The 922,746-nt window shown below is 41.0% G+C and carries 822 protein-coding genes, 27 tRNA genes, 10 rRNA genes, 11 pseudogenes, 1 riboswitch and 1 other annotated feature (2 of these 872 cut by a window edge); of the genes and pseudogenes, 528 read left to right on the top strand and 342 right to left on the bottom strand.

Going from position 1 to position 922,746, the window contains the following annotated elements; genetic code table 11:
- The 8 genes from sctE to M1F25_RS21085 all read left to right on the top strand — a co-directional run.
- Positions 1-1,332 carry the 3' portion of a type III secretion system translocon subunit SctE gene (gene sctE / locus M1F25_RS21120; protein ID WP_181488923.1) on the top strand. 582 nt of this gene lie to the left of the window's left edge, so the window shows 1,332 of its 1,914 coding nt (coding positions 583-1,914); its start codon lies beyond the left edge, outside the window; the stop codon is at positions 1,330-1,332.
- 20 nt (positions 1,333-1,352) lie between these two features.
- Positions 1,353-2,681 carry a type III secretion target, IpaC/SipC family protein gene (locus tag M1F25_RS21115; RefSeq protein ID WP_181488921.1) on the top strand — a complete coding sequence of 443 codons (1,329 nt, stop codon included), beginning with the start codon at positions 1,353-1,355 and terminating at the stop codon, positions 2,679-2,681.
- Between the two features lie 3 nt (positions 2,682-2,684).
- Positions 2,685-3,851 carry a hypothetical protein gene (locus M1F25_RS21110; protein WP_181488919.1) on the top strand — a complete coding sequence of 389 codons (1,167 nt, stop codon included), beginning with the start codon at positions 2,685-2,687 and terminating at the stop codon, positions 3,849-3,851.
- Between the two features lie 72 nt (positions 3,852-3,923).
- Positions 3,924-5,624: a hypothetical protein gene (locus tag M1F25_RS21105; RefSeq protein ID WP_181488917.1), complete on the top strand. Its 1,701-nt coding sequence runs from the start codon at positions 3,924-3,926 to the stop codon at positions 5,622-5,624.
- Between the two features lie 3 nt (positions 5,625-5,627).
- Complete coding sequence (locus tag M1F25_RS21100) at positions 5,628-5,879, top strand: acyl carrier protein (protein WP_181488915.1); 252 nt, start codon at positions 5,628-5,630, stop codon at positions 5,877-5,879.
- A gap of 231 nt (positions 5,880-6,110) precedes the next feature.
- Positions 6,111-7,496 (top strand): MFS transporter, encoded by a 1,386-nt coding sequence (locus M1F25_RS21095; protein ID WP_004262975.1) that lies wholly within the window; start codon positions 6,111-6,113, stop codon positions 7,494-7,496.
- A gap of 76 nt (positions 7,497-7,572) precedes the next feature.
- Complete coding sequence (locus M1F25_RS21090; protein WP_181488913.1) at positions 7,573-8,574, top strand: LacI family DNA-binding transcriptional regulator; 1,002 nt, start codon at positions 7,573-7,575, stop codon at positions 8,572-8,574.
- Between the two features lie 24 nt (positions 8,575-8,598).
- Positions 8,599-9,573 (top strand): nucleoside hydrolase, encoded by a 975-nt coding sequence (locus M1F25_RS21085; protein ID WP_112307994.1) that lies wholly within the window; start codon positions 8,599-8,601, stop codon positions 9,571-9,573.
- 44 nt (positions 9,574-9,617) lie between these two features.
- Here M1F25_RS21085 and M1F25_RS21080 read toward each other — a convergent pair whose 3' ends face one another.
- The 7 genes from M1F25_RS21080 to M1F25_RS21050 all read right to left on the bottom strand — a co-directional run bounded on the left by M1F25_RS21080 (position 9,618) and on the right by M1F25_RS21050 (position 18,501).
- Complete coding sequence (locus M1F25_RS21080; protein WP_096863515.1) at positions 9,618-11,006, bottom strand: amidohydrolase family protein; 1,389 nt, start codon at positions 11,004-11,006, stop codon at positions 9,618-9,620.
- A 141-nt stretch (positions 11,007-11,147) separates the two neighbouring features.
- Entirely contained in the window at positions 11,148-12,098 is a 951-nt protein-coding gene (locus M1F25_RS21075; RefSeq protein ID WP_004262965.1) for a carbamate kinase family protein, read from the bottom strand.
- A gap of 76 nt (positions 12,099-12,174) precedes the next feature.
- Positions 12,175-13,737, bottom strand: coding sequence for a hypothetical protein (locus M1F25_RS21070; protein WP_004262962.1), 1,563 nt, complete (start codon positions 13,735-13,737; stop codon positions 12,175-12,177).
- Positions 13,738-13,981: 244 nt separating this feature from the next.
- Positions 13,982-15,397 carry a DUF1116 domain-containing protein gene (locus M1F25_RS21065; protein ID WP_164454829.1) on the bottom strand — a complete coding sequence of 472 codons (1,416 nt, stop codon included), beginning with the start codon at positions 15,395-15,397 and terminating at the stop codon, positions 13,982-13,984.
- Positions 15,397-16,947, bottom strand: a complete 1,551-nt coding sequence (gene fdrA, locus M1F25_RS21060; protein WP_004262956.1) for an acyl-CoA synthetase FdrA — start codon at positions 16,945-16,947, stop codon at positions 15,397-15,399. Before fdrA ends, M1F25_RS21065 begins: the two co-directional genes overlap by 1 nt.
- The gene (locus tag M1F25_RS21055) at positions 16,937-17,860 is read right to left on the bottom strand and encodes a DUF2877 domain-containing protein (protein ID WP_112307991.1); all 924 of its coding nucleotides are present in this window, start codon (positions 17,858-17,860) and stop codon (positions 16,937-16,939) included. The genes fdrA and M1F25_RS21055 overlap by 11 nt, the downstream gene beginning before the upstream one ends.
- 35 nt (positions 17,861-17,895) lie before the next feature.
- A complete protein-coding gene (locus tag M1F25_RS21050; protein ID WP_181488911.1) occupies positions 17,896-18,501 on the bottom strand; it encodes an ankyrin repeat domain-containing protein in 606 nt (201 codons plus the stop codon).
- A gap of 601 nt (positions 18,502-19,102) precedes the next feature.
- Here M1F25_RS21050 and M1F25_RS21045 point away from each other — a divergent pair.
- Complete coding sequence (locus tag M1F25_RS21045; protein WP_096863520.1) at positions 19,103-20,035, top strand: LysR substrate-binding domain-containing protein; 933 nt, start codon at positions 19,103-19,105, stop codon at positions 20,033-20,035.
- A gap of 2 nt (positions 20,036-20,037) precedes the next feature.
- Here the strand turns inward: M1F25_RS21045 and M1F25_RS21040 are convergent, their stop codons facing one another.
- The gene (locus M1F25_RS21040; RefSeq protein WP_181488909.1) at positions 20,038-20,895 is read right to left on the bottom strand and encodes an alpha/beta hydrolase; all 858 of its coding nucleotides are present in this window, start codon (positions 20,893-20,895) and stop codon (positions 20,038-20,040) included.
- Positions 20,896-20,956: 61 nt separating this feature from the next.
- Positions 20,957-23,005 carry a TonB-dependent receptor domain-containing protein gene (locus tag M1F25_RS21035; protein ID WP_094960847.1) on the bottom strand — a complete coding sequence of 683 codons (2,049 nt, stop codon included), beginning with the start codon at positions 23,003-23,005 and terminating at the stop codon, positions 20,957-20,959.
- Between the two features lie 848 nt (positions 23,006-23,853).
- Here M1F25_RS21035 and emrA point away from each other — a divergent pair.
- Positions 23,854-25,026 (top strand): multidrug efflux MFS transporter periplasmic adaptor subunit EmrA, encoded by a 1,173-nt coding sequence (emrA, locus tag M1F25_RS21030; RefSeq protein WP_004262941.1) that lies wholly within the window; start codon positions 23,854-23,856, stop codon positions 25,024-25,026.
- Between the two features lie 16 nt (positions 25,027-25,042).
- On the top strand, positions 25,043-26,566 hold the full coding sequence (locus M1F25_RS21025) for a DHA2 family efflux MFS transporter permease subunit (protein ID WP_172766741.1): 1,524 nt from the start codon (positions 25,043-25,045) through the stop codon (positions 26,564-26,566).
- Positions 26,567-26,603: 37 nt separating this feature from the next.
- On the opposite strand, the gene paaY is transcribed toward M1F25_RS21025, so the two are convergent.
- From paaY to paaA, 13 genes are all read right to left on the bottom strand, one after another.
- A complete protein-coding gene (gene paaY / locus M1F25_RS21020) occupies positions 26,604-27,197 on the bottom strand; it encodes a phenylacetic acid degradation protein PaaY (RefSeq protein ID WP_004262936.1) in 594 nt (197 codons plus the stop codon).
- Positions 27,198-27,218: 21 nt separating this feature from the next.
- Entirely contained in the window at positions 27,219-28,157 is a 939-nt protein-coding gene (gene paaX / locus M1F25_RS21015; protein WP_004262932.1) for a phenylacetic acid degradation operon negative regulatory protein PaaX, read from the bottom strand.
- Between the two features lie 151 nt (positions 28,158-28,308).
- On the bottom strand, positions 28,309-29,619 hold the full coding sequence (gene paaK, locus M1F25_RS21010) for a phenylacetate--CoA ligase PaaK (RefSeq protein ID WP_094960845.1): 1,311 nt from the start codon (positions 29,617-29,619) through the stop codon (positions 28,309-28,311).
- Between the two features lie 118 nt (positions 29,620-29,737).
- Positions 29,738-30,940 carry a 3-oxoadipyl-CoA thiolase gene (pcaF, locus tag M1F25_RS21005; protein ID WP_144138698.1) on the bottom strand — a complete coding sequence of 401 codons (1,203 nt, stop codon included), beginning with the start codon at positions 30,938-30,940 and terminating at the stop codon, positions 29,738-29,740.
- The gene (gene paaI, locus M1F25_RS21000; protein WP_004262926.1) at positions 30,937-31,377 is read right to left on the bottom strand and encodes a hydroxyphenylacetyl-CoA thioesterase PaaI; all 441 of its coding nucleotides are present in this window, start codon (positions 31,375-31,377) and stop codon (positions 30,937-30,939) included. Before paaI ends, pcaF begins: the two co-directional genes overlap by 4 nt.
- Positions 31,374-32,924: a 3-hydroxyacyl-CoA dehydrogenase gene (locus M1F25_RS20995; protein WP_181488907.1), complete on the bottom strand. Its 1,551-nt coding sequence runs from the start codon at positions 32,922-32,924 to the stop codon at positions 31,374-31,376. Before M1F25_RS20995 ends, paaI begins: the two co-directional genes overlap by 4 nt.
- A gap of 2 nt (positions 32,925-32,926) precedes the next feature.
- Positions 32,927-33,721, bottom strand: a complete 795-nt coding sequence (paaG, locus tag M1F25_RS20990; RefSeq protein WP_094960842.1) for a 2-(1,2-epoxy-1,2-dihydrophenyl)acetyl-CoA isomerase PaaG — start codon at positions 33,719-33,721, stop codon at positions 32,927-32,929.
- Between the two features lie 2 nt (positions 33,722-33,723).
- Positions 33,724-34,497 carry a 2,3-dehydroadipyl-CoA hydratase PaaF gene (gene paaF / locus M1F25_RS20985; protein WP_094960841.1) on the bottom strand — a complete coding sequence of 258 codons (774 nt, stop codon included), beginning with the start codon at positions 34,495-34,497 and terminating at the stop codon, positions 33,724-33,726.
- 8 nt (positions 34,498-34,505) lie between these two features.
- Positions 34,506-35,564 (bottom strand): 1,2-phenylacetyl-CoA epoxidase subunit PaaE, encoded by a 1,059-nt coding sequence (gene paaE, locus M1F25_RS20980; protein ID WP_181488905.1) that lies wholly within the window; start codon positions 35,562-35,564, stop codon positions 34,506-34,508.
- Between the two features lie 10 nt (positions 35,565-35,574).
- Positions 35,575-36,084: a 1,2-phenylacetyl-CoA epoxidase subunit PaaD gene (paaD, locus tag M1F25_RS20975; RefSeq protein WP_094960839.1), complete on the bottom strand. Its 510-nt coding sequence runs from the start codon at positions 36,082-36,084 to the stop codon at positions 35,575-35,577.
- A gap of 4 nt (positions 36,085-36,088) precedes the next feature.
- Positions 36,089-36,847 carry a 1,2-phenylacetyl-CoA epoxidase subunit PaaC gene (gene paaC / locus M1F25_RS20970; RefSeq protein ID WP_094960838.1) on the bottom strand — a complete coding sequence of 253 codons (759 nt, stop codon included), beginning with the start codon at positions 36,845-36,847 and terminating at the stop codon, positions 36,089-36,091.
- 10 nt (positions 36,848-36,857) lie between these two features.
- The gene (paaB, locus tag M1F25_RS20965; protein ID WP_004262911.1) at positions 36,858-37,145 is read right to left on the bottom strand and encodes a 1,2-phenylacetyl-CoA epoxidase subunit PaaB; all 288 of its coding nucleotides are present in this window, start codon (positions 37,143-37,145) and stop codon (positions 36,858-36,860) included.
- Between the two features lie 31 nt (positions 37,146-37,176).
- On the bottom strand, positions 37,177-38,115 hold the full coding sequence (gene paaA, locus M1F25_RS20960) for a 1,2-phenylacetyl-CoA epoxidase subunit PaaA (RefSeq protein ID WP_181488903.1): 939 nt from the start codon (positions 38,113-38,115) through the stop codon (positions 37,177-37,179).
- A gap of 323 nt (positions 38,116-38,438) precedes the next feature.
- On the opposite strand from paaA, the gene paaZ reads away from it, so the two are divergent.
- A complete protein-coding gene (paaZ, locus tag M1F25_RS20955; protein ID WP_181488901.1) occupies positions 38,439-40,502 on the top strand; it encodes a phenylacetic acid degradation bifunctional protein PaaZ in 2,064 nt (687 codons plus the stop codon).
- A 50-nt stretch (positions 40,503-40,552) separates the two neighbouring features.
- Positions 40,553-41,362: a class I SAM-dependent methyltransferase gene (locus tag M1F25_RS20950; protein ID WP_269750447.1), complete on the top strand. Its 810-nt coding sequence runs from the start codon at positions 40,553-40,555 to the stop codon at positions 41,360-41,362.
- A gap of 19 nt (positions 41,363-41,381) precedes the next feature.
- Here the strand turns inward: M1F25_RS20950 and M1F25_RS20945 are convergent, their stop codons facing one another.
- From M1F25_RS20945 to proP, 3 genes are all read right to left on the bottom strand, one after another.
- Positions 41,382-41,693, bottom strand: coding sequence for a monooxygenase (locus M1F25_RS20945; RefSeq protein WP_094960835.1), 312 nt, complete (start codon positions 41,691-41,693; stop codon positions 41,382-41,384).
- 79 nt (positions 41,694-41,772) lie between these two features.
- Positions 41,773-43,215 (bottom strand): deoxyribodipyrimidine photo-lyase, encoded by a 1,443-nt coding sequence (phrB, locus tag M1F25_RS20940; protein WP_110592694.1) that lies wholly within the window; start codon positions 43,213-43,215, stop codon positions 41,773-41,775.
- Between the two features lie 232 nt (positions 43,216-43,447).
- Positions 43,448-44,950: a glycine betaine/L-proline transporter ProP gene (gene proP / locus M1F25_RS20935; RefSeq protein ID WP_004262894.1), complete on the bottom strand. Its 1,503-nt coding sequence runs from the start codon at positions 44,948-44,950 to the stop codon at positions 43,448-43,450.
- Positions 44,951-45,771: 821 nt separating this feature from the next.
- Between proP and poxB the strand changes: the two genes are divergently transcribed.
- The gene (gene poxB / locus M1F25_RS20930) at positions 45,772-47,496 is read left to right on the top strand and encodes a ubiquinone-dependent pyruvate dehydrogenase (protein WP_004262892.1); all 1,725 of its coding nucleotides are present in this window, start codon (positions 45,772-45,774) and stop codon (positions 47,494-47,496) included.
- A gap of 63 nt (positions 47,497-47,559) precedes the next feature.
- Here poxB and M1F25_RS20925 read toward each other — a convergent pair whose 3' ends face one another.
- On the bottom strand, positions 47,560-48,459 hold the full coding sequence (locus tag M1F25_RS20925) for a DNA-3-methyladenine glycosylase family protein (protein ID WP_181488897.1): 900 nt from the start codon (positions 48,457-48,459) through the stop codon (positions 47,560-47,562).
- 151 nt (positions 48,460-48,610) lie between these two features.
- On the opposite strand from M1F25_RS20925, the gene M1F25_RS20920 reads away from it, so the two are divergent.
- From M1F25_RS20920 to M1F25_RS20910, 3 genes are read left to right on the top strand one after another with little or no spacing between them, the layout of a single operon-like run.
- Entirely contained in the window at positions 48,611-49,123 is a 513-nt protein-coding gene (locus tag M1F25_RS20920; protein ID WP_004262890.1) for a DUF2569 domain-containing protein, read from the top strand.
- Positions 49,124-49,163: 40 nt separating this feature from the next.
- Positions 49,164-49,517 carry a DUF488 domain-containing protein gene (locus M1F25_RS20915; protein WP_094960900.1) on the top strand — a complete coding sequence of 118 codons (354 nt, stop codon included), beginning with the start codon at positions 49,164-49,166 and terminating at the stop codon, positions 49,515-49,517.
- A gap of 18 nt (positions 49,518-49,535) precedes the next feature.
- Complete coding sequence (locus M1F25_RS20910) at positions 49,536-50,060, top strand: DUF2569 family protein (protein WP_004262888.1); 525 nt, start codon at positions 49,536-49,538, stop codon at positions 50,058-50,060.
- Between the two features lie 42 nt (positions 50,061-50,102).
- On the opposite strand, the gene M1F25_RS20905 is transcribed toward M1F25_RS20910, so the two are convergent.
- The 7 genes from M1F25_RS20905 to M1F25_RS20875 all read right to left on the bottom strand — a co-directional run bounded on the left by M1F25_RS20905 (position 50,103) and on the right by M1F25_RS20875 (position 57,213).
- The gene (locus tag M1F25_RS20905) at positions 50,103-51,674 is read right to left on the bottom strand and encodes an ATP-binding cassette domain-containing protein (RefSeq protein WP_110592691.1); all 1,572 of its coding nucleotides are present in this window, start codon (positions 51,672-51,674) and stop codon (positions 50,103-50,105) included.
- Between the two features lie 353 nt (positions 51,675-52,027).
- Positions 52,028-53,533 (bottom strand): glycerol-3-phosphate dehydrogenase, encoded by a 1,506-nt coding sequence (glpD, locus tag M1F25_RS20900; protein ID WP_004262885.1) that lies wholly within the window; start codon positions 53,531-53,533, stop codon positions 52,028-52,030.
- Between the two features lie 293 nt (positions 53,534-53,826).
- Positions 53,827-54,585, bottom strand: coding sequence for a DeoR/GlpR family transcriptional regulator (locus M1F25_RS20895; RefSeq protein ID WP_004262881.1), 759 nt, complete (start codon positions 54,583-54,585; stop codon positions 53,827-53,829).
- Between the two features lie 28 nt (positions 54,586-54,613).
- On the bottom strand, positions 54,614-55,459 hold the full coding sequence (gene glpG, locus M1F25_RS20890) for a rhomboid family intramembrane serine protease GlpG (protein WP_181488895.1): 846 nt from the start codon (positions 55,457-55,459) through the stop codon (positions 54,614-54,616).
- Positions 55,460-55,475: 16 nt separating this feature from the next.
- Positions 55,476-55,799 (bottom strand): thiosulfate sulfurtransferase GlpE, encoded by a 324-nt coding sequence (gene glpE, locus M1F25_RS20885; RefSeq protein WP_004262879.1) that lies wholly within the window; start codon positions 55,797-55,799, stop codon positions 55,476-55,478.
- An 88-nt stretch (positions 55,800-55,887) separates the two neighbouring features.
- Positions 55,888-56,466, bottom strand: a complete 579-nt coding sequence (nfuA, locus tag M1F25_RS20880; protein WP_004266130.1) for a Fe-S biogenesis protein NfuA — start codon at positions 56,464-56,466, stop codon at positions 55,888-55,890.
- Between the two features lie 63 nt (positions 56,467-56,529).
- Entirely contained in the window at positions 56,530-57,213 is a 684-nt protein-coding gene (locus tag M1F25_RS20875; RefSeq protein ID WP_036958606.1) for a hypothetical protein, read from the bottom strand.
- 53 nt (positions 57,214-57,266) lie between these two features.
- On the opposite strand from M1F25_RS20875, the gene bioH reads away from it, so the two are divergent.
- Positions 57,267-58,046 carry a pimeloyl-ACP methyl ester esterase BioH gene (gene bioH, locus M1F25_RS20870; protein ID WP_036958605.1) on the top strand — a complete coding sequence of 260 codons (780 nt, stop codon included), beginning with the start codon at positions 57,267-57,269 and terminating at the stop codon, positions 58,044-58,046.
- Positions 58,047-58,094: 48 nt separating this feature from the next.
- On the opposite strand, the gene M1F25_RS20865 is transcribed toward bioH, so the two are convergent.
- The 4 genes from M1F25_RS20865 to M1F25_RS20850 form a co-directional block, all read right to left on the bottom strand.
- The gene (locus M1F25_RS20865; protein WP_004262872.1) at positions 58,095-58,328 is read right to left on the bottom strand and encodes a FeoC-like transcriptional regulator; all 234 of its coding nucleotides are present in this window, start codon (positions 58,326-58,328) and stop codon (positions 58,095-58,097) included.
- Positions 58,329-58,339: 11 nt separating this feature from the next.
- A complete protein-coding gene (gene feoB, locus M1F25_RS20860; protein ID WP_004262869.1) occupies positions 58,340-60,658 on the bottom strand; it encodes a Fe(2+) transporter permease subunit FeoB in 2,319 nt (772 codons plus the stop codon).
- A 29-nt stretch (positions 60,659-60,687) separates the two neighbouring features.
- Positions 60,688-60,918 carry a ferrous iron transporter A gene (feoA, locus tag M1F25_RS20855; RefSeq protein WP_004262866.1) on the bottom strand — a complete coding sequence of 77 codons (231 nt, stop codon included), beginning with the start codon at positions 60,916-60,918 and terminating at the stop codon, positions 60,688-60,690.
- A 339-nt stretch (positions 60,919-61,257) separates the two neighbouring features.
- Positions 61,258-63,588 (bottom strand): Tex family protein, encoded by a 2,331-nt coding sequence (locus M1F25_RS20850; RefSeq protein ID WP_181488893.1) that lies wholly within the window; start codon positions 63,586-63,588, stop codon positions 61,258-61,260.
- A 168-nt stretch (positions 63,589-63,756) separates the two neighbouring features.
- Between M1F25_RS20850 and greB the strand changes: the two genes are divergently transcribed.
- The 14 genes from greB (at position 63,757) to hemN (ending at position 78,804) form a co-directional block, all read left to right on the top strand.
- Positions 63,757-64,242, top strand: a complete 486-nt coding sequence (greB, locus tag M1F25_RS20845) for a transcription elongation factor GreB (RefSeq protein WP_004262861.1) — start codon at positions 63,757-63,759, stop codon at positions 64,240-64,242.
- Positions 64,243-64,358: 116 nt separating this feature from the next.
- Positions 64,359-65,078 carry a two-component system response regulator OmpR gene (ompR, locus tag M1F25_RS20840; RefSeq protein ID WP_004266122.1) on the top strand — a complete coding sequence of 240 codons (720 nt, stop codon included), beginning with the start codon at positions 64,359-64,361 and terminating at the stop codon, positions 65,076-65,078.
- Positions 65,075-66,406, top strand: a complete 1,332-nt coding sequence (gene envZ, locus M1F25_RS20835; RefSeq protein ID WP_181488891.1) for a two-component system sensor histidine kinase EnvZ — start codon at positions 65,075-65,077, stop codon at positions 66,404-66,406. The genes ompR and envZ overlap by 4 nt, the downstream gene beginning before the upstream one ends.
- 611 nt (positions 66,407-67,017) lie before the next feature.
- Positions 67,018-68,061: a phosphate ABC transporter substrate-binding protein PstS gene (gene pstS, locus M1F25_RS20830; protein ID WP_004262850.1), complete on the top strand. Its 1,044-nt coding sequence runs from the start codon at positions 67,018-67,020 to the stop codon at positions 68,059-68,061.
- Between the two features lie 130 nt (positions 68,062-68,191).
- Positions 68,192-69,148, top strand: a complete 957-nt coding sequence (gene pstC, locus M1F25_RS20825; RefSeq protein ID WP_004262847.1) for a phosphate ABC transporter permease PstC — start codon at positions 68,192-68,194, stop codon at positions 69,146-69,148.
- Position 69,149: 1 nt separating this feature from the next.
- Entirely contained in the window at positions 69,150-70,031 is an 882-nt protein-coding gene (gene pstA, locus M1F25_RS20820) for a phosphate ABC transporter permease PstA (RefSeq protein ID WP_036958603.1), read from the top strand.
- Positions 70,032-70,069: 38 nt separating this feature from the next.
- Positions 70,070-70,846: a phosphate ABC transporter ATP-binding protein PstB gene (pstB, locus tag M1F25_RS20815; RefSeq protein WP_004262838.1), complete on the top strand. Its 777-nt coding sequence runs from the start codon at positions 70,070-70,072 to the stop codon at positions 70,844-70,846.
- A 13-nt stretch (positions 70,847-70,859) separates the two neighbouring features.
- Positions 70,860-71,573: a phosphate signaling complex protein PhoU gene (gene phoU, locus M1F25_RS20810; RefSeq protein WP_036958602.1), complete on the top strand. Its 714-nt coding sequence runs from the start codon at positions 70,860-70,862 to the stop codon at positions 71,571-71,573.
- 666 nt (positions 71,574-72,239) lie between these two features.
- On the top strand, positions 72,240-73,079 hold the full coding sequence (locus M1F25_RS20805) for an ABC transporter substrate-binding protein (RefSeq protein WP_112307979.1): 840 nt from the start codon (positions 72,240-72,242) through the stop codon (positions 73,077-73,079).
- Between the two features lie 110 nt (positions 73,080-73,189).
- Positions 73,190-73,942 (top strand): amino acid ABC transporter permease, encoded by a 753-nt coding sequence (locus tag M1F25_RS20800; RefSeq protein WP_004262824.1) that lies wholly within the window; start codon positions 73,190-73,192, stop codon positions 73,940-73,942.
- 1 nt (position 73,943) lies between these two features.
- The gene (locus tag M1F25_RS20795) at positions 73,944-74,696 is read left to right on the top strand and encodes an amino acid ABC transporter permease (RefSeq protein WP_004262820.1); all 753 of its coding nucleotides are present in this window, start codon (positions 73,944-73,946) and stop codon (positions 74,694-74,696) included.
- A 185-nt stretch (positions 74,697-74,881) separates the two neighbouring features.
- Positions 74,882-76,216, top strand: coding sequence for an NCS2 family permease (locus M1F25_RS20790; protein ID WP_110592685.1), 1,335 nt, complete (start codon positions 74,882-74,884; stop codon positions 76,214-76,216).
- Positions 76,217-76,582: 366 nt separating this feature from the next.
- Positions 76,583-77,098: a Der GTPase-activating protein YihI gene (yihI, locus tag M1F25_RS20785; protein ID WP_153673258.1), complete on the top strand. Its 516-nt coding sequence runs from the start codon at positions 76,583-76,585 to the stop codon at positions 77,096-77,098.
- Positions 77,099-77,430: 332 nt separating this feature from the next.
- On the top strand, positions 77,431-78,804 hold the full coding sequence (hemN, locus tag M1F25_RS20780; protein WP_153673257.1) for an oxygen-independent coproporphyrinogen III oxidase: 1,374 nt from the start codon (positions 77,431-77,433) through the stop codon (positions 78,802-78,804).
- Positions 78,805-79,017: 213 nt separating this feature from the next.
- Here hemN and ampC read toward each other — a convergent pair whose 3' ends face one another.
- The gene (gene ampC / locus M1F25_RS20775) at positions 79,018-80,160 is read right to left on the bottom strand and encodes a class C beta-lactamase (RefSeq protein WP_232062756.1); all 1,143 of its coding nucleotides are present in this window, start codon (positions 80,158-80,160) and stop codon (positions 79,018-79,020) included.
- Between the two features lie 182 nt (positions 80,161-80,342).
- On the opposite strand from ampC, the gene M1F25_RS20770 reads away from it, so the two are divergent.
- Positions 80,343-81,224 (top strand): LysR family transcriptional regulator, encoded by an 882-nt coding sequence (locus M1F25_RS20770; RefSeq protein WP_094960822.1) that lies wholly within the window; start codon positions 80,343-80,345, stop codon positions 81,222-81,224.
- Positions 81,225-81,302: 78 nt separating this feature from the next.
- On the opposite strand, the gene M1F25_RS20765 is transcribed toward M1F25_RS20770, so the two are convergent.
- The 21 genes from M1F25_RS20765 to M1F25_RS20665 form a co-directional block, all read right to left on the bottom strand.
- Positions 81,303-81,590, bottom strand: coding sequence for a helix-turn-helix domain-containing protein (locus M1F25_RS20765; RefSeq protein ID WP_004262793.1), 288 nt, complete (start codon positions 81,588-81,590; stop codon positions 81,303-81,305).
- A gap of 511 nt (positions 81,591-82,101) precedes the next feature.
- The gene (locus tag M1F25_RS20760) at positions 82,102-83,088 is read right to left on the bottom strand and encodes a fimbrial protein (RefSeq protein ID WP_181488889.1); all 987 of its coding nucleotides are present in this window, start codon (positions 83,086-83,088) and stop codon (positions 82,102-82,104) included.
- Between the two features lie 9 nt (positions 83,089-83,097).
- Positions 83,098-83,382, bottom strand: a complete 285-nt coding sequence (locus M1F25_RS20755; protein WP_181488887.1) for a helix-turn-helix domain-containing protein — start codon at positions 83,380-83,382, stop codon at positions 83,098-83,100.
- Positions 83,383-83,426: 44 nt separating this feature from the next.
- Positions 83,427-83,924, bottom strand: a complete 498-nt coding sequence (locus M1F25_RS20750; protein ID WP_036958601.1) for a fimbrial protein — start codon at positions 83,922-83,924, stop codon at positions 83,427-83,429.
- A gap of 13 nt (positions 83,925-83,937) precedes the next feature.
- Positions 83,938-84,453, bottom strand: coding sequence for a fimbrial protein (locus M1F25_RS20745; RefSeq protein ID WP_004262778.1), 516 nt, complete (start codon positions 84,451-84,453; stop codon positions 83,938-83,940).
- Positions 84,454-84,462: 9 nt separating this feature from the next.
- Entirely contained in the window at positions 84,463-85,434 is a 972-nt protein-coding gene (locus tag M1F25_RS20740) for a fimbrial protein (RefSeq protein ID WP_181488885.1), read from the bottom strand.
- 13 nt (positions 85,435-85,447) lie between these two features.
- Positions 85,448-87,958, bottom strand: a complete 2,511-nt coding sequence (locus M1F25_RS20735; protein WP_181488883.1) for a fimbria/pilus outer membrane usher protein — start codon at positions 87,956-87,958, stop codon at positions 85,448-85,450.
- 26 nt (positions 87,959-87,984) lie between these two features.
- A complete protein-coding gene (locus M1F25_RS20730) occupies positions 87,985-88,653 on the bottom strand; it encodes a molecular chaperone (RefSeq protein WP_181488881.1) in 669 nt (222 codons plus the stop codon).
- Between the two features lie 60 nt (positions 88,654-88,713).
- Positions 88,714-89,238 (bottom strand): fimbrial protein, encoded by a 525-nt coding sequence (locus tag M1F25_RS20725; RefSeq protein WP_181488879.1) that lies wholly within the window; start codon positions 89,236-89,238, stop codon positions 88,714-88,716.
- Between the two features lie 672 nt (positions 89,239-89,910).
- Complete coding sequence (locus tag M1F25_RS20720) at positions 89,911-90,231, bottom strand: helix-turn-helix domain-containing protein (RefSeq protein WP_181488877.1); 321 nt, start codon at positions 90,229-90,231, stop codon at positions 89,911-89,913.
- A gap of 30 nt (positions 90,232-90,261) precedes the next feature.
- On the bottom strand, positions 90,262-90,540 hold the full coding sequence (locus tag M1F25_RS20715; RefSeq protein ID WP_181488875.1) for a helix-turn-helix domain-containing protein: 279 nt from the start codon (positions 90,538-90,540) through the stop codon (positions 90,262-90,264).
- Between the two features lie 223 nt (positions 90,541-90,763).
- A complete protein-coding gene (locus tag M1F25_RS20710; protein ID WP_004262753.1) occupies positions 90,764-91,261 on the bottom strand; it encodes a fimbrial protein in 498 nt (165 codons plus the stop codon).
- A gap of 15 nt (positions 91,262-91,276) precedes the next feature.
- A complete protein-coding gene (locus M1F25_RS20705) occupies positions 91,277-91,792 on the bottom strand; it encodes a fimbrial protein (RefSeq protein ID WP_181488873.1) in 516 nt (171 codons plus the stop codon).
- A gap of 8 nt (positions 91,793-91,800) precedes the next feature.
- Positions 91,801-92,796: a fimbrial protein gene (locus M1F25_RS20700; RefSeq protein ID WP_181488871.1), complete on the bottom strand. Its 996-nt coding sequence runs from the start codon at positions 92,794-92,796 to the stop codon at positions 91,801-91,803.
- Between the two features lie 14 nt (positions 92,797-92,810).
- On the bottom strand, positions 92,811-95,333 hold the full coding sequence (locus tag M1F25_RS20695) for a fimbria/pilus outer membrane usher protein (protein WP_181488869.1): 2,523 nt from the start codon (positions 95,331-95,333) through the stop codon (positions 92,811-92,813).
- A 25-nt stretch (positions 95,334-95,358) separates the two neighbouring features.
- Complete coding sequence (locus M1F25_RS20690; RefSeq protein WP_181488867.1) at positions 95,359-96,027, bottom strand: molecular chaperone; 669 nt, start codon at positions 96,025-96,027, stop codon at positions 95,359-95,361.
- Positions 96,028-96,084: 57 nt separating this feature from the next.
- The gene (locus tag M1F25_RS20685) at positions 96,085-96,615 is read right to left on the bottom strand and encodes a fimbrial protein (RefSeq protein ID WP_181488865.1); all 531 of its coding nucleotides are present in this window, start codon (positions 96,613-96,615) and stop codon (positions 96,085-96,087) included.
- Positions 96,616-97,168: 553 nt separating this feature from the next.
- Entirely contained in the window at positions 97,169-98,641 is a 1,473-nt protein-coding gene (gene glnG, locus M1F25_RS20680; RefSeq protein WP_181488863.1) for a nitrogen regulation protein NR(I), read from the bottom strand.
- Positions 98,642-98,650: 9 nt separating this feature from the next.
- Complete coding sequence (glnL, locus tag M1F25_RS20675) at positions 98,651-99,700, bottom strand: nitrogen regulation protein NR(II) (RefSeq protein ID WP_181488861.1); 1,050 nt, start codon at positions 99,698-99,700, stop codon at positions 98,651-98,653.
- 156 nt (positions 99,701-99,856) lie between these two features.
- Entirely contained in the window at positions 99,857-101,266 is a 1,410-nt protein-coding gene (gene glnA, locus M1F25_RS20670; RefSeq protein ID WP_004262716.1) for a glutamate--ammonia ligase, read from the bottom strand.
- A 368-nt stretch (positions 101,267-101,634) separates the two neighbouring features.
- Entirely contained in the window at positions 101,635-102,486 is an 852-nt protein-coding gene (locus M1F25_RS20665) for a PadR family transcriptional regulator (RefSeq protein WP_232368703.1), read from the bottom strand.
- Positions 102,487-102,919: 433 nt separating this feature from the next.
- Here M1F25_RS20665 and typA point away from each other — a divergent pair, with 433 nt between their 5' ends.
- Complete coding sequence (typA, locus tag M1F25_RS20660) at positions 102,920-104,743, top strand: ribosome-dependent GTPase TypA (protein WP_004262702.1); 1,824 nt, start codon at positions 102,920-102,922, stop codon at positions 104,741-104,743.
- An 81-nt stretch (positions 104,744-104,824) separates the two neighbouring features.
- On the opposite strand, the gene M1F25_RS20655 is transcribed toward typA, so the two are convergent.
- Complete coding sequence (locus M1F25_RS20655) at positions 104,825-105,427, bottom strand: hypothetical protein (RefSeq protein ID WP_047756061.1); 603 nt, start codon at positions 105,425-105,427, stop codon at positions 104,825-104,827.
- A 351-nt stretch (positions 105,428-105,778) separates the two neighbouring features.
- Between M1F25_RS20655 and yihX the strand changes: the two genes are divergently transcribed.
- The 3 genes from yihX (at position 105,779) to fabY (ending at position 107,830) form a co-directional block, all read left to right on the top strand.
- Positions 105,779-106,393: a glucose-1-phosphatase gene (gene yihX, locus M1F25_RS20650; RefSeq protein ID WP_094960806.1), complete on the top strand. Its 615-nt coding sequence runs from the start codon at positions 105,779-105,781 to the stop codon at positions 106,391-106,393.
- Between the two features lie 61 nt (positions 106,394-106,454).
- Positions 106,455-106,892: a D-aminoacyl-tRNA deacylase gene (gene dtd, locus M1F25_RS20645; RefSeq protein ID WP_004262693.1), complete on the top strand. Its 438-nt coding sequence runs from the start codon at positions 106,455-106,457 to the stop codon at positions 106,890-106,892.
- A 23-nt stretch (positions 106,893-106,915) separates the two neighbouring features.
- The gene (gene fabY, locus M1F25_RS20640) at positions 106,916-107,830 is read left to right on the top strand and encodes a fatty acid biosynthesis protein FabY (RefSeq protein ID WP_036958598.1); all 915 of its coding nucleotides are present in this window, start codon (positions 106,916-106,918) and stop codon (positions 107,828-107,830) included.
- Positions 107,831-107,906: 76 nt separating this feature from the next.
- On the opposite strand, the gene M1F25_RS20635 is transcribed toward fabY, so the two are convergent.
- Together M1F25_RS20635 and M1F25_RS20630 are read right to left on the bottom strand one after the other, a co-directional pair.
- Positions 107,907-109,664, bottom strand: coding sequence for an AsmA family protein (locus tag M1F25_RS20635; RefSeq protein WP_180312300.1), 1,758 nt, complete (start codon positions 109,662-109,664; stop codon positions 107,907-107,909).
- Positions 109,665-109,790: 126 nt separating this feature from the next.
- Positions 109,791-111,179: a uracil-xanthine permease family protein gene (locus tag M1F25_RS20630; RefSeq protein WP_036958597.1), complete on the bottom strand. Its 1,389-nt coding sequence runs from the start codon at positions 111,177-111,179 to the stop codon at positions 109,791-109,793.
- A gap of 235 nt (positions 111,180-111,414) precedes the next feature.
- On the opposite strand from M1F25_RS20630, the gene gltS (M1F25_RS20625) reads away from it, so the two are divergent.
- The gene (gene gltS, locus M1F25_RS20625; RefSeq protein WP_004262677.1) at positions 111,415-112,629 is read left to right on the top strand and encodes a sodium/glutamate symporter; all 1,215 of its coding nucleotides are present in this window, start codon (positions 111,415-111,417) and stop codon (positions 112,627-112,629) included.
- 97 nt (positions 112,630-112,726) lie between these two features.
- Here gltS (M1F25_RS20625) and recG read toward each other — a convergent pair whose 3' ends face one another.
- Genes recG through gmk form a run of 5 tightly spaced genes read right to left on the bottom strand, consistent with a single transcriptional unit; the run spans position 112,727 to position 118,652 of the window.
- Complete coding sequence (recG, locus tag M1F25_RS20620; protein WP_096863550.1) at positions 112,727-114,808, bottom strand: ATP-dependent DNA helicase RecG; 2,082 nt, start codon at positions 114,806-114,808, stop codon at positions 112,727-112,729.
- Between the two features lie 15 nt (positions 114,809-114,823).
- Positions 114,824-115,537 (bottom strand): tRNA (guanosine(18)-2'-O)-methyltransferase TrmH, encoded by a 714-nt coding sequence (trmH, locus tag M1F25_RS20615; protein ID WP_096863551.1) that lies wholly within the window; start codon positions 115,535-115,537, stop codon positions 114,824-114,826.
- A 22-nt stretch (positions 115,538-115,559) separates the two neighbouring features.
- Positions 115,560-117,677 (bottom strand): bifunctional GTP diphosphokinase/guanosine-3',5'-bis pyrophosphate 3'-pyrophosphohydrolase, encoded by a 2,118-nt coding sequence (gene spoT / locus M1F25_RS20610; RefSeq protein WP_004262666.1) that lies wholly within the window; start codon positions 117,675-117,677, stop codon positions 115,560-115,562.
- Positions 117,678-117,696: 19 nt separating this feature from the next.
- The gene (rpoZ, locus tag M1F25_RS20605) at positions 117,697-117,972 is read right to left on the bottom strand and encodes a DNA-directed RNA polymerase subunit omega (RefSeq protein ID WP_004262665.1); all 276 of its coding nucleotides are present in this window, start codon (positions 117,970-117,972) and stop codon (positions 117,697-117,699) included.
- A gap of 56 nt (positions 117,973-118,028) precedes the next feature.
- Positions 118,029-118,652 carry a guanylate kinase gene (gene gmk / locus M1F25_RS20600; protein ID WP_004262662.1) on the bottom strand — a complete coding sequence of 208 codons (624 nt, stop codon included), beginning with the start codon at positions 118,650-118,652 and terminating at the stop codon, positions 118,029-118,031.
- A gap of 320 nt (positions 118,653-118,972) precedes the next feature.
- On the opposite strand from gmk, the gene ligB reads away from it, so the two are divergent.
- The gene (gene ligB / locus M1F25_RS20595) at positions 118,973-120,700 is read left to right on the top strand and encodes an NAD-dependent DNA ligase LigB (RefSeq protein ID WP_181488859.1); all 1,728 of its coding nucleotides are present in this window, start codon (positions 118,973-118,975) and stop codon (positions 120,698-120,700) included.
- Between the two features lie 37 nt (positions 120,701-120,737).
- Here ligB and M1F25_RS20590 read toward each other — a convergent pair whose 3' ends face one another.
- The gene (locus M1F25_RS20590) at positions 120,738-121,352 is read right to left on the bottom strand and encodes a trimeric intracellular cation channel family protein (RefSeq protein WP_004262660.1); all 615 of its coding nucleotides are present in this window, start codon (positions 121,350-121,352) and stop codon (positions 120,738-120,740) included.
- A gap of 122 nt (positions 121,353-121,474) precedes the next feature.
- Here M1F25_RS20590 and M1F25_RS20585 point away from each other — a divergent pair, with 122 nt between their 5' ends.
- The gene (locus tag M1F25_RS20585; protein WP_181488857.1) at positions 121,475-122,806 is read left to right on the top strand and encodes a DUF3748 domain-containing protein; all 1,332 of its coding nucleotides are present in this window, start codon (positions 121,475-121,477) and stop codon (positions 122,804-122,806) included.
- Positions 122,807-123,113: 307 nt separating this feature from the next.
- Here M1F25_RS20585 and M1F25_RS20580 read toward each other — a convergent pair whose 3' ends face one another.
- On the bottom strand, positions 123,114-123,428 hold the full coding sequence (locus M1F25_RS20580) for a YceK/YidQ family lipoprotein (protein WP_094960895.1): 315 nt from the start codon (positions 123,426-123,428) through the stop codon (positions 123,114-123,116).
- 391 nt (positions 123,429-123,819) lie between these two features.
- On the opposite strand from M1F25_RS20580, the gene M1F25_RS20575 reads away from it, so the two are divergent.
- Positions 123,820-125,478, top strand: a complete 1,659-nt coding sequence (locus tag M1F25_RS20575; protein ID WP_136134095.1) for a putative transporter — start codon at positions 123,820-123,822, stop codon at positions 125,476-125,478.
- Between the two features lie 332 nt (positions 125,479-125,810).
- On the opposite strand, the gene M1F25_RS20570 is transcribed toward M1F25_RS20575, so the two are convergent.
- Both M1F25_RS20570 and M1F25_RS20565 read right to left on the bottom strand, forming a co-directional pair.
- Positions 125,811-127,067, bottom strand: a complete 1,257-nt coding sequence (locus M1F25_RS20570; protein WP_112307792.1) for a valine--pyruvate transaminase — start codon at positions 127,065-127,067, stop codon at positions 125,811-125,813.
- Positions 127,068-127,272: 205 nt separating this feature from the next.
- A complete protein-coding gene (locus M1F25_RS20565; protein ID WP_004262650.1) occupies positions 127,273-127,836 on the bottom strand; it encodes a DNA-3-methyladenine glycosylase I in 564 nt (187 codons plus the stop codon).
- 202 nt (positions 127,837-128,038) lie between these two features.
- Here M1F25_RS20565 and glyQ point away from each other — a divergent pair, with 202 nt between their 5' ends.
- The 11 genes from glyQ (at position 128,039) to M1F25_RS20510 (ending at position 141,967) form a co-directional block, all read left to right on the top strand.
- The gene (glyQ, locus tag M1F25_RS20560) at positions 128,039-128,947 is read left to right on the top strand and encodes a glycine--tRNA ligase subunit alpha (protein WP_004262647.1); all 909 of its coding nucleotides are present in this window, start codon (positions 128,039-128,041) and stop codon (positions 128,945-128,947) included.
- A gap of 9 nt (positions 128,948-128,956) precedes the next feature.
- A complete protein-coding gene (gene glyS, locus M1F25_RS20555) occupies positions 128,957-131,026 on the top strand; it encodes a glycine--tRNA ligase subunit beta (protein WP_004262644.1) in 2,070 nt (689 codons plus the stop codon).
- 220 nt (positions 131,027-131,246) lie between these two features.
- A tRNA-Pro gene (locus M1F25_RS20550) sits at positions 131,247-131,323 on the top strand.
- 177 nt (positions 131,324-131,500) lie between these two features.
- Positions 131,501-133,087, top strand: a complete 1,587-nt coding sequence (locus tag M1F25_RS20545; RefSeq protein ID WP_181488855.1) for a ShlB/FhaC/HecB family hemolysin secretion/activation protein — start codon at positions 131,501-131,503, stop codon at positions 133,085-133,087.
- Between the two features lie 619 nt (positions 133,088-133,706).
- Positions 133,707-135,314: a dipeptide ABC transporter periplasmic-binding protein DppA gene (dppA, locus tag M1F25_RS20540; protein ID WP_004262639.1), complete on the top strand. Its 1,608-nt coding sequence runs from the start codon at positions 133,707-133,709 to the stop codon at positions 135,312-135,314.
- Positions 135,315-135,482: 168 nt separating this feature from the next.
- Positions 135,483-136,502 carry a dipeptide ABC transporter permease DppB gene (gene dppB / locus M1F25_RS20535; RefSeq protein ID WP_004262635.1) on the top strand — a complete coding sequence of 340 codons (1,020 nt, stop codon included), beginning with the start codon at positions 135,483-135,485 and terminating at the stop codon, positions 136,500-136,502.
- 10 nt (positions 136,503-136,512) lie between these two features.
- Positions 136,513-137,415, top strand: a complete 903-nt coding sequence (dppC, locus tag M1F25_RS20530) for a dipeptide ABC transporter permease DppC (protein ID WP_004262633.1) — start codon at positions 136,513-136,515, stop codon at positions 137,413-137,415.
- A 12-nt stretch (positions 137,416-137,427) separates the two neighbouring features.
- Entirely contained in the window at positions 137,428-138,408 is a 981-nt protein-coding gene (dppD, locus tag M1F25_RS20525) for a dipeptide ABC transporter ATP-binding protein (protein ID WP_094960799.1), read from the top strand.
- A complete protein-coding gene (dppF, locus tag M1F25_RS20520; RefSeq protein WP_004262626.1) occupies positions 138,405-139,409 on the top strand; it encodes a dipeptide ABC transporter ATP-binding subunit DppF in 1,005 nt (334 codons plus the stop codon). Before dppD ends, dppF begins: the two co-directional genes overlap by 4 nt.
- A 193-nt stretch (positions 139,410-139,602) precedes the next feature.
- Complete coding sequence (locus tag M1F25_RS20515) at positions 139,603-140,301, top strand: HAMP domain-containing protein (protein WP_036958595.1); 699 nt, start codon at positions 139,603-139,605, stop codon at positions 140,299-140,301.
- Positions 140,302-140,470: 169 nt separating this feature from the next.
- Entirely contained in the window at positions 140,471-141,967 is a 1,497-nt protein-coding gene (locus M1F25_RS20510; protein WP_228677355.1) for an insulinase family protein, read from the top strand.
- Between the two features lie 66 nt (positions 141,968-142,033).
- Here the strand turns inward: M1F25_RS20510 and M1F25_RS20505 are convergent, their stop codons facing one another.
- Positions 142,034-143,032, bottom strand: coding sequence for a serine hydrolase domain-containing protein (locus tag M1F25_RS20505; protein ID WP_181488853.1), 999 nt, complete (start codon positions 143,030-143,032; stop codon positions 142,034-142,036).
- A gap of 209 nt (positions 143,033-143,241) precedes the next feature.
- Between M1F25_RS20505 and M1F25_RS20500 the strand changes: the two genes are divergently transcribed.
- Positions 143,242-144,303 carry an NAD(P)H-dependent flavin oxidoreductase gene (locus M1F25_RS20500; protein WP_181488851.1) on the top strand — a complete coding sequence of 354 codons (1,062 nt, stop codon included), beginning with the start codon at positions 143,242-143,244 and terminating at the stop codon, positions 144,301-144,303.
- Positions 144,304-144,349: 46 nt separating this feature from the next.
- On the opposite strand, the gene yhjD is transcribed toward M1F25_RS20500, so the two are convergent.
- A complete protein-coding gene (yhjD, locus tag M1F25_RS20495; RefSeq protein WP_112307791.1) occupies positions 144,350-145,342 on the bottom strand; it encodes an inner membrane protein YhjD in 993 nt (330 codons plus the stop codon).
- 204 nt (positions 145,343-145,546) lie between these two features.
- The gene (locus M1F25_RS20490; protein WP_036958592.1) at positions 145,547-145,951 is read right to left on the bottom strand and encodes a DUF1090 domain-containing protein; all 405 of its coding nucleotides are present in this window, start codon (positions 145,949-145,951) and stop codon (positions 145,547-145,549) included.
- A gap of 233 nt (positions 145,952-146,184) precedes the next feature.
- On the opposite strand from M1F25_RS20490, the gene M1F25_RS20485 reads away from it, so the two are divergent.
- Positions 146,185-147,027: a 23S rRNA (adenine(2030)-N(6))-methyltransferase RlmJ gene (locus M1F25_RS20485; protein ID WP_004262593.1), complete on the top strand. Its 843-nt coding sequence runs from the start codon at positions 146,185-146,187 to the stop codon at positions 147,025-147,027.
- Between the two features lie 138 nt (positions 147,028-147,165).
- Complete coding sequence (gene gorA, locus M1F25_RS20480) at positions 147,166-148,518, top strand: glutathione-disulfide reductase (protein ID WP_036958623.1); 1,353 nt, start codon at positions 147,166-147,168, stop codon at positions 148,516-148,518.
- A gap of 56 nt (positions 148,519-148,574) precedes the next feature.
- Here gorA and M1F25_RS20475 read toward each other — a convergent pair whose 3' ends face one another.
- The 8 genes from M1F25_RS20475 to mobA form a co-directional block, all read right to left on the bottom strand.
- Positions 148,575-149,174 carry a glutathione S-transferase family protein gene (locus M1F25_RS20475; protein WP_004262587.1) on the bottom strand — a complete coding sequence of 200 codons (600 nt, stop codon included), beginning with the start codon at positions 149,172-149,174 and terminating at the stop codon, positions 148,575-148,577.
- Between the two features lie 49 nt (positions 149,175-149,223).
- Positions 149,224-149,922, bottom strand: a complete 699-nt coding sequence (locus tag M1F25_RS20470) for a helix-turn-helix transcriptional regulator (RefSeq protein ID WP_112307790.1) — start codon at positions 149,920-149,922, stop codon at positions 149,224-149,226.
- Between the two features lie 158 nt (positions 149,923-150,080).
- The gene (locus tag M1F25_RS20465; protein WP_112307789.1) at positions 150,081-151,385 is read right to left on the bottom strand and encodes a carbohydrate porin; all 1,305 of its coding nucleotides are present in this window, start codon (positions 151,383-151,385) and stop codon (positions 150,081-150,083) included.
- A gap of 137 nt (positions 151,386-151,522) precedes the next feature.
- Entirely contained in the window at positions 151,523-152,917 is a 1,395-nt protein-coding gene (locus M1F25_RS20460) for a glycoside hydrolase family 1 protein (protein WP_112307788.1), read from the bottom strand.
- Positions 152,918-152,927: 10 nt separating this feature from the next.
- A complete protein-coding gene (gene bglF, locus M1F25_RS20455; protein WP_181488849.1) occupies positions 152,928-154,820 on the bottom strand; it encodes a PTS beta-glucoside transporter subunit IIABC in 1,893 nt (630 codons plus the stop codon).
- Positions 154,821-155,010: 190 nt separating this feature from the next.
- Positions 155,011-155,853 (bottom strand): BglG family transcription antiterminator LicT, encoded by an 843-nt coding sequence (licT, locus tag M1F25_RS20450; protein ID WP_094960791.1) that lies wholly within the window; start codon positions 155,851-155,853, stop codon positions 155,011-155,013.
- A 224-nt stretch (positions 155,854-156,077) separates the two neighbouring features.
- Positions 156,078-156,614 (bottom strand): molybdopterin-guanine dinucleotide biosynthesis protein MobB, encoded by a 537-nt coding sequence (mobB, locus tag M1F25_RS20445; RefSeq protein ID WP_181488847.1) that lies wholly within the window; start codon positions 156,612-156,614, stop codon positions 156,078-156,080.
- On the bottom strand, positions 156,611-157,204 hold the full coding sequence (mobA, locus tag M1F25_RS20440; RefSeq protein ID WP_164454874.1) for a molybdenum cofactor guanylyltransferase MobA: 594 nt from the start codon (positions 157,202-157,204) through the stop codon (positions 156,611-156,613). The genes mobB and mobA overlap by 4 nt, the downstream gene beginning before the upstream one ends.
- Before the next feature lie 216 nt (positions 157,205-157,420).
- Here mobA and M1F25_RS20435 point away from each other — a divergent pair, with 216 nt between their 5' ends.
- The 4 genes from M1F25_RS20435 (at position 157,421) to polA (ending at position 162,536) form a co-directional block, all read left to right on the top strand.
- Entirely contained in the window at positions 157,421-157,690 is a 270-nt protein-coding gene (locus M1F25_RS20435; RefSeq protein WP_004262581.1) for a YihD family protein, read from the top strand.
- Between the two features lie 6 nt (positions 157,691-157,696).
- Positions 157,697-158,692 (top strand): serine/threonine protein kinase, encoded by a 996-nt coding sequence (locus M1F25_RS20430; RefSeq protein ID WP_094960788.1) that lies wholly within the window; start codon positions 157,697-157,699, stop codon positions 158,690-158,692.
- 33 nt (positions 158,693-158,725) lie between these two features.
- On the top strand, positions 158,726-159,346 hold the full coding sequence (dsbA, locus tag M1F25_RS20425; RefSeq protein ID WP_004262579.1) for a thiol:disulfide interchange protein DsbA: 621 nt from the start codon (positions 158,726-158,728) through the stop codon (positions 159,344-159,346).
- A 397-nt stretch (positions 159,347-159,743) separates the two neighbouring features.
- Entirely contained in the window at positions 159,744-162,536 is a 2,793-nt protein-coding gene (gene polA / locus M1F25_RS20420) for a DNA polymerase I (protein ID WP_181488845.1), read from the top strand.
- A gap of 526 nt (positions 162,537-163,062) precedes the next feature.
- Here the strand turns inward: polA and yihA are convergent.
- Positions 163,063-163,674: a ribosome biogenesis GTP-binding protein YihA/YsxC gene (yihA, locus tag M1F25_RS20415; protein WP_036958591.1), complete on the bottom strand. Its 612-nt coding sequence runs from the start codon at positions 163,672-163,674 to the stop codon at positions 163,063-163,065.
- Between the two features lie 323 nt (positions 163,675-163,997).
- Here yihA and ppiA point away from each other — a divergent pair, with 323 nt between their 5' ends.
- The 3 genes from ppiA (at position 163,998) to M1F25_RS20400 (ending at position 166,939) form a co-directional block, all read left to right on the top strand.
- Positions 163,998-164,570: a peptidylprolyl isomerase A gene (gene ppiA / locus M1F25_RS20410; RefSeq protein WP_004262568.1), complete on the top strand. Its 573-nt coding sequence runs from the start codon at positions 163,998-164,000 to the stop codon at positions 164,568-164,570.
- 431 nt (positions 164,571-165,001) lie between these two features.
- Complete coding sequence (locus M1F25_RS20405) at positions 165,002-165,577, top strand: aminodeoxychorismate synthase component II (protein WP_004265957.1); 576 nt, start codon at positions 165,002-165,004, stop codon at positions 165,575-165,577.
- A gap of 129 nt (positions 165,578-165,706) precedes the next feature.
- Positions 165,707-166,939, top strand: a complete 1,233-nt coding sequence (locus M1F25_RS20400) for an aspartate aminotransferase family protein (RefSeq protein WP_181488843.1) — start codon at positions 165,707-165,709, stop codon at positions 166,937-166,939.
- 215 nt (positions 166,940-167,154) lie between these two features.
- On the opposite strand, the gene M1F25_RS20395 is transcribed toward M1F25_RS20400, so the two are convergent.
- From M1F25_RS20395 to crp, 3 genes are all read right to left on the bottom strand, one after another.
- Entirely contained in the window at positions 167,155-168,297 is a 1,143-nt protein-coding gene (locus tag M1F25_RS20395) for a hypothetical protein (RefSeq protein ID WP_181488841.1), read from the bottom strand.
- A gap of 162 nt (positions 168,298-168,459) precedes the next feature.
- Positions 168,460-169,074, bottom strand: a complete 615-nt coding sequence (locus tag M1F25_RS20390; protein WP_112307471.1) for a hypothetical protein — start codon at positions 169,072-169,074, stop codon at positions 168,460-168,462.
- A gap of 138 nt (positions 169,075-169,212) precedes the next feature.
- Entirely contained in the window at positions 169,213-169,845 is a 633-nt protein-coding gene (gene crp, locus M1F25_RS20385) for a cAMP-activated global transcriptional regulator CRP (RefSeq protein WP_004262556.1), read from the bottom strand.
- A 356-nt stretch (positions 169,846-170,201) separates the two neighbouring features.
- Here crp and M1F25_RS20380 point away from each other — a divergent pair, with 356 nt between their 5' ends.
- The gene (locus M1F25_RS20380; RefSeq protein ID WP_004262554.1) at positions 170,202-170,603 is read left to right on the top strand and encodes an OsmC family protein; all 402 of its coding nucleotides are present in this window, start codon (positions 170,202-170,204) and stop codon (positions 170,601-170,603) included.
- A 90-nt stretch (positions 170,604-170,693) separates the two neighbouring features.
- Here the strand turns inward: M1F25_RS20380 and M1F25_RS20375 are convergent, their stop codons facing one another.
- The 3 genes from M1F25_RS20375 to M1F25_RS20365 form a co-directional block, all read right to left on the bottom strand.
- Positions 170,694-171,563: a phosphoribulokinase gene (locus tag M1F25_RS20375; RefSeq protein WP_181488839.1), complete on the bottom strand. Its 870-nt coding sequence runs from the start codon at positions 171,561-171,563 to the stop codon at positions 170,694-170,696.
- A gap of 177 nt (positions 171,564-171,740) precedes the next feature.
- Complete coding sequence (locus M1F25_RS20370) at positions 171,741-171,959, bottom strand: YheU family protein (RefSeq protein ID WP_004262551.1); 219 nt, start codon at positions 171,957-171,959, stop codon at positions 171,741-171,743.
- A complete protein-coding gene (locus tag M1F25_RS20365) occupies positions 171,956-172,939 on the bottom strand; it encodes a hydrolase (protein ID WP_036958590.1) in 984 nt (327 codons plus the stop codon). Before M1F25_RS20365 ends, M1F25_RS20370 begins: the two co-directional genes overlap by 4 nt.
- 101 nt (positions 172,940-173,040) lie before the next feature.
- Here M1F25_RS20365 and M1F25_RS20360 point away from each other — a divergent pair, with 101 nt between their 5' ends.
- From M1F25_RS20360 to M1F25_RS20350, 3 genes are all read left to right on the top strand, one after another.
- Complete coding sequence (locus tag M1F25_RS20360; RefSeq protein ID WP_094960782.1) at positions 173,041-173,646, top strand: LysE family translocator; 606 nt, start codon at positions 173,041-173,043, stop codon at positions 173,644-173,646.
- Positions 173,647-173,807: 161 nt separating this feature from the next.
- Positions 173,808-174,413: a hypothetical protein gene (locus tag M1F25_RS20355; RefSeq protein WP_094960781.1), complete on the top strand. Its 606-nt coding sequence runs from the start codon at positions 173,808-173,810 to the stop codon at positions 174,411-174,413.
- A complete protein-coding gene (locus M1F25_RS20350; protein ID WP_094960780.1) occupies positions 174,400-175,506 on the top strand; it encodes a DUF262 domain-containing protein in 1,107 nt (368 codons plus the stop codon). The genes M1F25_RS20355 and M1F25_RS20350 overlap by 14 nt, the downstream gene beginning before the upstream one ends.
- A 67-nt stretch (positions 175,507-175,573) precedes the next feature.
- Here the strand turns inward: M1F25_RS20350 and murP are convergent, their stop codons facing one another.
- Together murP and murQ are read right to left on the bottom strand one after the other, a co-directional pair.
- A complete protein-coding gene (gene murP / locus M1F25_RS20345) occupies positions 175,574-177,040 on the bottom strand; it encodes a PTS N-acetylmuramic acid transporter subunit IIBC (protein ID WP_004262534.1) in 1,467 nt (488 codons plus the stop codon).
- A gap of 27 nt (positions 177,041-177,067) precedes the next feature.
- Positions 177,068-177,979, bottom strand: coding sequence for an N-acetylmuramic acid 6-phosphate etherase (gene murQ, locus M1F25_RS20340; RefSeq protein ID WP_004262531.1), 912 nt, complete (start codon positions 177,977-177,979; stop codon positions 177,068-177,070).
- Between the two features lie 255 nt (positions 177,980-178,234).
- Between murQ and M1F25_RS20335 the strand changes: the two genes are divergently transcribed.
- Positions 178,235-179,095, top strand: a complete 861-nt coding sequence (locus tag M1F25_RS20335) for a MurR/RpiR family transcriptional regulator (protein ID WP_004262528.1) — start codon at positions 178,235-178,237, stop codon at positions 179,093-179,095.
- A 104-nt stretch (positions 179,096-179,199) separates the two neighbouring features.
- Positions 179,200-181,467: an arginine decarboxylase gene (gene adiA, locus M1F25_RS20330; RefSeq protein WP_181488837.1), complete on the top strand. Its 2,268-nt coding sequence runs from the start codon at positions 179,200-179,202 to the stop codon at positions 181,465-181,467.
- Positions 181,468-181,547: 80 nt separating this feature from the next.
- Here the strand turns inward: adiA and M1F25_RS20325 are convergent, their stop codons facing one another.
- A complete protein-coding gene (locus M1F25_RS20325) occupies positions 181,548-183,482 on the bottom strand; it encodes an ABC transporter ATP-binding protein (protein ID WP_112307474.1) in 1,935 nt (644 codons plus the stop codon).
- Positions 183,483-183,704: 222 nt separating this feature from the next.
- Here M1F25_RS20325 and kefG point away from each other — a divergent pair, with 222 nt between their 5' ends.
- The 4 genes from kefG to slyD all read left to right on the top strand — a co-directional run bounded on the left by kefG (position 183,705) and on the right by slyD (position 186,972).
- On the top strand, positions 183,705-184,259 hold the full coding sequence (kefG, locus tag M1F25_RS20320; protein ID WP_004262516.1) for a glutathione-regulated potassium-efflux system ancillary protein KefG: 555 nt from the start codon (positions 183,705-183,707) through the stop codon (positions 184,257-184,259).
- Positions 184,259-186,067, top strand: a complete 1,809-nt coding sequence (gene kefB / locus M1F25_RS20315; RefSeq protein WP_004262513.1) for a glutathione-regulated potassium-efflux system protein KefB — start codon at positions 184,259-184,261, stop codon at positions 186,065-186,067. Before kefG ends, kefB begins: the two co-directional genes overlap by 1 nt.
- Before the next feature lie 9 nt (positions 186,068-186,076).
- Positions 186,077-186,280 carry a YheV family putative zinc ribbon protein gene (locus M1F25_RS20310; protein ID WP_004262510.1) on the top strand — a complete coding sequence of 68 codons (204 nt, stop codon included), beginning with the start codon at positions 186,077-186,079 and terminating at the stop codon, positions 186,278-186,280.
- Positions 186,281-186,366: 86 nt separating this feature from the next.
- A complete protein-coding gene (slyD, locus tag M1F25_RS20305; protein WP_181488835.1) occupies positions 186,367-186,972 on the top strand; it encodes a peptidylprolyl isomerase in 606 nt (201 codons plus the stop codon).
- Positions 186,973-187,053: 81 nt separating this feature from the next.
- Here the strand turns inward: slyD and M1F25_RS20300 are convergent, their stop codons facing one another.
- Complete coding sequence (locus M1F25_RS20300; RefSeq protein WP_004262507.1) at positions 187,054-187,275, bottom strand: SlyX family protein; 222 nt, start codon at positions 187,273-187,275, stop codon at positions 187,054-187,056.
- Between the two features lie 246 nt (positions 187,276-187,521).
- Here M1F25_RS20300 and fkpA point away from each other — a divergent pair, with 246 nt between their 5' ends.
- From fkpA to tuf (M1F25_RS20255), 9 genes are all read left to right on the top strand, one after another.
- On the top strand, positions 187,522-188,265 hold the full coding sequence (fkpA, locus tag M1F25_RS20295) for an FKBP-type peptidyl-prolyl cis-trans isomerase (RefSeq protein ID WP_004262506.1): 744 nt from the start codon (positions 187,522-187,524) through the stop codon (positions 188,263-188,265).
- Between the two features lie 297 nt (positions 188,266-188,562).
- Positions 188,563-189,267, top strand: coding sequence for a transcriptional regulator (locus M1F25_RS20290; protein WP_004262503.1), 705 nt, complete (start codon positions 188,563-188,565; stop codon positions 189,265-189,267).
- Complete coding sequence (gene tusD / locus M1F25_RS20285) at positions 189,264-189,668, top strand: sulfurtransferase complex subunit TusD (protein ID WP_115166426.1); 405 nt, start codon at positions 189,264-189,266, stop codon at positions 189,666-189,668. The genes M1F25_RS20290 and tusD overlap by 4 nt, the downstream gene beginning before the upstream one ends.
- 24 nt (positions 189,669-189,692) lie before the next feature.
- Complete coding sequence (gene tusC, locus M1F25_RS20280; RefSeq protein ID WP_181488833.1) at positions 189,693-190,052, top strand: sulfurtransferase complex subunit TusC; 360 nt, start codon at positions 189,693-189,695, stop codon at positions 190,050-190,052.
- A 57-nt stretch (positions 190,053-190,109) separates the two neighbouring features.
- Positions 190,110-190,397 carry a sulfurtransferase complex subunit TusB gene (tusB, locus tag M1F25_RS20275; protein ID WP_181488831.1) on the top strand — a complete coding sequence of 96 codons (288 nt, stop codon included), beginning with the start codon at positions 190,110-190,112 and terminating at the stop codon, positions 190,395-190,397.
- A gap of 136 nt (positions 190,398-190,533) precedes the next feature.
- Positions 190,534-190,908 (top strand): 30S ribosomal protein S12, encoded by a 375-nt coding sequence (rpsL, locus tag M1F25_RS20270; protein ID WP_004265905.1) that lies wholly within the window; start codon positions 190,534-190,536, stop codon positions 190,906-190,908.
- A 97-nt stretch (positions 190,909-191,005) separates the two neighbouring features.
- Positions 191,006-191,476, top strand: a complete 471-nt coding sequence (gene rpsG / locus M1F25_RS20265; protein ID WP_004262486.1) for a 30S ribosomal protein S7 — start codon at positions 191,006-191,008, stop codon at positions 191,474-191,476.
- Positions 191,477-191,562: 86 nt separating this feature from the next.
- Positions 191,563-193,689: an elongation factor G gene (fusA, locus tag M1F25_RS20260; protein WP_004262483.1), complete on the top strand. Its 2,127-nt coding sequence runs from the start codon at positions 191,563-191,565 to the stop codon at positions 193,687-193,689.
- A 77-nt stretch (positions 193,690-193,766) separates the two neighbouring features.
- The gene (gene tuf / locus M1F25_RS20255; RefSeq protein WP_004264373.1) at positions 193,767-194,951 is read left to right on the top strand and encodes an elongation factor Tu; all 1,185 of its coding nucleotides are present in this window, start codon (positions 193,767-193,769) and stop codon (positions 194,949-194,951) included.
- A gap of 94 nt (positions 194,952-195,045) precedes the next feature.
- Here tuf (M1F25_RS20255) and M1F25_RS20250 read toward each other — a convergent pair whose 3' ends face one another.
- Entirely contained in the window at positions 195,046-195,246 is a 201-nt protein-coding gene (locus tag M1F25_RS20250; RefSeq protein WP_036958857.1) for a hypothetical protein, read from the bottom strand.
- A 325-nt stretch (positions 195,247-195,571) separates the two neighbouring features.
- Here M1F25_RS20250 and secE point away from each other — a divergent pair, with 325 nt between their 5' ends.
- The 9 genes from secE (at position 195,572) to M1F25_RS20205 (ending at position 208,943) form a co-directional block, all read left to right on the top strand.
- Positions 195,572-195,958, top strand: coding sequence for a preprotein translocase subunit SecE (gene secE / locus M1F25_RS20245; protein WP_004265885.1), 387 nt, complete (start codon positions 195,572-195,574; stop codon positions 195,956-195,958).
- Complete coding sequence (gene nusG, locus M1F25_RS20240; RefSeq protein ID WP_004264378.1) at positions 195,959-196,504, top strand: transcription termination/antitermination protein NusG; 546 nt, start codon at positions 195,959-195,961, stop codon at positions 196,502-196,504.
- Positions 196,505-196,662: 158 nt separating this feature from the next.
- Positions 196,663-197,091, top strand: coding sequence for a 50S ribosomal protein L11 (gene rplK / locus M1F25_RS20235; protein WP_004264379.1), 429 nt, complete (start codon positions 196,663-196,665; stop codon positions 197,089-197,091).
- Positions 197,092-197,095: 4 nt separating this feature from the next.
- Positions 197,096-197,797: a 50S ribosomal protein L1 gene (gene rplA, locus M1F25_RS20230; protein WP_004264380.1), complete on the top strand. Its 702-nt coding sequence runs from the start codon at positions 197,096-197,098 to the stop codon at positions 197,795-197,797.
- 334 nt (positions 197,798-198,131) lie between these two features.
- On the top strand, positions 198,132-198,629 hold the full coding sequence (rplJ, locus tag M1F25_RS20225) for a 50S ribosomal protein L10 (RefSeq protein WP_004264381.1): 498 nt from the start codon (positions 198,132-198,134) through the stop codon (positions 198,627-198,629).
- A 60-nt stretch (positions 198,630-198,689) separates the two neighbouring features.
- Positions 198,690-199,055, top strand: a complete 366-nt coding sequence (rplL, locus tag M1F25_RS20220; RefSeq protein WP_004264384.1) for a 50S ribosomal protein L7/L12 — start codon at positions 198,690-198,692, stop codon at positions 199,053-199,055.
- 359 nt (positions 199,056-199,414) lie between these two features.
- The gene (gene rpoB / locus M1F25_RS20215; protein WP_004264386.1) at positions 199,415-203,443 is read left to right on the top strand and encodes a DNA-directed RNA polymerase subunit beta; all 4,029 of its coding nucleotides are present in this window, start codon (positions 199,415-199,417) and stop codon (positions 203,441-203,443) included.
- Positions 203,444-203,551: 108 nt separating this feature from the next.
- Positions 203,552-207,775 carry a DNA-directed RNA polymerase subunit beta' gene (gene rpoC / locus M1F25_RS20210; RefSeq protein WP_004264390.1) on the top strand — a complete coding sequence of 1,408 codons (4,224 nt, stop codon included), beginning with the start codon at positions 203,552-203,554 and terminating at the stop codon, positions 207,773-207,775.
- Between the two features lie 217 nt (positions 207,776-207,992).
- On the top strand, positions 207,993-208,943 hold the full coding sequence (locus tag M1F25_RS20205) for a hypothetical protein (protein ID WP_004264394.1): 951 nt from the start codon (positions 207,993-207,995) through the stop codon (positions 208,941-208,943).
- A 71-nt stretch (positions 208,944-209,014) separates the two neighbouring features.
- On the opposite strand, the gene dcuC is transcribed toward M1F25_RS20205, so the two are convergent.
- Positions 209,015-210,388 (bottom strand): C4-dicarboxylate transporter DcuC, encoded by a 1,374-nt coding sequence (gene dcuC, locus M1F25_RS20200; protein ID WP_004264398.1) that lies wholly within the window; start codon positions 210,386-210,388, stop codon positions 209,015-209,017.
- The gene (pepT, locus tag M1F25_RS20195) at positions 210,385-211,638 is read right to left on the bottom strand and encodes a peptidase T (RefSeq protein WP_004264401.1); all 1,254 of its coding nucleotides are present in this window, start codon (positions 211,636-211,638) and stop codon (positions 210,385-210,387) included. The genes dcuC and pepT overlap by 4 nt, the downstream gene beginning before the upstream one ends.
- An 890-nt stretch (positions 211,639-212,528) precedes the next feature.
- Between pepT and M1F25_RS20190 the strand changes: the two genes are divergently transcribed.
- Positions 212,529-214,088: a sulfatase-like hydrolase/transferase gene (locus M1F25_RS20190; RefSeq protein WP_004264409.1), complete on the top strand. Its 1,560-nt coding sequence runs from the start codon at positions 212,529-212,531 to the stop codon at positions 214,086-214,088.
- Between the two features lie 123 nt (positions 214,089-214,211).
- Complete coding sequence (locus M1F25_RS20185; RefSeq protein WP_004264412.1) at positions 214,212-214,931, top strand: oligogalacturonate-specific porin KdgM family protein; 720 nt, start codon at positions 214,212-214,214, stop codon at positions 214,929-214,931.
- 174 nt (positions 214,932-215,105) lie between these two features.
- On the opposite strand, the gene M1F25_RS20180 is transcribed toward M1F25_RS20185, so the two are convergent.
- The 11 genes from M1F25_RS20180 to agaR all read right to left on the bottom strand — a co-directional run bounded on the left by M1F25_RS20180 (position 215,106) and on the right by agaR (position 225,075).
- Positions 215,106-216,173, bottom strand: a complete 1,068-nt coding sequence (locus M1F25_RS20180; RefSeq protein WP_094962836.1) for a glycoside hydrolase family 105 protein — start codon at positions 216,171-216,173, stop codon at positions 215,106-215,108.
- A gap of 17 nt (positions 216,174-216,190) precedes the next feature.
- Entirely contained in the window at positions 216,191-216,946 is a 756-nt protein-coding gene (gene kduD / locus M1F25_RS20175; protein ID WP_036958862.1) for a 2-dehydro-3-deoxy-D-gluconate 5-dehydrogenase KduD, read from the bottom strand.
- Positions 216,947-217,014: 68 nt separating this feature from the next.
- Positions 217,015-217,845, bottom strand: coding sequence for a 5-dehydro-4-deoxy-D-glucuronate isomerase (gene kduI, locus M1F25_RS20170; protein WP_004264427.1), 831 nt, complete (start codon positions 217,843-217,845; stop codon positions 217,015-217,017).
- 37 nt (positions 217,846-217,882) lie between these two features.
- Positions 217,883-219,055: an N-acetylglucosamine-6-phosphate deacetylase gene (gene nagA, locus M1F25_RS20165; RefSeq protein ID WP_181488829.1), complete on the bottom strand. Its 1,173-nt coding sequence runs from the start codon at positions 219,053-219,055 to the stop codon at positions 217,883-217,885.
- Positions 219,052-219,483 carry a PTS galactosamine/N-acetylgalactosamine transporter subunit IIA gene (agaF, locus tag M1F25_RS20160; RefSeq protein ID WP_094962834.1) on the bottom strand — a complete coding sequence of 144 codons (432 nt, stop codon included), beginning with the start codon at positions 219,481-219,483 and terminating at the stop codon, positions 219,052-219,054. The genes nagA and agaF overlap by 4 nt, the downstream gene beginning before the upstream one ends.
- Positions 219,484-219,545: 62 nt before the next feature.
- Positions 219,546-220,433, bottom strand: a complete 888-nt coding sequence (locus M1F25_RS20155) for a PTS system mannose/fructose/sorbose family transporter subunit IID (protein ID WP_036958865.1) — start codon at positions 220,431-220,433, stop codon at positions 219,546-219,548.
- Positions 220,423-221,193: a PTS N-acetylgalactosamine transporter subunit IIC gene (gene agaW, locus M1F25_RS20150; RefSeq protein WP_094962833.1), complete on the bottom strand. Its 771-nt coding sequence runs from the start codon at positions 221,191-221,193 to the stop codon at positions 220,423-220,425. The genes M1F25_RS20155 and agaW overlap by 11 nt, the downstream gene beginning before the upstream one ends.
- Before the next feature lie 48 nt (positions 221,194-221,241).
- Positions 221,242-221,736, bottom strand: a complete 495-nt coding sequence (gene agaV / locus M1F25_RS20145) for a PTS N-acetylgalactosamine transporter subunit IIB (protein ID WP_094962832.1) — start codon at positions 221,734-221,736, stop codon at positions 221,242-221,244.
- Between the two features lie 34 nt (positions 221,737-221,770).
- Positions 221,771-222,955: an SIS domain-containing protein gene (locus tag M1F25_RS20140; RefSeq protein WP_004264442.1), complete on the bottom strand. Its 1,185-nt coding sequence runs from the start codon at positions 222,953-222,955 to the stop codon at positions 221,771-221,773.
- 8 nt (positions 222,956-222,963) lie between these two features.
- Positions 222,964-224,247, bottom strand: coding sequence for a tagatose-bisphosphate aldolase subunit KbaZ (gene kbaZ / locus M1F25_RS20135; RefSeq protein WP_181488827.1), 1,284 nt, complete (start codon positions 224,245-224,247; stop codon positions 222,964-222,966).
- Between the two features lie 51 nt (positions 224,248-224,298).
- Positions 224,299-225,075 carry a transcriptional repressor AgaR gene (gene agaR / locus M1F25_RS20130; RefSeq protein ID WP_036958927.1) on the bottom strand — a complete coding sequence of 259 codons (777 nt, stop codon included), beginning with the start codon at positions 225,073-225,075 and terminating at the stop codon, positions 224,299-224,301.
- Positions 225,076-225,602: 527 nt separating this feature from the next.
- Between agaR and M1F25_RS20125 the strand changes: the two genes are divergently transcribed.
- The 6 genes from M1F25_RS20125 to M1F25_RS20100 all read left to right on the top strand — a co-directional run bounded on the left by M1F25_RS20125 (position 225,603) and on the right by M1F25_RS20100 (position 233,176).
- Positions 225,603-226,838: an anaerobic sulfatase maturase gene (locus M1F25_RS20125; RefSeq protein WP_181488825.1), complete on the top strand. Its 1,236-nt coding sequence runs from the start codon at positions 225,603-225,605 to the stop codon at positions 226,836-226,838.
- Positions 226,839-226,861: 23 nt separating this feature from the next.
- Positions 226,862-228,469: a sulfatase gene (locus M1F25_RS20120; RefSeq protein WP_181488823.1), complete on the top strand. Its 1,608-nt coding sequence runs from the start codon at positions 226,862-226,864 to the stop codon at positions 228,467-228,469.
- A 63-nt stretch (positions 228,470-228,532) separates the two neighbouring features.
- The gene (locus M1F25_RS20115) at positions 228,533-229,999 is read left to right on the top strand and encodes a DUF2264 domain-containing protein (RefSeq protein WP_181488821.1); all 1,467 of its coding nucleotides are present in this window, start codon (positions 228,533-228,535) and stop codon (positions 229,997-229,999) included.
- 115 nt (positions 230,000-230,114) lie between these two features.
- A complete protein-coding gene (locus tag M1F25_RS20110; RefSeq protein ID WP_036958871.1) occupies positions 230,115-230,969 on the top strand; it encodes a tagatose bisphosphate family class II aldolase in 855 nt (284 codons plus the stop codon).
- A gap of 87 nt (positions 230,970-231,056) precedes the next feature.
- Positions 231,057-231,638: a DJ-1/PfpI family protein gene (locus tag M1F25_RS20105; protein WP_094962827.1), complete on the top strand. Its 582-nt coding sequence runs from the start codon at positions 231,057-231,059 to the stop codon at positions 231,636-231,638.
- 236 nt (positions 231,639-231,874) lie between these two features.
- Complete coding sequence (locus M1F25_RS20100) at positions 231,875-233,176, top strand: uracil/xanthine transporter (protein WP_165880437.1); 1,302 nt, start codon at positions 231,875-231,877, stop codon at positions 233,174-233,176.
- Between the two features lie 80 nt (positions 233,177-233,256).
- On the opposite strand, the gene M1F25_RS20095 is transcribed toward M1F25_RS20100, so the two are convergent.
- The 16 genes from M1F25_RS20095 to M1F25_RS20020 all read right to left on the bottom strand — a co-directional run bounded on the left by M1F25_RS20095 (position 233,257) and on the right by M1F25_RS20020 (position 249,464).
- Positions 233,257-234,258: an ABC transporter substrate-binding protein gene (locus M1F25_RS20095; RefSeq protein ID WP_004264481.1), complete on the bottom strand. Its 1,002-nt coding sequence runs from the start codon at positions 234,256-234,258 to the stop codon at positions 233,257-233,259.
- 12 nt (positions 234,259-234,270) lie between these two features.
- Positions 234,271-235,038: an ABC transporter ATP-binding protein gene (locus M1F25_RS20090; RefSeq protein WP_228677527.1), complete on the bottom strand. Its 768-nt coding sequence runs from the start codon at positions 235,036-235,038 to the stop codon at positions 234,271-234,273.
- Between the two features lie 2 nt (positions 235,039-235,040).
- A complete protein-coding gene (locus tag M1F25_RS20085; protein WP_112307480.1) occupies positions 235,041-235,799 on the bottom strand; it encodes an ABC transporter permease in 759 nt (252 codons plus the stop codon).
- Positions 235,800-235,811: 12 nt separating this feature from the next.
- Positions 235,812-237,614 carry an arylsulfotransferase family protein gene (locus M1F25_RS20080; protein WP_181488819.1) on the bottom strand — a complete coding sequence of 601 codons (1,803 nt, stop codon included), beginning with the start codon at positions 237,612-237,614 and terminating at the stop codon, positions 235,812-235,814.
- A gap of 331 nt (positions 237,615-237,945) precedes the next feature.
- Complete coding sequence (gene thiH, locus M1F25_RS20075) at positions 237,946-239,067, bottom strand: 2-iminoacetate synthase ThiH (RefSeq protein ID WP_181488817.1); 1,122 nt, start codon at positions 239,065-239,067, stop codon at positions 237,946-237,948.
- Positions 239,064-239,834 carry a thiazole synthase gene (locus M1F25_RS20070; protein WP_004264496.1) on the bottom strand — a complete coding sequence of 257 codons (771 nt, stop codon included), beginning with the start codon at positions 239,832-239,834 and terminating at the stop codon, positions 239,064-239,066. The genes thiH and M1F25_RS20070 overlap by 4 nt, the downstream gene beginning before the upstream one ends.
- A gap of 2 nt (positions 239,835-239,836) precedes the next feature.
- The gene (thiS, locus tag M1F25_RS20065; RefSeq protein WP_004264499.1) at positions 239,837-240,037 is read right to left on the bottom strand and encodes a sulfur carrier protein ThiS; all 201 of its coding nucleotides are present in this window, start codon (positions 240,035-240,037) and stop codon (positions 239,837-239,839) included.
- The gene (locus M1F25_RS20060; protein ID WP_096865030.1) at positions 240,025-240,783 is read right to left on the bottom strand and encodes a HesA/MoeB/ThiF family protein; all 759 of its coding nucleotides are present in this window, start codon (positions 240,781-240,783) and stop codon (positions 240,025-240,027) included. Before M1F25_RS20060 ends, thiS begins: the two co-directional genes overlap by 13 nt.
- Positions 240,784-240,858: 75 nt before the next feature.
- Positions 240,859-241,560 carry a thiamine phosphate synthase gene (gene thiE, locus M1F25_RS20055; protein ID WP_228677528.1) on the bottom strand — a complete coding sequence of 234 codons (702 nt, stop codon included), beginning with the start codon at positions 241,558-241,560 and terminating at the stop codon, positions 240,859-240,861.
- A complete protein-coding gene (thiC, locus tag M1F25_RS20050) occupies positions 241,544-243,517 on the bottom strand; it encodes a phosphomethylpyrimidine synthase ThiC (protein ID WP_136135115.1) in 1,974 nt (657 codons plus the stop codon). Before thiC ends, thiE begins: the two co-directional genes overlap by 17 nt.
- Positions 243,518-243,661: 144 nt before the next feature.
- Positions 243,662-243,774: riboswitch (TPP riboswitch) on the bottom strand.
- Between the two features lie 374 nt (positions 243,775-244,148).
- Entirely contained in the window at positions 244,149-244,811 is a 663-nt protein-coding gene (locus M1F25_RS20045; RefSeq protein WP_181488815.1) for an HAD family hydrolase, read from the bottom strand.
- Between the two features lie 18 nt (positions 244,812-244,829).
- Positions 244,830-245,846 (bottom strand): ABC transporter ATP-binding protein, encoded by a 1,017-nt coding sequence (locus tag M1F25_RS20040; RefSeq protein WP_036958879.1) that lies wholly within the window; start codon positions 245,844-245,846, stop codon positions 244,830-244,832.
- The gene (locus tag M1F25_RS20035; protein ID WP_094962817.1) at positions 245,846-246,676 is read right to left on the bottom strand and encodes an ABC transporter permease; all 831 of its coding nucleotides are present in this window, start codon (positions 246,674-246,676) and stop codon (positions 245,846-245,848) included. Before M1F25_RS20035 ends, M1F25_RS20040 begins: the two co-directional genes overlap by 1 nt.
- Complete coding sequence (locus M1F25_RS20030; RefSeq protein WP_144140724.1) at positions 246,666-247,568, bottom strand: ABC transporter permease; 903 nt, start codon at positions 247,566-247,568, stop codon at positions 246,666-246,668. The genes M1F25_RS20035 and M1F25_RS20030 overlap by 11 nt, the downstream gene beginning before the upstream one ends.
- Positions 247,568-248,383, bottom strand: a complete 816-nt coding sequence (locus M1F25_RS20025) for an alkaline phosphatase family protein (RefSeq protein WP_181488813.1) — start codon at positions 248,381-248,383, stop codon at positions 247,568-247,570. Before M1F25_RS20025 ends, M1F25_RS20030 begins: the two co-directional genes overlap by 1 nt.
- Before the next feature lie 28 nt (positions 248,384-248,411).
- Positions 248,412-249,464, bottom strand: coding sequence for an ABC transporter substrate-binding protein (locus M1F25_RS20020; RefSeq protein ID WP_181488811.1), 1,053 nt, complete (start codon positions 249,462-249,464; stop codon positions 248,412-248,414).
- Between the two features lie 249 nt (positions 249,465-249,713).
- Between M1F25_RS20020 and nudC the strand changes: the two genes are divergently transcribed.
- The 6 genes from nudC (at position 249,714) to M1F25_RS19990 (ending at position 254,293) form a co-directional block, all read left to right on the top strand.
- Positions 249,714-250,505, top strand: coding sequence for an NAD(+) diphosphatase (nudC, locus tag M1F25_RS20015; RefSeq protein ID WP_004264517.1), 792 nt, complete (start codon positions 249,714-249,716; stop codon positions 250,503-250,505).
- Positions 250,506-250,597: 92 nt separating this feature from the next.
- On the top strand, positions 250,598-251,662 hold the full coding sequence (gene hemE / locus M1F25_RS20010; protein WP_004264519.1) for a uroporphyrinogen decarboxylase: 1,065 nt from the start codon (positions 250,598-250,600) through the stop codon (positions 251,660-251,662).
- Between the two features lie 109 nt (positions 251,663-251,771).
- Positions 251,772-252,443, top strand: a complete 672-nt coding sequence (gene nfi, locus M1F25_RS20005) for a deoxyribonuclease V (protein WP_050763795.1) — start codon at positions 251,772-251,774, stop codon at positions 252,441-252,443.
- Between the two features lie 74 nt (positions 252,444-252,517).
- On the top strand, positions 252,518-253,105 hold the full coding sequence (locus M1F25_RS20000; protein WP_004264521.1) for a YjaG family protein: 588 nt from the start codon (positions 252,518-252,520) through the stop codon (positions 253,103-253,105).
- 199 nt (positions 253,106-253,304) lie between these two features.
- Positions 253,305-253,577, top strand: a complete 273-nt coding sequence (locus tag M1F25_RS19995) for an HU family DNA-binding protein (protein ID WP_004264522.1) — start codon at positions 253,305-253,307, stop codon at positions 253,575-253,577.
- 71 nt (positions 253,578-253,648) lie between these two features.
- Entirely contained in the window at positions 253,649-254,293 is a 645-nt protein-coding gene (locus M1F25_RS19990) for a DUF1481 domain-containing protein (protein ID WP_311135857.1), read from the top strand.
- Positions 254,294-254,634: 341 nt separating this feature from the next.
- On the opposite strand, the gene purD is transcribed toward M1F25_RS19990, so the two are convergent.
- Both purD and purH read right to left on the bottom strand, forming a co-directional pair.
- Positions 254,635-255,918, bottom strand: coding sequence for a phosphoribosylamine--glycine ligase (purD, locus tag M1F25_RS19985; RefSeq protein WP_164454914.1), 1,284 nt, complete (start codon positions 255,916-255,918; stop codon positions 254,635-254,637).
- A gap of 17 nt (positions 255,919-255,935) precedes the next feature.
- Positions 255,936-257,525, bottom strand: coding sequence for a bifunctional phosphoribosylaminoimidazolecarboxamide formyltransferase/IMP cyclohydrolase (purH, locus tag M1F25_RS19980; protein WP_181488809.1), 1,590 nt, complete (start codon positions 257,523-257,525; stop codon positions 255,936-255,938).
- Between the two features lie 301 nt (positions 257,526-257,826).
- Here purH and M1F25_RS19975 point away from each other — a divergent pair, with 301 nt between their 5' ends.
- From M1F25_RS19975 to birA, 9 genes are all read left to right on the top strand, one after another.
- On the top strand, positions 257,827-257,985 hold the full coding sequence (locus M1F25_RS19975; RefSeq protein ID WP_164454916.1) for a hypothetical protein: 159 nt from the start codon (positions 257,827-257,829) through the stop codon (positions 257,983-257,985).
- A 353-nt stretch (positions 257,986-258,338) separates the two neighbouring features.
- Positions 258,339-259,878: ribosomal RNA gene (locus M1F25_RS19970) — 16S ribosomal RNA — on the top strand.
- 132 nt (positions 259,879-260,010) lie between these two features.
- A tRNA-Glu gene (locus M1F25_RS19965) sits at positions 260,011-260,086 on the top strand.
- 335 nt (positions 260,087-260,421) lie between these two features.
- Positions 260,422-263,330, top strand: a 23S ribosomal RNA gene (locus tag M1F25_RS19960).
- Positions 263,331-263,470: 140 nt separating this feature from the next.
- Positions 263,471-263,586: ribosomal RNA gene (rrf, locus tag M1F25_RS19955) — 5S ribosomal RNA — on the top strand.
- A 45-nt stretch (positions 263,587-263,631) separates the two neighbouring features.
- Positions 263,632-263,707: transfer RNA gene (locus M1F25_RS19950), tRNA-Thr, on the top strand.
- A 26-nt stretch (positions 263,708-263,733) separates the two neighbouring features.
- A 5S ribosomal RNA gene (gene rrf, locus M1F25_RS19945) occupies positions 263,734-263,849 on the top strand.
- Together the 16S, 23S and 5S rRNA genes with 2 tRNA genes alongside form the textbook arrangement of a ribosomal RNA operon.
- Positions 263,850-264,004: 155 nt before the next feature.
- The gene (murB, locus tag M1F25_RS19940) at positions 264,005-265,039 is read left to right on the top strand and encodes a UDP-N-acetylmuramate dehydrogenase (RefSeq protein WP_094963242.1); all 1,035 of its coding nucleotides are present in this window, start codon (positions 264,005-264,007) and stop codon (positions 265,037-265,039) included.
- Positions 265,036-266,010: a bifunctional biotin--[acetyl-CoA-carboxylase] ligase/biotin operon repressor BirA gene (birA, locus tag M1F25_RS19935; RefSeq protein ID WP_094963241.1), complete on the top strand. Its 975-nt coding sequence runs from the start codon at positions 265,036-265,038 to the stop codon at positions 266,008-266,010. Before murB ends, birA begins: the two co-directional genes overlap by 4 nt.
- 39 nt (positions 266,011-266,049) lie before the next feature.
- Here birA and coaA read toward each other — a convergent pair whose 3' ends face one another.
- Entirely contained in the window at positions 266,050-267,000 is a 951-nt protein-coding gene (gene coaA, locus M1F25_RS19930; RefSeq protein WP_004264367.1) for a type I pantothenate kinase, read from the bottom strand.
- 426 nt (positions 267,001-267,426) lie between these two features.
- Here coaA and M1F25_RS19925 point away from each other — a divergent pair.
- The 37 genes from M1F25_RS19925 to M1F25_RS19745 all read left to right on the top strand — a co-directional run bounded on the left by M1F25_RS19925 (position 267,427) and on the right by M1F25_RS19745 (position 285,019).
- A tRNA-Thr gene (locus M1F25_RS19925) sits at positions 267,427-267,502 on the top strand.
- 15 nt (positions 267,503-267,517) lie between these two features.
- Positions 267,518-267,602 (top strand) — tRNA-Tyr (locus M1F25_RS19920).
- Between the two features lie 75 nt (positions 267,603-267,677).
- Positions 267,678-267,752 (top strand) — tRNA-Gly (locus M1F25_RS19915).
- 6 nt (positions 267,753-267,758) lie between these two features.
- Positions 267,759-267,834: transfer RNA gene (locus M1F25_RS19910), tRNA-Thr, on the top strand.
- Between the two features lie 117 nt (positions 267,835-267,951).
- Positions 267,952-269,136 (top strand): elongation factor Tu, encoded by a 1,185-nt coding sequence (gene tuf / locus M1F25_RS19905; protein WP_004264373.1) that lies wholly within the window; start codon positions 267,952-267,954, stop codon positions 269,134-269,136.
- 273 nt (positions 269,137-269,409) lie between these two features.
- Positions 269,410-269,610: a bacterioferritin-associated ferredoxin gene (gene bfd / locus M1F25_RS19900; protein ID WP_004265412.1), complete on the top strand. Its 201-nt coding sequence runs from the start codon at positions 269,410-269,412 to the stop codon at positions 269,608-269,610.
- 126 nt (positions 269,611-269,736) lie between these two features.
- Positions 269,737-270,210: a bacterioferritin gene (gene bfr, locus M1F25_RS19895; protein ID WP_094963184.1), complete on the top strand. Its 474-nt coding sequence runs from the start codon at positions 269,737-269,739 to the stop codon at positions 270,208-270,210.
- A 340-nt stretch (positions 270,211-270,550) separates the two neighbouring features.
- Positions 270,551-270,862 carry a 30S ribosomal protein S10 gene (gene rpsJ, locus M1F25_RS19890; protein WP_001181005.1) on the top strand — a complete coding sequence of 104 codons (312 nt, stop codon included), beginning with the start codon at positions 270,551-270,553 and terminating at the stop codon, positions 270,860-270,862.
- Between the two features lie 32 nt (positions 270,863-270,894).
- Positions 270,895-271,524 carry a 50S ribosomal protein L3 gene (gene rplC, locus M1F25_RS19885; RefSeq protein WP_004265414.1) on the top strand — a complete coding sequence of 210 codons (630 nt, stop codon included), beginning with the start codon at positions 270,895-270,897 and terminating at the stop codon, positions 271,522-271,524.
- 16 nt (positions 271,525-271,540) lie between these two features.
- Positions 271,541-272,146, top strand: coding sequence for a 50S ribosomal protein L4 (rplD, locus tag M1F25_RS19880; protein WP_004265418.1), 606 nt, complete (start codon positions 271,541-271,543; stop codon positions 272,144-272,146).
- A complete protein-coding gene (gene rplW, locus M1F25_RS19875; protein ID WP_004265420.1) occupies positions 272,143-272,445 on the top strand; it encodes a 50S ribosomal protein L23 in 303 nt (100 codons plus the stop codon). The genes rplD and rplW overlap by 4 nt, the downstream gene beginning before the upstream one ends.
- Before the next feature lie 19 nt (positions 272,446-272,464).
- The gene (gene rplB / locus M1F25_RS19870; protein ID WP_004265422.1) at positions 272,465-273,289 is read left to right on the top strand and encodes a 50S ribosomal protein L2; all 825 of its coding nucleotides are present in this window, start codon (positions 272,465-272,467) and stop codon (positions 273,287-273,289) included.
- A gap of 14 nt (positions 273,290-273,303) precedes the next feature.
- Positions 273,304-273,582, top strand: coding sequence for a 30S ribosomal protein S19 (gene rpsS / locus M1F25_RS19865; protein ID WP_004265426.1), 279 nt, complete (start codon positions 273,304-273,306; stop codon positions 273,580-273,582).
- A 15-nt stretch (positions 273,583-273,597) separates the two neighbouring features.
- Positions 273,598-273,930: a 50S ribosomal protein L22 gene (rplV, locus tag M1F25_RS19860; RefSeq protein ID WP_004265430.1), complete on the top strand. Its 333-nt coding sequence runs from the start codon at positions 273,598-273,600 to the stop codon at positions 273,928-273,930.
- A 17-nt stretch (positions 273,931-273,947) separates the two neighbouring features.
- Positions 273,948-274,649 (top strand): 30S ribosomal protein S3, encoded by a 702-nt coding sequence (rpsC, locus tag M1F25_RS19855; protein WP_004265433.1) that lies wholly within the window; start codon positions 273,948-273,950, stop codon positions 274,647-274,649.
- Between the two features lie 12 nt (positions 274,650-274,661).
- Complete coding sequence (gene rplP, locus M1F25_RS19850; protein ID WP_004265436.1) at positions 274,662-275,072, top strand: 50S ribosomal protein L16; 411 nt, start codon at positions 274,662-274,664, stop codon at positions 275,070-275,072.
- Positions 275,072-275,263, top strand: coding sequence for a 50S ribosomal protein L29 (gene rpmC, locus M1F25_RS19845; protein ID WP_004265442.1), 192 nt, complete (start codon positions 275,072-275,074; stop codon positions 275,261-275,263). Before rplP ends, rpmC begins: the two co-directional genes overlap by 1 nt.
- On the top strand, positions 275,263-275,517 hold the full coding sequence (gene rpsQ / locus M1F25_RS19840) for a 30S ribosomal protein S17 (protein ID WP_004265446.1): 255 nt from the start codon (positions 275,263-275,265) through the stop codon (positions 275,515-275,517). The genes rpmC and rpsQ overlap by 1 nt, the downstream gene beginning before the upstream one ends.
- 175 nt (positions 275,518-275,692) lie before the next feature.
- A complete protein-coding gene (gene rplN / locus M1F25_RS19835; protein ID WP_004265449.1) occupies positions 275,693-276,064 on the top strand; it encodes a 50S ribosomal protein L14 in 372 nt (123 codons plus the stop codon).
- Positions 276,065-276,074: 10 nt separating this feature from the next.
- Positions 276,075-276,389: a 50S ribosomal protein L24 gene (gene rplX / locus M1F25_RS19830; protein WP_004265452.1), complete on the top strand. Its 315-nt coding sequence runs from the start codon at positions 276,075-276,077 to the stop codon at positions 276,387-276,389.
- Positions 276,390-276,404: 15 nt separating this feature from the next.
- Positions 276,405-276,944 (top strand): 50S ribosomal protein L5, encoded by a 540-nt coding sequence (gene rplE / locus M1F25_RS19825; protein WP_004265455.1) that lies wholly within the window; start codon positions 276,405-276,407, stop codon positions 276,942-276,944.
- Between the two features lie 12 nt (positions 276,945-276,956).
- The gene (gene rpsN / locus M1F25_RS19820) at positions 276,957-277,262 is read left to right on the top strand and encodes a 30S ribosomal protein S14 (protein ID WP_004265458.1); all 306 of its coding nucleotides are present in this window, start codon (positions 276,957-276,959) and stop codon (positions 277,260-277,262) included.
- Between the two features lie 29 nt (positions 277,263-277,291).
- Positions 277,292-277,684: a 30S ribosomal protein S8 gene (gene rpsH, locus M1F25_RS19815; protein ID WP_004907134.1), complete on the top strand. Its 393-nt coding sequence runs from the start codon at positions 277,292-277,294 to the stop codon at positions 277,682-277,684.
- 14 nt (positions 277,685-277,698) lie between these two features.
- On the top strand, positions 277,699-278,232 hold the full coding sequence (gene rplF / locus M1F25_RS19810; protein ID WP_181488807.1) for a 50S ribosomal protein L6: 534 nt from the start codon (positions 277,699-277,701) through the stop codon (positions 278,230-278,232).
- Positions 278,233-278,241: 9 nt separating this feature from the next.
- Positions 278,242-278,595, top strand: a complete 354-nt coding sequence (rplR, locus tag M1F25_RS19805) for a 50S ribosomal protein L18 (protein ID WP_004265467.1) — start codon at positions 278,242-278,244, stop codon at positions 278,593-278,595.
- Positions 278,596-278,609: 14 nt separating this feature from the next.
- Positions 278,610-279,110 (top strand): 30S ribosomal protein S5, encoded by a 501-nt coding sequence (rpsE, locus tag M1F25_RS19800; RefSeq protein ID WP_004265471.1) that lies wholly within the window; start codon positions 278,610-278,612, stop codon positions 279,108-279,110.
- Between the two features lie 6 nt (positions 279,111-279,116).
- Positions 279,117-279,296 carry a 50S ribosomal protein L30 gene (gene rpmD, locus M1F25_RS19795; RefSeq protein ID WP_004265475.1) on the top strand — a complete coding sequence of 60 codons (180 nt, stop codon included), beginning with the start codon at positions 279,117-279,119 and terminating at the stop codon, positions 279,294-279,296.
- A 3-nt stretch (positions 279,297-279,299) separates the two neighbouring features.
- Positions 279,300-279,734, top strand: coding sequence for a 50S ribosomal protein L15 (gene rplO / locus M1F25_RS19790; RefSeq protein ID WP_004265478.1), 435 nt, complete (start codon positions 279,300-279,302; stop codon positions 279,732-279,734).
- A 7-nt stretch (positions 279,735-279,741) separates the two neighbouring features.
- Entirely contained in the window at positions 279,742-281,067 is a 1,326-nt protein-coding gene (secY, locus tag M1F25_RS19785) for a preprotein translocase subunit SecY (RefSeq protein ID WP_004265481.1), read from the top strand.
- Between the two features lie 46 nt (positions 281,068-281,113).
- A complete protein-coding gene (gene rpmJ / locus M1F25_RS19780; RefSeq protein ID WP_004265484.1) occupies positions 281,114-281,230 on the top strand; it encodes a 50S ribosomal protein L36 in 117 nt (38 codons plus the stop codon).
- Positions 281,231-281,375: 145 nt separating this feature from the next.
- Entirely contained in the window at positions 281,376-281,732 is a 357-nt protein-coding gene (gene rpsM / locus M1F25_RS19775) for a 30S ribosomal protein S13 (protein WP_004907144.1), read from the top strand.
- A gap of 16 nt (positions 281,733-281,748) precedes the next feature.
- The gene (gene rpsK, locus M1F25_RS19770) at positions 281,749-282,138 is read left to right on the top strand and encodes a 30S ribosomal protein S11 (protein ID WP_002919257.1); all 390 of its coding nucleotides are present in this window, start codon (positions 281,749-281,751) and stop codon (positions 282,136-282,138) included.
- A 37-nt stretch (positions 282,139-282,175) separates the two neighbouring features.
- Positions 282,176-282,796, top strand: a complete 621-nt coding sequence (gene rpsD, locus M1F25_RS19765; protein ID WP_004265487.1) for a 30S ribosomal protein S4 — start codon at positions 282,176-282,178, stop codon at positions 282,794-282,796.
- Positions 282,797-282,821: 25 nt separating this feature from the next.
- A complete protein-coding gene (locus tag M1F25_RS19760; RefSeq protein WP_004265491.1) occupies positions 282,822-283,811 on the top strand; it encodes a DNA-directed RNA polymerase subunit alpha in 990 nt (329 codons plus the stop codon).
- A gap of 37 nt (positions 283,812-283,848) precedes the next feature.
- The gene (gene rplQ / locus M1F25_RS19755) at positions 283,849-284,235 is read left to right on the top strand and encodes a 50S ribosomal protein L17 (RefSeq protein ID WP_004907152.1); all 387 of its coding nucleotides are present in this window, start codon (positions 283,849-283,851) and stop codon (positions 284,233-284,235) included.
- A gap of 133 nt (positions 284,236-284,368) precedes the next feature.
- Positions 284,369-284,785 (top strand): Zn(2+)-responsive transcriptional regulator, encoded by a 417-nt coding sequence (gene zntR / locus M1F25_RS19750; protein WP_036959225.1) that lies wholly within the window; start codon positions 284,369-284,371, stop codon positions 284,783-284,785.
- Positions 284,786-284,818: 33 nt separating this feature from the next.
- Complete coding sequence (locus M1F25_RS19745; protein ID WP_004265498.1) at positions 284,819-285,019, top strand: alternative ribosome-rescue factor A; 201 nt, start codon at positions 284,819-284,821, stop codon at positions 285,017-285,019.
- Here the strand turns inward: M1F25_RS19745 and mscL are convergent, their stop codons facing one another.
- The 5 genes from mscL to def form a co-directional block, all read right to left on the bottom strand.
- Entirely contained in the window at positions 285,020-285,430 is a 411-nt protein-coding gene (gene mscL, locus M1F25_RS19740; protein WP_004265501.1) for a large-conductance mechanosensitive channel protein MscL, read from the bottom strand.
- Positions 285,431-285,529: 99 nt separating this feature from the next.
- On the bottom strand, positions 285,530-286,906 hold the full coding sequence (gene trkA, locus M1F25_RS19735; protein WP_004265502.1) for a Trk system potassium transporter TrkA: 1,377 nt from the start codon (positions 286,904-286,906) through the stop codon (positions 285,530-285,532).
- A 36-nt stretch (positions 286,907-286,942) separates the two neighbouring features.
- Entirely contained in the window at positions 286,943-288,226 is a 1,284-nt protein-coding gene (gene rsmB, locus M1F25_RS19730) for a 16S rRNA (cytosine(967)-C(5))-methyltransferase RsmB (RefSeq protein WP_136135454.1), read from the bottom strand.
- Between the two features lie 69 nt (positions 288,227-288,295).
- Positions 288,296-289,243: a methionyl-tRNA formyltransferase gene (gene fmt / locus M1F25_RS19725; RefSeq protein WP_096865177.1), complete on the bottom strand. Its 948-nt coding sequence runs from the start codon at positions 289,241-289,243 to the stop codon at positions 288,296-288,298.
- Positions 289,244-289,271: 28 nt separating this feature from the next.
- Complete coding sequence (gene def / locus M1F25_RS19720; protein WP_004265511.1) at positions 289,272-289,793, bottom strand: peptide deformylase; 522 nt, start codon at positions 289,791-289,793, stop codon at positions 289,272-289,274.
- Positions 289,794-289,926: 133 nt separating this feature from the next.
- On the opposite strand from def, the gene dprA reads away from it, so the two are divergent.
- From dprA to M1F25_RS19695, 5 genes are read left to right on the top strand one after another with little or no spacing between them, the layout of a single operon-like run.
- Positions 289,927-291,003, top strand: a complete 1,077-nt coding sequence (gene dprA, locus M1F25_RS19715; protein ID WP_144141316.1) for a DNA-processing protein DprA — start codon at positions 289,927-289,929, stop codon at positions 291,001-291,003.
- A 24-nt stretch (positions 291,004-291,027) separates the two neighbouring features.
- A complete protein-coding gene (locus M1F25_RS19710) occupies positions 291,028-291,567 on the top strand; it encodes a type I DNA topoisomerase (RefSeq protein WP_036959223.1) in 540 nt (179 codons plus the stop codon).
- A gap of 12 nt (positions 291,568-291,579) precedes the next feature.
- Positions 291,580-292,149 carry an L-threonylcarbamoyladenylate synthase type 1 TsaC gene (gene tsaC / locus M1F25_RS19705; protein WP_004265520.1) on the top strand — a complete coding sequence of 190 codons (570 nt, stop codon included), beginning with the start codon at positions 291,580-291,582 and terminating at the stop codon, positions 292,147-292,149.
- A gap of 5 nt (positions 292,150-292,154) precedes the next feature.
- Positions 292,155-292,973 (top strand): shikimate dehydrogenase, encoded by an 819-nt coding sequence (aroE, locus tag M1F25_RS19700; protein WP_112307797.1) that lies wholly within the window; start codon positions 292,155-292,157, stop codon positions 292,971-292,973.
- Positions 292,970-293,230: a DUF1488 domain-containing protein gene (locus M1F25_RS19695; RefSeq protein WP_112307796.1), complete on the top strand. Its 261-nt coding sequence runs from the start codon at positions 292,970-292,972 to the stop codon at positions 293,228-293,230. The genes aroE and M1F25_RS19695 overlap by 4 nt, the downstream gene beginning before the upstream one ends.
- Here M1F25_RS19695 and M1F25_RS19690 read toward each other — a convergent pair.
- Positions 293,206-293,751 (bottom strand): gamma carbonic anhydrase family protein, encoded by a 546-nt coding sequence (locus M1F25_RS19690; RefSeq protein WP_096865182.1) that lies wholly within the window; start codon positions 293,749-293,751, stop codon positions 293,206-293,208. The two genes, M1F25_RS19695 and M1F25_RS19690, sit on opposite strands and share 25 nt — an antisense overlap.
- Positions 293,752-294,334: 583 nt before the next feature.
- Between M1F25_RS19690 and M1F25_RS19685 the strand changes: the two genes are divergently transcribed.
- The 6 genes from M1F25_RS19685 (at position 294,335) to M1F25_RS19660 (ending at position 299,814) form a co-directional block, all read left to right on the top strand.
- Positions 294,335-295,874, top strand: a 16S ribosomal RNA gene (locus tag M1F25_RS19685).
- Positions 295,875-296,004: 130 nt separating this feature from the next.
- Positions 296,005-296,080, top strand: a tRNA-Glu gene (locus tag M1F25_RS19680).
- A 349-nt stretch (positions 296,081-296,429) separates the two neighbouring features.
- Positions 296,430-299,338 (top strand): 23S ribosomal RNA (locus tag M1F25_RS19675).
- A 140-nt stretch (positions 299,339-299,478) separates the two neighbouring features.
- Positions 299,479-299,594: ribosomal RNA gene (gene rrf, locus M1F25_RS19670) — 5S ribosomal RNA — on the top strand.
- 59 nt (positions 299,595-299,653) lie between these two features.
- Positions 299,654-299,730 (top strand) — tRNA-Asp (locus M1F25_RS19665).
- Between the two features lie 8 nt (positions 299,731-299,738).
- A tRNA-Trp gene (locus M1F25_RS19660) sits at positions 299,739-299,814 on the top strand.
- A 572-nt stretch (positions 299,815-300,386) separates the two neighbouring features.
- Here the strand turns inward: M1F25_RS19660 and hdfR are convergent.
- Positions 300,387-301,226, bottom strand: coding sequence for an HTH-type transcriptional regulator HdfR (gene hdfR, locus M1F25_RS19655; RefSeq protein WP_004906133.1), 840 nt, complete (start codon positions 301,224-301,226; stop codon positions 300,387-300,389).
- A 112-nt stretch (positions 301,227-301,338) separates the two neighbouring features.
- On the opposite strand from hdfR, the gene M1F25_RS19650 reads away from it, so the two are divergent.
- A complete protein-coding gene (locus M1F25_RS19650; protein WP_036958821.1) occupies positions 301,339-301,677 on the top strand; it encodes a DUF413 domain-containing protein in 339 nt (112 codons plus the stop codon).
- Between the two features lie 77 nt (positions 301,678-301,754).
- On the opposite strand, the pseudogene M1F25_RS19645 reads toward M1F25_RS19650, so the two are convergent.
- Positions 301,755-303,281: pseudogene (locus M1F25_RS19645) on the bottom strand (YifB family Mg chelatase-like AAA ATPase).
- Between the two features lie 479 nt (positions 303,282-303,760).
- Here M1F25_RS19645 and ilvL point away from each other — a divergent pair.
- From ilvL to ilvA, 6 genes are all read left to right on the top strand, one after another.
- Positions 303,761-303,862 (top strand): ilv operon leader peptide, encoded by a 102-nt coding sequence (gene ilvL / locus M1F25_RS19640; protein WP_071524553.1) that lies wholly within the window; start codon positions 303,761-303,763, stop codon positions 303,860-303,862.
- A 132-nt stretch (positions 303,863-303,994) separates the two neighbouring features.
- Positions 303,995-305,641: an acetolactate synthase 2 catalytic subunit gene (ilvG, locus tag M1F25_RS19635; RefSeq protein WP_181488805.1), complete on the top strand. Its 1,647-nt coding sequence runs from the start codon at positions 303,995-303,997 to the stop codon at positions 305,639-305,641.
- Entirely contained in the window at positions 305,638-305,907 is a 270-nt protein-coding gene (gene ilvM, locus M1F25_RS19630; RefSeq protein WP_102139856.1) for an acetolactate synthase 2 small subunit, read from the top strand. Before ilvG ends, ilvM begins: the two co-directional genes overlap by 4 nt.
- An 11-nt stretch (positions 305,908-305,918) precedes the next feature.
- Positions 305,919-306,845 (top strand): branched-chain amino acid transaminase, encoded by a 927-nt coding sequence (locus M1F25_RS19625; RefSeq protein WP_102139857.1) that lies wholly within the window; start codon positions 305,919-305,921, stop codon positions 306,843-306,845.
- A 67-nt stretch (positions 306,846-306,912) separates the two neighbouring features.
- Positions 306,913-308,763, top strand: a complete 1,851-nt coding sequence (ilvD, locus tag M1F25_RS19620) for a dihydroxy-acid dehydratase (RefSeq protein WP_094962446.1) — start codon at positions 306,913-306,915, stop codon at positions 308,761-308,763.
- Positions 308,764-308,765: 2 nt separating this feature from the next.
- On the top strand, positions 308,766-310,340 hold the full coding sequence (gene ilvA / locus M1F25_RS19615; protein WP_144140410.1) for a threonine ammonia-lyase, biosynthetic: 1,575 nt from the start codon (positions 308,766-308,768) through the stop codon (positions 310,338-310,340).
- Here the strand turns inward: ilvA and ilvY are convergent.
- Entirely contained in the window at positions 310,332-311,228 is an 897-nt protein-coding gene (gene ilvY / locus M1F25_RS19610) for an HTH-type transcriptional activator IlvY (RefSeq protein ID WP_004906122.1), read from the bottom strand. The genes ilvA and ilvY overlap by 9 nt on opposite strands.
- A gap of 174 nt (positions 311,229-311,402) precedes the next feature.
- Between ilvY and ilvC the strand changes: the two genes are divergently transcribed.
- Positions 311,403-312,875: a ketol-acid reductoisomerase gene (gene ilvC / locus M1F25_RS19605; protein ID WP_181488803.1), complete on the top strand. Its 1,473-nt coding sequence runs from the start codon at positions 311,403-311,405 to the stop codon at positions 312,873-312,875.
- Between the two features lie 478 nt (positions 312,876-313,353).
- Positions 313,354-315,378 (top strand): DNA helicase Rep, encoded by a 2,025-nt coding sequence (gene rep / locus M1F25_RS19600; protein WP_094962448.1) that lies wholly within the window; start codon positions 313,354-313,356, stop codon positions 315,376-315,378.
- Positions 315,379-315,430: 52 nt separating this feature from the next.
- Here the strand turns inward: rep and gppA are convergent, their stop codons facing one another.
- Both gppA and rhlB read right to left on the bottom strand, forming a co-directional pair.
- The gene (gene gppA, locus M1F25_RS19595; RefSeq protein ID WP_110591026.1) at positions 315,431-316,933 is read right to left on the bottom strand and encodes a guanosine-5'-triphosphate,3'-diphosphate diphosphatase; all 1,503 of its coding nucleotides are present in this window, start codon (positions 316,931-316,933) and stop codon (positions 315,431-315,433) included.
- Positions 316,934-316,944: 11 nt separating this feature from the next.
- On the bottom strand, positions 316,945-318,231 hold the full coding sequence (rhlB, locus tag M1F25_RS19590; RefSeq protein ID WP_144140416.1) for an ATP-dependent RNA helicase RhlB: 1,287 nt from the start codon (positions 318,229-318,231) through the stop codon (positions 316,945-316,947).
- Positions 318,232-318,348: 117 nt separating this feature from the next.
- Here rhlB and trxA point away from each other — a divergent pair, with 117 nt between their 5' ends.
- The 19 genes from trxA to M1F25_RS19495 all read left to right on the top strand — a co-directional run bounded on the left by trxA (position 318,349) and on the right by M1F25_RS19495 (position 336,458).
- Positions 318,349-318,675, top strand: coding sequence for a thioredoxin TrxA (trxA, locus tag M1F25_RS19585; protein ID WP_004906112.1), 327 nt, complete (start codon positions 318,349-318,351; stop codon positions 318,673-318,675).
- Between the two features lie 705 nt (positions 318,676-319,380).
- Positions 319,381-320,640: a transcription termination factor Rho gene (gene rho / locus M1F25_RS19580; protein ID WP_004906109.1), complete on the top strand. Its 1,260-nt coding sequence runs from the start codon at positions 319,381-319,383 to the stop codon at positions 320,638-320,640.
- Between the two features lie 626 nt (positions 320,641-321,266).
- Positions 321,267-322,352, top strand: a complete 1,086-nt coding sequence (wecA, locus tag M1F25_RS19575; protein ID WP_004906107.1) for a UDP-N-acetylglucosamine--undecaprenyl-phosphate N-acetylglucosaminephosphotransferase — start codon at positions 321,267-321,269, stop codon at positions 322,350-322,352.
- A gap of 29 nt (positions 322,353-322,381) precedes the next feature.
- Positions 322,382-323,440, top strand: a complete 1,059-nt coding sequence (gene wzzE, locus M1F25_RS19570) for an ECA polysaccharide chain length modulation protein (RefSeq protein WP_094962450.1) — start codon at positions 322,382-322,384, stop codon at positions 323,438-323,440.
- Between the two features lie 98 nt (positions 323,441-323,538).
- Positions 323,539-324,669, top strand: coding sequence for a non-hydrolyzing UDP-N-acetylglucosamine 2-epimerase (wecB, locus tag M1F25_RS19565; protein ID WP_004906103.1), 1,131 nt, complete (start codon positions 323,539-323,541; stop codon positions 324,667-324,669).
- Positions 324,666-325,928, top strand: coding sequence for a UDP-N-acetyl-D-mannosamine dehydrogenase (wecC, locus tag M1F25_RS19560; RefSeq protein ID WP_181488801.1), 1,263 nt, complete (start codon positions 324,666-324,668; stop codon positions 325,926-325,928). Before wecB ends, wecC begins: the two co-directional genes overlap by 4 nt.
- Positions 325,919-326,992 (top strand): dTDP-glucose 4,6-dehydratase, encoded by a 1,074-nt coding sequence (rffG, locus tag M1F25_RS19555; RefSeq protein ID WP_181488799.1) that lies wholly within the window; start codon positions 325,919-325,921, stop codon positions 326,990-326,992. The genes wecC and rffG overlap by 10 nt, the downstream gene beginning before the upstream one ends.
- An 8-nt stretch (positions 326,993-327,000) precedes the next feature.
- Positions 327,001-327,882 carry a glucose-1-phosphate thymidylyltransferase RfbA gene (gene rfbA / locus M1F25_RS19550; RefSeq protein ID WP_004906097.1) on the top strand — a complete coding sequence of 294 codons (882 nt, stop codon included), beginning with the start codon at positions 327,001-327,003 and terminating at the stop codon, positions 327,880-327,882.
- Positions 327,860-328,600, top strand: coding sequence for a dTDP-4-amino-4,6-dideoxy-D-galactose acyltransferase (gene rffC, locus M1F25_RS19545; RefSeq protein WP_144140420.1), 741 nt, complete (start codon positions 327,860-327,862; stop codon positions 328,598-328,600). The genes rfbA and rffC overlap by 23 nt, the downstream gene beginning before the upstream one ends.
- Complete coding sequence (rffA, locus tag M1F25_RS19540) at positions 328,587-329,717, top strand: dTDP-4-amino-4,6-dideoxygalactose transaminase (protein ID WP_094962453.1); 1,131 nt, start codon at positions 328,587-328,589, stop codon at positions 329,715-329,717. Before rffC ends, rffA begins: the two co-directional genes overlap by 14 nt.
- Positions 329,717-330,967, top strand: coding sequence for a lipid III flippase WzxE (gene wzxE / locus M1F25_RS19535; protein ID WP_094962454.1), 1,251 nt, complete (start codon positions 329,717-329,719; stop codon positions 330,965-330,967). The genes rffA and wzxE overlap by 1 nt, the downstream gene beginning before the upstream one ends.
- A complete protein-coding gene (locus tag M1F25_RS19530) occupies positions 330,964-332,046 on the top strand; it encodes a TDP-N-acetylfucosamine:lipid II N-acetylfucosaminyltransferase (protein WP_004906092.1) in 1,083 nt (360 codons plus the stop codon). The genes wzxE and M1F25_RS19530 overlap by 4 nt, the downstream gene beginning before the upstream one ends.
- The gene (wzyE, locus tag M1F25_RS19525) at positions 332,043-333,398 is read left to right on the top strand and encodes an ECA oligosaccharide polymerase (protein ID WP_094962456.1); all 1,356 of its coding nucleotides are present in this window, start codon (positions 332,043-332,045) and stop codon (positions 333,396-333,398) included. Before M1F25_RS19530 ends, wzyE begins: the two co-directional genes overlap by 4 nt.
- A 9-nt stretch (positions 333,399-333,407) precedes the next feature.
- Positions 333,408-334,175: a lipopolysaccharide N-acetylmannosaminouronosyltransferase gene (gene wecG / locus M1F25_RS19520; RefSeq protein ID WP_036958810.1), complete on the top strand. Its 768-nt coding sequence runs from the start codon at positions 333,408-333,410 to the stop codon at positions 334,173-334,175.
- A gap of 289 nt (positions 334,176-334,464) precedes the next feature.
- Positions 334,465-335,841 (top strand): bifunctional threonine/serine APC transporter ThrP, encoded by a 1,377-nt coding sequence (thrP, locus tag M1F25_RS19515; protein ID WP_094962457.1) that lies wholly within the window; start codon positions 334,465-334,467, stop codon positions 335,839-335,841.
- A 167-nt stretch (positions 335,842-336,008) separates the two neighbouring features.
- Positions 336,009-336,085 (top strand) — tRNA-Arg (locus tag M1F25_RS19510).
- A 79-nt stretch (positions 336,086-336,164) separates the two neighbouring features.
- Positions 336,165-336,240: transfer RNA gene (locus tag M1F25_RS19505), tRNA-His, on the top strand.
- Between the two features lie 15 nt (positions 336,241-336,255).
- Positions 336,256-336,341 (top strand) — tRNA-Leu (locus M1F25_RS19500).
- A gap of 40 nt (positions 336,342-336,381) precedes the next feature.
- A tRNA-Pro gene (locus M1F25_RS19495) sits at positions 336,382-336,458 on the top strand.
- Positions 336,459-337,264: 806 nt separating this feature from the next.
- Here the strand turns inward: M1F25_RS19495 and M1F25_RS19490 are convergent.
- The 5 genes from M1F25_RS19490 to hemC all read right to left on the bottom strand — a co-directional run bounded on the left by M1F25_RS19490 (position 337,265) and on the right by hemC (position 341,976).
- Entirely contained in the window at positions 337,265-337,492 is a 228-nt protein-coding gene (locus M1F25_RS19490; protein ID WP_004906084.1) for a hypothetical protein, read from the bottom strand.
- A gap of 319 nt (positions 337,493-337,811) precedes the next feature.
- Positions 337,812-339,005 (bottom strand): protoheme IX biogenesis protein HemY, encoded by a 1,194-nt coding sequence (gene hemY / locus M1F25_RS19485; RefSeq protein WP_004906081.1) that lies wholly within the window; start codon positions 339,003-339,005, stop codon positions 337,812-337,814.
- A 2-nt stretch (positions 339,006-339,007) separates the two neighbouring features.
- A complete protein-coding gene (gene hemX / locus M1F25_RS19480; protein WP_004906078.1) occupies positions 339,008-340,276 on the bottom strand; it encodes a uroporphyrinogen-III C-methyltransferase in 1,269 nt (422 codons plus the stop codon).
- Positions 340,277-340,279: 3 nt separating this feature from the next.
- Complete coding sequence (locus M1F25_RS19475) at positions 340,280-341,035, bottom strand: uroporphyrinogen-III synthase (RefSeq protein ID WP_094962459.1); 756 nt, start codon at positions 341,033-341,035, stop codon at positions 340,280-340,282.
- Entirely contained in the window at positions 341,032-341,976 is a 945-nt protein-coding gene (gene hemC / locus M1F25_RS19470) for a hydroxymethylbilane synthase (protein ID WP_094962460.1), read from the bottom strand. Before hemC ends, M1F25_RS19475 begins: the two co-directional genes overlap by 4 nt.
- Positions 341,977-342,568: 592 nt before the next feature.
- On the opposite strand from hemC, the gene M1F25_RS19465 reads away from it, so the two are divergent.
- Positions 342,569-345,142, top strand: a complete 2,574-nt coding sequence (locus tag M1F25_RS19465) for a class I adenylate cyclase (protein ID WP_181488797.1) — start codon at positions 342,569-342,571, stop codon at positions 345,140-345,142.
- Positions 345,143-345,185: 43 nt separating this feature from the next.
- Here the strand turns inward: M1F25_RS19465 and cyaY are convergent, their stop codons facing one another.
- Complete coding sequence (cyaY, locus tag M1F25_RS19460) at positions 345,186-345,503, bottom strand: iron donor protein CyaY (RefSeq protein ID WP_004906066.1); 318 nt, start codon at positions 345,501-345,503, stop codon at positions 345,186-345,188.
- Positions 345,504-345,738: 235 nt separating this feature from the next.
- Between cyaY and lptM the strand changes: the two genes are divergently transcribed.
- From lptM to M1F25_RS19415, 9 genes are all read left to right on the top strand, one after another.
- Positions 345,739-345,924: an LPS translocon maturation chaperone LptM gene (gene lptM / locus M1F25_RS19455; protein ID WP_004906065.1), complete on the top strand. Its 186-nt coding sequence runs from the start codon at positions 345,739-345,741 to the stop codon at positions 345,922-345,924.
- 21 nt (positions 345,925-345,945) lie between these two features.
- Positions 345,946-346,770 carry a diaminopimelate epimerase gene (gene dapF / locus M1F25_RS19450; RefSeq protein WP_036958806.1) on the top strand — a complete coding sequence of 275 codons (825 nt, stop codon included), beginning with the start codon at positions 345,946-345,948 and terminating at the stop codon, positions 346,768-346,770.
- A 24-nt stretch (positions 346,771-346,794) separates the two neighbouring features.
- On the top strand, positions 346,795-347,499 hold the full coding sequence (locus M1F25_RS19445) for a DUF484 family protein (protein ID WP_112308135.1): 705 nt from the start codon (positions 346,795-346,797) through the stop codon (positions 347,497-347,499).
- Positions 347,481-348,410, top strand: a complete 930-nt coding sequence (gene xerC, locus M1F25_RS19440; RefSeq protein ID WP_094962481.1) for a tyrosine recombinase XerC — start codon at positions 347,481-347,483, stop codon at positions 348,408-348,410. The genes M1F25_RS19445 and xerC overlap by 19 nt, the downstream gene beginning before the upstream one ends.
- Positions 348,410-349,126, top strand: coding sequence for a 5-amino-6-(5-phospho-D-ribitylamino)uracil phosphatase YigB (gene yigB, locus M1F25_RS19435; protein ID WP_004906059.1), 717 nt, complete (start codon positions 348,410-348,412; stop codon positions 349,124-349,126). Before xerC ends, yigB begins: the two co-directional genes overlap by 1 nt.
- Positions 349,127-349,213: 87 nt before the next feature.
- Positions 349,214-351,376, top strand: a complete 2,163-nt coding sequence (gene uvrD / locus M1F25_RS19430) for a DNA helicase II (protein WP_181488795.1) — start codon at positions 349,214-349,216, stop codon at positions 351,374-351,376.
- 200 nt (positions 351,377-351,576) lie between these two features.
- On the top strand, positions 351,577-353,001 hold the full coding sequence (locus M1F25_RS19425; protein WP_181488793.1) for a hypothetical protein: 1,425 nt from the start codon (positions 351,577-351,579) through the stop codon (positions 352,999-353,001).
- Between the two features lie 252 nt (positions 353,002-353,253).
- Positions 353,254-353,838, top strand: a complete 585-nt coding sequence (locus M1F25_RS19420; protein WP_181488791.1) for a 2OG-Fe(II) oxygenase — start codon at positions 353,254-353,256, stop codon at positions 353,836-353,838.
- A gap of 192 nt (positions 353,839-354,030) precedes the next feature.
- Entirely contained in the window at positions 354,031-354,306 is a 276-nt protein-coding gene (locus M1F25_RS19415) for a hypothetical protein (protein WP_181488789.1), read from the top strand.
- Positions 354,307-354,388: 82 nt separating this feature from the next.
- Here the strand turns inward: M1F25_RS19415 and prfH are convergent, their stop codons facing one another.
- Entirely contained in the window at positions 354,389-355,000 is a 612-nt protein-coding gene (gene prfH, locus M1F25_RS19410) for a peptide chain release factor H (protein WP_181488787.1), read from the bottom strand.
- Entirely contained in the window at positions 355,000-356,133 is a 1,134-nt protein-coding gene (locus M1F25_RS19405) for an RNA ligase RtcB family protein (protein WP_096864358.1), read from the bottom strand. The genes prfH and M1F25_RS19405 overlap by 1 nt, the downstream gene beginning before the upstream one ends.
- A gap of 527 nt (positions 356,134-356,660) precedes the next feature.
- Between M1F25_RS19405 and M1F25_RS19400 the strand changes: the two genes are divergently transcribed.
- Positions 356,661-356,804 (top strand): Hok/Gef family protein, encoded by a 144-nt coding sequence (locus M1F25_RS19400; RefSeq protein ID WP_112308132.1) that lies wholly within the window; start codon positions 356,661-356,663, stop codon positions 356,802-356,804.
- A 147-nt stretch (positions 356,805-356,951) separates the two neighbouring features.
- Here the strand turns inward: M1F25_RS19400 and M1F25_RS19395 are convergent, their stop codons facing one another.
- The 4 genes from M1F25_RS19395 to M1F25_RS19380 all read right to left on the bottom strand — a co-directional run bounded on the left by M1F25_RS19395 (position 356,952) and on the right by M1F25_RS19380 (position 362,452).
- Positions 356,952-358,670 carry an amidohydrolase gene (locus M1F25_RS19395; protein WP_094962470.1) on the bottom strand — a complete coding sequence of 573 codons (1,719 nt, stop codon included), beginning with the start codon at positions 358,668-358,670 and terminating at the stop codon, positions 356,952-356,954.
- A 101-nt stretch (positions 358,671-358,771) separates the two neighbouring features.
- Entirely contained in the window at positions 358,772-360,124 is a 1,353-nt protein-coding gene (locus M1F25_RS19390) for an APC family permease (RefSeq protein WP_094962471.1), read from the bottom strand.
- A gap of 805 nt (positions 360,125-360,929) precedes the next feature.
- Entirely contained in the window at positions 360,930-361,823 is an 894-nt protein-coding gene (gene rarD / locus M1F25_RS19385) for an EamA family transporter RarD (RefSeq protein ID WP_004906041.1), read from the bottom strand.
- 158 nt (positions 361,824-361,981) lie between these two features.
- Positions 361,982-362,452 carry a thioesterase family protein gene (locus M1F25_RS19380; protein ID WP_096864355.1) on the bottom strand — a complete coding sequence of 157 codons (471 nt, stop codon included), beginning with the start codon at positions 362,450-362,452 and terminating at the stop codon, positions 361,982-361,984.
- A gap of 155 nt (positions 362,453-362,607) precedes the next feature.
- Here M1F25_RS19380 and pldA point away from each other — a divergent pair, with 155 nt between their 5' ends.
- From pldA to M1F25_RS19355, 5 genes are all read left to right on the top strand, one after another.
- A complete protein-coding gene (pldA, locus tag M1F25_RS19375) occupies positions 362,608-363,501 on the top strand; it encodes a phospholipase A (protein WP_094962474.1) in 894 nt (297 codons plus the stop codon).
- A 110-nt stretch (positions 363,502-363,611) separates the two neighbouring features.
- The gene (gene recQ, locus M1F25_RS19370; RefSeq protein WP_112308121.1) at positions 363,612-365,438 is read left to right on the top strand and encodes an ATP-dependent DNA helicase RecQ; all 1,827 of its coding nucleotides are present in this window, start codon (positions 363,612-363,614) and stop codon (positions 365,436-365,438) included.
- A gap of 20 nt (positions 365,439-365,458) precedes the next feature.
- Positions 365,459-366,454, top strand: coding sequence for a lysophospholipase L2 (gene pldB, locus M1F25_RS19365; RefSeq protein ID WP_004906034.1), 996 nt, complete (start codon positions 365,459-365,461; stop codon positions 366,452-366,454).
- A gap of 13 nt (positions 366,455-366,467) precedes the next feature.
- The gene (yigL, locus tag M1F25_RS19360) at positions 366,468-367,280 is read left to right on the top strand and encodes a sugar/pyridoxal phosphate phosphatase YigL (protein ID WP_094962476.1); all 813 of its coding nucleotides are present in this window, start codon (positions 366,468-366,470) and stop codon (positions 367,278-367,280) included.
- Between the two features lie 256 nt (positions 367,281-367,536).
- Complete coding sequence (locus M1F25_RS19355) at positions 367,537-368,340, top strand: tetratricopeptide repeat protein (protein WP_004906030.1); 804 nt, start codon at positions 367,537-367,539, stop codon at positions 368,338-368,340.
- 3 nt (positions 368,341-368,343) lie between these two features.
- Here the strand turns inward: M1F25_RS19355 and M1F25_RS19350 are convergent, their stop codons facing one another.
- The 4 genes from M1F25_RS19350 to rsgA form a co-directional block, all read right to left on the bottom strand.
- On the bottom strand, positions 368,344-368,682 hold the full coding sequence (locus M1F25_RS19350; protein ID WP_094962477.1) for a hypothetical protein: 339 nt from the start codon (positions 368,680-368,682) through the stop codon (positions 368,344-368,346).
- A gap of 8 nt (positions 368,683-368,690) precedes the next feature.
- Positions 368,691-372,032: a miniconductance mechanosensitive channel MscM gene (mscM, locus tag M1F25_RS19345; RefSeq protein ID WP_181488785.1), complete on the bottom strand. Its 3,342-nt coding sequence runs from the start codon at positions 372,030-372,032 to the stop codon at positions 368,691-368,693.
- Positions 372,033-372,065: 33 nt separating this feature from the next.
- Positions 372,066-372,962, bottom strand: a complete 897-nt coding sequence (gene asd / locus M1F25_RS19340; RefSeq protein ID WP_112308119.1) for an archaetidylserine decarboxylase — start codon at positions 372,960-372,962, stop codon at positions 372,066-372,068.
- Between the two features lie 156 nt (positions 372,963-373,118).
- Complete coding sequence (rsgA, locus tag M1F25_RS19335) at positions 373,119-374,171, bottom strand: small ribosomal subunit biogenesis GTPase RsgA (protein ID WP_004906021.1); 1,053 nt, start codon at positions 374,169-374,171, stop codon at positions 373,119-373,121.
- 111 nt (positions 374,172-374,282) lie between these two features.
- On the opposite strand from rsgA, the gene orn reads away from it, so the two are divergent.
- From orn to M1F25_RS19315, 4 genes are all read left to right on the top strand, one after another.
- Positions 374,283-374,828, top strand: a complete 546-nt coding sequence (gene orn, locus M1F25_RS19330) for an oligoribonuclease (protein ID WP_096864350.1) — start codon at positions 374,283-374,285, stop codon at positions 374,826-374,828.
- Between the two features lie 271 nt (positions 374,829-375,099).
- Positions 375,100-375,175 (top strand) — tRNA-Gly (locus tag M1F25_RS19325).
- A 39-nt stretch (positions 375,176-375,214) separates the two neighbouring features.
- Positions 375,215-375,290 (top strand) — tRNA-Gly (locus M1F25_RS19320).
- A gap of 40 nt (positions 375,291-375,330) precedes the next feature.
- A tRNA-Gly gene (locus M1F25_RS19315) sits at positions 375,331-375,406 on the top strand.
- A gap of 686 nt (positions 375,407-376,092) precedes the next feature.
- Here the strand turns inward: M1F25_RS19315 and queG are convergent.
- Positions 376,093-377,274: a tRNA epoxyqueuosine(34) reductase QueG gene (gene queG, locus M1F25_RS19310; protein WP_094961671.1), complete on the bottom strand. Its 1,182-nt coding sequence runs from the start codon at positions 377,272-377,274 to the stop codon at positions 376,093-376,095.
- Between the two features lie 288 nt (positions 377,275-377,562).
- On the opposite strand from queG, the gene tsaE reads away from it, so the two are divergent.
- The 16 genes from tsaE to rplI all read left to right on the top strand — a co-directional run bounded on the left by tsaE (position 377,563) and on the right by rplI (position 393,666).
- The gene (gene tsaE, locus M1F25_RS19305; protein WP_004906013.1) at positions 377,563-378,027 is read left to right on the top strand and encodes a tRNA (adenosine(37)-N6)-threonylcarbamoyltransferase complex ATPase subunit type 1 TsaE; all 465 of its coding nucleotides are present in this window, start codon (positions 377,563-377,565) and stop codon (positions 378,025-378,027) included.
- A 14-nt stretch (positions 378,028-378,041) separates the two neighbouring features.
- Complete coding sequence (amiB, locus tag M1F25_RS19300) at positions 378,042-379,328, top strand: N-acetylmuramoyl-L-alanine amidase AmiB (protein WP_181488783.1); 1,287 nt, start codon at positions 378,042-378,044, stop codon at positions 379,326-379,328.
- A gap of 9 nt (positions 379,329-379,337) precedes the next feature.
- Positions 379,338-381,308, top strand: coding sequence for a DNA mismatch repair endonuclease MutL (gene mutL / locus M1F25_RS19295; protein ID WP_181488781.1), 1,971 nt, complete (start codon positions 379,338-379,340; stop codon positions 381,306-381,308).
- The gene (gene miaA, locus M1F25_RS19290) at positions 381,301-382,242 is read left to right on the top strand and encodes a tRNA (adenosine(37)-N6)-dimethylallyltransferase MiaA (protein WP_004906008.1); all 942 of its coding nucleotides are present in this window, start codon (positions 381,301-381,303) and stop codon (positions 382,240-382,242) included. The genes mutL and miaA overlap by 8 nt, the downstream gene beginning before the upstream one ends.
- Before the next feature lie 107 nt (positions 382,243-382,349).
- Positions 382,350-382,643 (top strand): RNA chaperone Hfq, encoded by a 294-nt coding sequence (hfq, locus tag M1F25_RS19285; protein WP_004906005.1) that lies wholly within the window; start codon positions 382,350-382,352, stop codon positions 382,641-382,643.
- 92 nt (positions 382,644-382,735) lie between these two features.
- Positions 382,736-384,016 (top strand): ribosome rescue GTPase HflX, encoded by a 1,281-nt coding sequence (gene hflX, locus M1F25_RS19280; RefSeq protein ID WP_004906004.1) that lies wholly within the window; start codon positions 382,736-382,738, stop codon positions 384,014-384,016.
- Positions 384,017-384,149: 133 nt separating this feature from the next.
- Positions 384,150-385,355, top strand: coding sequence for an FtsH protease activity modulator HflK (gene hflK, locus M1F25_RS19275; protein ID WP_094961668.1), 1,206 nt, complete (start codon positions 384,150-384,152; stop codon positions 385,353-385,355).
- 2 nt (positions 385,356-385,357) lie between these two features.
- Positions 385,358-386,359, top strand: a complete 1,002-nt coding sequence (hflC, locus tag M1F25_RS19270) for a protease modulator HflC (protein ID WP_004905999.1) — start codon at positions 385,358-385,360, stop codon at positions 386,357-386,359.
- A gap of 279 nt (positions 386,360-386,638) precedes the next feature.
- Complete coding sequence (locus M1F25_RS19265) at positions 386,639-387,940, top strand: adenylosuccinate synthase (protein WP_004905994.1); 1,302 nt, start codon at positions 386,639-386,641, stop codon at positions 387,938-387,940.
- Between the two features lie 331 nt (positions 387,941-388,271).
- Positions 388,272-388,694 carry a nitric oxide-sensing transcriptional repressor NsrR gene (nsrR, locus tag M1F25_RS19260; protein ID WP_004907407.1) on the top strand — a complete coding sequence of 141 codons (423 nt, stop codon included), beginning with the start codon at positions 388,272-388,274 and terminating at the stop codon, positions 388,692-388,694.
- A gap of 42 nt (positions 388,695-388,736) precedes the next feature.
- On the top strand, positions 388,737-391,205 hold the full coding sequence (rnr, locus tag M1F25_RS19255) for a ribonuclease R (protein WP_036958793.1): 2,469 nt from the start codon (positions 388,737-388,739) through the stop codon (positions 391,203-391,205).
- 114 nt (positions 391,206-391,319) lie between these two features.
- On the top strand, positions 391,320-392,069 hold the full coding sequence (gene rlmB / locus M1F25_RS19250; RefSeq protein WP_004905989.1) for a 23S rRNA (guanosine(2251)-2'-O)-methyltransferase RlmB: 750 nt from the start codon (positions 391,320-391,322) through the stop codon (positions 392,067-392,069).
- A 155-nt stretch (positions 392,070-392,224) separates the two neighbouring features.
- Positions 392,225-392,620 carry a 30S ribosomal protein S6 gene (gene rpsF, locus M1F25_RS19245; protein ID WP_004905988.1) on the top strand — a complete coding sequence of 132 codons (396 nt, stop codon included), beginning with the start codon at positions 392,225-392,227 and terminating at the stop codon, positions 392,618-392,620.
- Between the two features lie 8 nt (positions 392,621-392,628).
- Positions 392,629-392,946 (top strand): primosomal replication protein N, encoded by a 318-nt coding sequence (priB, locus tag M1F25_RS19240; protein WP_094961667.1) that lies wholly within the window; start codon positions 392,629-392,631, stop codon positions 392,944-392,946.
- A gap of 4 nt (positions 392,947-392,950) precedes the next feature.
- A complete protein-coding gene (gene rpsR, locus M1F25_RS19235) occupies positions 392,951-393,178 on the top strand; it encodes a 30S ribosomal protein S18 (protein WP_000135199.1) in 228 nt (75 codons plus the stop codon).
- Between the two features lie 38 nt (positions 393,179-393,216).
- Complete coding sequence (rplI, locus tag M1F25_RS19230; RefSeq protein ID WP_004905983.1) at positions 393,217-393,666, top strand: 50S ribosomal protein L9; 450 nt, start codon at positions 393,217-393,219, stop codon at positions 393,664-393,666.
- 97 nt (positions 393,667-393,763) lie between these two features.
- On the opposite strand, the gene M1F25_RS19225 is transcribed toward rplI, so the two are convergent.
- Complete coding sequence (locus M1F25_RS19225) at positions 393,764-394,513, bottom strand: CDP-diacylglycerol diphosphatase (protein ID WP_112308113.1); 750 nt, start codon at positions 394,511-394,513, stop codon at positions 393,764-393,766.
- Between the two features lie 150 nt (positions 394,514-394,663).
- Positions 394,664-395,263, bottom strand: a complete 600-nt coding sequence (locus tag M1F25_RS19220; protein WP_094961665.1) for a LysM-like peptidoglycan-binding domain-containing protein — start codon at positions 395,261-395,263, stop codon at positions 394,664-394,666.
- A gap of 218 nt (positions 395,264-395,481) precedes the next feature.
- Here M1F25_RS19220 and M1F25_RS19215 point away from each other — a divergent pair, with 218 nt between their 5' ends.
- Both M1F25_RS19215 and cysQ read left to right on the top strand, forming a co-directional pair.
- Positions 395,482-396,102, top strand: coding sequence for a peptidylprolyl isomerase (locus M1F25_RS19215; RefSeq protein ID WP_004907421.1), 621 nt, complete (start codon positions 395,482-395,484; stop codon positions 396,100-396,102).
- A gap of 124 nt (positions 396,103-396,226) precedes the next feature.
- The gene (gene cysQ, locus M1F25_RS19210; RefSeq protein WP_181488779.1) at positions 396,227-396,967 is read left to right on the top strand and encodes a 3'(2'),5'-bisphosphate nucleotidase CysQ; all 741 of its coding nucleotides are present in this window, start codon (positions 396,227-396,229) and stop codon (positions 396,965-396,967) included.
- 44 nt (positions 396,968-397,011) lie between these two features.
- On the opposite strand, the gene mqo is transcribed toward cysQ, so the two are convergent.
- The 4 genes from mqo to M1F25_RS19190 form a co-directional block, all read right to left on the bottom strand.
- The gene (gene mqo / locus M1F25_RS19205) at positions 397,012-398,505 is read right to left on the bottom strand and encodes a malate dehydrogenase (quinone) (protein WP_112308111.1); all 1,494 of its coding nucleotides are present in this window, start codon (positions 398,503-398,505) and stop codon (positions 397,012-397,014) included.
- 8 nt (positions 398,506-398,513) lie between these two features.
- Positions 398,514-398,903, bottom strand: a complete 390-nt coding sequence (locus M1F25_RS19200; RefSeq protein WP_036958789.1) for a cupin domain-containing protein — start codon at positions 398,901-398,903, stop codon at positions 398,514-398,516.
- Between the two features lie 313 nt (positions 398,904-399,216).
- Positions 399,217-399,807, bottom strand: a complete 591-nt coding sequence (gene nudK, locus M1F25_RS19195) for a GDP-mannose pyrophosphatase NudK (RefSeq protein WP_047756352.1) — start codon at positions 399,805-399,807, stop codon at positions 399,217-399,219.
- A gap of 114 nt (positions 399,808-399,921) precedes the next feature.
- Positions 399,922-400,326 carry a YgiW/YdeI family stress tolerance OB fold protein gene (locus M1F25_RS19190; RefSeq protein WP_036958838.1) on the bottom strand — a complete coding sequence of 135 codons (405 nt, stop codon included), beginning with the start codon at positions 400,324-400,326 and terminating at the stop codon, positions 399,922-399,924.
- Between the two features lie 179 nt (positions 400,327-400,505).
- On the opposite strand from M1F25_RS19190, the gene qseB reads away from it, so the two are divergent.
- Both qseB and qseC read left to right on the top strand, forming a co-directional pair.
- A complete protein-coding gene (gene qseB, locus M1F25_RS19185; RefSeq protein WP_004905970.1) occupies positions 400,506-401,168 on the top strand; it encodes a quorum sensing response regulator transcription factor QseB in 663 nt (220 codons plus the stop codon).
- Positions 401,168-402,529, top strand: coding sequence for a quorum sensing histidine kinase QseC (gene qseC / locus M1F25_RS19180; protein ID WP_181489723.1), 1,362 nt, complete (start codon positions 401,168-401,170; stop codon positions 402,527-402,529). The genes qseB and qseC overlap by 1 nt, the downstream gene beginning before the upstream one ends.
- 195 nt (positions 402,530-402,724) lie before the next feature.
- Here the strand turns inward: qseC and M1F25_RS19175 are convergent, their stop codons facing one another.
- Positions 402,725-403,285 (bottom strand): YtfJ family protein, encoded by a 561-nt coding sequence (locus M1F25_RS19175; RefSeq protein WP_110591050.1) that lies wholly within the window; start codon positions 403,283-403,285, stop codon positions 402,725-402,727.
- Between the two features lie 290 nt (positions 403,286-403,575).
- Between M1F25_RS19175 and M1F25_RS19170 the strand changes: the two genes are divergently transcribed.
- The gene (locus M1F25_RS19170) at positions 403,576-403,782 is read left to right on the top strand and encodes a DUF1107 domain-containing protein (RefSeq protein WP_004905964.1); all 207 of its coding nucleotides are present in this window, start codon (positions 403,576-403,578) and stop codon (positions 403,780-403,782) included.
- Positions 403,783-403,856: 74 nt separating this feature from the next.
- Here the strand turns inward: M1F25_RS19170 and M1F25_RS19165 are convergent, their stop codons facing one another.
- Both M1F25_RS19165 and msrA read right to left on the bottom strand, forming a co-directional pair.
- Entirely contained in the window at positions 403,857-405,224 is a 1,368-nt protein-coding gene (locus tag M1F25_RS19165; RefSeq protein ID WP_004905961.1) for a hemolysin family protein, read from the bottom strand.
- Between the two features lie 253 nt (positions 405,225-405,477).
- Positions 405,478-406,119, bottom strand: a complete 642-nt coding sequence (gene msrA / locus M1F25_RS19160; RefSeq protein ID WP_004905960.1) for a peptide-methionine (S)-S-oxide reductase MsrA — start codon at positions 406,117-406,119, stop codon at positions 405,478-405,480.
- 133 nt (positions 406,120-406,252) lie between these two features.
- Between msrA and tamA the strand changes: the two genes are divergently transcribed.
- The 3 genes from tamA to M1F25_RS19145 are packed head-to-tail and all read left to right on the top strand — an operon-like array spanning position 406,253 to position 412,119.
- Positions 406,253-407,995, top strand: coding sequence for an autotransporter assembly complex protein TamA (gene tamA / locus M1F25_RS19155; RefSeq protein ID WP_094961660.1), 1,743 nt, complete (start codon positions 406,253-406,255; stop codon positions 407,993-407,995).
- Positions 407,992-411,768 carry an autotransporter assembly complex protein TamB gene (tamB, locus tag M1F25_RS19150; RefSeq protein ID WP_181488777.1) on the top strand — a complete coding sequence of 1,259 codons (3,777 nt, stop codon included), beginning with the start codon at positions 407,992-407,994 and terminating at the stop codon, positions 411,766-411,768. Before tamA ends, tamB begins: the two co-directional genes overlap by 4 nt.
- Positions 411,769-411,771: 3 nt before the next feature.
- The gene (locus M1F25_RS19145) at positions 411,772-412,119 is read left to right on the top strand and encodes a gamma-glutamylcyclotransferase (RefSeq protein ID WP_004905952.1); all 348 of its coding nucleotides are present in this window, start codon (positions 411,772-411,774) and stop codon (positions 412,117-412,119) included.
- Positions 412,120-412,263: 144 nt separating this feature from the next.
- On the opposite strand, the gene ppa is transcribed toward M1F25_RS19145, so the two are convergent.
- Both ppa and fbp read right to left on the bottom strand, forming a co-directional pair.
- The gene (ppa, locus tag M1F25_RS19140) at positions 412,264-412,794 is read right to left on the bottom strand and encodes an inorganic diphosphatase (RefSeq protein WP_004905951.1); all 531 of its coding nucleotides are present in this window, start codon (positions 412,792-412,794) and stop codon (positions 412,264-412,266) included.
- A 205-nt stretch (positions 412,795-412,999) separates the two neighbouring features.
- Complete coding sequence (gene fbp / locus M1F25_RS19135; protein ID WP_004905947.1) at positions 413,000-414,007, bottom strand: class 1 fructose-bisphosphatase; 1,008 nt, start codon at positions 414,005-414,007, stop codon at positions 413,000-413,002.
- A gap of 163 nt (positions 414,008-414,170) precedes the next feature.
- On the opposite strand from fbp, the gene mpl reads away from it, so the two are divergent.
- On the top strand, positions 414,171-415,553 hold the full coding sequence (mpl, locus tag M1F25_RS19130) for a UDP-N-acetylmuramate:L-alanyl-gamma-D-glutamyl-meso-diaminopimelate ligase (RefSeq protein WP_110591052.1): 1,383 nt from the start codon (positions 414,171-414,173) through the stop codon (positions 415,551-415,553).
- 43 nt (positions 415,554-415,596) lie between these two features.
- Here the strand turns inward: mpl and M1F25_RS19125 are convergent, their stop codons facing one another.
- Together M1F25_RS19125 and argR are read right to left on the bottom strand one after the other, a co-directional pair.
- Complete coding sequence (locus M1F25_RS19125) at positions 415,597-416,013, bottom strand: DUF6122 family protein (RefSeq protein WP_036958784.1); 417 nt, start codon at positions 416,011-416,013, stop codon at positions 415,597-415,599.
- Positions 416,014-416,098: 85 nt separating this feature from the next.
- Positions 416,099-416,569, bottom strand: a complete 471-nt coding sequence (argR, locus tag M1F25_RS19120) for a transcriptional regulator ArgR (protein WP_004907450.1) — start codon at positions 416,567-416,569, stop codon at positions 416,099-416,101.
- A gap of 493 nt (positions 416,570-417,062) precedes the next feature.
- On the opposite strand from argR, the gene mdh reads away from it, so the two are divergent.
- Entirely contained in the window at positions 417,063-418,001 is a 939-nt protein-coding gene (gene mdh, locus M1F25_RS19115) for a malate dehydrogenase (protein WP_004905937.1), read from the top strand.
- Between the two features lie 146 nt (positions 418,002-418,147).
- Here mdh and M1F25_RS19110 read toward each other — a convergent pair whose 3' ends face one another.
- Positions 418,148-418,420: a helix-turn-helix domain-containing protein gene (locus M1F25_RS19110; protein WP_004905930.1), complete on the bottom strand. Its 273-nt coding sequence runs from the start codon at positions 418,418-418,420 to the stop codon at positions 418,148-418,150.
- A gap of 516 nt (positions 418,421-418,936) precedes the next feature.
- On the opposite strand from M1F25_RS19110, the gene M1F25_RS19105 reads away from it, so the two are divergent.
- Both M1F25_RS19105 and M1F25_RS19100 read left to right on the top strand, forming a co-directional pair.
- Positions 418,937-419,284, top strand: a complete 348-nt coding sequence (locus tag M1F25_RS19105) for a DNA-binding protein (RefSeq protein ID WP_112308106.1) — start codon at positions 418,937-418,939, stop codon at positions 419,282-419,284.
- A gap of 132 nt (positions 419,285-419,416) precedes the next feature.
- Positions 419,417-419,779 (top strand): DNA-binding protein, encoded by a 363-nt coding sequence (locus M1F25_RS19100; RefSeq protein WP_004905928.1) that lies wholly within the window; start codon positions 419,417-419,419, stop codon positions 419,777-419,779.
- 40 nt (positions 419,780-419,819) lie between these two features.
- Here the strand turns inward: M1F25_RS19100 and ispB are convergent, their stop codons facing one another.
- Entirely contained in the window at positions 419,820-420,791 is a 972-nt protein-coding gene (gene ispB / locus M1F25_RS19095) for an octaprenyl diphosphate synthase (protein ID WP_096864332.1), read from the bottom strand.
- A 334-nt stretch (positions 420,792-421,125) separates the two neighbouring features.
- Between ispB and rplU the strand changes: the two genes are divergently transcribed.
- From rplU to cgtA, 3 genes are all read left to right on the top strand, one after another.
- Positions 421,126-421,434, top strand: a complete 309-nt coding sequence (gene rplU, locus M1F25_RS19090; RefSeq protein ID WP_004905925.1) for a 50S ribosomal protein L21 — start codon at positions 421,126-421,128, stop codon at positions 421,432-421,434.
- A gap of 19 nt (positions 421,435-421,453) precedes the next feature.
- Positions 421,454-421,711: a 50S ribosomal protein L27 gene (gene rpmA / locus M1F25_RS19085; RefSeq protein ID WP_004905922.1), complete on the top strand. Its 258-nt coding sequence runs from the start codon at positions 421,454-421,456 to the stop codon at positions 421,709-421,711.
- 165 nt (positions 421,712-421,876) lie between these two features.
- Entirely contained in the window at positions 421,877-423,052 is a 1,176-nt protein-coding gene (gene cgtA / locus M1F25_RS19080) for an Obg family GTPase CgtA (RefSeq protein ID WP_036958779.1), read from the top strand.
- Positions 423,053-423,112: 60 nt separating this feature from the next.
- Here the strand turns inward: cgtA and dacB are convergent, their stop codons facing one another.
- A complete protein-coding gene (gene dacB / locus M1F25_RS19075; protein ID WP_094961653.1) occupies positions 423,113-424,561 on the bottom strand; it encodes a serine-type D-Ala-D-Ala carboxypeptidase in 1,449 nt (482 codons plus the stop codon).
- Between the two features lie 245 nt (positions 424,562-424,806).
- Here dacB and greA point away from each other — a divergent pair, with 245 nt between their 5' ends.
- Positions 424,807-425,283: a transcription elongation factor GreA gene (gene greA, locus M1F25_RS19070; protein WP_004905916.1), complete on the top strand. Its 477-nt coding sequence runs from the start codon at positions 424,807-424,809 to the stop codon at positions 425,281-425,283.
- 118 nt (positions 425,284-425,401) lie between these two features.
- Here the strand turns inward: greA and yhbY are convergent, their stop codons facing one another.
- Entirely contained in the window at positions 425,402-425,695 is a 294-nt protein-coding gene (yhbY, locus tag M1F25_RS19065) for a ribosome assembly RNA-binding protein YhbY (RefSeq protein WP_004905914.1), read from the bottom strand.
- Positions 425,696-425,830: 135 nt separating this feature from the next.
- On the opposite strand from yhbY, the gene rlmE reads away from it, so the two are divergent.
- The 16 genes from rlmE (at position 425,831) to M1F25_RS18985 (ending at position 444,088) form a co-directional block, all read left to right on the top strand.
- Positions 425,831-426,460, top strand: a complete 630-nt coding sequence (rlmE, locus tag M1F25_RS19060) for a 23S rRNA (uridine(2552)-2'-O)-methyltransferase RlmE (RefSeq protein WP_004905912.1) — start codon at positions 425,831-425,833, stop codon at positions 426,458-426,460.
- A gap of 57 nt (positions 426,461-426,517) precedes the next feature.
- Positions 426,518-428,497 (top strand): ATP-dependent zinc metalloprotease FtsH, encoded by a 1,980-nt coding sequence (ftsH, locus tag M1F25_RS19055; protein WP_110591055.1) that lies wholly within the window; start codon positions 426,518-426,520, stop codon positions 428,495-428,497.
- 66 nt (positions 428,498-428,563) lie between these two features.
- Complete coding sequence (folP, locus tag M1F25_RS19050) at positions 428,564-429,400, top strand: dihydropteroate synthase (RefSeq protein ID WP_096864330.1); 837 nt, start codon at positions 428,564-428,566, stop codon at positions 429,398-429,400.
- 4 nt (positions 429,401-429,404) lie between these two features.
- Positions 429,405-430,742, top strand: coding sequence for a phosphoglucosamine mutase (gene glmM / locus M1F25_RS19045; RefSeq protein WP_004905906.1), 1,338 nt, complete (start codon positions 429,405-429,407; stop codon positions 430,740-430,742).
- A 220-nt stretch (positions 430,743-430,962) separates the two neighbouring features.
- Positions 430,963-431,307 (top strand): preprotein translocase subunit SecG, encoded by a 345-nt coding sequence (gene secG, locus M1F25_RS19040; RefSeq protein ID WP_004905902.1) that lies wholly within the window; start codon positions 430,963-430,965, stop codon positions 431,305-431,307.
- Positions 431,308-431,422: 115 nt separating this feature from the next.
- Positions 431,423-431,512, top strand: a tRNA-Leu gene (locus tag M1F25_RS19035).
- A gap of 58 nt (positions 431,513-431,570) precedes the next feature.
- Positions 431,571-431,647, top strand: a tRNA-Met gene (locus M1F25_RS19030).
- Positions 431,648-431,899: 252 nt separating this feature from the next.
- Positions 431,900-432,352, top strand: coding sequence for a ribosome maturation factor RimP (gene rimP / locus M1F25_RS19025; RefSeq protein ID WP_036958775.1), 453 nt, complete (start codon positions 431,900-431,902; stop codon positions 432,350-432,352).
- Positions 432,353-432,375: 23 nt separating this feature from the next.
- The gene (gene nusA, locus M1F25_RS19020) at positions 432,376-433,884 is read left to right on the top strand and encodes a transcription termination factor NusA (protein ID WP_004905898.1); all 1,509 of its coding nucleotides are present in this window, start codon (positions 432,376-432,378) and stop codon (positions 433,882-433,884) included.
- Positions 433,885-433,907: 23 nt separating this feature from the next.
- Positions 433,908-436,646 carry a translation initiation factor IF-2 gene (gene infB, locus M1F25_RS19015; protein ID WP_094961650.1) on the top strand — a complete coding sequence of 913 codons (2,739 nt, stop codon included), beginning with the start codon at positions 433,908-433,910 and terminating at the stop codon, positions 436,644-436,646.
- 86 nt (positions 436,647-436,732) lie between these two features.
- Positions 436,733-437,143 (top strand): 30S ribosome-binding factor RbfA, encoded by a 411-nt coding sequence (rbfA, locus tag M1F25_RS19010; RefSeq protein ID WP_144139685.1) that lies wholly within the window; start codon positions 436,733-436,735, stop codon positions 437,141-437,143.
- Complete coding sequence (gene truB / locus M1F25_RS19005; RefSeq protein ID WP_094961649.1) at positions 437,143-438,096, top strand: tRNA pseudouridine(55) synthase TruB; 954 nt, start codon at positions 437,143-437,145, stop codon at positions 438,094-438,096. Before rbfA ends, truB begins: the two co-directional genes overlap by 1 nt.
- A 112-nt stretch (positions 438,097-438,208) precedes the next feature.
- Positions 438,209-438,478, top strand: coding sequence for a 30S ribosomal protein S15 (rpsO, locus tag M1F25_RS19000; RefSeq protein ID WP_004905890.1), 270 nt, complete (start codon positions 438,209-438,211; stop codon positions 438,476-438,478).
- A 403-nt stretch (positions 438,479-438,881) separates the two neighbouring features.
- Positions 438,882-441,005, top strand: coding sequence for a polyribonucleotide nucleotidyltransferase (gene pnp / locus M1F25_RS18995; RefSeq protein ID WP_094961648.1), 2,124 nt, complete (start codon positions 438,882-438,884; stop codon positions 441,003-441,005).
- Between the two features lie 93 nt (positions 441,006-441,098).
- On the top strand, positions 441,099-442,016 hold the full coding sequence (gene nlpI, locus M1F25_RS18990) for a lipoprotein NlpI (RefSeq protein WP_226617020.1): 918 nt from the start codon (positions 441,099-441,101) through the stop codon (positions 442,014-442,016).
- 170 nt (positions 442,017-442,186) lie between these two features.
- Entirely contained in the window at positions 442,187-444,088 is a 1,902-nt protein-coding gene (locus M1F25_RS18985) for a DEAD/DEAH family ATP-dependent RNA helicase (protein WP_181488775.1), read from the top strand.
- A gap of 81 nt (positions 444,089-444,169) precedes the next feature.
- Here the strand turns inward: M1F25_RS18985 and M1F25_RS18980 are convergent, their stop codons facing one another.
- From M1F25_RS18980 to M1F25_RS18965, 4 genes are all read right to left on the bottom strand, one after another.
- A complete protein-coding gene (locus M1F25_RS18980) occupies positions 444,170-444,514 on the bottom strand; it encodes a type II toxin-antitoxin system RelE/ParE family toxin (protein ID WP_181488773.1) in 345 nt (114 codons plus the stop codon).
- A gap of 15 nt (positions 444,515-444,529) precedes the next feature.
- Positions 444,530-444,799: a hypothetical protein gene (locus M1F25_RS18975; RefSeq protein WP_094961647.1), complete on the bottom strand. Its 270-nt coding sequence runs from the start codon at positions 444,797-444,799 to the stop codon at positions 444,530-444,532.
- A gap of 153 nt (positions 444,800-444,952) precedes the next feature.
- A complete protein-coding gene (btsR, locus tag M1F25_RS18970; RefSeq protein WP_004905884.1) occupies positions 444,953-445,669 on the bottom strand; it encodes a two-component system response regulator BtsR in 717 nt (238 codons plus the stop codon).
- A 19-nt stretch (positions 445,670-445,688) separates the two neighbouring features.
- Entirely contained in the window at positions 445,689-447,374 is a 1,686-nt protein-coding gene (locus tag M1F25_RS18965; protein ID WP_094961673.1) for a sensor histidine kinase, read from the bottom strand.
- A gap of 781 nt (positions 447,375-448,155) precedes the next feature.
- Here M1F25_RS18965 and M1F25_RS18960 point away from each other — a divergent pair.
- The 5 genes from M1F25_RS18960 to M1F25_RS18940 all read left to right on the top strand — a co-directional run bounded on the left by M1F25_RS18960 (position 448,156) and on the right by M1F25_RS18940 (position 452,154).
- A complete protein-coding gene (locus M1F25_RS18960; protein WP_004905881.1) occupies positions 448,156-449,127 on the top strand; it encodes an HlyD family secretion protein in 972 nt (323 codons plus the stop codon).
- Positions 449,128-449,138: 11 nt separating this feature from the next.
- Positions 449,139-450,284, top strand: a complete 1,146-nt coding sequence (locus M1F25_RS18955) for an ABC transporter permease (RefSeq protein ID WP_004905879.1) — start codon at positions 449,139-449,141, stop codon at positions 450,282-450,284.
- On the top strand, positions 450,284-451,438 hold the full coding sequence (locus M1F25_RS18950) for an ABC transporter permease (RefSeq protein WP_004905877.1): 1,155 nt from the start codon (positions 450,284-450,286) through the stop codon (positions 451,436-451,438). The genes M1F25_RS18955 and M1F25_RS18950 overlap by 1 nt, the downstream gene beginning before the upstream one ends.
- A 130-nt stretch (positions 451,439-451,568) precedes the next feature.
- Positions 451,569-451,856 carry a type II toxin-antitoxin system RelB/DinJ family antitoxin gene (locus M1F25_RS18945; protein ID WP_004905876.1) on the top strand — a complete coding sequence of 96 codons (288 nt, stop codon included), beginning with the start codon at positions 451,569-451,571 and terminating at the stop codon, positions 451,854-451,856.
- Positions 451,837-452,154 (top strand): type II toxin-antitoxin system YafQ family toxin, encoded by a 318-nt coding sequence (locus M1F25_RS18940; RefSeq protein ID WP_004905874.1) that lies wholly within the window; start codon positions 451,837-451,839, stop codon positions 452,152-452,154. The genes M1F25_RS18945 and M1F25_RS18940 overlap by 20 nt, the downstream gene beginning before the upstream one ends.
- A gap of 39 nt (positions 452,155-452,193) precedes the next feature.
- On the opposite strand, the gene M1F25_RS18935 is transcribed toward M1F25_RS18940, so the two are convergent.
- On the bottom strand, positions 452,194-453,069 hold the full coding sequence (locus M1F25_RS18935) for a U32 family peptidase (RefSeq protein WP_112308102.1): 876 nt from the start codon (positions 453,067-453,069) through the stop codon (positions 452,194-452,196).
- Positions 453,070-453,086: 17 nt separating this feature from the next.
- On the bottom strand, positions 453,087-454,082 hold the full coding sequence (gene ubiU, locus M1F25_RS18930; protein WP_094961644.1) for a ubiquinone anaerobic biosynthesis protein UbiU: 996 nt from the start codon (positions 454,080-454,082) through the stop codon (positions 453,087-453,089).
- 514 nt (positions 454,083-454,596) lie between these two features.
- On the opposite strand from ubiU, the gene ubiT reads away from it, so the two are divergent.
- Complete coding sequence (gene ubiT / locus M1F25_RS18925; protein ID WP_112308101.1) at positions 454,597-455,121, top strand: ubiquinone anaerobic biosynthesis accessory factor UbiT; 525 nt, start codon at positions 454,597-454,599, stop codon at positions 455,119-455,121.
- Positions 455,115-455,618: a GNAT family N-acetyltransferase gene (locus tag M1F25_RS18920; protein ID WP_112308100.1), complete on the top strand. Its 504-nt coding sequence runs from the start codon at positions 455,115-455,117 to the stop codon at positions 455,616-455,618. The genes ubiT and M1F25_RS18920 overlap by 7 nt, the downstream gene beginning before the upstream one ends.
- Here the strand turns inward: M1F25_RS18920 and M1F25_RS18915 are convergent.
- Positions 455,591-455,929: a GIY-YIG nuclease family protein gene (locus M1F25_RS18915; protein WP_004905864.1), complete on the bottom strand. Its 339-nt coding sequence runs from the start codon at positions 455,927-455,929 to the stop codon at positions 455,591-455,593. The two genes, M1F25_RS18920 and M1F25_RS18915, sit on opposite strands and share 28 nt — an antisense overlap.
- 270 nt (positions 455,930-456,199) lie before the next feature.
- Here M1F25_RS18915 and bhsA point away from each other — a divergent pair, with 270 nt between their 5' ends.
- A complete protein-coding gene (gene bhsA, locus M1F25_RS18910; protein WP_094961642.1) occupies positions 456,200-456,451 on the top strand; it encodes a multiple stress resistance protein BhsA in 252 nt (83 codons plus the stop codon).
- Positions 456,452-456,729: 278 nt separating this feature from the next.
- A complete protein-coding gene (locus M1F25_RS18905; protein WP_226617021.1) occupies positions 456,730-457,179 on the top strand; it encodes a YhbP family protein in 450 nt (149 codons plus the stop codon).
- Here the strand turns inward: M1F25_RS18905 and nrdG are convergent.
- From nrdG to pyrB, 5 genes are all read right to left on the bottom strand, one after another.
- Entirely contained in the window at positions 457,176-457,640 is a 465-nt protein-coding gene (gene nrdG / locus M1F25_RS18900; RefSeq protein WP_181488771.1) for an anaerobic ribonucleoside-triphosphate reductase-activating protein, read from the bottom strand. The two genes, M1F25_RS18905 and nrdG, sit on opposite strands and share 4 nt — an antisense overlap.
- A 4-nt stretch (positions 457,641-457,644) precedes the next feature.
- Entirely contained in the window at positions 457,645-459,783 is a 2,139-nt protein-coding gene (gene nrdD / locus M1F25_RS18895) for an anaerobic ribonucleoside-triphosphate reductase (RefSeq protein ID WP_181488769.1), read from the bottom strand.
- A gap of 401 nt (positions 459,784-460,184) precedes the next feature.
- The gene (gene ridA, locus M1F25_RS18890) at positions 460,185-460,571 is read right to left on the bottom strand and encodes a 2-iminobutanoate/2-iminopropanoate deaminase (RefSeq protein WP_004907508.1); all 387 of its coding nucleotides are present in this window, start codon (positions 460,569-460,571) and stop codon (positions 460,185-460,187) included.
- 162 nt (positions 460,572-460,733) lie between these two features.
- Positions 460,734-461,198 carry an aspartate carbamoyltransferase regulatory subunit gene (pyrI, locus tag M1F25_RS18885; protein ID WP_004905852.1) on the bottom strand — a complete coding sequence of 155 codons (465 nt, stop codon included), beginning with the start codon at positions 461,196-461,198 and terminating at the stop codon, positions 460,734-460,736.
- A gap of 12 nt (positions 461,199-461,210) precedes the next feature.
- On the bottom strand, positions 461,211-462,146 hold the full coding sequence (pyrB, locus tag M1F25_RS18880; RefSeq protein ID WP_004907510.1) for an aspartate carbamoyltransferase: 936 nt from the start codon (positions 462,144-462,146) through the stop codon (positions 461,211-461,213).
- 443 nt (positions 462,147-462,589) lie between these two features.
- On the opposite strand from pyrB, the gene M1F25_RS18875 reads away from it, so the two are divergent.
- Complete coding sequence (locus M1F25_RS18875; protein ID WP_036958764.1) at positions 462,590-462,946, top strand: hypothetical protein; 357 nt, start codon at positions 462,590-462,592, stop codon at positions 462,944-462,946.
- 61 nt (positions 462,947-463,007) lie between these two features.
- On the opposite strand, the gene phnV is transcribed toward M1F25_RS18875, so the two are convergent.
- From phnV to phnR, 5 genes are all read right to left on the bottom strand, one after another.
- Positions 463,008-463,805 (bottom strand): 2-aminoethylphosphonate ABC transport system, membrane component PhnV, encoded by a 798-nt coding sequence (gene phnV / locus M1F25_RS18870; RefSeq protein ID WP_094961639.1) that lies wholly within the window; start codon positions 463,803-463,805, stop codon positions 463,008-463,010.
- A gap of 2 nt (positions 463,806-463,807) precedes the next feature.
- Positions 463,808-464,668 (bottom strand): 2-aminoethylphosphonate ABC transporter permease subunit, encoded by an 861-nt coding sequence (gene phnU, locus M1F25_RS18865; protein WP_112308095.1) that lies wholly within the window; start codon positions 464,666-464,668, stop codon positions 463,808-463,810.
- Position 464,669: 1 nt separating this feature from the next.
- On the bottom strand, positions 464,670-465,779 hold the full coding sequence (phnT, locus tag M1F25_RS18860) for a 2-aminoethylphosphonate ABC transport system ATP-binding subunit PhnT (RefSeq protein WP_181488767.1): 1,110 nt from the start codon (positions 465,777-465,779) through the stop codon (positions 464,670-464,672).
- 6 nt (positions 465,780-465,785) lie between these two features.
- On the bottom strand, positions 465,786-466,799 hold the full coding sequence (locus M1F25_RS18855; RefSeq protein ID WP_181488765.1) for a 2-aminoethylphosphonate ABC transporter substrate-binding protein: 1,014 nt from the start codon (positions 466,797-466,799) through the stop codon (positions 465,786-465,788).
- A 127-nt stretch (positions 466,800-466,926) separates the two neighbouring features.
- Positions 466,927-467,646: a phosphonate utilization transcriptional regulator PhnR gene (gene phnR / locus M1F25_RS18850; RefSeq protein ID WP_004905839.1), complete on the bottom strand. Its 720-nt coding sequence runs from the start codon at positions 467,644-467,646 to the stop codon at positions 466,927-466,929.
- A 139-nt stretch (positions 467,647-467,785) separates the two neighbouring features.
- Here phnR and phnW point away from each other — a divergent pair, with 139 nt between their 5' ends.
- Together phnW and phnX are read left to right on the top strand one after the other, a co-directional pair.
- Positions 467,786-468,889 (top strand): 2-aminoethylphosphonate--pyruvate transaminase, encoded by a 1,104-nt coding sequence (gene phnW, locus M1F25_RS18845; RefSeq protein ID WP_112308093.1) that lies wholly within the window; start codon positions 467,786-467,788, stop codon positions 468,887-468,889.
- A 9-nt stretch (positions 468,890-468,898) separates the two neighbouring features.
- On the top strand, positions 468,899-469,708 hold the full coding sequence (phnX, locus tag M1F25_RS18840; RefSeq protein ID WP_181488763.1) for a phosphonoacetaldehyde hydrolase: 810 nt from the start codon (positions 468,899-468,901) through the stop codon (positions 469,706-469,708).
- Between the two features lie 44 nt (positions 469,709-469,752).
- Here phnX and argF read toward each other — a convergent pair whose 3' ends face one another.
- Complete coding sequence (argF, locus tag M1F25_RS18835; RefSeq protein WP_004264341.1) at positions 469,753-470,778, bottom strand: ornithine carbamoyltransferase; 1,026 nt, start codon at positions 470,776-470,778, stop codon at positions 469,753-469,755.
- 169 nt (positions 470,779-470,947) lie between these two features.
- On the opposite strand from argF, the gene rraB reads away from it, so the two are divergent.
- Together rraB and M1F25_RS18825 are read left to right on the top strand one after the other, a co-directional pair.
- Entirely contained in the window at positions 470,948-471,361 is a 414-nt protein-coding gene (gene rraB / locus M1F25_RS18830; protein ID WP_004907524.1) for a ribonuclease E inhibitor RraB, read from the top strand.
- Positions 471,362-471,633: 272 nt separating this feature from the next.
- Positions 471,634-472,802 (top strand): IS3 family transposase gene (locus M1F25_RS18825; protein ID WP_094963266.1). Its coding sequence is split into 2 segments (ribosomal slippage): positions 471,634-471,883 and positions 471,883-472,802, totalling 1,170 coding nucleotides; the frame shifts between segments, so codons are not numbered across the junction.
- A 46-nt stretch (positions 472,803-472,848) separates the two neighbouring features.
- On the opposite strand, the gene M1F25_RS18820 is transcribed toward M1F25_RS18825, so the two are convergent.
- Positions 472,849-474,417, bottom strand: coding sequence for a hypothetical protein (locus tag M1F25_RS18820; protein WP_181488761.1), 1,569 nt, complete (start codon positions 474,415-474,417; stop codon positions 472,849-472,851).
- Between the two features lie 386 nt (positions 474,418-474,803).
- Between M1F25_RS18820 and M1F25_RS18815 the strand changes: the two genes are divergently transcribed.
- Together M1F25_RS18815 and M1F25_RS18810 are read left to right on the top strand one after the other, a co-directional pair.
- Positions 474,804-474,956, top strand: coding sequence for an NAD-dependent epimerase/dehydratase family protein (locus tag M1F25_RS18815; protein ID WP_181488759.1), 153 nt, complete (start codon positions 474,804-474,806; stop codon positions 474,954-474,956).
- Between the two features lie 92 nt (positions 474,957-475,048).
- Positions 475,049-476,098 (top strand): UDP-glucose--hexose-1-phosphate uridylyltransferase, encoded by a 1,050-nt coding sequence (locus M1F25_RS18810; RefSeq protein ID WP_181488757.1) that lies wholly within the window; start codon positions 475,049-475,051, stop codon positions 476,096-476,098.
- Between the two features lie 37 nt (positions 476,099-476,135).
- Here the strand turns inward: M1F25_RS18810 and M1F25_RS18805 are convergent, their stop codons facing one another.
- Positions 476,136-478,316 carry an extracellular solute-binding protein gene (locus tag M1F25_RS18805; RefSeq protein ID WP_112308089.1) on the bottom strand — a complete coding sequence of 727 codons (2,181 nt, stop codon included), beginning with the start codon at positions 478,314-478,316 and terminating at the stop codon, positions 476,136-476,138.
- 302 nt (positions 478,317-478,618) lie between these two features.
- Between M1F25_RS18805 and M1F25_RS18800 the strand changes: the two genes are divergently transcribed.
- From M1F25_RS18800 to M1F25_RS18790, 3 genes are read left to right on the top strand one after another with little or no spacing between them, the layout of a single operon-like run.
- The gene (locus M1F25_RS18800; RefSeq protein WP_112308088.1) at positions 478,619-479,440 is read left to right on the top strand and encodes an MBL fold metallo-hydrolase; all 822 of its coding nucleotides are present in this window, start codon (positions 478,619-478,621) and stop codon (positions 479,438-479,440) included.
- Positions 479,441-479,450: 10 nt separating this feature from the next.
- Entirely contained in the window at positions 479,451-480,701 is a 1,251-nt protein-coding gene (locus M1F25_RS18795) for an MFS transporter (RefSeq protein WP_112308087.1), read from the top strand.
- A gap of 21 nt (positions 480,702-480,722) precedes the next feature.
- Complete coding sequence (locus tag M1F25_RS18790) at positions 480,723-481,433, top strand: MgtC/SapB family protein (protein WP_112308086.1); 711 nt, start codon at positions 480,723-480,725, stop codon at positions 481,431-481,433.
- A 37-nt stretch (positions 481,434-481,470) separates the two neighbouring features.
- Here the strand turns inward: M1F25_RS18790 and M1F25_RS18785 are convergent, their stop codons facing one another.
- From M1F25_RS18785 to pepA, 5 genes are all read right to left on the bottom strand, one after another.
- Complete coding sequence (locus M1F25_RS18785) at positions 481,471-483,327, bottom strand: glycerophosphodiester phosphodiesterase family protein (protein WP_096864306.1); 1,857 nt, start codon at positions 483,325-483,327, stop codon at positions 481,471-481,473.
- Between the two features lie 538 nt (positions 483,328-483,865).
- The gene (locus M1F25_RS18780) at positions 483,866-484,360 is read right to left on the bottom strand and encodes a GNAT family N-acetyltransferase (protein WP_004264338.1); all 495 of its coding nucleotides are present in this window, start codon (positions 484,358-484,360) and stop codon (positions 483,866-483,868) included.
- A gap of 158 nt (positions 484,361-484,518) precedes the next feature.
- Positions 484,519-487,389 (bottom strand): valine--tRNA ligase, encoded by a 2,871-nt coding sequence (locus M1F25_RS18775; protein WP_181489722.1) that lies wholly within the window; start codon positions 487,387-487,389, stop codon positions 484,519-484,521.
- Between the two features lie 37 nt (positions 487,390-487,426).
- The gene (locus M1F25_RS18770) at positions 487,427-487,876 is read right to left on the bottom strand and encodes a DNA polymerase III subunit chi (RefSeq protein ID WP_036958827.1); all 450 of its coding nucleotides are present in this window, start codon (positions 487,874-487,876) and stop codon (positions 487,427-487,429) included.
- 257 nt (positions 487,877-488,133) lie between these two features.
- The gene (gene pepA / locus M1F25_RS18765) at positions 488,134-489,645 is read right to left on the bottom strand and encodes a leucyl aminopeptidase (protein WP_004264329.1); all 1,512 of its coding nucleotides are present in this window, start codon (positions 489,643-489,645) and stop codon (positions 488,134-488,136) included.
- Between the two features lie 339 nt (positions 489,646-489,984).
- Between pepA and lptF the strand changes: the two genes are divergently transcribed.
- Both lptF and lptG read left to right on the top strand, forming a co-directional pair.
- Positions 489,985-491,082, top strand: coding sequence for an LPS export ABC transporter permease LptF (gene lptF / locus M1F25_RS18760; protein WP_036958756.1), 1,098 nt, complete (start codon positions 489,985-489,987; stop codon positions 491,080-491,082).
- Positions 491,082-492,158 (top strand): LPS export ABC transporter permease LptG, encoded by a 1,077-nt coding sequence (gene lptG / locus M1F25_RS18755; protein ID WP_181488755.1) that lies wholly within the window; start codon positions 491,082-491,084, stop codon positions 492,156-492,158. Before lptF ends, lptG begins: the two co-directional genes overlap by 1 nt.
- 57 nt (positions 492,159-492,215) lie before the next feature.
- Here lptG and M1F25_RS18750 read toward each other — a convergent pair whose 3' ends face one another.
- The 3 genes from M1F25_RS18750 to ampH all read right to left on the bottom strand — a co-directional run bounded on the left by M1F25_RS18750 (position 492,216) and on the right by ampH (position 494,391).
- Positions 492,216-492,395 carry a hypothetical protein gene (locus M1F25_RS18750; RefSeq protein ID WP_094961629.1) on the bottom strand — a complete coding sequence of 60 codons (180 nt, stop codon included), beginning with the start codon at positions 492,393-492,395 and terminating at the stop codon, positions 492,216-492,218.
- Between the two features lie 125 nt (positions 492,396-492,520).
- On the bottom strand, positions 492,521-492,964 hold the full coding sequence (locus tag M1F25_RS18745) for a hypothetical protein (RefSeq protein ID WP_110591072.1): 444 nt from the start codon (positions 492,962-492,964) through the stop codon (positions 492,521-492,523).
- 203 nt (positions 492,965-493,167) lie between these two features.
- A complete protein-coding gene (gene ampH, locus M1F25_RS18740) occupies positions 493,168-494,391 on the bottom strand; it encodes a D-alanyl-D-alanine-carboxypeptidase/endopeptidase AmpH (protein WP_181488753.1) in 1,224 nt (407 codons plus the stop codon).
- Between the two features lie 414 nt (positions 494,392-494,805).
- Between ampH and M1F25_RS18735 the strand changes: the two genes are divergently transcribed.
- From M1F25_RS18735 to M1F25_RS18725, 3 genes and pseudogenes are all read left to right on the top strand, one after another.
- Positions 494,806-494,890, top strand: a tRNA-Leu gene (locus tag M1F25_RS18735).
- A 317-nt stretch (positions 494,891-495,207) separates the two neighbouring features.
- Entirely contained in the window at positions 495,208-496,473 is a 1,266-nt protein-coding gene (locus tag M1F25_RS18730; protein ID WP_181488751.1) for a tyrosine-type recombinase/integrase, read from the top strand.
- An 81-nt stretch (positions 496,474-496,554) separates the two neighbouring features.
- Positions 496,555-496,715: pseudogene (locus M1F25_RS18725) on the top strand (integrase); the annotation flags it as partial.
- Positions 496,716-496,896: 181 nt separating this feature from the next.
- Here M1F25_RS18725 and M1F25_RS18720 read toward each other — a convergent pair.
- From M1F25_RS18720 to M1F25_RS18710, 3 genes are all read right to left on the bottom strand, one after another.
- The gene (locus tag M1F25_RS18720; protein ID WP_220129044.1) at positions 496,897-497,691 is read right to left on the bottom strand and encodes a hypothetical protein; all 795 of its coding nucleotides are present in this window, start codon (positions 497,689-497,691) and stop codon (positions 496,897-496,899) included.
- 123 nt (positions 497,692-497,814) lie between these two features.
- Positions 497,815-498,983 (bottom strand): IS3 family transposase gene (locus tag M1F25_RS18715; protein ID WP_094963266.1). Its coding sequence is split into 2 segments (ribosomal slippage): positions 497,815-498,734 and positions 498,734-498,983, totalling 1,170 coding nucleotides; the frame shifts between segments, so codons are not numbered across the junction.
- A gap of 211 nt (positions 498,984-499,194) precedes the next feature.
- Positions 499,195-499,743, bottom strand: a complete 549-nt coding sequence (locus M1F25_RS18710) for a tyrosine-type DNA invertase (protein WP_014657972.1) — start codon at positions 499,741-499,743, stop codon at positions 499,195-499,197.
- Positions 499,744-500,185: 442 nt separating this feature from the next.
- On the opposite strand from M1F25_RS18710, the gene M1F25_RS18705 reads away from it, so the two are divergent.
- The 29 genes and pseudogenes from M1F25_RS18705 to M1F25_RS18565 all read left to right on the top strand — a co-directional run bounded on the left by M1F25_RS18705 (position 500,186) and on the right by M1F25_RS18565 (position 531,390).
- Positions 500,186-500,857, top strand: coding sequence for a heavy metal response regulator transcription factor (locus tag M1F25_RS18705; RefSeq protein ID WP_004259607.1), 672 nt, complete (start codon positions 500,186-500,188; stop codon positions 500,855-500,857).
- Positions 500,854-502,218, top strand: a complete 1,365-nt coding sequence (locus tag M1F25_RS18700; RefSeq protein WP_112307647.1) for a heavy metal sensor histidine kinase — start codon at positions 500,854-500,856, stop codon at positions 502,216-502,218. Before M1F25_RS18705 ends, M1F25_RS18700 begins: the two co-directional genes overlap by 4 nt.
- 88 nt (positions 502,219-502,306) lie before the next feature.
- The gene (msrP, locus tag M1F25_RS18695) at positions 502,307-503,314 is read left to right on the top strand and encodes a protein-methionine-sulfoxide reductase catalytic subunit MsrP (RefSeq protein ID WP_094962362.1); all 1,008 of its coding nucleotides are present in this window, start codon (positions 502,307-502,309) and stop codon (positions 503,312-503,314) included.
- Positions 503,314-503,922, top strand: a complete 609-nt coding sequence (locus M1F25_RS18690; RefSeq protein WP_094962363.1) for a sulfite oxidase heme-binding subunit YedZ — start codon at positions 503,314-503,316, stop codon at positions 503,920-503,922. The genes msrP and M1F25_RS18690 overlap by 1 nt, the downstream gene beginning before the upstream one ends.
- A 680-nt stretch (positions 503,923-504,602) precedes the next feature.
- Positions 504,603-504,923 (top strand): helix-turn-helix domain-containing protein, encoded by a 321-nt coding sequence (locus M1F25_RS18685; protein ID WP_004259596.1) that lies wholly within the window; start codon positions 504,603-504,605, stop codon positions 504,921-504,923.
- A 187-nt stretch (positions 504,924-505,110) separates the two neighbouring features.
- Positions 505,111-505,653, top strand: coding sequence for a fimbrial protein (locus M1F25_RS18680; protein WP_004259591.1), 543 nt, complete (start codon positions 505,111-505,113; stop codon positions 505,651-505,653).
- Between the two features lie 83 nt (positions 505,654-505,736).
- Positions 505,737-506,276 (top strand): fimbrial protein, encoded by a 540-nt coding sequence (locus M1F25_RS18675; protein ID WP_004259587.1) that lies wholly within the window; start codon positions 505,737-505,739, stop codon positions 506,274-506,276.
- Positions 506,277-506,350: 74 nt separating this feature from the next.
- Positions 506,351-508,828 carry a fimbria/pilus outer membrane usher protein gene (locus tag M1F25_RS18670; RefSeq protein ID WP_094962364.1) on the top strand — a complete coding sequence of 826 codons (2,478 nt, stop codon included), beginning with the start codon at positions 506,351-506,353 and terminating at the stop codon, positions 508,826-508,828.
- A gap of 41 nt (positions 508,829-508,869) precedes the next feature.
- On the top strand, positions 508,870-509,622 hold the full coding sequence (locus M1F25_RS18665; protein WP_004259578.1) for a molecular chaperone: 753 nt from the start codon (positions 508,870-508,872) through the stop codon (positions 509,620-509,622).
- Positions 509,623-509,632: 10 nt separating this feature from the next.
- Positions 509,633-510,247, top strand: a complete 615-nt coding sequence (locus tag M1F25_RS18660; protein WP_181488749.1) for a fimbrial protein — start codon at positions 509,633-509,635, stop codon at positions 510,245-510,247.
- Positions 510,248-510,249: 2 nt separating this feature from the next.
- Entirely contained in the window at positions 510,250-511,371 is a 1,122-nt protein-coding gene (locus M1F25_RS18655; RefSeq protein WP_094962365.1) for a fimbrial protein, read from the top strand.
- A gap of 8 nt (positions 511,372-511,379) precedes the next feature.
- Positions 511,380-511,943, top strand: a complete 564-nt coding sequence (locus tag M1F25_RS18650; protein WP_226617009.1) for a fimbrial protein — start codon at positions 511,380-511,382, stop codon at positions 511,941-511,943.
- Between the two features lie 11 nt (positions 511,944-511,954).
- Positions 511,955-513,625: an O-antigen ligase family protein gene (locus tag M1F25_RS18645; protein ID WP_181488747.1), complete on the top strand. Its 1,671-nt coding sequence runs from the start codon at positions 511,955-511,957 to the stop codon at positions 513,623-513,625.
- Between the two features lie 110 nt (positions 513,626-513,735).
- Complete coding sequence (locus M1F25_RS18640) at positions 513,736-513,933, top strand: DUF4762 family protein (protein WP_004259555.1); 198 nt, start codon at positions 513,736-513,738, stop codon at positions 513,931-513,933.
- Between the two features lie 79 nt (positions 513,934-514,012).
- Positions 514,013-514,699: a thiol:disulfide interchange protein DsbA/DsbL gene (locus M1F25_RS18635; RefSeq protein ID WP_036958248.1), complete on the top strand. Its 687-nt coding sequence runs from the start codon at positions 514,013-514,015 to the stop codon at positions 514,697-514,699.
- Positions 514,696-515,652: an ABC transporter gene (locus tag M1F25_RS18630; protein ID WP_181488745.1), complete on the top strand. Its 957-nt coding sequence runs from the start codon at positions 514,696-514,698 to the stop codon at positions 515,650-515,652. The genes M1F25_RS18635 and M1F25_RS18630 overlap by 4 nt, the downstream gene beginning before the upstream one ends.
- Before the next feature lie 6 nt (positions 515,653-515,658).
- Complete coding sequence (locus M1F25_RS18625) at positions 515,659-517,860, top strand: peptidase domain-containing ABC transporter (protein ID WP_181488743.1); 2,202 nt, start codon at positions 515,659-515,661, stop codon at positions 517,858-517,860.
- Positions 517,857-519,038 (top strand): efflux RND transporter periplasmic adaptor subunit, encoded by a 1,182-nt coding sequence (locus M1F25_RS18620; RefSeq protein WP_232368702.1) that lies wholly within the window; start codon positions 517,857-517,859, stop codon positions 519,036-519,038. The genes M1F25_RS18625 and M1F25_RS18620 overlap by 4 nt, the downstream gene beginning before the upstream one ends.
- The gene (locus tag M1F25_RS18615; RefSeq protein WP_181488741.1) at positions 519,038-521,011 is read left to right on the top strand and encodes an ABC transporter permease; all 1,974 of its coding nucleotides are present in this window, start codon (positions 519,038-519,040) and stop codon (positions 521,009-521,011) included. The genes M1F25_RS18620 and M1F25_RS18615 overlap by 1 nt, the downstream gene beginning before the upstream one ends.
- Before the next feature lie 2 nt (positions 521,012-521,013).
- Positions 521,014-522,426, top strand: a complete 1,413-nt coding sequence (locus tag M1F25_RS18610; RefSeq protein WP_094962396.1) for an efflux transporter outer membrane subunit — start codon at positions 521,014-521,016, stop codon at positions 522,424-522,426.
- The gene (locus M1F25_RS18605) at positions 522,423-523,676 is read left to right on the top strand and encodes a beta-ketoacyl-[acyl-carrier-protein] synthase family protein (RefSeq protein ID WP_094962371.1); all 1,254 of its coding nucleotides are present in this window, start codon (positions 522,423-522,425) and stop codon (positions 523,674-523,676) included. Before M1F25_RS18610 ends, M1F25_RS18605 begins: the two co-directional genes overlap by 4 nt.
- Positions 523,673-524,482 carry a MaoC family dehydratase gene (locus M1F25_RS18600; protein WP_094962372.1) on the top strand — a complete coding sequence of 270 codons (810 nt, stop codon included), beginning with the start codon at positions 523,673-523,675 and terminating at the stop codon, positions 524,480-524,482. Before M1F25_RS18605 ends, M1F25_RS18600 begins: the two co-directional genes overlap by 4 nt.
- 19 nt (positions 524,483-524,501) lie before the next feature.
- Positions 524,502-524,753 carry an acyl carrier protein gene (locus M1F25_RS18595; RefSeq protein WP_004259523.1) on the top strand — a complete coding sequence of 84 codons (252 nt, stop codon included), beginning with the start codon at positions 524,502-524,504 and terminating at the stop codon, positions 524,751-524,753.
- 1 nt (position 524,754) lies between these two features.
- A complete protein-coding gene (locus tag M1F25_RS18590) occupies positions 524,755-525,495 on the top strand; it encodes an SDR family NAD(P)-dependent oxidoreductase (protein WP_004259521.1) in 741 nt (246 codons plus the stop codon).
- Between the two features lie 410 nt (positions 525,496-525,905).
- The gene (locus M1F25_RS18585) at positions 525,906-528,350 is read left to right on the top strand and encodes a DMSO/selenate family reductase complex A subunit (protein ID WP_181488739.1); all 2,445 of its coding nucleotides are present in this window, start codon (positions 525,906-525,908) and stop codon (positions 528,348-528,350) included.
- Between the two features lie 11 nt (positions 528,351-528,361).
- Positions 528,362-528,979 (top strand): DMSO/selenate family reductase complex B subunit, encoded by a 618-nt coding sequence (locus tag M1F25_RS18580; RefSeq protein ID WP_004259506.1) that lies wholly within the window; start codon positions 528,362-528,364, stop codon positions 528,977-528,979.
- Position 528,980: 1 nt separating this feature from the next.
- Positions 528,981-529,832 (top strand): annotated as a pseudogene (locus tag M1F25_RS18575) (DmsC/YnfH family molybdoenzyme membrane anchor subunit).
- 63 nt (positions 529,833-529,895) lie between these two features.
- Positions 529,896-530,534 (top strand): Tat proofreading chaperone DmsD, encoded by a 639-nt coding sequence (dmsD, locus tag M1F25_RS18570; RefSeq protein WP_181488737.1) that lies wholly within the window; start codon positions 529,896-529,898, stop codon positions 530,532-530,534.
- A 109-nt stretch (positions 530,535-530,643) separates the two neighbouring features.
- Positions 530,644-531,390, top strand: a complete 747-nt coding sequence (locus tag M1F25_RS18565) for a GntR family transcriptional regulator (protein ID WP_047757123.1) — start codon at positions 530,644-530,646, stop codon at positions 531,388-531,390.
- Between the two features lie 31 nt (positions 531,391-531,421).
- Here M1F25_RS18565 and M1F25_RS18560 read toward each other — a convergent pair whose 3' ends face one another.
- The 4 genes from M1F25_RS18560 to M1F25_RS18545 all read right to left on the bottom strand — a co-directional run bounded on the left by M1F25_RS18560 (position 531,422) and on the right by M1F25_RS18545 (position 536,482).
- Positions 531,422-532,405 carry a PfkB family carbohydrate kinase gene (locus M1F25_RS18560; protein WP_004259458.1) on the bottom strand — a complete coding sequence of 328 codons (984 nt, stop codon included), beginning with the start codon at positions 532,403-532,405 and terminating at the stop codon, positions 531,422-531,424.
- Positions 532,392-533,411: an ADP-ribosylglycohydrolase family protein gene (locus M1F25_RS18555; RefSeq protein ID WP_112307654.1), complete on the bottom strand. Its 1,020-nt coding sequence runs from the start codon at positions 533,409-533,411 to the stop codon at positions 532,392-532,394. The genes M1F25_RS18560 and M1F25_RS18555 overlap by 14 nt, the downstream gene beginning before the upstream one ends.
- 85 nt (positions 533,412-533,496) lie before the next feature.
- On the bottom strand, positions 533,497-534,768 hold the full coding sequence (locus M1F25_RS18550) for a nucleoside permease (RefSeq protein WP_181488735.1): 1,272 nt from the start codon (positions 534,766-534,768) through the stop codon (positions 533,497-533,499).
- A gap of 307 nt (positions 534,769-535,075) precedes the next feature.
- On the bottom strand, positions 535,076-536,482 hold the full coding sequence (locus tag M1F25_RS18545) for a cytochrome-c peroxidase (protein ID WP_004259445.1): 1,407 nt from the start codon (positions 536,480-536,482) through the stop codon (positions 535,076-535,078).
- Positions 536,483-537,061: 579 nt separating this feature from the next.
- On the opposite strand from M1F25_RS18545, the gene M1F25_RS18540 reads away from it, so the two are divergent.
- The 4 genes from M1F25_RS18540 (at position 537,062) to M1F25_RS18525 (ending at position 542,362) form a co-directional block, all read left to right on the top strand.
- Positions 537,062-538,762, top strand: coding sequence for a lysophospholipid acyltransferase family protein (locus M1F25_RS18540; protein WP_181488733.1), 1,701 nt, complete (start codon positions 537,062-537,064; stop codon positions 538,760-538,762).
- Positions 538,763-538,976: 214 nt separating this feature from the next.
- The gene (locus M1F25_RS18535) at positions 538,977-539,639 is read left to right on the top strand and encodes an ABC transporter ATP-binding protein (RefSeq protein WP_112307669.1); all 663 of its coding nucleotides are present in this window, start codon (positions 538,977-538,979) and stop codon (positions 539,637-539,639) included.
- Between the two features lie 14 nt (positions 539,640-539,653).
- Entirely contained in the window at positions 539,654-540,634 is a 981-nt protein-coding gene (locus tag M1F25_RS18530) for an ABC transporter substrate-binding protein (protein ID WP_094962380.1), read from the top strand.
- A 72-nt stretch (positions 540,635-540,706) separates the two neighbouring features.
- On the top strand, positions 540,707-542,362 hold the full coding sequence (locus M1F25_RS18525; RefSeq protein WP_180312158.1) for an ABC transporter permease: 1,656 nt from the start codon (positions 540,707-540,709) through the stop codon (positions 542,360-542,362).
- Positions 542,363-542,440: 78 nt separating this feature from the next.
- Here the strand turns inward: M1F25_RS18525 and yghU are convergent, their stop codons facing one another.
- The gene (gene yghU, locus M1F25_RS18520) at positions 542,441-543,280 is read right to left on the bottom strand and encodes a glutathione-dependent disulfide-bond oxidoreductase (protein ID WP_144141126.1); all 840 of its coding nucleotides are present in this window, start codon (positions 543,278-543,280) and stop codon (positions 542,441-542,443) included.
- A 497-nt stretch (positions 543,281-543,777) separates the two neighbouring features.
- On the opposite strand from yghU, the gene M1F25_RS18515 reads away from it, so the two are divergent.
- From M1F25_RS18515 to M1F25_RS18485, 7 genes are all read left to right on the top strand, one after another.
- Positions 543,778-545,295: a class I adenylate-forming enzyme family protein gene (locus tag M1F25_RS18515; protein ID WP_181488731.1), complete on the top strand. Its 1,518-nt coding sequence runs from the start codon at positions 543,778-543,780 to the stop codon at positions 545,293-545,295.
- Positions 545,296-545,362: 67 nt separating this feature from the next.
- Positions 545,363-546,931: an acyl CoA:acetate/3-ketoacid CoA transferase gene (locus M1F25_RS18510; protein ID WP_094962384.1), complete on the top strand. Its 1,569-nt coding sequence runs from the start codon at positions 545,363-545,365 to the stop codon at positions 546,929-546,931.
- Positions 546,932-546,957: 26 nt separating this feature from the next.
- Positions 546,958-547,695 carry a 3-oxoacyl-ACP reductase FabG gene (gene fabG, locus M1F25_RS18505; RefSeq protein ID WP_144141124.1) on the top strand — a complete coding sequence of 246 codons (738 nt, stop codon included), beginning with the start codon at positions 546,958-546,960 and terminating at the stop codon, positions 547,693-547,695.
- A gap of 9 nt (positions 547,696-547,704) precedes the next feature.
- A complete protein-coding gene (locus M1F25_RS18500; protein WP_153674139.1) occupies positions 547,705-548,889 on the top strand; it encodes a thiolase family protein in 1,185 nt (394 codons plus the stop codon).
- Positions 548,890-549,009: 120 nt separating this feature from the next.
- A complete protein-coding gene (locus M1F25_RS18495) occupies positions 549,010-550,350 on the top strand; it encodes an MFS transporter (protein WP_181488729.1) in 1,341 nt (446 codons plus the stop codon).
- Positions 550,351-550,383: 33 nt separating this feature from the next.
- The gene (locus tag M1F25_RS18490; protein WP_181488727.1) at positions 550,384-551,547 is read left to right on the top strand and encodes a glycerate kinase; all 1,164 of its coding nucleotides are present in this window, start codon (positions 550,384-550,386) and stop codon (positions 551,545-551,547) included.
- Positions 551,548-551,561: 14 nt separating this feature from the next.
- Positions 551,562-552,716, top strand: coding sequence for a CdaR family transcriptional regulator (locus tag M1F25_RS18485; protein WP_004259365.1), 1,155 nt, complete (start codon positions 551,562-551,564; stop codon positions 552,714-552,716).
- 12 nt (positions 552,717-552,728) lie between these two features.
- Here the strand turns inward: M1F25_RS18485 and narL are convergent, their stop codons facing one another.
- Both narL and narX read right to left on the bottom strand, forming a co-directional pair.
- A complete protein-coding gene (gene narL / locus M1F25_RS18480; protein WP_004259360.1) occupies positions 552,729-553,385 on the bottom strand; it encodes a two-component system response regulator NarL in 657 nt (218 codons plus the stop codon).
- Between the two features lie 21 nt (positions 553,386-553,406).
- A complete protein-coding gene (gene narX / locus M1F25_RS18475; RefSeq protein ID WP_181488725.1) occupies positions 553,407-555,149 on the bottom strand; it encodes a nitrate/nitrite two-component system sensor histidine kinase NarX in 1,743 nt (580 codons plus the stop codon).
- Positions 555,150-555,485: 336 nt separating this feature from the next.
- Between narX and M1F25_RS18470 the strand changes: the two genes are divergently transcribed.
- The 5 genes from M1F25_RS18470 to narI all read left to right on the top strand — a co-directional run bounded on the left by M1F25_RS18470 (position 555,486) and on the right by narI (position 563,649).
- Positions 555,486-556,886 (top strand): NarK family nitrate/nitrite MFS transporter, encoded by a 1,401-nt coding sequence (locus M1F25_RS18470; protein ID WP_094962389.1) that lies wholly within the window; start codon positions 555,486-555,488, stop codon positions 556,884-556,886.
- A 67-nt stretch (positions 556,887-556,953) separates the two neighbouring features.
- Positions 556,954-560,715 (top strand): nitrate reductase subunit alpha, encoded by a 3,762-nt coding sequence (locus M1F25_RS18465; protein WP_181488723.1) that lies wholly within the window; start codon positions 556,954-556,956, stop codon positions 560,713-560,715.
- Entirely contained in the window at positions 560,715-562,256 is a 1,542-nt protein-coding gene (gene narH / locus M1F25_RS18460) for a nitrate reductase subunit beta (RefSeq protein WP_094962391.1), read from the top strand. Before M1F25_RS18465 ends, narH begins: the two co-directional genes overlap by 1 nt.
- Entirely contained in the window at positions 562,253-562,975 is a 723-nt protein-coding gene (narJ, locus tag M1F25_RS18455) for a nitrate reductase molybdenum cofactor assembly chaperone (protein ID WP_181488721.1), read from the top strand. Before narH ends, narJ begins: the two co-directional genes overlap by 4 nt.
- A complete protein-coding gene (gene narI, locus M1F25_RS18450; RefSeq protein WP_004259342.1) occupies positions 562,972-563,649 on the top strand; it encodes a respiratory nitrate reductase subunit gamma in 678 nt (225 codons plus the stop codon). Before narJ ends, narI begins: the two co-directional genes overlap by 4 nt.
- Positions 563,650-563,765: 116 nt before the next feature.
- Here the strand turns inward: narI and M1F25_RS18445 are convergent, their stop codons facing one another.
- The gene (locus M1F25_RS18445) at positions 563,766-564,548 is read right to left on the bottom strand and encodes an IclR family transcriptional regulator (RefSeq protein ID WP_036958066.1); all 783 of its coding nucleotides are present in this window, start codon (positions 564,546-564,548) and stop codon (positions 563,766-563,768) included.
- Positions 564,549-564,793: 245 nt separating this feature from the next.
- Here M1F25_RS18445 and M1F25_RS18440 point away from each other — a divergent pair, with 245 nt between their 5' ends.
- The 27 genes from M1F25_RS18440 to M1F25_RS18310 all read left to right on the top strand — a co-directional run bounded on the left by M1F25_RS18440 (position 564,794) and on the right by M1F25_RS18310 (position 593,139).
- Positions 564,794-565,789 carry a 2-dehydro-3-deoxygalactonokinase gene (locus M1F25_RS18440; protein WP_181488719.1) on the top strand — a complete coding sequence of 332 codons (996 nt, stop codon included), beginning with the start codon at positions 564,794-564,796 and terminating at the stop codon, positions 565,787-565,789.
- A 33-nt stretch (positions 565,790-565,822) separates the two neighbouring features.
- Positions 565,823-566,449 (top strand): 2-dehydro-3-deoxy-6-phosphogalactonate aldolase, encoded by a 627-nt coding sequence (locus tag M1F25_RS18435; RefSeq protein ID WP_115168032.1) that lies wholly within the window; start codon positions 565,823-565,825, stop codon positions 566,447-566,449.
- A gap of 18 nt (positions 566,450-566,467) precedes the next feature.
- Complete coding sequence (locus tag M1F25_RS18430) at positions 566,468-567,904, top strand: N-acyl-D-amino-acid deacylase family protein (protein WP_181488717.1); 1,437 nt, start codon at positions 566,468-566,470, stop codon at positions 567,902-567,904.
- Positions 567,905-567,917: 13 nt separating this feature from the next.
- Positions 567,918-568,310, top strand: a complete 393-nt coding sequence (locus M1F25_RS18425; protein WP_004259329.1) for a RidA family protein — start codon at positions 567,918-567,920, stop codon at positions 568,308-568,310.
- A 24-nt stretch (positions 568,311-568,334) separates the two neighbouring features.
- Entirely contained in the window at positions 568,335-569,786 is a 1,452-nt protein-coding gene (locus tag M1F25_RS18420; protein ID WP_181488715.1) for a sodium:solute symporter family protein, read from the top strand.
- A gap of 21 nt (positions 569,787-569,807) precedes the next feature.
- Entirely contained in the window at positions 569,808-571,061 is a 1,254-nt protein-coding gene (locus M1F25_RS18415) for an amino acid deaminase (RefSeq protein WP_181488713.1), read from the top strand.
- A gap of 245 nt (positions 571,062-571,306) precedes the next feature.
- A complete protein-coding gene (locus M1F25_RS18410) occupies positions 571,307-572,266 on the top strand; it encodes a D-2-hydroxyacid dehydrogenase (RefSeq protein WP_181488711.1) in 960 nt (319 codons plus the stop codon).
- 30 nt (positions 572,267-572,296) lie between these two features.
- Positions 572,297-573,106, top strand: coding sequence for a class I fructose-bisphosphate aldolase (locus tag M1F25_RS18405; protein WP_004259316.1), 810 nt, complete (start codon positions 572,297-572,299; stop codon positions 573,104-573,106).
- 37 nt (positions 573,107-573,143) lie between these two features.
- On the top strand, positions 573,144-574,184 hold the full coding sequence (locus tag M1F25_RS18400) for a zinc-dependent dehydrogenase (RefSeq protein WP_036958064.1): 1,041 nt from the start codon (positions 573,144-573,146) through the stop codon (positions 574,182-574,184).
- Between the two features lie 20 nt (positions 574,185-574,204).
- Positions 574,205-575,707, top strand: a complete 1,503-nt coding sequence (locus tag M1F25_RS18395) for a xylulokinase (RefSeq protein WP_096864455.1) — start codon at positions 574,205-574,207, stop codon at positions 575,705-575,707.
- Between the two features lie 135 nt (positions 575,708-575,842).
- Positions 575,843-577,165: an MFS transporter gene (locus M1F25_RS18390; RefSeq protein WP_004259309.1), complete on the top strand. Its 1,323-nt coding sequence runs from the start codon at positions 575,843-575,845 to the stop codon at positions 577,163-577,165.
- 80 nt (positions 577,166-577,245) lie between these two features.
- Positions 577,246-578,391, top strand: coding sequence for a glycerate kinase (locus M1F25_RS18385; RefSeq protein ID WP_004259307.1), 1,146 nt, complete (start codon positions 577,246-577,248; stop codon positions 578,389-578,391).
- Positions 578,392-578,566: 175 nt separating this feature from the next.
- Entirely contained in the window at positions 578,567-579,724 is a 1,158-nt protein-coding gene (locus M1F25_RS18380) for a sugar diacid recognition domain-containing protein (protein WP_004259303.1), read from the top strand.
- Between the two features lie 1,393 nt (positions 579,725-581,117).
- A complete protein-coding gene (locus tag M1F25_RS18375; RefSeq protein ID WP_181488709.1) occupies positions 581,118-581,648 on the top strand; it encodes a fimbrial protein in 531 nt (176 codons plus the stop codon).
- Between the two features lie 79 nt (positions 581,649-581,727).
- Positions 581,728-582,279, top strand: a complete 552-nt coding sequence (locus M1F25_RS18370; RefSeq protein ID WP_181488707.1) for a fimbrial protein — start codon at positions 581,728-581,730, stop codon at positions 582,277-582,279.
- Between the two features lie 20 nt (positions 582,280-582,299).
- Positions 582,300-584,990, top strand: coding sequence for an outer membrane usher protein (locus tag M1F25_RS18365; protein WP_181488705.1), 2,691 nt, complete (start codon positions 582,300-582,302; stop codon positions 584,988-584,990).
- Between the two features lie 35 nt (positions 584,991-585,025).
- Positions 585,026-585,778: a fimbria/pilus periplasmic chaperone gene (locus M1F25_RS18360; RefSeq protein ID WP_004259296.1), complete on the top strand. Its 753-nt coding sequence runs from the start codon at positions 585,026-585,028 to the stop codon at positions 585,776-585,778.
- 13 nt (positions 585,779-585,791) lie between these two features.
- A complete protein-coding gene (locus tag M1F25_RS18355; RefSeq protein WP_181488703.1) occupies positions 585,792-586,373 on the top strand; it encodes a fimbrial protein in 582 nt (193 codons plus the stop codon).
- Positions 586,366-586,920 carry a fimbrial protein gene (locus tag M1F25_RS18350; protein ID WP_004259293.1) on the top strand — a complete coding sequence of 185 codons (555 nt, stop codon included), beginning with the start codon at positions 586,366-586,368 and terminating at the stop codon, positions 586,918-586,920. Before M1F25_RS18355 ends, M1F25_RS18350 begins: the two co-directional genes overlap by 8 nt.
- A 10-nt stretch (positions 586,921-586,930) precedes the next feature.
- Complete coding sequence (locus M1F25_RS18345; protein WP_232368701.1) at positions 586,931-587,416, top strand: fimbrial protein; 486 nt, start codon at positions 586,931-586,933, stop codon at positions 587,414-587,416.
- The gene (locus M1F25_RS18340) at positions 587,416-587,946 is read left to right on the top strand and encodes a fimbrial protein (RefSeq protein ID WP_181488701.1); all 531 of its coding nucleotides are present in this window, start codon (positions 587,416-587,418) and stop codon (positions 587,944-587,946) included. The genes M1F25_RS18345 and M1F25_RS18340 overlap by 1 nt, the downstream gene beginning before the upstream one ends.
- Positions 587,947-587,962: 16 nt before the next feature.
- Positions 587,963-588,811, top strand: a complete 849-nt coding sequence (locus tag M1F25_RS18335; RefSeq protein WP_181488699.1) for an adhesin — start codon at positions 587,963-587,965, stop codon at positions 588,809-588,811.
- Positions 588,812-588,825: 14 nt separating this feature from the next.
- A complete protein-coding gene (locus M1F25_RS18330; RefSeq protein WP_004259284.1) occupies positions 588,826-589,098 on the top strand; it encodes a helix-turn-helix domain-containing protein in 273 nt (90 codons plus the stop codon).
- Between the two features lie 376 nt (positions 589,099-589,474).
- Positions 589,475-590,443: a siderophore ABC transporter substrate-binding protein gene (locus M1F25_RS18325; protein WP_004259275.1), complete on the top strand. Its 969-nt coding sequence runs from the start codon at positions 589,475-589,477 to the stop codon at positions 590,441-590,443.
- Positions 590,444-590,446: 3 nt separating this feature from the next.
- Positions 590,447-591,409, top strand: coding sequence for an ABC transporter permease (locus M1F25_RS18320; protein ID WP_004259272.1), 963 nt, complete (start codon positions 590,447-590,449; stop codon positions 591,407-591,409).
- The gene (locus tag M1F25_RS18315; protein WP_004259269.1) at positions 591,396-592,379 is read left to right on the top strand and encodes an iron chelate uptake ABC transporter family permease subunit; all 984 of its coding nucleotides are present in this window, start codon (positions 591,396-591,398) and stop codon (positions 592,377-592,379) included. Before M1F25_RS18320 ends, M1F25_RS18315 begins: the two co-directional genes overlap by 14 nt.
- Position 592,380: 1 nt before the next feature.
- Positions 592,381-593,139 (top strand): ABC transporter ATP-binding protein, encoded by a 759-nt coding sequence (locus M1F25_RS18310; RefSeq protein WP_004259268.1) that lies wholly within the window; start codon positions 592,381-592,383, stop codon positions 593,137-593,139.
- Positions 593,140-593,572: 433 nt separating this feature from the next.
- Here M1F25_RS18310 and M1F25_RS18305 read toward each other — a convergent pair whose 3' ends face one another.
- The 4 genes from M1F25_RS18305 to M1F25_RS18290 form a co-directional block, all read right to left on the bottom strand.
- The gene (locus M1F25_RS18305; RefSeq protein ID WP_181488697.1) at positions 593,573-595,036 is read right to left on the bottom strand and encodes a hypothetical protein; all 1,464 of its coding nucleotides are present in this window, start codon (positions 595,034-595,036) and stop codon (positions 593,573-593,575) included.
- Positions 595,037-595,261: 225 nt separating this feature from the next.
- A complete protein-coding gene (locus M1F25_RS18300; RefSeq protein WP_004259262.1) occupies positions 595,262-595,762 on the bottom strand; it encodes a RidA family protein in 501 nt (166 codons plus the stop codon).
- Positions 595,763-595,885: 123 nt separating this feature from the next.
- The gene (locus M1F25_RS18295; RefSeq protein ID WP_004259261.1) at positions 595,886-597,304 is read right to left on the bottom strand and encodes an NAD(P)/FAD-dependent oxidoreductase; all 1,419 of its coding nucleotides are present in this window, start codon (positions 597,302-597,304) and stop codon (positions 595,886-595,888) included.
- Between the two features lie 918 nt (positions 597,305-598,222).
- A complete protein-coding gene (locus M1F25_RS18290; RefSeq protein WP_181488695.1) occupies positions 598,223-598,885 on the bottom strand; it encodes a DUF1028 domain-containing protein in 663 nt (220 codons plus the stop codon).
- 163 nt (positions 598,886-599,048) lie between these two features.
- On the opposite strand from M1F25_RS18290, the gene M1F25_RS18285 reads away from it, so the two are divergent.
- The 6 genes from M1F25_RS18285 to M1F25_RS18260 are packed head-to-tail and all read left to right on the top strand — an operon-like array spanning position 599,049 to position 606,082.
- Positions 599,049-600,608 (top strand): ABC transporter substrate-binding protein, encoded by a 1,560-nt coding sequence (locus M1F25_RS18285; RefSeq protein WP_181488693.1) that lies wholly within the window; start codon positions 599,049-599,051, stop codon positions 600,606-600,608.
- Positions 600,609-600,659: 51 nt separating this feature from the next.
- On the top strand, positions 600,660-601,607 hold the full coding sequence (locus M1F25_RS18280) for an ABC transporter permease (RefSeq protein WP_181488691.1): 948 nt from the start codon (positions 600,660-600,662) through the stop codon (positions 601,605-601,607).
- On the top strand, positions 601,604-603,418 hold the full coding sequence (locus M1F25_RS18275; RefSeq protein WP_181488689.1) for a dipeptide/oligopeptide/nickel ABC transporter permease/ATP-binding protein: 1,815 nt from the start codon (positions 601,604-601,606) through the stop codon (positions 603,416-603,418). Before M1F25_RS18280 ends, M1F25_RS18275 begins: the two co-directional genes overlap by 4 nt.
- Entirely contained in the window at positions 603,418-604,221 is an 804-nt protein-coding gene (locus M1F25_RS18270) for an ABC transporter ATP-binding protein (RefSeq protein WP_112307542.1), read from the top strand. Before M1F25_RS18275 ends, M1F25_RS18270 begins: the two co-directional genes overlap by 1 nt.
- A 30-nt stretch (positions 604,222-604,251) precedes the next feature.
- Positions 604,252-605,022 (top strand): FadR/GntR family transcriptional regulator, encoded by a 771-nt coding sequence (locus tag M1F25_RS18265; protein WP_112307541.1) that lies wholly within the window; start codon positions 604,252-604,254, stop codon positions 605,020-605,022.
- Between the two features lie 4 nt (positions 605,023-605,026).
- Entirely contained in the window at positions 605,027-606,082 is a 1,056-nt protein-coding gene (locus tag M1F25_RS18260) for an osmoprotectant NAGGN system M42 family peptidase (protein ID WP_096864467.1), read from the top strand.
- Between the two features lie 75 nt (positions 606,083-606,157).
- Here the strand turns inward: M1F25_RS18260 and dsdA are convergent, their stop codons facing one another.
- Positions 606,158-607,492: a D-serine ammonia-lyase gene (gene dsdA, locus M1F25_RS18255; RefSeq protein WP_181488687.1), complete on the bottom strand. Its 1,335-nt coding sequence runs from the start codon at positions 607,490-607,492 to the stop codon at positions 606,158-606,160.
- A gap of 12 nt (positions 607,493-607,504) precedes the next feature.
- Positions 607,505-608,842, bottom strand: a complete 1,338-nt coding sequence (dsdX, locus tag M1F25_RS18250) for a D-serine transporter DsdX (protein ID WP_181488685.1) — start codon at positions 608,840-608,842, stop codon at positions 607,505-607,507.
- Between the two features lie 217 nt (positions 608,843-609,059).
- Between dsdX and dsdC the strand changes: the two genes are divergently transcribed.
- The 3 genes from dsdC to M1F25_RS18235 all read left to right on the top strand — a co-directional run bounded on the left by dsdC (position 609,060) and on the right by M1F25_RS18235 (position 611,707).
- Positions 609,060-610,031 carry a DNA-binding transcriptional regulator DsdC gene (gene dsdC / locus M1F25_RS18245; protein WP_004259232.1) on the top strand — a complete coding sequence of 324 codons (972 nt, stop codon included), beginning with the start codon at positions 609,060-609,062 and terminating at the stop codon, positions 610,029-610,031.
- 43 nt (positions 610,032-610,074) lie between these two features.
- A complete protein-coding gene (locus M1F25_RS18240; protein ID WP_004259230.1) occupies positions 610,075-611,115 on the top strand; it encodes a LacI family DNA-binding transcriptional regulator in 1,041 nt (346 codons plus the stop codon).
- Positions 611,116-611,260: 145 nt separating this feature from the next.
- Positions 611,261-611,707, top strand: a complete 447-nt coding sequence (locus tag M1F25_RS18235) for a hypothetical protein (protein WP_318826254.1) — start codon at positions 611,261-611,263, stop codon at positions 611,705-611,707.
- 43 nt (positions 611,708-611,750) lie between these two features.
- Here M1F25_RS18235 and M1F25_RS18230 read toward each other — a convergent pair whose 3' ends face one another.
- The 4 genes from M1F25_RS18230 to M1F25_RS18215 are packed head-to-tail and all read right to left on the bottom strand — an operon-like array spanning position 611,751 to position 615,778.
- Complete coding sequence (locus tag M1F25_RS18230; protein ID WP_181488681.1) at positions 611,751-612,722, bottom strand: NAD(P)-dependent oxidoreductase; 972 nt, start codon at positions 612,720-612,722, stop codon at positions 611,751-611,753.
- Positions 612,723-612,732: 10 nt separating this feature from the next.
- Positions 612,733-614,013 carry an MFS transporter gene (locus M1F25_RS18225; RefSeq protein WP_094961588.1) on the bottom strand — a complete coding sequence of 427 codons (1,281 nt, stop codon included), beginning with the start codon at positions 614,011-614,013 and terminating at the stop codon, positions 612,733-612,735.
- Positions 614,014-614,026: 13 nt separating this feature from the next.
- Entirely contained in the window at positions 614,027-615,007 is a 981-nt protein-coding gene (locus M1F25_RS18220) for a sugar kinase (RefSeq protein WP_112307538.1), read from the bottom strand.
- 21 nt (positions 615,008-615,028) lie between these two features.
- A complete protein-coding gene (locus tag M1F25_RS18215; RefSeq protein WP_136134289.1) occupies positions 615,029-615,778 on the bottom strand; it encodes a sugar phosphate isomerase/epimerase family protein in 750 nt (249 codons plus the stop codon).
- Positions 615,779-616,261: 483 nt separating this feature from the next.
- Here M1F25_RS18215 and M1F25_RS18210 point away from each other — a divergent pair, with 483 nt between their 5' ends.
- The gene (locus tag M1F25_RS18210) at positions 616,262-617,608 is read left to right on the top strand and encodes a phosphoethanolamine transferase (protein WP_181488679.1); all 1,347 of its coding nucleotides are present in this window, start codon (positions 616,262-616,264) and stop codon (positions 617,606-617,608) included.
- 60 nt (positions 617,609-617,668) lie between these two features.
- Here M1F25_RS18210 and M1F25_RS18205 read toward each other — a convergent pair whose 3' ends face one another.
- From M1F25_RS18205 to M1F25_RS18175, 7 genes are all read right to left on the bottom strand, one after another.
- Positions 617,669-619,141: an FGGY-family carbohydrate kinase gene (locus M1F25_RS18205; RefSeq protein WP_096864475.1), complete on the bottom strand. Its 1,473-nt coding sequence runs from the start codon at positions 619,139-619,141 to the stop codon at positions 617,669-617,671.
- A gap of 11 nt (positions 619,142-619,152) precedes the next feature.
- On the bottom strand, positions 619,153-620,016 hold the full coding sequence (locus M1F25_RS18200; protein WP_096864476.1) for an L-ribulose-5-phosphate 3-epimerase: 864 nt from the start codon (positions 620,014-620,016) through the stop codon (positions 619,153-619,155).
- An 18-nt stretch (positions 620,017-620,034) separates the two neighbouring features.
- Complete coding sequence (locus M1F25_RS18195; RefSeq protein ID WP_094961582.1) at positions 620,035-621,069, bottom strand: ABC transporter permease; 1,035 nt, start codon at positions 621,067-621,069, stop codon at positions 620,035-620,037.
- Between the two features lie 13 nt (positions 621,070-621,082).
- Positions 621,083-622,072: an ABC transporter permease gene (locus tag M1F25_RS18190; RefSeq protein WP_004259203.1), complete on the bottom strand. Its 990-nt coding sequence runs from the start codon at positions 622,070-622,072 to the stop codon at positions 621,083-621,085.
- Positions 622,065-623,582, bottom strand: coding sequence for a sugar ABC transporter ATP-binding protein (locus tag M1F25_RS18185; protein WP_094961581.1), 1,518 nt, complete (start codon positions 623,580-623,582; stop codon positions 622,065-622,067). Before M1F25_RS18185 ends, M1F25_RS18190 begins: the two co-directional genes overlap by 8 nt.
- Positions 623,583-623,739: 157 nt before the next feature.
- The gene (locus tag M1F25_RS18180) at positions 623,740-624,732 is read right to left on the bottom strand and encodes a substrate-binding domain-containing protein (protein ID WP_036958239.1); all 993 of its coding nucleotides are present in this window, start codon (positions 624,730-624,732) and stop codon (positions 623,740-623,742) included.
- A gap of 212 nt (positions 624,733-624,944) precedes the next feature.
- Positions 624,945-625,757, bottom strand: coding sequence for a DeoR/GlpR family DNA-binding transcription regulator (locus M1F25_RS18175; protein ID WP_004259195.1), 813 nt, complete (start codon positions 625,755-625,757; stop codon positions 624,945-624,947).
- Between the two features lie 455 nt (positions 625,758-626,212).
- Here M1F25_RS18175 and araD point away from each other — a divergent pair, with 455 nt between their 5' ends.
- Positions 626,213-626,911: an L-ribulose-5-phosphate 4-epimerase gene (gene araD, locus M1F25_RS18170; RefSeq protein WP_094961579.1), complete on the top strand. Its 699-nt coding sequence runs from the start codon at positions 626,213-626,215 to the stop codon at positions 626,909-626,911.
- 196 nt (positions 626,912-627,107) lie between these two features.
- On the opposite strand, the gene M1F25_RS18165 is transcribed toward araD, so the two are convergent.
- The 7 genes from M1F25_RS18165 to M1F25_RS18135 all read right to left on the bottom strand — a co-directional run bounded on the left by M1F25_RS18165 (position 627,108) and on the right by M1F25_RS18135 (position 633,499).
- A complete protein-coding gene (locus M1F25_RS18165) occupies positions 627,108-628,151 on the bottom strand; it encodes a tyrosine-protein phosphatase (RefSeq protein WP_094961578.1) in 1,044 nt (347 codons plus the stop codon).
- A 13-nt stretch (positions 628,152-628,164) separates the two neighbouring features.
- The gene (locus tag M1F25_RS18160) at positions 628,165-628,995 is read right to left on the bottom strand and encodes a PTS system mannose/fructose/sorbose family transporter subunit IID (protein WP_004259186.1); all 831 of its coding nucleotides are present in this window, start codon (positions 628,993-628,995) and stop codon (positions 628,165-628,167) included.
- A complete protein-coding gene (locus M1F25_RS18155; RefSeq protein ID WP_094961577.1) occupies positions 628,992-629,783 on the bottom strand; it encodes a PTS mannose/fructose/sorbose/N-acetylgalactosamine transporter subunit IIC in 792 nt (263 codons plus the stop codon). The genes M1F25_RS18160 and M1F25_RS18155 overlap by 4 nt, the downstream gene beginning before the upstream one ends.
- A gap of 46 nt (positions 629,784-629,829) precedes the next feature.
- Complete coding sequence (locus tag M1F25_RS18150; RefSeq protein ID WP_004259181.1) at positions 629,830-630,303, bottom strand: PTS system mannose/fructose/N-acetylgalactosamine-transporter subunit IIB; 474 nt, start codon at positions 630,301-630,303, stop codon at positions 629,830-629,832.
- Between the two features lie 9 nt (positions 630,304-630,312).
- Entirely contained in the window at positions 630,313-630,744 is a 432-nt protein-coding gene (locus tag M1F25_RS18145; protein WP_144140530.1) for a PTS sugar transporter subunit IIA, read from the bottom strand.
- A 185-nt stretch (positions 630,745-630,929) separates the two neighbouring features.
- A complete protein-coding gene (locus tag M1F25_RS18140) occupies positions 630,930-631,781 on the bottom strand; it encodes a MurR/RpiR family transcriptional regulator (protein ID WP_004259175.1) in 852 nt (283 codons plus the stop codon).
- Positions 631,782-632,005: 224 nt separating this feature from the next.
- Positions 632,006-633,499, bottom strand: a complete 1,494-nt coding sequence (locus M1F25_RS18135; RefSeq protein WP_144140528.1) for a UxaA family hydrolase — start codon at positions 633,497-633,499, stop codon at positions 632,006-632,008.
- 240 nt (positions 633,500-633,739) lie between these two features.
- Here M1F25_RS18135 and exuR point away from each other — a divergent pair, with 240 nt between their 5' ends.
- Entirely contained in the window at positions 633,740-634,501 is a 762-nt protein-coding gene (gene exuR / locus M1F25_RS18130) for a transcriptional regulator ExuR (RefSeq protein WP_004259169.1), read from the top strand.
- On the opposite strand, the gene M1F25_RS18125 is transcribed toward exuR, so the two are convergent.
- From M1F25_RS18125 to M1F25_RS18115, 3 genes are all read right to left on the bottom strand, one after another.
- Positions 634,502-635,236, bottom strand: a complete 735-nt coding sequence (locus M1F25_RS18125; protein ID WP_099975398.1) for a Crp/Fnr family transcriptional regulator — start codon at positions 635,234-635,236, stop codon at positions 634,502-634,504.
- 164 nt (positions 635,237-635,400) lie between these two features.
- Positions 635,401-636,711, bottom strand: coding sequence for an MFS transporter (locus M1F25_RS18120; RefSeq protein WP_094961574.1), 1,311 nt, complete (start codon positions 636,709-636,711; stop codon positions 635,401-635,403).
- A gap of 249 nt (positions 636,712-636,960) precedes the next feature.
- Positions 636,961-638,073, bottom strand: a complete 1,113-nt coding sequence (locus M1F25_RS18115) for a mandelate racemase/muconate lactonizing enzyme family protein (RefSeq protein WP_004259162.1) — start codon at positions 638,071-638,073, stop codon at positions 636,961-636,963.
- A gap of 293 nt (positions 638,074-638,366) precedes the next feature.
- On the opposite strand from M1F25_RS18115, the gene M1F25_RS18110 reads away from it, so the two are divergent.
- Positions 638,367-639,686: a polysaccharide deacetylase family protein gene (locus M1F25_RS18110; RefSeq protein ID WP_181488677.1), complete on the top strand. Its 1,320-nt coding sequence runs from the start codon at positions 638,367-638,369 to the stop codon at positions 639,684-639,686.
- 34 nt (positions 639,687-639,720) lie between these two features.
- Here M1F25_RS18110 and M1F25_RS18105 read toward each other — a convergent pair whose 3' ends face one another.
- Genes M1F25_RS18105 through M1F25_RS18075 form a run of 7 tightly spaced genes read right to left on the bottom strand, consistent with a single transcriptional unit; the run spans position 639,721 to position 646,615 of the window.
- The gene (locus M1F25_RS18105; RefSeq protein WP_144140524.1) at positions 639,721-640,824 is read right to left on the bottom strand and encodes a fatty acid desaturase family protein; all 1,104 of its coding nucleotides are present in this window, start codon (positions 640,822-640,824) and stop codon (positions 639,721-639,723) included.
- Positions 640,814-641,938, bottom strand: a complete 1,125-nt coding sequence (locus M1F25_RS18100) for a sterol desaturase family protein (RefSeq protein WP_181488675.1) — start codon at positions 641,936-641,938, stop codon at positions 640,814-640,816. The genes M1F25_RS18105 and M1F25_RS18100 overlap by 11 nt, the downstream gene beginning before the upstream one ends.
- The gene (locus M1F25_RS18095) at positions 641,931-642,545 is read right to left on the bottom strand and encodes a phosphatase PAP2 family protein (RefSeq protein ID WP_144140521.1); all 615 of its coding nucleotides are present in this window, start codon (positions 642,543-642,545) and stop codon (positions 641,931-641,933) included. The genes M1F25_RS18100 and M1F25_RS18095 overlap by 8 nt, the downstream gene beginning before the upstream one ends.
- The gene (locus M1F25_RS18090; RefSeq protein WP_172412240.1) at positions 642,542-643,822 is read right to left on the bottom strand and encodes a F390 synthetase-related protein; all 1,281 of its coding nucleotides are present in this window, start codon (positions 643,820-643,822) and stop codon (positions 642,542-642,544) included. The genes M1F25_RS18095 and M1F25_RS18090 overlap by 4 nt, the downstream gene beginning before the upstream one ends.
- Positions 643,816-644,619: an MBL fold metallo-hydrolase gene (locus tag M1F25_RS18085; RefSeq protein ID WP_094961569.1), complete on the bottom strand. Its 804-nt coding sequence runs from the start codon at positions 644,617-644,619 to the stop codon at positions 643,816-643,818. The genes M1F25_RS18090 and M1F25_RS18085 overlap by 7 nt, the downstream gene beginning before the upstream one ends.
- A complete protein-coding gene (locus M1F25_RS18080) occupies positions 644,613-645,620 on the bottom strand; it encodes an NAD-dependent epimerase/dehydratase family protein (RefSeq protein WP_094961568.1) in 1,008 nt (335 codons plus the stop codon). The genes M1F25_RS18085 and M1F25_RS18080 overlap by 7 nt, the downstream gene beginning before the upstream one ends.
- Entirely contained in the window at positions 645,617-646,615 is a 999-nt protein-coding gene (locus tag M1F25_RS18075; protein ID WP_094961567.1) for a 3-oxoacyl-[acyl-carrier-protein] synthase III C-terminal domain-containing protein, read from the bottom strand. The genes M1F25_RS18080 and M1F25_RS18075 overlap by 4 nt, the downstream gene beginning before the upstream one ends.
- A gap of 356 nt (positions 646,616-646,971) precedes the next feature.
- Here M1F25_RS18075 and M1F25_RS18070 point away from each other — a divergent pair, with 356 nt between their 5' ends.
- From M1F25_RS18070 to M1F25_RS18060, 3 genes are read left to right on the top strand one after another with little or no spacing between them, the layout of a single operon-like run.
- Positions 646,972-647,820, top strand: coding sequence for a sce7726 family protein (locus M1F25_RS18070; protein ID WP_094961566.1), 849 nt, complete (start codon positions 646,972-646,974; stop codon positions 647,818-647,820).
- Between the two features lie 3 nt (positions 647,821-647,823).
- Positions 647,824-648,753 (top strand): sce7725 family protein, encoded by a 930-nt coding sequence (locus M1F25_RS18065; RefSeq protein ID WP_094961565.1) that lies wholly within the window; start codon positions 647,824-647,826, stop codon positions 648,751-648,753.
- A 14-nt stretch (positions 648,754-648,767) separates the two neighbouring features.
- Positions 648,768-649,787: an RES family NAD+ phosphorylase gene (locus M1F25_RS18060; protein WP_094961564.1), complete on the top strand. Its 1,020-nt coding sequence runs from the start codon at positions 648,768-648,770 to the stop codon at positions 649,785-649,787.
- Between the two features lie 37 nt (positions 649,788-649,824).
- Here M1F25_RS18060 and M1F25_RS18055 read toward each other — a convergent pair whose 3' ends face one another.
- Both M1F25_RS18055 and M1F25_RS18050 read right to left on the bottom strand, forming a co-directional pair.
- Entirely contained in the window at positions 649,825-650,721 is an 897-nt protein-coding gene (locus M1F25_RS18055; protein WP_094961563.1) for a LysR family transcriptional regulator, read from the bottom strand.
- Between the two features lie 78 nt (positions 650,722-650,799).
- The gene (locus tag M1F25_RS18050; protein WP_144140555.1) at positions 650,800-651,795 is read right to left on the bottom strand and encodes a nitrilase family protein; all 996 of its coding nucleotides are present in this window, start codon (positions 651,793-651,795) and stop codon (positions 650,800-650,802) included.
- Positions 651,796-653,083: 1,288 nt separating this feature from the next.
- Here M1F25_RS18050 and M1F25_RS18045 point away from each other — a divergent pair.
- The 6 genes from M1F25_RS18045 (at position 653,084) to M1F25_RS18020 (ending at position 658,946) form a co-directional block, all read left to right on the top strand.
- On the top strand, positions 653,084-653,320 hold the full coding sequence (locus tag M1F25_RS18045) for a helix-turn-helix domain-containing protein (protein WP_004259130.1): 237 nt from the start codon (positions 653,084-653,086) through the stop codon (positions 653,318-653,320).
- 214 nt (positions 653,321-653,534) lie between these two features.
- Positions 653,535-654,092: a fimbrial protein gene (locus tag M1F25_RS18040; protein WP_004259129.1), complete on the top strand. Its 558-nt coding sequence runs from the start codon at positions 653,535-653,537 to the stop codon at positions 654,090-654,092.
- A gap of 78 nt (positions 654,093-654,170) precedes the next feature.
- On the top strand, positions 654,171-656,666 hold the full coding sequence (locus M1F25_RS18035; RefSeq protein ID WP_094961562.1) for a fimbria/pilus outer membrane usher protein: 2,496 nt from the start codon (positions 654,171-654,173) through the stop codon (positions 656,664-656,666).
- 11 nt (positions 656,667-656,677) lie between these two features.
- Positions 656,678-657,406: a molecular chaperone gene (locus M1F25_RS18030; RefSeq protein WP_004259120.1), complete on the top strand. Its 729-nt coding sequence runs from the start codon at positions 656,678-656,680 to the stop codon at positions 657,404-657,406.
- Between the two features lie 85 nt (positions 657,407-657,491).
- A complete protein-coding gene (locus M1F25_RS18025; protein WP_226617002.1) occupies positions 657,492-657,968 on the top strand; it encodes a fimbrial protein in 477 nt (158 codons plus the stop codon).
- A 12-nt stretch (positions 657,969-657,980) separates the two neighbouring features.
- Positions 657,981-658,946, top strand: a complete 966-nt coding sequence (locus M1F25_RS18020; protein WP_181488674.1) for a fimbrial protein — start codon at positions 657,981-657,983, stop codon at positions 658,944-658,946.
- A gap of 212 nt (positions 658,947-659,158) precedes the next feature.
- On the opposite strand, the gene M1F25_RS18015 is transcribed toward M1F25_RS18020, so the two are convergent.
- A complete protein-coding gene (locus tag M1F25_RS18015; protein WP_004259110.1) occupies positions 659,159-660,805 on the bottom strand; it encodes a fumarate hydratase in 1,647 nt (548 codons plus the stop codon).
- 907 nt (positions 660,806-661,712) lie between these two features.
- Here M1F25_RS18015 and potA point away from each other — a divergent pair.
- The 4 genes from potA to potD all read left to right on the top strand — a co-directional run bounded on the left by potA (position 661,713) and on the right by potD (position 665,666).
- Positions 661,713-662,822, top strand: a complete 1,110-nt coding sequence (potA, locus tag M1F25_RS18010) for a spermidine/putrescine ABC transporter ATP-binding protein PotA (RefSeq protein WP_004259102.1) — start codon at positions 661,713-661,715, stop codon at positions 662,820-662,822.
- Complete coding sequence (gene potB / locus M1F25_RS18005) at positions 662,809-663,672, top strand: spermidine/putrescine ABC transporter permease PotB (protein ID WP_004259100.1); 864 nt, start codon at positions 662,809-662,811, stop codon at positions 663,670-663,672. Before potA ends, potB begins: the two co-directional genes overlap by 14 nt.
- Entirely contained in the window at positions 663,669-664,457 is a 789-nt protein-coding gene (potC, locus tag M1F25_RS18000) for a spermidine/putrescine ABC transporter permease PotC (protein WP_004259098.1), read from the top strand. Before potB ends, potC begins: the two co-directional genes overlap by 4 nt.
- A 159-nt stretch (positions 664,458-664,616) precedes the next feature.
- Positions 664,617-665,666: a spermidine/putrescine ABC transporter substrate-binding protein PotD gene (potD, locus tag M1F25_RS17995; protein WP_094961560.1), complete on the top strand. Its 1,050-nt coding sequence runs from the start codon at positions 664,617-664,619 to the stop codon at positions 665,664-665,666.
- Between the two features lie 240 nt (positions 665,667-665,906).
- Here the strand turns inward: potD and M1F25_RS17990 are convergent, their stop codons facing one another.
- Positions 665,907-666,464, bottom strand: a complete 558-nt coding sequence (locus M1F25_RS17990; RefSeq protein ID WP_094961559.1) for an NADPH-dependent FMN reductase — start codon at positions 666,462-666,464, stop codon at positions 665,907-665,909.
- Between the two features lie 303 nt (positions 666,465-666,767).
- Between M1F25_RS17990 and M1F25_RS17985 the strand changes: the two genes are divergently transcribed.
- The 20 genes from M1F25_RS17985 (at position 666,768) to M1F25_RS17890 (ending at position 682,502) form a co-directional block, all read left to right on the top strand.
- Positions 666,768-667,340, top strand: a complete 573-nt coding sequence (locus M1F25_RS17985; RefSeq protein WP_036958231.1) for a TetR/AcrR family transcriptional regulator — start codon at positions 666,768-666,770, stop codon at positions 667,338-667,340.
- Positions 667,341-667,419: 79 nt separating this feature from the next.
- Positions 667,420-668,262 carry a transcriptional regulator gene (locus M1F25_RS17980; RefSeq protein ID WP_165880772.1) on the top strand — a complete coding sequence of 281 codons (843 nt, stop codon included), beginning with the start codon at positions 667,420-667,422 and terminating at the stop codon, positions 668,260-668,262.
- Positions 668,259-668,777 carry a FidL-like protein gene (locus M1F25_RS17975; RefSeq protein ID WP_004259073.1) on the top strand — a complete coding sequence of 173 codons (519 nt, stop codon included), beginning with the start codon at positions 668,259-668,261 and terminating at the stop codon, positions 668,775-668,777. The genes M1F25_RS17980 and M1F25_RS17975 overlap by 4 nt, the downstream gene beginning before the upstream one ends.
- A gap of 635 nt (positions 668,778-669,412) precedes the next feature.
- Entirely contained in the window at positions 669,413-669,691 is a 279-nt protein-coding gene (locus M1F25_RS17970; protein ID WP_004249182.1) for a BMC domain-containing protein, read from the top strand.
- Between the two features lie 20 nt (positions 669,692-669,711).
- Positions 669,712-669,996, top strand: a complete 285-nt coding sequence (locus M1F25_RS17965; protein ID WP_004259066.1) for a BMC domain-containing protein — start codon at positions 669,712-669,714, stop codon at positions 669,994-669,996.
- Positions 669,997-670,011: 15 nt separating this feature from the next.
- Positions 670,012-670,290, top strand: a complete 279-nt coding sequence (locus M1F25_RS17960; protein ID WP_004259063.1) for a BMC domain-containing protein — start codon at positions 670,012-670,014, stop codon at positions 670,288-670,290.
- Between the two features lie 70 nt (positions 670,291-670,360).
- Entirely contained in the window at positions 670,361-671,992 is a 1,632-nt protein-coding gene (locus M1F25_RS17955) for an acetaldehyde dehydrogenase (acetylating) (protein ID WP_110591169.1), read from the top strand.
- Between the two features lie 26 nt (positions 671,993-672,018).
- Entirely contained in the window at positions 672,019-672,276 is a 258-nt protein-coding gene (locus M1F25_RS17950; RefSeq protein WP_004259057.1) for a EutN/CcmL family microcompartment protein, read from the top strand.
- A gap of 7 nt (positions 672,277-672,283) precedes the next feature.
- Positions 672,284-673,414, top strand: a complete 1,131-nt coding sequence (locus tag M1F25_RS17945) for a 1-propanol dehydrogenase PduQ (RefSeq protein ID WP_181488672.1) — start codon at positions 672,284-672,286, stop codon at positions 673,412-673,414.
- Between the two features lie 58 nt (positions 673,415-673,472).
- The gene (gene cutC / locus M1F25_RS17940) at positions 673,473-676,904 is read left to right on the top strand and encodes a choline trimethylamine-lyase (protein ID WP_004259038.1); all 3,432 of its coding nucleotides are present in this window, start codon (positions 673,473-673,475) and stop codon (positions 676,902-676,904) included.
- Between the two features lie 87 nt (positions 676,905-676,991).
- Positions 676,992-677,942 (top strand): choline TMA-lyase-activating enzyme, encoded by a 951-nt coding sequence (cutD, locus tag M1F25_RS17935; RefSeq protein ID WP_004259033.1) that lies wholly within the window; start codon positions 676,992-676,994, stop codon positions 677,940-677,942.
- 13 nt (positions 677,943-677,955) lie between these two features.
- The gene (locus tag M1F25_RS17930) at positions 677,956-678,393 is read left to right on the top strand and encodes a BMC domain-containing protein (protein WP_047757251.1); all 438 of its coding nucleotides are present in this window, start codon (positions 677,956-677,958) and stop codon (positions 678,391-678,393) included.
- Complete coding sequence (locus M1F25_RS17925) at positions 678,390-679,034, top strand: phosphate propanoyltransferase (protein WP_004259030.1); 645 nt, start codon at positions 678,390-678,392, stop codon at positions 679,032-679,034. The genes M1F25_RS17930 and M1F25_RS17925 overlap by 4 nt, the downstream gene beginning before the upstream one ends.
- Positions 679,035-679,048: 14 nt before the next feature.
- The gene (locus tag M1F25_RS17920; protein WP_004259027.1) at positions 679,049-679,741 is read left to right on the top strand and encodes a hypothetical protein; all 693 of its coding nucleotides are present in this window, start codon (positions 679,049-679,051) and stop codon (positions 679,739-679,741) included.
- 55 nt (positions 679,742-679,796) lie between these two features.
- Positions 679,797-680,225 carry a DMT family transporter gene (locus M1F25_RS17915; RefSeq protein WP_004259023.1) on the top strand — a complete coding sequence of 143 codons (429 nt, stop codon included), beginning with the start codon at positions 679,797-679,799 and terminating at the stop codon, positions 680,223-680,225.
- Between the two features lie 21 nt (positions 680,226-680,246).
- Positions 680,247-680,573: a DMT family transporter gene (locus M1F25_RS17910; RefSeq protein WP_004259019.1), complete on the top strand. Its 327-nt coding sequence runs from the start codon at positions 680,247-680,249 to the stop codon at positions 680,571-680,573.
- 196 nt (positions 680,574-680,769) lie between these two features.
- Positions 680,770-681,105 carry a tRNA-binding protein gene (locus tag M1F25_RS17905; RefSeq protein ID WP_110591171.1) on the top strand — a complete coding sequence of 112 codons (336 nt, stop codon included), beginning with the start codon at positions 680,770-680,772 and terminating at the stop codon, positions 681,103-681,105.
- 74 nt (positions 681,106-681,179) lie between these two features.
- Complete coding sequence (locus M1F25_RS17900) at positions 681,180-681,422, top strand: type II toxin-antitoxin system ParD family antitoxin (protein ID WP_094961552.1); 243 nt, start codon at positions 681,180-681,182, stop codon at positions 681,420-681,422.
- Positions 681,415-681,720 carry a type II toxin-antitoxin system RelE/ParE family toxin gene (locus tag M1F25_RS17895; protein ID WP_047757257.1) on the top strand — a complete coding sequence of 102 codons (306 nt, stop codon included), beginning with the start codon at positions 681,415-681,417 and terminating at the stop codon, positions 681,718-681,720. Before M1F25_RS17900 ends, M1F25_RS17895 begins: the two co-directional genes overlap by 8 nt.
- 80 nt (positions 681,721-681,800) lie before the next feature.
- Positions 681,801-682,502, top strand: coding sequence for a helix-turn-helix domain-containing protein (locus M1F25_RS17890; protein ID WP_036958053.1), 702 nt, complete (start codon positions 681,801-681,803; stop codon positions 682,500-682,502).
- Between the two features lie 73 nt (positions 682,503-682,575).
- On the opposite strand, the gene M1F25_RS17885 is transcribed toward M1F25_RS17890, so the two are convergent.
- A complete protein-coding gene (locus M1F25_RS17885) occupies positions 682,576-682,983 on the bottom strand; it encodes a DUF2628 domain-containing protein (protein WP_036958052.1) in 408 nt (135 codons plus the stop codon).
- A 200-nt stretch (positions 682,984-683,183) separates the two neighbouring features.
- Positions 683,184-683,564, bottom strand: a complete 381-nt coding sequence (locus tag M1F25_RS17880) for a DUF1992 domain-containing protein (protein ID WP_181488670.1) — start codon at positions 683,562-683,564, stop codon at positions 683,184-683,186.
- A 457-nt stretch (positions 683,565-684,021) separates the two neighbouring features.
- Here M1F25_RS17880 and M1F25_RS17875 point away from each other — a divergent pair, with 457 nt between their 5' ends.
- Positions 684,022-685,593, top strand: coding sequence for an AbgT family transporter (locus M1F25_RS17875; RefSeq protein WP_110591172.1), 1,572 nt, complete (start codon positions 684,022-684,024; stop codon positions 685,591-685,593).
- A gap of 228 nt (positions 685,594-685,821) precedes the next feature.
- On the opposite strand, the gene M1F25_RS17870 is transcribed toward M1F25_RS17875, so the two are convergent.
- From M1F25_RS17870 to M1F25_RS17850, 5 genes are all read right to left on the bottom strand, one after another.
- Positions 685,822-686,139: an MGMT family protein gene (locus M1F25_RS17870; protein ID WP_094961548.1), complete on the bottom strand. Its 318-nt coding sequence runs from the start codon at positions 686,137-686,139 to the stop codon at positions 685,822-685,824.
- A 403-nt stretch (positions 686,140-686,542) separates the two neighbouring features.
- Entirely contained in the window at positions 686,543-687,523 is a 981-nt protein-coding gene (locus M1F25_RS17865) for a hypothetical protein (protein ID WP_175427131.1), read from the bottom strand.
- A gap of 27 nt (positions 687,524-687,550) precedes the next feature.
- Complete coding sequence (locus tag M1F25_RS17860; RefSeq protein ID WP_164560871.1) at positions 687,551-688,282, bottom strand: molecular chaperone; 732 nt, start codon at positions 688,280-688,282, stop codon at positions 687,551-687,553.
- A 22-nt stretch (positions 688,283-688,304) separates the two neighbouring features.
- On the bottom strand, positions 688,305-690,788 hold the full coding sequence (locus M1F25_RS17855) for a fimbria/pilus outer membrane usher protein (protein WP_181488668.1): 2,484 nt from the start codon (positions 690,786-690,788) through the stop codon (positions 688,305-688,307).
- 86 nt (positions 690,789-690,874) lie between these two features.
- A complete protein-coding gene (locus M1F25_RS17850; protein WP_144396090.1) occupies positions 690,875-691,405 on the bottom strand; it encodes a fimbrial protein in 531 nt (176 codons plus the stop codon).
- Between the two features lie 773 nt (positions 691,406-692,178).
- Here M1F25_RS17850 and M1F25_RS22500 point away from each other — a divergent pair.
- The 7 genes and pseudogenes from M1F25_RS22500 to M1F25_RS17820 form a co-directional block, all read left to right on the top strand.
- A pseudogene (locus M1F25_RS22500) lies at positions 692,179-692,370 on the top strand (integrase core domain-containing protein); the annotation flags it as partial.
- Between the two features lie 712 nt (positions 692,371-693,082).
- A complete protein-coding gene (locus M1F25_RS17845) occupies positions 693,083-693,391 on the top strand; it encodes a helix-turn-helix domain-containing protein (RefSeq protein ID WP_004258958.1) in 309 nt (102 codons plus the stop codon).
- 209 nt (positions 693,392-693,600) lie between these two features.
- Positions 693,601-694,134 (top strand): fimbrial protein, encoded by a 534-nt coding sequence (locus M1F25_RS17840; RefSeq protein ID WP_004258955.1) that lies wholly within the window; start codon positions 693,601-693,603, stop codon positions 694,132-694,134.
- A gap of 131 nt (positions 694,135-694,265) precedes the next feature.
- Positions 694,266-696,746, top strand: coding sequence for a fimbria/pilus outer membrane usher protein (locus tag M1F25_RS17835; RefSeq protein WP_181488666.1), 2,481 nt, complete (start codon positions 694,266-694,268; stop codon positions 696,744-696,746).
- A 6-nt stretch (positions 696,747-696,752) separates the two neighbouring features.
- Complete coding sequence (locus M1F25_RS17830) at positions 696,753-697,478, top strand: molecular chaperone (RefSeq protein ID WP_004258949.1); 726 nt, start codon at positions 696,753-696,755, stop codon at positions 697,476-697,478.
- A 3-nt stretch (positions 697,479-697,481) separates the two neighbouring features.
- A complete protein-coding gene (locus tag M1F25_RS17825; RefSeq protein ID WP_181488664.1) occupies positions 697,482-698,465 on the top strand; it encodes a fimbrial protein in 984 nt (327 codons plus the stop codon).
- A 69-nt stretch (positions 698,466-698,534) separates the two neighbouring features.
- Positions 698,535-699,188 (top strand): response regulator, encoded by a 654-nt coding sequence (locus M1F25_RS17820; protein ID WP_181488662.1) that lies wholly within the window; start codon positions 698,535-698,537, stop codon positions 699,186-699,188.
- On the opposite strand, the gene M1F25_RS17815 is transcribed toward M1F25_RS17820, so the two are convergent.
- Both M1F25_RS17815 and M1F25_RS17810 read right to left on the bottom strand, forming a co-directional pair.
- Positions 699,166-702,372, bottom strand: coding sequence for an ATP-binding protein (locus M1F25_RS17815; RefSeq protein ID WP_232368699.1), 3,207 nt, complete (start codon positions 702,370-702,372; stop codon positions 699,166-699,168). The two genes, M1F25_RS17820 and M1F25_RS17815, sit on opposite strands and share 23 nt — an antisense overlap.
- A 90-nt stretch (positions 702,373-702,462) precedes the next feature.
- Complete coding sequence (locus tag M1F25_RS17810) at positions 702,463-702,804, bottom strand: helix-turn-helix domain-containing protein (protein WP_036958050.1); 342 nt, start codon at positions 702,802-702,804, stop codon at positions 702,463-702,465.
- Positions 702,805-705,001: 2,197 nt separating this feature from the next.
- On the opposite strand from M1F25_RS17810, the gene M1F25_RS17805 reads away from it, so the two are divergent.
- Entirely contained in the window at positions 705,002-705,679 is a 678-nt protein-coding gene (locus M1F25_RS17805; RefSeq protein WP_181488660.1) for a class I SAM-dependent methyltransferase, read from the top strand.
- A gap of 30 nt (positions 705,680-705,709) precedes the next feature.
- Here the strand turns inward: M1F25_RS17805 and M1F25_RS17800 are convergent, their stop codons facing one another.
- The 18 genes and pseudogenes from M1F25_RS17800 to M1F25_RS17715 form a co-directional block, all read right to left on the bottom strand.
- A complete protein-coding gene (locus M1F25_RS17800; RefSeq protein WP_135536280.1) occupies positions 705,710-706,963 on the bottom strand; it encodes an IS256 family transposase in 1,254 nt (417 codons plus the stop codon).
- A 320-nt stretch (positions 706,964-707,283) separates the two neighbouring features.
- The gene (locus M1F25_RS17795) at positions 707,284-708,174 is read right to left on the bottom strand and encodes a dihydrodipicolinate synthase family protein (protein WP_036958048.1); all 891 of its coding nucleotides are present in this window, start codon (positions 708,172-708,174) and stop codon (positions 707,284-707,286) included.
- Positions 708,175-708,349: 175 nt separating this feature from the next.
- The gene (locus tag M1F25_RS17790) at positions 708,350-709,237 is read right to left on the bottom strand and encodes a MurR/RpiR family transcriptional regulator (protein WP_004258907.1); all 888 of its coding nucleotides are present in this window, start codon (positions 709,235-709,237) and stop codon (positions 708,350-708,352) included.
- A gap of 190 nt (positions 709,238-709,427) precedes the next feature.
- Entirely contained in the window at positions 709,428-709,901 is a 474-nt protein-coding gene (gene nanQ / locus M1F25_RS17785; protein ID WP_181488658.1) for an N-acetylneuraminate anomerase, read from the bottom strand.
- A gap of 9 nt (positions 709,902-709,910) precedes the next feature.
- Positions 709,911-711,404 carry a sodium:solute symporter gene (locus M1F25_RS17780; protein ID WP_004258898.1) on the bottom strand — a complete coding sequence of 498 codons (1,494 nt, stop codon included), beginning with the start codon at positions 711,402-711,404 and terminating at the stop codon, positions 709,911-709,913.
- Positions 711,405-711,455: 51 nt separating this feature from the next.
- The gene (gene nanK / locus M1F25_RS17775) at positions 711,456-712,325 is read right to left on the bottom strand and encodes an N-acetylmannosamine kinase (RefSeq protein ID WP_181488656.1); all 870 of its coding nucleotides are present in this window, start codon (positions 712,323-712,325) and stop codon (positions 711,456-711,458) included.
- A complete protein-coding gene (locus M1F25_RS17770; protein ID WP_004258889.1) occupies positions 712,322-713,020 on the bottom strand; it encodes an N-acetylmannosamine-6-phosphate 2-epimerase in 699 nt (232 codons plus the stop codon). The genes nanK and M1F25_RS17770 overlap by 4 nt, the downstream gene beginning before the upstream one ends.
- Positions 713,021-713,225: 205 nt before the next feature.
- Complete coding sequence (locus M1F25_RS17765; protein WP_036958047.1) at positions 713,226-713,915, bottom strand: oligogalacturonate-specific porin KdgM family protein; 690 nt, start codon at positions 713,913-713,915, stop codon at positions 713,226-713,228.
- Positions 713,916-713,997: 82 nt separating this feature from the next.
- Positions 713,998-715,158 (bottom strand): N-acetylneuraminate epimerase, encoded by a 1,161-nt coding sequence (locus tag M1F25_RS17760; protein ID WP_004258885.1) that lies wholly within the window; start codon positions 715,156-715,158, stop codon positions 713,998-714,000.
- Between the two features lie 1,161 nt (positions 715,159-716,319).
- Entirely contained in the window at positions 716,320-716,541 is a 222-nt protein-coding gene (locus tag M1F25_RS17755; protein WP_004917300.1) for a DUF987 family protein, read from the bottom strand.
- 8 nt (positions 716,542-716,549) lie between these two features.
- The gene (locus tag M1F25_RS17750; RefSeq protein ID WP_014656726.1) at positions 716,550-717,032 is read right to left on the bottom strand and encodes a JAB domain-containing protein; all 483 of its coding nucleotides are present in this window, start codon (positions 717,030-717,032) and stop codon (positions 716,550-716,552) included.
- Between the two features lie 17 nt (positions 717,033-717,049).
- Positions 717,050-717,870 (bottom strand): annotated as a pseudogene (locus M1F25_RS17745) (DUF932 domain-containing protein).
- A gap of 59 nt (positions 717,871-717,929) precedes the next feature.
- Positions 717,930-718,346 (bottom strand): antirestriction protein, encoded by a 417-nt coding sequence (locus M1F25_RS17740; protein ID WP_181488654.1) that lies wholly within the window; start codon positions 718,344-718,346, stop codon positions 717,930-717,932.
- Between the two features lie 89 nt (positions 718,347-718,435).
- Positions 718,436-718,654 carry a hypothetical protein gene (locus tag M1F25_RS17735; protein WP_109912629.1) on the bottom strand — a complete coding sequence of 73 codons (219 nt, stop codon included), beginning with the start codon at positions 718,652-718,654 and terminating at the stop codon, positions 718,436-718,438.
- A 57-nt stretch (positions 718,655-718,711) separates the two neighbouring features.
- Entirely contained in the window at positions 718,712-719,761 is a 1,050-nt protein-coding gene (locus M1F25_RS17730; protein ID WP_181488652.1) for a hypothetical protein, read from the bottom strand.
- A gap of 9 nt (positions 719,762-719,770) precedes the next feature.
- Positions 719,771-720,448: a helix-turn-helix transcriptional regulator gene (locus tag M1F25_RS17725; RefSeq protein WP_181488650.1), complete on the bottom strand. Its 678-nt coding sequence runs from the start codon at positions 720,446-720,448 to the stop codon at positions 719,771-719,773.
- 56 nt (positions 720,449-720,504) lie between these two features.
- The gene (locus M1F25_RS17720; RefSeq protein ID WP_181488648.1) at positions 720,505-721,233 is read right to left on the bottom strand and encodes a DUF3944 domain-containing protein; all 729 of its coding nucleotides are present in this window, start codon (positions 721,231-721,233) and stop codon (positions 720,505-720,507) included.
- Between the two features lie 228 nt (positions 721,234-721,461).
- Positions 721,462-722,667 carry a hypothetical protein gene (locus tag M1F25_RS17715; RefSeq protein ID WP_318840330.1) on the bottom strand — a complete coding sequence of 402 codons (1,206 nt, stop codon included), beginning with the start codon at positions 722,665-722,667 and terminating at the stop codon, positions 721,462-721,464.
- A gap of 1,562 nt (positions 722,668-724,229) precedes the next feature.
- Between M1F25_RS17715 and M1F25_RS17710 the strand changes: the two genes are divergently transcribed.
- The 16 genes and pseudogenes from M1F25_RS17710 to M1F25_RS17640 all read left to right on the top strand — a co-directional run.
- Positions 724,230-725,270 carry an inovirus-type Gp2 protein gene (locus M1F25_RS17710; protein WP_181488644.1) on the top strand — a complete coding sequence of 347 codons (1,041 nt, stop codon included), beginning with the start codon at positions 724,230-724,232 and terminating at the stop codon, positions 725,268-725,270.
- 113 nt (positions 725,271-725,383) lie between these two features.
- The gene (locus M1F25_RS17705) at positions 725,384-725,620 is read left to right on the top strand and encodes a helix-turn-helix transcriptional regulator (protein WP_181488642.1); all 237 of its coding nucleotides are present in this window, start codon (positions 725,384-725,386) and stop codon (positions 725,618-725,620) included.
- Positions 725,621-725,871: 251 nt separating this feature from the next.
- Positions 725,872-726,297: a putative zinc ribbon protein gene (locus M1F25_RS22495; RefSeq protein ID WP_152914965.1), complete on the top strand. Its 426-nt coding sequence runs from the start codon at positions 725,872-725,874 to the stop codon at positions 726,295-726,297.
- Between the two features lie 1,720 nt (positions 726,298-728,017).
- Entirely contained in the window at positions 728,018-729,280 is a 1,263-nt protein-coding gene (locus M1F25_RS17695; RefSeq protein ID WP_250690676.1) for an oligosaccharide flippase family protein, read from the top strand.
- A 338-nt stretch (positions 729,281-729,618) separates the two neighbouring features.
- Positions 729,619-730,212 carry a nitroreductase family protein gene (locus M1F25_RS17690; RefSeq protein WP_318840339.1) on the top strand — a complete coding sequence of 198 codons (594 nt, stop codon included), beginning with the start codon at positions 729,619-729,621 and terminating at the stop codon, positions 730,210-730,212.
- Between the two features lie 684 nt (positions 730,213-730,896).
- A complete protein-coding gene (locus M1F25_RS22490) occupies positions 730,897-731,130 on the top strand; it encodes a polysaccharide pyruvyl transferase family protein (protein ID WP_413242953.1) in 234 nt (77 codons plus the stop codon).
- Positions 731,131-731,556: 426 nt separating this feature from the next.
- The gene (locus M1F25_RS17685; RefSeq protein WP_318840329.1) at positions 731,557-731,763 is read left to right on the top strand and encodes a glycosyltransferase family A protein; all 207 of its coding nucleotides are present in this window, start codon (positions 731,557-731,559) and stop codon (positions 731,761-731,763) included.
- 1,390 nt (positions 731,764-733,153) lie between these two features.
- Complete coding sequence (locus M1F25_RS17680; RefSeq protein WP_181488632.1) at positions 733,154-734,293, top strand: glycosyltransferase family 4 protein; 1,140 nt, start codon at positions 733,154-733,156, stop codon at positions 734,291-734,293.
- A gap of 414 nt (positions 734,294-734,707) precedes the next feature.
- Positions 734,708-734,911: pseudogene (locus M1F25_RS17675) on the top strand (NAD-dependent epimerase/dehydratase family protein); the annotation flags it as partial.
- A pseudogene (locus M1F25_RS17670) lies at positions 734,909-735,361 on the top strand (IS3 family transposase); the annotation flags it as partial. The pseudogenes M1F25_RS17675 and M1F25_RS17670, both read left to right, overlap by 3 nt.
- Before the next feature lie 146 nt (positions 735,362-735,507).
- Complete coding sequence (locus M1F25_RS17665; protein ID WP_181488628.1) at positions 735,508-736,653, top strand: polysaccharide export protein; 1,146 nt, start codon at positions 735,508-735,510, stop codon at positions 736,651-736,653.
- A 5-nt stretch (positions 736,654-736,658) separates the two neighbouring features.
- Positions 736,659-737,087, top strand: a complete 429-nt coding sequence (locus M1F25_RS17660) for a protein tyrosine phosphatase (protein ID WP_181488626.1) — start codon at positions 736,659-736,661, stop codon at positions 737,085-737,087.
- A 34-nt stretch (positions 737,088-737,121) separates the two neighbouring features.
- On the top strand, positions 737,122-739,200 hold the full coding sequence (locus M1F25_RS17655; protein WP_181488624.1) for a polysaccharide biosynthesis tyrosine autokinase: 2,079 nt from the start codon (positions 737,122-737,124) through the stop codon (positions 739,198-739,200).
- Between the two features lie 17 nt (positions 739,201-739,217).
- Positions 739,218-740,240, top strand: coding sequence for a UDP-glucose 4-epimerase GalE (galE, locus tag M1F25_RS17650; protein WP_181488622.1), 1,023 nt, complete (start codon positions 739,218-739,220; stop codon positions 740,238-740,240).
- Between the two features lie 23 nt (positions 740,241-740,263).
- On the top strand, positions 740,264-740,473 hold the full coding sequence (locus M1F25_RS17645; RefSeq protein ID WP_064497187.1) for a hypothetical protein: 210 nt from the start codon (positions 740,264-740,266) through the stop codon (positions 740,471-740,473).
- 120 nt (positions 740,474-740,593) lie between these two features.
- A pseudogene (locus M1F25_RS17640) lies at positions 740,594-740,829 on the top strand (transposase); the annotation flags it as partial.
- A 99-nt stretch (positions 740,830-740,928) separates the two neighbouring features.
- Here M1F25_RS17640 and M1F25_RS17635 read toward each other — a convergent pair.
- A pseudogene (locus M1F25_RS17635) lies at positions 740,929-741,041 on the bottom strand (IS481 family transposase); the annotation flags it as partial.
- Positions 741,042-741,157: 116 nt separating this feature from the next.
- On the opposite strand from M1F25_RS17635, the gene tnpA reads away from it, so the two are divergent.
- Positions 741,158-741,274, top strand: a complete 117-nt coding sequence (tnpA, locus tag M1F25_RS22485; protein ID WP_405127820.1) for an IS66 family insertion sequence element accessory protein TnpA — start codon at positions 741,158-741,160, stop codon at positions 741,272-741,274.
- Between the two features lie 197 nt (positions 741,275-741,471).
- Here tnpA and M1F25_RS17630 read toward each other — a convergent pair whose 3' ends face one another.
- A complete protein-coding gene (locus M1F25_RS17630) occupies positions 741,472-742,056 on the bottom strand; it encodes an antirestriction protein ArdA (RefSeq protein WP_181488620.1) in 585 nt (194 codons plus the stop codon).
- Positions 742,057-742,578: 522 nt separating this feature from the next.
- Between M1F25_RS17630 and M1F25_RS17625 the strand changes: the two are divergent.
- Positions 742,579-743,184 (top strand): annotated as a pseudogene (locus M1F25_RS17625) (type I restriction endonuclease subunit R, EcoR124 family); the annotation flags it as partial.
- 43 nt (positions 743,185-743,227) lie between these two features.
- The gene (locus tag M1F25_RS17620; RefSeq protein WP_181488618.1) at positions 743,228-744,439 is read left to right on the top strand and encodes a PD-(D/E)XK nuclease family protein; all 1,212 of its coding nucleotides are present in this window, start codon (positions 743,228-743,230) and stop codon (positions 744,437-744,439) included.
- Positions 744,440-744,512: 73 nt separating this feature from the next.
- On the opposite strand, the gene M1F25_RS17615 is transcribed toward M1F25_RS17620, so the two are convergent.
- The 7 genes and pseudogenes from M1F25_RS17615 to mutY form a co-directional block, all read right to left on the bottom strand.
- Positions 744,513-744,797: a hypothetical protein gene (locus M1F25_RS17615; RefSeq protein ID WP_008913927.1), complete on the bottom strand. Its 285-nt coding sequence runs from the start codon at positions 744,795-744,797 to the stop codon at positions 744,513-744,515.
- A gap of 119 nt (positions 744,798-744,916) precedes the next feature.
- Positions 744,917-745,132, bottom strand: a pseudogene (locus M1F25_RS17610) (tyrosine-type recombinase/integrase); the annotation flags it as partial.
- A 157-nt stretch (positions 745,133-745,289) separates the two neighbouring features.
- Positions 745,290-746,564, bottom strand: a complete 1,275-nt coding sequence (locus tag M1F25_RS17605; protein WP_181488616.1) for a tyrosine-type recombinase/integrase — start codon at positions 746,562-746,564, stop codon at positions 745,290-745,292.
- A 195-nt stretch (positions 746,565-746,759) separates the two neighbouring features.
- A tRNA-Phe gene (locus M1F25_RS17600) sits at positions 746,760-746,835 on the bottom strand.
- Between the two features lie 183 nt (positions 746,836-747,018).
- Positions 747,019-748,092 carry a membrane-bound lytic murein transglycosylase MltC gene (mltC, locus tag M1F25_RS17595; RefSeq protein ID WP_004264664.1) on the bottom strand — a complete coding sequence of 358 codons (1,074 nt, stop codon included), beginning with the start codon at positions 748,090-748,092 and terminating at the stop codon, positions 747,019-747,021.
- Positions 748,093-748,146: 54 nt separating this feature from the next.
- Positions 748,147-748,416, bottom strand: a complete 270-nt coding sequence (locus M1F25_RS17590) for an oxidative damage protection protein (RefSeq protein ID WP_042848738.1) — start codon at positions 748,414-748,416, stop codon at positions 748,147-748,149.
- Positions 748,417-748,426: 10 nt separating this feature from the next.
- Positions 748,427-749,479, bottom strand: a complete 1,053-nt coding sequence (mutY, locus tag M1F25_RS17585) for an A/G-specific adenine glycosylase (protein WP_164564667.1) — start codon at positions 749,477-749,479, stop codon at positions 748,427-748,429.
- 289 nt (positions 749,480-749,768) lie between these two features.
- Between mutY and trmB the strand changes: the two genes are divergently transcribed.
- From trmB to M1F25_RS17560, 5 genes are all read left to right on the top strand, one after another.
- Positions 749,769-750,488: a tRNA (guanosine(46)-N7)-methyltransferase TrmB gene (gene trmB, locus M1F25_RS17580; protein ID WP_004264669.1), complete on the top strand. Its 720-nt coding sequence runs from the start codon at positions 749,769-749,771 to the stop codon at positions 750,486-750,488.
- A complete protein-coding gene (locus tag M1F25_RS17575) occupies positions 750,488-750,820 on the top strand; it encodes a YggL family protein (RefSeq protein WP_004264672.1) in 333 nt (110 codons plus the stop codon). Before trmB ends, M1F25_RS17575 begins: the two co-directional genes overlap by 1 nt.
- 110 nt (positions 750,821-750,930) lie before the next feature.
- Complete coding sequence (gene glsB / locus M1F25_RS17570) at positions 750,931-751,857, top strand: glutaminase B (RefSeq protein WP_094962054.1); 927 nt, start codon at positions 750,931-750,933, stop codon at positions 751,855-751,857.
- A 23-nt stretch (positions 751,858-751,880) separates the two neighbouring features.
- Positions 751,881-752,612: a DUF2884 domain-containing protein gene (locus M1F25_RS17565; RefSeq protein WP_181488614.1), complete on the top strand. Its 732-nt coding sequence runs from the start codon at positions 751,881-751,883 to the stop codon at positions 752,610-752,612.
- A 203-nt stretch (positions 752,613-752,815) separates the two neighbouring features.
- A complete protein-coding gene (locus tag M1F25_RS17560; protein WP_110592327.1) occupies positions 752,816-753,766 on the top strand; it encodes a siderophore ABC transporter substrate-binding protein in 951 nt (316 codons plus the stop codon).
- 161 nt (positions 753,767-753,927) lie between these two features.
- Here the strand turns inward: M1F25_RS17560 and hemW are convergent, their stop codons facing one another.
- From hemW to rsmE, 9 genes are all read right to left on the bottom strand, one after another.
- Positions 753,928-755,067, bottom strand: coding sequence for a radical SAM family heme chaperone HemW (hemW, locus tag M1F25_RS17555; RefSeq protein WP_112307880.1), 1,140 nt, complete (start codon positions 755,065-755,067; stop codon positions 753,928-753,930).
- Entirely contained in the window at positions 755,060-755,653 is a 594-nt protein-coding gene (locus M1F25_RS17550; RefSeq protein WP_094962051.1) for an XTP/dITP diphosphatase, read from the bottom strand. The genes hemW and M1F25_RS17550 overlap by 8 nt, the downstream gene beginning before the upstream one ends.
- Positions 755,654-755,669: 16 nt before the next feature.
- Positions 755,670-756,254, bottom strand: a complete 585-nt coding sequence (locus M1F25_RS17545) for a YggT family protein (RefSeq protein WP_094962050.1) — start codon at positions 756,252-756,254, stop codon at positions 755,670-755,672.
- Between the two features lie 19 nt (positions 756,255-756,273).
- On the bottom strand, positions 756,274-757,095 hold the full coding sequence (proC, locus tag M1F25_RS17540; protein WP_004264693.1) for a pyrroline-5-carboxylate reductase: 822 nt from the start codon (positions 757,093-757,095) through the stop codon (positions 756,274-756,276).
- A 28-nt stretch (positions 757,096-757,123) separates the two neighbouring features.
- Entirely contained in the window at positions 757,124-757,816 is a 693-nt protein-coding gene (locus M1F25_RS17535; protein WP_094962049.1) for a YggS family pyridoxal phosphate-dependent enzyme, read from the bottom strand.
- A 147-nt stretch (positions 757,817-757,963) separates the two neighbouring features.
- Positions 757,964-758,383 carry a Holliday junction resolvase RuvX gene (ruvX, locus tag M1F25_RS17530; protein ID WP_004264697.1) on the bottom strand — a complete coding sequence of 140 codons (420 nt, stop codon included), beginning with the start codon at positions 758,381-758,383 and terminating at the stop codon, positions 757,964-757,966.
- Positions 758,383-758,946: a YqgE/AlgH family protein gene (locus M1F25_RS17525; protein ID WP_094962048.1), complete on the bottom strand. Its 564-nt coding sequence runs from the start codon at positions 758,944-758,946 to the stop codon at positions 758,383-758,385. The genes ruvX and M1F25_RS17525 overlap by 1 nt, the downstream gene beginning before the upstream one ends.
- 173 nt (positions 758,947-759,119) lie before the next feature.
- Complete coding sequence (gene gshB / locus M1F25_RS17520; protein WP_004264707.1) at positions 759,120-760,067, bottom strand: glutathione synthase; 948 nt, start codon at positions 760,065-760,067, stop codon at positions 759,120-759,122.
- 9 nt (positions 760,068-760,076) lie between these two features.
- On the bottom strand, positions 760,077-760,808 hold the full coding sequence (rsmE, locus tag M1F25_RS17515; protein ID WP_004264709.1) for a 16S rRNA (uracil(1498)-N(3))-methyltransferase: 732 nt from the start codon (positions 760,806-760,808) through the stop codon (positions 760,077-760,079).
- Positions 760,809-761,086: 278 nt separating this feature from the next.
- Between rsmE and M1F25_RS17510 the strand changes: the two genes are divergently transcribed.
- Positions 761,087-761,896, top strand: a complete 810-nt coding sequence (locus M1F25_RS17510) for an A24 family peptidase (protein WP_232368698.1) — start codon at positions 761,087-761,089, stop codon at positions 761,894-761,896.
- A gap of 61 nt (positions 761,897-761,957) precedes the next feature.
- Here M1F25_RS17510 and M1F25_RS17505 read toward each other — a convergent pair whose 3' ends face one another.
- Together M1F25_RS17505 and M1F25_RS17500 are read right to left on the bottom strand one after the other, a co-directional pair.
- On the bottom strand, positions 761,958-762,602 hold the full coding sequence (locus tag M1F25_RS17505; RefSeq protein ID WP_181488612.1) for a DsbA family protein: 645 nt from the start codon (positions 762,600-762,602) through the stop codon (positions 761,958-761,960).
- A gap of 175 nt (positions 762,603-762,777) precedes the next feature.
- Positions 762,778-763,650 (bottom strand): MBL fold metallo-hydrolase, encoded by an 873-nt coding sequence (locus M1F25_RS17500; RefSeq protein ID WP_181488610.1) that lies wholly within the window; start codon positions 763,648-763,650, stop codon positions 762,778-762,780.
- A 130-nt stretch (positions 763,651-763,780) separates the two neighbouring features.
- On the opposite strand from M1F25_RS17500, the gene M1F25_RS17495 reads away from it, so the two are divergent.
- Positions 763,781-764,701 carry a LysR family transcriptional regulator gene (locus M1F25_RS17495; RefSeq protein ID WP_004264725.1) on the top strand — a complete coding sequence of 307 codons (921 nt, stop codon included), beginning with the start codon at positions 763,781-763,783 and terminating at the stop codon, positions 764,699-764,701.
- Here M1F25_RS17495 and M1F25_RS17490 read toward each other — a convergent pair.
- Positions 764,675-765,610 carry a LysR family transcriptional regulator gene (locus M1F25_RS17490; protein WP_004264729.1) on the bottom strand — a complete coding sequence of 312 codons (936 nt, stop codon included), beginning with the start codon at positions 765,608-765,610 and terminating at the stop codon, positions 764,675-764,677. The two genes, M1F25_RS17495 and M1F25_RS17490, sit on opposite strands and share 27 nt — an antisense overlap.
- Positions 765,611-765,735: 125 nt before the next feature.
- On the opposite strand from M1F25_RS17490, the gene lysA reads away from it, so the two are divergent.
- From lysA to M1F25_RS17470, 4 genes are all read left to right on the top strand, one after another.
- Positions 765,736-766,995: a diaminopimelate decarboxylase gene (gene lysA, locus M1F25_RS17485; RefSeq protein WP_112307884.1), complete on the top strand. Its 1,260-nt coding sequence runs from the start codon at positions 765,736-765,738 to the stop codon at positions 766,993-766,995.
- Positions 766,996-767,167: 172 nt separating this feature from the next.
- Entirely contained in the window at positions 767,168-767,803 is a 636-nt protein-coding gene (locus tag M1F25_RS17480; RefSeq protein ID WP_004264733.1) for a hypothetical protein, read from the top strand.
- Between the two features lie 85 nt (positions 767,804-767,888).
- The gene (locus tag M1F25_RS17475; protein ID WP_181488608.1) at positions 767,889-769,061 is read left to right on the top strand and encodes a hypothetical protein; all 1,173 of its coding nucleotides are present in this window, start codon (positions 767,889-767,891) and stop codon (positions 769,059-769,061) included.
- Entirely contained in the window at positions 769,058-769,753 is a 696-nt protein-coding gene (locus M1F25_RS17470; protein WP_094962040.1) for a hypothetical protein, read from the top strand. The genes M1F25_RS17475 and M1F25_RS17470 overlap by 4 nt, the downstream gene beginning before the upstream one ends.
- An 89-nt stretch (positions 769,754-769,842) precedes the next feature.
- Here the strand turns inward: M1F25_RS17470 and fadE are convergent, their stop codons facing one another.
- Entirely contained in the window at positions 769,843-772,308 is a 2,466-nt protein-coding gene (gene fadE / locus M1F25_RS17465; protein ID WP_110592317.1) for an acyl-CoA dehydrogenase FadE, read from the bottom strand.
- Positions 772,309-772,698: 390 nt separating this feature from the next.
- On the opposite strand from fadE, the gene lpcA reads away from it, so the two are divergent.
- On the top strand, positions 772,699-773,277 hold the full coding sequence (gene lpcA, locus M1F25_RS17460) for a D-sedoheptulose 7-phosphate isomerase (RefSeq protein WP_004264745.1): 579 nt from the start codon (positions 772,699-772,701) through the stop codon (positions 773,275-773,277).
- 26 nt (positions 773,278-773,303) lie between these two features.
- A complete protein-coding gene (locus M1F25_RS17455) occupies positions 773,304-774,071 on the top strand; it encodes a class II glutamine amidotransferase (RefSeq protein ID WP_004264748.1) in 768 nt (255 codons plus the stop codon).
- On the opposite strand, the gene M1F25_RS17450 is transcribed toward M1F25_RS17455, so the two are convergent.
- Positions 774,042-774,779 (bottom strand): L,D-transpeptidase family protein, encoded by a 738-nt coding sequence (locus tag M1F25_RS17450; protein ID WP_004264751.1) that lies wholly within the window; start codon positions 774,777-774,779, stop codon positions 774,042-774,044. The genes M1F25_RS17455 and M1F25_RS17450 overlap by 30 nt on opposite strands.
- 416 nt (positions 774,780-775,195) lie before the next feature.
- On the opposite strand from M1F25_RS17450, the gene M1F25_RS17445 reads away from it, so the two are divergent.
- From M1F25_RS17445 to nqrM, 8 genes are all read left to right on the top strand, one after another.
- Complete coding sequence (locus M1F25_RS17445; RefSeq protein WP_004264753.1) at positions 775,196-776,539, top strand: Na(+)-translocating NADH-quinone reductase subunit A; 1,344 nt, start codon at positions 775,196-775,198, stop codon at positions 776,537-776,539.
- A gap of 4 nt (positions 776,540-776,543) precedes the next feature.
- Positions 776,544-777,782, top strand: coding sequence for an NADH:ubiquinone reductase (Na(+)-transporting) subunit B (locus M1F25_RS17440; protein WP_004264756.1), 1,239 nt, complete (start codon positions 776,544-776,546; stop codon positions 777,780-777,782).
- Positions 777,775-778,569 carry a Na(+)-translocating NADH-quinone reductase subunit C gene (locus M1F25_RS17435; RefSeq protein WP_110592315.1) on the top strand — a complete coding sequence of 265 codons (795 nt, stop codon included), beginning with the start codon at positions 777,775-777,777 and terminating at the stop codon, positions 778,567-778,569. Before M1F25_RS17440 ends, M1F25_RS17435 begins: the two co-directional genes overlap by 8 nt.
- Positions 778,562-779,191: an NADH:ubiquinone reductase (Na(+)-transporting) subunit D gene (locus M1F25_RS17430; protein WP_004264762.1), complete on the top strand. Its 630-nt coding sequence runs from the start codon at positions 778,562-778,564 to the stop codon at positions 779,189-779,191. Before M1F25_RS17435 ends, M1F25_RS17430 begins: the two co-directional genes overlap by 8 nt.
- Before the next feature lie 4 nt (positions 779,192-779,195).
- The gene (gene nqrE, locus M1F25_RS17425; RefSeq protein WP_181488606.1) at positions 779,196-779,792 is read left to right on the top strand and encodes an NADH:ubiquinone reductase (Na(+)-transporting) subunit E; all 597 of its coding nucleotides are present in this window, start codon (positions 779,196-779,198) and stop codon (positions 779,790-779,792) included.
- Between the two features lie 15 nt (positions 779,793-779,807).
- Positions 779,808-781,034, top strand: a complete 1,227-nt coding sequence (gene nqrF, locus M1F25_RS17420) for an NADH:ubiquinone reductase (Na(+)-transporting) subunit F (protein WP_004264766.1) — start codon at positions 779,808-779,810, stop codon at positions 781,032-781,034.
- Between the two features lie 240 nt (positions 781,035-781,274).
- Entirely contained in the window at positions 781,275-782,306 is a 1,032-nt protein-coding gene (locus M1F25_RS17415; protein ID WP_036958908.1) for an FAD:protein FMN transferase, read from the top strand.
- A 17-nt stretch (positions 782,307-782,323) separates the two neighbouring features.
- Positions 782,324-782,551, top strand: coding sequence for a (Na+)-NQR maturation NqrM (nqrM, locus tag M1F25_RS17410; RefSeq protein WP_004264769.1), 228 nt, complete (start codon positions 782,324-782,326; stop codon positions 782,549-782,551).
- Between the two features lie 96 nt (positions 782,552-782,647).
- Here the strand turns inward: nqrM and M1F25_RS17405 are convergent, their stop codons facing one another.
- Complete coding sequence (locus M1F25_RS17405; protein ID WP_004264771.1) at positions 782,648-783,010, bottom strand: hypothetical protein; 363 nt, start codon at positions 783,008-783,010, stop codon at positions 782,648-782,650.
- Positions 783,011-783,188: 178 nt separating this feature from the next.
- Positions 783,189-784,085, bottom strand: coding sequence for a glycerophosphodiester phosphodiesterase family protein (locus tag M1F25_RS17400; protein ID WP_181488604.1), 897 nt, complete (start codon positions 784,083-784,085; stop codon positions 783,189-783,191).
- Positions 784,086-784,366: 281 nt separating this feature from the next.
- Here M1F25_RS17400 and dinB point away from each other — a divergent pair, with 281 nt between their 5' ends.
- Positions 784,367-785,422 (top strand): DNA polymerase IV, encoded by a 1,056-nt coding sequence (gene dinB, locus M1F25_RS17395; protein ID WP_181488602.1) that lies wholly within the window; start codon positions 784,367-784,369, stop codon positions 785,420-785,422.
- 48 nt (positions 785,423-785,470) lie between these two features.
- Here the strand turns inward: dinB and pepD are convergent, their stop codons facing one another.
- Positions 785,471-786,931, bottom strand: a complete 1,461-nt coding sequence (gene pepD, locus M1F25_RS17390) for a beta-Ala-His dipeptidase (RefSeq protein WP_110592313.1) — start codon at positions 786,929-786,931, stop codon at positions 785,471-785,473.
- A 437-nt stretch (positions 786,932-787,368) separates the two neighbouring features.
- Here pepD and gpt point away from each other — a divergent pair, with 437 nt between their 5' ends.
- The 18 genes from gpt to luxS all read left to right on the top strand — a co-directional run bounded on the left by gpt (position 787,369) and on the right by luxS (position 804,815).
- Entirely contained in the window at positions 787,369-787,833 is a 465-nt protein-coding gene (gpt, locus tag M1F25_RS17385) for a xanthine phosphoribosyltransferase (protein WP_036958965.1), read from the top strand.
- 184 nt (positions 787,834-788,017) lie between these two features.
- Positions 788,018-789,268: an esterase FrsA gene (frsA, locus tag M1F25_RS17380; protein ID WP_112307893.1), complete on the top strand. Its 1,251-nt coding sequence runs from the start codon at positions 788,018-788,020 to the stop codon at positions 789,266-789,268.
- A 71-nt stretch (positions 789,269-789,339) separates the two neighbouring features.
- Positions 789,340-789,741, top strand: a complete 402-nt coding sequence (gene crl / locus M1F25_RS17375) for a sigma factor-binding protein Crl (RefSeq protein ID WP_036958914.1) — start codon at positions 789,340-789,342, stop codon at positions 789,739-789,741.
- A gap of 116 nt (positions 789,742-789,857) precedes the next feature.
- A complete protein-coding gene (gene proB, locus M1F25_RS17370; RefSeq protein ID WP_036958967.1) occupies positions 789,858-790,961 on the top strand; it encodes a glutamate 5-kinase in 1,104 nt (367 codons plus the stop codon).
- A 2-nt stretch (positions 790,962-790,963) separates the two neighbouring features.
- Entirely contained in the window at positions 790,964-792,217 is a 1,254-nt protein-coding gene (gene proA, locus M1F25_RS17365; protein WP_004264803.1) for a glutamate-5-semialdehyde dehydrogenase, read from the top strand.
- A gap of 127 nt (positions 792,218-792,344) precedes the next feature.
- The gene (gene aroL, locus M1F25_RS17360; protein WP_004264804.1) at positions 792,345-792,842 is read left to right on the top strand and encodes a shikimate kinase AroL; all 498 of its coding nucleotides are present in this window, start codon (positions 792,345-792,347) and stop codon (positions 792,840-792,842) included.
- 140 nt (positions 792,843-792,982) lie between these two features.
- A complete protein-coding gene (aas, locus tag M1F25_RS17355) occupies positions 792,983-795,130 on the top strand; it encodes a bifunctional acyl-ACP--phospholipid O-acyltransferase/long-chain-fatty-acid--ACP ligase (protein ID WP_004264805.1) in 2,148 nt (715 codons plus the stop codon).
- A 1-nt stretch (position 795,131) separates the two neighbouring features.
- A complete protein-coding gene (gene lplT / locus M1F25_RS17350) occupies positions 795,132-796,334 on the top strand; it encodes a lysophospholipid transporter LplT (RefSeq protein ID WP_036958917.1) in 1,203 nt (400 codons plus the stop codon).
- Between the two features lie 14 nt (positions 796,335-796,348).
- On the top strand, positions 796,349-796,852 hold the full coding sequence (pncC, locus tag M1F25_RS17345) for a nicotinamide-nucleotide amidase (protein WP_004264808.1): 504 nt from the start codon (positions 796,349-796,351) through the stop codon (positions 796,850-796,852).
- 104 nt (positions 796,853-796,956) lie between these two features.
- Positions 796,957-798,024, top strand: coding sequence for a recombinase RecA (gene recA, locus M1F25_RS17340; RefSeq protein ID WP_094962029.1), 1,068 nt, complete (start codon positions 796,957-796,959; stop codon positions 798,022-798,024).
- Positions 798,025-798,350: 326 nt separating this feature from the next.
- On the top strand, positions 798,351-800,978 hold the full coding sequence (gene alaS, locus M1F25_RS17335; protein WP_004264811.1) for an alanine--tRNA ligase: 2,628 nt from the start codon (positions 798,351-798,353) through the stop codon (positions 800,976-800,978).
- 227 nt (positions 800,979-801,205) lie between these two features.
- Entirely contained in the window at positions 801,206-801,391 is a 186-nt protein-coding gene (csrA, locus tag M1F25_RS17330; RefSeq protein ID WP_004264815.1) for a carbon storage regulator CsrA, read from the top strand.
- 434 nt (positions 801,392-801,825) lie between these two features.
- A tRNA-Ser gene (locus M1F25_RS17325) sits at positions 801,826-801,918 on the top strand.
- An 11-nt stretch (positions 801,919-801,929) separates the two neighbouring features.
- A tRNA-Arg gene (locus M1F25_RS17320) sits at positions 801,930-802,006 on the top strand.
- 138 nt (positions 802,007-802,144) lie between these two features.
- A tRNA-Arg gene (locus M1F25_RS17315) sits at positions 802,145-802,221 on the top strand.
- Between the two features lie 94 nt (positions 802,222-802,315).
- Positions 802,316-802,392 (top strand) — tRNA-Arg (locus M1F25_RS17310).
- A gap of 196 nt (positions 802,393-802,588) precedes the next feature.
- Complete coding sequence (gene gshA / locus M1F25_RS17305) at positions 802,589-804,148, top strand: glutamate--cysteine ligase (protein ID WP_094962027.1); 1,560 nt, start codon at positions 802,589-802,591, stop codon at positions 804,146-804,148.
- A gap of 151 nt (positions 804,149-804,299) precedes the next feature.
- Positions 804,300-804,815 carry an S-ribosylhomocysteine lyase gene (luxS, locus tag M1F25_RS17300; protein WP_004914042.1) on the top strand — a complete coding sequence of 172 codons (516 nt, stop codon included), beginning with the start codon at positions 804,300-804,302 and terminating at the stop codon, positions 804,813-804,815.
- An 85-nt stretch (positions 804,816-804,900) separates the two neighbouring features.
- On the opposite strand, the gene M1F25_RS17295 is transcribed toward luxS, so the two are convergent.
- On the bottom strand, positions 804,901-806,187 hold the full coding sequence (locus M1F25_RS17295; protein ID WP_110592308.1) for a CNNM domain-containing protein: 1,287 nt from the start codon (positions 806,185-806,187) through the stop codon (positions 804,901-804,903).
- Between the two features lie 42 nt (positions 806,188-806,229).
- The gene (locus M1F25_RS17290; protein ID WP_004264820.1) at positions 806,230-807,021 is read right to left on the bottom strand and encodes an inner membrane protein YpjD; all 792 of its coding nucleotides are present in this window, start codon (positions 807,019-807,021) and stop codon (positions 806,230-806,232) included.
- 384 nt (positions 807,022-807,405) lie between these two features.
- On the opposite strand from M1F25_RS17290, the gene ffh reads away from it, so the two are divergent.
- From ffh to M1F25_RS17250, 8 genes are all read left to right on the top strand, one after another.
- Complete coding sequence (ffh, locus tag M1F25_RS17285) at positions 807,406-808,767, top strand: signal recognition particle protein (protein ID WP_094962025.1); 1,362 nt, start codon at positions 807,406-807,408, stop codon at positions 808,765-808,767.
- Between the two features lie 136 nt (positions 808,768-808,903).
- Complete coding sequence (gene rpsP / locus M1F25_RS17280; RefSeq protein WP_004264823.1) at positions 808,904-809,152, top strand: 30S ribosomal protein S16; 249 nt, start codon at positions 808,904-808,906, stop codon at positions 809,150-809,152.
- 18 nt (positions 809,153-809,170) lie between these two features.
- Positions 809,171-809,716 carry a ribosome maturation factor RimM gene (gene rimM, locus M1F25_RS17275; RefSeq protein WP_004264824.1) on the top strand — a complete coding sequence of 182 codons (546 nt, stop codon included), beginning with the start codon at positions 809,171-809,173 and terminating at the stop codon, positions 809,714-809,716.
- A 38-nt stretch (positions 809,717-809,754) separates the two neighbouring features.
- Complete coding sequence (gene trmD / locus M1F25_RS17270) at positions 809,755-810,519, top strand: tRNA (guanosine(37)-N1)-methyltransferase TrmD (RefSeq protein ID WP_181488600.1); 765 nt, start codon at positions 809,755-809,757, stop codon at positions 810,517-810,519.
- A gap of 41 nt (positions 810,520-810,560) precedes the next feature.
- Positions 810,561-810,914, top strand: coding sequence for a 50S ribosomal protein L19 (rplS, locus tag M1F25_RS17265; protein WP_096864779.1), 354 nt, complete (start codon positions 810,561-810,563; stop codon positions 810,912-810,914).
- Between the two features lie 528 nt (positions 810,915-811,442).
- Positions 811,443-812,537 (top strand): 3-deoxy-7-phosphoheptulonate synthase, encoded by a 1,095-nt coding sequence (locus M1F25_RS17260; RefSeq protein WP_004264828.1) that lies wholly within the window; start codon positions 811,443-811,445, stop codon positions 812,535-812,537.
- Between the two features lie 13 nt (positions 812,538-812,550).
- On the top strand, positions 812,551-813,672 hold the full coding sequence (gene tyrA, locus M1F25_RS17255; RefSeq protein ID WP_096864780.1) for a bifunctional chorismate mutase/prephenate dehydrogenase: 1,122 nt from the start codon (positions 812,551-812,553) through the stop codon (positions 813,670-813,672).
- Between the two features lie 314 nt (positions 813,673-813,986).
- Positions 813,987-815,555, top strand: coding sequence for a methyl-accepting chemotaxis protein (locus tag M1F25_RS17250; RefSeq protein WP_004264831.1), 1,569 nt, complete (start codon positions 813,987-813,989; stop codon positions 815,553-815,555).
- Positions 815,556-815,605: 50 nt separating this feature from the next.
- Here the strand turns inward: M1F25_RS17250 and pheA are convergent, their stop codons facing one another.
- The 3 genes from pheA to bamD form a co-directional block, all read right to left on the bottom strand.
- Positions 815,606-816,778 (bottom strand): bifunctional chorismate mutase/prephenate dehydratase, encoded by a 1,173-nt coding sequence (gene pheA / locus M1F25_RS17245; protein ID WP_004264832.1) that lies wholly within the window; start codon positions 816,776-816,778, stop codon positions 815,606-815,608.
- A 26-nt stretch (positions 816,779-816,804) separates the two neighbouring features.
- Positions 816,805-816,922: a sequence feature (Phe leader region), on the bottom strand.
- A 140-nt stretch (positions 816,923-817,062) separates the two neighbouring features.
- Positions 817,063-817,395: a ribosome-associated translation inhibitor RaiA gene (gene raiA, locus M1F25_RS17240; protein ID WP_036958924.1), complete on the bottom strand. Its 333-nt coding sequence runs from the start codon at positions 817,393-817,395 to the stop codon at positions 817,063-817,065.
- 315 nt (positions 817,396-817,710) lie between these two features.
- Positions 817,711-818,442: an outer membrane protein assembly factor BamD gene (gene bamD, locus M1F25_RS17235; protein ID WP_004264835.1), complete on the bottom strand. Its 732-nt coding sequence runs from the start codon at positions 818,440-818,442 to the stop codon at positions 817,711-817,713.
- 137 nt (positions 818,443-818,579) lie between these two features.
- On the opposite strand from bamD, the gene rluD reads away from it, so the two are divergent.
- The 10 genes from rluD to M1F25_RS17185 all read left to right on the top strand — a co-directional run bounded on the left by rluD (position 818,580) and on the right by M1F25_RS17185 (position 831,255).
- Positions 818,580-819,557 carry a 23S rRNA pseudouridine(1911/1915/1917) synthase RluD gene (rluD, locus tag M1F25_RS17230; protein WP_181488598.1) on the top strand — a complete coding sequence of 326 codons (978 nt, stop codon included), beginning with the start codon at positions 818,580-818,582 and terminating at the stop codon, positions 819,555-819,557.
- Positions 819,557-820,291, top strand: coding sequence for a purine nucleoside phosphorylase YfiH (gene yfiH / locus M1F25_RS17225; protein WP_094962021.1), 735 nt, complete (start codon positions 819,557-819,559; stop codon positions 820,289-820,291). Before rluD ends, yfiH begins: the two co-directional genes overlap by 1 nt.
- A gap of 123 nt (positions 820,292-820,414) precedes the next feature.
- Positions 820,415-822,988 (top strand): ATP-dependent chaperone ClpB, encoded by a 2,574-nt coding sequence (clpB, locus tag M1F25_RS17220; RefSeq protein ID WP_094962020.1) that lies wholly within the window; start codon positions 820,415-820,417, stop codon positions 822,986-822,988.
- Positions 822,989-823,606: 618 nt separating this feature from the next.
- A 16S ribosomal RNA gene (locus M1F25_RS17215) occupies positions 823,607-825,146 on the top strand.
- Between the two features lie 65 nt (positions 825,147-825,211).
- A tRNA-Ile gene (locus M1F25_RS17210) sits at positions 825,212-825,288 on the top strand.
- A gap of 138 nt (positions 825,289-825,426) precedes the next feature.
- A tRNA-Ala gene (locus M1F25_RS17205) sits at positions 825,427-825,502 on the top strand.
- Between the two features lie 325 nt (positions 825,503-825,827).
- Positions 825,828-828,736 (top strand): 23S ribosomal RNA (locus tag M1F25_RS17200).
- 139 nt (positions 828,737-828,875) lie between these two features.
- Positions 828,876-828,991, top strand: a 5S ribosomal RNA gene (gene rrf, locus M1F25_RS17195).
- Positions 828,992-829,789: 798 nt separating this feature from the next.
- A complete protein-coding gene (locus tag M1F25_RS17190) occupies positions 829,790-830,581 on the top strand; it encodes an endonuclease/exonuclease/phosphatase family protein (RefSeq protein ID WP_181488596.1) in 792 nt (263 codons plus the stop codon).
- A 59-nt stretch (positions 830,582-830,640) separates the two neighbouring features.
- Positions 830,641-831,255, top strand: coding sequence for a DUF1287 domain-containing protein (locus M1F25_RS17185; protein ID WP_232368697.1), 615 nt, complete (start codon positions 830,641-830,643; stop codon positions 831,253-831,255).
- Here M1F25_RS17185 and M1F25_RS17180 read toward each other — a convergent pair.
- Positions 831,200-832,453: an IS256 family transposase gene (locus M1F25_RS17180; RefSeq protein WP_135536280.1), complete on the bottom strand. Its 1,254-nt coding sequence runs from the start codon at positions 832,451-832,453 to the stop codon at positions 831,200-831,202. The two genes, M1F25_RS17185 and M1F25_RS17180, sit on opposite strands and share 56 nt — an antisense overlap.
- A 373-nt stretch (positions 832,454-832,826) precedes the next feature.
- On the opposite strand from M1F25_RS17180, the gene M1F25_RS17175 reads away from it, so the two are divergent.
- Genes M1F25_RS17175 through megL form a run of 3 tightly spaced genes read left to right on the top strand, consistent with a single transcriptional unit; the run spans position 832,827 to position 835,638 of the window.
- Complete coding sequence (locus tag M1F25_RS17175; RefSeq protein ID WP_096865156.1) at positions 832,827-834,014, top strand: FAD/NAD(P)-binding oxidoreductase; 1,188 nt, start codon at positions 832,827-832,829, stop codon at positions 834,012-834,014.
- Positions 834,015-834,027: 13 nt separating this feature from the next.
- Positions 834,028-834,420 (top strand): hypothetical protein, encoded by a 393-nt coding sequence (locus M1F25_RS17170; protein ID WP_094960905.1) that lies wholly within the window; start codon positions 834,028-834,030, stop codon positions 834,418-834,420.
- A 15-nt stretch (positions 834,421-834,435) separates the two neighbouring features.
- Positions 834,436-835,638, top strand: a complete 1,203-nt coding sequence (gene megL, locus M1F25_RS17165) for a methionine gamma-lyase (protein WP_112307811.1) — start codon at positions 834,436-834,438, stop codon at positions 835,636-835,638.
- Positions 835,639-835,714: 76 nt separating this feature from the next.
- Here megL and M1F25_RS17160 read toward each other — a convergent pair whose 3' ends face one another.
- Positions 835,715-837,082: an amino acid permease gene (locus M1F25_RS17160; protein ID WP_094960907.1), complete on the bottom strand. Its 1,368-nt coding sequence runs from the start codon at positions 837,080-837,082 to the stop codon at positions 835,715-835,717.
- A 178-nt stretch (positions 837,083-837,260) separates the two neighbouring features.
- On the opposite strand from M1F25_RS17160, the gene queE reads away from it, so the two are divergent.
- Entirely contained in the window at positions 837,261-837,932 is a 672-nt protein-coding gene (queE, locus tag M1F25_RS17155) for a 7-carboxy-7-deazaguanine synthase QueE (protein ID WP_181488594.1), read from the top strand.
- A 65-nt stretch (positions 837,933-837,997) separates the two neighbouring features.
- Here the strand turns inward: queE and M1F25_RS17150 are convergent, their stop codons facing one another.
- Both M1F25_RS17150 and queD read right to left on the bottom strand, forming a co-directional pair.
- Complete coding sequence (locus M1F25_RS17150; protein WP_004260761.1) at positions 837,998-838,615, bottom strand: YagU family protein; 618 nt, start codon at positions 838,613-838,615, stop codon at positions 837,998-838,000.
- A gap of 279 nt (positions 838,616-838,894) precedes the next feature.
- Entirely contained in the window at positions 838,895-839,260 is a 366-nt protein-coding gene (gene queD / locus M1F25_RS17145; protein ID WP_004913900.1) for a 6-carboxytetrahydropterin synthase QueD, read from the bottom strand.
- Positions 839,261-839,603: 343 nt separating this feature from the next.
- On the opposite strand from queD, the gene cysJ reads away from it, so the two are divergent.
- The 15 genes from cysJ to rpoS all read left to right on the top strand — a co-directional run bounded on the left by cysJ (position 839,604) and on the right by rpoS (position 855,406).
- A complete protein-coding gene (cysJ, locus tag M1F25_RS17140; RefSeq protein WP_181488592.1) occupies positions 839,604-841,409 on the top strand; it encodes an NADPH-dependent assimilatory sulfite reductase flavoprotein subunit in 1,806 nt (601 codons plus the stop codon).
- Positions 841,409-843,142, top strand: coding sequence for an assimilatory sulfite reductase (NADPH) hemoprotein subunit (cysI, locus tag M1F25_RS17135; protein WP_004260751.1), 1,734 nt, complete (start codon positions 841,409-841,411; stop codon positions 843,140-843,142). Before cysJ ends, cysI begins: the two co-directional genes overlap by 1 nt.
- Positions 843,139-843,873, top strand: coding sequence for a phosphoadenosine phosphosulfate reductase (gene cysH, locus M1F25_RS17130; RefSeq protein WP_181488590.1), 735 nt, complete (start codon positions 843,139-843,141; stop codon positions 843,871-843,873). Before cysI ends, cysH begins: the two co-directional genes overlap by 4 nt.
- A gap of 525 nt (positions 843,874-844,398) precedes the next feature.
- Complete coding sequence (gene cysG / locus M1F25_RS17125) at positions 844,399-845,811, top strand: siroheme synthase CysG (protein WP_094960912.1); 1,413 nt, start codon at positions 844,399-844,401, stop codon at positions 845,809-845,811.
- Between the two features lie 13 nt (positions 845,812-845,824).
- A complete protein-coding gene (gene cysD / locus M1F25_RS17120) occupies positions 845,825-846,733 on the top strand; it encodes a sulfate adenylyltransferase subunit CysD (protein WP_094960913.1) in 909 nt (302 codons plus the stop codon).
- A 36-nt stretch (positions 846,734-846,769) separates the two neighbouring features.
- Positions 846,770-848,212, top strand: coding sequence for a sulfate adenylyltransferase subunit CysN (gene cysN / locus M1F25_RS17115; protein WP_096865141.1), 1,443 nt, complete (start codon positions 846,770-846,772; stop codon positions 848,210-848,212).
- 5 nt (positions 848,213-848,217) lie between these two features.
- The gene (gene cysC, locus M1F25_RS17110) at positions 848,218-848,826 is read left to right on the top strand and encodes an adenylyl-sulfate kinase (RefSeq protein ID WP_004260739.1); all 609 of its coding nucleotides are present in this window, start codon (positions 848,218-848,220) and stop codon (positions 848,824-848,826) included.
- 160 nt (positions 848,827-848,986) lie between these two features.
- The gene (gene ftsB, locus M1F25_RS17105) at positions 848,987-849,274 is read left to right on the top strand and encodes a cell division protein FtsB (protein ID WP_004260736.1); all 288 of its coding nucleotides are present in this window, start codon (positions 848,987-848,989) and stop codon (positions 849,272-849,274) included.
- A 67-nt stretch (positions 849,275-849,341) separates the two neighbouring features.
- Positions 849,342-850,079 (top strand): 2-C-methyl-D-erythritol 4-phosphate cytidylyltransferase, encoded by a 738-nt coding sequence (ispD, locus tag M1F25_RS17100; protein ID WP_004260733.1) that lies wholly within the window; start codon positions 849,342-849,344, stop codon positions 850,077-850,079.
- A 9-nt stretch (positions 850,080-850,088) separates the two neighbouring features.
- Complete coding sequence (ispF, locus tag M1F25_RS17095) at positions 850,089-850,601, top strand: 2-C-methyl-D-erythritol 2,4-cyclodiphosphate synthase (RefSeq protein WP_004260732.1); 513 nt, start codon at positions 850,089-850,091, stop codon at positions 850,599-850,601.
- The gene (gene truD / locus M1F25_RS17090; protein WP_094960915.1) at positions 850,567-851,625 is read left to right on the top strand and encodes a tRNA pseudouridine(13) synthase TruD; all 1,059 of its coding nucleotides are present in this window, start codon (positions 850,567-850,569) and stop codon (positions 851,623-851,625) included. Before ispF ends, truD begins: the two co-directional genes overlap by 35 nt.
- The gene (gene surE, locus M1F25_RS17085; protein WP_140172970.1) at positions 851,603-852,361 is read left to right on the top strand and encodes a 5'/3'-nucleotidase SurE; all 759 of its coding nucleotides are present in this window, start codon (positions 851,603-851,605) and stop codon (positions 852,359-852,361) included. The genes truD and surE overlap by 23 nt, the downstream gene beginning before the upstream one ends.
- Complete coding sequence (locus tag M1F25_RS17080) at positions 852,361-852,987, top strand: protein-L-isoaspartate(D-aspartate) O-methyltransferase (RefSeq protein ID WP_004260727.1); 627 nt, start codon at positions 852,361-852,363, stop codon at positions 852,985-852,987. The genes surE and M1F25_RS17080 overlap by 1 nt, the downstream gene beginning before the upstream one ends.
- A 307-nt stretch (positions 852,988-853,294) precedes the next feature.
- Entirely contained in the window at positions 853,295-854,365 is a 1,071-nt protein-coding gene (gene nlpD, locus M1F25_RS17075) for a murein hydrolase activator NlpD (protein WP_094960916.1), read from the top strand.
- A gap of 54 nt (positions 854,366-854,419) precedes the next feature.
- A complete protein-coding gene (gene rpoS / locus M1F25_RS17070; protein ID WP_181488588.1) occupies positions 854,420-855,406 on the top strand; it encodes an RNA polymerase sigma factor RpoS in 987 nt (328 codons plus the stop codon).
- A gap of 78 nt (positions 855,407-855,484) precedes the next feature.
- Here the strand turns inward: rpoS and miaE are convergent, their stop codons facing one another.
- The 11 genes from miaE to M1F25_RS17015 form a co-directional block, all read right to left on the bottom strand.
- Positions 855,485-856,249 carry a tRNA isopentenyl-2-thiomethyl-A-37 hydroxylase MiaE gene (miaE, locus tag M1F25_RS17065; RefSeq protein ID WP_181488586.1) on the bottom strand — a complete coding sequence of 255 codons (765 nt, stop codon included), beginning with the start codon at positions 856,247-856,249 and terminating at the stop codon, positions 855,485-855,487.
- A gap of 1 nt (position 856,250) precedes the next feature.
- Positions 856,251-858,818, bottom strand: a complete 2,568-nt coding sequence (gene mutS / locus M1F25_RS17060; protein WP_181488584.1) for a DNA mismatch repair protein MutS — start codon at positions 858,816-858,818, stop codon at positions 856,251-856,253.
- A gap of 261 nt (positions 858,819-859,079) precedes the next feature.
- Positions 859,080-860,378, bottom strand: coding sequence for a c-type cytochrome (locus M1F25_RS17055; RefSeq protein ID WP_181488582.1), 1,299 nt, complete (start codon positions 860,376-860,378; stop codon positions 859,080-859,082).
- On the bottom strand, positions 860,371-862,647 hold the full coding sequence (locus tag M1F25_RS17050; protein ID WP_094960921.1) for a xanthine dehydrogenase family protein molybdopterin-binding subunit: 2,277 nt from the start codon (positions 862,645-862,647) through the stop codon (positions 860,371-860,373). The genes M1F25_RS17055 and M1F25_RS17050 overlap by 8 nt, the downstream gene beginning before the upstream one ends.
- Entirely contained in the window at positions 862,644-863,117 is a 474-nt protein-coding gene (locus tag M1F25_RS17045; RefSeq protein ID WP_036958302.1) for a (2Fe-2S)-binding protein, read from the bottom strand. Before M1F25_RS17045 ends, M1F25_RS17050 begins: the two co-directional genes overlap by 4 nt.
- A gap of 396 nt (positions 863,118-863,513) precedes the next feature.
- Positions 863,514-864,833, bottom strand: a complete 1,320-nt coding sequence (locus tag M1F25_RS17040; RefSeq protein WP_232368696.1) for a cytochrome c — start codon at positions 864,831-864,833, stop codon at positions 863,514-863,516.
- Between the two features lie 11 nt (positions 864,834-864,844).
- Complete coding sequence (locus M1F25_RS17035) at positions 864,845-865,411, bottom strand: (2Fe-2S)-binding protein (RefSeq protein ID WP_004260707.1); 567 nt, start codon at positions 865,409-865,411, stop codon at positions 864,845-864,847.
- A complete protein-coding gene (locus tag M1F25_RS17030) occupies positions 865,408-868,326 on the bottom strand; it encodes a xanthine dehydrogenase family protein molybdopterin-binding subunit (protein WP_096863307.1) in 2,919 nt (972 codons plus the stop codon). The genes M1F25_RS17035 and M1F25_RS17030 overlap by 4 nt, the downstream gene beginning before the upstream one ends.
- 426 nt (positions 868,327-868,752) lie before the next feature.
- Entirely contained in the window at positions 868,753-869,988 is a 1,236-nt protein-coding gene (locus tag M1F25_RS17025; protein WP_181488580.1) for a c-type cytochrome, read from the bottom strand.
- The gene (locus M1F25_RS17020; protein WP_004260697.1) at positions 869,985-870,536 is read right to left on the bottom strand and encodes a (2Fe-2S)-binding protein; all 552 of its coding nucleotides are present in this window, start codon (positions 870,534-870,536) and stop codon (positions 869,985-869,987) included. The genes M1F25_RS17025 and M1F25_RS17020 overlap by 4 nt, the downstream gene beginning before the upstream one ends.
- Positions 870,533-873,328 carry a xanthine dehydrogenase family protein molybdopterin-binding subunit gene (locus M1F25_RS17015; protein WP_144140625.1) on the bottom strand — a complete coding sequence of 932 codons (2,796 nt, stop codon included), beginning with the start codon at positions 873,326-873,328 and terminating at the stop codon, positions 870,533-870,535. Before M1F25_RS17015 ends, M1F25_RS17020 begins: the two co-directional genes overlap by 4 nt.
- Positions 873,329-873,523: 195 nt before the next feature.
- Between M1F25_RS17015 and M1F25_RS17010 the strand changes: the two genes are divergently transcribed.
- Positions 873,524-874,087, top strand: coding sequence for an NTP transferase domain-containing protein (locus tag M1F25_RS17010; protein WP_181488578.1), 564 nt, complete (start codon positions 873,524-873,526; stop codon positions 874,085-874,087).
- A 9-nt stretch (positions 874,088-874,096) separates the two neighbouring features.
- The gene (locus M1F25_RS17005; protein WP_110592288.1) at positions 874,097-875,125 is read left to right on the top strand and encodes an XdhC family protein; all 1,029 of its coding nucleotides are present in this window, start codon (positions 874,097-874,099) and stop codon (positions 875,123-875,125) included.
- A 64-nt stretch (positions 875,126-875,189) separates the two neighbouring features.
- Here the strand turns inward: M1F25_RS17005 and M1F25_RS17000 are convergent, their stop codons facing one another.
- The 5 genes from M1F25_RS17000 to gltS (M1F25_RS16980) form a co-directional block, all read right to left on the bottom strand.
- Positions 875,190-876,857 (bottom strand): alpha-keto acid decarboxylase family protein, encoded by a 1,668-nt coding sequence (locus M1F25_RS17000; RefSeq protein WP_181488576.1) that lies wholly within the window; start codon positions 876,855-876,857, stop codon positions 875,190-875,192.
- A 250-nt stretch (positions 876,858-877,107) separates the two neighbouring features.
- The gene (locus tag M1F25_RS16995; RefSeq protein WP_004260681.1) at positions 877,108-877,461 is read right to left on the bottom strand and encodes a RidA family protein; all 354 of its coding nucleotides are present in this window, start codon (positions 877,459-877,461) and stop codon (positions 877,108-877,110) included.
- A gap of 2 nt (positions 877,462-877,463) precedes the next feature.
- Positions 877,464-878,705, bottom strand: coding sequence for a D-amino acid dehydrogenase (locus tag M1F25_RS16990; RefSeq protein ID WP_181488574.1), 1,242 nt, complete (start codon positions 878,703-878,705; stop codon positions 877,464-877,466).
- A 56-nt stretch (positions 878,706-878,761) separates the two neighbouring features.
- Complete coding sequence (locus M1F25_RS16985; protein WP_096863301.1) at positions 878,762-879,670, bottom strand: LysR family transcriptional regulator; 909 nt, start codon at positions 879,668-879,670, stop codon at positions 878,762-878,764.
- Between the two features lie 212 nt (positions 879,671-879,882).
- Positions 879,883-881,088, bottom strand: a complete 1,206-nt coding sequence (gltS, locus tag M1F25_RS16980) for a sodium/glutamate symporter (protein ID WP_181488572.1) — start codon at positions 881,086-881,088, stop codon at positions 879,883-879,885.
- Positions 881,089-881,762: 674 nt separating this feature from the next.
- Here gltS (M1F25_RS16980) and M1F25_RS16975 point away from each other — a divergent pair.
- Positions 881,763-882,527: an aminoglycoside adenylyltransferase domain-containing protein gene (locus tag M1F25_RS16975; protein WP_181488570.1), complete on the top strand. Its 765-nt coding sequence runs from the start codon at positions 881,763-881,765 to the stop codon at positions 882,525-882,527.
- A 128-nt stretch (positions 882,528-882,655) separates the two neighbouring features.
- The gene (locus M1F25_RS16970) at positions 882,656-883,060 is read left to right on the top strand and encodes a RidA family protein (protein WP_153673129.1); all 405 of its coding nucleotides are present in this window, start codon (positions 882,656-882,658) and stop codon (positions 883,058-883,060) included.
- A gap of 58 nt (positions 883,061-883,118) precedes the next feature.
- Here the strand turns inward: M1F25_RS16970 and M1F25_RS16965 are convergent, their stop codons facing one another.
- Both M1F25_RS16965 and M1F25_RS16960 read right to left on the bottom strand, forming a co-directional pair.
- Positions 883,119-884,462 (bottom strand): NCS2 family permease, encoded by a 1,344-nt coding sequence (locus M1F25_RS16965; RefSeq protein ID WP_004260651.1) that lies wholly within the window; start codon positions 884,460-884,462, stop codon positions 883,119-883,121.
- Between the two features lie 41 nt (positions 884,463-884,503).
- On the bottom strand, positions 884,504-886,279 hold the full coding sequence (locus tag M1F25_RS16960) for an adenine deaminase (RefSeq protein WP_181488568.1): 1,776 nt from the start codon (positions 886,277-886,279) through the stop codon (positions 884,504-884,506).
- A gap of 145 nt (positions 886,280-886,424) precedes the next feature.
- On the opposite strand from M1F25_RS16960, the gene M1F25_RS16955 reads away from it, so the two are divergent.
- The 3 genes from M1F25_RS16955 (at position 886,425) to M1F25_RS16945 (ending at position 889,327) form a co-directional block, all read left to right on the top strand.
- Positions 886,425-887,351, top strand: a complete 927-nt coding sequence (locus tag M1F25_RS16955) for a LysR family transcriptional regulator (RefSeq protein WP_153673130.1) — start codon at positions 886,425-886,427, stop codon at positions 887,349-887,351.
- Between the two features lie 164 nt (positions 887,352-887,515).
- Positions 887,516-888,409 (top strand): hypothetical protein, encoded by an 894-nt coding sequence (locus M1F25_RS16950; protein ID WP_112307189.1) that lies wholly within the window; start codon positions 887,516-887,518, stop codon positions 888,407-888,409.
- 183 nt (positions 888,410-888,592) lie between these two features.
- The gene (locus tag M1F25_RS16945) at positions 888,593-889,327 is read left to right on the top strand and encodes a vWA domain-containing protein (protein WP_050763767.1); all 735 of its coding nucleotides are present in this window, start codon (positions 888,593-888,595) and stop codon (positions 889,325-889,327) included.
- An 87-nt stretch (positions 889,328-889,414) separates the two neighbouring features.
- On the opposite strand, the gene efeB is transcribed toward M1F25_RS16945, so the two are convergent.
- The 5 genes from efeB to M1F25_RS16920 all read right to left on the bottom strand — a co-directional run bounded on the left by efeB (position 889,415) and on the right by M1F25_RS16920 (position 893,429).
- The gene (gene efeB / locus M1F25_RS16940; RefSeq protein ID WP_112307188.1) at positions 889,415-890,689 is read right to left on the bottom strand and encodes an iron uptake transporter deferrochelatase/peroxidase subunit; all 1,275 of its coding nucleotides are present in this window, start codon (positions 890,687-890,689) and stop codon (positions 889,415-889,417) included.
- 11 nt (positions 890,690-890,700) lie between these two features.
- Positions 890,701-891,603, bottom strand: coding sequence for an EfeM/EfeO family lipoprotein (locus M1F25_RS16935; RefSeq protein ID WP_112307187.1), 903 nt, complete (start codon positions 891,601-891,603; stop codon positions 890,701-890,703).
- Positions 891,596-892,429 carry an FTR1 family iron permease gene (locus tag M1F25_RS16930; RefSeq protein WP_094960936.1) on the bottom strand — a complete coding sequence of 278 codons (834 nt, stop codon included), beginning with the start codon at positions 892,427-892,429 and terminating at the stop codon, positions 891,596-891,598. Before M1F25_RS16930 ends, M1F25_RS16935 begins: the two co-directional genes overlap by 8 nt.
- 11 nt (positions 892,430-892,440) lie before the next feature.
- Positions 892,441-892,776: a cupredoxin domain-containing protein gene (locus M1F25_RS16925; RefSeq protein ID WP_004260622.1), complete on the bottom strand. Its 336-nt coding sequence runs from the start codon at positions 892,774-892,776 to the stop codon at positions 892,441-892,443.
- 95 nt (positions 892,777-892,871) lie between these two features.
- Positions 892,872-893,429 carry an iron transporter gene (locus tag M1F25_RS16920; protein WP_094960937.1) on the bottom strand — a complete coding sequence of 186 codons (558 nt, stop codon included), beginning with the start codon at positions 893,427-893,429 and terminating at the stop codon, positions 892,872-892,874.
- 281 nt (positions 893,430-893,710) lie between these two features.
- On the opposite strand from M1F25_RS16920, the gene M1F25_RS16915 reads away from it, so the two are divergent.
- Positions 893,711-894,640, top strand: a complete 930-nt coding sequence (locus tag M1F25_RS16915; protein WP_164455181.1) for a haloacid dehalogenase-like hydrolase — start codon at positions 893,711-893,713, stop codon at positions 894,638-894,640.
- A 566-nt stretch (positions 894,641-895,206) separates the two neighbouring features.
- Complete coding sequence (locus tag M1F25_RS16910) at positions 895,207-895,911, top strand: hypothetical protein (RefSeq protein WP_112307186.1); 705 nt, start codon at positions 895,207-895,209, stop codon at positions 895,909-895,911.
- 204 nt (positions 895,912-896,115) lie between these two features.
- On the opposite strand, the gene M1F25_RS16905 is transcribed toward M1F25_RS16910, so the two are convergent.
- Both M1F25_RS16905 and M1F25_RS16900 read right to left on the bottom strand, forming a co-directional pair.
- Entirely contained in the window at positions 896,116-896,595 is a 480-nt protein-coding gene (locus M1F25_RS16905; RefSeq protein WP_110592280.1) for an Hcp family type VI secretion system effector, read from the bottom strand.
- 217 nt (positions 896,596-896,812) lie between these two features.
- Positions 896,813-897,160 (bottom strand): hypothetical protein, encoded by a 348-nt coding sequence (locus M1F25_RS16900; protein WP_137018913.1) that lies wholly within the window; start codon positions 897,158-897,160, stop codon positions 896,813-896,815.
- A 174-nt stretch (positions 897,161-897,334) separates the two neighbouring features.
- Between M1F25_RS16900 and rimO the strand changes: the two genes are divergently transcribed.
- Both rimO and M1F25_RS16890 read left to right on the top strand, forming a co-directional pair.
- A complete protein-coding gene (rimO, locus tag M1F25_RS16895; protein WP_112307185.1) occupies positions 897,335-898,669 on the top strand; it encodes a 30S ribosomal protein S12 methylthiotransferase RimO in 1,335 nt (444 codons plus the stop codon).
- 215 nt (positions 898,670-898,884) lie between these two features.
- Complete coding sequence (locus tag M1F25_RS16890; RefSeq protein WP_110592277.1) at positions 898,885-899,526, top strand: helix-turn-helix domain-containing protein; 642 nt, start codon at positions 898,885-898,887, stop codon at positions 899,524-899,526.
- 602 nt (positions 899,527-900,128) lie between these two features.
- On the opposite strand, the gene M1F25_RS16885 is transcribed toward M1F25_RS16890, so the two are convergent.
- Entirely contained in the window at positions 900,129-900,758 is a 630-nt protein-coding gene (locus M1F25_RS16885) for a response regulator transcription factor (protein WP_094960939.1), read from the bottom strand.
- 470 nt (positions 900,759-901,228) lie between these two features.
- On the opposite strand from M1F25_RS16885, the gene M1F25_RS16880 reads away from it, so the two are divergent.
- Positions 901,229-902,224, top strand: coding sequence for a LacI family DNA-binding transcriptional regulator (locus M1F25_RS16880; protein ID WP_004260608.1), 996 nt, complete (start codon positions 901,229-901,231; stop codon positions 902,222-902,224).
- 31 nt (positions 902,225-902,255) lie between these two features.
- Here the strand turns inward: M1F25_RS16880 and M1F25_RS16875 are convergent, their stop codons facing one another.
- Positions 902,256-903,710 carry a glycoside hydrolase family 32 protein gene (locus tag M1F25_RS16875; protein WP_094960940.1) on the bottom strand — a complete coding sequence of 485 codons (1,455 nt, stop codon included), beginning with the start codon at positions 903,708-903,710 and terminating at the stop codon, positions 902,256-902,258.
- 203 nt (positions 903,711-903,913) lie between these two features.
- On the opposite strand from M1F25_RS16875, the gene M1F25_RS16870 reads away from it, so the two are divergent.
- From M1F25_RS16870 to yjiA, 7 genes are all read left to right on the top strand, one after another.
- A complete protein-coding gene (locus M1F25_RS16870; RefSeq protein WP_004260601.1) occupies positions 903,914-904,861 on the top strand; it encodes an aminoimidazole riboside kinase in 948 nt (315 codons plus the stop codon).
- Positions 904,862-905,033: 172 nt separating this feature from the next.
- Positions 905,034-905,960, top strand: coding sequence for an EamA family transporter RarD (gene rarD / locus M1F25_RS16865; protein ID WP_004260597.1), 927 nt, complete (start codon positions 905,034-905,036; stop codon positions 905,958-905,960).
- Between the two features lie 122 nt (positions 905,961-906,082).
- Complete coding sequence (gene purT / locus M1F25_RS16860) at positions 906,083-907,261, top strand: formate-dependent phosphoribosylglycinamide formyltransferase (protein ID WP_110592272.1); 1,179 nt, start codon at positions 906,083-906,085, stop codon at positions 907,259-907,261.
- Positions 907,262-907,482: 221 nt separating this feature from the next.
- Positions 907,483-907,938, top strand: coding sequence for a hypothetical protein (locus M1F25_RS16855; RefSeq protein ID WP_004260591.1), 456 nt, complete (start codon positions 907,483-907,485; stop codon positions 907,936-907,938).
- A gap of 429 nt (positions 907,939-908,367) precedes the next feature.
- A complete protein-coding gene (locus tag M1F25_RS16850; RefSeq protein WP_004260588.1) occupies positions 908,368-910,521 on the top strand; it encodes a carbon starvation CstA family protein in 2,154 nt (717 codons plus the stop codon).
- A gap of 101 nt (positions 910,522-910,622) precedes the next feature.
- The gene (locus M1F25_RS16845) at positions 910,623-910,826 is read left to right on the top strand and encodes a YbdD/YjiX family protein (RefSeq protein ID WP_112307183.1); all 204 of its coding nucleotides are present in this window, start codon (positions 910,623-910,625) and stop codon (positions 910,824-910,826) included.
- A gap of 22 nt (positions 910,827-910,848) precedes the next feature.
- Positions 910,849-911,817: a GTPase gene (yjiA, locus tag M1F25_RS16840; protein ID WP_181488499.1), complete on the top strand. Its 969-nt coding sequence runs from the start codon at positions 910,849-910,851 to the stop codon at positions 911,815-911,817.
- Between the two features lie 247 nt (positions 911,818-912,064).
- Here the strand turns inward: yjiA and M1F25_RS16835 are convergent, their stop codons facing one another.
- Together M1F25_RS16835 and M1F25_RS16830 are read right to left on the bottom strand one after the other, a co-directional pair.
- Positions 912,065-913,387 carry a serine dehydratase subunit alpha family protein gene (locus tag M1F25_RS16835; protein ID WP_136133971.1) on the bottom strand — a complete coding sequence of 441 codons (1,323 nt, stop codon included), beginning with the start codon at positions 913,385-913,387 and terminating at the stop codon, positions 912,065-912,067.
- 208 nt (positions 913,388-913,595) lie between these two features.
- Complete coding sequence (locus M1F25_RS16830; RefSeq protein WP_004260574.1) at positions 913,596-914,942, bottom strand: MATE family efflux transporter; 1,347 nt, start codon at positions 914,940-914,942, stop codon at positions 913,596-913,598.
- Between the two features lie 199 nt (positions 914,943-915,141).
- Here M1F25_RS16830 and M1F25_RS16825 point away from each other — a divergent pair, with 199 nt between their 5' ends.
- On the top strand, positions 915,142-916,038 hold the full coding sequence (locus M1F25_RS16825; RefSeq protein WP_136133972.1) for a diaminopimelate dehydrogenase: 897 nt from the start codon (positions 915,142-915,144) through the stop codon (positions 916,036-916,038).
- Between the two features lie 170 nt (positions 916,039-916,208).
- Positions 916,209-916,943 (top strand): hypothetical protein, encoded by a 735-nt coding sequence (locus M1F25_RS16820; protein ID WP_004260570.1) that lies wholly within the window; start codon positions 916,209-916,211, stop codon positions 916,941-916,943.
- Between the two features lie 62 nt (positions 916,944-917,005).
- Here the strand turns inward: M1F25_RS16820 and M1F25_RS16815 are convergent, their stop codons facing one another.
- Positions 917,006-917,833, bottom strand: a complete 828-nt coding sequence (locus M1F25_RS16815) for a phosphoenolpyruvate hydrolase family protein (protein WP_110592269.1) — start codon at positions 917,831-917,833, stop codon at positions 917,006-917,008.
- A 12-nt stretch (positions 917,834-917,845) separates the two neighbouring features.
- Positions 917,846-919,063 (bottom strand): Tm-1-like ATP-binding domain-containing protein, encoded by a 1,218-nt coding sequence (locus tag M1F25_RS16810; protein WP_110592268.1) that lies wholly within the window; start codon positions 919,061-919,063, stop codon positions 917,846-917,848.
- Between the two features lie 372 nt (positions 919,064-919,435).
- On the opposite strand from M1F25_RS16810, the gene M1F25_RS16805 reads away from it, so the two are divergent.
- Positions 919,436-920,068, top strand: a complete 633-nt coding sequence (locus M1F25_RS16805; RefSeq protein WP_004260563.1) for a TetR/AcrR family transcriptional regulator — start codon at positions 919,436-919,438, stop codon at positions 920,066-920,068.
- A 196-nt stretch (positions 920,069-920,264) separates the two neighbouring features.
- Positions 920,265-921,314 carry an AbrB family transcriptional regulator gene (locus M1F25_RS16800; protein WP_110592266.1) on the top strand — a complete coding sequence of 350 codons (1,050 nt, stop codon included), beginning with the start codon at positions 920,265-920,267 and terminating at the stop codon, positions 921,312-921,314.
- A 59-nt stretch (positions 921,315-921,373) separates the two neighbouring features.
- Here M1F25_RS16800 and M1F25_RS16795 read toward each other — a convergent pair whose 3' ends face one another.
- On the bottom strand, positions 921,374-921,721 hold the full coding sequence (locus M1F25_RS16795; RefSeq protein ID WP_096863287.1) for a YacC family pilotin-like protein: 348 nt from the start codon (positions 921,719-921,721) through the stop codon (positions 921,374-921,376).
- A 240-nt stretch (positions 921,722-921,961) separates the two neighbouring features.
- Between M1F25_RS16795 and cueO the strand changes: the two genes are divergently transcribed.
- Positions 921,962-922,746, top strand: partial view of a multicopper oxidase CueO gene (gene cueO / locus M1F25_RS16790; RefSeq protein WP_181488497.1) — the 5' end (the start) only. It continues 847 nt past the right edge of the window; 785 of the gene's 1,632 nt are visible here — the first part of the coding sequence; its start codon is at positions 921,962-921,964; its stop codon lies off the right edge, out of view.

The raw sequence follows: 922,746 nt of genomic DNA, 5'->3' as shown, positions 1-922,746 counted from the left end.
AATTTAGGCACCAAAATCGATAACTTGCTTGAGTCGGCTGGTAATTATGCGAAAAGTGCAGGTGAGGATGCAAAAAAACTCAATCAATTTGTAGAAACAGCGCCACGACGAGTCGAGATTGATGGTGAAAAATGGGAAAACACGCTGGCACTGCTTACGATGTTAACCGCTCAACTTAAAAAGGCGATGAATGAAGATTCGATTCGCAATATGAAAGAGCAAGAAGCCGTGATGGCAACAGTCAATGAAGCTTCTCGCAAAGATTCAGATAAAAAAGCCAAAGAGGCGGAAGAAGCACAGCGTAAAGCTGATGAAGCGAACAAAGCGGCCTCTTGTGCGAGTAAAATTTTTAGCTATGTGATGCTTGCTGTGTCTGTTGTCGCCACTGTTGCGACTTTTGGCGCCGCTGCACCACTAACGCTTGCAGTTGCTGCTATCGGTATTGCTATCTCAGTGGCTGATATCGTTTTGGAAGAAACGGGACAAAGTAGCCTTATGCAGATGCTAGCGGCTGAAATTTCTAGTGTTGTTACCGACATGCTGATGACTTTTGGTGTCTCAGAGGAAAAAGCGAAACAAATTGGCAGTATTGTTGGAATGATTTTGGCGGCAATCGCATTTCTAGCGCTTTCATTAGCTTCTATGTCATCTTTTGCGAAAAACATCGGCAATATTGCCAGTAACTCAGTAAAAGCGCTTGCTAAAAACGCAGGAACATTATTGAAAAGCATTATTAAATCGATGCCAAATAGTTTAATGAATGCCTTAGGTAATATCGCGAATGGAGCCGGTAAGGTAGGAAAATCGGCGGATAATATGGTGGTGCTCACTAAATTTAACAAGTTGGCCGATAGTATTGATGACTTACAGCAAGCAGTAAAAACTACCACTAAGGTAGCGAGAAAAGCTGATGACATAAAAGACACCGTGAAAGCGGCCGATAAAGCGGCAGACCAAGCAGACAATATTACGGATATCACCAAAACCTCAGATAAAGCCGTAAACACGGCTAAAACACAAAGCGTTGCAGTGGCTCGCCTTGAAGTGGGTATGAAGGGGACTGGAGCGACATTGATGGTTGCGAATACGGCAACAACCGGAGGGCTAAATTTGCATGCCGCGGGGCAAATTCGAGATATGAAAGAAATGCTTGCAGATATGATGCTTAACAGTGAAACCATTCAAGCGTTGGATGAGTTATTAAAAAATCTACTGAAGTCCATGTCTCAAAACTATGAGAAATTTGAGGAAATGTTTAGCGGAATACTGGCGTCATTAAATCAATCAGGTCAAACGAAAGTCAATATGCTGAAAACAGCCCGCTTTGCATAGTTAATATAGGAATTTATCAAATGAGTCTTAATATTCAATCAGAATCAAATAAGCCAGTTTTATTTCATAAGCCTGTCAGTTTTGGTAGCGTTTCCCCGACAATTAACAGTAATACAAAAACAGTAGCCATTCCTTTACTGCAAAGCGTGCATTTAAATGATGTGCATGCAATGGCGTCAGGGGCTGAGATGGTGCTGGATAAGCCATTATTAAAAATGGTTCAATTTTCAATGCATGATGACCAGATGCTAGCGGAAATTTCTGCGTTAACGAATTCCGATAAATTAGCCACATTGGATGATCTTCATACTTTTCGAACACTGACACCAGAAAATATTCGACAGGCAATTGGCAAGGTATTAGAAGAAGAAAAAAGTCATATTGAACAGTTGGTTGGAGATGCTCAGCTTCCAGATGAAGCCGATTTAAAACAAATGTCTCAAGCTGTTCAATTATTGATTGCCAGCAGTTTCTTCAAAGATTCGCCTTCTGGGCAGGTTGAAGGTGGTAATAAAGGTCAAGAGCTTATTGATGGCATTAAAAACAACACGTTTGTTGGAATTATTAGTAATGACTTACTGGTGGAGTTGTCGAAAATTATTCGCAAAGTGATGGCAGAGATAAACATTTCAGATCGTCGTATTAGTGCGGAGTTTCTGCAATTAAATGCCAAAATGGTACAAGCTTCTGCGGATTCAACGATTCGTGAAGGTAAAGAAACCTTTAAAGGGGCTATGATGGGCTTTTTTACGGCTCTTGCAATTACAGCTGCAGGCGGAGCCTTCCAAGCAAGAGGGCTGCGCCAGCAACAGCAATCAATAAAACATAACTTGATACCAGGCAATAAAAATATCAGTGGTGCTAGTAAGTTATCGGGGTTAAATGGAAATACAGAGAGCGTCTCAACGAAGCCGAATACATTGAGTCTGGCGGGTAAAGATGGCTCAACAGTGACGTTGGGTAATCAAGCTTCACAAAGTCAAAAAAACCTTTCAAATCAAAGGATTGAGGAGGCTGGTAAACGTACAAGAGATTTGGGTGCCTCACAGCATGAGAAGCACGACCAAATCATGAATAAAACTCGAGTGCAAATGGGGGTGGCAGAGCAAGCTTCTCGAATGTCAGACAATGCGGGTCAACTCGCGACGGCGTCAAATCAAGTCAATGTGAAATCGGCGGAAGCGGATAAAATGATTGAACAATCCGTTGCGGATACTGCGCGTTCAGTTTACTCCGATAAAGACAAACAAATCGATAAGAGCCAGGATCTTGCGAAACAAATGCAAGAACATTTACGTGAAATTCGTGAAGGTAGCCTAAGAACAATGCAAAGTATGGTGAGAGGCTAAAGAATGGATATTACATCTCCTTCTCGTCTAGACAACATTTCTCATTTTTCGCCGCAGGCGACATCAACAGAGCAACCACACCTCCCCCTTTTTGGGGGGGGGATTACTTTTGATGAGTCACTTATGCCTCACCAACAAGTGCTGGATGTGTTCCGACAAATGCAATATAGCGTACCGGAGGGGGTTTATCAGCAACGACCACAAAATGATTCCCCTGAAAATATACAGCTTAGGGCAAGAATGTTGGTACGTGAAAATAAGAGCGCAAATGATGCTTATGAGGAGGCTAAAGCATTAAGAGCCACGAGAAGAACGGAGACTCTCGAAGATGGCCGCTCGCATATTAATAGGCTGACTGGTTTGATTGATAATATTCATACAAATTATCAAAAAAAATACGGTGAATTAGTTAAGGCGTCAACTCAATATATGCAAGATATGAACACGCTAGCCAGTAAGCTGTCTCGTCATATGAAAGCCGGGGATGATGGCAAGATAAAATTTGCCAAAGAGCATGTATTGAGAGATATGGATAGCATTGTGTCGAAATACTCTGGTACGAGTATGGAGATTGAGGTTCTTGGTGAGACAGAAGAGGTAAAAAAATTACAAAAACAAATAGAGGAAATAGCAGGAACGGGTGGCGCCCTTGAGAAATGGGCTCACGCGATTCAAAAAGGTAAGCTGAGAGAATACGAAAAGCTGGCAAACAAATTAGAAGAGATAAAAAAATCACTTACTTTAAAAGATTATGGTAATTATTATGGTAAGTGGAGTCCCAATTTCGATGATGCCAAACCGCTAATGGAGATTAAAGGTGGTACAAAAGAATACGAGTTCTGGGAAAAAAAATTGACAGACCAAGGGTTCGTGATAAAACAGAGTAATGGAAAACTGTGTATTTACCCTGATTTAAAGCCAGTCAAAGAGATGTTTCATGCGATTAATCACTCATCCGGCGCATGGAATGATGGTAGTGACATTATGTCTCAAGAGTTTCAAAGTTTACAAACAGCGATAGATAGCCAAAAAAACGCGATTAATAGCTCCGTATCTCGTTTATTAGAAACCTTTCGACAAGATAATAGTCACTTTGAAACTTTAACTCAGTTACTTATTCAATTATATAAAGACTTACAACAATATAATAATGGCTATGTCAATATGTAATAGATGAATATCGGTTTTTTTCGTAGGATAAATAGTTTTAGAAATATTATTATATATTAATAAGGTGAAGGGATGGGGAAAATTAACACGACATCAGCTGTAAATAATGCATTACCAGTATCCAAAAAAAATGATCGGCCAGTATCATTTTTAAATAATATAAACTCAGTTAATAATGTAGGCCAGGACACTTATTTTCCTATAAAAGAACAGGTCATTGATAAAACATTTAATATTTCAAGTAAAAGTGAAGAACTACATTCGAATAACCAGAAATTACAGGCGAATATAATTAAATCGCTATTAACTGAGAAATACCCTGATATTAGTTTAGAAATGATAAATAACACCCTAAATTTGGGGCATAGTGGCGATCTCCAAGGACAAAAATTGCAGTATCAACCTGAAAATGCACTCATTGTTTTAACGCTATTGACTCCGGATGAAATTAAAGGGTCAAAGGTATTAGACTGCGCTGCAGAATTAATTAAGCAAGTTAATAAAAGTAATAGTGATAAAGATCTTAAGCAAGTGCTTAAATCATCGCAAAAAGCGCTTGAAGCGGAGCTTTTTGATAATATCTTGAGCGATAAAAATATTGATGAACTTAACCAACGCTTTACTGATAAATATGTTTATCCTGCAATTAAAGAAAAATTAAGACCTTTTTTATCTGAAAAAACCATCGAAGAGTTACCGATAGATAAATTATTCGATGCATCTCTTCAAAAAACAAAAGAAGAGTTAATTATAGAAGCAAAAAACCAGCTGATAAAACATAAAGCTGATAAATCAGTTGATAGACTTTTGCAGGTACATAATATATTTTCAGCGTTGGAACAACAAATCGAAATTATGGGGCAGTTGAGTATTTCTATAAATACGGATATTAAAACTGAAAATGTGGTAACACCATGCTCCGAGAAAAATGTTAAGCCAGAAGATAGTGTGGATGGTGGCACGAGTTCTGTTATATCACCTAATAGTTCGGCTTCAACTCCTTATAAATCTGATGTGATGCTAAAAGAACTGGTTGCTGTGAATAACGACGGAACAAAAACGAGCCAGTTTGAAAATAAAACAGTAGATAGCCGAACACCCGAGTTAGTTCAAAAAAATAGCCCCGAAGAGGGTGACAATAAGCCCAGTATACTTAGGTTTGAAAGCACGTTAGATATTCCTCAAGTTAATAATAATCCACAGGTGGCATTAGCTAGAAACGCAGTGGAAAAGGGGCATTCTTTGGCTGATGAGTTGCGCCAAAGCATTCTGGACGGTTCGCGGGATCCATCTGCACATGCCAGTAGCAAACCATTAGCATCTGCTGAGTCTAAGTTTAGTCCCGATATAAACGCGTTACTTCCTAAACCAATGGTGTCAGCGAGACGCTTCGAATTAGTTGAAGTTACTGACAAGATGACGGGTGAAACGAAAAAAAGTTGGCAAGCTAAAGTTCCGGAAGAAAAAAATATCACCTTATCAGGTCATGGGGCGCTAACCCGTAACCAAGCTGATAAAGAACGTTATGCGAGTGGGCCGATAGCGTCAAGTACGGAAAAAATGGGGATCCCCAATAATACCAATACATTCAGTAGCAGCTTTAAATCTACAGAAATTGTTGATGAAGTAACAGGAGAAAAGAGGATAACGTGGCAGTTATCTGATGCGAAAACAAGCCAATCAGTCACGTTAACGGAGATGGGGGCGTTAACCCGTAATCAAGCAGATAAAGAACGCTATAACGATAATACTACCCGTTCTGAAAAAGGTTAAGAAATGACAGCACAGAATTTAATTCAGCAACAATGGGTAGAAAATAAAATTAAGGAAATCCGGACTTATTCAGGAATAACGGAATCTTTTACCATGGACTCAGCCCTAATAAGAGATTTGCATATTGATTCTTTGGAAATGTTAGAGTTGATAGCAGCCATTGAGCAATATACTAAAGTCCCTATTCAGGATGAAATTTGGATGAAATGGTATAATTTACAGGATATTGTCGAGTATCTATTGAGTGTCAAATAAAAACAGAAAGCCATGGTATTTATTCGAGCATGGCTTTTGTTTATTTATTTCCTATCGTGTTATTTCAGTCATCTAAAATTCATATTTTTGTCATCAAGTGATAACGCTCACAAAATAGCATACCCTCGTTTGCTTAATTCTACGCGCGTAGACTATCCTTTAAGTAAATAAAAAACGCCAGTTAGATTTTTTGATTAATAGGCTTCGCGCCAACACCAAGGGTTTATCACTATGGCTACACAATTAAACATCGAGGCGAACCAACAAGCTGCGCAAGAACGGTTAAGTACACCAGAAGGAAAGAAAGATTTTCGGCGTGCGATTTTTTCTTGTTGGTTGGGCACAACCATGGAATATGCAGACTTTGCTCTCTATGGTTTAGCGGCAGGTATTATTTTCGGTGATGTTTTCTTCCCTGATGCAACGCCTATTATGGCGCTGTTATCCAGTTTTGCAGCCTATTCAGTCGGGTTTATTGCACGTCCGATTGGCGCGTTATTTTTTGGTTGGCTAGGTGATAAACATGGCCGAAAAATGGTTATGGTCATCACGATTGCATTGATGGGGCTATCCACCACACTCATTGGTGCGATACCCAGCCATGCACAAATTGGTGTTTGGGCGCCTGTTTGTTTGGTGATCCTAAGGTTTGCTCAAGGCTTAGGGGCGGGAGCTGAGCTATCCGGTGGTACTGTGATGCTAGGTGAATATGCGCCAGTAAAACGCCGTGGTTTAGTTTCTTCGATTATTGCATTAGGCTCCAACAGTGGAACATTACTGGCCTCAATGATTTGGCTGATAGTGTTACAAATGGACAAAGAAAGTTTGATGTCATGGGGATGGCGGATTCCTTTCCTTGGCAGTATTTTGATTGCATTGGCGGCATTATTTATTCGTCAACATATGCGTGAGACGCCAGTTTTTGAGCGGCAAAAAGAACAGCTTGCTGAAGAACGCCGCCTCGCATTGGAATCTGATGCTGTCGCTCACCCTGTAGATAACCGTTCATTCTGGCAAAAAACGCGTGCGTTTTGGACCATGGTCGGGTTACGTATTGGTGAAAACGGCCCATCTTATCTTGCTCAAGGCTTTATTATCGGTTATGTCACCAAAATATTGTTGGTTGATAAATCTGTGCCAACAACGGCAGTTTTAATTGCTTCAATCCTTGGTTTTGCCATCATTCCATTTGCCGGGTGGTTATCAGATAAATTTGGGCGTCGGATTGTTTATCGCTGGTTCTGTTTTTTACTGATGTTGTATGCCGTGCCCGCTTTCATGTTATTAGACTCCCGAGAGCCAATGATTGTTATTCCAACCATTGTTATTGGGATGGGGTTAGCATCACTAGGGATTTTTGGCGTACAAGCAGCTTGGGGCGTGGAGTTATTTGGTGTACGTAATCGTTATACTAAAATGGCTTTCGCTAAAGAGCTTGGTTCTATTTTATCTGGTGGTACTGCGCCGCTGGTGGCATCTGCATTACTATCATGGACAGGGCATTGGTGGCCGATAGCCGTTTATTTTATTGCGATGGCATGTATTGGTTTAGTAACTACATTCTTTGCACCGGAAACGCGAGGCCGTGACCTAAATCTGCCAGAAGATGCGATATAAGTAAGCATGGCTGTATATAAAAGTCAGAGTGGCTGCTATTCTTTGGCAAAGTCATGTTAGAAAAAGGAATTGCTGGGTGTCAGATACAAATGACCGTAAAGTGACGCGGGTAGATGTTGCCCGCGAAGCCGGAACCTCGGTTGCGGTAGTCAGTTATGTGATTAACAATGGCCCTCGTCCTGTTGCAGAGGCAACGCGGCAAAAGGTGTTAGCAGCAATCAAAAAAACGGGGTATCGGCCAAATGGTATTGCAAAAGCCCTAGCTTCGGGGAGCACGCAAACTTATGGGCTAGTGATCCCCGATATTTCTAACCCCTTTTTAGCCTCTATTGCGCATGCTTTGCAGCGTGAAGCGTTTAAACATGGGCATGTTTTGTTACTGGGGGATGCGGGGGATTCTCGGGTTCGTGAAAAAGAGCTGATTAATAACCTGCTGTTAAGGCAGGTGGAAGGGTTAATTTATACCAGTGTTGACCGGCATCCCTATGTTGATTTAATTCAGTCATCAGGCACGCCCTGTGTGATGCTTGATAGGATTGAAGCCGCAGAAGGGATCAGTACCATTCAAGTGAATGAGAAACTGGCCGCCTATAAAATTACCCGTCATCTTATTAAGCATGGTTATCAAAATATTGGCATTATTTGTGGCCCGAATGAGATGCTCAACACACAAGACCGCTTAAATGGCTGGAAATCTGCGCTGACAGAAGCGGAGTTATCCATACAACAAAAATGGATTTTATCGGGGGAATACACCCGTGATTGGGGTTACCAAGCTATCTATCAGATGCGGGAAGAGGGATTCCCCGAAGCTATTTTTGCCACGAATGAATTGCAAGCTTTTGGCTGTTTAAAAGCCTTAGCAGAATTAAAATTACGCGTACCAGAAGACATTGCACTGGTATGTTTTAACGGTACCGTGCAATCAGAATATACTGTTCCAACTCTCACAACTGTTCGCCAGCCTGTTGATAAAATAGCGCAAAAAGCGATACACATCTTACAAAATTGGCCGCAAAAAGAAGCCATTTGTGAAGTGGAATTTGAATTACAAATCGGGCACTCATGTGGGTGCTGATTATTTATTGTTTCAGGGAAATTTATGCGTGTGATTATAGATTGCGACCCCGGTAATGGGGTCGTTGGTGCTAATGTTGATGATGGCCTAGCACTTGCGCTGGCTATCGCTGCACCTGAAATCAAATTGGAAATGATCACCACAGTTTCGGGTAATACACCTAGCGAAATTGGCTTTGACGTTGCTAGTCATTTAGTTCATTCACTGGGTGAAAATATTCCTGTTTATCGTGGTGCGTCGTCAGCGTTGGTTGAAACTAGCGCACCATGGCGTGAACTACTCGATAACGGCGCTGAACGAGCGCAACTTACGCACCTATGGGATGGCCTTCCATCCATACCTAGCTTACCGAAGTCTATCCCAGAAGCCGCGTTACGTATTGGCGAGTTAGTTTGCCAGAACCCAAAACAAGTCACGATTATTGCCATTGGCCCATTAACCAATATCGCAATAGCAATGCAACTGTTTCCTGACATGGCTCAAAACGTGGCAGAGATAGTGATCATGGGGGCGGTTTTTAACGTGCCGGGGTACTTGAAAGACACCAATTTTGGCGTCGACCCTGAAGCGGCCTACGCGGTGCTTAATAGTGGAGCAAACCTGACTTTAGTGCCGATGGATGTCACAGTACAAACACAAATGGTGCATGAAGATCTTGATAAGCTTGCTCAAATTGGTACACCACTGAGCCGTTTTCTTGTGGCAACAATGCGACCGTGGATGGACTATTCACGTGCGACACGCCATTTAGCAGGGTGTTGGATACATGATGTGTTAACCGTAGCATGGTTATTGGATAAGAGCCTGGTGACTTATGATAAAAAGCACGTAGGTATTGAGCTTCAGGGAGTGCTGCGCGGTAAAAGCTTTTGCTATGACGCACTGCGCTTACGGGTCGGGGTTCCTGAACCAAAAACAAAGCCAATTACTGTGCTGCAATCCGTAGATAACTCAGGTTTATTAGATTTAATCTTTAATACGCTTAAACTGAAAAAATAGTGTGACATGAAAGAATAGCGCCTATAGACGCTATTCTCTTATCACTATGAAGCAGACTTCGGCATCATTCCGTGGGCTAAATGGCCTTTATGAAAAGTCGCGAACCTTGGGGAAATCCGTGCGACTGCCTCAGCAGAACAAGATGCATCAAGCAGCACAAAGCTGGCGTCATCGCCTTTAGCTGGCCACACTTGTTGGCCTTTTTCATCTAACGGTAGAATATTACCTGTTGCGATGGCCAGTGAACGGGACAGCGATAGCTCATCAGGGCGAGTATAAAGCTGCGCGTATAAATTGGCTTTTTCTAGCATATCGCCTAGGCCAAAGGGCGACCAATGGTCAATCACACTATCCGTTCCGGTCATCACAAATACCCCATTTTTATTTAGGGTTTTCAGTGGCATATGCAGTGTGCCGATCGGGACGGTAGAGGCAATGGTAATTTGCTGCTCAGCCAACTGTTTTGCCGTTTTTTCCGCTTGTTCAGGGGTGAGTGTTGCCAGTGCAAAGGCATGGCTGATGGTCACTTTACCGCGTAAGCTGCGGTTTTCATCCACCGTTTTAATCATATAATTGATAGCGGCAACGCCTGCAGGGCTCGTTTCATGCAGATGAATATCCACGCCTTTGTTGTAGTCCAGTGCAATTTGGAACATCGAATCGAGAGACTTTTCCATCGCGCTATCTACATTGGTTGGGTCTAAACCGCCAACGTAATGAGCGCCTGCTTGCATGGCTTCACGCATTAAACCCTCTGACTTGGAATGTAATAAACCATGTTGCGGAAAGGCGACGATTTCGCAAGTTAGGTCTTGTTGGTGTTCACCAAGCACTTTTTGTAAGGCTTCTAAATTTTTTAAACCGGAAACGGGCTCGATATTACAATGGCTACGAGCAATGGTCGATCCTTGGGATTGGATCAGTGCGATCAGCGCATTCGCTCTTTCTTCCGTGAAAGGTTGTAACTCAGGTAGCAATTTTTGCTCTAATGCGATCATATCCATAATGGTTTTGCCTTCACGTGACTGTGGCGCTTGCCATGGCCCGCCATAGAAGGTTTTATCAAGGTGGATATGCATGTCACGAAAGGCCGGTAGCATCAGTTTGCCTTGCGCACTATAGGCATTTAATGTGCCATCAGCATGCTGTTTATTCGGTAAAACGGCTGCAATTTTACCGTCCCGGATTTCTACAGTGTGTAATGCGGTTTGGGTGCCGACGACCGTTGAATCTTGGTAATTAAAGCCAGTTTCGAGTAATACGTCATCGAGGTAATAATGTTTATCCGTAATACTGGACTGGCCTGCTTTTTGGCTAGTTTGGTCTTGAGCGGAGGCAAAGCCCGATACCGCGCCGAATAAAGTGCAAGCGGCTGCGACTTTAGCGCTGGTGGAAAGGAACTCTCTTCTGCCTGATGATTTTTCTGCTTTCATAGAAACTCCTAGTGATATCCATTTACTGTCGAATTTCCTGTTTTTAAGCGACACTTACCCACTCAGATCGTCATCAAACGATCTGAGGAATATTGCGGTTTGCGACTAACAAAAAATTCGCATGATCCAGATTATAGAAACTTACCCTTGAACAATATGGGTTCCCGTTTCACCGCGTAAGGCTTCTGGTAGCTTTTCAGGGGTGGTGATGATCACACGTTTACCGCCATTAGCAATAAACGATAGGCTAGCTTCAATCTTCGGTAACATGCTACCCGCTGGGAAATGGCCTTCTTCCATGTAGCGTTGCATGTCGCTAGTGCTGGTTTCGCCAAGCGCTTTTTGTTCAGGTTTGCCGAAGTGAATACACACTTTTTCGACACCTGTGGTGATAATTAAAATATCGGCATTGAGCTCTTTCGCCAGTAAAGTTGTTGAGAGGTCTTTATCAATCACCGCGTCAACACTTTTGTAGCCACCATTGCCGTTATCAATGACTGGAATACCGCCACCACCTGCAGCAACCACCACATAATTGTGTTCTGTTAAAGTGCGGATCGCTTGTGATTCAATCACACGTTTTGGTTCGGGGGAGGCCACCACACGGCGGTAACCGCGACCAGAGTCTTCAACAAAATGCCAGTTTGGGTTTTCTTGCTGTAATTGCTGAGCTTGTTGCTCAGTAAAAAATGCCCCAATCGGCTTGGTTGGCGCGCTAAAGTTTGGGTCGTTTTTATCGACTTCAACTTGTGTCACTACCGTAATTGCTTGGCGGTTATGGCGTTTCGCTAAGACGTTAGTCAAAGCTTGTTGAACTAAATAGCCAATTCCGCCTTGAGTATCTGCCACACAGTTAGCCAGCGGTGTTAAAGGTAAACCTTCGGTTTCGTGTGCAATTTCTGCACGGCGCAAATCTAATCCAACTTGAGGTCCATTTCCATGGGTCAAAACAATGTTGTAATTACCTTCAAGCATGTCACTAATATGATGTGCGACTTCTTGAACGGCTTTTTCTTGAGCTTCGATAGACTGGCTGTTGTTATCTTTGATAATACTGTTGCCCCCGATGGCAACAACCACGAGTTCTTTCATTGTTAATGTTTCCTGAGACAGAGATTTAGCTGATAGTAGGTGTACAGCGCACACCTACTATAAAAGGTTGGCTTAGTTACACTGACTTACTGAGTTTCTCAGATTTTTCAGCTTGTTGTTCTTCCACCGATTTCCGGCTATCTAAAAAGTGTTTGAGTACAAATAAAGCTGCCATCATGAGGTATGCGTAAACAAACATCAAGGTTGAACCAGTAGCAATTCCGACCGCTGGGGAGTGAATAATTCCGAAGAATACTAATATTGCTCCCGCTGCAGCAGCAATGGCTCCACGCAGTGGTTGATTGAGGATAGCAAAGATAGCAATACAGCCCCATAACATACTGGCTAACGGCGCACCGTTACCTAAATGAACTAGACCTTGGTAATAAACACCTTTGTGTAGCAAGGTTTCAACACCAATTGCACTCGCAGAGGTGCCCGCCGCGCCCATGACACTATTAACCATCGTCAATGCCCAGTTAGCAATCCATGGGAATAGACAGATAAAGATAACGGGAACTTCAATTTTTGGCGTTTCTCGCACAACTTGGTTGGCGGTGACGACACCGATAAACACCAGTATTGGCACGATAGCGGTCATTGGAATGATAGCTAACATAAAGGCACCGATACCGAATAATGGGACGATAAACATAGTGATACCGGATGCTAGGGTATAACCTACGCTAGCGCCCATGGCTTTCCAACCCGCATGGCCGACGTAAACAGTGACAGGGAATGGGTTACCCATAAAACAGCCAACTGTAGACGATAAACCGTTAGCTAACATGACCTTACGAGTATTATATTCATCACCTGCAGCATGCGCACTTTCAATATTTTCAAGGTCGAAGATATAGTTTGCTAAGCCAAGTGGTACCGCAGACGCTAAGTAAGGCAGAGCGTGTGGCAGGCCTTGGAAGAAGCTATCAATATGGATGCCCGGCGGGTTGAAACCAAATGACGCCATTGAGTCTTTGATTGCTTCCGCACTTTGCAAGCCAGAAACCCATGCCAATACCGTACCGGCAATTAGCAGCAATAAGCCAGTTGGGATGCGAGCAAAAATCGGTTTTTTACCAAACCAGTTAATGAAAATTAATAACAGCACAATGAATGAAACCGTTGGTGCTTCAAACGCTTGCAGCATCGGGTTCATCGCTAGTAACAGTAATCCTAAACCGGACAAACAGGATAACAGTACGGTGCGTGGGATCATCTTACGGATGGTTTCACCTAAGAAAGAACCACCGACGAGGATCATTGATTCGACAAAACACCAAACCAGCGCAATTTGGATCGCAAATTCAGCATTCTGTGTTGTTTGGTAGACAGGCATGATGACTAAGAACGTCACCGTAAAGATAGAAGGCGCACTCGGCCCTGATGGTAAAGCGGTGACATCATTGCGTCCAGTTTGCTTTATCATTTGCTGGCCAAAGTAAGCATAGCTCACGCTGGCAAGTAAAACAGCGAAACCAAAGGCTGGTGCGATACGGCCGTAAACAATTTCTGATGGGATTCCGACAACGAAAATCAAGAGACCCATCATGGTGAGTAGGTTGGTTAGGTTATTGGTCATTAAGCCGAAGTAGGCGGCCAAATCCCCACGTTTCCATTTGATATTTAGTATATTCATAAAATACTCCCATACCCGTCATACTTTGAACCGCAGCGTTGTTGGCTGCGTTCATTCACCCTAGTCACATACTTGTGTATGCTCCTAGGGACTCATTTACTTGCCGCCTAGCTGCAATTCAAATTATTTAGGGTATACCCCTACATTTTGAGTTACAGCACTGTTTTTCAAATAAAATTAATCAGGGTTCACGTTTTATTTTTATTGCCCAACCGGAGTTGGGCGTCTTTTTTATGATTGAAAACTAAGCATATTTCTGTGCGTAGGCCAACATGGCTTTTTCAAAGCAATCAAACGGTGGGTGAACAATACCTGCCCCAATCATACCGATGCCCGCATCTTTATGGGCAATGGCTGTGTTGATAACAGGTAAAATACCACTGGCTGAAACCTTCGTAATATCAATAGCTGTAGGGATACCCATAAAGCCCAATAATGGAATAGTGACATTCGGGTTTTCACCTAAGGTGATTTCACGCATTTGGCGAGAGAAATCGACCGCTTCTTCTACCGTACCGCCAACGAGTGCCACAATAGCTGGCGCTGTTGCCATAGCAAAACCGCCAATACCGTAGGTTTCTGTGATTGCGGAGTCACCGATATCTAAACCAGAGTCTTCAGGTTTGTAGCCTGCAAACATTGGGCCGATAACTTGCTGAGAAGGCCCTGTGAACCATTGACCTGGTAGTCCACTAATGCGTAAACCAAATTCATAGCCATTACGCGCCATGGTCGTGACAACAGTGCTGTATTCGATACCGTGAGCCGCATCCATTGATGCTTTACACATCGCCATCCACGTTGGGCCGGAGAAGTAATCGCTGCTTGCAACAAAATCAAATACTTCTTTTTGCTGGGCGACAGAGAAATCAGTTTGAATGATCCCTGTTGTAAGCGCTTGAATCAGTAAGGTTGTCCCTGCATTGTTACGGTTATGGCACTCATCGCCCATATGCAGTGCTTGAGCAAGCATCAAACGCAGGTCGATTTCACCAACGATTTTCATTGCGTCGCGCAGCATTGGGCCTAATACATCACGCATCCAATTTAAACGGTCTATTACACTTTGGTCGTTGGCACCCATGCGCAGGATTTTTGCCATTTGCTCACTGAGGTTAGTGAATGCACGGTTGCCATAGGTTTTATTCTCAACGATATGCATAAACATCGATGCTGAAGTGACACCTGCCATCGAACCTACACAATCGTGTTCATGGCAAGGGGAGAAAATGATGTCCCCCGAGGCCGCAACGCGTTCTGCATCGGCTAAATCTTTCGCTAATCCTTCGAAAACCAGCGCTCCCGTCACCGCACCTTTCATCGCGCCACACATATCTTTCCAAGCAACCGGTGGGCCTGCGTGTAGGATAGTATTTTTGGTCATGCCTGGAACCACATTAATCGCTTGGTCGTAACCGATTAACACTGGTTGAGATTGAATAATGCGCTCAAGCGCTTGAGCATTGGCGGCCGCAATTTTTTCTTGTAGTGCGGTATTACCTTCAATTTGGTCGAGGGCGCGAATAACCGCAACGTTGCCTTGTCCGGGAGGAGTCCAATTTAAATGTGTGACCGGAACATGTTGTTTTTTTAGGTCATCACTGAACATTTCGATGCCAACATTGATGACATTTAATGGCTGCTTAAATAATGAAGTCATTATGCTTTCTCCCCTTTCCATACAAACTCACGCCCTAATAAACCGGTATTGGTGCTGCTACTTGCCCAGATAACGCCGGCATCTGTTAGCATTTTGACCTGAGCATCCATCGACGGTGTGTCTTGGTCAGTACCCAGCACATAGCCTAAAATTTCTAATTCACGCCCATCTTGTTTGGCAATATTCTTCGCTTCTTTAATCGCGTCGATCATCACGCCTACTGGGTCTTCGTGAGAACCAAAGCCCAAAACGAAGTCCATCATAATCACGCCAACTTCAGGGTCTCGAGCCTCTTGTAATAAGCGTTCAATGCGGTTAGTTGGGTCGATCATTGGGTGCGGTTTACCGTTGGTAAAGTCGTCATCACCAAAGTCGAGGAAAGTGTGCGCAATACTTTTGTTGAGGTCTTTTAAGCGATAGTCAGGGTTTGGCTGAATATTGCTGTAAACATCATCGTATTTTTCCAAGGCGGCAAACATGGCTTCATCACATAGCGTTCCACCACAGAATAAGCCACGAATATATTTCTGCTCAGGTTTCAGCTTTGCTCTGACTTCGTCAATAAGTGGTAAATTAAGAGGGTGTAAATCTAAATCTTCTTTGCGAATACCGGTTAATAGAACGGCTTTCAGTGCGGCTTCTTTGGTGCCCTGAGCAAAGGTTAGACCCGGTTTGTCTTCTGGTAGTGGTTGGCTACCTAAGAAACACACAACAACCGGTTTGTGGCATTTTTCCGCTTGTTCTAACACTTTTTTCGCAACGTTAGGAGCTGGTGGCTTAGAGATCAATGCGATAACTTGAGTTTCATCATCGGCATCGAGCATTTTCAGGGCGTCAATCATCATGATACCGCCAATTTTCTCGCTTAAATCGCGACCACCAGTACCAATTAATTGGGAAACCCCTGCGCCAAATTCGTGTATGCGGACGCTAAGTTCTTGACTACCCGTACCGGATGCACCGATGATGCCAATGCTGCCACGGCGAACGCTATTACCAAAGCACAGCGCGGTTCCGTTGATAATGGCAGTTCCGCAGTCAGGGCCCATCATCAGTAAGCCTTTTTTGCTAGCCAGCTGTTTAAGTGCGAGTTCATCTTCAATGGAGACGTTATCGGAAAATAGCATGACATTGAGGTCATTTTCTAACGCAATGCGTGCTTCACGGGCAGCAAACTGACCATTTACTGAAATGACGGCAAGGTTGGCATCTGGGATATGTGTTTTCGCTGAATTAATGGTGGCGTATTTGGCTTCATGCTGCCCGCCGCCTTGATTTTTCTTATTAAATAAATCTTCGATAGCAATTAATGTGGCTTCGTTAGCTTCATCACTTGGGCCTTTAATGACAATCATTAAATCGCCATTTTTAGCCTCTTCTAATTCAGGTGTTAGTAAACCTAAATTACGTAAAACACCTTTGTTCATCTCTGTTGCCATTGCGACGAACGCTTGCTCAACATTGTCGAGTTGATTGGCTTTTGTCGAAATAGACATCAGTGATACGGAATCAAAATAGGTATTCTTTTTTATGACAACTTTAGTCGACATAGTTTTCTCCGAAATAATGGGTGATATACAGGGCATCTCGCAAGCCAAATAGCATGTCGCTGCCAGAACTCGACCCGATATTTAAAATCTCTAAAAATTGTGGATAAATATTTGTTTCTTTCGCATCAACTAATGATTGAATTAATTGCTGCATATTTTCGCGATATTCTCGGTTTAATGCTTTTTCTAATGTGATGGCACTGATAGGTGTCGTCTGGCTTAAGCTTTGGGTTATTCCTTGATAAAACTCAGGGTAAAAAGTGGCAGCCGGGTGACCGGTTAATAATAAAAATGCCATTAACCCAACTAAGTAATCATCTCCTGAAGGTGTTAGCCCGATACCTAATCCAACAAACTGGTGGATCACATAAATAATATTTTCTTTATTTTTCTTAATTATTGACTCAATCAATTCAGAGCGTAATTGAACCAATTGCTCTGTCATAGAGAGATAAAAAAAGTTATCTCCCTGATATTTAAATAGAGAATTTTTATTTTCAGTTAAGATTAAATCCAAATTACTTATTTGTTCTTCGATATATAATAAATAATTTGATTTCTTCAGTTCGTTATCACTAAAGTTGATAACTGGTTGCCGCCATTCTTTACATAAAGAAAATGATATTAAATAATGACTACCAATCAATATTTCTTTATTTGATAAATTAATAGTCTCTCCTTCTTTAATATCGAAAAGAGAAAAGTCTTTATTGATTAATCGGCAACTATTTGGTGCATTATCTAATTGAGAACAAAGCAAAGTATAAAGTACATTATCAATAGAAAAGTTAATGGCTTTATTAAATACTTGTTCTACCATTCCTTGGGGTTGTGGCTGATTCAACAGATTGAGAAAATGTGTATCAGCCGTTAGCCCGTATAACCTTTGCCGATGAGATATGGATGCGTTCACATGCCTCCTTATCCTATTTAAAGTCTATGATTTCGCTAGGCTCCAGCTGCAATCAGTAACTCAGCAATCTCGTTATAGCCTTTTTCACGTGCTAGCTCTAATGGTTTTTTACCATATTTATCAGTCATGTGAGGGTTTGCGCCATAGTCTAATAGCAATTTAACGATTTGCTGCTGTTTTTCGCCACCGTCGTTGAGTACGATAGCTTCTAATAGTGGTGTCCAACCTACAAAGTTGGTGTGATTGACATTAATATCGGTTTTTTCAAGTAATTCACGAACGATTTCCACATGGCCTTTTTCACTAGCAGGTGTAATTCCCACACCACCAAAACGGGTCAATAAATCTAAATTTGGTTTTGCAGGCAAGACAATACGCAATAAAGTGAGGTCATTATTAAGACAACTTAATAAGAAAGGGTTAAAACACGTTTGGTCTTGTTTATTAATATCCGCCCCTGCATTAATCAGAAAAGAAATACATTCATAATGTTTATTCAGGCTGGCATTGACGATAGCTGTACGGCCTTGACGGTTGGTGGTATTAATATCCACACCTTTTTCAAGACAACGTTTTAATATTTCTAATTGTCCTTGTTCAGCTGCGGTTAAAAAATCGTGAGCGAGAGTACTAGCGGTCATCATTTTCCCCTTAGGTTGGTTTTTATTACCAACATAGATAAAGACAATTTAAAAGTGACTTCGAATATATAATGATTAGAGCATAGCAATTGTCATTAATAAAAAGAATCCGTTTAAATTTAATTCATCAATGAGGCGTTTGATTATTGAATTAAATTCAACAATCCGGCTTTTTTGTGCGTGTGAGCATTATTTTTAATCGTTATTTGATAGTTTATGGCCATTTTTTGACCCGAATTGTGTGATTTTCTTTGTTAATTAAAATCGAAAATCATGATTTACTCAGTTCTGTGATAGACATCAAATTGAAAGTTTTTAATTTGTTAAATTTGTAATTTTATTGATCGCAATCGTGTCGAATGTTAATACTTGGTTTGCCTATTTAATTCAATAATATTAGGTATTTCGAATATTAATAGTTACTTTAAAGGTGTGGTTTTTACTTGGCGAAAATGCATATCAAATTTAATCTATTCCAGTTGTTAATAATTCTGTTAAGCTATAAAAATGTGCTCGAAAAATAATCTGATTTTTACGTTATTGAATTTTATTCACATAAAAACATGATTTGTCTAAATTTTAAACATTTTTGGCGGTGGGTATGAACTCAATTTTTACGGAAGAAAACTTACTGACTTACACAACAGCGGCGAAGTTTGCGAGTTTTAGTAAAGCAGCAGAAGAGTTAGGCGTGACCACCTCCGCGGTGAGTTATACCATCAAACGTATCGAAACCTATTTAGATGTGGCGTTATTTATTCGTAATACCCGTAATATTGAACTCACCGAAGCCGGTTATTATTTTTATCGCAAAGCAACCGACTTGCTTAATAATTTCCATTCCATTCAAAAAAGTATTTATTCTATTGAGCAAGGTATTGAAGCGCGGGTACGTATTTGTATTAATCAGTTATTATATACGCCGTATCATACCGCTAGGTTATTGCAAATATTAAAAAAACAGTTTGCTACCTGCCACATTACAGTGACAACAGAAGTGTACAATGGGGTTTGGGATGCCATTATTAATAACCATGCGGATATTGCGATTGGCGCTCCGGGTACTTTGATGGATGGCGGTGGAATTGACTACACTGAAATTGGTGCGATTCACTGGCAATTTGCTATTGCAGCAACTCACCCTTTGGCACTGATGCCAGAGCCTATCGCTGAGAGCCAGTTGCGTCTTTATCCAAATATTATGGTAGAGGATACCGCGCATACCATTAATAAGCGGGTGGGTTGGCTACTACATGGGCAAGAGGCAATTCAAGTTCCTGATTTTAATACTAAATGCCAGTGTCAGATACTCGGTGAAGGGATTGGCTTTTTACCCGATTATATGATCAAAGAACATGTTAAACATGGCCTGTTGGTAACAAAACAAATTCAGAACCCACGACAAGACTCCCATATGCTATTAGCCACACAACATTCGGCTACTGGGCTTGTGACGCAGTGGATACGCAAAGAATTTGGTGAAAAGGGGGTTTTAGCAGACCTCTACAGCGACCTCCTAAAACCCATCAATTAGTATTATTGGCTAGCGACATCAAGGGCTTTATCGATGGCGTCAGGGATCACTGAACCGTGGTTTTTGCCGTCGAACAAGGTAAATTCACAGTGCCTTTGGTGGTTTGCAATTTCAGTGCAAACTTGGCGTGTGCTAATCCAACTTTTGCGCATTTGGTAATTTTTCACCTGTTCGGTGCTGAGTTTGGATAAATCAGGGCTCTCTTCTAAACCACCTAAAGTCACAAACAGGGGGGAACTGGCCTGTTTAGCTGTCAATTTTGCTAAATCCACCATACTTCCTTTGCCCCACCATAATGACGGGCTGGCAGAAACATAAAACTGGAAATCATCCGGCTGTTGTTGGTATGCCATCAAGGTAAATAATCCGCCAAATGAATGGCCAAATAGGGTTTGCTTGCTTTTATCAATAGGAAACCGTTGTTCTGCCCATGGGCGGACTGTGTCAGTTAAATATTGGTATAGCGCAGGGGAGCCTCCCCCTTGTTTAAAATCTTCACCGGCAACGGGTGGGGTATAGTCGTAAGTTCGCCATGCTTTTGGAAAGGCTTCGTCGATGGGGTAGCCAATTCCAATAATAATCGGTAGTTTATCTACGGCTAGCTTTTCAACAGCGCGATTAACGACTTTAGGATATAAGCCATTGCCATCAAGCATATACAGGACAGGGCGTTGTGCGGTGACATTATAGGGTACCGCACTGTAAATGCGCAGCGCACGGTCACCGTAGGTCATATCCGTTTGTTGGATATCGTAAAATTGGCTGACAGTTTTATCCAAGGGTGGAATGGTTTGGCTTGGGCGGGAAAATGCGGAACTGGTCATACACAGTAATATGCCACTTAATATGATTTTATTCATTTATTGAGTCTATTTAAAGGTTTTGAGGGTATACCTGAAACAGGCATACCCTCAGAGTTAATTAGAAACTAACGTTAACGTTCGCCCAATAACGGCGTCCGTCTTCAACATCCCAGTTACCGCCTTTCTCATCAATCTTAGGCCCTTTCTCATTACCAATATTTAATACCGCAAAGTTGAGTTTGGTATTTTTCAATAATTGATAGGTTGCACCGACATCCATAGTGGTATAACCACTACGGTAGCGAGCACCAGAATGACTATTCCTCTGCGCAGCCCAAATTTGCTTACCTTCATAGTGAGCGCGGGTATACAGAGTCAGGTCTTCATTGAAGTTCCAATCTAATTTTGCATTAGCGATGTGTTTTGGTGTTTTATCTAATGGGTATCCTTTCAATGAGGTCCCATTTCTTAGTTTCTCATCATCACTTTTACGTTCGGAATCAGTATAAGTGTAGTTTAAGTTAAGGTTCCAATCTTGTGCGAGAGGTATACCCGTTGCAACCTCGACTCCTTTAATATTGGCTTTACCAACATTGTCATATTGGTAGATAAACAGACCAGTGCTAGTTTCTTCTTTACCAGTCGCATAGCTCGTTAATTTATTTTTAAAATCAGTATTAAAGAAGGTTAAGCTTGCATTAAAGCCAGACTCATGGTTATAAGCAATACTGATTTCTTCACTAACGCTCTTTTCCGGTTTTAGGTCTGGATTACCATAAATAACACCTTTACCACCTTGGGTAGAGGTGCCATAACCTTTACTAATTTCACGCAATGTTGGTGCGCGAAAAGCAGAAGAAACGCCCCCTTTAATGGTGATTTCATCTGTCAGATAATAAACCGCATAACCCCTTGGGTTCCAATGGTTTCCATAGGTTTCGTGGTGATCTAAACGTAGGCCACCGGTTAAGATCAGATCATCTGTTGCAGTAAATTCATTTTCCACAAACAGTGCCGATTGCTCAACGCTCATACTGTAATTTTCAAACTTTTCTTTTGAAACCAGTGAGCTATCTTTGAGCTTTGAGTATTGATATTGGCCACCAACGGTTAAGATGTTGTCGGGTAAAAACGCGACTACTTTACCATCTACAACTGTATTGGTAATTTCAGGGACACGAACTTCATAGCCTCCTTCCCATTTTCCTGTTTTTTCATTCAATTCTTGTGATTTAGTATGTCGTTTGGTTTGTTCTTGATAAACACTAAATTCTGTATTGAAATTGTTCCATTCACCTTTATAAGTCAATGCGGCATGGTTACGGTTATTATGTATCTCTGATTTTGGGTTTTTCTGCGCACCAGCACGGTTGGCATATTCATCGATAGATTTACCTGGAGTATCTCCCCTTTCTTGAGTGGTTCTACCCGCTTCTAATAAAAAAGTTTGATTATCCATTGGGGTAAACGTCAGTTTTGCGGTTAGGCTCTTATTATCTTTTTTATTATGCCCTCCAATTATCTTATCTTCCTGACGGTAATCCCCACCACCATACAATTGCAGGCCGAGTTTATCTTGAATTAATGGGCCTGATAGGTAGAAGTTACCGTCGGTTGAATTACCGCTATCACTGTTTTCTTGGATAATTGCGCCGGTTGTCACACTACCGTGCCATTCATTGGTCACTTTTTTGGTGATGATATTGATAACACCACCCATCGCATCAGAACCATACAGGGAGGACATAGGTCCACGGATCACTTCGATGCGTTCAATCGCTTCGACAGGTGGCATAAAGCCCGCTTCAAAACCACCACTGCCATTTGGACGTGATTCACGGCTATTTTGACGACGCCCATCGACCAATATCAACGTGTATTCGCCGGGTAAGCCACGGATATTAATATCTTGTTTGTTGGCGGCCCCAACGATACTCACCCCTTCCACGTCTTTAACGGCATCGGCGAGGTCACGGACAGGTTTATTTTGTAATTGGTCTGCACTGATCACGGTCACACTAGCAGGAGCATCACGCAGTTGTTGCGAGAAGCCTGACGCACTGACGACCATGGTATCTGTTTTATTGTCTGCTGCTGTAGCGCTAAATGAAGATAAAGCCGCACAAACACCGGCGGCAATAAGGGTGTAGTGATATTGCAAAGTCATAGTTATCCCTAGTAAATATAAATGAGAATGATAATTATATTGTTTGCGAATATTATCACTAAAACATATCAAAAATAAATAATGAGCTAGCTAATTTATGAGCAATATTTGATCTCAGCTAAGAATTTTCACCTAAGGTGTTTTCCCCCCTTTTACCGTTTTTACCAAGCGTGACGAAAAATTAAGGCTTAACTTTGGTTTATGGTGTTTATCGGTGTGTAAATCTACTCTAGCGCCAACGTTCACTAAAAAAATTTGAGTTATATGAAACATACATTCAAAATTAGCCCGTATCCTTGGGGATAACCTCGTTAACCTAATGAATAATATTAAGTACTGGTAAAGAGATAAAAGCCGGCCGATAGGCCAGCAATACTAGCGTACTTCGTTACTCTATTAAGCACCGTATTGAGTTTATTAATGTTGTATTGATGAGGACAAAAATGAAAATCGAGACAATCAGTGGTATTAAAAAGCAAGCGGCAGCCCGTGATCAAAAATGAAAACTCCAAGTTAAGAAATCATAAATATAGCCTAATAAATAGGGGCTTCACATCTAAAAAAGAATGTCGATAATTGAATGATTGATTTTTATTACGAGTAAATATTATTTAATATATTTTTAATTTTCACTTTCAATCTAATTAAGAATGATTTTGATTAAATTGATAATAAACATCAATTTAATGCTTGATTTGATTTGCTTTTAATTAGTTGTTTTATATCAATGAATTAATGGTTTTTTGTTGGGATTAATTTGATTGTAAATTATTAGCTATTGCTTTATTACATATAGTTCGTAAATATATAGGAAGAATTAATATTGATTTCAGAACTTGAGAGTTATTATGAGTCAAGATACCCATTCAGAAACACATAATCAAAAAACGACGAATGAAAAACGCAGAACAATATGGATGGTGATAGCCACAATAATTATCATTCTATTATTTGTAGCCTACGGTGCTTATTGGTTTTTAGTTTTACGCTTTCAAGAATATACCGATGATGCCTATGTATCTGGCTTGCAAATCCCGATAGTTGCGCAAACAACGGGTAATGTTACTCAAGTTAACTTTGAAAACACCGACTTGGTAAAGGCGGGTGATGTACTCGTTGTATTAGATAAAACTAACGCCCGCTTAGCATTCGAACAAGCCAAACATGATTTAGCAACAACCGTGCGCAAAACCAAAGAGCTCTATATCAATGGTGATGAATATCAAGCGCAAATTCAAAAAAACCGGGTGACACTTGCGCAAGCTCAAAAAGATTATCAACGTCGTGTGGCTTTAGGCCGCAGCGGTACCATTTCGAAGGAAGACCTACAGCACTCCCAAGAAGCGGTACAACTTGCTCAGGCAGCTCTGGATATTTCTATTCAACAATACAATGCCAACCGTGCATTGTTGCGTAATACAGAGCTCAAAAAACAACCAGCAATTCAGCAAGCGGCTGATAGCGTACGCAGTGCGTGGATAAACTTACAACGTACTGAAATTAAAAGCCCGATGACGGGGTATGTTTCACGGCGTAATGTTCAAGTTGGTTCTCAAGTCAGCCCACAGAGCTCTTTAATGGCCATTGTGCCTGTCCAGCCTGTTTGGGTAGATGCAAACTTCAAAGAAACCCAACTGGAAAAAGTCCGTATTGGGCAACCCGTGACGATTAACAGTGATTTTTACGGAGATGATATCGTTTATAACGGTACCGTTGTCGGGCTTGATATGGGAACCGGCAGTGCTTTCTCATTATTACCTGCCCAAAACGCGACAGGGAACTGGATTAAAGTCGTACAGCGCTTGCCTGTACGCGTTGAATTAGACCCTGAGCAGGTGGCGAAGCACCCATTACGCATTGGGTTATCCATGAATGTCACCATAGATATTAAAGACCAGAATGGCCCTGTTTTAGCGGAAGTCCAGCGTACAGCACCAGCATTTGAAAGTGATGTGTTGGTCTTAAACTTAAGTGATGTCGACCACATCATCGACACCATTATCAGCGATAACGCAGACTAGCTTGAAAGGAGCCGTTGTGGCAGATATTCAACCACTTAAGGGTGCAAAACTGGTATGGGCAACCATTGCGTTGTCCCTTGCGACCTTCATGCAGGTGCTTGATTCCACGATTGCTAACGTGGCTATCCCGACTATTGCCGGTGACCTTGGGGTTTCTATGTCTCAAGGGACATGGGTGATTACCTCTTTTGGCGTATCGAATGCGATTTCAATTGCCATTTCTGGTTACTTAGCGAAGCGTTTTGGTGAAATCCGTGTTTTCTTATGGGCAACGGCACTTTTCACATTATTTTCATTACTTTGTGGGTTTTCCGATAGCCTTGGTATGCTGATTTTATACCGCGTATTGCAAGGGGCCGTCGCCGGGCCAGTGATCCCGCTTTCGCAAAGTCTTATCATGCGTTGCTATCCGCCAAAAATGCAAAATATGGCGTTAGCATTTTGGTCGATGACGATTATTTTAGCCCCAGTATTCGGTCCTATTTTTGGTGGTTATATTAGTGATAATTTCCATTGGGGCTGGATATTCTTTATGAATGTGCCTTTAGGCATTTTCGTCATTATTGTCGGCTCAATTATCTTAAAAGGGATGGAGTCGAAGGTCGTGAAAGTGCCATTCAATGTGATTGGTTTGGCACTACTTTCTGTGGGAGTTGGCTGCTTACAAGTTCTGCTCGACAAAGGTAAGGAACTGGGATGGTTGGCGTCTAATGAAATTGTTATCTTAGCCGTTGTTTCAGCGATTGCGTTGGTATTCCTCGTTATTTGGGAACTCACAGATAAAAACCCAATTGTCGAATTATCGTTATTTAAATCGCGCAATTTTACCATCGGAACGATTTCTGTCAGCTTGGCATATATGGCCTATTTCGGTGCTATTGTCTTGTTGCCGCAACTTTTACAGGAAGTTTATGGCTATACGGCAACATGGGCAGGGCTCGCATTGGCACCTATTGGCTTATTGCCTGTGTTGTTCTCGGCTCCAGTGGCAAAACTATCCGATTTTCTCGATATTCGCTGGATAGTGACCTTTAGCTTTGTATTCTATGCAATTTGCTTCTTCTGGCGTGCATATACTTTTGAACCGAGTATGGGCTTTTCTGCTGTGGTTTGGCCGCAATTGGTACAAGGGATGGCAGTGGCTTGTTTCTTTATGCCACTGACTACATTGACACTTTCAGGTTTACCGCCGGAAAAACTCGCTTCCGCGTCGAGTTTAGCTAACTTCTTCCGTACCTTAGCGGGTTCAATAGGGACTTCCATTACCACAACGCTGTGGAGTGATAGAGAAGCCGTGCATCATAGCCAATTAACGGAATTTATTACCGATTACAATCCTGAATCTTTAGGGATGTATCAAGAAATGGCCGCTCATGGGCTGAGTACCGAACAGACTTCCGGTTTTATTGCCCAGCAAATTACTAGCCAAGGGTTAATTATTGCTGCAAATGAGATTTTCTGGTTATGCGGTTGGGTATTTATTGCGCTGATTATTACCGTTTGGTTTGCTAAGCCACCATTTGGCAGTAATGCGAAATAATTAATGGATGGGGCTACGTATTTTAGCCCCATCTAGCTTATAACTGGGATTTAGGGATCACATTCTCGAAACTTAGAGTGGGTCGGTTCGTTTCGATTTCTTTGAGTGGTTCGACTTCTTTAAAGGTGTTTAAGCAGCGTGTGACTAAGTTTTGATAATCTTTAGTTCCGCTGGTTTTCCACGCAATTTCTTTGTCTGATAAAGCGCGCAAGACTTTGGCTGGAGTGCCGACAATTAAACTATTTTCTGGAAAGATAGCTTCAGCTTTGACGAATGCGCATGCGCCCACTATGGAATTTTCGCCAATTACGGCTCCATCCATAATTACACTATTCATTCCGACTAGCGCATTACGTTTGATATGGCAGCCATGCAAAATTGCCCCATGACCAATGTGCCCATTTTCCTCGACGATCGTTTCATATTGCGGGAAACCGTGCATGACACAATTATCTTGCACATTGGCACCATCTTTAATGATCAAGCGACCAAAGTCCCCACGTAAGCTGGCGTTTGGGCCAATATAGACATTTTTGCCAATAATAACATCACCAATCACCACAGCAGTAGGGTGCACAAAACTTTCAGGGCTTACGACGGGCGTAATACCATCGATTTGATAAAAAGGCATACAGGCTCCTGTAATGTGTATTTAGGCGGCTATATCTCTGAGTACTCCACCAAAGCGGCGATAATAAGCGCTGGATGGCTGAGGTAGTTCGCCAACCGTCGTTTCGCACTGTTCAGAAACATATTGGGTTGCCGCTTGATCAATGCGTTGATAAATATTGGTGCAAAGATGGCGAGCAATATGGCCTTCCCATTGTGTAGGAAGGAGTTCATCAGGTAATAACGGATCTTTAAGCGTGACACGGCGGTAGAAGTGGATCAGTAACAAACGTAGCTGAAAACAGTGTTCAGGGGAAATCTGTGCGTCAGTATTTTCTTTAAGGAGTAGTGCAAGTGGCCTAAATAAGGAAATAAACTGATGGTAATGCTCTGAAATTTCTTGCAAAGACCAAGCGTGTGAAACCAGTTCTTTGAGGTTTTTTTCTGAGCGGCTATAGGGGTAATCGGCATGAAAATAAATGGCATTTTCCGTGGCATTGAGCTCATTAAGTAGTGTCGGTACATCACTTTGCGCACAGCTTGGTGCCGCCATGAGTGACGTATTAAATTGCCCGAAACCGAGCCAACTCAGTTCCTTTTTTAGCCTAATTTTTTCGTCTTTATCAGCCGCTTCGAGGAGTAGTAAATCCCACTTTCCATCCCAATCAGGCTGCCCTGCGAGGTAAATTTTATTTTCTGCTCGGCGAAACCGACTTTGCCCACGCTCAGAAATGCGGTAATAGCTGCGACGGCCGATTTTTTCTACATCGAGCCAACCTTCTTTTTGTAAACGGAAAACGGAGGTTCGAACAAAGCGGTCAGTAAAGCCCATCGGTTCTAACAGCTTAGTTAAGCTTCCTAGCCACACTTCACCACCACGATGGTGCAAAGCATCACCATAGAGTGAGCTAATGAGAGACGTACCACTAATGGGCTGGCTTGCTATTGCATGTTGTATGAATTGGCTAAGTTTATTTTCCATTTATATTTCATCTATAAAATTTATGTATCAGAAGGCTTACTGAATAGTAGACATAAATTTAAAGGTTGTCTTCCATTACCTGTTTTGAACACTTTCTCAGAGATTAAGGCATATCAGAGTAGTTCATCTCAATATGCCTTAATAATTTGAATTAAATCGCAATTCTAGTATCAATTACTCGTTCGGCTTTGCCTTGAGAACGAGGGATATCGCCGCAATTGACAATACTAATACGGGTGCTAATGCCAACCATGGATTTGATTCGGTGCTTTAAATGGTGGCAGATATTACAGCGTTCATCATAAGTGAGTTGTTCAGGGTGTTTGAGCTCAACACGGACAGATAAGTTGTCCATATTGCCTTGGCGACCAATCTCTAACTGATAGTGGGGAGAAAGCTCCTTAAACTGCATAATTTGTTCTTCAATCTGAGAAGGGAACACATTCACGCCGCGAATAATCATCATGTCATCTGAACGACCGGTGATTTTACCAATTCGACGCATATTACGATTGACCCCCTGCATAAGGTGGGTGAGGTCGCGAGTTCGGTAACGAATCACAGGCATAGCTTCCTTTGTCAGGGTAGTAAACACTAACTCACCATGTTCACCCGCCCCCAAGGTTTTTAAGGTATTGGGGGAAATAATTTCGGGATAAAAATGGTCTTCCCAGATAGTTGGGCCACTCTCTCCTGAGTCTGCACACTCCATAGCGACACCAGGCCCCATGACTTCAGATAAACCGTAAATGTCTAACGCTTTGATACCAAGGCGGGTTTCAATTTCTGTTCTGAGAGATTCTGTCCAAGGTTCAGCGCCAAAGACACCTAATCTAAGTGAGCACTTACTAGCATCTCCGCCCATGATTTTCTCAAGTTCATCAATAATACTTAAGCAGTACGATGGAGTTACCATGATCACATCGGGTTTGAAATCCGCGATTAGTTGCGCTTGTTTTTCAGTTTGCCCACCAGACATAGGAATAACTGCGGCTCCTAGGCGCTCCGCACCATAGTGGGCACCTAGGCCTCCGGTGAATAAACCATAGCCGTAAGCAACATGGACTTTATCGCCTCGGACAGTGCCTGCTGAACGTAAACTACGTGCGATCAGGTCAGCCCAGTTATCGATATCTCGTTGGGTGTAACCCACCACCGTTGGGCGGCCAGTCGTTCCCGAAGAGGCGTGAATACGGATGATTTGGTCCATTGGCACGGCAAAGGTGCTAAATGGGTAGTTTTCACGTAAATCCTGTTTGGTCGTGTAAGGGAATTTTTCGATATCACTCAGTTGTTTGAAATCGTCAGGGTGTACACCCGCATCATCGAATTTTTTACGATACATGGGGACGTTTTCATAGGCGTGAGTGAGTGTCCACTTCATTCTAGAGTACTGTAAAGACTCGATCTCATCCCGCGATGCAAATTCAATTGGGTCGATGCTATCTTGTATATTGCTCATAATTGCCTGTCCTCATAATTATTATGGTCACCAGTTCACGTGAATAAATGACGTTTCTGGTATTTGCCTGAGCAGGTGTCGGGTTTTCAGGCTGCTTTTATTTGTATTAAGACGTTGTTCAGACTCGTTCAATAATCATTGCTATGCCTTGCCCAACACCAATACACATAGTGCAGAGCGCATAACGACCTTGTTTCCGATGAAGTTCATTAATCGCAGCAATAACAAGCCTTGCTCCACTCATTCCAAGTGGATGGCCTAGCGAAATGGCTCCCCCGTTAGGGTTAACGTGTGAGGCATCATCAGGTAAACCAAGCCCCCTTAAAACGGCGAGTGCTTGTGCGGCAAAGGCTTCGTTTAGTTCAATAACATCCATTTGTTCGATGGTGAGCCCTGCCATTTTTAATACTTTTTGCGAGGCAGGAAGTGGACCGATCCCCATCAATCTTGGCTCAACGCCGCAAGTGGCTGTAGCGATGATACGAGCCCGTGGTGTTAGCCCTTGCTGCTTGGCAATAGTGTCGGATGCGATAATCAGTGCGGCAGCTCCATCATTAACACCAGAAGCATTACCTGCCGTTACAGTCCCGTTATCGCGAAACGGGGTTTTTAGTTTTTGTAATTGTTCAAATGTCGTTTCTGCTCTTGGATGCTCGTCTTCACTGACGACGTATGTATTTTTACGTTGTTTAACCGTGACAGGGATGATTTCTTGCGCAAAAATACCGTTAACTTTGGCAGTTTCAGTACGCTGTTGGCTGCGTAATGCAAAAGCATCTTGGTCTTCACGGCTAATTTGGTAGGTTTCAGCCACATTTTCCGCAGTTTCTGGCATCGAATCTGTGGAAAACTGTTGTTCCATCAGCGGGTTGATAAAGCGCCAGCCAATAGTGGTATCAAATACTTGCGCTTGGCGTGAGAATGCAGATTCTTGTTTGCCCATGACAAACGGCGCTCGGCTCATGGACTCGACGCCCCCGGCAATCATGAGCCCGGACTCACCAGATTTGATACTTCTTGCCGCTAATGCAATGGCATCTAGCCCAGAACCACATAGGCGGTTAATGGTGGTACCAGAAACTGAAACAGGGAGCCCGGATAACAGTCCTGCCATGCGAGCTACATTACGGTTGTCTTCTCCTGCTTGGTTTGCGCAACCTAAAATGATGTCGTCAGCTAATGACCAATCGAGTTGCGGGTGCCTTTCCATTAAGGCTTTTAATGGCACTGTGGCAAGGTCATCAGGACGTAATGGTGATAAAGCGCCACCGTAACGGCCAATTGGGGTGCGGACACCATCACAAATAAACGCATCTATCATGATTGTTCTCCTGTTAAACGATGGCCTAACCGATGAGAGCGACCGTGAAATAGAGCGAGTGTTTTGCCATCTTGGTTAGTTATCTCGACTTCATATAAGCCGTTACGTTTGCCTTGGTGTTTCATCGTGGCAGTGGCAGTCAGTAAGTCACCTTCAAAACCGGGACGAATAAAATCAATGGAACACATTGAGGCAACAGCGGCATGCCCTTGGCTATTACAGGCGTAGGCAAATGCAGTGTCGGCAAGGCTAAATAATTGCCCGCCGTGGCAGGTTTTATGGCCGTTAAGCATTTGTGCTGTGATAGGCATCTTCAATTGCGCAAAGCCTTCTTCGACTTTTTCAATGGACATACCCATAGCTTTTGCACATGCATCATCACGGTACATAATGTGAGCTGATTGCTGGGCCAGTGTATCGTTTGGCAGTGAAATCATGGTTGCTCCTTGAAAGATAAAGATTGATAACCGGCTGCTAATTGCCTTAAAAGTGGGTTTGGCCGATAACGGCTGTCGCCATAAAACTGTGCTAAATTTTCAAGTACGGACAGCACGCGTTGCCAGCCAAGTTGTATCCCCCAAGCGAGTGGGCCTTTGGGGTAATTCACACCAAAACACATGGCATTATCGGTATCTAACGCAGTTGCTATTCCCTTATTGACGATATCTAATGCCTCATTGCACAACATCGCGACCGTTCTCATGGTTAACAGCGCAGGGTAGTCTGGTAATACAATCACGTGTTTGCCTAATGATTGAAAAAATGCGATTGCTTGTTGGTTTTGCTGCGTATTATTTTGTGCTGCACAGCTTATCGTGATGGCTTTTGCTGTAAGGTAATTTGCTGACAAATCAAAATGTACGACCGCTTGTTTTTGTATTTGCGCATGTGATGACGCCAATTCACCATTCGTTAACATAATAATAACGTCATTAACAATAAGTGTTGGGAATTGTTCGGAATGTTGTGTTAATCCTTCGAGAGAGATCCCATTTTCAGTTAAAAGCTGCGCAAACTCAGGAAATATCTGCCAATCGCCATGAGCTTTTATGTTTAGAGGCTGGTCAAGGTGAATTTTTTCTGCGACTAAAGGTAAAGGCTGGGGTTTATTATCATCATAATGATAAAATCCTTGCTTCGATTTACGGCCTAAATGACCCGCTTGGACTAATTCCAATTGCATTAATGAGGTTTGAAAGCGTGGGTCATACCCAAAGGCCTGAAATACCGATTCAGTCACCGCATAGTTCACATCATGACCAATTAAATCTGTTAGTTGTAATGGCCCCATAGCGAAACCACCGGCGTCACGTATGGCGCTGTCTAATGTGGCAGGGGACGCAATTTGTTCTTCAAGGGCACGCATTGTTTCTGCGTAGAAAGGCCGAGCCACACGGTTGACAATAAAACCAGGGGTGGAACGGCAAATCACTGGCACTTTTCCAAATGATAGCGTCAATTCTTTTAGCTGTTTTATCACCGTATCTGATGTTTCTAGCCCGCGGATCACTTCAACCAATTTCATCACGGGAGCAGGATTAAAAAAGTGTAACCCTGCAAGACGCTCTGGATGAGTTAATTGTCTACCGATTGCGGTAATTGATAACGATGAAGTATTACTAGCAAAAATGGTTTTTTCGTTACAAATGCCTTCAAGTTCAATGAAAATGGTTTGCTTTACCTCAAGTTTTTCAGCAACAGCTTCTATTACCAATTGTGCTTCTGAGAGCTCAGGTAAACTTTGCGCAACGCTAATGCAGTTAAGCAGTTCTTTTGTTGCTACAGCTTGGGCTTTTCCTTGCTCCACGCGCTTATTGAGCCGTTGAGTCATTTCGGTAAGGGAGCGACGTAAAACCTCTTGGTTAACATCAAACAACAAGACACGTAAACCCGCGCTCGCGGCAACTTGCGCAATACCAATACCCATAGTGCCTGCGCCAATAACGGCGACGGTATTGATGGCTAAATTCAAAGGTAAGGTCATGATTATCTTCCTTTAAACTGGGGTTCACGTTTATTTAAAAAAGCACTAACTCCTTCGCGATAATCTTCACTTCTCCCGCCAAGGCGCTGTAAGTCGCGCTCAAGGTTGAGTTGCTCATCAAGAGTATTAGTTGCTGCGGCATAAATGGCCTTTTTGATAAGCCCTAAGCCATAAGTGGGTTGGGTAGCAAGGTGTTGCGCAAGCTGTTGAGTGGTATTAATGAGTTCTTCATTTTCAGTGACTTGCCAAATCATTCCCCACTGTAATGCTTTCTCCGCACTTATTTTATCGCCTAATAATGCCATCCCCATTGCCCGTGCATGGCCGACTAATTGAGGTAAAAACCAACTCCCCCCTGAGTCAGGAACCAAGCCAAGGCGGCAAAAAGATTGAATAAAACTGGCATTTTTTGCGGCAATGACAATATCACCAGCGAGTGCAATGGCGGCTCCTGCACCCGCTGCAACACCATTGACCGCACAAATAATTGGTTTTGGTAATGCGGTTAGGCGACGGATCAAGGGGTTATAATAAGTTTCAACAGAGAAACCGAGATCAGGAACTTCACTACCCACGCTCACATTGCGATCATTCAGATCTTGTCCGGCACAAAATCCACGGCCTGCGCCAGTGATCACTAAACAGCGTACGGTTTCATCGCGTTCTGCTATTTTGATTGCTTCACTGAGCTGACGATGCATTTCATCGTTAAAACTATTCAGCCTATCGGGGCGGTTGAGAGTGACGGTGAGAACCCCATTTTCTAAAGTAGTGAGGATCATTGCTTCATTGGTCATGATTATTGTCCTGTAAACTGGGGTTTTCGTTTTTCGAAGAATGCCTCGATCCCTTCACGTCGATCGTTGGTACCCGCTAAAGTCACAAAATATTGGCGCTCAAGCTGTAACCCCTCAGTAAGGTGGTTTTCTTGAGAATGCACCAGTGATGCTTTCGCGGCTTGTACCGCTAAAGGCGCATGCATCGCGATGCGCTCTGCCAGTTTTTGGGCGCGTTCTAACACCAATTCATCCACACAAATCTCACTGATTAACCCTGCTTGCAACGCGTGTTTTGCACTGATTGGCTCACCTGTTAGTACCATTTGCATGGCGAGGGATTTGCCCACCGCGCGGATTAAACGCTGCGTTCCTCCCGCGCCTGGCATTAAACCCAGAGTAATTTCGGGTAAGCCGAAGCGAGCGGACTCACCGGCAATGATGATGTCGCTGGCGAGTAATAATTCAAAACCTGCCCCTAGTGCATAACCATTTGCAGCACTAATAATAGGTTTTGATATCATGGATAACCTGCGCCAAACTTGTGGGCGTTTATCGGTGATCGCATTCGCAACGGTTTGTTGCTGTAGTTCTTTAAGGTCGGCACCGGCTGCGAAAAAACGCGGATTTCCGGTGATTACAATCGCACCGACCTCATCATTTATTTGTGCTTGTTCGAGGTGCTGAACGAGCAACTCTAAGCAGGCGGTGTTCAGGGCATTACGCACTTCAGGTCGGTTTAACGTGAGTGTCAAAACGCGGTTATGTTGTTGTGACAAAATCCAGTGGTTTTCCATTACAGCTCCTACACGTCAAAGTCTAAAACAACACCATCGCCTTTTGGCCACGCTTGGCAGCTAAGAATGTACCCCGCAGCGATTTGGTCGGGTTCGAGGCTGTAATTGACCCCCATTTCCACTTCACCAGAGCGCAATTTACATTTGCAGGTTGCGCAAACGCCCCCTTTACAGGCGTAGGGCAAATCCGCACCTTGGCGCAGTGCGGCATCCAAAATACTGTCGTCTTGGCTATCCATGGCGATATCCATCGTTCTGCCATCAAGGTGAATACTGACTTGACGTGTTTCGCTAGTCATAGCTGTTGTGGGTTTGAATTTAGCGCCTGAAGTATTGAAACGCTCGGTGTGAACATATTCCTTTGGCATGCCATAGCCGACTAGCGTGTCATGTACCTCATCCATCATGCTGTCGGGCCCACAAATAAACGCCCGATCAAATTGTTTAAAATTTAATAAGGTGTTATTTAAGGCGCTGAGCTGTTGTTGGCTAATCCTGCCGCTGAGTAGTTCGCTATCTTGCTGTTCTTGGCTGAATAGGTAGAGAACTTGGAAACGTGTTGCAAAACGGTTTTTTAGGTCTGCGATGCTTTCTTTAAACATCACTGAGCGGCTATTTCGATTACCATAAATCAACACAAAACTGCTTTTGGGTTCAGTTTGTAATGTGGCTTTAATAATGGAGAGCAATGGTGTGATCCCAGAGCCAGCAGCGACGGCAAGGTAGTGTGCGTGGTTATCTGCTTCTGGCTGATAGCCAAATTGCCCTTGCGGAACCATCACATCAAGGCTATCGCCAACTTGTAGCTCTTGGTTAACGAAATTAGAGAAACGCCCCTCGTAAATGGCTTTCACCCCAATTTTTAGCGTGTTTTCATCCGGTGAGCTGCAAATGGAATAACAGCGACGTAGGTTTTCACCATTAATAGAGGTTTTTAATGTGAGGTGTTGCCCCGGGCGGTAATGATATTGCTCTCGTAATGCATCGGGTACGTTAAAAGTAATAGCGACAGCATCAGGGGTGTCACGCTCAATGGCAGCAATACTTAAACGATGAAATACAGTCATATAGGTGCCCCTAAATACATTTAAAGTAATCAAACGGTTCTAAGCATTCAGTGCATCGATACAATGCCTTGCATGCAGTGGAACCAAATTCACTAATTTTTTCGGTCTGCTCGCTGTCACAACGTGGGCAACGAACCGCACCTTTGTGTTCTGGGTGCTCGCAGGACGTACCTTGTGGTGGTGCGATACCGAATTCACGCAAGCGTCTTTTTGCATCTTGGTTCATCCAATCTGTTGTCCACGCAGGGGTTAACAGAATTTCGATATCGATATTTGAAAAACCCGCATTACCTAGAACAGTTTTAATTTCATTGAGTAAAAATTCAGTTGCTGGGCAACCTGAATAGGTAGGTGTAAAAATAACTTTCCAACCCTGAGCCGCAGGTAGCACATTGCGGATCATGCCAAGATCAGTAATAGAGAGTGCGGGTAGTTCAGGATCGGGTATTTGGTGGAGCTGTTGCCAGATCTGGTGAACCTGGGGCGATTGAAGTTCGCAATGTTGCAGTCTCTGTTCCATAGCATCACCACTGGCAGTTCGGGTAAGCGCGTTGCACAAACTGCAATTGTGTTAATAACAAGCCCAAATGTTCAGTATGGCTGCCTTGCTTGCCGCCTAAGCGATACGCTTTTTTCTCCGGCACAGTGAGGGTCGCTTCAGTGAATGTTTCGTTAATGGTGTTTAACCATGCGGCTTGTAAAGAACGTGGGTCAACGGCGATGCCTAATTCGCTAAGTGCGATTTCAACGTCATCAGCATGGAAAAGTTCGCCAGTAAAACGCCATAACTCATTGACTGAACGTTGGATTCGTTGATGACTTTCTTCACTGCCATCCCCTAAACGGATCATCCAACCACGGCTAAAACGCAAGTGATAAACGGCTTCTTTGAGGGATTTCTCAGCAATGGCAGACAGTTGTTCATCACGGCTATGAATTAGCGCTTCATATAATGGAACATGATAAGCATCCATAAAAAATTGGCGCACTAAAGTGTCATCAAAGCCATTGTTGGGTTGTTCAACCAGTAATAAATTGCTGAATTCTCGTTCATCGCGCAAAAAAGCAAGGGTGTCTTCATCGCACTCAGTTCCTTTTAATTGCGCGGCATAGTTCAAAAAGTTACGCGCTTGCCCTAGCAAATCTAAGCCGATATTGGATAACGCAAGGTCAATTTCGAGCTCAGGAGCATGGCCGCACCATTCGCACAGGCGCTGCGCTAAAATTAAGGGGGTATCGCCAAGTCGTAATGTGTAATGGTGGAGCTGTTCTTGTTGGTTCATGGCAAGCTCCTTACATGTTTTTGATACCATCAGGGATGGTATAGAAGGTTGGGTGACGATAGACTTTGGTATCCGCAGGGTCGAAGAAGGTGCTTTTATCTTCGGGCTGTGAGGCAATTAAATGTGCGGCCTTCACCACCCAAATTGAGCAGCCTTCGCTACGCCTTGTATATGCATCGCGGGCATTCTCCAGTGCCATTTGGTCATCAGCCGCATGTAAACTGCCGACATGACGATGCGCAAGCCCTTGCTTACTACGGACAAAAACTTCATATAAAGGCCAATCTTGATTGCTCATGGTGTTTTCCTTTTTGTAAAATGGTCAGTGATTAAGCCGCCGTTTTAACGGATTTTTGTTTGCGGCTATGTGCCATTGCACCTTCACGTACCCATGCGCCGTCTTCCCACCCTTTGCGCTTAGCGCTAAGGCGCTCGTGATTACAAATGCCATTGCCTTTAATAACTTGATAAAACTCTTCCCAGTCGATTTCACCAAAGCGGTAATGACCAAGTTCTTCATCCCAAACCAGATCAGGGTCAGGGATCGTCATACCTAACGCTTCCACTTGCGGAACGGTGTTATCAACAAACTTTTGCCGTAGCTCATCATTACTGAAGCGTTTGATTTTCCAAGCCATGCTTTGAGCGCTGTGCGGGGAGTCCGAATCGTTGGGGCCGAACATCGTGAGAACGGGCCACCAAAAGCGGTTTATCGCATCTTGCAGCATCGCTTTTTGCTCATCGGTGCCTTCTGCAAGTGCCATAACAGCTTCATAACCTTGGCGTTGGTGAAAACTTTCTTCTTTACAGATTTTCACCATTGCTCGTGCATAAGGGCCATAAGAGGCACGGCACAATGCAACTTGGTTCACAATTGCCGATCCATCGACAAGCCATCCAATCACTCCTATGTCTGCCCAACTTAATGTCGGGTAGTTAAAAATGGAGGAATATTTCATTTTTTCATCAAGTAACTTTTGGTAGATATCTTGACGAGAGCAACCAAGGGTTTCGGCAGCGCTATACAGGTATAAACCATGGCCTGCTTCATCTTGAATTTTGGCCAGTAAAATCGCTTTACGGCGGAGTGTCGGTGCTCGTGTCAGCCAATTCGCTTCTGGTAGCATGCCGACGACTTCTGAATGGGCATGCTGACCAATTTGGCGGATAAGGTTTTGCCGATACGCATCGGGCATCCAGTCCTTGGGCTCGATGGAAATATCTGCTTCGATTTTGGCTTCGAAGTTAGCCTGATTATGCTCGCTCATTGATCTTTCCATTAAGTGATTCGTTAATGTCGTTTTTTATTAAAATAGTGAATCATGTTTATTTAACATCAATGCTAGAAATTGTTAACGCAAAGATCAATATTCATTAACTTTGTTTTGCGATGCGCTTCACAATCAATAATAAAAATTAAAGCAAAAACAATTGGTTGTATTTATTGTTTTTTGTATGGTTTTAATGAAAATAGGCATTTTATATAAAATTGTTCTTAATTTGTTAAATTTAAATTAGCTTCTATGATTATTTTTATGATACATATTTGTCATCTGATTTGAATTGATGTTTTTTATTTCTGGAGAGGAATATGCAGCATTTAACAAGTTACATTATGGGAAAATGGGTACAAGGTGAGGGCGAAGGGCGAAAAATTCACCATGCGCTAACGAATGAAACCTTATATATGGTGACGACTGAAGGGCTGCCGTTAGCTGAAAGTTTGCAATATGGTCGCCAAGTGGGAGGCGAAATATTGTCAGCGATGACATTTCAGCAGCGTGGGCAAATGCTCAAAGCACTCGCAAAATACCTACTGGAACATAAAGCCCAGTTATATGCGATTTCGGCACAAACTGGCGCAACCAAAGCGGATAGCTGGGTGGATATTGAAGGGGGAATTGCCACATTGTTTTCTTATTCGGGGCTCGCTAACCGTGAGCTACCAGATGACACGATTTGGCCTGAAGATGAAATGATCCCGTTATCAAAACAAGGGCAATTTATTGGCCATCATATTTTAACATCTCGCCGTGGCGTTGCCCTGCACATTAATGCATTTAACTTCCCGTGCTGGGGTATGTTAGAAAAACTGGCTCCAACATGGCTTGCTGGCATGCCTGCTATTATCAAACCAGCAACCGCCTCAGCACAGTTAACACAGGCGATGGTGAAGTTAATGGTGGATAGCGGCCTGGTACCTGATGGCGCAATTCAACTAGTTTGCGGTGGTGTTGGCGATATGTTTGAACACCTTGATTTTGAAGATGTGGTGACTTTTACAGGGTCGGCTAGTACAGGGCAAAAACTAAAATCGCATCCACGTATCATTGCCAAATCAGTGCCTTTTACAATGGAAGCGGATTCACTGAATTGTGCAATTTTAGGTGATGACGTCCAGCCAGAACAGCCTGAATTTGCTTTATTCATTAAAGAAGTCGTTCGTGAAATGACAGCGAAAGCGGGACAGAAGTGTACCGCGATTCGTCGCATTATTGTGCCGAAAAACCAGCTCGAAAATGTGAAGCAGGCGTTATTGAAACGTTTATCTGCCACAACAGTGGGCGATCCTGCGGTGGAAGGGGTTAGAATGGGCGCATTGATTAACTTAGAACAGCGCCAAGACGTACAAGAGAAGGTGAATTATTTACGTGATCATGGCTGTGATGTCCTATGTGGTGGGCAATTCGAAAAGCTGGATGTAATTGGAGCAGATAGCCAGTACGGGGCTTTCTATCCACCAACGTTGTTATATTGTGCAGAGCCGTTTAATTCGACTGCGGTACATGAAATTGAAGCTTTTGGCCCTGTCGCCACATTAATGAGCTATGACAATATCGAACAGGCGGTGCAGTTGGCGATTTTAGGTGGAGGTAGTCTTGCGGGGACGTTAGTCACTGCTGATGCACAAGTCGCGCAAACGGTCATTCGTGCGAGTGCGCGGGCACATGGGCGGATGCTAATTTTAAACGAAGCATCCGCCGCGGAGTCTACAGGCCACGGTTCTCCGCTTCCGTTACTGGTACACGGCGGCCCAGGTCGTGCAGGTGGTGGTGAGGAGCTCGGTGGGTTGAGAGCTGTCAAACACTATATGCAGCGTACTGCCATCCAAGGTAGCCCTTCGATGCTAACAGCCATTACCAAGCAATGGATTCGCGGGGCAGACACTATCGCTGATGTGGTTCATCCATTCCGTAAGCATTTTGAAGACTTAGCGATTGGCGACACATTACTGACTGCAAGGCGTACCGTTACAGAGGCCGATATTGCTAATTTTGCTTGTCTCAGCGGTGATAATTTTTATGTTCACGTCGATAAAATTGGCGCAGCACAGTCGTTATTTGGTGAACGAATTGCGCACGGCTATTTTGTCGTTTCAGCCGCTGCAGGGTTATTTGTTGATGCAGGTGTTGGGCCCGTAATCGCCAATTATGGCATGGAAAGTTTGCGTTTTATTGAACCGGTGAAAATCGGAGACACCATACAAGTTCGCCTAACGTGCAAGAAAAAGATCAAAAAAACGCAAAAACTTGCTGAAGATAAACCCAATGGTGTTGTTGAATGGGATGTGCAAGTGTTTAATCAGGATGATACCGTTGTGGCGTTGTACAGTATTTTAACGCTGGTGGAGCGTCGTGTAGGTGATTTTCATTAGTCATTATACGATATGAATTAATTATTGAGCTAATAGGTGCATTTTCAATCATTTTCTGTTGTGATGAGTTACTAGCAACTGAATGTAGGGAAACAAAGATGAAAACGCACCACCAAGCGGTTTATCAACAATTTGACCAGCAAGCAAACTCGTATTTAACCAGCCAAGTTCATGCACAAGGTGAGGACTTACTTGTTTTGCAACAATTGCTACAAGGCTGTCAGGGCGAGGACGTGCTTGACCTTGGCTGTGGAGCAGGGCACGCCAGTTTCCATGCAGCGCCGTTGGTAAAGTCAGTGACGGCTTATGATTTATCGGACTCAATGCTCAATGTTGTGGCTAAAAATACACAAGAACGTGAATTAAACAATATCACTACCTGCAAAGGGACTGCGGAGTCTCTACCGTTTGATGACAATTGTTTTGACCGAGTGATTAGCCGTTATTCAGCACACCATTGGCACGATGTGGAACAAGCGCTACGTGAGGTGCGCCGAGTGCTCAAAGCGGGTGGAAAAGGCATCTTTATTGATGTGGTATCACCGGGGCATCCATTATTGGATATTTACTTACAAACTGTCGAAGTGCTTCGGGATACTTCACACATTCGTGATTATTCCGCTGGAGAATGGTCTGGTATGTTTAATAATGCAGGGCTATTTGTTCAACGAGTACAAAGTTTCCGTTTAGCACTGGAATTTACCAGTTGGGTCGAACGGATGCGTACACCACAGGCACTCGTTGAGGCTATCCGCCACTACCAAGGAACATTAAGTGATGAGGTAAAAAGCCACTTTGCAGTACAAGCAGATGGCTCATTTACCTCAGATGTGATGTTGTTTGAATTTCAGTACCAATAGCTATTTATTGCGCTAAAAATTATTGCGCTAAAAACTGCGCTTGGTTTAATTGGCTAAGCGCGTTATTTACCGCAAAAATCTCACCGCGAACATCAGGAACACCAAAGGATTTTAATCGTGCGCTGTGTTTGGTGAGGTAAGCTTGTGCATCAGCTTCTGAAGCAAACAAATACACACCACCTGCCATTTGTGTTTGTTGGTTTTCAGTCCAAATCTTCCAAATAAAGCCCGGCTCTTGGTTAATTGATTCCGCCAAATCATTCATTGCGGATGCCATTTCATCACCCCATGGCCCCTGATACGGAAAATCAACTTGTAAAATAACGCTCATATCTGCTCCTTATGATTGAAGCGTTATAGTAGTTCTTAAAGCAAATAATAACTTTGCTATTTATCGTATTTTAAACGATTTATTGCTTCAAACTATTACGTTTACCTGCCTCAAACGCAGCCAAAGTCGCTAACCGAGCTTGTTTATGGTCAACAATCGGCTCTGGGTAATTAAGCGCAGTGTTGCTGATCACAGCCCATTCATGAGGTGTATGAATATATTTGTCGGGGACTTGCTGCAATTCGGGCAACCAATGGCGAATAAAAGCCCCTTGCGCATCAAACTTTTTCCCTTGAGTGGTTGGGTTAAAGATACGAAACCAAGGGGAGGCATCAACGCCAGTAGAGGCTGACCACTGCCAACCGCCGTTATTTGCGGCTAGACTGCCATCAAGTAGTTGGCTCATAAAGTATTTTTCACCTTTGCGCCAATCAATCAGTAAGTCTTTGACTAAAAAGTTAGCCACAATCATTCGTAGGCGGTTATGCATCCAACCCGTTGCATTCAGTTGGCGCATAGCTGCATCAACAATAGGGTAACCCGTTTGCCCCGTTTTCCACGCTGCAAAATCCGTTGAAGAATCATTCCAATGAATGTGTTGCGTCCATTCAATAAATGGTTGGTGGTGGCATAGACGTGGAAACGCGACTAAAAGATGTGAATAAAATTCACGCCAGACTAACTCATTTAACCAAGTGAACGCCCCGCTATCTGGGTAATCCAACACTTGGGGATTTTCTGCTTGTAATCGATTGAAGCATTGGCGAGGGGACAGCACCCCCACCGCGAGGTAAGGTGATAATTGGCTGGTACCATCAATAGAAGGAATATCTCTATCGTTTTGATAATCGAAGACTTTCTGGGAACAAAACTGCCTTAGTCGCTGCAAAGCAGATTTTTCACTGGCAGGAAATTGCTGGGAGTCTTCAATTGGCTGGTGCGGAAATAATGGCAAAGCCTTATCGATGTTGATAGCGGCCGCTCGTTTTTCAGGGGCTCGCAGTGAACGGCAATCTGTCACGGTAAGTTGGGTGAGGAAGGCACGGCGAAAAGGGGTATAGACTTGATACATCTCACCTTTTTGGGTAGTTACGGAGCCGGGGGGCAGTAATAAATAGTCATCGAAAGCATGAATATGTAACCCATGTGGCTGGTTGATTAACCATTCGTCCCGTTGTTTTTCGTTCCATTCATATTGCCGATTAAAAAATAAGGCATCAGCCTGTTGCGCCTTTGCGTAATCAAGTACCCATTGTGCCGCATCGGTGAAATGGTTAACGGTTTGGCAAACCAGTGGAATACCAAGCTCTGCGAGTGAATTCTGCAGTTCAACAAGATTCTGGTGAATGAATGAAATTTGCCGTTCAGCCATATCATGTTGTTGCCACTGCTTAGGGGTTGCCGTAAAAAGGGCGATTACCTTTGCATTTGGGTCTGCGCAGGCGGAGGAAAGTGCTTTGTTATCAGTGACCCGTAGATCATTACGAAACCAGATAAGATGACAAACTTGTTTGGCTGCCATCGCCTCCCTCCTTGGTTGAAGTTTTTGTTGAAATTAAAACAAAGAGCCGTTTTACCGGCTCTTCAGACTGCTGACAAACATATTATGTTTGGCGGCAAGTCGAATAGGTTTTGAAAATAAACTAGGAAAATCAATTTATTGATTTTCGGCTGATAACACAAAGTGGGAAAAACCACGCTTTTATCCCGCTTTGTCAACAACCTTAAGAGCCGTTTTACCGGCTCCTTCATGTTTAATCTAATTTAGGGTGCTGATTGATTAAGGATTGGCGTTTTTTCTCAAGCTCAGCAATTTGTTGGTCAATATCTTCAACTTTCTGCTCAATATTGTCAAAGTGCTCGCTAAGAATTTCTTTTGCCTCGGCTTTATCTGATGCAGCAGGTGTTGCCCCGCGTAATGGTTTATTCGCCGTTTCTGGCATTCTAATACCCGTATATAAACCAATTAAAGCAATCACGATTAAGTAATAAGCTGGCATATATAAGTCAGTGGTTGATTCGACCAACCATGCCGCAACAGTCGGTGTCGCACCGGCAATTAATACTGAAATGTTAAAGGCAATAGCTAACGCACTGTAACGAATATGTGTCGGGAAAATCGCGGGTAAAATGGAAGCCATAACCCCTGTAAAACAGTTCAACAGCACCGCTAAAATTAATAAACCTAGGAAAATTAAGCCAACAGAACCACTGTTGATTAACATAAATGCAGGGTATGCCAATAAAATCAGACCGACACTACCGGTAATAACAAATGGGCGGCGACCAATTTTATCACTGGTTAAACCGATAATCGGTTGAACAAATAACATACCAATCATAATTGCAATAATAATTAGCACACCATGGTCAGTAGAATAATTCAGGTTGTGTGATAAGTAACTTGGCATGTAGGTCAGCAACATATAGTAAGTCACATTGGTTGCGATAACCAAGCCAACACAAATCATCAAGCTTTTCCAATACTTAGTCGCCACTTCACGTACTGAGATTTTTGGTGGGTTTTGAATATTGGCTTTATCTTGCTTTTCTAACGATTCGACATGTTGTTGGAAAGCAGGGGTTTCTTCTAGTGAATGACGTAGATATAACCCGATGATCCCTAACGGTAATGCTAAGAAGAACGGAATTCTCCAGCCCCAATCATGGAAGTTAGCTTCCCCAACGATACTGGAAATGAGTACTACGACACCCGCACCTAAGACAAAACCGGCGATAGAGCCAAAGTCTAACCAACTTCCCATAAAACCACGTTTACGGTCTGGTGAGTATTCAGCAACAAAGATTGCTGCACCAGAATATTCACCACCTACCGAGAAACCTTGAGCTAACTTAGCAATTAATAACAGAATGGGTGCCCAGATACCAATGCTTTCATATGATGGAATCAAACCAATACAGAAGGTACTGACTGCCATGATGATAATTGTCATCGAAAGGACTTTTTGACGGCCGTATTTGTCACCTAAAATACCAAAAACGACACCACCTAATGGCCTAACTAAGAAAGGCACGGAGAAAGTGGCTAATGCGGCAATCATCTGTACGCTCGGTGATGCGTCCGGAAAGAAAACCTGACCTAGAACATAGGCTAAGAAACCGTATACCCCAAAATCAAACCATTCCATCGCATTACCCAGCGAAGCCGCGGTAATTGCTTTTTTGAGTTTACCGTCATCAATAATAGTAATATCACTAATATTTAACGGTTTTTCTTTTTTCTTCTTGAATCTCATGAAACCATCCTCTTATTTTAATTTCAATAATCGAAACAACAGCACTTAAGATATGGGTTTTCATACATCGGAAAATATAAAACCTTATTATTTAGAATAGACGTTGTTTACGCAATAGATAAGTTTTTAGTGTTTTTATGTCGCGCTGAAATAACAGGCTAAAATAGGTATGTAATGGGTAGAATAATGAGAGTGTCTGTCTTTAAAATACAGCAAAAAAGTCACCTTGAGTTAAAAAATACAGTACTAATACTACATTAATATCGAACAAATGTAAAATGTAGGTGCTTTATACTGATTCATGCGCCTTATTGGGATTTTATATTGGTAATATAACGATTGAATTTAATACTTGAAAAAATAGAACTTTGGGGATCAATTAGGTGAATATAAATTGTTTTAAATCAATTTAGTATATGTTTTTTGGTGAGTTTTAGTCTGTCATAAATATATAAGGTTATTGATTTAATATGGTGGAAACAATGGTGTGACTGTGATGAATAATATATGTAGATAACTCCATCTTTTTATGATGTTCTTGTTTTGCTTAAGTTGTTAATAACTCGTCTATTTATTTATCTTGTTGCTATCCTCTTCTTTTGATAATAACGGTGGATTGTGCTGTTCTGTTTTATATTTAATTTGATGAGTAGGAATGAGGAATTTACTTAGTTACAATCAATCTATTATCGATATTGGGTTTGATATACTCGAGTATGACAAGATTCTACTTTGAATGTTGTTATGTTTCTAAAAGTACCTTTCATATTTTGAGCTGCAAGATATCAAGGGTATCACATCCGACTTAAAAGAGTGCCATTATGAAAAAACAGAGTGTTGCATCCTATATTGCAAAAGTACTTGATAATGCAGGTGTTAAACGTATTTGGGGCGTTACAGGAGACTCGTTGAATGGCTTAACCGACAGCTTGCGTCGTCAAGGCGCTATTGAGTGGCTAGGAACTCGCCATGAGGAAGTCGCTGCCTTTGCTGCGGGTTCAGAAGCTCAGCTAACTGGTAATTTAGCCGTATGTGCAGGCTCTTGTGGGCCGGGAAATATGCACCTTATTAATGGGCTGTATGATTGCCATCGTAATCGAGTGCCCGTGTTGGCAATCGCCGCTCATATTCCATCTAGCGAAATTGGTAGTAATTATTTCCAAGAAACCCATCCAACTGAATTATTCCGCGAGTGCAGCCATTATTGTGAAATGGTCTCTAACCCTGAGCAAATTCCACAAGTTCTTGGTATCGCTATGCGTAAAGCGATTCTGAATAAAGGGGTATCAGTCGTTGTGATACCAGGTGATATTGCGCTAAAAGATGCGCCAGAGTCCGCGAAAGAAACATGGTATCAACCACAAGCGCCACTGATTATGCCTCAGCGAAGTGAAATCGAAAAACTCGCTGAATTGCTGAATCAGTCTAAGAATATCACGTTATTCTGTGGTAATGGCTGCGCAGGTGCCCATGATGAAGTGGTTAAACTAGCAGAAACACTAAAAGCACCGGTAGTACATGCGTTACGTGGTAAAGAACATATTGAATGGGATAACCCATACAGCGTTGGGATGACAGGCTTAATAGGTTTTTCATCAGGTTACCACGCAATGATGAATGCAGACACGGTTGTTTTGTTAGGGACACAATTTCCATACCGTCCTTTCTACCCAAGCGAAGCTAAAATCATTCAGGTTGATATTAATGCAGGTAGCCTGGGCTCCCACTGCCATATTGATATGGGGCTGATTGGTGATATCAAAGCAACATTAGATGCATTACAGCCACATTTAGAGGCTAAACAAGATACAAAACACCTTGATGGCGCTTTAAAACATTATGCAGAGGCTCGAAAAGGGTTAGATGACCTCGCTAAACCGGGTCATGAGGGGTTAATACATCCTCAGTATCTTGCAACAAAAATTAGTGAATTAGCTGCTGATGACGCGATTTTCACCTGTGACGTTGGAACCCCGACAGTATGGGCTGCGCGCTACTTGAAAATGAACGGTAAGCGCCGTTTAATTGGCTCTTTTAACCACGGGTCAATGGCGAATGCGATGCCACAAGCTATTGGTGCGCAGGCCGTTGATAAAAAACGTCAAGTGGTTGCAATGTGTGGCGACGGCGGTTTCAGTATGCTAATGGGGGACTTTATCTCTCTTTCTCAAATGCAATTACCGGTAAAAATCATCATTCATAACAATGGAGTGCTCGGTTTTGTTGCCATGGAAATGAAAGTGGCCGGTTTCTTAACAGCGGGAACGGATTTACATAACCCTAACTTTGCAGCGATTGCGAATGCTGCGGGTATCAAAGGGATCCGTGTTGAAAAAAGTGAAGATCTAGACGGTGCATTAAAAGAAGCTTTTGCCCATGATGGGCCAGTGGTGGTTGATGTCCTAACCGCCAAACAAGAGCTGTCTATGCCACCAGAAATTGCGGCACAAGAAGCGAAAGGCTTTAGCTTGTATATGTTAAAAGCGATTATGAGTGGTCGCGGTGATGAAGTCGTTCAATTAGTGAAAACGAACTGGTTACGTTAAATCATTATTGTGAATAGTAGGAAAGCCCATTTCAGGTTATTGAAGCGGGCTTTTTAAAATTATTCAATAACCTGCGGCTGATTGGCTACGCCACAAATGAGCGGCAACCAGCGCACGCCATGGGGAGAATTGCGCTAACCATTTTTCTGTTTCTTTGGCGTTGGGTTGTTCTGGTTTATCGAGCAATGTTTGCAAATTACGTCTTACCGCCACATCTCCATGTAAAGAGCCATCTAAATAGTTGAATCCTCTAAGTAAAGCATAGCTCACAGTCCAAGGTCCAATACCTTTGATTTGTAATAATTGTTCAGTTATTTGATTCGCATTGGAATGAGTCACGTGCTGTGATAAATCAATTTGTTGATTTTCGATGGCGTTACAAAGAGCTCTGAGGGCGATAATTTTTCCCTTTGAAAAACCCGTTTGGCGCAGTATTTCGTCATCAACTAACCTGACTTGTGGAACATCGGGGAAACACCAAATACCTGAAGCATGCTGAATCCCCACGGCTTGGATAAATCGCCGACGAATGGCGATAGCTGCATGGACACTAATTTGTTGCCCAATAATAGCCCAAACTAACGCTTCAAATGCACTAGCAGATTGATAAATTCGTAATCCTCTTTGTTTTTCAATGAGCTGTCCAAGTATTGGGGTTTCAAGGTAGCGTTTTTCGAACTCATCAATATTTTGTTTCAAACCAAGTACATGCTGTGCCAGCGTTAGTAAATCTTGCTCATTGATAATGATAGATGGAGAATCAATCGCTAATGAAATCGTTGCTTGTTGTTTTTTAAGTTCCAATGTCATTTTTGTTGCATGTTGTTGCCATATTATGCCTTTATGTAATGTATTTTCTTCTACTATTTCCGCGACATTGTGTTGATCTCTTAAATGAAAGGCAAAAAAATCATCATAAAGGTAATTGGTAGGGAGTGGTAACTGTGCGGTAAATATTTGCATAATGATGGCCTTGTCAGATTGTTCTTTATTAGCAATATAATTGTGAATTAGCGCATTTAGTTACTCATTTTTTGTTGAGTAGGTATGCTATCTTATACAGGGCTATTTATTTTGTATTGATATTATTTGTATGTTTAATAAGGAAGTGTAAATGAAAACTGAAGGTCACAGTTCATCTCATGGCACTTCGGTACCATCACCACAACCAAGGCAGGAATTAAAAGGCATTGGTGGATGGCTTATTTTACCCATGTTAGGGATAATATTGTCCTTGATTATTTTGCCTTTTTCGATTTATGAGCAAAATGCTCAAGTGATTGAATATTGGATTGAATTAACAGACCCACAATCAAGTTCATTTATTCCATTATTTAAAGAGCTAATCTACTTTGAAGTTTTAGGTAACGTTATTTTATACGCCACCTTACTTTTCCTAAGTTATGTCTTTTTTACAAAGAAAAAACTCACAATTAAAATTTATATTTTTTTCCAGATCTTTTCTTTAGTTTTGACGGTTACGGATATTATACTCGCAAGTATTTTATTGGATTTAGAGGTTGAAGCCTCCGATATCAAAGATATTTTTCGGGCTCTAATTGCTTGTGCCATTTGGATACCGTATTTTTTAGTTTCAAGGCGTGTTAAAAATACTTTTGTAAATTAATAAATAAAATGCTGCGGTTTACTTATTGGGTAGGTAAATGATGATTAAATGCAAACGAGTTTATGACCCTGTTGACGATAATGATGGTTATCGCGTGCTTATCGATAGACTGTGGCCAAGAGGAATAAAAAAAACAGACTTATACCACGACTCTTGGAATAAAGACGTTGCACCTTCCAATGAGTTACGAAAATGGTTTCATCAGAACACAGATCAGTTTGCTCAATTTATCGAGCGATATCAGCAGGAACTTAATAACACAACAGCTTGGCAGGTATTGGTTTCACAAGCAAAACAAGGTGACTTAACACTGTTATACAGTGCTAAAAATACAGAACATAATCAAGCAATTGTACTCAAGGCATTTCTTGAAGAAAAAATGCAAAGTAAATAGTAAATAAAGGTTATTTGAATGGATATTCAGCAATCAACCACGCAAACAGAGCCAGCAATAATATCACCAGAGGCTCAGCCGGTAGTTAAAAAGCCGTTACAGGGACTCAGTGGATGGTTAATTTTACCGGTTATTGGTCTGTTTTATATGTTGTACAAAACGGTCACGATGCTATTGCAAGAAATCTCGCAAGTACAAACTGCATGGTCATTGGCAACTGAAGCGGATTCTGATTTTTATATTTCAGGCTTTGCGACAGGTTTTTACCTCTTGCAACTAGGTTATGGTGTTTTAATTGCTCTATTTCTTTGGACGTTTATCGCTGCGGTTAAATGGAAAAAACAGGCGAAGTGGCTGTTTATCACCACCATGGTACTGTTTACTTTAATGGTATTAGTTGCTCGTTTTGTGTTCCCATATATATTTGGTTTGGAAATTAACTACTCAAATATTATTACCGCTATAAATGGCAGCTTCTATTGTGTGTTATGGATCCCCTACTTTTTAGTTTCTCATCGCGTCAAAAATACGTTTATCCATTAAAGCAGATGGCCACACCTAATTAGGCAGTGGCCTAGTAGACAGTTATTTATCAGAAAGATTTAGCGTATGGGTTATATTGCAGTTTGCAATAAAGGCGTCATCGTGAGAAACCAGTAAGAGTGTTCCTTGGTAGTCCTGCAATAGCGCTTCAAGTAGTTGTTTTGAATCCAAGTCTAAATGGTTATCCGGTTCATCGAGTAATAAAATAGCGGGTGGGTTCGGGCTATGCGTGAGCGCCAGTAGTGTTGCTTTTAACTGCTCACCACCACTGAGCTGCTGTAGTGGCAGTAATGATTTATCTCCTCGTATTCGCAGCATACCTAATTGCGTGCGCCACTGCTCTACAGTAAACAACGGTTGGTATTGATGAAGTGCTTCAGCGACAGGTAATGTCTTATCGAGTAAGTTGAGGTGTTGGTCTAAATAGCAAAATTCACCGCTTAGGCGGCACTCTCCTGAAGATGATGGCAATAGGCCAGCAAGCACTTTAAGTAGTGTTGACTTACCACAGCCATTACGCCCTTGAATATGCCAATGTTCTCCACTGTATATGGTGAATGAAAGTGGTGATGAATAACCGTAGGGCAAACGCAAGTCAGAAGCAAAAATTGTGACTTTATTACCTTCATTTTGATAGTTAATCGTCATTTTTTGCGGCTTGATATGGCGAGCTCTTTCTTGGTTTTCCTGTTGTTGGCTTTGCAGATTATCCATAACCCGTTGGTGCCGTTCTGCGACATTTGATTGCCTTTTCTCTGCACGGTTCTTTTGCATATCAAGTAGCAGTAAGGATTGCGACCCACCATAGCGAATTTTTTCCCCCTGTTTCTTGCGTTGAGCGGCTTTTTGTAATGTGGCCTGTTGCTGCTTTTTCTCTTGGTGAATACGTTTTTCTAAGCGCTCACTTTGTGCATCAATTGCGGCAATTTCCAAGTTTTTTTGGGTATCGTATAACGCATAATTTCCCCCATATTCGTGTAAGCCTTTTTCCGTTAATTCAAAAATAGCATCCATTTCGCCTAACAGAGTTCTGTTGTGAGAGATAACTAGGCAGCCAGCCAGATGCTCAGTAAGCTTTTGGCTGAGCCATTGCCGACTTTGCGTATCTAAATGGTTATCCGGCTCATCAAGTAGCAAAAAGTGATCTTGATGAAGAAATGCACGGCAAAGGGCTAGACGGGTACGTTCACCCCCACTTAAATGGGAGATAGGAGCTTCCATTGAGATAGCTAGCCCAGCAGAGTCCAATAAACTTTGCCATTGGGAAGGTAAATGCCATTTATCTTCCGTTAGTTCAAAATCTGCCAAAGAACCATTTCCTGCCTCAATGCGTGAAAATGCATGATAAAGTTCCTTGATGCCTAAGGCATCGACGAGTGTTTCGCCCGTTAGCCGAGTTAACTGCTCAACATAGATAAAGGGGAGGTTCCAATGTACATTCCCTTGTGTAGGGCGCAATTGGTTAGCAAGAATACGCATTAAAACCGATTTTCCTCTGCCATTATGGCCAATTAGAGCATTTTTTTGGCATGACAACGTCCCGCTTAGCGGTGGAAAAAGGGCGGTTTGGTTAAATTCAATATTGAGCTGTGAAAAGTGACAAGCTATCGTCATATGCACCTCCAAAATAATGAGGACAGACAACGTCGTTGACTTATCAAGAAGCGTCGATGAAAGCGGTTGCCTGCCAGGAACAGAAAAATGAATACCAAAAGGGTATTAGAAAATATTTTCTGGCAGTGCTTAGTTCATCGTGAGGCGTACCTGCGAAGTTGGGTGAGAAGTAAGGTCGCGTACATTATAAACAGATGGAATTGATTTGTGCAAATTATCGTGATTGGGGTTTTTCTGAAAGTCGTACAAACTAAAAATAGAAAAAACGGTTTAAAAATAGAAAAAGCCAGTCAACAATTGCAACTGGCCTTTTCCATTAACAACGAGATTTTATAACAACGAGATTTTTACGATTATGCAGAGGTGTGCTCTGACAACCCATTTTTTGCTAACCAATGAGCAATGTGCTGTTTTTCTTCTTCATTCAGCCACATACCCAATTTAGTACGACGCCAAATGGCATCATCCAATTCTGTTACCCACTCATGCTTGACTAAGTAACGTAATTCCGCTTCATAGACATTCGCAGAGAAGGCTTCACCGAGGTCGCTGAGTGAATTCGCGCCTTCAAGGATTAACTTACTGTTGCTACCGTAGGTTCTGGCAAAACGTAGCGCTAAGCCTTCAGGAAGCCATTGATAATGTTGACGTAATACACGTGCATAACCATCACGGTCACAACCTTCGATATCACCACCTGGTAACTGACCATTTTTAGTCCATGGGCTACCTGCATTTGGATAGTAAGTCGCTAACTTATTCACAGCAGCTTCCGCTAATTTACGGTAAGTGGTTAATTTACCGCCAAATACAGATAACAATGGCGCTTGGCCTTGTTCATCGTGAATATCCAATGTGTAATCACGAGTAATGGCTTGTGGTGAGTCTGATTCATCGTCGCACAGTGGGCGAACACCTGAATAGTCCCAAACAATATCACTCACGGTTAACTGTTTTTTGAAGTGATCGTTATACACTTTCAGTAAATAGTTAACTTCGTTTTCATCAATTTTGACGTCTTTCGGGTCGCCTTTGTATTCTACGTCAGTGGTGCCGATGATAGAAAATTCATCCATCCACGGGATAACAAATACAATACGGTTATCTTCATTTTGTAAGATGTACGCTTGTGGTTCATCATGAGCACGCGGAACGACAATATGGCTCCCTTTGATTAGGCGAATACCATAAGGTGATTTTAATTTCAGCCCATCATCAAAGAATTCTTTTACCCAAGGCCCTGTGGCGTTAACCAGCCCTTTTGCTTTCCATGTATGGGTTTCGCCTGTACGTAAGTCCTGAGCCTCAACAACCCATAAGCCGTTTTCACGGTAAGCGCGAGTCACTTTTGTGCGAGTACGAACCTCACCACTCTTGCGTACCACTTCTTGAGCGTTTAACACAACTAAACGCGCATCATCAACCCAACAATCGGAATATTCAAAACCTTTTGTTAGTTCAGGTTTTAGTACAGAGTTTTGGTTGAATTTCAGCCCCTTACTACTTGGTAAGCTGACACGTTTGCCTAAATGGTCATATAAGAATAGGCCAATACGGATCATCCAAGCTGGACGTAAATGAGGCTGATGAGGTAAGCGGAAGCGCATTGGGAAGGCAATATGCGGTGCTAATCGTAATAGCACTTCACGTTCTGCCAAAGCTTCGCTGACTAATCTAAATTCATAATGCTCTAAATAACGTAAACCACCATGAATGAGTTTAGAACTCGCAGATGAAGTCGCACTTGCCAAGTCTTGAGCTTCGAGCAGTAATACCGATAATCCACGACCTGCAGCATCTGCTGCAATTCCAGCGCCGTTGATCCCGCCGCCGATGACAATCAAGTCTTTAGTTTCCATGCATCCCCCTGAGATGTTCGAAACACTTTCAATAATGTTCGTTTTCGCTCATTTGATTGTAGTCAAAATAGATAGTGATGCCAACTATTATTAATGAAAAAAATAACAACTGCGTGATATTGGTAACAATTTTTTTTCAATACCCACATATAAAGTATTGTTATTTACAAGAGGGAAAAGAGGGTTTCGCGCGAAAAAGAAAAAAACACCTGTAAGGTGGGGGACTATGGTGGGGAAGGGGACTAATGAACATGATGGTAGCTGGGACTACCATCATGAAGGTAACTATTTGATTAACAAAGCTCTAATTGAACATTATGTTGCTCAATCACTTTGAGAATGCTGTCTGGTGGCTGTTTATCAGTAAATAAATAGTCAATTAGGTTCATATTACCCAAATTAACCATCGCGTTACGACCAAATTTAGAATGGTCGGTGACAAGCATGACACAACGTGAATTTTCAATAATCGCGCGTTTGGTACGAACTTCGTGGTAATCGAACTCAAGTAATGAGCCATCCATATCAATACCACTGATGCCCAAAATGCCGTAATCTAACCTAAATTGGGAAATAAAATCGAGGGTCGCTTCACCGACAATACCGCCATCTCGTGATCGTACTTCACCTCCCGCTAAAATTAGGCGGAAGTCTTCTTTTGGCATCAGCAAGGTGGCGACGTTAAGATTATTGGTCACCACACGTAGGTTTTTATGGTTAACCAGCGCATGAGCAACCGCTTCAGGGGTTGTACCAATATCAATAAATAGTGTCGCACCATCAGGGATCTGGCTTGCAACATGCTGCGCGATACGCGCTTTTTCATCTGACCACATGATTTTACGGTCATTATAAGCTGCATTCACAGAACTTGAAGGCAGTGCTGCGCCACCGTGGTGCCGCTGAATTTTATTCTGTTCAGCGAGGTCATTGAGGTCTCGACGGATCGTTTGAGGACTAACCTCAAAGTGTTCGACGAGTTCTTCAGTACTGACATATCCCTGAAGACGCACAAGCTCAACTATTGCATCATGTCTCTGGGTTTGTTTCACAGCGTTAGCCTCTAATTATTAAAATGTTTTATCTGGAGCTCTGGTGTTTAAAACTGTGCCTATTATCCCATACTCCCATCAATAAGCCGATAATTAACCCTGAAGTATGTGCGGCATTGGCAATATGCATACCTAAAACATCGAAGTAACCGAAAAAAAGCCAGATAATCGAGAATATCATTAACCCTCGAGGAACACTGATGCCACTTTCGGGACGACGTTCACCCGTTAACCACACATAGCTGACAAGGGCATAGACGACACCAGATAAGCCGCCAAAGTTGTTTTCACTAAACAGCGACTGCCCCCAGTTACTAAACAGCGCTGAGACCAGTAAGATAGTGAATAATTTACCCGTTCCGAGCTTTCGTTCTACTTGCCCAGCCAAAAACCACCAGAGCGCAAGGTTGAAACCAATATGTGATAGCGAAAAGTGCACCAATGCAGGACTAAACCAACGCCAAAGTTCCGTTTGTTGGTCGCCAATAGGCCATGCCAAATAACGTAGAACTTCTCGTGCATCAGTCATTTCTACCCAAAGATATACAACAATCGACAACAAAATAACAGCGATAGTTAAAGGGCCAGATTGTTCTTTAAGGTAACCCCAAGTTAGGTAATTGCGATATTGAAACTGGGTATCTGCGCTTCCCGTGTGCCAACTGGCTTCTAGGTAGCGAGGGTGATTTGGGTCTTGTAGAAAAATATCTAATTCTTTTTGGACTTGAGGTTGAAGTTGCTCATCTTCTAGCCAAAGCTCAAAGACAGCTTTTTCCTGTGATGGCTTTATTTTTAAGTGAATATTTTTGCTAGTCATATAGTCAACAAAGGCTTGCGCCATTCTGGGATTAGCAAAGGAGGTGATGTGGATCATGAATGCGTTTTCTCATCTAGAGAGCCGTAACGGCTTGTGGATATTCCCTTAACCATGCTTCAAATCCACCATTGATGCTATATACAGATTCAAAGCCAATGTTGATCAGATATTGTGCAGCACCTTGGCTACTGTGCCCATGGTAGCACATCACCATAACAGGTTGTTCGTAATCCGTTTGTTCTAAAAATTGGCTCAGTGACTCATTGGTGAGGTGATAGGCTCCACTAGCATGGCCTGCACGGAAACTTTGTGGGTCTCGTACATCTACCAGTATGGCCGTGCCGTCTAACCAATGTTGATAGGCTTGTTCTGGTGTTAGTGTTTCAAAATGGTCCATAAAATACCGAATACAGTAGGTAACAACCCATTAAAGGTTAAATAATAGGCACTCGTAAAAACAGAGTGCCAAATATTCGTGGTATTGATTAGTAGAAAGAGTGCTCGCCACGTTGGTGTTCAGTCAGGTCTTTAACGCCTTTTAGCTCACCTTCAAACATTTTGAGAAGTTCTTTTTCGATACCTTCTTTAAGCGTGACATCGACCATTGAACAACCGTTACAGCCGCCACCAAATTGCAGAATTGCAAAGCCTTCATCGGTGATTTCCATCAGGGAAACACGGCCACCGTGGCTGGCAAGTTGTGGGTTAATTTGTGACTGTAAAACATACTCAACACGCTCAATTAATGGTGCGTCATCAGAGACTTTACGCATTTTGGCGTTCGGCGCTTTTAACGTCAGTTGTGAGCCTAGTTGGTCGGTAACGAAGTCAATCTCGGCATCATCCAAGAATGGAGCGCTAATTTCATCAACATAAGCAGATAATTTCTCGAACTTTAGTTCTTTATCTGTTGCTTCAACGGCACCCGGAGGGCAGTATGACACACCGCATTCTGCGGTTGGTGTGCCTGGGTTGATAACAAAAACACGGATTTGAGTTCCTGGCTCTTGATTTTCCAACAACTTGGCAAAATGAGCCTGTGCTGCTTCAGTAATATTAATCATAATCATTTGCTCAATAATAGTTGACTGCTTTAGTTGGTTATAATACGCCCATTTACCCCTTTCCTACAAGGTGCGACACAGTGACCATGCATCAACAGTACGTGCTCCCGCACAAATCAACAATTGTGCTGCGGCATTCATCGTGGAACCTGTTGTAATAACATCATCAATAACAGCAACATGTAGGTTTGAAACCGAGTCGTTTAAGGTAAATGCTCCCTTTAGGTTGTTTTGGCGATACTCACGTTTTAGTGTTGTCTGTGCCAGTGTAGCACGACTACGCGATAATGAATTTTGCGAATAGGGGATATTTAACCATCTGGATAAATTTTCGCCTATTAATGCCATGTGGTCAAATCCTCTCCACCACAGACGGCGGCGATGCAATGGAATTGTGACAATTAAGTCCGGTTTGTGCCATTTTTGTTGGCGGTAACCCGTGAGCCAAAATAACGCAAAGATACGAGCTAGAGTAAAAGCAAGCTGAGGTTGTTTTTGAAATTTAAACCGATGGATTAACATGCGTAAAGCGGCTTGGTATGGGGTTACAGTGATAATTCTCTGCCATGCAGGAGGGTTTTTTAGGCAGCGTCCACACTCCATGGTAGGCTGTTCACAGGGTAAAGCACAGCGCAAACAGCAGGTTGGCATTTTAGGTAATCCTTCAAGACAAAAACTACAAACACCTTGATGAGGTAATTTTAGTGATTGATGGCATAGCCAGCAGCCCCCCTCCATTGTTAGCATAGTAGAGTCCTGTTAAACGAGTTGACGAATAAATGAATGAAGAGAGTGTAACGATGGCAAAGTTATATTGGCAGACCGTTGGTGAAGGTAAACAAGATCTTGTGTTGCTGCACGGATGGGGATTGAATGCACAAGTCTGGCAAACAATTATTCCGCGAATCGCTTCGCACTTTCGGGTTCATTTGGTTGACTTGCCGGGGTACGGACGTAGCCAAGGGTTCTCCCCCATGAATATTCAATCGATGGCGAATATTTTGTGGGAACAAGCTCCTAAAAACGCGATTTGGCTCGGTTGGTCACTTGGTGGGCTAGTTGCAAGCCGTATTGCGCTTGACCATCCTTATGAAGTCAAAGGGTTAATTACCGTTGCTTCTTCCCCATGCTTTAAAGCAGAAGAAAACGGTTGGGCAGGGATCCGGCCAGAGGTTTTATTAGGTTTCGAGCAGCAACTTTCGGCTGATTTTCATCGCACCGTCGAGCGTTTTTTAGCATTGCAAACTTTAGGCACTGAAAGTGCAAGAAATGATGCAAAAACTTTGAAATCTGTGGTACTTGAGCAGCCTATTCCAACTGTTGAAACACTAAATGCAGGGCTTGAATCATTACGTACCGAAGATTTGCGGGATGAATTAAAACAGTTACCTATTCCTTTCTTGCGCATTTATGGTTATCTCGATGGCTTGGTACCGCGCAAAATAGTGCCTATTTTAGATGAGCTGTATCCGAATTCGCCATCCGTGATTATGCGCAATAGCGCTCACGCGCCATTTATTTCTCATCCTGATGAGTTTTGCGAATACTTGTTGGATTTTCAAAGTCGTACCGAGGAATAAATAAAAAAAATCAGCCTAATTTGGGGCTGATTTTTTGTGGTGTCTCTATTATTTGATTTTATACACAAAATGAGCGCAATCAGTGCTTTCAGGGCAACCTTTACAGCTACTGCCTGTTAAACAAGCACTGATATCGACTTGTTCAATTTTTTCTAAACTGACTAGCTTCTCAACCATTGCTTTAATTAATGGGATTGGCGTATTTAGCTGCTCACTAAGTAGTGCGATGTCAGCTTGCCCATATAAGGCGATTAAATCTCTTATTTGTAGCAAGCTGGTCATCGTTTCATTCCTTAGTGGCAAGCATCTCTTGAACAGCCAGAGCATTGCTCTGCGGTTTTGCTCTTGATATTCAAGGTTACGCGGCTACGCATGCGACGTAAGAATATAAACAAGGCAAGGTTGAACAGGATAACCGCAGTAATGGTAATCAAGCTACTTTGTGGGTGTTCGCTGAAAGTCGCTGTTTGGTAAAATAGAGCTGCAAGACTATAAGCCACATTTAAACCCCACAGAATGGAGAAACTCATCCAGCTTTTATTGGTTTCACGTGCGATAGCCCCCATCACCGAGACGCAAGGCACATACAGCAAGACGAAGATGAGGTAGCTGTAAGCTGCAATTCCTGAACCAAATTTTGCTGCCATGGTTCCCATTGAGCCGGATTCCATCTCTCCATCGCCTTTACTAGCTTCGATAGGGTTTGATAGCGCGCTTAAGGTAAAGGTTTCTTTTAAGCTATCCCAAGTTTCAGAAACCGCATCTCCCAGTTCTTCCCATAAATTGAAAGATTCTGCATCAAACGGCTCAGATGTAATGGCTTCAGCGGTATACAGGGTGTTTAGTGTTCCCACTACCACCTCTTTGGCCATTGCCCCGGTAATCAACCCAACGGTCGCTTGCCAGTTATCAGCATGCACGCCAATAGGTTGTAAAGCAGGGGTTATGACTTTACTGACAGAAGCCAGTGCGGAGTCATTAATATTATCAACAGGCTTACCAGAGAAAGAAAAGCTATTTAATGCACCAATAAAGATACTGGCAACGATAATGACTTTACCTGCACGTACCACGAAGCCTTTGAGGCGTTGCCATGTTTGAATCAGTAGTGTTTTGATGTGTGGCACATGGTAAACCGGAAGTTCCATGATAAATGGAGAGGCTTCGCCACGCATGAGGGTATGTTTTAGTAGTAACCCAGTTAAGATAGCGACAACAATCCCTAAAATATAGAGAGAAAAGACCACACTTGCCCCATTTTTGCCAAAGAAAGCGGCAGCAAAAACGGCGAAAATGGCCAGTCTTGCCCCACAAGACATAAACGGAGCCATTAATACAGTAATTAGTCTTTCACGGGGTGCGTCTAACGTGCGGGCACCCATAATGGATGGTACGTTACAACCAAAACCGACAATCAAAGGTACGAAGGATTTACCCGGTAAACCTAGTGCTTGCATGAGGCGGTCCATTACGAAAGCCGCTCGCGCCATATAGCCCGAGTCTTCCAGTATTGAAAGGAACAGGTACATCATCCCGATTTGTGGCACTAACGGTAAAACCGTGTTAATACCGCCACCAACACCTTGAGCAAGGAAAATAGTTAGCCAATCAGGGAAGCTGAAATAATCTCCTAACCATTGAATTCCATGGATAAATATCGCTTCTGATGCGCCTTCAAAGAAGGGTTGTAAGGCGCCGCCAATGTTGATGGCTAAGACGAACATCAAATACATCACAAACAAGAAAATTGGTACGCCGAGCCAACGGCTCAGAATAAATTTATCCAGTGATTGTGTTAGTCGATTTGGTTCAGCGGCACTATTGTTAATCGCAGCATTGCAAATTGTGGCAATAGATTGATAACGTGCGTCGGCAATGAGTAATTCAGGTTCTTCGTTTAAGCTTTCTTTCAGTGTTTGGCGTATCGCCAGTAATTGCCCTTCAGATACTTCAGCGCGTTGGCGACTATAAATATCCCCTTCGAGGATCTGTAATGCTAACCAGCGGCGTTGCTGGTGGCTAAATTGTTGTGCTGAAATTTGTTCAGATAATGAATCCACTGCCTGTAATAATTGGGGTGGATATTCCACAAGGGCTTGCTGGCTATTTTGTGGATGTGTATCAATGGCTTTTTTCAGTTTATCGATACCAGTTGCTCGAGTTGAAACCATTGGGATCACAGGGCAGCCGAGCTGTTTTTCTAATTCAGCGATATTAATATCAATATGTTGGCTTTGAGCGATATCCAACATATTCAAGGCGACAATACATGGAACGCCTAACTCGACTAATTGTAATGTCAGATAAAGGTTACGTTCTAAATTAGACGCATCGACAACATTAATGAGCATGTCTGCCTCACCACTTAAAATAAAGTAGCAGGCGATTTGTTCGTCGAGAGAGGTTTGTTCAGAAATCGTGGTCAGAGAATAGGTGCCAGGTAGGTCAACGAGCTCGATTTTATGGTCATCTGTATGGAAGCGACCGACTTTTCGTTCAACAGTGACCCCAGCCCAGTTACCGACACGCTGTCTTGACCCTGTGAGCTGGTTGAATAAGGTCGTTTTGCCTGCATTGGGGTTACCAATTAAGCCGATGGTTAAACGTTTCATAGTGTTTGCCAATAATAAAAAAGAAATACTTAAGCGGTGGTCGCTTCATCTAGGTTGAGTAGGGCGAGATCCTTTTTGCGTAGCACTAAGCTGACACGATGAGTTTCTATTTGTACAGGATCGCCAAAAGGCGCTAAACGCACCACTTTAAAGACAGAACCCGGAAGTAAACCGAGTGAAAGCAGTTTTTGTCGGTATGCAGGACTGATTTCTGGGGAGAAACCAAGTATTTTGTAGCTGCATTGAGGAAGTATTGCCATAGTGTCTTCCTAATCATTTAATTCATAATGATATCGATGACAATTGTTAATGATTACAATTGCTCAGGTAACGAGACCACCAAACAACAATAAATCTAATTAACAATGAGAATCATAATCATCCACCTTTTATTATATTTAGCCTCTTTTTTCGTCAATTTGACTTGATATGGATCAACGAAGCATTGAGTTTGCGGTGTTTCGTTAGCAAAAATAATGGTGGGGTAAACGGGGGAGAGGGTTTAATTATGCCTAATATATTGGCTGGGGTAATTAATTACAGCATTATTTATTGAAATAGGCACCACAACAGGTACATTGCGATGCCTATTAACAGAGTTAACGTTTCTTGCCAAATGCAGCAGCAAGGGCATCACTCATGGCACTATTACCTGAAGATGCGTTGTTTTGGCGTGAACTTCCTCTTGATTGAGGTGTTCTACGCGTATTTTTTTCCTGTTCAGGGGCGGCACGGCGAGGAGAACTATTAGAATCCCCCGCTTGCTCATCTAAACGCATCGTTAAAGCGATACGTTTGCGTGCAATATCAACATCTAACACTTTTACTTTAACAATGTCGCCCGCTTTCACCACCTTGTGTGGGTCTTCGACATAACTATTTGAAAGTGAAGAAATATGAACTAAACCGTCTTGGTGAACACCAATATCCACAAAAGCGCCGAAGTTGGTCACATTAGTGACTGCGCCTTCTAATATCATGCCAGAAGTCAGGTCATTCATCGTTTCTACACCTTCTGCGAAGGTGGCAGTTTTAAACTCAGGACGTGGGTCACGACCCGGTTTTTCCAGTTCTTTAATGATATCAGTGACAGTTGGAACCCCGAATTGCTCAGTAGTAAAGTCACGTGGGCTCAAGGCATTAAGCACCTGTGAGTTACCCATAATTTCTTTGAGCGGCTGGCGGACTGACTCAAGAATTTTTTCAACAATCGGGTAAGCTTCAGGGTGAACAGTAGAAGCATCTAACGGGTTTTCACCATTGGTGATACGTAAGAAGCCCGCACATTGTTCAAAGGCTTTTGGCCCAAGGCGTGCAACTTTGAGTAACTGTTTTCTATCACTAAACTGGCCATTCTGGTCGCGCCAGTCCACCACGTTTTGCGCAATCATTTTGCTTAAACCGGCAACGCGAGTCAGTAAGGCAACAGAAGCGGTATTCAAATCAACACCAACGGAGTTTACACAGTCCTCGACGACCGCATCGAGTTTACGCGCTAACTGAGTTTGGCTAACATCATGCTGATATTGGCCAACCCCAATGGATTTAGGATCAATTTTCACTAATTCAGCAAGCGGGTCTTGTAGGCGACGAGCAATAGATACGGCACCACGTAAAGACACATCTAAGCTAGGAAACTCCAAAGCCGCAAGTTCAGAAGCGGAATAAACAGAAGCGCCAGCTTCGCTGACAATGACTTTCTGTGCAGTGACTTCAGGGTATTGTTTTTGTACTTCAGCAAAGAAACGTTCCGTTTCACGAGAAGCGGTGCCGTTACCAATCGCTACTAATTCGACGTTATGTTTTTGGCAAAGTGCCGCAACGATGGTTGCCGCTTTTGCGGCTTGTCCGGTATGCGGATAAATCGTATCCGTCGCAATTAATTTACCTGTCGCATCCACGACAGCGACTTTCACCCCAGTACGTAAACCTGGATCTAAGCCCATGGTGGCACGCATTCCCGCTGGTGCCGCCATCAGTAAGTCACTAAGGTTACGAGCAAACACGTTAATAGCTTCCTCTTCAGCTTTTTCGCGCAGTGAGCTCATGACCTCTGTTTCTAAGTGCAGTAATACTTTGACACGCCATGTCCAGCTGATCACGGCTTTACGCCATTGGTCAGCCGGAGCATTATTTAAACGAATATCTAAATGGCGGGTGATAATTTCTTCGCAGTAACTTTCTTTTGGCGGTTCATCGAACTGCGGATCACAGTTTAATGAAAGTTGTAAAATTCCTTCGTTACGACCACGGAACATCGCAAGCGCTCGGTGAGAAGGGACTTGAGCAACAGGCTCGTGATGCTCAAAATAGTCACTAAATTTTACCCCTTCTTTTTGCTTACCTTCTGCAACAACAGAAACAAGGTGGGCATTTTTCCAAATATAGTCACGAACTTTCGCTAAAAGTGCCGCATCTTCGGCGAAACGCTCCATAAGGATATAACGAGCACCATCTAAGGCGGCTTTGACATCAGCAACACCTTTATCTGCATCGATATACGTTTTTGCAAGTTCGTCAGGTGATTGGCTAGGGTCATTCCATAAGGTGTCCGCTAAAGGCTCAAGCCCTGCTTCGATAGCAATTTGCCCACGGGTGCGACGTTTCGGTTTATAAGGAAGATACAGGTCTTCAAGTTCGGTTTTATTAAGCGTAGTGTTGATAGCGGAGGCAAGCTCTGGAGTCAATTTACCTTGCTCTTCTATCGATTTGAGAATGGTTTGTTTACGGTCATTTAATTCGCGCAAGTACCCTAAACGGCTTTCTAGCTGGCGAAGCTGAGTATCGTCCAACCCACCGGTAACCTCTTTACGGTAACGTGCAATAAACGGGACAGTATTCCCTTCATCTAATAGTGTGATGGCAGAAAAAACCTGTTTCGGCTGGGCTTGCAGTTCCGCTGCAATAATTTGGCTTAGAGTTTCATTCATGTCGAGTTTAAATACCTACTGAAAGAACAGTTAAAAAATTTACTGCACTGTTATACTTGGTGGTAACGAGAATTTCCAGACTGAATTTGAGCCTATTGGTAGGAAAGTCTCAGATTATGTTCTATAAAATACTATAATTATGGTTTCACTGATTAATATTCAAAGGTTATGACTAAAAGTCTTTTAATTACACGTGAAGGTTGGGATGCATTAGATAAAGAGCTGAAATACCTGTGGAAGGAAGAACGTCCTCGGGTTACTCAATCTGTTTCAGAGGCCGCAGCTCAAGGGGATCGCTCAGAAAATGCAGAATATATTTACGGCAAAAAAAGGTTGCGTGAAATTGATCGACGCATCCGTTTCTTATCCAAAAGATTGGATCAATTAAGGATTATCGAGCCTGATCCTCGCCAAGAAGGCCGTGTGTTTTTTGGAGCATGGGTTAAACTAGAAGATGAAAATGAAAATATCAGAATATTCCGTATCGTCGGTGCTGATGAATTCAACCCTACAAAACAATGGATTTCAATTGATTCTCCCGTAGCACGAGCCTTGATAGGTAAACAGGTTGATGATGAAATAACAGTAAATACGCCAGGAGGGCAGGTGACTTATTTTGTGTTAGAAATAAGCTACCAGCCACTAACCACCTGAAGTGTAAAATGATTCATTAAATCCTACGTTAGTGGTAAATTAGTGAGCATTAATATTGTTTTACTTACATTCATTAAAAAAATAATTTGAAAGATGCACATCTTGAGGGCTACAAAATGCAGGAAAGTTATAAGGTTCTTGTCGTCGATGATGATATGCGTTTACGTGCACTGCTGGAACGTTACCTCACTGAGCAGGGTTTTCAGGTAAGGAGTGCCGCGAACGCAGAACAGATGGACAGAATCCTGACAAGAGAATCTATTCATCTGATCGTCTTAGATCTAATGCTACCGGGTGAAGATGGCTTATCAATTTGCCGTCGCTTACGTAGTCAAAATAACCCAATTCCTATTATTATGGTAACAGCGAAAGGCGAAGAAGTTGATCGCATCGTTGGCTTAGAAATCGGTGCGGACGACTATATTCCAAAACCTTTTAATCCACGGGAATTGCTAGCTCGTATTCGTGCGGTTTTACGTCGCCAAGCTAATGAATTACCGGGTGCGCCATCTCAAGATGATGCGATAATTACTTTTGGTAAATTTAAATTAAATCTTGGGACACGAGAAATGTTCCAAGGTGATGAGAATATGCCATTAACCAGCGGTGAATTCGCGGTGTTAAAAGTGTTGGTTTCTTACCCAAGGGAACCGTTATCTCGTGACAAGTTAATGAGCTTAGCGCGAGGTCGTGAATACAGTGCGATGGAACGTTCAATCGATGTTCAAATTTCACGTTTACGCCGCATGGTTGAAGAAGACCCAGCACACCCTCGTTATATCCAGACGGTTTGGGGCTTGGGCTATGTGTTTGTTCCTGATGGAAGTAAAGCATGAAGCGACTGAGGTTCTCAAGACGTAGTACATTTTCTCGCTCGTTATTTTTATTTGTAGCCTTACTGTTTGCGAGTCTCGTGACCAGTTATATGGTCGTGTTGAATTTTGTTGTAATGCCTAGCTTACAGCAATTCAACAAGGTACTGGCATACGAAGTAAGAACATTAATGACAGAGAAAATGGTTCTACAAGATGGAACCTCAGTGCGGGTATCTCCCGCGTTGCGTAAGAAAATCTACAATGAATTAGGAATTACCTTTTATGCACATTCAGCGGCGATGGAAGAAGGACTGAATTGGGCAAAAGAGTATGATTTTCTAAGTGAACATATGTCGGAATATATTGGTGGTAAGGCGAGTGTTCACCTTGAATTAGGCCGAGAATACCCCATTCTATGGCTAACGTCTTATCTCGCACCTGATATTTGGGTGCGAGTTCCACTGACTGAAATCGGCCAAAACCAGTTCTCCCTTGTTTTTCGCTATACATTAACAATTTTTCTCACCATTTTTGCAGGGGTATGGTTGTATATACGCGACCAGAACAAGCCGTTGCTTGAATTGGAATACCACGCAGGTGAAGTCGGCAAAGGGGTAATTTTACCCCCAATGCAGGAAAAAGGCGCCACTGAGGTTAGAGCTGCTATTCGTTCTTTTAACCACATGGCTGCAGGGATTAAAACCTTAGAAAATGACCGAACTGTCTTAATGGCAGGGGTAAGTCATGACCTAAGAACTCCCTTAACCCGTATTCGTTTAGCGACAGAAATGATGAGCCCAGAAGATAGCTATCTGGCTGAATCTATTAATAAAGATATAGAAGAGTGTGATGCGATCATCGGCCAATTCATGTCTTATCTGAAAACAGGTCAAGAAATGGATATGGAATTCTGTGACCTTAACGCTATTTTAATGGAAGCGGTGAACTCAGAAAGTAATGTCATCGGTGAAATTGAAACCGCACTTGAGCCTGGCTCAATGATTGTTAATGGTAACCCATTAGCAATTAAACGCGCGATTACTAATATGATAGTTAACGCTTACCGCTATGGTAATGGCTGGATCAAAGTCAGTAGTGGAAAAACGGAAGACTCCGTTTGGTTCCAAGTCGAAGATGACGGTGCAGGTATCAAAGAAGAAGACATTCATCGCCTGTTCCAGCCATTTGTACAGGGTGAAAAAGCTCGTAGCAACAAAGGCACAGGGCTAGGGCTAGCGATTATTCGCCGAATTGTCGATGCTCATGAAGGGAGCATTGAGATCCATAAGAGTGAGCGTGGTGGGTTTGCGATTAGGGCTTTGCTGCCTCTTAAAGAGAAAGAAGACTAAATACTCTTCACACTTTGCGCTGCAGCGTTGTTGGCTGCGTTCGGCTACTCGGGTCACATACTTGTGTATGCTCCCCGAGATATCCTCGCTTGCCGCCTAGCTGCAATACAAATTGTTTTGAGTATTATTTGTATCAAGTAGGAAAAGAGGATATCTTCGTTTGTCGCCTACCTACAACATGAACTATTTAGAGCTATCCTTTTACTCTTCACACTTTGCGCCGCAGCGTTGTTGGCTGCGTTCGGCTACTCAGGTCACATACTTGTGTATGCTCCCCGAGATATCCTCACTTGCCGCCTAGCTGCAACGCAAATTGTTTTGAGTATTATTTTATGGTTGCAGGGTAAAAAAATTTTTCGCTTTTATGACAGTCTGTCATTTTTCTTTTTGGTATCAGTATTGAAACTGAAATTTTCTAACTATTTGAATTTTATGGCGTAAAATTTAAATTTCCTTCGTTTTTGTTTTCTCTCCAGTGAAAAAATCAGCAATTGTCATAAAACTGTCATAAAAACGACATGTTGTCGTAACTAAATTGTCCTATTTTTCCTACCGTGACATACACCCAACAATTTCATACTTGATTGTTTCTATACATCCCCGGAGGGATTATGAAAATGACGCGTACCACCTTAGCAAGCGTAATGGCAGCAACTTTATCTCTGACTGCAATGTCTTCTTTTGCTGCTACCAGCCTGACCGGAGCTGGCGCGACCTTTCCTGCTCCTGTTTATGCGAAGTGGGCAGACTCTTATCAGAAAGAAACAGGTAATAAAGTAAACTATCAGGGGATTGGTTCTTCTGGTGGTGTCAAACAAATCAATGCAAAAACAGTTGATTTCGGTGCATCTGATGCCCCATTAACTGATGAAAAATTAAAAGAAGATGGCTTGTTCCAGTTCCCAACTGTTATCGGTGGTGTGGTACTGGCTGTTAATGTAAAAGGAATTGAGTCAGGGCAACTGACTTTAGATGGCAACACATTAGGCGACATCTATTTAGGTAAAATTACCAAATGGAATGACCCAGCAATCGCTAAATTGAACCCAAATGTTAGTTTGCCAGACCAAGCTATCGCAGTTGTTAGACGTTCTGACGGTTCTGGTACCACGTTCGTATTCACCAGCTACCTTGCTAAAGTCAGTGCAAGCTGGAAATCAGACGTTGGCGCGGGTTCTACCGTTAACTGGCCGAAAAATAGCGTAGGTGGTAAAGGTAATGATGGCGTTGCAGCTTTCGTACAGCGTCTACCAGGTTCTATCGGTTATGTTGAATATGCATACGCAAAACAGAACAACCTTGCGTATACTAAATTAATCTCTGCTGATGGCGAGGCAGTTTCACCAACGGGTGAAAGTTTCAGTGCCGCAGCGAAGAAAGTTGACTGGTCTAAATCTTTTGCACAAGATTTAACAAACCGTGATGGCGCGAATGCATGGCCGATTACTTCAACCACATTTATCTTAGTTCACAAGCAGCAAGCGAATGCGGAAAAAGGCAAAGCGGTTCTTGACTTCTTCAACTGGGCTTATGATAAAGGTGGTAAACAAGCTGAGGCATTAGATTACGCAATTTTACCTCAAGAAGTCGTGACCGCAGTACGTGCAGCATGGAAAACAGAAGTTAAAGATAGCCAAGGTAAAGCATTATTCTAGGTGAACTTAGGTTTTCTAAGTGCACTTAGGGTTGGAAATGGCGGGTAAGTGCTGAGGAACAGGGCTTACCCGCTCATCGTTGTAACGCAATCCTGTAGAAAAGAGCAGGAATGAAATGAGAACAAAGCGCATGGCCGAGAAAACAACGGCATTTAGAGCTCCCAGCAAATCAGGTGATGTGATTTTTAGTGCACTGGTAAAGATTGCCGCGCTCATCACTTTGTTAATGCTCGGAGGCATTATTATTTCCCTTATTTTTGCATCTTGGCCAAGTATGCAAAAGTTTGGGTTTTCGTTTTTGTGGACCAAAGAATGGGATGCACCGGCTGAAGAATTCGGTGCTCTTGTGCCTATTTACGGCACTATCGTTACATCGTTAATTGCTCTGATTATCGCCGTTCCCGTTAGTTTTGGTATAGCACTGTTCCTAACAGAACTGGCACCCAATTGGTTAAAACGTCCTCTTGGTATTGCGATTGAACTTCTTGCTGCTATCCCAAGTATCGTTTATGGGATGTGGGGGTTATTTGTCTTTGCTCCTCTGTTTGCAGAATATTTCCAAGAGCCAGTTGGTAATGTGATGTCGAGTGTGCCGATTGTCGGTGAATTATTTTCAGGGCCTGCATTCGGGATCGGTATTTTAGCAGCGGGGATAATCCTCGCGATTATGATTATTCCTTACATTGCGTCAGTGATGCGCGATGTATTTGAACAAACGCCTGTGATGATGAAAGAGTCAGCTTACGGCATTGGCTGTACGACATGGGAAGTGATTTGGAATATCGTACTGCCGTATACCCGCAATGGGGTAATCGGTGGGGTAATGTTAGGCCTTGGCCGTGCACTGGGTGAAACCATGGCGGTGACGTTCGTGATTGGTAATACTTACCAACTTGATAGCGCATCACTGTTTATGCCAGGTAACAGTATCACCTCGGCACTGGCAAATGAGTTTGCGGAAGCAGAGAGCGGTTTACATACCTCGGCCTTGATGGAACTTGGACTTATCCTGTTTGTTATCACTTTTATTGTGTTAGCGATTTCCAAGTTGATGGTCATGCGTCTTGCGAAGAATGAGGGCCGTTAATATGTCGATATCTCAACCTATCGCAGTGAATGAAAAAGAACGAGCACGCCGTCAAGCGTGGCGTCGTCAAGTTAACAGAATGGCTTTATTTGTCTCAATGTTAACCATGGCTTTCGGCTTGTTCTGGTTAGTATGGATTTTGTTTTCTACAGTCACTAAAGGGATTGATGGCATGTCCCTCAATCTGTTTACTGAAATGACTCCACCACCGAATACTGAAGGTGGCGGGCTGGCAAATGCCATCGTAGGTAGTGGTTTATTAATCTTATGGGCGACAGTTATTGGTACGCCTTTAGGGATTTTAGCGGGAATTTATTTAGCAGAATATGGCCGTAAGTCATGGCTAGCTTCAGTCACCCGCTTTATTAATGACATTTTATTATCAGCTCCGTCTATCGTTGTAGGGTTGTTTGTGTACACCATTGTGGTTGCTCAAATGCAGCACTTCTCGGGTTGGGCTGGGGTTGTGGCGCTTGCATTGCTGCAAATTCCAATTGTTATCCGAACCACTGAAAACATGTTGAAATTAGTTCCGGATAGCTTGCGTGAAGCCGCTTATGCACTTGGCACACCAAAATGGAAAATGATTTTATCTATTACGCTAAAAGCATCTGTGTCAGGGATTATCACTGGGATCTTGCTTGCAATTGCGCGTATTGCTGGGGAAACCGCACCGCTCCTGTTTACTTCTCTGTCAAATCAGTTCTGGAGTACGGATATGAGCGAACCAATTGCTAACTTACCGGTGACAATCTTCAAATTTGCAATGAGCCCATTCTCCGAATGGCAAGAGCTTGCATGGGCAGGGGTTCTGTTAATTACCCTATGTGTCCTGCTCATTAACATCATTGCACGTGTTGTGTTCGCACAGAAAAAACACTAAGCGCCAGATAAATAAAGATTTAGAGAGAAAAGCAAACCATGATTAATGCAAACGATATTGCAAATAGTAAAATTAAAGTACGTGACCTCAACTTCTATTATGGCAAGTTTCACGCACTGAAAAATATCTCTTTAGACATTGAAAAAAATAAAGTGACTGCGTTTATCGGCCCATCAGGCTGTGGTAAATCGACGTTATTACGTACCTTCAATAAAATGTATGAATTGTATGGCGAGCAGCGCGCAGAAGGTGAAATTTTACTGGATGGTCAAAATATCCTGACAGATAAACAAGATATTGCGTTATTGCGTGCGAAAGTCGGAATGGTTTTCCAAAAACCAACACCATTCCCGATGTCAATCTACGATAATATTGCATTTGGTGTGCGTTTATTTGAAAAATTATCCCGCGTGGAAATGGATGAACGTGTGCAGTGGGCGTTAACAAAGGCTGCATTATGGAATGAAACCAAAGATAAGTTACACCAAAGTGGTTATAGCTTATCGGGTGGGCAGCAACAGCGTCTCTGTATTGCTCGTGGTATTGCTATTCGTCCAGAAGTTTTATTGTTGGATGAGCCCTGTTCTGCTCTTGACCCAATTTCAACCGGTCGAATTGAAGAACTGATTAGTGAATTAAAGTCAGAATACACCGTGGTAATTGTTACCCACAATATGCAACAAGCAGCACGCTGTTCTGATTATACGGCTTTCATGTATTTAGGGGAGTTAGTTGAGTTTAATCATACTGACAAAATGTTTACTACCCCAGAAATGAAGCAAACTGAAGATTATATTACTGGCCGCTACGGTTGATATGGAGCCGACGATGGATACGCTGAATCACAACAAACATATATCGGGTCAGTTCAATGCTGAACTGGAACATATCCATACTGAATTGATGACGATGGGGGGGCTGGTCGAAGAACAGCTTACCAAAGCCATTACGGCCATGCATAATCAGGATGAAGCCTTAGCGCGTGAAGTTATCGAAAATGACCATAAAGTCAATATGATGGAAGTGGCCATTGATGAAGAATGCGTTAAGATCATCGCGAAACGCCAACCAACGGCGAGTGATTTGCGCCTGATTATGGCAATTTCAAAAACCATTGCTGAGCTGGAAAGAATCGGCGATGTTGCAGACAAAATTTGCCAAACTGCATTGGAAAAATTCTCTCATCAACATCAGCCCCTGTTAGTGAGCTTAGAATCATTAGGTCGCCATACAGTGCAAATGCTACATGACGTATTAGATGCATTCGCACGAATGGATCTCGAAGAAGCCATTCGTATTTACCGTGAGGATGAGAAAGTTGACCAAGAGTATGAGGGCATCGTACGCCAATTGATGACCTATATGATGGAAGACCCTCGGACGATCCCAAGTGTATTAACGGCATTGTTCTGCGCACGTTCAATTGAGCGCATCGGTGACCGCTGCCAAAATATCTGTGAGTTTATTTTCTACTATGTGAAGGGGCAGGATTTCCGTCATGTGGGTGGGGATAGTCTTGAAAAGATGCTAACGAACAAATAAATGCTCGTCATATTTCGTACTGTGGCGGTGTTGGCTTCGCTCGGCTACTCGGGTCACATACTGGTGTATGCTCCCCGAGATATCCTTGCTTGCCGCCTAGCCACAATACGAACTATTTAGAGCATAAACGCTGGTCATATTTCGTGCTGTGGCGGTGTTGGCTTCGCTCGGTGATTCGGGGCACATACTGATGTATGCTCCCCGAAATATCCTAGCTTGGTGCCTAGCCACAATACGAACTATTTAGAGCATAAACGCTGGTCATATTTCGTGCTGTGGCGGTGTTGGCTTCGCTCGGCGATTCGGGGCACATACTGATGTATGCTCCCCGAAATATCCTAGCTTGGTGCCTAGCCGCAATACGAACTATTTAGAGCATTGATACGTTTGAACAGTTATTTCTTTAATGACTATTGGCGTATATTTTCAGGTACAAAGCATCTAAAAATTTAGCTTAAGATTTTTATACCGACTTTCTTCTTGCTCAATAAGAGTCTATTGATGGTTTAACCATGTTGGGGCCTTTGTACAAAGCTTGCCCCTTTTTTGTGTGGTTTTATATTCTATTTTGTTATAAATATATTATTTAATATTATTTCAAGTGCTAAGCAATAGTTGATAGCTTGTGATGGTCGATTTACAAAAATTTACCGTCAGGGGTGTTCAATGAAAGCTCGTATTCTAACGACTGTTTTACTTACAGGTTTAGCGCTGACAGCGAATGTCGCTAGCGCAGATAAATTAGATGATATCAAACAAGCGGGTGTGATCCGCATTTCAGTATTTGATAGTAACCCACCATTTGGTTTTATTGACCCACAAACTAAAAAATTAGCGGGTTATGATGTTGATATTGCGCAAGAAATTGCAGATGGCCTAGGGGTAAAACTTGAGCTTCGTCCAACTAATCCAGCAAATCGCATTCCACTTCTAACTTCAGGAAAAGTTGACTTGATTGGTGCTAACTTCACCATTACAGATGAACGCGCAAAACAAGTTGATTTCTCAATTCCTGATTTTGCGACAGGCCAAAAATTTATTGCCCGTAAAGGCGTATTAAAAACACCTGACGACATCAAACCACTGCGTATTGGCGCAGACAAAGGTACTGTGCAGGAAGTGACTCTGCGTGAGCGGTTCCCTGAGACTAAAGTGATTTCTTATGACGATACCCCACAAGCTTTCGCTGCACTGCGTAATGGTAACGTCCAAGCTATCACACAAGATGATGCAAAACTGGTGGGCTTATTAGGTAATTTACCTGAAAAAGTGAAAGCAGATTTTGAGATTTCCCCATTTAGCCTGACGAAAGAATACCAAGCATTGGCAGCAAGCAAAGGTGAAACGCGTTTGGTTGAAAACGTCAACGAAACACTGTTGAAACTGGAGAAAGACGGTAAAGCCGAGGTGATCTATAACCGTTGGTTTGGGCCAGATACCAAAGCCGCACAGCCACGCGGAGACTTTAAATTCGCACCACTGAGTGAGCAACAGCCACAGTCTTAATGGGTAACGGTAAGTACTCAGTGATTTGAAGCCCCGCACTCTGTGTGGGGTTCTTGGTTATAAAGGATGAGTTTTTAATCACAAGCTGTGAAGGCAATAGGTCGTGAACAATGTTTGAAAAATTTTTAAATGGTGATTTTTGGTCTGCCCATTTCTTGGCACCGCAGTATTTAGAATGGTTTGGCTACGGCTTTTTGATCACTATTTGGATCTCGATTTGTACCATTGTTGCAGCCACTGTATTGGGTTTTATAGTTGCATCAGCAAAGGATAGCCAAATTACTCTTGTGCGTTGGGCTGTGAGTATCTACATCTCTATTTTCAGAAATACGCCTTTGTTGGTGCAGTTATTCTTTTGGTATTTCGCTTCTGGTGAAATTTTACCCTCTGCTGCAATGGAATGGCTCAATACTCCCCATGAAGTCCATTTACTTGGAATCACAGTGGGTTGGCCGTCATTTGAATTTTTAGCCGGTTTTATCGGTTTGACCCTTTATACCGTGCCGTTTATCGCTGAAGAAATTCGTGCTGGGATCCGTGGCGTTCGTCAGGGACAGAAATATGCTGCGTTTGCTTTAGGGCTAACCTCATGGCAGGCCATGAAACTGGTGGTATTACCGCAAGCCGTTAAAATCGCGATGCCTCCACTACTGGGCCAATATATGAATGTGGTAAAAAATTCATCATTAACGATGGCGATAGGCGTCGCAGAACTGTCTTATGTCTCCCGCCAGGTTGATAGCCAGACACTGCAAACCTTTGCTGCATTTGGTGTGGCAACCGTTTTGTATATTGCCATTATTGCGGTAATGGAAGGTTGGGGCCAGTGGCGTCAACAGCGTAATTTGGCTCAGGGGGTATAAGATGGATTTTTCGATTATTGAGCAGAATTGGCAATATTTATTGTTTGGTACTTTTCCGGATGGGCCACTTGAAGGCGCTGCACTGACGTTAGTCATTAGTTTACTTGCCGGTGCGGCTTCTATTGTATTAGGAACATTGGGTGGAATAGCTTTAGCCATGCTGCGGGGCTTCTGGGTTAACCTATTTGCTGCGATTTTAGGTTTTTTCCGTGCAATTCCGGTCATTATGTTAATTTTTTGGACCTATTTTCTGTTGCCAATCTTATTGGGTATGGAAATTCCGGGTATTGCAACAGTCGTCTGTGCATTGGCATTAATTACTTCTGCATATTTGGCTCATGCCGTGAAAGCTGGCATTTTAGCGATAGGAGCAGGGCAGTGGCAGGCAGGGTTATCCTTGGGGTTTAGCCGCTGGCAGGTATTGTGGAATGTCGTATTGCCACAGGCCTTACGTATGATGGTTCCTTCATTTATTAACCAGTGGGTAGCATTAATTAAAGATACCTCGTTGGCTTATGTTGTTGGTGTTGCGGAGCTTTCTTTCTTAGCAACCCAAGTGAATAACCGTGAAATGGTTTATCCTCTCGAAGTTTTCTTATTCGTAGCATTTATTTATTTTGTTATGTGTTTTGCGGTAGAAATTATTGCGAATAGGGTGGCGACAAAGCTGAGTGCGCAACATCAACCCCAGAAACTGGCTGCGAAACATCGTTTATTGTTTTGGCGCCGACAAAAATTGTTAGCACTTTCCTAAATCAAAAGTGGTGGTGAAATACTCACCACTTTTTCACTCCACTATTTTGGTTTCTATTATTATTTCATCTTGGCGTATCAGTTAGTTAGGACATTTTTGCCCCTTATAGTTTACGCAATCGTTTTCTTTTGTGATTTTTAATTGTAGTATAGGGCGAAAAAAACTTTTTTTGGGCGCAATATCTAATGAGTAATCAATCTTCTAGCTCGGCACAACCGCAGGGCTTGTTTCAGCGTGTTTTTAAATTGCAAGAGCACGGCACGACAGCACGGACAGAAGTTGTTGCAGGCTTCACCACCTTCCTAACGATGGTATATATCGTTTTTGTTAACCCTCAAATTCTCTCAGTTGCAGGCATGGATATCAAAGCTGTGTTTGTCACCACCTGTTTGATTGCGGCTATTGGTAGTATTTTGATGGGGCTATTGGCAAATTTACCGATTGCAGTAGCACCTGCTATGGGGCTGAATGCTTTTTTTGCTTTCGTTGTAGTTGGCGCGATGGGCTATTCATGGCAAGTTGCAATGGGGGCCGTATTTTGGGGGGCAGTCGGGTTATTTATTCTGACATTATTCCGTATCCGTTATTGGATTATCGCCAATATCCCGCTTAGTCTTCGCGTCGGGATCACCAGTGGTATCGGCCTATTTATTGCGATGATGGGGCTGAAAAACTCCGGTATTATTGTCGCTAACCCAGACACGTTAGTCTCTATCGGTAATTTGACTCACCATAATGTTTGGCTGGGAGCCCTCGGGTTCTTTATTATTGCAATCTTAGCGGCTCGTAATATTCATGCCGCGGTATTAGTTTCTATTGCAGTGACCACCTTGATTGGCCTAGCTCTGGGGGATGTGAAATATTCTGGGATATTCTCAATGCCGCCAAGTATCACGAGTGTCGTCGGGCAGGTTGATTTCGCTGGCTCTTTAGACTTAGCGTTATCCGGTGTAATTTTTGCCTTTATGTTAGTAAACCTGTTTGACTCATCAGGCACCATGATAGGTGTGACTGACAAAGCGGGTATCACAAATGAACGCGGAACTTTCCCACGGATGAAGCAAGCGTTATATGTGGACAGCTTGAGCTCTGTTGCAGGTTCAGCGATGGGGACATCTTCTGTCACCGCCTATATTGAAAGTTCTTCTGGTGTTTCTGTTGGTGGGCGTACAGGTTTAACCGCGATCGTCGTTGGTGTTTTATTCCTATTGACCATGTTTATCTCACCTCTTGCCGGTATGGTTCCAGCTTATGCAACTGCGGGAGCCTTGATTTACGTGGGCGTGTTGATGACATCAAGCCTAACTCGCGTGAAATGGGATGACTTAACTGAGTCTGTACCCGCATTTATTACTGCAGTGATGATGCCATTTAGTTTCTCGATTACTGAAGGTATTGCGTTGGGCTTTATTGCTTACTGTGCAATGAAAATTGGTACTGGTCGATGGCGTGACCTAGGCCTGTGTGTGATTTTAGTCGCGGCGATGTTCCTACTAAAAATGGTGCTCGTCGACGCCTAATATTCGTCATACTTCAAGCTGTGGCGTTGTTGTCTTCACTCGGCTACTCGGGTCACATACTTATGTATGCTCCCCGAGATAACCGCGATTGACGCCTAGCCACAACTTGAATTATTTAGAATATTTCTCAAGATGGCTCTCTATTTTTTTAGGTAAAACCACTTGGAAGATTAATCCCCCTTCAGATGGCTTTCCCGTCTTGTTACTTGCATGCAACTCAAATTATTTAAGGTATAATCATTAAAGTACTATTGCGAAGGCAGGGTGGAGTAAAAAATCCGCTGAAATTGCAAACTAGTGCTTTCCCCCTTTATGGGATCCTGCTAGATTTCGCAGCAGAAACTGACTTTATCAAGGTATCAGACCATGAATGCACCAAAAAAACCGGCTGCTAAGCCAAAGAAAAAATACCGTAAAACTAAAGAAGAGATAAATGCGGAAGGCCGTGAGCGTAAGCGCGAGAAAAAACATCGTGGTCATAAATCTGGTAGCCGTAACCAAGAATCTGCTTCTAACAATGCTAAAGGTGGGATATCTACCACCACAGACCCGCGTATTGGTAGCAAAAAACCGATTCCATTAGTTGTGGATGATAACAAACCTGTAGCGCGTCCAGTGGTGAAAGAGATGCCAGTCGCTAAAGAAAAATTGACGCCAGAAAAAGAGTTGGAAATGCTAGAAAGCGATGACCGCCTAGATAGCATTTTGGCGCGTCTGGAGGATGGCGAAACTATCACTGCGCAAGAACAGCAGTATGTTGATACCTGTTTAGACCGTATTGATGAACTGATGAATATTCTCGGTATTGAATATAGCGAAGAAGAAGAGGAAGAAGACGAAGAAAAACTTGATGACATTATGCGCATCTTAAAAAGTAAATAATTTCGTTTAAAAGATCCCTCGCGCTAGCGGGGGATTTGGCTATTTTTTCTGCTAACTCACTTTTCTTTGATGTTGAATCAAGTCTCTTTTCTCTAACATATTTATACTGGTCATATTCAAAGCTGCAGCGTTGTTGACTATGTTCATTCGCACGAGTCTCATACTTATGTATACTCCTAGTGACTCATTCACTTGTCGCCTAGCTGCAACTCGAAATATTTAGAGTCTATAATGCTTATGCAGGTTATAAAATTTTCACTCTCATCGAATAACAAATTAAATAGAGTGAAGTCATCGTTATAGTTTGAGCTTTTGGTCAATTGAGGAATGTTATGTCAGAGCAAAATATTGTTTGGGATCTTTCTCTCATTCAAAAATACAATTATTCAGGGCCTCGTTATACCTCGTATCCCACAGCCTTGGAATTCAATCAAGATTATGATGAGAATGCGTTTGTTCAAGCAACACAACGTTATCCTGATCGACCTTTATCGCTCTATGTCCATATCCCTTTTTGCCATAAACTTTGTTATTTCTGTGGCTGTAATAAATTAGTGACACGCCAAAAACATAAAGCAGATGAATATCTTAAAGTAATTGAACAAGAAATTATTCAGCGCGCAGCTTTATTAAAAGGCCGTATTGTGACCCAGATGCATTGGGGCGGTGGTACTCCGACTTACCTCGATAAAGCTCAAGTCAGCCATTTGGTTGGTTTATTGAAAAAGCATTTTCATTTTGCGGATGATGTTGAAATGTCCATCGAAGTCGACCCGCGTGAAATTGAACTGGATATGATAGACCATCTGCGCCATGAAGGGTTTAACCGCTTAAGCATGGGAGTTCAGGATTTTAATAAAGAAGTTCAGGTGCTGGTTAACCGTGAACAGGACGAAGAATTTATTTTTGCCCTAATTAAACGAGCAAAAGAAACGGGTTTTACCTCAACGAGTATTGATTTGATTTATGGTTTACCTAAACAAACTCCTGAAAGCTTTGCATTTACCTTAAAGAAAGTGGCTGAATTATCACCAGATCGCTTAAGTGTGTTTAATTACGCGCATTTGCCTAATTTATTTGCGGCGCAGCGTAAAATTAAAGATGCTGATTTACCAAGTGCAGAGCAAAAACTCGATATTCTGCAAGACACAATCGCAACCCTCACCAGAGATGGCTATCAATTCATTGGTATGGACCACTTTGCTCGCCCTGAAGATGAGCTCGCTGTGGCCCAACGAGAAGGGGTTTTACACCGTAATTTCCAAGGTTATACGACTCAAGGCGACTGTGATTTATTAGGATTAGGCGTTTCTGCGATCAGTATGTTAGGCGATAACTACGCGCAAAATCAAAAAGATTTGAAAACCTATTATGCGCAAGTTGAAGAGCAAGGCCAAGCGCTGTGGCGAGGTCTCGTCTTAACCGATGATGATTGCTTGCGCCGTGATGTTATTAAAACCTTAATCTGTAACTTCCAATTGGATTTTGCACAAATTGAAGCAATCTATCCAATTGACTTTAAATCTTATTTTAAAGAGGATTTAGAGCTATTGAAGCCAATGGCAGAAGATGGATTAGTCGAAATGACAGACAAAGGAATTAAAGTTACGCCGCAAGGGCGTTTACTTATTCGTAATATTTGTATGTGTTTTGATGTTTATTTACGTAGTCAGATGAGGCAGCGGCAGTTTTCCCGCGTTATCTAAATGCTCTTCATAATTCGTGCTGTCGCGTTGTTGTCTTTAATACTCTTCATATTTCGCGCAATAGCTGCGTTGGCCTTATTCGGCTACTCGGGTCATATACTTTTGTATACTCCCCGAGATAGCCGAATTTTGCCGCCTTGCTCTAGCACGAACTATTTTGAGTATTACTGGTTCGTTATCTGATTATTTAGAACATTGGATGTTCTGCGTGGGCTAGTGTTTCGCTTTTTCGATTAGCTGGTAGGCCGCAGTGATGCGGTCAGGGATTGGATACCATTTGTTGGATAAAATAATAATACCCACTTGGTTTTCCGGAATAAATGCCGCATAGGTTGCAAAACCATTGGTTGAACCTGTTTTATTGTAAAAAGCCTGTGTTTCAGGTGGCATTACAGGATGGATAGCTTCAACTTTTTGCGGTGTGAGCGCCATTTCATTTCGGTTACCTTGCTGTAATTGAGCAAGAGATACTGGCCATGAATAGCTTTCCCACATCATATCTTGCATAAATGAATCGGTCATATAGAACCCAGTATGGGTGTTTTCTACGGCTTCTTGCCACGGCTTAGCGACTTTCTTCGTTTGCATATTAATATCTAAGAAGCGAATTAGATCTTTAGCATTAGATTTCAAACCATAAGATTCAGCATCTAAAATTTGTGGTGCTACACGAATGGGCTGATCGTGCTTATTATAACCTTGAGCATAATTTTTCTGTTGGTTTTTAGGGACATGAATATAGGTATGTTTTAGCCCAAGTGCAGGCAACATTAATTTTTCCATCGCTTGCTCAAATGGCATTTTGAGTTGTTTAGCGGTAACGATACCGAGTAGCCCCACGCCAAGATTTGAATAAGAGCGATATTGCCCAATGGCTTTGGTCGGTTTCCAATGTTGGTAATAACGGATTAATTCAGCTGAATTAGTAATGCTATCAGGCACAAATAACGATAAACCGGAAGTGTGAGTAGCCAAGTTCATTACTGTGACTTGGTCAAAAGCAGACCCTTTTAATTCAGGAAGATAGTGGCTTACCTTTTGCGAAAAATCGAGTTTTCCTTGGTCTTGTGCATAGGCTGCGAGTGTGGCAGTAAACGTTTTAGACAAAGAACCAATCTCAAATAAAGTCTCATCACTGACAGGTACTAAGCTTTGCTTAGACTGCACACCATAGTGATAAATATAGTGTTTCCCTTCAACGGAAATTGCGACAGACATCCCTGGGATCTGTTTTTGTTCCATCAGAGGTTTAATAATGTCATCCACATCCTTTTGAGTGAACGCATTAGCGGATAGCGTGGTTAACGCCAAACTCAGTGCGACAAAAATTCGCCCCTGACGAAAAAGAGTTTTCATAGAGTTATTCCAATAAGTACAAGTTTAAGTTATTGCTAACAGGAACTGAAAGCACTTCATTGTAAATTTAAAGTGCTTTAATATAGGCTATTAGGCGGTTAAACCGCGATTGCAAAGCAGTATGCATGCTTTCGGTCATTATTTAAAACGATATAAAATTCGATGAGGTAAAAGAAAATCTTATGGCAGAAAATTATCGTCATCGGCTTCCACTCAATGCGCTTAGGGCATTCGAAGCTTCAGCGCGGCATTTAAGTTTTACACGAGCAGGAATAGAGTTGAATGTCACTCAGGCAGCTGTTAGTCAACAAGTTAGGTTGTTAGAGGAGCAGCTGGGACTAGAACTCTTTATTCGCTTACCTAGAGGGCTTGCATTAACTGATGAAGGGCTTGCATTGCTGCCCGTATTGAGCCGCTCTTTTGACCAGATTGAGTCATTACTACTGCAATTTGAAGATGGCCATTATCGAGAAGCTTTAAGTATTTCAGTGGTCGGTACATTTGCTGTGGGCTGGTTATTGCCAAGGTTAACCCAATTCTCGGAACTATACCCTTATATTGATTTACGCATTATGACTCATAACAATGTGGTGAATCTCGCTGCCGAAGGCGTTGATTTTGCTATTCGCTTTGGGGAGGGCTTATGGCCACTGGTTGAAAATATCCCCCTATTTTCAACAGCTCATACTGTACTTTGTTCAGAGAAAGTCGCAAGCCAGCTCAAACATCCATTAGATTTAAAATCCCACCAGTTAATGCGTTCATATCGTAAAGATGAATGGGAAAAATGGTTTTTAGCTGCGGATATTGAACCTTGGCGTGTCAAAGGCCCAGTATTTGATTCATCGCGTTTAATGGTTGAGGCTGCGTTATTAACTGACAGTATAGCATTGGTGCCAAGTTGCATGTTTAGTCATGAATTAAGTGCTGGGGCGTTAGTTCAACCTTTTGATATATCTGTAACACTGGGTGGATATTGGTTAAGCCGTTTAAAGTCAAGAGTCATGACACCAGCGATGGCGATATTTCGTCATTGGTTGGTGGAGGAGTCTAAAAAAGAATAATAAGTCGGTGCTATACTATAAATAGAAATAGCACCGATATTTAATTTATTGGCATATTATAATGCTCATATTTAGAGGTTAGAATACCAAAGCTTCAGCAGAGAAATAATTCTTTTTATTAACAGAGAGCTCTGTACTATTAATATCCGTAATGGTTTCAGTAAAGAAATAGGTCGGCGAAACATTAAATATTTGTGCCAACTGGTAAATAGTATCGACATGAATATTAACCTCGCCATTTTCATAGCGTGATTGGTGTTGTTGGCTAATGCCTAACAATATGCTTAAATCTTTACCACTCATTCCGTGACTTTCTCTTAATGATCTTATTTTTAAACCGACGGATTTAGATATTTTTCGTTTCATGATTTTCTCTCTAATTTATTTTAAATATTATAATGTTAATATAATTAAATATTTTTAATGTAATTGGATCTTCTAGTGATATGTATTATTACTTAATTTATTAAAAATCATGGGACTGAAAGAAGGTTTTAATATCAATCTCAAAATACGTTGCATACTGGAACAATCTATCTAAAGTAATTCTATTTACTCCTCTTTCATATCGTGACTACTGTTGTGGGCTGATGCCAATAACCTCGGATAGTTCATTAACTGAAAGTCCATTCGTTTTCCGATAAAAAAGTATTTTTTTGCCAATTAGGTGAGATGTTGAATAAGGCATATATACTCCTATAATTATATTTTTTATTTCTAACTAAACACGATGAAAGATTACCTCTCTATCTTAACCATTTTAATAAAATAGTAAATTTGCTATTTATCAATTGTTCGATGATATTTTTCGATGTTAGCAATAAAAATCAAGTTATAAATAAATTAATATCTTTTTATGATTAATGTTGGATGCTATTTATTCATATCTTATGTTAACCGAAGCTGTTGAGTTTGCAGTTCCTGCAGTTATATTATTAGCAGTCTTAATATATCTAGCTTTCCAATTAAAAATATAATCGCCACCTGCAACATTGTTTTGCAAAGTGAACTTTGAGTTGAGCTTTATCGGGTTACTGTTTCTATCCAATAATTGAATGGCGACTCCAGTCGCTTGACCTTGCCCAGACAATTTAATCTTCCCTGTATTGATATCAACATACCCAGCACTACTTGTGACTGTCACTTTTAGATTGGTGCCTGCAGCGCAGCTTAATGTAATGGGTATATTGACACTATTGCTAGTAGAGCCAATAGCTTTAAACTGAGTATCATACCAAGTCCCTAAGTTAACATTGTAACTTGTCGCTTTTGTTGAGCACTTTAATACATTAATTTTGATAGCACCTGCTGGAATATTCAGCGATGTTAAATTCCACGTACTGTTATGTGGCGCAGGGTTACGCTGTGTTAGTCTTCCCACATGCCCTGCCTTTAAATTTCCCCCTTGTGTGACTTGTCCTGTTTTTTTTATGGTAATCGTCCAATATGGGTTAGCAATAGTCCAAGCGGCTGGGTTAGCTGCTGTTGGTGGTCCATAACGTGTATTTAAAAAACCGATATTGGTTGCTTTCACTTGAATGCTGATGCCCGGTATATTACTGGCTGCAATTTTATTGCCGTTTGGTACCCAACCATTGACATAGTCAGCGTGTAAGTAGGCATCACCACATTCACCATTACTTTTTGGGCCTGAAAATGTATTGACTTGTGAGCCTTTAAAATTGACCTGAATAGTGGCTAAATCGCGAGCCCCTGTATCATCATATTGCAGCGAATAGGTTCTTGCTGGTACATTCACCACAACATTCCGTAAATTAGGATTTTGAATACAGGCCGCTTGTGTATACGCAGAATAAGCAAAAACCGAACCTATTATTACCAGTAATATATTCTTTTTAGTCATTAAATATCCTTAACATTTACTTTTTTTATTTAAATGTTTTTCTTCTGCATACTCAATCTCATTAATCTCCTTAGAATTGAAAACAAAGAAAGCTATAATATCAATTTCAAATATCTTAGAGTAATGATAAAGCCTATCAATATTAATTCGATTAATACCACGCTCATAGCGTGACTGTTGTTGTTCACTCACACCCACGATATTAGATAAATTTTCTAATGTCATGCCTTTCATTTTTCGGTAATAGGTGATTTTATTGCCAATTATTTTTGATATAAGATAGTAATTAGGCATACCGCTTTCCCCTATTAAAACTGATATAATTAAAACAAACTTACTTACTGATATGTAAATGTAAATTCTAAATGGCTTTTAAATGAACCTGCAACCATACCACTTCCATAACCCGAGACTCTTGCAGATAATGGGATTTCAACATTTCGCGTTTGAGTATTAACATTCGCGGTAATGGTATCGCCATTTTTTATTGTTGTTTTATTGCCGGTATTGGCTAAATTTAATGCCACATTTTTCGCCGTACCATTATTAATAAAATGTTCAGTTATTGTTGAGTCTGGCGTACCTGATATTTTCATTACAGCTTTGGTGGTGCCTACAGGGCAATTTTTTAGCTTCACGGAAAAATCAACCCACGGAGATTTTTGCGTATCTTTGATATTCCAAATATTAATTTTTTTCAAATCGATTAAATAATTATTTTTTTCAACCTCACAAGGAGCAGCAATAACGACGCCATGCACTTTAATATTTGCTGTTAGCCCAAATGCAGTTAAAGAACAGCTCATTAGTGATAGTAATAGGATAAAATGTCTCATATTATTTTCTCTTTTATAAATAGGTAATTGTTGCCGTAATATTGGCGGAAATAGTTCCCGGAGTGGCATTACCTAATGAGCTAAAGGCGCGTGTGCGTAATGGAATATTAATATTCGCTTGCCCATTTGTCGGAACTTGTAATACTTTTTGGTTACCTAAAGCGGTTGTTCCATTACCATTTTGTAGTTGAACGGCTAAGTTTTTAGCCGTACCTTGATTTTTGTATAAGCTTGCTGCATCCGCAGTATCTGCGGTTCCTGTAAACGTCAGTTTTACTTGATTAATAAAAGATGAACAATTATTTAGGCTAATATTAAATGTGTTCCAGTTAGAACCTGAACTCGCATTACGAAATACATCAGCAGAAATATTTTTCAGGTCAATATCAATATTATTCCCACCGGTAATATTGCAAGTTGCGGCTCTAATATTTCCGGTAAAGTTCAATGTCACTGTGCTAGCAGCAAATAAATTCCCACTGAATATTAAGCTACTAAGTAAAAGTAAATTTTTAGATATTTTTTTCATTTTTTATTCCTACTCATAGCGAATATTTACAGTAGCAGAGGCATTCGCTGTACCCGGCGTGATGTTATCTGCCGTTTTGATATAGCGAGCTTTCCAATCAAACATATAATCACCAGCCGGCACATTATTTTGCAGGCTATTTAAAGTGTTCAACTTGATCGGGTTATTATTTTTATCTAGCAATTGTATTGCGACACCAGTGGCGCTATCAGGTCCCGTTAGAGCTAATTTTCCTGTAGCGGTATCTTCATATTTAGAACTTGTGACCGTCGCTTTAATATTGGTACCCGCTGCACATGTTAAGGTAATTGGAATATCTACAGGCGCACTGGTTGAGCCTATATTAGGGAATTGTGTATCATACCAATCTTGCATATCAATATTGTAGGTTGACTGGTTGTTTTTTAATGAACAGCTAAGTACATTGATACGAATCGCATTTGCAGGCATGTTTAAAGTTGTTAAAGTCCAAGTTACATTTGTTGGCGCACGGTAAGTTGTAGTTAACCTTGCAACATTCCCCGCTCTTAATGTGCCACCTTGTACTACCGAACCGAGTTTTTTTACCGTAATAGTCCAATGTGTTGTTAATATATTATAATTTGTGTTATTTCTATCCCATAATGCATTAAAATCCCCAATACCTGCGGTTGTAACAGAAATACCAATACCAGAAATATTAGATAGAGCAACTTTATTGGCATTAGGTGACCAGCTATTTATAAAGCTACCAGTTAAGTATGAAGTAGCACAAGTACTCGCATCACTAACTACCCATTGAGATGTAGATGAAAAATTGGTGTAGAGAGAACCTAAGTCTCTGGAGGTATTGTCATCATATTGAACGTTATATACTGCACTCGGTATATTAGCTATTTTGTTATTTAAATTTGGGTTTAAGGTACATGCTGCATTAGCATATCCTGAGTATAAATATATACAACTCACTGCCAATATTGATTTATAAATGAAATTTTTCATTATTTACTCCTTATTATCGGCAAACAGCAGTTGTTTTATATAACCCCATATAATTCGATATACCTGCTAAGTTATAATTTACTTGGCATTGTTGTTTATCGTTATATTGAATAATAAAATTGCCATTTTCAGCTAAACCAGATAAATAAATTTCGCCATCATTGCCCACTATATTATTTAGCTGAGGATTATCTTTAAATATCGCCTGAGCACCAAAAGGTACGGGATTACCATCAGCAAAGGTTAATATCATGATGGCTCGGTAGCCGACATTCGCCGCAAAGCTAGCTTTCACCAAAGCGCCACGGCTTGGTGCAACACTTTGGCTGGTTAACTCCATTTCCGTATTTTCAGGTAGTTCAGAAGTGTCAATATCAATCACATTTTTACGATAAGCCGTGACATAAGGCACGAGTGCATAACCTTGGTTATTAGTGACAACCCCTGCTTGGTTTAATACTGGTACATCACCCGCATCTGGGATTTCAACAATAGCCGCGGTTTCGCCTAATTGTTGACCGAGTACAAGACCGCCAGAGTGAGCCACTAAGCTACCATTAACACCGTAATAGAGGTTATAGTTGTCTTTGCTATAGCCTGTTCCACCTGAAATTTCACCATATTGGCCTTTATAAGAAGCGTTCATATTACCGCTAGTACCTTGTTCTTGAGTGGTGAAACCCTGCTGCATGCTCCAATTTAAGCGGTTATTAAGTTGTGAAGCGGAAAGCCCAATACTGCCTGTGCTTGGGCCGTTGCTGCTACTATTACTGTTAAAGTTGTAATAGAAGGTGTTATCAAACACGGTAAATGGCACACTGACAGAGAAGGCAAGCTGATGATCATCTTCACTTTTCGTACGGCTACCGGAAGTATATGAGTAGCTATTAGTATTTTTATTATAGGTATAATTCAAACTATAACTGATGCCTTGCCAACTATTGTTATAACCCACGGTGGCAGACTGAGTTTTACGGTCACTATTCCAGTAGTCTTCATTGATATAGCCTACAGAGATTGAACCAAAGTTATCCCCTAAGTTTTGGCTGAGGGTGATCTCACCACGATTACGGCGGCGTTCAATTTCAGGGATATAGTTTGTATTTCTATAGCCGTCAAAGACTTCCGCTAAACTGTAAAAACCTTTAGTGGAATAACGATAACCAGCCAATGCGATATTAGTACCAATATCGTTGATATTTTTGTTATAGCGGAAACGGTATGATTGGCCTTTTTCCTTAACGTCATTACTTAGCGTTGAATTTGCATGGGTAACGTCAATGGATAACGCACCAAATCGCCCAAGGTTTTGGCCTGCGCCGATGGAGTAAGATTGGTAATGCTCACTCACTTGGCTACCACCATAAGCGGTAATACCATACGGTAGACCATAGATTAAGGTAAATTGGCCAAATTTTGTTTTATCAATGCTACTGTCATAAGCGCGGTATTCCCCGCCCGTTACGCTATAAGAAAAATATCCTTCACGTTGCAATACAGGTAATGAGGCAAAAGGAACGATTTGATATTGCTCGCTACCGTTGGATTCTTTGATGGTGACATGCAAATCACCGCTTCCCCCTGTTGGATATAGGTCATTGATTTCAAAAGGACCCGCAGCCACCTCGGTTTGGTAGATAATGTAACCATTTTGGCGGATCGTCACCTGTGCGTTGCTACGAGCAATCCCACGTACAACGGGCGCATAGCCGCGTAAACTCTCAGGGGACATATCATCATCTGTCGCAAGCTGGGCACCACGAAATGGCACGCTATCAAAAACCATCGAAGGTGAGACACTATCCCCCAAGGTCAACTGACTTTTGATGCGATTAATGCCACGTGATGCGTAGGTATAGATGGTATCCCATTTACCGGATTGGTCGGTACTACTTGACCATGTGGTGTAATTGCGTAGCCGCCATGCACCAATATTTAAGCCAGGTCTTAAATTTATATAATGGGATGTATTATCCGAACCACTACTTTTACGATCGTAATTTTTAGAGCCGTTATAGCTATAATTTAATAGCAGTGCGTTGATCCCATTATCGATATTGGCTAAGTCAACGTAACCCCTTGGGTTTCTATCCAATGCGATTTGGGGAATGCTTAAATATAAACGTTGAGAATCAAACTCAAAATTACTTTTGGCATCAGGAATCGCTGCAAGGTTTACGCAGTGACTGCCTGCGGTTTGTAATTCAGGGTATTCCGCTGTTTTGATACCAAACTCTTTAATATCAGCCAGTGATAAACACGGAACTAATTGGTTACGGCCATTTTTTTCAAATTTAAGATTTTTAGCACCAATTAAGTTGGTGTTGACATAAATATCAACATAGTAGTCACCCGCTAATTGCTCATTATTCTCAAACTGTGACAAGTCAACCGAACCTTTATTTGGTAACTCTAAAAAGTCAGGATCAAAGTAGACATTATTTTCTGTTTTTTCTTCGGCATATAGCGATGCGGCATAGCCTAAATACAATAGTAGGCCTAGAGATATTTTATTTATTTTCATGATAAAGCCCAACTTATTTTATAGTTTTATATTTTCTTTTCGAGTGCTTCTGGCGCTGCACCATAATCATTAATAACTTCCCATTTTATTGTTCCATTAGTATTTGAGTTATTAACGTCGAAAGTTGCACTTGAGAACGGTGCTGCATAAGAAACATCATTAGCCTTTGTTCCGTTAAAGCTGATGCTTTGGAAATTCATAAAATACGGAGTCGGGTTTTTAACCGTGATTTTATTACCAGATTTAGACCACACTAATTTTTTTTGCTCTTCAATAAAATTAAAATCTTTTAATGCTTTAGGGCGATAAATTAATTTCATTTGAGTTTTAAAGGCAATTTGTAATGAGTTTTCTGTTCTTTCTGTTGCTGGAATGGTTTTTATATTTAACCAGAACAAAGATTCTCTATCATTAGGGAGTTTGTTTTCGGTTAGAAATATTCTAAGGGCATTAGTTCTATCTGCATTTAGCCTAAATAATGGTGGTGTGATAGAAAAATCAGACTGTTTTTTTTCATCTATATTATCTATCCAAGATTGAATCAAATAAGGGATTTTATCTGGATTTTCTACACTGATGCTGACATCTTTGTTTCCTTCGTTATAAATAACACGGGTCCCACCAATAATAACCCCAGCATTTGCAGTATTTATTAGTGTAAATAAGGAAATGAAAATATAGATAATAGATTTCATAATACCACCATTGATATATTATTAGATAAGGTTTAATTCCCTTTAAACCTTATTTATTACTTAGTTATAATTGATTGTGAAAGTTGCTGTCGCATTTGCAGGACCAGGAGTCACTGTGTCAGACTTAGCAATATAACGCGCTCTGAAATCTAAATTATTTTCCACATTTTGTTGTAATGGATATGCTTTAGAGGCAGTAAATAATGGAACAACTTCATTCGCATCATCAGTAATTTGAATGCCAACGCCAGTTGCAACGCCAGTTTCTTCTTTTAATTTAATAACTTCATCATCACCAATATAAGAATCAGCATCAAATTTTACTGAAGCCGTTGTTACTGTAGCAGGGCAATTAATTAATTTAATCGTAAATTTAGTGGCTGCCGCTGTACTTCCTGCGTTTGGTAATGCTTTTTTAGATACTTGACCTAAGTTTACTTTTAGTGCATCAGAGCCAGCTGCTAATTCGCATGCTTGGTCGATGATTTCACCGGTAAAGTCGATAGTACCATCTGCTGCTAATGCATTATTAACAGCAAAGATTGAAGTTGCAGCAATTAATGATGCAAGTAAGTTCTTTTTCATTTGTTTTTCTCCAAAAGATAATTATTTATTTTTATTGAGTAGGTGGAATTACCAATTACTCAATTGGAGAGTATTTTGAAACTATTTATTAAAATAAACAAGTTTTGTAAAATTTGGTAAAATATAATTAAATTTTAAAGTATTTAATTTTTTTAATTAAGTTAACACATTATAAGAGAAGGATTAATACACTATATTGAGCTAAGTTAAATATAATTTTTTTTGATTTTTTCACTAAAGTTAAATAACGATATAAAACTAAGAATAATTATAAGGAGGGATATAAGTTTAATTTATCTCTCATATGGTGATAATTTGGGGTTATAAGGTTTTGACTTATTAGACCACATACAGTGGATGTTGTATTTTTACTATCGAAAAATGAAATAATAGTATAGTTATCGGATTTAGCAGGTCTAAATGTGCTATTTATTTGGTTTTTTATAGAGAAAATGGTGTTGCCATTCAGTAAATGAATAAAAATAGGGGTAACTTTGGTTTTAAGGAAACATTAAATGACTATCAAAATGTTCTTATTAAATTCAATTAAGTAGCCTTAATTTTAATTCGCTATGTTAAGGCTACGTGAGAGATTTCTTACTTATAGATACCTTTAGCTATAGTTGTCATGACTATAAACTTCCTATAAATAAGCTTAACTTTGTATTAACACTATTTGTATAAATTGAAATTATGTTCTGGCGATAATAGGCTTTCCGCTTGCAATATTTTTTTTCTATTCTGTTTATTACTCATTGTGTTAACTGGTATTGGGGTAGCAAAGTCAACAATTAACTCTTGAATATCAAGGTCGAGTATTTCGGAAATAGAATATAACGTATCAACATGAATTCGGATTTCGCCTAATTCATGGCGAGATTGATGCTGCTGACTAATCCCAAGTAATGTACTGAGTTGCTGAATACTCATGTTTTGGTCTTTTCTTAGTGTGCGGATCCGCGCTCCGACAATTTTAGAGGTGTTTTTTTTCATACGGTAACCAATACTGATTAAGTAAAAATACTATAAAGAAAATGATTTTTTAAATTCATAACCATTTTTAATTTTTGTTTTTTCATCTTCACTAAATGAAAAAAAATAAATTATATTAATATCAAAATAATTAGAATATTGCTTTAGCCTATCTATCGATATTCGATTATTTCCTCGTTCATAACGTAGTTGCTGTTGCTCACTAATTCCAACAGTTTTAGCAAGGGCAGTAAGAGAGAGTCCTTTATTTTTACGCAATGATTTTATTTTATTACCAATAACCGCAGAGACAGGGTAATAATTGCTCATTATTTAACCTCATTGATTTTTTACTCTTAATTGGTATAGGGTTATATCTTTAACATCACGATATATTTATCAGGTATCCTTTATCCTATCTTGATTTAAATCATAAGTGATCAAACTATGTTTTTTATATTGAAAATATTAAATATTATCGTCATCTCAAAATTTGAACCATTCTAATTAAGATGGTTTATTTTAGATTATCAATATAAAGACACTAGATTTATTAATGATAAACAAATGTAAAATCAAGATGACTATTAAATGAACCACTTGTCATGCCTGATCCATAGCCCGCCATTCTCGCTGATAGTGGAATATCAACTTTGCGGGTTTGTTCATTAACCGGCACCGTAATTTTTTCACCATTTTTTATCGTGGTTTTATTTGCATGGTGGGCTAAGTTTAATGCGACGTTTTTAGCGCTCCCCGTATTGACAAAATAATCAGCGGAGGTCGAGTCAGGCGTGCCTTTAATCTCCATAATGGCTTCTTTGGTGCCCATAGGGCAATTTTTCAATTTAATTGAGAAATTAACCCATGGTGAAGTTTGTGTATCCCGAATATTCCAAACATTCACTTTTTTCAAATCAATTAAATAATTTGTGGTTTCTAATTCACAAGGCATGGCGGTGACATAGCCATGTACATTGATATTAATGTGTGGGTCTGCTGCCAATACGGGGCTGGAAGCAAGACAGAATAACAACACTATTTTCTTCATATTATATGCTCCGGTTTATAAGTAGGTGATGGTGGCGGTAATATTGGCTGAAATAGAACCGGGTACGACATTGCCTGCCATGCTAAAGGCCCGTGTGCGCAGTGGAATCGCGACATCAGATTGCCCATTTAAGGGCACTTGTAATATTTTTAGATTACCTAACGGTGTGGCACCATCGCCACTTTGTAGCTGTACAGCGATATTCTGTGCAGTACCTAGATTTTTATATAAGCTAGCCGTATCAGCTGTGTCTGCGGTGCCTGAAAATGTCAGTTTAATTTGATTGATAAATGACGAGCAGTTATTTAATTTAATATCAAAATTTTTCCAGTCGGATCCTGTTTGTGCTCCATTAAATATATCAATCGGTAAACGTTTTAAATCAATATCGATATTGTTGCCGCCAGAGATATTACAGGTAGCAGCTTTGATATTGCCTGTGAAATTTAATGTTACAGTATTTGTAGCATTAGCCAATAAGGGTAGAGAAAAAATATTTATAGTTAATAGTGTAATTATTATTTTTTTCATGAGTGCCTCTATTCGTAGCGAATATTAACTGTGGCCGTTGCATTTGCACTTCCGGGAGTAATTTTGTCTGCAGTTTTAATATAACGGGCTTTCCAATTAAACATATAGTCACCGGAAGGAATGTTATTCTGTAAGCTATTTTTAGTATTAAGTTTTATTGGTGCATTATTTTTATCGAGTAGTTGAATCGCAACCCCAGTAGCGGTATCGGTACCAGATAAAGCTAATTTTCCTGTATTAATATCAACGTAGCCTGCGGAACTTGTGACTGTTGTTTTAATGTTCGTTCCAGCCGCACAGGTTAATGTAATTGGAATATCGGCTGAGGTGCTGGTATCTCCAATATTATTAAACTGAGTATCATACCAGTCACCAAGGTGGATATCATAAGTACTCTTATTGTTTTTTATTGAACATGATACATTAGTAATTTTAAAATTTGATGGAATATAAAGGCTAGTTATTACATATGTTTCTCTTTTATGAGGATCTCTGTTTTGCATTCTAGCAAGAGGGCCAGCAGCCAGTGCCCCTGAATTTATTGAACCTGTTTTTATTATGTCAACATACCATACAATTTCATTAGGAAAAAGAGTAGTAGCTGAGAATTTAAATATACCAGGCGTTGTTGATACATGCGGGAGAGCCATTGTATTTTCTTTTCTAAGTCCATAAATTTTAATACCTATGCCAGGTACATTTGTTTGGGCAACTTTATTCGAATTTACTTTCCATCCATTTAGGTACATATATTCAATGAGTATATTACATACTGATCCTGCTAAAAATGTAGGGTAGCCTATAGGATAAATATGAACATTGTAGCTAGCTAGTACTGTATTTACAGGTATTGAGTTATCTGCTTGTATAATAATATTAGCTGGAGGAAGGTAACCCGTTTTGCCATTCTGGGGATTGGGCATACACTTGTTAGCATTTGCATTTGTGCAATATAAAAGTATCAAATTAATTATTATTATTAATTTATAAATAAAAGTCTTCATTATCTCTTTCCTTATTACCGGCATACCGCAGTAGTTTTATATAACCCCATATAATCCGAAACACCGGCTAAGTTATAATTAACCAGACACTGCTGTTTCTCGTTATATTGAATAATAAAGTTCCCACTCTCTGCTAAGCCGGATAAATAAACTTCGCCATCATTACCCACGAGATTATTGAGCTGCGGGTTATCTTTAAATATGGCCTGCGCACCGAATGGCACTGGCTTTCCATCAACAAAGGTTAAATTCATAATGGCACGATAACCGACATTGGCGCTAAAACTGGATTTCACTAGCGCCCCACGGCTTGGGGAGACTGACTGGCTGGTGAGTTCCATTTCCGTGTTGTCAGGTAACGCCGAAGTATCAATGTTGATGGTATTTTTACGGTAGGCTGTCACGTATGGCACTAACGCATAACCTTGGTTATTGGTCACTACACCCGCTTGGTTTAGTATTGGTACACCTCCTGCATCGGGCACTTCTACCAATGCGGCGGTTTCACCTAATTGTTGCCCTAACACTAACCCGTCCGCGTGGGCGACAAGGCTGCCATTAGTTCCGTAGTACAGGTTATAGTTATCTTTGCTATAGCTCGCACCACCAGAAATTTCACCATACCTGCCTTTATAGGTGGAGTTCGCATTACCAGAACTGCCTTGTCCCTGATCGGCTAAACTTTGTTGCATGCTCCAATTTAAACGGTTGTTCAGGTGAGATGCTGATACACCGATGCTACTCGAACTGGAGTCTCGGCTACTGTGGTTACTGGCAAAGTTAATGTAGGCGGTATCTTCAAACAAACTGAACGGAATATTGACCGAAAAAGTAAATAAATGGTCTTCATCACTGTATTTTTTTGCCCCAGCACTCTGCGAATAGCTGCTGGTATTCTTGTTATAGGTGTAATTCAGCCCATAACTGATCCCTTGCCAGCTATTGTTATAGCCAAGGGTTGCTGACTGTGTTTTGCGGTCACTATTCCAATAGTCTTCATTAACATAACCCATTGAAATAGAACCGTAAGTATCCCCTAGGTTTTGGCTGAGGGTGATTTCACCGCGATTACGGCGGCGTTCGATCTCAGGGCTGTAGGTGGTATCACGGAAGGTGTCAAACACCTCGGATAAACTGTAATACCCTTGGGTTGAATAGCGGTAACCTGCCAAAGCAATATTGGTGCCGATATCATTGAGGTTTTTGTTATATCTAAAGCGGTAAGACTGACCACGTTCTTTGCTGTCATCACGCATTTTGGCGTGAGATTGGGTAATATCAATAGACAGCGCCCCGAAGCGCCCCAAGTTTTGCCCAGCACCTATCGAATAAGATTGGTATTTTTCACTGAACTGACTTCCTCCGAACATAGTGATGCCATAGGGTAAACCGTATACCAAAGTGAACTGACCAAATTTGGTTTTATCTACATGGCTATCATATGAACGGTATTCACCTGCGGTGGTGCTATAAGATAAATAACCCTCACGTTGCAGCACGGGGAGTGAGGCAAAGGGTACAATTTGCACCTGTTCGCTGCCGTTCGACTCTTTTATCGTCACATGTAAGTCACCGCTGCTGCCGGTTGGATAGAGGTCAGTGATTTCAAAGGGGCCTGCTGCCACATCGGTTTGGTAGATGGTGTAACCGTTTTGGCGAATGGTAACCTGTGCGTTGCTGCGAGCTATCCCGCGCACGACTGGCGCATAGCCACGCAGACTTTCAGGGTACATATCATCATCGGTGGCGAGCTGAGCCCCACGAAACGGTACACTGTCAAATACGTCTGACGGAGATACGCTGTCTCCCAAGGTTAGTTGGCTTTTTATGCGGTTGATCCCACGGGAGGCGTAAGTATAAATAGTATCCCATTTATTGGGCTGCCCTGTGCTGTTGGACCACGTGGTATAGTTGCGCAGACGCCATGCCCCAATATTTAAGCCGGGGCGTAAATTGACGTAGTTTGAGGTGGTGTCTTCTCCACCTTTACGATCGGTATTTTTAGAACCGCTATAGCTGTAATTCAGTAATAGGGCGGTAATACCGTTATCGATATCTGCAAGGTCAACATAACCCCTCGGGTTTTTCGCCAGCGCGATTTGCGGAATACTGAGGTATAACCGTTGTGAATCAAATTCAAACTGGCTTGTTGCGTCAGGAATGATTGCTAAATTGACGCAGCCTGTTTGGCTATTTTGTAGCTCAGGATAATCTGCAATTTTAATATCAAAGCTTTTTAAATCATCCAAAGTTAAGCAAGGAACCAGTTTGTTCTCAGTATTTTTATCAAATTTTAAACTTTTTGCCCCGATTAAGTTGGTATTGACATAAATATCAACGTAATAATTACCAGCCAATTGTTGGTTATTTTCAAATTGGCTTAAATCGACAGCATTTTTATTAGGCAACTCTAAGAAATCAGGGTCAAAATAGATATTTCCCTCTGTTGTATTATTGCCGATGGCATTTTCAGCGTATAAAGGTACCGTATAGCCTAAATAAATAAGTAGGCTAAAGCATATTTTATTTATTCTCATTTTAACAACCTAAATCAATTTTGGGCTATATTTTCGCTTCAGCCAGTTCAGATGCGGAGCCGTAGTCATTAATGACTTCCCATTTCACCGTGCCATGATTCGCAGCATCGTTAATCTCAAAAGAAGTGCTAGAAAACGGTGCAGCATAAGAGACGTCATTCGCCTTTTTACCGTTAAAGGTTATGCTTTGGAAATTCATAAAATACGGTGTTGGGTTTTTTACTGTAATCATATTGCCTGTTTTTGACCAAGTTAATTTTTTTTGTTCTTCAACAAAATCAACATTTTTAATTGCAGAAGGACGATAAATTAATTTCATTTGCGTTTTAAAGGCAATCTGCAATGAATTTTCTGTTCGCTCCGTTGCTGGGATTGTTTTTATATTTAGCCAAAATAATGATTCTTTATCTTTCGGTAAGGTATTCTCTGTTAAAAATATTCTTAGCGCATTGGTTTTATCTGAGTTTAATCTAAATAATGGAGGTGTAATAGTAAATGCGGATTGCTTATTTTCATCAATGCTATCAATCCATGATTGAATTAAATAAGGGATTTTATCAGGGTTTTCGACACTAATACTGACATCCTTATTTCCCTCATGATAAATAACACGAGTGCCGCCAATAATAACGCCTGCATGGGCTAAATTAATCAATAAAAATGAAGAAATAAAAAAATAAACTAAGCGTTTCATATTAGTACCATTGAATAGAGGAATAAGGTTTAAATCCATTTAAACCCTAAAAGCCTATTAGTTATAATTGATAGTGAAGGTTGCGGTTGAGTTTGCTTGAGCAACGCCAACGCTATTAGACATTGCAATATAACGAGCGGTAAAATCTAAATTATTTACTGTCTTTTCTTTTAATGCATACGCGCTAGATTCAGTAAATAGTGGAACGATTGTTCCTGTGGCGTCCTGAATTTGAATACCAACATTTTGTGCCGTTGTCGCTGCAGCAGGGTCGGTTAACTGGAGTACACTATTATCACCTGCATAACTGGTGGCATCAAATTTAACCGTTGCGCTAGTCACGGTTTGCGGGCAGTTTTCTAATTTGATGGTAAATTTAGTTGCTGCTGCGGTGCTACCTGTACTAGGTAATGCCGTTTTAGAGATTTTCCCTAAGTTTACGGTAAATGCATCAGAACCGGTTGCAAACTGACAAGCCTGATCGGTAATTTCACCTGTAAAATCTATCGTTCCATCAGCAGCTAATGCATTATTAATGGCAAAAATAGACGATGCCGCAATTAAATAGGCAAAGACATTCTTTTTCATTTATTACTCTCCAAGAGGATATTTATATGATGAGGTTGAGTTAGTGAATATATTCAGTTACTCAACTGGTAGGTATTTTGGCTTTTATTTTAAAAATAAACAATATGAGAGTAATTTAGGTTTAATGTCCTTATTTGATGCTGTTTTTATATCTTGTATTTGGTATTCACATTATAAGTTGGGAGTTTTTCATGGATATTTTAAGAAATGTTGTTTTTTTTATTACGGGGTTTTTATTGCAGATGAAAATAAAGATTAAATAGTTAAATTAGTTTTGGATTGGCGATTTTTATTATTATTTCACGCATAATGTGTTTTGATGGTCTTTAATGCTCTTACTGCATTTTAAATATTTAATTTTAAAACAAAAAACAGTCTAAAATGTATTATAGTAAAGGTATCATCTGAAAGCAATCATCATTAATGGTGATTTATTTAACGTTTTAATATCTTTTTTTGATGTGAATGGGTATGGCGTTATTGAATGTTAAGATAAGTATGAAGTAATAAATTACTTCGTACATTATCTTAATATGATGGTGAATATCTGAAGCTATTCAATTCCTAATTCTTTTAATTTGCGAGTTAACGTATTTCTTCCCCAACCTAATAAACGGGCAGCTTCTTGCTTATGGCCATTGGTATATTTTAACGCGCAATTTAGCATTGTACGCTCAAGTAAGGGGATGGTTTGAGAAAAAAGGTCTTCTTTACCGTCCATTAATGCGTTATCAGTCCACTCTTCAAGTAATTCAAACCACTGAGCTGCAGAAATAGGATTTTGTGATGACAATGATTGTGTTGGCATGGAATCAGCTTGCGATGATTTTATCACTGAATTTTGTTGTGGGTGCTCTTCAAGTAAATCATCGGGCAAATCTTGCGGTAAAATTTCTTGGCTTGCTGCCATCACGGTTAACCAACGGCAGACATTCTCCAATTGGCGAACGTTACCCGACCAATAATAGCGCTGAAGAATTTTTTCGCTGTCAGGGTGGAGAACTTTAGCCTCGACACCGAGTTCTTTTGCCGTATTTTGTAGAAAATAATCGGCGAGACGTGGGATATCTTCAGTGCGCTCACGTAGCGGTGGTAATTGTACTCGAATGACATTTAACCGGTGAAATAAGTCTTCGCGAAATAAGCCTTCTTTAACTCGTTTTTCAAGATCTTGGTGGGTCGCTGCAATAATCCGTACATCCACATTGACTGGGGTATAACCCCCAATACGATAGAATTGGCCTTCAGCCAGAACACGTAACAAGCGAGTTTGTACATCAAGGGGCATATCGCCGATTTCATCTAAAAACAATGACCCATGGTTAGCTTGTTCAAATCGGCCCTGACGTACTTGAGTCGCACCCGTAAATGCGCCTTTTTCGTGGCCAAATAGCTCAGATTCAATTAAGTCTTTGGGAATAGCCGCCATATTTAATGCAATAAAAGGGGCGTCGGCACGAGGGCTGTGTTGATGTAACGCGTGGGCAACCAGCTCTTTTCCCGTTCCTGATTCGCCATTAATAAGCACACTAATTGATGAGCGTGATAAACGGCCAATAATGCGATAAACCTCTTGCATCGCTGGTGCTTCCCCGATCATGGTCGAAGAGACTGTAGGGGCAGGCTGCTTAGCTTCACGGCTAGTATGGTTTTGTTCACGGCTATGATTCAGAGCACGTTCGACTAATGCGACGGTTTCATCAATATCGAAAGGCTTTGGTAAGTAATCAAATGCCCCTGATTGGTAGGCATTTACGGCAGCATCAAGGTCAGAGTGTGCTGTCATAATAATAATCGGCAGAAGCGGGTGTGATTGCTTGATGGTATTCAGAAGCTCAATACCATTTGTGCCTGGCATACGGATATCAGATAACAACACATCAGGGAGTGAATTTTCTAATGCGGCGAGTACAGCATCCGCACTGTCAAAGCAGGTGCAAGCGAATTTTGCATTATCTAATGCACGCTCAAGTACCCAACGGATGGAACTATCATCATCAACCACCCAAATTTTTCCCTGCGTCATGGTTATCTCCTATTTCTTAATTGGTAGATAAATGGAAAACTCAGTGTGGCCTGGCCAACTGGTAAATTCGATTTTTCCTGCGTGTTGGTCAACTAAACTGCGAGCAATCGATAGGCCAAGCCCTGTGCCATCAGGCCGTCCGCTCACCATGGGATAAAATAATGTATCCTGAATTGCCAATGGAATACCCGGACCGTTATCTTCAATATCAATACGTGCAGCTAATCGATAACGTTCACCTTGTAGTGTGACTTGAAAAGCCGTTCGTGTACGCAAAGTGATATAGCCTCCCGTTTCGGCGAGGGCTTGTAAGGCGTTTCGGGTGATATTTAGCAGCACTTGCTCGATTTGGTCTGGGTAATACTCTAATTCGGGCAGGCTTGGGTCATAGTCACGAATTAGTGTCACATTATCGGGCTTTTCTAATGACACCAACCGCGTTACATTTTCCATAATATGATGAATACTTTGCTGTGTTTTTGGCCCTGGATATTGTGGACCAAGCAGCCGATCAACCAATGCTCGCAAGCGGTCGGCCTGTTCGATAATCACTTGAGTATATTCATTTAATTGTGGGTCAAGCAACGCTTTAGATAGCAATTGCGCAGCGCCTCGCAAACCTCCGAGAGGGTTTTTGATTTCGTGAGCAAGCCCACGGATCAGTTCGCGGGCAGCCAATTGCTGGGCATTCTGTGCGAGTTCTTGGCTCAAACGCCGTTGGCTATCTAATTGTGAAAGCTCAACTAAAATAAATTGCTCTGAAAAAGGCTGTGCACTGAACGACATCACGTGGGAATGGTTGTTAAATACTAAGGTGACTTCGTTCTCGGTAAAACTATGGCCATCTTTTAAGCTATTGAGCATGAGTTCATCATTGAGCGAACAATAACTGAATAATAGTGGCAGTGGCGTACCGTATAGCTTGCGCTGGCTTTGGGTTAAGATCTGGAGTGCAGCATGGTTGGCGTAATGGATAACCAAGTCGTAATCCAAAATTAGCACGCTATTAATGAGTGAGTCGAGAATATGTTCCGGTGCTGGCAAATGTTCGGTTTTCATGTAATGTTGCTCCTGCACTATTTTGGTGCATTATACTTGATAGACCAAACAACCGATATTTGATTTTTGTTGCGTAAATACGTTAGAGATAAAAGGCCCCATCAAAAGATGGGGCAAGTGCTTCACGGCAACAAAGACTAACAGTGGAACGGCGTGTTACACACTGTAGTACATTTCAAATTCGAGAGGGTGTGGTGCCATACGAACACGTTGAATGTCGGCACGGGTTAATTCGATATACGCATCGATAGCATCATTAGTGAATACGCCACCACGGGTTAAGAATTCACGGTCTTTATCTAATTCCGCTAATGCTTCGTCTAAAGAGCCAGAAACTGTTGGAATTTCTTTGGCTTCTTCTGGTGGTAAGTCATATAAATTTTTGTCCATCGCATCACCAGGGTGGATCTTGTTAATGATGCCATCAAGGCCTGCCATTAACTGAGCCGCAAACGCTAAATATGGGTTAGCTGCTGGGTCTGGGAAGCGAACTTCAATACGGCGTGCTTTAGTGCTCGCAACGACTGGAATACGAATCGAAGCAGAGCGGTTACGCGCAGAATATGCCAACATTACAGGTGCTTCAAAGCCCGGGACTAAACGTTTGTATGAGTTAGTGGTTGGGTTAGTAAATGCGTTCAGTGCACGTGCATGTTTAATAATACCGCCGATGTAGTACAGCGCCATTTCGGATAAACCGCCGTATTTGTCACCTGCAAACAGGTTAACACCGCCTTTAGATAAAGACATATGGCAGTGCATACCCGAACCGTTATCGCCCACTAAAGGTTTAGGCATAAAGGTGGCTGTTTTACCGTAGGCATGTGCAACATTGTGAACAACATATTTATAAATTTGAGTTTCATCCGCTTTTTTAGTCATAGTATTAAAGCGGGTCGCAACCTCGTTTTGGCCAGCAGTCGCCACTTCATGGTGGTGAGCTTCAACAACTAAGCCCATCTCTTCCATTGTGGTACACATGGCTGAACGTAGGTCTTGTGATGAATCAACCGGTGGAACTGGGAAATAACCGCCTTTTACTGCAGGGCGGTGACCTTTATTACCACCTTCGTATTTGGTTCCTGTATTCCATGCCGCTTCGATATCATCGATATGATAGTAACTACCATGCATGTTGTTGCCAAAACGAATGTCATCAAAAACGAAAAATTCAGGTTCTGGCCCAAAGAGAACGATGTCGGCAATGCCACTTGAGCGCAGGAAATCTTCCGCACGTTTTGAAATTGAACGTGGGTCTCTGTCATAACCTTGCATGGTGCCCGGCTCTAAAATATCGCAGCGTATGATTAACGTGATATCTGCAAAGAACGGGTCTAACATTGCAGTTGATGGGTCTGGCATTAATACCATGTCTGACTCATTGATGCCTTTCCAGCCACCAATAGATGAACCATCAAACATCTGGCCTTCTTCAAAGAAGTCTTCGTCAACTTGATGAGCAGGGATAGTGATGTGTTGCTCTTTACCTTTAGTGTCGGTAAAACGCAGATCAATAAATCTAACATTGTGCTCTTTAATTAACGATAAAACATGTTCAGCGGACATCTCGGCTCTCCTGGTCGGGTCTAATCAACAAATCACAGGCTATCATATTGATAATATGTTTGTTGTTTGTCTGGCGTGTTAGTCATATATAAATAGGTAGCACGCGCTCTATAAATAGATAAGCGAAAAGCGTGCCAACTTTTTAATTATAGTAAATACTGATTGTTACGTGTGGAATAGATTTATAATTAAGCAATTTCTGTACTAAATGCACCGATTTAGTGCTAATTATTTCGTCATTGCACTAAATTGGTGCGAGTGGCAGTTGGAGATGGGATTTCAAATAAAAAATCAGCATTGTGCTCTGTTAAAGCGCAATGCTGATGGGATATAAAAGAAATGAGGTTGTTTAATCTCAAACAGTTACATTAATCTTCATCGCTATTGGTTAATAACGTATTCACTTCTTCAATCTGTTTTACTGCATCATTGATGATTGAGGCAATTTGGCGAGTTTGCTCTTCATTGAGTTGTTTTAAAACCATTTTGTGACGTAATAAAGCTTTAAAGCGACTGACTGCCACCTCAATGTCTTCTGCTAAATTACTGCCTTGTTGCATATCACGTGCTTTTGCCAGCTTACGAGCAATAACCGCTTCAATTTCTTTATTTTGAGCTAGATGGGCAGAGCCTTCAGGTGTAATCGTAAAACTTTTGCGATTGCGTTCAACAATCTGAGACTCCAAGAAGCCTTGTTCTTCAAGCAGTGTTAGCGTTGGGTAAATAACCCCCGGGCTAGGAACATATAAGCCATTTGAGGCTTCTTGAATATCTTTGATAATTTCGTAGCCATAGCTTGGTTTTTTAGCGACTAACGAGAGTACCATAATATGAAGATCGCCATGGTCGAATAAACGACGAAGGCCTTTACCTCTTCCACGGCCTCTTTGGTTGTCATCACCATGGCCTCGACCATGACGGCCTTCGCCGTGGCAGCGTTCACCGTGCCCATGACCATGACGGCCTTCGCCATGGCAGCGTTCACCGTGCCTATGACCATGACGGCCTTCGCCGTGGCAGCGTTCACCGTGCCTATGACCATGACGGTCTTCGCCGTGGCAGCGTTCACCGTGCCCACGACCATGACGGTCTTCGTCGTGGCAGCATTCACCGCTTCCATGACCATGACGGCCTTCATCGTGGCAACATCCACCGCGGTGGCCATGTTGATTTTCATCATGGCGTGCATAATATACATGACGACAAGATTTAATTAGCATATAGTTACTCCTTAGTTTGTAACTTTAGATATATCGAATTTATTTTATGGTTTTACTATATTTAGATATATCTAATTAGTCAATTTAGATATATCTAAATAATGCAAAAAGATATTTAAACTGGCAGTTAAGAAAGAAAGTCTATTTTTTGTTCTTTTTTTGGGCTGCGAATATTAAGTTTTTAGCGTATTATTCTGTCACTTCGTGGTTTCGCAGAGATGATGCTCATTATTTTGTGAGGGAATCTGGCACTGTTACGCAACTGAATGTTTTTTCGCTAAAAACTTTTTATACAGTGATGGGTTTCACATTTATTCCACTTGTGCGGAAAAACGTGTAAAATAACAGCAAATTAACGTAGAAAGTATGCTTTGGGTGTGAATAACGGCTCAGTAAGCATATTCCTTTCCTGTCAATTAAACGGTAAAAATCCTTGTCAATTCAAAATTTAAGAAACATCGCCATCATCGCTCACGTTGACCATGGCAAGACCACACTGGTTGGTAAATTATTGCAGCAATCAGGCACGTTCGGTGAACGTGAAACTGTTGATGAGCGTGTTATGGACTCCAATGACTTGGAGAAAGAGCGTGGTATTACTATCCTTGCTAAAAATACCGCTATCCAATGGAATGGTTATCATATCAATATCGTAGACACCCCAGGTCACGCCGATTTCGGTGGTGAGGTTGAGCGCGTTATGTCTATGGTTGACTGCGTACTGCTGGTTGTTGATGCGATGGATGGCCCAATGCCACAAACTCGTTTCGTAACGCAAAAAGCGTTCGACCACGGTTTACGTCCTATTGTTGTTATCAATAAAGTTGACCGCCCAGGCGCACGCCCTGATTGGGTTGTTGACCAAGTATTCGACTTATTCGTGAACTTAGGTGCAACGGATGAGCAACTCGATTTCCCTATTGTTTATGCATCTGCATTAAACGGTATCGCAGGCCTTGACCACGAAAACATGGCTGAAGACATGACTCCACTGTATGAAGCGATTGTGGAACATGTTGCACCACCAGCAGTGGATATCGACGGTCCATTCCAAATGCAAGTTTCGCAATTGGATTACAACAGCTATTTAGGTGTTATCGGTATCGGCCGTATCAAACGTGGTGTTGTTAAGCCTAACCAACAAGTAACAGTTATCGATAGCGAAGGTAAAACTCGTAACGGTAAAATTGGTAAAGTTCTGACTCACTTAGGTTTAGAGCGTATTGATTCACAACAAGCTGAAGCGGGTGATATCGTTGCTCTGACAGGTTTAGGTGAACTGAACATTTCTGACACCATTTGCCAAGTCGGTAGCGTTGAAGCATTGCCTGCGTTAGCAGTTGATGAGCCAACAGTTAGCATGTTCTATTGTGTTAATACTTCACCATTCTGCGGTAAAGAAGGTAAATTCGTGACTTCACGTCAGATCCTTGACCGCTTGAATAAAGAATTGGTTCACAACGTTGCACTGCGTGTTGAAGAAACTCAAGATCCAGACGCATTCCGCGTTTCTGGTCGTGGTGAGCTTCACTTATCTGTTCTGATTGAGAACATGCGTCGCGAAGGTTTCGAATTAGCGGTATCTCGTCCAAAAGTTATCATTCGTGAAATCGATGGCCGTAAACAAGAGCCATTCGAACAAGTGACTTTAGACGTTGAAGAACAGCACCAAGGCGACATCATGAAAGCTTTAGGTGAACGTAAAGGTGACCTGCGCGACATGATGCCAGACGGTAAAGGCCGCGTACGTCTTGATTACGTCATTCCAAGCCGTGGTCTGATTGGCTTCCGTACTGAATTCATGACAATGACATCAGGTACTGGTTTACTGTATTCAACATTCAGTCATTACGATGATGTTCGCCCAGGCGAAATCGGCGGCCGCCAAAACGGTGTTCTGATCTCCAATGGTCAAGGTAAAGCAGTTGCTTATGCGCTATACAGCCTGCAAGACCGCGGTAAGCTGTTCTTAGGTCACGGTGCTGAAGTGTATGAAGGTCAAATCATCGGTATTCACTCACGTTCTAACGACTTAACCGTTAACTGCTTAACGGGTAAAAAACTGACAAACATGCGTGCGTCAGGTACTGATGAAGCAACAACACTGTCACCACCAATTAAAATGACTCTGGAACAAGCACTTGAGTTCATTGATGATGACGAGTTAGTTGAAGTGACTCCGCAGTCTATCCGTCTGCGTAAACGCCACTTGACTGAGAACGATCGCCGTCGTGCAAACCGTTCTAAAGAAGACTAATTATCGTTACGTGATGTTGTTGATTACGTCATTGTAGTTATGCAGTAAGGCGCCGAAAGGCGCCTTACTTATTTATAAGGTTTATAATGACTTGTCTTTTTTCATAAAATACAGCGACGAAATAAACAGTCCGATAATTAAAGGGATTTCGTATAATTCTTCGATAAGGCTTTGTAGTTCAGAATGATATAGGAAAACTGAACTGAGAAATCTATGGTGTTCAACACTATCTGAAATCACAAAAGCGCACAGGGTCAGTAGTAGGCTCCAAAGTGGAATAGCTGTGTTTTTTAGGTGAAAAATAATACTTTTTCTTAATGAAGAAGCAAATAGCATCAAAACTAAACTGCCAATCAAGATGATAGAAATTAGCCTGAAGTAAGAGTGATCCAGATTAGGAAAAAATTCACGCCCCCAATTTATTCCTCTGCCAAATAATGTTACCCACCAGATAGTTGCCCACACCCAAAATAATTTCATTCCCTGATTTTTTTGCTGTAATGGTTTCATATAAAACCAAGTGAAAATGGCACTGATAATTAGAATAATAGATTGAAAATGTTCAATAATTTTTGTTGTAAGGTCGATATTAAAATCCAGAGGGATAGTATTAAATAATGGAATTAAAAATAAGCTTCCCCACAGAATAGCAATCGGCCAAGAGATTGTTTTATCTATTTTCATAGTATGACTTTTATATTTTAAGGTTTATTTATTACTGATATCGGATAGATATCAGCTCACATTGCTTGTGGCATGGCTTGCTACGTAAAAACTATTATGCAAAAAGCGTATGGAGGGACTTAACATTTAGTATCAAAAACCGATAGTGCTGTGTGAAATAGCACCTTTGGGATAAAAAGTGTTTTCTCATTAATGGAACAAACCGTCCGGTTTGTTGTTCATTAATTGTGCTAAGTGTGGATTGCTTAATCGATAAATTGACAAAATAACGTGAATTATCACTAATTAGGGCTGTTCAGTTGCGTGAATAATGATTAAAGTAAATTTAGTGAATAACAATGAGGAAAATTTATGCTGTATATCTTCGATATGGGTAATGTGATTATTGATATCGACTTTAATCGTGTATTTGATAAATGGTCTGAACTCAGTGGTACACCAAGTGAAGAGATCAAATCACGGTTTACTTTTGGTAATATCTTTCAATTACATGAGTGTGGAAAAATTTCAGACATCGAGTTTGCTGAGCTGCTTTGTGAAGAAATGGACATCACTCTAAGCTTTGAAGACTTTGCTGAAGGCTGGCACGCTATTTTTATTTCGTTAAGACCTGAAGTCATTGATATTATGGAACGCCTGCGTGAGCAAGGGCACCGAGTGGTGGTTTTATCGAATACCAACCGTCTACATCTAGACTACTGGCCAGCACACTACCCAGAAATTGCAGCCTCCTCCGATTTCCTATATCTGTCCCAAGATTTAGGCATGCGTAAGCCTGATCCTGAAATCTACAAATATGTACTGCAATCAGAAGAGTTTGATGCTGCAGATGCTATTTTCTTTGATGATGTCGAAGAAAATGTAAAAGCCGCAGAAGCCCTTGGTATTCGTAGTATTCATGTTGTGGATAAAGACACCATTCCTGAATATTTCCGCACTTACGATTTTAGTGCAGAAGTTGAATAACATCCTGATTTTATAGTGGGGCAACGGCTAACGTTGCTCCATCTTTTTGTAAAGAGTCATCATGATTGCATTAATCCAAAGAGTCACTCATGCGAGTGTGGCTGTTGATCAGAAAATAGTAGGGCAAATAAATGCTGGGTTGTTGGTTTTACTTGGCGTTGAAAAAGATGATGATGAGCAGAAAGCCAAACGTTTGTGTGAAAAAGTACTGGGCTACCGTATTTTTAGTGATGAACAAGGGAAAATGAATCTCAATGTTCAACAGGCGGGAGGCAGCCTTTTGGTCGTTTCTCAATTTACTTTAGCAGCTGACACTAAAAAAGGTATGCGGCCTAGCTTTTCAGGGGGAGCAGAGCCTGAAAGAGCGGATGCTTTGTACCAATACTTCGTTGAACAGAGCCGCCAACAAGGGGTTGAAACACAAACCGGTGAGTTTGCCGCTGACATGCAAGTGAATTTAACCAATGATGGCCCTGTTACCTTCTGGCTACAAGTGTGAGTTCATTTTTAAAGGGGGAAGCGATGTACCATTTACGTACACCGAAAGATGATATTGAATTTGCAACTTACTACCATTTTCGCTGGGAAATGTTGCGAAAACCGTTTAATCAACCCCTAGGTTCAGAAAAAGATGGTTATGATTTAACCGCACACCATCAAATGGTCGTGGATGATAAAAACCGTATTCTTGCCATTGGTCGCTTATATATCAATGCTGACAACGAGGGAGCAATCCGTTTTTTAGCCGTTAACCCTGCCATGCAAGGTAAAGGACTCGGTAAATTGATTATCATGGCCCTAGAGTCCGTTGCACGCCAAGAAGGCGTCAAACGCATCGTATCCAGTGTTCGTGAAGAAGCAGTACCCTTTTTCGATAAAATGGGCTTTGAGAACCGTGGGCAAGTTGCTGGGCAGTTAAAAACACCTGTGCGCCATTACTTGATGATCAAACCCATTGAGACATTAGACCAAATTCTACATCGTCCAGACTGGTGTGGTGAGCTACAACAAGCTTGGTATAAGTATATTCCATTAAGCGAAAAAATGGGTGTCCGAATCGACCAATACACGGGGACTCGTTTTATTACTACCATGCCGGAGGCGGGCAATCAAAACCCCCATGAAACGATTTTTGCAGGGAGCCAATTTTCATTAGCCACCCTGACAGGATGGGGGCTGATTTGGCTGTTAATGCAAGAACATCAGCTTGGTGGCGATATTGTATTGGTCGATGCCAGTATTCGTTATGGTAAACCTGTAAGTGGCAGGCCTACAGCAACTGCGGACTTAGCTAATATGAGCGGTGACCTTGACCGTTTAGCTCGGGGTAGCAAAGCGCGAGTAAAACTGAAAGTTGAGGTCAGTAACCCCGATGGTAAAGTGGGCGCTGTATTCAGTGGTGTCTATATGGTGTTACCTGTAGAGCCCGCAAAGTAACGTTGTTTATTGAAAATTAAAAGATAAAGGCAGGTATGATTGACCTGCCTTTTGTATTTCTATGGATTGATAGTTTTTATGGATTGCTAAGAGCGGGGAGCGGCTCTACCAAAGAGGGCTCGGTAGGCTGTAAATCGGCTTCGGACTCTACTGAAGAAGTGACAACCCCGTTAACAACGGTACGGAATAGGCGTTTACCTTGCAATGGTATGGCCATCAATTCCCCATTCAAACTTTTTGCCACTGATGGGGCGAGTAAGTCCCCTTGTAATGTCGCATCAAAGTCACCGATAACTTGAGCTGGGAAGCCTGCCCAACCCCATTGGTTTAAATCGACGAGGTCAATATTAGAACCTGATGCCCTGAGTAAGAAGGGGACTTTTTTGGGCTCTTGTTTTACCAGCAAGCCAATTTTACTGATACCTTTATCAGTACTGACCGTTAAGCTCGCTGCTGCCGAGGATTTACCACTTTGGCGTATTTCGACAAATGGACGGCGCACTAGAACTTGGTTGATTGTGCCGCTATCTGCATTGAATGTCGCTTTACCGCTCCAAATTCCCCATTGTTTTTGTTTGATTAAATCAACATTTTCAATATTACCGCTTAATGCCGTCAACTCGAAAGGAAATTGCGGCTGGATATTCATCAAAAGTGATTGGGAAAGGGTGAATTTCTTAATATTTAAACCGGACAACCACGCTGGCGTTGGTTGCGCGAAGAAGGACAACCAATTTTCAGGTAAGGTATATAAGATACCCGCGAGTTTACCTTCATCGATAGTGAGTACTTGATTATTGCGTTGCCAAGACCCACTGAGGTTAAAAATGCCTTTATTATAGTAACCTGATAACTTGCTGATATAGAGGTTATCACCGTTAATATTCAGCTCTCCAATTAAGGTACTCAGCTGCTGGTCTTTCACGACGAATTGGTCGACATTAAAGCTAATGCTGCTTTTAGGGCTAGTCCAGCTGCCTCTAACGAAGCTGAGTTGGTCAATTTCGGTGCTTAAGCCAGAAAGTGCCCAATCTTTACCTTGAATATCAACATTAGTTAGTTCTACTTTTTTGACTTGCAGTGATTTATCACTCGTTATTGCATCAAATAGTGAATCGAAATCAACATTATTTTCCCAGCCAACTTTATTCATGGTGAGGGAGTCAACCATGATAGAGCCATCATTAAGTACCTTCCCAGTGCCCGCAATATAGCCATTATTTAAGTAGGCACTGGCTTGGCTTATTTCTGTTCCTTGCTGCTGTAATTTACCGGTAATGGCAACATTCTTGAATGCAAGGTCATTGAATTTTAATTGGTTAGAGGTAAATCGAAAATCACCGTAACCAAAAGGAGTGTTTTCGGTGGGTTTCCAAGGGGTCATTCCTCCCGTAAAGCCGGCGACTTGTACCGTATCATTGCCTTTTTTAAGCGTAATCTGGCTATTTTCAAATTGCAAAATAGTCGCGGAAATAGGGAACAACACCGTATTTGGTGAGACTGTTGTAGATAATGTCCCTTGAGTGATAACCAAACGTTTTATTGCGGTGCCACTAAATAGGTTTAGCCAATTAACATCAACCACGACTTGCCGTGAATCTAAAGATAGGTCACTGTTTTTAGTCGTTAACTTAACATCTTGGAAGATGAACTCACCGGGGTTAGAAAACTCATGCCCCATAATTCCCACATCAATATCGTAATCGGTAAATTTACTTAAAAATTGACTGGAGTAGGATGCGCCCCAACGGGTTTGTAGCCCGATATAAGTAAAAATAAACAATAGCAGCAGTAACAAAAGTGCATAGGTAGTAAATTTGATTAACCATTTCACAGTTTACTGCTCCTTTGGTTTGTGAACGAATAGACACAGGAAGAAACCGTCTAATATAACGACAATTTAAGGATAGCATACAGAAAAACCGCCAGAGTGTTCAACACTGGCGGCTAGAATGAAAGGTTATTTTTCGAGAGGGAAGACTAAATTCAGAACAATTGCAGTTAAACCACCCGCAGCAATACCTGAAGAAAATAATGTTTTTAACCAGTCAGGCGCGAATTGCAAAATCAAGGGTTGCTGTGACACACCCATACCCACGGCGAGAGAAAGGGCTATAATCATGATGGCGCGGCGATTGAGTGGCTCACGAGACACGATACGCACTCCTGAAGCGGCAATGGTACCAAACATCACAATGGTTGCTCCGCCTAATACGGGCTCAGGGATTTGTTGTACAAAGCCTGCAACCGCAGGGAATAGCCCTAATAACACTAACATTAAAGCAACAATGTAACCGACATAGCGACTTGCCACCCCTGTTAATTGGATAACACCGTTGTTTTGCCCAAAACAAGAGTTAGGGAAAGTATTAAATACCGCAGAGACCATTGAGTTCAAACCATTGGCAAGTACGCCACCTTTGATTCGTTTCATATATAAAGGGCCACGAACGGGTTGTTCTGATACATCAGAAGTGGCGGTAATGTCACCTATCGTTTCTAAGGAAGTCACCATGAAAATGAGAATTAATGGGATCAACAGGTTCCAGTCGAAGGATAAGCCATAATAGAAAGGCTCAGGAACAGTAATAATTGGCTGATTGGCTTCCATTGGCTGAGCATTTGGCAACATGTCCATCCACCAAGCTGCAATATAACCAACGGCCATGGCAATAACTAAAGATGCGACACGTAAGTAAGGGTTTTTCTGCCGATTAAGTAAAATAATAACCGCTAAAACAACCCCAGCCAAAATCAGGTAATCTGGTGAACCGAAGGTATTATCGCTAATCGCACCATAACCACCACCAATGGAGGTTAAGCCGACTTGAATTAAAGATAAGCCGATGATCATGACAACGACACCAGAAACCAGTGGTGTAATGACTCGACGGGCTAGATGTAAAAAACGTGAAAGAATCACTTCGGTTAATGCGGCGACGAGTAACGTGCCAAACAAAGCTGCCATCATGGATGGGATATCAGCTCCACCTTGCTTGAGTGCAACACCTCCCATGATTAACGGTGCAACAAAGTTAAAACTGGTTCCTTGAATCGAAAGTAGGCCTGAGCCAATAGGGCCCCATGCACGAATTTGAATTAAAGAAGCAATACCGGAGGCAAATAAAGACATACTAATGATGCGTTGAGTATCGTGAGCTGGTAGCCCCAGAGCCTGGCAAATCAGCATCGCTGGGGTAATAACAGCGACAAACATCGCCAGAAGATGTTGCCCGGCAGCAAACAAAGCTTGCGGCAGCGGTGGACGGTCTTCTAATTTGTAAATAAGTTCGCTTTGCGTGTGTATGGTCGCTTCAGTAGTTTGCTTTTCAGACGTCGCAGTATTCATTGCCTTCATTTCTCGCCAACAAAAAACGCATTGTAATGTGTCGAAATTAAAAAGCAATCGTTTGCTTTTAAAAAATATATTCATTAGTTAAATAGTGTCGTCACATTTATATATATTTTAACTTGTATTTATAACAGTTTTTTTTTCTAATCCTACAACCTGCTTTTGGCGTTTTAAGGAAGAAATTAACGTCTAACTAGTTTTTGATAATTTTAACAACAGACGAGGTACGTGAATGTATCATCTCGATGTCTACGGTACACTGGTAGCTGCTACCTTAGTATTATTGCTTGGGCGTAAACTGGTAAAATCAGTCCCTTTTCTTGAAAAATATACCATCCCTGAACCTGTTGCGGGTGGGTTGTTAGTTGCTTTTAGTCTTTTATTGCTTAAACAATTATTTGACTGGAGCCTTTCTTTTGACTTATCACTGCAAGAACCTATGATGCTGGCATTCTTTGCCACTATTGGTCTTAATGCCAACCTTGCTAGCTTGAAAGCTGGTGGTAAGGCATTGTTTATATTTATTTTTGTGGTTGTAGGCTTATTGCTAGTCCAAAACACAGTGGGGATTGCCCTTGCTGAATTATTGGGACTAGACCCTTTAATGGGGCTGTTAGCTGGCTCAATTACCTTATCTGGCGGCCATGGTACTGGTGCGGCATGGGGTAAAATTTTCACTGAAAATTATGGTTTCCAAAGTGCAACAGAAGTTGCAATGGCGTGTGCTACATTTGGGCTCGTTCTTGGTGGTTTAATTGGCGGACCTGTTGCACGTTTTCTAACACGTAATATTCCAACGCCAGGAACGGCAGAAGATGATAAAGATGTGCCAACTGCATTTGAGAAGCCTCAATCAGGGCGCATGATCACGTCAATGGTTTTAATTGAAACTATTGCATTGATTGCTATCTGTTTGCTGATAGGAAGTTATATTGCAGGTGAATTAGCCGATACTCCTTTTGCACTGCCTAAATTTGTATGTGTACTGTTTGTTGGTGTTATTTTAAGCAATAGCCTATCACTGCTTGGTTTTTACCGAGTGTTTGACCGCGCCGTTTCTGTTATGGGTAACGTGAGCCTATCATTATTCTTAGCGATGGCTTTAATGAGCTTGAAGCTCTGGGAATTAGCATCACTGGCCATTCCAATGATCATCATTCTTGCTGTACAAGCTTGTGTAATGGCAGGGTATGCAATTTTTGTTACCTTCCGTGTGATGGGGAAAAACTATGATGCCGCTATTTTAGCTGCGGGGCATTGTGGTTTCGGTCTTGGGGCTACGCCAACAGCGATTGCGAATATGCAAGCGGTAACGGATAGGTTGGGTCCATCTCACCTTGCGTTCCTTGTGGTCCCAATGGTTGGGGCATTCTTCATTGATATTGTTAATGCGATAGTCATTAAATTGTATTTAATGTTGCCACTATTCCCAACTATTGCGGGATAGTTTTTATTTAATAATAAATTAAGTTAAGCAGGTATTGCCGTGAAAATACTCACGGCAATTTTCATTTTAAGGAATGGATAAAAAGAAGATATAAAACTTAAGCGTGGCTGTATTGTTCTCGCTCAGGTAACCAGCGCTCAATAAGTTGTTGTGCATTTTCTGGATAGTTTTGTTGAATATGGCGAGCGAGGCGTTGCACTTCTGGCAACATATATTGGTCACGTAACAAATCAGCGACCTTAAATTCTGCATTTCCTGTTTGTCTAGTGCCTAATAATTCCCCAGGCCCGCGAATTTCGAGATCTTTTTGTGCGATAACAAAGCCATCATTGCTGTCCCGCAACACTTGTAGCCGTTGTTTAGCGGTGTGGGTTAGCGGTGTCTTATATAATAAGACGCAGTGAGATGCGATAGCTCCACGGCCAACTCGCCCTCTCAATTGGTGCAATTGAGCTAAACCAAGGCGCTCAGGGTTATCAATGATCATCAAACTGGCATTAGGCACATCAACACCGACCTCAATGACCGTTGTAGCCACAAGCAGTTGAATTTCATTCCTTTTAAAAGCCGCCATAATGCTTTGTTTTTCAGCTGGTTTCATTCGCCCGTGGACTAAGCCTACTTTTAATTCAGGTAGTGCCAGTGCGAGTTCTTCGCTGGTCACTTGAGCCGCTTGTGCTTCTAATAATTCAGAGTCTTCAATGAGTGTACAGACCCAATAGGCTTGGCGACCTTCTTCAATACAGGCTTGGCGAACGCGTTCAATAATATCGTTACGGCGAGTGTCCGGGATGGCGACAGTAGTGACAGGCGTACGGCCTGGAGGAAGTTCATCGATGACAGAGGTATCTAAGTCTGCATACGCTGTCATCGCCAGTGTACGTGGGATTGGCGTAGCGGTCATGATCAATTGATGAGGGTGGTACCCTTGCTGCTCACCTTTCTCACGCAGAGCGAGCCGCTGATGAACGCCAAAGCGATGTTGTTCATCAATGATAACAAGCCCCAGCGCTTTAAAGCTCACTTGCTCTTGGAAAATAGCGTGTGTTCCAACAACCATCGCAACTTCTCCACTTGCGATGGCATCTTGCTGAGCCTGACGTGCCTTACCCTTCTGTTTGCCCGCTAGCCAACCCACTTTAATGCCTAAAGGCTCTAACCATTGTTTGAATGTATTGGCATGTTGCTCTGCAAGAATTTCGGTGGGAGCCATCAAAGCTACTTGTTTGCCATTCTCGATGGCACAAACGGCCGCTAAGGCTGCAACAAGCGTTTTTCCTGACCCTACATCCCCTTGAATCAAACGCATCATAGGGGCATCTTTGGCGAGGTCTGCTTCAATTTCGCTAACAACACGGTTTTGTGCATTTGTTGGCGAGAAAGGTAATTGTGCGAGTAACTGTGATTTTAATTGACCACTTGTTGTTAACGGCTCGGCATATAGGCGTTCGTTGCCTGCACGGATGGCTAGCATACTGAGGTGATGTGCTAAAAGCTCTTCGAGTATAAGCCGTTTCTGGGCAGGATGGTGCCCTTTCTCCAGTTCAATCAAAGCGACATTCGGTGGTGGATTGTGTAATAAGCGAATGGCATCTGGTAGGCTTATCATTCCACGGCTAAGCTCTTCTGGAAGCAATTCTTTTATTTTTCCGCTATCAAGTAACCTTAGCGCTTGTTCCATTACCTTGCGTAAAGTGGCCTGACGAACACCTTCCGTGGTTGGGTAAACAGGTGTTAAGTTCTCTTGTAAGCTGATATTGCTGGTGTCTTGGGAGACTTTATATTCGGGGTGAATGATTTCTGGCCCTGTATTTCCTCTGCGAACTTCCCCATAGGCGGTGACCTGTTTTCCTTCTGCTAAGTTATTCTTCATTGCAGCTGAAAAATTAAAAAAACGTAAGGTGAGGTTACCTGTGCCATCGGAAATCAAGCAGGTCATCATTCTTTTGCGGCCGAATACCACTTTAGTTTGCAGTATTTCACCGGTAATTGTTGCGGTCGTACCGGGGAGGAGATCTTTTATTTGATATAGACGGGTGTGGTCTTCATAGCGTAAAGGGAAATGAAGAAGAAGGTCTTGAACGGTGTTCAAACCGATTTTACGCATTTTTTCTGACTGGCTTGCTCCAATTCCGTGCAATGAAGTCAGTGAAATGGTATCAAGTAGCCCATTATTCATGTTATTTCCTTTTATTTAACCAAACTGCCGTCTTTTCATTTTTTCGGTTAATTGCATTTGTGCCCACCACGAGTCATCAGCTTCAATTTGCCCTTGGTTATTGATAAATGGGCGAGGAAGTCCCTTACGTTTAGCAACTTCAGCCAGTACAGGGTAACCTCCTTCAAATAACCAAGTTTGTTGTTCATCTGGTGAGAGTAAGCAATGGTCACGTTCGTACATACCCGCCTGCTGCCGTTGCCGTTGGGCTTCATATAAAATCAGTGCAGAAGCAACGGAAACGTTCAAAGATTGCACCATGCCAGCCATTGGAATGATAATGTGTTTATCAGCCAGTGCGAGGGCTTGTTGTGAAATCCCTGTTTTTTCTTGCCCCATCATAATACAAGTTGGCAAAGTATAATCAATTTCACGAAAATCAACGGCATGTTCTGACAAGTTAGTCGCCAAAACCTGCATATTTTGTGATTTTATGTGGGCAATTGCTTCTTCGGTGGATGTGTGTGAAATAATTTTAACCCAGCTATTACTCCCCGCAGCAGAAGAAACGGACAGTTTGACTTGTTGGTCCGGCCAAATAGCATGAATTTGATGGATCCCTACGGCATCCGCACTGCGTACAATCGCAGAAACATTGTGCGGTTTATGAATTTCTTCGAGGCAGAGAGTTAGGTCAGGCTGCCGCATCGCCATCATTTGGCAAATGCGGCGATAGCGGCGTTCATTCATAGTTATTAATTACGTATGGTCGTTAATTACGGTTTCGGCTAACACGTAGAACGTCAGGCATAATACGGATTTTCCGCATCACATTTGCCAATTGAACTCGGTTTTTAGTTGTAAGGCGAATAAAAGCGCAATATACACGGCCATCTTTTTCTTCTGTATTCATACTTTGAATACTTGAATTGGCGTCATTAATGGCGGCAGTTAAATTCGCTAAAGCACCTTGGTGATTAATCATATCCACTTTAATTTCAGCGATAAAGTCGGTATCAGTGTCGTTGTCCCATTCAACAGCCATAAATTTATCAGGTTCTTTTTGATAACCACGAATGTTGCGGCAGGATTCATGATGAATAACGAGACCTTTACCAGGACTAATATGTGCAACAATTGGGTCACCAGGAATAGGACGACAACATTTTGCAAAGGTGATTAAAACACCATCAGCACCTTTGATAGAGAGTTTATTCCGGCTTTCAACTAACACTTGTTCTTCAGGTGTATTTTGTGGATTGTTCTGTAGGTTACGTGCGACAACCACACTCATTGCATTACCCAACCCAATTTCAGCAAGCAAATCATCGATAGAGTGCAGCTTCATGCGTGCCAATTCTGCATCAATATTAGCTTGAGGGATATCAGTAAGTTTATTTCCTGCCCCTAGCGCATGGTTGAGTAAACGGCGACCTAAATTAATAGAATCTTCACGTTTTAAGTTTTTCAATAACTGGCGAATTTTGGCCCGCGCTTTTGAGCTGACAACAAAATTGAGCCATGCTGCATTTGGCCGTGCGCCCGGTGCGGTAATAATTTCGACAGTTTGGCCACTCGTAAGGGATTGCGAAAGTGGGTAAGGCTGGCGATCAACACGCGCGCCCACGCAAGCATGACCAATATCTGTATGCACCGCATAGGCAAAGTCAACAGGTGTGGCACCAGTAGGTAACTCAACAATGCGGCCTTCAGGGGTGAAAACGTAGATTTCATCTGGAAATAGATCCGATTTAACGCTTTCAATAAATTCAAACGAGCTACCTGCACTTTGTTGTAACTCAAGTAGACTTTGCATCCAACGTTGAGCTCTAACTTGTGCTGTTGTACCTTGTTCGCCTTGCTCTTTATATGCCCAATGCGCAGCAACCCCCATCTCAGCCATTTGGTCCATGTCTTCTGTGCGAATTTGCACTTCGACAGGAACACCATGTGGCCCAATCAATGAGGTATGTAGCGATTGATAGCCGTTAGCTTTAGGGATAGCAATATAGTCTTTAATACGCCCCGGACGCGGTTTGTATAAACTATGCATTTGACCTAAAACGCGGTAGCAAGTATCCACATCTTTTACAATTACCCTAAAAGCATAGATATCCATAATGGAATGGAAACGTTGCTCTTTTTGGTGCATTTTGCGATAGATGGAATAAAGGTGTTTTTCTCTGCCACTTACGCGACAAGGAACTCCTGCCTCGGTTAGCCTACCGTCAATTTCCGAGAGAATTTTTTGGATCATCTCTTTTCGGTTACCGCGAGCAGCCTTGACGACTTCCTTAATAACACGATAACGGTTGGGATATAACGCTTCAAAACCCAGCTCTTCAAGCTCTGTTTTGATGTGGTGTATACCTAGCCTGTGGGCTAACGGGCTATATATTTCAAGGGTTTCACGTGCAATGCGCCGACGTTTATCGGGCCTAAGTGAACCCAACGTGCGCATGTTGTGAGTGCGGTCTGCCAGTTTTATCAAAATGACACGGATATCTTTTACCATCGCCATGATCATTTTGCGGAAGTTTTCTGCTTGGGCTTCTTTTTTGTCGCGAAAGTTGAGCTTGTCTAGTTTGGATACACCTTCGACGAGACCGGCGACGGTGGTACCAAACAATTCTTCTATATCTTGAAATGTCGCTGGAGTATCTTCAATCACATCATGAAGTAGCGCTGCCATTAGTGTTTCATGGTCCAAACGCATCTCAGCAAGAATACAAGCAACAGCAACTGGGTGAGTAATATAAGGCTCACCACTTGAACGGGTCTGTCCTTCATGGGCATCCCGAGCAACAACATAGGCTTTTCTTAGTAATTCAATTTGTTCTTTAGGAAGATACTTTTGAATGACTAAATTAAGGCTTTCAAACAGATACAAGGCAGACCCACCTTAGTGATTAGCGACGACCTTCAGCGATTGCAGAAACTGCTTGCATTTCAGCCGCTTCTTGCTCTTGCTGTTCTTGGCGCTCACGCACATCTAAAATGTGACCGTTGATTAAGCCTTCTTCTACTTCACGTAATGCGATAACAGTGTATTTATCATTTTCTTCAGGAACTAAAGGGTCTTTTCCACCCGTTTGTAACTGACGAGCTCTACGTGCCGCAACCAATACGAGGTCAAAGCGGTTACCAATTTTTTCTACTGCGTCTTGAACAGTTACGCGTGCCATAAATGTGCTACTCCAAAGAAATAAAAAAATGACCTGATATGATACTGAAACTATTCTCAGTCTGCTAGTAATTTGCTGATTAAAGCATCATGTCGTTGAACTTGACGCCCTAATTTTAAACGCTCAGTACGGATGATAGATTGTAAATCGCTCAGTGCGGTATTGAAATCATCATTAACAATAAGGTAATCATACTCGTTGAAATGTTCAATTTCACCTACTGCTTGTGACATGCGTTTTTCAATAACTTCATCGCTGTCTTGCCCACGACCACGCAGTCTGCGATAAAGTTCATCTTTTGATGGTGGGAGAATGAAAATACTACGTGCCTCAGGCATTTTGGCTCTTATCTGCTGCGCTCCCTGCCAATCGATATCAAGAAAAACATCAACACCACTATTTAATACATCTTCAATGATAGGTTTGGACGTCCCATAATAATTCCCAAAAACGCATGCGTGCTCTAGGAATTCACCTTTGTCGACCATTTGTAAAAAATCAGTTTCAGATACAAAGAAATAGTGCTCGCCATGGACTTCTCCTGGACGTGCAGTTCGAGTTGTATGAGAAACGGAAACCTGTGTGTCATACAATGGTTGTGTTTTTAATAAAGCCTGAATCAGACTTGATTTCCCTGCTCCACTAGGGGCAGAAACAATATATAACGTGCCTTGTATCATGATGATTTCTTGAATAGTCGAGGATTAAACATAAAAGATGGTGATAAACCCGACATAGTATACACGGACTTGCATCAACATGCAGCGATATCAATAAATCATGAATTTTAATTAAATGAATTTGATTAGTAACTAAATTGTGAACGGGCTCGAGAAATTAACTTATTACTCATGAAAGCATCATTAGTTTTGCGAAGCCTTTTGCAAACAACTTCTTTTGAGGATGAAGACTTTGAGAGGTTGTTTGATGCTTAGCAACTGAGGAGAAAATGCTTTAAAAGAGTAACATCTTAATGGATTGGTAATAACAAGGAATAGTTATGATTTATATTTTGTATGGTTATTGGTTCGCGTCAGTTTATAGACTAAGTGGGTTAATTGTTGGGGTAATGGTGTGTATTAATGTTGCTCAAGCAACGCAGCAAATTGCCGTTAATAAACCGTGTGAAAAACAAAATAGTAAAATAATAAGTCAGGAAAGTCATCGGTTAGGAAAACAATTACAACTGTGGAACCAAGCTTACCGTCTGGCGGGTAGCAGTTCCATTAGTGATGAAGCTTATGACCAGCTATTTAATTTATGGCGTTCTTTACAACGATGCCAGCAACTTCCCGAAGAATTGCCAGAAGTACTATTACCTGAAAAATCACAGCTAACTATGCATCCCATTCCTCATACAGGGTTAAAGAAACTCAATGAATTAGAAGTTTATAGCTGGATAGAAACACGTAAAAATATCTGGCTACAACCTAAAGTTGATGGTGTAGCAGTAACGTTGGTTTATAAAAATGGCAAGCTTATTTCCATGATTAGCCGAGGAAATAGTGTTGAAGGAATCGAGTGGCGGGCAAAAGCAGATTTTATTCCTGCGATACCCAAACAAATCAAATATTCAGGCATGTTAGTCCTTCAAGGCGAATTATTTTGGCGTATGAATGGACATATTCAAGCTAAAAGTGGGGGAGTGAACGCTCGTAATAAGATTGCGGGGTGGTTAATGCGAAAAAATGAGCCAACTGCCCTTGAAGAAAATATTGGTATTTTTATTTGGGCATGGCCTGCGGGGGATGCTAATCCAAAAACACAGTTAACATTACTTTCTGAGATAGGTTTTCCGCTTGCTGAACAATATAGCCATAAAATTGAAAATAAGATTCAAGCTAAGCAACTAAGGGAATACTATTATCAAGGGCAATTACCATTTGCTACAGATGGCATAGTGCTTAAAAATTTTCCAGCGCCAGCAGCAGCAGCCTGGCAATCAAAACAAAATAGTTGGGCGATTGCATGGAAATATCCATTACGCAGTGTGCTATCAGAGGTAACTAAGCTTCAGTTCAATATAGGAAGGACCGGGAGAATTAGTGTTGTAGCTAGCATAACCCCCATCAATATTGACTCGAAAACTATTTCAAAGGTAAATGCTGGATCATTATCATCATGGGAAAAACGAGATTTACTTGTTGGAGATAAAATACTTGTCTCTCTTTCAGGGCTAGGAAGTCCAAAGATTGAAGACGTTATTTGGCGACGAGAGGAACGCGAATATCCAGAGACATCAACCTTAAAACAGTTTCACTCACTAAGTTGTCTTACTTATACTGAAGTTTGCTCACAGCAGTTTGTCGCAAGGTTAACGTGGTTAGGTAAACAACTACGTATGCGAGGAATAAGTGAGGCTACATGGCGCCAGTGGGTAGAAAACCATAACCTAACTCGATTAACAACTTGGTTGTCAGAACAATGGCAAAGCGATTTATCGAAAGGTAAAAAACACCAAATGTTAGTAAAGCAACTGAAAATGGCAAAGGATCAACCTATTTCGCTTTGGTTAAAAGGTCTCGCAATTCCACTAACTAAATTACAAGTAGGGAAAGTGACTGACATAGGTATGTTGTATGACCCATCATGGGTTAACAGTCTAAATTTGACGAAGCTGCAAAAGAAAAAATTAGCTAATTGGCTAGCGGAACCAGAAATTGAATCTATTTTACGTATATTGTCTGACATGAAAGCGATTCAGCCACCAATAGAAAGCCATCAATAGTAAATCATTAATGGCTGAAACTCTTTTATTGATTAGATTAATCTTGGTTTTCGTAATTAAAAATAGGCAAACCGAGACGATAACGAATGGCTATTAGCCTTGCACTCAAGCCAACAACGAGTGTGATAATAACCACGATATCTTTAGGTAAAGGCGTTTGTAATAGGCCAATATAGATCCAAGCGGCAGCGAAAGAAACGCCAGCATAGACTTCTTTTTGGAAAACTAAAGGGATTGTGTTACACAGCATGTCTCTTAACACACCACCAAAAACGCCAGTAATCACTGCTGCAATAGCTGCAATGATTGGGCTGTAGTGCATATCGAGTGCTATTTGGGCGCCAAGTATAGAAAACACAATTAGTCCGATAGCATCTAATATGAGGAATAATCGGCGTAAATGTTTCATCATAGGGGCTATCCAGATTGTCACAATCGCAGCGCCTGCAACAGTCAGGATATACTCAGGATGTTCCACCCAACCTAGGGGGTAATGGCCAAGTAAGATATCACGGACGGAACCACCACCAATTGCCGTCGCGGACGCAATAATAATGACGCCAAAGACATCCATTTTTCGTCTGCCAGCCGCAAGTGCTCCAGTCATGGCTTCTGCGGTGATACCAATAATATAAAGTACACTTAATAACATGGTAGTTTTGTTCGAGATTAAGGTTATTGCTAAAGGGTAATATTACTTATGAAACTTCTCGACTGAGATTTTCTAGTATTGATTAAACTAGATTAGTTAAAGTAATCCGATAGCGATATTAAATGATGTCAAAGGATAACAGATTGAATAATAAATTGCCCTATAAAGAAACACGTTTAACGCATGATAAACGAAGCCACCAACTAACGAATATTAATATCTGGACTCCAGACAGCCAGTGGTTAGCGTATGATATACGGCCGAGCGGTAGTTCTTTTACAGGTTTATCTATAGAAAAAATTCATGTAAAAACATTACAAGTCGTTGAGGTTTATCGTGCAAGTCATGGGGCTCATGTTGGAGTGGTAACGGTAAGTCCTCAACTGCCAACTCAATATGCTTTTATCCATGGCCCTGAGTACCCTGATGAACAGTGGCAATATGACTTTCACCATCGAAGAGGGGTGTATGTTAAAGAAGACCAATTAAATGTAGCTCACCCAATTGATGCAATGTGCATTACCCCTCCGTATTTAGTGGGGGCGTTGCGTGGGGGGACTCATGTCCATGTTTTTAGTCCAGACGGAAAGTGGTTGAGTTTTACCTATAATGACCATGTAATGCATGAATTAGATGTGCAATTAGACCAACGAAATGTGGCAATTGCAGTACCTATTGGGCCCGTTAATGTGAGTCCTAAAATACATTTTCGAGAATATAGTGGCGATTACTTTTGTTGTGTTTTGACGCGAACAACGCAACAGCCTAAGCCTAGCAGCGATGAGATTAGCCGTGCATATGAAGAGGGTTGGGTAGGTCAAAAAGGTTATCAAAAAGAGAATGGAGAGTGGCAAGAAAGAGCGCTGGTGTTTATTGGTGACACTCATTCTACAAATGGAGAAATTATTCCTGAGATCTATATTGTTGATCTACCTTCACAGCTTGAGGATTACATGATTGCGGGGGAATCTCCTATCCAAGGAACAGAATCAAGCATGCCTTCCCCACCAAAAGGTATACAGCAAAGGCGTTTAACTTATACACACGATAAAAAATTTCCTGGTTTAGCGAAGCAGCCACGACATTGGCTAAGAACTTCGCCAGATGGTAAATCAATCGCTTGTTTGATGAATGATGATGACGGTAATGCTCAATTGTGGTTAGTTGATACGCTAACTGGAGTGCAAAGGCAGATAACTCAGGGTTCTTCACCAGTCCAGTCTGCCTTTAGCTGGGATAGTAAAGGTGAGCACATTTGCTTTATTTGTGACAATAGTGTCGTGTATTGTCACGTCGTAAGCGGAGCCATACAAAAATTAACGCAGCGTACTGAACTTGCTCCTGTTGCTGATTCCGTTGTATTTTCACCTAATGATGAATTGATTGCGTTTATGCGAGATATTGATGGATTTAGGCAAATTTATACCGTAGAAACGGGTTTAAACAGCAAATAAAATAATTATGTTACTACAGTCACGAATAAAAAAAGTATTGATAAGCTTTTTTTTATCTGTGACTGTTTTTATTTTTCTCTGATTAGCATTTAAAAAATTTAATTGTTAATTATTCATGTAATGAGTGCAAAAATACTTATAAACAGAATAGAATATTTAAGTTAAGGAGATGGTTATCATAATAAGATAATAATTAAACAGATATTATATAAATGATTGGTCAGATCTTAGATTAAAAAATAATGTATTCATAAATACAGTTAATACACAGTGAAATTTTAATTACAAACGTTTGATTGAGCCTGAATTACTTTTTAGTTTTATCTTTCTTTTCAAGTTCTTCTATGCGTTTTTTGGGTGAGTCTGCTTTATCATCATTACCCGATTTTGCGTAATCTAAAGGAATTAAAAGAGTATCCATAACAACAGAAAAGGGTAAATCAATAGCAAGTAAAGGTTTAACAACCCAGCCGGTCTCATCATCTTTAATCATTTTAATACTGTTTTTCGAACCAGGGTAATAACCTTCTGATGGGCCTGCATGAGTCATAATACTGGAGCAACCACTCAAAATAAGAGGTGCGATAAGAAAATATAATCGTATTGAAATTAAACTCGGCATAGACATTGTTAACCTGTATTTAGTTTGTCGTCCCCAATATTTACTTATAATAACTAAAAACAAGAAATTCACAATAATGGTGTCGTATTATTATTTTATTTAACCGTATGTATTTTTTTAGTTAATAGTTTACTTGTAGCTATTAACTAAAAATGTTTGTCTTAGGTAGCTATTTCGATGAATGATAAATAACGTTAAGAAATAAAGACATACTATTTTATATTTGTTATCAGGTTGAAAATTCTAAAAAAATAGATCATTTATTCCTTCTGAACTGTGCTCTATGGCACATATTACCCTTATGCTATTTGGCATAATCGATTCAGTAGTATGTTTTATCACCTATTTGGGTGTGTTTAACGGGTAACTTGTCGTCAAAAGGATGCGGTCTATGAGTGAATTAGCTCTTACTGTAAGTTTGTTGGCGTTAGCTGCTGCTTTAGGGCTATGGATTGGAAATTGGAAGATCCGGAGCGTTGGGCTAGGGATTGGTGGTGTTCTATTTGGGGGGATCATTGTTGGACACTTCGCCCAAAGTTATGGCTTGCAACTTAATAAAGACATGCTGCATTTTATTCAAGAATTTGGCTTGATACTGTTTGTATACACAATAGGTATTCAGGTTGGGCCTGGTTTTTTCTCTTCTCTACGCGTTTCTGGGCTGAAACTAAACGGCTTTGCGTTGATGGTCGTTGTCTTAGGCGCGGTGGTAACAGCAATCATATATAAAGTCGCGAATATTCCATTACCGATTATCTTAGGTATTTTCTCAGGGGCGGTAACGAATACGCCATCTTTAGGTGCTGGTCAGCAAATTTTAACTGACTTAGGATCTGACCCTAATCTTGTTGGCCAGATGGGGATGGGTTATGCCATGGCTTACCCTATGGGGATTTGTGGCATCTTATTGGTGATGTGGTTAGTACGCATTATCTTTAGAATTTCAGTAGAGAAAGAAGCTTCTGCATTTAATAGTTCTACTTTTCAACAGCGCGACTCTCTGCAGACTATGAACATTGCCATTCGTAACGCCAATCTTGATGGCTTAATGATGCAAGACATCCCACTGCTTGGTAGTGAAGCTATTGTTTGCTCAAGATTAAAACGTGGGGACATGCTGGTTGTTCCTCAGCCTACCACAGAAATTCATTTAGGTGACTTATTGCACGTTGTTGGTTTAAAAGATGATTTAAATAGAGTTCGTTTAATATTAGGTGAGGAAGTTGACGTATCCTTGTCGACATCAAGCTCTATTTTGCATTCCGTTCGTGTGGTGGTGACGAATGATGCTGTACTAAGTAAAAGGCTGAAAGACTTAAACTTAAAACAAAAATATGATGTTGTTGTGACACGATTAAACCGTACTGGTATTGATTTAGTTGCTAATAACAATTCGGTTTTACAATTTGGTGATATTTTAAATATTGTTGGACGTCCTGAGTCAATCGAAGCCGTCACCGCTTTGTTAGGTAATGCGAAACAGAAACTACAGCAAGTTCAAATGTTACCTGTATTCCTCGGGATAGGGCTTGGAGTTGTGCTGGGGTCAATACCCGTTTTTGTTCCTGGTTTTCCTGCCGCACTGAAACTAGGATTAGCGGGAGGGCCACTGGTTGTTGCTCTAATTCTCGGTCGTATAGGGACTATAGGGCGTTTATATTGGTTTATGCCTCCGAGTGCAAACTTAGCGCTGAGAGAACTGGGAATCGTCATGTTCCTCGCTGTTGTTGGGCTCAATTCTGGTGGTGGCTTCATTGATACTTTAATTAAAGGTGATGGGCTAACGTGGATTGGTTATGGGCTATTGATTACGTTTGTACCACTATTTATTACAGGTGTTGTAGCTCGAATTTTTGGCAAAATGAACTATTTGAGCCTTTGTGGGGTGCTAGCGGGCTCTATGACAGACCCTCCTGCACTGGCTTTTGCAAATAATATTCATGCGGCCAGCGGTGCTCCGGCATTGTCTTATGCAACGGTTTATCCATTAGCGATGTTTTTAAGAATTATTTCTCCACAATTGCTGGCTATTTTATTTTGGGCGGTTTAGCTAGATGTGATTGTTAAACCGATGAATAGCAGAAATTCTATTGAAATTTCTAAAATTATAGCTTTTTCAATATGATATTTGGACTTTGATGTTTGATGTATAAGGCAGTAATGAAAGGTATCACGATATATAGGGGCAAAAAGTGCTTTTGTTTAAGCAATAACCAAATAGAAAAGATGTTCTAATAGTTTTGAATGATATTCGTATTGAAAAATTAATTTGATTTCAATTACGGAGTTCTCGCTAATTTTTAGCCCCTTCTATATGAAAGGGCTTTTTTTTTTACCTAAATATTGCAATAACAGGGCTAAAAGTACCTTGTCGTTTCACAACTAGCAGGTCACTTCTTGATAAGCTTTTTCAAGCTCTTCAGCTAATATCTTGATCCCTTGTTCAATTTTTTCTGGCTCAGGGACATAGTTCATACGCATACATTGATGCGCATGTGGCCAATCCTGTTCAATACCAGGGAAGAAGTAATGGCCGGGAACCATCAATACACCACGTTTTTTTAAGCGTTGGTATAATTCTAAGCAATTAATTGGTAGGTCTTTAAACCATAACCAGAGGAAAATGGCACCTTCTGGCTTATGAATTAAACACTTATCTTCTGGGATATAGCGGCGAATAATTTCGATGGCTTCTTCTACACGCTGCTTATAAAAAGGACCAATTACATTTTTAGATAACGAGATAAGGTCATCTTTTTTAAGCATTTCTAAGGCAAGCGCAGGGCCTATGCCACCAGGAGCAAGGCTGATGATGCCATTCATATTACTAACAGCTTCAATGATTTCTTCGTTAGCGATGATAATGCCGCATCGAGTTCCTGGTAAACCAAGTTTAGATAAACTCATACAAAGAATGACATTTTCGTTCCAAAATGGCGTAGCTTCGCTGAAAATAATGCCAGGGAAAGGAACACCATAAGCATTATCTATTAGTAGTGGAATATTATGTTGTTTAGCTAGTTGGTCTAAATGCTCAACTTCTTCATCAGTAATGACATTACCAGTCGGATTTGTTGGGCGAGACACACAAATCACCCCAATATCATCAGTAACCTCTAATGTGTTGAAGTCGACTCGGTATTTAAATTGACCATTAGGTAAAAATTCTATTTGTGGCTTATTCGCGACGAATAAGCCATCATCAAGACCTGAGTCTGCATAACCGACATATTCAGGGGCAAGAGGAAATAGCACTTTACGGGTGATACCATCTTCAAAGCGACCGGCTAGCAAGTTAAATAGATAGAAAAAAGCACTCTGGCTGCCGTTAGATAGGGCAATATTTTTCGCGCTAATATTCCAACCTAGTTTTGCTTTTAGCGTTGCTGCAAGCGCTTTCAACATGGCATCTTTACCTTGAGGACCATCATAATTACATAAAGTGTCCGTCAATTGGCCATGAGCACACATCTCAGCTAACAGATCTTGGAAATACTTATCCATTTCAGGGATATGAGCAGGATTTCCTCCCCCTAACATAATGGAGCCAGGGGTTCTTATGCCTTCATTCAAGTCTTTCATTAATAATGAAATACCTGAATTTTTAGCAAATTTATTGCCAAATTTAGAAAATATCATCGCATTTATTCACATATATTTATTAGATTGTTAATGGAATTTAAAACATACTCCGCTGCACCTCAGAGTTCAACCACCAATTTCTATCTTTTATTAAGATAAAATATCAAGATGAATATATTTAGTAGTGTAAAGTGTTGCAATGTTAATGCTTTGGTGGTTTATTTTTCTTTTTACTCGATGAGTTACACCGATAAAAACTAATTTATTTAAATTGGCAACAATTCACTAAATGGTCATTTATCATGCCAGTTGCTTGCATAAAGGCGTAGCAAGTAATTGAGCCGACAAATTTAAACCCACGTTTTTTGAGCGCTTTGGAGAGAAGCTTAGAAAGTTCTGTTTCCGCAGGAACTTGTGATGAGAGCTCCCAACCGTTGATAATGGGTTGGCCATTAACAAATTGCCAAATAAAAGTGGAGAAGTCTTCACCATTTTCTTTCATGGCTAAATAAGCTTTTGCATTTGCAATAATTGCATTAATTTTTAATCGATTACGGATGATCCGAGTATCTTGCATGAGTCGCTCAATATCGTCTTCATTCATTGATGCAATTTTTTCAGGGTCGAAATGATGAAATAGATCACGATATCCTTGGCGTTTTTTTAAAATGGTGTACCAAGAGAGCCCGGCTTGTTGGCCTTCAAGGCAGATCATTTCAAATAACGTTAAGTTATCATAAGTGGGTTTACCCCATTCATGGTCGTGATAAGCGATATATTCAGGATCTTGATTGACCCAATGGCAACGTGTTAGTGCGGTATCCATTTTTCATCCTTTTTACAATGGTAATTGGTTTGCTTCAAAAAACAAACTATTTATACTGTATAAATAACCAGCTTAAAAGGGGTGAAAGTATTTTTTTTTATTTTTAGAATAAATACAGGCATATTCAATGCTGTATATCTTGCGGTCAAAGGGTATACTGGCGTACTTTCATTAAATTTTACGTATCGCGTGCGGATCTAACATGCAAAAGTTTGATACCAAAACCTTTCAAGGTCTTATCCTGACATTACAGGACTACTGGGCGCGTCAAGGCTGTACCATTGTTCAACCATTGGACATGGAAGTCGGCGCTGGAACTTCTCACCCAATGACGTGTTTGCGCGCATTAGGCCCTGAGCCTATTGCAGCGGCTTATGTTCAACCATCTCGTCGACCAACTGATGGCCGCTATGGTGAAAACCCAAACCGTCTACAACACTATTACCAGTTTCAGGTGATCATCAAACCATCACCAGACAATATCCAAGAGTTATACCTTGGTTCTTTAAAAGAATTAGGTGTTGACCCAACAGTTCACGACATTCGTTTTGTTGAAGATAACTGGGAAAACCCAACATTAGGTGCCTGGGGATTAGGCTGGGAAGTGTGGCTTAATGGGATGGAAGTTACTCAGTTCACTTACTTCCAGCAGGTCGGTGGTCTTGAGTGTAAACCAGTAACAGGTGAAATTACATACGGTTTAGAGCGCTTAGCGATGTATATCCAAGGCGTGGACAGCGTGTATGACCTTGTTTGGTGTGATGGCCCATTGGGTAAAACTACCTATGGTGATATCTATCATCAAAACGAAGTTGAGCAATCAACCTATAACTTTGAATACGCAAATGTTGATTTTCTTTTCAAATGCTTTGAAGAGTACGAAAAAGAAGCTCAACACTTGCTGGCTTTGGAAACGCCACTTCCACTACCTGCATACGAACGTATCTTGAAAGCGGCTCATACTTTCAACTTACTCGATGCACGTAAAGCCATTTCTGTTACTGAACGCCAGCGCTATATCTTACGTATTCGTACCCTAACCAAAGGGGTTGCAGAAGCGTATTATGCTTCTCGTGAAGCGCTTGGATTCCCTATGTGTCATAAGAACTAAGAGGCTGTCATGACTCAACAGACTTTCCTTGTGGAAATCGGCACCGAAGAGTTACCGCCGAAGGCTCTTCGTTCATTAGCTGAATCATTTGCTGCAAATTTTACGGCTGAACTTGATGGGGCAGATATTGCTCATGGTGCAGTAACGTGGTTTGCTGCTCCTCGCCGGTTAGCACTTAAAGTCGCTGATTTAGCGGCTTCACAGCCAGACCGTGAAATTGAAAAACGCGGCCCTGCTATCTCTCAAGCATTCGGTCCAGATGGCCAACCAACTAAAGCCGCTGAAGGCTGGGCTCGCGGGTGTGGTATTACCGTTGATCAAGCTGAGCGTTTGACCACGGATAAAGGCGAGTGGCTACTCTATCGTGCCCAAATGAAAGGGCAGGCAGTCAGTGAATTACTGGCTGATATGGTTAGCCGTGCATTGGCCAAATTACCTATACCTAAATTAATGCGTTGGGCAGATAAGGACACACAATTTGTTCGCCCTGTGCACACGGTAACATTGTTACTGGGTAGTGATGTTATTGATGGCGAAATTTTAGGTATTAAGAGCGGGCGCACAATTCGTGGTCACCGTTTCATGGGTGAATCTGAATTTACTATTGATAATGCGGAACAATATCCAGCCATTTTACGTGAACGCGGTAAAGTCATGGCGGATTACGCAGAACGTAAAGCGGTTATTAAAGCAGATGCGGAAAAAGCGGCTCAGGCTCTTGGTGGTCAAGCTGACTTAACAGATAGTTTGCTTGAAGAAGTGACTTCATTGGTTGAATGGCCGGTCGTTTTAACAGCTAAATTTGAAGAGAAATTCTTAGATGTTCCTTCAGAAGCGCTAGTTTATACCATGAAAGGGGACCAAAAATATTTCCCAGTTTATGATAAGACGGGCAAGTTAATGCCTAATTTTATCTTTGTGGCAAATATTGAGTCTTCTGATCCTCAGCAAATTATTTCAGGTAACGAAAAAGTTGTACGCCCGCGTTTAGCCGATGCCGAATTTTTCTTTAAAACTGACCGTAAACAACGTTTGGAAGATAACTTACCACGCTTAGAAACTGTATTGTTCCAAAAACAATTAGGTACACTGCGTGATAAAACTGACCGTTTAGAAGCATTAGCTGGCTGGATTGCAAACAAAATTGGTGCAGATGTAAACCATGCGACACGAGCTGGTTTATTAGCAAAATGTGACTTAATGACTAATATGGTGTTTGAATTCACAGACACTCAAGGCGTTATGGGAATGCATTATGCACGCCATGATGGTGAGTCAGAAGACGTTGCATTAGCTTTAAAAGAGCAGTACCAACCGCGTTTTTCTGGAGATGCACTTCCATCGACTGATGTTTCAGCCGCATTAGCATTGGCTGAAAAAATGGATACGCTTGCTGGTATTTTTGGTATTGGCCAACATCCTAAAGGCGATAAAGACCCATTCGCTTTGCGCCGTGCTGCATTAGGTGTCTTACGCATCATCGTAGAAAAAGGCTACCAGCTTGATCTTGTTGAAATGACAGAAGAAGCAGCTCGTTTATACGGTGATAAATTAACCAATAAAAATGTGGTTAATGACGTTGTCGAGTTCATGCTTGGTCGTTTCCGTTCTTGGTATCAAGAATTAGGCTATAGTATTGATACCATCCAAGCGGTATTAGCTCGTCATCCAACACAACCTGCTGACTTTGATGCACGAGTGAAAGCTGTTACTCACTTCCGTTCATTAGAAGAGGCGCAGGCACTTGCAGCGGCAAATAAACGTGTTTCCAATATTCTGAGCAAATCAGAAGAAAAATTGGCTGATAACGTTTTAGCTTCTGTTCTAAAAACACCTGAAGAAGTCAAACTTGCGACCCATGTTGTGGTATTGCAAGATAAACTTGCGCCAATGTTTGCAGAAAGGAATTATCAAGAGGCTTTAGTTGAATTAGCTTCTTTACGCGATATCGTAGATGAATTCTTTGCAAATGTTATGGTAATGGATGAAGACCAAGCGGTTCGTATTAATCGTTTGACGCTATTAAGCCAATTACGTGAGTTGTTCTTAAAAGTAGCGGATATTTCTTTGCTTCAATAGCCTTAAAAATAGGTTATTAGCTTGTAGTTAACGTTATTTTTATAAACGCTAACCTGTTTGATAAATAAGCACTAAAATATTCTAGTGCTTATTTTTTACTTAAAATAAGGTAATTTGCATATAAGCCTTACTGTTTTGGTGGTTTTATCAGCAAACGAACAGAATTGGCGAAAAATGGGTTGACGATCTCCGTTCTTGGCAGTATTATTCACACCGTTTTCGGCGAGTAGCGCAGCTTGGTAGCGCAACTGGTTTGGGACCAGTGGGTCGGAGGTTCGAATCCTCTCTCGCCGACCAAATTTTAGAACCCACCTCATTGAGGTGGGTTTTTTCGTTTATATCCCTTCCTATTTTTCACCCCAACTATTTCAGACTAACTTGGCTTGCACTCAATAACCTATCTCTGTTGATATATAAGCTGATTCACTCATGTTGTTTTAGGTAAAAACGCTTTTTCATTACAAGGACTCGTTAATGAAAGTTAATAACGTTTTATCGATACCTCTTTGTTTCTTCTTATTAAGTCTTTATACCGTTATTGGCTTTAAAGCTTATAGCGCGCCTATAGCGCCTCCAAATGGTATTGTTGAGATGCCATCTACTTGTATTATGATAAACCAAGTACATTTCATTGGGCTTGAGCAGATTAAGGAAATAGCTGTTAGCCAAGTCAATAAATGGCGGCAAAAGATAGAGGGCCAATGTATTGATGAACAAGGCTTACTCAATTATGCAGATGATATTACGGCGAAGTTAATTCATGCAGGCTATCTGACCTCTTACTTGTATTACCCTGAGCAAACTTTTCTGTTTGGTATTTTGCAAGCAAAAATAATAGCAGGAACGGTTTCTTCTGTGGTTTATCAAAATGAGCAGTCAGAAGACAAATCATTACCACACATATTTCCTTTCCAGTTAGGTGATACGCTTAATTTACGGCAAATTGAACAAGGCTTGTACAATTTGCAAAATACATCTTTACTTCCTTTCCATATCAAACTAATTCCTGATGATACTTATGGGAATGCCACGCAAATTGTCGTGGTAGGCCAGCACCGACGCGAATTCCAAGGTGCACTTTCTTTTGAATCACACTCAATTTCTCGGCAAGTCGGTAGCACTGTTGGCCATACTTTTATGGTCGCCAATCCTTTTTTACGAAGTGATTTTTTATATTCAGAAATCAGCCGTCAGTTTAGTAACACAGAAGAAACTGAAATTAAATCAGCAATATTATTTTACTCTCTCCCCTATCAATATTGGTTGTTTTCAATATTTAGTGGGTATCAGGAAAATAAAACAGTTATTACCAGCAATGATGTCGCTTTACCACTACAGCAGCATAACGGCTTCTTATTACTACAAGCCGAATATTTATTAAAACGAACAGAAAAAACGGTAACTTCATTAAGTCTAGGGTCTGAAAGCCAAAAAAGTGACACGTTTTTGGCTGACCTACACTTACGAACACAACAACGCTTGGCTCATTACATCATTGGTGGGTTAACTCATCAGGTCAATTTTTTACGGGGAAGTGCTTTAGTTACATTAACGTATAAACAAGGAACTAACTGGTTTGGTACCAATGTACAGCAAATTACGGGTTTAAATAAGCCACAGGTTTTACAGATTTCGGCTTCAGCAATGAAGGAAGCCTCCCCTTTTCAATATCAAAGCCAATTTGATATGCAATTAAGTCGTGACAAGCTAGATGTTTTATTAGACCAAGGATCACTTACTGGTTTTGGAGGTGTTAGTGGTTTTATCGGTGGAGCTGAGCACCTTGAAATGGGGGATAATAGCTTAAAGCTACAAAACGAGGTGCTCTGGCAGAGCCCATGGCCGCATATGGCTTTATATACCTCGTTAGGTTTAGGAACAACATCAAATGATAGAGCCACATTTTGGAAAGAAAACCTATTGCTGGGAGGGAGAGTCGGAGCTAAAGGTCAAATTGGGAGTTTGTCATATCATTTATTTGTAGAAGCGCCAGTTTGGCAAACTGATCGACTATTGGTAAATTCAATGAGTTCGAGCCTTCAAATGAAATTTCATTATTAGTTAAATCATAGGGTTAAAGCAGGTGATTGCATCTATTTAAAATGACCTAGGTAATATTAGGCAATTGTAGTTTTTATCATCGGTATTAAAGCATATTCTGTACTTTGGAAAATAAGAATACAAACTACAGCCAGTATTATTTTATTCTTTAAGTTATCAATTGGTTAAAATTATGTTTATTGAAAGCAGTTGAATGTTTTTTATTTGCATAAAAAACAAACTAAATAATTACATACTAAAATAATTTCCACATCGATTCTCTCTAGTGTTTTATTTCGTATCATGCCAACAAAAGCACTATATTCGTTCAGTAATTCAGCACTTAATCACAAATATAAAAATAAATAACCTCGATATAAAACCCTATTCACTACTAATTATATGGTTATAACACCTGCATCTTGCACTTCATTATGAAATTTTAAGCTAAATTGCAATGCTAATTGTTTCTAATATGTTACATGAATTGTGGGCGGAGCGTAAATGTGGCTATTGACGAAGTGAGTGACAGTTGATTAATTGCACAATGAATAACAAAAAATACAGATACTACATCTGTCGCTTTTATGACGGATCTAGACATCAAGCAAAACAACATGAACACCATAGGAGCATACAGATGCGCTCTATTAAAAAGACAGGTCTACTGACTGTAGGACTTACATTGGCAGCATTAGCAGTATCAGCAACAGTACAGGCAAAAACGTTAGTTTACTGTTCTGAAGGTTCTCCAGAAGGCTTTAACCCACAGTTGTTCACATCAGGAACAACCTATGATGCAAGCTCTATCCCGCTGTATAACCGTTTAGTTGAATTCAAATTAGGAACAACGGAAATTGAACCGGGTTTAGCGGAAAGCTGGGAAGTGAGTGATGATGGTAAAGAGTACACTTTCCATCTACGTAAGGGTGTCAAATGGCACTCTAACAAAGAATTTAAACCGACCCGTGATCTTAACGCAGATGATGTGATTTATACATTTATGCGCCAAAAAGATGCAAATCACCCATATCATAAAGTTTCAGGCGGTAGCTACGAATACTTTATGGGAATGGATATGGATAAAATTATCGATAAAGTTGAAAAAGTCGATGATAACACAGTAAAAATCACATTAACTCGCCCAGAATCACCATTCTTAGCTGATATGGCAATGGACTTTGCATCGATTCTTTCTGCTGAATATGCAGACCAGATGTTGAAAGCGGGTACGCCAGAGAAAGTGGACTTAAACCCAATTGGAACGGGCCCATTTGTTCTGCAACAATACCAAAAAGACTCTCGTATTCTTTATAAAGCCAATGACCAATATTGGGGTACAAAACCTAAACTTGACCGTTTAGTCTTCTCTATCACACCAGATGCTTCCGTTCGTTATGCAAAACTGCAAAAAAATGAATGCCAAGTCATGCCATATCCAAATCCGGCTGATTTAGAGCGCATGAAGCAAGATAAAGACATTACATTAATGGAGCAACCAGGCCTAAACGTCGGCTATCTCTCTTATAATGTTGAGAAAAAACCATTAGATAATCAAAAGGTTCGCCAAGCACTGTCTATGGCGGTGAACAAAGATGCAATTATCGAAGCGGTTTATCAAGGTGCAGGCCAAAAAGCGAAAAACCTTATCCCACCGACAATGTGGGGCTATAACGATGCGGTAAACGATTACGAATATAATCCTGAAAAAGCCAAAGCCTTATTAGCAGAAGCGGGTTTCCCGAATGGTTTTGAAATTGACCTGTGGGCAATGCCTGTTCAACGACCATATAACCCAAATGCACGCCGTATGGCGGAAATGATCCAAGCAGACTGGGCAAAAGTTGGCGTTAAATCAAAAGTTGTTAGCTACGAATGGGGAGAGTACCTCAAACGTGCGAAAGATGGTGAGCCACAAACAGTAATGATGGGTTGGACGGGTGACAATGGGGACCCTGATAACTTCTTTGCAACCTTGTTTAGCTGTGCAGCAAAAGAGCAAGGTTCTAATTACTCAAAATGGTGTAATGAAAGCTTTGAGAACTTGATCCAACCAGCGCGCCAAACAGCAGATCACGACAAGCGAGTCGAACTGTACAAACAAGCGCAAGTTGTGATGAATGAGCAGGCGCCAGCCCTCATTATCGCGCACTCTACAGTGTTTGAACCCGTACGTAAAGAAGTCAAAGGCTATGTGGTTGACCCATTAGGCAAGCACCACTTCGAAAACGTCGATATTGAGAAGTAATCGTATCTAATCTGTCTATGCCCTTCGTTGCTGGTTTAGAGCGGAGGGCGTTTTCTTCTCTAGAAGAAGCAGAGAAGTTAAGTTGTTTGTGAGCACCCGGAAAAGCAATTTTCTGAGTAGCCAAACGGACTAAGAGCCGTCAACGGCATTATTAAAGAGATTCAGGATATGTTGCAATTTATCCTCCGACGATTGGGGCTTGTGATCCCCACGTTTATCGGTATTACATTATTGACTTTTGCCTTTGTCCACATGATCCCAGGCGACCCGGTGATGATCATGGCCGGTGAAAGGGGACTATCCCCTGAAAGGCATGCTTATTTAATGGCAGAGTTAGGGCTTGATCAGCCACTTTGGAAACAATATCTTCATTATATCAATGGGATATTTCATGGTGATTTAGGGATTTCCTTAAAAAGTCGCATCGGTGTATGGGAAGAGTTTTTGCCCCGTTTTTTAGCGACAGTGGAATTGGCAACTTGTGCCATGATTTTTGCAATTTCTGTAGGGATCCCAGTTGGGGTTTTAGCCGCAGTAAAACGTGGTTCAATCTTTGACCATACTGCGATTGGCCTTTCTTTAACAGGCTACTCAATGCCTATCTTCTGGTGGGGGATCATGCTCATCATGTTAGTGTCGGTGCAATTAGACCTCACCCCTGTTGCAGGACGAGTGAGTGACACTGTTTTTCTTGATGATTCCCAGCCTCTGACCGGTTTTATGCTAATTGATACCCTAATTTGGGGTGAAGATGGCGATTTTATTGATGCGGTAGAGCACTTGATATTGCCTTCCATTGTTTTGGGTACGATCCCATTAGCCGTTATTGTGCGTATGACTCGCTCGTCAATGTTGGAAGTATTGGGAGAGGATTATATTCGTACTGCACGTGCTAAAGGTCTTGGCCGCGCTCGCGTAATTTTAATTCACGCACTACGTAATGCATTATTACCCGTTGTTACGGTAATTGGCTTGCAGGTTGGGGTGATGTTAGCAGGGGCTATCTTGACAGAAACTATTTTCTCATGGCCTGGGTTAGGGCGCTGGTTAATCGAAGGGCTACAGCGTCGTGATTACCCTGTGGTACAAGGGGGAGTTCTGCTGGTTGCTACACTGATTATCTTCGTAAACTTAGTGGTCGACGTGCTGTATGGCATTGTAAACCCACGTATTCGTCATAAGAAATAAGGAGCGCTAAATGTCTCAATCTACTGAGCCAACCGTTGTCAGCGCCCCACAGCCGATGACACCATTACAAGAATTTTGGCATTATTTTAAACGTAACAAAGGAGCAGTTGTCGGGATGTTCTACATTATCCTGATGGTACTGATTGCGATTTTTGCAGGTATATTAGCTCCACATGCTCCAGATGAACAATTTCGTGATTTCTTACTTGCTCCGCCAGTTTGGGAAGATGGGGGAAGTTGGCAGTTTATTTTAGGCACTGATGATGTTGGGCGTGATTTACTCTCTCGTTTAATGTATGGCGCCCGCCTGTCACTGCTAGTTGGTTGTTTAGTGGTTGTGCTATCGTTAATCATGGGGGTCACTATTGGTGTGATCGCTGGCTATTTTGGTGGTGTCGTTGACGCATTAATTATGCGAGTTGTCGATATCATGTTGGCATTGCCAAGTTTGTTATTAGCTTTGGTACTGGTCGCCATTTTTGGACCTTCGATTGTTAATGCCTCGATTGCTTTGACGTTTGTTGCATTACCTCACTATATTCGATTAACACGAGCGGCTGTTTTAGTCGAAGTCAACCGTGACTATGTGACGGCTTCTCGTGTTGCGGGTGCAGGGGCAGTACGCCAAATGTTCGTGAATATTTTGCCTAACTGTTTGGCACCATTGATTGTACAGGCCTCTTTAGGTTTTTCGAATGCCATTTTAGATATGGCTGCTTTGGGTTTCCTCGGAATGGGCGCGCAGCCACCAACTCCTGAGTGGGGAACGATGCTGTCTGATGTGCTGCAATTTGCACAAAGCGCATGGTGGGTTGTGACTTTCCCTGGACTGGCAATTTTATTGACGGTGCTTGCGTTTAACCTAATGGGTGATGGGTTACGTGATGCATTTGATCCAAAACTCAAGCAGTGATGAGGTAACCAAATGGCATTGTTAAATGTAGAACAACTTTCGGTTCATTTCGGAGACGAAAAGGCACCGTTTCGCGCCGTTGACCGCATCAGCTATAGCGTTGATAAAGGCCAAGTCGTTGGTATTGTAGGGGAATCTGGTTCAGGTAAATCAGTGAGTTCACTGGCTATTATGGGGTTAATTGATTACCCGGGAAAAGTGATGGCGAATTCATTGCAATTTGATGGACGAGATTTACTGTCAATCCCTGAAAAAGAGCGCCGGCAAATCGTTGGTGCCGATGTGGCGATGATTTTCCAAGACCCGATGACCAGTTTAAACCCATGTTTTACGGTGGGTTATCAGATTATGGAAGCATTGAAAGTCCACCAAGGCGGCAGCAAAAGTACGCGTAAGCAACGGGCAATTGACCTGTTAGACATGGTGGGTATCCCTGACCCACAATCACGTTTAGATGTGTATCCTCACCAATTGTCAGGAGGAATGAGCCAGCGTGTGATGATTGCTATGGCGATAGCATGCCGGCCTAAATTATTGATTGCGGATGAGCCGACAACGGCATTAGATGTCACTATTCAAGCCCAAATTATTGAATTATTGTTGGAATTGCAGCAGCAAGAAAATATGGCATTAGTGCTTATCACGCATGACCTCGCTTTAGTGGCAGAAGCTGCGCATCATATTATTGTGATGTATGCGGGGCAGGTGGTGGAGTCCGCCAAAGCAAGTGATATTTTTAAACATCCTCGCCATCCTTATACACAAGCGCTATTACGTGCCTTGCCGGAATTTGCGACGAATAAATCCCGTTTAGCCTCACTTCCTGGTGTGGTCCCCGGAAAATACGATAGGCCTGTAGGGTGTTTATTGAACCCACGTTGTCCGTATGCAACGGAGAAATGCCGTCAAGAAGAGCCAATGTTACAAACCGTTGGTGATCGCCAAGTCAAATGCCATATGCCGCTGGATGATATGGGGAGGCCAACATTATGAGTGATAAACAACACACTCCATTGCTCAAAGCGGTGGATTTGAAAAAATATTATTCCGTCAAAAGAGGGGTTTTTGCTGCTGAAAAAACCTTAAAAGCATTGGATGGAGTCTCTTTTGAGCTAGAACGAGGTAAAACACTGGCCGTGGTTGGGGAGTCGGGGTGTGGTAAATCGACATTAGGTCGTTTATTAACCATGATTGAGCAACCTTCTGAGGGCGAGTTGTATTACCAAGACCAAAACTTGTTAGTAAAAGATAAGTCTGCAGAGAAACTGCGTCGCCAAAAAATCCAAATTGTGTTTCAAAACCCTTATGGCTCTTTGAATCCACGTAAAAAGGTGGGGCAAATTTTGGAAGAGCCGTTATTGATTAATACTTCACTGTCGAAAGAGCAGCGCAAGGAAAAAGTATTATCGATGATGGCTAAAGTGGGTTTAAAAACAGAGCACTATAGCCGATATCCTCACATGTTTTCTGGTGGTCAACGCCAGCGTATCGCGATAGCACGTGGTTTAATGCTTGACCCTGACATTGTGGTTGCAGATGAACCCGTTTCCGCACTGGATGTTTCTGTTCGTGCTCAAGTATTAAATCTGATGATGGATTTACAGCAAGATTTAGGTTTGTCTTATGTCTTTATTTCACATGATTTATCGGTGGTAGAGCATATTGCTGATGAAGTCATGGTGATGTATTTAGGCCGCTGTGTGGAGAAAGGAACAAAAGAGCAGATTTTTAATAACCCTCTTCACCCTTATACTCAAGCGTTATTATCAGCGACACCAAGGTTGAACCCAGACGCTCGGCGCGAACGTATTAAGTTAACGGGAGAGTTACCAAGTCCTTTAAACCCACCACCGGGGTGCGCATTTGCAGCGCGTTGCCGTAGAGCATTTGGTCAGTGTACTCAATTTCAACCAACATTGAAGGAATATAACCAACAGTTAGTTGCGTGTTTTGCGGTTGATGAAGATGAAAAACAAACGGTTGTCGTGAGTTAAGGAGTGAAACGGTGGAAAGGCTAACTTTCTGCCGTCTTTTATTCTAGTGCCACTTTAAGCCGCTTTAACATGCTGTTTGTCCTAAATACCCAATCTTTCTTTTTAAGCTACTCTTTTACGGATAAAATCAAGTATACTGACTGATGTTTCCGTTTTCTTTAAAAAGCTGCTTGATTAGAAAGGTTGTGGCCAAATGAATACCCGAGTCCAACGCTCACTAACATTAAAAAGTATGGTCGTATTCTTTATGATTACGCTACTATCACTTGCGCTTTTTTTAGCTATTCAATTCAGTTACTTAGTTGAACAACGTAAGCAAGATTATTTAGACCAGCTCAGTAACGCTGTAGTGCAAATTCAAAAACCATTAACAGATTCCCTCCTAAGCTCCGACCTTAATGAAGTTAAACGGCTGCTGATAAGCTTAAAGACATCAGGCATTATGGGAAACGCGATTATTACTGTTGATGGCACAACGGTAATGAACCTAAGCTTTGCAACGCCGAAGCCGATACCCAATTGGGTTACCCATTTTGTGGGGATCCCTGTCGAAATGACTGTACCATTGTATGCGTATGGAAATGTTGTGTTGCAAGCGAAGCCTCAAGGGTATTTAACATTACAAGTGGATCCTAACCGTGTTTATCGATTTGCGCTAAATACCCTTGCTTTGATGACAACAACTTATTTATTGTTGGTACTCATTATTGCTATTGGAATGACGTGGTGTGTCAGTCGTATGATAATAAGGCCGCTACGTAAAATCGCAATTGAATTACAGACAAATTCTGAAGTTAATCAAATTGTTGTGTCTGAATATCATCGTGACGATGAGCTCGGTTTACTTGCAAAAGGGTATAACCGTCAAAGAAAACAGCAAAAATCAGATTAAGTCATGAACATGAACTCAGCTTTATGGTCTAATATCGTTATAGTGGTAACAATGAAAAATGGAATAAAGCCAAACTATATCGTTTAACCCGATAAGTTCACGTTTTTCGTTAATTTATCTGTTGCTATTTGCGGTTAAATATAAAGATATAAAACACATAGGGGTTTACATGCAGGGCTTGAAAGTTCGGTATATCATTGGTGTTGTATTATTCTCAGTCGCGTATTTAGCGGGAGCTGAGCCTTTACAACCTGATCCAGCATGGCAGCAAGGGAAGCTAGAAAATGGCTTTAGCTGGCAATTATTACAAACACCGCAACGTCCTAATGATCGTATCCAGCTTAGGTTAGCAATTAAAACAGGCTCATTAACAGAAAAAGCGAGCGAAAAAGGGTACAGTTACCTCATTCCTAAAATGGCGTTGCTTCATCAAACTGAAGCATTTCCAACAGCAACATTACAAGATTTCTGGCGTCAGGCCACAGACCCTGACATGCCAATTCCACCCGCTGTTGTTTCTTATGACTACACCATTTATAGCTTAAGTTTACCGAATAATCGCCCAGACTTAATTAAGCAAGCACTCAGCTGGTTAGCAACTTCTGTTGCAGGAGCTGAGTATACAGAAACGACATTACATAATGGTTTGACAGCACAAAATGTCCCAGTTGCAACACTTCCTTTAAATGCCAATGATCCCGTTTGGCGAGCGCGTTTAAAGGGGTCGACGATGATGGGGTATGACCCAGGCCAAAAACCGAATGATGTTGTAGCTCTTGATAGTGTGAATTCTTTTTATCAAAAATGGTACACACCGGACGTCATGACATTGTATGTAGCGGGCCATGTTGATTCTCGAATGTTATCTGATTCAATTTCACAAACTTTCTCATCATTAGAAGGTAGGCGCTCTGAACCTGTTTCTGTTGCAGTACTATCGGCGGTAAAACCACAATCTATTGATATTTTACAGGAACAGCCTGCACAGGATACGCTTTCATTAATTTGGGATATTGATTGGCTCCCCATTAAAGACTCAAATGTTTTATTGCGTTATTGGTCGAGCGATTTAGCACGTGAAGCGGTTTATCGTTCTTTGCAAAAAGCGTTCAATCAAAAATTTAATCAAGGAGAAGTTGTTCCGGGGTTAGATTGTCGTGTGCAATATCAGAAAGCCAGTTGTACGTTAACGGTGACAGCAGCACCTGAAAAAATGGCAGCGGTAACGGATATTGTTGCGAGTGAGCTTGCATCGATTAACCAAAATGGTATTGCTGCTGAGCTATTTGACGATATGCTTAAAGAAAAACAAGTGCAGTTATCGCAACTATTTGCAGCCTATGCGCGTACGAGTACTGATGTTTTGATTAGCCAACGTTTGATTTCTCAACAAAATGGGGTGGTTGACATTGCTCCTGAACAATACCAGCGGTTAAGGCAATCTTTCTTGGCGTCACAAAGCCTTGAACAGGTGAATATGGAAGCCCGTCGGTTATTATCTCAAGAGGCAGCGTTTGTATTAGCGCAGCCAAAAGATAAACAAATGATGGATGCAGAACAAATTCGCCAGAAATTTACCAAGGTATTATGGCCCCAAATTGCTGCGCCAGTACCAACAGAAGCGGCTCCTGCTGCACCAGCAGAAGAAAACCACACCTCACAATAAGCATGAAAAGATAGATATATGAAAAGATAGTCATTGAATGATTCAGTGGCTACCTTTTCATTAATGTTATTGGCTTAATAGCGATTCAATAACGCGAATTAGAGTCTCTCGCGACTCTCTGTCATCAACAAATCCTGCCGCACTGATTTTTGCTTCTGGTGCGTAATAGGCTACAGATCCCCAAAAGCCTAAATGGGAATACAGGGTGATACCATTGACCACATTCACCATAATGCCTAATCGGTAAAGTTCTGCACCTTCGTGAGAGCCCATACTAAGCATCGTCTTTAGCGTGTTCGGTGATGAAAAAATATTTCCCTCAAACAGCGCTTCTAGAAATATCGCCATTTGTTTCGAGGACATAACTAAACCCCCACCGCCATAGGTATCCATGGAAGCATGAATATGTGTTCCATCCAATTTACCTAAATATTGACGAGCCCGTGGTGCTGCGATTTGCGGCGGTTGTTCTAATGACTCCCAATATGCGCTCTCGAGACCAATAGAATCGAAATGCAAAAGCTCCCTAACAGCTAGGCCAAGAGATTGCCCCGTAATCCGTTCAATAATATCACCGAGCAAAATATAACCCGTATCTGAATAGATAAAGGATTTTGCAGGCGAAAACGTTGGAAATTGTTTACGCATGTACATTTCGATTTGTTCTGTTCGGCTCCAAACATAGTTAGGTTGTTTGAGAACGGCTTTTAGATAGTCTCCATCTGCATGGTCTAGCAGGCCACTACTGTGCTCCAGTAAATGGCGGATAGTGATAGCGTGAGTATTATATTGGGTACTGAGTAGCGTATTATATTGAGGGTCAATATATTCAGATATTGCATCATCAATACTGAGTTTTTCCATTTCAGCAAGACGTAAAATTGCAGCTGCGGTAAATGTCTTTGTATTACTGGCAATTCGTAGTGGTGTATCAACAGTAAGAGGCCTACCTTCAATATCCATTCCTCTAGCACAGAAGGCACCCACGCTATTTTTGCTTTGATTATGATAGTAAAGGACGATGCCACAAGTTAAATTTTCGAGTTGTTGAATAGAGGTGGTCATAATAATCTCATTATTGAATGATTAAGATGAGGATATATGGCATCTTAATCATATCTATACGATCCCTGTACGCTTTAAATGCGCTTAAAGTGACAATATGGCGATGACACAATGGCAAGTGTTTTTTCTTTTTATATAAATTTGGTGCTATGTTTATCCTCAATATAAGAACATAAAATGTACCCAGACATTGAAGTAAAGGAAATAACATGAATAGCTCGAATATATTTCTACAACGGTTAGGTTTGCGTTATCCCATTATACAAGCCCCAATGGCGGGAGTTTCTACTCCGGCGCTAGCCGCTGCGGTTTCAGAAGCTGGAGGGCTTGGCTCACTAGGCCTAGGCGCAAATTCAGTAGAACAAGCTCGCCAATTGATTACTCAAACACAAGCACTGACAAGTAAAGCATTCAATGTCAATTTATTCTGCCATTTACCTGCGAAACGTCATCCTGATAATGAACTGGCATGGAGCCAGTATTTAGCGCCTTATTTCGCTCAATTTAATGAGACTCCTCCTACCTATCTCAATGAAATTTATCACACTTTTTTAGATAACTCAGAAATGTTATCTATGTTACTTGAAACAAAACCTGCAGTAGTGAGTTTTCATTTTAATATTCCATCCATCGAGGTGGTACAGCAATTGAAACAACATGGTATTTATACCATGGCGACGGCAACGAATTTACAAGAAGCACAACAAATTGAATTGGCTGGAATTGATGCTGTTGTTGCACAAGGTATTGAAGCGGGAGGGCATCGAGGCATGTTTGATTTGCAAGTTTTAGATGAAGAACTCACCACTTATGAATTAGTGACGTTAATCTCTCAACATATTGATTTACCTGTGATTGCAGCGGGTGGCATAATGGATGGGCAAGATATCAATAGGGCTTTAGAGTGCGGTGCTGCTGCCGCTCAATTAGGCACTGCATTTTTGCTTTGCCCTGAATCTGCCGCGAACGCAGGCTATCGGGCTAAGATCAAATCGCAAACAGCGGATCACACTCAACTAACTTCTGCTATTTCAGGGCGCCCAGCGAGAGGGATTATTAATCAATTTATTCGAGCAGGTAACGGCTATGAGACAAGTCAATTACCTGATTATCCATTGGTTTATGATATTGGTAAGCAGCTCAATGCAGCAGCAATGAAGTTAGGTAGTGATGAGTTTGCGGCATATTGGGCGGGGCAGAATGTGGCGAAAGCTCGTGAGATGTCTGCGTCTTTATTGGTTAGAACGTTGGCAGAAGAAATGAAACGCTAGTTTTAAACAGTGGTAGGGCGGTTTGTCTTACCGCCCCAGTAAGTTGTTATTTAATTATTTCGTTATCCAATGAACCTTTTGGCTCATCAGTCGCTATCCAAGCTGCACAAAATAAGGTTAAACGCGCAAAGAAGTAAAAGAATGCCATTAGGCCAAGCACTGAACCAAAAGCCGCTCCAGAAGGTGACGAAGCAAGGTTAGGTAAAATCCATGTCATAATGGATTTAATGATTTCAAACCCAATAGCAGCAAGTAATGTTCCTTTAAATAGTGACCTGCGGCGATGCTGCATACGCGGTAGGATCCAAAAAATCCATAAAAATAGTAGGAAATTAGCTATAATTGATATTGTTAAACCAATCAGTGTCCAAGCAGGTTTAAGCCATTCTATACCATCTAACCCAAGCGTACTGACAATCGTTGCTTGTGCAGAGCCAGCAACAGAGGTAAGTGTAATTGTCACAATTAAGGCAATAAGTAGGCCAATTAAGGCAAAGAAGTCGCGAATGTAGCGGAAAATAATATTTTCATGTTCATCTTCATTACGTTCCCATACAGAACGTGATTGTGCCAAAATAGCTAAACGTAAGTTATTAACCCAATTAACCCCTGAGTACACGGCTAAAGCCAACCCTGTCAGCCCAACTGTCGTACGTTGGCGGATTGCGGTGTCTATTGTTCTTTCTAATGTATTTGCGAGCGTAGGGTCAGTAATATTTGCAGAAATTCCACGAACTAATTTTTCAAGCAATTCAGGATTACTGGCTAATACAAAACCGGCAGCGGCGAATGAAAACATTAAAACGGGAATTAAAGAGAGAAAGGAGAAATAGGTAATTGCAGCCCCAAACTGGTTCCCCATTCGGTCATTAAAACGTTGCACGGTACGAATGATGTGAGCAATAAAAGGAATTGCACAAATAAAGTTCACAACTCGCATTGAGAAGGTCACTGCTTTTTTACTGCCATCAATACTTTTATTCAGTGTCGCTTTCAGTTTATTAGTATCTTTCTGTTCTTCTTCCTGCGTATTCGACATTTAATCCCCTTTTCCCGCAACTAAAAGTTGTCTGACTTTTCGACCTATTTAATGCCTATAAATGAATGATATGCATAATACTATAGCTTAAATTGGACAATAACTTCATCCCAATGACTGTTTTAAGAGACAAATAGTCATTGGAACGTTTGTTTAAAGTCAAAGCAACTGGTTAATTAATCAGAGGAAAAGGGGCGTTAGAAATTAAAGCGCATCTTTATAAACTTGCAGTTCAGCTTGGGCTTCTTTTAATTCTGCTTGAGCTTCTGCGAGTTTTCTTTCACGTTTTTTAATTTTACTACTGTCATCGCCTTTTAATTTTTCTTCCTGCAGCTCAGCTTCGCGTTCCTGCACCTTTTCTGTTTTCTCAGCTACATCTTTTTGACTATCACGATATAAAGATTCTGGAGTGCAATAACGATTCACATTATCTAATGCTTCTTCTAAGCCTTTAACTCGATGCTGATTACCATGTTGTTTTGCGTAATCAATTTGTTCTTGAATGCGTTGTTTCTTTATTTCGCAGCCATTTTGTGTTTTTGCTGCCATTACTGATGCGCTAGCAAAAAAGGAAATACAAATACTAGTTGTAAGGAGTAGTTTATTCATCATTTACCTCTGTTTATTTTAAAATTTGTGTTTAGGATAGCGTTTTATTTCTTTTCAGTCATGTGAATTTTAACACAGCTATGGTTATGACATTTGTAGTCAATTTTAGCTATAATGACGCGGATGAATAAATCCGGTCTATTTTTTGTTCAAAAGGGCTATCTTTAAAGAACCTATTTAATAATAGTCATCTTAGTGGCTAGTATTGAATTTCCTCAGGAAACAAACGTTACATGTTAAGTTATCGTCACAGCTTTCACGCAGGCAACCATGCTGATGTGTTAAAACACACAGTACAGAGCTTGATCATTGAATCTCTGAAAGAGAAAGAAAAACCGTTTCTGTATTTAGATACACATTCAGGTGCTGGCCGTTATCAATTAACGGGGGAACATGCAGAAAAAACAGGTGAATATCTTGAAGGGATTGCGCGTATTTGGGAGCAACCTGATTTGCCTGAGGAATTATTGCCGTATATGAATATTGTGCGCCAATTGAATGATAATGGGCGTTTACGCTATTACCCAGGTTCACCATTATTAGCAAAATATTTATTACGTGAACACGATAAGCTGGTATTAACTGAACTACATTCGAGCGATTATCCATTATTACGTACAGAATTTTCACGGGATAACCGCGCGCAAGTTTTCAAGGAAGACGGCTATCAACAGCTAAAATCGAAACTACCCCCACAGAGTCGACGTGGCTTTGCGCTGATGGACCCTCCTTATGAGATGAAGACGGATTATGAAGCGGTCGTGAAAGGGGTGGTGGAAGGCTATAAACGCTTTGCAACAGGAACATATGCAATTTGGTATCCTGTTGTATTACGTCAACAAATTAAGCGTATGGTCAATCAATTAGAAGCAACAGGCATTCGTAAAATATTACAAATTGAATTGGCGGTACGTCCTGATAGCGACCAACGTGGGATGACGGCATCCGGTATGATAGTGATCAACCCACCTTGGAAACTTGAGCAGCAAATGAAGAATGTGCTGCCATGGTTACATAAAACACTCGTCCCAGAAGGCACTGGGCATACGTTAGTTGAGTGGATTGTGCCAGAGTAAACTGTATTTTTGATAGGTAATACCGATTAAATTAACAGGTGTTATCTATCGTAAAGCGCTATTTATGCCATGACAATCAATAGTATGATGCGAGAAAATGCATTCATAAATCATTCAATCAATGGGAATAACCAAATTATGAGCAAACATTACGACTATATCGCAATTGGTGGCGGAAGCGGTGGTATTGCGTCGATGAACCGTGCAGCAATGTATGGGCAAAAATGTGCCTTAATTGAGGCGAAAGCATTAGGTGGGACTTGTGTTAACGTGGGCTGCGTACCGAAAAAGGTGATGTGGCATGCGGCACAAATCTCGGAAGCTATTCGCAATTATGGTCCTGATTATGGTTTTGATGCGACAATTAATCGTTTTGATTGGAAAACACTTATTGATAGTCGTACTGCTTATATTGACCGAATTCACCAGTCTTATGACCGTGTCTTAGGGAATAATAAAGTTGATGTCATCAATGGTTTTGCACGTTTTATTGATGCCCATACTGTTGAGGTAAATGGTGAAACCTACACGGCAGACCATATTTTGATTGCAACTGGCGGGCGTCCAGTGATCCCTGCTATCCCAGGTGCAGAATATGGCATGACTTCTGATGGCTTCTTTGAACTTGAAGCATTGCCAAAACGTGTTGCGGTTGTGGGTGCCGGTTATATTGCCGTTGAACTTGCTGGTGTATTAAATGGTTTAGGCGCAGAGGCGCATTTATTTGTGCGTAAACATGCCCCGTTACGTTCATTTGACCCACTGATTGTCGAAACATTAGTGGAAGTCATGAATACGGAAGGCCCTAAACTGCATACGGAATCAATTCCAAAAGAAGTCGTGAAAAATGCAGATGGTTCACTGACATTAAAATTGGAAAATGGCCAAGAACAAACCGTCGATGCATTAATTTGGGCTATTGGTCGTGAACCAATGACAGATAACCTGAATATTGAAGCCACAGGCGTCGCACTGAATGAAAAAGGTTATATCAAGGTTGATAAATACCAAAATACCAATGTACCGGGTGTCTATGCGGTTGGTGATAATACTGGCGCCGTTGAGTTAACCCCTGTTGCGGTTGCTGCGGGTCGTCGTTTATCTGAACGTTTATTTAATAATAAACCGGATGAGCACTTAGATTACAGTAATATCCCAACTGTGGTGTTCTCTCACCCACCAATTGGTACAGTTGGTTTAACTGAACCAGAAGCGATTGAAAAATATGGTGCTGATAAAGTTAAATGCTATAAGTCATCTTTCACAGCCATGTATACCGCCGTCACTTCGCATCGCCAGCCTTGCCGTATGAAATTGGTCTGTGTGGGTGAAGAAGAAAAAATCGTGGGTATTCATGGTATCGGTTTTGGTATGGATGAAATCTTACAAGGCTTTGCGGTTGCATTAAAAATGGGTGCAACCAAAAAAGACTTTGATAATACGGTGGCTATTCACCCAACAGCGGCAGAAGAATTTGTGACCATGCGTTAAGTATTGGTTATTTAAATTAAAAGCTAAGTTCATTTGAGCTTAGCTTTTTTTTGGCATTATTTTGCCAACAGTTCTGCAATCGCAGGAATAGCCGCTAAGCTATCAAGGTATTTTTGCATCGCAGGGGTGGTTTCCATGATTTGGTATTTAACTAAAAACATCACAAATGCACCGACATACACATCAACAGCAGTAAATTGCTCGCCACAAATAAACGGTTTAGCATTGTTTAAACCGATTTCTAAACAGGCCATTGTGCGTTCGACAGAACCAAAGCCAGAAGATTTTTGCTGTTCTTCATCTAATTGAATGCCTAAATTATTGATAGTGAAGGCAGATTCAATTGGGCCAGCAGTAAATAAGAACCAACGGTAGTAATCTGCACGTTTAGGGTCATTCAAAGCTGGTGCTAAACCTTTTTCAATAAATTTATCCGCTAAATACAAGCAAATTGCAGCGGTTTCAGTGACGACGGCATCACCATCAACAAGTGCGGGAACTTTCGCCATCGGATTAATTGCAAGATATTCCGCCGTATGCATATCTGCACCATAACCTAATTCAATACGCTTGTAAGGAACATCTAAAATTTTTAATAGTAGGTCGACCGTGTTGCCACGTGACATTGAATTAGTAAAAAGAACCAGTTCGCTCATGGTGATTTCCTTATATGAAGTTGAGTGCTTACTATAAGGGAGCGGAGTGTCAGAAATTGTCAGGAGAGACGCACAATACTTCTTTTTGCCAGCGCTCTAGTAGGTAATTTTTGGGGTAAGGTAGTTTATCTGAAAGTGCATGATAAGACTGAATGCGGTCTAAACGAAAATGGCGGTAACTTTCACGTAATTCACACCAAGCGGCTAATACTTGGGAATCTTTCATATAACCAATGGCAATTGGCCAAATAATTCGTTCACTAGGTTGATTTTGCCCATCAAGGTAAGTCATTTTGGCTTTGCATTCTTCTCGTAAACTTAAACGTAAGTCTTTAACAATGACGTCATTAATTTCATAGAAATGTGTGGTGGGGGCAAATAAGGTATTTTGATTTAGGATTTTCTGTGAATGACCTGCAGCTACAGCATTAATTTTGCTTATCGCCCGTATTGCTGAGTTTTTTAGTTCAGTGTCTGCGTTACTTTTTACCCAACGTAAACCTAATATTAAGGCTTCAAGTTCATTTTCATCGAAAGCTAAAGGCGGTAGTAATAGTCCCGTTTTTAATTGGTAACCAATACCTGCTTCCCCGATAATTTCAGCACCTTGATCACGCAGGGATTCAATATCTCGATAGATAGAACGCACGCTGACTTGAAGTTGTGATGAAAGTGCTTCAGCCGTAATAGGATAGCGATTTTCTTTGAGTATCTGCAATAGGGTGAGTAGACGCTGGGTGCGGGTCATGAAGTTGTCTGCTTAATGTTATTGAGTGAGAAAAACAGCAAAGCTAATTTAGCTATAGTAAAAAAATAATGAGCTGAATGCTAATTTATATGTAAATTGGTGATAAAGGGAGTGGAAAGTTCCCTTTATCAATACCGATAAATACACGGTAATATCATTTAAAACGTTAAAATAGTTTTTAACCCTAGGACCCATGCATCTGATGTTTTCTGGACGCCGCCTGGTTGATGCCAATATTGCATACTTGGTTGGAGTTCCAGCCAGTGAACAGGTTTAAAGCGATAATATAGTTCTGCATTTAACGCGTTTGAAGTAATAGGGTGATATAACGGGTCATTATAATCGGTGATCCCTAGCTGCTCATTTTGTATTTTTTGGTTTTTCGCAAAGTGGTCGCTGAGCTCAATATATGAGACACCGAGACCAATCCAATCTTCAGGCCTTGCATCAAATGCACCGCGGTAGCGAAGGGAGCTTGAAACAACATAATTCATGAAATTACTGCGTTCATCATGATAACTGCCACTGACTGACAAACTTAAACCTCGATTTTCATCATCTTGATGGCGAGTTAATTGTTGGTTCATTCCACCATAGACAAACCATGTGTTGTTATAGCTTTTATCTTTATACAGGTCATGCTGTTTGGCATTGGTATATAATAACCCTAAGTTATAAGCGCCAGGCAACCCATTGACGAAAGTGCGATTTTCAACTTCTAAGGGTAATAAAATACCTTTACTACCTTTGGTTGACCAACTCCACGCATGGCTTCTATCCGTCGCTTGAGGATTCTGCTCCATAATCCCTGTTTTGATGGTAATTTCAGGGGTAATCTTATAGCTAACAGTCGTTCCCCAAGAATGAATATTCCAGTTGCTCCATATCAGGGCATTAGCTGATTTTCCGCCACATTGGCTGAGTAGTTGGAAATCACAAGGGATAATTTGGTCGAATTCTTGTACTTTGTTCATCATCCCAATACGCCAAGTTAGTCGGCGGTCATCAAAACTGCGAGCAAAAGTAAGCCAACCTAACCGCGTTACGGAGCCACCTCCATAGCTTTCTTGTGCAAGGTCATTATTAGGTACTCGAGGGTCTTGCAGGCGCTTGACTGTCAGGTTGTCTTCATGGTTACGATTGACAATGTTTCCTTCAATACGAGCATCGGGAATTCCTGTCCAACGTTCAAGATCTTGTGTGAATGTGAAAGCAAATTGGTCTATATAAGCAGTATGTTTGTCATTATTATAACCGCCCCCTGCATTATAGGCGACTTGGCTCAAATAATTACTGTGAAATGAAAAGCCGTGGTCAGATAATATAGGACGTATGCCCAACATATCACCAAATATTCCTTTAGGAGCGGGCTCAAAGCCTAAAACAGTTCCATTCCATTGTTGTTCATTAGCAATAGCAGGCAATGTTAAAAACAACAAAGAGAATAATAATTTTTTATTCATGTCGGAGATAACCTATTAGCAATGGTTTGCTTTAACCCAATAATAGAGAATGGGCTCATGCGGTGTTATTTTTAATATAAGGAATCTCGAGATAAATAATTATCCCGAGATAGTTTTATTATATTTAGATATTTATTCTATTGATTTAATAACTCTCCTTGGCTCTTGATAATACTTTGGTACCAATAGAAGCTTTTTTTACGTTTTCTTTCGAGAGAGCCGTTACCTTGGTTATCACGGTCAACATAGATAAATCCATAACGTTTTGACATCTCTGCATTGGATGCACTGACAATATCTATAGGCCCCCAGCTGGTATAACCCATAATATTAACACCATCTTGAATAGCCTCATGGATTTGAACTAAATGGTCGTTGATATATTGAATACGATAATCATCAATAATTTCTCCCTCAGGCGTTATTTCATCAATAGCGCCTAGTCCATTTTCAACAATAAATAATGGTTTTTGATATCGATCCCATAATAAATTTAATAGCGTTCTAATTCCTTTTGGATCTATTTGCCATCCCCATTCTGAGCTTTCTAAATAAGGATTTGGGACCATACTAAGGATATTTCCGCGTTTTTTCTCATATTCATCTTTATCTGCGGTAATACAACCTGTCATATAATAACTGAATGAGATAAAGTCCACTGTATTTTGTAAGTCACGTTTATCTTCTTCTGTTATTGTAATATTAACTTGGTTATCTCTAAAATAGCGTAGCATATAACCTGGGTATTGGCCTCTGCATTGTACATCACCAAAAAATAGCCATTTGCGATTTTCTATCATGGCTTCCCATACATCATCAGGCTTACAAGTTAATGGATAAACGAGACCTCCTAATAACATGTTACCGATTTTAGCATCAGGGATAATGCTATGGCAGGCTTTAGTGACTCTAGCGCTGGCGACAAGTTGGTGGTGAATCGCTTGGTAAACCTCAGAAGGAGAACTATTTTCAGGTAGGCCCACACCAGTCATTGGTGCATGTAGTGACATATTAATCTCATTGAACGTCAGCCATAGTTTGACCTTATTTTTATAACGTTCAAAGACGGTACGTGCATAACGTTCGAAAAACTCAATCGTTTTACGATTTCCCCAACCGCCATATTGTGTCACTAGGTGATAGGGCATTTCATAATGGGATAATGTAATGACAGGTTGAATGTTATGCTTTGCCATTTCATCAAATAAATTATCATAAAAAGCGAGGCCTTCTTCATTGGCCGTTAATTCGTCACCAAGTGGAAATATACGGCTCCATGCAATCGAGGTTCGTAAGCAGGTGAAACCCATTTCAGCGAAAAGTGCGATATCGGTTTTATATTGGTGATAAAAATCGATGGCAATATCTTTAATAAAACTCTCATTTTGTGTTCTTTCAATTAATGAACCAAATATGCCATGAGGTTGAACATCGGATGTGCTGAGCCCTTTACCCGCAGTTAAATAAGCACCTTCAGCTTGATTGGCTGCGATTGCGCCACCCCATAAAAATGAATTTGGAAATTTAATCATGCTTAGCTCCTTATTTGTGGTTAACGGTGATAAATTTCTGACAGCTTTGAATTGATTTATTGAGCTCGACGAATTCGATCGACGCATAATCATCACTGTTGCTTACAATAACAGGGGTTGTTAAGTCATATCCTGCCTCGAGAATTTTTTCTCGGTCAAATGTCAGTAATAAATCACCTGCTTTGAATGCATCACCTTGTTTAATTTGAGGTGAAAAATGAAGCCCATCTAATTTCACGGTATCGATCCCCACATGGATGAGTAGTTCAATACCGCTTTGGCTTAATAACCCTAATGCATGGCCAGTTTTAAATAATGAGCTCACTTCACCATCGAATGGCGCATAGACTTTCCCAGTATTTGGAATAATGGCAGCACCTTGTCCAAGTAAACCACTTGCAAAAGTTTCATCTGGAGTATCTTTTAATGGGATAGCTGCACCGCCCAATGGTGCAAGAACGTCATTGGGGGGCGACGTAATCTCAGTTTTAACCGATATTTCAGGGGATATCGCTTCCCTTTTAATACCAAAGAAACGGGTTGCGATAGTGGCAAATAAGAAAGAGAGCGTTGTACCAATAATGGCTCCCCAAACAGTATTATCAACACCATGTTCCGGGATGATTTGTGCAAAAGTGAAAATATTAATTAACCCAAATGAGAATGTCAGAGTTTGGCTATAGCCAACAATTGCGCCACCAACACCACCACCAATACAGCCAAAAATAAAAGGTCGGCGCAAAGGAAGAGTCACACCGTAGACAGCAGGCTCAGTAATACCAAATAAGCCAGCAGTAACAGAAGAGCCAGCCATAATTTTCATTTTTGCATTTTTTGTTGCTAATAGAACACCTAAAGTGGCGCCAATTTGCCCTGCTACAGCGGGAAGTAATAGGGGGAAAAGCGCATCATGGCCTAGGGCACTTAAGTTATTAATACCAATAGGGACAATTCCCCAATGTAAACCGAAAATAACGCATATTTGCCAAACAGCACCCATGAAAGCACCTGCGATAACTGGGGCAAAGTTGTAAATAGCTTGGAAACTCTCCGCAATTAACATGCTTATCCAAGTTGCTAAAGGCCCAATAACAAGAAAGGTCAGAGGGACAATAATGAGTAAGCACAAGAAAGGTGTAATAAAATTCTTCATTGCAGAAGGTAAAATTTGGTTTAGTCGCTTTTCAAGCAGGCAGCTTAACCAAGAGGCAAAAATAATCGGAATGACAGATGCTGCATAGTTAATAAAGGTGACTGGGATCCCCAAAAAATATTCAGGTGTAGAACCCGCAACGAGACTTTGCTGAAAAGCGGTAATCATCATTGGGTGAATGAGTGCACCACCAATCGTCATGGTAACAAATGGGCTTCCACCAAATTTTTTCCCTGCGGTGTAACCGAGTACCAGTGGGAAAAAATAGAATAAAGAGTCACTTGCTGCAAACCAGATTTGATAAGTGCCACTGCTTGTGGATAGCCAACCTAATGCGTCTGCTAATGAAAGTAACCCTTTTAAAATACCTGAAGCAGCCATGATGCCTAAAATAGGCGTAAAGATGCTGGAGACAATATCAATAAAGTAGCCTAGTAGGCTTTCTTTATCTTGTTTTACCACTTTTTTTCCCGTTTTTTTGGGCTGATTTATTGAGTTTGAAGTTGTATCAATTAACTGATTAACTGCGTTAAAAACTTCGTTAACGTGGTTACCGATGACGACTTGAAATTGACCGCCGCTTTCAACTACGGTAATAACCTCTGGACTTTGTTTTAATTGCTCTGCATTGGCTTTTTTACTTTCTTTCAGTTTAAAGCGTAGGCGTGTCGCGCAATGTATTAAATCGACAACGTTATCTTTTCCTCCAACGTTTTCGATAATTTGCTCCGCCAAAGCTTGATATTTCATATTGATTTCCTTTATTACCTGAACAATAGAAGCCAAGTTACTATTGATAAATAAGCAAAAAAAAACCTGACTCACCACCAGCACGAATAAGGCTAGTAGTGAAAATCAGGTTTTGCCTGCCAACGGGCAGTAGCAATCCATCGGTTTTTATCAGTTTGTATCAATAAATAGTTTTTCGGCTTACTTTGCGTCACTTATGTGACGATTTTTCTTTCCTAATACGCTCTATATGAATGGTTAAATACATGCGTTCTTCATCTGTTAAGTCGCGTTGGTATTTCTTGGATAAATAAGTACTGACCTTTTCAGCACATTTCCAAGAAATTGAATAATTTTCTTTGATGACAAGATGCATCGCAATATCGTCATTAGGAACTGGCTCATCACTCATCATACGATGGGTAAAAAACTTTAAATGAGTTACAAACCGCTGATAACTTAGTGTGTCCTCATGATATTCAATTTGTAGATGATATTTTACGATGTTCATGATTTCATTCATTATCGCCATCGTTTCCATGACAATTGGCATCTCACCCGTCAACTGAGCATTGACGAAATGTAACGCGATAAAGCCAGCTTCATCGATGGGTAACTCAATCTCTAAATCTTGTTTAATCAATGCCAATGACTCTAGCCCCAACTGGTACTCTTTTGGGTAAAGTCGTTGAATTTCCCATAACATGGTATTAGTGATAGCTAGGCCTTTTTGCTGTCTTTCAATTGCATAATTACAGTGATCAGTTAAAACGATATATAAGCTTTCATGTAGGTTGCCAAGTTTACTTTTCGCATTTTCAATTATTTTGTCACAGACTTTCATAATAGAAATTGGTATTTGGCTTAACAGTTCACTTAATCGGCTTGTTAATTCATGGCTACGTAACTCAAAGACTTTTTCTATTTTTTTAGAATCGACAAAGTCATTAACTTTCATTTGAAAGGCGAGCCCACGCCCCATAACGACAATTTCTTGCTGTTGTTCATTTAGGGCAACGACCACATTGTTGTTTAAAATTTTTGCGATCTGCATTTTGTTTCCCCTAAAACGAAAAAAACCTGATAGCACAATGATAATTCATTGACTAATCAGGTTTTGCCTGTGTGATAAGCACAGTAACAATCCAGTAACTTAATTTTCAAATACTGTAATTAAACTTTTTGGGTTATTCAAACAGCAAAGTATGAAAATGTGAACTCACACGCTCAATTCAGCCAATCTCTTTTTTGCATGGCTAATGACGGTATCGTGCTTATTTAATTGTTTTTTGCCACCAAGACACTTTTTTGCCACCAAGACACAATGTAATCTGCGATTTGCTCTGGGTTATTGATATCTAACTGCGGCACGTTGGTATCAATGATTTCATCACTGGCAACAGCCACCACATAGTTATCTATCAAACCGTTGAGAGGTTTGCCCACTTCAGAGCGAAACAAGGCGATTTTATCGATCGGTTCGTGCTTAAAGCCCTCAACTAAAATCAGATCTAATGTTGTGTGATCGAAACGACTGGCTAAATAGTGTAGATCCATTTCATTAGCTTCGGGGGTTTCGGTCATCAGCGCCCAGCGCTTTGCACTGGCAACAAGCGTTTGGTTTGCGCCAGCTTTACGTAATTCAAAACTGTCTTTGCCCGGTTTATCCACTTCCATGTCATGGTGAGTGTGCTTAATTAAACCAACGCGAACGTTACGCAGCTTAAGCAGAGGGATAACTTTTTTTAATAGAGTCGTTTTTCCTGTGCCGCTATAAGCGGTAATTCCAAGTAGGGGTAGAGTATTTTGCTTCATGATTCTTTTTGTTGTAACTCCCAGTTACGGCTATCTTCCAGTGTATTAAGATTCGCAAATGAACCCGATTCGGGTGAGAAAATAACACTTTTTGCATTAATTTCATGCATAAAGAGCATTAATTTACGGTCACCTCTTGCAAGGTAATCATCAAGTTGAGCTTTTAGTGAGCGATGCAATAAAGCAAACGTCGGGTGCTCTCGTTCTGTATCACAAGCGTAGCAGGCTAAATGTTTTTCTTTCTCATTGAACATTTTTTCCGCTAAATTGAGAGGGAAAGCAGGAACATCGCAAGGCACAAACAGTAACCAATCTGTTTTGGCATGGTGTAAAGCCGCTTGCATTCCTGCTAATGGGCCAGAAAAATGGTTATTTAAATCAGAGATAACCGTCAATTGGCTTTCACTGTAACGCGGTTGATTACGGTTTGCATTGATGAGTACTTCGCCAACTTGGGGTTGTAAGCGTGCTAAAATATGTTGATAGAGCGGCTTTCCTGATAAAAGTACCAATCCCTTATCTTGACCACCCATTCGAGAGCCTCGGCCACCAGCAAGTATCACACCAGTTATTAACTGACGAAATGACATGTTCAATATCCTTGAATATCTTCAAGAAAATGTTTCAACATTCCTAGAAAACACTTTCGAGTATAGTAATTACTAAAATTTATTCTATTTTGCTATAAAATCAATGAATATTCGTGCGTATTGCAGTTAAACTTTACGTAGATTGACAACAGTTCGCTTTTTCTCTTGTATGATTATTGGTAACTTGTATCGAATATTCGTGATAAAGGAATAAACATGAAATGCCATCGCTTAAATGAAGTTATTGAGCTTCTGCATCCTGTCTGGAAAGATAATTCAGATTTAAACTTGGTAGAATTATTGCAAAAACTGGCTGATGAAGCAGGTTTTAAAGGCAGTTTATCTGAGTTAACAGATGATGTGCTAATTTATCATTTAAAAATGCGTGGTTCGGATAGCAATGAAGCGATCCCGGGTTTAAAAAAAGATTATGAAGATGACTTTAAAACCGCTATTTTGCGTGCCCGTGGCATTATTAAAGACTAAAACGCGATGGACGAAATAGAACATTCGAATTTCCATTTTAGTGGAATCTCCCCTGACTTAATTTTAGACGCCTTAATGGAAGTCGGGGTTTACCCCGAATCAGGTCTGCTTGAATTAAATAGCTACGAAAATCGGGTTTATCAATTCCAAGACGAAAATCGGCAACGCTATGTGGTTAAATTTTATCGTCCTGAGCGTTGGAACCGTTCACAAATTCAAGAAGAGCACGATTTCACTTTAGAGCTTCGAGATGAAGGGCTGTCTGTCGCAGCGCCTCTTGAGTTTGCTGGGCAAACGGTATTGGAGTTTGGTGGGTTTATATTTGCAATTTTTCCGAGTATCGGTGGCAGACAATATGAAACAGATAACTTGTTTCAATTAGAAAGTGTAGGCCATTTGCTAGGACGTATACACCAAATTGGCCAGCGTAAAAATTTTGCATTTCGTCCGACAATGGGTCTTGATGAATATTTGGCACAACCTCGCCAAGTGATAGCTTCAAGCCCTTTGATTGCAGAACGCTATAAAGCTCAATTTATAGAGTCTTTAGATGCATTGATTGCACAAGTAAAATTACAATGGCCTGACTCTATTTCATCTATTCGCCTACAAGGTGATTGCCACCCAGGCAATATTCTGTGGCGCGATGAAGCTTGGCTGGTGGATTTTGATGACGCCCGAAATGGGCCTGCAATTCAAGACCTCTGGATGCTACTTAATGGCTCTCGCCAAGAACAAGTCATTCAATTGGATACGTTATTAGAAACGTATAATGAGTTTTGTGATTTTGATGTAAAACAGCTGAAGCTTATTGAACCTCTTAGAGCAATGCGTATGGTACATTATCTCGGGTGGATTATCCGCCGTTGGCAAGACCCTGCGTTTCCTCGAACATTTTCATGGCTACAAGCTGATGATTTTTGGCAAAAACAATCGCTCGAATTTAATCAACAGATTGAACGGTTGCAAGACGCCCCTTTGCAGTTAACCCCTCAGTTTTAACTTTTAAGTTTTTGTTTTTGGAGAATGTAGTCTATGAAAAAAATTATGTTGGCTTTGCTTGGTATTGCCATGTCTTTTAGTGCTGCAGCGGCAAACTACACGGAAGGTAAAGAGTATACTGATGTTAAAGCTGTACCAAATTTACCTCAAGTTCTGGAGTTCTTCTCGTTTTATTGCCCACACTGCTATCAATTTGAGAGCGTGTATAAAGTGCCTCAAACGGTAGAGAAAAACTTACCAGAAGGCGTGAAAATGGAGCGTTATCACGTTGATTTTCTTGGTCCTTTAGGTGCCGATTTAACTCAAGCTTGGGCCGTTGCGATTGTCTTGAAAGCAGAAGACAAAGTCACACCTATCCTGTTTGAAGGTATCCAAAAAACGCAAACTATCAACAGTAAAGCAGATATCCGTAATGCCTTTATCAAAGCAGGTATTTCTGGTGAAGAGTATGATGCAGCTTTAAACAGCTTCGTTGTGAAATCTATCGTTGCGAAACAGCAAAATGCAGCGCAAGACTTAAAACTACGCGGTGTTCCTGCATTATTTGTTGATGGTAAATACCAAGTTCGTAATAACGGCATCTCAGTTGATAACGCAGCGGACTACGGCAAAGAGTTCTCTAATGTTGTGAACTTCTTAGTAAATAAAAAATAATCGTAAATAGACGGTGGTATACTCGCCATCGTCTCTTTTTTCTATTAATATCCACAATTCAAAGACTTTCTCTCACCTGTATTAAACCCATTCAATTATGCGCTAACTCTTTGATTTTACTTTTCTGTTTATATTGTTAACAGCCATATTACTTGTTGAATTTACTGAGTAACACAAATTTACACACAAGCTTATCCACAGGATGTCAATCAGATACTTAGTTAATCGGCGTGATTAATTTCAACTAACTGTAATTAATGGTGTACTTATAATAGTGGATGATTTGGTGTGTTTTTAATTATCTAACTAAGCGGAATATAAAACTTGGGATGTATCTGAGGCCACATTATGGCATCCTATTGGTATTCGTTCCTGACTAAAAAGATGATGACAGATTATGGCTCAGATTGCAGAAAACCCTCTTATTTTGGTTGATGGTTCCTCTTACCTATACCGTGCTTACCATGCATTCCCTCCACTGACCAATAGTGCTGGTGAGCCTACAGGGGCAATGTATGGCGTGCTTAATATGCTACGTAGTTTAATTATGCAGTATAAACCTAGCCATGTAGCGGTTGTCTTTGATGCGAAGGGAAAAACATTTCGTGATGAATTGTTTGAGAGCTATAAGTCTCATCGCCCACCAATGCCTGATGATTTACGCGCTCAAATTGCTCCATTACATGAAATGGTGGAAGCGATGGGCTTGCCTTTACTGGTGGTTTCAGGAGTGGAAGCCGATGACGTCATCGGGACATTAGCCTGTGAAGCAAGTCGAAAAGGTATGCCAGTGTTAATTAGTACGGGCGATAAAGATATGGCGCAATTAGTTGAGCCTAACATTACGCTTATCAATACCATGAATAACACTATTCTAGGGCCTGATGAAGTCAAAGAAAAATACGGTGTTCCCCCTGAACTCATCATTGATTTTTTAGCATTAATGGGGGATTCGTCAGATAATATTCCTGGGGTGCCTGGCGTTGGTGAAAAAACAGCACTCGCTTTACTGCAAGGTATTGGTAGCTTAGAAGCAATTTATAATGACCTTGAGGCTATTGCTCCATTAGGTTTTAGAGGTTCTAAAACGTTAGCCTCTAAAATGGCGGAAAACCGTGATGTTGCTTTTTTATCATACCAATTAGCGACGATTAAAACGGATGTTGAGCTGGAAAAAACATGTGAAGAGCTACAAGTTGCTCAGCCAGATGTGGATAAACTGCATAAATTATTCAGCCGTTATGAATTTAAACGTTGGTTAGCCGATGTTGAAAATGGGACTTGGATGGAGGGGAAAGGCTCAAGTGCGAAACCTAGCCCAACACCAGCAGCGTCACCTGTGAAGCCATCAAACCCAACTGTGCCAACATTGTGTGCCGAAAATTACCAAACGATTCTAGAAAAAGCCGATTTAGAGTGCTGGGTTGAAAAATTAAGCAAAGCATCATTATTTGCTTTTGATACTGAAACCGATAGTTTAGATACCCAAGAAGCTCGTTTAGTGGGAATGTCATTTGCAATTGAGCCGGGGCATGCCGCTTATTTACCATTAGGTCACGATTACCTTGATGCGCCAGTGCAGCTTCCTCTGGAAGAGGTTTTGGAACTTATGAAGCCTATCCTTGAGAGTGAAAACATCCTCAAAATTGGCCAAAACTTGAAGTATGATGCAGAAGTTCTTGAAAATTATGACATCGAATTAAAAGGTATCGGTTATGACACCATGCTGGAATCGTATGTGTTAAACAGTGTTGCGGGGATGGGACGCCATGATATGGACAGCTTGGCCGATCGCCATTTGAACCATAAAACCGTGAGCTTTGAAGAAATCGCAGGTAAAGGTAAAAAGCAGCTGACATTTAACCAAATTGCTTTAGAAGAAGCCGCTAATTATGCGGCGGAAGATGCAGATGTCACGCTATTACTGCATCAAGCGTTATATCCACAATTAGAGGCTGAACCTAAGCTTAATCACATTTTCCAGAATATTGAAATGCCACTTGTGCCTGTGTTAGTCCGAATGGAGCGTAAAGGTGTTCTAATTGATGCTAACGTGCTTGCTGCGCAGTCAAAAGTGATTACCGCTCGTTTAGCTGAACTGGAAAAGGAAGCTTTTGAGCTTGCGGGGGAGGAGTTTAACCTCGCTTCACCAAAACAATTACAAACGATTTTATTCGAAAAATTGCAGTTGCCAGTGATCAAGAAAACGCCAAGTGGGGCAGCATCGACGAATGAGGAAGTGCTTGAAGAATTAGCGCTAAACCATGCATTGCCAAAATTGTTGCTTGAGCACCGTAGTTTAGCCAAATTAAAATCCACGTATACGGATAAACTGCCACTCATGATTAACCCGCGTACTCAGCGTGTTCATACTTCTTACCACCAAGCAGTCACAGCAACAGGGCGTTTATCTTCTCGGGATCCTAACCTACAAAATATTCCAGTTAGAACTGAAGAAGGCCGCCGGATCCGCCAAGCCTTTATCGCGCGTGAAGGCTACAAAGTGATGGCAGCGGACTATTCACAAATTGAATTACGTATTATGGCGCATTTATCCCAAGATAAAGGCCTATTAACTGCGTTTGCGGAAGGGAAAGACATCCATAAAGCGACAGCCGCTGAAGTCTTTGGTGTACCACTGGAACAAGTCACCAGTGACCAACGCCGTAGTGCCAAGGCGATTAACTTCGGGCTTATCTATGGCATGAGTGCATTTGGTTTAGCACGTCAATTAGGGATCCCTCGTGGTGAAGCTCAGCGCTATATGGATCTCTACTTTGAACGCTACCCTGGTGTATTGCGTTATATGGAAAACACACGCTTACAAGCTTCTGAACAAGGTTATGTTGAAACACTTGAAGGCCGTCGCTTATATTTAGCGGATATTAAGTCGAGTAATGGAATGCGCCGTAAAGCGGCAGAACGCGAAGCGATCAACGCCCCAATGCAAGGAACCGCAGCGGACATCATTAAAAAAGCCATGATTGCCGTTGATAATTGGTTGCAAACTGAAAAACCGCATGCAGATATGCTAATGCAAGTTCACGATGAATTGGTCTTTGAGGTCAAAGAGTCTGAATTAGAGCGTGTTCAAGCTCAGGTCCAGTCATTAATGGAACAAAGCATGAAACTGGATGTGCCATTAAAAGTGGATGTGGGAATTGGTGACAACTGGGATGAAGCCCACTAATTTTTAATCATATTGAATATATAGAACCTCCATTATGAAGAGACCCCCAAGAGTTGGATAACCAATTACTGGGGGTTTTTTACGTTTAAGCGAAGGTATAACAGATAATTATGCATTTGAAATTATTAACTAGAAATTCAATATAACTCTGCAATAAATCAATTATTTTTGTGATGACAGTCAAGAAAATGGTTAACATATTTATGCGACATACGTCTCATAAATATGTAATTAAAATCCGTTTTTTAGCTTATTTTATTCATATTTCTGTGCTGAATCGTAGAAAGCTTTGAAAAAAAATTACAAAAAGGCTTTTTTTCGAGCGAAAAATAAAGTACATTAATAGGCGTAGGGTACAGAGGTAAGATGTTCTATCTTTCAGACCTTTTACTTCACGTAATCGGATTTAGCTGAATATTAGCTGCTCCAGTCAAGTTTTTTGACTGGAGCATTTTTTTATCTAAAATTCAGTGGATTAGAATACGTAAGGGTGTTATGAGCCATTTCTGACTCACAACAAAAGAAATCAAGCCGGTGTGTTATACCAACTATCTAGCTTAATGCGGAGTTTATCGATACCAATCTTTTTCAGTGCTGAAAAGTATTCGACTTCAATATCCCCTTCAAGTGGAGCCAATGCTTGGCGAACTTCCATAAGTTGTTTTTTTCTTGCTCCAGAGGCCAGTTTGTCTGCTTTTGTGAGTAAAACTAAAACGGGTACATTCATCGCAACAGACCATTCAATCATTTGCATATCGAGGTCTTTTAATGGATGGCGGATATCCATTAATACAACAAGCCCCTTAATACATTCTCTCTTTTGGAGATATTCCCCGAGTGCTTGTTGCCATTTACGTTTCATTTCTTCAGGAACTTCGGCATAACCATAGCCCGGAAGGTCAACAAGGCGAACGCCTTCCTCAACTTCAAATAGGTTGATTAGCTGAGTTCTTCCTGGTGTTTTACTGGTACGTGCTAAGCTTTTTTGCTGTGTTAATGCATTCAATGCACTGGATTTCCCCGCATTAGAGCGGCCAGCAAAAGCCACCTCAATTCCAGTATCTTTAGGTAGATGACGGATATCGGGTGCACTGATGACAAACTTTGCCATCTGGTAGTTATGATTTTTAATTGCCATTTGTCGTTCTCCCTGAGTTAGCCTCAAAAGGCTCGGGGATTATAGCTTTGCTTAGCGCTTCCCGACAACTCGAAATCTCCTCTCAACCGCTTTTCTCTTGGAATCAGGTAATATTTTTCCTGTGTTGTGAGCCGCGCAATTGTAATAATAGAAAAATAGCCATTATTCATGACGCCTTTTGCTGAAAGTGGTCTAGAATTTAACGCATTTGATGCACTTTTGTTTTTGGGCGTAAATATAGGTAAATCTTCAGCATTCTTGTTAGCTTCACTCTAGAATTGCTTGATTGCAGTTGTAATGAGCTATAACGAAAGGGACCTTACATGTTAAAACGAATTTTTGTGCCACTTTTGGCCGTCTGCGCAATGAGCGCATCTTCTCTTGCTTTATCTGCGGGTGAGACTTATGTCAAGCTAGTCACGTCGGCGGGTGATATCGAATTAGAACTGAATAGTAAAAAAGCCCCTGTTACGACAGAAAATTTCGTTCAGTATGTTAATGAAGGTTATTACAACGGAACTACTTTCCACCGTGTTATTCCAGGTTTTATGATCCAAGGCGGTGGCTTTAATAAAGATTTACAGCAAAAGCAAACCCGTGCCCCAATCAAAAATGAAGCAGATAATGGCTTACGTAATTTGCGCGGTACTATCTCTATGGCACGTACTGCAAATAAAGACAGCGCAACGAGCCAATTCTTTATTAATGTTGCTGATAACGCGTTCTTAGACCACGGACAACGTGACTTCGGTTACGCCGTATTTGGTAAAGTGGTGAAAGGGATGGATGTTGCAGATAAAATCTCTAAAGTAAAAACGGAAAATGTAGGGCCATATCAAAATGTTCCTGTAGAGCCAATTACAATCATTTCTGCTGAAGTGATTAAAAAGCCTTAGTGATTAAAAAACAGTAGTAATTAAAAACTATCGTGTCGAATACAGTGGGTAGGTTGTTTTAACGTGCCCACTTTTTTTAAAATCCGCTTTTCCTTCCCCTTTGAGTTTCTCTTTATTCACTATGTTAGTTAAAATGTGTCAGTGCTTATTATGTTTTAATCGCCTTTTATTTCATTGTATTTAAAGTAATTCTCAATCAAAATGTGAGTTTGTTATAGGGATGTAAATATAATTCCATGATTTTTATATGGAAATTTTCTCTGAGAAAAAATAATCATTGACTTAAATAGGCTATTTTCCTGCTTTGGCTGTGCTATGATAGCCGCCCTTATTATTTTTATGGTGTTTTAATCACCGTTCTGATTGCCAACACAATAAAAATATGCATAAGAAATAATACATAATGATAAAAATCAGTCGGATAGGCTAATATGCTTCTACTTATTGATAATTACGATTCATTTACTTACAACTTATACCAATACTTTTGTGAGTTAGGGGCTGAAGTTGTTGTAAAACGTAATGATGAAATTACCATCGAAGAAATTGAACAGCTTTCGCCTACACATCTTGTGATTTCACCTGGGCCATGTACACCGGATGAGGCTGGCATCTCTCTTGAGGCGATAAAATATTTTGCAGGTAAGCTTCCCATTTTAGGTATTTGCTTAGGGCATCAAGCCATTGGGCAAGCTTTTGGTGCATCAGTTGTTAAAGCACGAGAAGTTATGCACGGTAAAACCTCTGCTATTCACCATAATCATCAAGGGGTATTCAAAGGCTTGAACCGGCCCTTGACGGTGACACGTTACCACTCTCTGGTAATTGCGGCAGAGACACTCCCTGTTTCTTTTGATGTATCAGCATGGTCACTGAATAATGGTGATGTTGATGAAATCATGGGAATACGGCACAAAACCTTGCCTATAGAAGGCGTTCAGTTCCATCCTGAAAGCATTCTGAGTGAGCAAGGCCATGAATTACTAAATAATTTTCTAAAATATTAATTTATAAATCTGGTTCAGAATAAATTAATTATGCATATTATGCCCTTTGCTATTGCTCTTTTTTGATTTTTTATTCATATTTAATGATTGTATTTTCATTATCGCATTAAATAAGAGCAGGTGAGGGGTATGTCAGAACAATACGCAGCAGCAGAACAACACGCAGTTAATCGGCAGACTTTCGATCAAGTTATGTTGCCTATTTTTTCGCCGGCGGAATTTATTCCAGTTAAAGGTGAAGGGAGTCGTGTTTGGGATCAGCAAGGTAAAGAATATATTGATTTTGCCGGTGGGATCGCGGTTCTTGCTTTAGGGCATTGTCACCCTAGTTTGGTGGCTGCTGTGCGTGAACAAAGCGAAAAGCTATGGCATGTCAGTAATATTTTCACCAACGAGCAGGCGCTAAAGTTAGCACAAAAACTTACGAATGCGACATTTGCTGACCGTGCGTTTTTTGTGAATTCAGGCTCAGAAGCTAACGAAGCCGCGTTTAAATTAGCGCGTCGCTACGCTATCACTAAATATAACCCATATAAAACGAAGATTATTGCTTTCAAACAAGCCTTCCATGGGCGCACATTATTTACCGTTTCGGTGGGCGGGCAAGCGAAATATGCAGATGGCTTTGGGCCAAAACCCGCGGATATTATTCATGTGCCTTTTAATGACCTTGATGCAGTCAAAGCGGTCATTGATGAAAATACTTGTGCAGTTGTCCTCGAACCGGTGCAAGGCGAAGGTGGCGTAACCGCAGCAACAGCAGAATTTCTGCAAGGAGTGCGCAAGCTGTGTGATGAAAATAATGCATTGTTGATTTTTGATGAAGTACAAAGCGGTATGGGGCGTACAGGTAAATTATTTTCTTATATGCATTACAACGTTGTGCCTGATATTTTAACCACGGCAAAAGCATTGGGTGGCGGTTTCCCTATTAGTGCAATGATCACCACGGAAGAAGTGGCAAAAACCATGGAGGTGGGTTCGCACGGCACCACCTATGGTGGCAATCCCTTAGCGTGTGCAGTAGGTAATGCAGCGTTTGATATTATTAATACTGAAGAAGTGTTAAAAGGTGTCGAAAAGCGTCGTGAGCTGTTTGTTGCCCATTTAAATAAATTGAACGATAAATACGGCATTTTTTCTGAAATCAGAGGAATGGGATTATTAATCGGCGCGGAGTTAGATGGCAAATTATTAAACCGTTCGAAAGATATTTTGCAAGCCAGTGCTGTAGAAGGTTTAATGATGTTAAATGCAGGCACTAATGTATTGCGTTTCACACCATCACTGATTATTTCGGAAGAAGAAATTAATAGTGGTATGGCGAAGTTAGATACGGCGATTGGTAATTTATTGAATTAGTGGTTTATTGAAAAGTTGCAGAGGCATTTCTGTCTCTGCAACTTGTATCGTTAATATTACGTTCTATTTCGGCCAGATATTTTTTATTGTATTTTTCGCTTTTAATTCTATTTGTTTTTGTTGCAATTGTTCTGGTGTGCTGGATATGGTGATGCCAGCAGCCAGACATTGACTGTTATGGGAATGTGAATAATTCACAACTGTTTTTTTCTGCATTAAACTACGATTGTTCTGTGTATTTTTGCCGTGACGTTCTTTTTACTATCTATTGTTTTTTGTTTAATTTCACTTGGCTGCTTGACGATAGTTTCTTCATTTGTAGATAAATCATCTAGAGGTACGTCAGTAAGAGTTATTGTATTTATAATGTATTCGTGTGACCTATGATGGAATTTATCAAGCAGAGTGAAATAGTTATTACTTAACTCCTCTAGCGAGTTTTTTAATTCTCTATTTTCGAGTCTTAGTGCTTTAACTAATGACGAATCTTCCATTTCATTGGTTTCGGGCTTCGCTAAAAAAGTTAATTCGTCATCAAAATCAAATGAATGGTTCTCATCATGATAAATAGGGGTGCCATCTTCATTATAGGTCATTAAAGTTTTTTCGTTGTAATTATTTAATGTTATATTATGAATTTTGCTTTTAATATAATCTAATTCATTAGTTAATAAATTTTTAATGGAGTGCTGTAAACTAATTAATGATTTTAAATTTTTATTTTTGTCTTCTATATCAGGCATGTCTAATATTTCATTGTATGATGATTTTAAGAAGGAGTGTTTTTTTTCTATACAGGCAATGCCTCTTTTTTTTGACTCATATTTTATATCTGACTTTAATTCAATAATATCATTTTTCATTTTTTGATATTCTTGTGTAAAAAAAATATTCTTATTTAATTCATTTAAACTGTATGTATAATAATCTATTAGGTCATTTTGTTCTGTTAGTATTTTGTTATTAACCAATTCTTCGTCATTATGACTGTCTATTTTCGATGCGTTGGTTATTGTCTTGCTAATGTTTTCCTTGATTTTTTTTACTGTTGGTGATATTTCAAATGACTTTTTAAGTAGTTCATTTTCTAATGATATTATTTTTTTTTGATTTAAATCAATTCTGAAGCGTAAATTGTTCTCGCTTTTTTGTTGTGCTATTCTTTTTAATTCCACATAAAACTTTGAATGTTCATTTATTTTGCATTTTTTATTAAAATTAAATAAGTGAATGATGCTATTTAATCTGGTGTTGCGTATTTTCTTAATAATAGGTAAATAATTTTCTACTATTTCTAGTATCATGTCTTTTTTAAAGAGGGAATTGTTTACATTTCTATTGGAGGTGCCTATGTGCATGCGATATCCTTAATTATTAGTTAATGTTGTTTTAGGTTGTCTCTAGGTCAATTAATATAATAAATCGATGGTTATAGCTTTTTATTTACATCAGTGTGAAATTTATTCCAGAGTTTTTTAGGCAATATCAATAGAGTTAATAGATGAAAATAATTCTACTAATTAGCCTGCTGACATTTTGTAACGTACTAATAATTGGTTGTTAGCCTCCATTTGGGCATCTATTTCAGCAATTATTTTTATATGGTTATTCATTTCTTGGGTCAATTGGTATTCTTTTTCTATTATTTTTAATAAATCAGAACTATTAACTAAAATTTTATTTTTTACTAAGTTATCTTTGCTAAGGCTGGTTTTCTGTGTGGTAATTTTACTCGATAAATTATAATGTTCTTTTATTCGTTGTGCTCTTAGTAATGATGACTTTGTTTGCGGTATATTTCCCTTGAACTCAAAAGTGGTTTTTGGCAAAGAGGTGATTCTTTGATTAGGCCGATTTTCTTCACAAGTTTTATAATGTATATAAACTAATTGTTTATTGAATTTGGTGTTTTTTTTGTATTTAATGCTATAGACCTCTCCTGAGTCGCTCTCATAGGGCGAATCAATACTCTCTAAACTACAGGAACGTGTTGGTTTTGGCGGGTTATCAGCGCCAAGTGGTTTTTTTCCCTGTGAAGAGGTGACCGTAAAAATTTTTTTGATGAAATCATCGGAGTTAATAATTTTTTTGAATAGTGTCGGATTATTCGATAAATCGCTTAGTGTGATACCCATAAATATTTCCCTAATTAATAAGATAATAATTATTATTCTATAGGGACAATCGGTAGGAAGAATATAAAGAAGCGATTTTACTAGAATTTAAGATGATAAATAATAGCCCAGCCAAAGGTGGCCAGGCTGAAAGGTTAATTAACGTGTGCCGTAAACAACGATGGTTTTACCGTGCGCGGAGATCAGGTTTTGATCTTCTAACATTTTTAGAATACGGCCGACTGTTTCACGGGAACAACCCACGATTTGGCCTATTTCCTGACGGGTAATTTTGATTTGCATACCGTCTGGATGTGTCATCGCATCAGGTTGTTTGGCTAAATTCAATAGAGTTTGAGCAATACGGCCTGTAACGTCTAAGAATGCGAGGTTACCGACTTTCTCAGATGTTGTTTGTAGGCGACTAGCCATTTGCGCAGAAAGGCGCATTAAAATATCAGGGTTAACCTGAATCAATTGACGGAATTTTTTATATGAAATTTCAGCAACTTCGCAGGCGATTTTTGCTCTAACCCACGCAGTACGTTCTTGCCCTTCTTCAAATAACCCAAGCTCACCAATGAAATCCCCCTGATTCAGGTAAGAGAGGATCATTTCTTTGCCTTCTTCATCTTTAATTAAAACAGCCACCGAACCTTTAACGATATAGTAAAGGGTTTCTGCTTTCTCACCCTGATGGATAAGAGTGCTCTTGGATGGATATTTATGAATATGGCAGTGTGACAAAAACCATTCAAGAGTAGGGTCTGTTTGTGGCTTGCCGAGAACCATTAGCGTTATCCTCTGTATGTTATTGCAGCCATTCGGAAAAACGTACTAGAAAGGCTGGCTTTAAAGTCACTAGCTTAGCATATTAATTTGCCTTATATACCTTTAAATAATCAAGGGGCTGATTACTTCAGCGTTTTTGATTGCTCTTGGTAACGCAAATTGATATCAACACTATAATATGATCAATTAAACTGTTGAGTTTTGATCTTAATCCTATCAACTAAGTATTGTTTGTAGCATATTCAATAAAGAAAGTCTTCCCTGTATCGCTTCAGCCAAATAAAGTTGATATAACATTCCTTATATCTATGGAACAATGTAGCCTTTAAACCGATTTCATTTCAAGGGGAAATACAATGGAAGCAAGAGTAAAGTGGGTTGAAGGGCTTTCTTTCTTAGGAGAGTCTGCGTCTGGGCACCAGGTGATGATGGATGGCAATGCGGGTGATAAAGCCCCAAGCCCAATGGAAATGGTGTTAATGGCAGCGGGGGGTTGTAGCGCAATTGATGTCGTTTCGATTTTGCAAAAGGGCCGCTACGATATTACGGATTGTGAAGTTAAATTAACCTCACAACGTCGTGAAGAAGCCCCTCGTTATTTTGTGAAAATCCATTTGCATTTTATTGTGACAGGGAATGAATTAACGGAAAAAGCAGTCGAACGTGCCGTTCAACTTTCTGCTGAGAAATATTGCTCAGTCGCATTGATGTTAGAGAAAACCGTTGAAGTCACACACAGCTTTGAAATAAAAAACTAAAAATAAATTTAATTTTTATTAATATATTTGAATTGAAAGATGCTTACCTTAATTAATGATAAGCATCTTATTTTTTAATCAAAAAATAATTTAACTGTTGTTCTTTTGATTAATTAGTTTTTCGACTATTGGTGCCATAATTAATTCCATTGCTAAACTGAGTTTCCCTCCTGGGACGACAATTGTATTCATTGCTGAAATAAAAGAGCCGGATATCATTGATAGCAAATAGGGGAAATCAATTTGCTCTAGCCCACGAAAGCGGATCACAATAAAGCTTTCGTCTTGTGATGGGATATCTTTAGCCGAAAATGGGTTAGAGGTGTCTACCGTAGGAACGCGTTGAAAATTGATATGGGTGCGAGAAAATTGTGGCGTGATGTAATTAATATAGTCCCCCATTGAACGTACAACAGAGTCCATAACCGCTTCGCGGGAGTGCCCTCTCTCTGTGGTATCGCGGATCAATTTTTGGATCCATTCGAGGTTGACAATAGGGACAACACCTACAAGCAAATCAACATGTTGTGCAACATTATGTTCTGGAGTGACAACGCCACCATGCAGCCCCTCATAAAATAAAATATCTGTTTTGTCTGGTAGCGGCTCCCAAGGGGTAAATGTCCCAGGTTGCAAGCCATACGGTACCGCTTCATCATAAGTATGTAGATATTTACGGGACTGCCCACAACCTGTTTTTGCATAGTCGATTAAGGTTTGTTCAAGCAACGCAAAATCATTCGCTTCGGGGCCAAAGTAACTGATGTGCCGGCCTTGTTCTCTGGCTTTACGGATAGCCATATCCATTTCAGGGCGTGTATAGCGATGAAAGCTATCCCCTTCTAATGTTGCTGGTTGGATATTTAATTGGTGAAAAACTTTACGAAATGCTTGGCTAGTTGAGGTTGTGCCAGCTCCGCTCGAACCAGTGATAGCAATGATTGGGTGCTTTTTGGACATCGTGGACTCCCTGTGTTGCGCTTATAAGCACTATTTTAATCAATAGTGCATGAAGCGGATTAACGGGTGTTAGGGTTTTGAGTTTTATTTGATGGTTTTACGACATGATTGTGTGGAAAACCCGCAACTTAATTCATGATAGATGATGGCGTAAAAATGAACCATAGAATAAAAACATCAGACAGAAAAACTCCCCTTAGGCATGAAATTAACTGATTCATGCAATTCAGACCAGACTAGCACAATTTCACCAGAAACTAACTGCCGTTTCACATCGTTGACCTTATCTTGTAAGCTTTTTTCATGGGAGCCGTAGTCGGTTCCTTCCCGTAAGACATAGCTTTCAATTAGGTTTTCCAATGTTTCAGGTTCAAGTTCTTGCCAAGGAATAATCACATTATTTCCTTATCTAAATAAGGCGTTAACCATTGAGGGATGCGTGTTTCTAACCACATTTGCGGTTTTCTCAAGGTACCGCTCACAAAGCCTACGTGCCCACCATGTTCTGTCATTTGGTATTCCACATTGTGGGGTAAAAATGATAAATCAGGAACAACCTCAGGCGCCATAAATGGGTCATCTTTAGCGTGGATAATCAATGTTGGCTTCGTGATGTAAGCTAATTTAGGTAATGCGCTGCATTTTTGATAATAATCTGTCGCATCATCAAAACCATGAATACGAGCAGTGATCACATCATCAAATTCACGGATGCGTTTTAGTTGTTTAAGCTGCAGCAAGTTTAAAGGTAGTGAGCCAGGGTAGCGTACCAATTTACGCGTTGCATTACGTTTTAAGCCATTTAGTAAATAGCGTTGATAGAATTGAGATATTCCTTTTTCCATCCGCAAAGAACAGGCTTCTAGCATTAATGGGGCCGAAACCACGACGCCCGCATCTAAATCTGCATTTTGCCCACTTTCTGCGAGATAGCACGCTAACATATTACCACCAAGAGAATAGCCGACTGCGGCCGTCGGCGTATCACCATAGGTTTGTTTTAACCAACGGAGAAAATAGCGAGCATCACTGGTTTCACCTGAATGGTAAATTCGCTGTTGGCGATTGGGTTCACCGCTACAACCGCGAAAATGCATAATTACACCCAACCAACCATGCTTTTGGGCCGTTTCTAGCATCCCGTGGGCATAAGGGCTCTTAAAATTGCCTTCGAGACCATGGAAGATCACTAAACGTGGCTTATGTGCCGCTAGCTCAGGTTTTTCACTCCAAGCGAGATCGATAAAATCGCCATCAGGCAATTCAAGCCGCTGCCATATTGGTTTGATTTTCGGTGTTCTACGGAAAATCCTTGGCAGTAATGTTTGGAGATGTGGATTTTTAGCCCAACTTATTGGACGAAAGTTTTCTGACATAGCCTTATTTTTATTTAATGGAGACTCTTGTGAGTCACATAACATACTGTTATTTTTTTGTGATGCAAGTAAACAAATTTGAGTTTGAGGCTAAATTATAAATGACATTGGGGCTGGTTTTTTCTCTTTTTACGTTTTTATTCATTGCTGCAGTCACTCCCGGCCCTAACAATATGTTGCTAACGTCAAGTGCAGCAAACTACGGTTTTCGCCATACGATAATATTATGCCTTGGTATTATGTTAGGGATGCAGTCAATACTCTATCTCTCCGCATTCGGGGTTGCTGCACTTTTATTGCTCTATCCTGCGCTTCATGTCGCCTTAAAATTCGCCGGAAGTCTATATTTGCTATGGCTAGCATGGAAAACAGCGACAGCAAATTATGCACCACTGAAGACGAATAGCGAAGTTGCGAAAAGCATTACTTGGTATCAAGGCGGCTTATTACAGTTTTTAAACCCCAAAGCATGGATGATGGGGCTAGGCGCTGTCGGGGGATTTAGCCTCCCCGGTGAATTATTTACCCAATCTATTTTAATGATGAGTATCGCATTTGTGATAGTTAACTTAGTGGCGGGTTTAATTTGGATGGGGTTTGGTTCATTAATCAGCCTATTTTTACGTAGCCGCCGTGCTTGGTTTATTTTTAACTGGGTAATGGGCTTATTAACTGCACTGTGCGTGCCGTTAATTTGGTTGGAATGATCTTTGTTGTACGTGCTAGAGACTTTATAAGAGTTCGATAGCTAATACATAAAATAAATTAAATATTTGTGGCTGATTTTATCTTAATAGGCTATATAATTAGGCTGAGATTAAGCCGTAAATAGAAGAAAGATTCTCTACTATTTGAAGGAATAAAGTAAATGCTTTCCGAAATTATAGAAAAGAATAAAAAAATAATTAAAGGTGAGGATATTGATTTAGTTGTTAAAAAATTATATTTATCCTCTCCGTCTGTAGGTTTCATGAACACAGATGACTCTACATATGTGATTTTAAATCAAATTAGTAATAAATTTTCAGTTCCCTTTAAACATATTTATGTTACAGGATCTGCTCATATAGGATTTAGTTTAAAGACATCTAATGAATATAGTAAAGGTTCATCTGACTTAGATATTGCTATAGTTGATGGCTTTCTTTTTGATAAAATTTTAAATGGCATAGTGGATGATACATTTAACTTTACTAAGAAGTCATCATTTAAGAGTTTTGAGGTATATAAGAGTTATATAAATAATGTAGCTAGAGGATTTATTCACCCATTGTATTTTCCATTCGGAAATACTAGAAAAAACTGGTTTGATTTCTTCAACGAACTAACTTTAGATCATAAAGAGAGTTATTCTAAGATATCAGCTTGCTTGTTCTCTTCTGAAGAAAGCTTTAAAAATAGGCAAAAGTATAGTATTAATTACTTTAAAGCTAACAATCATGAAAATAAGAGTATCTTAAATGAAAACGATTGATTATAAGATCAGGTCTGTACAACTACTAAATTATATGAATGATATTGAATCTGGTAGGCTGGTAACTAACCCGTTTTTCCAAAGGAATTTAGTCTGGAGGGATCTTCATAAACAGGAGTTTATAAAAACAATATTGCTAGGATACCCATTCCCGCATGTTTTTTTGTCTAAAGGTAAAATTGATTTAGACAAAAAAATAAGTATTGCTTCAATTGTTGATGGGCAGCAAAGAACTAATGCAATAATGGAGTTCATTTCAGGGAAACTATCTGTTAATAACAGAAAATTCTCTGAATTGACGGACGAGGAAAAACAAGACTTCTATAAATATGAAATACCCGTGATAGAATTGGATTTAACCAATGATGACCAAATTATTGCTGATATTTTTCAGAGAATCAATAGAACTTCGAATTCATTGACAATGATAGATAGAAAGTCATCAGAGTTTAGTGCTTCGGAGTTCATGCATTTTTCAGAGTTTATTTCAGGCCAGATGGACTTATCTTCTGCTGAAGATGATGAAGATGAGGAAATTACGAACATAAGAAATAATCCATATATAAAAGATAGCTTTAAAGACTGGGCTAAAGCGGTTGATAAAAACAAAAAAGCAAAAGAGTTTAGGCAGTTGATGACTAGCCAAAATCTATTCTCTATTAATGAAATTGCGAAAAAAACAAATCTTCAATATACATTGAATATTATATCAACCACGATTGGCGGTTTTTTCAATCGAAATGAATTATCATGGACATATGCTGAACAGTATAATGAGTCGTTTGATTTAAAAGATAAATTATTGGAAAGACTGGAAAAATCAGCTATTTTATTTAATAAACTGAAATTCAAAAAATCATCTCTATGGTATAGAAAGGCCAATTTTTTTAGCCTTTTTGTCTATTTTTGTAGAGTTATCAATAAGATTGATATTAATGATGACGGAAAGGTTAATGAAATAAAAATAATTATAGATTCAGTTGAATTATCTGATGATTATAAAAATGCAGCAAAAGAAGGTGTAAATAATAAAAAAGAAAGAGAGATCAGAGATATTGAAATTCAAAATATTTTTGAGAAAATCATAAATTAAGCTTAGTGTTTATTCCCCTACTAATCTATTAACAGATTGATAGGGGAGTTTGATTATGTAAACTTGATTAATCTAAATCGACGTTTTTAGTGCCGAAAAAGTAGGTAAAAATAAAACCGAATAAATAGGAAACGAATAACCCGCCCACATAAACTAACATCCCTGGGAACACGCCATCAGCAGAGGTCATCATTGGGATAGCGACTAAGCCGGACGGGCCAAAGACAGTATTTAAACCAACGGGTAAACCCATCCAAGCCACGAGTCCAACAAAGAACCCCCCAGCAGCACCGCCTAAACATGCGGTGACAAACGGCTTCATTCGAGGAAGGGTTACACCGTAGATAAGTGGTTCACCGACACCTAAGAAACCTGGAATGATAGCTCCACGAATTTGGTTACGTAATACTGAATCTTTTGCGGCTTTAACGTACAACGCCATCGCTGCACCAACTTGCCCACCACCAGCCATTGCTAGGATAGGGAAAAGTGAGTTAAAGCCTTGGGTTTCAACGAGTGCCATATATACCGGAACAAAACCTTGGTGCACGCCAAACATTACTGCAATTAAGAATAGCCCAGCAAGTATAGCGGTTCCGAATGGGTTGCTGCTTAAATGAACAAAAAGCCACGACATACCAGAGAATAACCAACTGCCAATTGGCATGATGAAGATAAACACTGCAGCACCAACAATTAACAAGGTAATTGTTGAAGTTAAAATCATATCAAGGTTGGCTGGAATAATTTTACGTACTTGTTTTTCGACCCATGCCCCAAAAATACACGCAATTAATACCCCAATAATGTTACCTCTTGGGTCGATAGCCAACCCGAAGAAGCTATTCATATCAGAATAGAACCCCTTAGCTATTTCAGGGTTGTACCCAAGAACAAACAGTGAAGCAATGATGGCGCCATTTACTGCGCTACCGCCAAAGGCTTTTTGAGTGTTATAACCGATAAGAATACTTAGGAAGCTAAACAGCCCTTTGCTAAATACCGACATATACAGAATCGTATGTACGAGTAGGGTCTGCTCTTCAGGTTTTGTCGGGAGCCCTGCTGGAAAATAGGTTTGTTTCGCCAGAGTTGCAAAACCTAATAGTAAGCCCGCAGCAATAAAACCTGGAATTAGCGGAGTAAATATGGTGGCAAATTTGGATAAAAATCGGTGAACGGCACTGGTTTGTTTCTTTTTCAGTTGCTGCTTATTTGCGGATGCAATATCGTTCAGATCCTGAGGCTGGGCTGCTGCTTCGTGGTTATCCTCTTCATCACTATCTAAAAGTTGGTTCATCAAGTCCGCGGCAGTTTGCGCTTTACCTGGGCCAAGGATCACTTGCAGTTGTTCATCACTTTCAATAACGCCAAGCACTCCTGCAATTTGTTTGAGTGCAGCTTTATCGACTAGCTGGTCATTGTTGAGTGTGAGCCGCAAACGGGTCATACAATTGCCCGCTAATTTAATATTACGGCGTCCTCCAACGTGTTGCAGGATCTGCTGTATCATTTCTATTGTTATTTTAGCCATACTATTTATCCCATTGAAGTCCGCAAGTTAGGCGGATGAGGCCATATTGAGAGCCGTACGAATAAAACCGTTGTTATCTAAGAGTAGTTGACGTGCGTCATCGGCATTTAAACCCGATAACACCATTAAAATGGCAGTTTTGCAGTGCCGGTTACATTGTTGAAGGGCGGTCTCTGCGGTAGTTCGGTCGCAGTCGGTTGCTTCCATCACAATTTTAGTTTGTCTTTCAATGAGTTTGGCATTTGTTGCTTCGACATCGACCATTAAATTACCAAACACCTTTCCAATACGGATCATCGCCCCAGTGGTGATCATATTCAGCACTAATTTTTGTGCTGTTCCTGCTTTCATGCGTGAAGAACCGGTGACAACCTCTGCACCTACAATGGGAGTAATAGCAATATCTGCGGCATTGGCAATTGGGCTATTTGGGTTACAGCTAATGGCCGCTGTTGTTGCACCAACAGCCTTCGCGTATGCTAAAGCGCCTAATACATAAGGCGTTCGCCCACTGGCTGCGATACCAACTAACACATCATTATCATTAAATTGAATATCTTTGAGGTCTTGTTCACCCAGTTCAGGCTTATCTTCTGCATTTTCTACGGCACGGAAAATAGCTTGATGGCCACCGGCGATTAAACCCACAACTTGTTCATGTGGCGTCCCATAAGTTGGCGGGCACTCACTGGCATCAAGGATGCCTAAACGGCCAGAGGTTCCTGCACCTGAATAAATCAGACGACCGCCTTTTAAAAAAGCCTCTGCGACTTTATCAACCAGTTGGGCAATTTCAGGGAGCACTTTTTCAACCGCTAACGGAACGAGCTTGTCCTCATCATTAATGACCTTCAGCATTTCAGCCGTTGATAGTTGGTCGATATTAGTACTGGCTGCATTGCGGCTTTCAGTTACCATTTTGCTTAAGTCGATAGTCATAAAAATTGCTCCTAAATCAGTTATTGGGCTAATATAAGGAATTATTTATTCCTTATATGTGATTAACATCACGGTGCTATCTATTCTAACTTGTGAATATACAAGAATATTTTGTGATTATTTTTATAAGCTAAAGTCACGACTCTTTGAATTATAAGTATTATTCATCAGGTATCAGTGGCTTGATTGAGGAATAATTTATTATTATTTTTTTATCTATAGGTCTGGCTATTACAATTATTATTAGAGGTCACCATGACATTATTGGACATCATTACCTACTCACTACCGAGATTAGCGGAAAACCAACGCAAAATTGCTCAATTTATCCTTGAAAATCCCGAAAATGTACTAAATTTGTCGTCTCAGCAATTAGCGGAAATTTTAGATGTTAGCCAATCAGCCATCGTTAAGTTTAGTCAGAAAGTTGGCGTAAAGGGGTATCCCGCTTTGAAACTTGCACTTAGTGAGATTATTGGGCGCCAACAACTCAAAGATGGAGCGCCTCATTCCGCTCTACATAACCGTATTGCGCCTGATGATAACTTGATGGTTGTTGCTCAGAAACTCGCAATGGAAAAAAATCACTCCATTACAGAAACAACAAAATTAATTGATTTCAAACAGTTTGAACGTATTGTTGAGCGAATAGACCAATCACAGCGAGTACAGATTGTCGGGATTGGTGGGTCAGGTTTAACCGCAAAAGACCTCAGTTACAAATTACAAAAAATTGGTATCACAACACTTGTGGAGTCAGACCACCATGTGCAAATTGCTGCGGCGCTGACTCTCAATACTCATGATGTACAAATCGTTATTTCTTTTACAGGAAGACGTAAAGACATGCTAACAGCAGCGAATATTGCGCGTAAGCAAGGGGCATGCGTCATCGCGATTACTCGTGATTGTGATTCCCCCTTGGGGCAACTTGCTGATTATGTTCTTGAAAGTATCGCGGAGGAAGATGAATGGCGTAGTTCATCAATTTCTTCAAGAACCGCACAAAATACGCTAACAGACTTGATCTTTATGGCGTTATTACAACGAAGAGAAGCGAAAGCGAAGTCGTTGGTTATGAATGCAAGAGTAGTAATTAATAAATTAGATGAATAGCTGGCGGCTTGAATTCTCATCGATAACTTTGCAATAAAACCTTATTTACGTTAAGACTAATATTATAAGTATTTTGATTTTAAAAAGTTAAAAGGGAGTTATTGATGAGAGCACTCATAGTTTATACGGAATTAACTGATGACGACTCCGTTATTAGCCATGCCGTAGCAAGACTCGCCAGTGAACTTAACGATGAGCACGTAGAAACCGTGATCATTCGTAATTTTGAAGATGGAATGGCATACATTCGGTCAAATACCAGCATTGACTGCTTGTTATATGGCCGTGATATGTCAGACAAGCAAGAACAAACTCAGGCACATCAGTTAATTACCCAACTTCACCGTAGGCAAGAAGATGTCCCCGTATTTTTATTAAGTGATCGTGAAGAAGCTTTGACGGCATTCGACCGCAAAATGATGGAACAAGTCGATGAATTTGCATGGATTTTAGAAGACTCCGCAGATTTTATTGCAGGTCGTGTCCTTGCCGCGATCATCCGCTACCGCGCCAATTTACTGCCCCCTTTGATGAAAAGTTTGATTAAATACAGTGATGTACATGAATATTCATGGGCAGCACCGGGGCATCAAGGTGGTGTTGGGTTCACCAAAACTCCCGCAGGTCGCATTTATCATGATTTCTTTGGTGAAAACTTATTTCGGACGGATATCGGTATTGAGCGGGTTGCTGTGGGTTCACTGTTAGACCATACCGGCGCATTTGGTGAGTGTGAAAGGAATGCTGCGCGTATATTTGGTGCTGACCAATCTTACTCCGTGGTTGTGGGAACATCGGGTTCGAACCGAACGATTATGCAAGCTTGTATGACAGATAATGATGTTGTTGTGATTGACCGTAACTGCCACAAATCTATTGAGCAAGGTTTGATCTTAACAGGGGCAAAACCGGTTTATATGACACCAAGCCGTAATCGTTATGGCATCATTGGCCCGATTTATCCTCAAGAAATGACACCCGAAGCGATTACTGAAAAAATCGCTAAAAATCCATTAACTTCGGATAAAATAGGCAAACGTCCTGCATATAGCGTCGTAACCAACTGTACTTACGATGGCGTGTGCTATCACGCACGTAAAGTACAGGATTTGCTGGATGAATCATTGGATAGAATCCATTTTGATGAGGCATGGTACGGCTACGCACGCTTTAACCCTATCTATCGCGACCACTTTGCGATGCGTGATGACCCTAGAAAAGACGATGAGCCCACCGTTTTTGCAACTCACTCTACGCACAAATTATTGAATGCACTTTCACAAGCTTCATTTATCCACATTCGAAATGGCCGTAATGCGATTGATTTTAATCGTTTTAACCAAGCCTATCATATGCATGCGACTACTTCGCCGCTATATGCAATTTGTGCCTCAAATGATATTGCCGCAGACATGATGGACGGTAATAGTGGGCGTTCACTCACTGATGAAGTCATCCGTGAAGCTATCGACTTCCGTCAATCACTGGGCTACCTATACAAAGAATTTATCAATGACGATGAGTGGTTTTTCAAACCATGGAATCAAGAAATGGTGAAAGACCCAGCAACAGGCAAGCGCTATGCTTTTGAAGATGCGCCTGTTGAGCTGTTGATGAAAGAGCAAAGCTGCTGGGTGATGAACCCTGAAGATAAATGGCATGGTTTTAAAGATATCCCTGAAAATTGGGCGATGCTTGACCCGATTAAGGTGAGTATTTTGTCGCCGGGAATGGGAGATGACGGTAAATTACTGGATAGCGGCGTCCCAGCCGCGTTAGTCACGGCATGGTTAAACCACTATGGTATTGTACCAACCCGCACGACTGATTTCCAAATTATGTTCTTGTTTTCTATGGGGATCACAAAAGGAAAATGGGGAACCCTGGTCAATGCGCTGCTGTCGTTTAAGCGCCATTATGACAACAATACGGCACTGAAAAAGGTATTACCTGAAGTGGTTGAAGCGTCTCCTGAGATCTATGGCGAGATGGGGCTACGTGATTTAGGCAATAAAATGTTTGTGTATCTACAAAAAAATAACCCAGGTGGCCAGTTAAATCAGGCTTATGAGCAACTCCCCGCCGTGATGATGAGCCCACGCGATGCCTATCAAGAAATTGTTGCTAACCGCGTTGAGGCGGTTCCTTTAGATAAACTAGCCGGACGTATTGCGGCTAACTCGATTATTCCCTATCCACCAGGTATTCCTATGTTGTTATCAGGTGAAAGTTTTGGTGATAAAAATAGCCCGCATATCGGCTATTTGCATAGTCTTCAAGCGTGGGATAGCGAATTTCCGGGTTTTGAACATGAAACCGAAGGTACTGAAATTATTGATGGCCAGTATTATGTGATGTGTGTGAAAGAATAAGATTCAGTAATGATAAAAACGAAAAGCTATCAAAAGATAGCTTTTCGTGATTTTAATGGATTGTGATGTTTTATAACGAATTAATTTAATTCAAATTCACTGGTCATGGTTTCTAACTGCTCTTGCAGTTCCATCCACTCCATTTCCACATCTTCAAGAGCCGCTTTGTGTTCAGTTTGTTTTTTCAAACATTCCGTCAATTCGGCTTTTTTATCTTGTTCGTAAATGGTGGCATCAGAAAGTTTTGCTTCTAGCTCATTTAGGGCATTCGAGTGCTTATCCATTTGCTTTTCCAATTCCGTGATTTTTTTGCGGATCGGTTGAGTCAGTTGGCGGAACTCCGCTTCACGACGTTTTTGGTCTTTTCTATCTTGTGCCGTCACCGTTGCAGCGGCTGCTGGCTTGTCTTTTTCTTGTTGATCACGCGCTTGCTGTAATTCGAGCTTATTTTGCTCTGCCAGCCATTGTTGGTAATCTTCTAAATCACCATCAAACTGCTCTACAGAACCGCCGTGGACCAAATACAGTTCATCGGTAGTGGTGCGCAGTAAATGCCTATCATGGGAAACGACAACTAAAGCACCTTCGAAGGCCATTAAGGCTTCAGTAAGTGCTTGCCGCATATCTAAGTCCAAGTGGTTGGTTGGTTCATCGAGCAACAGTAAATTAGGGCGTTGCCAAACAATTAACGCGAGTACTAAGCGCGCTTTTTCCCCACCAGAAAAACGGCCGCTTGGGTCAGTGACTTGGTCGCCTTTAAAACCGAAGCCCCCTAAATAGTCACGTAATTGTTGCTCAGTTTGTTCAGGCGCAAGGCGAACTAGATGCTGTAGAGGCGATTCTTCAGGGTGCAAGTACTCTAATTGGTGCTGGGCGAAATAACCAAGTTTGATACCTTTTGCGAGGGAAATTTCCCCCTGTAACGGTGGCAAATCGCCCGCTAACATCTTAATTAATGTGGATTTACCTGCACCATTTCGGCCTAATAATCCAATACGTGAGCCTGGTACTAAGTTCAGCTTGATGGATTGTAAGATGACTTTTTCACCATAGCCTGCGCTGACTTTTTCCATTTTTAATAATGGATTCGGTAAGCTTTCTGGTTTACGGAATGAAAAATGGAATGGGTTATCCACATGAGCTGGGGCAACCATTTCCATTCTTTCAAGCATCTTAATGCGGCTTTGTGCTTGTTTAGCTTTGGTGGCTTGCACTCTAAAACGGTCAATATAACTTTGCAAATGTGCAGCTTTAGCCTGCTGGCTTTCATATAGTGCTTGCTGCTGAGCCAGTTTTGTTGCGCGCTGACGTTCAAATGAAGAGTAGTTGCCCGTGTATTCGAACATGGTTTCTTGTTCGATATGCAGCACTTTATCAATAATCGGGTCGAGGAAATCCCTATCATGGGAAATCAAAATCAGGGTGCCTTGGTAGCTTTTTAACCATTTTTCTAACCAAATCACTGCATCTAAATCAAGGTGGTTGGTTGGTTCATCAAGTAGCAATAAATCTGAACGACATAACAAGGCTTGTGCTAAGTTCAAACGCATCCGCCATCCACCAGAAAATGATTTTACTGGAGAGTTTAATTGCGCTTGGCTGAAACCTAAACCATGTAGCAAACTGGCTGCACGGGAGCGGATGGTCCATGCATCAATGGCATCAAGTTGCCCATGAACCACAGCGATGGCATGGCCGTCATTTTTTTCATTGGCTTGTTGAAGTTTTTGCTCTAAAGCTCGGAACTCGCGATCACCATCAATCACATATTCAAGAGCGGGCACATCAAGGGCAGGGGTTTCTTGGTTCACCCATGCCATGGACCAATTGCTTGGAAAGGTTGCAGAACCTGCTTCAGCTTGTAATTCGCCTTTTAATAACGCAAGAAGCGTCGATTTACCGCAGCCGTTTTTACCCACTAAACCAACTTTTTGGCCGGGGTTAATAGTCGCAGTGGCATTGTCTAGTAGGACACGAACACCTCGGCGAATTTGGAGTGAAGAGAAAACAATCATAGCAACCGTCTATTAAAAATATGTTAGATTATCAACGTATATACTCTAAATAATTTACGGTGCTGTTAGGTGACAAGCACATGAGTCGCTAGGAGCCTACTTAAGTAGGTGACTAGTGCGAATGCGCGTAGTCAACAACACAGCAACGTGAAGTATGACGAGTATAGCAGGCAGCATGGTAACGGAAAATGTTCCGTCTGACACGCCTTTGAGGAGGGAAAGATGTCAAATACACCGAAAGTGCTGGTGGTCTACGCTCACCCGGACCCCGACGAATCGATGGCTAATAAGGCGTTATTGGAGGCAGTGCGTGATTTTGACCATGTGACTGTACACGATTTATACGCAATTTATCCAGATTATTTTATTGATGTAACTGCGGAACAAAAATTACTGTGCCAGCACGATATCATTATTTTTCAACATCCTCTCTATACATATAGTTGCCCTGCGTTGTTGAAAGAGTGGTTTGACCGCGTGCTAACCCGCCGTTTTGCGACCGATGTAGGGTACCAAAAATTAAAAGGCAAATACTGGCGTTCTGTGATTACCACAGGCGAGCCTGTTCACGCTTACCAATATGATGGATATAACCATTATCCACTTACAGAAATACTTCGCCCATTTGAATTGACCGCATTAATGTGTGATATGCAGTGGCTGGAACCAACCATTATTTATGCAGCACGTCGGCAGCCTAAAGAACGATTTGAACAGATTATCGATGACTACCGCCAATGGATGCAACAGCCGCTAGGTGCGGGAGGGCTATCCTAATGTCAGAACTAGGGCTATTTGAATCCGTTATCATCTTCCTCTGCGCAGGGGTAGTCATGGTACCTATTGCACAAAAAATCCGCTTAGGTGCTGTACTGGGGTATTTGCTTGCCGGGATCATGATTGGGCCATTTGTTTTTGGCTTTATTCGTAATGTTGATGATATTTTGCACTTCTCCGAAATGGGAGTGGTGTTCCTGATGTTTCTCATCGGGTTAGAGCTAAAACCTTCTAAATTATGGGAGCTTAGGCGCTCGATTTTCGGTGTAGGTACGCTTCAAGTGGTTGTCACTGCGGCTATCATGGCGTCACTGTTGTTTTTAGCCAAATTTTCTTGGCAAGCTGCCATTGTTGGTGGATTAGGAATGGCGATGTCATCAACGGCAATGGCACTTCAGTTGATGAACGAAAAAGGGATGTCCAACAAAGAAAGCGGGCAACTTGGTTTTTCTGTTTTACTTTTCCAAGATATGGCCGTGATCCCAATCATGGCACTGATCCCGTTGCTAGCTGGGGACTCAGCAACCAGTGATTGGCAAAAAATTGGCTTGAAAATAGTGGCGTTCGCAGGTTTATGGGTCGTTGGACGTTATTTATTACGACCGATGTTCAGGCTTGCCGCTAAATCTGGCGTTCATGAAATTTTTACGGCTGCAGCACTGTTGGTGGTATTAGGTTCCGCACTCATTATGGAAAGCCTTGGGTTTTCTATGGCTCTGGGAACTTTTATGGCAGGGGTCATGTTAGCGGAAACAGAGTTTCGCCATGAGCTGGAAATTAATATCGAACCGTTTAAAGGTCTGCTACTGGGGCTATTTTTTATCTCAGTAGGTATGTCATTGAATTTAGACGTGTTATGGGCCTATTTACCACAAGTATTGATTGCTGTTGCGGTATTAGTCGCAGTCAAAGCTTTAGTGCTTTACGGACTGAGTTTAGCCGCTAGGCTTCGAAATGGAGCAAGAGCTCAATTTTCCGGGGTGCTTAGCCAAGGTGGTGAATTTGCTTTTGTGATCTATGCAACTGCTTTTGGTGCAAGTGTGATAAATGAACGGCAGATGGACTTATTACTGGTAGTTGTCACACTTTCGATGATGACTACTCCACTTGTGATGCAGTTGATAGATGCCTATTTAAACTACCGTTATAATCAACAACCAGCCTCGAGCGAAAAACCATTTGTAGAAGACAATGACCCACATGTTATTTTGGTCGGATTTGGTCGCATGGGGCAGGTGGTTGGCCGCTTATTAATGGCGAATAAGGTTAAAATTACAGTACTAGAACAAGATGTTACGGCGATTAGTACCATGCGTCGCTACGGCTATACGGTCTATTACGGTGATGCACGTGAACTGCAATTATTACGCTCAGCAGGAGCCGATAAAGCAAAATCTATCGTCATCACCAGTGATGTGCCTGAAGAAGTGATGGAAATTGTGCAAATTTGCCAAGAAAATTTCCCTAACTTGCATATTATTGCACGTGCTAAAGGTCGCCTTGAGGCCCATGAGTTATTACAAAGTGGAGTGACTGATTTTAGCCGTGAAACATTCTCGAGCGCACTTGAATTAGGAAGCAAAGCGCTTGTTAGTACAGGGATGCATCCTCATAAAGCTTATCGCGCGAAGCAGCATTTCCGCCGTTTAGACATGAAAATGCTTAGAGATATTTACCCAGAGAATGAAAATAGTGACAGCGGGCAAATTTCACGCATTAAAGAGGCTCGTCGTGAACTGAATGAACTCTTTGAGAAAGAAATGCAAAGAGAACATCGGCAGCCTCATAGCTGGAATAATGAACAATAAGGGTTAGAAATGGCTTCAACACGTAAACGCTTTATTGCCGGGGCGACGTGCCCTAAGTGCAAGTCACAAGACACATTAATGATGTGGCGTGAAGATAAAATTGATGTTGTCGAGTGTGTCAATTGTGGCGATCAGCAACGCCAAGCAGGGGATGAAGCAACGGGACATGTTAGGCAAAAAGAGCAGGTTATTGGAATTTTTACACCTGAATAATAGAAATTTGTCAATTCTCAATACATCACTATAGTTTTTCGGTACAATTGGCAAAAATTTTTCCCTTACGGGTAGTAGGAGATGTCATGAAAGTAGCAAAAGACTTGGTGGTCAGCTTGGCTTATCAAGTAAGAACAGAAGACGGTGTTTTAGTTGATGAGTCGCCAGCAAGCGCGCCAATGGACTATTTGCATGGTCGTGGGTCTTTAATTTCAGGTTTAGAAAAAGCATTAGAAGGTCGCTCTGTCGGCGAAAACTTCGATGTTGAAGTCGCTTCAGACGATGCATATGGCCAATACGATGACAACTTAGTTCAACGTGTTCCTAAAGATGTATTTATGGGCGTTGATGAGCTAGAAGTCGGCATGCGTTTCTTAGCTGACACTGACATGGGCCCAGTTCCTGTTGAAATTACAGGTATCGAAGGTGATGAAGTTATCGTTGACGGTAACCACATGTTAGCAGGTCAAAACCTGAAATTTAATGTTGAAATCATGGCTATTCGTGAAGCAACAGAAGAAGAAATCGCACATGGCCACGTCCATGGTGCAGGTGGTCACGACCATGACCACGACCATGAAGGTGGTTGCTGTGGCGGTGGCGGTCATAACCACGGTTCAGAAGGCGGTTGCTGCGGTGGCGGTGAAGGTCACGGACACGGTCACAAACAAGGCGGCTGCGGCTGCCACTAATACCTCGTATTAGTGTTTGTAAAAAAAAGGAAGCGAAAGCTTCCTTTTTTTCATTTAAAATCAATAGGTTCGCATTTTAAATTAATAATGTGGTGGCGGCGTTTCTTCTTCAGGCCTTGCTAAGTGAGAATCTTGGGATGATTTCAGCCTTTCAGCTACAATGCGTAAATGTTCCTGCAGACGGCTCATTTGCATTTGTTGGTCAGTAATAACCTGGTTTAGTTGTTCAATCGCCAGTTCTTGAAAGGCAACTTTACTTTCTAAAAGTTCTAGGCGTTGTTCAAATGTATCAGATGAGTCCATATTCGACTCTCCTTAAGCGTTTATATCGTAATTAAACCATCATAATAACTGAACATTACAAATCAATAGATAAGTTTTAGTTAAAGATATAGGCGACGAAACGACTTTTTGTTAATGTGGTCTCAGTAGTTATTATATTTTTTTAATACTCAATGGGGTAACGGGGTCTAAACTTAAAGAGCCCTACCCATAAAACGAATAGTTCGCTATTCGAATATAATCGAATAAAAGTTATCGGAGACTAGGATGAAATCACTGTTTAAGGCAAGCCTTTTAGCAACTACGCTAGCATTTACTTTTGCTGCTCCGCAAGTGATGGCAGCGGAAGCCAAAGCACAAAGCAGCGCATTCAAAAACGCAGAAGAGCGTAATGCGTATGCACTGGGTGCGTCTTTAGGCCGCTACATGCAGAATTCTTTAGAAGAACAAAAAACAATTGGTATTAATTTGGATAAGGCTCAATTACTCGCTGGTGTCCAAGATGCATTTAACGGCAAAAGCAAAATGACCGATGCAGAAGTTGAAGAAACATTGCGTCAGTTTGAAGGTCAAGTCAAAGAAGCTGCCGACAAAAAAATGAAAGAAGAATCAGCTAATAATGAGAAAAAAGGCGCTGAGTACCGCGAAAAATACGCGAAAGAAAAAGGCGTTGTTAAAACTAAATCAGGCTTACTGTACAAAATTGAAAAAGACGGTACAGGGGCGAAACCTAAAGCAGATGAAACCGTTGTGGTTCACTACAAAGGTTCTTTGATTGACGGTACTGAATTCGACAGCTCATATTCACGTAATGAGCCACTGACAATTCCATTAAATTCAGTTATTAAAGGCTGGACTGAAGGTTTAGTTAACCTGAAAAAAGGCGGCAAAATGCAGTTGGTTATCCCAGCTGAATTAGCTTACGGCGAAAATGGCGTGCCGGGTATCCCAGCAAATTCAACATTAGTCTTTGATGTTGAATTATTAGATATCAAACCTGCTGCTAAATAAGTCCTCACTAAGCATTAGCTAAGTGTATTTTGATGCCCAATGCATTCATGCCTTGGGCTTTTTTATATTTCTCATCAAAAAAACTCTCAAATTGTTTAAAACTTGTGATAAAACAGACTGTCTTGCATTCATTCGCTTGACGGCAACGCCGTGGAGTTTTAACTTCAGAAGACTCTATTTTATTTTTTATCATCACAATTGTTGGCTACAAACAAAGTAATGAAGGCCAAATAGTCGAATAATGAACGCCTTTTTAGTCAACAGGATGAGTTTTTACATTAGAAGGATGATGTTGAAATGTCTGATTCTATACAATCACACGACCTCAGCGATATTAACATATTGGATAACCAACCTTTTTCTGAGACAGACCATGAGATTTTAAAATCGTATGAAGCTGCTGTGGATGGTCTGGCAATGCTAATCGGTGGGCACTGTGAAATTGTTCTTCACTCTTTAGAAGACCTAAACTGCTCTGCAGTCAGAATCGCAAATGGCCAGCACACTGGGCGTAAAATCGGCTCACCGATTACAGACTTAGCGTTGAGAATGCTGCATGATATGGCAGACGAAGAATCGAATGTCTCGAAGGCTTATTTTACGAAAGCGAAAAGCGGTGATTTAATGAAATCCGTTACTATTGCTATTCGTAACCGTAAGCAACGTGTGATTGGCTTGTTATGTATCAATATGAACTTAGATGTGCCGTTCTCTGAAATTATTCAATCGTTTGTTCCAGAAACTAAGCAAGAAGTTACTTCAGATGTAAACTTTGCCTCTTCAGTTGATGACCTTGTCGCACAAACATTGGAGTACACAATTGAAGAAGTTGGCGGTGATCGTAATGTCTCAAATAATGCGAAAAACAAGCAAGTAGTTCTTAACCTATATGAAAAAGGTATTTTCGATATTAAAGATGCCATTAACCAAGTTGCTGACCGTTTGAACATTTCTAAACACACCGTTTATTTATACATTCGTCAATTCAAGAGCGGTGAATGAGTAATACAAATTCGTTAACCTACTGCTTAGTTGTGACAGGCCCTGCTTATGGTACACAACAAGCAGCGAGTGCGTATCAATTTGCAAAAGCCCTTCTTGAAGAAGGGCATATATTGAAAACACTCTTTTTTTATCGTGAAGGGGTTTTTAATGCGAACCAGCTTACGTCACCGGCAACAGATGAATTTAATTTAGTTTCAGCTTGGCAGGAACTGGCAAAACAATCTGGGTGCGAAATGCATATCTGTGTTTCTGCCGCATTGCGTCGGGGGGTTGTTGACCAAGAACAAGCGCAAAGTTTATCACTTCCAACGGCTAACCTTGCTGAGGGCTTTATCATGAGTGGGTTAGGAAGCCTTGCGGAAGCGATGATAACCACAGACCGGACAATTCAATTCTAAGAACAGCTCAATACAAGGTACCGTGTGAAAAAAATAGCTTTTGTCTTTACAACCATGCCCCATGGAAATGCCAGTGGCCGAGAAGGGTTAGATGCATTATTAGCAACTTCAGCACTGACAGAAGACATTCAGGTGTTTTTTCTCTCTGATGGCGTTTATCAGCTTCTAGCAAACCAACATCCCGCTGAAGTGCTTGCTCGAGATTACATCGTAACATTTAAAATATTGCCGTTATATGACATTGAAAAAGTTTATCTCTGCGGCTCTTCGCTACAAGAACGGGGGCTGGGAGAGCATTGTGAATGGGTTTTAACACCAGCAATTCTTAGCAAGAAAGAGGTAAGCGCTAAAATAGCGGAATGTGATGTGGTGCTTAATTTTTAATCTATTGTGTGAATTTTGAGCTTGGGTTGTTTTTTGATCTATAGTAGGATCTTTTCTATGCTGTATACATTAGTAACATCTCCGTTTAAATGTGATTTTTCTACAATGGTAGGCTTTATTACGGCTGAAGATGTCGTTTTACTGATGCAAGATGGCGTGGTTGCGGCAGTCGCACAGTCGCCTTATCTTGTTGCACTACAAAAAACAGGGGCGCAGTTGTACGCTTTGGATGTAGACATCAATGCTCGTGGGTTGCAAAATACCCTATCAACCGCAGTTTCTGTAATCACATATCAAGGTTTTGTGAAGCTAACAGAAGTCCAAAAACAACATTTTGCCATATAAAGGCACTAAAAGTTGTATATTTCTTGACACCTGAGCCAGTCAGCAATAAAATTTCGCGTCCTCGTGTATCGTCATGTTGGCGAACGGGGTCAAAATCCGTGTTTACGAAGCAATAAAACCAGGAGCTTTTTTAATAATGGCAACTATTAATCAGCTGGTACGCAAATCTCGTAGCTCGAAAGTTGTTAAAAGCAACGTTCCAGCACTGGAAGCTTGCCCGCAAAAACGTGGCGTATGTACTCGTGTATATACTACCACTCCTAAGAAACCAAACTCAGCATTACGTAAAGTATGCCGTGTTCGTTTAACTAACGGTTTCGAAGTTTCTTCCTACATCGGTGGTGAAGGCCACAACTTGCAGGAGCACTCCGTTATCCTTATCCGTGGTGGTCGTGTTAAAGACTTACCAGGTGTGCGTTATCACACCGTTCGCGGCGCACTGGACTGTTCTGGTGTTAAAGACCGTAAGCAAGCTCGTTCTAAATACGGCGCGAAAAAACCTAAGGCTTAATGGATTTCCGTTAAGTAAGGCCAAACATTTTAATCTTAATGTCAAAATACTCTCGTAGAGTTTTGGACAAACCTGAATTAACAACGGAGTCATATCCATGCCACGTCGTCGCGTAATAGGTCAACGTAAAATTCTTCCAGATCCTAAGTTCGGATCAGAATTACTGGCCAAATTTGTAAATATCCTGATGGTAGACGGGAAAAAATCTACTGCTGAAGCAATCGTATATAACGCACTTGAAACCCTTGCTCAGCGTTCTGGTAAAACTGAACTTGATGCATTCGAATTAGCACTAGATAACGTGCGTCCGACTGTGGAAGTTAAATCCCGCCGTGTTGGTGGTTCAACTTACCAAGTTCCAGTTGAAGTTCGCCCGGTTCGTCGTAATGCCCTGGCAATGCGTTGGATCGTTGATGCTGCTCGTAAACGCGGTGATAAATCTATGGCGCTTCGCCTGGCAAATGAATTATCAGACGCTGCTGAGAACAAAGGTTCCGCTGTTAAGAAACGTGAAGACGTTCACCGTATGGCAGAAGCTAACAAGGCGTTCGCACACTACCGTTGGTAAGTTCTTACCCACATTAGTGATGTATCTCAGGGTAGCCATTTGCTACCCTTTATATGAAGCATTGAACGCCCACGAGAGAGGAAAAAATGGCCCGTCAAACGCCCATAGCACGTTATCGTAATATCGGTATCAGTGCACACATCGACGCCGGTAAAACCACAACTTCTGAACGTATTCTGTTCTATACTGGTGTAAACCATAAAATTGGTGAAACTCACGAAGGTTCTGCAACAATGGACTGGATGGAGCAGGAGCAAGAGCGTGGTATTACTATCACATCTGCAGCGACTACTGCATTCTGGTCTGGTATGGCAAAACAGTATGAGCCACACCGTATCAACATCATCGACACCCCGGGACACGTTGACTTCACCATCGAAGTAGAACGTTCTATGCGTGTTCTTGATGGCGCAGTAATGGTTTACTGTGCAGTTGGTGGTGTTCAGCCACAGTCTGAAACTGTATGGCGTCAGGCTAACAAATATAAAGTTCCACGTATCGCGTTCGTTAACAAAATGGACCGTATGGGTGCGAACTTCTTACGTGTTGTTGAGCAATTAAAATCACGTTTAGCTGCTAACGCAGTTCCACTGCAATTACCAGTCGGCGCAGAAGAGTCGTTCACTGGTGTTGTTGACTTGCTGAAAATGAAAGCAATCAAGTGGAGTGATGAAGACCAGGGCGTTACCTTCGAATACGAAGATATCCCTGCGAACATGCAAGAAGCTGCTGAAGAGTGGCACAACAACCTGATCGAAACCGCAGCAGAAGCATCAGAAGAACTGATGGAAAAATATCTGGGCGGTGAAGAACTGACTGAAGCAGAAATTAAAGCTGCATTGCGTCAACGTGTTCTTGCAAGCGAAATTATCCTGGTTACCTGTGGTTCTGCATTTAAGAACAAAGGTGTTCAGGCGATGCTGGATGCAGTTGTTGATTACTTACCTGCACCGACAGATGTACCTGCAATCAATGGTATTCTGGACGATGGTAAAGACACTCCTGCAGAGCGTCACGCAAGTGATGATGAGCCATTCTCATCATTAGCATTTAAAATTGCAACCGACCCATTCGTTGGTAACTTGACGTTCTTCCGTGTTTACTCTGGTGTTGTTAACTCAGGTGACACAGTTCTGAACGCAGTTAAAGCGAAGAAAGAGCGTTTTGGCCGTATCGTACAGATGCACGCTAACAAACGTGAAGAGATTAAAGAAGTTCGTGCTGGTGACATCGCGGCTGCTATCGGTCTGAAAGACGTAACTACAGGTGATACTTTATGTGCAGTTGATGCACCAATCATCCTGGAGCGTATGGAATTCCCAGAGCCAGTAATCTCTGTTGCAATCGAACCGAAAACTAAAGCTGACCAAGAAAAAATGGGTATCGCATTAGGCCGTTTGGCTCAAGAAGACCCATCTTTCCGCGTATCAAGTGATGAAGAGACTAATCAGACTATCATCGCTGGTATGGGTGAGCTGCACTTAGACGTTCTGGTTGACCGTATGCGTCGTGAATTTAAAGTTGAAGCGAACGTTGGTAAACCTCAAGTTGCTTACCGTGAAGCAATCACTATGAAAGTGACTGATATCGAAGGTAAACACGCGAAACAGTCTGGTGGTCGTGGTCAGTACGGTCATGTCGTTATCGATATGTTCCCTCTGGACAAAAACGATAAAGACGGTGTTCCAATGGATTACGAATTTGCCAACGACATCAAAGGTGGTGTAATTCCTACTGAATACATTCCTGCAGTTGACAAAGGTATCCAAGAACAGCTGAAATCTGGTCCATTAGCTGGTTACCCGGTTGTTAACATGGGTGTTCGTTTACATTTCGGTTCTTACCATGATGTTGACTCCTCTGAATTGGCGTTTAAACTTGCGGCTTCAATCGCGTTTAAAGATGGCTTCAAAAAAGCTAAACCAGTTCTGCTTGAGCCAATCATGAAAGTTGAAGTGGAAACACCAGAAGACTACATGGGTGATGTTATTGGTGACCTGAACCGTCGTCGTGGTATGATTGAAGGTATGGATGACCTGCCTACTGGTAAAGTCGTTCGTGCACAAGTACCATTGTCAGAAATGTTCGGTTATGCTACTGACCTGCGTTCTCAGACACAAGGTCGTGCTTCATACTCTATGGAGTTCCTGAAGTACAATGAAGCACCAAACAACGTTGCACAAGCTGTAATCGAAGCTCGTAACGCTAAATAATCGATTTTTATCGGTTAACTACTTTAATTTAAGTTCCTTCTTTATCGTGAAGAGGGAACTCCATAAGGAATAGAGTCGTGTCTAAAGAAAAATTTGAACGTTCAAAACCGCACGTTAACGTTGGTACTATCGGCCACGTTGACCACGGTAAAACTACTCTGACAGCAGCTATCACTACTGTTCTGGCTAAAACTTACGGCGGTTCTGCTCGCGCATTCGACCAAATCGATAACGCACCAGAAGAAAAAGCGCGTGGTATCACCATCTCTACTTCACACGTAGAATACGATACTCCAACTCGCCACTACGCACACGTAGACTGCCCAGGACACGCCGACTATGTTAAAAACATGATCACTGGTGCTGCTCAGATGGACGGTGCAATTCTGGTTGTTGCTGCGACAGATGGCCCAATGCCACAAACTCGTGAGCACATCCTGTTAGGTCGTCAGGTTGGTGTTCCTTACATCATCGTTTTCCTGAACAAATGTGACATGGTAGACGACGAAGAGCTGTTAGAATTAGTCGAAATGGAAGTTCGTGAACTTCTGTCTCAATACGATTTCCCAGGCGACGACACTCCAGTTGTTCGTGGTTCAGCACTGAAAGCGCTGGAAGGCAACCCAGAGTGGGAAGCGAAAATTGTTGAATTAGCAGGCCACCTGGATACTTACATTCCAGAGCCAGAGCGTGCAATTGACAAGCCATTCCTGCTGCCAATCGAAGATGTATTCTCAATCTCAGGTCGTGGTACAGTAGTAACAGGCCGTGTTGAGCGTGGTATCATCAAAGTTGGTGAAGAAGTTGAAATCGTTGGTATTCAAGACACGGTTAAAACAACTTGTACTGGCGTTGAAATGTTCCGTAAACTGTTAGACGAAGGTCGTGCAGGTGAGAACGTTGGTGTTCTGCTGCGTGGTACTAAGCGTGAAGAAATTCAACGTGGTCAAGTACTGGCGAAACCAGGTTCAATCAAGCCACACACTAAATTTGAATCAGAAGTTTATATTCTGAGCAAAGATGAAGGTGGTCGTCATACTCCATTCTTCAAAGGTTACCGTCCACAGTTCTACTTCCGTACAACTGACGTAACAGGTACTATCGAACTGCCAGAAGGCGTAGAGATGGTAATGCCAGGTGATAACATCAACATGATCGTTACCCTGATCCACCCAATCGCGATGGACGACGGTTTACGTTTCGCAATCCGTGAAGGTGGCCGTACTGTAGGTGCGGGTGTTGTTGCAAAAATTATTGCATAATACCGCTCTTTCTGAATAAGAAAGAACCACTTAGTAAAAAAGGGCGTCTAATAGACGTCCTTTTTATACGTTGCAAAATTCAGACGTTGCAAAATTAAGAACCTATCTCATCAATCATTTGTATAATTATTGGTGAGATAGGCTCTGAAACAACGAATTGATAACTGTGCGGGCTACTTTGCGCAGTTATATGAGATTTATTAAGGTTTTGCTCGGAAGATATGGTATATTTTACTGCTGCCACAAAAAGAAAGTCACTTTCTTGATTGGTGTAGTTAAAAAATTTACTGGGCATGCTGAAATTCCTGCAAAATGGAATAGCACTTGTGAAATGGGTAGCACTTGTAAAGTGATAGTACTGACGTACACGTAGTACTTGCGAAATAAAATGTTACTGCAACTTGTTATTTTTGCAGAACGAATAACGCTAATTACCTCCATTAACAAGGCTAATTACTTTTTAGATCGCAGGTGATGCTATTGATATCCCTATCAAATTTTTGCAGGCTTAGTTTGTAGTAATTGAGGGATATGTTGGTATATTCTATTGGTTTGGCTTGGTTGTCTTACCTTTGTAAACAAGCAAGCTTTGTACATACTTCATGGTAACAGGTTGAATTATGAGTGCGAATAGCGAAGCTCAAGGAAGTGGACGCAGTGCAGACATCTTCAAGTGGGTCATTGTCTGTGCCTTATTAATAATTGCTATTGTTGGTAATTATTACTTCCGTCAATATAATCTCGCGCTGCGTGCTTTTGCAGTTGTGGCTGTTGTCGCTATTGCAGGTGCTGTCGCTTTATGGACCACAAAAGGTAAAGCAACACTGGCGTTTGCACGCGAAGCTCGCGTCGAGATGAGAAAAGTCATTTGGCCTACTCGCCAGGAAACATTACAAACTACTTTAATTGTTGCTGCAGTAACGGCTGTAATGTCATTAATACTGTGGGGACTAGATGGTATCCTGGTGCGTTTAGTTTCATTTATTACAAGCCTGAGGTTATTCTAAATGTCCGATTCACCTAAAAAGCGCTGGTATGTCATTCAGGCATTCTCTGGTTTTGAAGGTCGCGTAGCACAATCTTTACGTGAACATATCAAATTACATGCTATGGAAGATTCTTTTGGCGAAGTTATGGTTCCAACAGAAGAAGTTGTTGAAATCCGTAGCGGTCAGCGCCGTAAGAGTGAACGTAAATTCTTCCCAGGCTATGTCTTAGTCCAAATGGTCATGAATGATGACTCTTGGCACTTAGTGCGTAGTGTACCGCGTGTAATGGGGTTCATTGGCGGGACGTCAGATCGTCCAGCGCCAATTAGCGATAAAGAAGTTGATGCTATCATGAACCGCTTACAACAAGTTGGTGATAAACCACGTCCGAAAACACTGTTTGAACCGGGTGAAATGGTTCGTGTTAGCGAAGGTCCGTTTGCTGACTTTAACGGTGTGGTTGAAGAAATTGATTATGAAAAGAGCCGCTTGAAAGTCTCTGTTTCTATCTTCGGTCGTGCAACTCCAGTCGAATTGGATTTTGGTCAGGTAGAAAAAGCCTAATCTAAACGACAAAACTGACTTGCAAAAGGCGTGAAATTTGACTACAATTTCGCGCCTTTTGTTTTTATGTTCGGCGCAAATTAATGTGCGGGGCATGTTTAATGTAACGGGGAGCCTTGCAAACCGTAAGGCGCTATCACCCATCTAGAGGAAATATCATGGCTAAGAAAGTTCAAGCCTACGTTAAGCTGCAAGTTGCAGCTGGTATGGCGAACCCAAGTCCACCGGTTGGTCCAGCACTGGGTCAACAAGGTGTTAACATCATGGAATTCTGTAAAGCGTTCAACGCAAAAACAGACAGCCTGGAAAAAGGTTTACCAATTCCTGTTGTTATTACTGTTTACGCAGACCGTTCTTTCACTTTCGTTACCAAAACTCCACCTGCAGCAGTTCTGCTGAAAAAAGCAGCTGGCGTTAAGTCTGGTTCAGGTAAGCCGAACAAAGACAAAGTTGGTAAAGTGACCTCTGCTCAGATTCGCGAAATCGCTGAAACTAAAGCTGCGGACATGACTGGTGCTGATGTTGACGCAATGATGCGTTCAATTGAAGGTACTGCTCGTTCCATGGGCCTGGTAGTGGAGGACTAAGACAATGGCTAAACTGACTAAGCGCATGCGCAATATCCGTGAAAAAGTTGATGCAACTAAACAGTATGACATCAATGAAGCCGTTGCACTGCTGAAAGAATTAGCAACTGCTAAATTCGTAGAAAGCGTTGACGTAGCTATCAACCTGGGCATCGATGCTCGTAAATCTGACCAAAACGTTCGCGGTGCAACTGTGCTGCCACACGGTACTGGCCGTTCAGTTCGCGTTGCTGTGTTCGCACAAGGCGCAAACGCTGAAGCTGCTAAAGCTGCAGGTGCTGAACTGGTAGGTATGGAAGATCTGGCTGATAAAATCAAAGCTGGTGAAATGGACTTTGATGTTGTTATTGCTTCTCCAGATGCAATGCGCGTTGTTGGCCAATTAGGTCAAGTTTTAGGCCCACGTGGTCTGATGCCAAACCCGAAAGTTGGTACTGTAACTCCAAACGTTGCTGAAGCAGTTAACAATGCTAAAGCAGGTCAGGTTCGTTACCGTAATGACAAAAACGGAATCATCCACACCACTATCGGTAAAGTTGATTTCGACGCTAACAAACTGAAAGAAAACTTAGAAGCACTGCTGATCGCGCTGAAAAAAGCAAAACCAGCTTCTGCTAAAGGTGTTTTCATCAAGAAAGTTAGCCTGTCCACCACTATGGGTGCAGGTGTTGCTGTTGACCAAGCTGGTCTGTCAGCGACAGTTTAATTGCTATAGCTTCGGCTAATTGGTAATTAGGCTTTACCTTTGCGTCAAATTTGTATAAAATTTGACGCCTTGAGTTTGTTGGGTACACAAAATGTATCCAACAAACCACGAATTTCGGTATGGAGTCTGGCCTTTCCAGACCCCGTCCAAGACCGCAGGTGTGGTTTATTAGTTATAATAGCTACTTAATTTACCTGCGTAGACGGTGACAGAGATACCTAGAATTTAATTCTGGATTCTATTCTGCTCACCGTGTTTTAGCGCTCTTACATAATGTTGTGTTTGAGTGATGTGAGTCCCGGGTTTTCCCGGTTAATCCAGGAGCAAGAAGCTAATGGCACTAAATCTTCAAGACAAACAAGCGATTGTTGCTGAAGTCAGCGAAGTAGCCAAAGGCGCGCTTTCTGCAGTTGTTGCTGATTCACGCGGCGTAACTGTAGCAAAAATGACTGAACTGCGTAAAGCAGGTCGCGAAGCAGGCGTTTATATCCGTGTTGTTCGTAACACACTGATCCGTCGTGCTGTTGAAGGTACTTCTTACGATGTACTGAAAGACGTGTTTGTCGGTCCAACCTTAATTGCTTTCTCTAACGAACACCCGGGCGCTGGCGCTCGTCTGTTCAAAGAGTTCGCGAAAGCGAATCCAGCATTTGAGATTAAAGCTGCGGCCTTTGAAGGTGAGTTAATCCAAGCGAAAGATATCGATCGTCTGGCAACTCTCCCAACTTACGATGAAGCAATCGCACGCCTGATGTCAACCATGAAAGAAGCCGCTGCCGGCAAATTGGTTCGTACTCTGGCTGCTCTGCGCGATCAGAAAGAAGCTGCATAAGCCCTTTCCTTCGTTGCTTTTTAACGTATAAACTATTTCTGAATTTTAGGAACACTTGTTATGTCTATCACTAAAGACCAAATCCTTGATGCAGTTGCAGAAATGTCTGTAATGGACGTTGTTGAACTGATTACTATGATGGAAGAAAAATTCGGCGTTTCTGCTGCTGCAGCTGTTGCTGTTGCTGCGGGCCCAGCTGAAGCTGCTGAAGAAAAAACTGAATTCGACGTTGTACTGTCAGCTGTTGGCGGTAACAAAGTTGCAGTTATCAAAGCAGTTCGTGGCGCAACCGGTCTTGGCCTGAAAGAAGCTAAAGATATGGTAGAGTCTGCTCCAGCGACCATCAAAGAAGGCGCGAGCAAAGACGAAGCTGAAGCTCTGAAAAAATCTCTTGAAGAAGCAGGCGCTTCTGTTGAACTTAAATAAGTTCAGTTTCAAGAACGCAGCCTAATCTAATTAGGCTGACGGCTGGTGATTTTTTAATCACCAGCCTTTTTGCGCTGTAAAGCGTGATGGGTGTTAACAGCTTTTCACGCAGTTTTAATGTTAACAACAACCCTCCAATACTTCTTTCTATTGACGACTTAATATACTGTGTTCTTCGCTACGACCCGCTCGGGTAGCTCGGTAGCAATGGCAACGCAATGAAATGATTTAAGAGTAATAGCAATGAGTATTAAGGAAAGTATTCATTTTCCGTTTCTTATAAAAAAACGCGTTGCGGTTCAGTCTCTTATACTAAGAGCTAACCACTTGGGTCACTGATCAACGAGCTGAGGAAACCTATGGTTTACTCCTATACCGAGAAAAAACGTATCCGTAAGGACTTTGGTAAGCGTCCACAAGTTTTGGACATACCTTATCTCCTTTCTATCCAACTTGACTCGTTCCAGAAGTTTATCGAGCAAGATCCAGATGGCCAGAATGGGCTGGAAGCAGCTTTCCGTTCTGTGTTTCCAATTCAGAGCTACAGCGGTAATGCTGAATTACAATATGTCAGCTATCGTTTAGGCGAGCCTGTTTTTGATGTTAAAGAATGTCAAATTCGCGGTGTAACTTACTCTGCGCCTTTACGTGTGAAATTGCGTCTCATCGTTTATGAGCGTGAAGCACCGGAAGGAACTGTTAAAGACATCAAAGAACAAGAAGTCTACATGGGTGAAATTCCACTCATGACTGAAAACGGAACTTTCGTTATCAACGGTACTGAGCGTGTTATCGTTTCTCAGTTACACCGTAGTCCTGGTGTATTCTTCGACAGCGATAAAGGTAAAACACACTCTTCAGGTAAAGTGCTATATAACGCACGTATTATCCCTTACCGTGGTTCATGGCTTGATTTCGAATTTGACCCGAAAGATAACCTGTTTGTACGTATTGACCGTCGCCGTAAATTACCTGCGACCATTATTCTGCGTGCAATGGATTACAATACCGAAGAAATCTTAAATCTGTTCTTCGAAAAAACTGTATTCCAAATCCGTGATAATAAACTGATGATGACGCTGGTTCCTGAGCGTTTACGTGGTGAGACAGCTTCATTTGATATCGAAGCGAACGGTAAAGTCTATGTAGAAAAAGGCCGCCGTATCACTGCACGTCACATTCGTCAGTTAGAAAAAGAAGAAGTGAATAGCATCGAAGTTCCTGTTGAATATATCGCAGGTAAAGTCGTTGCTAGAGACTATATTGATGAAAGTACTGGTGAGCTGATTTGTGCAGCGAACATGGAACTTTCTTTAGATATGTTGGCACGTCTGAGCCAGTCTGGTCATAAAACAATCGAAACATTGTTTACCAATGACTTAGACCATGGTGCTTACATTTCTGAAACCGTTCGTGTCGACCCAACTAACGATCGTCTGAGTGCATTGGTAGAAATCTACCGCATGATGCGTCCTGGTGAGCCACCAACCCGTGAAGCCGCTGAAAACCTGTTTGATAACTTATTCTTCTCTGAAGATCGTTACGACTTGTCTGCAGTAGGTCGCATGAAGTTCAACCGTTCACTGAACCGTGAAGAAATCGAAGGTTCAGGTATCCTGAGTGAAGAAGACATCATTGATGTTATGCGTAAACTCATCGATATCCGTAACGGTAAAGGCGAAGTGGATGATATCGACCACTTAGGTAACCGTCGTATTCGTTCCGTTGGTGAAATGGCAGAGAACCAATTCCGTGTCGGTCTGGTTCGTGTTGAGCGTGCAGTGAAAGAGCGTCTTTCTCTGGGCGACCTCGATGCATTAATGCCACAAGATATGATCAACGCGAAACCAATTTCAGCCGCAGTTAAAGAGTTCTTTGGTTCCAGCCAGCTGTCCCAATTTATGGACCAGAACAACCCGCTGTCTGAAATTACGCACAAGCGCCGTATCTCTGCGTTAGGCCCAGGTGGTCTGACTCGTGAGCGTGCGGGCTTCGAAGTACGTGACGTTCACCCAACTCACTACGGTCGCGTTTGTCCAATCGAAACGCCTGAAGGTCCAAACATCGGTCTGATCAACTCATTATCTGTTTATGCACAGACCAATGAGTACGGTTTCTTAGAAACCCCATACCGTTTAGTCCGCGATGGCTTAGTAACAGACGAAATCCATTATTTGTCTGCAATTGAAGAAGGTAACTTCATCATTGCTCAGGCGAATACCGTTTTAGGTGATGATGGTAGCTTTGTTGAAGAACTGATTACTTGCCGTAACAAAGGTGAATCAAGCTTATTCAGCCGTGAACAGGTTGAATATATGGACGTTTCGACTCAACAGGTTGTTTCTGTTGGTGCGTCACTGATCCCATTCCTTGAACACGATGACGCCAACCGTGCATTGATGGGTGCGAACATGCAACGTCAAGCGGTTCCTACTTTACGTGCCGACAAACCATTAGTTGGTACAGGTATGGAACGTGCAGTAGCGGTTGACTCTGGTGTTACTGCTGTTGCAAGACGTGGTGGTTCGGTTCAGTACGTTGATGCTTCTCGTATCGTTATCAAAGTTAACGAAGATGAGATGTACCCAGGCGAAGCTGGAATCGATATTTATAACCTGACTAAATATACTCGTTCTAACCAGAACACCTGTATTAGCCAGATGCCTTGTGTATCTTTAGGTGAACCTGTTGAACGTGGTGACGTGTTAGCGGATGGTCCTTCAACAGACCTCGGCGAATTAGCACTTGGTCAAAACATGCGCGTGGCATTCATGCCATGGAATGGTTATAACTTCGAAGACTCCATCTTAGTTTCTGAGCGTGTTGTTCAAGAAGACCGTTTCACAACTATTCATATTCAAGAGCTCTCTTGTGTGTCTCGTGACACTAAATTAGGGCCTGAAGAAATCACTGCAGATATTCCAAACGTCGGTGAAGCTGCTCTGTCTAAACTTGACGAATCCGGTATCGTGTATATTGGTGCGGAAGTGAAAGGCGGCGACATTCTGGTTGGTAAAGTAACACCTAAAGGTGAAACTCAACTGACTCCAGAAGAGAAACTGTTACGTGCTATCTTCGGTGAAAAAGCATCAGACGTTAAAGACTCTTCTTTACGTGTTCCTAACGGTGTATCTGGTACGGTTATTGACGTACAAGTATTTACCCGTGACGGTGTAGAGAAAGACAAACGTGCATTAGAGATCGAAGAAACTCAGTTACGTGATGCGAAGAAAGACTTAACAGAAGAGCTGCGTATTTTCGAAGCTGGCCTGTTTGCACGTATCCGTTCTGTACTGGTTAACGGCGGAATTGAAGCTGAAAAACTGGACAAACTGCCTCGCGACCGTTGGTTAGAGTTATCTTTAGCAGACGAAGAGAAGCAAAACCAGTTAGAGCAATTAGCTGAACAGTATGACGAACTGAAATCTGAGTTCGAGAAAAAACTCGATGCAAAACGTCGTAAAATTACTCAAGGTGATGACTTAGCTCCGGGTGTACTGAAAATTGTTAAGGTTTATCTGGCTGTTAAACGTCAGATCCAACCGGGTGATAAAATGGCGGGTCGCCATGGTAACAAAGGTGTTATCTCAAAAATCAACCCAGTTGAAGACATGCCTTACGATGAAAACGGTAACCCAGTTGATATCGTTCTGAACCCGCTGGGCGTACCATCACGTATGAACATCGGTCAGATTTTGGAAACCCACTTAGGGATGGCAGCGAAAGGTATTGGTGAGAAAATCAATGCTATGCTTAAACAGCAAGAAGAAGTTGCCAAACTGCGTGAGTTTATCCAAAAAGCATACGATTTAGGTGATGATCCACGCCAGAAAGTTGATTTGAACACTTTCACTGACGAAGAAGTTATGCGTTTGGCTGAGAACCTGAAAAAAGGTATGCCAATTGCAACACCAGTATTTGATGGTGCGAAAGAGAAAGAAATCAAAGAACTGCTGAAACTGGGCGGTCTGCCGACTTCAGGTCAGATTACATTATTCGATGGTCGTACTGGCGAGCGTTTTGAGCGTCAAGTTACTGTCGGCTACATGTACATGCTGAAACTGAACCACTTGGTTGACGATAAGATGCACGCCCGTTCAACAGGTTCTTACAGCTTGGTTACTCAGCAACCGCTGGGTGGTAAAGCGCAGTTCGGTGGTCAGCGTTTCGGGGAGATGGAAGTGTGGGCACTGGAAGCATACGGTGCAGCCTATACTCTTCAAGAAATGCTTACAGTTAAATCGGATGACGTTAACGGCCGTACGAAGATGTATAAAAACATCGTCGATGGTAGCCATCAGATGGAACCTGGTATGCCGGAATCTTTCAACGTATTGCTGAAAGAAATCCGTTCACTGGGTATCAACATCGAGCTGGAAGACGAGTAATTCGTTTTATGCCGGAAAGCTTGCTTTCCGGCACATGTAAGCACTGGGATTTGGGGAGAGTGTCTTTGAATACTCACCTGACAGGTCTAACTCCGACAGGAGCATTTTGTGAAAGACTTAATAAAGTTTCTGAAAGCGCAAACCAAGACCGAAGAGTTTGATGCTATCAAGATTGCTCTGGCATCACCTGATATGATCCGTTCATGGTCATTCGGTGAAGTTAAAAAGCCAGAAACCATTAACTACCGTACGTTCAAACCTGAGCGTGACGGTCTTTTCTGTGCGCGTATTTTCGGGCCAGTAAAAGACTATGAATGTCTGTGCGGTAAGTACAAACGTTTAAAACACCGCGGTGTGATTTGTGAGAAGTGTGGCGTAGAAGTTACACAGACCAAAGTCCGTCGTGAGCGCATGGGTCACATTGAACTTGCATCTCCGACTGCACACATTTGGTTCTTAAAATCACTGCCATCCCGTATCGGTTTGCTGCTCGATATGCCACTGCGTGATATTGAACGCGTTCTGTACTTTGAATCATATGTAGTTGTTGAAGGCGGTATGACTAGCCTTGAGCGTGCACAGATTCTGACAGAAGAGCAATATTTAGATGCGCTGGAAGAGTTCGGTGACGAATTTGATGCGAAAATGGGTGCGGAAGCAATCCAAGGCCTGCTGAAAAACCTCGATCTTGAGAACGAGTGTGAAACGCTGCGCGAAGAGTTAAACGAAACTAATTCTGAGACTAAGCGTAAGAAGCTGACTAAGCGTATCAAACTGCTGGAAGCATTTATTCAATCTGGTAACAAACCAGAGTGGATGATCTTAAACGTATTACCAGTATTACCACCGGATCTGCGTCCATTAGTTCCACTGGATGGTGGTCGTTTCGCAACATCAGATCTGAACGATCTGTATCGTCGCGTAATCAACCGTAATAACCGTCTGAAACGTCTTCTGGATCTGGCTGCGCCAGACATCATCGTACGTAACGAAAAACGTATGCTGCAAGAAGCGGTTGACGCCCTGTTAGATAACGGTCGTCGTGGTCGCGCAATCACTGGTTCTAACAAACGTCCTCTGAAATCTTTGGCAGATATGATCAAAGGTAAACAAGGTCGTTTCCGTCAGAACTTACTTGGTAAGCGTGTTGACTACTCAGGTCGTTCTGTTATCACCGTAGGTCCATACCTGCGCCTGCATCAGTGCGGTCTGCCGAAGAAAATGGCTCTTGAGTTATTCAAACCATTTATCTATGGCAAATTAGAATTACGTGGTCTGGCTACAACCATTAAAGCTGCGAAGAAAATGGTTGAGCGCGAAGAAGCGGTTGTTTGGGATATCTTGGATGAAGTCATCCGTGAACACCCAGTCATGTTGAACCGTGCACCAACACTTCACCGTCTGGGTATCCAAGCTTTCGAACCTATTCTTATCGAAGGTAAAGCTATCCAATTGCACCCACTCGTTTGTGCGGCATATAACGCCGACTTCGATGGAGACCAAATGGCGGTACACGTTCCTCTGACTCTGGAAGCTCAGTTAGAAGCACGTGCGTTGATGATGTCAACCAACAACATCCTGTCACCTGCAAGTGGTGAGCCGATCATCGTTCCTTCTCAGGACGTTGTATTGGGTCTTTACTACATGACACGTGACTGCGTAAACGCGAAAGGCGAGGGCATGGTATTAGCCGGTCCTAAAGAAGCTGAGCGTGTTTACCGTTCAGGTCATGCATCACTGCATGCCCGCGTTAAAGTCCGTATCACTGAAGAAGTAAAAGATTCGGAAGGTAACATTACAATCAACACTGGTTTAGTTGACACCACTGTTGGTCGTGCAATTTTATGGATGATCGTACCGAAAGGTCTGCCTTATGCTCTGGTAAACCAAGCGTTAGGTAAGAAAGCTATCTCCAAAATGCTGAACACCTGTTACCGTGTTCTGGGCCTGAAGCCTACTGTTATTTTTGCTGACCAAATCATGTATACCGGTTTTGCCTATGCGGCACGTTCTGGTGCATCAGTTGGTATCGACGATATGGTTATTCCAGAGAAAAAAGCTGGGATCATCGCCGAAGCAGAAGCTGAAGTTGCAGAAATTCAGGAACAGTTCCAGTCTGGTCTGGTAACAGCAGGCGAACGTTACAACAAAGTTATCGATATCTGGGCAGCAGCAAACGAACGTGTTGCTAAAGCGATGATGGAAAACTTGTCGACTGAAGCGGTTATTAACCGTGATGGCGTCGAAGAACAACAAGTTTCTTTCAACAGTATCTTTATGATGGCCGACTCCGGTGCTCGTGGTTCTGCAGCTCAGATTCGTCAGCTAGCAGGTATGCGTGGTCTGATGGCTAAGCCAGATGGCTCCATCATCGAAACACCAATCACGGCAAACTTCCGTGAAGGTCTGAACGTTCTTCAGTACTTTATCTCTACGCACGGTGCGCGTAAAGGTCTTGCCGATACCGCATTGAAAACAGCGAACTCCGGTTATCTGACTCGTCGTTTAGTTGACGTTGCACAGGACTTGGTTGTGACTGAAGACGACTGTGGAACTCATGAAGGTATCCTGATGACTCCGGTTATCGAGGGTGGCGACGTTAAAGAACCACTGCGTGAGCGTGTATTGGGTCGTGTGACTGCAGAAGATATCCTGATCCCAGGAACGGCAGACATTCTGGTTCCACGTAATACATTACTGCACGAAAAACTGTGTGACCTGTTAGAAGCTAACTCAGTCGACAGCGTTAAAGTTCGTTCAGTTGTAAGTTGTGAAACTGACTTCGGTGTGTGTGCTCACTGTTATGGTCGTGACCTTGCTCGTGGTCATATCATCAATAAAGGTGAAGCTATCGGGGTTATCGCGGCACAGTCAATCGGTGAGCCGGGTACACAGTTAACGATGCGTACGTTCCACATCGGGGGTGCGGCATCTCGTGCGGCGGCAGAATCTAGCATTCAAGTCCGTAACACAGGTACCCTGAAACTGGTTAACGCTAAATTCGTTACGAACTCAGAAGGCAAACTGGTTATTACTTCACGTAATACAGAACTGCGTCTGATTGATGAATTCGGTCGTACGAAAGAAAGCTATAAAGTCCCTTACGGTGCGCACTTGACGAAAGGCGATGGCGATGCAGTAACGGGCGGTGAAACTGTTGCGAACTGGGATCCACATACAATGCCAGTTGTCAGTGAAGTATCGGGTATTATCAGCTTCTCTGACATGCTTGATGGCCAAACAATGACGCGTCAGACTGACGAATTAACCGGTCTGTCTTCAATCGTTGTTCTGGATACTGCGGAACGTACCAGTGGTGGTAAAGACCTGCGTCCTGCACTACGTGTTATTGACGCAAATGGTAACGATGTTCTTATTCCTAACACGGACATGCCTGCTCAGTACTTCTTACCGGGTAAAGCAATTGTTCAGTTAGATGATGGCATCGCAATCAACGTCGGTGATACCTTAGCGCGTATTCCACAAGAATCTGTGGGTACTAAAGATATCACGGGTGGTCTACCACGCGTAGCTGACTTGTTCGAAGCACGTCGTCCGAAAGAGCCTGCAATCTTGGCTGAAATCAGCGGTATTATCTCGTTTGGTAAAGAAACCAAAGGGAAACGTCGTCTGGTTATCACACCATTAGATGGTAGCGATCCGTACGAAGAGATGATCCCTAAATGGCGTCAACTCAACGTGTTCGAAGGTGAGATCGTTGAACGTGGTGACGTGGTTTCCGATGGTCCAGAATCTCCACACGATATTCTGCGTCTGCGTGGTGTCCATGCTGTTACGCGTTATATCACTAACGAGGTTCAGGAAGTTTACCGCTTACAAGGCGTTAAGATTAACGATAAACACATTGAAGTTATCGTTCGTCAGATGCTGCGTAAAGTGACTATCGCGGATGCAGGAAGTTCTGAATTCCTCGAAGGTGAACAAGTCGAGTACTCACGTGTTAAAGTTTCTAACCGTAAACTGGAACAAGAAGGCAAAATTCCAGCGAACTTTGCTCGTGACCTGTTGGGTATTACTAAGGCATCTCTGGCAACAGAATCCTTTATCTCAGCAGCATCGTTCCAAGAAACGACACGCGTACTGACTGAAGCCGCAGTTGCGGGTAAACGTGACGAATTACGTGGTCTGAAAGAAAACGTAATTGTTGGACGCCTGATCCCAGCAGGTACTGGTTTTGCGTATCACCAAGACCGTATCCGCCGCCGTCATCTGAACGATGTTGTGGATGCACCACAAGTCAGTGCAGACGAAGCAACAGCAAACTTAGCTGAGCTGTTAAATGCAGGTTTTAGCAGTGACAACCAGAACTAATTTCTGATTTCACTGTAAAACGCCTGACAAAAGCCAGTGCCGAAAGGTACTGGCTTTTTTTTATGTCTTAGGTTTATCTGAATATGTAACGCGTATTTCTATTTTTAAAATATATCCAGCAGTAAAAAAAATGAATAATAAATTGCTTGGCTAAAAATAAACGGTAATAAAAATTATTTTTAAATTATTTAATAGGAATAAATAAAAGGAATATGCGATGGATAAAAAAAAGACAAATGAACAGGTTGATGTGAATCAAGCTAATCTCTCGGCTTATCATGGAATATTATCAGACTCATTAGGGGCCATAAATACATCTCAGATAGTGACGGGAAACGGGCAAATTGCATTAGATTTAGTTGTTGTTATTGATACTAGTGGCTCAATGTCTGATGAGGCAGGGGATTTAAGTAAACAGATTGATGCGACGATTGAGGCGGCATCAGCAAAGTGTCCATCCCACCTTCGGGCGACATTTTTAGGTATCGAAGGGACTTGGGCAAATACGAAGTTTGATCAATCTGCCAGTGAATATTTAATTAAGATCGGTGCGAACGAAAGGGATCTGCAAGCAAGATTACCGTTTAAAGAATCCGATGGGCGAGATCATGCTGGAAATAAAGAAGATTTATGTCGTGCGGTTATTGATATTAGTAAACACTTTGATTGGCGAGATGATGCGCGTAGGGCTATTTTTGTGCTGGGTGATGAAGGGATGGAAGGTGGCGGTGGAATTCTTACTCGTGCTGCGATTGCAAAAAATAATGAAGCCATATCTGTCGCTCAAGAAAGAGGAATTAAGGTGTATACCTACCAAGGTACACCGGATGATAGCCCAACAAATCTAGATCGTTTTCCGACTCTTGCTGATAGAGATAACGTGACGAGGGAGTATGAACGACTAGCCAAAGAAACCGACGGACGTGCGTACATTTACACCACAGGGATTGCAAATTTCTCGTTGGTTTTACAGGAAATATTATGTGATAGCTTAATACCACCAGCCAAACCAGATCGAAGGCTTTCAGAGTGTGATTCTGTCTGTGAAAACTTGCCACTCATTATAAATACTGTGAATACATTGTCTGATATTATAAAAAAGACCATAGATTCTTGCTGCCCTGATCCCAAGCATGATGACCACTCAGATTGTCAGTGTAAACATTAGAATTGGTTAGCTAGAAAAAGTAAAAGCGGGAATATTTCCCGCTTTAATTATGTGAATGATAAATATAGTAATTAGTAAAAAATACCAATGATCGCACAGTGAGCCACAAAACCTACCATCAGCGGCACGGCGGTTCGTTTTACCACATCAAATGGCTGCAGTTTTGCACCACTGGATACGGCAATGATTACCCCCGCGACTGGGGACATACCTCGGCCCATGTGTGAGGCTTGTTGCATTGGTAAAATCATTGCAATAGGGTTAACGCCCATACTATGTGCAATTTGTGGAATTAACTCAACGAACGCGAGGAATGGCGCATTACCTGAACCCATAATAATAGCAGCGGCAAGTGTGACGAGTGCGAACACAATCGCCATGGCAAATGGTGGCAAGCCGACGGATTCAGCACCTAAAATCAGTTGGTCAATTGCTCCACTGACTTTAATACCATGAGCGAACACTCCAGCGGCAACCAATAAGCCGACCACATTACTGAATGCATGACCCATACCATTTAGAAATGTTTGGAAGCCATTACAAACCGCTTTAAAATTACGTACGCGAAGTGTTTCAATCACCATGCAAATTGCCATCGCAATCAGCACGATAGTCACAACATCTAAGTGAATACCGGAAAAGAACAAATTGGACGTTCCCACCGCCATAATAATGGGGAGCATAGGAAGAAGTGCATAATATCCAGGAACTGACTTAGTAATTTCTTCTTTTTCATGTGACTGAACGGCTTTACCAATTTCAGGTACGAAACCTTGTTTTCGGTCACAGTGACGTTGCCAGAAAATATGGGTAATGCCGACGACCAATACAGTGGCTAATGCCGCTGGCCCTTGATAGTAAAGCACATACTCAACGACAGACATATCGACCGCTTTCGCACCACGAATGGCATCAATCGCGGTTGGTGTATAAGCCACCCCAAGAGAAGTTGCGATAACCCCAGCCGCAGAAGCAGGTGATAATCCCAAACCAATCATAATTGGGAACATGGTTCCCATTAACAACACTGCTAAGCCTGTTGCTGATGGGATAGCTAATTGCAAGATACTTGCCAGCAAGAAAGAGAAAAATAGCAGTACATAAGGTGAACGCATATTTTTCAGTGGTTTAGTTGCAACACGTACTACCGCTTCATTGGCACCGATATGGTCCATATAGTGCGCAAAGCCCATCAATGCCATGATCATTAAACCGAGATCCGCTGCGCGGCTACTGAATAAATCTCGCATGACTTCAAATGGGTCGAGCCAAGTGATACCAGTGGTGGCGACATTTTTAGGGAGGATTGGACCCCAGCCAAGGGCTAGGGTGAATATCATCAATACTAAGCCAGCGATTAATAGTACTGGCTCAGCTTTGTACCCCTTTAAAATAAATCGCGCAACCAAAACAACGATAATCAGAACCGTTAGAATTGGGATCATGCTTTAGCTCCTGGTTTGAAGCGTTCTGCGGTGATTTGTACCACTTGTTTTAATACATCGCTGGCGGCATGTAGGGATTTAACGGGTAAATATTCATAGATTGAATGGAAGTTATGTGCGCCTGTGAAGATATTAGGGCAAGGCAATCCATTTTGCGATAATGCAGCTCCATCATAACCCCCACGCATAGGAATGACTTTTGGTGTGATACCACAAGCTTGGTAGGCATCAACGGCAATATCAATAGGGTAACGGTTATCACCTTGTAGGCTATTGTAAACGTTAGAGTAGCGGTCTGATAGCTTACAAACAACACTTTCGCTTCCCCAAAGGCTTTCGCAGCTCTCTGCTAATTGTTTTAAGAAAGCCATACGTTTGCGATAGCCGTCTTCGGTAAAATCACGCACATCCATTTTTAAAACAGTACGGGCGCTGTTACCTGACATTTGTTTCACCCAATAATAGCCTTCGCGTCCATCGGTATACTCAGGAGCTTCACCACCCGGTAACATGGCAATAAATTTTTGTGCCATTAATAATGAGTTAACCAGTTTGCCTTTTGCGGACATTGGATGAGCCGATTTACCCGTAAAGATGATTTCGGCATCACCTGCGTTCCAGTTTTCATACACCAGTTCACCGATACCGCAGCAGTCTAAGGTATAGGCAAAATCAGCACCAAACTCTTTAACATCAAAGACTTTTGCGCCACGGAGGCCTTGCTCTTCATCTGGAACGAAACCAATTTTAATGGTGCCGTGCTTAATTTCTGGATTTTGCTTAAAGTATTGCAGCATATCCATGATAGAGGCAATTGCCGCTTTATCGTCAGCACCTAATAGGCTAGTTCCATCAGTGACAATTATGTCATCACCAATGTAATTCACTAATTCAGGGAACTCACTCTTACGTAGATAAATATTAAGTTCTTTATTCATGCATAAATCTTCACCGGTGTATGGCAAAATTTGTGCTTTAGTATCATTGGTTTGTTCTGCGCTAGTGTCTAAATGGCCGAAGAAAGCGACGGTTGGGACATCATAATCAAGATTGGAAGGCAAAGTTGCGGTGACAATAGCTGTGTCACGCAGCTTAATATCTTCAACGCCCAGAGCTTCTAATTCTTGGACCAGCTGTTTCGCAAGGACGCGTTGTCCTTCTGAGGAAGGCATAATTCCTGCCGCACCCTTTTCCCTATCAGTGGTGGTGTTAATTTTGGTATAAGAAATAAACCGCTCAACAATATTCATTCTTTTTATTCCCCAGCATCTTATAGAATGCGTTTTACATTAGTTATATCTGTGGCTGTAATTTCATTTCACAGTATTATTCTTGTATCACAATTAAAGATATTCTGAATATCAGACCTGTTGAATTTTTCTAAGAAATGCTAGTGAGAATATAAAATTGATAATTAATAGTGGCATTATTCGAATAATGAATTAAAATGGGCGACTTTACTCCTGCCTTATTTTTCGTCTTAAATAATATTGTTAAATTATTGATATTAAATCGTACGAATATTCTTTCGTAATGTGTTTTTTATTTAACACCTTATTTTAAACTTATCCTATCTTAAATTTAATTAATATATATTGCTGTTAGATGTTCAAAAGATAATTTTTCCTAGAAATAAAAATTTTTAATTAGCAAAATTAATAGAAAATTAGATGGAATGAATGCTTAAAATCATATTTTGATATTTTATTTCTTTGCCTTTCATTTAGATAATTGAATCAATTTTATACTGACTGTTTTTTGCAGGATGGTGATAAAAATTTTCTTTTGTCTTGTTTCGTATTACCTCTACTTTTTTGCATTGAAAGCAAATGAAGATTTACTGGCAGGTATTTCTTCGTCATTTGATATGTAATTTTCAAGCAAAATTTTACTTCTGTGCTCAGCATCTCTGAATTATTTATTTTTATTAAAAATCAGCATGTTAATTTTGATTGCCATAAGTTTGCATCATATCTTTATTGTGGGGAAATTGACTTATTTTCTACGAATTGATTACTTTTTGTGATCTCCACTTGAATTTTGATATTTTCGATCACTTACTTTTTGATATTATACAAAAGTATAAATAATATGTATTAATCAAAAACGAAAGAAAACGTAAACAAAAGAGGATGAAGCAATGACTGTTTCGCGCAGAACCTTTATAAAAGGATTAGCAGCCAGCGGTGCAGCAATGTCGGTTTCTAGTCCCATTTTAGCCAATGATGGAAAACCTTCAAATATTAAGCCTTACCGACCCGATAACGCCCCTAACTTATTGATAGTATTCCCTGATGAGATGCGTGCCCATGCATTACAATTTATGGGAGAAGACCCGTCAATTACCCCTAATTTAAATAAGTTTGCCAAACAAGCGAAAGTCATGACGCAGATGGCATCCAATTACCCATTATGTTCCCCATTCCGTGGCATGTTTATGACTGGGCAATATCCTGTTCGTAACGGTATTACAGGCAACGCACATGATTATGGTGGAAAGGTAGGGATTGATTTATCACCTTATGCCAATTGTTGGTCTGATGTTTTGAAATCATTGGATTACAGCACGGGATATATTGGTAAATGGCATTTAGATGCGCCATATGCACCTTTTATTGAAAGCTATAATAACCCAATGGAAGGTCGTTATTGGAATGAATGGGCTGCTCCAAACCGCCGCCATGGCTTTGATTTTTGGTACTCCTACGGCACATATGATCTGCATATGAAACCGATGTATTGGGCCAATAATACACCACGGGAAAAACCGATTTATGTAGACCAATGGGGACCAGAGCACGAAGCGGATATGGCTATAAAATTCTTACAAAATAAAAATGGGCAGTACCGTGATAATACCAAGCCATTTGCGCTGGTTGTTTCTATGAACCCTCCGCATTCACCGTATGACCAAGTTCCACAAAAGTATCTCGATGCCTATAAAGGAAAAACCTCGCAAGAGTTAAATACTCGGCCAAATGTTAAATGGGATGTGGAATACCAAGAAGGCTATGGACCTCAATATTTCAAAGAATATCTGGCGATGGTAAACGGCGTTGATGAACAATTTGGTCGCATCGTTGATGAGCTTGAAAAACAAGGGCTTGCGGATAATACATTGGTTGTTTTCTTCTCTGATCATGGTAGTTGTCTTGGTGCAAATGGCCAGCCGACAAAAAATAACCCTTATGATGAGTCGATGCGTGTTCCGATGATGTTTCGGTTACCGGGTAAAATTCAACCAGGGCAAGATGATGCATTAATGTCAGCGCCGGATATCTACCCAACGATTCTAGGTTTGTTGGGGTTAGAGCAATGGATCCCTGGTTCAGTTGAAGGAAGTAATTTAGCTGAACGTGTAGTCACTGGTGAGGGGGAAGTCGCTAACTCTCAACTTTATTTATTTATTCCGTATGGTGAACCTTCGTTTGGTAAACGTGGCGTGAGAACGAAAACGCATACATTGGTTATTGACCGTCAGGATGGGCAACCACTGAAATATACGCTTTATGATAATGTAAATGATCCTTATCAAATGAAAAATGTGGCAGATGAGAACAAACCCATTATTGATAAATTAATTAAAGAAGAGCTTATACCGTGGTTAGAAAAAACCGGTGATTCTTGGAGACCAACAGAGTTTATTACAGCAACAACAAATAAATTAAATAAAAAAGTTTCAGCTTGTGAAGTTAAATAAATCATTTTTTGCCACCTAATAAACTAGGTGGCATTAATTAAAAAAATGAAAATATTATTCTCTAATAAAACAGGGAATCACTATCCTCGTGCTTAAATAGTACACAGCTTTGGAATAAAGATAATGAAAAAATTAATTATTGCTAGTGCAGTGTTATTTTCAATTTCATCACAATATGCTCTCGCAAATAACTATAAAACAACAATTGAATATCGTCATCAATATTTAGATGCATCAGGGAAAAGCGGAGATAGAATTAAAGCTTTTTTGGATACAGGGAAAAATATTGGATTTGAGTTAGATGCACGCTATGGAAATAAAGATGGTGCTTATGACGCAATGAAAATTGATGGTTCGGAATTTTCAGCTTTTTATTATACAAAATTGAATCCAAATTTAGTGGGGCTTGTCGGTGCTTCTCTTGATTTCGATAAATTAGGTTTAGTTTATGTTCCTTATGTTCGTTTAAATTATACATTCGATAATGGTATTCGTTTACAAGGCCGTTATAAATGGAAAGTGTGGGATTATGGTCAAGTAGGAGAAAATGGCAGTAATTATCACTCTAAAATCCAAGAGTTTGATAGCTGGATAGGTTACAAATGGGGTAACTTAGATTTACAGTATCAATTGGATTTAATGTGGGAAATGGCTGACAACGCTCAACCTCTTTACAATGATAAAAAATTCGATTATCAACACAACGTTCGCCTTCGTTATGATATTAAAGCAGATGATGGTGCGTTATGGCGCCCATTTGTTGAAGTGGGCAATGTGAAAGAAAATAGGTTTTCAAGTGACCGTCAAACACGATTCCGTGTGGGTATTCAATATACTTGGTAATATCATTTTCATATAAATATATATTTGCCCACGAGTGATCGTGGGTTTTTTATTGCCGGTTTGCAAAGAAGAGAAAAGAATAAATACTGAAAAACAAGAAAAATGGCCAATAAATTGGCCAAAAGAAAGTAATGAAATGACAACTTGAGCAATGGTAAATCGGGTTGTAATGAATTAAATTTTGAGTTTAATAACTTCACTTGCTGCTAATAAATAGGCTCCAGCTCCATAATCCATATTATGGTCATATTTGACATCTCGTGGGTTGAACGCCGGAAGCTGTACCCAACCTAGCATTCCATTGGGGTGAATACAGTTTTGTAGTGCACACCATGATTTTTCGAGCAAAGGCAAGTAGCGTGCTTCTTCCAGTAAACCTTGGTTTAAGCCCCACGCTAATCCATAGCAAAATAATGCAGTGGCACTACTTTCAGGGGCAGGGAAGCTTTGGGGATCAAGTAAACTAGTGCGCCAGAAACCATCTTCTTGTTGGTATTGAATGACAGTTTCCATTAGGTCGGTAAATAAATTTACATATTGCTGGCGGGCAGGGAACTCTTTAGGTAACGATTGTAAAATACGTGGGATAGATGCAATGACCCAACCAATACCTCGGCTCCAAAATACTTTTTCACCATTTTTTTCACGTAATTCACCACCCTTGCCATCAGGAATGTAGCGATAATCGCGATAAATTAAGCCAGTTTCAGGATCACGCAAATGTTCTATCGCATCCCAATAAGCGGTATGCATGTAGTCTAAGTAGCGATTGTCATTTGTTTTAGCTGATAACGCGGCAAAAGCAGGGGGAGCCATGAAGAGTGCATCACACCACCACCAGTCTTCTCGACCTGGTTTTGGCTCTGCTAACATAAGGTTGAATGCATTAATAGTGGGTTCAAGGATTTCTGGATGATCAAATTGCGAACTTACAGCTAAATAGGCTTGAGTACAGACATGGTCATCGGCAAAACGCGGGTTAGGTCCTGTACGAAATCCAGTATGTAATGTGTAATCCAATACACCAGCGAGATATTCGTTATCCTGTGTTGCTTGCCATGCAGCAGCAACACAAGACCACAGAACACCACGTTCCCAGTCCGTATCTTTAATAAAACGGGTTTTGCCACTACGACGAAGTACACTGCGTACTTGGTTTTTTGATTGATAACGGTAAACCCGTTTCATATCATCTAAAACCGTATTACGTTGTAATAGTTTTGGTAATGATGATTGTTCCATTATTTTCTCCAGATGGGTTAGCGAGCTAACCAGCCACCATCAACAGCAATGGTATAACCATTAATATAGTCACTTGCTTTGGAGGCTAAAAAGATGGCTGGCCCTGCTAAATCCTCAGGAGTTCCCCAACGGCCCGCAGGAATGCGCTCTAAGATAGCTGCGTTGCGATCCGCATCAGCGCGCAGTGCTGCCGTGTTGTCTGTTGCCATGTAACCTGGGGCAATCGCATTCACATTAATGTTGTATTGGGAAAGCTCGGTAGCGAGAGCACGAGTGAGCCCCATGACGGCTGACTTACTTGCAGTGTAAGATGGAACCCGAATACCACCTTGGAACGAGAGCATTGAGGCAATATTAATAATTTTCCCACCATTACCTTGCTTCACGAATTGGCGTGCAACACGTTGAGATAAAAAGAATAAGGTTTTTTGATTAATATTAATCACATCGTCCCAATCTTTTTCACTAAACTCTAATAAGTCTTCACGGCGAATAATACCCGCATTATTGACAAGGATATCAATATGGCCCATGGCGGATACCGCATCATCAACCAAAGTTTGTAACCCGTCTTGTTCCATTAAATTCATAATAATGTAGTGAAACTTACGGCCTAAAGCTTCGACTTGAGCGCGTGTATCAGGAGCATCTTGGATGCCAACTCCAACAATATCTGCGCCTGCTTGTGCTAAACCAATTGCCATTCCTTGACCTAAACCGGTATTACATCCAGTGACAATCGCAACTTTTCCTGTTAAATCAAATAAGTTCATCTGTACCTCACTTACGATGTGACAGTACTGCCACATCGTTTTTTATTATGTTAAAAAAGATAAAAGGGTTATTTCAGATCTTTCATGGCGACATGATCCATATCGTGGAACACCTGATTTTCGCCAACCATTCCCCAAATAAATGTATAAGCAGCAGTTCCCACGCCTGAGTGAATAGACCAACTTGGGCTAATGACGGCTTGTTCATTACGAACAACAATGTGGCGTGTTTCCGAAGGCTCACCCATATAATGGAAAACAACGTTGTCTTCTTTCATATTGAAATACAGATACACTTCCATGCGACGTTCATGGGTATGGCATGGCATGGTATTCCATAAGCTACCGGGCTCGAGTACTGTCATGCCCATTGATAATTGGCAGGTTGGTAAAATAGATGGGTGTAAGAATTTATAGATGGTACGAACGTTACAATTCTCTACATTACCTAATTTTTCTGGTGAAGCTTGTTCGATAGTAATTTTGCGTGTTGGGTAGGTATGGTGTGCAGGTGCACAGTTCATATAAAAACGTGCAGGGGTAGTCGTATCAGTACTGATAAACTCGACAGATTTGGCTCCCATACCAATATAAATAGCTTCTTTTGGTGCGATATCATAGGATTGGCCATCAACGATAACTTGACCTGCGCCCCCAATATTAATTGCACCCAGCTCACGACGCTCAAGAAAGAACTCAACGCCTAATGCTTTTCCTGCCATTAGAGCGAGTGGCTTTTGTGTTGGAACAATGCCACCCACAATAATGCGGTCGATATGGCTATAAGTGAGATTCATTTCCCCTTCACGGAACAAGTTCTCGATCAGGAACTGTTTGCGTAAGCCTTCAGTATCAAGTGTTTTTGCATGCTCACTGTGAATTGGTTGACGAATTTCCATTATAAATACCTCATGATTTACTGATAGGTAACCGACTTTAATGGTCGGTATCCCCGAATACAGAGTGAACGTGTTCACCTCTGATGAATGTGTCTGTTAGATAAAAATTGTTATCAACAACGGCAAAATTAGCTTGAGCCCCAACTCGGATGTAACCAAATTGGTCATCGATTCCAAGGTATTGAGCGGGAACCGAAGTAGCCATTTGTACGGCTTCCCATTCAGGAACATGCGCGAGTTGCACCATGTTGCGCAATGCGTTATCAAGGCTACATGTACTACCCGCAAGAGAGCCATCAGCTGTGCGAGCTTGCCCTTGAGTGACCTTCACCGTCTGTGCCCCAAGGGCATAATCACCATCCGGTAGCCCACCAGCTCGCATACAATCCGTAATTAAAGCGAGCTGCTGATAACCTTTCATTCGATAAGCTAGCTGCATCATGACGGAGTGAACATGAATGCCATCGGCAATCAGCTCCGCAAGGACATCGTGGTACAACACTGCGCCACAGCAACCGGGCTCTCTATGATGTAAACCCGTCATGCCGTTATAAAGATGCACGCCACAATCTGCACCATGTGAAAATGCGAGACTGGTTTGTATGAAATCAGCGGCAGTATGTGCAACACTGGTCTTAATATTGTGTTGTACTAACCAATCAATAGCCTCAATGGCACCTTCTGCTTCAGGTGCAACAGCAACTCGCAAAAGTGTGTGATTAGCACATTGCACAAGGTCTTCCAATTCATGAATGGTCGGCGATTTTAAGTACTTAACAGGATGTGAGCCTCGATGACGTTCAGTGAAGTAAGGGCCTTCTAAAAAACTGCCGACTAACTGGGCTCCTGATGTTTGCGGCTTGGCGATAAAGTCACTCACTTGGATGAGTGCGCGTTTGATATCATCCATTGGTGCGGTGACGGTGGTTCCCACCCAAGCCACAACACCGGTTTTGACTAATGCATCAGCGATGGTTTGCAACCCTTGTTGGCTTGCATCCATGACGTCTGCGCCAGCACGACCATGAATATGGATATCAACAAACCCCGGTAGTAAGGAGCGCCCTTCAAGACGGATGACTGGGCAGTGTTCGGGGGCGGTATCCGTAATTTCCTGTATAACACCGTTGCACACTCGAACATACTGTTGATAGCGAATTCCCTCAGGTGTAAAGGTACGATCCGCTAAAATGGCATATTGCTGTTTCATAGGCCATCTTCTTCACATTCAGGCTCTGACATCATAGCCAGTTGTTGACGTAGATCTTGAATACTACTTGTGCCAATATCGTGTAAGATAGAAAGAAGTTCTTTTGCATCAACCCCTTCACGTTCCAATGCCGCATTGACAATCATCGGTAGATTAACGCCAGCTAAAACTTCAACGGATTTATCTTCCATCATAATTGCCATAGCGCGGTTACAAGGGGTTCCACCAGGAAGGTCGGTGAGAAAAAGTATTTGTTCACAATTCATGGCACTCATTGCTGCTCGCATTTGTTGTTCCAATTCGTCGGGAGAAAGGGTTTCAACAAAATCAATAAACACCATATTTTCCTGTTCACCTGCGATGGCTTTGACAGCGGAAGCCATACCGCTTGCAAAATTAATGTGCCCAGAAACAATCAAACCAATCATTGATAACTCCTTGCTGGTGGGTAACTTAGCTACCCACCTAAAAACAATTTAATACGATCCTGTTACATCACACCAAGTACATGGCCAATAACACCGAAGGCCAAGACAGAGAAGATAAGCACCGGCGGTTTTGCCCAGAAACCTGTCCCTTTCACCATTTTGAACATCAAAAAGACAAGGCACAGAGGGAGTAAGTTAGGCATGATTTTGTCGAACAAGGCGGTTTGTAGTTCGACCACCTTGCCACCTACCTCAACAGCAGCGGTGGTTTGTACTTTTATGAAAGTGGCGGAAAGTGCCCCAATCACAAAAATCCCCATGATGTTGGCGGCTTTCGCTAATTTTTCTGTTGCGTCGCTCATGTTAACCATCGCCGCAGTACCTGCGCGATATCCCATGAACATCAAGCCAAAATAGACAAAAAAGTGAACAATTTGGTATAAAAAGAAGAAAACAAATGGGCCGGCAATTGAGCCTTCCATTGCGATAGATGCACCTAATGCTAAAGTCAGTGGCATCAATGTCATATGGTCGATAGCATCGCCAATTCCACCTGTTGGCCCCATACCTGCCACTTTCATTACGTTGACAGTAGAAGGCTTCTCTTTGTTCTCTTCCATGGCAACGGCAGTACCAAGTAAGAAAGTAAATAATTTTGGACTCGCATTGAAAAACTGTAAGTGATTTTTCAGTGCAGTTGCATAATCGCGTTTGTTATTACCATGAATTTTGCGTAGGGCTGGGATGATGGAGAATGCAAAGCCTCCCCCCTGCATACGTTCAAAGTTAAAGTTACCTTCCATAAATAGCCCGCGAAATGCACAACGCCATAGATCGCCTTTCGTGATGACTTTGCGGACAGTGGTATCTTGGTACTCATCAATGCCATCAACGTAGGATTCCACTGGTAAGTTTTTGGTTTCTACTGCTGTTTTGTTATCAGATACCATCTTCAAAATCCTCATTTTGTTGTGAGTTATTCTTGTTGTTGTTACCGCTGAAGAAGTAATACAGGGCTGCCGCAGATGCGCCGAGTATTGCTACTGCCATAATTGGCAGTTTGAGATAAGTGGTCATAACGAAACCAACAAAGAACACACCAGCCACTTCTTTTGACCACATGATTTTCAACAACATCGCGAAGCCAATTGCTGGAACCATTTTGGCGCCAATACCTAAGCCTTCGAGGAGTACTTTTGGTGTATTTTCATCAATCCACTGTGCCGCGTGTTCACCAAAGTAAACCGTTACAAAGGCGACGATCGCGTAGAGTAAAGAACGAACGGTAATTGTGGCGATTAATAACCGGGAGATCCCCGCCGCATCGGCTTTTTCAGCGTAGCGATCAGCTTTACCCATGGTGAACGCGGTAATAGCAAAAAAGCCGATAATGATCATTTGCATGAGAACGGCAATTGGCATACCAATCCCCATCGCTACCGCTGGTGATTGATTAGTCATAATGGCGAATGCAACGGCGGCGATAGTGCCTAAAGTAACATCAGGTGGCTGAGCCCCTGCATTTGGAACAAGCCCAAGCCAAGCTAATTCTAATGTTGCACCCGCAATTAAACCGACTTGCATATCACCCATAATCAGGCCAACAACAGGCCCTGTGATCAGTGGGCGGTGGATATTGAGTGCAACGTCATACTTATCTATACCGCAAAAGAAGGCCCATAAAGCCACGAGAGAAGCTTCATAAATCATAATAGTTTTCCTTAAACGCCTTAGTGTTAAGTTGTTATCTCAATCTGCTTATGCTGTTGCGAGAGTAAGAACATTAACGGGGGTTTGGTCTGGAGTATTTTGAATTGTGCAAGCTACTCCTTTGTCGACAAGCCGACGAAATGCTTCTAAGTCGCGCTCATCCACAGACACTGTTTTGGCAATTTGGCGCTTTCCTTCATGGAAATGCATATTGCCGACATTGCAGTGAGTGATAGGAACTCCACCTTCGACAAGGCGAGCAACATCTGTTGGGTTATTGCAAAGAATAAAGATTTTTTGACGAGGAGACGCTTTGTGAATGACATCGATGGTTTTTTCGATAGAGAAAAATCGGACGGCATATTCTCCACCTGCGGACGCTTTCATCCCTGCTTGCATAAAAGCAGAATTAGGGCCATCCGCAGCATCATCATTAGCGACAAGAATTAAATTTGCTTCAGTGTGTTTACCCCAAGTGATTCGAATTTGCCCATGTAATAAACGCTCATCGATTCGGGTCCAGACAATATTTGGTGCGTGCATATAATTGCTCTCTTATTATTAGCTATATTTATCATTAAGAAGGCATGAAGCCATCTTCTTGATATGAGAACGGGTAAATAGTGACACCTTGAACAACCCGATTAATTTCTCCAGTTGGAGATGGGTTATCTGGTGTATTCCCCAGTGCAATGGAACTATGGAATGCAAAGGCCTGCGCTAACATTAAATAAGGAAAAAATAGGGCTGAGTCTGAGCACTGCTCCATTTTTTTAATATAAACGAAACTTTCCTCTATTTGTGTGTCATCAGAAGAGGAGGTGACCGCGATCACTTTTGCTGAAGCATTATCGTGAATTACCTCTCTTAATAAGTCAGTCTCATACTGTCTGGTGTATTTATCGTTTGACAGAAACAGCACGACTAACGTTTCTTTATTGACGATAGATTTCGGTCCATGGCGAAACCCTAAAGGCGTGTCAAAGTTAGCAACGACCTTACCAGCCGTTAATTCCAACATTTTTAGGGCAGCTTCTTGTGCAAGGCCTTGTAAGCCACCACTACCTAAATAAATGACTCGTTTAAATTTACCTGCATAATCTTCACGGATACGGCGGTTAAACTGAGTGTAACTGTCGTGATAATCTTGGAAATAGGGTTTAATTTCATTCAAATAGAAGGATTCGGTTAAGAAAATACACAGCGCAGCCATCATCATGGATGAAAAGCTTGACGTCATTGCTAATGAACGGTCATTTGATTCTTCTGGCATTAAAATGGCTAATGCATTGGTATTATTTTGGCAATAACGATATAGCTGCCCTTGCTCGTTGCAGGTTAAAACTAAGTGGTAACACTGGGTTAGGCATTTTTCTGCCACATTAAGAGCAGCAACACTCTCGGGACTATTGCCAGAGCGAGCAAAAGAAATTAGTAACGTTGGTACGTTTTCCGCTAAATATTCTTTTGGGTCGGCGACTAGATCCGTGGTGGCAATGGCATCAATACGGCGTTTTAAATGGCCTGTTAGAACGGGGGCAAGGGCGCGGCCTGCGAAAGCCGATGTTCCAGCTCCCGTCATGATAATGCGTGCGTCTGGTGCCTGAAGCACTTTAGCTAAAAATGTATCAATTTCAGCACGTTGTTCTTGTATTAGCTGGTTTGTTTTTTCCCAGCATTCAGGTTGTTGCTCAATTTCTTTTGCTGTCCAGAATGCGTTTAGCTTTTCGAGTTCAGGTGTTTGATAGCTTAAATATTCCATGTCAAACCTCAGTGACTAAATTTACATGCATCGGCATATACCGAAAGTACGTCGCGAATTTTTGCAAAAATAAAGGATTTCGCTGAGCCATCGATCATGCCTTCTCTTAATTGTTGGAATTGATGTGGCATGTATTGGCTTAAAAGTGGTAACGGGATCGGTTTTGAAGATAAGTTAGCCATCAGCGTTTCTATGGCTTGGTTAATTTCTTTATCAGGCCAGTAATAACGAATACGGTCACTAAAACTATAAACGCGTGCAAAAGCTTGCTGCTGGGCATCACCATGGTAGTATTTTTGCCAAAATTCGGGCTCACGGCACATCAACTGTTCCATTTTCTCTTTTAAGTGAGAACACTGTTCTGCTGGGAACATTTCATTCTCAATTTCACATAGAGAATAGAGGGCTTCTCGCATAGCAAATGTTAAAGCCGGGCCCACTTTTAAAATAGCAAAGTGGTCTTGAACGAGTTGCTTATAAGCATCTGGTGTTTGGTAATCGGTTGAGTGTGCTTCAAAAACAAGATGAGGGTAGTCATCAACAACTTTACTTAATGCTTGTGCTTTTTCGGGTTGATAATCAATAACACCGGTATGGTCAAATTCCACGCCAGGTTGAACGACGAGGCCAATAACACGTGTCCAGCAGTCACCAATACCTGCTTTTTCGAACGCTTTCGCATGGCAGTCTAAGGTTTTTCTCGCAGCTTGTGGGTCTGTGACTTCAACACCTTCAAGCGCTTCAGTTGCTCCACCTGGTACGGGGACTTCCGTACCAATAACATAAACGATATCGCTGTAGCCAAATTTTTCTTTGGCGGTTTTTTCTGCAATAACTGCGAGTCGGGCGGCACGTTGTGCAACGATTTCATCCGTGAGTGGAACAGGGTCATCTGCACAGGACATACTGCAATCAAGGTGGATTTTTTTGAACCCTGCGGCAACGTAATGTTCAATTAGGATATCGGCATTATCCATGGCGTCAGCGGCATTAAGCCCTTGCCAACGGTTAGGACCTAAATGGTCACCACCAAGAATTAGCTTATTTAGAGGAAAATTGATTTTTTCTGCTTTCTCAACCACATAATTGAAAAAGTCAGCCGGAGTCATACCCGTATAGCCACCAAATTGGTCAACTTGATTGGATGTGGCTTCAATTAAAAGAAAGGAATCATTATCCAGCGCTTGGTGCAATGAAGCTTCAATAACAAATGGGTGGGCTGAGCAAACAGAATAAATGCCATTCTGTTTACCAAGTTTATTTTGCTGAACAATCTTTTCTAAAGGATGCATTAATACTAACTCCACAATCAACACGGTTGTATTGTTAATGGAGTTAGCGAATTATTGCTCTTTATCGACGATGATTACTTCAATTTTATGGTTTTTCAACTCTTGGACATATTCATCAGGGATCCCAGAGTCTGTCACCAAAACATCAATATCAGCGAATTCACGGATCATATGACAGCTGCGCTTACCAAATTTCGTAGAATCAGCAACCGCAATAACAGTTTCCGAGATTTCACACATTAACCGGTTAAGGCTAGCTTCCTGTTCATTGTGTGTCGTGATACCAACGCGTAAATCGAACCCATCAACCCCAAGAAAAACCTTGTCAAAACGATAATTTCTGAGGCTATTTTCTGCTTGTGAGCCAGAAAACGATAAAGCATTTTTGCGCAATGCGCCGCCAGTCATTAGTACATCAACGCCAGCGGCTGTTGCTAACTCCATTGCGACATCTAAACCGTTAGTCATGACAACGACGCTATCCCGCGACTTTAAGTGTGTCGCAATTTCTCGTGTCGTTGTCCCCGAGTCTAAAATGATCGTGTCGCCATCATTAATGAGCGCGGCGGCTGCTTTCCCTATTAATGTTTTTGTGCCCGCATTCTGCCCACGTTTTTCATGGATGCTAAGTTCAGCAATAAACCCAGTATTTGGAATTGCTGCCCCATGGGAGCGGACCACATAACCATTCTTTTCAAGAAAGCTTAAATCGCTACGGATGGTGACACTTGAAACTTTAAATATTTCGGCTAAATCTTCGACTCGTGCTTTACCTTGTTGGTTAATCATGTCGAGGATTTCCATGCGCCGTTCAACTGCCGCTTTCACTTTCATCTCCTTACGAAACCAAATGATTTTCTTTCATTTGATTTCGAATTAAGTTTACTACGCTAAAAAATACCGACAACGAAAAAAAACAAAACTTTTGATCTCTTTCACAAAGTTTCGATTTGTGTGTTGTTTGCTTACGGATATTTTCAAATTTTAAATATCATATCTTCGAATAAGAAAGTATCCAATCAATAAAGTAGCAATAATTGTACTTTTACTAAGCAACCCCTGTGTTTTGCATAAATATTAGCAATATTTGCAAAAAATTCGCTAAATATAAGCTCAAAAATTGGCATAAAGTGCGATGGTGGTAATTGAAGTTCGAAAGGAATAGAAGTTTCTTTAAAGCAAAAACAAAAGTTACTGGGCTACTGTGTGTTATTTATATGCTTTTCAACGTTTCTGACTCAAATTAAACGCTTTCAAATTCTTTCATTTTTTGATTTTGTGATTTCAATCTCTTTTGGTTTTTCGTGTTTTGCGTAATGCTATAAAAATAACCTGACTGTTTCGGATTAATTTAAATGCCTGCAAACCAACCCACTTATTTTCATATGATGGCGAAACCCACCAGTTATCGCTGCAATATTAAATGCGAATACTGTTTTTATCTTGAAAAAGAAAATGTGTTTCACGAGCAACCAAAGGAAGACCAGCATGACGTTATGCCTGATAACGTACTACGTCGTTATATCAAAGACTATATCCAGTCCCATGCTGGTGAACAGGTAGACTTTTCATGGCAAGGTGGGGAGCCAACCCTTGCAGGGCTAGAATTTTTTGAGCGTGTTGTTAAGTACCAAAAGCAATATGCCCAAGGAAAAATCATCACGAATAGTGTGCAAACTAATGCTATTGCGATTAACCGACAATGGGCGCAGTTTTTTGCAGACCACGGTTTTTTAATCGGTGTATCTATTGATGGCTTAGAAGCTGTTCATGATAAATATCGAATTTCCGTTAATGGTAACCCAACTTTTGAGCGTGTGAAGAAAGCGATTCAGCTCCTGATTGAATATGGTGTTGAATTTAATACCTTAACCGTTGTTAATGACCAAAATTGGCGAAAAGGAAAAGAAACGTATCGAGCTTTGAAAGCATTGGGTTCCACTTTCTTTCAGTTCATCCCCATTGTTGAGGTGGATAGGCGCTTTCCACATACTCAAGGTGGCCATTATGCCCCTGGGCCAAATGCCGCGATGGCACCATTTTCAGTACCCGCTGAGGGATATGGGCAGTTTATGGCTGATGTTTTTGATGAATGGATCCACCAAGGAGACATTGGCAAAATTTATATTCGTCTATTTGATAGCTTATTAGGCACTTGGATGGGCTATCCGGCATCAACCTGTGTGCAATCTAAAACGTGTGGGCAAGCGCTGATTATTGAATCTAATGGGGATGTCTACTCCTGTGATCACTATGTGTATCCTGCCAATCGGTTAGGTAACGTACAACAACACTCCCTTTCCCGTATTGTTTCTTCTAAGCAGCAAGTCCGTTTTGGGCAAAATAAATATGACAAGCTAACGAGTCTTTGCCAGCGCTGTGAGGTTCAAAGCCTTTGTTATGGCGGCTGCCCTAAGCACCGGATCACGGTGATAGAAGGTGAAAAATATCGCCATAACTATTTATGTCGTTCATATAAAAAGATTTTTCATCATACCGCTTTAGGTATGCAGTTAATGCGTCAAGCGATATCTGGTGGTGCTTTAGCTAGTGATGCACTTGGCGCAATACAGCGTGCTTATAAGCAATAATAATATTATCTGGAGATATTTTTGTGAGATTACCTTCTATGAAGAAAAGCCTATTGGCAGGGCTGATAGCAGCAAGTAGCTTAGTACCTCCCATTGCAGCGAATGCAGGTGGTACACCGGAAAAGCCGAATGTTTTACTGATTATTATGGATGACTTAGGAACAGGGCAGCTCGATTTTGTGCTTGATAGCCTTGATGTCAAAGAGCTTGCGCAGCGCCCATCACCACAGCGTTATCAAGGTGATATTAATAAGATGGTGGAAGCGGCCAGAACGGCGATGCCAAATGTTGCGGACATGGCTGCAGGCGGAATTAAGATGACCAATGCATTTGTGGCTCATCCTGTTTGTGGCCCATCACGAGCGGGTATTTTTACTGGGCGCTCTCCTGCAAGTTTTGGTACTTACAGTAACGATGATGCGATGTTAGGTATTCCTCAAGATATCAAACTATTACCCGCATTATTCCAAGAAAATGGCTATGCCACCGCCAGTATTGGAAAATGGCATAATGCGAAGGTATTGAAAAAACCTAAAATTGCACCAGAAAAGCAAACTCGCGATTATCACGATAATATGATTTCGACACCGGAGCCAGGTTTCGCTCCTCATGAAAGAGGTTTCGATTATGCATATAGTTTCTATGCATCAGGGGCGGCACTTTGGAACTCCCCCGCAATGTGGCGAAATGGTGAAAATGTGCCAGCTCCTGGCTATACCACGCATTTGTTAACGGATGAAGCCATTAATTTCATTGATGGGCACAAAGACAAACCTTTCTTTATCAATCTTTCATACAGCGTACCACACATCCCATTAGAAGAAGCTTCACCAGCGAAATACATGGATAAATTCAATACTGGTAATGTTGAAGCCGATAAATATTTTGCTGCGCTAAATGCGGCCGATGAGGGAATTGGTAAAATTATCAATACACTAAAGGAAAATGGTGAATTAGATAATACGCTAATTTTCTTTATTTCTGACAATGGTGCGGTGTATGAGTCGCCAATGCCAATGAATGCGATGGATAAAGGCTTTAAAGGGCAAATGTTTAATGGTGGCGTACGCGTTCCATTTGTTGCTTATTGGCCGGGGCATATTCCCGCAGGTAAACACAGTGATGCGATGGTTTCTGCGATTGATATCTTACCAACTGCATTACAAAGTGCAGGGATCACCATACCCGATAGCATGAAAGTAGAAGGCAAAAATATTATGCCACTATTAACGGGTAAAACAGAAAAGTCACCACATGACTATCTGTATTGGACAGGTCCAGGGACGAAACATTACAGCGAAGAAAACCAAGATTTTTGGCATGGCTACCATGAATGGATCACTTATCAACGCAAAGAAATTCCAAACAACCCTAATTTAGAAAAACTATCGAAAGGCTCATGGGCTATCCGTGATGGGGAATGGGCGCTTTATTTTTATGATGATGGTTCTAACCAGCTCCAATTATTCAATGATAAACAAAATCCAGCCGAATCGAATAATTTAGCAGCTCAATACCCAGAAAAAGTAAAAGAGTTGAAATCTGCTTATTATCAATGGATTAAAGATAAACCAAAACCTGTCGTATGGGGACAAGACCGTTACCAAGTCCTGATTGAATCAGCAAAATAAATACAAACTTTTGTTCTAATCTGCGCGCAAGGATGCGCCAGTTTGCATCATAGAGAAACACGTATGACAATACCGACTGAACGCCCAAAGCTGCCTTATGAGCACCCAGATATAAAAATTTATCAGAAGTTATTCAAAGAGAATATCATTCGAAGATTAATTAGAAAGTCAGCCTATCAATGTAACGATAACCACATCATCAAAGCCTTTCAAGATGAAAATCAGCCACTTTCAGTTCTTTGCGAATTATTAGTGCGCTATACCACGGAAGCTTTTGTTCATTATCAAACATGGGGTTACTCTCACGCATACTATCCTGGCAGCCCAGGCCAGCAAACGGTGCGGACAGATGCCCTAGAAGGGGTTAGTAGGGTACTGCCTTTACTTGCTTCATGGCTAGTTCACAGCCAAAAAGCAACATTGAATGGGTTAAATTTAGCATCAATTGACCTTTCTGAAATCATCAAAAATGCATTTTTACATGGTACAGACCCTGCTCATAAAGGCTATTGGGGAAGGCTTGAAAATTATGACCAAAAAATTTGTGAATCTGCAGATTTAGCGCTGACTCTCTGGTTGAGTCGTGAGTGGGTATGGGATAAATTGGATAACTCTGAGCAACAACGCATTATTGAGTGGTTCGAACAGGTTAATCATTGCGATATCGTTGATAACAACTGGCACCTTTTCCCTCTTACCGTGCAATTTGTGATCCGAGCTCTCACAGGTCGAGATACCATTGCAATGTGGCGGTATGAAAGAGTGAAACAATTTTACGTGGGTGATGGCTGGTTTCGGGATGGTGCGAAAGGTAACTTTGATTACTATAATGCATGGGGCTTTTACTATTCATTATATTGGCTGAACCAAATTTGCCCCCACTTCGATGATGAATTCATTCGTAGTTCATTAAATCAGTTTAACCATCATTATCGTTATTTTATGACACCGCAAGGGATTCCATTTTTTGGCCGCAGTGCATGTTATCGCCTCGCGGTGTCCGCGCCTTTATTAGCCGGTGTTGATTTAGGAGGGGATGCTGTGAGTGTGGGGGAGGCTAAAAACGCACTAGAAAGTACTTTGCGTTATTTTATTGGTCATGGTGCCTTAAAAGCGGGAGCGCCAACTCAAGGTTTATTTAGCTATGATGCCCGCCTAGTCGATAATTACAGTGGTCCTGCGAGTAGTTTTTGGTCATTACGTGCTGTAATTATTGCTTTGTATTGTGGCAATCGAATTCAACTTTGGGATAGCCCTTGTAGCCCACTGCCAGTTGAAAGCTCAGACTTTCATTTCGAAATACCATCAATTGCGGTAACGGTTATTGGTGTGAAAGAAACACAAGAGGTCACCGTGATATTTCGTGAAGATTACCTCAAACAGCAATCCCCATTGACGCGCCGCTTAGAGAAACAATTATTCTCTCAGAAAGTAATTGAAACGCTACTAGGCCAATCAAAACGACCTAAAAACAACTTGTTACGTAAAGGAGTGACAAGTTATAGCTCTAAAATGACTCACTACTTCTAATCTTCCTTTCATTTGCTTTCAGTGCGAAAGGAATAGAAATGTGATTTAGATCTTTTACCTTTCTGTTTCTTTCGTTTAATATTATTCGAAATCAATCGAAAGATTAGAGGCGATTATGTACTTGGTATCTACCCGTAATATGTTGAACAGAGCCCAACTGGGAGGCTATGCAGTTCCCGCATTTAATATTCATAATTTAGAAACCATTCAAGTTGTTATGGAAACTGCTGCAGAAATGGCATCTCCGGTTATTTTAGCAGGCACACCGAGTACGTTTTCTTATGCAGGAAGTGACTACTTGATAGCTATTTGCCAGCAAGCGGCTGAGCGCTATAAAGTCCCAGTGGCTTTGCATCTAGATCATCATGAAGATATTCCAGATATTTTCCAGAAAGTCTCCGCGGGTGTGCGTTCTGCGATGATTGACGCTTCTCATTTTCCGTTTGAAGAAAATATTCAAATAGTTAAACGGGTTGTTGATTTTTGCCATCAATGGGACTGCACAGTTGAGGCTGAGCTGGGGCGTCTAGGGGGGCAAGAAGATGACTTAGTTGTTGATGCCGCAGATGCACTTTTCACCGACCCTGACGCTGCGATTACTTTTATTCAAAGAACTGGTATTGATTCCTTAGCTGTTGCAATTGGAACCGCTCATGGCATGTATAAAAGTGAGCCACATTTGGATTTTGCTAGGCTGGACGCAATCCGTAAGAAAACGAATTTGCCTTTAGTTCTTCATGGTGCTTCGGGGATCCCTGATGCAGATGTCAGGCATTGTATTGAGCTTGGAATTTGTAAAGTCAATGTCGCGACAGAGCTAAAAATCGCGTTTTCTGATGCAATCAAGCAGTATTTCATTGAGAACCCAGAAGCTACTGACCCTCGCCATTATCTGGTTCCAGGAAAGGCAGCGATGAAAGCGGTGGTGATGGATAAAATTCGTGTTTGCAAAAGTGATGGAACACTTTAACAAGTAAAAATCATCTAGATTTGCTGGGGTATAACCCAAATTTATTGTTGATAGTCCGCAATAAATCGTTTTGAAAATAAAAGGAATATTATGAAACAAGTTGCTGTTTTGCTCGCAGATGGCTTCGAGGAAGGGGAAGCGGTCGTTTTCATTGATATCATGCGTCGGTTAGATATTCATGTCGATGTCTTATCTTGCATGGATTCGCTTATTTTAAATACGTATTTTGGTACTAAAATTAGTGCAGATTATCTGTTAGTCGAAAAGTTATCCCATACTTATGATGCAGTGATGATGCCTGGTGGGCCAAAAGGAACTGACCGTTTGTATGCGAATGAAAAAGTAGTTGATTTCCTTCGGCGGCATATACATGAGGATAAGTATATTTGTGCGCTATGTTCTTCTGGTGCGAAAGTATTAGCAGCTCATGGGTTACTGGAAGGAAGGCATTATAGTACAGGGGACAAGTTGGCTGAGAAATTTGATGATGGCATCTATGTTGACCAAGATGTTGTTGTTGATGGGAAACTTATCAGTGCAAAAGGGCTTGGTGTAAGCTTTGAATTTGCATTTACCGTCGCAAAACATTTGCTGGCTGACAATGTTGATAGAGTGGATTGGCAAGCTAAGCATATATATTTTAAACATTGGCCACTTCCCTATCTATAACTTTTATCGGTGATCAAGATAAAAAATAAAGCGGGAATGATATTTTTTCCCGCTTTATTAATATGAAATAGCAGAATAATGATCAAAAATCAGAGTTAATAGTGTATGAAGCTAGTTCTCATCATGATAAGAATTAATTGTAATTTATCAGTATTATAACAGCTGGATTTAAATTAGAAATTTTCCGTTATAAACATTAAGCTGGTCAGATATATAATCGCCGGTAAGGAATGAATATGCGGAATATTGCTATTACAAAAAATAATATTATTTCTGGTTTTCAATGGTTCTTTTTTATCTTTTGTAATACGGTTGTTATTCCTCCGACTTTACAATCTGCGTTTCATTTATCACCACAAACCACGTTTGTAATAACCCAATATGCTTTTTTATTAACGGCTCTGGCTTGCTTGTTGCAAGCGTTTATAGGCCATAAACGCTCTGTGATGGAAGGGCCAACTGGGCTGTGGTGGGCAACAATTTTAACCGTAACCTTGTCAGAATCTATGCAAGGAACTTCTCTTGAGACGATAGGATGGAGCTTGGCTATAGGGATTTTTCTATCTGGGATTATTACCATTTTTATTGGTTTAAGCGGTCTTGGTGGTTGGTTAGCTGGTTTGTTCAAGCCGGGAGTGCTTGTGGTGTTTATGTTTTTACTTGGTGCTCAACTGGTCACTATTTTTTTAAAAGGGATGTTAGGACTACCATTTGGTGTTGGCAGTGAAAATATTACAGTTAATTATCCTGTCTTCTTTTTAGCCCTCGCAGTACTGATATTCGTCATCGCGATGATCATTTATTTACCTATGAGTATCAGTAAATATGCATTATTGATTGGAACAATTACCGGATGGCTTGCTTATAGTGGGTTATTTGGCAGCACGATATCACCTGTTTCATCAGGGCAATGGGTGTTATTTCCATTAGGTAGATCCGATGAAATCAATATAAGTATTGTGCTGACAGCGATTTTGGCTGGAATATTAAACACATCCAATACGTTTGGAGCGATGCGAGGAACTGATGTTTTTTATCCCAATTCATTACCCGTTAAATCCTTATATCGGCGTAGTTTTATGATGTCAGGGGTTGTAACAATATTAGCAGCGCCGATAGGCGTAGTGCCTTTTTCACCGTTTGTCTCATCTATTGGTCTAATTACTCAAACAAAAGACAGTTCACGTATCTCTTTTACTATTGGCAGCCTTATTTTCTTATGTGTGGGGGGCATTGCGGTATTGACTCAATTTTTCCGCTCTTTGCCGTTAGCCATTGGTAGCGCGGTTATGTTAGCGACTTATTTGCCGCTGCTATTTTCTTCATTTTCATTTCTTGCGGATATGAAACTGAATGCACGTAATATTTATCGCCTCGCATTACCTATTTTTATTGGCATCTTTTTGATGTCAGCACCTGCTGCGGTATTAAATTCTTTGCCAACAATGTTTAGTTCTTTACTAGGTAATGGGTTACTCATGGGCATTATATTGGCACTTATTTTAGAAAATACGATCAAGTGGGATAACATAGCTTAATGTTTTGATAAAAAAAGCAAAGATGAAGGAAAATCTTTGCTAGAAAAGAAATAAAAAGGGATGTGATTTCATTTGGGCGTTTATTTTTTAGTATAAACCCAATTTTTTATATCAATAGGCTTAGTGATAATTTTGTTATCAATCAAAAATTGTTGAGTTTGCTTTAACTTACGGATGTCATTATCAGTAATATTAACGGAATAGCGTTTAGAAAAACTATCTATACTATGAAAATCATGTATTTTTTTTATGATTTCAATATTAGTATCGCTTTCTTTAGCAAGTAAAATTTCTGCCTGATCGGGGTTATTTTGCGCATATTTACTTGCTTTTAATAAAGCAATATTCATTGCTTTAATCACCTTCTCATTTTGATTTATGAATGCTTCTCGCCCTACGATAACAGAAATACCTGAGAGTTCAGGTTCAGTACGGGTTGAATAAAGTGTTGTAATCGTCGGAGATTTATTTTCTAAACGGGCGGTACTTTGCTCAGTCCATACCATCGCATCAATTGCTCCGTTTAATAATGCGGATTCAGCATCATTTGTCATTTGAATAATATTGAAGTCAGATAATTTATACCCTTGTTGTTCAATAAATAGCGTGAAATACCGTTGCATATACGTTCCTCGTGGTAATGCAACTTTCTTGCCTTTAAGGTCAGCTAACGAGTGAATATTGCTCTCTTTTCTTACTGCGATATTAGCATTGATGGAAGAATCCTCTGACATGATTAATTTTAAGGGAACACCTCTCGATGTGGCTATAATTCCCGGAAAATCAGCATAAACAGCAATATCAATAGCATTTGTCGCTAGGCCTTCATTGACGGCTGGACCTGCTCCTGCAAAACCAGAAATGGAATATTGGTAATCAACTTTTTGTAGCTCTTCTTCAAGATATCCTAGCTGTTTTGCTAAACCGAGCAAACCACTTAAACGACCATTATTATCTGCTGTACCAATACGAACAATTTTTTCATTATTTTTACTGTCAGGTAGCCTTTCATCCCCACAACCAACTAAAATGAAGGAAATTAATACTATGATAGGAAATTTGATATAATTTAATAATGTCATGGTATGTTCCTTCTAGATTTCATATTCACTTGAAAAAAGTTCTGCAGAATTATCAAAAAATTCTTGAAGAATAATTCTCTTATAATATGCAAAATCAGAACTACCTCGATTTCGTGGATAAGGAAGATTAATATCAATTATTTTTTTTATGTTTCCAGGGCGGGATGACATTATAATTACTCGATTTCCCAAATATATTGCCTCTTCAATATCATGGGTAACTAAAATCATCGTCAGTTGCTTTTCTTGTTTGATAGATAAAATCTCTCGTTGCATTTCAATTTTGGTTAAAGCATCAAGTGCGCCAAGCGGTTCATCCAATAACAATAGTTCAGGTTGGGTGATTATTGTACGGGCAATTGCTGCACGTTGTGCCATTCCTCCTGAGAGTTGTTTAGGATAAGCATTAGCAAACTCAGTCAAGTTTACGAGTTTTAAATAATTTTCAACTAGAATTTTCTTCGTTTTTTTATCTATATGGTCTAATCCGAAAGCGATATTATCAGCAATTGTTAACCAAGGTAGAAGCCTATTTTCTTGAAAAACCATTCCTCTTTCTATATTTGGTTCGGTTATCTCTTTATTTTTAAATAGTACACTTCCACTATTGAATTGGTTTAAGCCTGCAATTATGCGTAGTAAAGTACTTTTCCCACAACCACTATGGCCAACGATAGCAATAAATTCACCTTGTTGAACTTGAAGGTTAATATCTTCTAAAACAGGAAGTAACTTATTATTGATAGTAAAGTTTTTAAATCCATTTTTGATTGACAGCATATTTATTTCCTTTCTGTTCTTAACCATGGCAGCAGGTAATAAGATATAATTAATAAAATCTTATCTAATAATAAACCGACTATACCGATAACAAGAATACCCACTATAACGACTGGGGAATCTAGCATAATTCGGGCATCATTGATGCGATAGCCAATACCTGAGTTAGCTGCGATCATTTCTGCTGCAACGACTGTTGCCCAAGATAACCCCATTGCAAGCCTTAAACCTGTAAATAGGTTGGGAAGTAGTGATGGAATATAAATTTTTCGTAATTTTTGCCAGATATTGAATTGATAAAGATTACCTAATTCAATATAAGTCATAGGTGTCGTTTGTATTCCATTGATGGTACTTAGTAATATAGGGAAAAAGGCACTTTTTATAATAAGAATAATTTTAGTTACTTCACCAATCCCAAACCATAAAATTAATAATGGTATCCATGCTAGTGGAGGAATTTGACGTATAGCATTTAATGTCAGGTTGAAAATTTGGTTTGTTCGTAGCGACAATGCCATGATAATACCAAGAAAAAAAGCAAAAATAGCAGCGATAGCAAAGGCTATTAATACTCGGGATAAACTAATTGATAAATCTTGCCATAATTGCCCAGAATATAATTGGAAATTCAAAGAATGCCATGCTTGCGGAATAGATGGAAAAATAACAGGAGAAACACCTCCAATTGTTGTTGTAATATACCAAATTGTAAAAATAATGACTGGAAGTAGAAGTAAATAAAAACTGTTTTTCAACATGATATATAAACCTCAACTTATTTTATCGAAATATTGATTGAGGAAGCTCACATATGTTTTTGTATCCTGTAATCCAACGAGTTTATCCACTAATTTCCCATTATTTGAGACTGCAATAATAGGTATACTTCTAAGTGAATACTTTTGAAGAATTTCAACAGAATTATCTACAGAGAGATAATTGATTTTATTTATTGAGTAAAGTTTCACTAATGAAGGTAATAACTCATTCAATACTTTACATTTATTGCACCAATTAGCACCGAAGAAAATCAAATTATTTTTATTTTCATTAATAATTGAATAGAATGTTTCACTATCTATTTCATATATTTTATCGGAAAAGAAAAATATGTCAGATTTTTTGGAGGAATGATTATCTCCAGTGCGAGCAATACATAAGATATCATCATCTGGAATTTTATGTTTTATTATCCCTTCGATATACACTCCTGTAATTGTATCTTTAGGGGCTGCATTTGGTAATCGAAATTGAGAGACATCCAGAGGTGCTATGCTATTTTCTTCAGGTATATCTAATTGAGGGATCCAATCATAAGGGATTCTATAGGCACGATAGATCATATTATTGCGTTTTTTTCCTTCTCGCCAGTAAGGTGAGACATATTCCCACACAATCTCATGTTCAGCTGTTATTTCAATCAATCGCCCATTTGAGCCTTCGGTAATTAAAGTATTACCATTTGGTAGACGCTGAGCGCTACTTACATATGGGCTATAGAATCGACTCGAATCCATGGGAGATGCAAAACCTAGTTTTTCTGCATCATGTTGCCAAATAATTTCGAGAGTAACTGGGTTTATTTCTAATACTCGAGAACTATCTCTCCATGCATTTTTTAAGCCATATACAGATGAAGGGTTTGGTGCTCCATAACCAGCCCAACCTCCATTATCAAAAATTAACATATTTCCTGCACCTGGGAGGCCATGAGGTATAATATGAGCATGATGAGGTCCGATAATCCAACCAAGATGATGAACTTGTTTGTCGTTATAATCTGGTCCTAATTGCCAAACTATTTTTCCAGTTTTTCGACTAGTTATTCCGATTATATTTGCTTCTCTAGAATCCCAAATAATGTTATCAGGATGAAAACGTTCGTCTCCATTATCATAATGTAGATTTGGCCCTATACGAGACATGGTATTAATATGTAGATAATCTCCCATGCCTCCACCAGCACTACGCATATTTGGATCACGATATAAAACATTTCTAGCTTCTTCGCTGAAATTTAATTCTGAAAAGTGATCGCTAAATGCCCATTGCCAGATAATATTACCTTGCCAATCTACTTCGATAAAAATATCATCAAGTAGCCATTTATCTGATATTTCAGGTTTGTAAATATTTTGATGGCATAGTATTAGAGTATTTCCGCTATGGGTTTGTGATGTTAATGTAGGAGAATAATAACCAACAGGGTTTCCATCACGTTGAAAATCATGATGTTGTCTTGCCATCCATATTATTTCTTGATTAGGATCTTGTATTTTTTCTAATTTATTGAATGACCATATAATGTTACCATCCCAATCAAATTGAACTAAATCAACTTGATCTTGAACACCATATTTAGGTGATCGCAAACCATGACTACCAAATAAATATCCACCAGATAAAATTTTATTAGGGAAACCATCAACTCCTTGCCATAAATGCACTTCTCGACCATTCATATCAATTAATAGCGCACCTTTTCCTGGTGCGTTAAAAAGGGTATAACCACTAAATGTTTTTTCTTTATTGAAAATAGTAGTTCCTGAAGGATAAATACTTGGATGCCCCATATTAAATATTCCTATAGTAAATTTTTTCTATGTGGAATAATGGTGTAAAGGTAATGGCTTTTGAAATATTTTTTATTATGGTGTTATAACTTAATAGAACAATACAGTAATGTTCTATTAAGTGCTTATATTTATAATATTAAGTGATAAGAATATAATACGTAATTAATACAAAAAGTTAAAAATATAATTGATTTTTTCCTAGTGATGGTATGAGTATTGTTCATATCTTATGATCAGTAACACAGTATGAATGATATTAAACTATACATTATGTTAATTCATTTACTGATCGTTATTTACGGGCTAACATTGCGTTAGCCCGTAAAATTTAACGGCCTAAATAACTATCCCAATCTTTCCAAACGGGCTGTAAACCGGCTTGCACAAGGGCATGTGCGACTTGAGCGGCACTGCGGTTATCATTTGGGGAAAACTGTTCTAGCTCTTCTTTGGTATCTGCATAGCCCCCCGGTTGGGTTTTTGAGCCGGCACTGACGTTGTTAATTGCCAATGGCACCACGTGATCACGGAAATAAGGTGATTCACGGGTTGAGAGTGAAAGCTCGACATTCGGCGCCAGTAGGCGAAAAGCACAAATCAATTGCACTAATTCGGCTTCATTCATCAGTGATGCTGGTTCAACGCCACCTGCACAAGGGCGCAAGCGAGGAAAAGAGATAGAATAACGACTTTGCCAGTAGTATTGCTGTAAGTACAACAAATGTTCTGCAACCATATAGCAATCGGTACGCCAACTGTTTGATAAACCAATTAACGCGCCAAGGCCGATTTTATCTATACCTGCTTCTCCTAAACGTTCTGGGGTGGCTAGGCGCCAGTGAAAATCCTGCTTTTTACCTTTGAGATGATGTAGTTGATACGTGGGCTCATGGTAGGTTTCTTGATAAACCATCACACCGTCTAACCCCAAAGTTTTCAACTCCTTATATTCATCTGTGCTTAGTGGCTGCACTTCCATCATTAACGAACTGAAATAAGGGCGAATGATGGGGAATGTGTGGCGGAAGTAGTCCATACCCACTTTACTTTGGTGCTCCCCTGTAACCAGTAATAAGCTATCAAAACCAATTTTGCGAATGGTTTCGCACTCATTGATGATTTCAGCGTCATTTAGCGTTTTTCGCTTAATTTTATTACTCATCGAGAAACCGCAATAAGTACAATCGTTTGCGCATAGGTTCGATAAATAAAGTGGCACGTAAAAGCCAACAGCATGGCCAAAGCGTTGGCGGGTGAGTTTCTGGGCTTTTTGTGCCATCAGCTCAATATAGGGACGGGCAGCAGGGGAAAGCAGAGCCATAAAATCATCGAGTGTGAGTATATCTGCCGCCAAAGCGTGTTCCACATCGACAGCGGTTTTACTGTTTATCCGCAGTGTTGTATCGTCCCAATCCAGTGCTTGTAAGCGTTCTTGGAAACTTGGGATCATGATAAGGCTCCTAAAAAACGGGTCAATGGGCTGGACGCTTGCGCCTGTTGCTTCGGCGCAGCTAACCCGCTTTGATAAGCTAACTCAGCGGCTTCGACCGCGAGTTTAAACGCTTTTGCCATAAGTGCAGGTTGCTTCGCTACCGCGATTGCGGTATTGACTAAAACGGCATCGGCACCCATTTCGATGGCTTCTGCCGCATGGCTTGGCGCACCAATTCCGGCATCTACGACGACAGGCACAGAAGCTTGTTCAATAATGATACGGAGCATTTCTTTAGTTGCTAAGCCTTTGTTTGTGCCAATCGGTGAGCCTAATGGCATCACAGCGGCACAGCCTACTTCTTCCAAACGACGACAGAGTACTGGATCTGCGCTGCAATAAGGCAATACAACAAATCCCTCTTTAACGAGCTGCTCTGCGGCGAGTAATGTCTCGATGGGATCGGGTAGCAAATAACGCATATCTGGATGGATCTCAAGTTTGACCCAATTGGTACCGAGGGCTTCTCGAGCTAGGCGCGCTGCAAATACCGCCTCTTGGGCATTTTTCGCACCGGAGGTATTCGGTAATAGCTTCACACCCAATTCTTGCAGTGGCTGTAAAATACCATCATCTTGCCCACGTAAGTCAATACGTTTCATTGCCATTGTCACCAATTGACTGCCGGATGCCTCAATGGCGTCTTGCATTAGGTTGGCGCTGGCAAATTTACCTGTTCCAGTAAACAGGCGTGAGTGAAAAGTTAAATCTGCGATTTTTAACATTATTAGCCCCCAGCGATAGCTTGAAATAACAAGATATTGTCTTGGTCATTAATGAGATGTGAATCCCACTGACTCTTCGGAATGATCACTTGGTTGATAGCAAGTGCAGTTCCCACTATTGGCCGGTTGAGAGTGGAAAATAATTGATTAACCGTCAGTGGGGCGTCGAATTCCATAGGTTGGTCGTTAATTATGATATGCATGTTTCTTCCCGACAGATTGGACATTGCAATGACGGCGTTAATTGCAATGTATTCCATTGTTGCTGTTTCCCATCAAATAAACGCAATTTACCGCTCAGTGAAGAGGGAAGGCCGACAAGTAATTTAATGGCTTCTAGTGCTTGTAACGTGCCGATAATTCCAACTACAGGCCCTAATACCCCGGCAGTGCGGCAGTTGCGCTCGGGTTCATCTTTGTCTGGATATAAACAGGCATAGCAACCAGTACTAAATGGCGGTTCAAGTACCATTAATTGGCCGCCAAACCCAACCGCACTACCGCTAACTAAGGTTGTATTGGTCATGACACAAGCGGTATTGACCGCATGGCGAGTGGCCATGTTATCGCAGCAATCAAGCACTAAATCGACTTGTTCAGCTAAAGGAATTAAAGTCTCAACATCCAACTTCTGTGCGACAACATGGGTTCTTACCAATGGATTGAGCCGATGCAGCCTATCTGCGGCAAGCTGGGCTTTTGGCTGGCCGATATCATCGGTATCGTAAAGTACCTGCCGTTGTAAGTTAGAAACGTGCAAGTCATCGTGGTCAGCTAGCCACAATTCGCCGACACCAGCCCCCGTTAAATAAAGGGACGCGGGGGAGCCTAACCCCCCTAAGCCGACAATGAGGACTTTGCTATTTTTGAGTTTTTGTTGCCCCTCGGGACTAATGTCTTCGAGTAGTAGCTGACGGCTGTAACGCATGAATTCTTGGTCACTTAACATGATTGAATTCCTTAAATCATCACTCACCCTGTTTTATGATGATAAAGCAGGGCGAGTTATGTGATTAAAAATTGGCTAGTTGGCAGTATTTCGCTCAATTAAATCCAACAACGTTTCTGTTGCAGCGCGCCAATCATCGGCTTTGGTAATCGCACTGACCAGCGCAACACTACCTACCCCAGTTGCTAGCACTGCAGGGACTTTATCAATAGAAATTCCACCAATGGCGACAGTTGGGTAATCAGGCGTTGCTTCCACCATGGCTTTAAGCGTTTCTAAACCCTGAGGCGAAGAAGGCATTTCTTTCGTTTGTGTTGGAAAGATATGCCCCATAGCAATGTAAGAAGGACGCACGGATTTCGCGATAGCCAGTTCGTGCTCATCGTGCGTTGATATTCCTAACCGTAAGCCCGCTTGGTGGATTGCTAATAAATCGGTAGTTTCCAAATCTTCTTGGCCCAAATGTACGCCATAAGCACCCAACTCGACCGCTAAGCGCCAGTAATCATTAATAAATAAACGTGCGTTATGTTTTTTTCCTAGCGCAATCGCTTGTTGAATATCATCACGAACATCGGCATCAGGTTTGTCTTTGATGCGTAATTGGATGGTGGAAACACCTGCATTAAGCAAGCGTTCAATCCATTCAACGGAATCCACAACGGGGTAAAGCCCAAGGCGTTGTTTGGTCGCAGGAAAAGGACTATTTGGGATAGATATAGTATTTGGAATAGATATAGTATTTGGAATAGATATAGCACTAGGCAATTTTGGCATTTTCATCCACCTCTGCGTTCACAATTTCAGCACCATGGTAGAGCTCGCTGCCATGAGCACGGAAGGCTTCTGACATCTGTTCCATACCGGCTTCTTTTTGTGCCGCGTAGTCACGAACTTCTTGGGAAATCTTCATTGAACAGAATTTCGGTCCGCACATAGAACAGAAATGGGCAATTTTCCCAGAGGCTTGTGGTAAGGTTTCATCGTGATATTTGCGAGCAGTTTCAGGGTCTAATGCCAAGTTAAATTGGTCTTCCCAGCGAAATTCAAAACGGGCTTTGGACATGGCGTTATCACGGATCTGTGCACCAGGGTGCCCTTTAGCAAGGTCAGCGGCGTGGGCTGCAATCTTATAAGTGATTAGCCCTTGCTTAACATCGTCTTTATTCGGCAATCCCAAGTGTTCTTTCGGGGTGACATAGCATAACATTGCACAGCCAAACCAGCCGATCATGGCGGCACCAATACCAGAAGTAAAGTGGTCATAACCCGGAGCAATATCGGTTGTGAGTGGGCCTAAGGTATAGAATGGCGCTTCGTGGCAATGTTCCAATTCTTCCGTCATATTACGGCGGATCATTTGCATTGGTACGTGGCCAGGGCCTTCGATCATGACTTGGACATCATATTCCCACGCAATTTTGGTTAACTCACCAAGGGTATGTAATTCGGCAAATTGTGCTTCATCGTTGGCGTCTTGGATTGAGCCTGGGCGCAGGCCATCCCCTAATGACAAGGAAACGTCGTAAGCGGCACAAATTTCACAGATTTCACGGAAGTGCTCATACAGGAAGTTTTCTTGGTGATGAGACAAGCACCATTTGGCCATGATGGAGCCACCGCGAGAGACGATCCCTGTTAGGCGCTTGGCGGTCATCGGTACATAGCGTAGTAATACGCCGGCATGGATAGTGAAGTAATCGACGCCTTGCTCTGCTTGTTCTAATAATGTGTCACGGAACATTTCCCACGTGAGATTTTCGGCGACACCGTTTACTTTTTCGAGCGCTTGGTAAATCGGAACCGTACCAATAGGCACCGGGCTGTTACGTAAAATCCATTCGCGAGTTTCGTGAATATAACGGCCAGTAGATAAATCCATGACGGTATCCGCCCCCCAACGTGTTGACCAAATCAGTTTTTCGACTTCTTCTTCAATGGATGAGGTGACCGATGAATTACCAATATTAGCATTAACCTTAACCAAGAAATTGCGGCCAATAATCATTGGTTCTGATTCAGGATGGTTGATATTGGCTGGGATAATGGCGCGACCCGCCGCCACTTCTTGGCGAACAAATTCAGGGGTAATATTCTCCGGTAAATTTGCGCCAAAGCCTTGGCCTGGATGTTGTTGCAATAAAACTTCGCCACGAATACGTTCACGCCCCATATTTTCGCGGATTGCAATAAACTCCATTTCAGGGGTTACGATGCCTTTACGTGCATAGTGTAATTGGGTAACACACTTGTTAGTTTGGGCTTTTAATGGGTGAGGGCGGTTGTTAAAGCGCAGATGATCAAGACCTGCATCAGCAAGGCGTTGCTGGGTAAAATCGGAACTTAAATTTTCGACAGGTACGGTATCAGCTCGTTCACTTATCCATGGCGCACGAATTTTTTTAAGGCCTTTATGCACATTTAATTCAGAAACTGGGTCGCCGTAAGGGCCAGATGTATCATAGATAGGAACAGGTTCGTTATCTTCAAATTGTGGGTTGTCTTTATCGCCACCAATCAAGGTTTGAGAGAGCTGGATTTCTCGCATCGGGACTTGGATATCGTCTCTAGAACCTTGTAAATAAATGCGCTGTGAATTAGGAAACGAAACGCCAGAAACGGTATTAATAAAATTTTCAGCGGCATCACGTTGAGCTTTACGGGTACGAGCGGGTGCTGCTTGTGGCGATAAATCAGCAGTAGGGATGATATTTTGTTCTGTATTATTGGACATAGCAATTTCCTGACATTGTCACGGCTATCACAGTTTTATGTGTAGCGGGTTTATCGAAAGAAAGTTGCTTGTCAGGAGTTCGGAGGAGTAATAAAAAGACGTTGCGGCTAATTTTTCACCAAATGTGAGGTGATAAACTAACGCTGAGTGATTACTCTTGTTCCCTTCGCGGGTATTAACCCGATCAGGTTCCGCGGATCCCGAATTAACGGTCTCAGCCTGATGCAAATGCATGCTAGGCACTCCGACAAGAGATTTCAGTATAAGCTTTCCTCGTTATTCTTCAAGCGATAAGTGCGTTGGCTGCTCTCGGCTACCCAAGTCACATACTTATGTATGCTCCTTGGGATATCCTCATTTGCCGCCTTCTTCTCACTTGAATAATTTAGAGGAAAGTAAAATGGAATAAGGTTATTTCCTTGTTATTTTTCAAGGGATAAGTGCTTCCTCGTCATTCTTCGCGCGATAGGTGCGTCGATTTCATAGATTTACCCGAATCACATACTTATGTATGCTCATCGGGATAATTCTATTTATCTCCTTCCTCTAGCACGAATAATTTAGAGGAACCTTTGAAAAGATTAGTTAGTTAAAACCAAAATTAAAACCAAGTTTGAAATTAAAATTGGGCTTACAAACCCCAAGTATATTGTGGCCAATTGTGTTCGAGTGCGGCTTGCGTTAGGCGTTCGTCACCGTTGATAATAAATACTTCATCGGCGAATTGGCACATCGGGAGATCGTTGGCGGAGTCGGTGTAGAAATACACATAGGCGTCAGTGATCGGTTGGTGACGGACCCAAGCTAATAGGCGTTTGACTTTACCTTCCTTAAAGGTTGGAATACCGTCGATCTCTGTGGTGTAGCAGCCATCTTGTTGCTTGATATCGATCCCCATCGCGACATCCGCACCTAGTTTCGCAGCAATTTTTTTCACAATAAATGAAACGGTTGCGGAGATCACAATAATTGGGATCTCTTTAGCTCGATAATTTGCGATCGTTCTAATGGCGTCAGGGTAGACTCGCGGTAAAATCACGTTTTGTACGAAATCATCCAACCAGATATCCACTTGCTCAGCTTTTACATTGGCGAGGGTTTGTAGGTTAAAATGCAGGTAAGTCGGCATATCCAAAGTGCCTGCATTATACTGCGCCATCATGGCTTTATCTGCCTCCACAAATTGTGGGTCGCTAATGATTTGCTTATCCCACAGATATTGTGTCCACAATACACTGCTATCACCTTGAATTAACGTATCATCTAAGTCAAAAATGGCCAGTCGGTTTTGCATTATATTCCTATCTACTTATTAACTAAGTGTGCGAATTTCATTTTTATTAAACATAAGTTCAAGGCGAGTTCCAGGTTCAAATAAACGCTCAGATGAGCGGTTAAGTAAATCCACCGTCATATCACCTGCAGGGGTATTCACACTATAACGAATAATATTGCCAAGCAACTGATGGTCCAATATCACGGCATCAACAGGGTGAGAAATATGGCTACCGTATTGGCGCCCCGCTTCTTTGACATATATAGACTCAGGGCGGATAGCAAGTGTACCTTGTAAATTAAGGCCTAACATCGTATTGGCCTTTTCGGAATCAACAAGGTTGTAATGGCCCATAAACCGAGCGACAAATTCTGTTGCTGGTTGGGTATAAATATTCTCTGCCGTATCACTTTGCACGATCTGCCCTTTATTCATCAAAAAGATCCTATCGGACATGATCATCGCTTCATCTTGATCATGAGTAACAAAAATGGTGGTTAAGCCTAATTCACGTTGAATTTGGCGAATTTGCTGGCGTAAGTGCTTGCGAATCCGTGCATCAAGAGCGGAAAGCGGCTCATCAAGTAACAAAATTTGCGGTTTCATCACTAATGCTCTTGCGAGTGCTACTCGTTGGCGTTGTCCCCCTGATAGTTGATGGGGAAATTGTTGTTCTTTTCCTTGTAACTCAACTAATTCAATCACTTCAGCGACTGCTTTAGATCTGGCTTGGCTATCAATTTTACGCATTTTTAAACCAAACGCGATATTGTCAACCACAGTCATATTGGGAAATAACGCATAACTTTGGAACACCATGCCAACACCGCGTTGCTGTGCGGCTTGGTGGGTTACATTCTGGCGATTAATATAAAGTTCGCCATCATTAAGTTGTTCAAGCCCTGCGATACAGCGTAATAAAGTCGATTTTCCGCAACCACTTGGCCCAAGTAGGGTAATAAATTCGCCTTTTTCGATAGTAAATTGAATATCAGCAAATACCTGATTAGTGCCAAAAGACTTGGCTAAATTTTCCGCAATAACATAACTCATCATTCATCTCCTGAACGATTTAATCGCATTGCTAACCATGTCAGCAACAAGGTAAACAGAAAATATGACATCACCAGAGCAGAAGTGAAATGCCCGCTGGTTTGTCGCATATTGAAAAGATAGATTTGCAAGGTTTCATAACGTGTTCCCACAAGGATATTGGCAAACACAAATTCACCCATTAAAAATGAAAATGAAATTAATAATGAGACCAACATACCTTTGCGAATATTGGGTAACACAATCATCATAAAGGCTTGGAAGGTACTGGCACCGAGTAAATGCGCGGCATCTATTAAGTCATGTAAATTAATGCCTTGAAAGCTATTCGCAAGAGCACGATACATAAAAGGTAACGTGATGGTGAAATAAGTACCAATCAGGATCCAAGGTGTACCAACCAACATGAATGGTTCATCAGCAAATATTTGCAGCAAGCCAACCGATGAGACCACAGGCGGGATCGCAAAAGGCAAAATAATGAGTAAATCCATCATCCCTTTGAGTTTGGGGAACCGATAAAATACCGCAAACGTCATGGGTAAAATAATTAATGTGCTAACCAGTAACGTACCAAAGCAAATTATTAATGAACGACCAAATGCCATGAGAAAACGCGGGTCTTGCCACAATTGTAGATACCATTTAATCGACAAGGCATCAGGTAGCACAGTGGCTCCCCAAGAGCTGGCGATGGAATACAAAAATGTGGCAATAATAGGTAGCGCTAATAGGCTAGCAACACTGATTAGTACTAACTTATGAAGCAATAATCCAGAGGGTTTATTGCTATTGGTTATAACTGGGCTAATCGCATTATTATTTTGCATGGTAGCTCCGCTTGATTAACCAATGATGGATAGCCGTGATAAAAGCTAAGATAGTGATAAGTAGCATTGATAAAGCCGCAGCCATATTCGGCTCGAGAAATAAATCACCGGAAACTAAACTGGCAATTCGGATAGTCACAAGGTTGTAATTACCACTTGTTAACGCATAGGTACTGGCGTATGCGCCCATTGCATTAGCAATTAGGATAATAAAGGTGCCAAGTAGAGCAGGGGAAAGCACCGGAATAGCAACTTTTAGCCAATAGGTTAGTTTGCTTGCTCCCATCGTTTTTGCTGCGTCTTCCCATTCAGGTTTTAGTGCGTCAAAGGCGGGATAAAGCAACAGAACACCTAATGGGATCTGAAAATATACATACAACAGCATTAACCCGCTGGCGCTATAGATATTGAAATCTTCGATAATCCCCCATGACTTGAGTTGCAAGGTAATCGCCCCATTGAAGCCCAAAATAATAATGAATGCGAAAGCAAGAGGAACACCGCTGAAATTACTGGCCATGGTGGTGAAGGAAATCATTATCCGGCGAATTTTCCCTTGCATTTTATAAATGGAAAATGCCGTGATACTCGAAATGAATAAGCCAATTACACTGCAACTAATGGAAAGCCATAAGGTATTTTCAAACGCTTGCAAGTAAAAATCATTATTGAATACTTCAAGATAGTTACCTAATGACCATGCTTCTTCGTAGATAAAGCTATTAATGAGCACCCAAATCATTGGGGCGATTTGGAATAAACTAAATAGTACAAAGAATGGTAGCAGTAGCAGTGCAGCGCGCCAATGAAAACGAGCAAAGCGTTTTTTTAACATGGCAATTTTTCCCTGTGGTTGGAATGTCTGCTCACAGGAAGCAGGGATATCAGCCATTACAAACCTCCTCGTAATAGTGCATCACAAACAGGTTTATCCAGAGAGTTGGCACCAAGTAAACGACAGATGGTTCCACAAATCGCGGTTTGCTCAATATCGCAGGGTTGATGAGAAAATTGCGAACCGACGACAAACAATGGGACTAAACACTCTTCAGGAAGTGTCCCTCCGTGGCTACGATCATTATTCATCCCATGATCACTAGTGATCAGGATTTGATAACCTTGCTCAATCCATGTGGGAATATAATTCGACAGGATGATATCTGCATGGCGTGCTGCATTACGATATTGCGGCGAATCAAAACCGAACTTGTGCCCGGTGTCGTCTATATTCATAGGGTGAATCAATAAAAAATCAGGGTTAAATTGAGTGCGTAAATATTCCGCATCGACAAATAAGTGATCATCAGGGTAATGGTCTGCTTGATAAAAGCAGCCATGCTGGATAGCTAGCGATTCATCGTGAGTAAAACGGTCTCTTGTTGCGACGAAAGGCGCTCGGTTATACAGCTCACTCACCCAATAATAAGCGGCGGCGGCGGTCGTTTTGCCGGCAAGGCGCGCGAGAGAGAATATGCTGTCAAAATGGGATAAACGGATAATTTGGTTATTCACAATACCGCTTTTGACAGGAGGAACTCCCGTTAGTATGCACTCATATAAAGGGCGAGACATCGAAGGAAGCTTGCACTCTAATTGGTAAAGTGTTGCACTGTCGGCTTTGATTAAGCCGTTAAGATAGCCCATACAATGATGGGCTACTGAATAACTTAAACCGTCTAGGACAACAAGTATGACTTTCTCAGACATTAACTTTTCCTAAAATCAATACATTAAATTACTGCTGGTGGATCAAAACTTGTTGCTGCCACATTTTAGGGAGATTACGGGACGATTTTTCCCAGCCATCTGCATTTTTAATTGGCTGAACATTTTTATATTGTTCTTCTGGTAATAATTTGGCTTTAATATCGTCAGGTAATGTTAGATATTGTGCACGAATTGGCCGAGCGTAGCCTTCAGCAAGGTTTAATTGGCCTTTGTCACTGAAAATAAATTCACGAGCTAATTTTGCTGCATTTGGGTTTTTGGCAAATTTATTGATGATAGTGGTGTAACCTGAAATGACAGAACCGTCAGATGGGATCACGACAGTAAAGTGATCACGGTTGATTTGATCACGGTAATTCAGTGCGTTAAAGTCCCATAAGATGCCAACTTCGACTTCACCTTTTTCGATATTTGCGACAGTTGGGTCATTAACGGATAGGCGTTTTTGTTTGGCGAGTTCAGCAAAAAATTCAATGGCAGGTTTTAGGTTATTTTCGTCACCACCACGGGCAAATGCGGCGGCCAGTACAGCATTATTGGCTTGTGCAGCGATTCCAACATCCCCAACGGTGACTTTATATTTCCCTTTTAATAGGTCATCCCAGCTTTTCGGCGCATCTTTCACTAGATCATTATTAATCATAAAAGCAATTGACCCTGTATAGGCTAAAGCCCAATGGCCGTCTTTGTCTTTTGCCCAATCAGGAATTTGTGCCCAAGTTGTTGGTTTATAAGGTTGAGTCACACCTTTTTGCACGGCAACAGGCCCAAAAGAGGCACCTACATCACCAATATCTGCGGTCGCATTATTTTTTTCTGCGGCAAATTTGGCAATTTCTTGGGCGGAGCTCATATCGGTATCTTGATGCTTCAACCCATATTGCGTCGCTAAGTCTTGCCAAGTTCCTTTCCAATTAGCCCAAGAGTCAGGCATTCCAACGCTGTAAACTTGCCCTTCTTTTTTCGCTGCATCGATTAACTCTGCTAAATTAGCATCAGCAGCTAATGTCACACTGGATGCAGTCAATGATAGTAAAATCGCAGGAACGATAGTTTTCATTATTTTCTCACTTTTGAAGAACGGTGAACCGTATTGGTTACTTAGCATCCTAATTTTAAGAGGTGACAGTTAGTTGACCCTTTTATGACAGTTTTTAGACATTTTATGGAATGGAACGTCTAAAAAGTGTCAAAATTGATAATGAAAAATAATGAAACAAACGTTTGAATGACATTGCGCCAAAGAAGTGTATTGTGTCATTAATAGATTTATTTTTTCGACAATAAAAACTAACAAAAGATATGAAAAATGAATAAGTTAAAATTATCAGGAACTGAAAGTGGTTGGTGGTTTATCTGTTTTTCCGGGCGTTTGTGGCTACCTCATGGAGATATTCCACGAGGCATGGCAAAGGACTATTTGTTAGAAGGAAAAATAGCGACACCAATTGGTGAGTGGCAAGGGGAAATTGTCTGGTTGATAGCCGAAAAAATGCCATCAGATATGGCATCTCCCCGTATTGTTGCTGCGCAAGATGAGGGTTTATTTCGTCTCGCTGGGCGAGGCGTGCAATTGGCGGAGTTTTATCGTTCTCATCGTTATTGCGGCTATTGTGGTACTGCAATGCGCCATAGTGAAACAGAATGGGCGTGTTTGTGTGACCATTGCCATGAGCGCTATTACCCGCAGATTGCCCCTTGTATTATCGTGGGGATCCGACGTGATGACCATATTCTATTAGCTCAGCACCGGCGCCATTCGCAAAATCCATTATTTACCGTATTAGCGGGCTTTGTTGAAGTGGGTGAAACACTAGAAGAGGCTGTTATGCGCGAAGTCATGGAAGAGAGCAATATAAAAGTGAAAAATATTCGCTACGTATCTTCACAGCCATGGCCTTTTCCTCATTCTTTAATGATGGGCTTTCTCGCGGATTATGAGAGTGGTGATATTAAAGTAGACCCGAAGGAGTTGGTGAGCGCAAATTGGTATCATTACAATGAACTGCCTTTGATCCCACCCGCGGACACCATAGCTAGGCGTTTGATTGAAGATACGGTCGCATTGTGTCGTCAAAGTGATTATGAAACGGGAAAATAGCACAGCGCTGATATTGTTATCATTAACATGATACAATAATGAACTTCGCTCTTAGCCATTTGCGGCGGCCACTTATAATAATGGAGTAAATAATGACTGAGTTAAAAAATGACCGCTATCTACGTGCTTTGCTACGTCAGCCTGTAGATGTGACCCCTGTATGGATGATGCGTCAAGCAGGGCGTTACCTGCCTGAATATAAAGCAACTCGCGCTGAAGCTGGTGATTTTATTGCTCTGTGCAAAAACACCGAATTGGCTTGTGAAGTGACATTACAGCCATTACGTCGTTTTCCATTAGACGCTGCAATTTTATTTTCTGATATTCTCACTATCCCTGATGCAATGGGGCTTGGGTTATATTTCGAAACAGGTGAAGGCCCACGTTTTCATAAACCGATTATGAGCGCGGCAGATGTAAAAAACATCCCTATTCCTGATCCTGAAATGGAACTTGGTTATGTAATGGATGCCGTTCGTGCCATCCGTAAAGCCCTTGAAGGTAATGTGCCACTGATTGGTTTCTCTGGTAGCCCGTGGACACTGGCGACTTATATGGTGGAAGGTGGCAGTAGCAAAGCATTCACTAAAATCAAAAAGATGATGTACGAAGACCCGAACACATTACATTTGTTATTGGATAAACTGGCGGACAGTGTCATTTTATACTTGAATGCTCAAATTCGTGCAGGCGCACAGTCCGTGATGATTTTTGATACATGGGGTGGGGTGTTAACTAAGCGTGATTATTTACAGTTTTCACTGAATTATATGCATAAAATTATTGATGGCTTAATTCGTGAAAATGATGGTCGCCGTGTTCCTGTCACCTTATTTACTAAAGGTGGAGGCCAGTGGTTAGAGGAAATGGCGGCAACGGGTTGCGATGCATTAGGCCTTGATTGGACGACTGAAATTGCTGATGCTCGTCGTCGTGTTGGTGATAAAGTCGCTTTACAAGGTAATATGGATCCATCCATGTTATATGCACCACCTGCGCGTATAGAAGAAGAAGTGCAAAATATTCTATCTGGCTTCGGCCAAGGTGAAGGGCACGTATTCAATTTAGGCCATGGTATTCATCAGGATGTTCCACCTGAGCATGCAGGTGCATTTGTGGATGCAGTTCACCGTTTATCCCGCCAATATCATCAATAATTATCGTTTATTGATCTTCTAGGTTTGTGGTGTATTTATAGAATCTTGTAAGTACACCATTATCATCTATGATTAAGAATAATTTAATCTCATAAGCAATGGACGCATGATGGTTTTAGATACTCAATTGTTACGAAAAGAACAAACTAGGCAAGCTTCAAAAATCATTTTGCATGATGAACTTCCACCACTCAAACTGATTGGTGGAGCGGATGTGGGCTTTGAACAGCAAGGCGCTATTACGCGTGCAGTGGTAGCTGTATTATCTTGGCCACAGTTAGAACTTGTTGAGTATCAAATAGCACGAATACCGACTCAATTGCCTTATATACCGGGGTTACTTTCTTTTCGTGAAGTCCCTGGGTTAATGGCGGCGTGGGAAAAAATACAAAATAAACCTGAATTAGTACTCGTAGATGGACAAGGGATTGCACACCCACGGCGCTTTGGTGTTGCCTGCCATTTTGGGTTACAAGCTAATATAGCCACAATTGGCGTTGCAAAAAGCCGTTTATGTGGTGATGCGGTTGAGTTAAGTGAAGAACCCGAAAGTGTTCAGCCATTAATGGCAGGTGAAAATCAACTCGGTTGGGTATTGCGGAGCAAAAAACGCTGCAAACCATTATATGTTTCACCTGGTCATAAAGTAGGTTTTTCCTCTTCCTTAGAGTGGGTAAAGCAGTGTCTAAAAGGTTATCGGTTGCCAGAACCGACGCGTTTTGCTGACGGAATTGCATCAAATCGAACGTTTTTTAAGCGAATGAATGAGAAAATCAGCTAATTATCAGCAAAATATGTGGCATTGACAGATTTTCAGGTAAACTGCGAAGTATTAAGATTGATGAGTCAGAAATTATGTTAAGAAATCCCATTCATTTGAGGTTGGAAAAATTAGAAAGCTGGCAGCATACAACTTTCATGGCAAGCCTATGTGAAAGAATGTATCCGAACTTTCAAATGTTTTGTCAGCAGACTGAATTTGCCGATGCAAAAGTTTATCGTTCCATCCTTGATTTAGTTTGGGAAACTTTGGTCATTAAAGATAGCAAAGTCAATTTCGACAGTCAGTTAGAAAAATTAGAAGAAATTATCCCATCAGCAGATGATTTCGATATGTATGGTGTGTATCCAGCTATTGATGCCTGTATTGCGTTAGGTGAAATTATCCATTCGAAATTGAGTGGTGAAACCCTCGAACACGCAATATTGGTTAGCGAAGCATCCATTCGTACGGTTGCCATGCTCGAAATGACTCAAGCAGGGCGGGAAATGACAGAAGAAGAACTCAAAGAAATCCCGGCCGTTGAAGAGGAATGGGATATCCAGTGGGACATTTTCCGGTTACTGGCAGCTTGTGAAGAGCGCGACTTAGAGTTAATTAAAGGATTAAAATCTGACCTCCGCGAAGCGGGGGTGAGCAATATAGGTATTACTTTAAGCTGATTTTTGCATTTTCATTATCGAAAACGTGACTTGACGCAGTAATGCTGAGTACTAAGACTTCACATTTGCCCCTACTCTGGTCTACATTTAGGGGCGAGAAGAAGTGGCTATCGGGGGCGTGTATCAGGGGCTGTCAATTTGGCATATCCGACGCACTCGATGCTTTGCAAACGATAAACACACTGTGTAAGGATAATTTATGAATAAGACTGAATTAGTTGATGCTATCGCAGAATCAGCGGACCTGACCAAAGTTCAGGCAAAAGCAGCATTAGAATCTACTCTGAATGCTATTTCTGAAACGCTGAAAAAAGGCGAACAAGTCCAACTGGTCGGTTTCGGTACTTTTAAAGTTAGCCATCGTGCTGCGCGTACTGGTCGTAACCCACAAACTAAAGCAGAAATCCAGATTCCTGCTACAACTGTGCCTGCTTTCTCTGCCGGTAAAGCACTGAAAGAAGCTGTAAAATAAGAACATTGTACAGCCGAATCACCAGAGGGGGTAAAAAACTACCCCTTTTGTTTATTCAAAAAGGGTTGCTGGTGTTGGGAACTATCTCAATGCTAAGCGCCTGTTCTTCTAATGCACCAAAGCTCCCTGAGTTTAGTGCAAGTGGTTTTATTGCCGATGATGGCGTCATTCGTATGTGGCGACTTAATAATGCAAAAAGCCAGCCTCTGGTCTTAATGGTGGTTTATAGCCCCTATAAAGGTACAGACACTTCCGTTAATTTCTTTGAATATCGTTCAGGCAATCTGTGGCAAATTCGCAGCCAAATCTTGAATCAAAAAAACGGTGATATCACCGAACAATTACGCTTCGATAAAAATAATGAGGTTATTTTTATGCAGCGTACTCAAGACGGCTATAAAACACCTCTTTCAACGGATGAAATTACGCGTTGGCGCTTTGAAGCTGAACGCATACTCGAGACAAACACCGCACTTATTGTTGGCGGCGTCAAACTCTATCAAGGTCGCTGGCATCAAGGTAAAGTGACGACTTGTGAAGGTGATGTACGCGAAGTGACTTTTGAGCCCTATGCTGAAAATTGGTTACAGAGCCGTGCGAAAGTGTGGCATTCCCAGCTAAATTTAGCGTGGTTGGAATCTTCTGAGGGGAATCAGCTTTTGATGGTAGCGGATACTGATTTTTGCCGCTGGCAGCCTTCTAAAGATTCGTTGTAATATCTCCGCTCGTCGTCTTTCGACCCACCACTCGTCGTCTTTCAATCCATAGCGTTGTTGGCTGCTCTCAGCTACTTAGGTCACATACTTATGTATGCTCCCTAAGATATCTTCGTTTGCCGCCTAGCTCTGAATTGAAATACTTAGAGCCGATATTTTTGCTCGTCAACTCGTAGCCTTTCGACCTTCAGCATTGTTGGCCGCGGTGACTTAGCCTAGTCACCTTGCCGTCTAGCTACGAACAGAAATCCTTAGAGTGCTTGTTTGATAGTACAAACAACAATAAAAAAGCTGATAAAAGTTTCCTCTTATCAGCTTAGGGAATGGTTTAGTACTTTGTATTATTTTATACGAGCGATAGCACGGTAGCCGATGTCGTTGCGGTAGAAGCTATCATTCCAGTGAATGGTTTTTGCCACTTCATAAGCTTTGGCTTGCGCTTTAGCGATATCATTACCCAATGCTGTTACGCATAGGACGCGACCACCGGCAGTCACGACTTCTCCATCTTTCATGCGAGTACCCGCATGGAAAACTTTGCTATCAGCCGCTTCGGTGGTTGGTAAACCTGAAATTACATCGCCATTGTGGTAGTCGCCTGGGTAACCGCCTGCAGCAATTACTACCCCTAAAGCAGGGCGCTCATCCCATAATGAATCTTTACCTGCCAGCTCACCTTTCGCCCCCGCTAAACATAAAGCGACTAAATCTGATTGCAAGCGCATCATGATAGGCTGAGTTTCAGGATCACCAAAACGGCAGTTGAATTCGATAACTTTTGGGTTACCTGCTTTATCAATCATTAATCCAGCGTATAAGAAGCCTTGATAGCGGTTTCCTTCTTGGTCCATGCCTTTAACAGTTGGATAAATAACTTGTTCCATCACGCGCTGGTGTATTTCATCTGTCACAACAGGAGCTGGGGAGTAAGCGCCCATTCCACCTGTATTTAGACCTGTATCACCATCACCGACACGTTTATGATCTTGGCTAGTTGCCATTGGAATGACATTTTCACCATCTACCATAACGATGAAACTCGCTTCTTCGCCATCAAGAAACTCTTCGATCACGATACGATGTCCTGCATCACCAAAGGCATTCCCCGCTAACATGTCATGAACAGCTTCTTTTGCTTCTTGCAGAGTCATGGCTACGATAACGCCTTTCCCCGCTGCAAGGCCATCTGCTTTGATCACGATTGGCGCACCGACTTTATCTAAGTAAGCTAAAGCAGGTTCAATCTCAGTAAAATTTTCATAGGCCGCAGTAGGAATATGATGGCGAGCTAAAAAGTCCTTAGTAAATGCTTTAGAGCCTTCAAGCTGAGCAGCACCTTTGGTTGGGCCAAAAATAGTTAAGCCAGCAGCCTTAAATGCATCTACAACACCAATAACTAATGGTGCTTCAGGGCCGACAATCGTTAAACCAATTTGCTTTTCTTTAGCGAATTGTAGCAGCCCATCAATATCTGTCGCAGAAATATTAACGTTCTCAAGGGATGGTTCTAATGCTGTGCCTGCATTGCCCGGGGCAACATACACTTTATCTGCTAAAGGGGATTGAGCCGCTTTCCACGCTAAGGCATGTTCACGGCCACCGCCACCAATAATCAAAATATTCATTACTAGGCTCCTAATAATTAGTGACGGAAATGACGCATATTAGTGAAAAGCATTGCAATACCATGTTCATTTGCAGCTGCAATCACTTCTTCATCGCGGATAGAACCACCTGGTTGGATTACACAAGTTACTCCAACAGCAGCTGCGGCATCAATACCATCGCGGAATGGGAAAAAGGCATCTGAGGCCATTGCACAGCCAGCGACTTCTAAGCCTTCATCTGCGGCTTTAATACCTGCAATTTTTGCAGAGTACACACGGCTCATTTGCCCTGCGCCAATACCGATAGTCATATCATTTTTGGCATAAACGATAGCATTGGATTTCACAAATTTTGCGACTTTCCAACAGAATAACGCATCTTTTAGCTCGCGTTCAGTTGGTTGGCGCTTAGTCACAACGCGAAGTTCTTCTTTTTCAACCATTCCTAAGTCACGGTCTTGCACTAATAAACCGCCATTCACGCGTTTAAAGTCTAAACTTGCAACTGGTTTGCTCCATTCGCCACATTCAAGTACGCGAACGTTTTGTTTAGTCTCAAGAATAGGCAATGCATCTTTAGCAACAGAAGGCGCGATAATGACTTCTACAAATTGGCGGTCAATGATCGCTTGAGCGGTTTCTTTATCTAATTGACGGTTAAACGCGATAATGCCGCCAAAAGCAGACGTTGGGTCAGTTTTGAATGCGTTATTATAAGCTGTATGAATAGAATCACCGATAGCGACACCACAAGGGTTAGCATGTTTGACAATTACACAAGCAGGTTCTTCGAATGATTTAACACACTCAAGAGCCGCATCGGTATCAGCGATATTATTATAAGACAGGGCTTTACCTTGAATTTGTTGTGCAGTTGCAATAGAAGCTTCTTTTGGGTTTTCTTCTATATAAAAAGCAGCATCTTGGTGGCTGTTCTCTCCATAACGCATGTCTTGTTTTTTTATAAAATTTAAATTCAAGGTGCGAGGGAAACGGCCAGAAGGTTGGGTCGTATCACCATAATAAGGGGCAACTAATTCACCAAAGTAATTCGCAATCATGCTGTCATAAGCAGCTGTGTGTTCGAAAGCTTTTATTGCGAGGTCAAACCGAGTTGACCAATTTAGCGAGTTTTCGTGGTTATCCATCTCATCAATGATGGTTTGATAGTCATTACTATTCACTACAATTGCTACATCTTTATGATTTTTAGCCGCGGAGCGCACCATGGTTGGGCCGCCGATATCAATATTTTCTACAGCATCTTCAAGGGTACAATTTGGTTTTGCCACTGTTTGGGCAAAAGGGTACAGATTAACAACGACCATATCGATAGGGGCAATATCATGCTGTTGCATAATGGCATCATCCGTACCGCGACGACCTAAAATTCCGCCATGCACTTTCGGGTGCAATGTTTTCACTCGACCATCCATCATTTCAGGAAACCCAGTGTAATCTGAAACTTCAGTTACGTTTAGTCCTGACTCAGCAAGTAACTTTGCAGTACCGCCAGTAGATAGAAGCTCAACACCACGTTGAGATAACGCCTTAGCGAATTCAACAACCCCTGTTTTATCAGACACACTAAGCAGGGCACGACGAATAGGACGAAGCAGTTGCATGAGATAGATCCCTTGGATTTGAATAAATAAGGCAATAACGAATATCAGTCAGTAAAAACTCAAAGAGCTTTTCTTATATACCTATTATATCTATTGATGAAAGCAAAGCGGAATTGGCCAGCTTTCCCTATAACAATATATAAGTCACTAACAATTTCAGAACATAAAAACAAAATCAATGCCGAAATTTCGAGCCAATTGTAACGCAAACGTTTGCGTAATGCGCGATAATTTTTAAATTATTTTCATGTTGTGGATAACTTCGTGTATAAGTCGGTATAAGTAGGGGTTTTGCTGTGTAATGCAGCAGTTGAATAAAAAAATGCAAAAAAGGGGTTGCCAGATTTTTCTGACTCCCTATAATGCGCATCCACTGACCGGGAACAAGACAACGCAAAGCGCGATGAACACTGAAACGGCAGCGAGAGATTCTGAAAAGAAAAAGCAAAAAATTGCTTGACTCTCACGGAGGAAAACGTAATATACGCCTCCTCGCAGCAACGACCGAAAGGTTGGTTTTCATAAAGAAAAGCTGCAACGCTCTTTAACAATTTATCAGACAATCTGTGTGGGCACTCACAGGACACTATCAAAAAAATATTTGATTTTAAGTCTTGAAGAGTGACTAACACGTTAATTCATATATATGAAATAAGGTAGTAACGCTTATTTTGGAAGGATAACGCGAAGGCAAGCAGAGATAACCCGAGACAGTACTTAGGTACGGCGAGGGGAAGCGATGCGAAGCCGACAAAGTTAGCCGAACAAAAGAACGTTACGGTCAGTAAGACATTCTTTGAGCATCAAGCTTTTTAATTGAAGAGTTTGATCATGGCTCAGATTGAACGCTGGCGGCAGGCCTAACACATGCAAGTCGAGCGGTAACAGGGGAAGCTTGCTTCTCGCTGACGAGCGGCGGACGGGTGAGTAATGTATGGGGATCTGCCCGATAGAGGGGGATAACTACTGGAAACGGTAGCTAATACCGCATAATCTCTCAGGAGCAAAGCAGGGGAACTTCGGTCCTTGCGCTATCGGATGAACCCATATGGGATTAGCTAGTAGGTGAGGTAATGGCTCACCTAGGCGACGATCCCTAGCTGGTCTGAGAGGATGATCAGCCACACTGGGACTGAGACACGGCCCAGACTCCTACGGGAGGCAGCAGTGGGGAATATTGCACAATGGGCGCAAGCCTGATGCAGCCATGCCGCGTGTATGAAGAAGGCCCTAGGGTTGTAAAGTACTTTCAGTCGGGAGGAAGGCGTTGTTGCTAATATCAACAACGATTGACGTTACCGACAGAAGAAGCACCGGCTAACTCCGTGCCAGCAGCCGCGGTAATACGGAGGGTGCAAGCGTTAATCGGAATTACTGGGCGTAAAGCGCACGCAGGCGGTTGATTAAGTTAGATGTGAAATCCCCGGGCTTAACCTGGGAATGGCATCTAAGACTGGTCAGCTAGAGTCTTGTAGAGGGGGGTAGAATTCCATGTGTAGCGGTGAAATGCGTAGAGATGTGGAGGAATACCGGTGGCGAAGGCGGCCCCCTGGACAAAGACTGACGCTCAGGTGCGAAAGCGTGGGGAGCAAACAGGATTAGATACCCTGGTAGTCCACGCTGTAAACGATGTCGATTTGAAGGTTGTTCCCTAGAGGAGTGGCTTTCGGAGCTAACGCGTTAAATCGACCGCCTGGGGAGTACGGCCGCAAGGTTAAAACTCAAATGAATTGACGGGGGCCCGCACAAGCGGTGGAGCATGTGGTTTAATTCGATGCAACGCGAAGAACCTTACCTACTCTTGACATCCAGAGAATTTAGCAGAGATGCTTTAGTGCCTTCGGGAACTCTGAGACAGGTGCTGCATGGCTGTCGTCAGCTCGTGTTGTGAAATGTTGGGTTAAGTCCCGCAACGAGCGCAACCCTTATCCTTTGTTGCCAGCGATTCGGTCGGGAACTCAAAGGAGACTGCCGGTGATAAACCGGAGGAAGGTGGGGATGACGTCAAGTCATCATGGCCCTTACGAGTAGGGCTACACACGTGCTACAATGGCGTATACAAAGAGAAGCGACCTCGCGAGAGCAAGCGGAACTCATAAAGTACGTCGTAGTCCGGATTGGAGTCTGCAACTCGACTCCATGAAGTCGGAATCGCTAGTAATCGTAGATCAGAATGCTACGGTGAATACGTTCCCGGGCCTTGTACACACCGCCCGTCACACCATGGGAGTGGGTTGCAAAAGAAGTAGGTAGCTTAACCTTCGGGAGGGCGCTTACCACTTTGTGATTCATGACTGGGGTGAAGTCGTAACAAGGTAACCGTAGGGGAACCTGCGGTTGGATCACCTCCTTACCATTGAAGTGTTTTGTGAAGTGCTCACACAGATTGTCTGATAGAAAGTAGAGCAATAGGCTATACGTGGGAGACTTATTCAAGAGAATAGGACTTACATGAGATACCGCAGCAGTATGTGCAATATCTTGTGTCCCCTTCGTCTAGAGGCCTAGGACACCGCCCTTTCACGGCGGTAACAGGGGTTCGAATCCCCTAGGGGACGCCAATTGCGCCGATATCGAGTGAAAGACGATGTCCCCAATAATGATTAAGCCAATTATATTGTAGTTGGTTTAACAATTATGCTCTTTAACAATCTGGAACAAGCTGAAAATTGAAAACAACGCACATTGTTTATCGCTTAAACAATGTGAGAGTCTCTCAAAAATCTCAACTTGAATGTGCTTCTCTGAAGCATCGAGTCGACGAAGGAAATGAGTTCGAGGTGGCCAGCGCACAGCAAGCGCAGCGTACATAAGTACGTGAGCATTGCGCGCACTGCCCAACGAAGAAATCATGACGTGCAGTCACTCGTTGTCAGAAGACACCTTCGGGTTGTGAGGTTAAGCGACTAAGCGTACACGGTGGATGCCTAGGCAATCAGAGGCGATGAAGGACGTGCTAATCTGCGATAAGCGTCGGTAAGGTGATATGAACCGTTACAACCGACGATTTCCGAATGGGGAAACCCAGTGCAATTCGTTGCACTATCGTTTGATGAATACATAGTCAAACGAAGCGAACCGGGGGAACTGAAACATCTCAGTACCCCGAGGAAAAGAAATCAACCGAGATTCCCCTAGTAGCGGCGAGCGAACGGGGAGCAGCCCAGAGTCTTAATCAGCATTAGCATCAGGAGAACGGTCTGGAAAGTCCGGCAGTAAAGGGTGATAGCCCCGTATCCGAAGGTGTTAGTGTTGTGAACTCGACGAGTAGGGCGGGACACGTGTTATCCTGTCTGAATATGGGGGGACCATCCTCCAAGGCTAAATACTCCTGATTGACCGATAGTGAACCAGTACCGTGAGGGAAAGGCGAAAAGAACCCCGGCGAGGGGAGTGAAATAGAACCTGAAACCGTGTACGTACAAGCAGTGGGAGCCTTGATTTATCAGGGTGACTGCGTACCTTTTGTATAATGGGTCAGCGACTTATATTCTGTAGCAAGGTTAACCGTATAGGGGAGCCGTAGGGAAACCGAGTCTTAACTGGGCGAATAAGTTGCAGGGTATAGACCCGAAACCCGGTGATCTAGCCATGGGCAGGTTGAAGGTTGGGTAACACTAACTGGAGGACCGAACCGACTAATGTTGAAAAATTAGCGGATGACTTGTGGCTGGGGGTGAAAGGCCAATCAAACCGGGAGATAGCTGGTTCTCCCCGAAAGCTATTTAGGTAGCGCCTCGTGAACTCATCTTCGGGGGTAGAGCACTGTTTCGACTAGGGGGTCATCCCGACTTACCAACTCGATGCAAACTACGAATACCGAAGAATGTTATCACGGGAGACACACGGCGGGTGCTAACGTTCGTCGTGAAGAGGGAAACAACCCAGACCGCCAGCTAAGGTCCCAAAGTCATAGTTAAGTGGGAAACGAAGTGGGAAGGCTCAGACAGCCAGGATGTTGGCTTAGAAGCAGCCATCATTTAAAGAAAGCGTAATAGCTCACTGGTCGAGTCGGCCTGCGCGGAAGATGTAACGGGGCTAAACTATGCACCGAAGCTGCGGCAGCGATATGTAAATATTGTTGGGTAGGGGAGCGTTCTGTAAGCCTGTGAAGGTGTGCTGTGAGGCATGCTGGAGGTATCAGAAGTGCGAATGCTGACATAAGTAACGATAATGCGGGTGAAAAACCCGCACGCCGGAAGACCAAGGGTTCCTGTCCAACGTTAATCGGGGCAGGGTGAGTCGACCCCTAAGGCGAGGCAGAAATGCGTAGTCGATGGGAAACGGGTTAATATTCCCGTACTGGTGATAATTGCGATGGGGGGACGGAGAAGGCTAGGCTATCCGGGCGACGGTTGTCCCGGTTTAAGGATGTAGGCAGGTGAATTAGGCAAATCCGGTTCACTACATGCTGAGGTCCGACGACGAGTCACTACGGTGATGAAGTAGCTCATGCCCCGCTTCCAGGAAAAGCCTCTAAGCTCTAGATTATCATTAATCGTACCCCAAACCGACACAGGTGGTCAGGTAGAGAATACTCAGGCGCTTGAGAGAACTCGGGTGAAGGAACTAGGCAAAATGGTGCCGTAACTTCGGGAGAAGGCACGCTGGCATTAGGTGAAGTGATTTACTCATGGAGCTGAAGCCAGTCGCAGATACCAGCTGGCTGCAACTGTTTATTAAAAACACAGCACTGTGCAAACACGAAAGTGGACGTATACGGTGTGACGCCTGCCCGGTGCTGGAAGGTTAATTGATGGGGTTATCCGTAAGGAGAAGCTCTTGATCGAAGCCCCAGTAAACGGCGGCCGTAACTATAACGGTCCTAAGGTAGCGAAATTCCTTGTCGGGTAAGTTCCGACCTGCACGAATGGCGTAATGATGGCCAGGCTGTCTCCACCCGAGACTCAGTGAAATTGAACTCGCTGTGAAGATGCAGTGTACCCGCGGCAAGACGGAAAGACCCCGTGAACCTTTACTATAGCTTGACACTGAACATTGAGCCTTGATGTGTAGGATAGGTGGGAGGCTTTGAAGCGTGGACGCCAGTCTGCGTGGAGCCAACCTTGAAATACCACCCTTTAATGTTTGATGTTCTAACGTTGCCCCATTATCTGGGGTGCGGACAGTGTCTGGTGGGTAGTTTGACTGGGGCGGTCTCCTCCCAAAGAGTAACGGAGGAGCACGAAGGTTGGCTAAGCATGGTCGGACATCATGCGGTTAGTGCAAAGGCATAAGCCAGCTTGACTGCGAGAGTGACGGCTCGAGCAGGTACGAAAGTAGGTCTTAGTGATCCGGTGGTTCTGAATGGAAGGGCCATCGCTCAACGGATAAAAGGTACTCCGGGGATAACAGGCTGATACCGCCCAAGAGTTCATATCGACGGCGGTGTTTGGCACCTCGATGTCGGCTCATCACATCCTGGGGCTGAAGTAGGTCCCAAGGGTACGGCTGTTCGCCGTTTAAAGTGGTACGCGAGCTGGGTTTAGAACGTCGTGAGACAGTTCGGTCCCTATCTGCCGTGGGCGTTGGAAGATTGAAAGGGGCTGCTCCTAGTACGAGAGGACCGGAGTGGACGCACCACTGGTGTTCGGGTTGTCATGCCAATGGCATTGCCCGGTAGCTAAGTGCGGAAGAGATAACCGCTGAAAGCATCTAAGCGGGAAACTTGCCTTGAGATGAGTCTTCCCTGACTCTTTAAGAGTCCTAAAGGAACGTTTAAGACTAAGACGTTGATAGGTTGGGTGTGTAAGCGTAGCGATACGTTGAGCTAACCAATACTAATGAACCGTGAGGCTTAACCTGACAACACCGAAGGTGTTTTAGAGAGATAGAGTTGTTTTTCAGAGAACGTGAGAAGCCGAAAGGTGAAGGACACACAGCTTGTTTGAGATTGACGTTCTGGTTTAGTGAAGAAAAAACTAAACGGGAACAAACAGAATTTGTCTGGCGGCAATAGCGCGGTGGTCCCACCTGACCCCATGCCGAACTCAGCAGTGAAACGCCGTAGCGCCGATGGTAGTGTGGGGTCTCCCCATGTGAGAGTAGGGAACTGCCAGACATTAAATTTTAAGGTTGTGTCAGTACTAACTGACCGCACCATATTGCTGATATGGCTCAGTTGGTAGAGCACACCCTTGGTAAGGGTGAGGTCCCCAGTTCGAATCTGGGTATCAGCACCATATAATCGGCATTTAAAAAGAATTTACCTAGCGGCAATAGCGCGGTGGTCCCACCTGACCCCATGCCGAACTCAGTAGTGAAACGCCGTAGCGCCGATGGTAGTGTGGGGTCTCCCCATGTGAGAGTAGGGAACTGCTAGGTTTTAAATATAAAGAGGCCACCCATTGGGTGGCTTTTTGCATTCTACTAATAGAGTAATTTTCACTAATTATCTTATTTTCTTAATCCTGCTATTCACTCTTAATCCAGCCTGATAGACTTATCTTATCTTTGTTTTATTTGTACTGAAGGCTGTAATGAACCTAACGTCTGAACTTAAATCATTTAATAGCTTTGGCATTCAAGCAAAAGCACTATCAATTGTTTTTGTGGATAACCAAGAATCTCTACTCCAGCAATGGAGCGAGGCTAAAAATCAGCAACTCCCAGTATTATTATTAGGAGGGGGAAGCAATGTTCTATTTGTTGAAGACTTTGCAGGTGTAGTAATCATCAATCAGCTAAAGGGTGTACAAATAACAGAAGATATCAGCTATTGGTATGTTCATGCTCAAGCAGGTGAAAATTGGCATCAATTACTTGAAACGTTATTGAGTGAAGGTGTTTGTGGTGCGGAAAATTTAGCGTTGATCCCAGGTTGTGTAGGTTCTGCGCCCATTCAAAATATTGGTGCTTATGGTTTAGAGCTAAAAGATATATGTCAGTATGTTGATGTACTTTCTCTAGATACAGGTAAAGTAACACGGCTAACAGCTGCAGAGTGTCAGTTTGGCTACCGTGATAGCATTTTTAAGCATGAATATCAATATGGCTATGTCATTATCAGTGTTGGGTTAAAACTTGCTAAAGAATGGACGCCTAAGCTTATATATGGTGACCTTGCTCAGCTTGACCCCAATACAGTAACACCAGAACAAGTATTTAACTCTGTATGCCAAACGCGTAGAAGTAAATTACCTGATCCGGCAATAACAGGTAATGCAGGGAGTTTCTTTAAAAATCCTATTATTTCAGCAGAAAAAGCACAAGCCATAAAAATAGCTTATCCTAATTGTCCTCAATATAACCAAGAAGATGGACGCGTAAAGCTAGCAGCAGGGTGGCTTATCGACCAATGTGGTCTGAAAGGACATGAAATCGGTGGTGCTGCGGTACATAAGCAGCAAGCATTGGTTTTAATCAATAAAAACCGAGCGACAGGGCAAGACATTGTCAATCTAGCAAAATATGTGAGTCAAAAGGTTTTAGAGCATTTTGGTATACATTTAGAACCAGAGGTCAGGTTTATTGGTAAAAATGGCGAAATCAACGCAATGGAATGTATTCAATGAAAGAAAGAAACACCCCACTAGATCTCATAAATATCTTGGCCGATGCGCAAGTGCATTCAGGAGAACAGCTAGGAGATAAACTAGGGATGACCCGCGCAGCGATCAATAAGCATATAAAAACGCTACGTTCGTGGGGACTGAATGTACAAACGGTAACCGGTAAAGGGTATAAGCTACCTTATCCTATTAACCTACTTAACGAAGATACAATAAAACAGCGAGTTGATGACGTAAATATTATAGTTGAACCTGTTATTGATTCTACTAATCAGTACATGTTGGAGAGAATTACTGAATTACAGTCAGGGGATACGTGTCTTGCTGAGTATCAAAGTGCTGGGCGAGGCAGAAGAGGAAGGCAATGGATATCACCATTTGGATGTAACCTTTACTTATCCATGTACTGGAAATTAGACCAAGGTCCTGCGGCGGCAATAGGGTTAAGCTTAGTTGTTGGTATTGTTGTCGCTGAAACGTTAAATAAATTAATTGGTAATAAAGTCAAAGTCAAATGGCCTAATGACCTATATATGAATGATAAAAAGCTTGCAGGAATTTTGGTTGAATTAACGGGTAAAACAGGGGATGCAGCTCATATTATTATCGGTATTGGTATTAATATTGGCATGAATAAAGAAAATTCTGACAGTAGCGAAAACATAACTCAAGCCTGGTCCTCTCTATCTGACGAATTTGAAAATATAGAGAGAAATGAATTATCAGCAAATATAATTCAAGCTTTGAGGAATTCATTGGTTTTATTTGAAAAAGAAGGGCTAAAACCATTTTTAGAAAGATGGATTGAGTTAGATAATTTTTTAAATAGAAATGTTAAGTTATTGATTGGCAACGAAATAATAACGGGAATTGAACGTGGGATTAATGAGCAAGGTGCATTATTGCTACAGAAGGATAATGGCGAAATAATTTCCTATATTGGTGGTGAAATATCCTTAAGACCAAATGAATAATATATTACTGGCCGGAGAGAAACCGGCCAATATAAATAATCACTTTCTTAATCTAACACTCTGAATAGAATGATTCTCACCTTTAGTCATAATTAAACTGGCTCTTTCCTTTGTTGGTAATATATTTTCTTCAAGGTTTAGCCCATTAATTTCATCCCAAATAGAGCTAGCAATATTAATTGCCTCTTCTTCCCTAAGTTTAGAATAACTATGGAAGTAAGAATCAGGATCTGAGAATGCACCTTGCCTAAATTTAAGGAACCGACCGATATACCATTGCTTTAATAATTCAGGTGCAGCATCAACATAAATGGAGAAATCAACAAAGTCAGATACAAATACATGATGGGGGTCTTGTGGATAATCCATATCACTTTGTAAGACATTCAGCCCTTCGAGTATTAAAATATCAGGTTGATCAATTACCTGTTCTTCATCAGGGACAATGTCATACGTTAAATGCGAATAAACCGGAGCCTTAACATTACGTGCACCTGATTTTATTTGCGACACGAAGTTGACTAGTTTTCGCATATCATAAGATTGCGGAAAACCTTTTTTCTTCATGATATTCCTATCTTTTAATACTTGATTAGGATGTAAAAAACCATCAGTTGTGATCAAGTCGACTTTACGGTGTTCAGGCCAACGAGTGAGTAGCGCTTGCAGCAAACGTGCTGTTGTACTTTTACCAACGGCTACACTACCTGCTATACCAATAATATAAGGCACTTTTGCGCCATTAGTTCCAAGGAATTGCTCTAGAACAGCCTGACGACGTAAGTTTGAACTAATATAAAAATTCAGTAAACGCGATAAAGGTAGATAAATTTCTATAACATCTTCCATAGAGAGTTCTTCGTTAATCCCTTTTAACTCTAGAAGTTCACTCGATGTTAATGTAAGCGGTACTGAATCACGTAAAGTTGCCCAGTGTTCTCTATCAAACTCTAAGTATGGCGTAGTAATAAAATTTTCTTTCTTTTTCATAAACCAACATCTGCCTATTTTATGCAGGTTGGACAGGTTGCCTAAACACCCGTATCCATAAAATTTGCTAGCATCATAGCGAGGGAAAGTGGGGAGGCGTAGGTTTTTTTCTATTTTTTATCAGTTTTTTTTGATGCAGGCAGAAAAAATGATACTGAGTGATGAAAAAAACACCTAAGAATAAGAGGGTAAAACTGTGATATCGAATAAAAAATAATAATTTTAAAAATTTTAAGCCTTTTTCTCCCTTTACTGACCAAATGATAATGGACTATAGTTAACAGCTGTTGTTGATGTTTTAAGCTCAAAACAGTTAAAAAATCAACAAAAATGCGAAAAGCGAACAAAATGTGAGCGAACAAACAAAAAAGTTAATTTTTTTGTTGCAACCTGCGCCGACTCTACCTAGAATGCGCAGCACTTGATGCCGGCATAGCTCAGTTGGTAGAGCAACTGACTTGTAATCAGTAGGTCCCGAGTTCGACTCTTGGTGCCGGCACCATTAAAAATTTGGATAGGTGGGATACCCAAGCGGCCAAAGGGAGCAGACTGTAAATCTGCCGTCACAGACTTCGAAGGTTCGAATCCTTCTCCCACCACCATCTCCAAGAAATTTTCTTAAGAGAAAATTTTGAGGAACAGTTTAACAGCTGATAACTCAGGTAGCCGAGTTCATTGCGGGCATCGTATAATGGCTATTACCTCAGCCTTCCAAGCTGATGATGCGGGTTCGATTCCCGCTGCCCGCTCCAAGATGTGCTGATATGGCTCAGTTGGTAGAGCACACCCTTGGTAAGGGTGAGGTCGGCAGTTCGAATCTGCCTATCAGCACCACTTCCTTTATGTTCTCACTTATCTCCCTGATTTGTCTCCTGAAAAAAACAAGCGAAATAATTCTTGCTTGGTTGATGTGGTTTAACCACCGATTCCGTGTCTTAGAGGGACAATCTAATGTCTAAAGAAAAATTTGAACGTTCAAAACCGCACGTTAACGTTGGTACTATCGGCCACGTTGACCACGGTAAAACTACTCTGACAGCAGCTATCACTACTGTTCTGGCTAAAACTTACGGCGGTTCTGCTCGCGCATTCGACCAAATCGATAACGCACCAGAAGAAAAAGCGCGTGGTATCACCATCTCTACTTCACACGTAGAATACGATACTCCAACTCGCCACTACGCGCACGTAGACTGCCCAGGACACGCCGACTATGTTAAAAACATGATCACTGGTGCTGCTCAGATGGACGGTGCAATTCTGGTTGTTGCTGCGACTGATGGCCCAATGCCACAAACTCGTGAGCACATCCTGTTAGGTCGTCAGGTTGGTGTTCCTTACATCATCGTTTTCCTGAACAAATGTGACATGGTAGACGACGAAGAGCTGTTAGAATTAGTCGAAATGGAAGTTCGTGAACTTCTGTCTCAATACGATTTCCCAGGCGACGACACTCCAGTTGTTCGTGGTTCAGCACTGAAAGCGCTGGAAGGCAACCCAGAGTGGGAAGCGAAAATTGTTGAATTAGCAGGCCACCTGGATACTTACATTCCAGAGCCAGAGCGTGCAATTGACAAGCCATTCCTGCTGCCAATCGAAGACGTATTCTCAATCTCAGGTCGTGGTACAGTAGTAACAGGCCGTGTTGAGCGTGGTATCATCAAAGTTGGTGAAGAAGTTGAAATCGTTGGTATTCAAGACACGGTTAAAACAACTTGTACTGGCGTTGAAATGTTCCGTAAACTGTTAGACGAAGGTCGTGCAGGTGAGAACGTTGGTGTTCTGCTGCGTGGTACTAAGCGTGAAGAAATTCAACGTGGTCAAGTACTGGCGAAACCAGGTTCAATCAAGCCACACACTAAATTTGAATCAGAAGTTTATATTCTGAGCAAAGATGAAGGTGGTCGTCATACTCCATTCTTCAAAGGTTACCGTCCACAGTTCTACTTCCGTACAACTGACGTAACAGGTACTATCGAACTGCCAGAAGGCGTAGAGATGGTAATGCCAGGTGATAACATCAACATGATCGTTACCCTGATCCACCCAATCGCGATGGACGACGGTTTACGTTTCGCAATCCGTGAAGGTGGCCGTACTGTAGGTGCGGGTGTTGTTGCAAAAATTATTGCATAATACATAGCTTTATCTAGTTTTAAAAAAGGGCACCTTATTTAGGTGCCCTTTTGTTGTTATAAGCAAAATTTTGACTACATAAAATTGCAGCATTACGTTGCTATATATTAGCCGAATCATTCATATTAAAAGTTATTTTTTCTTTTGATTTCACTTGCTTGTGTAATTAATCGCTCAGTGGTAAATGATCTTTGTAAATCATTAGTAATGATAATTGAAATGCAAATCATTTTTATTTAAACTATCTGTATGTGATTTATACAGGTAAGCATCATGTACATCTGCCTTTGTGAAGCCATTACTGATAAACAGATCAGAAATGCCGCAAGAAAGTATCAAGTGACCTCACTAAAGGGTCTACGACAAATTCTGCCTGTAGGCTTAGAATGTGGAAAATGTATTCGACAGACGAAGGCAATTTTATATGAAGAGCAAATGATTTTTGAGGATGCGTGCGCAACTGAAGTCGCATAGTATTTAATACCAGTCAAATTATTCCCACCATATTTATCACCTTTTGTTTAAATACATTGTGTAAAAATCACACTAACATCAATTTCAGTACTACACTTAAAAGACTGGAAGCGATGGAGGGTAGAAATGAAAGGCGATAAAAAAATGATAGCCCACCTAAATAAACTACTGGGCAATGAGTTAGTTGCAATTAACCAATATTTTTTGCATGCACGCATGTTTAAAAATTGGGGGCTTACACGTCTCAATGAGATGGAATATCACGAATCAATTGATGAAATGAAGCACGCAGATAAATATATAGAGCGAATTCTTTTCCTCGAAGGTATTCCTAACTTACAAGATCTTGGCAAATTGAATATTGGTGAAGATGTTGAAGAAATGCTGAAGTCAGATTTACAGCTTGAAATCGATGGGGCAAAAAATCTAAAGGAAGCTATTAAGTATGCAGATTCGGTTCATGACTACGTAAGTCGAGACCTGATGATTGAAATTTTAGCTGATGAAGAAAATCATATTGATTGGATAGAAACTCAACTAGAGCTGATTAATCGTTTGGGAATTCAAAACTATCTTCAAGCACAAGTTAAAGAAGAATAAAGTCTTATTCCGTACTGTTGTTTTATTAAGTTAATAACTAACCTCAACCACTGTGTATTCCATGGTTGAGGTTTTTTCCATTACTCCCCTAGAAAATTCGCACATATTTTCCTCGATTGCTTGCGTTTCCCTATAATTTACGTATAATGCGCGGGCTTACTGATGAGTAAGCCCTATATTTTAGGACTGAAATATCAGTATTGAGTTAACAATTTGTTGCTCATTTAGACAATACTTCCGATTTGGAAGTTACATCAAGAACGATTACACTCTCCCATCAATCGAAATGGGCACGAGGAGTAATCATTTACGTTTATAAAATAGTTGGAGCTCTGGTCTCATGCAGAACCAAAGAATCCGTATCCGCCTGAAAGCTTTTGATCATCGTTTAATCGATCAATCAACTGCGGAAATCGTAGAGACTGCTAAGCGCACTGGTGCGCAAGTTCGTGGTCCTATCCCGCTGCCGACACGTAAAGAGCGTTTTACCGTTCTGATTTCTCCGCACGTTAACAAAGATGCGCGTGATCAGTACGAAATTCGCACTCACAAGCGTCTGGTTGACATCGTTGAGCCAACCGAAAAGACCGTTGATGCTCTGATGCGTCTGGACCTGGCTGCCGGCGTTGACGTGCAGATCAGCCTGGGTTAATCAGGTCGTCGAACGATTGAGAGGTTGAAACAATGAAAGGTTTAGTCGGTAAGAAAGTCGGTATGACTCGTATCTTCACTGAAGATGGCGTTTCTATACCTGTAACTGTTATCGAAATTGAAAATAACCGTGTTACTCAGGTTAAAACTGCAGAAACTGACGGTTATAATGCAATTCAGGTTACTACCGGTAGCAAAAAAGCTAATCGTGTAACTAAGCCTGAAGCAGGTCATTTCGCTAAAGCTGGCGTCGAAGCTGGCCGTATCCTGCGTGAATTCCGCATTGAAGACAGTGCAGAATACACAGTAGGTCAAAGCATTAGCGTTGAAATTTTCGCTGACGTTAAAAAAGTCGACGTTACTGGTACATCTAAAGGTAAAGGTTTTGCCGGCACAGTTAAGCGCTGGAATTTCCGTACTCAAGATGCTACTCACGGTAACTCCTTGTCTCACCGTGTTCCGGGTTCTATCGGTCAAAACCAGACTCCGGGCAAAGTGTTTAAAGGCAAGAAAATGGCAGGCCAACTGGGTAATGAGCGTGTAACTGTTCAAAGCCTAGATGTAGTACGTGTTGACGCTGAGCGCAACCTGCTGCTGGTCAAAGGTGCTGTTCCAGGAGCAACTGGTAGCAACCTGATCGTAAAACCGGCTGTCAAGGCTTAACGTCGAGGAGATAGGAATGGAATTGGTAATGAAAGACGCGCAAAGCGCGCTGACTGTTTCCGAAACTACCTTCGGGCGTGATTTCAATGAAGCGCTTGTTCACCAAGTAGTTGTTGCGTATGCAGCTGGTGCTCGTCAAGGTACTCGTGCTCAGAAAACTCGTGCTGAAGTTTCTGGTTCAGGTAAAAAACCATGGCGTCAAAAAGGTACTGGCCGTGCACGTTCTGGTTCAGTAAAGAGCCCAATTTGGCGCTCTGGTGGTGTTAGCTTCGCAGCTAAACCACAGGACCACAGTCAAAAAGTTAATAAGAAGATGTACCGTGGTGCTTTAAAAAGCATCCTCTCTGAGTTGGTACGTCAAGATCGTCTGATCGTTGTCGAGAAGTTCTCTGTTGAAGCACCTAAAACTAAGTTGCTGGCACAGAAACTGAAAGATATGGCTCTGGAAGATGTTCTGATCATCACTGCTGAATTAGATGAAAATCTGTTTTTAGCAGCGCGTAACCTGTATAAGGTTGACGTTCGTGATGCAGCAGGTATTGACCCGGTTAGCCTGATCGCCTTCGACAAAGTGGTTATGACTGCTGATGCTGTGAAGCAAGTTGAGGAGATGCTGGCATGATCCGTGAAGAACGTCTGCTAAAAGTACTGCGCGCGCCGCATGTATCTGAAAAAGCTTCTACAGCGATGGAAAAAAGCAATACCATCGTTCTCAAAGTTGCGAAAGACGCGACTAAAGCAGAAATCAAAGCTGCTGTACAGAAACTGTTTGAAGTTGAAGTTGAAGGTGTTAACACTTTGCTGGTTAAAGGCAAAACTAAACGCCACGGTCAGCGTTTCGGTCGTCGTAGCGACTGGAAAAAAGCTTACGTCACGCTGAAAGAAGGCCAAAATTTGGACTTCATTAGCGGTGCTGAGTAAGTCGGAGGAGTAAAGAACAATGGCAGTTGTTAAATGTAAACCTACGTCTCCGGGCCGTCGCCACGTAGTTAAAGTGGTTAACCCTGAGCTGCATAAGGGTAAACCTTATGCTCCGCTGTTAGAAAAAAACAGCAAATCCGGTGGTCGTAACAACAATGGCCGTATCACTACCCGTCATATCGGTGGTGGCCATAAGCAGCATTATCGTTTAGTTGACTTTAAACGCAACAAAGACGGTGTTCCTGCAGTTGTTGAGCGTTTGGAATATGATCCAAATCGTTCTGCGAACATTGCACTGGTTCTATATAAAGACGGTGAACGTCGTTATATTCTTGCACCAAAAGGCCTGAAAGCTGGCGACCAGATTCAATCTGGTGTTGATTCAGCAATCAAAGCTGGTAACGCACTGCCGATGCGCAACATCCCTGTTGGTTCTACAGTTCATAACATCGAACTGAAACCAGGTAAAGGTGGACAGTTAGCGCGTTCAGCAGGTACTTACGCTCAAATCGTTGCTCGTGATGGTGCTTATGTCACATTACGTCTGCGTTCTGGTGAAATGCGTAAAGTTTTAGCTGATTGCCGTGCAACTCTTGGTGAAGTTGGTAACGCTGAACATATGTTACGTGTTCTCGGTAAAGCTGGTGCTAGCCGCTGGCGTGGTGTTCGTCCTACCGTTCGCGGTACTGCGATGAACCCAGTAGACCATCCACATGGTGGTGGTGAAGGCCGTAACTTTGGTAAACACCCAGTAACACCATGGGGCGTTCAAACCAAAGGTAAGAAAACTCGTAGTAACAAGCGTACTGATCAATTCATCGTACGTCATCGTTCTAAAAAATAATTAGAGGATAAACCATGCCACGTTCTCTCAAGAAAGGTCCTTTTATTGACCTGCACTTGCTGAAGAAGGTAGAGAAAGCGGTGGAAAGCGGAGACAAGAAGCCTCTTAAGACTTGGTCCCGTCGTTCAACGATCTTTCCTAATATGATCGGATTGACCATCGCTGTCCATAATGGTCGTCAGCATGTTCCAGTTTTTGTAACCGACGAAATGGTTGGTCACAAACTGGGTGAATTCGCACCGACTCGCACTTATCGCGGCCACGCGGCAGATAAGAAAGCTAAGAAACGTTAAGGATAGGAGGAAGAGATGGAAACTTTAGCTATGCATCGCCACGCTCGTTCTTCTGCCCAGAAGGTTCGCTTAGTTGCCGACCTGATTCGCGGTAAGAAAGTGTCGCAAGCTCTGGAAATTCTGACCTACACCAACAAGAAAGCTGCTGGTTTAGTGAAGAAAGTACTTGAATCTGCAATTGCTAACGCAGAGCAAAACGATGGCGCTGACATTGATGACCTGAAAGTTGCGAAAATTTTCGTAGACGAAGGTCCAACCATGAAACGCATCATGCCGCGTGCGAAAGGCCGTGCAGATCGTATTCTTAAGCGCACCAGCCACATTACTGTGGTTGTGTCCGATCGCTGAGACTCTGGAGACTAGCAATGGGTCAGAAAGTACATCCTAATGGTATTCGCCTGGGTATTGTCAAACCTTGGAACTCTACTTGGTATGCGAACACCAATGAATTCGCTGACAACCTAGACAGCGATTACAAAGTACGCCAGTACTTGAATAAAGAATTGGCAAAAGCGTCAATCTCTCGCATCGTTATCGAACGTCCTGCGAAAAGCATCCGTGTGACTATTCACACTGCTCGCCCAGGTATCGTTATCGGTAAGAAAGGTGAAGACGTTGAAAAACTGCGTAAAACAGTAGCGGATATCGCTGGTGTTCCTGCGCAAATCAATATCGCCGAAGTTCGTAAACCAGAACTAGACGCTAAATTAGTTGCTGACAGCATTTCTTCACAGCTGGAACGTCGTGTTATGTTCCGTCGTGCTATGAAGCGTGCGGTACAGAACGCAATGCGTCTGGGCGCTAAAGGTATTAAAGTTGAAGTCAGTGGCCGTTTAGGCGGTGCTGAAATCGCTCGTACCGAGTGGTATCGTGAAGGCCGTGTGCCACTGCACACATTACGTGCTGATATCGATTACAACACTTCAGAAGCGCACACCACTTATGGTGTTCTCGGCGTTAAGGTATGGATCTTCAAAGGTGAGATTCTGGGTGGTATGGCTGCTGTTGAACAAGCTGAGAAACCAGCTGCTCAACCTAAAAAGCAGCAGCGTAAAGGCCGCAAGTAAGGAGAGTCGCTGATGTTACAACCAAAGCGTACAAAATTCCGTAAGGTGCACAAAGGCCGCAACCGTGGTCTAGCGCAAGGTACGGATGTTAGCTTCGGCACTTTCGGTCTTAAAGCTGTTGGCCGTGGTCGTCTGACTGCACGTCAGATCGAAGCGGCACGTCGTGCTATGACCCGTGCTATTAAGCGTCAAGGTAAAATCTGGATCCGTGTGTTCCCAGACAAACCAATCACTGAGAAACCACTCGAAGTTCGTATGGGTAAAGGTAAAGGTAACGTAGAATATTGGGTTGCCTTAATTCAGCCTGGTAAAGTACTGTACGAAATGGACGGTGTGCCTGAAGAGCTGGCTCGTGAGGCATTCTCTCTGGCAGCAGCGAAACTGCCTATCAAAACCACCTTTGTAACTAAGACGGTGATGTAATGAAAGCACAAGAGCTGCGCGAAAAAAGCGTTGAAGAGCTGAATGCTGAACTTTTGAACCTGTTACGTGAACAATTTAATTTACGTATGCAGGCTGCAAGCGGTCAGCTGCAACAGTCTCATCTGTTGAAACAAGTGCGTCGCGATATCGCACGTGTGAAGACTTTACTGACTGAGAAGGCAGGTGCGTAATGAGCGATAAAATCCGTACTCTGCAAGGTCGTGTAGTTAGCGATAAAATGGAGAAATCTATTGTTGTTGCTATCGAACGTATGGTGAAACACCCTCTGTATGGTAAATTCATCCGTCGTACGACTAAATTGCACGTACATGACGAGAACAATGAATGTGGAATTGGTGACGTGGTAGAAATCCGCCAAACTCGTCCACTGTCTAAGACTAAGTCTTGGGCCTTAGTTCGCGTTGTAGAAAAAGCTGTTCTGTAATAGAATAACTTTTCTTGATGAATAAACGGCTCTTTTTGATTGAGCCGTTTATTTTTTTCTGTCCAACACGATGATGTGGTGTTATAATGCCGCGCCCTCGTAGTATGGGTATATTTGAACGGCCTCTTCATAATGAGGTGGCTCAGTAGTAGTTGACATTTAGCGGAGCACTAAAATGATCCAAGAACAGACTATGCTGAACGTGGCCGACAACTCCGGTGCACGTCGCGTAATGTGTATCAAGGTTCTAGGTGGCTCGCACCGTCGCTATGCACATGTAGGCGACATCATTAAAATTACTGTTAAAGAAGCAATTCCACGCGGTAAAGTTAAAAAGGGTGATGTCCTGAAAGCGGTAGTGGTGCGCACCAAGAAGGGTGTACGTCGCCCTGACGGTTCTGTCATTCGCTTCGATGGTAATGCTTGTGTGTTATTAAATAATAACAGTGAGCAAGTAATCGGTACGCGTATTTTTGGGCCGGTAACTCGTGAACTTCGTAACGAGAAGTTTATGAAAATTATCTCTCTGGCACCTGAAGTACTCTAAGGAGCGAACTATGGCAGCGAAAATCCGTCGTGATGACGAAGTTATCGTGCTAACTGGGAAAGACAAAGGTAAGCGCGGTAAAGTAAAGCAGGTTATTTCTTCTAGTAAAGTTATCGTTGAAGGTATCAATCTGGTTAAAAAACATCAGAAGCCTGTACCGGCTCTGAACCAACCAGGTGGCATCGTTGAAAAAGAAGCGGCTATTCAAGTTTCTAACGTTGCAATCTTTAACGCGGCAACTGGTAAGGCTGACCGTGTAGGCTTTAGATTCGAAGACGGAAAAAAAGTCCGTTTCTTCAAATCTAACAGTGAAACTATCAAGTAATTTTTGGAGTATACGATGGCGAAACTGCATGATTACTATAAAGACGAAGTAGTTAATAAACTCATGACCGAGTTTAGCTACACTTCTGTCATGCAAGTCCCTCGGGTCGAGAAGATCACCCTGAATATGGGTGTTGGTGAAGCGATTGCTGATAAAAAACTGCTGGATAATGCAGCAGCTGATTTAACAGCGATCTCAGGTCAAAAACCTTTGATCACCAAAGCACGCAAATCTGTTGCAGGCTTCAAAATCCGTCAGGGCTATCCAATCGGCTGTAAAGTAACCCTGCGTGGCGAACGCATGTGGGAGTTCCTTGAGCGTCTGATTTCTATTGCTGTACCACGTATTCGTGACTTCCGTGGCTTGTCCGCTAAGTCTTTCGATGGTCGCGGTAACTACAGCATGGGTGTTCGTGAACAAATCATCTTCCCTGAAATCGATTACGATAAAGTGGATCGCGTACGTGGTTTAGATATTACTATCACCACTACTGCGAAATCAGATGACGAAGGTCGCGCACTGTTAGCAGCGTTCAACTTCCCGTTCCGCAAGTAAGGCAGGGTACTCATGGCTAAGAAATCTATGAAAGCGCGTGATGTTAAACGTGCTAAATTAGCTGAGAAATTCTTCGCAAAACGCGTAGAACTGAAAGCTATCATCTCTGATGTTAAAGCATCTGATGAAGATCGCTGGGACGCTGTTCTCAAGCTGCAAACACTGCCACGTGATTCAAGTCCTTCTCGTCAGCGTAACCGCTGCCGTCAAACAGGGCGTCCGCACGGTTTCCTGCGGAAGTTTGGTCTGAGCCGAATTAAAGTCCGTGAAGCCGCTATGCGCGGTGAAATCCCGGGCCTTAAAAAGGCAAGTTGGTAATTCCATTTGAATCACGGGAGTAAAGACAGATGAGCATGCAAGATCCCATCGCGGATATGCTGACCCGTATCCGTAACGGTCAGGCCGCGAACAAAGTTGCGGTCACCATGCCTTCCTCCAAGCTGAAAGTGGCAATTGCCAAAGTGCTGAAGGAAGAAGGTTATATTGAAGATTTTAAAATTGAAGGCGACATCAAGCCAGAACTGGAACTGACTTTACGTTATTTCCAAGGTAAGGCTGTTGTAGAAAGCATTCAGCGTGTAAGCCGCCCAAGTCTGCGCATCTATAAGAAAAAAGATGAGCTGCCACAAGTTATGGCTGGTTTAGGTATCGCTGTTGTTTCTACCTCTAAAGGTGTCATGACTGATCGTGCAGCTCGCCAAGCTGGTCTTGGTGGCGAGATTCTCTGCTACGTAGCTTAATTCGGGAGGAAAGAATGTCTCGTGTGGCAAAAGCACCCGTCGTCATTCCTGCCGGCGTAGAGGTAAAACTCAACGGTCAGGTTATTTCGATTAAGGGTAAAAACGGCGAGCTTACTCGTACTATCCATAATGCAGTTGAAGTTAAAAGCGAAGACAATCAACTGACTTTCGCACCACGCGAAGCTTTTGATGATGCATGGGCACAAGCGGGTACTACTCGTTCACTGTGTAATGCAATGGTTGTTGGTGTTACCGAAGGCTTCACTAAAAAGCTTCAACTGGTCGGTGTTGGTTACCGTGCAGCAATCAAAGGCAATGCAGTAAGCTTGTCTTTAGGTTTCTCGCATCCGGTTGAACACGCACTGCCAGCAGGCATTACTGCTGAATGTCCAACACAAACTGAAATCGTACTGAAAGGTGCGGATAAGCAAGTGATTGGTCAAGTTGCAGCAGAACTGCGTGCTTACCGTCGTCCTGAACCTTACAAAGGTAAAGGTGTTCGTTACGCCGATGAAATCGTGCGTACCAAAGAGGCTAAGAAGAAGTAAGGTAACACTATGGATAAGAAAGCAGCTCGTATCCGTCGTGCGACCCGCGCACGCCGTAAGATCCAAGAGTTGGGTGCGACTCGCCTGGTGGTACATCGTACTCCACGCCATATTTATGCGCAGGTTATCGCACCGAACGGTTCTGAAACATTGGTTGCAGCTTCTACTACAGAAAAAGCTATCAATGAGCAAGTGAAATTCACTGGAAACAAAGATGCAGCAGCAGTAGTTGGTAAATTAATTGCTGAACGCGCACTGGAAAAAGGCATCACTGTTGTTGCTTTTGACCGTTCTGGTTTCCAATATCATGGTAGAGTCCAGGCACTGGCAGATGCTGCCCGTGAAGCTGGCCTTCAGTTCTAAGGTAGAGGTGTAAGATGGCTCACATCGAAAAACAAGCTGGCGAACTGCAGGAAAAGCTGATCGCGGTAAACCGCGTAGCAAAAACCGTTAAAGGTGGCCGTATTTTCAGCTTTACCGCACTGACTGTAGTTGGTGATGGTAACGGTCGCGTTGGTTTTGGCTACGGCAAAGCGCGCGAAGTTCCGGCAGCAATCCAGAAAGCGATGGAAAAAGCCCGTCGCAGTATGAAAACCGTTGCTCTAAACAACGGCACATTGTTCCACCCTGTGAAAGGTACACACACTGGTTCTCGTGTGTTTATGCAACCTGCTCACGAAGGTACCGGTATCATTGCCGGCGGTGCAATGCGTGCTGTTTTAGAAGTAGCTGGAGTTCGCAACGTACTGGCTAAAACCTATGGTTCCACTAACCCAATCAACGTGGTTCGTGCAACACTGGATGCTTTAGACAGCATGAAGTCTCCAGAAATGGTCGCAGCTAAGCGTGGAAAATCCGTCGAAGAAATTCTGGGGTAATCGGCTATGGCTAAGACTATTAAAATTACACAAGTTCGCAGTTCAATCGGTCGTCTGCCTAAGCATAAGGCAACACTGGTCGGTTTAGGTCTGCGTCGCATTGGTCATACAGTAGAGCGCGAGGATACTCCTGCTGTACGTGGTATGGTCAACTTGGTTTCCTACATGGTTAAAGTTGAGGAGTAAGAGATGCGTTTAAATACTCTGTCTCCGGCTGAAGGTGCCAAGCACGCGCCTAAACGCGTAGGTCGTGGTATCGGTTCTGGTCTCGGTAAAACCGGCGGCCGTGGTCACAAAGGTCAGAAATCTCGTTCTGGCGGTGGCGTACGTCGTGGTTTCGAAGGCGGCCAGATGCCTTTATACCGTCGTCTGCCGAAATTCGGCTTCACTTCACGCAAAGCAATGATCACTGCAGAGATTCGTCTGTCTGATTTTGCTGCTGTTGAAGGCGATGTTATTGATCTGAACGCACTGAAAGCCGCGAACGTTGTTGGCATCCAGATTGAATATGCGAAAGTTATTCTGTCTGGCGAAGTGAACCGTGCAGTTACTGTACGTGGCCTTCGTGTTACTAAAGGTGCTCGCGCTGCAATCGAAGCTGCCGGCGGTAAAATTGAGGAATAAGTGACAGATGGCTAAACAACCAGGATTAGATTTTCAAAGTGCCAAGGGTGGAGCTGGCGAACTTAAACGCAGACTTTTGTTTGTAATTGGTGCGCTAATTGTTTTCCGAATTGGTTCTTTTATTCCAATCCCTGGTATTGATGCCACTGTGCTTGCCAAATTGCTCGAACAGCAACAAGGCACCATCATTGAAATGTTTAACATGTTCTCTGGTGGTGCTCTTAGCCGTGCTTCTATCTTTGCTTTGGGTATCATGCCGTATATTTCGGCATCGATTATCATCCAATTATTATCAGTGGTTAATCCACGGTTAGCAGAGATTAAGAAGGAAGGAGAAGCAGGTCGTCGGAAGATAAGCCAATATACTCGTTGGGGTACTCTGGTATTAGCAATATTCCAATCTATTGGTATTGCAATGGGTCTACCGAATATGCCAGGGATGCAAGGGTTAGTTATTGATCCGGGTCTCCCGTTCTACTTTACGGCTGTTGTTAGCTTGGTCACGGGGACTATGTTCCTTATGTGGTTAGGTGAGCAGATAACTGAAAGAGGTATCGGTAACGGTATTTCTATCATTATCTTCGCTGGTATTGTTGCGGGATTACCGCCGGCTATTGGCCATACCATCGAGCAAGCTCGGCAAGGCGATCTGCACTTCCTCCTGTTGCTGTTGGTTGCGGTGTTAGTATTCGCGGTTACATTCTTTGTTGTGTTTATGGAACGTGGTCAACGTCGTATCGTCGTTAATTACGCTAAACGTCAGCAAGGTCGCCGTGTTTACGCAGCACAAAGTACACATTTACCGTTAAAAGTGAATATGGCGGGTGTAATTCCTGCAATTTTTGCTTCCAGTATCATACTATTCCCGGGTACAATAGCTTCTTGGTTTGGTGATGGAACTGGCTGGGACTGGCTGACTACAATTTCTATGTATTTACAGCCTGGTCAACCGTTATATGTGTTACTTTATGCATCTGCGATCATCTTCTTCTGTTTCTTCTATACGGCGTTGGTTTTCAACCCGAGAGAAACAGCAGATAACCTGAAGAAGTCCGGTGCATTTGTACCAGGAATTCGTCCGGGAGAGCAAACGGCCAAGTACATTGATAAGGTAATGACTCGCTTAACATTAGTTGGCGCATTATATATTACCTTCATCTGCCTAATCCCGGAGTTCATGCGTGACGCAATGAAAGTACCTTTCTATTTTGGTGGTACTTCCCTCTTAATCGTGGTTGTCGTTATCATGGACTTTATGGCTCAAGTGCAAACTCTGATGATGTCAAGTCAGTATGAGTCTGCATTGAAGAAAGCAAACCTGAAAGGTAAGTAATCATTTAGTGTGATTATGGTTTGCTTAGAAGTTACGGAGAGTAAAAATGAAAGTTCGTGCTTCCGTCAAGAAATTATGCCGTAACTGCAAAATTATTCGTCGCAATGGTAGCGTTCGTGTAATTTGTAGTGTTGAACCAAGACATAAACAACGTCAAGGTTAAGAAAAAGCATTTTTTTCTTGCAAAGTTGGGTTGAGCTGGCTAAATTAGCCAGCCAATCTTTTTTATCTAAGATACATTATTGTTTGAGTATCCTGAAAACGGGCTTTTCAGCACAGTAATGTATATTTTAACTTAGGAGTGCATAGTGGCCCGTATAGCAGGCATTAACATTCCTGATCATAAACATACTGTAATCGCTTTAACATCGATTTTCGGTATCGGCAAAACTCGTTCACAGGCTATCTGTGAAGCAACTGGTATTGCTGAAAATGTTAAGATCAGTGAGCTGTCTGAAGAACAAATCGACAAGCTGCGTGACGAAGTTGCTAAATACGTTGTAGAAGGTGACTTACGTCGTGAAATTACCCTGAGCATCAAGCGTCTGATGGACCTTGGATGTTACCGTGGTTTACGTCATCGTCGTGGTCTTCCTGTGCGCGGACAGCGTACTAAGACTAACGCTCGTACCCGTAAGGGTCCGCGTAAGCCGATCAAGAAATAAGTCGGGGTATTGAATAATGGCAAAAGCACCAATTCGTGCACGTAAGCGTGTAAGAAAACAAGTCTCAGACGGTGTGGCTCATATCCATGCTTCTTTCAACAACACAATCGTTACTATTACAGACCGTCAAGGTAACGCATTGGGTTGGGCAACTGCCGGTGGTTCCGGTTTCCGTGGTTCTCGCAAATCCACTCCGTTTGCAGCTCAGGTTGCAGCAGAGCGTTGCGCAGAAGCCGTGAAAGAATACGGTATCAAGAACCTGGAAGTTATGGTTAAGGGACCGGGTCCGGGTCGCGAATCAACAATTCGTGCTCTGAACGCCGCTGGTTTCCGCATCACTAATATTACTGATGTGACTCCTATCCCTCATAACGGTTGTCGCCCACCGAAAAAACGTCGCGTTTAATACGTTTCGTTTTTTTTAGGACTGTTGGAGAAAGAAAATGGCTAGATATTTGGGTCCTAAGCTCAAGCTGAGCCGTCGCGAAGGAACAGACCTCTTCCTGAAGTCTGGTGTTCGCGCGATTGACACCAAGTGTAAATTAGAACAGGCTCCAGGCCAGCACGGTGCGCGTAAACCGCGTCTGTCTGACTATGGCGTCCAGTTACGTGAAAAACAAAAAGTTCGTCGTATCTACGGTGTTCTGGAACGTCAATTCCGTAACTATTACAAAGAAGCAACACGTCTGAAAGGCAACACAGGTGAAAACCTGCTGACTTTGCTGGAAGGTCGTCTTGATAACGTCGTTTACCGTATGGGCTTTGGCGCAACTCGCGCAGAAGCACGTCAAATGGTTAGCCATAAAGCTATCATGGTAAATGGCCGTGTAGTTAATATCGCTTCTTATCAGGTTTCCCCGAATGACGTTATCAGCGTTCGTGAGAAAGCTAAAAAACAGTCTCGTATTAAGGCTGCTTTAGAGCTGGCTGAACAGCGTGAGAAGCCAACTTGGCTGGAAGTTGATGCTGCTAAAATGGAAGGTGTGTTCAAACGTATTCCTGAACGTACTGACTTGTCTGCGGACATTAACGAACACCTGATCGTCGAGCTTTACTCCAAGTAAAGCTTAGCACCAAAGAGAGGACACAATGCAGGGTTCTGTGACAGAGTTTCTAAAACCGCGCCTGGTAGATATCGAGCAAGTGAGTTCGACGCACGCTAAGGTGACCCTTGAGCCTTTAGAGCGTGGCTTTGGCCATACTCTTGGTAACGCACTGCGCCGTATTCTGCTTTCGTCTATGCCGGGTTGTGCGGTGACAGAGGTTGAGATTGATGGTGTACTGCATGAGTACAGCACCAAAGAAGGTGTACAGGAAGATATCCTGGAGATTCTCCTCAACCTGAAAGGGCTGGCGGTAAAAGTTCAGGGGAAAGATGAAGTTATTTTAACCTTGAATAAATCTGGCATTGGCCCTGTGACTGCAGCCGACATCATCCATGATGGTGATGTCGAAATCGTCAAGCCACAGCACATCATCTGCCACCTGACTGACGAAAGCGCATCTATTAATATGCGAATTAAAGTACAGCGTGGTCGTGGTTATGTGCCGGCTTCTGCCCGAGTTCATTCGGAAGAAGATGAGCGCCCAATCGGTCGTTTGTTAGTCGATGCTTGCTACAGCCCAGTAGAGCGTATTGCCTACAATGTTGAAGCAGCTCGTGTTGAGCAACGTACAGACTTGGATAAGTTAGTTATTGAAATGGAAACTAACGGTACAATCGATCCTGAAGAGGCGATTCGCCGTGCGGCAACCATTCTGGCTGAACAACTTGAAGCTTTTGTTGACTTACGTGATGTACGTCAGCCTGAAGTTAAAGAAGAAAAACCAGAATTCGATCCTATCTTATTGCGCCCAGTTGACGATCTGGAATTGACTGTCCGCTCTGCTAACTGCCTCAAAGCAGAAGCTATCCACTACATCGGTGATCTGGTACAGCGTACAGAAGTTGAGTTGCTTAAAACTCCGAATCTTGGTAAGAAATCTCTTACTGAAATTAAGGACGTCTTGGCATCTCGTGGTCTTTCTCTGGGCATGCGCTTAGAAAATTGGCCACCAGCAAGTATTGCTGATGATTAAGATCACAGGTTAAGGTTTTACTGAGAAGGATAAGGTCATGCGCCATCGTAAGAGTGGTCGTCAATTGAACCGCAACAGCAGCCACCGCCAAGCTATGTTCCGTAACATGGCAGGTTCTTTAGTTCGTCATGAAATCATCAAGACGACTCTGCCTAAAGCGAAAGAACTGCGTCGCGTCGTTGAGCCGCTGATTACTCTTGCCAAGACCGACAGCGTAGCTAATCGTCGTCTGGCATTCGCACGTACTCGTGATAACGAGATCGTTGCAAAATTATTTAATGAACTGGGACCTCGTTTCGCAGCTCGTGCAGGTGGTTACACTCGTATTCTTAAGTGTGGCTACCGCACAGGTGACAACGCTCCGATGGCTTACATCGAGCTTGTTGACCGTGCTGTTGAGTCTCAAGAAGCAGCTGCAGAGTAATCTGCTGTCGCTTTCAAGAAAACCGGGTATATTTGCCCGGTTTTTTTGTACCTGCTATTCTTACTTCTTCAAATAAATTTATTCCCTTGATTTTTTCGTGGTTAACCCATATTTACAGGTAAGTATTATGAGCATGTATAAGATAGGTGAACTTGCTAGGCTAGCAGATGTGACGCCTGATACGATTCGTTTTTATGAAAAACAAGGTTTGATGGGACATAAAGAAAGAACAGAAGGCGGGTATCGGTTATTTACGGAACAAGACCTACAGCGACTGCGTTTTATTCGTTATGCAAAACAGTTAGGTTTTACTTTAGAAGCTATCACTGAACTACTTTCAATACGAGTGGATCCTGAACATCATACCTGCCAAGAATCTAAACAGATTGTTGATCTCAGATTACTTGAAGTTGAAAAAAAGATACAAGAGCTTATTATTATGCGCGATTCGCTGAAGATGTTAAGTTCAGCATGTTGTGGAGAAGAACATGCGACAACCTATTGCTCCATTATGGAAATATTAGAAAAAGGTGCATCTAAAGTTTATTAATTATACAATCTGCTAATTATATGAGGGTATATCATGAGTAAATATCAACATAAACGTGGTGAGATTAAAGATAATGCGATTGAAGCATTACTACATGACCCACTATTTCGCCAAAGAGTTGAAAAAAATAAAAAAGGAAAAGGCAGTTACACAAGAAAAGAAAAAAATAAGAAGTCAGTTAACTGGGAGGCCAGCGGTAATAGGTTTATTTACTTATTACCACTGGCCTTTTAGTTAATTTTTATTTTGTTCTTTTAAAAGATCACGAATTTCTGATAACAGAACTTCTTCTTTAGATGGTGGGGCTGGCTCTGCTGGTGCGGCTTCTTTTTCACGGCGAACTTTATTCATGACCTTAATTGCCATAAAGATAGCGAACGCAACAATAACGAAGTCAAAAACGGTTTGTATAAACATACCATAATTTAGTACTACTGCTGGTAAATCACCTTGTGCTTCTTTTAATACTACGCTGAATGATTTGAAATCAACACCTCCGATTAGTAAACCTAGCGGAGGCATAATGACATCAGCAACTAATGAAGATACAATTTTACCAAATGCAGCACCAATAATAATACCAACTGCCATATCCACTACATTGCCTTTCATAGCAAATTCGCGGAAATCTTTTAAAAAGCTCATTAGACGACCCCTTAATAAATAACTCAATTGAAACAAAACATGTATTAGGTTAACAAATTATAGTCGCTAAAATTATTAAGCTACAAATATTTACTATTTTTATAAAAAGAATGGACTTGGTTGAAATAATTTTTCAACTTCGGGTACATACTTTTTATCTGTAATAAACATAATGACATGGTCACCTTGTTCAATTATATGGTAATCACTAGCTATAATGACTTCTTCTTCACGAACAATTGCACCAATAATAGTTCCAGGAGGAAGTTTAATTTCAGATATTTTTTTGCCAACAACTTTTGACGTATTTTCATCACCGTGTGCAATTGCCTCAATAGCTTCCGCAACGCCTCTTCTTAAAGATGAAACATTGACTATATCCGCTTTTCTAACATGGCTTAATAAAGCAGAAATAGTTGCCTGTTGAGGTGAAATCGCAATATCAATCACCCCACCTTGAACGAGTTCAACGTATGCAGAGCGTTGTATAAGAACCATTGCTTTTTTAGCCCCCATTTTTTTGGCTAACATAGCAGACATAATATTAGCTTCGTCATCATTTGTTAGGGCAATAAAAACATCCATTTGCTCAATATGTTCTTCTGTGAGTAGTTCTTGGTCGGATGCATCGCCATAAAATACAATGGTATCATGCAGTAACTCAGCAAGTTCTGTTGCACGCTTCTGGTTTCGCTCAATAAGTTTCACGCTGTAATCTTTTTCTAGTCGCCTTGCTAGACCAGCTCCGACGTTACCACCACCGACTATCATCAAACGTTTGTATGGCTTTTCTAGTCTTTGCAGCTCGCTCATTACGGCTCGGATATGTTGTGTTGAAGCAACAAAAAAAACCTCATCACCCGCTTCAATAATTGTTGAGCCTTGAGGGCGAATAGGTCTATCTTGACGGAAAATAGCGACAACACGAGTATCAATATGTGGCATGTGTTCGCGTAAGCTCGATAGTGCATTACCAACGAGTGAGCCGCCATAATAAGCTTTTACAGCAACTATGCTAACTTTGCCTTCTGCAAAGTTTACAACTTGAAGGGCGCCAGGGTATTGGATTAATTTATAGATGTAGTCGATAACTAATTGTTCTGGCGATATTAAGTAGTCAATCGGGATTTGTTCAGGCAGAAACAATTTGTCGGCTTCACGGATATATTCAGTTGCTCTGATACGCGCTATTTTATTTGGAGTATTAAATAGGCTATATGCAATTTGGCAAGCAATCATGTTAGTTTCATCTGAATTGGTAACGGCTACTAACATATCCGCATCTTCTGCGCCTGCATCTCGAAGCACTCTAGGGTGAGAGCCATGACCATTTACCACTCGAAGATCGAATTGATCCTGTAATTGACGTAACCGATCAGCATCGGTATCAACGACGGTAATATCATTGTTCTCATCAACTAAATTTTCAGCAAGCGTTCCGCCAACTTGCCCTGCACCTAGAATAATGATCTTCATTACATCTTCCTATTTCAGAGAGCTGGCTACAATTTACTACACTTTTTTGACTAAGCGTGCATAAAAGAAACCATCACCACCATTAGTACTTGGTAATACTTGTAACCCAGCATCGGTTCCATCATTTAGACTGGCGTCATTATGTTTAGATAGGAAATTTTGTATTTGCTTTCCATTTTCTTCGGGCATAATTGAGCATGTCGCATAAAGTAGAGTACCGCCCGGTTTTAAATAAGGCCAGATAGCTTCGAGAATTTGAGCTTGTAGTTGCGCCAATTCATTTATATCCGAATCACGGCGTAGCCATTTAATATCAGGATGACGCCTAATAACGCCTGTAGCGGAACAAGGTGCATCAAGTAAAATACGGTCAAATTGCTGATCTTTTGCCCATTTTTCAGGCTGTGTGCCGTCTCCTTGTATAACAACAGCATGTTGCTTAAGACGAATTAGATTTTCTTTCACTCTTTTAAGACGATATTCATCGATATCTACAGCAATAACATTCGCTCTAGGGGCTAATTCTAAAATATGGGTTGTTTTTCCACCTGGTGCTGCACATAAATCTAAAATACTTTCCCCATTTTGAGGTTCTAGCAATTCAGCGCAGCCTTGAGCTGAGACATCTTGTACTGTTGACCAGCCATCTTCAAAGCCCGGAAGACGAGATACTGCGGTGGGTTCATCTAACCGAATAGCATTTGGATGTGAGGGGTGCAAATGTGCGGTTATCTCAGATTGTTCTAGTAAGTTGAGATATTGTGCAGCAGTGTGATGTTGAGAGTTTACTCTTAACCACATAGGTGGGCGTTGATTATTTGCTTCAATAATAGATTGCCAATCCTCTGGATAGGCAGTTTGTAGGCGTTTTAATAACCAGCTTGGATGTAAATATTGGCTAGTGTTGTTAGCAATCCTTTCTTCTAATTGTGCTTGTTGGCGCTGAAATGAACGTAATACGCCATTAATAAGCCCTTTTAATTGGGGCTTTTTCAGTGCAACTGCGCCATCTACTGTTTCTGCTAATGCAGCATGAGGTGGTATACGAGTGTAAAGTAGCTGGTAGATGCCTACCATAATTAAGTAATGTAGGGCTCTTTGCTTACCCGTTAATGGTTTTTCCATTAGCTGGCTAATAAACCATTCAAGTTTAGGTAAATAACGTAAAACGCCAAAGCAAATTTCTTGTAATAAAGCTTTATCTTTATCATTGATATTACGTTGTAAGTCAGGCAGTACAGTGCTTAATGATTGCCCGTTATCAAGGACTTGGAAAATGGCTGTTGCCGCGATACTACGCAAATTATATGTGTTTTTCATATGGTGAGGATGAATTCATTAGTGACTGAAATAAAACTGCCTGAAGGTATCAGGCAGTTTACAAGTTCGTTATGCTAGAACTTGCTCTGGGGTAAACCATTCGCGACGAGAGTTTAGGATATCTTGTGCACTCATTGCTTTTTTGCCAGGCGGTTGTAGCTGAGTAATATTTAGTATGCCATTTCCTGTGGCAATGCATATACCTTTTTTGTCAGCGCTAATAATTGTTCCTGGTTGCTTATCATGTGCTTCTTCGAGTACTTCAGCTTGCCAAACTTTAATGAGTTGTTCTTCAACCATGAAATAACTCATTGGCCAAGGATTGAAAGCACGAATACAGCGCTCAATATGTACAGCATCATCTTGCCAATTAATGCGAGCTTCTTCTTTTGATAATTTTTCAGCGTAATTTGCTAATGAATCATCTTGTTTTTCAGCTGTGCATTGGCCTGAGGATAGCATTTCAACAGTATGAATTAATGCTTCTGGGCCTATTATTGCTAACTTGTCATATAACGAGGCGCTTGTATCACTAGGGTTAATTGGACAAATTGCTTTGTAAAGCATGTCTCCAGTATCTAAACCTGCATCCATTTGCATAATAGTCACACCCGTTTCAGTATCACCAGCCCAAATAGAACGTTGAATTGGTGCCGCTCCTCTCCAGCGAGGTAACAAAGAGCCGTGAACATTCAAGCAACCTAAGCGAGGAATATCGAGAACGGCTTGCGGTAGAATCAGGCCATAGGCAACAACTATCATTAAGTCTGCATTTTGGTTTTTTATCCACTGCTGGTTTTCGCTATCTTTAAGAGATACTGGTTGAAAAACAGGGATTTGGTGTTCTTCAGCGAGAACCTTGACAGGGCTCGGAGTTAACTTTTTACCTCTTCCCGCAGGTTTATCATGGCGAGTGAGGACGCCAACGATTTGGTGTCTAGTATCTAAGAGAGCAGCTAAATGTTTGGCCGCAAAATCGGGGGTACCCGCAAAAATAATTTTTAATGGCTCTGACACGTTAATTTCCCTATTTATATGTAGCGAATTAGCTATTTTTGGCTTCTTTTGCTCTTAGTCTGTCTAACTTTTCAACTTTCTGGCGGATGCGCTGACGTTTTAAAGGCGATAAATAGTCAACGAATAGTTTACCAACAAGGTGGTCCATCTCATGTTGGATACAGATAGCTAATAAACCATCAGCCTCCAGTTCAAAAGACTCGCCGTTATAGTTTAGCGCGCGAACTTTTACCTGCTCAGCACGAGGGACGAAGCCATGTTGTTCTGGAATAGACAAGCAACCTTCTTCGATCCCTGTTTCCCCTGATTTATCTAGTAATTCAGGGTTAATAAGAACTAAGCGATCATCACGAGTTTCAGACACATCAATAACGATGATTCTCTGGTGGATATCAACTTGTGTTGCTGCAAGGCCAATACCTTCTTCTTCATACATGGTATCGAACATATCATCAACGATACGCTGTATAGAAGCATCAACTTTGTCTACTGGCTTAGCTATTGTGCGTAAGCGTTCGTCTGGGTAATGTAATACGTTTAAGACTGACATAAATTTTTCGAGCAGTTTCCAAAATGTGAATGGGAATTAATGACTATTCTAGACATTTCTCATTCATATTGACAGTATTGGTTATGATTTGTTCACTGAAGAACCTATTTGTTGATGAGTCAGGATGACAATAATGAATATCCAAGAAATTTGGTTAAGAATGTCACAGGTTAAAAGGTTATTACCTCTGAATGCAGTAAGAATAATTAATGAGCTAAAACAACTAAATAAAATTAGCTATCAGACTTTACACCATCATGGTTTGAATGAAATACAGCAATTACAGTTTATGAATGTCTCTATGCACCGGCTTGAGAAAGTACAGGCATGGCTTTCAAATAAACATCATCAAATGATTACTTTCTGTGATTCCCATTACCCTTTTTTATTAAAGCAAATTTACCGTCCTCCTCTTTTATTATTTGTCGTGGGAAAAAGTGAATTATTGGTAACGCCACAAATTGCTGTAGTTGGAAGTCGTAGAGCAAGTGAATACGGCAGAATATGGACTAACCTATTTGTGAAGAGCTTTGTCCATCATGGTATAACCATCACCAGTGGGCTTGCATTAGGTATCGACGGTATAAGCCATAAGGCTGCCCTTGATAATCGAGGTGAAACAATTGCGGTTTTAGGTAGCGGGTTAGCGAATATTTATCCACGACAACATACTGAATTGGCTGAAAAAATCAAAAATTATGGTGCTTTGATTTCAGAATATTGGCCTGATGCACCACCATTACCTAAACAATTTCCCAAGAGAAACCGTATTATTAGTGGGTTAAGTAAAGCAGTTATTGTAATCGAAGCAGGGATGAAAAGTGGCTCACTGATAACCGCTAGGTATGCATTAGAGCAAAACCGCGACTTATTTACATTGCCTGCTCCATTAGGTAACTCTGCATTTCATGGCAACCATTGGTTATTACAGCAGGGAGCTTATCTATTAGCTAAACCTGAGGATGTTTTACAGCATATAGGTGATGGGTTAAATTGGATACAAACCGAATTACCTATAGAACAGGCACCACTTGAGTTTAATGTGGTAGAAAATAAAATTTTAGGTATGGTTGGGTACCAAGCGACACCAGTAGATGTCATTGCAGAACAAACCCAAATTCCAGTTACTCAAATTATTACCATATTAACTGAGATGGAAATTAATGGGGTAGTTAGCTCGGGGGCTGGTGGGTATACCAGAGTAACTTAGTTAAAAGCAACAGTAGAGAAAAACATGTCTAAACAACTGCCCTTCGATACAGAAAAAAATGAACATTGTCCAGAATGCGATTCTTTGCTTGTTATCCGCAATAGTTCACATGGGCCTTTTTTAGGTTGTTCAAGTTATCCACAATGTCATTATATGAGACCGCTAAGACCTACGGTGGAAAGTCATATAATTAAAGTATTAGAAGGTCAACATTGTCCTAAATGTAGTCACGACCTAGTGCTTAAGCAAGGCCGATTTGGCATGTTTATTGGTTGTAGTAATTATCCTGAATGTGAACATATTGAGCTAATTGATAAACCGGATGAAACTAAAATTTCTTGTCCGCAATGCCAAAAAGGGAATTTATTACAGAGAAAATCGCGTTATGGTAAGACTTTTTATGCTTGCGACAATTACCCTAACTGTCAGTTTATATTAAATAATAAGCCTATTAATGGTAAATGTAAGTATTGTGAGTATCCATTACTTATGGAAAAAAGGGGGGGACAGGGAGTAAGATTATTTTGTGCCAGCAAACGCTGCGGTAAACAACAAGAAGAATAATGAGTTAAAACTATGTCAAATATATCTACACCTGCAATTGAAAGTATTATTAGTTCATTACAACATGAGGAGGTTATTGCCTATCCAACAGAAGCCGTATTTGGTTTAGGTTGTGACCCTGATAGTGAAACAGCGGTATATAAGTTATTAGAGTTAAAGCAACGCCCTTGGGAAAAAGGATTAATCCTTATCGCTGATAGCTACGAGCAATTAAAAGACTATATAGATGATGAGCAACTAACAGAAGAACAAAAGCAAGCGATGTTTGCAACATGGCCGGGGCCAGTAACATGGGTGATCCCGGCAAAAGTAACGACTCCAAAATGGTTGACAGGTCGGTTTGATACCATCGCAGTGAGAGTTACAGACCATGAATTAGTAAAAAAATTATGCCGTCATTATGGCAAACCTTTGGTATCTACAAGTGCTAATTTAAGTGGGTTAGAGCCTTGTAGGACAACTGAGGAGGTTATTGCACAGTTCAACGGGGGTATTCCTGTTCTTGATGGAATGGTTGGTGGTCGTCAAAACCCATCTGAAATAAGAGACGCAAAAACAGGGCAACTATATCGTAAAGGATAATATTGATGGAAATGTTTGCGGTTTTTGGTAATCCAATTCAACACAGTAAATCACCTGTTATACATAAAATGTTTGCAGAGCAAACAGGGGTTTGCCTTGAATATGAAAAAGTCCTAGCACCAATCGAGGGATTCGAACAAAGTCTAATAGGTTTTTTTTCTCAGGGTGGAAAGGGCGCAAACATTACTTTGCCATTTAAGGAGCGTGCTTTTCAGGCTGTTTCTGAATTAACTGCAAGAGCTCAAGTTTGTGGCGCTGTTAATACGGTGATGAAGCTTGATGATAATCGATTGTTGGGCGACAACACCGATGGAATGGGGCTTTTGTTAGATTTACAACGTTTAAAGTTTGTTCATCCAAATAGCCGAATATTAATGATTGGTGCTGGTGGTGCGACACGTGGAGCATTATTGCCACTTTTAGAATATGGCTGTGATATCACTTTGACAAATAGAACCTTTTCTAAGGTTGAATTATTAGTTAATGAATTTTCAGCACTAGGTAAAATGTGCGGGAAAGAGATCTCACAGATCGTATCTGCTGATTTTGATCTGATTATCAATGCGACTTCATCTGGTGTAAGTGGAGAGGTTCCTGCAATCAATCCAAATGTGTTTAGCGATCAAGTTGCATGCTATGACATGTTTTATCAATCATCATTAACGCCCTTCCTTGAGTTTGCGACTCAACATCAAGTGACTAAAATAGCCGATGGCCTAGGTATGCTAGTAGGGCAAGCCGCGTTTTCTTTTAAACTATGGCATGGCATTCTTCCTGAAATTACACCTGTTCTATCTGCCTTATATAAGGAATTGAAAGGGTGAATCAGCAAATTCAATTCCCTGATAGAGAAGAGTGGGATGCGCTATCCAAGCAAGTACGCTTTCCTGTGTTGATCAGCGGAATGCTTGCGGAATGTGCAATTCCTCAGTCATTGTTATTTCAACGTTATGGTAAAGAAGAAACACCTTTGAGTTTATTTCAGCAGTATCGATGGGATATAGAAGAAGAGTTTGAAGCCTTGATTGAACAAGGCCTCGATGATTACGATGGGCTTTACATATTATCAGATGCTAAATAGTTATTTTTCCATTCGACATAGTTATTCGCTGAATAACGTAAATGGCTTAACTCAGCATCAGTCAATTTTCGGATGGCTTTTGCTGGGCTCCCTGTATATAAGTAACCGGATTCGAGTCTTTTTCCTTGAGTTACTAAACTGTTAGCCCCAAGAATAACGTCATCTTCTACTATAGCCCCATCAATAACAATTGAACCCATTCCAACTAGCACTCTATTTCCTATAGTGCAACCATGTAACATAACTTTATGACCAATGGTGACATCTTCTCCAATAATTAACGGGTTCCCCTCAGGGTTACTTGCGGATTTATGTGTGACATGTAGAACTGAGCCATCTTGAATATTGGTGCGTGCACCAATAGAAATATAGTTAACATCACCACGTAAAACAGAAAGAGGCCAAATACTGACATCATCAGCTATGCGAACATCTCCAATTACAACAGAAGATGGGTCAATGAAAACGCGTGCATTAATAGAAGGGTAAATACCTAAATAAGGACGTAAAAGTGTGTTCATAGTGATAACCATAAAAAAGAAATAAAAGATAGCTGTTAAATAACTCATTGGTTCATTATGAATTTATGAGCCAGTAGGTTGCTAAAGCTAGAATTATAGGCATGAAGTCGTTTCTTTTATAACCGTTATGCGGTGAAAAAGCACAAGGTGGCTATTTTATCCGCAAACAGAGTTTTTTTTTAAAAAAAAGGTTGTGTAATTTTGAAGGCTCCCTATAATGCGCATCCGTTGTCACGACAAACCGGTTAGAAGAAAACTTCATAACCCAGTGATAACAGAGGTGAGAAAGAAAAAAGTTGAAAATAAACGCTTGACTTTCTAAATAAAAAACGTATTATACGACACCTCGCGACAACGACCTGGTTCACGAAATCCGGTTCAGAAATCGAAAGATTCAGTCGCAACGCTCTTTAACAATTTATCAGACAATCTGTGTGGGCACTCACAGGACACTATCAAAAAAATATTTGATTTTAAGTCTTGAAGAGTGACTAACACGTTAATTCATATATATGAACTAATAGGTAATATGTTTTCGCAAGAAGACATACGACAGTAAACATTCTTTGAGCATCAAGCTTTTTAATTGAAGAGTTTGATCATGGCTCAGATTGAACGCTGGCGGCAGGCCTAACACATGCAAGTCGAGCGGTAACAGGGGAAGCTTGCTTCCCGCTGACGAGCGGCGGACGGGTGAGTAATGTATGGGGATCTGCCCGATAGAGGGGGATAACTACTGGAAACGGTAGCTAATACCGCATAATCTCTCAGGAGCAAAGCAGGGGAACTTCGGTCCTTGCGCTATCGGATGAACCCATATGGGATTAGCTAGTTGGTGAGGTAATGGCTCACCAAGGCGACGATCCCTAGCTGGTCTGAGAGGATGATCAGCCACACTGGGACTGAGACACGGCCCAGACTCCTACGGGAGGCAGCAGTGGGGAATATTGCACAATGGGCGCAAGCCTGATGCAGCCATGCCGCGTGTATGAAGAAGGCCCTAGGGTTGTAAAGTACTTTCAGTCGGGAGGAAGGCGCTGATGCTAATATCATCAGCGATTGACGTTACCGACAGAAGAAGCACCGGCTAACTCCGTGCCAGCAGCCGCGGTAATACGGAGGGTGCAAGCGTTAATCGGAATTACTGGGCGTAAAGCGCACGCAGGCGGTTGATTAAGTTAGATGTGAAATCCCCGGGCTTAACCTGGGAATGGCATCTAAGACTGGTCAGCTAGAGTCTTGTAGAGGGGGGTAGAATTCCATGTGTAGCGGTGAAATGCGTAGAGATGTGGAGGAATACCGGTGGCGAAGGCGGCCCCCTGGACAAAGACTGACGCTCAGGTGCGAAAGCGTGGGGAGCAAACAGGATTAGATACCCTGGTAGTCTACGCTGTAAACGATGTCGATTTGAAGGTTGTTCCCTAGAGGAGTGGCTTTCGGAGCTAACGCGTTAAATCGACCGCCTGGGGAGTACGGCCGCAAGGTTAAAACTCAAATGAATTGACGGGGGCCCGCACAAGCGGTGGAGCATGTGGTTTAATTCGATGCAACGCGAAGAACCTTACCTACTCTTGACATCCAGAGAACTTAGCAGAGATGCTTTGGTGCCTTCGGGAACTCTGAGACAGGTGCTGCATGGCTGTCGTCAGCTCGTGTTGTGAAATGTTGGGTTAAGTCCCGCAACGAGCGCAACCCTTATCCTTTGTTGCCAGCGATTCGGTCGGGAACTCAAAGGAGACTGCCGGTGATAAACCGGAGGAAGGTGGGGATGACGTCAAGTCATCATGGCCCTTACGAGTAGGGCTACACACGTGCTACAATGGCGTATACAAAGAGAAGCGACCTCGCGAGAGCAAGCGGAACTCATAAAGTACGTCGTAGTCCGGATTGGAGTCTGCAACTCGACTCCATGAAGTCGGAATCGCTAGTAATCGTAGATCAGAATGCTACGGTGAATACGTTCCCGGGCCTTGTACACACCGCCCGTCACACCATGGGAGTGGGTTGCAAAAGAAGTAGGTAGCTTAACCTTCGGGAGGGCGCTTACCACTTTGTGATTCATGACTGGGGTGAAGTCGTAACAAGGTAACCGTAGGGGAACCTGCGGTTGGATCACCTCCTTACCATTGAAGTGTTTTTGTGAAGTGCTCACACAGATTGTCTGATAGAAAGTAGAGCAATAGGCTATACGTGGGAGACTTATTCGCGAGAATAGGACTTACATGAAAGCACAAAAGTTTTTGTGATTTTCGTGTCCCCTTCGTCTAGAGGCCTAGGACACCGCCCTTTCACGGCGGTAACAGGGGTTCGAATCCCCTAGGGGACGCCAATTGCGCCGATATCGAGTGAAAGACGATGTCCCCAATAATGATTAAGCCAATTATATTGTAGTTGGTTTAACAATTATGCTCTTTAACAATCTGGAACAAGCTGAAAATTGAAAACAACGCACATTGTTTATCGCTTAAACAATGTGAGAGTCTCTCAAAATTTCAGACCTGAAATTTTCGGTCACAAACTCGAGCGGCATGCGCGAGCAGTGTGAAATTCAAGGCGGACAGCGCACAGCAAGCGCAGCGTACTTAGGTACGTGAGCATTGCGAGCACTGCCCAACAAAGAAGGAATGCACGCACAGCCATGACAGTAAAGTGAACGTTGAAACAATTTCGGGTTGTGAGGTTAAGCGACTAAGCGTACACGGTGGATGCCTAGGCAATCAGAGGCGATGAAGGACGTGCTAATCTGCGATAAGCGTCGGTAAGGTGATATGAACCGTTACAACCGACGATTTCCGAATGGGGAAACCCAGTGCAATTCGTTGCACTATCGTTTGATGAATACATAGTCAAACGAAGCGAACCGGGGGAACTGAAACATCTCAGTACCCCGAGGAAAAGAAATCAACCGAGATTCCCCTAGTAGCGGCGAGCGAACGGGGAGCAGCCCAGAGTCTTAATCAGCATTAGCATCAGGAGAACGGTCTGGAAAGTCCGGCAGTAAAGGGTGATAGCCCCGTATCCGAAGGTGTTAGTGTTGTGAACTCGACGAGTAGGGCGGGACACGTGTTATCCTGTCTGAATATGGGGGGACCATCCTCCAAGGCTAAATACTCCTGATTGACCGATAGTGAACCAGTACCGTGAGGGAAAGGCGAAAAGAACCCCGGCGAGGGGAGTGAAATAGAACCTGAAACCGTGTACGTACAAGCAGTGGGAGCCTTGATTTATCAGGGTGACTGCGTACCTTTTGTATAATGGGTCAGCGACTTATATTCTGTAGCAAGGTTAACCGTATAGGGGAGCCGTAGGGAAACCGAGTCTTAACTGGGCGAATAAGTTGCAGGGTATAGACCCGAAACCCGGTGATCTAGCCATGGGCAGGTTGAAGGTTGGGTAACACTAACTGGAGGACCGAACCGACTAATGTTGAAAAATTAGCGGATGACTTGTGGCTGGGGGTGAAAGGCCAATCAAACCGGGAGATAGCTGGTTCTCCCCGAAAGCTATTTAGGTAGCGCCTCGTGAACTCATCTTCGGGGGTAGAGCACTGTTTCGACTAGGGGGTCATCCCGACTTACCAACTCGATGCAAACTACGAATACCGAAGAATGTTATCACGGGAGACACACGGCGGGTGCTAACGTTCGTCGTGAAGAGGGAAACAACCCAGACCGCCAGCTAAGGTCCCAAAGTCATAGTTAAGTGGGAAACGAAGTGGGAAGGCTCAGACAGCCAGGATGTTGGCTTAGAAGCAGCCATCATTTAAAGAAAGCGTAATAGCTCACTGGTCGAGTCGGCCTGCGCGGAAGATGTAACGGGGCTAAACTATGCACCGAAGCTGCGGCAGCGATATGTAAATATTGTTGGGTAGGGGAGCGTTCTGTAAGCCTGTGAAGGTGTGCTGTGAGGCATGCTGGAGGTATCAGAAGTGCGAATGCTGACATAAGTAACGATAATGCGGGTGAAAAACCCGCACGCCGGAAGACCAAGGGTTCCTGTCCAACGTTAATCGGGGCAGGGTGAGTCGACCCCTAAGGCGAGGCAGAAATGCGTAGTCGATGGGAAACGGGTTAATATTCCCGTACTGGTGATAATTGCGATGGGGGGACGGAGAAGGCTAGGCTATCCGGGCGACGGTTGTCCCGGTTTAAGGATGTAGGCAGGTGAATTAGGCAAATCCGGTTCACTACATGCTGAGGTCCGACGACGAGTCACTACGGTGATGAAGTAGCTCATGCCCCGCTTCCAGGAAAAGCCTCTAAGCTCTAGATTATCATTAATCGTACCCCAAACCGACACAGGTGGTCAGGTAGAGAATACTCAGGCGCTTGAGAGAACTCGGGTGAAGGAACTAGGCAAAATGGTGCCGTAACTTCGGGAGAAGGCACGCTGGCATTAGGTGAAGTGATTTACTCATGGAGCTGAAGCCAGTCGCAGATACCAGCTGGCTGCAACTGTTTATTAAAAACACAGCACTGTGCAAACACGAAAGTGGACGTATACGGTGTGACGCCTGCCCGGTGCTGGAAGGTTAATTGATGGGGTTATCCGTAAGGAGAAGCTCTTGATCGAAGCCCCAGTAAACGGCGGCCGTAACTATAACGGTCCTAAGGTAGCGAAATTCCTTGTCGGGTAAGTTCCGACCTGCACGAATGGCGTAATGATGGCCAGGCTGTCTCCACCCGAGACTCAGTGAAATTGAACTCGCTGTGAAGATGCAGTGTACCCGCGGCAAGACGGAAAGACCCCGTGAACCTTTACTATAGCTTGACACTGAACATTGAGCCTTGATGTGTAGGATAGGTGGGAGGCTTTGAAGCGTGGACGCCAGTCTGCGTGGAGCCAACCTTGAAATACCACCCTTTAATGTTTGATGTTCTAACGTTGCCCCATTATCTGGGGTGCGGACAGTGTCTGGTGGGTAGTTTGACTGGGGCGGTCTCCTCCCAAAGAGTAACGGAGGAGCACGAAGGTTGGCTAAGCATGGTCGGACATCATGCGGTTAGTGCAAAGGCATAAGCCAGCTTGACTGCGAGAGTGACGGCTCGAGCAGGTACGAAAGTAGGTCTTAGTGATCCGGTGGTTCTGAATGGAAGGGCCATCGCTCAACGGATAAAAGGTACTCCGGGGATAACAGGCTGATACCGCCCAAGAGTTCATATCGACGGCGGTGTTTGGCACCTCGATGTCGGCTCATCACATCCTGGGGCTGAAGTAGGTCCCAAGGGTACGGCTGTTCGCCGTTTAAAGTGGTACGCGAGCTGGGTTTAGAACGTCGTGAGACAGTTCGGTCCCTATCTGCCGTGGGCGTTGGAAGATTGAAAGGGGCTGCTCCTAGTACGAGAGGACCGGAGTGGACGCACCACTGGTGTTCGGGTTGTCATGCCAATGGCATTGCCCGGTAGCTAAGTGCGGAAGAGATAACCGCTGAAAGCATCTAAGCGGGAAACTTGCCTTGAGATGAGTCTTCCCTGACTCTTTAAGAGTCCTAAAGGAACGTTTAAGACTAAGACGTTGATAGGTTGGGTGTGTAAGCGTAGCGATACGTTGAGCTAACCAATACTAATGAACCGTGAGGCTTAACCTGACAACACCGAAGGTGTTTTAGAGAGATAGAGTTGTTTTTCAGAGAACGTGAGAAGCCGAAAGGTGAAGGACACACAGCTTGTTTGAGATTGACGTTCTGGTTTAGTGAAGAAAAAACTAAACGGGAACAAACAGAATTTGTCTGGCGGCAATAGCGCGGTGGTCCCACCTGACCCCATGCCGAACTCAGCAGTGAAACGCCGTAGCGCCGATGGTAGTGTGGGGTCTCCCCATGTGAGAGTAGGGAACTGCCAGACATTAATTAAAGGTTTATTGCTCAATAAGCAGTAAACAGCCGAAAGGCAAAAGAATAAGTGGAGCGGTAGTTCAGTTGGTTAGAATACCTGCCTGTCACGCAGGGGGTCGCGGGTTCGAGTCCCGTCCGTTCCGCCACTTAATTTAGGGGCGTAGTTCAATTGGTAGAGCACCGGTCTCCAAAACCGGGTGTTGGGAGTTCGAGTCTCTCCGCCCCTGCCAGTTACCAATTAAGTAATAATAAAAGAAGTATCTATTGATAACCCGATTAGCTTAATCGGGTTTTTCTTTATTCGTGTGACTATAAATATAAAGTTATTTTCCCCTTCTGCTAATTTTCAATTTATTTTATCCCATTAACCATCCCACTGTTTTGTATCTCTTAATCGTATTCACTATTTAAATACACTGTGATGTTACGTTCTCCTAGCTACTTTTTATTTTCACCATCTTATATTTATTTTTCGCATCATCAGTGAGTTGTTACTTACGACTTTATACTTCTCAATAGTATTCACAGGTTGAATGATATTTTGTTGTGCTCAATATTTAAGTTAGAAAAATGAGAGTATATATAAAGTTGGTAGTTTAATTTTTATTAAGCTCAAAAATTATCTTGCTGAAAAAGCAAAATATCATTGTATTGCTGTATGAATATTGGTCAGTTATCTGTTATTGATATATCTTATTAAAAAACAAAATGAAGTATCAATTAAGATTATTTTGCAGAGATCTATAGTTTGTTTATGGGATCATAGGAAGGTGAGTGGATTTGTTACTCACCTTCTTATTTTTTATTCACTTAACTGTGCATTTTTTATTGGAGTTTTAATCAGTTGATTGATAAGAGCTTGCTGATCGTTTTTCTGGAGCCAAACTGCATACAAAGGTTTGTTTATTGAGGTTTCTGAGAGCGTTTTTAAGCCCGGATATTGATATACCCAATGAGCAGGTAAAAATGCCGCTGAAAGCGATACAGGAAGTAATTGGCGGGTAATATGGGCTGAGGTAGTGATCATAACAGGTGTGTCATCTTGAGTTAATGAAGGTTCATTTTTTGGATGGAAGTCAGCACCCCATTCAAGCCTTATAAAATTATATTTTGTGAGTGCAATATTTTTTTGGGAAGCCATGAGTTGTAAGTCAATCGTACCGATGATTGTACTTTCAAACTCATCCATTTTAGGTGGTTCAGTTGCGATTAATAAGTCTAATTCTCTAGAATGTAGTTGCTTAACAAGAGACTGGCGCGTTGAAACCCTAGCTTCGAGCCGTAGTTCATCATGTTGATTATAAAGTTCTTCTACCCAGTCAGTTAGATAACCTTCCCAAAGTGAAGCTGTTGCACCAATAGAAAGCTCTGTGTGTTGTGAGGCATGAGATATTTCTTTTTTAGCTTGCAGCCAGGTATTCATTAACGATTCAGCATATGGAACAAGCCTTTCTCCTGCAGCCGTTAACCGGATATTGTTTCTATGCCGCGTAAATAGGCTTGTACCTAATTGTGTTTCTAATTGCCTAATACGGAAGCTAACCGCTGATTGCGTTAAATAGAGTGATTCTGCGGCTCGACCAAAGTGCCTAGTTTTACTGACCTCTAAAAAAGTTCTCAATAACTCGCTGTCCACATGCATCTCCAATTATTTTTGTCGTGATGATTTAAATGTTTTGTTTTACAGATTGTCAATGCTGTCTAATACTCCGCGCCATATAGAGTTTGACTGTAATAAGTTAGGAGTGTGTCAGATGGCAGATAGCTTCATCACGACTAATCGTTTTTTTGATAACAAACATTACCCACGTGGCTTTTCTCGTCATGGTGATTTCACCATTAAAGAAGCTCAGTTGCTAGAACGTCTCGGCCAAGCTTTTAATGAGCTTGATACAGGTAAACGTGCACCTCAGACAGAAGAAGAAAAACTTTTCGTCGCTGTATGCCGTGGTGAACGTGAACCGGCTACCCCAGAAGAAAAAGTTTGGACAAAATATTCTAGCCGTATTAACCGTCCAAAACGCTTCCATACTTTATCTGGCGGTAAACCGCAGATAGACCCATCGGAAGACTACACTGATACAGATGATTAATATTATCATCGTATGATAAGAGGGACTTCGGTCCCTTTATTTCTACGGGATAATAAGTACTTATCTGTCCACTCTTCTCAGCTTACTTGTTTTTGCAAATGAAGCAATAACTTATCCATTGCTCGATACCCCAAAGCTTCTAATAAATCTGAACGTTCAATAGTTTCTGCGGCATTAAGGTCGGCGATTGTTCTAGCAACCCTTAAAATTCTGTGCCAAGCTCGAATGGAAAGACCTAGCTTATTTAATGCATGTTCTAAGAATAACGCATCTTTTGTTGTTAGCAGGCAAAATTGTGTGGTTTCTCTTGGTGTTAATAAACTATTAATTTTTCCAGCTCGCCTAAGTTGCCTATTTCTGGCTTCGATGACTCTTTGTCTAACCTGTTCACTTGTTTCACCTTGGTTAGTTTGATTACTTAATGAACCGAGAGGTAATAATGGAATCTCTATTGAAAGATCAAATCGGTCAATAAAAGGCCCTGATATGCGTGAAAGATAACGTAGTATGCGAGTAGGAGCTGAGCGGCTCATTTATCCTTGGTAATGGCCTGTTGGGCTAGGATTTAGGGCCGCAATTAGCTGGAAACTGGCAGGATAGCAAACTTTTGCTTTTGCTCGAGAAATGCTAATTTTTCTAGATTCTAGGGGTTCTCGTAAAGAATCTAATACCGAGCGGCTAAATTCGGGTAATTCATCTAAAAATAAAACACCATGGTGTGCAAGTGAGATCTCACCAGGTTTGGGAAGAGAGCCACCACCAATTAAAGCGGCAATTGATGCACTATGGTGGGGTGCTCTAAAAGGCCTTATTGGCCAATTCATGTCTTCTTTTGTGTTTTCACTTAAACTATGTAGTGAAGCAACTTCTAAGGCTTCTTGAGAGGTTAATGGGGGGAGTAAAGTCATTAGACGGCTTGCTAGCATAGTTTTTCCTGTCCCCGGAGGACCTAACAAGAGTAAATTGTGTCCACCTGCAGCACAGATTTCTAATGCCCGTTTCCCATGTTCTTGACCAATAATATCGTTGATATCACCTTCTTGCTTGGTTGGGATAGATGCTTGATGAACTTGTTGATTACAAACTAATGTGTGTTTGTTATGTAAAAAATGGCAGAGCTCTAATAAGGATGTCGTGAAATAAACGCTATTATCTGGAAGTAGGCCTAGTTGGTGTTGGTTCTCCGTTGATAGTATTAAAGAGCGCTGTTGTTTTAATGCTGATTGGGCCGCTGGGATAGCACTGTTGACATAGCGAACATCGCCAGACAAAGCAAGTTCGCCTAAAAATTCATATTGTTTTAATGGATCGTGGGGGATTTGCCCTGATGATGCGAGTATGGCAATAGCGATGGCAAGGTCATACCGACCACTTTCTTTTGGTAAATCTGCTGGGGCTAAATTAACCGTCATTTTTTTAGCTGGATATTCAAACCCGCTATTTAGTAGAGCGCTTCGAACTCTATCTCTTGCTTCTTTTACTGCTGTTTCTGGTAGCCCAACAAGTGTTAAACCTGGAAGCCCATTACTAATATGTGCCTCAACAGTAACAAGAGGTGCTTCTAACCCAATTGATGCTCTAGTGTAAACAATTGCTAATGTCATAAGCCCTCCAATATTTTTTACAGAGTAATATTCTGCTGAAATTAGGTTTGTTTATCTTGAGTTGATAACATATTTGCGAAGCTGCTCGATAATTTAATTGCTTAGTTACTAGGCTGTTTCAATTTGCGTCGAGTAGCTTCGAGGACTTGTTATAACAGTGATTGTGTTAATTTTATAAAGAGTGGAAGCTATACTGAACTTGGATATTCATAAGAAAAAGTAATTAGTTTTTTGGCGTGAATCTTAATGGTATTGAATGGCTGGTGCGGATGATGTAGCTGATTATGCTATGTATTCTATTGAATTTTACTGAGAAACGGTAGTTTAAGCAGTTTATAATGCTAATTTGTTGATAACGATATGATTTTTAAATAATTTAATGTTTTGAAAATAAATAAATTAAATAAAAGTTGTCAAAACGATTTTAAAATGATAACTCTAAATAATAGATAATTAAGAATATTGAAAAAGTAAAACTCATGAACGCATTTATCCAAGCAGTTAGCCTAATTATTATTAGCGTGGTGGTGATTATTATCCCACCGTGCGGGGCTGCACTTGGACGACGAAGGCTAAAATAACAGCCAGATCTCACGAGAACCCCGCACCGAAAGGCGCGGGGTTTTTTTTGACATAAATGTTGATTAATGCAAACACACAAAATAAAACATAACAAATACAAATAGATAAAATAGATGGACAGGAGATAAAGCATGAACGGAGCACAATGGTTAGTTCAAGCATTGCGAGCACAGGGGGTTGATACCGTATTTGGTTATCCTGGTGGCGCAATAATGCCAGTTTATGATGCATTGTATGATGGTGGAGTTGAGCATTTGTTGTGTCGACATGAGCAAGGTGCTGTAATCGCTGCGATTGGCTATGCACGTTCAACAGGAAAAACAGGGGTATGTATCGCAACATCTGGCCCTGGTGCAACAAATGTTATCACGGGATTAGCTGACGCATTATTAGACTCCGTCCCTATTGTCGCGATTACCGGGCAAGTCGCCTCTGAGTTTATCGGAACCGATGCCTTTCAGGAAATCGATGTCTTAGGGTTGTCTTTAGCTTGTACTAAACATAGCTTTTTAGTTGAAGATATCGAAGATTTACCTCGCATTCTTGCTGAGGCTTTCGCAATCGCAAATAGTGGGCGTCCTGGCCCTGTACTGATTGATATTCCGAAAGATATTCAGCTACAACAAGCTGAGCTGTCTCCGTTTTTAATGCCAGTAGAGCAGGAAGTTACCTCGCCTTTATCTGAAATTCAACAAGCTAGAATGTTATTAGAACAATCAGAAAAGCCTATGTTGTATGTTGGCGGTGGTGTTGGAATGTCTGGTGCGGTTACAGAATTGCGTGAATTTATTGAGTTTACAGGCATTCCTTCAGTTGCAACATTAAAAGGCCTTGGTGCTGTGAGTCCTTTAGATGAAAACTATTTAGGTATGTTAGGGATGCATGGCACTAAGGCAGCCAATATCTCAGTACAACGTTGTGACTTACTCATCGCTGTTGGTGCTCGTTTTGATGATAGGGTAACAGGTAAGTTAAATACTTTTGCACCGAACGCCAAAGTGATTCATATCGATATAGATCACGTAGAACTGGATAAATTACGTCAAACTCATGTTGCGCTGCATGGTGATGCAAAGGTATTACTACCTGAATTAATGCTTAAAAAATCAATTGCGCTTTGGCAGCAGGAAGTTCAGCAACTTAAAAAAGAATTCGGTTGGCGTTATGACCATCCTGGTGAGCCTATTTATGCGCCATTATTACTGAAACAGCTGTCGGATAAAATGAAGCCAAATACCGTTGTTACCACTGATGTAGGGCAACACCAAATGTGGTCAGCGCAACATATCACCGTTGATGCGCCTGAAAACTTCTTAACTTCAAGTGGGCTTGGAACCATGGGGTTTGGTATCCCTGCAGCAATTGGTGCACAGGTTGCTAGGCCTGAAGATACCGTTGTTTGTGTCTCTGGGGATGGCTCATTTATGATGAATGTCCAAGAGCTGGGAACCATCAAACGTAAGCAACTTCCTGTAAAAATCCTTTTGATCGATAACCAACGATTAGGCATGGTCCGTCAGTGGCAAGAACTGTTTTTTGAACAGCGCTATAGCGAAACAATTTTAACAGATAACCCTGATTTTGTGGCATTAGCCAGTGCGTTTGGTATCAAAGGCCAACGGATCACGGACAAGTCGGAAGTTAACTCTGCATTAGATGAATTACTTAATAGTGAAGGTGCCTATTTATTACAGGTATCAATTAATGAATTAGAAAATGTCTGGCCGTTGGTTCCACCTGGGGCTAGTAATGAAAAAATGATGGAGAAACCATTATGATGCAACATCAAATCTCGATATTGGCCCGTTTCCGTCCTGAGGTTTTAGAGCGTATATTAAGGGTCACTCGCCATCGTGGATTTCGTATTAATGCCATGAATATGGGGCAATCGACAGACGGCGACAATGTTAATATTGAACTTACTGTAAGTAGTCAAAGGCCATTAACCCAGCTTTGTGCACAGTTAACCAAGCTTTCAGACATTACAGAAGTTGAAGTACGACAACAAGAATCACGACTATTACGCACACAAAGTGCAATGTAAGGAATATACAAATGACTAAGAAAGCTGACTTTATTTGGTTTAACGGTGAAATGACGCCATGGGCTGATGCAAAGGTTCATGTTATGTCTCATGCTCTGCACTATGGTACATCAGTGTTTGAAGGCGTCCGTTGTTATGACTCACACAAAGGTCCCGTGGTCTTCCGCCACCGTGAGCATATGCAACGTTTGCATGATTCAGCGAAAATTTACCGTATGCCTGTCAGCTACAGTGTGGAAGAGTTAATGGAAGCATGTCGTGCAACTCTGCGTAAAAATAACTTAGTCAGTGCATATATTCGCCCATTAGTATTTATTGGTGATGTTGGTATGGGTGTTAACCCACCAGACGGTTATAACACCGATGTGATTTTAGCTGCGTTCCCATGGGGTGCTTATTTAGGTGAAGAAGCGTTAGACCAAGGCATTGATGCGATGGTGTCTTCTTGGAATCGTGTTGCACCAAACACCATTCCTACAGGGGCAAAAGCAGGTGGTAACTACCTGTCTTCATTACTGGTTGGTAGTGAAGCGCGTCGCCATGGTTACCAAGAAGGGATTGCGCTAGATGTTCATGGGTATCTTTCAGAAGGCGCAGGGGAAAATATTTTTGAGGTGAAAGATGGCATCCTGTATACGCCTCCGTTCACATCATCTGCATTACCGGGTATTACACGCGATGCAATTTTAACCTTAGCAAAAGATATGGGTATTGAAGTTCGTGAGCAAACACTATCACGCGAATCTCTCTATCTTGCTGATGAAGTCTTTATGACAGGCACAGCTGCCGAAATTACTCCAGTACGTAGCGTTGATGGTATCCAAGTCGGCATTGGTCGTTGTGGCCCAGTAACCAAGAAAATTCAGCAAGCATTCTTTGGCTTATTTGATGGCACAACAGAAGATAAATGGGGCTGGTTAGATCCAGTAAACCCTTAATAATTAAATTGAAATAGATGTTACAGGCGGACGTTCCCCGCCTGTTTTAAACACGGGAGTTAAAGATATGCCTAAGTACCGTTCAGCAACAACAACTCATGGTCGTAATATGGCTGGGGCTCGTGCATTATGGCGTGCAACAGGCATGACCGATGCTGATTTTGGAAAGCCCATTATTGCTGTTGTTAACTCATTCACACAGTTTGTTCCTGGTCACGTACATCTACGTGATTTAGGCAAATTAGTTGCAGAGCAAATTGAAAATGCAGGTGGTGTTGCGAAAGAGTTTAATACAATCGCAGTTGACGATGGGATTGCCATGGGACATGGCGGAATGCTGTATTCCTTACCTTCTCGTGAATTAATTGCAGACTCGGTTGAATATATGGTGAATGCACATTGTGCGGATGCCATGGTATGTATTTCAAACTGCGATAAGATCACCCCAGGCATGTTGATGGCGTCATTGCGCCTCAATATTCCAGTTATTTTTGTTTCGGGTGGCCCGATGGAAGCGGGTAAAACCAAGCTTTCAGACCAAATTATCAAGCTCGATTTGGTTGATGCCATGATCCAAGGAGCGAACCCAAATGTGAGCGATGCAGATAGCGAGCAAATAGAACGTTCAGCATGCCCAACGTGTGGTTCTTGCTCAGGAATGTTTACTGCAAACTCAATGAACTGCTTAACTGAGGCGCTTGGGTTATCTCAGCCAGGAAATGGCTCATTGTTGGCGACTCACGCAGATCGCGAAACGTTATTTATTAATGCAGGTAAGCGCATTGTTGAATTAACCAAACGCTATTACGAACAAGATGATGAAAGTGCGTTACCACGCAATATCGCCAATAAATCTGCATTTGAAAATGCGATGACGTTGGATATTGCGATGGGTGGTTCAACTAACACAGTTCTGCATTTGCTTGCGGCGGCTCAGGAAGCCGAGATTGATTTCACCATGGATGATATCGACCGTTTATCACGTAAAGTTCCGCATTTGTGTAAGGTTGCACCGAGTACACAAAAATACCATATGGAAGATGTTCACCGTGCTGGTGGGGTTATCGGTATTTTAGGTGAATTGAGCCGTGCAGGTTTGTTGCAAGAAAACGTAACTAATATTTTAGGGCTGAGCTTCCAAGAAACATTAGCGCAATATGATGTGATGTTAACGAAGGACGAGTCTGTTAAATCAATGTTCTCTGCGGGCCCTGCTGGGATCCGTACAACAAAAGCCTTTTCACAGAATTGCCGCTGGCCATCATTGGATACTGACCGTGAAAATGGATGTATCCGTAGTATTGAGCATGCGTATAGTTTGGATGGGGGTTTGGCAGTCCTATCTGGAAATATTGCAGAAGATGGCTGTATTGTTAAAACCGCTGGAGTTGATGAAGGCAGCTTAACATTCCGTGGCCCAGCCAAAGTGTTTGAAAGCCAAGATGACGCAGTAGAAGCCATTCTGGGTGGCAAAGTCGTTGAAGGAGATGTGGTTGTTATTCGCTATGAAGGGCCAAAAGGTGGTCCAGGCATGCAAGAAATGCTTTATCCAACTTCATACCTCAAATCAATGGGATTAGGGAAAAGCTGCGCATTAATAACGGATGGCCGTTTTTCGGGTGGTAGTTCTGGCCTTTCTATCGGTCATATTTCGCCAGAAGCAGCGAGTGGTGGCTTATTAGCATTAGTTCAAGATGGCGATATTATTGATATTGATATTCCAAAAAGAACGATGGTGCTGGATGTGAGTGAAAGCGAATTGAATCAACGCCGTGAAGCTGAATTAGCTCGAGGCGATAAAGCTTACACCCCGCGTAATCGTCAGCGTGAGGTTTCTTTTGCTCTGCGTGCTTACGCTTCTTTGGCGACGAGCGCAGACAAAGGTGCTGTTCGTGACAAGTCGAAATTAGGGGGCTAATTGTGGCTGCAGCAAAACCATTACCGGCTGCCCCAACCGGAGCAGATTACTTAAAAGCGGCGCTAAGTGCGCCGGTTTATGAAGCTGCACAAGTAACGCCTCTTCAACAGATGGATAAAATATCTTCACGCCTGGGCAATACCATTTTAGTAAAGCGCGAAGATAGGCAGCCTGTACATAGCTTTAAGCTCCGTGGTGCTTACGCCATGATTGCGAGTTTAACCGAAGAGCAAAAAAGCAAAGGTGTGGTGACCGCTTCTGCAGGGAACCACGCTCAAGGCGTTGCATTATCGGCAAACCGTGTGGGTGTGAAAGCAAAAATCGTCATGCCAGTCGCAACAGCAGATATCAAAGTGGATGCAGTACGAAGCTTCGGTGGCGAAGCTATTTTACATGGCGCTAATTTTGATGAAGCGAAAGCGAAAGCCATTACAATGGCAGAAGAGGATGGCTACACCTTCGTTCCACCTTTTGATCACCCTTCAGTCATTGCAGGCCAAGCTACGATAGCACTGGAACTATTGCAACAAGATGTTCATTTAGACCGAATTTTTATCCCAGTAGGTGGTGGTGGGTTAATTGCGGGCGTCGCTGTGATTATTAAGCAGTTAATGCCAGAGATTAAAATTATTGGTGTGGAGTCTGAAGATGCCGCCTGTCTAAAAGCGGCATTGGAGGCTGGGCACCCTGTTGATTTACCGCGTGTTGGCTTGTTCGCAGAAGGTGTGGCAGTCAAACGTATTGGCGATGAAACCTTCAGATTGTGCCAGCAATATGTTGATGATGTTATCACTGTTGATAGTGATTCCATTTGTGCAGCATTGAAAGATATTTTTGAAGATGTTCGCGCGATAGCAGAGCCTTCAGGCGCTTTGGCATTGGCTGGATTGAAAAAATATGTACAGCAGCACAACATCAAAGGCGAACGTTTAGCACATATTTTGTCCGGTGCGAATATGAATTTCCACGGGCTGCGTTATGTTTCTGAGCGCTGTGAAATTGGTGAACAACGAGAAGCTTTGCTGGCAGTGACCATTCCTGAGCAAAAAGGGAGTTTCTTACGTTTTTGCCAGTTACTAGGCCATCGAGCCATTACGGAGTTTAACTATCGATATACGGATGCCGATCCTGACCGTGCTTGTATTTTTGTTGGGGTGCGTTTAAGTGGCCGTGATGGCGAGCGCTCGGAGATTATCCAAGAACTTAGAAGTAACGGCTATGAAGTCGATGATTTATCAGATGATGAAATGGCAAAACTTCATGTGCGTTATATGATTGGTGGTCGCCCATCAAAGCCATTAGATGAAAGATTGTATAGCTTTGAATTTCCAGAGTCTCCAGGTGCATTACTGAGATTCTTAGAGACACTTGGGACTCATTGGAATATTACGTTATTTCATTATCGCAGCCATGGTACAGATTATGGGCGAGTGCTGGCGGCGTTTGAACTGGCTGGGCCAGAAGTACGTTTTGATAGGCATCTTGATGCGTTAGGTTATGAATATCATGATGAAACAGGAAACCCGTCTTTCCGTTTTTTCTTAGCGCCGCAAGATAGCCAAAGAACCTTAGATTGAGTTGTCTGGGAGTAATTCCCAAAACGCTTTAATTAATGGTTCACTCAGGCGTTTGCTTAATAGGCAAACGCCGAGTTCAAAAGGTTCTACCATTGAAATATTATCGAGCTGTGAAATACGGCTGCGTACGGGTTCTGGGCTGTTATCAACGACCACACTAGGAATCAAGGCAATACCGCATCCCAAAGCCACCATTGACACAATTGCCTCATGGCCTGATACCGTCGCATAAATGACAGGGTTATTGATATTATGGCGACGGAACCAGAGTTCGATACGTTTACGAGATGGGCCGTGCTCAGGCAGGATAAAGGGGACGGTAGACCAATCAGGTTCCGCTTCTGTTACCATGCTTCGTACAGCACAGGGTAGTGATGGCGCAATCAAAACGAGAGGGATTTCGCCGATTTTTGCAAAACGGACGTTATCAGGTAAGCGCTCGGGTTTCCCAGCGATGCCAAGATCAGCTTCATGAGTTTCCACTTTTTCGACAGCATCCGCTGCGTCCCCTGTCGTGAGTTTAATTTCCACTAATGGGTGTAGCGCACGGAATTTATCTAAAACTTCGGGTAAATGACTATAAGCTGCTGTAACTGAGCAAAAAAGATGTAGTTCCCCACTGAGCGATGGACTTTGCTGGTTGAGAGCATGTTGCAGCTGTTGATATTGCAATAATGTTTGTTGGGCAAATTGCTTAAGGTGTTCCCCTGCTTGGGTCAATTTAACTGAGCGGTTATCTCGCACAAATAGTGGGTGACCAAGCTGCTCTTCGAGGCGTTGTATTTGCCGAGACAACGTGGAAGGACTGACATGCATCGCTTTAGATGTGCGCCCGAAGTGGCAACTTTGTGCTAAATGCAAAAAAAGCTTGAGATCGCGAATGTCCATTTTGCCCTCTAATTAACATAATTAATGGCGTTGCAGATATTGCAACATTGTATTGTTAATATATCAATTTAAGCAATGCGAAACATCGCATATAGTAAATCCATAAACGCTCAAAAATGAGCGACAGGCAGACTGCCTGACATAACGAACACAACAGAACAATGGAGTATGACAATGGCGAATTATTTTAACACATTGAATTTGCGTGAGCAGTTAGCTCAGTTAGGCAAGTGCCGCTTTATGCAGCGCGAAGAGTTTGCAGATGAAGCAGGTTTTCTGAAAGGTAAAAAAATCGTCATCGTCGGTTGTGGAGCGCAAGGTTTAAACCAAGGCCTGAATATGCGTGATTCAGGTTTAGATATTGCTTATGCATTACGTGATGAAGCAATTGCAGAGAAACGTGCTTCATGGCGCAAAGCGACAGAAAATGGTTTCAAAGTTGGTACTTATGAAGAACTGATCCCTACCGCTGATTTGGTTATTAACTTAACGCCAGACAAGCAGCACTCAACCGTTGTTCGCGCTGTTCAGCCTATGATGAAACAAGGTGCAGCACTGGGTTATTCACATGGCTTCAACATTGTTGAAGTTGGCGAAGAAATTCGTAAAGATATTACTGTTGTGATGGTAGCGCCAAAATGCCCAGGTACTGAAGTTCGTGAAGAATACAAGCGTGGTTTTGGTGTTCCAACGCTGATTGCAGTACACCCAGAAAATGACCCGAAAGGTGAGGGTATGGCGATTGCCAAAGCGTGGGCAGCAGCGACTGGTGGCCACCGTGCAGGTGTTTTGGAATCCTCATTTGTTGCAGAAGTTAAGTCTGACCTGATGGGCGAGCAAACTATTCTGTGTGGAATGCTGCAAGCGGGGGCATTACTGAGTTACGACAAAATGGTCGCAGACGGTGTTGAGCCAGGCTACGCAGGAAAATTAATTCAGTTTGGCTGGGAAACTATCACCGAAGCACTGAAACAAGGCGGTATCACGCTGATGATGGACCGTTTGTCTAACCCTGCGAAAGTACGTGCTTATGCGTTATCTGAGCAACTGAAAACCATTATGGCGCCATTGTTCCAAAAACATATGGATGACATCATTTCAGGTGAATTTTCTGCAACCATGATGGCAGACTGGGCAAATGATGATAAAAACTTGCTGACATGGCGTGAAGAGACAGGCAAAACAGCATTTGAAAATTACCCTGAATATGAAGGGAAAATCGCAGAACAAGAGTACTTCGACCACGGTGTTTTGTTAGTTGCTATGGTTAAAGCGGGTGTTGAATTAGCGTTCGATACGATGTTAGAAGCGGGTATCTTAGAAGAATCGGCTTACTATGAATCACTGCATGAATTACCACTGATTGCGAACACCATTGCTCGTAAACGTTTATATGAAATGAACGTGGTTATCTCTGATACTGCAGAGTATGGTAACTATCTGTTCTCATTCGCAGTTGTGCCAATGCTGAAGGATTTCATGACGAAGTTACAAGCAGGGGATTTAGCGAAACCAGTTGCCGATAATGGCACTGATAACGCACAGTTACGTGATATCAACGAAGCTATCCGTAACCATCCTATCGAGAAAATCGGTAAGACGTTACGTGGTTATATGACGGATATGAAGAAGATTGCGGTCGGCTAACTCATTTTTCGTCACTCTTCGCGTGATAGGCGCGTTGGCTGCACTCGGCTCCCCAAGTCACATACTTGTGTATGCTCCTTGGGATAACCTCCTTTGCCGCCTTCCTCTAACGCGAATAGTTTAGAAAAATGCATTGATGTTATAGCTAACTCATTTTTTGTCACTCTTCGCGTGATAGGTGCGTTGGCTACACTCGGTTACCCAAGTCACATACTTTAGTATGCTCCTTGGGATAATCTTATTTGCTTCCTACCTAGAACGCGAAATGCTTTGGATAATCACCATGTTTTCTCTTGCAATAGTGTAGAAAAAAGCATTGATGTTATAAAAGAAAAAGAACAAAACCACATTATTCGGATGGATGATGTGGTTTTTTGTTTTTTATAAATAGAGAAGATCGTTGCTCAAGAGTTGGGTCGGTTTCTGCTACAATCTGTAGCGAATTCCTTTTTGAATAACTGAGTGATGTAGAGAAGCCATGCGATTGAATCCTAGCCAACAGCAGGCAGTTGAATTTGTCGATGGCCCGTGCCTTGTATTGGCGGGGGCGGGGTCAGGCAAAACACGTGTTATTACCAATAAAATTGCGCATTTAATTCGCCAATGCGGTTATCAGCCTCGGCAAATTGCAGCTGTGACTTTCACCAATAAAGCGGCGCGGGAAATGAAAGAGCGCGTGGCACAAACCTTGGGTAAAAAAGAAGCGCGTGGTTTGATCATATCCACCTTCCATACATTAGGCTTGGAAATTATTAAGCGTGAATATAAAGCGCTGGGTATTAAAGCCAACTTTTCGCTATTTGATGACCAAGACCAGATGGCATTGTTGAAAGAACTCACTTTTGACTTACTAGAAGAAGATAAAGACTTACTCAAACAATTGATCTCAGCGATCTCTAATTGGAAAAATGATCTTATCTCGCCACAACAAGTTATAGGCCAAGCACGGAGTGAGAAAGAGCATCATTTTGCCGAGTGTTATCGCCGCTATGAACTTCATCTGAAAAGTTGCAATGTGTTGGATTTTGATGACTTAATCAGCAAACCTACCATGTTGTTATATCAAAATGAAGAAGTTCGTGAACGCTGGCAGCAAAAAATTCGCTACTTGCTGGTGGATGAATATCAAGATACCAATACGAGTCAATATCAGTTGGTTAAATTGCTTGTGGGGCAGCGAGCAAGGTTTACGGTTGTGGGTGATGACGACCAGTCAATCTATTCATGGCGTGGCGCAAGGCCACAAAACTTGGTTTTATTGAATCAGGACTTCCCTAAGTTAAATGTCATTAAGCTTGAGCAAAATTACCGTTCATCTGAACGAATTTTAAAGGCTGCAAATATTTTAATTGCCAATAACCCTCATGTATTTGAAAAAAAATTATTTTCTGAATTGGGATATGGAGCGCCACTTCGGGTTCTTACGGCAAACAATGAAGACCATGAAGCCGAAAGAGTGATTGGGGAGCTTATTGCACACCATTTTATTAATAAGACGGAATATAAAGATTACGCCATTTTGTATCGCGGTAACCATCAATCGCGTATTTTTGAAAAAATGTTGATGCAAAATCGTATTCCGTATCGCATTTCGGGGGGGACTTCGTTTTTCTCCCGCCCTGAAATTAAAGACTTATTAGCCTATTTGCGAGTATTAACTAACCCTGAAGATGACAGTGCTTTTTTACGCATAGTAAATACTCCACGTCGAGAGATTGGTCCCAAAACTATCCAAAAACTTGGGGAATGGGCAAACCAACGAGGGAAAAGCTTATATCAAGCCAGCTTTGATCTAGGGCTTGAACAAATTTTAAAAGGTAAAGGATTAGAAGCATTACAGCGTTTCACTCATTGGATGGACAGTATTGTTAGAACGTCGGAACGCGAACCTTTAATTGCGGTGCGTGATTTACTGCGCGAAATGGATTATGAAAGCTGGTTATATGAAACGTCGACCAGTACTAAAGCTGCTGAAATGCGAATGAAAAACGTCAACCAATTGTTCACATGGATGAGTGAAATGGTGGAAGGTGATGATCTCAATGACCCAATGACATTGAGCCAAGTGGTTACACGCTTTACGCTGCGCGATATGATGGAGCGTGGTGAGGATGATGAAGAATCAGACCAAGTTCAACTCATGACGTTGCATGCGTCTAAAGGCCTTGAATTTCCTTATGTTTTTTTGGTCGGTATGGAAGAAGGGCTGCTGCCACATCAAAGCAGTATTGATGAAAATAATATTGATGAAGAACGCCGTTTAGCTTATGTAGGGATCACAAGAGCGCAAAGAGAGTTATTCTTTTCTCATTGTCGTGAGCGTCGTCAATATGGTGAATTGATCCGTCCCGAATTAAGCCGTTTTCTCCTTGAATTGCCACAAGATGATTTACAATGGGAGCAACAGCGTAAAGTGGTTAGTGCGCAGGAGCGTATGCAGAAAGGGCAATCAGCTTTAGCCGATATTAAAGCGCGCTTAGGGCTAAATAAAAAAAGTGAGTAACCACAACTAATTGAATTTCCACACTAGAGTAGGTCTAGTGTGGAATATATTATCAATTTGAACTATTACGTTCTTCCAACTCTAAAACCCAATTCACATAGCCCTGCCATTGAACTTCTTGCTGTAAATTTTCCGCTCGTAGAGGGTGAGCAGATAACCAACGATAAGGCAGTGTAATGGTTAACCTTTGTGCATTCACATTAAGTCTTAGTGCAGGCAAGGTATCATCCCGTCTGCGGCTCGCAAAAATAATGGCGAGGCGGAGTAAACGACATAAATCATATGCATGCTGTATGGGTAGCGCATTTTGTTGGCTTAATGGTGTTAAATCGATAGGGCCTTGCTGATTTTTCAATAATGCAGCAAGTAACCGTTTTTGAGCTGGAGTGAAGCCAGGTAAATCAAGGTGTGTTATGAGGTAGCTCGCGTGCTCGGGGCCTTTACGGAAATCGACACTCAAGCCGATTTCATGTAAGGCGCATGCACTCGATAGTAAATCACGACAGCGTGTATCTAAGCCCCAATCTTTCGCGACTTGTAAATAAAAATATTCTGCAAGTTGACGGACTCGGCCAGCTTGTTCGATATCGACTTGGAAGCGCCGTTGAATATTGCGAACGGTACGAGCGCGAATATCCTGCTCAATAGGAAGCTGTAACATACCATAGACAAGCCCTTCACGAAGTGCTCCGCCAGCAAGTGTCATGTTATCAATGTCTAATGCTTCAAAGATAGCAATCAAAATAGACAAGCCGCTTGGAAAAACAAGGGCACGTTCGAAGGTTAAGCCGTCAATTTCAAGCTCTTCAAGTTTTTGGCATTGAATGGCTTTGCGCTTAAGCTGTTGTAACTTAGAAAGGGTGATCAGTTCATCCATGCCTTGGGCAATCATGATTTCCTGAATGGCTTGTACAGTACCGGATGCTCCAACACATATTTTCCACCCATGTGTCTTGAGTGACTCTGCAATAGGGGCGATGACATTATGTGCAGCGGCTTGAGCCGCTGAGAAGTTTTCTTCGGTTAAACTTCTATCGCCAAAGTAGCGTTCAAGCCAAGTCACACAACCCATTTCAAGACTATAGAGTTGCTCCGCTTTTGCGCCAGTACCTGTAACAAGTTCAGTACTTCCCCCACCAATATCAACCACTAAGCGTTGATCTGGCCCACCAGTTGTATGAGCAACACCTTGATAAATTAAGCGAGCTTCTTCTTCCCCTTGAATAACTTTTACAGGGTTTCCTAAAATTTGACTGGCTTTTTCGATGAAAACATCGGCATTTTTAGCTAAACGCAAAGTCGCAGTCGCGACAACACGAATTTGTGTATTCGGAATATCTTGTAAGTGTTCCGAAAACAGGCGTAAACATTGCCAGCCTCGCTCCATTGCTTGCTTAGAAAGCAGGTTATTGTTATCTAACCCTGCAGCAAGACGAACTTTGCGTTTAACCCTAGAGATCACCTGAATGCTACCAGCGGTTTCACGTACGACTAGCATATGAAAACTGTTTGAGCCTAAATCGATGGCGGCATAAAGAGAAGAAGATTTCAGCATATCGTTTTTACTCAGCCTGGACGTTTATGGTTGTTTCGTGGGCCATTGTGGCGACGCTGCGAATTCGAATTACGGCGCTGGCCTCCAGGGCGTGGGCGATGGCGGCGTTTTGGTGCCGGTAAATCGCTCAATAATGCATCACTGTTATACTTACTAACAGGGATTGAGTGTTGAATATATTCTTCAATAGCAGGCAGGTTAAGTGAATATTCTTCACAGGCTAAGCTAATTGAGTTTCCGCTTTCACCAGCACGACCAGTACGACCAATACGGTGTACGTAATCTTCACAGTCATCAGGTAAGTCGTAATTAAATACATGAGTAACTGATGGAATATGTAAACCACGAGCTGCAACATCAGTTGCCACTAAAATATCTAAATGGCCTTGTGTGAATTGCTCTAATATACGCAGTCGCTTTTTCTGTGCGACATCACCGGTCAACAAACCTACACGATGACCATCAGCAGCTAAATGCGCCCAAATATCATCACAACGGTGTTTTGTATTGGCGAAAATAATACAACGCTCTGGCCACTCTTCTTCAAGAAGCGTTTGGAGTAAGCGCATTTTTTCTTCATTAGAAGGGTAAAATAACTCTTCTTTGATACGATGACCTGTTTTTTGTAAAGGTTCGACCTCAACATATTCAGGGTTATTCATTTGCTCGAAAGCTAATTCTCTTACTCGGTAAGATAAAGTTGCAGAAAACAGCAAATTAAGCCTTTCTGCAGCACCTGGCATACGACGGAAAATCCAGCGAATATCTTTAATAAAACCAAGATCATACATGCGGTCGGCTTCATCAAGTACCACAACTTGAACCGCACTTAAGTCGACATGGCCTTGTTTCGCGTAGTCGATTAAACGGCCTGTTGTACCAATAAGGATATCAACACCGTTTTGTAAAACCTTAAGCTGCTCATCATAGCCGTCACCACCGTAAGCTAGCCCCATTTTCAGGCCAGTGTACTCAGCTAGCTCTTTCGCATCCGAATAAATTTGTACCGCGAGTTCGCGTGTCGGTGCCATAATCAGCGCACGAGGCTGATTCGCTTTTTTACCCTCAATAGCGGGGTGAGTTAATAAATAATGGAATGTAGACGTTAAAAAAGCTAACGTTTTACCTGTACCAGTTTGCGCTTGACCCGCCACGTCTTTGCCTTCGACAGTAAAAGGCAAGGTGGACGCCTGTATAGGCGTGCAAAAATTGAAGTCTTTTTTATTCAGAGCTTCAATGACTTTAGGGTGCAATGCGAAGTCGGAAAACTTCTTTTCTGTCAAGTGTGCTTTACTCATAGTATGTTAGAATATCAGTTAACGGTTGGTTTACGAAAGTGTATCTTTTGAAATAAAGCATACTGCTGCCAATAATGTTACACTAAGTCTGCAAAAGATGATCCTTTGGAGTACAACATGAGCGATAAAATTATACATATAACTGATGCAAGTTTTGCAACTGAAGTTCTGAACGCAAGTTCACCTGTTCTCGTCGATTTTTGGGCAGCATGGTGTGGTCCTTGTAAAATGATCGCGCCTATTCTTGATGAAGTTGCTGAAGAATATACAGGCAAACTGACCATCGCAAAACTGAATATTGATGAAAACCCTGCTACCGCTCCAAAATATGGAATCCGTGGTATCCCGACCTTGCTTTTATTCAAAAATGGTGAAGTCGCAGCAACGAAAGTTGGGGCATTATCAAAAACGCAACTGAAAGAATTTTTAGACGAAAATCTGTAAGTTATCGTTATATGTAAGCTAAAACGTTTAGCGGTATATCTATTTTATCTAGAGAGCCGCTAGACGTCTTCACTTAAGCATGATAAGTTATCGTCATTCCTCGTATAGCACCCATATGAATTACCTTGTATTCCATTGCTCTTATCTTACATATCTAGCTTGTTAGTTCAGTATTGTGATGATTGTTATTGATCAAAAAACTGATGGCGTAATGATTTTAAATATGAAAATTGAAAGTTTAGACATTGAGTTATAGCAGTATTCAATATCTTCGGTTTCAATGCATCTCTCATATGAATTAAAGATAGCGCATAAGCGAACGCAATGAAATTCAATATTTTTATATCATAGGGATATAAAAACGAAGTGGGACAGGTTTGTCTTTAGCAATTATGTGTTTTTTAATGCTAATCTGACATTAAATTTGCGATATTGGGATGGATGTTGTCCTAAATGTACAAAAAACTATTGCTAATATTGTGTGTGTTTCTAATAATATGTCACACATCATCAAGATGAGTTGCAGTCAAATGTTAGAGCAATCTTAGTAATGGCTAGCACAAGATTTTTTTGCATTGTTGTTTGCTTTTGGTAAAAATTAGTGAGCAACAGGGCAGTATAAAGTTAAACTGGCACTTAATAGTAAGCTGCCGTCAATTTACGTTCATAGTTCGAGAATTACCCCGAGTTAAAGAACCCACCATTATGAATCTTACCGAATTAAAAAATACGCCAGTATCAGAATTGATTACGTTAGGCGAAAACATGGGGCTAGAGAACTTAGCCCGTATGAGAAAGCAGGATATTATTTTCTCTATTTTGAAGCAGCATGCGAAAAGTGGCGAAGATATTTTCGGCGATGGCGTACTGGAAATATTGCAGGATGGATTTGGTTTCCTCCGTTCAGCAGACAGTTCTTACCTCGCAGGTCCTGATGATATCTACGTTTCTCCTAGCCAAATCCGCCGTTTTAACCTACGTACAGGTGACACAATTTCAGGAAAAATTCGTCCTCCTAAAGAAGGTGAACGTTATTTTGCCCTCCTGAAAGTCAACGAAGTTAATTACGACAAACCTGAAAATGCCCGCAGTAAAATTCTTTTCGAAAACCTCACTCCATTACATGCAAACCGTCGTCTGCGCATGGAACGTGGTAATGGTTCAACTGAAGATTTAACTGCTCGTGTACTAGACTTAGCGGCTCCAATCGGTCGTGGTCAACGTGGTCTGATTGTGGCTCCACCGAAAGCCGGTAAAACAATGTTACTGCAAAATATTGCAGCGAATATTGCACACAATTACCCTGATTGCGTTCTGATGGTTCTGTTGATCGATGAACGTCCTGAGGAAGTGACAGAAATGCAGCGTTTGGTTAAAGGTGAAGTTATTGCTTCAACTTTCGATGAGCCTGCAGCACGTCACGTCCAAGTCGCTGAAATGGTGATTGAAAAAGCGAAACGTCTAGTTGAACATAAAAAAGACGTTATCATTTTACTCGACTCTATTACGCGTCTAGCTCGTGCATATAACACGGTTGTACCTTCCTCTGGGAAAGTATTAACCGGTGGTGTGGATGCTAACGCATTACACCGTCCAAAACGTTTCTTCGGTGCTGCTCGTAATGTTGAAGAAGGTGGAAGCCTGACAATCATTGCAACTGCACTGGTTGATACCGGTTCTAAGATGGATGAAGTTATTTACGAAGAGTTTAAAGGTACAGGTAACATGGAACTGCACCTATCTCGTAAGATTGCAGAAAAACGTGTTTTCCCTGCAATAGACTACAACCGTTCAGGTACGCGTAAAGAAGAGTTACTTACATCGCAAGATGAGTTACAAAAAATGTGGATCCTACGTAAGATTATTCACCCAATGGGCGAAATCGATGCGATGGAGTTCCTCATCAGTAAGTTAGCGATGACAAAAACCAACGAAGAGTTCTTTGATTTTATGAAAAGAGCGTAACCGTTAAGGTTCTCTACGTATTATAAAAAAGGTGCCTGTTATGGCACCTTTTTTTTGTTTTCATACTCGATAGTGGTGTATAAAAATTAAAGCCTACCATATTAAGCAGGTTTAATATTTTACTGATTTATTTTCAATAAATTAAGAACATGTTTTATTTGGTTCATTTATAAATAGCATTGGGTAACAGATGGAGTTTTTATTAAAAAATTAATAATAAACGATAGGAAATACTAACGAATATTCTTTAATTTATTGAATTAAAAGATAAATTTATGAAAATATTTATTTTGTGATTAGCGTTAAATTTATTTTCGCCACTTTATTATTTAATCATCAAGCGCCTATTTAAACATCAATCGATTAACTCAATTTTAGAGTATTGCTTTTATGGCATGCATATTGCAGCTATTCAGTATAAAATTACCGGATGTTTCGTTATTAAATCAAACACACTAATAAAGTGTAAAAACTAATAATGTTACAGGAATCTCTTTATGAATAAAGATTCGTCTTATAGCAGATTTCAGTACCAAGATGATAATGCATTGGCGTATGCTGGTTTATCTGCATTCGCTAACAAATTAGTTTTGAAAGTTAAATATAAAGATTAAGAGAGTCAAACAGTGGACACCATACACTTTGTAACCAATCTCTTCTACGTTTTCTTGTTTTCATTAGTTTTTATTTTTCTGGCTCGAGTTGTTGCAATAAAAATCGGGTTAGTTGATAAACCTAATTTCAGAAAGAAACACGTAGGATTAGTTCCTCTTGTTGGAGGAATTTCCGTTTTCTTTGGGATCTGTTTTGCATTTTATATTACCGGAGAATACATTCCTCATAAGTGGCTATACATCGCTTGTGCAGGGTTATTAGTCTTTATTGGCGCATTAGATGATAGGTTTGATATTAGCGTGAAACTAAGGGCTGGTATTCAAGCGATCGTTGCGGTTGTTATGATGACAGCGGCAGGGTTGAAACTTGATTCACTCGGTCATGCCTTTGGCCCATGGGAACTGGTACTGGGTCCATTCGGTTATATCGTTACCCTATTTGCAGTATGGGCAGCAATTAATGCTTTTAACATGGTTGATGGCATTGATGGGTTACTCGGTGGCTTATCTTCTGTTTCTTTTGGCGCTCTCGGCTTTTTGCTATATCAAAACGGTAACTATGCGTTAGCATTTTGGTGTTTTGCCTTTATTGCAGCTATCCTTCCTTATATTCTTCTTAATTTAGGTGTGCTAGGCCGTCGTTTTAAAGTTTTCATGGGAGATGCGGGAAGTACGCTGATTGGGTTCACTATTATTTGGATCCTTGTGGCTTCGACCCAAGAAGAAGTACATCCGATTAACCCAGTTACCGCTTTATGGATTATTGCGATCCCGCTAATGGACATGGTTGCCATTATGTATCGTCGAATTCGTAAAGGGATGAGCCCATTTTCACCCGATCGCCAGCACATTCATCATTTAATTATGCGTTCTGGTTTTACACCAAAAGGGGCATTTGTACTGATTACACTATCAGCGGCCGCTTTAGCATGTGTCGGTATTATTGGTGAACACTTAACATTTGTACCTGAATGGGTAATGTTGGCATTATTTTTGCTTGTATTTATGATGTATGGTTACTGCATCAAACGAGCTTGGAAAGTCGCCCGTTTTATTAAGCGAGTGAGACGTAGAGCACGTAGAGGAGCAGTACGGTAACGACAAAACGAAAATAGAGGTTCTGTGCAGTGAATAACTCAGAAACACAACCGAGTCAGCATCAATCGCCAATAGAGCCGGAATTGGATATCCGTGGTTTATGTCGCTCACTGTGGCAAGGTAAAATTTGGATCGTTGCATTTGCCGTTATTTTTGCAGCAATTGCCTTGGGAGCGTCCTATTTTATGCAGCCGAAGTGGAGTGCGACAGCAATTACGGATTTACCAACCGTCAATAATCTGGGAAGTTACTATTCTCAGCAGCAATTTCTGCGCAACCTCGATTCCCGTATTAATACTACGGGGCAAGAAGGGCAATTACCGACAATTGCAAAAGAAGCTTATCAAGAATTCACAAAGCAGCTTGGCTCTTATGATACACGTCGTCAATTTTGGCTAAATACGGATTACTATAAGCAGCGCTTAGAGAATGATCCTAAAGCAGATGCCGCATTATTGGATGAGCTCATCAACGATATTGAGTTTACGCCAGCAGATGAAGTCAAAAATTTAACCGATAGCATTAAGTTAGTGGCGGAAACTTCCGCAGATGCGAACCAGTTGCTGCGTCAATACACTCAGTTTGCTAACCAACGTGCCACAATGAATCTAAATGATGAAATTAAAGGCACTTGGGCAACGAAAATGCAATCCATGAAGGCATTAGTTAAACGTGAAGATATGGTGGCCAAGGCCGCTTATGAGCGACGTTTGAATGCACTGGAACAAGCATTAAAAGTTGCAGAAAAACAAGGTATTGTACGTAATCAAAGCGCAACACCTGTGGATGAAATCCCAGATTCAAAAATGTTTATGTTAGGTGCCCCTTTATTACAAGCACAAATTGAAACATTGAAAGCAACCGGCCCCGATCACGACAGTGATTACGACCAAAATATTGCCATGTTATCAACATTGAGCGTCGGGCCTACCCTCCAAGATAATTTTCAAGCATATCGCTATTTACGTACTCCTGAAGAGCCCGTTAAACGCGATAGTCCTCGTCGAGCCTTTATGATGGTTCTATGGGGAGCCATAGGGATGTTAGTAGGTGCCGGAGTGGTACTTGCTCGCCGCCGCCCATCTTGATTTTGGGATAAGCCACTGGCGAATTTTCCAGTGGCATATAAAGTTATTAAGATTATACAAAGCAGCTCACTGCGAAAGATAAATATAAGAGAGTCACTGTGAAAGTATTGACTGTATTCGGCACACGACCTGAAGCTATTAAAATGGCACCACTGGTTCATGCATTGGCTGAAGATACAGACTTTGAAGCTAAAGTTTGTGTTACGGCACAGCATCGTGAAATGCTAGATCAAGTACTGAAACTGTTTGAGATCATTCCAGATTACGATCTCAATATTATGAAGCCAGGGCAAGATTTAACTGATATCACTTGTCGTATTCTTGAAGGGTTGAAAAGCGTTTTTGCTGATTTTCAACCGGATGTTGTTCTTGTTCATGGCGACACAGCTACAACGATGGCAACTAGCCTTGCGGCATTTTACCATCGTATACCAGTAGGGCATGTTGAAGCGGGATTACGTACAGGAAACCTGTATTCGCCATGGCCTGAAGAGGCAAACCGTAAGATTGCTGGTCATTTAGCGATGTATCACTTCGCGCCAACTGAAAATTCACGCCAAAATTTGTTAAAAGAATCTATTCCTGACAGTCATATTTTTGTCACCGGTAATAGTGTGATTGATGCGTTATTGTGGGTACGTGATAAAGTCATGAGCGACCAGCATATGATGGAGAAATTGGCTGCAAATTACCCATTTATCGACCCAAATAAAAAAATGATTTTAGTCACGGGCCATCGTCGAGAAAGTTTTGGTGGTGGCTTTGAACGTATTTGTCACGCTTTAGCAGAAATTGCACAAGCGCATCCCGATGTGCAAGTCGTATATCCAGTTCACTTAAATCCAAATGTGAGTGAGCCTGTTAAACGTATACTGCATGATATTGATAATATTATTTTAATTAGCCCTCAAGACTACCTACCGTTTGTTTATTTGATGAACCATGCTTATTTAATTCTAACAGACTCAGGTGGTATTCAAGAGGAAGCGCCTTCTCTCGGTAAGCCTGTTTTGGTGATGAGAGATACCACAGAACGACCAGAAGCTGTTGATGCAGGTACTGTTCGTCTTGTGGGAACAGATACACAAAAAATTGTGAAAGAAGTTAATCGGTTACTGACAGATGACGCGGAGTATCACGAAATGAGCCGCGCACATAACCCTTATGGGGATGGTCATGCATGTCAGCGTATTCTTGCAGCATTGAAAAGTAATCAGGTGAAATTATGAGTTTTGAAACTATTTCTGTTATTGGCCTTGGTTATATTGGTTTACCAACAGCAGCAGCCTTTGCATCACGTAAAAAACAAGTGGTTGGTGTCGATGTTAACCAACATGCCGTTGATACTATTAACCAGGGTAAAATCCACATCGTGGAGCCAGAACTGGATATCGTGGTCAAAAAGGCGGTTGAAGAAGGCCATCTCAAAGCTTTTACTAAGCCGCAACCTGCAGATGCTTATCTAATTGCTGTGCCTACGCCATTTAAAGGCGAGCACGAACCTGACCTCGCGTATGTACGTGCTGCTGCTGAGTCTGTTGCTCCGGTGCTGAAGAAAGGGGATTTAGTCATCCTTGAGTCTACATCGCCAGTAGGAACAACAGAGCAAATGGCAGAGTGGATGGCAGCTGCTCGCCCTGATTTAACCTTCCCTCATCAAGCAGGGGAAGAAGCTGATATCGATGTAGCGTACTGCCCTGAGCGTGTGTTACCAGGCCAAGTGATGGTCGAATTAATTAAAAATGACCGTGTTGTTGGTGGTATGACGCCAAAATCCTCTCTGCGTGCAAGTGAGCTATACAATATTTTCCTTGAAGGTGAGTGTGTAATTACTAACTCAAGAACCGCGGAAATGTGTAAGTTAACGGAAAATAGCTTCCGTGATGTGAATATTGCTTTTGCGAATGAATTATCATTAATTTGTGCGGAACAAGACATCAATGTGTGGGAGTTAATCAGCCTCGCGAATCGTCATCCACGCGTTAATATTTTGCAACCAGGCCCAGGTGTTGGTGGGCACTGCATCGCGGTTGACCCATGGTTTATCGTTGCGCAAAATCCAAAACAATCACGCCTCATTCATACCGCTCGTTTAGTCAATGATGGCAAACCAATTTGGGTTGTTGACCAAGTGAAAGCGGCAGTGGCTGATTGCTTAGTGGAAACCGGTAAAAAAGCCAGTGAAGTGACCATTGCCTGTTTCGGCCTGTCATTTAAACCTAATATTGATGATTTACGTGAAAGCCCAGCAATGCACATCACCAAAATGGTAGCGAACTGGAACCCAGGTAAAACGTATGCGGTTGAGCCACACATCCATGAATTACCGACCTCTTTAAAAGGCATTTCTGAGCTAGTTTCGATTGAAAAAGCCGTTAATGAAGCGGATGTGATCTTAATGTTAGTTGACCACAATATGTTCAAAGGCATCCAAGGCTCTGCGATCCCACAAAAATGGGTTGTGGATACAAAAGGAGTATGGCGTTGAAACGCATTTTAATCACTGGAGGCGCCGGGTTTATCGGCTCTGCTGTTGTTCGTCATATTATTGAAAACACTGACGACAGCGCAGTGGTTCTGGATTGCTTAACCTATGCAGGTAACTTAGAGTCCCTTGCAACGGTTGCGAATAACCCGCGCTATGCTTTTGAGCAGGTGAATATTTGTGATAGAGCTGCATTAGATGCCGTTTTTGAAAAATACCAACCCGATGCCGTGATGCATTTAGCGGCAGAAAGCCATGTTGACCGTTCAATTGATGGCCCTGCGGCATTTATCGAAACCAACATTGTGGGAACTTACACATTGTTAGAGGCGGCGCGCCATTACTGGTCTGCGCTGAATGATGAGAAAAAAGCGGCTTTCCGTTTTCATCATATTTCGACAGATGAAGTTTATGGCGACCTCGAGGGGCCTGATGGTTTCTTCACAGAAACCACGCCTTATACGCCAAGTAGCCCTTATTCCGCATCGAAAGCATCGAGCGATCACTTGGTTCGTGCATGGCAAAGAACCTATGGTCTGCCGACGATGATCACCAATTGTTCAAATAACTACGGGCCGTATCATTTCCCAGAGAAATTGATCCCCTTAATTATTTTGAATGCTTTAGCGGGTAAGCCTCTGCCTGTTTATGGGAAAGGTGAGCAAATTCGTGACTGGCTGTTTGTTGAAGACCATGCACGAGCACTGCATTTAGTTGCGACAACCGCACAACCTGGCACCACCTATAATATTGGTGGTCATAATGAGCGCCGTAATATTGACGTTGTAGAAACGATTTGTGAGCTGCTTGAAGAGCTGCATCCGCAGAAGCCACAAGGTGTGGGGCACTACCGTGACTTAATCACGTTTGTGAAAGACAGACCGGGTCACGATATGCGTTATGCCATTGATGCCGCGAAAATTGAGCGCGAATTGGGGTGGACGCCACAAGAAACCTTCGAATCAGGTATCCGCAAAACGGTGCAGTGGTATTTGAACAATGAAACGTGGTGGCGCCGCGTACAAGACGGTTCCTATGCGGGCGAACGTCTAGGTCTAGGAAATTAGGTGACAGTATGAAAGGTATTATATTAGCTGGAGGGTCGGGGACGCGTTTGCATCCTATCACTCGCGGTATTTCTAAACAGTTATTGCCTATCTACGATAAGCCGATGATTTACTACCCGCTTTCAGTCCTGATGTTGGCGGGAGTTCGTGAGATTTTAATTATCTCTACCCCTGACGACTTGCCGATGTTTAAGCGTTTATTAGGGGATGGTCATGAGTTTGGGATTGAGCTGAGCTATGCAGAACAGCCATCACCAGACGGCCTTGCGCAAGCGTTTATCATTGGTGAAGAGTTCATTAACGGTGATTCGTGCTGTTTAGTATTGGGCGACAATATCTTTTTCGGCCATTCATTTAGCCCAAAATTAAAATCTGTTGCTAAACGAGTAAATGGCGCAACGGTTTTTGGTTACCAAGTGATGGATCCTGAGCGTTTTGGTGTCGTGGAATTTGACGATAATTTTAAAGCACTGTCGATTGAAGAAAAGCCGGTTAAACCTAAATCGAATTGGGCGGTGACAGGGCTGTATTTCTATGACTCACAAGTAGTTGAATTTGCAAAACAAGTTAAGCCTTCTGAACGAGGTGAGTTAGAAATCACGTCAATTAACCAAATGTACTTAGAACGTGGCGAATTAAACGTTGAATTGCTCGGTCGTGGTTTTGCTTGGTTAGATACAGGCACCCACGATAGCCTCATTGAGGCAGGTACCTTTGTGCAAACCGTTGAAAAACGTCAAGGTTTCAAAGTTGCTTGTTTAGAGGAAATAGCATGGCGTAACGGCTGGCTGACAGACGAGCAAGTCGCTTTTTCAGCGCAACAGCTGAAAAAAACAGGTTATGGGCAATATTTAGAGGATTTATTACGTGTCCGTCCGCGCCAGTATTGAGAGCCTGCCATGGGAGAGCGAATTTTTTCATCGCTCAACGGCAAAGTTGAATTTTACGGGGGATAATCTCGAGACCCTCCTTGCTTATCAAATAAATGAATACGATATCGTGCAAGCAAAAGTCGCCGCGTCTGAAACGCAGCTGATTGATGATTTGGCTGGTATGGGTTTTTCATTTGTTGAAGGTGAAATCGATTTCGCTCTTACTATTGGCACAGAAAATGCTTATTTAAAGGCAGGTTTAACAGCGGAAGAGCACATTGTTGTTGCACAAGTGGATGATATTCCTACTTTACGGCAAGCCGCTGAGTCTGTCTTTAGCAAAAGCCGCTTTAGAGCACCTTGGTATCGTGATGGTGATAGCGGTCAGTTTTATGCGTTGTGGATAGAAAAATCAGTACTTGGTACGTTTGATCACACTTGTTTACTAGTTAAAGACGCGTCTGGTGCGATATTGGGCTTTGTGAGTTTACGGCATCTTGATGCAGAAACAGCACGGGTTGGCCTACTAGCGAAAATGCCAGAAGCGAAGGGGCAAGGTGTAGGGCGTAAGTTGATGTCAGCAGCATTTAATTGGTGTGTGGAACACCAAAAAGCACAGTTAAATGTGGCCACGCAAATCAGTAATGTTGCGGCATTAAATCTTTATTCACGTAGCGGTGCAGCAATTGCCAGTACCGCTTATTGGTTATACAGGGGACAACATGATTCCATTTAATAAACCACCAGTTGTAGGTACTGAATTAGAGTATATGAGACAAGCCATGGAAAGTGGCAAACTGTGTGGTGACGGTGGCTTCACGAAACGTTGTGAAGAATGGATGGAAAAACGGTTTAATTGCCCGAAAGTGCAGTTAACGCCATCTTGTACGGCCTCATTAGAAATGGCGGCGATCCTGATTGATACTAAGCCGGGTGATGAAATCATCATGCCAAGCTTTACTTTTGTATCAACCTCTAACGCATTTGTATTACGTGGCGCTAAAATCGTGTTTGTTGATATCCGTCCGGATACCATGAATATCGATGAAACTAAAATTGAAGCCGCAATCACTGAACGTACGCGTGCCATCGTTCCAGTCCATTATGCAGGTGTTGCTTGCGAGATGGACACCATTATGGCTATCGCGAAAAAACACGATTTATTCGTGATTGAAGATGCGGCACAAGGTGTGATGTCGACGTATAAAGGCAAAGCACTGGGGACTATCGGCCACATTGGCTGTTATAGCTTCCATGAAACTAAAAACTATTCTTCAGGCGGTGAAGGTGGGGCAACGCTTATCAATGATAAAGACTTGATTAGCCGTGCTGAAGTGATCCGTGAAAAAGGAACGAACCGTAGCCAATTTTTCCGTGGTCAAGTCGATAAATACACATGGCGTGATATCGGCTCAAGCTACTTGTTGTCTGATTTGCAAGCGGCTTATTTATGGGCACAGTTAGAAGAAGCCGACAAAATTAATGAGCGCCGTTTACTACTATGGAAACGGTATGATGAAGCGTTGCAGCCATTGGTTGATGCGGGACGTTTAGTCCTAGCAACTGTGCCAGAAGGCTTAAAACATAATGCCCATATGTTCTACATCAAACTTAAAGATATCGAAGAGCGTACCGAATTCAATGATTACATGAAATCTCATGGCATTTTGACGGTATTCCACTACGTTGCATTACACACTAGCCCGGCAGGTATTGAGTTTGGCCGTTTCCATGGTGAAGATAAATATACAACATCAGAAAGTGATCGCTTAGTGCGTTTACCGATGTTCTACAACATGACTGATGACGAACAGCAGACGGTCATTGAGCGAATCAAAGCGTTCTTTGCCTAATGTCTCTTGCTAAAGCATCGGTTTGGACTGCTGGCTCTACCCTGATTAAAATCGGGGTAGGCCTGTTAATCGTTAAGTTGTTTGCAGTCTCATTTGGGCCTAGCGGTGTGGGGCTGGCGGGTAACTTCCGCCAATTGATTACTGTACTAGGGGTGTTATCTGGTGCAGGGATTTTCAATGGTGTCACAAAATATGTTGCAGAGCACCACCAAGACCCACAAAAATTACGTGCGGTTCTGGGAACTTCATCGACGATTATTCTAGGATTTTCAGCGCTACTTGCGCTTATCTTTTTACTTTGCAGTGCGCCAATTAGCATGGCGTTATTTGATAGTGAAAAATACAGCTCAGTTATTCAAATAGTCGCCTTAATTCAAATGGGTATCGCGTATGCGAACTATTTTCTGGCTATTTTGAAGGGCTACCGAGACGCATCAGCAAACGCATTAGCCATTATTTTAGGTAGCGTAATTGGTGTAATTGCTTATTATTTATGCTATCTAGTGGGCGGGTATGAAGGTGCACTAGCGGGGTTAGCATTAGTTCCTGCACTTGTGGTATTGCCTGCGGCTGGGATGATAATTAAACGCAAGCAGTTTGCGTTATCGTCATTGAAGCCAGCATGGGACAAAGCGATTGCGACTAATTTAGGCAAATTTACGGTCATGGCGATGCTAACGGCAGTCACACTGCCAGTCGCTTATATCATGATGCGAAACTTACTTGCCCAAACCTATAGCTGGGATGAAGTGGGGTTATGGACCGGTGTGACCACCATTTCAGATGCCTATTTGCAGTTTATTACCGCGACATTTTCAGTGTATTTATTGCCGACGTTATCGCGTTTGCAGCATAAAAATGAAATCACAGCAGAAATTGTTAAAGCATTGAAGTTTGTTTTACCTGCTGTTGCCGTTGTGAGTTTTACAGTTTGGTTACTACGTGATTTCGCGATTTGGTTGCTGTTCTCAAAAGAGTTTACAGGGATGAGAGACCTGTTTGCATGGCAGCTAGTCGGTGATGTATTGAAAGTGGGGGCGTACGTATTTGGCTATTTGGTCATTGCCAAAGCCGCATTGCGTTTTTATGTCCTCACTGAAGTGAGTCAATTTTTATTATTAACGGGCTTTGCCCATTGGCTTATCCCTGAACATGGTGCAGTAGGTGCAACTCAGGCTTATATGGCCACTTATATTGTCTATTTTACCTTATGTTGTTGCGTATTTTTGATTTACCGTAGGCGAGCATGACAACCTTAATACATGTACTGGGATCGAATCTCCCACACCACAACCAGACGGTACTGACGTTTTTTAATGACGTCATTTGCCAAGAAATGGCTTCGTCATCAACGCCGCATTTTATGGTGGTAAGCGATGATGCGCAGCTTGCTGACGCTTATCCTCAGCTAAAAATAGATGTTTTTGCGAATAAACAGGCCATTGCTAATAGTGTTATACAGCGTGCCAAGGCAGACCGCCGTACTCGCTTTTTCTTTCATGGGCAATTCAACGCCCCTATTTGGTTAGCGCTATTATTTGGTCAAATCAAATCCCATCAGTTTTGGTGGCATATATGGGGAGCTGACCTCTATGAAGAATCTAGCTCTCTAAAATTTAAGTTATTCTATATTTTGCGTCGTTTAGCGCAGAAAAAAGTAGGGCATGTGTGTGCAACACGTGGCGATTTGTGCTATTTCCACCAGTCGAACCCTAAAGTGCCTGCCACTGTGTTGTATTTTCCAACACGAATGGACCCCGCATTGACAATTAGCGAGCCTAAGGCACGTGAAGGTTCTCAACTGACTATTTTGTTGGGTAACTCAGGTGACCGTTCTAATCGTCATGTAGAGGCGCTGAGTGCGATTAAACAGCAATTTGGTGATGAGGTTAAAGTTATTGTCCCAATGGGCTATCCTGCAAATAACCAAGGCTATATTGAACAAGTCGAACAGGCTGCAAATAGTGAGTTTACTTCAGGGCAAGTAGAAATTCTGAAAGAGCGCATGGAGTTTAGCGAGTACCTTAATTTGCTCAAATCCTGTGATCTTGGCTATTTTATTTTTAATCGCCAGCAAGGTGTTGGTACGGTTTGTTTGTTAATCCAATTTGGTATTCCATTTGTGATCAGTCGTCAAAATACATTTTGGCAGGATTTAACTGCTCAAAATGTCCCTGTATTTTTCTATGGTGACAACCTGACGATACCGCTGGTGGATGAAGCTCAGCGCCAAATGAGCTTATTAGATAAACAGCATATCGAATTTTTTGCTCCTAACTTTACTGAAGGCTGGAAAGCCGTTCTCAGTGCCGTGGAGGAGCGAGCATGACACTGACGGAGTTAGGTGGCTTAGCACTGGTCTACCTGATATCAATTATTTTTATTGGTACTTTGTTGTACAAAGAGTTTTTACGTGCTCGGTTTAACTTCAATATTTTCTTTTCAATGTTGTATTTATTGACGTTTTACTTTGGTTTTCCATTAACTTGTGCGTTAGTGTTCCAATTTGATGTTGCGGTTGTGAAAGCGGATTACTTACTTTACGCCCAACTAGCGGCTACCAGTTTTTATGCGATTTATTATGTTGCTTATAAAACACGGCTTTCTAGGCAACCAGACGCACCACGGCGTGCGTTGTTTAGCATGAACAAAGTGGAAACGAATCTAACCTGTCTGTTATTGATACTGATTGCAGTCGTGACAGTAGGTATCTTTTTCATGCAGAACGGTTTTTTGCTGTTTAAGCTAAAATCCTATAGCCAAATTTTCTCCAGCCAAGTTTCTGGCGTGGCATTAAAACGCTTTTTCTATTTCTTCATACCGGCAATGTTGATTGTTTATTTCTTGCGACCGACACAGAAACGTTGGATTTTCTTCCTCGTTAGTACCGTTGCATTTGGTTTCTTGACCTATGTTATCGTTGGAGGAACCAGAGCGAACATTATTATTGCTTTCGCACTATTCTTATTTATTGGGATTGTCAGGGGTTGGATTACGCTGTGGATGCTAGCTGCAGCCGGGGTCGCAAGTATTGTAGGTATGTTCTGGTTAGCCTTAAAGCGCTATGGGCTAGATGTCAGTGGTGCCGAAGCGTATTACACTTTCTTGTACTTAACACGGGACACATTCTCCCCGTGGGAAAACTTAGCATTACTGCTAAGCCACTATGATGAGATGGACTTTCAAGGCCTAGCGCCGATTATCCGTGACTTTTATGTTTTTATTCCTTCTTGGGTTTGGCCAGAACGCCCAGATACGGTATTGAATTCTGCCAACTATTTTACGTGGGAAGTACTAAACAACCATTCTGGACTGGCAATTTCCCCAACACTGATTGGTTCATTGGTGGTGATGGGTGGGGTGATTTTTATACCACTCGGAGCCATAGTTGTGGGGCTTATCATCAAATGGTTTGATTGGATCTATGGCATGAGCCTGAAAGAACCGAATCGCTATAAGGCTGCCATTATGCAGGCATTTTGTTTTGGTGCCATTTTTAACATCATTGTTTTAGCGCGTGAAGGCGTGGATTCTTTCGTCTCACGGGTGGTTTTCTTCTGCTTAATATTCGGACTGTGTCTGGTGTTAGCAAAATTACTGTATTGGTTATTTGAAAGTGCAGGGCTTATTCGCACAAAAACAGCTTCTTTTTTAAGAAGCCAACAGCGTGAAAGCCGCTAAAGGAGTATCATGGAATCGTCATCAACTCAGTCTTCATCCGTTACACAGCCATCTATTCCACAATATAGTATTCGTGGTCATAATATTTGGGGCTTTAAAAATATGGCCCATTTTTTAGACTACTTATTTGCTGGTGGGGAAACGAAAACGGGAACGCTCGTTGCGATTAATGCAGAAAAAGTGATGATCGCTGAACAAGATACGGCTTTAAATACGTTACTAGGCCAAGCCGAATATTTATATGCTGACGGAATTAGTATTGTCCGTGCTATTCGTCGTAAATACCCCCAAGCTGAAGTTTCCCGCGTGGCTGGTGCTGACTTGTGGGAAGGGTTAATGGAACGGGCCGGTAAAGAAGGTACGCCAGTTTTCCTAGTGGGTGGCAAACCAGAAATTCTAGAGCAAACTGAAAGCAAGCTACGCTCGCAGTGGAATGTGAACATTGTAGGTTCGCAAAACGGCTATTTTACTGCTGAAGAGCGAAGTGCATTGTTCGAACGCATTCGTGCAAGTGGTGCAAAAATTGTCACTGTTGCGATGGGTTCTCCGAAACAAGAAATTTTTATGCGAGATTGCCGAAGTGTGTACCCAGATGCCTTATATATGGGCGTTGGGGGGACTTATGATGTGTTTACAGGGCATGTAAAACGTGCACCGAAAGTTTGGCAAAACTTAGGGTTGGAATGGTTGTATCGCTTACTATCTCAGCCTTCCCGTATTACTCGTCAGTTTAAATTACTGAAATTTTTAGGTTACTATTACGGCGGTAAGCTGTAATTTTTATAGTGATTTGATTTTTATCGTTATTATCGATGTATTTTACTGGCCGCAAGTAGGCCTAATCCCTTGCTTGCGGTCTGAATTCTCCGAATGACTGGTCTCTTTCTTCAAATATTTCTATAATCCCTCAAAAATAATCATATTCGCACCAGTTTGTGCTTAATCTTGCGGCTATGGCATTTTTTTAATCGCCTAATTGATGCTTTTCAAATAATTGCAGTGATTATTACTAACTGAGTTTCAATTAAAACTGCATTTTAAATATCTAATTTTGACAGGGGTATGTATGGGAAATCCACAGCAAGGGCTTCAACGTGGGTTAGAAGCACGGCATATCGAGCTGATTGCGCTCGGTGGGACTATTGGCGTTGGGTTATTTATGGGGTCGGCCAGTACACTAAAATGGGCTGGGCCTTCTGTCTTACTGGCTTATATCATCGCAGGAATTTTTGTTTTCTTCATTATGCGTTCAATGGGGGAAATGCTATTTCTTGAGCCTGTAACCGGTTCTTTTGCTTCGTTTGGTTATAAATACTTAAGTCCGTTTTGGGGATGTCTCACTGCGTGGGGCTACTGGTTTATGTGGGTGGCCGTTGGTATCTCAGAGATCACTGCCATTGGCGTATATGCTGAATATTGGTTCCCTGACGTGCCTCAATGGATTTTTGCCATTATTGCCGTGGTATTAGTCGCATTAGCTAACCTAGCTGCTGTTCGGCTGTATGGAGAGCTTGAGTTCTGGTTTGCCATGATCAAAGTGACCACGATTGTGGTGATGATTTTAATTGGCTTAGGGCTGATTTTTTTTGGTCTTGGTAATAATTTTGAACCGATTGGGCTAGCAAACCTCACTGAGCATGGTGGTTTCTTTGCAGGGGGTTGGAAAGGTTTCTTATTTGCGTTGTGTATCGTTGTGGCCTCTTATCAAGGGGTTGAATTAGTTGGGATCACGGCAGGTGAAGCGAAAAATCCTCAAGTTACATTAAGAAAAGCGATCAATAATATTTTATGGCGTATATTAATTTTTTATGTGGGTGCTATTTTTATTGTTGTGACACTCTTTCCGTGGACGGAAGTGGGTTCACAAGGTAGCCCATTTGTTCTTACGTTTGCGAAAGTGGGGATTGTGTCCGCAGCCGCTGTAATTAACTTTGTGGTGTTAACTGCGGCGTTATCTGGTTGCAATAGTGGCATGTATAGTGGTGGGCGAATGCTATATGCCTTAGCGCAAAATAAGCAATTACCTAAGTCATTATTGAAATTAACGAAAAATGGCGTACCAGCACGTTGCGTTGGCTTTACTATTCTCTGTTTAGTGGCGGGTTCTAGCTTGAATTACATCATACCGAATCCAGAAAAAGTCTTTGTGTATGTCTATAGTGCGAGTGTGTTACCAGGTATGGTGCCTTGGTTAGTGCTATTGACCAGCCAAATCCGTTTTCGCCAACAAAACAAAGAAAAGCTTATTGGGCATCCTTTCAAATCGATCCTTTTTCCATGGGTTAACTATGCGACCTTATTATTTTTAGCCTGCGTATTGGTTGGGATGGCGATTAACCCAGATACCCGTTTATCTTTAATCGTTGGCGCCATCTTTTTAGGGGGCGTTTCACTGCTTTATTTCATTATTCGCCTGTTCAATAGCCGCAATACAAAAATTTAGTGGTGGTGCTTCGACGGATTTTTATTAGTCGTACAGTGAAAAAGAGGGTAAATATGCTCTCTTTCTCAGCGAAATGGATAAAAGGCAAGCAATCGATATTTTTATTTCAAAAAGGACTAGACAGCGGGAGGATAAATCCGTACTATCCTCTCCCGCAACGGCGTTAAGCGCCCGTAGCTCAGCTGGATAGAGCGCTGCCCTCCGGAGGCAGAGGTCTCAGGTTCGAATCCTGTCGGGCGCACCAGTTTTAGCGCTTCGCTACGGTTGGCAAAATGACGTTGTATGTAGTAATATAGCAACGCTTTGAAAAAAGTGAAGTTATGGTGGCTATAGCTCAGTTGGTAGAGCCCTGGATTGTGATTCCAGTTGTCGTGGGTTCGAGTCCCATTAGCCACCCCATTTTTTTGTGACATTGCGAGGGTGGCGGAATTGGTAGACGCGCTAGCTTCAGGTGTTAGTGTCCTATGGACGTGGGGGTTCAAGTCCCCCCTTTCGCACCACGAAGAAATGTAATAGGTATTAATAAGTACTACAAAATTTCGGCGAGTAGCGCAGCTTGGTAGCGCAACTGGTTTGGGACCAGTGGGTCGGAGGTTCGAATCCTCTCTCGCCGACCAATTTAAAGAAACCTGTCTTAACCGACGGGTTTTTTGCTTTTTATGCTTTATAATCATCACACTTCAACCCATCGCATTGTTGTCTGCGTTAGTCTCCTAGAATCACATATTTGTGTATATTCATCGGTATATCTTCACTTACCGCCTAGCTATAACCTGAATTGTTTAAAGTCTACTTAGTGCTGTTTCTTCAATAATGATTGGCTATGGTTAATTGCTTGTTTTTATTTGTAATTTAGCAGGTTAACTAGCCTGTGTCGTAAAATAGATACAATTCATTATATTGGTGTCGCCAAAAGGAGACATTTTACTTGTTGATTTATAAGGGAATATAAATAACTGTTTTATGCTGTCTCTAAACTGCGACAGAATAGCAAGATAAGATACAGGCACCACATTAGTGAATTCTTTAATGTTAGGGGGATTTCTTTCCAAGAAGGAAAATTATGTGTAAAACCGAGAGATGAGAGCGAAGCCAAAAGAGTAAGCTTAAAAAAACTTCGTTTTAAAAAGTTGGCATGCATTGTGCATTATTTTATATGTAGATGCTCATCTCACTTCTTATGACAGCGAAGCTTCATAAACCCAGAGATGACGCAAAGCCGATTATCGGTGCCTATTGTCCAACTTAGATGATCAAGAGCTCATCCTCTTACCATCAACGAACGGGCGAAACGTTGAGTGAGGCACCATCCGTCTGTAGACCTGATTGTATTTTACACCTGCCTTGTGCAGGTGTTTTTTTTGTTTATGTAAAAAGCCAAGCCCCTTAGAAAATGACTAAGAGGCTGAAAATAAGATAGGTATTAGCTTCTACCTTTACTAAACCACTTACTGAACCAGCGAGTAATATAGGTATAGCAGAGGATAATGAATGTAATAATGAAAATGTCTTTACTAAGATCTTCGGTATTAAAACCAATAATCATAATAAAAACAAAAGGTGATAATACTAACAGCAGAAGATCAAAGAATATTTGTAAACGGTTTGGGGTTGCAATAATCCAGCGCCAAATAGTTTTAATGACATTCATATCGATATCCCTAATTCATTCAAAGCAAAGATGTATATAAAGCTTTATACACTATGTGTTTATTTTATAACATAGCCAAGTGTGTTTTGCTGATCCTTAAATAACGATTATTGATTAAACATTGAGTTATTGATCTGTAATGTTACCAATCATAAACCTCATATTCTCCTTTTACGATGATTTAATACGACTAACGCAATGTATTTAAATTCTTTTCTGCGTTTTGATTGGGGAAGCTAGGCTTAGTGGCAGTTAAGTTTATGAATAAAAAAACTCCACTAAAAGGTGTGGAGTTTTTAGAAAAGGATAAGCAAGAATATTAGTTTCGTTCTTGTTTTAATGAATGGTTTAATGCATCTTGGCGAATTTTTGCCGCATCACTAGATTTATGTTGCCTGTCAAACGCATCGGCTAACCATGATGCATCCTGAACATCAAAACGTTGTGCTAAAGCGGCCTTAAAGTAGGTCTCTGCTTTGTCCCATTGGGCATGCTGTAGCGATAAAACACCTAATGTACTGTTGAGTAACGGGGTGGCACCGTTTTGCTTTTGCAGATGTAAAAGGGTTTTTTCGATAATTTCAGGGCGTTCACTATTCAGTTTTGGCACTAGCAGGAGTAAGCGTTCATCATATTGCTGTTTTAAGCCATCAATAATCATTTTTTCTGCACTTGCAGTATCGCCACATTCAATCAAATGTTCTGCTAAGAAAGCTTGCAATGCGGTTTCATGACGAACTCGGCGAGGTTGTGCTTTCCACCAAGCTTTTAGCCCATCACTACCCCCTTCAGCCATATATTGGTTCATCAACCCTTTGTAAGCCTTTAATTTCAATGCATCGAGCTCATCTTCATTGTGTAACTGTACTTTAGCCATAACAGGAAGTAATTCAATCAGTGACTGATAGGCGCCCGAACGTAAATAAGCTTGTTCCGCAAGACGCAATACTTCAGGGTGTCTTGGGGCTTTGTCGAGAAGTTTATCAATACCATTGCGAGCAGCATGGACTTCTCCTTCCGCTAATTGGATACGGACACGGCTGATATCAACAGGAAGCTGGTCACTCCCTGCGGCTTCGGCGGCTCTATCCAAGTATTGGTGAGTGCGATATTCATCACCACGCTGTTGAGCAGCTTCGGCTGCCATGAGGTAGTTAATGACTGGTTGTTGAGAAAAATCAGCATGTTTGCTCATTAATTTTTCAACTTGCTCGAAATCACCTTCTGCTAATTTCAGTAGCGCTTTTTGTGTTTGAGTATGCGCTTTGTGGTATTTACGACCACTTACCCAACCTCGGGTACGTGATGTCGTGCTGATAAAACGGCGGTAGCACCAACCAAGGAATAACAGCACAAACTGGAGCAAGATAAAGCCCAAAACGAGGCTGGTTACACTGGTCGTAATGTCATAATTATCTGTACGGATAAAAACATAACCTTGGTGACCCGCTAATAATGGGCCTAAGATTATCCCTGCAATAAGTACTATAAATAGGATCAGGACTTTTATCATAATTACCCCCTATTGCCAGCAGGCTCTGCTGATTCAGAAGGGTGTGAATTGTCAGCTGACTCTGCTTTTTGCGTATCCGTGGCAGGAACAGCGGCATCTGCTGCGGCTTCTGTTGGCGCTTCAGTCGCATCCGCTGCGGCATCAACGGCACCATCGCTAACTTTTGTATTGTCGGATGACTGAGAAAGTAAGCTACGAACCCGTGTTTGCATGATTTTTTCTAGCTTTTCTTGGCTTTCCAAGGTATCAGGCATGTCAATATCAATCGGCTGATTGATTAGGTCGTCAATGGTTGATAGGAATGCTTTGGTTTCAGGCGCCTCAGTATCAAAATAGGCTCTTACCCAAGTCGATGCCTGCTCTAATGACTGTTTGTAGGTGGCTTCTTGATAACGTGGTACGGCTTGCGCTGCAATTAATAGCTGAGAGCGAATGTTTTCACGTAGGTAAATGTCTTGATTTGGTGCAAGGAGAGGGGCTTCTGAGCCATCACGAGCTCGTACTGTGACAAAGTCATTTGCAAAACTTTTCCAGCTACGCGCCAAATTTTGTTTCCAATCCGAAATATCATCGCTAACGTCAGCGTTATCTTCAGCTTTCGCATCTCCACTGTTTAAATCCGCTAAACGTAAGTTATCGACTTCATTGCTTAGCTGGTTTAAACGTAAAATAATGCCGTCATAGTCAACTTGGTTGATTGCGGCTAATTTAGCCATATCACTGTTAATTGATTTACGAATGTCGAGTAGGCTTGGGTCATTCATTTCTGCCAAGCTTGAGTCAGCGCTTTTTAGCAGAACGGCCGCGGTTACTGGGTCGCGATCATTCCACAGCTTTCTTCCCGCCATTTTGACCATAAAGTCAGCTTGTGCAAGTAGCCAACTTTTAACATCAGCGCTAGATAACGCAGTAACGTGCGCTTGCAGCTCTTGCATGCGGCGGTTGAGATTCTCTTCATATTCACGAGAATGGCTTTTTATTTCAGCATTAGCCGCAATTAATGCATCTAACCGCTGCCTGTCTGAGTTTTGTTGTTCGATTAAATCACTTAATTTTTGTTTTAATTCATTGTTTTCATTGACTAAGGTGGCATTACTTTGTTGAGTGAAATAGTACAGCCCACCGCCAATAGCGATGATAATAGCGATAGCAATTACACCGCCTATCAGACCAGAACGTTTTTGTTCCGAAGAAGGTTTAGTTTTTGGGCGCTGTTGTTCTGCACCAGCTTCTGGGGTAACCGTCTCGGTTGTTTTATCGTGTTCCGTCATAAATTAGCATCCCATATCGATTGAAATTAATGCTTCTAATAAAGCATTATTATCTGCGCTATTAGCTACACAGACCTTTTGCCATCCGCCTCTGCGGGCTTGGTCTGCAATCCGTTCACTGACGACAAGTAGGCGGCGGGAAAACCACCAAGTTTGGTATTCTTCAGTGATTAATTCTTCTAACAAGGCTAACATTTGACCACTCGTGATCACAACATCTGTAATACCGGTTTGAAACCACTGCTGATTGAACAGAGCTTTATCATAATCAACCGGGTACCTTGTATAACATTCACAATAACTGACTTGCGCACCTCGAGCCCGTAATGTTGACGCGAGAAGCTCTCGCCCGCCATTTCCACGTAATAACAGGGCGTTTTTCCCTTCGAGAAATTGAAGCTCAGGGTGTGTCAGTAGTATTTCACTGGTTTCGCCTTGCTCCGCCCAACGTATGTCTTTTCCGGTTACTTGCTGAAAATATTGCCCTGTAGAGCGGCCAATTCCGTAGTAAGATAACTTATCTGACCAGCTACGCCCCATTTGTTCAAGTGTTAAATTTGCATATTCGACTGCATTTTTAGATAAAAGAAAGACTAAATCATTCGCAGTAAGGCTATCAAGTTGAGGAATAAGGGTATTTAATTCAGCACCGGGCCCTATGCGAATTAAAGGAGAGGCGAAGGCTTCCCCCCCTTTGGTGGTGATTGCCGTGATCAGCTCTGAACATGCGGGCTCAGGGCGAGTGACAAGCACTTTCATGCAGGCGGGTTTCCTTGGTAGACATCCGCCAAAATATCCCTTGCACCGCGTTCAAGTAATTCTTCAGCCAATGATACCCCTGCTTGGTTAGCTTCACTTGGTGAAACTCGTCGTTCTCCACGAATAATCACACTACCGTCTGGCGCTCCAACCAAGGCGCGTAGCCATATTTTGTCATCTTGCCAAATAGCATAACTGCCAATGGGAACTTGGCAACCACCTTCAAGGCGCATATTCATTGCTCGTTCAGCCAGAACACAGGTCGATGTTGCGTCATTATTTAGTTTCGCGAGTAACTCACGGGTTTTACTATCATTTAAACGGCATTCGATGCCGACAGCACCTTGGCCAACGGCAGGCAAGCATTGTTCAGGGGCAAGGGCGGTTTTAATTCGAGTTTCTAGCCCCAAACGTTTTAACCCTGCAACGGCCAAAATAATGGCGTCATATTCACCGTTATCTAGTTTTGATAAGCGTGTTCCGACATTGCCGCGTAAGTCACGAATGACTAAATCAGGGCGGAGCTCCCTTAATTGGCATTGACGACGCAAACTCGATGTTCCGACAATACTGCCTTCCGGTAGTGCCTCAAGATTATCATAGTGGTTTGAGACAAAGGCATCTCGAGGGTCTTCACGTTCACAAATCGTGACTAATCCTAAGCCTTCAGGAAATTCAACAGGGACATCTTTCATCGAATGAACGGCAATGTCTGCGCGCCCTTCTAATAAGGCAAGTTCTAATTCTTTGACGAATAACCCTTTCCCGCCAACTTTCGCGAGAGGTGTATCAAGGATGATGTCGCCTTTTGTCACCATAGGCACGAGTTCAACCAGCAAACCTGGGTGAAGTTGCTCTAATTTGTCTTTGACAAAGTGCGCTTGCCATAGGGCTAAAGGGCTTTTGCGCGTTGCAATACGCACGATATTTGTTGATGTCATTTTACTGTTTTCTCTGGCGAAAAATGCCGCAGATTAACCATACAATTGGCCTTAGTTTTAACATGTTAAGGATATTTTTTCCAGTTAGGCGCAAAACCACTCTCTGAATTGTTGATAACTGATTTACTTTTTCTTCCATGATGCAAGAACGCGATTCAAAATGAGATGACCTAGAATAGCTATTAAGCAATTTCTTTAGCTTATCGTGCTATCTTTCGTGTGAAACACTCTGCGGTTTGTATTAATTCGTGTTGAAGCGAGTAAGCGCAGACACTGTGCGTATTGTACTTAATATCGTTTGATTTTGCTGTTTTACTAAACAATTGAGTAAAAAGAAATTATTCCATTGAAAAACAAGGGATATTTTATAGATTAAAAAATAAAAAGCCTTTTTATACAATATGTTGAAAAGCATTTTGTATCAAAAATAAGCGTATAAAATTATGTGATCTACTTTACCCTTTTGATGCAAGGTGTTAAATTGATCACGTTTCCGACAATCCATTTGAAAATTATTTTAAATCTATCTCTATCTGTTGGGTGCTGGGAAATTCTCAGGTTTGTATTACTTTCATTCAATCAGGCGTAACCTTTGTATCTCTATATTGAAACCTTAAAACAAAGACTGGATGCGATAAACCAATTACGGTTAGAACGTGCAACAGCTTCTATGAGTGAAACCTTCTCGAAGGTTTATAGCTTGCTGCCTGTCTTGTTTCATTATCATCATCCAATGATGCCTGGTTTTATTGAAGGTAATGTCCCCCATGGTGTCTGTTTTTTCTCTCCTGATACAGAGCAAAAAAAATGGTTGGCACCTTTCGAACGTTTTCTACCCACGATTGAAACCGAAGCGAATGGCGAATTACCTATTACGGGTATTTATTCGATGGGAAGCACTTCATCTGTTGGGCAAAGTCAGTGTTCAGATATTGACGTTTGGGTTTGCCATCCTTCTTGGTTGGACCATGAAGAAAAACGTTTTTTGCAAAAGAAGTGTACCTTAATTGAGCAGTGGGCTGCGTCTTTGGGGATTGATGTCACTGTTTTTTTAATTGATGAAAATCGTTTTCGCCATCATGCTAGTGGGCATATTGGTGGGGAAAACTGTGGTTCAACGCAACATATCTTATTGTTAGATGAATTTTATCGAACAGCTGTACGTATGGCGGGTAAACGTTTGCTGTGGACTATGGTGCCAGTCGAAGAAGAGCAGCATTACGATGAATATGTTATGGGGCTATATGCACAAGGCGTGCTAACACCGAATGAATGGCTTGATTTAGGTGGTTTAAGTGAGCTTTCTGCGGCGGAATACTTCGGTGCAAGTCTATGGCAGCTATACAAAAGTGTTGATTCCCCCTATAAAGCCGTATTGAAGAGTATTTTACTGGAATCCTATTCATGGGATTACCCTAACGGTAAGTTATTAGCGATGGAGTTTAAGCGTCATTTACATGCAGGCGAAATTGTGTGTTATGGCTTGGACTCATACTGTTTGATGTTAGAGCGTGTGACACGTTACCTGACTGAAATTAATGATCTAACTCGTCTTGACCTTATCCGCCGTTGTTTCTACCTAAAAGTGTGTGAAAAACTATCTGAAAAAGAGGATAACACATGCTCAGGCTGGCGCCGTGATGTGTTGTCTCAATTGGTTGAATCATGGGGGTGGGGTGCAGAACGTTTGTCTATTCTCGACACACGTAATCAATGGAAAATTGAGCGTGTCCGTGAGGCACACAACGAGTTACTTGATACGATGATGCAAAGTTATCGTAATCTCATTCGCTTTGCGCGTAGAAATAATTTAAGTGTTAGTGCAAGCCCACAAGATATTGGGGTACTAACCCGTAAATTATATGCGGCTTTCGAGGCGCTACCTGGTAAGGTGACATTAGTTAATCCACAAATTTCACCTGATTTGAGCGAAGCGCATCTCACCTTTATTTATGTACCCGAGGGGAGAGCTAACCGTAGTGGTTGGTATTTGTATAACCAAGCGCCAAATATTGAGGCCATTATTGGTCATCAACCTCTTGAATATAATCGCTATTTAAATAAATTAGTGGCATGGGCATATTTTAACGGCCTGTTGACTGAGAATACTCAGGTTTATATGCATAACGGGAAGTCTCAGTGTGATGAACGAAAGCTGCTTGAGTTGATGCATGATGTATCAAGCCATTTCCCTATCAGGTTACCCGCTCCAACGCCAAAAGCGCTTTATAGCCCTTGTGAAATCCGCCATCTTGCAATCATTGTTAACTTAGAAAAAGACCCAACACAGGTATATTCTGAGCAAGTCGTTCATGTTGATTTTAGAAAACTGGATATTTTCAGTTTTGGGGAATCACAACGGTGTCTGATTGGTAGTATTGATTTGTTGTATCGTAATTCGTGGAATGAGGTAAGAACGTTACATTTCAGCGGAGAACAATGCATGTTAGAAGCACTTAAGACCATTTTAGGAAAAATGCATCAAGATGCATCACCTCCTGAAGCGGTTGAAGTGTTTTGTTATAGTGAGCACTTACGCGGGCTGATTCGTACCCGTGTACAACAGCTGGTATCTGAATGTGTAGAACTGCGTTTATCAAGCAACCGAAATGACCCTGGGCGTTTTAAAGCATTACGTATTGCCGGGCAGACGTGGGGGTTATTCTTTGAGCGCCTAAATGTATCTGTGCAAAAACTTGAAAATGCCGTTGAGTTCTATGGGGCTATCTCCCATAACAAACTACATGGCTGGCCAGTTAAACTTCAGGCGAAGGGTGATAACCATTTACCTGCCGTTGTCGATGGTTATGCAAGTGAAGGGATTGTACAGTTTTTCTTTGAAAATACCGCAGATAACACGGGTTTTAATATTTACGTTTTAGATGAAGCAAATCGGGTTGAAATTTATTCCCACTGTGAAGGGTCAAAAGAAGACCTCGTCCGTGACGTGAGTAAATTCTATTCTTCTTCCCACGACCGGTTTACCTATGGTGCAAACTTTATCAATTTCAATTTACCGCAGTTTTACCAAATCATTAATCAAGATGGTAAAAACCAAGTTGTTGCATTTTCTGGTGCGACATGGCCATTTACGGCAGAAGATGATGACGTTGGGTATGAAAGGCAATCTAGCCAACCACAGCACCCACAAGCACATTATTATTGATGGTAGGCAGTTTTGCGCTGCCCACCGTATAAATTCGTAAAGCTTAGAACGAAAAGGGCTCTTGGCTTTGAAAAGCAATTGCCTCGGCTAGTTTAGTTTTGAATTCATGCCCTGAACGGTCACAAACCCAATTACCTTGTTTATAATCATAATGGTACCCACCCTGTTTAGTTGCTAACCATATTTGGTGGAATGCCTCTTGTTTGTTAATAATAATTTTACTGCCATCTTCAAAGCTAAGAGTCATCACACCACCATTGATTTCACAATCAATATCGGCATCACCCTCATAATTATCTAAATGCTCCTCGATGGTGCTCAGTAGCGTTTCTGCTAGCTGATGAAATTCGCTGTCATTCACGATTAATTTCCTGTTTGCTCACAATGGTTTAATTGAAATTATTATTGTTAATTGAAATTATAGGAGGGAACCTGCATTGGGGTCAATCTCAGCATACCCGCTAAAAATTTCAGACTAAATTTAGCCTAAAGTATATAATATCAACATGCTGGATAAACAGGCGTGATTTGCGAGGCCACTCCTGTTATTGTGTAAAATATCAGATGTCAAAAGTGAGTATTACGGGCGAAAAAGAATGAAAAAAAGTTTAATTGGGCTTAGTGCACTAGTTGTTTTATTTACCCTTTCTGGCTGTGGCTTAAAAGGCCCGTTGTATTTTCCGCCGGAAGAAACTGCAGCTCCGGCTAAGGCATCTGATGTGCAACCTACCGCACAAGACAGTACTGCCAAAGAGCCTGCTCAAACAACAAATAATCAGTAAGCCACCTCTATGGAGCGTGAAATGCAATTTTCTAAAATGCATGGCTTAGGCAATGACTTCATGGTTGTCGATGGCGTTACACAAAATGTATATTTTTCGCCTGAATTGATTTGTCGATTAGCGGATAGACACACAGGGGTTGGGTTCGATCAACTACTATTAGTTGAAGCCCCTTATGACCCTGACCTTGATTTTCATTATCGTATTTTTAATGCGGATGGCAGTGAAGTCGCTCAATGTGGTAATGGAGCTCGCTGTTTTGCTCGTTTTGTTAGGCTCAAAGGCTTAACGAATAAGCAAAAAATTAAAGTCAGCACTCAGTCGGGTCGTATGACATTAACCATAAATGAGAATGATGGTGTCTGCGTTAATATGGGCGAACCTGATTTTGAACCACAGAGAGTGCCATTTCGCGCAGTTAAAGAAGAAAAGACCTATATTATTCGAGCACAAGAACGTACAGTGCTGTGTGGGGTTGTCTCAATGGGTAACCCGCATTGTGTCATTCAAGTTGAAAGTATTCATACGGCAGAAGTCGAAGTTTTAGGCCCCGCTTTAGAAAATCATGAGCGTTTTCCAGAACGTGCCAATATTGGCTTTATGGAAATTATCAGTGCTGACCATATTCGCTTGCGCGTTTATGAACGTGGAGCAGGGGAAACTCAAGCTTGTGGTAGCGGAGCATGCGCAGCTGTCGCGGTTGGGATTACTCAAGGGCTACTAGCGAAGCGGGTTAAAGTCGATTTGCCGGGGGGCTCATTAGATATTTCTTGGGAAGGTCCTGGGTCGCCTCTTTATATGACAGGTCCTGCAACGCATGTTTATGATGGAGTCATTCAACTCTAATTTTGAATAGCCGAAGAGGAAAAAATGGATAAAACCAAAAAAGCACAGGAAATGGTTCATCAAATTGATGAGCTTGATGTCGTGCGCTATTTAACGGAAAACCCTTATTTTTTTCTTCGTAATGTACAGCTGTTGGAGCAACTAAAAGTCCCACATGTTGTGCGGGAAGCGATTTCATTGCCTGAGTTAGTCATGAGCCGTCAACGGTTGAAAATCAAAGAGCTCGAACAAGATATTCGGTTTATGGTTGAGCAAGCTCATGAAAATGTAGAGCTTTTTGATGAGTTGTTAGTGTTGGTGATTGAAATGTCATCAGCAGAAAGTTTACAGCAAATGCTGTTAGCGCTAAACCGTTGGGCAAAAAAACTGGGTTTATCCGGTGCTCAGGTACGCTTGTTTAGTGACAGTTGGCATTTGTCTGCACCTTTGGATGCACATCAATTAGTTATCTCGCGTCGTGTTTTTGAACCCGTGAGGATTCAACGCTTTGGTGATAAGCGTAACTACCTCGGCCGGTTAAATGGCCCTGAAATCCAACTACTTTTACCTGATGCGTTAAATGTCGGCTCAGTCGCCATTTCATTGTTTGGTCATCATGGTGAATCAGGTATGGTCATCTTTACTAGCCGTGATCGTGAACATTATCAACATGGTATGGGAACGGTCATGTTGGAGAAAGTCGCTCAAATTCTACCGAGGTTATTATGCCAATGGATAGAACGCCTGTAAAAAACCAGCCGGAAGGGCTGATGAGCCAAATTGAGGCCTTTCTGTATTATCTGCGTGTTGAACGCCGGCTAAGTCCGGTTACTATTACTAACTATCGTCGCCAACTGAGCGTTATTGTGGAAATGTTAGTCTCATTAAATATCCACGAATGGCAAAAAGTGGATGCGACGATTGTGCGCAATATTGCTGCTAAAAGTCGTAAATCGGGTTTACAAGCAGCAAGTATGGCGTTGCGGTTATCATCGCTGCGTAGTTTTTTTGATTGGATGGTACACCAGGGGGAATTACCCGCAAACCCCGCAAAAGCAATCCATGCCCCTAAATCCAAAAAGCGACTTCCTAAGAATATGGATGTGGATGAAGTCTCCCAACTTTTGAATATGGATAGCGGCGACCCTCTTGTTGTGCGTGACCGAACGATGCTTGAAGTGATGTATGGCGCGGGGTTACGCTTATCTGAACTAGTCGGGCTAGATGTTCGCCATCTTGATTTAAATACGGGCGAAGTGTGGGTAATGGGGAAAGGGAGTAAAGAGCGCAGAGTGCCAATGGGTAAAACTGCGGTGAGTTGGCTACAACGTTGGCTTGAGATGCGAGAGCTCTATGACCCTGAAGATGACGCCGTTTTTATTTCAACCCAAAGCGGTAAACGTATTTCGAATCGGAACGTACAGAAACGTTTTGAGCAATGGGGAATAAAACAAGGGGTTAATAGCCACATTAATCCCCATAAATTACGCCACTCTTTTGCGACACATATCCTTGAATCAAGTGGGAATTTACGTGGAGTGCAAGAACTTCTTGGGCATGCAAATTTATCAACAACACAAATCTATACGCACCTTGATTTTCAGCACTTAGCAAACGTTTATGATGTGGCTCATCCGAGAGCAAAGAGGGAGAAACCTTAATGCATTTTTACCGTCCGTTATCACCCATTCTGGCGATCACGTTTGATTTGGATGACACGCTTTACGATAACCACCCAGTTATTGATAAAACGGAAGAAGAAGTTTTACGTTTTGTTCGTGAATATGATCCGCGCTTTAATCATTTTAGTAATGAAGATCTTTATGCTTTTCGCCGTCTTGTTGAAGAACAAGAGCCTGATATTTATCATGATATATCACGTTGGCGTTGGCTCTCTTCCAAAATGATGCTTTGCCATTATGGTTACTCGAAAGAAGCGGCACAAAAAGGGGCGGATGACATCATGGCGCATTTCACATATTGGCGAAATAGAATTGATGTCCCGAAATCCACCCATGAAACATTGTGCCAACTTGCAGAAAAAGTTCCGTTGGTGGCGATTACTAATGGTAACGCAGAGCCGGAAGCATGTGGGTTAGGCCAATATTTTCAATTTGTATTGAAAGCGGGGCCTGATGGGCGCTCAAAGCCATTTTGTGATATGTATCGTTTAGCAGCAAAGCGACTTGAAATTGAGCCACAATTTATTCTTCATGTCGGGGACAACCTGTTAACGGATGTTGAAGGTGCAATTAACAGCGGTATGCAAGCTTGCTGGATAAACACAGAACAAAAAACACTGATGGAAGAGAAAGAGGGTCGTTTATTACCGCATGTAGAAATTTCGCGGTTGGATTCTCTCTTATCATTGGTATAATTATTTCCTGTATAAAAATACAGTGGCAATAGCCATTGTTAATAACCTCACAGTGGTATTAACCACTGTTTTGCTTTGATGGTAACTATGGACGTCTCTTATCTGCTTGAAGGCCTTAATGACAAACAGCGCGAAGCGGTTGCCGCCCCGCGTACCAATTTACTTGTCCTTGCGGGGGCCGGTAGTGGTAAAACTCGGGTGCTAGTGCATCGAATTGCATGGCTGATGTCTGTGGAAAATGCTTCCCCATTTTCAATTATGGCAGTGACGTTCACGAACAAAGCGGCAGCAGAAATGCGCCATAGAATCAATCAATTGATTGGTACTAGTGAAGGCGGTATGTGGATAGGAACATTCCATGGCTTAGCGCATCGTTTATTACGCCAACATTATATGGATGCCAATTTACCGCAGGATTTTCAAATTCTCGATAGTGATGACCAATACCGTTTAATTCGTCGCTTACTTAAGGCGATGAATTTAGATGAAAAACAATGGCCACCACGTCAGGGTATGTGGTACATAAACGGTAAAAAAGATGAGGGTTTGCGTCCTCAGCACATTGAAGCTTACGGAAACCCAGTCGAAGCCACATGGCTAAAAGTATACCAAGCTTACCAAGAAGCCTGTGATAGAGCCGGACTGGTAGATTTTGCTGAGCTATTATTACGTGCCCATGAACTGTGGTTAAACAAGCCCCATGTACTACAGCATTATCGTGAGCGCTTTACGAATATTCTCGTCGATGAATTCCAAGATACCAATAATATCCAATATGCATGGATCCGTGTACTCGCTGGGGAAACTGGAAAAGTCATGATTGTTGGTGATGATGACCAATCAATCTATGGCTGGCGTGGGGCTCAAGTAGAAAATATCCAGCGCTTTCTCAATGATTTTCCTGGTGCAGAAACTATCCGCCTTGAGCAAAACTACCGTTCAACGAATAATATATTAAAAGCGGCGAACGCATTGATCGCGAATAACAGTGACCGCTTAGGGAAAAATTTATGGACAGAAGGCGGAGATGGTGAACCCATTTCCCTCTACTGCGCTTTTAATGAGTTAGATGAAGCACGTTATGTGGTTGGGCGCATTAAACAATGGCATGAAAATGGTGGAGCCCTACAAGATTGTGCCATGCTGTACCGGAGTAATGCACAGTCTCGTGTATTAGAAGAGGCGCTCATCCAAGGTGCTATGCCATATCGTATTTATGGTGGGCAACGTTTCTTTGAACGCCAAGAGATTAAAGATGCACTTTCTTATTTAAGATTAATAGCAAATCGTAATGATGATGCTTCCTTCGAGCGGGTGGTCAATACACCAACACGTGGCATCGGAGATAGAACATTAGATACTGTTCGCCAAACTGCACGGGATCAACAACTAACATTATGGGAAAGTTGTGAGTACTTACTTCGCGAGCAGGTGTTGGGAGGTCGGGCAGCCGCTGCAATCGAGCGTTTCTTAGAATTAGTCGATGCATTAGCTAAAGAAACCCAAGACATGCCATTACACGTTCAAGCTGATAGAGTGATTAACGACTCAGGCCTACGAGCGATGTATGAGCAAGAAAAAGGCGAAAAAGCACAGGCTCGAATTGAAAACTTGGAAGAGTTAGTCAATGCAACCCGTGATTTCAGCTATCAAGACGAAGACCAAGACTTAATGCCATTGCAGGCTTTTCTTTCTCATGCAGCATTGGAAGCAGGAGATGGACAAGCGGATGTTAGTCAAGATGCCGTTCAATTGATGACTTTGCATTCAGCTAAAGGTCTAGAGTTTCCTGTTGTATTCATTGTGGGAATGGAAGAAGGTATGTTCCCAAGCCAAATGTCGATGGATGAAAGTGGTCGTCTTGAAGAAGAACGTCGCCTTGCTTATGTCGGTATTACCCGAGCAATGGAAAAACTGACTATCACCTACGCTGAAAGTCGTCGTTTATATGGCAAAGAAGTTTATCACAGGCCTTCTCGTTTTATCGGTGAGCTACCAACCGAGTGTGTTGAAGAAGTTCGTTTGCGAGCGCAGGTTTCAATACCAGTTAGCCATCAACGCCTTGGTACCCCGATTAGCCAAAATGATTCGGGTTATGCATTAGGGCAGCGTGTAGTTCATCCTAAATTTGGAGAAGGCACGATTATTAACCTTGAAGGTAGTGGTGAACACTGTCGTTTACAAATCGCTTTCCAAGGCCAAGGAATTAAGTGGCTGGTGGCTTCATATGCGAAGCTTGAGAAACTGTAATAGACAAGTATAAATAAAGTAGAAATCTGAATAATATTTCTACTTTATTTATTTAAATGAAATATAGGTTTAAAATAATTATAATTTGTTTTTATTATACAAATAATAAATTAGTCACTCCTTTGTCTTTAATATAATATAAAAACGCAATATAGATATCAAATTATGTTTTTAATTATATGAAAATCAAAGGGATTAATATGGAAATTGATTTTAATTTAAATAGTTATGATTTTAAAAAAATAGACTCGTTAATTTTTTCTGCTGAAAATCGTTTAAATAAAATTAAGAAACTGAAGTCTTCATTAGTAATGAAAATTCAAGATGAATATGGTTATGAATATTTATCTGAAAAAACAAATATAAATAGTGAAGTGACCACTAAAATAGATGAGGTGAATAAAGCTATTAAATTTTTTGAAGGTAATTTACTAGCAATGAAAAATCTTGCTAGTAAATATAACAAGGAAAATATCGGTAATGAGATTTTATATTTTGAGGCTAGTGAGTTTTCTAAGTATAAAATAGAGTTGGAAATAAATAAGCAAAATAAAAATATTGGTGGTGACCATAAACTACTAGAAAGTATTTTTGTAATCAAAAAAATCCCTCATGAGACAAAAGAGGGTATGTTAAATAATGAAAAATCTACTTTAGTAAAGATAAATAATGAAATAACCCATCTAAATACTTCGTTTAATAAAGTTAAAACAGGTATTGTATCTATCTCAATAAATTACCATAACGCTAAGCTAAAATCATTGAAAAATAGAGCATCTAAGTTACTAGAAGATGAACGAAAAATTGATTTACAGTTAGATAACATAGAAATTGAGACAATAAAAAATAAAAAAGAGATAGATGATGAAATTGAAAAATTTGTTTCGTCTATAAATGATTTGAAATCTCGTTCAGTACAGCTATTAAATAAAGGAAGAGCTTGGGGCTCCAGTTCGGTTGTTACTGATAAATATAGCCAAAAACAGATAGATGATTCGATGAGAATGTTAGAGGAAAAAGTTCATAAAAATGTAAAAGTATTTGATGAACAATTAAATATGTTTAAAGGCCTAAGTGAGTTGAACGAACATAAAACTAATTCAGAAATAGAAGAAATAAGGTCATTACGTAGAAATATTTCATTGTATAGAGTAGAAAGCCCTAGCATAGCAAAAGATAAGCATGTATTAGATGAGTTAAGTAGGATAAGTAAACTACAGGAGTCCAATTTACTAAAAGTATTAGACGAATTAAATCAATATATTGATAAGCTAAATATTGAAATGGAAAAACAAGGCGAATTAGAAGTGAATTCAGGGCCTTTTAAAAATCATCTATCTTTAAATATTAAAAGATATAATGAAGAAATGCATAGCATTAAAGAAACTATCAAAGATGTTGAACTTCACTGGTCAATTCATTCTCAAAAAATGATTGAAAATCAAGATGGTAATACATTAGTTCAACCCGTAATTCAAAGCGAATTAATTTCAGAACGAATTACGGCTTTCCAATCGGCGGAGGAGGGGAATAGTGAAGTAAATAAAAACCTAGGGCAGGTAAGTCTTCTTAACCCAGTGGCACGTTGTTCTTGTGGTGGTATTGGAAGAACTGCATTCTGCTAAGTCAATCAATCGTTTAATTTGATTTTATAGTAAGCACTCAATATGGATGGAGTGCTTTTTTACTATGGAATGAGTATGTTATTTATGTAATTTTGAATCTCTTTTCTAGTTTACTCTATGATAACTATCACTATCTTTTTAGTGATTGACTTTGATATGCCGTATTAATCCTCAGGATTTGAGTTTTTAATTTTAAAGTTTCATCTCAATGAAGTATAAAATATTACCTAATTAACTTTTCTAAGACTCATCATGTCAATGGATAAACTTATTGATTCACTTTCCTCACAAGGTTGGTATGTGTGGGACGATTTCATGAGCCTGCAACATATACAAGCCATCAAAAATAGTATTCCAGATACCCTACAGGATGCACGTATTGGGCGCGGTGATACCTTACAAGGAAATAAAAGTATTCGTGCTGATCAAACTGTTTGGCTAGAACCTGAAATGGGGGAGCCTATCGTTAATTATCTCGATAAAATGGAGCAGGTTAGGCAAGAGCTTAACTGCCAGCTTTATCTTGGTCTGCGTGATTTTGAAACGCATTTCTGCCGTTATCCTAATGGTGGATTTTATAAAAAGCATGTTGATAACCCAAGAGGACAAGGGCGTCGCAAGGTAACCACTGTTTTGTATATGAATGAAACATGGCAAGCTGGAGATGGAGGTGAACTTGTTGTCTATGATAAAGAAAACAATCAATTGTTTGAATTGGAACCGCTTGCAGGTCGAATGATTTTTTTTATGTCTGAAGAATTTCCACATGAAGTGTTACCGACTCAACAAAAACGAGAAAGTATCGCAGGCTGGTTTTTAACAGAAAAATTACTCTAATCCGTTCAGGCTATTACCACCTCTTATTGAGGTGGCTGATAGAGATTCTTTCATATTTATAATATCTAATTAATATTATATTATTTCCTTTAAAATTTAAGATTAACTCTATTCAATTTAACTTGTTTTAATCGGTTATATCAGCCATTTTAACTTGTGATTTTTCAATGTACATATAAAAGGAGCTTGTAGATGAACAGCGTTGATAAATTTGGTTATGGTGATAAGCAGATTCAACAAGGAATAAGTATCATGGAATATGAAAAACAATTAGAAACAGCATTTAATAGCTTAATGAATAAAAATAAAGGCGATATTGTACCTATTAATTATGATGTTGATCATTCGTCACTAATACAAACAACAAATTGTTTTTCTTCACAAAAAGAATATAGTTTTATCATTGAGCCAAATTATTATATTGCTGAATGTCAATTTAATAATTCAATGTGTTATTTAGTGAATTAAGCATTGTCTGGGTAGTAAAGCACAAAACAGTAAGGTAGATATCTTAAATTATATACCACCTCTTATCTGAGGTGGTATTGTTTTATTTTAAACGTTTAAATTCATTTCCTGAAAAAGTCATTACCGCATTTCCTCTTTCAATTTGATAATGGGAATGATGACGTTGTTTATCCAGTTCATTAAGTTGCTGCGATTGATGTTCATTCAATTTCCATTGAATTAACTGTTTCGCAAGCTTTTTGTTAGCGTGCTGGCTGCGTTCAGATTGCACTTTGACAGTGATACCCGTAGCGACATGTTTTGCTCTAACCGCAGACGAGGTTTTGTTCACATGCTGCCCTCCAACCCCCTGTGCTTTAGTAAATTCAAACTCAATTTCACTCTCTTCAATTGGTTTAATGGGAGAGAAACGGGTGACACTCAAAAACCAATTTTTACGTTTATGTCGTGGCCTAATTTGGCTTTGGCACTGCCATTGAATAGTGCCAGTCCATTTTTGGGATAGTATTTCTGCATTCTCGCCTTCCAATGAAATTAAGGCAGATTTTAGTCCATAGCGTGATGGGAAAAACTCAAGTGTATCGGCAATGACTGAAAGTTTTTTAGCCTCTTGGAAAAAACAAATAAGTGCTTTTTCCACCGCTATGCAACATTCTTCAGGCCCCTGCGCAGAGGAAAACTGTAATAATATCATTAGCAATCTCCACTGGTTTTATAGGTTATAACAGGTTTAAGACGCGCAACAACTTGGATGATGCCAATATTCACCATGCTTTCAATTACAGTATCAATAGATTTATAAGATTGAGGGGCCTCTTCGTAAATCAATTGTTTGTTTGCGCAGATAACACGACTACCTAATACCGTCCTTGATAATTGAGTCGGTGTATATTTATGTGATAAACGTCCTTTACACTCAGTTCGCATCCATTTCCGTCCAGCTCCATGAGCAAGAGAATTCAGACAAACTTCACTTGGTTGTGGAGAAACGAGATAACTGTAATCACCTCGAGAACCAGGGATAACGACTAGCCCGCGATCTGATGGTGTCGCTCCTTTTCTATGTATCCACCCTTCAATATCATTGATTTTACAGTATTCAACTAGGTTATGATTAAGGTCGAGTACGAGTTTACCCTTTGATTTTACTTGTTGCAGCATACGTAAACCGATCATTTGTCGATTTAGTTGGGCAAAATCCAATGCATTCTGATGAGCTTCCAGATAATCTTTTGCATCTTGAGTATTGTCTATAAGCCCATCATGACTATATTTTTCTACATGTTGGCGAAGGATTGATTGGCCTAAACCTCGAGAACCACTGTGAACTAACAACAGCAATTGTTGTTTGTTTAAACCACTTTCCTTGAACCATTCAGGGTTTAATATTTCATCGATAGCTTGAAATTCTGCAAAATGATTTCCGCCACCAATAGAACTTAATGATGACATAAAGTCATGTGATTGCATGTTATTTGGAACATGCTCTTCAAGCCATGACAAAGGCGCATGATCTGACATTTCAGAAAGTTGTTTTTCGAGTTTATCGAGGTTAACTTTCGATTTTTTAATATCAGTTTGGAACAGCGCCATTCCACAACCGATGTCATTACCAACTAGCGCAGGATAAAAGCGCTTGGTTGAGAAAAATGCCGCACCAATTGGGTATCCACGGCCTGGATGTAGGTCAGGCATGCCAACAACAGAGACCATATTAGGTAAGTTTGCGGTTGTTTGTAACTGTTGGATTGCTTTACTTTCAATCCATGTTGATTCTGTGGCGATATAGCTGACTTGCTGATCCACAGTATGTAAGGTATTGCCCATAAGCTATTAACTCATTTTTAATTGAAAAATAAGGTGAATTAGCAGGCAAAATTAAGAAAATAGATTAACTAACGAGAGTGGCTATTTCTGAGTGTGCCCGCAAAGAGTTTGATTAATTGTTGTCATGGTAAACCTCCTTGCAGTTAGTAGATGAATATAAAACGCTGCGGATACTAACGGTAACTTTTTTCTTTTGCAAGGGCTATTTTAAAGATAGCCGATTTTTAGCCTTTTTCTGAAACCAATATATAAAATCAATATATAAATTAATTAATATTATACAAACTAATAATTAGATAATTAAATTTATATTTTTATTTATTCCAATGGAATTGAGCGTGAGTGAAATATAAAAATTTGCTATCATTTGGGCGGGTGCTTGAGCCTTTCTGGTTCAAGCTTATTATGTTGGATAAAATGTTTGGATTAGAAATGGAAAAGCCCCGTTAGTTATTATTAACCAACGAGGCCCAAACCTAACCCGACAGTTAGGATTGTGCCTCTTAACCATTAAGAGGTCAAGGGAAATGAGCAAGTTCGCAGTGATTGCGTTTGTTTCAGCGTGTATTACCGTGTTTAGTATTTCAGTACTAATGCGAGACAGACTTTGTCTAATTGTCATTAGTCATGGAAATACAGTTGTTCAAACAACGTTTTCTTACGAAGAGTAATGTTGCTTTACGAGGGAGCGTATTCCCTCGTAATTTCCCGATTTAATTGTGTGTATTCAGGTTTGGAATTAAGTGCCCAATTAAAAACACCCCAAGATATTATTTAATCTTTGGGGTGTTTATTTAATTAGTTATCTAAATAAATAATTAAGCAATATGTACAGTTTTTCCACCAATAATTGTACGTAATACTTTTACATTTTCAATATCATCAGCAGGGATCTCAAATACATTGCGATCCAATACAATCATATCAGCAAATTTTCCAGCCTCTAATGAGCCGAGTACATCTTCACGGTGCTGTGCATAAGCAGAGTCAATGGTTGCAGAGCGCAAAACTTCAATTACCGTCAAGTCTCGGTCATTATCGAGTCTCGGTGCTTTTTGACCATTAATATCGCGGCCACGGCGTGTCGCTGCGACTTTTAAATCATACCACTCATCGAAATCATCGATTGGCCAGTCACTACCAAATGCAACAACCGCGCCAGCATCGACAAACTTAGCGATGGGTTCAAGTTGCTCAAAACGTTCATCACCGAGCATTTTTTTCTCAAAAGCCGCTAGCTCTGGAGTTGGGGCTGCCCACTGGAAAGATAAACAAGCGATGGTTTTTAAGCGCGCAAAACGGGCGTAATCATCCGCATGGACTAATTCATTGTGAGCGAGTCCTGGGCGAATATCTTTTTCTGGGTGCGCTGCTCGCATTTTTTCAATCGCATCTAATACGATGGAAACGGCACCTTCACCAACAGTATGCAAGTGAGGGTCATAGCCTGCTGCGGCAATTTTTTCCATTAATTCATCAAGAATTTCAGCTGTGAAATACAGATCACCATAGTTATCCGTTTCTACCCAATTAGGCGTGTCATCTGTGCCTTGATTAATGCGGTATGGCTGCAATAACGACGCTGTCATTGTTGGAAATTGCATGACACCATCAACAAACATTTTAATATTATTCAAGCCAATACCTGGGGTTGGTGTCCAATCAGCTTGGTGCCATTTTTTGGCAAATGCAACGGCTTTATCCACGGCTGCCGCTACTGAAGCAACATCTGGTGTTTCATCGGGGGTGATTTCACGAGCAGCTTGGAAACGGATCGTAAGGTCACCACGTTGCTGTAATTGAGAAAAGGCTTCAAGCTGTTGTTCTGAAACGCGGGCGTCCATCACCATAGTCACACCTTGCTGGTTAAGTACTTTCTGTACTAATTCAGCAACTTCAATTGCTTGGTCGTCACGAATTGAAGGAATGCTATCGGCAGCACGCATAGCGGGTGCATCTTCAAGGATGCCATTCAACTCACCGTTCTCGTATTTGCCAATTTTACCATCAGGTGGCTCAGGCGTGTCTTTAGTGATACCAAATAGTTCGAGAGCACGGCTATTGGCTAGCAATGTATGGCAGTCATTTGAAAATAATACGACAGGGCGTTTTGTATTGAGCTTGTCCATATCTTCACGATACATATCAACACCCGCCGGGATCATTCCTTGACGTAGCCATGCAGTGACTTTGAGCCAATCATTTTCCCCGGTACGAGGGTCTTTATCGAGGTGATCTTGTACACGCTCTAAAATTTGCTCGATAGTTAACGATTCATAATTTAAATGACAACCGAAGAGTTGAATACCGCCCCAAAAAGGGTGCATATGACCATCAATGATACCAGGCATCATCATTTTGCCTTCGAGATCGATACTCTCTGTTTCAGGGCCAACATACTGATGAAGTTCATCAGAAGTGCCTGTGGCAAGAATGTAACCATCACGAACAGCAACCGCATCGACAACGCGATTTTTATCATCCGCAGTATATATATAACCGTTAAAATAAATAACGTCAGCTAATTGATTATTCATTGTAAACCGTCTGTATCAGTGGTGCTTTGGTGGCACCAGAGCTAAAAAAACAACGGGGAAGGCAAGTGCTCCCCCGTAATCATTTATAAGACTTGAAATGCTTAGTTAATAATCATTTCAGTTTCATCGTCAGAGATTGCAGGTGGACGACGAGTAAAACCATGGGTCAGCAGTGCTAAGTAAATTGCTCCTGCGGCTAGCCACCATAAACCCACTTTAAAGGCTTCGCTATCAAGGCTTGTCCATAACCATAATGTTAGGATAACACCAATAGAAGGCATAATCAGGCAAGTGATAATTTTTGTATTATCCAGCGGTGCTTTACGGTCAATGTAAAAATGTTTAATGACCGATAAATTCACAAAAGTGAATGCAATTAAGGCACCAAAACTAATCATTGAGGCGACCATGCTGAGTGAAAGCACTAATGAAAGTAGTGATGCTAACGCAACAAAGATAATTGAGTAAATCGGTGTATTGAGTCTTGGATGCAGATAAGCAAACAGCGAACGTGGTAACACGCCTTCACGGCCCATCGCATAGAAAATACGTACAATACTGGCTTGTGAGGTCATTGCTGAGGCAAATACACCGATAACATAAGCGGTGATAAAGCTAGAAGCCATCATCGCACCACCAACTTGTTTCATTACCGCAAGGCTAGCAATATCTGTGTTAGGAATGAAATCTTGCCACATCGGGTAAACCAAGTGCGCACCATAGGAAATGATGACAAATAGCGTACCTGCGATAAACACGGTGTATAGAATCGCTTTTGGTAACGCACTACGTGCATCTTTGGTTTCTTCTGCCATGGTGGAGATCGCATCAAAGCCAAGGAAGGCTAAGCAGAGTACCGCTGCACCAGCAAATAATCCTGATACTTGTTCTGACATTACCGTAATAGGTGCCAATAAAGCATCAGTATCCAATACAAATGAAGTTTTAAAACTCAAGTATAGGAACACTGCGATAAATACAAATTGCATTAAAATGATTAGCATATTCATTGAGGAAACTAATTTAATTCCCAAAATATTCATAATGCTAACAATTGTGATGGTACTGCAAATAATCACATACATTGGGATATCGGGGAACGCTTCATGAACAAAGATCCCAATTGCAATGTAGTTAATAATTGGCAGAAAGAGATAGTCGAGCAATTGTGCCCAACCCACTAAAAACCCGAGTGTGCCGCCAAAGGTTTTTTGCACGTATGAATAAGCAGATCCTGAAAGAGGAAGTGCGCTTGTCATGCGGCAATAGCTCATGGCGGTAAAAAAGACGGCAGCTAATGTAATTAAATAAGCGATAGGCAGATGGCCCTCACTCAATACAGTTACTTGTCCATAGGTGGTGAAAATTCCGAGTGGCACCATATAAGCCAGCCCGAAAAAAACTAACGCAGGAGTGGTCAGTACGCGTTTCATTTGAACGGTATTCTGTTGCATTTTTAAGCCCTTCCCAAAAGCCCTTAACAACGTTAACTCTGTCTGAATGCACAGGCCGAGTGAACCTAAAATGCAGCCGTACTCGTCATACTTCGAATCACAACGTTGTTGGCTTCACTCGTTCGCACTAGTCACATACTTTTGTATGCTCCTAGCGACTCTTTTGCTTGCCGCCTAGTTGTGTTTTCGAATTATTTAGAGTCTTAACGCTACATGGTTGTATTAAATTAAATCTTAGAACCGTCTGCATTCAATTTCAGAAAACCTCGCACCAGGACATTTTTAAAATGAAATGTCATCGTGCGCACTTTAATGAAACGTCAGTGATGAATCGGACCATCACCATCCGCTGGGGTGAATACAAGCGGCGTACAATATAATTACCAAGTTCCTATTAAGCAATCATTAATTGAAAAAAATAAACAACTACTTTTATTTCAAAGAGTTGTTTGATGGATGTGTTTATTAATTGAAGTGGATTTAAGATAAGTTAAATGATAGCCATTATGTATAGAAAATCAAGATGAATTTTTTCTGTTTAACTTATTGATTTTATGTGGTTAAGTTTATTTTGTTACAATTGCGTATATATAGATAAGAACAAAAAGATTTAAATTAATTTTGATTTATCATGTGGTAGATAAAGAATTTACCACTTAATTAAATAGCCTATTTGCATTAATTAAATTAACTATTTGAGTTCCATATAATGAAACACCGACTTCGTTTAGAATATAAAACGAGAGTCGGTATTTAATATTAACGCTATTTACCGGCTATCTGAGTTTCTGTAAACAGTTACCCATTATTTTTTTCTCAGTTTCTGCTGGGTATATAATGCATCTAATGTAAATAAAATTAATGCAACCCAGATAAACCCAAAAGTGACTAACAATTCAGGTGTCATAACTTCACCGTACACAAAGACGGCGAGTAAGAACATAATACTTGGCCCCATATATTGGAAAAAGCCTAGCGTTGAAAGCCTTAAATGGTTAGCTGCTTCTGTAAATAGTAACAATGGCACTGTAGTAATTACCCCGGCAGCAATCAGAAGTGCATTCAAATGCCAATCATTCATTGCCATATCACTCGTTGGACTATCTGCAAAAAATAATAAGAAGATAATCCCGACAGGAAGCAGCCAAAGTGTTTCGAATGTCATTCCTGTTTGTGCGTCGACCCCTAATTTTTTACGTAATAATCCATAGGTGGCAAATGTAACAGCTAAACTTAGCCCAATCACAGGCACTGAGCCAAATTGCCAAAGCTGGATCAATACACCTGTTAGTGCAAGACCAACAGCAATCCACTGCATGCGGCGAAAACGTTCTTGTAAGAATAGCATTCCAAACAGTACGTTAACTAGTGGGTTAATAAAGTAACCTAAGCTAGCTTGTAGCATATAACCATTATTAACTGCCCAAATATAAATTAACCAGTTACAAGCAATTGTCGTTGCCGTTACACCAAGAACTAATATTTTCTTTGGTTGCTTTAGTACTTGGCGAACATAACTCCAATGCCGTGAAACGGTTAATAATAAAATCATAAAGAAAAATGACCAAATAATACGATGAGTCAGGATTTCTTCTGCGGGCACTTCTTGGATGCTTTTAAAATAAATAGGTGCGACACCCCAAATAAAATAGGCGCCTAAGGCACATAACACGCCTTTGGTAGTATTTTGCTGGCTCATTGTTGGCTCTGAAATTGAATTAAAGACTAAAAAGATACTTATACAGAGAGACCGAGCCGATTTAAGCGGCTCGATTTTTGATACCACTAATGTGACATTGCTCAGGTTTTTTTACAAGTTATTAGTTTAGTAGGTGACTAATTATTTATATTTTATTTCTATCCAACCAGATAAGTTGCCGTTGCTGTTGCAATATGCTGGTTGTTTTCATTATGAAGCTCGCAGCGGGTCACGGCTATTTTATTACCGTCTCTTAATAAGCTAGCACTAGCAGTAAAAATTTGCCCTCGACCGGGGCGTAAATAATCAACTCGTAAGTCGATTGTCCCCATTCGGGACATTTTATCGACAATCTCGGTGTGGGTTAATGGATTAATACGCTGCAAAATACGATTGATGCATACCATCCCCCCTGCAACATCTAAAACCGAAGCGATCACACCGCCATGTAAAATGTTCTGAGTAAAATTACCAATTAATTGTTGACGATTTTCAACAGTAAGCTGAACAAAATCATCATTTAAACTCATTAATTTAATACCAAGTAGCTGGTTAAATGGCATTTTATAAATAAATGCATGGCTCATTAAGTCACTGGCTTCTTCTAAAGTATAAGTACGGTCATTCATCGTTTTCATCCTTTAAAAATATGTGAATGATAAGTTAACATTATGTGTAAATTATGTCTCTAACAAACGAATGAATAATCTTTCAACAGTTATTCAGTTTTGTGTGTAAAATAGGACAAACTTTTTTTGGACGATGTTGAAAATAGGAATGACTAATGCGCGCTTTACCGATTTTGTTAAGTGCAGTGCTCTGCTTTTGGTCTGCTTCATTGTTTGCGACTGAAAATACAGGTGTTCAGCCTGTAGAAGATGTCAAAAATACCTTGCCAATACGTGGAAGCATCATTTCAGGATTACTGCAACACCATGATAACCCATTTGTGCTGTATCCGTATGAATCGAATTACATCCTTTATACCTATACATCCTCGATGAATAAAGAAGCCATTTCTAGCTACAATTGGGGTGATGATGCGTTAAAGGACGAAGTTAAATTTCAATTAAGTTTAGCGTTTCCATTATGGGCGGGTATTGCGGGTGATGACTCAATTTTAGCTGTTTCTTATACTCAGCGTTCTTGGTGGCAACTAAGTAATAAAAAAGAGTCTTCACCATTTAGAGAAACTAACTATGAGCCTCAAGTGTTTGTTGGCTGGTTAACCGACTACCAATTTGCGGGTTGGACGTTGCGTGAGATTGAAACAGGTTTTAACCACGAGTCAAATGGTCGTTCAGAGCCTACGTCTCGCAGCTGGAACCGAGTATATGCAAGGGCAATGGCGCAAAATGGTAACTGGCAAGTTGATCTCAAACCTTGGTACCGCATTCATGAAAGTGAAGGGCGTGATGATAATTCTGATATTACCAAATATATGGGTTACTATCGCTTAAAAGTAGGGTATGCGTTGGGAGACAGCGTGTTTACTACGACTGGGCGCTATAACTGGAATACAGGGTATGGTGGTGCAGAATTGGGGTGGAGCTATCCAATTAGTAAACATGTGCGTTTTTATACCCAGTTGTTTAGCGGATATGGTGAGTCGATGATAGACTACAATTATCGCCAAACACGTTTTGGTATCGGTGTTATGCTAAACGATATGCTGTAATGGAAGAAAAACTCAGCTCTCTATTTTGTTCTGAGTTGAATACCAAGTCATGAATCAACAACTTCGCTGCTCAATTGGGCAGCGGCTTGTTTTATCGATTGAGGAAGTTTGTGTCCACTGCTTGCGTCATTAACCAACTTTCATTGGCTGAACATGTGCTCAATAGTACATTCGGCTATCAGTCATTTCGCCCTGGGCAAGATGCCGTCATTGGGGCTATTTTGGATAACCGTGATTGCTTAGTGTTAATGCCAACAGGGGGGGGAAAATCCCTTTGCTACCAAGTTCCTGCTTTAGTTAAAGAAGGTGTCACACTGGTCGTTTCACCATTAATATCATTAATGAAAGACCAAGTGGACCAATTAAGGTTACATGGGGTTAATGCTGCGTGTTTAAATTCATCGCAAACGTCACAAGAACAACGTCAAATCATGGAACTGTGCAGTCAGGGGGAAATAAAATTACTGTATGTTGCTCCTGAACGGTTGTTAACTGATTATTTCTTAAGCCAATTAGCAGGATGGAACATCACCTTGCTAGCAGTGGATGAAGCCCACTGTATTTCCCAATGGGGACATGATTTTCGCCCTGAATACCGCGCACTAGGCCAATTACGGCAATCATTACCTAATGTACCCGTGATGGCGTTAACCGCAACTGCGGATGAAACCACACGTGCAGACATTATTCGTTTATTAGAGCTACATGAGCCATTAGTCCATGTGAGTAGCTTTGATAGGCCAAATATTCGTTATACCTTAGTCGAAAAATATAAGCCTTTAGATCAACTTTGGTTTTTTATTAAAGGGCAAAAAGGAAAAGCGGGTATTGTTTATTGTAATAGTCGCAGTAAGGTTGAAGAAACGACAGAGCGCTTGCAAAAGCGAGGCTTAAGTGTTGCGGCATACCATGCAGGGTTAGACGCTGCCCAACGGGAGTGGGTACAAGATGCATTTCTAAAAGATAACCTACAAGTTGTCGTGGCGACAGTGGCTTTTGGGATGGGAATTAACAAATCAAACGTTCGGTTTGTCGCTCATTTTGATATTCCGCGTAATATCGAAGCCTATTATCAAGAAACAGGGCGGGCAGGTCGTGACGGTGTTGAAGCCGAAGCCATTTTATTTTATGACCCTGCAGATATGGCATGGTTACGTCGCTGTCTTGAAGAAAAGCCTGCGGGTATGCAGCAAGATATAGAACGGCATAAGCTGAATGCCATCGCGGCTTTTGCTGAAGCACAAACTTGCCGCCGTTTGGTGCTACTCAATTATTTTGGTGAAAATCGCCAGCAGCCTTGTGGCAATTGTGATATTTGCTTAGACCCACCAAAACAGTACGATGGGTTAGTGGATGCGCAAAAAGCGCTGTCCTGTATTTATCGTGTTGGTCAGCGCTTTGGTATCGGCTATATTGTTGAGGTTCTGCGTGGCGCTAATAATCAGCGTATTCGTGACTTAGGCCATGATAAACTGCCCGTCTATGGCATTGGTAAAGAACAAAGTAATGAACATTGGGTCAGTGTGATTCGCCAACTGATCCATTTAGGTATGATCACACAGAATATTACGCATTTTTCAGCGCTTCAATTAACGGAGGCAGCACGGCCAGTATTACGTGGTGAAGCTGCACTAAAACTCGCAGTTCCTCGTGTTTTAGTGGTAAAAAGCCGTAATCAACAAAACAAAATTTATCATGGCAATTATGATAAAAAGCTCTTTGCTAAACTGCGTAAATTGCGTAAATCCATTGCAGATGAAGAAAATATTCCGCCATTTGTGGTGTTTAATGATGCAACATTAATTGAAATGGCTGAGCACACCCCGACTTCACCTGCCGAATTACTGTTAATCAATGGTGTTGGCGAACGCAAGCTCGAACGTTTTGGAGTAGCATTTATGGCGCTTATCCAAGACCATCTTGAAGGTTATGAATGAATAGATAAGGAAACTGCAGGATGACGCCTGAAAACCTAAAAGAGAGTTGGCTGAATCGAGAAACTCAATTTTCTGCTTTTACAAATGGCCCGCTTTTAGATTTCTGGCAACATCGTGAAGAATCTCAATTCGTGGGGGTTGATGATATTCCCATTCACTATGTCCGTTTTATTCATCCAAAACATCATAAAGCGATTGTCATTTCACCGGGGCGCAGTGAAAGTTATGTGAAGTACCCTGAAGTGGCTTATGATTTTTATCATTTAGGCTATGATGTGTTTATTATTGACCATCGTGGGCAAGGGCGATCAGGGCGCATGTTAGCGGATCCTCAAAAAGGCCATGTTGAAAAATTCACTGATTACATTGACGATTTTGAAAAGTTCATTGAGCTTGAGGTTAAATATCGGCATTATCCAAAATGTTATGCATTAGCTCACTCAATGGGGAGTGCTATCTTAGCCGGGTATTTGTTGCGAGATAACGTCACTTTTGATGCTGCAACCTTATGTGCGCCGATGATTGGTATTAATTTACCGATGCCTCGTTGGATGGCGAGCTTTATTGTTGATAGAGCCGAATCTCGCGAAAGTGTCCGCAATGATTATGCGGCTTCTACTGGGAAATGGCAGCCATTACCTTATTTAATCAATGTATTAACACACAGTCCAGAGCGTTATCGGCGCTACTTACGTTATTATGCCGATTATCCTGAATTGCGCTTAGGTGGGCCGACTTACCATTGGTTACGTGAAAGTTTTGTGATTGGCGATGAGCTAATTGCGAAAGCGGGAGAAATTGATGTACCACTGATGGTGTTGGAAGCCAGCGAAGAAAAAGTGGTCAGCAATAAAGAGCTACAAGCTTTTTGTCAAAGCCGACAAAAAGCGCAAATAGGACGAGAAGAAAAATTACCTCTCATCATTGAAGGGGCACACCATGAAATCCTATTTGAAGTGGATGCATTAAGAGCGATGGCGCTTAATGCTATCTGTGATTTTTTTGAGCAGTATTAGTTAGGGTTTGAATATGAAATATCCTGTAGTTGCTTCCGATTTGGATGGGACACTGTTATCTCCCAATCATGATTTAACGTCTTATACAAAAGACACCTTGAAACAGCTAGTGACTTCCCAAGATGTGCATTTTGTGTTTGCAACAGGCCGTCACCATGTGGATGTTGCTCAAATCCGTGATGGTTTAGGCATCGATGCGTATATGATCACATCTAACGGTGCACGGATCCATAATACCCGCGGTGACTTAATTTTTGAGCACAATGTTGACCCTCAAATAGCTCATGAACTGTGTTTGATGGAATTTGATAACCCTGAACTTATCACTAATTACTACCATGGTGATGATTGGTTTATCAACAGGGAAAGCCCTGAACAAAAAGAATTTTTTAAAGAATCGGTATTTAACTACCAGCTGTTTGACCGCCATAATTTTGTCACTTCTGAAGTCTGTAAAGTTTACTACACCAGTGAAGATCATGACCTGCTGGTGGATTTACAGCAGCGCATTCAAGCACGCTGGCAAGATAAAGTGAATGTAACGTTTTCATTGCGTAGCTGTTTAGAAGTTATGGCTGGTGATGTTTCTAAAGGTGAGGCTCTGAAGCAAGTTGCGGCACTACATGGCTATACACCGAGTGATAGTATTGCTTTTGGCGATGGCATGAATGACAAAGAAATGCTGACTATGGCTGGAAAAGGCTGCATCATGCAAAATGCTCATCAATTGCTAAAAGATGCGTTACCACACATGGAAGTCATTGGTTCGAATAGTGATGATGCTGTTGCTCGTTATCTGAGAAATAAATACCTTAATAACGCATAATGTATTTTGTTATTTGAAATAGAGGAACCAGATAGGCAATATGTTTATCTGGTTTTTTATTATCTCAATTAGATGAAAAACGTAAGTTCCCATAGCGAAAATACAGCGAAACGTGCTTTTTGTGAAATTTAGGCCACTTTTCCTATTTTTTCTGACAAAAAGTAAATTTAAACTAGGGGGATGAGTGTTTCGGTCGATATTAATGGATAGCACTGTTTTCACAGGTTGCATATTGCACTGTTGAGGGTTCCTTAGGATGAAAAAAATTGCGTTAGCACTGTTGTTAGGCTCGATTTGTTATAGTTCTGTTTTAACCGCTAAACCTACCACTGCGCCGGCACCGGCGACAGCAGCACAAGAACCCTCGATTGAACAAATTACGCAGTTAGCACAAAAAGGTGATCCTAAAGCTCAATTTCAGCTAGGAGAGCGTTATTTTAAAGGTTTAGGTGTTTCTCAAGATTCTAAAGCAGCGGCTGAGTGGTTTATTAAGGCGGGGAACCAAGGGAATTCAGATGCACAGTTTCGCTTAGGTACGATGTTTGTAAATGGTTTTGGTGTGCGTCGTGATTATGACAAAGCGATGCTATGGTATGAACAAGCAGCGGCTCAAGGTGATACCCGAGCTGAAACCAACATGGCTATGATGTACGCACAAGGCTTAGGTGTCAGTCAAAACCTAGAAAAAGCGGCATTTTGGTTTAGAAAAGCAGCGCAAGGCGGAAATATACTTGCTCAATTCCAAATAGGCCAAATGTACTCAATTGGGAGTGGCGTTGATTTAGATGACGAGAAAGCAGTGTTTTGGTTTAGAAAAGCCGCGAAACAAAAAGATGCCAAGTCTCAAGACCGCTTAGGTGTCATGTATTCTGAAGGACGTGGTGTGAAGAAAAACTTGCAGCAAGCCTACGCATGGCTTGCAACTGCGGTGTACAGCGGCAACGCAGAAAGTCATCGTCTACAAAATAAGATTGCGGCTCAGTTAAGCCCTGAAGAATTACAGCAAGCACAAAAATTAGCGGAAGGTTATATTAAATCGTATGGTTTTAAAGCCAGCTAATGATTAAGCAGATGTGTGGGATACGATTTTGTATCCCACCAGTATGACAACAGATAATACAAGATAGCACCAAGAAAGCCGATAAAAACGATTGTTTCCCCAGCCTCGACGAATAGCTAGCTGTTGCTGTTGTGATGATAGCTTGCTACAAAGTACACGAAACCCAACGATATAAACCGCACAATACACTTGCCAAAGGTACAGTGTATTAAATGCAAAAGCTTTCCCAACAATTAATAAGATAATTAATGGAATTAAAAAGAATAAAATCGACCCAACACGTTCAAGTTGGGCGATCCTCAACATCACTAATTCGTCTTTTTCATTTAATTGTAATGGCATAATACGGCTTACAATTCCCCTGACTTACGACTAGGATTACGCCCTGAAAGATTGTTTGTCGCACTTTGCAGAGAATTATCACGGACATCCACCCTTGCTTGGAATGGTGGGAATGGCAAGGTAATTCCTTGTTCAGCAAAGGAAACTAAGATGTTTTGGTGAATTTCATGGCGCGCAGGTAACCGATGGCCCATTTCAGCGGCATAGACACGTAATTCAAAAATCTGAATACCTTGTTGTAAATCAACAAGATATACTTCAGGTGCTGGGTTATCTAAAATCATCGTAGAGCGTTTGGCTGCACGTAAAATGGTATCTGTCACTAATTCACTATTGGCATCAGAAGGTGCAGGAATAGTCATGACAATACGTGTGATCGTGTCAGACAGTGACCAGTTAATAAATTGTTCAGTAATAAATGCCTTATTTGGCACAATAATTTCTTTTCTATCCCAGTCTGTCAGCGTAGTAGCACGGGTGTTGATCTTGGTAATACTCCCCGTCAAGTTACGGATAGTTACTGTGTCTCCAATCCGGATCGGTTTCTCAAATAAGATCATTAACCCTGAGATAATATTGGCGAAAATTTCTTGTAAACCAAAACCAAGCCCGACCCCCATTGCCGCAACAAGCCATTGCAGTTTTGACCACTCAATTCCTAACATAGAGAAGCCAACAATGGTCCCTATAATAGTTATCGTATACTTTGTTAATGTGCTAATGGCGTAACCAGTACCTGGTGTTAAATCCAAATGTTGGAGTACGGCCAGCTCAAGCAAAGCCGGTAAGTTACGAACCAATTGTGCGGTAACGATAATAGTCAAAATGGCAATGAAAATAGAGCCCATGGTGATAGGTTGTACGGTATCAACGCCATTAACCGTTGATGTCACATCCCATAAGCGAATATTTTCAAGAAAAGAGAATGCGGTATGTAGCTCGGACCACAGCCAAATCAATGAGACCAAGGCAATCATGGTTAAAATCGAACGAACTAACCCAACGGATTGGGTACTGATGGTATCTAAGTCGATAACCTGTTCTTCGATATCAATATTTCCTTCACTACTGGCGTTTGTTTGCTGGTTATCGTCCTCACCTTTAGCACGTTGAGCTAATATCTCAGCACGGCGTTGTTTCGCACGCTCGAAGGCTAATTTACGGCGCTGCATTGACATCCAACGGCGGATCGTATGATAAACGATAAGGATAACAAACCAAATGGCGACAGAGGTTTCTAAACGAGCAAGCAAGGCCTGTGAAGTTGAAAAATAACCTAAAATGGAGAAGAACCCAGCAACGATAGGTGCGAGTAATATCATCCACCACAATGCTTTATTAACAATATTCTCACCGGAGCCATGTCTATCTAAGTAGAGAGGGATTTGTGAGCGGCGTAAGTTGTTGGTAATTAAGCTAAGTGCGACACATAAAAAGATAAAGCATAAGCGGCCAATACTAGCTGCAAATTCCCTATCGCTATAATGTTCAAAGGTAATAATTGCCATCACGAGTGGAACGATGACAAAAATTGCCATTCGGTAATAACGCATCGCACGTTTAACAGAATCTTTGTCCCAACCGAAGTGAGAAATAAATAACCCAGTAGGGCGAGAAAAGGTTTCGCTGATCATAAACAGCCATAGTAAAGGTGTCGTCGCACTGACACCATAACCTATCGCCGCGGCCATGGGATATTGCCATGCACTTTGTAAGCCATAACCGATGGCTGACCACATCATAGGGAGAGGAAGAGCAACAATTATTGACCAAAAAATAGTTCGAATGGTTAAGTAAAACCGGTCTTGTGTCACCTTACCAATCCGTAAACTGGAGCGGTCAAGAAATGCTTGGTAGTGCTTGCGAGTGCTAATACTGAAAATGACTAATGCTATCGAACCTAAAAGATACAAAAATGTATCTTGTGTTGTCAGCATAACACGCAGAGCACCGGCCAGTTGGGACAAGGTATCCAGAGAAAGTAATTGAGTAATATCCGTTACTAACATGACAGGATAGCTGATGCTTATTGGCGGAACATCTGCGACCCAGAAAAGATAACGGTTTGAAGCATCTTTGACTTCTTTTAATGCATCGGTCAATTGCCCAGTGGCGACATTGAGCTTTGTTAGCTCTAACATTTCAGCATCGAGACCTGAAATTAAAGAGGTTAGTAGCTCACGGCGGGTTTTAATCAATGACTGATAAACTTGTACTTGAGCTGTATTGAGCTCATGCTCGCTTTCTTGCTCGGTTGTATCTATTTTACTTAGCCTATCGAGGCTATCTTCATAATTTAAGCGTTGAACGCGTAAATCTGCCATTTCCCGATCAAGCTGCTGGCTCTTTGGAATATCAGGCAAACGGGAGAGTTGTGTTCTGAGCGCTTCCCCTAATGTACTTGAGCTGCTGATCCACTGAGCTTGCTCGCGAATAGTTGTGAGCGCTTGTCGAGCATCGCGGATACTCGTTGAAATTTCAGCTTGGCTATTGGTGATTGCGCTCATGCGCTGTGCCTGAGCGGTTAATTCCTGAGACATTTTACGGTTAATATCAAGCTGCTCAGTTAAAAATGGGGTCAGTTCACCTTGCGCAGCCAACATCTCGGTATGTTCTAACGCTAAAATTGCTTTTTGTTGGCGTTGGGTATTTTGGAAATCACGCAGGTTTTGTAACTCAAGTTCCATACGTTGATAGCGTTTTTTGTATAACTCCAACGTAAGGCGTGAGATTTCTTGGCGGTTATTGGCAGAAAGCTGCGCCATTTCCAGTTCATTAACTGTTGATTTGCGAGCACTTACTTCGGCTTGAGCTAACGTGTACTGGGCATCGGCTAATGGCGTTGAGGGTGTACTCAGAGACTGAAAGCGCGAAGAGGCTTCAGTGAGTAAGCGTCTAGCTTCAGAAAGTTGTTGTGGCAGAATACTTAGTGATTCACTGATTTCGCGGCCTTTATCTTGCTCTTGCTGAGTTAAGCGGCTTTGATCGAGTAATTGGCTGCTAAGCTGAATAATACGTTGTTCAAGTTCACCTAAGCTGATACCCACAGGTATAGGTGCTGGTTCATCACTTTCATTGAGGATTTTTTGTCTTATTTCTTTGATAATTCTAGGGAAGTTATCAATGGCTTCTTGATAAGACTTGGCCTTTGCATCGGAATCACGTGTTTCACTCATCCAATTCAAAGCACCCTGTAATGCTTGTGCTATCTCTGCATCTTTGGGGTTGGTACTTGACTCAAGTTGTTTGAGCTCCTGCTTAATCTGTGCTTCATCCTGCGCTGCAGTCGGTGCTGCAACGGAAGAAAAAACGATTAACAGGCTAAGAAAAAAACTGATAATCACACGCACAGTGAGGAGCTCCTTCAAGGGATAATAATTTAATTAAGCGTCAGCAGGTTCTTCTGTTACTGTATTTGCAACAGTTTCAGCGAGTAATTCGCCCATACGAGTTGCATAACCGGGGATCAGTGATGAATTAAATATCACTTTGTTAGGTTCAAATAAATTAATCACCGTTGAGCCCAGTTTAAACAGCCCCATTTCCTCACCTTTCTTCAAGAAAACGGCACCTTCAGAGTCCAACTCAGGGTAAACCCAGCGCTTAATGACGCCTTCACGACTGGAATTGACGCAACCGCTCCAAACCGTCTCAATACTACCAACGATGGTTGCACCTACAAGGATTTGTACCATTAAGCCAACAGGGGTGTCAAAAACACAAATCAAACGTTCATTCCGTGCAAACAGGTTGGGAACATTCTGTGCCGTTAATGGATTTACAGAGAATAAATCGCCTGGCACATAAATCATCTCTTTGAGTAAACCATCACATGGCATGTGTACACGGTGATAGTCACTTGGGGAGAGGTAAGTGGTAATAAAGTCACCACCACGAAAACGCTCTGCTAATTGGTATTGGCCAGCAAGTAACGCTTCAACTGTGTAATTATGGCCTTTAGCTTGGAAGATAAGGTCATCATTTATTGGGCCTAATTGACTAACTGCACCGTCAGCAGGTTGAGCAAGTTGGTGTTCTTTCTCCACAATTGGGCGAGCGCCTTCTTTTAGCAGACGGATAAAGAAATCATTAAAAGTGGCATAAGCAGTAAGCTCACTTTTTTGCGCTTCATTCATGTTCACTTTATAGACTTTTGCGAACAGTTTAATTGCCCATTGCGTCATGAAACCCGCATTGCGACTTGCGAACCAGCCTGCAAATTCAGTAAGACATTGTTTTGGAAGCATATATTGCAAGCGAATTTTAATTTTATCTAGCACGTTAACCTCTGATTTTTAAAGGTATGTTAGCAAAAGGGCGGCTATTGTACACAGTTTACTCGTCATATTTCAAACGGCCGCATCATTGGCTAACCATCATTAAATTATTTAGAGCGGGTTTAGCGTTAGTGAGTTATTTGTAAGCACTCACTAACATTATTTATCTTTCGCCGTAAAATTACCACGAGGTTTGATTTGTTCCATGCTTTCTAAAATGCGATGGTAGTTTTCAAAGCGTGATTCAGCAATTTTATTTGCTTCTACGGCTTCACGTAACAGGCAACCAGGGTCATCTAAATGTTTACAGTCACGGAATTTACAGCCGCCAAGGTAATCTTTAAATTCGACAAATCCTTTGGTCACTTGTTCCGTTGTTAGATGCCATAAACCAAACTCACGGACACCAGGGGAGTCAATCACATCGCCGCCCAATGGGAAGTGATATAAACGAGCTGTTGTTGTTGTATGTTGTCCTAGCCCTGAGTTGTCTGAAACCTCATTAACTAAAATCGCTTCTTCGTTATGTGGGAGTAATGCATTTAATAAACTGGATTTGCCCACACCAGACTGACCAACAAATACAGATACTTTACCTGCTAGCGCGTTAGTAAGCGCTTCCATGCCTTCATTGGTATGGCTTGAAACTTCGAGAACTTGATAGCCAATATCACGATAAATTGTCATTAAATCGCTTACCCACTCACGGTTTTCGTCGTCGAGTAGGTCGACTTTATTGAGAACGATAACAGGCTTAATCCCGGTGGTTTCGCAGGCAACTAAATAGCGGTCAATAATATTCAGCGAAAGCTCAGGTAAAATAGCTGAAACCACAACAATTTGGTCAATGTTAGCGGCAATCGGTTTTAAGCCATCATAATAATCGGGACGAGTTAGAACAGAACGGCGCTCGTGAACCGCTTCGACGATGCCATTTACTTTGATATCACTTTGTGTGTTCAAGGCTGGTCGCCACACCACATTATCCCCTGTAACGAGGGACGAAATCGTTCTGCGCAAGTTACAGCGTTGGATAGTCCCGTCACTTGCTTGAATATCAGCATGCTGCCCAAAACGGCTAATGACTAAGCCTTCTTGCGCTTCACCTAATTGGCTATCATCAATTTCAACTGTTTTTTGCTTTTTAAGTCTTTTTTGATGATTTTCTTGAACTCGGCGCTGTTGGCCTTTCGAAAGTTTCTGTTTAGCCACCTGTCCTCTCTTTACTATGGGCTGTATTTTAGGGGGTTACTCACGCCTGTCACTGATGGCATGAAGAGTGCTATCATACCTTAACTTCATAGAATGCAGTTAGGGTATATCATGCAAAAGAATGAGAATAATTTAATTTGGATCGATTTAGAAATGACGGGGCTCGATCCTGTTCGTGATCGTATTATTGAAATAGCGACCATTGTAACAGATAGTCATCTTAATATTTTAGCAGAAGGCCCTGTAATTGCAGTACATCAAACGGATGAACAACTCGCTTTGATGGATGAGTGGAATGTAAACACCCACACTAATAGCGGCTTAGTTGAACGTGTACGCAAAAGTACAGTGAGTGAGCGTGAAGCTGAGTTAGCCACGATTGCGTTTTTAGAAAAATGGGTTCCTCAAGGGGCATCCCCAATCTGTGGTAATAGTGTTGGGCAAGATAGACGTTTTTTGTTCAACTACATGCCTGAATTAGAAAGCTATTTTCATTATCGCTATCTTGATGTCAGTACATTAAAAGAGCTTGCTCGCCGATGGAAACCTGAAATTCTAGCGGGTTTTTCGAAGAAAAATACTCACCAAGCTCTTGATGATATTCGTGAATCTGTGGCTGAATTAGCTTATTACCGAGAGACATTTATTAAAGAATAAATGTTAAATTAACGAATAAGCCGCAATCTTGAGCGGCTTTCATAAGCTGTTCTCTTCCAATAAGTTAACAATGTTAACGTATTGAAATCAATTTATTACAACGGGTGTTGATAAAATCACCATTGTGATTGAATTGTCAGCAAACGAATAAAAAAATAAAAATTTTGAGTGTAAGGGCTTGCTAGTATCTGAATTTTTCGTATAATGCGCTCCCCGTACCGATGAAGTTTTTGTTATTGAGTCGGCACGTGAAACATCACAAAAATGTGATGCGGGAATAGCTCAGTTGGTAGAGCACGACCTTGCCAAGGTCGGGGTCGCGAGTTCGAGTCTCGTTTCCCGCTCCAAATTTTTTGATGTTTTAGCTAAAGCACTATTTTCGTGATGCGGGAATAGCTCAGTTGGTAGAGCACGACCTTGCCAAGGTCGGGGTCGCGAGTTCGAGTCTCGTTTCCCGCTCCAAACTTTCTTAGTGTTTTAGTCAAAGTAGTACCCACCAAATGCGGGAATAGCTCAGTTGGTAGAGCACGACCTTGCCAAGGTCGGGGTCGCGAGTTCGAGTCTCGTTTCCCGCTCCAATATTTTCTTAGTCTCTTAACTTTTCTTCTTAATTAATTCTTACACAATACCTATTTAACTTAAGTAGAATCACCTAGTGTGCATATGAATTGCGCTTGTTCACTGTTTTTATCCTTTTATACCTTGAACACTAGGATCTACATGGGTTTTGCGATCTTTTTTGGATCAGATCCAGATTTCCTCTTGCATTCATTTTCAGGTCGCCATAGAATAGCCACCCCTTAGCAATAGGGTGTTTTGCTTCCATCTCTAAGATGATGATTAGAAGTTTAAATAATAAACAAAAATATGCTTTTTTATTTACTTCGAGTCACTTTTCATTTTAGTCTTGTTTTTTGGTAACTTTTGTATTGCTAGTAAACGTAAAATCAGTATTTTTCTTTTCAATGTGCCATTAGAAAGTTATCCACAGCCCGCTCAATCAATCTGGGTTTTTATCGCGATTTGAAATAACTTATTACACAGAGTTATCCACAGGCTAATTAACAAATTTCTGTTGTGCTATTTAATTCTAGTATTTAAATAGCATTGTTGTAACTTATTGATTTATTTGTTAAGTGATTTATTTTGTCAAAATGCGGCTAGCACATCTTGCAAATTCTTTACCTATTGTCTGCTAAGCACTTTTTACTTTATTCACATCAATTTGACAATTCTTCATTTCAGGTATATAGCTGACTTTTTTCTATGCATCTCTCGGTAAACCTTTGTTAATAGCACGTACAAGGCGTTTTTGCTGTGAAGTTTGAATTGTGACTTGGTTTGCATTACGTCGATTAAGCTGTTGTTGTATAGACCATTGGAAGTGCTCATCTAGCATTTCGTTAATTCCCAACCTATTTTGTAAAGCCAGTACAATACTGTCTTGATAAGGTGCGTTACCTAGCGCCACACTGATATTTCGCAACCACTTAATATAACCAATGCGGCGGATTGCAGAGCCTTCGGTCACCTTTAAAAAGGTTTTTTCATCCCATGAGAACAAGTCGAGCAACTTTGGTGTATGTAAGTCCTTTCTTGGACTGAAATCATCTTCATCAGTTAGCTGGGAAAAACGGTTCCACGGGCAAATAAGCTGGCAGTCATCACAACCGTAGATCCGATTTCCCATTAGAGGGCGAAATTCTTCAGGGATAGCACTATCTAGCTCAATGGTAAGATAAGAAATACAGCGCCTAGCATCTACGGTGTAAGGTTCGACAATTGCACCTGTTGGGCAAGTTGTCATACAAGCAACACAGCGGCCGCAATCTTCTTCGACAGGTTTATCAACAGAAACGGGTAAATTAATCAATAATTCACCGAGAAAAAACCAAGATCCTGCTTCACGATTTAAGACTAATGAATGTTTTCCTGTCCATCCTAAACCCGCTTTGACGGCGAGAGGGCGCTCTAAGATTGGCGCAGAGTCGACAAAAGGTCGAAAATTAAGATCGTCAATGGTGGTGCCATCGGCCAGTATCACTCCGTTAAATTCACGACAATAGTCTAAAATACGATCTGAAAGTTGTTTTAGACGTTTTTTTAATAATTTGTGGTAGTCTCGCCCTAGGGCATAACGGCTGATATAACCTAATTCAGGGTTATTTAATGTACTAGCAAATGCGGCTTTGGCAGGCAAGTAATTCATACGCACGCTAATGACACGTAACGTGCCAGGGTGCAGTTCGTGTGGTCTGGCTCGCATCATCCCATGGCGATTCATCCATTCCATCTCACCATGAAATTGTTTATCTAGCCATGCTTGTAATTTGGGCTCTTCCGCTGAAAGGTCAGTATCGCAGATCCCGACTTGTTGGAAACCTGCTTCAACACCCCATTGTTTAATATTCTGAGCGAGAAGATCGAGATCGAGGTATCTTGGCATCAGATCCTATATTGAGAAAGATTAAAACGGCTGGCACTCTAACATGACCTGCGTTATTCATCAAAACGCATGAAAAAATGCCTTCAATATTGAGAACAATTATAGGATATTTCTGAACTCATCATTCAAGCAATGTTAATTAAGAAAAAAGCCCCATCTTAGGTTAAGATAAGCAGTAATATTGATGTTTGTTGATATCTCTTTATGCATTTTGATCAGCAAGATAAACTATGCATTTAAAGGATAAACAGGCGACACCGCCTATTAATGACATAATAAAAGAACAATATGAAAGAACGTACAATACAACTTGCCAATGAAGCGCAAACTGTCGCTTTAGGTAATGCTATCGCTAAAGCTTGCCATCAAGGCACAATTATTCACTTATATGGTGATCTCGGAGCAGGGAAAACCACCTTTAGCCGAGGTTTCTTACAAGCGCTGGGCCATCAAGGTCACGTAAAAAGCCCAACCTACACTTTGGTTGAACCTTATGAATTAGCAGATCGTCAAGTTTTTCACTTTGATCTCTATCGGTTAGCAGACCCTGAAGAACTTGAATTTATGGGGATTCGTGACTATTTTTCTGGAAATTCGATCTGTTTGGTCGAATGGCCGCAACAAGGTAAAGGTTTTTTACCTGAAGCGGATCTTGAGCTCCATCTGACCTATCAAGGCGAAGGGCGTCAGGCTCACTTTGTTGCTTTTTCTGCCAATGGGGAGTCGTTGTTAGAAGCATTACCCCTACTCTAAGGAAGCTATTGCTCATGTTGAATGCATCAATCCACAGAATAACAAAAAAGGGTTTTTTTACTGTTTTCGTCTTGTTTATGGCATTAGCTATGTGGCTGTTTGGAGCAAAAGCACAAGCGGCAACATTATCAAATATTCAAGTTAATAACAGCCCATCACAAGCAGAAGTGGTGCTAAGTTTTATTGATGGTAAGCCCGACTACTCCTATTTCCCATTGCATTCACCTGAGCGCCTTGTTGTTGATATTAAACAACGAGGTGAGATTATTGGTTTACCACTTAAAGTTCCCGCGGGGGATCTTGTAAAACTGGTACGGGCGAGCCAACCTTCTGATAACCAACACAAACGCTTAGTGTTAGAGCTATCTCGCGCAGCGAAAACAAAAGCGGTACTTAAACAGGTTTCAGGTGAATATCAGTTGGTGTTAACGATATCGACTGGAAATGCATCCGGTTCTACCTCTTTTAATCAAACCAATAATACGGTTAAACCAGCGGCAAATAATACTCAAGATAAACCATTGAAGATGAGTAATCCTGCACCTGTGGCTACACCAACACCAACCAAATATAAAAATATGCCAAAGGGTAGCAAGCAGGTCGTCATTGCTATTGATGCAGGGCACGGTGGAAAAGACCCTGGTGCGATAGGCAAGAATGGTTATAAAGAAAAAGATGTGACTCTCAGTGTCGCACGTAAATTATATCAACGCCTTGAAGCCGACCCAATGTTTAAGCCCGCGATGACACGTGACGGTGACTATTTTATTTCTGTTAGTGGTCGTTCTGATGTGGCACGTAAGAAAGGGGCTAATATGTTGGTGTCAATTCACGCGGACTCGGCTCCGAATAGCAGTGCACGGGGCGCATCAGTATGGGTATTGTCTAATCGGCGTGCAAACAGTGAACTGGGTAGTTGGCTGGAACAACGTGAAAAACAATCGGAATTATTAGGTGGGGCGGGTGATGCACTGAGTGGCGCGGACCCTTACTTAAGCCAAGCCGTTTTAGATTTACAATTCGGTCATTCTCAGCGTGTGGGGTACGATGTTGCAGTTAAAGTGATCGAACAGCTGCGAAAAGTAGGTAATATTCACAAAAGAACCCCTGAACATGCAAGCTTAGGTGTATTGCGTTCTCCTGATATCCCATCGATTTTAGTCGAAACTGGGTTTATTAGTAATGCAGCGGAAGAGCAGTTGCTAAAATCGAATGAATTCCAAGACAAAGTTGCAGAAGCTATCCATTTAGGGTTACGTCAATATTTCTTGGCGAATCCAATACAAGCAGCGCCACAATAAGGGGGAGGCATGGCTATACATATTCTATCCCCACAACTTGCCAACCAAATCGCAGCAGGTGAGGTGGTTGAAAGGCCTGCGTCAGTGGTTAAAGAGCTCGTTGAGAATAGTCTTGATGCAGGGGCAACGCGTATTGATATCGACATTGAGCGCGGCGGAGAAAAACTGATCCGTATTCGTGATAATGGTTGTGGTATCCGTAAAGATGAACTGATTTTGGCTTTAGCTCGCCATGCGACCAGTAAAATTGCCACATTAGATGATCTTGAAGCCATTATGAGTATGGGGTTTCGCGGTGAGGCACTAGCGAGTATCAGTTCTGTTTCACGTTTAACGTTGACATCAAAGCCTGCAGACCAGACAGAAGCATGGCAATCCTATGCCGAAGGTCGGGATATGGAGGTAATAGTTAAACCCGCAGCGCATCCCAATGGCACAACGGTTGAAGTATTAGATTTATTCTATAATACGCCAGCTCGTCGTAAATTTATGCGCACAGAAAAAACTGAATTCGGTCATATCGATGAAATTGTTCGCCGAATTGCGCTTTCTCGCCCTGATGTGGCTATCAACCTGACTCACAATGGGAAATTAGTAAAGCAATACCGAGCGGCTCATGATGAGGCACAGCAAGAGAGGCGCCTTGGGACGATTTGTGGAACGGGCTTTATGCAAGGCGCTTTGGCGTTGTCTTGGGAACATAGCGATCTTGCTATCAAAGGGTGGGTCGTTTCTCCATCAATGACGTCGGGTAGTGAAACACAATATTGCTATGTCAATGGCCGTATGATGCGTGATCGCCTGATTAATCATGCTATTCGTCAAGCTTATGAAGGGCATTTAGACGAAAACCAGCAGCCAGCTTATGTCCTGTATTTGACCATTGACCCAAAACAAGTTGATGTTAACGTACACCCAGCAAAACATGAGGTTCGTTTTCACCAAGCTCGTCTGGTACATGATTTTATTTATCAAGCGGTACGAACAGTATTATTAGAAGCCGCATCTATTGATGAGCTTCCGGGTATCGAACCTGTAAATACAGAACTGGAAAATCGGCCTTCTGCGGGAGAAAATTATTTTTCTTCTCCTAGTGTGGCTCCTAAGCAACATAAGGCAGAAGACAAGACGATAGTCGAGAATACCCTTCTAGAGCCTAAAACACCTTATAAGCAGGCTAGCCACTTAAAGGATAATGCTAAAAATCACGCTTTTTCTTCGCCGAAATCAACGTCAGGTTTTTCAGAAAATGTACCAGCAAAAACGTTTGGCTCAACTTATGACAAAAAAGCAGGCGAACTGTATCAGAGCTTAATGTCCATTCCGGTTGCTCCTGAAGATAAAAAGCCGCTTTTTCCTGAACGTAACCCAATCAGTTCACCGCAAATATCCTCACAACCTGTAGCAAAAAATGCGGATAACTACCTTTTTGGCAAAGTATTGACAATTTACGCAAAAAACTTTGCATTAATTGAGTCTTCGTTGGGGCTAATCCTGTTATCCTTAACGGAAGCTAATTATTTATTGAAGTTGTCACAATTGTCACCGAGTGGTGGAGCCTTAAAGCCCCAACCATTGTTAATACCTCTAAAATTGTCACTTAAAAATGATGAAATAGAGGTTTTACAGCGGTACAAGGAACAATTGACAATATTTGGTATCGAAGCCACGATATTACATGGAAAAGTAACAATTCATACGGTATCGTTACCATTAAGAACACAAAATTTATCACAGCTTTTTTCTGAGCTACTCGATTTTTTATCGAGAAAAGAAAGTGTCACTGACGAAGAGATAGCACAATGGCTCGCTAAAGCAGTTTCACAGGTTAAAACAGAAGAAAGTTGGAGTTTAGCACAGGCTGTTCAGTTGCTGGCTGATGTTGAGCGGGTATGTCCGCAGTGGGTGAAAAACCCTCCACCAACATTATTACAATTAATTAATTTACAATCCGTGGTAGCTACACTAACAAATGAGTGATTTAGCAACTCAGAAAAAACCTGACGCAATATTCCTAATGGGTCCGACGGCCTCAGGTAAAACCGCTTTGGCGATAGAACTTCGCAAGCATTTGCCTGTGGAAATTATTAGTGTCGATTCGGCATTAATTTACCGAGGGATGGATATTGGCACAGCAAAACCAACAACAGAAGAACTCAGCCAAGCTCCCCATCGTCTGATTGATATCCTCGATCCGTCTCTACCATACAGTGCTGCCGATTTTCGCCGTGACGCATTAAATGCCATGGCTGAAATTACCTCACAAGGTAAAATTCCATTATTAGTTGGCGGCACAATGTTGTATTTTAAAGCCTTATTAGAAGGGCTTTCACCTCTTCCTTCAGCTGACCAAGCAGTTCGTACTGAAATTGAACACATTGCGAAAGAACAAGGGTGGGGGGAAATTCACCGTCGTCTTACTGAGGTTGACCCAGTTGCCGCGGCAAGGATTCACCCTAACGACCCACAAAGATTATCCCGTGCTTTAGAGGTATATCTCATTTCGGGACAAACTTTGACTGAAATGATACAAACAGCAGGGGAAGAATTGCCTTATAATGTGTTTCAGTTTGCTATTGCGCCACAAGATCGTAAAATTTTACATGAGCGCATAGAACAACGTTTTCATCTGATGATAGATGCGGGTTTTGAAGAAGAAGTTCGCAAGTTACATCAACGAAATGATTTACATGTTGACCTCCCTTCAATTCGTTGTGTGGGGTATCGGCAAATGTGGTCATATTTAGATGGTGAAATTGGCCATGATGAAATGATTTATCGGGGGATTTGTGCAACTCGCCAATTGGCAAAACGTCAAATTACCTGGTTAAGAAGCTGGGAGAATGTTCATTGGCTAGATAGTGAACAACCTCAGCAAGCGCTTAGCACCGTTATGCAGGTTATGCGTGCATAGGACTGATGTTTGTGTACAATTAGAACGTTAAGCGCAATTTTTGAGTAGTTACTTTTTGGAATCTAAAAGATTCTCTTTTAAAAACAACAAAATAAGGAAAACATAGAATGGCTAAGGGGCAATCTTTGCAAGATCCGTTCCTGAACGCATTACGTCGTGAAAGGGTTCCGGTCTCTATTTATCTCGTTAATGGCATCAAATTGCAGGGGCAAATTGAGTCTTTTGACCAATTTGTCATTTTATTAAAAAACACAGTTAGCCAGATGGTTTATAAACACGCTATCTCGACTGTTGTCCCTGCTCGCCCTGTTTCTCATCATAGCGGTACTGCGGGTAGCACTGGTAATGGTAATTACCATTCAGGTAACCCTGCAGCGCAAGATGGCGAAGTAACTGAGTAAGTTTGTACGCTAAAAGACAAGGAAAGCATGGGTAGGGAGACTGTACCTGTGTTTTTCCTTTGCAATTATTGTTTAGCCTAAGAGGTTACACCTTGTTTGATAGGTATGAAGGCGGTGAACTAGCTGTATTAGTCCATGTCTTTTTTTCTCAAGAGAAAGACGTTGATAATCTGGCAGAATTTGAGTCACTTGTGACATCTGCTGGGGTAAAACCAGTACAAATAGTCACGGGCAGTCGTAAAGCTCCTCATCCAAAGTTTTTTGTTGGGGAAGGTAAAGCAGAAGAAATTGCCCAAGCTGTTGAGGAAAGTGGTGCAGATGTGGTGTTGTTTAATCATACTCTAAGCCCTGCTCAAGAACGTAATCTCGAAAGGATTTGCCAATGTAAGGTGGTTGACCGTACAGGGGTAATTTTAGATATTTTTGCTCAACGCGCACGTACACACGAAGGTAAGCTTCAAGTTGAATTGGCTCAATTAAGGCATTTATCGACTCGCTTAGTGAGGGGATGGACGCACTTAGAGCGACAAAAAGGCGGGATTGGTTTACGAGGCCCCGGTGAAACTCAACTTGAAACTGACCGCCGGCTATTAAGAGATAAAATTAAACAAATCTTATCTCGTCTTAGTCGGGTGGAAAAACAGCGTGAACAAGGGCGTCAAGCGAGAAGTAAGGCAGATATCCCGACTATTTCGCTTGTCGGTTATACCAATGCTGGTAAGTCTAGCTTGTTTAACCGCATGACGGCCGCTGATGTTTATGCTGCTGACCAGTTATTTGCAACACTTGACCCAACACTTCGTCGTATTGATGTAGAAGATGTTGGTGTTGTCGTTCTTGCAGATACTGTGGGTTTTATCCGCCATTTACCCCATGATTTGGTTGCAGCTTTTAAAGCAACCCTGCAAGAAACACGTGAAGCAACGTTATTGCTGCACGTTATCGATGCAGCTGACAATCGCTTGGATGAAAATATTCATGCAGTTGAAAGTGTGTTAGAAGAAATCGAAGCGGATGAAATACCAACACTTTTAGTGATGAACAAAGTTGATATGCTGGAGGATTTTGTCCCGCGTATTGACAGAGATGAGGATAACAAGCCGGTTCGTGTCTGGGTTTCAGCGCAAACGGGTGATGGTATCCCATTGTTGCTACAGGCATTGACGGAACGTCTTTCAGGTGAAATCGCACATGTTGAATTGCGTTTACCACCGAATGAAGGCCGTTTACGTAGCCGTTTCTATCAACTTCAGTCAATCGAACGTGAATGGCAGGAAGAAGACGGCTCAATTGGCCTTGAGGTGCGTATGCCAATGGTGGATTGGCGGCGTCTGTGCAAACAAGAGCAGCAATTACCTGACTATGTTATTTAATCGCTTTGGTTATTAATAATGCTTTGGCCGTTAATAATTTGGCCGTTAATAATATAGTTAGGCAATGGAATTGATATTAAGAGCCCTATCGCTCTTAGCCCTGAAAATCAATCATAAAGAATGGAGCTAAAACATGGCGTGGAATCAGCCCGGTAATGACGGACAAGACCGCGATCCGTGGGGAAGCGGCAATAAAGGCGGCAACTCTGGCGGGAACAAAGGTGGTCGAAAACGTGGGGCTTATGATCTCGACGATCTCTTTCGTAAACTAGGCAGCAAGCTTGGTGGAAATAAAGGCGGCGGTGGTGATGGTGATAATAAACAACCATCACAAATCAGTGGCCGTTTAGGTATGTTAGCTCTTGCTGCTATCGTTGTTGTATGGGCAGGTTCAGGCTTCTACACCATCAAAGAAAGTGACCGTGGCGTAGTATTACGTTTTGGTGAATATAGTGGTATTGTTGGGCCTGGTTTGAACTGGAAACCAACCTTCATTGATAGGGTCATTCCTGTCAACGTAGAAACCGTACGTGAACAAGCGACAAATGGCATGATGTTAACGTCAGATGAAAACGTGATCCGCGTTGAAATGAACGTTCAATATCGTGTTACCGACCCTGCGCAATATTTATTTAGTGTCACAAACCCAGACAATAGTCTGCGTCAGGCGCTAGATAGTGCTGTGCGTGGTGTAATCGGTCAGTCTGCGATGGAGCAAGTACTGACTACGAATCGTGCTTTTATCCGTGATGTTACACAAAAAGAGCTCGAAGCAACAATTGCACCATACAAGATGGGTATCACACTGCTTGACGTCAACTTCCAAGCAGCACGTCCACCTGAAGATGTTAAAGCGGCATTTGATGACGTAATCTCAGCAAGGGAAGAAGAACAAAAAACCATTCGTGAAGCGCACGCTTATCGAAATGAAGTTCTTCCACTGGCAAAAGGTAACGCACAACGCCTAATTGAAGAAGCTGAAGCGTATAAAGCGAGTGTGGTCTTCAAAGCAGAGGGTGAGGTGGCAAGTTTTGCGAAAATGTTACCTGAATATCGTGCTGCGCCAGAAATCACCCGTGAGCGTTTGTATATCGACACAATGGAGCGTGTGTTAAGTAATACACGTAAAGTGATTGCGAATGATAAGAGCAACAGCATGTTAGTGCTGCCGCTGGATCAAATCATGCGCGGTACAAATTCAGATGCGGCTTCAACGTCAAAAGCTAATCCGTCAGCAAGAATGGCGACGCCAAGCAATAGTTCGTCATCATCTGCTGCAACACCAGCACAGCCAAACAACGCTGTTCGTGGTGATGCTGTTAGAGTAGGGAGACAATAATCATGCGTAAATCGCTAATTGTTATCGTTATTGCCATCTTGGCAGTTGCATACGCATCTATCTTTATTGTTCCTCAAACTGACCGCGGTATCGTATTGCGTTTTGGTAAAGTTCTACGTGACTCTGAAAACAAACCGATCATTTATGAGCCGGGTCTGCATTTCAAAGTTCCATTTATTGAAACTGTGAAAATGTTGGATGCACGTATTCAGACTCTTGAAATTCAAGCTGACCGCTATCTGACAAGTGAAAACAAAGACTTAATGGTGGACTCCTACCTGAAATGGCGTGTTACTGATTTCAGTCGTTATTATGTAGCGACTGGCGGTGGTAATCCATTCCAAGCGGAAACCCTGTTAAAACGTAAATTTAGTGACCGTTTACGTTCTGAGTTTGGTCGTTTAAGCGTTAAAGACATTATCACTGATTCACGTGGTCGTTTAACTGTTGATGTGCGTGATGCTTTGAACAAAGGTACTGCAATTGACGACTCAACAAAAGAAGCGGATGCAGCGATTGCGGATGCAGCAAAACGTGTTGAAGAGGAAACGAACCTGAAGCCACTGGTTGTGAATGCAAACAGTATGGCGGCGTTGGGTATCGAGGTTGTCGATGTACGTATTAAACGTATTGAGCTGCCAAACGAAGTTTCTGAAGCTATCTATGCGCGTATGCGTGCAGAACGTGAAGCAGTTGCACGTCAACATCGTTCACAAGGTCAAGAAGAAGCGACTAAGATCCGCGCTGTTGCAGATAAAACAGTAACAGAAACGTTGGCTGAAGCAGAGCGTACCGCACTGACTTACCGAGGTGAAGGTGATGCGATGGCAACGAAACTGTTTGCTGATGCATTCAACCAAGATCCCGAGTTCTATGCGTTTATTCGTAGCTTGCGTGCCTATGAGCAAAGCTTCAAGAGTGGTGAAGACGTGATGGTATTAAGCCCAGACACTGATTTCTTCCGCTTTATGAAGGCACCAACTAAGCTTCGCGCGACAGATTAATAACAAGCTAAGTTGCGTGCAACCTAGCAAAATAACTGTTAATCTATTAAAGAAAAGCCCGCTTCGGTGGGCTTTTTTTCGCCTGTCGTTTTAAGTATAGGATTTTTCAGGGAAAATTTGAGCTGCTCAACTGATGGCATTCATTTTGAGTTTACGGCAGAAATAAAAAATACCATTTTACTTGCTTTCCAGAAAAAATTTTTGTATTGCCAAAATATCACTGGAACAGTTCATTTTTGATGGTAGAATTCATTTTTAAGCAACCGAGTGTATTTCAAAATGGGTAAGAACGTTGTCGTACTGGGCACCCAATGGGGTGACGAAGGGAAGGGCAAGATCGTTGACTTGCTGACAGAGCGTGCTAAATATGTAGTTCGCTATCAGGGCGGCCATAATGCTGGCCATACTCTTGTTGTAAACGGTGAAAAAACCGTTCTCCACTTAATTCCATCCGGTATTCTTCGTGAAAATGTCATCAGCATTATTGCTAATGGTGTTGTTTTAGCGCCAGACGCATTAATGAAAGAGATGAAAGAATTGGAAGACCGCGGTGTTCCTGTTCGGGAACGTTTACGTCTTTCTGAAGCATGCCCACTGATCCTGCCTTATCATATCGCATTAGATAATGCGCGTGAAAAAGCACGTGGTTCCAAAGCGATTGGGACAACAGGTCGTGGTATTGGTCCTGCTTATGAAGATAAAGTTGCACGTCGTGGTTTGCGCGTTGGTGATTTATTCGATAAAGCAACGTTTGCAGAAAAATTAAAAGAAATCGTTGAATACCACAACTTCCAACTTGTTCATTACTATAAAGAACCTGCTGTCGATTACCAAAAAACGTTAGATGATATTATGGCTGTGGCTGATATCCTAACTGGCATGGTAATTGATGTTTCTGATCTGCTCTATAAAGCAAATCAGAAGAATGAATTAGTGATGTTTGAAGGCGCACAAGGGACATTATTAGATATCGACCACGGTACTTATCCTTATGTAACTTCTTCAAATACGACTGCTGGCGGTGTGGCGACGGGTTCTGGTTTAGGTCCTCGCTATGTAAACTACGTATTAGGTATTATCAAAGCTTACTCAACACGTGTTGGTGCGGGCCCATTCCCTACTGAGCTGTTTGACGAAGTGGGTGAGTTCCTGCGTGAAAAAGGCCAAGAATTTGGTGCAACTACAGGCCGTAAACGCCGTACTGGTTGGTTAGATATCGTTGCGATTAATCGTGCGGTACAAATCAACTCACTGTCAGGCTTCTGTATGACTAAACTGGATGTTTTAGACGGTTTAGAAGAAGTCAAAATTTGTGTAGGCTACCGTCGTCCAGATGGTAAAGTGTTAGAAACAACACCTTTAGCTGCTGATGAGTGGGATGGTTTAGAGCCAGTTTATGAATCAATGCCAGGTTGGAAAGAAACAACTTTTGGTGTGAAACAAAGAGAATTACTGCCACAAGCAGCTCTGAATTACATCGAACGTGTTGAAGAACTCACGGGTATTCCAGTTGATATTATTTCAACGGGCCCAGATCGTTCAGAGACCATGATCCTGCGTGATCCATTTGATGTTGAGTAATAACACTGACTGCGCCTTAAACGGGCGCAGTTTTTTTACTGCTTTACCTCCTTCCAATATGTCGCTTCTTTGATAAAACAGTCAAAATTCCCCATAATGATTGAATTAAGTCACTTTTGTGTGCAAATTCTGTGCAATTAAATGCATATTTGACCTGTGTTATACGTTAAACTGTATTTAGCAACATATAATTTATTAGCATGCTATATTTTATTCAGAAAACTGAATGTGTTGGGTTAGAAATAGTAAATGTGAATTTTAAAAGAAGTCACATGTTTTTAGGCCACTGATTTGCGGCCAACAGCGTTATAGCTAAAATTTTGAGGTGATTGTGCAACTGACTAGTTTTACAGATTATGGGTTACGAGCTCTTATTTATCTGGCTTCTCTGGGTGAAGGGAAAATGACCAGTATTACTGAGGTCACCGAGGTCTACGGTGTATCTCGTAACCATATGGTAAAAATTATTAATCAACTCAGTCACTTAGGTTATATTAAAGCCACTCGTGGCAAAAATGGCGGGATTACACTAGGACAACCAGCAGAATCAATTCGTATAGGGGACGTTGTTAGAGCATTAGAACCCCTGACTCTTGTTAATTGTAGTGGCGAGTTTTGCCACATTACACCTGCGTGTCGTTTAAAAGGTGTGCTACACCAAGCAATACAGCAGTTTTTACAAGAACTTGATCAATACACGCTGGCGGACATGGTGAAAGATAACAGCCCGCTCTATCAACTACTGCTTGATTAGCATTTGCGGTAGTTATGAATTCTGATGACAACGGAGGTAACGATGTCACAAGATCCTTTTCAGGAAAGAGAAGCAGAAAAATACGAGTCCCCAATTCCAAGTCGAGAATATATTCTTGACCTTATCTCGAAGCGTACTGCACCAGCTAACCGCGAAGAAATCGCACAATTATTGAATTTATCGACAGAAGATGAATTAGAGGCATTACGTCGTCGGTTAAGAGCCATGGAACGTGATGGTCAACTGGTCTTCACTCGCCGTCAGTGTTATGCATTACCGGAGCGTTTAGACTTATTAAAAGGGAAAGTCATTGGCCACCGTGATGGTTACGGCTTCCTACGTGTTGATGGTAAAAAAGAAGATTACTATTTATCTCAAGATGAAATGAAACGCGCCATGCATGGGGACGTTATCTTGGCGCAACCTTATGGGCAAGATCGTAAAGGGCGTACAGAAGTTCGGGTTGTTCGTGTGTTAGAGCCGCGTAATAACCAAATTGTTGGTCGCTATTTTATCGAATCGGGGATGGGGTTTGTCGTACCGGATGATAGCCGTTTAAGCTTTGATATTTTGATACCGAAAGATCGTGTTCTTGGCGCTCGAATGGGTAATGTGGTGGTGGTTGAATTAGTCACTCGTCCACAACGTCGCTCGCAAGCGGTGGGGAATATCATTGAAGTATTAGGCGAAACAATGGGCACAGGTATGGCGGTGGAAATCGCTTTACGTACTCATGAAATCCCACATTCATGGCCACCACAAGTTGAAAAACAAGTCGCTGACCTAAGTGAACATGTCCCTGAGTCTGCGAAAAAAGGGCGCGTGGATTTACGCGACTTACCGTTAGTCACGATTGATGGTGAAGATGCTCGTGACTTTGATGATGCAGTGTACTGTGCACCGAAGAAAGGCGGTGGCTGGCGCTTATGGGTGGCGATTGCGGATGTAAGCTATTATGTCCGCCCACAAACGGCTCTGGATACAGAAGCGCGTAGCCGCGGTAATTCGGTATATTTCCCATCTCAAGTCGTTCCTATGCTACCGGAAGTCTTATCGAACGGTCTGTGCTCACTTAACCCTGGTGTTGACCGCCTGTGTATGGTGTGTGAAATGACTGTGTCGGCATCTGGTAAGCTTTCTTCATACAAGTTCTATGAAGCGGTTATGAGTTCTCATGCAAGGTTAACTTATACAAAAGTATGGAAAATCTTGGAAGGAGACGAAGAACTGCGCGAGCACTATAAAGCGCTAGTGCCACATATTGAGCATTTGCATCAATTATATAAAGCACTTGATGCTGCACGTATTGAGCGTGGTGCGATTTCTTTTGAATCTGAAGAAGCGAAATTTATTTTTAATGCGGAGCGACGTATTGAAAGTATTGAGCCAGTAGAGCGCAATGATGCACATAAATTGATTGAAGAGTGCATGATTTTGGCTAACATTGCGGCGGCTCGGTTCGTTGAGAAAAATGAAGAGCCTGCATTGTACCGTGTGCATGACCGCCCTAAAGAAGAAAGCGTGATGAATTTACGCTCTGTTTTTAGTGAATTAGGGTTGACTCTGCCGGGCGGAATGAAGCCGGAGCCGAAAGATTATGCGCAGGTAATGAATGAAGTGGCTGAACGCCCTGATCATGAATTACTACAAACCATGATTTTACGATCAATGAAACAAGCGATTTATGATCCTGAAAATCGTGGTCACTTTGGTCTAGGTTTGAAATCGTATGCTCACTTTACATCACCAATTCGTCGTTACCCAGACCTGACGTTACACCGCGGGATAAAATATCTGCTGGCTAAAGAACATGGTCATTCAGATAAACGCTGGACGGAAACGGGTGGCTGGCATTCAGACATGGATAGCATGTTACAGCTTGGCGAGCACTGCTCAATGACTGAGCGCCGTGCTGATGAAGCAACACGTGATGTGGCTGACTGGCTGAAATGTGATTTCATGCAGGACCAAGTAGGCCAAACCTTTACAGGTTTAATTACCAGTGTGACCGGTTTTGGCTTCTTTGTTCGCCTTAATGATTTATTTATTGATGGTTTAGTGCATATTTCAACGTTGGATAATGACTACTATCGTTATGATGCGGTCGGTCAGCGTTTAATTGGTGAATCATCAGGTACCACTTACCGTCTTGGCGATGAAGTGGAAATTCGTGTTGAAGCGGTGCATATGGATGAACGCACCATCGATTTCGCATTAATTTCAACCACTCGTAAAGCGAAAAACCCGGGCAAAACGGCGCGGGACAAAATGAAGCAAGAAGTTAAAAATGCTACACGCCCAGCTCGTCGAAAAGCGGATGCGAGTAAAGATAAAAACTTCGAGCCTGATTCTGCATTTCGTCGTTCCGATAAAAAAGGAAAAAAAGCTGAGGCTAAGCCAGAGGCGAAAGGGAAAGGAAAAGGCAAAAAGCCTTCCGATAAAACCAGAAAAATTACAGCAAAATTAAAAGCTAAACGCGTTGCAAAAAAATCCCAAAAACAAGAGGGATAATGGTATTGCTGTAGTTATTAACCATCGTTATTAACCATCGTTATTAACCATCGTTATTAACCAAAGTGGCGCTAACACGCCACTTTACTATTTATTAATATAAATAAGAAATTTATGAGCGAAATGATTTATGGCATTCACGCAGTGAAAGCCTTACTTGAGCGTTCACCGCAACGCATTAAAGAAGTCTATATTTTGAAAGGTCGTGAAGACCGCCGATTAATGCCGCTGGTGCATGAAATCGAAGCGTTAGGTGTTGTTGTTCAAGTGGCGAACCGTCAATGGATGGATAGCCAAACCGAAGGCGCCGTTCACCAAGGTATCATTGCGAAAGTATTACCGGGTAAACAGTATCAAGAAGGTGATCTGCCTGATTTATTGGAGAACACATCATCGCCATTTTTATTAGTATTAGATGGCGTAACAGACCCACATAACTTAGGCGCGTGTTTACGTAGCGCTGATGCCGCTGGCGTTCATGCTGTGATTGTTCCTAAAGATAAATCTGCTCAGCTTAATGCAACCGCGAAAAAAGTGGCCTGTGGCGCGGCAGAAAATGTTCCACTTATTCGTGTGACGAATCTGGCAAGGACATTGCGTTTGCTACAAGAATACAATGTATGGATTGTGGGAACGGCGGGTGAAGCTGACCATAATTTATACCAAAGCAAATTAACCGGCTCGATAGCCTTAGTTATGGGAGCTGAAGGCGAAGGCATGCGCCGTTTAACTCGTGAGCACTGTGATGAGTTAATTAGTATTCCAATGGCGGGCTCTGTGTCATCATTAAATGTGTCAGTGGCGACAGGGGTTTGTTTATTTGAAGCGGTGCGTCAGCGCTTACCTGTTTCTGTAGAAAAATAATATTTAATGTAAAACGGTATCCATCTCTTGAGTTTTATCTCAGGGATGGGTATAGTTACGCGTCAATTTTTTAGCCGCACTCAATAAGTTCCTTGCCTCCGCGGGCCGCGGTTAACCCAGACAGGAGGCTAATAATCCGTAAGGAGCAACTACTAATGCGTCATTACGAAATCGTTTTTATGGTCCATCCTGACCAAAGCGAACAGGTTCCGGGCATGATCGAGCGTTACAGTGCTGTTATCACTAACGCACAAGGTCAGATTCACCGTCTGGAAGACTGGGGCCGCCGTCAACTGGCTTACCCAATCAATAAACTGCACAAAGCACACTATGTTCTTCTGAACGTAGAAGCGCCGCAGGAAGCGATTGATGAGCTGGAAACTAACTTCCGCTTCAACGATGCCGTTATCCGCAGCATGGTTATGCGCTTAAAACACGCAGTAACAGAAGCTTCTCCAATGGTCAAAGCTAAAGACGAACGTCGTGGCCGTGACATGTCTGATGAATATCAGGATGAAGAAGTAGAAGAAACTGGGGATTCTGAAGAGTAATTGCGCAGGTGACCACTAATCGTTTGGTGTTAACAGGCATAGTCTGTAAAGCATTGATTCGAAAAGTGAGTCCGTCAGGCATTCCTCACTGCCAGTTTGTTTTAGAACATCGTTCACAGCAGCTGGAAGCAGGACTGTTAAGGCAAGCATGGTGCAGAATGCCCATTATCGCCAGCGGACAAACCTTACAAGCCCATACTCACAGTATAACGGTCGGCAGTTGGATTACAGTAAGCGGTTTCATTAGTACCCATCAAGGGCGCAATGGGATCAGCAAGATTGTCCTCCATGCCGAGCAGATTGATTTGATAGATTCTGGAGACTAGCCATATGGCACGTTATTTCCGTCGTCGCAAGTTCTGCCGTTTCACAGCGGAAGGCGTTCAAGAGATCGACTATAAAGATATCGCAACGCTGAAAAACTATATCACTGAAAGTGGTAAAATTGTACCAAGCCGTATCACCGGTACTCGTGCAAAATATCAACGCCAGCTCGCTCGTGCTATCAAGCGCGCTCGCTACCTGTCTCTGTTACCATACACTGATCGTCATCAGTAATTGGTACAGTCCATTAACGACTAATAGAGGATAAGGTAATGCAAGTTATTCTGCTTGATAAAGTAGCTAACCTAGGTAGCCTGGGTGATCAGGTTAACGTTAAATCGGGCTATGCTCGTAACTTCTTAGTTCCACAGGGCAAAGCTGTTCCTGCGACTAAGAAAAACATCGAATTCTTCGAAGCTCGCCGCGCTGAACTGGAAGCTAAATTAGCTGACGTTCTGGCAGCAGCACAGGCTCGTGCAGCAGCTGTTACTGCTCTGGGTTCTGTAACTTTAGCTTCTAAAGCTGGTGACGAAGGTAAACTGTTCGGTTCAATCGGTACTCGTGATATCGCTGACGCAATTACTGCGGCTGGCGTTCAAATCGCGAAAAGCGAAGTTCGCCTGCCAAACGGCGTTCTGCGTACTACTGGTGACCACGAAGTTCACTTCCAGTTACACAGCGATGTTTTCGCAGAGCTGAACGTTATCATCGTTGCTGAGTAATCAATAATGATGATATGCATCACTGGGTTATCCATGATGCGAATAAAAACACCGGCTAAGTCCGGTGTTTTTTATTTTCTAGACAATATTTTTGTATTTATTGATTAGCTAAGCATTGGTAGTCGAGTAATTCACCCGCAGAACCTAAGTTCAAATCCCAAAAATTCAATCGGTTGGCAAGTAATACCTTAGAACCATCTTTAAGCTGTACCATTGCTAGGCCAAAATTACCCATTTTATCGTGATGCTTGATGACATATTCGTTTAGTTGATGAAACGAATTTTCTACATGGGGTGAGCCTTCCGGAAATTTTTTGGCTAAGTAATGATGACTCGCTAGTTCAGAAGATAAAGAAGCCCAATGTGTTGTTATTGTTGATGAAAGTTGATTAAGCGTTTTATTTATCTCAGGTTTTAAGCAGGCAATATGAATATGGAGTTGGTCTTGGGAGCGGCCATATTGGGAGTTTACCGCAATGGCCAATAAATGTTCAGGAATTGGGTGGGTTGTTTGTTGTGACAAACTGCCCCTTTCTTGCCAAGCGATAGCAAAATAGTCGGGTGAGTTTTGTTCCAATAATTGGCTAGATTCTATCCCTGTGATCTTTTCAGTCGGGATAATTAAGTTGTGTAAAGGCCCTTTTTTATCTTTGAATAATACATAGTATTTTTCCTGTTCCACTTTCAAGCAGGGCAGCGTTGTTGGAAGTAATGGAATACATTGAGTATTAACGATGTTCCACAGCGCATTTGAATTGATCTTGAACCATGAAATAGAGCTAACAATCACGATAAGTAATAAAAGAGCCACACCTAAAAATATGTTAATCCATTTGCGCTTTAGCATGATAGTTTTTATTGCTTAACATGTTAGTGAGAGAGACTATTTATTATATATCGCTAAATTTATATATTGTTAAGCCAAGGTGGGGTAAATAGTGCAAATTCAGACTAAGTATTAGGGTAGCGGGATGCTACCCTAAAGTCGGTGTTTAAACTAAGGTGTACGGTAATAGCTTCCGTCACTTAACCGCGCGAAACTATAAGTTTTCCCATCAGAGCCGGTAGTTTCTAATAATTGAACTTCACCTTTTGTATTCGCTTTCAGACGAATTTTTTGCCCTTGGCGTAAATTACTCAGTGGTTTCTCCGCCCCTTCAACGCGTGCCATAATAAAAGCGTCATTGGCTTGTAAGTTATTATCGCGAAAGAGTTGTGCGAGCGTCTTCCCTTTTTGTACTCGGTAGTTTTGCCATTCATTAGCAGAAGGGCGAGTTGTTTTGGGCTCAGGCGTTTTTTCTGGTGATGTTACCGTCGTAGGCTCATTAGGTTCAGGCTCATTAGGTTCTGGGATAATTTCGGGCTCAGTAGGTAAAAGAGGTGAATTATCTTCAGGTGCCGGCACGGGCTCTGGTATCGGCGGTGTAATAGTCGGTTCAGGCACAACCTCAGGGGTAGTAGGTGGTGGGATAACAATAGGCTGGTTTTGAACAATATCGCTGGGGGATTTTTCGCTTGCAGGCCAAAAAAAAGCGACCACGACAATTAAGGCAAGCAGTGCAATACCATAGCGATGAAATTTTGAAAGTTTAAACATCACTCCTCCTTGATGAGGCAATGAGTAAATTAGACCGTATTAATACGCATACTAGCACCCTTTTTAGGCTTTTTTAGCGTTGGGCTGAATTTTTCAGAGAACACTGAATAAATTTGTCGGGAATCAATCAGTTTTATTCTTTAGATTCATTGTTTGGGTTTACCCATAAGGATGGGGCTGCTATTCTTGGATTTTCTCAAAATCATATGGGTATTTTAATGGCAAACCAAAATTTCGATTCGGTAGAAGCTCAAGCGAGTTATGGCATAGGTTTACAAGTTGGGCAGCAATTATTAGAGTCAGGGCTAGAAGGTTTAGTGCCAAATGCAATTCTAGCAGGCCTCGTTGACGCTTTAGAAGGCAATATGCCATCGGTACCTGTTGAAACTCTGCACAAAGCATTGCGTGAAGTGCATGAGCGTGCCGACGCTGTTCGTGTATCCCGCCAGGCAGCATTAGCGGAAGAAGGCCAAAAATTCCTAGATGAAAACCAAAAACGTGATGGTGTTTCAACGACTGAGTCTGGCTTACAATTTTCAGTGATTAACCAAGGTGATGGTGCTATCCCATCTCGCTCAGACCGCGTACGTGTTCACTATACAGGGCGTTTAATTGATGGCTCTGTGTTTGATAGCTCAGTACAGCGTGGGCAGCCAGCAGAGTTTCCTGTAAGCGGCGTTATTCCAGGTTGGATTGAAGCATTGACCCTGATGCCAGTCGGCTCTAAATGGGAATTATATATCCCCCACCAATTAGCTTATGGTGAGCGTGGTGCAGGTGCATCAATCCCGCCATTCAGTACATTAGTATTTGAAGTTGAATTACTTGAAATTTTATAATTTCTGTTAGTTCAGTTCACAGCTAAAAAGCCTCATCGTCTTTGGACTTTGGGGCTTTTTTTATGGCGTTAATTTCACACAATTGCTACTCTTGCAGTAAAGGGTCATCAGAGAGGTGAATAATATGCTACAGCAAGTTTGCGAATTAGCTCAAGAAGCGGGTTATGCGATTATGGAAACTTATAATGCGCAAGAACCTTTACAGGTTGAACACAAAAGTGATAATTCGCCTGTTACCGAGGCTGATATTGCCGCCCACAATGTGATTACCGCGGGCCTTGCTCGTATTGCTCCTGATATCCCCCAACTGTCTGAAGAAGATCCTCCTGAATGGCCAGTCAGGCAGAATTGGCAACGCTATTGGTTGATTGACCCATTGGATGGAACGAAAGAATTTATTAATCGTAATGGGGATTTTACGGTTAACATTGCCCTTATCGAGAACGGTGTACCAACGATGGGGGTAGTTTATGCCCCAGCGAAAGGGCTGCTGTACTACGCTGAAGGTAATCAGGCATGGAAGGAGGAGGGTGGCCATAAGCAACTTATTCATGTGAATGATGCCAAGCCACCAGTCATTGTTATCAGCCGTTCCCATCAAGACAATGAATTAATGGATTATTTAAAACAAATGGGTGAACACACGACAGTAGAAATTGGTTCTTCACTCAAGTTTTGTTTGGTCGCAGAAGGAAAAGCACAGCTTTATCCACGTTTTGGGCCTACAAATATTTGGGACACTGCAGCTGGACATGCGGTTGCCATTGGTGCAGGGGCAAAAGTCGTTGATTGGCATGGAAAAACGCTCGATTATACACCTCGAGAGTCTTTCTTAAATCCAGGTTTTCGGGTGATTTTATTCTAAACATCAATAAAGGTTGGGAAGTGATTTCCCAACCTAATTAATAACTAATTATCTAGTTGCAGCACTTTGGCAGTGGCTGTACGAATATCTAAACAGGCTTTTGCATCCGTTTTTAAGTCAATCCCATAGGTTGGAATGATGTCTTTTAAACGTGTTTCCCATCCATCGGCTTTGAGTTGCTCATCAAAACACGTTTTTAATACGTTTAGCGCAATAAATGCCGCTGTGGAGGCCCCCGGAGATGCTCCCATCAATACAGTAAATGATTTATCCGCACTAGTAATCAGTTCTGTACCAAACTCTAAAACCCCTTTTTTATCATGGTCAGGCTTAATAATTTGTACTCGTTGCCCTGCAACCACCTCTTTCCAATCCTCATGCTGTGCTTCTGGGTAGAATTGTTGCAGCATAGCAAATTGGTGAGCAGAAGTTTGCAGGACTTGGCCCACTAAGTATTCTGCGAGTGACCAGTTATCTTTCGCAACCGCAAGCATTGGTTCAATGTTATTCAATTTAACCGATTCAAACAGGTCTAAATAAGAGCCGTGCTTAAGGAATTTACTCGAAAAACCGGCATAAGGCCCGAATAATAGAGAACGTTTACCACCAATAATACGAGTGTCCAAGTGTGGAACAGACATTGGTGGTGAGCCTTTGTCTGCTTTACCATAGACTTTTGCATGGTGGCGAGAGGCAATTTCTTCGTTATCGCAACGCAGCCAGATACCACTGACAGGGAATCCACCATACCCTTTTCCTTCAGGGATCCCTGATTTCTGTAGTAATTCGATTGCTCTACCGCCTGCACCAACAAACACAAACTTCGCTGAAGTCATTGTTTTCTCGTGCGTGAGTAGGTTTTTAACTTCAATATTCCATCTGCCATCGGCGGTTTTTTTAACATCGATGACTTCATGTTTATAGTGAATTGAAAAGCCGGACTGTTCGCTTAATTGTGCGATTAATAAATGCGTTAGCGCACCGTAATCGACATCAGCACCAGTATTAACACGGGTAACCGCAATCGCTTCTTTAGGGTCTCGACCTTCCATGATCAGAGGTGCCCACTCGTTGATCTGCTTTGGATCATCACTGTATTCCATGTTGTGGTAACAGTGGTGAGCAGACATCTGTTGGTAGCGTTGTTTCAAGAATTTTACATTGTCTTCACCCCAAACAAAGCTCATGTGTGGGCATGGGTGAATAAAGTCACGTGGGTCTTTAATTTTGCCTTTGGTGACCAGATAAGACCAAAGCTGACGAGAGAGATCGAATTCGGTATTGACTTCAAGGGCTTTACTGATGTCCACCGTACCATCTGGATTTGGTGGTGTATAGTTCATCTCACAGTTAGCGGCATGCCCTGTTCCCGCATTGTTCCACGGGTGGGAACTTTCTTGGGCACAGTCGTTTAGCCTTTCAAAAACGGCGATCGTCAGTGAAGGTTCAAGTTCTTTGAGAAATGTACCAAGCGTTGCACTCATGATCCCTGCACCTATGAGAGCAATATCGACATTCTCAGCAATGGGTTTGCTCATGATGCCCCCTATTTTTTTGTTGGAGTGAAGCAAAGATCGGTGCCTTCTTGATAGACAACATAAGCACGACGCCAAGGTTCATCACCAATAAGCCGCCATTTATGGCCTGTTCCTGTATTATCTTGCGCAAGTAAAATATCACCTGGGTTGATGATAAATTTAGAACCATCTTTGGTTTCGAATTCTAAAGTACCTGAAAGTGTAATGACATAGCGAGGAACTGGGTCTTGATGCCAATCAAAAGAGCCGCCAGAAACTGTTTCACGAAAGGTAAGCTCGTTGACTGCAATGGTAGGGGTTTGGTTATCGCCTCCTGCTATATTATTGAGCTCAAGAGTGCCCTCTTCAAATAGAGAATTTCCATCTTCTCCTGTCCACATACGAACGCAGCGTATCATTTTATTTAGCTCCTTAATCACCGACTGTAATGTATAACAATTATTTGATATTCATTGGATGCAAAAATAAGACTCTTAAAATGATGATATATAAAATTAATATTATTTGAATTTAAAGTTTTTTAGCGAGTAGGTCAAAGCTAAATATGTTTTATCTTGGCTTTATGATTTTATTTTTTAATTAAACAACAAAATAATAAAAGTTGATTGTCTTTTTATGATTTGTTTTATTTTTATCGTTCGTTTAATGACTGATAAAAAATAGGAGAGCTCACGATGACTTATTTTATCATTATGAGCTATAAGTATAGGATCAGCTTTTTAGAATAGAGTTTAGGGCGAGATATTGGATTAGCATAATGGTTTTACCATCAACTATTTCTCCCGTTCTTATCGCATCAACGGCTTTAGGGAAGGGCCACTCTAAAACTTCAATATCTTCCCCTTCTTCTTCAAGCCCACCACCTGCGTTACGACGATTATTATCGCTATATTCAGCAATGTAAAAGTGGAGTTTTTCGGTGACTGAACCAGGGCTCATAAAGGCTTCAAAAACTTTTTGAATTTTATCGACTTTAAAACCCGTTTCTTCTTCTGCTTCAGCAATAATACGAGCTTCTGGTGAGGCGTTTTCTAGTAAACCAGCGGCGGCTTCGATCAGAAAATCAGAATAGCCATTAACATAAACAGGCATACGAAATTGACGAATTAAAATAATGCTATTTTTTATTTTGTTATATAACAAAATAACGGCACCATTGCCTCTATCATAGACTTCGCGCTCTTGTTGTTGCCAACTACCATCTCGACGTTGTAACTCATAAGTATATTTTTTTAAAATATACCAATTATCTGAAAGCAGTTTCTCACGAATATTCCGTATGTTAGGGAGTTTTACAGTCATTAAGCAGCCTTAGTAACCAAAAATGATTTTGTTAATTTAGCACTGTTAATTTCTGTATGAAATAGGATTTAGATGGGACCTGCTTTAGAGCAGATCCCATTGTAAACTTGCGGGTTATTTAATTATTTGGATTTGTTTAACTTCGACTTCTCTTGAATTCCAGTCTTTATCAATTTTACCGCGAATTTCAACTTTATCTTTTGGTGTTACATTTATGCCATTCCAACGCTTTTCGCTGATTTCTAAATTAATAGTGCCAGTACCATCGGTGAATTCATAATGTTTATGGTCAAGTTGTTTGACGATATTCCCACGTAAAATAACCCAGCTGTCATCTGACATATCAAGTGCTTTTGCGACAGTCATTTCCCCACTATTTGGGCCGATGAAACCACCGGTTGGAGAGGTTTGGGCTGTTGTATTTGTGGCAGCGCCAGGGCCGTCAAACCCGCCATTTGCAGCGAAAACAGGTGCACTTGCGAGTGCAGCAACTAAAGCAATTACAGGTAATTTTTTCATCATCGGTATCTCCAAATTGGATGTAAACTTGTTTGTATGGAGGGTATTAAACCAAGTAAATCTTAACAGGATCTTAAGAAACTTAACTAACGAATTATATTTTTAATTTTGCCAATAATAGCTAGTCATATTATAGCTGATAGGATAAATATAATAATATTCTAATATGGGGGTAGATTATGCGAATTCTACTAATTGAAGATGACCGGTTAATTGGTGATGGCTTAAAAGTGGGCTTAACCCAATTAGGATTTACCATTGATTGGTTTATGGATGGTAAACAGGGGCAACTCGCTTTATTTGATGCACCTTATGACGCTGTTGTACTCGATCTTTCGTTACCAAATATTGATGGAATGGATATTTTGAAGCATTGGCGTAAGGAGGGGCGTGATGAGCCAGTCTTGATTTTGACGGCACGGGATGCTTTGGATCAGCGTGTTCAAGGACTTCAACAAGGGGCTGATGATTATCTTTGTAAACCATTCGCTTTAATGGAAGTCATGGCGCGTTTGCAAGCGTTGATCCGCCGCCGAAGTGGGCAATTATCTTCTAAACTTACGCATGGTGATGTCGAAATGGATCCAGTTGCAATGACGGTGACACAGCAAGGTGAACCTGTACAACTAAAAGGGAAAGAGTTTGCTTTACTTTCTTTATTTATGCATAACCCAAATAAAGTTTTTTCTCGCCCTTTAATTGAAGAGAAATTATATAACTGGGATGAAGAGGTCTCTAGTAACTCTGTTGAGGTGCATATCCACCATTTAAGGCGTAAATTAGGCAATAAGTTTATTCGAACCATTCATGGTGTTGGCTATCGATTAGGTGATGATAAATGATGAAGACATTTAGTCTTAGGCTGAAACTCACTTTAATGCTGCTCTTGTTAGCTTTGCTGACATGGGGGATCGCCAGTTCGTTAGCGTGGTACCAAAGCTATAAAACGATTAATGAGCTGTTTGATACCCAGCAAATGGCGTTTGCTAAACGGTTATCTGTTTTACCATCAGACTTTGAATTGAGCCGGCCTTCACTGACTAAAACCAAAAAGCTATTGCGAAAGAACCGTGGCCATCAAGATGACGATGCACTGGCATTTGCTATTTTTACACCAGGCGGCGAAATGGTATTAAACGACGGTGATAACGGTAGAGACATCGTCTATCAATTTAAGCGAGAAGGGTTTAGCGATGGGATGATCCAAGGAAGTGACGACCCTTGGCGTTTTGTGTGGCTAAAATCTCAAGATGGTCGATATATCATTGCAGTAGGGCAAGAGTGGGAATACCGACAAGAAATGGCAACCGATATTATGGTTGCACAATTTATGCCTTGGTTGATTGCTTTGCCAATCATGTTATTACTATTTTTATGGCTGTTGACACGAGCTTTACGCCCATTGAAGGACGTAGCAAACCAGTTGTATCACCGAAAACCTGATGAACTAACCCCAGTACAAGTGACGCGAATTCCCAGTGAAGTAAGACCTATTATTGACTCTATGAATGTACTGTTTGGCCGTATTAATGAAATGTTTGCTCGTGAACGACAATTTACCTCGGATGCGGCTCATGAACTACGTAGCCCACTTGCAGCATTAAGGGTGCAGGCAGAAGTGGTACAAATTGCAGGGAATAATGCAGATATCCGTAATCATGCAGTGGCTAATTTATCGGAAGGTATTGATAGGGCGACAAGGCTCGTTGACCAACTACTGATGTTGTCTCGGTTAGAGTCATCCACGCAACTTGATGATATTACAGTTGTATCTTGGCCTGAGTTAATTGAAGCGGCGATAAAAGATGTAGAGCCGGAAGCTAAAGAGCAGCAAACAACGATAATAAATACTTTAGTTGCTAGCCCCCCTGATTTTCAAGGTCAGCCATTACTACTCAATGCGTTGCTGAGAAATTTGCTCAATAATGCAATACGTTATGGAAAAATAGAGGGGCGAGTGGAGATTATTTTGTATGCTGATCACTTTGAAATTCAAGATGATGGTAATGGCGTGACACCTGAAGTTTTACGGCGGTTAGGTGAGCGCTTCTATCGTCCGCCGGGACAAGAAAAAACTGGGAGTGGCTTAGGGCTCTCTATTGTTAAACGGATTGCGCAATTGCATCATTTACAAGTTATTTTTACTCATGGCGTTAATGGGGGCTTTTGTGCCAAAGTGTATTGGAATGAAACTAAAACGTGATAATAAGCACATTAATTATGATTGTTTATTAAAATAATAATCATAATTATGCATATTTAATGTAAGGGCATTTTAGCATAACTCACTATTTTTAACTCAAGTGAGATAGGGCTAACTACCTGTCGCGTGTGAGAAATTGTAGTGTGCGAAATTGCGCACACTACATACTAACTTAGTAACAGCAAAAGGTAGACGTTATTGGTTTAGTGATGAGACTAACAAACTAATGACTTTTTGAACTTCTTGGGTATTTAATTCACCATCTTTGAAAAACAACACTTTCCCTTGATTATCCAATACGATAATTGCTGAACTTTCTGGTTTCAAGCCCCATGCGTTCTTCACCGTACCTTCGCTATCAACAATAAATTGTGAATATGGAAACTCTTTTTTGCTATCTTCAACGCTGTTTTTCACAAATACACCCGTACCGAAAATTGCATCATCGGTATTAATGATTGTTGTTGTTTGATAGCTATCGTGAGGGAACTTGGCTTGCTTGATAGCCTCAACTAAGGGGGCATTGAGTTCTTTTGCTGAAGAACGGCCAGCAATGTGTTGGATAGTACGCACCTTTCCAACGAGCTGTTGGCTTTTCCACGGTTGATAATCCAATTTCCCGTCATTATTCATGACAAGCTCACCCTTGTCAGTGACAGAAACAGCAGGAACAGATTGGTTTAATTGAATATTTGCTGCAGAAGCTACTGCAGATACCCCAAGCAAGCATATTAAAAGTAAATAATTTTTTATCATAAAAGCCCCTTGATTGATTATTTTGCCATGTGAGCCTAGTGGTTTGTCTGCTGACTACTATTTATAGCATAGCTCATCGGATGAGTTACAAGAGGTAATTTAACATTTTTTTAAAATTTAGAATAAAAGCAAAGTTTATGGGGTTTTAACAGTTAATTTACAGTGTCATGTTATGTCAGTAAATTGAATAAAACTGCAATTTTAGAACCAAAATGAAAATTTCTGGTCTATGATTATTGTACGGTATGAGTTATTGAATATCGTAAGAACAAAGGGGAGGCAAAGTTCTAATGAAAATTTTTAACCGTTATAACCCATCTAAGATTGCTCTTTACGTCAAAACGTTATTCCGTGGCAGGCTCTATATTAAGGATTTTGGGGCATTTGAGTTTAACTATGGGAAAATTCTACCACCTAAAATCAGTGATAAGCGCCATTACAATGTGATGAGTGAGGTCAATAAACAGGTTTCATTATTGCAGGCAGAACTGGGGTAGGTTAATCAGCAGTTTTTGGTTAACAGCGCGCCACATAGGTGGCGCATTGAAAGAAACGGCTTCGCTATCAAGCATTAATGTCCTGTATCTTTTGTTTGTTGTTTTGCGCCAGCCGTTTCAATAGTATTTTTTCCGGGTTGTACAACGACAGGTGATGGCGCTGTAGTCAGGCGAGTTACGAGTAATTGGTCAATTTTGTAATTATCAATATCGACGACTTCAAATTTATAGCCCGCATATTTCACATAATCTGTCCGTTTCGGCATTCTTCTTAGCCGGTACATCATAAACCCTGCGATGGTTTCATAGTTGCTAAAGTCAGGGAAATCATCAATATCTAAAATGCGCATCACATCTTCAATTGGCGTTCCGCCTTCAACTAACCAAGAATTCTCATCACGTACTACGATTTGCTCTTCTTGCCCTGGACCAATTAAGTCCCCCATTAGAGTGATCATTACATCATTGATGGTAATGATACCCATGACTAATGCATATTCGTTGAGAATCACAGCAAAATCGACGGCGTTTGTTTTAAATGCTTCTAAGGTATCTGATAATGAGAGGGTGTCAGGGATCATGAGCGTATTTCTAATGTGAACACCATCTTTTAAACTTAAGCTCTGCCCATTGAGCACGCGATTAAGTAATTCTTTTGAATCAACATAACCAATAACATGGTCAATACCCCCTGCACATACTAGGAACTTAGAATGTGGCTGGGTTGAAATTTTATGTTTGATGCTTTCTTCTGACTCGTCTTTGTCAAAATAAATGATACTTTCACGCGGAGTCATCGCTGATGGTACAGTACGTGATTCCAGCTCAAACACGTTCTCAATTAATTCGTGTTCTTGTTTACGTAACACACCTGCTACAGCACCCGCTTCAACGACCGCAAAAATATCATCAGAAGTGATATCTTCATTGCGTGATGTAGGTAATTTGAATAATTTAAAAAACAGGTTAGCAAGGCCATTAAAAAACCAGACGAATGGGCTCAGTACCACTAAACAGAAGCGCATCGGATTCACAATACGAATTGCAATGGCTTCAGGTTTTACCATACCAATGCGCTTAGGCGTTAAATCAGCCACTAAAATAAACAAGCTTGTCACAATGGTGAATGACAGGATTGATGAAACTTGTTGAGCCCAGCTTGGGGATAAAAATTGAATAAAGATATCGTACAAAGCTGGAGAAAAAGCAGATTCCCCCACAATACCGGCAAGGATAGCAACGGCATTTAAACCAATTTGAACGACGGTAAAAAACATTCCCGGCATTTCTTGTAATTTAAGCACGCGAGCCGCATTAATGTTGCCTTCGTCGGCCATAAGTTTAAGTTTAATGCGGCGGGAAGCTGCCAGAGAAATTTCTGACAAAGAAAAGAATGCGCTAATTGCACATAATAATAGAACAATTAATAAACTGTTGAGCATAAGTTATCCAGCCAATCAAAGGAAGAATCCATAAAATTCAAAAATCTCTGAAGGCATAGTCTCGTGTATTTAAATATATTGAGTATGCAAATATATGTTGCGCAATATGCGCAAATTGTTGATATGTTGCATTAGTATAGCACTGAGGTGATTTATCTGCCTAGATATTCATCATCATTCAAGCTGCTTTAAGTCATATTGAAAAGCAACTTGAATGGTTGGGAAGATGAATTCACTGTATTAAGTTATTGATTTATTTATTTAATGAAGGTGGTAAACAGATACCAATCCCTCCTAATCCGCAATATCCATTCGGGTTTTTGTATAAGTACTGCTGGTGGTAATCTTCGGCAAAATAGAACGTGTCTAAGGGCGCTATTTCGGTCGTGATTGCACGAGAGTCATGCTGCGCTTTCATTGCATTTTGGTAAGCTTGCAGTGTTTCCATCGCTTGCTGGTCTTGCTCATCTGACACAGTATAAATTGCGGAACGATATTGGCTTCCCATGTCATTTCCTTGGCGCATGCCTTGTGCAGGGTCATGGTTTTCCCAAAATAATGTCAATAGTTGAGAGTAACTGATAACTTGCGGATCAAAAACGACACGAACCGCTTCTGCGTGGCCAGTTCGCCCAGAGCAAACTTCCTCGTAGGTCGGGTTAGGGGTCACTCCACCACAATACCCAGCAGAAGTTGAATAAACCCCAGCTTGCTGCCAAAATAATCGTTCAACTCCCCAAAAACAACCCATGGCAAAATAAGCAATTTCCATATTCTTAGGAATAATCTCAATCGAATGATGGTTAAGCGCATGATATGGTGAGTAAGTCATAGCAGTTGCTCTGCCGGGCAGAGGTTGTGCAATACTTGCAGAGTGAAATTTATTAAAAGGCATAATGATTCCTATATGTATTGACCACACAAATAATCTAAAAATAGGGATAAAAACTTGTGTATATGGCGAATTTTACTCAAAATAAATTGATATGAAGTATTTAGTCAATCGAACAATCACCTTAGGAGTAGGCGTGTCGAAATACCCTCTAATTTGTTTTCTCTGCCTAACTGCGGCAGTGCCAGTGGTACACGCAGCTAATCTTCGTCTTAATATTGAAGGCCTTGAAGGACAACTTAATCAAAACGTTCGAGTACAACTGTCTAATATATCGCAAGATGAAGTTGTGCCAAATGGTCGTTTTCGAGCCCGTGTTGAGAAAGCAATTAAAGAAGGTTTAAAGCCTTTAGGTTACTACCAACCCACGGTTGAATTTAGCTATGAAGAAAAAACCCCGCCTGCTCGTTCCGTTTTAACCGCCAAGGTCACTCCTGGAGAACCTATTTTATTGAAGGGAGTGACTGTTGAATTGCAAGGTGGAGCAAAAACGGATCCCGACTATGAAAAGATGCTCAAACAATATACGCCAAAGCTTGATACAGTTCAAAATGATGGCGAATACGAAGAATTTAAAGGACGCTTTAGTAGTTTAGCTGTTCGCAAAGGTTATTTTGATGCGATGATGGAGAAAAGCCAACTGGGTATTTCTCTTGATCACCATGCGGCTTATTGGGATTTTGATTTTAACAGTGGTGAACGTTATCGGTTTGGTGCAATTTCTTATTCAGGTTCACAAATCCGAGAAGATTACCTGAATAACCTAGCCCCTTTTAAAAAAGGGGAATACTACACATCAGAGCAACTTGCTGAGTTTAACCGTCGGTTAGCTGAAACAGGTTGGTTCTCTTCTGCAATTGTGACACCGCGTATTGTGAGTGCGCGCAAAGCAAATTCTTATGAGTTACCGATGGAAGCGGTAATGACCCCTAGAGCGAAAAACTTTATTGAGCTTGGGGGAGGCTATGCCACCGATGTCGGCCCTCGCGTTAAAGCCACATGGAATAAGCCTTGGATTAACTCTCGTGGGCAGAGTTTAACGTCAAATATTAGTTTATCCCAACCAGAACAATTAATTGATGCGAGTTATAAAATTCCATTAAAAGCGAACCCGCTTGAGCAATATTATGCGGTTCAAGGGGGCTTTAAACGGACAGATTTGAATGATACACAAGCGAATACAACAACCTTGAATGTGTCTCGTAACTGGGATTATTCATCCGGTTGGCAATATGGCGTAAACATGCGTTGGATGCTGAGTAACTTTACCCAAGCTAACGTGACGAATACGACGATGTTGCTGTATCCCGGGGCCTATGTGAGCCGCATTCGCCAACGCGGCGGTGTGATGCCAACATGGGGAGATAGCCAACGTTATTCTATTGATTATTCGAATAAAATTTGGGGTTCAGATATCGACTTCGCTGTACTACAAGCCAAAAATGTATGGATCAGAACGCCATGGGAGGGTCATCGCTTTGTCGTTCGTGGAAATATCGGTTGGATTGAAACCAATGACTTCGACAAAGTTCCACCGGACTTGCGTTTCTTTGCGGGTGGTGATGGCAGCGTGCGTGGATATGGTTATCAAAAGATCTCGCCAGAAGATAGTAAAGGTAAGCTGACAGGGGCATCAAAATTGGCGGTAGGCTCTGTGGAATACCAATATAACTTTACAGGAAATTGGTGGGGAGCGACCTTTATTGATAGTGGTGAAGCCGTTGATAACTTTAAAGATAATGATTTTAAAACGGGTGCGGGAGTCGGTATCCGCTGGGTCTCACCGGTTGGTCCAATAAAATTAGACTTAGCAAAACCTATCGGTGATCCAGATAACAACAAAATACAGTTTTATATCGGCTTGGGGACTGAGTTATGAGGTGGTTGAAGTGGCTAAAATGGACCAGTCTTTCCATTTTATTAATTCTCGTTCTGGTTGTTGCCGCACTCAGTTGGGTGATTGGAACGCAATCAGGTCTTCACTTTGCATTAAATACAGCGACACGTTTTGTTCCTGAATTAACCATTGATAAAATTGACGGTGATATTAGTAACTTAACGCTAAGTGGCGTTAAATATCAAATGCCGGGAGTTGATGTTAATGCGGGGAAATTAAATTTAGCGGTACGTCTAGGTTGTTTAACAAGCCGTGAGCTATGTGTCGACAATTTAGGCACGGAAAATGTTACTGTTACTGTCGATACTACCCAATTTCCCCCTGCTGAAGAAACGCCACCATCTGAACCTTTGACTGAACTCAAGGCGCCTTTGACTATTCGTTTGAATCAATTGGCTCTGGTTTCAACGCACGTCAATGTGGATGGTATGGATATTGATTTAGCTAAATTTACCACAGGGGTCACGTGGGAAGGGAAAGCGATCACTATTATTCCAACGGATATCATTGATTTGGCGATTAATTTACCTGAAACCAAATCAGATGTCGTCGTTGAAGAGAAACAGCCAGAGCCAACGCCGATAAATGAACAAAAATCATTGGCAGATGAATTAAAAGCGCTATTTTCTAAACCGTTACTTGCTGAATTACCCGAAGTTATTTTACCTGTTGATTTGAATGTCGACGGTATTAATGCTTCGAATTTTCAATTAACGGGTGCGACTGATCTCAAAATTAACCAATTGCACCTGAGTCTTTCAAATGAAGGGCAACAAGTTCTCGTTAAACAGTTAAAAGTCGATGCACCGCAGGGGAATATTGCGTTATCTGGCACGGCGACCTTGCAAGATAAATGGCCGGTCTCATTGTCAGTCGTGGGGGAAAGCCGTTTAGACGATTTAGATGGGCAAAAGGTAGACCTCTCCTTAAAAGGCGGTTTGATTGATGAGCTAAAATTGGCATTGAATTTACATGGGCCAATTAATGCAAAACTAGATGCAGAAACGGATTTGTCACAAGCAGACCTGCCTATTTTGCTTACATTAGAAAGTGATAAGTTAACGTGGCCGTTAGTGGGGGATGCGCAATATCAACTCGATGGGACACGTCTGCGCCTAAATGGCCGGCCATCGGCTTATGATATGTCTGTACGCTCAGCGATCACTGGGCAGGATCTCCCTCCTTCTACCTTGTTATTAGATGCGAAAGGTAATGAAGAGCAAATTAATTTAACTCGCTTACGTTTAGCCGCTTTGCAAGGTAATGCGGATATTACTGGCGTTGCGGACTGGAGCAAGGCGATTAGTTGGAATGCAGTATTGACTCTTTCGGGTATTAATACGGCAAAACAGTACCCTGAATGGCCTGCTAAAGTGGATGGCAAAATTGCCACACGCGGAAGTTTATACGGTGGCAGCTGGCAGTTGGATATTCCTGAAATTATCTTAGACGGTAATGTTAAAAATAATCTTTTAAAAGCACGGGGTAAAGCCAAAGGTAACGCAGCAGGCCAATGGGATATTCCGAACTTTAATTTGGCATTAGGTAAAAACAATGTTGATGTAAAAGGTTCTCTTGCCGATAAATGGAATCTTGATGCCAAAATTAATGCCCCTGCACTCAATGGTTTGCTACCGGGCTTAGGTGGTGTGATTGCGGGTGATGTGAAATTACGTGGTAATTTACAAACACCAGAAGCCCTTGTTGACCTTACGGCACGCGGTGTGAAGTGGCAGGATGACCTTGCTATCGAAAATGTTGTTATCAAAGGAAATGTGGCAACAGGCGAACAAATTAAAGGGGATTTATCCGTTGTTCTGCGTCAGCTAAAACAAGGCGATCTTGTCGTCAATAACCTGACTTTAGATGCGAAAGGCAGTGAAAAACAGCACACTTTAAAATTAAATATGAAGGGTGAGCCGGTTTCTGGGCAATTAGCATTAGCGGGGAGTTTTGACCGGCAGACTGAAGTGTGGAAAGGGAATTTAACCAATACCTTATTTGATACGGTGGTGGGTGAATGGCGCTTAAACCAAGCAATGTCACTCGATTATGCCAACCAAACACAAGAAGTGACCATTGGCAGACATTGTTGGGTTAACCCGAATGCCCGTTTGTGTGTACCAAAACCGATTAAAGCGGGTAAAAGTGGTAGCGCGGATATCGTGCTAGAACGTTTTGATCTCGCAATGCTTAAACCATTTATGCCACAAGATACTCGAGTCAGTGGCGTATTTACGGGTAAAGCCAATGCCATTTGGAAAGCGGATGGCAGCATGCCACAAGTGAGTCTGGACTTACGAGGAAATGACGTCAAAGCGCTTCAGTTCGTGGATGGAACCCGTTTGCCTATTGCTTTTGATACCTTAACGTTAAGTGCTGGGTTGAAAAATGGTAAGGCTGACCTTAGTTGGTTATTTGGGTTGGCTAATAACGGACAGATGCGCGGTAACATCCAAGTGTCTGATATTGAGAAACGTCGCTTGTTGTCGGGTAATGTTGAAATTAATTCGGTGACATTAGATTTAATCAAGCCGTTACTGGGCCAGAAGGAAGTGGCGAATGGCCGTTTAAGTGGAAATCTACGCTTAGGCGGGTCAGCGAATAACCCGTTATTAAATGGTAATTTAGCGCTTTCGAGTTTAGAAGTGAGATCTGCAATGATCCCGTTTGATATCAAAAGTGGTCATTTAGGTGTTAATTTCAACGGCACGAGCTCAGTCATGAATGGTCAGATAAACACGCCAGAGGGCTATCTGAACATTGATGGTGACGCAGATTGGCGCAATATTGATGCATGGCGTGCAAAAATCATGGCGCGAGGTAATAACCTCCGTGTTTCTTTACCTCCGATGATCCAAATTGATGTTCAACCGGATATTGTATTTGATGCATCACCTTCGGTACTCACGTTAAATGGTACGGTCAATATTCCATGGGCTCGAATTACTGTTCAAGAGCTCCCCGAGTCGGCGGTAAGCGCATCTTCAGATGTGGTGATGTTAGATAGCAACTTACAGCCAATTGAACAAAAAGCGCCATCCATTCCTATTCAGACCAATTTGGATATTAAAATTGGTAACGATGTTCGATTGGATGCGTTTGGCTTAAAAGCGCGCCTGACGGGTTTATTGAAAGTGGTTCAAAATATCCATGGCTTGCACATCAATGGTCAAGTGGATATTCCAGCTGGTCGTTTCCGTGCCTATGGGCAAGATTTGATTGTCCGTAAGGGACAAATTCAGTTCTCAGGCCCTGCGGACCAACCATTCTTAAACTTAGAAGCTATACGTAACCCAGACAACACGGCAGATGGCGTGATTGCAGGGGTGAAGGTCACTGGGCTTGCAGATAAACCGAAAGTAGAAATATTCTCTGAACCTGCGAAAACACAACAAGAAGCGCTGTCTTACTTATTAAGAGGAGAGGGCTTAGACAGTGGGGACGCAAATGGTTCACAAATGACATCTATGTTAATTGGCTTAGGTGTAGCACAAAGTGGGCAACTCGTGGGCAAAATTGGTGAGACATTTGGGGTCTCTGATTTAGCCGTCGATACCCAAGGTGTGGGGGATGGTTCTCAAGTCGTTGTAAGTGGTAAGATCACTAATGATTTACAAGTGAAGTATGGAGTTGGTATCTTTGACTCATTGGCGACGTTAACTTTACGTTATCGATTGATGCCAAAACTGTATTTAGAAGCTGTGTCTGGTGTTAATCAGGCATTGGATCTCCTTTACCAATTTGAGTTTTAGATTATGCGTGTAATTGTTTATGGCAGCTTAAGACAAAAGCAAGGAAATCATCACTGGATGACTTATGCCCAGCTACTTGGTGAGCATAAGCTAGAAGGCTATGAACTGTATGATCTTGGATATTATCCAGCGGTTGTCAAAGGGGATGGGGCGATAGAGTGCGAAGTTTATCGAATCAACCCGTCCATTTTGACAGAGTTAGATGAGCTAAAGAAAAATTCTCAAGACTATGTGAGGGAGCTCATCCCAACGCCGTATGGCAATGCTTGGATTTATCTATATAAACATTCCGTTGATGGTCTACGCCAAATAAAAAGTGGCGACTGGTTGAAACGTGATGAAGAAAAGTAGCTATCCAATATTATATTGAATGCTATAGTTATACAGGACGCCAGCCATGATAGCTGGCGTTTTTTATGAACCAATCAACGGGTTATAACCCATAAAAAAAGCCCTGGTATTAACCAGAGCTTTCATAATCTCCCTAGAGGGATATTATTTTTTTGCAGCGCGTTCGAAAGATTCGATGATCTCTGCTTTTGCAGATGCCGCGTCTTCCCAACCATCAACTTTAACCCACTTACCTTTTTCTAAATCTTTGTAATGTTCAAAGAAGTGAGTAATTTGAGCACGCAGTAATTCTGGCAGGTCGTTCACATCTTTAATGTGATCGTATTCTTTGCTTAATTTAGTGTGCGGAACAGCCACTAATTTTGCATCTTCACCAGACTCGTCAGTCATTTTCAGTACGCCAACAGGACGGCAACGGATGACTGAGCCTGGTTGTAATGGGTATGGAGTTGGAACTAATACATCAACTGGGTCACCATCTAAAGACAGGGTGTTGTTGATGTAACCATAGTTGCATGGATAGAACATCGCTGTTGACATGAAACGGTCTACAAACAGCGCACCAGACTCTTTATCAACTTCATATTTGATAGGATCTGCGTTCGCAGGGATTTCGATGATAACATAGATATCTTCTGGCAGATCTTTACCTGCCGGTACATTGTTCAGGCCCATTTAAATGTATCCTTTGTGTGAATAATGAATTTACTCATTTTAATTTGTCGCTGGCATCGCATTTATTGCCGCCTTTAGGCAAATTAAATAATAGAGTAGATAGCGTGAGGGACATTATAGCCGTAAAAGGGGACAAAACTCACTAGTTGGTGAAAAAAAGGGACAAAAAAGGCGGGAAGCCCCGCCTTATAATTAATGAATTAGATTATTCCGTGTCAGGGAATTCACGCATAAATGATTCTGCTTTTTCTACCATCGACTCAGTTCCGACAAAGAACGGCGCACGTTGGTGTAATTCGCTAGGTATGATATCTAAAATGCGGTTTGCTCCGTCACTGGCTTTACCACCGGCTTGTTCTGCTAAAAATGCAATTGGGTTACATTCGTACAGAAGGCGCAGTTTCCCATTTGGATGGCTTGCCGTACTTGGGTAAATATAAATTCCCCCTTTGAGCAAGTTACGATGGAAGTCTGCAACCAAAGAACCGATATAACGCGTGGTATACGGACGATTTGTTGCTTTATCTTCTTCTTGGCAATATTTAATGTACTTTTTAACACCCATCGGGAACTTAATATAGTTACCTTCATTGATGGAGTACATTTTTCCTTCTGATGGGAACATCACTTTTTCATGAGACAAGCAGAACACGCCCAATGATGGGTCGTAAGTAAACGCATGTACACCAACACCAGTGGTGTAAACCAACATCGTTGATGAACCGTAAACCACGTAGCCCGCAGCCACTTGGCGGTTACCAGGTTGCAGGAAATCCGCTTCTGTAACCGGTTGGCCAATTGGCGTGATACGATGGTAGATTGAGAAAATTGTTCCAACGGAAACGTTTACATCGATGTTTGAAGAACCATCAAGTGGGTCCATTAAAACAACATATTTTGCGTTTTCTGCGCGGTCTCCTTCGAAAATGACAATTTCATCTTCTTCTTCAGAGGCGATACCGGCGACTTCTCCGCGTGCTTTTAAAGCCGCTTTCAGTTTTTCGTTTGCATACAGGTCAAGCTTCATCTGAACTTCACCTTGAATATTCGAAACACCGTTAGTGCCAAGAATATCGACAAGTCCAGCTTTATTAATATCACGATGGATAATTTTAGCGCCCAGTTTGATAGCTGATAATAAAGAAGTCAGCTCACCTGTTGCATGAGGAAAATCTTGTTGCTTTTCGACGATGAATTCGCCTAATGTTTTCATGACGAAGGTCCTGAATAAAATTGACAGAGGTTTTGCGGGGCATTTACCCTCGCGCGGGAAGAGTTTAACTAAATAAAAAAAAGATTAATAGGTTAATGCATTTATAAACCTGTTTTTGATGGGTAGAATAGTGACCAACCTCATGCTAATTGGATGAAAAAGAATGCACATACATATTTTAGGTATATGCGGTACCTTTATGGGAAGCTTAGCAATATTGGCTCGTTCTTTAGGACATAAAGTGACGGGTTCGGATGCCAATGTGTATCCACCGATGAGCACATTGCTTGAAAATCAAGGGATTGAGCTTATTCAGGGGTATGATCCGGCTCAGCTTGACCCAATACCGGATATGGTGGTGATTGGTAATGCAATGACGCGTGGAAACCCTTGTGTTGAAGCCGTATTAGAAAGAGGTTTGCCGTATACTTCTGGCCCACAGTGGCTCCATGACTATGTGTTACCGGAACGTTGGGTACTGGCTGTGGCGGGGACCCATGGAAAAACGACCACCGCGGGGATGCTTGCGTGGATCTTAGAAGACTGCGGTTACAAGCCAGGTTTTCTAATTGGTGGTGTCCCAGGTAACTTTGATGTCTCCGCTAAGATTGGTGAAAGCCCGTTTTTTGTCATCGAAGCTGATGAATATGACTGTGCATTCTTCGATAAACGTTCTAAATTTGTTCATTACAGCCCGAAAACCTTGGTATTGAACAACCTTGAATTCGACCATGCGGATATCTTTGAAAACCTCGAAGCGATTCAAAAACAGTTCCATCATCTTGTACGTATTGTGCCCGCCAGTGGCAAAATTTTCACACCGGACAACGACAATCATTTAAAACAAGTGATTGGAATGGGCTGCTGGAGTGAACAAGAGCTGGTGGGCGGGGAGCATGGCGGATGGCAAGCTGAGAAGCTCAGCCACGATGGCAGCCATTTTGCGGTGTATTACCAACAAGAAAAAGTTGGAGAAGTCACTTGGTCACAAGTGGGTAACCACAATATCCAAAATGCATTGATGGCGATTGCAGCGGCTCACCATGTGGGCGTTCCAGTAAAAGAAGCTTGTCTCGCCTTGAATAGCTTTATCAATGCACGTCGTCGTCTTGAGCTACGAGGCGTTGAAAATGGTGTCAGTGTTTACGATGACTTCGCACATCATCCAACTGCTATTTTGGCGACGTTAGAAGCACTTCGCAGCAAAGTTGGGGGAACTTCACGTATTCTTGCGGTGCTCGAACCTCGCTCGAATACGATGAAAATGGGTATCAATAAAAATGATATTGCGCCTGCGCTTGGCCGTGCAGATGAAGTGTTTCTTTTCCAACCCGCCAATATCCCTTGGATGGTGACAGACATCGCTGAAAAATGCGTCCAACCCGCGCGTTGGAGTGCAGATATTGAGGCATTTACCAATATGATTATTGAAACCGCACAACCGGGCGATCATATTTTGGTGATGAGCAACGGTGGCTTTAGTGGCATTCATGGCAAATTGCTCGCAGGTTTGAAAGCGAAAGCAGAAACAGAGCGAGATGATTAAATTCTCTTAGCTAGCTATTTGATAACCCCAGTGATTCTTATGATTACTGGGGTTTTTTTATGTTTGGCATACCCAATGGGCACTGTTCTGTGACGAGACTTAATGTTATTGGACTATTCATTTCTTTTTTTAAACTTCCCATATAACAATCTACTGAATCAGTAAAAAGGTGGAATAAACAACCAACAGCAATGGCTTTAAGTTTCCATGATGGCATGAATAATAATACGACATAGACAACCGCAGCCCAAAAGGAATGGAGTGGGTGGAAACCAATGCCACAGCGCTCTGGGTCGAAAATCGGATCAGCTAGCAGATGATCTAAGTCGATAGCCATCGTGGCAATCATAATCAGGGCCGCTAGTTTCCAATTTTTTCGCCAAAATAGGTAACCAAAGGCAATTGGCATTAGGAAGTGAAAGCCGTAGTGTATGAAGTTACGGAAAATATCAAATAGCAAAATGATGTCTCAAAATAGAATAGAAACAGACAAAAACAATAAGAGGGAAATCAATTTCCCTCTTAAGCTAATGTATATCAATAGATTAAAGCTCTTGTTCAAATAACGCTAGAATCGCTTCATACAGTTCTTTTGTGGTGAAATTATTTGCCGGTGTTGAGAAGATAGTATCATCACCAGCAATACTACCTAAAATTCCTTCTGCTTTGCCTAATGAATCTAACAAACGTGCAATAAGCTGTGCAGCTCCAGGGCTAGTTCTGATCACGACAACAGAAGGGTTATAGTCTATATCCAAAACCAAGTTTTTGAGTGGACTGGTAGCGGTAGGGACACCAGGCTCTGTAGGCAGGCAATATACCATTTCCATTTTTGCATTACGGGTGCGAACTGCACCAAATTTGGTAAGCATTCTGGAAATTTTTGATTGGTTAATATTTTCGAAGCCTTCTTCTTGCAAAGCTGTGACGATCTCAGCTTGCGAGCTAAATTTTTCTTCTTTAAGTAGGGCTTTAAAAGCCTTAACCAAGTCTTCTTGTTTAGACGGAGTGCGCATAATTAACCCATTCTTTTGCATTGAACCAAGTTGTATTATCCGTAAAAGTGCATTTTTATGCAACAAAATTGCGTTATGATGATTTTATAACCAGTGAATAACTTAAAGTTAGATAAGCTTGTTTCGAGCTGATAGTCAGAAGTATTTATTTATCGTAAATTGTGGGAATGAAAAATTAGCATAATAGAACAATGAATTTTTCAGATGTCTGCTGTAAATTTATTGTTAATAAAAATATTTTTGATTGAATAATATACACTAAAAACAACTTATTGTGCGAAATGCAATACCCTGAAAAACTATTTGTTAAAAAAGTGCCCGTTATCTCATTAACAGATAAGGAATTTGTTTAGAATACTGGCAATTAATGAACAAGTTCTCTTGCGTTAAACTCTCTCTCTATCTGTTAACAAATTGTTTTTTATACGTAATGTGTTAAGTGTATAACAAATAAAGTGATATCTTTTTAAAGTACAAATTAAGGAGTTTCAGAATGAAAGTTGCAGTCCTAGGTGCAGCAGGTGGTATCGGTCAGGCTCTCGCCCTTCTTCTCAAAAACCAGCTCCCAGCAGGTTCAGAACTCTCCCTCTACGACATCGCACCAGTTACTCCAGGTGTTGCTGCTGACCTAAGCCATATCCCAACTGATGTTAAAGTGACAGGCTTTGCCGGCGAAGATGCAAAACCTGCATTGAAAGGTGCTGACATTGTTCTTATTTCTGCGGGTGTTGCACGTAAACCAGGTATGGATCGTTCTGACTTATTTAACATCAATGCGGGTATCGTCCGTAATCTGATCCAACAAATTGCTGAAACCTGCCCTAAAGCATTGATTGGTATTATCACTAATCCAGTGAATACCACCGTTGCTATCGCTGCGGAAGTCCTGAAAAAAGCAGGAGTATACGATAAAAACCGTTTATTCGGTGTGACGACGTTAGATATCATTCGTTCTAATACGTTTGTTGCTGAGCTGAAAGGCAAAAATGTTAATGACCTTGAAGTGCCTGTGATTGGCGGCCACTCAGGTGTGACTATTCTGCCATTGTTATCTCAAATTGAAGGTGTTAGCTTCACTGATGAGGAAGTTGCCGCGTTAACCAAACGTATTCAAAACGCAGGCACAGAAGTCGTTGAAGCGAAAGCCGGTGGCGGGTCTGCAACTTTATCTATGGGCCAAGCAGCTGCACGTTTAGGTTTATCTTTAATTCGTGGTCTCCAAGGCGAAAGCAATGTGGTTGAATGTGTTTACACCGAAGGTGATGGTGAACACGCTCGCTTCTTCGCACAGCCAGTTGTTTTAGGCAAAAACGGTATCGAAAAGCATTTACCAATCGGTAAATTAAGCGCATTTGAAGAGAAAGCGCTGAAAGACATGCTAGATGTATTAAAAGCAGATATCGAATTAGGTGAAAAATTCATTAATGGCTAATGCCAATTAATTTTTCCTAATAGTGAATGTGAAGGGTTGAGTTTCGTTTAGAACTCAACCTTTTTTTATATGCTTGTTATCAAAAAATAATGCCGTGAATAAATTGATTGATTATTCACGGCGTTATAATTATATCAATTCAATTTTTAATCTTCTGCTGGTGTTTTTACTCTGACTTTTCTTTCTAATAAATCCCCTGTAATTGGGTCATAATAACGACTTGGCCAAATTTCAGCGGGGTGGATCGCTAAGAAATTGGCAATAATCCATTCCCCTTTAGGCCAAGGGCGTGATAGTGCATTTGCTAACGTTGAAGAGCTTAGTCCTGCCTCGCGCGAAATTGCGGCAAGAGTTGTCCCACGCTTACGTAAAGCTGCAATGATATCTGCAGGGTGCCAGTCCGACTTCCGTAAAATCATTTTTTAGTCCTTTTTTCACTTAGAATCATGTAGAGTTAGTGGTACGAGTAACCGAAAATTATGATACATTCAGTACATCCGTTTAGTTATTGGAAATAAAATAACAGAAATTTCCCAAAATAATTTCTGATTTTTTCTTAAAAATTCATTTTATGAAACTACCGTGGTTTTTATGAAATTAAATAGAAAGTCAGAATGAATAACTGTGAATTAGGATAAAACTTTGATGTTAAAACTAACTCTTTCTAGTTAGGGATAGAAATGGCATATTTAATGCTACTTTTTACTCGTACTCTTAATATATCTAGATTAGTTAATAAAATTAGTTAAATTATTAGAGAGTAAATTATTTAATTATCTGTTATTAAAAGAAATTAGAATGCTAATAACAAATATAATTTGTATATTATTATTTATAGGCATAAATAAAACGAATGAGTTAATGAGGTTTTGAGAAAATATAGATAGTTTTCAACAACTGAAAATTAAATTGTCATCATGACTAGGAGGGTCAGCATGTACAAGGAATGGCTAACGGCAAAAGAGCTGCTTGGGTTACAAGGGCTTCCCATGACAACTCAAGGTATTAATGCAATGGCAAGGCGTGAAAACTGGGTAAGCCGTAAAAGGCGAGGTATTCAAGGCAAAGCGTTGGAGTACCATATTAGTTCTTTACCTATCGATATTTTTGAGGAGCAGTTTGCTAACGAAACTTCATCTCCTTATCAAGTAAAACGAAATGATAATGCCTTTATTTGGCAGGAAGCTTATAACCAGCTTTCTAATGATGAACGAGACACTATCCTGACATTTATTATGCGTGAAGGCACATTAGCACTAATTGATTTAATTAATAATAAATAATTTACAATTACTTAAGGTGTAAATAATTAATATATAAAAATAATATTATATTGAATTTAAAAAATTTTTTAACAGATGACATTTTAGTAAAGCTGCAACAGCAGGTTTCATAATATAAGTGTGAAGTGAAAAATGAAAAAATTGTGGTTCACTGCCAAAGAATTAGCTGGGTTAGAAGGACTCCCGACATCACCCCAGGGAATTAACCTAATGGCAAGACGAGAAGGCTGGAAAAACCGCCGTAAAAGAGGGGTGCAAGGTAAGGCTGTTGAGTATTATTATGAAAGCTTACCGGGGGAAATCCAAGGGCAACTTAGCCTGCATGAGCCTTCGGTAACTTACCAAAGTCAAAGAACAGATGCATTACAGATCTGGTCAGAAGCGTATTATCAATTGACAGAGTCTGAGCGCAATAAAATAGTGAAGTATATCCTGCGTTATGGTTTGTCGTCACTGCTTGCGCAAATCGATGAAGAAGACAAAGGGGAAAAATAGCGTTTCCCCTTTTCTTGACCTGTTTTGCCTTTTCTAGTGACTAAGAATGGCGTTGGATTGCGATATAAGCTAAGCCGATCAATGCATCTTTATAAATTGAATCTTCAATTACATTTAAGGCATCAATCGCTTTTTGTGCTTCTTCTTGGGCTCTTGCATAAGTATATTCAAGGGAACCACAGCGTTTCATAGTTGCAAGAACAGTATCTAACAGATGACGCCCATTGCCTTGTTCAATCGCTTGGCGGATCAATGCTGACTCTTCTTCATTACCATTTTGCATCGCGTGAAGTAGGGGAAGTGTAGGCTTACCTTCATCTAAATCATCCCCCGTATTTTTCCCCAGCTGAGCATTGTCTGCATCATAATCGAGTAGATCGTCAATTAACTGAAAAGCTGTCCCAATATAACGACCATAATCTTGTAGTGCTTTTTCTTGCTCTGGTGTCGCATTAGCTAAAATCGCAGATGCATGGGCCGCTGCTTCAAAAAGACGTGCGGTTTTACTGTAGATCACTTGCATATAGTTTTCTTCAGTAATGTTAGGATCGTTGCAGTTCATCAATTGCAAAACCTCCCCTTCAGCGATCACATTCGTCGCTTCAGACATCAGTTTTAGCACCCGCATTGAATCGAGATCCGTCATCATCTGGAATGATCGAGTGTAAATAAAATCACCAACTAAGACACTCGCTGCATTACCAAAAACAGCATTTGCAGTTTGCTTTCCGCGACGCATATCGGACTCATCAACGACGTCATCATGCAGCAAAGTTGCTGTATGAATGAACTCGATCAATGCAGCAACTTGGGTATGTTTATGACCCGAGTAACCTAAGGATCGACCAGCAAGCACTGCGATCATAGGCCGGATCCTTTTACCGCCACCACTGACGATGTAATAACCAAGCTGGTTAATTAGCGCAACATCTGAATTCAATTGACTGAGGATGGCTTCGTTTACCGCTGACATATCCTCAGTTGTCAGTTCAATAATAGATTCTAAATTCATCTTAATTTATTCATATTATTAGTTTTTGGTTCATTCCCGAAATAAAAAGTTGGGAGACCGATAGAACAGTTATCTTTCTAGCATAACATTATTAATTATAAGATTATCAGGTGTGATGCAAAAAATGTTTAAATAAGTAACAATTGAGTGAATAGGGACAAAATCAACGTTCAAAAACGGTTATTGAGAAAAAAGTCGTATTTTTTGTCATCTAACCGCATTATTGGCTTGTGTTCTGCTGCTTTTTTGCGTAGAATTCGCGCCCTATTGTGAATATTTTATAGCGTGCTCTGGAATTGAAATATTTAGCGAGTACGCGGAAAGCGGAGTTAATATGTACGCGGTTTTCCAAAGTGGTGGTAAACAACACCGAGTTAGCGAAGGTCAAACTGTCCGCCTAGAAAAGCTGGACATCGCAACAGGTGAAACTGTTGAATTTGATCAAGTTCTGATGGTTGCTAATGGCGATGAGATCCAAATCGGCGCTCCTGTCGTTGAAGGCGTTAAAGTGAAAGCGGAAGTGGTTGCACACGGTCGTGGCGAAAAAGTTAAAATCGTCAAATTCCGTCGTCGTAAACATAGCCGTAAACAACAGGGTCATCGTCAGTGGTTCACTGATGTTAAGATCACTGTCATCGCTTAAGATTTAGGAGAGCAGATTAATGGCACACAAAAAGGCTGGTGGTTCGACTCGTAACGGTCGTGACTCAGAAGCAAAACGTTTAGGTGTTAAACGTTTTGGTGGTGAAGCTGTATTAGCAGGTAGCATCATCGTTCGTCAACGTGGTACTAAGTTCCACGCAGGTAACAACGTAGGTTGTGGCCGTGACCACACTCTGTTCGCATTAGCGGACGGTAAAGTTAAATTTGAAGTTAAAGGTCCAAACAATCGTAAATTTATCAGCATCGAAGCTGAATAAGTTTTCTGACCTTTAATTCAGAATTAAAGCCCTGCAAAAACCTTTTGCGGGGCTTTTTATATTCAGATATTTGATCTTTAATGAACTACACACGTATTAAAGATGCACCATCTCTGAGTAGAACAGCCATCCAGCGTTATGCGGCTCAGAAGCGGAGAGAGAATTATGAAATTTGTAGATGAAGCCAAAATATTGGTCGTGGCAGGAGATGGTGGCAATGGTTGTGTCAGCTTCCGCCGTGAAAAATACATCCCTAAAGGGGGACCGGACGGTGGTGACGGTGGCGATGGTGGGGACGTTTACTTACAAGCAGACGAAAACCTCAACACGCTAATCGACTATCGTTTTGAAAAATCCTTTCGTGCAGAGCGCGGCCAGAATGGCCAAAGCCGTGAATGTACAGGTAAACGTGGTCAAGATATCACAGTTAAAGTGCCTGTAGGAACGCGTGTACGCGATTTAGGGACCAATGAAGTACTTTGTGATATGACTCGTCATGATCAACGTCATATGGTCGCTAAAGGCGGTTTCCATGGGCTTGGAAATACCCGTTTTAAATCTTCAGTGAATCGTGCTCCACGTCAACGTACCATGGGGACAAAAGGGGAAACTCGCGAAATACTGTTAGAACTAATGCTGTTAGCAGATGTTGGTATGCTTGGTATGCCGAATGCAGGTAAATCTACCTTTATTCGTTCAGTGTCAGCAGCAAAACCAAAAGTTGCTGATTATCCATTTACCACTTTAGTCCCAAGCTTGGGTGTCGTGCGTATGGATAACGAACAAAGCTTTGTGGTTGCGGATATTCCAGGGTTGATCGAAGGCGCAGCGGAAGGTGCAGGCCTTGGGATCCAATTCCTGAAACACTTAGAACGTTGTCGTGTTTTACTTCACTTGATTGATATTTGCCCTATTGATGAGTCTGATCCTGTCGAAAATGCGAAGATCATCATCAGTGAGTTAGAAAAATACAGTGAAAAGCTGGCAGCAAAACCACGTTGGTTAGTCTTCAATAAGATTGATATCTTAGGTGAAGAGGAATCAGCACAGCGCGCAGCAGAAATTGCCAAAGCGATGGGCTGGGAAGATAAATTCTATATGATTTCAGCAGTTAACCACGAAGGTGTGAAAGCACTGTGTTGGGATATCATGGAATTTATGAATACTCAACCGCGTGATATGGCAACGACTGAAGATACACAGCAACCTGAAAAAGTTGAATTCATGTGGGATGATTATCACAAAGAACAACTTTCTGGTACTGAAGATTTTGATGATGACTGGGATGACGATTGGGATGAAGATGACGACGAAGGTGTCGAAATTATTTATCAAAAATAGTTTATCTTAGAAATGTAAAAAGGCGCGAAAGCGCCTTTTTACTGTCTAAATCGCGTATGATCAGTTTTTCTGATACAGATCTTTATACAAACGGCTTTCAAATCGCACTAATGGTACTCGACGTGTACGTTGCTGGCTCTGTGGTACCGCATAAGCAGAGATAAATTGCACAAAAGCCACACGTTGACCACTGGCGGTTGTGATAAAACCAGCGAGATTATAAACACCTTGTAATGCTCCCGTTTTGGCGGAAACTTTACCATTCACACCCGCCTCATCAAAACCACCACGGTAACGTAAAGTGCCATCATGGCCGGCAAGTGGAAGCATAGAAATAAAATCGAGTTGTTGATCATTTTTAGCGATAAACTGCAAGATCTCCATCATGGTTGCTGGGGTGATTAAATTATGGCGAGATAATCCCGATCCATCTACCATCACGGTATTACCAAGGTCGATCCCCGCTTTTTGCTTCAGCACTTGTCTTACCGCATCGGATCCTGAACGCCAAGTTCCCGGAACACCATAATATTCACGCCCAATGGTACGAAAAACGGTATCCGCTATCATATTGTCGGATTTTTTGAGCATCACTTTCAACAAGTCATGTAGTGGCTTAGATTCGGTTTTGACTAATACTTGTGATTGAGCCGCAGGAAATGTGCGTTTTTTCACATGGCCAGTTAGCTCAATACCCGCGGTGGTTAACTCATTTTTAACAATTGCTCCGGAGTAACTCGCTCCATTTTGTACCGCAAAGGCAAGTGGCAAGGGCTCGCTGCGTTGAGTTAAACAACCTGTTAGGGTGTAGCGGTTCAGTTCACCAGGAACGACATCAAGTTCGCAATAGCGCGCTTCAGGGGAACCTTTAGCTAATGTTTTGACTTCGCTGAACATATTGACAGGGTAAAAACTAGCCGCCTTAATGAATGCAAAATCTCCTGCTTTTTCAGCAGGGTAAAGAGAAACTGAAAAACAGTTACGGTCAATGATAGCCGCAGCGGGGGGCGCACTAAAGCATTGGGTCATATCATTCCAAACCCATCCCGGTGCTTTGTCATGGCTAGTAAAAGCAGAAATATCAACGACAAGGTCGCCGTCAACTTTATGGATCCCAAGCTGCTTTAATGCATTAGCCATATTGCGAATTTGTTGGCGGGTTAATGTCGGGTCACCACTGAAGCGGATCACTAAATCACCCGTCAGCGTGTTGTTGCTAAGTTTTGCATCAGTTTCAAAATTGGTGACAAAACGGTAATCTGGCCCCAGTTGCAATAGGGCAGCAAGAGCGGTCACAACCTTTTGTGTACTTGCAGGTAATGCCATTTGCTGTGCATTATAATCAATTAATGGGGTGCTACTTCCCACTTTTTGCGCGACCAGAGCAAGGTTAGTGCCATCAGGTAAATATTGTTTGTATTCATCAATAGGAATCGCAAAAACTTGCGTACTAGCTAAGGTAATTCCTAAAGAGATTATCCATTTTCTGGTTAAAGTTAATAATGACATATATTTCACGCATTAGGGTGGACATATAATACATACTAAAGTGTAATGCCCAAGAAAGTAAACGGTGACCCGTTATTAAGTCTCAGTTAAAATAGCGTACATTATGATAAGATAAATGAGTACATAAGTCTGATTGCGTTTTTTTACTAGAACACCCCCGGTTTTACGCAGGTGTTCGGTGTACTGTTGTTACAAAATCAGGAAGATACTTGTTTTTAGATAGGATTGAACCGAGGTATTTATTAATGAAACAGATCCCGATGACGGTACTTGGTGCGGATAAGCTAAGAGAAGAGCTAGAATTCCTTAAATCTGTCCGTCGCCCAGAAATTATTGCATCTATTGCAGAAGCGCGTGAGCACGGTGACTTAAAAGAAAATGCAGAATATCATGCAGCACGTGAGCAACAAGGTTTCTGTGAGGGCCGTATTCAAGAAATCGAAGGGAAACTTTCTCACGCTCAAGTGATCGATGTAACTAAAATGGTCAATAACGGTCGTGTTATCTTTGGCGCGACTGTGACAGTATTGAATGTTGATACTGACGAAGAGCTAACGTATCGTATTGTTGGTGATGATGAAGCAGATATTAAGATCAATCTGATTTCTGTGAACTCACCGATAGCACGCGGTTTAGTGGGTAAAGAAGTTGATGATGCGGTCTCGATTAAAACCCCAGGTGGTGATGTCGAGTTCGAAATTCTTAAAGTTGAGTATATCTGATTCCTATTTCCCTGAATTGGTTATATTATTTCCCTGATTTAAAGAAAAAGGCCGCAGGCGGCCTTTTTCATCATATAAAACATGCTTTCAATGGCATTTTTATATAAATGATGGGGGATTATTTAGGTAAAATGATTTTGCGGTCTGCCGAAGGACGGTAGATAACAAGAATTTTACCAATAATTTGTACATTTACTGCACCAGTTTCGCGAACAATCGCATCAGCGATCAAATTTTTAGTATCACGGTCTTCGCCTGCGATCTTGACTTTGATAAGCTCATGATGTGCTAATGAGAGTTCAATCTCAGCCAAAACACCTTCGGTTAAACCATTGTTGCCGATCATAACAACAGGGTTTAAATGGTGAGCGAGACTTTTTAGGTGCTGAATTTGTTTTTTATTAAGATTCATTGATTTTTTGCTTGGTTAGTATTGAAAATGGCTTATTCTACCGCCATCTGATATCTATCACCATCAATTATATCTTTTTGATGGTAAAGAAGCAGCAAGTTAGGTGAAGTTCTTTTAGTATAGTTGGAAAGCACAATGGCCAATAAAAAACGTTCGGCAAGCTCAAGTCGCTGGTTGCAAGAGCATTTTAGTGATAAATATGTTCAGCAAGCACAAAAAAAAGGGCTACGCTCACGTGCATGGTTTAAGCTGGAAGAAATCCAGCAAGGTGATAAAATTTTTAAACCAGGTATGACCGTTGTTGATTTAGGAGCAGCCCCTGGTGGTTGGTCGCAATACGTTGTTAGCCAAATAGGTCATAATGGGCGGGTTATTGCTTGTGACTTATTGCCGATGGACCCAATCGTTGGCGTTGATTTCCTGCAAGGGGATTTTCGCGATGAAGCCGTTCTCGCCGCTTTGTTAGAACGCGTTGGCGACAAAAAAGTACAGGTGGTCATGTCTGACATGGCTCCAAATATGAGTGGGACACCAGCGGTTGATATTCCTCGCTCTATGTATCTAGTTGAATTAGCTTTGGATATGTGCCGTGCTGTATTGGCGCCTGGGGGGAGTTTCATTGTTAAAGTGTTTCAGGGAGAAGGCTTTGACGATTACCTTAGGGATATCCGCTCCCTGTTTACGAAAGTAAAAGTTCGTAAACCCGAATCTTCGCGCGCACGGTCACGTGAAGTATACATTGTAGCGACAGGGCTAAAACTGTAGTACCCTGAGCGTTATTTGTTAACACAGTTGTAATATGAGGTTAATCCCTTGAGTGACATGGCGAAAAACCTGATTCTCTGGTTAGTCATCGCAGTTGTTCTGATGTCCTTGTTCCAGAGTTTTGGCCCAAGCGATTCGAATAGTCGCAGAGTTGATTATTCTACGTTTATCAATGAGTTAGCCCAGGATCAGGTACGTGAAGTTCGTATCACAGGTCGTGAATTGAACGTCAGAAAGGCTGATAATAGCCGCTATACAACTTATCTTCCTATGCAGGATGAGAAGCTGTTAGACACTTTGCTAAATAAGCATGTGACGGTTGTTGGTGAACCACCAGAAGAACCTAGCTTACTGACATCTATTTTTATTTCCTGGTTCCCAATGCTTCTGTTGATTGGTGTCTGGATTTTCTTCATGCGCCAGATGCAAGGCGGTGGCGGCAAGGGGGCAATGTCATTTGGCAAAAGTAAAGCCCGCATGCTGACAGAAGATCAGATCAAAACAACATTTGCAGACGTTGCTGGGTGTGATGAAGCCAAAGAAGAAGTGGGCGAAATCGTAGAGTTTCTACGTGAACCTGCTCGTTTCCAAAAACTTGGCGGTAAAATTCCAAAAGGCGTCCTGATGGTAGGGCCTCCAGGAACAGGTAAAACATTACTGGCAAAAGCTATCGCTGGTGAGGCAAAAGTTCCATTCTTCACCATTTCCGGTTCTGACTTTGTGGAAATGTTTGTGGGGGTGGGTGCTTCTCGTGTTCGTGACATGTTCGAACAAGCGAAAAAAGCAGCGCCTTGTATCATCTTTATCGATGAGATCGATGCGGTAGGTCGTCAACGTGGTGCGGGTCTTGGTGGTGGTCACGATGAGCGTGAACAAACACTGAACCAAATGCTAGTTGAGATGGACGGTTTCGAAGGTAATGAGGGGATCATTGTTATCGCAGCAACTAACCGTGCTGACGTACTTGACCCTGCTTTATTACGTCCAGGTCGTTTTGACCGTCAGGTAGTCGTTGGCTTACCAGACGTTCGTGGCCGTGAACAAATTCTGAAAGTACATATGCGTCGTGTTCCTATTGACCCAAATGTAGATACTTTCATTCTTGCACGTGCAACACCTGGGTTTTCAGGTGCTGAACTCGCAAACTTAGTGAACGAAGCCGCATTGTTTGCTGCTCGCGCGAATAAGCGTGTTGTTTCTATGGTTGAGTTTGAAAAAGCGCGTGACAAGATTTGGATGGGTGCAGAGCGTCGTTCTCTGATGATGACTGAAGAGCAAAAAGAATCAACGGCTTACCATGAAGGTGGTCATATGATTATCGGTCATTTAATGCCAGAACATGACCCTGTCCATAAAGTCACGATCGTTCCGCGTGGGCAAGCGTTAGGTGTTGCTTTCTTCTTACCAGAAGGTGATGAAGTCAGTCGTAGCCGCTTGAAGCTCGAAGGTATGATTGCAACGGCATATGCAGGTCGTATTGCAGAAGAACTGATTTATGGTCGCGATAAAGTCACAACGGGTGCTTCTTCCGATATTCAGTTTGCGACGAATACGGCGCGTAACATGGTGACTCAGTGGGGCTTCTCTGACCGCTTAGGCCCAATGCAGTATTCGAAAGAAGAAGGCCCAGCGTTCTTAGGTCGCTCTTCAGGTAATGGTTCAGGAATTTCTGATGAGACAGCACGTATTGTCGATGAAGAAATTAAAAAAATTCTGGACCACTGTTATCAACTGGCATACAAAACATTGGAAGACAATATTGATATTCTGCATGCGACTAAAGATGCATTATTAAAATATGAAACCATTGATATGCCACAGATTGATGACCTGATGAACCGCCGTCCAGTGCGTGAGCCAGCAGGTTGGGATGAAGACAAAAAAGTGAGTAATGTCACTGGTTCGTTCGGTACAGGTGCGCCAAAAGCGGAACCTACAGCGGAAAAACCACAGTCTGAAGAACCAGATAACACAAATAATAGTAATAATGCTGATGAATCAAACCCATCAGATAATAACGACAGCAAACCACAATAAGCGGTCGTGAAATAAAATATTAAGACCCCAGTTCGCTGGGGTTTTTTTCGTTAAGGAAAAATAACAATGCAAATCAAAGCGAGAGGCAGTGTCCTTGACTTATCCACACCTAAGGTGATGGGGATTTTGAATGTCACTCCTGATTCATTTTCAGATGGTGGCACTCATAATCGTTATCATGATGCGCTTGAACATGTGGCAAAAATGGTGCAACACGGTGCGACTATCATTGATATTGGTGGCGAATCTACCCGTCCAGGGGCTGCCGAAGTTTCTGTGAATGAGGAACTTGATAGGGTTATTCCTGTTGTTGAAGCAATAGCCCAGCGTTTTGATGTATGGATTTCAGTCGATACCTCTAAAGCCCAAGTCATGGCGGAAGCAGCAAACGCAGGTATGCATATCATCAATGATATTCGTTCTCTACATGAGCCAGACGCATTAGTCGTCGCCGCGAAAACAGGTTTACCCGTTTGTATTATGCATATGCAAGGCCAGCCAAGAACGATGCAAGAAGCGCCAAATTATGAAAATGTGGTGCGTGAGGTAAAAGACTATCTTGATGCTGAAATCACCCGGTGTGTGGGCGCAGGGATAGAGAGGCAACAAATTATCCTTGATCCAGGCTTTGGTTTTGGTAAGAACTTGTCGCATAATTACCAGTTATTGGCAAACTTAGAACAATTTCATAATTTCGGACTACCGCTATTGGCAGGGATGTCACGTAAATCTATGATTGGACAATTATTGAATGTTCCACCACAAGAACGCCTCGCAGGCAGCCTAACTTGTGCAGTGATTGCTGCGATGCAAGGGGCTCACATCATTCGAGTTCATGATGTCAAAGAAACCGTGCAAGCGATGCAAGTGGTACAGATGACTCTGTCAGAAAAGGAAAAATAAGCGTATGAGCGACCGTAAATATTTTGGTACTGATGGTATTCGTGGCAAAGTGGGTGATAGCCCAATTACCCCTGATTTTGTTTTAAAATTAGGCTGGGCGGCAGGGAAAGTCCTCGCTCGTCATGGTTCACGTAAAATTATTATTGGTAAAGATACGCGTATTTCTGGCTATATGTTGGAATCTTCATTAGAAGCGGGCTTAGCAGCAGCGGGTTTATCCGCATCTTTCACAGGTCCAATGCCAACCCCAGCGGTTGCTTATTTAACACGTACTTTCCGCGCAGAAGCGGGAATTGTTATTTCAGCGTCTCATAACCCATATTATGATAATGGGATTAAATTCTTCTCAATTGATGGGACTAAGCTGCCTGATGAAGTCGAAGAAGCCATTGAAGCTGAAATGGAAAAGCCGATCACCTGCGTTGAGTCAGCTGAATTAGGTCGTGCAAACCGTATTGTAGATGCTGCCGGCCGTTATATTGAATTTTGTAAAGGTACGTTCCCGAACGAACAAAGCCTTGCAAGTTTAAAAATTGTCATTGATTGTGCTAATGGGGCTACTTACCACATCGCACCAAATGTGTTCCGTGAGTTAGGGGCAGAAGTCATCACTATCGGTTGCGATCCTAACGGAATCAACATCAACGAAGAGTGTGGCGCTACAGACGTTCGCCAGTTACAACAAAAAGTTTTGGAAGAAAAAGCGCATGTCGGTTTAGCATTTGATGGTGATGGTGACCGCATTATTATGGTCGATCACCTCGGTGAAAAAGTCGATGGTGACCAAATTCTCTTCATTATTGCTCGTGAAGCGCTACGCCAAGGCCAGTTAAAAGGTGGGGTAGTGGGAACATTAATGAGTAATATGGGTTTAGAAATCGCCCTAAAACAGCTAGGAATTCCTTTTGAGCGTGCAAAAGTGGGCGACCGCTATGTTCTCGAAAAATTACAGGAAAAAGGTTGGCGCATGGGGGCTGAAAACTCAGGCCACGTGATTTTATTAGATAAAACGACCACCGGTGATGGGATTGTTGCAGGCTTGCAGGTATTAAGCGCTATGGTACGTAACCATATGAGCCTACATGATTTATGCAGCGGTATGAAATTATTACCACAAGTGCTAGTTAACGTACGTTTCAAAGGCCAACACGACCCATTACAAAGTGATGCAGTTGTTGCAGCGAACGAAGAAGTCGAAAAACAATTGGCAGGAAAAGGCCGCGTATTACTGAGAAAATCAGGAACAGAGCCATTAATCCGAGTTATGGTTGAAGGTGAAAACGAAGCTGATGTGACTGCAATGGCAAACCATATTGCTGATGCAGTAAAAGCAGCTGGCTAAGTTGTTATTGGTGAAGCTGAGCAATATTTTGATAATTTGTTGTTTTTTTCTGCAAATAATCAAATGGAATTAAAATAGACTTGCTTGTCGGCTCAGCTTTGGTTAGTATTCGCACCTGCTCAATCCCGTAAGAGTGTTTCTTTACGGCCGAAATGAGCAGGTGTGCAGTGATAAAGGTCATAGCATTAGGCTATGCACCGCAACTGAATAGGTAACTCAAATGTATGTAGCTCTTTTAATTATTTTCTTGCTAGCGGCTATCGGGCTTATTGGTCTGATTATGTTACAGCAAGGTAAAGGTGCTGACATGGGAGCTTCATTCGGTGCGGGCGCTTCTGCAACACTGTTTGGTTCATCGGGCTCAGGTAACTTCATGACCCGTATGACTGGAATCTTGGCTGCTGTGTTTTTCATCATCAGTTTAATACTTGGCAACATGACTGCCAACAAGTACGGAACTGGTAGTGGTAGTAAGTGGGAAAACATTAGTGAACCTACAAAAGTCGAGCAACCAACAGACGTTCCGGCAGCACCAGCTACACCAACGAGCGATATCCCTCGTTAAGTGTGAAAGATTCCGAATGAAGGCAACTAATGCCATCATTAAGTAGTAAGCTCAGCGATGAGCAAGAAGTTAAAATTTGAGGTTATTGATTAAATATTGATAACCTCGCCTCAGTGCCGAGGTGGTGAAATTGGTATACACGCTACCTTGAGGTGGTAGTGCCTACAAAACGGGCGTACGGGTTCAAGTCCCGTCCTCGGCACCATTATTTAAGATGCTTGTGATTTACAGGTTATCTGTGTAGAATATGACACGCTTTCGAACGCGGGATGGAGCAGCTTGGTAGCTCGTCGGGCTCATAACCCGAAGGTCGTCGGTTCAAATCCGGCTCCCGCAACCATTTCTTATTCAACATACCTTGTCAGTATCGTGGTCTATAGTAGTTATCCGGTGTAGTAATCAAGTGCAGTTATCTAACAGCTCTCAAAATTTCTCATCGATTTCTCTAGATTTTACAGGTATAATAAGAATATGGTGAACCCGTGCACTACAGGGTCCAGTTGCATAAAGCCCCGAATTTCGGGGTTTTTTGTTATTTGACAATCGAATTAACTGGGCTTTTATAGCCCTTTTTTTATGTCTGGGGGTGGGCTTGTCCACATTAGAACAGAAATTAACAGAGATGATCTCAGCACCTGTGGAGGCGCTAGGCTTTGAATTTGTAGGCTTAGAGTTTGTCCGTGGCCGTACATCAACACTGCGTGTCTTCATTGATAGTGAAGAAGGCATCACTGTTGATGATTGTGCTGATGTCAGCCATCAGGTCAGTGCAGTATTGGACGTTGAAGATCCAATCTCTGTCATTTATAACCTGGAAATATCGTCACCAGGGCTTGAACGTCCATTATTCACCATTGCGCATTATGAGCGTTTTATGGGGGAAGAGGTGGCATTGACTTTGCGTATAGCAATGCAGAACCGCCGTAAGTGGCAAGGAATTATTAAGGCCATAGACGGTGAAATGATTACGGTTACTGTAGATGGTAAGGATGAGGTGTTCGCCCTCGGCAACATCCAGAAAGCTAACTTGGTACCCCACTTTTAATAAAGTTCAATGAGGCAACTAGGATGAATAAAGAAATTCTGGCTGTTGTAGAAGCGGTTTCTAACGAAAAATCCCTCCCTCGTGAAAAAATCTTCGAGGCTCTGGAAACTGCATTAGCGACGGCGACTAAAAAGAAATACGAGCAAGAAATTGATGTTCGTGTGGAAATTGACCGTAAATCAGGTGATTTCGACACGTTCCGTCGTTGGTTAATTGTGGAAGAAGTCACAATGCCAACGCGTGAAATTACGTTGGAAGCGGCTCAGTATGAAGACCCAGCGCTCCAGCTTGGAGAGTACGTCGAAGATCAAATTGAATCTGTTGTATTCGACCGTATTACTACCCAAACAGCTAAACAAGTTATCGTACAGAAAGTGCGCGAAGCAGAACGTGCGATGGTTGTTGACCAATTCCGTGAGCAACAAGGTGAAATTATCACTGCTCAGGTGAAAAAAGTTAATCGTGAAAATATCACGTTAGATTTAGGCAATAACGCGGAAGCCGTTATTCTGCGTGAAGATATGTTGCCACGTGAAAACTTCCGTCCAGGTGACCGTATCCGCGGAGTCCTGTATGATGTTCGTCCTGAAGCACGCGGCGCGCAACTTTTTGTTACGCGTTCTCGCCCTGAAATGCTGATTGAATTATTCCGCATTGAAGTGCCAGAAATCGGCGAAGAAATTATTGAAATTAAAGCCGCTGCTCGTGACCCAGGCTCTCGTGCAAAAATCGCAGTTAAAACTAATGACAAGCGTATCGACCCAGTTGGTGCTTGTGTTGGTATGCGTGGTGCACGTGTTCAAGCCGTTTCTAGTGAATTAGGCGGCGAAAGAATTGATATTGTGTTATGGGATGATAACCCAGCTCAATTCGTTATTAATGCAATGGCTCCGGCTGATGTTGCATCTATCGTAGTCGATGAAGACAAATGTACGATGGATGTTGCCGTAGAAAGTAGTAATTTGGCACAAGCCATTGGACGTAACGGTCAAAACGTTCGTCTGGCAGCTCAGTTACTGAAAAAACACCGTGGTGATGACAAATGGGAATTAAATGTCATGACCGCAGAAGAGCTTAATGCAAAACATCAGGCAGAAGCACATGCTTCTATTGATACATTCACCAAGCATCTTGATATTGATGAAGAGTTTGCCACTGCACTTGTTGAAGAAGGCTTCTCGACGTTAGAAGAACTGGCTTACGTGCCTATTAATGAACTTCTGGAAATTGATGGTCTTGACGAAGAGACTGTTGAAGTTCTACGTGAAAGAGCGAAAGCGGCCCTCACCACAATAGAATTGGCTCAAAAAGAGAGCCTAGGTGATAATCAGCCAGCAGAAGATTTATTGAATCTTGAAGGTATGGATCGTACTCTTGCCTATAATTTGGCTACTCGTGGAATCTGTACACTGGAAGATCTTGCTGAGCAGGGCATCGACGACCTGATTGATATTGAAGGTCTGGATGATGAGAAAGCAGGTACGCTCATCATGGCCGCACGTAATATTTGCTGGTTCGGTAACGATGCGTAAACACTGTAGCAGGAAGGAACGGCATGACAGAAACTGTAAAAACATTGGCAACGGAAATTCAAACCACAGTTGATCGCCTGGTACAGCAATTTGCTGAAGCAGGGATCAAAAAAGGTGAGAATGACTCTGTTAGCCAGTCAGAAAAAGAAGCTTTACTGAGCCATTTAAACCGTGAACAAGGCGGGGTAGCGGGTCAGCCAAGCAAATTGACACTACAGCGCAAAACTCGTAGTACGCTGAGTGTCCCCGTCACCGGTGGCAAAAGCAAATCGGTAAATGTCGAAGTCCGCAAAAAACGCACTTATGTGAACCGTGATGCTGAAGAAGCAAAAGCGGAAGAGCAGGCGCAGCGTGAAGCGGAAGAGCAGGCACAGCGCGAAGCTGAAGAACTGGCACAACGTCAAGCAGAAGCAAAACGATTAGCAGAAGAAACAGCTAAACGTGAAGCGGAAGAAAAGGCAAAACGTGAAGCCGAAGAGAAAGCAAAACGTGAAGCAGCAGATAAAGCTACGCGCGAAGCAGCGGAAAGAGAAAAAGTGAAACCAAGCGAAAATCAACAAAAACCAGGCAAAGCTGTAGAAAGTAATGCCGACAAACAACGCCGTGAAGCTGAAGCTGCGGAGCTAAAACGTAAAGCTGAAGAAGAAACTCAGCGCAAAGTTGAAGCAGAAGCACGTCGCGTAGCTGAAGAAGCACGCAAAATGGCAGAAGAAAACGGTGAAAAGTGGACTGCTGAAACGAAAACTGAAGAAGACAGCGATTATCACACGACAACTTCAACGCACGCTCGTGCAGCTGAAGATGAAAGTGATGAGAAAGAAGAAGGCCGTCGTTCACGTAATCGTACTGCAAAAGCACCTCGCCAGAAGAAAGGTAATAAACTTTCTGAAAAAGCAGATCGCGAAGAAGAACGTGCCGCAGGCCGTTCGGGTCGCAGCAAAGGTAAGCAACGTAAAGGTAGTTCTTTACAACAAAGCTTTACTAAACCAGCAGTTGCGGTTAACCGTGATGTTGTGATTGGTGAAACAATCACTGTTGGTGAACTTGCTAATAAAATGGCAGTAAAAGGTTCTCAAGTCATCAAAACGATGATGAAGATGGGCGCAATGGCGACTATCAACCAAGTGATTGACCAAGAAACTGCACAGTTAGTTGCAGAAGAAATGGGTCACAAAGTTATTCTGCGTCGTGAAAACGAATTAGAAGAAGCGGTAATGAATGACCGTGATACAGGTTCTGCACTTCAAGAGCCACGTGCGCCAGTTGTGACCATTATGGGTCACGTTGACCATGGTAAAACCTCTCTACTTGACTACATTCGCTCAACGAAAGTGGCATCAGGTGAAGCGGGTGGTATTACTCAGCACATTGGTGCTTACCACGTACAAACTGATAAGGGTATGATTACCTTCTTAGATACCCCAGGTCACGCCGCGTTTACTTCAATGCGTGCTCGTGGTGCTCAGGCAACGGATATCGTTGTTCTGGTTGTTGCTGCAGACGATGGTGTTATGCCACAAACAATTGAAGCTATTCAGCATGCGAAAGCAGCGGGTGTACCAATTGTTGTTGCAGTAAACAAAATTGATAAACCAGAAGCTGACCCAGACCGCGTTAGAAATGAGCTGTCTCAGTACGGTGTTATTTCTGAAGACTGGGGTGGTGATACTCAGTTCATCAGTGTTTCTGCTAAGAAAGGTACCGGTATTGACGAGTTGCTCGATGCTATCTTGCTGCAAGCTGAAGTTTTAGAACTGAAAGCGGTATATGCAGGCATGGCAAGTGGTGTCGTTGTTGAGTCGTACTTAGACAAAGGTCGTGGCCCAGTTGCAACAATCTTAGTTCAAGAAGGTACACTGAACAAAGGCGATATCGTCCTGTGTGGTTTCGAATATGGCCGTATTCGTGCAATGCGTAACGAATTAGGTAAAGAAGTTCAGTCTGCAGGCCCTTCAATGCCTGTTGAGATCTTAGGCTTATCTAACGTACCTTCAGCGGGTGATGAAGCTACCGTTGTACGTGACGAGAAAAAAGCACGTGAAGTTGCCTTGTATCGTCAAGGTAAATTCCGTGATGTTAAATTAGCTCGCCAGCAGAAATCTAAACTGGAAAACATGTTTGCTAACATGGAAGAAGGTAAAGTGTCTGAGCTGAACATCGTTCTGAAAACCGACGTACAAGGTACTTGTGAAGCAATTACCGACTCTCTAATGAAGCTGTCGACTGATGAAGTTAAAATTAAAATCATCGGTTCTGGTGTAGGTGGTATCACTGAAACTGACGCAACATTAGCTGCGGCATCGAATGCTATCATCTTAGGCTTCAATGTACGTGCGGATGCTTCTGCTCGTCGCGTGATTGAAAGTGAAAGTGTTGACTTACGCTACTACTCTGTTATCTATAGCTTAATTGATGAAATCAAACAAGCTATGAGCGGTATGTTAGCGCCTGAGTACAAACAGCAAATTATTGGACTTGCAGAAGTTCGTGATGTATTTAAATCACCGAAATTCGGCGCGGTTGCTGGTTGTATGGTCACTGAAGGCACCATCAAACGTAATAACCCAATCCGCGTATTACGTGATAACGTGGTTATTTATGAAGGTGAGCTAGAGTCACTACGTCGCTTTAAAGATGACGTCAATGAAGTTCGTAACGGTATGGAATGTGGTATCGGCGTTAAGAACTACAACGATGTTCGTGTAGGCGATATGATTGAAGTTTTCGAAATTATTGAAGTTAAACGTTCTATTGACGGTTAATTTTGTGAGTACCCACTAAATGTCGTGGTGAGAAAACAGTATGAATGAGGGGGCGCTTGCCCCCTTTATTGTCAGGAGATATAACGATGGCAAAAGAATTCAGTCGTGCACAACGCGTTGCGCAAGAGATGCAAAAAGAAATTGCGATCATCTTACAACGTGAGATCAAAGACCCACGTATTGGTATGGCTACCGTTTCAGGTGTCGAGTTATCTCGCGATCTCGCATACGGTAAAGTTTTTGTGACCTTTTTCAATATCGCTAATGATAAAAGCGAAGAAGAAATGGTTACAGATGGCATTAAAGCATTAAATGAAGCATCAGGCTTTATACGTTCATTAATTGGAAAAGCAATGCGTTTGCGTATTATTCCTGAGTTAACATTTGAATATGACAACTCTCTTGTTGACGGTATGCGGATGTCTAATTTAGTGTCAAATGTGATCCGCGATGATGAAAAACGTCGTGCGGATGTTAGTGATAAAGAGGAAAAATAATGGGGCGTCGTCGTAGCGGCCGTAATATTGACGGCGTAGTGCTGCTGGATAAACCCACGGACATTTCTTCAAATGATGCGCTGCAAAAAGTGCGGCGCTTTTTTAATGCCAATAAAGCTGGGCACACGGGGGCACTTGACCCTCTCGCAACAGGTATGTTGCCTGTTTGTCTCGGCGAAGCGACGAAATTTTCCCAGTTTTTACTCGATTCAGATAAACGTTATCGCGTGATTGCACGTCTTGGGCAACGCACTGATACGTCAGATTCACATGGCGAAATTATTAGTGAGCGTAACGTAGAGTTTACACAGCAGCAACTAGATGATGCTTTAGAATTTTTCCGTGGTGATACATTACAAGTTCCTTCAATGTATTCAGCGTTGAAACACCAAGGTCGTCCGTTGTATGAATATGCGCGTAAAGGGATTACAGTTGAGCGTGAAGCTCGCCCAATTACAGTGTATGAATTGCAGTTTATTCGTTTAGAAAATAATGAATTAGAACTGGAGATACACTGTTCTAAAGGAACCTATATTCGTACAATTATCGATGATTTAGGTGAGATGTTAGGCTGTGGTGCGCATGTGATTTACCTGCGTCGAGTGCAAGTGGCTAATTACCCTTATGAGCGAATGGTAACATTAGAACAATTAGCTGCTTTACGGGAAAAAGTAGATGCGGGTGAAGGTTCTTTTGAGTCATTGCTCGACTCTCTATTGTTGCCAATGGATACGGCAGTCGTTCATTTTCCAGCTGTAAATATTACAGAGGAAACAGCGGCTTATTTTAAGCAGGGTCAACCTGTGAGAGCCGCAGTCCAAGGCCTTGAAGAAGGTTGTATGGTTCGAGTCACTTGTGGCGCTGAGCAGCGGTTTATCGGTATTGCTCTGGTGAGTGAAGATGGCCGTATAGCACCGAAGCGTTTGGTTGTAGAAAATGAACAGTCCGTGTAGTGGCGCTTATTGCTTTGCTGCCTTAAGCAGCGTAGAATAGCGGCGCTTAATCTTGAGATGCTAAATTAGAGATTGGCTCTCATCACTTACATTAATCATTTTGGAGTTTATTATGTCTCTAAGTAATGAAGCGAAAGCTAAAATCGTTGCTGAGTTCGGCCGCGGTGAAAATGACACTGGTTCAAGCGAAGTTCAAATCGCTCTGCTGACTGCACAAATCAACCACCTGCAAAGTCACTTTGCAGAGCACAAAAAAGATCACCACAGCCGTCGTGGTCTGCTGCGTATGGTTGCTCAGCGTCGTCGCTTACAAGCTTACTTGAAAGGTAAAGATATCGCGCGTTACACTGCTCTTATCGAGCGTTTAGGTCTGCGCCGCTAATCTTACTCTAGATAATTTGAGTTGCAGCTAGGCGACAAATGAGTGAGTTACTAGGTACATACATGAGTATGTGGCTAGTACGAGTGAATGTAGTCAACAACGTTGCAACTTGAAGTATGACGAGTAGAGTCAGTTTCAGAGAAAAGGGGCCAGAGGCCCCTTTTCTTCTAAAAGTTATTTTGAAAGTTGAAGTAATACTCGAATTATACTTAACTTAAATGCTAAGCTATAAATCGTAGTGAGTTGTTTTTATTAATGCCTCTTCGCTACATCCGATTCGCGCGGCTAATGAGAGAATTGATCACTAGAACATCAGTATTCTCATTAGTCGCGAGGCTGTAGTAGGAAGAGTAAACCAATGCTCCCTGAGAATCTCAGGTAGCCTTACAAAAAGGGTAATATAGTGTTAAATCCTATTGTTCGTAAATTCCAATACGGTCAACATACTGTTTCGATTGAAACCGGTATGATCGCACGCCAAGCATCTGCTGCTGTTATGGTTAACATGGATGACACTGCAGTATTCGTGACTGCAGTTGCACAGAAAAAAGTGAAAGAAGGTCAAGATTTCTTCCCTTTAACTGTTAACTATCAAGAACGTACATATGCAGCGGGCCGCATCCCTGGAAGTTTCTTCCGTCGTGAAGGTCGTCCTGGTGAAGGCGAAACGTTAATCGCACGTCTGATCGACCGTCCTCTACGCCCTCTGTTCCCAGAAGGTTTTTATAACGAAATTCAAATCATTGCGACCGTTGTATCTGTTAACCCACAAGTTAACCCAGATATCGTTGCGATGATTGGTGCATCAGCGGTATTAGCGCTGTCAGGTGTTCCATTCAATGGCCCAATCGGTGCTGCACGTGTTGGTTTTATCAATGACCAATATGTTCTGAATCCTACAGCAGACGAACTGAAAAACAGTCGTTTGGATTTAGTGGTTGCAGGTACTGATAACGCGGTATTAATGGTTGAATCTGAAGCTGATTTGTTGAGCGAAGAGCAAATGTTAGGTGCAGTGGTATTTGGCCACGATCAACAACAAGTTGTTATTCAGAATATCAATGAATTAGTGAAAGAAGCTGGTAAAGAGAAATGGGATTGGCAGCCAGAGCCAGTTAACCAAGCTCTTCATGACCGTGTTGCACAATTAGCTGAAAGCCGTATGGGCGATGCTTACCGCATCACTGAGAAACAAGAGCGCTACGCGCAGGTTGACTTAATCAAAGAAGAAGTCACTGCAGTATTAGTTGCTGAAGACGAAAACGTTGATGTTTCTGAAGTTGCAGATATTTTAGCAAGCTTAGAAAAACAAGTTGTTCGTAGCCGTGTTATCCGTGGTGAGCCACGTATCGATGGCCGCGAAAAAGATATGGTTCGTGCACTGGACGTTCGTACGGGGGTTCTGCCACGTACTCATGGTTCTGCGTTGTTTACTCGTGGTGAAACTCAAGCACTGGTAACTGCAACTTTAGGTACAGAGCGTGATGCACAGGTTATCGACCAATTAATGGGCGAATATACTGACCGTTTCTTATTCCATTACAACTTCCCTCCATACTCTGTCGGTGAAACTGGCATGGTGGGTTCACCAAAACGTCGTGAAATCGGTCACGGCCGTTTAGCGAAACGCGGTGTGTTAGCTGTGATGCCTGACCACGCAGATTTCCCATACACTGTACGTGTTGTGTCTGAAATCACTGAATCCAATGGTTCATCATCAATGGCATCAGTTTGCGGTGCGTCATTAGCACTGATGGATGCTGGTGTGCCAATTAAAGCCGCTGTTGCAGGTATTGCAATGGGGCTGGTAAAAGAAGGCGAAGATTTCGTTGTTCTGTCTGATATCTTAGGTGACGAAGACCACTTAGGTGATATGGACTTTAAAGTGGCTGGTAGCCGTGAAGGTATCAGTGCACTGCAAATGGACATCAAAATTGAAGGGATCACGCGTGAAATCATGCAAGTTGCCTTAAACCAAGCAAAAGGTGCGCGTTTGCACATTCTTGGTACGATGGAACAAGCAATCAATGGTCCACGTGAAGAAATCTCTGAATTTGCTCCACGTATTTACACTATCCGTATCAATCCAGACAAAATCAAAGATGTCATCGGTAAAGGTGGTTCTGTGATCCGTGCGTTAACGGAAGAAACAGGCACGACTATCGAGATCGAAGATGACGGTACTGTGAAAATTGCAGCAACTGATGGTATTAAAGCGAAAGAAGCAATTCGTCGTATTGAAGATATCACAGCAGAAGTTGAAGTTGGCCGCATTTACCCAGGTAAAGTAACCCGTATTGTCGACTTTGGTGCATTTGTTGCGATTGGCGGCGGTAAAGAAGGTCTGGTTCATATTTCTCAAATCGCGGACAAACGTGTTGAGAAAGTGACTGATTACCTACAAATGGGTCAAGAAGTTCCTGTTAAGGTATTGGAAATCGACCGTCAGGGCCGTATCCGTCTTAGCATGAAAGAAGCGGTAGCAACTGAAGAAGCAAGTGCACAACCGCAGGACTCAGCAGAGTAAGCTGACTTAACAGCGCTCTATTAAGTTAGGGCGCTATCAGCCTAAATTTGCTGAAACCATCATTTGTAAAGCGTGGTAATGTAAGGGCGGAGTATGTTGAACAGTATCTGTCTTCGGGTGAGAGATTATCGCACGTTACCGCGTGTGCTCTTGGCGCTTATCTTTTTTGTTATTATTGGATGTAGTAGCAAAGATTGGCGAAAGAACGAGGTATTTGCCGTTCCACTTCAACCTTCATTGCAACAAGAAGTGATACTGGCTCGTATGGAACAAATCCTTGCGAGTCGGTCTTTAACCGATGATGAATACGCACAGCTTTTATATGAGCGCGGTGTGTTGTATGATAGTCTCGGTTTAAGGGCGCTGGCACGTAATGATTTTTCAACTGCGTTAGCCATTCGTCCTGATATTCCTGAAGTTTTTAATTTTTTAGGGATATATTTTACGCAGGCAGGCAATTATGATGCTGCCTATGAAGCGTTTGATTCTGTTTTAGAGCTTGATCCAACTTACAATTTCGCGCGAATGAATCGTGGCATCGCATTATATTACGGTGAACGGTACAAACTAGCGCAGGATGATCTGCTGGCGTATTATCAGATAGATCCAAATGATCCTTTTCGTACTCTGTGGCTTTACCTCGTAGAGAAAGACATAGACCCGCGTATGGCGCAAGATAATCTTGCTGCCCGCTACAACCAAGCGGAGAAAGGGCAATGGGGCTGGAATATCGTAGAATTCTATCTTGGCAATATCAATGAAAATACATTGATGGAGCGTTTGAAAGAAACATCTACGGATAACACTTCGCTCGCTGAGCATCTCAGTGAAACTAACTTCTATTTAGGTAAGCATTACCTAAGTCTGGGGGATAAGGATAGCGCAGTTGCGTTATTCAAACTGACGGTAGCTAACAACGCTCACAGCTTTGTTGAACACCGCTATGCATTGTTGGAATTGGCGCTGTTAGGCCAAGAACAAGACGACCTTTTAGAATCGGGCCAGCAATAGCTGACGAACATTTCATGATAAATTTTTAAGTCATCATCCCTCGGGGTGACGGCCTATTTGTTCGTTTAATAAACACAATTTGAGCCAGTTCACATTTTAAATGAAAATGACCGAAATGATTTTCGCATGGTTATGTAAACTGGCTGCCATTATGTATGAGGCACCTTTACATGACTACTGAGACCGATATTTCTTTTGCTGAGTTAGGTTTATCAGCATCTATTTTGACAGCACTAAATGACCTGGGATATGAAAAACCATCACCAATCCAACAGCAATGTATTCCATTGTTAATGGATGGCAACGATGTATTAGGTATGGCACAAACAGGTAGCGGTAAAACTGCTGCATTTAGTTTGCCATTACTGCATAACATCGACCCAGATTTAAAAGCTCCGCAAATTTTAGTACTTGCTCCAACTCGTGAGTTGGCTGTTCAGGTAGCGGAAGCAATGAGTGATTTCTCTAAACATATGAACCGCGTTAACGTTGTTGCCCTGTATGGTGGTCAACGTTATGACGTACAATTACGTGCACTGCGCCAAGGACCACAAATTGTTGTGGGTACACCAGGCCGCCTTCTTGATCACTTAAAACGTGGCACGTTAGATCTTTCTAAATTAAAAGGCTTAGTCTTAGACGAAGCTGATGAAATGCTGCGTATGGGCTTCATTGAAGATGTTGAAAACATCATGAGCCAAATTCCAGCTGAGCACCAAACTGCGCTGTTCTCTGCAACAATGCCTGAGCCAATTCGTCGTATTACACGTCGTTTTATGAAAGACCCGAAAGAAATTCGTATTCAGGCTAGCATTACAACCCGTCCAGACATTGCTCAGAGCTATTGGACAGTGTACGGTATGCGTAAAAATGAAGCGTTAGTGCGTTTCTTAGAAGCAGAAGACTTTGATGCAGCAATTATTTTCGTGCGTACCAAAAATGCAACATTAGAAGTGGCTGAAGCGTTAGAACGCAATGGCTACAACAGTGCTGCACTAAATGGTGACATGAACCAAGCACTGCGTGAGCAAACTTTAGAGCGCTTAAAAGATGGTCGTTTAGATATCTTGATCGCAACTGACGTTGCAGCGCGTGGTTTGGACGTTGAGCGTATTAGTTTAGTTGTTAACTATGACATCCCAATGGATGCCGAGTCTTACGTTCACCGTATTGGCCGTACAGGCCGTGCGGGTCGTGCGGGCCGTGCGTTACTGTTTGTTGAGAACCGTGAACGCCGTCTGCTACGTAACGTTGAACGTACGATGAAACTGACTATTCCTGAAGTTGAATTACCAGATGCAGATCTGTTGAGCCAACGTCGTCAGGCGAAATTTGCTGAGAAAATTCAACAGCAATTAGAAAGCAGCGATTTAGACCAATATCGTTCACTGTTAGCAAAAATGTCTCCATCAGAAGATGTAGATATGGAAACTTTAGCCGCAGCATTACTGAAAATGGCACAAGGTGAACGTGCTCTGATCCTGCCACCAGATGCGCCACGTCGTCCGCGTCGTGAGTTTAACGACCGTGATGATCGCCGTGGTGATCGCCGCAACAGCAACGGCAATGGTTTTGACCGTGCAGAACGTGGTGAGCGTGGCGGACGTCGTGAGCGTCGTGATGTCGGTGATATGGAAATGTACCGTATTGAAGTTGGCCGTGATGATGGTGTGGAAGTTCGTCACATTGTTGGTGCGATTGCTAACGAAGCGGATATCAGCAGCCGTTATATCGGTAATATCAAATTGTACGGAACGCACTCGACAATTGAATTACCAAAAGGCATGCCAACTGACGTGTTAACTCATTTAAGTCGCGCACGCATTTTGAATAAACCAACTCAAATGCAGCTGATCGGTGATGCACAACCGTTCGAACGTCGCGGCGGTGGTGAGCGTCGTGGTGGTGGTCGTCGTGATGGCGGCAGCGAAGGTGGCTTTGGTGCAGGTCGTCGTAATGACCGTGGCGGTGAGCGTCGTGGCGGTGGTAACCGTGACCGTGGTAACTCTGCTCCACGTCAAGATGGTACTAATGCAGCACCTCGTCGTCGTAGCAGCAGCCATAACGCGTAATTGCTAGGTTTTAGGGAAGTTATTCCCTAATAAAATGAAAACCCGCACTTCTTGGAAATGCGGGTTTTTTGCTAGCCATTTTTACCTAAGTATGTAGTAGCGATAAAGCGTTTTTTCTAAATCTTGTGCTGTACTGATAAAAAGTAGGATAACAACGTTATTTGTTTGCATATCAAATTCATATAAACAACGATATTGGCTAGTTATATCGATTCGCTCCCGAATTAGTAGACCATTATCGGCTAACATTTGATTTGGGCGATAACGCTTTGGATCTTCTGATATTGCTCTAACGGATGATAAAAGTAGCTCATTAACAAACGCGGCTGCTTGAACACTGCTCATAAAATTGATTTTAAAGGATTCTACATCCTGTAGTGACCATAATGCAGTTTCTGCGAGGGTGACCGTATAGGGTTGTTCCATCACAATTTCCTTTCATTATTTTCTTGCTGCACGTAATTTTTCTAGCGCTTCTTCTGGTGATAAGGTTCTCTTATTTTTAACATCATCTTTTGCTGCCATCACCAATTTTAGCAGCGCATTTGCTTGGCGCTCTCTTTCCCTTTCTTTTAGCTCTATTTCACGTTCTTCACTTGTTTGGATAAACAGCTCAGATTGCCCATTTTTTGTTACAAAAACGCCGCCCTTAAAGAGCTCAGGGTTACCAAGGCCTTCACGTGCTGCTTTTTGCGACATTGTATTAGACATATTTTGTTCCTATAAATAGTGAACACACAACCCAGAATAACGTATTGTGTATTTTTTGAACTTATATTTCTGATTATAGAAAAAATCAGTTAGATGTACAAATTTATTATTAATTTATACACCAAGTTTGTGCGTAGGAAGTTGAAGCGCGACTCAAACTAACCCCAATGCCTCTTTTAGTGGCTTGAGATAACGGCGGCTGACAGGTATATGTTCACCGGAACTGAGTACCAACTCGGCTTGTCCACCGTCGCCAAACAGAATTTCATTTAACTGAGTCATGTTGACCAAATATTGGCGATGGCAGCGCACTAAAGGTGTACGAGTTTCTAATGTGCGTAATGTGAGCTCAGTAAAGCCTTCTTGCCCTTGTGTGCTCATTACATACACGCCACTCATACGTGAGGTGGCATATAGCACTTCATCAAGCTTCATCAAATAGATGCGGCTATGGCCAGTACAAGGGATAAATTTGAGCGGCTCATTGTTGCTGAGCAGTTCAAGGTTCTGTTTTTGCTTACCTTGACGTAGGCGGTTTAAGGTTTTTTTTAATCGCTCTGTTTCAAGGGGCTTTAACAAGTAATCAAATGCATGCTCTTCAAAAGCTTGGATGGCAAATTCATTAAAAGCGGTAAGAAAGACGATATAGGGGCGGTCTTCTGGATCTAACATGCGTACCATTTCAAGGCCAGTTAGGCGCGGCATTTGAATATCAAGAAAAACCACATCAGGCTTTTTTTTGTGAATGACCCCAATCGCTTCAATCGCATTGGCGCATTCACCGATAATTTCAATATCATCGTGTTCTTCAAGTAGGCAACGCACATTTTCCCGTGCAAGAGGTTCGTCATCAACAATCAATACATTCATAGAGGTAATTTAATCATTATTATGTTGTAGCCAAATAAGGCAGGCGAATTTTCATTCGAGTGAATTTTTCTGGCTCATGTTCTACGCTGATACCATATTGTTCACCATATTTTAAACGTAAGCGTTTATCGACTAGCCCCATTCCTAAGCCATCGGACTTTTTAGTGGGCTTGTATAGCCCCGCGTTATCTTCTATTTCGATGTAGACATGTTCACTGCCGATATAACTACGTATTGTAATATATCCTGTTTCTAATAACTGTGAGGTGCCGTGTTTAATTGCATTTTCAACCAGTGGCTGCAGGGTAAATGCCGGAAGTTCAACCTGTTTGACTTCATCTGGGATCTCAATATGAATTTGTAAGCTTTCTTGAAAGCGGGCTTTTTCTATCTGCAAATAGGCGTTGATATGTTCAATTTCTTCACCAAGCGTGGCATTTTGTTCAGGTCGTTTTAAATTATTGCGGAAAAATGTCGAAATATATTGCACAAGCTGGCCTGCTTGCTGGCTATCTTTGCGGATCACGGCTTGCAGCGTATTGAGTACATTAAACAAAAAGTGGGGGTTTACTTGCGCATGAAGTAGTTTAACTTCAGATTGTAACAGTGATTGCTTATTGCGCTCATATTGGCCCGCGAGAATTTGCGCGGAAAATAAGCTGGCTATGCCTTCACCAAGGGTACGATTTATGGAGCTAAATAGGCTATTTTTCGCTTCATACAGTTTAATTGTACCAATGACTTTTTCGTTTTCCCCGCGTAATGGGATCACTAATGCAGAACCGAGTTTACAGGTGGGGCTTAATGAACACTTGTAAGGCGTTTCATTGCCATCGGCATATACAACTTCATTATTCTCAATAGCTTGCCTTGACTGACTCGACGAAATCGGTGTTCCCGGGCGATGGTGATCAGCGCCAATACCAATAAATGCGAGTATTTTTTCACGATCAGTGATGGCGACGGCACCAATTTCTAGTTCTTGATAAATAATCTTGGCAACTTTCATACTGTTATCAGCATTAAAGCCTTTACGCAGAATTCCTTCAGTGGTTAAGGCGATTTTTAGCGCCTGAGCAGAGAATGCAGTTGTGTATTTTTCAACAATAGCGCGGCGGTCGAGTAAAATACGAATAAACATGGCTGCGCCAATCGTATTTGCGATGACCATAGGTGCAGCGATATTTTTAACAAGTTCGAGGGCTTCATCGAAAGGTTTTGCCAACAATAAAATAATTAGCATTTGTATGATTTCAGCAATAAAAGTGACACAGCTGGCAATCATAGGATTAAAAATTTTATTAATTTCGCCGCGTTTCATAAAGTAACGATGAACTAACCCGCCAATCAACCCTTCAACAATCGTTGAAACCATACAGGCAAATGCGCTCATGCCACCCAATGAATAACGATGTAACCCACCAGTAAAACCAACGGCAAAGCCGACAGCGGGACCGCCTAATAGACCCCCAAGCACGGCACCAATGGCGCGAGTATTGGCTATAGAATCATTGATATGCAAACCAAAATAAGTACCGATAATGCAAAATACTGAGAAAATCAGGTAGCACATCACCTTGTGAGGTAAGCGAATAGTGACTTTAAGTAATGGGGTAACCAGCGGGGTACGACTGAGGACCCATGCGATCACTAAGTAGACGCACATTTGCTGGAGGAGGAGTAATATTAAGTCAAATTCGTACATGCTCGTCATATTTCACATTCTGGGGGTGTTGACTACGTTCAGCTCCTTGGGTCACATACTTGTGTATGCTCCCCAAGCTATCTTCTCTTGTCGCCTACCCATAATGCGAACTATTTAGAGCATGGCTCGTCATGTTTCACATTCTGGGGGTGTTGACTACGTTCAGCTCCTTGGGTCACATACTTGTGTATGCTCCCCAAGCTATCTTCTCTTGTCGCCTACCCATAATGCGAACTATTTAGAGCATGGCTCGTCATGTTTCACATTCTGGGGGTGTTGACTACGTTCAGCTCCTTGGGTCACATACTTGTGTATGCTCCCCAAGCTATCTTCTCTTGTCGCCTACCCATAATGCGAACTATTTAGAGCATGGCTCGTCATGTTTCACATTCTGGGGGTGTTGATTACGTTCAGCTCCTTGGGTCACATACTTGTGTATGCTCCCCAAGATACCTTTTCTTGTCGCCTACCCACAATGTGAACTATTTAGAGCATGATACGTTGTGGGATTTTTATTTTGTGGCGGAATTATTTATTCTTGCTATCTATTCGTGGTCTTTATTCGGCTTGAAATTATATCGTAAGTCACTGGTTAAGTAATCGACATTTGAGAAAAGTACACTCATCAATATTTGACATAAGGCTGAAACCGCTTCAATATTAGTCAATGACCTACCTTTTCGTGATCTTGCGCACGAATTTATTAACGCTGTATTTAACTTTCTTGTCATACTCTAGGGATGGTAGTTTCCCCCGTTATTATTTAAGGTTCACATAAATAATGAAAAAAAGAACAATAGCACTGATTTTGCTGATGCTTATCTTAATAGCAGCAGCGGCACTTTTTCATTCCCATAACCAATACTTATTGTTACAGGGGGAAGTCGATGCACCTGAAGTTATCGTAACCTCGAAAGCAAAAGGGCGGGTGATTGAGCGCCATATTGAGCGTGGTGATGATGTAAAACAAGGGCAACTTCTCTTAACATTAGAAAGCCCTGAGCTACAGGCGCAGTATGCAGCATCAAAAGCGGCAAGAGACCAAGCAAAGGCGCAGCTAGAACTCTCTATTAATGGTACTCGCGAAGAAACTATTCGTGATCTTCAAGCCACCTTGGCACAAGCCAACTCTCAATATCAAAATGCCTCTCGTGAATATGCTCGTTTAAGTAATTTAAAAAACAAAGGGTATGTTTCAGCGAATGAGTTAGATAACGCACGTAAGGCCAAAGAAGTGGCATTTTCGCAAGTTCAAGGGGCAAAAGCACGGTTAGAAGAAGGTTTACATGGTGACCGTATTGAATTACGTCAGCAATATGAGGCGGCGCTTGACCAAGCAGAACAAAAATTGGCTGAATTGCAAGTTCAGGTGGATGATTTGCAAGTTAAAGCCCCGGTTGATGGGGAAGTAGGACCTATCCCCGCTGAAATTGGCGAACTATTTAATGCAGGAAGCCCTTTGGTCTCATTAATACGCCTGCCGCAAGCTTATTTTGTCTATAACTTGCGTGAAGATATTTTAGTTGATGTGAAAAAAGGCGATAAAGTACAGCTAGATATCCCTGCTTTGGGTAATAAGGTGGTTGAAGCTGAAATTCGTTATATTGCACCAAAAGGTGACTATGCTACTAAGCGAGCAACACGTGCAACGGGTGACTTCGATTTAAAAACATTTGAAATTCGCTTATATCCTGTAGAGCCGATCGAAGGGTTAAGGCCTGGCATGAGTGTGTTATGGCACTGGGATAAGTAAAAGGTGTTGCCATGAAATTTAAGTTCGCTTGGCACGGTTTTGAGCACGCCTTTAGCCGTGAAACCCAAATGGCTATTCGTAGCCCTGTTTTTCATTGGTTAAGTTGGCTGTTTCCATTAATGCTGTTTACGTTAGTTAGCGCTAACTTTTCAGAGGGGACATTAATGGATTTACCCGTTTCTGTGGTGGATGACAACCATAGCCCCGTGTCTCGGCAAATTATTCGTGACCTTAACGCAGGCCCGCACGCTGATGTAAAAACGATTGATGATAATTTGAGTACGTCATTAAAAAGACTCGGTAGTTCAAAAGATTACGCGTTATTGTATATTCCTCATAACTTTGAAGAAGATGTCTTACGGGGGCGTCAGCCTGAGCTGCGGATGTATTATAATGCGCTCTTTTATGCATCAGGTAGTTATGCGATTCAAGATTTTAGTGGGCTAGTGGCAGAGCTGAATGCGAAGTATCGCCAAGAAATGGCTAAGTCCATGGGAAAGGCATTGCCGCCATTAGCTCAAGTCACACTTTCTTATGACAGTTTGTTCAATCCGAGCGGTAGTTATATTTATTATCAACAGTTTGCTGCAACTATTCATATGCTACAGCTATTTGTTGTTACCGCAACAATCTACACCATGTCACGAGGTTCTACCTTACAAAGTGTTAAACCGTTTGTCATGGCGTTACTTGGGAAGTTAGCTCCTTACACCTTATTTTTCAGTATATTGCTCGCCGTAGAGATTGCGGCGCTAGTCACTATTTTTGATGCTAAAGTGGTAGGGAACCCGTTATATATGATTGTATTAGGGTTTTTCTATGTGATAGCAGCGCAAAGTATCGGTTTATTGCTGTTTAGTTTTACCTCAAGTGCCATCATGGCGTATAGCTTGATAGGGATGCTGGTGAGTATCGCCTTAGCCTTTTCGGGTATGGCTGTGCCTGAGCTATCAATGATATTGCCTGCACAGATTATTTCTAATATTGAACCACTTACACATACATTGAATGCTATGTTTGATATTTTCTTGCGGGAGATTTCTTTTACTCGCATCGTTCAAGTGTGTCTATTTTTATTGATTTACCCATTCGTGATTGGCTTTTTAATCCGTAAGCGACTAGTAAAACGGTTAGAAAACCAAGGAGGGGTTGTCTAATGGCTATCTATTTTGCAACCTTTCGTAAAGTGCTGCTGGGGATGTTGGAAAAACCGATGTGGCTGTTATTATTGGTTTCTCTATGCGTTATGAGCTTAGTTTATGCCAAGCCTGTTCTTTGGGACTTACCTGTTGCAGTTATTGATATGGACCACAGCACAGCAAGCCGTGAGTTAATCCGTGATCTTGATGCGACGCCGAAGGTGCAATTGCAGAGTTATGATAACCTTGCTCAAGCTCGTCAGGATATGATTGCGAGAAAGTTATTTGCGATAATTATCATTCCAACAGATTTTCAACAACACTTATTGAGTGGTAAAAATATCACTGTGCCAGTGTATGGTGATGGCACCAACCGGCTAGCAAGTGGGCAAATTCAGCAAGAGTTATCAAAAGCCTACCAAACACTGCTCAATGCCTATAACACCCAGTTACTCACTAAAGCAGGCTATAGCCAAGAACAAGCGAAAGTGATTATTACCCCTATTCGCAGTGAAACTGAGCCACTGTATAACCCAGGGATCAGCTTCGCAGCAATCGTTTTTCCTGGCTTGTTAGTGATGTTATTACAGCACTCCCTGTTGATTGCCTGTGTGCGAGTCAGTATCGCGGTCCGTTCTACGCCGAAAGGAAAACCGCCATTAGCCGTTTATTTAGGGGCGCTATCTGCTTTAATTCCGATTTGGTTATTTTTATCTACCGTATTTTTTGCCCTTTGGCCGTGGGTATTGGGTTACCGGCAAGAAGCGCCATTGTATGTGATTTGGATGTTCACGTTCCCATTCCTCTTGGCTGTTCTGGGGCTTGGCAAGTTAGTGACGGAATGTTTGCGCAGTGTCGAAATGATTTATTTAACTTTGGCATTTATTACGACCCCTGTGTTTTATATGTCAGGTACGATTTGGCCACTGCAAGCGATGCCTGATTGGGTTCGTATGATTGCATCAGCACTACCATCAACATGGGCCACAAACGCTATGGCAGGTCTTAACCAAATGGGACTACCGTTTAGCGATGTCCTGATGGATATCGTGATGATGCTGATTTTAGGGGTTATTTATACGGTCATTGGGGTATTTATTGGTATGCTCCGAGATGGCGAACTGCGTCATATTAGCCATATGTTTAACCGCTGGCGCAGGCATCGGCATTAATATTTAATCGTGTTTATGGTCTATTAGAAAAGGCGGCCTAAAGAAATAATGACTAATTAATCGACAAATGCTAAACTCAACCACAATGTAGTCACAATGTAGCTACGTTTGATATGTGTAGGGGGATGATATGTCAACACTATTGAAAACAACAGATGTTCGTAGTCGAATTGATGAACAATTAAAAGCGGAAGCCACGAGTGTATTACAAGATTGTGGTTTGACTATTAGCGCAGCTATTCGTTTGTTTTTAGAACAAGTAGTTCAAGAGCAAAGAGTTCCCTTTGAAATCAAACGTAAGCAACCTTCGCTGAAAACTACACTAGCGTTGAAAGAAGCTAAAGCTATTGAGCAGCACTACGATTCAATTAACGAAATGATGGTGGAGTTAAGCAAAGTTGACTCAGAAGCCAAGTAATAAGCGAGCTAAGCAACCAAGGCAGGTTGCTTATACACCAACGTTTAAGAAGTCATGGGAACGATATAACCGAGCGGGCCGTAGGGATATGAATGCGGCTGTTCTCGTTATGGAAATACTGTTTTCTCAAAAAATAATACCAAAAGAATATCTTGACCATGAATTAGAAGGTCATGAATGGCAAGGAGCTAGGGAGCTTCATATTGGTGGTGATTTCTTACTGGTTTATCGCTTGTCAGATAAAGGTAATTTAATCACTTTCGTTGATATTGGTTCGCACAGTGAATTATTTGGTTAAGGTAATGAGCTATAGTTCGAGCTCATTACCTATTGTATATCAAGGCACTAGCAACAACCCTGCAATTTGTCGCCAATAACCATTACAGTTTTGGTTTACGATATTCAGCGGAATATCCCCATTTTCATTGGCTTTAAACTGTTTGATTATCTCAAGGGACTCTATACTTTCAGGGGAAATGCGCACAATATCTACAAGATCATGCATTGAATGCAGGTCATTGCCAAGGTTATAGCAAGCACCACTGAGCGTTTGAATGCCATTTAATGTAAACACCTGTTGATGTTCTTGGGAAAGCACCTTGCGCCCTTGTGGGTAGTTTATGCAACAAGTTTCACACTCGTCTTTTTGCTTATTTTCAGAGCGCGCAGTAAAACAGCGTGCGGAATAGGCAAGTGGTAAGTGACCGTAGCTCATCACTTCAACATCAAATTTGCCACGAATACCGATGTCATCACATTGGTGAAGTAAATTGACTAGCCAATCACGAGAAAGTTCTACAGGCATACACCAGCGCACCATGCCTTGGCGTAAGAGAATATTTAAGGTTTGTGCGTTATAGCAATTCAAACCGTGGCCCGCGACAAAAGGAAGTCCTCTCTCGGCTAACATGTTGACCACACCAAAATCATGCGCTTCAACGAGAAACTCGCCATTATCAACTAACTTGCTGATCTCTTTAAGTTCTGAAGGTGCTTGAAGGAGAGCAAGGGTGCTCAGCACAATCTGTTTACCACTTTTCGCGAGTTGTTGTGCGAGTTCTATCCAATCATTGGGCTTCATTTCTCGACGTTTACTGCACACTGTCTCACCGAGATAGATAATATCGGCGTCACTTTGTATGGCGTGTTGATAAAAATCTTCCAGCGTTTGCTTTGGCCAGTAATAAAGAATAGATCCTAACGAGTACTGCATGATATTTACCTTTTAAATTACTGCCATTTACGATGATAGGCACCCAATGTAGTTTGGCTTCCTTCAGAAAGCCCGCCTAATGCTTTTAGCCATTTAGGATCGGTGACAAAGTTATTCGGGTTGGATTTGTAACGGTCGATGGCTTGGCGCCAAATACGGGTCACTTCAGTCACGTAAGCAGGGCTGCGCTGGCGGCCTTCAATTTTGACAGAGGCAATATTCGCTGCCATTAATTCAGGTAATAATTCAATGGTGTTGAGGCTGGTGGGCTCTTCAAGGACATGATATTTCTGTTCATCGACAAGATAACGTCCTTTACATAGTGTTGGGTAACCGGCATTTTCATCTTTTTGGTAACGGTCTATCAACACATTATTAAGGCGTGATTCCATTCCTTCCTCAGTTTGTTGCCAACGAACAAAACGGGCTGGAGAGCATGCACCTACGGTATTTGGCGACTCACCCGTGAGATAAGAAGACAGATAGCAGCGGCCTTCAGCCATGATGCATAAACTACCAAAAGCAAACACTTCAAGCGGTACAGGGCTATTTTTGGCTAATTGTTTCACTTGGTGAATAGATAGCACGCGCGGCAGGACGACACGATGGACTTGAAAATTACGTTCATAGAAGCGTATGGCTTCAGTATTGGTCGCAGAGGCTTGAACAGAAACATGCCTTTCAATATGCGGGTATTTATTTGCCGCGTACTCTAACATTGCGATATCGGCTAAGATCAAGGCATCGGCACCGAGATCTGCAGCAAGATCGACGGAGTTTTGCCAACGTTCGTAACCATTAGGGTGCGCAAATGTATTAATCGCAATATGTAATTTTCGTTTACGGTTATGAATATAGCGCTCAGCTTCGTGCAGTTTTTTTTCAGTAAAATTGAGTCCTGCGAAATGGCGCGCATTGGTATCATTTTTTAATCCAATATAAACGGCATCAGCACCGTTATCGACAGCCGCTTTTAACGCGGGCAAATTCCCTGCTGGGCAGAGTAATTCCATTGTCCTATCCCTGTATAAAATTTAATAGCTGCCATTCTAGTCAACAGAACTGTTATAGATTTTGATTTAGAGCAGAGAAATTGTTAATGGATATCAGTATTCGTTAATTAAGGTTGTTAGGGAAATAAGGGGACTGGTGGGTAATAAAGAAACTGTATCAAATAGTAGAGAATAAGTTTATTAAATAGGGAAAATAAATCATTTTTGACTAAATTTTGAACGTTAATTGGATAGTATCGGTAATTAGAGATAGTTTTTTATCAATGGGAAGTGAGAAATAAATATTGGCGGGATGGGCAAAAATTGATATAGGATCAAACCAATAATGTCATTTTTTGGCAAGATAACTTATCGTGAGTCAAATGTTAGGTTAATGACTTCAATAAGTGGGGTTATTAGCGTTGAAAATTTAATCATCTAAATATGCAATATGTTACCCTAAATAATTCGAGCTGCTACTGCGGTTAAGTAGTTACACGAAAACGGGCAGACAATTACTACGGGAGTCAGTACTGTGTTAGGTAAAATTCGTTCTCAACTCATCACAAAAGGCCCTTCATTTTTGAAACTGCCTTTAAAAGTGACCCCATTCGCATTACAGCGTCAGGTTCTCGAGCAGTTGCTAAGTTGGCAATTTCGCGAATCAGTAAAAGAAGGGGAACTTGATTTTCTCGAAGACAAATGGCTAAAGGTTGAAGTTCGTGACTTAGCGTTAGTCTGGTTTATCAGTTTGCAAGATGGCCAACTGTCTGTAAAACAGCATGCAGAGGCTGATGTTAGTGTGAGTGGTAATGCGAATGATCTGGTACTGATCGCCGCGCGTAAAGAAGACCCCGATACGCTCTTTTTCCAACGTAGATTGGTGATTGAAGGGGATACTGAGCTCGGACTCTATGTGAAGAATTTAATGGATGCTTTCGAACTCGAAAACATGCCAGCACCGCTGCGTTTTGCTCTATTACAATTAGCAGATGTGATTAAAACCGTGCATGAAACTGAGGACGCAGAGCATAAATCGCCTGCGTTAACTTCATGTTAATTCGAGTTGAAATCCCTGTCGATGCAATGGGTATTGATAAATTATTGCGTGAAACGTTTCCAACTGAAGCGGAAGCTAACCTTGTTCAACATTTGCGTGAGGATGGTTTGCTAACTCTCGGGGTTGTGGCAACAAATGATGATGGTGAAGTGATTGGCTATGTTGGCTTCACACCCGTTGATGTTAACGACGAAGACGTACAATGGGTAGGTCTTGCGCCATTAGCGGTAAGTAAAGCGCATCAAGGCCAAGGGATCGCAGAAAAACTGGTCTATGAAGGGTTAGATAGCCTTAATGAGTTTGGTTATGGTGCTGTCGTTGTACTGGGAGATGAAGGCTACTATTCGCGTTTTGGTTTTGAACCGGCTTCAAGCCACGGCGTAAGCTGCCAATGGCCTGAACAACAGGCTCATTTTTTGGTTTGTGGCTTAGAAAATGGCGAAATCGGGGAACACCAAGGTTTGGTGACTTACTCTTCACACTTCAATAATTTATAGTTAGCTAAGTAGTCAGTTAAATCATCAGGCTGGTCAATGACCAGCCTTTCTTTTATCTTTTTATTCAGTTGCTTAACTTGATATTCTATTTTTGACGCGGCTGAGCGAGAACCAATAAAACAAGAAAATACCAGTTCTAGTGGCATTTTTCCTTTCAATGCTTTTGCCCCTGTTCCTGCCTTATGTTGCTCAAAACGACGTTGTACATCGGTGGTGATACCACAATATAAGGCGTTATTTTTCTCTCTTACTAAGTAAAGATACCAATCACTTTGTTTTGATTGTTTTTTTTCTAGGGTTGTTTTTATCATTCTGTGCTGATTTATAAGAAGAAAATATTAGGTTAACAACGAATATATTCGTTAAGTAAGATATTTATAACATATTAAAATTTAAATAAAAAATGATATGAAACTGTCACAAATTTGTAACCTCAACCTAGGTTTCAATTCAAAATATTTGAATGACTATAGCAAAATTAGCTAATTCTCTTTTCAAAATAAAGCGCATAATATGATCCATATCACAGAGGGACAGTAAAAATCCCAACTAAAAATCAATTTTACAAGAAGGTATATACAATGAAAAAATCAACATTATTCGCTGCTGCTTTAACTTTAGGTGCTGTTTCATTTGGCTCAATGGCTGCTGAAGAAGTTCAACATACTAGTCAGCCTGCAGCAGGTTATGTTTCAGTAACAGGTGCTGTGAGTGTAAATGACCTGACCGCACAATTGGCCAAAAAAGCTGATGAAGCTGGCGCAACCTCATTCCGAGTGATTTCTGCTGGCGGTGAGAATAGCATGAGTGGTACTGCGGCTATTTATAAATAAATTTATTCGTCATAATTCACGTCACAGCGTTGTTGGCTACGTTTACTCGCACTAGTCACATACTTATGTATGCTCCTAGCGTCTCGTTCACTTGCCGCCTAGCTGTACCACGAATTATTTAGAATAAATACTCGAATTTAGTTGGCGTATAGGCCTAAAAAAATTTAGGTTAATATTTCAGCTAGTTAGGCTATAGTAATAGCGAATTTTATGCCTACGTTCAGAACAGTTTAAGCAAGCTTAGGGGTAACCCGAAAGCTTGTTCTGAACGGGTTTATATGGAAACCGCTATGACGCCTGAACAAGCTTTAAAACACATCCAACGCTATATTGCTCGCCAACACGTTTTTTCCCTTTTTGCTCATCACAACAATGATATCTGGCCTGCCAGTTGTTACTATGCATTTGATGCGAAAACGATGTGTCTGATTTTAATGACAGACCCGAATTCCAAGCATGGGCAATTGATGGTGGCTAACCCGCAAGTGGCTGGCACAATATCGGCGCAAACTAAAGCTGTGAATACAATACAAGGCATTCAATTTACAGGTGAAATTAAAATATTAGAAAGTGAGGAAGCACAACTCGCTCGCGGTTTCTACTGCCGCCGCTTCCCTGTGGCAATAGCAGCGAAACTGCCAGTTTGGCAGCTTCACTTACAGAATGTCAAAATGGTGGATAATAAATTAGGTTTTGGCACCAAGCTATATTGGGAATGCCAAATTTAACGAAGCCTATGGATCACCTGATTTGAGCTACCGCGCCAAATTAAGCGCGGGTCATGTAAATCCTGCACAAATTTACCGTCAATCACGGTATTAACAAAACTCACCACTTTTTGCTGTTCAAGCGTAAAATCACCCAATGTGTATCCTGTCCATAACCAGATGTCTTTATCTGGGCAAACGGCTTTAACGCGCTTTACCAACTTGAGCACCGCAGGTAAATTGGCTGGGTGTAGTGGATCTCCGCCAGAGAGGGAAAGCCCTTGCCGACGAATACGCGCGTCCTGCAAATCTTGGATAATCTGGTCTTCCATTTCTTGGGTGAATGGCACACCCGAATCCACTCGCCATGTACTTTGGTTGTAGCAACCACGGCATTGATGGACACATCCTGCTACAAACAGTGTACAGCGGGTTCCTGGACCATTGACCACATCAACAGGATAATATTGGTGATAATTCATGGCATTAACCTATTTGGCCGTTACCTAAATGCTTAATACGGCGTTTGACTTCCTCTTGTTTTCCTGCGTTAAATGGCCTTGCATCTGGGCTGCCTAAATAGCCACAGACACGGCGGATAACTGAAACGCGGTTAGTATCATGATTACCACAAGCCGGGCAGGTAAAACCTTTGCTGGTGCAGGAAAATTCACCGGAGAAACCGCATTCATAACACTCATCAATGGGGGTGTTAGTCCCATAATAAGGCACATGTTGATAGCTGTAGTCCCACACGTCTTCTAAGGCTCTAACATTATGTTGTAAGTTTGGGTATTCGCCATAACAGATAAAACCGCCATTCGCGAGCGCAGGGTAAGGCGCTTCAAAATCAATTTTATCGTAAGGATTTACCTGTTTTTCAACATCTAAGTGGAAGCTGTTTGTGTAGTAGCCTTTGTCGGTAACACCTTGTATCACACCAAATTCAGCGGTATCGAGACGGCAAAAACGGTCACACAAATTTTCACTTGGTGTGCTGTATAAACTGAAACCATAGCCTGTTTGGGCTTTCCATTCATCGGTGGCTTGGCGTAAGCGGTTGACAATTTCGACGGCTTTTTCACGTAATTTTTCATCATCATAGACATGAGTCTGTGTGCCAAAAAGTGCATTGATGGTTTCATGCAACCCAATGTAACCTAAAGAAATAGATGCACGACCATTTTTGAATATCTCAGCGACGTTATCATCCGCTTTTAAGCGAACTCCACAAGCGCCTTCCATATATAAAATTGGCGCAACACGTGCTTTTACGGTTTCTAAACGGGCAATGCGAGTCATTAAGGCTTTTTTGGCAATAGCTAAGCGATCATCCAGTAATGCCCAAAATGCATCTTCATTGCCTTGAGCTTCGATAGCAATACGAGGCAAATTGAGGCTGATAACCCCTAAATTGTTGCGCCCATCATGAATTTGTTGCCCATTTTCTTCATAGGTACCAAGGAAACTGCGGCAGCCCATTGGCGTTTTAAATGACCCAGTAACATCAACGACGCGGTCGTAATTAAGAATGTCAGGATACATACGCTTACTGGCACACTCTAAAGCGAGTTGTTTGATATCGTAATTAGGGTCGCCTAGCTTATGGTTTAGGCCATCTTTAATTGCAAATACGAGCTTAGGGAAAACGGCCGTTTTACGGTTTTTACCAAGTCCCGCAATGCGGTTTTTCAGAATAGATTGCTGAATTAATCGTGCTTCTTTAGAGGTTCCGAGACCAAAACCAAAGGTGACAAACGGGGTTTGGCCATTTGCGGTGTGAAGCGTATTGACTTCATACTCTAAGGATTGAAAGGCGTCGTAACACTCTTTATCGGTGCGGCTGTGTGCATAACCTTCTGCGTCTGCTATTCCCCATTCTTTGGCGACTTTTAGGTGCTTTTCGTAGCTGATAGCGACATATGGCGCTAAAATTTCGTCAATACGGTTAATGGTTGTGCCCCCATAAATATGGCTCGCAACCTGTGCAATAATTTGTGCTGTAACAGCTGTTGCGGTTGAAATAGACTTTGGTGGCTCTATTTCTGCATTTCCCATTTTAAACCCGTTAGTTAACATGCCTTCAAGGTCAATTAACATACAGTTAAACATCGGGAAGAACGGCGCATAGTCGAGATCATGATAGTGAATTTCACCACGTTCGTGTGCGATAACGACATCTCTCGGCAAAATATGTTGTTTTGCATAGTGTTTAGCGACAATACCGGCGAGTAAATCGCGCTGTGTCGGGATCACTTTACTGTCTTTATTGGCGTTTTCATTAAGTAAAGAGACGTTACTTTGTTCGATTAGCCCACGAATGTCATGTGTCAATTGGCTGCGTTTTTCGCGTTCGCTGTCTCTATCGTGGCGATATTCAATATAAGCACGGGCTAAGTCTTTATAAGGCCCTGCCATCAATTGGTTTTCGACAGCATCTTGAATTTCAGCGATATCTACTCGGTCACGGCTGCAAAGTTGCTCTGTAACAACAGAAGCAACCTGAAGACAATAATCGTCATCCTTAACATTCACAGCAGCCGCTGCACGTTTAACGGCTTCCTGAATTCGTGGAAGGTCAAAACCGACCTGACAACCATCTCTTTTTATAACAACCGTTACCACGGGCATTCTCCTTGTTAAGTTATCCACAATACGACCTCAGCTATTCGCCATGTTTACTACGGGGACTAATCTGTGGATAAAATGTGAATAAATACTATATGTTGTGTTGGTTGGTGTAATTAAAGCACAATATGTGGGATTTTGCTTTTATTTAGATCGCCAACATTTGATTTAAAACAAAGAAAAAAATAATTTGTATGAAGATCAAAAGCGCAGAGGAAATAAATCTTTTCAGTTGCCAGTATTCATTTCAGTGAGCTAAATAAAAAAAGAGATATGATTTTCTTTATTTGTAAACCATGAAAATGACCATTGTGGCGGGGAGGTTATTCTGTATCGGGGGGAGGAAGTAATGAAAGACACCCCACCCAAAGCATGGGGTGTTTGGCTCGAATTAATCGTTATTTACGTACTGCGATTGCTTCGATTTCAATTTTCACGTCTTTTGGCAGACGAGCAACTTCAACGCAAGAGCGAGCTGGGAATGGTGCATTATGTTGTTTGAAAAATTCTTCGTAAGTTGCATTCACGGTCGCAAAGTCATTTAAATCTTTTACAAATACCGTTGTTTTCACGATATTAGCCGCACTTAAGCCTGCTTTTTCTAAAATTGCTTTTACGTTAGCCAGTGATTGGCGAGTTTGTGCTGCGATATCTTCAGGCACTTCACCCGTTTTAGGGTCAACAGGGATTTGCCCTGATGTGATAACCATACTACCCAAATCTACGCCTTGAACGTAAGGACCGATCGCTGCTGGTGCGTTTTCTGTATTGATTTCGTATGACATAACTACTCCGTTTCATCACGTAAAGAGAAAATACTCGTCATATGGCAAGCCACAGCGGTGTTTGTGGCTTGGTGTGACTTTGAGTATAACTTTATGGGGTGTTAGGCACCATTATAAACATGGATTGCACCTACACAACACCGCAGTCTACGCAAAAACAACCTATTGGTTATTGATCACAGCGTCTCTATCGAACTCTTTTTCGCAGAATTTACACGTCAGTGCGACTTCTTTGCCGATTTTTTTCACGCGGAAACTGCTCGATACTGGCTCATTATGGCTAATACAGTTGCTGTTTGGGCAAATTAACACATTGTCGATATACTGAGGCAGTGTGAGTTCAAGTTTTTCTACCACTTGGTAATCTTCAATACGGTTAACGGTGGCTTCAGGGGCATACATGGCTAATTGGTTAGCTTGCTCTGGGGTTAAAAAGGTATTTTCGATTTTGATAATGTCTTTTTTACCTAGATTGCTTGATGGCAAATTTAAACCAATTGTGATGCGTTCATCTGTTTTTGTTAGTTTAAATAACTTTAGTAATTTGAAACCAATTTGAGCAGGAATGTGGTCAATAACGGTACCGTGGCTGATTGCTTCAACTTGTAATTTATGATCTTGTGTCATGGTATGTCCTCCTCAGATAGCTAATTCTTTATTTAAAACTAGAGATAACAATGCCTGCCTTGCATAAATCCCATTTCCTGCTTGTTGGAAATAGTAAGCATAAGGTGTGCTATCCACATCAACTGCGATTTCATCAACCCGTGGTAGTGGGTGTAAGACTTTTAAATTTGGTTTTGCACAATGCAGGTCAGCTGCACTTAAAATAAATTGTGCTTTCACATTCGCGTATTCAGAGGGGTCGAGGCGCTCTTTTTGTACACGGGTCATATATAGAATGTCGAGTTCTGGCATCACTTCATCAATATTATTATGCAGGCTGTAGGTTGCGCCTTTTTCTTCTAAAATGTGCAGAATATGGTTTGGCATTGAAAGCGCTTCAGGGGCAATAAAGTAGAAGTGATTGCCTTCAAATTTAGACAGTGCTTGGGTTAAGGAATGCACGGTTCTGCCATATTTTAGGTCACCGACCATGGCAATTTGCAGGTTCTCTAAACGGCCTTGCGTTTCTTGGATAGTAAACAAGTCGAGTAATGTTTGTGTGGGATGTTGGTTTGAACCATCGCCTGCATTAATGACAGGAATGTGGCCTGCAAACTGGCTAGCGAGGCGAGCGGCACCTTCTTGCGGATGGCGCATGACAATAGCATCGACATATTGGCTGATAACAGAAATGGTATCGGCTAATGTCTCCCCTTTTTTACCGAGGGATGTGTTGGTGCTATCAGAGAAACCAACAACGGAAGCGCCTAAACGATGGATAGCCGTTTCAAATGACAAGCGTGTGCGTGTAGAGGCCTCAAAGAAACAACTTGCGATGACTTTATGTTTTAGAAACTCAGGTTGCGGCTGTTTTTTTAATGAAGCCGCAACATTAAGCACTAATTCAAGGTCTGAACGGTCTAAATCATTAATCGAGATGATATCGCGGTGGTATAAAGGGTTCGGCATTGTTGTTCTCCTGTGTCAGCAAGACATGTTAGGTCTATAGGCCAAAAAAAAGCCCCTCAATTGAGGGGCTTTTCTGTAAATAAGAAGGGGAAAAACAGGCTGTCCAGACCGCCAGAAGGCAGTGCAGTGGAGGTGTTCTCTGTAAAAAATAGAGCAGCAGCGTTCATGGTTTCTCCCGGCAAATTGTGGCGCATTATACGCATCTCATTCCATGACGCAAGCGTTTGCATAAAGAAAAATACATTTTTTTTATTTTTGCGTTTTGGTGAATATTTGAACTAACTGAAAAATGGGAGAAATAGTATCTCTCAATAGGGAATGTGCTGAGCATTGGTGTTTTTTAAACCAAAATTAAATCACATGATTGAATATACAGTACATTTATTTACACACATTTTATGTACGAGTAAGATATTTTTTCTTTTTAATTAAATATGATCATTATGAAATCACGACTTTTTATTCTATTGGCATTCCTTCTTTCTGGCTGTTCATCTGTTTGGGTACCTGTTTCCGGTGGCTCAAAATTCACTCAAGCTGAGGCGAATGCAGTTTGTAAACCTGAAGCCCTTCATTTGTACCCAATCAAAAATGAAGTTGCGCAGCGCTCTGTTATGTCTTATGTCGAAAAAAAATGCAAAAAAGATGATGATTGTGGAAAAGACAAAACTTATAAAGAACAAACACCAGTTATGGAAAGCTATGTGATTGATGTCAATGAAGATACCCGTAATAATTATTACTTGGAATGTATGGTATCCAAAGGCTGGACAAAAAAAGATAAGTATATGTGGGAATAGTATACAGGCCGCTAAATAGCCCAGTAGGTAGAGGTTACTTGGCTATTTAGCGTGATAACTTTTATTTTTGCCCAAGCCTTTTTGCTACTTTCTCTAATTTCATCATTAGTAATAATGTAATCGAAACTAATACAATCGTTAGTGCCGAACCATCAGCAATATTGCCTCTATCGGTTAAACTGAAAATGGAAACAGGTAATGTCGCCCAGCCGGGGGGATATAACATCATTGTGGCACCAAGTTCCCCTAAGGACAGTGATAGGCTTAATGCTAATGCTGAAATCATCCATGGCATCAATAGTGGTAGGGTGACATGGCATAAACGATACCAAGGGGAAGCGCCTAAGCTAAAAGCCACATTTTCAATATCGGGAGAAATACGGGTTAACCCAGTGGAAACATTGCTAAACGTAAAAGCAGAAATCAACACAAAATGAGCACTAAATACAATCCAAAAAGTGCCGTTCATCTGTAAATAGCCTTGGCTGAATGCTACAAGGATCCCAAGCCCAATAGACACAGAAGGAATAGCGCTGGGGAGATAAAATGCAATACTCAGCCACTTTTGTATTTTCCCACTGTGTCTTCTTAGTGCTAACGCAGCCCAAAGCCCACAAAACAGCGCAAATAGACTGGCACTAAAACCAACCACTAGGCTGGATAAAATGGCATCCCAAGCTGGCCCACTAAACGCATTCACAAAGTGTTCAAAAGTAAAGCCTGAAGGCAAAATGCCATTCCATTGGCGGCTGAAACTCGACATTAAAATCATCACTAAAGGCAGTAAAAACAATAAACCAAATAAGCTGATGGCAATGATAGTGGCAGTGGCTCGTCCTTTTTTAGACCAAATCAACATAATTAATTCCTTACCCCAAGGCGAGTGGTCGCCATTCTGTATAGGAAAAATAACCCGAGTGAAAGCAAGATGTTAATTAAGGCAATCATGCATGCCACCGCATAATCTGACTCTAATATTGCCTTGCTGTATACCATCATCGGCAAGGTATTGACGCCTTTCGCCCCGATAAACAGTACGATGCCAAATTCATTGGTGGTTAACAGCAGGCACAGGCTACCCCCTGCTAATAAGGCGGGTAGCGCCGCAGGGAAAATAACTTGCGCGATAACCCGTGCAGGGTGTGCGCCTAAAATACTTGCCGCTTCTAACTGGCTCTTGTCGATTTGCCGCAGTGCCGCCATAAGGGGACGCATGACCAAAGGGGTAAAAACGGTAATTTCTGCCAAAATCACCCCATGGATAGAATAAAGAAACTCAACGGGGGGGAATTCTAAATCAAACAATGCCATCAAGGTGCCATTGAGTAGCCCTGCAGAACCATAAATGAAGGTAAAAGCGAGGGTAATCAAAAAGGTCGGTAGAGCAATAAAAGTATCAATCACTTGCGTGATAAAACGGCTTCCCGGAAAAGGAATAAACACTAAGATCAGTGACAATACACTACCTATCACAAGGCAACCTAAGGTGGCCAAAATGGCGATGTAGAGTGTATTCCATAACCCATTAATAAAGCGTTTTGACTCAATAAGTTGCCAAAATGCATCCAACCCCCATCTACCCGCCTCATTTTGTAGTGCTTGTTGGGCTATCAACAATAAGGGATAAAAAAACAACGTAACTAACACCAGTAATGGCGGCAATATCCAATAAATGGGCTTTATCGTTATTGATGAACCTTTTGGCACGCTAATATGTGACATGTTATTCCTCAATTAAAACGGTATCCGCAGGTGAAAACCATAAAGTGAGTTTGTCGCCTATTTTAGGCGGTGAGGCCAAATGGGTGATGGCAACACTCACGGTTTCACCAGCAACATCACAAATTAAATGCGTTAAATCCCCCTGCCAGCGAATAGACGTCAATGTGGCCTGTAATTGATTGGTGGCATTGGAATTTGGTACTAGCGTGATGTGCTGTGGGCGGATACACACCCATTTGTGAGTGCCTGCTCGCATGCCTAATGTATGAGCCTCCAACAATGTTCCACCACAACTGACATTCACTTTTCCAGGGCTTGTTGAAAAACCAAGCGCAGTAGCGGCTAGAATATTGGCTCGGCCTAAAAACTCAGCAGCAAAACGGTTGGGTGGGCGGTGATATAAGGCATTTTTCTCACCATGTGCGACTAAGTAGCCATCTTTCATAATGCCAATTTTATCACCAAGTGCGAGAGCTTCAGTTTGGTCATGAGTCACATAAAGAATAGTTAAATCGAGCAGTTCGCGGTGTAAACGGGCAATTTCTTCAACCATATTATGACGAATTTGCGCATCTAGCGCAGAAAGCGGTTCGTCGAGTAACAGAACACGAGGCCTTACGGCTATCGCTCTAGCAATCGCAACTCGCTGTTGCTGCCCCCCTGAAAGTTGGTGAGGGTAGCGGGTTGCGTAATCCGTCATTCCGACGATTTTAAGGGCTTCAATGACTCGCTCGTTAATGAGTGCTTTAGGTTGTTTCTGAGCTCGTAAGCCAAATGCGACATTCTCTTCCACTTTCATATGGGGAAATAGCGCATAATTTTGTACAACCATACCGAGTCCGCGTTGGTATGGGGGAAGGTGGGTGATATCCATATCACCTAATAAGATGCGCCCGCTGTCAGGTTGAGCAAACCCCGCAATGGCTCGCAATACCGTGGTTTTTCCTGAACCAGACGGGCCAATCAACACCAATATTTCCCCAGAGTCGATGGTTAAATCTAAAGGTTTTAGCACGACATTATTATGATATGAGACACGTAAAGACTCTAATGTGATCCCAGAGTGCTCGGTTTGCTGCATTGCAGTAGTGGCTTTTCGTTTCATCAACATCACAAGTTACTCACCATCAGTGACTTTTTGCCAACGGGAAATATCATCGGATAGGGAAACTTCAACTTCATCCCAATTAGGCTGCCAAGTTTTCACACCTTCTAACATTTGGACAGCGCTCTGGTATTGCTTATCAGATGGTGTGATATCTGAACGAACAGGCATACCCCATGAAAGCTCACTAACACGGCTTTGTGATGGTTTATCCAGCAGGAAATTAATGAGTTTTTTACCGTTTTCGGTTTCAGGGGCATTGTTAACTAAGCCGACAACATAAGGTAAAACCAGTGTACTACGTTCCCCATTGGCATCTTTTGGCCAGAAAATTTGGACATTAGGGTTACGTACCATTTGGGATAAATTCATTTGTAAGTCGCCATTAGCGACATAGAGCTCCCCTTTATTCACGAGGGCGGTAAGCTTACCTGTCGAGGCGGATGGGCCAACGTTATTAGCCTGCAACTTACCGAGATAATCAAACCCTGCGTCTTTGCCATTAAAACTGTGGAAAACTTGTAACATCACTGCAGTACCATCCCCAGCTTGTCCTGGTGTTGAATATTGCAGTTTATTTTTAAAGCGAGAATCGAGTAGGGAGTCCCAATTTTCAGGAGGAGACTTAAGCAGCTTAGCGTTATAGATAAAGGTCAGGTAATTATTGACCAACGGCGTGTAAAAGTGATTTGAATTAGGAATATTTGCTGCATTTTCTGGCGTAAATTCAGCTAATAACTGGTTTTTTGCGGCACGTTGGATAAAAGGCGGAACGGTAATAAGCACATCGGCTTGTGGATTGGTGCGTTCTTTAGCGAGCCTTTCAACGATCGCCCCTGAGCCACTTTCGACATATTGTACTTTAATGCCTGTTTGTTTGGTAAACGTCTCGAACTGATTTTTATACCAACTGTTGTTGCCATCGTGCAGGCCATCAGCGGAGTAAACAGTCACAACATCAGCGGCAAAAACAGAGGTAGAGCAAAGGGTTGCCATTAATAGACCAGCTAAGTAGGTGCGTTTCATGGTTATCTCCTGTTAAGGTAAAATGTATTCTGGTATATACCAGATGTTTTTTACGCTAACGGGTTTATATGACAGAAAGATGAAATGCAGCTAAATAGCTAAAATTATTTTCTATAAATAGAAATAATCACAAAGTATCGACTTCGATGCGCAAGCTATCGTGGCGCCAGTATTCAACATCATAATCTAAAATTCGCCCATGTTGGTCATAGTTTAAGCGTTGCAACAATAAGGCTGGACGGCCAACCGTAACCCCCAGTGCTTGTGCTGCTTGGGCAGGCATTGCCGTTGGGTAGAAAGACAAATGCATACTGGTATAGATTAAATTGAAATGAGCTTCGTACACTTCCGTTAAACTGCCGTTGAGGTCGTGGCGTAGCAGTTCAGGAACGCGAGCAGGTAAACAATGGTTTTCACAGTAACAAACGGGCCTGTCATCAGCAAAACGTAGGCGGGTGAGTAAATAAATTTGTTCAAATGATTGAAGTTTTAACGGCTCCATAGCTTCGAGAGGAACGGTAATAACTTTTCCATCCAGTAAAACTGTCTTCGGTTGGCGACCTTGTTCGAGGCAAAGTTTATGGAAATTAGTATTTTGGGTTGGGTCTAACCAAAGGCGCTCAGGTGTGACAAACCAACCACGACGTTCAGACCGGTAAATTGCCCCACTGGATTCTAGCTGTGCCAAACTTTCGCGAATAGTGACACGAGTGGTATTGAAAATGGCACAAAGTTCGCGTTCCGAGGGGAGTTTATCACCACATTTTAGCGAGCCATTTTGAATCTTTTCCTGTAATTGGGCTTTGATAAGCAGATATTGCGGGGCTTCATCCGCTGATAATTTCATGGTTATTTCCTGTCATTGTTTCAGTCATATTATACATAGTTATATGAATTTTTTGTTTCACGAGCACTTTTCCTTTGACCTTTTAAGCAGCCTACGACCATTATAATGGAAATCTGGTATAGACCAATAGGTGGGTTGAATGACAAACAATAATTATTTGCTATTAACACCGGGGCCGCTTACGACGTCTAAAACGGTGAAAGAAGCCATGCTGTTTGATAGCTGTACATGGGATGATGATTATAATTTAGGCGTTGTACAAAATATTCGTCAACAATTAGTGGCACTGGCAACGGCCAAAGCAGGGTATTCTTCGGTCCTGCTTCAAGGAAGTGGAAGCTATGCGGTTGAAGCGGTTTTAGGTAGTGCAATCGGTGATAAAGAGAAAGTTTTGATTATCAGTAATGGCGCTTACGGTGCTCGAATGGCTGAAATGGCTCAGCGATTGGGTGTGGCTCATTGTGTTTATGATTGCGGTGAAGTGTCGTTGCCAAATGTGCAACAGATTGAACAGTTATTGCAACAAGATAGCCAAATCACTCATATTGCGATGGTGCACTGTGAAACTACGACAGGGATTTTAAACCCGATCGAGAAAGTCGCGAAGTTAGCGAAGCAGTATCAAAAATGCTATATCGTGGATGCAATGAGCAGTTTTGGTGGGGTCCCTATGGATGTTGCTGAGCTTAACATTGATTTTTTAATTAGCTCTGCGAATAAATGTATTCAAGGGGTTCCAGGGTTCGCTTTTGTTATCGCTCGTACCGAGGCGCTTGAACTTTGTAAGGGGCATTCCCGTTCATTATCGTTAGATTTATATGCGCAGTGGCGCTGTATGGAAGATTTCCAAGGTAAGTGGCGATTTACTTCTCCAACTCATACCGTATTGGCGTTTGACCAAGCACTCAAGGAGTTAGCTCAAGAAGGTGGCGTAGCCGCTCGCTTTCAACGTTATCAGGGGAATCAATACAAGTTGGTGTCCGGTATGCGTAAATTAGGTTTTACCACGTTGTTAGAAGATAACCTCCATTCGCCAATTATCACCGCATTTTACTCACCAAATTCATCTGATTACCAATTTAAGCAATTTTATCAGAGTTTAAAATCTCAGGGTTTTGTCATTTATCCGGGCAAGGTCTCGCAAAGTGATTGTTTCCGTATTGGAAATATTGGTGAAGTTTATGAAAAAGACATTGATGCATTGTTGGTAGCAATAAAAAAAGCCATTTACTGGGAAAAATAAGGAAAAGAAATGAACCGTATTGAAGCCGTTATCCTTGACTGGGCGGGTACCACTGTAGATTTTGGTTCTTTTGCCCCTACTCAGATTTTCATCGAAGCATTTAAATCTGTGTTTGATATAAATATTACATTGGCTCAAGCGCGCATTCCTATGGGACTAGGAAAATGGCAACATATTGAAGCACTGGGTAAATTGCCTGAAGTAGACGCTTTATGGAACGCAAAGTTTGGCCGCTCAATGAGTAGTGAGGATATCGATAAAATCTACGCGGCCTTTATGCCATTGCAAATTGCTAAAGTTGTCGATTTTGCTGCGCCAATCACCGGAGTTGTCGACACAATCGCTACATTACGCAACCAAAATATTAAAATTGGCTCTTGTTCAGGTTACCCTCGTGCCGTGATGGAAAAGTTAGTTCCAGCAGCAAAGGCATTGGGCTACCAACCCGACTACTGGATAGCAAGTGATGATCTACTTGCTGGTGGGCGTCCGGGACCTTGGATGGCATTACAGAACGTCATTGAGCTAGGTGTTGGTTCCGTATCCGCTTGTATCAAAGTGGATGATGCCGTTCCCGGAATTGAAGAAGGGCGCAATGCGGGAATGTGGAGCGTTGGGTTAGCGGTTTCGGGTAATGAATTTGGTAAAACATGGGATGAATATCAAGGGATGCCAATTGATGAAGTTAACGCGTTGAAACAACAAGCCACAGAGAAACTATATGCTGCTGGCGCTCATTATGTGATTGATACTTTAGCTGATTTGCCATCAGTTATTGATTGTATCAATGAGCGTTTGGTAAAAGGTGAATGTCCATAATGATAGGTTCCCTCAACTCATTTGATTGAGTTGAGGGGGGCAATCTAAAATATATTAACAGGCAATTCTGGCGCTAATGTCGCCACCATCACCGCTTTGATAGTATGTAAACGGTTTTCTGCTTGGTCAAAGACAATGCTATAAGGCGATTCAAAGACTTCTTCCGTGACTTCTAAGCCACCAAACATATTGAATTCTTTAGCTAATTGCGCGCCCAATGTGGTGTCTTCATTATGAAAGGCAGGCAAACAATGTAGGAACTTCACATTTGGGTTGCCAGTGAGCTTAATCACATTCATATTCACTTGGTATGGTTTTAATAAATTAATGCGCTGTGCCCATACTTCTTTGGCTTCTCCCATCGATACCCACACGTCGGTATAGATAAAATCAGCATCTTTAACGCCTTCGGCGACATCTTCCGTGAGCGTGATTTTCGCACCCGTTTTTTGAGCTAGTGCTTGGCAAGTGTTCACTAAGTCTTCCTCTGGCCAGCAACTTTTTGGCGCAACAAGGCGTAAATCTAAACCTGTGAGCGCAGCAGCTTCTAACATCGAATTACCCATGTTGTTACGCGCATCGCCTAAATAGGCAAATTTAATTTCTGAGAATGGCGTATTTGGTCGGTGCTCTTGAATGGTCAGCAGATCGGCTAATAACTGTGTGGGATGGAATTCGTTAGTTAATCCATTCCATACAGGCACTCCCGAATGCGCGGCTAAGAGTTCTACCGTGTTTTGGGCGAATCCACGGTACTGGATACCGTCATACATCCGACCCAACACTCTAGCGGTGTCTTTCATGGTTTCTTTATGGCCGATTTGGCTACCAGAAGGCCCTAAATAAGTGACTCTAGCACCTTGGTCAAATGCACCAACTTCAAATGCACAGCGTGTCCGTGTTGAATCTTTCTCAAAAATAAGGGCAAAGTTTTTACCTGAAAGGAGGGGCTGCTCTGTGCCCGCTTTTTTTTCTGATTTTAACCAAGAAGAGAGTTTTAAAAGTGAATGAATTTCGCTAGAAGTAAAATCAAGTAACCTTAAAAAAGGTTTATTATATAGGGGATTCATAATTGGTAGCCTTTTTGATTTGAATTAATATTCAATTTATATTCATAAAAATTCAAAATCAACCCCCAATGTAAAAGAAATTATCTTTAAATATATGGTTTCACTGTCAACCGTGTGGGAGAATGGCGCAAAGAAAGATGAGCGACAAAGAAACAAAAGGGGTGTGGATATGGTAGATAAAGCTGAACTCGATGCGCAGTACGAAGAAACTCGCTTGATCATCGAGGAATTACTGGAAGATGGTAGCGATCCTGATGCATTGTATGCGATTGAGCATCACTTCTCTGCGGACAACTTTGCTCTGTTAGAGAAAGCAGCCGTTGAAGCTTTTAAACTAGGCTATGAAGTCACGGATGCAGAAGAGCTCGAAATTGAAACGGGTGAAACCCTGATGTGTTGCGATGTAATCAGTGAAAGTGCTTTAAATGCAGAGCTGATTGACGCACAGGTTGAGCAATTAATGAAGTTGGCTGAAAAAATGGGCATCAACTATGATGGTTGGGGCACGTATTTTGAAGACCCAGATGCAGAGTATGACGACGAAGATGGTGATGATATAGACCCTGAAGATCGCGTGCATTAATTATTAATCGCATCATATAATTACTTAAAAGGATAGCTAAAAACTATCCTTTTTTGTTGTCTGCATTAAACCATTCCTTAAGAAGGTGGTGATTAACTCTGCGGTACCTCTGCTTGATTGGTTTGATGTGACCTAGATGTAGCGAGTACGGGTGGGTAGCTCATACCGTAGGTTTAACAGTTAGCGAAGAAACGGCATAGTGTAGTGGTTTAATAAATTTGGCCACCTGAACAGAGGTGATATGCTCACCTCAGAACAACACAGGTGCCTTAATGAAAAAACGAAATTTCAGTGCAGAATTCAGACGTGAATCAGCCCAGCTGGTTGTGGATCAGAACTATACAGTTGCAGATGCCGCGAAAGCCATGAATATCGGGCTTTCCACCTTGACGCGGTGGGTAAAGCAATTACGGGACGAACGGGCAGGCAAAACACCGAAAGCATCCCCTATCACGCCGGAACAAATTGAGATACGTGAGCTGAAGAAAAAAATTCAACGTATTGAAATGGAAAACGAAATATTAAAAAAGGCTACCGCGCTCTTGATGTCAGACTCCCTGAACAGGTCTCGGTGATCGGGAAACTCAGAGCGCATTATCCTGTGGCCACTCTTTGCTGCGTGTTCGGAGTTCACCGCAGCAGCTATAGATACCGGGAAAACCGGCCTGACAATCCGGACGGCAGGAGAGCCGTATTACGTAGTCAGGTTCAGGAGCTGCACGGCCTCAGTCATGGCTCAGCAGGTGCAAGAAGTATCGCTGTAATGGCAACACACAGGGGCTTCCGGATGGGACGATGGCTTGCCGGACGGCTAATGAAGGAGATGGGGCTGGTGAGCTGTCAGCAGCCTGTTCACCGGTATAAACGTGGCGGTCATGAACACATTGCTATCCCGAACCACCTTGAGCGACAGTTCGCAGTGACAGAGCCCAATCAGGTATGGTGCGGCGACGTAACGTATATCTGGACCGGTAAACGCTGGGCATACCTGGCCGTTGTACTCGACCTGTTCGCAAGGAAACCCGTGGGCTGGGCAATGTCATTTTCTCCGGACAGCAAACTGACAACCAAAGCGCTGAAAATGGCATGGGAAATACGAAATAAGCCATCCGGGCTCATGTTCCACAGTGATCAGGGTAGCCACTATACAAGCAGGCAGTTCCGACAGTTACTGTGGCGATACCGGATAAAACAAAGTATGAGTAGGCGTGGTAACTGCTGGGATAACAGCCCGATGGAGCGCTTCTTCAGAAGTCTGAAAAATGAGTGGGTGCCGGTGACCGGCTACATCAGCTTCAGTGAAGCAGCCCATGCAATAACGGATTATATCGTCGGGTATTACAGCGAAGTCAGGCCGCATGAATATAACGGTGGATTACCACCAAACGAATCAGAAAACCAATACCGGAAAAACTCTAAAACCGTGGCCAATTTTAGTTGACCACTACATAGCGAATACAGTGCCATTTCTTCGGGGTGAAAGGGAATTAACGGTTTGAAATGCCTAACCATGCAGGTGTTGCGCCGGGCTGCCCATTTTCGTTTGTAGGTGCTGAACACCATACACGGTTATCAGGACAAGAAGATTTTGTTCTTATTCCACCATAAATAGTGAAACTATCATCTTTGATTGCGATAGCAGCGTATGGGCCACCAGAGAACTCAATTGCATTATCTACATGTAATGCTTTGAACAGGCCATATAGCTCGCGACGGTCTAGACCATCATCCACATCTCCTCCTTGATAAATATAAATCAGATTTTCATCTTCATTAAAACTCATAGCCACTCTACCCAACCCTCTCTCTGCATATGCTGGGGTAATGGAGGGATCCTCTATTCGGTCGTTAATCCCCACACCGGAAACAGCAATGTATTTGAATCCATCACGGTCTAACTCTTTCATTTGTTGTTCGACATTTTTTGCTTCCAGTGAGTCTGCATGAATCAGCATGCGATGTGAATAAACATCATCAAGCCAAAGCATTGTATCGAGTTTGATAGATTTATAGTTGTTAGGGTTTATAAAATAAGGCAAGCCCGCGAGGTATTTATTTGGAGAATTATGAGTACCTTGAGTTGGCCCTTTTGTTACATTGTCATAATACATACCCATTGGAGATGAACACCGATTCATCTTCCAGTTGGTCTGCGCAGCTTGCTTGCGGACATCAAAGAAATTGGCATTTAGTGCCACTAAAGGGCCATCAAGCTCTTGCCAAGCTTCATACGGTGTATAGATTTCAGCGTTTTGATGCTGATAATCTACGGTAGCATAAACGTTGTATTCACAGCGCTCAGACTTGCCCTTATGCATATCTCCTAGCAGATGTGGATATACATAGCGAACTCTATCAATAAGTTTAGGGATCATCAGAAGGCTACCGGTCAGTTTAACTGTATAACTTTCCGATCCGAGAATAACAGGGACTTCGTAATAATCTGTGTGATCTTTTCTTTGACCGAAAACGTATTGACCTGCCTTCTTAGTCTTTTGTACATCTGATGCTGCTAAATGAATTCGATTAGCCTCATAGGCAGCTTGTCCTGCTATGAATGAAGTTCCTTTTCGGCTATCAGCTCCTTTAATTAAAAAGGACCAGACAGGATAGTTATCATCGAGATAATCAATTTTTATCATTTCAATTTCGATTTCGTAATCCCCTGAACGGATAGCAGGAAACTCAAACCGTGTTTTAAATTCTTTGATTTTTCCAAATACTTCGTTTGATTCTTGTCGCATCAATTTTCCAGAAATCACGTGCTTAGCTGATGCGGTTACTCGGACTCGTGTCTGGTCGTAACTGGGCCCTTGATATTTCATATTATGTAGATAGACGTCTACCAATAGAGGCCTTTCGTTATTTCTCACTCTTACATCACTTTTGGCTTTAAAGCTATAAATTGGAGGACTACCCAGACTGATAGATTGCTGCCCCCAGCTTACCCACGATTCTGTTTCCTTCATTTCATTTGCATGCACTGGAAACCCATAAATAAAGAGCATTAACATCATATAAAACAATGACTTTATTAACTTAACTGTGTTTGTCATGTTGGACGCCTTAAGGTTCATAATTTGGATGGCCAAGTCCGTTTGCTTTTTTAGTGATTACTGCGGTTGATATTATTATAAAGCGCGCAATATCAAATAGTTCCGTTCGCTAATCAAAAGTGTAGATGCAAAACACAAGAGAGCAATCTCAATGCCTAAGAATTGGTACGTATACAACTTAAAAAAGCAAAAACAAACATAACAGCGACTGCAATAATTAAGTTAAAGCCTGCCATGTAAAAACAATCGAAAGAACCTTATTGGCAATTCGTGATCAAAATGAATTTTGGATATGTATTGTGATCTCTGTTCAATTTCTAACATCAATACATGGAATTGATACGTTCAAATCGTATGATTGGTAAAATCGATTCAGCGAGGTCAATATGGAAAAAGTAGAAATTTTGGTTTCAGGGGGAATGGGGTATATCGGAAGCCATACTTGTGTAGAGCTCATTAAAGCGGGTTATATCCCTGTGACAGAGTATTGGTCAACACCAGAGAAAGCCCAATGTGAACTCCACTGGAAGGCAACATGAAGCATTCAGGATATGGCTGATGATACTTGGCGTTGGCAAGGTAATAATCCGGAAGGCTACAACGATTCAAATGTTAATAAATGAGGTCCAACATGAATTTACCAAAATTCGACCCAACAGAGGTGCCACATCGCCGCTATAATCCGCTAACTGACCAGTGGGTACTTGTGTCACCTCACCGTGCTAAAAGACCATGGAATGGCATGGATGAGGCTCCTGAAGCGACAAAACAGCCTGAATATGACGAAAAGTGTTTTTTATGCCCAACAAATAAAAGAGTTTCAGGTGAGATAAATCCAGACTACAAGGGAACTTTTGTTTTCCAAAATGATTTTTCTGCCCTAACGCAGCAAGGTTCTGCGCAGCCTGAAAATGTAACCCGTTTGCTCCGCACTCAAGCTGTGCGAGGCCTTAGTCGAGTGATATGCTTTTCTCCAGATCACAGTAAAACATTGCCAGAACTGAGTGTTTCACAAATTAAAGACGTCGTGAAAACATGGAGTGAACAACTGTTTGAACTTGGAGAAGAGTATTTGTGGGTTCAAGCATTTGAAAACAAAGGTGAAATGATGGGGTGCTCACAACCGCACCCTCACGGGCAGATTTGGGCCTCTGATTTTCTTCCTAACGAAATAAAGCGAAAAGATGAAAACCTACAGCGTTACTATAAGGAAAATGGCTCCAATCTACTTTTGGACTATGCAGCCCTTGAAATGAGTGACGGAAAACGCACGGTGGTAGAAACGGATCATTGGATTGCAGTGGTACCATATTGGGCTGCTTGGCCATTTGAAACAATATTGATGCCAAAATCAATTGTTCATCGCATGAATGAATTAACGGAAGAGATGCAGAGTGATCTCGCACTTGCATTAAAAAAGCTCACTTCACGCTATGACAACCTGTTCAAAACATCTTTCCCTTACTCGATGGGATGGCACTTTGCGCCTTTCTTTAAGGACGGCCAGAACATTAACCATTGGCAATTACACGCCCAATTTTATCCGCCTTTACTACGTTCATCTTCAGTACGAAAATTTATGGTAGGCTATGAAATGTTGGCTGAAGCGCAACGAGATTTGACGCCAGAACAAGCAGCAGAGAAACTAAGAGCAGTTAGTGATATACATTATAAAAATTGAACAAGACCACGGCCCCGAGAGGCTGTGGCCTGTATTTTTAAAGATTTTTTAACCCTAGATTTATCTTCTGAATGGTTTCCTGAATGGTCATTAACCCATCTAAAGCATCAATGACCCCACGGCCAATGATATTTTCAGCTTGACGAAGATTAAATGCTTCTCCATTAGGCATTGTGGATTCACGGACTCCAGTCCTAATTTCATTATATGAAAGCGAAAGCCAAGGATAACGCTGTCTAACCTCTTGCATATAAATATAATTACGTTGAATAGTATTTCCACCAAGCATCAGTATATGATCCTGAATGACGTCAGAGTAAAGCCAGCGGTAAAAATGCTCGACTAATTCTGTCTTTTTACTACAACGTGACATACCTAAAACCCCACCGCCAATTTGAGGCTTTCCTCCAGGCACTGGGGCGAATCCAATGTTATTGGACATAGGACTGTGAGCTACATCGTTAAATAAATTCATATACGCGATGTTCATCGCAAGGCCTCCTGACTCAAACCGTTTTATCGATTCTCCCCACCACTCACTGTTAATCCGGTCTGTGTAGGAGAGTTGGTTTATGTAGTCAGCAAGCACTTTCTCAGCAATCAAAGGGCTTAAGCTCGGTTCTGTACTAGCGTCAAACAAACGTCCACCTGCGGCATAATAGCGTAGCAGGTACTCTGATGAAATTATTCCAGCACTTCCTGTTGTCGAAGATGAGCCATAAGGCTTATTTTCGTTGCCTGCTTCTCGATGAGTATAGAAAAAATGGCTTATTCTGTCGTATTCTTCAAAAGTGGAAGGAACTTTCAGCTCTTTGCCTGTCGATTCAAAGTACATGCGCTTTGTAATTGGGTCTTCAAATAGGTCTTTTCTGTAAAACATAAGTTGTACACTTGCGTCCAACGGCATTGCATAGGCCGTGCCATTAACCAAACAGAATCGGCTCTGCTTTTGCTCTGTGTACTTTGATTGTAAGTCTGTTAATCCATTACCTATCGCACTAAGCGGAACGAGTGTCTTTTCTGCAAACCAAGGAAAGAAAGCGACATCAACGCGTAATAAATCGTAAAAAGCATGCTCTTCTATCGTATTAAGGATGTTGAATATCTCTCCAAAGGGGCGAACAGAGATATTAACGTGGACTCCTGTTTGGGCGAAAAAGTTAGGAAGCAGTTTTTGTAATGCGTCGGTTGAAGGACTGGGTATCGTTAGTAAATTAAGCGTATCAATTCGAAGACGTTCACCATCTCTAACCTCACTGGTGTAAACATGGCTACAAGGGTTGGAGACTTGCGGTTCCTGTTCTAACTTTTTCCCCTCATTTTGAAATAAGCGAATGGCAACATCCTGACCTAATTGGGCGTAATTAATTGGGGAGCAATATATTCCATTAACCATTGGCGGTGTGCTGCCCGTTAATGAAAAAATACGGGGTGCCGCTCTCGAGCTCCCGAAATAACTAGCCTGAGTGATATATCGAGTTCTTTCGAGATCTTGCGCAATGATTGCATCTAACTTTTGGTTATTAGAGAAAAAATCAAATGCGGTATTGTAAGATTCGAGGTCGCTTGAATAACATACAACAATTTCGACATTCGGTACGTTTTTTTGTAATGATAGCCGTACTTCCCGGACAAACTCCTCACTATTCAAATTATGTGAGGCCTCGGCAAAAATTCCAATTCTCTTATATGAGTCTTTTGCTATCTGATTTGCGATGGCTTCAGCTGCCTGAACATAGTCAAGACCAAAATGGATTTTAGCATTTTGGGGTTTTCGATAGACAAAAGTTACATTTTCAGGGGCAATTTGAAGCGTATCAAAATAAATTGCAGCATCGTCAAGACAACTAACAGAGATAACACTCTTGTATCCACCAGAAGCGATTTTTTGCAATATTTTCAGTTCTTTAGACTTTAGGTCATCAGTCAGAAAGACATCAAATGGCAAGTCTGAGTAATCTTCAATCGTTTGGCGAATAGAGTTGAATAGTACAGTGTATTTTTCTGATGTTAGGTGGGGGAGTACAATAGCAATCTTAATATTTGTATTTGCTCGGAGTAATTGAGCTTGCGTGTTAACGCTATAGCCCAGTACTTTAGCTGCATTTAACACCGCTTCCATTTTCTCTACGCTGACGTTACCACGCCCATTCAACACATTAGAGACAGTGCCGTGTGAAACACCAGCAATCCTACAAATATCCCTCATCGTTGCCATTGATTATCCCCTCCAAATTGACTGTCAATAATAATACCTTAATTTGAGGTTATATAAAGATAAATGAAATTGATTCGTATCATGTTTTGCATCCTGTTGTATGACTAAGAGCATAATGAATTCAATTCCTATACGTCTAATTAACTATTGCTTAATATATTGATATTTTAGGTGTTAGTGAATTTTACTTTGAACGTGATCACTTAATTCACTATAAAAGCTTTGTGATTGTCTTAAATTATATATATTGATACGTATCAAATGCAAATAAGCATGATAATTACAAATAAAAGGAATTCACTATGAAAATCCATTTTTTAGGTACAGCTGCTTCCGAAGGTATCCCGAACCCATTTTGTCGATGTGAACACTGTTTAGAGGCTCGCCGAATTGGCGGAAAAGATATTCGAACCCAGTCATCCGCTATCATTAATGATGTTATGCTAGTGGATATGTCTCCGACGTTCAGCCATCAGTTATTGCGAGATGGTCGTGATGCGACTGATATTGAAACGCTTCTTTTTACGCATACTCACCCTGACCACTTTAATGTTGGCGATTTATATAGCCGTATGGAAGGTTATGGCTACGAAATATGCCACCCTTTGCACATTTTTGGTAACGACAGAGCAATTAATGGCTCTATCAGTGTTTTACCTGGTTACAGTAAAGAACGCTTCGGTTTTCATTGTATGGTTCCCTATGAAACAGTTGAGCATAATGGCTATAAAATCACGCCTTTGCTGGCTAATCATGCAAAGTGGGAATATTGTTTTGTGTATCATGTAGAGAAAGCTGGAAAGAGTATTTTTTATGGACATGACTCCGGTTGGTTCCCTGAACTGACTTGGAATTGGCTCGTCGATAAGCCGTTGGATATCGTTGTTTTAGAATGTACCTATGGCTTGAATGGTGATGATAGAACGGACAACCACATGAGTTTGGAAACCGTGTTTGCAGCCAAACAAAAGCTGGAAGCCCAAGGTTGTATACACCCGAAAACAAAAACATTGGTTTCCCATATCTCACATAGCGCGCGTTTATTACATGAAAATCTGGAAAGCATTTGCGCTGAACATAACATTTTAGTTGCTTCTGACGGCCTCACGGTTGAAGCAAACTAAGGAGATCACTATGAGCGTGAATATAACTTCCAGGCTGTTGATCATGATGTTTGTCCAATATTTCATGCAAGGTGCATGGAATATGACGATGGGACTGGTATTGAGTTCTTATGGAATGGCTAACATCATTGGTAATGCTTATGCCTTACTGGGGCTGGCGACTATCATGTCACCACTATTCATCGGAATGATTGCGGATAGATTCTTTTCATCACAAAAGGTTATGGCTGTACTTCACATTATCAATGCAGGTGTGTTGCTAACGGTGCCTCAATTTGTGGAAGCGCAGAATGTTGGAATGACCTTGTTTCTGATCTTTATCGTCGGTTTGTTATTTTACCCAACCACAGCGCTCTCTAACAGTATTACTTTCTCACACATTAACGGCGTGAAAATGTTCCCAGTTATCCGAGTGTTTGGAAATTTCGGTTTCATGGTTGTGGGATTCATCATGGGTGAAATGGGCTTCTCTGGTAGTACCATGACTTGGTACATTGCTGCGGGTGCAGGTGTTGTGCTAGCGCTATACTGTTTAACACTGCCGGACACTCCTCCGAAAGCTAAAGACCAACCATTTAAGCCTAGGGATATTCTATGTCTTGACGCACTTTCTTTATTTAAAGACCGCTATTTCGCAATTCTCATGTTTAGCATCTTTGTGCTCATGATCCCAAAAACAGCTTATTCCGCTTATATTCCGGTATTCATTAAGGCGCTTGGGTTCGATAACGCAGCATCCATGATGCAGATTGGCGTGGCCTGTGAAATCGTCTTTATGTTTGTATTGTCATTCGTGCTGTTAAAATTCGGGTTTAAAATTACATTAGCATTAGGTATTGGCTCTTGGATTGTCCGAACTGTCCTTTTCTCCTATGCAGCAATGGATACTGGCACGATGTTTATTATCATTGGTCTGTTACTGCAAGGCTTGTGTTGGGACTTTTTCTTTACTGCTGGCGACATCTATGTTGATAAAAAGGCGCGCCCAGAAATCCGCGCTCAAGCTCAAGGGATCCGCTTTATCGTCTCTAATGGTGCAGGCTTATTATTTGCGTCAACTGTCTGTGGTTATATTTTCAACAATACAGTCACAGATACAGGAGCCACATCACTTCCTCAATGGGTTACCTATTGGCATTACCCAACAGTAGTTGCAGCCGTTGTATTAGTCTTCTTCCTCATCTTCTTTAAAGATGATGTTTCGAAAAAGAAAACAACGCAGCAAGATAATCACAATGTGGATGCTGCTGTAGAGAAATAAATGGAGTAAGGAGAGAGGTAAATGGAAGGCTTAACCTATGTTTATGAGCAGTTAAGCAACTTTCCTCCTACATTAATCAAGTTGACGGTCGCCTTTGTCTTAGGTGGCCTCCTTGGTTTAGAAAGGGAAGCAAAAGGTAAACCGGTCGGATTTACCACATGTGTTATTATTTCAGTTGCCAGCTGCCTGTTAACGATTGTGTCAATACAATCCGCTGAATACTACGCTGGGATATCCGACAATATACGTAGCGATCCCATGAGGCTAGCCGCGCAGATTATCAGCGGGATTGGTTTTCTAGGTGCAGGGGTCATCATGCACCGCAGCGATGATGCCATCTCAGGCTTAACAACCGCTGCAATTGTGTGGGCTTCAGCTGGGATTGGTATTGCGTCAGGAAATGGTTTTTATATTCATGCCATCGCAGTGACTGTCTTATTTTTTGTTGCAATATGGATTAGCCCACAAGTCTTGCTCTATCAAGCAAAGAGCAGAAAACTTGGTAAATTAAATATCCGAATGTTGTTCAATGATGAGGATGGTTTGCAGTTAATGATTGACTATCTGAAATTGAACAAAAATATAATAGACAGTCTAAATATTCGGGATTTGAAAAAGGAGCGTGTTGAAGTTAATTTGAGAGTCAATGTCAGGCAAAAAATGACGTTAACTGAGTTTTACATAGCACTCAAACAACTCCCACATGTGCACGCGGTGACTTTAGAGCATTAATATTAGGCCAGACAATTTGTCTGGCCTAATATTACTATCAATTACTACTGTTATATATCCCCCACAGTCCCCATGTGTCATCTTCTACATAATTATCAACTGTCAAAGAGCCATACATATCAAGTCCATACATTCCTTGGTTCACATTCCTAACCATTTTTCGCCCAGTTTCTGAGTGATAATACCGAACAGGAATTAAATGGTTTCTATCGAAAATAAATAGAGATTTATCTTCCACGGTGTTACAGTTTTTTTCCCACAACAATCGTCTTTGTGCATCTCTATCTATGGTTAGGCAGTATTCTGAGTTTTCATTAAAAATTTGAATAGCAGCGCCTGCTTCTGAAGAATACTTATGCTTTTCAACCACTTTTGTATGAAATATTTTATGATAACCATCAGCAGTCGCATTGGCATAATCGCACCGATAGGTCCAAGCATAATGATCGCCATCAAAGTTATCCCAAAGACAGACTACACCTCCCCAACCCCAGGCCGCTTCACCTAACCACGGCTTGATAAATATACTGTTTTCTTTTGGAAAATTGTCTAGCAAATTAAGTTGACGAGAAAGGACGGAGTTCATCTCTTTTGACGGTTTTACAGTAACTGGAATTGCGACTTTATCCAACTCGTCTTGCATTCTGTAATAAGTATCAACGGAGTCAGGGTCATCAACCGTAATTACATTTGCACCAATACTTCTGGCCCATGCTAAGTTCATGCGGATATCTTCTTGCTCGTTAGGACCTAGTCGCTCTTCCATTGTGTAGCAACAGTTACCGGTATTAAGAATATAGGCACTTTCAATATTTAACTGCCGACCATCCGTAGTGCTCTTAATTGTTACTCCTTGAGTAACTTTGTCTTTTTTCCATTGAATGAAATCTGGGTTGGGTACAAATAACCCTAGTGCTTTTTGTTTGCTTTTAATAATTGAGATCATTCGAGCCATTGAGCCTTTAAATGTGTTATCACTTTCTAAGCTAGTTGGCTTTTCATAGATACCTTGATCTGAAAGACGCTTCGTAGTTGTAATAAAATCATCTGAGTTTTTAATCACAACCTCAACATTTGGCACCAATTTAGCTGGTTGCCGAGCCCAAGAGGCAACCGCTCGACTGGTATTGTCCTCATATTGTTCACCTGGAGGGTTAGGTATATCCATTTTATTGATTTTTTCCGCTCCCCAGGGACTAATATAAGGGTTTGCCATAACGGCGGAGTTCGCGCCTTCCTTTATAAGCAGTTCTTGCCACTTTTCATAAGTTGGCACATGCTCCATACCAAATTTGACAATAAATCGCTTTAGAACATCAGGATGTGTTTTAGCTTCTTCAGAAATCGCTTTCGCAACCATAATAATTGCTTTTTCATCTTTAATATCAAAATAAAAAAGAGATTGACCATTGTTTGCTATGTAATCTGAGATAACTTCATTAACCGTTGGTACATATTGACTCGTTACATCCCAGTTAACAGAATGCATTTGTTTTGATTGAATTTCTTGTTGAGTAAGACTTGATATAGGGGGATTCGGGCCACTATTTGTTTCGGGGTTGTAACCTGTTTCCAATACACGACCTATATTGGCATCATGAAAAACCATTAGAGCCCCATCCTTGGAAAGTCTGACATCCGTTTCTATCGCGTGCCTGCATTTTTTGTATGAACCTTGGAACGCAAGCAGGCTATTTTCCGGAACTTTGCCACTCATATCTCCCCTATGGTCCACGGAAACAACGGTGTCATCTTTACCTATGAAATCTAAACGATCATATTGTTCTTGCCCTGTAGGGCATGTTGCATTTGCTGTAATGGGAATTAAAGTCAATACGGCTGTGCCGAGTAAGTTCAATGTGCTTTTTTTGAAATTAGCGAATTGAAGATTCATTCTGTTCCTTAATTATTAGGTATTGAACAATTGAGATAAATCGATAGAGCACTATCCCAGAGTATTTGGTCTATTCAGTACAGCATGGAAAAACTGAACAACCAGCCGCATTGGTCTTGGGAAAGGGGAAAATTTCAGTTAGGTGACATGTCTCACATTATTACTGGGCTTAGTTATTGGTCATTTCAAAAAAGGTCAACAAATCGTAGGTGCATATAAATCAGCAAAGCTGGTTTATATGGTATCGAGCTTGGTTAGAATTCCCCTAACCTTAAGCGTATTTAGCGGTATTTATTAGCACTGATTTGAAGGCAATGAACACAATAGATAACCATTTTTGGGCTAGGGGGTATTTTTGCTGATACTGGTGGGGGAAATGAAACGATCATCAGGCGTTATTATGGTATCAGGATAAAGCCGATCAGGAACTCGACCAACAAATGGAATTGCTTGGGACTTAATAAGGAATATAGCCCCCTGATAGGGGGCCCAACTTCAAGTTATCTCTTCTATAGGTGCTATTTTACCTATAGCAGAATTATAACGCTTTCAACATACGAATTTCACAGTCACTGTGGCCAGTATTACCCAGTGGCTCATCAATAAATTCAAACCCTAATTTTTCATATAACTTAATAGCAGCTTGAAGTTCTTTGGTCGTTTCTAAATAGCAACGAGTGTAGCCTTGCGCTTTAGCAAATTCCAGTGACATCAGTACGATTTGTTTTGCTAAGCCTTTGCCACGTAACACGGAAGATAAATACATTTTCTGTAATTCTGCCGTATCGTTATCACCTCCCGCGACTTGTGAAACACCGCCACCGCCAACAATTTCGCCATCCATTTCCACCACCCAGTAAGCACTACGCGGTTTGCTATAAACCTCAAATAAGGTATCTAAAATAGGGTCAGCAACAGCAAAGCCTTTGTCTGCGGTTAAGCCATGCTCAGCAGAAACTTCGCGGATTACCGCGGCAATACCTGCGTTATCTTGTTGTTCGATAGGACGAATTTTGTAGTTTTGTGTTGTCATGTGAAACTCTTGATTATTATTGTGTACAACTCAGTGTAGAGAGAACCAGAAGGGAACTTCAATCTGAGAACTGCGAACGCAGTCATTTGATGATACTTGAATAAAAAGCCCTTATCAACGAATCGATAAGGGCTTAAAAATGATTAGCTAATTAATAATTATAAAGAGGCGATGGTCACTTTTTGCGCTTCAATTTTAGCTTTTGCTTCAATATTGGCAGTTAAGCGTTCACGTTCTTTTTCAACAACGGCAGCAGGCGCACGGCTCACAAAACTTTCGTTAGCTAACTTGCTTTCAATGGTTTCGATTTCTTTCACCACTTTTTCCAGCTCTTTATCTAAACGAGCCAGTTCTGCGTCTTTATCGACTAAGCCAGCCATTGGGATCAGCAGCTCTGCACCGCCAACGAGTTTAGTGACAGAAACCGGTGCTTCTTCACCATCAGCCAGTACGCGGATGCTTTCTAAACGTGCCATTGATTTGATAAAGCTTTGGTTTTCTTCAACGCGACGTTTTGCATCAGCAGAAGCACCACGCAGCATCACATCCAGTGGCTTACCTGGAGAGATATTCATTTCTGCACGAATATTACGTACAGCAATAATGGCTTCTTTGATCCACTCAAGGTCACTTAGCGCGAGCTTATCCACTTTAGCCGCATCGAACTCAGGGAACGCTTGCAACATAATAGTATCGGCATCAATACCTTTAACCACTTTGACGCGCTGCCAGATGGTTTCAGTGATAAATGGAATGATTGGGTGAGCAAGGCGCAGTAAGCCTTCTAATACCTCAATTAAGGTGAAGCGAGCCGCACGTACTTGTGCTTCGTTACCTTTATGAACAGCAGGTTTAGACAGCTCTAAGTACCAGTCACAGAATTCATTCCATGTGAAATCATACAAAATACCCGCTGCGATATCGTAACGGTGAGTATCTAACGCTTCACGGTAAGCTTTCACTGTTTGATTGAATTGCGCCATGATCCAGCGGTCAGCCAGTGAGAAGCTTATTTCGCCGCCGTTTTGACCACAATCTTGGCCTTCAGTATTCATCAGAACGAAACGGCTCGCATTCCATAATTTATTACAGAAGTTGCGATAGCCGGACAGGCGTTTCATATCCCAGTTGATATCACGGCCTGTTGACGCTAATGCCGCCAAAGTGAAGCGTAGTGCATCAGTACCATGGGCTTCGATCCCTTCTGGATACTGTTTACGAGTACGTTTAGCAATTTTTTCAGCCAATTGTGGCTGCATCATGTTGCCAGTACGTTTTTCAAGTAAATCTTCCAAAGATATACCGTCAATCATATCTAATGGGTCGATAACGTTCCCTTTGGATTTTGACATTTTTTGGCCTTCTTCATCACGGATCAGGCCTGTCATATAAACGGTTTTGAATGGCACTTGTGGCTCGCCGTTTTCATCTTTGATGAAATGCATGGTCATCATGATCATACGGGCAATCCAGAAGAAAATAATATCGAAGCCACTGACTAATACATCTGTTGGATGGAATGTTTTCAGTGCGTCGGTATTTTCAGGCCAGCCGAGAGTAGAGAATGTCCACAGACCGGAAGAGAACCACGTATCCAGTACGTCGTCGTCTTGGCGCAGAGCAATATCCGCACCTAAGTTGTTTTCACGACGAACTTCGTCTTCATCGCGACCCACGTAGACATTGCCTTTTTCGTCATACCATGCAGGAATGCGGTGGCCCCACCACAGTTGGCGAGAAATACACCAGTCTTGAATATCACGCATCCAAGAGAAATACATGTTTTCGTACTGACGAGGAACGAACTGAATACGGCCATCTTCAACGGCTTTAATGGCATCACGAGCCAAAGGCTCGGTACGCACGTACCATTGGTCGGTTAGCATAGGCTCAATAACCACACCACCACGGTCACCGTAAGGCACCGTCAGGTCATGAGGTTTCACTTCAACCAGCAGGCCAAGTTGTTCGAATTCTGCGACGATAGCTTTACGCGCTGCAAAACGTTCCATTCCACGGTAAGCTTCTGGGATTTCGCAGCTATAAGCGGTAGATGGGTTACCGTTGGTATCGAAAATTTCCGCTTCGTTACGAACGTTGCCGTCTAAGTCCATCATGTTAATCATTGTTAACTGATGGCGTTTACCGACTTCATAGTCATTAAAGTCATGAGCTGGAGTGATTTTCACACAGCCAGTACCTTTTTCCATGTCAGCGTGTTCATCACCAACAATTGGAATACGGCGGTTAACGATTGGCAAAATAATTTCTTTACCAATTAAATCTTTATAACGTGGATCTTCAGGGTTAACGGCGACACCGGTATCCCCTAACATGGTCTCAGGACGGGTAGTCGCGACCACTAAATAGTCTTTGCCTTCAGCCGTTTTTGCGCCATCAGCCAATGGATAACGCAGGTGCCACATAGACCCTTTGATTTCACGGTTTTCAACTTCTAAGTCAGAAATTGCCGTGTGAAGTTTTGGGTCCCAGTTAACTAAGCGCTTACCACGATAAATCAAGTTTTCTTTATAAAGGCGAACGAACGCTTCTTTAACGGCTTTAGATAAGCCTTCATCCATAGTAAAACGCTCGCGATCCCAATCAACAGAGTCGCCTAAACGGCGCATTTGTTGTGAAATTGTACCGCCGGATTCCGCTTTCCACTCCCAGATTTTGTCAATGAACGCATCGCGGCCGTAGTCGTGACGGTTTTTACCTTCTTCTGCTGCAATTTTACGCTCAACAACCATCTGAGTTGCGATACCTGCATGGTCAGTTCCCGTTTGCCATAAGGTATTTTTACCTTGCATACGTTGATAGCGGATCATCGTATCCATGATGGTTTGTTGGAAGGCATGCCCCATGTGCAGGCTACCAGTGACATTCGGCGGTGGAATGACAACACAGAAGCTGTCTTGGGTGGTATCCCCATTAGGTTTAAAATAACCGCTTTTCTCCCAGTGAGCATATAGAGATTGCTCAATTTCTGCGGGGTTATACGTTTTATCGAGCGAAGGCTCATTCATTGGGCTATCTGGTTTCTTTTCCATTATCTTTTTGTATTCAGTAAGTTGGCGGCGCCGCCATAGTCAAATTGAAGCCGACGCTACGGTAAGTTTTATACCGCTCACGCGCCAACTGTTTTAAAGTTTCATCAATAGGTACGAAGTCTACCACTTCATGGAAAGCCGTGGCAAAATCTGCGAACTGATTTTGTAAATTAATCAGGACATCGCGTGGGGTATTTCCCCGTTTAGCAGGCCAACAAATTTCAATCGGTGCACCATAACGCGGCCCTTCACCCGCCAAATTATGCGGGACAAACTGGTGTGGATCGCGTTGCCACAAGGCCTCATCAATCTTTTCAGCTTGTTGCTGTGTTTCGCAAGCAACTAAAACACGCTTTCCACTGCGCCACATTTGTGCGGCAAGCTCACAAGCTAGCCATTCATGGGCTTCAAGTTCAGGATGTGGTGATGCCTGTTTTAGTTGGTAAAATGTACCTTTTTTCATATACCCGTCATACTTCAATTTGTAGGGGTGTTGGCTACGCACTTTCGCCTTAGTCACATACTTTTGTATGGGATGTGGGCTACGCGTTTTTGGTGACCAAGCGCAGAATTATGTCTATGTTGAATTATAACCTTTTTTATAGCTGCCTCAAAATGGCTTTCTTGGTGTATCAAAAAACCAAAAATAATATCCCGAGTCGCATAAATGCTCATCGGGATATTTTTACAAGTGATGTACAGCTAAAGCGCTAAATCGGGTTATTCATCACCATTAAGGCCTGCACGGTTCAATAAGAACTGCGCTAGCATGGAGACAGGGCGACCAGTAGCGCCTTTTGCTGCACCTGAACGCCAAGCAGTCCCTGCGATATCAAGGTGTGCCCAGTTATATTTCGTCGCAAAGCGAGACAAGAAACAACCCGCGGTGATAGCACCAGCAGGACGGCCACCCGTATTGGCTAAATCAGCAAAATTAGGCGTGATTTGGTCAAAATACTCATCAGCTAGTGGTAGACGCCATGCACGGTCACCCGCTTGCTCTGACGCGTTTAATAACTCATGAGCCAATGGGTTGTGGTTTGACATCAACCCAGTGTAGTGACTGCCTAATGCAATGACACAAGCCCCTGTTAAGGTCGCGATATCAATAACTAGCTCAGGTTCAAAACGCTCAACATAGGTGAGTGCATCACACAGAACTAAACGGCCTTCGGCATCCGTATTGAGGACTTCAACGGTTTGCCCAGACATGGTAGTAAGAATATCACCCGGACGATAAGCACGCCCACCAGGCATGTTTTCACAGCCTGCTAATACCCCAATGACATTAATTGGCAACTGCAATTCAGTGATAAAGCGCATTACACCGTAAACAGAAGCCGCGCCGCACATATCGTATTTCATTTCATCCATGCCTTCGGATGGTTTGATTGAAATACCGCCAGAGTCAAAGGTTAACCCTTTGCCTACGAGTACGATAGGTTTGCAGTCGGGATCTGGATTGCCTTTATATTCCATGATGGACATCAGCGATTCATTTTGTGAACCTTGACCCACCGCGAGATAGGCGTTCATTCCTAACTCTTTCATTTGCTCTTCGCCGATCACTCGCGTGGTTAGTTTGCTGTCTGAAATATCTGCTAATTGACGTGCTTGAGACGCTAAATAACCTGCATTACAGATATTTGGTGGCATATTACTTAAATCTTTTGCCGCTTTAACACCTGAAGCAATCGCTAAACCATGGGAAATAGCACGTTCACCACTGGTCAATTCACGGCGAGTTGGCACGTTGAAAACCAGTTTACGCAGTGGACGACGATGTTCTGTTTTATTACTTTTCAGTTGATCAAACACATACAGTGATTCTTTGGCTGTTTCGACGGCTTGGCGCACTTTCCAGTAATTATTGCGGCCTTTAACGTGTAATTCAGTTAAGAAGCAGACGGCTTCCATTGAGCCAGTTTCATTCAACGTGCTGATTGTTTTCTGAATAATTTGTTTAAATTGGCGCTCATCTAATTCGCGTTCTTTACCGCAACCGATAAGTAGAATGCGTTCAGACAGAACGTTGGGTACATGATGGAGTAGCAGGGATTGCCCTACTTTACCCTCAAGTTCGCCGCGGCGCAGCAGGGCGCTGATATATCCGTCACTGATTTTGTCCAGCTGTTCAGCAATTGGGGACAGACGGCGTGGTTCAAAGACTCCGACAACAATACAAGCGCTGCGTTGTTTTTCCGGGCTACCACTTTTTACACTAAACTCCATGCGTTCTCCTGAATCTTAAAGACAAAGGCCGATGCTCCCGCTAAAATTAGCGTTTCGCATGATCTACCTCATAGAGAATGAACTCTTTATGTTAAACTAACCATCTATACGCGAAATAGCTCACGTTGTATGCTGTTAATTGCGATACACCATGAAGTATGGCGGGTATATCTGGTTTCTCGAATATTAAGCATGTTCTGATATTTCAACCAGTATAGAGAATGCTTTTATATCATTGTAGCCATACAATAAACTAGAGTATATGTTAGTAAATGGCAGACATCGAACGAACTTAGCCATTTTCTTCCCAAAAGACAAGTTTTCACAGGCGTAATAAGCGTGATCATTATTAGATATTTGGTACGGGAAACCCTGAAAAGTCAGTTAGCCATACTTTTTGTATTGATGCTAATCTTTTTTAGCCAGAAGTCGATAGATATTCTTGGCGCTGCGGTTCAGGGCAACATTCCCTCAAACTTAGTACTTCCTTTACTGGGGTTAGGTGTGCCTGAAATGGCGCAGCTTATCTTACCTTTGAGCCTATTCCTTGGGCTTTTGATGACCTACAGTAAACTTTACACTGAAAGTGAAATCACGGTAATGCACGCCTGCGGTTTAGGTAAAAGTGTTTTAGTAAAAGCCGCGTTAGTCCTAGCGGTCATTACCGCGATGGTTGCGGTGGCTAATATCACATGGATGTTGCCGTGGTCATCTCAATATCAAGAGCAAGTATTGGCTGATGCGAAAGCGAACCCTGGGCTAGCTGCGATGGTGGAAGGGCAATTTAAAACCACTAAAGATGGCAATTATGTCCTGTACATTGGTGATGTAAAAGGTAGTAACTTTAAAAACGTATTTCTTGCACAGCTACGCGCTGCAAATGAACAACGGCCTTCAGTTGTAGTGGCTGATAGCGGTTATATGAAAGAAGACCCCGATGGCCGACAAGTCGTTGTTTTAAATGAAGGTACTCGCTATGAAGGAACCGCGTTACTGCGAGATTTTCGAATAACTGACTTTGTTAATTACCAAGCTATTGTTGACCACCAAACCGCAGAAACGCGTAGTGACCGAGTCGAGCAAAAAAATATGCTACAACTGTGGTCTGAAAATACTCCTGAAGTGAACGCGGAGTTCCATTGGCGTTTAACGATTGTATTCTCCGTTGTCGTCATGGCTTTGATGGTTGTGCCGTTAAGCGAGGTTAATCCACGTCAAGGGCGGGTATTAAGCATGCTTCCAGCGATGCTGCTGTACCTCATTTTCTTTTTATTACAAAGTACATTGCGTAATAGTGCCGATAAGGGCGACCTTGACCCAAGGTATACTATGTGGGCGGTGAATGTGGGGTATTTGATATTAGCGATAGTCCTAAATGCGTGGAATACCGTCCCAATGCGACGTATGCGTCTTAAATTGAGTAAAGGGGTTGCCTGATGTTTGGTGTTCTAGATAGGTATATCGGTCGGACCATTTTAAATTCGATTTTAGTGACGCTATTTCTGCTCGTTTCACTGGCAGGGATCATTAAATTTGTTGAGCAGCTTCGCAAAGTAGGGGATGGCGACTATACGGCATTGAGCGCAGGTGTATTCACCTTATTAACTGTCCCAAAAGATATTGATATTTTCTTTCCCATGGCAGCATTGTTGGGAGCACTCATGGGGTTAGGAGCACTGGCTTCACGTAGTGAGCTAGTCGTCATGCAAGCTTCCGGTTTTACCCGTTTACAAATCGCATTATCGGTGATGAAAACGGCTGTTCCATTGGTCATTGTCGCAATGTTTATTGGTGAGTGGATCGCACCTGCGGGAGAGCAGTGGGCAAGAAATTATCGCGCAGAAAAAATCGTGGGTAACTCATTAGTCGTGACAGATGAAGGTATGTGGGCAAAAGATGCTAATGATTTTATCCATATTCAGCGGATTAATAATGCGACATCGATTCAAGATGTGTCTATTTATCGTTTTGATGACCAACGAAAATTGAAGTCTGTGATGTTTGCTGCAAATGGTGAGTACGACTCGGTAAATCAGCTTTGGGTGTTATCTCAAGTGGATGAGTCAATTCTTAGTAGCGAGAAAAAAATCACAGGTTCACAGCGATTAACCGTAGATTGGAAAACCAACCTAACCCCAGAAAAACTAGGAATAGTTTCACTAAATGCTGACTCGTTATCAATCCGCGGCCTGTATCAGTATGTCTCGTATTTAAAAGAAAGTGGCCAAATTGCTGCTGTTTACGAGCTCAGTATGTGGAAAAAAATATTAGCGCCATTATCTGCAGCCGTCATGATGTTAATGGCAGTTTCATTTATTTTTGGCCCGTTACGTACCGTTCCTATGGGCGTTCGTGTTATTTCAGGTATTGTGGGGGGATTTCTCTTTTACGTACTTAACCAAGGGTTCGGTAATTGGAGCTTAGTGTATTCGGTGCCACCGATTATTGCAGCAGCATTGCCAAGCGTCCTATTCCTGATAGTAAGTATCACATTGTTAGTTAAACGAAAATAACCGTTTATAGGCAAATAAAGGGCTGTGAGTCTTCGGGGTTCACAGCCCTTTTTCTTTTTAGCATCGCTGACTTAGCAGGACATTACCTAAGTGACTAATAATCCCTAACAGTTTGTTTTGAGGGCGAAACATAATATATTGCAGCTTGTTTCCCTCTAATGCAGGGACATATTCACCTTTAACACCAATGATATTGCAACGGCTTTTGTTAGCTAATTGTTGGGCGTAAGAAAACATTCCACCGTTAGCGGTATATGACTGACGAAGAGGGTAGGCGTGATTCCATACTTTTTCGGTAAATTCATTTTGTGCTTTTTGGCGAGTGTTATCGACTAACTGTTTATATTCAGCGGTTTTTACTGTTAGCTAAAAAGTGTATAACCGAGTGCGCTGATAAAGGCGATAAATGGCGGTTGTGGCCGAAATAATTTTCTTTTGGGGAGGGCTGCGTGAGGCTGGGGATCCATCGCTAAAATATTTTCACCGCTTTTATTAGCCAGTTGTTGAGCTAAAGAAAAAATGCCTCGTTTCATCCCATTATGTGTTTTGAATTTGAAAGCAGCAGAACATTCTTCTCGATAAATACGCCGCTCTTCTTGTCGACAGGCTTTAATCGCTAGCATTTCAAGATCATCAGAATAGCTTTTGGGGATTGAGATAGTTATCGATCTTGCTTTTAACTCTTTTGGGCTGTTAATACAGTGGTTTTTAATATCATTCAGAATGTTATTAAACTCGATTGGGCTAATTTTACGTTGTGGTTCGGAATGATAGTTCAGTATTGTTGAGGAGTTCTTGGTTCTCATTATGGACTCTTATAAGTAAGTGACATTACTAAAATATTATCGAGAACCTAATAAAATTGATTATAAAAAAGGCTAAGAAAATTATCAAAAACAGCCTGAATATCTCAGGCTGTTGTCGCAATTAATGTAATAACGCGGGTAAATCCACGTTTTAAGGTTGGGGTGTAACTCGCCATTGCTTGTAACGCTTCGGCGGTACTCCTTCAATGCTTCCCATACGCATGGTTAGCAGACAGTGAAGCGACCAGTTCGTTAACTCCAATTGTTAATTTACTGAATTTACTGTTATCTTTGCGGGTCATCACCACAAATACCCCAATATTTTGCTGTGGGATCATCGCCATATAGGTATTAAACCCACCGCCACCGCCAGTTTTTTGATAAATTCCCGGAGTGCCGTTTTTAGGCTTCATATACACCCACCCAAGACCGAGTCCATCAGCATGGCCTGCAACATCCATCCCATTAATTTCTAAAAGCTTTTCACGTGGAAAATAGATGCCTTGTTCACGGGCTGCTGTGACTTTTCTTAAGTTACTGTCTGTCGATAAAAATTGTTGCATCCATTTTTGCATATCTGCAGGGGTAGAATACACGCCACCACTTCCTGCTGCCGCGAGTGTGTTATGGCAAGGGCTTGGTTTTGTTCCTTCCATTAACCGTGCGCACTGCGCATTGTTAGGGGTATAAGTGGTATTCGTCATTTTGGCGGGAGATGTCACATAGTGGTTAAATAATTGGGGATAAGAGACTCCCGAAGCTTTAACCATCGCATCAGCCAATAAGTCATATGCTAAGTTGGAATAAGAAGCTTCTGTGCCTGGTGTCGCATCTAACTTACCTGTTTTTAGCCATGCCCAGCGGTTATCTTGAGTTGGCCAAATAAAAACAGGGCGACCCCATTTTCCACCGGGTTGTTCGCGAGGTAATCCACTAGTATGGCTCGCTAAATGATATAAGCGAATAGGCTGCCCGCTGGCATTATCAGGCACATTAACGCCGTGGTAGGCATACTGCTGTAACGGATCAGTAATTAACAGCTTCTTATCCTGTTCGAGCTTAATTAATATTTCGCTTGTCATTAATTTGGTAATTGATGCAATGCGAATTAATGAATTTGGACCGGGTTTTTTACCATTGCCAGGTGCGGTTTCACCATAATAGCGTGATAACGCCTGATTATTATCGATAACAATGATTGCCATGCCCCGTGCATTGCTTTCATTAAAAATGCGGTTAGCATACAAATCGACAATCTTAGCGACGCGCTCGTAAGTCCTTCTATCTCCCTCAAAAACCTGCCAATCTGAGGATTCAATATCATTACTTTGCAGAAACTTTGGTGCTTTTTCTGTCTTACTTGAGCACGCCATTAACACCAAAGACAATGCAGATACAGACAGAATTTTTAGAAATGATTTCTTCATGTTGGAAGCCAGCCGATATGATTGTTTGCAAATGACCTTTCAGCCAATATTATTTTTTCTTAGCGAAAATCTTCATTACGACACCAATTAAGATGCCAATAAAGATACCTGTTGCTATCCACCCAACAAAACCCATGATTAAACCTTAAATATTGACATTAGATTGCAGATAAACTAACAAAAATAATGACCTGCCGCCAGCCACAGAGCCTTGCGATAAGAAAAATAATTTGGGAGAAGTTAACATACTCATTAATAGATATATAAACAAAAGAAGCTTTCCCAGTGATTTAATCAGATCTAAGGAATATGCTTTTTTTTTAATCGAACAAACTGTAACTTCACGAATAAGTGTTGCCAGTAGACACAAGGCAAGTATAATGGCAGCGTTTTCCAAGAAACACATCACTTCGTGCCGGAGTGGCGGAATTGGTAGACGCAGTTGATTCAAAATCAACCGCCTTCGGGTGTGCCGGTTCGAGTCCGGCCTTCGGCACCATAAGAACATCAAGAGACGTCAACCGACGTCTTTTTTTGTATCTGAAATCCAGTGTTTGCAAGGCTTCCCCCGTGTTTTCAGTCAATGCATGTCAACCTAACTCAACCCACATCAACCTCCGAGTGAGTATACATCTGAGTATATACACCGCTTCGATAATGAATGTATACTCATTATATCTCGAATTACCGATGCTAAAGCAATACAGGCGCAGCCTGTGGCGTAGGTACATAGTTGATTATGTCACTCGAAATCATCAACTGTAATCTGAGATATCTCGTTTATATACTCACTCTGGGGTGAAGAGGACAAAGAATATGGCATTAACCGATATGAAAGTTCGTGCAGCTAAACCAGACGAGAAAGCTTATACACTGACAGACAGTGATGGCTTGTTTCTTTATATTCACCCCAATGGTTCTAAATATTGGCGCTTCCGTTTTCGCTTTGGCGGCAAACAACATTTAATGGCTTTTGGTGTATACCCTGAAATTTCTTTAGCAGATGCCAGAGAAAGAAGGGATGCCGCTAGAAAGCAAGTTGCTTTAGGTATCGATCCTCGTGAGCTCAAGAAAGAATTAAAGGAAGAGCAGCAAAAAGAGTTCAATACCTTTGAGAAGGTTGCTCGTGATTGGCATGCAACAAATAAGAAGTGGTCAGAAGGTCATAGCCATCGAGTACTCAAAAGCCTTGAGGACAATATCTTTGCTGCTATTGGTAAGCGTAATATCGCTGAACTGAAAACTCGCGATCTACTCGAACCGATTAAAGCCGTAGAGATGTCTGGACGTCTTGAGGTGGCGGCGCGTTTACAACAACGTGTAACAGGCATCATGCGCTATGCCGTACAAAGCGGTTTAATTGACTATAACCCAGCGCAAGACATTGCTGGTGCAGTTGCCACTGGTAAAAGAGTTCATAGAGCAGCATTAGAGCTTAAACGCCTACCTGAGTTCTTACAACGTATTGACGATTATAAAGGAAGACCTTTAACTAAACTTGCCGTCAAACTTACCTTGTTAGTCTTCATTCGTTCCAGTGAACTACGCTTCGCCCGTTGGGATGAAATTGATTTTGAGAATGCCATGTGGACGATCCCTGCTGAACGCGAAGCGATAGAAGGGGTTAAGCACTCCCATCGTGGATCAAAAATGCGTACTCCTCACTTAGTCCCTTTAAGCCGACAAGCCATTGAGATTTTAAAACAGATCTATCAATTCAGCGGTAACCATGAATTGATATTTATCGGCGATCACAACCCTAGAAAACCGATGAGTGAAAATACGGTAAACAACGCATTACGAGTGATGGGCTATGACACTAAGACAGAAGTATGTGGGCATGGCTTCAGAACGATGGCGTGTAGCTCGTTGATTGAGTCAGGGCTATGGTCGAAGGATGCAGTAGAAAGGCAAATGAGCCACCAAGAACGCAACTCAGTGAGGGCTGCTTATATTCATAGAGCTGAACATATTGAGGAACGGAGGCTGATGGTGCAGTGGTGGGCTGATTATCTGGATGCGAATAGGGAGAGGGAAATTTCGCCGTTTAGTTTTGCGAAATTAGGCAATGAGATAGTGTGAGGGTTGCAGATACAGTTTTGCATACCTTGCTAGATATTCATCAAAAGCTGGTTAGCCAAGAAAGCGATTTAATTGCTTAGGTATGAAGGAGGGCTAACAGGACACGGTCTTCGCCACGAGATGGGGACTATCGTGAGAAAGGTTTTAATTTAGCATGGGTTGAAACCCAGCTGGCACATATCGATAAAAACGCGAACCGTGGCATGTATAACCATGTTCAGTATGTGGATGGACACAAATAAATGATGCAGCGGTATGCGGATTACATGGATGAGTTGGAGGGGAGCTTGGATAATGTGGTTAGTGTGAATTTTAAGTAACTAAAATAGCCATTCGTACGTAAATGCGTATAGATGGCTTTGTAAGATGGGTTATATTCGCGATTTCATGCAATTTATATCGAAAATTAGTGAAGCGGACTCCCTAAGCAGATGGTAATCCAAGTTTGTCAAAGAATGCACGGTTACGCTCTCCTGCAGCTTTCACCAATTGATCAAAACTAATCACTTCGATATAAGCGTGGGAAGGTTCGTTATAACCGAAATAGCCCATCCCATCAGATGTGATCCGCAAATTGCCCCGACGACAGCGTCGGTGCATAGATTCAGTGAGGTCACAAAGAACGTAACAATAGCCAGGTATGTCATTATTACCTGGAATTGGGCGGCCATTCTTTGTCGTTACCTTCCCTTCACGTATACGCTCTAAATAACTGAGTGCTTGATCAATAGGATCTTTATCTTCACCTTCTCGCATATCATTTCGCATTGGCCGTTTGATTTCGACAACGGTAATGGAGGCAAGTGGGAAGCTGTTTTGGTCATTAACAAGAAGTGGGTTGTCAAATACTTTCATGCTGAGTAAATCAGGTTCCTTTGTAGAACTATTGCCAGTGATAGGCATCGAGTTGAGCGTTTTATCCGAAGCTAAATAGTTATGAAATGCCAAACGTTCGTCAATTAACCAAAGGTTGCAGGAATCAAGGAAAATCTCGCCGGAATCTTTGCGCATAGGCATGATAAGTTCATGGATCATATCTTCACGGGCATATTTTCCGTCTTCTAGCCGCTCAATAGATTTTTGTAGAAGGTCAATAATCACCTTGCGGTGAGAAACATAATTGGCAAGATCTGACTTTTTAAGGTCCCCAGCTCTGCGTAGGTACTCGCTTAGTCGCTCCTTATATTCTTCTACATGTTCTTTATTCTGGGGCTGCATGATATCGTGGCCTTCGCTCACCAGTTGGCGCTCTACTTCATACCACTGAGCATGTAAATGCAACTCTAGTTCTTTATCTGACTTCTCAGGGTCAACGATCAGTAAATCTTCTGGATGTAGTGGTCAACTAAAATTGGCCACGGTTTTAGAGTTTTTCCGGTATTGGTTTTCTGATTCGTTTGGTGGTAATCCACCGTTATATTCATGCGGCCTGACTTCGCTGTAATACCCGACGATATAATCCGTTATTGCATGGGCTGCTTCACTGAAGCTGATGTAGCCGGTCACCGGCACCCACTCATTTTTCAGACTTCTGAAGAAGCGCTCCATCGGGCTGTTATCCCAGCAGTTACCACGCCTACTCATACTTTGTTTTATCCGGTATCGCCACAGTAACTGTCGGAACTGCCTGCTTGTATAGTGGCTACCCTGATCACTGTGGAACATGAGCCCGGATGGCTTATTTCGTATTTCCCATGCCATTTTCAGCGCTTTGGTTGTCAGTTTGCTGTCCGGAGAAAATGACATTGCCCAGCCCACGGGTTTCCTTGCGAACAGGTCGAGTACAACGGCCAGGTATGCCCAGCGTTTACCGGTCCAGATATACGTTACGTCGCCGCACCATACCTGATTGGGCTCTGTCACTGCGAACTGTCGCTCAAGGTGGTTCGGGATAGCAATGTGTTCATGACCGCCACGTTTATACCGGTGAACAGGCTGCTGACAGCTCACCAGCCCCATCTCCTTCATTAGCCGTCCGGCAAGCCATCGTCCCATCCGGAAGCCCCTGTGTGTTGCCATTACAGCGATACTTCTTGCACCTGCTGAGCCATGACTGAGGCCGTGCAGCTCCTGAACCTGACTACGTAATACGGCTCTCCTGCCGTCCGGATTGTCAGGCCGGTTTTCCCGGTATCTATAGCTGCTGCGGTGAACTCCGAACACGCAGCAAAGAGTGGCCACAGGATAATGCGCTCTGAGTTTCCCGATCACCGAGACCTGTTCAGGGAGTCTGACATCAAGAGCGCGGTAGCCTTTTTTAATATTTCGTTTTCCATTTCAATACGTTGAATTTTTTTCTTCAGCTCACGTATCTCAATTTGTTCCGGCGTGATAGGGGATGCTTTCGGTGTTTTGCCTGCCCGTTCGTCCCGTAATTGCTTTACCCACCGCGTCAAGGTGGAAAGCCCGATATTCATGGCTTTCGCGGCATCTGCAACTGTATAGTTCTGATCCACAACCAGCTGGGCTGATTCACGTCTGAATTCTGCACTGAAATTTCGTTTTTTCATTAAGGCACCTGTGTTGTTCTGAGGTGAGCATATCACCTCTGTTCAGGTGGCCAAATTTATTAAACCACTACAATACATAGCGTTATTTACACGCTACGTATTTGACGTGTATTTTCATTTAACTTAAGATGCACCTAATTCATTACGTTTGTCAATTTGGTGCATTTTGACAACTCTTTTAGCGCCTTTATCCCACCATATAGCACCTTTCTTACCACACTCCCCGAAATCTTGCAGGGTTACTTGCTGTGTATCGTACGGTATGTTGTATATTCGTATGCCCCAAATAATCCTGAATTAAACGCGTATCGGCACCTCTATCCGCTAATGCATAACCACATGCATGTCGTAACATGTGGGGATGAATACCTAGGGTCAGCTCAGCTAGCTCGCCAAGTCGTGAAAAAAGTTGATAAAAGCGCTGGCGAGTCATGGCAGTCCCTCTTTCAGATAAGAATAACCACTGGCTTTCTTTCCCTTTCCATGTATTTCTAATTTTTAGCCAAGCTTTAATGAGTGGGATCTCTTCATCAATCAGTGGGTGATTAACTGAAAAACCATTCTTTAAACGGTGTACATAAAGTTCATTACTTTCTAAGTTAAGATCAGATAATTTTAGCGATAGGGCTTCGCTTGCCCTTAGACCATGTATAAAGCACATATAAATTAAGCAAGAATTACGTTCGGGATGTCGCGACAAATGACAAGCAGCTAAAAGTCGAGATATTTCCTGTTGAGTTAAATACTTACGAGTGGACATGAACGTTTCCCTATTTAGTCAAAAAAGGTCAATCATATCTAAATTAATCGACCTAACACATTAATTTTTTTAGATAAATATAATGCCTTTATTCTATGAGTGAAATAAAAAATTATTTATTATCCGCCAAGTCGGTAATTGAAGACTAATTAACTAAAGTTTTATATTTGGTTAATCAATTTTTATTCTGTGTTATAAATGCGAGGGAAAAGGGATTATTTGCCTACGAAACAATACTTGCTCGTCGATGAAAGCAGCTAATTTCCATTTTTCGTGCCGGCCCACTCACCATTCTACGAGTTGCTTTTAATGGCCCCATGTTGTTTTTTCCCGCTGTCTTTCTCCGAGTATTTTATGGTTAAATTCCTACCCGTTTCTTTAAAGGGAAAATTTCTTTAAGATGAAATGGAGTTAAGTCAAATAAAGTCACTATTAGGTTCCCATGAGAATACTATTAATTGAAGATCACCTAAAAACCCAAGTGTGGGTCAAAAATGGGTTAGAAGAAGCGGGTTTTCTCGTTGATGTGACTAATGATGGTCGCGATGGTCTCTATTTTGCCTTAGAAAACAGTTATCAATTGGTGATCCTCGATATCATGCTGCCTGGTATGAATGGCTGGGAAATTTTAAAAATCTTACGCACAGCTAAAAACATACCGGTGATTTGCCTCACTGCGCGGGATGCCGTTGATGACAGAATTAAAGGTTTAGAGCTTGGTGCCAATGACTATCTCGTTAAGCCGTTTTCGTTTTCTGAATTATTAGCCAGGGTTAAAAACCAATTAAAAATTAACCAGCCAGCCTCAACCACCATAACTATTGCGGATTTAAAAATCGACTTAACTCGCCACGATGTTGAGCGTGCTGGAAAGAAAATCACCTTAACTCGGCAAGAGTTTTCCTTATTGCTGTTTTTCGTTCTACATTGCGATGAAATTTTACCTAGAACCTTAATTGCTAGCGAAGTTTGGGGCATCGATTTTGAAAGTGACACGAATATTATTGATGTGGCTATCCGTCGATTGAGAAAAAAAATCGATGATGAATTTGACGTTAAACTCATCGAAACCATTCGAGGGATGGGATACCGTTTAAATAGGCCAATAGAATGAAAAAGAAATCACTTCGATTCAAACTTATTTCTCTGTTTATCATTCTTATGGTTACTAATGCTGGAGTGGTGACATGGATTTTGTATCATTCACTCAAAAATGAACTATCTCAACAAGATAATAATTTACTGGTTAACCGTGCGGAGCAGCTTGCCAAACTCATCGCTGGTGGCATTGATATCAAAACACTTCCCATGTATTTCCAAAGCATGATGGACATGCGCCAAGACTTGATCCAAATCTCTGATGCAGCAGGGCAAATATTGGTCACAACCAATCGCGAGTTATTGGGCTCCCAACCTCTTCAGTTAGTCAATCTTGAGCAGCTAAACATCAATGCCATTAACCATTGGCAAACTGCTCAAGGCATCCCTATTTCTGCGGTCTATTTTTCGATGAATTCTCCAATAGGGCCGCTCCATGTGGTGCTTGGTAAAGTTTCTGTCGACCGTAGTGGCGTGTTGGCTCAATATCTTACCCAAAGCGTGGTGATTTCTGTCCTCTCAATTTTGCTGATGGGGCTACTTAGCTTATGGCTGTTGAAAAAAGGGTTATCCGAGATTCAAGCATTGAGCCAGATAACGGTCAAAACAGACGTTCATGCATTAAATGATCCAATCGATATTGATCAGCTACCACAAGAGCTAAAAGAGCTGGGCGAATCAATGAATACGATGCGCCAGCGGTTAAAGCATGATTTTGTCAAACTTACTCAATTTGCTGATGACTTGGCGCATGAGTTGAGAACCCCAATTAATGCGATTCGGGTACAAAATGAAATTACACTTCAGCGCTCGCGCAGTGTTAGCGAATATGAAGGGATGATAGTCAGTAATATTGAAGAGCTCGATAAACTGTCACAAATGATCCAAAGTACTTTGTTTATTGCCCGTGCGGAAAATAAAAATATTACCTTAAATCGAGAAAAACTTTCCTTATATACGTTAGTTAACGATGTTTACGAACTCTTTTCTGCCTATGCAGAAGAAAAACAGATTGAGCTGTATTGTGAGCCCTCATCCCTGACTCTGGATGCTGACCCAGTATTACTCAGCCGAGTTTTAGTGAATATTGTCTCCAACGCGATTAAATATTCTCACCCAGGCACTTGCGTCGTTACCCAAATTATTGCTCTGCCGCAACAGCGAGAAATTAAAATTACTAACCAAGGTGAACCTCTACAAAATAGTGATGAAATTTTCACCCGTTTTTGGCGCGGGGATAATGCTCGAACGACAGAGGGAACAGGACTCGGGTTAGCGATTGTGAAAGCGATAGTCGAATTACATGGCGGATCAGCGAGTTTTGAACACCATGCAGGAACCAGTACCATTACCCTGAAATTTCCTACAATTAAGTAAGATGACAAATTTGTCATCTTACTGTCAGCCACTTTTGTCGTACTTTCGGTATAACTAATTTCATATCCTTTTTGCTATGGAGCGCATGATGAAAAAGTTACCTAAAATTCCCGCATCTCAAATCACGGATGAAACCCTCTTTTTTATGAAACGCCGTCAGCTACTTAAGGCTTTAGGCATTGGAGCTGCAGGTTTAACCGTTGCGACGACGGCTAATGCAGGGCTGTTTTCTTGGTTCGATGACGATACGCCAACACCTCCGATGACGCCAAGAAAACCTCTGACATTTATTCAACCTGAAGAGTTTCAGCCATCTTTAACCCTCACCCCTGAAGATAAAGTGATTGGTTATAATAATTTTTATGAATTTGGGCTCGGTAAATCCGATCCTGCCGAGAATGCCCATACTTTAGTCACGGATGAGTGGACGGTGACAATAGATGGCGAAGTGAATCGTCCCCTGACGCTTAATTTAGATGACATAAACACTAAGTTTCCCTTAGAGGAGCGCATCTATCGCATGCGCTGTGTTGAGGCTTGGTCGATGGTCATTCCATGGGTTGGCTTTCCTTTAGCGAAATTATTGGCTTTAGTCGAACCCACTAGCAAAGCTAAATATGTGGCTTTTGAAACACGCTACGCACCAGAACAAATGCCAGGACAAAAAAGTCGTTATATTGGTGGTGGTTTATCGTACCCCTATGTTGAAGGGCTACGCTTAGACGAAGCTATGAATCCACTGACTTTGCTGGCGACCGGCGTTTATGGAAAAACATTACCCAACCAAAACGGAGCACCGATCCGGTTGGTCGTACCATGGAAATATGGCTTTAAAGGGATTAAATCTATCGTCAAAATTCGCCTTACTGAGCAAATGCCTGACACGACATGGAACTTATCAGCGCCGAGCGAATATGGCTTTTTTGCCAATGTGAATCCAGATGTAAGCCATCCTCGTTGGTCACAAGCCACCGAACGTTTTATTGGTGCTGGGGGCTTAGGCCAAGTGACCCGCCAGCCAACATTGTTGTTTAATGGATATGGCGAACAAGTGGCAAGTTTGTATCAAGGAATGGATTTGCGGAGATATTATTGATGCCCCAAGACAATAAGTTCATTGTTGGATTAACCAAAGGGAGCTTTCATCTTATTGCTTTGCTCCCTTTGGTATGGCTGATTTTTTTAGTCGATACCCAACGGCTTGGAGCCGACCCTGCCAAAGATATCCAACATTTTACAGGAATAGCGGCTTTACGTTTGCTCGTTATTATTGTACTGATCCCACTGGTTGCGAAATTATTGCGATTTACTGCCTTGTTTCAGACGCGAAAATTACTGGGGTTATGGTGTTTTTTCTGGGCTGTGCTGCATTTAAGTAGCTATCTATTACTTGAAATTGGCGTAAATAATTTGGCGCTATTTTTCGAAGAGATTTTTTCGCGGCTCTATTTAGTGATTGGCGCGATAGCTTGGTTGTGTTTATTGTTGATGGCAGTCAGTTCATTCAACCGTATACGCCTTTATTTGGGCGTATGGTGGAAAAGAATTCATATGCTGCTTTACCCTACGCTCATATTGGCGCTTTGCCACTATACTTTGTCATTAAAAACCTTAACACCTGAACCATTTATCTATTTAGCCATCGTGGGAAGTGCGTTTGCTTATCGCATGCGGAGCCAGCAAACACAACGAATAAAATCTTAATAAAGGTTGACGTGCTTTAATTGTATTCCTACCTGATATTATCAAATGCCGGTACTGAAGTTTCTCAGTATTAGGCATTCACTTTATCAAAGCACAAAATTACATGTGTGAAATATAATCTCTTAATACTCATTATTAGTGTAATAAATCCCCTGATTTTTAGACTGTGTTGGAATTTATTGGGTGCTAGTGATGATTTCTGTGGTATATAATTTCGATTATAAATTTTACGGTAATTTATAATTAATTTGTTGGTGTTTGTAAATAACAAGGTTAAGATAAATCTTAAAAAAATCTCATATAATTTACAAACACAAAATCTGAGTAAATCTACTTTTTTAAGTTGTATTTCGTGGTTGAAATTTAACCATAAAATACATCTCATTAGTAAAAAATATGTTTTAATATTTTTAAGTGTATCAAAATGTAATTTTTTAGGTGGTAAGCTTTGGTTTTTAATCTATAACATACTGTTATTTATATTATTAATTTAAGTGTGATTTTTTTTTGTTACATTTCTCCTATATTAATAGAGCGATAAATGTTTTTAATAGTAATCAATTTGCTCTATCGATTATACAAAATAAATAATCAGACATATAATAATCAAAAATTTTAGGACGGTATCTATGGTTCAGATTGGTGCCTATAATTAATTTTTAATATAAAGGTTAAATTAAATGACTTATTTTTCTAATGAGATAAATAAAGAAATAGGGCAGTATCTGAGAGGAATTAGAAAAGAGCGAAACTTAACAGGGGAAGAGTTGGCAAAAAGATTGAATATTAGTCAACAGCAGATATCTCGATATGAAACGGGAAAAACAAAACTGACATTTGAAATGATGGACACAATCCTTTTGATATTCAATAAGTCATGGAGAGACCTTTTTAATCATGTAATAGATAGATATGATAATGAAAGATTACAATGTATTATAAAAAATGAAAATAATTATTTTGCTATCTTAGATAAAGACACTAAAAAAATGTGGCGTTAATTCAGTCAATAAAAATATAACCTATTTTACAAAGTGTAATCATTAAATATAACTTGTATATATGATAACTTTATTAAAAATAATCATTAATTTAATTAAAAATAATGATTATTTTTATCTAAAGTTGTTATTAACAACTATTTGGCGAAACATACATTATACGAGTATTATACAGGATTAAATAATCATGAAATTGAATAAATTTGTAATGGGTGCTGTATTTGCATCAGGCTTTGCTTCGTTCGCAGCAATGGCTGCTTATACTGGTACACCTACTAACGGTACTATCGAATTTTCAGGTGAATTAGTGAATTCTGCTTGTGGTTTAAGTGAAGAATCAAGTCCTGTAAAAGTAAACTTTTATCAGATCCCTGTTTCTAATTTAAAAAATGGTGAGCGTGCAGGTAATATCAAGAAAGATATCGTTCTGCAAGGGTGTGATACTACCGTTGCACAAACTGCAACTGTAACTTATACACCATCAACTATTAACCCTAATGATAATACATTAGCGGCGTTCACTTCAGGTACTGCAAGTGGTGCTGGTATCGGTTTAAGAGACAATGGAAATAAAGATGTTGTTTGGGGACAAGCTTCTACAGCAGTTAATTTAACTGATGGTAAAACTGCAATTCCATTCGTTGCTTATTTAAAATCTGATAATGCATCTAATGCAGTAACTCCAGGTAGCTTTGATTCAACCATCAATTTTAAAATTGATTACCAATAATTTGTAATTGATTTTATACCAAGATGCGGAGTGTTAAATACTCCGCATTAATAAAATCTACCAATAACTAAATGGTATTATCCATGACTATTCGGGTTGCAAAAATAGCACTAGGCTCTAGTTTGCTATGGCCTCTATTAAGTTGGGGAATGACCGCCAATAACACCCCTGGTGATATTGTAATGCAAGGTGAATTAATAGAAGCCTCATGTACGATTGATCCTGAAAGCCGAGAACTTTGGGTTAATTTTGGTGAAATCAGTGCCCGAGAGATCACTCCTGAAGTCAATATGCTGGTGAGTAAGAATTTTGCTATAAAGCTCGTTGGATGTACGTTGCCTTCTAATGATAAAGGTAGTGCATCACGCGCGCAAATAACCATGATGGGAACATCTGTTAATGATGATCAACTTTTACAAGTAAGCGGCGATTCAGAGGGGTTTGGAATTCAGTTTAGAGACTCTCACGGCGAAATACTTAAACTTAATAGAAAAATGCCGGATTACACATTATTAGAAGGGCGCAATAGATTAGATTTTACTGCAATTTTAGTTGCTTATCAAAAGCATATTAAGGCAGGTGATTTCGCTGGAGTTCTAAGGTTTAGAATGGATTATTTCTAAAGCTAATAATAATTACATATAAAAGAGAATTGAGCTAAATCTCTAGCCTAATGAGTGAATACTGAGTAACTAAAATGATTATTTTAAATGGAAATATAAATAATATAAAAAAACTATTTGCAATATATATTGCAGTACTTTGCTATTCACCAAATATGTCTGCAAATGATCTTGTTGAGTTTAATGTTGACGTATTAGATGTTGGTGACCGTAACAATATTGATTTAACTCGATTCTCTAAAGATAATTTCGTATTTCCTGGGACATATTTATTAGATCTCTATATTAATGGACAATCATTGTCTCAGCAGAAGGTCACTTATATTACCGATCCTCACGATAGTGAAAAATCATTAGTTTGTTTTACCCCTAAGCAAATTGAAATGTTAGCGCTCAAAGAAGATGCGTTAAAAAAAATCCAAGCCATATCCCCTGAATGTTCAAATATTTTACCTATTTCAGGCGTTAAAATTAATAATCATGAAGGCAAACTGGATATCACTATTCCACAGGCATGGATGAAATATTCCGATCCTAGTTGGGTGCCGCCTGAGCGTTGGGATTCTGGGGTTTCAGGCCTTATATTTGATTATAACCTGACCGGGTCAGTTTCTCGTTCTTTGACGACACATACAAATAAACACTCATTATCAGCATATGGCCAAACGGGATTTAACTTGGGGGCATGGCGTTTTAGAGCTGATTATCAAGCTAATTATAACGAGCGTGGCGATAGAAAATTCGATTGGAACCAGTTTTATGCATATCGTCCTCTGATCCACATGGCGGCTAAGCTGACACTGGGTGAAATTTATCTAAGTTCTCAGGTTTTTGACACGATTCGCTTCACTGGTTTTAACCTTGCCAGTGATGAACGTATGTTACCGCCGAATCTACGAGGATATGCACCACAGATTAATGGTATCGCGAAAAGCAATTCAAAAATTGTTGTGACTCAAGCTGGGCGTGTCGTTTATGAAACGACGGTACCTGCGGGGCCATTCAGTATTCAAGATTTGCAAAGCTCAATCCGTGGAACCTTGGATGTCAAAGTTGAAGGTGATGACGGCGAGGTATCGACTTTTCAAGTTGATACGGCAAATATCCCTTATTTAACTCGCCCGGGTTATGTGCGTTACAACGCTTCGGTCGGTAAGCCATCTCGATTTAATCACAAGCCTGAGGGGCCAATGTTTGCCACGGGAGATTTCTCTTGGGGGCTGAGCAATAACTGGTCACTCATTGGAGGCCTACTTTTTGCGGGTAGGGATTACACCGCAATATCTGCTGGGTTAGGGCGCGATTTATCTATATTTGGTGCACTTTCTGCAGATATCACACAATCCATTAGCCGAATGCCGGGTGATAACACACAAACGGGTTCTTCTTATCGTCTGAGTTATTCAAAGTCATTTGATGAACTTAACAGTACGATTACTTTTGCGGGTTACCGCTTCTCGCAGGATAAGTTTAGAACGCTGTCGCAATATTTAGATGAGCGTGAAAACAAATATCTGGGTATTGGCCGTCAAAAAGAGATGTATACCGTTACAGGGAATAAAACTTTTTGGGCGGATGATCCTGATTGGAGAACGACAGTATTCTTAACTTATACCCATCAGACCTTTTGGGACCAAACATCTCAAGATAGATATGGCTTATCCGTGGGGCGAACATTTCGTCTAATGGGCATCAATGGTGTCTCAACCAATATTGCGGCTTACCGTTCTGACTATCGAGGTCGACGTGACGATAGCATTTCACTTTCGGTTTCAGTGCCTGTTGGTGATAGCCGTTGGGCTGGATACGACTTGCAAAATAGTGGTAGTAAGACCAGCCATATGCTGTCTTACAGTGATAACAGGGATACGAATAATTTATGGCGAGTTAGAGCCGGCCGAAGCAGCGATGATCGCGTCCGGTTTGATGGATATTATCAAAAACGGACGCAACTTGCTGAAGTTAATACCAATGTGAGCTATCAAGAAAGACAAACGGCATCGATCAACGGGACATTGCGCGGTGGCTTCACTGCTACTAAGCATGGTGCTGCATTGCATAACAGCACCGGTACAACGGATACAGCAAGAATTATGGTCGATACCAACGGTGTTGGTGGCGTGCCGTTTAACCATGAAAAAACGCGAACTAACTGGGCTGGTATCTCTGTTGTGCCTGATATTGTCAGCTATTACAGCTTCGACACACGTATTGATGTCGATAAGTTAAAAAATAACGTTGATACCAATAAGGCGATCGCAACCTCGACATTAACAGAAGGGGCAATCGGTTATCAGCGATTTGATGTTGCACAAGGTGAAAAGCTCATTGCCACCATTCGTTATAACGATACGGTACCTCCGTTTGGTGCTGATGTGACAAACGCGGATGGAATTAACATTGCCATGTTAATGGAAAATGGGTTGGCATACTTGATGGCAGTAAATCCTAAAGAAACGTTAACAGTATCTTGGGGTGGAAAAGCGCAATGTAAAATTCAACTGCCTGAAAAAATAAATTCGGGCATGTCAGTTTTGCTGCCTTGCCAATAATGTAATGACAGTTTGAAAAAGTATTCTATAAGGTAGAGAAAATGGCGATTCGTATAAATAAATGGGTAGGTGGTTTGCTAGTTATGATGGTTGGCGTAGGGCAATCATATGCAGGTATTTCACTGGATAGAACACGACTGATTATTACAGGCGATGAAAACTCTGCGAGTGCTAATTTATCAAACACCAGCTCAAGTATTCCTTTTCTTGCTCAGTCATGGGTTGAAGATGCCAATGGGAAAAAAATTACATCGCCATTAGTTGTATTGCCACCATTACAGCGCATTAATGGGGGGCAAAAAGGGGTTGCTCGTGTTTCAAAAACAGCCGAGATAGATAAGTTACCTCAAGATCGTGAAAGTCTATTTTATTTAAATGTGCGCGAAGTTCCGCCAAAACCCGATAAACCGAATGTTTTACAGTTAGCGATGCAATCGCGTATTAAATTATTTTATCGGCCGACAGCCATTATTCCTAAATCTAGAAGTGCGGTTTGGCAAGACCAAGTCATATTTTATAAACAGGGAAATAACTGGCGTGCTGAAAACCCAACACCTTATTTTGTAACCATTATTAGCCTTAATAATAAACCAGTGGCAGAAGGTGGAAAAAAACTAACCGATTTTCCAGGAGTGATGATTGCCCCTAAATCGCATCTCGATATTAAGGTCAATAGTTCAGGCGAGAGTTTCACCATGATGTATGTGAATGATTATGGTGGTCATCCAGAACTTAAATACAGTTGTAGCGGAAATACGTGTAAAGCGTTACCACCAGAGCAACAGATTCGCTAGGAGTATTGATATGAACATTAGGTGCTTAGGGATCGTGTTATTGGGATTAGGAAGTTTCTCCGCAGTTGCAGAAATTGCGGATGAAAAGCTGTCTCGCCAAACATTGCTAGACGTACATAGTACTGTGCATTTGACAGGAAGCGTTTATGCATCACCTTGTGTTCTTGAATTAGAAACACAAGAGCAGTATGTCGATTTAGGTGACATCAATGCCAGAGAATTTCACCGCATTGGCGATAGAAGTACTCCTGTTGCATTTAATATTCGGCTCAAAGATTGCCAACGCGGGGCATCCAAGTCATTTGTGAATGCTGCTGGAGAGGCAACTCAAAATGCTCAGCGTTATTACTTGACGGGAGAAAGCGCAGTTTCATTGAGTATTGCGGGAGATACGGATTTTTTTAACCCTGAACTTGTGCGAGTTACAGGCGATGTTCGAGGCGCAGGATTACGTATTTCCAGTAAAGATCATCAAAACTTAATGGTCAATCAGCCAACAAGTTCATGGGTGATCAAACCTGGTGATAACAACATTACACTTAATGCCTCATTGGAATCTACAGCACAGTCTGTTTCAGCGGGAACTTTTAGCGGATTAGTTAGGCTAAAACTGGAGTATTTATAACCATGTTTGTATCCAACAACAAAAAACTAAAAGATATGACTATTGTGGCCGGTCTATTCACAATAGGGTTAATGCCGTTATCTGCTTTAGGCTTTCCTCACGGCTCCGCTATACCTGATGGGGGGACTTACACATTCGAAGCGACAATGAATAATCAGCTACTGGTCAATGAGAAAGATGCTGAAACAGTATTCAATTTTGATGTGGGTAACTGGCCTTTTTTCGATATTTACTGCCAAAGTTATATGAAGCCAGGAGGTCCTGGAAATTCAGATCCTGATTCAGGAATGACATTTGATTTAATGTCAACCATTCCTACATCAATGCAAAACCCAGGGTACCTGAACCTTAATGAATATTTTGATGTAAAAGTTGAAATTCAAATAGGGGGAAGGGTTGGTCAGAAAGTTACTGTCCCAGTGAAGGATATGTGGAATGGGGGATCTGACCCAATAGAGTGTACACCACCGAGTGTTAATAGCCGTGACTATGGCGTCGAGCTACGGACAGGGTCGAGTGGGACAATCACGTTTAGGCTGAAAAAACCGATTATTAATGGCATTACCATCAACCAAGCTGAGCTGGTACAGGTTTTTGCCAAAAAAGGCAGCCCAGCGAATGGCAGTACAGCTTATGCGCCAATCCCTTCAACTCGGGTTGTTTTAGGAGCAGGGATCATCACGGTTGCTGATGAGTGTACGATTAATGAAGGTAACCCAATTAATATTGATTTTCTTGATGTAGCAAATACGAGTGAACAGTTAAATGGAATTAATTATGCTCAGCCCTTTAAGATCCCAGTTAAATGTACCGGTGGAAGTTTTACAACAGGTGATTTAAATATCAAGCTGTCACTCTTACCGGGGGCGTCAGGCAGTGCGGATTTTAACCCTGATTATTTCGGTACGTTAAAAAACGGTGTGAAACGCACAAATCTTGGCATTGTGGTGACTGATAATGTGGCGGGTACATTGGTAAAACCGAATCAAGCATACCAAGTGCCTGACTTTATTAATAACCAAGGTACCTGGAACTTAACGGCTGCGCCAATAGCTGCGCCTGGTAGTAGTGTGGAAGAAGGTGAATTTACAAGTACCGGGACAATCCTTGCTGAATTCCAATGAGGCCGATCATGCGAAATAATAATCAGATAAAGCGTACAAAATATTTATTGTCGATTGGCTTATATTTATTAGTCTCGGGGCCGATGAGTGCGAGTGTGATCCCAACTAATATGGGAAGCTATTCATTCAGAGGCATGGTTATTGCTACGCCATGTCAGATAGCGCCGGGAAGTGAGAAGGTCCCTGTTGATTTTCAACAAATTTCGGTTAAAGACCTTTATAAAGAAGGTAAGTCGAAACCTTTAATTTTCTCAATCCATTTAACGAATTGTAATACGACCATATTTAAATCGGTGACAGTGACTTTTAATGGAATTGAAAATAAGAATCTTCCTGACCATCTTGCGATTAGTGACCAAAGTGAAGCTAGCGGAATCGGTATTGGGTTATTAAACTTAAATGAGACACCCATAGAATTGAATACGCCATCATTAGCACAAAATCTGGCAACAAATAATACGGAAATTCAATTTAAGGCTTATGTCGAGGCTGAGCCTGAAGCGAGAATTAACCAAACGATTACCTATGGGAATTTTTATAGTACTGCGTACTATACATTAAATTATCAATAACGAATGAAAACATGATGTTTGCAATCAAAATTAAAGATAATAAAAAAGAACGTTATCCATGGGTTCTTTTAAGTTTTGTCGTTATATTTTTTGGCATTATATTGCATATTTATCTGCCGAATATGGGCGGAACAGGTTTGTCATTACCATTCAATATAATTAGTAGTTTTTTTATTGCTTTTTTTATTGTATTGGTTAGTATTACACAAATTAAAAATTCAAGCTTATATTACTCTAAGTCGAGTAATTATATTACGATTGGATTGGTCTTATTATTAGGCTTGTGTTTTTTTGCGCCTAAAGATTACCAGTTTAATGCATACTTGACAGCATATTGGTTATTGGGCGCGTTATTTTTTTATCAAGCTTTACTGCAAATAAATATTTCAGAAACTGTATTGAAAATAATTGTTTGCAGTATATTATTTTCTGCTATTATTGAGAGCCTATTTTCAATAGCACAAATTTTTAATTTTTTTCCGATATCAGGGGATAGGTCATATGGCGTATTCCAACAAGTTAATGTTCTCTCTAGTTTTATTTGTGTTGGCATTGCCAGTGCAATAGGTATGTTTATTTTAATGAGAACTGTCACATGGTATGCGTCAGCCATTATCATTGTGAGTCTCGTTTTAATGAGCGTGGTATTGCCATTGTCTCAATCATTAACTGGATATTTAAATTTATTATTAATTGTTATTGTTTTTTATTTTTTTGCAAAGTATCATCGTAAATATATTTTTTATTCTTTAATGTCGATTGTTATCGGTCTTATTATTGGCTATGGAATAAAAATTGGTTTTAATATTTCTGACTTTTCTGAAAGTAAATTACAGACATCGCACATTAGATGGGTGTTATGGCAGCATAGTTTATATTTATTTAGTGAAAATATTTTATTTGGTACGGGTGTTGGTAGTTTTGAATCTGTATTTTTAGAGCGCTTTGGTGGTGGGTTACTTGGAACCAGTGAAAGGGTCATATCACATCCACATAATGAGATATTACGTTGGATGGTTGAAGGTGGGGTAGTTGGCATTGCTGCGATATTGTTAGTTATTATTGGTAGTGGGTATCTACTTTATTCTTCATTAAAAAATAAAAATAATAATTATGTTTTTTTAGTTATTGCGTTACCAATTGTTTTTCATATGATGACAGAGTTTCCATTGTGGCTATCAATACCTCATGGGATGGTATTGATACTGTTAATACGTTGTGCTGATATTCCAACTAAAAAGTATCATTTAAATAAAATTGTAGGGTATTGTTCGAAAACAATTATTGCGTTAGGTGGTTTGTTATCCATGGGGTTGCTGTATTTTACTTTGCAAACGCAGCAATATTTAACGTATATCGAAAAAACAGGGCAACAGTTTCTTCTTTCTATGAATGAGCCCGATTATAGCGAGTGGAAATATTACTTAATCAATGATCGTTATAAATTGGATCTCAATATGGGGTATTTGTTACGCTATAACGAGACACAGAACCCCTATTACTTGAATTTATTTTCGTCTTGGGCAGAAAGCTATTCTCGTTCTTGCCCAGATATTAATGTTTATTTTTCTTGGATTCTTGTTTTAAATGAATTAGGTGAGAAAGAGAAAGCAAAAAGCGTCAAAGGAAAAGCGATTTTTTTATTTGATAATAATGAGAAATTAGAAGGATTGAATTTTTAATTATTCACGTGGTAATTCGTGTGTTAATTAAAAATCTAAAGGATTTATTGGTGTTAATTATCAATAAATAGGGCGTTTTATTAATTAAAATCTATATTAAAGGAAATAACATGAAAAAGTTAAATGCTATCGAAGCTGCTGCTGTAGTTGGTGGAACAAAACAAGTTTGTACTGATTCTTACGAGAGCATCACTGTTGGTGGTGTTAAATCTTGCCAATTAGTAACGACTTGTACTGATAAGCACGGTAACAAAACATACAAAGCGAAAGCTGTTGGTGCATCAAACTGTGATGTAACAGCTCCATAGTATTAAATTTAATTTTTATTAATTGATACATGGGGAGTTATCCCCATGTATTTTTCGTACCTGAATGGAATTAACTGTTATGAATACTCGTTTTAAACCAATAACTATCACACTTTATACTCTATTTGTTATTATTGCTTCTTCACTCATGACGGTTTTGTTCTATCATATTTTTGTTTTTAATACTTTCTCAAATGATGATGCACAAGGCTCTTCTTTTATTGAATTTAATAGTGAACAAGTTCTGTTGAGTCCAATAAAAGAAAATAATAGCATCATAGAAGTCCTTTCTTATGGTTGCCATTATTGTGCAGTAAATCATGACAATGTCAGTCAATTCGAAAAAACACTCCCTGAGAATGTCAACTTTAAAGTCGTTCATTTAGCCATGGATAATAATATGGGGCTGGCTGCCTATGCGCCTATTTTTGCGACATTGGAAGAGATGGGGGTGGAATCTCAATTACGTCAGGATCTTTATACTGCCGTTATTAACGATAAGCTTGATTTAGCTAATAAAGATGTCTTAAACCAATGGTTAAAACGGCACAATATTGATTCAACCCAATACCTAAAAACCAGTGAAAGCCAAGCCGTTCAAGAACGTCTAAAAAATATGCTTGAAATTAGCAAATTTTATCAAATTACTGGAACACCTGCCTTTATTATCAATAAACGCTATGTTGTTTACCAAGACCGTGATTTTGCAGACTTTACTGCCTATATGCTTGAGTTATTAGATAAAAGTAATAAGGAGTTACGGTGATCCGGTTTTTCATTGTCTGGACGGCATTTACAGCGAAAAACTGTTTGATGCCGTTTAAAAAAGGATATCAAAAACTCAATCATAGTGGACTTGCCTTTTTACGGTTGTTATTGCGCCGAGGCTATATCACATCGGTATTATTTGTTTCTAATTTATTATGTCGTGTAGGTTTATTAGGTCGTCAATATCGTAATCGGAATAAAGTCGCCACGGAAAACTTTCGTAGTTTAATGGAAACGAAAGGGCATATTAATATGGGCTGGATAGCCGTTCGACGCTTCATTTTGGAAGAAGCAGCCACATGGGGACAAAACCAAAAAATCATGGCGCAAGTTCGAGTTTGTACACTTGAACTTGATAGCGTCGTTGCGCCTTTACACCAACAAAATAAACCCGTTGTACTTGCTCCGTTGCATATGGTTTCTGATGTTTTAGCCACCATGGTTGGGGCGGGGGTGACTCCTGGGAATGCGACGGTGGTGGTTTCGTCGAGCGCAGAGCAGCAAAAGTATAACGCTTCGGCACGTGAGTTAGGTCAGGTGAATTTATCTTATTGTTCTATTCATCAGGGAAATAAAGTATTAGCTAGCCAATTAATGACTGCGATGACAGAAACGGCGGCAGGGCAAAAAAATATGATTGTTTTCCCTGATATTACCCCTGATTACACGGTTCAAACAGAGGAAGGGGCGTCGAGCAAATTATCGTGCCATTTATTTAACCGTGCAGCAAAGCTACACAATGGTGTCGTGCGTTTGTCTAGTGCGATTTCGGCACAGGTAGTTTTTTATCATCTGTACTACCAAAACGGTTTACAAATCAAGGTTTATCCGCCTGTTGCAGCAAAAGACGTTGCAACTCAAATGCCAGCCATCATTGAAAATGCGGTTCGTCATTATCCCAATGATTGGCTTTTATGGCATAGCCATTCACTTTATTTTATTAGCCATTAAATAATAATGAAAAATATTATTCCAAATTTTGTTTCTCAAGAAGAAACCAATGAATGTGGCTTAGCATGTATTGCGATGTTAGCACAAACCCAAGGTCTCAACGTTTCTCTTGAAACCCTGCGAGAGGTCTATCCAGCATCGGATCATGGAACTTCTTTGATTGACCTTTCGTCCATTTTAGCCAATTACGGTATTGCGACGACACCGGTGTTGTTTGAGCACCAAGAGCTCAATAGTTTACCACTTCCCGCTATTTTACATTACGGAGCAAGCCATTTTGTGCTGCTTGCTTATCGCAAGGGAAATAACGTGTGTGTGATGAACCCTGCAATTGGGCAGCAGTGGCTACCTTTCTCTGCATTAAAAGCGGAAATCAGCGGTTATGCATTAATTTTAGAACCGGATACCGCGCTGGAAAAAATTGAATCATTAGCACCAGAAGACAAAAATGATGGGGCTGGGAAAAAAGCCCCTCATGCAATGAGCCTGAAAGAAACCTCAGAGATTCGCGGTGTTTATTGGTTGATGATATTCGCTTTTTTGGTTTCTTTAACGCTATTTTTAATGCCAGCCATGGTGAGCAATGCAATCAACCAAGCCTTTTCCGACGCCAAAAATGCCATTTTCCCTTATGGCTGGTTTATTGTTGCCTTTGTGGCTGCAACACTATTAGCCCTTGGTGTGAGAATGCTGAGTGAGAGATTCGTAAAACACTTTGTGTTGATTAAAAGTGGGGTTGGTTTCTCTCGTTTATTGAGTAATCCATTGCGATTTTTTGAAAAACGCGCACCCGGGGATGTTTTTAGCCGTTTTGTCGCTTGGCAGGGGGCATTAACCGAAAAAATTGAGCTGGATAACGGGCTACGAACGGATTGGGTTATTTGTGCGATAGCATTAGGTACCATGTTTTGGATTGCACCCGTATTAGCGGCTATTTCAGCTGCGGGTGTTACCGTGATGGGCTTAATTAGCGTATGGGCGATTATTCGTGATCGGTGGTATACCCAGCAGTTACAGCTAAAATCGGCAGAATTAAATGACTTTTTTATGGAGACGCTGCAAGGCATTCTGACCATAAAAACAGCAGGGATAGAAAATCAGCGTAAGGCGCAATTTGCATGGCTAAGCCGTGAATTGTTTACCTGTATACAACGCAGAAATGTGTATCAACAAATTAAAGATGGCATCTATCAATTAACTGGTAGTTTGGAGATGGTCATTTTTATGTTGGTGGTTTTACCCATGGTGGCCAATGAGTTAATTTCGTTGGGGGATTTCTTTGCTTATAGTTTCTTGCGTCAAATTTTTACCAATTATGTGACGCGTATTTTTTATGCGATTATACATAAGTCGCAACTGCATATTATTGATACACGCGCCCATTCTTTATTCCCTAAGAAAAGCGAGCAGGACACCGCACCATTCCACGAAAAACAAACCTCAGTACAAGGAAAAGCACCACACTTATCTTTCAAGGGGATCCATTTCAGTTATGACCCTGCAAAACCGATTTTAAATAATGTGTCATTAGACTTACCTTCAGGCACGCAGGTTGCCATTGTTGGGGAGTCAGGGGCAGGAAAAAGCACGTTATTACGTACCATTGCGGGTTTATTCAGCCCACAGCAAGGAGTATGCGAATCCAATGGTGAAGCCGTCAGTGTGCAGCAGCTTACGCAATTGGTTTGCTTGCAAAGCCAAGAAGATATTTTATTTAATGCGACCGTCTTAGATAACATTACGCTATTTGACCCTAACTTCCGCGAAAAAGATAAAAAAAGAGTCGAAGTGCTGCTTGATAAATTGGCACTCGGCGCAGTGATTACTCAATTACCTGGTGGGGTTAATGCGTTAATAAGAGAAAGCCATGCGGCGCTGTCACTTGGGCAACGTCAACGTTTGTTATTGGCTCGTTCGTTGTACAGTGCCCGCCCTATTTTGTTATTGGATGAGCCCACCGCCAATTTGGATGAAGAAACGGCGAAAATAGTCATGGCAACCATTCAGTCACATTGCCAGAAAACAGGTAAGACATTGATTGTTGTCACTCACAGTGAAGAGTTGGCGGCTAATTTCGATGCACTTTACCGAATCGTGGATGGGGAATTAAGTCTTGAGATAAACACCAATAAAGCCCCTTGTGTCACAGCAGGCACGCCTCAATCTGAACCTTCTTTGTTAGCGGCAATGGAAGGAACTTCCTTATGACCTCCCGCCATGTAGCACCAAAATTGGGTTTAACGACCCAACGATTACGCACTTTAGGTGGGTTAGTGGCATTGCTTGTGCTGGTCGTGGTGATCGGCCGTTTTGTGTGGCAATCACCCGCCCCAGCATTGCATGAAAACGTAATTTTATCGGTGGAACGTGGCGATATTGAAAAAGTCGTCATGGTAACGGGGACATTAAAGCCCTCAATGCAAGTTAATGTAGGTGCTCAGGTTAACGGGCAAATCAGAAAATTATATGTAAAACAAGGCGACAAAGTGGTTAAAGGGGAGTTATTAGCAGAAATCGACCCAACTATCCAGCAGTCTGAGCTCAAAAATGCAACCGCCCGGTTATCCAGTGCTCAGGCGCAAAAACGGGCTGCGGAAGCAACTTTAATACAGTACATCAAAGCCTATCGGCGTCAGGTAGTGATGCAGCGAGATGGTTCTGGTATTCGCAGTGAATATGAACAAGCGCAAGCACAATATGAGGCGCAATTACAGCAGGTTAATGTTAATGAGGCGTTAATCACACAATCAGAAATGGATGTACAAACTGCACAAGCTAACCTCAATTTTACACGAATCATCGCGCCGATTAGTGGCGAAGTACTGGGTATTGTGGCGAACGAAGGGCAAACCATCGTTTCTTCACAGACGGCACCGACCATTTTAGTGTTGGCGAACCTAGATAAAATGCAGGTTCAGACACGAATCTCGGAAGCAGATATTCAAAAAATCCACCCAGGCCAACCCCTCACATTCTATGTGATTGCGGACCCTGAAACGCACTACGAAAGTACGATGGGATATGTTCAACCCATTCCCCCCGAAGCACTTGATGAAAGTAATAATAATTCTGGGGGGCAACAGAACAGTGCAATTTATTACAACGGAACGTTCGAGGTTGATAACGCCGATCGTGCATTAAAGACATCAATGACAGCGCAAGTATTTATTCGTGTTGCACAAGCGAAAGATGCTTTACGACTCCCCATTAGTGCTCTGGGGCGAGCTGTAGGTGCAAACCAATATGAAGTGACCGTGATCAACAATGAAAAACCGGAAACTCGCACCATCAAAGTGGGGATTAATGATCGCCATTTCGTCGAAGTACTTGAGGGCATTAGCGAGGGCGAACAAGTTGTTATTCAATCAGATAATGTGGCGAGTTAATGATGGCGACGACACGAAATGTATCTTTTACCCGTCCTCTGATTGAACTTCATCATGTTTACCGTGAGTTTTCAGCCGGTACGCAAACTATTCCTGTTTTGAATGATATTTCGCTATCAATTAACCAAGGGGAAATGGTCGCTATCATTGGCGCATCAGGTTCAGGTAAATCGACTCTGATGAACATCATTGGTTGTTTAGATAAGCCTTCTCAAGGAGAAGTGTTGATCAATGGGATTGCGGTTCATGAGGTGAATAGCGATCAGTTGGCAGAATTACGTAGCCAATATCTTGGGTTTATTTTTCAGCGTTATCACCTAATGCCTTACCTGACTGCAGAAGAAAATATTGCGATCCCAGCTTTATATACGGCGATGCCAGAAGATGAGCGGAGCGCTCGAGTTGCTTTATTAGCAGAAAAGTTAGGGTTACAAACGCGCTTGGATCACAAACCTTATCAATTATCTGGTGGGCAACAGCAGCGTGTCAGTGTCTGCCGCGCCTTGGTTAATGGTGCGCAAATCATTCTTGCGGATGAACCTACAGGGGCATTAGATAGCGCTAGTGGCCACGCATTGATGGATATTTTACATCAACTTCATCTCGATGGTCACACTGTTGTGATTGTGACCCACGATAAAAATATCGCTCAGCAAACTCAGCGAATTATTGAAATTAGTGATGGAAAAATTGTTTCTGATAAGCAGAACCAAGCTCAGACAGACACAAAACAACGGAACCAGCTTCCTTCTGTTGAAGATAATGGCCGTGCATCGGTGTGGCGCAATATTATTGAGTCTATTCGTATGGCATGGCGGGCCTTACTCGGTCATCGCATGCGTGCATTTTTGTCGATGTTGGGAATTATCATCGGTATTTCTTCTGTGGTGTCATCAATGGCCGTGGGGGAAGGGGCAAGACGCTCCATCATGGATGAAATTGGGAAGCTTGGCAGCACGACTCTGGAAATTCGCCCCGGTACTGGGTGGGGGGCTAAGCGGCCTGATATGGAGCGTGCGTTATCGTTAAATGATGTTAAAAGTCTAAAGCAGTTGCCATGGATTGAGTCTGTTTCCCCCGTCGCGAGCAGCATGACGATGGTCGTTAATAAAGGCTTGGATAACTCCATCATGCTTAATGGCGTTTCAGAAGAGTATTTTGCGGCACAAGGGTTTCAGCTTTTACATGGCAGTTTCTTCAGTACGCTCGATATGGCAGACAGCGAGCCCGTTATTGTGTTGGATGAAGGAAGTCGAGAGGTACTTTTTCAGCCAGAAGAAGAGCCGTTAGGGCAAATTGTGCAGATTGGTCATTCACCATGGCGAATTATTGGTATTGCCCGTAAACCGGGGCCCAAAATGTCGAGTGGCTTTGTTATGGGGTGGGCACCTTACTCATCGTTACAGCAACGTGTGGTCGGGGACAAACCCATTGAATTTATTTCGTTGCGCTTCCCTGAAAACTTAACTTCTCAACAAGCTGAATTACAGGTTGAGCGTTTGTTATTACGCGAACATGGTAAAAAGGACTTTTTTATTCAGTCGGATGACCAGCTCGCAAATGCATTACAAAAAACATCCGATTCTATGTCATTACTGATCACTTCGATTGCCGCTATTTCCTTATTGGTTGGGGGCGTTGGGGTGATGAATATCATGTTGGTTTCTGTGACGGAACGAACTCATGAAATCGGGATCCGCCTTTCCGTCGGAGCGCGTCCTCAAGATATTATGAACCAATTTTTGATAGAAGCCGTGATGATTTGTTCGCTTGGCGGGTTAATTGGTATTGTCGGTGCATGGTTAGCGGGGTGGGTTTTCTCTTATTTCACCACTGAATTTACGATGGTATTTACCCTGTTCCCCGTTTTATTAGCGTGCGGTTTCTCCGCTCTAATTGGTTTGGTTTTTGGTTATTTTCCTGCTCGTCGGGCTGCCAAACTCAACCCAACGGAGGCATTGGCACGCGAATGAATATCAAATCACTTTATATTATTTCTGCTTTATTTTTGCTAAATGGTTGCGGCAGTTTTACGCGTACGGAATACCAACGCCCTGAGCTCACTTTGCCACAGCAGTGGGATGATAAAATACGCCAATCCGGTGCAAATGACGTGATGACATCAGTTCAGGCATTGAACCTAACTGAAAATTGGTGGGATAACTTTAAAGATCCTCTGTTATCCCAACTGATCAATCAGGTATTAGAAAATAATAATGATTTAGCCACAGCGGCAATTAAATTAAAGCTGGCGCGAAGTACGGCTGGGCTAGCAAATACCAATATAACCCCAGATTTCTCCCTTGGGGGCTCAGCAAGTAATACAAAATCTATACGTCATGGAACCTCCCCCCAAGAGAGTTATAGCTCAAATCTAACTTTAAATTATGAAATCGATTTATGGGGAAAACTGGCACGTATTCGTGAAAAGAATGAGTGGGAAGCAATAGCAACCGAACAGGATTACCATGCAACAGCATTAGTGGTTATTAATACGACTGCACAATTATATTGGAATATTGCACTGTTAAATCAACAGATTGATAACCTGATTGCGAGCCAAAAGATTGCAGAAAAAAGCCAGCAGCAAATTAAGTCATGGTATTTAGCAGGAAAAGTTAGCCAGCTGGATTTCTTACAATCACAGCAAACTGTGATTAGTCGAAAAAATGAATTACGACGGCTCATTAAAGAACGTGACAGCTCCCGTAATGCATTAGCGCTATTGTTAAACCGCCCTGCAGAGCAACATGTGCGTGAGCTCACCGCACTTAATCGAAATCAACGGATTGAAATTCTTAACGCGACACCGTTGGCCGTATTAGCACAGCGGCCGGATATTCAAGCTGCCGAGTCACGTTTACGTTCCGCGCTTGCTGATTCTGACGCTGCTAAATTGAACTTCTACCCGACACTGTCTTTGCAAGGTGCGCTTAATGCGGGTAGCCAGCTGTTTTCTCAATGGTTTAGTGACCCGACACGTGTTGTTGGGGGTTCGATTTCTTTGCCATTTATTCAGTGGAATACGGTGAAATTGACCATTGAACAATCCGACTTACAAGTGCAACAAGCTGCAGTGGCATTTCGTAGTGCGGCTTATACCGCCTTGTCAGAAGTCGATAATGCGATGGAAGCCCGTTTTGCTGCGGATGAAATTCGTCAGCAATTACAACAGTCATTATCACTTAGCCAGCAGCGGCTAAAGCTAACCAGCAGCCGTTACCGAGCAGGTGCCGTGGATTATCAAACACTGCTTAATGCGCAAGATGACCTTTTAACTATTGAAAATTCATTAGCTCAAAATCAATACGATTATCTTTATGCAACGCTACAGCTTTGGTTAGCACAAGGTGGCGGTAGCGCCCAACAGGAGGACAACCCATTATGAACCAAAAATCTCACTTTAAGCGCGTTGTTGTCACAGGTTATGGGGCTGTCACTCCTTTGGGGGATACGGCTTCAGCATGTTGGCAAGCGATTATGGATAAAAAGCTCGGTTATCGTTACGTTGATAAAACTGCACAAAATATCCACAGCCATTTTTTAGGGCTTATTGATAATGAACCCAGCTTAAAAGGGGTTCCTGCGGCTATTCGTCGTCGTTTACCACGCCATACGCGTTTAGCCTTGGGGGCAGCGCGAGAAGCCATGGATATGGCCTTCGCAGGCACGCCATTAACTGATTTTTATGACCCACTGATGTGCGGTGTCATTATGGGAACAGGATGGGCAGGGCTTGATGAAAGTTATATGTCGGTCAGTGAATTCGAAGCGACAGGGATGACCTCGCCTTTCAACTGTTTTTATGCAATGCCAAATGTGACAACGGCGGCTTGCAGCCAGTTTTGGAACTTGCGTGGATATCAAAACACGACCATCGCGGCTTGTGCGACAGGCACTATTGCGATTGGTGATGCTTTTGAAGCGATTCGTCATGGACGAGCCGATATGATGCTCGCTGGTGCAGGAGAGTCCTTGCGGACAGATTGTGCTGTATGGAATATCGATGTTCTTGGTGCTTTAACACGTGAAGCGGAAGACCCGACTCGTGCCAGTTGCCCATTTAGCGCAGATCGTAGTGGTTTTGTCCTTTCTGAAGGTGCGGCCGTGTTGTGTTTAGAAGAGCGTGAGAGCGCTATTTCTCGTGGGGCCACAATTTTGGGCGAGATTACGGGGTATGCAAATTTTTCTGATGCTTTTGATTTTACATCACCAGCAGAAGATTGTGTTGCTCGGGTGAAAACTATTGAAATGGCTTTACAACAAGCGGGAGCCGCTCCTGAATCTCTCGATTATATCAATGCCCATGGGACCTCAACAGCTCTTAATGACTTAAATGAAACAGAATCATTGAAAAAGGCATTAGGTGCGGCAGCTTACCAAGTCCCAATATCCAGTACGAAATCCTATACCGGACATTTAATCGCCGCTGCTGGTAGCTTTGAAACCATTATTTGCTTGCAAGCGATGGCGCATGGCGTGATGCCCGCAACCGCTAACTTACATCACCCGGACCCGCAATGTGACCTCGATTATATTCCTAACGAACACCGTATTGGTGAAGTTAAGCGTGCACTAAACCTGAGTTTTGGCTTCGGTGGGGCAAACGCGGCGCTGATTTTAGAGAAAGCGTTATGAGAACGTTACGTTATACCCTTGAGGATGCAAAACAGTGGGCATCATTTTCTGGTGATGATAACCCGATTCATTTCGACCTTGAATGGGTCAAAGCGAAGGGCGGAGATCAACTGAGTGTGCATGGCATGCGTGCACTACTCGATGTGAAACAATTCGCGAGTGAGTCATTAAATCACCCATTATTGGCTTCACAAGAGGTTATCGACTCTGAGTTTATCAAATGTGTCGTGCGGTTACGCAATCCGCTATGGAACGATAAAGATTATCAATTAGTTGCACGAAATAAAGCGGGATCGGTGGCTTTACTCTCTTCTGATGAGCAACAAAACTGCTTAACTTGCCAATTGTCACTCACCCCTCCACCGGTATTACATGAAATCGCGAATGAAATAATGATTTCGACCGCAGAGATGGTGAAATTGCAGTCAATATTTTCTCAGTTTTCCAACGAAATGTATGAATGGCAGTTTATTGACGCAGTTTTGTTCTGGTACTTAATTCATGATAGCTCGTTATTTGAACAACAAGAGATTGCACAATGGTTGCCGGTCGGCTCAACATTGAAAGATATTTTTTGCCGTTATCCTATCGTACAAACCCACCAAGAGGTGGTGTTTGACCGTGAACTTCTAACGAAATGGGCTCCTATCACCTCTCCTGAGCCTATTTACCTACGTATTTTGCCGGCCTTAGTGATCGCGGATAGTGAGAGTGGTCGATTAGTGAGTATTAGTATCGCCGCCCGCTACAGAGAAAAAATAATAAATAATTCAATAACATTGAAAGTTAATTCAATAACTCAATAAGAATGCAAGGATAAAACAAATGAGCCAATATCAAGAAATTTATATCAAAATTAGTGACATGATCTGTGATGCAAAAGATTTAGAAGCAGAAGAGTTGAATGCGGAGATGACTTTAGTCCAGTTAGAGTTCGATAGCTTAGATTATGTTGAACTTATGGTGCTTGTTAAACGTGACTTTAATGTTGCTTTAGATGCGGAATTTTTCCTAGAACATCCAGAAATTTCGGTGAAAGCGCTGTGTGAACATATTGATAAGGAGTCGAAATCTTAAAATGGCAAATAATCAATGGATACTCGTGACGGGAGGAAGCCGGGGAATTGGGCTCGCACTAGTTAGTGAATTGCGACGCCACTGGAATGTGGTTTTTACTGGGCGTAGCGTTGATGGCGTTAATGAAACACAAGCGAATCTTGAAAACCCCAATTTAGATACATGGGTGAAAGGATCCCCGTGTGATGGTAAGAATGAAGCACAAGTTGACGCGCTTTCTAGCTCGTTATTGGAACAATTTGGGGCTCCTACGGCTATTATTCATAATGCGGGTATCACTAGGGATGCCTTACATATTCATCAAGATGCTGAAATCTGGCGAGATGTGCTAGAGAATAACGTCATTTCCGTGATGAATTGGCACCGTAAATTATTACCTGCAATGTTGATGGCGGGGAGCGGCTCAATCGTATTGATGTCATCAATTACTGGGTTAAAAGGCAATATTGGCCAAACAGCTTATGCGGCGAGTAAATCAGCGATGATGGGGTTGACGCGTTCATTGGCTCATGAAGTCGGGCGTTTTGGGTTACGTGTGAATTGTATTGCTCCGGGGCTTATTGATAGTGATATGACCCGTGCAATGCCTGAAGCTAAATTAAAAGCTATGTGCCAAAACATCCCGTTACGCCGCTTAGGGCAACCCCAAGAAGTGGCAGAGCTAGTTGAATTTTTGATTGGCAATAGCAGCCAGTACCTAACAGGTCAAACATTGGTCTTAGATGGTGGATTAACGGCGTAATTGCCCGTTTTAAGTGCTGTTAGCAGAACAAATATTCACTCGATAATTCATATTTTATATTTCCCCTTAAACGTTTTAGTCAATTTTCGTTTAAGGGTTTTTTTTATGAATTGAGACTCGGAAATAAATGAAAAACAGTAAACTCAAGTTAAAGAAGAATGGAATATATTTATTTCAATTTAATTCATTATTAAACATTAAAAATAATTATATTAATTTTAATTTGGCTTGAATGACTCGATATAACGCATTAAAACCACACAATTTATATTGGATTATTGATCGTGCACAATACCTCACGGTGCCTCGGTTATAGAATGGTAATTGGAAGTCGATAAATAAATTAAAGATAAAAATAAATTTCAAAAAAGCCATTTTAAAACTTTGAAGCAATGTTAAGTGAGGCAGATATGAGTAAAGCATTATCTGAGGGAGTACTCCAATCGGAGATCAGCCGCAGGAAGCTAATGCAAACCAGTACCGTCGGGGGACTCGCACTTGCAAGTGGAGCGCTAAGTTTACCTTTTAATAGTGTTGCTGATATCAGTGAAATCACACCCAAAACAGCCATACCTGAAGAAAAAATAGTTTGGAGCGCATGTACCGTTAACTGTGGGAGTCGCTGCCCACTGCGTATGCATATTGTTGATGGTGAAATAAAATATGTCGAAACCGACAACACCGGCGATGATGTTTACGGAAATAAGCATCAAGTTAAGGCCTGTCTACGTGGGCGCTCAATGCGCCGTCGTGTCTATAACCCTGACCGCTTGAAATACCCGATGTTGCGCGTTGGGGCACGTGGTGAAGGTAAATTCAAACAAATTAGTTGGGATGAAGCCTACGATTTAATCAGCGATAATCTAAAACGGATTATTGCCGATTATGGCAATGAAGCGGTGTATTTGAACTATGGAACTGGCACATTAGGTGGCACAGTCGCACGTTCATGGCCGCCAGCGAATTCACCTATCGCCCGTTTGATGAACTGCATGGGCGGCTATTTAAACCATTACGGTACCTATAGTACAGCACAAATCAGCTGTGCGATGCCTTATACCTATGGTAGTGGGGCAGGTAATAGCGTTTCCGATATCGAAAACTCCAAGTTGGTGGTTCTGTTCGGAAACAACCCTGCCGAAACCCGTATGAGCGGTGGTGGGATCACTTATCAATTAGAGCAAGCGCGTGAGCGTTCTAATGCAAGAATGATAGTGATCGACCCGCGTTATACCGATACTGCTGCTGGACGAGAAGATGAGTGGATCCCGATCCGCCCCGGAACAGATGCTGCATTAGTGGCAGGGATCGCCCACGTGTTGATCACTGAAGATATGGTTGATCAACCCTTCTTAGACCAATATTGCGTGGGTTATGATGAGAAAACGCTACCCGCAGATGCTCCGAAAAATAGCCACTACAAGGCATATATTTTAGGGCAAGGGGATGACGGTGTAGAAAAAACACCACAATGGGCTGCGCAAATCACTGGTATTCCTGCTGATAAAATCATCAAATTAGCACGTGAAATCGGTTCCGCAAAACCTGCTTATATTAGCCAAGGTTGGGGGCCACAACGCCATTCGAACGGCGAGCAAACCGCACGTGCGATTGCGATGTTACCGATTTTAACCGGTAATGTTGGTATAAATGGGGGAAATACGGGGGCTCGTGAAGGGAACTATGATATTCCATTTGAGCGGATGCCAACATTAGAAAATCCAGTCAAAGCAAGTATTTCCGTATTTTTATGGACTGATGCGATAGAGCGCGGCCCTGAAATGACTGCAACTCATGATGGGGTAAGAGGTAAAGATAAACTGGATGTTCCGATTAAGTTTATTTGGAACTACGCCAGCAACAGTTTAATCAATCAACACTCTGATATTAATAAAACGCATGACATTCTTCAGGATGATAAAAAATGCGAAATGATAGTAGTGATTGATAACCATATGACGGCTTCAGCGAAATATGCGGATTTAGTCCTGCCAGATTGTACCGCGTCTGAACAAATGGATTTTTGCTTGGATGGTGCCGCTAGTAATATGGGCTATGTGATTTTCGCCAGCCAAGCCATTGAACCACGTTTTGAGAGCAAAACGGTGTATGAAATGTGTACACAAATCGCACGCCGTATGGGGGTTGAAGAGAAATTTACCGAAGGGCGAACCCAAGAAGAGTGGCTACGCCATTTGTATGAAATTTCACGACAAAAGTTACCTGAGCTACCTGATTTTGAGACATTCCAGCAGCAAGGGATTTACAAAAAAATGAACCCACAAGGGCATGTCGTGGCACACAAAGCTTTCCGCGAAGACCCAATTGCGAACCCATTAAATACCCCGTCAGGAAAGATTGAGATCTATTCATCACAATTAGCGGATATCGCGAAAACATGGACGCTAGCGGAAGGTGATTTGATATCAGCACTCCCAATGTATTCCCCAGGCTTTGAAAGCCATGATGATAAGCTCACCGAAAAATATCCACTGCAATTGAGTGGCTTCCACTATAAATCGCGCGTTCACTCCACTTACGGCAACATTGATGTGCTTAAGGCTGCTTGTTTACAAGAGATGTGGATCAACCCTATTGATGCAAAACGTCGCAATATTAAAGATGGTGACATAGTGCGTATTTATAACGATAGAGGGGAAGTGCAGATCGCTGCCAAAGTGACTCCACGCATCATCCCAGGGGTTGTGGCCATGGGGGAAGGGGCGTGGTACGCGCCTGATGAAAACAAGGTGGACCATGGTGGTAGCCTAAACGTCCTGACGACTCAACGCCCGTCACCGTTAGCGAAAGGTAATCCACAACACAGTAATTTGGTTGAAGTGGCAAGGGTATAGGGAGATAAATCATGACAACACAATATGGTTTTTATATTGATTCTGCACGGTGCACGGGATGTAAAACTTGTGAATTAGCGTGTAAGGACTACAAAAATTTATCTCCTGCGGTGAATTTTAGGCGCATTTATGAATATGCGGGGGGAGATTGGCAAGAAGATAACGGTGTGTGGCATCAAAACGTATTTAGTTATTATTTGTCGATTTCATGTAACCACTGTGAAGACCCTGCTTGTGTGAAAGTGTGCCCAAGTGGCGCGATGCATAAACGTGAAGATGGCTTTGTCGTTGTGGATGAAAGTGTGTGTATTGGTTGCCGCTATTGCCATATGGCCTGCCCATACGGTGCGCCGCAATTTGATAGCGAAAAAGGGCATATGACCAAGTGCGATGGTTGTTATGAACGTGTTGCCGTCGGTAAAAAACCGATTTGTGCCGAGTCTTGTCCACTGCGTGCATTAGACTTTGGTCCTATTGATGAGTTACGTGAGAAACATGGCAATTTGGCAGAGATTGCGCCACTACCAGAAGCGCACTATACCAAGCCCAATATTGTCATTAAACCCAATGCCAATAGTCGCCCTGTCAATGATACGACAGGCCATTTAGCCAATCCTCGGGAGGTATAACATGGGCAATGGATTACACGAATGGCCGCTAATTTTATTTACGGTATTAGGCCAAAGTATTGCAGGTGGCGTGATTGTGACAGGGCTTGCATGGTTATCGACAGATGATAAGCCACAAAAACAGCGCATTGTGAACGCAATGTTTGCGTTATGGGTATTGATGGGCTTAGGATTTTTGGCATCGATGATGCATATGGGCTCACCATTACGTGCATTTAACTCGATGAACAGAGTATTTGCTTCATCACTAAGTAACGAAGTGTTATTCGGCTCTATTTTCTTTGCTTTAGGTGGCCTATGGTGGCTGTTATCTGCAATGAAAAAGATGCCAACAGGGTTAGATAAAGTGTGGTTAATCATCACCATGTTGATGGGGCTGTTATTTGTTTGGGCAATGACACGAGTTTATATGATAAGCACGGTGCCAACATGGAACACACCACATACCACTATCGGCTTCTTTATGACCCTGTTTGTTGTCGGACCAATCTTAGGCACTTTGCTATTACGAGTGGCTAAATTTCCGTTTAATAGTGGTAAATTAGCGGCGATTAGTATCGTGGCTTATATTGTGACTATCGCGTCAGTACTACTGCAAAGCGGAGAAATTGCGCTAATTGCCACTTCTGTACAAAAAGCAGTGGATTTAGTCCCTGATTTTGGTGTTTTACAAGTGATACGTTTAGTGGTGACCAGTCTCGGGTTGCTGCTATGGATTTTGCCTGTTGTGCGATAAAATCAGCCTTCGGTATTGAGTTTACTTCTTGGTACCGTGCTGGTACTGATTGGTGAATTTATCGGTCGTGGGCTATTCTATGGTTTACACATGACAGTCGGCATGGCTGTGGCTTAATTGGTAAACCTTTCAGCGCAGGAGATGGTTTCCCTGCGCTGATAACTTCAGAGACAATCAAATATGCAAGAAGCACGCTTTCTTGAACACGTCGCAGTGACAGGGCGAGTTCTGGGGTCTTTATTTTATTTCTCACCAGAAAATGAAAACAACGCAGAGATTATTTCGATTTTACAAGAGCCAACTTGGCATGAAGAATGGCCATTTGCTTTACCTTCCTTAGTAAAAATTAGCCAGCTTTTGCAATCCAGTGCTCAGGAGAATGAACCACTGAGTGAAGCATGGCAGCGCTTGTTTATCGGGCCTTATGCTTTACCCGCGCCTCCTTGGGGGTCAGTCTGGCTAGACAAAGAAAAGATTGTTTTTGGTGATTCAACCGTTGAGCTGCGCCAATGGATGCGAGCCAAAGGTGTTGAACCCGTAACGACACAAAAAGAGCCAGAAGACCACTTTGGGCTGATCTTGATGTTAGCGGCTTGGCTCGCTGAGCAAAATCGCAGAGCTGATTTAGAAGAGTTACTCGCTTGGCATCTATTACCTTGGTCGGCACATTTTCTCGAAGTATTGATAGATTCGGCTAACAGCGATTTTTACCGTGCATTAGCAATATTGGCAAAAGAAACATTGGATGGATATCAACAACAGTTAACTTTACCTATATTAGAGAAAAGCGTGTACCTCAGTGGAAATGGTACCCTGTAGCATTTTGTTTTTCATTGGCAATAAATTTATCTAATTCAATTGCCTGCAATTAATCTATGGATAGTGGTACTATGGATTATTGCTGCGATTTTTAGGTGACTAACTCAATATGAATGATGCGCATTTATCTTTGATCCAACAACTTTGTACCCGTCTTGCTGAAATAGACAATACACCTTTATATGTAAAATTTGCTGAAACGGTGAAATTTGCCGTGCGAACAGGGGTTTTACATCAAGGTGATATGCTGCCCAGTGAAAGGGAGTTAGGTCAACAAACAGGCGTGTCGCGTATTACCGTTCGAAAAGCGTTAGAGTTACTTGAGCAAGAAGGCGTTATCATTCGGTCACAAGGCTACGGTACCCAAATTAGTGATAAGTTTGAGTATTCGCTCAAAGAAGCTAAGGGTTTTTCACAACAAGTTGTTTTACTTGGAAAAAAACCAAACACACTTTGGGTCAATAAAAGTATCGTGCCTTGTTCACAGGAAGTCGCAGAGTCGCTAGCGCTCCCCATCAATAGTGATGTATTTATGTTAAAACGCATTCGTTACGTGGATGAGCAGCCTGTCTCTATTGAGGAATCATATGTTCCTATTGGGCTGATTGGTGACGTAGACGATATTGGTTTATCTTTGTACGATTATTTCCGCAGCCAAAATATTTATCCTACGCGAACAAAGAGCAAGGTAAGTGCTCGAATGCCAGATGAAGACTTTCAAACGCACATTAAATTAGAAAAGACCGTGCCTGTTTTAGTGATTAAGCAGGTGGCTTTCGACCATAAAAATGTCCCTATTGAATACAGTTTCAATCAATGTCGTAGTGATATGTATGTATTTGTATCTGAAGAATAAAAAGAGGGATGACCTCTTTTTATTCTGATGATTAATATTGCTGTAAATACGCGGCGAGTTGCTCAGACGAAGGCGCACAATCACCTCCTCGATGGCTAACAACATAGGATGCGACAGCATTTCCAAGTAATACGGCATCTTGTAGTGCCCAGCCGGACGCCAATGCAGCAATCACGCCTCCTGCATGGCTATCCCCTGCACCAATGGTATCGACAACGGTAGTTTTAAATGGTGCCACCCAGCCTGATGAACGATGGCTTTCTTGAAAGAACGCGCCTTCTTTGTCGACTCTAACAATCACGGGAACTGAAAATTGAGAATGCCAAATATTGGCTAATGCTTCTGTATCCATTCCTTGGTGTGCGATATCAGGGAACAGCGTGACGATATGTTCGACTTCTTGACGGTTCAATGAAATGATAGGTTTTAAAGCCATCAATCGTAATAATTGTGTTTTCGAAAGGTCGGCGATCCGAGGGCCAAAATCAATAAATAAAGTGACGTTATCGGAGAGTGATTCCAGCCATGAAAGCAGAGTTTCGCCACATTTTGCTGCTAATTGGTAACCAGAAAGATAGATAATGGTGTTAGATGTAATTGGTAAATCATCTAATGTATGGCGTTCCCACTGGTTTTCCACACCGCTAATTGAAAGAAATGTCCTTTCTCCATCGGGTTCGACTAAGGCTAAACACCAGCCATTATCACCTTTATTCGTTTCTATAACTGAACTCACACCTTTTTTATTGAGTTGGTTGCGGATGATATCTGCCCACACACCTTGCCCAATAGGTAATGCATTGAGTGATTGGATACCAAGGCGTTGCAAGGCCACAGCAATATTCAGAGCACATCCACCGATATTGACACTTTGTTGGTGCAATTCGATGTCACTTCCGCGATAAGGCAGTGAATACGCATCTGCAATCACATCAATAACGGCTGCGCCAATCAGGCAGACAGGACGATGCTCTGCTTGCAATGGAAGATGGGCAATAAGTTCAGCGGTTTTCATAAGCTTTTTCTCTTGCAGTTCTCAATGCCATAAAGGCTTGGCTATATTGTGTAAAATCAAGTTGATTCACATCATCTAATTGTTTTTTAAGTTGTTTGTCGATGGCATCAATGCCATGCAGTGCGCCACAAATGGCGGTGGCCATTGCCCCTATAGTATCGGTATCTCCCCCTAAATTAGCACACAGAATGGCACAGCGGTTGGGATCGGTTTCCGCTAATTCAACCATAGCAATGGCGGCAGGAACTGACTCAATGGTGCTAGTACCAGCGCCAACGAGTTGATAAAGCTGTTCCATTGCTTGCTCGGTGCCAATTGTGTTTTTCACCGTGTGTAAAGCAAGTTCAATACGTGCAGCTATTGATGGGCTAAAGGTTGTGACGTGTTTTTCTTGTGCTAATTTCGCAATAGCGGGTAATTGGTCGCGAATTTGCGACCAATTTTCGCCATCTATCGCTTTAGATATTGCCCAAGCGATAGCGACCGCACCTGCAATTGCTACATCCGATTTATGAGTTGGCGATGAGGCGAGTGTAATTTCATCAATAAATTCATTAATAGAATGAGTTGGCAGTAAACAACCGAGTGGGGAAACTCGCATTGCGGCACCATTTGTCATGCCGTTGTTTTCTAACTGAGAAATTGGAGTCCCTTGTTTTATTGCATTTAATGCAATTTTAGAGGTTGGCCCTAGGACATTTTTGTTAAAGGCATCAAATTGCTCTGCCCATTTTAGAATATTACGTCCAATAAATTCAGGGTTTACTTTGCCACCACATTCTATAATCGCGTCCGCAAGTGCGAGGGCCATTGAGGTATCATCTGTAAATTCTGCCGTATTGAAGTAGCAAGCTGCATTATTTTCTTTTGGCCCAGATAAGAAGCGGTCTATCCAACCAAAATGTGCTTTAACACGAGAACGAGGCCATAATTCAGAAGGCATTCCCATTGCATCACCTAAGGCTTGGCCATAAAACGTGCCTAAAATACGGTTCTCTTTGTTCATTATAATTCCTTCAATTTTGGCTAAAAATAGCGCCTTCATGTGTTAGTTGTTGGTTAATAAAGGCGTTTAATTAATGATTGCTTGACTAATTGGATGTGGGTTTTACGCCACTTTTATTAATATCAATTTCTTGAATATCACGACTCGACTCTTTAAACATTAACATGAAGACAATCGTGATTACGACGATCATGGCAGCGCCGAAGCCCCACATACCGGCCCAGTTAAAGGTCTGGCCGTTGACAGGTTCACCGTAAGAAAAAAGTTTTTCCATCATTTGGCCTCCTAGGCTATAACCCAGTAAGCTACCAAAGCCTTGGCAACAGAGCGTAATTAAGCCTTGAGCCGCTGTTCGCATATGTACAGGGGTCTTTTTGTCGACATAAATATATGCAGTGACATAGTAAAAATCGTAGCTAACTCCGTGTAATAAAATACCGAGGAAGAGTAATCCATAGGTAAATAAGTGGTCTGCATCACCATAGATAAAGAAAGCATAACGGATAGCCGCAGTGATTAAACCAAGAAGTAATACCTTTTTGATACCAAAACGTTTGGTAAAGAAGGGCAAAGCAAGCATAAAAAAGATTTCGGAGAATTGCCCTAAGGTCATCCACCCCGTGGCATTTTTCATCCCAACTTCAGTAAGGTAGCCGTTAGCAAAAATATAGTAAAAGGCTAAAGGCATGGCGAAGAGGAATGAGCACACGAAAAATACTAAGAAATTACGGTCTCTTAATAGTACAATGGCATCCAATCCAACCATGACTTTAATACTCATTTTGCCTGTTCCTTTTGGTGGGGTGTCTGGCAAGAAATAGGTAAAAAAGCCCAGTAAAGCCGAGCTAGCGGCTGTCACTAAGAGTGGAATATTGGTCGCAGAAATATCACCAAAGCCCATCATGGAAGGTAAAAAACCACATGCAATACCCGATGCAATCCAGCCGATAGTCCCCATTACACGAATACGAGGGTAATCACGTTCCACATCTTCCACATTGGAAAAAGCAATACTATTGGTGAGCGCAATGGTTGGCATGTAAGTCAGTGCATACGCTAATAGTAGAGGGAAAAAGCTAGAAAATTCAGTTTGCTGAGCTGCGAAAAACATAAAAACTGCCCCTGCAAACATCAGTACCGCCAGGACTTTTTGTGCAGCAAAAAATCGGTCAGTAATTGATCCTACAAGGATGGGAGAGATAATTGCAGCAATGGCTGTACAGGCGTAAGACCATGCTATTTGAGAAGGGGTAAAGCCACTTTTATTCAAAAATAGCCATAAGGGAACAAACCAAGCTCCCCATATAAACCATTCAATGAACATCATGAATGAGAGTTTTGCTGTCGTTTTTTTCATCTTTCATTCCTTTATACGGCTAATTATAGGTATTGTAGGGTACGCAAATAACAATACCATTTAATAATACCTTTTAAATACCATTTGATAAAAACTTTGAGCTAGATAACATTGTTTCGTATAAATAGGAAACAGAAACTTTTTAAGTAATAACACAGTGAGGAAGAGGTGTTCGATAATGTGAATTGCTGTGAATACAGGTCAAGTCAGGGTTGTAGGTAGCTTATACGGCAGTGTTATATAAAAAATAGCACCGTTATTATTTGAACGGTGCTATTAGTTTTTTATATCAATCAGCTATTGATATTTACTGTTGTGACTCACTTTGTTGCACATAGGGTGTATATACCCCTGTTAAACTCTTAAGGAAGGCAACAATATCATCGACATCTTTTTGTGGCAGTTCTTTACCCACTTGATAACGCAGCATCAGTTTCACTGCTTCATCTAAGGTTGCTACATCGCCGCGGTGGAAATACGGTGCGGTTAGCTCGACATTACGTAGTGTTGGGACTTTTTGGCGTAACTTATCGCGCTCATCAGAGGTGACATTCATACGACCAATATCTTGAGCAGTGATTTCACCGAACTCATAGTCTTTTTTCAGACCCAGAGGTTCGAAGGAACGACCACCTAAGATCACGCCACCATGGCAGGTTGCACATTTGTTCTCTTTAAATAACTGGTAACCATGGAGCTGCTGTGCGGTTAATGCAGTTTTGTCACCTCTTAACCAATTATCAAACGGAGAGTCTGGAGTGATTAAGGTTTTTTCGAACTCTGCAATCGCATCGGTGATGGTGTCACCCGTAAAACCTTCTGGGTAAACCGCATTAAAATCTTGTTTTAAGACAGGGTCTTTATCCAATTTTTCAATGATTTCATCCCATGACTTTGATGCCATTTCGATAGGATTTAATGGTGGACCACCAGCTTGAGCTTGTAAATCAGGTGCTCTACCATCCCAAAATTGCTCGACATTAAATACAGAGTTAAACACCGTTGGCGCATTGATTGGGCCTACTGCGCCACCAACACCAATTGATGTTTTACGGCCATCAACACCACCTGCATTGAGTGCGTGGCAGTGCGCACAAGAAATCGTGCTATCCCCTGACAGGCGCGCATCATGATACAAGCGGAAACCTAATGCGACTTTTGCATCATCAACATCCAGTGATTTTGGAATTGGTTGAATTGGTTCGTTGCGATGTTCAGCGGCGGTATCTTGGCTGGCATAGTGCTCTTCCCGCTGTTTAGCTATCCAATTCAATAGGTTATTACGTTCTTCATCACTGACACTACTGGCCCAATGAAGTGCAACATAACGTGTTGGAGGCATGGTGTGGTTCTGCATAACCCACTCAATTTTATTTAATTCACTTTGTGGTACAGGTTCTCCTGCGATGAGTGCAGCGCGAGCTGCCTCAAGGTTGAATGACTTATAACCTAGCTGAATATCGTATTCCATCAGTTGCTTAGCAATGGGGAATGATGCATAGGCAGGTAAATCAGTTGACGGTGTGTGACAGTAATCGCATCCTTTTTCGGCAAAGAATTGGAGGACTTGATTATTTTCTGCAATTTTAGATGTCTGAATGTCATTATTTTCTCTTCGTTGATTATCGTGATACCACACATATCCAGATAACCCAAAATAACCGAGTAAAAGCAAAAATATGACAGCGACCGTAATGCGAGTAAGTTTTTTCATTACACTATCCTTGAAAGATTGCGGTCAAATATATTTAAATATTTTTTAATTAATATAATTCTACAGCCGGACTATGATGGATAAATAAACCTGAGAGGTTCTTGACTTTTATCAATGATGGCCATCGGTTTGGACGATTGTTTAAATAAGATTTACCTATCAATAAGAAACTAATTAAAAAATAAACTTGTAATTAACTTTTAATGCATTGAATTTAATGGTTATTATATTGAGCTAATCTTGCTGTAATAGGTTTTTAGTTCAATTTGATTGGTGGATATTTATAAATGATAACTTCTTAATTATTAAAATAAATTAAGTAAAATTAATCGGAAAGTTTAGTTTTTACCTTTTTAATTGTTGTGGACTAAATGCATATTATAAAATAAGTAAAATATAAATTATTTAAGAAAGCAATATTCCTGGAAATTATTGATTTTAGATAACTATAATATTGGTAAATAAAAACTAATGATCTACATCATCATTTTTATGCTTTCACTATTTTGTCATAAAATAAACATATTGTTGTTATGAATCTGACTTAAGTTCATCGTAACTCAGTTAGGAGATAGCACTATGTTTAGCGTCGATACCCTGCTGCACGATATTTTTCCTCATCAAACACCTGCTAGGTGGAAACGTCACTTATTAAAAAAGCTTCTTTTTGAACAAGAATTTCACCAATTTGCTCAAGATTATCCGCACTTAAAGGGGCTGGATCTTATTGAACAAATCATGGAGTTCTTTGATATCTCTTGTGAAATGGTTGATGGCGACTTAGAAAATATTCCGACTCAAGGCCCTGTTGTCTTAGTCGCTAACCATCCGATAGGTTCACTCGATGGCCTTGCATTGTTACGTGTGGTTGCTGCTGTTCGTCCTGATGTCAAAGTCGTGGCAAATCAGTTTCTCAATTATATAGAACCACTAAAAAGCTTATTTATTTCAGTGGACAACATGAATAACCGAACCAATCGGCAACAAGTTGAAGCCATGCAACAGCATTTGGACAAACAAGGGGCATTAATTGTGTTCCCTGCGGGGGAAGTCTCTCGATTTGGTCACAAAGGGGTTTGTGATGGCCACTGGCGTACAGGTTTTTTGCGTTTAGCCGCAAAGGCTAGAGCGCCTATCGTCCCCATCCATATTCAAGGGCGTAATAGCCATTTATTTTACTTAACCTCGTTGGTTTACAAGCCACTATCTACTTTAATGTTAGTCAGGGAAATGTTTAAGCAGCGAGGAAAAAGATTAAAAATTCGTATTGGTGGCAGCATTCCATTTATTCATTGGCATGATGGCCATACAGCGGCTCATGAGTTAGCAGGGCGCTTTCGTCGCCATGTCTATTTGCTGGGAAAAGGTAAGGAAGGGCTATTTACCAGTGAATCGCCAATTGCTTTACCAGAAGATAGAATTGAATTAAAAAAGGCCTTAGTGGCCTGTGAGCGGCTAGGAACATCTCCTGATGGAAAAGCGATTTACCTTTATCACCGAAACCAAGAGGTAAGGTCACCGATTTTACGGGAAATTGGTCGATTACGCGAAATTGCATTTCGTGCGGTAGGGGAAGGTTCAGGTAAGCGCCGTGATTTAGACAGCTATGATGACGATTATTATCATCTGGTATTATGGGATGAAAGTGAACTTGATATTGTTGGCGCTTATCGGTTTATACCGACTAAAAAGCAAATTGAGACCAAAGGCCTTGAGGGTATTTATAGCTCTAGTTTATTTCACTATGACCAAGCCATGATGCCAATATTAGCGCAAGGTATTGAGCTTGGTCGGAGCTTTATTCAGCCGAAATATTGGGGAAAACGGGGGTTAGATTACTTATGGTTAGGTATTGGCGCGTATTTGGCAAAATACCCACAATATCGTTATCTTTTTGGCCCTGTATCTATTTCTGGCTCAATGCCGATTGCGGCGCGTGACTTACTGATTACTTTTTATCGGCTCTATTTTTCAGCGCCACACAGCATTGCACAGTCACATCAGCCATACCCGGCTTCTTTACCTCAGGTATTAGCCCAATTTTCAGGGGACAATTACCACGAAGATTTGGTTAAATTGAAAAGCTTACTCAATAACATTGGCTGTTCGGTTCCAACGCTTTATAAACAATATACCGAATTATGCGAGCCTGGCGGCGTACAGTTTATGGATTTCGGTACAGACCCCGCGTTTAACGATTGCATCGACGGCTTGGTGCTGGTGGATTTAACTAAATTAAAGCCAGCACGTTATCAAAGATATATTGGCGTTCACCAGTAAAATAAAGTGACTATTTTATTTGGTGATTATTTTTCAATTGAATTTGAAATTAATTAGCCACAAAACTGTCATCAATTTGACGTATTCAAGCCGTAGCATCATTGATAACGATTAAGTCCCAAAGAGGATAACAATGAACATGCAAAACGCTCTCTCTTCATCGAGTGAGAGCTCGGTCTTTTTGTCTCCTAAGCAAGAAGCGAGCGGCTTACAGATGATCTCAATACAAAATTTATCTCAGGCATTTTCACATCAATATGTGCTAAATGGCATTAATTTAACAGTAACCAAGGGCACCGTTCTTGCGCTATTAGGTCCTTCAGGCTGTGGTAAAAGCACATTACTGAAATTGTTAGCGGGTTTATTACAACCAACTGATGGCACTATTTATTTTGGCGAACAGCTTGTGGCGAGCTCACATCACCTTATCCCCCCAGAAAAACGCAACCTCGGCATGGTTTTTCAAGATTATGCGCTGTGGCCGCATATGACTGTATCCCAAAATGTTGCCTTTCCTTTACGGATGCGAGGTATTGGCCGCCTAGAAATACAGCAACGTGTGATGCAAGCTTTAGAACGCGTAGGGCTGGCTGATTTCGCCAAACGGAAACCTGCCGATTTGTCAGGCGGGCAACAACAACGTGTGGCTCTTGCTCGCGCTATTATCGCTGAACCTGAAATTTTGTTATTCGACGAGCCCCTGTCAAACCTCGATATCGCGTTGCGCCAATCTCTGTGTGAGGAAATGGCTCAGTTATTGCGAACCTTGGGGATCACTGCAGTGTATGTCACTCACGACCCTACGGAAGCCCATGTATTAGCACACCAAATCGCCCATATGCGAAACGGTAATATTGACAGTTTGACGACACTATAAATAGAGAGATTGTTATGCGAAATTTACTATCAAAGAACGGATTTTCACTAAAGGGTATTACCATGAGCCTTGGCCTTTCCTGTGCACTATTTTCTGTTTCAACCCAAGCGATTACCGTGTATACCGCAGGCCCAGGCGCCATGGCAAAACAGCTTGCCGCAGGGTTTGAAAAACAAACGGGTACCAAAGTAGATGTTTTCCAAGCGACAACCGGAAAAGTGATGGCGAGGCTGGAAGCGGAACAGGCGAACCCGCGTGCGGATGTATTGATTTCCGCATCATGGGATACCGCGGTTGATCTGCAACAAAAAGGTTGGTTACTACCTTATGAAAGCCCAAATGCCCAGCAAGTTCCTGAGCGTTTTAAAACGCCATACTATGTGGCGCAAGGGATCTCTGCACTGGGTATTGTGTGGAATAACCAAAGTGGTACCCCAAAACCAACAGATTGGCAAGATTTAGCCCAACCCGAGTTTAAAGATAAAGTCACAATGCCTGATCCCGCACTTTCTGGCGCGTCATTAGACTTAGTTTTAGGGTTACAGAATGCGAAAAAAGAAGCCGCATGGACACTATTTTCTGATTTGAAAGCCAATGGTATGGTGATTTCAGGGCCGAATGCTCAAGCCTTGACTCCTGTATTACAAGGCGCTAAAGCGGCGGTTTTTGGTGCGGTTGATTATGTTGCTTATGGTAGCATCGCGAACGGAGAATCGATTGAAGTGATTTTCCCAAGTAGTGGCACTGCGATTGCCCCGCGCCCAATGATGATTTTAAAAAGTTCTAAGCAGCCTGACCAAGCTAAAGCATTTATCGACTATGTACTATCGCCAGAAGGGCAAGAAATTGTGGCTAATGCATGGCTAATGCCTGCTAGGGCAGATATTGCAGGTAAACGCCCTGATTTTTCAACACTCAAATTGTTGCCAGAAGCTGCGACAGACAACGCTGAGCGCGGCGAAGTTCTCTCTCGTTTAAGCGCTTTATTCCGTTAAGGCTGGTTTTGTAAGCATATTAATTAGCAAACCGCTGGGTAGATTGTCTGCCCAGCAGGAGTGTTGTATTCAATGACAAAAACGCGTTTTCTACCGCTTTTGGTGATGGCCACATTAGTGGTTTTAGTGGTGATCCCATTATGCTTTATTGTATTGCAGGCTATTTTCCCACAATTAGGGCAAGGGCAGTTTGTCCAGCCGCTAGAGCCTATTATTCAGCTACTCAACGAGCCAGAGCTTCCATCATTACTGCAAAATACATTATCACTAGGCACAGGCGTTGCAGCAATCAGCGCCATTATCGCTATTCCGTTAGGGGCATTACGCGGGCTGTTTAATATCCCTTTCGCCAAAGGTTGGGATCTACTGTTTCTTATTCCTTTTTTAATCCCACCTTATATTGCTGGATTATCGTGGATGCTTACGTTACAACCTAATGGTTATTCCCAACAGCTATTTGGTGTGAGCCCCGGAAGTGCGATTTTCTCACTGGGTGGAATGATGGGGATTATGGCGCTAAACCTCTTCCCAGTTCTGTATTTTGCGGTGTCGAAAAGCATGGCAGCGAATGGTAACCGACTTGCCGATGTGGCTCGTGTGCATGGGGCTTCTCCTTGGAATGCCTTTTTCGGAGTGACGCTTCCATTATCGTTACCCTCTATTGCGGCGGGGTTATTGCTGATTTTTACTTTGGCGATTGAAGAATATGGCATTCCTGCCGCCATTGGTGCCTCGAATGGTATTCGTGTTTTAACTACGGATATAGAGCAGCGCTTGGCGGATTGGCCGATTGATTTACCCGGAGCGGCCTCGTTATCGTTGATTTTAGCCAGTGTGGCAATTTTTGCTTATACATTACAGCGTTCTATCGTATCAGGGAAAAACGTAGCCACCACCACAGGGAAAGCGGCAGAAGTGGTGACTCGCTCACTTGGTTACTGGCGCTGGCCAGTCGTTGGGCTATTTGCTTTAACCGCATTTCTTGCGGTAGGAATGCCATTGCTAGCGATGTTTGGCACGGCATTTTCTTCTACAGTGTCTGGTGGTTTGGCGTGGGATAACTTAACATTCAGGCACTTTTCTGGGTTAATCGACTCACAAACTGAAGCTTTGTCTGCATTATGGACGAGCCTCTCTCTGGCGACGTTAACCGCTGTTTTCACTGGGGTACTCGGGTTTCTCTGTGCTTGGCTGGTGGTTGCTCAGCGCATTCGTGGTGCTGTTGTGATTGATGCGCTGTCTTTGTTACCTATTTCCATTCCAGGAATTGTGATAGCGGTAGGGATGATCCTCGCGTGGAACCAACCTTTTTGGCCAATAACGCCTTATCACACATGGGGCATTTTATTGCTTGCCTATAGCTGTTTGTTACTGCCTTACCCAGTTCGCTATTGCAGTGCAGCATTAACACAGATTGGTGGCAGTTTAGCAGATGCTTCACGGGTGCATGGCGCATCTGCGGTGACAACGCTGCGTTTGATCTTGTTTCCATTAGTTTTACCGAGCCTTGTCGCTGCCATGATGTTAGTGTTTGCCGTGGCCTCGCGTGAATTAGTTTCTTCGCTATTACTCGCCCCAGCCGGTATGCAGACGGTGTCTATCTTTGTGTGGCGTCAATTTGAGCAAGGCTCAATTGGCAGTGGCATGGCGATGGCGTGTTTAGCTGTACTGATAAGTTTGAGCTTGATGTTATGCGCACAATGGGTGCAGGGGCGTTATAGTCGATGACATGTAGAGTTAGCACAGGGTAAGCACTAATTAACTTACCTTGTGCTATTTTATAATTCAGTGGATTAAGAGTGGTTCCTAACCTATATCACTCGCATCGTGGCGTTCGCGTACTTGCTGTGCGGGGTCACCTTGTAGGCGATTAACACGGCGGCCGCGCTGTACCGCTGGGCGTGCATAGATTTCATCAGCCCAACGAATAACATTTTTATATTCATGGACAGATAAAAATTCTGCAGCATCATAAAGCCAACCTTTCACTAAAGCGCCATACCATGGCCAGATAGCGATATCTGCAATACTATAGTTCTCGCCTGCGACATATTTGTGTTCTGCTAAACGCTTGTCTAATACATCTAATTGACGTTTAGTTTCCATCGCAAAGCGGTTAATAGGGTATTCAAATTTTTCAGGGGCGTAGGCATAAAAATGCCCAAAACCGCCACCTGCAAAAGGTGCTGAACCCATTTGCCAGAATAGCCATGATAAGGTTTCAGCGCGTTCTGGTTGAGTTGTGGGTAAAAAAACAGAAAATTTTTCAGCTAAATAGGTCAGAATAGAACCCGATTCAAATACTCGGATAGGCTCCTTACCGCTTCTGTCGACTAACGCTGGGATTTTTGAGTTAGGGTTAATTTCAACAAAACCCGAACTAAATTGGTCGCCTTCACCAATATTAATTAACCAAGCGTCGTATTCAGCCTCTTTAATGCCAAGGGCTAACAGCTCCTCTAACATGATAGTGACTTTTTGTCCGTTGGGAGTTCCTAATGAATATAGCTGTAGTGGGTGCTTACCTATAGGTAAAGATTTTTCGTGAGTTGCACCAGAAATTGGGCGATTAATATTGGCGAACTTTCCGCCATTACCTTGCTCCCATTGCCAGACTCTCGGGGGAATATAGGGGGTGTTTGCCATGAGTTATCTCCTTAACCATTTTCAAAGGTGGCGATTATTTTCTCATCAATTCTTTAATTATAAAGGCCCCCCACTGTAGCAATCTGTCGTGAATTCTCCACTGTTTTTATCATATTTGCTTTGGTGGGTAGGATAAATAGCACAGAGTGCAAGAACACATAAGGGATAAACGAAAGAGTTAATTATTAGTTCTAAACTATTTTTGGGTTTATGAGTAATTGTATATACGCACAATGATGACCGAGCTATTCATAGGAATTTATATGTTTTTTGGGATGGCTTGATAATAACAAAAGGTAAATATGTTCATTTGCAATAAAAACCAGAGCTTAAAATGAGACTTAAGTTAAAAATTTGTTAACAAGCGAATTGTGCAGATCACTAATTCAAATAAAAAAAGGGTGTGAATAATTTGTGAAGATTGGCACTAATTTATCGGAGTGTATTTTATACATTGATAGCATATCAGTCATATTCAGGTGTATCGGAGTGTGTCCATGCTTGCGCCAAATTCAAACATCTACCAAAGCTTATTACAGAGAGCAAAAGTGCAGCCAGACGCTGTTGCGATTGTATTTGAAGAGCAAAGTTGGAGTTATCACCAATTACTTGAAAAAGTAAATAAAACAATGTATTGGTTAACTACTGCAGTGCAGTTGAAAAAAGGCGATCGAATTGTACTTGGCTGGGGAAATACGATTGAGTTTTGCCAATTATTTTATGCCGCGGTAGGTCTGGGTATTCAGGTAATTCCTTTGAGTACCAAAATGAAAGAGTTTGAAGGTAAAGAGCATTTGTCTTGTATTAATGCAGATGCTGTTTTTTGGGATGATACATATCAACCATGGTTAGCACAGCTCAGTGCAAAAGGGATGAGTCTTTCTCAGTGGCGTAATGTAATATTCACTGATGAAATTAATTTTATTAACCAAGTTAATGAAGAAGACCCTGCTGTTATAATATTTACCTCGGGTACAACAGGGGCGCCAAAAGGTGCGGTGATCACGCATAAAAATATATTGTCTGCAGTATATGCCTATCAGGAAACATTAAAGTTATCTGAACACGATAAAACAATTTTAGCAGTGCCGATTTATCATATTACTGGCCTCTCTGCTATTTTGGCGTTATTTATCCATATTGGTGGGACGATTTATCTTCATAAAAAATTCAATGCAAAAGATATTATTTCAACAATTGCAAAAGAAAAAATAACATTTTTACATGGTTCTCCAACAGTATTTATATTGTTAATTCAGAAAATAAAAGAAAATAAAAGCATTAACCTAGAAAGATTTAATTCATTAAAAATGATTGCTTGTGGTGCAGGGCATTTAAATGAAGGTACGATTAAAGAGCTTTCTTATATATTTGCTAAAACATCCATTCATTCTATTTATGGTTTGACTGAAACCTCTTCACCAGCAACTGTATTTCGTGAAGATATTCGTTATAGCGATAAGAAGTCTAGCTCTGGTAAACCAGTCCCTGGGTTACAGGTGACCATACGTAATGATAAAGGTGAAAATCTTCCCGCGAACTGCACAGGTAATATTTGGGTTAAGGGGGATGTTGTTATCCAACGTTATTGGCCGGATAGTCCTGCGAATACCACATCATTTAATGATGGTTGGTTTTTCACAGGGGATATTGGCTATATGGATAATGATGGTTTTCTTTATATTCAAGATAGAATTAAAGATATGATTAACCGTGGTGGTGAAAAAATATATTCTATTGAAGTCGAGGATTTAATTTCTAATTATCCAGGAGTTAATGAGGTCGCTGTTATTCCAATTGAAAGCACAATTTATGGTGAAGAACCCATTGCATTTATTATTCCTGAGAATCAAGTGTGTTTAACCAGTAAAGAAATTATTGAGTGGTTAAAAGATAGGGTGCCAACGTATAAAGTTCCAGTAAGAATTATGTTTACGCGTAACTTCCCTAGAACTTGGAATGGGAAAATAAGCAAGAAAGATTTAAAATTACGATATTACTCTTTAAATAACTAAAATATAAATTAGTTTTTAATTAATCAAAAAGGGGCTATGAAATATTAGCCTTCAGGTAGGTTTTATCATGAATAATAAATTTATTTCTAAACAAGATGCCGCTAAATTAATTAATAATGGCGATACAATTTGTACTGTGGGAATGACATTAACCAGTGCTGCTGAATCTATTTTATCAGCAATTGAGCAACGCTTTTTATCCGAGGGTACACCAAATCAATTAACACTGGTTCACGCAGCTGGGCAATGTAACCGTATTCGAGGGAATCAACACTTTGCCCATGAAGGGATGGTGAAACGGATTATTGGTTCCCATTGGGGGCTAGCACCTCGATGGATGCAAATGATTAATGACAACCAAGTTGAAGCATATTGCCTCCCTCAAGGGCAAATGGTGCATTTATATGGTGCAATGGCCGCGGGCTTACCGGGGCGCTTATCCAAAGTAGGGTTAGGAACATTTATCGACCCTGACCTTGAAGGCGGTAGGATGAACGCTAAAACGTTGGTACTTCCCCCTTTGGTTGAAAAAGTGAATTTCAAAGGGGAAGAATGGTTATGGTACCCAGAAATTCCCTTAGATGTGGTGGTGATCAGAGGAACTCACGCTGATAGTAAAGGCAACCTCACCACCGATGAAGAAGCCATGGCCCTAGAGGTCTTGCATGCGGTACTGGCGGCTAAACGCTTTGGTGCCAAAGTGATTGCACAAGTGAAATATTGCGTTGAAGAAGGGACTTTACATCCCAAGCGTGTCACTGTTCCTGCGAGCTTTATTGATCATATTGTCGTGTGTGATAACCCTGAAGAAGACCATCGCCAGTCTTCGAGCTGGTTTTTTGACCCAACGCTATGCGGTGATATTCGCACGCCTATCCAACAAACTACGCCATTACCTTTAGATATTCGCAAATTGATTGGGCGAATTGCATGTCGTTATCTATACGAAAACTGCGTGATTAACTTAGGAACGGGTATTCCAAACGATGTTATTGGCTCAATTATTCAGGAAGAAAATGCAACCAAGCGCGTCGATATCACCGTGGAGTCAGGGATTTGGGGGGGCGTCCAAGCAGGCGGTATTGATTTTGGCATAGGCCGTAACCTGTCAGCGATGATTAGTCACCAAGACCAAATGTTGTACTACAACGGTGCAGGCGTTGATATCACGTATATGGGCGCAGGGGAAATGGATGCCAGTGGCCATGTCAATGCGACGTTGTTAGGCAATATTTGCCCTGGTGCAGGTGGGTTTATTGATATTACCCAAAATGCTCGACACGTAGTGTTTTGCTCAACGTTCACAGCAAAAGGGTTAGATATTCGTTGTGAAAATGGGCAATTAAATATTGTGCGGGAAGGGGATATTAGAAAGTTAGTTAACCAAGTACGGCAAATTTCATGGAATGCGGATGTCGCGCGAAATATTAACCAAACCATGCATTTTGTCACGGAACGTGCGGTGTTCACTTTAGGGGGAAAAACCCCGGTACTGGTTGAAATTGCCCCCGGTATTGACCTAGAGCGTGACATTCTTGCCCATATGGACTTCGTACCTGAAATTTCTCCTGATTTGAAAGTGATGTCTTCTTCATTATTTGAAGAAGCGCCTTTTGGACTGGTTTCGTATTTATAGTTTCAATATTAAAGAGGAATTTATCCATGTTAGTAAAAGATAAAGTCGCTATTGTGACGGGTTCTGCAAGAGGTATTGGTTTTGCGATTGCTCAGGTACTTGCGGAAGAAGGGGCAAAAGTCGTTATTTCTGATTTAGCCATGTCATCAGGTGAAGAAAGTGCAAAACAGCTACAAGAGCAAGGTCATCAAGCCATTTTTATTCCTTGCGATATAGCTAAACGTGAAGAAGTGAATGCCTTATTTTCTAAAGCGTTATCACATTTTGGGGCGATTGATGTACTGGTGAATAATGCGGGGATCAACCGAGATGGCATGCTGCATAAGTTAACGGAAGATGATTGGGACAAAGTGATTGATATCAATCTGAAAGGGACATTTAACTGCATGCAAGAGGCGGCAAAGTTAATGCGTGAGCAAGAAAGCGGCCGAATTGTCAATATTTCATCGGCGAGTTGGCTTGGGAATGTTGGGCAAGCCAACTATGCTGCATCCAAAGCCGGGGTTATTGGCCTGACTAAAACGGCTTGCCGTGAACTAGCCCGTAAAGGGGTCACAGTCAATGCGATTTGCCCAGGGTTTATTGATACGGATATGACCCGTGGTGTGCCTGAAAAAGTGTGGGACATCATGATCAGCAAGATACCTGCGGGTTTTGCAGGAGATCCGCGAGATGTTGGCCAATGTGTTGCATTTTTAGCCTCTGATAAAGCGCGTTATATCAATGGCGAAGTAATCAATGTTGGCGGCGGAATGGTGTTATAGGGGGAAATAATGAAACAAGCGAATGATATTGTCATTGTGAGTGGTGTGAGAACGGCAATTGGCACGATGGGGGGAAGTTTTGCAAATACGCATCAACATGACCTCGGGGCGGTGGTTATCCGTGAAGCCGTGAAAAGAGCTGGAATTGCTCCCGAAGATGTTGATGAAGTCATTGTGGGTAATGTTGGGCAAATCGCAGAAAGTGGTTTTATCGCTCGTATTTGCCAACTGCGAGCAGGGTTACCAAAAGAAACCACCGCTTATTCTGTTAACCGCCAATGTGGTTCAGGGCTACAAGCGTTAGCCGATGGCATGATGTTGTTGCAGACCGGCCAATCAGATGTTGTGGTGGCGTGTGGTACTGAAAATATGACAATGCTGCCGTACTACTTACGCAAAGCGCGCTATGGCTATCGCATGGGAAATGATGTGCTAGAGGATGGGTTAACGTCTATTTTAACCTGGCCAGAAGGCCCTTACCACAACGGAATGACGGCAGAAAATGTTGCAGAGCAGTTCAATATTACCCGTGAAGAAATGGATGATTTTGCATGGGATAGCCAGCAAAAAGCGTTAAAAGCGATTCAAGCCGGTTATTTTTCTGACCAAATATTACCAGTAGAAATACCCGAAGGCCGTAAAGGTACACGTATTTTTGATACCGATGAACATCCGCGTGATACACCACGTGAAAAATTAGCAAAATTGCGCCCTGCATTTAAAACTGATGGTGTGATTACGGCAGCAAACTCTTCAGGTATCAATGATGGTGCTGCGGCATTAGTGATGATGCGTCGTGAAGAAGCGGAAAAACGTGGTCTGAAGCCAAGAATGAAAGTGGTCGATTGGGCTGTAGCAGGTTGTGAAGCGGCCATTATGGGCTTTGGACCCGCGCCAGCAACCCGTCGATTAATGGAAAAGCTCAAAATGGATGTAAAAGACATTGATTTAATTGAGCTAAATGAAGCATTTGCTGCACAAGCCATTGCAGTTATGAATGATTTGTCTCTTGATAGCACTAAAGTGAATGTGAATGGTGGGGCAATTGCTCTGGGTCATCCAGTGGGTGCCAGTGGGGCTATTTTACCTGTGAAGTTAATGTATGAAATGGAACGCCGTCAGGTTACTACCGGGTTAGTGACTATGTGTATCGGTGGTGGTCAAGGGATATCAATGTTGTTCGAAAGAGAATAAGAAAAGCTGCAAGCAGAAAGCCCGACGTGGGGCGTCGGGCTGTTGCTGAAGTAAAACAACAGGTATGTCACTTATTGCCAAGAGCCGTACCTGTTTCACTACAACATGAGGATCTTATCTATGTTTTCTACAAATGCAAAGTTAGATTATGTGGCTCAGGGGAAAAAAACCAACGCAAAGATATACCGTAACCTGATGCCGTTGTTGATTTTAGCGTACATTATTAGCTTTATTGACCGAACAAATATTGGCATGGCAAAAAATGCGATGTCGATTGATTTAGGATTATCTGCAACCGCGTTTGGTATTGGTGCGGGGCTTTTTTTCTTAACCTACTCGATTCTTGAGATCCCAAGTAATTTGATAATGGAGAAAGTAGGCGCGCGTTTTTGGATCACGCGGATCATGATCACTTGGGGGTTATTATCTGCGGCGATGGCGTTTGTGACAGGGCCGACTTCTTTTTATATCTTGCGGTTATTACTGGGAGCGGCTGAATCGGGCTTATATCCTGGGGTTATTCTATATATGACATATTGGTTTAGCCAAGAAGAACGGGCTAAAGCAACAGGGTTATTTTTACTCGGGGTTTGTCTTGCAAATATTATTGGGGCGCCGCTGAGTGGTTTATTGCTGAGTATGGATGGCTTATTAGGCTTCCATGGTTGGCAATGGATGTTTGTTATTGAAGGCTTGCCAGCAGTTATCCTAGCATTTGTTGTGTGGTTCGTGTTGCCGAATAAACCAGAAGATGCAAAATGGTTAGATGAAGATGATCGGAATTATATTAAATATAAACATGATCAAGACAAAAACAGTATTAGTGTGAGTAACAGTAAATTCTCACTCAAGGCGGCATTTAAGAATAAAGCCTTTATGATGATTGTTGCTATCTATTTTACTCACCAGTTCTCGGTCTATGGTTTAAGTTATTTTTTACCGACTATTATCGGTGAATATGGCAAATTAACACCTATTCAAATCGGCTTATTAACAGCGATTCCATGGATTTCAGCCGCAATTGGTGGCATTTTTGTCGCGAGAAAAGCTAATACACCGCGTCGTTCATCACGTATTTTAATTTCAGGTTATGCAGTAATGGCCGTAGGGTTAGTGATTGGTGCACTGGGTGGCCCAGTTGTCGGTTTAATTGGCTTTTGCTTAACGGCATTTATGTTTTTTGTGGTTCAATCGATTATTTTCTCGCTTCCTCCGACTTATATGAGTGGCAGCATGTTAGCGGGAAGTTTGGCACTATTGAACTGCTTAGGGCTGTTTGGCGGCTTCCTTGGCCCGTTCATTCTTGGCTTTTTTGAAGATTATACAGGAACAGCCACTTCTGGATTATGGTTTGGTGTCGGTTTGCTAGTTATCGGAACGATTATTGCGTCACGAGTGAATACTAACGGTATGAGCGAAGCTGAGCCATTACAAGTATCGACTTCAGTGGAAAGCAAATAATTCAACATCGCCATTTACAATAGGAAAGTCTGCATGAAAATTGTTATCGCACTTGATTCCTTTAAAGGAAGTTGTTCTGCAAGGTTAGCATGCCAAGCCGTTGCTGAGGGTTTCAAGCGTGTATCCTCTGAGTTAGATATGACGTTATTACCCATATCTGATGGCGGAGAAGGTTTGTTGGAGTCACTGGAGAATAGCCCAGCGCTTTCTGGTGTAACACCTTACATTTTTAGCTGTACTGGGCCTTATGGTAGTAAGGTTGATGCAGGGTTATTAGTATTGGAGGGAAAAACCGCTTTTATCGAGATGGCGCAATGTTGTGGGCTGGAACTCGTTCAACGTGAGCATCGTCGAGTTGAAAATGCCTCAACTTATGGCTTGGGTGAAATGGTCAAGCATGCACTCGATATGGGTTGTTCTCGTATTGTTATCGGGATAGGAGGAAGTGCAACTAATGATGGTGGTGCAGGGTTTGCTCAAGCATTGGGTGCTCAGTTTTACGATAAAAATTCTCAGCTTATTGAGACGCCAATTTGCGGAAAAGACCTCATTAATATTGCAAAGATTGATTTTGATAAATTTGACTCGCGAGCCGCTAAGGTTGAATTTAATGTCTCTTGCGATGTTGAAAACCCTTTATTAGGCAAGAATGGTGCGACTTATGTTTATGGTCCCCAAAAGGGGGCCGACCAAGCCACACTTGACCAGCTTGAAATTGGGATGGCTCACTATGCGAAATTAATGTCAGCAATAACGGGAAAAGATATTTCACTGGAGGCTGGCAGTGGTGCAGCGGGTGGATTAGGTGCGGGGCTTCGTTGGTTTGTTTCGGCAAAGCTCGAAAAAGGAATCGATCTCGTTTTGGGGCTCCTTGGCGCAAAATCTTATATTCAACAGGCGGATTTAGTCATTGTAGGAGAGGGGCGGCTTGACAGTCAAAGTGCGAATGGTAAGGCTCCTGTGGGAGTGGCTCGTATGGCCAGTCATTATGGTGTGCCTGTCATTGCGCTTTGTGGGGGGTATAGTGAAGATAGCCGTATCCTATACCAACATGGCATTACCGCAATGTGGTCGCTTTGTCCGGGGCCAGTTTCCCTTGAGCAAGCCATGACAAATGGTGAACGTTATTTGGCAGATACAGCAGAAAATTTGCTGCGTACCGTACTCGCAAATCCGAATATGCAAATAAAACCCTAAAGTGAGGCGGTAATATGCTACTGACTGAAAAACTAGCCAATGATATTGTCACGCGTGCAATGGGAATTATCCATCACAACGTCAATGTGATTAATAGTCAGGGCGTGATTATCGCTTCAGGTGAAAAAAAGCGTATTGGTGAAACCCATGAAGCCGCAGTGGAAGTGATCCGCTGCGGCAAACGGATCACCATCTACAATGAAAATGAAGCACGAGCTTATTCGAATGTGGCACCGGGGATAAACCATCCGATTGTTGTGGCTGATAAAGTGGAATTAGTGATTGGCGTGAGTGGTGACCCTGTTGTGATCCAGCGTTATGCCGAGCTCGCTATACTGACGGCTGAGCTGCTAATTCAACAAGAAATTGAGCGGCGTAGTATTAACTGGCAGCATCGTTTGCGTGACATGCTATTTGTCCAGTTTATAGAAAGCACAACGCCAGCACAGGGGCGCAGTGCATTACTAAAATTACATAATTCCGGTTTTGCGTTCACTTTACCGACTATTCCTGTGATTATTAATATTGAAGCTATTCAGTACCGCCCAGAAATACTCGATACGATCATTACTGAATTATCAGCTATGGAAAAAAGTGATGTGTTATTACTCAATAGCCGCGAAATTTTGATGCTATTCCCATCAACGCATTATCAAAATGAATCGTTTATTTCTAATCTTCATTTCATTCTAGATAGCCAACTTAGCCAATATTATATTGGTGTTGGTGTTCAGGCAGATACGCAAGAACATGTGAGGGATGCAGTACATTTTGCACGTTCAGTTATTGAAGTTGGACGGCTAACGGTTCCCGATAAACAAGTCTTTTTATTTAAAGAAATGGCATCTTTATGCCTCTTTAATGAATTGGAAAATAGCTATCTATTTAATTTCTTTTTAGATATTTGCCATAAAATATTGTTGCATGATTCGGGCGATATTTTGCTTGAAACCCTTGAGCTGTTTTTATCGCAAAATGGCGAAATAGGTAGCACCGCGCAGCAATTAGGCATTCACAGAAATACATTAAGTTATCGGTTACAACAAATTAAAAAGCAAACCAGTTTGGACCCGACAAGGTTTACGGATCTCATTCAGTTATCTGTTGCGATGCATGGCTACCGTCGACGTTACCCAAAACAACAGCCATGGCTCGATGCATTAAGTTAAGGAGCCGTATCATTACTTTTGTTGTAAAACCCAAATAGCGGCTTCAACGCGCGATTTTAAATTAAGTTTCTTTAGTAAGTGTTTGACATGGACTTTGACGGTGCTCTCTGTGATTTGTAATTTATTCGCAATCATCTTATTTGATAGCCCCTGTGAGATTAAATCTAAGATATGGGTTTCTCTTGGGGTTAGTGCTGATAGATTATGCTCTGTAGGGGCTCGGTTATCTCTTAAAGATTCAGCTAAAATGGAAGCGAGCGTTGGGCTAACGACCATTTTACCACTTGCGGCTTCTTTTAATGCAATAATTAATTTTTCAGGCTCCATGTCTTTGAGTAAATAGCCATCAGCACCTCGTTTTAACGCATTAATTAAGTCTTCGCCATAATTGGACACCGTAAATAAGATAATACGGCCTGAAAGTTCGCGGTTACGTAAATTATCGAGTACTTCAAAGCCATTCATACTAGGCATATTGAGATCTAATAGGATTAAATCTGGGTCTTGTTCTTCCGCAATTTTAATACCCGTTATTCCATCGTCTGCTTCACCAATTACCTTTAATGTGGGTTCTAAACTAATTAATTGTTTAACACCATTACGTAGCATCGGGTGATCATCAATCAGTAAAATGGTAGATTGCCCAGTTAGTTTATTTTCATTTTTCATTAATGAGTTACTCCAATTTAATTAAGCCACAGTCAGTGGAAATACGACATTAACAATAGTGCCACCCTGAACTCTTGGGGAAATTTGATATTTCCCATTTAGGCTTAGCGCTCTTTCTCTCATAATAATCAATCCATAATGGTTATTTTTTGTTGGCTGAGGCTGAATACCTTCCCCATTATCTTCTATTGTCATGGTGATTAATCCGTTATTTTCGATTAATGAGACTTGTGACCAGTTTGCATTAGCATGTTTGAGAATATTGCTTAAAGCTTCTCGGATTATCTGGATAATATGAATAGATTGATGTGGAGAGAGGCTTTTGGCTGGAATTTGGTAATTTAATCCAATTTGAAAACCGAGGCGCTGACTGAATTCTTGGATTGTGCTTTCTAAGGCAGGGAATAGGCCTGGTTCAGTTAATTTTAGTCTGAAGGTTGTTAAAAGCTCACGTAATTGACTATAAGCGGAATTTATTTCATTGCGCATTTCGTTTAATAGTTCTTGGTGCTTAGTTGGCAATGTTTTAGGTTGCATTTGTAGATAACTAATTTGTATTTTGAGGCAAGATAATGATTGTGCGATGGAATCATGCAATTCTCTCGCAATCGCCGATCGTTCATCCATAATCAGTAACTGCTGTTGTTGCTCTAATTGGTGCTCCATCGCTAGCATTCCAGCGATTTGTTTAACTAGCATCAGCACTAAATTATTTTGTTCTTCAGATAATGGCTGGTTTATATCCATTTCAGCTAAAATCATGCCATAACGCTGTAAATTATCAGAAATCTCCCATGATATTACTTTAAGGTGTTCAGCCATCTTGGGTGAATTGAGATATTGATCCTTGTTTTCAGGACAATGAATTTCATGAAAGCAGGCATCATTGTTTTCTTCATATAGCCTCAATCTAATATTTTGCAGTGGTATTAAGCTTTTAAGCTCAAATAACACTTTTTCTAACCTGATTGATAGTGGCCCAATGGCATGTAGGGTTCGATTAGATTGGTATAAATAGAGTAATACTTTATTTTTCTTTTGCAGATCGGCGGTTTTTTCGATAACTCGAGATTCTAATTGATGGTAACTCTGTGCGAGCTCATCCGACATTTGATTTAACGTATGGCCCAGTGAATTTAGCTCATCTTGTTTTTTGCCTACAGGAAAGCGCTGACTAAAGTCTTGGTGACTAATCGCGTTCACCATATGAAGTAACTTAAGCCAAGGTGTATAAATTTTCTTTCTAAAATGGCAGATAGCAAAAATAAGTAGCAATAAAACGAGGCCAATAAATACCATTTGAGTGATTGCTACATAGGTTATTTTTCGTTCTGTTTTTTCATCAATATTACGAACTAATGCATCGAGTTTATTAACAAAGGTAACGACCGCGAGACGTGCATCATTAGGAGAAACTGCATGGTTAAGTGCAGGTTTTAATTCTGTAACCCAATATTGATAAAGCTCAGCAAATTGCGGATTTAAATCTTCTATATCGACAACTTGTGTTAGTTCATTGCTTAATAAATTTTTTTCAAGCTCACTAACATATACGTCAGAATATTGGTTGAGTGGCACTAATGAAAGTAAATGATAACTTTGCATCCGCAATGAGCCTGATTTATTTATTGCATGTGCATTTCCTTGCACACTAATAATCATACTATTTGAAATTGTCATGCCAATAATACCGAGTACGGCAATCAATAGCATTAAACCAATAACTTGGTTAATGATTGAAAATCGGTGATAAGCAATAGACATAAATGATCCTTTCTACTCTACTCTATACGTTTATTTATTATTTTTGATAACGTAGATATTGTTTCTCTATTATATAAAATTGAATATGCCACTTCGGTATTACTCCTTAATATCCCATTGAATTTTTCGCTTTAAATTTCAACAAATAAAATTACCAAGCAATGATTTTTTTTGTTTTAATTCAATCAATTATTGTTTTGTACTCCTAATACTACTCTGGTGGTTAACGAGAAAAATCACGCATATTTCATTTAAATCTCTCTTGATTTAGATCAGCTTCACGGTGGTCTATTCGCCACACACTGCGAGCAGAAATTGTATTTATCGGGGTGATTTATGTCTCAACGAGATAATGTTAATAGTGTAGCTGCACAGTCAAATAATGGTGTTATACAGGATTGGCGTCCTGAAGATACTCGGTTTTGGCAGCAAACAGGGCAGCGTATTGCCAATCGTAATTTATGGATTTCTATTCCATGTTTATTGCTCGCATTTTGCGTATGGATGTTATTTAGTGCAGTTGCGGTTAATTTAAATAAAGTGGGTTTTAATTTTACGACAGACCAATTATTTTTATTAACCGCATTACCTTCCGTTTCAGGTGCTTTATTAAGAGTCCCTTATTCATTCGTTATTCCTATTTTTGGTGGGCGCCGTTGGACTGCTATTAGTACGCTGTTTTTAGTGATCCCATGTATTTGGCTAGGTTATGCGATTCAAAACCCTGCCACGCCTTATCAAGTCTTTGTCATTATTTCCCTACTTTGTGGTTTTGCCGGCGCTAACTTTGCATCCAGCATGGCCAATATCAGCTTCTTTTTCCCTAAAGCTCGCCAAGGCGGTGCACTTGGCCTGAATGGTGGGCTAGGAAATTTAGGGGTCAGCGTCATGCAATTGGTGGCGCCTTTTATCGTTGGTGTTGGTGTATTTACTTTCGTTGGTGGGACTGGAGCGGCTCAGCCTGATGGCTCAACGTTGTGGTTAGAAAATGCTGCTTGGATTTGGGTGCCATTTCTACTGCTTTTTACGGTGATGGCTTGGTTTGGCATGAATGACTTAGCGGCTAATAAGGCATCTCTTAAAGCACAATTACCTGTTTTGAAACGTGGCCATCTATGGGTATTAAGCCTGTTATATCTGGCGACATTCGGCTCGTTTATCGGTTTTTCTGCTGGTTTCGCGATGTTATCGAAAACCCAGTTTCCAGACGTCATTATCTTGAAGTTTGCCTTTTTTGGCCCTTTCCTCGGTGCGTTAGCTCGCCCAGTCGGTGGCATGTTATCTGACCGTTTTGGTGGTGTGAAAGTCACATTACTGAACTTTGTGGTCATGGCTGTTTTCTCCGGCTTGCTGTTTTTTACGTTACCAGAAAACGGTCAAGGAGGCTCTTTCGGGGCGTTTTATGGCGTATTTATGGTGCTGTTTTTAACAGCAGGGCTAGGCAGTGGCTCAACCTTCCAAATGATTGCTGTTGTTTTTCGTAAATTAACCATGGACAAAGCCATCTTAAGAGGAGCTTCAGAGCAAGAAGCCCAAAAAGAGGCGGTAACAGAAAGTGCTGCAGCTTTAGGGTTTATCTCTGCTATTGGTGCAATAGGTGGCTTCTTTATTCCAAAAGCGTTCGGTACATCATTAACACTGACGGGTTCACCGGCAGATGCAATGAAAGTGTTTTTTATATTTTATCTTTCCTGTGTGTTTATCACATGGCTGGTATACGGCCGTAAACACAAATAATAACAAGTCATAAAAATCAATTTTAGCAATGTACGGCGCCGGTCGCCGTCTCTTTGGAGGCAATCCGATGAGCAAGTTTTTAGATAGATTTCGGTATTTTAAGCAGTTGGGCGAAACCTTTTCAGGTGATCACGGGCAAGAGTTAAATGTAAACCGTGATTGGGAAGATGGTTATCGTAGCCGCTGGCAGCATGACAAAGTCGTGCGTTCCACCCATGGTGTCAATTGTACGGGCTCTTGTAGCTGGAAGATTTATGTCAAAAATGGGTTAGTGACTTGGGAAACTCAACAGACGGATTACCCACGAACTCGCCCAGATTTACCTGATCATGAGCCGAGAGGATGCCCTCGTGGTGCGAGTTACTCTTGGTATTTATATAGCGCAAACCGTGTTAAATACCCAATGATGCGTAAGCGCTTACTTAAACTATGGCGTGAAGCAAAAGCGGAGCAGCAAGACCCTGTTGCAGCGTGGCTATCTATTATCAATGACCCGCAGAAGGCACAAAGCTATAAACAAGCTCGTGGTCGTGGTGGTTTTGTTCGCTCAAGCTGGCAGGAGGTGAATGAACTGATTGCGGCAGCGAACGTCGCGACGATTAAAGAATTTGGTCCTGACCGCATTGTTGGCTTTTCACCAATTCCCGCGATGTCGATGGTTTCCTACGCCTCGGGTGCTCGCTATTTATCGTTAATTGGTGGCTCATGCTTAAGTTTTTATGACTGGTATTGTGACTTGCCACCTGCGTCACCCATGACGTGGGGCGAACAAACTGACGTACCTGAATCAGCGGATTGGTACAACTCGTCTTATATTATTGCTTGGGGTTCTAACGTACCGCAAACGCGTACGCCAGACGCACACTTTTTTGCAGAAGTGCGTTATAAAGGGACGAAAACGGTCGCGGTGACGCCAGACTACGCGGAAATTGCCAAATTATGTGACCATTGGTTGAACCCGAAACAAGGAACGGATAGCGCCATGGCAATGGCGATGGGGCATGTGATCCTCAATGAATTCCATGTAAAACGTGAAGCGGAATACTTCCGTGAATATGTGCGCACTTATACCGATATGCCGATGCTTGTCATGCTAGATAAGCGTGAAGATGGTTCTTATGCCGCAGGCCGCATGCTACGGGCATCTGATTTACATAATTCATTAGGCGAAGAAAAAAATGCCGAATGGAAAACTATTGCGATTGATGAAGAGACAGGTGAATTATGTGCTCCACAAGGTTCAATGGGATTCCGTTGGGATGGTGGCCAAAAATGGAATTTAGAACCGCGTGCTGGACAAGATGCACATAACATTAAAATGAAACTCAGCTTGGCAGATAGCCATGATGAATTTGTCGATGTTGGTTTTCCTTACTTTGGTGGCTTAGAAAGTGAGCACTTCCAGCATGTTGAACTTAAAGATGTTTTATTACATAAACTGCCCGCTAAACGTATTCAGTTAGCTGATGGTAGCGAATCATTGGTTACTAGTGTTTATGATTTAATGCTAGCGAACTACGGTATTGACCGTGGTTTTGGTGATGAAAACTGTGTGGTTGATTACGATGATATGAAAGCGTATTCACCTGCGTGGGCGGAAAAAGTCACAGGGGTTAGCCGCCAAAATATTATTCGCATAGCGCGTGAGTTTGCCGATACCGCAGAGAAAACCCATGGCCGTTCTATGGTGATTGTTGGCGCAGGGATTAACCATTGGTATCACATGGATATGACCTATCGTGCGATTATCAATATGTTGATTTTCTGTGGTTGCGTTGGGCAAAGCGGCGGTGGCTGGTCTCATTATGTTGGGCAAGAGAAATTACGGCCACAAACGGGTTGGTTACCTTTAGCCTTTGGTTTGGACTGGCAGCGCCCACCTCGCCATATGAATAGCACATCTTTCTTTTATAACCATTCAAGCCAATGGCGTTATGAAACAGTCGCAACAGAAGAGTTGTTATCGCCTCTAGCCGATAAGCAAGCCTTTAGCGGCAGTTTGGTTGATATGAATGTACGTGCAGAACGCATGGGGTGGCTGCCGTCAGCACCACAATTAAATGTCAACCCATTGAATATTGCGAAGAATGCACAAAGTGAAGGAATGTCACCCACTGATTATACTGTTAAACAGTTGAAAGAAGGGAATATTCGCTTTGCTTCAGAGCAACCTGATGACCCTCAAAATTTCCCACGAAATCTGTTTATTTGGCGTTCAAATTTATTGGGTTCCGCAGGGAAAGGCCATGAATATTTATTGAAATATTTATTGGGTACTGAAAATGGTATTCAAGGCAAAGACTTAGGCCAACAAGGCGGCGTCAAACCAGAAGAAGTGGAATGGCAAGATAAAGCGGCAGAAGGGAAAGTTGACTTAGTGGTGACTCTCGACTTCAGAATGTCGAGCACCTGCCTGTTCTCGGACGTTATTTTACCGACTGCTACTTGGTATGAAAAAGACGATATGAATACCTCGGATATGCATCCATTTATTCACCCATTATCAGCTGCAGTCGACCCAGCTTGGGAATCCAAAAGCGATTGGGAAATTTATAAGGGGATTGCCAAAGCATTTTCTGAGGTCAGCGTTGGGCACTTAGGCAAAGAAACGGATGTGGTGACGCTGCCGATTCAACATGATAGTGCAGCCGAGATGGCACAGCCTTTTGATGTTAGAGATTGGAAAAAAGGGCAATGCGAGCTTATTCCAGGGAAAACAGCGCCGCATATTATCTGTGTTGAGCGTGACTACCCAAATACTTATGCACGTTTTACCTCTCTTGGCCCATTGATGGATAAATTGGGTAATGGTGGTAAAGGGATCAATTGGAATACACAAGATGAAATTGATTTCTTGAAAAAACTCAATAAAACCCAGCCTGACGGTACCAATGCTGGGCGGCCAAAAATTGAAACGGCAATTGATGCCGCGGAAGTCATTTTAACACTTGCACCTGAAACCAATGGGCAAGTGGCAGTAAAAGCATGGGATGCATTAAGCAAAGTAACGGGCCGCGACCATACTCATCTTGCTCGTTATAAAGAAGACGAAAAAATCCGTTTTCGCGATATTGTTGCGCAGCCGCGTAAAATTATCTCAAGCCCTACATGGTCAGGGTTGGAAGATGAACATGTTTCCTACAATGCCTGTTACACCAACGTGCATGAAATGATCCCATGGCGGACGCTCAGTGGTCGTCAGCAATTATATCAAGATCACGAATGGATGCGCGCCTTTGGGGAAAGCCTTGTGGTGTATCGTCCACCAATTGACACTCGAGCGGCTCAGCCACTTATGGGGAAAAAATCCAATGGATTCCCAGAAAAAGCACTGAACTTTTTAACACCGCACCAAAAATGGGGGATCCACTCTACTTACAGCGACAACTTATTAATGTTGACGTTAGGCCGCGGTGGTCCAGTTGTTTGGCTTAGCGAAGAAGATGCCCGCGAACTGGGTGTTGAAGATAACGATTGGGTTGAAGCTTTTAACAGTAATGGTGCATTAACCGCTAAAGCGATCGTTAGCCAACGTATTCCTGATGGCATGATCATGATGTACCACGCCCAAGAACGACTGATCAACTTACCAGGCTCTGAAGTTACGGCTCAACGTGGCGGAATTCATAATTCGGTCACGCGTGTTTGCCCGAAACCTACGCATATGATCGGCGGCTATGCGCACCTTGCCTATAGCTTCAATTATTACGGAACCGTAGGTTCTAATCGTGATGAATTTGTGGTTGTTCGCAAAATGAAACAGGTTGACTGGCTGGATGGTGAAGGTGATGCCTACCAGCAGACCTTGAGCGGAAAGGAGAAAGCATAATGAAAATTCGTTCTCAAGTCGGCATGGTGCTAAACCTTGATAAATGTATTGGTTGTCACACTTGCTCAGTGACCTGTAAAAACGTGTGGACTAGCCGCGAAGGGGTAGAATACGCATGGTTTAATAACGTCGAAACCAAACCAGGTATTGGTTACCCCCATAATTGGGAAGACCAAGAAAAATGGAAAGGAGGCTGGATCCGCACCATTAAGGGTAAATTGGTTCCACGTATGGGGAACAAAGTTGGCGTTTTATCAAAAATCTTCGCTAACCCAGATGTACCTGCTTTGGATGATTATTATGAGCCGTTTAATTATGACTACGGCCATTTAAAAAATGCTAAAGAAGATAAGCACGTACCGACAGCACGCCCTCGTTCATTAATTACTGGTGAGCGAATGAGTAACGTGAAAATGGGACCAAACTGGGAAGATGATTTAGGCGGTGAATTCGCCAAACGAGCCCAAGATAAAAACTTTGAACATATTCAAAAAGAGATGTATGGGCAGTTTGAAAATACGTTCATGATGTATTTGCCACGCCTGTGTGAACATTGTTTAAACCCAGCTTGCGTCGCGACCTGCCCAAGTGGTGCAATTTATAAGCGCTCAGAAGACGGTATTGTTTTGATTGACCAAGACAAATGCCGTGGCTGGCGTATGTGCTTAACTGGTTGCCCGTATAAAAAAATCTATTTCAATTGGAAAAGCGGTAAATCAGAAAAATGTATTTTCTGTTACCCACGTATTGAGTCAGGTATGCCAACGGTTTGCTCTGAAACCTGTGTTGGTCGTATCCGCTATTTAGGGGTATTGCTGTATGACGCCGATAAAATTGAGTCGGCTGCCAGTGTCGAAAAGGAAACCGACCTTTACCAGAGCCAACTTGATGTTTTCCTTGATCCCCATGATCCAAAAGTGATTGAAGAAGCGCAAAAACAAGGGATCCCATTAAGTGTGATCGATGCGGCACAGAAATCTCCAGTGTACAAAATGGCGATGGAATGGCGCTTAGCTCTGCCATTACACCCTGAATACCGCACGTTACCAATGGTGTGGTATGTACCACCTTTGTCACCGATCCAGTCAGTGGCGGATTCAGGGCTATTAGCTAATAAAGGTGTATTGCCGGATGTCGAAAGTTTACGCATTCCAGTGCAATACCTTGCGAATTTGTTAACCGCAGGGGATACCGAACCGGTGTTATTGGCGTTAAAACGTATGTTAGCGATGCGCCATTTCAAACGGGCAGAAACCGTGGAAAACCAATGTGATACCAGTGCATTAGAGCAAGTCGGCTTAACACAAGCTCAGGCACAAGAAATGTACCGCTATTTAGCCATTGCTAACTATGAAGACCGTTTTGTCATTCCATCCAGTCATCGAGAATTGGCGCGTGAAGCATTCCCTGAAGCGAAAGCTTGTGGCTTTAGTTTTGGTGATGGTTGCCATGGCAGCGATAGCAAAGCGAATTTATTTAATAGCAGGCGCATTGACGCCATTGATATCACACCAAAAAATAATCAGGAGAAAGCACTATGATGACACTAAAAGTGATTTCTCGGTTATTGGAATACCCTTCGGAAGCGCTTTGGTTGCATCGTGATGAGCTCATTGAAGCGCTAGAACAGGCTGATGAGCTGCCTGTCACACGGGCTGTTCAACTGATGGTGTTTGTGCGTGAGTATCTCAGCGAAGACTTACTTGATATGCAGGCGCAATATTGTGAACTGTTTGATAGAGGACGCGCGACATCATTATTGCTATTTGAGCATGTACATGGCGAATCCCGAGACCGAGGGCAAGCGATGGTTGATTTAATGGCTCAATATCAGCAACAGGGTTTGCAAATTGATTGCCGTGAATTACCCGATCATTTGCCCATTTATTTGGAATACCTCACGGCATTACCGACCGATGAAACTATCGAGGGGCTACAGGATATTGCGCCAATTTTAGCGCTGTTAGGGGAAAGGTTGAAACAGCGAGAAAGCCGTTTCTCTGTTTTATTTGATTTTTTACTTGAGCTTTCCCATAGCGACATTGCTGCGGAGCAATTAAGCAAACAAGTAGCAACCGAAGTACGGGATGATACCCCAGAGGCGCTAGATGCAGTTTGGGAAGAGGAGCAAGTGAAATTTTTTGCCGATGAAAAAACATGTGGTAGCGAAGTTGCAGCGCATCAACATCGCTTCGCCAATGCGGTGGTACCACAGTATTTGGATCTCAGTGTGGGCAGCCATGTAGGAGTTCAAAAATGAATTTTATCAATCAATTTTTCTTCGATATTTACCCCTATATCGCTGGGACGGTATTTATTGTCGGTAGTTGGTTACGTTACGATTACGGGCAATACACGTGGCGAGCGGGTTCCAGCCAAATGTTGGATAAAAAGAACATGCGTTTGGCATCAAACTTATTCCATTTGGGGATTATTGGGATTTTTGTCGGGCACTTTTTAGGTATGTTAACGCCTCATTGGATGTATGAATCTTTTCTGCCAATGCACATTAAGCAGTTAATGGCGATGATTGGTGGGGGATCAGCAGGTGTGATGATGTTAATTGGTGGCGCGATGCTATTGAAGCGCCGCCTGACAAACCCACGAGTGAGAGCAACTTCATCCTTTGGTGACATCATGATCTTAACCTTGCTGGTGGTGCAAGTTTGCTTAGGATTACTCACCATTCCATTCTCAGCACAACATATGGATGGTAGCGAAATGTTGAAATTAGTGGGATGGGCACAGTCTATTGTGACATTCCATTGGGGGGCATCCAATTACCTTGAAGGGGTTGGCATTGTTTTTAAACTGCATATTGTGTTGGGGATGACGATATTTTTACTCTTCCCATTCTGCCGTTTAGTGCACATTTGGAGTGCACCTATCGAATACCTGACTCGTCGGTATCAATTGGTGAGAAATCGCCATTAGGTTTGGGTTCCACAAGGAGGTGGGCCAATACATTGCTTTTGTACAACTTGTTCTTGTGTAAACAACAAATATTGCTATTTTGGCGCCCCATCTCATAGGAGATGGGGTTTTTTGTTTTATTTAGTGTTGGTTGGCTCAATATAGCCAAGGCGGCGGGAAATCAGTAAGCAAACGTGGGCAAGTTCTTCATTAACACGGTCTATTTTGGAAACCATTCTGTGAGTCGGCCCAGCGACACTAATCGCGCCGATAATATTACCGGTATAATTAAATATCGGCCTTGCCACACAGGTGAGCCCTTCTTCATTTTCTTCATCATCTAAAGAAAAGCCTTTTAAACGAATATCAGCCAAAACTTCATACAATTTCATGCGGTCGATAACTGTTTTTTCAGTGTATTTGGTTAATGGTTTATCTAATACAGCATCAATTTCTTCTAACGGCTGGAAGGCTAATAAAGCTTTCCCTATACCAGTACAATAAGCGGGTAGTCGAGCACCCAGTTTTGCGGAGGTTTGAATGGATAGCGTTCCTTCACTTTTATAGAGGTAGACCACATGGCCACTGTTATAAACTCCTAAAAAGCAAGTTTCAAACGTTGAACTCGACAACGTTTTTAAATAAGGGATTGAAACTTCAACTAAATTAACATTCATTAAGCCTTTAATGCCTAATTCGAGGCTTTTTAAGTCAAGGTTATAGCGTTCTGTAAGATGGTCTAAGCTGACATATTGACGCTCTTTTAGTGTTTCTAATACGCGAAAAGCCGTGGTTTTTGGAATCTCCGTATTTTTGACCAATTCGGCCAAAGAAATTCCGTCAGAATGGTTACTAATCTCTTCAAGTATGGTCAGTACTCTGTCGATACTCGACGAGTTTGCTTGACTTTCTTTCGTCATCGTAGGTTCCTCACTCACGCTAAGCCCTCTCATTGTACTCATTTTTTAAACGCCGTTCCATTTTTACCTCGATGTTACCTTTTTCTCTGAAAAAACATGCAGTACGTAATGTATTGATCTTCATTGAGTTTGACTTTTTGATTGTGATCGCTGTCGTTATTCTTACAAAATCGGAACGACATTCCTAATTTTTAATGTATGTTATTAAAAAAGGAACGATGTTCCGTTATTTTAAAGGGATAAACATGTTGATAGTGACCATTGATACAGGGACAACGAATACCCGAGTTAGAGCATGGAAAAATAACACGGTTGTTCGTGAACAAAGTGTTGAAGTTGGTATTAGGGATTGTGCAAAAAATGGCGATAAAACGCTGTTAATTCAATCGATAAAAACAGTACTAGATAAGCTGTTGTCAGGGGTGAGTGCTGAAGAAAGAGAAAATTATCAGCTCGTTGCATCAGGTATGATTACATCCGAAATTGGGCTGTGTCACTTACCTCACCAAGTGACTCCTGTTTCAATGCAGCAACTTGCTAAGGCTACAATGCCTTGTGTTATCAAAGAGATCAGTGAAAAACCGATTATTTTTATACCAGGCGTTAAAAATAACGTGGCAAATATGACGTTTGATTCAATTGAAAGTATAGATGTAATGCGCGGTGAAGAAGTTGAAGTTTTTGGCATTTTAACACAGCAACCGGATCTTGGCCCAGCCTTAGTCATTTTGCCCGGGTCACATTCTAAGTTTGTACGTCTTGATGAAAATAATAATGTGGTTGCATTGGCAACAACGATGGCAGGGGAAATTTTCGATACATTAACGCACCAGACTATCTTAGCCAGTTCTTTAGAACACCAGTTTGTTCAATATTTAGATAAAGAATATTTACGCAAAGGTGCTGAGCTTAGTCTGCAAGTAGGGATTGCGAGAAGTTGTTTTTCGGTGAGGCTACTAGACCTTTTCACGGAAGCGACACTTGACCAACGCTCAAGTTTTTTATTGGGAGCTATTTTGGCGTCAGATTTACTCGCAATAAAACATAGCCAAGCTCTTAATATTACTAGCGATATAAAAATTGTTATTAGTGGAAAACCTATTTTAGCGGATGCACTTAAAGAGTTAATTAAAAATGATAGTTACTTTACTGGGGAAATACACCTATTAGACGATAAAAAGGAACAGCCTTTTTCTGGATTGGGTGCAATTTCAATATTAAAAGAAACGCAATGCAAATAAATACTATTAATGATTTTTTATTAGGTGATTGTTATGAATTCTAAAAATGAAATACCGCTTATTGCAATATTACGGGGAATAAAACCTGACGAAGTTTTAGAACATATCGCTATCCTTGCAGATGAAGGTTTTAATTATATAGAAATTCCTCTTAACTCTCCCGAGTGGGAAAAAAGTATTCCATTAGCGATTGAAAACTATGGAGATAAATTGAAAATTGGTGCCGGTACTGTGCTCAATAAAAGCAATGTTGAAAAGTTGGCAATAATGAACGCTAAAATTATTGTCACTCCCAATATTAACGTTTCTGTGATCACTACTGCTCTTGAAAATAAGATGGAAATATTTCCAGGTTGTGCAACAGCAACAGAAGCTTTTACCGCGATTGACGCCGGTGCTGTTAATTTAAAAATCTTTCCTACTGCGCCTTTTGGGGTTAATTATGTGAAATCGCTGATGTCAGTGATCCCAAAAAATATTGCCATTTATGCGGTAGGAGGTATCACGCCGAATAATTTGCATGAATACCTAAGTATTGGCTGCCATGGTGCAGGGTTGGGAAATGATCTTTATCGAATAGGCCAAACACCAGAGAAAACCAGAGAAAAAGCGAAAGCATTTATATCTGCATATATCGCATTTAAAAATCAAACTAATTAATCTTAAAGAGATATTCAAATGAAATACGATTATGTTTTTAAAAATGCCACTGTAATAGATGGTAGTGGTAAAAGTGAGTTTGTCAGTGATATTTCCGTTAAAGATGAACGGATTATTAAAATATCAAAAAACATAAGTGAAGATGCTGAAAAAATAATTGATTGCTCAGGTTTAATTTTATCACCTGGATTTATTGATGTGCATACTCATGACGATTTAATTGTGATTGATAAGCCTGAATATATCGAAAAAACATCACAAGGTGTAACGACAATTATTGTCGGTAATTGTGGTATCAGTGCAGCGTGTGCAACATTAAAGGACGAAGTTCCTGACCCAATTAATTTATTAGGTGAATTAAGCGAATTTCAATTTGCTGATTTAGCCAGTTATAAACAAAAAATTAATAATGTGAAGCCAACTGTTAATGTCGCGACATTAATAGGGCATACAACCTTAAGAAATAATTGTGTGACAGACTTATTAAAGCCCGCGACGCCAGACAATATCGCTCATATGAAGCAAGTATTGGCCTGTGCGTTAGATGAAGGGGCTTTAGGGCTAAGCACTGGTTTATCTTACGGTAACGCGATTAATTCTTCGACCGAAGAAATTTGTGAGTTGGCTGAATTATTAGCAGAGCATCAGGGAATTTATACCACTCATATGCGAACTGAATATGACGGTATCATTGATGCGATGCATGAAGCCTTCCATATCGGCCGTCATGCGAAAGTTCCTGTGCAAATTTCCCACCATAAGTGCGCTGGTGCAAAAAACTGGGGACGTACAAAAGAAACGCTTGCCCTCATTGAAAAATACCAAGCCATGCAGGATATCAATTGTGATTGTTACCCATATCGTGCGGGTTCATCAAACTTAGATATCACACAAGTTACTGAAGACTATGACATTCTAGTAACTTGGTCGACACCATTTCCTGAAGTCGCGGGTAAGACATTAAAAGAAATAGCCGCTATGTGGAGTAGCGATGTTTTCCAAGTTGCTGAAAAAATTGTTCCTGCGGGAGCGATTTATTTCCAAATGCACGAAGATGATGTTCGTCGTGTGTTACAGCATCCAAGCAGTATGGTGGGTTCTGATGGCTTACCACGTGACCCTAATCCACATCCACGCCTTTGGGGAACTTTCCCACGAGTTATTAGCCACTATAGCCGTGATGAGCAGCTTTTCCCAATGACCACCGCGATTTACAAAATGACAGGCATGTCAGCACAACGTTTTTCTTTAAAGGATAGAGGCCTTATCCAAGAAAATTATTTTGCAGATATCGTTGTATTTGACCCTAAAAAAATTAATGAAACAGCCACGTTCCAAGACCCAAAACAAAAAGCGGATGGTATTGAATATGTGTTTGTTAATGGTGTTCTGACCTATACCAAAAAAGAAATGACAGGGAATAGAGCAGGTAAATTCTTAGAAAGAAATAAATAAAAGAGAGATAAAAATGATTAAAAGATTCGGAATTGAAGGCTCAAAAGGTACTGGCGGGCAATCTTTGCCTTTTGCTAAGGCCGTGTTAGCTGACGGATGGCTGTATGTTTCAGGGCAAACACCCATGATTGACGGGGAAGTGATTGATGGCGGAATTATCGCTCAATCTAAATTGGCTATCGAGAATTGTTTAAACATTATGAAAGATGCGGGATTTGCGACGCAAGATATTGTGCATATGAAAGTGGTATTAAGTGATGCGCGCTATTTCCAATCTTTTAATAAAGTATTTCAGCAATTCTTTGCAGATAATCCACCTGCACGGGTGTGCTTTGTCGCTGACCTTGTCGTCGATTGTATGGTTGAAGTGGATATTACCTGCTTCAACAGCAAATTCAAATCTTAATTGCTAAGGCGATGAGAGGCTACTATGGAACATAATAATTTCTTAATGTGGTTTTTGTTATATGCATTTGTGATGATGTTTGTGGGTTGGTATGTCACAAGGCATCAAAAGACGGGTGAAGATTTCATTCTTGGTGGAAGAAAGCTCCCGATGCTACTCACTCTCGGTTCAACCGTCGGGACGATGGTGGGAACGGGCTCGAGTATCGGTGCAGTCAGTTTTGGCTATTCCAATGGCTGGGCGGGAATGTTGTATGGGCTTGGTGGAGCGACGGGGATCTTACTAACGGCTTGGCTATTTGCACCAGTAAGAAATTATCGCTTTATGACCATGAGTGAAGAGATCTGCTATTACACAGGCGGCAGCCGTTTAGTGAAAAACTTGGTTGCGCTATTAATATTCTTGGCATCGATAGGCTGGCTCGGCGCTCATATTCTTGGAGGCGGCTTATATCTAGCATGGGCGGCAGATATTGATATTACTGTTGCGAAGATCATTATCGCGGTTGGCTTTGTTTTTTACGTGGGGATTGGTGGCTATAAAGCGGTTTCATGGATTGATACACTGCAATCAATTGTTTTATTCCTCGGATTTATCATTCTAGCGGTTGCTTCGGTAAGTTATGTCGGTGGTTGGGATGTTGTTGTTAAGAGTACAGACCCTGACGCCTTTACTTTATTTGGTATTGGTAAATTAGGCATTTTACCTGCGATATCATTGGCTGTGGTCATTGGTATTGGTGTGTTAGCGACACCGTCATATCGCCAACGTATTTATTCAGCGGCATCCACTAAAGCTATCCGTCAGTCCTTTATTATTACAGGTTTACTGTATATGGGCTTTTCGTTCCTACCAGCGATTATCGGCATGGCAACTCATGTGATGGAACCGAATTTAGAAAACAGCAGCTTTGCTTTCTTATATGCAACTAACGCTTTACCGCACGTATTAGCAATGGTGGTATTGATTGCAGGTATGTCTGCCAATATGTCATCAGGTAGCTCAGATGCTATCGCGGGTGTTTCTATTATCCTACGTGATATCTATACGATGGTAACTGGTAAGATGCCACCACCTGAGAAAGCGATCAATTTATCTCGTATCTTCTTACTTGGCGTCATCTTGTTAGCACTTGTCTTTGCATTAACTTCAAATGACATTATCGGCTACATTACAAAAATGATTTCAATGATTATGTCAGGCCTGTGTGTGACCGTGTTATTGGGTAAATTTTGGCATCGTTTTAACTGGCAAGGTTGTATTGCTGCATTGGTTGCGGGAAGTTCAACATCATTAGCGATCATTTTGACGCCAGAATGGTCTGCAAAATTAGGCAACCCAGTAATCCCTGCATTAGTCATCAGTTTGGTCTGTGCGGTTGTTGTGACATTGATAACACCAAAGAATAAACTCAGTCGTGAAGAAGTACTAGAAAACATTACTCACGAAAGAGAAAACACAGCCAAAAGTCAGTAACCAGCAAGTTGAGGGAAGATAATGACGAAACTGAATGCATTGGCGGGCGTAGTTCATAAGTCAGCCATATTAAATCAGGATGGTATTTCGGTGAATGTCCTACATGAGGATGTGTGTTTACCAGCGGTGGTAGTAAAGCGTAATGAATTGGAGAATAACATTGCATGGATGCAGCATTATTCGAATGTGGCGAATGTTTCGTTGTCTCCACACGGTAAGACCACCATGACGCCTGCCATTTTTAAACGACAAATTGCTCAAGGTGCATGGGGGCTAAGTGTAGGAACAGCTTATCAAGCCAAGGTGGCAGTGGAGTCAGGTGTTAAGAATATCATTATTGCTAATCAAGTCGTGGGTAAAACCAATATTCGATTACTTGCGGAACTAGTGCAATTAAATCAAGCCAATATTTATTGTTGTGTTGATAATGTGATTCATGCAAAACAGCTGGCTGCCATTTTTTCATCGTTAGATTTAACCATAAATGTTCTGATTGAGTTAGGGGTTAATGGTGGACGCTGTGGATGTCGAAGTGAAGAAGAAGCCATCACATTGGCAAATGAGTTAACCAAACTTCCTTCTTTAATGATTGCTGGCATTGAATTCTACGAAGGCGTTATTCATAGCGATGATGCCCAAAAGGATATTGAAGAGATACAGCAATTTTTACAGCGAGTGTTAACCACCAGTCAAAAACTGGATAACTTAGGTGTATTTGCACGCTATTCAGGGGAGTTATTAATAACTGGGGCAGGTTCAGTTTGGTATGATCTGGTCAGTAAAAAGATGGCAGAGTTTCATCTTTCTAAACCTATTCGGTTTGTGATCCGCCCTGGATGCTATATTACACATGACCACGGTATTTATGATGAAGCCCAGAACGCATTGAAAATGCGGGACAGTGTGGCCTGCCAGTTAGATGGCGATTTAATGCCAGCGATGGAAATCGTGGCATTAATTCAGTCTGTGCCTGAGAAAGGACGAGCGATTGTTAATTTTGGTAAAAGGGATGTCGCCTTTGATGCAGGTTTGCCTCAGCCTCTAATGCAATATCGAGAGGGTAAGCCAGTCTGTTTTCAAACTAATAGTGCAAAAACAGTCGGTTTAATGGACCAACATGCCATTTTATCTTTTGATGAAAATTGTGATTTCCAAGTTGGCGATATACTAATATTTGGGACATCTCACCCCTGTATTACATTTGATAAATGGAAAGTGATTTATCTTGTTGATGATAAATATGATGTTATAGAGGAAATGCCGACCTTTTTCTAATGTTGTATTATTAACTCACTTTATTTTATATCGGTCACTTGTTTTAAGTGGCCGATTTTTTTTATTCATCACATTCTTGTGATCGAATTCATAACAAATTGTGCATTTGCACAATTATATTCAATTTTTCACGTTAAAAACTAGTCATTCTTACAATGCCTTCCTGATAAGCGAATTATATAATTTTATTAAATCAAAAAGTCTAATTGACATTCATTTTGTTGATTAATTGGGTGGTAATAAAAATGACAGTTAAAATCGTGTTTCTCGATCATGACACTTTCCCTGAAGGAATAAATATTAAGAAAATAAATAAAGAATATAGTTTAGAACTATATGGGAAAACATCGGAAGATGAAATTATTGAGCGAGTGAAAAATGCAAAAATTATTATTACCAATAAAGTAAAAATCACTAAAAAAATTATTGAATCTGCAAAGCAACTCAAATTCATTTCTGTCGCTGCAACAGGAACGGATGTGATTGATATTGGTGCTTGTAATGAGCGTAATATATTAGTTTCTAACATCAGAAATTATGCAATAAATACAGTGCCTGAGCATACGTTTACCTTGATTTTAGCCTTACGTCGTAGCTTATTAGCCTATGCACAATCAGTACGAAATGGTCGTTGGCAAGAATCAGGCCAGTTTTGTTATTTTGATTATAAAATTAATAATTTAGCTGGGTCGACGCTTGGTATTATTGGTGATGGTGTCTTAGGTAAGGCAGTTGCTGATATCGCAAAAGCTTTTGGTATGAAGGTGTTGTTTTCCACATACAAAGGAACGAATAATATGGGCCCACTATATACACCATTTGAAGATGTTATTTCGAAAAGTGATATTATTTCTATTCATTGTCCATTACTCAAATCCACCAAGGATTTAATTAGCTTTTCAGAATTCGAACAGATGAAATCATCTTGTATTTTAATTAATACAGCACGAGGTGGGATCGTTAATGAAGAAGCATTATATGGCGCTCTAATAAATAATAAAATATTAGGTGCTGGGTTTGATGTTTGTATTTCAGAACCACCCGAAAAAGAAAGCTATATGATGAAATTAACTCAGTTATCAAATTTTATTCTTACCCCTCATATTTCATGGGCTAGTTTTGAAGCCATACAAACCTTATCAGACATGATGATGGACAATATCGAAGCCTTTTTATCTGGCCATCCTCAAAATTTAGTTAATTAATTCACTCATTGATTTAAAGAGGTCATTAATATGTTTTTAGGAAAAGAAATTCGTTTAAAAAGATTATTAAATAAAAAATCTGGCCGCCTTCTTGCGATTACTATGGATCATCCGATTACACGTGGTGTATTACCGGGAATTGGTGATATTAAATCTGTCATGAAACAGGTTGTTGCGGGTGCACCTGATGCCATTACGATGCATAAAGGTATTATTGAAAAGGTTTATCCTCCGTATGTTGCTTCCGATGTTTCTATCATCATGAAAGCGACAAGTTATTCCATACCTTACCATGAAGCTTATGACACACCCGTTGCTGACGTTGAAGAAGCGATTCGTTTAGGAGCAGATGCAATTTCAGTCGGTTGTATTATGGGAGGACCTGAACAAGCACAGCAATTGACATTTTTAGGTCAAGTATCAAAAGCCGCTGCTTCCGCGGGACTGCCTTTAGTCGCGCATATTTATCCAAAAGGTCCAATGATTGAAGATAGTTTTGATGCGAAAAATCTCGCTTACTGTGTTCGCGCAGGCGCTGAGCTAGGTGTCGATATCATCAAAACACTTTGGTCAGGTTCCCCTGAGACATTTAAATCAGTCGTTGATAGCTGCCCAGCAATGGTTGCTTTAGCTGGCGGTGATATGGGGAGTGATCTTGTTAGCTTCCTAACAAATACACGTAAAGCATTAGATATTGGTGTTGGTGGTGTGACATACGGGCGCTTCGTATGGCAGCACGAAAACCCAACAGCAGTCATTAAGGCTCTGAATGCATTAATTAATGATGATTGTTCGGTTGACCAAGCTATCGCGGAATATAAGCAAGCTGGTGGCAAATAACTAACGTTCATAGCTGTTATGCATGGGGGAGGAAAAAATGAAAGCAGCGGTATTGTATGCGCCTAATGAACTTAGAGTGGCAGACGTTAAATATCCACAAGTTGGTAAAGGCGATGTGGTTATTAAAGTCAAAGCAGCCGCGATTTGTGGAACTGACGGACGGATTATTTCCGGTAAAAAAACTAAAGGTGTGCGTTACCCTTCTGTAATAGGACATGAATTTTCAGGGGAAATTGTCGAAGTCGGTGAAAATGTGACTGACCTAAAAGTCGGTGACGCAATCGCTGTTGATCCTGTAGTACCATGCCGTTCTTGCGTTTATTGCCGAATTGGTAAAGAAAATGTCTGTTTAAATCGCCAAGCTATCGGTTATGAGTTTGACGGCGCTTTTGCGGAATATGTTCGAATACCAGAGGTTGCATTGTCATCGGGTAACGTCTTTAAGATACCGCAAGGGATGTCTTTTGAAGCCGCAGCGTTAGCTGAGCCGTTAGCTTGCTGTATCAATGGACAAAAAAATGTGGGTATTGAGCTCGGTGATACGGTGGTCATTATTGGTGCGGGGCCTATCGGGTTAATGCACGTGCAACTTGCACGTTTCTCAGGTGCGACAAATATTATTGTGAGTGAACTCAATGAACAGCGCCAACAGGCTGCGTTAAATTGCGGTGCAACACGCGTCGTTAATAGCCAGCAAGAAAACTTACTGGATGTCGTAAAAGGCTTGACGGAAGGTGTGGGGGCAGATGTTGTGATTATTGCCATTGGCATCCCTGGATTAGTTAATCCTGCGTTGGAACTCGCTAGAAAAGGCGGGCGAGTTAACTTGTTCGCTGGTTTTTCAAAAGATGATATGGCGCAAATTGATGTCAATATTATTCACTACAACGAGCTTATTCTTACGGGAGCTAGTGCGTTAAGCCGGGAAGGATACCAACAAGCTTTGACACTGATTTCTTCTGGCTTAATTGATATTGAGAAATTAGTGACTCACCGATTTGTTTTAGATGAGATTAACGAGGCCATGGCAACCGCTCAAAAAGGTGACGCGATTAAAATTATTATACATAACAATTAAAAGCAGGCGTTGGAGGCAGCATGATGGACAGTGTCTATTTGGGAATTGATGCAGGTAGCAGTAGTGTGAAAGTTTGTGCGTTTAATTTCCATGGAGAATTATTGGCAAAGGCTTCACGTGATACCAATATTATTTCCAAATCTCCCAAAAATCATGAAATTGACTTAAATGATTTTTGGAGAAAGACCGCAGATGCAGTTAAAGAAGTGACTTCTCAAGTAAAGAATATCGTATCTGTGAGTTTCTCTGTTGCTTGCCCAACGCTGGTTTTATTGGATAAACATAATAAACCTGTCGCAAATGGGATTACTTACCTCGATGGGCGTTCCGAAGGCTTCATACAGCAAACACTTGGGGAAAATATAACGCATGTTCGGGCGCTTTCTTGTAATAGCCCAAGTCCGTCTGCATGTTGGGTAGGAACGTTAGGATGGCTACAAGAACAACAGCCGGAATTAATGCAAAAAGTTCATAAAGTCGTGCTACTTAATAGTTTTTTATCTTTAAAGTTAGGGAGCCAAAAAGCCGCCATTGACCCGACCCAAGCTGCGTATTCTGGCGCAGTGGTTTTGGCGAAAGCTCCTAAGTGGTCAAAAGAATTATTAAGGTATTGGAAGTTTAATCACGATATTTTGCCGCCGATTTACCAATGCACCTCTGTGGTTGGTAAAGTGAGTAAAGAAGCCGCTCAAGAAACGGGATTAAAAGAAAATACGCCAATTATTTTAGGGTCGGCAGATACCGCCGCTGCAGCATTCGCGGTTGGGTTACTTGACCCTGAAACGGCTTTTGAATCAACAGGAACATCGGGAGTCATTACGTTTTGCTTAGAAGAGCCAAATTTTGATCCTCGTTTTATGAACCGGTACCACATCGTCCCCAATCAATGGTTGGCCCATGGTGCGATGTCGACAACAGGGGGAACATTCAGTTGGTTAAATCAGGCTATTTGGCCGGAAGTTAATGACCATGAACAGTTGGAAATATTTTCAAAATCATCAGTACCTGGTGCCAATGGCTTAATTTATCTGCCTTATTTAGCTGGAGAACGTAGCCCTATTTGGGATGTTAATGCATCGGGAGCATGGATAGGCTTACGTCTAAATCATACTCGCGATGATATGGTCAGGGCGGCATTTGAAGGTACAGCATATGGTCTAAAACAGATCTTGAATATTGCTAATGAAAAATGGGGAGTGATATTAGATGAATTACTCAGCGTAGGAGGTGGATCACGTAATACATTATGGACTCAAATTAAAGCGGATATTCTTCAGGTTGAATATAATATTGCCCAAACAGCAGACGCAGCGGCTTTTGGCGCCGCAATGGTTGGTGCGACAGGAGCTGGTTTTTTCTGTGGCATTAATGACCCTGATTTACCGATTATAAAAACAGAAGATATCACATTCACACCAAATCAAGATAAAAAAACACAAGATACTTATGACAAGCAGTTTAATATTTACAATGGGCTGTATCCTTTATTAAAAGAAACAATGCATAGCTTGTCGAGTAAATAAAATTATTTGAAGTAAGTTTAAATTAAATAACGTTCCTAAATGTTAATTTTAATGAATTAGCAGGGATCGTTTCATTCTTAAAAAAGCAGGTAATAAAACGTGTATTAAATAATAAACTGCTCTGGAGCGAAAATAATGATAAATTCAAATCCGATTAAGCCAAAGACGAATTATCGTTGGGTGGTATTAGCCCTGATTTTTATCGTCTATGCTGTAAATTATGCAGACAGAAGTAATATTGGTGCGGTTCTACCTTTTATTACTGATGAGTTTAAATTAACTAATTTAGAAGCGGGTTCTCTCGCGAGTATGTTTTTCCTCGGTTATGCTTTATGCCAAATACCCGCGGGCTTTTGGATGGCAAAACGTGGGATCAGAGGAATGGTGTCATTATCCATTCTCGGTTTCTCCGCCATGACTTGGTTTATTGGCTTAGCCCAATCTGCCTTTGCAATTAAGTGGTTGCGTCTTGGCCTAGGTATGGCAGAAGCGCCAACTCCTGTCGGGCTAACGTCGACAATTAATAATTGGTTTCCAGCAAAAGAAAAAGCAACTGCCACTGGGGTTTATATTGCTTCAACGATGTTTGCTCCGATTATTGTTCCACCATTAGTCGTTTGGATTGCATTAACTTATGGATGGCGCTGGGTCTTTATTCTGTTCGCTATTCCCGGTATTTTTCTCGCTATTATTTGGTATTTATTTGTTAGAACAAAACCAGAGGAAAGTCGCTTTGTTTCACAAAGTGAATTAGATTATATTCGTGCCGATAATTCAGAAATTGCAGAAAAGAAAATAGAAGGCAATATTGTTCTGAGTCCTAAATTTAATACGCTAGATAAATTTATTCGTGTTAAATCAGTCACGCCATTAAGTTCAGCTTCCCAAATATTTAAATCTAAAAATATTTGGTGTAATACCATTTCTTATTTCATGATGGTCAGTATTTTATATGGAATATTAACCTGGATACCTTCTTATCTGGTGAATGAAAAAGGCTTTTCATTTATGAAGATGGGCTTTGTTGCATCAATGCCATTTGTTGGTGGGTTTATCGGTTCGATTTTTGGTGGCTGGATTTCTGATAAAGTTTTTGGTCGTCGTCGTAAACCTACGATGCTATTTACCGCAGTAGCGACGATTGCCATGATGTTAGTGATGTTGAATGTTCCTGAAAGTACGACTGCAGTTGCGCTTGCCCTTTTCTCGGTTGGTTTATTCTTGAATATTGGCTGGCCTGCATTTACTGCTTATCCAATGGGAGTTGCTGATAATAATAACTACCCAATTGCGATATCTGTTGTGAATAGTGGAGGAAACTTAGGTGGCTTCGTTTCACCTATGATGGCAGGGCTATTGTTAGATATGACTGGTAAGTTTGATGCTGTTTTCTCTTACTTTGGTATCTGTGCGGTGATTGGCTTAATTATGATCCTGTTACTTGATGAACCGAAATAATAAAAAGTCGTATCAGGTGGGGCAATACCCACCTGAATTTTTAACTTATTGATAATAAAAATTTCTAAAGGATTATTTTTATGAAAATAGTCATTGCACCTGACTCATTTAAAGAGAGTTTATCTGCATTGAAAGTCGCAACGGTTATTGAGAACGGGTTCAAAGAGGTATTTCCACATGCAACTTATGTAAAGTGTCCTATTGCGGATGGAGGTGAAGGCACTGTTGTGACGATGGTTGAGGCTACCCATGGCGAAATCTATCACCTTGATGTTATTGGTCCTTTAGGCACGAGTGTTCAAGCATTCTATGGTTTATCTCAAAATAAGCAGCAAGCATTTATAGAAATGGCTGCGGCAAGTGGGCTAGAGCTAGTCCCTGTTGAATTAAGAAACCCGTTACTTACGACATCATATGGAACAGGAGAATTGATAAAAGCCTGCCTAGATACTGGGGTAAAGCAGATTATTATTGGTATAGGCGGGAGTGCAACTAATGATGGCGGAGCAGGAATGTTGCAAGCACTTGGGGCCAAATTATTAGATTCACATGGGCAACAAATTAAATTAGGAGGACAAGCACTTGCCGACTTAGCGTGTATTGATGTCAGTACAATAGACCCTAGGATAAAAGCTTGTCAATTTAGTATTGCTTGCGATGTTTCGAACCCATTGATTGGTAAAAATGGTGCATCTGTAATATTTGGCCCCCAAAAGGGTGCGACAAATGAACATATTGAAATGTTAGACAAAAATTTAGAACATTTCGCAGATATCATTAAGCGAGATTTGCATGTTGAGGTTCATTATATTGCAGGAGCCGGTGCAGCAGGAGGGATGGGAGCAGCTTTACTTGCTTTCCTAAAAGCGGAACTTAAGCCTGGCTTTGATATTATTGCACAAACCTTGAACCTTGAATCACATATGGTAGGGGCGAGTTTAGTCATTACAGGGGAAGGGCGATTAGATAGCCAAAGTTTGAATGGCAAAGTGCCTTTCGGCGTCGCTCAGTTAGCTAGAAAACATAAAATACCCGTTATTGCCATTGTTGGAAGCCTTGGTGATGACCTCAGTCATTTACAACAATATGGTATTGATTCAGCGTTTAGTATTTTGCATAAAATTAGTTCACTAAAAGAAGCACTGAATAATGCTGAAAGTAATTTATTTAATTGTACTAAAAATATAGCGAATACGTTGAATATTAAAATTGACAACAAGAATTGAAGTAATAATTTGAAAATTTAGCTTTGTTTGCTTTATTTTGAATTGAATTTATTTTTCTTGATTTTTTCAATGAATATTGAATACTGGAACCAATTAAATTAATAATAAACATTATTAAAACTTATAGTTTAAAATCTTGTTTCTATTTTACAGCACCAGCAAAAGAGGTTGAAATATGTATGATTATTGTCTTACCTCCAAATTAGCGCAAGAAATCGTTGATAGAACCATGAAGATTATTGATTGCAATATTAATGTTATGGACGAAACTGGATGTATTATAGGAAGTGGAGATAGTAATAGATTAGGCGAATTTCATGAAGGCGCTTTGCTTGCAATAAAGCAAAAGCGAACGGTTGTTATTGATGACGCCACTGCAAATCATTTACATGGGGTTAAACCAGGTGTTAATTTACCTCTTTATTTGAATAGTAAAATTATAGGTGTAATAGGATTAACAGGAGAACCAACCCAAATTAAACAATTTGGGGAGTTGGTTTCAATGACAGCCGTAATGATGCTAGAGCAGGCAGAGATTTATAACCATTTGAATTTAAACGATCGTTTTAAAGAAGAAATTATTCTAACTTATATCGAAAATGGAACAATTCCCGATAATATAACTGAATGGTCTAAAAAGCTTAATATTAATTTTTCTATTCCACGAGTTGCTATAATTATTGAATTAGATAGTGGCCAATTAGGTGTGAATAGTGCATTTAGTGAATTGCAAGAAATTAAAAAGCTAATTGAATATAAGAATCCTGATAACTTAGTCGCTATTCAATCTTTGACGGAAATTGTTTGTTTAACCCCTGCACTAAATAAGTTCAATCGATGGGATATTGATAATGAAAAAAAGAAAATTATAAAATTAGAATCAGATATTCAGAAGTTATTTAAATTACAAGTGAAAATATCATTAGGTAATTTTTTTTTAGAGCCCGCAGAGGAATCGATTAAAAAATCATACGAGACGGCTAAAATTACCATGCAAGTAGGGAAAGCTAAGAAACCCCAGTTAAAAATTTACTGTTACCAAGATATTATGCTACCGGTTTTATTATACGGTTTAAATTTTAAATGGTCTTCAGAAGAACTATTAAAACCATTGAATACATTATTACATGAAGATTCTAATGGTGTGCTAATTAAAACATTAACAGTCTGGTTTAAAAATAATTTATTATCTCGTGAAACAGCTAACGAGTTGTTTATTCATAGAAATACATTAGATTATCGTTTAAAAAGGATATCTGAGATAACAAAATTAGATCTATTAACGATTGAAAGTAAGGTACTGTTGTATGTTGCTCTACAGCTGAAAAACTAATCTGATAACACTATTGAGGGGCAGTTTTCATAGAGTAATAGAAGAAAATGCCATCCTTGTAGGGAATCGCCTCAAACTCTGATGCAACGAAACGTCAGTAAATTTTTAACTTCTTATCTCATACCTTGGTTAGTTAGCGGCTATTTGTCGACTCGCAAGTGCTTCGAGCATAATAAGGCTTTTTACCTACATCACATGACCACCCAATGAGTAGCCTATCAGGAAAACAAAAACGTATTAACATCAAACTAGGCTAGCACAGATTGTTTTTAATCTGCTAGAGATCAATCTATCTTCTATTTTGCTCAATAACGTCTAATTTAATCATATTTTAATTCCAATATTTTTTATTGGTATTTTTACTTAAATGTATAGCCTCTATATTTTAACTATCACCATTAGGTCAGTGATGTAATTATCGAGAATAACTTAAGGTGTTCTGTTTATTCATGGTGGGTTTTCTAGAAACTGACTTTATCCAACGTATCTTAATTTAGTTAGTTAATCTTAAAAAATAACCTGATTGTGATTATAGAAGCTAATTTTTTGGTTTTTTGAGGCTTAAAGATAAGATTTATATAATTATAGATTTATTGAAAGTTACTTTTTATTACCATTTGAAATATTTTGCAATGAAGTTTTTTTCTAGTAGATACTTATTTAATTCGTTTGTTCTTAATTGTTTCTATTTTCATTTCAATTTAAAAAAATGTTTTATTATATTATTGTTTTCTAGGTTCCATTCATATAAAAAACACAAAAATTTAATGTATCTATATGATATTTATTGTTTTATGTTTGTTTTTCTTTTTGGCTTAAATGTAACAATCAGTGAATTGAGAAACATTATGAAAATATTTAATTGTTTTTTTTGAGATGTTTCTGATTAATTATTTTTCAGTAAACTTTTCGTTTTAATGATTTTATCTAATTCTATTTTTATTATTATCTTCCACCTCATTTTTTTTCACTAATAAGAATCCGTTTTATGAGTATAAAAAACTTTATTAGTAATGATTGGGTTTATTTTGTGGTTTTTTATTAAAAAAAGGTCGATTTAATTAGATGTACATCACTCGTTTATCCGGTAATGGAGTATTTGAAATAGAGTATTGTCAGGATATTATATATATATCACTAACTTACAATGTGAGTAGCTAATTAATCTTCAGATTTGACATAACTAGAATGAGATATAATAATGGCACCGCATTGATGCATTGTTTAATTATTTTATTTGTTAATGGAGTTTGATAAATAAGAATAATTATTAGTGTCAATCCTTAATATTTACTAATCGAATATATTTTAAGAAAAAATTAAAATAATCAGATTGATAATAACTCATTATTTTAATTTGTGTCGTCTTTTTTATCTAATGGAAATGTATAAAATGAAATTAAATAAACTTGCTTTAGTATTAGGTTTAGGTCTGGCAGTAGTTGCGGGTTCTGCTTCTGCGAACCAAGGTGGCGGTAAAGTCACTTTTAAAGGTTCAATTATTGATGCTCCTTGCTCAATTCCACCAGGTTCTCAAGCATTTGAAGTACAAATGGGTGCTATTGCGACGTCTGCATTAAACGGTGGCGGTAAAAGTATTGCTCGTGACTTCAATATCCAATTAGAGCAGTGTGACATCACAACTCTGAAAACTGTTCAAACTACATTTACTGGTATCCCAAGTACTTCAGTAACTGATGGTTTAGCTATTGCTGGTACTGCGAAAAATGCGGGTATCGTGATCACTGATTACAACGGAACTAAAATTGCTTTAGGTGCTAAATCACCATCTCAAACTTTATTAACTGGTGCGAACACATTGCGTTTCCAAGCTTATTTGCAAGGCGATGATGATGCAGCAAACAACCCAGCTGTACCAGGTGAATTTGATGCAATTGCAACATTTGCTCTGAGCTACCAGTAATTGGTATAGCCCGTACAAGGATGTATGGGCACTAATTTTAAAGCATTGAAATTGGTTATTAAGTTGAAATGGAGTCGCTATGAATCACTTTGGCATCATTGTCATGGTGCTTTCAGGAATGATATTTGCCCCGATAGTTAGTGCGCAAAATCAAAATTCTCGGGCACAAAGTCAGTTCAAAGGAACTGTTACCATGGGCGGTTCAATCATTGAGAGCCCTTGTGCAATAGATGCAGATAGCCGAGATCAATCAGTTAACATAACGACTGTACCGGTTAGCCAGATAATTCACGACAGAGAAAGCCCTACAAGTGATTTCTCTATACGCCTTATCAATTGTGTTTTAACACCGGTAACTCCTGGAACTCCTAATTGGCAAACTTTCAATATTACATTCGATGGTCCAACAGATGGCCGTAACTTCGATGTTTTTGGGCATGCAAATGGATTGTCAGTAAAAATTTCTGATACAGCTGGAAATGTAGCTATACCTGGTCAGGCAATGCCTGATTTACCCATTAGCGCAGGGAATACAACTTTGCACTATAAGGTACGGGTAGTACCTAATAATAAACGTTTAAAACCAGGGAATTATCAGACAACTATCCGTTTTAAAATGGATTATTACTGAGTTATTACTAAGGGACTATTATGGCTCTGCAATTAAAAAGTAAAAATAAAGCATTTAATAACTCAGTAAGTTATTTTTTAACGCCTGTTGCTACCATGGTGTTTCTTGCTATTGCTCATATAAATTTAGCTAATGCAAATAATGATAGTATTGAGTTTAATACAGATGTTTTAGATCTTCAGGATAAACAAAATATTTCCTTAAACGAGTTCTCTCGTGCGGGTTATGTTATGCCAGGGAAATATCCATTTAAAATTAATTTAAATAATCGCGACTTAGCTGACATTTTTGATATTGAATATATCGCGGATCCTAATGATCCAAGTATGACGGAGCCTTGTTTAACGCCAGATGTTGTTGAACATATTGCTTTGCGCGATGAATGGAAGAAAAAGGTTGAGTTTGCTAAAAATGGCCAATGTTTGATTCCAGAAACGATCCCCGGAATGACAGTAAGCGGTTCTTTAGCCAAAGAAACAGTCACAATTACTGTACCTCAGGCTTATATCGAATTTACTTCTGATAACTGGGATCCACCATCTCGTTGGGATGAAGGTGTACCCGCCCTAATTTTTGACTATAACTTGAATGCTAACTTAACAAGGCCTGCGGATTCAGCCAATACACAGTCAGTTACTGGTAACGGTACAACTGGCTTTAACCTTGGTGCGTGGCGTTTTAGGGCAGATTGGCAAGCAAGTTATAATCGCACTAATGGGCAATCGACCGACCGTAAATGGGATTGGAGCCAATATTATGCCTATAGAGCAGTAAAAGAGTTAAATGCAAAGCTTACTATGGGTGAGCAATTTTTACGTTCAGGGTTGTTTGACTCATTCCGTTATATGGGGGCTAGCCTGATCTCTGACGAAAGAATGCTACCACCAAACCTACGTGGCTATGCACCGGAGGTGACTGGCGTTGCAAGAACCAATGCAAAAGTGATCGTGACTCAGCAAGGACGTGTTATTTATGAAACACAAGTTGCGCCGGGGCCTTTCCGTATTCAAGATTTAAGTGATGCGGTTAGCGGTAAATTAGATGTACGTGTCGAAGAGCAGGATGGCTCCGTACAAGAATTCCAAATGAATACCGCCTCTATTCCTTATTTAACTCGTCCAGGCTCAGTGCTGTTTAAGATTGCAGGTGGACGACCGAATAATATGGAACACGAAACTGAGGGGCAAGGGTTTGTTACGGGGGAATTTAGCTGGGGGGTCTCCAACGGTTGGTCATTATTCGGCGGTGCAATAGCAGCAGGTGACTATAACGCGTTATCACTCGGTGTTGGTCGAGATTTACTCGCCTTTGGTGCAATTTCATTCGATGTCACTGAGTCACGCGCGAAACTGAAAACAGATAACAAAATCTATACGGGGGCATCGTATCGCTTAAGTTATTCAAAACGTTTTGAAGACTATGATAGCCAAGTAACTTTCGCAGGATACCGATTCTCTGAACGTGACTTTATGAGTATGAACCAGTACCTCGATCGTCGTTATAGAGGTGTGGAATTCGATAATAGTAAAGAGCTGTATACGATTACATTTAATAAGTATTTTACTAGTGCAGATCTGACAGCGTATCTGAACTATAACCACGAAACTTATTGGAATAAGCCAGCAGCAAAACGTTATAACCTTTCTATTGCGAAATATTTTGATATTGGCCGTTTTAAAAATATCAACTTAAGTTTAACGGCATTCCGTAACAAATTTGATAATAGAAATAATGACGACGGGCTATATATGAATCTCTCTTTGCCTTGGGCAGATAGAGCGTCAATTAGCTACAACAATATGGTGACAAGAGATGGTAACTCACACACCGTCAGTTATTTTGATTCCATTGATGATAAGACGAACTATCGTGTGGGTACTGGGGTGAGTAACCGAGGCCGTGGAACTGTTGATGGCTTCTATACACGTTACGCTGATTTAGCAACACTTACTGCAAGTACCAGCTATATCAATGGTGATACTGCTTCAGCTGCATTTTCTTTACAAGGTGGTGCAACAGTCACAGGGCATGGTGCGGCATTGCACCGTATTAATACCCCAGGTGGAAGTCGTGTGATGGTGGGAACTGAGGGTGTGAAAAACGTGCCTATTCAAGGTTTTGGGCCGACCACTGAAACCAATATTTTTGGTAAAGCGGTAGTTGCTGATATCAGTGATTACTATCGTACCAGTACATCCATTGATGTGACTCAATTGCCTGACAACGTAGAAGCCATCCGAACATCTCAGCCAATTACGTTGACAGAAGGGGCTGTAGGTTATCGCGAGTTTGAAGTGTTATCGGGTATTAAAACCATGGTGAGATTGGCATTGGCAGATGGAAGTTATCCGCCATTCGGTGCCACCGTGAGAAATGAGAAGAATAGAGAGCTCGGTATCGTAACTGATAATGGGTCTGTGTATATCTCAGGTATCAGCCCAAATGAAGTTTTAGATGTGTATTGGGATGGAAGTGTGCAATGCAAAATTCAGGTTCCAGAAAATATTACCACGGCTGAATTTAACTCACTGTTATTACCGTGTACAAGCAGCCCAAGTGCTGAACCTGGGTATATGCCAGCAAAAGCCGTTCCTGTTGGGCAGTCTGCTCCAGTTTACAAGCCTGCGCCGATTAAACAGGGCGTAGCGCCGAGTCAGCGTTGGTTATTAAAACCACCGGATATTGCTTACAGCACAGATTATACAGAGTAACCCAAGTTGCTTGATTTTATAAATAGTTGGTACTTATGAATATTAAAAAAATTGCATTTTTTACTACAACAATCACGTTATCTGCGGTGCTATGCGGGCAGGCTCTGGCTGCTATTGCACTTGATAGAACACGCGTTATTTATAATGGGACTGAAAAAACCATTAGCTTGAATATTAAGAATGAAAACACAGAATTACCTTATCTTGCGCAGGGTTGGATTGAAGACGCTAATGGTAACAAAATTGAAAGCCCACTCACGGTTTTACCACCAGTTCAACGTGTAGAACCAGGTGAAGGTAGCCAGGTTAAAATTCAATCTCTGCCTGATATCGCTACATTACCTCAAGACAGAGAAAGTGTTTATTACTTTAACTTACGTGAGATTCCACCACGTAGTAAAGAAGCTAACGTTTTACAGATTGCATTACAGACGCGTATTAAATTGTTTTATAGACCAAAAGCGTTATACGCCACTCGTACGGATTTAGAAAATCCATGGCAGGAAAAAATTACGTTAACGCGTAAAGGAGATGCCTACGAAATCACAAATCCAACTGCTTACTTTGTCACGATTGTGGATGCAAGTTCAAGAGTGGGTGGAGATACGGTGAAGCAATTTGAGCCTGTGATGATCTCACCAAAAAGTAACGGAATGCTTAAGGGTAGCGCAAGTGCCATGGGGGCAAAACCAGTTCTAACTTATATCAATGATTATGGTGGAAGGCCTAAATTGACGTTTGGTTGCGCCGGTACAACTTGCAAAGTTGAATCTTCGACGGACAGATAACGGAGAATAATGTATGAAAAGGACTCTCCAGTTCAGCACTATCTTATTTGGCTTAGTTCCAGTATTTACCTTTGGAATAAGTAGCTGGGATATTGATGGATTACACGGAACATTGACAGTAAATGGCATGATGACCGAGGCACCTTGTACGATGGATGTGACCAATTCAACGCGCCAAGAAGTGTCTCTAGGGGAGATCCCTTCTTATTCACTCCGTAAACCTGGTGATAGAGCTGAGCCAGTGTCATTCGAATTAGAATTTAGGCACTGCATTCGTACGGAAAGTCGAATGAAAGACACTCGAACGGGTCGTGCACTATGGGATGCAATGCAACCGGTGATAACGGTTTCTTTTGTTGCCGTATCGGATAAGCATTTTCCAGAAATGTTAAGTGTAAAAGGTGTCTCTGGCGTGGCGTTAGAAGTGACGGATGCACAACGAGAAGATATCAGGCTAGGAAGTCGTGGTCGTCCACAATTTCTCGATGCACCGCAAGGCACACTTCAATATTTTGTAACGCCAGTGAGAACTCCCGAAAAACTGACGGAAGGAAGTTTCAGCGCCGTAATGGACTTTAAGGTGGATTATGAGTGATTTAAATAAGCAGCGGTACCTGCTGGCATCATGTCTCGCTGGAATATTTTTTACATCGGTTTCCTATGCAGGATTACCTGATTCGCGTATTAGCCCATCAGGAAGTACAAGGGCGACAATTACGCCAGGTATGATAACCGTACCGATTAAAGGGGTTGTTTTGGCACCACCACCTTGCAAAATTAATGGCGGAAATATAATCAAAGTTAATTTTGACGAAATCATGAGTACACGGATTGACGGTAACGCCTATGCAAAATCGATAAATTACAATATTGATTGTGAAAAAAGACCGACATCACAAATGAAAATGACGTTGGTTGGTATTCCTGCCTCCTTTGATAGTGGTGCGATTGAAACAGACATTCAAGGTTTAGGGATCGCTTTTCGTTATAACGGAAGCAAACTTCGATTAAATCAAGAAATTAAGTTTGTTTATCCAAATGCCCCTCAATTTGAAGCCATACCTGTTCGTGATTTATCCACAACATTAACAAAGGGTGGGGTTTTTCATGCGGGCGTCACTATCAAACTTGATTATCAGTGAGGGGAAAATAATGAAAAAAATAATGAAAAGACTTCCACTGATAATGAGTTTGTTAGTTATACCTGTTAGCGCTGCGATGGCAAACGATGTGGAATTTACTGGAACCTTGTTACTTCCACCGCCTTGCACTGTTTTTGAAGATAAAGTTCACGTCATCGAATACAAAGATATTGGTTTACATAAGGTTGATGGCGTTAACTTTGCGAAACCGATTAATTACGCATTGAAGTGTGAAGAAAACTTAAAAGGTTGGGACTTAATGCTAACTATCAAAGGGACAGCAACAGATTTTGATAAGTCGGCACTGGAAACTAATGTTCGAGATCTTGGCATGCGTATTACTCAAAATGGCCTCGGTTTTGAAATTAATAAACCGTTAAAGATTAGCTATGGGCAACCACCTATTCTAGAGGTTGTTCCTGTAAAGAGATTGGGCGTTACGTTGCCTGAAGGAAGCTTTGCCGCAACAGGGACATTGCTAGCGGAGTACCAATAATGAACAAACTAATTCAATGTGCAGTAGCTAGTGCCTTACTTATCAACGTTAGCACCGCTTTCGCTGTGCCTGATAATTTAAGGATTATCGGTAATTTAGTGGAGGAACCTTGCACTATTTTACCGGGTGATGAAAACATCCCGATGGATTTTTTTGATACACCGGAGAAAAACTTTTATGCCTATGGTGAAACGCCTCCTAAAGAGTTTGTGATTAAGTTGTCTGACTGTGATACGACAATAGGCAAATTTGTGGAAGTCACCTTTTCTGGAACACCGAACCTGGCACTACCTGGTTTTTTAGCGTTATCAACGAGCAGTGTTGCATCTGGTTTCGCGGTGGGGCTACAAAATTCAGATAAAACACCACTGGCGATTGAACAAAAAGGCTCGAAGCTAACGCTACAAGATGGTGCTAACCAATTGCGGTTCTATGCCTATTTAAAAGGTGAACCGGATGCTATTGCTGATAAGACAATAAAAGTAGGGCCTTACAGTGCTGTAGCAACATTTAAATTAGATTATGAATAATAAGGCTGTGACTAATATGAAAGTATTTTTATCGCTATTAATTGGTGCAGTCATGTTTTCATCTACTGCATCAGCCTCTGTTTTTTCCTATATCACAGAATCCATGCCCGGATCAAATCCGAGCAATGGGGATGCGAATTATAGGTATGTTATTGCCCGTTGGGACCCTGAATTACCGAATGTACCTAACCCTTGCTATAGAAAGGGATTCAAATGTTGGTTGACAGTAAGTCATAAACATACTCCAGAAGGATTGCCAGGGCGACCAACAGTCGTTTTAGCTGAAATATCCAATTATCAATACATGGACCAAGTGCAAAATATACCCGGAGTTTGGGCTAAGGCGACAGCTCCATCAACCGCGTTGGCACAACATACAGGCGTTGTATTACAGAACAACCAAGAGTGTGTGGGGCTATTTTGGCAAAATACTGAGTCAAGTGTTGCAACACAAGGCAGGTTAATCCCCGGCTCATTATGTGGTATTGCGCCTCCACCGATTGGGGCTTGTAAGATTAACAATACGATCCCAGATATTAACTTTGGCCCAATTAGCGAAGCTGAACTTGCTGGTCAATCAAAACAAGTAAACGTTAGTGTGACATGTAACTTAGCGATGGATGTGCTGGTGATTGCTACAGGGGTTAACGTGACAAATGGTCGTGTTAATTTACGACCAGATAACAGTTTATATGCGAATTTGTATCTAGGTGGAAATGATACGCCAGGAGAAGCTGGTTATAAAATCCATGTACCTGCTGGTGGAACAAGTTCAGTAACCCTGAAAGCTGTATTAGGTACTAATGGCCGAGTTCAAGCCGGTCAGTTTGAAGGTGCCGCAGCCCTTATTTTAACTGTGCCTTAATAAATGGTGAAAATATGTATTCAGAAAATGGCAGTGAAAAAATCCATTATATGGTAGGTCAGAGGATCTTAGAAAAGCGTAGAGAACTGGGGTATACAGGGTTTCAGTTAGCTCAGTTATTAGGTGTTAGTCAACAACAGATCTCACGCTATGAAAGAGGCAAAATCAAGATTGATTTGTTTCATTTGTTTAAACTTGCATTTTTGATGGGAACACCAATTGATTGGTTCCTTGAAGATATCAGCTCTCAGCTCAGTGAAAATGGGCGGCTGGATGATACGCAATAATAAGTCTTTAAATGGTTGTTAATGATAAATAGGTTGAGATGACGATTTTATGTCGCCTAACTGTAATAAAAGTAGCTAAGCAAACAAGTACAGTAGAAAACTCAACCTATTTATTTTTGAATAAAATGTCGTAACAAACTGCCAACCCTCTGTTTTATAGAGTTCTCCTCGTTTTTTTATTTCTCTCTTTCCTTTTAACACTTTAAAATTCATAGATTCAACAGATTAAATTGATGTTTTTGTGCGTTGCAACAACTTTTTAGTGAATGCAAATGCAAACTAATATCATTTGCGCTTATTTGCGTGTAATATACGCTACATTGTGGATCACCAAATTTTATCATCAGTACTTTTATCGATGGACGGAGGAAATTAGATGTTTGCAAAATCATTAGTTTCGGGTATTGCGTTGTTATCTGCGTTAGTATTAGCTGGTTGTGATAACGCAAAAGACACGACAGAAACAGCTCAAGTCGCAGAAAAACAAACTATCACAATTGAACATGCCCAAGGCAAAACTGAAATTCCTCGTCATCCGCAAAAAGTCATGGTGATGAACATGGAAACATTGGACATCATGGATGCACTCGGAGCACCAGTTGCCGGTGTCCCACAAACCAACGTTCACTTCCCTGAATTCTTAACTAAATACAGTGGTTCTGAATACGTCAATGGCGGGACATTATTTGAACCTGCTTATGAAGCCTTAAGTAATGCTAAGCCTGACCTGATTTTAGGTGGTAGCCGTGCTCGTGATGCCTATGACAAACTCAGCGGTGTTGCACCAACCATTTCATTAGATATTGATAACAAAAACTTTATTGGTAGCTTAACTGAGCGCACTAATGAACTTGGCGCGCTATTCGGTAAAGAAGAACAAGCCAAAAAACTGATTTCTGACTTCAATACAAAAATTGAAGGTATTAAAGCTAAAGCGCCGACTGCTGGTAAAGCGATGGTGATCTTAGTGAGTGGTGGTAAAATTTCCGCATATGGGCCAGGTTCTCGTTTCGGCTTTATCTTTGATGTATTAGGTTTTGAACCTGCTTATGTGTTTGAAGAAAACACGGGTCGCCACGGTAATATCGTTAATGCAGAATTACTGGTGAAATTAAACCCAGACTGGTTATTTGTTATCGACCGTGACAGCGCAATTGGCAAAACGGATGCACAGCCTGCTGCAGAAGTATTAGATAACGCATTAGTGAGAAAAACCGCTGCATGGGAAAAAGGCCAAATTACTTACCTTGACCCAACTGCAGTATATATTGCTGGTGGGATCCAAACTTATTCTCAGTTAATGGACGATATCAATACAGCATTAGAGAAGAGCCAAGCAAAATAACCGATGAAAACGCTTTATCTTTTTTGTGGAATTGTCGCGTTATTGGTTTTAGCGGTATTAAGCTTGTTTATTGGAGCGGGTGACGTGTCACCCGTTTCGCTTTTCACCGACCCAGAGATGCAAGACATTTTCTTTATTAGCCGCATTCCCCGAACCGTCTCCTTGATTTTAGCAGGTAGCGCCATGAGCGTTGCTGGGCTAATCATGCAATTATTAACACAAAACCGTTTTGTTGAACCTTCCCTCGCAGGAACAACCCAGTCAGCCAGTTTAGGTTTATTGGTCGTTATGGTGCTTTTCCCAGCAGCAAGTATTATGACTAAAATGGTGGTGGCCAGCGGTTTTGCACTTCTTGGCACCATGTTGTTTATGGTGCTATTACGTCGTGTGATTTTAAAATCTGCCCTGATAGTTCCACTGGTGGGGATTATGTTAGGGGCAGTTATTAGCGCATTGACCATTTTTACCGCTTATTACTTCGACTTACTACAATCTCTTGGTGCATGGATGAGCGGTGACTTTTCTAGCATCATTCAAGGCCGGTATGAACTATTGTGGTTAGTAGGAATATTAACGTTAATTGCTTGCTGGATTGCCGATAGCTTTACGGTCGCCGGTATGGGGCGTGAATTTTCAATTAATGTTGGCCTAAATTATCGCAAAGTGATGACCATTGGTTTATCGATTATCGCTTTAATCAGTGGCGTCGTGGTCGTGGTGGTCGGGGCATTACCTTTCCTAGGCTTAATTATTCCAAATCTCGTGAGCTTAGTGATGGGCGATAACATACGTAAAACCATCCCATGGATTTGTATTGCTGGTGGTGGCTTAGTTTTACTGTGTGACATTATTGGGCGCTTAATTCGCTATCCATTTGAAATCCCAGCAAGTGTGATTTTAGGTGTCGTTGGCGCGGTGATTTTTTTATATTTATTGTTGAAGCAACAACGTTATGCAAAAAGTTAATTCATCAATAGCGTTACCTAAAAAAGGGGTAACGCCGTTGCAAAGAATATGGATACTACTGGCACTATCGCTGCTATCCATTGTGCTTTATATGACGGTCAATTTAGGTAGCAATCTTGCTTATATTTTGCCGCATCGAGGCTATATTGTTCTCACCATGATTGTGGTAGCTTTCTCGGCTGGGGTTTCAACAGTTCTCTTTCAAACGATCGCTAATAATAAGATATTAACCCCATCTATCATGGGATTAGAAGCATTGTTTGTATTATTACAAACCATTTTTATCTTCTATAGTGAGAGCTTTCCATCCTCTTGGTTATTGAATATTGGTAAGTTTCTATTAGAGTCCACACTACTTGTACTGTTCTCTGTTCTGCTCTACCGCTGGTTATTTGTGTCAGTTAAAATGAATATCAACCTAGTATTGATGGTGGGTATCATTCTTGGCACATTATTTCGCAGCGTAGCGACATTGCTGCAGCGCCTAATGGACCCTAATGAATTTTCCATTTTACAAAGCCGGATGTTTGCCACCTTCACAAAGGGAACACCTGAGCTAATTCTATTCACATTAATGATCACGGCAGTCGTCGGTGTCTTATTGTGGCGCATGCGTTATTGTTTTGACGTTATCGCGTTAGGTCAAGCCAATGCGGTGAATTTAGGGATTAATTATCGCCAGCAAGTCACTGTCATTTTGTTGCTTATCTCAATATTAGTTGCAGTTTCTACAGCATTAGTTGGGCCTTTAACATTCTTAGGTTTGATGGTCGCGAACTTAGCTTATTTAGTGGCAGGCAGTAGCCAGCACCGCTATTTGTTACCCGTTTCCTTTCTACTTGGTGTCATTGCGCTGATTGGTGGGCAATTGATTCTAGAATATGGCTTAAATATGGCTGGGACATTATCAGTTGTTATCGAATTTGTCGGCGGTATTTTCTTTATTTATATGGTGTTAAGAAGGTTTTAGTATGATTGAAATTAGTCAGATATCGAAAAGTTATCAGGATACTAAAGTCTTAGATAACGTAACAACAACAATTAAAAATAGCGGTATTACCTCAATCATCGGGCCTAATGGTGCAGGTAAATCAACACTATTGTCGATAATTGGGCGCTTGTTGCAGCCTGATCACGGTGGTTACGTCAAAGTGAATGATTTAGACGTATCGACAACACCGAGTGATAAATTAGCGAAATGTTTGTCAGTTTTGCGCCAAGAAAATCAATTTGCCAGCCGTTTAACAGTCGAGGAATTGGTTGGTTTTGGGCGTTACCCATACACCAAAGGCCGTTTAACCATTGACGATAAAAAGAAAATTGATGAGTCACTCTCTTTTCTAAATTTGTCAGATTTACGTCACCGTTATTTAGATGAATTATCGGGTGGTCAACGCCAACGGGCTTATGTCGCAATGGTTTTATGTCAAGATACCGAGTATGTTTTACTTGATGAGCCGTTGAATAACCTTGATATGAAACATGCGGTGATCATGATGAAACTGCTGCGTAAAGCGGCAGATGAGCTGGGTAAAACGATTATCTTAGTGATCCACGATATAAATTTCGCTTCCGTTTATTCGGACTATATTGTCGCTCTGAGAAACGGCCGCCTGTCTTATCACGGTAAGCCAGAAGAGATCATGAAATCTGACATTATTGAGGACATTTTTGATACTCCGGTTGATATTAAACGGGTGGATGATCAGTATATTGCTCTCTACTACTAAATTTTCGTCATCCTTCGAGCTGTAGCGGTGTTGGCTACGCTCAGCTACTCGGGTCACATACTTTTGTATGCTCCCCGAGATATCTTCTCTTGCCGCCTTGCTACAGTTCGAATGATTTAGAAAATTAAATGGTTATCATCCTTCGAGCTGTAGCGGTGTTGGCTACGCTCAGCTACTCGGGTCACATACTTTTGTATGCTCCCCGAGATATCTTCTCTTGCCGCCTTGCTACAGTTCGAATGATTTAGAAAATTAAATGGTTATCATCCTTCGAGCTGTAGCGGTGTTGGCTACGCTCGCTACTCCGGGTCACATACTTTTGTATGCTCCCCGAGATATCTTCTCTTGCCGCATTGCTACAGCTCGAATGATTTAGAAAATTATAGTGAATTAGAATATTTTTCTTGGGAAGAAAATAGAAAAAACAAAACATCTACGGTGAAATTTCGATATCTTCATCGGTTGTCAGTAAGTCTAGCGGCTGCAATACTTCCAAACGTTTTATTCCATCGGCATTAACCACTAAACGCGCCAGCTCATTGTAGGTTTTTTTGTTAATTGTGACACGGCGGCAAAGGTAAATATGGTAGACCTTTTCACCAATGATTGCGGGTTCATCATCATTTACAGTGAGCTCTTCATAGCTAATATCAATATATTTTAGAAAATCTGAAATATTAAAACGTGTGATATCAGCAATTGATGATTGGTTTTTTTCAAACACCGAATGGCGGTTATGTAGCAATACATCTTTGCGGTAATACAGGATGTCTTCCATGCGCTGGACATTAACTAAATTAACCCAATGGGATTTTTGTCGCATTTCACGGATATCAGGGGAGAGCATATTTTCACTGATGAAGCGAAAAGACTCTTTGCATAGCCCGACAGGGGCCTTAACACCTTCACGATAAATACGTAGTTGTCTATCAGGGATCCATTTCTGGAAAACGCGATATAGTTGCTCACGACCGATTTCTTTCAGCCTATCTTTGAAAATATAGCCAATAACCATAGCTAAAAATAAATTTGCACTCAACGCGCCATATTTCCCTTGCCAAAGAAAGGCAATTAACGTGGCAAAAATCATTGAGATTGCTGCTGCGATACCATAAATGGAGTGCAATAATAATGGCAACCCACGTTTATGGCGGATCTCTAAGTAAAGGTAGCGATTGATGTATTTTTTCAATAAATTGCGACGATATGTCACTAATTCGGCATCAGTTTCATCACTGGGAAAACAATCAGGGTATTGTTTCTTTAGGTAACGCATTTCTTGATACCAAGAATGACGGATTTCTTCACGTAACGGTATTTGCTTCTCAGCTAATAAATCACGCAAATAATTCATGGTGTAGTAGGTCATAAATTCGTCGCAATAAGAAAATGCATTTGAGCGAATGCTTTCTTCAATTTTGCCCGCCAGTGGCGCTAACGCCCGATAAACCCCGAGGCATTTCGCCATGTTAGCCATAAACTCGGTTAAGTATTCATCTGTTTGTCGTTGAGCGTTTTGGCTTATCATTTTGACATTAATTCGTACCGTACGCTTAAAGGTTAAAGCATAGCGTTTTAACTTGTTCTCATACTCGTCCAATGAGGGTGGGTTTAATGGGTCACATTGTTCTAACCAGTGTTTTAAGTTATCTAATTCGCCATTTTCTTCTGGTAAAGCTGAAAGCTTAACCGTAGGTGGGCTTAAGCGGATATAGTTTTTGAGGCTACGCTGAAGGCTTGATGGCGTGTATAGGTCAGGGTTGACTTGCAATGATGACGGAAGAAAGAAAAAACTTTCGACCTGATAGCGGATCTCTTTTGATTTACGAGGTAATAGAACTTTTTGTTTGATTTCAAACTGTTTTTTACCGTGGATCTTGAGAGACTCTTTAATCATATATTGCCTTATTTGATACGATGACTCACTTTTACCTTGATGATTGCAGTGCTAATGATTGCAGCATACACGTTTATTTATTGAAGAACTTTAAGCAATAGCATACAGGAAGCAATGGTGACAGTCTGTGAGGGAATGTTGAAAGATGTGGCAATCAAGACGTGTTCTTATAACGAGGCACATTGCTATGCCTCATTATCGTTTAGCTATTCGTTATTGAATAACTTATTTTTTTGCAGCAGGGCGTACTGCTGTCACTTCGATTTCTACTCTCCAAGCTGGGTTAGCCAGTTTAGCGACTTGGAAGGTAGAACGAGCTGGCAGATTAGTAATTTTCTCAGACTCATAGAACTTATTGTAACCGGCCATGAAGCCAGCGAAGTCCATAGTACCTTGAGTTTCTTCACCACCAACTAAAAATACTTGCATTTTAACAACATCATTCATTGTCAAACCCATACCTTCGAGGTTAGCTTGGATTTGTTTTAATACGTTGATTGTTTGTGCTTCGGTATTACCATAAGACTCTAAAACGCCTTCTTTAGCGTCTGCAGAGATTTTAGAAGGAACTTTTCCGCTTAGGAAAATGAGGTTGCCCGCATTGATTTCTACTGATTCAGAGATAGGGAATCCTTTCACTGGAACGCGTTTAACATCATCAGCTGCATTCGCACTTGCTACACCTAAAATCAAAGGCAGAGAAAGCAATAAAGTTTTATAGCGCATGTAAACTCCTTAACATTATCAAAGTAAATAGGATCTATTAATTTTATCAAAAATTAAACTTTCATTTAACTTTAAACTATTCGCTAATAGATCCACAGTAAAAATCGTTATTTTCCCCGTTTTTTAGTTAAAACGAGAAAGTTTATACGGCGTAGGGTCGATAAATGGTGTTTCACCCATTAACAACTCTGCCGTTAATCGACCAGATGCAGGGCTTTCTGTCATACCCCAGCCTGTAGCGGTGTTGATGACCAGACCTGGATACTGCTCGATGGTTGAAATAATTGGAATTTCATCATCCGTTGGTGCAACAGTACCACCCCAACGCTCAACCACTTTAGACTCTTTAAATACTGGGAACTCTTTTCTCAGTCTTTCTAGAACGCCATCTAAGTGTTCATTGTTTGGTGTATTTGTTGCCGTACGGAACTCTTCGAATGGTGTCTTCTCGTCTAAATTCCAAGATGTTGCCATCATGAAGGAGTTGAATAAGTCTTTACCAAGAGAGAACTCTAATGGTAACTCACCGCCACCTAATACATGTAGGAATCTTGGGCCTAACAGGAAGCTGTCTTTAACGATAGAGCTGGTAAAGATACGTGGTGCAACAGCATAAGTCCCATCAGCTTGTTCACGGAAGTGAATACCGTTAGGTAAGTGTACGTTACCTTTTGGTGCACCTGGTACGCCAGTAATACGCTGTTGTGACAGGTAAACGTTTAGTGTTGGAACGTCAATACCTAAGTTACCCATGAACAGACGCGACCAAATCCCCCCCGTCAGAACAACACGAGACGTTTTGATTGCACCTTTTTCAGTGACAACATCAGAAATTTTGCCGCCTGCTGTTTCAATACCACGTACTGCACAATTAGTGTAGATGCGAATACCGATTGATTTAGCGTAGTTTGCCATCGTTGGCGTAACAACTTCTGGGTCAAGGCTACCAGAGTCTTCTTCAAAACCACCAATTTTCCATGGGGTTTGTGCATCAACCAGACGATTAGCCAGTTCAGTACCTTCAATCATACGGGTGCGTAAAGGCGTATCGAAACCTGGGTTTTCAGATGCAGACTTAATCCACGCTCTTGAAATTTCTAAGTCTTCTTCGCTAGAAGGCACTTCAACACGGCCTTGAACACGGTAGCTGGTATCAGCACCGATTTTTTCGTTCATACCGAGCCATTGAATTTTCCCATAGTGGTGTAAAGGGAAAATAGCTGGAGAGGTTTTGTAGCTGATGATTTGGCTATATGCACGACCTGATTGCTCACCACCGACAACACCTTTTTCACAGATAACAACATTAAGACCTTTCTCTGCAAGGTTAATTGCGGTCATGATCCCTTGAAGGCCAGCACCGATGATGACTGCATCCGCAGACTCAGGTAATTTGCCTTCAGTACCAGCAACAGCAGGTACACGTGATTTAGTCGATTCAAAACGACCTTCACGATTGATCATAGGAACAACCGCAGCACCTCCTGCTAGAACACCAGCAGCACCAACCCCTAATAATAGCTTTCTTCTCGAGATTTTCATCTATAACCTCAATAACAATCTTGTTTTTTATATAGTAAATAATTTCAAATTGAGATAATGATCTTATCATATATTTTGTAATTGTTAAGTGGCGGTAGCATTTGTTAATAAACGTCATTGAAATGAAATGCGACGTAAATTGATGTACTCAGTGCTGTAAAGGCTTTGTGGGTGATTACTTTATTTTAGAGATATAAGAATTAATATTTTTTTAATGTTAATGTCATTAAAAGTGTACAGGTGTAAATATGAAAATTTAGCTTAAAGGCAATAATTGATGAGGGGGTCAAAGAGGGAGATTAATATTTCACCATAGATGAAAATTCTGAATATCCCTTAAGTTCTAAAATTGGGAAATTAATATATAAATGAGTTTTAAATGTACTTTTTGAGCTATTTTTGTTCATTTGATTATTAATCATCCATTTGTTAAGGCTTGCAGTATTTAAACGTATTTAATATTGATTGGTTAGGTTGCATAAATATTGTCCACTAGGTTAGCTGGGGATTTGGCATATAACAAGTTGATAATAAATGTTATTTTGTTTCTGTGGTGAAGTGTCTAAACAAAAATAAATAACCTAGTCTTTATTAAGGTTAATTATCGTAATCATTTATGAGATAGAATTAGATAAATTTAAAGCAATAGATGTTTTTCATTATTTTTAATGTTGTTAAAAATAACCACTTATTTTCTGATGGCAACGAATAGTAAAAATTAATAGGACGTATGACAAGAGTGAATAATTAAGATTAAGTAATGAATGATAAATTGAATAATAAGCTAAACTGGCTTTAATGATAAAAAATACAGAGTTATTCATGCAGTTAATAATATTTTCATAAATAGTTACTTTTACTTCAGGTACACATCATTCAGTTATTTTACTTTATTAGTCGATATGCACCATGATAGCTTCACTTATTAGCGATATATTCATTTCCTGTGGGGATTTGCGCGAAAAAATTAGCATAATCCTCGGAGCGAACCTGTTGAAGGATGGTTTCAAGCGCTGATAGCGGTGCTTCTGACCAATCGCAGCGAATATCAATGTCTGCGTATTGCCGGTCATTCCATACTTTTAATGCAGCGGAGCGGATGCCTCGATAATCACCACCTTCATCGGCACCGGCTTGCATGGCAATGAGTAATCGATCAGCCAGATCTTGGTCAGCATTTTTATAATAGCTTTGATAAATAGCGCTTAGAACCTGTTCACCTACTAACATATTGCCAGCAATAGCTAAGTTGGGTTCCGATAGACTTCCACACCAAGGTAAGCAATATTGACCTGTCCAATCGGCTGTATCACCGTAGTTATCCATAATAATTAATTGTCGCCGTTCACAGTCAATATCTTGTTTAACCAGATGGTCTAAGCTTTTATTCGCGTTATGGCCTTGCTGCAAATATTCAATGCCTGCTAAGCCAGCAATGGGGTTGGTCATTGCTTGAGTTGCGATTGCCCCCGTTTGGCTTTTGCCATGTAAGACCAATGCACCAACCGCAGGGCCACCCGTTGCCGTTGCTGCACCTATTTTTCCTGTCAATGGGCAGCGCGCCACAATTGAAAATGTCATTTTACACCTCATAAATTAGACCTTGATCAAATTTATCATTATAAATTCTTGCTTGAAATATAATTTATCATCATAAATAAAGAAAAAGATAAAATTATTAACAAAATTGACACAAATCACACTTCACAATCATATAGCAATGTCAGCACTCAGGGGGAAGCAAATGAAAATGCGTTTATGTAGGTGGATAGCCAGTTTTTGGCTTTTATGCTTTATTTCGCTACCGACATTGGCGGTGAACCATCCTGATGTCTTGTTATTAGGGCAAGTTGCTGAGCCGCAGTCATTAGACCCACAAGTGGCAACCGCTGCGAATGATTCTCGAATTTTGGTTAACTTGTATGAAGGGTTAGTTCGTAATGCGGATGGTACATTGACGCTTGAACCTGCTTTAGCCCAATCATGGTCTGTTAGTGATGATGGCCTCACATATACTTTCCATTTACGGGAGAATATAAAATTTCACGATGGCAGCCCATTCAATGCGGATGCAGTCAAATTCACATTTGAACGAATGTTGGATAACCAGCACCCGTACTACCATACAGGGCCATTCCCATTATCATTTTTCTTTTCCGCAATAGACAAGATAGAAACTCCAGATGATAAAACGGTGGTTTTTGCCTTAAAAGAACCGTTTGCCCCGTTTTTATCAAATTTAGCGACACCAGCAGGGCTGATTGTTTCACCCGCAGCAGTAAAGAAATATGACAAAGACTTTAGCCGGCACCCTAGCGGAACAGGTCCCTTCAAGTTTGATGAGTGGACCGCAAACCAAAGGGTAGTCGTATCCGCTAATGAAGACTATTGGGATGGTAAACCCAGTTTAAAACATGTTGTTTTTCGGCCTATCACTGACGCCAATACTCGGGTAGCCGAAATGTTATCGGGGGGGATTGATGCCATGGTAGAAGTCCCTGCTGATAACGTCCCATTATTTGTTAATGACAACCGCTTTCATGTTTATGAAGCCGTAGGGCCGCATGTTTGGTATGCCATGCTCAATGCGTCTCAGCCACCATTTGATGATGTACGTGTGAGGCAAGCCGTTAACTACGCGGTAAATAAAGACAATATTGTGAAATACATTCTTCAGGACTCTGCGGGGGTAGCACAAGGGCCCATCCCATCGGCATTCGATTGGGCATTTGATGCAGAAACAGAGGCTTATCCTTATGACCCTGAAAAAGCACGCCAATTGATAGCAGAAGCGGGAGCTCAAGGGCAAAAAGTTATTTTTTATGTCACGGAAGGGGGCTCAGGGATGCTAGACCCGATCCCCATGGCGACAGCCATTCAAGCAGACCTGAAAGCGGTTGGGCTATCTGTCGAAATTCAAACCTTTGAATGGAATACTTACCTATCAAAGGTCAATGCAGGTCTAAAACAAGCGCATATGGCCGAAATGGCATGGATGACGAATGACCCAGATACTTTGCCTTTTTTAACCTTACATAGCGCTTCTTGGCCGGATAAAGGCGGGTTCAATTCTGGTTATTACAGTAACAAGCAGCTCGATAGGTTATTAGACAAAGCTCGAGTCACCAATAATCTCGAGGAGCGCGCCCAGCTATATCGGCAAGTACAAAAAATTGTTCATCAAGATGCCCCTTGGTTATTTGTGGCGAATTGGAAGCAAAATGCGGTCGCTAATGAGCATGTTAGACATTTCAAATTGCAGCCTAACTTTAACTTATTACTTAAAGACGTTCGTAAAGATTGATTAATGTGAATTAAATATTCAATTAATCTTTTGATTTTATGGGGAAAAATTATGTGGTTATACTGTTTGAAACGCATTTTAGCGACCATACCCATACTGATTGGTTTGACGTTAATTGTCTTTTTTATCATGGCAATGATCCCTGGAGACCCGGCTCAAGCGCTGCTTGGCCCTTGGGCAACTCCTGAAAATGTGGCGAGAGTAAAAACAGAGCTTGGGTTGGATAAGCCGTTATATCAGCAATATTTTATTTGGATGCATAATTTAATTTCGGGTGATTTTGGCCGTTCATTTGTTCTTAACCGGCCAGTTGTTGATGAAGTTTTAGAGCGATTTTCTGCCACATTAATTTTGGGCGGAAGTGCATTATTACTGAGTTCAATATTAGGGTTACTGGCCGGAGTCTTTTCTGCCATTCGTCAATTCAGTTGGAGTGACCGATTTATTACACTCGCTGTTTTATTGGGTATCTCAATGCCATCTTTTTGGATCGGCTTATTGATGATTATGCTTTTTTCTGTTCAATTACAATGGTTTCCGGCATCAGGAATGTACGATATTTGGCAAGGCGGTGGCCTGAGTGATTTATTACATCACCTTGTTTTACCCGCAGTGACGCTTTCATTAGTCGCGACAGGGGTGATAGCGCGCTTGACGCGTACAGCAATGTTAGAAGTATTGCGGCTTGATTTTATTCGCACCGCAAGAGCAAAAGGTTTGAGCGAGCGCAAAGTGATTTTTCGCCATGCATTTCGCATGGCACTGGTTTCCGTTATCCCAGTCATTGGTATCCAAGCGGGCTTTGTTTTTGGTGGTGCGGTGTACATTGAAACCGTTTTTCAGTGGCCGGGGCTAGGTGCCATGCTAGTGAAAGCCGTGGCAACCCGTGACTTGTTTTTAGTTCAAGGGGGCGTATTGATTGCAGCAGCGTCCTATGTCTTTATCAATTTACTTGCGGATGTTGTGCAAGCCATGTTAGACCCGAGGTTGAAATCATGAGCCAGTCTGTGACCCCTGTTATTCAGCATCGTCATCGCCAATCGATTGGCTCATTATTACTGGCGAATCGTTTAGCAACTTTGGGCTTATTTACTTTATCTATCATTATGCTCTTGGCATTTTTAGCACCTTGGCTCCCCCTTGCTAGTCCTGATGAAACGGATTTAGTTAATCGGCTACTTCCCGCTTTTTCATCTGGCCATTTATTAGGTACTGACCATTTAGGGCGAGATATTTTGTCTCGATTGCTGTGGGGAACACGAGTATCCCTATTGGTCGGTATTTCCGCAACACTAATTGCGGCAATATTCGGCACCCTGATTGGCTTGGTAGCTGGGTATGTAGGCCATCGTACCGATACATTATTGATGCGTTGTATTGATATGCTAATGGCATTTCCATACATTTTATTAGCCTTAGCGATTGTAGCGGTACTTGGGCCAGGGCTACTCAATGCGTTGTATGCTATCGCATTAGTGAATATTCCCTTTTTTGCTAGGAATATTCGTGGGTTAACGGTGGGTTTACGTGATAGAGATTTTATACAAGCTGCAAGGTTGTCAGGTAAAAACCACCTACAAGTCCTATTAACGGAAGTGTTACCGAATGTCTTGCCAATCATTGTGGTTACCATGTCAACGACCATTGGCTGGATGATCTTAGAGACGGCAGGCTTGTCATTTTTAGGGCTAGGTACTCAACCACCGAATGCAGATTTAGGTTCAATGCTAGGGCAAGGGCGCGCGCAAATGTTTGTTGCTCCTCATGTGGCATTGGTACCTGGTATTATGATCTTTCTTATTGTGATTAGTTTTAACCTGTTAGGGGATGGCGTGCGTGACATTCTTGATCCCCGGTTAAAATCAGGAGCCTTACAGCGATCACAACCGATGACACAGACTGACAGAGTTAATATTCCTGCGAAAACGGGAGGCGAACAAGTGGTATTAGAAGTCAAAGACTTGTCGGTCGCTTTTCGCCAAGGAAATCAATTACGCCCAACGGTAAAAGGGATCAGTTTTACCGTTGGTGCGGGGGAATGTTTAGGGCTAATTGGAGAAAGCGGTTCGGGTAAGAGTGTTACGGCTTTATCTGTAATGGGGTTGCTTGCATCGCCTCCTGCGTTGGTTACCGCTGGTGGTATTTATGTAGAACATGAAGAAATGTTGTCATTACCGTTATCTGTTATGCAGCGCCGTCGCGGTGCGAAGGTATCCTATATTTTCCAAGACCCGCTGACGACACTCCATCCGCAATTTACCATAGGTGTGCAATTGCGTGAGGCCATTTCTGCTCACCAATCGTTGTCATTCTATGAGGCGAAAAATAAAGCCATTGAATTATTGGATAGCGTTGGGATCCCAGATGCGCAGGAGCGTTTTGATGCCTACCCCCATGAGCTTTCGGGCGGGCAGCGCCAGCGGGTAGGGATAGCGATGGCATTGGCTAATGACCCTGTGTTGATTATTGCCGACGAGCCGACCACCGCATTAGATGTTACGGTGCAGGCGCGTATTTTAGAGTTACTCAACCAACTACGCCGTGAACGTGGTGTTGCACTCTTATTTATTACCCATGATTTCGCGGTTATTAACCAAATTTGCGACCGTGTTGCCGTCATGCAGCAAGGTGAGATAGTTGAAACAGGGGAGACACAAACGGTATTACGCCAGCCTCAGCATCCTTATACACAACGCCTGATCGCCAGTGTCCCTAAATTAGGGGAAGGGCGTGGATTTTTAAAACAAGTCCAACAACTTTATGGTCATCAGCCCAATGGTAATGATTTAACATCGGCACAGGAGGTTTAATGAAAAAAGTGATTGAAGTTAATCAGTTGGTGAAAACCTTTGGGCAGCCAAGAAGCCTATTTCACCCTCGTGGACGCCAAGTTCACGCACTAAAAAATATTTCATTATCGCTCTATGAAGGTGAAACCCTTGCTGTTGTAGGGGAGAGTGGCTCTGGAAAAAGTACCTTAGCGCGTATTTTAGTTGGGTTGGAGCGTGAAACCTCGGGGGAAATCACGGTATTAGGGCAAACTCGTGCCGAATGGCTGCAACATGGTTCACGTGCATTTGGGCAAGCCATTCAGTACGTTTTTCAAGACCCGGTTGCATCTTTGAACCCCCGTAAAACGATAGGCGAGACATTAACGGTTCCATTGAAATACTTAAAGCACATGAACACATCACAAAGAGCGAAGCGTTTGGCGGAATTACTCGAAGCTGTCAATATGCCAATCGACGCTTTAGCTTGCTATCCTCATGAGTTTTCAGGAGGGCAGGCACAGCGGTTAGCGATTGCGAGAGCATTAGCTGCGGATGCACGAATATTGGTACTTGATGAACCCGTTAGTGCGCTGGATGTTTCGGTACAAGCGCAAGTTTTATTGTTATTAGAACAACTTAAACAACAGTTTTCATTATCGTATTTATTTATTAGCCATGATTTGGCGGTAGTGGAGTCGATTGCAGATAGAGTTGCCGTACTCTATTTAGGGGATTTGCTAGAATGTCGAGATACCCGCAGCTTATTTGCCGCACCGGAGCATGAATATACACGAAATTTATTGGCAAGTGCCCCACGAATTCGTGTTGATTCAGTCGATTAGAAACTTATTTAAACCAGTTGAGAAGCTAATATGAGCACCAATAAGCCAATGACGATAGAGTCAGTGCGTATTAAACGTACTGATGAAATCGTCAATGCGATAAAAGAAACCATTATGGCCAATAACCTCATACCCGGTGACCGTTTGCCACAAGAAAAAGAGCTAATTGAACATTATAACGCTAGCAAAAGCACTGTGAGAGAAGCATTAAAGTCATTGGAAGTTCAAGGGTTAATTAAAACAAAAACTGGGCCTGGTGGTGGCGCGTTTATTGATTCAATGACTGAAGCGCGAGCGATGAGTTTGTTATCGAACTATTTATTTACGCGGGATATATCAATCAAGGATATTTATACGTTACGTAAATTATTAGAACCGGTGGTAGCAGTCAGTGCCATTGATAATATCGATAACGCAGGAATTCAAAAGCTGTACGATACCATCGCCATTTATGACCATGAGCCCGTAGATGAAAATGAACGCTGGCAGCAACGAATGGCAGAACTGGATTTTCATGCGGTGGTCGCTAGCTATTCCGATAACGTTTTATTAGTGTTTATCTGCCATTTTTTACAACGCTTACTCAAAGACTTAGCCGTTTGTCAGGACATTTATTTAAAACCTGAGCCTGTCGACAGGCGTCAAGGCATCGAATACCAATATCAATTAATCGAGGCTTTACGCCGTAAAGATGCCGCTAATGTTCAATCGGTAATGGAAGCACATATGGCTTATGCAGAACAAGCCATGTTAGCGCTACAAGCCACATTACAAGAACGTTTCTTAAGTGAAGATAGGTAATATAATGATAGATAAAGTATATCTGACCTCTGTATTAAAAACATTATTATGCACACCTAGCCCTGTTGGGATGACTGAACAAGCCGTTGCGCAAACTCACCAATGGTTGTCGGAGTTGGGGTTTACACCAAAATACACACGCCGCGGGGTGCTCTATATCACACTCGGTTCTGAAGAACCTAAACGTGCATTAGCCGCACACCTTGATACATTAGGGGCGATGGTGACACAACTCAAACCGAATGGGCGTTTGGCACTGCGTAATACTGGCACATGGGCAGCCCGTTTTGCGGAAGGTGCAAGGGTGACAGTATTTAGTGATGATCACCAATATCGTGGGACAATTTTGCCATTAAAAGCCTCAGGGCACCGTTTTAATACTGAGGTAGATACCCAAGTAGCCGATTGGGATAATTTAGAAATTCGCCTTGATGCCCCCTGTTATAACTTTGCTGATTTGCAATCCCATGGCTTAAACGTCGGTGATATTGTTGCAGTGGATGCTCAACCCGAATTCATTGATAACGGTTTTATTGTATCGCGTCATTTGGATGATAAAGCCGGATGTGCAGTGATGTTAGCCGCATTAAAATCACTGGTGGATGACGGTATTGTGCCAGCGGTATCTTGCCAAATGATGTTCACGATTTCAGAAGAGGTCGGTATCGGAGGCACCCACGGTTTTGGTCCGCAGGTTCAAGAATTATTAGCGATTGATAACTCTGTTTCTGCCCCTGACCAAACTACACGGGATGACGCCCTCACCTTAGCTTTTCGCGACAGAACTGGCCCGTTTGATTTAGCAATTACGCGGCATTTATTACAATTATGCCAGCAGTATGATATTCCTCACGTCCGCGATACGTTTAAACATTATCGTTCGGATAGTGCTGCAGCAATTGATGCAGGATGGGATATTCGTGCGGCTTTAGCATGTTTCGCACTAGACAGTTCCCACGGCTGGGAAAGAACTCATTTGGACTCATTAGTCGCGCTCGCGACGTTAGTAAGACGCTATATTGAAAGTGATTTAGTGCCATTACCGGGGCAATCATTATAAAGCGAATAATGTGCGGTTGATGGTAAAAAGCCCTCATATCATTTAACGTGAGGAGGGCTTTGAACATGTTAATTATTAGTTTAGATTGGCTTGCGATAAATATTTTTGCATCTCATCTGCGGGTACCATACCGCCACCTGTTGCCCATACCAGATGTGTTGCGTTGGCCAGTTGCTTAGGCGTGAGTGATTTGGATTGCAAATAATCTGTGTTTTGCGTGACATGCACACAGCCAGTCATACCCGCCAAGGCCGAAGGCTCTAATTTAATAGATTCGGTCTGGTTGAGTAAGCCTAACAGGTTATACATTTCGCTATCATCGATAGTGTAATAACCATCAATCAACCGCTCCATCGCGCGCCCCACAAAACCGGATGCGCGGCCAACGGCAAGGCCATCAGCGGCAGTGATATTATCGATACCAATCTCTTGAACTGACACGCCATCATGTAACCCGGTATGTACTCCTAACAACATGCAAGGTGAATGCGTTGGTTCTGCAAATAAGCAATGGGCGGCATCCCCAAAGGCGAGTTTTAACCCGAAAGCAACGCCACCGGGGCCACCACCAACACCACAAGGTAAATAGACAAATAGCGGGTGGTCGTTATCCACTGTAATCCCTTGCTCTACAAATTGTTTTTTTAGGCGAAGGCCTGCGACGGCATAGCCAAGAAATAGGGTTGTGGAGTTTTCATCATCAATAAAAAAGCAGTTTGGGTCTTTTTCTGCTTCTTTACGGCCTTGTTCAACGGCGATGCTGTAATCTTGCTCATATTCCACAACATTCACACCATGTGAACGCAATTTGTCTTTTTTCCATTGTCTGGCATCTGCGGACATATGCACGCTGACGCTAAAGCCAAGTTTAGCGCTCATAATACCGATGGACATGCCAAGGTTACCGGTTGAGCCCACCGCGATGCGGTATTGGCTAAAGAATTGACGAAATTGTTCTGAGAATAAAATTTCGTAATTATCATCTGTTGATAATAAACCAGCTTCTAAAGCCAATTTTTCTGCATGGGTTAAAACCTCATAGATGCCACCGCGGGCTTTGATTGACCCTGAAATTGGCAGGTGGCTATCTTTTTTCAGTAACATTTTCCCTGTTATTGGCGTTTGATACCGTTTTTCCAGCGCGGCCTGCATGTTGGGAATATCGATAACTTCAGATTCAATAATCCCTTGTGTCGCTTGAGTTTCTGGAAACGCTTTCATCAAATAAGGCGCAAAGCGGGTTAAGCGCGCTTCTGCATCTTGAACATCTTCAATGGTAAGCCCGACATAAGGCAAACCCGCTTGGGTCGTCGTGACCTTTGGGTTGAACCACGCAATTTGCTTTAAATCGATTAAGTCCTGAACTAAAGGGTAGTCAGCAATTAACTTATCAACATTTATCTGAGTCATAATTACTCTCTTTTAAATCACAAATGAAAGTGCAAAAGTCCCTGCCAGCGCGACGAAAGACGCAATCAACGTGGCGACACTATAAAAACGGAATGTTTCGGCTAAAGTCGCGTTACAGTACTGTTTGACTAACCAGAACAATGAATCAGTGACGATAGTGCAGCCAATTGCGCCTGAGCCAATGGCTAATGTCATAATTTCTGGGCTAATGTGTGGGTACATTGGCATTAGCGGAGCAACAATCGCCGTTGCGCCCATCATCGCAACGGTGGCAGAACCGACAGCGGCATGAAGAATAATGGCGACTAGCCAAGCCAGTAAAATTGGGTGCATATCAATACCAGATAACACCATCGCTAAGGAATCGCTCAGTCCACTGCCTTTTAAGATACCGTTAAATGCTCCTCCTGCGCCGATAATCAATAAAATATTAGCGATTGAGCTAAAACTCTCTTCGGTTTTGCTGAGTAATACGCTCATACCCATGTTACGTCGGATCCCTAACATGTAATAAGCGACAAAAGCAGCAATAAACATAGCGGTTATTGGGTTACCAATAAACTGTAAGAGGGTAAATAACTGGCTATCTTTGCTCATGTTCAAGTCAGCGGCAGTCTTGATTAACATGAGGGCAATTGGCAATAACACCGTGAACAGTGTCGCACCTAAAGAAGGTAAGTCTTTTTCTTCACGTACCTCAAGATCTGAGAACGCTTCTGGCACAGTTTTAAACGGTAAGCGGTCACCTAAGAATTTGAGGAACAGTGGCCCGCCGACTAATGACGCGACTAGGCCTACGGCTAACCCTGCAACAATCACCGTACCAATATCAGCACCTAATTCATTTGTGACAAATAGAGCAGCAGGGTGTGGCGGTACGATGCAATGGACGGCCATCAGCGCAGTACACAATGGGATCGCTAACTTTAATAATGAAGTATTGGTTCTTTTGGCAATGGAAAATGCGAGTGGGATCAGTAACACCACACCGACCTCAACAAACAGGGTGATACCGCAGATTAACCCAATGAGTACCATGGTGACATCGGGAGTCAACCAACGGCTTTTTTGTAATGTCACCCCAATTTGCTCTGCTGCCCCGGAGATTTCCATCATTTTTCCAAGAATAGTTCCTAGCCCGATAATGGCAGCTAAGAAACCAAGTGTACCCCCAATGCCATTTTCGATAGCGTTGACCATCTCCAATGGATTCATTTGCATGGAGATACCGACAAAGAAGCTGGCGAGTAAAAGTGCTAAAAAGGGATGAAACTTAAATTTAATAATTGAAACGATGATTAGTAAAATACTGATAACTAAAGTACCAATCATCCACATTGTAGAGTCCATATCCTACCTCTGATCATCTTGTTATTGTTTTTCTATTGGATAATAAATATTCAGTGGTGACAAACGATGAAACACGAGCTTTAGATGAATCAAATTAACTCAAAGGTGTGATATTAGTCATATAAAACGGAGAATAGCGTCTTTGGGTCATCTAAATTCATCTTAAAAAGGGTATTGTAGAAATCATTGAGTATCGTTGTTTTTATTGGAGGCGTTGATGTCAGAAAATTTCAATCAATTTGAGCAATCTGGATTTATTCAATGGAATAAACGGCTATCAAGTTATCAGCTATCGCGCCTACATACCTTTGAAGCAGCAGCACGGCATAGCTCTTTTGCATTAGCGGCACAGGAGCTGGCATTAACACCCAGTGCAGTTAGCCACCGAATTAATACGTTAGAAGGGGAGTTAGGTTTTAAATTATTTGAGCGTTTTCATCGGCGTATTGAGCTGACGATTGATGGTGAGCGAATTTATTGGGCACTACGCAAAAATTTGGATGATATTAACCAAGAAATTATTGATATCAAGAACCAAGAAATCTCGGGTGAACTTACGGTGTATTCACGACCATCCATCGCCCAGTGCTGGTTAATTCCCAAAATTGCGGATTTTGCTAACCAATATCCCTCAATTCAGTTAAATCTATTAACGGGCAACGATGACGTTAACTTTCGTGGCTATGGCATTGATATTGCTATTTATTATGATGATATCACTCGGCCCAATTTATATTGTGAAGATTTAATGTCAGAGTCAATTGTTCCGGTCTGTAGTCCGCAATATGCTAAACAACATGATTTGCTTAATAATATTCATCAATTGAAAAATTGTACTTTGCTACATGATAGACAAGCTTGGAGCAGTAACTCTGATTATGATGAATGGAAGGCGTGGAGTGAACATTACCAATTAACCTTGTTTCCTCATCGCCGAAACCTATGCTTTGATCGCTCTGATTTAGCGATTGTTGCCGCAATGAACCATGCTGGTGTGGCGATGGGACGTAAACAATTGGTTGAAAAACGCTTAAAGCGCCAAGAACTGGTAATGCCATTTGGTGATATTTCGCTGAAGTGTCAACAGCGCCACTATTTTGCGATGCTAAATGATAAACGAAACCCAAAGGCGGATATTTTTATTCAATGGTTAAAACAGCAAGTTAACGCAATACCACAAGTAAAATGATGCTTATTCGAGTAAGATAACCTCTTGGTGATATTTCTAGAGAATGGAAAAACCTGAAGCTATGGCCCCGAAAACGCAAAAAGTTGCCACGATCAAAGATGTCGCTGCCAAAGCTCAGGCAGGGAAAACCAGTATCTCGCGTTATTTGAATGGTGAATTTCATTTGCTTTCTGATAATTTACGTCAACGCATTGAAAGCGCCATTCGTGAATTAAACTATCGCCCAAACCAAATGGCGCGCAGCTTGAAACATGGGCGGACAGGCTTGATTGGTTTGATTATTGCCGATATCGGTAACCCATTCTCTGTTGAAGTATTAAAAGGGGTAGAAGCCGAGTCAATCAAACAAGGTTTCATGACCGTGGTTTGCAATGCAGATAACAGCATTGAGCGTGAATGCCAATTTATTCAATTGCTAAAAGGTTACCGCGTTGATGGACTTATCATAAATTCAGCGGGTGTTAACGAACAATTCATTGAAGTGCTGAAAGAAACCACCCTACCTTTCGTCTTGTTAGATAGAAAAATCGACAATTTTCCCAGTGACATGGTTGGGTTAGATAACCCCGCTTCTGCACAAATGGCCTTTAATCATCTGATTGAACAAGGGTTTGAAGCGATTTGCTTCGTGACTGAGCCCATTGTGTATAACAGCGCACGCCAAGAGCGCTTACAGACCTTTCAAGCGTTATCGCAGAGCCATCAACATATCCAAAGCGAATTTCATCAAGTGACCTTGCCTGACCCTGCAAAATTAGAGGCCATTGTTGCCGATTTTTGTACTGCACATCGTGGTATGCGCAAAGTGATTGTTGCCGCTAATGGCGTACTGACTTTGCAGCTGGCGTATGTCATGAATAAACAAGGGCTACGTTGGGGAACGGATATTGGCTTTTTGAGTTTCGATAACCTCGAATGGGCGGCATTGGCTGGGCAAGGGGTAACCTCAGTGTCTCAACCGACAGCGGAAATGGGGCACAAGGCGGTGGAGTGTTTGCTCGAAAAACTGGAAAATCCAGATAAACCCCCGATGCAATACTTATTTAATGGGGAATTGCTGATCCGAAAATCGACGACATTGTAGTCTTTGGGGCTAAGTTATTCGGTTCTTAAAATTTCGTTACTATTTCTCAATTTGGCTTAAGGTTTGTTGCATGTATACTGATATGCAGATTATGTTATAACCATTTTGAGGGCATAGGGAACATATGAGAAAGATAGGGATATTATTGCTAGCTAGCATTGTTCTAGCGGGGTGTAGCACCAGAAGCGGTATCAAAGAATATACCTGCCAAGTTGACCAAAGCTATAATCACATCACATTAGAGCGAAATGGCAAATTTATCTTTCCAACGGGTGCAAGTAAGGTACAAGTCTTTTTCAATAATAATCAGGTTAATATCGTTGATTTTGTTGGCTATGAGTATATGAGTTATCCGTTAGTGAAAAGTACGGAACAGCGACGCGTTGAGAAAATAAAAGATTTTAACATCGTGATAAATAAAGGTGATTATTATTCTGATATCAATGGCATGTTGGAGATTTACTCACCCAGTCAAAAAACCGTCGGATTATATTATTTAGCACCATCAACCAGTAAACTGAATTCTATCCAATTTTTGACCGAGTGTGAGCGAAGCAATGTTGCTCGCCCGGGACACGCTCATGCGCATTGATGGTTAAAGAGCCAAAGAGCCCTAATAAATTAGGGCATTCCAGCTATTTTGCTATTTCAGGGTTAACACAATTTTGGCTTAGGTCACCCTTTAAGGCGGCTATTAGGTTATCAACGGCACATTCGACCATAGCATAACGGGTTTCATGGGTGGCAGAACCGATGTGCGGCAGAGCAACCACATTTGGCAGCGTGAGTAGCTTAGAGTTGCTTGGAAGGGGTTCAACTTCAAACACATCTAAACCCGCCCCGCGAATTGTGCCACTTTCTAATGCATCGATCAGGGCGGCTTCATCGACGATACGGCCTCTTGAACCGTTGATCAAAAATGCACTGGGTTTCATTTTTGCCAACTCATTTTTACCGATCAACTTTTCGGTTGACGCTGATAATGGCAGCACGACACAGACAAAATCCGATTCTGCCAGCAACGTATCGAGGTCACAACGACGTGCCTTAAGTTGGGTTTCTGCATCGGGGTGGATATGGTTATTGTAATAGAGAACTGGCATCCCGAAGCCTAAATAAGCGCGTTTGGCAACGGCATAGCCAATGCGGCCCATGCCTAAAATACCGATAGTTTTCCCATTCACATTACTGCCATATGCATCTTCACCAATACTTTGAGTCCATTGGCCATTTTTGACCATCTCAGCCATTTCGATAATGCGGCGTGCACTGCAAAGCACTAACGTAAAAATGGTATCGGCGGTGGTTTCGGTTAATACATTAGGTGTATGCATTAATGCAATCTTTCTAGCATTCATTGCATCAATATCAAATTGATCGACACCAACGGAAATGGTCGATGCCGCTTTCAAATTCGGAGCATTGGCAATGTCATCTGCCGTGATAGGATAGCTGGCCCCGATAATGCCGTCAGCGCGGGATAACGCTTGTTTAAAGCTAGCGAGATTAGGTGTAACGCTATCAAATACAGTAACATTAAAGTGTTGCTGTAGCCGTTCAAGTTGATCCGTAGGAATGGATTTATATAAAATAATATTCTGTTTCATAGTATCCCTTTTAAGCATGCTTCGTGATGACAACATCACTGTTTTGTTCTTGGTTTGGTTTGACTATCAAGGTAAAGAAAACCGAGGCTAATAATGCGAGTCCCATAAACATATACGAAGCACTTGGGCTACCGGTTGCTCCATTTAAATAGCCAACAAACCATGAACCAAAGAATGAACCTAATGCGCCCATACTATTGATTAATGCCATTGCACCACCTGCAACGTTCTTTGGCAACATTTCAGGAATGATAGCGAAGAAGGGCCCATATGGGGCGTACATTGCTGCACCCGCAATCACTAATAAGGTATAAGAGAACCAAAAATTCGTGCTACCGAGTAAGTACGAACCGAGGAAGCAAATCGCACCGAGTAAAAGCATTGGCCAAACGAATAGTTTGCGGTTATGCATACGGTCAGATGCCCATGATACGAGGATCATCGCTAAGGTTGCCGCAAGGTAAGGAACGGCAGAAAGCCAGCCTGTTTCTACCATCCCAAGGTTAGATGCTCCACGAATAATAGATGGCAGCCACAGTACGAAGCCATACACACCGATGCTCCAGCAAAAATACTGGGCGCACAGTAAAATCACGTTACGTGATTTAAAAGCTTCACGGTAGTTACGGACAGGTTTGATGTTTTTCTGTTCGTCACTGAGAATTTTATCTAATGTCTCTTTTTCAGTCTGGCTTAGCCAATTCACTTGGCTTGGTTTATCACGTGCTGTTCTCCACCAGAAAAAAGCCCACAAAATCGCTGGAACCCCTTCAATGATAAACATTTCACGCCAACCGAACGCTTGAATGAGATAACCGGATAGCACGGACATCCACAACACCGTGACTGGGTTACCTAAAATTAAAAAGGTATTGGCGCGTGAGCGTTCTGATTGAGTGAACCAGTTACTGATATAGATGAGCATCGCTGGCATCACGGCGGCTTCAACGACACCCAAACTAAAGCGAATAATCACTAGCATTGGGATATTACTGACCATTCCCGTTAAGCTGGCAAACATTCCCCAGAGAAAAATACAGGCAAAAATCAGTTTGCGGACACTGCGCTTTTCCGCGTAGATAGCGCCTGGTATTTGGAAAAAGAAATAGCCAAGGAAAAATAATGAGCCGAGTAGTGACGACATCCCTTTGGTAATGCCTAAGTCAGCGTTGATACCTGCAGCGGCGGCAAAGCTGTAGTTTGCTCTATCCAAATAAGCAAGGCTATAGGTGATAAACACGATTGGCATGATGCGCCACCAACGTGACGCTGCTGGAGTATTCATTGTCATAATCGATTTCCTTTTAACATGCAGCTTTAGTAGTGGCTGCGGAGAGTAATGCCATTTCATGCTGCAATTGTGCTTGAGTTGGTAAGCCTTCACTATCACCTATAACTTGAATGGCTCTAGCTCCAACAAAATTACCTCTTGCAACAGCTTGCGGTAGTGTTAAGCCTTCAAGTAAGGCGCTGATGACGCCAACGGCAAAGCCATCACCGGCACCAACGGTATCAATGACTTGTTTAATATGCACGGCAGGAGCCATACCTTGTTGGTTACCCGCAGTTTTATAATAAGCCCCGTGTTCTCCGGTTTTAATCACAACGGCTTCAACACCTTGGGCGAGATAAAAGTCAGCAATAGACTCGGGGTGGTCGAAACCCGTTAGAATTTTGCCTTCTTTTAAGCCTGGTAAGACCCAATTAGCTTGGAACGCGAGTTGGTTGAGCTGTTCTACCATCGCTGTTTCACTCTTCCATAGAGAAGGGCGCAAGTTGGGGTCAAATGATAGTGTTTTTCCTGCATTTCGCATCCATTTCGCGGCATGCAGTGACAGTTGGTAGCTGGTGGGTGAAAGTGCTGCTGCCACGCCACTTAAATGTAAATGGCGTGCGGATAGAAAATAATCTTCATTAAAGTCTGTTAAATCTAAGTGACTTGCCGCAGAACCTTGACGAAAATACTCTACGATGGGATCGGTTCCATTTTCGGCTTTAGATTTGAGTTGAAAGCCAGTTGGGTAACGAGAATCTACCGTAACACATTGAGTATCTATATATTCATTATCCAATGTGGCTTGGATAAAACGCCCAAAAGAGTCATTACCTAAGCGGCTAATCCATCCCGTTTTTAACCCAAGGCGTGAAAGGCCAACAGCAACGTTGAGTTCAGCCCCTGCGGCACGGCGAACAAAGTTTTCGACCTCATGTAATTTCCCTGTTTGTGTGGCGACGAACATCATCATGGCCTCACCAAGAGTTACGACATCTAATTGGTTTTTCATAAAATTAATTCTCCCTCTAACCTAGAAAGTCTTTAACAGAGAAACATAGTATTCAGTGACTGCACGTAAATCATCGCCTTCGAGTGGAAACTCGATACCACAAGGAACGTCATTCGGTAGGGCGGTTAGCACTTCTTTCCAAGTGCCATCGCTGTCATCAAGTGCTACAGCAACACGTTTGTTGTCACGCAATTGGCAGGCTTTAACGTGAATGTAAGCGACTTGGGGAGCAAAAATATGTGCGGCTTTTAACGGATCTTCCCGATGCCAATGCCAGTTCGCCATATCAAACGCCATTTTTATGGGCATATTCTGGGTTTTGACATCAGCAAAAAAGCGTTCAAGAGGCGCAATATGACCACCGGCTTCTGTTTGGTCGTTCTCAATCACTAATTGGGTGGTGTATTGATTGATGACACCAATAACTTCGGATAAGTCATAGCACTCAGGTAGCTCACCAAGTGATAGTTTTAAAAAGCGTGCATTGAGTTGTTTGGCATCTTCGAAATAGCCTTGTAATTTGGTGATTGCGATAGGAGCTCGTTGTTGAAATAGGGTATCAGGAATAGAATAGACAGCTTTTAGTTGCCTTGCTTGTAGCTTATCAGCAATATCCGTCAGGCTATCATTCGGCAGCAAAAGCTCTTGGCGGATCTCCACGCCATCTGCATGGCTGTTTTGAATCATTTCGAATAAGGCTTGTTGGCCGCCTAATTGTTTTACGGTTTGCGCCCCATAGGCCGCAGTGACAACAATAATGTGTTTGCTCATGACTTTCCTCTGTCTGATTAAAGGGCATTTTGCCCATTTGTCATTGCGAATAATGCATTATGGAACCGGTTCCATAATGCATTCTAGTGAGGAAAGAGCAAAATTAGAGCTGTATCACTAATCAAATGGCGATTAATGTTTAATTGCAGATCTTTATCACAACTCTAGATGTAATGGGTGTAACGCTTATTATTCATTCTGATAAATGAATTTATGGTATATAACTAGTTGATTACTAATTTTTTATCTTTCTTGATATACAGCTAGCATGAAAATATGCCTAGTAAATGCGTGATTCTTCATAATTAATTATTGTTAGCTGTATCTCAATTTCGTCTTCTTCGTCTTTTATTGAAATAATATTTCAATATATTAATTAAGGTGTGAAATTTTAGTGCAATGCTACATTATTTCACAAACTCTACCCTGGCTACACTACAGCAACTCATAAATATAATAAGTTACGAAGATGAGGTTCTGAGTATGAAAGTAATGAAATTAACCGCACTTTATAGTGCGCTTCTGGTAGCTAGCGTTTCATGGGCTCAAGCAAATACTAATGAAAGTGCCGGCGTCTATAAAAAAGCCTGTACACCTGAGTTAATTCAAGCAGCAAAAAGCAATGCAGATATTTGCTATGGCGTGAATACGGCCAGTGATATTCAAATTACTAAAAAAAACGATGATAAATATAAGATAAAAGTTGTCATTATTGGTGAAAGTACCAATAAGAATTATATGAATACTTATGGCTACCCATTAGAAAATACACCGTTTCTTTCATCGGTAAATGGGCGTTTTTTCAATAATTTTATTAGTGCGGCATCCAATACGGTACCGACCTTAACGCGAGCTTTAGCGAAAAATGATTTAAAGACGATCACACAGCACCATGAAAAGCCGTATTACAATAATAATTCAGTTGTTGATTTAGCCAACAAAGCGGGTTATGAAACCTATTATATCGGTAATAATGGCAGTTTTGGTGATGATGAAATTGGCTTTACAAATTATTTTCTAAAAGCGAATTATTTTTTACCGGTTAGAGACAGCAAGCCTGGTTTTGAAAACCTTTTCGTGCAAGAAAAGTTTGTCGTTGATGACAGTGTGAATAAACTCACCAATGATTTTAAAATGTTACCTGCCTTTAAAGCCGCGTTAAATAACCCGTCAGAGAAAGAAAAAGTTATTTTTGTTCATATGTGGGGGCCTCACCATGATGGTTGGCCGAAAGGAGCTTGCGAACTCGTTAAAAATAATTACAACATTAACCCTGAGCAATTTAATACGGGCTGGGGAAGTATAGCGAACTGTTATGTTTCAGCGATTAAACTGAGTGACGATTTTATTGGCGATATTTATAGTATCTTGCAAGAAAATAATAAAAATGGGGATTACCCGTTCTCCATTTTATATTTTTCTGACCATGGGCAAGGGCTAGTCAAAGCCAATAAGCAGCACGTAAAAGCACTGGAAGCAGAGTATAAAGGGTATATCAAAGACGGAAATCTATACTTACGCCATGGTCAACTCGTGAAAGGGGCATATCAAGTCCCATTAGTGGTCATCAATTCGGATGATACTAAACGTGAATTTCGCGATGAAATGTTAAGTGAGTGGAATTTATTTGATTACTTCGCGTCGTGGTTAGGAGTAGAAACTAACCTAACCTCCCCAGCGAAAAGTATCGTGGCGGAGACTATCACACCTGAAAAAGATATCGATGTCTTTGTTTTCCCACGGGACGAGTTTGTGAAGTACGATAGCTTGCCGCAGGATACCGTATTATCACCAGCCACAGTTAATACCAAAGTTGTCGCTGACAATTAATATGTCAAAAAATAAGGCAGAACCGAGCTATCAGTTCTGCCTTTATTTTTATTCAACAAGTTATTGACTCAATGCATCTGCAACAGCTTTAAAGCGGGCAAATTTATCACGTAACTGTTGATACCCAACGGCGTTTGGTTGGTAAGTCGTGATTTTGGGTGTGCTTGCCGCAATAGCGACATCAAAACCTGAATAGTAACCTGTTCCGACTGCGGCACAAAGTGCAGCGGCTTGGCAACCTGATTGCTGTACATTGACGACATCTAACGGCAAGTTACTGGCATCACAGAACATTTGCATCCACAGTGGTGACTGTGTTGGGCCACCCGTGAAACGAATAGATTCTGTTGTATTATCAAGGCCAACAATACGGTCTTGATGTAGCAAATGTGAAAACACAATTCCTTGATAGATAGCATAAACAATATCAGCATCCGTATGGTGTGAGCTCAAACCGAGTAGACCACCATGCAAATTACTGTGGTAGTTAGAACCGTACAGCCAAGGAAAAAACAGAATATCATTTGGCCGTGTTGCCCCTTCAGCCACACAGTGATTCAGTACGTTATAATCTTGCAAACGTTGATTGAAGAAGTGACGAGTGAACCACGCGAGGTTACTGGCGGAAGTCGGGCTGCCTTCGTGGACAAAATAGGTACCTGGAATACAGTATTTACTCCATACGTATGGGTAATCTGAAGGCACAATTTCATCGAAGACACGGGTTGAAATGGTCCAAGTTCCGGCTACGGCGCTGAGTTTATCTTTTTGGCTCACCCCTGACGCCAACGCTGCACCCACCACGTCAAAGAAGCCACCAAATACAGGGGTTCCTTCTACAAGTCCAGACTCAGCAGCGGCTTTGTGGGTTACCGTTCCTGCAAGTTGAGCCGAATTAATCACCGGTGCTAGTTTGTCATTTGCCTCATCAATACCAAATAGTTGGCATAATTTAGGGTCATAACTCGACAGGGTTTGGTTAAATAATTGGCTGCCAGAAATATTGGTTTCTTCGCAGGCAATTTGGTCGGTTAGACGGTAGCGAATGTAATCGTGGACCATCAAAACATGTTGAGTATCGCGATAATTATCGGGCTCGTGTTGTTTTAACCAACGTAACAGCGCCACAGGATGAGAAGCCCATAATTGCTGCAAACTCAATGGATAAGCTTTATCCGCGGTGCCGTCTTGGTGCCATTCATCAACAATAGATTGAGCTCGTGAATCAGATGACACAATCCCATTCCTAACCGGTTTTCCTTGGCTATTGAGTAAGTACAGCCCTTTGCCGTGAGAAGAAAAGCTGACACCGGAAATTTGGGCGGCGTTGAGCTGGCTATTTTGAATCGCTTGGCGAATCACGCTGCAAGCCGCTTCCCACAGCATTTCCATATTGCGTTCACTAAAACCTGCTTGTGGACTCTCAGTGGGAAAAGAATGTTCAGCAACGGTAATTTCTTGGCCTTCTGCGGTGTAGATACCCGCTTTAATGACGGTACCACCAAGGTCAACACCCATAAAAAATGCATTCATTATCGGCTCCTTTAGGCGTTGTGCCAGCCTGCTTGTTGCATTTTGTCTTCCATCCAATGACGAGCTTTGATAATTTCAATCAGTGGCTCATCGGCTTTTTCTGTCCACATTTCAATCAGGAAGGAGCCACGGTAATTTAAACGTTTTAATAATTTGAATAAATTAACAAAATCCACGCAGCCTTCACCGAAAGGCACATCACGGAATTGGCCTTTACAGGTTTCAGTCACCGCATACGTATCTTTTAAGTGAATTGCTGCGACGTGTTCAATTCCTTGGGTGAATTCTTTTTCGACATCATTGCCCCATGCCGTTAAGTTGCCGACATCAGGATACACCTTGAACCAAGGCGAGCGAATTTTATCGGAAAGCGTTTGCCATTTGCTAATGGAATTCATAAATGGCGTATCCATGATTTCTACCGCACACATCACTTGAGAAGCGGCCGCAATTTCACTGACCCATTGCATTCCTTTTTCGAAATTGGCAATCGTTTCGGCATCTTGCTCTTCATAGTAAACGTCATAACCCGCGAGCTGAATAGTGCGAATGCCTAAGTCTTGAGCGAGCTTAATGGCTTTTTCCATTAAGGTATAGGCCATCATGCGAGTGCCTTCATCATGGCTACCGAAAGGAAAACGGCGATGGCCCGATAAACACATACTTGGAATGCGAATACCTGTTTCTTGAATGGCTCTAACCACTTCCAGACGTTCAGCGGTGCTCCAGTCTAACCGAGCTAGACGTTCGTCAGTTTCATCTACTGACATCTCCACAAAATCATAACCTGCAGATTTTGCGATAACTAATTTTTCTAACCAACTGCTGTTTTTCGGTAATGCTTTTTCATAAATACCAATTGGATGCTTGCGCATGGTTTTCCCCTTGAAAAATTAACTTTGTGTCGATGCTTTATTAAGGCGTTGGTTGCGGTTCATCGCACGTTTAGCACTCCATTTTTCTTTGAAGAACTTGAATGCTAGTGCCAAGATGAGCGTGATCCCCCAAACTGCGAGGTTAAAGTGCAGGCTTACACCAAGCAGGCTTAAACCTGTCGCAATGACCTGTAAAACCAATAAGGCACAGAACACTCGGCTAACCTTACCAACTCCCCCAAATGGGTTAGTTCCACCTAATACGATGGCAAGAATGGTGAGCAGTAAATAGGAGTCCCCGTAGCCCATACGTGCAGAGTTAAAGCGAGCCATCATGATGAGTCCAGCTAATACACATAACAGGCTAGAAATGGTGTATATCGCAATCATGACACGGTCGGTACGAATACCGCTGAACCACGTTGCATTGATGTTACTGCCACTCATATAGATATTTTTACCTAAACGCGTACAGCCTAGAAACAGCGCTAAGAGAATTGCGGTAACAATGAAAATAATCATCGCAATTGGTACCCCAAACACCGTATCGGAACCAATGGCACGAACAATGGGCGGCATGCCACTCAGCGCTGCTCCTTTGGTTAGGTAAACGCCAATACCACTAATAATCGTCATAGTACCGAGAGTGACTAGAATAGGGTGTGCCCCGATATGGGAAATCATCAGCCCTGTTAAGCTACCGATAATGACCGCAATTACAGTTGCGCCGATCAATGCGAAGACCAGCCACATCAGCTGTGTGCCCGTCCCTGCATCCACTGGCAGGTAATTGATAAACACCCAAGCCATAAACAGGCCAGTTAAGTTAGCAGTACTAATAATGGCGAGGTTTAAGCCGCCACTTAACATAGGTACAAACATGGCAAAGGTGAGTAAGCCCAATTCAGGTAACTGAAAAGTGATACTCAAAAAGGTATTTTGAGTAAAAAAGTGCCCTGGCATGGCAATACTAAACGCGGCGATAGCCAGAACAAAGATTGAAAGCAGTCCGATAACAGAGCCATCAATTTTAAAAAAAGCATTTTTTTTCATGGTGATATTCCTGTTAAACAAAACCTACGTCCGTCTCTTTACGTTTTTTATAGTGGGTAATACAAATCGCAATGAGAATAACCAGCCCGATGACGATATTGACGAAGTAGTTTGAAACACCAATCAGGTTAAGGCCGTTTTTCAAGATACCAATCAGGAAAACCCCCATTAATGTACCTATCACCGAGCCTCTGCCACCGGATAAACTGGCTCCACCCAATACAGCAGCTGCAAGCACATCCAGCTCCCCTCCCACAAGGGCACTCGGTACCACTTCACTCATTCGGTAGGTTTGCAACATGCCGCCAATCGCTGCCATCGCGCCAAGGTAGCCGTAAGCAAACAGATAAATCACGGAAACACGAATACCAATACGAGATGCAGATTCTTGGCTGCCGCCAACAGCATATAACTGACGGCCGATGTGGGTTTTATTCATTAAAATCCACGTTAAGAAGGCAATGCCTAGCATTACAATTAACGGCAAGCCAACTTGGTAATATTCGCCATCCACTTCAAAAGGCAGGATAGTCACAGGGTCAACCCACCAATCAGGCAAGTCATAAATGCTGTGACCGTTGGTTAACCACATCAGCATTCCAAACAGCAGTGATTGCATACTGATGGTGATGATAATTGACACAACATTCAGCGAGTAAATCAAAATGGCGTTGATTAAGCCAAAAGCGATACCGATGATAATCGCCAATGTGATACTAACGGCAGGGCTTGCAATAAAACCTTGCAATAACCAAGTCGCAATCACGTATTGCACTACGGAAGCCACAGCGGCAAACGAAATATCAATACCCCCAGTGACAAGAACCACAAATAAGCCCAAGGCGAAAATACCCGTCACCGCATAGCTTTCACTGAGGTCGAGTAAATTTTGAATAGTCAGAAATTGTGGGCTCATCAATGTGAAGAACACCACCATGATAAGAATGACCCAAGTCAGCCAGCCTTCGACAGATTGTGGTCGTAATTTTTGCCAATTAGCCATTGATGATTTCCTCCAATTGTTGCTCATTGATGGAATCTGTCACAATTTCTTTGACGATAGCGCCTTGTTTCATATGTAAAATTCTGTCGCAATTGTAATAAGCTTCGGAGGCTTCATCGGTAATTAATAAAATGGAGATACCAACACCTGATAAACGGTGAATCAGCTTGTAAATACTGTCTTTTGCACCGATATCAACACCAACGGTTGGTGAATCTAAAATCAGCACTTTAGGTCGCGTTAAAATCCATTTGGCGAGTACTACTTTTTGTTGGTTACCGCCTGAAAGTGTTGAAAGGGCATTATTGGGGTCGGTGACTTTAATATCTAAGTCGGCTATCCACTCTTGTACGATTTCTTGGCACTGTTTTTCATCGATTAAATGCCAAGGTGTTTTGAGTCGATCAAGAATCGAAATTACCATATTGTCTGCGATGGATTGCTGTAAAATGGCACCTAAAGTCAGGCGGTCTTCAGAGACATAACCAATGCCACGCTTAATGGCGTCGGTGTTGTTTTTTAACTTAACAGGCTTGTCTTCGATAAATAATTCGCCGCTATCTGGATGGGTAATGCCAAATAACGATAATGCTAATTCGGTACGGCCTGAGCCTAACAAACCACATAAACCTAACACTTCACCGCGTTTTAAATTTAAGTTGATATCACGATATTGCCCAGCTCGACTGAGGTTTTTTAGCTCAAGTACTGTGCGTCGGTCTTCCGCATTATTGGGTGGCTTGCGTTCATGGACAATGTCTAAGCCAGTCATTAACTCAGTAATTTTGCGGGTAGTTAAGCCTTCAGCAGGCCAAGTCCCAATTTTTTGGCCATCGCGGATCACCGTGATGCGGTCAGAAATCTCTTTCACTTCTTCTAGTCGGTGACTTACGAAAACAACAGTAATACCCTTATCTTTTAGGTAATTAACTGTTGATAGTAGTTGGTTGACTTCTGTTCGGGTCAATGAAGCTGTTGGTTCATCCATAATGACCAGGCGTGCGTCGGCGACTAGGGCGCGGCAGATAGCAACTTGTTGGCGTTGAGCAATGGGTAAAAATTGCACAGGCGTGTCGGGGTCAATGGTGAAAGCCAGTTCATTGAGGATTTCTAGCGCTTTTTCGCGCAGTTGTTTTTTGCGAAACCAGCCAAAATAGCCTTTGAGGTTTAGCTCAAAGGCGATATTTTCGGCAACGGTTAAATTTGGAAATAATGACAAATCTTGGTAGATAACTTGCACGCCTAATTCACGCGCTTTATCTGGCGTCAACCGGTGATAACTTTTTCCATCAATTTCAATTTTGCTACCGTCATCAGGGGCATAGACACCACTGATGGTTTTAATTAATGTGCTTTTCCCACACCCATTGGTGCCCGCTAAACAGTGCACTTCACCTTTGTTGAGCGTCAAATCGATATTGCGTAATGCACGGTGACCACCGAAGCTTTTGGAAAGGTCGCGCAAGGTAATGAGTGGATCGGATTTGTCAGCTTTTGAGGTGCTTGTCATAAGTACAATTCCTACTGCAAATAAATTGGTGTTGGCTTGTTCGTGATGAGTTCGAGCCGCTGCGTTAGTGCAGGCGACTCGAACTCAAAGAACATTAAAATTAATATCTTGATAAATATTGTATTTTTGTTTTGAACATTATTTTGACAAGGTGAAATTACAGACCGACTTCGACCAATTTTTTCGTATTTTCAATATTCAAATTAACGGGGTTGTCACTCAAAATCGTGTTGCCACTGACTTTGATTTCACCCATATCACCAATAGACACGCCATCTTTAATTTCTTCACCATTCATCATGGCAGTCGCCACCTGTACAAATACTTGTCCTGCGACTTTTGGATTCGAAATATAGCCGCCATCAATTGCGCCTTTTTCCAGTAATTTGATGCCTTGGCCAGGTGTGAATGTCCCGAATACACAGGTTTCATCATTTTTACGGCGTTTATCAATGGCTCGGCCTGCACCGATAGGGCCTTGTGAACCAAATGACATGATACCTTTTAAGTCTTTGTGCTTAGATAACAAATCATTAGCTGTACGCATTGAGTCATCAACGGATTCGGCAACACCAAAGCGGTCATCGACCATTTGCATTTTCGGGTAGTTCGCTTTCTGGTAAGCAATTGCAGCGTCGGCCCATTCGTTCACTAATGGTACTGTCAGGCTTCCCACAAACATGGCGTATTTGCCTTCTTCACCCATACAGGCCGCCATGTCTCTCATATGGTTAGCACCCATGCTTTGGGTATCAAGTAATTCAAAGTCCCAATCTGCATTTTTTTGGTTTGGTGATTCGTGGGTAATGACTTTAATTCCAGCGTCTTGGGCACGTTTTAATACAGGCTCAAGAACTTTAGCGTCGTTAGGGACAACGCCAATGACATCCACTTTCTTCGCGATTAAATCTTCGATAGCACGAACTTGTTCCGCTGGGTCAGCCGTTGTTGGACCGACTTGGAAGGCATTTACACCGAGTTTTTTGCCTTCTTCAGTAATACCTTGTTCCATCACATTAAACCAAGGAATACCACCGACTTTAACGACGACACCCATGGTAAAGGGCTTTTGTGCTTTTTGTGATTCAGCCATCGCGACATTTGAAAATAGTGCAACGCTCATTAGACAAGGTAAAACTAGCTTCTTCATGTTCATAGTTGTATTCCTTAGTGTAGATGGATACTAAATCAAGAAATTCCATTATTTAGAAATAATGAACTTCTTATATTTAGATATGCCTATAATTAAGTGCCAAGGAATTATGGGTAAATAATATCCCTGCGCTTATTTAATACAGAAAATAAAATAGAACTTATTGTTTTTTACTTACATCACAGTTACATGATTTTTATTTTTATAACTTATTTATCGCACTCGATAATTCTAAGGTTAGAGAACTTTTCTTGAAAACTATTATCATTTAGTTTGTTTGTAATTAATACGTCAATATCATCAAATGTACAAACCTGGCTAAATGCATATTTTCCTAATTTACTATTATCCGCGAGCAAAACTTTATTTTCGGAAACCTGTAACATAATATTTTTTAATTTTGAGTTTATTTCACTGCCATCGCGAATACCATTTTCGATATTGAACCCTTGGCATGAAAGAAATAAGGTTTTTATCTGAAAGCTACGGATAATACTTTCTGCAATTGGGCCATGAAAATCATCATGGCGTTCTGAATATTCCCCACCAATACCAATAACGCGCACTCGGTCACGGCAGGCCAAGGCTTGGATAATCTTGACCGAGTTTGTCACTACCGTAATGTCGATATCAGGTATTTGCCGTGCTAGAAACCAGCAAGTACTACTGTTATCTAACATAATACAGTCACCAGGCTGAATTAATTTTAGTGCGGCCTTTGAAATCTTCATCTTGGCATCAGGGTGCTCTTCGGTTCTTTTGCGAAAAGACTCTGCGCCATCAACCATTTGACTGAGTTTGACCGAAGAAGGCATAACATTCACCATCGACATTTCTTCTTGGTCGATGGCTACCGCGCCCCCAAAGCTACGGATGATCTTATTTTCCCGCTCAAGGGTAGTTAAATCACGACGGATAGTTTCTTGAGAAACGAGACATAATTGAGCTAAATCACGCACTAGCGCCGAGCCATTCTGCGAAACATGAGAACAAATTAATTTATGGCGTTCGGCTTGTAACATATTTAACTCCTATTCTTTCCACGATATTTATTCTGCCCGTGTTGCTTTTTTTTTGTCGTGATTGGATTCAAGTAATCTGTTTTTGAAAAAAACAAAGCCTGCTAAAGTGATTTTGATCTTAATTTTAAGAGTGCTAATGTGGCTTGTTACATAATAATTAGATTTGAATCACTATATTTGCGGTGTTTTTTTGCTTTTCTCTTAATAAACAAAAAATATTGGGCTAACTCGGTCATTTAACCACATCTGTATTATGACTTTATTTGACTGAATATGCCCGAATAAGACCGACTCAGGTGATTTTGTTACGAATTTGTAAAGTGAGGTGCTTTTTAAATGGCCTAAATCTGTTTACCTTAATAGCCAGATAAAGGTTATCAACACACAAAAAACATCACCATAATAAATTTTTGTTGTTGATATTAAAGCATATTTAAGCAAGCTAGGGAGTTGTTATGTTAGAACAATTGAAACAACAGGTTTTTGAAGCGAACCTTGCCTTACCCAAACATAACCTAGTGACATTTACTTGGGGAAATGTGAGTGGTATTGACCGCGAAGCTGGGCTAATGGTGATAAAACCTTCTGGCGTTGACTATGAAACCATGAAAGCAGAAGACATGGTGGTGGTATCGTTAGAAAGTGGAGAAGTAGTCGAAGGGAAATATCGACCGTCTTCAGATACCGACACGCATTTGGCTCTGTACCAAGCATTCCCTGAAACTGGCGGTATTGTTCATACTCACTCCCGTCACGCCACGATATGGGCTCAAGCAGGGCAGCCATTGAGCGCCTTAGGGACAACCCATGCCGATTACTTCTACGGTGAAATTCCTTGTACCCGTAAAATGACAGCAAGTGAAATTGAAGGGGACTATGAAAGAGAAACGGGTCATGTGATTATTGAAACCTTCAAGGAAAAAGGCCTGTCAGCAAAAGATATTCCAGCCGTATTAGTGAATAGCCATGGGCCATTTGCTTGGGGAACAAGCCCCGATAATGCAGTGCATAACGCCGTAGTGTTAGAAGAAATTGCCTATATGAATTTATTTACCCGTCAATTAAGTTCACAAATAGGTTCCATGCAACAAGTATTATTAGATAAACACTATTTACGTAAGCACGGTAAAAATGCATATTACGGGCAAAAATAAAGTAGCTAAAAAATTAATTAAATAGAATTGGCGAACGAGAGTTATTATTGGTCTTATGATCAATAAAGGATTTTTTCGTCAATAAAATAGCCACAATGAGTATTCTATGTGGCTATTTTACTGTTATTTTAAATAAAGCAATTTCTCGGGTTTATTAGATTAAACCTGTGGTTATTTATAAGATAATTAAATTTATTTAAACTAAGTATATCTCTCTAAGTTGCTTAATATCATTATCTGTGAATTTAAGTTCATCTTTAATATACATTTCAACAGAGCCAGATATTTCCTCCATTGTATTAAAGACTTCTAAAATAAATGATTCTTGAGTATCAATTAGTGAGAGTAAATAATCCAGTACATTTTGGTCTTGGGTTATTTTTCGATATCCCGCCATTTTAATTTCGTTACGTTCAAGCCGGTTAAAATGGGTGATCATATAATCCTGTACAATGGTTTCTTTTGGCACTCCTAACATGGAAAGTACCAGCAATGCACCATAACCAGTTCGGTCTTTTCCTCCACGGCAATGCTGAATACTTGGGGCATTTTGTTTATTTAATAAAACCTCTATCATTTGCTTAAAGGCAGCTTTTGACTTATCACTCACCACAAATTGGCGATATTGTTCCAATATTTGTAACCCATCGCCGTTAATCATTTCTTTCGGAATGTGTTGGATAACACTTTCGATTAGTGCTTTGTCTTCATTATCTGGTGATGCGGCAAATTGTGCTGCTAATTCAGCAGTTTGAGCCGTTGCATCAAGGTGATAAGTTTCCTTTTCACCAACATAGCAATTAGGCGATTTATTAATTTCATTTTGAGTACGATAATCGATAATGCTGTTAATCCCTAGGTGGGAAATATAGTTGACCGCTTGTTGATTCAAATTAAACAAATGGTTGGAACGGTATAACATTCCCCATTTCACCTGTTTTCCGTCTGTTGTGGTATAACCCCCAAAATCACGGAAGTTATTTAATCCCTCAATAGGCAATGTTCTTTCAGCGAATAATCTACGTCCGTTGGCATTTTGTAAAATAAAATAGATACGTTGTTTAGCATTTAATGGGTCTTGAACTGTAATGGTATTCTCTAATTTATCTGTAATGAAATTCTCAGGATAAACTTGAGTATCAGGTCTATCCGTCCAATATAATGCTAGAGGAGAGGATGGAATTTCACTAAACTTTATTTCGAGTGTTGATTCACTCACTCTGTTGACTTCGATTTCCATATATTTCCCTTTATCATCCTAAAATTCCGAACACAGAACAAATAACACCTAAAACCATAATGGCGACAATGAGTGCAACGGTATGTTTCCCTTGAAATTTACGAACAAGGAAGAAAATACCGAGGGCAAAGAGAAGAGTGAGTAAGTTAGGTATTACCTTGTCAAACATTTCTTGTACTTTGATAGATTGCTCACCGACGGCAATGGTTAGCGGAGTGGAAAGCTTGACGGTCGTCGCTATCAAGGAACCTAGGACCATGACCCCGACAACGTTCGCTATATTAGTAATTCGCTGAATAATATTTGATTTTTTCGATTGCTCGATTAAATCAACGCCTTTGTTATAGCCATAATGAATAAAGAAATATTTGGTGCCGATATTGACGATATTAAACAGAATAAACATTAAGATAGGGCCAATAATATTACCTTGCAGTGCAAATGCGGCTCCGATGCTGCCGCAAATAGGTAACCACGTAAATTTTAATAAGCTATCACCTAGGCCTGCAAATGGCCCCATTAAACCGGCTTTTACAGAAACGACAGCTTCTTTTTCTTCTTCTGTTGTTTTTTCTTCTAATGCAGCGGTGACACCGAGAATTAATGCGCCAGCGTTAATTTGCGTGTTAAAAAACTCGAAATGGCGTTGCATGGCTTTAATACGTGTTTCTTGATCCGCTTTTTCATACAGTTTATCGAGAACGGGCACCATACAATGCGCAAAACCAATAGTTTGCAGTTTTTCGTAGTTGTATGAGAATGACATGGTTTGAATTCGCCAAAACATACCATTAAGCTCTTTTTTCGTGAGTTTTTTATTTTCAGAGGTGGTTACTTCACTCATAGGTCATACTCCTCTTCTTCATTTTTATGGGAGGTTGGTGCTGTTTTTTCTTCTGGTGTTTGGCGCAAACTGCTGGCAAATGCCATGTCATAAAGCACTGCAAATGCCAGAGCGATAAAAGTAATTGGGATAATTGGCAGTTTTAAATAGGTTGTGAGCATAAAACCGAGCAGAAAGAAAAACCACATTCTGCCTTTAAGCAACATGAGTAGCAGAATACAGATACCGACAGCAGGGATCAGTTTAGATGCGACCCCCATACCGGTAAGAATACTTTCAGGTACGGCATTTAATATGTTATTGACTAAGTCACTACCAAAATAAACGGCAATAAAGCAGGGAATGGCGCGAATAAAAAACCACAGTGGCGTCGAAAAATAATGGACTTTTGTTAGGCCACTGTAGTTTCCATCAAGAATGGATTTACTGGCCCAGACATTTAAGAAACTGGCAAAAGAACGCCAGATAATCAGTAATTGTTGGCATAGAATAGAGACTGGCACGGCAAGGGCGATACCCGCTGCAATTCCGCCATTGGAAGCAATACCGAGTGCAACTCCAATAATTGAACCAGCGATAATATCGGGTGCAGAATAAGCGCCGACGTTACCAATTCCCATCCACATCAATTCTAATGTGGCGCTAATGGCTAACCCTTGAACCATATCGCCCATGATAATACCGGCCACAGTACCGGTGAGCAGTGGGCGTCTTAGCATTTGCGGACCGACATCATCCAATGAGCAAATGCCTGCCCAAATTGCAATTAAAATGGCCTCTACTAACATAATAGGCTCCTTACTTATTGAGTGAAAATAAGTATGATTAAATGAATTAATTGAGTAATGTTTTCAATTCAACAATGGGATCTTTAGGAACCATTTGAATTTCAACGGCAACGTTATTGTTGATAAGTGACCTAAAGGCTTGTTCTTCATCCGGTGTTACAGCAACCGCACGGGATAAATTACGACGGCCTTCTTGCATACGCATCCCGCCGACATTCAGTTTTTCCAGTTTTAAGCCACTTTCGACAAGCCTGTTCACATCAATACTGTTAGTAAACAGCAGCATAGTGCGGCGTTTAATTTCCGCTTTTTTTAAGACTTCAATGAATTTATCGACGCCAAAAACGACTACTTTTAGATCTGGTGGAGCAGCCATAGTAAGAACTGATTGTTGAACGGTGTCATTGGCAACTTTGTCATTGACGATAATCACCTGTTCAATGTCAAAATTTTTAACCCAAGTGGTTATAACTTGGCCATGGATAAGTCTGTCATCAATTCGAGCAACATTAATTGGCATGGGATTCTCCTAAAGTTCGCTATCGTTTTGTGCTAATGGTTTAAGTTGTTCACCGACATTAAGGCAACTGTCAGGGAATACATCATTAATGACTTGATGAAGTTCATGTAAAGAGAGGTCTCGGTTGCTGAGTATTTCGAGAAAAGTAGGAACATTGATTCCGCAGTACAGCACAACATCATTTTGGGTAATAACGAGCTCGCTGGCTAAATTGCAAGGAGAACCGCCTAATAAATCCACTAAAATTAAAACGCCATCGCCTTTATTAACATTTTGATATGTTTCAAATAAATGTTTTTTTACCTCATTAATATTGCTTTCTCTTTGAATGGAAATCACGCTGATATCTTCTTGAGAGCCGATTAGCATTTCAGCACATTCCAATAACCCTTGTGCAAAAGGCCCATGGCTAGCCAGTATGATAGGTATTTGAGAGCTCATTTTTTCCCCTTATATTTATTTTTTTATTTTAGTAATAAAATTACTTTTATATATTTATTTTGAAGTAACAATATCACAAAAAAGGGGAATGAAAAGGGGGAGTTCCTAGAAAGGGTCATTTTTGTGAGCAAGATCGAAGTGGCTACTTAGAGCCACATAGAAGATATTAAGGAGGAGAAAGCCGATTAGTTATTGCTATTTAAGCGAGAAAAGCGCTCCGCACGAGTGCTAATTTGTTTTTGAATTCTTTCATCATATTGTTTAATAAATAGATTAGTAATCAGCATATTAATTACAGTCAGTTGCGAAATTTTTGAGCGAATAGGGATAAGCCTTGAAACGTGCTCCGTGGAGATCGTGTGCAAGACTGTTTCTGCTAGCGATGACACCGAGCTTTGCCCCATTTTCGTGATAGCAATGGTCGGAACTTTCAATTCTCTGGCAAGAGTGAGTAGTTTGATACATTCGTGGTTTTCACCAGAATGAGAGATGACAATGACAAGATCGTTCTGATCTAATGTATTCACGATACTAAATTGAATGCTGTAATCAAGGTGACAATTAACATCTTTTTTTATTTTAATTAGTTGATATTCAAATTCTTTTGCAACTAATCCACTACTGCCTGCACCATAAATGACAATTTTTTTACTCTTACTAATTAATTCATTTGCTAGCTTAAAGGCATTTAAATTGACCAAAGCGCAAGTTTCTTCTATGGATGATTTTTCAATCAATCCTACTTTGTGATTAACGGTTTCCATTGAATCATTAATATCAATATCTTCTTGTAGTAGAGTGCCGTAAGACTTGTGATTAATCGATGAAATTAAATCAATTTTTAGATCGCTAAAGCCTTGGTAGCCTAACTTATGGCACAGGCGCAAGATAGTGGTGGTACTGACCTTATTTTCTTGGGCTAGGGATTGAATGCTCATACTTTGCATGTTTTTCTTATTAGCAATAATGTACTCAGCGACTTGTTTTTCTTTGGTGGAAAGGCTGTCTCTGGCCTCTCTAAGTTTTAGGTCTATCATTATTTACCCTGCTAATAAATTAAAATTCGTCATTACGAAATGGATCCTACCATATCTTAAAAATAGGGAAATGGTGACTTTTCTTTATTGTCTTCGTGTCACAATAAATGGGCTTATGGCTTAGGATAGAAAGTAAGGTCGGTAGGAAAAAGTTAATAAATATAAATAGTTAGTTATATCCCTATTGCTTAATAATAACCAAAGCAATAGGGATTAATTTGTTTTTAAAGTGTGACGCCCATTTTAAAAATTGCTAATTCACGGAAATCATTGATTTCATTTTTTGTAGGTTCACCATTAACGGTTTTGACAACCAACTGAATGAAGTCATCTAATAACTGATTCATGGATTTTCCTGTTAATAAGGCACCTGCATTAAAATCAATCCAATGGGGTTTTTTGGCGGCTAATTCATTATTGGTCGCAATTTTCATGGTGGGGACAAAGCCACCATATGGCGTGCCACGACCTGTTGTAAATAACACCATATGGCAGCCAGCTGCTCCTAAGGCACTGGTGGCAATGGCATCATTACCCGGTGCGCTTAACAAGTTGAATCCTGGGGTTGTCAGGCGCTCCCCGTATTTTAAAACATCCATTACTTGGCTAGTGCCAGCTTTTTGTGTGCAGCCGAGGGATTTTTCTTCGAGTGTCGAAATGCCTCCGGCTTTATTACCTGGAGATGGGTTTTCATAAATTGGCTGGTCATGGGCAATAAAATACTGTTTGAAGTCATTGATCATATTGACCGTTTTCTCAAACGTCAGTTCATCATGGCAGTGGTTCATTAGAATTTGTTCAGCACCAAACATTTCAGGTACTTCGGTTAACACCGTAGTTCCGTTATGACTGACTAAAAAATCAGAAAAACAGCCTAACAATGGGTTAGCCGTGATCCCTGAAAGGCCATCAGATCCACCACATTCAAGACCAAATTTCACTTCGCTCAGTTTGCCTGACTCACGTTTATCTTGCTGTACTAATTGATAAAGTGCATTAAGGTGCTCTACACCGGCTTCAATTTCATCATCTAATTGTTGGCATACCATAAATTTCACGCGTTCATCATCATAGTCACCTAATGTTTCTTTAAAGGCGGCGACTTGATTATTTTCACAACCTAAACCGATGACTAAAACGCCACCTGCATTAGGGTGCTTAACCATATCTTGTAAAATAGTACGGGTTGTTAAATGGTCATCACCGAGCTGGGAACACCCTAAAGTATGGTTATAAAGATAAACACCATCAATATCAGAAGCGCCATTATGTTGTTTATTAAAGCGTTCGATCATTTTTCTCGCCAGTGCATTAACACAGCCGACTGTTGGTATCACCCAAATTTCATTACGGATAGCGACATCACCATTTGCTCGGCGATAGATTTGCACTTCTGGATCCGGCCGTGTAACGGCAATTGTGTTGTGTTCAGGGCGGTACTCATAATCATTTAAGGCACTTAAATTGGTGGCGGTATTATGAGTATGAACATGCTCTCCAGCCGTTATGGTAGTCGTTGCATGGCCGATAGGAGCGCCATATTTAACAATATTATTGCCAGCCTCAATCAAGGTGAGGGCAATTTTATGCCCTCGGTCAACATCTTGTTTTAATGTTACTGATTGCTCTGCAACACTAATGGTTTCCCCTGCTTGTCGGTTAACTAAAGTAATGGCGACATTGTCATTGGGATGTATTTTAATTATATCTTTTATCATATTGCGTTCCCTGAACTGGAAATCGGATTAAGCATGATCAGCCATAAAAAGTATGAATGATCTTTTGTTGTCTAAATTTCATTCATTATACGGTCTGGTTTATAACTTTAAAAGATGTTATACCAATTTATTGCGATTTATTTATTAGTGAAGTTCTATTTCACCCATCGTCGAAAAATTTCGTTATACTGTGGACATTGATGGCCAGCGAGTCGGGTGGTTATGTGAAAGGAGAAAATAATGAGCTCACAAGAGAGTGAACCGCGCCTATACCAACAAGTTGCGGCTCTGGTCAAAGAACGTATCGAAAATGACGAATACCCAGTTGGCACTAAATTACCTGCGGAACGGTTACTTGCTGACGAAATGAAGGTGAGCCGTACTGTGATCCGTGAAGCCATCATTATGTTAGAAGTAGAAGGCTATGTGGATGTACGCAAAGGATCTGGCATACATGTTATTAGTAACCGGTCTAATAACTCAGTCAATACAGAAACGGGATTAGAGTTTAGCCGCTGTGGGCCGTTTGAGCTCTTGCAAGCAAGGCAACTGATTGAAAGCCATATCGCCGAGTTTGCCGCGACCCAAGCCACCAAAGAAGATATTTTAAAACTAGTTGATATTCAAAAGCATGCTCGCAAAGAGGATCGTTTTCGTGATTCAACATGGGATCTTGCTTTTCACATGCAAATTGCCGCGTCGACCCATAACAGTGCGATGGTGGTGATCGTTGAGCAAATGTGGAGCCAACGCTTACGTAACCCTTACTGGCTCAAGCTTCATGAGCATATTGATAACCGTTCTATTGAGAGCTGGTGCGATGAACATGACCAAATTTTGCAGGCGTTAGCGCGTCGAGACCCTAAAGGGGCGCGGCAAGCTATGTGGCAACATTTGGAAAATACCAAAAAAATGTTATTCAACGCGACCAGTGATGACTTCGAGTTCACCATGGACCGCTACTTTTTCGCAGATAGCCCAACCATGGATGATAACAGCTAGTTATTCCTCATCATCTTCCGATATTTGCTTCAGCGCGGGGAGGTTAACTAAAATAATTTTCCCGTATTTTGCATCAATCCAGCCTAGTTTTTCCCATGCGACTAAACGCTTATTGATGGTTTGCCGTGTGGTATTAATGATGGTCGCTAAGTCATCTTGTGTGAGATATAAGCTTAGTTGAATTCCTTTTTCATGAGGTTCGCCATAGCCTTCTGCTAAGCTCAATAAGCGTTTGGCGAGTCGGGCTGAAACAGATAATAAGGCACTGTCATTGATAATGGTAAAGGCATTACGAATCACTTTGCAGAGTAAAATATTCAGAAATTGGTAAAAAACGGGGTGTTTTTCCAAGATCATGGTTAAGTCTTTCGGTGATATCGTCAGTAATATGGTTGGGCTAATCGCTTTGGCATCATGGGTGCGCGCTGATTTATCTAGCATGGCAATTTCGCCAAACCAATTGCCTGGTGAAAGATAGCGAAATACACATTCACGGCCATCTGAGGAAATTGAACTTACTTTTACTGAACCTTGAATCACCGCATATAGACCACGAGCAGGGTCACCCTGATAGTGAACCATTTCACCATCTGGATAGAAACGTAATGTGGCGCATGTCATTAAGATGGAAATCAAATAATCAGGTAAGTTACTAAACCAACTATTTGTTTTTAATATTTCAAGAATATTTTCATGCGTTAGAACTAATTGGCTGTTTTGTACCGCAATGTTCATCTGAATGCTCCCTGCATGATTGGCTAACTTTATCATGACATTTGGTAGGGTTATGTTCAATCATGAACCGCCGTAATATTCGAGTAAACCTCATAAATAAGAAATAAGGTAATAGAAAACCCGAGCCATTAATGTGGCTCGGGAGGGATTTAAAAGATAATTAATTAATCTTCAAATCGTTTTTCAATACCTAATCTTTTTAATGTCAGAATCAACAGACCACCGATAAAGGTGACCAATGCGATAAAATAGAGTCCTGCACGGGCAGATTCAAAGGTAGTTTCAGCCCAAACTCGTAAGTTTGGTGCCACAAAACCACCTAAGTTACCCACTGAGTTAATCAAAGCAATACCCGATGCAGCTGCGGTGCCGCCTAAGTATGCAGATGGGAAGCTCCAATACAGAGGCTGCATCGCCAAGTGACCAGCCGCTGCCACACACAGGGCAATAATCGCAATGACGGGAATGCTATCGAATAAACCAGAAACCGCAATTCCCGCAGCACCTAACATAAAGGTGATGGCAGCGACTTTACGACGTTCTTTTAGACGTTCTGAAATACGAGGTACATAATAAACCGCAATTGCCGCACACAGTGGTGGAATGGCGGTAACAAAGCCTACAAGTATGCCGACTTTACTGCCCAACAACGTACCGATTTGGGTTGGTAAGAAGAAATAAATCCCATAGCCACATACTTGAACGGTAAACCAAATCAGACACAGGTAGAGAACGCGCATATCTAATAATGCTCTCAAGGCGCCTTTCGGGCTATGGCCTGCTTTGGCATCTTCTTCCAAGGCTAATTTAGCGGAAAGTGCACTTTTTTCCTCAGCTGTCAGCCATTTGGCTTTTTCAGGGCGGTCATCAAGGTAAAAGAACACCCAAATCCCGACAATAGATGCTAATAAGCCTTCTACGACAAACATTAACTGCCAGCCGTATAAACCGAAGGCAAATGAAGTTCCTTCCAACGACAATAATGAGCCAGATAATGGGCCGCCAATGATAAACGCCAGTGGTGCCCCAAATAAGAAGTAGCCTGTCACCCGTGCCCGGATATTTTGTGGGAACCAGAAGGTTAAATACAGAATAACCCCCGGAAAGAAGCCCGCTTCACTGACACCAAGTAAGAAACGCAGCACAATAAAGGTGGTTTCATCATGAGCAAACATCATGGCGGCAGAGACTAGCCCCCATGTGACCATAATGCGTGATAACCATACCCGAGCGCCAATTCGGTACAACAGAATATTACTTGGCACTTCAAATAGTGCGTAGCCGATAAAAAAGATCCCTGCGCCAAATGCGTATGCAGCGTCACTTAACCCAGTTGTTAATTGAAACTCTTGTTTTGCAAAACCAATATTTGAACGGTCTAAATAAGCCAATATGAACATTAATACCACCATAGGTATTATTTTTCGTATTGCTTTGCTGGTAGCCGATGATAAATGATCCGTATTGGTGGACATGGTTCACCCCAGTTTTTTGTAAGATAGTAATGTTATCTATTCATTTTTATTATGTGTTTAGCCCGCCGCTGAATAACCAGCAGAGTAGAGTATAGAGCTAATGTACTCGTCATACTTCAAGTTGCAGTGTTGTTGATTGCACCATGAATTATTCAGAGTATAAATAAGTAATTTAAAATGAATAATTCTTGTTATTAATTTCCCTTTTTCATGTTGTTAGAAATAAAATATTGAAAAAGGGAATGATCATTATTTCACGTTAAATTTGGCTAATGCTTCAGGTTTTAACGTCGTACCTGCCCCAGGCGCGGTTGGTGTGGTATAAACACCATCAATGACTTCGACTGGGTCAACAAAGCAATCCAATGTCCATGGAATAAATTCCAGTAAAGAACAAGCGGGATGTGCCATTACCAGATGCAATTGTGCCTGCATCATATCGCCATGGTGTGGTGTCACGGGTAAATTAAATGCCATACCTAAGTCAGCAATTTCCCATACCGCTGTTAAACCGCCACAGCGTGTTGCATCAGGTTGTAAGTAATCAACGGCACCCGCCAAGACAAATTCTTTAAATGAATCATTGTGATAAAGTAATTCACCTAATGCGATAGGTGTATCCATATAAGCAGCAAGCTGTTTATGGCTGGCGACATCATCATGCCATAATGGTTCTTCAAACCACTTAATATTGAAATCATTTAAACGGTGGCCATATTGCTTGGCAATACTGATATCCCATTTACCGTTTGCATCGACCATTAGGTCGATATCGTCGCCAATTGCGTTACGAACAGCTTCAATACGTTGTAGATCTTCGCGTGGATCTGGTTTACCAATTTTCATTTTTATTGCTTTGAAGCCTTCTTCGAAGATCATTTTTTTACAATCATCGACTAAGTCTTCTTGGCTACGCACTAACCAACCGCAGTCGGTGTTATAGGCGTTAACTTTATTGTGTTTTGAACCGCCAAACAGTTGCCATAGCGGCTGATCTGCGGCTTTAGCTTTAAGGTCCCAAAGGGCGATATCGATGGCAGAAATCGCCATTTGCATCAAACCACCACGACCTACCCAGATATTGGTTGAGCTGCGAGTGAGTTTTCGATGTAAATAGCGCACTTCTGTTGGGTCTTCGCCGAGTAACATTGGGCCGAAAACATCTTCAATAATAGTGGTGATTAAACGGTCAGTGGTAATGTCGGCATGTGTCCCTGTGTGGCCATAACCGACTAATCCACATTCTGTTTTGATCATGACACCCGGCATCCCCCAATGGGTAATGCTGTGAGTTGAGTCACCAATTAGGTCATTAGTGACAGGTACGTGCATGATAAAAGTACTAATTTCTTTTATTTTCATTGTTGTTCCCAGGTGTTGTAAGGTGGTTGAATGCCAATCTAACAGTGGGAAGTGGATTAAACTGTCAAATGATTTACAGATTGTGCCTATATGGCGCTTTTTACTGATAAATATGAGCTAGATCTCTTTATTTTGTATGATAGATTATGGCGTATCTTTAAAATTGGTATAACAGCTTAATAGGTGAAAATAATGGGAAGCAGGGAACAATAAAAATTTTTATCAGGGTATGGGGTTCAATCTAGAGTAGGTTTAGAATAATGGCGGAAACCCAGCTTTATAGTGGATAAAACATGTCTAAACGATTTCTTTTATTGCTTTGTATTTTATTTACGAATTATCTTCCCCAATCTTTGGCTTCTGAGACCGTCAACAACACTGACGATTGGCAGTTGGCAGACATCCCACCAAAGCTAGTGCAAACAAAACAGCCTGAAATTATTTTTGCGATGATTGCTGGAGAAATGCGAGCCGTCGCAGAACTCAATGCAGAACACGGTTTTTATGCCTATTCTCCTTCGGGGGATTACTGTGCAATGCAGTTTGGCAATGGGTATGCCTTTGTAAAAACAGTATCGTTTTCTAACCAAAAACCGCGTTATGTACCTGAAGTGGATAGGCTAAATGATTTACAAAATCCCATTTATGATTATTTGGTCACGCACCAAAAAACAGCGGTATATAACTCAACTCAGAGTAATAGTAAGCAAATTGCCTCTTTATGGGAAAACCTGCGCTACCCTGTGTTAGCGCGGATGATTAAAACGGATAAAGCAGGAGAAAAGAGTGCTTGGCTAACGATTCGCCTAGGGGATAGGCTGGGCTATGTGCGTTTAGATGATGTAGCATTAGATAAAGGCATTCCAATTTTAACTTATCACCATATTCTCAAAGACAGTGAAAATAAGCATTTTCGTGACACGTCAACGACGACATCTGTGGAAGCATTTCGTGAACAAATGAATTATTTAAAACAGGCGGGTTACCAAACGCTTTCGCTTGCCGATGTGGAAGATTATCTGAATAAATCTGCTAACTTACCAGGTAAAGCAGTCGTGCTGACATTTGATGATGGTTTAAAATCAGTTTATCGCTATGCATTACCGATTTTAAGGCATAACCGCCAGCAGGCGACGCTATTTATTATTTCTTCGCGGATTAAAACACAGCCACAAAAATGGTCAGCGCATGACTTACAATTTATGAATAAACAAGAGATAAAAGATAGCCGAGACGTTTTTAATATCCAATCTCATACTCACTTTTTACATCGTTTAGATAATCATAATTCACCCATTTTATTTAGCCGGAAAGAACATACGATCATGTTGGATTTCAAACGGTCGATGAGAATTCTAAGCCGTTTCGAACCTGAGCAGCGTTACCTTGCATATCCATTTGGTGGTTATAACCAATCAGCGATGGATGCGGCTAAAGATGCGGGGCTACATCTTGCCGTCACGACCATTCAAGGAAAAGTTAAATTGGGGGATAACCCTTTTGCGCTCAAACGTTTGTATGCTTTTCGGACTGACCCGTTAGAGAAATTTGCTCAGATGGTAGGTAATAGTGAAAAAAGCGTCATAAATCAAAATATTATTATCGACAGATAATCAATATAGCGAAGTAAGCACTGGGTTGTTTGGCTCAGTGCTCATCCGCTTGCTTGCCCGTTCCCATCTCTTTTAAAAATTGTTGTTGGTAAACAAACAGTTCTTTCGCGCTAATACAATGATAATCCATCGAAAACTGTTCGGCGGTTTGCTCAATGATCTTAGCAAGTGCAGGGTAATGGCGGTGGTTCCAATTCGGAAATAAATGATGTGTAAGATGTAAGTTTAACCCGCCTAACCAATAGGTTAGCCAACGAGGTGTGGTTTGCCAATCATAAGTGGTTGAAAAAGTATGAGTATAAAAACCATGCGGCATATTGCCTTCTTTGGGGGGCGTATAAAAAGTTGCTTTCGCCCAATGGGTGCCAAGTATTAATACAACAAATACGAGGGAGGCAAGCATTTGGCTAAATAAGTAAGTGAGTAGCAAGGTACCTAAACTGGTATCAGTGATAACAAACGCAGGTATGACTATTGCAACAATCAAATGTAGTAACTTAGCCAATAAAAATGCCCCAATACCACGACGGCCTTGATGGCGCATATGAGGAGCGACGCGCGTCAAATGAAATCTGTCCATCCAATCAAAGAACCAAATCAATGCAGGGAAAGTCATTGCGGCAATTAATGGCCAATACAGATGCTGAGCTCGCATAAACGGGTACCAGCGCTGATAAGGGGTTTGGCGCAAGACAAAATTTTCTTCGATATCTAAATCATAATGACGAATGTTGGTGTGAGCATGGTGAAAAATAATATGCCTGACTCGCCAACATTCAGGGTCTAAACCCAACGGAATAGTGACCCAAAAATTGAGCAAATAATTGGCTTTGGCCTGTTTGAAAATCGCATTATGGGAAGCATCATGAACTAAATTAATCGCCAATAATAATGCGAAGCAGATAAACAGGGGATAAAAAATAAAAAAAGCCCAAGACGCGTTAACACATAGCGCTATGCCGTAACTGCCTAGGCAGCACAAGATTAAAACCAAGCTTTTTAAATAAAAGCGTAAGTCAGCGAACCGGTGATCTGCACGCTGTTGTAAATAGTGTTTAGCGGCCTTGTTCAACGCTTTTTGGAACGCTTGATCATGGCGGTGTTGGTAGCCTAACGGCCTTAGTGGCTCAGGCGACATCACGCACCTGTATGGGTTTTCTGCCGATGCCAAGTAACATTAATAAACTATGCAGCCACAGAGCAGTGGTAAAAATTACCCAAAATGGCGTTGTCCATTGCCAAATAAATAAAATGCAAATTAATAGTAAGCAAGCGATAAAAAACCAGCTCATCAGGCCAATTTTGCGGCCATCTGAAATACCTGATAGTGCCACGGTACCTAAGGCTAATAAGATAAATAAAATCACTTGCTGTTGAGTCGTTCCCTGATAACCATAGCCATAAATATAGACATAACCAATAACTAGGCTAAATAGGAGAAGTGTTCCCATTACTAATGCGATTTGGTTCACGCGAAATAATGGTGCGGGTTTTTCCTTGGGTTGACTGCGACGTTTAATGATACGCCAAAAAGGCAAATTACTATCAATAAATGGGTTTTCAGAAGCAGGAGCCCCTTTGATGCCAAAATGGTGTTTCGTTTCAGGCAATTTGGAAAATGTGCCAAATAGTTTGTCCCAAAAAATAAAACTGCCACCAAAATTACGGTTGGAATAGTGCCCTTCTTTCACATGGTGAACTCGGTGGTGCTGTGGCGTTACCATAAATTTCTCCAACCAACCCAAACGCGGGATCAGCGCACTGTGGTTAAAAAATTGAATGGTATAGTGCAATATTGAAACGGTGATAAACACTTCTAAAGGGATCCCCATTAGCGCCAGCAACATAAAGAATGGGATTGATGTGAGTGATGAATACCACGAATTACGCACGCCTAATGATAGGTTATAGTGCTCCCCTTGGTGATGTACCACATGAACGGCCCATAAAACACGGTAAGTATGGTGTAAACGGTGTAGCCAGTAAAAGCCAAAGTCCCAAGCAAAAATCGTAAACACCCACACCAGTGCGGTTGGCCAGTTTTCAACGAGATTGAATGAGTAGTGGGTCACGACAAAGCCGTAACAAAAAATCTCTAACCCTCTAAACAGCCACAGCATAATATGGCCAGAGTTCAGGTTGAACACCAATTCTTGCCAGCTAACGGTTCCTTTTTGTGTTTTGGCTATCACCAAACCTTCTGCGACCACAACCGCTAACATGAAAACAATCGGAAAGGTTAATTCATTCATTAGTGTTTCTCTTTAAGACAAACTTCGCAGTGTGAACAATCACTAATGCCCCACAAGCGGTGAGTGCGCCAGTGGCCACATCAATAAATAAATGGCGTTTTAACACCAATACAGAAGCACAAATAGCAAGGGCCCAAATTACGGCTAGAACCGTGCGAAATTTTTGTTGTGTTGACCATAATGCATTCAGTACGACGAGAGTCAATGAGACATGTAGAGAAGGTAGTAAATTTTGTGGGCTATCAATATTCATTAAAGCAGATAAAGCCAGTCCGGATAAGGTTGATAAGTCGTAATCGTGGTACAGCATAGTCGTGGGGTAGCACAAATAAACAGCCCCAGAAACCAGCGCACAGAGTTGCATGGCATACATAAGTGGGCGCGCTTTTCTTAGGGGACAGAGAAAATACCCAAGTGGGATAAACAGAAAAAAGGAGAGGTAAAGCCAGATGGCATCGGGGGAAAATGGGACGGCATTATCTAGTTCACTAGGGAGTAAAATATGAGCTTGCCCAGTCACTTGCCCGGTATATTGGTAAACAATACCTACGGTTCCCCAGCCGAGTAGGCAATAGATAAAGCGAGTGAATAATTCCCTGTTGTTCATTTTACTTCCTTACGGGTTATACGTCGCTTTTTAACCGAGAGTGCTTGCGTAATAGCGGCTGATGATAATTGCCAATCTAATTGCGTAATATCAACGTGTTGGCTTGCAAAGTAACTTGCTAGCTGTTGCTGGCAATGGGATAACTCCATGGGAGAGCATTCAGCCTGTAAATATAATGAGTTGCCTTGCTGTGTTAAGCGGAAATCAGCAGTAACAGGTAAGTGATTCACAATAACCCGCGCACAGGGATCTGCAAAAATCGTCACCATTTTGCCGTTATAGCCTGGAAGTTGCAGTAAATCATCACAACGACCCTCAATGCGTTCTATCGCCATTTCAGGGGAGCCACATGGGCAGGTGTTTTTTTTCACCACTAACACATCATCCAGTTGATAACGAACGATAGGCTGTGTTTTACGGGTAAAATCCGTAATAATCGGCGAAAAACGGTTATTATCAAGCCAATTAGGCTCAATATGCACAAACGCTTCATTTAAGTGTAAAGTACCATGAGAACAAGTACAGCCTAAAAACCCTTCCGTTGCTTGGTAGACCTCTCCAACATTGGGGAAGCAATTCTGTAATTTTTGTTTATCATGGGGTTCTAATACTTCAGCCACGGAAATGACTTTCTGCACATTTAGTTGAAGTTTCTGTTGGTTAATGGCGTCAGCTATTGCGCATAGCACTTGGGCTGGCGCAACAATAATTGATGGTTGATATTGTTCAAGTGCAGTAAGTTGCAGGTCAAAATCTGCAAAAAGGTCATAAAAACGCAGTGAAATCCAACGGTTATTGACACTTTCATACAGGTTATTATTAGCACGTAAAAATAAAGCAACACGTTCACCACTAAACAGACTTTTAGGTAGCATTTTAGCTAACATGCTGCCAGACCAAACATTTTGTTCTTCTGGGCTAACAACGAAAAGGCCTCGACGGCCTGAGGTTCCAGAGGACAACCCGACACTGTAGCGCCCTACTTTAGGGGCAAAATCCCGAGATTGCTCACTTTTTTGTGCACATTCTAGAAGTTTTTGGCTAGAAAGCCCGGCGGTATTCATCTCATCAAAATTATCCATCATGACTTGTTTATTCATAATGGGAAAATTAGATAATGGCTGATTGATATATCGCTGAAAGTAAGGGCTTTTCGATAACACTTTGCGCTTAAAATGTGCCAAACGTTTTTGTTGATAAGCTTCTAGCTCGTCACGGTTGCGAAACGTCAAATGACGAGCGCGCCAGTAATGCCAAAGCATCGAGAGGATCACAATAAATCCCCTTCGTGGCACAGTTGGATAACCACATTGCGTTTATCAATTTCATGTAATTTATTGAGTGTTTCGTAATAAGCCTGCTTATCATCCATGATGATATTGGCAATGGCCATAGGGCCGCGCAATTCACGGTAATTAGTGGGAGACCATGCTGCGTCACCTGCGAGCAATATCCAGCCTGAGTCAGTTAGTACACACAAACCAATATGCCCTGCAGCATGCCCAGGAAGCGGCACAATGAATAACGTCTTCTGTTGATTTACCGCATAGCCTTCGCCCAAAACTTGTAATTCATTCGGTAACGCCACCTTTGGGAAACCTTCATAAAATACAGTACGTTGTTCAAAGTCTTCTGGTAGAAGACCACTGACAAAGGCATTTTTCAATGCAGCAAACCCTGTTAAAGGGCGTGTTTTAGCCCAGCCATCTCCTGAGCAAATAATGGGGATGTCAGGGAAGTCACGTAGCCCCGCGATATGGTCACCATGAAAATGGGACAAAATCACCCCATTGATATCATTAGGTTTTAAGCCATCATTAGCCAATTGATTGACAAGGGCGTCTTTGCTTTCGAAATACACTGGGGTAACGGTTCGATATAACCGCATAATGCCATGGCGCGTATGATCATAAAAATGGGTGGCATAACCCGTATCAAATAGCCAACGCTGGTGTTCATCTTCAATCAGCCATGCTCTTGCTGGGAATTTACAGGATTTAAAACTAGCACCTTTTAAAGCCACACAGCCTGGATGTGTGCAGTAACCCACCTCATATTGATGAATTTTTAGCATGGGTTCTCCTGTTGTTTCAGCCATTTAGCCGTCAAATGAATACCTTGTTGCATACTATATAAAGGATAGTAACCCAGTTCTTGCTGTGCTTTTTGGTTATCTAATGTCATGGTGAAATAGGCTGCGCCAAGGCTATAGCGAGTGAGTAATGGTTCTTTTCCCGTTAAATAGCCAATGGCTTCTAATAGGCTGGCAATAACATACAGTAAAGGGTAAGGGGCTGAACGAATTTCGCAATCTAAGTTTAGCTCACTAAATAACTGATTTAATGTCTGTTTTAGTGCTTGGGGCTGTTGGTTGGTAATATTATAAATGGCGCCATTAGGGAGTATTTCTTTGAAAGTCGCCAACTGCATGCTGTGAACCACATTTCCCACATAGGTGAGGTCAAAATGGTTATTTCCCCCATTAGGTAACACCAATTTTCCCTTACGTGATTTTATTTGGGCGAGCAAACGCGGTAGCAAAACGCGGTCATGGGGGCCAAATAAACCTCGAGGGCGCAAAATAGTGTAACGAGTTGTCGGAAACTGCTTAACGCACTGCTCAATCCTAGTTTCGGCTAAATATTTTGTTCTGGCATATTGGTTAGCGAAATGTTTATTAACCGTGGACTCATGAATATTTTGCTGGTGGGTGAAATTAAAATAAATGGCTGGGGTGGAAATATGGATAAAGCGTGAGACTTTGGCTTCCCCCGCGGCGGTAGCTAAAATTTGAGTTGCATGAACATTTGTTGTCTCAAAATCTTGACGTTTGCCCCAAGGTGAAGAAAGAGCAGCGCAGTGCCAAATGGCATCACAGCCAGTCATCATCTCTTTGGCCTGTTGCAAAGAAAGCTGAGCCAGTTCACAAGAGATAAATTCAGCTCCCATCTTTACTAGCTGTTCTCCTGCTTGCGGGTTTCGCCCACAAGTGACGACTTCAAAACCTCGCCCCAGTAAGTACTCACTTGCATTTCTACCAAGGCCACTCGTGGCACCTGTGACGAGGAGCTTCATGGCACTAATACCATGGCGCACAGCGCTAACCCTGCGGCAGTGCCAATTAGCATGGCACTGGGTTTTTCATAGAAACGGCCTGTGATAATTGCTTCGTGTAATGCTGAAGGGATAGAGGCCGCAACTTGGTTCCCACGATGGCAGTAGATATCGACTAATTGCTCAGTTGTTACGCCCACACGTTGGCGCATATGTTCTAAAGAAAGATGGCTTGCTTGGTGTGGGATCACGGTACCAATTTGTTTGAGTTGTATATCTGATTCACTGGAAACCTGTTGCATAAAATCTTCAATCAAAGAAGATGCGAGGCGAAACAATTTTTTCCCCTGCATATGGAACAGAAAATCATCATCGGTCATCCCTGCACGTGGATTGCGTCTTGTGCCACCTGCGCGAATCTCACAAAAATCAATGCCTGCGGTATAAGTGGTGTGTGTGTAAGAAATAATTCCACTATTCCCATCCCCTTTTTCCACAACAACACAAGCTGCACCATCACCAAAAATCAACGATGATTCTTTATCTTGCCAATCAATACCACGCGAGGCGATATCCGCAGAAACAATTGCAATGCGTTGATAAGCACTGGTGGCTAATAACCCCGCAGCAACCTGTAGCGCAGTGATAAAGCTTATGCAACTTGAATTAACATCAAAGCAGGCAATCCCTTGATTTAAATTTGATTGTTCAAGGATATGCGCTGCGGAGCAAGGCAAAGCTTGCACGGGAATTGCAGACGCATTAATTAGCATATCAATACTGCTTGGTACGATATGGTTCGCATGCAATGCATTTTGAATCGCCAGGGAAGCTAACACTGCTTGTGAATCGGTATGACTTGCATGGAAGCGATATTCGATACCTGAATGTTTTTCAACAAAACCTTTTGGTTTATTGAGCTTTTCATCAAGCATTGAGGAGTAAATTTTGTTTTCAGGTAGTGCCACACCAGAAGCAATGATTTTTAGTGGGGTGATTGACCTATTACCAGACATATAAGTAGTGCCTATCTCATCATAATATTGACAATAAATATCAAAGTTCAAATATTTAATATATAGGAATTACGGAATTATTCTTAGTTCTTACTTTTATGTTTTTTTTGCCTTGGTGAAGACGAGGAGGAAGAAGACATTTTATTCTGAAGACTCACTTCAAAATGGAAAAGGTCTTAAGCCACAATATTACCGAAAGATTACAAATTGTACGTTTGCCACTGACAGTGGTTTGCTATTTTTACGAATCACATCAATTAATAAGTAAAATTTATGTTATTGAATAATGGCTCAAGGTGTTAGATAATAGAAGAGAATAAACGCATAAATGATCCATACTGAAAAGAGTACATAAAATGTCATATCCTTCGAATCAGCTTAGAGACTTATCTTCTCTTTTTTTGAGAAGTGAGGTATCGCGTTGGTTTAAAGGCGATTTTAAATCAATTGATGTAAAACTACATAGATATCAGCTATATGAAAAATACAAAGGTAAAACCTATTTATCTTTTGTAAAAAAGACCTATAAGTTATTGCTAAAGCATTATCCCAATGAGTATGTTTTAAAAAATGAATTTTTAAATCAGTGGCTTAAAAAAGAATTGGGATGTAATAGTTCCATAATATTTAATGAATTTCGCATTGGAAATGCCATTGCAGATTTAGCTATGTTTAATGGTGTATCGAAAGCTTTTGAAATTAAGTCTATTTTAGATAAGGATTATCGGTTATCTAATCAACTCCAAGAGTATAAAAAATTATTTAATGAGGTTTATATTATCGTCCCTCATGAGCATTTGGGGCGATATATCGATTTTGATAATTCTATTGGGGTTATTTCATATAGTAATGATTGTAATGCGTTTAACTTAGAACGTAAGCCAAAAGTAAATCAGCATGTTGATATTGATACATTGATGAATGTTTTGCACACTAAGGAATATTTAAAAATATCAAAAAATTACTATAAAGAGTTGCCAATGATGAACTCATTTAATCAATTTGATATTTGTAAGGAGTTAATTTCAAGTATTGAAAATAATCAGTTGAATCATTTGTTTATTGAAGCAATGAAGGAACGAAAAGTTAATAATTTGTTTTTTAATAAACTAAATAATGAGCTTAATCAGATATGCCTTTCTTTAAATTTAAAAAAGACGGATAGAGAGGATTTGATTAGTAAACTAAAAACGAATACGGTGTAAACTATGTATTTTCCATATTTAAGAGCAAGGCAGTTTGAACTGATTTCCTTAAGGGAACTCGCTACATCTGGCATTGTAAATAATAAGGTAATGCCGGTTTTAGAACCTGTTAAATCTAGTTTTAGTGGATTGAATTTAGCATGTAATATTTTTCAAGAGAAAAATTTTAAGGCTTTTCTCATCGTTAATCCTTGTTGTGGTGAGATTGCAGGGGATAGATATGATGTATTGAATTACTTGAAAGAATTAAATGGGGAAACATATTTACCTGCATTTATATATACCGATAACAGTAATTATATTCTTTCTTGTATAGATAAGTATAATCTGGAAAATTGCTTGATAGTTTGTTTAGATAAATTTTCTGATGAAGAACAGTTGAAAGAATTATCTACCCGAGATGAAATTTCCCATTTAATGTTATTAGACCCTAATAAGTATCGAGGGTTAGACAAGTATATGAAATTACTTGATATAAACTACATTAGATTAGATGATTTATTTGAAAAACAACAAAGAAATTCCGATTTTTTGGATATAGCTGCGCATAAATTTACTGAGGAGCATCTCTATTATAAAGAGGATGGCTACCAAGGTTTCTCTGATTATACGATATTGCCTAGTGATTTTGTCGATGGTGGTAGTACTCCTAGGGCGGTGGTGATCCATCTCACCTATCCGAAGAGTGAGGTTACTAATGAGGTTTGGATTAGCCATTTTACATCTGAATCTAATGATTCAATAGAAAACGTACAAGGTAAATTCGCAGAGGCAACAAAGAAGGCCATCACTTTTTGTGATTCATTACCATTGGATAATATTGCGATAGATGAACTGAGAAAATATTTTACTGATAAAAAATACCCAGGCTTAGGTACAGTTAAAAAAATATCGATTAAAAATCATGTGTTAGTTATAAATGAATTAATATAAGGTCAATTTAATATATGAAATTTGTTTGTAAAGAATGTTTTTCAGATACTGAAATAATTGGCTTTATTATATCTCAGCGTGAGATTAATCAATGTGATTTTTGCAAAACATTAGATGTAGACGTTGTCAGGGTTGATGAGCTATATGGTTTTTTTGCAGAACTATTTACTAACTTAGTTCCAAAAGAGCATGGAACGTCTTTATCTAAATTGTTACAGGGAGATTGGAGTTTTTTTAAAAACCAAACGTGTGCAGATAAAGTTCTAAATTATGTTATACAAAATATTGATACAAACTTTATTCGCGCGAGTGATGGTGCTGATTATATAGATGAAATCTATGAAAACATAAACTATTGGGAGCAGCTAAAAGAGCAACTCAAGTGGGAAAAAAGATATTTTACAGATATCAATTATTTAACAGAAGATCTTGGCTGGGACAGTTTTTTTCAAAGCCAAGTTGTCATAAGCCCAAGTGATATTTTTTATCGAGCGAGACTTCATCAAAAAGAGGGGCAAGATCCTTTTAATGAAACAGAAATGCTTTGTCCTCCTAAATATTTAACGACTTCAGGTCGTGCTAATCCAATAGGTATTCCGTACTTGTACCTTAGTGACAATTTGTCGACAACACTTTATGAGGTGCGAGCCACTTTTTTGGATGAGGTCACGGTAGCTAAATTTCAATTAGATTCAACGGTTACTACAAGAGTTGCTATTGCTGATTTTACAGAAACCCCCTCCCTTTATCACCCTAACGAGATTAATAAAAAGATTAAAGGCACATTGCTGAGGCAAAAGATCAGCTTAGACTTATCCCAACCTATGAGACGATTCGACTCAGATCTGGACTATATTCCAACTCAATTTATCTGTGAATTCATCAAAGTTTTTACAGGCGTTGACGGCATTAAGTTTGCGAGTTCTCTCGATAGTACGGGTAATAATCTTGTTATTTTTAATCAAGAAATAATGGTATGTACTAGCGTAGAAAAAGTTAGGATCACCAAGTTAAAAATATCACATGGACGATAAATAGCAGTTTCGTATAGTTTGATAAATCAGCTCAAATTTACATATGGGTTATTGTCTGTTTTGACGTTTCCTCAACCAATTTCTCAATAAGCGACTGCCATGTCTTCGGTAATGTCGTTTGCCAAACTAAATCAACTTGCCATTGAGCATTTGCATTGTCCTGAATTGGAATAAAATCGATATTTTCTCCACCAATCTGCTTGGCGCTATATGGGACAAGACTGATGCCAACCTTAGCGGCGACTAACGCAATTAGAGTCTGAATGTCACTGGCTTCTTGTCGTGGCGTGATATGCAGATTTTCAGATTGCAAATAATGTTGAACTTGTTGATAAAGACCCTGACCGCGTTGTGCGCGTAACATCAGAAGTGGATATTGGGCTAAATAATCATTGATTGTACTATGTGGCTGTTGGTCTTTGGTGACAGCAAGCGCCAGTGTTTCAATTTTCAATGGGCGGCTGGCAAGGTATTCCACTGAGTTTTGCTTATCACTACGGGTAAATGCGATATCTAACTGGTGCTGAACAAGCTTCTCTCTCATGACATGTGAGGGCATGTCCTCTAATAGAATGGTGACATTGGGGAGTTGTTCTTTCAGACGGGCAACAAAAAAAGAGGCTTCGTGAAAAGTTGCAATACCGAATCCGACATTTAAAGAAAGCGGGGGAGTTTCTCTAAGAGCGGCGGCTTGGTTTAACAGCTCCGCCATATGGTTTAGCGTGTGTTCTGCGTAAGGCAGTAAAGCGCGGCCATGATCTGATAGTACCGCACCATGACGTCCCCGCTCAAATAGTACTATATCCAATTGTTTCTCAAGAAGTTGAATTTGTTTTGTTAAAGCTGGCTGACTAATATATAGGCGTGATGAGGCTTCGCGGTAATTTTTTGTCTCTGCGAGAGTGATAAATGCACGGAGTAGTCGAGTATCCATAGTTGTTAGCCAGTTCCTGATAATAGAAGACGCTATAACATTTCTATTATGAATGCTATGAGCCATTGACTTTAACTATTATTGCTTTTCTTGATGATAAGGGGAATTCTCAGAAGCAAAACGGACATGGCGAATATCCGTTTCGTAACCCAGAGTTTCAGTGATGATTCGGTAGAGCTCAGGGCGTCTTCCGGTTAACCAGCGACGGCCATTCGAGGTAGGCAATAAATCTAATTCAAGATCCGCGATGACGATATCATCATCTATTGCGCAGCTTTCTTTAATTACTCGCCCGTAAGGGTCTATGATCATGGCGTTTCCGGTTCGAATTTCATCATCATCTAAGCCAACTCCATTACTAAATAAATAAAACACGCCATTATCGTGGGCTCTGGAGGGTAACCAGCGCATTAGCCATCCGCGCCCATGTTCCCCTTGACATGCATCTAATAATGCTTGAGGATTTTGTTTTCTATTTTCCCAGAGACGAAGGTCGAGCGGTTTCATGCCATGAGGGCTACTCGAATGAGTTCCACCTGTTTGATGGGGGGCAAGAATAATATCTGCACCAAGTAGCGCGTTGACGCGTGGATTTTCAATTAAGTTATTATCCCAGCAAATTAAAATACCAACTTTTACTTCCCATGGCGTATCGAAAACAGTGTAATTGTCTCCGCTATGAATGGCGGGGTGCTCAAAGGCATGTAATTTACGATGAGCGTGGTATTGGCCATCTGGCATACAAGCGACCCAAGTATTGTAGCATTTGCCATCTAACCCTTTTTCAATCAACCCAACCCCGATAATCATGTCTAATTCAATGGCCCGTTGGCGGATTAATGCTAATGACGGGCTATCATGTAAAGTTTCACTTAAAGCATAAACGGCATCATCTGGTAGCTTCGGCACGTGCCAATAACCAGTAATACACATTTCAGGTAAAACCAGTATTTTTACCTTCTGTTGGGCGGCTTGAGTAATAAACTCATGGATACGTTCTAAATTGTAGGTTTTGTCGCTAGGACGGTGTTGGAACTGGACTGTTGCAACCCGAAGCAGTGATTGTGCTGGCATCATTTTTATCTCCTTAGTTAGGGAAATAAAAACATGTTATTTGAGCTAAAAATAATGAGTTATTTTCTCATTCCATAACGATAGGTTATTGAATGAATCTGTCTGGTCATCAATATTAGCATTTTTATACATAAATTAACGTAAAAAGAGATGTTGAAATATATATAATACGGAAAAATAGCCTAGTTAAGTGTAATCTTCCTATGCTGCCCATTTTGGTTTAAAGCGTATCAGGTCAATTATTCCTCAATGAAATGCTTTCATTTAGTGAATCAAGCATACAAATGCTCTTTATTCTCGGTATTAAAAGCACAAATTTAACCTAAGCTATATGTGCAACACACAATAATAGTAAGCATTTCCCTTGTTGTTTTGACTGATTTCTTGTGAAAGTGCGAGGTAAAACTCTTGTTTTACTCGTTTTATAGTTCACAGAAGTGCAATTATTATGTTTTCTTTTTGTTATATTTCATTTTTACCTTGTTGATCTGCAATAGACTTTTGTGTTTTGTTACAATTGGAAACAAGTATAACACATTGTTATTTATACGTTATTTTTGTTGGTGATTGTTGTTTTTTACTCGAAATGTGAGTTATCGATGGCTATCAATATTGTTATTACTCTTAATATGAATAACTTGATTTATTTATGAGTAGATAGCGACCAATAAAAAAAAATTGCAGTTTTTTATATCCTATAACTCTTATTGTGAGTAATTAAAAATACTATTAAATTAAATTAAATTAAATGATAAGAATAAAAAAACCATTGTTAGTTGTTTTTTTGAAGCAAACATTAAAAATGTAAAAAATAAATTAATTTATAAAAATAAGTATATAAAAATACTTAGGAATCAATGAATACCATATAAAATTAATTATAAATGCCTTCATTCCATTATAAATTAAGGCGTTGTTATATTTTTGGATGTTACCATTGATAGTGGTAATTTATTATTTTTCTTTAATATCAATTAGTTGCATATTATTTGTTTATTTCAAAAAGAATAATAGCTAATATGAATTATGTGTTTTTTATCTTATATGATAATGCAAACTAAAAAAATGAAATATTGATAGGTTTCAGTGGCTTTAATTTATTCTATCGATCGTTACAAACAGTTTTACTTTTATATATTGAAAACTATAATTAACTCAAATTTCGTGTTTTAATTGGTTTGTTCTTTTTTGATTTTTTATATAATCAGTGCAATTTATTATGTGAAATTTTTTGATTTGTAATATAATTTAGCCATTTAATATTTTAGGTTATTTTGGGCTATTGTTGATGATAAATGTAAATCGGATAGTAGGCAGAGAGATTAGAAAAAGAAGAAAGCATTTAGGGCTTTCAGGCATCGAATTAGCTAATCTTGTTGGTGTTAGCCAACAACAGATTTCACGTTATGAAAGGGGTGAGTGCAATATAAATATTGAAAACTTGCACACCCTTGCTAACGCTTTAGATACAGAAATGATTTGCTTTTTTATTGATGATGTTTTTATCAATAAAGAAAGTAATTAATTTAAAAAATTAAGAGTAATCTAATTATAAAAATATTCATATTTAAAGTTAACTAAATATCTAAAAAAATAAAAATGTAGTGTTTTTATTTTTTTAGTAAAAATCTAACTTTCTTATTTTTACCTTTACATTCTCAGCAAATAAATATCAACCTAGTAATTTATTGATTATTAGGTGATTGGTACATCTGTCGTCTTTTTATAGGAAAATATAAATGAAATTAACTAAGATTGCATTAGCTACAATTATCGCTTCTTCATTTGGTATTGCACAGGCAGCACCTGTAGATCAAGGTAGTGGTGTCATCAATTTTACTGGTAAAGTTATTAATGCACCTTGCTCAATCCCAGGTGACGGTACAATTAACGTTGACCTCGGCCAAGTTGCAAATAAAGTATTAGAAACTGGTAACAAATATAGCCAAAGCGTTCAATATAATATCCAGTTAGAAAACTGTGATTTAGGTGAAGTTAAAGATGCTAGCGATGTAGTTGTCTTCCCTGCAGTTAGCAAAGTTAAAGTAACTTTCACGGGTACTCCAGATACTACAGCAAAAGAATTACTGGCTAATACAGGTACTTCTAAAGGTGTTGGTGTTCGTTTAATCAACGCAGATGGCGCAACAATGAAAGTTGGTGATACCAGTGTTGAGCTGCCATTAGCGGATGGTCCAAATAAATTAGTATTCAGTGCACGTGTTGAAGCAAATGGTAGCAAAGTTGAAACTGGTAGCATCATTTCTCAAGCAACTTACGCTTTAAACTACCTGTAATTTTTTATTTAAAATAACAGGCATGTATTTGCCTGTTATTTTTCTTTCTTTATTTTTATTTTTCTTACAGGGAACATCATGTCTCTATTTCCTCAGTTTAAAATAAATAAAATATTATTTTCGATTGCTTTGGCATTTTCCTTTTCTGGAATGTCTAATGCAGTGGAATTTAATATGAATATTATTGATGCTAAGGATAGAGATAATATTGACTTAAGTCAGTTTTCTAACCCAGACTTTATTCCTGCAGGTGAATACCTAACGGATATTACATTAAATGGTCGAAAATTATCAGGGCAATATTTAATTAAATTTATTGAAGAGAGTAAAGATACCTCAACACTCTGTGTTACACCAGAGATGGTAAATATTTTTGCATTAAAAAAGAAAGTTAAGGAAGAACTTCTGCAAAATAATAATGGCCAGTGTATTGAGCTATCTAAAAATTTAGATATTAATTATCGCTTTGACAAAGCTAACCAGAATATCTTATTTTCTATCCCTCAAGCTTGGTTAGAATATGATGACCCGTACTGGGTTCCACCTTCCCAATGGGAAAATGGAATTATGGGTGCATTTCTTGATTATAACCTGTTTGCCAACTATTCCGCTCCTAAAAATAATAGTGAAACATTCAGTGGTAGTAGTAACGGTACCGCTGGCGTTAACTTAGGAGCTTGGCGTTTCCGCGCTGATTATCAATATCAATATAATCGCTCCCAAGGTAAAACGAATGAACGGTTTGATTGGACTCAGTTATATGCCTTTCGTGCTTTGCCTCAAATGGGTGCAAAAGTTTTACTTGGTGAGTCTTATTTGAAGACTGACTTATTTGATAGTTTTCGCTTTATAGGGGCATCTATTTTTAGTGATAATCGAATGCTTCCACCGTCACTACGTGGTTACGCGCCTCAAGTGACGGGTATCGCTAAAACGAATGCAATGGTGATTATTTCACAGAATGGGCGTGTGATTAAACAAGTTAAAGTCGCTCCAGGGCCATTTAATATTCAAGATATTACTGAAGCGGTACAAGGCACTTTAGATGTCACCATTGAGGAAGAGGACGGTTCAAAAACCACTTATCAAGTGACGGCGGCATCGCTGCCATTTTTAACTCGTCAGGGCCAACTGCTTTATAAATTCACTATGGGTAAATCTGACCCATTTGGCCGCTCGCAGAAAGTTGACCCTAAGTTTATTGTAGGGGAAGCTTCCTATGGTTTATTTGGTGACACATCCATCTTTGGCGGGTTAATTGCTACGGTAGATAATAACAATTACCAAGCGATAAACTTAGGAATAGGGCAAAACATGAATATGTTTGGCGCTATTTCCTTTGATATTACTCGCACTCATGCAAATGTAGATAATTTTGGCTCTTATTCGGGTAACAGCTACCGTTTAAATTATTCTAAACGTTTTGAATCTACCAATTCGCAGGTCACATTTGCAGGTTATAAGTTTTCTGAAAAAGAATTCTTAACTATGCCTCAATACATTGATGCAGCGAATGGTGTGCTTGATTTTAGACGTGACAAAAACGTGTATACCGCGTCTTTTAACCAATATATCAGCCCGTTGGACTTAACTGTCTATTTTAATGCTTCTCACCATCAATTTTGGAATAGTGAATCTACAACAAACTTTGGTATGAGTTTTAGTAAGCTATTTAGTATAGGGCAAATTAAAAACATTTCCGGCACCTTATCACTTAATAAAATTAAATATGAAGAGACGGATGATAATCAAATTTACCTTTCTTTCTCCGTGCCACTTGAAAATGGTGCGTCAGTCAGTTACGACGCTCAATATGCAGATAATGACCATAGCTTTGGCCAATCGGTAGGTTATTACAGCCCGAACGAGAATAATAACTACTGGAGTATGCGTGTTGGTGGTGACCAGCACAAGCTTGGACGTGCTGAGCCAAATATCAGCGGTAGTTATCAATATTCATCGCCTTATGGCGTATTGAATGTTAATGCGACAGAGAATGTGAACTCATATCGTGCTTTTGGCGGTAGTTGGTATGGCTCCATGACAGCAACGAAATATGGCGCAGCTATGCACCGTAACGGGACTAACAACGAACCTCGAGTGATGATTGATAGTGACAATGTCGCTGGGATTTCTATTAATAATGGTGAATCTGTCACGAACCGATTTGGGATTGGTGTTGCGACAAGCTTAAATAGTTTTTCTAATTCAGATGTTTACATTGATATGAATACACTGCCTGACGATGTGGATGTCAATGACAACATTATTGGTAAAACATTAACTGAGGGTTCAATTGGCTTTCAGAGAATAAAAGCGAACCAAGGAAAACGTATTTTAGCAGTTATCCGTTTGAATAATGGGAATTATCCACCGCTTGGTACCAGTGTGACTGAATTAAGTACAGGAAGAGAAGTCGGAATTATTGCAGATAGTGGTGTTGCTTATTTAACGGGTGTGGCTCCAGAAGAAAGCTACATAGTGAAATGGGCTGCTGGCGCAAACCAATGTAGTTTGAATTTACCTAATATTGCCGAAAAAAATCAGGGGAAAGTCCTGATCCCTTGCCAATAAAGGAATGATGTATGAGTAAAAAGTATGTAGTAGCTTTAGGATTTTCATTAGTTTTTGTCGGCATGCAAGTTGCGTCTGCTGCGATTAATATTGACCGTACACGGATCATTTTTCCAGGCAAAGATAAATCAATCAGTTTGGTTATTAATAACCAAAGCAAAACAATGCCCTACTTAGCTCAATCTTGGATGGAAGATGAAAAAGGGAATAAGGTTTCTGAACCTTTTACAGTTTTACCTCCAATGCAACGCGTTGAGCCGAATGCTAAAAACCAAATTAAAATTATTAAAACAGAGGGAATAGATGCTCTTCCACAAGATAGAGAATCTCTGTTCTATTTAAATGTGCGTGAAATTCCACCGGTGACAGATAAAGAAAATGTCGTACAGATTGCGATTCAAAGCCGTCTAAAAATGTTTTATCGACCACCTCAAATCGAAAATAACAGCGATAAAGTATGGGCTAAAGAGCTGAAATATACGCACACAGGTGGGCAATTACTTATTGAAAATCCAACTAAATATTATGTGACATTGGGTTATCTCAGTAATAATAACCAGAAAAATTTTCCTGGTTTTGAAAGTGTGATGATTGCCCCGCTTTCTAAGGAAAGTGTTCCCGTACCAGCCAGCAGTTTTAATCAGTTATATACCGGTTATATGGATGATTACGGTGGCATGAAAATGTTGACTTACCAATGCGCTGCGTCGACCTGCCAGCTGTCAAAAGAGAGCCAATAGGATTTTAGATATGAGAAATTGCTACTTTTCAATATGTCTTTTTATGCTATCTCTATGTGGAAGCCAAGCTTATGCAGATAGTAGCATGATGAGAGGTGATCTTAATTTTACGGGAAATGTGGTGGCATTGCCTTGTAAGATTTCATTTTACTCGATAGATCAAAATATTGAATTAGGACCAATATCTCTGAATTACTTTAATGAAATTGGAGACAGAAGCCCTAAGCATGAAATCAAACTAAAGTTTGATGATTGTATTTTTCCAAAACGCAATCGCGATGATAGGGTTCCGGTTGTTCGGATCATGTTTATTTCAGAACCAACTGAAAGTACAGACCGTAATTTATTTGGTGGTAAAACCATTCTAAATGGTTATGGGATTCGATTAATGGATAAAGATGGCAATATTGTCCCCAATGGTGAATACCGTAGTTATCCAATCTATTTTGATGATAACCAGCAAATTACGATTTATTCCATGCTAGAGAGTTATCTACCAAGAAATGAATTAACAGTGGGTAATATTAAAACGCAAATTACCTTAAATATTACTTACATATAAGGTGTATAAATCATGATACACAAGTTTATTCAAAAATATGGTTTTTATATTTTATTTCTATTCGTTTTTATTAGCCCAAAAACCTTTGCATTAGATTGTGTGGAAAAGGGGACTGGAGTCGTCGAAAAACCCGCAGTTCCTGTAGGTCAATTGGCCATTCCTGCTGATACAACGGCAGGTTCTATTATTTGGCAATCCGACCCTTTAACAGTAACCGTTTATTGTGACAATGTACTTGGTAATGCTGTTGACGTTGTTCATATGTATTTTAATCCGAAATCTCAAAAACTTGGGACAGGGTTATTACTAGGCGCGAATTACCAAGGCCAACAATTGGAACAAAATGAGCAGCGTGTCAACTTAGGGACTCCACCTATTCGCCGCGGAGAGAATGTCACGGTAACAGTGACTTTTACACTATATATCAAAGTGACGGGTATTGTTCCTCCTTCAGGTAACTACACAGGGGATAACCAATTTACGGTTTTCCAGTTTGATGGAAGTGGTGGGATAAACCATACCAATGGTGCAAAAAACTTGAAGTATTCTATTACTGGGTTACGAGGTATTCGCTTTCTCAAGTGTGGGGCTGATATTAAAGTTTACCCAGAGTCACAGCAAATTGACTATGGTCAGTTAATGATCACTGAGCTTAATCAAGGAAAAGAGTTTAAAAAAGATTTTCAGATACAAGTGGTGAAGCGGGGCTGCTTAGATAATTTTTCCATGAATATTAACTTCGAAACTACAGACCCGTTAAATGGAGAGTATGCCATTGATCTAAAAAATGGGACTAATTTAATTATTTCGGATGATAAAGCGGAAAAAATAAAATTTAATTACTTCCAGTTTTTCGGAACACTCCCCTTAGGGAGTACATCGATTACACGTGACTACAGTGCGACGGTTAAAAAGGTGGGAGCGGTAAAAACAGGACCATTTAGCGCCTCAACGATTGTCCGTATTAACTATTATTAACATTAATCCGAAGAGATGGCTAAAAATACATGATGAAAATCAATATATTAATTTTCGGCTGATAACGCAAAGCGGGAAAAATCACACTGTTATCCCACGTTGTCAACAACCAAAGAGCAGGCCAAAAGCCTGCTCTTTGTTATGTTACATCGTTATGTAGTGATATAGGCTAACGAAATTTAGCGCATTCCTTTGCGCTAGAGTGGCAAATCTTATTTAACGCATTTACTGCAAGTCTCATTTTGGACTTGTTCAAAGAAGTTATTGCCTTTGTCATCAACGAGAATGAATGCAGGCAGCCCCTCAACTTCCATTTTCCAAATCGCTTCCATTCCTAATTCTGGATACTCAAGGCAATTTAAACTTTTCACATATTCTTGAGCGAGAATCGCAGCTGAGCCACCGATACTACCTAAATAAAACCCTCCGTGTTTTTTACATGCATCGGTTACTGCCTGAGTTCGGTTGCCTTTCGCCAACATTAGCATACTACCACCGTGGGATTGGAACAGGTCAACATAAGGGTCCATGCGGTTACCTGTTGTCGGGCCTAAAGAACCGGAAACCATATCTTCTGGTTTTTTGGCTGGCCCTGCGTAATACACCATGTGGTCTTTAAAATATTGAGGCAATTCTTCGCCGTTATCTAAACGTTCTTTAAGCTTAGTATGCGCAATATCTCGAGCAATAATCAGAGGCCCGCTGAGAGAAACACGTGTTGATACCGGGTGTTTACTCAGCTCAGCCAAAATATCTTTCATTGGGCGGTTGAGGTCGATATGTACCACTTTTCCTTCAGCTTGGTTACGCATAGATTCAGGAATGTATTGGGCTGGGTTATGCTCCATTTTTTCAAGCCATAAACCGCTTTTGGTAATTTTAGCTTTAATATTACGGTCGGCAGAGCAAGAAATGGCTAAACCGATTGGGCAAGAGGCACCATGACGAGGTAAACGAATAACTCGTACATCGTGAGCAAAATATTTACCACCAAATTGTGCGCCAAAACCAAGATGACGAGAAGCTTCTAATAACTCATTTTCTAGTTCAATGTCACGGAAAGCACGGCCGTACTCATTACCTGTGGTTGGTAGGTTGTCGTAGTATTTTGCAGAGGCGAGTTTGGCGGTTTTCAGTGTTGTTTCCGCTGACGTACCACCGATAACGAAGGCAATATGGTAAGGCGGGCAAGCTGTTGTTCCTAAGTTCCGCATTTTTTCAATTAAGAAATTTTTTAACTTGGCTGGGGTTAAGGTTGCTTTTGTTTCTTGGTAAAGTGCTGATTTATTTGCTGAACCGCCGCCTTTGTTAACAAATAGGAAGTGGTATTCATCGCCTGTGGTCGCAAAAATGTCAAACTGTGCTGGCAGGTTTGTGCCAGTATTGACTTCATTAAACATATCTAGCGGTGCATTTTGAGAAAAGCGCAGGTTTTCGTGTTGGAATACATTATAAATCCCTCGAGAGAGGTACTCTTCGTCATTGCAGTCTGTCCAAACTTGTTGGCCTTTTTTCCCAACAACCGCAACCGTTCCTGTATCTTGGCAGTTTGGCAAAATACCTTTTGCAGAAATTTCAGCATTGCGAAGTAATTGCAACGCCACGTATTTGTCGTTTTCGCTGGCTTCTGGGTCTTGTAAGATAGCGGCGACTTGTTTCTGGTGCGCAGCTCTTAAAAAAAACTGGGATTCATAAATTGCGTGTTCTGCAAGGAGAGTTAATGCTTCAGGTTCTATCTTTAAAATTTGCTTACCAGCAAATTGTTCTACAGAAACATATTTATCAGAGACTTGGAAATACTCGGTTTTATCCTCAGATAATGGATAAGGTTCTTGGTAAAAAAACTCTTTATTAGCCATTTTGCTCACTCACATATTAATTTCAGTGGAATTTCCAAAGGTAATCACCCGAAGGCTTATGTTTATTCTTTAATTGATTTAACTCGAAAGATACAAAGTAAAATTTATAGGTGTAATAATGAAACAAAAATCACAAAATAAGTCACTAAAAGTTACAGTTTAGATTGAAATTATATCAATTTGATTATTATATTCAAAGAGATGCAAAGAATAATATGATATTGGTTAAATTTATTGAGATAAAAAATAAGGATTAATGAAAATTAGATTTAAATCACATAATAATATTATCAACTGCGACTTTAATTATTTGTTATAGATGTTACCAGTTATTGCCTTTGTTCTATATATAATCACGATATATATCTACTGGATATAACTACCATCAAAACTCGACGAGTTAGTTATGGTAAAGGCTTATTGTATTTTTATCTCGCATGAAGTTTTAAAATTTATATCATTAAATATATGAATTAAAAAATTAAAAATAATAAAAACTATTAATTCCATAATTATTATTATTTTTATTGTGAATTGTTTTAACTCTATGAATTTCATTGAATTTGACTTAAGTTTTATCTTCGAATGTATCATGTAAATCTATAGATATGGACAGACTGATTCTATATATCGCTATGTCGCTTATTTTTCTCAAAAATCTGTTTTATTTATTGAGAATTCATAATGAAAGGCAAACGAAGTTGTGAAAATGGCTTTCAATTTGCAAAAACAGTGTTTATCATGCATGCCTTATGAAGTTTAAATGGCGCTACTGGTTTTGGGCTTTGCTGGGGAAATTATTTACTTATGTTTCTTAAGTTGACAGAGTAAACCTCCGACAAGCTTATACAGTCTTTAACGGTGGCGGTTCTATCTGCATTATTCCTAGGGATAGAGTGTATAATAAATGACTGAGACAACCTCTCTGACACCACTCATTGAATTAAAATCTTTAAGTAAAGGTTTTGATGGCAAACAAATTATTTCTGAGCTTGACTTAACCATTCAGAACGGTGAGTTTTTGACCATTCTGGGGCCTTCTGGTTGCGGTAAAACGACTGTTTTACGTCTTATTGCAGGGCTAGAAGATGCCGATGGCGGTCAAATTATTCTTGATGGTCAAGATATTACGGATATTCCAGCGGAAAACCGTTTTGTAAATACCGTCTTTCAAAGCTACGCTTTATTTCCTCATATGACAGTCTTCGACAACGTGGCATTTGGCCTGCGCATGCAAAAAACGCCTGCGGCTGAAATTCAAAAGCGTGTCGACCAAGCCTTGCGTATGGTGCAGCTAGAAGATTTTGCTGAGCGTAGACCCAACCAACTATCTGGCGGTCAACAACAACGCGTGGCGATAGCCCGTGCGGTAGTGAATCGCCCGAAAGTCCTACTATTGGATGAATCATTGTCTGCGCTTGATTATAAACTGCGCAAACAAATGCAAAATGAGCTAAAAGCGCTTCAACGAAAACTGGGGATCACGTTTATTTTTGTGACCCACGACCAAGAAGAAGCCTTGGCCATGTCTGACCGTATCATAGTGATGCGTGAAGGGAAAATTGAGCAAGACGGTACTCCTCGCGAAATCTATGAGGAACCAAAAAATCTGTTTGTAGCTCAATTTATTGGTGAAATTAATATTTTTGATGCGAAAGTATTGTATCGCATTGATGATAAACGTATTCGAGCCAATGTTGAAGGGCATGAATGTGATATTTTCACTGAGCTCTCTGTCAAAGAAGGGCAACACGTCAGTGTGTTATTACGTCCTGAAGACTTGCGCGTTGAAGAAGTGAATGATGCAGATAACCATCCGGGGCTGATTGGCTACGTTCGTGAGCGTAACTATAAAGGCATGACGTTAGACTCAGTGGTTGAAATGGAAGATGGCAAAATTGTCATGGTTAGCGAATTCTTTAATGAAGATGACCCCGATGTCGACCACTCCCTTAACCAAAAAGTTGCTGTGACTTGGGTTGAAAGTTGGGAGGTAGTTCTGGATGATCATTCGTAAACATAAAATTTTGCAGAACGTTATTATCACTGGGGTGGTCGCCTGGCTGCTGCTATTCGTCTTCTTGCCTAATATCATGATTATTGGCACTAGCTTTTTGACGCGTAGCGACACCAACTTAGTTGACTTAGTTTTTACGTGGGATAACTATGTTCGCTTGTCTGACCCGATGTATGCAGAGGTCATGCTGCACTCGCTCAATATGGCGGTGATCGCAACCTTTTTCTGTTTAGTTATTGGCTATCCATTTGCCTTTATATTGGCAAAGCTACCTAAACGGGTGCAACCTTTGATGCTGTTTCTGTTAATTGTGCCATTTTGGACCAATTCATTGATTCGTATCTATGGGTTAAAAGTTTTTCTCAGTACCAAAGGGTACTTAAATGACTTTTTACTGTGGGTTGGTGTTATCGATAAACCGTTGAAAATTATGTATACACCTGAAGCCGTCATACTAGGTCTCATTTATATATTGTTGCCGTTTATGGTGATGCCGCTGTATTCAAGTATTGAAAAGCTGGATAAGTCATATATAGAAGCTGCAAGAGATCTCGGTGCGAATAAATTTCAACGGTTTGTGAAAATCATCATTCCTTTAACGATGCCAGGTATTATCGCAGGCTGTTTGCTGGTTTTATTACCGGCAATGGGGCTGTTCTATGTCGCGGATTTAATGGGTGGTGCGAAAAATCTACTGATCGGTAACGTAATTAAGAGCCAGTTCTTAAATATTCGTGATTGGCCATTCGGGGCAGCAACCAGCATTTTCCTCACGGTGATGATGGGGTTATTGCTGTATGTGTATTACCGAGCAGCTAAGCTTCTGAATAAAAAGGCATATGAAGAATGATCGGACGTACTCTGCGTGGTGGCTTCATGGCCATCATCTACGCTTATCTTTATATTCCAATCATCATTTTGATTGTTAATTCCTTTAATGAGTCGCGTTTTGGTATTCAGTGGCAAGGGTTTTCAACCAAATGGTATGAATTACTAGCTAATAACGATAGCTTATTAGAGGCTGCGGGGCATTCATTAACCATGGCGGTTTTGTCAGCGACTTTCGCAACAGCCATTGGCACATTAACCGCCGTTGCATTATTTCGCTATCGCTTTAGAGGAAAACCTTTTGTTGGTGGCATGTTATTTGTGGTCATGATGTCACCTGATATCGTCATGGCGATTTCGTTATTGGTTCTATTTATGATCCTTGGGGTCTCGCTAGGTTTTTGGTCATTGCTTTTTTCCCATATTACATTCTGTCTACCCTTTGTAGTGGTGACGGTGTATGCAAGGTTAAAGGACTTTGATGTGAAGATGCTAGAAGCTGCACGTGACCTCGGTGCGGGTGAGTTTACCATCTTAAGGAAAATCATTTTGCCATTAGCGCTCCCTGCGGTTGTGGCAGGGTGGCTACTGAGTTTTACATTGTCGATGGACGATGTGGTGGTTTCGTCATTTGTTACGGGGCCAAGTTATGAGATTTTACCATTGAAAATATATTCAATGGTAAAAGTCGGGGTCTCCCCAGAAGTAAACGCATTGGCGACAGTATTGTTGATTATGTCTTTACTGCTCGTTTGTTTAAGCCAATGGGTGATGCGGGATAAATACTCGAAAAAAGCGAAATCATAAATGAGTGATGGTGTTGGTTTTTTCTATAACAGCGCCTTTTTGATGCCATACGGCGAGAGGGTGGGCTTTATTTAGCCTATAAGATATATACCCTAAATAATTCAAGTGGTTACTTGATGCATTAAGGGATAAAAACACTTTGTTGAGGGAAACTCAGTAATGAAAAAATGGTCCTATCTACTGGCAGCAGGGTTAATGGCTGCAAGTATTGGCACGGCAACTGCCGCTGACGATAACAAAGACGTACTGTATTTCTATAACTGGACAGAATATGTTCCCCCCGGTTTATTAGAGCAATTTACCAAAGAAACGGGCATCAAGGTGATTTACTCCACCTATGAATCAAACGAAAGCATGTATACCAAGTTAAAGACCTATAAAGAAGGGGCTTATGACTTGGTGGTGCCTTCTACTTATTTTATTGCCAAAATGAGTAAAGAAGGAATGCTACAAAAGATTGATCAAAGCAAATTAACCAATTTTAAAAACCTTGACCCAAACTTAATCCATAAAGAATTTGACCCGAATAATGATTATTCAGTGCCTTATATTTGGGGTGCGACAGGGATAGGTATTAATGGTGAAGCTGTTGACCCACAGTCTGTCACCTCGTGGGCGGATTTTTGGAAACCTGAGTATAAAAATAGCTTGCTGATGATGGATGATGCACGGGAAGTTTTCCAAGTTGCGCTCACTAAATTAGGTTATTCAGGTAATACGACTGATCCGAAACAAATTGAAGAGGCGTATAAAGAGCTGCAAAAATTACGCCCAAATATTTTAGCCTTTAACTCTGACAACCCAGCAACACCATTTATTGAAGGTGAGGTTGATGTGGGAATGTTGTGGAATGGCTCTGCATTCGTCGCGCGGCAAGCTGGCTTACCGATTGAAGTGGTGTGGCCAAAAGAAGGTGGGATTTTCTGGATGGATAGCTTAGCTATTCCTGCTAACGCCAAAAATGTGGAAGGGGCCCATAAGTTAATTAATTTCTTATTGCGTCCAGAAATTGCAGCTCAAGTGGCTGAATCTATTGGTTACCCAACACCAAATTTAGAAGCTAAAAAATTATTACCTGCTGAAATTGCTAATGACCCATCACTTTACCCAAGTGAAGAAGTTCTGCAAAAAGGCGAATGGCAAAGTGATGTGGGGAATACCAATATTATTTATGAAGAGTATTTCCAAAAGCTAAAAGCAGGACGTTAATTATTGTTTTAGTCGCAAGCTAAATAGGGTTTGAAGATAATAAAAAGGCATCACGATTGTGATGCCTCAGACTGCCGCCAAACATATTATGTTTGGCGGCAAGTCGAATAGGTTTTGAAAATAAATTAGGAAAATCAATTTATTGATTTTCGGCTGATAACACAAAGTGGGAAAAACCACGCTTTTATCCCGCTTTGTCAACAACCTCAGGCATCACGATTGTGATGCCTTTTTTAATGGCTAACGTTTGGCATTATGACCAACAAACTTCACAAAGGTATCTGCCCACGGTTGTAGGAAATCTTTACTTTTGGGTGAAATATTACCTTGTTCATCAACCATTCCTTCATACCACTTCAAATAGCACTCTGGTTGGTTCATTGTCGGCATATTCAAAAATGCCAAGCTATTACGCAAATGTTGTTGTGCAATAGCCGTACTAATATTGCCAATAGATACCCCTAGTACTCCAGCAGGGATGCCATCCCATGAATTATCTCCCCATGGGCGAGAGCCTTGGTCAATCGCATTTTTCAATACGCCAGGCATTGAACGGTTATATTCTGGGGTGGCGAAAATAATGCCATCACAGGCTTTAATTTGAGATTTGAAATTAGCCACAACAGGAGACACATTTTGGTCTGCATCTTGGTTATAGAGAGGGAGTTCACCAATATTGATAAATTTAAACGTGAAATTTGTGGGGAATAATTTAGTCATGGCTTTAGCGACAACTAAATTATATGAATCAGCGCGCAAACTACCCACAATGACACCAATATTGTATTGATTTGACATGATAAAACCTCTTTCACGGGGAGTTAATTAGGAATACTGCAAACCGTTATTTATTGAATAGAGAATTGTTCCACTCTCACTATTAAACATCATAATCTGAGGATGTGCAAAACTAAGTGAAATTAAAATAGATAACTAAATATCAAAAATATTTGATATTTTTAAATTAATTATGGGGTTACAACTTGTCATAATTCGATATTGTGAGTCCTCTTCCACTATTTAGATTTACCCATGAACAAATCAGGGTTACTTGATTTTAGTCAAAATGAAACATACCGACTGGTCGGTATCATTCATTGCATGAATAAATCTGCTCAGCATAGAAAAAAAGATCCCATTAAGCTTCAAGTGGAGTTACTGAAAGCTGCTCGTATTATTGCTGGCAGAGAAGGGATCTCTTCACTCTCACTTAATGCAGTGGCAAGGGAAGCGGGTGTTAGCAAAGGCGGGTTAATGCACCACTTCCCAACGAAGCAAGAGCTTATTCATGCACTGTTTGTGCAATTGCTGGGGATTATGGATGAGAGAATACATACCATTATGGATAATGACCCAAATCCCTATGGGCGTTTTTCTCGTGCTTATTTGCACTATATTGGTGAGTTAAAAGAATCTGATGAAAGTTTTCAGCTCGCGTTATTGTCTTTGGCTATGCCAACTGAGCCAGTGTTACGTCAGTGCTGGCGAGATTGGGTAACCAACCATTTGGAAAAGGGGGATGAGTTCGATAACAGTTATTTAGGCGCGTTAGTGCGTTATGCGGCTGATGGGTTGTGGCTTTCGTCATTGACTGAGGGAGAAACGTTATCACAGCAAGAACGTGATGCGATTGTTAGTCGGCTAACGACAATATCATTTGAACAAATTCCATAAGTAAAAATAGCACGTAAGTAAAAATAATAGTGGTAATGATAGTGCAATTTTATTCATAAAATAAGCACATGAGGCGACAGTGAAATATAAAATCAATGCTTTCATTCTATATGATGCAGTTGATGGCACTTTATCTTTAAAAGAAGATGAGGTGGATGCACAACTGTCGATAACGGCTAATGCGTTGTTGTTTTATTTTATTCAACACAGAGGTGTTGTTTCCCGAGATGAGGTGTTAAAAGCGGTATGGGATGATAATGGATTAGTTTCATCGAACAGTAATTTAAACCAATATCTAAGTATATTAAGAAAAGCATTTCGTCCATATGGTATTGAAAATATTATTGTGACGGTGGCGAGGGGGCGATTAGAGTTTAATTCAGATGTTTCACTTGAATTAATTGATGATATTAAAATTCCTCCCTCTGAGTTAATCCCTAGCTTAAGTGAAATAGAAGAGGCTAAGGTTGTTTTATCTCCAATTCCCAAACCTATCTCTGAGCCTGTAGACCTCAAAAAAATAGAATCAACATTGACACCAGAAAAAAAAGAAATCTGTTGGTATCTCGCTAGCGGTGTCTTTTTACTGTGTTCCGTTTTACTCGCGGTCATGGCTTATTTATCAAACCAGCCGTCAGTACCGATTAAGATGACAGTACTTGAGCACACTAATTGTGATGTGCTATCGAATGAAAAAATGATCAATAACTCTGTCGCACTAAACTATGTACAAAATTTTGATAAGGTTAGAAATAACTTAAATTTAGCCTGTGCCGAGAAAGAACGGTTTGTTTTTTTCTATGGAGATAAATTGCAGACTAATGGATTGGGTCGAGTATTTCTTGCGCATTGTGCAGTAAATGAAGATAACCCATTTAGCTATTGCGATAATTACTTTTACTATTCTTGGAAACCATCATGAAGATATCAGGAAAAGTATTATGCTTACTGAGCTTTTTGCTATTTATTATTGTTGTGATTTACACTCAATCGGTCTTACTTTCCAATAAACAAGATGGTTTATTAATGTGCTCGACAAAAGGCATTATGCGTTTTGAAAATATGCAGGATGAAAACGTTAATGGCAATATTCATTTCAATTTTGGTGCCAATGGCAAAGGAGCCATCGTTGTTGAAGGATATACCGATTCTAAAGCGGGCTGGTTGTACTTACAGCGCTATGTGAAATTTAGTTATACAACAAAACGAGTTTCTCCCACAGAGCGCCATTATAATATCAGTCAATGGGAAGCAAGTGCTTCTTCTATTGATGAATCACCAGATGTGATATTTGATTACTTTATGCGAGAAATGTCAGATAGCCATGACGGGCTATTTCTTAATGCCCAAAAGCTCAATGACAAAGCTTTATTACTCAGTTCAATTAACTCTCCACTTTATATCTGCACGTTAAAGCCTGGCAGCAAATTTGATTAATTCAGTTCTCATTAAATAAATAAGCTTAGCGGTGAAGCCGTTCACTTCATCGTTAACTGACAATCCCACTTCCTTTTATTTCCTATTTTGTTGTATTCCCTGCTGTGGTATTCACAAACTGCAATATCCTCAATTTAGCTATAAATTGACATCATGACAGGTAGACTATCTCTTGGTTAGAACCTAACTCGCGGATATCTGATGTAGGCAAAGCTTATAACCGAGTGAGCAGACCCACAGTTATCATTTCACAAATTACCTCCCTTTATCAGCTCAATAATATTTTATTAACAATCTACCTAGCTAACGCTAAATCTTTATTTAGCCCATTTTTATCTGCAACACAGATGCGTGAATTTTTAATTTTTTCAGTATGAATATGTAAATAGCTTAATTAATTACTCTAATTTTCAGGTTAAAAGACTAAATATTGTCGTTTTGTGGATTTATATTTTGTTTTTATTTTTCGGTTCTATAGTGAGTTTGAAGCCAAAGGCTGCGTTCAATAGATCACCGCGCAGACACCATTGGCGTAAATGATTACCCAGATATTTCAAGGGACATGTACTCGGACACATTAGCTTGGAATATCGAAGGTAAAGAAAAATAAAGAAGGCTTCTCGGAGGAAACAACAATGGGTGATGCATTAGGTCTTATTGAAACAAAAGGTCTGGTGGCTTGTATCGAAGCGGCTGATGCGATGTGCAAAGCGGCGAATGTAGAGCTAATTGGTTACGAAAATGTCGGTTCAGGCCTCGTTACTGCAATGGTTAAAGGCGATGTCGGAGCAGTCAAGGCAGCCGTCGATTCAGGTGTTGAATCAGCACAGCGTGTTGGTGAAGTTGTGACTTCACTAGTCATTGCTCGTCCACACAACGATATCAATAAAATCGTTATTAAGCATAAGGCATAACTTTTTCCGGAGGAAAAAACATGGGTGACGCATTAGGTCTTATTGAAACTCAAGGGTTAGTGGCTTGTATTGAAGCTGCAGATTCGATGTGTAAAGCCGCAAATGTTGTGCTGATTGGTTATGAAAATGTTGGGTCAGGTTTAGTTACCGCCATGGTCAAAGGCGATGTAGGTGCGGTGAAAGCTGCCGTGGATTCAGGTGTTGAATCCGCCTCTCGTATTGGCACCGTCGTGACATCACTGGTTATCGCTCGTCCTCATAGTGATATTCAGAAAATCGTCGCCCAGTATAAAGTCACGGAATAAAACAGGAAATTACTTATGAAAGAAGCACTTGGTCTAATTGAAACCAAAGGTTTAGTGGCTTGTATTGAAGCTGCTGATGCCATGTGTAAAGCCGCAAATGTTGAGTTAATCGGTTATGAAAATGTTGGCTCAGGTCTGGTAACAGCGATGGTTAAAGGCGATGTCGGTGCCGTTAACGCAGCGGTTGAGTCAGGTGTTGAGGCTGCAAAACGTATCGGAACCGTGGTGACTTCACGCGTGATTGCGAGACCACACAACGATATTGGCAAAATTGCACAGCAACACAAAGCCTAAGTAATTGGCTGATAAAGCCAATCACACGACAAGTTAATGAATTAATTTTGGCTCCGATACGGGGGAAGACATGGTTGCATTAGACAAAGATCTGCAATCCAGACAACTGGCAAGAGAGCTAGTTAGAAACGCGAAACAAGCGCAGAAAGAGTTTGCGACATTTTCGCAGGAAAAAATCGATAATATCGTTAAACACATTGCAATTGAGTCCGCACTTCATGCAGAAGAGCTGGCAAAAATGGCCAATGAAGAGACTGGGTTCGGTAAGTGGCAAGATAAAGTCCTGAAAAACACTTTTGCTTCAATGCGTGTTTATGAACACATTAAAGATCTCAAAACCGTTGGCATCATTAATGATGACAAAGTCAACAAAGTCATGGATGTGGGGGTTCCTCTTGGTGTGATCACGGCGTTAGTTCCTTCTACTAATCCAACATCTACCATCATCTACAAAACGTTGATTGCCTTGAAGGCGGGTAATGCCATTGTCTTTTCCCCTCATCCAAATGCCAAAGCTTGCAGTTTCCGCACATTAGAAATTGTCAAAAAAGCCGCATTAGAAGCGGGTGCGCCAGCAGGAATTGTCGATGGCGTCACGATGCTAACTCTTGAAGCAACGAAAGAGCTGATGCACAGCAAAGACGTTTCTTTAATTTTGGCAACGGGAGGTGAAGGCATGGTACGCGCTGCTTACGCATCCGGTACACCAACCATCAGCGGTGGTCCAGGTAATGGCCCTGCATTTATTGAACGTAGTGCCAATATCAAGCAAGCGGTGAGTGACATCATCACCAGTAAAACTTTTGATAATGGTGTTATTTGTGCTTCAGAACAATCGATCATTGTAGAACGCTGCATTTACAACGAAGTTCATCGTGAACTGCTCGCTCAAGGCGCTTACTTCATGAATGAAGATGAAGCGAAACGCATGGCATCCATGTTGCTTAGAGCGAACGGTACTATCAACCCTGAAGTCGTTGGTAAAGATGCTATCACACTGAGTCAACGTGCAGGCTTCACTGTTCCGGCTAACACACGTGTGTTGATTGCTTTACAAGACACCGTATCACCGAAAAACCCATACTCCCGCGAAAAATTATGCCCAATTTTAGGGATGTATATCGAGGAAGATTGGCAGTCAGCTTGCCATCGTGTGGTTGACTTACTGACCAACGAAGGCCTCGGTCATACCTTGGTGATCCATACGCAGAACGAAGATGTTATTCGTCAATTCTCTCTGGAAAAACCCGTCAATCGTATTTTGATCAATACACCAGCGGCACTGGGCGGAATTGGTGCAACGACCAATATCACACCTGCTTTAACGCTCGGTTGTGGGGCAGTTGGTGGCGGTTCTAGTTCAGATAACGTCGGCCCGATGAACTTGCTGAACATCCGTAAAGTCGGTTATGGCGTACGTTCCATTGATGATTTAAGACAGCCAGCTCAGCCTTGTGCACCTGCACAGCCAACAGCATCAACTTCGGTAAATCAACCGCAAGTGAGTATTTTTGATGACAACCGTTTCCGTAACCCTGTTACGGCAGCATCACCAGCCGCGGCTAACCCAACTGGCGATAACCGATTTGGCAGCACTGTAACAACGGCTGCGACTGCTGAGGCGGTGGTTTCTCAAGGTGACATCACTGAAGAAAATGTTGAGCAAATCATCAAGGCTGTTCTCGGACGCCTAAATAAGTAACTCATTGGAATAAGGCGGTATAAACCATGATCCTCGCAAAGGTAGTCGGACATGTTGTTGCAACGCAGAAATGCCAAGAACTTAGCGGCAGTAACTTATTAATGGTTACCAAGCTAGGGGATGACCTTGAACCGTTGAAAAACAAAACGTATGTGGCAGTCGACAGTGTTGGCGCAGGTATTAACGACATTGTGTTAGCTGAAGCTTACTTCGCTTTGAATAAAGACAATTACAAAGCCATGTCAGTGGTTGCCATTGTTGAGAAGGTTTATACCAAGGAGTAAAAACAGCATGAACCAGTTTTTGATTAAACCTAAAGTCCAATTCGGTGCTAACGCATTGGATTTTATCTCACAAATGAGTGCTCACCATGCCTTTATCGTCACTGACAAAGCGATGGTGAAGTTTGGCTTAGCTGATGAAGTCACTCGCAGGCTAACCCAAAGTGGTGCCACATTTTCGATTTACGATGACGTGCTGCCAGATCCTGATATTTCGGCCATCGTTAAGGGTATGAAAATCATGGATATGCAATATCCAGATGTGGTGATTGCACTCGGTGGTGGGTCGGTGATTGATGCTGCGAAAGCTGTTATTTACTCCCTCTGGCACACCAGAAAAAACGTCAATCGAGTCAAACCGCAGTTTATCGCGATCCCAACCACCAGTGGGACGGGTTCAGAGGTGACTTCATTTTCAGTCATCAAGTCACAGTCTGAAAAGTTGGTTTTAGTTGACGAATTCATGCTGCCAGATGTCGCCATTTTAGACCCTGTACTGGTGAAATCCGTACCAGCTTCGATTACTGCAGATACAGGTATGGACGTGCTGTGTCATGCACTGGAAGCGTATGTTTCTCGCACCGCATCTGATTTTTCGGATGCCTTAGCAGAAAAAGCAGTGCAATTGGTTTTTGGTCACTTAATTGATTGTTATCGCGACGGTAGCAACTTAGTGGCACGCGAAAAAATGCACAACGCTTCATGTATTGCCGGTATGGCCTTTACTAACGCATCACTTGGGATAACTCACAGCTTAGCCCATGCATTAGGCGGCGTATTTCATATTCCACATGGTCGTGCCAATGCCTTATTGATGGCTCAAGTCGTGGCTTTCAATGCGGATTTTGAAGGCCGCTGTGATAGCGAAGCCGCGAAACGTTACGCGAGTCTTGCAAGAAACTTGAATTTACCTGCTTCAACAATACGTGAAGGCGTTGAGAGCTTAATTATGGCAATCAACGTATTGAAAGATGAAATGAATATGCCAAAAGGCATTCAAGCAACCGGTATTAATGAATTCGATTTTAACGCCCGTTTAGGGGAAATGGTTGGGCAAGCACTGCGCGATAGTTGCACTCCGACCAATCCACGGGATGTGAGCAAGGTGCAACTGGAAGTGCTGTATAGACAGTCTTTTTAACAGTTAACGCTTTTATGTGATGAACAACAAACTAGAAAGAACATCAGGATAGGCTAACATGAATAAATATGCTTTGACCCCACGCGTAAAAATGCTGGCTGAACGCTTAAGTGCCCGCAATAGCTCAATTATTACTGAACGTGCCAATATTTTAGAAGCGCTTGGCAACCAACTGTCTGGCGCACCGCAGGCGATTAAACCTGCACAACGTTTTTATGAATTTATCCGTCATTTTCCTGCATTTATTGCCCAAGATGAGTTGATTATTGGTAGCCAATCATCAACGCCTCGTGGGGCGATTTTCCATACTGAAAATGAAATCAACAGCCACAGCATTTATACGTTTTTAGCTGGCGATAGCGCCATTGATGCACCCGATTACTTAGCGGTATTAAACATCGGTTTTTTAGCTATCAAAGCGCAATTAGAAAATAAAGTTAGAAATATCGGCAGTGCGGTTAGCCGTAATAGTATTGATGAGGCGAATAACTGCCGCTCGGCAATTTACGCATGTGATGCCGCTATCCATTTTGCGCAAGCTTTAGCTTCTAAAGCAGAGAGCATGGCAGCAGCAGAGTCTAATCAATACCGTCGCGCAGAGTTACAAGAAAGCGCAGCAATTTTACGTAATGTGCCAGCAAAACCAGCACAAACATTCAAAGAAGCTTGCCAAGCGTTCTATTTACTGCAACTTATCCTGCATTTAGAAAATGGCAGTTATGCAGTTAACCCAATGGGGTTCGATAAAGCAGTTTACCCATTCTACCAACGCGATATTGAACAAGGCCGCTTAACCCAAGCACAAGCTTATGAGATTGTAGAAAGTTTATGGTTGAAACTGGCTGAGCTCTCTGAAGTTCGCTCAACCAAGCAAGTCGATGGCTACCCAATGTTCGATGCATTAAAAGACGGTATTTATCTGAATGACCCTCGTGTATGCATTAACGAATTATCAGCTATGATGTTATCTGCTCATGAAAACATCAGTGTCATCAATAACGGCTTAAAAGTTCGTTTATATTGCGGAAAAAACAGCATTCAGCCGCAATACGCCGCGCCAAATGCCAGCTATGTTGCTCCAACGGCACAAGCGGAAACTGAATTCAAAGTGATGGAAGGGTTAACGCCTCGCTTACAACGCTTGCGTAACCGCTACTTAGAAGCACGCCCAAGTGTGTCTATCTATCGTGCACTCGCCTTCACTGAAGTTGTCAAAAATAACCCTGGTTTACCGCCAATTCTATTGCGTGCGAAAGCATTCCGCCGCGCTTGTGAAACTGCGCCAATCTTAATTCAGCCGGAAGAACTGATTGTAGGCCATCCATGTGGTAAAGCCCGTGCGGGTGCTTTCTCTCCAGATATCGCATGGCGCTGGGTGGTCGAAGAACTCGATACCATGAGTACGCGCCCACAAGATCCATTTGTTATCTCAGAAGAAGACAAAAAAGTGATCCGCGAGGAAATCGCGCCATTCTGGGAAGGGCGCTCATTGGATGAAATTTGTGAGGCTCAATACCGCGAAGCGGGGGTATGGGAATTCAGCGGTGAAACGTTTGTCAGTGATTTGTCTTATCACCAAATCAACGGTGGTGGAGATACTTGTCCGGGTTATGACGTGCTGTTATTCACCAAAGGAATGAATGGCATTAAAGCAGATGCTCAGGCGAAACTGGCTGAGTTAAGCATGGAAAACCCAGAAGATATTGACCGTATTTATTTCTATAAAGCGTCAATTGAAACCTGTGAAGGGGTAGTGGCGTATTCACACCGTATTGCTGCGCATGCTCGTGAATTAGCCGTGCTGGAGTCAGACCAAAAACGTCGCGAAGAATTGCTGACTATCGCACAAGTCAATGAAAACGTGCCAGCGAACCCACCGGCGACGTTGCAAGAAGCATTACAAAGCATTTGGACTGTTGAGTCACTGTTTGAAATCGAAGAAAACCAAACAGGTCTTTCTTTAGGACGTCTCGACCAATATTGCTTCCCAATGTATGAAAATGACATCAAAACAGGCCGTTTAACTCAAGACCAAGCATTAGAAATGATGCAGGCGTTTATCATCAAGTGTGCTGAGTTAATGTGGATGTCGAGTGAGCTGGGTGCGAAATATTTTGCCGGTTATCAGCCATTTATCAACTTAACGGTGGGTGGACAAAAACGTTCTGGTGGTGATGCTTGTAACGATTTGACTTACTTAATTATGGACGCGGTTCGCTTCGTCAAAGTGTATCAGCCATCGTTGGCATGCCGTATTCATAACCAATCACCACAGAAATACATGGAAAAAATCGTTGATGTCGTGAAAGCCGGAATGGGCTTCCCTGCCTGTCACTTCGACGATTCCCACATCAAAATGATGTTGCGTAAAGGCTTTGACTTTGAAGATGCGCGTGATTACTGCTTGATGGGCTGTGTTGAGCCACAGAAATCAGGCCGTATTTATCAATGGACATCAACTGGTTACACCCAATGGCCAATCGCGATTGAGTTTGTATTAAACCGTGGTCGCATGGTGCTATTCGATAGCTACCAAGGCTTAGATACCGGTGATTTACGTGACCTGAAAACATTCGAAGACTTTGATAATGCAGTGAAAGCGCAGATTGCTCATATTATTCGCTTATCCGCTATCGGTACCGTTATCAGCCAGCGAGTTCACCGTGATGTGGCACCAAAACCCTTAATGTCTTTGCTAGTGGAAGGCTGTATGGAAAAAGGGAAAGACGTTGCAGCGGGTGGGGCGATGATCAACCACGGCCCAGGGCTGATTTTCTCTGGTCTTGCAACCTATGTTGACTCCATTGTCGCGATTCGCAAATTGGTTTATGAAGATGGTCGCTACACCCTTGAGCAAATTCGTGATGGATTATTAGCTAACTTTGAAGGCTATGACGAATTACGCCGTGACTGCTTAAATGCGCCTAAATTTGGTAACGATGATGACTATGTTGACCAATACGCACTCGATATTACGGAGTGGACAGAGCGTGAGTGTCGTAAGTACGACATGTTGTATTCAACACTGAGTCACGGAACTTTATCCATCTCCAACAACACGCCGATTGGTGAGTTAACCGCAGCAAGTGCCAACGGTCGCTTGGCGTGGATGCCGTTATCCGATGGTATCAGCCCAACACAAGGTGCGGATAAACAAGGCCCAACTGCCATCATTAAATCAATCAGCAAAATGAATGTTGAAACGATGAATATTGGCATGGTGCATAACTTTAAGTTCTTAAAAGGCTTATTGGACACACCAGAAGGCCGCCACGGCTTAATCACCTTGCTAAGAACCGCGTCTATCTTAGGAAACGGTCAAATGCAGTTCAGCTATGTCGATAACGAAATGCTGAAAAAAGCCCAGCAAGAGCCTGAAAAATACCGTGATTTAATCGTTCGTGTCGCGGGGTACAGCGCCTACTTCGTTGAACTCTGTAAAGAAGTTCAAGATGAAATTATTAGCCGTACTGTAATTGAGAAGTTCTAAACCCATGTAGGCAGGTATGAATTTATACCTGCCATTTTATAACAACAATAATAAATTCTGATTTATAAACATAGTGTTAGAGGTGCAATGATGAGCGCGGCAGAGATTAAAGGTCGGATATTTAATATCCAAAAATACTCGATTTATGATGGCGACGGTATCCGAACACTGATTTTCTTAAAAGGGTGCAATATTCGTTGCCCATGGTGCGCTAACCCAGAAGGGTTAAGTAGCCAGTTTCAAGTGATGTTTTCCCACGATAAATGCGTCAATTGTGGGAAATGCGTTGATGTCTGCCCGACAGGGATCCACTACAAAACTATTAATGAGCAAGGTGAGCAAATTCACCGCGTGAATCGCAGCATTGATTGTATCGGTTGCCGTAAATGTGAAGAAGTATGCATTGGCGGTGCATTAGACATCATGGGTAAAGATGTCACTGTGGCCGAAATGATGGATATCATCATGCAAGATTATGATTTTTATATTTCTTCCGGTGGTGGTGTGACAATCGGTGGAGGCGAAATGAGCCTACAAACCGATTTTGCAGTCGCTCTACTGCGTGAGTGTAAAAAAATGATGATCAACACCGCAATAGAAACCCAAGGTACAACATCGTTAGAAAACTATGAAAAGTTAGCTGAAGTTGTCGACCTATTCCTCTATGACATTAAACATATTGATACTGCGCAGCATAAAAATCTATTCGGTATTGGCAATGAAAATGTTCGCCGCAACCTCGAAAGATTGATTGATCTCGGCGCGAACGTGGTTGTCAGAATGCCATTAGTTCGTGGCTATAACGACTCGTTTGATGCCATTACAGGGGCGATTAACTATGCGATGGAATTATCCAAACGCGGCAATGTAAAACGCATCGATATTCTGCCTTATCACCAGTTGGGCCGCGGTAAGTACGACAAACTGGATATGATTTATCCCGTTAAGCAAGACCCAACCTATAGTGCAGAAGAATTAGACCAACTTGAAGCATTCTTCAAACAATTTGATTTCGATATTCGACTGGTTCGTCACTAAGTAGGAGAGACAGATGAAAAGTTTAGGCGTAATTGAAACTCGGGGACTGACATCCGCAATACAGGCTGCTGATGCGGCGTGTAAAGCCGCCAGTGTAGAAATTGTAGGTTATCGAAAAATCGGCTCTGGACTGGTATCCGTTTGTTTCCAAGGCGAAATCAGTGCTGTTCGCACCGCAGTTGACCATGGTATTGAAGTGATCGCCAATAGTCAGCTACTCGTCGGCTCATTAGTGATTGCGCGGCCTGAAGAAAGCGTAATCAGTAAATTGCTAACAGTGAAAAGTAAAAAAGGTGAGTTAGAGAAAAGTCTTCAGCCAGAAGTAAAAGCAGAAAAGTTAGTGGAAAAAGCGGTTGTTGAGGCTAAAACAGAAGCGCCTGTGGTTGAAGTTAAAACCGATATCAATGTGAAAGACATCAAGAATGACCCGCGTAAAGGGAAAAAATCATGATGAATGAGCAATTAATGGGGAAAATATTGGAGCGGCTTTCAGCCTATACACCAGCACAAGGCAGCGTTTCCAACATTGCTATCCCTGTCGGAATATCTAACCGCCATGTTCATCTTTCACAACAGGACGTTGAAGCCTTGTTTGGCCAAGGATATCAGCTGACGCCATTTAAAGATTTAAAACAGCCCGGGCAATTTGCGGCGAAAGAATGCGTCATGGTGGTGGGACCAAAAGGGTCGATTAGCAAAGTCAGAGTACTAGGGCCTGTTCGCCCAAAAACGCAATTAGAAGTGTCTAAGGCCGACTGCTTTGCGCTTGGTATAAAAGCGCCGGTAAGAGAGTCAGGTGACATGGCAGGTTCAGGCAATGCTTTACTGATTGGCCCAGCGGGGCATGTCAATCTTGAGTCGCAGGTTATTTGTGCTCAGCGTCATATTCATATGAGTGTGATGGACTCAAGAGCATTAAATGTGGTGAATGGGCAAAAGGTGAATATCCGTACTGAAGGTGAACGCAGCTTAGTGTTTGATGAAGTTGTCGTGAGAGTGGATGAACGCTTTTCTCTTGAGTTTCATATTGATACCGATGAAGCAAATGCCGCGGGCTTACGCAATAACGATAGCGTATTTATCGCGGGCTAAGGAGTGGTGGCAGAATGAACGAAAAACTGATCGAGCGAATTGTGCAGCAAGTTTTACGTCAGTTAAAGCGACAAGTTCTGGTGGTGCTATCGCCTGTTGAGGGGTATCAGCAAGCTATTTACCAAAGACTGGCACAGTTAGATTCTGTTTCTTTTTCCTTTTATGCCACCGCATCAATGCACCAGTCTTTTGATGTTGAAAAATGGGCTGAATTGGGAAGTGTTATAAATAAAAGCACCTTATCAATAAATAGTTTAAATCATTATGACAGCCTGTTTTTACCGTTTATTGATGCAAAAGTCGTTGGTGAGATAGCCAATGGTTTGTTTATGAGTGAGGAAAGTGAGTTAGTCTTTCATGCATTATCACAAAACATGCCGATATTGGCACTGAAATACCATTGTTGCCCTGAAAGTGAATTAAGTCAGGTTTTAGGTTTAAATAAAAATGAAAATTATAATCAGTTGATTAAAGAAAATATCACTAAAGCAATCAAGTTAGGTGTTTATTTTGATTCATTTAATGAAATAGAAAATAAATTTTTAATTCGTGATATTACTGAAAATTTAAAACCTGAAATAAATGATGAACATCCAAATCGCTATATTACTTTAAAGGAAGTAATGAATAACCCTAGGGGGTATTGCGCGAATGAAAATAAATTAACAGATTCAGCAATCGATTATTTAAAGTCTCTTAAAAAATAAAGTTATTTAATCAAATTAAAAATTAATCTTTCTATTTATTGTAGGAGTATTATCTATGTCCCCTAAAGCAAAGTCATGGCTTTGGATGCTGGCGGTTATTGTTTCTGAAACCTCAGCAACATCGACCTTAAAAATGTTTGATAATAGTGAAGGTATGACTAAATCATTATTATTGGCATTAATCGTTGTGCTATATGTTATTTGTTACTATTCACTTTCTCGGGCAGTAAAATATATTCCTGTTGGTTTGGCTTATGCAACATGGTCAGGTACAGGGATCTTAATGGTTTCTACCCTCGGCATGCTATTTTATGGGCAACACCCAGACACTGCGGCGATGATCGGTATGGCCGTGATCGCGAGTGGCATTGTGATCATGAATCTATTCTCCAAAATGGGCTCCGATGATCCGGAAGAAACTGAACCATCTAAAGATGAAACTGAGTCTTCATTATTATCAACAAAAAATAACACAGCTCATTAATTCAAAGTTAAGGGGAATATTATGTTTACTGGATTTTTATGGTTAGCGCTTTCTATTGGCTCTGAAATAACGGGTACTTCAATGATAAAAAAGACCAATAGCTTTAGCAAATTGGGTCCATCTGTATTAGTCATTGTTGCTTATTGCTTGTGTTATTTCGCACTAACCCGTGCAATGGGTTATATCCCAGTCGGTGTGGCTTATTCATTATGGTGTGGGTTTGGTATTGTCGGTGTGACACTCGTTTCTATGATTTTATATAAACAAAAACCCGATTTCCCAGCAGTATTTGCGATGGGCCTCATTATCACTGGTGGGATCATTATGAATACATTTTCAACGATGTAGTAAAAAAGAAAACGCCGTACTTCAACATACTTTCTGTTATTTATCTTTAGCCCTCATTTTTATGAGGGTTATTTTTTGCTTATCATCTGAGCCCTGTGGTGGTTTGGCTACATAAAATGACGTTCTGGCGATAAACCGCAAAGTCTGTTGTATGTTAATTTATTACACATAAGTAATTTAATTTAGGAATGGATTTATGCAAATTATTGAATGGGATGATTTTACCCGTGTTGAAATGCGTGTTGGGACTATTGTTAGTGCACAAGTCAACAGTAAAGCCAAAAAGCCAGCTTATGTTATGGAAGTTGATTTAGGCGAATTGGGTATTAAGCGCTCTAGCGCACAGATCACTGTCAATTATACGCCAGATGATTTGATTGGTAAGCAGGTACTATGTGTGTGTAACTTTGAAGTCAAGCGTATAGCAGGCATTAAATCGGAAGTGTTGATCACGGGGGCACCTGATGAAAAGGGGGCGATTGTTCTTGCTGAATTTAACTTACCTTTGCCGAATGGGGCGCTTTTAGCCTAATGCCTACATTGATTGATTTTATGGTGATAACCCACTAAAATAATTGTGTTAATAATTAACACAAAGGTGATCTTATGGCTCGTACCACAAGTGTGACAATCGGAACGCAATTAGATGAATTTGTAAATCAACTGATTTCATCTGGAAGGTATGGTTCAACAAGTGAAGTTGTTCGCTCCGCACTGCGTTTACTTGAAATTCAAGAAAAACAAACGGCTGCATTGAAGATGCTAATTGAAGAAGGTGAAAAAAGCGGTGAATCATCATTCACACTCCATGATATAGCCAAAAAAATGAAGACCGCACATAATGTATAAACTTTCTAACTTAGCCGCTAAAGATTTTGAAGGAATATTTGAATATACTTTGGTGAATTTTGGTGTCAGTAAAGCGGATGAGTATACTAAAAGTTTACATTGTGCGTTAGAAATGTTGAGCTCCAATCCTTTGATAGGACTGAAGTGTGCGGAAATTTCAGAGGGGATTAGGCGTTATAATCATTCTAAGCATGTCATTTTTTATCGGCAGAGAACCAAAGATATCTTTGTTATACGAGTTCTTCACCAGCAAATGGAACCGCTGAAACATTTTTATTTTGATGAATTTGATAGATAGGCCAGTCACTTCCTCTATAGCAATATTACCACCTATAGTCCTATACTCTTGCTATTCATTGACCGTGGGAGTGCAACCCTTTGCGATTACCTGAGCTTCATTTTCGCCAATATTCGAACGACGTCATTTCTCATCAACATGATGGGCAGTGGCAAGTCGTTTTGTCGTTATCTGGGCAGATGGAAATTAATATGTACCGGCAACATTTTCTGTTAAATGCAGGAAAGGGGGTCGTGATCCCGCCTAGTGTGAGCCATGCTTTTAGCGGGCAGCTAGGAAATCAAAATTACGTATTAGAAATGCCTGCTACAGCACAATGGGCATTAAATGAAAAAATGACGCAATTTACTCTGACACCTGCCGCAATTGGTCTTTTGAATTGGTTGCAAAACTTCCCACAAGCTCCGGAACATAATTTTACGGTTGCTCGTCTATTGTTGGCACAGTTAAAACCTGAAAATAAATGGATTGATGAGCTTTCTCAATGGGTGGAACTGCGTCTACACCATCCTATTAGTTGTGAAGATATGGCAACGGCTTTTTGTATGTCAGTGAGTACGCTTCAACGAAAAATAAAGGCTGAAACACAGTTAACGGCGATGCAGTTTCTATTACAAAAACGCATGGAAGCGGCAGGGCGCTTATTATTATCCAATAAATCAATAGAACAAATTGCATTAGCGGTGGGCTATGACTCACATTCGGCATTTAGTCATGCATTTCGCCAATTTTATAGCAAAACACCGAATGAATATCGTTTGCAGGGAAGTCACTTACGGTAGGTTATTTGGGGAGCTTTGTTGCCAGATAAAAATTAGCCACCTCGCCCGCAGCCAATTTTTATCTTTTTACAGCTTAGACCATGCGGATCCCTTCAAATGGGTTCCAGTTGTCCAATCCTTTGGTTTCTTTAATATAGTAAGCATAATTGGCAACCATGGCCCACAGCGCTGACATACCGACAGATACCCCTGTAAAGACGGCATTAGGGATCGTTCCACCAATCATAAAATCAATAATATTTAAAACTAGACCAACCCCAAGAGTGATACCAAGCATCACCAACCCTTTCTTCCACAGCCCTAAAATCAAGAAGTAAATAATACCGAAGAAGAAGGCAAAAATGTTCATATTAATGAGAATACGTTTACCGAAAGAGGCGGCTTTCAACGCTGCTTTGAATTCAGGCGTATCAGGAGCACCATGCTTATCAAAAAAGTCGAAACGTTCTTGCCATTTATTAGAATATTGTTTCTGTTCCATTTTCCATCTCTTGCTTATTAATAAGTATAAAATAGGGATTGATAATACTTGGATAACCATATAAAAAAGAGGTAAATAGTCTTAATATGACTATTAAGGGGCATTTTTAATAACGAATCAAGCAAAGAAAAATAAAGGAAGAATGATTAAGATAAATAGTAAACGGATAATGGATTAATTTATTGTAAGACTTACCTACATTATTTGGTATTTGACTTATTGGTTATTTGTTCAGAAATTGAATTTGCATAGTTGCCATGTAAAAAATCAGTATTTACATTGGCTTGTTTGAGTTTTAGTTCGAGTAAAGCTAATTGCTTACTCACCGACGTATAATTGGGGTCGTCCACAGAGAGACCTTGTAGCATATGGCTTAGCGTTAGTGCATCTTTCCTTTGTTGTAATTCAGTGGGTAAATAGCCCGAGTTCTTTAATATTCGATACCCAGCCCTAAGTTCAGGTGGAACTAAACTATCATCTTCAAGCTGTAACATTTTTCCCTCCCCATTTAAATTTGAAAGCTCCCCTTTACTCAGAGCTTCTTGAATATGGCGTTCTGCCCAAAGATCAATGACTGACATGATAGTGACTCCATGAATTGATTTTTTACTATTATAGCCTTCCATATCAATATAAAGAAAGTTGGTAGATTATTCTTTGTTGGGGTTGTTATTCCGAATTATAAGTAAGGTTTTATCGAGTGTTTATAAATAAGGTTTTTACTATTAATATGAAATAAAACTGCTAAAAAATAATATTTAATTAGTGATAAATGACGAATAAACGTCATAGATAATATGAAAATTGTTATATTGACCACACTTATAGAAATTAATTTATCTGATTTACTTTGGTTTTAATTGGTGCCTTTATTTAAATTAATAATATTAATGACTAATAAAAATGAATTATCCCTAATTATGTTGAATTTTATGTCTAAATTGTGTGAATTTTGTTGATTTGAAATGATCTATTTGTAAATGGTAAAAAACAAAAACATTGTGTAATGTCCGTTTTTCTTGTTTATAAGGAGAAAATATGGAACAAAAGAAGCAAGAGGGAAGCCGTTTTTTGCGAACGGTTGAGTGGCTAGGTAATGCACTACCACATCCCGTCATTTTATTTATTATTTTAATTGCAATTTTATTAGTTTCCTCAGCAATTGGTCAGTACTTTGGTGTAAGCGTGCCAGATCCGCGCCCAGAAGGCGCAAAAGGGCGGGCAGAAGATGGTATTATTCATATTGTAAGTTTATTGGATGCCGAAGGGATCCGAAAAATTATTGCGAATGTCGTCACCAACTTTACAGGTTTCGCACCATTAGGGACGGTATTAGTGGCATTATTAGGGGTTGGAATTGCAGAGCGGGCCGGCTTACTTTCCGCGGCTATGCGCTTAATTGTCACCAAAGCTCCGCGAAAATTAACCACAATGGCTATCGTGTTTGCGGGGATCATGTCAAACACCGCCGCAGAATTGGGCTATGTGGTACTTATTCCACTGGCTGCCATTATTTTCCACTCATTAGGTCGTCATCCTTTAGCGGGTCTTGCCGCCGCATTTGCTGGTGTTTCAGGTGGTTATTCAGCAAACTTACTATTAGGTACGGTTGACCCGTTACTTTCGGGTATCACTCAGCAAGCTGCGCAAATCATTGATCCAACTTATATCGTGGGTGCAGAAGCAAACTGGTACTTTATGTTTGCCAGTACGTTTTTAATCACTATTTTAGGTTATTTGATCACCGAAAAAATTGTGGAACCCCAGTTGGGTCCATATACAGGTGGTGCCGTTGATGAAGATGAAAATAGCCTTTATGCTTCTGCAAACGTTACTCCACTCGAGAAAAAAGCGTTATTCTGGGCATCAGTTACCTTCTGGGGATTAGCGGCAATTTTGGCGTTGATGGTGGTACCAGAGAACGGAATATTACGGAATCAGGAAACGGGATTAGTCAGCAACTCGCCGTTCTTAAAAGGTATTGTGGTCTTTATTTTTGTCTTCTTTGCCGTTCCAGGCATCGTGTATGGTTATATTGCTAAAACTATGCGCTCGGATAAAGACATTGTTGATGCAATGGCTGGAGCAATGAGTACGCTCGGTTTATACCTTGTCATTATTTTCTTCGCGGCACAATTTGTTGCTTTCTTTGGTTGGACAAACATCGGGCAAGTTATCGCAGTTAAAGGTGCCAACTTCTTAAATAGTATCGACCTTCACGGTGGTGTGCTGTTTATTGGCTTTATTCTTATCTGTGCATTTATTAATTTAATGATTGGCTCAGCATCAGCCCAATGGGCGGTAACGGCACCTATTTTTGTTCCTATGCTAATGTTAGCGGGCTATGCGCCAGAAACTATTCAAGCGGCATACCGAATTGGTGATTCGGTCACGAATATTATCACACCGATGATGAGCTACTTTGGCTTAATTATGGCGATTGTTGTGAAATATAAGAAAGATGCAGGGATTGGTACACTTGTCTCAATGATGTTGCCTTATTCCATCATTTTCTTCATTGGTTGGTCATTATTCTTTATCGTATGGGTATTTGTATTAGGGATTCCTGTAGGGCCTGGTTCCCCGATTTATTTCACACCGGGAAGTTAGCGTTTTGATATTTAATTGAAAAACCATTGGTTGCCCTACTTTTAATTCATTGGATGAAGGGCAACCAATGAGGATGTAAGTTATGATTTTGTTATTTTAAACATAGGAACTAGATTAGATAGTAATTATAAAAATAAACAGCTGTGAGTGAGACAGTTTATTTTACTAAGTACCAACAATTACAATATTACGGTAAAAATTATTTTTATACTTAATAGAATGAAAGAGCTAATCAAATCCTTCCCAGAAATAGTCCTTTAGTTTTATTTTATCGTTCAAGTCAAAAATAATACCTTCATCTATAAGGGCTTGTTTGTGACGTAGATAGCACTCGCCTTTGACTGATAACTTACCCTGACTATTAATAATACGGTGGCAAGGCAAAGAACTTCCCGCAGGGATGGTTCTAATAACTTGGCAAACTTGGCGTACATGAGCTGGGTAACCTGCCATTTTTGCCAACGTTCCGTAAGTGACAACTCTACCTCTTGGGATACTCCCTATAAGACTATAAATGATGTCTCGGAAAGATGGCGCGTTGTTCATGGTTATAGCCTCAATTACGATGGGTGTTTATCAACCTAAATATGTAGGCGTTGGTGGGCAGTGCATGATTAAATTGTATAGCAAGTTTGTCAATGTGATAGTTTTCTTTGGCGGAAATCACCACAATGGGATGAGAGGGGGAAGTATCTGTTTTATGACTTGAGTTTTAAGCTGTAAATGGTGTTGAATTAAGTAATTATATTTTTCATGGGCGTAGAGGATCTTTGATTTGAATTATCTCTTTCTTAATATCACACGCCTTCTTTATATTTCTACTATTTTTACTAATAGTAAGTGACATTGTAGAGATTAAGGCAAAAATCTCATTATCTCTCCTCCATTTTAGGCTAAGCCAATACCACCGCACAAAGGTGATATTGACTTAATACAAACCTAAAACTCACTAACGGTAGGTAAATAAAACATTCACAGTGTTACTGAACTGCCCTGATTTAATGGCTTCAGCATCTTTCTTGGATAACTCGATACTGTAAGGGAAATAGCCGGGCTGTTGTTTACTGATACTCCCTTTATAATAATACTGATCAAACGCAACCTGTTGGTTATTGGTTCTGTCTGTAATTGCAGCTTGTAGGCCATTGTTAAAGACGATGTACTTTTTATTTATCACGCCACTGTTGCTTTGGAACGCAACACTGACTTCTAATGCCGCATCACACGTTGAATCGGGCACTAAATCTAATGAAAAGTTTTCTCTAACTGTTTGACCACCTTCAAAATTTTCAGCCGTGAGCTCTTTAAAATCAACCACTTTATCGCTCATGCGGACAATCGGTGTTGGGCAATAGTTCACCAATTTCCCGATAATCCTCGCCTGATAGATATCCCCTAAACTTTTTCTCTGGTAATCACTGTGATAACCAACATTAAAAACACCGGTATCAAAAGATTTTAACTCTCCCGTACCTCTGACCACTCGATACGTGTAACCAAATAGCACATTTTTAGGGCCCGCTTCCCAGACGCCCACTTCTAACTGCGGGGTGTTGGCCGCAGTTATTTCAACAGAGCCACTATACATACTGTCCTGATAAAGCCTAACACCGCTGTTTTTAAGTGTATTTTTTATGGTTGTTGGCGTTTGGTTGTTAAACCAAATTGTCCGCTCCGCCTTTGAGCCTGAAAACACACAAGCCCATGAAAAGAAACCACTACTGGCAGAGCCCAATAGAGTGCCGGGAGCAACGGTGCCGGGGGTTGTATTCATATCAATATAGACTTCAGGAAGTGGGTTCCACGCATTTCCCGTCGAGCCGGGTACACTATTACCCGGTCGGCATGTCACTCCGGCATACGCGGCAGAAGTTGACATCAGAAGGAGAAAGAACACGCCACTTTGCCATGACCGTTTTTTAAATTTCATTTCAGTAAGTTCCCACATTTGTATTTTTTATTTCGCCTGTGGCAATAATTGGCAAGGCTGTGCTGCGGCGCACTGGTATTTATTAAATTTCAGACCACCGAAGTCATCAATATAAGCGACTTCAAAACTATTCCATGCCGGGTTTTTCAATGTCACGGTTGAATCACTAAACGGGGCGACAAGCACTTCAGGAAAATCTTTATCCTTACTTTGGTCAACATTGATATTGGTGATCACAATATTAAACGGGGTTGGATTGGACAACGTAATCTGTCCACCTTGTTTTGTGACTTTTAAATCGCGCTGAAAATCTTTCTCGGCAGAGACTTTGTAGTCAATACCTTTTGGGCGATAAAACAGTTTTAAGCGTGATTGGATAGTAAACTGAACCGCATTCGCTTCTTTACCTTGCGGTGGAATACCTAATACATTGAAATACAACAGACTCTCCCTGTCCGTGGGTAAGGTATTTTGCCCATCCATATACGCAATTTTGATTTGTTTTTTCTGTTTAGGGCCAATTTTTTGTAAAAAAGGTAACGCCACTAGTGAGTTAGTCAGCTTTTCACCTTTTTGGTTTTCTATCCATGTCTGCGCTAAAAACGAAGAGGCGGTATCTTGGTTTTCAACAACGATACTGGTTCCGCCATCGGCTTCATTAAAAATAACACGGGTTCTATCTAACCCAAGAACGGCATACGCTTGGCTCATGACGCTTGAGAGTAAAACAACGGAAAGTACTTTTTTAAATAATGTCATTTTTTCACCCATTGAAATCACATTAGTGACGACAAGCAATTGAATCGCTACTTTTAGCCAGGAGACTGTCCGCTAAGAACGTACACGCTTGTGCATCTCCCCAGTTAACGCTAAGTTGGTCGCCCATGTTCAACCCGGTTAAGTAGACGATACCGGATTCAGCAATAATGCCTGAAACTTTACCCGTTACGTTATTTTTCACCACTGAGCCTAATGGTGGGTATTGACCATTAGCCAGCTTAATTCGTGTTATCAGTGACTTACCAATATCTGCATCCATTTTAGCATAACCGATTGCCCCATCAGTGAGTGTAGACGCTAAAACATTATCATCAATGTTTACGGTGTCTGGCAGGTTGTTCACATCCACCTTGTATTCCATATTATAGTAGGTCGGAACGTTACTGATGGTGGCTAACCCACGGCTATTCGTCGTCGCATGGCCATTTTCAATCATCACGCCTTGCGCATTTGGCACATCAACCACTAAACGAGATTGGTCACGATACGTTAAACGGTGCGCAGAAATACCGTGCTGTGTCGCGGTGACCGAGCCACTCATGGTCATACTTAGCGACGTCATGGAATCCGATAATGACCCCGTCACTTGGACTTGGCCGGCATCCGCACTGTGTGATACATAGGTGCTCACCATCCCTTCCGATAACCCATCTTGGGTCGATGCGGTTAAATTATAGTTCGTGTTGCTATCAACATGACGACTGTAATTCACGTTATTTGCATAGCGCTTGTTGCTGTCACTGTAAGAGGCGAAATACGATATCGATGCATTTTGGTTTTCAGTACTTAATGGTTTGCTGACGTATAAATAAACTTGGTTATCCGTTTTATTATTCGCCCCACGGACTTGGTTTAAAGACAGGGAGATATTCCCACCTTTCATGACGCCTTCATCGAAGAATTTATTGAGCCCCACACTGAAATAGTTATTTTGCTTACCATTCCAATAGGTTTTACGTGATGCGGTGATATTCGCACTCGCATTCATTCCACGTAATTGCTGAGCGTAAGACAATGAAAAAACATGTTTGTCTTTATTGGTATCGCTATCTTGTCTGTCGACAAAGTTTTGCTCAACAAAATTGGATAAAGAGTTAAAGGTTCTGTCGGCAAAACGGTACCCGGTTAATGTCAACTGCCCATCAATACTCGGTAAATCTTTGGCATAGTTAATACGGTAGCTTTTGCCTTTCTCACGCCCCAATAAGGTGTCGGCGTAAGATTGGGTGATATCCACCGAAAAAGCCCCTAAAAAGCCGATATTTTGGCCAATGCCGAGGTTAATGGCTTTATATTTATTCCCTGATGTCGCCACGATTCCGCCAAAAACAGAGGTATGGTTAAACACCCCAACAGAGCTTTCGACAGTCATAAAATTGTCGTCAGCATGGGTGCCATTTTTCGGGGATAGCTGACCTAAATTCAAGGTGTAGCGCGCTTGCCCTTTACGGGTTAAAAACGGAATATTGGTTGTCGTAAACTGGAATTTCGTTTCTTTACCGTTATCCTCTGCCACGGTCACATCAATGGTGCCCATGATGGATTGACTTAAATCCTTAATCACAAAAGGGCCCGCCGGCACTTTCACTTGGCTGATGATACGGCCATTTTGTGATAAGGTCACCGTTGCGTTTGAGGCGGCAACCCCAGTAATTTGAGGGGCATACCCTCTGAGGTTCGGTGGCATCATGCTTTCATCGGTAAACATGCTCACGCCTTTGAAACGCACGCTATCAAACAAGTCTGATTTAATGAAAATTTCCCCGGCAAACAACTTCGCCGATAAGCTGGCAATGTCCCTAAAAGCGTAGACTTGGTCCCAATCTAAGTTGCGTTTCTTGCTACCCCGTCCATCTTCGCCCGCCAATTTATTCTCATATTGGTAATTTGCCCGTAAACGCCATTGCGCGAAGTTAGCACCCACATTCCCGAAGGCATAGAGTTGGTTACGTGTTTCTTCGTTTTTACGGATTAAATGATTATCGCTAATCGTATAATCTAAAATTAACCCCGCAATCCCATAATCGCGCATTTCAGGACTCACCCACGAAGAATAAGTCGATGCCATATATTTCTGAGGTATCGAAATACTCAGGACTTGTTCGCTATCATTAAAATCGATAGCCACGTTTTTATCGAGAGAGAATAAATTAATACATGCGTTTTCTTGAGACGAAAGTAATATTTCTTTCGCTTCTTCATTTAAGGGAAAACGTTTTATTAATTGTGCCGTAATACACGGCTCAATCGTTCCGTCATGATTAATAAACTTAATTTTTTCGCCGCGGATAATTTTTTTATCATTTAAAATAATATCCGATTCATATAAACCTTCACTTAAACTATTTTTTTCAAAATAGCTTAGGTCAATATTGTCGTCTGCAGACAAATTAAGGGCATTGATATTAAAAGTTTCCGCATTTGTATACCCACCACACATAATGAGTGAGATAATATAACCTATATTTTTTTTCTTAAAATACATGTTGGCACTCTTATGATAATCGATAGTGGGAATACAAAGCTTTACGCTAATTAGCGTAAAGCTTTTGCTTAGGCATGATGGCTATCTTATTCGTAGCTTAATACGTAGTTTGCGATAGAGTTGATGCTACCTGAAGTGGCGGCACCGGTTGCTTCTGCTTGAGCAGACAAAATAATTGTGGTGTCAGACGCTTTCAGTGTTTGCTCTAAAGTATCACCGGGTTTAATGGCTTTACCTGCATTGTCTAAGAATGAAACTGCAACGTTATTTGCGCTACCCGTGCTTGACCATAAAGATGCGTTTGTGGCATCAGGTTGGCCATTAAACGTAATTTTTACTTTAGAATAAGGAGTACCTGAAGCACTTGGGTCTAATTGGCAATCTTGTAATTTTAATTCAAATGAATTGAGTGGGCCTTTTTTACCTGCAGCATCTAAATTAACCGCGGCAATATTACCTAATTGAACTTCTTTATTCACATCAGTCGGTGCAATTGTACATGCACCGCTATTAATTGTGCCTTTAAACGTAATTTTACCAGAACCGGCATCCGCAGCCATTGCAGAAATAGAAGTTGTCGTTAACGCTAAGCATAATGCAATTAAAGTCTTATTCATGTTATCTACCTTATATTAAGTCATTTAATTAAAAATTTTTATCTGTTGTGAAGAACGAAACAAATAATATCCATAAAATGAGTAACCAGATATCGCTAAAGTATGTATTTCGCCGGTAGAATGTAACGAAATATATTAAATTAACGCATTGAAATTAAAAGAAAATAAAAAACGAAATATTTATTAACATTATCACTAGCATCGCGTTAAGGCGTTGAATGCAGATCTTTAAGCCAAAAAACAACTCACCATAAGCATTAAACGCCAACATAACCCATAAAAACAAATAAACGCATTACAGGAGTATTTAAGCAGTGAAATATATTTTAAATAATCAAAAACCGAGTTATTGAGATATTTATTTACATCCATTTATGAGTTTGAAATGACTTTATCGCGTTAGATTAATTCACTCGCATAGAAAACTAGCCTAATCGTTTGTTTTTTAATGTTATTTTTGATGGGGGTAAAATGAAGGTGATATTCTGATATTTTTCACTTATTTTTATCCGGTAAAGTAGATAAAACAAAATATATTACAAAACAATTAGTTAGCATTTATTATGCCTTCTAAATCTATTATGGTCTTATTTATCCCATGCATTTCTAGGGCGAATATGGGATGAAAATGTGGGTTTTCTACTATTAAAGAAAAAAGGATTACAACCTCAACGTAACAATAGCTTGTCACTTTATGCAAATCAGTCGACAGGCCTATTACAAAATACTGGATAGGATTGAGGAGCGAAAGAAAGCTGATCCATCATTAAGGTCGGGGGATACAATCTTGTTCTTCGGAGTATCAGGAAATACATAAAGAACATAATATTCAATGTTCTATGATAGATAGCTACGATTGTTGCCAAAATGCTTTAGCAGAACGAATTAATGGAATATTGAAAATGGAGTACTTTCTGATAAAACCGAGTAATCTAGAGCTAGTGAGAAAATTAGTTGAAGATGCCAAAAACGAAGGTAAAAAATTCATACTAACTAGGAGGCGCCGACCAAAAGACTCTGCTTTTAGTGCTGCCTTAAATTCAGGTGTACTTGGCGCACCATGTTTAAGAATTTAAAACATTTCTACGATTCTTGAGAATATTGTTTTTATTCCATTTTTTTATTCTATTATGGTTAACTAATAAAAATGATATGGATAATAACGAAATATTTAAAGAATGTAGGAATGAATAATCTTAATAACTTCAATAGGTAGGGCATTTAGTTAAGGGCTTAATAAAGCCTCAAGAAAGTTTATAGTCTTAAAGTTTATTATTTTTTTAGGTACGGGTATCACCAAGTTTTGGTGATATAAAATTCCATTAAAAAGGAAATGTTAACATCTTGTTAATTAATAACATGTGGCGTTTAAGACTTGTTGGATAAAAAAACTGTTTTTTTTAAATATATGAGATAAGTAACTATATTTAGTGATGGTGTTTACCCGAAAAATGACGAGTTCGTTAGACATTGTTTCATAAACCTTACTTATATTAAGGGTAACCAGATATTAATAGTTAATAATCAGCATTTTCAATAAATAAAATTAATGTTTGGTTTTATTTATTACTCGTATGTGAGTTTGTTATTTTTATTTTATTTAATTAGTATTGCTCGCAGTTAGTTATTCTTACGTTATTCAGTATCTACTTTGTATTTTTCAGAAAGGAAATAAAAATGGCAGCTAGATATCCTATTGCCAAAATAGTAGGGAGCAGAATAAAGAAGCTTAGAAGGGAGTATGGATTAACAGGAACTGAAGTGGCAATGGCTTTGAATGTTAGTCAACAGCAGTTTTCTCGCTATGAACGAGGTATTAACAGAATAGATATTGATTCTTTAGTTATGATTGCAGACTTCCTTAAAGTCAGTGTTCATTATTTCCTTGAAGATATAGATTTAGAACAATCAAATAGCTGGACCTCTGAATATAACTCATTATTAAGTCATGGTTTTTATTCAAACAATAAAAAAAATGAAGGTTAGTATTTGTTTTAAGGATCTCCTTATATTTACGGTTCATATTAGTGGTTATATTACTTCACATGTTATCGAAAATCTCAAGTCATTAAAATAATGATAAGAATAAAGTTAACTAAATTCTAGTTATATCAATAAAATTATTGATATGGCTGTGTACCAACTAAGGTATTGCCTTAGTATATATTAATAATATCATGAAATAAGGGTTTAAAATGAAAAAGACGCTATTAGCATCTTCAATTATCGCATTAACATTCACTGCTGCATCAACTTCATTTGCTGCGGATGTAGGAAGCGGTACTATTGAATTCAATGGTACTGTGAATACTGGTGCTTGTACCATTGCTCCTTCTTCTGTTAACAAAGAAGTTCAATTAGGTTCTGTTCCAGCTGCATCATTACAAACAGCTGGTTCACAAGGTCCAAATGTTGATTTCACATTAGAATTAACGGATTGTATTTTGGACCCTACCGCAAGTGGTACTGATTATTCTAAAGTAACAGTTAAATTTACGGGCCAAATGGATGCAGCTGGCACCTTATGGGCAAGTACTGGTACTGCTACCAATGTTGGTGTGTTATTCCAAAATGCAAGTGGAACAAATTTAAAAACAAATGATACTGTTGAGCAAAGCTTAAACGCAGGGACAAATGTTATTAATTTATCTGCTCGTATGCAGGCATTAGGTGCAGCTACAGCCGGTTCTGTTAAATCTACAGTCGCTTACGTTTTAGATTACCAATAAGTATTAATATAAAAACATTAAAAAAATAATAAATCTTATATTTGCTGATTATGCTGTGTATAGCAATTGCTTCACAGCATTTTCAGTTATATGAGTTCATTCAATAAATCCATTATAGAATATTGCGGCTAATGAAAAAGAACAATTTTAATAAAAACATAGTGACTAGTTTAGTATCTAGTTTATTGTTTTACACTTACTATGTTAATGCGGATTCTGTTCAATTTAATGAAGACGCATTATCTATTTTGGGTAATACTAATATAGATTTAAGTGCATTTGAGAAAAATAAAATTAGTGAAGGTTCTTATTTTTCTAATGTATCGGTAAATGGTCGAAGAATCAATTATTTTGATCAAATAAATTTTTTAAATAAAGACGAAAATATACAACCTTGTATTTCTAGAAACTTAGTAGAAGTTATTGGGTTAAAAGAAGAATTTATTAAAGAAGTACCAACATGGGAAAATGGTCAGTGTTATGATCTTGCATCACAGGATAAAAATATTCAGGCAAGATTCGATGATGAAAAGCAAGAGTTAATGCTTTCAATACCTCAAGCTTATTTTCAGTATTCTGATGACAATTGGGTTCCGCCCATGCAGCGGGAAGTTGGAGTTAATGCACTCGTATTGGATTACAACTTTGTTGAAAACTATATTAAGTATAAGAATACTCGAGATATTAATAATTTTAGCTCATTCGGTTCTATTGGTGCGAATGTAGGGCGTTGGCGTGTTCGCAGTAATTATCAATATCAAAAAGATTTTAATGATAATGAAAATGATAATTTTAAATGGGTGCAAACTTATTTATTTACAGATTTACCTAGTTTATCCGCAAAATTTTTTGCGGGTAAGTATTATACAGTAAGTAATGTATTTGATTCTGTACGCTTTAACGGCGTTAGTGTCTTTACGGATGAGAACATGCTACCGGCTTCTCTAAGAGGGTATGCACCGAGTGTCACAGGAACCGCGACAAGTAATGCGACAGTCACTATCTCACAAAATGGACGTATCTTGAATCAAATGAAAGTGGCACCAGGGCCTTTTTCAATTGATAATTTGAGTTCCTCTTTATCAGGGACTCTTGATGTTAAAATTACAGAAGAAGATGGCTCTATACGTGAGTACCAAGTTTCCTCGACCAATATTCCTTTTTTAACACGCCCAGGCATGGTGCAATATAAACTGAATGCAGGCCGGTTAGACCCAATGGGATATAAAAACATCAATGATGACTTTATATCAACTGAAGCTTCTTGGGGGATCCTCAACAATTTATCTATTTTTGGTGGTATTTTTGCAACCTCTAATGATGAATATCATGCCTATAATGCAGGTGTTGGGGTAAATATGGAACGCTTTGGTGCAATATCTTTCGATATTACACAGTCGAAGAATCAACTACAGGATATCGCTTTACGTACTGGTGAAAGTTACCGTATTAATTATGCAAAACGTTTTTCGAATTCAAGTCGATTGGATTTAACAGGGTACCAGTTTTCTAATGAAGGCTTTATGTCAGTGAATGATTATATTAGCTTAAAAGAAACTCCGTTAACGCCACATTATCGGCAGAAAAATGTATTTACGACTTCTTTTACACAACAACTCCCTGATTTACAGGCAGATATAAGTTTAAGTTACTCACGGGAAAGTTATTGGAAAGAATCAAAAAATAACAATACTCTCAATTTATCGTTTAATAAAACCATAAATACAAGTTTTATAAATAATGCGATTTTATCATTATCAATTGGTGAAAGTAGCTACGTAAAAGGTAAACGCTCTAAGCAAGCATATCTTTCGTTAAGTATACCATTTGGTGGTGAAAGAAACTCACGGATTCAATACTTTAGTTCTTATAATGATATTGATAAAAAATATAATAGTAATATTAATTACAATTCTAAAATTAATGACAATAATGTTAGCTTAGGTTTATCAAGTAAAGACCTTTTTGAAAATGCGGCAATGAATGCATCCGTTTATCGTGATACGCAATATGGTACTGCACAACTAACGGGATCGTATGGTGAAGATTACCATACATTAAGTGGGTCACTAGATGGCTCCTTGACGATTACCAACCAAGGCCCAGTCTTACACCGACGAGTTTATGATAACCAAGCTCGTATGGTTATTGATACAGATAAAGCGAAAGGGGTATCAATTAATAAAAATGAATCAGTTACGAATGGGTTTGGTTTAGCCGCAATTAGTAATGTTCCAACCTATTATAGGTCGACCCAGTATGTAGACCTTAATAATGTACCAGACAATGTCAGCATTGATGACAGCGTGATTGAATCAAATTTAACTGATGGTGCGGTTGGTTATTCAAAACTCAATACATTAGTGGGGGAAAAAGCGTTAGTTACAATTAAATTCCCTGACGGAAATACGCCCCCATTTGGTGCTTTAGTTTATGGCTCTGATAATAATAGTGTATTGGGAATGATTGCAGAGGAAGGGCAAGTTTATTTAACGGGCTTCCAACCAGATCAAAAATTAACGGTTAAATGGAGTGGTGACCAGTCATGTCGAATTATGTTAGGAAAACAAAGCCATTTAGCCAGTAAGAATATAACCTGTAATAAAGAATAGAAAATCATGAAAAAATTTAAATTAATAATAAGTGCTTTAATCTTGATTAGCACATACACACATGCATCAATTTCTGTTGACCGTACTCGCGTTATTTATGATGAAGCAAGTAAAGGTGTTAGCGTTGTGATTGAGAATATTGATAAAAAAGACCCTTATTTAGTTCAGTCATGGGTCGAGAATGAAAATGGTGAAAAAATTTCAGAGCCACTAATTGCTTTGCCTTTATTGCAACGTGTTGAAGCGAATCAAAAGAAACAGGTTAGAATTAGTTTATCAAAAAATGACGTGAAAATACCGAACAACCAAGAGTCTTTATTTTACTTTAATGTCTTGGGTATTCCACCGAAAACTAAACTAGAAAATGCTGTTGAAATTGTTATTCAATCACGCTTTAAATTATTTTATCGTCCAAGTGAATTGAAAAAATACCCTAACAATGATTGGCAGAAAGAATTGAAAGTGGAAAAAATGGGAAACTCGTTAAAATTAACTAACCCGACACCCTATCACATTGTTGTGATTAATGTTAATGATAATGAATCTAAAGTTCCTGATTTTAAAGAAATTGTCATAAAGCCAAATAGCAATTCAACATATTTTCTATCAGATAAACAAGTGAAATCGCCGAAAATGGTTATTACTTATATTGATGATTATGGAACACCAAACTTATTGAAATATACATGTAATACAACTTGCTCCTTATCAAATGAAAAGGATAAGAGATAAATTATGTTAATTTTTAATAAAATAAATTCATTCGCTATATTATTTTTATTTTTGCTAAGTTTTCAATCAGTAGCTGCGGTTAATAATTGTATACCGAGTTCAGGAGCTACAACTATAGAACAAGAATTAACCTTTGATATTACAAATAGTAGTACTTCAATTCCAAATGGTACCTTATTGACATCAGCATTGAGCTCATATATATCAGTGAGATGTGAGTTTACTGGCTCATCAAGTACAACTAATGCCGTTTACTTTAAAAATACAATGCCAACTGCAATTAAAACATTATTGATTAATAGTGGTGTCAGTGTGACGCAACAAAATGCAATTTCATCTCCTAGTCCAGTAACGATAACCAACCCAACTGTTCCAAATATTTATTTGGGGTATTGGAATCAACCAGAAACAGGAATTACACGCAATATTGCTTTCATGTATAACTTTTATGTCTATAAGGGGGCAAACGCTCTTAAACCTTTTGATACAGGGCTATTTTTATTAGGAACCCATGTGGATTATTTAGGTAAGGATTTAGGCGGGCCAACTTATGTGCGTATTAAAGGTAACTTAACCTTGCTCTGCCCTGCACCTGCGGTGAATATCACGGCTTCTAATGGGGGAAGTGTAAACTTTGACTCAATTTCACCTAAACAAATGAATGCGGGAGAAGTGGTTAGCCGAACTTTTAATTTAGGTATGTCAGTGCCACAAGATTGCGAAACAGGGCTAAATATATCAGTACGTTTTGAACCCAATAATAATACGGTGCTAGGTGGAAAATATCTTGATATGGGCAATGGGTTACAAACACTATTAACCCGTAATTCAACTGATATTAACTATAATGAAAGCTACAGTATTGGTGAAATCATGCCACAATCACCGATTAATGTCCCTTTTACTGCGACATTAAGCAAGATAGCGGGCAGTACTATCGCTTCTGGTCCGTTTTCTAAAACAGTTCGAGTTGTTGTTTCATATTAAGAGTGTTAATTGACATTTTTTCTATGGTGTTATATTGAATATATATATTCTGATGCTGAGTATTATTAAATGAAAAAACTCAAATTAGTATTAGTTGATGATCATCCCATTGTGCTTTCAGGTTTGAAAGATACACATTCTCAATCAATGAATTTAGACATTTTAGGTGCTTACACTCAGGATGCTGAACTATTTGCTTTTTTGAAAAAAAATGAGGTTGATGTGATCGTAACTGATTATATGATGCCTAATAATACCCAATCTAGCGATGGACAGAATTATATTCAATTTTTACGTCGTCAATATCCAAATATTGCAGTGATTGTATTAACGATGGTATCTAACCCAATGATTGTACAAATGTTATATGATTCTGGGGTGAGTGCGGTGGTGTCAAAAGAGGCACCATTAGGTGACCTGATGAAAGCTATCACATTAGCGGGGCAAGGTCGCCAATATCGTGTTCCTGTTGCAGATATGACAACGACATTAAAAAGCCGTAATGCAGTAACATTAAATGATAGGGTAAAGACATTATCACCTCGTGAACTTGAGGTACTGCGCCTTTTTGTTCAAGGTAAGCCTATTGTTGATATTGCTAAGCAATTAAACCGCAGTGATAAAACTATCAGCCTACAGAAAAATGCTGCAATGCGTAAATTGGGTGTTGATAATAATCAAGCGTTAATTAGTTATTGCCTCACACATCATTTGTTTGACTAATTTTTTTTATCCAATTAGCTAATTGGTTGCAGATATTCTGACTAATCTGGGTATCAATGTATGTTGATGTCCGTGAATCTAATGCTGTTTCAAACTCACGAAGCTGATTAGCTAACTCACGTTGTTCAACACTAATTAATGCACCACGGATACGATGGGATAACTGTTTTAATTCTTCTGTGTTGTTATTTTCAACCGCTTGGCAAAATCGAGTAATATCGCTCACAAAATGACGAATAATTTTTTCTCTATCTTCCCCATTTAGCGGGTTAATCACTTTTATTGGCCCCATTTCTGAAGCTGAGGAGGAGTAAATCGGGAATAAACGGTTGAACAATTGAACTAAGGTTTCTAGCTCTATAGGTTTTACAAGCCATGAATCCATTCCAGATTCTAGGCATCGCTCTTCTTCTTCTTTTAATCCATTAGCAGTAACACCAACAATCGGGCATGTTTCGCCTTCACTGCGCAGCTGCTGTGCAAGCTCATAACCATTACGATAAGGCATATTAACGTCTGTAAGGATGATATCAACAATTTCGTTATCCCAGATCACCAACGCTTCTTCACCATCATTGGCAATAAATACCTTACAACCAAGTAGTTCAAGTTGCTCTTGTAGAACAACTTGGTTAATGGGGTTATCTTCAGCAATTAAAACGCGAAGCGGGTATTTATGCATATGAGTTTGTATACGAGATGTTGGACAAATAAGGGGTATCGGTTCTTTATTATTTTGTAGTAAGAATAACTGCTGATTTAACTCGGATAGTCTGAAATTCATTTCAGTGCTTACCCATAGTTGCCCATCCCAATTAGTTGGCAGAGGAAACGATGGAATTAAGATGCCGACGGCAATAACGGATGAGGTATCTATGGGGAGGCTATTTTCTGTGAAATATACATTGGCCCCCCAACGTTTTAGCCATTGCGTTATATTTTCAGTCAATAATGGGTTTGGGGTTTGCAACCAAATATTGGTGTTTTTGAGTGATAGCCAGTGTGTTTGCTGTATATCGAGTGCTAAAGGTAGTGTCACGAGAAACGAGCTACCAACTCCAGTTTCGCTTTGTAAACTTATTTGCCCATCCATCAATTTGATAAGCTTAGAGCAAATAAATAGACCTAAGCCAGTACCACCATAAGCATGAATTTCTGAATGAGCTTGATAAAATGGCTCAAATAATTTTATTTGTTGTTCAGGGCTAATTCCAACACCTGTATCACTGACACGTAGTAATATATTATTTTTATTACTTCTTTTAAGTTCAATAGTAACAGTACCTCTGTGGGTAAATTTAATCGCATTACTGAGTAAATTACCTAAAATTTGTTGCAGTCGGGCAGAGTCACCAACTCTATTTGCTTGTACATTTGGGTCAATAATAGCAAATAGGAGCAACCCTTTTTGCTGAGAAATTCCTTGATATAACTGAACAGTTTGTTGCACTAATTCTAATAAATCAAATGGTTGATTATGAATTTGAATTTGATTAGCTTCTATTTTGCTAATATCTAAAATATCACCAATTAACTGCATAAGTAATTGGGATGTTGTTGATATTCGATCAATAAAGTGAGCTTGTTGAGATGAAAGAGAGGTATTTGCCAGTAATTCTAATGTACCTATTAGACCATAAAGTGGGGTTCGTATTTCATGGCTCATTGTTGCTAAAAATGTGGATTTAGCTCGGTTGGCTTCTTCTGCAAGTCGCTTAGCATCATCAAGTTGTTTTTCAGTTTCTGCTTGGATCGTAATATCAGTAAATGCGCATAAAATAACAGGGCGCTGCTGGTAATAAGTTGCTGTGCTTACGACATAAAGAACATGTTCCCCAGACTTTAAATTAGTTTTAACCTGTTCTGTGTCAGAAAGAACCTTGATAAGTAATTCATTATATTCATTTGGGTCGTGGGGAGTAGATATATTGGTTATTTTTAGCCAATAACGAGCTAACTCATTCGCAAAGCGTAACTGCTGGGTTTCTTTATCTATTACACATAAGCCGATAGGGGTTGTCGCAATAAGTGTTTGGTTAAAAGATTCATTTTCTAAGATAGCTTGCTGGGAGTCTATTGCGGGTTGTAATATTTTTCGTTGGTACCAGCGGTGATATCCCCATCCACAAAATAAACTAAAGAAAAGTGCAATAACTAAACTGATAGGAAGCCACAGGTTGTCTTCAAAAAAAGCCGCATAACTAATTCTATAATATCCAGTCCATTCATCAGTTTTAGATGAAAGTTTAAGAACTAGGCCATCTCTGGTATAGAAAATACCTTCTAATGCTTCTTCTTCAGGTGCTTGGGTTGTTCCAAGTAGCTGACCATATTTTGCATGAATCAGCCAAAATTGATGTGTGAGTGTGGGGTTTAACATTCGCTCCAGCACGCTAAGCCTTGCTTGGCTTAACATACTAACTGCATAAATATTTTTAGGAGAAATGTGAGCATTCTGCCATAAATGTTCATCAAAACCAGCAGGGATGATCCCAATGAGAATATGATCAAATGGCTCAGGACGTAACCAGATAATGTCTTTTGAATCGCTTTCTTGTGATTCTAAAAATTGAGCATGAATAGTAGGTAAATTTTTTCTAATACTATCAATGACGGAGTAATACAAATTTGGAGAAATAGATTCATTTCCTAAAACTGTTCCAACGGAAGGAACGCTGATACTAATTTGGTCGTGTTCGTTGACAAAAAATACTGCAGCAGCTGGAAAATATGAGCCTCCCCAAAAAGTAGAATAGTAATCAGCTAAATAGGCCCCTAAAGAAAATAATATACTGGGAACGTTGGAACACTCTAAACTCTTGTCACAAGCTAGGGTAAATGGCATTGCAACTAAAGATTCTTTACCTTCGAGTAGATATAATGGCGACCTTGTTGGTAAGAACTGTTCTTGTATTGCATAGGTTCGGCTTTCAACTAACTCTATTAAATCTTGATTTTGCTTATTTAAAGATCGTAAAAACTTTTCTTGTTCATTGATATAGCCTATTAGTGACCTAAAATCGACTTCTAGGCGTTTAGTTTCTTGTTGAACAATTCGCTCTGCACTCCAAATCAATGTTGTTATTAGAATAAATAACAAAGGAAAAGCAATGGTAAGTATGCTATTCGTGCGTCCTGATGTGCGAGTTATCCTTGAAAATGCAGTCGGAGAAGGGGTAGGCATAGCGCTGTTCTCATCGATTATAGGCAAACTCCATGATTTTCATAATAATATAAAATAAACAAATTAAACAATATTTCTTTACGCTAAAGGTTATACAATTGCTGAATTATAATAGTCTTTCAAATCATCTAATTCCCAGCCAAAACCATTTAAATTAGTGATATAGTGTGAAAGTTTAGGATGATGACTCACGACATAGAATAGCCTATGGTAAAAATCTGGGAAATTAATACCGAGTATAAGAATAAATTTAAACAATACATCTACGGTTAACGCATTCTCTCCTCGTTCATAGCGCGATAATTGCTGTTGGCTAATGCCTAACTCTTTCGCAATGTTCTCACCACTAATTCCTAATTCTTGCCGGTATTCTTGTAAGCATTTACCAACTAGTTGGCTGATATAATAAGTTGTATCTTTTTTCTTTTTCATGAGGAAACTTGACCCTAGTATCATTGATTCATAAAACTATTTTTATAGCTAAGAGTAAATTATGACGAAAAGAAAATTTTAGAATATAAGGTATTCCTTAATTGAAAGTTTTAAATAAGATTAAGTCATTTATTTTAGGTTCATATGCAGAGTCTTATTCTAAACATTATAGTTATTTGCACTTTGTTTTATGGGGTTATTTTTATTACTTAACAACATGTTAAGCAGAAATTGTGAGTTGTTCGGTAAGGTTGAGTAGGTTTTATTACATTAAGGCTTAGTTACCTTTTTATTACAAATTATTATTAGCACTTATTGATTAATATTGTATTTGATTATTTTTTTAGCTCAATAGCTAGGAATAAAAAATGATATTGTGGTTTTTTAATGATTTATTTTCATAACTATTAATATAAAAACTTATTTTTAGGTTCTTAGATAAGACAATAGGCTAATAAAAACACGTAATATGAGTTAGGCTTGGCTGTCTAATGGATGAAATGAGAAAAGGGTGAGAATAATAATCTAATTATAAACTTTAGTGTTTGGTTTTTTTTAGGTAATTCCTGGTTATTTGGTATAAGTCAAGTTAATTGACTTTATATTATAGCTGTTTGTATATCAATATTCTGTATAGTGGCGGACTAACCATGTCTAGTAGACCGAAAGGGTATAGAAATAAGTATTTAGGTTAGATAAAAAAAAGATTATAGATTTCAGATTCTTTAGCCGAGTACTCAACTTGAGCTTAGAAATATAAAAGCAAAAAACCGCCTTTTGGGGCGGGTTCTTTAAATATGTGGTGCCCAGACTCGGGAACATTAAACTATTTAATGAATTGATTTTCAAAGTAAATCTATTTTATCTTTTTGTCAAGACCCATAATATACCTCTTTTTTCTACATTGATTGCCATGTTCTGAGCTGACACCCCACCACGGTAAATAATTCAGCTCGGGTGGGGTGGTCTATGAAATCTACCCTCTCAGGCAAACAGCACTGTTAGTGACTCACAGCGAAGATGAAGCACAATTGATGGCTGAAAAATTAACTATCTGAAAAAGGGCAGATTAATTCAGAATGATGATCAATTGAAAGCTGTAAAGCATATGGGGAAGACATCTGATTCGGTATAGCCCAGATACAGGTCCCCTTGATCCGCAGAGGTGAAAATAGATTTGGAATTTAATATGAAAAAACGAGTTATAGGTTTGTTTTTATTGATAGGACTACCTTTGGTTGCAATAGCTGATAATATTCACGTGACGGTGAATTCCTCTATGTACTCTTACCCTGATAATCGGGCGTGTATTAACCCCATTTAACGAGATGTATGCCAGTGTTGATGTAAAAAATACAAGCACAATTCAATGCCAGTCAATCTTGTCAAAATAAAGAGGGCAGTAAGAGTATTTTTGTACACCAAAAGATTACAGCAACTGTGACACTGAGTAATGGAGATAGTTGTCACCAGAGGCTCTCTACCATTGCATTATTTCATGGATTTGATCAAACAGGTCAGTATTTGCTGGTAAATGAAAGTATTGATGATGTTAGTACATATAATTTTGGTAACAAGATCATGTCGTTTGATATTTCGGATGGACAATGCGGTTTTTCAAAAAAACTTTCAGGGTGACTATTATACCCGCTCTTCAGGAAAGGGAGATGCAGATGATTTTCCACACAGCGTTAGCTCAATGAAAATACTTCGAAAGAGGTAAACTGACAATAAAAATATAACTTGTTAATTTACTTGCGTGAATTATGTCCGCTTTAATCGTTATGATTACATCTCGTTATTTTGTATTTCATGATCTTGTGGGTTTTATCCAGTATCTGTGTAAATGGTTTCTGATAAATTATTTAGAAAGACATATGGTTTATGGTTATCACAGATGAAGCATACCAAAGATGATATGCATATTTATTGGTTTTTTGATTTGTTTTGTTAGGCTATGGTGTGAATGGGGCGAATAGATGGAGATATAGCTTTAGATGATTTTAATGGCGCATGTGTGAAATTGTCAGAGTTTTTTCCGATTAAAGATGGGATGTGATATAAATAACTCTGAATAATACCAAGTATATAATCCTACACTTATAGCATATGATAACCTGACTTATCACTCATTATTTTCGACTATTAAAATAAATAATAAAAAAATAATATATATATTTTCCATTATGGAGATTTTATGTCATTGAACACAAATGATGGTTCTAAAGTATATACACCTCTCTCTTTGGCTCTATATGATTGGTGGGTAATAAATATATCTAATAACTATGCATGGCGTTGTAATACTGATGAATTTTTAATTCCTCACTTTAAATCTCATCTTGGTAACAACCATATGGATATTGGTGTTGGGACTGGTTTTTATTTAAAAAAAGCTGCAGATGAAATTAATAAAATATCACTTTCCGATCTTAATATTCACAGTTTAGAATATGCTAAAAAATATATTTCTGATGAGAAATTAAACTCTTGTTTCTGTCATGATATTTTTAATAGATTTACTGGTGAGTTGAGAGGGGCATTTGATTCAGTATCCATATTTTATTTATTACATTGCTTGCCAGGGAAAATGAGTGATAAGAAACAAGCGATAATAAATATCAGTGAAACACTTAAGGATGATGGCACTTTATATGGTGCGACTATTCTTGGAAAGGGGGTTAAGCATAATCGTTTTGGAAGTAAGCTAATGTCAGTCTATAATAAAAAAGGAATTTTTAGCAATGTTTATGACTCTGCGGATTCACTTGAAACGACACTTGCTTCTTTGTTTGAAGATGTTTCTGTTAATATTCAGGGGGCGGTTGCATTATTCATTGCTAAAAATAAAAAAATCAAGTGTAGTAAAATATAATGAGTTATGGTCAAATCTGGTGTACGAGCATCAGGCGGTTTTCCTGTCTGACTGCTCCATTACTTGTTCGCCGTCTTGGAATTTAACGTTATTGACCACGAGGGTTAGCAGTTGAAATCCTTTCAGGCGGTTCCAGCGCTTCTGCGCTGATTGCAGCAATTTATAAACCATTGCTAGGGTTGTGTTTCTTGAACCGCAGTTGCGGGTTTTGCTGGTTCTTAAACGTACTGTAGCGAAGGCAGATTCAATTGGGTTGGTGGTGCGTATACTCACCCAATGTTCTGCTGGAAAATCGTAGAAAGCCAACATGCTCTCACGGTCTTTAGCTAAGCATTCCATTGCGCGTGGGTACTTAGCAGTAAACCTTTCCAGCGCTATATCAAAGGCTTTATGAGCCTTCTCACGCGTCTCTGCCATCCAGATATCATGCAGTGCTTCTTTTACTTTGGGTTGCACTGCCTTGGGCAGTTTGTTGAGCACATTGGCCGTCTTATGCACCCAGCAACGTTGCTGTTTGGTCTGCGGGTATACTTTGCTCAGAGCCTTCCAGAAGCCCAGAGCGCCGTCAGCTGTTGCCAGCTTTGGGCAGGTCGTAAGCCCACGCGCAACCAGGCCATTCAGCAGCTCAAGCCAGCTGGCTTCGGACTCGCGATAGCCTTCTTCAACAGCAATCAGTTCCTTGCGGCCATGCTCTGTCACGCCCATCACCACCAGCAAGCACAAACGGTCATCGAGGCGGACGTTGCTGTAAATACCGTCAACCCAAAGGTACGCGTAGCGCTTGTCACTCAAATCGCGCTGTCGCCACTCTCGGTGCTCATCAATCCAGCGTTCCTTGAGCCTGGAAATGGTGTTAGCTGACAGACCTTTGGCATTCTCACCCAGCAAGGCTGCAAGGGCTTCTTGGTAGTCTCCAGTGGAAATACCTTTGAGATACAGCCACGGTAATAACTCTTCAACGCTGCGGGCACGCTTGAGGTATGGCGGTAGCAGTGCGCTGGTAAAACGAATACCAGAGCCGCTACGATCACGCACTTTTGGCACCTTGATATCAACATCGCCAATGCCCGTTTGGATGCTGCGCTCAGGCAAATAGCCGTTACGCACCACAGCTTTGCGGCCATCGGGTAAACGCAGTTCTTCATGAGCTTGCAGCAGTTGCTGCAGCTCTACTTCAACTGCTTGCGCAATGAGCTGACGAGCACCATTACGCAATAAAGCAGTTAGCACATCAGTGCCAGTTTCATCTGGTTGTGAAAGAACATTCAGGGTAATATTTGTCATGGCGTATCGCTCTACTGTTAATTATTTCTTGGAGGAAACAATCAACAGGATACGCCACCCTCTTTTCCCCTCATACACCACAAATGACTATAGCTCAAATATAATTATCTGTAATAAAAAATGATTTGCTTATATAGGTGACAATATATTCTTTTTTTGATTTTACACATGATGTTATTCAGCTTAATCGGATAACTGATTGGGGGAATATTTTAAGAAATAAAGAGTGGCTTTCACTTCGAAGGCCACTGTCATCATCAAATGGGGGAGATGTAAAAAAACAAGCTTGTGTTGTTAATACTCAACAAGAGTAAAGTTAATTATAGAAAACCGGCCGCTTTAAATTTTGCTAATGCATCCGTTTTTTGTGCTGCAGTTAATGGGCGTAGTGGACGGCGGGGGTCACCAACATCAATACCATGTAATTGCATTGCAACTTTACCTGCAGCAACACCACCGTATTCTACCAGCACACGAATAATTGCAATTACTTTATCCATACATGCAGCGATACCATCGTAATCACCAGTGTTAAATTTCTCAATTATTTCAAGATATAAAGGAGCCGCATAGTTATAGGTGCTTCCTACAGCGCTTAACGCCCCACAAGCTAACCCTGCCGGTATAAATTCATCTACACCAAATGGAATGTCGTATTTACCGCCATCAACACGTAAACAACGTTGAAATTCATACATATCAGGAGAATTAAATTTCATTCCGGATAAATTCGGAATTGTTTTTCCTGCCGCTTGTAAAAATTTTTCCATGTCAATGTTTAGACCTGACATAGTAGAGTGGTAGTAATAAAAGCCTTTAGAAGGCGAATTCATCGCTGCTAAACGACAATATTCAACTAAGTCATCTACATTGCTTGGTTTAAAGAAACAAGGACCAATTACTGATGTAGCTTGAATATCTAACGTTTCAGCATGACGGGATAGCTCTATAGTGTCTGCAATACTGAGTGCACCTGTATGAACAATGATATCTAGTTGTCCTTGACTGGCAGCAGCCCAGCATTCAGCGACTTTTTTGCGTTCTTCGACAGAACAATGGATACCTTCTCCTGTTGTTCCTAATACGTAAGCACCAGTGACACCACTTGCAATAAGATGTTCTGCAATTTTATCAATGACAGGATAATTAATACTGCCATCGGCAGCAAAAGGTGTATGAGGTGCAGCGATTAATCCAGAGAGTTTTTTCATTATCATTCCTTTTTTGGAGGTTGATTTCTTTATTTATTATGATATGGAGTTTTACTCTATATTAAGGCTCAATCGTTCAGAACGCAATAATGAAATTAGCGTTAAAGAAAGAGAAAAATGAAAGTGTGATCTTTAGCTGGTTTTTGTTCAAGACCACATAACACTGATTATAACCTCATGCTGAATTGGTATTTTTTAATGCATTTAGTGTACGCAGTTTTTGCTCTTTGACCATTTCAGGTTGAGCTTGGACAAGTAGGGTATATAGTAAGTCTAAAACGAACAGTTGTGCTGTTTTTGTACCAATAGAATCACCTTGTAATTTCCCCTGTCGATTACCATTAATCAGATAATAATTGGCATATTCCATAATGTGTGAACCTAAATTATGCGTTAGCGCAATTGTGGTAGCCCCTGCTTCTTTTGCAAGTTTCAGTGCATGAACTGTTTCCGGTGAGTTTCCGGAATGGCTGATACCAATCGCGATATCACCCGGTTTCAATAAGGAAGCCTGCATATACATAAAATGGTTATTGGTAACAGCATCCACTCGATATCCAATACGCATCAGTTTATTTTTTAGATCCTCTGCTGTGATCCCTGAGGAGCCCACACCGCAGATAAAAACATAATTCGATGATAGCAACGCATTTACAGCATCTTGGACTTGCGTCATATCAAGTAAATTTAATGTTTCTGATAACACATTATTGATGGTTGCTTGTAATTTTAAACCTATAGTATGGATATCATCCTGATGGCTAACTTCAGCATCAAGGATTGGTGATTCTTCACTATCCGATGTCGCCATTTCAATGGCTAAATCCATTTTAAAGTCTTGAAAGCCCTTATAGCCTAAAGTGCGGCAAAAACGCACTACAGTTGCCTCACCCGCCTTAGTCGCTTGGGAAAGTTGTGCGATGGAAAGCTGAGTGACTTCAACAGGATGAAACAGGATATATTCAGCAATACGCTGTGATACTCGCGTCAGGCTATTTTTCATTGCCCCTAGTGTGTCGAGTATTTTACCTGGCTTCAGTCTGGTAACTGACTGTTTTGTCATGAAAATTATCCTTGTTTGCCGAAGTTCAAAGGGAATGGAATTCTGCTAACAAGAGTATCAATTCTGGCGGGTTAAAAAAAGCCTTGCTCTTATAATTATGTGATAATAACAAAACGCTTTATTCCATTTGCATCAATATACAATTTATTGATGCATTAGAAATAAAGCGTTTAATTGGAACTGATGAAAATTAACTTGTCAGCAAATTAAGGTTTACCTTAATTACTGCTTTTTTTAATATACAGTTTCCTTTCTCTGCTGCTATACCTGGTTTATGGGGTTCATAAGGCATAAAAATAGCAAACATAGAGGGTGTTAATGACAATGTTTGACAATTTTCAATGACATCTGTGAGTTGGTAGTCATCCGCTTCACTGTAAACAGTGGCATTTTTAGCCGAATTTCGAACACCGTAATCTATAACTTCCTCACCGGATAGTAAAATTTGTATATCAATATAGCGATGATGTAATTCTGCACATTTTTGTTCTCGAGACTGTGTTTCAAATGACATTACATTCATGAATACATCATTATCATCAATAGGGTAGCTTCCCGGTTCTAAAGAGAATGGGTCGAGTGCGAGTGCCTTTTTAATTATATTACGTAATACCAAATTTATTTCAGGCATTACTGCCGCGTCAGATATATGACCAAATAACATAGATACCTCCTATGAGTTCCTTGATATTTCACTATCATCCAATGAAATTTGTTTTGCTGCCGAGAAAAATGGCGCAGTAATTGTACCAATAATGACTACTGACATAGCACCTATTACACCATAGAAGAAAAAGTTAAGGTCACTGCCATAACGGGCTGCTAATACAGCAATGATACTTACTATAATGCCTGCGACCGCACTACCTGCATTAGCACGTTTAACAAAAATACCTAACATAAATAGTCCGGTCATAGGGCCACCCATTAAACCGATTAAGCTGTTAAAAGCATCCCATATTTCAGACTCGTCAGATAAAACTAGCCAAATTGTGGCTAAACTACTGAATACTCCAGCTATAATTATAACTAATCTGGCGACTTTCATTTTTTGTTCTGAACGCCGTTCAACTTTACTTAAGCGAATATAGATATCAGAATTAAAGCAACTAGAAATACTATTTAAGCTACTAGATATGCTCGATTGAGCAGCGGCAAAGATAGCTGCAATGATTAGCCCAGAAATACCCACTGGCATTTCTGTAACAATAAATAAGGGTAAGATACCTCCGGTATTAAAACCTTCAGGTAACAAACTTGGATTTTGTTTGTAATACACAAATAGGGCTGAACCAATGGCAAAAAAGAAAATAGGAATAATGGCAACTAATTTAGCATTTGTGATTAAAGTACGTTTAGTTTGTTCGATAGAATCAGTCACAATGTAGCGCTGGACAACATCTTGGCTTGCAGTAAATTGTTGAATATTGGCAAATAAAAAACCAATCATTAATACAGGAATAGTACTGTCAGTCCAACTCCAGCGTAACTGTGCATCCGGGAAAAATTTATCAGCCTGTGCTGTTGTGGTAAAAATCTCACTAATACCTCCATCAACTTTAAAACAAATCATGATAAAGATTAAAACAGCACCACCTGAAAGTAACAATCCCTGAATAACATCTGTCCAAATAACGCCTTCAATCCCTCCCATCCATGTATAAATAATACATAATAGACTAATCAGTACAACTAATATAATAGGGTCTATCCCTATGAAAGGACGTAGTGCGAGTACGGTCAAATAAGTGATAATTGCAATACGACCAATATGAAATAACATAAATGACAGGCTGGCAAATAAACGACTTCGTATATCAAAACGGGCTTCTAAATACTCATAGGCTGAAGTAATTTTTAATTTTCTAAAGAAAGGAATATAGAAATAAAATACTAATGGCAAAATGGCGATCGCTAAATATTGGCCAATAATAAAAGTCCAATCAGAAGTATAAGCTTTCGCTGGAATTGACATAAAGGTAATTGAGCTTAATGTTGTTGCAAAGACAGAAACACCGGCAGCCCAACCGGGAACCCGCCCCCCGGCACGAAAATAATCATCCGCTGTTTTTTGGCGTTTAGAGAAATAAACACCAACGAGTAACATTGCGGCTAAATATCCAAATAGCACTGCATAATTAACGAAACCAAAATCATGTAATTGCATTTTTTTAGTCCTGCCATATGTAAGGTAAAAGGTAAGAAGTACGACAGTTTTTTAGTGTTTCCTAGCCCAAAGAACGGCTCCCCAAAGTCCAGCATTATGATGATAGTGAGCAGCTAAAATAGGGACTTGTAACGCCTCGGGCTGTTGTCTGATAGCTGCTTGAACAAGCTCGATATATCCATTTGCTAATCCAACACTTCCACCAATAACAACACAGTCGGCATCTATTATTGCTTTAATATCAGCAACTAAATTAGCTATAGTACTTGCTGAGTTTTCAATTATTGTTTTCGCTTGAAGGCTTCCCTGGTAATAGGCAGTAAAAATAGCTTTAGCATCTTTACCTGCAAGTTCATTTACAGCTTGTGAAGCAATGGCACGGCCGGAAGCGATAGCTTCGACACATCCATAACGACCACAGCCGCAAAGAGGGCCATGAGGATCAGCTATAGTGTGGCCTAGATGGCCTGCAATACCTCGTTTTCCTAGCTGTAATTGTCCTTGTTGAATTAGGCCGCCCCCAACCCCTGTCGATACTGTAATAAATGCCATATCAGAGATATTTTCATGGCGGTAATCATATTCAGCCCATGCAGCAGCTTGAGCATCATTGAGTAACCAGCAAGGCAAACCGGTTATTGTAGAAAGTGTTTTTTTTAACGGGAAATTTTTTAATCCTCCCAAATTATTAGGATTTAATGCAGTTAATACGCCATCACAGATAATCCCTGTAGAGGCTACGGCGACACCATCTGCATACGCTTTTAGTGGTGTAGTTATCGCCACCAAAGCTTCATAGAGTTGAGTTGGTGATGCACTTGCAGGGGTTGTAATTTGAGTATGGTGCGTAAGTTGATTGTCTCGACTGATTAATGCAGCCGAAATCTTTGTTCCTCCAATATCAATTGCTAATATATTCATTTAACTAATTCCTGCTGTAACTTGAGGGCATGGGTAAACCAATCACAGACATGTTCAAGTCGGGTTAATGCGGAACCAACTGTGACAGCCCAAGCTCCAGCTTGTATAGCTCTTGCTGCAATCATAGGTGTGTTATAGCGGCCTTCGGCTATTACACGGCATCCATTTTCAGCGAGTGCTGCCACTAATTGTAAATCAGGTAATTTTGGTATTTCACCACCGGTATAGCCAGACATAGTTGAACCAATAAATTCTGTTCCTAATTCCTGGCAATACATTCCCTCATTAAATGTGGAACAATCTGCCATTGCCAACCTATTGAAGTGGTGTATGCAAGCTAATAACTCATTGACTGGAACTGGGCGTACACGATCCGTACCATCAAAAGCGATAATATCGGCACCTTCTGTTGCTAGTGCTTCTACATCACTTAACCAAGGTGTGATCCTGACAGGACTATCCAGTAAATCGCGTTTGACAATACCAATAATTGGCACATCAATAAGAGGGCGAGTTGCTTTTAAATTATCTATTCCCTCAATTCGTACTGCTACTGCACCTGCATTAACTGCAGCTTGAGCCATTGCAGCAACAATTTCTGGCTTATCCATAGGGCTATTATCGACAGGCTGGCAAGAAACGATCAGCCCTCCTTTTTGTTGAATATCCGTAGTCATCTTTTCAATCAATGCCATTTTGAACTCACCATTTTATTTTGAAGTATAACTCCAATTAATGTTATTTTATGAAGCTAAATTCCTCAATTACGAAAGTCGTAATTTGTGAAGAAGATCAAATAATAAAATATTTTTCTTAATTTATTGATAAATATGAAAAAATAATATAGTGAGTAATGGAGTAATTACTCACTATAATTTTTGGCATCTTTTTACATAAGATTTAAAAGTGGAATTGTAATCCTAAACGATACCTAGTTTGACGGGCGTCACTGGTCGGGCTTACCGCAACATTTCCAACTTCAATATAAGGAGTGAATGTGTCACTCAATTGGTAAGAGAAAGAGACATTATGTTCATAATTACGTTTCTTATTATCATATTTTATGCCATCGCTATACATTTGTGTGTAGTCATATTCAATTTTGTATTTATTATATTTATAGCCAATAAACGCATCAAAGCGATTTGTTTTTTCGTCATCAACAGCTTTTTTTGTTTTTCTGGCATAATCAAAACGATAACGGCCTGCAATATATAAACCGTTATCAAAATTATATTGCGCCTTTAAATAAGGTTTATAAATTGATGTGTCTGTAACTGTTTCAAAAATTAATCCCGGTTGTAACGTTATACTTTTATTTATCTTATGGTTGTAACTTAGCCCCATTTCGATAGCATTATTAACAACATCACTAAATACTTTATCTTTTTCGCCGTCAACACCACCTGACTTTATACTGGCATCAATATAAAATCCGATACCATTTGAAAATGAATGAATAAAGGCAATGCGATCTTTATTTATTCTGGATGAATCTGAATATTCATGACGAAAGTCTAGTGTAGTCGCATTTAATTGAAATGACATAAAAAAAGTACAACATGCCAATAAAATTTTATTATTAAACATAGTTTTTACCTGAGTGGATAAGACTCCATAAATTTAATATGGAGTTCTTGGTTGGTTATTATAATTTATAAATTTAACTGGTTTAGTTAATAATTAGCTCTTTATCTTTTAATGTTAAAGTGATTACAGAATTAACTGCCTCACCTTTTGTAGTTTCACCTCCGATTAAATATAGTGAATTACCATGCTCAATAGTGATTCCATAACCAAGAGGGATCGGTAATTCACCAATTACTTTCCATTGATTATCAATCAACCCATAAATTTCTTTATGCCATTTTTTGTCTAAATCCTGATGTGCAAAATAATGTTTCTGTGAATACTTAGCCTGAGACCCAGGGAAGTTAGCACCCCCAGCAACAAGTAAGGTATGAGCACTATAACCTGCAAATGCACCAGCCAAGCCATCTTGCTGCTGCTCAGGTGATGGTGGAGGAAGTTTCTGTACAGTAGTATTCCACTGTAGTTGATTATTTTCTAATATAGCCGTTTGTATTTCACTAGTACGTAACCCAGGTTTTAATTCACCGTTAATCAAGGTTATTGAATTGTTATCATTTACTACTAATGAAGAACCCGCAGTTCCATTAAAAGGAATAGTGCCTAATGAACCCCATTGATTATTATCTGCATTATAAGTTAGTATGACTCGATTAAAAAAATAGCCTTCTATGGGTTTATTAAAGTAATCATTAATAACTTTATTTTTAATAGATGAATTGTTTTTAGCATTATTTAAATTAATGAAATATTTATCAAATATTTGCTTGTTTACTCCTCCAAGAATGATAGCTTTATTGGTGCTGATACTAACTCCTGCATGACCAACCAAGCCATAAGGTGAACTAGTATCTATTTTTTCCCATTTGTCTTCACTTGGTGAATAACGATAAACATCTGTTAATGAGCTTATTGTTTCACTATCAATATTTTCTTTTCCCGCTCCGCCGAATATATAAATATTATTATTTAACTTAATTGCTATAGCTTGGTCTCTTGGCGTACCCGGAAAATCAGCTATTTTTTCCCATTTTTTTTTATTTTCATTAAGATCAAGTTTATACCATGAGTTTCCTGTACTACCTAAACCTATGTAAATAATATTTTGGTTAATTACTCCGGTTCCATTTTTTAATGTCACAGGAAGGGCGGGGAGTTTCTCAGCAAAACTGGTCGATGAGAATATTGGTGAAGACAGTATTATGGTGAAAAAGAGATAAGATATTTTCTTTATTATTTTCATACGCGTTCACTCTTGTAGTGGTTATAAGTGAGATTTCTATTTAGAATTAAACTCCAATATAAAACATCAAATGAAGTATAACTTCAAATTAATGTTTTATAAAATGTGAAGATGGTCAAGTTATCTTTTTAAACTCTATATTTTTTCCTTACCTGAAGGTTAGTCTTAATTTAATTTTGAATTAATACGAGCTATGTAAACATGTGTTACTAATTGATAATATTGATATTTATATTACGTTGGTGATATAAGAACACGCAAGCCATGCTAACGCTTACTGCTATAAAACATCCCGACATAGTTGAATATGCCGCTCCGGGTTTCTTTCCATATTTCGGATAAAACTCATTAAATAGCGCAGCATATTGCTACACATATTATTTTATGTATATCTGCCAGACACATTAAAGCGTAGCATGACTGTATCAGCTCAGATTTAAGCTGACAGGTTTCGTAGATAGAACACAATTCAATCTGATAGCCTAGTGTGAATGAAAAGCTGAAATTGACATATCTGTTAAAGTTAATGATTTGTTTTTATGGAATACTTACACAAGAAAATAAGAGATAGGTTTATGAGGGGGTATAGGTGTCTTTAACAGCAAAGAACATCTGCAAAAATGGCATGAAATCCAGTAAATAAATAACGTGTTGCAACGACCTGAAATCTACCGTAGCTAGAAAAGCAAAAAACCGCCTTTTGGGCGGGTTCTTTAAATAAGTGGTGCCGGACTCGGAATCGATTTTTCATTATAACTGGTTGTATTTAAATCCATTAATTGAATTTGATTTTATTTATACCCTCTTTTGTACCCTCGGTCCGTTTGGTGGGTTTTGTTGAGCACGGTTGGGGCGATAGAGCGCAGCAAATAGATTGGTTTTTTGCACAGATGACAGGTGTAATTATAACGTATTCGAATCCTTTTTAAGTATACATTTAATGGGGATCATGTTCATGTTAATTGTTTCTAGTATGAATCATGGTATTGCCAATTTGACATGTTTAATGATGTCTTATTGTGTCATTTTTGTTTAATTCCTCAATGTCTAATTCAGTTAAGATCCAACGGTTTGATATGTGCCATTGAATACTAATCAAAGTGGAAGTAGGCTTAATTTATCCATCCAATATAGGATAAACTCAAAGTGATCAGTACTTATTCAATTCAATGTCACACACATGACACACGCATAAGGGCCATCTCTGTCTTGGCGACGTTCAACATAAACAGCTAACACGCCACGACAATCTGGCACCTCCTTACCAATATAATGCTCGCTATTACCAACCCATTTATACTTTCCCCTACAATAACGAGCAAGGCGAGAGCCTAAATGTTGCTGATGGATCTTCATTGCTGCAGATTTACGGATGATATTCATGGTTCACCTCATACTAAGCCATGCTCAGCGAAAGAGAAGATTTGCTGACCACCGATGATCAGATGGTCAAGCACTCGTACTTCAATTAGCTGCAATGCTTTTATTAATTGTTGCGTGATAGATTTATCCGCTTGGCTTGGTGTGATATCGCCTGACGGATGATTGTGTGCAAAGATAACGGCAGCAGCATTAAAATGAAGTGCTCGTTTGACGACTTCACGAGGATAAACCTGTGTGCTGCTAATCGAGCCAGCAAACAGGGTTTCACTGCTTATCAACTGATTTTGTTGATTCAAGTAGAGCACAATAAACGCTTCACGCTCTAATGCTGACATTTTTAGCCGTAACCAATCCCTCACATTTTGCGTTGATGTAAAAGCAATACCCGGTTCACGCAGATACTTATCCAGTATGGTCAACGCACGTTTGATAGTACGTTGTTCATTAGGAAGCAGTGTTAAGGTATTCGTATAAGTATTGATACTCTCCATCGTTAATATCTCCATCATTACGAGGCTAGTTGAAGCATATTTTCAGCCATCACCCACAAGGCTCGGTTAAGCTTCACATCACCATCAATCCCATTCACTGAACGCGTGCGAGCGCGTTTACCTTTCGCATTTCTGCCTGATAATCCCCCTTTAATTAAATTTTCTTGCAAACGTTGGTACACCGTCCAAAGATCGTCCTTCTTATCTTCAACACGGCGTGGCTGTAATACTTGCGCTTCGGTCACAGGTTGATGTGCTTCACCATAACGATATGTGAGAGCAGATTGAGCAAAGATGTGTTGGGCTGGTGGCGGTAATAATAGGGACTGCATGGCATCACGTTGCTCATCCATGCGTTCAAATAGCCCTAATACTTCATAAGCCCCTTCAATCACTTTTTCCACCACATCGCCCTTGTGCGGTACACGCACCTCACCAAAGGTTTGTCCGCAAATTAAGCCATTCTGACAAACGAATCGGAACATCCCCGGTAACATCTGATAACTCGATGAGCCATCATGGCTATTGAGTAAGATGATTTCAGGCACTAGGCTGCCCGTAATTTGGTCATGGCGTCTCAGCCGTAACAGATGCTTAGTATGATCGCGACGGCTTTCATCTCGCACACGAGTTTGGCATGCAAAAGAACAGATAAAAACCTTCTTTCTGTAAACTATCGAGTAAGGTATGTAGGAATATAAGTGCACTTTTCGCTACGAGATTCATATTTTTCTTCTGAAAACACACTGGGTACTGTGCGAAACAATTCTTCAATCGTTAATGGGCGGTCGCGACGGATACTATTTGCCGCACCAAAGCGGGATGCTAAGCGAGTCATAATGAATTTCCTTTAAAATAAAGTAGATAGATAAGAAGTCGGCGTAAATAAGGGCGAGGTTAATCGATTAAATGGAAAATAGCGGAACGTTCAGGATGTTGCGCCGCATAATCACGCAATTGATAAAAGCGATCGACGAGGGTGTCACTTTCCGTTTGAAAGGACCATAAACTGTACATCATCAAACACACAGCTATGCCCGCAGCTTCAGGACTGAGTTCCGCTTCGTTACCATTATGCGGATTGAATAGCGTAAGCTCCTCTTGATTCAAATCGGGATAAATAAAAGCGCCGCCATTAGATAAAGTGCAATATTCCCAATACCCGCCGTGGTAGTCCTCACAAAACTGGCCCATGGTAGTAAAAATCACCACTTCAAAGGTTGAAAAGCCTTTAACGGTGCCAAAATGAGTTTGCCAAAAATGCGTGCGCTGGCGGTTGGAAGCGGGTGTTGAGATGATGGGTTCAAGTGTCATAAAAAAGCCCTTTTGTGGATGTTACGAAATAAAAAAGGCAGACCGATTGGTCTGCCGTTATGTTGAATCTACATTGAAATAGTTGAGTTTTAGTGGTCACTAAATAGCCCGTTGAGTAGTCGTTCAATGGCTCCCCCCAATAAGGTTGTGCAAGCAAGCGTCGCCCCAAGTCGAGCCGCTTGAATTTCCGTGTCGGAATACTTGCCTTCAAGCGCAAGTTGTTCATTGACCGTCTTCTGGGCGTAGTAGGTGATAGACACCAGTGTCACAACACTCACAGAGGTAGCGATAAGTTTAAAAATGGACATAGATTACCCTTTAGTCAGGCGTTCATTGAATATGAACGCCGAATAGTGTGTGAAAACTCAGTATTGATATCGGGCGATATCCGGTTTTTGAAAGGATTGTGTTTGGTAGTAAAATAACGCTTTTGCTATTCCGTTAATAATTTGAGGGGTTTCAAGTTTACCTTGATACGCCCATGCGACGGCATCTGTTCTTGCTAAACGGCTCAATGTTTTTTCCATCATAGGGGTAAAATCCTCCTGCCCTTGTTTATCCTCTAGGTTATACAGAACATGCGTTAGAACAGGCTTTTCAGGGTTAACGAGGCTCCAAATAAAAACTTGGGTGATTGACCAGTCGTGTGCATTTTGTTGTGCACGTTTTAGGTCTGTGATGTATTGCTCCGTGATTTGAATGGCTTCATTTTGCTGGTGTCTAAATTGTGTTAACGCATTGGCATTGTGTTGCTGAAGCTCAGAGACCTTTTTCCGGAGCATTGCCTCGACATTTTCTGTTTGGTTTAACCACGGTAATAAATACAGGCTAACATCAGGGGCGTGGTCATTCAATGTCTCCGTTAACGTATTCCACGCTTTAAGCTGGCGCTCGGCTTCCTCTGACGGAGTATAACCGGCATTAAATGCAATTGGTGTCGTCATTGCATAGGGCTGGTCAACATTGCCTCTGAGCAATGACCAGTCATGTCGGGACAGTGTTGTGATGAGCTGTAAAACCTGTGTAAGCCTCTGCTCCTCAAGGGTTGAATCTGTTTTCGGTGTTTCCGCATTGGCAAAGCGCGGTATGAATTTAGTCATACCGTCTATTGCCGTTTGATACCAGTTATTTAAATCGTGGTTAATGGCGTTTTGTAATGCCCCTTTAGCTAACTGACACTTATAGACCACCAAGGGCCTTTCTTGTTCATCCGTTAAGGTTTCCCATGTTGGCGAAACACAATCTTTACGATGGTTGAGTACCCCACCGAGTGTGACACTGCGGTCGTAATCATAAATCAACCCTTGAACACGCAAAATGTCTTGGGAAACAGTCTTAGCAGTCGTTGAGGTTGCATCATCACATCCCAGCAAGAGTGCGCTGCTGATGCAGACGGTATAAAAAATAGTTTTCATCTTAATACCTTATAATTTAACGAGTGATTGAATATATTGGTAATGGGGCAAGGCTTGAATAAACGCCTCTTCACATAACCGTTGGTTGAGGTCTTCACGATAACGAAAGCCCCGCGCCGTCATGACCACGTCTTGCAAGGCCATCACATCAAAGACATGAATGTGCTCCGCGATATCAGCGGCGAGATACCAATGACCTTGGTAATAAATCAACTTATACGGGGCAACGTTCGTGATGTTTTTTCCTTGGTGGGTAAATTGCAGTAAACGCCGTTTTACAATGGCTTGTGTTAGAATATAAAAGCCCCCGAACAGCGAGGGACGCTGCTTAGGTGGCGTGTGGTAGACAATAAACGGTGAATCAATTGTTGGGTCGAGCAGAACCGTCAGCAGCTTCCTGTCTAAAGCCGGAAACAGTGAGGTAATATGCGTAATAGCCGCAAAGCGCAATATGTCCTTATCGGTACGAAAGGGACGCTGTGATGCTGCCAATCGATAGCCACCTTGGTGATATTCCAAGTCCAGATATTGAAGGCGCTCATTAAAGTCACGCCGTAGGGTACGAGTCGAGACATTGAGCTCTTCTGACAGCTCGGATAAATAAACGGTTTCCCCGCGAAATAATTGACTAATAATAAACGCCAACCGAGACGCAAGCCGGTCATGGCGAGACACAGAAGTCGACATGATGTTGTCCTTATTAAAATAGCTCCGGCAAGCGGATAGAATGGGATTGATAAACCTTATTGCGATAAGGCTTTTTGTCGTAAGTACGCCACAATGATGCAGGCGGGGACGGTGACCCGATAAGCGGGTCCCGCTAAGTCAGCGACAAGCCATGCAGAGCTCACAGCAAGACCAATCGGACCCGCAATCAAGGAAAGTGCTCGGTGTGCGGCAAAGAGTGTGCCAATGGTGGCAATCCCGCCGAGTGCATTAATCACGCCAATGGCTGAGAGTGTGGCCACTTCCAGCGCGGCAATGCCAGAGGTACGGATAGCCGCTTGAACCGCAATCAAAATCAGTTGAGGTGTGGGGTTGGTGAGGTTAAGTTGCATATCACGAGAGAAGGCTTGTAGCTCTTCTGTGGTCAGCTCATTTAAGCTTTTTTCTAATACTTTCAATAACAAATTTAATTCCAAGGTTTCGGTATTACCCTCCTTTGGATAATTGACATCAAGGTGGTCACAGACATCCTGTAAGATTTCACGGTACAACACGCCCTTATTGCCTCGAACGAGACTCATCAAACTGTTAGCTCCAAAGGCTTGCAACTCTGCCGCAATCGACATCCAATATTGCTGGTGCTCCGGATGGTAGAGTTGATATTCAGGCGAGCTGGTTAAGGTTTCAGTCCAACGCTTTTGTCCGTCTTTGCTGTCGTGAGTCAGTACAGACACAAGCAAGCCCAGTTCTTCATTGCTGCATTCACGTAAAAACGCTAAATCGGTATCTAATCGGTAAGTTGCCATCGGTGTTATTCCTCAGTTTGAAAAAGAGAACACTACGATAACAACCTCACCGGACAGGTTATGTCCGGCTATTTGACTTTTTTTCGGGGGAAAATGGAGGGGAAATGACAGGATATGTCCTTGAAAAACATTAAGTGATTGATATTTAAATTATTTCAATATCACAATAATACTGTATATCTGATTATTTTTTGATTGTGAACGATACAAAAGAAAGAGTACGTAACTTTATTTTTTCTTATGGCGTTTTGCTTTCATTGAATTTATACAGGCAACCCCGATACTGCGAGCTTTAGGCTGCTGATATGTTTGTTTCGCTAATCTAAACAAATACCCTTTAAATTGGATGGCGTTCATTTCATTTGTAAAATGATGGAATATCGTGTCGTCATTCCAGTCAGGATATAATATATGCAACATTGAAGTTTTATCTCGCTGCACACTTCTGACATATTTTTCCGTTTTTTGTTCATCAGAAGGCTCATTATTAATAGGTGTTAGATTATTTCTACTTCTCCGTTTATTGGCATCTTTAGTCCAAAAGAGCAAGCTTTCATACCCACCTTTATACGAATCTTTTGTTTGTGTTAAAAAAAGGATTTTCCCTTCTAATTGGTTTTTAAATAGAATAGAATTCCAAACCGATTTTATCTCATCAGTCATTCTATTATTGAACTTTCCATTTGAAATATATAAGTGAATACGAATGTATTTTTCATCAGAGGCGCTCACTTTTAGTGAAGTCCAAAAGTAACCTAATATATGTTCATTTAGCATAACTCGCGAACGAATATGGTTAAAAAAATCCGTCACACATTGCATTAAAGCGTTATCTTGCTTATCCTTATTATCCTTATTATCCTTATTATCCTTATTATCCTTATTATCCTTATTATCCTTATTATCCTTATTATCCTTATTATCCTTATTATCCTTATTATCCTTATTATCCTTATTATCCTTATTATCCTTATTATCCTTATTATCCTTATTATCCTTATTATCCTTATTATCCTTATTATCCTTATTATCCTTATTATCCTTATTATCCTTATTATCCTTATTATCCACTTTAATTGAAAAAATAAGATGCCCCGCATTTTTATTCCTTTTTATCATCGTTTGATGGTATTCATAAAGCCTATTAAAGATATTGTTTTTTTGATTCAAAGACCTTTTCAGTAAGGTTATAAATTTAGCGCCACCTAGGATTTTAATCTCACCATCGATGACACCTTCGTAGTTTGCATCAATAAAATCAATTAGATTTATTGATGTATTTGAGCCGGTGGGAAATCCACCATAGAGGACATATTCATCCGCCAACGCAACGATTTGTTCGTTGATTTTCTTAGTCCTTTCAATATTAATTCCATCATCTTTTTTGTCTAACAGTAAAAAATCAAAGTCGTTATACATCGATTTGAGTGACATTCTTATCTCCCTAGTCTGCTCAATTACATACTGCCTCATCATACAAGTTAGTCTGCTATTATAATACAAGTTAGTATTACATATAGATACAAGTTAATTTACCTCTACTGCCGCATGGTTTTCAGCGGATAAGTTTGTATCATTAAAGCCAGGATGGTTTGAATCAATAAACTAGGCGTTTCGCATGCAAGTAGTGTCGTTTTTATATTATTAGATGTGAGATATGTTAGTAAAGCAGTAGCGATTATAGCTCTAGACTAAATCTAATACTTATCGCCCCCTCAGCAATCATCATACACTTTGACTAAAAAGTCATCAATAGGAGGCAATAGAAGCTCGTTTAATGATAAAAAAGATCGTTCATTAGCATTATTAATAATTACATGTGGTACATAAAAACTGCTTCACTGTGAATGTTTCGCCAAGTTTAAACACCATTTGCATTATTTATTCGAATAGGCTCCTAAGTTTCATGTTTATATCTAAATAATATGGCCTAAGTTAAATTATCCCATCTACCTCATTTTTATTTCGTGGAGACGAGTAGTACCATTCTTTTTTATTTTACATCGAAATATGAACAAACATTCGGATTGCATAGCTTTTTAATTTAGTTCATTATAGCCATGAATTCCCACTATAGGTGATAGTAGATAAAAAAACAGACTGAGCACCGAGTTTAATATCAAAGCAGCATACCCAAAACAACCAAAACTGGCATATAAAAATTAGTGCGTGTCTTACGTCTATATTGGTGAATAGAAATGATTGTCTAGATGTTAAAGTTAACAATACCTAACTTAATTTATTCATTGAGTTAAAGATTGTATTGTTATCACAAAAATAACGTGAATTTCTTATTAAAAAAAGACTAACTTTCACCTCTGATAACTAAGTGATTAAGCCATTATTTTGTGTGTAGGGTGCACTTTCGTGTTTAACTGGTCTTAAAATAATGGGGATTAATCTAGGATTATTATATTATTATATTATAACAACATTACAATTACAGAGTCATTACAATAATAATTAACTATTGCGATTAAATATAACTAATCATTCCATTTATAAATAAGCCACATGACAACGAGAGTGATTAAATACACAACAACTCCGGTATTGAGACGCTGTATTATAATGCTTAATTGCAATATGAAACGAAAGGGTAATAATCTCCTATCCAGTTAATCTCTGACTCTCTTGTTCGATTACAAGGTAATTAGGTTCGTCACCTAATGACGCAATATCATCGCGTGGCTGACATAACCCGAGTCGAAGATATAATGTCACCTTGCTACTATTGCTCCTTAAGACCAAAATTACCTACAGGCTCTAACCTTACTCAGCTTACAGAACGCCATGCTATCTTAGTACGCTGTGTTTTATTGTTTATAAACATATTGGGTTATGCTATCAGTCCCCATTGACTACCAAAGTCAATGTAATTCCCCCAAAGCAAAGCCCCTTTGCTGATGATCGCTTCCCAACCATTTGTAATCAAAAATTAAAAATAACTCCCCTGCCTGATGATACGAACCTTTATTTGATCGCAGGTAACTAAAATGACAAATCGTGCACTTCACTTAAATCAAGTTGTTCTCTCAACTACGTTTGAACATGACCGTTTAACGCTCACTCGAGACCACTCACTGCGTGAGCTGGTGTCTCTACTCATGGGTAATATTAAACACCTTTCAAAACATCTAACTCATAAATTAGATTTATATAAAGGCATTCCTTTGTCGCCTGAAAACCCACGCTTAAAACTCACCTCGGCATCCCCCAAAGGTGAGCTCTTTTTAGAAACGCTCAAGTTCACCCGTTACATTCAATCAATGAAAATATCGCAAATACAGCGCTTGCATCCCACTCTTGTGCTCTTGATCTCTCTTGCTAACAAATACCGCCTGAGTGAGATACTGATAGACAAAGATAAATACTGGCTGGCTGATACCCCTGAACACGTTCAGTGGCTTAACGAGGCCTTCCATGAGTTCCAAAGCACGTTAAAGAGCCCTGACTACAAAAAGCAAGTCCGAATCTTCGAGCAAGGCGCTCAGAAGAATTACAGACGAGCTCAGCAATACATTGACTCGTTGTATCAACGTTACTCCAAACTGTTAGTTGTACGAGTAGATCTGTCTTACAAAAGTGGTATTTGCCACAGAGTCAGAGCTCACCACCTGCGCCAGCATCGCCAAGCCCTGTACAAAGCCATTAATAGCAACCCACTCTTTTCACACTGTGTCGGGTATATCTTGAAATTGGAATTCGGCATGGAAAAAGGCTTCCATTACCACGCTTTGTTTTTCTTTAACGGTCAGAAAGTGAGGCAGGACATTACGCTGGGTAAACTCATTGGTGAACTCTGGCAAGAACATATTACAGAGTGGGCAGGCCTGTACTTTAACTGTAATTACCAAAAAGAAAGATATCGTGAACTGGGTATTGGACTATTACCCCGAGGTAATGCTTATCTGAAGAAAGGATTGTTGAATGCGGTAAGGTATTTATGTAAAGCCGATGCATGGGTCCGTCTGGCTGTGCCTGAACTCAAACGCACCTTTTGGCGAGGCGAAATCAAACCGAGAAAACGCCAGTAGTTAGCAACCAAATTATTTTTTACACATCCGGTTAATGATGTGGAGTGATATCCACATCCCATTTTTCGATATCGCTCCTGCTTTTTATCCACATTAAAAACAGGAGTTTTACCATGAGCACGCAAACTGAAAATATTGCATTACTTAATGACCAATTTATTGACATGAAATTTATCACCGCACTAACGGGGTTAACGGATAAGTGGTTCTACAAATTAATCCAAGAGGGTGAGTTCCCCAAACCTATCAAGTTTGGTCGTATGTCGCGCTGGTTAAAAAGTGAAGTCGTACAGTGGTTACAAGCACGCATTGATGAATCGAGAGGGGGCAACTCCGCCCTTGGATCCTAAGGCACTAGCGCGAGTCGCCGTGCATTTTCCATAGCATACCCACCCATTACCCACCAACTCAATTTTAACCACACCTGGTGCGATTGAATGCGCTCTAGGCAAAGCTACGCCCTAAACATACGAACCTGGCTCGATACGCATGCAGGCACAGCTCAGTGGTCTTCTAAGTTTCAAGGTGGGTTGCCGAGTGTGGATCATGAATGTTGGGTACTCAGAACGTTTAGTTTAAATTTTACAGAAGGAGCACAACCATGCTTAAATTACATGAAGTCAAAATGTCGCTAGCCTTAACGCAGAACAATCGTTTCGCGGGAGCCACCCAAGAACCGAGTTATTCACGAGAAAACTATTACTGTGCTCACTGCGGTGAGCCCGTCACACTGCACAAGACGCCAACGGAGTCATGGTTTACCCATTCTGATCCTCAGAGCGCAGAGCACTGTCCGCGGGTCATCAGTAAGATCAAGAGCTTAGAAGACAAGGCACGACTGAGCACACAGGTTCGATCAGTTTCACCAATATTAAAGGTCACGAATTGGTTTTGCGTGCAGTGTCGTGAGTATTTTACAAATAATCAAAAATGTTGCCCGAAGTGCCATGAGGGGATTTGGTGTATTCCTGCCCAGAATGTCACAGAGGAACATCAGCCTAAAACAGAAAAATCGTTTCCATTATGACCTTTTAATGCTCATGGTGTTAGGTTAATCAATCACGCTTTCGCTAAATGTGACCACGGTACTGCCACCAAAATTAAGCCTACCCTGATAAGCTCACCAAAGAAGAGGAGTTAAGGCTGAGTTTTCATATCGAGGAACGGCTGTCACGCTATCCCCCGATCTTGGAAGGTATACTGCTTAGTGAATGTGTACGTCTTAAACAGCACTCCTTTGCTACAAGTTAATCAGTTTATTTCAGCAATTTAATGATCCGGAAATACCACCGAAATTGGTCTAATTTGCTGTTGGAGTCACCGTTAGACGATTGGAACCATACACTTAAGTTGAAATCCAAAGAACAACTCGTGGAATGAGGGATTGATAGGCAAGCCGAAAATTGGGGATTAACAACTATCATGAATGAATATGTATTGTTCAGCCGATAAGCACGGCAAAGTAATATGGAGGATCAAAAGGATTAATATCGTTAACGCGTGCTACTCACTGTGTTGATATTCCTTCTCATGACAAACCTCATATCTGATAACGCTATGCTTTCACTTCGACACTTTTGTAATTGCCTTGCGGATGGCAATCAATCAGGCAAACTGATGCTGCTGCTATATGTACAACCGTCCTCAGTAGCTTAAGTCATGCAGTTGTCGAGGGTAATGAATCCACTGACATGAAAATCCTCCTAAGTTGAATAATACCCACCTTTTATCTGTTGTTAACAGGGTACGTATAACTCTATATATGAGTATTCATATCTATTTATTTTAAATAGATAAAAAGTATTGCTGGGTTACTTAACTCAACCTATAATTCAAACTATTTATTTAAGATAAGATACTTGTATTGTTTGGTGTGAAAGCGAGTTTTTCGTTGTCTTTAATGGTCTCTGAGGACGGATTTGCTTTCGAATAATTTACCGTTTTACCTTATGAGCCTTGGTTTACGGCTAAGGGCGGTAGCATATCAAAATATCAATAATGCTTTACTTTCTAAATTTGAATACAGCACCTTACTTCTGTGTTGTTTAGGAAAAAAGGGTCAGAATGCCAATTGCTTTTGCTTAAATGAAAGGATCATTGAATGAAAATTTACCTCCCATTATGAATGAAGGCGCATTGTTCTCTCCGCAATAATTTCAACAACAAGCTCAGTGGGAGGCATTTACAAATCAAGGTGTTTCCGGTTTATCTTCTCCTTTTACCTGGGGGAGTGGAAAAAGTTGAACTTAATGAATCACTTTTATCGTCAGGTCGCTTGCAAGTTCACTAATTACGGGCGTGGTTGCCAAATTAACTATGCCATTTCAATAATCACTAATTTAAGTGATATCAACTTTTTGGAGATCTAAGAGGCCAACCTATATCAGCTGTTAACTGAAAATAATGAGATATCAAAAGGGGGCGGAACTAAAGTGGGGGGATGGGATCACAGTAAGATTTATCTGTAAGTATATCTTATTTATAGATAGTTTAGTTAACAACTATCTCACTCGAGCTTATTTGTGTATAATAGACAAAATTAGTTGAGTAAATTGAGAATTATCAGTGAACAGGTAGCTGTAAGCCCGGGGCGGTAGCGTGCCAAAAAAACAACAATGAGTCTATTTTTGATGCTCTAACTTTGTAATCAAGATATGCTAGGCCCTACCAAAATAAAAATGTTTGTCTCCAGTAGTCTAGGTTTCATTGGTTTTCCCATAACTTTTTTTAAAACATATTGATATATAATGAATTATAAAATCTTCATCAAATTTTTATCGTATTTATGGCTAGGAGGAATAGCATCTGCATTTTTTGCATTCATTACTCAAGTGGTATTAGCAAGACACATGAGTATTCCTGAGTTTGGCATGTTTAATTCAGGAGTAATTCTTATGGTAATTATTTCCACTATCTATGGATTTGGAACTGATGCTGCACTCTTAAAAGTATTTGGGAAATCATATAAGTATGGGCTTTCATATACAAGACCTTTAATTGTATATCTAATCTTTTCAGCCATAGCACTTACCTGTATTTCTTTTGTCTATATTTATATTTTGTTTCCTAACGATTACTCTCTTAATGCATACAAACTAATACCAACATTCATAGCAATATCTTTACTGAACGTAAAGTTTTCCATATTACAGATAGAAAAAAGGTTTGAATATTTATCTTTTTGTCAAATATTATTAAATGGAAGTAGGTTATTATTTGTAATTATTTATTTTTTATTGGAAAAAGACTTAACTAGCGGAATTTATAATATATTCTTCTATTCTTCTATTCTTCTAATAGTTTTTTGCATCCCTGATTTAATGAGTTTAATCAATAAGAGTAAAAAAATCCCACAAAAAAATCTAATCTCTTTTATTTTAATGATCTTGCCATTTGGTATTATTACTAGCACTTTTGCAATATACTCTCAATCAATAATAATAATCACCAATAGTTTACTAAGTAAAGAAGTTGCAGGTTATTTATCTGTAGCTTTAAACATTATGTTAGCTATATATATATTGCCTGTTGTTGTATATCAAAAAATATTGTTACCCATGTTTCATAGGCAGGCCTTTCATGATGAAAATAAATTATTACATAATTATCAAGAGGGTTGTAAATATATGTTGCTAATTGGAATGATTATATTTACATTCATTTTTTTCTTCTCCGAAAAGCTTATTATTTTAATATTTGGCATTGAGTACAAAGAAGCTGCATATATTGTTAAATATATTTCATTTTGTATCCCTCTAAGATTTCTAAGTTCAAATGCTGGAGCTATTTTATCTACAAAAAATCTAGTATATAAAAAAATGTTCAGTACTGTACTATTAAGCGTTATAGCTGTAATAACATCTTACTACTTATTAAAAACCTTTAATTTAAAAGGAGTAATTTTATCTATTTTATTAAATGAAGTTCTTATGTTTATATTGTATTTTTATATGTTATGGAAATACTCATTTGGTAATAACACCTTTAAAAATTGGCTTTCAATAAAATGATTAATTTAATAAAACGATATGGTAGAGTTCTCATGGGATTAAGAGGTTTCATGTATGATTTCAATCGGTTTTTAAGATTTAATGCATGGAACTTTAAATGCTCAAATGCCAAAATGAGACAATATCACCTAGCGAAACTAACTCATACACTAGAGAAGAGTATGAGCTTTAAGGATAAGAGGGCTGGAGCTGGGTATACAAATGCAAAAAAAATACAGGAGATATTGATAGAAGTCGATAATAACAACTACGAAAAAAATTTTAATGATTTTCTAGCTCTCCAAAACCTTGAAAAAATTTTGTCTAGAATCAAAGGATGCTGATAAAAATTTAATAATATTTACCAAGAATTACCTAACTGGGATGACGCGTTTACTGATTATGGTATTTACTCTTTAAGCAAAGAAGAGATTAGCCGTGGTCAACTAGAGAGTCCTGAAGATTTTTTTAACTCTCGATATACACTACGAGATTTTAGTAGCATTATTATTTCATCTGAAATAATTGATAGAGCTTTAAACTTAGCTCAAAAAACTCCTTCATCTTGCAATATGCAACCATGGCATGTTTATGTTTTGAATAATAGGGAAAATATTGATATCGCTCTGAGCTACCAAACTGGAAATAAAGGATTTACAAATCATATTCATAATTTAATGATTATTACATCAGATCAATTGTCTTTTATATCATCATCTGAAAGATATCAACACTGGATTGATGGTGGATTATATGCAATGTCATTAATTTATGCATTTCACTCACTTGGAATTGCTACTTGTTGTTTAAATTGGAGTGAAAACCCCAAAAAAGATATCGCTATTAGAAAAGTATTAAATATTAACGAACATCATTCTATTATTATGATGATTGCATTTGGATATCCTTGCGAAAATAACTTAGTTTGTGGTATCGCCACGGAAAAATATTAAAAACATAAAAACTGAGATTTAGTATAATATGAGAATTGGAATTGTCACAATACATAAAGCCAATAACTATGGTGCAGTCTTACAAGCAACAGCAACAGGAATTTATTTAAAAAAATATGGTAGTGTATTTTATATAAACAATAATGATAGTAATATTTGCAAGAACAATTAAATTTAATACGGTTTTCTTTTCTATTAAAGGAATATTAAGAACATTAAAAGATATTTTGAGGGTTAAGAATAGATATTATTCGCTTAATAAATTCAAAAAACATTTTGAAAAATATTATAATGAATTGGATGTTAAAAATAATATAAGTGAAATAAAGAAGCTAAATGTTATTGTGTTGGTAGCGATCAAATTTGGAACCCTCATGTACTAATGGAAATGATGATATAATGGATATTATTTTTTAGATTTTGCTGGTGAAGAAACTATTCTGTTTTCTTATGCTAGCAGGCAGGTCATACCAATATGATGATATCCAACTAGCTAAAATAAAAAGCTACTTGAATAATTCTCCAAGATAGGTGTACAGAGATAGATTTATCTAACACACTAAATAAAAAAATAAATGTTAATAGCCAAGTTAGTTTTGGATCCAACATTATTAATCAGTAAAGAAGATTGGATAATTTGCCTAGAGAAAAAATAAAAAATTTACCTCAAAAGTATATTTTTGTATACATAATAATCATAATGTAAATACTGACTCTATAATCAAAGAAATCAGCTCTAAATATAATCTTAAGATAGTATCCTTAACCCAAGAAATTTCTCCTAATCATAATGCTGATATATATATTAAAGATGCTGGCCCTTTAAGCCTTATTGAACTTATTCAAAAATCGAATTATGTTGTAACTGATTCATTTCATGGTTGTTGTATATCCATAACATACGAAAACAATTTTTAGTAATTCATCCAGGTAAGGGGAAAATAAACAGGATATCTAGCTTGTTTGATGCACTTAATATAACTGAAAAATATTTTAAATGAAAAGATGGATATAGAAAATATTAACGATATTGATTATGATATTCTAAATAAAAATCTTATATCATTACGTAGTTCCAGTGTTTCTTTAATCGATGAAGCAATAGATAGTAAGATATAAAAAGGTTATTTTCTTCTGTGATAAAAATAATGATGATATTACTGTAATTATACCATACTATAATTCAACTGATACAATAGAGCGAGCGTTAGATTCGGTTTATTGTCAAACTGTCTCTGCGCTGCTATTATATTGTAGATGATAATAGCAGCTATTCTTCATTAGAGTACTTATATCAATTAATTAAACGCAAATAGACTTAACTATGATACCCATTATGTCATTGTGCAAGAAAAAAATAATGGACCTGCAAAAGCAAGAAATATAGGTTGGAATCTTGCAAAAACTAGTTTTATTGCTTTTTTAGATTCTGATGATTCGTGGCATCATAAGAAATTAGAAATCCAATTAAAATATTTTTTAGATGATCCCTCATTGATAATGTGTGGTCATAAAATGAAGTTATTACTGCGGATAGTTGTCATCATCTAAATATTGAAGATTTAAAATTATAAAACAATTAGGCAAAAATTTGATTTTATCTAAAAATTATTTTCAAACACCTAGTGTAATTATCCGAATAATATCCAAATCGATTTCCTGAATATCAGAGATTTAGCGAAGATTACTACTTATGGATAGATATTATTTTAGATAATCATAAATCAATATATTTATCTGAAACCTTTAGCATTCTGCCATAAACCTTTTTATGGTTCTTCAGGTTTAAGTGCTAATTTATTGAGTATGGAAAAAAGTGAGCTTAAAAATTATTTAATGTTTTACAAAAAAAAATAAATCAATTTATCGCTCTTGTTTTTTTTAGCACATTATCAATATGTAAATTTTTAGTGCGATTAATAAAAACATTAATAAAAACAAGGTTGAAGTAAATGCCTAAGCATTCCTTTCAGCAAAAATTGATATTCCTCTTGGCAATAATTATTGCTACAGTCCCATTTTATTACCTAAAACCATTTCAAGATTCTCTAATTTATTGGGAACAAGCCAAATTAATTTGGAGTGATGGTATTATTACAACCATAGAGGAAATTTATAAACAAACTAACAAAGTAGAACCTTTAATACTGATTGCTTTTTATCTTGAGGGATTATTGGGATTAACTGATTCAGGTCTGTTTATATTTTCAAATATTCTAATTTGTAATATATTAATTATAATAAGCGCAATTAAAATTTTAAAATTAAACAATTTGACTTTTAAGGTGCATTTTGTTTTGTTAATTTTAATTAGTTATTTAATTATATCTAATACCCTATATGTTTGGAGGAGTATATATGCTATTTGCTTTCTGGTTCTATGTATTACAAACGATAAGTTAAAGTATAAAATGTTTTTTTTTGTACTCTCAGTTTTATCCCATCAATCTATTATTTTGTTCTGTTTTATTTATTTTGTTCTATGTAAAATCCCTAACAAAAGCAAAAAAAATATACTAGCTTATTCTGCTGTAATAGGTTTTTCCTTATACTTTATAATAAATAAATTTATGTTTTTATCATATTTCATTTCTGGTGAGGTTTCTTTTTTTTCAGCTCAGGACAAGATACATTAATTCGAATATTTATTAATATATACTGCGTGTTAATATTATTGTTGATTGTTTCAAAAAATAACACTCATTATAATCTCGTAAATTTTAGTATATTTTTGCTTGTTGTTTCACTATTTTTAAATTTTAACTGGCAAATAATGTGGAGAATTTCAGTTCCAGCATTAATACTAACTCCAATTCTAGCATTGAGTACTATGCCTGGTAAGCAAAAAAAAATTATAATTTATTCATCCTTATTTGTAAGCCTAATACCGGCATTTCGTATATTTTATTTAATTATATTTGACACGTATCCAAACTAAACTATGAAAAAAATTGCTCATGTTCAATTACTACCTCTTTTAAGTGGTGCTCAAAGAGTTAGCTTAGATGAATTACAAAGACTCCCTAATGATAAATTTGATAAGTATCTAATCTGTTGTCAAATAGGACCTTTAACTATAGAGGCGGAAAAACTAGGAATCAAATGTATAATAATTGATTCTTTAACCAGAGAGATATCACCAATTAAAGATCTAAAATCCTTAATTCATTTAATAAAAATTATTAAAAATTATCGATTTGATATTATTCACACACATTCATCTAAAACGGGGGTAATAGGGCGTTTAGCTGGATTTATATCAAAAACCCCACTGATTATCCATACGGTTCACGGGTATTCTTTTCCCGCAGCTAAAAATAAAATTCAATATATAATCTATTATATTATGGAAAGAATCGGTTCGATGTGTGGTAATAAATTAATTTGTCTTCATGAAACAGATAAAGAGATTGCAATCCAAAAATTAAAAGTAAAGTCTAACGATATTTATATAATTCCGAATGGTGTTGATGTGAAAAAATATACTCCACCATCAATTGAAAATAAGCAGCTATATCGTAAATCACTAAACTTATCAAAAGATGATATTGTTATAGGTATGACCGGACGCCTTTGGCTACAAAAAAACCCCATATTTCTTTTGGAAAATATGCTACCTTTGCTTATAGAGAATAAAAATATTAAAATTTTATTTGTCGGTGACGGTGAATTAAAAAAAGAATTGGAAAAATTAATAAGTATTTATGATTTAAGTAAGCAAGTATATCTATTGGGTTGGAGAAATGATATAGACCGTATTCTTCAATCTATTGACATATTTACGCTTCCATCTAAGTGGGAAGGTATGCCTTTAGCTATTTTAGAAGCACAGAGTTCAGGGTTGCCGTGTATTGTTTCAAATATCACAGGGAATAACAATTTAGTATCTAACAATATTGATGGATTTATATTTAATTTAGAACCTAATAGTGAAGAGTTTAGAGATAAAATAAAAAAATTAATCTATAATAAAGAATTAAGAATGAAGTTAGGTATAAAATCAAGAGAAAAGGTTATTCTGCATCATTCTATTGAACAGAGAATACAAAAGATTGAAATGATTTATGATGAGCTGACTTAAAAACTTTTTCTTCATTTCTATTGTGTAATAAATTGATAAATATGATATCTATGAGTTTTCGTGATGCATGTTAACATAATTGTATAACTATGATCTATCTTATCCGGCTGTACCGTTATCTCTGGTTTCCATATGTCCTCCACCTAGGACAAAATGTCATTGATATTGGCGATCGTAATATCTCGAAATTTGTAGATATCTCCCCTAAATTATTAGATGAAATGTACGCTCCGCTGTTATTGGCAAAGCCAACTTTAGATAAACAACTTAAAAACTATGAATATAGAGAAGGGTGTTGAGCTATCATTGAAATGCTTTAAGAAAAACGATATCGAAATTACGGGTGTGATCTTAAATGGTATCGATGCCAAGTCAGACGATTATAATTATGTTTATGAGTACTAGGAAAGTACAATGAAAAACGCAAAAGTATTAGTCACTGGTGGTCTTGGCTACATTGGTAGCCATACCTGTGTACAAATGATTGAACAAGGCATGCAGCCAATTATTTTAGATAATCTCTGCAATGCTAATCCTGAAGTACTCAATCGCATTGAAACCATTACTGGCACCAAACCTATTTTCTACGTCGGTGATGTACGTGATAGCGCCGTTTTAGGTCTTAAGTCCTGCATTAGAGCAACGAAATATCGTTCTTATAAAAGTCAGGTGGGCAAAATTACAAAGAATATTTTAAAACGAAAATTTAAAGCTAAGAAACCCAATTACAAGTGGGGCACTGATGTAACGCAGTTCAATGTTCAATGTGAAAAGCTTTATCTTTCCCCCATAATGGACTTATTTAATGGTGAGATTGTTTCCTACAAAACGCAACGTAGTCCTACATATAAGCTAGTTGATCAGATGCTAAAACAAGCAATTACAAAGCTAAAAGCAAATGAAAAGTCACTCATTCATTCAGATCAAGGGTTGCAGTATCAAATGGACCATTATCAACAACAGCTACAGGAAAGGGGCTTAAAACAAAGTATGTCAAGAAAAGGAAACTGTTTAGATAATCCGTCAATGGAAAGCTTTTTCGGGATACTTAGAGCCTATCTCAATAGGGATTAATTACCGCATAAAAAATATATTATCACTGTAACCAAAACCTTATACAGCCTGACTTTTAAACATCGATATGGCTGGGTAAGGTGATGAATTTAGCTCCTATTGAGATAGGCTCTAACTATTTTATTAAAGAGATCTTTTTTATGAAGAAATACTTCATGATTTTATTTACCGTATCTGCATTAACCGGCTGTACCGTTACCCCTGGTGTCTATATGTCTACATCAGGCAAAAATGTCGTCGACACTGGCGATCGTGATATTTCTAAATTTGTCGATATCTACCCGATCTCGCCAAAACTGTTAGATGAGATGTATACCCCACAGATTATCGCAAAACCCAACCCAACCTTAGAGAAGCAACTTGCAACCTATGAGTACCGTGTTGGTGTGGGTGATGTATTAACCATTACGGTATGGGATCACCCTGAGTTAACTATTCCTGCAGGCTCTTACCGTAGCGCTGCAGATTCAGGCAACTGGGTACACTCAGACGGCACTATCTACTATCCGTATATCGGTAAAGTGAAAGTCATTGGTAAAACCGTCACTGAAATCCGTAATCTAGTGAGTAACCGTCTATCGACTTATATCGAATCACCACAAGTGGATGTCAGCATTGCCGCCTTCCGCTCACAGAAAATGTATGTGTCAGGTGAAGTGGCTAAACCCGGTACATTACCGATTACTAACGTACCGCTAACGGTTTTAGAGGCCTTTAATAATGCAGGCGGCCTGACTGAAAAAGCCGATTGGGACAATGTCGTACTCACCCGAAATGGCAAAGAGATAAAAATCTCACTGCAAGCATTAGTTCAGTATGGCGACCTAACCCAAAACCATCTGATGCTACCGGGTGATGTACTATATGTACCACGTAATGACGGGCAAAAAGTGTTTGTGATGGGCGAAGTAGGTCAGCCAAACACCCTAACCATTGACCGTGCTGGCATGAGTATTACTGAGGCACTGAGTAAAGCAGGCGGTACAGATCAAAATACCGCTAATGCAACCGGCGTATTTGTCATCCGTCCAATTAAAAACCAAACCTCGGGGGATAAAGAGCTGGATGCCCTACTGCCGAAAAAAATGGCGGCGGTCTATCAGTTAGATTTATCCGATGCCACTGCCATGGTGATGGGAACGGAATTTAAACTGCAACCTTATGACTTAGTTTATGTCACAGCCGCTCCTGTTGTGCGTTGGAACCGCCTAATCACCCAATTGCTACCAACCATCGCAACTTATAATCAGTTAACCGAAGGTACTAAACGTATTCATGACTGGTAATCCATATGTTTAATAATATTCTCGTTGTTTGTATGGGGAATATATGCCGCTCCCCCACGGGGGAGCGCCTATTACAAGCCCGTTTCCCCGATAAAAAAGTGCACTCCGCGGGCATTATCGCCAAAGAGGATCGTCCCGCTTATGATAGCGCCATCCGTATTGCACAAAACCACAATCTCTCCTTAGATGCCCATCAATCACGTCGTTTAACCAGTGAATTATGTAAAGAAGCAGACTTAATCCTAGTGATGGAAAACGACCATATTGATAGGATCCATCAACAATTCCCCGAGACGCGTGGCAAAGTCATGCTGTTCGGCCAGTGGCTAAATAAAACCGAGATCCCAGATCCGCATAAACGCAGTGATGAAATGTTCGAGCATGTTTATCAACTGATGGAAAAAGCCGTTATACAGTGGCAAGGGAAAATTTAATTTTACTATTTTAAAGGCTTAACGTTAATTGATTATGAACACGACAAAAACCAGCTCCGCTGCCTCTGACGAAATCGATCTGCTGGCGCTATTTAAGATACTCAAATCCAGCTACCTTAAAATCGGCTTTTTTACCCTCTTTTTTATTGTGATTGGTGCCGCTTATAGTTTTCTAGCGACACCAATCTATCAAGCCAATGCGACACTGCAATACGATAAAATGAGCCAAGTCTCATTGTTAGATCAAATGAGCGATGTGATGCCATTTGCTAATAGTAATAGTCAAGTGGATTCCGAAATCGAGGTCATTAAGTCTCGGATGGTGCTCGGTAAAACGGTTGCAGACCTTAATTTAGATACCCAAGTAGCACCCGCTGGTTTTTTCGATAGGCTTTGGGGAGACAAAGCTTCCGTCGCCATTTCCCTCTATTCTTTACCTGAACATCTTATTGGTGAGCCCGCTATTCTGACCTATTTAGGCGAAAACCGTTATACTCTTCATATTGATAACCAAACCGTTGAAGGCAAAGTGGGCGAACTCCTAAAACAAGATGAAATCAGCTTGCTGGTATCCTCAATCAATGCTGAAGTCGGACAAGAATTTACCTTATCTAAAAACGCCCGCTATTCTACTATCGAAAACTTACGAAAAACTTTAGCGATCGCAGAGGTTGGTAAAGGCACTGGCATTATCAGTATGGAAATTAAAGGTTCCGATAAAGCGGAAAATGTGCAAATTCTGAATAGTATTATTCAAAATTATGTGGACCAAAATACCGAGCGTAAAAAAGAGGTTACCAATAATACCTTATTGTTCTTAGATGAATATTTACCGAAAATCAAAGCTAAATTGGACAACTATGAAAACCAATTAAATGCTTTCCGTAAAAAGAATGAATCTATCGATTTGTCCTTAGAAGCTAAATCGGCTCTTGATAGCGCCTTGCAAGTCGAAGAGAAACTCAATGAGTTAACCTTTAAAGAGGTAGAGATCCAGCAGCTCTATACCCGTAACCACCCCGCTTACCAATCATTGCTGGATAAGCGTCAGCAACTGTTACGTGAAAAAGAGAAAATCAGTAAAAATATCCAAAAACTTCCTAATACCCAGCAACAGATAGTGCGTTTAACCCGTGATGTGGAATCCGAACAAGCTATCTATAATCAGTTAGTAGCCAAACAGCAAGAGCTGAGCGTATTAAACTCCGGGATCACCGCCGATGTACGCATTATTGACTCGGCAGAATCCCAACCTAATGCCGTGGCACCGAAAAAATCATTGATACTCGTTCTTGCCACTATCCTTGGCTTTATTGTGGGTTGCGCTTATGTGATCGCCCGTGAGTTCTTTAATAATAAGATTAAAGGTACTGAGGATATCGATGCATTGGGTGTTAACGTCTATGCCACTATCCCGTTCTCTAATTATGAGAAAAAATTAATCGCAGCGGGGAATCAGCGCCCACTTGCATTGGAAAACCCAGCCGATACGGCAGTAGAAGCCATCCGTTCCCTACGCACCAGCGTTTACTTCTCGGTGATGAACCAAGGGAATAACTTGGTGATGATCAGTAGTGCATCACCGGGCGTAGGTAAAAGCTTTGTTAGCTCTAATATGGCGGTTGTATTAGCTAATGCGGGTAAAAAAGTCCTCTTAATTGATACCGACTTACGTAAAGGTCGTATTCATAAAGCCTTTGGTTTAAGCAATAAAACGGGGTTATCCGAATATTTGGCTCAGCAGGACATTACGCAACCGGCCATCCACAGTGGTGTGATTGAAAACCTAGATGTGATCTGCCGTGGTAAAAATGTCACTCACTCTTCTGAGTTACTGATGGGAGAACGTTTTAAACACCTGCTCGACACGGTGAAAGGGCAATATGATATTGTGGTTATCGATACCGCCCCAATCTTAGCAATCACTGACTCCGCGATTATCGGTAAGTACGTCGGCACCTCACTGCTTATTGCCTACTATGGTGTCAATACGGTGAAAGACGTTGAGCTATCGCTAAAACGCTTTAAACAAAACGATATCGAAATCACAGGCGTGATCCTCAATGGTATCGATGCAAAATCAGACGACTATAACTATGTCTACGAGTACTAGCCGTACAGGAATTTAAAATGAATCATACAAAGGTCTTAGTCACAGGCGGTCTTGGCTACATTGGTAGCCATACCTGTGTGCAGATGATTGAACAAGGCATGCAGCCAATTATTTTAGATAATTTATGTAATGCCAACCCAGAAGTACTCAACCGCATTGAAACCATCACAGGTAAAAAACCTGTCTTCTATGCCGGTGATGTACGTGATAACGCTATTCTGGATACGATTTTTGCTGAGCACCAAATCACATCGGTGATCCACTTTGCTGGGTTAAAAGCGGTTGGTGAATCCGTTCAAAAACCGATTGAGTATTATGATAATAACGTCAATGGCACGTTAGTATTACTTGCCAGTATGCAAAAAGCGGGCGTCAAAAGCTTAATTTTTAGCTCATCGGCTACTGTGTATGGTGATCCAGAAGAAGTACCATTAACCGAAGACTCTAAAGTCGGTGGTACTACCAACCCATATGGCACCAGTAAATATATGGTTGAGTGTATTCTTGCTGATCTGCATATTCCACATAACGATTGGTCGGTTACTTTACTACGCTACTTTAATCCCGTTGGCGCACACCAATCAGGTTTAATTGGTGAAGACCCACAGGGTATTCCAAATAACCTAACACCTTATATCGCTCAAGTAGCAGTTGGTCGTCATAAAGAAGTCATGGTATTTGGCGCTGACTACCCAACACCAGATGGTACTGGTGTTCGTGATTATATCCATGTTATGGATTTAGCTAGCGGTCATATTGCAGCATTAAATAATGTCAGCCATCAAGCAGGCCTACATATCTATAACCTAGGTACGGGTAAAGGTACTAGTGTATTAGAAATGATCGCTGCTTTCGAAAAGGCATCAAGCAAACAGATCCAATACAAAATAGTTGCTCGCCGCCCCGGTGATATTGCTGAGTGCTGGTCTAGCCCTAATAAAGCCTTTACTGATTTAGGCTGGCAAGCTCAGTACTCCGTGCAAGATATGGTGAACGATAGCTGGCGTTGGCAATCGCAAAACCCTAATGGCTATAAATAGATTTATTTTACTTAGGTTAAAATATGAATATTGATATAGATTCTTTTGCCCTATATATTGGTGTTAAAGCAGAATATTTAGCTATGTTATATAGAACTACATGTGAATTAGAAGGATTGCCTTTACCTAAAAGAAATAGGCATGGTAAGGTAAAAATGAGTGATGTTTTAATTTTTAAACAACACTTTGAAGATAAAACAAAGAATATTAATGAGAATAAAACATTAAGTTAAACTATCACTAAAGCTCAAAGAGCTGATGGATAAAATATGCAAATTATTACTTTAAGAGCCAATCCAAAAAGAAATTGTTATATAATATAATTAGTTACGATAATTTCTGAGGGGGAACGTATGATAAGCCGTTATTGTCAGATTAGTGATGAACTCTCGGAAAAAATAACAACTCTTATCCCTGAATACAAAACAAATCATCCGCTCGGAACTAACCGTAAACGGGTTGATAACCGCGCAGCTATGGATGCCATATTATTTGTGCTCAAGACTGGCTGCCTGTGGAATGCTTTGAATACCAAAGGGACATATTTACCGAGTTCTGCACATCGTGCTTCTAAAAATGGCGTGATGCGATTTTGAAACATGTCAGAGTGATTGTTGATAGATCCTAAAATGTACTAGTTCAGACTCGATCTGACAGTTACCAGTTATTTGTACAGGTGTCTGTCAGATTATATTTGGGTTAAATTTTTTTCAGCCCAAATCCGTTTCCATCCAATAACATTTCTATAGGCGTTCGTCCACAACACATTTTTCCTTGGTCAGTTCGAGCATTATTATAGTAATACTACCATTCATCAGGATCGTAAGCGCGTCATAAACCCCGTATTCTAATCATCTAGCACAAATAATAAGATCAAGTCTCCGACCATAAGGAGATTTAAAATGGGAAAATGACGCATCAATCAAGAATGGAAAACGCTTGTCGAGCAATCTGAATCGAGTTCACTATCTACACTCGCGTTTTGTAAGCTCAATAAACTCAACCCCTCAACGTTTGTCACCGCAGTAAGATAAATATCCATTTAATGGTTTGAATTAAATAAAAAAAGAATACCATAATAGCCATCTTCACGGATATCCGTGAAGATGGCTTAAAATAGAGTTTAGTTTGATTAACGTTCTAGCTTATGGATATCATTGGGGTACCACGACATTCTTTATTTCCCGCCTTAAGAGATGAAAGCGGTTTGACTCTCATTCTGTTATCCTATCTACCCACCCGTATGATAAACATATCCTCCACTGTGAAAAATACCGCCTTGTTCAAGACAAATATCACGTCCATAGCGTTCATAGTCAAAGTAATGGGATAAATGACCCAGTTGGGCTAAATCATAACAACCACTTTCTTCTATCCAGTAATAACCTAAATCATATTCATTATTGACCCCCGCTAATTGCTGGAAAGAATCTAAATTATCCGCTAAATAAATTAAATCATGGATTGAACTCGCTGAAGAACCGATTTCAATTGCCGCCTGATAAAGGTCAATTTCATCTGGCGATAACATGGCTAATCGCGTGGCTAACTCGTTCAACTCATCTAAAAGGCTATATTCTGAAATGTAAGAAGAAAGGCCATCAATGGAGGATTCATAGTCGGTCAAAAAATACTCTTCATAGTGAATACCATCAATGCCAATCCGCATTAAACAGTGTTCTATTTCTTTTGAGGTTGCCGGAAGCTCAAGCCACTCACCAACAAGTTCACCTTCGTTATATTTACCTAAATTCGTAATAAAAACAGAAATCATCCCCGATTTTAGGCATGGGGAAGCCGTCGCTGTTATACGCATATTCGTGTCCTATTATTGATGTATTGTGATTTAATTAATGGCGATATTTTGATAAAGGGATCTATTTCCCTTTAGAAGATGATATTGATATAAAAAGCCAATTGCGTATTACCATGAAAAACGCCGTTATTGGGTGATCTCCATTCATGAAAATACGCAGCCAATCAGCTGAAAAACAGGCAACTCGCTTTAAAAATGATTAATGACGTTTTAGAGCAGGATAATGAGTTGCCTTACAATCCCGATAAGATGTTATGCTTTCTATCATGATCTCAATTTGCGTGGGTTAAAACGAAAAAAGCCCCTGTCCAATAAACTAGGGTCAGTTCAATCATCACGCTATGAGGCTATTTTCAGCAAAATGATGAAATGTTTTTGGCATGATTTAGACTTTATGGAACAATTGGGTATTATAGTCAGATTAGACCGCATCAATATAACGGTGGCTTAACGCCCAATGAATCAGAACGATTATATTGGGAAAGCTCTAAAACTGTGACCAATTTTTGTTGACCACTACACCCAGACGACCGTAAAATTCAGGATTATCGTTCAGCCTATAACGATATTCGTGATTGGCAGCGAAAAGAGCGAGCAGTGAATCAAAAAAATAACGCAACGGTAGAATGGGATGATGTCGTTTTTGAAGTTGACCTCCTGAAATCCCAAGAGATTAACCTCGATTATATCCTCGGTCTTATCTTTGAGCACAATAAGCAGAAGAAGAGCAAGGAATCACTCACAGAAGATGTAAGACGTTTGATTCGTTCGAGCTAAGGAAATCGTGCCAAAGAAGAGCTGGTGGTCGATTTTATCAACCAAACCAATCTCGATGAGATGCCAGATAAAGCCAGTATCATTGATGCCTTCTTTACCTTTGCACAAAAAGAGCAACAGCAAGAAGCAGAGAAACTGATTGCAGAAGAAAACCTGAATGTAGAGGCGGCAAAACGCTATATCAAAAACTCATTGAAACGAGAGTACGCTACAGAGAATGGTACGGAGTTAAATGAAGTACTACCTAAGCTAAGCCCACTCAATCCTCAGTACAAAACCAAGAAACAAACCGTATTTCAAAAGATAAGTACGTTTATTGAGAAATTCAAAGGCGTTGGTGGTGGCGTTTAGTCTCAACCGAGAATAAATAACAGTTAGGATGATAGGTTGATGTATGAATAGTGATTGTCAGCGTTTTTTAGATTTGATACAGAAAAAGAATGCTATTACAGCATTTATTTTTCAACGAAAATTCGAAAAATACCAATGCTTTTTATCGATAATAAAGAGTATTGATGAAATCAAGTCACATCATAAACCTGAGCGACGTACAGCTAATCTTATTGATGTACTTGGGATCAATGAAAATGGGCATAGTGCTATTCTCTCTGAAATATTAAATTTTAAAGAGCAGGGAAAGTATATCTTTCTGGAATCATTTATTAACACATTCCTTGATTATGATGTTGTTTTCAATCATGAAAAAACATCAATTAAGCCAGAAGAAGATCGAATAGATATTTTGATTCAGGATGGAAAAAACTGCCTCATCATAGAAAATAAAATCAATGATGCAGTAGACCAGCAAGAGCAACTGAAGCGGTATATTGATAAGTGTAAAGGTAAAGGATACATAGATGAGAACATACATCTACTTTATCTAGTGAGTATGAACGCTGAAAAAGACTTAAATGCGACCCTTTCAACCTATGCTGAAAGTTTCAAAGAGAAAACCAAAGTGGCTCCATATCATCCAACGCTGATTGAATGGTTAGAGTCATCAGTACTTCCTAATATTAAGCATAAAGACAATGATTTTTACTGCTTCAATAGCCAGTATATTGATCATCTTAACGGCCGTTTTTGTAAAAGACCTCGAGACGAAAAAATGAATAATGAAATCAATGAGTTTATTTATCAGCAATTTGATCTTAAAGAAGGTTGTTCTGTTGAAAATGTGGAAAAATTAGAAAGTGAATTAAAGCAGGTAAACGAGCTTCAGTCTCGAATAAATACTATTCTTTCCCAGCAAAAAGAAGATATTTTTAAAAAATGGACTTCTGCGTTAAGAGAAGATTTTCCACTATTGAATGTCCAAGAAGGAAAGGAAGGTGAATTAACTAAGACTGGTGTTTTGATCGAAAATGGATCAGATCCTTTTTCTATTCTAATTGAGAAAACTAACTCATCGGTTTATTTTGGTATTGGAAAGCATTTTACTGGACAAGACAAGCTTAATGAAAATGTTATTTCGCTTGTAAATCCGTTAATGGGTAGTTTTAGACGCTCTGAATGGTGGTACGGCTGGAAAAATACATCCTATGAAAAAGGGTATACTGATCTATGCAAACTCATAAAAGAATATCTTGATATGGAAGCAGGTTAATACAAAAATAACCATCAGATAAGTACCATCCTTTAACGAAACCCCATCAGGGGTTTCCGTTAACTTATGGCTATCAATCAAATGTATATTCACACTCGATACATTCATAACGATCAAATACCACGCCATCTAAAGCTGAACCACTCACAGCCCCAGCAGTAGCTCCAGCGACTAAACGTCCAAATAGAGCGCCTACCGCAGCACCAGCAATCGTCCCTACAACAGGAACAGCAGAGCCGATAGACGCTCCAGCTAGTGCGCCTGATACGCCACCAGCAACAGCTCCTGTCTTTTTCCCGATATGACGTTCACGAATGCGAGTTGAATCGCAGGCCGGGCAACGAATGTAATTTTCCATGATAATTTCCTTTTAGGTTGATTTAAAAGCAAAAAAGCCCCTGTCCGTGAGGACAGAGGCTTTCAGTGATAAAACTTCTTTATTGAATGAGATGTATTACGATAAATCGTGGTTAGTTATCATGCGTTTTGACGATTAAAATTCCCATGAACAATATTGCCACCATTTCTCAATGAATCGATATAGTCGGCATACCACTGCATCATTTCTCGTCTACCTTCTAAATATTGCGCATGGTTATAGGTTCCACGTATCGCATTTTTATTGCTATGCGCCATCTGTGTTTCAATACAAGCGCTGTTAAAGTCTTTTTCATGTAAGATCGTACTCATAGTCAAATCGTAGAAATAGATGCAATTTGTTGATTAATCTTGATTAACATTTTAATTTATAGTGCTTTTTAGACTGTTTGGGGGCTCTTGTCTATATCGAATACAGAGGCCCCCAAATAGGCCCCCAGATGAGAGAATTAAACTGTTTTTTATTTGATTTTTAACCGCCGGTATTAATCATTGGGTTATTCAATTTGGCAAAGTCGAATGGCGAAATAGTTTGTTCCCGATTAGCATCCAAATAATCAGCCCACCATTGCACCATTAATCGGCGTTGGTCTATATGTTCTGCCTTATGAATATAAGCAGCCCTCACTGAGTTACGTTCTTGGTGGCTCATCTGACGTTCTACTGCATCCTTCGACCATAAACCTGATTCAACTAATGAACTACACGCCATCGTTCTAAAACCGTGTCCACAAATTTCAGTCTTCGTATCATAGCCCATCACACGTAAGGCTTTATTGACTGTATTTTCACTCATGGGTTTAAAGGGATTATGAGCGCCCGTTAGGATCAATTCATGTTCACCCGTCCATGTCCAAATTTCTTTCAGTATAGTGATGGCTTGGTGGCTAAGGGGAACTAAATGCGGAGTGCGCATTTTAGCGCCCCTGTGTGAGAATTTAACGCCGGGTATAGGCTTTCGCTGAGCAGGAATCGTCCATAAGGCTTTATCGAAGTCAATTTCAGACCAACGCGCATAACGAAGTTCGCTTGACCTAATAAACACTAATAAATTTAACATCACAGCTAGGCGAGTGACGGGTTGCCCTTTATAAGCATCGATACGGGCAATGAGTTCAGGTAGACGGTCAAGGTTAAGAGCTGGACGATGTTGGCGTTGTACAGTCGTTACAGCCCCTGCGGTATCAATAGCAGGGTTATAACCAATAATACCGGATTGCACCGCATAACGCATGACAGCAGAAATACGTTGCTGTAAACGCGCAGCTATCTCATAAATCTCTTTACTTTCTGCTGCACGGATAGGAATAAGCAGGTCAGGGGTTTTGAGGGTAGTGATATCGCGTAATCCAATATAAGGAAAGACATGCGACTCCAAACTCTTTAAAACCTTTTCACTGTGTGATTCAGACCATTTTTTATTGCTGGCATGCCATTGTCTTGCGATGGTTTCAAAAGAGAGATTAGCATCAGAAGCTGCTTTAGCCACACGTTTTTGTTCGCACGGGTCAATACCGTCAGCAATCAATTTTCTTGCTTCATCACGTTTTAAACGCGCCTCTGATAAAGAGACATCAGGGTATAAACCCAATGCTAAGGTTTTCTCTTTACCTAAGTGGCGATAGCGTAATCGCCAGTACTTAGAACCATTAGTGTGAACCAATAAGTGCAGACCTGCACCATCGGTTAATTTATAGGATTTCACATCGGGTTTAGCCGCCCGAATTTTAGCGTCAGTCAGTGCCATAGTGAGCTTCCTGAGAGATAAAATGGGTACAAAATTCTATCGAACTAGTGTATACCCGCAATTGTACCCGCACAATGGGGTTGATGTGGGTAGAATCGAGTAGAATTCAGTGGAGTTGAAACTTTGGGAGAGTGTTGATTTTAGCGGGCTTTACAAACAAAAACAGACGTCGGTTGACGTCTGTTGATAATAAGGTGGTGCCCGGACTCGGAATCGAACCAAGGACACGGGGATTTTCAATCCCCTGCTCTACCGACTGAGCTATCCGGGCAACGGAGCGTATTAAACCTGATTTCATTGGTTGAGTCAAGGCGCTTTCAATAAACTTTTGACTGTATGCGCTTTTTTTCAACATGTTAGCTAGTTTTTAATCGAAAACACATAAAATTATTAAGGTTAATGACTAATACCAGCCTTAAATCAGATTTTGGCTGGCATTCACTATTGGAAAATTTTAACGTAGATAATTTTTCTGTGCTTTGTTCACTTTAATCAGGTAATTACGTGACTCTGCAGCAGGGTGCTTAGTGGACAAGGTTTCATACACTTCACCCGGTTCTAAATTATTAATACGCTGCGCGGCTTGCTTTTTATCGCTGTGGAACACCCGCAGAACGCTGCCTGCGCCGCCATTATATGCGGTAATAACAGCATAACGGCGTGAGGTTTGATTACGAATATCGCCTAAGTAGCTGTTTTGCAATATGGCTAAGTAAGCCGTACCCGTATCAATATTTTTTTCTGGGTCAAACAAATAGCTACGGCTAGGAACACCGGATTTCCCTTGTGAGCGGAAAACATCTTTGCCGGCGGTATTTGGCATAATTTGCATTAAACCAAGCGCATCAGAGCGGCTAACTGCATAAGGGTTGAAACTCGACTCAATTTGCATAATCGCGAGGATTAATGACTCATCAACACCATATTTGGCCGCAGATTTCTTAATATAAGGTAAATATTTATGAGCCCGTTTATCTAAATGGTTTGGTACTAATTGCATAGTCACGGACCAAACAATATTCATACCAGACTGTCTGCGCTGCATTTTATTTTCAATCAGATAATCAGCAAACTTTGTGGCTCTCCATTCCCAACGAATCGCTTCTCCTGTGTTATCGAGCACTTGGCCAAATAAAAAGGGTTCTTTGCTGTGAGGAATATCATTGATATCAGAATAGAGGTCAATGGAATTGGGGTCGTCCCCCATTAATAAGGTGGTGACAATAGCTTTCTTTAAGTGCTGTGAAGGCTCTACCGCTGAAATAGTCTCAACCGTAATGGTCCCTGCATCAAAATTAATATGGCTACGAGTTCGGTATTCATCGGTATATTTTACGTAGTCTTTTGGACCCGCAATTAACACTTCTTTAATGCCCCAAATATTTTCAATATTGTGGGCAAATTGACCCATTAATATATCGAACCCATTGGTATCTTTGACATAATCAGGGTTAAAGTCAGATTTTTGCTTGCTAGAACAAGAAATAATTAGAGGGATCAACAAACTCAGCGCAAATAGTTTTTTCATACGATTCACAGTCTTGGGGCAAAAGTCTACCTACTAAGTAGGTAGACAAACAGATTATTTTTCAGGAGTATAGCCATCAATATGGATATCGTGGCCTTCAAACAAGAACTTAATCATTTCTTGTTCTAACATTTTACGGTCATCAGGGTTCATCGTATTAAGTTTCTTTTCATTAATGAGCATGGTTTGCTTTGCCATCCACTGGCTCCACGCCTCTTTTGAAATCTCGTTAAAAATACGTTTTCCTAACTCACCTGGGTAAAGCTGAAAATCTTGCCCATCTGCATCACGTTGTAAAAATGTACAAAAAATGGTTCTACTCATTAATTTTTCCTCAAATATCAGGTAGTAAGGCGAGCTGTTTTAGTAAACTTTCAACTGGGGCAGCAAGGCCGATAGTTGCGCCTAAGTGTAAGTTATACCAGAGTCCTTTGCCTTCATCCATGGCAGAATTAAATGCCTGAATCTTAACTTTTACAGGGATAATATCTAAATGAAAATGGCTAAATGTGTGACGGAAAGAAATTAATTGCTCTAATTGAGTATACTCAAAGCCAGATTCGTTCAGCCAATCATTGAGTTGCTCTAAAGAATCAAACTGTGGAAAGGCAAATAATCCCCCCCAAATACCGGATGGTGGGCGTTGTTCTAACCACACATCATCGTCGTGCTGAATAATTAGAAACCAAGCACTCTTTTCAGGGATTTTCTGTTTTGGTTTTTTACCTGGGTAGTTTTGCCATGAATGATTAGCATAGGCCATACAGCCAAAATTAAGCGGGCATAGTTCGCATTTTGGTTTACTGCGAGTGCAGACCATTGCGCCTAAATCCATCATCGCTTGGTTAAAAAATTCAACTCCCACTTGTGGGGTGACATCAGTGCTGATTTCCCACAAACGGTTTTCGACTTCTTTTTTACCCGGCCAGCCATCAACCGCATAAACTCGAGCTAATACGCGTTTAACATTACCATCGAGGATAGGATAATGCTGTTTTTGCGATAATGATAAAATTGCCCCAGCAGTGGACCGGCCAACCCCGGGCAGCGCTAAAACCTCATCAAATGTAGTGGGAAATGAGCCACCATATTGAGTCGCGATCACTTGAGCGGTTTTATGGAGATTTCTAGCCCGGGCGTAATAGCCGAGCCCTGTCCATAAGTGCAAAACTTCATCAAGAGGAGCGTTGGCAAGGGCGGTCACATCCTCAAAGCGAGAGATAAACTTCTCAAAATAAGGGATTACAGTACTCACTTGGGTTTGTTGCAGCATAACTTCTGATAACCAAACATGGTAGGACGATTTTTCCTGTTGCCATGGCAACGTCTTACGACCATATTTGTGATACCAGTTAAGTACTGCAGATGAAAATTGTTGAGCTTCCATTAATAATTTTATTTTTTATTGATATTTCCAGTCATGGTAGGAATTGCAACATAGACGAAGGGGGCTGTAAACCGCTATTGTGTTGTTTAGTGTAAAGTTAGCGAATTATCAACTGCATCCTTGTGGAAGTTTTGCTAAACTCCGATATCCATCATGCCTCAAGGGTAAAGTTAATCACTACAACTTGGGCATTTAGGGCTGTAAATTGATAGGTTTGGTAACCAATCACCTTATAAACTTGATTGTTGGCACATTAACTTAATTGGGCACTCATTTTAGAACCTTTATTATGATCAATAATGTTATCTCCCCCGAATATAATGAAGATGGGCGGGTTATGCGCCGAGTCCGTAGTTTTGTCCGCCGTCAAGGGCGTCTGACAAAACGTCAGGAAGACGCATTAGAAAAAGAATGGGCAGAAAAAGGCATCGATTTTATCAATGAACCTTTTGATTTTGCCAAAGTATTCAATAACTCAAATCCAGTTACCTTGGAAATTGGGTTTGGGATGGGCGCCTCATTGGTGACCATGGCATCTCAGAATGCAGATAAAAACTTTTTAGGTATTGAAGTTCATGCTCCCGGTGTTGGCGCATGTTTAGCATCAGCAAAAGAAGAAAACGTCACCAATTTACGGGTGATGTGCCATGATGCAATAGAAGTTTTAGACTGCATGATCCCAAACGGCAGCCTTGCGATGGTTCAGTTATTTTTCCCTGACCCATGGCATAAAGCGAAACATAATAAGCGCCGTATTGTGCAAGTTCCGTTTGCAGAAAAAATTCGTAGCAAACTAGCTATCGGCGGTGTTTTCCATATGGCAACAGATTGGCAGCCTTATGCAGAGCATATGCTTGAAGTGATGACGAGTGTCGAAGGGTATAAAAACTTATCACCATCAGGTGATTACGTTCCTCGTCCAGAAACAAGACCAGAAACAAAATTTGAAAAGCGCGGCCAGCGGTTAGGGCACGGTGTATGGGATTTAATGTTTGAGAGGATCAAATAATGGCTAAACAACCACGTAGTCGTCGTTTACGTAAAAAATTACGCTTGGATGAGTTCCAAGAGTTAGGCTTTACTGTTAAGTGGAGCTTTAAAGAAGGTACGCCGATTGAGGAAGTTGACAGCACCGTTGACCAACTGATTGCAGAAGCGATTGAACCGAATGGTTTGGCGTTTGAAGCAAGTGGCTATATGAACTGGGAAGGGATCGTTTGCTTACAAAAAATTGGCAAATGTACCGAAGAGCACCGTCAAATTGTTGAAAATTGGCTAAAATCAAAAGGCATGAATGACGTCGTCGTTTCTGAGCTGTTTGATGTTTGGTGGGAAGAATAATTTTATTGAGTCAATCTCAATAAATAAACTGAGCTTTCAGTCGCTTGAAGAGGCATCCAAAAATTGGGTGCCTTTATTTTCTGTTGCAAATACTATCTGGAGTCAACGTTTTGAGCGCCATGTTTTCTAACCAGCTACTCAACGATATCCTAGACCAAGTTCGCCCACTGATTGGGCAAGGTTGTGTTGCAAATTATATTCCTGCTTTAGGTTGCGTACCTTCCCACCATTTAGGCATTGCGGTATCCACGATTGACGGTGATATTTTCACCGCAGGGGACGCATATCAACGTTTTTCAATTCAATCTATTTCAAAAGTATTAAGCCTCACGCTTGCAATGACACGTTATGAGGAAGAGGAAATTTGGAGCCGCGTAGGTAAAGAACCCTCAGGGCTACCCTTTAATTCGTTAATTCAAATTGAAATGGAAAAGGGGATACCTCGAAACCCGTTTATCAATGCGGGAGCCATTGTTATTGCTGATATGTTGCAATCACGCCTAAGCGCACCTAAACAGCGCATGCTAGAGTTTGTCCGAAAGTTGTCCTGTGAACCGGATATCAGTTATGACACGGTTGTCGCTCGTTCAGAATTGGAACACGCCAGTCGTAATGCAGCTATTGCTTATCTTATGAAATCTTTTGGGAATTTTGAAAATGATGTTTTAACGGTTCTCGAAACTTATTTTCATTATTGCTCTCTAAGTATGAACTGTGTTGAATTAGCGAGGTGTTTTTCCTATTTAACATCGCAAGGGATGTCATCTTGCTCTATTGACCCCATCATCACGCCACTACAATCAAGGCAAATCAATGCATTAATGATGACTTGTGGTATGTATGACGGTTCTGGTGAGTTTGCATTTCGGATAGGAATGCCCGGCAAGTCTGGTGTTGGTGGCGGTATTGTTTGTGTGGTTCCAAACCAATTTACCGTAGCGGTTTGGTCACCTGAGCTAGACTCGGCGGGGAACTCTTTAGTCGGTTGTGCGGCTTTAGAGTTATTATCGAAACGAATTGGGCGTTCTGTTTTTTAATTAATGCTCTACTAGGAGATTTTATGTTACGCCGTACATTAATTGCATTTTCACTCCTTGCTTGTGCGACGAGCCAAGCTGCAGATTATAACTGTTCTGTAACACCAAAGGATGACATCGTTATGACACCTGAAAGTGTGCAAGTTATTGGTGCAAGTGGCGATTTAAAAATTACGCCAAATGGTGATATCACGCTTAACGGTAAAAATGTTGCTGCAACAGAGGCCCAAAAGCAGCAAGCGATTCGTTACCAAGCCGCTATCCGTCAGGATTTACCTTGGATAAAACAAGAATCAGAAAAAAAATTATCAACTTCAAGGGAAACGATAGACAAAGTTGTCGTTAAAGTGGTCGGTAGCGATAGCAATATCCGTAACCGGTTAACAAAATTAGAAAAAGAGCTTAATGGGCAAATCAACCAAATTATTGAGACTCGCCCTAGTGGTTATGTGTTTCACCATGAAGCCATGAAAACCGTTGAAGCGAAAGGGCGAGAGCTAGTTAATGAAAGCTTAGGCGGCATTTTACAAGACAGCATCAACGAAATGGGGCGCAAGCAATTATTATCGGGTGGTGATGCTAATAAAGCGCTACAAGGTATGTTAGGGAACTTAGGCGGGTTACAACAAGAGCTCGAATCTGAATGGAAAAAACAAGAAAAAAGCTTCCAGCAATTTGGCCAACAAGTTTGTTCTAAAGTAACCTCAATAGAGCAACAACGCGTCTCATTACTTAATTCAATCAAAAGTAGCTGATAGCACTAAAATCACAATAACCTTATGAGCAGTAATGTATTTTTTGTACATTACTGTTTTTTTATTTTATCTCTATCATCAATTTGTGTGATATTAATTCCATTAATGGGAATGAAAATGAAATTGATTCTTATTTGATTGACATCTAAGCTGCTCACTTTACAATGCGGGTTTGGCTTAATGACTAAATTGGGATCATTTAAATGAAAAAGTTCATTCCTGCTCTGCTTGTTTCTGTGTTGTCATTCTCTGCGCCTTTCGCTCTCAGCGCTGAATCTACCACTTTCACGCCAAATGCGGTGATAGCACAAGGTGTTGAAAAAGTGACGATCAAACACCTATCAGGTGAAACTGAAGTCGTGAAAAAACCACAAAAAGTGGTTCTGTTTGATTTCGGTGTTTATGACTCAATGCAAAAACTCGGCTTAGGTGACAAGGTTGTTGCACTACCAACTGGCAATGCTCCCGCTTATATAAAAGGCAGCATCCCTGCATCAATGGAAAATGCAGGTGGAATGAAACAACCTGATTTAGCCAAAATCGCGCAATTAAAACCTGACCTGATTGTGATCACGGGCCGTCAAGGTAAGTCTTATGATGAGTTATCAAAAATTGCACCCACCATCAATTTAGGCTCTGATAGCAAGCACTATATTGATTCTGTAAAAGCCAACATTGGTGTGATTGGTGAGCTCTATGGTAACCAAAAAGCGGTTGATGAGCAGTTGGTTCAATTAGATAAAGTCATCGCAGACGCCCAGAAGAAAGCGGCTGATTCTAATAAAAAAGTGTTAGTGCTGATGCATAATGACGGCAAATTAATTCCAAACAGCCAAGCTGTTGTTTACAACGTTGTGAAAGCGCAACGCGCTGACCTACCTGTTGATGAAAGTGCAGATAAAGCAAAACGTCGTGTAGTGGATACCAAAACTATTGCTCAAGCGAATCCAGACGTGATCCTGATTGTTGACCGTAGCGAAGCGATTGGTGCAGGTAAACTGGATAAAACGGTATTTGAAGACAGCAATATTCAAGAAACCAAAGCTTATAAAGATGGCAAAATTACTTACCTGCAATCTGACTTATGGTACTTGTCTGGTGGCGGTTTAGTTAGCTTAACAGAGCAAGTTAATGCGGTGGTGAATGCTCTATAACAGATATCTGCCACTGTCTTATTGATGGTGGCAATATGTATTACCTCAATTGTTATTCTTGTCTATTTCATTTTTATCTCTAAACAAAAGCCCACGTCAAATAAAGTGGGCTTTCATCTGATTTATAAGTGAAATGATATTATAAATAAATCGAATAACCGCTACTCTTCACCTAAAAATAACTCTAATAGGGAATTGAGAAACAATTTTCCATGCTCAGTGATCTGCCATTCATCCACAGTTTCTGTGATATAGCTTTTCGCTAAGGCTTCATCAATAGCCGCTCTAACTGTTGATTCTGGTAACCCTGTATATTGGGTAAATTCAGCGCGAGGCATAGCTTCAAGCAGACGAAAGCGGTTCATGAAATATTCAAATGGCCTATCGGAGGCATCAACATCATAGGATTGGTGCATATAACGCCCCTCCATATAACCTCGAGGGTGTTTTGTTTTTACGGTTCGTAAAATTTGACCATCTTCAAAAGAAATTTTTCCATGAGCACCACAACCGATGCCTAAATAGTCACCAAAGCGCCAGTAATTGAGATTGTGTTGGCATTGGTAACCGGGTTTAGCATAGGCGGATGTTTCATATTGCTGATAACCTGCCGCGCTCAATAATTTATGGCCTTCGGTGTAAATATCCCACAGAGTATCGTCATCGGGTAATACCGGAGGACGTGAGCCAAATTGAGTGTTGGGTTCAATGGTTAATTGGTACCAAGACAGGTGCGGAGGTGCAAGTTCAATGGCTTGGCGCAGGTCAGATAAACCTTCAACTTGAGTTTGTGCAGGTAACCCATGCATTAAATCGAGGTTAAAGCTTCTTAAATTAAGATTAGTGGCCAACTGAGCGGCGCGTTTCGCTTCATCAGCGCCATGAATACGCCCTAAAGTGATTAATTTGTCATTACCGAAACTTTGTACGCCAATAGAAATACGGTTGATTCCTGCCGCTTGGTAACCTGCAAAACGGCCAGCCTCAATAGTGCCGGGGTTTGCTTCCATGGTGACTTCTGCGTGAGGGTCTAAATCAACTCTCTGACGTACGCCATCCATTAATGCTTGCATTGACTCAGCACTTAATAAACTGGGTGTTCCACCCCCAATAAAAATGGTTTTTACCGAACGCCCTGCAACTAATTTTGCATCAATGTCTAAATCGGCCAACAAGTGTGCCACATATTCTTGCTGAGGAATTTCCCCCTTAAGTGTGTGCGAGTTGAAGTCACAATAAGGGCATTTTTGCACACACCAGGGGATATGGATATACAGGCTAAGCGGGGGTAATTTAAGCATTCTTCAGCGCATCCAACATCATTGTGAGGGCTCTTCCACGATGTGAAACGGCTTGTTTTTCTGCTTTTGTTAACTCTGCTGAGGTGCAACCTAATTCAGGAACATAAAATATAGGGTCATAACCGAAGCCACCTTGGCCTTTGCGTTCATGAGTTATGACACCGTGCCAGCGACCATGAAAAACCAACGGCGTTGGGTCTTCTGCATGGCGTAAATAGACCAGAACGCAGTTGAATTGAGCCTGACGTTGGTCGTCAGGCACATTTTTCATTGCTTCAAGTAATTTTATCAGGTTTTGCTCATCGGTCGCATCTTCCCCTGCATAACGTGCAGAGTAAATGCCAGGTGCGCCACCGAGTGCATCAACAGAAATTCCTGAATCATCAGCAATTGCGGGTAACCCGGTTTGTGCTGCTGCATGGCGTGCTTTTAAGATCGCATTTTCAATAAAGGTTAAGCCTGTTTCTTCTGCAGATTCAACACCTAATGAGGTTTGTGCGACGATATCCATCCCAAAATCACGTAGTAGGTCAGCTAACTCATTCACTTTCCCGGGGTTACCGGTGGCTAAAACAACTTTTTGCATTATTTAAAACTCGTTTTTACATAATACCAATGGAATACATCATTGCAGTCAATGATGGGTCAATCATCAGTGAGATATCAACACGCAGATAATTCAGCGCGATTAAAATAAACATTACAATCATTGCGGAGAAATCTAACCCGCCCATAGCAGGGATGATACGACGAATTGGCGCCATTAAAGGTTCGGTTAATTGGTATAATAAATAGTCTACAGGATTACGGCCTTGGCTGACCCAGCTTAAAATTGCACGGATTAAAATCATCCAAAAAATCAATTTACCGGTATAGGTTAATAATAAAATCAGCCCCATAGGTAAAATACTTATGCCTAAAATAGGGAGCAAGTTAGTCGCCCACATACCAAAAATAATAGCTGCAATGGCTAAAATAAATGCCACAACCACTGAAGCGGTATCTATTGCGCCAAAAGAAGGAATGACTCGGCGCAATGGTGCGACGATAGGCTGTGTTGCTTTGACAACAAATTTCGAAAAGGGATTGTAAAAATCTGCACGCACCCACTGCATCCATACGCGCAGTAGTAATACAAAAATATACAGTTGAATCAGGGTAGTAACGACGAATACTAAGGTCTGCATGGTGAGTTCCGCGATTAATTTAAAAAAGTTTTTCCATTTCTTCCGCTCTGTTTATTGCGCTTTGCATTGCATCGGCAACAATCTGCGGAAGATTTCCATTATAAAATTGCTCTAAAGCCATCGCGGTGGTACCGCCTTTAGAGGTGACTTGTTCACGTAGAGTTGAAAAAGCCGTGTCATTTTGTGACTTAGCAAGTTCTACAGCCCCCTCAATCGCATGAAGAACGAGCTCTCTAGCTTGTTGTTTATCATAACCGAGTTGCTCTGCTTTTTGCTGCATTGATTCCATAAATAGAAAAAAATAGGCAGGAGAGCTACCAGTAATAGCAATAATGTTATTGATTTCTTGTTCTTGTTGGCACCAAATCGTCGAGCCGACACTTTGCATCAGTTCTTGTGCAAATTGTTTGTCTTGCTCTGAAACTTTCCCTTGAGCAAATAGCCCACTAACGCCTTTCCCTACCAATGATGGCGTGTTTGGCATGATGCGCACTAAATTCAGCGAATGAGCGAAATAGTCGTTATAACGTTCTGCTGGGATCCCAGCCGCAATGGTTAGGACTAATTTTTGCTCAAAATCAGCCGCATTTTGTAGTGGTTCACAGACTTCTTTCATCATTTGCGGCTTAACGGCAAGGACAATCACATCTGCAGCTTTGACAGCGGCTAAGTTATCATGACTGCTGATAATGCCATATTGTTCAGCCAGTTTATCTCGACGCACAGGTGTAGGAGAACACACCGTGATCATCGATGCGGGGTAACCATGGTTAACCAGCCCAGCAATGATGGCGTGAGCCATATTTCCGGCGCCGATGAAGGCAATTTTACGATGTTGCATTCTGTTCTCCTATTTATTGGTGATATTGTTATTGGTGATATTGGCGCGCGCCAAAAATAGCGGTTCCTATGCGAACAAGTGTTGAACCGCAATGGATTGCTGCACGCATATCGTCAGTCATCCCCATTGAAAGAGTGTCAACCGTGGGATAAGTGGTTTTTAATTGCTCAAATGCCTCATTCATTTGATGAAACACCGCACACTGGCGTTCATAATCCGTTTCAGGTGCAGGGATCGTCATCAGGCCGCGTAACACTAGGTTTGGCATAGTAGCGACCTGTGCAGCAAGTTCTGCGACTTCTGCTAGTGTTATACCCGATTTACTGTTTTCATCGCTGATATTAATTTGGATTAGCACATTGAGAGGGGCTTTTTCACTAGGACGTTGGTCATTTAAGCGCTGAGCAATTTTCGCTCTGTCTAAGGTATGAAACCAGTCAAAATGTTCAGCGACAAGGCGGCTTTTATTTGACTGTAATGGGCCAATAAAATGCCAAATAAGGTCATTTCTATGTGAAAAATATTGAATTTTCTCAACACCTTCTTGAACATAATTCTCACCAAATTGGCGTTGACCTGCCTCAATGGCTTCTGAAATAGCTTCACAAGGTTTTGTTTTACTTACCGCGAGTAGCGTAATGTCCTGTGGTGAGCGCTGACACTCTGCGGCAGCATGCTCAATACGCGCGGTGACATCAGAGATATTATTTTGAATGGTCATTATTTTATTCAATATGGTTTATTCAATACTATTTTATTCATGTCATACATGAATAGCGACTGTAGACCATAGTGTAAAGCAAATTACATCAGAACGGCACCATGGCGTGAGGTTAAGCTAAAAATAACCACGCAAAATACGCAATAATTACATCTGTTGTTCAAACCAGCTTTCAAGGATCACCACGGCAGAGGCTGAATCAACTTTACCTTTGCTTAGTGCTCGATAACCGCCTTGTTCAAAAAGGCCTGCTTTTGCTTCAACCGTGGAAAGACGTTCATCATGTAGTTCGACTTTAACACCAAAACGGCCATGAATCCGATTTGCAAAATTACGGGCTTGGCTTGTAACCAGTTGCTCCGTACCATCCATATTAAGGGGAAGCCCGACAATAACCAACTGTGGTTGCCATTCTTTAAGTAACTTTTCGATTTGTTGCCAATCAGGGCGGCCGTCACTGGCTTTCAATGAGGTTAATGGTCGTGCAGTACCTGTAATTTCTTGTCCAACTGCAACACCGATACTTTTGGTTCCAAAATCAAAGGCTAACAAAGTTCTTCCAGACATCAAGCATGCCCCGCTTGCATTGAAATTGTATGAATATCAACACCAATTAATTTAGCCGCGGCACTCCAGCGCTCATGAATGGGTGTGTCAAAAATAAGCTGAGGAGAAGCTTCAACGGTTAGCCAGCTATTTTCCATAATTTCACGCTCAAGTTGGCCTGGCTCCCAGCTTGCATAACCTAGCGCCACTAATGAGTTGGTAGGCGAGTGCTCACTTCCTAAAGTCTCTAAGATATCTTTTGACGTCGTCACCATGACGTCATCATTTAAATGCAGGCTAGATAAAAAGCCTTTAATTGGTGTGTGTAAGATAAACCCATGTTCTTCTGCAACAGGGCCTCCCGCAATGACGGGCTTTTTTAAATTACGGTTATCAATTTTATCTGAAATCGTAATTTCGAGTTTTTTGAGCATCGTATCGACAGAAAAGTCATCAATAGGTTTGTTAATCACGATCCCCATCGCCCCTTTTTCATTGTGCTCACACACATAAACGACCGACTGTTCAAAATAAGGGTCTGTTAAGGATGGCATGGCGATAAGAAAATGGTTTTGCAGATTCAAACTTAGACTCCAGCAAATTTAAAAACAATTGATAGAACACAATAAAAGGCAAAACTATAAGGTGGTAAATAAAACTGATGACTTTTACCGTTTGAAAACAATATATCTTGTTAAAACAATATATTGTGTGAAAAAAATAAAAATCATCAGTAAAGATAAACCACTGCTATAAATTATTTATTGAGACGGCGTTCAATGGCATCCATTAACATACCGGTAATGGAGATATCAAATGCGGCTTCAATTTCCCGTGCACACGTTGGGCTGGTCACGTTAATTTCAGTTAAACGGTCACCGATGATATCAAGACCAACAAAAATTAAGCCTTTTTCTTTTAATGTTGGCGCGACAGCACGCGCAATGGCCCAGTCACTTTCACTTAATGGACGCGCTTCCCCACGGCCACCCGCAGCAAGGTTACCTCGGGTTTCGCCTTGAGCTGGAATTCGTGCTAAACAATACGGAACGGGTTCACCATCAACAACTAAGACACGTTTATCACCATCTTTAATTGCTGGCAGGAAGTTTTGTGCCATGCAGTAGCGGGAGCTATGTTCTGTTAGCGTTTCAATAATCACACCCACATTTGGGTCATCTTGTTTGAGGCGGAAAATCGAAGCGCCGCCCATACCATCGAGTGGTTTAAAAATGACATCGCCATGTTTTTGGTGAAATTCTCTCAATTTTTGTGGGCTGCGAGTGACTAATGTGTCCGGTGTTAATTCAGCAAACCAAGCCGTAAACAATTTCTCATTACAGTCGCGTAGGCTTTGCGGCTTATTCACAATTAAGGTGCCGGCTTGTTCTGCTCTTTCTAAAATATAAGTCGCATAGATAAATTCAGTGTCAAAAGGCGGGTCTTTACGCATTAAAATGGCATCAAGTGAACTTAGGGCGATATCTTGTTCGCCATGAAACTCATACCATTTTTCAGGGTTTTCTTCGACCGTCACGATTTTTGTTTGTGCGCGAGCTTCACCTTGGTGTAAATACAGGTCATTCATTTCCATATAATGGATTTCATAACCACGACGCTGAGCTTCCAACATCATTGCAAAACTGGTGTCTTTCTTGATTTTGATGGATGAAATAGGATCCATCACTATACCGAGCTTGATCATTTTTTCTCCTTACCCCAGATCACCTAAGCGCACTTGCAGTGCTGTGATAGCGGTTAGCGCAGTCGTTTCTGTTCGTAATACTCGAGGCCCTAACAGTATATCGGTAAATTGATAGTTTGCTGTCATGGCAATTTCGTCTGCTGACAAGCCACCTTCAGGGCCAATCAACAATCGTACTTTCTTTAGTTCAGTGGGTAGCGTATTAATACTTTCTGTCGCCCGTGGGTGTAAATTGACTTTAAACGCACCGTCATTCTCGGTGCACCAGGCTTCAAGGGTTTGCACTGGGCGAATTTCTGGAATTCGGTTGCGGCCGCATTGTTCACAGGCTGCAATTGCAATTTTTTGCCATTGTAGTAATTTTTTTTCGAGTCGTTCGCCATCTAAGCGAACACCACAACGTTCTGATAATAAAGGTGTTATTGTATTAACTCCGAGTTCGACAGATTTCTGGATGGTAAATTCCATTTTTTCCCCACGAGACATGACTTGCCCTAGGTGCAAATCGAGCGGGGATTCTCTATCATCAATTTGGCTATTTTCAATGTGTACGAATACGTTTTTTTTAGTTGCTTCAGTAATTTCAGCACTAAAGGTCTGATTGCTGCCATCAAAAAGTTCGAGTTTTTGGCCAGCAGTCATGCGTAGCACCCGGCCGACATGGTTTGCGGCATCATCACCAAGAGAAATTGTTGTATTTATTTGAAGAGGCTCTGGGTGATAAATGCGTGGAATGCGCATAGCTTTTCCTTAGTACAAACTGGGTTAATAAATAATATAACTTTGATGAATATGGGGGTTGAATTGTTAAACTCAAGCGCTGCTACCTAGTTTATAACGAAATACAGGCCTTTTATAGTATGTCTGTGCCATTAGCGACATCTTAAACTGTGATGAAGCCCACTAGGGGATACTGATATTCGAATAAACCGATTCTACTCTACGGAATTAAAGTGTTGGGGGCATCGGAAATTCACAGTATATTTATTTTTATCTCCATAAAGGAATAAGGAGTTAATGTGAGGGAACTAATCTGTATTTTTATATCATCAGCTATATCTATTATTTCACCTTCTGAGCAGTTTATATTATCATGCCAAAATGAAAAACTTACAAATCCGTTTGATTTTGTTTGTGTTTTTTATGTTTTGATTATGTTATTAATCTCTTTTTTCTCGACTAAAAAGCTGCTTGTTTATTTACCAGTTGTTTTTTTTGATAAATCAAAAATTTTTATTAAAAATACTATTCTACTTCTAATATATGGCTTATTAATTTTTATAATATATTGGACGTCTGATGGTTTATATATGGTTTTATTTTTGACACTATATATTAATTTGATAATTCCATTATTCATCATTGATAATAAAATAGGTTATCTCCCTGATATTCTTACATACCCATTATTATGGTTGGGGCTGTTATATCAAATTCATTTGCCAAATGGGAATGTGGTTTCAGCTATTTACGCGGTGCTGATCAGTTACTTAGTAATGCTTATGGTGGTGACATTGGTTGAAAAACAAACGTCTCAGCCACAAATGGGGAGGGGGGATTTTAAACTCGTTGCCGCTTGTTCTGCCTGGCTTGGGGTTTGGCAGCTTCCTTACTTTTTGGGGACTGCCGCAGGGGTAGGGCTATTACAATATTGGGTAATCTATGGGTTATTGCCTAAAATATATCAAAAGAAGCAACAGGCGAATCAGGCCTACCCTGAGATACTATCTGGGGCAAAAATAGCTAAAAAAACGAAGACGATCCCATTTGGCCCTGCGCTAATTATTAGTGCTAGCATATGGTTGTATTTATCAATAATTGAATATTAAATTAAAAGACAACCATACGTGCATGCATGAAAGGGGTGAGTAAAAATCGGAGTTGTAGTTGTTAAGACGCTGTTGTTACTAGAGAGTCTAAAAACTGCTGCCATTTACTCGGCTCACCGAGGTAATTTTGTAATGGAACACGCAACCATCTATCCTGTTGTTGTATTAACAGTGTTGGAAAACCGGATGCACCTGACTGCGCTAACAGAGCCTTACTTGTTCCAATGTGGGCCGCAGTTTCATGTTGCTCACACTCACTGTAGTCGGACACATACTGGGTTACATCGAGGCCAATTTCTTTGGCGAGCTCAAGAAGTACCGCGGTATCTTTAATATGGCGTCCTGAAATATAGTGTGCTTTTTGAATGGCTTTAAGCATTTCAAAGCCTTTGCCTTGCTTGGTTGCCGCTAATATAGCGGTTTGCGGTGGTGTTGAGTCCATAACCAAATTAGGTTCGTGTAGCATTTTTATATAGTCATCGCCAAACACTTGCCCTGTCATTGATGCAATGCGCTTATCGGATTGCAGAATATATTGGCGAAAATTATCATCTAAATGTAGACGAGCGTCACCTGCTAGCATGCCACCACCATGCATTTCAATGTTGATACTTGGGTGTTGCTTGGCAATTTCGACTAAAGGCGCAGCGGCATAGCACCAGCCGCAATAAGGGTCATAAATATAGTGTAGGGTGATGTTACTCATAATCGTTCTCTTTATTTGCTATTTTTAAATAATTTGAATTAAGTTGTATCATTATCATCAAAAGATTAATACCACTGTCATCTAGTTAAATCAGCCAAATTGTTTTAGGTAAGTCATTCAGTGTGTAGATACGGGACATACCGCGCAACTGGCTGAAATAGTGAATATTACTTAATTACTGAGGCCATTTCATTTCGCCTTTAATGACTTTTGCACTAAGTTCTAAGCTTGATTTATCATCTAATTGTGGATACTTCGCTGCAACTTTTTGGATGAGCTCACCTGAGTTTTTACTTGTTTTATATGCACTTTCAAAGTCCTGTAAATATTTTTGAGTGAAAGAAACCGTCGTTACATCTAATTTAGACGCCCCCGTAAAGTGGCCGGGAACAACGGTTGCTGGGTTCAGAGCTTTGATGTCTTTTAATGTTTGCAGCCAATTTTTGCGTGACTCTTCTGTTTGGGTATCCGCTACCCAAACATGAATATTGTCAGAAACAATAACGCCACCCACAACGGCTTTTAATGATGGAACCCAGAGATAAGTTCTATCTGGCGAAGCGCCATCAAGGCCTTTAATTTCAAGTCGTTCGCCATCAACCGTAAAGCTATCTCCTTTAATCACTTCAGGGACGATAACATGGGCAGGGGCTTCATCTTTTAATACACCGCCCCAGTAAGCAAGTTTGCTATCTTTAGTGGCTTTAATGGCTTCAACTGTGTTTGCTGTTGCGATCACTTTAGCCTCTGGGAAGGCGTTTGTTAGGGTATCTAGCCCAAAATAGTAGTCTGGGTCAGAATGGCTAATGTAAATCGTAGTTAATTTTTTATTGAGTTTTTTAATCTTATCAACCAATTGTTGTGCATCATTTTTTTGAAATTGTGCATCAATCAACACCACTTCACTTGAACCGCTAATTATTTCAGAGGAAACTGGAAATACGCTGTTATTTCCAGGGTTATAAACATCTAGTGTGAGTGTTTCAGCTTGGGCCAGATTTATCGTTGTGGCAAATAGCGCGGTTGCCGCTAATAAGGTCAATTTCATGTTGTATCCTAAAATGAAGTTATACAGAAAAGTTTGTTTTGCATGTCGTGTATACTAAATTGCAATGATGAGATGAAAAACCCCATAATTAGGTGTTGTTTGTTGCATAATTCGGTCAAATGAGAATGGTATGGATAGATTAAAAGCGGCTGAGGTATTTATTACTATCGTTGAACAAGGCAGCCTAAGTGGAGCCGCAGAAAAACTGGATATGTCTAGAGCGATGGTGACACGCTATTTGTCAGAAATGGAGCAATGGGCGGGAGTACGTTTATTAAATCGCACCACTCGGAAATTAAGTCTAACTTCAGCAGGGGAAGGGGTATATCAACAATCTTTGCAACTTAATGCGATTTCCCAAATGGTGCCTGTGCAGCAAGAGCTTGATGCAAAAGCATTATCTGGTTTAGTGCGTATTAGTTGTTCACAATCAATCGCCCAAAGTGCGCTTTCTGTGGCTATTTCTGAGTTTATGAAGCTCTACCCGAATATGGCTATTGATATGCAAATATCGAATAAATCGGTAAATTTGATAGAAGAACGAATTGATTTGGCAATCCGTATCACGAATCAATTGGAACCGAGTTTAATCGCAAAACCCTTGTCAACTTGCCATTCTGTCATTTGTGCTTCACCTGACTTTTTAAAAGGAAAAAAACAGCCTGAAAAGCCAGAGGATTTAGTTTTGCTTGATTGCTTAACCTACAATTTTTTTGGTCGTAGCTTATGGGTATTTGAAAAAGCAGGCATGCAGCATAGTGTGTTAGTTGATGGGCGCTTAAGTGCTAACGAATCCGTATTTCTCGCTGAAGCAACATTGCAGGGGGCGGGTATCTCTATGCAACCTTATTATTCAGTTGCTAATCATTTGGCTTCGGGTGAGTTAGTTCAGTTATTACCTGAATATACTCCAATGCCACTAGGTATTTACGCTGTGTATACTAGCCGCCAAAAAATGCCAACCGCCCTGAGGGTGGTGATTGATTATCTCGCTAATTGGTTTGAAACTTCACCTCATTGGCACCTATTGATGCAACAGCGCGGAAGTTAGCTGAGTTCTTATTTGATTAAAGTTATCCTCTAAATGTTGAGTAAAAATATTGGTCAATTGTGATGATGGGCGGTGAATTGGCCTTATTAAACTAACAGTAAAAGGAATCGAAAAACTGAGTGGGCGTAGAGCTAACTTCCCAGCTGATTGTTGATGGAAATCTAATGCAGTTAACGGGTTAACAATAGAAACTCCAATCCCTTTTAGTGCCATAGCGCAAATGGATGATGCCGAATGCGTTTCCATGACCATTTTTCGTTCGACGTGGTGTTCCGCAAAGGTTGAGTCAATCAACTGACGGTAGCTGTCAGTTAATGACAGGCTAATAAAACGTTGGCCTTGAAAATCGCTGGGTGTTAACACTTCTTTTTGGGTTAAAGGGTGGCTCGCTGGTAAGACACACACTTCATTTAAACTTCCTAGTGTTTGTTGTTCAGTTCCTGGTGGCATTTGTAGATGCTCTGTTAAGCCGAAATCGTAACGTTGGGCTGACAACCATTCCTCTAATACAGGGGACTCTTGTGGGATCACCGTGATGCTGACATCAGGGTAATTTTCCATAAACGATTGGCAAACCTGAGGTAATAAAGATTGGGCGAAAGCAGGTAGACAGGTTATCGATATTTGCGCATGTTCGAAACGCCGGATGGTTTCCGCTGAATTTTTAATGCGTTCTAAACCATAATAGGAGCGTTCAACCTCTTCAAGAAACCGTAAACCTTGTGCTGTAGGTTGTAACCGCCCTTTGACTCTATCGAATAACTTAAACTGTAAAAGGTATTCTAAGCGAGCAAGTTCACGGCTGATAGTGGGTTGCGAAGTGTTCAGCAGCGCAGCGGCTTCCGTCAGGTTGGGGGTGGTCATCACCGCACGGAATATTTCGATGTGCCGCCATGAAATGGCTTGCATAGAGCGTCCTTAATAAATTCCATATCAAATGTGAATAGACTTTAGCAAAATAGATATTTTTTTTCCCGTATTATTCTTTGAATAATAGCTTTTAATATAATAAAAACTTGCAAACGAGAAAGACAATGACTTCATTCGCAACGACAACAAGCCAATATTTAACCCCTGAGTATTTACGCGCATTACCTGAGCAGTATGGTAGCCCTGTTTGGGTTTATGATAGCGCGGTGATCATTGAGCGTATCAAGCAATTACAAGTTTTTGATACTGTGCGCTTTGCACAAAAAGCGTGCTCGAATATTCATATCCTGCGCTTAATGAAGCAGCAAGGCGTTAAAGTCGATTCCGTTTCCTTAGGGGAAATTGAACGTGCGCTGGTGGCAGGGTTCCAGCCTGGGCGTGAAAACTCAGAAATCGTCTTTACAGCGGATGTGCTCGATAGAGCGACATTAGCGAAAGTCACCGAATTAGATATCCCTGTGAATGCAGGCTCGATTGATATGCTTGAACAAATTGGCGAGCAAAAAGCTGGACATCCTGTTTGGCTGCGTATCAACCCTGGTTTTGGTCACGGCCATAGCCAAAAAACTAATACTGGTGGTGAAAATAGTAAGCACGGTATTTGGCATGAAGACTTATCTTTAGCATTAGAAAAAATTCGCCATTACAATTTATCATTGATTGGTATTCATATGCATATTGGTTCTGGGGTTGACTATCAACATCTTGCCGATGTGTGTGATTCTATGGTGGCGCTAGTCACAACCGCAGGGGTTGACCTTCATGCCATTTCAGCAGGTGGTGGGTTATCAACCCCTTATCGTGAAGGTGATGAATTAATCGATGTGCAGCATTATTACAGCTTATGGGATAACGCTCGCCAACGTATCGAACAACACTTAGGGCACAAAATTGAACTTGAAATAGAACCTGGCCGATATTTGGTTGCGGAATCAGGCGTATTGTTAGCTGAAGTGCGAGCCGTTAAAGATATGGGTAGCCGCCACTATGTGCTTGTAGACAGTGGTTTTAATGACCTAATGCGCCCAGCGATGTATGGCAGCTATCACCATATTTCAGTATTACCCACGGATGGACGTAATGTTGATGGGGCTCAACTAAAAGACACTATTGTCGCTGGCCCTCTGTGTGAATCAGGAGATGTGTTTACCCAGTTAGAGGGCGGTTTAGTGGTAACCCGCGCTTTACCCGAGGTGAAAGTTGGCGATTTTCTGGTTTTTCATGACACTGGCGCTTATGGTGCATCCATGTCTTCAAACTACAATAGCCGCCCATTATTACCCGAAGTGATGTTTGTGAATGGCAAACCACAATTGATTCGCCGTCGCCAAACGATAGAGGAATTATTGGCGTTGGAGTTGTAATTTAAATAATTCCTCAAAAAATTAATGGGTCCAGCTATTAAATAAATGGCTGGATTTTTTTTGTTTTTAATTAAGGTTAAAACTACTCTTTTAGGTTATTTACAATACTTTTTTATATGTAAAAATAAATTTATTTTCTTCTAATGATTGATTTTATTTAAATGAGAATAATATGAAATTGATGATTTTTATACTTGGCTTAGCCTTTTTAGAGTGTAAAGCTAATGATTTTAAAAGAGATATCATTATGCCATCATATAGGATGTTATCATTTAATTATGATAGTAAGTATTTAATATATGAACCATCTATTAGTGATGAGTACCCACCACCAAGAAATGAAAAAGATTTCTTTTTGTTAGTTGAAAAGGCTGCATCAGGAGATTCAAATAGTAATTTATTATTATTTAAATTATTCCTTAAGGATTCTAATTGCAAGTATTTTGATTTTAAACCGTCGATACCTAATTTCATCTGCAAAAAAGCTGTTAATTACTTAATTGAATCAGTTAATATAAATCCTGATAATAATATGGCGTTATTTGAAATGAGTAAACTTTATCATAAAGGGGTTGTATTGAATGAAAATGAAAATAAAGCAAATCTAATTCTAGATAAAATAATAAAAAAAGGAGGGAGAGATTCTGTATTAGTCTGTGATTACTTAGTTGAAATTACTCTTTTTGATGATGATGGAAATATAAAAAATATTGATAAATCTAGATATTATGCAGATATTGGTGCTAAAAATGGTAGCGAAAAATGTAAAAAATATCTCAATGATATAGATAACTATATGAGAAATTAATAGAGATAAAAGGGGGGGATGTATGGATGTTAAATAATATATACCAGAACATTATTTACAAAGCGTAAATGAAGGTGATAGTCGATTGTTTGAATTAGATGATAATGGTTTCTCTAACTATGGAGGACCTAGCTTTACTATATTTGTTTCTCCGCCGGATAGCCAATATATAGATGTTGTAGGTGATAATACAAATATAGGGGATTCTTCTTTTGGTCATGTGTTTATTGGTCTTAAAGGAACAAATCCGGAAAGTAACCAATTTGAAAGCGTATCTATAGGTTTTAGTGCTGGTAATAGTTTTTTGACCAATACGGATAATATTTCATTCGATGATCATAATAAGTATTCAGAAGCATCATCTTTGACAATTGTGGGACAAGGACCTGTGTTTGATAATGATTTAAATAATTTATTTAAGACATATAATTCAATCAAAAATAATTTGGATGGTAATGAGAATTATAACTTGATATCAAATAATTGTATTGACTTCGTGAGTGATTTTCTTGAAAAGTCTGGTGTCAATGGTATTAAATTAGCAGGAACACCAAAGAAAAATTTAAAGAAAATAAAGGAAATAGCAAAGGACTATAAAACACCTTTAATTATTGACTTAAATAATAATGGAGTGGAAACTTTACCATATGATTTTGGTGTGCTATTTAAATTTAATGGAGAGCTAAAAAAAACCGGATGGGTTTCTCCCAGTGATGCATTATTGGTGATGGATAAAAATAGTGATGGAATTATTAATGATTCTAGTGAGTTATTTGGGGATGATTATCTGAAAGAAAATGGTTGTTTTGCATTAAATGGTTTTGATGGCTTAATGGATTTTGATAGCAATAATGATGGATTTGTTAGTAATGATGATTTTCACTGGGAATATCTTAAGTTATGGCGAGATAAAAACAGTGATGGTAAAACGCAGTCTGAAGAATTATTAGGTTTGAGTAAGGCCGGTATTTCATCAATAAGCTTAAGTTATTCATTTTCTGATTATGTGGATGAAAATAGTAATCAACATAAATTAATATCAGAGGTAACTTGGATTGATGGAAAAAAAACAGATATTGTTGATGTGTGGTTTAAACAAAAAGATATAGCTCATCCTGAAAATCAACTAGCAGAGTTGATTTCATTATTTAATAGTGAGTCATCTATAAGCTTAAATAATGTATTAATGACTACAATGAAAAATACACTACCATTTTTAAAATCAAATAACGATCGCGTATTTAATAGGTTAATATGAAATGGTTATTGGTTGTGCTAGTTTTTATTCTCAGTGGATATGATTCATATTCATACAGTGAAAATTTTTTACAAAGTAGTGACGTGAAACCTCCGTCGTATAGGATGCTTGCTTTTTCTACTAATAATATGAAGCATGAAGAAGAGAAAAATTTTTTTCAGGCCATGACACCAATTGAGACAGCAGAGAAATTTTATCTACTCAAAAATAAAGTAGATGAAGGTGACGCCAAAACCCATTATCTTTTATTTTTATTATATTTTGATGATTCGACCTGTTCTGAAAAAAGTCTAGTCAATTTAAAGCGAATTGCAGATGAAAATTGTTTAATTGGTTTAGAATATTTAAATAAAGCTGTAATGATTGATCCTAATTTCCAGCTGGGTTTATACCGATTAGCTTACTTTAATAACCACGGAGTTGGTATGGAGATTGATTTGGAACAGTCAATAAAATATTGGGAAAGGTTGATAGAAACTAAAGGTTATTACCGTCTATTAGCGTTAGAGGCCGCCTCTGAAATCTATTTTTATGAATTTGGAAAAATAGACAAAGCAAAAGAGTATCTAACAATTTGTGCAAATGAAGGTAGGGAGATTTGCCAATTTAAGCTAGGTGACTGGGATAATAAAATTAAATTACGACCTTATATATTAGAGGCTAAACAACGAGCAAACTCCCCGAGTACGTAGAAAATTGATGTATAATTTGCACTAATAAAAAACTCAAGGGGCGAATAACTCCTTGAGTTTTTTTATTACTTAATAAACTTAATAATTAATTAAGCCGCTTTCTTTTTCTTACTAGTTTCTTCATTTGAAGGTTCATCTGGTGACTTTTTTGTCGGAAGTACACCCAAATCATCAAACTCAAACTCATCGACGTTAATCGTCCGTAACCGGCTTGCTTCTGCTTTACGCAAGATATCAGCTTCTTCTTGCGTAATTACGTTTTCAGGAAGTAGTTGGTCAGCAAGCTTATCTAAGCGAGTAAAGCTGAGCTTACGCTCTTTTAAGCGGCAAATACGTTCGAAAATAGGTTCAGCGGCAATGATATCCAGCAAGGCTTGGTTAACTAAGCCATGAGGGTTGTTTTCCGTAGGTGTTAAATACTGCCCACGGCCCAATCTGTCGCGTGTTTCTGATGGCTCCATCAGAATTTGAGCCAGTTTATGGTCTAGTCGGTCTGATGGTGTCGACATCGCACGGCCAGTAGGGAACAGTGTGATGCGCATGATCCCGGCAACCAATTTGTTAGGGAAGTTTTTCAGGAGGTCATCCATCGCTTTTTCTGATTGATATAAACAATCTTCAACCGCCCATTTCACTAATGGTAAGTCTGCTTTCTGGCGACCTTCATCTTCATAACGTTTTAAGGTTGCAGATGCGAGATACAAGTGGCTTAAAATATCCCCTAAACGAGCAGAGATACGTTCACGGCGTTTCAAGCTACCGCCTAACACACCCATAGCAACATCGGATAGCAATGCTAAGTTGGCACTTTGGCGGTTTAGCATTTGATAGTAACGACGTGTTTCATCTTTGGTTGGTGCATGACTTCCACGGCCATTGGTTAAACCAAGCCAGAAGCTACGGAATTGGTTACTAACCACATGTCCAATATGCCCAAATACGGCTTTATCGAATTTATGTAAGTTATTGTCCTGCGCTGCGGCCATTTCTTCTAATACAAAAGGATGGCAACGGATAGCGCCTTGACCGAAGATGATCATACTGCGGGTTAGGATATTTGCCCCTTCAACTGTAATGGCGATAGGTGCGCCTTGATAGGCTCTGGCAACAAAGTTTGAATCCCCAAGACAGATTCCTTTACCACCCGTAATATCCATGGCATCAATAATGGCGCGCTGGCCACGGTGTGTACAGTGGTATTTAACAATAGCGGATAAAACGGCAGGTTTCTCACCTAACATAATTCCAGAGGTGATGAGAGTTGCTGCTGCATCCATTAGATAGGTATTACCCGCGATGCGCGCTAGCGGCTCTTCAATACCTTCCATTTTACCAATGGGTAATTTGAATTGGCGACGAATATAAGAGTAAGCTCCTGTCGCGATAGCGATACTCTTCAAGCTACCTGTTGAGTTCGATGGCAATGTAATGCCACGACCCACTGAAAGGCACTCAACCAACATTCTCCAACCTTGGCCAGCCATTTTTGGCCCACCAATAATGTAATCGATTGGAACAAAAATATCTTTTCCACGTGTAGGACCATTCATAAATGGAATATTTAGTGGGAAGTGGCGGTGACCAATTTCAACACCTGGGGTATTAGTTGGAATTAACGCACAGGTGATACCAAGGTTTTTCTCGCCACCTAAGAGTTTATCAGGGTCTGAAAGTTTGAATGCGAGACCTAGTACAGTGGCAATTGGTGCTAAGGTAATATAGCGTTTGTTCCATGTTAAACGCATTCCTAATACTTGCTCACCTTGCCATTCTCCCATACAAACGACACCTGAATCTGGGATTGCACCAGCATCTGAGCCTGCTTCAGGGCTCGTTAATGCAAAACATGGAATTTCTTCACCCGTCGCTAAGCCCGGTAAATAGCGTTGTTTTTGTTCGTCAGTCCCATAATGCTGTAGTAGTTCGCCAGGGCCTAATGAATTTGGAACACCAACAGTGATAGCAAGAATACCGGATACGCCAGCGAGTTTTTGTAGAACTTGAGACTGTGCATAAGCAGAAAACTCAAGGCCACCATATTCTTTTTTGATGATCATAGCGAAGAAACGGTGATCACGTAGGTATTGCCACACTTCAGGAGGAAGATCCGCAAGTTCATGGCTAACTTCGAAGTCATTGACCATACCACAAACAGTTTCAACGGGCCCATCCATAAAAGCTTGTTCTTCTGCGGTTAATTGTGGTTTTGGGTAGTTATGCAGTTTATTCCAATCTGGAGCACCACGGAAAAGGTCACCTTCCCACCACGTTGTTCCAGCGTCAATGGCTTCTTTTTCTGTACTTGACATTGGCGGCATGACTTTTTGGAACATTTTCATCGCGCGGATAGAGAAAAGCGATTGACGTACGGGAGTGAAGACAAAAGGAAATAAAACCAAGGCAACTGGCAGTAACATCCAGTAGCTCCAAATATTGATGACCCCCATAACCGCGGTATAGGCCAATAATAATATTGAGCTAAAAACTAAAGAGGTTTTGTGGTAACAAAGTACGCCGATTAAGGCGAGAAATAACACAATGCTGAGAAGGATCATAGTTAAGCTCCTGTCCACTTGTAAGAGGTCTGACCTGTTTGTTGCTTTAATCTATACCTATTAATAAAGGATTAGCAATGTATTTACATCTTAATTACAACTTAGCTCACAAAAACGTCATATAAAGGAAATTATCGTAGTAATTAGTCTTATTTGTTTTATGAAAAGTCAGGTTATTGGTTATGAGATACGGTGAATTTTGTCGATAGGGTCATGACAGCACAATCAAAAGTAGAAACAAAATTATCCCTGTGCAACAATCTGACTATTAAAGATTAATTACTGATATCTATCTGAGTTTTGCCATGGAACGCCATTTTTCTTTTAGGATAATTTGGATGTAAATTAATCGTAATTTCTGTAACGTATTCTTAATTAAGAGGAAATCTCATGTATCAAGACTTAATCCGCGGCGAGCTGACTGAAGCGGCCGAGACGTTATCGAATTTCCTTAGCGATGATGCCAATATTAATGCTATCCAACAGGCTGCCGTTCTACTTGCTGACTCTTTTAAAGCAGGTGGCAAAGTATTATCTTGTGGTAATGGGGGCTCTCACTGTGATGCAATGCATTTTGCTGAAGAATTAACTGGGCGTTATCGCGAAAACCGCCCAGGTTATCCTGCGATTGCTATTTCAGATGTGAGTCATTTATCTTGTGTGAGTAATGACTTCGGCTATGAGTATGTTTTTTCGCGCTTTATCGAAGCTGTTGGCATGAAAGGTGATGTTTTACTCGGAATTTCTACCTCAGGTAATTCAGGAAACATTATTAAAGCGATTGCCGCTGCGCGTGAAAAAGGTATGAAAGTCATCACGCTAACAGGTAAAGATGGCGGGAAAATGGCTGGAACCGCGGATATTGAAATTCGTGTTCCACACTTTGGGTATGCCGACCGTATCCAAGAAATTCATATTAAAGTTATTCATATCTTAATTCAGTTAATCGAAAAAGAGATGGTGAAGTAACGTTATTATTGATCAGGAGCTTTTAAATGTGCGAGTTACTTGGCATGAGTGCCAATGTTCCAACCGATATTTCGTTTAGCCTAAGTGGGTTAATTTCCCGAGGGGGCCAAACAGGCCCACATAAAGATGGTTGGGGAATTACCTTTTATGAGGGGCTCGGGTGTCGCACATTTAAAGATCCTCAACCCAGTTTTTTATCACCTGTCGCTCGTTTTGTGCAGGAATACCCGATTAAATCAGAAAGTGTTGTTGCGCATATTCGCCAAGCAAATCGGGGGGATGTGTCGTTAGCAAATACTCACCCCTTTACTCGTGAGCTATGGGGACGTAATTGGACTTATGCACATAATGGGCAGTTAAAGGGGTATCGTACACTGAAAACTGGACGTTATTGCCCAATAGGTGAAACTGATAGCGAATGGGCATTTTGTTGGATACTTCATCAACTCAGTGAAAAATACCCACGCAGGCCATCGAATTGGAAAAGCGTGTTCCGTTTTATTGCGACATTAGCTGACCAATTACGTCATAAAGGGGTATTTAATATGTTGCTGTCTGATGGGCAATATATGATGGCCTTTAGCTCGACGAATTTACATTGGTTAACGCGTAAGGCACCGTTTGGTAAAGCAAAATTACTTGACCAAGATATTGAAATCGATTTTGAGCAGTGCACGACCCCCACTGATGTGGTCTCTGTTATCGCAACGCAACCACTAACGGGTAACGAAAACTGGCAGCGAATTGACCCTGGTAATTTCGTCTTATTCTATCTTGGTGAGCGCATATTGTGATTTAGACCCTAACAATTTTGTTGGGGTATCAGCTTGGTCAATAACCGCATATTTACCTAAAGCGACCGACACCTCGGCAGGCCTTCCTGTGCGGTTGAAATACTCGTAAGCGGGTTGTAGCTGCTTCCAGAAGGCATAATGGCTGGAATTACGGTAGCGCAGCATATTTTCATTTGTCATTTTAAATGGGTAAATGCTGACATTAATGACCGACTGTCCGCTGAGTAAGGCCGTTTCTACTGTTTGGTAAATCTCACCCATATATTTATCGGTCATGGCATAACATCCCACCGAAACGCAACTGCCGTGGATCATAAGATAGCTACCGCTATAGCCTTGCGCTTTATCAAACTCATTAGGAAAACCAATATTGATAGATCGGTAATACCGACTATTAGGATTGAGCTGTTCCGCTGTAATTTGATAAAATCCTTCTGGGCTTTTCAGGTCACCTTCAATTTTTTTTGGACCTAGCCCTCCTGAAAACTTACAAATTGGGTAAGTTTTCGACAGTTTATATTTTCCTGATGGTGTTTTTTGGTAGAGTTCTAATAAACCTTCTTGCTTAAATATTTGAATAAAAATGGATGAGTTTGAGCTATCCGATACGTTATTATTAAGTAGAAATGAATAGTTACTTGCCTGAATAGCAGGAGAATATATGAGTACAAATAAAAAAATTGCACTAAAAAATTTACTTAATTTCATATTTAAGCCATATCAAGAAAATGTTTTTGAACAAAAAGAGTACATATTTTATGCATTCTAGACGAGTAAATCGAAAATTAATATAGTTTGTTAATAGTTTTTAAATGAACCTTTATTGTGTAAATAATAAACAATGATCGATAAATATGAGCTTAAATATCGATAATGCCGAATTGTTAACAGGAAAATTTAAATATTAATGCAATTTGCTTGAACTATGTCACTTCTATAGCCGGACATAGAGAGTGGGAACTGATAAAATTGTGGGTGGCAGAAGATAAAATTTAGTAACAATTATGTGAGAATACCTGCTTAAGTGATGACGATTACTTGAGCTATTTTTTATTTAATGAGTCGCTATCATTCATTGCTGAATCGTTAGCTTAGGGTTTAACTGATAAACTTGTGCAGATCTTATGATTAAAATTAAAAAAGGCCTCAACCTTCCTATCGCAGGTGAGCCAGCCCAAGTGATAGAAGACGGCCCGAAAATTCAACACGTAGCTGTGCTAGGTGAGGAATATGTCGGAATGCGTCCTTCGATGCTGGTTAAAGAAGGTGAGCGTGTAGTTAAAGGACAGGTTCTTTTTGAAGATAAAAAGAACCCAGGGGTTTTATTTACAAGCCCAGCCTGCGGTAAAATTGTTGCTATTCATCGTGGTGAGCGTCGTGTGCTTCAATCTGTTGTCATCGAAATTGATGGTGATGAACAAGAAACATTTGCAGCTTATACTCGTGATGAGCTATCAACATTAACGCAACAACAAGTCGAAGATAACTTGATCAAATCGGGTCTGTGGACATCTTTAAGAACGCGTCCATTTAGCCGTTCACCACAACCGGGTTCTTCACCTATCGCTATTTTTGTCACTGCAATGGATACTAACCCACTTGCAGCGGATCCTGTTTTAATTATTAAAGAGCAAGAACAAGCATTTAACGATGGGCTTTTGGTTCTAAGTCGTTTAACAGAAGGTAAAATCCATGTGTGTCATGGAGAGGGAGACTTACCGAAGAATACGGCACACAACCAAATTTCTTATACTCAGTTTGCAGGGCCGCATCCTGCTGGTTTAGCGGGAACTCATATTCATTTCTTAGAACCTGTGAGTATTAAGAAAAAAGTTTGGAGCCTTAATTACCAAGACGTTATTGCTATTGGTAAGCTATTTGTTACGGGTCACCTATACACAGACCGCGTGATTTCATTAGCAGGGCCACAAGTTGAAAAACCTCGTCTTCTGCGTACTCGCCTAGGTGCTGATTTATATGAATTAACACAAGGTCAGCTTAAAGCGGGTGAAAATCGTATTATTTCCGGTTCAGTCCTTTGGGGCGTGACATGCGATGATACCCATCACTATCTTGGTCGTTTTCATAATCAAGTCTCAGTGTTAGCCGAAGGTCGCAATAAAGAGTTATTTGGCTGGATTATGCCTGGTGTTAATAAATTTACGATTACTCGTACCACAATCGGGCATTTCCTGAAAAATAAACGTTTTAATTTTACAACGACAATGAACGGTGGCGAGCGTTCGATGGTGCCAATTGGTAACTACGAGCGAGTCATGCCTCTCGATATCATGGTCACTCATTTATTGCGCGATCTCCTTGCTGGAGACACTGACTCATCACAAGAATTGGGCTGTTTAGAGTTGGACGAAGAAGATTTAGGTTTATGTACCTACGTTTGCCCAGCGAAATATGAATATGGTCCGGTGCTACGCGATGTTCTGACCAAGATTGAGCTAGAAGGGTGATTCCATGGGTCTGAAAAATTTATTTGAAAAGTATGAGCACCATTTTGAGCCCGGTGGAAAGCTAGAAAAATACTATGCGTTATTTGAAGCAGTTTCGACTGTTTTTTACACGCCGGGTACGGTAACAAAAGGGCGTTCTCATGTCAGGGATACTATTGACCTGAAACGTATGATGATATTGGTGTGGCTAGCGGTTTTCCCAGCTATGTTCTGGGGAATGTATAACGTTGGTAACCAAGCCATCCCAGCTTTGCATCAATTATATAGCGGGGCTGAATTACAGCAAGTTCTAGCTAGTGATTGGCATTATAGCTTAGCGCAGTTTTTAGGCGCATCACTTTCGATGGATGCGGGATGGGGAAGTAAAATGCTGCTGGGTGCAGTGTATTTCCTTCCTATTTATGCAGTCGTTTTCTTAGTCGGTGGTTTCTGGGAAGTGTTATTCGCCATGATCCGCGGCCATGAAATAAACGAAGGCTTCTTTATTACCTCGATTCTATTTGCCTTAATTGTGCCGCCAACCATTCCTTTATGGCAGGCTGCATTAGGTATCACGTTCGGGGTTGTTATTGCGAAAGAAATTTTTGGCGGTACTGGGCGTAACTTCTTAAACCCGGCATTGGCTGGACGTGCTTTCTTATTCTTTGCTTATCCTGCTCAAATATCAGGTGACTTAGTTTGGACCGCTGCAGATGGCTTCTCTGGTGCAACACCATTATCACAATGGGCAACAGGTGGTGAGCATGCGCTAATGAACACAGTGACTCATGAGCCTATTACTTGGATGCAAGCCTTTTTAGGTAATATGCCAGGTTCAATTGGTGAAGTGTCAACTCTGATGCTGTTTATTGGTGGGGCTCTTATCATGTTCTTCCGTATTGCATCATGGCGCATTGTCGCTGGTGTGATGGTTGGTATGATTGCAATGTCCTACCTATTCAACGCCATTGGCTCTGATACCAACCCGTTATTTGCTATGCCATGGTGGTGGCACATGGTACTCGGTGGCTTCGCATTCGGTATGATTTTTATGGCGACAGACCCGGTATCAGCTTCATTCACAGACAAAGGTAAATGGGCGTACGGCATTCTGATCGGTGTAATGTGTGTTCTTATCAGGGTTGTTAACCCAGCTTATCCAGAAGGGATGATGCTGGCGATCCTATTCGCCAACCTGTTTGCTCCTCTGTTTGACTATCTGGTCGTTCAAGCAAATATTAAGCGGAGAAAAGCTCGTGGCTAATGAAAAACCAATTAATAACGATAGCGTCGGCAGAACATTTCTAGTTGTTTTTATTCTTTGTCTAGTGTGCTCTATTGTCGTCGCAGGTGCTGCCGTTGGTTTAAAACCACAGCAGCAAGAACAGATTCAGTTAGATACTCAACGTAACATTTTAAGTGTTGCTGGGTTGCTACAGCCTAAAATGACCGCTGAGGAAGTTCAAAATGTGTATAAGGATCGCATCGAACCTAAACTTTTGAATTTTAAAACTAATGAATTATCTGATAGCACTAGCCGTTATGACTTAAATAGCGAGCTACGCAGCGAAGAAACGAGTATTGCACTTTCTCCTGCAGAGGATATTGCAAAAATCCGCCGTCGTGCCAATAGCGCTGAAATCTATTTGGTTAAAGATGAAGCAGGAAAAGTATCACAAATTATTTTACCTGTTTACGGTTCTGGTTTGTGGTCTGTCATGTATGCCTTTATTGCGGTAGATGTAGATGGTGTTACCTCTCGTGGTATTACTTACTACGCACATGGTGAAACACCAGGGCTGGGTGGTGAGGTTGATAACCCTCAGTGGAAAGCACAATGGCCAGGTAAAAAGCTGTTCAATGAACAGGGGGTTCCGGCAATTAAAATCGTGCGCGGTGGTGCTACAGATAACCCATACGGTATCGACGGCCTTTCAGGTGCGACTCTAACATCAAACGGGATCCAACATATGTTTGATTTCTGGTTAGGGGACAACGGTTTTGGTCCGTTCCTGAAAAAAGTACGTGAAGGAGCGCTGAATAATGGCTGATTCAAAAGAAGTAAAACGCGTCCTACTTGGGCCGCTATTTGATAACAACCCAATTGCTTTACAGGTATTAGGGGTTTGTTCTGCACTTGCAGTGACAACGAAATTAGAAACCGCACTCGTTATGACGATAGCTGTAACCTTAGTAACGGCTTTTTCTAACTTCTTTATCTCACTCATCAGGAACTATATTCCGAGCAGTGTGCGTATTATCGTTCAAATGGCGATCATTGCGTCTTTAGTTATTGTCGTTGACCAAATTTTACGTGCATACGCCTATGAAATATCAAAACAACTTTCTGTATTTGTTGGTTTGATTATTACTAACTGTATCGTCATGGGACGTGCTGAAGCTTACGCAATGAAAGCACCACCAATTGAAAGCTTCATGGACGGTATTGGTAACGGTCTTGGTTATGGTGTGATCCTTGTTTTAGTCGGCTTTTTCCGTGAGTTATTTGGTTCCGGCAAATTGTTTGGTATCACAGTTTTTGAATCACTACAAACCGGTGGTTGGTACATGCCAAATGGCTTGTTCCTCCTCGCGCCAAGTGCATTCTTTATCATTGGTATGCTGATTTGGGGATTACGTACTCTGAAACCAGCTCAGGTAGAGAAGGACTAATCACATGGAACACTATATTAGCCTGTTTGTTAAAGCCATTTTTATTGAAAATATGGCATTAGCGTTTTTCTTGGGAATGTGTACTTTCCTTGCGGTGTCGAAGAATGTAAAAACCGCTTTTGGACTGGGTATCGCTGTAACGGTAGTTCTGGGGATCTCTGTCCCAGCCAATAACTTAGTATATAACTTGGTGTTACGTGATGGTGCGATTGCTGAAGGTATCGATTTATCCTTCTTGAACTTCATCACTTTTATCGGTGTTATTGCCGCGTTAGTTCAGATTCTTGAAATGATTTTAGACCGCTACTTCCCGTCACTGTATAACGCGTTAGGTATCTTTTTGCCATTGATTACCGTTAACTGTGCCATTTTCGGTGGTGTTTCTTTCATGGCTCAGCGTGATTATAACTTTAGCGAATCGGTCGTGTATGGGTTCGGTTCGGGGATCGGTTGGATGCTCGCAATCGTATTGCTGGCGGCTATCCGTGAGAAGATGAAGTACTCAGATATTCCATCGGGTCTAAAAGGGTTAGGTATCACCTTTGTGACAACCGGTTTAATGGCATTGGGCTTTATGTCCTTCTCCGGTGTGCAGCTATAAAGGCGAGAAGAATTCATGGAAATTATTATTTTAGGTGTCGTGATGTTTACCCTGATTGTCTTGGTGCTGACAGGTTTAATTCTGTTTGCTAAATCCAAGCTAGTCAATACAGGGAACATCAAAGTTGAAGTTAATGGCGATCCAGACAAAAGTTTTGAAGCTCCAGCGGGCGACAAGCTGTTAGGCATGCTATCAAACCAAGGTATTTTTGTTTCATCAGCATGTGGCGGCGGTGGCTCTTGTGGTCAGTGCCGTGTGAAAATCAAAGAAGGCGGTGGTGATATTCTGCCAACTGAGCTTTCACACATCAACAAACGTGAAGCAAAAGAAGGCTGCCGATTAGCGTGTCAGGTCAACGTTAAGCAAGATTTAAAAATTGAGCTTCCAGAAGAAATTTTTGGTGTGAAAAAATGGGAGTGTGAAGTTATTTCTAATGATAACAAAGCCACTTTCATTAAAGAGCTTAAACTGAAAATTCCAGAAGGAGAGGTAGTTCCTTTCCGTGCGGGTGGTTTTATTCAGATTGAATGTCCGGCACATGTTGTCAAATACGAAGATTTTGATGTACCAGAAGAGTACCGCGAAGATTGGGATAAATTTAACCTGTTCCGTTATGTATCTGAGGTTAAAGAGCCAACTGTTCGCGCCTATTCGATGGCAAACTACCCGGAAGAGTATGGCATTATCATGCTAAACGTGCGTATTGCTACGCCACCACCTCGTAATCCAGATGTCCCACCGGGGATCATGTCTTCTTATATTTGGTCATTAAAGCCAGGGGATAAAGTCACTATTTCTGGGCCGTTTGGTGAATTCTTTGCTAAAGAAACGGAAGCAGAAATGGTGTTTATCGGTGGTGGTGCGGGAATGGCGCCAATGCGTTCTCACATATTTGACCAACTGCGTCGTTTGGATTCTAAACGTAAGATCAGTTTCTGGTATGGTGCGCGTTCAGTCCGTGAAATGTTCTACACTGAAGATTTTGACCAACTTGCTGCAGAACATGAAAACTTTACATGGCATGTCGCGCTTTCAGACCCTATGCCTGAAGATAATTGGGATGGTTATACAGGTTTCATCCATAATGTCTTATATGAAAACTACTTAAAAGACCATCCAGCGCCAGAAGATTGTGAGTTCTATATGTGTGGACCTCCAATGATGAATGCTGCTGTGATTAAAATGTTGAAAGACCTCGGTGTTGAAGATGAAAATATCCTGTTGGATGACTTCGGTGGTTAAGCAACTTAGCTGATTTTATTAGACTTATCAAAGTCAGTAGACAGTAACACTTTAAAGAGGGAAAATATTTTCCCTCTTTGTGATTTTAGTAAATCTATTAAGTGCTAATTAGTTAGCGCTTAATAGGTAGATTTATAATTATTTTGACTGGAACATTCTCTGCATGGGTGACGATGTAAAGTGTGTTAATAGTCTGGGCGGCCTTAACAAAATGCGCTCATGATTGACGCGGAGAAAATTATGCTAAGTAAAAGAATTTATACCCCAATACTGCTATTTGTTGCAGCTCTGTTTCTTACTGCCTGTGGTGGACCTGAACAACAGAATCTTCAGGGGCAAACGATGGGGACGTACTATTCGGTTAAATATGTTACAGATTCTTCGGAGCCAAAGCCTGAAGTCATTCAAGCCGAAATAGATAAACGTTTGGAGGAAGTTAACGACCAAATGTCAACATATCGCCCAGATTCAGAATTAAGTCGTTTTAATCAATTTAAAGAAGTGAATACGCCGTTCCCAGTTTCTGCAGCAACCGCAACTGTGGTTAAAAAAGCCATTGAAATTAATAAGCTTACTAATGGTTCATTAGATGTAACGGTTGGGCCTTTAGTTAATTTATGGGGTTTTGGCCCTGAAGGAAGAGTGACTAAAGCGCCTTCTGATGAAGAGTTGGCTAAGCGTAGAGCCTGGACTGGTATCGAGAAACTCTCGGTTCAGGATAATAACCTAATTAAAACGATCCCTGAGCTGTACGTCGACCTTTCCTCAATTGCTAAAGGTTATGGTGTCGACGTTGTTGCTGAATATTTAGAATCATTGGATATCAATAATTATATGGTTGATATTGGTGGTGAAGTGCGTACGAAAGGAACAAATGGTAAAGAAGTACCATGGCGTATTGCAATAGAAAAACCTGTAGCGGATGGGGTAAGCCAAACAGCACAAGAGATTATTGAACCAGGTGACCGTTCTATCGCTACATCAGGAGATTACCGTAATTATTTCGAGCAAGATGGCGTTCGTTTTTCTCATACCATTGACCCAAAAACAGGCAAGCCAATCACTCATAATTTAGTTTCTATTACGGTGATTGCAGAAAATTGCATGAGTGCTGATGGCCTATCTACGGGGCTAAATGTTTTAGGGCCTGAAGTTGGCTTTGATTTAGCTGAAAAAATGAATATTCCTGTTTTTATGATTGTTAAGACAGATAAAGGTTTTGAAGAGCGTTATACTAAGGCATTCGAACCATTTTTAACTAAAAAACAGTAGTTGTGGGAGGATAAAAGATGCTAAATGTTTTTATTGCAGCCTTTGTACTGTTTTTGCTGGCCTTTTTAGGCATGTCACTTGGATATATTATTAAGCGTAAGAGTATCCAAGGTAGCTGCGGCGGGTTAAGCAGTATTGGTGTTGATAAAGTGTGTGATTGCCCTGAGCCTTGCGATGCACGTAAAAAGCGTATGGCACGTGAAGAAGCCCGCCAAAAAATACTGGATAAAAATCGTATTATTTGAATAGTAATATTTAACGGTTCTATAACTAGTAATGAGCCGGAGATGTCTAAATATAGTTATTAGACATCTCCAAATATTACTTTCCCGTTATACAGCCTAAATTAATTGCATTTTCTTAGCACATGAAACAGAGACAGGGTAATTAACATGCATGCTTTTTGTCTCACCATCAAATCTAATCGTGACCTTTCCATTATCATTGTTGTTAATTTGGCAAGGTAAAAAATCACCACTACTCCACAGTTCATTATTTTTCGTAGTAATTTTAGCTTTCCAAGCACTTTTACCTGTTGTTGAGTAAGGGAATGAATTTTCGTTAGAGCTAGATGTGGCATGTGATAGATTATAAAATATAAACACATTATCATAGGGGTTATCACTATTATGATAATGTATTTCAACTTTCCTTAATGTTTCATTCCAATAATTCTCGACAATCATTGTTCCAATATTTGACATATAAAACCTTTTTTAAATTATTTTAAATAGAATTTTTGTGACGGATTAAATATATCAAGTTTTCTATAGCGGTAAATTAAGAACAATTATTATTAATTGATGAAAAGAATGTTTTTAAGATGTGATTTAATTCCTAAGCTATTATTAAAGTAATAATAGCTTAGGAGATGTTATTAGATTATTTTTTAAATGCTTTTGGGGAATCAACCATTACAGCATCAACACCAATTTCTTTTGCGAGTTGGTAGTCACTGTCATTATTAACACCAAAGACAATGATATAGGCATTACCATTTTTTCTAAAACAGTCGATGGCCTCTTTATCCCATGAAAGGGTAGCTGGTGAGCGTGCCTCACCTAATGTATATTTTTCAACTACTTCAACTTTACGATGTAGCTCAAAGCCATACCAACGAGTGGTGGTTTTGTCATTTTCTATTGAGCATTGATGGTTCATTACGATATTTGCCAACATAGTCCGAGTTTCATCACGGCTTTCAAATAGTGAAATTTTTGATGAAAGGGATTTTAGCGCTTTTAAAAATTCATCATTAGTGGAATAAAAACGTACTTGGCTAAATGAATTAGTTTTATCTAGTAATGCAAGGATAGCTTGTGCTTGGATATTAGGGTCTGCATCAGGTGATTTTAAATCAATATAAAAAGTCGTATCAGGGTATTTTTTTAAAATAGTTTCTAGTCTACTAATAGTAGTATCTTGCATAGGTAGTTGCAGGTTATTTTTTATATTGTATTTATATGCAGCATTTATACGGTTAAGTTGCAGGGCATTATATTTTGATACAGGACCTTCATGGTCTGTAAGTGAGCTTAAGTCACTTGGACGATATAAAACGAGTTGATTATCTTTACTTAACTGAGCGGTAAGCCAAATAGCATCAGCATTATTTTTCTTTGCTAAATCAATTGCATAAATTGTATTTTCTGGTGCATCAGCCGTTCCTGCACGGTGAGCAACAATTTTAGGGGATAGTGCAAAAACGGTTTGGCTAGCAAACAGTATTATGAGAGTTGCCATAAATTTAAAATATTTTGATGTTGATGTAATTGCCATAGAGATGATCCATAAATAGTTTTTCAAGGTATTGTCGTTGGTAAAACAACTCTTTTTATTACTTTTTTGTTTAAAAGTAAGTATTAACACTTATTTTTAAGACAAACTTTAAATAAAATCTTTATTGGATAGATTGGCAGATGATTATTGCAATATGATGAATTACCTAGTTATCATTAAGTTAGCTTGTTATTCATCCATTTATGGTGGTCTGATAATAATTGCATGGCTATTAAAGATACTGTATATTTAAACAGTTGATTGATTGTTAGGGTATACTCGTGCGTAAAATTATTCATATTGATATGGACTGCTTTTATGCCGCCATCGAGATGCGTGACGACCCAAGCCTTCGCAATGTACCTATTGCGGTGGGAGGTAGCGCAGATCGCCGAGGAGTGATTAGTACTGCAAATTATGAAGCACGTCGCTACGGTGTTCATAGTGCGATGTCTACAGCGATTGCACTTAGGCTTTGCCCTCACTTGAAAGTGGTTCCTGGGCATATGGCACTTTATAAAGAAACCTCTCTTCATATTCGAAAAATATTTGCGCGTTACACAGACCTCATAGAACCGCTTTCTCTTGATGAGGCTTATTTGGATGTTACGGATTGTACGCAATTACACGGCTCTGCAACGTTAATTGCTGAGGCTATCCGTAAGCAAATCTTTGATGAATTACAGCTCACTGCTTCAGCGGGGATCGCTCCAATAAAATTTTTGGCAAAGATTGCTTCCGATATGAACAAACCGAATGGCCAATTCGTGATCACACCACAAGATATCGATCAATTCGTTCTTAAATTGCCGCTAAAAAAAATACCAGGAGTGGGTAAGGTAACAGCCCAAAAATTAGCGGATATGGGGTTGGTGACTTGTGCCGATGTTCAAAAATATGATGTAGTTGCGTTGATTAAAAGCATGGGGAAATTTGGGCAGGTATTTTGGGAGCGTTGCCATGGTATCGATGAACGTGCGATTAACCCTGATAGGCTTAGGAAATCGGTAGGGGTTGAACGTACACTTACAGAAGATATCTATCAATGGGAAGATTGCTTGCCGTTGCTGGATAAATTATATGATGAACTTCAACTGCGTTTAGCAAAAGTAAAACCTGACCTTCGTATTGCTCGCCAAGGTGTAAAATTTAAATTTGCAGACTTTCAGCAAACGACACAAGAACATGTATATCCAGTTCTCAATAAACAAGATTTGGTACAAATAGCGAAAAAAGCTTGGGATAACCGCCGCTTAGGGCGTGGCGTTCGGTTAGTTGGTTTGCATGTGATGCTGCAAAGTCCTCAGCTTGAACGGCAATTATTACTTGAATTATAAAAAACACCCATCGTATGATAGGTGTTTGATTTACAATTAATTAGTTGTTTATTCTTTAACTGGAATTGCTTTTAAAACCGCAGTTAATAATTTCCAATACTCACCAACGCTTGCAATATGCACACGCTCATCAGGGGAGTGCGCACCACGAATAGTTGGCCCAATTGAAACCATATCCATGTCTGGGTAAGGCTTTTTGAATAAGCCACACTCAAGGCCTGCGTGGATCACCATCACATTAGGAATTTTACCGAATAGTTTGTTGTAGGTATCACTGACTAAATGCATCACTGGTGAGTCTGCATCGGGCTGCCAACCAGGGTAACTGCCTTCTGCTCGATATTGGGCTTGTGCTAATTTACTGATAGATGTCAGCATGTTAACAACGTAGTTCTTGCCGCTATCGATAAGTGAGCGAACAAGGAAGATAATTTCTGCTTTATCTTCAGTTAGGCGTACCACACCTTCATTAAGTGACGTTTCAACCACGCCAATAGCCACATCGCTCATGCGAATTACACCGTTCGGTGCTGCATTTAAGAAGAAAACAAAACGCTTTTGGCAATCATCAGAAAGGGCTTTTAGCTCACTTTGCGTTTCGTCAAGTAGCAGAACAAGGTTAGGCTCAACAACAGCTAATTCATTTTTCAGAATATCTTCATAGCGCGTTCTCAGTGCCGTTAATTCAGCAACTTTGTCTGCTGGAACAGCAATAATGGCATAGGCTTCACGAGGAATCGCATTGCGAACAGTACCCCCTCTAAAATCTAATAATTTTAGGCTTAAATCTTCTTCGTGCCCTGCTAGAAATCGAGCTAACAGCTTATTGGCATTACCTAAACCTAAATGTACATCACCACCGGAGTGACCACCTTTTAGGCCTTTTAGGGTCATTGTGAAGGTTTTATAGCCTTGTGGTAATGCTTCACGAGTCAGGTCAAACGTGGTTGTAAAATCAACACCACCAGCGCAACCCATGTAAATTTCACCTTCTTCTTCGGAGTCGGTGTTTATCAAAATATCTGCTTGTAACCAGCCTGCTTTCAAGCCAAAAGCACCTTCCATACCGGCTTCTTCGGTCATGGTCAGGAGAACTTCCATTGGCCCATGCTCAACGCTATCGTCAGCAAGAACAGCCAAAGCAGAAGCTAAGCCAATGCCGTTATCAGCACCTAAAGTGGTGCCTTCAGCAGTAACCCACTCACCATTAACATAGGGACGAATTGGATCTGTTTTAAAGTCATGTACCGTGTCGTTATTTTTTTGTGGCACCATGTCCAAGTGAGCTTGTAAAACAACACCTTTACGGTTTTCATAACCAGGCGTAGCAGGTTTACGGATCAGAATATTGCCTACTTCATCACGTTCAACGTGAAAGCCTTTTTGTTTTGACCAATCAACAATATGCGCGGCTAAGGCTTCTTCGTGATACGAAGGGTGTGGGATAGAACAGATTTTAGCGAAGATATCCCATAGCGGTTGGGGGGATAATGTAGCTAGCTCAGACACGTCTCTCTCCTTTTATTTTCCCTTTATATTTCAATCTGTAGCGTTGTTGGCTTCATTCATAAATCCCAGTCACATACTTATGTATGCTCCTAGGATTTACTCATTTGCCGCCTAGCTACAAATTGAACTATTTAGGGATAATATCCTGAATAACCCAGTAGGAGCTGATTGGCAACCAACGTTAATTTCAGCTTCAATTTTAAAAGGAATATTGCTGTAATTATGACCTAACAGCCTGAAGTTTCGAATTAAAGGCTGCCTCTTTTATAAACTCAGGATAACACTTTCTTTTGAGCAATGGACAGTGTAAATGATAATAATTAATGGCGAATGGTGCTTTTTGCTGGTTTTTAACCGGCCAAATCACTATAATCTCGCGCAACCTTTTTTCCGCAAGACACTTTTCAGATTTACTCAGCAGTCGGGACCCGAATTTTATGAGCGAAAAATATGTCGTAACGTGGGATATGTTGCAAATACATGCCCGTAAACTCGCACAACGTTTATTACCAGTAGAGCAATGGACCGGTATTATCGCGGTTAGCCGTGGTGGCCTTGTTCCTGGAGCACTGCTTGCACGCGAACTTGGTATTCGTAACGTTGATACCGTTTGTATTTCTAGCTATGACCATAATAACCAGCGCGAATTAACCGTGATTAAACGTGCAGAAGGTGATGGTGAAGGCTATATTGTCATCGATGATTTAGTCGATACAGGCGGCACAGCTCAAGCTATCCGTAACATGTACCCTAAAGCACATTTTGTCACCATCTTTGCAAAACCTGCAGGCCGTCCATTAGTTGATGACTACGTAGTTGATATTCCACAAGACACATGGATCGAACAACCATGGGACATGGGTGTCGTTTTTGTTAAACCATTGTGTGAACAAGATAAATAAATCTGTTTTTCATGAGCGTTTTAGGTGAAAACATTGTAATTATAAAGCGTTATAGGTTTTATTGATTGCAAAAACACATTAATACCTAAAATTTTTGAGCTAAACACGATATAATTTGGGGAGTGCATTTTTGCATTCCCTTTATTTTTGGCCAAATTCAACTCTGATCGACAAGGAAATAGGGATGACTCAGCAAAACCTTTCAGAAAAACTTTTCAAACCTAAAGTCAGACAAGTTGAAACATCAACATTAGTCTCTTATTCATCTCAAACAATTTCTCAAATTAAAGAACACAGTGTGTTAAGTGGCTCCCATCATGCGGGTTGGTATCGTATGATTAATCGCTTAATGTGGATTTGGCGAGGAATAGACGCCTTAGAAATTGAAGAAGTACTAAGTCGTATTGCTATCTCAGATGCTGAGCGTAGCAATGATAACTTGTTGGATACGGTCATTGGCAACCGTCGTGGAAACTGGTGTTTCGAATGGTCCCAGCAAGCCATGCGTTGGCAGCAAAAAGCATTAGAATTTGAAAAAGGTGCAGAGGCAGGGGAGGCTTGGTTACGTTCAGCTAACTTGTACAGCATTGCCGCTTATCCTTTTATCAAGGGAGATGAGCTCGCTGACCAAGCTATTTTGCTGGCTTGCAAAGCTTATGATAGTGCCGCAAAATTTTCTCAATATCGCCTAAAGAAAATTCCTTTCAAAGTTGATGGTGGGAAAGAAGTTTGCGGTTTTTTACATATTCCTTCACAGGGGCAAGGGCCTTATCCGACAGTGATGATCTGTGGCATGTTAGATAGCTTACAGATTGATTTTTGTCGCTATTTTCGCGACTACCTCGAACCACTCGGTATTGCGATGCTAACACTGGATATGCCGTCAATTGGTTATTCGGTTAAACACAAGCTTACGCAGGAAACGAGCACCTTACATGAGCAAATCGTTCGCCAGCTTGGGGATATCGCTTGGATTGATCATACGCGTTTTGGCATCGTTGGTATGCGTTTTGGCGCAAATATAGCGTTAAGATTAGCTTATATGTGCCCTGATAAGATTAAAGCAGTCGCTGTCATAGGGCCAATTGTCCACAGTTTATTGCATGAAGAGAAATATCAGCAAGATATTCCTCGGATGGTTTTGGATGTATTCGCCAGTCGTTTGGGTATTTATCAAGTTGATGGTTCTGCTTTACGTCATGAATTAAGTTGCTATTCACTTAAAAATCAAGGGCTTTTGGGGCGGCGCAGTAAGGTTCCAATGCTATCGGTTAGTCTTAAAGATGATATTTACAGCCCCAAAGCAGAGTCTGATTTAATTCGACGTTCATCGATGGATGCTGACACGATGATGCTACCAAGCCAGCCCGTTTTTGCTAATTTTGAAAAGGCGCTAAGTGAAACTACTAATTGGTTAAAAGCAAAAATACTTTAATTTTATTTAATAACTTGCTTATTTTTTCCCATTTGTTAAAAAGGTGTCTTCCCAAGAAGGAGATCCTTAACATGGCTTTACCGACTGATTACTCAAATGGAAAGTATTTAAAGAAGTTTGCTTCGATAGGACCTTATTTACGTGAAAAACAATGTTTAAATGGCTGTTATATATTCGATAGCCTCGTTGTTTGCGTGAATGCAAATATTGCCCCAGAAAAACGTGAATTTTGGGGGTGGTGGTTAAAATTGGTTGCAACTGATAAGGGGTTTGAATTTACTTATCATTTGGGCCTATACAACAGCCATGGTAGTTGGCAAGTCAAAGCATTAAAAGATGCACCAACCATTGAGGCGACAGAGCAAAATTTAGTGTCTTTTCACCAAGCCCTTGCAAAACAGCTATCTGAACTTGAGTTAAGCCTCTTTCCCTCCCCGCTAATGACAGAATTAAAACTGGAATTAAGCGCATAAATTTGTTTTAAACCAACTTTTGTTGAATTTTGCGTTATGCCTGTTGGCATAACGCGCTTCTCCTGATAAAAATGATACCTACTTTTTGGTTTATTAATCCTAATGGCAGAAAAATGATGAAAAATAGCCAGACGCTGGTAGTTAAATTAGGGACCAGTGTATTAACAGGGGGCTCGCGCCGTTTAAATCAAGCTCATATTGTTGAGCTGGTTAGGCAGTGCGCGCAGCAATATGAAAAAGGGCATCGTATTATTATTGTGACTTCTGGGGCAATTGCCGCAGGTCGCGAACACTTAAATTACCCCGAACTGCCGGCTACCATAGCATCTAAACAGTTGCTTGCGGCGGTCGGTCAAAGTCGTTTAATCCAGTTATGGGAACGGTTATTCTCCATTTATGGCATTCATATCGGGCAAATGTTACTGACACGAGCCGATTTAGAAGACAGAGAACGTTTCTTAAATGCACGAGATACCTTGCAAGCACTGCTAGATAACGGAATCATTCCAGTTATCAATGAAAATGATGCTGTGGCTACCGCAGAAATCAAAGTCGGTGATAATGACAATCTATCCGCTTTGGCCGCGATTCTTGGCGATGCAGATAAACTGCTATTATTGACAGATATCGAAGGCTTATATGATGCTGATCCACGCAGTAATCCAAATGCAAAATTGATCCCTGAAGTGTATGGTATCAATGATGAACTTCGCGAAATGGCGGGGGGAAGCGTTAGCGGGTTAGGAACCGGTGGAATGGCAACTAAATTACAAGCAGCAGATGTCGCGGGCCGTGCAGGAATTGATGTTATCATTGCAGCAGGCAATAAACCGGATGTTATTAATGCGGTTATTGAAAATCTTCCAGTTGGTACCCGTTTTTATGGGCAAAAAAATCCAATGGAAAATCGTAAACGTTGGATTTTCGGTGCTCCAGCAGCTGGAGATGTGTACATTGATGATGGTGCACAACTGGCAATTATGGAAAAAGGCAGTTCATTATTGCCAAAAGGTATTAAGAAGATTGAAGGCGATTTCTCCCGAGGCGCAGTGATCCGTATTCGTAATATGGCAGGGAAAGATCTTGCTCATGGGGTCAGCCACTATAACAGTGATGCACTTAGAATGATTGCTGGGCACCATTCACAAGAAATCAGCAAAATACTTGGCTATGAACACGGTTCTGTGGCTGTTCATCGTGATGATATGATAGTGAGTTAATTATGTTAGAGACAATGGGTAAGGCTGCAAGGGTTGCTTCATGGCAATTAGCTCAGTTAAGTACCAAACAAAAAAATGCAGCACTATTACAAATTGCAGATCTACTAGAACAAGATAATGCAGTTATACTTGCAGCGAATCAAAAAGACATGGCGCAGGCAAAAGCAAGCGGTATGACTGAGGCGTTACAAGACCGCTTATTGCTGACGCCAGAGCGTTTAAAAAGTATTGCTGATGACGTCAGAAAAGTATGCCAATTAGCTGATCCTGTTGGGCAAATCATTGATGGAAGCCAATTGGATAGCGGCTTAAATTTACAGCGCCGCCGTGTCCCATTGGGGGTTGTCGGTGTTATTTATGAAGCCCGCCCTAATGTCACCGTTGATGTGGCTTCGTTATGTTTAAAGACAGGTAATGCGGTCATTTTACGTGGCGGGAAAGAGACACACCATACTAATCTTGCAGTGGTGGAAGTTATTCAAAAAGCATTGGAAAATAGCGGCTTGCCAGCAGATGCAGTACAGGCTATTAATAACCCTGACCGTGAATTAGTTGCGCAATTACTCAAATTAGATCGCTACGTGGATATGCTAATCCCTCGCGGCGGTGCGGGTTTACATAAATTATGTCGTGAGCAATCAACGATCCCAGTAATTACCGGGGGAATTGGTGTTTGCCATACATTTGTTGATAAATCAGTAGATTTTAATAAAGCCATTAACGTGATTATTAATGCAAAAGTTCAGCGCCCAAGCGCTTGTAATTCACTGGAAACATTATTAGTTCATAAAGAGATTGCGAATGAATTTCTGCCGTTTTTAAGTGAAAAAATGGCACAACAACAAGTCACATTACATGCGAGTGAAAAAGCGCTTCCATTGCTAAAACAAGGTCCAGCTAAAGTTGTTGATGTAAAACCTGAAAACCTTGTCGATGAGTGGCTCTCACTGGATCTTAACGTAGACATTGTTGACGATATTGACGCTGCTATCGACCATATTCGTCATTATGGTACAGCTCATTCTGATGCTATCTTGACAGAATCTATTCACCAAGCTGACTATTTCGTTCAATGTGTAGATTCAGCCGCGGTATATGTTAATGCAAGCACTCGCTTTACCGATGGTGGGCAGTTTGGTTTAGGTGCAGAGGTCGCAGTGAGTACGCAAAAATTACATTCACGTGGCCCTATGGGGTTAGATGCACTAACAACGTACAAATGGATCGGGTATGGTGACTTTTTAAGTCGTCCATAATGAGTAAAAATGATGAGATAGCCACACTTGTGTGGCTTTCTTTTTTTATTTGCCAAACTAGGCAGTTTATCATAAGCAAATTTGTAATCGGTATTGCTTAGTATTTATGATGATGGGATGAAATTTAATGTTTTACATTATCGGTCCAAGAGGTTCGGGTAAAACCACAATTGGTAAAAAATTTGCAGAATCTAAAGGTTATCAGTTTGTTGATACAGATAAATTGATTTTAGAAAAAGCGGGAAAAAGTATCGCAGAAATTGTTGAACAGCACGGTTGGGATTACTTTCGCCAGCTAGAGACTGACGTCCTTAAGTCGATTACGCAAAGCGATATGATTGTTTCAACTGGTGGGGGGCTTGTTCTTGCAGAAGAAAATCAGCAAATTATGCGTAATAACGGCACCGTGATTTACTTAAATACCCACCCTGAAGTTTTAGCAAAACGCCTCGCTGCGGAACCGCAAGCGGATCAGCGACCAAGTTTGACAGGAAAATCTTTAGTTGAAGAAATTGAAGAAGTAATGCAACAAAGGGAGCCTATCTACCGTGCGACAGCACATCATATTATTGATGCGGCGCAGCCTGTCGACGACATCATCGCACAACTTAATGATTTAACTTAAACTCATGAGTGATAAGCCAGCGGTGTTTTCGGAATATACTAATTAGAGTAAAGGGAGTAGCTCAGTAAGATAGAAGTCACTAAAGGTATAGTCGTATCACACTAATATATAAAAATATAATCATAGTATAGGGACTCATTATGTTGGCAAAGATAGTCAAAACAGTACTTAAATTTTTGTTTCGCGTACAAGTTATTGGCGACGCGAAAGAATTTAATCAAGATAAATGCTTAATTACGCCCAATCATGTTTCTTTCCTAGATGGTGTATTAATCGCACTTTTTTTGCCTGTCAAACCTGTATTTGCTGTTTATTCAACATTTGCCACACCGAAAATGGTGAAGCGCCTTAAGCCCTATGCGGATATTGTCCCTCTTGATCCTGCCAACCCTCTAGGTATTCGTCATCTAGTTAAAGAGGTAGAAAAAGGGCGCCCAATAGTTATTTTCCCAGAAGGCCGAATTTCGGTTCATGGCTCTTTAATGAAAATATACGAAGGAGCGGCTTTTGTGGCAGCAAAGTCAGAAGCAAAAGTTGTTCCTATTCGTATAGAAGGTGCACAATATAGCCATTTTGGGCGGCTGAAAGGAATTTTTCCATTAAAATGGTTCCCGAAGATCACATTGCATATATTGCCAGCACAAGAAATTCCAATGCCAGAAGCTCCTAGAGCGGTAGAGCGTCGTGCTCTGGCTGGTGAAAATCTGTACCAAATCATGAAGTCCGCACGTATGTCTTGTTTACCACAAGTCACATTAGTTGAAGAATTTATTCAAAGTGTTCAGTTTTTTGGGCGCCGCACGCCTTGTATTGAAGACATCGCATTTAAAGAGGATTCATATCAATCTCTATTGAAAAAAACCTTAGGGGTTGGTCGTATTATTGAACGCTATACTCATGAAAATGAAAGAGTTGGCCTATTATTGCCAAATGCGACAGTCACCGCAGCCGCGATTTTTGGCGCTTTAATGAGAGGCCGAGTACCTGCCATGCTTAATTACACTGCGGGCAGTCACGGTATTAGTAACGCTTTAAAAGCTTCAGCAGCGAAAGTGGTCTTTACTTCCCGCCAATTTTTGGAAAAAGGCAACTTAACGCATATTCCAGAACAAGTGCCAGAAGCAAGTTGGATTTACCTTGAAGATTTAAAAGACACGGTAACATGGCAAGATAAAATATGGATTATTAAGCACTTATTTAATCCTAAGAAAGCCATTATTCCCCGAAAGCCGTCCGATGAAGCGATTGTTTTATTCACATCCGGCTCGGAAGGTACACCGAAAGGTGTTGTCCACAGCCATGCCAGCTTGATGGCAAACGTAGAGCAAATTAAAACGATCGCTGATTTTACACCTCGTGACCGTTTTATGTCGTCACTTCCATTATTTCACGCATTTGGTTTGACGGTTGGCTTATTTATCCCTCTATTTTCAGGTAGCCGAGTTTTCCTTTATCCAAGCCCATTACATTACCGGATCATTCCTGAATTAGTCTATGACAAAAACTGTACGGTATTATTTGGAACATCAACCTTTTTAGGTAACTACGCACGATTTGCTCATCAGTATGATTTTGCACGTTTGCGTTATGTGGTTGCGGGCGCAGAAAAATTATCAGATAAAACCAAAAAAATCTGGTTCGATAAATTTGGTATCCGAATTCTTGAAGGCTATGGGGTAACTGAGTGTGCACCTATTGTTTCAATTAATGTGCCAATGGCCGCTAAAGAAGGCTCTGTAGGGCAAATTTTACCCGAAATGGAAGCGCGAATTATCCCCATTTCTGGTATTGAACAAGGTGGTAAATTACAGCTTAAAGGCCCAAATATCATGAAAGGGTATTTGCGTGTGGAAGCGCCTGGGGTACTTGAAACACCACGAGCTGAAAATGCACAAGGTGAAATAGAGGAAGGTTGGTACGACACAGGTGATATCGTTGAATTAGATCATAAAAATTTCTGTACGATAAAAGGCCGTGTTAAACGTTTTGCTAAACTTGCGGGTGAAATGGTTTCTCTCGAAAGTATTGAGCAAATGGTGGCATCTCTTTCTCCTAATGCAAATCATGGTGTGGTTACAAAGCCAGATAGCAGTAAAGGTGAAGCGCTTGTTTTGTTCACAACAGATAAAGAACTAGACCGTAGCGCATTATCTAGTGCAGCCAAAAGCAAAGGGTTAACCGAGTTAGCGGTTCCACGTGATATTCGTTTTGTTAAAGAGTTGCCAGTACTGGGTAGCGGTAAAACGGATTTTGTCACATTAAAGCAAATGGCATTAAAGGATGAATAATATGCAAGAGAATGCTTCCAATGTACCGTTAATGAGCAGAGGAATGAAAGCTGTTCTTGCTTCACAGTTTCTTTCTGCATTTGCAGATAATGCTTTATTATTTGCCATATTAGCCCAACTTAAAGCCGAGTTTTATCCTGAATGGAGTCATCCTATCTTACAAATGGTGTTTGTTTTCACTTACATCGTTTTAGCGCCATTTGTTGGGCAAATTGCAGATAGGTTCTCAAAGGGCCGAGTGATGTTGTTTTCTAACATCTTTAAGTTTATTGGGGCATTAGGGATTTGTTTTGGCCTAAACCCATTCCTTTGCTATGGGTTAGTGGGAATCGGCGCTGCTTCATATTCACCAGCTAAATACGGTATTTTAGGTGAGCTCACTGGTGGAGATAACCTTGTTAAGGCCAATGGTGTCATGGAGGCTTCAACAATCGCAGCCATTTTAGTGGGATCGGTTGTCGGAGGAATGCTTTCCGATATTAACTTAATCTTAGCGCTAGGCACATGTGCTGTATTGTATGCGTTAGCCGTTATTGCGAATTTTTTCATCCCACACTTAGCTGCCGCGAGGCCTGGAAAAGGTTGGGATCTTAAACTGTTAATTACTTCTTTTTTCAATGCCTGCCGGGTGCTATGGGCTAACCAAGAAAGCCGTTTTTCACTAGTTGGAACCAGCTTGTTCTGGGGAGCAGGGGTAACGCTGCGTTTTCTGCTCGTTGCATGGGTGCCTGTGGCATTGGGATTACAAGACAATACAACGCCGACTATTTTAAATGCGATGGTTGCCGTGGGAATAGTTGCAGGAGCCGGGCTTGCTGCCAAGTTTATTACCTTAAAAACGGTTTATCGCTGCATTCCTGCGGGAGTTATTATAGGTGTGATGGTGGTGTTACTTTCGTTGCAAACTAATATTATTCCATCCTATTTTATTTTAATCATCCTTGGGATCTTCGGCGGTTTATTTGTCGTTCCGTTGAATGCATTATTGCAAGAAAAAGGGAAGGAAACCGTTGGAGCAGGGAATGCGATTGCAGTACAAAATTTAGGTGAAAATAGTGCAATGCTAATTATGTTAGGCTTGTACTCATTAGCAATTAAAGCAGGTTTGTCAGTTGTGAATGCCGGTATTGGTTTCGGTGCTGTATTCGCAATTGCGATTGCGGGTTTATGGGTTTGGGATCGCGCTCGTAAAAAAATGGCATAAAGGTAGATAACATCATGATAGATGAGAAGCGGCTTGAAACTCTGAGTATTCAGGTTGGGCTGAAACTGAAAGAACAGGGTAAAACAGTCACAACCGCAGAGTCATGTACCGGGGGCTGGGTTGCCAAAGTTTTAACCGATATATCGGGTAGCTCAGATTATTTTCAGCGTGGCTTTGTGACATACAGTAATGAAGCTAAGCATCAAATGATCGGTGTTAAAGATGAGTCTTTACAGCAGTATGGCGCTGTAAGCCAACAAGTCGTTACTGAAATGGCGACAGGCGCTTTACAAGAAGCCTGTGCAGATTTTGCTGTTTCAGTTAGTGGAATAGCAGGCCCTGGGGGCGGTAGTGTAGAAAAACCTGTTGGTACAGTATGGTTTGGTTTTGCACAGAAACAGGCAGACCAAACGGTATTAGTCACAACACAACATCAAGTGTTTCAAGGAAACAGAAATGAAGTTCGTTTTCAATCAACACTTTATATACTTGAAACACTTTTAAAGCAGTTAAGTTAAAAATTTCCTTGATACTGTATGATTATACAGTATAATTAATTTCAACAAACCGAATTCAATCGTTTTATTTGCAGTGGTCAAATCATTGCACTTAGGGAGTAAACATGGCTATTGATGAAAACAAACAAAAAGCACTTGCAGCAGCATTAGGCCAAATTGAAAAGCAATTTGGTAAAGGTTCCATTATGCGTCTTGGTGAAGACCGCTCTATGGATGTTGAAACTATCTCAACAGGCTCCTTATCCCTTGATGTTGCATTGGGTGCTGGTGGCTTGCCACTAGGTCGTATTGTTGAAATCTACGGCCCTGAATCTTCAGGTAAAACAACACTAACTCTGCAAGTTATTGCTGCAGCGCAACGTAGTGGTAAAACATGTGCTTTCATCGATGCTGAACACGCTTTAGACCCTATCTATGCTAAAAAATTAGGCGTTGATATCGATAACTTACTATGTTCTCAACCGGACACCGGTGAGCAAGCGCTAGAAATTTGTGATGCATTAACTCGCTCAGGTGCGGTTGATGTGATCATCGTTGACTCCGTTGCTGCATTAACACCAAAAGCTGAAATTGAAGGTGAAATTGGTGATTCACATATGGGCCTAGCTGCTCGTATGATGAGCCAAGCAATGCGTAAGTTAGCAGGTAACTTAAAAACATCTAATACCTTACTGATCTTTATCAACCAAATTCGTATGAAGATTGGTGTTATGTTTGGTAACCCAGAAACAACAACAGGTGGTAATGCATTAAAATTCTACGCATCTGTTCGTTTAGACATCCGCCGTATTGGTGCTGTTAAAAATGGCGAAGAAATCGTCGGTAGTGAAACTCGCGTTAAAGTGGTAAAAAACAAAGTTGCAGCACCGTTCAAACAAGCTGAATTCCAAATTTTGTATGGTGAAGGTATTAATACCTTCGGCGAGCTAATTGACTTAGGTGTAAAACATAAGTTAATTGAAAAAGCAGGGGCTTGGTATAGTTATAACGGCGATAAAATTGGCCAAGGTAAAGCTAACTCAACAAATTATTTAAAAGAGCACCCTGAAGTCGCTCAAGAAATTGATACCAAACTGCGTGAAATGTTATTGAATCACACTGGTGAATTTAGTAGTGCAGCAACAGACTTTATCAGTGATGCTGATGAAGAAGAAACACCAGAAGAATTTTAATTTTAATCTAATTAATTGATTAATAAGTAAATTATAGGCGCTCCGCTGATGTGGTGGCGCCTATTTTATTTTTAACCTATTACATTAATAGTTTATTGAACAGTTTTTCTGTGGAAAAATACACCAGTGCAAGGTATAAACATACTTTCAGAAAATATCTAGACGCTTTACAATGAAAGCTGCGAATGGATGTATCTATATTTTACTTCTGCACAAAGAGACTTTATCTTATCAGTCACTTTTTAATCGGAGAGTTGATTAGAGGTGATGTTACATTCCATCTCAACAATTCGTAATTCTGTTTCCAGCTTGATATCGGGATAAATATGAGTAAAAGCACCGCTGAGATCCGTCAAGCGTTTCTCGACTTTTTTCATACAAAAGGTCATCAAGTGGTCTCTAGTAGTTCACTAGTGCCAAATAATGACCCTACACTATTGTTCACAAACGCAGGGATGAACCAGTTCAAAGATGTATTTCTTGGTCTGGATAAAAGAGCATATTCCCGAGCGACAACCGCGCAACGCTGTGTGCGTGCAGGTGGTAAACATAACGACTTAGAAAATGTGGGCTATACCGCCCGCCACCATACATTTTTTGAAATGTTAGGCAATTTTAGCTTTGGCGATTACTTTAAGCATGACGCTATCCGTTTTGCTTGGGAGTTATTGACTAGCGAAGAATGGTTTAACTTACCAAAAGAAAGGTTGTGGGTGACCGTTTACGCAACTGACGATGAAGCTTATGATATCTGGAATAAAGAAATTGGTATTCCAGTTGAGCGTATTATTCGTATTGGTGATAACAAAGGCGCACCATATGCGTCAGATAACTTCTGGCAAATGGGTGATACCGGTCCTTGTGGTCCATGTACCGAGATTTTCTATGATCACGGTGACCATATATGGGGTGGCCCTCCAGGAAGCCCAGAAGAAGACGGTGACCGCTATATTGAAATTTGGAATTTAGTCTTCATGCAATTTAACCGTCAGTCTGACGGGACAATGGAGCCTCTACCAAAACCTTCAGTTGACACAGGAATGGGCTTAGAGCGTATTTCTGCGGTATTGCAGCACGTTAATTCAAACTATGAAATTGATATCTTCCGTGACCTTATTGCTGCGGCAGCTAAAGCAACAGGTGCGACGGATTTAGAGAATAAATCATTACGCGTTATTGCTGACCACATTCGTTCTTGTGCATTCCTTGTCAGTGATGGTGTTATTCCATCAAATGAAGGTCGTGGTTATGTTCTGCGTCGTATTATTCGACGTGCTGTTCGTCACGGTTATATGCTTGGTGCCAAAGACACTTTCTTCTACAAATTAGTCGCGCCATTGATTAAAGTCATGGGGCCTGCGGCCGATGAACTTGCACGCCAGCAAGCTATGGTTGAAAAAGTTCTCAAGACCGAAGAAGAGCAATTTGCACGCACGTTAGAACGCGGTCTTCAATTATTAGATGAAGAACTTGCTTCACTGAAAGGGGATACTCTGGATGGTGAAGCGGCATTCCGCTTATATGACACCTATGGCTTCCCAATCGATTTAACGGCAGATGTTTGCCGTGAGCGCAATATTAAAGTCGACGAAGAAGGTTTTGAGCGGGCGATGGAAGACCAGCGTCGTCGTGCGCGCGAATCCAGTGGTTTTGGTGCGGATTATAACTCTTTAATTAAAGTTGATAAGCGTAGTGAATTCTCCGGTTATCAATATGATGAGCAACAAGCCACTATTACTGCATTATATAAAGATGGCCAACCTGTAGACAGTTTGAATGCGGGTGAAGAAGGCTTAGTTATACTAGATAAAACTGCATTTTATGCAGAGTCTGGTGGGCAAGTCGGTGATACTGGTTACTTAAATAATGACAATGCGAGCTTTAAAGTCACTGATACACAAAAATATGGTCAAGCAATTGGGCATATTGGTAAGGTAGAGGCGGGTTCACTGGTTGTTAACCATAGAATTACCGCTGTTGTGGATAGCGCTAGACGTGATGCGATCCGTTTAAATCACTCAGCAACACACTTACTGCATGCGGCATTACGCCAAGTATTAGGCGACCATGTTTCTCAAAAGGGTTCATTGGTTAATGACAAATACTTGCGTTTTGACTTCTCTCATTTTGAAGCGATGACACAAGAGCAACTACGTCAAGTAGAAGATATTGTGAATGCACAAATCCGTAAAAACTCAGAAATTGAAACTGAACTGATGGATTTAGAAGGCGCTAAAGCAAAAGGTGCTATGGCATTATTCGGTGAAAAATATGAGGAACGTGTACGTGTTCTGAGTATGGGTGATTTTTCTATCGAGTTATGTGGTGGTACACATGCGCGTCGTACAGGAGATATTGGTTTATTCCGTATCTTGAGTGAATCTGGTACGGCTGCAGGTGTTCGTCGTATTGAAGCGACTACAGGCTCAATGGCGATTGAAAGCATTCACAATCAGTCAGAGCAACTTTCAGCAATTGCACACTTAGTGAAAGGTGATATTAATAGTCTTGTCGAGAAAGTAAAAGCGGCGTTAGACAAATCTCGCCAACTCGAAAAAGAAATTGTGCAACTAAAAGATCAACAAGCATCTCAAGAAAGTGCTTCACTAAGTAGCAAAGCGAAAGACGTGAAAGGCATCAAATTATTAGTCACTCAATTAGCGGATACTGATCCTAAGTTATTGAGAACTATGGTTGATGATCTTAAAAATCAGTTGAAATCAGCGATTATCGTGCTTTCAACAACAAGTGGTGATAAAGTCAGTATGATCGTTGGGGTAACTAATGATTTGACTGCTAAAGTTAAAGCAGGGGACTTAATTTCCTATATTGCAAGTCAGGTAGGTGGTAAAGGTGGCGGTCGCCCAGACATGGCTCAAGCGGGAGGTACTGACGTTAGCGCATTACCTGCTGCTATGGCAAGTGTCGAAGAATGGGTCGAAGCGCGTCTGTAAGCACTTACAAAGTTGCCTCATTAAAATATGAGGCAACTTTAATCTGTTGCGGCATTGTTAATGTATCGTTTGTAGTGCTATATTTTGCTTGTAAATAATTAGAATGCTTGTATTGATGGCATCAATGCTTTAGGTGAATGTCATTGCTTTACGTTTTCACGGTGTGTGATGGACAATAGCGGGGATACCTAGAGACCCGACTCTTTTAATATTTCAAGGAGCAAAGAATGCTTATTCTGACTCGTCGAGTTGGTGAAACACTCATGATAGGCGATGAGGTAACAGTTACTGTATTGGGTGTCAAAGGCAACCAAGTTCGTATTGGTGTTAATGCCCCAAAAGAAGTTTCTGTTCACCGTGAAGAAATTTATCAACGGATCCAGGCTGAAAAGACTCAACCAGATAATCAATAATAATGAATAAGCGTCCAATGATTGATCACACAGCAAGAATGGGCGCTTGTCTTACTCGCATTATTTCTAAAAATATCCTTTCGTTTTTATAATTCTCTAGCATCAAACTCATTTTATTGTTTAGTCTTCGGTTCTCTTGTACGAAATCTTGTTTTCCTTTGTATGAAATATAGGCTAATCAATCCAGTGAGCTTATTTTTATTCACTTATAGAATAATTTTTTTCTGTATTTTTGTTTATAAAGTTAGTGTCATAAGGGCTGAAAAATATCTTTTTCGGTGTTAAACTAAGCATCTTGCTTGTGAAATGTGCAAACAGACAACGGAATGCAAAAAGTTTGGAAAAATTGTTTGACTTCTAAGTCTAGGAAAGTAATATGTGCGCCACACAGCAACGAGATGTTTGAAAAAACAAATCGTGTGTAACTAAAATATGGTGAGGTGGCCGAGAGGCTGAAGGCGCTCCCCTGCTAAGGGAGTATGCGGTCAAAAGCTGCATCGAGGGTTCGAATCCCTCCCTCACCGCCATTTTAGATTATGCATCCGTAGCTCAGCTGGATAGAGTACTCGGCTACGAACCGAGCGGTCGGAGGTTCGAATCCTCCCGGATGCACCATATTTAACCCTATGAGAGAATCTGATGGGGTTTTGTTTTGGTTTTAGCAACCAAACAAAGCAGTAACTAAGAAGTTGATTTATAGAAGTAGAAGTTGATAAAGAAGTTTGAGAGAGCAGCACATCTTGCATTAAGTATGCATCCGTAGCTCAGCTGGATAGAGTACTCGGCTACGAACCGAGCGGTCGGAGGTTCGAATCCTCCCGGATGCACCATCTCTTAGCTAATAATTTAGCTTATCAATAATACCTTTTAATTTAACTCAGAAAAGTTATTGAGAATGTATCGATTTCAAATCGAATGAATTTTGCATCCGTAGCTCAGCTGGATAGAGTACTCGGCTACGAACCGAGCGGTCGGAGGTTCGAATCCTCCCGGATGCACCATCTTTAAGAAACTCCTCGTTCGAGGAGTTTTTTTTTGCCTAAAATTACCATTCATAAAATTAATTAAATCGTATTTTCTATACCTCTTTGATTTATTCCCTCATAAACCACACATCTAGACAGCGACAATTTATGTGATTTAAGCTAAAGTAATTGCCTTAATAAAATAAATTAACATCACAGGCGGGAGGTCGACTTGATCCCGGACGTATCGAAAGCGCTCTCATGGTTAGAGGCGCACCCAGAAACACTTAATGGTATTCAACGTGGTATTGAGCGTGAAACATTGCGTGTAACCCCCACAGGCGCAATTGCAGAGACCTTGCATCCAGAAGGGCTGGGAAAAGCTTTAACACATAAATGGATCACGACAGATTTTGCGGAGTCCTTACTCGAATTTATTACTCCTGTAGATAAAAGCATTAGCCATAATTTGGCTTTTTTGCGAGATTTACACCGCTATACAGCTCGTCACCTTCAAGATGAAAGAATGTGGCCGCTGAGTATGCCATGCTTTATTGAAAGTGAAGATAAAATCACTCTTGCGCAGTACGGCTCTTCTAATGTGGGGCAGTTTAAAACGCTGTACCGCGAAGGCCTTAAAAATCGTTATGGTGCTTTGATGCAAACGATAGCAGGGGTGCATTATAACTTCTCTTTGCCGATTGAATTTTGGCAAGCATGGGCGGGTATTGAAGACGAAGAAAGCGGTAAAGAAAAAATTTCTGAAGGCTATTTACGTCTAATTAGAAATTACTACCGCTTTGGTTGGGTTATTCCTTATCTATTTGGCGCATCTCCAGCTATTTGCGGCTCTTTTTTGAAAGATAGAGATACGACGCTATCATTTGATAAAACAGACTGTGGTACGTATTACTTGCCTTATGCGACATCATTACGCATGAGTGACTTAGGTTATACAAATAAATCACAAAGTGATTTAAACATCACATTCAATAAATTGGATGAATATGTAGGGAACCTGAAAAAAGCCATCCATAAGCCTTCAGCTGAATTTGAAAAACTGGGTGTAAAAAAAGACGGCAAATATATTCAACTAAATACGAATGTGCTGCAGATTGAAAATGAGCTCTATGCCCCAATACGGCCCAAACGCGTTCCTAAAGGCAATGAATCACCTTCTGACGCATTATTACGTGGTGGTATTGAGTACATTGAAGTCCGTTCACTTGATATCAATCCATTTAGTGCGATAGGCGTTAATGAAACGCAAGCTCGTTTTGTTGATCTATTCTTAATATGGTGTGTACTTGCTGATGCACCTGAAATGAATGCTCAGGAATTAGACTGTTGCCGTCAAAACTGGAATCGTGTCATTCTTGAAGGTCGTAAACCAGGCCAAGTCATTGGTTTCGGTTGTGGCAGCGAAGTTAAACCATTAGTTGACGTTGGGCAGCAATTATTTAATGACTTGATCCGTGTGGCTGAAGTGCTAGACACTTGTTGCGATGCAAAATATCAAGAAGTTTGTCACCAATTTGTTGCTATGTTTAAAGACCCAACTCTTACATATTCAGCGCTTGTTATGGATGAAATGTTAGAAAAAGGTATTGGTGGTTACGGGTTAGAATTAGCTGAAAAATATTTTGAACAGTTAGTGAACGAGCCGTATGAAGTGATAACTGAAGAGCAATTTGAGCAAGCACGATTAGCTTCAATAGCGAAGCAAGCGAAGATGGAACAAAGTGAGAGCGAAAGCTTTGAGGACTATCTACGCATTCATGCAGGACGCTAAAAGAAATGGCCACTCTAGGTGGCCAAAAAAAATCTCTTAGAGAATTAGGGATGATAACAAATTGCGCGTCTTTCAATAATTCAGACTCTGTATTTTCAAAATAGTTTCATTTATTTTAGAAAATATTTTTTATTTTCGAGGAGGTCACGAAATGCCATTATTAGATAGCTTTACTGTCGATCATACTCGCATGTCAGCACCTGCTGTACGTGTGGCAAAAACCATGAAAACACCAAGCGGTGATACCATCACAGTTTTTGATTTGCGTTTTACTGTACCAAATGAAGAAGCCATGACAGAAAAAGGGACGCATACTTTAGAGCACCTTTTTGCAGGCTTTATGCGTGATCACCTCAACGGAAATGGTGTTGAAATTATTGATATTTCACCAATGGGGTGCCGTACTGGTTTTTATATGAGCCTTATTGGCCAGCCAGATGAACTGCGTGTTGCTAATGCATGGAAAGCGGCAATGGAAGATGTTTTGCAAGTGAAAGACCAAAACAAGATCCCTGAATTGAATGTCTATCAGTGCGGTACATACAAAATGCACTCACTGGAAGAAGCCCAGCAAATTGCACGTAATGTTCTTGCATCAGAAATTGGTATCAATAAAAATGATGAATTAGCATTACCTGCAGAGAAACTTGAACAGCTACACGTTTAGTTTTTATCAAATATTCTCTATAAAAAGAGCCAATTAAGGCTCTTTTTATTTTATATGAGAATTAAATTGTAAGTTTATGACCAAATCAAAGGTCGGGGACTTGAGAACTGAATGTAAGAGGTGTGATCCTAACCTGTTTAACGATATTTTCATTCATCGCTAATACCTCGATAAGGTAATGCCCCACCACGATTTGCTCTTCAAGCTGTGGAATATCACCAATGACCTCTAAAACCATGCCATTAACCGTCCTAGGGCCATCTATGGGGAGATTCCAATCAAAAGCCTTATTCAGCTCACGAATATTAGCAGAACCGTCTACAAGAACGCTTCCATCACTTTGTGGCAAGACTTCTTCGGCTAAAGATGGCGACATCGAGGTTGTGAAGTCACCCACTATCTCTTCTAATATATCTTCGACAGTGATAAGGCCTTGAATTTCACCGTATTCATCAACAATGATCCCAAGTTTTTCTTTATTGTGCTGGAAGTTAACTAACTGAACATTTAATGGTGTACTGTTAGGAATAAAATAAATGTTATCCGCAGCTTTAATTAGGTTTTGCTTATTAAACTCACGTTTTTCCATCATAAGACGGTATGCTTCACGGACGCGTAAAATGCCAATAGAGTCATCAAGTGAGTCGCGATAAAGCACAATGCGGCCATGGGGGGAGTGCGTGAGCTGCCGAATGATTGATTTCCAGTCATCATTGACATCAATACCAACAATCTCATTCCTTGGCAGCATAATATCGCCAACAGTGACTTTGTCTAAGTCTAAAATTGAAATCAACATGTCTTGATTTCGGCGGCTAATTTTATGCTTTGATTCGTTAACAATGGTGCGTAGCTCTTCCTTATTAACCGCATCAGTTCTTGCGGTTAGTGACTTCACCCCAATGCAGCGTAACAGTAGGGCTGAAATAGTATTAAATGCCCAAACAATAGGCATCATGACTACTTGTAATGGTTTTAAGAGGTAACTACTTGGAAATGCGATTTTTTCAGGGTACAGCGCTGCCAGTGTTTTTGGCATGACTTCGGCAAAAATGAGGATCACAAAAGTCAGGATCCCTGTAGCCATAGCTACACCTGCATTCCCATATAGCCGCATACCAATGATGGTCGCTAATGCGGAAGCGACTATGTTGATTAAGTTATTACCAATAAGGACTAGACTTAACAGCTTGTCAGGGTGTTTAAGAAGTTTTTCAACGCGGATCGCTGAGCGATTACCTTGTTTTGCTAAATGTTTTAACCGATAACGGTTTAGCGTCATCATCCCTGTTTCTGATGCAGAGAAATAGGCTGACATAAAAATTAAAACAATCAATATGATGATTAGCGTACTCGTGGACACATCATCCAAAACAAGTTTCCTTATATTGTGAAAGTCGTGGCTTTATTTGCGTCAAAATACCATAAACTCCTGTATTAAACGGTTACCAAAAAAAGCCATTGTTAAGATGATTGAGCCACCAACATGGAAAAATAGGACGCGCTTACCTCGCCATCCTCCATGGAAATGTCCCCAAAGTAGAGTGATATAAACAAACCATGCAATGACGGATAATACCGATTTATGGATATTTTCTTTATCAAAAATATTATCCATATAAATAAAGCCAGTACACAAGGTCAGAGTCAGCAAAATGACCCCAACTTGAGTGATGTGGAACATTTTACGTTCAATTACCATCATGGGTGGCATATCTGGACTAAATTTTAAGGTTTTGTTCTTTAGCTGATGGTCAATTAAAGCCACTTGTAATGCATATAAAGCCGCAATAAGGAGTGTCGCATAGCTCAACAAAGCTAGACCAATATGAACAAAAAGTGGTACTCGAGCTTCAAGATGCGTAATAAACTCACCAGGCATTAGCGTTGACAGCATCAAGTTAATAATGGCAAAACTATAGACTATAGGCGTTAAGTACCAAGCTTTTCCCCAGTAAGCGACAACAGTCATAATCACACACATGAGTAAGCTCACTGTTGAGCCTAAATTCAACAGAGTGAGGTTTTGTCCCTCGGCTTCACTGAAAATCAAAAATTTCAATGTAATAGCGTGAGTTACTAACGCAACAACGGCAAGAAAAAGCGCGAGGTGGCGGTAGAACGGCTGTTTACGCACTTGGCCAGGGACGATCAGTAACAGACTGACCATGTATGTACAAACTGCTATGACTGCAAATACGGGCATAGTATAGTGTCGTTAATCATTTTTAGTGGAAAGTTATTCATAGTATAACTTGTACGAGTGTAGGCTCCAACTATTGGACAGGCCAATCACAATATATTCATTGCTGATAGCACTTCATGCGCCTACTGCTTGGTTTGTATTATTAAATTCATGCCATAATAACCTGTATCATCTGTTTCAAACAGGGGGCAGCGAAAAAACTGCGGGCATGTTACAATGGGGCATTATTTTGCCGCGATTATTTTTAGTGTTGGTTTCCCTTCATCATTGTGAAGGTATTGATGCTTATAATTCAAGTTGTTAGGTAACACGCACTTGAAATTATCTGTATTAGCAACCAGATCAGGCTGACATCGGCCCATCAACAGAATTGAGCTAAGACATATGTTTGATAATTTAACTGACAGACTATCGCGCACGTTGCGCAATATCAGTGGGCGTGGGCGTCTAACTGATGAAAATATTAAAGAAACACTACGCGAAGTTCGCATGGCCTTGCTGGAAGCTGACGTTGCTTTGCCAGTTGTCCGTGAATTCATTCAAAAAGTTAAAGAAAATGCCGTTGGGCAAGATGTCAATAAAAGTCTAACACCCGGCCAAGAGTTCATTAAAATAGTTCAAAATGAACTGACTAGGGCGATGGGGGACGAAAACCACCAACTTAATTTATCCGCACAACCTCCTGCTGTCGTTTTAATGGCAGGTTTGCAAGGTGCCGGTAAAACGACCAGTGTTGCAAAATTAGGTAAGCTCTTAAAAGAAAAGCAAAAGAAAAAAGTATTAGTTGTCTCTGCTGACGTTTATCGCCCTGCAGCGATTAAACAATTAGAGACATTAGCTGAAAGTGTTGGAATTGACTTTTTCCCTTCAGAAGTACAAGAAAAACCCACTGCAATTGTTCAAAAAGCATTAAAACACGCACAATTACAATTCTACGATGTGCTGTTGGTGGATACCGCAGGTCGCTTGCATGTTGATGAAGCGATGATGGAAGAAATCCAAGAAGTTCACCGTATTATTAAGCCAGTTGAGACCTTATTCGTCGTTGATGCGATGACAGGGCAAGATGCGGCAAATACAGCGAAAGCATTTAATGAAGCCTTACCACTGACAGGGGTTGTGTTGACCAAGGTCGATGGTGATGCACGAGGCGGTGCGGCACTTTCAATTCGTGCGATTACGGGGAAACCTATTAAGTTCTTAGGTGTTGGTGAAAAAACTGATGCCTTAGAACCATTCCACCCAGAGCGCGTCGCGTCTCGTATCCTTGGTATGGGTGATGTGATTTCTCTGATTGAAGAGATTGAGCATAAAGTTGACCGTGATGAAGCTGAAAAGCTTGCTAAAAAACTTAAAACGGGAGATGGCTTTGATTTAAATGACTTTTTAAGTCAATTGAAGCAAATGCGTAATATGGGCGGCATGGCGAGCATGATGAGCAAAATGCCAGGAATGTCTCAGTTACCCGATGCCGTTAAGTCCCAAATGGATGATAAAATCACCGTTCGTATGGAAGCGATGATTAATTCCATGACACGTAAAGAACGTGAAAAACCGGAAATTATTAAAGGTTCACGAAAACGTCGTATTGCGGCAGGTTCGGGAACTACCGTGCAAGAAGTTAATCGCCTCTTAAAACAATTTGATGACATGCAACGCATGATGAAGAAAATGAAAAAAGGCGGTCTAGCCAAGATGATGCGCGGCATGAAGGGTATGATGCCACCGGGTTTTCCGGGGCGTTAAGCAATAAAGCCTCAAACAAAACGCACTTTTGATTGATTTTTGCGTCAAAGTGAGTAAACTTTTCGGGCTTTTTATATGACAGCCGGACTCTATCCCTCGATGGAGTCTGGTTGTTTTGTTAACTAATGAGGATGTTATGGTAACAATTCGTTTATCTCGTGGCGGCGCTAAAAAACGTCCGTTCTACCAAATCGTTGTGACTGATAGCCGCAATGCGCGTGACGGTCGTTTCATTGAGCGTATCGGTTTCTTCAACCCGATCGCTGCAGGTCAAGCAGAAGAACTGCGTTTAGACCTGGACCGTGTTGAGCACTGGGTTGGCTTAGGCGCAACTATTTCTGACCGTGTTGCACAACTGGTCAAACAAGCTAAGAAAGCAGCTTAATCTGTCGCGGTGGTAACAATGAGCAAGCAAACTAAACTACAGCCACCTGAAAACCCAATTGTATTGGGGAAATTAGGTGCGGCATACGGTATTCGTGGTTGGCTCAAAGTTTTTTCGTCCACCGAACATGCTGAAAGTATTTTTGAGTATCAGCCTTGGTTTATCCAACGTTCAGGTCAATGGCAACACATTGAAATTGAAGATTGGAAACATCATAACAAGGATATCATTGTCAAGCTGAACGGGGTCGATGACCGCGATGCAGCCGCGCTTTTGACTAACTTTGAAATTGCGGTTGATTCAACCCAACTTCCTGAGTTAGAAAACGAATACTACTGGAAAGACCTGATGGGCTGCCAAGTAGTGACGTTACAAGGCTATGACCTTGGTACCATCACTGACATGATGGAGACCGGTTCAAATGATGTGCTGGTCATTAAGGCGAATTTAAAAGATGCATTTGGCATCAAGGAGCGGTTGGTTCCGTTTCTTGATGGGCAGGTTATCAAGAAAGTCGATCTCGATGCCAAACTTATTGAAGTGGATTGGGATCCTGGTTTTTAAATCTCCGGTTGAACGGTTTTGATAAGTGGGACGAAATTATGTGGATTGGTGTAATTAGCCTGTTTGCCGAAATGTTCCGCGCAATAACCGAGTACGGGGTAACTGGTCGGGCAGTGAAAAATGGCCTGCTAACATTTGAGTGCTGGAATCCGCGAGATTTTACTCACGATAAGCACAAAACTGTTGATGATCGCCCCTATGGTGGTGGTCCAGGCATGCTGATGATGGTGCAACCGCTTAAGGATGCAATCAACGCAGCAAGAACTGAGGCTGGTGAGGGTGCAAAGGTTATTTATCTTTCACCGCAAGGGCGCAAACTTAGTCAAGACGGTGTTTGCGAGCTGGCAACCAATGAGAAATTGATTCTTGTTTGTGGCCGCTATGAAGGCATTGATGAGCGTATCATTCAAACCGAAGTTGACGAAGAATGGTCAATCGGTGATTACGTTCTCAGTGGCGGGGAACTTCCCGCGATGGTGTTGATTGACTCAGTTTCACGGTTTATACCGGGAGTACTTGGTCATCAAGCTTCTGCTCAAGAAGACTCTTTTGCAGATGGTTTGTTAGATTGTCCGCACTATACCCGCCCTGAAGTGTTAGATGGCATGCAAGTTCCTGATGTTTTACTTTCAGGAAACCACGCTAAAATAGATAGCTGGCGCATGAAACAATCACTCGGCCGTACCTGGCTTAGAAGACCTGAGCTTCTGGAAAGCCTAGCTCTGACTGACGAGCAGAGGATGTTGCTGGCTGAATTCCAACTGGAATATCAGTCTGAGCAACAAATGAATCCAGACAATTAATTGTCTAAACATATCAGTTTACCTAGGGTAAGAGAGTTATTATGAGCAACATTATTAAACAAATCGAAGAAGAGCAGATGAAGCAGGACGTACCTTCATTCCGTCAGGGTGACACCGTGGAAGTTAAGGTATGGGTCGTAGAAGGCTCTAAAAAACGTCTGCAGGCATTCGAGGGCGTGGTTATCGCTATTCGTAACCGCGGTCTGCACTCTGCATTCACTGTTCGTAAAATTTCTAACGGCGAAGGTGTTGAGCGTGTATTCCAAACTCACTCTCCAGTCGTAGATAGCATTGCTGTTAAACGTCGTGGTGCTGTTCGCAGATCTAAACTGTACTACCTGCGTGAGCGTTCTGGTAAGGCAGCTCGTATCAAAGAGCGTCTGAACGCCAAGTAATACGCTTTCGCTACATCCGAAAGTTATGTTATGAGAGAGGCCCGCATTTGCGGGCCTTTTTATATTCGTCACTATATTCTTCATAATTCAAATTGTAGCTGTGTTGGCAGCACTCAGCCCCACAGGCCACATACCTTATTCGTCATATTTCAAGTTGTAGCCGTGTTGGCTGCGTTCAGCCACACAGGTCACATACTTGTGTATGCTCCTTGCGATGTCCTCACTTTGCCGCCTTGCTACAACTCGAACTATTTAGAATATAGCTGATAACTTATGCTTGTCTGTAAATAAATGCTTACAGATTGCTTGTTTTTCTTTAGTCTATTAAAATATTTTAATGTTAAATTAATGTAAAACTGTAATTTATTCAATTAATTATTGTTGTGTAAATAATTCAATACGATAGTGGAAATATTTTACATAAATGGATTGAATTGTTTACGATGCATGGTATGTTATTAGTCATACACCCAAACACAATACGTAAATAATAAACTAAGCAAATATAAGCTAATAAGTAGGTAAAAAATGATCATGCAAAAAGATGTACTCAACAACGTGAATATTCAAGACGAGCAGGTATTAATCACTCCTGAGAGTCTGAAAGAGAAATATCCGCTGAGTCGCAGCAACCTGCATGCCATTGCGACATCGCGCCAAGTGATTGCTGACATTATTCATCAACGCGACCCTCGCTTACTCGTGGTATGTGGTCCTTGCTCAATCCATGATGTGGATGCCGCTATTGAATATGGTGAGCGCCTGAAAGTATTAGCCGAAGAATTAAGTGATAGCTTATATATTGTGATGCGTGTGTATTTTGAAAAACCTCGTACAACCGTAGGTTGGAAAGGTTTGATTAGTGATCCATTTATGGATGGTTCTTTTGAAATGGAAAAAGGCCTACATATTGCTCGTGACTTGTTGACCAATTTAGTGAATATGGGGCTGCCATTAGCGACAGAAGCATTGGATCCTAACAATCCTCAATACTTAGGGGATTTATTCAGTTGGTCAGCCATTGGTGCAAGAACGACTGAGTCACAGACCCACCGTGAAATGGCATCTGGTTTATCTATGCCTGTTGGTTTCAAAAATGGAACCGATGGGAGTTTATCTACAGCGATTAATGCGTTAAAAGCAGCAGCGATGCCACACCGTTTTATGGGAATTAACCAATCTGGCCAAGTTTGTTTATTACATACCAAAGGTAATAGTAACGGACATGTCATTTTACGTGGTGGGAAAACGCCTAACTACAATGCTGAAGACATTGCGGCTTGTGAAGCGGAAATGAAAAAAGCAGGTTTAGAGCCGTCCCTTATGGTGGATTGTAGCCATGGAAACTCGAATAAAGATTACCGCCGTCAACCATTAGTTGTTGATTCTATTATTGAACAAATTATTAATGGTAATGAATCAATTACAGGTATTATGCTAGAAAGTCATATTAATGAAGGGAATCAAACATCTGAACAAGCCCGTGACACAATGAAATACGGTGTGTCAGTGACAGATGCCTGCATTAACTGGCAAACGACGGAAACGGTATTGCGTAAATTACATCAAGCATTGTTGCCTGTGCTTGAACAACGTGCGCAAAAATTGAGTAAAGTGAGCTGATCAAGGTATTGGTATGTCTGTTGAGTTATCCCATTTACGGGAACAAATTGATGAAGTTGATAAATCGTTACTAGATTTATTAGCAAAAAGGCTGCAACTGGTTGCTGAAGTCGGTGAAGTGAAAAGCTTACATGGTTTACCGATTTATGTGCCTGAACGAGAAACAAGCATGCTGACAGCACGTCGCGCCGAAGCTGAGCGTATGGGGATCCCACCTGATCTGATAGAGGATATTCTAAGGCGGATCATGCGCGAATCTTACGCACGTGAAAATGATAAAGGGTTTAAAACACTGAACCCATCAGCTGGCCCAATTGTGATTGTAGGTGGTGATGGGAAAATGGGGCGGTTATTTCACCGTCTCCTTAATTTATCAGGCTATCAGGTTAAGACATTAAACGAAGATGACTGGGCACAAGCAGAATCTATAGTTGCTGGTGCGAGCGTCGTGATGGTTAGTGTACCAATACATTTGACAGTACAAGTCATCAACCAGCTGCCTAAACTGGATAAAAGCACGGTCTTGATGGATATCGCATCGATTAAGCAACAGCCATTAGAAGCGATGTTAGCGGCCCATGATGGGCCAGTACTTGGGCTTCACCCGATGTTTGGTCCTGATATTGGTAGTGTTGCAAAGCAAGTATTTGCTTACTGTAATGGCCGTGGCTCGGAGTCTTATCAGTGGTTTCTTGAACAGTTATTAGTTTGGGGGGCACGTTTGAAAGAAATCTCAGCCGAAGAGCATGATAAAAACATGAGCTTTATTCAGGCATTACGCCACTTTACAACATTTACTTACGGGCGAAATCTTGCTGAGGAAAATATCGATTTACAGCAATTACTTGATTTATCATCGCCTATTTATCGTTTAGAGCTCGCGATGGTTGGGCGGCTGTTTGCTCAAGACCCTCAACTCTATGCAGACATTATTATGTCTTCAAATGAAAATGTTGAATTGATACGCAGATATCATCAATTGTTAGGTGATTCAATAGCGCTACTGGAGAAAAAAGATAAAGCGGAATTTATTCGCCAATTTAATCAAATTAGCCAGTGGTTCGGTGAAGATGCCCATCATTTTATGAAAGAAAGCCAATCATTACTGCAACGAGCAAACGATAATCGAAAATAATCATCCCGCCTTCTATCGTGTTTTATAGCGGTAGAGGGCTTTATTTTCTTGTTAATTTTTTGTTACCTTTTATATTCTTCTATTTCAGTTAATCTCACCAAGAATGTTTATTTAAAATAGGTAATTGTACTTATCTATATAATTTCTATCGAATAATATGCTAATCAGATAAAAACTGAATTTATTCACTATCTAATTTCAAATTAATCAATTTTTAAAATCAATATTTATAAATCGATCGATTTATATGATAAAGATTTCACCTGTTTTACCGATAACACTACTCATTAAATGATGGTTAGCGTGGTAAATATATGTCTTTTAAAAATCTCAAAATTAGTATGAAGTTAACGGTAGCATTTGGTGGTTTTGTTGCGCTTATTATCCTAAGTTCACTTTTTTCTTTAGCCAATATGAACCGAGCTAATGATGGCATGAAACAAGTCCTGTATGAAAGTTATCCTATTGCCTCTACCGCAGGGCAAATGATGGATAACTTTTATTCTTTTATAGGGATCCAAGAGCTAATTTTACTTGATGATCGTGGTAGTGATAAACGCAGAGAAGAGTTGGCTAAAATTACATTAAAAATTAATGGATTGATGGAAAGCTTAGAAAATAACGTTACAGATGATCGCTCTAAAGAAGTCTTGGCTGATTTGCGTGTTATTCGCCAACAGTTTCATTCATCAATTACTCGCATCAATACCTTTTTATCAGAGAATAATCGCCAAGCTGCTATTGATGAAATGATGACTAAAACGTCTAGTATTCAACGTGATTATCGTGATCAAATTCAAACTTTAATGGCTATCCAAGATTTGGAAATGCAAGAGGTTGGCCGTAAAGTGAATGCGGATTATGAAAACAATAAACTATTACTAGCGGTGTTATCAATCTTGAGTATTGGCGCGGGCTGCGTAATGGGCTGGTATATTACGAACATTATCACAAGGCCATTGGAAAATGCGGTTAATTTCGCGCAGTCAATTGCAAATGGGGATCTGACTAAAGATATTCAGGTCACCTCAAAAGATGAAACGGGTGTATTGTTAAATGCACTTAATGATATGAAAGAGCACTTGCTGGAAATCGTTCAAGAGGTTCAACAAGGTTCTGAAAGTATTTCGGCAGCAGCAGGGCAAATTGTCGCGGGGAACCAAAACCTGGCGGCGCGTACCGAAGAACAGGCTGCATCAGTTGAAGAAACGGCCAGTTCAATGGAACAAATAACTTCAACCGTTCAAAACACGACTGAGCACACTCATGAAGCTAGCATGCTTGCAGACCAAGCGGCAATTATTGTACAAAACAATGGCGACATGATGAGTCAAGTAACGAACAAAATGCGTGCAATCAATGGCTCATCATCACAGATGACAGAAATTATTAATCTAATAGACTCAATTGCATTTCAAACCAATATATTAGCATTGAATGCATCCGTTGAAGCGGCAAGAGCCGGTGAACATGGGCGAGGCTTTGCCGTTGTTGCCGGAGAAGTGAGATTATTAGCACAAAAAAGTGCGGCTTCAGCGAGTGATATTCGTGGGTTGATTGAAAACTCATCGTCACAAACGCAAGAGGGTATGGAACTTGTTGAAAAAGCGACTCAGCAAATACATGGCATGGTTGATAGTGTAAAAGAGATGAATGCGTTACTACGTGAAATTGGGCAGGCTAGTCGTGAGCAAAGCGATGGAATTTCTCAAATCAATAGTGCAGTAGGGCAACTTGATTTAACCACACAACAAAATGCGAGTTTAGTTGAGGAATCTGTTGTCGCAGCGGACTCATTGAATGAACAGGCGTACCATTTGAAGGAACTGGTCAATTATTTCAGAGTCAAATCTTCGAATTATCAACCTGAAGTGAGAGCATAGTTTCAGTTTAGTAGGCTGCACTGAAAAAATGCAGCCTAATTATATTTTAATTAAGGCGTAATTTTTTCAGGTTCAACAGGAACCACATTTTCGGATGGGTAGCAGCCTAATATTTTAATTGACCTAGTAATTGTTGAAAGCTCTCTTAAAGCTTGTTGCATATTATCTGAACGTAAATTGGCATGCACATCAACATAAAACATCTCTTCCCATGGTTTTCCATTTATTGGGCGTGATTCTAACTTGCTCATGATTATCTTATTATTTTTCAAAATAACTAATGCATCAACTAAGGCACCAGCTTGTTGGCCAGTGGTCAGAAGCAGTGTTGTTTTAGCCGGTACTTGTTCAGTGACTTCAATTGGTTGTGGTGCAACAACAATAAAGCGTGTCATGTTAATTTGCTGATTAGCGAGATTATGCTCTATTACGCTTAAATCGTATAAGGCGCCACCGGCTTCACTTCCAAGTGCCGCGACACTCGGTGAGTTTTGGTCTGCGACCATTTGCATTGCAGTTGATGTGCTATCACAATATTTTATTTCCCAGTGTGGGAATTGTGCTAAGTATTGGCTGCATTGTTGGAAAGGCTGAGGGTGGCTATACACGGTTTTGATCTGGCTGAGATCGGTATTTCCTGTTGTTAAGAGGCAATGGTTAATTGGGAGCCGAATCTCTCCGACGATTGATAATGATGTATTTTGCAGTAAATCGTAAACATCGTTAATTGCGCCCGAACTGGTGTTTTCTATTGGTAAAATGCCATATTCCGCTTGCCCATTTTCAACTAATGAAAAAATATCTTGGAATTTATGGCAACTGCATTCAACTAGTTGGTCAAAATGACGGGCTGAGTACTGGCGTGCCGCAATGTGTGAATAAGAACCTTTCGGCCCTAAAAATGCGAAACGCGCGGTATCACTAGGGGTTAAATTTAAATGCTTTTGTAAAATAGCCTGTTGCGTAAGAACAGAGTCCTCAATAATCATCTGGAATAGGCGAGTGATATAAAAGCCATCAAGCCCTAGCGGTTTGCCTTTGTTGATTAAAACATCAAGAAGCTGGCGCTCACGGTCTTTATCACGAATAGGGCGGCTATCATCAATTTTTGTTTCAGCGACTTCAACAGCATAACCACGGCGCTTTGCTAAAAGATTTAGTAATTCACTATCCAGTTGACTTATTTTCTCTCTTACTTTTAATAAATTAGTGCTGTTTTCCATGCTGCCCACCCTGTTAATATCATGATATAAAAAAAGCCCCCTAGAGGGGGCTTTCTAATTTTGTCTTCTTTTCTTTCTCGAACGACAAAAGCCCCCAATTAGGAGTTGCTAAAGAAGAAAAAGAAAACAAAATTAAGATTCATATGAACACCTTTAGTCAGATTCAATTTAAATAAACCCGATACTCACTAAGAAGTCAATAGGTAAGGGTCATAAACATAAAAAAACGCGCCCATGGTGAGCGCGTTTATAAGGTTCAAGATTAGTTGATAGATAATATAAAATTATAACGTAACAGTATTATTCGCTTCTTTTACACTATTATATGCTCTTCTTGATTCTCCTTTATGTTGCACTTTATTAAGTTGTCTTTCGAGTTTGTTAATTAGTTCATTAATTGCAACGTACATATCTTCATGCTTGGCACTTGCGACCAATTTTCCTGTCGCTGTTTTTATGTTGGCATCAACCATAAAACCTTGTGGCTCTTTTGATAATACGACATGCGTATTTATTAGAGATACTTGCCACTTATCGAGTTTTGTTAGACGGCTCTCAATGTGCTCACGAATCGCTGGGGTAATGTCCATTTGTTTGCTAGTAATGTTCACTATCATATAGTTACCTCTCATTGTTTCCGTCTTTGTTGATTTCAGAATACCCGTTCTTGCTAAGAAAAAATTGATGTAGATCACATCTCATTCAGGGGAAGAGTAACAGCTATCTGAAGTGTGATTTCACATAAAAAAGGGGCGAAAAAGCATTGCCAAAATGAATGGATTAAGGGACACTGATTGAGTTGGCTAGGGGAACGGTAAATAGCCGGAACTTTTTTTGGGTTAAAATTAGTACCCTAAATGAGCAAGCAACTAAATCGCCGCTAGCAAAGAAAAACAGCAGCCATGGCTGCTGTTTTAGATCGCACGATGATATTATTGTGGGTTTGCAGCAATAATACTCGCAACTTTATTCGCTTCTTGGTTTAGCCCCATCTCATTATAAGCAATTTCCATGTATGCTAAGGCATTACGTGTTGCTTCTGTGTCTGGGTAGTCTTTTAGCATTTGTTGAACACGATTAACAACCGCGACATAAGCACCGCGTTTGTTGTAGTATTCGACAACAGAAAGGTCGAATTTCGCTAAGCGGTCTTTTAAGAAGACTAATCGCTTACTCGCATCATTGGAGTATAAGCTGTTAGGATAGTAGCGAACTAACTGACTGAAATCTTTGAATGCAACTCGTGCATGCTGTGGGTCTCTGTCTGAGCGGTCAATACCAAAGAGGCCTTGCAATAAGCTATCATCCAGAGCCATCGCGGTTAAGCCTCGCATATAGAGGACATAATCAATATTTGGATGAGTTGGGTTCAAACGCATGAAACGGTCAATTGCGGCTATCGCCATTGGCAGCTCTGCTGATTTATAATATGCATAAATCAGGTCTAATTGAACCTGCTGAGCATATGGACCAAATGGATAACGGTTATCAAGAGCTTCAAATTGTTTAATCGCTGCTTTAAAATTGCCGTCCTGTAATTTTTGCTGACCCGTTGCATATATTTCAGCAGGGGTGCTATCAGGGCTGACTTCAGGAGTGCTGGAACAGCCGACTAAAATCAGGCTCAACGTGGCTGCAGCCACCAGATTTTTCATACGTATCATCACGTGTAGGTTATCCTCTGAGTGTTTCGAGGGAGTCTATCCATAAGGCTCCCGGCAAAATTCGAGTTACAATAGCATATATTTTAAATGAAACGGCACTGCCGTCAAAATACAAACACCAAAAAGTAGATTAATTTATGGCTCAACAAGTACAACTTAGTGCAACTATCGCTGAATCACAGCTTGGTCAACGTTTAGATCAGGCTTTGGCCGAATTGTTCCCTGATTATTCACGTTCTCGCATAAAAGAATGGATTTTAGCTGATAGAGTGCAGGTTAATGGCAAAGTTATCAATAAGCCAAAAGAAAAAGTTTTTGGCAGCGAACAAATTTTAATCGATGCCCTCATTGAAGAAGATAATCGCTGGGAACCACAAGATATCCCACTTAATGTGATTTATGAAGATGAAGATATCCTAATTATTAATAAACCGCGTGATTTAGTTGTCCACCCTGGAGCTGGAAACCCAGATGGCACAATTCTTAATGCGTTGTTATATCGTTATCCTGAAATTGCTGATGTGCCGAGAGCAGGTATTGTTCATCGTTTAGATAAAGACACGACAGGCTTAATGGTTGTCGCAAAAACAGTTCCAGCTCAAACACACCTTGTAGAAGCATTGCAACGTAGAGAAATTACGCGTGAATATGAAGCGGTTGCGGTCGGCCGTATGACAGCGGGTGGCATGGTAGAAGAACCTATCTCTCGTCATCCAACTAAACGAACCCATATGGCTGTGTACCCAATGGGCAAACCCGCTGTAACGCATTATCGTGTGATGGAACACTTTAGAGCCCATACTCGTTTACGTTTACGTCTGGAGACGGGCAGAACTCACCAAATTCGTGTTCATATGGCTCATATCAATCATCCATTAATTGGTGATCCCTTATACGGTGGCCGCCCGCGCCCACTAAAAGGGGCGACCGAAGAATTTTTAGAGGTCATGCGTAATTTTGATAGGCAAGCACTGCATGCCACTATGTTACGCTTATATCACCCAATCTCAGGTATTCAAATGGAGTGGCATGCACCGTTACCTGATGATATGGTTAAGCTTATAGAAGCTCTAAAAGCAGACACTGAACTGCATAAAGACGATATGGACTGGTAATGAATACATTGATTTTCCCTGATTGGCCGCAACCTAAAAACATAGCTAGCTGTAGTACAACTCGAGTGGGTGGTGTGAGCCTGCCACCTTTTGATAGCTTGAATTTAGGTGATCATGTTGGGGATATACCCAATGCCGTCAGTGAAAATCGTCAACGCCTTGAGACGCTTGCTCAGCTACCACAACAACCAGTTTGGCTTGAGCAAGTTCATGGAACGGATGTGCTTCAGCTTGTTGGTGATAAAATTCATAATAGGCAAGCGGACGCCGTGTACAGTAATCAGGTTGGCCAAGTTTGTGCCATTATGACTGCGGATTGCTTGCCTGTGTTATTGACTAATCAAGCAGGAACGGAAGTGGCTGCAGCCCATGCAGGGTGGCGCGGCCTATGTCATGGGGTTCTTGAAAATACAATCAATCAATTTATTAGCCCTGCAAATGAAATTATCGCTTGGCTTGGCCCCGCTATTGGTGCTGAGAAATTTGAAGTCGGTAAGGAAGTCAAAGAGGCTTTTGTTAATCAATCATCTGATTTAGCCTCTGCTTTTGTTCCTTATAATGATAAATATCTCGCTGACATTTATTTATTAGCACGTAAAAAACTACGGGCTGCTGGCGTAACGAAGGTCTATGGTGGTGATTTTTGTACAGTAACAGATGAAAACAGATTTTTTTCCTATCGAAGGGAAGGAAAAACCGGCAGGATGGCTTCATTGATATGGATAAATACCTAGTATTGGGGTTTTGTTCTAAATTAACGGATATATCAAAAATAATTCCTTGCAAAACTTGAATATTTAAAAACTGACCTCATCTAGTATCCAGTAGCAAATTTAATCTCATTTATTGGAGGTGTTATGCGTCTGGACCGTTTAACTAATAAATTCCAGCAAGCTCTCGCTGACGCCCAATCACTAGCCCTTGGGCGCGAAAACCAGTTTATTGAACCTATTCATCTATTAAGTGCCCTGTTTAATCAAGAGGGTGGCACAGTTCGTCCATTGCTGACGACGTTAGGCGTGAATGCCGTACAATTCCAGCAAAAAGTCGAAGATGCATTAGGGCGTTTACCTCAAGTGCAAGGTGTTGCGGGAGATGTTCAACCATCAAGTGACTTAATGCGTCATTTGAATTTATGTGATCAATTGGCACAAAAGCACGGAGATGAATTTATCTCCTCAGAATTATTTCTTGTCGCCGCTTTAGAAGCCAATACGACATTAGCAGACATGCTCAAAGCAGCAGGTGTTAATAAAGATAATTTAAAAAAGGCAATAGAACAGATGCGTGGTGGAGAAAAAGTGAATGACCAAAGCGCTGAAGACCAGCGCCAAGCCTTGAAAAAATATACGGTTGATTTAACTGAACGTGCAGAGCAAGGCAAATTAGACCCAGTAATTGGTCGAGATGAAGAAATACGTCGGACCATTCAAGTACTGCAACGTCGTACTAAAAATAACCCTGTGCTGATTGGTGAACCAGGTGTAGGTAAAACAGCAATTGTTGAAGGGTTAGCACAACGTATTGTTAATGGTGAAATTCCAGAAGGGTTAAAAAACAAACGTGTATTATCCCTTGATATGGGGGCGCTGATTGCGGGTGCGAAATATCGTGGTGAGTTTGAAGAGCGTCTGAAAGCTGTTCTAAATGATCTTGCCAAACAGGAAGGTAACGTCATTCTGTTTATTGATGAATTACACACCATGGTTGGTGCAGGTAAAGCAGATGGTGCGATGGATGCGGGTAACATGTTAAAACCTGCGTTGGCTCGCGGTGAATTACACTGTGTTGGCGCTACCACATTGGATGAGTATCGCCAATACATTGAGAAAGACCCTGCTTTAGAGCGTCGTTTCCAAAAAGTGTATGTGGCTGAGCCATCCGTTGAAGACACAATTGCTATTTTACGTGGTTTAAAAGAACGTTATGAACTGCATCACCACGTTCAAATAACTGACCCGGCGATTGTGGCAGCGGCAACGTTATCGCATCGCTATATTACTGACCGTATGTTACCTGACAAAGCGATTGATTTAATTGATGAAGCGGGTGCAAGTTTACGTATGCAAATGGATTCGAAACCTGAATCCTTAGATAGGCTGGAACGCCGTATTATTCAGCTCAAACTTGAACAGCAAGCGCTTAAAAAAGAATCGGATGATGCAAGTAAAAAACGTCTTGAGATGTTAGAAGAAGAGCTCGCAGAGAAAGAACGTGAGTACTCTGCGTTAGAAGAAGAATGGAAAGCTGAAAAAGCATCATTAACAGGTACTCAGCATATTAAAGCTGAACTTGAAAATACACGTATCGAGATGGAAAAAGCACGCCGTATGGGTGATTTGGCAAAAATGTCCGAATTGCAATACGGTAAAATTCCAGAATTAGAGAAACAGCTTGAAGCGGCAACCAAAGCTGAAGGCAAAAGCATGAAACTGTTACGTAACAAAGTAACAGATGTCGAAATTGCTGAAATCTTAGCTCGTTGGACTGGTATCCCTGTATCTCGAATGCTAGAAAGTGAAAGAGAAAAACTGTTACGTATGGAACAGCAACTCCATCAGCGTGTTATTGGACAAGATGAAGCGGTAGTTGCAGTATCGAATGCAATTCGTCGTAGTCGTGCAGGGTTATCAGACCCGAACCGCCCAATTGGCTCGTTTATGTTCTTAGGGCCAACAGGGGTAGGTAAAACTGAATTGTGTAAAGCGTTAGCAAATTTCATGTTTGATAGCGATGATGCAATGGTTCGTATCGATATGTCTGAATTTATGGAAAAACATGCGGTATCACGTTTAGTGGGTGCACCTCCAGGATATGTCGGTTACGAAGAAGGTGGGTATTTAACTGAAGCGGTTAGACGTCGTCCATATTCAGTCATTTTATTGGATGAAGTTGAGAAAGCACACCCTGATGTTTTCAACATTTTATTACAAGTGCTTGATGACGGGCGTTTAACGGATGGACAAGGTAGAACAGTGGACTTCCGTAATACGGTGATTATCATGACATCTAACTTGGGTTCTGACTTAATCCAAGAAAGATTTGGCATGATTGGTTACTCAGAAATGAAAGATATGGTGATGGAAGTGGTATCCCATAGTTTCAGACCTGAATTTATTAACCGTATAGATGAAGTTGTTGTATTCCATCCATTAGGTAAAGAGCAAATTACGAATATTGCCAATATTCAATTGGCTCGTTTATATAAACGTCTTGAAGAGCACGGTTATGAAGTCAGTGCGACACCTGCTGCACTGGAGAAAATTGGGGAGGCTGGTTTTGACCCAATCTTCGGAGCAAGGCCATTAAAACGCGCAATTCAGCAGGAAATTGAAAACCCTCTGGCACAAGAAATCTTGTCAGGTAAGTTATTACCAGGTAAACCTGTCGTTTTAGATGTAGAAAATGACGAAATCGTTGCTAAACAGTAATTGATATTATTGTAAAATCAAAAGGTGGCTATTGTTAGCCACCTTTTTTATATCAAATTACGTATAAAATCACTTTTTTTGCTTGATAATTGGGCGTAAAGTATAAAATATCACCACTTGAAAATTTTTTTCAAAAAAACACTTGCCAGATTTTTCTGACTCCCTATAATGCGCCACCACTGACCGGGAACAAGACAACGCAAAGCGCGATGAACACTGAAACGGCAGCGAGAGATTCTGAAAAAGAAAAAGCAAAAAATTGCTTGACTCTCACGGAGGAAAACGTAATATACGCCTCCTCGCAGCAACGACCGAAAGGTTGGTTTTCATAAAGAAAAGCTGCAACGCTCTTTAACAATTTATCAGACAATCTGTGTGGGCACTCACAGGACACTATCAAAAAAATATTTGATTTTAAGTCTTGAAGAGTGACTAACACGTTAATTCATATATGAACTAACAATGTGACAATTCGATTGTGGAAGGATAACGCGAAGGCGAGTGAGTATTTCCGAGACAGTACTTAGGTACGGCGAGGAAAACGGAGCGAAGCCGACAAAGTTAGCCGAACAGAAGCGGATTGGATTAACAGTTTAATTCTTTGAGCATCAAGCTTTTTAATTGAAGAGTTTGATCATGGCTCAGATTGAACGCTGGCGGCAGGCCTAACACATGCAAGTCGAGCGGTAACAGGGGAAGCTTGCTTCCCGCTGACGAGCGGCGGACGGGTGAGTAATGTATGGGGATCTGCCCGATAGAGGGGGATAACTACTGGAAACGGTAGCTAATACCGCATAATCTCTCAGGAGCAAAGCAGGGGAACTTCGGTCCTTGCGCTATCGGATGAACCCATATGGGATTAGCTAGTTGGTGAGGTAATGGCTCACCAAGGCGACGATCCCTAGCTGGTCTGAGAGGATGATCAGCCACACTGGGACTGAGACACGGCCCAGACTCCTACGGGAGGCAGCAGTGGGGAATATTGCACAATGGGCGCAAGCCTGATGCAGCCATGCCGCGTGTATGAAGAAGGCCCTAGGGTTGTAAAGTACTTTCAGTCGGGAGGAAGGCGTTGATGCTAATATCATCAACGATTGACGTTACCGACAGAAGAAGCACCGGCTAACTCCGTGCCAGCAGCCGCGGTAATACGGAGGGTGCAAGCGTTAATCGGAATTACTGGGCGTAAAGCGCACGCAGGCGGTTGATTAAGTTAGATGTGAAATCCCCGGGCTTAACCTGGGAATGGCATCTAAGACTGGTCAGCTAGAGTCTTGTAGAGGGGGGTAGAATTCCATGTGTAGCGGTGAAATGCGTAGAGATGTGGAGGAATACCGGTGGCGAAGGCGGCCCCCTGGACAAAGACTGACGCTCAGGTGCGAAAGCGTGGGGAGCAAACAGGATTAGATACCCTGGTAGTCCACGCTGTAAACGATGTCGATTTGAAGGTTGTTCCCTAGAGGAGTGGCTTTCGGAGCTAACGCGTTAAATCGACCGCCTGGGGAGTACGGCCGCAAGGTTAAAACTCAAATGAATTGACGGGGGCCCGCACAAGCGGTGGAGCATGTGGTTTAATTCGATGCAACGCGAAGAACCTTACCTACTCTTGACATCCAGAGAATTTAGCAGAGATGCTTTAGTGCCTTCGGGAACTCTGAGACAGGTGCTGCATGGCTGTCGTCAGCTCGTGTTGTGAAATGTTGGGTTAAGTCCCGCAACGAGCGCAACCCTTATCCTTTGTTGCCAGCGATTCGGTCGGGAACTCAAAGGAGACTGCCGGTGATAAACCGGAGGAAGGTGGGGATGACGTCAAGTCATCATGGCCCTTACGAGTAGGGCTACACACGTGCTACAATGGCGTATACAAAGAGAAGCGACCTCGCGAGAGTAAGCGGAACTCATAAAGTACGTCGTAGTCCGGATTGGAGTCTGCAACTCGACTCCATGAAGTCGGAATCGCTAGTAATCGTAGATCAGAATGCTACGGTGAATACGTTCCCGGGCCTTGTACACACCGCCCGTCACACCATGGGAGTGGGTTGCAAAAGAAGTAGGTAGCTTAACCTTCGGGAGGGCGCTTACCACTTTGTGATTCATGACTGGGGTGAAGTCGTAACAAGGTAACCGTAGGGGAACCTGCGGTTGGATCACCTCCTTACCATTGAAGTGTTTTTGTGAAGTGCTCACACAGATTGTCTGATGAAATAGAGTAGCGGTATCGATAGGCTTGTAGCTCAGGTGGTTAGAGCGCACCCCTGATAAGGGTGAGGTCGGTGGTTCAAGTCCACTCAGGCCTACCACTTTTCTCTTATGCTGCGTTATGGCTCAGCTCGTGTACCCAAAAGTAAACTTCGCTAATCCACGCCTTGCCTAAGAAAAAAGACCTCCGAATAAGAACATCTTATTAAGAGATTAATTGATACCGAAAATACCTTTATGGGGCTATAGCTCAGCTGGGAGAGCGCCTGCCTTGCACGCAGGAGGTCAGCGGTTCGATCCCGCTTAGCTCCACCATAATTTTTCTGATTATTCAGAATAGATTAGTAATAGTCTATTGCGAATAATTATGCTCTTTAACAATCTGGAACAAGCTGAAAATTGAAAACAACGCACATTGTTTATCGCTTAAACAATGTGAGAGTCTCTCAAAATTTCAGACCTGAAATTTTCGGTCACAAACTCGAGCGGCATGCGCGAGCAGTGTGAAATTCAAGGCGGACAGCGCACAGCAAGCGCAGCATACTTAGGTACGTGAGCATTGCGAGCACTGCCCAACGAAGAAGTTCACCACGCACAGCCATGACAGTAATGTGAACGTTGAAACAATTTCGGGTTGTGAGGTTAAGCGACTAAGCGTACACGGTGGATGCCTAGGCAATCAGAGGCGATGAAGGACGTGCTAATCTGCGATAAGCGTCGGTAAGGTGATATGAACCGTTACAACCGACGATTTCCGAATGGGGAAACCCAGTGCAATTCGTTGCACTATCGTTTGATGAATACATAGTCAAACGAAGCGAACCGGGGGAACTGAAACATCTCAGTACCCCGAGGAAAAGAAATCAACCGAGATTCCCCTAGTAGCGGCGAGCGAACGGGGAGCAGCCCAGAGTCTTAATCAGCATTAGCATCAGGAGAACGGTCTGGAAAGTCCGGCAGTAAAGGGTGATAGCCCCGTATCCGAAGGTGTTAGTGTTGTGAACTCGACGAGTAGGGCGGGACACGTGTTATCCTGTCTGAATATGGGGGGACCATCCTCCAAGGCTAAATACTCCTGATTGACCGATAGTGAACCAGTACCGTGAGGGAAAGGCGAAAAGAACCCCGGCGAGGGGAGTGAAATAGAACCTGAAACCGTGTACGTACAAGCAGTGGGAGCCTTGATTTATCAGGGTGACTGCGTACCTTTTGTATAATGGGTCAGCGACTTATATTCTGTAGCAAGGTTAACCGTATAGGGGAGCCGTAGGGAAACCGAGTCTTAACTGGGCGAATGAGTTGCAGGGTATAGACCCGAAACCCGGTGATCTAGCCATGGGCAGGTTGAAGGTTGGGTAACACTAACTGGAGGACCGAACCGACTAATGTTGAAAAATTAGCGGATGACTTGTGGCTGGGGGTGAAAGGCCAATCAAACCGGGAGATAGCTGGTTCTCCCCGAAAGCTATTTAGGTAGCGCCTCGTGAACTCATCTTCGGGGGTAGAGCACTGTTTCGACTAGGGGGTCATCCCGACTTACCAACTCGATGCAAACTACGAATACCGAAGAATGTTATCACGGGAGACACACGGCGGGTGCTAACGTTCGTCGTGAAGAGGGAAACAACCCAGACCGCCAGCTAAGGTCCCAAAGTCATAGTTAAGTGGGAAACGAAGTGGGAAGGCTCAGACAGCCAGGATGTTGGCTTAGAAGCAGCCATCATTTAAAGAAAGCGTAATAGCTCACTGGTCGAGTCGGCCTGCGCGGAAGATGTAACGGGGCTAAACTATGCACCGAAGCTGCGGCAGCGATATGTAAATATTGTTGGGTAGGGGAGCGTTCTGTAAGCCTGTGAAGGTGTACTGTGAGGTATGCTGGAGGTATCAGAAGTGCGAATGCTGACATAAGTAACGATAATGCGGGTGAAAAACCCGCACGCCGGAAGACCAAGGGTTCCTCTCCAACGTTAATCGGGGCAGGGTGAGTCGACCCCTAAGGCGAGGCAGAAATGCGTAGTCGATGGGAAACGGGTTAATATTCCCGTACTGGTGATAATTGCGATGGGGGGACGGAGAAGGCTAGGCTATCCGGGCGACGGTTGTCCCGGTTTAAGAATGTAGGCAGGTGAATTAGGCAAATCCGGTTCACTATATGCTGAGGTTCGATGACGAGTCACTACGGTGATGAAGTAGCTCATGCCCCGCTTCCAGGAAAAGCCTCTAAGCTCTAGATTATCATTAATCGTACCCCAAACCGACACAGGTGGTCAGGTAGAGAATACTCAGGCGCTTGAGAGAACTCGGGTGAAGGAACTAGGCAAAATGGTGCCGTAACTTCGGGAGAAGGCACGCTGGCATTAGGTGAAGTCCCTTGCGGATGGAGCTGAAGCCAGTCGCAGATACCAGCTGGCTGCAACTGTTTATTAAAAACACAGCACTGTGCAAACACGAAAGTGGACGTATACGGTGTGACGCCTGCCCGGTGCTGGAAGGTTAATTGATGGGGTTATCCGTAAGGAGAAGCTCTTGATCGAAGCCCCAGTAAACGGCGGCCGTAACTATAACGGTCCTAAGGTAGCGAAATTCCTTGTCGGGTAAGTTCCGACCTGCACGAATGGCGTAATGATGGCCAGGCTGTCTCCACCCGAGACTCAGTGAAATTGAACTCGCTGTGAAGATGCAGTGTACCCGCGGCAAGACGGAAAGACCCCGTGAACCTTTACTATAGCTTGACACTGAACATTGAGCCTTGATGTGTAGGATAGGTGGGAGGCTTTGAAGCGTGGACGCCAGTCTGCGTGGAGCCAACCTTGAAATACCACCCTTTAATGTTTGATGTTCTAACGTGGCCCCATTATCTGGGGTGCGGACAGTGTCTGGTGGGTAGTTTGACTGGGGCGGTCTCCTCCCAAAGAGTAACGGAGGAGCACGAAGGTTGGCTAAGCATGGTCGGACATCATGCGGTTAGTGCAAAGGCATAAGCCAGCTTGACTGCGAGAGTGACGGCTCGAGCAGGTACGAAAGTAGGTCTTAGTGATCCGGTGGTTCTGAATGGAAGGGCCATCGCTCAACGGATAAAAGGTACTCCGGGGATAACAGGCTGATACCGCCCAAGAGTTCATATCGACGGCGGTGTTTGGCACCTCGATGTCGGCTCATCACATCCTGGGGCTGAAGTAGGTCCCAAGGGTACGGCTGTTCGCCGTTTAAAGTGGTACGCGAGCTGGGTTTAGAACGTCGTGAGACAGTTCGGTCCCTATCTGCCGTGGGCGTTGGAAGATTGAAAGGGGCTGCTCCTAGTACGAGAGGACCGGAGTGGACGCACCACTGGTGTTCGGGTTGTCATGCCAATGGCATTGCCCGGTAGCTAAGTGCGGAAAAGATAACCGCTGAAAGCATCTAAGCGGGAAACTTGCCTTGAGATGAGTCTTCCCTGACCCTTTAAGGGTCCTAAAGGAACGTTTAAGACTAAGACGTTGATAGGTTGGGTGTGTAAGCGTAGCGATACGTTGAGCTAACCAATACTAATGAACCGTGAGGCTTAACCTGACAACACCGAAGGTGTTTTAGAGAGATAGAGTTTTTTTCAACGAGAGTGAGAAGCCGAAAGGTGAAGGACACACAGCTTGTTTGAGATTGACGTTCTGGTTTAGTGAAGAAAAAACTAAACGGGAACAAACAGAATTTGTCTGGCGGCAATAGCGCGGTGGTCCCACCTGACCCCATGCCGAACTCAGCAGTGAAACGCCGTAGCGCCGATGGTAGTGTGGGGTCTCCCCATGTGAGAGTAGGGAACTGCCAGACATTAAATTAGTGAGAAAGCCACCCATTGGGTGGCTTTTTTGCGTTTGGAGAAAAAAGAAAAATAGTGAGTGTTGAGATTAGGAGGGGGTGCTTAAGTTTTAGTTCCTTAGCTCCTTAATGTTTTAACCCCTAATTTTAATCCCCTCTTCATCTCTTTTAGCTACTTTTAGGGCTCTCTCTATCTATCACCATCATTAATGAGCGTGCGTGATGCAAAGTAGTGAGTAACAGCTCACAGGTTGTTTAGGGTAGCGGAATTTTAAGAATATCACGAGAGTACTGTGGATTGGATGTTTGTCCATCACGGTGATGAATGACACCGCTTGAGTCAAAGTAGTAAGTAACAACTCACTTGTTGAAAGGGCGGTGGCTGTTGGCGATGGTGGGATAACAGGGGTTAGGAGAAGCAATGGAGGGGGAGCGGTTGTATTGGTGTGCTGAATGGATATTGTGAATGCAAAGTAGTGAGTAACAGCTCACAGATTATTTAGGGGAGCGGAATTTTAATAAAATCAAATAAATATTGTGGATTGGATGTTTGCCCATCACGGTGATGAATGATACCGCTTAGGTGGGGTGCCTAACATACTTATCATTTCAAAGGGAAAAGTAAAAGAAGTATGGAGCATTACTCCTTAATAGATAGCGCTAATGAAAAACTTAAAGACCCTAGGGTTAAGATGGCAGTTACATTAAATTTGATAAGCTATAACACCTCAAATTTGATATACTACCCACAGTAACTAATCAAAAAGTGTAAGATTTTCATTATTTTTCTGTGATATAGGGACTTCAAATTTGGCGAAAAAAACCTATTCTGTTCGGTATATTGCAGGTGAGCCCGCTAAACGTATTCAGCCCATGCCTGTACATATGTTAGGAGAATCACTTCCAATAGGTTTACCGCTATTTGCTGCGGGTGAAACTCTTGATGTGGTTACATGGAACATTTATAAGCAGCAGCGTTCAAATTGGAAATATACACTTAATGAGTTAGTGAAAGATAGAAAACTTATTTTGTTGCAAGAAGCTCAAATGTCACCTGAGCTAATATCTTTTGCTGCATCACACAAATTAATTGCTGACCAAGTACCTGCATTACCTTTTTCTCCTCATCCCGCTGGTGTGATGACGCTTGCAGCTTCACACCCAATATATTGCTGTCCTTTAAGAGAAAAAGAACCACTTTTACGGTTAGCTAAATCTGCGTTGATTACGGTATATCCCCTACCAAATGGAAAACATTTGATGGTAGCGAATGTTCATGCAATTAATTTCAGTTTTGGAGTAGATGTTTATACTCGACAACTAAGTAAATTAGGTGTTCATATTGCTAAACATGTAGGGCCAGTAATCCTAGCAGGTGATTTTAATGCATGGAGTAGACAGCGTGTGAATGCGTTGAAACGATTTATTCGCAGTGTAGGCTTGAAAGAAATTGTATTTAGTGATGATTACCGTACTAAGGCTTTTGGTCGTCCTTTGGATTACGTGTTTTATCGTGGATTGAACGTTAAAGATAGCACTGTACTACCGACAGATGCTTCTGATCATAACCCTATTATGACCAAATTTACGCTTTCTAAGTAATTAAGATTATCTCCCTTATTTTCCCTCGTATTTAATTGTAGATTCGATGAACTACTTTTATGGGGAATATCAGATTGAAATCATCGTTTTTATACATTCTTTTCTTTTTTGCACAAATAGCTAATGGGTCTAGCTTATTGTTGGCAAAACATGCTGAACAGTTGCCTCGTTTAGTTATTTATGACTCATCTTATCGACAAATTTCTTATCCAAATGGTGATGTGCCCGAACAATATGGTGTCTGTTCTGATGTAGTTATACGAAGCTACCGAAAAATTGGTATTGATTTACAAAAACTAGTACATGAAGACATGAAAGCAAACTTTAGTCAATATCCCAGCCAACGTATATGGGGATTACGTAAGCCAGATACAAATATTGATCATCGTCGTGTACCTAATTTAGAGGCTTTTTTCTCGCGAAAAGGGAAAAAAAAGCCTATATCAAAGAATGCCAGTGATTATATTCCCGGCGATATTGTCTCTTGGCGTTTAGATAATGGTCGGCCACATATCGGTGTTGTAACTTCGATAAAGTCACCAAGTACACAAAGTTATTTAGTTATGCACAATATTGGATATGGCCAAGTGAGTTATGGTCAAATCTGGTGTACGAGCATCAGGCGGTTTTCCTGTCTGACTGCTCCATTACTTGTTCGCCGTCTTGGAATTTAACGTTATTGACCACGAGGGTTAGCAGTTGAAATCCTTTCAGGCGGTTCCAGCGCTTCTGCGCTGATTGCAGCAATTTATAAACCATTGCTAGGGTTGTGTTTCTTGAACCGCAGTTGCGGGTTTTGCTGGTTCTTAAACGTACTGTAGCGAAGGCAGATTCAATTGGGTTGGTGGTGCGTATACTCACCCAATGTTCTGCTGGAAAATCGTAGAAAGCCAACATGCTCTCACGGTCTTTAGCTAAGCATTCCATTGCGCGTGGGTACTTAGCAGTAAACCTTTCCAGCGCTATATCAAAGGCTTTATGAGCCTTCTCACGCGTCTCTGCCATCCAGATATCATGCAGTGCTTCTTTTACTTTGGGTTGCACTGCCTTGGGCAGTTTGTTGAGCACATTGGCCGTCTTATGCACCCAGCAACGTTGCTGTTTGGTCTGCGGGTATACTTTGCTCAGAGCCTTCCAGAAGCCCAGAGCGCCGTCAGCTGTTGCCAGCTTTGGGCAGGTCGTAAGCCCACGCGCAACCAGGCCATTCAGCAGCTCAAGCCAGCTGGCTTCGGACTCGCGATAGCCTTCTTCAACAGCAATCAGTTCCTTGCGGCCATGCTCTGTCACGCCCATCACCACCAGCAAGCACAAACGGTCATCGAGGCGGACGTTGCTGTAAATACCGTCAACCCAAAGGTACGCGTAGCGCTTGTCACTCAAATCGCGCTGTCGCCACTCTCGGTGCTCATCAATCCAGCGTTCCTTGAGCCTGGAAATGGTGTTAGCTGACAGACCTTTGGCATTCTCACCCAGCAAGGCTGCAAGGGCTTCTTGGTAGTCTCCAGTGGAAATACCTTTGAGATACAGCCACGGTAATAACTCTTCAACGCTGCGGGCACGCTTGAGGTATGGCGGTAGCAGTGCGCTGGTAAAACGAATACCAGAGCCGCTACGATCACGCACTTTTGGCACCTTGATATCAACATCGCCAATGCCCGTTTGGATGCTGCGCTCAGGCAAATAGCCGTTACGCACCACAGCTTTGCGGCCATCGGGTAAACGCAGTTCTTCATGAGCTTGCAGCAGTTGCTGCAGCTCTACTTCAACTGCTTGCGCAATGAGCTGACGAGCACCATTACGCAATAAAGCAGTTAGCACATCAGTGCCAGTTTCATCTGGTTGTGAAAGAACATTCAGGGTAATATTTGTCATGGCGTATCGCTCTACTGTTAATTATTTCTTGGAGGAAACAATCAACAGGATACGCCACCCTCTTTTCCCCTCATACACCACAAATGACTATAGCTCTGGCCAAGTTGCTGAAGATGTTTTATTTCGTTGGGATATTGTTGGACATTATTCTTATTAAGTGAAATGGTTTTTATATAATATAATTTCCTAGATTATAATTTTAAAAATTAACTTACTCAAGAGGTTTTATATATGTAAGTGATTAGTTTTAATTGTTGTTTTTAAAATTATATTCTAATTATTGTATTAGCATTAATTCACTATGAACTATATTTATAACAGGTAGGTGGTATGTCGTATAGAATTTAATTATATATAAATGGTGGTTAATGTTATGAAAAATATAGTTATTGTTGGCGGTGGAACGGGTGGGACGATGCTAGCAAATACACTTGCTAGAAAATTGAGTAGAGAAATTTTTTCGAAGAAAATAAAAATAACATTAATTACTGATAATCCAATCCATTATTATAAACCTGCATTTATGTATGTTGCTTTTAATTTATTTTTTAAGGATGAACTGAGTCGCCCTGAAAGAGAATTGCTAAGACCTGAAATAGAGTTAGCCATTGATAAAATAGAGCATTTTGATTTTAAAAATAAAGCGCTAAACTCTAAGCATGGAAAAAAATATAACTATGATTTTCTTGTGATTGCAACAGGTTGCATACCTAAACCTGAGCGAATTGAAGGTTTAAAAGATATCGGTAACCACTTTTATGCATATGAAGCATCGAGAAAGCTAGCAGATCAACTTGCTAAGATTGAAAAAGGTCGAATTTTTATTACGGTATCATTCCCTGAAACGCCAAATGTACCCCATCAGTGTGGCATCGCGCCGATGGAAACAACATTAATGATTGATGAATTTTTACGTAAACGTCGAGTTAGGGATAGTATTGAAATCGTTTATACCTATCCAACAGTTTCACAATTATTGCGTAACTGTTTATTCATGCAACAACCTGTTTGTGAAGTTATTCCTGAAGTATTTACTGCTAAAAATATTAAAGCTCAGAGAGGGTTTACTTTAGATAAAGTTGATCCAGATAAAAAAATAGCTTATTCGAAAGAAGGTGATGAGCAAAATTTCGACTTATTGATCAGTACTCCGCCAATTACCGCGGTTGAGGCAGTTATTAATACCGGATTAAGTGAGCATAATAATGGTGAAGGTTGGTTACCTACCGACCATGAAACTATGCAAGTTTATGGTGTTGATGGCGTTTATGTTATAGGTGATACCGTTGATTTACCGATCAGTAAAGCAGGTGGAAGCTGTCATAATCAGGCTGCAATTATAGCTGATAATATCTGCGGAGAATTAATTTATGGTTATCCGGCAGCTATCTATGATGGGCGAGTTCAAGCTGTTGCTCAAATGGGATTAACTGCAGGGATGCCTTTACAATACGATTATAAACACGATGTTATTCCTACGCCTCCGACTAAATTAGGGGGATTACTAAGAAATGGCTTTAATAGAGGTATTTATTGGGCTGCTATTCGTGGCTTAGTTTAAGGAGGAAATCAAAATGTCTAATAATGAAAATCAAAGTAAACTAATTGAACTTCTTAATTCTGAGTCGGGTGATCATTTCGCAGACAAATTAGCACCGCTATTACAATTGAATCGTTTAGATAATATTGTTGATTTACTTTCTCTAATTTCTGACCTTATTGACATTACTGATAATAGCACGGTAGAAAAACTGGCAAACTCATTTGAGGATACTCTAGCGCCAGTCTGGGAATTCGGCACTGCATATAATATGGCTAAAATGGAGGAAATATATAATAGTAAAAATCCAAATTTTCGTTCGGTGTATGCTTTATTAAAAGATCCAAATACATTACGTGGAATTAGTACCGTTTTACGAACCTTGCAAATAATGGGTTCTCGATTGTCTTCCCCCCAAGAGGGATAATATTTCGGAGGTGGTATGATATTAGATAGACTGTATTCTTTTGATACGCGTGTGATACATAATTACTATGATGCAGCCGAAAATTTAGGATCACTAGCTTCTCCTATTTATCAAACGTCAACTTACGTATTTGATAGTGTTGAAGAAGGTGCCGCTTGTTTTAGCGGTGAATCGGATGGGTATATTTATACACGAATAAATAACCCAACATTAAGTTTGTTGGAAAAGCGGCTTGCTGATTTAGAAGAGGGGGATGCCGCAATTGTATTTTCTTCAGGGATGGGGGCAATAACATCGACTCTTTGGACCTTACTAAGCCCAGGAGATGAGCTGTTAGTTGATATGACGGTTTATGGCTGTACATATGCATTCTTTCATCATGGGTTAGCTCGATTTGGTGTCAAAGTTCGTCACATTGATATGAGAGACCCAAATAATGTGGCACAGGAACTCACTGAAAAAACAAAGATGATATTTTTCGAATCACCTGCAAACCCAAATATGCGCTTAGTTGATATTAATGCTGTGAGTAATATCGTTCATCAATATAACCTTGCAAATAACCAAGAAATATTGGTGACAGTAGATAATACCTATTGTACTCCTTACATTCAAAAACCACTTGAGCTTGGAGCGGATATCGTTGTTCATTCATTAACGAAATATATGAATGGGCATGGTGATGTGATGGCTGGCGCTGTTATAACAACTGAGGAATTAGCGAAGCAAATCAGATTGGTTGGGCTGAAGGATATGACTGGAGCATGTTTATCCCCTCATGATGCAAACCTGATATTGCGAGGAATGAAAACACTGCCAATCAGAATGGAAAGAGTGGTTGAGAATGCACAGAAAGTTGCGGAATATTTGGCCTCACTATCTGAAGTTTCTCAAGTGATGTATCCGGGTTTACCGAGTTTTCCTCAATACACATTAGCTCAAAGGCAAATGAAGCTGCCTGGAGGGATGATTGCTTTTGAACTTAGAGGGGGACTTGAGGCGGGTAAGCAGTTTCTGAACCGTTTACAGCTATTTTCTTGTGCGGTTAGCTTAGGTGATTGTGAGTCATTGGCCCAGCACCCTGCAAGTATGACCCATTCTACTTACACTGCTGAGGAACGAAAACAGTATGGGATTAGTGATGGGCTTATTCGTTTGTCAGTTGGGTTAGAAAGCGCTAATGATTTGATTGCCGATATTAAGCAGGCGCTCATTTGATACCAAAATAGGTAACAAAAGGCCCTATATCATATAAATATAGGGCCTAAATTTACTTTACGAATGCTTTAGTCGATTAAGGTTTTTGAAATTTACGCATGACAAAGAAGGTGACGCTCAATATAGCGACCCATGCAAACCCGACGAGAAGGGCAACTTGTGTATCTTTAAAGAAGCCAAGTAGCGCGATAACAAAGACCATAAATGCGATAGTAATTGCAGGGCCAATTGGCCAGAACGGTACAGGGAATTTGAGTTTTTTAACCTCTTCAGGGCTCATTTGGCGGCGCATTGCGACATGAGAAAGTAGTATCATTAACCAGACCCAAACGGTCGCAAAGGTTGCGATTGACGCAATAATCACAAAGATTTTTTCTGGAAGTAGGTAGTTTAAATAAACGCCCAGTAACATGACAACAGACATCACCAGTACAGTGACCCAAGGCACCCCACTTTTCGTCAACTTGGTAAAGACTTTTGGTGCTTGTTTGTCTTGTGCCATACCATACATCATGCGACCAGCACCGAAAATATCACTATTGATAGCTGAAATTGCCGCAGTGATCACCACGATATTTAAGATATTTGCCGCTGATTGAATGCCTAAGCTATCAAAAATTTGGACGAATGGACTGCCATTTTGACCAATTTGATTCCACGGATAGATACACATCAGAATAAAAAGAGTTAAGCCATAGAATAATAAAATACGAATGGGTACCGCATTGATTGCTTTAGGAATAGTTTTCTCTGGGTTTTGCGCTTCACTGGCGGTAATACCGATCACTTCGATACCCCCAAAGGCGAACATTACGATAGCTAAGGACGCGATAACGCCTTCAATGCCGTTTGGCATAAAGCCACCGTGTTCCCATAGATTTTGGATACCCACCGCATGGTCAGTTTCTTGGCCGAAGCCGTAGAACATTAAGAAGGCTCCACCAACAATCATTGCGATGATTGCAGAGACTTTTACGATAGACAGCCAAAATTCCATTTCACCAAAAATTTTAACGTGGCATAAATTGAGTGCGCTAATAAATAGCACGATACTTAATACCCACACCCATTGGTCGACATGAGGGAACCAAAACCCCATGTACATCCCAAAAGCGGTAATATCAGCCAAGCAAACGACCAACATTTCAAATACGTAGTTCCAGCCAGTTAAAAAACCAGCTAAGGGACCCATGTAATGGCTAGCGTAGTGAGAGAATGAACCGGGTACTGGGTGATGTACAGCCATCTCGCCTAAGGCTCGCATGACCATAAATACAGCGGCACCACCGACCATATAAGCGAGTAGCACAGCAGGCCCTGCCGCTTGAATTGCGGAAGCAGACCCATAAAATAAGCCGGTACCAATCGCTGACCCTAAAGCCATAAAGCGAATGTGCCGAACACTCAGTCCCTTTCTGAGTTGATTTTGTTCACTACTTTGCATGTCTTTTCCTGTCTTTTTCTTCGTTCGATATATTGTTCCGAATAGGCTTTCGGTATTGTTTATTAAGTCGGACGTACTTTATTGAACCTTAAGGTGGCTACATTATCACAAACTTCCTTGTTCGTGAGATAGATATCTGCAATATAATGCGTGCTCAGCTAACTATTTTAGGAGTGATATGAAATACCCAATTAATGAAATCTTCCAAACCATTCAAGGAGAGGGGGTTTTTACTGGTGTTCCAGCCGTATTTATTCGTTTGCAGGGCTGCCCAGTTGGATGTAGCTGGTGTGATACCAAACAAACATGGGAAAAAGAACAAGATAAAGAATCTACCCTAGGGGATATCGCACTTAAAACGATTGATTCAGATGCATGGGCTATGGCAGATAGTGAGGCATTGGTTCAATTAATGAAAGAAAAACACTTCAGCGCACAGCATATTGTTATTACAGGCGGTGAGCCCTGTATTTATGATTTACAGCCACTGACTGGGATATTAGAACAACATGGATATCAATGCCAAATTGAAACTAGCGGCACATACCCTATTCAATGCGCTGATAACACATGGGTTACTGTATCACCAAAAGTCGGTATGAAAGGAGGACTGCAGGTGATCAGCCAAGCAGTAAATCGTGCCAATGAAATTAAACATCCTGTTGCTCGCGAGAAAGATATTGAAGCACTTGAGAAAATTTTAGCATTGCGTACTGTCGAAACGCCTCCAGTAGTGGCATTACAGCCAATCAGCCAAAAAGCGGCAGCAACAAAATTGTGTATTGAAACCTGTATTCAACGCAACTGGCGTTTATCAATTCAAACACATAAGTATTTGGATATTCAATAATAAAAAATAGCGATGGTTTTTAGTAACCCCCAAGAGTTAGAAAACACTCATTGGGGGCCTTTAAATTACCTAAATGGTTGGTTTAATGGTACTTCAGGATCTGGCTCATGAGTAATACGGTTACGTAAGTCACGGCGAATAATTTCAATAGACCAAAACCAAATTAAATGGCCAAATATTTCTGAAACATTCTCATACCATGGTAGGTCGAAGAGTGGAGGGGTGAGCCCCATAAGAGGGAAAGAAATCATATGGACAAATAATTGCGCCAGTGCACCCGCTAACAACCCTTGCCATAGCTTAATTTTAGGGAATACTTCAGCAACAATACAATATCCGACAGCAAACACGATAGAAAATATGATGTGGGTAACACCCACAGAGTTAAAAACGTGCCCAGCAAAGGTGTAAACTGCAGAGTTAGGGTCGGCAATTCCTAACCAATCCCTTAAGAAAATATAAGGTGGGTTGAGGAAGTTACGTGAGCAGTCAATTTGTTCCGCTGCACGGATCAGCGTTTCTGGCGAACAAGCTGCGTTGAACATATCCGTTGGGCTTCTTGGTGGTAATGGGACTTCAGCCCCCCATTTGACAAACGAAGAGACGATACCAGCGATTAGACCAATAAATGCGGCCAGCCCATAACGTCTTCTGGATTTTGGTGTTTGTTGAAATAAATGCATTTTCCCTGCCTTATTAAGAGTAAATAATGGTAAATAATAGATCAGGTTATAATTTAATGCACTATGTCAAATTAAAGTTTTTATATCCTTAATTTCAAGGGGGGAATGCCAGCCACTAATTGCTTTTTGCCCCTCATTTATTTTCAAAATCTATTAAGCTTGCCGCCTGAGGTGCTTGTGTCTCTATATTATATTTCTATATTTATGAATGTTATTTTGCCCAGCTATCAAAATGGCTGCGTAAAATAACATTACATTATATTTGTAGCACTTGTACTTTTAAGCTTCCCCGCGATAGACGCAACCTGCATTGCAGGTTTCTTTTACGGTAACTGCACTTAATAAGGGTAGCAAAGGCTTAGTTTGTTGCCAAATCCACTGCGCTAATACCTCACTGGTTGGGTTTTCTAACCCTTCGATATCATTTAAATAATGATGGTCTAAGCGTTCCCAAATAGGTTTAAACGCGGCTTTTACATCGGAAAAATCAATAATCCAACCACTATGGGAGTCGACTTCTCCAGTAATTTCTAAACGCACCATGAAAGAATGCCCATGGAGGCGGCCACACTTATGGCCCTCTGGGACATGAGGTAATTTGTGGGCAGCTTCGAAAGTGAAATCTTTATAGATTGTTGTGCTCATATGTGGCTCCTTGTTATGAATAAACAGCGTATTGTACTGCATTTTTAGGTGAAAATATCTTTAATTACTAAAATAGCGTTAACCGCTTTTATCAATATGATCCATCAGTTAATTGCTTTAGGCTTTTTAGTTATTAATTATGGCTATCGTTTCTTATCCCATTATCTAGGGTTGTTATAACCTAACTGCATACCCTATATGTTTCAGGTACTGCGGTATTTTTTGCTTTATTACCTTAATTATTTGGGTGAATGAGCAAGTGTTAGGTTGTCGGTCTTTTCTGGGGTAATGACATGGCGTCGTTTTTAAAATCAAAGATGAATAACACTGGGGTTACAAGATAATGACAAAAAAACAGCCGCCATTAGCGGCGCTGCCAATATCTGTTGAGCAATTAGCACGTTTACAGACGGCCGTTGATGATTTTTCATCCCATCAACTCGCATGGCTTTCTGGTTATTTGTGGGGAATAGTAAATCAGAATACGCAAGTTGATGCATCTGTCAGTGCGCCTGTGGTTACCCAAGATACGGTCACAATCATCTCTGCATCACAGACAGGAAATGCACGCCGCCTATCAGAGCAGCTTAGAGAGCGTTTAGTCGGTGAAAAAATTAGTGTGAATTTAGTGAATGCAGGGGATTATAAATTCAAACAAATTAACCAAGAGAAAGTGTTAGTTGTTGTAGCCTCAACGCAGGGTGAAGGGGAGCCAGCTGAAGAAGCGATTGCATTATACAAATATCTTCATTCTAAAAAAGCGCCAAATTTATCACAAACCAGTTATGCGGTTTTTGCGCTGGGGGATTCATCTTACGAAAAATTCTGTCAAGCAGGTAAAGATTTCGATTCACAGCTTGCATCATTAGGGGCGACGTCATTAACCGAGCGAATTGATGCGGATGTTGAATACCAAGGGATTGCGGATGAGTGGGTTGAAAGCCTCACTCAGATTTTAAAAGCTCGCGTTCCTGCTCAAAGTGATAGCCAATTATTGGCGACTCAAGCAGGAAGTGTGAATGAAATTCATTCATCACCTTATAGTAAAACCGCACCATTGACTGCGTCACTTCTTAGCAATCAAAAAATAACCAGTCGGGACTCACAAAAAGATGTTCGCCATATTGAAATTGATCTCGGTGACTCTGGTTTACGTTATCAACCTGGTGATGCGCTAGGTGTTTGGTTCGATAATGACCCTGCTTTAGTTGATGAGCTGGTGGCTTTGTTGTGGCTGCAAGGTGATGAAGAAGTCTTTATTGGTTCGCAGCGCCACTCATTACGTGATGCGCTGATTTATCAATTAGAACTGACACAAAATACTCCAGTGATTGTCGAAAAATATGCTCAGTTATCAAAAGACGATGCACTATTGTCATTAATTAGCGATAAAGCCGCTATTTTGCACTACGCACAAAATACGCCAATCGTCGATATGGTACGCCAAGCGGCATCTCAGCCCACTGCCCAAGAATTTGTTGACCTACTGCGTCCGCTAACCCCTCGTTTGTACTCGATTTCTTCTTCCCAATCTGAAGTAGAAAATGAAGTTCATGCAACGGTTGGCGTTGTCCGCTATGAGATTGATGGTAAGGCGCGTACTGGTGGTGCGTCAGGTTTCTTAGCCGATCGCTTAAGTGAGGATGATGAACTTCGTATATTCATTGAGCACAATGATAATTTTCGACTGCCACAAGACCCAAATACGCCTGTGATCATGATTGGCCCAGGTACAGGGATAGCGCCATTTCGTGCTTTCTTACAGCAGCGTGACAATGACGGTGCGACAGGAAAAAATTGGTTATTTTTTGGTAATCCACATTTTGTTGATGACTTTCTCTACCAAGTGGAATGGCAGCGTTATGTCAAAGACGGTTTACTAACCCATATTTCATTAGCGTGGTCTCGCGACCAGCAAGAAAAAATTTACGTACAAGATAAACTTCGCGAACAAGGTGAAGAAGTTTGGCAATGGTTACAAGAAGGTGCGCACATCTATATGTGTGGTGATGCAAACCGCATGGCCAAAGATGTTGAACAGGCATTATTAGATATCGTCAGTCAATATGGGAACATGGACAGTGAAGAAGCTGATGAATTTTTAAGTGAGTTGCGCGTAATGCGCCGTTATCAGAGGGATGTTTATTAATGAGCAATGAACAACAACAAAAGCCCTTAATTGTCGAAGGTAAACTCGCAGACAGTGAACGCATGAAGCAAGACAGTAATTACTTGCGTGGAACCATTAAGGATGACTTAAAAAATGGGTTAACGGGGGGATTTGAGGGGGATAATTTCCTGTTGATTCGCTTTCACGGTATGTACCAACAAGATGACCGTGATATTCGTGCCGAGCGAGCGGAACAAAAACTCGAGCCTCGCCATGCAATGATGCTACGTTGTCGTTTGCCGGGCGGCATTATTACACCCAAGCAATGGCTTGATATTGATAAGTTTGCCACAGAGCACACGCTGTATGGCAGTGTGCGCATTACGAATCGGCAAACATTTCAGTTCCATGGCATCTTAAAAGGGGATGTAAAGCCTGCCCATCAAATGTTAAGTCACGTTGGTTTAGATGCCCTTGCAACGGCGAATGACGTCAACCGTAACGTGTTATGTACCTCTAACCCCGTGCAATCTGAATTGCACCAACAAGCTTATGAATGGGCAAAGAAAATATCTGAACATTTATTACCGCGCACTAGTGCTTACGCGGAAATTTGGTTAGATAAAGAAAAAATAGTGACAACGGATGAAGAGCCAATTTTAGGGCAAACTTATTTGCCAAGAAAATTTAAAACCTCTGTCGTGATCCCGCCATTAAACGATGTGGATTTGCATGCAAATGATATGAACTTTGTTGCGATAGCCCAAAATGGTGAGTTGATCGGTTTTAACGTGCTGGTGGGCGGTGGCCTTGCTATGACTCATGGTGATACGGCGACATTTCCTCGCTTAGCCAGTGAGTTTGGGTTTATTCCATTAGAGAAAACGTTAGCCATTGCAGAAGCGATAGTGACTACCCAACGGGATTGGGGAAATCGTACTGAACGTAAAAATGCGAAAACCAAATATACCCTTGAGCGAGTGGGAGTTGATACTTTCAAAGCTGAAGTCGAAAGGCGCTCAGGCGTAGTTTTCGAACCTATTCGCCCATATGAATTTACTGAACGCGGTGACAAGATTGGCTGGCTTAAAGGCATTGATAACCGTTGGCACCTAACATTGTTTATTGAAAATGGTCGATTAATTGATTTAGAAAATAAACCATTAAAAACTGGCGTGGCTGAAATTGCACGTATTCACCAAGGGGACTTTCGTTTAACGGCAAACCAAAATTTAATTGTTGCGGGTGTGCCCGAAAGTGAAAAAGCGGCAATTGAAGCGATTGCCAGATCTCATGGGTTAATGAGTGATGACATTACGGCACAACGTGAAAATTCCATGGCTTGTGTATCATTTCCAACTTGCCCGCTCGCGATGGCCGAAGCAGAACGTTTTTTACCTGAATTTATTAGTCAAGTGGAAAGTATCATGGCCGCCCATCAAGTTGCCAATGAACATATCGTTTTGCGGGTAACGGGTTGTCCTAATGGCTGTGGGCGAGCCATGCTGGCAGAGGTTGGACTGGTCGGTAAAGCGATGGATAGATATAACTTACATTTAGGTGGAAATCGCATTGGCACCCGTATTCCACGCATGTACCGTGAAAACATCACTAGTACAGAGATTTTAGCTATTTTGGATGAGTTAATCGGCGATTGGGCGAAAAACCGTCTACCTAATGAAGGATTTGGCGATTTTGTTATTCGCACCAATGTTGTTAAGCCCGTATTGAATTCTGCTGTTGATTTTTATGAGGTTAAGGAGGCAGTATGAGCCGACTTGAACTAGCAACACTCATCGAACTCGATAAGCCCCAACAAGTCGCTTATCTCGCTGAGTTTAATTCCCAGTTAGAAGCAATGAATGCATTGCAGCGGGTTGAGTGGGCGGTTGAATACTTACCGACTGAGTTTGTGTTGTCTTCCAGCTTTGGTATTCAAGCGGCACTGACATTGCATATGGTGACGCAAATTGTGCCTAATATCCCAGTTATTTTAACGGATACCGGTTATTTGTTCCCAGAAACCTATCAGTTTATTGAAGTGTTAACAGATAAGCTGAATTTAAATTTGCAGGTGTATCGAGCCAAACAGTCACCGGCTTGGCAAGAAGCGCTGTATGGTCAACTTTGGACACAAGGGCTTGATGGTATTGAGCGTTATAACCAATTGAATAAAGTTGAGCCGATGGAGCGCGCGTTACATGAATTACAAGCACAAACCTGGTTTTCTGGTTTACGGCGAGAACAATCAGCAAGCCGTGCAAGTTTGTCTGTACTAGGTATCGGGAAAGGGATTTTTAAAGTTTTACCAGTGATTGATTGGAATAATAAGCAAGTTTATGAATATCTAACAAAATATGATTTACCCTACCATCCGTTGTGGGAACAAGGGTATTTATCGGTTGGCGATACCCATACAACTCGCAAATGGGAAGAGGGTATGAATGAAGAAGATACGCGTTTTTTTGGTTTAAAGCGTGAGTGCGGGCTTCATGAAAACTAAATATTCGTCATAATTCAATCTGCAGCGTTGTTGGCTACGTGCACTCGCACTAGTCACATACTGGTGTATGCTCCTAGCGACTCATTTACTTGCCGCCTAGCTGCAACTTGAATTATTTAGAATATTGATTAGGTCATAATTCAATCTGCAGCGTTGTTGGCTACGTGCTATTCGGATAATTTATAGTGTTGATTAGTCATGTTTCACGTTATGACTTGAGTTTAAAATATAAATAATTACGAATTTAATAAAATATTTGTTTAATTACAAAGGGATACTTTTTATTAAAAATAAGTATCTCTTATTTTTCCCTTATTTTTAATTTTCTTATAAATATTATAAGTTTGCGTTAAGTGTTGTGTTTATTTCGATATTAGCAGGTTTTAATGGCTTTTATACAAATTTTGGGGCTTATGCTTTTCAGTTACAAGAAAGAGCTTTTTGTCATTTCAAACCTATTACGTGAAGCCATATAGTCAACTGTCTATTTCTTATAATAAGTTTATATAACGATGGGTGAGCAAGATGGATTATTTACCATTATTTGTCGATGTCCGCACGCGAAAGGTCGTGTTAATTGGCGGCGGTGTGGTCGCAGCACGAAAAGCAGAATTGCTAATAAAAGCACAAGCTGACTTAGTGGTCATCTCACCAACGTTATGTACACAGTTACAAGCTGAACACCAACAAAATAAATTTGTTTGGTTAGCTGAAGATTACCAATCCATTCATTTAGATGATGCTTTTTTAGTTATCGCAGCAACAGATGATGCATTACTGAATGAAACGGTTTTCTATGACGCCAATGAACGAAAAATATTTGTTAACGTGGTTGATGACCAACCATTATGTTCATTTATTGTGCCTTCTATTATCGATCGCTCGCCAGTGATTGTGGCGATCTCTTCAGGGGGGACTGCGCCTGTATTAGCACGTTTACTCAGAGAAAAATTGGAAACGATGTTGCCAACTTCTTTGGGGAAAATGGCGGAAATAGCCGGCCGCTGGCGTCATAAAGTCAAAGAAACACTTACTAATATGCGTGAAAGAAAACGTTTTTGGGAAAAAAGTTTTAGTGGGCGTTTTGCCTCTTTAGTAGAAAAAGGGCAATTCAGTGAAGCGGAACAACAATTGGAACGTCAATTGTATGAGCCTGATAACCATGGCGAATTAATCTTAGTCGGTGCTGGGCCGGGTGATGCGGGGCTACTCACGTTAAAAGGGTTGCGAGTTTTACAAAGTGCAGAAGTGGTTTTGTATGACCATCTGGTGAGTGAGGAAATCCTCGAGTTAGTTCGCCGCGACGCTGACAAGATTTGTGTTGGGAAACGCGCAGGAAATCACAGTGTTTCCCAAGAAGAAACCAATGCTTTAATCGTGAAATTTGCTCAACAAGGTAAAAAAGTGGTGCGCCTTAAAGGTGGTGATCCTTTTGTTTTCGGGCGAGGAGGGGAAGAGCTACAAGTGGCGGCGCAAGCGGGGATCCCATTTCAAGTGGTTCCGGGTGTGACTGCAGCAATTGGTGCAGCCGCTTACGCAGGAGTTCCGCTGACTCACCGCGAACATTCACAAAGCATTACGTTTATTACGGGTCATTGCCGTGAAAATGGGATGGAACTTGATTGGCAGGCACTTGCTCGAGGAAACCAAACCTTAGCTATCTATATGGGGACCGTGAAGGCCGCGAAAATCAGCGAACAATTGATTCAATTTGGCCGTGCTGAAAATACCCCTGTAGCGGTTATCGGCTGTGGTACAAGGCGTGAACAAAAAGTAGTAACCGGAAAACTAGATGAACTTGAAGTGTTAGCACAGCAGGCACCAGCTCCTGCTTTGATAGTGGTTGGTGAAGTCGCTGCATTACACCAACAACTCGCATGGTTTGGTTCTCAAACTGAAGATATAAGATGGCGCAGTGCCGTATTGGAACTGGCTTAAGTAAGGGGCTATCGTGAACGACAAAAAATTGACTCATTTACAGCAGTTAGAGGCAGAAAGTATTCATATCATTCGTGAAGTTGCCGCCGAATTTGCTAACCCAGTCATGCTGTACTCTATTGGTAAAGATTCTTCCGTGATGCTGCATTTAGCACGCAAGGCATTTTATCCGGGAAAACTACCATTTCCTCTTTTACATGTTGATACCGGCTGGAAATTTCGTGAAATGTACGAGTTTCGCGATGCAACTGCAGAAAAATACGGCTTTGAGCTACTTGTTTATCGTAATCCTGAAGGGGAAAAATTAGGGATTAACCCGTTTGTGCATGGCAGCGCTAAGCACACAGATATTATGAAAACCGAGGGCTTAAAGCAGGCTTTAGATAAGTACGGTTTTGATGCTGCATTTGGTGGTGCTCGTCGTGATGAAGAGAAATCACGTGCCAAAGAACGGATCTACTCTTTCCGTGACCGATCTCATCGTTGGGATCCTAAAAACCAACGGCCTGAGTTGTGGCATAACTATAATGGACAGATCAATAAAGGGGAAAGTATTCGTGTTTTCCCGTTATCAAATTGGACTGAGCTCGATATCTGGCAATATATCTATTTGGAAAATATCGATATTGTTCCCCTGTATTTTGCAAAAGAGCGACCGGTTATTCAGCGGGACGGCACTTTGTTAATGGTGGATGATAACCGCATTGACTTACAAACTGGTGAAGTCATTAGTCAGCAAAAAGTGCGTTTTAGAACATTAGGTTGTTGGCCACTGACCGGAGCTGTGCCATCAGAAGCACAAACGCTGCCTGAGATTATAGAAGAAATGTTGATTTCCACAACGAGTGAGCGGCAGGGGCGGCTGATTGATAGCGACCAATCCGCTTCAATGGAGTTGAAAAAGCGCCAAGGTTATTTTTAGTGGGCAAGGTGAATACGCAAAGTCAGGAGAAAAATCATGGCACAAGCCGTTTATAATGAATCAATCGCTCATCAAATCGAACAGCAAGGTGGAGTAGAGCCTTACTTATTGGCGCAGCAACAAAAAGGATTATTGCGTTTTTTAACCTGTGGGAATGTGGATGATGGTAAAAGTACCTTAATCGGCCGTTTACTGCATGATACCCGCCAAATATACCAAGATCAGCTGTCAACTTTGCAAAGTGACAGTAAGCGGATAGGGACTCAAGGGGAAAAGCTTGACCTTGCTTTGCTGGTGGATGGCCTTGCTGCTGAACGTGAGCAGGGGATCACAATCGATGTGGCTTATCGTTATTTTTCAACAGAAAAACGCAAATTTATTATTGCAGACACCCCCGGTCACGAACAATATACGCGCAATATGGCGACAGGGGCATCAACTTGCTCACTTTCTATTTTGTTGATCGATGCTCGAAAAGGGGTACAGGAGCAAACACGTCGACATAGTTTTATTAGTACATTGCTTGGGATTCGCCATCTTATTGTTGCCGTCAATAAAATGGATCTGGTGGATTACAGTGAAGCCATTTTTGAAAAAATAAAACAAGATTACCAAAAGTTTGCGATGGAATTGCCTGTGGATTTAAAGGTATGGTTTGTACCTATCTCTGCCCTAGATGGCGATAACATTGTAAATTCAAGTGATAATTTTAAATGGTATCAAGGCGATACGCTATTATCGATATTGGAAAATGTTCAAGTGGAACAAAAAGCCTCGGAGCAAGCTTTGCGTTTCCCTGTGCAATATGTGAACCGCCCAAATTTGGACTTTCGCGGATACAGCGGGACATTATCATCAGGTGTCGTGGAAGTGGGGCAAAAGATTAAAGTGTTGCCCTCTGGCGCCATCTCAGCAATCAAAGAAATTGTGACATTTTCAGGGTTACAAGATTTCGCTGTGCCGGGGGAAGCAATTACATTAGTGCTTGAAGATGAAATTGATATCAGTCGTGGCGACTTAATTGTTGCACAAGATGAAACCTTACAAAGCACACAGCATGCATCTGTTGATGTCGTGTGGATGTCTGAGCAGCCGTTAGTTCAAGGCCAACAACTTGATATTAAAATTGCGGGAAAACGCAGTCGGGCAAAAGTAGAAAATATTCAATATCAAGTAGATATCAATAATTTAACGCAGAAAGTGGCGACAGAGCTGCCATTGAATGGTATTGGTTTAGTCGAATTTTCCTTTGATGAACCATTGTTACTGGAAAACTATCAACGCAATGCAGACACTGGCGGAATGATTTTTATTGATAGATTAACAAATGTGACCGTCGGAGCGGGTTTAGTCCGCGAAACGCAAACCCCTGTCTTTGAAAAAAACAGTGATTTTAGCGAATTTGAAATAGAGCTAAACAAATTAGTCCGCCGCCATTTCCCACATTGGGGTGCACGTGATGTTTTAGGTGGGAAATAATACGGATGACAAAAGAAAACCATATTGTATGGCACCAACACGCGGTAACTCGCCAATTACGCGAAAGTAATAATGGCCATAAAGGTGCTGTGTTGTGGTTCACCGGGTTATCAGGTTCTGGGAAATCAACATTAGCGGGGGCAATAGAGAACCAACTTACGTCCATGGGAATGAAAACCTACTTGTTGGATGGCGATAATATTCGCCATGGTTTATGCCGTGATTTAGGATTTAGTGAGGCTGATAGACAAGAAAATATCCGTCGAGTGGGAGAGGTGGCTAAGTTAATGGTCGATGCGGGGTTAATTGTTGCGACTGCCTTTATCTCACCTTTCCAATCGGATAGACAGAAAGTTCGTGACTTGTTTGAACCCGAGCAATTTTTTGAGTTGTATGTGGATACCCCCGTAAATGTTTGTGAACAGAGAGACCCTAAGGGGTTATATCAACAAGCACGAGAAGGGAAAATAAAACAATTTACTGGGATTGATTCCCCTTATGAAGTACCACAACATCCTGAGCTGCATCTGGATGGTCAACAACCTATTTCGGATTCTCTTTCCCAAATCATTGCGCTTTTATTGCGCAATCATGTCATTCAGCTAGATTATTAATACAGCTAAAATACCTCCTTTATTTTATTCGATGGTAAAATAAGGCGGTATTTTGCGTATTCAAACCCGACTTAATCTGACTTTTTATCACAATTTCAGTATCACAGTAGCGTCAATCGTTGAGTTATGGGATGATTAGCAAATCATTTCAGGGGGCAAGATGGGTAAATTAACGCTACTATTAATTGCGATATTAGCTTGGTTACAGTATTCCTTATGGTTAGGCAAAAATGGCATACACGACTACGTACAAGTCAAAGATGATGTCGCCGCTCAGGAAATTGTAAATTCGCGTTTAAAAATGCGTAATGAACAGCTATTCGCTGAAATCAACGACTTAAATGATGGCCAAGATGCGATTGAAGAACGAGCTCGAACTGAGCTTGGGATGATCAAACCAGGGGAATCATTTTATCGGATGGTTAAAGAAAGTAATAACCAGAAATAGACATAATAAAATGATGTCAAAATAGTATACCCATTAGCCTGATAATTTCTGATGTAAGAATTCAACAATGACAAATCCAAACCATGCCCCAGAAAACAATCTCCCTCAAATTGTTGCACTGATTCCTGCTGCTGGGGTAGGTAGCCGTATGAATGCCGAGTGCCCAAAACAATATTTGCAGGTTGCAGGTAAAACGATCATTGAACATACCATAAGCGCATTGCTCGAAAATGATAAAGTGCAAGAGATTGTGGTTGCTTTGAGTGCAGAAGACGATTATTTTCAGCAGCTTGCAATTTCTAATGACCCACGAGTAACGACGGTTATTGGTGGCAAAGAACGTGCTGATTCAGTATTAGCAGGTCTGGATTTTTTAATCACTAACCCCAATTTTTCAGATTGCTGGGTATTAGTGCATGATGCGGCGCGTCCCTGCCTCCATCAATCAGATTTAAATGAAATTATTCAATTAGCAGCGGAAAAAAATTGTTGTGGTGGGATCCTCGCAGCCCCCGTACGCGACACCATGAAACGCAGCTCAATAGCGAGTCAATTAATTGACCACACTGTTGAACGTGAAGCGTTATGGCATGCGCTCACACCACAATTTTTTCCGTTAACATTATTACGGGACTGTCTAAGTAAGGCCTTGAAAGAAAACGCTGTGATCACAGATGAAGCTTCTGCGCTAGAGTATTGCGGCCACCAACCAGTGTTAGTTGCTGGCCGCGCTGATAATTTAAAAGTGACGCGCCCAGAAGACCTCACTTTAGCGGAATTTTATCTTTCAAGAATGAACAATTAAGGAAAAAAAATGAGAATCGGACACGGTTTTGACGTACACAAATTTGGTGGCGAAGGCCCTATTATCATTGGTGGCGTGCGTATCCCTTATGAACAAGGTTTGCTTGCGCACTCTGACGGTGATGTGGTATTGCATGCGTTAACTGATGCAATTCTCGGCGCTGCTGCATTAGGGGATATTGGTAAATTATTCCCTGATACTGACCCAGCATATAAAGGGGCGGATAGCCGAGTCTTATTGAGAGACGCGTTTTGCCATGTGCGTGCCAAAGGGTATCGCATTGGTAACATTGATATTACCATCATGGCACAGGCACCAAAAATGTTGCCACATATCGCGCAAATGCGTGTGAATATTGCCGAAGACCTTGAGTGCCACATGGATGATGTCAATGCGAAAGCGACCACAACCGAGCAATTAGGTTTTGTGGGGCGTAAAGAAGGCATTGCCTGTGCTGCAGTTGTTCTTTTAATAAAAGATAATAGTAATGAAAGTAATGAATGTTCAGTACCTGCATGGTAAGCCATTGTCTTCTGGCACATTAAAAAGTGTCCCAGAAGATTTTATCGTCAAAGAAGATTTAGGCTTTGAGTTAGATGGCGAAGGCGAACATGTTATGGTTCGTGTGGAAAAAACAGGCTGCAATACGGTATTTGTTGCTGAACAACTAGCAAAATTTGCTAAAATTTCAGCGAGAGCGGTCAGTTACGCAGGTTTAAAAGATAGGCATGCAGTAACGGAGCAGTGGTTTTGCCTGCAAATGCCAGGTAAAGAAACACCTGTTTTTTCGACTTGGCAACTCGAAGGCTGCCGAATACTGGCTGTCACTCGGCAAAAACGCAAATTACGTATTGGTTCCTTGAAAGGAAACCAGTTCGAAATAACCTTGCGTGATATTTCAGATGCAAAAGACGTTGAGCAACGTTTACAGAAAGTTGCATTATCAGGGGTGCCTAATTACTTCGGTGAACAACGTTTTGGGCGCGATGGGCAAAATTTAACGCAAGCGTTGCGTTGGGCAAACCAAGAAATCAACGTACGTGAACGCAACAAGCGTAGTTTTTATCTTTCTGCTGCACGTAGTGCAATGTTTAATCATGTGGCAAGCGAACGTATTGCAAATAATACTGCTCAACACGTAATGCTGGGAGATGCGCTGCAATTAACCGGCAGAGGGAGTTGGTTTGTCGCGACACAAGATGAATTTGCTACATTGCAACCACGCTTGGAGTCCAACGAGTTAAGTATTACAGCGCCATTACCGGGTGATGGGGAATTGGGAACTCAGGATGAAGCACTGGCATTTGAAACCCAGTGTTTAGTGGATTATCAACCCTTTATCTCTTTAATGCAGCGCGAACGAGTTTCTTCAGCTAGACGGGCGGTAGTTGTTAAACCACAAAATTTACAGTGGGAATGGTTGGATGACTCGACGGTAAAACTGAATTTTTTCTTAAACTCGGGTTGTTTTGCAACCAGTGTTGTGAGAGAAATTATTAATCAAAATGGGCAGGATAATGTCGATGCTAAAGATTTTATTGAGTAATGACGATGGGGTAAATGCGCCGGGGATTCAAACCCTTGCGGCTGCGCTACGCCAATATTATCATGTTCAAGTGATTGCGCCTGACCGCAATCGGAGTGGGGCTTCGAACGCATTAACATTAGATAAACCACTTAAAATTCAGACGCTAAGTAATGGTGACCTTGCTGTACAAGAAGGCACACCGACAGATTGCGTCTATATTGGGGTGAATAAAGTGGTACGTCCACGCCCTGATATTGTTGTATCTGGTATCAACTGTGGCCCTAATTTAGGGGATGATGTTATTTACTCAGGCACGGTTGCAGCGGCAACGGAAGGCCGCCACTTAGGTTTACCTTCAATTGCGGTATCGCTAGATGGCGAAACGCATTACGAAAGTGCCGCTAAAGTGACATGCGATATTTTAGCGCTCTTACAGAAGAACCCATTGCGAGCAGGCAATATTTTAAATATAAATGTACCTGATATCCCGTACGAAGAGATTAAGGGTATCAAAGTCACTCGTTGTGGCAGCCGTCACGCCGCCTCTGAGGTGTATAGTTTAGAAGACCCGAAAGGGAATACACTGTATTGGTTAGGGCCTGTTGGTGAAATTCGTGATGCCAGCCCTGGAACGGATTTTGAAGCTGTGCAAAATGGCTATGTTTCCATCACCCCATTACAAGTTGATCTAACCGCTTATAAAGCACATTCATTAGTAGAAGAGTGGCTCGAAAAATCAGGAGTGTCAGTATAATGAAAACAGGGCTCATGAAAGAACTTTTGGCTCAATTACGCCAACAGGGAATTCACGATGAGCGCCTATTAGATGCCATTTCACTCGTTCCTCGGGAACGGTTTGTGGATGAAGCGCTCTCCCATAAAGCCTATGACAATATCCCATTACCTATTGGGCATGGGCAAACTATTTCTCAGCCGTATATTGTTGCTAAAATGACGGCGCTATTGGCTTTAGCTCCGAATGATCACGTTCTTGAGATAGGGACAGGCTCAGGGTATCAAACAGCAGTATTGGCACACTTAGTTAAACATGTTTTTTCTGTTGAGCGGGTGAAGAGCTTGCAATGGGCTGCAAAACGGCGTTTGAAACAGCTTGATTTACATAATGTTTCAACGCGTCATGGAGATGGCTGGGAAGGTTGGCAATCTAAAGGGCCTTTTGATGCTATTATCGTTACTGCGGCACCAACAGAAATACCGGCTCTATTATTAGGGCAATTAAAAGATGGCGGGCGAATGGTTTTACCTGTCGGTGATAAAGAACAAGCATTGAAGCTAATTACTCGACGTGGTAATGATTACCATACTAATGTTATTGAAAAAGTCCGTTTTGTCCCATTGGTTGCCGGTGACCTCCTTTAACCTATTTGTAATGGTATTTAATCAAAGTCTGATTATTTTTATAATCGATTTAAATAAAATATCATTGCAAAGGTTCTATTAACCCAAATAGCAGTAAAACTATTCCAAATATGATATTTTACCCAGCTGAATTTGGGGGAATAGCTTAAAGCGTTAGGTCATACTCTCAAATTGTTATATTTTTAATATATTTAACTTGTTCACTATTTTGTATTTCTGCTTTAATAAGTGAAATATTTTATGATAACTCTATTGCTGACATTGTTTTGAATTGTCGCGTCAGATTTTTCTTCACGGGAGAAGAAGCATGAAAATTGTTAGCCCTATAAGCAGAATTCGATGGGCCGTCATCTTTTCATTTAGCGGAGCGCTATTGGCAGGTTGTTCTACACCGTATCATACAGCGGCACCTATTTCGAGTGTGAATGATAGCCAGTCTAGCCAACAGACGGTGCAAAGGACGACACCGGCCTCGTCACCAAATACGGGTATGAGCACGGCAATGCCGTCGTCTCGTCCAAATTTATCAAGTAATACTAACACTCAGCCTGTCAGCCGTAGTTCAGCGCCGGTAACAACTAATGGTGAAGGGCGCATTGTATACAACCGTGACTATGGCAGTATTCCAAAAGGCAGTTATAGCGGTAATAGTTATACGGTGCAGCGTGGTGACACATTATTCTATATTGCATACTTAACCGGTAATGATTTCCGTGAGTTAGCATCGAGAAACAATATTCCAGAACCTTACAGCCTAAATGTAGGGCAGGTTATTAATATTGGTAACACAAATGTGAACTCGAACACTCAATTAGCGGCAAATTCATCAAATAGTCATCAGCAAGCGGTTGATCTTCGAACAACTAATGAGTATCCTGCAAACAGTGGTGGTCAAACTTCAGGTAAGATGTTGCCTAATAATAAGAAACCTGCAACGCAAGTTTCAACGACAACAACAACCTCGACAGCAACCGCTTCTACCGCAGTCAGCAGTACGAATAATTCGTCAATAAAATGGCGTTGGCCAGCTGAAGGGAAAATGATTGAAGGTTTCTCTGATGCTCAAGGCGGGAACAAAGGGGTAGATATAGCCGGTTCTCGTGGTCAAGCTGTGCTTGCTGCTGCGCCAGGAAAAGTCGTTTACGCAGGTAATGCTTTGCGTGGATACGGAAATCTAATAATTATAAAACATAACGATGACTATCTAAGTGCTTATGCTCACAATGATACGTTACTTGTGCGTGATCAGCAGGATGTCACTGCGGGTCAAAAAATAGCCACTATGGGTAGTACTGGAACTAGTTCGGTTAGACTACACTTTGAAATTCGTTACAAGGGAAAATCAGTAAACCCGTTGCGCTATTTGCCGCAACGATAAACTGGGCAGAGTGCTTTGACATTCTGTCCGCATTATCTAGGGTAGGAGTCACTGATGAGCCAAAGTTCGCTGAAAGTTAACGAGTTATATAATGACCTCGATGAAAGTAATTTAAATGACACTTTTGACGAGAGTCAGTTTAAAGAAGAGGATCTGGTTACTGAGCTAGATGACGAAATGGATTTACTCCAGAACACAAATCAACGTGTTCTGGATGCCACTCAAATTTATCTTAGTGAGATTGGGTTCTCACCACTCCTTACAGCAGAAGAAGAAGTTTTCTATGCAAGACGTGCATTGCGTGGAGATATTGCATCACGACAGCGCATGATAGAAAGCAACCTTCGTCTCGTTGTAAAAATATCACGTCGTTATAATAATCGAGGTCTCGCATTACTCGATTTGATAGAAGAAGGAAATCTTGGGTTGATTCGTGCTGTTGAAAAGTTTGATCCTGAAAAAGGGTTTCGCTTCTCGACGTATGCAACGTGGTGGATCCGTCAAACGATCGAGCGCGCGATTATGAACCAAACTCGAACCATTCGTCTTCCTATTCATATCGTTAAAGAACTCAATATTTACCTTCGTACTGCACGTGAATTAGCCCAGAAGTTGGACCATGAGCCAAGTCCTGAAGAGATCGCTGAGCAGCTAGATAAACCTGTCGAAGATGTCAGTAGGATGTTACGTTTAAATGAACGTATCACATCTGTTGATACGCCAATTGCAGGGGACTCAGAGAAATCTTTGCTTGAGGTATTGTCTGATGATAATGATTCAGGTCCAGAAAATACAATTCAAGATAATGACTTAAAAGAGAATATTGTTAAGTGGTTATATGAATTGAACCCAAAACAAAGGGAGGTTTTAGCACGACGTTTTGGGCTTTTAGGCTATGAATCTGAAACTCTGGAAGAAGTTGGCCGTGAAATAGGGTTAACAAGAGAACGTGTTCGCCAGATTCAAGTAGAAGGTTTAAAGCGATTAAAAGATATTTTACATGGAGAAGAGCTGACTCTGGAGTCGCTATTTAATATGTAGGATGTTGATTAGATAGTTAAAGTCCCTATAAGCTAAGGTTTATAGGGGCTTTTTATATGTAAATAATAGAGAACAAGCTTAGTTAATGGGGACTCCACTATGAAATTTAAAATCATCATCAGGTGTCGAAATTAATTCAGCTTCAATAATACCAAAATAATTAACTCGCTCAGTAATATCTTGTTTGCTAATTAATTGTGCTAAGTGCAAATAATCTTGATAGTGGCGAGCTTCTGAGCGTAATAATGAAATATAAAAATTTGCCAGCTGCTCATCAAGAAATGGGGCTAATTTAGCAAAACGCTCACAAGAACGTGCTTCGATATAAGCTCCAATAATTAGCTTATCAACTAAGGTTTTTGGATCATGGGGGTCGACATGGCTCAACAACCCTTTAGCATAACGGCCTGCAGTGATGCCATCGTATGGAATATTACGTTCATGCATAATCTCTAGAACTTGGTAAAAATGATGAAGTTCCTCTTTGATTAGCAGGACCATTTTATCAATTAAATCTTGGCTATAAGGTGATTGTTTTTTTGCCAATATCTGTTTAGAAACCTGATTTTTGTTTCTTAATGTATGGATGTCACCAATTCTGTCATAAGCAAATGATTCATAAGGTTTAAACCATTCAAGTAGCACTGCAGCACTGTCTTTATCGACAGAATACTTGCGAATTAAAAACATCGCACTTTGCGCGGCTTTTAATTCACATAACAAATGGTCTTTTAAGATAATGGGCAAGTTTTCAGGCAAACTCGCTTTTTTTACCCACGCATCAGGCGTTTCACATTGCAGAAACTGCCTGATTGGTGTGAGTAATTGCGTATACTCATCCATGTTAGTTATCCATATCCTTTAACCGATAAATCCAATCTAGGGCTTGGCGCGGAGTGAGTTTATCGGGATCAATTTCAGCGAGAGCAGTTAATACTGGTGATGGCTCGACATCTTCTGTGGTTAAAAAGCTAAGCTGGGCGCTATCCACATGGCTCGCATTGGCATTGTTTGAGATCACTTCGAGTTCTTTAAGCTTTTGTTTCGCTCGTTTAATCACATCTTTTGGCACGCCTGCAAGAGAAGCGACAGCAAGGCCATAGCTTTTGCTGGCGGCGCCGTCTTGAACGTTGTGCATAAAGGCAATGGTATCACCGTGCTCAATAGCATCGAGGTGAATATTGACCGCACCTTCGAGTTTTTCAGGTAATGTTGTTAATTCAAAATAATGCGTAGCAAATAAGGTCATTGCCTTGATTTTATTAACTAAATTTTCAGCGCAAGCCCAAGCAAGAGAAAGGCCATCATAGGTTGAAGTCCCACGACCAATTTCATCCATTAGCACTAAGCTATGTTCTGTCGCATTGTGAAGGATATTGGCGGTTTCTGTCATTTCAACCATAAAGGTGGAACGGCCAGAAGCTAGGTCGTCAGAGGCTCCAACACGAGTAAAAATACGGTCGATTGGCCCTATTACTGCCTTGCTGGCAGGAACAAAACTGCCGATATACGCTAATAAGGTAATCAATGCAGTTTGGCGCATATAGGTACTTTTACCGCCCATATTTGGACCAGTAATAATTAATAGGCGACGTTGTGGTGATAGTGATAATGGGTTAGAAATAAACGGCTCGCTAAGCACTTGTTCTACAACAGGGTGGCGACCCTCGGTTATTTGGATACCCGGTTTTTCAGTCAGTTGTGGGCAAGCATAGCCTAGAGTTTGTGCTCTCTCCGCAAGGTTGGCTAGGACATCTAACTCAGCGAGTGCTTCAGCACTAGTTTGCAGCGCAGCAAGATGAGGCAATAGCATATCAAACAGCTCATCATACAGCGCTTTTTCAATAGCTAATGCTTTTCCTTTTGATGTCAATACCTTATCTTCATATTCTTTGAGTTCAGGAATAATATAGCGTTCGGCATTTTTTAACGTTTGGCGACGGACGTAATGGATAGGCGTTAAATGGCTTTGACCGCGGCTAACTTGAATATAGTAGCCATGAACCGCGTTATAACCGACTTTTAGGGTATCGATCCCCAGTTTTTCCCTTTCACGAATTTCGAGTCTATCGAGGTAGTCGGTTGCCCCATCAGCAAGGGCGCGCCATTCATCGAGTTCACTGTTATAACCCGGGGCAATAACTCCGCCATCACGTACCAATACAGGTGGCGCATCAATAATGGCTTTTTCAAGTAAGTCTTGTAACTCATCAAATTGGCCAATACGATTTTGAAGATCTTGTAAATACGAACAACTTGATTGGCTCAGTATTTGATGAATATCTTGGTATTGCTGGAATGCGTAACGCATACGGGTTAAGTCACGTGGACGAGCGGAACGCAGTGCTAAGCGTGCTAATACCCGTTCTAAATCGCCGATCTGACGCAAAAATGGTTGTAATTCAAAGCCGCATTCTTGCAATGCACTAATAGCTTGTTGGCGGTTATTTAATACTTGAATATTACGCAATGGGGTATGTAGCCAACGTTTTAGCATACGGCTGCCCATTGGGGTTACACACATATCCAAAATGGCGGCAAGTGTGTTTTCTGTACCACCTGCAAGGTTTTGTGTGATTTCTAAATTGCGACGAGTTGCTGCATCCAAAATGACATTATCATTTTGTTTTTCCATCACAATACTGCGAATATGGGGCAGTGAAGTACGTTGTGTGTCTTTTACATATTGTAATAAGCAGCCCGCGGCTCTGAGTGCTTTATGGGCATATTCAACCCCAAAACCGATTAAATCTTTAGTGCCAAACTGTAAACCGAGCTGTTGTTTTGCAGTATCAAGCTCATATTCCCATAATGGGCGGCGACGTAAGCCTTTATTATGTTCAATTAATGCCATACTGGCGAAGTCTTCAGGGTATAGAAGTTCGGCAGGGCGAGTGCGTTGAAGTTCAGCTTGTAATGCTTCTTCGTCGGCGATTTCACTGATAATAAAACGGCCAGAAGTGATATCTAATGTGGCAAACCCGAAGCCTTGTTGGTCTTGCCATACCGCAGCTAATAGGTTGTCTTGCCTTTCATTTAATAGCGCTTCATCGGTGATAGTACCCGGCGTGACAATACGTACTACTTGGCGCTCAACCGGCCCTTTACTGGTAGCAGGGTCGCCAATTTGTTCACAAATGGCGACGGATTCACCCATTTGTACTAATTTGGCTAAGTAGCCCTCGGCAGCATGGTGGGGAACGCCGGCCATAGGGATCGGCTGCCCCGCAGATTGTCCCCGTTTGGTGAGGGAAATATCCAACAATTGAGACGCTTTTTTAGCATCATCAAAAAACAGTTCGTAGAAGTCACCCATGCGATAAAACAGCAGTATGTCTGAATGTTGTGCTTTTAGTTTTAGATACTGCTGCATCATAGGGGTGTGAGATTCGAAACTTTGCTTATCAGTCATAATGTTGTCTGTTTAACGTATTGAGTTAACTAAATTCTGTGAGTGTATTCGACGATTATTTTCAGAGACTAAAATACCACAAATCGCAAGAAATGAGAGTAGGCAAACGTGTTAGCCATGCAATTCTCTATAGTATGACGTGATTATCACAGGGACAATGCATGTTTGGTGATAAATGGTCTGAAATATTGTTGAGTAGAAATAAATAGCGCAAATAAGGGGACATAGATATAACCGTTATTTGCGCTAAAGATAAACGGATTATTTAGTTGCTGTTTCCGCGCGTAGCTGGCTAACTTGTTGTTCCAAATCAGGCCATGGAGATTTGTCGGTAAACGTTGTTCTTAGGTAATTTAAGAGTACTGCGATTTGCTTATCACTTAAATTATGACGAAAAGCAGGCATGCTACCGAGCCCATCTGTTGCCTCATACTCTATTCCATTTAATACAACGCGAATGGCATTATCTGGTGTATCTGCATAAAGATTTGTATTTAAGGCTAAAGCGGGGCGTACACCTGACATTTGCGCACCTTTCGTTTGGGCGTGGCATGCCATACAAGCCCCTGAATATAACCTTGCCCCTTCAGTAGAGAGTGGTTCAATTTTATCTTCTGTTTGCTGTACGATTGCTACGGCTTGCGATGTGACCTGCGGATGATCAACTTCAGAAGTCAAATAGGTAGCAATAGCTTGTCTATCTTCTTCGGTTAGTTGAGAGGTTCCTTCTCTAATGACAGGCGCCATCGGGCCTGCTGCAACGCCATGGTTAGCTGAGAACCCGCTACGCAAAAACTCCGCCATGTCCTGATGGCTCCATGCAACAGGTGAAGATTGGTTACCTCGCAGCGCTGGTGCACTCCATCCTTCAGCATCTCCGCCCATCAAGTGGCTATCTCCGCCTTTTTCGCCAAATAAAATATCACGTGGAGAGTGGCAAGCGCTGCAATGGCCGAGTCCTTCGGTAAGGTATGCACCTCGGTTCCACTCATCAGTTTGTGAACTATCTGGTTTTAATGGCCCAGTGGTTAAATAGAGCTGGTTCCATGCCCAAATTCCTTGGCGAATATTAAAGGGGAAGTTCAACGATGTCTTTGGGGGTTGATAACGAACGGGTTTTTGGCTCATTAACCATGCATAGAGGTCATATAAATCATCGTCGGAAGTATGAGTAAATGCGGTATAAGGGAATGCAGGGTATAAATAATTCCCTTCACGATCAACACCATAACGCATAGCCCGTTCAAACGCTTCATATGACCAGCTGCCAATTCCTGTTTCTATATCCGGTGTTATATTTGTGGTGTAAATTGTGCCAAAGGGGATCTCCATTGCGAAGCCCCCGGTATTTTTCTCACCGCCAGGCCGTGTATGGCAAACAGCACAATCACCTAGTGCCGCTAATTTTTCACCGTGGGCAATTTGAGCATCAGTAAAACTTTGTGTCGAATTAGTGTGTAATGGCTCAATGGCAGATTGCCAACTCAGAGCGAGTCCCCCCACCGCAATAATAATGACAGCAAGCGCACTGTAGCCAAATAGTTTTTTTGCTTTACTCATGAGCCACTCCTTGGTTTTTGGCTGCCATATTTACTGCTCGCAGAATACGTTCAGGGGTAAACGGAGCTTCCCGCATACGAACACCTAATGCATCAAATAACGCATTTGCTACCGCGGCAGCGCTTGGTACCGATGAAGATTCACCCGCTCCCATAGGGGGTTCATTGGGATATTCCATTAATTGAATGTCAATTTCAGGTAACTCATCGAAACGTAGAATAGGGTATCCCCCCCATTCAAGTGAGGTTGTGCCTGATTTATCAAAGGTGGCAAACTCTTTTAATACTCGGCTACAGGATTGAATAATGTTTCCATGGACTTGGTGTTTAACGCCATCTGGGTTAACTATTTGTCCACAATCATGAGCGACATAGACTTTTTTGATAAGCACTTGCCCTGTACGACGATTAACGGTTAAGTCACAAACCCAAGCTGCCCATGCTGCACCAAACCCCGGGAATTTACTGTGAAAATAACGCGCCCATGCAAAGCCTCGACCATTCACAATTTCTTCGGTTACAGGGGATGGTTTTTGATGCATTGGTCCATCAATCCAATTTGCCTGTTTTTTCACAGCATTAATTAAAGCGATAGCTCGAGGATCATCTAAATATTTCAAGCGGTATGCTATAGGGTCTTGCTGTGCTAAATAAGCAATTTCATCAATCCAAGATTCATGGGCAAATACATTTGGGAGCGCTGAAACTCCGCGCATCCAAGATGCCCTAACAACAGGTGCGGTATCTTTAGCAATAACACGCATATGTGGGTATAGATATTGAGGGATAGCAGTGCGGTCTCCCATCTGTTGAATATCTGGTTTGTTTTCTTTTTTCCCAGTTAAAATCAACGATAAAGTAGCAGCATTATTTGATGGATAACGAGTACTGAGTTCGTAAGCGCTGACATCATTATTTTGATCAACTCCCCCTCGAATTTTAATCAATTGCCCTGTGCCTTTTGGCTCCCAACCCGCTTCTTGTTCTCGCATTAATTGCACTCGCACAGGTCGGCCTGTCGCTTGAGACAGTAAAACAGCATCGGCAGCCACGTCATCAGCACAGTTGCGCCCATAGCACCCTGATGCTTCCATGCGATGAATATGTATTTGATATAGGTCTCTATCGAGTTGTAGTGCTAAATCTTTTCGTAGGTCATGAGGGTTTTGTGTGCCTGACCAGACGTCTACTTTATCGGCACGGACATCAGCGATAGCGCAAGATGGCCCAATTGATGCGTGTAAATGGTATGGCCAAACATAGTCAGCATTCACGGTTTTATGTAAATTTGCTAAGGCGCTGTCAACATCGCCATCATCTCGTAATACCCTATCTTGGCTGGGTAATGCATCAAGGGTGTCATGGAGCTTATCAAGGGTTAAATCGGGTAATCCTTGCCATTCTTTCCATTGAACTTTTAACTGACGCATAGCGTCTATCGCTTGTTCTTCTCGTTCTGCAACGACACCAACAAAGTCATTAATGCGTACAACTTTTACCATGCCTTGCAGGTGGGCAATCGAACTTTCATCAATGGAAAGCAAACTATTCCCAAGCGGCGCGCTACTATCTGCACCTGCATAAGGAGGGCGAATAACTCTGCCATGTAACATATTGGGTACTCGCATATCATGTACCCAAGTCAATTCACCCGTTACTTTAGCGCGAATATCTACGCGTTGAATCGGCTTTCCGACATAAACAGCCTCAGAAACAGGTTTTAAGGTTACGTTTTCATCTAATTCAAAATGGAGATCTTGTCCTTTCGCCAATTGCGCATAACTCAAACGGCGTTCAGGTTCGGCAGTGACAAAAACATATCCATGCTCTGCTCGAACAGCTTCCACAGGCTCATTTAACGCTTTTGCAGCAAGAGATGTTAGCTTCATACGAACTTGAGCTGCGGCATGGCGTAAAGGGATAGAAGTGACTTGAATGGTCGCACTGGCGATAGTCGGCCCTTGATCTGGTGTACTTTGCGGATCCCCAAGTATCATTGTTACCGATTCAAAAGAGACACCAATTTCATCAGCGACAATTTGTGCGAGCGAGGTACGAATTCCTGTACCTAAATCCACATGGCCATTAAATGCAGTCACCGAACCATCTGCAGCAAGAGCAATAAAACTATCGACATAATTTAAAGGGATAGCGGCATTCTTGGTTGGTGTTTTTTCTGTTGCAAATGAAATAGAAGGCAACATGTTACTGACAACGATGAGCCCACCAGCTTGCAGCATACGGCGTCGAGTGATATCTAAAATACTCATGCTTTACCACCTTGTGCGATGATTATTTTAGCTTTTTTAGCTGCTTTTAATATTTCTACATGGGTTCCACAACGGCATAAATTAAAAGCGAGCTCTTTTTTTATTTCTTCTTCACTTGCATTAGGGTTACGTTTAAACAGAGCAACCAATGTCATTATCATGCCATTCGTACAATAACCACATTGTGCTGCTTGCTCATCAATAAATCCTTGTTGCACAGGATGGAGTGTATCAGCATCACTAATACCTTCTAATGTCGTAATTTTTCTATTTTCTACTGTCGATATAGGTGTTGAACAAGAGCGAACGACTTTACCATCGATAAGTACACTACAAGCACCACATTCGCCTAAGCCACAGCCATATTTGGGGCCGTTGAGCTTTAAATCATTACGTAATACGTAAAGAAGCGGTGTTGATGGAGAAATATTACTTAGTTCAACCCATCTTCCATTGATATTTAGTTGCATATACTTTCCTTTCACATTGCTAATCACAATAAATGATAATTTAATGTTATTATTTGTATATTAACTATAACATAGGTTATTAATTTGAATTGTGACTGTATGTGCTAAGCTAAATTTTCGTTATGTATATAGTAAGTGCTTATTAATAAAGGTTAATATTGAAAAATACCCATGAGTTGTGTGAATGTTTGAGTGAGGTAATGTGAAAGGAAATCCAGTTGATATATTCCAAATAATTAGAATGTGGGCTGTCGTTTTCTCTGCTTGTGGGATTAACTCAAGATAGGCTTTTAGATAACAATAAAATTAATGGGGATTTTACTCAAATATTGTAATGAAAATAATAATGTCGCTTCCCTTCAATAAATAAGTCATTTGAAGAGAAGCGACGAATGATTACTGAGCCGCCTTTTTCAGTTTTTCAACTTGTTCGGCGGTGACGGGTTTACCTTGTCCTCCCCATTCTGCGCGAGCCCATGAAATTAAATCTGCCATTTCTTGTGGTGTTAAATCATCGGCAAAACTTGGCATTGCATACATACGCTGCCCGTTCGGGAAGGTGGTGGTTGGAATACCGGTTAATACCACACTGATAAAGGTTTCAGGGCTGTCCATGGCTAGGATGGCATTACCTTTTAACGCTGGAATGCCATTTGGTACACCTTCTCCGGTGATCCCGTGGCAACCTGCACACGTAGACATATACATCAAGCGACCAGTTTCCATTATTTGACTGACATCACCCACTTCTGGTGAGTTTGCCTCCGGTAATGGCGCTGGTGGGGCTTTGGCTCCGAGTATTTTTCCTTGTTTATCGGTCATCAAATAAATCGCCATGTCATCAACATCGCTTTTTTTCATCTGACTAGTAGAAAAATGAGTCACTGTGCTCATGTCTGCAAATGCAGAGCCTTGTGGGGCATTGCCCGTCAGTAAAAATTGGCTCAAAGAGGCGGTATCGTAGCCATGTTTGGAAAGCGCTTCTGCTGTGATATCAGGGATCGCTAAGCCCGCTTCTTCACCCCCTTGAAGTGACCGTGAAAACTCGACACCCATCATTAAGTTACGCGGTGAGTGGCAAGCACCGCAGTGTGCCAAACCTTCGACAATATACGCGCCACGGTTCCATTCGGCAGAGCGTTGCGGGTCATGGGGTGCATTTTGTTTAGGAAAATTAAGCAAAGTCCAGAAGTTCATAAATGGACGAACGGGTAGGACAAAGACACCTGTATTTTCTTTGTTTGGCACGGCCATTGGTGGAAGCGACATCACATAAGCATATAGTGCATCAATATCTTCCGATGTGGTCATATGGGTAAATACAAACGGCATCGCAGGGTAGAGATTACCTCTTTCTTTGCCAATTCCGTCTTTCAACGCACGATGGAAATCAGCGCGGGTATAGTTACCAATACCAAATTGTTTATCAGGCGTTATATTCGTGGAGTAAATAGTACCGAAAGGGGTTCCGATAGCACGCCCCCCCGCAGCCAATGGCCCTTCAGGTAATGAGTGGCAACCAAAGCAATCCCCAGCGGTTGCCAGTTCTTGCCCTCTTGGCAATAATTTGGCGACTTCTTCTGAGGTTAGCGGTTTATCTAAATCAGGGCCGATACTGGAGGTACGAAAAGCGCCAAACAGGATCGCAAGCATTAATATTATGAATAATAAGATAATAATATAAATGCTTTTACGTAGAGAGCTGGATTTAGCCATGATGTTTCTCCCTAGTCGATTACGCAGCCAGGAGTGTCGAGAGCGACTTTCCTCACAGCTTCATAATAGCGTACATAACCTGTACAACGGCAAATATGCTCATTGAGAGCCTCTTCAATCGCATGTTCGAGTTGGTCTCGTTTCACTGGATTTTTCTTCAGTTTATCAAGAAACACCGTTGCACCTGTGACAAAACCGGGAGCACAATAACCACATTGGAACGAAAAGTTTTCGATAAAAGCTTGTTGAATTGGCGTTAATTCAACAACTTTGCCTTGTTCATCCAGTTTGGCTTGCCCTTCGATGGTAACAATATTTTTATTGTTGAAATAATGGGCACCAAAGATACAAGTCCGGCTTTCAACCGTTGTGCCATCGGGCTGGATTTCCATAATGGTACAAGCATGGCAAATCCCTTGTCCGCAACCAAAGTGGGTGCCAGTGAGGTCTAGGTATTCATGTAGAAACTCAATCATTGGCATCCCAACAGGGACATCAATAGGACCAATTTTTTGGCCGTTAATGGTCAGTGTTAGTGGCTTGCGCTCAATAATCGGAACGGCATTGTTGATTTTCATGAGAGTGCCTTTTTAATTTTATCTACCGTAATAGGGAATTCATAGAAACGCTTGCCTGTTGCATGGGTTAATGCATTGCTCGTCGCAGGTAAGATTGGGATCATCCCCAGTTCTGCCATGCCTTTGGGTGGCGAAGTTTCTGAAAGTGGTGGTAAGTAATCAATGGTTTGCTGCCAAACCGCAACATCTTTAGCGCGTGGCAGGACATAGCGATTAAAGTTCCATGTTCCGTTTCCTGGCCCATCTTCATAGAGTGGTAATTCTTCCATCAACGCGTGGCCGATACCCATCGCGGTACCCCCTTGAATTTGGCCTGAAACCAATTCAGGGACAATCATCGTACCGGGGTCCATAATCATATGGTGGCGCATGATATCGACCTCACCCGTCATGGTGTTGACGTTGAGCTCGACTAAACAAGACGCAGGCGTGACCGTTGTTGGGTCCGCTTTGGCGCGTTGTGTTGGTGGGTAGTAGGCAATTTTACGTTTAATAAAATGGTAACCGCCAGTTGTCATTTGTTTTTTCAATTCTTGTGGTGCACCCTCGCCATAACGAACGGATATTGCATCGAGAGGGAGATTTTTCAAACCCACAGTTGGGATATCGAATTCTGCGCGAGCCCACTGCCAGCTGGAATAGCCGTGAACAGCAACCCCAGTGATGAGCCCCATCTCATGGGCTCTTCTGGCTAAAATGTCAAAAGGAATAGGCTTCATTCCACCACCGCCAATACCATCTGGGCCAACGCGAATATCGGCAAATTCAACATTTAAGCCGTTGAACGCACCGCCGCCGGGGCCTTCACTCCAAATGCTTTTGGCCGCAGGCCATAGGGTATTTTCTAATAAAAAATGACCCGCTTGGCGTGTACCGAACCCAATGTAATAAACACCGCTTGATGAGCTCATGTCAGGTATTAGAGCGGGTGTCCAATAGGGATCAGTTTTGGATAATTCATCTTGTTTTTTCTGGTCGGCCCAACTGGTTTTAAGCGGTAGTTCTTCAAACTCAGTCACCCCAAACTCAACGACATCAGGGGCTTTGCTGAGTGCTTGCCATACCATTACTTGCTGCGCGGTTGTGCCACCGGTGCCAATCTCTTGCATACAATGGCGCATTGTTAGCTTGCCATTGGCATCAAATTCAAGAGAAAGAATCGTTGGAACACCGCTAGACCCATAAACTTGCTGCACTTGCGCGAAGCCAACGCCGTATAACTTACCGGGGTTTTTCGCTTCATAATCGGCTTTGTTTTTCTCACGATCGACCCAAATCGGGTGTTTTTCCGCAAGATTTAACATTTCAACGTTGCGCGGGTCACCGGCTATTACGCCGCCTTGTGTATTTGGATAACCTTCTAAAATGGCATTACGGCGGCGCAGTTCAATCGGGTCAATATTAAGATTATGAGCGATTTCATCCACCATCAATTCAGTGACTGCCATCGACTGCAAGGAACCAAAACCACGCATTGACCCCGCTTCGACAGCCGGAGTGGCCATGGCGAGAGCGGTGAGGTCAGATTTAGGGAAGTAATAAATAGACTGAGCACCGCGCACTGCTACGTGAGATACGGCAACGGAGAGGTTTTCACGACCGCCGCCATTACAGTTATAAGTGCCTTTTAATACATCAAACTTACCCGTTTTTTTATCACCAATAATGGTGACATCCATCTCAATAGAGTGGCGTTTCATTCCCATTTGGAATTGTTCATAGCGGTCATTTGCCATGCGAACAGGTAAGCCATCAGCGTAGAAACTAGCGACCATCGAATAAAAAGGAAAAACCGAATAGTCTTTTGAGCCGTAACCAACAGTAGAACCGGTTAATAACACAATGTTTTCGACGGAAAAATGTTTGTTGTGTTTAGATAGCTCAGCAGCAGCATTAACTACACCAGCAGGAGACTGTGTCGCGGTTAAGATATGCAGTGTTTTGGTTTGTGCGTCATACCAAGTATTACAGTTATCTGGCTCCATCGCGCAAGGGTCAATGGATTGTGAAAAACCATGGCGCTCAATCACAAACTTATCAGGGTTCTCGCGAGCCGCTGCGATTTCTTGCTCAATTTGCCGCGCGTAATCCATCGCTTTTTCTTGTTTATCAGGGCTTTTTTCTGCCTGATGAAGGGCTTGAATAAAGCCACCGCCACGATCTTTACGGATCACTGGGGGAATAGAAATGGCGTGCTTGGGGTCATAAGGTGGCCAAATAGGCGTATTGCCATCGAACCCGCCTTTAATACCTGAATCTTGATAAGGGGAAAAAATAGAAGGCGAAAGTGGTGTGTCACCACCGATACGCACGTACCGTGCTGCACCATAGTTGGCGGGCGGTTTTGGCCCTGTCACCGTTCCGTATTTTACGGTGTTTGTGGCAAAGCGTAACATCCGCTGTGCTGCACTATATTTATCGAAATCATGATAAATCAAGATAGCAACTGGGTGGCCAATAATCGGCGGTGTATCCCCTAGAGGAACTAAAATATTGGTGCCATAGAAGCCTTTCCCCATACTGGTATCTTGGGGAATATTTAAGCCATCACGGATAAGATCTTCTTGTAAAACAACTTTATCAGGTTGTAGATTTGGCCCTAACATTGAAATATCAATGCCTTCAAAGGTTTTATCTGCCTCTGTCGCTTTTAACATAAAGGCATAACTTTGTTTTTTTGGCCAGCCGGGGATGTCTTTAGCGCGATAATCACGAGCAAAATTTTTACGGCCAGTGACTTTTTCAACGCCATCCCAACGAAAACGTGCTTTACCGTTTTGACCAATCCAATCCGTTGATGGGGCGTCAGAATCGAGCTCCATTGCTATTGCAAAAGGGAGTTTGCCGACCATAACAGCAATGCCCGCAATAGTGCCTAGTTTGATGAAGTTACGTCTAGAAATATGACCCGACATAGTGTGCTCCCTGATTATATTTTTAGGGTTTTTATTATGAGCAATGGAAGTAAATAATATTTTTTAGTCATTCATTATAAGATCGTTTTATTTCGCTTAAGTTTGCTCACAATTTGATGACTAATATCAGATAGCTCAGTAAGTTACATAAATAGTATGGGTATCTGTAATGATATATCAAGAACGAGTAAAGGGATTTAGACAAGAAAGTGAATAATACTGTTGAAGTCATCTTAATATGACAGTATTGAATAAAATAACTGAGCTTTATTAGAATACAATTTATTTAAATGATACTAATTCTTATTAATAAATGATTAAATCAATATGCATTTAATTATGTAAAGTATATTTGTATTCGGTTATTAAATAGAAAACTATTGGGCTCGTTAAATACGAACAAGCCCGATAGTTCATTTTTTGTCATTATTGACGTAAGGATTTAACATGCTCCGGGGTGACATCAGCTGGTTGTCCTCCCCACTGAACACGAAGGAAGTTCACTAAGTCACTAATTTGTTGGTCATTTAGCTTATTGGCAAACCCTGGCATGCTTTGCATATATTGGTTATTTGGGAACGCTTGCTCAGGCAAACCATCTAGAATCGCATTAATTAGGTTAGTGCTATCCACATCACGCAATGTTGAATTTCCTTTCATTGCCACCGCCACATTCGGTTTACCGCTACCGTCATAGGAGTGGCAACCTGAGCAGGTTTCTAAATAAATTTGGCGGCCTTGTGTATTACCTTCCCCCACCCTTAATGGCGAAGTTGCTGGCGGGTTATCGCCCATTAAATAGGTGGCTATGGCACTATTATCTTCTGGAGTTAAATGTTGTGAACTCAGATAAATTACAGGGTGCATATCACTGTAGGCGGAACCTTGTGGTGTGAGCCCAGTCATGAAAAACTGCTGTAAATCTTCTTTTGTCCATCCTCGTCCTGCAAGCGCTTGCGGGGTAATATCTGGAGCAACAAAACGACCTAAAGCCCCCCCTTTCATAAAGTTATCTAAATCCATTTCTCCCAGCTTTCCTCTTGGCGTATGGCATTCGGCACAATGCTCTAATACGTTAACTAAATACTTACCACGTAGCCATTCAGGGGAGCTACCTTGTGAGCTATCGGGGAGTGGTTTATCGTTAAAAAACAATAAATTCCAGCCAATCATTGCCATGCGTTGGTTCAGTGGGAATGGCAATGAATTTTCAGGTGGCGCGACATCAATAGCTGGCTGGCTCATCAAATAACTGTAAATAGCGTCAGAATCTTCCCGAGTGATCCCTTTATAGGATGTATAAGGCATTGCCGGATAAAGATTTTTACTCGGTGGAGAGATACCTTGGGTCAGTGCTTTATAAAAATCATCTTTTGTCCAGCGGCCGATACCAAAATCGGCTGAGGGCGTTAAGTTACTGCTGTAGATGGTACCAAATGGGGTATCGAGTGGAAAACCACCAGCTAATGGTGCACCATCAGCACTGGTGTGACACGCAGCGCAGTCACCGGCAAGAGTGAGGTAACGGCCTCGCTCAATTTCTTGAGGCGTCGCAGTCACTTTTTGTACAGGGCCATCTAAGGTACGGCTTTCATACCAATACAGTACCGCCCAAACGATGATAGCGATAGCTATCAACCATAAAATAATTCGTTTGATCATTTTACTGCCTCCTTGATAAGACCAGGAGTCGCAAGAACCACATCGCGTACTGCTTCATAATAGCGTACATAACCAGTACAACGGCATATATGGTTATTTAGAGCTTGTTTGATAGCCTCTTCTAAGTCTGCTTCTGCAATCGGGTTTCGCTGAAGTTCTTCAATAAACACGGTCGCTGCATTTACAAAACCTGGGGTACAGTAGCCACACTGAAAACTGAAATTTTCAACAAAAGCTTGTTGAACCGGAGATAGTTTTACCTCCCCATTTTCCTCTTTGGTGGCAGCCCCTTCGATAGTTCGGATGCTTTTATTATTGAAAAAATGTGCACCAGTAATACAGGTGCGGATTTCTTCGCTGGTACCAGATGGATTATCTAATATAACAACGCAAGCATGGCAAATGCCTTGGCCACAACCTAGGCGAGAACCTGTTAGGTCAACATATTCATGAAGAAAGTCTATCATCATGAGGCCTTCAGGCACGTCCATTGGTCCATACTGTTGGCCATTAATGGTTAAGGTGAGGGGAAGGAAATTTAGGCTCATGATATTACCTCTAAAATGTCTTTTGCGCGTACAGGCAAATGCAAGAAATGATGACCAGTTGCATCTGCAATGGCATTGACGATGGATGAAACTACCGGGATCATAACAACCTCAGCAACGCCTTTCGGCGGGTCAGTATCTGAAAGTCCTGGTAGGACTTCATTGGTTTGTTGCCAAACTGCAACATCACTGGCAAGCGGGAGATGATAACGGTTAAAGTTCCACGTCCCATTACCGGGACCATCTTCGTAGAGAGGTAAATATTCATGGAGTGCATGGCCGATACCCATTGCTAATCCACCTTGAATTTGTCCTGAAACCAGTTGTGGGACGATAAGATTACCGCATTCCACCACACTATGGTGATTCAGCAATTCGACTTGCCCAGTCGCTTTATCAATGGATAGCTCGCTAACGGTAGCGACGGCACTGTAGTAAGTGACTCCGGCATTATTTCTTTGTGTATCAGGGTAATAAGCTTTTTCGCGGTGGCAAACTTGGTATTCTTTATCGGCAAATCGTAGTGATAGCCCATCAATCGGTAAACGGCGAGTTTCACCCTGAATAGGGAAATCGGCTTCAGCCCATTGCCAGCGGTTAAATACGTGGCACACTGCGCCAGTTACCCCGCCCATTGCAAAAGTGCGTTCAATTAAGCGCGGTAAGCTAAGCACCTCAAGCCCATCAGCGGTTAAGCCTTCAGCAACCCAACGAGCATCTTCACGGCGAACAACTAGAGGGGCCGCTTGTCCGCCGCCAATCCCTTCTTGCCAAATTGACATGGCAGCTGGCCATAACCCATGTTCGAATATAAGGCGTGCGGCTGCTTCTGTGCTGTGGGTGAAATAATAGGCTGAATTACTCGCACTCGCAGGTGAGCAGTAGTTCGGTGTCCATAATGGGTTTTGTGCTAAGTGGTTTTGCTCATCTTGTGACATAGCAAATGGGTTACCTGTTGAGATCATCGGTAAAATTGACCAATCAACAACAGAAAAATGAGCTTGTTCCGCAGGCTTTCCTAACCATTTAGCGCAAACCACCGATTGGGACGTTGACATACCTGTACCAATTTCTGCGCCACTATGATAAATGGCTATTTTACCCTCGGGGGTAAGTTCTACGCGAGCAAAGGAGGATTCCGCACCTGTCCCAAAGTCTTTTTGCACACAAGAAATCCCTGTACCGAATAGTTTACCGCTATTTTTCGCTTCAAAGTCGGCTTTACGTTTGGCTCTGTCAGTCCACATTGGGTGAGCAGCACAGTGGGTTAACACTTCATCGGCACGAATTGCGCCGCCAGGAATTGCCCCTTGGGTATTTTTCATCCCAGATTTGATGATATTTTTAAGACGGAACTCGATGGGGTCTACTTTTAGGAGTTTTGCGGCTTCTTCCATTAACATATCGGTTGCTGCCATGGCTTGTAAAGTACCATAACCGCGAGCTGAACCCGCATCGACCGCTCTTGATGCAATACCGACCGCAGATAAATCACTACGGGGAATATAATAGATAGCTTGGGCCCCAGTAGCCCCGACCATGACAACGGAAGGCGTAAAATTACAGCGACCACCGCCGTCACCGATAAAAGAAGCTGAAAGGGCTTCAATTTTATGCGTTTTTTTATTAACCGCTAAGGTGTAATCCATATCGAAAGCATGGCGTTTGATGGTAGATTGAAATTGTTCATAACGGTCATTAGCTAGACGAATAGGGACTCCGTCTCCATATAATGTTGCCATCGCACCATAATAGGGGAATGGAGTGTGGTCTTTAGAACCATAACCAACGGTAAAACAAGGGTGTAGGAAAATTTGTTTAATTGGAAAATGCGATTTTGCCAACATCTCTGGTAATGATTCCGCAACTTCCTGAGGGGACTGTGTCGGAATAACAAGATGGAATGACTGTGTTTTGGCGTCGTACCAACCGTTAGCATTATCAGGCTCTAAGGCAGCAGTATCAATGGATTGAGAAAAGTATTTTCGCTTGAGCACTAACCAGTCTTCCGGTGGGTTTTCCAGTTGTTTAGCGAGCTCATCAGCATATAGCATGCCTTGTTGATCTAATTTTCCGCCTTCGCGACCTTCAGGCCAAACGGGTAAGTGCTTTTTCATGCCAATAGGGGAGATTGGCATATCTTTTAGGCTTGAATAAATATCTGGCTCATAAGGATTTTCATTGCCAATTCGCACGCCACGGTAGGTTCCCCATGGGTCTCGTTCTAATGGGCCAGTTACTGCGCCGTATTGGATAACATCGTCACGGAATTTTAAGGTTTCTTTGGCAAAACGGAATTTAGCAAAATCATGATAAATCAATAATGCGACGGCTTGGCCAAGGTAAGCGGGAGTTTTCCCTTCTGGAAGCAATAAATCATCACCATAAAATTCAGGGAAAGCAACGCCATCTTTTTCTAAGTCACTTGCAGTTACGATGCGGTCAGGCATCAGGCCATCTTTTAGCAGATCAAGGTTAAAGCCTTGGTAAATTTTATCGGCTTGAGTCACGCGGAGTAAAAATGCATGACCTTGCTGTTTTGGCCAGTGAGGGATATCACGTGCACGAATGTCTCTGGCGAAGACTTTTTCCCCTTGGACTTTGGCAAAACCATCAATACGAAATTTGATTTGTTTGTCGACCGGGTTCCAGTCAGGAGATTGAAGAATTTTTTCTTCGAATAGCACATCAAAAGCACGGCTATACAAAGGGGCTAAATAAACAGATATTCCCGCTATAACGGCACATTTTAGAAAGTGTCTGCGGGAGAGTTCGACATTGCTTTTGCTCATAATACACCCTTACACTTATTATTATTACATCGGTATTTTTATTTTTATAGTCATATCGAAAAAATTACTTGTATCACATTTATATTATACTTCTCTTAATAATTTTCAAATTAATGATAAGTAGTTCTTGTGATCTTACTGAATATACTTTATTTATGAGATACGCAATCAGTATATCGATTTAAAATAAAAACTATGAATATTGGTATGTTAATATTGGCAGCAGGAAAAAGTGAACGTTTTCAAAATGCTGGAGGTAAAGGAAGTAAATTAAATTTTATGCTTGAAAAAAATACAGTTTTTGAAAAAACACTATTAAATTCAATCGATAGTGAGCTTCCTGTGCATGTAGTGACACGGCCTGAGAATGAAGGTGTTATTAATAATTGTTTACAATTTAATATTCCATACTCGTTGATAAATAGTAATGGGTTAGGTGAATCAATCGCATTTGGTGTTAAAAATACGTCTAATTTAGATGGGTGGATAATTCATTTAGCGGATATGCCATACATCAATAGTCATTTATTTACTCGTATAGTGAATGAATTAAAACAGCATACATTAGTCAGGCCAATATATAATGGTTTGCCAGGCCATCCAGTGGGAATATCTGCAAAGCATTATACAGAATTAATTAATCTAGTAGGTGATGACGGTGCGAAATCAATATTAAGTCGTAATCTTGTTTATCAATTAGACATAAATGACGAAAATGTTGTAAAAGATATTGATTATCCGAGTGTTGATAACGATTAAGGAACGAATATGTTGCGTGAAGATGTTTTTGTTATCTCTCAAGCCCTTTCTTGGATAAAAAAAGAGCCCATATGGTTGTGTACGGTGCTAAGTACATATGGTTCCTCTCCTCGTAGCCCGGGCTCACTTCTTGTTGCAAAGGCAGATGGCCAGTATGTTGGTTCTTTATCAGGTGGTTGTATTGAAGAAGATTTTATTCAACGAATACAGCATGCTGAATACATTAAGAGCAGCCAAATTGTTCGCTATGGTCGCGGTGGTTTAGAAGCGAAAGTGAATTTACCTTGTGATGGTAGTTTAGATGTTTTAATTGAATATTTACCGAATAGTCAGGAAAGTGTTAGTTACCTTACGGAGATACATCAAGCGTTACTGGGATATACTGCAATCAGTAAAAAAATCACGTTGCCACAAAGGGGGGAGGTAAGCACGGTTAATAATCAACAAATCCCAACCCAAATAGAGCGGGAAGGGGATAATATTCAATTGTATATTGCTGCGCCACCACGGTTAATTATTGCTGGGATCTCAAATGTAGGTATTTACTGTGCTAGTTTTGCAGCAACATTAGGGTTTGAGGTTATCATTTGTGAACACCGTGAAGATGAGCTATCGCGTTTTTCTGGGCAACTTTCTAGTCAATTTGAAGTCATTAAATTATTTCCAGCTCGCTATTTGGAATCCCAAAGCTGTACACCGAATACCGCTATTGTTTCTTTAACCCATGATCCTCGTATTGATGACCTGACACTAATGGAAGCAGTGAATACCCCAGCGTTTTATATTGGTGCAATGGGCTCAGTAAGAACGAGTGCTCGTCGTCGTGAACGTCTTATAGCATCTGGTGGGATGACGGAGGCGGAAATAGAACGCATCCATGCTCCCATTGGTATTCCTATCGGTAGCAAAACACCACCCGAAATAGCATTAGCGATAATGGCGGATATTGTAGCTCATAAAAATGGCGTAGTTTCATCTAGTTATGTTAGTGAAACGAAAAAAATAATGGTTACAAATTCAATGTATTGTGATGTTTAAAGTTAAATTCCCATGCCTTATAAAGTTAAATGACCTTTATAAGGCGAAAGGACCTAAAACTAGTTTAGTTGGTATAAATAGAAGAAATAATTTCTCTCATTTTTATTAAATATTTTGAAGCATCATATCGGTCAGTGACTATCTCTATATAAGCAGCAGTATCGAGTGTTTCGATAGCCTGTAAGGCCTCATTTAATTCATCACAGGTTGTCACTTTTTTGCAATACCAATCGTCACATCCCAGTGCTAAAGGAAGTTGTGCGTAATTCCATTGCGCAACATCATTATAATAATATTCAGGTTCTTTACAGAATAGTCGTTCAATAAGATAGCCATCATTATTTAATACAAAGATGATGGGTTTTAATCCAAATCGTGCAAATTGACTAATTTCTTGCATAGTTAATTGATGAGCGCCTTCCCCTGTCGCTAAGATGACTCGACGTGACGGGGATGCTAAAGCGGCGCCCAGTGCAGCAGGTGTTGCCCAGCCAATAGATCCCCATAATGATTGGGAATGAAAAGATGCACCTTTAGGTAATAGTGAAAATGCTAAGCCCATTGAAAAGGTTCCAGTATCTGTAAATATTATATCATTAGGTCTAAACATTTTTTCTAAGCGAGGATATAGATATGATTCAGTTATTTCGTTTGTTTCTACGGCTATCGGTTGACCTAGTGATTGGGCCTTAGGACTTTTGTGTTGATTAAAAGAAGAGGTTGGCAGTGATAGCAATCTATTCTGCAAGGCTAAAACAACGTCTTTCATGGAAATATTATTGTAGCATTGGCCATCAATAATGACTTTATCTTCCATAATATGGATTATATTTTCGATTTTAATATTAGAGGTATAACAACCTGAATTAAAGTCAGACAGAATAGTGCCTATATTTATAACACAATCACTGCTTTCGACAAATGAAGTGACTTGAGGAGTTAATATTTGCCCTGTATACATCCCGATATATTGCGTATTAGTTTCATCTAATACACTTTTATCCATAAATAACGTGGTATAAGGAATTTTGGTTTTTTCAATGATTGTTTGTAAGGTATTTGCTACGCCTAAGCGCAAAGACATTGAGCCTGCTAATATGCAAGGTTGTTGGCTATTTATTAATTTATTTAAGATTAAAGGAATAATATTTTTTAGTGTTTCTGAGCAACTGTTTGGTATTAATGGAACAACATGATGAAATGGTTTAATTACAGTCTTTACAGCATAATCAGCAGGTAAGCCAAAATAAACTGGACGGCGTTCATGTAAGGCGCATGCGATTAACCGCTCAGCCTCTTCAATACAGTTTTCAGGGGTAATAATGGCATGAGCACAGACAGTATGTTGGCTCATTTTATAAAAAACGTCATAGTTTCCATCCCCTAATGTGTGATGAGAAATACGCTGTTTCTTTTGTGTTAGGCTAGGAGGCATTCCAACAAGGTGAAATATAGGGACTCTTTCAGCATAAGAACCTGCTATTGCATTGAGAGCGCTTAATTCGCCAACGCCAAAGGTTGTTGATAGTGCAGCAACACCTTTAATTCTTGCATATCCGTCTGCAGCATACGCTGCGTTTAATTCGTTGCAATTGCCAATCCAACGTTGATGGGAGTTTGCACAAACACTATCATTTACAGGAAATGAATAATCACCAGGAACACCAAATATATCTTCAATGCCTAATTGATAGAGCTTAGATAAAATATATTCAACAACAGTTTCTTTCATTTAACTTCTCCAGTTAATAATTGTTTTTTACTTGATTTGTAATTATTTATATTAGCTATTTATTCTTATTGAAATCAATTCCATGATAGCTAATAAGGGAAGTAGTGAAAGTGTTATATTTTATAATGAGATTAATGGGGGTTATTAAATATATTATTTAATAAATTAATATAAATTAGTAGAGTAATAAAAAACAGTAGATCTTTTTAGACCTCACTGTTTTTTAGATTTAGAATACCGTTAAATAGGGTCAAGCCTGAGCGGCAATCACCATAATTTCTACTAGTACTTGTTCCCGAGCCATATTGGCTTCAACAGCTGCACGGGCAGGGCTATTTTCTATAGGCATCCAACTTTCCCATACCGCATTAAAGTCAGCAAAATCCCGTTTGATATCTTTAATCCAAACTTGGGCGGATAAAATACGTGTTTTATCACTGTTGCTTGCAGCAAGTAATGAATCAATCTTGGCAAAAACGTCTTTGGTTTGTTGTGTGATATCACCTGTTAGATCATTAGGTACTTGCCCTGATAAGTAAACTAAACCTGAATATTCAACGCTATCAGCTAAGCGTGGTTTTGGGTTGTTACGTTTTATGGACATGATTACCTCGTTAATCCAGTTAAAGAAATAGGGGGTTTTTGTTCAGTTATTAATTGGCTCAGTATTTCCGCGCTGCCTGCGGCAAGTGTAAACCCTAAACTGCCATGCCCAATATTAAGCCATAAATTTCTATAGGCAGTTTTTCCTAGTATCGGTGGGCCTTTCGGTGTTGAAGGGCGTAACCCACACCAACTTTCAGCATCGTCAATTTTAGGTAATTCAGGGAAGGTATTTTTAATAATATTCTTGAGTGCTTGTATTCTATTTTCACGTAAGCCTTGCTTGTCATAACCAATATCAACCATCGCAGCAATGCGTAATTGATCATTAAGTTTGGCATAGACAATTTTATTGCCGTAATCAGTCACGTTAATTTTCGGAACAATATGTTCTACCTGCGGGTATTCTACGCTTAAGCTATAGCCTTTTAACCCTAAAATTGGGACATTAATATTTAGTGGTTTTAACAATTCGCGGCTACCATTGCCGGCACAAACAATAAAATCATCAGCTTGGATAGTTCCCTGGTGAGTGGCTACTCCTGTAATGCAGTCATCTTGTTTAATGAAAGATTGAACATTATGTTTTAAGCAAAGATTAAATTGAGATTGCGTGAGTAAATATTGCAGTAGGTTCTTACAGAATAAATAGCAATCTGCACTCTCATCATCAGGGGCATATATTGCACCTACCAATTGAGACTGTATATTTTTTAAAGAAGGTTCTAGTCCAACAATTTCAGAGGGTGTTAATATTTTTTGAAATTGTTTATCAACTGTTTCACTGGCTTTTTGAAAACTTTTATTATCTCGGTGGATAATTAATTTCCCTGATTTCTCCCAAGCAAAATCAGAAATATCACCATTGTTACGCCATTTATTCATTATTTCTTGGCTAAAAAGTGATAAACGTAAAAGATGAGCACCATTAATTTTATTGGTTTTACGGTTACAAGCTAATGTAAATTGTGCAAGCCAAGACCATTGTTGTATTGAAGGCGTTATTTTTAGATTTAAAGGAGAATCATTTTTCCCCATCCAACGTAGGCCTTGCAAAGGAACACCGGCGTCTGCAAGAGGAGATACATAACGATAGCTGAGTTGCCCACCGTTAGCAAAACTGGTCTGCATGCCAACATCGGTATCTGATTCAACTAATGTTACGGTTTGGCCTGCTTTAATTAATGCATAGGCGGTGCTTAAACCAATTACACCAGCTCCAATAACCACCACATGTTTAGTCATAATAATCCGTAACTCATAATAACCAAGATGTTATTATTTAACGGTGAATAAGCTAACTAAACAATTGAGTTTTCATTACTAGAGTATAACTTTTGGTTAACTACTTTATTTCTTTTTTCAAGTGTGGATGCCAAAGTATTAACATAATTTTGTGCAGCTTTGGTTAATGGTTTGTCTGCGCGATGAAAAACAGATACGGCAAGATGTAAACCTTCTTTTAGTGGGTAAATCATCGACTCAGGTAGCGTATGTTCGGCTGAAAAAATATCCGTAATACTACAGCCTAAACCCGCTTGAACAAATTCTGCTGCCATATGGTAGGTATGAACACTAATATTTGATTCTGCAAACTCATGGCGCTTTTGTAATAGCTGAGATAAGGAGTCAGACCCAGGATGGATCCAACGCTCTTGGTCTATATCGGTGAGTGATACAGGGGAGTGCAATGGTAATTTACTATCCACATAGACTAATGGGATATCAGCAATGGGAAGAACAGTAATGCCCCCTTCAATTTCAAGATTAAAGCCAATACCAATGTCGAGATCTTGTTGGGTTAATAACTGCAGAATATCCGTTGTATGATGTGTACCGATCGTGAGTTTGATATTGGGGTGTTTTTTAATAAATTGCGCGGTCACTTCAGGTACTAAGTTTAGCCCTAAGCTAGGTAGACAACCAATGGCTAGTTTACCTTGCGGATCACGTGATAAATTTTGCGCTAAAATTCTTAGTTTATCTAGATTTTGATAAACTTCTTTGGCTTCTTCAAATAGCAGGTTTGCCTCAGCCGTGGGAATTAACTTTCCTCTTATTCGCTGGAACAAGACTAAGCCAAGTTGTTGTTCTGCATGTTTTAAGGACTTACTTGCCGCGGGTTGTGAGATATGTAAAACCTCCGCTGCACGAGTTAAAGAGCCACATGTCATGACTGCATAAAAAATATCGAGATGCCTTAATTTCATTTTCAGAAACCTACTATTTGCTTTGACTCACCGAAACCGACTATTTGTATTAATTCGCATATTCTACCGAATTAATACAAATTAATCTGAACAACTATTTATTTGGTACTGAAAATGATGAAAGGTAATTAGGCGGTTTAAATTCAATGGTGATAAAAAAGAGAAGGCCAGATGATATACATAGGTTATAGCCTGGCCTTTATGATTGCGTACTAGGTAAAATACGTGCCGATTTCGATAAAGATTTTAATTAAGATACTATTTGAAATATCGACAATAAATGCCCCTACCATTGGCACCACTAAAAATGCTTTATGAGAAGGACTGAATGCTTTAGTGACGGTCTGCATGTTAGCGATAGCGGTTGGTGTAGCCCCCATTACAAAGCCACAGTGCCCAGCACTAATAACAACTGCGTCATAGTCTTTGCCCATCATTTTAAAGGTAACAAATGTTGCAAATAGAACCATAACTACCGTTTGGACAGCAATAATTATCAGAACAGGGCCTGCCATACTGGCGAGTTGACCGAATTTTAAGGACATTAGCGCCATTGCTAAGAATAATGACAAGGCAACGCTACCTAAAACATCAACAGTTGGTTCAAAAACTTCATGCTTAAATACATGGGTTAAGACGTTACGAATAATAATACCGACAAATAAGCACCAAACAAAGGTTGGTAATTGCATGACAGTATCTTTAAAAAACTCACTAATATAGCCACCGACAACAATACAGATAATCAGCATTGAGATGGTTTCAATAACATTATTAGCATTAATTTTTCGTTTGACACTAGGTTGTTCGAAGGCTTCAACGATCGTTTCTTTTTCGAGTTCAGTGCTTTTAGGGATTGAAACTTTTTTCAATAAATGACGAGCAACAGGGCCGCCAATTAACCCACCTAATACTAAACCTAGGGTTGCACATGCCATAGCTAATTCAACAGCACCAGTTACGCCATACTTATCAGCCAGTATTGGTCCCCAAGCTCCTGCGTTGCCGTGGCCACCCGTAAGTGTGATTGAGCCTGCAATTAAGCCAATAAATGGACTTTCATTAAGCATGACAGCCATTCCCATACCAACGGTATTTTGAATAGCAATTAAGATAGTCACTGCGATAGTTAATAAAATAAGCGGCTTACCACCTTTTATTAAACGCGAAAAATCTGAGCTCAATCCAATTGATGAAAAGAACGTAATCATTAAAATGCTTTGTAGTGAAGCATCAAAAGTAAATGAATATCCAGCTGTTTTATCGACAATTAATAGAATGATAGCAACAATAAAACCGCCAACAACGGCTTCAGGAATATGGTTTTTTTGTAGAAAAGGAGTGTATTTTACAACAAACATACCAATCAATAGCGCCAAACAAGCGACTAATAAAGTGTAGCTGGCATCTAGGATCATTATTTTACCTCAAGTTAGTTTACCAGAACTTTCACCGTTGTTATTTAACATTAGCGATAAATTAAATTACTTTGCGTAACTTTTGTTTAACAATGAGTTTTGTTTGGGTATCTATAACTTTTAGTTAACTGCGACATTCTTATTTTTTCATTTGTCGAGCCATCCAATCCCGTAGTAAATTATTTATTTTCAATTTAACTATTTGTTAATTATGGTTTTTTCTGTTTGATATGTATTTGGGTATCATTTATATGGTGATTAATATTTGCACTGGTTTTATCTCGTGGTTATAAAGCCGAATTCAATATGAATGATGAGAAGTGTGATGTACCGCATGTAAGACGCTTAGCAATTGTAGAAGAAGAGGAGTAATGCTGCATGATGTAGAATGAGCTTTTAGTTTATTTAATAATTCAAATGAAAATTGATGTCTTGAACATGTCATTTGGGCTCAGTATCTGAACGATTAATTGCTTTTAACCTCAGTGAAATGAATGCGAATATTATTCATTAAAATAATAGTGTAATTCTATTTAAATATTATAGCTTAGTTTTTAACCATTTCATTTATGTCATAAAAATAAGTCAGTGATTTAGTTATTGATTTTATTAAAATTATTGTTTTAATTACTATTTATACTAGTATTAGTATCATTAAATATGATAGGAGTGATATGATGGTAACTCCCCCCCAAGCTGAACAAACATTGGTTATTCTGCGAAAACATTTTTCTGATTCATTAATTGCAGTTTATCTACACGGTTCCTCTGTTTCTAGTGGGTTACGGCCAATGAGTGATATTGATTTACTTGTGGTGATTGATAGCCCCGTGACTGATATTTGCCGTGAACAACTTGTACGAGATTTAATGGATATTTCTGGCTTATATCCGATTGATCCAAAAGGCCGGCGACCACTGGAAATTGTTGTATTCTTAACAAGTGAATTAAACATGCTTTCTTATCCTGCAAAATGTGAATTAATTTATGGAGAGTGGTTACGTACAGAGTACGAGCAAGGGGTATTTGAAGGACAAACTCAAGACCCTGAATTCACACTAATGTTAGCCCAAGCGTCACAAGAAGCAGTAAGTTTATGGCACAAGGAAATATACGGCTTACCTATTGTTGGCCTGCATGATATTCGCCGAGCTATGTTAGATTCACTCCCTAATTTAGAGTTATCTCTAAAAGGTGATGAGCGTAATGTTTTACTGACATTAGCACGCATGTGGTACACCATGGAAACGGGACTATTTATATCAAAGGATGAGGCTGCCATTTGGGCAATAGAACTCATGCCAGTGGAATTGGCCTCGGTGCTACTGGTAGCGAAAAAGGCCTATTTAACTGGTGTTTCTGTTGAATGGGAAAATCAACAGGTGGAAGTCACCTTGTGTGCGAACTATTTAGCTGAGCGTATTCGTGTTTATTCTTAGATGCACATAAGCCAGTGTGTCTTTTGATGCTTTTTTAATACAAATCAAATAACGTTTGCCTGATATTTAATGAGTTGAAAAGTGAAAGTCTTATACTGCTTTACTGTTTTATTAACGATGGAACAAAAATGACTAAAAAATCGATAAATCCAGAGTCTGTCTTTAATTCTTTGCAGTATGGCTTTAGCCAAGCCGTAGAAACAACGGGAACCCGACAATTATTTTTATCGGGGCAGGTTGGTGTGAATGCTGCGGAAGAAACTGTTGCTGGGGGAATTTACGAACAAACCGTGCAATCATTAATTAATATTGAACATGTATTGCATGAGGCCGGTGGCGATTTATCTCATGTGGCTATGCTACGTATTTATATCAAAGAGGGCTTTAACAGCCATAAGGAACAAGCTGATATTGCGCGAGCATTAAAAGAAAAATTTCCAAATATGCCACCTGCATCTTCTTGGGTTATTGTTTCAGGGCTTTCCTTACCGGAATGGTTGATAGAAATAGAAGCTCATGCAGTTTTGAATTAAATTTATTAGAATAGAAAAGCCGACAGTGGAAGTATCGGCTTTTCTGGCACTCGTGGTATTAGTGTTTTACTAATGTTGAGAAATAATAAATAAGAGGCACTGCAAGGATCCACAAGCTTATTGGAATTTCTCTCCATTTGCCTGCAACCGCTTTGATTAAAATATAAAATAACAGCCCACCTGCAATACCAGTACCAAAACTATTAGCGATTAACGTAATCATCACCATCATTAATACTGGTAAGCCATCAGTAAAATTGCCTAAGTCCACTTTTCGTAAGCCACTAAACATATTTAGTCCAATTAAAATTAGAGCTGGAGCTGTGGCTTGGGCTGGGATCATTAATGCGATAGGCGTAAATAACAGCATTAATAAAAACATAAAGGCAGCAGCAAGGGCGGTCATACCTGTTTTACCCCCAGCTTCTGCGGCAGCGGAGGACTCAATGAGTGCGGTTGCCGCTGGAATACCTACCCACGGGCCTAATGCAGCAGCAATTGAGTCAACGATAAAGGGGCGGTTAATATTTGGCATATTACCTTCTTTATCTAATAAGCCAGCCTCTCCGCCAACGGCTAAAGTTGTTCCCATGGTTGAGAAAAACTCAGCAGCAAAAAAGACAAATAAGAAAGGTAGGAAAGCGATATTTAATGCGCCAATTAAGTCTACATGCCCTAGTACAGGTGCCACAGAATGTGGAATACCAATAAAGCTTTCAGGCAATTTTGTGACGCCAAAAGGAATGCCTAAGAGGGTTGCAAATAAAATTGCCCATAAAATTCCGCCTGGTATTTTGCGAGCTTGTAGTGCAATCGCAACGAAAAAGCCTGCGAGTGCAACTAATGCACCAGGAGAAAGGAAATCCCCAAGCATTAGTGCATTTGTTTTTGGGTTAGCAAGTACTAACCCTGCATTTCGAAAACCTAAAACGGCCACGAACAGACCAATTGATGCAGTTAATCCGAGTTTAATTGATTGGGGAACAGAGCGTGTAACAACCTCACGCAAGCCAAATTTAGTTAATAGGAAAAATAAAATTCCAGACCAACAAGCAATGCCGAGCCCTATTTGCCAGTCAATGCCTTCACTACCTGCGAGAGTAATGCCGACAAGAACAGAGCCTCCGATACCGGGGCCAACAATAAATGGTAAATTCGCATAGAATGCCATTAATAAACTGGCAATGACGAAGACAATAATTGTTCCAGTGGTTGCTGCGCCTTTATCCATTCCTCCTGCGGCAAGTAAACCGGGGATCACGACTAGCAGGTAAGCTGCGGCTAAAAAACCAGTAACTCCGGCTAAACACTCTGTTTTCACTGAACTCCCACGTTCACGTAAAGCAAAGCGTTTTTCCAGCCAACTCCCTGATGTTGGCGTATTTATTGAACTGTCAGCCATTAATAGGCTCTCCTATCATTATTTTTGATATTTTTAATTTTCTAAGCGTGCTTAACCGTATGGATAACAGCGTCAACGATTTGACGTGTTGTTCCGTCAGTTAATCCTAAATCGGTTAAATGTGGCCCTGCATTGCAGGCAAGACAAGTTCCCTCAATGGCTTTAAATACGCGGTAAGGTGGTTCCCAATCTGCAATTTCACTGCTTAATTCACGTAATTGACGAAACTGAGCGGCTAATTCAGGCGCAGGTAAATCAGATAACATCCCCGCTATTGGCATCGCAACATGGGCTAAAATTTGGCCATTTTGCACTAACGCCATACCTCCACCACTCTCGATTAATAAATTAGCAGCGATAGCCATATCATCGGGGTCACGTCCAAGAACAACGAGGTTATGTGAATCGTGTGAATAGCTTGTCGCAATGGCTCCGCGTAATTCACCCCAGCCCTCAAGTAAGGCTATTTGAGGTAAAGCATCGTGACGGCCGTGACGGTGTTGAACTCGAATAAGACTGAAATTATTCGGCAGTTGTACCACGCTATTTTTGATTTGTACGTCAACTTCTCCCCATTGGGTAAAGCGCGCCCCACGAATATGACGTAAACGCGCACTACCATTATTTATTTCATCAATTTTTAATGTGCAATCATTTGGGGTAATAGGTGAAAGTCGCATGGTATCGCGTGGAGGTAAAATGTCATTAGGTACATTTAATGCATTGATAAGCTGATTATTTTCAGCTATTTTTCGCCCAGATACATACACAGCTTTCGCTTTCAAAGTTTCCAATGAATCGAAAATGACTAAATTTGCCTTTCTACCCGCAGCAATCAGGCCAAGATCATGGCGTTGCAAGCGTATTGCAGCATTAAATGTAGCAAAGCGTAGTACGTCCGTTGCCGGCATTCCATGCTCAATTAAAAGGTTAAGTAGCGCAATAATGCCACCTTTTTCAATTAACATATCGGGCGGAACATCATCCGTACATACTGTAATTTGCGATGATAAATGTGGTAAGGATTTTAATGCGGCAACAATATCGGGAAGAAGGTAAGGATGAGAGCCACGAATTTGTAATGTAAGACCCGCACGTAGTTTTTCAAGAGCATCTTTAGCCGAGGTTAATTCATGATCAGATGTGACTCCGGCTGCCAGATAAGCTTGGAGATCAGCCCCATTTAAACCTCTTGCATGGCCTTCTATAAGTTTACCTGATGTAATTCCTGCATTTAGAATTTCTTCCATTCTATCACTGCCATGGAGCACGCCAAACATATCCATAACTTCAGCCACACCGCGGACTTCCGGCCAACTCAGCATGGTTGACATCTCATCCCCAGCAAAGTCTGCACCAGACATTTCTAGGCCAGGTGTTGATGGTACTGATGAAGGGGCTGCAACCATAATATCTAGCGGCAAATTTCGGCTAGAATCAATGGCATAACGTACACCTTCTAGGCCTAGTACATTGGCGAGTTCATGGGGGTCCCAAAATACAGCAGTTGTTCCTTGAGCTAGAACTATCTCGGCATAGCGAACAGGAGGTAAGTGTGAGCTTTCTAAATGAACGTGAGTGTCTATTAAGCCGGGTGAAATGAAATAGCCTGATAAATCATGGACTTCATTTGCATCAGTACGGGTTCCAGTAGGGTGAACGCTAGCAATTAGGTTGCCGGTGATCCCGATATCTGCAAGGCGAACTTCACCTGTGACCATATCGACAATATTGGCATTAGCGAGTAAAAGGTCAAAAGGCTTTTCACCTTTAGCGGATTGAATGACATGACGCCTGTTTTGTTCTGTTATGCTCATAAAAATACCATTCCTTCAATTTAATGACTGTTACTTTATGAGCAACGCAAACGTTTGCCAAGATGATAAAATTTATCATGCGATAAGAAATGGTTATAATGAACAGATATATTGGCTAATCCAATAAAAATAAAAGTACATTATTATGATAGAACCTTGGCAGAGACTGCCAGCACTTACGCTCAAACAACTACAGTATTTTGTGACATTAGCAAAACTGCGTCATTTTACCGAGACAGCAAATCGTCTAGCGGTGAGCCAACCTGCTTTGAGTAGTGCTTTGCGGCAAATAGAAACGGTTATTGGAGGAAAACTAATTAATCGTACCGCTTCATCCGTAACATTAACGGAGCTAGGCGCAGCAATTTTACCACATGCACAGCAAATACTGAGTGTTTCTCACCGTGCATTTAGTGAAATTCAAAAAATAATCGTGGAAGGTGGGGATGGAACATTGCGTATTGGGCTGGTTCCTTCCGTAAGTTCTTTGTTATTTCCTGCTGTACCTGAATTATTAACTCAATATTTTCCGAGGCTTAATATTGAGTTTTATGACCAAACGAATGACGCTTTGATTGATAAACTTATCAATCATGAAATTGATTTTGGCATTGGTGTGTTAGATAGCTCAGTGCCTCAAAATTTAAATATCTTTCCCTTGCAGGATGACCCTTTTGTTGCTGTTATTCATCATGATGATACCGTGTCTACCAATGAATTTCACTTGCCGTGGAAATTGCTAAATAATCGTGATATTGCCGTATTTTCGAAAGGTAATATTCAACGTTTAGTTGCTGCTACGGTGGAAAGTCACCGACTAAAATTAAATATTCGTTATCAAGTAGATTATATTGAAACCTTATATGGCTTAGTTCGTTCAAAATTAGCGATTGCTATTTTACCACTGCTTTATACTGTACATTTACGAGACCCGGAATTGAAAGTTTTGCAATTACAACAACCGGAGTTAACGCGCACAGTCGCTTTAATTCGTAATAGCGAGCAAGCGACGCCACTAATGGACGAGGTTTTTCAGGTATTGTTAAAAGTATTGCGTGATAACAACGTATGAGATTTATCAACTAAGGCAGATTACTACCGCATTTATCGTAAAGTTATTTTATTTGAATAACTGAATAATGGTTTCAATATCGATAATAATATCTTAAAGAGCGTTACAGATAGCGCTCACTTTTTATTTAATAAATTGATTTTAAAAAGCTTTGGAATAACTTTATGAATACTATACTAAAATATAGCTGTTTTATCGCCGCGGTTATATTACTTTCCGCTTGTGATGATATGGAGCTTTTAAGTGGTAAAGGTAAATTTTATTATAGTAACCCAAGCGCAAACACGATTAGGTTTAAGCTAGATGGTAAAGATTATGATGTTTTACCAGAAGATAAAGGTGTTGTTTTACTTTCTAGCGGGTTACACCAGTTAGAAAGCGATGAGGGTAACGTGACGGATTTTTTTGTCTTTGAAAATAACTCTGGCGGTATTATTAACCCAAATCATTTTGTTTATTACACATTGTCTGAAGTTTATGCCGTTGATGGCAAAGAAGAGAGGTTTAAACCTGCGAGTTACCCCATTACGATTAATGGGCACGAGCTTGAACTGCCAGTTCGCAGTTCTAATGCAACGCTTATTGATGGAAATATATTTAGGTGTAGCTACCCGGTTGGTGAAAATTTTCCAGATTCAATCACACTTTATGATGATAAGTTAGATGGAAATATTAAATCCAAGTGCTTTGATAAACATGAATTAATTGCCTATTTAGATAATGAATACGGACAAAATTTATTACCGGATCCTGCTAATCATGAAGCTGCGGATTCTATCAATGTGGTATTTATGTATGGAGTCCCAACTGTTACTTTTGATAATGAGGATGTACAGGCAAAGGCCGAAAAATTAATTCAGTTAGTTACGCGGTTAAAAAGTACCGATGATGTGAATATCCATGAAGAATTAAACCAAGAATTTCATCAGGCTATCACAGAATTAGTCCAGGAGCAGGCTCGAAGTGCTTCATCAAATTCTGTTGCGGAAAATATTAAATATAATCATTTCATCCAAGAAATTAATGTAGTAAGAGAAAATGGTATTTGGTTAAAATAGTAATCATTTAAGTAGATTTACTCTTTACAAGTTTGCTCAAAAAACTATTTTCGAGTAATAATTTTTTGAAATTAATTAAGAAAATGCTTATTAATTATACAGAGTAATCTTATTTGAAATAATTGGCGAAAAAGCGAGATTGGGGTAGTTATATTTTTATTAACCTCACCAAGGAACTCGGCGATGAATTTATCCATACAATCTGTTTTCACCGTCATATCAGCTGTATTTTTGTTTTTATTTTCTTCTGTCGCTAGCAGTACAACTATTATTGATACCAAAAAGGAACCCGATGTTTTAGATTTAGTATTCATTCTTGATAAAAGTGGCTCTATGTCAGGTTTCGAGACTGATACAATTGGTGGATATAATAGTGTATTAACTGAAAATAAAGGAAAAAAAGCAAAAACCTACATTACAACTATTTTATTTAATGACAAAACAAGTTTACTCCATAATAGAGAACCCATTGCAAAAGTTTCTAATCTAACACTTGATGATTATCCTGTTGGTGGCTATACCGCATTGTTAGACGCAATAGGAGAAGGCATTGAAAAAATGCAAGAAAATAGAAAAGTTACTAAAAATAATAATGTCCTTTTTGTAATAATTACAGATGGGCAAGAAAATAGTAGCCGTAAATATTCCCAGGCGAAAATTAAAGCTATGATTAAGTCTGCTGAAACAGAAGATAAATGGGATTTTATTTTCTTAGGAGCCAATATTGATGCCATTTCTGAAGCGGAAAATATTGGGATTAAAAGTTCAAATGCCACTGGTTATGTGCAAGATGGGACAGGTTACGATAAAGCTTATCGTGCTGTAAATAAAGCGGTGGAAGCTAAACAAATGTCTGCGCCAATATCAGAGGACTGGAAACAGGAAGTCGAAGCGGATGTGAAGGAACGTAAAAAATAATAATGTGTTCAATTAAAAAGAGATGATATCGCTTCGAATAAAGCCCTTACGGCAAATGTAATAAGGGCTTTCATTTTATAAATATAATTAGCTAGTTTGTTTTAAGGCTGTAAACATTTTTTCAGCAAGTGTGTCTTGTGCCGATTGGACTCCAGGTAATACAAAATAGTACCCTCCACCAAAAGGCTTGATATAACGTTCAAGTGGTTCACCATTGAGCCGTTTTTGAGTGTCAATAAAGCCTGTCTTTAAATTTTGTTGAAAAGAGACAAAAACTAAGCCCATATCGAGAGTTCCTGTTTCTGTTAACCCCAGTGAATAGCTATAACTTCTTCGCCTTAGTTTTGCGGTATAACGTTCAGGATTACGAGGCTCTGCACGGCGCATATGGGAATCAAATAAAATACGGTCACCATGAGGATCTTTTTCAAACTCAGGATCATCATGCTCATTTTTCATGCCGATTGGTGCTCCTGAGTCTTTATGTCGGCCAAAATCATTTTCTTGATCTTCTAAGGGGGTTCTATCCCAAAACTCTAAATTAAAACGAATGAGACGTACTGCTTGGTATGTCCCTCCGTCGCACCAAGACGGTTCTTGGCTGCCTTTTGTTATCCATATTAATTCGTTCATTAACGAATTGTCATCGGCAGGCGCATTTCCTGTTCCATCCTTAAAACCAAAAAGGTTGATAGGAGTTGAGTGGTTATCAATATCTCTTGCAGGTAAGAAACCATCTATTTTCCAGAGAGGAAAACTGTATGGCGAAATATGACGTAGGATATCACGTAATGCATAGATAACGCTTTCTTGGCTATTCGCACATATTTGCAGAAGGAGATCACCACCACACCATTTTTGTTCTAGTCGATCGTTAGGGAAACTGGTCATTTCACTAAGATGTTTAGGCTTAACTTTATTTAAGCCGAACCGGTTATCAAAAAGAGAATTTCCTAAAGCAACGGTGATAGTTAGTGAGTCGGGTTGTTGTTGTGTCCCAAGAATACCTGATTCTGCCGGAGGCATCTTATCGTTATTGATTGACGGCTCTATTTGGGGTTGAGTTAAGTGAGCAATACGCTGAGTCAGTAAAGTAAAAACAGTTTGTAATTGTTCGACAGAATTCGCTGTAGTATTAAATGCAATAAAAGTGGCATTTTTGGGTTCAGGCGTTAAAACACCGGCTTGGTGTAGCCCAAGATAATTGATTGCTTTGTTATAGGTGAGCTGGCAATTAGCAATTTTCCCTTGCGCTTTTAATGTTGGAGCCGCTAAAACTGCGCTACTAACTGCGAGCATTTTTAGGGCATTACGCCGAGACATTCCGTTGGTTTGCAATATACTACTAAGTTTAGCTTGCATAAATATATGCCTTAATATTTATAGTAAACATCGACATCAAGCTCAGCACGTAATTTGGCTAAGGTTTCAGCTTGCTGAGTGAGTAATGAATAAAGTGCCATTTTGTCTTTTAATTGTAATTGGCTATAGGGTTGATATGTGGTATTTGACAGTTGATATGTCTGCATTATTTGGTTAATCAGCTGTTCATTTTGCTGTATTTTATCCAGTGTTTCTGGCTTGATAAAAGGTTTAAGAACCCCAATTATTTTTTGTGATCCCTTTAAATTAGCGGCAATATCAGTTAAATCAGACAAACTGTAGATATTTTCTTTACCCCCCAATTTCGTTTCTAAGATCATTTCAATAAAATCAGCCGAGGCTTGCACGAGCTTGGGTATTTCGATGGTTTCAGTTGCTACTCGTTTATGCAAATCACGCCCTTTGAGTAATAGCTCTTGGTTTGCCGCTAACGCAAGTTTGGCATCCTTTTGCATAAATAGCTGGTACTCAACAAGATGAAACCCCGTAAAGCGGTAATCTGTTTCTTTATCGAGGAAATAATCGGCTCTTGGGTTAATTGTCCTATCCGTATTACCAAATAAAATAATAATCGGGCGCACTGTTTCATAGTACTGGTGAGCTTGAATATATGCTGTTTGAGCTTGTTGCAGCTTCCCTTGCTGTAAATTCTGTTGCAACAATTCCAATTGTGTGACCATTTCTGCCAATTGATTAGTGGCAAAGGTTAAATAGGTTTGGATTGCATGTTGATATTTTTCTGGAGTGGGTATATCACCTTTAGCAATAATGATGTTGTCCCCTGTTTGCACAGGGGATCTTAGTGCTTTACTTTGAACCAAAGTAGGAATGGCAACACTGAGTATTAAGCTAAAAGACATCCATTTGATATTCCGCCTCAGTGAGCTAGACATTTTTTTTGCTCCGAGCAAACAATGGGATCACAATAGCCCAATAAAGGACAAAGGTAATGACGCTGAGCCAAATCGGTTGTGAACGGTAGGCAAAGAAAGAAGAGATAAAATTGCCAGCAATACCAGAATCATCGAGAAATGCAGTTGTATCCCAAGCGGGGTAAATTAAAAACTCAGGGATAGCGAAATCATATTCAATCAATAAGTTAGCACTTTCTTCTACACCTTTAAGTAAGAGAGATAATGCGAGGAATAATAAAATAACCCCTGTAACTTTAAAGAAGATAGACCACGAAATTAAGCGATTTGTTAGTAGGAAAACATAAAGTGTAAGACCTGCAATCGCAATTCCACCACCGACCTCGATAAAGAAAGTCGAGGCATTAGATGTGGTTAGCGACATAATAAAGCTAGATAGGAAGACGACGATTTCACTCCCTTCGCGGGCAATGGCAATAGCAATAATCAATGCGGCTCCCCACCAGTTATGGTGGGCGGCATTACGTCTTATTCCTGATTCAATTTCGGATTTCATTGAACTTCCATGTTTGTTCATCCAATACACCATTTGGACAATCAGGACACAGGCGAGTAACTCCATAAAAATCATAAATAGTGATTGCCCAGTGTCATCGAGGACATTGAATACGCCATAAATGAGAAGCGCCAATAAGATTGAGGTTATAACCCCGATAGCGACACCAGCCCAAAGGTATTTCATACCATTATGTGCGTCAGGGTGACGTTTAATCCACGCATAAATAATGCCAATGACAAGTAGCGCTTCAAAGCTTTCACGCCAAACAACAAACAGAACTTGTCCCATGCTAAATCCTTTTATTTCGCAATGATCTCGCCTTTGGGGTGAGAAAGGTGGAAGTCATCAAAAAAAGTGTACGTACCAGGTTTCAGTGGTGCGATTACCACTACTGAGCTTGCACCCGGCGCTAAAACTTTTTCTTTTCTTAATTGAATGCTTTCAAACTCTGCGGGTTCAGTACCTGTGTTGGTAATTTTAATGCGGATAATCGTTTTTGCAGGAACTTCAAGAACTCGCGGGATGAGATCACCATTTTTCATTTCTAATTCGACAGTATATTTTTCTGCAGCAAATGAAGATAAGGGAACTATTGTACAAGTGATAACCAGTAAAAAACTCAGTAATGTTTTCATTTTGGCTTGGTTTATCCTTTAATAACAACAAACAAAAAAGGGCTTACGCAAGATAACTCCCTTGGTTAAGCCCTTATCTAATTTTAATAAAAAAATTAGTAACTACCTTTACGGCCAACACCTGCGTAGTCAAAGTCCCAAGAGACTTCGAAAGGTTGGAACCAAGGGGCTACACCTGTTTCTTTATCAATATGGCGCCCAAAGGCAACTTCTTTATTGTGTGATGGCGGGTAAATTTTATAGGTGACGCGGTATTTACCATTGCCATCTAATTTAATGTTTTCCCCATAATGAGGGCCATCACTCGCCACCATAGGCATAAATGTGCCTGTTTGAGTTTGTGGTTTATCACCGAGTTTAGTAACTGAATACTCAATGGTCAGGTAAGGGATCCAATCGCCTTCTGCAAAGCCATTTGGGTTATCTTCAACAGCGTGAATATCTGCTTCTAAGTGGACATCTGCTTTATCTGCAGCTAAGTGAGACATCGCATGATGGCCTTCTTCGGTATCCATTGTAATGGGCTGTAAATAAACACCTTGGATTTCCATTCCGTTTTTGATCACAGGGTGACCGAGAGGGTACTCTTGAGCTAATGCTGAGATTGAAAACAACGCGAGACCTGAAACAGCAGCTTTATAGGCGAGTTTCATTATTTTTGTCCTTACCATAAGTGATATAGAGTAGTAATGATAATCATTACTATTAATAAAAAACAAGTGATAATTTCTGATAAGTTGACAACGCGTTGCTGAGAATGATTATTTTTATATAAAAATCTATGTGTTAGAAAAAGTTATTATTCTTCAAAAAATAACTTGCTAATAGTGTGCTCTATTAGGCAGTTTATTATTATCTACGTGATATATTTTGAATGTAGATATTCATGACAAATGAGTTTTTCATCAATTTTGTTGAAACTAAAGGTATAGCCATGCAACGACGTTATCTTGATTGTTCAGCTTCAGAAATCGCAAAATTCAATAAAAAGAATCTATTAGAATCAATTAAAGCCAGTGAAGGGCGAATATTGGTTTCTGAAACCATTGGTACAATTCAGCCTGTATTAATGACGGTAACGAATGCTGAATTAGCTGCAAGCCAAGGTGCCGATATCCTGTTGCTGAATGTTTTTGATGTTAATCAACCGATTATGCAAGGTCTGCCCGAAGGGATTGAACCCGAAGAAATCATTCGAACGCTTAAGCGTTTAACGGGGAGAGCAATAGGCGTTAATTTAGAGCCCGTACCTGAGGGATTTAATAATCCAACACAGGATGCGCAGTGGAAAATGTCAGAGGGGCGGCTAGCAACAGTAAAAAATGCCCTTAAGTTAAAAGAAATGGGTGCTGACATTATTGTTTTAACGGGAAACCCTGGAAACGGAGTCACTAATCAGGAAATTAACCAGAGTCTTAAAGAGCTTAAAGCTGTTGTTGGCGAAGATATTGTGCTTATTACAGGGAAAATGCACGCAGCAGGAGTTTTGAATGCCTCGGCTGAGCAACTCATAACAGAAGATGATATTCGTACCTTTATTAACAGTGGTGCAGATATTATTTTGCTTCCGGCTCCAGGAACGGTCCCCGGGATCTCGTTAGAATTTGTGCAAAAAATGGTGGGTTATTGCCATTCCCAAGGAGTGATGACAATGACAGCGATTGGGACTTCTCAAGAAGGCGCAGATTTACAAACTATTCGGCAAATAGCATTAATGTGTAAAATGGCTGGGACAGATTTACATCATATTGGTGATTCAGGGTATAACGGAATTGCATTACCTGAGAATATTTTAAATTATAGTATTGTGATCCGAGGGGTTAGGCACACTTACTCACGTATTGCTCGTTCAATTAATCGCTGATTGGCATTTTTAGGTGGTTTTTACAAAATGATTTGTGAAAATCACCGACTAAAAGCAAGATTTGTTTCTATCTATTCTAGATTTAAATTCATATTATTTTCGATAAAAATTTATACAATTCCCTCAATTCTTCAGGTAAAATTTCGCCCATTTTTCTAAAACAATATTTATAACACAATAAAAGAAGTGAGTTATGTCGCAAAATACTAATCCGGTACCAAAAATTGGTTTCGTTTCTCTCGGCTGCCCGAATGATGAAAATGCTACAGATTTATCGGGTAATTGAGAATTAAAATAATATTTAAATGTAAGTGCAACTTTCTTTGTCATTGGCTATATGTTGAACGCATATTGTTATTACTTCGATATAAAAAGATGTCATAGTTAAATGTGGGTTAGTTTCAGTAAGTTACCATCTTAATGGGTGTTTTCAATGCAATTACGTTATTTTTAGTTGAATATCACTATTGTGTTCATCTCATAGCATAAAAATATTAGCTCTTTCGTTTTGTAATCATTCTGCTAAACTGAAATTTAGCATAAGTCATTTTAACTGGTACAAATGAATGGATTACATTGAGCAACATTTTATTAATCTGACAAAAGAAGAAGAGATGATTGCTATTGCTATGGATAAAGGCATTGCAGGGGTTCAAGAAATAGCAGCTGATGTTTATGATGCATTAGGTGATGGGCTTAATCGCTCAATGAGAAGAGCGATCTCTTATGCTTTTGATGATGATGAGTATAATGTCATACACAACCAAGATAGTAGGCTAGTTTCAGCTATTAGAACATTTTCATTTGATTATAATCCAATAAAAGATATTGTTAATACTTATATTGAATTAGCATTAATTGAAAAAAGTGAAAGTGAGGTAAACAGCATTTATGATAAAATACTTAAACGGTTAGGTCATAGTGCAAAGCTTGCAACAAAAAGACTTACAAAAATGGTTATCATTGAAGCTATAGTTGAATCACTATACCAAATAATTCTATTTAGTCCTGTTGTTAGAAAAAATGTTAAAATGGTTTCAAATATTGCATTTACAGCAATTGGTGGTTATGGTCGGTTTGAACAAGCGGCTATTGCTGCAGAGCAGTTAAGTTGGAATGACCCATATTTTTATTGGAAGCTTTATGGTAAGGGAATTGAAATGCTGTATTTCATTCCAAAGCCTAAGTTAGAGAAAGGGTTATATCTTGTAAATGGAAAGCATACTGATGACGATATAGCATCTACAATAGTTGATTTGATTGTAGGATAATTTAATGAAGGATTTTATATCTTATTTTTTTAAAGACTTACTAAGTAATGTATTGATTACAGTAGCTACTATTAGCGTAATCATTATTTACATTATTTTCTTCCCAAATCATTGGTTTTTATTAAGCTTCATTACCATCTGTATAGTTCCATTTTATCGAAAGATAATTCTTTTTTTTAAAAGGTGAAAGGTCACATTTTAAAATTAAAAAACATTATCATTGGATATTGAATATCCCTCTGTGCCTGACATTAAATGTCGCCATGATATAGATTCGTACTTCATTAATAACTTTTCATATGGCATCAATTCATTATTGTTAATGGAGTTAGGGTAAACGCAAGAAACTTCAACTAATGAAGCTTTTGTTAATTTTAGCTCATAGAATTTTTCTAATCCGCCTTGCCCGCTTGTCCGATAAAAGTAAAAGACAGCACTAAATAATTCATTATTATTCAATGCAACACCTAGCAATGGTGATGATTTATCTATAGGTTTTAATATTTGAATTGGATGATGGGAGGAGTTTTGTGTTCTTGTCATTGAATGATTTAAACCAATAACTTGAATTTCATTTTCATGACCAAGCTGATAACGATTACCAATTGAGTCTTTGGATGAACATCCAGTAGAAATTAAACCTTGTTTATCGCCTTGTAAGCTTAAATAGATCAAATATGACATGGTACTTCCTATATGCTAATAATTTTGTGGTAAATATTGTAAATTTAACTTAGGTAATGTGCAATGAAAATAAACAGTGGCTAAAATCACAAAAAATAGAGTTTCAAAAACTCTAAAAATAACAAGTTTCTTGGTTCCCGAATGATGGTAATGCTACAGTTTTGTATGGTTATAATAATCTAGTGCAAGAAGTACTAATATCAGAGAACATAAAAACTCAATCAAACCAATAAGGTATATGGTTCTTAATTAATATTGTTGGTTCTAATTGTACTGAGATTTCAGGCAATCCACTATTTTCGTTACACTTTATTATCATAGTATTTTTATCTAATCTTATTATCTCGACATAGCGGATAGGTTGTACCATAACATTAACATCATCGACTTTAAGCATTAGCGTTACTCTGCCTTCTAGTGCAGTAAAGTAAAATAATAAAGTAACATTTCGTTTTTTATACTCATAACCAAATGTTATGTTATCTTGTATATCTTTTAAGAATGGCTCATTTTCGAAAAAACATAGAAAATCAATTTCATCTGGAAGTTCGGTAATTCCCATCATTTTGTCCTTTTATTCTGTCATTATTATATGCCTGTGGATTGTATAGTGTAAGCTTAGTCCTAATAAATTTAGCTTTATTTTCGACAAAAATTTATACAATTCCCTCAATTCTTCAGGTAAAATTTCGCCCATTTTTCTAAAACAATATTTATAACACAATAAAAGAAGTGAGTTATGTCGCAAAATACTAATCCGGTACCAAAAATTGGTTTCGTTTCACTCGGCTGCCCGAAAAACCTAGTTGATTCAGAACGCATTTTAACTGAATTACGCACTGATGGTTATCAAGTGGTTCCAAGCTATGATAATGCTGACTTAGTCATTGTGAATACTTGTGGATTTATCGACAGTGCAGTGCAGGAATCATTAGAAGCGATTGGGGAAGCACTGAATGAAAATGGTAAAGTGATTGTGACAGGATGCCTTGGTGCGAAAGAAAACCAAATTCGTGAAGTACATCCAAAAGTTTTAGAAATCACTGGCCCACATAGCTATGAGCAGGTACTTAATCATGTTCACCACTATGTTCCGAAGCCTGAACATGACCCTTTCTTGAGTTTAGTCCCTGAACAAGGGGTAAAATTGACACCAAAGCATTATGCGTATTTAAAAATTTCCGAAGGGTGTAATCATCGTTGTACTTTCTGCATTATTCCTTCAATGCGAGGGGACTTAGATAGCCGTCCAATCGGGGATGTGTTAAATGAAGCTAAGCGTCTGGTCGCTTCAGGAGTCAAAGAGTTACTGGTTATTTCCCAAGATACTTCTGCATATGGTGTTGATGTTAAAAATAAAACGGGTTTTTGGGATGGTCAGCCTGTAAAAACTAGCATGGTGGGGTTATGCGAACAACTTGCTTCAATGGGCGTATGGGTGCGTTTACATTATGTTTACCCTTATCCACATGTTGATGATGTTATCCCGTTGATGGCAGAAGGTAAAATTTTACCTTACTTAGATATTCCATTACAGCATGCAAGTCCGAAAATTTTAAAATTAATGAAACGCCCCGGTGCCGTTGAAAGAACACTTGAGCGGATTAAACGTTGGCGTGAAATTTGCCCTGAACTCACCTTACGTTCAACATTTATTGTTGGATTTCCCGGTGAGACAGAAGAAGATTTCCAAATGCTATTAGATTTCTTATTGGAAGCTAAGTTGGACCGAGTCGGCTGCTTTAAATATAGCCCTGTCGAGGGAGCGAAAGCGAATGAACTAGCTGATCAAGTTCCTGAGGAAATAAAAGAAGATCGTTATCATCGTTTTATGCAAGTACAACAGCAAATTTCTACACAGCGATTACAAGATAAAATTGGTAAAGAAATTTTAGTCATTATTGATGAAGTTGATGATGAAGGTGCTATTGGCCGTAGTATGGCTGATGCACCAGAAATTGATGGTATGGTTTATCTCAATGGTGAATTTGAGGTTAGCGTTGGGGATATAGTGAAAGTATTAGTTGAGCATGCAGATGAATATGATCTGTGGGGAAATATTGTTACTGCTTAATTTAATAAAAGCGTTCTAGAAGTGTATATGGCTAACTTAGATAGATTCAGTTAGCCATTTTCTTTTTTACCACATTGATTTACTACTTTTAATTATGAAAAATTGATGTGGATCAATGGTTGTAAACCTATCAATTAATAACTTGATCTAGAATATAATAATTAAATGGCAAATTGACATAATCAGATAACTCTTATCGAAGAATAAGGATAACTATGTCAACTCATTTAATATTTCCAACTACAACACCTGTAAAAGAAAGTATTTATAATTCAGATAATTATGAATATATCGTAGAGCTTGCTCATACAACCATTGAGAGCGGATTAGCCTCGTTACATGATAATAATATTCGCAGTTCTCTACTGAGCACTGATGGGAAAACGCTTTGGCTCAGTCATGAGCTTGATGGTAACTTTGAGATAGCAAATTTACTATCTGATAATTTAACTTATGGGGCTCAGCTTAGGTTGTATGCAGAGCCAATTGAATTACATGGAATTTTTTATTACTTAGCACCAGTGTATTCACATACTGGTGAGCCTGTACTCGTTGTTGTTTTATCTTCAACTAAGAATAGTTGCAATATTTTGTTTGCACTTACGCAATCCTTAGCAAGGGAAGTGAGTGAAAAATTGAAATTTCGCTATTACGAACAAGGTGTTTTTAAGGTAGATAAGGACGAACAACGGTTCGCTAACTTAGATATTCATTCAGTTGAGAAAGCTTTGATTATTGAAGTTGCACAAGCTTGCAAAGGTAAAATTCAAAAAATGCATAAAGTCCTTGATATGGGACGGACAACATTATGGCGCAAGCTAAAGCAGTACGAAATTAACATTAAGGACTACAAATAGCTCTTCTATATGCTCTGAATGGTAAAAAATAGCGCTTTCGCGTGTTTTTTGAACAGCTACAAAGCATAAAAACAGCGAAGCGCGAAATATTTACCAACATTTTGAACGACAGCCGATAGATAAATAAAGCGTAATCTATCTACTTGTATCGTTACTTGATGTATCGAGAAAAGAAAATGAAAACGATGCTTATTATGCTTGGATACGGTAAAGAGGTATGTCGTTTGTAGCCTTATTTTTTTAGTTTTATGAGAGAGAAAGTTTGTTGATAAAGGTTATTGTTTTACTAAAAAAGTAGTGAGATATGGGGAGGGTAAATAATACTTTAATAACTAAAAAAAATGTAATTTTATTTTGTGATTATTAGTGGTTATTATTACCATCTGAATTATTAATTTACTTAGGTTTTTAATCCATAACAGAGTGGTGTTGTTTTTATCACTTATAAAAATAAGTTATTATTTCAAAATTAACAGAATATTAATCTATATTTATCTAAATTATAGTACCTTTAGGTATTTTTCATATAGTTAATTTCTGATGGCTTAGAATCAAGCCATCAGAAATAATAACGCTATAAGAAGGTAAACATAGCATATAGATTAAATATATCTAGGATAGGTATTAATATATTCGTATTCTTGAATAAGTTGTGGTAGTGATTTTATTCCTAATTTTGTATAAATATTAGAGCGATGTACCTCTACAGTTCTTGGTGATAATGACAGTTTTTCTGCGGTTTCTTTACTGGTATTACCTTCTAATATCATATCCATAATTTCTCTTTCTCTAACCGAAAGACGATTAAATTTATCAGAGAGATGAGTATATTTTTTATGCTTTTCATGCATACTTAAAAATAATTCCATCGCGTTACTAATGGAATTTGATATTTCTATATCTTTGAAAGGAAAAGGAAAAAAATCAAAAGCTCCAGATTTAAAGCTTTCTCGACATAGACTGATAGAAGGCTCTTCGGCAAGCACAATGAATGGAACAATACCAAATGAATTATTTATATTGTTTAATCGATTAATACGATTTTCATCATTGTTTAAGAATAATAAAATACATTCCTTTACATTAATCTCATTAGGGTAAGTATAATTACTCATAAACACTTCTTCGTTATTATAAAATCTAAAGATAAAACCAAAAGATTCCATCATTAATTTCAGTTTATTCTTAAAGACATTATCACTTTCTACGATTACGTGAATGGTGTTATTCATCACCATACTCCTGTTGAACTGATTTGATATTCATACTAATCTGATAAAATACGTAGATAAATAAAGTGAAATTTAAATTCCACAATAATATTTTCTACTGATCGTTGTTTTTTTTATTAATGTAATACTGACCTTAATTTATATTAAAAACATCATCTAGTTAAATTTAATATAAAAATAGAAACAATAGTTAAAGTTTGTGTCATTGGGTAATATTCGATTAATGACGTGTAACATTTTAGGTGATTTTACTTATTAAATGTGTTTTTATCATAAAGTGATAGACAGAAATATTGCTAAAGCTAATCAATAATATCTTAAATCATTAGTCATAAAAAGTCTTAGATGTACACTTATGTTGTTTTTTGAGGTGATAGCTCTTAACTTGTGAATTGACGAAGATTAAGTACTTTTTATATCTAACATGTTAAAATTAATACTTACCTAGTTTTGATGAGTGAATATACTTAATGGCTTCTTTAAAAGACGTAGCTCGACTTGCAAATGTTTCATTGATGACTGTATCAAGGGCAATTAATAGCCCTGAATTACTAAAGCCTGAAACCTTGAAACAAGTCCAACAAGCTATTGAGTCACTCAATTATGTCCCTGATTTTTCAGCGCGAAAGATCAGAGGGAAAAGCTCTAGGGTTTCGACAGTTGGTGTTTTGGCCCTCGATACAGCAACTACCCCTTTTTCTGTAGAAATCATTCTTTCAATAGAACAAACCGCGAGACAATTCGGCTGGAGTAGCTTTGTAGTTAATATTACATCTAGCGAAGATAGTGAAAGAGCTGTCCGACAATTATTATCTCAGCGGCCTGATGGTATTATTTATACTACGATGGGGCTTCGAGAAGTAGCGATTCCAGAAACATTACATAATAATCGTTTGGTTCTTGCTAATTGCATAGATAAAAATGGGCAGTTCCCTGCTTATGTGCCAGATGATTTTAATGGTCAATTTAATGCAGTAAAACGCTTAATAGAGAAAGGGTATCGAAATCCTCTTTGTCTTTATATTCCGCAAGAGACACTTGCTGGAAAAATGCGCCGTGAAGCAGTGGAGTCTGCGTGGGCAAGTGCTGACTTACCGCTAGCATCACTTCAGCAACACCATTTAGAGTTAGGCGATGAGCATTATTTAGATGTTATAGCTTTAATTAATAGTCATTTTAAGAATAAAAAACCGAATTTTGATGTCATTATTTGTGGAAATGACCGTATAGCATTTTTAGCTTACCAAGTACTACTTAGCCGTGGCTTACGTATTCCACAAGATATCGCAGTACTTGGCTATGATAATATGATAGGTGTCGGGGAACTATTTTATCCTCCATTAAGTACGGTTGTGTTACCGCACTATCAATTAGGCCAACAAGCCGCTTTACACATCATAGAAGAACGGCAGCAAAATAGTGTTGAATATGTTGCTTGCGACTTGTTAGAACGTAATTCTTTTTAACCTTGCAGAGAAAAGCAAATCTAGTAGCTTGCTATTCAATGGATTTTTTGATCTCCCAATAAATCGCTTTTTCGAGCTTTGCTTGCTGATTTATTGCAAATAATCTTAAGTCCCGCTCACTTTGATGGGGGTAGATTCGACAACTAAAGTTGAGTTCACCATCATTAATAAATACTTCCAAGCTAGAGTGATCGATAAAAGCATTTATTTTAAGTTGATGACCTTCAGGTATTGGCGCACAACGACTATCACTAATTGTATATTCAGGGTAATGACGCATTAAGGTTAATTGCTGACTTTGGTTATCAATGTAAAACTGTACGCCGTATCCTACCCAAAAGCCGAATTTTTCAGCAGGGCTTTGCTGTAAGTCCCAGATAAGTTCTATTTCACAACTTGTCGCATTCTCATTCAGTATGATTGTGCTGTTTTTAGCTAGTGTTGTTGCGGGAAAATGGCTTGCGGACTGACGTAATGTTTTCAATTCCTCTATAGGTTTAGCGACAATTTTACCTTGTTCATTCAGTGTTAGCTCTCTAGGTAAAGTAAAACATCCTGACCACCCATGTTTTTGTGTGGGCATATGGCTTTCCCACATATCCATCCAAGCGATAGCGATACGGCGGCCATCTTTAGCTAAAAAGGTTTGAGGTGCGTAAAAGTCTTGGCCGAAATCAAGTTCTGTAAATGCATGTGAAATTTTATAAGATGAATTAGGAGACCAATTACCAACCAAATAACCATTTTGAAATAGATTTCGATACTGATAATTTTTTGCCTTTTTTCCTTGAGGTGAAAAGAGGGCAACAAATTGTTCGCCTAATGGAAAGAAATCAGGACATTCCCACATATAAACATTATCGTCGTCAGTTTTTGCCAGAACTTGGTAGTTTTGATCCCAATTTAATAAGTCTGTACTCTTAAATAAAAGTATTTGTCCTTGATCTTGGGAGTCTCTTGCGCCGACGACCATCCACCATTTTCCATCTTGTCGCCAAACTTTAGGATCTCGAAAGTGCATATAACCATCGGGTGCAGAAAGTACAACACCTTTCTTTTCGAAATGAATACCATCTTCACTGATTGCAACACATTGTGATTGGATGATTTGACTATCATCACCTGGATTTGCTAACCAGATGTGGCCCGTGTAGAACAGATATAATTTATTATCGTAACTAATTGCAGATCCTGAGAAACAACCATCTCGGTCATAGTCTTCACTAGGTGCTAACGCAATTGCCTGATGTTCCCAATGTACCATATCTGTACTTGTTGCATGCCCCCAATGCATGGGGCCCCAAATCGCACTAAATGGATGATGTTGATAAAATGCATGGTATTGGCCTTGATGATAGATCAAACCATTAGGGTCATTCATCCAGCCTGCATAAGGGGCAAGGTGGTATTGTGGGTAAAACTGCAAGTCCATATTTTTCCTTGCTGTTTTGATGGCTTCGTTGGCTAGTTCAAGTTGTTTTTTCATTATGGCTTCCTGAATGTTTTTCGATCGCAATAACAAAATAAGCACATGAAATTCAATAATAGGTGCGTTTATTTGCTGGTTTCTTTATACTCAATGTTAACGTTAACAGTTTGCGTTTACTAGTTTTATTTTTATGAGTTGGTAATGTGCTAGCTATGAATAAGAATGAAGGTTAAAAATATAAAACTCGCAAAGGAGACATAATGAAAGTTTGGGCGTTAGGGGATGCTGTCATTGATTTAATCCCCCTTCAAAACATGCAATATGAAGCTTGTGCTGGTGGAGCACCTGTGAATGTTGCCGCGGGTGTTGCACGCTTAGGGCAAAACAGTGGTTTTATTGGGCGAGTCGGCGAAGAAGCTTTTGGGCATTTTATGCAGAAAACCCTATTTGATATAGGGGTTGATACTAGTGCGATGGAGTTTGATGAAAAGTATAAAACAAGTACTGTTCTCGTCTCGTTACACGAAAATGGAGAACGTGAATTTTCTTTTTTAGTTTCTCCTTCGGCCGACCAATTTTTAACGATAAATAATTTACCGCAATTTGGTAATGATATTTTGCATTTTTGCTCATTAGCTCTGGTGCACCATCAATGCAGAGCATCACTATCGACAGCTATCGAACAACTCAAGCTCGCTGGTGGATTACTGAGCTTTGATATTAACATTCGTCCGCAAATGTGGTCAGATCCCGACGAAATGCACCAAATTGTTGATAATTTTGCAAAACAAGCAGATATTTTAAAACTTTCGGATGATGAATTGCTGTGGTTAACGCAAGAAAGTCGTTTTGAGAATGCCATAGCTAAATTGCAAAATTACCCTGCTCAATTAAAAATTGTGACTCAAGGTGCTAAAGGTTGTCAGGTGTTCACCCCCTCAGTTCAAATAGCCGTAAGTGCTTATTTAGTTGAAAGTATTGATACTACTGGTGCAGGTGACGCATTTATGGCAGGGTTATTGGCGGCCATCTCACAATATGGGCTAGTCAACGAAAAAGAGGGATTGATGAAGGTCATCTCGCAAGCTACGGCTTGTGGTGCATTAGCGACAACTAAAAAAGGCGCTATCGCTGCGGCTCCGACACAACAGGAATTATTTGTATTTATGCAGCAGCAACCGCCATTACATCAACGCGATGTTTTTTGATGAGAATATATGTGTATTGAGCAACTAAAAGGTAGCGATATAGTTACCTTTTAGTTTAAGAATACTTGATATAATTCAAATTATATTATGGTGGTGGCAAGTTTTATTTTTTGCATTTTGGCGTATGATAAGTAGCTAATATTATTTAATCAGATTTTATTGTGGATAAATCATGTTGCTTCGCTCGGGAGTAGCTCTTGCTATTTTTTCCTATATCTTATGGGGAATAACACCATTATTTTATCGTTTACTTCCCGGTGCGGAACCTTTAGAGCTACTTGCAGAACGTCTTATCTGGTCTGTGCCTATACTTTTTCTTGTTCGCTTAATTATCAAAAATAAATCTTTATGGCGTGAGGTATGGTCTGACAAACAGTCGATAATTCTATGTTTATTTAGTTCGTCGGTTATGGCGATATCTTGGACAACATTTACTTATGCATTAACCCACGGGCAGGTGTTAGCTGCTAGTCTTGGCTATTTTATTAACCCATTATTTTCTATTTTACTTGGTGTTTTGTTCCTTCGCGAACGGCTTGTTTTTGCAGAAAAAATGGCTGTTATTTTTATTTGTGCGGGGGTCGGTTACCAAATTTGGCAGTATGGTGAATTACCTATTTTAGCGTTAGTAATGGGGAGTGCTTTTGCAGTCTATGGGTTAATTCGTAAATTTATTCGATTTGATGTGATTACGTCTTTATTTCTAGAAGCACTTTGGCTGCTTCCCATTGCAATAGCGATCACTTGGTGGTTAGCATCTCATGGTCTAAGTGCCGTGACGCAAGGGGATTGGCAAATTAAAGTTCTTTATATGTTAGCGGCGCCTGTCACGATAATTCCTTTGCTCTTTTTTACCGCAGCGATTAAACGGACATCATTAACGGTGATTGGTTTAGCGCAATATATAGAACCAACAATTCAATTTTTATTGGCCGTATTTTTATTTAATGAGCTCTTTGATTGGGTCAAAGGTATTAGTTTTTCACTTATTTGGATTGGTTTAATGTTTTGTGTATTAGCTATTTTACGCAAACAGTATATTAAATTTTCTCACAAAGAACCCTTTATTACTGGGCGCGATAAAACACCATTAGATTAAATAATAATTATTATTATCAATCGATTATGAAATTTTTTTTTATAGTGTTTTTTCCTTGATAGTAAAAGCAAACGATTGCGTATATAATGGGTATCAACTTTTTGTCGGTAAGGTCATCAATCATGAATCAATTAGGTACTGCGCTGTGTAAATCTGCAACAAAAGTCATGCTGTTAGGTGCTGGAGAGTTAGGCAAAGAAGTTGCGATTGAATGTCAACGATTGGGCATCGAAGTTATTGCGGTTGATCGCTATGATAATGCGCCAGCGATGCATATTGCACACCGCAGTTATACGATAAACATGCTTGATGGCGAAGCGCTGAAGCAAATAGTCTCTCTGGAAAAACCCGATATTATCGTGCCTGAAATTGAAGCGATTGCGACACAGGTATTGATGGAGCTTGAACAGCAAGGACAAAAAGTGGTTCCATCTGCGAAAGCCATTGTACTTACTATGGATAGAGAAGGGATCCGTCGTTTAGCGGCAGAAGAGTTGAAATTGCCAACATCAGAGTACCAATTTGTAGACAGTAAACCCGATTTTATTGCAGCGGCAGAAAAAATTGGGTTTCCCTGTATTGTTAAGCCTGTGATGAGTTCATCAGGAAAGGGACAAAGTGTGATCCGCTCTCGAGCAGAATTAGATCAGGCTTGGGATTATTCCCAGCAAGGTGGGCGAGCAGGGCAGGGGCGTGTAATTGTTGAAAAAATGGTTAATTTTGATTTTGAAATTACATTGTTAACAGTCAGTGCAGTGGATGGTATTCACTTTTGTGCGCCTATAGGTCACCGACAAGAAAAAGGGGATTACCGTGAGTCTTGGCAGCCGCAGTACATGAGTGAGGCTGCGTTGAAAAAAGCGCAAGACATTGCCAAGAAAATTGTAACCTCTCTAGGAGGTTATGGAATATTTGGTGTTGAATTATTCGTATGTGGTGACGATATCATTTTTAATGAGGTTTCGCCTCGTCCCCATGATACGGGGATGGTGACGCTTATTTCGCAGAGTTTATCTGAATTTGCATTACATGTTCGTGCATTTCTTGGTTTCCCAATTGGAGTGATCCGTCAATATGGGCCGAGTGCTTCAGCGGTTATTTTACCTAATTTACAAAGCCAAAATGTGGTTTTTTCAAATATTGGTGCTGCTTTGGGGTCTGACACCCAATTACGGTTATTTGGTAAACCTGAAATTGCAGGAACTCGTCGGTTAGGTGTGGCTTTGGCGATAGCGGATTCTATTGAAAATGCATTAGATATGGCGAAGAAAACCGCGAATACAGTGTGTGTTTCTGGTTGATCTTGATGAATTTTGCGCTCAATGACTCTAAGTGAGTGAGCGCTTGTATACTTTAATTTTAACCTTGAGATTATCTTCATATAAGACTTTATTTACCTTTATTCCTAGTTTCACTGAAATGGATATCCGCTATCTTTAATTAAGAGAGTATTTAATAGAGCAAAATTGATGAGCTTAGCGTCTTATCACTTAGTAGGCATAAAAGTAGAATAAGGAAAGTTATGATGATTCATTATGTAGTTGGTTTAATGTCATTAGGATTAATATCTTTTTTATCAACAGCGCAAAATCTTGAACAACAATTCAGTTTATGGGTAGAGAACGAAAAAGATAAAATCGAGTGTTTTGAGCAACAATCTTCATTTAAGTATTGCTTAGGTAAATCATCGAATAAAGGCTTAGCTGTTTTTGATCAGAAAGGACAAGAGATTTATCAACTTTACTATTTTGATAATTGGCCTGATGAAGCGCAAGACGGGGTATATCGAATTCGCAAAGAAAATAAAATTGGTTTTGCAGACGCAATTACTGGGGAAATCGTGGTTGATGCAATTTATGATTGCGCGTATCCCTTTGAAGCAGGGAAAGCGAAAGTCGGTATCGGATGTGAAACGCAAACAGATGGTGAACACAGTTGGTGGGTTGGTGGTAAATGGACAACAATTACACGCCAATAGCACATAGATATTATAAAGCTTCAGATAACCTAACTTTGAGATTTCACGTTATTAGTGAACTTTGTTTACAATAAATTTCATTTTATTCATATGAGTTACATTTTTTAACTTATTGAAAACAAATCAGAATCGTTATATGGATCACATTTTTGACCTCATATTCCCTTCCTAAAAACCATTTAAAGTAAAAAACAAACCGCTTAATTCTATATGGCACCACTTAGCATAACTTTAGTCATTTGCTGAGTGTAATTTCATACCATATACACCATGGCAGAGCTCAATTTTTTAATTCAATACAGTTCAACCACTGCCAATTAAAAAACCATCAACGATAAATGATAAGCAACGAAAACACAGCGATATCGTTTTTTAAGATGGTTAATACAAAATCAATGGCATGTTCGTTTTACCTCAGAAGGGTGTTCTATGAACAAAAATGGTATTTTAAAGCATATTCCGTGGATGATCCTCGGGATAATCGGTGCAGTCTGTTTAGGGGTTGTTGCACTCAGACGCGGTGAGCACATTAGTGCGTTGTGGATTGTCGTCGCTTCTGTGGCGGTGTATCTCATCGCATATCGTTATTACAGCTTATATATTGCTAAGAAAGTGATGAAGCTGGATGAAACACGTGCGACCCCAGCCGTCATTAATAATGATGGTTTAAACTATGTTCCGACAAATAAAAATGTTCTATTTGGTCACCACTTTGCCGCGATTGCAGGGGCTGGGCCATTAGTCGGACCCGTTCTTGCGGCGCAAGTAGGCTATTTACCCGGTACCTTATGGTTACTAGCTGGGGTTGTGTTAGCCGGTGCGGTGCAAGATTTCATGGTGTTATTTATTTCATCACGCCGTAATGGTGCATCATTAGGGGAAATTGTTAAAGAGGAGCTTGGCCCAATTCCGGGAACGCTAGCGCTCTTTGGGTGCTTCCTAATCATGATCATTATCCTTGCTGTATTAGCATTGATTGTGGTGAAAGCCTTGGCAGAAAGCCCATGGGGTGTCTTTACCGTTGTTTCGACAGTGCCTATCGCATTGTTTATGGGGATATATATGCGATATATCCGGCCGGGACGCGTAGGTGAAGTTTCTGTTATCGGTATTGTTCTGTTAGTTGCTTCCATTTGGTTTGGTGGTGTGATTGCTCATGACCCATACTGGGGCCCAGCACTGACATTCAAAGACACGACGATCACTTATGCGTTAGTCGGTTATGCGTTTGTTTCAGCATTATTACCTGTATGGTTAATTTTAGCGCCTCGTGACTATTTAGCGACCTTCCTGAAAATTGGGGTTATTGTTGGTTTAGCGATTGGTATCGTTATTCTAAACCCTGAATTAAAAATGCCAGCTGTCACGCAATTTGTTGATGGCTCTGGTCCTGTTTGGAAAGGTACTCTATTCCCATTCTTATTTATTACCATCGCTTGTGGTGCGGTATCCGGTTTCCATGCGCTTATTTCTTCAGGGACAACACCTAAGTTATTAGCAAACGAAAAAGATGCGCGTTACATCGGTTATGGTGCAATGTTAATGGAGTCATTTGTTGCGATTATGGCACTGGTAGCGGCTTCTATTATCGAACCAGGCTTGTATTTTGCAATGAATACACCACCGGCAGCGTTAGGTATTACTATGCCTAACTTACATGAACTGGGTGGTCCAGATGGCGCAGCTATCATGGCTCAGCTCAAAGATGTGTCTGTTCATGCAGCCGCTACAGTGAGTTCATGGGGCTTTGTGATTTCACCTGAGCAAATCATGCAAACAGCGAAAGATATTGGTGAGCCGTCGGTGTTAAACCGTGCAGGTGGTGCGCCAACATTAGCGGTAGGTATTGCGTATGTCTTCCATGAAATCATGCCCGCGGCAAATATGGGCTTCTGGTATCACTTTGGTATTCTGTTTGAAGCGCTGTTTATCTTAACCGCATTGGATGCAGGAACCCGTTCTGGTCGCTTTATGCTGCAAGATTTATTAGGTAACTTTGTTCCGTTCTTGAAGAAAACCGATTCACTGGTTGCGGGTATCATCGGTACAGCGGGCTGTGTTGGGTTATGGGGTTACTTATTGTATCAAGGCGTTGTTGACCCACTGGGCGGTGTTAAGAGCTTATGGCCTCTGTTCGGTATCTCGAACCAAATGTTAGCAGCGGTTGCTTTAGTCTTAAGTACAGTTGTATTGATTAAGATGAAACGCAGTAAATACATTATGGTGACTGTCTTACCTGCAGTATGGCTATTAATCTGTACAACTTGGGCATTAGGACTGAAATTATTCAGTGATAACCCACAACTGGAAGGGTTCCTATACTTAGCGAAATCTTATAAAGATAAGATTGCGGCAGGTGGTGCAGAGTTAACTGCACAAGAAATTACTAATATGAATCACATTATTATTAATAACTACACCAACGCTGGGCTGAGTATTCTATTCTTAGTGGTTGTTTACGGTATCATTTTCTACGGTATCCGCGTTGGGATGAAAGCACACAAAAACCCAGAGCGTACAGACAAAGAAACACCTTATGTTCCTGTACCTAAAGAGGGCGTGAAAGTTTCATCTTCACATTAAGTCACCCTTCAACGGATTTGAACATCGAAAGGTGTTCAATAAATGAAAGGTCGCCCTACATTATGTGCTCATGATGTAGGGCATTTGTATTGGAGAGGCTGATGTTTGGAAATCTCGGCAAAACAGGAAAATACCTCGGGCAAGCCGCACGTATGTTAATTGGTATTCCTGATTATGATACTTATGTGCAGCATATGAGTGATAACCATCCAGACAAACCTGTGATGACATATAAAGAATTTTTTCGCGAAAGACAAAATGCACGGTATGGTGGTAGTGGTAAAGGCGGATTTCGCTGCTGTTAATCAATGAAGTGTGAGGGCAATAATGAAACCTATTAGCGTAACAATTTTAACCGGTTTTCTCGGTGCAGGTAAAACGACTCTCCTTAGCCATATTCTTCATGCTGAGCATGGCCATAAAATCGCAGTGATTGAAAATGAGTTCGGTGAAGTCCCCATTGATAACGCAATAATTGGTGATCGTGCGACACAAATTACTACATTAAGTAATGGGTGTATTTGTTGTAGCCGTTCGAATGAATTAGAAAATGCCTTATTAGATCTATTAGATGGCCTTGATAGTGGAAAATTAGACTTTGACCGTCTGCTCATTGAATGCACTGGCATGGCAGATCCCGGGCCGATCACTCAAACCTTTTTTTCCCATGAAGTCCTCTGCGAACGTTATGTATTAGATGGGATTATTACCTTAGTGGATGCTGTTCACGCTGATAAACAATTAAATGATTTCGCCATTGCTCAAGCGCAAATTGGCTATGCAGACCGTATTTTATTGACCAAAACCGATATTGAGCCAAATAATGAAGCTTTAATTGAACGTTTACAACGAATTAATGCAAGGGCGCCGATTTACTCAGTCATTCACGGTGATATTGACCTGAGTATGTTATTAGATATCGACGGTTTTTTATTGGATTCACAATTAAATGTTAAACAACCGACATTCCGTTTCGCCCCTAAACAACAAAATGAAGTAGGCTCGATTGTTCTCGAATTTAATTACCCTGTTGAACTGATGGCGGTTTCTCAGGTAATGGAAGAATTATTACTTGGCTTTGCAGATAATTTACTGCGCTATAAAGGGATCCTTTCCATTGTGAATGAGCCAAAACGCTTATTATTCCAAGGTGTTCAGCGTCTTTATAGTGCGGATTGGGATAGAGACTGGGAAGTTGATGAACAACGCCGCAGTGTATTAGTGTTTATTGGTATTGACCTACCAGAAGAGATGATCCGCGAAAAATTCGCAGCCCTAGAAGTTAATTCAAAATAGAACAATTCAAAAAAAAAGAATTTCAAGAAAAGAAATTCAAAGTCATTAGCGGCGTAGCAAGGCGGCAAAAGAAATAATCCCTAGGAGCATACACAAGTATGTGACTAGGGTTGGCGAATGCAGCCAACAACGCTACGGCGTTAAGGGCGAAGAATTAGCGGCGTAGCAAGGCGGCAAAAAGCCAACCCCTAGGTGCATACAAAATATGTAACTAGGGTTGGCGAATGTAGCTAACAACACTGCGGCGTTAAGGGCGCGCTTTAGCGGCCATAATTTCAATGATCTGCACGTCAGTATGTCTCATAGAACCCGCAGCTAAAGAACATAAATTGGCAATGGACTGGTCGACATCATCAGAAACAATACCATCCGACCCTCTGACACAGCTATTATCTAATGCCATTAGCACGGCTTTATAAGCGGCACTCGCACTGGTTGACACCTTCATTGCACAACTGTTTGATGCACCATCACAAATCATACCACTAACATCACCAATCATACTGGAAATTGCCATTGCGACGACTTCATAGCGGGATTCTAGTAACCAAGCGATGCCTGCAGCAGCCCCCATAGCTGCTGTTGTCGCAGCACATAGTGCCGATAACGCAGGAAGCTGGTTGTGAATATAAATAGCCATTAAGTGTGACAACATTAAGGCTCGAGCCAGTTGCTCTTCAGAAGATTGCAAATAATCTGCAGTGACAACCACCGGCATGGTTGCTGCAATACCTTGGTTACCTGACCCTGAATTACTCATTGCGGGCAACACAGCCCCTCCCATGCGTGCATCAGAAGCCGCGGAGGTACGGATCATAATTTCTGACATTAAGTCTTTTGAAAGCAAACCACGGTCTCGCTGGGTTTGTAATGTTTTGCCGATATGTAAGCCATAAACATTGCGTAAACCTTCTTGAGATAAGGCTTCGTTTAAATGCGCGGCTTCAAGAATAAAACGAATATCCTCTAAAGGCGCTTCGGTGGCAAATTGATACACAGACTTAGCAGTGACTGGCGGTAGTGGGACGTCAGCTGCGCAGTCAACTGGAGATTCATGGTGAGGTTGAGCCGTTGTGGCATCAAATACGGTGTGATTGTTATGAATAATTTTAACAATATTCGTATGTGACCCCGCAATGATGACGGTTGCGGATTCTGTTTGGGTATAGACCGTGGCTTCGGAGTAGATAACATCGTCGCAAGGGTGCTTAATATCAACGGTAATAGCCCCTTGTGCTAACATGGTTTTACTTAATGCAATGGCATCCGCAGATGCTGATTTTAATACTTCCAAACCTGCTTCAGCATCACCGCCAACTGCACCAAGGGCTGCAGCAATGGGTAGACCAACCATTCCTGTTCCGGGTACGGTTACGCCCATACCATTTTTCATGAGGTTAGGGGAAACGAAAGCACAGACTCGGGTCACTTTGCCATCAAGAAATGAAGCCGCTTTGGCGGCAGCATATGCCAATGAAATTGGCTCAGTACAACCTAAGGCAGGCTTTACTTCTTGCTTTACTGCGTTGATAAAATATTGCCAAAGTAGTGGTTGTGATTGAGCATGCATGGCAAGTCCCCTTAATAAAATCTTTTTTGATTTTATTATTTTAAACAACAGTCTGGAGAAAAACTTCACTAAGTTAGGGGATTTAAAGAGAGTGGAGAGAAATATTATCTCTAATTTGAATTATAAAAATGAAAAATTTCTAACTTTGAGCTTAGTCACAAAAGTCCTGCCTATAATATTCGGCAGGACTGAGTGATAACTGCACAGATTAGCTTTCTACATCAAGACGCTTACTTTGCCACTTACGTGAACGCCAGCGCCATGCATTGGTTAAGCCGCGCAACCATTCATCAGCAAAGAAACCTAACCAAATACCTAAGAGGCCCATCTCCATTTTTATGCCTAAGAAGTAGCCTAATGGGATAGCGACGCCCCACATAAAAATAATAGCGGTACACAGAGGAAAGCGAGCATCGCCAGAGGCACGCAAGGCATTTACCATCACGATATTAATTGTTCTGCCGGGCTCTAAGAACACCGAAAGTAAAAATAATGGCAGCAGTACCTTAATAATACCTTGGTCATCAGTAATATTATTTAAGATAGGATCACGGAATAACCAAAAAGCAATGACGACACCAATTGTTACGTAAAAACCCATTTTAAGGCTTTTTACACCGCGCCTAAAGGCATCTTCAAAGCGTTTTGCTCCAACAAGGTGGCCAACCATAATTTCATTACCAATACTGATAGAGATCCCGAACAGCATGATAAACAATGACAATTGGAAATAGAGCGTTTGTGCCGCAAGAGACGTTTCCCCCATGAGACCGATAAACGCAGATGCGGTCATAAAATGGAGGATCCACACAAGATTTTCCCCCGCAGAGGGTAATCCAATATGTAAAATCTTACCCAACATTTTCCGTGACCAGTGTATTAACATCATTGGGACAAATTTAATTCTCAGCCCATAAAATAGTAGGCAGAAAAGTAAAATAACGGCAACAATACGCCCAACGACTGTTGACCAAGCAACGCCTTCAAGGCCGTATTGTGGTAAGCCGAAGAAACCATAAAGCACAATGATATTACCAAATACTGTAATCACATTAGCGATTAATGTGACCCACATTGCGGGTTGCGCTTTACCATAAACCCGCAAGCATGCCGCTAAAATAATTGAAATCGCTTCAGGGATTAAACAAATCCCTAGAATACGTAAATAAGTATAACCATCAGCCATTAAATGCGATGGCATATTCATAATAGTTAGAATGCTATAGCCAAAAAATAACGCAACTAATGCGCTGGAAAAACCAAGAATAAAGTTAAAAGCGATTGAAATATGAATCGCTTGGCTGGCTTTTTCTCGGCGGCCTGCCCCTAGGTATTGGGCTATAACAACGCTACACCCCACACTGATAAAGTTAAAAATAGTGATAAATAGGTCAAACACTTGGTTTCCCACCCCCATAGCAGCAAGGTAGGCTGTAGACACGTGACTAACCATGTAGGTATTAATTAATAATGTGGCCAAATGAAGAAAAATATCGATAAAAATTGGCCAGCTGAGCGAAAAGAGTGACCGCTCAGTCACATCGGATTGATGCATTGAGAACCTTTATATATTCATGAATGATAGGGAAAGCTTTCTGATGGGCTAATTCTACATGGATTTCAACAATGAAAATAGGGTTAAAATGCGTCTGATTTAATTAGGCTAATGTTTTGTTTACTTTTAATTATTCTGTTAAATTCAATTTCGCTATAAATAATTTAATGAGCAACATCAGAACTGTATAGGAGCAAAAATGACAAAAATTAAAGCAGCAATAGTGGGCTACGGTAACATTGGTCGCTATGCACTAGAAGCTGTTCTGGCCGCTGAGGATTTTGAGTTAGTCGGGGTAGTTCGTCGCAATACGCAAGATATTCCTGCTGAGCTTTCTGGATATAAAGTGGTTGATGATATTGAAAAACTTGGGAAAGTTGATGTTGCACTCTTGTGTTCACCAACGCGTGCTATCGGCCCATTAGCAGCTAAAGTTTTGAGCCTCGGTATTAATACGGTTGATAGTTTTGACGTGCATTCAGATATTGTGGCGCTAAAACACAGCTTAGATGACGTTGCGAAACAGCATAATAGCGTGGCGGTTGTTTCTGCCGGATGGGATCCTGGCTCGGATTCGATTATGCGTACATTGATGCTAGCAATGGCACCAAAAGGGGTAACTTATACGAATTTTGGTCCAGGGATGAGTATGGGACACAGTGTGGCCGCTAAAGCTATCAATGGCGTAAAAGATGCCCTTTCTGTCACAATTCCATTAGGAACAGGGGTTCATCGTCGTATGGTTTATGTTGAATTAGACGGAGGCGCTAAGTTCGATGAGGTGGCTCAAGCGATTAAAGCAGACAGCTACTTTTCTTCTGATGAAACACATATTCGTCAGGTGGATAGCATTGATGCATTAAAAGATGTTGGGCACGGTGTGCACATGACTCATAAAGGGGTTTCAGGGGCAACACATAACCAGTTGTTCGAATACTCAATGCGCATTAATAACCCTGCACTGACTTCTCAATTTATGGTTTCTGCCGCACGAGCGACGATGAAACAAGCAGCAGGCGCATATACAGTGATTGAAATTCCACCAGTGAATTTCTTACAAGGTGATTTAGATACGCTGATCGCCAAACTGGTTTAATTAAATTTAATCTATCTGTGGCATGACATTTATTCGTTCATGCCATCTTGTCGATATTTCTTACACTTTACCTCGCTTTGAACCTGCCATTCAGACTTTAGCCACTGTTTATTTTTTGTGTGATCAAGTAGCTTATTAATAAAGTGATATTGGTGAGATGGAGTGAGCTAATGGTAAAACCACCAAGGAATGGGAAAGATAAAAACCAAGGTTTTTTCCCAGAACAATCTTCAGTAAAAAGTGTGAAGGAGAACCCGCATTCTTTCAGTATTATTCGTGCTTTTTCTAAAATAATAAACTACGGTTTTTCATTGTTTTATGTTGGTTTTATTCTATCTGTATGGTTTTTTCCTGAATACTATACGGTAGAAATTATTTATAACCTGACGTTGATCCTGATTTTTGAATTTATTTTAGTTCACTCGGGCGTCTTTATGGCGGTATTTCGTGATTGGCGAGTATTAACGTTATTTGCTCTTTTCTATGGTCTTTTTGCACTGGCCATCAATATGTCAGTATTAGGTGATTCCCCATTAATTTTATATTTATACAGTGCCACTGTTGCCAATCGAATGCTTTTTGGTTTAACCAGCCGAACAGAGCAAGAACGTTCAGAAAATATGGGCTATTCAGCATTAATGGCACTCAATTTTATGTTCTGTATTTTCTCGGTGTTAATTTTATCTTTCCTCGTGCCTTATGGCGGATTAACGCCTGAATATTTAAGGTCGATTGACTATTATTCGAGTATTTCTAGCGGTGGTGAATTCCCGGAGAAACCCCATGTGGCTTTTGCCTTTGGCGTGCTCTACTTTGGTATGCCTATATTTATGGCTTGTCTAACACATTTCTTATGCAAAGGGCATTCTATTTACCAGAAAAAGGGAAGTAACTTTCGTGGCTAGAAAGATAAAAAAACGCCTACCGAAGTAGGCGCCTGGTGTTGGCAAAATATAAAGTAAAAAAACTAACGTGTAATTGATTTAAATTTTTGTGTGGTGGCGGTTAATGCCACTTCTGTTGGTAAACGTTCCATTGAGCTGGCACCATAGAAACCATGGCAATCAGGGCAGTTGGCTAAAATATATTCAGCATCTTCAGGGGTGGCTATTGGGCCACCGTGGCACAGAACAATCACATCTTCGCGTACTGATTTTGCCGCTTTTGCCCATTCATTGATTAGTGGAACGCAATCTTTGAGCGTCAGGGCTGTTTCTGCTCCAATATTACCCCCAGTCGTTAGCCCCATATGTGGCACAATAATGTCGGCACCAGCTTGAGTCATCGCAATGGCATCTTCAGCGCTAAAAACGTAAGGCGTAGTGAGCAAATCTTTCTCATGAGCGAGACGGATCATCTCAACTTCTAACCCATAGCCCATTCCTGTTTCTTCTAAATTGGCGCGGAAATTGCCATCAATTAAGCCGACGGTAGGGAAATTTTGTACTCCTGCAAAACCTGTTGCTTTGATATCATCAAGGAATTTATCGAATTGGCAGAATGGGTCTGTTCCATTCACACCCGCAAGGACAGGAGTATGTTTTACTACGGGTAAAACCTCTTTTGCCATATCCATAACGATTTCATTCGCATTGCCATAGGCTAATAAGCCTGCAAGTGAACCTCTACCTGCCATGCGGTAACGGCCTGAGTTATAGATAACGATTAAATCGATACCGCCCGCTTCTTCACATTTAGCAGATAGCCCTGTTCCTGCGCCACCACCGATGATTGGTTCTCCCCGAGCAATCATGTCTCTAAATTTTTTTAATAAATCTGCGCGGTTATGTTTCATAGTTAACCTCTATTATTTGTTCAAAATTTCCTGGTGAAGCTGAATAACCTGGTCACAAAACTCTGTGGAGTTAATATGATAAGGACTCAAAATAAGTTGTCTTTTCTCTGTTATTATTAAATTTGCTGTTAAAGCATCAATGAAGGCTTGATCTGCGATAGGATCCCAAAATGGAGCACCATCAACATCTAATGCTGAAAAGCCTGCTGTTGGGATGATAAAGCGCACTTCACCATTACAACGATTTAATTTTTCTGCAATCCAACGACCCATTTGCTGATTTTCTTCTTTGGTCGTTCTCATTAAAGTGACTTGAGCGTTGTGATGATAAAATAAGCGATTTTGGTAGTGTTCGGGCACAGTCGAAGGGCGGCCGAAATTCACCATATCGAGAGCTCCACAAGACATCACGCAAGGGGTTTGAGTGCGTTCAATGGCACCAAAACGGTCTTCATCACAAGCTAATACCCCACCAAATAAATAATCACATACTTCGGTGGTTGTAATATCTAAAACAGAATGTAATAACTGGCTATCAATTAGTTTTTCCATGGCTTTGCCACCACTGCCTGTCGCATGGAAGACTAGACAGTCATATTGCGCCTCTAACTCTGTTGTGAGCTGCTGTACGCATGGGGTCGTTACTCCGAACATGGTTAGTGCAATTGCTGGTTTTAAGTCATGCGGTTGTTCTTCGTCGTCAAACCAAACAGCTCCTGCTATTTGATTAGCAGCATTTTTTAATACTTTGCGGGAAATGATATTCAAACCTGATACATCAGTGACGGAGTACATCATCGAAATATCACTCGCGCCGATATAACCAGAAATATCCCCTGATGCCATTGTGGAAACCATTAATTTTGGAATACCTACGGGCAATACTTGCATGGCGGGTGTAATGAGTGCGGTTCCACCCGAACCACCTAAACCAAGAATAGCGGCAACATCTGTTTGTGCGGCAAGATAAAGGCTGAAAGCCTGTGCCATAGCTTCAATGGCTTTACCGCGGTCACCACAGAAAACGGCCTCAGTACCAAGTGGATGAAAACTTGCGACAGTGTGTGCGCTGATATCTGCGTTTTTTTCTAATTGCGTTGGTTGTGTTGTCAGGTCAACAGTACGTACCGCCAATCCGGCGTTTTTGATTAATTCACTAACATAAAATAGTTCAGCACTTTTAGTGTCAAGCGTCGTTACAATATAAATAAAACCCGGATGTTTTTTCATATACAAACCCTTTCAGAGTAAAACGAGCGTTGAATTTTTCATCATAATGAGACTATAGTATCATTATGATTGATTGTAAAATGAGATTGTAGTCTCATTTTTGGTTTATTATGACGTTATTGACTGATAATGTTTTTATCCTATTGATAAAATAGTATAAATTATTATTTATAGACCTGAGCTATTTTGAGTATATTTGGATATTTAAAAGATATAATTGTGATTGTTATGATTTTTGCTATTACTTTTAAATCACCTTTATGAATAATTTCTTTAAATCATCAACCAAGTGCATTTACCTATTCACACTTATATGTTTTCATGAGCTCTAACTCATTTTATAGTAAGTGACAGTATTTTAAGGATAAATTAATGTCTAAAACTAATTCACATTCAGAATACAAAGGGACACGAAAACGAACCTATGTATTGTTGATTAAGACGGCTTTAGATTTATTTGAAAAAGGGGCGATGCCTTCTGTTTCTGAGTTGGCACTTGAGGCGGGAGTTTCTCGTGCGACAGCTTATCGTTATTTTCCGACACAAGCCGATTTAATTACTGCAACGGTTAATGAAAGTTTAGGTCCTATTTTAACTTGGCGCCCGCAAAGTGAGCAAACCGAAGAGCGTATTGACGAGCTATTAACCTATGCTTTTCCACGTATGTTTGAACATGAAGGTGTTTTACGAGCCGCGCTGCAAGTATCATTACAGCAGTGGGCACAGGGGCGAGCAGCTCCACAAAGCATTAAAGATAAGCGTCTAGAACGCGGTAATCGTAAAGAAATTCTTGCAATGGTCACATCGCCAATGAAATCAGAATATCCGCAAGAAATTATTGATAAAGTGATTCGTGCTTTTTCTGTTATTTATGGTTCTGAAATATTTTTAGTACTAAAAGATATTTGGAAAATGGATGATGCACAAGTAACACAATTAGCACAATGGATGTCCAAAGCGGTTATGAACCAAGCTCATGCTGATAACATAAAGAGAAGGAAATAAATTTTTCACTGTACCGTGTCAATCTAAGTTAAAAAGATTTTTTCAGACCAAGTTAAAATAATAAGATCAAAACCTAATAAATAGATAAATGTTGGTGGATATCACTAGGGTGATAAATAAATAAAAACTAAAGCTATATGGCTTAAATAATATGATATAAATTAGGGATATAAAAAGACTTAATGGTTAATACCATATGAAGAAATTATTAAAAATGATAGGTGGGATTTCCATCTGTGCTTTAATCGGTGGCGGGCTTACTTACCTAGGAGTTCCCCTTGCATTGATGTTTGGCCCGATCATTGCCATTATCATTTTTCATCGTTTTGGTATTTCCTTCGCAATTCCTAAACACACCATTAGTTTTGTTCAAGTCACGTTGGGAACCTCTGTGGGCTTGATGTTCAATCAAGTATCTCTTAATGAAGCGGACAATTTATTTCTTTTATTATTGATGTTGGTTGTTTGTTTGGCTGTGCAATTTTCGTTTAGTTTTTTTTGGTTTTACCGGAAAGTCGGTTGGACAAAACAAGAGGCAATGCTTGGCTCTGTACCCGGTGCTATGGCGGCAATCCTCGCATTAACAGACCACACCCATACACCGCCTCAGAAAATTGTTATTTCCCATACAATTCGCTTAATTATTCTTATCTTATTAGCAGGAATTGTTGTTGGCAGTGATGGTGACCCACAACCGATAATAGAATTGCCAGAATTGACATTAATTTCAACGGGATGGCTACTGCTTATTATTGCTGTTGGGGTGATTTCAGGGGCCATTTTACAGCGTTTAAAAGTTCCTGCGCCTTTTATGTTGACGTCATTAGCGGCGGCAACACTCATTCAAGGTTGGGCTGATATCCCATTGAATTTTCCACTGATGTTGACTGAACTTAGTATGGTATTGATTGGGATGAACATTGGTAACCATTTCATTGTGTTCCCACTTTCCTCGTTGATTAAAAATATATACTCTTCAGCTCAAGTCGTGGTGGTTAATATCGTGCTGACTTTTCTTATCACGGTATTTGCATCTTGGATTACAGGCTATGATATTTCGGTGTTACTGTTAGCTTGGGCCCCAGGAAGTATGGAAGCGATGACATTCGCAGCAATTACCATGAATTTAGATGCAGGCTTTGTTATGTCAAACCATATTATCAGGATGGTAATTATTCAAAGTATTCCATCGATAGCTTTGTTTTGGCAAGAAAGAAGGCAGAAAAGAAAGAATAATTTAGAGTAAAGAAAGAAAACATGCAGGCGATATTTTGGCATGTTTTCTTGATGGGCTTTCTTATCAGCTTACTTGACGTAAGCAAAGAGGCCAAGAGAATCCCGTGCAAGGGACTGGCATTTAAACTCAGTGGTGAGTGGTATCCCTTTTAGGTCACTATAACTTTCTTTGTTAAGGGCGGTCATTTTTTCCGCATTATAGTTGCTAAGGTCCCATTTGTTACTTTTAGCAAAGTAAACAATGGCACGTTCAATTTCTCTATCTGGGATTTGTGAATACCCGCAATCATATTTTAGATAAATAAAAACAGCCGTGAGATCAGCAAGATCTTCAGCTTCGTTGTTGGAAAGGGCTCTGGCAGAATTGGTTATCCCTAACAGAGTCATTAAGCATGACATCAATATAAATTTGCGCATTCGTTATTCTATCTGTTTTCTATGTCAAGTTACGTTAGCATAAGAATAGAATTGTTAGTCAACTATATTTTTCTTAAATCCATGTAATAAACCCACATTTTTAGAGTGGCTTTATTGACCTTCCTGTAAGGGGAAGCTTTATCATACCTCCATTAAACCATGTTTTGCTTCGAAAGTGTAATTTGTCATAAATTACACCACTGATGATTATCGATTTGATAAATAAAAGGAAGGTTATCAATGCTACGTCGCGATTTTCTTAAGTTAAGTGCTATCACATATGCTGCAAGTGCGCTGCCTATTTGGAGCCGCATCGCGGTAGCAGCAGGAAATTATCCAACATTAGCGATTCCACCCTTATTGGAGCCTGATGCGCAAGGCAACATTCAGGTCGTTATTCAGCAGGGCGTTTCGCAATTTGTTCCAGGAAAGCAAACGACGACATGGGGTTATAACGGTAATTTATTAGGCCCTGCAATTAGTTTGAAAAATGGACAAAATGTTAATATCAATATTATTAACAAACTGGCAGAAGACACCACGGTTCATTGGCACGGTTTAGAGATTTCAGGTGAGCAAGATGGCGGCCCTCAAGCGATAATCCAACCAGATACAAGCCGTAAAGTGAATTTTACGGTAAATCAAAGCGAAGCGACATGTTGGTTCCATCCTCATACTCATGGAAAAACCGGTTACCAAGTGGCGATGGGGTTAGCTGGTCTTGTATTAATTAAAGATGATGACAGCACAAAACACGGCTTACCAAGCGATTGGGGTGTTGATGATATTCCTGTCATTTTGCAAGACAAACGCTTAAAAGATGATGGGCAAATTGATTACCAGCTTGATGTGATGAGTGCGGCTGTGGGGTGGTTCGGTGACATCATGCTAACGAATGGTGCTGTTTATCCTAAACATGTTGCCCCGAAAGGTTGGCTGCGCTTAAGGTTATTGAATGGCTGTAATGCTAGAAGTTTAAATATTTCCACCAGTGATGGACGTAAAATGTATGTCGTTGCGAGTGA

It is taken from the genome of Providencia sp. PROV109 (assembly GCF_033681625.1).
In the GTDB taxonomy this organism is placed as follows: Bacteria; Pseudomonadota; Gammaproteobacteria; order Enterobacterales; family Enterobacteriaceae; genus Providencia; species Providencia hangzhouensis.
Note: the sequence above shows the minus strand (reverse complement) of the source record. Positions and strands in the feature narration are given on the sequence as shown.

What these genes read in the sequence shown, in the direction of transcription:
- M1F25_RS16800 (WP_110592266.1), top strand. Translation starts at nt 920,265, where the DNA reads ATGAAGAAATTATTAAAAATGATAGGTGGGATTTCCATCTGTGCTTTA.
- dsdC (WP_004259232.1), top strand. Translation starts at nt 609,060, where the DNA reads ATGTCAGAAAATTTCAATCAATTTGAGCAATCTGGATTTATTCAATGG.
- M1F25_RS19175 (WP_110591050.1), bottom strand. Translation starts at nt 403,285, where the DNA reads ATGATAAAAAATTATTTACTTTTAATATGCTTGCTTGGGGTATCTGCA.
- bioH (WP_036958605.1), top strand. Translation starts at nt 57,267, where the DNA reads ATGGCAAAGTTATATTGGCAGACCGTTGGTGAAGGTAAACAAGATCTT.
- M1F25_RS20765 (WP_004262793.1), bottom strand. Translation starts at nt 81,590, where the DNA reads ATGAAACGAAAAATATCTAAATCCGTCGGTTTAAAAATAAGATCATTA.
- bglF (WP_181488849.1), bottom strand. Translation starts at nt 154,820, where the DNA reads ATGAAATATCAAGCTTTGGCGGAGCAAATTATCGAAAACGTTGGAGGA.
- mobB (WP_181488847.1), bottom strand. Translation starts at nt 156,614, where the DNA reads ATGAAGCAAAATACTCTACCCCTACTTGGAATTACCGCTTATAGCGGC.
- M1F25_RS17990 (WP_094961559.1), bottom strand. Translation starts at nt 666,464, where the DNA reads ATGTCAAATCAATACAATATTGGTGTCATTGTGGGTAGTTTGCGCGCT.
- M1F25_RS18375 (WP_181488709.1), top strand. Translation starts at nt 581,118, where the DNA reads ATGAAATTAAATAAACTTGCTTTAGTATTAGGTTTAGGTCTGGCAGTA.
- M1F25_RS18390 (WP_004259309.1), top strand. Translation starts at nt 575,843, where the DNA reads ATGATAAATTCAAATCCGATTAAGCCAAAGACGAATTATCGTTGGGTG.
- M1F25_RS16955 (WP_153673130.1), top strand. Translation starts at nt 886,425, where the DNA reads ATGATAGAACCTTGGCAGAGACTGCCAGCACTTACGCTCAAACAACTA.
- purH (WP_181488809.1), bottom strand. Translation starts at nt 257,525, where the DNA reads ATGCAACTGCTTCGTCCTATTCGTCGTGCCCTGCTTAGTGTGTCTGAT.
- proC (WP_004264693.1), bottom strand. Translation starts at nt 757,095, where the DNA reads ATGCAACATCGTAAAATTGCCTTCATCGGCGCCGGAAATATGGCTCAC.
- rpsC (WP_004265433.1), top strand. Translation starts at nt 273,948, where the DNA reads ATGGGTCAGAAAGTACATCCTAATGGTATTCGCCTGGGTATTGTCAAA.
- paaK (WP_094960845.1), bottom strand. Translation starts at nt 29,619, where the DNA reads ATGAGCAATATACAAGATAGCATCGACCCAATTGAATTTGCATCGCGG.
- M1F25_RS17945 (WP_181488672.1), top strand. Translation starts at nt 672,284, where the DNA reads ATGAACCAGTTTTTGATTAAACCTAAAGTCCAATTCGGTGCTAACGCA.
- M1F25_RS18985 (WP_181488775.1), top strand. Translation starts at nt 442,187, where the DNA reads ATGACTACTGAGACCGATATTTCTTTTGCTGAGTTAGGTTTATCAGCA.
- ftsB (WP_004260736.1), top strand. Translation starts at nt 848,987, where the DNA reads ATGGGTAAATTAACGCTACTATTAATTGCGATATTAGCTTGGTTACAG.
- M1F25_RS17805 (WP_181488660.1), top strand. Translation starts at nt 705,002, where the DNA reads ATGTCATTGAACACAAATGATGGTTCTAAAGTATATACACCTCTCTCT.
- rpsR (WP_000135199.1), top strand. Translation starts at nt 392,951, where the DNA reads ATGGCACGTTATTTCCGTCGTCGCAAGTTCTGCCGTTTCACAGCGGAA.
- M1F25_RS18670 (WP_094962364.1), top strand. Translation starts at nt 506,351, where the DNA reads ATGATTATTTTAAATGGAAATATAAATAATATAAAAAAACTATTTGCA.
- M1F25_RS20395 (WP_181488841.1), bottom strand. Translation starts at nt 168,297, where the DNA reads ATGCACATAGGCACCTCCAATAGAAATGTAAACAATTCCCTCTTTAAA.
- M1F25_RS18110 (WP_181488677.1), top strand. Translation starts at nt 638,367, where the DNA reads ATGTCTAAACGATTTCTTTTATTGCTTTGTATTTTATTTACGAATTAT.
- ampH (WP_181488753.1), bottom strand. Translation starts at nt 494,391, where the DNA reads ATGAAGAAATCATTTCTAAAAATTCTGTCTGTATCTGCATTGTCTTTG.
- glnL (WP_181488861.1), bottom strand. Translation starts at nt 99,700, where the DNA reads ATGAAAACCGAACATTTGCCAGCACCGGAACATATTCTCGACTCACTC.
- M1F25_RS20510 (WP_228677355.1), top strand. Translation starts at nt 140,471, where the DNA reads ATGCAGGGCTTGAAAGTTCGGTATATCATTGGTGTTGTATTATTCTCA.
- M1F25_RS18955 (WP_004905879.1), top strand. Translation starts at nt 449,139, where the DNA reads ATGAAATTTAAGTTCGCTTGGCACGGTTTTGAGCACGCCTTTAGCCGT.
- M1F25_RS16905 (WP_110592280.1), bottom strand. Translation starts at nt 896,595, where the DNA reads ATGTCATATTTGATCTATTTAAGCTTACAAGGCGATAAACAAGGTTTA.
- M1F25_RS18335 (WP_181488699.1), top strand. Translation starts at nt 587,963, where the DNA reads ATGAAAGTATTTTTATCGCTATTAATTGGTGCAGTCATGTTTTCATCT.
- infB (WP_094961650.1), top strand. Translation starts at nt 433,908, where the DNA reads ATGACAGAAACTGTAAAAACATTGGCAACGGAAATTCAAACCACAGTT.
- M1F25_RS20000 (WP_004264521.1), top strand. Translation starts at nt 252,518, where the DNA reads ATGTTAAGAAATCCCATTCATTTGAGGTTGGAAAAATTAGAAAGCTGG.
- paaE (WP_181488905.1), bottom strand. Translation starts at nt 35,564, where the DNA reads ATGACTGTATTTCATCGTTTAAGTATTGCTGCCATTGAGCGTGACACC.
- M1F25_RS18050 (WP_144140555.1), bottom strand. Translation starts at nt 651,795, where the DNA reads ATGCCAGCACAATCACTGCTTCGGGTTGCAACAGTCCAGTTCCAACAC.
- rplA (WP_004264380.1), top strand. Translation starts at nt 197,096, where the DNA reads ATGGCTAAACTGACTAAGCGCATGCGCAATATCCGTGAAAAAGTTGAT.
- M1F25_RS17400 (WP_181488604.1), bottom strand. Translation starts at nt 784,085, where the DNA reads ATGGCAATTACATCAACATCAAAATATTTTAAATTTATGGCAACTCTC.
- M1F25_RS20500 (WP_181488851.1), top strand. Translation starts at nt 143,242, where the DNA reads ATGAATAGCTCGAATATATTTCTACAACGGTTAGGTTTGCGTTATCCC.
- rpsF (WP_004905988.1), top strand. Translation starts at nt 392,225, where the DNA reads ATGCGTCATTACGAAATCGTTTTTATGGTCCATCCTGACCAAAGCGAA.
- lptM (WP_004906065.1), top strand. Translation starts at nt 345,739, where the DNA reads ATGAAAAAAAGTTTAATTGGGCTTAGTGCACTAGTTGTTTTATTTACC.
- trmH (WP_096863551.1), bottom strand. Translation starts at nt 115,537, where the DNA reads ATGAATGAACGCCGCTATCGCCGCATTTGCCAAATGATGGCGATGCGG.
- M1F25_RS19975 (WP_164454916.1), top strand. Translation starts at nt 257,827, where the DNA reads ATGCAGCAGTTGAATAAAAAAATGCAAAAAAGGGGTTGCCAGATTTTT.
- M1F25_RS17715 (WP_318840330.1), bottom strand. Translation starts at nt 722,667, where the DNA reads ATGTCACTCAAATCGATGTATAACGACTTTGATTTTTTACTGTTAGAC.
- M1F25_RS18540 (WP_181488733.1), top strand. Translation starts at nt 537,062, where the DNA reads ATGTTTAGCGTCGATACCCTGCTGCACGATATTTTTCCTCATCAAACA.
- rraB (WP_004907524.1), top strand. Translation starts at nt 470,948, where the DNA reads ATGGTAGATAAAGCTGAACTCGATGCGCAGTACGAAGAAACTCGCTTG.
- gpt (WP_036958965.1), top strand. Translation starts at nt 787,369, where the DNA reads ATGAGCGAAAAATATGTCGTAACGTGGGATATGTTGCAAATACATGCC.
- M1F25_RS20070 (WP_004264496.1), bottom strand. Translation starts at nt 239,834, where the DNA reads ATGTTAAAAATCGCAGATTTAACTTTTCACTCACGCCTGTTTACTGGA.
- M1F25_RS18095 (WP_144140521.1), bottom strand. Translation starts at nt 642,545, where the DNA reads ATGAACAACAGGGAATTATTCACTCGCTTTATCTATTGCCTACTCGGC.
- M1F25_RS18365 (WP_181488705.1), top strand. Translation starts at nt 582,300, where the DNA reads ATGGCTCTGCAATTAAAAAGTAAAAATAAAGCATTTAATAACTCAGTA.
- thiH (WP_181488817.1), bottom strand. Translation starts at nt 239,067, where the DNA reads ATGATCCCAAGTTTCCAAGAACGCTTACAAGCACTGGATTGGGACGAT.
- M1F25_RS17415 (WP_036958908.1), top strand. Translation starts at nt 781,275, where the DNA reads ATGCTAAGTAAAAGAATTTATACCCCAATACTGCTATTTGTTGCAGCT.
- M1F25_RS20400 (WP_181488843.1), top strand. Translation starts at nt 165,707, where the DNA reads ATGTCAGAACAATACGCAGCAGCAGAACAACACGCAGTTAATCGGCAG.
- narX (WP_181488725.1), bottom strand. Translation starts at nt 555,149, where the DNA reads ATGTCTATTGCTTATCACCGATTTTCAATCATTAACCAAGTTATTGGT.
- paaZ (WP_181488901.1), top strand. Translation starts at nt 38,439, where the DNA reads ATGCAGCATTTAACAAGTTACATTATGGGAAAATGGGTACAAGGTGAG.
- thiS (WP_004264499.1), bottom strand. Translation starts at nt 240,037, where the DNA reads ATGCATATCATAATTAACGACCAACCTATGGAATTCGACGCCCCACTG.
- M1F25_RS20090 (WP_228677527.1), bottom strand. Translation starts at nt 235,038, where the DNA reads ATGCTGTCAATCAAAAATGGATTTAAAAACTTTACTATCAATAATAAG.
- M1F25_RS18665 (WP_004259578.1), top strand. Translation starts at nt 508,870, where the DNA reads ATGGCGATTCGTATAAATAAATGGGTAGGTGGTTTGCTAGTTATGATG.
- M1F25_RS19995 (WP_004264522.1), top strand. Translation starts at nt 253,305, where the DNA reads ATGAATAAGACTGAATTAGTTGATGCTATCGCAGAATCAGCGGACCTG.
- potC (WP_004259098.1), top strand. Translation starts at nt 663,669, where the DNA reads ATGATCGGACGTACTCTGCGTGGTGGCTTCATGGCCATCATCTACGCT.
- M1F25_RS19200 (WP_036958789.1), bottom strand. Translation starts at nt 398,903, where the DNA reads ATGATACGCTGCGTTCGTATGTGGACAGGAGAAGATGGAAATTCTCTA.
- nrdG (WP_181488771.1), bottom strand. Translation starts at nt 457,640, where the DNA reads ATGAATTATCACCAATATTATCCTGTTGATGTGGTCAATGGTCCAGGA.
- M1F25_RS17810 (WP_036958050.1), bottom strand. Translation starts at nt 702,804, where the DNA reads ATGAAAAAGAAAAAAGATACAACTTATTATATCAGCCAACTAGTTGGT.
- M1F25_RS17955 (WP_110591169.1), top strand. Translation starts at nt 670,361, where the DNA reads ATGGTTGCATTAGACAAAGATCTGCAATCCAGACAACTGGCAAGAGAG.
- M1F25_RS17495 (WP_004264725.1), top strand. Translation starts at nt 763,781, where the DNA reads ATGGATAGATTAAAAGCGGCTGAGGTATTTATTACTATCGTTGAACAA.
- tuf (WP_004264373.1), top strand. Translation starts at nt 267,952, where the DNA reads ATGTCTAAAGAAAAATTTGAACGTTCAAAACCGCACGTTAACGTTGGT.
- M1F25_RS17960 (WP_004259063.1), top strand. Translation starts at nt 670,012, where the DNA reads ATGAAAGAAGCACTTGGTCTAATTGAAACCAAAGGTTTAGTGGCTTGT.
- M1F25_RS18125 (WP_099975398.1), bottom strand. Translation starts at nt 635,236, where the DNA reads ATGAACATTGCGGTACAAAACAGCCAATTAGTTCTAACGCATGAAAAT.
- fabY (WP_036958598.1), top strand. Translation starts at nt 106,916, where the DNA reads ATGTACCATTTACGTACACCGAAAGATGATATTGAATTTGCAACTTAC.
- M1F25_RS20685 (WP_181488865.1), bottom strand. Translation starts at nt 96,615, where the DNA reads ATGAAAAAGAATGTCTTTGCCTATTTAATTGCGGCATCGTCTATTTTT.
- M1F25_RS20180 (WP_094962836.1), bottom strand. Translation starts at nt 216,173, where the DNA reads ATGGAACAATCATCATTACCAAAACTATTACAACGTAATACGGTTTTA.
- trmB (WP_004264669.1), top strand. Translation starts at nt 749,769, where the DNA reads ATGATCAATAATGTTATCTCCCCCGAATATAATGAAGATGGGCGGGTT.
- M1F25_RS18420 (WP_181488715.1), top strand. Translation starts at nt 568,335, where the DNA reads ATGGAACATAATAATTTCTTAATGTGGTTTTTGTTATATGCATTTGTG.
- M1F25_RS16930 (WP_094960936.1), bottom strand. Translation starts at nt 892,429, where the DNA reads ATGGGACAAGTTCTGTTTGTTGTTTGGCGTGAAAGCTTTGAAGCGCTA.
- M1F25_RS17620 (WP_181488618.1), top strand. Translation starts at nt 743,228, where the DNA reads ATGAATAGTGATTGTCAGCGTTTTTTAGATTTGATACAGAAAAAGAAT.
- phnT (WP_181488767.1), bottom strand. Translation starts at nt 465,779, where the DNA reads ATGTTGATGAAACGAAAAGCCACTACTGCAATGCAGCAAACCGAGCAC.
- mdh (WP_004905937.1), top strand. Translation starts at nt 417,063, where the DNA reads ATGAAAGTTGCAGTCCTAGGTGCAGCAGGTGGTATCGGTCAGGCTCTC.
- M1F25_RS16925 (WP_004260622.1), bottom strand. Translation starts at nt 892,776, where the DNA reads ATGAAAACATTACTGAGTTTTTTACTGGTTATCACTTGTACAATAGTT.
- phnW (WP_112308093.1), top strand. Translation starts at nt 467,786, where the DNA reads ATGACAAACAATAATTATTTGCTATTAACACCGGGGCCGCTTACGACG.
- rep (WP_094962448.1), top strand. Translation starts at nt 313,354, where the DNA reads ATGCGATTGAATCCTAGCCAACAGCAGGCAGTTGAATTTGTCGATGGC.
- rpmD (WP_004265475.1), top strand. Translation starts at nt 279,117, where the DNA reads ATGGCTAAGACTATTAAAATTACACAAGTTCGCAGTTCAATCGGTCGT.
- M1F25_RS20335 (WP_004262528.1), top strand. Translation starts at nt 178,235, where the DNA reads ATGACATTATTGGACATCATTACCTACTCACTACCGAGATTAGCGGAA.
- M1F25_RS18445 (WP_036958066.1), bottom strand. Translation starts at nt 564,548, where the DNA reads ATGACGAAAGAAAGTCAAGCAAACTCGTCGAGTATCGACAGAGTACTG.
- tsaE (WP_004906013.1), top strand. Translation starts at nt 377,563, where the DNA reads ATGAAAGAACGTACAATACAACTTGCCAATGAAGCGCAAACTGTCGCT.
- tusB (WP_181488831.1), top strand. Translation starts at nt 190,110, where the DNA reads ATGCTGTATACATTAGTAACATCTCCGTTTAAATGTGATTTTTCTACA.
- envZ (WP_181488891.1), top strand. Translation starts at nt 65,075, where the DNA reads ATGAAGCGACTGAGGTTCTCAAGACGTAGTACATTTTCTCGCTCGTTA.
- M1F25_RS18980 (WP_181488773.1), bottom strand. Translation starts at nt 444,514, where the DNA reads ATGGAACAACCCTATACGGTCACCCTCGCAGAAACTGCATTATGGTCA.
- M1F25_RS18590 (WP_004259521.1), top strand. Translation starts at nt 524,755, where the DNA reads ATGGCAAATAATCAATGGATACTCGTGACGGGAGGAAGCCGGGGAATT.
- bamD (WP_004264835.1), bottom strand. Translation starts at nt 818,442, where the DNA reads ATGATACGTATGAAAAATCTGGTGGCTGCAGCCACGTTGAGCCTGATT.
- M1F25_RS17930 (WP_047757251.1), top strand. Translation starts at nt 677,956, where the DNA reads ATGAAAAGTTTAGGCGTAATTGAAACTCGGGGACTGACATCCGCAATA.
- rpsQ (WP_004265446.1), top strand. Translation starts at nt 275,263, where the DNA reads ATGAGCGATAAAATCCGTACTCTGCAAGGTCGTGTAGTTAGCGATAAA.
- M1F25_RS17455 (WP_004264748.1), top strand. Translation starts at nt 773,304, where the DNA reads ATGTGCGAGTTACTTGGCATGAGTGCCAATGTTCCAACCGATATTTCG.
- M1F25_RS18820 (WP_181488761.1), bottom strand. Translation starts at nt 474,417, where the DNA reads ATGACAAACACAGTTAAGTTAATAAAGTCATTGTTTTATATGATGTTA.
- M1F25_RS19400 (WP_112308132.1), top strand. Translation starts at nt 356,661, where the DNA reads ATGAGCAAGTTCGCAGTGATTGCGTTTGTTTCAGCGTGTATTACCGTG.
- queD (WP_004913900.1), bottom strand. Translation starts at nt 839,260, where the DNA reads ATGAGCACAACAATCTATAAAGATTTCACTTTCGAAGCTGCCCACAAA.
- pldB (WP_004906034.1), top strand. Translation starts at nt 365,459, where the DNA reads ATGACGCCTGAAAACCTAAAAGAGAGTTGGCTGAATCGAGAAACTCAA.
- M1F25_RS18165 (WP_094961578.1), bottom strand. Translation starts at nt 628,151, where the DNA reads ATGGAAATCGAAGTCAACAGAGTGAGTGAATCAACACTCGAAATAAAG.
- M1F25_RS19215 (WP_004907421.1), top strand. Translation starts at nt 395,482, where the DNA reads ATGGCAAACCAAAATTTCGATTCGGTAGAAGCTCAAGCGAGTTATGGC.
- M1F25_RS18465 (WP_181488723.1), top strand. Translation starts at nt 556,954, where the DNA reads ATGAGCAAGTTTTTAGATAGATTTCGGTATTTTAAGCAGTTGGGCGAA.
- M1F25_RS21115 (WP_181488921.1), top strand. Translation starts at nt 1,353, where the DNA reads ATGAGTCTTAATATTCAATCAGAATCAAATAAGCCAGTTTTATTTCAT.
- M1F25_RS19105 (WP_112308106.1), top strand. Translation starts at nt 418,937, where the DNA reads ATGTACAAGGAATGGCTAACGGCAAAAGAGCTGCTTGGGTTACAAGGG.
- M1F25_RS17790 (WP_004258907.1), bottom strand. Translation starts at nt 709,237, where the DNA reads ATGACAAAACAGTCAGTTACCAGACTGAAGCCAGGTAAAATACTCGAC.
- fabG (WP_144141124.1), top strand. Translation starts at nt 546,958, where the DNA reads ATGTTAGTAAAAGATAAAGTCGCTATTGTGACGGGTTCTGCAAGAGGT.
- lplT (WP_036958917.1), top strand. Translation starts at nt 795,132, where the DNA reads ATGCAAGAGAATGCTTCCAATGTACCGTTAATGAGCAGAGGAATGAAA.
- rfbA (WP_004906097.1), top strand. Translation starts at nt 327,001, where the DNA reads ATGAAAGGTATTATATTAGCTGGAGGGTCGGGGACGCGTTTGCATCCT.
- M1F25_RS17445 (WP_004264753.1), top strand. Translation starts at nt 775,196, where the DNA reads ATGATTAAAATTAAAAAAGGCCTCAACCTTCCTATCGCAGGTGAGCCA.
- M1F25_RS18975 (WP_094961647.1), bottom strand. Translation starts at nt 444,799, where the DNA reads ATGTCTAATACAATGTCGCAAAAAGCAGCACGTGAAGGCCTTGGTAAC.
- M1F25_RS17885 (WP_036958052.1), bottom strand. Translation starts at nt 682,983, where the DNA reads ATGGAACAGAAACAATATTCTAATAAATGGCAAGAACGTTTCGACTTT.
- M1F25_RS17560 (WP_110592327.1), top strand. Translation starts at nt 752,816, where the DNA reads ATGAAAAAGTTCATTCCTGCTCTGCTTGTTTCTGTGTTGTCATTCTCT.
- yjiA (WP_181488499.1), top strand. Translation starts at nt 910,849, where the DNA reads ATGAAACCTATTAGCGTAACAATTTTAACCGGTTTTCTCGGTGCAGGT.
- paaY (WP_004262936.1), bottom strand. Translation starts at nt 27,197, where the DNA reads ATGCCTTTTTATCAAATCGATGGTATTACGCCCGTCGTAAGCCCTGAA.
- M1F25_RS19220 (WP_094961665.1), bottom strand. Translation starts at nt 395,263, where the DNA reads ATGTTTAAACTTTCAAAATTTCATCGCTATGGTATTGCACTGCTTGCC.
- ilvD (WP_094962446.1), top strand. Translation starts at nt 306,913, where the DNA reads ATGCCTAAGTACCGTTCAGCAACAACAACTCATGGTCGTAATATGGCT.
- M1F25_RS17450 (WP_004264751.1), bottom strand. Translation starts at nt 774,779, where the DNA reads ATGAAATTAAGTAAATTTTTTAGTGCAATTTTTTTATTTGTACTCATA.
- paaG (WP_094960842.1), bottom strand. Translation starts at nt 33,721, where the DNA reads ATGACCAATGAAGCAATGATCCTCACTACTTTAGAAAATGGGGTTCTC.
- btsR (WP_004905884.1), bottom strand. Translation starts at nt 445,669, where the DNA reads ATGAATGTATTGATTGTTGATGACGAACCTCTTGCACGGGAAAATGTG.
- msrP (WP_094962362.1), top strand. Translation starts at nt 502,307, where the DNA reads ATGAAAAAGTTACCTAAAATTCCCGCATCTCAAATCACGGATGAAACC.
- M1F25_RS17825 (WP_181488664.1), top strand. Translation starts at nt 697,482, where the DNA reads ATGTTAATTTTTAATAAAATAAATTCATTCGCTATATTATTTTTATTT.
- M1F25_RS19745 (WP_004265498.1), top strand. Translation starts at nt 284,819, where the DNA reads ATGAGTAAATATCAACATAAACGTGGTGAGATTAAAGATAATGCGATT.
- M1F25_RS20475 (WP_004262587.1), bottom strand. Translation starts at nt 149,174, where the DNA reads ATGAGCGAACTGGTTCTTTTTACTAATTCAATGTCACGTGGCAACACG.
- rplN (WP_004265449.1), top strand. Translation starts at nt 275,693, where the DNA reads ATGATCCAAGAACAGACTATGCTGAACGTGGCCGACAACTCCGGTGCA.
- M1F25_RS17050 (WP_094960921.1), bottom strand. Translation starts at nt 862,647, where the DNA reads ATGAGTATTTTAGATATCACTCGACGCCGTATGCTGCAAGCTGGTGGG.
- M1F25_RS17430 (WP_004264762.1), top strand. Translation starts at nt 778,562, where the DNA reads ATGGCTGATTCAAAAGAAGTAAAACGCGTCCTACTTGGGCCGCTATTT.
- M1F25_RS17765 (WP_036958047.1), bottom strand. Translation starts at nt 713,915, where the DNA reads ATGTTTAATAATAAAATTTTATTGGCATGTTGTACTTTTTTTATGTCA.
- recG (WP_096863550.1), bottom strand. Translation starts at nt 114,808, where the DNA reads ATGAATAATGGGCTACTTGATACCATTTCACTGACTTCATTGCACGGA.
- rpmA (WP_004905922.1), top strand. Translation starts at nt 421,454, where the DNA reads ATGGCACACAAAAAGGCTGGTGGTTCGACTCGTAACGGTCGTGACTCA.
- M1F25_RS16965 (WP_004260651.1), bottom strand. Translation starts at nt 884,462, where the DNA reads ATGGCTGACAGTTCAATAAATACGCCAACATCAGGGAGTTGGCTGGAA.
- ilvG (WP_181488805.1), top strand. Translation starts at nt 303,995, where the DNA reads ATGAACGGAGCACAATGGTTAGTTCAAGCATTGCGAGCACAGGGGGTT.
- M1F25_RS16830 (WP_004260574.1), bottom strand. Translation starts at nt 914,942, where the DNA reads ATGCATCAATCCGATGTGACTGAGCGGTCACTCTTTTCGCTCAGCTGG.
- tamB (WP_181488777.1), top strand. Translation starts at nt 407,992, where the DNA reads ATGAGGTGGTTGAAGTGGCTAAAATGGACCAGTCTTTCCATTTTATTA.
- M1F25_RS20700 (WP_181488871.1), bottom strand. Translation starts at nt 92,796, where the DNA reads ATGAAGACTTTTATTTATAAATTAATAATAATAATTAATTTGATACTT.
- M1F25_RS20920 (WP_004262890.1), top strand. Translation starts at nt 48,611, where the DNA reads ATGAAAACTGAAGGTCACAGTTCATCTCATGGCACTTCGGTACCATCA.
- pldA (WP_094962474.1), top strand. Translation starts at nt 362,608, where the DNA reads ATGCGCGCTTTACCGATTTTGTTAAGTGCAGTGCTCTGCTTTTGGTCT.
- poxB (WP_004262892.1), top strand. Translation starts at nt 45,772, where the DNA reads ATGAAAAAACAGAGTGTTGCATCCTATATTGCAAAAGTACTTGATAAT.
- M1F25_RS18710 (WP_014657972.1), bottom strand. Translation starts at nt 499,743, where the DNA reads ATGTCCACTCGTAAGTATTTAACTCAACAGGAAATATCTCGACTTTTA.
- M1F25_RS20355 (WP_094960781.1), top strand. Translation starts at nt 173,808, where the DNA reads ATGCTTTCCGAAATTATAGAAAAGAATAAAAAAATAATTAAAGGTGAG.
- truB (WP_094961649.1), top strand. Translation starts at nt 437,143, where the DNA reads ATGGGGCGTCGTCGTAGCGGCCGTAATATTGACGGCGTAGTGCTGCTG.
- lysA (WP_112307884.1), top strand. Translation starts at nt 765,736, where the DNA reads ATGACTTCATTCGCAACGACAACAAGCCAATATTTAACCCCTGAGTAT.
- M1F25_RS19225 (WP_112308113.1), bottom strand. Translation starts at nt 394,513, where the DNA reads ATGCTAAAGCGCAAATGGATTAACATATTTTTAGGTGTGGCTCTTTTA.
- M1F25_RS18395 (WP_096864455.1), top strand. Translation starts at nt 574,205, where the DNA reads ATGATGGACAGTGTCTATTTGGGAATTGATGCAGGTAGCAGTAGTGTG.
- M1F25_RS17080 (WP_004260727.1), top strand. Translation starts at nt 852,361, where the DNA reads ATGAAAACAGGGCTCATGAAAGAACTTTTGGCTCAATTACGCCAACAG.
- coaA (WP_004264367.1), bottom strand. Translation starts at nt 267,000, where the DNA reads ATGAAAAAGAAAGAAAATTTTATTACTACGCCATACTTAGAGTTTGAT.
- M1F25_RS21035 (WP_094960847.1), bottom strand. Translation starts at nt 23,005, where the DNA reads ATGACTTTGCAATATCACTACACCCTTATTGCCGCCGGTGTTTGTGCG.
- M1F25_RS17850 (WP_144396090.1), bottom strand. Translation starts at nt 691,405, where the DNA reads ATGAATAAGACTTTAATTGCATTATGCTTAGCGTTAACGACAACTTCT.
- rplD (WP_004265418.1), top strand. Translation starts at nt 271,541, where the DNA reads ATGGAATTGGTAATGAAAGACGCGCAAAGCGCGCTGACTGTTTCCGAA.
- birA (WP_094963241.1), top strand. Translation starts at nt 265,036, where the DNA reads ATGAAAGAAAGAAACACCCCACTAGATCTCATAAATATCTTGGCCGAT.
- rlmB (WP_004905989.1), top strand. Translation starts at nt 391,320, where the DNA reads ATGAGCGAAATGATTTATGGCATTCACGCAGTGAAAGCCTTACTTGAG.
- proB (WP_036958967.1), top strand. Translation starts at nt 789,858, where the DNA reads ATGAAAAATAGCCAGACGCTGGTAGTTAAATTAGGGACCAGTGTATTA.
- purT (WP_110592272.1), top strand. Translation starts at nt 906,083, where the DNA reads ATGAATCAATTAGGTACTGCGCTGTGTAAATCTGCAACAAAAGTCATG.
- M1F25_RS18155 (WP_094961577.1), bottom strand. Translation starts at nt 629,783, where the DNA reads ATGTTAGTAGAGGCCATTTTAATTGCAATTTGGGCAGGCATTTGCTCA.
- glpD (WP_004262885.1), bottom strand. Translation starts at nt 53,533, where the DNA reads ATGGAAACTAAAGACTTGATTGTCATCGGCGGCGGGATCAACGGCGCT.
- M1F25_RS20575 (WP_136134095.1), top strand. Translation starts at nt 123,820, where the DNA reads ATGAGTGAATTAGCTCTTACTGTAAGTTTGTTGGCGTTAGCTGCTGCT.
- ruvX (WP_004264697.1), bottom strand. Translation starts at nt 758,383, where the DNA reads ATGTCTGGAAGAACTTTGTTAGCCTTTGATTTTGGAACCAAAAGTATC.
- mltC (WP_004264664.1), bottom strand. Translation starts at nt 748,092, where the DNA reads ATGAAAAAACTATTTGCGCTGAGTTTGTTGATCCCTCTAATTATTTCT.
- M1F25_RS18440 (WP_181488719.1), top strand. Translation starts at nt 564,794, where the DNA reads ATGTTGATAGTGACCATTGATACAGGGACAACGAATACCCGAGTTAGA.
- dsdX (WP_181488685.1), bottom strand. Translation starts at nt 608,842, where the DNA reads ATGGACTCTACAATGTGGATGATTGGTACTTTAGTTATCAGTATTTTA.
- M1F25_RS18485 (WP_004259365.1), top strand. Translation starts at nt 551,562, where the DNA reads ATGCTACTGACTGAAAAACTAGCCAATGATATTGTCACGCGTGCAATG.
- M1F25_RS17920 (WP_004259027.1), top strand. Translation starts at nt 679,049, where the DNA reads ATGAACGAAAAACTGATCGAGCGAATTGTGCAGCAAGTTTTACGTCAG.
- ppiA (WP_004262568.1), top strand. Translation starts at nt 163,998, where the DNA reads ATGTTAAAACGAATTTTTGTGCCACTTTTGGCCGTCTGCGCAATGAGC.
- phrB (WP_110592694.1), bottom strand. Translation starts at nt 43,215, where the DNA reads ATGGCAGCCAAACAAGTTTGTCATCTTATCTGGTTTCGTAATGATCTA.
- dsdA (WP_181488687.1), bottom strand. Translation starts at nt 607,492, where the DNA reads ATGACTCAGATAAATGTTGATAAGTTAATTGCTGACTACCCTTTAGTT.
- dppC (WP_004262633.1), top strand. Translation starts at nt 136,513, where the DNA reads ATGTCTCAATCTACTGAGCCAACCGTTGTCAGCGCCCCACAGCCGATG.
- potB (WP_004259100.1), top strand. Translation starts at nt 662,809, where the DNA reads ATGATCATTCGTAAACATAAAATTTTGCAGAACGTTATTATCACTGGG.
- wecC (WP_181488801.1), top strand. Translation starts at nt 324,666, where the DNA reads ATGAGTTTTGAAACTATTTCTGTTATTGGCCTTGGTTATATTGGTTTA.
- narJ (WP_181488721.1), top strand. Translation starts at nt 562,253, where the DNA reads ATGATGACACTAAAAGTGATTTCTCGGTTATTGGAATACCCTTCGGAA.
- M1F25_RS18535 (WP_112307669.1), top strand. Translation starts at nt 538,977, where the DNA reads ATGATCTCAATACAAAATTTATCTCAGGCATTTTCACATCAATATGTG.
- M1F25_RS17020 (WP_004260697.1), bottom strand. Translation starts at nt 870,536, where the DNA reads ATGAGCCTAAATTTCCTTCCCCTCACCTTAACCATTAATGGCCAACAG.
- pheA (WP_004264832.1), bottom strand. Translation starts at nt 816,778, where the DNA reads ATGGAAAACAGCACTAATTTATTAAAAGTAAGAGAGAAAATAAGTCAA.
- M1F25_RS17000 (WP_181488576.1), bottom strand. Translation starts at nt 876,857, where the DNA reads ATGAAAGAAACTGTTGTTGAATATATTTTATCTAAGCTCTATCAATTA.
- thiC (WP_136135115.1), bottom strand. Translation starts at nt 243,517, where the DNA reads ATGTCCAATAATACAGAACAAAATATCATCCCTACTGCTGATTTATCG.
- M1F25_RS17250 (WP_004264831.1), top strand. Translation starts at nt 813,987, where the DNA reads ATGTCTTTTAAAAATCTCAAAATTAGTATGAAGTTAACGGTAGCATTT.
- gshB (WP_004264707.1), bottom strand. Translation starts at nt 760,067, where the DNA reads ATGATCAAGCTCGGTATAGTGATGGATCCTATTTCATCCATCAAAATC.
- pncC (WP_004264808.1), top strand. Translation starts at nt 796,349, where the DNA reads ATGATAGATGAGAAGCGGCTTGAAACTCTGAGTATTCAGGTTGGGCTG.
- M1F25_RS20025 (WP_181488813.1), bottom strand. Translation starts at nt 248,383, where the DNA reads ATGTCTGAGAAAGTCATACTTGTTGTCCTAGACGGTTTAAGTTATTCA.
- M1F25_RS18410 (WP_181488711.1), top strand. Translation starts at nt 571,307, where the DNA reads ATGACAGTTAAAATCGTGTTTCTCGATCATGACACTTTCCCTGAAGGA.
- potA (WP_004259102.1), top strand. Translation starts at nt 661,713, where the DNA reads ATGACTGAGACAACCTCTCTGACACCACTCATTGAATTAAAATCTTTA.
- M1F25_RS18645 (WP_181488747.1), top strand. Translation starts at nt 511,955, where the DNA reads ATGATGTTTGCAATCAAAATTAAAGATAATAAAAAAGAACGTTATCCA.
- M1F25_RS18655 (WP_094962365.1), top strand. Translation starts at nt 510,250, where the DNA reads ATGTTTGTATCCAACAACAAAAAACTAAAAGATATGACTATTGTGGCC.
- M1F25_RS18185 (WP_094961581.1), bottom strand. Translation starts at nt 623,582, where the DNA reads ATGACAAGCACCTCAAAAGCTGACAAATCCGATCCACTCATTACCTTG.
- nqrM (WP_004264769.1), top strand. Translation starts at nt 782,324, where the DNA reads ATGCTAAATGTTTTTATTGCAGCCTTTGTACTGTTTTTGCTGGCCTTT.
- M1F25_RS18805 (WP_112308089.1), bottom strand. Translation starts at nt 478,316, where the DNA reads ATGGCAACGATGAGGGATATTTGTAGGATTGCTGGTGTTTCACACGGC.
- araD (WP_094961579.1), top strand. Translation starts at nt 626,213, where the DNA reads ATGTTAGAACAATTGAAACAACAGGTTTTTGAAGCGAACCTTGCCTTA.
- rplS (WP_096864779.1), top strand. Translation starts at nt 810,561, where the DNA reads ATGAGCAACATTATTAAACAAATCGAAGAAGAGCAGATGAAGCAGGAC.
- rpoZ (WP_004262665.1), bottom strand. Translation starts at nt 117,972, where the DNA reads ATGGCACGCGTAACTGTTCAAGACGCAGTAGAAAAAATTGGTAACCGC.
- M1F25_RS17055 (WP_181488582.1), bottom strand. Translation starts at nt 860,378, where the DNA reads ATGAGTAAAGCAAAAAAACTATTTGGCTACAGTGCGCTTGCTGTCATT.
- M1F25_RS18330 (WP_004259284.1), top strand. Translation starts at nt 588,826, where the DNA reads ATGTATTCAGAAAATGGCAGTGAAAAAATCCATTATATGGTAGGTCAG.
- paaD (WP_094960839.1), bottom strand. Translation starts at nt 36,084, where the DNA reads ATGGAACAGAGACTGCAACATTGCGAACTTCAATCGCCCCAGGTTCAC.
- M1F25_RS20630 (WP_036958597.1), bottom strand. Translation starts at nt 111,179, where the DNA reads ATGAATACTGCGACGTCTGAAAAGCAAACTACTGAAGCGACCATACAC.
- M1F25_RS18285 (WP_181488693.1), top strand. Translation starts at nt 599,049, where the DNA reads ATGAAAATGCGTTTATGTAGGTGGATAGCCAGTTTTTGGCTTTTATGC.
- M1F25_RS17800 (WP_135536280.1), bottom strand. Translation starts at nt 706,963, where the DNA reads ATGACAAATATTACCCTGAATGTTCTTTCACAACCAGATGAAACTGGC.
- M1F25_RS17025 (WP_181488580.1), bottom strand. Translation starts at nt 869,988, where the DNA reads ATGATCAAACGAATTATTTTATGGTTGATAGCTATCGCTATCATCGTT.
- M1F25_RS19190 (WP_036958838.1), bottom strand. Translation starts at nt 400,326, where the DNA reads ATGAAAAAATTACCTGTAATTGCTTTAGTTGCTGCACTCGCAAGTGCA.
- M1F25_RS20140 (WP_004264442.1), bottom strand. Translation starts at nt 222,955, where the DNA reads ATGGAATATTTAAGCTATCAAACACCTGAACTCGAAAAGCTAAACGCA.
- cgtA (WP_036958779.1), top strand. Translation starts at nt 421,877, where the DNA reads ATGAAATTTGTAGATGAAGCCAAAATATTGGTCGTGGCAGGAGATGGT.
- ispD (WP_004260733.1), top strand. Translation starts at nt 849,342, where the DNA reads ATGACAAATCCAAACCATGCCCCAGAAAACAATCTCCCTCAAATTGTT.
- M1F25_RS18315 (WP_004259269.1), top strand. Translation starts at nt 591,396, where the DNA reads ATGCAAAAAGTTAATTCATCAATAGCGTTACCTAAAAAAGGGGTAACG.
- M1F25_RS18360 (WP_004259296.1), top strand. Translation starts at nt 585,026, where the DNA reads ATGAATATTAAAAAAATTGCATTTTTTACTACAACAATCACGTTATCT.
- M1F25_RS18500 (WP_153674139.1), top strand. Translation starts at nt 547,705, where the DNA reads ATGAAACAAGCGAATGATATTGTCATTGTGAGTGGTGTGAGAACGGCA.
- dsbA (WP_004262579.1), top strand. Translation starts at nt 158,726, where the DNA reads ATGAAAAAAATTATGTTGGCTTTGCTTGGTATTGCCATGTCTTTTAGT.
- mscL (WP_004265501.1), bottom strand. Translation starts at nt 285,430, where the DNA reads ATGAGCTTTTTAAAAGATTTCCGCGAATTTGCTATGAAAGGCAATGTA.
- M1F25_RS17010 (WP_181488578.1), top strand. Translation starts at nt 873,524, where the DNA reads ATGAATATTGGTATGTTAATATTGGCAGCAGGAAAAAGTGAACGTTTT.
- fadE (WP_110592317.1), bottom strand. Translation starts at nt 772,308, where the DNA reads ATGATCCTTCTCAGCATTGTGTTATTTCTCGCCTTAATCGGCGTACTT.
- M1F25_RS17260 (WP_004264828.1), top strand. Translation starts at nt 811,443, where the DNA reads ATGATCATGCAAAAAGATGTACTCAACAACGTGAATATTCAAGACGAG.
- M1F25_RS18905 (WP_226617021.1), top strand. Translation starts at nt 456,730, where the DNA reads ATGGAAACCGCTATGACGCCTGAACAAGCTTTAAAACACATCCAACGC.
- M1F25_RS20095 (WP_004264481.1), bottom strand. Translation starts at nt 234,258, where the DNA reads ATGACATTATTAAATTATATCAAATTTCCTATCATAGTATTAATTTCC.
- M1F25_RS20865 (WP_004262872.1), bottom strand. Translation starts at nt 58,328, where the DNA reads ATGACCAGCTTGCTACAAATAAGAGATTTAATCGCCTTATATGGGCAA.
- M1F25_RS20360 (WP_094960782.1), top strand. Translation starts at nt 173,041, where the DNA reads ATGACATTGGGGCTGGTTTTTTCTCTTTTTACGTTTTTATTCATTGCT.
- rplC (WP_004265414.1), top strand. Translation starts at nt 270,895, where the DNA reads ATGAAAGGTTTAGTCGGTAAGAAAGTCGGTATGACTCGTATCTTCACT.
- yihA (WP_036958591.1), bottom strand. Translation starts at nt 163,674, where the DNA reads ATGGCAATTAAAAATCATAACTACCAGATGGCAAAGTTTGTCATCAGT.
- proP (WP_004262894.1), bottom strand. Translation starts at nt 44,950, where the DNA reads ATGAGATTCAAGAAGAAAAAAGAAAAACCGTTAAATATTAGTGATATT.
- rplE (WP_004265455.1), top strand. Translation starts at nt 276,405, where the DNA reads ATGGCGAAACTGCATGATTACTATAAAGACGAAGTAGTTAATAAACTC.
- prfH (WP_181488787.1), bottom strand. Translation starts at nt 355,000, where the DNA reads ATGATATTATTACAGTTTTCCTCTGCGCAGGGGCCTGAAGAATGTTGC.
- dcuC (WP_004264398.1), bottom strand. Translation starts at nt 210,388, where the DNA reads ATGATCCCAATTCTAACGGTTCTGATTATCGTTGTTTTGGTTGCGCGA.
- M1F25_RS17655 (WP_181488624.1), top strand. Translation starts at nt 737,122, where the DNA reads ATGAACACGACAAAAACCAGCTCCGCTGCCTCTGACGAAATCGATCTG.
- M1F25_RS19415 (WP_181488789.1), top strand. Translation starts at nt 354,031, where the DNA reads ATGAACAGCGTTGATAAATTTGGTTATGGTGATAAGCAGATTCAACAA.
- phnV (WP_094961639.1), bottom strand. Translation starts at nt 463,805, where the DNA reads ATGTTGATTTGGTCTAAAAAAGGACGAGCCACTGCCACTATCATTGCC.
- M1F25_RS18160 (WP_004259186.1), bottom strand. Translation starts at nt 628,995, where the DNA reads ATGAGTGAAGTAACCACCTCTGAAAATAAAAAACTCACGAAAAAAGAG.
- M1F25_RS20405 (WP_004265957.1), top strand. Translation starts at nt 165,002, where the DNA reads ATGCTTCTACTTATTGATAATTACGATTCATTTACTTACAACTTATAC.
- M1F25_RS17725 (WP_181488650.1), bottom strand. Translation starts at nt 720,448, where the DNA reads ATGTCGACTTCTGTGTCTCGCCATGACCGGCTTGCGTCTCGGTTGGCG.
- rpmC (WP_004265442.1), top strand. Translation starts at nt 275,072, where the DNA reads ATGAAAGCACAAGAGCTGCGCGAAAAAAGCGTTGAAGAGCTGAATGCT.
- M1F25_RS17590 (WP_042848738.1), bottom strand. Translation starts at nt 748,416, where the DNA reads ATGAGTAGAACCATTTTTTGTACATTTTTACAACGTGATGCAGATGGG.
- M1F25_RS20585 (WP_181488857.1), top strand. Translation starts at nt 121,475, where the DNA reads ATGATGTCAAAGGATAACAGATTGAATAATAAATTGCCCTATAAAGAA.
- nfuA (WP_004266130.1), bottom strand. Translation starts at nt 56,466, where the DNA reads ATGATTAATATTACTGAAGCAGCACAGGCTCATTTTGCCAAGTTGTTG.
- M1F25_RS20085 (WP_112307480.1), bottom strand. Translation starts at nt 235,799, where the DNA reads ATGTTGAAAAACAGTTTTTATTTACTTCTACTTCCAGTCATTATTTTT.
- M1F25_RS17535 (WP_094962049.1), bottom strand. Translation starts at nt 757,816, where the DNA reads ATGACCATTCAAAATAATATCTCTGATGTCACCGCGCGTATTGAGCAT.
- kbaZ (WP_181488827.1), bottom strand. Translation starts at nt 224,247, where the DNA reads ATGCATCCTTTAGAAAAGATTGTTCAGCAAAATAAACTTGGTAAACAG.
- msrA (WP_004905960.1), bottom strand. Translation starts at nt 406,119, where the DNA reads ATGCCTTTTAATAAATTTCACTCTGCAAGTATTGCACAACCTCTGCCC.
- M1F25_RS18200 (WP_096864476.1), bottom strand. Translation starts at nt 620,016, where the DNA reads ATGCGCAAGCATCCAATTGGTATTTATGAAAAAGCATTACCGAAAAAC.
- M1F25_RS18055 (WP_094961563.1), bottom strand. Translation starts at nt 650,721, where the DNA reads ATGGATACTCGACTACTCCGTGCATTTATCACTCTCGCAGAGACAAAA.
- M1F25_RS21050 (WP_181488911.1), bottom strand. Translation starts at nt 18,501, where the DNA reads ATGACCGCTAGTACTCTCGCTCACGATTTTTTAACCGCAGCTGAACAA.
- rpoB (WP_004264386.1), top strand. Translation starts at nt 199,415, where the DNA reads ATGGTTTACTCCTATACCGAGAAAAAACGTATCCGTAAGGACTTTGGT.
- M1F25_RS17680 (WP_181488632.1), top strand. Translation starts at nt 733,154, where the DNA reads ATGAAAAAAATTGCTCATGTTCAATTACTACCTCTTTTAAGTGGTGCT.
- trkA (WP_004265502.1), bottom strand. Translation starts at nt 286,906, where the DNA reads ATGAAGATCATTATTCTAGGTGCAGGGCAAGTTGGCGGAACGCTTGCT.
- M1F25_RS20435 (WP_004262581.1), top strand. Translation starts at nt 157,421, where the DNA reads ATGAAATGCCATCGCTTAAATGAAGTTATTGAGCTTCTGCATCCTGTC.
- M1F25_RS20915 (WP_094960900.1), top strand. Translation starts at nt 49,164, where the DNA reads ATGATTAAATGCAAACGAGTTTATGACCCTGTTGACGATAATGATGGT.
- M1F25_RS17630 (WP_181488620.1), bottom strand. Translation starts at nt 742,056, where the DNA reads ATGCGTATAACAGCGACGGCTTCCCCATGCCTAAAATCGGGGATGATT.
- M1F25_RS20310 (WP_004262510.1), top strand. Translation starts at nt 186,077, where the DNA reads ATGGCTTCAACACGTAAACGCTTTATTGCCGGGGCGACGTGCCCTAAG.
- M1F25_RS20125 (WP_181488825.1), top strand. Translation starts at nt 225,603, where the DNA reads ATGCCTGCAAACCAACCCACTTATTTTCATATGATGGCGAAACCCACC.
- dppB (WP_004262635.1), top strand. Translation starts at nt 135,483, where the DNA reads ATGTTGCAATTTATCCTCCGACGATTGGGGCTTGTGATCCCCACGTTT.
- M1F25_RS17615 (WP_008913927.1), bottom strand. Translation starts at nt 744,797, where the DNA reads ATGGAAAATTACATTCGTTGCCCGGCCTGCGATTCAACTCGCATTCGT.
- M1F25_RS17005 (WP_110592288.1), top strand. Translation starts at nt 874,097, where the DNA reads ATGTTGCGTGAAGATGTTTTTGTTATCTCTCAAGCCCTTTCTTGGATA.
- nlpD (WP_094960916.1), top strand. Translation starts at nt 853,295, where the DNA reads ATGAAAATTGTTAGCCCTATAAGCAGAATTCGATGGGCCGTCATCTTT.
- rffG (WP_181488799.1), top strand. Translation starts at nt 325,919, where the DNA reads ATGGCGTTGAAACGCATTTTAATCACTGGAGGCGCCGGGTTTATCGGC.
- M1F25_RS20725 (WP_181488879.1), bottom strand. Translation starts at nt 89,238, where the DNA reads ATGAAAAAGAACTTACTTGCATCATTAATTGCTGCAACTTCAATCTTT.
- M1F25_RS16975 (WP_181488570.1), top strand. Translation starts at nt 881,763, where the DNA reads ATGATGGTAACTCCCCCCCAAGCTGAACAAACATTGGTTATTCTGCGA.
- M1F25_RS19350 (WP_094962477.1), bottom strand. Translation starts at nt 368,682, where the DNA reads ATGCCATTACAATTAAATGAAAAAGACGAATTAGTGATGTTGAGGATC.
- pepA (WP_004264329.1), bottom strand. Translation starts at nt 489,645, where the DNA reads ATGGAGTTTAGTGTAAAAAGTGGTAGCCCGGAAAAACAACGCAGCGCT.
- M1F25_RS18770 (WP_036958827.1), bottom strand. Translation starts at nt 487,876, where the DNA reads ATGAAAAAAGGTACATTTTACCAACTAAAACAGGCATCACCACATCCT.
- ampC (WP_232062756.1), bottom strand. Translation starts at nt 80,160, where the DNA reads ATGAAAACTCTTTTTCGTCAGGGGCGAATTTTTGTCGCACTGAGTTTG.
- agaV (WP_094962832.1), bottom strand. Translation starts at nt 221,736, where the DNA reads ATGCACGCACCAAATATTGTCTGGACCCGAATCGATGAGCGTTTATTA.
- M1F25_RS18115 (WP_004259162.1), bottom strand. Translation starts at nt 638,073, where the DNA reads ATGAAAATAAAAGAAATTAGTACTTTTATCATGCACGTACCTGTCACT.
- M1F25_RS20850 (WP_181488893.1), bottom strand. Translation starts at nt 63,588, where the DNA reads ATGAATGAAACTCTAAGCCAAATTATTGCAGCGGAACTGCAAGCCCAG.
- glpE (WP_004262879.1), bottom strand. Translation starts at nt 55,799, where the DNA reads ATGGACCATTTTGAAACACTAACACCAGAACAAGCCTATCAACATTGG.
- M1F25_RS17175 (WP_096865156.1), top strand. Translation starts at nt 832,827, where the DNA reads ATGAAAAATATAGTTATTGTTGGCGGTGGAACGGGTGGGACGATGCTA.
- M1F25_RS18355 (WP_181488703.1), top strand. Translation starts at nt 585,792, where the DNA reads ATGAAAAGGACTCTCCAGTTCAGCACTATCTTATTTGGCTTAGTTCCA.
- M1F25_RS17645 (WP_064497187.1), top strand. Translation starts at nt 740,264, where the DNA reads ATGAATATTGATATAGATTCTTTTGCCCTATATATTGGTGTTAAAGCA.
- megL (WP_112307811.1), top strand. Translation starts at nt 834,436, where the DNA reads ATGATATTAGATAGACTGTATTCTTTTGATACGCGTGTGATACATAAT.
- M1F25_RS17740 (WP_181488654.1), bottom strand. Translation starts at nt 718,346, where the DNA reads ATGACACTTGAACCCATCATCTCAACACCCGCTTCCAACCGCCAGCGC.
- M1F25_RS17170 (WP_094960905.1), top strand. Translation starts at nt 834,028, where the DNA reads ATGTCTAATAATGAAAATCAAAGTAAACTAATTGAACTTCTTAATTCT.
- M1F25_RS18720 (WP_220129044.1), bottom strand. Translation starts at nt 497,691, where the DNA reads ATGCAGCCCCAGAATAAAGAACATGTAGAAGAATATAAGGAGCGACTA.
- rffA (WP_094962453.1), top strand. Translation starts at nt 328,587, where the DNA reads ATGATTCCATTTAATAAACCACCAGTTGTAGGTACTGAATTAGAGTAT.
- M1F25_RS19710 (WP_036959223.1), top strand. Translation starts at nt 291,028, where the DNA reads ATGTCTAAACAACTGCCCTTCGATACAGAAAAAAATGAACATTGTCCA.
- narL (WP_004259360.1), bottom strand. Translation starts at nt 553,385, where the DNA reads ATGAAAAATGAAAATAAACTAACTGGGCAATCTACCATTTTACTGATT.
- M1F25_RS18120 (WP_094961574.1), bottom strand. Translation starts at nt 636,711, where the DNA reads ATGTCCACCAATACGGATCATTTATCATCGGCTACCAGCAAAGCAATA.
- cysJ (WP_181488592.1), top strand. Translation starts at nt 839,604, where the DNA reads ATGACAAAAAAACAGCCGCCATTAGCGGCGCTGCCAATATCTGTTGAG.
- M1F25_RS17760 (WP_004258885.1), bottom strand. Translation starts at nt 715,158, where the DNA reads ATGAAAATAATAAAGAAAATATCTTATCTCTTTTTCACCATAATACTG.
- gltS (WP_181488572.1), bottom strand. Translation starts at nt 881,088, where the DNA reads ATGATCCTAGATGCCAGCTACACTTTATTAGTCGCTTGTTTGGCGCTA.
- M1F25_RS16960 (WP_181488568.1), bottom strand. Translation starts at nt 886,279, where the DNA reads ATGAGCATAACAGAACAAAACAGGCGTCATGTCATTCAATCCGCTAAA.
- M1F25_RS17820 (WP_181488662.1), top strand. Translation starts at nt 698,535, where the DNA reads ATGAAAAAACTCAAATTAGTATTAGTTGATGATCATCCCATTGTGCTT.
- kefB (WP_004262513.1), top strand. Translation starts at nt 184,259, where the DNA reads ATGTCAGAACTAGGGCTATTTGAATCCGTTATCATCTTCCTCTGCGCA.
- dppF (WP_004262626.1), top strand. Translation starts at nt 138,405, where the DNA reads ATGAGTGATAAACAACACACTCCATTGCTCAAAGCGGTGGATTTGAAA.
- M1F25_RS18300 (WP_004259262.1), bottom strand. Translation starts at nt 595,762, where the DNA reads ATGCGCTATAAAACTTTATTGCTTTCTCTGCCTTTGATTTTAGGTGTA.
- glnA (WP_004262716.1), bottom strand. Translation starts at nt 101,266, where the DNA reads ATGTCCGCTGAACATGTTTTATCGTTAATTAAAGAGCACAATGTTAGA.
- nanQ (WP_181488658.1), bottom strand. Translation starts at nt 709,901, where the DNA reads ATGTTATTTGGTCATATATCTGACGCGGCAGTAATGCCTGAAATAAAT.
- polA (WP_181488845.1), top strand. Translation starts at nt 159,744, where the DNA reads ATGGCTCAGATTGCAGAAAACCCTCTTATTTTGGTTGATGGTTCCTCT.
- nusG (WP_004264378.1), top strand. Translation starts at nt 195,959, where the DNA reads ATGTCCGATTCACCTAAAAAGCGCTGGTATGTCATTCAGGCATTCTCT.
- aroE (WP_112307797.1), top strand. Translation starts at nt 292,155, where the DNA reads ATGGAAATGTTTGCGGTTTTTGGTAATCCAATTCAACACAGTAAATCA.
- secY (WP_004265481.1), top strand. Translation starts at nt 279,742, where the DNA reads ATGGCTAAACAACCAGGATTAGATTTTCAAAGTGCCAAGGGTGGAGCT.
- M1F25_RS17290 (WP_004264820.1), bottom strand. Translation starts at nt 807,021, where the DNA reads ATGCCCGTATTTGCAGTCATAGCAGTTTGTACATACATGGTCAGTCTG.
- slyD (WP_181488835.1), top strand. Translation starts at nt 186,367, where the DNA reads ATGAAAGTAGCAAAAGACTTGGTGGTCAGCTTGGCTTATCAAGTAAGA.
- M1F25_RS18600 (WP_094962372.1), top strand. Translation starts at nt 523,673, where the DNA reads ATGAGAACGTTACGTTATACCCTTGAGGATGCAAAACAGTGGGCATCA.
- M1F25_RS21085 (WP_112307994.1), top strand. Translation starts at nt 8,599, where the DNA reads ATGCGTGTGATTATAGATTGCGACCCCGGTAATGGGGTCGTTGGTGCT.
- M1F25_RS19100 (WP_004905928.1), top strand. Translation starts at nt 419,417, where the DNA reads ATGAAAAAATTGTGGTTCACTGCCAAAGAATTAGCTGGGTTAGAAGGA.
- secG (WP_004905902.1), top strand. Translation starts at nt 430,963, where the DNA reads ATGTATGTAGCTCTTTTAATTATTTTCTTGCTAGCGGCTATCGGGCTT.
- cutC (WP_004259038.1), top strand. Translation starts at nt 673,473, where the DNA reads ATGAATAAATATGCTTTGACCCCACGCGTAAAAATGCTGGCTGAACGC.
- M1F25_RS20205 (WP_004264394.1), top strand. Translation starts at nt 207,993, where the DNA reads ATGGATAAAAAAAAGACAAATGAACAGGTTGATGTGAATCAAGCTAAT.
- M1F25_RS21075 (WP_004262965.1), bottom strand. Translation starts at nt 12,098, where the DNA reads ATGAAAGAACTCGTGGTTGTTGCCATCGGGGGCAACAGTATTATCAAA.
- M1F25_RS16900 (WP_137018913.1), bottom strand. Translation starts at nt 897,160, where the DNA reads ATGATGGGAATTACCGAACTTCCAGATGAAATTGATTTTCTATGTTTT.
- M1F25_RS18150 (WP_004259181.1), bottom strand. Translation starts at nt 630,303, where the DNA reads ATGCCAATTAATGTTGCTCGAATTGATGACAGACTTATCCATGGCCAA.
- M1F25_RS16845 (WP_112307183.1), top strand. Translation starts at nt 910,623, where the DNA reads ATGTTTGGAAATCTCGGCAAAACAGGAAAATACCTCGGGCAAGCCGCA.
- M1F25_RS18775 (WP_181489722.1), bottom strand. Translation starts at nt 487,389, where the DNA reads ATGAATGAGCCTTCGCTCGATAAAACGTATAACCCCGCAGAAATTGAG.
- M1F25_RS18705 (WP_004259607.1), top strand. Translation starts at nt 500,186, where the DNA reads ATGAGAATACTATTAATTGAAGATCACCTAAAAACCCAAGTGTGGGTC.
- ilvL (WP_071524553.1), top strand. Translation starts at nt 303,761, where the DNA reads ATGAACGCATTTATCCAAGCAGTTAGCCTAATTATTATTAGCGTGGTG.
- uvrD (WP_181488795.1), top strand. Translation starts at nt 349,214, where the DNA reads ATGGACGTCTCTTATCTGCTTGAAGGCCTTAATGACAAACAGCGCGAA.
- exuR (WP_004259169.1), top strand. Translation starts at nt 633,740, where the DNA reads ATGAGCTCACAAGAGAGTGAACCGCGCCTATACCAACAAGTTGCGGCT.
- M1F25_RS16795 (WP_096863287.1), bottom strand. Translation starts at nt 921,721, where the DNA reads ATGCGCAAATTTATATTGATGTCATGCTTAATGACTCTGTTAGGGATA.
- glnG (WP_181488863.1), bottom strand. Translation starts at nt 98,641, where the DNA reads ATGACGCAGGGAAAAATTTGGGTGGTTGATGATGATAGTTCCATCCGT.
- M1F25_RS17880 (WP_181488670.1), bottom strand. Translation starts at nt 683,564, where the DNA reads ATGTCAGTCATTGATCTTTGGGCAGAACGCCATATTCAAGAAGCTCTG.
- M1F25_RS17405 (WP_004264771.1), bottom strand. Translation starts at nt 783,010, where the DNA reads ATGTCAAATATTGGAACAATGATTGTCGAGAATTATTGGAATGAAACA.
- M1F25_RS18545 (WP_004259445.1), bottom strand. Translation starts at nt 536,482, where the DNA reads ATGAAAAAACTTACTCGCATTACGGTCGCTGTCATATTTTTGCTTTTA.
- M1F25_RS20665 (WP_232368703.1), bottom strand. Translation starts at nt 102,486, where the DNA reads ATGCTAATTAAATCTTGTCGTCATGTATATTATGCACGCCATGATGAA.
- M1F25_RS20745 (WP_004262778.1), bottom strand. Translation starts at nt 84,453, where the DNA reads ATGAAAAAAATATCTAAAAATTTACTTTTACTTAGTAGCTTAATATTC.
- M1F25_RS17860 (WP_164560871.1), bottom strand. Translation starts at nt 688,282, where the DNA reads ATGACATTATTTAAAAAAGTACTTTCCGTTGTTTTACTCTCAAGCGTC.
- crp (WP_004262556.1), bottom strand. Translation starts at nt 169,845, where the DNA reads ATGGTTCTCGGCAAGCCACAAACAGACCCTACTCTTGAATGGTTTTTG.
- M1F25_RS18595 (WP_004259523.1), top strand. Translation starts at nt 524,502, where the DNA reads ATGAGCCAATATCAAGAAATTTATATCAAAATTAGTGACATGATCTGT.
- pstS (WP_004262850.1), top strand. Translation starts at nt 67,018, where the DNA reads ATGAAAATGACGCGTACCACCTTAGCAAGCGTAATGGCAGCAACTTTA.
- yghU (WP_144141126.1), bottom strand. Translation starts at nt 543,280, where the DNA reads ATGGCAAACACCCCCTATATTCCCCCGAGAGTCTGGCAATGGGAGCAA.
- M1F25_RS18470 (WP_094962389.1), top strand. Translation starts at nt 555,486, where the DNA reads ATGTCTCAACGAGATAATGTTAATAGTGTAGCTGCACAGTCAAATAAT.
- M1F25_RS18510 (WP_094962384.1), top strand. Translation starts at nt 545,363, where the DNA reads ATGAATAATAAATTTATTTCTAAACAAGATGCCGCTAAATTAATTAAT.
- M1F25_RS18240 (WP_004259230.1), top strand. Translation starts at nt 610,075, where the DNA reads ATGGAAAAACCTGAAGCTATGGCCCCGAAAACGCAAAAAGTTGCCACG.
- phnU (WP_112308095.1), bottom strand. Translation starts at nt 464,668, where the DNA reads ATGTCACATATTAGCGTGCCAAAAGGTTCATCAATAACGATAAAGCCC.
- rpsN (WP_004265458.1), top strand. Translation starts at nt 276,957, where the DNA reads ATGGCTAAGAAATCTATGAAAGCGCGTGATGTTAAACGTGCTAAATTA.
- M1F25_RS17185 (WP_232368697.1), top strand. Translation starts at nt 830,641, where the DNA reads ATGGGGAATATCAGATTGAAATCATCGTTTTTATACATTCTTTTCTTT.
- rsmB (WP_136135454.1), bottom strand. Translation starts at nt 288,226, where the DNA reads ATGAAAAACACATATAATTTGCGTAGTATCGCGGCAACAGCCATTTTC.
- M1F25_RS20350 (WP_094960780.1), top strand. Translation starts at nt 174,400, where the DNA reads ATGAAAACGATTGATTATAAGATCAGGTCTGTACAACTACTAAATTAT.
- M1F25_RS21040 (WP_181488909.1), bottom strand. Translation starts at nt 20,895, where the DNA reads ATGAATAAAATCATATTAAGTGGCATATTACTGTGTATGACCAGTTCC.
- M1F25_RS18350 (WP_004259293.1), top strand. Translation starts at nt 586,366, where the DNA reads ATGAGTGATTTAAATAAGCAGCGGTACCTGCTGGCATCATGTCTCGCT.
- fusA (WP_004262483.1), top strand. Translation starts at nt 191,563, where the DNA reads ATGGCCCGTCAAACGCCCATAGCACGTTATCGTAATATCGGTATCAGT.
- M1F25_RS18030 (WP_004259120.1), top strand. Translation starts at nt 656,678, where the DNA reads ATGAGTAAAAAGTATGTAGTAGCTTTAGGATTTTCATTAGTTTTTGTC.
- M1F25_RS20580 (WP_094960895.1), bottom strand. Translation starts at nt 123,428, where the DNA reads ATGCCGAGTTTAATTTCAATACGATTATATTTTCTTATCGCACCTCTT.
- rpsK (WP_002919257.1), top strand. Translation starts at nt 281,749, where the DNA reads ATGGCAAAAGCACCAATTCGTGCACGTAAGCGTGTAAGAAAACAAGTC.
- M1F25_RS18650 (WP_226617009.1), top strand. Translation starts at nt 511,380, where the DNA reads ATGCGAAATAATAATCAGATAAAGCGTACAAAATATTTATTGTCGATT.
- rho (WP_004906109.1), top strand. Translation starts at nt 319,381, where the DNA reads ATGAATCTTACCGAATTAAAAAATACGCCAGTATCAGAATTGATTACG.
- csrA (WP_004264815.1), top strand. Translation starts at nt 801,206, where the DNA reads ATGCTTATTCTGACTCGTCGAGTTGGTGAAACACTCATGATAGGCGAT.
- rnr (WP_036958793.1), top strand. Translation starts at nt 388,737, where the DNA reads ATGTCACAAGATCCTTTTCAGGAAAGAGAAGCAGAAAAATACGAGTCC.
- M1F25_RS17840 (WP_004258955.1), top strand. Translation starts at nt 693,601, where the DNA reads ATGAAAAAGACGCTATTAGCATCTTCAATTATCGCATTAACATTCACT.
- nudC (WP_004264517.1), top strand. Translation starts at nt 249,714, where the DNA reads ATGAATAAGTTAAAATTATCAGGAACTGAAAGTGGTTGGTGGTTTATC.
- qseC (WP_181489723.1), top strand. Translation starts at nt 401,168, where the DNA reads ATGAAGACATTTAGTCTTAGGCTGAAACTCACTTTAATGCTGCTCTTG.
- raiA (WP_036958924.1), bottom strand. Translation starts at nt 817,395, where the DNA reads ATGATAGTGAACATTACTAGCAAACAAATGGACATTACCCCAGCGATT.
- recA (WP_094962029.1), top strand. Translation starts at nt 796,957, where the DNA reads ATGGCTATTGATGAAAACAAACAAAAAGCACTTGCAGCAGCATTAGGC.
- M1F25_RS17150 (WP_004260761.1), bottom strand. Translation starts at nt 838,615, where the DNA reads ATGCATTTATTTCAACAAACACCAAAATCCAGAAGACGTTATGGGCTG.
- M1F25_RS20695 (WP_181488869.1), bottom strand. Translation starts at nt 95,333, where the DNA reads ATGAGAATAAATAAAATATGCTTTAGCCTACTTATTTATTTAGGCTAT.
- hemC (WP_094962460.1), bottom strand. Translation starts at nt 341,976, where the DNA reads ATGACATCAACAAATATCGTGCGTATTGCAACGCGCAAAAGCCCTTTA.
- M1F25_RS19390 (WP_094962471.1), bottom strand. Translation starts at nt 360,124, where the DNA reads ATGCAACAGAATACCGTTCAAATGAAACGCGTACTGACCACTCCTGCG.
- gltS (WP_004262677.1), top strand. Translation starts at nt 111,415, where the DNA reads ATGTATCATCTCGATGTCTACGGTACACTGGTAGCTGCTACCTTAGTA.
- rpsG (WP_004262486.1), top strand. Translation starts at nt 191,006, where the DNA reads ATGCCACGTCGTCGCGTAATAGGTCAACGTAAAATTCTTCCAGATCCT.
- adiA (WP_181488837.1), top strand. Translation starts at nt 179,200, where the DNA reads ATGAGAGCACTCATAGTTTATACGGAATTAACTGATGACGACTCCGTT.
- M1F25_RS18100 (WP_181488675.1), bottom strand. Translation starts at nt 641,938, where the DNA reads ATGAATGAATTAACCTTTCCGATTGTTTTCATGTTAGCGGTTGTGGTC.
- M1F25_RS18205 (WP_096864475.1), bottom strand. Translation starts at nt 619,141, where the DNA reads ATGAATGCATTTTTTATGGGTGTTGACCTTGGTGGTACCGTCATTAAA.
- M1F25_RS20115 (WP_181488821.1), top strand. Translation starts at nt 228,533, where the DNA reads ATGACAATACCGACTGAACGCCCAAAGCTGCCTTATGAGCACCCAGAT.
- M1F25_RS18785 (WP_096864306.1), bottom strand. Translation starts at nt 483,327, where the DNA reads ATGAATCTTCAATTCGCTAATTTCAAAAAAAGCACATTGAACTTACTC.
- M1F25_RS19110 (WP_004905930.1), bottom strand. Translation starts at nt 418,420, where the DNA reads ATGATTTTACGGAAGTCGGACTGGCACCCTGCAGATATCATTGCAGCT.
- M1F25_RS16985 (WP_096863301.1), bottom strand. Translation starts at nt 879,670, where the DNA reads ATGAAATTAAGGCATCTCGATATTTTTTATGCAGTCATGACATGTGGC.
- M1F25_RS18140 (WP_004259175.1), bottom strand. Translation starts at nt 631,781, where the DNA reads ATGATAGACCTAAAACTTAGAGAGGCCAGAGACAGCCTTTCCACCAAA.
- M1F25_RS20155 (WP_036958865.1), bottom strand. Translation starts at nt 220,433, where the DNA reads ATGGTATCTGATAACAAAACAGCAGTAGAAACCAAAAACTTACCAGTG.
- M1F25_RS18340 (WP_181488701.1), top strand. Translation starts at nt 587,416, where the DNA reads ATGAACAAACTAATTCAATGTGCAGTAGCTAGTGCCTTACTTATCAAC.
- M1F25_RS20040 (WP_036958879.1), bottom strand. Translation starts at nt 245,846, where the DNA reads ATGAGTTATGTTATTGCGGAAAATTTAGCCAAGTCTTTTGGCACTAAT.
- M1F25_RS20185 (WP_004264412.1), top strand. Translation starts at nt 214,212, where the DNA reads ATGAAAAAATTAATTATTGCTAGTGCAGTGTTATTTTCAATTTCATCA.
- M1F25_RS21095 (WP_004262975.1), top strand. Translation starts at nt 6,111, where the DNA reads ATGGCTACACAATTAAACATCGAGGCGAACCAACAAGCTGCGCAAGAA.
- M1F25_RS17470 (WP_094962040.1), top strand. Translation starts at nt 769,058, where the DNA reads ATGAAATGGTTATTGGTTGTGCTAGTTTTTATTCTCAGTGGATATGAT.
- rpsE (WP_004265471.1), top strand. Translation starts at nt 278,610, where the DNA reads ATGGCTCACATCGAAAAACAAGCTGGCGAACTGCAGGAAAAGCTGATC.
- rbfA (WP_144139685.1), top strand. Translation starts at nt 436,733, where the DNA reads ATGGCAAAAGAATTCAGTCGTGCACAACGCGTTGCGCAAGAGATGCAA.
- clpB (WP_094962020.1), top strand. Translation starts at nt 820,415, where the DNA reads ATGCGTCTGGACCGTTTAACTAATAAATTCCAGCAAGCTCTCGCTGAC.
- pepT (WP_004264401.1), bottom strand. Translation starts at nt 211,638, where the DNA reads ATGAATATTGTTGAGCGGTTTATTTCTTATACCAAAATTAACACCACC.
- dprA (WP_144141316.1), top strand. Translation starts at nt 289,927, where the DNA reads ATGAATATCCAAGAAATTTGGTTAAGAATGTCACAGGTTAAAAGGTTA.
- M1F25_RS17750 (WP_014656726.1), bottom strand. Translation starts at nt 717,032, where the DNA reads ATGGAGAGTATCAATACTTATACGAATACCTTAACACTGCTTCCTAAT.
- M1F25_RS19420 (WP_181488791.1), top strand. Translation starts at nt 353,254, where the DNA reads ATGTCAATGGATAAACTTATTGATTCACTTTCCTCACAAGGTTGGTAT.
- ligB (WP_181488859.1), top strand. Translation starts at nt 118,973, where the DNA reads ATGATTTATATTTTGTATGGTTATTGGTTCGCGTCAGTTTATAGACTA.
- M1F25_RS19425 (WP_181488793.1), top strand. Translation starts at nt 351,577, where the DNA reads ATGGAAATTGATTTTAATTTAAATAGTTATGATTTTAAAAAAATAGAC.
- M1F25_RS18750 (WP_094961629.1), bottom strand. Translation starts at nt 492,395, where the DNA reads ATGTTTTCTTACGCCCAACAATTAGCTAACAAAAGCCGTTGCAATATC.
- M1F25_RS18800 (WP_112308088.1), top strand. Translation starts at nt 478,619, where the DNA reads ATGAAAATCCATTTTTTAGGTACAGCTGCTTCCGAAGGTATCCCGAAC.
- truD (WP_094960915.1), top strand. Translation starts at nt 850,567, where the DNA reads ATGAAAGTAATGAATGTTCAGTACCTGCATGGTAAGCCATTGTCTTCT.
- ubiU (WP_094961644.1), bottom strand. Translation starts at nt 454,082, where the DNA reads ATGGAATTACTCTGCCCAGCAGGGAATTTGCCCGCGTTAAAAGCGGCT.
- dapF (WP_036958806.1), top strand. Translation starts at nt 345,946, where the DNA reads ATGCAATTTTCTAAAATGCATGGCTTAGGCAATGACTTCATGGTTGTC.
- argR (WP_004907450.1), bottom strand. Translation starts at nt 416,569, where the DNA reads ATGCGCACTCCGTCTAAACAAGAAGACTTGGTTAAGGCTTTTAAAGCC.
- M1F25_RS19690 (WP_096865182.1), bottom strand. Translation starts at nt 293,751, where the DNA reads ATGAACACACTTTTACGTCCTTATTTAGGTATTTACCCTTCTATTAAT.
- rpmJ (WP_004265484.1), top strand. Translation starts at nt 281,114, where the DNA reads ATGAAAGTTCGTGCTTCCGTCAAGAAATTATGCCGTAACTGCAAAATT.
- M1F25_RS20730 (WP_181488881.1), bottom strand. Translation starts at nt 88,653, where the DNA reads ATGAAATCTATTATCTATATTTTCATTTCCTTATTTACACTAATAAAT.
- rluD (WP_181488598.1), top strand. Translation starts at nt 818,580, where the DNA reads ATGGCTCAACAAGTACAACTTAGTGCAACTATCGCTGAATCACAGCTT.
- wecG (WP_036958810.1), top strand. Translation starts at nt 333,408, where the DNA reads ATGGAATCGTCATCAACTCAGTCTTCATCCGTTACACAGCCATCTATT.
- M1F25_RS17045 (WP_036958302.1), bottom strand. Translation starts at nt 863,117, where the DNA reads ATGCAACTAAATATCAATGGAAGATGGGTTGAACTAAGTAATATTTCT.
- ilvM (WP_102139856.1), top strand. Translation starts at nt 305,638, where the DNA reads ATGATGCAACATCAAATCTCGATATTGGCCCGTTTCCGTCCTGAGGTT.
- M1F25_RS21100 (WP_181488915.1), top strand. Translation starts at nt 5,628, where the DNA reads ATGACAGCACAGAATTTAATTCAGCAACAATGGGTAGAAAATAAAATT.
- thiE (WP_228677528.1), bottom strand. Translation starts at nt 241,560, where the DNA reads ATGCCAAAATTGCCTAGTGCTATATCTATTCCAAATACTATATCTATT.
- M1F25_RS18020 (WP_181488674.1), top strand. Translation starts at nt 657,981, where the DNA reads ATGATACACAAGTTTATTCAAAAATATGGTTTTTATATTTTATTTCTA.
- aroL (WP_004264804.1), top strand. Translation starts at nt 792,345, where the DNA reads ATGTTTTACATTATCGGTCCAAGAGGTTCGGGTAAAACCACAATTGGT.
- M1F25_RS17985 (WP_036958231.1), top strand. Translation starts at nt 666,768, where the DNA reads ATGAATAAATCTGCTCAGCATAGAAAAAAAGATCCCATTAAGCTTCAA.
- M1F25_RS18945 (WP_004905876.1), top strand. Translation starts at nt 451,569, where the DNA reads ATGTCAACACTATTGAAAACAACAGATGTTCGTAGTCGAATTGATGAA.
- M1F25_RS20755 (WP_181488887.1), bottom strand. Translation starts at nt 83,382, where the DNA reads ATGCCTAATTACTATCTTATATCAAAAATAATTGGCAATAAAATCACC.
- rpoS (WP_181488588.1), top strand. Translation starts at nt 854,420, where the DNA reads ATGAGCCAAAGTTCGCTGAAAGTTAACGAGTTATATAATGACCTCGAT.
- M1F25_RS20590 (WP_004262660.1), bottom strand. Translation starts at nt 121,352, where the DNA reads ATGTTATTAAGTGTACTTTATATTATTGGTATCACCGCAGAAGCCATG.
- M1F25_RS16825 (WP_136133972.1), top strand. Translation starts at nt 915,142, where the DNA reads ATGACAAAAATTAAAGCAGCAATAGTGGGCTACGGTAACATTGGTCGC.
- M1F25_RS18220 (WP_112307538.1), bottom strand. Translation starts at nt 615,007, where the DNA reads ATGAAAAACCAATTAGATGTCGTAACTCTTGGTGAGGCCATGATGATG.
- cysG (WP_094960912.1), top strand. Translation starts at nt 844,399, where the DNA reads ATGGATTATTTACCATTATTTGTCGATGTCCGCACGCGAAAGGTCGTG.
- M1F25_RS20740 (WP_181488885.1), bottom strand. Translation starts at nt 85,434, where the DNA reads ATGAAAAATTTCATTTATAAATCAATATTGGCAGTGAGTTGTATATAT.
- ispB (WP_096864332.1), bottom strand. Translation starts at nt 420,791, where the DNA reads ATGAATTTAGAATCTATTATTGAACTGACAACTGAGGATATGTCAGCG.
- M1F25_RS19445 (WP_112308135.1), top strand. Translation starts at nt 346,795, where the DNA reads ATGGATAAAACCAAAAAAGCACAGGAAATGGTTCATCAAATTGATGAG.
- rplI (WP_004905983.1), top strand. Translation starts at nt 393,217, where the DNA reads ATGCAAGTTATTCTGCTTGATAAAGTAGCTAACCTAGGTAGCCTGGGT.
- M1F25_RS17550 (WP_094962051.1), bottom strand. Translation starts at nt 755,653, where the DNA reads ATGCAAAAAGTTGTTTTAGCCACCGGTAACCCCGGGAAAGTGAATGAG.
- narH (WP_094962391.1), top strand. Translation starts at nt 560,715, where the DNA reads ATGAAAATTCGTTCTCAAGTCGGCATGGTGCTAAACCTTGATAAATGT.
- M1F25_RS18400 (WP_036958064.1), top strand. Translation starts at nt 573,144, where the DNA reads ATGAAAGCAGCGGTATTGTATGCGCCTAATGAACTTAGAGTGGCAGAC.
- rpsH (WP_004907134.1), top strand. Translation starts at nt 277,292, where the DNA reads ATGAGCATGCAAGATCCCATCGCGGATATGCTGACCCGTATCCGTAAC.
- pyrB (WP_004907510.1), bottom strand. Translation starts at nt 462,146, where the DNA reads ATGCCGAACCCTTTATACCACCGCGATATCATCTCGATTAATGATTTA.
- pstC (WP_004262847.1), top strand. Translation starts at nt 68,192, where the DNA reads ATGGCCGAGAAAACAACGGCATTTAGAGCTCCCAGCAAATCAGGTGAT.
- M1F25_RS18145 (WP_144140530.1), bottom strand. Translation starts at nt 630,744, where the DNA reads ATGAGCTCTCAAATACCTATCATACTGGCTAGCCATGGGCCTTTTGCA.
- galE (WP_181488622.1), top strand. Translation starts at nt 739,218, where the DNA reads ATGAATCATACAAAGGTCTTAGTCACAGGCGGTCTTGGCTACATTGGT.
- M1F25_RS19145 (WP_004905952.1), top strand. Translation starts at nt 411,772, where the DNA reads ATGCGTGTAATTGTTTATGGCAGCTTAAGACAAAAGCAAGGAAATCAT.
- ppa (WP_004905951.1), bottom strand. Translation starts at nt 412,794, where the DNA reads ATGGGCCTGAACAATGTACCGGCAGGTAAAGATCTGCCAGAAGATATC.
- cutD (WP_004259033.1), top strand. Translation starts at nt 676,992, where the DNA reads ATGATGAGCGCGGCAGAGATTAAAGGTCGGATATTTAATATCCAAAAA.
- M1F25_RS17915 (WP_004259023.1), top strand. Translation starts at nt 679,797, where the DNA reads ATGTCCCCTAAAGCAAAGTCATGGCTTTGGATGCTGGCGGTTATTGTT.
- rplK (WP_004264379.1), top strand. Translation starts at nt 196,663, where the DNA reads ATGGCTAAGAAAGTTCAAGCCTACGTTAAGCTGCAAGTTGCAGCTGGT.
- M1F25_RS16995 (WP_004260681.1), bottom strand. Translation starts at nt 877,461, where the DNA reads ATGTCCATAAAACGTAACAACCCAAAACCACGCTTAGCTGATAGCGTT.
- M1F25_RS18430 (WP_181488717.1), top strand. Translation starts at nt 566,468, where the DNA reads ATGAAATACGATTATGTTTTTAAAAATGCCACTGTAATAGATGGTAGT.
- M1F25_RS18550 (WP_181488735.1), bottom strand. Translation starts at nt 534,768, where the DNA reads ATGAAAAAAACGACAGCAAAACTCTCATTCATGATGTTCATTGAATGG.
- M1F25_RS16920 (WP_094960937.1), bottom strand. Translation starts at nt 893,429, where the DNA reads ATGAAACTCGCCTATAAAGCTGCTGTTTCAGGTCTCGCGTTGTTTTCA.
- M1F25_RS18260 (WP_096864467.1), top strand. Translation starts at nt 605,027, where the DNA reads ATGATAGATAAAGTATATCTGACCTCTGTATTAAAAACATTATTATGC.
- M1F25_RS20100 (WP_165880437.1), top strand. Translation starts at nt 231,875, where the DNA reads ATGCGGAATATTGCTATTACAAAAAATAATATTATTTCTGGTTTTCAA.
- purD (WP_164454914.1), bottom strand. Translation starts at nt 255,918, where the DNA reads ATGAATATTTTGATTATTGGTGGCGGTGGCCGTGAACATGCCTTAGCG.
- M1F25_RS20655 (WP_047756061.1), bottom strand. Translation starts at nt 105,427, where the DNA reads ATGAAAATAGATAAAACAATCTCTTGGCCGATTGCTATTCTGTGGGGA.
- ridA (WP_004907508.1), bottom strand. Translation starts at nt 460,571, where the DNA reads ATGTCATACGAAATCAATACAGAAAACGCACCAGCAGCGATCGGTCCT.
- M1F25_RS20190 (WP_004264409.1), top strand. Translation starts at nt 212,529, where the DNA reads ATGACTGTTTCGCGCAGAACCTTTATAAAAGGATTAGCAGCCAGCGGT.
- M1F25_RS17865 (WP_175427131.1), bottom strand. Translation starts at nt 687,523, where the DNA reads ATGAAATTTAAAAAACGGTCATGGCAAAGTGGCGTGTTCTTTCTCCTT.
- def (WP_004265511.1), bottom strand. Translation starts at nt 289,793, where the DNA reads ATGTCAGTCTTAAACGTATTACATTACCCAGACGAACGCTTACGCACA.
- M1F25_RS18795 (WP_112308087.1), top strand. Translation starts at nt 479,451, where the DNA reads ATGAGCGTGAATATAACTTCCAGGCTGTTGATCATGATGTTTGTCCAA.
- M1F25_RS18320 (WP_004259272.1), top strand. Translation starts at nt 590,447, where the DNA reads ATGAAAACGCTTTATCTTTTTTGTGGAATTGTCGCGTTATTGGTTTTA.
- dmsD (WP_181488737.1), top strand. Translation starts at nt 529,896, where the DNA reads ATGCAAGAAGCACGCTTTCTTGAACACGTCGCAGTGACAGGGCGAGTT.
- M1F25_RS17720 (WP_181488648.1), bottom strand. Translation starts at nt 721,233, where the DNA reads ATGGCAACTTACCGATTAGATACCGATTTAGCGTTTTTACGTGAATGC.
- M1F25_RS20995 (WP_181488907.1), bottom strand. Translation starts at nt 32,924, where the DNA reads ATGACCTTACCTTTGAATTTAGCCATCAATACCGTCGCCGTTATTGGC.
- kduD (WP_036958862.1), bottom strand. Translation starts at nt 216,946, where the DNA reads ATGAACTTATTTGATTTAACAGGAAAAGTTGCGATTGTCACTGGATGT.
- M1F25_RS20490 (WP_036958592.1), bottom strand. Translation starts at nt 145,951, where the DNA reads ATGAATAAACTACTCCTTACAACTAGTATTTGTATTTCCTTTTTTGCT.
- M1F25_RS16990 (WP_181488574.1), bottom strand. Translation starts at nt 878,705, where the DNA reads ATGACTAAACATGTGGTGGTTATTGGAGCTGGTGTAATTGGTTTAAGC.
- M1F25_RS17900 (WP_094961552.1), top strand. Translation starts at nt 681,180, where the DNA reads ATGGCTCGTACCACAAGTGTGACAATCGGAACGCAATTAGATGAATTT.
- M1F25_RS20795 (WP_004262820.1), top strand. Translation starts at nt 73,944, where the DNA reads ATGGATTTTTCGATTATTGAGCAGAATTGGCAATATTTATTGTTTGGT.
- M1F25_RS18625 (WP_181488743.1), top strand. Translation starts at nt 515,659, where the DNA reads ATGAAAAATATTATTCCAAATTTTGTTTCTCAAGAAGAAACCAATGAA.
- feoA (WP_004262866.1), bottom strand. Translation starts at nt 60,918, where the DNA reads ATGGCAATACTTCCTCAATGCAGCTACAAAATACTTGGTTTCTCCCCA.
- hemX (WP_004906078.1), bottom strand. Translation starts at nt 340,276, where the DNA reads ATGACGGAACACGATAAAACAACCGAGACGGTTACCCCAGAAGCTGGT.
- M1F25_RS18490 (WP_181488727.1), top strand. Translation starts at nt 550,384, where the DNA reads ATGAAAATTGTTATCGCACTTGATTCCTTTAAAGGAAGTTGTTCTGCA.
- rarD (WP_004260597.1), top strand. Translation starts at nt 905,034, where the DNA reads ATGTTGCTTCGCTCGGGAGTAGCTCTTGCTATTTTTTCCTATATCTTA.
- M1F25_RS17855 (WP_181488668.1), bottom strand. Translation starts at nt 690,788, where the DNA reads ATGTATTTTAAGAAAAAAAATATAGGTTATATTATCTCACTCATTATG.
- M1F25_RS17160 (WP_094960907.1), bottom strand. Translation starts at nt 837,082, where the DNA reads ATGCAAAGTAGTGAACAAAATCAACTCAGAAAGGGACTGAGTGTTCGG.
- M1F25_RS19265 (WP_004905994.1), top strand. Translation starts at nt 386,639, where the DNA reads ATGGGTAAGAACGTTGTCGTACTGGGCACCCAATGGGGTGACGAAGGG.
- M1F25_RS18370 (WP_181488707.1), top strand. Translation starts at nt 581,728, where the DNA reads ATGAATCACTTTGGCATCATTGTCATGGTGCTTTCAGGAATGATATTT.
- M1F25_RS16890 (WP_110592277.1), top strand. Translation starts at nt 898,885, where the DNA reads ATGTCAACTCATTTAATATTTCCAACTACAACACCTGTAAAAGAAAGT.
- M1F25_RS18210 (WP_181488679.1), top strand. Translation starts at nt 616,262, where the DNA reads ATGAAAGTAATGAAATTAACCGCACTTTATAGTGCGCTTCTGGTAGCT.
- M1F25_RS18960 (WP_004905881.1), top strand. Translation starts at nt 448,156, where the DNA reads ATGAAAAAAAGAACAATAGCACTGATTTTGCTGATGCTTATCTTAATA.
- M1F25_RS16935 (WP_112307187.1), bottom strand. Translation starts at nt 891,603, where the DNA reads ATGTCTAGCTCACTGAGGCGGAATATCAAATGGATGTCTTTTAGCTTA.
- yihX (WP_094960806.1), top strand. Translation starts at nt 105,779, where the DNA reads ATGCTGTATATCTTCGATATGGGTAATGTGATTATTGATATCGACTTT.
- M1F25_RS16855 (WP_004260591.1), top strand. Translation starts at nt 907,483, where the DNA reads ATGATGATTCATTATGTAGTTGGTTTAATGTCATTAGGATTAATATCT.
- wzxE (WP_094962454.1), top strand. Translation starts at nt 329,717, where the DNA reads ATGTCTCTTGCTAAAGCATCGGTTTGGACTGCTGGCTCTACCCTGATT.
- M1F25_RS18425 (WP_004259329.1), top strand. Translation starts at nt 567,918, where the DNA reads ATGATTAAAAGATTCGGAATTGAAGGCTCAAAAGGTACTGGCGGGCAA.
- pstB (WP_004262838.1), top strand. Translation starts at nt 70,070, where the DNA reads ATGATTAATGCAAACGATATTGCAAATAGTAAAATTAAAGTACGTGAC.
- miaA (WP_004906008.1), top strand. Translation starts at nt 381,301, where the DNA reads ATGAGTGATTTAGCAACTCAGAAAAAACCTGACGCAATATTCCTAATG.
- M1F25_RS17040 (WP_232368696.1), bottom strand. Translation starts at nt 864,833, where the DNA reads ATGGCTAAATCCAGCTCTCTACGTAAAAGCATTTATATTATTATCTTA.
- M1F25_RS20390 (WP_112307471.1), bottom strand. Translation starts at nt 169,074, where the DNA reads ATGGGTATCACACTAAGCGATTTATCGAATAATCCGACACTATTCAAA.
- rplB (WP_004265422.1), top strand. Translation starts at nt 272,465, where the DNA reads ATGGCAGTTGTTAAATGTAAACCTACGTCTCCGGGCCGTCGCCACGTA.
- M1F25_RS17965 (WP_004259066.1), top strand. Translation starts at nt 669,712, where the DNA reads ATGGGTGACGCATTAGGTCTTATTGAAACTCAAGGGTTAGTGGCTTGT.
- mobA (WP_164454874.1), bottom strand. Translation starts at nt 157,204, where the DNA reads ATGTCATTTCGTCAGTTAATAACTGGTGTGATACTTGCTGGTGGCCGA.
- hflK (WP_094961668.1), top strand. Translation starts at nt 384,150, where the DNA reads ATGGCGTGGAATCAGCCCGGTAATGACGGACAAGACCGCGATCCGTGG.
- M1F25_RS17730 (WP_181488652.1), bottom strand. Translation starts at nt 719,761, where the DNA reads ATGAAAACTATTTTTTATACCGTCTGCATCAGCAGCGCACTCTTGCTG.
- M1F25_RS17895 (WP_047757257.1), top strand. Translation starts at nt 681,415, where the DNA reads ATGTATAAACTTTCTAACTTAGCCGCTAAAGATTTTGAAGGAATATTT.
- M1F25_RS17735 (WP_109912629.1), bottom strand. Translation starts at nt 718,654, where the DNA reads ATGTCCATTTTTAAACTTATCGCTACCTCTGTGAGTGTTGTGACACTG.
- M1F25_RS18035 (WP_094961562.1), top strand. Translation starts at nt 654,171, where the DNA reads ATGTCTCTATTTCCTCAGTTTAAAATAAATAAAATATTATTTTCGATT.
- M1F25_RS20945 (WP_094960835.1), bottom strand. Translation starts at nt 41,693, where the DNA reads ATGAGCGTTATTTTACAAGTTGATTTTCCGTATCAGGGGCCATGGGGT.
- M1F25_RS20910 (WP_004262888.1), top strand. Translation starts at nt 49,536, where the DNA reads ATGGATATTCAGCAATCAACCACGCAAACAGAGCCAGCAATAATATCA.
- rhlB (WP_144140416.1), bottom strand. Translation starts at nt 318,231, where the DNA reads ATGAGTAAAGCACACTTGACAGAAAAGAAGTTTTCCGACTTCGCATTG.
- M1F25_RS18935 (WP_112308102.1), bottom strand. Translation starts at nt 453,069, where the DNA reads ATGCAGTACTCGTTAGGATCTATTCTTTATTACTGGCCAAAGCAAACG.
- yhbY (WP_004905914.1), bottom strand. Translation starts at nt 425,695, where the DNA reads ATGAATCTTAATAAAAAACAAATTCAGCACCTAAAAAGTCTCGCTCAC.
- ompR (WP_004266122.1), top strand. Translation starts at nt 64,359, where the DNA reads ATGCAGGAAAGTTATAAGGTTCTTGTCGTCGATGATGATATGCGTTTA.
- M1F25_RS17015 (WP_144140625.1), bottom strand. Translation starts at nt 873,328, where the DNA reads ATGAGCAAAAGCAATGTCGAACTCTCCCGCAGACACTTTCTAAAATGT.
- M1F25_RS18065 (WP_094961565.1), top strand. Translation starts at nt 647,824, where the DNA reads ATGTATTTTCCATATTTAAGAGCAAGGCAGTTTGAACTGATTTCCTTA.
- M1F25_RS20800 (WP_004262824.1), top strand. Translation starts at nt 73,190, where the DNA reads ATGTTTGAAAAATTTTTAAATGGTGATTTTTGGTCTGCCCATTTCTTG.
- M1F25_RS16950 (WP_112307189.1), top strand. Translation starts at nt 887,516, where the DNA reads ATGAATACTATACTAAAATATAGCTGTTTTATCGCCGCGGTTATATTA.
- dacB (WP_094961653.1), bottom strand. Translation starts at nt 424,561, where the DNA reads ATGTCATTATTAACTTTAACCAGAAAATGGATAATCTCTTTAGGAATT.
- cysC (WP_004260739.1), top strand. Translation starts at nt 848,218, where the DNA reads ATGACAAAAGAAAACCATATTGTATGGCACCAACACGCGGTAACTCGC.
- M1F25_RS18745 (WP_110591072.1), bottom strand. Translation starts at nt 492,964, where the DNA reads ATGAGAACCAAGAACTCCTCAACAATACTGAACTATCATTCCGAACCA.
- nqrE (WP_181488606.1), top strand. Translation starts at nt 779,196, where the DNA reads ATGGAACACTATATTAGCCTGTTTGTTAAAGCCATTTTTATTGAAAAT.
- M1F25_RS17770 (WP_004258889.1), bottom strand. Translation starts at nt 713,020, where the DNA reads ATGGCATTGATTGAAAAGATGACTACGGATATTCAACAAAAAGGAGGG.
- M1F25_RS18070 (WP_094961566.1), top strand. Translation starts at nt 646,972, where the DNA reads ATGTCATATCCTTCGAATCAGCTTAGAGACTTATCTTCTCTTTTTTTG.
- M1F25_RS20705 (WP_181488873.1), bottom strand. Translation starts at nt 91,792, where the DNA reads ATGAAAAAAATAATAATTACACTATTAACTATAAATATTTTTTCTCTA.
- M1F25_RS17500 (WP_181488610.1), bottom strand. Translation starts at nt 763,650, where the DNA reads ATGAAATTGACCTTATTAGCGGCAACCGCGCTATTTGCCACAACGATA.
- paaC (WP_094960838.1), bottom strand. Translation starts at nt 36,847, where the DNA reads ATGAACCAACAAGAACAGCTCCACCATTACACATTACGACTTGGCGAT.
- mutS (WP_181488584.1), bottom strand. Translation starts at nt 858,818, where the DNA reads ATGACTGATAAGCAAAGTTTCGAATCTCACACCCCTATGATGCAGCAG.
- M1F25_RS17875 (WP_110591172.1), top strand. Translation starts at nt 684,022, where the DNA reads ATGGAACAAAAGAAGCAAGAGGGAAGCCGTTTTTTGCGAACGGTTGAG.
- aas (WP_004264805.1), top strand. Translation starts at nt 792,983, where the DNA reads ATGTTGGCAAAGATAGTCAAAACAGTACTTAAATTTTTGTTTCGCGTA.
- M1F25_RS18560 (WP_004259458.1), bottom strand. Translation starts at nt 532,405, where the DNA reads ATGAAAACCGCTGAACTTATTGCCCATCTTCCATTGCAAGCAGAGCAT.
- M1F25_RS17490 (WP_004264729.1), bottom strand. Translation starts at nt 765,610, where the DNA reads ATGCAAGCCATTTCATGGCGGCACATCGAAATATTCCGTGCGGTGATG.
- fdrA (WP_004262956.1), bottom strand. Translation starts at nt 16,947, where the DNA reads ATGTCGACTAAAGTTGTCATAAAAAAGAATACCTATTTTGATTCCGTA.
- M1F25_RS16875 (WP_094960940.1), bottom strand. Translation starts at nt 903,710, where the DNA reads ATGAAAAAACAACTTGAACTAGCCAACGAAGCCATCAAAACAGCAAGG.
- M1F25_RS18270 (WP_112307542.1), top strand. Translation starts at nt 603,418, where the DNA reads ATGAAAAAAGTGATTGAAGTTAATCAGTTGGTGAAAACCTTTGGGCAG.
- M1F25_RS16915 (WP_164455181.1), top strand. Translation starts at nt 893,711, where the DNA reads ATGCAACGACGTTATCTTGATTGTTCAGCTTCAGAAATCGCAAAATTC.
- hemE (WP_004264519.1), top strand. Translation starts at nt 250,598, where the DNA reads ATGACTGAGTTAAAAAATGACCGCTATCTACGTGCTTTGCTACGTCAG.
- rplV (WP_004265430.1), top strand. Translation starts at nt 273,598, where the DNA reads ATGGAAACTTTAGCTATGCATCGCCACGCTCGTTCTTCTGCCCAGAAG.
- M1F25_RS16815 (WP_110592269.1), bottom strand. Translation starts at nt 917,833, where the DNA reads ATGAAACATAACCGCGCAGATTTATTAAAAAAATTTAGAGACATGATT.
- M1F25_RS22495 (WP_152914965.1), top strand. Translation starts at nt 725,872, where the DNA reads ATGCTTAAATTACATGAAGTCAAAATGTCGCTAGCCTTAACGCAGAAC.
- M1F25_RS17905 (WP_110591171.1), top strand. Translation starts at nt 680,770, where the DNA reads ATGCAAATTATTGAATGGGATGATTTTACCCGTGTTGAAATGCGTGTT.
- M1F25_RS20030 (WP_144140724.1), bottom strand. Translation starts at nt 247,568, where the DNA reads ATGGCTGATATCCCTGCTTCCTGTGAGCAGACATTCCAACCACAGGGA.
- M1F25_RS16945 (WP_050763767.1), top strand. Translation starts at nt 888,593, where the DNA reads ATGAATTTATCCATACAATCTGTTTTCACCGTCATATCAGCTGTATTT.
- rplX (WP_004265452.1), top strand. Translation starts at nt 276,075, where the DNA reads ATGGCAGCGAAAATCCGTCGTGATGACGAAGTTATCGTGCTAACTGGG.
- M1F25_RS20300 (WP_004262507.1), bottom strand. Translation starts at nt 187,275, where the DNA reads ATGGACTCATCTGATACATTTGAACAACGCCTAGAACTTTTAGAAAGT.
- M1F25_RS17870 (WP_094961548.1), bottom strand. Translation starts at nt 686,139, where the DNA reads ATGAACAACGCGCCATCTTTCCGAGACATCATTTATAGTCTTATAGGG.
- M1F25_RS21065 (WP_164454829.1), bottom strand. Translation starts at nt 15,397, where the DNA reads ATGACTTCATTATTTAAGCAGCCATTAAATGTCATCAATGTTGGCATC.
- M1F25_RS17780 (WP_004258898.1), bottom strand. Translation starts at nt 711,404, where the DNA reads ATGCAATTACATGATTTTGGTTTCGTTAATTATGCAGTGCTATTTGGA.
- potD (WP_094961560.1), top strand. Translation starts at nt 664,617, where the DNA reads ATGAAAAAATGGTCCTATCTACTGGCAGCAGGGTTAATGGCTGCAAGT.
- tyrA (WP_096864780.1), top strand. Translation starts at nt 812,551, where the DNA reads ATGTCTGTTGAGTTATCCCATTTACGGGAACAAATTGATGAAGTTGAT.
- M1F25_RS20325 (WP_112307474.1), bottom strand. Translation starts at nt 183,482, where the DNA reads ATGATTGTTTTCTCTTCACTCCAAATTCGCCGAGGTGTTCGTGTCCTA.
- fkpA (WP_004262506.1), top strand. Translation starts at nt 187,522, where the DNA reads ATGAAATCACTGTTTAAGGCAAGCCTTTTAGCAACTACGCTAGCATTT.
- yihI (WP_153673258.1), top strand. Translation starts at nt 76,583, where the DNA reads ATGAATGCACCAAAAAAACCGGCTGCTAAGCCAAAGAAAAAATACCGT.
- M1F25_RS18565 (WP_047757123.1), top strand. Translation starts at nt 530,644, where the DNA reads ATGAATGATGCGCATTTATCTTTGATCCAACAACTTTGTACCCGTCTT.
- greA (WP_004905916.1), top strand. Translation starts at nt 424,807, where the DNA reads ATGAAACAGATCCCGATGACGGTACTTGGTGCGGATAAGCTAAGAGAA.
- M1F25_RS17970 (WP_004249182.1), top strand. Translation starts at nt 669,413, where the DNA reads ATGGGTGATGCATTAGGTCTTATTGAAACAAAAGGTCTGGTGGCTTGT.
- M1F25_RS17710 (WP_181488644.1), top strand. Translation starts at nt 724,230, where the DNA reads ATGACAAATCGTGCACTTCACTTAAATCAAGTTGTTCTCTCAACTACG.
- paaI (WP_004262926.1), bottom strand. Translation starts at nt 31,377, where the DNA reads ATGATTTCACTGCCAAACGATACACTGGCCCAGCAATCAGCTCACATT.
- M1F25_RS17755 (WP_004917300.1), bottom strand. Translation starts at nt 716,541, where the DNA reads ATGAATATCATCCGTAAATCTGCAGCAATGAAGATCCATCAGCAACAT.
- narI (WP_004259342.1), top strand. Translation starts at nt 562,972, where the DNA reads ATGAATTTTATCAATCAATTTTTCTTCGATATTTACCCCTATATCGCT.
- nagA (WP_181488829.1), bottom strand. Translation starts at nt 219,055, where the DNA reads ATGAAACAGCAATATGCCATTTTAGCGGATCGTACCTTTACACCTGAG.
- luxS (WP_004914042.1), top strand. Translation starts at nt 804,300, where the DNA reads ATGCCATTATTAGATAGCTTTACTGTCGATCATACTCGCATGTCAGCA.
- M1F25_RS18415 (WP_181488713.1), top strand. Translation starts at nt 569,808, where the DNA reads ATGACGAAACTGAATGCATTGGCGGGCGTAGTTCATAAGTCAGCCATA.
- M1F25_RS18180 (WP_036958239.1), bottom strand. Translation starts at nt 624,732, where the DNA reads ATGAAGAAGCTAGTTTTACCTTGTCTAATGAGCGTTGCACTATTTTCA.
- alaS (WP_004264811.1), top strand. Translation starts at nt 798,351, where the DNA reads ATGAGTAAAAGCACCGCTGAGATCCGTCAAGCGTTTCTCGACTTTTTT.
- M1F25_RS21045 (WP_096863520.1), top strand. Translation starts at nt 19,103, where the DNA reads ATGAACTCAATTTTTACGGAAGAAAACTTACTGACTTACACAACAGCG.
- amiB (WP_181488783.1), top strand. Translation starts at nt 378,042, where the DNA reads ATGTTGAATGCATCAATCCACAGAATAACAAAAAAGGGTTTTTTTACT.
- rlmE (WP_004905912.1), top strand. Translation starts at nt 425,831, where the DNA reads ATGGCCAATAAAAAACGTTCGGCAAGCTCAAGTCGCTGGTTGCAAGAG.
- M1F25_RS18295 (WP_004259261.1), bottom strand. Translation starts at nt 597,304, where the DNA reads ATGAAAATCTCGAGAAGAAAGCTATTATTAGGGGTTGGTGCTGCTGGT.
- qseB (WP_004905970.1), top strand. Translation starts at nt 400,506, where the DNA reads ATGCGAATTCTACTAATTGAAGATGACCGGTTAATTGGTGATGGCTTA.
- M1F25_RS18495 (WP_181488729.1), top strand. Translation starts at nt 549,010, where the DNA reads ATGTTTTCTACAAATGCAAAGTTAGATTATGTGGCTCAGGGGAAAAAA.
- M1F25_RS18280 (WP_181488691.1), top strand. Translation starts at nt 600,660, where the DNA reads ATGTGGTTATACTGTTTGAAACGCATTTTAGCGACCATACCCATACTG.
- M1F25_RS18515 (WP_181488731.1), top strand. Translation starts at nt 543,778, where the DNA reads ATGCTTGCGCCAAATTCAAACATCTACCAAAGCTTATTACAGAGAGCA.
- mutL (WP_181488781.1), top strand. Translation starts at nt 379,338, where the DNA reads ATGGCTATACATATTCTATCCCCACAACTTGCCAACCAAATCGCAGCA.
- rsmE (WP_004264709.1), bottom strand. Translation starts at nt 760,808, where the DNA reads ATGCGCATTCCACGCATTTATCACCCAGAGCCTCTTCAAATAAATACA.
- M1F25_RS17575 (WP_004264672.1), top strand. Translation starts at nt 750,488, where the DNA reads ATGGCTAAACAACCACGTAGTCGTCGTTTACGTAAAAAATTACGCTTG.
- hemN (WP_153673257.1), top strand. Translation starts at nt 77,431, where the DNA reads ATGTCAGAGCAAAATATTGTTTGGGATCTTTCTCTCATTCAAAAATAC.
- M1F25_RS18620 (WP_232368702.1), top strand. Translation starts at nt 517,857, where the DNA reads ATGACCTCCCGCCATGTAGCACCAAAATTGGGTTTAACGACCCAACGA.
- M1F25_RS20720 (WP_181488877.1), bottom strand. Translation starts at nt 90,231, where the DNA reads ATGAAAAAAAACACCTCTAAAATTGTCGGAGCGCGGATCCGCACACTA.
- paaX (WP_004262932.1), bottom strand. Translation starts at nt 28,157, where the DNA reads ATGGAAAATAAACTTAGCCAATTCATACAACATGCAATAGCAAGCCAG.
- M1F25_RS18965 (WP_094961673.1), bottom strand. Translation starts at nt 447,374, where the DNA reads ATGTACGAATTTGACTTAATATTACTCCTCCTCCAGCAAATGTGCGTC.
- rpsS (WP_004265426.1), top strand. Translation starts at nt 273,304, where the DNA reads ATGCCACGTTCTCTCAAGAAAGGTCCTTTTATTGACCTGCACTTGCTG.
- M1F25_RS19170 (WP_004905964.1), top strand. Translation starts at nt 403,576, where the DNA reads ATGAAAATTTTTAACCGTTATAACCCATCTAAGATTGCTCTTTACGTC.
- dtd (WP_004262693.1), top strand. Translation starts at nt 106,455, where the DNA reads ATGATTGCATTAATCCAAAGAGTCACTCATGCGAGTGTGGCTGTTGAT.
- M1F25_RS18690 (WP_094962363.1), top strand. Translation starts at nt 503,314, where the DNA reads ATGCCCCAAGACAATAAGTTCATTGTTGGATTAACCAAAGGGAGCTTT.
- M1F25_RS18190 (WP_004259203.1), bottom strand. Translation starts at nt 622,072, where the DNA reads ATGGCTAATTGGCAAAAATTACGACCACAATCTGTCGAAGGCTGGCTG.
- M1F25_RS21080 (WP_096863515.1), bottom strand. Translation starts at nt 11,006, where the DNA reads ATGAAAGCAGAAAAATCATCAGGCAGAAGAGAGTTCCTTTCCACCAGC.
- glyQ (WP_004262647.1), top strand. Translation starts at nt 128,039, where the DNA reads ATGCAAAAGTTTGATACCAAAACCTTTCAAGGTCTTATCCTGACATTA.
- phoU (WP_036958602.1), top strand. Translation starts at nt 70,860, where the DNA reads ATGGATACGCTGAATCACAACAAACATATATCGGGTCAGTTCAATGCT.
- wzyE (WP_094962456.1), top strand. Translation starts at nt 332,043, where the DNA reads ATGACACTGACGGAGTTAGGTGGCTTAGCACTGGTCTACCTGATATCA.
- M1F25_RS20715 (WP_181488875.1), bottom strand. Translation starts at nt 90,540, where the DNA reads ATGAGCAATTATTACCCTGTCTCTGCGGTTATTGGTAATAAAATAAAA.
- M1F25_RS18225 (WP_094961588.1), bottom strand. Translation starts at nt 614,013, where the DNA reads ATGACAATGAATACTCCAGCAGCGTCACGTTGGTGGCGCATCATGCCA.
- ffh (WP_094962025.1), top strand. Translation starts at nt 807,406, where the DNA reads ATGTTTGATAATTTAACTGACAGACTATCGCGCACGTTGCGCAATATC.
- M1F25_RS17665 (WP_181488628.1), top strand. Translation starts at nt 735,508, where the DNA reads ATGAAGAAATACTTCATGATTTTATTTACCGTATCTGCATTAACCGGC.
- M1F25_RS18680 (WP_004259591.1), top strand. Translation starts at nt 505,111, where the DNA reads ATGAAATTGAATAAATTTGTAATGGGTGCTGTATTTGCATCAGGCTTT.
- yfiH (WP_094962021.1), top strand. Translation starts at nt 819,557, where the DNA reads ATGAATACATTGATTTTCCCTGATTGGCCGCAACCTAAAAACATAGCT.
- M1F25_RS17845 (WP_004258958.1), top strand. Translation starts at nt 693,083, where the DNA reads ATGGCAGCTAGATATCCTATTGCCAAAATAGTAGGGAGCAGAATAAAG.
- M1F25_RS18525 (WP_180312158.1), top strand. Translation starts at nt 540,707, where the DNA reads ATGACAAAAACGCGTTTTCTACCGCTTTTGGTGATGGCCACATTAGTG.
- M1F25_RS20430 (WP_094960788.1), top strand. Translation starts at nt 157,697, where the DNA reads ATGGACGAAATAGAACATTCGAATTTCCATTTTAGTGGAATCTCCCCT.
- M1F25_RS16970 (WP_153673129.1), top strand. Translation starts at nt 882,656, where the DNA reads ATGACTAAAAAATCGATAAATCCAGAGTCTGTCTTTAATTCTTTGCAG.
- fbp (WP_004905947.1), bottom strand. Translation starts at nt 414,007, where the DNA reads ATGAAAACATTAGGCGAATTCATCGTCGAAAAGCAACAAGATTTTCCT.
- M1F25_RS18045 (WP_004259130.1), top strand. Translation starts at nt 653,084, where the DNA reads ATGATAAATGTAAATCGGATAGTAGGCAGAGAGATTAGAAAAAGAAGA.
- mqo (WP_112308111.1), bottom strand. Translation starts at nt 398,505, where the DNA reads ATGAGCAAACCCATTGCTGAGAATGTCGATATTGCTCTCATAGGTGCA.
- M1F25_RS19650 (WP_036958821.1), top strand. Translation starts at nt 301,339, where the DNA reads ATGGCAGATAGCTTCATCACGACTAATCGTTTTTTTGATAACAAACAT.
- M1F25_RS17705 (WP_181488642.1), top strand. Translation starts at nt 725,384, where the DNA reads ATGAGCACGCAAACTGAAAATATTGCATTACTTAATGACCAATTTATT.
- cysN (WP_096865141.1), top strand. Translation starts at nt 846,770, where the DNA reads ATGGCACAAGCCGTTTATAATGAATCAATCGCTCATCAAATCGAACAG.
- M1F25_RS17830 (WP_004258949.1), top strand. Translation starts at nt 696,753, where the DNA reads ATGAAAAAATTTAAATTAATAATAAGTGCTTTAATCTTGATTAGCACA.
- M1F25_RS17035 (WP_004260707.1), bottom strand. Translation starts at nt 865,411, where the DNA reads ATGAAAATCAACAATGCCGTTCCGATTATTGAGCGCAAGCCACTAACA.
- rimO (WP_112307185.1), top strand. Translation starts at nt 897,335, where the DNA reads ATGTCGCAAAATACTAATCCGGTACCAAAAATTGGTTTCGTTTCACTC.
- bfr (WP_094963184.1), top strand. Translation starts at nt 269,737, where the DNA reads ATGAAAGGCGATAAAAAAATGATAGCCCACCTAAATAAACTACTGGGC.
- M1F25_RS18730 (WP_181488751.1), top strand. Translation starts at nt 495,208, where the DNA reads ATGGCATTAACCGATATGAAAGTTCGTGCAGCTAAACCAGACGAGAAA.
- queE (WP_181488594.1), top strand. Translation starts at nt 837,261, where the DNA reads ATGAAATACCCAATTAATGAAATCTTCCAAACCATTCAAGGAGAGGGG.
- M1F25_RS19490 (WP_004906084.1), bottom strand. Translation starts at nt 337,492, where the DNA reads ATGAATGTCATTAAAACTATTTGGCGCTGGATTATTGCAACCCCAAAC.
- M1F25_RS21070 (WP_004262962.1), bottom strand. Translation starts at nt 13,737, where the DNA reads ATGAATATACTAAATATCAAATGGAAACGTGGGGATTTGGCCGCCTAC.
- queG (WP_094961671.1), bottom strand. Translation starts at nt 377,274, where the DNA reads ATGCCAAGATACCTCGATCTCGATCTTCTCGCTCAGAATATTAAACAA.
- nfi (WP_050763795.1), top strand. Translation starts at nt 251,772, where the DNA reads ATGGTTTTAGATACTCAATTGTTACGAAAAGAACAAACTAGGCAAGCT.
- surE (WP_140172970.1), top strand. Translation starts at nt 851,603, where the DNA reads ATGCTAAAGATTTTATTGAGTAATGACGATGGGGTAAATGCGCCGGGG.
- phnX (WP_181488763.1), top strand. Translation starts at nt 468,899, where the DNA reads ATGAACCGTATTGAAGCCGTTATCCTTGACTGGGCGGGTACCACTGTA.
- M1F25_RS18815 (WP_181488759.1), top strand. Translation starts at nt 474,804, where the DNA reads ATGGAAAAAGTAGAAATTTTGGTTTCAGGGGGAATGGGGTATATCGGA.
- M1F25_RS18080 (WP_094961568.1), bottom strand. Translation starts at nt 645,620, where the DNA reads ATGAAGCTCCTCGTCACAGGTGCCACGAGTGGCCTTGGTAGAAATGCA.
- M1F25_RS18025 (WP_226617002.1), top strand. Translation starts at nt 657,492, where the DNA reads ATGATGAGAGGTGATCTTAATTTTACGGGAAATGTGGTGGCATTGCCT.
- gmk (WP_004262662.1), bottom strand. Translation starts at nt 118,652, where the DNA reads ATGATACAAGGCACGTTATATATTGTTTCTGCCCCTAGTGGAGCAGGG.
- M1F25_RS20020 (WP_181488811.1), bottom strand. Translation starts at nt 249,464, where the DNA reads ATGAAAACTATCGTTCCTGCGATTTTACTATCATTGACTGCATCCAGT.
- M1F25_RS18615 (WP_181488741.1), top strand. Translation starts at nt 519,038, where the DNA reads ATGATGGCGACGACACGAAATGTATCTTTTACCCGTCCTCTGATTGAA.
- nanK (WP_181488656.1), bottom strand. Translation starts at nt 712,325, where the DNA reads ATGAATATATTAGCAATTGATATTGGAGGAACAAAGATTTCGGCTGCA.
- M1F25_RS16885 (WP_094960939.1), bottom strand. Translation starts at nt 900,758, where the DNA reads ATGAATAACACCATTCACGTAATCGTAGAAAGTGATAATGTCTTTAAG.
- crl (WP_036958914.1), top strand. Translation starts at nt 789,340, where the DNA reads ATGGCTTTACCGACTGATTACTCAAATGGAAAGTATTTAAAGAAGTTT.
- pcaF (WP_144138698.1), bottom strand. Translation starts at nt 30,940, where the DNA reads ATGATAGATGCGTTTATTTGTGATGGTGTCCGCACCCCAATTGGCCGT.
- M1F25_RS17605 (WP_181488616.1), bottom strand. Translation starts at nt 746,564, where the DNA reads ATGGCACTGACTGACGCTAAAATTCGGGCGGCTAAACCCGATGTGAAA.
- kefG (WP_004262516.1), top strand. Translation starts at nt 183,705, where the DNA reads ATGTCAAATACACCGAAAGTGCTGGTGGTCTACGCTCACCCGGACCCC.
- rplU (WP_004905925.1), top strand. Translation starts at nt 421,126, where the DNA reads ATGTACGCGGTTTTCCAAAGTGGTGGTAAACAACACCGAGTTAGCGAA.
- yigB (WP_004906059.1), top strand. Translation starts at nt 348,410, where the DNA reads ATGCATTTTTACCGTCCGTTATCACCCATTCTGGCGATCACGTTTGAT.
- M1F25_RS18015 (WP_004259110.1), bottom strand. Translation starts at nt 660,805, where the DNA reads ATGGCTAATAAAGAGTTTTTTTACCAAGAACCTTATCCATTATCTGAG.
- M1F25_RS17545 (WP_094962050.1), bottom strand. Translation starts at nt 756,254, where the DNA reads ATGCAGACCTTAGTATTCGTCGTTACTACCCTGATTCAACTGTATATT.
- M1F25_RS20375 (WP_181488839.1), bottom strand. Translation starts at nt 171,563, where the DNA reads ATGTCCAAAAAGCACCCAATCATTGCTATCACTGGTTCGAGCGGAGCT.
- M1F25_RS18435 (WP_115168032.1), top strand. Translation starts at nt 565,823, where the DNA reads ATGAATTCTAAAAATGAAATACCGCTTATTGCAATATTACGGGGAATA.
- M1F25_RS16870 (WP_004260601.1), top strand. Translation starts at nt 903,914, where the DNA reads ATGAAAGTTTGGGCGTTAGGGGATGCTGTCATTGATTTAATCCCCCTT.
- rplW (WP_004265420.1), top strand. Translation starts at nt 272,143, where the DNA reads ATGATCCGTGAAGAACGTCTGCTAAAAGTACTGCGCGCGCCGCATGTA.
- M1F25_RS20545 (WP_181488855.1), top strand. Translation starts at nt 131,501, where the DNA reads ATGAAAGTTAATAACGTTTTATCGATACCTCTTTGTTTCTTCTTATTA.
- hflC (WP_004905999.1), top strand. Translation starts at nt 385,358, where the DNA reads ATGCGTAAATCGCTAATTGTTATCGTTATTGCCATCTTGGCAGTTGCA.
- yigL (WP_094962476.1), top strand. Translation starts at nt 366,468, where the DNA reads ATGAAATATCCTGTAGTTGCTTCCGATTTGGATGGGACACTGTTATCT.
- M1F25_RS16910 (WP_112307186.1), top strand. Translation starts at nt 895,207, where the DNA reads ATGGATTACATTGAGCAACATTTTATTAATCTGACAAAAGAAGAAGAG.
- M1F25_RS18085 (WP_094961569.1), bottom strand. Translation starts at nt 644,619, where the DNA reads ATGCTAAAAATTCATCAATATGAGGTGGGTTACTGCACACATCCAGGC.
- M1F25_RS17695 (WP_250690676.1), top strand. Translation starts at nt 728,018, where the DNA reads ATGAATTATAAAATCTTCATCAAATTTTTATCGTATTTATGGCTAGGA.
- M1F25_RS17030 (WP_096863307.1), bottom strand. Translation starts at nt 868,326, where the DNA reads ATGTCGGGTCATATTTCTAGACGTAACTTCATCAAACTAGGCACTATT.
- rplL (WP_004264384.1), top strand. Translation starts at nt 198,690, where the DNA reads ATGTCTATCACTAAAGACCAAATCCTTGATGCAGTTGCAGAAATGTCT.
- M1F25_RS17480 (WP_004264733.1), top strand. Translation starts at nt 767,168, where the DNA reads ATGAAATTGATGATTTTTATACTTGGCTTAGCCTTTTTAGAGTGTAAA.
- murB (WP_094963242.1), top strand. Translation starts at nt 264,005, where the DNA reads ATGAACCTAACGTCTGAACTTAAATCATTTAATAGCTTTGGCATTCAA.
- cysI (WP_004260751.1), top strand. Translation starts at nt 841,409, where the DNA reads ATGAGCAATGAACAACAACAAAAGCCCTTAATTGTCGAAGGTAAACTC.
- M1F25_RS18195 (WP_094961582.1), bottom strand. Translation starts at nt 621,069, where the DNA reads ATGAAAAAAAATGCTTTTTTTAAAATTGATGGCTCTGTTATCGGACTG.
- M1F25_RS18855 (WP_181488765.1), bottom strand. Translation starts at nt 466,799, where the DNA reads ATGAAACGCACCTACTTAGCTGGTCTATTAATGGCAACCCTTTGCTCT.
- licT (WP_094960791.1), bottom strand. Translation starts at nt 155,853, where the DNA reads ATGCAGATCGCAAAAATTTTAAACAACAATGTGGTCGTTGCCCTAAAT.
- paaF (WP_094960841.1), bottom strand. Translation starts at nt 34,497, where the DNA reads ATGGAAAACCACTGGATTTTGTCACAACAACATAACCGCGTTTTGACA.
- M1F25_RS18920 (WP_112308100.1), top strand. Translation starts at nt 455,115, where the DNA reads ATGTTAATTCGAGTTGAAATCCCTGTCGATGCAATGGGTATTGATAAA.
- hemY (WP_004906081.1), bottom strand. Translation starts at nt 339,005, where the DNA reads ATGATAAAAGTCCTGATCCTATTTATAGTACTTATTGCAGGGATAATC.
- cysQ (WP_181488779.1), top strand. Translation starts at nt 396,227, where the DNA reads ATGCTACAGCAAGTTTGCGAATTAGCTCAAGAAGCGGGTTATGCGATT.
- murP (WP_004262534.1), bottom strand. Translation starts at nt 177,040, where the DNA reads ATGGCTAAAATAACAATAGAAATGATACAGCAGATCCTGCAACACGTT.
- bfd (WP_004265412.1), top strand. Translation starts at nt 269,410, where the DNA reads ATGTACATCTGCCTTTGTGAAGCCATTACTGATAAACAGATCAGAAAT.
- M1F25_RS20770 (WP_094960822.1), top strand. Translation starts at nt 80,343, where the DNA reads ATGGCAGAAAATTATCGTCATCGGCTTCCACTCAATGCGCTTAGGGCA.
- nlpI (WP_226617020.1), top strand. Translation starts at nt 441,099, where the DNA reads ATGTTGAACAGTATCTGTCTTCGGGTGAGAGATTATCGCACGTTACCG.
- M1F25_RS17925 (WP_004259030.1), top strand. Translation starts at nt 678,390, where the DNA reads ATGATGAATGAGCAATTAATGGGGAAAATATTGGAGCGGCTTTCAGCC.
- M1F25_RS20905 (WP_110592691.1), bottom strand. Translation starts at nt 51,674, where the DNA reads ATGACGATAGCTTGTCACTTTTCACAGCTCAATATTGAATTTAACCAA.
- secE (WP_004265885.1), top strand. Translation starts at nt 195,572, where the DNA reads ATGAGTGCGAATAGCGAAGCTCAAGGAAGTGGACGCAGTGCAGACATC.
- M1F25_RS16835 (WP_136133971.1), bottom strand. Translation starts at nt 913,387, where the DNA reads ATGCATGCTCAATCACAACCACTACTTTGGCAATATTTTATCAACGCA.
- bhsA (WP_094961642.1), top strand. Translation starts at nt 456,200, where the DNA reads ATGAAAAAATCAACATTATTCGCTGCTGCTTTAACTTTAGGTGCTGTT.
- phnR (WP_004905839.1), bottom strand. Translation starts at nt 467,646, where the DNA reads ATGAAATTATCAGCGGATGAAGCCCCGCAATATCTGCTTATCAAAGCC.
- trxA (WP_004906112.1), top strand. Translation starts at nt 318,349, where the DNA reads ATGAGCGATAAAATTATACATATAACTGATGCAAGTTTTGCAACTGAA.
- M1F25_RS20710 (WP_004262753.1), bottom strand. Translation starts at nt 91,261, where the DNA reads ATGAAGAAAATAGTGTTGTTATTCTGTCTTGCTTCCAGCCCCGTATTG.
- M1F25_RS20760 (WP_181488889.1), bottom strand. Translation starts at nt 83,088, where the DNA reads ATGACTAAAAAGAATATATTACTGGTAATAATAGGTTCGGTTTTTGCT.
- M1F25_RS18215 (WP_136134289.1), bottom strand. Translation starts at nt 615,778, where the DNA reads ATGAGCAAACACATTATTGTTGTCACTGCGGCCTATGGGGCGCAAACC.
- tusD (WP_115166426.1), top strand. Translation starts at nt 189,264, where the DNA reads ATGAGTAATACAAATTCGTTAACCTACTGCTTAGTTGTGACAGGCCCT.
- M1F25_RS18555 (WP_112307654.1), bottom strand. Translation starts at nt 533,411, where the DNA reads ATGAACAAAGAGAACCGTATTTTAGGCACGTTTTATGGCCAAGCCTTA.
- M1F25_RS20565 (WP_004262650.1), bottom strand. Translation starts at nt 127,836, where the DNA reads ATGGATACCGCACTAACACGTTGCCATTGGGTCAATCAAGATCCTGAA.
- pstA (WP_036958603.1), top strand. Translation starts at nt 69,150, where the DNA reads ATGTCGATATCTCAACCTATCGCAGTGAATGAAAAAGAACGAGCACGC.
- M1F25_RS19380 (WP_096864355.1), bottom strand. Translation starts at nt 362,452, where the DNA reads ATGAATGACCGTACTTATACTTTAGAAGAAGCCAGTGACTTAATGAGC.
- M1F25_RS19760 (WP_004265491.1), top strand. Translation starts at nt 282,822, where the DNA reads ATGCAGGGTTCTGTGACAGAGTTTCTAAAACCGCGCCTGGTAGATATC.
- nusA (WP_004905898.1), top strand. Translation starts at nt 432,376, where the DNA reads ATGAATAAAGAAATTCTGGCTGTTGTAGAAGCGGTTTCTAACGAAAAA.
- M1F25_RS20380 (WP_004262554.1), top strand. Translation starts at nt 170,202, where the DNA reads ATGGAAGCAAGAGTAAAGTGGGTTGAAGGGCTTTCTTTCTTAGGAGAG.
- M1F25_RS20250 (WP_036958857.1), bottom strand. Translation starts at nt 195,246, where the DNA reads ATGCCCAGTAAATTTTTTAACTACACCAATCAAGAAAGTGACTTTCTT.
- thrP (WP_094962457.1), top strand. Translation starts at nt 334,465, where the DNA reads ATGGGAAATCCACAGCAAGGGCTTCAACGTGGGTTAGAAGCACGGCAT.
- M1F25_RS16820 (WP_004260570.1), top strand. Translation starts at nt 916,209, where the DNA reads ATGGTAAAACCACCAAGGAATGGGAAAGATAAAAACCAAGGTTTTTTC.
- M1F25_RS18310 (WP_004259268.1), top strand. Translation starts at nt 592,381, where the DNA reads ATGATTGAAATTAGTCAGATATCGAAAAGTTATCAGGATACTAAAGTC.
- M1F25_RS17660 (WP_181488626.1), top strand. Translation starts at nt 736,659, where the DNA reads ATGTTTAATAATATTCTCGTTGTTTGTATGGGGAATATATGCCGCTCC.
- agaW (WP_094962833.1), bottom strand. Translation starts at nt 221,193, where the DNA reads ATGATTTATGAAGCTTCTCTCGTGGCTTTATGGGCCTTCTTTTGCGGT.
- rpsD (WP_004265487.1), top strand. Translation starts at nt 282,176, where the DNA reads ATGGCTAGATATTTGGGTCCTAAGCTCAAGCTGAGCCGTCGCGAAGGA.
- M1F25_RS18780 (WP_004264338.1), bottom strand. Translation starts at nt 484,360, where the DNA reads ATGACAACACAAAACTACAAAATTCGTCCTATCGAACAACAAGATAAC.
- zntR (WP_036959225.1), top strand. Translation starts at nt 284,369, where the DNA reads ATGTATAAGATAGGTGAACTTGCTAGGCTAGCAGATGTGACGCCTGAT.
- M1F25_RS17835 (WP_181488666.1), top strand. Translation starts at nt 694,266, where the DNA reads ATGAAAAAGAACAATTTTAATAAAAACATAGTGACTAGTTTAGTATCT.
- paaB (WP_004262911.1), bottom strand. Translation starts at nt 37,145, where the DNA reads ATGAGCAATCAAGATTGGCCTTTATATGAAGTTTTTGTCCGTAGTAAG.
- M1F25_RS20790 (WP_110592685.1), top strand. Translation starts at nt 74,882, where the DNA reads ATGAGTAATCAATCTTCTAGCTCGGCACAACCGCAGGGCTTGTTTCAG.
- M1F25_RS20805 (WP_112307979.1), top strand. Translation starts at nt 72,240, where the DNA reads ATGAAAGCTCGTATTCTAACGACTGTTTTACTTACAGGTTTAGCGCTG.
- M1F25_RS19355 (WP_004906030.1), top strand. Translation starts at nt 367,537, where the DNA reads ATGAAAAAAATTGCGTTAGCACTGTTGTTAGGCTCGATTTGTTATAGT.
- efeB (WP_112307188.1), bottom strand. Translation starts at nt 890,689, where the DNA reads ATGCAAGCTAAACTTAGTAGTATATTGCAAACCAACGGAATGTCTCGG.
- glmM (WP_004905906.1), top strand. Translation starts at nt 429,405, where the DNA reads ATGAGCGACCGTAAATATTTTGGTACTGATGGTATTCGTGGCAAAGTG.
- M1F25_RS19475 (WP_094962459.1), bottom strand. Translation starts at nt 341,035, where the DNA reads ATGAAAGTGCTTGTCACTCGCCCTGAGCCCGCATGTTCAGAGCTGATC.
- M1F25_RS16805 (WP_004260563.1), top strand. Translation starts at nt 919,436, where the DNA reads ATGTCTAAAACTAATTCACATTCAGAATACAAAGGGACACGAAAACGA.
- M1F25_RS18530 (WP_094962380.1), top strand. Translation starts at nt 539,654, where the DNA reads ATGCGAAATTTACTATCAAAGAACGGATTTTCACTAAAGGGTATTACC.
- M1F25_RS20875 (WP_036958606.1), bottom strand. Translation starts at nt 57,213, where the DNA reads ATGCTAACAATGGAGGGGGGCTGCTGGCTATGCCATCAATCACTAAAA.
- M1F25_RS17795 (WP_036958048.1), bottom strand. Translation starts at nt 708,174, where the DNA reads ATGAAAAAACTCTCTGGATTAATCGCTGCACCTCATACACCTTTTGCT.
- pyrI (WP_004905852.1), bottom strand. Translation starts at nt 461,198, where the DNA reads ATGACACAAGATCATAAATTACAAGTTGAAGCAATCAGCCACGGTACC.
- rplO (WP_004265478.1), top strand. Translation starts at nt 279,300, where the DNA reads ATGCGTTTAAATACTCTGTCTCCGGCTGAAGGTGCCAAGCACGCGCCT.
- M1F25_RS18060 (WP_094961564.1), top strand. Translation starts at nt 648,768, where the DNA reads ATGAAATTTGTTTGTAAAGAATGTTTTTCAGATACTGAAATAATTGGC.
- M1F25_RS17180 (WP_135536280.1), bottom strand. Translation starts at nt 832,453, where the DNA reads ATGACAAATATTACCCTGAATGTTCTTTCACAACCAGATGAAACTGGC.
- M1F25_RS17815 (WP_232368699.1), bottom strand. Translation starts at nt 702,372, where the DNA reads ATGCCTACCCCTTCTCCGACTGCATTTTCAAGGATAACTCGCACATCA.
- M1F25_RS18105 (WP_144140524.1), bottom strand. Translation starts at nt 640,824, where the DNA reads ATGTCGCCTGAGCCACTAAGGCCGTTAGGCTACCAACACCGCCATGAT.
- M1F25_RS18875 (WP_036958764.1), top strand. Translation starts at nt 462,590, where the DNA reads ATGAAATCACGACTTTTTATTCTATTGGCATTCCTTCTTTCTGGCTGT.
- M1F25_RS18040 (WP_004259129.1), top strand. Translation starts at nt 653,535, where the DNA reads ATGAAATTAACTAAGATTGCATTAGCTACAATTATCGCTTCTTCATTT.
- rimM (WP_004264824.1), top strand. Translation starts at nt 809,171, where the DNA reads ATGAGCAAGCAAACTAAACTACAGCCACCTGAAAACCCAATTGTATTG.
- M1F25_RS18345 (WP_232368701.1), top strand. Translation starts at nt 586,931, where the DNA reads ATGAAAAAAATAATGAAAAGACTTCCACTGATAATGAGTTTGTTAGTT.
- tsaC (WP_004265520.1), top strand. Translation starts at nt 291,580, where the DNA reads ATGTCAAATATATCTACACCTGCAATTGAAAGTATTATTAGTTCATTA.
- M1F25_RS18700 (WP_112307647.1), top strand. Translation starts at nt 500,854, where the DNA reads ATGAAAAAGAAATCACTTCGATTCAAACTTATTTCTCTGTTTATCATT.
- M1F25_RS19530 (WP_004906092.1), top strand. Translation starts at nt 330,964, where the DNA reads ATGACAACCTTAATACATGTACTGGGATCGAATCTCCCACACCACAAC.
- nqrF (WP_004264766.1), top strand. Translation starts at nt 779,808, where the DNA reads ATGGAAATTATTATTTTAGGTGTCGTGATGTTTACCCTGATTGTCTTG.
- gppA (WP_110591026.1), bottom strand. Translation starts at nt 316,933, where the DNA reads ATGCTGAAATCTTCTTCTCTTTATGCCGCCATCGATTTAGGCTCAAAC.
- M1F25_RS18810 (WP_181488757.1), top strand. Translation starts at nt 475,049, where the DNA reads ATGAATTTACCAAAATTCGACCCAACAGAGGTGCCACATCGCCGCTAT.
- gorA (WP_036958623.1), top strand. Translation starts at nt 147,166, where the DNA reads ATGAGCAAACATTACGACTATATCGCAATTGGTGGCGGAAGCGGTGGT.
- M1F25_RS17910 (WP_004259019.1), top strand. Translation starts at nt 680,247, where the DNA reads ATGTTTACTGGATTTTTATGGTTAGCGCTTTCTATTGGCTCTGAAATA.
- M1F25_RS18950 (WP_004905877.1), top strand. Translation starts at nt 450,284, where the DNA reads ATGGCTATCTATTTTGCAACCTTTCGTAAAGTGCTGCTGGGGATGTTG.
- frsA (WP_112307893.1), top strand. Translation starts at nt 788,018, where the DNA reads ATGACTCAGCAAAACCTTTCAGAAAAACTTTTCAAACCTAAAGTCAGA.
- folP (WP_096864330.1), top strand. Translation starts at nt 428,564, where the DNA reads ATGCAAATCAAAGCGAGAGGCAGTGTCCTTGACTTATCCACACCTAAG.
- M1F25_RS20925 (WP_181488897.1), bottom strand. Translation starts at nt 48,459, where the DNA reads ATGCAAATATTTACCGCACAGTTACCACTCCCTACCAATTACCTTTAT.
- M1F25_RS18675 (WP_004259587.1), top strand. Translation starts at nt 505,737, where the DNA reads ATGACTATTCGGGTTGCAAAAATAGCACTAGGCTCTAGTTTGCTATGG.
- hemW (WP_112307880.1), bottom strand. Translation starts at nt 755,067, where the DNA reads ATGCTTAAATTACCCCCGCTTAGCCTGTATATCCATATCCCCTGGTGT.
- M1F25_RS18325 (WP_004259275.1), top strand. Translation starts at nt 589,475, where the DNA reads ATGTTTGCAAAATCATTAGTTTCGGGTATTGCGTTGTTATCTGCGTTA.
- rpsJ (WP_001181005.1), top strand. Translation starts at nt 270,551, where the DNA reads ATGCAGAACCAAAGAATCCGTATCCGCCTGAAAGCTTTTGATCATCGT.
- rpsP (WP_004264823.1), top strand. Translation starts at nt 808,904, where the DNA reads ATGGTAACAATTCGTTTATCTCGTGGCGGCGCTAAAAAACGTCCGTTC.
- M1F25_RS17440 (WP_004264756.1), top strand. Translation starts at nt 776,544, where the DNA reads ATGGGTCTGAAAAATTTATTTGAAAAGTATGAGCACCATTTTGAGCCC.
- M1F25_RS20515 (WP_036958595.1), top strand. Translation starts at nt 139,603, where the DNA reads ATGAATACCCGAGTCCAACGCTCACTAACATTAAAAAGTATGGTCGTA.
- rarD (WP_004906041.1), bottom strand. Translation starts at nt 361,823, where the DNA reads ATGAGCCAGCAAAATACTACCAAAGGCGTGTTATGTGCCTTAGGCGCC.
- mutY (WP_164564667.1), bottom strand. Translation starts at nt 749,479, where the DNA reads ATGGAAGCTCAACAATTTTCATCTGCAGTACTTAACTGGTATCACAAA.
- M1F25_RS18175 (WP_004259195.1), bottom strand. Translation starts at nt 625,757, where the DNA reads ATGTTACAAGCCGAACGCCATAAATTAATTTGTTCTCATGTTTCGCAG.
- hfq (WP_004906005.1), top strand. Translation starts at nt 382,350, where the DNA reads ATGGCTAAGGGGCAATCTTTGCAAGATCCGTTCCTGAACGCATTACGT.
- M1F25_RS18790 (WP_112308086.1), top strand. Translation starts at nt 480,723, where the DNA reads ATGGAAGGCTTAACCTATGTTTATGAGCAGTTAAGCAACTTTCCTCCT.
- M1F25_RS20570 (WP_112307792.1), bottom strand. Translation starts at nt 127,067, where the DNA reads ATGATATTTTCTAAATTTGGCAATAAATTTGCTAAAAATTCAGGTATT.
- M1F25_RS17950 (WP_004259057.1), top strand. Translation starts at nt 672,019, where the DNA reads ATGATCCTCGCAAAGGTAGTCGGACATGTTGTTGCAACGCAGAAATGC.
- M1F25_RS20735 (WP_181488883.1), bottom strand. Translation starts at nt 87,958, where the DNA reads ATGAAAATAAATAAAATATCTCTAGGCCTACTATTGTATTTAGGCTAT.
- M1F25_RS20110 (WP_036958871.1), top strand. Translation starts at nt 230,115, where the DNA reads ATGTACTTGGTATCTACCCGTAATATGTTGAACAGAGCCCAACTGGGA.
- M1F25_RS18385 (WP_004259307.1), top strand. Translation starts at nt 577,246, where the DNA reads ATGAAAATAGTCATTGCACCTGACTCATTTAAAGAGAGTTTATCTGCA.
- ilvY (WP_004906122.1), bottom strand. Translation starts at nt 311,228, where the DNA reads ATGGACATTCGCGATCTCAAGCTTTTTTTGCATTTAGCACAAAGTTGC.
- M1F25_RS21105 (WP_181488917.1), top strand. Translation starts at nt 3,924, where the DNA reads ATGGGGAAAATTAACACGACATCAGCTGTAAATAATGCATTACCAGTA.
- M1F25_RS17505 (WP_181488612.1), bottom strand. Translation starts at nt 762,602, where the DNA reads ATGAGTAACATCACCCTACACTATATTTATGACCCTTATTGCGGCTGG.
- lptG (WP_181488755.1), top strand. Translation starts at nt 491,082, where the DNA reads ATGTTTGGTGTTCTAGATAGGTATATCGGTCGGACCATTTTAAATTCG.
- rplF (WP_181488807.1), top strand. Translation starts at nt 277,699, where the DNA reads ATGTCTCGTGTGGCAAAAGCACCCGTCGTCATTCCTGCCGGCGTAGAG.
- M1F25_RS20460 (WP_112307788.1), bottom strand. Translation starts at nt 152,917, where the DNA reads ATGATTAAATTTCCAAATTCATTTTTATGGGGTGGCGCAATCGCAGCC.
- hdfR (WP_004906133.1), bottom strand. Translation starts at nt 301,226, where the DNA reads ATGCATGTGGACAGCGAGTTATTGAGAACTTTTTTAGAGGTCAGTAAA.
- feoB (WP_004262869.1), bottom strand. Translation starts at nt 60,658, where the DNA reads ATGAAACGTTTAACCATCGGCTTAATTGGTAACCCCAATGCAGGCAAA.
- miaE (WP_181488586.1), bottom strand. Translation starts at nt 856,249, where the DNA reads ATGGATGAGTATACGCAATTACTCACACCAATCAGGCAGTTTCTGCAA.
- rplP (WP_004265436.1), top strand. Translation starts at nt 274,662, where the DNA reads ATGTTACAACCAAAGCGTACAAAATTCCGTAAGGTGCACAAAGGCCGC.
- mpl (WP_110591052.1), top strand. Translation starts at nt 414,171, where the DNA reads ATGCACATACATATTTTAGGTATATGCGGTACCTTTATGGGAAGCTTA.
- M1F25_RS19625 (WP_102139857.1), top strand. Translation starts at nt 305,919, where the DNA reads ATGACTAAGAAAGCTGACTTTATTTGGTTTAACGGTGAAATGACGCCA.
- M1F25_RS18265 (WP_112307541.1), top strand. Translation starts at nt 604,252, where the DNA reads ATGAGCACCAATAAGCCAATGACGATAGAGTCAGTGCGTATTAAACGT.
- M1F25_RS20080 (WP_181488819.1), bottom strand. Translation starts at nt 237,614, where the DNA reads ATGGGGCATCCAAGTATTTATCCTTCAGGAACTACTATTTTCAATAAA.
- M1F25_RS16880 (WP_004260608.1), top strand. Translation starts at nt 901,229, where the DNA reads ATGGCTTCTTTAAAAGACGTAGCTCGACTTGCAAATGTTTCATTGATG.
- M1F25_RS16850 (WP_004260588.1), top strand. Translation starts at nt 908,368, where the DNA reads ATGAACAAAAATGGTATTTTAAAGCATATTCCGTGGATGATCCTCGGG.
- murQ (WP_004262531.1), bottom strand. Translation starts at nt 177,979, where the DNA reads ATGACTATCGACTTAAGCAAAATGGTAACTGAAAGCCGCAATGCAGCC.
- glyS (WP_004262644.1), top strand. Translation starts at nt 128,957, where the DNA reads ATGACTCAACAGACTTTCCTTGTGGAAATCGGCACCGAAGAGTTACCG.
- M1F25_RS18660 (WP_181488749.1), top strand. Translation starts at nt 509,633, where the DNA reads ATGAACATTAGGTGCTTAGGGATCGTGTTATTGGGATTAGGAAGTTTC.
- M1F25_RS20365 (WP_036958590.1), bottom strand. Translation starts at nt 172,939, where the DNA reads ATGTCAGAAAACTTTCGTCCAATAAGTTGGGCTAAAAATCCACATCTC.
- ftsH (WP_110591055.1), top strand. Translation starts at nt 426,518, where the DNA reads ATGGCGAAAAACCTGATTCTCTGGTTAGTCATCGCAGTTGTTCTGATG.
- kduI (WP_004264427.1), bottom strand. Translation starts at nt 217,845, where the DNA reads ATGGAAATTCGTCAACCAATTCACAGTGAGCATGCAAAAACACTTGAT.
- M1F25_RS18230 (WP_181488681.1), bottom strand. Translation starts at nt 612,722, where the DNA reads ATGAAACAGAATATTATTTTATATAAATCCATTCCTACGGATCAACTT.
- M1F25_RS21110 (WP_181488919.1), top strand. Translation starts at nt 2,685, where the DNA reads ATGGATATTACATCTCCTTCTCGTCTAGACAACATTTCTCATTTTTCG.
- emrA (WP_004262941.1), top strand. Translation starts at nt 23,854, where the DNA reads ATGAGTCAAGATACCCATTCAGAAACACATAATCAAAAAACGACGAAT.
- M1F25_RS19405 (WP_096864358.1), bottom strand. Translation starts at nt 356,133, where the DNA reads ATGGGCAATACCTTACATACTGTGGATCAGCAAGTCAGCTATATCGCC.
- orn (WP_096864350.1), top strand. Translation starts at nt 374,283, where the DNA reads ATGCAAAAGAATGAGAATAATTTAATTTGGATCGATTTAGAAATGACG.
- nudK (WP_047756352.1), bottom strand. Translation starts at nt 399,807, where the DNA reads ATGACTGTAAAACTCCCTAACATACGGAATATTCGTGAGAAACTGCTT.
- ispF (WP_004260732.1), top strand. Translation starts at nt 850,089, where the DNA reads ATGAGAATCGGACACGGTTTTGACGTACACAAATTTGGTGGCGAAGGC.
- rplJ (WP_004264381.1), top strand. Translation starts at nt 198,132, where the DNA reads ATGGCACTAAATCTTCAAGACAAACAAGCGATTGTTGCTGAAGTCAGC.
- M1F25_RS18685 (WP_004259596.1), top strand. Translation starts at nt 504,603, where the DNA reads ATGACTTATTTTTCTAATGAGATAAATAAAGAAATAGGGCAGTATCTG.
- argF (WP_004264341.1), bottom strand. Translation starts at nt 470,778, where the DNA reads ATGAATCCCCTATATAATAAACCTTTTTTAAGGTTACTTGATTTTACT.
- rpsO (WP_004905890.1), top strand. Translation starts at nt 438,209, where the DNA reads ATGTCTCTAAGTAATGAAGCGAAAGCTAAAATCGTTGCTGAGTTCGGC.
- M1F25_RS17565 (WP_181488614.1), top strand. Translation starts at nt 751,881, where the DNA reads ATGTTACGCCGTACATTAATTGCATTTTCACTCCTTGCTTGTGCGACG.
- dppA (WP_004262639.1), top strand. Translation starts at nt 133,707, where the DNA reads ATGCGCTCTATTAAAAAGACAGGTCTACTGACTGTAGGACTTACATTG.
- M1F25_RS20035 (WP_094962817.1), bottom strand. Translation starts at nt 246,676, where the DNA reads ATGCAAAATAATAATGCGATTAGCCCAGTTATAACCAATAGCAATAAA.
- glpG (WP_181488895.1), bottom strand. Translation starts at nt 55,459, where the DNA reads ATGATCCACATCACCTCCTTTGCTAATCCCAGAATGGCGCAAGCCTTT.
- M1F25_RS19165 (WP_004905961.1), bottom strand. Translation starts at nt 405,224, where the DNA reads ATGCTCAACAGTTTATTAATTGTTCTATTATTATGTGCAATTAGCGCA.
- M1F25_RS20750 (WP_036958601.1), bottom strand. Translation starts at nt 83,924, where the DNA reads ATGAGACATTTTATCCTATTACTATCACTAATGAGCTGTTCTTTAACT.
- M1F25_RS16810 (WP_110592268.1), bottom strand. Translation starts at nt 919,063, where the DNA reads ATGAAAAAACATCCGGGTTTTATTTATATTGTAACGACGCTTGACACT.
- M1F25_RS18585 (WP_181488739.1), top strand. Translation starts at nt 525,906, where the DNA reads ATGAGTAAAGCATTATCTGAGGGAGTACTCCAATCGGAGATCAGCCGC.
- lpcA (WP_004264745.1), top strand. Translation starts at nt 772,699, where the DNA reads ATGTATCAAGACTTAATCCGCGGCGAGCTGACTGAAGCGGCCGAGACG.
- greB (WP_004262861.1), top strand. Translation starts at nt 63,757, where the DNA reads ATGACTAAAAGTCTTTTAATTACACGTGAAGGTTGGGATGCATTAGAT.
- M1F25_RS20045 (WP_181488815.1), bottom strand. Translation starts at nt 244,811, where the DNA reads ATGCAAAACCGACTGGCCATTTTTGACTTAGATGATACGTTAATTCAA.
- cysH (WP_181488590.1), top strand. Translation starts at nt 843,139, where the DNA reads ATGAGCCGACTTGAACTAGCAACACTCATCGAACTCGATAAGCCCCAA.
- M1F25_RS20060 (WP_096865030.1), bottom strand. Translation starts at nt 240,783, where the DNA reads ATGTTAAGTGACCAAGAATTCATGCGTTACAGCCGTCAGCTACTACTC.
- M1F25_RS18275 (WP_181488689.1), top strand. Translation starts at nt 601,604, where the DNA reads ATGAGCCAGTCTGTGACCCCTGTTATTCAGCATCGTCATCGCCAATCG.
- M1F25_RS20465 (WP_112307789.1), bottom strand. Translation starts at nt 151,385, where the DNA reads ATGAATAAAAAATTATTATTCTCTTTGTTGTTTTTAACATTGCCTGCT.
- M1F25_RS20485 (WP_004262593.1), top strand. Translation starts at nt 146,185, where the DNA reads ATGTTAAGTTATCGTCACAGCTTTCACGCAGGCAACCATGCTGATGTG.
- M1F25_RS17975 (WP_004259073.1), top strand. Translation starts at nt 668,259, where the DNA reads ATGAAGATATCAGGAAAAGTATTATGCTTACTGAGCTTTTTGCTATTT.
- M1F25_RS18075 (WP_094961567.1), bottom strand. Translation starts at nt 646,615, where the DNA reads ATGTCTGGTAATAGGTCAATCACCCCACTAAAAATCATTGCTTCTGGT.
- M1F25_RS18380 (WP_004259303.1), top strand. Translation starts at nt 578,567, where the DNA reads ATGTATGATTATTGTCTTACCTCCAAATTAGCGCAAGAAATCGTTGAT.
- M1F25_RS20505 (WP_181488853.1), bottom strand. Translation starts at nt 143,032, where the DNA reads ATGACCACCTCTATTCAACAACTCGAAAATTTAACTTGTGGCATCGTC.
- M1F25_RS20470 (WP_112307790.1), bottom strand. Translation starts at nt 149,922, where the DNA reads ATGACCCGCACCCAGCGTCTACTCACCCTATTGCAGATACTCAAAGAA.
- rpsL (WP_004265905.1), top strand. Translation starts at nt 190,534, where the DNA reads ATGGCAACTATTAATCAGCTGGTACGCAAATCTCGTAGCTCGAAAGTT.
- M1F25_RS18290 (WP_181488695.1), bottom strand. Translation starts at nt 598,885, where the DNA reads ATGACATTTTCAATTGTGGCGCGCTGCCCATTGACAGGAAAAATAGGT.
- trmD (WP_181488600.1), top strand. Translation starts at nt 809,755, where the DNA reads ATGTGGATTGGTGTAATTAGCCTGTTTGCCGAAATGTTCCGCGCAATA.
- yhjD (WP_112307791.1), bottom strand. Translation starts at nt 145,342, where the DNA reads ATGTCGAATACGCAGGAAGAAGAACAGAAAGATACTAATAAACTGAAA.
- agaF (WP_094962834.1), bottom strand. Translation starts at nt 219,483, where the DNA reads ATGATTGGTTTGATTGTTTCTGGGCACATTAATTTTGCAAGCGGTATG.
- M1F25_RS18580 (WP_004259506.1), top strand. Translation starts at nt 528,362, where the DNA reads ATGACAACACAATATGGTTTTTATATTGATTCTGCACGGTGCACGGGA.
- dppD (WP_094960799.1), top strand. Translation starts at nt 137,428, where the DNA reads ATGGCATTGTTAAATGTAGAACAACTTTCGGTTCATTTCGGAGACGAA.
- M1F25_RS18405 (WP_004259316.1), top strand. Translation starts at nt 572,297, where the DNA reads ATGTTTTTAGGAAAAGAAATTCGTTTAAAAAGATTATTAAATAAAAAA.
- proA (WP_004264803.1), top strand. Translation starts at nt 790,964, where the DNA reads ATGTTAGAGACAATGGGTAAGGCTGCAAGGGTTGCTTCATGGCAATTA.
- M1F25_RS18915 (WP_004905864.1), bottom strand. Translation starts at nt 455,929, where the DNA reads ATGATAAAAACAACCCTAGAAAAAAAACAATCAAAACAAAGTGATTGG.
- M1F25_RS19395 (WP_094962470.1), bottom strand. Translation starts at nt 358,670, where the DNA reads ATGAATAATCAATTAGCTGACGTTATTTATTTTAACGGTTATATATAT.
- M1F25_RS18640 (WP_004259555.1), top strand. Translation starts at nt 513,736, where the DNA reads ATGAAAAAGTTAAATGCTATCGAAGCTGCTGCTGTAGTTGGTGGAACA.
- paaA (WP_181488903.1), bottom strand. Translation starts at nt 38,115, where the DNA reads ATGAGCGAGCATAATCAGGCTAACTTCGAAGCCAAAATCGAAGCAGAT.
- ilvC (WP_181488803.1), top strand. Translation starts at nt 311,403, where the DNA reads ATGGCGAATTATTTTAACACATTGAATTTGCGTGAGCAGTTAGCTCAG.
- xerC (WP_094962481.1), top strand. Translation starts at nt 347,481, where the DNA reads ATGGATAGAACGCCTGTAAAAAACCAGCCGGAAGGGCTGATGAGCCAA.
- rplQ (WP_004907152.1), top strand. Translation starts at nt 283,849, where the DNA reads ATGCGCCATCGTAAGAGTGGTCGTCAATTGAACCGCAACAGCAGCCAC.
- M1F25_RS18135 (WP_144140528.1), bottom strand. Translation starts at nt 633,499, where the DNA reads ATGATAAAAGATATAATTAAAATACATCCCAATGACAATGTCGCCATT.
- M1F25_RS18635 (WP_036958248.1), top strand. Translation starts at nt 514,013, where the DNA reads ATGAATACTCGTTTTAAACCAATAACTATCACACTTTATACTCTATTT.
- M1F25_RS18605 (WP_094962371.1), top strand. Translation starts at nt 522,423, where the DNA reads ATGAACCAAAAATCTCACTTTAAGCGCGTTGTTGTCACAGGTTATGGG.
- M1F25_RS20290 (WP_004262503.1), top strand. Translation starts at nt 188,563, where the DNA reads ATGTCTGATTCTATACAATCACACGACCTCAGCGATATTAACATATTG.
- M1F25_RS18305 (WP_181488697.1), bottom strand. Translation starts at nt 595,036, where the DNA reads ATGATTAAAGAGTCTCTCAAGATCCACGGTAAAAAACAGTTTGAAATC.
- M1F25_RS20690 (WP_181488867.1), bottom strand. Translation starts at nt 96,027, where the DNA reads ATGAAACGCTTAGTTTATTTTTTTATTTCTTCATTTTTATTGATTAAT.
- rplR (WP_004265467.1), top strand. Translation starts at nt 278,242, where the DNA reads ATGGATAAGAAAGCAGCTCGTATCCGTCGTGCGACCCGCGCACGCCGT.